This is a genomic window from Pantoea sp. AG1095 (assembly GCF_003208415.1).
GTDB classification, from domain to species: domain Bacteria; phylum Pseudomonadota; class Gammaproteobacteria; order Enterobacterales; family Enterobacteriaceae; genus Pantoea; species Pantoea leporis.
On record NZ_QKMJ01000001.1, the window covers coordinates 285443 to 1208188 of the forward strand.

855 protein-coding genes, 10 tRNA genes, 1 other RNA gene, 3 pseudogenes and 2 other annotated features (2 of these 871 only partly in view) are annotated in these 922746 nt (G+C 55.0%); of the genes and pseudogenes, 481 read left to right on the top strand and 388 right to left on the bottom strand.

Annotated elements, in window-relative coordinates; all coding sequences use genetic code 11:
- On the bottom strand, positions 1 to 319 hold the 5' end (the start) of the coding sequence (gene moeB, locus DEU53_RS01395; protein WP_110865814.1) for a molybdopterin-synthase adenylyltransferase MoeB. Its footprint begins 431 nt before the window's first position; 319 of the gene's 750 nt are visible here — the first part of the coding sequence; it begins with the start codon at positions 317 to 319; the stop codon falls past the left edge of the window.
- On the bottom strand, positions 319 to 1554 hold the full coding sequence (moeA, locus tag DEU53_RS01400) for a molybdopterin molybdotransferase MoeA (protein WP_280172628.1): 1236 nt from the start codon (positions 1552 to 1554) through the stop codon (positions 319 to 321). Before moeA ends, moeB begins: the two co-directional genes overlap by 1 nt.
- A gap of 359 nt (positions 1555 to 1913) precedes the next feature.
- On the opposite strand from moeA, the gene DEU53_RS01405 reads away from it, so the two are divergent.
- The 5 genes from DEU53_RS01405 (at position 1914) to gsiD (ending at position 8230) form a co-directional block, all read left to right on the top strand.
- Positions 1914 to 2879 (top strand): isoaspartyl peptidase/L-asparaginase family protein, encoded by a 966-nt coding sequence (locus DEU53_RS01405; RefSeq protein ID WP_101761004.1) that lies wholly within the window; start codon positions 1914 to 1916, stop codon positions 2877 to 2879.
- Positions 2880 to 2888: 9 nt separating this feature from the next.
- Positions 2889 to 4745, top strand: a complete 1857-nt coding sequence (gsiA, locus tag DEU53_RS01410) for a glutathione ABC transporter ATP-binding protein GsiA (RefSeq protein ID WP_101761003.1) — start codon at positions 2889 to 2891, stop codon at positions 4743 to 4745.
- Positions 4746 to 4808: 63 nt separating this feature from the next.
- The gene (gene gsiB, locus DEU53_RS01415; protein WP_110865816.1) at positions 4809 to 6344 is read left to right on the top strand and encodes a glutathione ABC transporter substrate-binding protein GsiB; all 1536 of its coding nucleotides are present in this window, start codon (positions 4809 to 4811) and stop codon (positions 6342 to 6344) included.
- A 49-nt stretch (positions 6345 to 6393) separates the two neighbouring features.
- The gene (gene gsiC / locus DEU53_RS01420; RefSeq protein ID WP_110865817.1) at positions 6394 to 7314 is read left to right on the top strand and encodes a glutathione ABC transporter permease GsiC; all 921 of its coding nucleotides are present in this window, start codon (positions 6394 to 6396) and stop codon (positions 7312 to 7314) included.
- Between the two features lie 10 nt (positions 7315 to 7324).
- Positions 7325 to 8230, top strand: coding sequence for a glutathione ABC transporter permease GsiD (gsiD, locus tag DEU53_RS01425; RefSeq protein WP_110865818.1), 906 nt, complete (start codon positions 7325 to 7327; stop codon positions 8228 to 8230).
- Positions 8231 to 8435: 205 nt separating this feature from the next.
- Here the strand turns inward: gsiD and DEU53_RS01430 are convergent, their stop codons facing one another.
- Entirely contained in the window at positions 8436 to 10097 is a 1662-nt protein-coding gene (locus DEU53_RS01430; protein WP_110865819.1) for a methyl-accepting chemotaxis protein, read from the bottom strand.
- A 114-nt stretch (positions 10098 to 10211) separates the two neighbouring features.
- Here DEU53_RS01430 and DEU53_RS01435 point away from each other — a divergent pair, with 114 nt between their 5' ends.
- Positions 10212 to 10661, top strand: a complete 450-nt coding sequence (locus DEU53_RS01435; RefSeq protein ID WP_101760999.1) for a DUF4385 domain-containing protein — start codon at positions 10212 to 10214, stop codon at positions 10659 to 10661.
- On the opposite strand, the gene rimO is transcribed toward DEU53_RS01435, so the two are convergent.
- Positions 10658 to 11983 (bottom strand): 30S ribosomal protein S12 methylthiotransferase RimO, encoded by a 1326-nt coding sequence (gene rimO, locus DEU53_RS01440; protein WP_110865820.1) that lies wholly within the window; start codon positions 11981 to 11983, stop codon positions 10658 to 10660. The genes DEU53_RS01435 and rimO overlap by 4 nt on opposite strands.
- A gap of 315 nt (positions 11984 to 12298) precedes the next feature.
- On the opposite strand from rimO, the gene DEU53_RS01445 reads away from it, so the two are divergent.
- Together DEU53_RS01445 and DEU53_RS01455 are read left to right on the top strand one after the other, a co-directional pair.
- On the top strand, positions 12299 to 12934 hold the full coding sequence (locus DEU53_RS01445) for a carbonic anhydrase (RefSeq protein ID WP_101760997.1): 636 nt from the start codon (positions 12299 to 12301) through the stop codon (positions 12932 to 12934).
- Positions 12935 to 13161: 227 nt separating this feature from the next.
- Positions 13162 to 14295, top strand: coding sequence for a PQQ-dependent sugar dehydrogenase (locus DEU53_RS01455; protein ID WP_110865821.1), 1134 nt, complete (start codon positions 13162 to 13164; stop codon positions 14293 to 14295).
- Position 14296: 1 nt separating this feature from the next.
- Here DEU53_RS01455 and DEU53_RS01460 read toward each other — a convergent pair whose 3' ends face one another.
- The gene (locus tag DEU53_RS01460; protein WP_110865822.1) at positions 14297 to 14953 is read right to left on the bottom strand and encodes an HAD family phosphatase; all 657 of its coding nucleotides are present in this window, start codon (positions 14951 to 14953) and stop codon (positions 14297 to 14299) included.
- Between the two features lie 275 nt (positions 14954 to 15228).
- Here DEU53_RS01460 and DEU53_RS01465 point away from each other — a divergent pair, with 275 nt between their 5' ends.
- Entirely contained in the window at positions 15229 to 16434 is a 1206-nt protein-coding gene (locus DEU53_RS01465; protein WP_101760993.1) for a serine hydrolase, read from the top strand.
- Positions 16435 to 16500: 66 nt separating this feature from the next.
- On the opposite strand, the gene ybjG is transcribed toward DEU53_RS01465, so the two are convergent.
- Together ybjG and DEU53_RS01475 are read right to left on the bottom strand one after the other, a co-directional pair.
- Positions 16501 to 17106: an undecaprenyl-diphosphate phosphatase gene (gene ybjG, locus DEU53_RS01470; protein WP_101760992.1), complete on the bottom strand. Its 606-nt coding sequence runs from the start codon at positions 17104 to 17106 to the stop codon at positions 16501 to 16503.
- A 361-nt stretch (positions 17107 to 17467) separates the two neighbouring features.
- The gene (locus tag DEU53_RS01475) at positions 17468 to 19156 is read right to left on the bottom strand and encodes an aspartate:alanine antiporter (RefSeq protein ID WP_101760991.1); all 1689 of its coding nucleotides are present in this window, start codon (positions 19154 to 19156) and stop codon (positions 17468 to 17470) included.
- Positions 19157 to 19410: 254 nt separating this feature from the next.
- Between DEU53_RS01475 and ybjM the strand changes: the two genes are divergently transcribed.
- Positions 19411 to 19782 carry an inner membrane protein YbjM gene (gene ybjM / locus DEU53_RS01480; protein ID WP_110865823.1) on the top strand — a complete coding sequence of 124 codons (372 nt, stop codon included), beginning with the start codon at positions 19411 to 19413 and terminating at the stop codon, positions 19780 to 19782.
- A 33-nt stretch (positions 19783 to 19815) separates the two neighbouring features.
- Here ybjM and DEU53_RS01485 read toward each other — a convergent pair whose 3' ends face one another.
- Positions 19816 to 20079 (bottom strand): GrxA family glutaredoxin, encoded by a 264-nt coding sequence (locus DEU53_RS01485; RefSeq protein ID WP_007887673.1) that lies wholly within the window; start codon positions 20077 to 20079, stop codon positions 19816 to 19818.
- A 181-nt stretch (positions 20080 to 20260) separates the two neighbouring features.
- On the opposite strand from DEU53_RS01485, the gene DEU53_RS01490 reads away from it, so the two are divergent.
- The 10 genes from DEU53_RS01490 to rlmC all read left to right on the top strand — a co-directional run bounded on the left by DEU53_RS01490 (position 20261) and on the right by rlmC (position 29003).
- On the top strand, positions 20261 to 20512 hold the full coding sequence (locus DEU53_RS01490; RefSeq protein WP_101760989.1) for a DUF1418 family protein: 252 nt from the start codon (positions 20261 to 20263) through the stop codon (positions 20510 to 20512).
- 16 nt (positions 20513 to 20528) lie between these two features.
- The gene (nfsA, locus tag DEU53_RS01495; protein ID WP_101760988.1) at positions 20529 to 21251 is read left to right on the top strand and encodes an oxygen-insensitive NADPH nitroreductase; all 723 of its coding nucleotides are present in this window, start codon (positions 20529 to 20531) and stop codon (positions 21249 to 21251) included.
- Between the two features lie 17 nt (positions 21252 to 21268).
- Entirely contained in the window at positions 21269 to 22171 is a 903-nt protein-coding gene (gene rimK / locus DEU53_RS01500; RefSeq protein ID WP_110865824.1) for a 30S ribosomal protein S6--L-glutamate ligase, read from the top strand.
- An 87-nt stretch (positions 22172 to 22258) separates the two neighbouring features.
- On the top strand, positions 22259 to 22738 hold the full coding sequence (locus tag DEU53_RS01505; RefSeq protein ID WP_110865825.1) for a YbjN domain-containing protein: 480 nt from the start codon (positions 22259 to 22261) through the stop codon (positions 22736 to 22738).
- A gap of 372 nt (positions 22739 to 23110) precedes the next feature.
- Entirely contained in the window at positions 23111 to 24220 is a 1110-nt protein-coding gene (potF, locus tag DEU53_RS01510) for a spermidine/putrescine ABC transporter substrate-binding protein PotF (RefSeq protein WP_101760986.1), read from the top strand.
- A 114-nt stretch (positions 24221 to 24334) separates the two neighbouring features.
- A complete protein-coding gene (gene potG / locus DEU53_RS01515; RefSeq protein ID WP_158238594.1) occupies positions 24335 to 25468 on the top strand; it encodes a putrescine ABC transporter ATP-binding subunit PotG in 1134 nt (377 codons plus the stop codon).
- Positions 25469 to 25477: 9 nt separating this feature from the next.
- Positions 25478 to 26434, top strand: coding sequence for a putrescine ABC transporter permease PotH (gene potH, locus DEU53_RS01520; RefSeq protein WP_110865826.1), 957 nt, complete (start codon positions 25478 to 25480; stop codon positions 26432 to 26434).
- The gene (potI, locus tag DEU53_RS01525) at positions 26431 to 27276 is read left to right on the top strand and encodes a putrescine ABC transporter permease PotI (RefSeq protein WP_101760983.1); all 846 of its coding nucleotides are present in this window, start codon (positions 26431 to 26433) and stop codon (positions 27274 to 27276) included. Before potH ends, potI begins: the two co-directional genes overlap by 4 nt.
- A 74-nt stretch (positions 27277 to 27350) precedes the next feature.
- Positions 27351 to 27818, top strand: a complete 468-nt coding sequence (locus tag DEU53_RS01530; RefSeq protein WP_110865827.1) for a YbjO family protein — start codon at positions 27351 to 27353, stop codon at positions 27816 to 27818.
- Positions 27819 to 27866: 48 nt separating this feature from the next.
- Positions 27867 to 29003 carry a 23S rRNA (uracil(747)-C(5))-methyltransferase RlmC gene (gene rlmC, locus DEU53_RS01535; protein WP_110865828.1) on the top strand — a complete coding sequence of 379 codons (1137 nt, stop codon included), beginning with the start codon at positions 27867 to 27869 and terminating at the stop codon, positions 29001 to 29003.
- Positions 29004 to 29066: 63 nt separating this feature from the next.
- Here rlmC and artJ (DEU53_RS01540) read toward each other — a convergent pair whose 3' ends face one another.
- The 6 genes from artJ (DEU53_RS01540) to DEU53_RS01565 form a co-directional block, all read right to left on the bottom strand.
- Positions 29067 to 29798, bottom strand: coding sequence for an arginine ABC transporter substrate-binding protein (gene artJ / locus DEU53_RS01540; RefSeq protein ID WP_097094391.1), 732 nt, complete (start codon positions 29796 to 29798; stop codon positions 29067 to 29069).
- Positions 29799 to 29932: 134 nt separating this feature from the next.
- Complete coding sequence (gene artM, locus DEU53_RS01545; RefSeq protein WP_008102451.1) at positions 29933 to 30601, bottom strand: arginine ABC transporter permease ArtM; 669 nt, start codon at positions 30599 to 30601, stop codon at positions 29933 to 29935.
- A 2-nt stretch (positions 30602 to 30603) separates the two neighbouring features.
- Positions 30604 to 31317, bottom strand: a complete 714-nt coding sequence (gene artQ / locus DEU53_RS01550; protein WP_110865829.1) for an arginine ABC transporter permease ArtQ — start codon at positions 31315 to 31317, stop codon at positions 30604 to 30606.
- Between the two features lie 6 nt (positions 31318 to 31323).
- Complete coding sequence (artJ, locus tag DEU53_RS01555) at positions 31324 to 32055, bottom strand: arginine ABC transporter substrate-binding protein (protein WP_008102446.1); 732 nt, start codon at positions 32053 to 32055, stop codon at positions 31324 to 31326.
- A 15-nt stretch (positions 32056 to 32070) separates the two neighbouring features.
- On the bottom strand, positions 32071 to 32799 hold the full coding sequence (gene artP, locus DEU53_RS01560) for an arginine ABC transporter ATP-binding protein ArtP (RefSeq protein ID WP_101760978.1): 729 nt from the start codon (positions 32797 to 32799) through the stop codon (positions 32071 to 32073).
- 239 nt (positions 32800 to 33038) lie between these two features.
- A complete protein-coding gene (locus DEU53_RS01565) occupies positions 33039 to 33578 on the bottom strand; it encodes a lipoprotein (RefSeq protein WP_101760977.1) in 540 nt (179 codons plus the stop codon).
- 98 nt (positions 33579 to 33676) lie between these two features.
- On the opposite strand from DEU53_RS01565, the gene DEU53_RS01570 reads away from it, so the two are divergent.
- Both DEU53_RS01570 and DEU53_RS01575 read left to right on the top strand, forming a co-directional pair.
- Entirely contained in the window at positions 33677 to 33997 is a 321-nt protein-coding gene (locus DEU53_RS01570) for a heavy metal-binding domain-containing protein (RefSeq protein ID WP_007887640.1), read from the top strand.
- Positions 33997 to 34821, top strand: a complete 825-nt coding sequence (locus DEU53_RS01575; RefSeq protein ID WP_110865830.1) for an N-acetylmuramoyl-L-alanine amidase — start codon at positions 33997 to 33999, stop codon at positions 34819 to 34821. The genes DEU53_RS01570 and DEU53_RS01575 overlap by 1 nt, the downstream gene beginning before the upstream one ends.
- Before the next feature lie 37 nt (positions 34822 to 34858).
- Here DEU53_RS01575 and ltaE read toward each other — a convergent pair whose 3' ends face one another.
- From ltaE to DEU53_RS01590, 3 genes are all read right to left on the bottom strand, one after another.
- Complete coding sequence (gene ltaE / locus DEU53_RS01580; RefSeq protein WP_110865831.1) at positions 34859 to 35860, bottom strand: low-specificity L-threonine aldolase; 1002 nt, start codon at positions 35858 to 35860, stop codon at positions 34859 to 34861.
- Positions 35861 to 35927: 67 nt separating this feature from the next.
- Positions 35928 to 37649: a ubiquinone-dependent pyruvate dehydrogenase gene (gene poxB / locus DEU53_RS01585; RefSeq protein WP_110865832.1), complete on the bottom strand. Its 1722-nt coding sequence runs from the start codon at positions 37647 to 37649 to the stop codon at positions 35928 to 35930.
- 103 nt (positions 37650 to 37752) lie between these two features.
- Complete coding sequence (locus DEU53_RS01590; protein WP_101760973.1) at positions 37753 to 38649, bottom strand: lysine exporter LysO family protein; 897 nt, start codon at positions 38647 to 38649, stop codon at positions 37753 to 37755.
- A gap of 137 nt (positions 38650 to 38786) precedes the next feature.
- Here DEU53_RS01590 and DEU53_RS01595 point away from each other — a divergent pair, with 137 nt between their 5' ends.
- Entirely contained in the window at positions 38787 to 40427 is a 1641-nt protein-coding gene (locus tag DEU53_RS01595; RefSeq protein WP_110865833.1) for an ATP-dependent endonuclease, read from the top strand.
- A gap of 92 nt (positions 40428 to 40519) precedes the next feature.
- Here DEU53_RS01595 and cspD read toward each other — a convergent pair whose 3' ends face one another.
- Complete coding sequence (gene cspD / locus DEU53_RS01600) at positions 40520 to 40747, bottom strand: cold shock-like protein CspD (RefSeq protein ID WP_007887624.1); 228 nt, start codon at positions 40745 to 40747, stop codon at positions 40520 to 40522.
- Positions 40748 to 41070: 323 nt separating this feature from the next.
- Between cspD and clpS the strand changes: the two genes are divergently transcribed.
- The gene (clpS, locus tag DEU53_RS01605; protein ID WP_007887621.1) at positions 41071 to 41391 is read left to right on the top strand and encodes an ATP-dependent Clp protease adapter ClpS; all 321 of its coding nucleotides are present in this window, start codon (positions 41071 to 41073) and stop codon (positions 41389 to 41391) included.
- Positions 41392 to 41446: 55 nt separating this feature from the next.
- The gene (clpA, locus tag DEU53_RS01610; protein WP_064740732.1) at positions 41447 to 43726 is read left to right on the top strand and encodes an ATP-dependent Clp protease ATP-binding subunit ClpA; all 2280 of its coding nucleotides are present in this window, start codon (positions 41447 to 41449) and stop codon (positions 43724 to 43726) included.
- Between the two features lie 90 nt (positions 43727 to 43816).
- Here the strand turns inward: clpA and infA are convergent, their stop codons facing one another.
- The 5 genes from infA to trxB all read right to left on the bottom strand — a co-directional run bounded on the left by infA (position 43817) and on the right by trxB (position 49718).
- A complete protein-coding gene (gene infA / locus DEU53_RS01615) occupies positions 43817 to 44035 on the bottom strand; it encodes a translation initiation factor IF-1 (protein ID WP_002211347.1) in 219 nt (72 codons plus the stop codon).
- A gap of 346 nt (positions 44036 to 44381) precedes the next feature.
- Positions 44382 to 45074, bottom strand: a complete 693-nt coding sequence (gene aat, locus DEU53_RS01620) for a leucyl/phenylalanyl-tRNA--protein transferase (RefSeq protein WP_110865834.1) — start codon at positions 45072 to 45074, stop codon at positions 44382 to 44384.
- A 33-nt stretch (positions 45075 to 45107) separates the two neighbouring features.
- A complete protein-coding gene (cydC, locus tag DEU53_RS01625; protein ID WP_110865835.1) occupies positions 45108 to 46838 on the bottom strand; it encodes a cysteine/glutathione ABC transporter ATP-binding protein/permease CydC in 1731 nt (576 codons plus the stop codon).
- Positions 46838 to 48607: a cysteine/glutathione ABC transporter permease/ATP-binding protein CydD gene (gene cydD, locus DEU53_RS01630; RefSeq protein WP_110865836.1), complete on the bottom strand. Its 1770-nt coding sequence runs from the start codon at positions 48605 to 48607 to the stop codon at positions 46838 to 46840. Before cydD ends, cydC begins: the two co-directional genes overlap by 1 nt.
- A gap of 145 nt (positions 48608 to 48752) precedes the next feature.
- Positions 48753 to 49718, bottom strand: a complete 966-nt coding sequence (trxB, locus tag DEU53_RS01635) for a thioredoxin-disulfide reductase (RefSeq protein WP_061717155.1) — start codon at positions 49716 to 49718, stop codon at positions 48753 to 48755.
- A 522-nt stretch (positions 49719 to 50240) separates the two neighbouring features.
- On the opposite strand from trxB, the gene lrp reads away from it, so the two are divergent.
- The 6 genes from lrp to DEU53_RS01665 all read left to right on the top strand — a co-directional run bounded on the left by lrp (position 50241) and on the right by DEU53_RS01665 (position 59239).
- Positions 50241 to 50735, top strand: a complete 495-nt coding sequence (lrp, locus tag DEU53_RS01640; protein WP_006118610.1) for a leucine-responsive transcriptional regulator Lrp — start codon at positions 50241 to 50243, stop codon at positions 50733 to 50735.
- 119 nt (positions 50736 to 50854) lie between these two features.
- Positions 50855 to 54241 carry a DNA translocase FtsK 4TM domain-containing protein gene (locus tag DEU53_RS01645; RefSeq protein WP_110865837.1) on the top strand — a complete coding sequence of 1129 codons (3387 nt, stop codon included), beginning with the start codon at positions 50855 to 50857 and terminating at the stop codon, positions 54239 to 54241.
- A gap of 175 nt (positions 54242 to 54416) precedes the next feature.
- Positions 54417 to 55028: an outer membrane lipoprotein chaperone LolA gene (lolA, locus tag DEU53_RS01650; RefSeq protein WP_110865838.1), complete on the top strand. Its 612-nt coding sequence runs from the start codon at positions 54417 to 54419 to the stop codon at positions 55026 to 55028.
- Positions 55029 to 55035: 7 nt separating this feature from the next.
- Positions 55036 to 56382 carry a replication-associated recombination protein A gene (locus DEU53_RS01655; protein WP_110865839.1) on the top strand — a complete coding sequence of 449 codons (1347 nt, stop codon included), beginning with the start codon at positions 55036 to 55038 and terminating at the stop codon, positions 56380 to 56382.
- A 99-nt stretch (positions 56383 to 56481) separates the two neighbouring features.
- Positions 56482 to 57774, top strand: a complete 1293-nt coding sequence (gene serS, locus DEU53_RS01660; protein WP_110865840.1) for a serine--tRNA ligase — start codon at positions 56482 to 56484, stop codon at positions 57772 to 57774.
- 313 nt (positions 57775 to 58087) lie between these two features.
- Positions 58088 to 59239: an MFS transporter gene (locus DEU53_RS01665; RefSeq protein ID WP_110865841.1), complete on the top strand. Its 1152-nt coding sequence runs from the start codon at positions 58088 to 58090 to the stop codon at positions 59237 to 59239.
- 55 nt (positions 59240 to 59294) lie between these two features.
- On the opposite strand, the gene pflA is transcribed toward DEU53_RS01665, so the two are convergent.
- The 4 genes from pflA to ycaO all read right to left on the bottom strand — a co-directional run bounded on the left by pflA (position 59295) and on the right by ycaO (position 65532).
- The gene (pflA, locus tag DEU53_RS01670) at positions 59295 to 60035 is read right to left on the bottom strand and encodes a pyruvate formate lyase 1-activating protein (protein WP_101760963.1); all 741 of its coding nucleotides are present in this window, start codon (positions 60033 to 60035) and stop codon (positions 59295 to 59297) included.
- Between the two features lie 164 nt (positions 60036 to 60199).
- Positions 60200 to 62482, bottom strand: coding sequence for a formate C-acetyltransferase (gene pflB, locus DEU53_RS01675; RefSeq protein ID WP_101760962.1), 2283 nt, complete (start codon positions 62480 to 62482; stop codon positions 60200 to 60202).
- Between the two features lie 69 nt (positions 62483 to 62551).
- Positions 62552 to 63412, bottom strand: coding sequence for a formate transporter FocA (focA, locus tag DEU53_RS01680; protein WP_101760961.1), 861 nt, complete (start codon positions 63410 to 63412; stop codon positions 62552 to 62554).
- Between the two features lie 356 nt (positions 63413 to 63768).
- Complete coding sequence (ycaO, locus tag DEU53_RS01685; RefSeq protein WP_110865842.1) at positions 63769 to 65532, bottom strand: 30S ribosomal protein S12 methylthiotransferase accessory factor YcaO; 1764 nt, start codon at positions 65530 to 65532, stop codon at positions 63769 to 63771.
- Positions 65533 to 65842: 310 nt separating this feature from the next.
- Between ycaO and serC the strand changes: the two genes are divergently transcribed.
- From serC to DEU53_RS01745, 12 genes are all read left to right on the top strand, one after another.
- The gene (serC, locus tag DEU53_RS01690) at positions 65843 to 66928 is read left to right on the top strand and encodes a 3-phosphoserine/phosphohydroxythreonine transaminase (protein WP_101760959.1); all 1086 of its coding nucleotides are present in this window, start codon (positions 65843 to 65845) and stop codon (positions 66926 to 66928) included.
- A gap of 80 nt (positions 66929 to 67008) precedes the next feature.
- On the top strand, positions 67009 to 68295 hold the full coding sequence (gene aroA, locus DEU53_RS01695; protein ID WP_110865843.1) for a 3-phosphoshikimate 1-carboxyvinyltransferase: 1287 nt from the start codon (positions 67009 to 67011) through the stop codon (positions 68293 to 68295).
- Positions 68296 to 68492: 197 nt separating this feature from the next.
- Positions 68493 to 69173, top strand: a complete 681-nt coding sequence (cmk, locus tag DEU53_RS01700) for a (d)CMP kinase (protein ID WP_101760957.1) — start codon at positions 68493 to 68495, stop codon at positions 69171 to 69173.
- Between the two features lie 121 nt (positions 69174 to 69294).
- Positions 69295 to 70971 (top strand): 30S ribosomal protein S1, encoded by a 1677-nt coding sequence (gene rpsA, locus DEU53_RS01705; protein WP_052025984.1) that lies wholly within the window; start codon positions 69295 to 69297, stop codon positions 70969 to 70971.
- Between the two features lie 86 nt (positions 70972 to 71057).
- Complete coding sequence (ihfB, locus tag DEU53_RS01710; protein WP_003849360.1) at positions 71058 to 71342, top strand: integration host factor subunit beta; 285 nt, start codon at positions 71058 to 71060, stop codon at positions 71340 to 71342.
- A 206-nt stretch (positions 71343 to 71548) separates the two neighbouring features.
- On the top strand, positions 71549 to 73807 hold the full coding sequence (locus tag DEU53_RS01715) for a DNA internalization-related competence protein ComEC/Rec2 (protein WP_110866430.1): 2259 nt from the start codon (positions 71549 to 71551) through the stop codon (positions 73805 to 73807).
- A gap of 34 nt (positions 73808 to 73841) precedes the next feature.
- The gene (msbA, locus tag DEU53_RS01720) at positions 73842 to 75590 is read left to right on the top strand and encodes a lipid A ABC transporter ATP-binding protein/permease MsbA (protein WP_110865844.1); all 1749 of its coding nucleotides are present in this window, start codon (positions 73842 to 73844) and stop codon (positions 75588 to 75590) included.
- The gene (gene lpxK / locus DEU53_RS01725; RefSeq protein WP_110865845.1) at positions 75587 to 76588 is read left to right on the top strand and encodes a tetraacyldisaccharide 4'-kinase; all 1002 of its coding nucleotides are present in this window, start codon (positions 75587 to 75589) and stop codon (positions 76586 to 76588) included. Before msbA ends, lpxK begins: the two co-directional genes overlap by 4 nt.
- A gap of 22 nt (positions 76589 to 76610) precedes the next feature.
- The gene (locus DEU53_RS01730; protein WP_110865846.1) at positions 76611 to 77828 is read left to right on the top strand and encodes a winged helix-turn-helix domain-containing protein; all 1218 of its coding nucleotides are present in this window, start codon (positions 76611 to 76613) and stop codon (positions 77826 to 77828) included.
- A gap of 90 nt (positions 77829 to 77918) precedes the next feature.
- Positions 77919 to 78101, top strand: a complete 183-nt coding sequence (locus tag DEU53_RS01735) for a Trm112 family protein (RefSeq protein WP_007887424.1) — start codon at positions 77919 to 77921, stop codon at positions 78099 to 78101.
- Positions 78098 to 78847, top strand: coding sequence for a 3-deoxy-manno-octulosonate cytidylyltransferase (gene kdsB, locus DEU53_RS01740; RefSeq protein ID WP_049851021.1), 750 nt, complete (start codon positions 78098 to 78100; stop codon positions 78845 to 78847). The genes DEU53_RS01735 and kdsB overlap by 4 nt, the downstream gene beginning before the upstream one ends.
- 110 nt (positions 78848 to 78957) lie before the next feature.
- Positions 78958 to 79851 (top strand): YcbJ family phosphotransferase, encoded by an 894-nt coding sequence (locus tag DEU53_RS01745; RefSeq protein ID WP_101760952.1) that lies wholly within the window; start codon positions 78958 to 78960, stop codon positions 79849 to 79851.
- Here DEU53_RS01745 and elyC read toward each other — a convergent pair.
- Positions 79831 to 80616: an envelope biogenesis factor ElyC gene (gene elyC / locus DEU53_RS01750; RefSeq protein ID WP_110865847.1), complete on the bottom strand. Its 786-nt coding sequence runs from the start codon at positions 80614 to 80616 to the stop codon at positions 79831 to 79833. The genes DEU53_RS01745 and elyC overlap by 21 nt on opposite strands.
- Before the next feature lie 124 nt (positions 80617 to 80740).
- On the opposite strand from elyC, the gene cmoM reads away from it, so the two are divergent.
- From cmoM to DEU53_RS01785, 7 genes are all read left to right on the top strand, one after another.
- On the top strand, positions 80741 to 81526 hold the full coding sequence (cmoM, locus tag DEU53_RS01755) for a tRNA uridine 5-oxyacetic acid(34) methyltransferase CmoM (RefSeq protein WP_110865848.1): 786 nt from the start codon (positions 80741 to 80743) through the stop codon (positions 81524 to 81526).
- A complete protein-coding gene (gene mukF, locus DEU53_RS01760) occupies positions 81523 to 82845 on the top strand; it encodes a chromosome partition protein MukF (RefSeq protein WP_110865849.1) in 1323 nt (440 codons plus the stop codon). Before cmoM ends, mukF begins: the two co-directional genes overlap by 4 nt.
- Complete coding sequence (gene mukE, locus DEU53_RS01765) at positions 82826 to 83560, top strand: chromosome partition protein MukE (protein ID WP_101760949.1); 735 nt, start codon at positions 82826 to 82828, stop codon at positions 83558 to 83560. Before mukF ends, mukE begins: the two co-directional genes overlap by 20 nt.
- Positions 83557 to 88023: a chromosome partition protein MukB gene (mukB, locus tag DEU53_RS01770; RefSeq protein ID WP_110865850.1), complete on the top strand. Its 4467-nt coding sequence runs from the start codon at positions 83557 to 83559 to the stop codon at positions 88021 to 88023. Before mukE ends, mukB begins: the two co-directional genes overlap by 4 nt.
- A gap of 156 nt (positions 88024 to 88179) precedes the next feature.
- Positions 88180 to 90009, top strand: a complete 1830-nt coding sequence (gene ldtD / locus DEU53_RS01775) for a L,D-transpeptidase (protein WP_101760947.1) — start codon at positions 88180 to 88182, stop codon at positions 90007 to 90009.
- Positions 90010 to 90196: 187 nt separating this feature from the next.
- Positions 90197 to 90748 (top strand): YcbK family protein, encoded by a 552-nt coding sequence (locus DEU53_RS01780; protein ID WP_101760946.1) that lies wholly within the window; start codon positions 90197 to 90199, stop codon positions 90746 to 90748.
- Positions 90749 to 90784: 36 nt separating this feature from the next.
- Positions 90785 to 91417 carry an MBL fold metallo-hydrolase gene (locus DEU53_RS01785; RefSeq protein ID WP_110865851.1) on the top strand — a complete coding sequence of 211 codons (633 nt, stop codon included), beginning with the start codon at positions 90785 to 90787 and terminating at the stop codon, positions 91415 to 91417.
- Positions 91418 to 91462: 45 nt separating this feature from the next.
- Here DEU53_RS01785 and DEU53_RS01790 read toward each other — a convergent pair whose 3' ends face one another.
- The 4 genes from DEU53_RS01790 to pncB all read right to left on the bottom strand — a co-directional run bounded on the left by DEU53_RS01790 (position 91463) and on the right by pncB (position 97032).
- Positions 91463 to 92653 carry an amino acid aminotransferase gene (locus tag DEU53_RS01790; RefSeq protein WP_110865852.1) on the bottom strand — a complete coding sequence of 397 codons (1191 nt, stop codon included), beginning with the start codon at positions 92651 to 92653 and terminating at the stop codon, positions 91463 to 91465.
- Positions 92654 to 92852: 199 nt separating this feature from the next.
- Positions 92853 to 93959, bottom strand: coding sequence for a porin OmpC (gene ompC / locus DEU53_RS01795; protein WP_110865853.1), 1107 nt, complete (start codon positions 93957 to 93959; stop codon positions 92853 to 92855).
- Between the two features lie 299 nt (positions 93960 to 94258).
- A complete protein-coding gene (gene asnS, locus DEU53_RS01800) occupies positions 94259 to 95659 on the bottom strand; it encodes an asparagine--tRNA ligase (RefSeq protein ID WP_110865854.1) in 1401 nt (466 codons plus the stop codon).
- Between the two features lie 152 nt (positions 95660 to 95811).
- Complete coding sequence (pncB, locus tag DEU53_RS01805) at positions 95812 to 97032, bottom strand: nicotinate phosphoribosyltransferase (protein ID WP_110865855.1); 1221 nt, start codon at positions 97030 to 97032, stop codon at positions 95812 to 95814.
- Between the two features lie 238 nt (positions 97033 to 97270).
- On the opposite strand from pncB, the gene pepN reads away from it, so the two are divergent.
- Entirely contained in the window at positions 97271 to 99886 is a 2616-nt protein-coding gene (pepN, locus tag DEU53_RS01810; RefSeq protein ID WP_110865856.1) for an aminopeptidase N, read from the top strand.
- Positions 99887 to 99965: 79 nt separating this feature from the next.
- Here pepN and ssuB read toward each other — a convergent pair whose 3' ends face one another.
- From ssuB to ssuE, 5 genes are read right to left on the bottom strand one after another with little or no spacing between them, the layout of a single operon-like run.
- Positions 99966 to 100757, bottom strand: coding sequence for an aliphatic sulfonates ABC transporter ATP-binding protein (ssuB, locus tag DEU53_RS01815; protein ID WP_110865857.1), 792 nt, complete (start codon positions 100755 to 100757; stop codon positions 99966 to 99968).
- Positions 100754 to 101542: an aliphatic sulfonate ABC transporter permease SsuC gene (gene ssuC / locus DEU53_RS01820; protein ID WP_101760938.1), complete on the bottom strand. Its 789-nt coding sequence runs from the start codon at positions 101540 to 101542 to the stop codon at positions 100754 to 100756. The genes ssuB and ssuC overlap by 4 nt, the downstream gene beginning before the upstream one ends.
- Before the next feature lie 11 nt (positions 101543 to 101553).
- Positions 101554 to 102699 (bottom strand): FMNH2-dependent alkanesulfonate monooxygenase, encoded by a 1146-nt coding sequence (gene ssuD, locus DEU53_RS01825; protein WP_008102354.1) that lies wholly within the window; start codon positions 102697 to 102699, stop codon positions 101554 to 101556.
- A gap of 2 nt (positions 102700 to 102701) precedes the next feature.
- On the bottom strand, positions 102702 to 103670 hold the full coding sequence (locus tag DEU53_RS01830; RefSeq protein WP_146222843.1) for a sulfonate ABC transporter substrate-binding protein: 969 nt from the start codon (positions 103668 to 103670) through the stop codon (positions 102702 to 102704).
- 10 nt (positions 103671 to 103680) lie between these two features.
- Positions 103681 to 104232 carry an NADPH-dependent FMN reductase gene (gene ssuE / locus DEU53_RS01835; RefSeq protein WP_110865858.1) on the bottom strand — a complete coding sequence of 184 codons (552 nt, stop codon included), beginning with the start codon at positions 104230 to 104232 and terminating at the stop codon, positions 103681 to 103683.
- Positions 104233 to 104987: 755 nt separating this feature from the next.
- Here ssuE and DEU53_RS01840 point away from each other — a divergent pair.
- The 5 genes from DEU53_RS01840 (at position 104988) to DEU53_RS01860 (ending at position 110255) form a co-directional block, all read left to right on the top strand.
- Positions 104988 to 105815, top strand: coding sequence for a hypothetical protein (locus DEU53_RS01840; protein WP_110865859.1), 828 nt, complete (start codon positions 104988 to 104990; stop codon positions 105813 to 105815).
- Between the two features lie 97 nt (positions 105816 to 105912).
- The gene (locus DEU53_RS01845) at positions 105913 to 107430 is read left to right on the top strand and encodes a lipopolysaccharide biosynthesis protein (RefSeq protein WP_110865860.1); all 1518 of its coding nucleotides are present in this window, start codon (positions 105913 to 105915) and stop codon (positions 107428 to 107430) included.
- 2 nt (positions 107431 to 107432) lie between these two features.
- Positions 107433 to 108434 (top strand): glycosyltransferase, encoded by a 1002-nt coding sequence (locus DEU53_RS01850; protein ID WP_233501652.1) that lies wholly within the window; start codon positions 107433 to 107435, stop codon positions 108432 to 108434.
- A gap of 119 nt (positions 108435 to 108553) precedes the next feature.
- Complete coding sequence (gene pyrD, locus DEU53_RS01855; protein ID WP_110865862.1) at positions 108554 to 109564, top strand: quinone-dependent dihydroorotate dehydrogenase; 1011 nt, start codon at positions 108554 to 108556, stop codon at positions 109562 to 109564.
- Between the two features lie 148 nt (positions 109565 to 109712).
- Positions 109713 to 110255 carry a cell division protein ZapC gene (locus DEU53_RS01860; RefSeq protein WP_101760931.1) on the top strand — a complete coding sequence of 181 codons (543 nt, stop codon included), beginning with the start codon at positions 109713 to 109715 and terminating at the stop codon, positions 110253 to 110255.
- A 5-nt stretch (positions 110256 to 110260) separates the two neighbouring features.
- On the opposite strand, the gene DEU53_RS01865 is transcribed toward DEU53_RS01860, so the two are convergent.
- Positions 110261 to 111370 (bottom strand): YcbX family protein, encoded by a 1110-nt coding sequence (locus tag DEU53_RS01865; protein WP_110865863.1) that lies wholly within the window; start codon positions 111368 to 111370, stop codon positions 110261 to 110263.
- A 108-nt stretch (positions 111371 to 111478) separates the two neighbouring features.
- Here DEU53_RS01865 and rlmKL point away from each other — a divergent pair, with 108 nt between their 5' ends.
- The 6 genes from rlmKL (at position 111479) to rmf (ending at position 119426) form a co-directional block, all read left to right on the top strand.
- Positions 111479 to 113596, top strand: a complete 2118-nt coding sequence (gene rlmKL / locus DEU53_RS01870) for a bifunctional 23S rRNA (guanine(2069)-N(7))-methyltransferase RlmK/23S rRNA (guanine(2445)-N(2))-methyltransferase RlmL (protein ID WP_110865864.1) — start codon at positions 111479 to 111481, stop codon at positions 113594 to 113596.
- Between the two features lie 5 nt (positions 113597 to 113601).
- Positions 113602 to 115512 (top strand): ABC transporter ATP-binding protein, encoded by a 1911-nt coding sequence (locus DEU53_RS01875; RefSeq protein ID WP_110865865.1) that lies wholly within the window; start codon positions 113602 to 113604, stop codon positions 115510 to 115512.
- A gap of 15 nt (positions 115513 to 115527) precedes the next feature.
- Positions 115528 to 116811: a membrane integrity-associated transporter subunit PqiA gene (pqiA, locus tag DEU53_RS01880; RefSeq protein ID WP_110865866.1), complete on the top strand. Its 1284-nt coding sequence runs from the start codon at positions 115528 to 115530 to the stop codon at positions 116809 to 116811.
- On the top strand, positions 116783 to 118426 hold the full coding sequence (pqiB, locus tag DEU53_RS01885) for an intermembrane transport protein PqiB (protein WP_101760926.1): 1644 nt from the start codon (positions 116783 to 116785) through the stop codon (positions 118424 to 118426). The genes pqiA and pqiB overlap by 29 nt, the downstream gene beginning before the upstream one ends.
- Positions 118423 to 118989 carry a membrane integrity-associated transporter subunit PqiC gene (gene pqiC / locus DEU53_RS01890; protein ID WP_110865867.1) on the top strand — a complete coding sequence of 189 codons (567 nt, stop codon included), beginning with the start codon at positions 118423 to 118425 and terminating at the stop codon, positions 118987 to 118989. Before pqiB ends, pqiC begins: the two co-directional genes overlap by 4 nt.
- Before the next feature lie 269 nt (positions 118990 to 119258).
- Positions 119259 to 119426, top strand: coding sequence for a ribosome modulation factor (gene rmf, locus DEU53_RS01895; protein ID WP_071531634.1), 168 nt, complete (start codon positions 119259 to 119261; stop codon positions 119424 to 119426).
- A 66-nt stretch (positions 119427 to 119492) separates the two neighbouring features.
- Here the strand turns inward: rmf and fabA are convergent, their stop codons facing one another.
- Positions 119493 to 120011: a bifunctional 3-hydroxydecanoyl-ACP dehydratase/trans-2-decenoyl-ACP isomerase gene (fabA, locus tag DEU53_RS01900; protein WP_101760924.1), complete on the bottom strand. Its 519-nt coding sequence runs from the start codon at positions 120009 to 120011 to the stop codon at positions 119493 to 119495.
- A gap of 67 nt (positions 120012 to 120078) precedes the next feature.
- The gene (locus DEU53_RS01905; RefSeq protein ID WP_110865868.1) at positions 120079 to 121941 is read right to left on the bottom strand and encodes a Lon protease family protein; all 1863 of its coding nucleotides are present in this window, start codon (positions 121939 to 121941) and stop codon (positions 120079 to 120081) included.
- A gap of 53 nt (positions 121942 to 121994) precedes the next feature.
- On the opposite strand from DEU53_RS01905, the gene matP reads away from it, so the two are divergent.
- Positions 121995 to 122462: a macrodomain Ter protein MatP gene (gene matP, locus DEU53_RS01910; RefSeq protein WP_008101445.1), complete on the top strand. Its 468-nt coding sequence runs from the start codon at positions 121995 to 121997 to the stop codon at positions 122460 to 122462.
- A 74-nt stretch (positions 122463 to 122536) separates the two neighbouring features.
- On the opposite strand, the gene ompA is transcribed toward matP, so the two are convergent.
- Positions 122537 to 123607, bottom strand: a complete 1071-nt coding sequence (gene ompA / locus DEU53_RS01915) for a porin OmpA (RefSeq protein ID WP_101760922.1) — start codon at positions 123605 to 123607, stop codon at positions 122537 to 122539.
- A gap of 349 nt (positions 123608 to 123956) precedes the next feature.
- Positions 123957 to 124448, bottom strand: coding sequence for an SOS-induced cell division inhibitor SulA (gene sulA / locus DEU53_RS01920; protein ID WP_101760921.1), 492 nt, complete (start codon positions 124446 to 124448; stop codon positions 123957 to 123959).
- A gap of 222 nt (positions 124449 to 124670) precedes the next feature.
- Here sulA and DEU53_RS01925 point away from each other — a divergent pair, with 222 nt between their 5' ends.
- The gene (locus DEU53_RS01925; protein ID WP_101760920.1) at positions 124671 to 125300 is read left to right on the top strand and encodes a TfoX/Sxy family DNA transformation protein; all 630 of its coding nucleotides are present in this window, start codon (positions 124671 to 124673) and stop codon (positions 125298 to 125300) included.
- Here DEU53_RS01925 and yccS read toward each other — a convergent pair.
- Positions 125297 to 127435: a YccS family putative transporter gene (gene yccS / locus DEU53_RS01930; RefSeq protein ID WP_110865869.1), complete on the bottom strand. Its 2139-nt coding sequence runs from the start codon at positions 127433 to 127435 to the stop codon at positions 125297 to 125299. The genes DEU53_RS01925 and yccS overlap by 4 nt on opposite strands.
- A 9-nt stretch (positions 127436 to 127444) precedes the next feature.
- Positions 127445 to 127888, bottom strand: coding sequence for a YccF domain-containing protein (locus DEU53_RS01935; protein ID WP_008101434.1), 444 nt, complete (start codon positions 127886 to 127888; stop codon positions 127445 to 127447).
- Between the two features lie 123 nt (positions 127889 to 128011).
- Here DEU53_RS01935 and helD point away from each other — a divergent pair, with 123 nt between their 5' ends.
- Entirely contained in the window at positions 128012 to 130066 is a 2055-nt protein-coding gene (helD, locus tag DEU53_RS01940; protein ID WP_110865870.1) for a DNA helicase IV, read from the top strand.
- A 3-nt stretch (positions 130067 to 130069) separates the two neighbouring features.
- Here helD and DEU53_RS01945 read toward each other — a convergent pair whose 3' ends face one another.
- Together DEU53_RS01945 and DEU53_RS01950 are read right to left on the bottom strand one after the other, a co-directional pair.
- Positions 130070 to 130531: a methylglyoxal synthase gene (locus tag DEU53_RS01945; protein WP_101760917.1), complete on the bottom strand. Its 462-nt coding sequence runs from the start codon at positions 130529 to 130531 to the stop codon at positions 130070 to 130072.
- Between the two features lie 68 nt (positions 130532 to 130599).
- Positions 130600 to 131226 carry a DUF2057 family protein gene (locus DEU53_RS01950; protein ID WP_110865871.1) on the bottom strand — a complete coding sequence of 209 codons (627 nt, stop codon included), beginning with the start codon at positions 131224 to 131226 and terminating at the stop codon, positions 130600 to 130602.
- 177 nt (positions 131227 to 131403) lie between these two features.
- Between DEU53_RS01950 and DEU53_RS01955 the strand changes: the two genes are divergently transcribed.
- On the top strand, positions 131404 to 131817 hold the full coding sequence (locus DEU53_RS01955) for a CoA-binding protein (RefSeq protein ID WP_101760915.1): 414 nt from the start codon (positions 131404 to 131406) through the stop codon (positions 131815 to 131817).
- 31 nt (positions 131818 to 131848) lie between these two features.
- On the opposite strand, the gene hspQ is transcribed toward DEU53_RS01955, so the two are convergent.
- Positions 131849 to 132166, bottom strand: coding sequence for a heat shock protein HspQ (gene hspQ, locus DEU53_RS01960; RefSeq protein WP_008101422.1), 318 nt, complete (start codon positions 132164 to 132166; stop codon positions 131849 to 131851).
- A gap of 59 nt (positions 132167 to 132225) precedes the next feature.
- Positions 132226 to 133416: a 23S rRNA (cytosine(1962)-C(5))-methyltransferase RlmI gene (gene rlmI, locus DEU53_RS01965; protein ID WP_110865872.1), complete on the bottom strand. Its 1191-nt coding sequence runs from the start codon at positions 133414 to 133416 to the stop codon at positions 132226 to 132228.
- Between the two features lie 85 nt (positions 133417 to 133501).
- On the opposite strand from rlmI, the gene yccX reads away from it, so the two are divergent.
- Positions 133502 to 133780, top strand: a complete 279-nt coding sequence (gene yccX, locus DEU53_RS01970) for an acylphosphatase (RefSeq protein WP_110865873.1) — start codon at positions 133502 to 133504, stop codon at positions 133778 to 133780.
- On the opposite strand, the gene tusE is transcribed toward yccX, so the two are convergent.
- Positions 133781 to 134107 (bottom strand): sulfurtransferase TusE, encoded by a 327-nt coding sequence (gene tusE / locus DEU53_RS01975; RefSeq protein ID WP_110866432.1) that lies wholly within the window; start codon positions 134105 to 134107, stop codon positions 133781 to 133783.
- A 98-nt stretch (positions 134108 to 134205) separates the two neighbouring features.
- Positions 134206 to 134859 (bottom strand): FtsH protease modulator YccA, encoded by a 654-nt coding sequence (gene yccA, locus DEU53_RS01980; protein ID WP_110865874.1) that lies wholly within the window; start codon positions 134857 to 134859, stop codon positions 134206 to 134208.
- A 222-nt stretch (positions 134860 to 135081) separates the two neighbouring features.
- Between yccA and DEU53_RS01990 the strand changes: the two genes are divergently transcribed.
- The 3 genes from DEU53_RS01990 to agp all read left to right on the top strand — a co-directional run bounded on the left by DEU53_RS01990 (position 135082) and on the right by agp (position 137197).
- A tRNA-Ser gene (locus tag DEU53_RS01990) sits at positions 135082 to 135169 on the top strand.
- A 36-nt stretch (positions 135170 to 135205) separates the two neighbouring features.
- Positions 135206 to 135293: transfer RNA gene (locus tag DEU53_RS01995), tRNA-Ser, on the top strand.
- Positions 135294 to 135550: 257 nt separating this feature from the next.
- A complete protein-coding gene (agp, locus tag DEU53_RS02000) occupies positions 135551 to 137197 on the top strand; it encodes a bifunctional glucose-1-phosphatase/inositol phosphatase (protein ID WP_199559668.1) in 1647 nt (548 codons plus the stop codon).
- A 48-nt stretch (positions 137198 to 137245) separates the two neighbouring features.
- On the opposite strand, the gene DEU53_RS02005 is transcribed toward agp, so the two are convergent.
- The 3 genes from DEU53_RS02005 to wrbA are packed head-to-tail and all read right to left on the bottom strand — an operon-like array spanning position 137246 to position 139527.
- Positions 137246 to 138619, bottom strand: a complete 1374-nt coding sequence (locus tag DEU53_RS02005) for an NAD-dependent succinate-semialdehyde dehydrogenase (RefSeq protein ID WP_101760910.1) — start codon at positions 138617 to 138619, stop codon at positions 137246 to 137248.
- A 56-nt stretch (positions 138620 to 138675) separates the two neighbouring features.
- Complete coding sequence (locus DEU53_RS02010) at positions 138676 to 138906, bottom strand: YccJ family protein (protein WP_007887329.1); 231 nt, start codon at positions 138904 to 138906, stop codon at positions 138676 to 138678.
- A gap of 21 nt (positions 138907 to 138927) precedes the next feature.
- Positions 138928 to 139527, bottom strand: a complete 600-nt coding sequence (gene wrbA / locus DEU53_RS02015) for an NAD(P)H:quinone oxidoreductase (RefSeq protein WP_101760909.1) — start codon at positions 139525 to 139527, stop codon at positions 138928 to 138930.
- Positions 139528 to 139824: 297 nt separating this feature from the next.
- On the opposite strand from wrbA, the gene DEU53_RS02020 reads away from it, so the two are divergent.
- On the top strand, positions 139825 to 139989 hold the full coding sequence (locus DEU53_RS02020) for a general stress protein (RefSeq protein WP_061717065.1): 165 nt from the start codon (positions 139825 to 139827) through the stop codon (positions 139987 to 139989).
- A gap of 109 nt (positions 139990 to 140098) precedes the next feature.
- Positions 140099 to 141013: a DMT family transporter gene (locus DEU53_RS02025; RefSeq protein WP_110865876.1), complete on the top strand. Its 915-nt coding sequence runs from the start codon at positions 140099 to 140101 to the stop codon at positions 141011 to 141013.
- On the opposite strand, the gene rutG is transcribed toward DEU53_RS02025, so the two are convergent.
- From rutG to rutA, 6 genes are read right to left on the bottom strand one after another with little or no spacing between them, the layout of a single operon-like run.
- The gene (gene rutG / locus DEU53_RS02030; protein ID WP_110865877.1) at positions 141010 to 142335 is read right to left on the bottom strand and encodes a pyrimidine utilization transport protein G; all 1326 of its coding nucleotides are present in this window, start codon (positions 142333 to 142335) and stop codon (positions 141010 to 141012) included. The two genes, DEU53_RS02025 and rutG, sit on opposite strands and share 4 nt — an antisense overlap.
- A gap of 45 nt (positions 142336 to 142380) precedes the next feature.
- Positions 142381 to 142902, bottom strand: coding sequence for an NADH-dependent FMN reductase RutF (gene rutF, locus DEU53_RS02035; RefSeq protein WP_110865878.1), 522 nt, complete (start codon positions 142900 to 142902; stop codon positions 142381 to 142383).
- Between the two features lie 15 nt (positions 142903 to 142917).
- Positions 142918 to 143721, bottom strand: coding sequence for a pyrimidine utilization protein D (rutD, locus tag DEU53_RS02040; RefSeq protein ID WP_110865879.1), 804 nt, complete (start codon positions 143719 to 143721; stop codon positions 142918 to 142920).
- Complete coding sequence (gene rutC, locus DEU53_RS02045; RefSeq protein WP_110865880.1) at positions 143721 to 144116, bottom strand: pyrimidine utilization protein C; 396 nt, start codon at positions 144114 to 144116, stop codon at positions 143721 to 143723. The genes rutD and rutC overlap by 1 nt, the downstream gene beginning before the upstream one ends.
- Before the next feature lie 42 nt (positions 144117 to 144158).
- Positions 144159 to 144869, bottom strand: coding sequence for a pyrimidine utilization protein B (gene rutB / locus DEU53_RS02050; protein ID WP_110865881.1), 711 nt, complete (start codon positions 144867 to 144869; stop codon positions 144159 to 144161).
- Positions 144869 to 145960, bottom strand: coding sequence for a pyrimidine utilization protein A (gene rutA / locus DEU53_RS02055; protein ID WP_049851054.1), 1092 nt, complete (start codon positions 145958 to 145960; stop codon positions 144869 to 144871). Before rutA ends, rutB begins: the two co-directional genes overlap by 1 nt.
- Before the next feature lie 307 nt (positions 145961 to 146267).
- Here rutA and rutR point away from each other — a divergent pair, with 307 nt between their 5' ends.
- Both rutR and DEU53_RS02065 read left to right on the top strand, forming a co-directional pair.
- On the top strand, positions 146268 to 146903 hold the full coding sequence (gene rutR, locus DEU53_RS02060) for an HTH-type transcriptional regulator RutR (RefSeq protein ID WP_110865882.1): 636 nt from the start codon (positions 146268 to 146270) through the stop codon (positions 146901 to 146903).
- A 23-nt stretch (positions 146904 to 146926) separates the two neighbouring features.
- On the top strand, positions 146927 to 147901 hold the full coding sequence (locus DEU53_RS02065) for a metal-dependent hydrolase (protein WP_110865883.1): 975 nt from the start codon (positions 146927 to 146929) through the stop codon (positions 147899 to 147901).
- 101 nt (positions 147902 to 148002) lie between these two features.
- Here the strand turns inward: DEU53_RS02065 and cycA are convergent, their stop codons facing one another.
- Positions 148003 to 149394: a D-serine/D-alanine/glycine transporter gene (gene cycA / locus DEU53_RS02070; protein ID WP_101760901.1), complete on the bottom strand. Its 1392-nt coding sequence runs from the start codon at positions 149392 to 149394 to the stop codon at positions 148003 to 148005.
- A 408-nt stretch (positions 149395 to 149802) separates the two neighbouring features.
- On the opposite strand from cycA, the gene DEU53_RS02075 reads away from it, so the two are divergent.
- Entirely contained in the window at positions 149803 to 150501 is a 699-nt protein-coding gene (locus DEU53_RS02075) for an extensin family protein (protein WP_110865884.1), read from the top strand.
- Here DEU53_RS02075 and DEU53_RS02080 read toward each other — a convergent pair whose 3' ends face one another.
- On the bottom strand, positions 150502 to 151176 hold the full coding sequence (locus DEU53_RS02080) for a DUF4396 domain-containing protein (RefSeq protein WP_110865885.1): 675 nt from the start codon (positions 151174 to 151176) through the stop codon (positions 150502 to 150504).
- 553 nt (positions 151177 to 151729) lie between these two features.
- Between DEU53_RS02080 and sdiA the strand changes: the two genes are divergently transcribed.
- Together sdiA and DEU53_RS02090 are read left to right on the top strand one after the other, a co-directional pair.
- On the top strand, positions 151730 to 152452 hold the full coding sequence (gene sdiA, locus DEU53_RS02085) for a transcriptional regulator SdiA (RefSeq protein ID WP_101760898.1): 723 nt from the start codon (positions 151730 to 151732) through the stop codon (positions 152450 to 152452).
- Between the two features lie 121 nt (positions 152453 to 152573).
- Complete coding sequence (locus DEU53_RS02090) at positions 152574 to 153185, top strand: acyl-homoserine-lactone synthase (RefSeq protein WP_008102322.1); 612 nt, start codon at positions 152574 to 152576, stop codon at positions 153183 to 153185.
- 32 nt (positions 153186 to 153217) lie between these two features.
- Here the strand turns inward: DEU53_RS02090 and DEU53_RS02095 are convergent, their stop codons facing one another.
- Positions 153218 to 153445, bottom strand: coding sequence for a DUF2594 family protein (locus DEU53_RS02095; RefSeq protein ID WP_007887303.1), 228 nt, complete (start codon positions 153443 to 153445; stop codon positions 153218 to 153220).
- A 430-nt stretch (positions 153446 to 153875) separates the two neighbouring features.
- Between DEU53_RS02095 and uvrY the strand changes: the two genes are divergently transcribed.
- The 6 genes from uvrY to DEU53_RS02130 all read left to right on the top strand — a co-directional run bounded on the left by uvrY (position 153876) and on the right by DEU53_RS02130 (position 157536).
- Positions 153876 to 154535 (top strand): UvrY/SirA/GacA family response regulator transcription factor, encoded by a 660-nt coding sequence (gene uvrY / locus DEU53_RS02100; RefSeq protein ID WP_008102320.1) that lies wholly within the window; start codon positions 153876 to 153878, stop codon positions 154533 to 154535.
- Positions 154528 to 156360: an excinuclease ABC subunit UvrC gene (uvrC, locus tag DEU53_RS02105; RefSeq protein WP_110865886.1), complete on the top strand. Its 1833-nt coding sequence runs from the start codon at positions 154528 to 154530 to the stop codon at positions 156358 to 156360. Before uvrY ends, uvrC begins: the two co-directional genes overlap by 8 nt.
- Positions 156361 to 156428: 68 nt before the next feature.
- Positions 156429 to 156977: a CDP-diacylglycerol--glycerol-3-phosphate 3-phosphatidyltransferase gene (gene pgsA / locus DEU53_RS02110; protein WP_008102316.1), complete on the top strand. Its 549-nt coding sequence runs from the start codon at positions 156429 to 156431 to the stop codon at positions 156975 to 156977.
- 270 nt (positions 156978 to 157247) lie between these two features.
- A tRNA-Gly gene (locus DEU53_RS02120) sits at positions 157248 to 157323 on the top strand.
- 42 nt (positions 157324 to 157365) lie between these two features.
- A tRNA-Cys gene (locus DEU53_RS02125) sits at positions 157366 to 157439 on the top strand.
- 11 nt (positions 157440 to 157450) lie between these two features.
- A tRNA-Leu gene (locus DEU53_RS02130) sits at positions 157451 to 157536 on the top strand.
- 127 nt (positions 157537 to 157663) lie between these two features.
- Here DEU53_RS02130 and DEU53_RS23020 read toward each other — a convergent pair.
- The 3 genes from DEU53_RS23020 to DEU53_RS02140 all read right to left on the bottom strand — a co-directional run bounded on the left by DEU53_RS23020 (position 157664) and on the right by DEU53_RS02140 (position 159909).
- Positions 157664 to 157834, bottom strand: a complete 171-nt coding sequence (locus DEU53_RS23020) for a hypothetical protein (protein WP_167391169.1) — start codon at positions 157832 to 157834, stop codon at positions 157664 to 157666.
- Between the two features lie 165 nt (positions 157835 to 157999).
- A complete protein-coding gene (locus DEU53_RS02135; protein WP_110865888.1) occupies positions 158000 to 159499 on the bottom strand; it encodes a SulP family inorganic anion transporter in 1500 nt (499 codons plus the stop codon).
- A gap of 152 nt (positions 159500 to 159651) precedes the next feature.
- Entirely contained in the window at positions 159652 to 159909 is a 258-nt protein-coding gene (locus DEU53_RS02140) for a biofilm/acid-resistance regulator YmgB/AriR (protein ID WP_008102310.1), read from the bottom strand.
- Positions 159910 to 160393: 484 nt separating this feature from the next.
- Between DEU53_RS02140 and DEU53_RS02145 the strand changes: the two genes are divergently transcribed.
- The 23 genes from DEU53_RS02145 to DEU53_RS23025 all read left to right on the top strand — a co-directional run bounded on the left by DEU53_RS02145 (position 160394) and on the right by DEU53_RS23025 (position 182385).
- On the top strand, positions 160394 to 160825 hold the full coding sequence (locus DEU53_RS02145; RefSeq protein ID WP_101760893.1) for a MarR family winged helix-turn-helix transcriptional regulator: 432 nt from the start codon (positions 160394 to 160396) through the stop codon (positions 160823 to 160825).
- A gap of 2 nt (positions 160826 to 160827) precedes the next feature.
- Positions 160828 to 162495, top strand: coding sequence for an MFS transporter (locus DEU53_RS02150; protein ID WP_110865889.1), 1668 nt, complete (start codon positions 160828 to 160830; stop codon positions 162493 to 162495).
- Complete coding sequence (locus tag DEU53_RS02155) at positions 162492 to 163583, top strand: HlyD family secretion protein (protein WP_110865890.1); 1092 nt, start codon at positions 162492 to 162494, stop codon at positions 163581 to 163583. Before DEU53_RS02150 ends, DEU53_RS02155 begins: the two co-directional genes overlap by 4 nt.
- On the top strand, positions 163580 to 164950 hold the full coding sequence (locus DEU53_RS02160) for an efflux transporter outer membrane subunit (protein WP_101760890.1): 1371 nt from the start codon (positions 163580 to 163582) through the stop codon (positions 164948 to 164950). Before DEU53_RS02155 ends, DEU53_RS02160 begins: the two co-directional genes overlap by 4 nt.
- A 233-nt stretch (positions 164951 to 165183) precedes the next feature.
- A complete protein-coding gene (locus DEU53_RS02165) occupies positions 165184 to 165573 on the top strand; it encodes a hypothetical protein (protein WP_167391170.1) in 390 nt (129 codons plus the stop codon).
- Positions 165574 to 165762: 189 nt separating this feature from the next.
- Positions 165763 to 166500: a beta-ketoacyl synthase chain length factor gene (locus DEU53_RS02170; protein ID WP_110865891.1), complete on the top strand. Its 738-nt coding sequence runs from the start codon at positions 165763 to 165765 to the stop codon at positions 166498 to 166500.
- Positions 166490 to 167287, top strand: a complete 798-nt coding sequence (locus tag DEU53_RS02175; RefSeq protein WP_110865892.1) for a 1-acyl-sn-glycerol-3-phosphate acyltransferase — start codon at positions 166490 to 166492, stop codon at positions 167285 to 167287. Before DEU53_RS02170 ends, DEU53_RS02175 begins: the two co-directional genes overlap by 11 nt.
- A gap of 3 nt (positions 167288 to 167290) precedes the next feature.
- Positions 167291 to 167548, top strand: coding sequence for a phosphopantetheine-binding protein (locus DEU53_RS02180; protein WP_007887282.1), 258 nt, complete (start codon positions 167291 to 167293; stop codon positions 167546 to 167548).
- A gap of 11 nt (positions 167549 to 167559) precedes the next feature.
- The gene (locus DEU53_RS02185; protein WP_101760886.1) at positions 167560 to 167814 is read left to right on the top strand and encodes an acyl carrier protein; all 255 of its coding nucleotides are present in this window, start codon (positions 167560 to 167562) and stop codon (positions 167812 to 167814) included.
- 4 nt (positions 167815 to 167818) lie between these two features.
- Complete coding sequence (locus DEU53_RS02190; protein ID WP_110865893.1) at positions 167819 to 168373, top strand: hypothetical protein; 555 nt, start codon at positions 167819 to 167821, stop codon at positions 168371 to 168373.
- Positions 168370 to 169698, top strand: a complete 1329-nt coding sequence (locus tag DEU53_RS02195) for an AMP-binding protein (RefSeq protein ID WP_110865894.1) — start codon at positions 168370 to 168372, stop codon at positions 169696 to 169698. Before DEU53_RS02190 ends, DEU53_RS02195 begins: the two co-directional genes overlap by 4 nt.
- Entirely contained in the window at positions 169685 to 170032 is a 348-nt protein-coding gene (locus DEU53_RS02200) for a beta-hydroxyacyl-ACP dehydratase (protein WP_110865895.1), read from the top strand. Before DEU53_RS02195 ends, DEU53_RS02200 begins: the two co-directional genes overlap by 14 nt.
- Positions 170026 to 171720, top strand: a complete 1695-nt coding sequence (locus tag DEU53_RS02205) for a glycosyltransferase (protein WP_110865896.1) — start codon at positions 170026 to 170028, stop codon at positions 171718 to 171720. Before DEU53_RS02200 ends, DEU53_RS02205 begins: the two co-directional genes overlap by 7 nt.
- A complete protein-coding gene (locus DEU53_RS02210; protein ID WP_101760881.1) occupies positions 171713 to 172129 on the top strand; it encodes a thioesterase family protein in 417 nt (138 codons plus the stop codon). Before DEU53_RS02205 ends, DEU53_RS02210 begins: the two co-directional genes overlap by 8 nt.
- Positions 172129 to 172737, top strand: a complete 609-nt coding sequence (locus DEU53_RS02215) for an outer membrane lipoprotein carrier protein LolA (RefSeq protein ID WP_370445552.1) — start codon at positions 172129 to 172131, stop codon at positions 172735 to 172737. The genes DEU53_RS02210 and DEU53_RS02215 overlap by 1 nt, the downstream gene beginning before the upstream one ends.
- Positions 172703 to 175024 carry an MMPL family transporter gene (locus tag DEU53_RS02220; RefSeq protein WP_110865897.1) on the top strand — a complete coding sequence of 774 codons (2322 nt, stop codon included), beginning with the start codon at positions 172703 to 172705 and terminating at the stop codon, positions 175022 to 175024. Before DEU53_RS02215 ends, DEU53_RS02220 begins: the two co-directional genes overlap by 35 nt.
- On the top strand, positions 175021 to 175593 hold the full coding sequence (locus DEU53_RS02225) for a DUF3261 domain-containing protein (RefSeq protein ID WP_110865898.1): 573 nt from the start codon (positions 175021 to 175023) through the stop codon (positions 175591 to 175593). Before DEU53_RS02220 ends, DEU53_RS02225 begins: the two co-directional genes overlap by 4 nt.
- Positions 175590 to 176747 carry a beta-ketoacyl-[acyl-carrier-protein] synthase family protein gene (locus tag DEU53_RS02230; RefSeq protein ID WP_110865899.1) on the top strand — a complete coding sequence of 386 codons (1158 nt, stop codon included), beginning with the start codon at positions 175590 to 175592 and terminating at the stop codon, positions 176745 to 176747. Before DEU53_RS02225 ends, DEU53_RS02230 begins: the two co-directional genes overlap by 4 nt.
- On the top strand, positions 176740 to 177213 hold the full coding sequence (locus DEU53_RS02235) for a 3-hydroxy-fatty acyl-ACP dehydratase (RefSeq protein ID WP_110865900.1): 474 nt from the start codon (positions 176740 to 176742) through the stop codon (positions 177211 to 177213). The genes DEU53_RS02230 and DEU53_RS02235 overlap by 8 nt, the downstream gene beginning before the upstream one ends.
- Positions 177210 to 177941, top strand: coding sequence for a 3-ketoacyl-ACP reductase FabG2 (locus tag DEU53_RS02240; protein ID WP_110865901.1), 732 nt, complete (start codon positions 177210 to 177212; stop codon positions 177939 to 177941). The genes DEU53_RS02235 and DEU53_RS02240 overlap by 4 nt, the downstream gene beginning before the upstream one ends.
- On the top strand, positions 177938 to 179173 hold the full coding sequence (locus tag DEU53_RS02245) for a beta-ketoacyl-ACP synthase (protein ID WP_199559669.1): 1236 nt from the start codon (positions 177938 to 177940) through the stop codon (positions 179171 to 179173). The genes DEU53_RS02240 and DEU53_RS02245 overlap by 4 nt, the downstream gene beginning before the upstream one ends.
- A gap of 522 nt (positions 179174 to 179695) precedes the next feature.
- Positions 179696 to 181897, top strand: a complete 2202-nt coding sequence (locus tag DEU53_RS02255) for a TonB-dependent siderophore receptor (protein WP_110865903.1) — start codon at positions 179696 to 179698, stop codon at positions 181895 to 181897.
- 314 nt (positions 181898 to 182211) lie between these two features.
- A complete protein-coding gene (locus DEU53_RS23025) occupies positions 182212 to 182385 on the top strand; it encodes a hypothetical protein (protein WP_167391168.1) in 174 nt (57 codons plus the stop codon).
- On the opposite strand, the gene DEU53_RS02260 is transcribed toward DEU53_RS23025, so the two are convergent.
- Complete coding sequence (locus DEU53_RS02260) at positions 182382 to 183530, bottom strand: beta-glucosidase (RefSeq protein WP_101760873.1); 1149 nt, start codon at positions 183528 to 183530, stop codon at positions 182382 to 182384. The genes DEU53_RS23025 and DEU53_RS02260 overlap by 4 nt on opposite strands.
- Positions 183531 to 183690: 160 nt before the next feature.
- On the opposite strand from DEU53_RS02260, the gene DEU53_RS02265 reads away from it, so the two are divergent.
- Positions 183691 to 185154 carry a phosphatidylserine/phosphatidylglycerophosphate/cardiolipin synthase family protein gene (locus DEU53_RS02265; RefSeq protein ID WP_110865904.1) on the top strand — a complete coding sequence of 488 codons (1464 nt, stop codon included), beginning with the start codon at positions 183691 to 183693 and terminating at the stop codon, positions 185152 to 185154.
- A gap of 31 nt (positions 185155 to 185185) precedes the next feature.
- Here the strand turns inward: DEU53_RS02265 and mdoC are convergent, their stop codons facing one another.
- Positions 185186 to 186310: a glucans biosynthesis protein MdoC gene (mdoC, locus tag DEU53_RS02270; RefSeq protein WP_101760871.1), complete on the bottom strand. Its 1125-nt coding sequence runs from the start codon at positions 186308 to 186310 to the stop codon at positions 185186 to 185188.
- 278 nt (positions 186311 to 186588) lie between these two features.
- On the opposite strand from mdoC, the gene DEU53_RS02275 reads away from it, so the two are divergent.
- The 3 genes from DEU53_RS02275 to DEU53_RS02285 all read left to right on the top strand — a co-directional run bounded on the left by DEU53_RS02275 (position 186589) and on the right by DEU53_RS02285 (position 191041).
- Entirely contained in the window at positions 186589 to 188124 is a 1536-nt protein-coding gene (locus tag DEU53_RS02275) for a glucan biosynthesis protein G (protein WP_192234533.1), read from the top strand.
- The gene (mdoH, locus tag DEU53_RS02280) at positions 188117 to 190666 is read left to right on the top strand and encodes a glucans biosynthesis glucosyltransferase MdoH (protein ID WP_101760869.1); all 2550 of its coding nucleotides are present in this window, start codon (positions 188117 to 188119) and stop codon (positions 190664 to 190666) included. The genes DEU53_RS02275 and mdoH overlap by 8 nt, the downstream gene beginning before the upstream one ends.
- A gap of 135 nt (positions 190667 to 190801) precedes the next feature.
- Complete coding sequence (locus DEU53_RS02285; RefSeq protein WP_110865906.1) at positions 190802 to 191041, top strand: YceK/YidQ family lipoprotein; 240 nt, start codon at positions 190802 to 190804, stop codon at positions 191039 to 191041.
- Between the two features lie 6 nt (positions 191042 to 191047).
- Here the strand turns inward: DEU53_RS02285 and DEU53_RS02290 are convergent, their stop codons facing one another.
- The 3 genes from DEU53_RS02290 to DEU53_RS02300 form a co-directional block, all read right to left on the bottom strand.
- Positions 191048 to 191443, bottom strand: coding sequence for a MysB family protein (locus DEU53_RS02290; RefSeq protein ID WP_101760867.1), 396 nt, complete (start codon positions 191441 to 191443; stop codon positions 191048 to 191050).
- 119 nt (positions 191444 to 191562) lie between these two features.
- Positions 191563 to 191829 (bottom strand): hypothetical protein, encoded by a 267-nt coding sequence (locus DEU53_RS02295; protein ID WP_008103132.1) that lies wholly within the window; start codon positions 191827 to 191829, stop codon positions 191563 to 191565.
- 558 nt (positions 191830 to 192387) lie between these two features.
- The gene (locus DEU53_RS02300) at positions 192388 to 193311 is read right to left on the bottom strand and encodes a Kdo(2)-lipid IV(A) acyltransferase (RefSeq protein ID WP_101760866.1); all 924 of its coding nucleotides are present in this window, start codon (positions 193309 to 193311) and stop codon (positions 192388 to 192390) included.
- Between the two features lie 267 nt (positions 193312 to 193578).
- Here DEU53_RS02300 and DEU53_RS02305 point away from each other — a divergent pair, with 267 nt between their 5' ends.
- Positions 193579 to 194634, top strand: coding sequence for a rhodanese-related sulfurtransferase (locus DEU53_RS02305; protein ID WP_110865907.1), 1056 nt, complete (start codon positions 193579 to 193581; stop codon positions 194632 to 194634).
- Positions 194635 to 194678: 44 nt separating this feature from the next.
- On the opposite strand, the gene DEU53_RS02310 is transcribed toward DEU53_RS02305, so the two are convergent.
- The 10 genes from DEU53_RS02310 to mdtH form a co-directional block, all read right to left on the bottom strand.
- Complete coding sequence (locus DEU53_RS02310) at positions 194679 to 195254, bottom strand: YceI family protein (RefSeq protein WP_101760864.1); 576 nt, start codon at positions 195252 to 195254, stop codon at positions 194679 to 194681.
- 1 nt (position 195255) lies between these two features.
- Positions 195256 to 195828: a cytochrome b gene (locus DEU53_RS02315; RefSeq protein WP_110865908.1), complete on the bottom strand. Its 573-nt coding sequence runs from the start codon at positions 195826 to 195828 to the stop codon at positions 195256 to 195258.
- 292 nt (positions 195829 to 196120) lie between these two features.
- The gene (gene solA / locus DEU53_RS02320) at positions 196121 to 197236 is read right to left on the bottom strand and encodes an N-methyl-L-tryptophan oxidase (RefSeq protein ID WP_110865909.1); all 1116 of its coding nucleotides are present in this window, start codon (positions 197234 to 197236) and stop codon (positions 196121 to 196123) included.
- A gap of 106 nt (positions 197237 to 197342) precedes the next feature.
- Positions 197343 to 197597 (bottom strand): biofilm formation regulator BssS, encoded by a 255-nt coding sequence (bssS, locus tag DEU53_RS02325; RefSeq protein WP_008103119.1) that lies wholly within the window; start codon positions 197595 to 197597, stop codon positions 197343 to 197345.
- 278 nt (positions 197598 to 197875) lie between these two features.
- Positions 197876 to 198145 (bottom strand): hypothetical protein, encoded by a 270-nt coding sequence (locus DEU53_RS02330; RefSeq protein WP_101760862.1) that lies wholly within the window; start codon positions 198143 to 198145, stop codon positions 197876 to 197878.
- 143 nt (positions 198146 to 198288) lie between these two features.
- Positions 198289 to 198534 (bottom strand): DNA damage-inducible protein I, encoded by a 246-nt coding sequence (dinI, locus tag DEU53_RS02335; RefSeq protein WP_110865910.1) that lies wholly within the window; start codon positions 198532 to 198534, stop codon positions 198289 to 198291.
- Positions 198535 to 198602: 68 nt separating this feature from the next.
- Positions 198603 to 199649 (bottom strand): dihydroorotase, encoded by a 1047-nt coding sequence (pyrC, locus tag DEU53_RS02340; protein ID WP_110865911.1) that lies wholly within the window; start codon positions 199647 to 199649, stop codon positions 198603 to 198605.
- A 135-nt stretch (positions 199650 to 199784) separates the two neighbouring features.
- Positions 199785 to 200348: a lipoprotein gene (locus DEU53_RS02345; RefSeq protein WP_101760859.1), complete on the bottom strand. Its 564-nt coding sequence runs from the start codon at positions 200346 to 200348 to the stop codon at positions 199785 to 199787.
- 111 nt (positions 200349 to 200459) lie between these two features.
- Entirely contained in the window at positions 200460 to 201107 is a 648-nt protein-coding gene (gene grxB / locus DEU53_RS02350) for a glutaredoxin 2 (protein ID WP_110865912.1), read from the bottom strand.
- Between the two features lie 89 nt (positions 201108 to 201196).
- Positions 201197 to 202399, bottom strand: a complete 1203-nt coding sequence (gene mdtH / locus DEU53_RS02355) for a multidrug efflux MFS transporter MdtH (RefSeq protein ID WP_101760857.1) — start codon at positions 202397 to 202399, stop codon at positions 201197 to 201199.
- Positions 202400 to 202644: 245 nt separating this feature from the next.
- On the opposite strand from mdtH, the gene rimJ reads away from it, so the two are divergent.
- The 4 genes from rimJ to murJ all read left to right on the top strand — a co-directional run bounded on the left by rimJ (position 202645) and on the right by murJ (position 206477).
- Positions 202645 to 203238, top strand: coding sequence for a ribosomal protein S5-alanine N-acetyltransferase (rimJ, locus tag DEU53_RS02360; RefSeq protein ID WP_101760856.1), 594 nt, complete (start codon positions 202645 to 202647; stop codon positions 203236 to 203238).
- Between the two features lie 15 nt (positions 203239 to 203253).
- Positions 203254 to 203895 (top strand): DUF480 domain-containing protein, encoded by a 642-nt coding sequence (locus tag DEU53_RS02365; protein WP_110865913.1) that lies wholly within the window; start codon positions 203254 to 203256, stop codon positions 203893 to 203895.
- 1 nt (position 203896) lies between these two features.
- Positions 203897 to 204817: a Gfo/Idh/MocA family protein gene (locus tag DEU53_RS02370; RefSeq protein WP_110865914.1), complete on the top strand. Its 921-nt coding sequence runs from the start codon at positions 203897 to 203899 to the stop codon at positions 204815 to 204817.
- A 121-nt stretch (positions 204818 to 204938) separates the two neighbouring features.
- Positions 204939 to 206477 carry a murein biosynthesis integral membrane protein MurJ gene (gene murJ, locus DEU53_RS02375; protein ID WP_101760853.1) on the top strand — a complete coding sequence of 513 codons (1539 nt, stop codon included), beginning with the start codon at positions 204939 to 204941 and terminating at the stop codon, positions 206475 to 206477.
- A gap of 298 nt (positions 206478 to 206775) precedes the next feature.
- On the opposite strand, the gene flgN is transcribed toward murJ, so the two are convergent.
- The 3 genes from flgN to flgA all read right to left on the bottom strand — a co-directional run bounded on the left by flgN (position 206776) and on the right by flgA (position 208283).
- Complete coding sequence (flgN, locus tag DEU53_RS02380; RefSeq protein ID WP_110865915.1) at positions 206776 to 207207, bottom strand: flagellar export chaperone FlgN; 432 nt, start codon at positions 207205 to 207207, stop codon at positions 206776 to 206778.
- A gap of 5 nt (positions 207208 to 207212) precedes the next feature.
- Positions 207213 to 207518, bottom strand: a complete 306-nt coding sequence (flgM, locus tag DEU53_RS02385) for a flagellar biosynthesis anti-sigma factor FlgM (protein WP_101760851.1) — start codon at positions 207516 to 207518, stop codon at positions 207213 to 207215.
- A 105-nt stretch (positions 207519 to 207623) separates the two neighbouring features.
- Positions 207624 to 208283: a flagellar basal body P-ring formation chaperone FlgA gene (gene flgA / locus DEU53_RS02390; protein ID WP_110865916.1), complete on the bottom strand. Its 660-nt coding sequence runs from the start codon at positions 208281 to 208283 to the stop codon at positions 207624 to 207626.
- Positions 208284 to 208436: 153 nt separating this feature from the next.
- Between flgA and flgB the strand changes: the two genes are divergently transcribed.
- The 11 genes from flgB (at position 208437) to flgL (ending at position 218388) form a co-directional block, all read left to right on the top strand.
- Positions 208437 to 208850 carry a flagellar basal body rod protein FlgB gene (gene flgB / locus DEU53_RS02395; protein WP_008103091.1) on the top strand — a complete coding sequence of 138 codons (414 nt, stop codon included), beginning with the start codon at positions 208437 to 208439 and terminating at the stop codon, positions 208848 to 208850.
- A 2-nt stretch (positions 208851 to 208852) separates the two neighbouring features.
- On the top strand, positions 208853 to 209257 hold the full coding sequence (flgC, locus tag DEU53_RS02400; RefSeq protein ID WP_064740862.1) for a flagellar basal body rod protein FlgC: 405 nt from the start codon (positions 208853 to 208855) through the stop codon (positions 209255 to 209257).
- A gap of 12 nt (positions 209258 to 209269) precedes the next feature.
- Entirely contained in the window at positions 209270 to 209941 is a 672-nt protein-coding gene (flgD, locus tag DEU53_RS02405) for a flagellar hook assembly protein FlgD (RefSeq protein WP_110865917.1), read from the top strand.
- A gap of 25 nt (positions 209942 to 209966) precedes the next feature.
- On the top strand, positions 209967 to 211229 hold the full coding sequence (flgE, locus tag DEU53_RS02410) for a flagellar hook protein FlgE (protein WP_110865918.1): 1263 nt from the start codon (positions 209967 to 209969) through the stop codon (positions 211227 to 211229).
- A gap of 20 nt (positions 211230 to 211249) precedes the next feature.
- Entirely contained in the window at positions 211250 to 212008 is a 759-nt protein-coding gene (locus DEU53_RS02415; protein ID WP_101760847.1) for a flagellar basal body rod protein FlgF, read from the top strand.
- Positions 212009 to 212025: 17 nt separating this feature from the next.
- Positions 212026 to 212808, top strand: coding sequence for a flagellar basal-body rod protein FlgG (gene flgG / locus DEU53_RS02420; protein WP_007885801.1), 783 nt, complete (start codon positions 212026 to 212028; stop codon positions 212806 to 212808).
- Between the two features lie 60 nt (positions 212809 to 212868).
- The gene (locus tag DEU53_RS02425; protein WP_097094260.1) at positions 212869 to 213579 is read left to right on the top strand and encodes a flagellar basal body L-ring protein FlgH; all 711 of its coding nucleotides are present in this window, start codon (positions 212869 to 212871) and stop codon (positions 213577 to 213579) included.
- A 12-nt stretch (positions 213580 to 213591) separates the two neighbouring features.
- A complete protein-coding gene (locus DEU53_RS02430) occupies positions 213592 to 214698 on the top strand; it encodes a flagellar basal body P-ring protein FlgI (RefSeq protein ID WP_101760846.1) in 1107 nt (368 codons plus the stop codon).
- Positions 214698 to 215639: a flagellar assembly peptidoglycan hydrolase FlgJ gene (gene flgJ / locus DEU53_RS02435; protein WP_110865919.1), complete on the top strand. Its 942-nt coding sequence runs from the start codon at positions 214698 to 214700 to the stop codon at positions 215637 to 215639. The genes DEU53_RS02430 and flgJ overlap by 1 nt, the downstream gene beginning before the upstream one ends.
- Positions 215640 to 215757: 118 nt before the next feature.
- A complete protein-coding gene (gene flgK / locus DEU53_RS02440; protein ID WP_110865920.1) occupies positions 215758 to 217401 on the top strand; it encodes a flagellar hook-associated protein FlgK in 1644 nt (547 codons plus the stop codon).
- 18 nt (positions 217402 to 217419) lie between these two features.
- The gene (gene flgL, locus DEU53_RS02445; RefSeq protein ID WP_110865921.1) at positions 217420 to 218388 is read left to right on the top strand and encodes a flagellar hook-associated protein FlgL; all 969 of its coding nucleotides are present in this window, start codon (positions 217420 to 217422) and stop codon (positions 218386 to 218388) included.
- A 170-nt stretch (positions 218389 to 218558) separates the two neighbouring features.
- On the opposite strand, the gene rne is transcribed toward flgL, so the two are convergent.
- Both rne and DEU53_RS02455 read right to left on the bottom strand, forming a co-directional pair.
- The gene (gene rne, locus DEU53_RS02450) at positions 218559 to 221822 is read right to left on the bottom strand and encodes a ribonuclease E (RefSeq protein WP_110865922.1); all 3264 of its coding nucleotides are present in this window, start codon (positions 221820 to 221822) and stop codon (positions 218559 to 218561) included.
- A 64-nt stretch (positions 221823 to 221886) separates the two neighbouring features.
- Positions 221887 to 222093, bottom strand: a complete 207-nt coding sequence (locus DEU53_RS02455; RefSeq protein WP_101760841.1) for a hypothetical protein — start codon at positions 222091 to 222093, stop codon at positions 221887 to 221889.
- 301 nt (positions 222094 to 222394) lie between these two features.
- Between DEU53_RS02455 and rluC the strand changes: the two genes are divergently transcribed.
- The gene (rluC, locus tag DEU53_RS02465; protein ID WP_110865923.1) at positions 222395 to 223351 is read left to right on the top strand and encodes a 23S rRNA pseudouridine(955/2504/2580) synthase RluC; all 957 of its coding nucleotides are present in this window, start codon (positions 222395 to 222397) and stop codon (positions 223349 to 223351) included.
- Between the two features lie 11 nt (positions 223352 to 223362).
- Here the strand turns inward: rluC and DEU53_RS02470 are convergent, their stop codons facing one another.
- Positions 223363 to 223947 (bottom strand): nucleoside triphosphate pyrophosphatase, encoded by a 585-nt coding sequence (locus DEU53_RS02470; protein ID WP_110865924.1) that lies wholly within the window; start codon positions 223945 to 223947, stop codon positions 223363 to 223365.
- 140 nt (positions 223948 to 224087) lie between these two features.
- Here DEU53_RS02470 and yceD point away from each other — a divergent pair, with 140 nt between their 5' ends.
- The 14 genes from yceD to ptsG all read left to right on the top strand — a co-directional run bounded on the left by yceD (position 224088) and on the right by ptsG (position 236270).
- On the top strand, positions 224088 to 224609 hold the full coding sequence (gene yceD, locus DEU53_RS02475) for a 23S rRNA accumulation protein YceD (protein WP_007885785.1): 522 nt from the start codon (positions 224088 to 224090) through the stop codon (positions 224607 to 224609).
- A gap of 14 nt (positions 224610 to 224623) precedes the next feature.
- The gene (gene rpmF / locus DEU53_RS02480; RefSeq protein ID WP_007885783.1) at positions 224624 to 224794 is read left to right on the top strand and encodes a 50S ribosomal protein L32; all 171 of its coding nucleotides are present in this window, start codon (positions 224624 to 224626) and stop codon (positions 224792 to 224794) included.
- Positions 224795 to 224820: 26 nt separating this feature from the next.
- Positions 224821 to 225861, top strand: coding sequence for a phosphate acyltransferase PlsX (gene plsX / locus DEU53_RS02485; RefSeq protein ID WP_008103068.1), 1041 nt, complete (start codon positions 224821 to 224823; stop codon positions 225859 to 225861).
- Positions 225862 to 226815, top strand: a complete 954-nt coding sequence (locus DEU53_RS02490) for a beta-ketoacyl-ACP synthase III (protein WP_110865925.1) — start codon at positions 225862 to 225864, stop codon at positions 226813 to 226815. It begins immediately after the preceding gene.
- A 16-nt stretch (positions 226816 to 226831) separates the two neighbouring features.
- Positions 226832 to 227764 carry an ACP S-malonyltransferase gene (fabD, locus tag DEU53_RS02495; protein ID WP_110865926.1) on the top strand — a complete coding sequence of 311 codons (933 nt, stop codon included), beginning with the start codon at positions 226832 to 226834 and terminating at the stop codon, positions 227762 to 227764.
- A gap of 10 nt (positions 227765 to 227774) precedes the next feature.
- The gene (gene fabG, locus DEU53_RS02500) at positions 227775 to 228509 is read left to right on the top strand and encodes a 3-oxoacyl-ACP reductase FabG (protein WP_007885776.1); all 735 of its coding nucleotides are present in this window, start codon (positions 227775 to 227777) and stop codon (positions 228507 to 228509) included.
- 153 nt (positions 228510 to 228662) lie between these two features.
- Positions 228663 to 228899 (top strand): acyl carrier protein, encoded by a 237-nt coding sequence (gene acpP / locus DEU53_RS02505; protein ID WP_101760835.1) that lies wholly within the window; start codon positions 228663 to 228665, stop codon positions 228897 to 228899.
- Between the two features lie 86 nt (positions 228900 to 228985).
- The gene (fabF, locus tag DEU53_RS02510; protein WP_110865927.1) at positions 228986 to 230227 is read left to right on the top strand and encodes a beta-ketoacyl-ACP synthase II; all 1242 of its coding nucleotides are present in this window, start codon (positions 228986 to 228988) and stop codon (positions 230225 to 230227) included.
- Between the two features lie 76 nt (positions 230228 to 230303).
- Entirely contained in the window at positions 230304 to 231116 is an 813-nt protein-coding gene (gene pabC / locus DEU53_RS02515; RefSeq protein ID WP_110865928.1) for an aminodeoxychorismate lyase, read from the top strand.
- Positions 231113 to 232132 carry an endolytic transglycosylase MltG gene (mltG, locus tag DEU53_RS02520; protein ID WP_110865929.1) on the top strand — a complete coding sequence of 340 codons (1020 nt, stop codon included), beginning with the start codon at positions 231113 to 231115 and terminating at the stop codon, positions 232130 to 232132. The genes pabC and mltG overlap by 4 nt, the downstream gene beginning before the upstream one ends.
- Positions 232122 to 232757, top strand: coding sequence for a dTMP kinase (gene tmk / locus DEU53_RS02525; RefSeq protein ID WP_110865930.1), 636 nt, complete (start codon positions 232122 to 232124; stop codon positions 232755 to 232757). The genes mltG and tmk overlap by 11 nt, the downstream gene beginning before the upstream one ends.
- Positions 232754 to 233743 carry a DNA polymerase III subunit delta' gene (gene holB / locus DEU53_RS02530; RefSeq protein WP_110865931.1) on the top strand — a complete coding sequence of 330 codons (990 nt, stop codon included), beginning with the start codon at positions 232754 to 232756 and terminating at the stop codon, positions 233741 to 233743. Before tmk ends, holB begins: the two co-directional genes overlap by 4 nt.
- Positions 233744 to 233759: 16 nt before the next feature.
- Complete coding sequence (locus DEU53_RS02535; RefSeq protein ID WP_101760829.1) at positions 233760 to 234551, top strand: metal-dependent hydrolase; 792 nt, start codon at positions 233760 to 233762, stop codon at positions 234549 to 234551.
- A 285-nt stretch (positions 234552 to 234836) separates the two neighbouring features.
- Positions 234837 to 236270, top strand: coding sequence for a PTS glucose transporter subunit IIBC (gene ptsG / locus DEU53_RS02540; protein WP_101760828.1), 1434 nt, complete (start codon positions 234837 to 234839; stop codon positions 236268 to 236270).
- Positions 236271 to 236451: 181 nt separating this feature from the next.
- Here the strand turns inward: ptsG and DEU53_RS02545 are convergent, their stop codons facing one another.
- Both DEU53_RS02545 and DEU53_RS02550 read right to left on the bottom strand, forming a co-directional pair.
- A complete protein-coding gene (locus DEU53_RS02545) occupies positions 236452 to 237591 on the bottom strand; it encodes a glycoside hydrolase family 105 protein (RefSeq protein ID WP_110865932.1) in 1140 nt (379 codons plus the stop codon).
- Positions 237588 to 239192: an MFS transporter gene (locus tag DEU53_RS02550; RefSeq protein ID WP_110865933.1), complete on the bottom strand. Its 1605-nt coding sequence runs from the start codon at positions 239190 to 239192 to the stop codon at positions 237588 to 237590. Before DEU53_RS02550 ends, DEU53_RS02545 begins: the two co-directional genes overlap by 4 nt.
- Positions 239193 to 239548: 356 nt before the next feature.
- On the opposite strand from DEU53_RS02550, the gene hinT reads away from it, so the two are divergent.
- From hinT to DEU53_RS02590, 8 genes are all read left to right on the top strand, one after another.
- On the top strand, positions 239549 to 239899 hold the full coding sequence (hinT, locus tag DEU53_RS02555; protein WP_101760825.1) for a purine nucleoside phosphoramidase: 351 nt from the start codon (positions 239549 to 239551) through the stop codon (positions 239897 to 239899).
- Positions 239900 to 239916: 17 nt separating this feature from the next.
- Positions 239917 to 240282: a YcfL family protein gene (locus tag DEU53_RS02560; RefSeq protein ID WP_110865934.1), complete on the top strand. Its 366-nt coding sequence runs from the start codon at positions 239917 to 239919 to the stop codon at positions 240280 to 240282.
- Positions 240283 to 240292: 10 nt separating this feature from the next.
- The gene (lpoB, locus tag DEU53_RS02565; RefSeq protein WP_101760823.1) at positions 240293 to 240889 is read left to right on the top strand and encodes a penicillin-binding protein activator LpoB; all 597 of its coding nucleotides are present in this window, start codon (positions 240293 to 240295) and stop codon (positions 240887 to 240889) included.
- Positions 240876 to 241691, top strand: a complete 816-nt coding sequence (gene thiK / locus DEU53_RS02570; RefSeq protein ID WP_110865935.1) for a thiamine kinase — start codon at positions 240876 to 240878, stop codon at positions 241689 to 241691. The genes lpoB and thiK overlap by 14 nt, the downstream gene beginning before the upstream one ends.
- Positions 241692 to 241706: 15 nt before the next feature.
- Positions 241707 to 242750, top strand: a complete 1044-nt coding sequence (nagZ, locus tag DEU53_RS02575) for a beta-N-acetylhexosaminidase (protein WP_110865936.1) — start codon at positions 241707 to 241709, stop codon at positions 242748 to 242750.
- A gap of 39 nt (positions 242751 to 242789) precedes the next feature.
- Positions 242790 to 243332: an alpha/beta hydrolase YcfP gene (gene ycfP / locus DEU53_RS02580; RefSeq protein ID WP_110865937.1), complete on the top strand. Its 543-nt coding sequence runs from the start codon at positions 242790 to 242792 to the stop codon at positions 243330 to 243332.
- A gap of 212 nt (positions 243333 to 243544) precedes the next feature.
- On the top strand, positions 243545 to 244849 hold the full coding sequence (locus DEU53_RS02585; RefSeq protein WP_085982480.1) for an NAD(P)/FAD-dependent oxidoreductase: 1305 nt from the start codon (positions 243545 to 243547) through the stop codon (positions 244847 to 244849).
- A 296-nt stretch (positions 244850 to 245145) separates the two neighbouring features.
- Positions 245146 to 245688: a glycine zipper 2TM domain-containing protein gene (locus DEU53_RS02590; protein WP_007885735.1), complete on the top strand. Its 543-nt coding sequence runs from the start codon at positions 245146 to 245148 to the stop codon at positions 245686 to 245688.
- Positions 245689 to 245868: 180 nt separating this feature from the next.
- On the opposite strand, the gene mfd is transcribed toward DEU53_RS02590, so the two are convergent.
- On the bottom strand, positions 245869 to 249312 hold the full coding sequence (gene mfd, locus DEU53_RS02595; RefSeq protein ID WP_110865938.1) for a transcription-repair coupling factor: 3444 nt from the start codon (positions 249310 to 249312) through the stop codon (positions 245869 to 245871).
- A gap of 104 nt (positions 249313 to 249416) precedes the next feature.
- Positions 249417 to 249626, bottom strand: coding sequence for a hypothetical protein (locus tag DEU53_RS02600; RefSeq protein ID WP_008103029.1), 210 nt, complete (start codon positions 249624 to 249626; stop codon positions 249417 to 249419).
- A 229-nt stretch (positions 249627 to 249855) separates the two neighbouring features.
- Between DEU53_RS02600 and lolC the strand changes: the two genes are divergently transcribed.
- The 4 genes from lolC to cobB all read left to right on the top strand — a co-directional run bounded on the left by lolC (position 249856) and on the right by cobB (position 253924).
- Positions 249856 to 251055, top strand: a complete 1200-nt coding sequence (lolC, locus tag DEU53_RS02605) for a lipoprotein-releasing ABC transporter permease subunit LolC (protein ID WP_110865939.1) — start codon at positions 249856 to 249858, stop codon at positions 251053 to 251055.
- Positions 251048 to 251749 carry a lipoprotein-releasing ABC transporter ATP-binding protein LolD gene (lolD, locus tag DEU53_RS02610; protein WP_008103026.1) on the top strand — a complete coding sequence of 234 codons (702 nt, stop codon included), beginning with the start codon at positions 251048 to 251050 and terminating at the stop codon, positions 251747 to 251749. The genes lolC and lolD overlap by 8 nt, the downstream gene beginning before the upstream one ends.
- Positions 251749 to 252993, top strand: coding sequence for a lipoprotein-releasing ABC transporter permease subunit LolE (gene lolE / locus DEU53_RS02615; RefSeq protein WP_101760817.1), 1245 nt, complete (start codon positions 251749 to 251751; stop codon positions 252991 to 252993). The genes lolD and lolE overlap by 1 nt, the downstream gene beginning before the upstream one ends.
- A gap of 97 nt (positions 252994 to 253090) precedes the next feature.
- Positions 253091 to 253924, top strand: coding sequence for a Sir2 family NAD+-dependent deacetylase (cobB, locus tag DEU53_RS02620; RefSeq protein ID WP_101760816.1), 834 nt, complete (start codon positions 253091 to 253093; stop codon positions 253922 to 253924).
- A 109-nt stretch (positions 253925 to 254033) separates the two neighbouring features.
- Here cobB and potD read toward each other — a convergent pair whose 3' ends face one another.
- Genes potD through potA form a run of 4 tightly spaced genes read right to left on the bottom strand, consistent with a single transcriptional unit; the run spans position 254034 to position 257814 of the window.
- Positions 254034 to 255077, bottom strand: coding sequence for a spermidine/putrescine ABC transporter substrate-binding protein PotD (potD, locus tag DEU53_RS02625; RefSeq protein WP_110865940.1), 1044 nt, complete (start codon positions 255075 to 255077; stop codon positions 254034 to 254036).
- Positions 255078 to 255087: 10 nt separating this feature from the next.
- Positions 255088 to 255861, bottom strand: a complete 774-nt coding sequence (gene potC, locus DEU53_RS02630; RefSeq protein ID WP_061716930.1) for a spermidine/putrescine ABC transporter permease PotC — start codon at positions 255859 to 255861, stop codon at positions 255088 to 255090.
- Positions 255858 to 256718, bottom strand: a complete 861-nt coding sequence (potB, locus tag DEU53_RS02635; RefSeq protein ID WP_101760814.1) for a spermidine/putrescine ABC transporter permease PotB — start codon at positions 256716 to 256718, stop codon at positions 255858 to 255860. The genes potC and potB overlap by 4 nt, the downstream gene beginning before the upstream one ends.
- On the bottom strand, positions 256702 to 257814 hold the full coding sequence (potA, locus tag DEU53_RS02640; protein ID WP_110865941.1) for a spermidine/putrescine ABC transporter ATP-binding protein PotA: 1113 nt from the start codon (positions 257812 to 257814) through the stop codon (positions 256702 to 256704). Before potA ends, potB begins: the two co-directional genes overlap by 17 nt.
- Positions 257815 to 258113: 299 nt before the next feature.
- On the opposite strand from potA, the gene pepT (DEU53_RS02645) reads away from it, so the two are divergent.
- A complete protein-coding gene (gene pepT, locus DEU53_RS02645; protein ID WP_110865942.1) occupies positions 258114 to 259343 on the top strand; it encodes a peptidase T in 1230 nt (409 codons plus the stop codon).
- Between the two features lie 199 nt (positions 259344 to 259542).
- Here the strand turns inward: pepT (DEU53_RS02645) and DEU53_RS02655 are convergent, their stop codons facing one another.
- The 8 genes from DEU53_RS02655 to rluE form a co-directional block, all read right to left on the bottom strand.
- Complete coding sequence (locus DEU53_RS02655; protein WP_110865943.1) at positions 259543 to 260664, bottom strand: cupin domain-containing protein; 1122 nt, start codon at positions 260662 to 260664, stop codon at positions 259543 to 259545.
- Positions 260665 to 260721: 57 nt separating this feature from the next.
- Positions 260722 to 262182 carry a two-component system sensor histidine kinase PhoQ gene (gene phoQ / locus DEU53_RS02660; protein ID WP_101760810.1) on the bottom strand — a complete coding sequence of 487 codons (1461 nt, stop codon included), beginning with the start codon at positions 262180 to 262182 and terminating at the stop codon, positions 260722 to 260724.
- A gap of 3 nt (positions 262183 to 262185) precedes the next feature.
- Complete coding sequence (gene phoP, locus DEU53_RS02665; RefSeq protein WP_101760808.1) at positions 262186 to 262854, bottom strand: two-component system response regulator PhoP; 669 nt, start codon at positions 262852 to 262854, stop codon at positions 262186 to 262188.
- Between the two features lie 102 nt (positions 262855 to 262956).
- The gene (gene purB / locus DEU53_RS02670) at positions 262957 to 264327 is read right to left on the bottom strand and encodes an adenylosuccinate lyase (RefSeq protein WP_110865944.1); all 1371 of its coding nucleotides are present in this window, start codon (positions 264325 to 264327) and stop codon (positions 262957 to 262959) included.
- A 44-nt stretch (positions 264328 to 264371) separates the two neighbouring features.
- Positions 264372 to 265013, bottom strand: a complete 642-nt coding sequence (gene hflD, locus DEU53_RS02675) for a high frequency lysogenization protein HflD (RefSeq protein ID WP_101760806.1) — start codon at positions 265011 to 265013, stop codon at positions 264372 to 264374.
- Positions 265014 to 265049: 36 nt separating this feature from the next.
- Positions 265050 to 266162, bottom strand: a complete 1113-nt coding sequence (mnmA, locus tag DEU53_RS02680) for a tRNA 2-thiouridine(34) synthase MnmA (protein WP_110865945.1) — start codon at positions 266160 to 266162, stop codon at positions 265050 to 265052.
- Between the two features lie 42 nt (positions 266163 to 266204).
- Positions 266205 to 266678, bottom strand: a complete 474-nt coding sequence (locus DEU53_RS02685) for an NUDIX domain-containing protein (RefSeq protein WP_101760804.1) — start codon at positions 266676 to 266678, stop codon at positions 266205 to 266207.
- A 30-nt stretch (positions 266679 to 266708) separates the two neighbouring features.
- Positions 266709 to 267347 carry a 23S rRNA pseudouridine(2457) synthase RluE gene (gene rluE / locus DEU53_RS02690; protein WP_370445550.1) on the bottom strand — a complete coding sequence of 213 codons (639 nt, stop codon included), beginning with the start codon at positions 267345 to 267347 and terminating at the stop codon, positions 266709 to 266711.
- 131 nt (positions 267348 to 267478) lie between these two features.
- Between rluE and icd the strand changes: the two genes are divergently transcribed.
- Positions 267479 to 268729, top strand: a complete 1251-nt coding sequence (gene icd / locus DEU53_RS02695; RefSeq protein ID WP_064740914.1) for an NADP-dependent isocitrate dehydrogenase — start codon at positions 267479 to 267481, stop codon at positions 268727 to 268729.
- A 76-nt stretch (positions 268730 to 268805) separates the two neighbouring features.
- On the opposite strand, the gene DEU53_RS02700 is transcribed toward icd, so the two are convergent.
- From DEU53_RS02700 to DEU53_RS02715, 4 genes are all read right to left on the bottom strand, one after another.
- Positions 268806 to 270218 (bottom strand): glucosyltransferase domain-containing protein, encoded by a 1413-nt coding sequence (locus DEU53_RS02700; protein WP_110865947.1) that lies wholly within the window; start codon positions 270216 to 270218, stop codon positions 268806 to 268808.
- Positions 270199 to 271125 carry a glycosyltransferase family 2 protein gene (locus DEU53_RS02705; RefSeq protein ID WP_110865948.1) on the bottom strand — a complete coding sequence of 309 codons (927 nt, stop codon included), beginning with the start codon at positions 271123 to 271125 and terminating at the stop codon, positions 270199 to 270201. The genes DEU53_RS02700 and DEU53_RS02705 overlap by 20 nt, the downstream gene beginning before the upstream one ends.
- Positions 271122 to 271481, bottom strand: coding sequence for a GtrA family protein (locus DEU53_RS02710; protein ID WP_101760800.1), 360 nt, complete (start codon positions 271479 to 271481; stop codon positions 271122 to 271124). The genes DEU53_RS02705 and DEU53_RS02710 overlap by 4 nt, the downstream gene beginning before the upstream one ends.
- Positions 271482 to 271656: 175 nt before the next feature.
- Complete coding sequence (locus DEU53_RS02715; RefSeq protein ID WP_110865949.1) at positions 271657 to 272913, bottom strand: mechanosensitive ion channel family protein; 1257 nt, start codon at positions 272911 to 272913, stop codon at positions 271657 to 271659.
- Between the two features lie 204 nt (positions 272914 to 273117).
- Here DEU53_RS02715 and DEU53_RS02720 point away from each other — a divergent pair, with 204 nt between their 5' ends.
- Entirely contained in the window at positions 273118 to 273315 is a 198-nt protein-coding gene (locus DEU53_RS02720) for a DUF6404 family protein (protein ID WP_007891509.1), read from the top strand.
- Between the two features lie 101 nt (positions 273316 to 273416).
- Positions 273417 to 273611 (top strand): hypothetical protein, encoded by a 195-nt coding sequence (locus tag DEU53_RS02725; protein ID WP_110865950.1) that lies wholly within the window; start codon positions 273417 to 273419, stop codon positions 273609 to 273611.
- 31 nt (positions 273612 to 273642) lie between these two features.
- On the opposite strand, the gene DEU53_RS02730 is transcribed toward DEU53_RS02725, so the two are convergent.
- The 3 genes from DEU53_RS02730 to DEU53_RS02740 form a co-directional block, all read right to left on the bottom strand.
- Positions 273643 to 273891, bottom strand: coding sequence for a DUF883 family protein (locus tag DEU53_RS02730; RefSeq protein WP_101760797.1), 249 nt, complete (start codon positions 273889 to 273891; stop codon positions 273643 to 273645).
- A 150-nt stretch (positions 273892 to 274041) separates the two neighbouring features.
- On the bottom strand, positions 274042 to 274593 hold the full coding sequence (locus tag DEU53_RS02735; protein WP_110866434.1) for a hypothetical protein: 552 nt from the start codon (positions 274591 to 274593) through the stop codon (positions 274042 to 274044).
- A gap of 61 nt (positions 274594 to 274654) precedes the next feature.
- The gene (locus tag DEU53_RS02740) at positions 274655 to 274984 is read right to left on the bottom strand and encodes a hypothetical protein (RefSeq protein WP_101761034.1); all 330 of its coding nucleotides are present in this window, start codon (positions 274982 to 274984) and stop codon (positions 274655 to 274657) included.
- Between the two features lie 199 nt (positions 274985 to 275183).
- On the opposite strand from DEU53_RS02740, the gene DEU53_RS02745 reads away from it, so the two are divergent.
- Positions 275184 to 275363, top strand: coding sequence for a hypothetical protein (locus tag DEU53_RS02745; RefSeq protein ID WP_008108187.1), 180 nt, complete (start codon positions 275184 to 275186; stop codon positions 275361 to 275363).
- A gap of 129 nt (positions 275364 to 275492) precedes the next feature.
- A complete protein-coding gene (locus tag DEU53_RS02750; protein ID WP_101760796.1) occupies positions 275493 to 275876 on the top strand; it encodes a hypothetical protein in 384 nt (127 codons plus the stop codon).
- Position 275877: 1 nt separating this feature from the next.
- Here the strand turns inward: DEU53_RS02750 and DEU53_RS02755 are convergent, their stop codons facing one another.
- Both DEU53_RS02755 and ldcA read right to left on the bottom strand, forming a co-directional pair.
- A complete protein-coding gene (locus DEU53_RS02755; RefSeq protein WP_101760794.1) occupies positions 275878 to 276552 on the bottom strand; it encodes an MBL fold metallo-hydrolase in 675 nt (224 codons plus the stop codon).
- 23 nt (positions 276553 to 276575) lie between these two features.
- Complete coding sequence (gene ldcA, locus DEU53_RS02760; RefSeq protein ID WP_110865951.1) at positions 276576 to 277499, bottom strand: muramoyltetrapeptide carboxypeptidase; 924 nt, start codon at positions 277497 to 277499, stop codon at positions 276576 to 276578.
- Between the two features lie 163 nt (positions 277500 to 277662).
- On the opposite strand from ldcA, the gene emtA reads away from it, so the two are divergent.
- Positions 277663 to 278292, top strand: a complete 630-nt coding sequence (emtA, locus tag DEU53_RS02765) for a membrane-bound lytic murein transglycosylase EmtA (protein WP_072093393.1) — start codon at positions 277663 to 277665, stop codon at positions 278290 to 278292.
- Positions 278293 to 278344: 52 nt separating this feature from the next.
- Here the strand turns inward: emtA and DEU53_RS02770 are convergent, their stop codons facing one another.
- A complete protein-coding gene (locus tag DEU53_RS02770) occupies positions 278345 to 279289 on the bottom strand; it encodes a sugar-binding transcriptional regulator (protein ID WP_110865952.1) in 945 nt (314 codons plus the stop codon).
- Between the two features lie 183 nt (positions 279290 to 279472).
- Between DEU53_RS02770 and DEU53_RS02775 the strand changes: the two genes are divergently transcribed.
- From DEU53_RS02775 to DEU53_RS02805, 7 genes are all read left to right on the top strand, one after another.
- Entirely contained in the window at positions 279473 to 280414 is a 942-nt protein-coding gene (locus DEU53_RS02775; protein WP_110865953.1) for a D-ribose ABC transporter substrate-binding protein, read from the top strand.
- Positions 280415 to 280427: 13 nt separating this feature from the next.
- Positions 280428 to 281039 (top strand): DUF2291 family protein, encoded by a 612-nt coding sequence (locus DEU53_RS02780; RefSeq protein WP_110866435.1) that lies wholly within the window; start codon positions 280428 to 280430, stop codon positions 281037 to 281039.
- Positions 281039 to 282553 carry a sugar ABC transporter ATP-binding protein gene (locus DEU53_RS02785; RefSeq protein ID WP_110865954.1) on the top strand — a complete coding sequence of 505 codons (1515 nt, stop codon included), beginning with the start codon at positions 281039 to 281041 and terminating at the stop codon, positions 282551 to 282553. Before DEU53_RS02780 ends, DEU53_RS02785 begins: the two co-directional genes overlap by 1 nt.
- A gap of 1 nt (position 282554) precedes the next feature.
- Positions 282555 to 283661 (top strand): ABC transporter permease, encoded by a 1107-nt coding sequence (locus DEU53_RS02790; protein ID WP_101760787.1) that lies wholly within the window; start codon positions 282555 to 282557, stop codon positions 283659 to 283661.
- Between the two features lie 88 nt (positions 283662 to 283749).
- Entirely contained in the window at positions 283750 to 284583 is an 834-nt protein-coding gene (locus DEU53_RS02795) for a transketolase (RefSeq protein WP_101760786.1), read from the top strand.
- Complete coding sequence (locus tag DEU53_RS02800) at positions 284576 to 285520, top strand: transketolase family protein (RefSeq protein WP_110865955.1); 945 nt, start codon at positions 284576 to 284578, stop codon at positions 285518 to 285520. Before DEU53_RS02795 ends, DEU53_RS02800 begins: the two co-directional genes overlap by 8 nt.
- A 2-nt stretch (positions 285521 to 285522) precedes the next feature.
- Complete coding sequence (locus DEU53_RS02805; protein WP_110865956.1) at positions 285523 to 287010, top strand: FGGY family carbohydrate kinase; 1488 nt, start codon at positions 285523 to 285525, stop codon at positions 287008 to 287010.
- Positions 287011 to 287138: 128 nt separating this feature from the next.
- On the opposite strand, the gene DEU53_RS02810 is transcribed toward DEU53_RS02805, so the two are convergent.
- Positions 287139 to 287873 (bottom strand): flagellar brake protein, encoded by a 735-nt coding sequence (locus tag DEU53_RS02810; protein ID WP_110865957.1) that lies wholly within the window; start codon positions 287871 to 287873, stop codon positions 287139 to 287141.
- A gap of 186 nt (positions 287874 to 288059) precedes the next feature.
- Between DEU53_RS02810 and DEU53_RS02815 the strand changes: the two genes are divergently transcribed.
- Complete coding sequence (locus DEU53_RS02815) at positions 288060 to 288308, top strand: GlsB/YeaQ/YmgE family stress response membrane protein (protein WP_008102737.1); 249 nt, start codon at positions 288060 to 288062, stop codon at positions 288306 to 288308.
- 62 nt (positions 288309 to 288370) lie between these two features.
- On the opposite strand, the gene DEU53_RS02820 is transcribed toward DEU53_RS02815, so the two are convergent.
- Together DEU53_RS02820 and treA are read right to left on the bottom strand one after the other, a co-directional pair.
- Entirely contained in the window at positions 288371 to 290470 is a 2100-nt protein-coding gene (locus DEU53_RS02820) for a TonB-dependent siderophore receptor (protein ID WP_110865958.1), read from the bottom strand.
- A gap of 262 nt (positions 290471 to 290732) precedes the next feature.
- Positions 290733 to 292412, bottom strand: a complete 1680-nt coding sequence (gene treA, locus DEU53_RS02825) for an alpha,alpha-trehalase TreA (RefSeq protein WP_110865959.1) — start codon at positions 292410 to 292412, stop codon at positions 290733 to 290735.
- Positions 292413 to 292619: 207 nt separating this feature from the next.
- On the opposite strand from treA, the gene ghrA reads away from it, so the two are divergent.
- Genes ghrA through DEU53_RS02840 form a run of 3 tightly spaced genes read left to right on the top strand, consistent with a single transcriptional unit; the run spans position 292620 to position 294908 of the window.
- Positions 292620 to 293558, top strand: a complete 939-nt coding sequence (gene ghrA, locus DEU53_RS02830; protein ID WP_110865960.1) for a glyoxylate/hydroxypyruvate reductase GhrA — start codon at positions 292620 to 292622, stop codon at positions 293556 to 293558.
- 24 nt (positions 293559 to 293582) lie between these two features.
- On the top strand, positions 293583 to 294320 hold the full coding sequence (locus tag DEU53_RS02835; protein WP_110865961.1) for a phosphatase: 738 nt from the start codon (positions 293583 to 293585) through the stop codon (positions 294318 to 294320).
- 27 nt (positions 294321 to 294347) lie between these two features.
- Positions 294348 to 294908 carry a molecular chaperone gene (locus DEU53_RS02840; protein ID WP_110865962.1) on the top strand — a complete coding sequence of 187 codons (561 nt, stop codon included), beginning with the start codon at positions 294348 to 294350 and terminating at the stop codon, positions 294906 to 294908.
- Positions 294909 to 294911: 3 nt separating this feature from the next.
- Here DEU53_RS02840 and DEU53_RS02845 read toward each other — a convergent pair whose 3' ends face one another.
- Positions 294912 to 296273, bottom strand: coding sequence for a CoA transferase (locus tag DEU53_RS02845; protein WP_110865963.1), 1362 nt, complete (start codon positions 296271 to 296273; stop codon positions 294912 to 294914).
- 46 nt (positions 296274 to 296319) lie between these two features.
- A complete protein-coding gene (locus tag DEU53_RS02850) occupies positions 296320 to 297204 on the bottom strand; it encodes a DMT family transporter (protein ID WP_101760776.1) in 885 nt (294 codons plus the stop codon).
- A gap of 190 nt (positions 297205 to 297394) precedes the next feature.
- Between DEU53_RS02850 and DEU53_RS02855 the strand changes: the two genes are divergently transcribed.
- A complete protein-coding gene (locus DEU53_RS02855; RefSeq protein ID WP_110865964.1) occupies positions 297395 to 298120 on the top strand; it encodes a glutamine amidotransferase in 726 nt (241 codons plus the stop codon).
- Here the strand turns inward: DEU53_RS02855 and DEU53_RS02860 are convergent.
- Positions 298108 to 298671: a class I SAM-dependent methyltransferase gene (locus DEU53_RS02860; protein ID WP_110865965.1), complete on the bottom strand. Its 564-nt coding sequence runs from the start codon at positions 298669 to 298671 to the stop codon at positions 298108 to 298110. The genes DEU53_RS02855 and DEU53_RS02860 overlap by 13 nt on opposite strands.
- Before the next feature lie 238 nt (positions 298672 to 298909).
- On the opposite strand from DEU53_RS02860, the gene DEU53_RS02865 reads away from it, so the two are divergent.
- Complete coding sequence (locus tag DEU53_RS02865; RefSeq protein WP_110865966.1) at positions 298910 to 300430, top strand: aldehyde dehydrogenase family protein; 1521 nt, start codon at positions 298910 to 298912, stop codon at positions 300428 to 300430.
- A gap of 173 nt (positions 300431 to 300603) precedes the next feature.
- The gene (locus DEU53_RS02870; protein WP_110865967.1) at positions 300604 to 300816 is read left to right on the top strand and encodes a hypothetical protein; all 213 of its coding nucleotides are present in this window, start codon (positions 300604 to 300606) and stop codon (positions 300814 to 300816) included.
- A 101-nt stretch (positions 300817 to 300917) separates the two neighbouring features.
- Here DEU53_RS02870 and fumA read toward each other — a convergent pair whose 3' ends face one another.
- Together fumA and DEU53_RS02880 are read right to left on the bottom strand one after the other, a co-directional pair.
- Positions 300918 to 302561 carry a class I fumarate hydratase FumA gene (gene fumA / locus DEU53_RS02875; protein WP_110865968.1) on the bottom strand — a complete coding sequence of 548 codons (1644 nt, stop codon included), beginning with the start codon at positions 302559 to 302561 and terminating at the stop codon, positions 300918 to 300920.
- Positions 302562 to 302725: 164 nt separating this feature from the next.
- Entirely contained in the window at positions 302726 to 304240 is a 1515-nt protein-coding gene (locus tag DEU53_RS02880) for an anion permease (protein ID WP_101760771.1), read from the bottom strand.
- 605 nt (positions 304241 to 304845) lie between these two features.
- On the opposite strand from DEU53_RS02880, the gene DEU53_RS02885 reads away from it, so the two are divergent.
- Complete coding sequence (locus DEU53_RS02885; RefSeq protein WP_101760770.1) at positions 304846 to 307626, top strand: flavocytochrome c; 2781 nt, start codon at positions 304846 to 304848, stop codon at positions 307624 to 307626.
- 51 nt (positions 307627 to 307677) lie between these two features.
- On the top strand, positions 307678 to 308637 hold the full coding sequence (locus DEU53_RS02890) for an FAD:protein FMN transferase (protein WP_110865969.1): 960 nt from the start codon (positions 307678 to 307680) through the stop codon (positions 308635 to 308637).
- Here DEU53_RS02890 and dcuR read toward each other — a convergent pair.
- From dcuR to DEU53_RS02910, 4 genes are all read right to left on the bottom strand, one after another.
- A complete protein-coding gene (dcuR, locus tag DEU53_RS02895; protein WP_008102769.1) occupies positions 308631 to 309350 on the bottom strand; it encodes a two-component system response regulator DcuR in 720 nt (239 codons plus the stop codon). The two genes, DEU53_RS02890 and dcuR, sit on opposite strands and share 7 nt — an antisense overlap.
- Positions 309347 to 310972 carry a sensor histidine kinase gene (locus DEU53_RS02900; RefSeq protein WP_110865970.1) on the bottom strand — a complete coding sequence of 542 codons (1626 nt, stop codon included), beginning with the start codon at positions 310970 to 310972 and terminating at the stop codon, positions 309347 to 309349. The genes dcuR and DEU53_RS02900 overlap by 4 nt, the downstream gene beginning before the upstream one ends.
- A gap of 109 nt (positions 310973 to 311081) precedes the next feature.
- Complete coding sequence (msrA, locus tag DEU53_RS02905) at positions 311082 to 311618, bottom strand: peptide-methionine (S)-S-oxide reductase MsrA (protein WP_101760767.1); 537 nt, start codon at positions 311616 to 311618, stop codon at positions 311082 to 311084.
- A 63-nt stretch (positions 311619 to 311681) separates the two neighbouring features.
- The gene (locus DEU53_RS02910) at positions 311682 to 312236 is read right to left on the bottom strand and encodes a flavin reductase family protein (protein WP_110865971.1); all 555 of its coding nucleotides are present in this window, start codon (positions 312234 to 312236) and stop codon (positions 311682 to 311684) included.
- Positions 312237 to 312345: 109 nt separating this feature from the next.
- Here DEU53_RS02910 and DEU53_RS02915 point away from each other — a divergent pair, with 109 nt between their 5' ends.
- Together DEU53_RS02915 and DEU53_RS02920 are read left to right on the top strand one after the other, a co-directional pair.
- Complete coding sequence (locus tag DEU53_RS02915; protein WP_110866436.1) at positions 312346 to 313404, top strand: nitronate monooxygenase family protein; 1059 nt, start codon at positions 312346 to 312348, stop codon at positions 313402 to 313404.
- Positions 313405 to 313449: 45 nt separating this feature from the next.
- A complete protein-coding gene (locus DEU53_RS02920) occupies positions 313450 to 313875 on the top strand; it encodes a thiol-disulfide oxidoreductase DCC family protein (protein ID WP_110865972.1) in 426 nt (141 codons plus the stop codon).
- 10 nt (positions 313876 to 313885) lie between these two features.
- Here the strand turns inward: DEU53_RS02920 and DEU53_RS02925 are convergent, their stop codons facing one another.
- Positions 313886 to 314812, bottom strand: a complete 927-nt coding sequence (locus tag DEU53_RS02925) for a LysR family transcriptional regulator (protein ID WP_110865973.1) — start codon at positions 314810 to 314812, stop codon at positions 313886 to 313888.
- Between the two features lie 94 nt (positions 314813 to 314906).
- On the opposite strand from DEU53_RS02925, the gene DEU53_RS02930 reads away from it, so the two are divergent.
- Positions 314907 to 315395, top strand: a complete 489-nt coding sequence (locus tag DEU53_RS02930) for a GNAT family N-acetyltransferase (protein ID WP_110865974.1) — start codon at positions 314907 to 314909, stop codon at positions 315393 to 315395.
- 390 nt (positions 315396 to 315785) lie between these two features.
- Here DEU53_RS02930 and DEU53_RS02935 read toward each other — a convergent pair whose 3' ends face one another.
- Genes DEU53_RS02935 through DEU53_RS02950 form a run of 4 tightly spaced genes read right to left on the bottom strand, consistent with a single transcriptional unit; the run spans position 315786 to position 320556 of the window.
- Entirely contained in the window at positions 315786 to 316607 is an 822-nt protein-coding gene (locus DEU53_RS02935) for an alpha/beta fold hydrolase (protein WP_101760762.1), read from the bottom strand.
- A 36-nt stretch (positions 316608 to 316643) separates the two neighbouring features.
- Entirely contained in the window at positions 316644 to 318269 is a 1626-nt protein-coding gene (locus DEU53_RS02940; RefSeq protein ID WP_110865975.1) for an MFS transporter, read from the bottom strand.
- A complete protein-coding gene (locus DEU53_RS02945) occupies positions 318256 to 318675 on the bottom strand; it encodes a DoxX family protein (protein ID WP_110865976.1) in 420 nt (139 codons plus the stop codon). The genes DEU53_RS02940 and DEU53_RS02945 overlap by 14 nt, the downstream gene beginning before the upstream one ends.
- A gap of 3 nt (positions 318676 to 318678) precedes the next feature.
- The gene (locus DEU53_RS02950) at positions 318679 to 320556 is read right to left on the bottom strand and encodes an amidohydrolase (protein ID WP_110865977.1); all 1878 of its coding nucleotides are present in this window, start codon (positions 320554 to 320556) and stop codon (positions 318679 to 318681) included.
- A gap of 196 nt (positions 320557 to 320752) precedes the next feature.
- On the opposite strand from DEU53_RS02950, the gene DEU53_RS02955 reads away from it, so the two are divergent.
- From DEU53_RS02955 to DEU53_RS02975, 5 genes are read left to right on the top strand one after another with little or no spacing between them, the layout of a single operon-like run.
- Positions 320753 to 321445: a hydrolase gene (locus tag DEU53_RS02955; protein WP_101760759.1), complete on the top strand. Its 693-nt coding sequence runs from the start codon at positions 320753 to 320755 to the stop codon at positions 321443 to 321445.
- A gap of 56 nt (positions 321446 to 321501) precedes the next feature.
- Entirely contained in the window at positions 321502 to 321753 is a 252-nt protein-coding gene (locus DEU53_RS02960) for a DUF1427 family protein (RefSeq protein ID WP_110865978.1), read from the top strand.
- Between the two features lie 2 nt (positions 321754 to 321755).
- The gene (locus tag DEU53_RS02965; RefSeq protein WP_110865979.1) at positions 321756 to 322007 is read left to right on the top strand and encodes a XapX domain-containing protein; all 252 of its coding nucleotides are present in this window, start codon (positions 321756 to 321758) and stop codon (positions 322005 to 322007) included.
- Between the two features lie 41 nt (positions 322008 to 322048).
- Positions 322049 to 322435, top strand: coding sequence for a response regulator (locus DEU53_RS02970; protein WP_110865980.1), 387 nt, complete (start codon positions 322049 to 322051; stop codon positions 322433 to 322435).
- Complete coding sequence (locus DEU53_RS02975) at positions 322432 to 327993, top strand: ATP-binding sensor histidine kinase (protein ID WP_110865981.1); 5562 nt, start codon at positions 322432 to 322434, stop codon at positions 327991 to 327993. Before DEU53_RS02970 ends, DEU53_RS02975 begins: the two co-directional genes overlap by 4 nt.
- 66 nt (positions 327994 to 328059) lie before the next feature.
- Here DEU53_RS02975 and DEU53_RS02980 read toward each other — a convergent pair whose 3' ends face one another.
- Complete coding sequence (locus DEU53_RS02980) at positions 328060 to 328674, bottom strand: response regulator transcription factor (RefSeq protein ID WP_110865982.1); 615 nt, start codon at positions 328672 to 328674, stop codon at positions 328060 to 328062.
- Between the two features lie 190 nt (positions 328675 to 328864).
- Positions 328865 to 329257 (bottom strand): YgiW/YdeI family stress tolerance OB fold protein, encoded by a 393-nt coding sequence (locus DEU53_RS02985; protein WP_101760753.1) that lies wholly within the window; start codon positions 329255 to 329257, stop codon positions 328865 to 328867.
- Positions 329258 to 329479: 222 nt separating this feature from the next.
- On the opposite strand from DEU53_RS02985, the gene DEU53_RS02990 reads away from it, so the two are divergent.
- The 3 genes from DEU53_RS02990 (at position 329480) to DEU53_RS03000 (ending at position 334977) form a co-directional block, all read left to right on the top strand.
- Complete coding sequence (locus tag DEU53_RS02990; RefSeq protein WP_101760752.1) at positions 329480 to 330613, top strand: glutathione-independent formaldehyde dehydrogenase; 1134 nt, start codon at positions 329480 to 329482, stop codon at positions 330611 to 330613.
- 269 nt (positions 330614 to 330882) lie between these two features.
- A complete protein-coding gene (gene katE / locus DEU53_RS02995) occupies positions 330883 to 333147 on the top strand; it encodes a catalase HPII (protein WP_110865983.1) in 2265 nt (754 codons plus the stop codon).
- A gap of 270 nt (positions 333148 to 333417) precedes the next feature.
- Positions 333418 to 334977 carry a sensor domain-containing diguanylate cyclase gene (locus tag DEU53_RS03000; protein WP_110865984.1) on the top strand — a complete coding sequence of 520 codons (1560 nt, stop codon included), beginning with the start codon at positions 333418 to 333420 and terminating at the stop codon, positions 334975 to 334977.
- A 5-nt stretch (positions 334978 to 334982) separates the two neighbouring features.
- Here DEU53_RS03000 and DEU53_RS03005 read toward each other — a convergent pair whose 3' ends face one another.
- From DEU53_RS03005 to DEU53_RS03020, 4 genes are all read right to left on the bottom strand, one after another.
- A complete protein-coding gene (locus DEU53_RS03005; RefSeq protein WP_110865985.1) occupies positions 334983 to 335234 on the bottom strand; it encodes a hypothetical protein in 252 nt (83 codons plus the stop codon).
- Positions 335235 to 335317: 83 nt separating this feature from the next.
- Positions 335318 to 336580, bottom strand: a complete 1263-nt coding sequence (gene umuC, locus DEU53_RS03010; protein ID WP_110865986.1) for a translesion error-prone DNA polymerase V subunit UmuC — start codon at positions 336578 to 336580, stop codon at positions 335318 to 335320.
- The gene (umuD, locus tag DEU53_RS03015) at positions 336580 to 337002 is read right to left on the bottom strand and encodes a translesion error-prone DNA polymerase V autoproteolytic subunit (protein WP_101760747.1); all 423 of its coding nucleotides are present in this window, start codon (positions 337000 to 337002) and stop codon (positions 336580 to 336582) included. The genes umuC and umuD overlap by 1 nt, the downstream gene beginning before the upstream one ends.
- Positions 337003 to 337142: 140 nt before the next feature.
- A complete protein-coding gene (locus tag DEU53_RS03020; RefSeq protein WP_101760746.1) occupies positions 337143 to 337655 on the bottom strand; it encodes a GNAT family N-acetyltransferase in 513 nt (170 codons plus the stop codon).
- A gap of 196 nt (positions 337656 to 337851) precedes the next feature.
- Between DEU53_RS03020 and DEU53_RS03025 the strand changes: the two genes are divergently transcribed.
- From DEU53_RS03025 to DEU53_RS03040, 4 genes are all read left to right on the top strand, one after another.
- Complete coding sequence (locus DEU53_RS03025) at positions 337852 to 338130, top strand: hypothetical protein (protein ID WP_110865987.1); 279 nt, start codon at positions 337852 to 337854, stop codon at positions 338128 to 338130.
- A 213-nt stretch (positions 338131 to 338343) separates the two neighbouring features.
- A complete protein-coding gene (gene ycgZ / locus DEU53_RS03030; protein ID WP_007891089.1) occupies positions 338344 to 338589 on the top strand; it encodes a regulatory protein YcgZ in 246 nt (81 codons plus the stop codon).
- Between the two features lie 120 nt (positions 338590 to 338709).
- Positions 338710 to 339000 (top strand): hypothetical protein, encoded by a 291-nt coding sequence (locus DEU53_RS03035; protein WP_101760744.1) that lies wholly within the window; start codon positions 338710 to 338712, stop codon positions 338998 to 339000.
- 62 nt (positions 339001 to 339062) lie between these two features.
- Positions 339063 to 339329, top strand: a complete 267-nt coding sequence (locus DEU53_RS03040) for a biofilm development regulator YmgB/AriR family protein (RefSeq protein WP_101760743.1) — start codon at positions 339063 to 339065, stop codon at positions 339327 to 339329.
- Between the two features lie 34 nt (positions 339330 to 339363).
- Here DEU53_RS03040 and DEU53_RS03045 read toward each other — a convergent pair whose 3' ends face one another.
- The 6 genes from DEU53_RS03045 to DEU53_RS03070 all read right to left on the bottom strand — a co-directional run bounded on the left by DEU53_RS03045 (position 339364) and on the right by DEU53_RS03070 (position 343668).
- Positions 339364 to 339624 carry a hypothetical protein gene (locus DEU53_RS03045; protein WP_101761031.1) on the bottom strand — a complete coding sequence of 87 codons (261 nt, stop codon included), beginning with the start codon at positions 339622 to 339624 and terminating at the stop codon, positions 339364 to 339366.
- A gap of 95 nt (positions 339625 to 339719) precedes the next feature.
- Entirely contained in the window at positions 339720 to 340529 is an 810-nt protein-coding gene (locus DEU53_RS03050; RefSeq protein ID WP_101760742.1) for a hypothetical protein, read from the bottom strand.
- Positions 340530 to 340727, bottom strand: coding sequence for a hypothetical protein (locus DEU53_RS03055; RefSeq protein ID WP_101761030.1), 198 nt, complete (start codon positions 340725 to 340727; stop codon positions 340530 to 340532).
- A 133-nt stretch (positions 340728 to 340860) separates the two neighbouring features.
- Entirely contained in the window at positions 340861 to 341739 is an 879-nt protein-coding gene (locus DEU53_RS03060; protein WP_101760741.1) for a manganese catalase family protein, read from the bottom strand.
- Positions 341740 to 342061: 322 nt separating this feature from the next.
- A complete protein-coding gene (fucO, locus tag DEU53_RS03065; protein ID WP_110865988.1) occupies positions 342062 to 343213 on the bottom strand; it encodes a lactaldehyde reductase in 1152 nt (383 codons plus the stop codon).
- Between the two features lie 161 nt (positions 343214 to 343374).
- Complete coding sequence (locus DEU53_RS03070; protein WP_218168224.1) at positions 343375 to 343668, bottom strand: hypothetical protein; 294 nt, start codon at positions 343666 to 343668, stop codon at positions 343375 to 343377.
- Between the two features lie 538 nt (positions 343669 to 344206).
- On the opposite strand from DEU53_RS03070, the gene otsB reads away from it, so the two are divergent.
- The 15 genes from otsB to cheZ all read left to right on the top strand — a co-directional run bounded on the left by otsB (position 344207) and on the right by cheZ (position 361802).
- On the top strand, positions 344207 to 344995 hold the full coding sequence (gene otsB, locus DEU53_RS03075; RefSeq protein WP_101760738.1) for a trehalose-phosphatase: 789 nt from the start codon (positions 344207 to 344209) through the stop codon (positions 344993 to 344995).
- Complete coding sequence (gene otsA, locus DEU53_RS03080; RefSeq protein ID WP_101760737.1) at positions 344992 to 346431, top strand: alpha,alpha-trehalose-phosphate synthase; 1440 nt, start codon at positions 344992 to 344994, stop codon at positions 346429 to 346431. The genes otsB and otsA overlap by 4 nt, the downstream gene beginning before the upstream one ends.
- A 1057-nt stretch (positions 346432 to 347488) precedes the next feature.
- Positions 347489 to 347839, top strand: coding sequence for a flagellar transcriptional regulator FlhD (gene flhD, locus DEU53_RS03085; RefSeq protein ID WP_008102850.1), 351 nt, complete (start codon positions 347489 to 347491; stop codon positions 347837 to 347839).
- Complete coding sequence (flhC, locus tag DEU53_RS03090; RefSeq protein WP_110865989.1) at positions 347839 to 348417, top strand: flagellar transcriptional regulator FlhC; 579 nt, start codon at positions 347839 to 347841, stop codon at positions 348415 to 348417. Before flhD ends, flhC begins: the two co-directional genes overlap by 1 nt.
- Before the next feature lie 132 nt (positions 348418 to 348549).
- Entirely contained in the window at positions 348550 to 349437 is an 888-nt protein-coding gene (gene motA, locus DEU53_RS03095; RefSeq protein WP_007891047.1) for a flagellar motor stator protein MotA, read from the top strand.
- Positions 349434 to 350465 carry a flagellar motor protein MotB gene (gene motB, locus DEU53_RS03100; protein ID WP_101760735.1) on the top strand — a complete coding sequence of 344 codons (1032 nt, stop codon included), beginning with the start codon at positions 349434 to 349436 and terminating at the stop codon, positions 350463 to 350465. Before motA ends, motB begins: the two co-directional genes overlap by 4 nt.
- A 10-nt stretch (positions 350466 to 350475) precedes the next feature.
- Entirely contained in the window at positions 350476 to 352446 is a 1971-nt protein-coding gene (gene cheA, locus DEU53_RS03105; RefSeq protein WP_192233597.1) for a chemotaxis protein CheA, read from the top strand.
- Between the two features lie 22 nt (positions 352447 to 352468).
- Positions 352469 to 352966, top strand: a complete 498-nt coding sequence (cheW, locus tag DEU53_RS03110) for a chemotaxis protein CheW (RefSeq protein WP_008102858.1) — start codon at positions 352469 to 352471, stop codon at positions 352964 to 352966.
- A gap of 170 nt (positions 352967 to 353136) precedes the next feature.
- Positions 353137 to 354816 (top strand): methyl-accepting chemotaxis protein, encoded by a 1680-nt coding sequence (locus DEU53_RS03115; protein WP_110865991.1) that lies wholly within the window; start codon positions 353137 to 353139, stop codon positions 354814 to 354816.
- Between the two features lie 317 nt (positions 354817 to 355133).
- Positions 355134 to 356795, top strand: coding sequence for a methyl-accepting chemotaxis protein (locus tag DEU53_RS03120; RefSeq protein ID WP_110865992.1), 1662 nt, complete (start codon positions 355134 to 355136; stop codon positions 356793 to 356795).
- Between the two features lie 225 nt (positions 356796 to 357020).
- Positions 357021 to 358697, top strand: a complete 1677-nt coding sequence (locus DEU53_RS03125) for a methyl-accepting chemotaxis protein (RefSeq protein ID WP_110865993.1) — start codon at positions 357021 to 357023, stop codon at positions 358695 to 358697.
- Between the two features lie 103 nt (positions 358698 to 358800).
- Positions 358801 to 359676 (top strand): protein-glutamate O-methyltransferase CheR, encoded by an 876-nt coding sequence (gene cheR / locus DEU53_RS03130; RefSeq protein WP_101764604.1) that lies wholly within the window; start codon positions 358801 to 358803, stop codon positions 359674 to 359676.
- Complete coding sequence (locus DEU53_RS03135; protein WP_110865994.1) at positions 359673 to 360722, top strand: chemotaxis response regulator protein-glutamate methylesterase; 1050 nt, start codon at positions 359673 to 359675, stop codon at positions 360720 to 360722. The genes cheR and DEU53_RS03135 overlap by 4 nt, the downstream gene beginning before the upstream one ends.
- 39 nt (positions 360723 to 360761) lie before the next feature.
- The gene (gene cheY, locus DEU53_RS03140; RefSeq protein WP_008102871.1) at positions 360762 to 361151 is read left to right on the top strand and encodes a chemotaxis response regulator CheY; all 390 of its coding nucleotides are present in this window, start codon (positions 360762 to 360764) and stop codon (positions 361149 to 361151) included.
- Positions 361152 to 361160: 9 nt separating this feature from the next.
- Positions 361161 to 361802 carry a protein phosphatase CheZ gene (gene cheZ / locus DEU53_RS03145; RefSeq protein WP_101764603.1) on the top strand — a complete coding sequence of 214 codons (642 nt, stop codon included), beginning with the start codon at positions 361161 to 361163 and terminating at the stop codon, positions 361800 to 361802.
- 128 nt (positions 361803 to 361930) lie between these two features.
- On the opposite strand, the gene DEU53_RS03150 is transcribed toward cheZ, so the two are convergent.
- The gene (locus tag DEU53_RS03150) at positions 361931 to 362749 is read right to left on the bottom strand and encodes a DeoR/GlpR family DNA-binding transcription regulator (RefSeq protein ID WP_110865995.1); all 819 of its coding nucleotides are present in this window, start codon (positions 362747 to 362749) and stop codon (positions 361931 to 361933) included.
- Positions 362750 to 363125: 376 nt separating this feature from the next.
- On the opposite strand from DEU53_RS03150, the gene DEU53_RS03160 reads away from it, so the two are divergent.
- The 8 genes from DEU53_RS03160 to DEU53_RS03190 all read left to right on the top strand — a co-directional run bounded on the left by DEU53_RS03160 (position 363126) and on the right by DEU53_RS03190 (position 370899).
- Positions 363126 to 363923, top strand: a complete 798-nt coding sequence (locus tag DEU53_RS03160) for a GolD/DthD family dehydrogenase (RefSeq protein ID WP_101764601.1) — start codon at positions 363126 to 363128, stop codon at positions 363921 to 363923.
- Positions 363924 to 363986: 63 nt separating this feature from the next.
- Positions 363987 to 364922, top strand: a complete 936-nt coding sequence (locus DEU53_RS03165) for a D-ribose ABC transporter substrate-binding protein (RefSeq protein ID WP_101764600.1) — start codon at positions 363987 to 363989, stop codon at positions 364920 to 364922.
- 42 nt (positions 364923 to 364964) lie between these two features.
- Positions 364965 to 365576: a DUF2291 family protein gene (locus DEU53_RS03170; RefSeq protein ID WP_110865997.1), complete on the top strand. Its 612-nt coding sequence runs from the start codon at positions 364965 to 364967 to the stop codon at positions 365574 to 365576.
- Positions 365577 to 365585: 9 nt separating this feature from the next.
- Positions 365586 to 367106, top strand: coding sequence for a sugar ABC transporter ATP-binding protein (locus tag DEU53_RS03175; RefSeq protein WP_101764598.1), 1521 nt, complete (start codon positions 365586 to 365588; stop codon positions 367104 to 367106).
- A 20-nt stretch (positions 367107 to 367126) separates the two neighbouring features.
- On the top strand, positions 367127 to 368194 hold the full coding sequence (locus tag DEU53_RS03180; protein WP_101764597.1) for an ABC transporter permease: 1068 nt from the start codon (positions 367127 to 367129) through the stop codon (positions 368192 to 368194).
- Positions 368195 to 368205: 11 nt separating this feature from the next.
- Complete coding sequence (locus DEU53_RS03185; protein ID WP_110865998.1) at positions 368206 to 369003, top strand: SDR family oxidoreductase; 798 nt, start codon at positions 368206 to 368208, stop codon at positions 369001 to 369003.
- A gap of 32 nt (positions 369004 to 369035) precedes the next feature.
- Complete coding sequence (locus tag DEU53_RS23260) at positions 369036 to 369161, top strand: hypothetical protein (protein ID WP_255421528.1); 126 nt, start codon at positions 369036 to 369038, stop codon at positions 369159 to 369161.
- A 301-nt stretch (positions 369162 to 369462) separates the two neighbouring features.
- Positions 369463 to 370899, top strand: coding sequence for a YchO/YchP family invasin (locus tag DEU53_RS03190; RefSeq protein ID WP_110865999.1), 1437 nt, complete (start codon positions 369463 to 369465; stop codon positions 370897 to 370899).
- Positions 370900 to 370989: 90 nt separating this feature from the next.
- On the opposite strand, the gene DEU53_RS03195 is transcribed toward DEU53_RS03190, so the two are convergent.
- Entirely contained in the window at positions 370990 to 372063 is a 1074-nt protein-coding gene (locus DEU53_RS03195; RefSeq protein WP_110866000.1) for a porin, read from the bottom strand.
- Between the two features lie 878 nt (positions 372064 to 372941).
- Here DEU53_RS03195 and DEU53_RS03200 point away from each other — a divergent pair.
- From DEU53_RS03200 to spy, 6 genes are all read left to right on the top strand, one after another.
- Positions 372942 to 374162 (top strand): aspartate aminotransferase family protein, encoded by a 1221-nt coding sequence (locus tag DEU53_RS03200; RefSeq protein WP_110866001.1) that lies wholly within the window; start codon positions 372942 to 372944, stop codon positions 374160 to 374162.
- Entirely contained in the window at positions 374159 to 375190 is a 1032-nt protein-coding gene (gene astA / locus DEU53_RS03205; RefSeq protein WP_110866002.1) for an arginine N-succinyltransferase, read from the top strand. Before DEU53_RS03200 ends, astA begins: the two co-directional genes overlap by 4 nt.
- Positions 375187 to 376653 carry a succinylglutamate-semialdehyde dehydrogenase gene (gene astD / locus DEU53_RS03210; protein ID WP_110866003.1) on the top strand — a complete coding sequence of 489 codons (1467 nt, stop codon included), beginning with the start codon at positions 375187 to 375189 and terminating at the stop codon, positions 376651 to 376653. The genes astA and astD overlap by 4 nt, the downstream gene beginning before the upstream one ends.
- A complete protein-coding gene (gene astB / locus DEU53_RS03215; RefSeq protein WP_110866004.1) occupies positions 376653 to 377981 on the top strand; it encodes an N-succinylarginine dihydrolase in 1329 nt (442 codons plus the stop codon). Before astD ends, astB begins: the two co-directional genes overlap by 1 nt.
- A gap of 45 nt (positions 377982 to 378026) precedes the next feature.
- The gene (gene astE / locus DEU53_RS03220) at positions 378027 to 379022 is read left to right on the top strand and encodes a succinylglutamate desuccinylase (protein ID WP_101764588.1); all 996 of its coding nucleotides are present in this window, start codon (positions 378027 to 378029) and stop codon (positions 379020 to 379022) included.
- 384 nt (positions 379023 to 379406) lie between these two features.
- The gene (gene spy, locus DEU53_RS03225) at positions 379407 to 379904 is read left to right on the top strand and encodes an ATP-independent periplasmic protein-refolding chaperone Spy (RefSeq protein ID WP_110866005.1); all 498 of its coding nucleotides are present in this window, start codon (positions 379407 to 379409) and stop codon (positions 379902 to 379904) included.
- Between the two features lie 78 nt (positions 379905 to 379982).
- On the opposite strand, the gene cho is transcribed toward spy, so the two are convergent.
- The 3 genes from cho to DEU53_RS03240 all read right to left on the bottom strand — a co-directional run bounded on the left by cho (position 379983) and on the right by DEU53_RS03240 (position 383089).
- A complete protein-coding gene (gene cho, locus DEU53_RS03230) occupies positions 379983 to 380843 on the bottom strand; it encodes an excinuclease Cho (protein ID WP_110866006.1) in 861 nt (286 codons plus the stop codon).
- 110 nt (positions 380844 to 380953) lie between these two features.
- Entirely contained in the window at positions 380954 to 381781 is an 828-nt protein-coding gene (nadE, locus tag DEU53_RS03235) for an ammonia-dependent NAD(+) synthetase (RefSeq protein ID WP_101764585.1), read from the bottom strand.
- Between the two features lie 117 nt (positions 381782 to 381898).
- Positions 381899 to 383089: a multidrug effflux MFS transporter gene (locus DEU53_RS03240; RefSeq protein ID WP_110866007.1), complete on the bottom strand. Its 1191-nt coding sequence runs from the start codon at positions 383087 to 383089 to the stop codon at positions 381899 to 381901.
- 192 nt (positions 383090 to 383281) lie between these two features.
- On the opposite strand from DEU53_RS03240, the gene osmE reads away from it, so the two are divergent.
- Positions 383282 to 383617: an osmotically-inducible lipoprotein OsmE gene (gene osmE, locus DEU53_RS03245; RefSeq protein ID WP_007892614.1), complete on the top strand. Its 336-nt coding sequence runs from the start codon at positions 383282 to 383284 to the stop codon at positions 383615 to 383617.
- 55 nt (positions 383618 to 383672) lie between these two features.
- Here osmE and DEU53_RS03250 read toward each other — a convergent pair whose 3' ends face one another.
- The 6 genes from DEU53_RS03250 to hxpB all read right to left on the bottom strand — a co-directional run bounded on the left by DEU53_RS03250 (position 383673) and on the right by hxpB (position 389008).
- Positions 383673 to 384056 (bottom strand): DUF6515 family protein, encoded by a 384-nt coding sequence (locus tag DEU53_RS03250; RefSeq protein WP_110866008.1) that lies wholly within the window; start codon positions 384054 to 384056, stop codon positions 383673 to 383675.
- A 241-nt stretch (positions 384057 to 384297) separates the two neighbouring features.
- A complete protein-coding gene (locus DEU53_RS03255) occupies positions 384298 to 385689 on the bottom strand; it encodes an L-cystine transporter (RefSeq protein WP_110866009.1) in 1392 nt (463 codons plus the stop codon).
- A 150-nt stretch (positions 385690 to 385839) separates the two neighbouring features.
- On the bottom strand, positions 385840 to 386430 hold the full coding sequence (locus tag DEU53_RS03260; protein WP_110866437.1) for a metal-dependent hydrolase: 591 nt from the start codon (positions 386428 to 386430) through the stop codon (positions 385840 to 385842).
- Between the two features lie 140 nt (positions 386431 to 386570).
- The gene (gene kduD, locus DEU53_RS03265; protein ID WP_110866010.1) at positions 386571 to 387332 is read right to left on the bottom strand and encodes a 2-dehydro-3-deoxy-D-gluconate 5-dehydrogenase KduD; all 762 of its coding nucleotides are present in this window, start codon (positions 387330 to 387332) and stop codon (positions 386571 to 386573) included.
- A gap of 13 nt (positions 387333 to 387345) precedes the next feature.
- Positions 387346 to 388182: a 5-dehydro-4-deoxy-D-glucuronate isomerase gene (gene kduI / locus DEU53_RS03270; RefSeq protein ID WP_110866011.1), complete on the bottom strand. Its 837-nt coding sequence runs from the start codon at positions 388180 to 388182 to the stop codon at positions 387346 to 387348.
- Positions 388183 to 388339: 157 nt separating this feature from the next.
- Entirely contained in the window at positions 388340 to 389008 is a 669-nt protein-coding gene (gene hxpB, locus DEU53_RS03275) for a hexitol phosphatase HxpB (RefSeq protein ID WP_101764580.1), read from the bottom strand.
- A 142-nt stretch (positions 389009 to 389150) separates the two neighbouring features.
- Here hxpB and DEU53_RS03280 point away from each other — a divergent pair, with 142 nt between their 5' ends.
- Positions 389151 to 389687, top strand: a complete 537-nt coding sequence (locus DEU53_RS03280; protein ID WP_110866012.1) for a YniB family protein — start codon at positions 389151 to 389153, stop codon at positions 389685 to 389687.
- Between the two features lie 4 nt (positions 389688 to 389691).
- Here DEU53_RS03280 and DEU53_RS03285 read toward each other — a convergent pair whose 3' ends face one another.
- A complete protein-coding gene (locus DEU53_RS03285; RefSeq protein WP_110866013.1) occupies positions 389692 to 390585 on the bottom strand; it encodes a fructosamine kinase family protein in 894 nt (297 codons plus the stop codon).
- Between the two features lie 89 nt (positions 390586 to 390674).
- Complete coding sequence (gene ghoS, locus DEU53_RS03290; protein WP_110866014.1) at positions 390675 to 390965, bottom strand: type V toxin-antitoxin system endoribonuclease antitoxin GhoS; 291 nt, start codon at positions 390963 to 390965, stop codon at positions 390675 to 390677.
- A gap of 331 nt (positions 390966 to 391296) precedes the next feature.
- Here ghoS and DEU53_RS03295 point away from each other — a divergent pair, with 331 nt between their 5' ends.
- The 16 genes from DEU53_RS03295 (at position 391297) to DEU53_RS03365 (ending at position 405705) form a co-directional block, all read left to right on the top strand.
- Positions 391297 to 392058 (top strand): YdiY family protein, encoded by a 762-nt coding sequence (locus DEU53_RS03295; protein WP_101764576.1) that lies wholly within the window; start codon positions 391297 to 391299, stop codon positions 392056 to 392058.
- 246 nt (positions 392059 to 392304) lie between these two features.
- Positions 392305 to 394242 (top strand): threonine--tRNA ligase, encoded by a 1938-nt coding sequence (gene thrS / locus DEU53_RS03300; protein WP_101764575.1) that lies wholly within the window; start codon positions 392305 to 392307, stop codon positions 394240 to 394242.
- A complete protein-coding gene (gene infC / locus DEU53_RS03305; protein ID WP_036621995.1) occupies positions 394238 to 394789 on the top strand; it encodes a translation initiation factor IF-3 in 552 nt (183 codons plus the stop codon). Before thrS ends, infC begins: the two co-directional genes overlap by 5 nt.
- 99 nt (positions 394790 to 394888) lie before the next feature.
- On the top strand, positions 394889 to 395086 hold the full coding sequence (rpmI, locus tag DEU53_RS03310) for a 50S ribosomal protein L35 (RefSeq protein ID WP_004157374.1): 198 nt from the start codon (positions 394889 to 394891) through the stop codon (positions 395084 to 395086).
- 171 nt (positions 395087 to 395257) lie between these two features.
- Positions 395258 to 395614, top strand: a complete 357-nt coding sequence (rplT, locus tag DEU53_RS03315) for a 50S ribosomal protein L20 (RefSeq protein ID WP_007892678.1) — start codon at positions 395258 to 395260, stop codon at positions 395612 to 395614.
- 116 nt (positions 395615 to 395730) lie between these two features.
- Positions 395731 to 395856 (top strand) — a sequence feature (Phe leader region).
- A complete protein-coding gene (gene pheM / locus DEU53_RS22910; RefSeq protein WP_106120997.1) occupies positions 395736 to 395780 on the top strand; it encodes a pheST operon leader peptide PheM in 45 nt (14 codons plus the stop codon). It overlaps the preceding feature by 45 nt.
- A gap of 72 nt (positions 395857 to 395928) precedes the next feature.
- Entirely contained in the window at positions 395929 to 396912 is a 984-nt protein-coding gene (gene pheS / locus DEU53_RS03320; RefSeq protein ID WP_101764574.1) for a phenylalanine--tRNA ligase subunit alpha, read from the top strand.
- Between the two features lie 14 nt (positions 396913 to 396926).
- Complete coding sequence (gene pheT, locus DEU53_RS03325; protein WP_110866015.1) at positions 396927 to 399314, top strand: phenylalanine--tRNA ligase subunit beta; 2388 nt, start codon at positions 396927 to 396929, stop codon at positions 399312 to 399314.
- 4 nt (positions 399315 to 399318) lie between these two features.
- Positions 399319 to 399621 carry an integration host factor subunit alpha gene (gene ihfA / locus DEU53_RS03330; protein WP_007892687.1) on the top strand — a complete coding sequence of 101 codons (303 nt, stop codon included), beginning with the start codon at positions 399319 to 399321 and terminating at the stop codon, positions 399619 to 399621.
- Between the two features lie 191 nt (positions 399622 to 399812).
- Entirely contained in the window at positions 399813 to 400175 is a 363-nt protein-coding gene (locus DEU53_RS03335; protein WP_110866016.1) for a DUF2502 domain-containing protein, read from the top strand.
- Positions 400176 to 400265: 90 nt separating this feature from the next.
- Positions 400266 to 401249, top strand: a complete 984-nt coding sequence (gene btuC / locus DEU53_RS03340; RefSeq protein WP_101764571.1) for a vitamin B12 ABC transporter permease BtuC — start codon at positions 400266 to 400268, stop codon at positions 401247 to 401249.
- Positions 401250 to 401288: 39 nt separating this feature from the next.
- The gene (locus DEU53_RS03345; protein ID WP_110866017.1) at positions 401289 to 401834 is read left to right on the top strand and encodes a glutathione peroxidase; all 546 of its coding nucleotides are present in this window, start codon (positions 401289 to 401291) and stop codon (positions 401832 to 401834) included.
- Entirely contained in the window at positions 401835 to 402581 is a 747-nt protein-coding gene (gene btuD / locus DEU53_RS03350) for a vitamin B12 ABC transporter ATP-binding protein BtuD (RefSeq protein ID WP_110866018.1), read from the top strand. It begins immediately after the preceding gene.
- A 69-nt stretch (positions 402582 to 402650) separates the two neighbouring features.
- On the top strand, positions 402651 to 403109 hold the full coding sequence (locus DEU53_RS03355; protein WP_110866019.1) for an NlpC/P60 family protein: 459 nt from the start codon (positions 402651 to 402653) through the stop codon (positions 403107 to 403109).
- Between the two features lie 314 nt (positions 403110 to 403423).
- Positions 403424 to 404167 (top strand): EAL domain-containing protein, encoded by a 744-nt coding sequence (locus tag DEU53_RS03360; RefSeq protein WP_101764567.1) that lies wholly within the window; start codon positions 403424 to 403426, stop codon positions 404165 to 404167.
- A 98-nt stretch (positions 404168 to 404265) separates the two neighbouring features.
- Entirely contained in the window at positions 404266 to 405705 is a 1440-nt protein-coding gene (locus DEU53_RS03365) for a YdiU family protein (RefSeq protein ID WP_110866020.1), read from the top strand.
- A gap of 7 nt (positions 405706 to 405712) precedes the next feature.
- Here the strand turns inward: DEU53_RS03365 and DEU53_RS03370 are convergent, their stop codons facing one another.
- Together DEU53_RS03370 and DEU53_RS03375 are read right to left on the bottom strand one after the other, a co-directional pair.
- A complete protein-coding gene (locus DEU53_RS03370; RefSeq protein ID WP_110866021.1) occupies positions 405713 to 406759 on the bottom strand; it encodes a 3-deoxy-7-phosphoheptulonate synthase in 1047 nt (348 codons plus the stop codon).
- A 195-nt stretch (positions 406760 to 406954) separates the two neighbouring features.
- Entirely contained in the window at positions 406955 to 407782 is an 828-nt protein-coding gene (locus DEU53_RS03375) for a pyruvate, water dikinase regulatory protein (protein ID WP_110866022.1), read from the bottom strand.
- A 449-nt stretch (positions 407783 to 408231) separates the two neighbouring features.
- On the opposite strand from DEU53_RS03375, the gene ppsA reads away from it, so the two are divergent.
- Positions 408232 to 410619 carry a phosphoenolpyruvate synthase gene (gene ppsA / locus DEU53_RS03380; protein ID WP_110866023.1) on the top strand — a complete coding sequence of 796 codons (2388 nt, stop codon included), beginning with the start codon at positions 408232 to 408234 and terminating at the stop codon, positions 410617 to 410619.
- 99 nt (positions 410620 to 410718) lie between these two features.
- On the opposite strand, the gene rprA is transcribed toward ppsA, so the two are convergent.
- Both rprA and ydiK read right to left on the bottom strand, forming a co-directional pair.
- Positions 410719 to 410826: antisense sRNA RprA (gene rprA, locus DEU53_RS03385), an RNA gene on the bottom strand.
- A 343-nt stretch (positions 410827 to 411169) separates the two neighbouring features.
- Positions 411170 to 412282 (bottom strand): AI-2E family transporter YdiK, encoded by a 1113-nt coding sequence (ydiK, locus tag DEU53_RS03390; protein WP_101764562.1) that lies wholly within the window; start codon positions 412280 to 412282, stop codon positions 411170 to 411172.
- A gap of 205 nt (positions 412283 to 412487) precedes the next feature.
- Here ydiK and DEU53_RS03395 point away from each other — a divergent pair, with 205 nt between their 5' ends.
- A complete protein-coding gene (locus tag DEU53_RS03395; RefSeq protein ID WP_110866024.1) occupies positions 412488 to 415541 on the top strand; it encodes an FAD-binding and (Fe-S)-binding domain-containing protein in 3054 nt (1017 codons plus the stop codon).
- Positions 415542 to 415571: 30 nt separating this feature from the next.
- Here DEU53_RS03395 and DEU53_RS03400 read toward each other — a convergent pair whose 3' ends face one another.
- Complete coding sequence (locus DEU53_RS03400; protein WP_110866025.1) at positions 415572 to 415976, bottom strand: hypothetical protein; 405 nt, start codon at positions 415974 to 415976, stop codon at positions 415572 to 415574.
- A 389-nt stretch (positions 415977 to 416365) separates the two neighbouring features.
- On the opposite strand from DEU53_RS03400, the gene sufA reads away from it, so the two are divergent.
- The 7 genes from sufA to DEU53_RS03435 all read left to right on the top strand — a co-directional run bounded on the left by sufA (position 416366) and on the right by DEU53_RS03435 (position 422979).
- Positions 416366 to 416740 (top strand): Fe-S cluster assembly scaffold SufA, encoded by a 375-nt coding sequence (gene sufA, locus DEU53_RS03405; RefSeq protein WP_007892717.1) that lies wholly within the window; start codon positions 416366 to 416368, stop codon positions 416738 to 416740.
- A 7-nt stretch (positions 416741 to 416747) separates the two neighbouring features.
- Positions 416748 to 418241: a Fe-S cluster assembly protein SufB gene (gene sufB, locus DEU53_RS03410; RefSeq protein WP_101764559.1), complete on the top strand. Its 1494-nt coding sequence runs from the start codon at positions 416748 to 416750 to the stop codon at positions 418239 to 418241.
- Positions 418242 to 418275: 34 nt separating this feature from the next.
- On the top strand, positions 418276 to 419022 hold the full coding sequence (gene sufC / locus DEU53_RS03415; RefSeq protein WP_008102973.1) for a Fe-S cluster assembly ATPase SufC: 747 nt from the start codon (positions 418276 to 418278) through the stop codon (positions 419020 to 419022).
- A complete protein-coding gene (sufD, locus tag DEU53_RS03420) occupies positions 418997 to 420274 on the top strand; it encodes a Fe-S cluster assembly protein SufD (RefSeq protein WP_110866026.1) in 1278 nt (425 codons plus the stop codon). The genes sufC and sufD overlap by 26 nt, the downstream gene beginning before the upstream one ends.
- The gene (gene sufS, locus DEU53_RS03425) at positions 420271 to 421494 is read left to right on the top strand and encodes a cysteine desulfurase SufS (RefSeq protein WP_110866027.1); all 1224 of its coding nucleotides are present in this window, start codon (positions 420271 to 420273) and stop codon (positions 421492 to 421494) included. The genes sufD and sufS overlap by 4 nt, the downstream gene beginning before the upstream one ends.
- A 20-nt stretch (positions 421495 to 421514) precedes the next feature.
- Complete coding sequence (sufE, locus tag DEU53_RS03430) at positions 421515 to 421931, top strand: cysteine desulfuration protein SufE (protein ID WP_101764556.1); 417 nt, start codon at positions 421515 to 421517, stop codon at positions 421929 to 421931.
- A gap of 61 nt (positions 421932 to 421992) precedes the next feature.
- On the top strand, positions 421993 to 422979 hold the full coding sequence (locus DEU53_RS03435; protein WP_101764555.1) for a L,D-transpeptidase family protein: 987 nt from the start codon (positions 421993 to 421995) through the stop codon (positions 422977 to 422979).
- A gap of 75 nt (positions 422980 to 423054) precedes the next feature.
- On the opposite strand, the gene DEU53_RS03440 is transcribed toward DEU53_RS03435, so the two are convergent.
- The 6 genes from DEU53_RS03440 to DEU53_RS03465 form a co-directional block, all read right to left on the bottom strand.
- Complete coding sequence (locus DEU53_RS03440; protein WP_007892735.1) at positions 423055 to 423291, bottom strand: major outer membrane lipoprotein; 237 nt, start codon at positions 423289 to 423291, stop codon at positions 423055 to 423057.
- Between the two features lie 304 nt (positions 423292 to 423595).
- Entirely contained in the window at positions 423596 to 425008 is a 1413-nt protein-coding gene (gene pykF / locus DEU53_RS03445; protein ID WP_110866028.1) for a pyruvate kinase PykF, read from the bottom strand.
- A gap of 342 nt (positions 425009 to 425350) precedes the next feature.
- Positions 425351 to 425427: transfer RNA gene (locus DEU53_RS03450), tRNA-Val, on the bottom strand.
- 19 nt (positions 425428 to 425446) lie between these two features.
- Positions 425447 to 425523 (bottom strand) — tRNA-Val (locus DEU53_RS03455).
- 3 nt (positions 425524 to 425526) lie between these two features.
- Positions 425527 to 425603: transfer RNA gene (locus tag DEU53_RS03460), tRNA-Val, on the bottom strand.
- 134 nt (positions 425604 to 425737) lie between these two features.
- Positions 425738 to 427111 carry an MATE family efflux transporter gene (locus DEU53_RS03465; protein WP_110866029.1) on the bottom strand — a complete coding sequence of 458 codons (1374 nt, stop codon included), beginning with the start codon at positions 427109 to 427111 and terminating at the stop codon, positions 425738 to 425740.
- Between the two features lie 197 nt (positions 427112 to 427308).
- Between DEU53_RS03465 and DEU53_RS03470 the strand changes: the two genes are divergently transcribed.
- A complete protein-coding gene (locus DEU53_RS03470; RefSeq protein WP_110866030.1) occupies positions 427309 to 427953 on the top strand; it encodes a riboflavin synthase subunit alpha in 645 nt (214 codons plus the stop codon).
- Positions 427954 to 428004: 51 nt separating this feature from the next.
- Here DEU53_RS03470 and cfa read toward each other — a convergent pair whose 3' ends face one another.
- Together cfa and punC are read right to left on the bottom strand one after the other, a co-directional pair.
- The gene (gene cfa / locus DEU53_RS03475) at positions 428005 to 429153 is read right to left on the bottom strand and encodes a cyclopropane fatty acyl phospholipid synthase (protein ID WP_110866031.1); all 1149 of its coding nucleotides are present in this window, start codon (positions 429151 to 429153) and stop codon (positions 428005 to 428007) included.
- Between the two features lie 302 nt (positions 429154 to 429455).
- Positions 429456 to 430658: a purine nucleoside transporter PunC gene (punC, locus tag DEU53_RS03480; protein WP_110866032.1), complete on the bottom strand. Its 1203-nt coding sequence runs from the start codon at positions 430656 to 430658 to the stop codon at positions 429456 to 429458.
- 110 nt (positions 430659 to 430768) lie between these two features.
- On the opposite strand from punC, the gene punR reads away from it, so the two are divergent.
- On the top strand, positions 430769 to 431680 hold the full coding sequence (gene punR / locus DEU53_RS03485) for a DNA-binding transcriptional activator PunR (protein ID WP_110866438.1): 912 nt from the start codon (positions 430769 to 430771) through the stop codon (positions 431678 to 431680).
- Here punR and purR read toward each other — a convergent pair.
- Entirely contained in the window at positions 431677 to 432702 is a 1026-nt protein-coding gene (gene purR / locus DEU53_RS03490) for an HTH-type transcriptional repressor PurR (RefSeq protein ID WP_008110309.1), read from the bottom strand. The two genes, punR and purR, sit on opposite strands and share 4 nt — an antisense overlap.
- A gap of 274 nt (positions 432703 to 432976) precedes the next feature.
- Between purR and DEU53_RS03495 the strand changes: the two genes are divergently transcribed.
- Positions 432977 to 433066, top strand: a complete 90-nt coding sequence (locus DEU53_RS03495; protein WP_007892756.1) for a YnhF family membrane protein — start codon at positions 432977 to 432979, stop codon at positions 433064 to 433066.
- Between the two features lie 56 nt (positions 433067 to 433122).
- On the opposite strand, the gene DEU53_RS03500 is transcribed toward DEU53_RS03495, so the two are convergent.
- Positions 433123 to 433914 (bottom strand): C40 family peptidase, encoded by a 792-nt coding sequence (locus DEU53_RS03500; RefSeq protein WP_110866033.1) that lies wholly within the window; start codon positions 433912 to 433914, stop codon positions 433123 to 433125.
- Positions 433915 to 434278: 364 nt separating this feature from the next.
- Between DEU53_RS03500 and DEU53_RS03505 the strand changes: the two genes are divergently transcribed.
- Positions 434279 to 434614 carry a Grx4 family monothiol glutaredoxin gene (locus tag DEU53_RS03505; RefSeq protein WP_175501675.1) on the top strand — a complete coding sequence of 112 codons (336 nt, stop codon included), beginning with the start codon at positions 434279 to 434281 and terminating at the stop codon, positions 434612 to 434614.
- 35 nt (positions 434615 to 434649) lie between these two features.
- Here DEU53_RS03505 and rnt read toward each other — a convergent pair whose 3' ends face one another.
- The 5 genes from rnt to eptA form a co-directional block, all read right to left on the bottom strand.
- The gene (rnt, locus tag DEU53_RS03510) at positions 434650 to 435318 is read right to left on the bottom strand and encodes a ribonuclease T (protein ID WP_110866034.1); all 669 of its coding nucleotides are present in this window, start codon (positions 435316 to 435318) and stop codon (positions 434650 to 434652) included.
- 107 nt (positions 435319 to 435425) lie between these two features.
- Positions 435426 to 435833, bottom strand: coding sequence for a lactoylglutathione lyase (gloA, locus tag DEU53_RS03515; protein ID WP_110866035.1), 408 nt, complete (start codon positions 435831 to 435833; stop codon positions 435426 to 435428).
- 101 nt (positions 435834 to 435934) lie between these two features.
- On the bottom strand, positions 435935 to 437032 hold the full coding sequence (locus DEU53_RS03520; RefSeq protein ID WP_110866036.1) for an alkene reductase: 1098 nt from the start codon (positions 437030 to 437032) through the stop codon (positions 435935 to 435937).
- A 49-nt stretch (positions 437033 to 437081) separates the two neighbouring features.
- Positions 437082 to 437678 (bottom strand): TetR/AcrR family transcriptional regulator, encoded by a 597-nt coding sequence (locus DEU53_RS03525; protein ID WP_110866037.1) that lies wholly within the window; start codon positions 437676 to 437678, stop codon positions 437082 to 437084.
- Between the two features lie 39 nt (positions 437679 to 437717).
- Positions 437718 to 439355, bottom strand: a complete 1638-nt coding sequence (gene eptA, locus DEU53_RS03530) for a phosphoethanolamine transferase EptA (protein WP_110866038.1) — start codon at positions 439353 to 439355, stop codon at positions 437718 to 437720.
- Positions 439356 to 439583: 228 nt separating this feature from the next.
- Between eptA and DEU53_RS03535 the strand changes: the two genes are divergently transcribed.
- The 4 genes from DEU53_RS03535 (at position 439584) to DEU53_RS03550 (ending at position 441988) form a co-directional block, all read left to right on the top strand.
- On the top strand, positions 439584 to 439823 hold the full coding sequence (locus tag DEU53_RS03535; protein WP_110866039.1) for a DUF1289 domain-containing protein: 240 nt from the start codon (positions 439584 to 439586) through the stop codon (positions 439821 to 439823).
- 71 nt (positions 439824 to 439894) lie between these two features.
- Positions 439895 to 440791: an aldo/keto reductase family oxidoreductase gene (locus DEU53_RS03540; RefSeq protein ID WP_110866040.1), complete on the top strand. Its 897-nt coding sequence runs from the start codon at positions 439895 to 439897 to the stop codon at positions 440789 to 440791.
- Between the two features lie 80 nt (positions 440792 to 440871).
- Positions 440872 to 441390, top strand: a complete 519-nt coding sequence (gene sodC / locus DEU53_RS03545) for a superoxide dismutase family protein (protein ID WP_110866041.1) — start codon at positions 440872 to 440874, stop codon at positions 441388 to 441390.
- Positions 441391 to 441520: 130 nt separating this feature from the next.
- Complete coding sequence (locus tag DEU53_RS03550) at positions 441521 to 441988, top strand: hypothetical protein (protein WP_101764541.1); 468 nt, start codon at positions 441521 to 441523, stop codon at positions 441986 to 441988.
- Here the strand turns inward: DEU53_RS03550 and DEU53_RS03555 are convergent, their stop codons facing one another.
- The 3 genes from DEU53_RS03555 to DEU53_RS03565 are packed head-to-tail and all read right to left on the bottom strand — an operon-like array spanning position 441989 to position 445094.
- Entirely contained in the window at positions 441989 to 443986 is a 1998-nt protein-coding gene (locus tag DEU53_RS03555; protein WP_110866042.1) for an FUSC family protein, read from the bottom strand.
- A gap of 7 nt (positions 443987 to 443993) precedes the next feature.
- Entirely contained in the window at positions 443994 to 444851 is an 858-nt protein-coding gene (locus DEU53_RS03560; RefSeq protein ID WP_110866043.1) for an HlyD family secretion protein, read from the bottom strand.
- A 6-nt stretch (positions 444852 to 444857) separates the two neighbouring features.
- Positions 444858 to 445094 carry a DUF1656 domain-containing protein gene (locus DEU53_RS03565; protein ID WP_008110284.1) on the bottom strand — a complete coding sequence of 79 codons (237 nt, stop codon included), beginning with the start codon at positions 445092 to 445094 and terminating at the stop codon, positions 444858 to 444860.
- 151 nt (positions 445095 to 445245) lie between these two features.
- Here DEU53_RS03565 and slyA point away from each other — a divergent pair, with 151 nt between their 5' ends.
- Positions 445246 to 445683 carry a transcriptional regulator SlyA gene (gene slyA / locus DEU53_RS03570; RefSeq protein ID WP_007892783.1) on the top strand — a complete coding sequence of 146 codons (438 nt, stop codon included), beginning with the start codon at positions 445246 to 445248 and terminating at the stop codon, positions 445681 to 445683.
- A 39-nt stretch (positions 445684 to 445722) separates the two neighbouring features.
- Here slyA and slyB read toward each other — a convergent pair whose 3' ends face one another.
- A complete protein-coding gene (gene slyB, locus DEU53_RS03575; protein WP_008110282.1) occupies positions 445723 to 446190 on the bottom strand; it encodes an outer membrane lipoprotein SlyB in 468 nt (155 codons plus the stop codon).
- A 275-nt stretch (positions 446191 to 446465) separates the two neighbouring features.
- Between slyB and anmK the strand changes: the two genes are divergently transcribed.
- From anmK to pdxY, 5 genes are all read left to right on the top strand, one after another.
- Positions 446466 to 447587 (top strand): anhydro-N-acetylmuramic acid kinase, encoded by a 1122-nt coding sequence (gene anmK, locus DEU53_RS03580; RefSeq protein WP_110866044.1) that lies wholly within the window; start codon positions 446466 to 446468, stop codon positions 447585 to 447587.
- Between the two features lie 9 nt (positions 447588 to 447596).
- A complete protein-coding gene (locus DEU53_RS03585) occupies positions 447597 to 447926 on the top strand; it encodes an MliC family protein (RefSeq protein WP_110866045.1) in 330 nt (109 codons plus the stop codon).
- 20 nt (positions 447927 to 447946) lie between these two features.
- Positions 447947 to 448603 (top strand): pyridoxamine 5'-phosphate oxidase, encoded by a 657-nt coding sequence (gene pdxH, locus DEU53_RS03590; protein ID WP_101764536.1) that lies wholly within the window; start codon positions 447947 to 447949, stop codon positions 448601 to 448603.
- Between the two features lie 139 nt (positions 448604 to 448742).
- The gene (gene tyrS / locus DEU53_RS03595; RefSeq protein WP_008110275.1) at positions 448743 to 450017 is read left to right on the top strand and encodes a tyrosine--tRNA ligase; all 1275 of its coding nucleotides are present in this window, start codon (positions 448743 to 448745) and stop codon (positions 450015 to 450017) included.
- A gap of 56 nt (positions 450018 to 450073) precedes the next feature.
- Positions 450074 to 450934, top strand: coding sequence for a pyridoxal kinase PdxY (gene pdxY / locus DEU53_RS03600; RefSeq protein ID WP_101764534.1), 861 nt, complete (start codon positions 450074 to 450076; stop codon positions 450932 to 450934).
- 113 nt (positions 450935 to 451047) lie between these two features.
- On the opposite strand, the gene gstA is transcribed toward pdxY, so the two are convergent.
- The 3 genes from gstA to dtpA all read right to left on the bottom strand — a co-directional run bounded on the left by gstA (position 451048) and on the right by dtpA (position 454287).
- Positions 451048 to 451653 (bottom strand): glutathione transferase GstA, encoded by a 606-nt coding sequence (gene gstA / locus DEU53_RS03605; protein WP_199559682.1) that lies wholly within the window; start codon positions 451651 to 451653, stop codon positions 451048 to 451050.
- Positions 451654 to 451752: 99 nt separating this feature from the next.
- Positions 451753 to 452634 carry a LysR family transcriptional regulator gene (locus DEU53_RS03610; protein WP_110866047.1) on the bottom strand — a complete coding sequence of 294 codons (882 nt, stop codon included), beginning with the start codon at positions 452632 to 452634 and terminating at the stop codon, positions 451753 to 451755.
- 147 nt (positions 452635 to 452781) lie between these two features.
- A complete protein-coding gene (dtpA, locus tag DEU53_RS03615) occupies positions 452782 to 454287 on the bottom strand; it encodes a dipeptide/tripeptide permease DtpA (protein ID WP_101764531.1) in 1506 nt (501 codons plus the stop codon).
- A 653-nt stretch (positions 454288 to 454940) separates the two neighbouring features.
- Here dtpA and DEU53_RS03620 point away from each other — a divergent pair.
- Positions 454941 to 455630 (top strand): CTP synthase, encoded by a 690-nt coding sequence (locus DEU53_RS03620; protein WP_110866048.1) that lies wholly within the window; start codon positions 454941 to 454943, stop codon positions 455628 to 455630.
- 142 nt (positions 455631 to 455772) lie between these two features.
- On the opposite strand, the gene nth is transcribed toward DEU53_RS03620, so the two are convergent.
- From nth to ydgT, 9 genes are all read right to left on the bottom strand, one after another.
- Entirely contained in the window at positions 455773 to 456408 is a 636-nt protein-coding gene (nth, locus tag DEU53_RS03625) for an endonuclease III (RefSeq protein ID WP_110866049.1), read from the bottom strand.
- Positions 456405 to 457106: an electron transport complex subunit E gene (locus DEU53_RS03630; RefSeq protein ID WP_110866050.1), complete on the bottom strand. Its 702-nt coding sequence runs from the start codon at positions 457104 to 457106 to the stop codon at positions 456405 to 456407. Before DEU53_RS03630 ends, nth begins: the two co-directional genes overlap by 4 nt.
- The gene (rsxG, locus tag DEU53_RS03635; protein ID WP_101764528.1) at positions 457099 to 457734 is read right to left on the bottom strand and encodes an electron transport complex subunit RsxG; all 636 of its coding nucleotides are present in this window, start codon (positions 457732 to 457734) and stop codon (positions 457099 to 457101) included. Before rsxG ends, DEU53_RS03630 begins: the two co-directional genes overlap by 8 nt.
- A gap of 2 nt (positions 457735 to 457736) precedes the next feature.
- Positions 457737 to 458795 (bottom strand): electron transport complex subunit RsxD, encoded by a 1059-nt coding sequence (gene rsxD / locus DEU53_RS03640; protein ID WP_110866051.1) that lies wholly within the window; start codon positions 458793 to 458795, stop codon positions 457737 to 457739.
- A complete protein-coding gene (gene rsxC / locus DEU53_RS03645) occupies positions 458796 to 460985 on the bottom strand; it encodes an electron transport complex subunit RsxC (protein ID WP_110866052.1) in 2190 nt (729 codons plus the stop codon).
- On the bottom strand, positions 460978 to 461556 hold the full coding sequence (gene rsxB / locus DEU53_RS03650) for an electron transport complex subunit RsxB (RefSeq protein ID WP_110866053.1): 579 nt from the start codon (positions 461554 to 461556) through the stop codon (positions 460978 to 460980). Before rsxB ends, rsxC begins: the two co-directional genes overlap by 8 nt.
- Positions 461556 to 462137, bottom strand: a complete 582-nt coding sequence (rsxA, locus tag DEU53_RS03655; protein WP_101764524.1) for an electron transport complex subunit RsxA — start codon at positions 462135 to 462137, stop codon at positions 461556 to 461558. The genes rsxB and rsxA overlap by 1 nt, the downstream gene beginning before the upstream one ends.
- Before the next feature lie 123 nt (positions 462138 to 462260).
- Positions 462261 to 462704, bottom strand: coding sequence for a DUF2569 domain-containing protein (locus DEU53_RS03660; protein WP_110866054.1), 444 nt, complete (start codon positions 462702 to 462704; stop codon positions 462261 to 462263).
- A 110-nt stretch (positions 462705 to 462814) separates the two neighbouring features.
- Positions 462815 to 463030, bottom strand: a complete 216-nt coding sequence (gene ydgT, locus DEU53_RS03665) for a transcription modulator YdgT (RefSeq protein WP_167391211.1) — start codon at positions 463028 to 463030, stop codon at positions 462815 to 462817.
- A 674-nt stretch (positions 463031 to 463704) separates the two neighbouring features.
- On the opposite strand from ydgT, the gene ytfQ reads away from it, so the two are divergent.
- Genes ytfQ through yjfF form a run of 4 tightly spaced genes read left to right on the top strand, consistent with a single transcriptional unit; the run spans position 463705 to position 468230 of the window.
- Complete coding sequence (gene ytfQ, locus DEU53_RS03670; protein WP_008110249.1) at positions 463705 to 464661, top strand: galactofuranose ABC transporter, galactofuranose-binding protein YtfQ; 957 nt, start codon at positions 463705 to 463707, stop codon at positions 464659 to 464661.
- Between the two features lie 56 nt (positions 464662 to 464717).
- The gene (locus tag DEU53_RS03675; RefSeq protein ID WP_110866055.1) at positions 464718 to 466238 is read left to right on the top strand and encodes a sugar ABC transporter ATP-binding protein; all 1521 of its coding nucleotides are present in this window, start codon (positions 464718 to 464720) and stop codon (positions 466236 to 466238) included.
- Complete coding sequence (gene ytfT, locus DEU53_RS03680) at positions 466231 to 467247, top strand: galactofuranose ABC transporter, ATP-binding protein YtfT (RefSeq protein WP_101764519.1); 1017 nt, start codon at positions 466231 to 466233, stop codon at positions 467245 to 467247. The genes DEU53_RS03675 and ytfT overlap by 8 nt, the downstream gene beginning before the upstream one ends.
- The gene (yjfF, locus tag DEU53_RS03685; protein WP_101764518.1) at positions 467244 to 468230 is read left to right on the top strand and encodes a galactofuranose ABC transporter, permease protein YjfF; all 987 of its coding nucleotides are present in this window, start codon (positions 467244 to 467246) and stop codon (positions 468228 to 468230) included. The genes ytfT and yjfF overlap by 4 nt, the downstream gene beginning before the upstream one ends.
- A gap of 194 nt (positions 468231 to 468424) precedes the next feature.
- Here yjfF and araA read toward each other — a convergent pair whose 3' ends face one another.
- Positions 468425 to 469927 (bottom strand): L-arabinose isomerase, encoded by a 1503-nt coding sequence (gene araA / locus DEU53_RS03690; protein ID WP_110866056.1) that lies wholly within the window; start codon positions 469925 to 469927, stop codon positions 468425 to 468427.
- A gap of 12 nt (positions 469928 to 469939) precedes the next feature.
- Positions 469940 to 471625: a ribulokinase gene (locus DEU53_RS03695; protein ID WP_110866057.1), complete on the bottom strand. Its 1686-nt coding sequence runs from the start codon at positions 471623 to 471625 to the stop codon at positions 469940 to 469942.
- A gap of 365 nt (positions 471626 to 471990) precedes the next feature.
- Here DEU53_RS03695 and DEU53_RS03700 point away from each other — a divergent pair, with 365 nt between their 5' ends.
- The 5 genes from DEU53_RS03700 to DEU53_RS03720 all read left to right on the top strand — a co-directional run bounded on the left by DEU53_RS03700 (position 471991) and on the right by DEU53_RS03720 (position 477776).
- Positions 471991 to 472974 carry an arabinose ABC transporter substrate-binding protein gene (locus DEU53_RS03700; protein WP_101764515.1) on the top strand — a complete coding sequence of 328 codons (984 nt, stop codon included), beginning with the start codon at positions 471991 to 471993 and terminating at the stop codon, positions 472972 to 472974.
- A gap of 174 nt (positions 472975 to 473148) precedes the next feature.
- Complete coding sequence (araG, locus tag DEU53_RS03705; protein WP_110866058.1) at positions 473149 to 474669, top strand: L-arabinose ABC transporter ATP-binding protein AraG; 1521 nt, start codon at positions 473149 to 473151, stop codon at positions 474667 to 474669.
- A gap of 17 nt (positions 474670 to 474686) precedes the next feature.
- On the top strand, positions 474687 to 475673 hold the full coding sequence (gene araH, locus DEU53_RS03710) for an L-arabinose ABC transporter permease AraH (RefSeq protein ID WP_008110235.1): 987 nt from the start codon (positions 474687 to 474689) through the stop codon (positions 475671 to 475673).
- A gap of 67 nt (positions 475674 to 475740) precedes the next feature.
- On the top strand, positions 475741 to 476658 hold the full coding sequence (gene araC / locus DEU53_RS03715) for an arabinose operon transcriptional regulator AraC (RefSeq protein WP_008110234.1): 918 nt from the start codon (positions 475741 to 475743) through the stop codon (positions 476656 to 476658).
- A gap of 77 nt (positions 476659 to 476735) precedes the next feature.
- Complete coding sequence (locus tag DEU53_RS03720; RefSeq protein ID WP_110866059.1) at positions 476736 to 477776, top strand: oxidoreductase; 1041 nt, start codon at positions 476736 to 476738, stop codon at positions 477774 to 477776.
- Between the two features lie 66 nt (positions 477777 to 477842).
- Here the strand turns inward: DEU53_RS03720 and add are convergent, their stop codons facing one another.
- The 3 genes from add to malX form a co-directional block, all read right to left on the bottom strand.
- On the bottom strand, positions 477843 to 478841 hold the full coding sequence (gene add, locus DEU53_RS03725; RefSeq protein ID WP_101764511.1) for an adenosine deaminase: 999 nt from the start codon (positions 478839 to 478841) through the stop codon (positions 477843 to 477845).
- A 118-nt stretch (positions 478842 to 478959) separates the two neighbouring features.
- Positions 478960 to 480138 (bottom strand): MalY/PatB family protein, encoded by a 1179-nt coding sequence (locus DEU53_RS03730; RefSeq protein WP_110866060.1) that lies wholly within the window; start codon positions 480136 to 480138, stop codon positions 478960 to 478962.
- The gene (gene malX / locus DEU53_RS03735) at positions 480138 to 481724 is read right to left on the bottom strand and encodes a maltose/glucose-specific PTS transporter subunit IIBC (RefSeq protein ID WP_110866061.1); all 1587 of its coding nucleotides are present in this window, start codon (positions 481722 to 481724) and stop codon (positions 480138 to 480140) included. Before malX ends, DEU53_RS03730 begins: the two co-directional genes overlap by 1 nt.
- A gap of 174 nt (positions 481725 to 481898) precedes the next feature.
- Between malX and malI the strand changes: the two genes are divergently transcribed.
- Positions 481899 to 482927 carry a Mal regulon transcriptional regulator MalI gene (gene malI / locus DEU53_RS03740; protein ID WP_110866062.1) on the top strand — a complete coding sequence of 343 codons (1029 nt, stop codon included), beginning with the start codon at positions 481899 to 481901 and terminating at the stop codon, positions 482925 to 482927.
- 26 nt (positions 482928 to 482953) lie between these two features.
- On the opposite strand, the gene DEU53_RS03745 is transcribed toward malI, so the two are convergent.
- Both DEU53_RS03745 and manA read right to left on the bottom strand, forming a co-directional pair.
- On the bottom strand, positions 482954 to 484453 hold the full coding sequence (locus DEU53_RS03745) for a YdgA family protein (RefSeq protein WP_110866063.1): 1500 nt from the start codon (positions 484451 to 484453) through the stop codon (positions 482954 to 482956).
- Between the two features lie 132 nt (positions 484454 to 484585).
- Positions 484586 to 485761, bottom strand: coding sequence for a mannose-6-phosphate isomerase (gene manA / locus DEU53_RS03750; protein WP_110866064.1), 1176 nt, complete (start codon positions 485759 to 485761; stop codon positions 484586 to 484588).
- Positions 485762 to 485958: 197 nt separating this feature from the next.
- Between manA and fumC the strand changes: the two genes are divergently transcribed.
- Complete coding sequence (gene fumC, locus DEU53_RS03755) at positions 485959 to 487356, top strand: class II fumarate hydratase (RefSeq protein ID WP_101764505.1); 1398 nt, start codon at positions 485959 to 485961, stop codon at positions 487354 to 487356.
- An 89-nt stretch (positions 487357 to 487445) separates the two neighbouring features.
- Here the strand turns inward: fumC and DEU53_RS03760 are convergent, their stop codons facing one another.
- From DEU53_RS03760 to tus, 4 genes are all read right to left on the bottom strand, one after another.
- Entirely contained in the window at positions 487446 to 488090 is a 645-nt protein-coding gene (locus DEU53_RS03760; protein WP_110866065.1) for an anti-sigma factor domain-containing protein, read from the bottom strand.
- Positions 488087 to 488641 carry a sigma-70 family RNA polymerase sigma factor gene (locus DEU53_RS03765; protein WP_110866066.1) on the bottom strand — a complete coding sequence of 185 codons (555 nt, stop codon included), beginning with the start codon at positions 488639 to 488641 and terminating at the stop codon, positions 488087 to 488089. The genes DEU53_RS03760 and DEU53_RS03765 overlap by 4 nt, the downstream gene beginning before the upstream one ends.
- Before the next feature lie 43 nt (positions 488642 to 488684).
- Positions 488685 to 489248 (bottom strand): fasciclin domain-containing protein, encoded by a 564-nt coding sequence (locus DEU53_RS03770; protein WP_110866067.1) that lies wholly within the window; start codon positions 489246 to 489248, stop codon positions 488685 to 488687.
- Positions 489249 to 489341: 93 nt separating this feature from the next.
- Positions 489342 to 490271, bottom strand: a complete 930-nt coding sequence (gene tus, locus DEU53_RS03775; RefSeq protein ID WP_110866068.1) for a DNA replication terminus site-binding protein — start codon at positions 490269 to 490271, stop codon at positions 489342 to 489344.
- A 158-nt stretch (positions 490272 to 490429) separates the two neighbouring features.
- On the opposite strand from tus, the gene DEU53_RS03780 reads away from it, so the two are divergent.
- Positions 490430 to 491629 (top strand): MFS transporter, encoded by a 1200-nt coding sequence (locus tag DEU53_RS03780; protein ID WP_110866069.1) that lies wholly within the window; start codon positions 490430 to 490432, stop codon positions 491627 to 491629.
- 158 nt (positions 491630 to 491787) lie between these two features.
- Entirely contained in the window at positions 491788 to 492273 is a 486-nt protein-coding gene (locus tag DEU53_RS03785) for an Rrf2 family transcriptional regulator (protein ID WP_008110154.1), read from the top strand.
- A gap of 113 nt (positions 492274 to 492386) precedes the next feature.
- On the opposite strand, the gene oqxB is transcribed toward DEU53_RS03785, so the two are convergent.
- Both oqxB and DEU53_RS03795 read right to left on the bottom strand, forming a co-directional pair.
- A complete protein-coding gene (gene oqxB / locus DEU53_RS03790) occupies positions 492387 to 495539 on the bottom strand; it encodes a multidrug efflux RND transporter permease subunit OqxB (RefSeq protein WP_110866070.1) in 3153 nt (1050 codons plus the stop codon).
- Between the two features lie 18 nt (positions 495540 to 495557).
- Positions 495558 to 496712, bottom strand: coding sequence for an efflux RND transporter periplasmic adaptor subunit (locus tag DEU53_RS03795; protein WP_101764498.1), 1155 nt, complete (start codon positions 496710 to 496712; stop codon positions 495558 to 495560).
- Between the two features lie 293 nt (positions 496713 to 497005).
- On the opposite strand from DEU53_RS03795, the gene DEU53_RS03800 reads away from it, so the two are divergent.
- The 3 genes from DEU53_RS03800 to DEU53_RS03810 all read left to right on the top strand — a co-directional run bounded on the left by DEU53_RS03800 (position 497006) and on the right by DEU53_RS03810 (position 498149).
- Positions 497006 to 497353 carry a helix-turn-helix domain-containing protein gene (locus tag DEU53_RS03800; RefSeq protein ID WP_008110158.1) on the top strand — a complete coding sequence of 116 codons (348 nt, stop codon included), beginning with the start codon at positions 497006 to 497008 and terminating at the stop codon, positions 497351 to 497353.
- 86 nt (positions 497354 to 497439) lie between these two features.
- Entirely contained in the window at positions 497440 to 497874 is a 435-nt protein-coding gene (locus tag DEU53_RS03805) for a ribonuclease domain-containing protein (RefSeq protein WP_110866071.1), read from the top strand.
- 2 nt (positions 497875 to 497876) lie between these two features.
- A complete protein-coding gene (locus tag DEU53_RS03810) occupies positions 497877 to 498149 on the top strand; it encodes a barstar family protein (protein ID WP_110866072.1) in 273 nt (90 codons plus the stop codon).
- Between the two features lies 1 nt (position 498150).
- Here the strand turns inward: DEU53_RS03810 and DEU53_RS03815 are convergent, their stop codons facing one another.
- The 4 genes from DEU53_RS03815 to DEU53_RS03830 all read right to left on the bottom strand — a co-directional run bounded on the left by DEU53_RS03815 (position 498151) and on the right by DEU53_RS03830 (position 506169).
- Complete coding sequence (locus DEU53_RS03815) at positions 498151 to 500523, bottom strand: virulence factor SrfC family protein (RefSeq protein WP_110866073.1); 2373 nt, start codon at positions 500521 to 500523, stop codon at positions 498151 to 498153.
- Positions 500520 to 503492 carry a virulence factor SrfB gene (locus tag DEU53_RS03820; RefSeq protein WP_110866074.1) on the bottom strand — a complete coding sequence of 991 codons (2973 nt, stop codon included), beginning with the start codon at positions 503490 to 503492 and terminating at the stop codon, positions 500520 to 500522. Before DEU53_RS03820 ends, DEU53_RS03815 begins: the two co-directional genes overlap by 4 nt.
- A gap of 2 nt (positions 503493 to 503494) precedes the next feature.
- A complete protein-coding gene (locus DEU53_RS03825) occupies positions 503495 to 504838 on the bottom strand; it encodes an SrfA family protein (RefSeq protein WP_110866075.1) in 1344 nt (447 codons plus the stop codon).
- 152 nt (positions 504839 to 504990) lie between these two features.
- Entirely contained in the window at positions 504991 to 506169 is a 1179-nt protein-coding gene (locus DEU53_RS03830; protein WP_110866076.1) for a benzoate/H(+) symporter BenE family transporter, read from the bottom strand.
- A gap of 96 nt (positions 506170 to 506265) precedes the next feature.
- Between DEU53_RS03830 and DEU53_RS03835 the strand changes: the two genes are divergently transcribed.
- The 3 genes from DEU53_RS03835 to DEU53_RS03845 all read left to right on the top strand — a co-directional run bounded on the left by DEU53_RS03835 (position 506266) and on the right by DEU53_RS03845 (position 507929).
- Positions 506266 to 506811, top strand: coding sequence for a helix-turn-helix domain-containing protein (locus DEU53_RS03835; protein ID WP_110866077.1), 546 nt, complete (start codon positions 506266 to 506268; stop codon positions 506809 to 506811).
- Between the two features lie 120 nt (positions 506812 to 506931).
- A complete protein-coding gene (locus DEU53_RS03840; protein WP_110866078.1) occupies positions 506932 to 507357 on the top strand; it encodes a MarR family winged helix-turn-helix transcriptional regulator in 426 nt (141 codons plus the stop codon).
- Positions 507358 to 507374: 17 nt separating this feature from the next.
- On the top strand, positions 507375 to 507929 hold the full coding sequence (locus DEU53_RS03845) for an isochorismatase family protein (RefSeq protein ID WP_110866079.1): 555 nt from the start codon (positions 507375 to 507377) through the stop codon (positions 507927 to 507929).
- A 61-nt stretch (positions 507930 to 507990) separates the two neighbouring features.
- Here the strand turns inward: DEU53_RS03845 and DEU53_RS03850 are convergent, their stop codons facing one another.
- From DEU53_RS03850 to pqqU, 3 genes are all read right to left on the bottom strand, one after another.
- Positions 507991 to 508416 (bottom strand): type II toxin-antitoxin system VapC family toxin, encoded by a 426-nt coding sequence (locus DEU53_RS03850; protein WP_110866080.1) that lies wholly within the window; start codon positions 508414 to 508416, stop codon positions 507991 to 507993.
- Positions 508416 to 508667, bottom strand: a complete 252-nt coding sequence (locus DEU53_RS03855) for a type II toxin-antitoxin system prevent-host-death family antitoxin (RefSeq protein ID WP_101764487.1) — start codon at positions 508665 to 508667, stop codon at positions 508416 to 508418. Before DEU53_RS03855 ends, DEU53_RS03850 begins: the two co-directional genes overlap by 1 nt.
- A gap of 134 nt (positions 508668 to 508801) precedes the next feature.
- Positions 508802 to 510913, bottom strand: coding sequence for a TonB-dependent receptor PqqU (gene pqqU, locus DEU53_RS03860; RefSeq protein ID WP_199559670.1), 2112 nt, complete (start codon positions 510911 to 510913; stop codon positions 508802 to 508804).
- Positions 510914 to 511065: 152 nt separating this feature from the next.
- Between pqqU and DEU53_RS03865 the strand changes: the two genes are divergently transcribed.
- Complete coding sequence (locus DEU53_RS03865) at positions 511066 to 511995, top strand: NAD(P)-dependent oxidoreductase (RefSeq protein WP_255421529.1); 930 nt, start codon at positions 511066 to 511068, stop codon at positions 511993 to 511995.
- A gap of 1 nt (position 511996) precedes the next feature.
- Positions 511997 to 512779: a helix-turn-helix transcriptional regulator gene (locus DEU53_RS03870; RefSeq protein ID WP_101764486.1), complete on the top strand. Its 783-nt coding sequence runs from the start codon at positions 511997 to 511999 to the stop codon at positions 512777 to 512779.
- On the opposite strand, the gene leuA is transcribed toward DEU53_RS03870, so the two are convergent.
- The gene (leuA, locus tag DEU53_RS03875) at positions 512730 to 514415 is read right to left on the bottom strand and encodes a 2-isopropylmalate synthase (protein ID WP_110866082.1); all 1686 of its coding nucleotides are present in this window, start codon (positions 514413 to 514415) and stop codon (positions 512730 to 512732) included. The two genes, DEU53_RS03870 and leuA, sit on opposite strands and share 50 nt — an antisense overlap.
- A gap of 322 nt (positions 514416 to 514737) precedes the next feature.
- Between leuA and DEU53_RS03880 the strand changes: the two genes are divergently transcribed.
- From DEU53_RS03880 to pqqF, 8 genes are all read left to right on the top strand, one after another.
- Entirely contained in the window at positions 514738 to 515670 is a 933-nt protein-coding gene (locus tag DEU53_RS03880) for an ABC transporter substrate-binding protein (RefSeq protein WP_110866083.1), read from the top strand.
- Positions 515671 to 515748: 78 nt separating this feature from the next.
- Positions 515749 to 516774: a dipeptidase gene (locus DEU53_RS03885; protein WP_199559671.1), complete on the top strand. Its 1026-nt coding sequence runs from the start codon at positions 515749 to 515751 to the stop codon at positions 516772 to 516774.
- A gap of 148 nt (positions 516775 to 516922) precedes the next feature.
- Positions 516923 to 516994 carry a pyrroloquinoline quinone precursor peptide PqqA gene (gene pqqA, locus DEU53_RS03890; RefSeq protein WP_002905689.1) on the top strand — a complete coding sequence of 24 codons (72 nt, stop codon included), beginning with the start codon at positions 516923 to 516925 and terminating at the stop codon, positions 516992 to 516994.
- A gap of 55 nt (positions 516995 to 517049) precedes the next feature.
- Positions 517050 to 517976, top strand: a complete 927-nt coding sequence (pqqB, locus tag DEU53_RS03895) for a pyrroloquinoline quinone biosynthesis protein PqqB (protein WP_110866084.1) — start codon at positions 517050 to 517052, stop codon at positions 517974 to 517976.
- Positions 517973 to 518728, top strand: coding sequence for a pyrroloquinoline-quinone synthase PqqC (gene pqqC, locus DEU53_RS03900; protein ID WP_110866085.1), 756 nt, complete (start codon positions 517973 to 517975; stop codon positions 518726 to 518728). The genes pqqB and pqqC overlap by 4 nt, the downstream gene beginning before the upstream one ends.
- A 4-nt stretch (positions 518729 to 518732) precedes the next feature.
- Entirely contained in the window at positions 518733 to 519011 is a 279-nt protein-coding gene (gene pqqD / locus DEU53_RS03905) for a pyrroloquinoline quinone biosynthesis peptide chaperone PqqD (RefSeq protein ID WP_061720121.1), read from the top strand.
- The gene (pqqE, locus tag DEU53_RS03910) at positions 518998 to 520137 is read left to right on the top strand and encodes a pyrroloquinoline quinone biosynthesis protein PqqE (RefSeq protein WP_110866086.1); all 1140 of its coding nucleotides are present in this window, start codon (positions 518998 to 519000) and stop codon (positions 520135 to 520137) included. Before pqqD ends, pqqE begins: the two co-directional genes overlap by 14 nt.
- Positions 520137 to 522455, top strand: a complete 2319-nt coding sequence (pqqF, locus tag DEU53_RS03915; RefSeq protein WP_110866087.1) for a pyrroloquinoline quinone biosynthesis protein PqqF — start codon at positions 520137 to 520139, stop codon at positions 522453 to 522455. Before pqqE ends, pqqF begins: the two co-directional genes overlap by 1 nt.
- Before the next feature lie 97 nt (positions 522456 to 522552).
- Here pqqF and dld read toward each other — a convergent pair whose 3' ends face one another.
- Positions 522553 to 524253, bottom strand: a complete 1701-nt coding sequence (dld, locus tag DEU53_RS03920; protein WP_110866088.1) for a D-lactate dehydrogenase — start codon at positions 524251 to 524253, stop codon at positions 522553 to 522555.
- Positions 524254 to 524687: 434 nt separating this feature from the next.
- Between dld and DEU53_RS03925 the strand changes: the two genes are divergently transcribed.
- The 12 genes from DEU53_RS03925 (at position 524688) to DEU53_RS03980 (ending at position 534314) form a co-directional block, all read left to right on the top strand.
- Positions 524688 to 525668, top strand: coding sequence for a 6-phosphofructokinase (locus DEU53_RS03925; protein WP_110866089.1), 981 nt, complete (start codon positions 524688 to 524690; stop codon positions 525666 to 525668).
- 10 nt (positions 525669 to 525678) lie between these two features.
- Positions 525679 to 525993 (top strand): PTS sugar transporter subunit IIB, encoded by a 315-nt coding sequence (locus DEU53_RS03930; protein WP_008110086.1) that lies wholly within the window; start codon positions 525679 to 525681, stop codon positions 525991 to 525993.
- Positions 525986 to 527359 carry a PTS sugar transporter subunit IIC gene (locus tag DEU53_RS03935; RefSeq protein WP_008110085.1) on the top strand — a complete coding sequence of 458 codons (1374 nt, stop codon included), beginning with the start codon at positions 525986 to 525988 and terminating at the stop codon, positions 527357 to 527359. Before DEU53_RS03930 ends, DEU53_RS03935 begins: the two co-directional genes overlap by 8 nt.
- Positions 527346 to 528188, top strand: coding sequence for a class II fructose-bisphosphate aldolase (locus DEU53_RS03940; protein WP_101764478.1), 843 nt, complete (start codon positions 527346 to 527348; stop codon positions 528186 to 528188). The genes DEU53_RS03935 and DEU53_RS03940 overlap by 14 nt, the downstream gene beginning before the upstream one ends.
- A gap of 62 nt (positions 528189 to 528250) precedes the next feature.
- Positions 528251 to 528520 carry a hypothetical protein gene (locus DEU53_RS03945; protein ID WP_110866090.1) on the top strand — a complete coding sequence of 90 codons (270 nt, stop codon included), beginning with the start codon at positions 528251 to 528253 and terminating at the stop codon, positions 528518 to 528520.
- A gap of 9 nt (positions 528521 to 528529) precedes the next feature.
- Positions 528530 to 528967 carry a PTS sugar transporter subunit IIA gene (locus DEU53_RS03950; RefSeq protein WP_101764476.1) on the top strand — a complete coding sequence of 146 codons (438 nt, stop codon included), beginning with the start codon at positions 528530 to 528532 and terminating at the stop codon, positions 528965 to 528967.
- Positions 528964 to 529548, top strand: a complete 585-nt coding sequence (locus DEU53_RS03955; RefSeq protein ID WP_110866091.1) for a glucokinase — start codon at positions 528964 to 528966, stop codon at positions 529546 to 529548. Before DEU53_RS03950 ends, DEU53_RS03955 begins: the two co-directional genes overlap by 4 nt.
- 124 nt (positions 529549 to 529672) lie before the next feature.
- Positions 529673 to 530467, top strand: coding sequence for an SDR family NAD(P)-dependent oxidoreductase (locus DEU53_RS03960; protein ID WP_110866441.1), 795 nt, complete (start codon positions 529673 to 529675; stop codon positions 530465 to 530467).
- 224 nt (positions 530468 to 530691) lie between these two features.
- Entirely contained in the window at positions 530692 to 531048 is a 357-nt protein-coding gene (locus tag DEU53_RS03965; RefSeq protein WP_110866092.1) for a hypothetical protein, read from the top strand.
- A 49-nt stretch (positions 531049 to 531097) separates the two neighbouring features.
- The gene (locus tag DEU53_RS03970) at positions 531098 to 533098 is read left to right on the top strand and encodes a protein-disulfide reductase DsbD (RefSeq protein WP_110866093.1); all 2001 of its coding nucleotides are present in this window, start codon (positions 531098 to 531100) and stop codon (positions 533096 to 533098) included.
- The gene (locus tag DEU53_RS03975; protein ID WP_110866094.1) at positions 533098 to 533820 is read left to right on the top strand and encodes a DsbA family protein; all 723 of its coding nucleotides are present in this window, start codon (positions 533098 to 533100) and stop codon (positions 533818 to 533820) included. The genes DEU53_RS03970 and DEU53_RS03975 overlap by 1 nt, the downstream gene beginning before the upstream one ends.
- Positions 533817 to 534314, top strand: a complete 498-nt coding sequence (locus tag DEU53_RS03980) for a protein disulfide oxidoreductase (RefSeq protein WP_110866095.1) — start codon at positions 533817 to 533819, stop codon at positions 534312 to 534314. Before DEU53_RS03975 ends, DEU53_RS03980 begins: the two co-directional genes overlap by 4 nt.
- Positions 534315 to 534330: 16 nt before the next feature.
- Here the strand turns inward: DEU53_RS03980 and DEU53_RS03985 are convergent, their stop codons facing one another.
- Complete coding sequence (locus tag DEU53_RS03985) at positions 534331 to 534660, bottom strand: cupin domain-containing protein (RefSeq protein WP_101764470.1); 330 nt, start codon at positions 534658 to 534660, stop codon at positions 534331 to 534333.
- Positions 534661 to 534788: 128 nt separating this feature from the next.
- Between DEU53_RS03985 and DEU53_RS03990 the strand changes: the two genes are divergently transcribed.
- Positions 534789 to 535427, top strand: a complete 639-nt coding sequence (locus tag DEU53_RS03990) for an RpiB/LacA/LacB family sugar-phosphate isomerase (RefSeq protein ID WP_008110061.1) — start codon at positions 534789 to 534791, stop codon at positions 535425 to 535427.
- A gap of 617 nt (positions 535428 to 536044) precedes the next feature.
- Here DEU53_RS03990 and DEU53_RS03995 read toward each other — a convergent pair.
- The 6 genes from DEU53_RS03995 to DEU53_RS04020 all read right to left on the bottom strand — a co-directional run bounded on the left by DEU53_RS03995 (position 536045) and on the right by DEU53_RS04020 (position 542401).
- The gene (locus DEU53_RS03995) at positions 536045 to 536800 is read right to left on the bottom strand and encodes an ABC transporter ATP-binding protein (protein WP_110866442.1); all 756 of its coding nucleotides are present in this window, start codon (positions 536798 to 536800) and stop codon (positions 536045 to 536047) included.
- A gap of 18 nt (positions 536801 to 536818) precedes the next feature.
- A complete protein-coding gene (locus tag DEU53_RS04000) occupies positions 536819 to 537685 on the bottom strand; it encodes an ABC transporter ATP-binding protein (protein WP_110866443.1) in 867 nt (288 codons plus the stop codon).
- On the bottom strand, positions 537657 to 538562 hold the full coding sequence (locus tag DEU53_RS04005) for an ABC transporter permease (RefSeq protein WP_101764467.1): 906 nt from the start codon (positions 538560 to 538562) through the stop codon (positions 537657 to 537659). Before DEU53_RS04005 ends, DEU53_RS04000 begins: the two co-directional genes overlap by 29 nt.
- Positions 538559 to 539584, bottom strand: coding sequence for an ABC transporter permease (locus DEU53_RS04010; protein WP_101764466.1), 1026 nt, complete (start codon positions 539582 to 539584; stop codon positions 538559 to 538561). The genes DEU53_RS04005 and DEU53_RS04010 overlap by 4 nt, the downstream gene beginning before the upstream one ends.
- Positions 539581 to 541212, bottom strand: a complete 1632-nt coding sequence (locus DEU53_RS04015) for an ABC transporter substrate-binding protein (RefSeq protein WP_110866096.1) — start codon at positions 541210 to 541212, stop codon at positions 539581 to 539583. The genes DEU53_RS04010 and DEU53_RS04015 overlap by 4 nt, the downstream gene beginning before the upstream one ends.
- Before the next feature lie 61 nt (positions 541213 to 541273).
- Positions 541274 to 542401 (bottom strand): mandelate racemase family protein, encoded by a 1128-nt coding sequence (locus DEU53_RS04020; protein ID WP_225614405.1) that lies wholly within the window; start codon positions 542399 to 542401, stop codon positions 541274 to 541276.
- Between the two features lie 351 nt (positions 542402 to 542752).
- Between DEU53_RS04020 and DEU53_RS04025 the strand changes: the two genes are divergently transcribed.
- From DEU53_RS04025 to DEU53_RS04045, 4 genes are all read left to right on the top strand, one after another.
- Positions 542753 to 543868, top strand: coding sequence for an ABC transporter substrate-binding protein (locus DEU53_RS04025; protein WP_110866098.1), 1116 nt, complete (start codon positions 542753 to 542755; stop codon positions 543866 to 543868).
- Positions 543869 to 543998: 130 nt separating this feature from the next.
- A complete protein-coding gene (locus tag DEU53_RS04030; RefSeq protein WP_101764462.1) occupies positions 543999 to 544421 on the top strand; it encodes a DUF2231 domain-containing protein in 423 nt (140 codons plus the stop codon).
- A complete protein-coding gene (locus tag DEU53_RS04035; protein ID WP_110866099.1) occupies positions 544418 to 545710 on the top strand; it encodes a sorbosone dehydrogenase family protein in 1293 nt (430 codons plus the stop codon). Before DEU53_RS04030 ends, DEU53_RS04035 begins: the two co-directional genes overlap by 4 nt.
- A gap of 590 nt (positions 545711 to 546300) precedes the next feature.
- Positions 546301 to 547683 (top strand): Xaa-Pro peptidase family protein, encoded by a 1383-nt coding sequence (locus tag DEU53_RS04045; protein ID WP_110866100.1) that lies wholly within the window; start codon positions 546301 to 546303, stop codon positions 547681 to 547683.
- 158 nt (positions 547684 to 547841) lie between these two features.
- Here DEU53_RS04045 and uxuR read toward each other — a convergent pair whose 3' ends face one another.
- From uxuR to uxuA, 3 genes are all read right to left on the bottom strand, one after another.
- The gene (gene uxuR, locus DEU53_RS04050) at positions 547842 to 548618 is read right to left on the bottom strand and encodes a Uxu operon transcriptional regulator (protein WP_110866101.1); all 777 of its coding nucleotides are present in this window, start codon (positions 548616 to 548618) and stop codon (positions 547842 to 547844) included.
- 121 nt (positions 548619 to 548739) lie between these two features.
- Positions 548740 to 550155, bottom strand: coding sequence for a glucuronate isomerase (gene uxaC / locus DEU53_RS04055; protein ID WP_110866102.1), 1416 nt, complete (start codon positions 550153 to 550155; stop codon positions 548740 to 548742).
- Positions 550155 to 551348: a mannonate dehydratase gene (gene uxuA, locus DEU53_RS04060; RefSeq protein WP_110866103.1), complete on the bottom strand. Its 1194-nt coding sequence runs from the start codon at positions 551346 to 551348 to the stop codon at positions 550155 to 550157. Before uxuA ends, uxaC begins: the two co-directional genes overlap by 1 nt.
- A 230-nt stretch (positions 551349 to 551578) precedes the next feature.
- Here uxuA and DEU53_RS04065 point away from each other — a divergent pair, with 230 nt between their 5' ends.
- Positions 551579 to 552880, top strand: coding sequence for an MFS transporter (locus tag DEU53_RS04065; RefSeq protein ID WP_110866104.1), 1302 nt, complete (start codon positions 551579 to 551581; stop codon positions 552878 to 552880).
- Between the two features lie 14 nt (positions 552881 to 552894).
- On the top strand, positions 552895 to 555288 hold the full coding sequence (locus DEU53_RS04070) for a TIM-barrel domain-containing protein (RefSeq protein ID WP_110866105.1): 2394 nt from the start codon (positions 552895 to 552897) through the stop codon (positions 555286 to 555288).
- A gap of 83 nt (positions 555289 to 555371) precedes the next feature.
- Here the strand turns inward: DEU53_RS04070 and DEU53_RS04075 are convergent, their stop codons facing one another.
- The gene (locus DEU53_RS04075; protein WP_225608150.1) at positions 555372 to 555533 is read right to left on the bottom strand and encodes a hypothetical protein; all 162 of its coding nucleotides are present in this window, start codon (positions 555531 to 555533) and stop codon (positions 555372 to 555374) included.
- A gap of 14 nt (positions 555534 to 555547) precedes the next feature.
- Positions 555548 to 556423, bottom strand: coding sequence for a LysR family transcriptional regulator (locus DEU53_RS04080; protein ID WP_101764454.1), 876 nt, complete (start codon positions 556421 to 556423; stop codon positions 555548 to 555550).
- A 103-nt stretch (positions 556424 to 556526) separates the two neighbouring features.
- Here DEU53_RS04080 and DEU53_RS04085 point away from each other — a divergent pair, with 103 nt between their 5' ends.
- Positions 556527 to 557621, top strand: a complete 1095-nt coding sequence (locus DEU53_RS04085) for a tRNA-dihydrouridine synthase (protein ID WP_110866106.1) — start codon at positions 556527 to 556529, stop codon at positions 557619 to 557621.
- Positions 557622 to 557824: 203 nt separating this feature from the next.
- On the opposite strand, the gene DEU53_RS04090 is transcribed toward DEU53_RS04085, so the two are convergent.
- On the bottom strand, positions 557825 to 558727 hold the full coding sequence (locus DEU53_RS04090) for a ParB/Srx family N-terminal domain-containing protein (RefSeq protein WP_110866107.1): 903 nt from the start codon (positions 558725 to 558727) through the stop codon (positions 557825 to 557827).
- A 132-nt stretch (positions 558728 to 558859) separates the two neighbouring features.
- On the opposite strand from DEU53_RS04090, the gene DEU53_RS04095 reads away from it, so the two are divergent.
- Both DEU53_RS04095 and DEU53_RS04100 read left to right on the top strand, forming a co-directional pair.
- On the top strand, positions 558860 to 559492 hold the full coding sequence (locus DEU53_RS04095; protein ID WP_110866108.1) for a DapH/DapD/GlmU-related protein: 633 nt from the start codon (positions 558860 to 558862) through the stop codon (positions 559490 to 559492).
- Between the two features lie 77 nt (positions 559493 to 559569).
- Positions 559570 to 560868, top strand: a complete 1299-nt coding sequence (locus DEU53_RS04100) for a Fic family protein (protein ID WP_110866109.1) — start codon at positions 559570 to 559572, stop codon at positions 560866 to 560868.
- 58 nt (positions 560869 to 560926) lie between these two features.
- On the opposite strand, the gene DEU53_RS04105 is transcribed toward DEU53_RS04100, so the two are convergent.
- From DEU53_RS04105 to DEU53_RS04115, 3 genes are all read right to left on the bottom strand, one after another.
- Positions 560927 to 561892 carry a GT-D fold domain-containing glycosyltransferase gene (locus DEU53_RS04105; protein WP_110866444.1) on the bottom strand — a complete coding sequence of 322 codons (966 nt, stop codon included), beginning with the start codon at positions 561890 to 561892 and terminating at the stop codon, positions 560927 to 560929.
- Positions 561893 to 562127: 235 nt separating this feature from the next.
- Entirely contained in the window at positions 562128 to 563471 is a 1344-nt protein-coding gene (locus DEU53_RS04110) for an NtaA/DmoA family FMN-dependent monooxygenase (protein WP_110866110.1), read from the bottom strand.
- Entirely contained in the window at positions 563468 to 564397 is a 930-nt protein-coding gene (locus DEU53_RS04115) for an ABC transporter substrate-binding protein (protein ID WP_110866111.1), read from the bottom strand. The genes DEU53_RS04110 and DEU53_RS04115 overlap by 4 nt, the downstream gene beginning before the upstream one ends.
- 367 nt (positions 564398 to 564764) lie before the next feature.
- On the opposite strand from DEU53_RS04115, the gene DEU53_RS04120 reads away from it, so the two are divergent.
- The 6 genes from DEU53_RS04120 to DEU53_RS04145 all read left to right on the top strand — a co-directional run bounded on the left by DEU53_RS04120 (position 564765) and on the right by DEU53_RS04145 (position 574604).
- The gene (locus tag DEU53_RS04120; protein WP_110866112.1) at positions 564765 to 567125 is read left to right on the top strand and encodes a membrane-bound PQQ-dependent dehydrogenase, glucose/quinate/shikimate family; all 2361 of its coding nucleotides are present in this window, start codon (positions 564765 to 564767) and stop codon (positions 567123 to 567125) included.
- Positions 567126 to 567224: 99 nt separating this feature from the next.
- Positions 567225 to 567866, top strand: coding sequence for a glutamate racemase (locus DEU53_RS04125; protein ID WP_110866113.1), 642 nt, complete (start codon positions 567225 to 567227; stop codon positions 567864 to 567866).
- Positions 567867 to 568125: 259 nt separating this feature from the next.
- Entirely contained in the window at positions 568126 to 569268 is a 1143-nt protein-coding gene (locus DEU53_RS04130) for an efflux RND transporter periplasmic adaptor subunit (RefSeq protein WP_110866114.1), read from the top strand.
- 2 nt (positions 569269 to 569270) lie between these two features.
- Positions 569271 to 572426: an efflux RND transporter permease subunit gene (locus DEU53_RS04135; protein ID WP_110866115.1), complete on the top strand. Its 3156-nt coding sequence runs from the start codon at positions 569271 to 569273 to the stop codon at positions 572424 to 572426.
- 1 nt (position 572427) lies between these two features.
- Positions 572428 to 573861: an efflux transporter outer membrane subunit gene (locus DEU53_RS04140; protein ID WP_110866116.1), complete on the top strand. Its 1434-nt coding sequence runs from the start codon at positions 572428 to 572430 to the stop codon at positions 573859 to 573861.
- Positions 573862 to 573938: 77 nt separating this feature from the next.
- Positions 573939 to 574604, top strand: a complete 666-nt coding sequence (locus tag DEU53_RS04145) for a TetR/AcrR family transcriptional regulator (RefSeq protein WP_233501656.1) — start codon at positions 573939 to 573941, stop codon at positions 574602 to 574604.
- Positions 574605 to 574606: 2 nt separating this feature from the next.
- Here DEU53_RS04145 and DEU53_RS04150 read toward each other — a convergent pair whose 3' ends face one another.
- Positions 574607 to 575170 carry a TetR/AcrR family transcriptional regulator gene (locus tag DEU53_RS04150; RefSeq protein ID WP_110866117.1) on the bottom strand — a complete coding sequence of 188 codons (564 nt, stop codon included), beginning with the start codon at positions 575168 to 575170 and terminating at the stop codon, positions 574607 to 574609.
- Positions 575171 to 575374: 204 nt separating this feature from the next.
- Between DEU53_RS04150 and DEU53_RS04155 the strand changes: the two genes are divergently transcribed.
- Complete coding sequence (locus tag DEU53_RS04155; RefSeq protein WP_110866118.1) at positions 575375 to 576046, top strand: pirin family protein; 672 nt, start codon at positions 575375 to 575377, stop codon at positions 576044 to 576046.
- A gap of 85 nt (positions 576047 to 576131) precedes the next feature.
- Complete coding sequence (locus DEU53_RS04160) at positions 576132 to 576848, top strand: GntR family transcriptional regulator (protein ID WP_110866119.1); 717 nt, start codon at positions 576132 to 576134, stop codon at positions 576846 to 576848.
- Between the two features lies 1 nt (position 576849).
- Here DEU53_RS04160 and DEU53_RS04165 read toward each other — a convergent pair whose 3' ends face one another.
- Positions 576850 to 578049 (bottom strand): enolase C-terminal domain-like protein, encoded by a 1200-nt coding sequence (locus DEU53_RS04165; protein WP_110866120.1) that lies wholly within the window; start codon positions 578047 to 578049, stop codon positions 576850 to 576852.
- Between the two features lie 304 nt (positions 578050 to 578353).
- Here DEU53_RS04165 and DEU53_RS04170 point away from each other — a divergent pair, with 304 nt between their 5' ends.
- Positions 578354 to 579745 (top strand): PTS transporter subunit EIIC, encoded by a 1392-nt coding sequence (locus DEU53_RS04170; protein WP_110866121.1) that lies wholly within the window; start codon positions 578354 to 578356, stop codon positions 579743 to 579745.
- A 34-nt stretch (positions 579746 to 579779) separates the two neighbouring features.
- Here the strand turns inward: DEU53_RS04170 and DEU53_RS04175 are convergent, their stop codons facing one another.
- The gene (locus DEU53_RS04175; RefSeq protein WP_110866122.1) at positions 579780 to 580796 is read right to left on the bottom strand and encodes a lipoate--protein ligase A; all 1017 of its coding nucleotides are present in this window, start codon (positions 580794 to 580796) and stop codon (positions 579780 to 579782) included.
- Positions 580797 to 581000: 204 nt separating this feature from the next.
- On the opposite strand from DEU53_RS04175, the gene DEU53_RS04180 reads away from it, so the two are divergent.
- A complete protein-coding gene (locus DEU53_RS04180; RefSeq protein WP_110866123.1) occupies positions 581001 to 581681 on the top strand; it encodes a type 1 glutamine amidotransferase domain-containing protein in 681 nt (226 codons plus the stop codon).
- Positions 581682 to 581780: 99 nt separating this feature from the next.
- Positions 581781 to 582386, top strand: coding sequence for a TetR/AcrR family transcriptional regulator (locus tag DEU53_RS04185; protein WP_110866124.1), 606 nt, complete (start codon positions 581781 to 581783; stop codon positions 582384 to 582386).
- A gap of 65 nt (positions 582387 to 582451) precedes the next feature.
- Here the strand turns inward: DEU53_RS04185 and tkt are convergent, their stop codons facing one another.
- Positions 582452 to 584443, bottom strand: a complete 1992-nt coding sequence (tkt, locus tag DEU53_RS04190) for a transketolase (RefSeq protein ID WP_110866125.1) — start codon at positions 584441 to 584443, stop codon at positions 582452 to 582454.
- A 29-nt stretch (positions 584444 to 584472) separates the two neighbouring features.
- Entirely contained in the window at positions 584473 to 584931 is a 459-nt protein-coding gene (locus tag DEU53_RS04195; RefSeq protein ID WP_101764432.1) for an RpiB/LacA/LacB family sugar-phosphate isomerase, read from the bottom strand.
- Between the two features lie 447 nt (positions 584932 to 585378).
- Between DEU53_RS04195 and DEU53_RS04200 the strand changes: the two genes are divergently transcribed.
- From DEU53_RS04200 to DEU53_RS04230, 7 genes are all read left to right on the top strand, one after another.
- Positions 585379 to 586713, top strand: a complete 1335-nt coding sequence (locus DEU53_RS04200; RefSeq protein ID WP_101764431.1) for an MFS transporter — start codon at positions 585379 to 585381, stop codon at positions 586711 to 586713.
- Position 586714: 1 nt separating this feature from the next.
- Entirely contained in the window at positions 586715 to 588460 is a 1746-nt protein-coding gene (locus DEU53_RS04205) for a dihydroxyacetone kinase family protein (protein WP_110866126.1), read from the top strand.
- A gap of 3 nt (positions 588461 to 588463) precedes the next feature.
- Positions 588464 to 589237: a triose-phosphate isomerase family protein gene (locus DEU53_RS04210; RefSeq protein WP_101764429.1), complete on the top strand. Its 774-nt coding sequence runs from the start codon at positions 588464 to 588466 to the stop codon at positions 589235 to 589237.
- A complete protein-coding gene (locus DEU53_RS04215) occupies positions 589237 to 590046 on the top strand; it encodes a sugar phosphate isomerase/epimerase (protein WP_110866127.1) in 810 nt (269 codons plus the stop codon). Before DEU53_RS04210 ends, DEU53_RS04215 begins: the two co-directional genes overlap by 1 nt.
- A 4-nt stretch (positions 590047 to 590050) precedes the next feature.
- On the top strand, positions 590051 to 590908 hold the full coding sequence (locus DEU53_RS04220) for a phosphogluconate dehydrogenase C-terminal domain-containing protein (RefSeq protein WP_101764427.1): 858 nt from the start codon (positions 590051 to 590053) through the stop codon (positions 590906 to 590908).
- Positions 590909 to 591138: 230 nt separating this feature from the next.
- Positions 591139 to 592113, top strand: a complete 975-nt coding sequence (locus tag DEU53_RS04225) for a sugar-binding transcriptional regulator (protein WP_110866128.1) — start codon at positions 591139 to 591141, stop codon at positions 592111 to 592113.
- A gap of 181 nt (positions 592114 to 592294) precedes the next feature.
- Positions 592295 to 593902: an ABC transporter ATP-binding protein gene (locus DEU53_RS04230; RefSeq protein WP_110866129.1), complete on the top strand. Its 1608-nt coding sequence runs from the start codon at positions 592295 to 592297 to the stop codon at positions 593900 to 593902.
- Here the strand turns inward: DEU53_RS04230 and DEU53_RS04235 are convergent.
- Genes DEU53_RS04235 through DEU53_RS04265 form a run of 7 tightly spaced genes read right to left on the bottom strand, consistent with a single transcriptional unit; the run spans position 593888 to position 601340 of the window.
- Complete coding sequence (locus DEU53_RS04235) at positions 593888 to 594706, bottom strand: sulfurtransferase (RefSeq protein WP_110866130.1); 819 nt, start codon at positions 594704 to 594706, stop codon at positions 593888 to 593890. The genes DEU53_RS04230 and DEU53_RS04235 overlap by 15 nt on opposite strands.
- Entirely contained in the window at positions 594696 to 595679 is a 984-nt protein-coding gene (locus DEU53_RS04240; protein ID WP_110866131.1) for an ornithine cyclodeaminase, read from the bottom strand. Before DEU53_RS04240 ends, DEU53_RS04235 begins: the two co-directional genes overlap by 11 nt.
- Positions 595679 to 596677 carry a 1-aminocyclopropane-1-carboxylate deaminase/D-cysteine desulfhydrase gene (locus DEU53_RS04245; protein WP_110866132.1) on the bottom strand — a complete coding sequence of 333 codons (999 nt, stop codon included), beginning with the start codon at positions 596675 to 596677 and terminating at the stop codon, positions 595679 to 595681. The genes DEU53_RS04240 and DEU53_RS04245 overlap by 1 nt, the downstream gene beginning before the upstream one ends.
- Positions 596677 to 598080, bottom strand: a complete 1404-nt coding sequence (locus tag DEU53_RS04250) for a M20 family metallopeptidase (protein ID WP_110866133.1) — start codon at positions 598078 to 598080, stop codon at positions 596677 to 596679. Before DEU53_RS04250 ends, DEU53_RS04245 begins: the two co-directional genes overlap by 1 nt.
- Entirely contained in the window at positions 598077 to 598991 is a 915-nt protein-coding gene (locus tag DEU53_RS04255) for an ABC transporter permease (RefSeq protein WP_110866134.1), read from the bottom strand. Before DEU53_RS04255 ends, DEU53_RS04250 begins: the two co-directional genes overlap by 4 nt.
- A 1-nt stretch (position 598992) precedes the next feature.
- Complete coding sequence (locus DEU53_RS04260) at positions 598993 to 599853, bottom strand: ABC transporter permease (RefSeq protein WP_101764420.1); 861 nt, start codon at positions 599851 to 599853, stop codon at positions 598993 to 598995.
- The gene (locus tag DEU53_RS04265; RefSeq protein WP_110866135.1) at positions 599850 to 601340 is read right to left on the bottom strand and encodes an ABC transporter substrate-binding protein; all 1491 of its coding nucleotides are present in this window, start codon (positions 601338 to 601340) and stop codon (positions 599850 to 599852) included. Before DEU53_RS04265 ends, DEU53_RS04260 begins: the two co-directional genes overlap by 4 nt.
- Before the next feature lie 168 nt (positions 601341 to 601508).
- Between DEU53_RS04265 and DEU53_RS04270 the strand changes: the two genes are divergently transcribed.
- The 6 genes from DEU53_RS04270 to DEU53_RS04295 all read left to right on the top strand — a co-directional run bounded on the left by DEU53_RS04270 (position 601509) and on the right by DEU53_RS04295 (position 607386).
- Positions 601509 to 602171: a GntR family transcriptional regulator gene (locus DEU53_RS04270; RefSeq protein ID WP_110866136.1), complete on the top strand. Its 663-nt coding sequence runs from the start codon at positions 601509 to 601511 to the stop codon at positions 602169 to 602171.
- A 129-nt stretch (positions 602172 to 602300) separates the two neighbouring features.
- A complete protein-coding gene (locus DEU53_RS04275; RefSeq protein ID WP_110866137.1) occupies positions 602301 to 603401 on the top strand; it encodes an ABC transporter ATP-binding protein in 1101 nt (366 codons plus the stop codon).
- 27 nt (positions 603402 to 603428) lie between these two features.
- On the top strand, positions 603429 to 604703 hold the full coding sequence (locus DEU53_RS04280) for an ABC transporter substrate-binding protein (protein WP_110866138.1): 1275 nt from the start codon (positions 603429 to 603431) through the stop codon (positions 604701 to 604703).
- Positions 604703 to 605617, top strand: coding sequence for a carbohydrate ABC transporter permease (locus DEU53_RS04285; RefSeq protein WP_110866139.1), 915 nt, complete (start codon positions 604703 to 604705; stop codon positions 605615 to 605617). The genes DEU53_RS04280 and DEU53_RS04285 overlap by 1 nt, the downstream gene beginning before the upstream one ends.
- A complete protein-coding gene (locus tag DEU53_RS04290) occupies positions 605614 to 606432 on the top strand; it encodes a carbohydrate ABC transporter permease (protein WP_110866140.1) in 819 nt (272 codons plus the stop codon). Before DEU53_RS04285 ends, DEU53_RS04290 begins: the two co-directional genes overlap by 4 nt.
- Positions 606433 to 606444: 12 nt before the next feature.
- On the top strand, positions 606445 to 607386 hold the full coding sequence (locus DEU53_RS04295; protein ID WP_110866141.1) for a metallophosphoesterase: 942 nt from the start codon (positions 606445 to 606447) through the stop codon (positions 607384 to 607386).
- Here the strand turns inward: DEU53_RS04295 and DEU53_RS04300 are convergent.
- On the bottom strand, positions 607356 to 608093 hold the full coding sequence (locus DEU53_RS04300) for an HPP family protein (protein WP_110866142.1): 738 nt from the start codon (positions 608091 to 608093) through the stop codon (positions 607356 to 607358). The genes DEU53_RS04295 and DEU53_RS04300 overlap by 31 nt on opposite strands.
- A 179-nt stretch (positions 608094 to 608272) precedes the next feature.
- Between DEU53_RS04300 and rluF the strand changes: the two genes are divergently transcribed.
- Positions 608273 to 609154, top strand: coding sequence for a 23S rRNA pseudouridine(2604) synthase RluF (rluF, locus tag DEU53_RS04305; RefSeq protein WP_101764411.1), 882 nt, complete (start codon positions 608273 to 608275; stop codon positions 609152 to 609154).
- A 37-nt stretch (positions 609155 to 609191) separates the two neighbouring features.
- On the opposite strand, the gene DEU53_RS04310 is transcribed toward rluF, so the two are convergent.
- From DEU53_RS04310 to DEU53_RS04320, 3 genes are all read right to left on the bottom strand, one after another.
- Complete coding sequence (locus tag DEU53_RS04310) at positions 609192 to 609932, bottom strand: nitroreductase family protein (RefSeq protein WP_110866143.1); 741 nt, start codon at positions 609930 to 609932, stop codon at positions 609192 to 609194.
- Between the two features lie 141 nt (positions 609933 to 610073).
- Positions 610074 to 610838, bottom strand: coding sequence for a hypothetical protein (locus DEU53_RS04315; RefSeq protein WP_110866144.1), 765 nt, complete (start codon positions 610836 to 610838; stop codon positions 610074 to 610076).
- Between the two features lie 142 nt (positions 610839 to 610980).
- Entirely contained in the window at positions 610981 to 612006 is a 1026-nt protein-coding gene (locus DEU53_RS04320) for an NADP-dependent oxidoreductase (RefSeq protein ID WP_110866145.1), read from the bottom strand.
- Between the two features lie 147 nt (positions 612007 to 612153).
- Here DEU53_RS04320 and DEU53_RS04325 point away from each other — a divergent pair, with 147 nt between their 5' ends.
- The 4 genes from DEU53_RS04325 (at position 612154) to DEU53_RS04340 (ending at position 616933) form a co-directional block, all read left to right on the top strand.
- A complete protein-coding gene (locus DEU53_RS04325; RefSeq protein ID WP_101764402.1) occupies positions 612154 to 612405 on the top strand; it encodes a helix-turn-helix domain-containing protein in 252 nt (83 codons plus the stop codon).
- 726 nt (positions 612406 to 613131) lie between these two features.
- The gene (locus tag DEU53_RS04330; protein WP_110866146.1) at positions 613132 to 614484 is read left to right on the top strand and encodes an MFS transporter; all 1353 of its coding nucleotides are present in this window, start codon (positions 613132 to 613134) and stop codon (positions 614482 to 614484) included.
- Positions 614462 to 615805: an enolase C-terminal domain-like protein gene (locus DEU53_RS04335; RefSeq protein WP_110866147.1), complete on the top strand. Its 1344-nt coding sequence runs from the start codon at positions 614462 to 614464 to the stop codon at positions 615803 to 615805. The genes DEU53_RS04330 and DEU53_RS04335 overlap by 23 nt, the downstream gene beginning before the upstream one ends.
- 9 nt (positions 615806 to 615814) lie before the next feature.
- The gene (locus DEU53_RS04340; RefSeq protein ID WP_110866148.1) at positions 615815 to 616933 is read left to right on the top strand and encodes a beta-propeller fold lactonase family protein; all 1119 of its coding nucleotides are present in this window, start codon (positions 615815 to 615817) and stop codon (positions 616931 to 616933) included.
- 180 nt (positions 616934 to 617113) lie between these two features.
- Here the strand turns inward: DEU53_RS04340 and DEU53_RS04345 are convergent, their stop codons facing one another.
- Both DEU53_RS04345 and DEU53_RS04350 read right to left on the bottom strand, forming a co-directional pair.
- Complete coding sequence (locus DEU53_RS04345) at positions 617114 to 618520, bottom strand: cytosine permease (protein WP_110866149.1); 1407 nt, start codon at positions 618518 to 618520, stop codon at positions 617114 to 617116.
- Positions 618521 to 618799: 279 nt separating this feature from the next.
- The gene (locus DEU53_RS04350) at positions 618800 to 619081 is read right to left on the bottom strand and encodes a VF530 family DNA-binding protein (RefSeq protein WP_110866150.1); all 282 of its coding nucleotides are present in this window, start codon (positions 619079 to 619081) and stop codon (positions 618800 to 618802) included.
- Positions 619082 to 619206: 125 nt separating this feature from the next.
- Between DEU53_RS04350 and DEU53_RS04355 the strand changes: the two genes are divergently transcribed.
- Positions 619207 to 619515 (top strand): hypothetical protein, encoded by a 309-nt coding sequence (locus DEU53_RS04355; protein WP_110866151.1) that lies wholly within the window; start codon positions 619207 to 619209, stop codon positions 619513 to 619515.
- Positions 619516 to 619845: 330 nt separating this feature from the next.
- Here DEU53_RS04355 and DEU53_RS04360 read toward each other — a convergent pair whose 3' ends face one another.
- Positions 619846 to 621099 carry an enolase C-terminal domain-like protein gene (locus tag DEU53_RS04360; protein ID WP_008104104.1) on the bottom strand — a complete coding sequence of 418 codons (1254 nt, stop codon included), beginning with the start codon at positions 621097 to 621099 and terminating at the stop codon, positions 619846 to 619848.
- A gap of 88 nt (positions 621100 to 621187) precedes the next feature.
- Complete coding sequence (locus DEU53_RS04365) at positions 621188 to 621889, bottom strand: FadR/GntR family transcriptional regulator (RefSeq protein ID WP_110866446.1); 702 nt, start codon at positions 621887 to 621889, stop codon at positions 621188 to 621190.
- Between the two features lie 286 nt (positions 621890 to 622175).
- Between DEU53_RS04365 and DEU53_RS04370 the strand changes: the two genes are divergently transcribed.
- From DEU53_RS04370 to idnD, 4 genes are all read left to right on the top strand, one after another.
- Positions 622176 to 622943: an SDR family oxidoreductase gene (locus tag DEU53_RS04370; RefSeq protein WP_110866152.1), complete on the top strand. Its 768-nt coding sequence runs from the start codon at positions 622176 to 622178 to the stop codon at positions 622941 to 622943.
- 74 nt (positions 622944 to 623017) lie between these two features.
- Complete coding sequence (locus DEU53_RS04375; RefSeq protein WP_110866153.1) at positions 623018 to 624310, top strand: MFS transporter; 1293 nt, start codon at positions 623018 to 623020, stop codon at positions 624308 to 624310.
- A 17-nt stretch (positions 624311 to 624327) separates the two neighbouring features.
- Positions 624328 to 625683, top strand: a complete 1356-nt coding sequence (locus tag DEU53_RS04380) for an MFS transporter (protein WP_110866447.1) — start codon at positions 624328 to 624330, stop codon at positions 625681 to 625683.
- An 11-nt stretch (positions 625684 to 625694) separates the two neighbouring features.
- Positions 625695 to 626735: an L-idonate 5-dehydrogenase gene (gene idnD / locus DEU53_RS04385; RefSeq protein WP_110866154.1), complete on the top strand. Its 1041-nt coding sequence runs from the start codon at positions 625695 to 625697 to the stop codon at positions 626733 to 626735.
- A gap of 28 nt (positions 626736 to 626763) precedes the next feature.
- Here idnD and DEU53_RS04390 read toward each other — a convergent pair whose 3' ends face one another.
- The 8 genes from DEU53_RS04390 to DEU53_RS04425 form a co-directional block, all read right to left on the bottom strand.
- Complete coding sequence (locus DEU53_RS04390; protein ID WP_110866155.1) at positions 626764 to 627195, bottom strand: hypothetical protein; 432 nt, start codon at positions 627193 to 627195, stop codon at positions 626764 to 626766.
- Between the two features lie 94 nt (positions 627196 to 627289).
- Complete coding sequence (locus DEU53_RS04395; RefSeq protein ID WP_061718879.1) at positions 627290 to 627499, bottom strand: glycine zipper 2TM domain-containing protein; 210 nt, start codon at positions 627497 to 627499, stop codon at positions 627290 to 627292.
- A 202-nt stretch (positions 627500 to 627701) separates the two neighbouring features.
- Positions 627702 to 628433 (bottom strand): YoaK family protein, encoded by a 732-nt coding sequence (locus tag DEU53_RS04400; protein ID WP_110866156.1) that lies wholly within the window; start codon positions 628431 to 628433, stop codon positions 627702 to 627704.
- Between the two features lie 195 nt (positions 628434 to 628628).
- Entirely contained in the window at positions 628629 to 629489 is an 861-nt protein-coding gene (locus DEU53_RS04405) for a DeoR/GlpR family DNA-binding transcription regulator (RefSeq protein WP_101764389.1), read from the bottom strand.
- Positions 629490 to 629675: 186 nt separating this feature from the next.
- On the bottom strand, positions 629676 to 630623 hold the full coding sequence (locus DEU53_RS04410) for a D-ribose ABC transporter substrate-binding protein (protein WP_101764388.1): 948 nt from the start codon (positions 630621 to 630623) through the stop codon (positions 629676 to 629678).
- Between the two features lie 73 nt (positions 630624 to 630696).
- Positions 630697 to 631752 (bottom strand): ABC transporter permease, encoded by a 1056-nt coding sequence (locus tag DEU53_RS04415; protein ID WP_110866157.1) that lies wholly within the window; start codon positions 631750 to 631752, stop codon positions 630697 to 630699.
- Positions 631753 to 631774: 22 nt separating this feature from the next.
- The gene (locus DEU53_RS04420) at positions 631775 to 633313 is read right to left on the bottom strand and encodes a sugar ABC transporter ATP-binding protein (RefSeq protein ID WP_110866158.1); all 1539 of its coding nucleotides are present in this window, start codon (positions 633311 to 633313) and stop codon (positions 631775 to 631777) included.
- Positions 633310 to 633963: a DUF2291 domain-containing protein gene (locus tag DEU53_RS04425; RefSeq protein WP_110866159.1), complete on the bottom strand. Its 654-nt coding sequence runs from the start codon at positions 633961 to 633963 to the stop codon at positions 633310 to 633312. The genes DEU53_RS04420 and DEU53_RS04425 overlap by 4 nt, the downstream gene beginning before the upstream one ends.
- A gap of 423 nt (positions 633964 to 634386) precedes the next feature.
- On the opposite strand from DEU53_RS04425, the gene DEU53_RS04430 reads away from it, so the two are divergent.
- The 6 genes from DEU53_RS04430 to DEU53_RS04455 all read left to right on the top strand — a co-directional run bounded on the left by DEU53_RS04430 (position 634387) and on the right by DEU53_RS04455 (position 641271).
- Complete coding sequence (locus tag DEU53_RS04430; RefSeq protein WP_110866160.1) at positions 634387 to 635934, top strand: FGGY-family carbohydrate kinase; 1548 nt, start codon at positions 634387 to 634389, stop codon at positions 635932 to 635934.
- Between the two features lie 10 nt (positions 635935 to 635944).
- Entirely contained in the window at positions 635945 to 637471 is a 1527-nt protein-coding gene (locus tag DEU53_RS04435) for a glycerol-3-phosphate dehydrogenase (RefSeq protein ID WP_110866161.1), read from the top strand.
- A 10-nt stretch (positions 637472 to 637481) separates the two neighbouring features.
- Entirely contained in the window at positions 637482 to 638420 is a 939-nt protein-coding gene (locus tag DEU53_RS04440; RefSeq protein ID WP_110866162.1) for a sugar phosphate isomerase/epimerase, read from the top strand.
- 147 nt (positions 638421 to 638567) lie between these two features.
- Positions 638568 to 639521: a sugar-binding transcriptional regulator gene (locus DEU53_RS04445; RefSeq protein WP_110866163.1), complete on the top strand. Its 954-nt coding sequence runs from the start codon at positions 638568 to 638570 to the stop codon at positions 639519 to 639521.
- 165 nt (positions 639522 to 639686) lie between these two features.
- On the top strand, positions 639687 to 640034 hold the full coding sequence (locus tag DEU53_RS04450; RefSeq protein ID WP_110866164.1) for a helix-turn-helix domain-containing protein: 348 nt from the start codon (positions 639687 to 639689) through the stop codon (positions 640032 to 640034).
- Complete coding sequence (locus DEU53_RS04455) at positions 640024 to 641271, top strand: type II toxin-antitoxin system HipA family toxin (RefSeq protein WP_110866165.1); 1248 nt, start codon at positions 640024 to 640026, stop codon at positions 641269 to 641271. The genes DEU53_RS04450 and DEU53_RS04455 overlap by 11 nt, the downstream gene beginning before the upstream one ends.
- Positions 641272 to 641284: 13 nt before the next feature.
- On the opposite strand, the gene DEU53_RS04460 is transcribed toward DEU53_RS04455, so the two are convergent.
- The 3 genes from DEU53_RS04460 to DEU53_RS04470 all read right to left on the bottom strand — a co-directional run bounded on the left by DEU53_RS04460 (position 641285) and on the right by DEU53_RS04470 (position 644021).
- Complete coding sequence (locus DEU53_RS04460) at positions 641285 to 642025, bottom strand: DNA-binding transcriptional regulator YciT (RefSeq protein ID WP_110866166.1); 741 nt, start codon at positions 642023 to 642025, stop codon at positions 641285 to 641287.
- A 42-nt stretch (positions 642026 to 642067) separates the two neighbouring features.
- Positions 642068 to 643330: a DUF1479 domain-containing protein gene (locus tag DEU53_RS04465; protein WP_110866167.1), complete on the bottom strand. Its 1263-nt coding sequence runs from the start codon at positions 643328 to 643330 to the stop codon at positions 642068 to 642070.
- A 178-nt stretch (positions 643331 to 643508) separates the two neighbouring features.
- Entirely contained in the window at positions 643509 to 644021 is a 513-nt protein-coding gene (locus DEU53_RS04470; RefSeq protein WP_110866168.1) for an AAA family ATPase, read from the bottom strand.
- Positions 644022 to 644400: 379 nt separating this feature from the next.
- Here DEU53_RS04470 and DEU53_RS04475 point away from each other — a divergent pair, with 379 nt between their 5' ends.
- From DEU53_RS04475 to DEU53_RS04515, 9 genes are all read left to right on the top strand, one after another.
- Positions 644401 to 645426 carry a substrate-binding domain-containing protein gene (locus DEU53_RS04475; protein WP_101764375.1) on the top strand — a complete coding sequence of 342 codons (1026 nt, stop codon included), beginning with the start codon at positions 644401 to 644403 and terminating at the stop codon, positions 645424 to 645426.
- A gap of 10 nt (positions 645427 to 645436) precedes the next feature.
- Positions 645437 to 646945 (top strand): sugar ABC transporter ATP-binding protein, encoded by a 1509-nt coding sequence (locus DEU53_RS04480; protein WP_110866169.1) that lies wholly within the window; start codon positions 645437 to 645439, stop codon positions 646943 to 646945.
- Entirely contained in the window at positions 646942 to 647937 is a 996-nt protein-coding gene (locus tag DEU53_RS04485; RefSeq protein ID WP_110866170.1) for an ABC transporter permease, read from the top strand. The genes DEU53_RS04480 and DEU53_RS04485 overlap by 4 nt, the downstream gene beginning before the upstream one ends.
- Before the next feature lie 13 nt (positions 647938 to 647950).
- Positions 647951 to 648940 (top strand): sugar-binding transcriptional regulator, encoded by a 990-nt coding sequence (locus tag DEU53_RS04490; RefSeq protein WP_110866171.1) that lies wholly within the window; start codon positions 647951 to 647953, stop codon positions 648938 to 648940.
- Positions 648933 to 650687: a glycerol-3-phosphate dehydrogenase/oxidase gene (locus DEU53_RS04495; protein ID WP_110866172.1), complete on the top strand. Its 1755-nt coding sequence runs from the start codon at positions 648933 to 648935 to the stop codon at positions 650685 to 650687. The genes DEU53_RS04490 and DEU53_RS04495 overlap by 8 nt, the downstream gene beginning before the upstream one ends.
- A complete protein-coding gene (locus DEU53_RS04500; RefSeq protein WP_110866173.1) occupies positions 650671 to 651510 on the top strand; it encodes a class I fructose-bisphosphate aldolase in 840 nt (279 codons plus the stop codon). Before DEU53_RS04495 ends, DEU53_RS04500 begins: the two co-directional genes overlap by 17 nt.
- A gap of 60 nt (positions 651511 to 651570) precedes the next feature.
- Entirely contained in the window at positions 651571 to 653055 is a 1485-nt protein-coding gene (locus tag DEU53_RS04505; protein ID WP_110866174.1) for an FGGY-family carbohydrate kinase, read from the top strand.
- Positions 653056 to 653172: 117 nt separating this feature from the next.
- Positions 653173 to 653655: an antitoxin Xre/MbcA/ParS toxin-binding domain-containing protein gene (locus tag DEU53_RS04510; RefSeq protein ID WP_101764368.1), complete on the top strand. Its 483-nt coding sequence runs from the start codon at positions 653173 to 653175 to the stop codon at positions 653653 to 653655.
- A complete protein-coding gene (locus DEU53_RS04515; protein WP_110866175.1) occupies positions 653655 to 654155 on the top strand; it encodes an RES family NAD+ phosphorylase in 501 nt (166 codons plus the stop codon). Before DEU53_RS04510 ends, DEU53_RS04515 begins: the two co-directional genes overlap by 1 nt.
- A 281-nt stretch (positions 654156 to 654436) precedes the next feature.
- Here DEU53_RS04515 and DEU53_RS04520 read toward each other — a convergent pair whose 3' ends face one another.
- Positions 654437 to 655699: a phosphatase PAP2 family protein gene (locus tag DEU53_RS04520; RefSeq protein WP_110866176.1), complete on the bottom strand. Its 1263-nt coding sequence runs from the start codon at positions 655697 to 655699 to the stop codon at positions 654437 to 654439.
- Positions 655700 to 655774: 75 nt separating this feature from the next.
- Positions 655775 to 656014 (bottom strand): hypothetical protein, encoded by a 240-nt coding sequence (locus DEU53_RS04525; protein WP_110866177.1) that lies wholly within the window; start codon positions 656012 to 656014, stop codon positions 655775 to 655777.
- Positions 656015 to 656264: 250 nt separating this feature from the next.
- Between DEU53_RS04525 and hpxO the strand changes: the two genes are divergently transcribed.
- Positions 656265 to 657422: an FAD-dependent urate hydroxylase HpxO gene (gene hpxO / locus DEU53_RS04530; protein WP_110866178.1), complete on the top strand. Its 1158-nt coding sequence runs from the start codon at positions 656265 to 656267 to the stop codon at positions 657420 to 657422.
- A gap of 24 nt (positions 657423 to 657446) precedes the next feature.
- Here hpxO and dcp read toward each other — a convergent pair whose 3' ends face one another.
- The 5 genes from dcp to guaD form a co-directional block, all read right to left on the bottom strand.
- Positions 657447 to 659495: a peptidyl-dipeptidase Dcp gene (gene dcp, locus DEU53_RS04535; protein ID WP_110866179.1), complete on the bottom strand. Its 2049-nt coding sequence runs from the start codon at positions 659493 to 659495 to the stop codon at positions 657447 to 657449.
- 72 nt (positions 659496 to 659567) lie between these two features.
- Entirely contained in the window at positions 659568 to 660350 is a 783-nt protein-coding gene (xdhC, locus tag DEU53_RS04540) for a xanthine dehydrogenase accessory protein XdhC (protein ID WP_110866180.1), read from the bottom strand.
- Positions 660337 to 662703 carry a xanthine dehydrogenase molybdopterin binding subunit gene (gene xdhB / locus DEU53_RS04545; RefSeq protein ID WP_110866181.1) on the bottom strand — a complete coding sequence of 789 codons (2367 nt, stop codon included), beginning with the start codon at positions 662701 to 662703 and terminating at the stop codon, positions 660337 to 660339. The genes xdhC and xdhB overlap by 14 nt, the downstream gene beginning before the upstream one ends.
- A complete protein-coding gene (xdhA, locus tag DEU53_RS04550) occupies positions 662693 to 664135 on the bottom strand; it encodes a xanthine dehydrogenase small subunit (RefSeq protein ID WP_110866182.1) in 1443 nt (480 codons plus the stop codon). The genes xdhB and xdhA overlap by 11 nt, the downstream gene beginning before the upstream one ends.
- On the bottom strand, positions 664132 to 665460 hold the full coding sequence (gene guaD / locus DEU53_RS04555) for a guanine deaminase (RefSeq protein WP_110866183.1): 1329 nt from the start codon (positions 665458 to 665460) through the stop codon (positions 664132 to 664134). Before guaD ends, xdhA begins: the two co-directional genes overlap by 4 nt.
- A gap of 384 nt (positions 665461 to 665844) precedes the next feature.
- Between guaD and ydfG the strand changes: the two genes are divergently transcribed.
- A complete protein-coding gene (gene ydfG, locus DEU53_RS04560) occupies positions 665845 to 666591 on the top strand; it encodes a bifunctional NADP-dependent 3-hydroxy acid dehydrogenase/3-hydroxypropionate dehydrogenase YdfG (RefSeq protein WP_101764358.1) in 747 nt (248 codons plus the stop codon).
- A 126-nt stretch (positions 666592 to 666717) separates the two neighbouring features.
- Here the strand turns inward: ydfG and DEU53_RS04565 are convergent, their stop codons facing one another.
- Positions 666718 to 667047 carry a YnfA family protein gene (locus DEU53_RS04565; protein WP_192233901.1) on the bottom strand — a complete coding sequence of 110 codons (330 nt, stop codon included), beginning with the start codon at positions 667045 to 667047 and terminating at the stop codon, positions 666718 to 666720.
- Between the two features lie 130 nt (positions 667048 to 667177).
- Between DEU53_RS04565 and DEU53_RS04570 the strand changes: the two genes are divergently transcribed.
- Both DEU53_RS04570 and DEU53_RS04575 read left to right on the top strand, forming a co-directional pair.
- The gene (locus DEU53_RS04570) at positions 667178 to 667513 is read left to right on the top strand and encodes a DUF1283 family protein (RefSeq protein WP_110866184.1); all 336 of its coding nucleotides are present in this window, start codon (positions 667178 to 667180) and stop codon (positions 667511 to 667513) included.
- Positions 667514 to 667565: 52 nt separating this feature from the next.
- A complete protein-coding gene (locus DEU53_RS04575) occupies positions 667566 to 667862 on the top strand; it encodes a DUF1161 domain-containing protein (RefSeq protein ID WP_110866185.1) in 297 nt (98 codons plus the stop codon).
- 32 nt (positions 667863 to 667894) lie between these two features.
- On the opposite strand, the gene DEU53_RS04580 is transcribed toward DEU53_RS04575, so the two are convergent.
- Entirely contained in the window at positions 667895 to 669355 is a 1461-nt protein-coding gene (locus DEU53_RS04580) for an MDR family MFS transporter (RefSeq protein ID WP_110866186.1), read from the bottom strand.
- Positions 669356 to 669739: 384 nt separating this feature from the next.
- On the opposite strand from DEU53_RS04580, the gene DEU53_RS04585 reads away from it, so the two are divergent.
- From DEU53_RS04585 to osmV, 4 genes are read left to right on the top strand one after another with little or no spacing between them, the layout of a single operon-like run.
- The gene (locus DEU53_RS04585; protein WP_110866187.1) at positions 669740 to 670456 is read left to right on the top strand and encodes an ABC transporter permease; all 717 of its coding nucleotides are present in this window, start codon (positions 669740 to 669742) and stop codon (positions 670454 to 670456) included.
- Positions 670457 to 670472: 16 nt separating this feature from the next.
- Positions 670473 to 671399 (top strand): glycine betaine ABC transporter substrate-binding protein, encoded by a 927-nt coding sequence (locus tag DEU53_RS04590; protein WP_110866188.1) that lies wholly within the window; start codon positions 670473 to 670475, stop codon positions 671397 to 671399.
- Between the two features lie 9 nt (positions 671400 to 671408).
- Complete coding sequence (gene osmW, locus DEU53_RS04595) at positions 671409 to 672056, top strand: osmoprotectant ABC transporter permease OsmW (protein WP_064738719.1); 648 nt, start codon at positions 671409 to 671411, stop codon at positions 672054 to 672056.
- On the top strand, positions 672056 to 673192 hold the full coding sequence (osmV, locus tag DEU53_RS04600) for an osmoprotectant ABC transporter ATP-binding protein OsmV (RefSeq protein ID WP_101764353.1): 1137 nt from the start codon (positions 672056 to 672058) through the stop codon (positions 673190 to 673192). The genes osmW and osmV overlap by 1 nt, the downstream gene beginning before the upstream one ends.
- 144 nt (positions 673193 to 673336) lie before the next feature.
- Here osmV and DEU53_RS04605 read toward each other — a convergent pair whose 3' ends face one another.
- The 4 genes from DEU53_RS04605 to DEU53_RS04620 all read right to left on the bottom strand — a co-directional run bounded on the left by DEU53_RS04605 (position 673337) and on the right by DEU53_RS04620 (position 677944).
- Complete coding sequence (locus DEU53_RS04605) at positions 673337 to 674710, bottom strand: nucleobase:cation symporter-2 family protein (RefSeq protein ID WP_110866189.1); 1374 nt, start codon at positions 674708 to 674710, stop codon at positions 673337 to 673339.
- Between the two features lie 178 nt (positions 674711 to 674888).
- Complete coding sequence (gene bioD / locus DEU53_RS04610; RefSeq protein WP_110866190.1) at positions 674889 to 675593, bottom strand: dethiobiotin synthase; 705 nt, start codon at positions 675591 to 675593, stop codon at positions 674889 to 674891.
- A gap of 102 nt (positions 675594 to 675695) precedes the next feature.
- On the bottom strand, positions 675696 to 676913 hold the full coding sequence (locus DEU53_RS04615; protein ID WP_110866191.1) for an ROK family protein: 1218 nt from the start codon (positions 676911 to 676913) through the stop codon (positions 675696 to 675698).
- A 134-nt stretch (positions 676914 to 677047) separates the two neighbouring features.
- The gene (locus tag DEU53_RS04620; protein ID WP_110866192.1) at positions 677048 to 677944 is read right to left on the bottom strand and encodes a LysR family transcriptional regulator; all 897 of its coding nucleotides are present in this window, start codon (positions 677942 to 677944) and stop codon (positions 677048 to 677050) included.
- Positions 677945 to 678038: 94 nt separating this feature from the next.
- On the opposite strand from DEU53_RS04620, the gene DEU53_RS04625 reads away from it, so the two are divergent.
- The 3 genes from DEU53_RS04625 to DEU53_RS04635 all read left to right on the top strand — a co-directional run bounded on the left by DEU53_RS04625 (position 678039) and on the right by DEU53_RS04635 (position 681271).
- Entirely contained in the window at positions 678039 to 679295 is a 1257-nt protein-coding gene (locus tag DEU53_RS04625) for an MFS transporter (protein ID WP_110866193.1), read from the top strand.
- A gap of 168 nt (positions 679296 to 679463) precedes the next feature.
- Positions 679464 to 679721, top strand: coding sequence for a hypothetical protein (locus DEU53_RS04630; RefSeq protein ID WP_110866194.1), 258 nt, complete (start codon positions 679464 to 679466; stop codon positions 679719 to 679721).
- A gap of 365 nt (positions 679722 to 680086) precedes the next feature.
- On the top strand, positions 680087 to 681271 hold the full coding sequence (locus tag DEU53_RS04635) for a sugar transporter (protein WP_101764346.1): 1185 nt from the start codon (positions 680087 to 680089) through the stop codon (positions 681269 to 681271).
- 82 nt (positions 681272 to 681353) lie between these two features.
- On the opposite strand, the gene DEU53_RS04640 is transcribed toward DEU53_RS04635, so the two are convergent.
- Entirely contained in the window at positions 681354 to 681611 is a 258-nt protein-coding gene (locus DEU53_RS04640; RefSeq protein WP_101764345.1) for a YdgH/BhsA/McbA-like domain containing protein, read from the bottom strand.
- A 295-nt stretch (positions 681612 to 681906) separates the two neighbouring features.
- Between DEU53_RS04640 and DEU53_RS04645 the strand changes: the two genes are divergently transcribed.
- Positions 681907 to 682560 (top strand): TetR/AcrR family transcriptional regulator, encoded by a 654-nt coding sequence (locus DEU53_RS04645; protein ID WP_110866195.1) that lies wholly within the window; start codon positions 681907 to 681909, stop codon positions 682558 to 682560.
- 67 nt (positions 682561 to 682627) lie between these two features.
- On the opposite strand, the gene rhaM is transcribed toward DEU53_RS04645, so the two are convergent.
- From rhaM to rhaB, 4 genes are read right to left on the bottom strand one after another with little or no spacing between them, the layout of a single operon-like run.
- Positions 682628 to 682942, bottom strand: coding sequence for an L-rhamnose mutarotase (gene rhaM, locus DEU53_RS04650; protein WP_008108878.1), 315 nt, complete (start codon positions 682940 to 682942; stop codon positions 682628 to 682630).
- A complete protein-coding gene (rhaD, locus tag DEU53_RS04655) occupies positions 682932 to 683774 on the bottom strand; it encodes a rhamnulose-1-phosphate aldolase (RefSeq protein WP_110866196.1) in 843 nt (280 codons plus the stop codon). The genes rhaM and rhaD overlap by 11 nt, the downstream gene beginning before the upstream one ends.
- 10 nt (positions 683775 to 683784) lie before the next feature.
- On the bottom strand, positions 683785 to 685041 hold the full coding sequence (locus DEU53_RS04660) for an L-rhamnose isomerase (protein WP_110866197.1): 1257 nt from the start codon (positions 685039 to 685041) through the stop codon (positions 683785 to 683787).
- Positions 685034 to 686506 (bottom strand): rhamnulokinase, encoded by a 1473-nt coding sequence (gene rhaB, locus DEU53_RS04665; protein WP_110866198.1) that lies wholly within the window; start codon positions 686504 to 686506, stop codon positions 685034 to 685036. Before rhaB ends, DEU53_RS04660 begins: the two co-directional genes overlap by 8 nt.
- A 290-nt stretch (positions 686507 to 686796) precedes the next feature.
- Here rhaB and rhaS point away from each other — a divergent pair, with 290 nt between their 5' ends.
- Together rhaS and rhaR are read left to right on the top strand one after the other, a co-directional pair.
- Positions 686797 to 687618 (top strand): HTH-type transcriptional activator RhaS, encoded by an 822-nt coding sequence (rhaS, locus tag DEU53_RS04670; RefSeq protein ID WP_110866199.1) that lies wholly within the window; start codon positions 686797 to 686799, stop codon positions 687616 to 687618.
- A gap of 15 nt (positions 687619 to 687633) precedes the next feature.
- Entirely contained in the window at positions 687634 to 688500 is an 867-nt protein-coding gene (gene rhaR, locus DEU53_RS04675) for an HTH-type transcriptional activator RhaR (protein ID WP_110866200.1), read from the top strand.
- 27 nt (positions 688501 to 688527) lie between these two features.
- On the opposite strand, the gene rhaT is transcribed toward rhaR, so the two are convergent.
- A complete protein-coding gene (gene rhaT / locus DEU53_RS04680) occupies positions 688528 to 689562 on the bottom strand; it encodes an L-rhamnose/proton symporter RhaT (RefSeq protein ID WP_101764338.1) in 1035 nt (344 codons plus the stop codon).
- A gap of 366 nt (positions 689563 to 689928) precedes the next feature.
- On the opposite strand from rhaT, the gene DEU53_RS04685 reads away from it, so the two are divergent.
- The 3 genes from DEU53_RS04685 (at position 689929) to aldA (ending at position 692003) form a co-directional block, all read left to right on the top strand.
- Entirely contained in the window at positions 689929 to 690252 is a 324-nt protein-coding gene (locus tag DEU53_RS04685; RefSeq protein ID WP_110866201.1) for a hypothetical protein, read from the top strand.
- 14 nt (positions 690253 to 690266) lie between these two features.
- Positions 690267 to 690365, top strand: coding sequence for a YoaK family small membrane protein (locus DEU53_RS22915; protein WP_137385834.1), 99 nt, complete (start codon positions 690267 to 690269; stop codon positions 690363 to 690365).
- 201 nt (positions 690366 to 690566) lie between these two features.
- Complete coding sequence (gene aldA, locus DEU53_RS04690) at positions 690567 to 692003, top strand: aldehyde dehydrogenase (protein WP_110866202.1); 1437 nt, start codon at positions 690567 to 690569, stop codon at positions 692001 to 692003.
- A gap of 401 nt (positions 692004 to 692404) precedes the next feature.
- Here aldA and DEU53_RS04695 read toward each other — a convergent pair whose 3' ends face one another.
- Both DEU53_RS04695 and DEU53_RS04700 read right to left on the bottom strand, forming a co-directional pair.
- Positions 692405 to 693679, bottom strand: coding sequence for an MFS transporter (locus DEU53_RS04695; protein WP_110866203.1), 1275 nt, complete (start codon positions 693677 to 693679; stop codon positions 692405 to 692407).
- Complete coding sequence (locus DEU53_RS04700; RefSeq protein WP_110866204.1) at positions 693676 to 695097, bottom strand: M20 family metallopeptidase; 1422 nt, start codon at positions 695095 to 695097, stop codon at positions 693676 to 693678. The genes DEU53_RS04695 and DEU53_RS04700 overlap by 4 nt, the downstream gene beginning before the upstream one ends.
- A 148-nt stretch (positions 695098 to 695245) precedes the next feature.
- On the opposite strand from DEU53_RS04700, the gene DEU53_RS04705 reads away from it, so the two are divergent.
- Positions 695246 to 696172: a LysR family transcriptional regulator gene (locus DEU53_RS04705; protein ID WP_110866205.1), complete on the top strand. Its 927-nt coding sequence runs from the start codon at positions 695246 to 695248 to the stop codon at positions 696170 to 696172.
- Position 696173: 1 nt separating this feature from the next.
- Here the strand turns inward: DEU53_RS04705 and DEU53_RS04710 are convergent, their stop codons facing one another.
- Positions 696174 to 697769, bottom strand: a complete 1596-nt coding sequence (locus DEU53_RS04710; RefSeq protein ID WP_110866206.1) for an ABC transporter substrate-binding protein — start codon at positions 697767 to 697769, stop codon at positions 696174 to 696176.
- 126 nt (positions 697770 to 697895) lie between these two features.
- Here DEU53_RS04710 and pepT (DEU53_RS04715) point away from each other — a divergent pair, with 126 nt between their 5' ends.
- Positions 697896 to 699122 (top strand): peptidase T, encoded by a 1227-nt coding sequence (gene pepT, locus DEU53_RS04715; protein ID WP_110866207.1) that lies wholly within the window; start codon positions 697896 to 697898, stop codon positions 699120 to 699122.
- Positions 699123 to 699304: 182 nt separating this feature from the next.
- On the opposite strand, the gene DEU53_RS04720 is transcribed toward pepT (DEU53_RS04715), so the two are convergent.
- Positions 699305 to 700084 carry a transporter substrate-binding domain-containing protein gene (locus DEU53_RS04720; RefSeq protein WP_110866208.1) on the bottom strand — a complete coding sequence of 260 codons (780 nt, stop codon included), beginning with the start codon at positions 700082 to 700084 and terminating at the stop codon, positions 699305 to 699307.
- Between the two features lie 16 nt (positions 700085 to 700100).
- Complete coding sequence (locus DEU53_RS04725; RefSeq protein ID WP_110866209.1) at positions 700101 to 701267, bottom strand: methionine aminotransferase; 1167 nt, start codon at positions 701265 to 701267, stop codon at positions 700101 to 700103.
- Between the two features lie 126 nt (positions 701268 to 701393).
- On the opposite strand from DEU53_RS04725, the gene DEU53_RS04730 reads away from it, so the two are divergent.
- Positions 701394 to 702236, top strand: a complete 843-nt coding sequence (locus DEU53_RS04730; protein ID WP_110866210.1) for a LysR substrate-binding domain-containing protein — start codon at positions 701394 to 701396, stop codon at positions 702234 to 702236.
- On the opposite strand, the gene DEU53_RS04735 is transcribed toward DEU53_RS04730, so the two are convergent.
- Complete coding sequence (locus DEU53_RS04735) at positions 702233 to 703900, bottom strand: methyl-accepting chemotaxis protein (RefSeq protein WP_110866211.1); 1668 nt, start codon at positions 703898 to 703900, stop codon at positions 702233 to 702235. The genes DEU53_RS04730 and DEU53_RS04735 overlap by 4 nt on opposite strands.
- A gap of 213 nt (positions 703901 to 704113) precedes the next feature.
- The gene (locus tag DEU53_RS04740) at positions 704114 to 705631 is read right to left on the bottom strand and encodes a carboxylesterase/lipase family protein (protein WP_101764326.1); all 1518 of its coding nucleotides are present in this window, start codon (positions 705629 to 705631) and stop codon (positions 704114 to 704116) included.
- 192 nt (positions 705632 to 705823) lie between these two features.
- Here DEU53_RS04740 and DEU53_RS04745 point away from each other — a divergent pair, with 192 nt between their 5' ends.
- Positions 705824 to 706258 carry a DoxX family protein gene (locus tag DEU53_RS04745; RefSeq protein WP_110866212.1) on the top strand — a complete coding sequence of 145 codons (435 nt, stop codon included), beginning with the start codon at positions 705824 to 705826 and terminating at the stop codon, positions 706256 to 706258.
- A gap of 54 nt (positions 706259 to 706312) precedes the next feature.
- Here the strand turns inward: DEU53_RS04745 and DEU53_RS04750 are convergent, their stop codons facing one another.
- Complete coding sequence (locus DEU53_RS04750) at positions 706313 to 707650, bottom strand: VOC family protein (RefSeq protein WP_199559672.1); 1338 nt, start codon at positions 707648 to 707650, stop codon at positions 706313 to 706315.
- Positions 707651 to 707738: 88 nt separating this feature from the next.
- Positions 707739 to 709073: an aromatic acid/H+ symport family MFS transporter gene (locus tag DEU53_RS04755; protein ID WP_101764324.1), complete on the bottom strand. Its 1335-nt coding sequence runs from the start codon at positions 709071 to 709073 to the stop codon at positions 707739 to 707741.
- A 322-nt stretch (positions 709074 to 709395) separates the two neighbouring features.
- Between DEU53_RS04755 and DEU53_RS04760 the strand changes: the two genes are divergently transcribed.
- Positions 709396 to 710316, top strand: a complete 921-nt coding sequence (locus tag DEU53_RS04760) for a LysR substrate-binding domain-containing protein (RefSeq protein WP_101764323.1) — start codon at positions 709396 to 709398, stop codon at positions 710314 to 710316.
- Here DEU53_RS04760 and smrA read toward each other — a convergent pair.
- A complete protein-coding gene (gene smrA, locus DEU53_RS04765) occupies positions 710313 to 710879 on the bottom strand; it encodes a DNA endonuclease SmrA (protein ID WP_110866213.1) in 567 nt (188 codons plus the stop codon). The genes DEU53_RS04760 and smrA overlap by 4 nt on opposite strands.
- A gap of 296 nt (positions 710880 to 711175) precedes the next feature.
- Here smrA and DEU53_RS04770 point away from each other — a divergent pair, with 296 nt between their 5' ends.
- Positions 711176 to 711928, top strand: a complete 753-nt coding sequence (locus DEU53_RS04770; protein WP_008106391.1) for an FNR family transcription factor — start codon at positions 711176 to 711178, stop codon at positions 711926 to 711928.
- A 118-nt stretch (positions 711929 to 712046) separates the two neighbouring features.
- Positions 712047 to 713003: a universal stress protein UspE gene (uspE, locus tag DEU53_RS04775; protein ID WP_101764321.1), complete on the top strand. Its 957-nt coding sequence runs from the start codon at positions 712047 to 712049 to the stop codon at positions 713001 to 713003.
- A gap of 78 nt (positions 713004 to 713081) precedes the next feature.
- Here the strand turns inward: uspE and pntB are convergent, their stop codons facing one another.
- Both pntB and pntA read right to left on the bottom strand, forming a co-directional pair.
- Positions 713082 to 714470 carry a Re/Si-specific NAD(P)(+) transhydrogenase subunit beta gene (gene pntB / locus DEU53_RS04780; RefSeq protein ID WP_101764320.1) on the bottom strand — a complete coding sequence of 463 codons (1389 nt, stop codon included), beginning with the start codon at positions 714468 to 714470 and terminating at the stop codon, positions 713082 to 713084.
- Between the two features lie 11 nt (positions 714471 to 714481).
- Complete coding sequence (pntA, locus tag DEU53_RS04785; protein ID WP_101764319.1) at positions 714482 to 716011, bottom strand: Re/Si-specific NAD(P)(+) transhydrogenase subunit alpha; 1530 nt, start codon at positions 716009 to 716011, stop codon at positions 714482 to 714484.
- A 539-nt stretch (positions 716012 to 716550) separates the two neighbouring features.
- Between pntA and ydgH the strand changes: the two genes are divergently transcribed.
- Complete coding sequence (gene ydgH / locus DEU53_RS04790; protein WP_110866214.1) at positions 716551 to 717507, top strand: DUF1471 family protein YdgH; 957 nt, start codon at positions 716551 to 716553, stop codon at positions 717505 to 717507.
- A gap of 224 nt (positions 717508 to 717731) precedes the next feature.
- Positions 717732 to 719123, top strand: coding sequence for an amino acid permease (locus DEU53_RS04795; protein ID WP_110866449.1), 1392 nt, complete (start codon positions 717732 to 717734; stop codon positions 719121 to 719123).
- Here the strand turns inward: DEU53_RS04795 and DEU53_RS04800 are convergent.
- Complete coding sequence (locus DEU53_RS04800; protein WP_110866215.1) at positions 719120 to 719533, bottom strand: hypothetical protein; 414 nt, start codon at positions 719531 to 719533, stop codon at positions 719120 to 719122. The genes DEU53_RS04795 and DEU53_RS04800 overlap by 4 nt on opposite strands.
- 176 nt (positions 719534 to 719709) lie before the next feature.
- Here DEU53_RS04800 and rstA point away from each other — a divergent pair, with 176 nt between their 5' ends.
- The 5 genes from rstA to DEU53_RS04825 all read left to right on the top strand — a co-directional run bounded on the left by rstA (position 719710) and on the right by DEU53_RS04825 (position 724968).
- The gene (rstA, locus tag DEU53_RS04805; protein ID WP_101764317.1) at positions 719710 to 720435 is read left to right on the top strand and encodes a two-component system response regulator RstA; all 726 of its coding nucleotides are present in this window, start codon (positions 719710 to 719712) and stop codon (positions 720433 to 720435) included.
- Positions 720432 to 721742, top strand: coding sequence for a two-component system sensor histidine kinase RstB (gene rstB / locus DEU53_RS04810; RefSeq protein ID WP_110866216.1), 1311 nt, complete (start codon positions 720432 to 720434; stop codon positions 721740 to 721742). Before rstA ends, rstB begins: the two co-directional genes overlap by 4 nt.
- Before the next feature lie 12 nt (positions 721743 to 721754).
- Positions 721755 to 723242 carry a carboxypeptidase M32 gene (locus tag DEU53_RS04815; RefSeq protein ID WP_110866217.1) on the top strand — a complete coding sequence of 496 codons (1488 nt, stop codon included), beginning with the start codon at positions 721755 to 721757 and terminating at the stop codon, positions 723240 to 723242.
- A gap of 170 nt (positions 723243 to 723412) precedes the next feature.
- The gene (asr, locus tag DEU53_RS04820) at positions 723413 to 723883 is read left to right on the top strand and encodes an acid resistance repetitive basic protein Asr (protein ID WP_007888004.1); all 471 of its coding nucleotides are present in this window, start codon (positions 723413 to 723415) and stop codon (positions 723881 to 723883) included.
- 278 nt (positions 723884 to 724161) lie between these two features.
- Positions 724162 to 724968 (top strand): serine protease, encoded by an 807-nt coding sequence (locus tag DEU53_RS04825; RefSeq protein ID WP_110866218.1) that lies wholly within the window; start codon positions 724162 to 724164, stop codon positions 724966 to 724968.
- Positions 724969 to 725123: 155 nt separating this feature from the next.
- On the opposite strand, the gene hrpA is transcribed toward DEU53_RS04825, so the two are convergent.
- Complete coding sequence (gene hrpA / locus DEU53_RS04830; RefSeq protein WP_110866219.1) at positions 725124 to 729020, bottom strand: ATP-dependent RNA helicase HrpA; 3897 nt, start codon at positions 729018 to 729020, stop codon at positions 725124 to 725126.
- 230 nt (positions 729021 to 729250) lie between these two features.
- On the opposite strand from hrpA, the gene DEU53_RS04835 reads away from it, so the two are divergent.
- The 3 genes from DEU53_RS04835 to DEU53_RS04845 all read left to right on the top strand — a co-directional run bounded on the left by DEU53_RS04835 (position 729251) and on the right by DEU53_RS04845 (position 731352).
- Entirely contained in the window at positions 729251 to 729850 is a 600-nt protein-coding gene (locus DEU53_RS04835) for an FMN-dependent NADH-azoreductase (RefSeq protein ID WP_110866220.1), read from the top strand.
- Positions 729851 to 729939: 89 nt separating this feature from the next.
- A complete protein-coding gene (locus DEU53_RS04840; RefSeq protein ID WP_199559673.1) occupies positions 729940 to 730644 on the top strand; it encodes a GNAT family N-acetyltransferase in 705 nt (234 codons plus the stop codon).
- 48 nt (positions 730645 to 730692) lie between these two features.
- Complete coding sequence (locus DEU53_RS04845; protein WP_110866222.1) at positions 730693 to 731352, top strand: NAD(P)H-binding protein; 660 nt, start codon at positions 730693 to 730695, stop codon at positions 731350 to 731352.
- A gap of 5 nt (positions 731353 to 731357) precedes the next feature.
- Here DEU53_RS04845 and DEU53_RS04850 read toward each other — a convergent pair whose 3' ends face one another.
- Genes DEU53_RS04850 through DEU53_RS04865 form a run of 4 tightly spaced genes read right to left on the bottom strand, consistent with a single transcriptional unit; the run spans position 731358 to position 735842 of the window.
- A complete protein-coding gene (locus DEU53_RS04850; protein WP_110866223.1) occupies positions 731358 to 732671 on the bottom strand; it encodes an MFS transporter in 1314 nt (437 codons plus the stop codon).
- 35 nt (positions 732672 to 732706) lie between these two features.
- The gene (locus DEU53_RS04855; protein WP_101764307.1) at positions 732707 to 733027 is read right to left on the bottom strand and encodes a YdbL family protein; all 321 of its coding nucleotides are present in this window, start codon (positions 733025 to 733027) and stop codon (positions 732707 to 732709) included.
- Positions 733028 to 733038: 11 nt separating this feature from the next.
- Complete coding sequence (locus DEU53_RS04860) at positions 733039 to 733227, bottom strand: YnbE family lipoprotein (RefSeq protein WP_008106429.1); 189 nt, start codon at positions 733225 to 733227, stop codon at positions 733039 to 733041.
- Positions 733224 to 735842: a YdbH family protein gene (locus DEU53_RS04865; protein ID WP_110866224.1), complete on the bottom strand. Its 2619-nt coding sequence runs from the start codon at positions 735840 to 735842 to the stop codon at positions 733224 to 733226. The genes DEU53_RS04860 and DEU53_RS04865 overlap by 4 nt, the downstream gene beginning before the upstream one ends.
- A 171-nt stretch (positions 735843 to 736013) precedes the next feature.
- Here DEU53_RS04865 and DEU53_RS04870 point away from each other — a divergent pair, with 171 nt between their 5' ends.
- On the top strand, positions 736014 to 737006 hold the full coding sequence (locus tag DEU53_RS04870; protein ID WP_101764305.1) for a 2-hydroxyacid dehydrogenase: 993 nt from the start codon (positions 736014 to 736016) through the stop codon (positions 737004 to 737006).
- Positions 737007 to 737022: 16 nt separating this feature from the next.
- On the opposite strand, the gene DEU53_RS04875 is transcribed toward DEU53_RS04870, so the two are convergent.
- Positions 737023 to 737295, bottom strand: a complete 273-nt coding sequence (locus DEU53_RS04875) for a DUF333 domain-containing protein (RefSeq protein WP_061718809.1) — start codon at positions 737293 to 737295, stop codon at positions 737023 to 737025.
- 189 nt (positions 737296 to 737484) lie between these two features.
- On the opposite strand from DEU53_RS04875, the gene DEU53_RS04880 reads away from it, so the two are divergent.
- Together DEU53_RS04880 and nifJ are read left to right on the top strand one after the other, a co-directional pair.
- Complete coding sequence (locus DEU53_RS04880) at positions 737485 to 738141, top strand: MgtC/SapB family protein (protein WP_061718808.1); 657 nt, start codon at positions 737485 to 737487, stop codon at positions 738139 to 738141.
- Between the two features lie 138 nt (positions 738142 to 738279).
- Positions 738280 to 741807: pseudogene (gene nifJ, locus DEU53_RS04885) on the top strand (pyruvate:ferredoxin (flavodoxin) oxidoreductase).
- A gap of 56 nt (positions 741808 to 741863) precedes the next feature.
- Here nifJ and DEU53_RS04890 read toward each other — a convergent pair.
- The gene (locus DEU53_RS04890; RefSeq protein ID WP_008106442.1) at positions 741864 to 742064 is read right to left on the bottom strand and encodes a DUF2767 family protein; all 201 of its coding nucleotides are present in this window, start codon (positions 742062 to 742064) and stop codon (positions 741864 to 741866) included.
- A gap of 282 nt (positions 742065 to 742346) precedes the next feature.
- Here DEU53_RS04890 and ttcA point away from each other — a divergent pair, with 282 nt between their 5' ends.
- The gene (ttcA, locus tag DEU53_RS04895) at positions 742347 to 743282 is read left to right on the top strand and encodes a tRNA 2-thiocytidine(32) synthetase TtcA (RefSeq protein WP_101764303.1); all 936 of its coding nucleotides are present in this window, start codon (positions 742347 to 742349) and stop codon (positions 743280 to 743282) included.
- Positions 743283 to 743332: 50 nt separating this feature from the next.
- On the opposite strand, the gene DEU53_RS23030 is transcribed toward ttcA, so the two are convergent.
- The 3 genes from DEU53_RS23030 to DEU53_RS04905 form a co-directional block, all read right to left on the bottom strand.
- Positions 743333 to 743479 (bottom strand): hypothetical protein, encoded by a 147-nt coding sequence (locus tag DEU53_RS23030; RefSeq protein ID WP_167391210.1) that lies wholly within the window; start codon positions 743477 to 743479, stop codon positions 743333 to 743335.
- A 255-nt stretch (positions 743480 to 743734) separates the two neighbouring features.
- On the bottom strand, positions 743735 to 744718 hold the full coding sequence (gene zntB / locus DEU53_RS04900; RefSeq protein WP_110866225.1) for a zinc transporter ZntB: 984 nt from the start codon (positions 744716 to 744718) through the stop codon (positions 743735 to 743737).
- Between the two features lie 121 nt (positions 744719 to 744839).
- Positions 744840 to 746459, bottom strand: a complete 1620-nt coding sequence (locus DEU53_RS04905) for an ABC transporter substrate-binding protein (protein ID WP_110866226.1) — start codon at positions 746457 to 746459, stop codon at positions 744840 to 744842.
- A gap of 209 nt (positions 746460 to 746668) precedes the next feature.
- Between DEU53_RS04905 and mpaA the strand changes: the two genes are divergently transcribed.
- Positions 746669 to 747382 carry a murein tripeptide amidase MpaA gene (gene mpaA, locus DEU53_RS04910; protein ID WP_101764300.1) on the top strand — a complete coding sequence of 238 codons (714 nt, stop codon included), beginning with the start codon at positions 746669 to 746671 and terminating at the stop codon, positions 747380 to 747382.
- Here mpaA and ycjG read toward each other — a convergent pair.
- The gene (gene ycjG / locus DEU53_RS04915; protein WP_101764299.1) at positions 747351 to 748337 is read right to left on the bottom strand and encodes an L-Ala-D/L-Glu epimerase; all 987 of its coding nucleotides are present in this window, start codon (positions 748335 to 748337) and stop codon (positions 747351 to 747353) included. The two genes, mpaA and ycjG, sit on opposite strands and share 32 nt — an antisense overlap.
- A gap of 154 nt (positions 748338 to 748491) precedes the next feature.
- Here ycjG and tpx point away from each other — a divergent pair, with 154 nt between their 5' ends.
- From tpx to DEU53_RS04930, 3 genes are all read left to right on the top strand, one after another.
- Positions 748492 to 748995 (top strand): thiol peroxidase, encoded by a 504-nt coding sequence (gene tpx, locus DEU53_RS04920; RefSeq protein ID WP_101764298.1) that lies wholly within the window; start codon positions 748492 to 748494, stop codon positions 748993 to 748995.
- 286 nt (positions 748996 to 749281) lie between these two features.
- Positions 749282 to 750661 carry a glycoside-pentoside-hexuronide (GPH):cation symporter gene (locus DEU53_RS04925; RefSeq protein ID WP_110866227.1) on the top strand — a complete coding sequence of 460 codons (1380 nt, stop codon included), beginning with the start codon at positions 749282 to 749284 and terminating at the stop codon, positions 750659 to 750661.
- Positions 750658 to 752694, top strand: a complete 2037-nt coding sequence (locus DEU53_RS04930; RefSeq protein ID WP_110866228.1) for a TIM-barrel domain-containing protein — start codon at positions 750658 to 750660, stop codon at positions 752692 to 752694. The genes DEU53_RS04925 and DEU53_RS04930 overlap by 4 nt, the downstream gene beginning before the upstream one ends.
- Before the next feature lie 420 nt (positions 752695 to 753114).
- Here DEU53_RS04930 and tyrR read toward each other — a convergent pair whose 3' ends face one another.
- The 7 genes from tyrR to pspA form a co-directional block, all read right to left on the bottom strand.
- The gene (tyrR, locus tag DEU53_RS04935; protein ID WP_110866229.1) at positions 753115 to 754680 is read right to left on the bottom strand and encodes a transcriptional regulator TyrR; all 1566 of its coding nucleotides are present in this window, start codon (positions 754678 to 754680) and stop codon (positions 753115 to 753117) included.
- Between the two features lie 213 nt (positions 754681 to 754893).
- Complete coding sequence (locus DEU53_RS04940) at positions 754894 to 755967, bottom strand: YcjF family protein (RefSeq protein ID WP_110866230.1); 1074 nt, start codon at positions 755965 to 755967, stop codon at positions 754894 to 754896.
- Positions 755964 to 757361, bottom strand: coding sequence for a YcjX family protein (locus DEU53_RS04945; protein WP_110866231.1), 1398 nt, complete (start codon positions 757359 to 757361; stop codon positions 755964 to 755966). Before DEU53_RS04945 ends, DEU53_RS04940 begins: the two co-directional genes overlap by 4 nt.
- Positions 757342 to 757590 carry a phage shock protein PspD gene (gene pspD / locus DEU53_RS04950; protein ID WP_007888070.1) on the bottom strand — a complete coding sequence of 83 codons (249 nt, stop codon included), beginning with the start codon at positions 757588 to 757590 and terminating at the stop codon, positions 757342 to 757344. The genes DEU53_RS04945 and pspD overlap by 20 nt, the downstream gene beginning before the upstream one ends.
- 47 nt (positions 757591 to 757637) lie before the next feature.
- Positions 757638 to 757985: an envelope stress response membrane protein PspC gene (gene pspC, locus DEU53_RS04955; protein ID WP_110866232.1), complete on the bottom strand. Its 348-nt coding sequence runs from the start codon at positions 757983 to 757985 to the stop codon at positions 757638 to 757640.
- Positions 757982 to 758209: an envelope stress response membrane protein PspB gene (gene pspB / locus DEU53_RS04960; RefSeq protein ID WP_007888081.1), complete on the bottom strand. Its 228-nt coding sequence runs from the start codon at positions 758207 to 758209 to the stop codon at positions 757982 to 757984. Before pspB ends, pspC begins: the two co-directional genes overlap by 4 nt.
- 60 nt (positions 758210 to 758269) lie before the next feature.
- A complete protein-coding gene (gene pspA / locus DEU53_RS04965) occupies positions 758270 to 758935 on the bottom strand; it encodes a phage shock protein PspA (RefSeq protein WP_008106471.1) in 666 nt (221 codons plus the stop codon).
- A 164-nt stretch (positions 758936 to 759099) separates the two neighbouring features.
- Between pspA and pspF the strand changes: the two genes are divergently transcribed.
- The 8 genes from pspF to DEU53_RS05005 all read left to right on the top strand — a co-directional run bounded on the left by pspF (position 759100) and on the right by DEU53_RS05005 (position 768068).
- The gene (gene pspF / locus DEU53_RS04970; protein WP_110866233.1) at positions 759100 to 760098 is read left to right on the top strand and encodes a phage shock protein operon transcriptional activator; all 999 of its coding nucleotides are present in this window, start codon (positions 759100 to 759102) and stop codon (positions 760096 to 760098) included.
- A 464-nt stretch (positions 760099 to 760562) separates the two neighbouring features.
- Positions 760563 to 762185, top strand: coding sequence for an ABC transporter substrate-binding protein SapA (gene sapA / locus DEU53_RS04975; protein WP_110866234.1), 1623 nt, complete (start codon positions 760563 to 760565; stop codon positions 762183 to 762185).
- A gap of 2 nt (positions 762186 to 762187) precedes the next feature.
- Complete coding sequence (sapB, locus tag DEU53_RS04980) at positions 762188 to 763153, top strand: putrescine export ABC transporter permease SapB (RefSeq protein ID WP_101764290.1); 966 nt, start codon at positions 762188 to 762190, stop codon at positions 763151 to 763153.
- Positions 763140 to 764030, top strand: coding sequence for a putrescine export ABC transporter permease SapC (sapC, locus tag DEU53_RS04985; RefSeq protein ID WP_101764289.1), 891 nt, complete (start codon positions 763140 to 763142; stop codon positions 764028 to 764030). The genes sapB and sapC overlap by 14 nt, the downstream gene beginning before the upstream one ends.
- Entirely contained in the window at positions 764030 to 765025 is a 996-nt protein-coding gene (gene sapD / locus DEU53_RS04990; RefSeq protein ID WP_101764288.1) for a putrescine export ABC transporter ATP-binding protein SapD, read from the top strand. Before sapC ends, sapD begins: the two co-directional genes overlap by 1 nt.
- Before the next feature lie 2 nt (positions 765026 to 765027).
- A complete protein-coding gene (gene sapF, locus DEU53_RS04995; RefSeq protein ID WP_110866235.1) occupies positions 765028 to 765831 on the top strand; it encodes a putrescine export ABC transporter ATP-binding protein SapF in 804 nt (267 codons plus the stop codon).
- Positions 765832 to 765959: 128 nt separating this feature from the next.
- The gene (gene fabI, locus DEU53_RS05000) at positions 765960 to 766748 is read left to right on the top strand and encodes an enoyl-ACP reductase FabI (RefSeq protein WP_007892455.1); all 789 of its coding nucleotides are present in this window, start codon (positions 765960 to 765962) and stop codon (positions 766746 to 766748) included.
- Between the two features lie 198 nt (positions 766749 to 766946).
- Entirely contained in the window at positions 766947 to 768068 is a 1122-nt protein-coding gene (locus tag DEU53_RS05005; RefSeq protein WP_110866236.1) for an oxidoreductase, read from the top strand.
- Here DEU53_RS05005 and DEU53_RS05010 read toward each other — a convergent pair.
- Positions 768065 to 768961, bottom strand: coding sequence for a LysR family transcriptional regulator (locus tag DEU53_RS05010; protein ID WP_110866237.1), 897 nt, complete (start codon positions 768959 to 768961; stop codon positions 768065 to 768067). The two genes, DEU53_RS05005 and DEU53_RS05010, sit on opposite strands and share 4 nt — an antisense overlap.
- A gap of 80 nt (positions 768962 to 769041) precedes the next feature.
- On the bottom strand, positions 769042 to 770631 hold the full coding sequence (locus tag DEU53_RS05015; RefSeq protein ID WP_101764284.1) for a PTS transporter subunit EIIC: 1590 nt from the start codon (positions 770629 to 770631) through the stop codon (positions 769042 to 769044).
- 244 nt (positions 770632 to 770875) lie between these two features.
- On the opposite strand from DEU53_RS05015, the gene DEU53_RS05020 reads away from it, so the two are divergent.
- From DEU53_RS05020 to pdeR, 5 genes are all read left to right on the top strand, one after another.
- A complete protein-coding gene (locus tag DEU53_RS05020; RefSeq protein ID WP_110866238.1) occupies positions 770876 to 773182 on the top strand; it encodes an FdhF/YdeP family oxidoreductase in 2307 nt (768 codons plus the stop codon).
- Between the two features lie 124 nt (positions 773183 to 773306).
- The gene (locus DEU53_RS05025; RefSeq protein WP_110866239.1) at positions 773307 to 775241 is read left to right on the top strand and encodes an exoribonuclease II; all 1935 of its coding nucleotides are present in this window, start codon (positions 773307 to 773309) and stop codon (positions 775239 to 775241) included.
- 184 nt (positions 775242 to 775425) lie between these two features.
- Complete coding sequence (locus DEU53_RS05030) at positions 775426 to 777492, top strand: carbon starvation CstA family protein (RefSeq protein ID WP_110866240.1); 2067 nt, start codon at positions 775426 to 775428, stop codon at positions 777490 to 777492.
- Positions 777485 to 777781: a YbdD/YjiX family protein gene (locus DEU53_RS05035; RefSeq protein ID WP_110866241.1), complete on the top strand. Its 297-nt coding sequence runs from the start codon at positions 777485 to 777487 to the stop codon at positions 777779 to 777781. Before DEU53_RS05030 ends, DEU53_RS05035 begins: the two co-directional genes overlap by 8 nt.
- A gap of 156 nt (positions 777782 to 777937) precedes the next feature.
- Positions 777938 to 779923 (top strand): cyclic di-GMP phosphodiesterase, encoded by a 1986-nt coding sequence (gene pdeR, locus DEU53_RS05040; protein ID WP_101764279.1) that lies wholly within the window; start codon positions 777938 to 777940, stop codon positions 779921 to 779923.
- Positions 779924 to 779938: 15 nt separating this feature from the next.
- Here pdeR and DEU53_RS05045 read toward each other — a convergent pair whose 3' ends face one another.
- The 3 genes from DEU53_RS05045 to araD all read right to left on the bottom strand — a co-directional run bounded on the left by DEU53_RS05045 (position 779939) and on the right by araD (position 783186).
- Positions 779939 to 780805 carry a crotonase/enoyl-CoA hydratase family protein gene (locus DEU53_RS05045; protein ID WP_007892438.1) on the bottom strand — a complete coding sequence of 289 codons (867 nt, stop codon included), beginning with the start codon at positions 780803 to 780805 and terminating at the stop codon, positions 779939 to 779941.
- Positions 780806 to 780950: 145 nt separating this feature from the next.
- Positions 780951 to 781934, bottom strand: coding sequence for a 2-keto-3-deoxygluconate transporter (gene kdgT / locus DEU53_RS05050; RefSeq protein WP_110866242.1), 984 nt, complete (start codon positions 781932 to 781934; stop codon positions 780951 to 780953).
- A gap of 553 nt (positions 781935 to 782487) precedes the next feature.
- Positions 782488 to 783186: an L-ribulose-5-phosphate 4-epimerase gene (araD, locus tag DEU53_RS05055; RefSeq protein ID WP_110866243.1), complete on the bottom strand. Its 699-nt coding sequence runs from the start codon at positions 783184 to 783186 to the stop codon at positions 782488 to 782490.
- Positions 783187 to 783432: 246 nt separating this feature from the next.
- On the opposite strand from araD, the gene osmB reads away from it, so the two are divergent.
- Positions 783433 to 783651: an osmotically-inducible lipoprotein OsmB gene (gene osmB, locus DEU53_RS05060; protein ID WP_008106509.1), complete on the top strand. Its 219-nt coding sequence runs from the start codon at positions 783433 to 783435 to the stop codon at positions 783649 to 783651.
- Between the two features lie 68 nt (positions 783652 to 783719).
- Here the strand turns inward: osmB and yciH are convergent, their stop codons facing one another.
- The 5 genes from yciH to pgpB all read right to left on the bottom strand — a co-directional run bounded on the left by yciH (position 783720) and on the right by pgpB (position 787327).
- On the bottom strand, positions 783720 to 784043 hold the full coding sequence (yciH, locus tag DEU53_RS05065; RefSeq protein ID WP_110866244.1) for a stress response translation initiation inhibitor YciH: 324 nt from the start codon (positions 784041 to 784043) through the stop codon (positions 783720 to 783722).
- Positions 784043 to 784750: an orotidine-5'-phosphate decarboxylase gene (pyrF, locus tag DEU53_RS05070; protein WP_110866245.1), complete on the bottom strand. Its 708-nt coding sequence runs from the start codon at positions 784748 to 784750 to the stop codon at positions 784043 to 784045. The genes yciH and pyrF overlap by 1 nt, the downstream gene beginning before the upstream one ends.
- Before the next feature lie 202 nt (positions 784751 to 784952).
- A complete protein-coding gene (lapB, locus tag DEU53_RS05075) occupies positions 784953 to 786122 on the bottom strand; it encodes a lipopolysaccharide assembly protein LapB (RefSeq protein WP_110866246.1) in 1170 nt (389 codons plus the stop codon).
- A 6-nt stretch (positions 786123 to 786128) separates the two neighbouring features.
- Complete coding sequence (locus DEU53_RS05080) at positions 786129 to 786434, bottom strand: LapA family protein (protein WP_101764273.1); 306 nt, start codon at positions 786432 to 786434, stop codon at positions 786129 to 786131.
- A gap of 128 nt (positions 786435 to 786562) precedes the next feature.
- Positions 786563 to 787327 (bottom strand): phosphatidylglycerophosphatase B, encoded by a 765-nt coding sequence (gene pgpB / locus DEU53_RS05085; RefSeq protein WP_101764272.1) that lies wholly within the window; start codon positions 787325 to 787327, stop codon positions 786563 to 786565.
- Between the two features lie 228 nt (positions 787328 to 787555).
- Here pgpB and ribA point away from each other — a divergent pair, with 228 nt between their 5' ends.
- Positions 787556 to 788149 (top strand): GTP cyclohydrolase II, encoded by a 594-nt coding sequence (gene ribA / locus DEU53_RS05090; protein ID WP_110866247.1) that lies wholly within the window; start codon positions 787556 to 787558, stop codon positions 788147 to 788149.
- Between the two features lie 49 nt (positions 788150 to 788198).
- Here the strand turns inward: ribA and acnA are convergent, their stop codons facing one another.
- The 5 genes from acnA to topA form a co-directional block, all read right to left on the bottom strand.
- Positions 788199 to 790880, bottom strand: a complete 2682-nt coding sequence (acnA, locus tag DEU53_RS05095) for an aconitate hydratase AcnA (protein ID WP_110866248.1) — start codon at positions 790878 to 790880, stop codon at positions 788199 to 788201.
- A 443-nt stretch (positions 790881 to 791323) separates the two neighbouring features.
- A complete protein-coding gene (locus DEU53_RS05100) occupies positions 791324 to 791503 on the bottom strand; it encodes a hypothetical protein (protein WP_064738813.1) in 180 nt (59 codons plus the stop codon).
- 3 nt (positions 791504 to 791506) lie between these two features.
- Positions 791507 to 791665 (bottom strand): YmiA family putative membrane protein, encoded by a 159-nt coding sequence (locus DEU53_RS05105; protein WP_071531660.1) that lies wholly within the window; start codon positions 791663 to 791665, stop codon positions 791507 to 791509.
- A gap of 493 nt (positions 791666 to 792158) precedes the next feature.
- Positions 792159 to 793133 carry an HTH-type transcriptional regulator CysB gene (gene cysB / locus DEU53_RS05110; RefSeq protein WP_064738814.1) on the bottom strand — a complete coding sequence of 325 codons (975 nt, stop codon included), beginning with the start codon at positions 793131 to 793133 and terminating at the stop codon, positions 792159 to 792161.
- Between the two features lie 193 nt (positions 793134 to 793326).
- Positions 793327 to 795924, bottom strand: a complete 2598-nt coding sequence (gene topA, locus DEU53_RS05115) for a type I DNA topoisomerase (protein WP_101764270.1) — start codon at positions 795922 to 795924, stop codon at positions 793327 to 793329.
- Positions 795925 to 796294: 370 nt separating this feature from the next.
- Between topA and DEU53_RS05120 the strand changes: the two genes are divergently transcribed.
- The gene (locus DEU53_RS05120) at positions 796295 to 796543 is read left to right on the top strand and encodes a DUF2498 family protein (RefSeq protein WP_101764269.1); all 249 of its coding nucleotides are present in this window, start codon (positions 796295 to 796297) and stop codon (positions 796541 to 796543) included.
- A 26-nt stretch (positions 796544 to 796569) separates the two neighbouring features.
- Here DEU53_RS05120 and sohB read toward each other — a convergent pair whose 3' ends face one another.
- Entirely contained in the window at positions 796570 to 797616 is a 1047-nt protein-coding gene (gene sohB / locus DEU53_RS05125) for a protease SohB (protein WP_110866249.1), read from the bottom strand.
- A 173-nt stretch (positions 797617 to 797789) separates the two neighbouring features.
- Here sohB and DEU53_RS05130 point away from each other — a divergent pair, with 173 nt between their 5' ends.
- Entirely contained in the window at positions 797790 to 798554 is a 765-nt protein-coding gene (locus DEU53_RS05130; RefSeq protein ID WP_110866450.1) for a YciK family oxidoreductase, read from the top strand.
- A complete protein-coding gene (cobO, locus tag DEU53_RS05135; protein WP_110866250.1) occupies positions 798551 to 799138 on the top strand; it encodes a cob(I)yrinic acid a,c-diamide adenosyltransferase in 588 nt (195 codons plus the stop codon). Before DEU53_RS05130 ends, cobO begins: the two co-directional genes overlap by 4 nt.
- Positions 799139 to 799175: 37 nt before the next feature.
- Here the strand turns inward: cobO and rluB are convergent, their stop codons facing one another.
- A complete protein-coding gene (gene rluB / locus DEU53_RS05140) occupies positions 799176 to 800051 on the bottom strand; it encodes a 23S rRNA pseudouridine(2605) synthase RluB (RefSeq protein WP_110866251.1) in 876 nt (291 codons plus the stop codon).
- A gap of 818 nt (positions 800052 to 800869) precedes the next feature.
- Here rluB and DEU53_RS05145 point away from each other — a divergent pair.
- Positions 800870 to 801526: a serine protease gene (locus DEU53_RS05145; protein WP_110866252.1), complete on the top strand. Its 657-nt coding sequence runs from the start codon at positions 800870 to 800872 to the stop codon at positions 801524 to 801526.
- On the opposite strand, the gene DEU53_RS05150 is transcribed toward DEU53_RS05145, so the two are convergent.
- Positions 801527 to 802147 (bottom strand): L-threonylcarbamoyladenylate synthase, encoded by a 621-nt coding sequence (locus DEU53_RS05150; protein WP_110866253.1) that lies wholly within the window; start codon positions 802145 to 802147, stop codon positions 801527 to 801529.
- A 12-nt stretch (positions 802148 to 802159) separates the two neighbouring features.
- Entirely contained in the window at positions 802160 to 803044 is an 885-nt protein-coding gene (locus tag DEU53_RS05155; protein WP_110866254.1) for a PHP domain-containing protein, read from the bottom strand.
- 154 nt (positions 803045 to 803198) lie between these two features.
- Positions 803199 to 803307: a sequence feature (Trp leader region), on the top strand.
- Between the two features lie 23 nt (positions 803308 to 803330).
- Between DEU53_RS05155 and DEU53_RS05160 the strand changes: the two genes are divergently transcribed.
- The 6 genes and pseudogenes from DEU53_RS05160 to DEU53_RS05190 all read left to right on the top strand — a co-directional run bounded on the left by DEU53_RS05160 (position 803331) and on the right by DEU53_RS05190 (position 810463).
- Positions 803331 to 804893, top strand: a complete 1563-nt coding sequence (locus DEU53_RS05160; RefSeq protein WP_101764262.1) for an anthranilate synthase component 1 — start codon at positions 803331 to 803333, stop codon at positions 804891 to 804893.
- A pseudogene (gene trpD, locus DEU53_RS23110) lies at positions 804893 to 806486 on the top strand (bifunctional anthranilate synthase glutamate amidotransferase component TrpG/anthranilate phosphoribosyltransferase TrpD). The gene DEU53_RS05160 and the pseudogene trpD overlap by 1 nt, the downstream one beginning before the upstream one ends.
- A 1-nt stretch (position 806487) precedes the next feature.
- On the top strand, positions 806488 to 807855 hold the full coding sequence (gene trpCF / locus DEU53_RS05175; protein ID WP_110866256.1) for a bifunctional indole-3-glycerol-phosphate synthase TrpC/phosphoribosylanthranilate isomerase TrpF: 1368 nt from the start codon (positions 806488 to 806490) through the stop codon (positions 807853 to 807855).
- Between the two features lie 46 nt (positions 807856 to 807901).
- Positions 807902 to 809095 carry a tryptophan synthase subunit beta gene (gene trpB / locus DEU53_RS05180; protein ID WP_101764259.1) on the top strand — a complete coding sequence of 398 codons (1194 nt, stop codon included), beginning with the start codon at positions 807902 to 807904 and terminating at the stop codon, positions 809093 to 809095.
- Positions 809095 to 809898 carry a tryptophan synthase subunit alpha gene (gene trpA / locus DEU53_RS05185; protein WP_110866257.1) on the top strand — a complete coding sequence of 268 codons (804 nt, stop codon included), beginning with the start codon at positions 809095 to 809097 and terminating at the stop codon, positions 809896 to 809898. The genes trpB and trpA overlap by 1 nt, the downstream gene beginning before the upstream one ends.
- Positions 809899 to 810148: 250 nt before the next feature.
- Complete coding sequence (locus DEU53_RS05190) at positions 810149 to 810463, top strand: BON domain-containing protein (protein WP_101764257.1); 315 nt, start codon at positions 810149 to 810151, stop codon at positions 810461 to 810463.
- Positions 810464 to 810509: 46 nt separating this feature from the next.
- On the opposite strand, the gene ompW is transcribed toward DEU53_RS05190, so the two are convergent.
- Positions 810510 to 811142, bottom strand: a complete 633-nt coding sequence (ompW, locus tag DEU53_RS05195; protein WP_064738828.1) for an outer membrane protein OmpW — start codon at positions 811140 to 811142, stop codon at positions 810510 to 810512.
- A gap of 246 nt (positions 811143 to 811388) precedes the next feature.
- Here ompW and DEU53_RS05200 point away from each other — a divergent pair, with 246 nt between their 5' ends.
- Genes DEU53_RS05200 through yciA form a run of 4 tightly spaced genes read left to right on the top strand, consistent with a single transcriptional unit; the run spans position 811389 to position 813639 of the window.
- Entirely contained in the window at positions 811389 to 811805 is a 417-nt protein-coding gene (locus DEU53_RS05200) for a YkgJ family cysteine cluster protein (protein ID WP_101764256.1), read from the top strand.
- Positions 811806 to 811832: 27 nt separating this feature from the next.
- A complete protein-coding gene (locus DEU53_RS05205) occupies positions 811833 to 812567 on the top strand; it encodes a YciC family protein (protein WP_110866258.1) in 735 nt (244 codons plus the stop codon).
- Positions 812568 to 812625: 58 nt separating this feature from the next.
- Complete coding sequence (locus DEU53_RS05210; protein ID WP_008106564.1) at positions 812626 to 813165, top strand: septation protein A; 540 nt, start codon at positions 812626 to 812628, stop codon at positions 813163 to 813165.
- A gap of 54 nt (positions 813166 to 813219) precedes the next feature.
- Complete coding sequence (gene yciA / locus DEU53_RS05215; protein WP_007892397.1) at positions 813220 to 813639, top strand: acyl-CoA thioester hydrolase YciA; 420 nt, start codon at positions 813220 to 813222, stop codon at positions 813637 to 813639.
- 54 nt (positions 813640 to 813693) lie between these two features.
- On the opposite strand, the gene tonB is transcribed toward yciA, so the two are convergent.
- Positions 813694 to 814422, bottom strand: a complete 729-nt coding sequence (gene tonB, locus DEU53_RS05220; RefSeq protein WP_199559674.1) for a TonB system transport protein TonB — start codon at positions 814420 to 814422, stop codon at positions 813694 to 813696.
- A gap of 205 nt (positions 814423 to 814627) precedes the next feature.
- On the opposite strand from tonB, the gene DEU53_RS05225 reads away from it, so the two are divergent.
- Positions 814628 to 814924: a YciI family protein gene (locus tag DEU53_RS05225; protein ID WP_101764253.1), complete on the top strand. Its 297-nt coding sequence runs from the start codon at positions 814628 to 814630 to the stop codon at positions 814922 to 814924.
- Between the two features lie 190 nt (positions 814925 to 815114).
- On the opposite strand, the gene DEU53_RS22920 is transcribed toward DEU53_RS05225, so the two are convergent.
- Positions 815115 to 815288: a YciY family protein gene (locus tag DEU53_RS22920; protein ID WP_137385893.1), complete on the bottom strand. Its 174-nt coding sequence runs from the start codon at positions 815286 to 815288 to the stop codon at positions 815115 to 815117.
- Between the two features lie 162 nt (positions 815289 to 815450).
- On the opposite strand from DEU53_RS22920, the gene cls reads away from it, so the two are divergent.
- Both cls and DEU53_RS05235 read left to right on the top strand, forming a co-directional pair.
- Complete coding sequence (cls, locus tag DEU53_RS05230; RefSeq protein WP_101764252.1) at positions 815451 to 816911, top strand: cardiolipin synthase; 1461 nt, start codon at positions 815451 to 815453, stop codon at positions 816909 to 816911.
- 37 nt (positions 816912 to 816948) lie between these two features.
- A complete protein-coding gene (locus DEU53_RS05235; protein WP_196761379.1) occupies positions 816949 to 817278 on the top strand; it encodes an HI1450 family dsDNA-mimic protein in 330 nt (109 codons plus the stop codon).
- 43 nt (positions 817279 to 817321) lie between these two features.
- Here DEU53_RS05235 and oppF read toward each other — a convergent pair whose 3' ends face one another.
- The 7 genes and pseudogenes from oppF to DEU53_RS05270 form a co-directional block, all read right to left on the bottom strand.
- Positions 817322 to 818326 (bottom strand): murein tripeptide/oligopeptide ABC transporter ATP binding protein OppF, encoded by a 1005-nt coding sequence (gene oppF / locus DEU53_RS05240; RefSeq protein ID WP_101764250.1) that lies wholly within the window; start codon positions 818324 to 818326, stop codon positions 817322 to 817324.
- Entirely contained in the window at positions 818323 to 819342 is a 1020-nt protein-coding gene (locus DEU53_RS05245) for an ABC transporter ATP-binding protein (RefSeq protein ID WP_110866260.1), read from the bottom strand. Before DEU53_RS05245 ends, oppF begins: the two co-directional genes overlap by 4 nt.
- 11 nt (positions 819343 to 819353) lie before the next feature.
- A complete protein-coding gene (gene oppC, locus DEU53_RS05250) occupies positions 819354 to 820262 on the bottom strand; it encodes an oligopeptide ABC transporter permease OppC (protein ID WP_008106577.1) in 909 nt (302 codons plus the stop codon).
- Positions 820263 to 820277: 15 nt separating this feature from the next.
- Positions 820278 to 821198: an oligopeptide ABC transporter permease OppB gene (oppB, locus tag DEU53_RS05255; protein ID WP_007892378.1), complete on the bottom strand. Its 921-nt coding sequence runs from the start codon at positions 821196 to 821198 to the stop codon at positions 820278 to 820280.
- A gap of 80 nt (positions 821199 to 821278) precedes the next feature.
- Positions 821279 to 822919, bottom strand: a complete 1641-nt coding sequence (oppA, locus tag DEU53_RS05260) for an oligopeptide ABC transporter substrate-binding protein OppA (RefSeq protein ID WP_110866261.1) — start codon at positions 822917 to 822919, stop codon at positions 821279 to 821281.
- Between the two features lie 159 nt (positions 822920 to 823078).
- A pseudogene (locus DEU53_RS05265) lies at positions 823079 to 824712 on the bottom strand (ABC transporter substrate-binding protein).
- A gap of 573 nt (positions 824713 to 825285) precedes the next feature.
- Complete coding sequence (locus DEU53_RS05270; protein WP_008106584.1) at positions 825286 to 825933, bottom strand: YchE family NAAT transporter; 648 nt, start codon at positions 825931 to 825933, stop codon at positions 825286 to 825288.
- A 445-nt stretch (positions 825934 to 826378) separates the two neighbouring features.
- Here DEU53_RS05270 and adhE point away from each other — a divergent pair, with 445 nt between their 5' ends.
- A complete protein-coding gene (adhE, locus tag DEU53_RS05275) occupies positions 826379 to 829054 on the top strand; it encodes a bifunctional acetaldehyde-CoA/alcohol dehydrogenase (protein ID WP_101764245.1) in 2676 nt (891 codons plus the stop codon).
- 54 nt (positions 829055 to 829108) lie between these two features.
- Here the strand turns inward: adhE and tdk are convergent, their stop codons facing one another.
- Complete coding sequence (gene tdk / locus DEU53_RS05280; RefSeq protein WP_110866262.1) at positions 829109 to 829729, bottom strand: thymidine kinase; 621 nt, start codon at positions 829727 to 829729, stop codon at positions 829109 to 829111.
- Positions 829730 to 830131: 402 nt separating this feature from the next.
- Between tdk and hns the strand changes: the two genes are divergently transcribed.
- Positions 830132 to 830539, top strand: coding sequence for a histone-like nucleoid-structuring protein H-NS (gene hns, locus DEU53_RS05285; RefSeq protein WP_101764243.1), 408 nt, complete (start codon positions 830132 to 830134; stop codon positions 830537 to 830539).
- 95 nt (positions 830540 to 830634) lie between these two features.
- Here hns and DEU53_RS05290 read toward each other — a convergent pair whose 3' ends face one another.
- The 5 genes from DEU53_RS05290 to rssA all read right to left on the bottom strand — a co-directional run bounded on the left by DEU53_RS05290 (position 830635) and on the right by rssA (position 836147).
- Complete coding sequence (locus DEU53_RS05290; protein ID WP_110866263.1) at positions 830635 to 831642, bottom strand: NAD-dependent epimerase; 1008 nt, start codon at positions 831640 to 831642, stop codon at positions 830635 to 830637.
- Positions 831643 to 831652: 10 nt separating this feature from the next.
- Complete coding sequence (locus DEU53_RS05295; protein WP_110866264.1) at positions 831653 to 832996, bottom strand: UDP-glucose/GDP-mannose dehydrogenase family protein; 1344 nt, start codon at positions 832994 to 832996, stop codon at positions 831653 to 831655.
- A gap of 23 nt (positions 832997 to 833019) precedes the next feature.
- Positions 833020 to 833928, bottom strand: coding sequence for a UTP--glucose-1-phosphate uridylyltransferase GalU (gene galU, locus DEU53_RS05300; protein ID WP_101764240.1), 909 nt, complete (start codon positions 833926 to 833928; stop codon positions 833020 to 833022).
- Positions 833929 to 834122: 194 nt separating this feature from the next.
- Complete coding sequence (gene rssB, locus DEU53_RS05305; RefSeq protein WP_101764239.1) at positions 834123 to 835139, bottom strand: two-component system response regulator RssB; 1017 nt, start codon at positions 835137 to 835139, stop codon at positions 834123 to 834125.
- 102 nt (positions 835140 to 835241) lie between these two features.
- Positions 835242 to 836147, bottom strand: a complete 906-nt coding sequence (gene rssA, locus DEU53_RS05310; RefSeq protein ID WP_101764238.1) for a patatin-like phospholipase RssA — start codon at positions 836145 to 836147, stop codon at positions 835242 to 835244.
- 96 nt (positions 836148 to 836243) lie between these two features.
- Between rssA and DEU53_RS05315 the strand changes: the two genes are divergently transcribed.
- The 5 genes from DEU53_RS05315 (at position 836244) to xthA (ending at position 838893) form a co-directional block, all read left to right on the top strand.
- Positions 836244 to 836699: a YchJ family metal-binding protein gene (locus DEU53_RS05315; RefSeq protein ID WP_101764237.1), complete on the top strand. Its 456-nt coding sequence runs from the start codon at positions 836244 to 836246 to the stop codon at positions 836697 to 836699.
- A gap of 57 nt (positions 836700 to 836756) precedes the next feature.
- Positions 836757 to 837605 carry a formyltetrahydrofolate deformylase gene (gene purU, locus DEU53_RS05320; RefSeq protein WP_101764236.1) on the top strand — a complete coding sequence of 283 codons (849 nt, stop codon included), beginning with the start codon at positions 836757 to 836759 and terminating at the stop codon, positions 837603 to 837605.
- Positions 837606 to 837749: 144 nt separating this feature from the next.
- A tRNA-Tyr gene (locus tag DEU53_RS05325) sits at positions 837750 to 837834 on the top strand.
- 42 nt (positions 837835 to 837876) lie between these two features.
- Positions 837877 to 837961: transfer RNA gene (locus DEU53_RS05330), tRNA-Tyr, on the top strand.
- Positions 837962 to 838086: 125 nt separating this feature from the next.
- A complete protein-coding gene (gene xthA / locus DEU53_RS05335) occupies positions 838087 to 838893 on the top strand; it encodes an exodeoxyribonuclease III (protein ID WP_110866265.1) in 807 nt (268 codons plus the stop codon).
- Positions 838894 to 838925: 32 nt separating this feature from the next.
- On the opposite strand, the gene DEU53_RS05340 is transcribed toward xthA, so the two are convergent.
- The 4 genes from DEU53_RS05340 to DEU53_RS05355 form a co-directional block, all read right to left on the bottom strand.
- Positions 838926 to 839222, bottom strand: coding sequence for a YnjH family protein (locus DEU53_RS05340; protein WP_110866266.1), 297 nt, complete (start codon positions 839220 to 839222; stop codon positions 838926 to 838928).
- A complete protein-coding gene (locus DEU53_RS05345) occupies positions 839222 to 841144 on the bottom strand; it encodes a DNA topoisomerase III (RefSeq protein WP_110866267.1) in 1923 nt (640 codons plus the stop codon). The genes DEU53_RS05340 and DEU53_RS05345 overlap by 1 nt, the downstream gene beginning before the upstream one ends.
- A 21-nt stretch (positions 841145 to 841165) precedes the next feature.
- A complete protein-coding gene (gene selD, locus DEU53_RS05350) occupies positions 841166 to 842209 on the bottom strand; it encodes a selenide, water dikinase SelD (RefSeq protein ID WP_110866268.1) in 1044 nt (347 codons plus the stop codon).
- A 153-nt stretch (positions 842210 to 842362) separates the two neighbouring features.
- Complete coding sequence (locus DEU53_RS05355) at positions 842363 to 842914, bottom strand: NAD(P)H nitroreductase (protein WP_110866269.1); 552 nt, start codon at positions 842912 to 842914, stop codon at positions 842363 to 842365.
- Between the two features lie 169 nt (positions 842915 to 843083).
- On the opposite strand from DEU53_RS05355, the gene sppA reads away from it, so the two are divergent.
- The 3 genes from sppA (at position 843084) to pncA (ending at position 846666) form a co-directional block, all read left to right on the top strand.
- Positions 843084 to 844943 carry a signal peptide peptidase SppA gene (gene sppA, locus DEU53_RS05360; protein WP_110866270.1) on the top strand — a complete coding sequence of 620 codons (1860 nt, stop codon included), beginning with the start codon at positions 843084 to 843086 and terminating at the stop codon, positions 844941 to 844943.
- A gap of 85 nt (positions 844944 to 845028) precedes the next feature.
- Positions 845029 to 846042, top strand: a complete 1014-nt coding sequence (ansA, locus tag DEU53_RS05365) for an asparaginase (protein WP_101764219.1) — start codon at positions 845029 to 845031, stop codon at positions 846040 to 846042.
- A 15-nt stretch (positions 846043 to 846057) separates the two neighbouring features.
- The gene (gene pncA, locus DEU53_RS05370) at positions 846058 to 846666 is read left to right on the top strand and encodes a bifunctional nicotinamidase/pyrazinamidase (protein ID WP_110866271.1); all 609 of its coding nucleotides are present in this window, start codon (positions 846058 to 846060) and stop codon (positions 846664 to 846666) included.
- Positions 846667 to 846702: 36 nt separating this feature from the next.
- Here the strand turns inward: pncA and DEU53_RS05375 are convergent, their stop codons facing one another.
- Both DEU53_RS05375 and msrB read right to left on the bottom strand, forming a co-directional pair.
- Positions 846703 to 846984, bottom strand: a complete 282-nt coding sequence (locus DEU53_RS05375) for a YeaC family protein (RefSeq protein WP_101764217.1) — start codon at positions 846982 to 846984, stop codon at positions 846703 to 846705.
- Between the two features lie 2 nt (positions 846985 to 846986).
- Positions 846987 to 847397 (bottom strand): peptide-methionine (R)-S-oxide reductase MsrB, encoded by a 411-nt coding sequence (gene msrB, locus DEU53_RS05380; protein WP_110866272.1) that lies wholly within the window; start codon positions 847395 to 847397, stop codon positions 846987 to 846989.
- A 338-nt stretch (positions 847398 to 847735) separates the two neighbouring features.
- Between msrB and gapA the strand changes: the two genes are divergently transcribed.
- Together gapA and DEU53_RS05390 are read left to right on the top strand one after the other, a co-directional pair.
- Positions 847736 to 848734, top strand: coding sequence for a glyceraldehyde-3-phosphate dehydrogenase (gene gapA / locus DEU53_RS05385; protein ID WP_007889697.1), 999 nt, complete (start codon positions 847736 to 847738; stop codon positions 848732 to 848734).
- A gap of 75 nt (positions 848735 to 848809) precedes the next feature.
- Entirely contained in the window at positions 848810 to 849682 is an 873-nt protein-coding gene (locus DEU53_RS05390) for a D-hexose-6-phosphate mutarotase (RefSeq protein WP_110866273.1), read from the top strand.
- A 23-nt stretch (positions 849683 to 849705) separates the two neighbouring features.
- Here DEU53_RS05390 and DEU53_RS05395 read toward each other — a convergent pair whose 3' ends face one another.
- Positions 849706 to 850557 (bottom strand): aldo/keto reductase, encoded by an 852-nt coding sequence (locus DEU53_RS05395; RefSeq protein WP_304465969.1) that lies wholly within the window; start codon positions 850555 to 850557, stop codon positions 849706 to 849708.
- An 80-nt stretch (positions 850558 to 850637) separates the two neighbouring features.
- Complete coding sequence (locus DEU53_RS05400) at positions 850638 to 851387, bottom strand: MipA/OmpV family protein (protein ID WP_110866275.1); 750 nt, start codon at positions 851385 to 851387, stop codon at positions 850638 to 850640.
- A gap of 408 nt (positions 851388 to 851795) precedes the next feature.
- On the opposite strand from DEU53_RS05400, the gene yeaG reads away from it, so the two are divergent.
- The 6 genes from yeaG (at position 851796) to DEU53_RS05430 (ending at position 860518) form a co-directional block, all read left to right on the top strand.
- Positions 851796 to 853730: a protein kinase YeaG gene (gene yeaG / locus DEU53_RS05405; RefSeq protein ID WP_008110364.1), complete on the top strand. Its 1935-nt coding sequence runs from the start codon at positions 851796 to 851798 to the stop codon at positions 853728 to 853730.
- A 90-nt stretch (positions 853731 to 853820) separates the two neighbouring features.
- Complete coding sequence (locus DEU53_RS05410; RefSeq protein WP_110866276.1) at positions 853821 to 855098, top strand: YeaH/YhbH family protein; 1278 nt, start codon at positions 853821 to 853823, stop codon at positions 855096 to 855098.
- A gap of 230 nt (positions 855099 to 855328) precedes the next feature.
- Complete coding sequence (locus DEU53_RS05415; RefSeq protein ID WP_101764211.1) at positions 855329 to 857056, top strand: potassium/proton antiporter; 1728 nt, start codon at positions 855329 to 855331, stop codon at positions 857054 to 857056.
- A 77-nt stretch (positions 857057 to 857133) separates the two neighbouring features.
- Entirely contained in the window at positions 857134 to 857367 is a 234-nt protein-coding gene (locus tag DEU53_RS05420) for a DUF1480 family protein (protein ID WP_110866277.1), read from the top strand.
- Positions 857368 to 857744: 377 nt separating this feature from the next.
- On the top strand, positions 857745 to 859211 hold the full coding sequence (wbaP, locus tag DEU53_RS05425; protein WP_008110368.1) for an undecaprenyl-phosphate galactose phosphotransferase WbaP: 1467 nt from the start codon (positions 857745 to 857747) through the stop codon (positions 859209 to 859211).
- 113 nt (positions 859212 to 859324) lie between these two features.
- Positions 859325 to 860518, top strand: a complete 1194-nt coding sequence (locus DEU53_RS05430) for a multidrug effflux MFS transporter (RefSeq protein ID WP_101764208.1) — start codon at positions 859325 to 859327, stop codon at positions 860516 to 860518.
- Here the strand turns inward: DEU53_RS05430 and dadX are convergent.
- Positions 860511 to 861581: a catabolic alanine racemase DadX gene (gene dadX / locus DEU53_RS05435; RefSeq protein ID WP_110866278.1), complete on the bottom strand. Its 1071-nt coding sequence runs from the start codon at positions 861579 to 861581 to the stop codon at positions 860511 to 860513. The two genes, DEU53_RS05430 and dadX, sit on opposite strands and share 8 nt — an antisense overlap.
- Before the next feature lie 21 nt (positions 861582 to 861602).
- On the bottom strand, positions 861603 to 862904 hold the full coding sequence (locus DEU53_RS05440; protein WP_101764206.1) for a D-amino acid dehydrogenase: 1302 nt from the start codon (positions 862902 to 862904) through the stop codon (positions 861603 to 861605).
- A gap of 493 nt (positions 862905 to 863397) precedes the next feature.
- On the opposite strand from DEU53_RS05440, the gene DEU53_RS05445 reads away from it, so the two are divergent.
- The gene (locus tag DEU53_RS05445; protein ID WP_101764205.1) at positions 863398 to 864933 is read left to right on the top strand and encodes a SpoVR family protein; all 1536 of its coding nucleotides are present in this window, start codon (positions 863398 to 863400) and stop codon (positions 864931 to 864933) included.
- A gap of 37 nt (positions 864934 to 864970) precedes the next feature.
- Here DEU53_RS05445 and fadR read toward each other — a convergent pair whose 3' ends face one another.
- Entirely contained in the window at positions 864971 to 865690 is a 720-nt protein-coding gene (gene fadR, locus DEU53_RS05450) for a fatty acid metabolism transcriptional regulator FadR (protein WP_101764204.1), read from the bottom strand.
- Positions 865691 to 866010: 320 nt separating this feature from the next.
- On the opposite strand from fadR, the gene dsbB reads away from it, so the two are divergent.
- Positions 866011 to 866541 carry a disulfide bond formation protein DsbB gene (gene dsbB / locus DEU53_RS05455; RefSeq protein WP_110866279.1) on the top strand — a complete coding sequence of 177 codons (531 nt, stop codon included), beginning with the start codon at positions 866011 to 866013 and terminating at the stop codon, positions 866539 to 866541.
- Positions 866542 to 866580: 39 nt separating this feature from the next.
- Here dsbB and DEU53_RS05460 read toward each other — a convergent pair whose 3' ends face one another.
- The 3 genes from DEU53_RS05460 to DEU53_RS05470 all read right to left on the bottom strand — a co-directional run bounded on the left by DEU53_RS05460 (position 866581) and on the right by DEU53_RS05470 (position 868293).
- Complete coding sequence (locus tag DEU53_RS05460; RefSeq protein ID WP_008110381.1) at positions 866581 to 867027, bottom strand: YcgN family cysteine cluster protein; 447 nt, start codon at positions 867025 to 867027, stop codon at positions 866581 to 866583.
- Positions 867028 to 867091: 64 nt separating this feature from the next.
- Positions 867092 to 867751 carry a fumarylacetoacetate hydrolase family protein gene (locus tag DEU53_RS05465; protein WP_101764202.1) on the bottom strand — a complete coding sequence of 220 codons (660 nt, stop codon included), beginning with the start codon at positions 867749 to 867751 and terminating at the stop codon, positions 867092 to 867094.
- Between the two features lie 266 nt (positions 867752 to 868017).
- Positions 868018 to 868293 carry a YcgL domain-containing protein gene (locus DEU53_RS05470; protein WP_110866280.1) on the bottom strand — a complete coding sequence of 92 codons (276 nt, stop codon included), beginning with the start codon at positions 868291 to 868293 and terminating at the stop codon, positions 868018 to 868020.
- A gap of 153 nt (positions 868294 to 868446) precedes the next feature.
- On the opposite strand from DEU53_RS05470, the gene minC reads away from it, so the two are divergent.
- Genes minC through minE form a run of 3 tightly spaced genes read left to right on the top strand, consistent with a single transcriptional unit; the run spans position 868447 to position 870276 of the window.
- Positions 868447 to 869157 carry a septum site-determining protein MinC gene (gene minC, locus DEU53_RS05475; RefSeq protein ID WP_110866281.1) on the top strand — a complete coding sequence of 237 codons (711 nt, stop codon included), beginning with the start codon at positions 868447 to 868449 and terminating at the stop codon, positions 869155 to 869157.
- A 33-nt stretch (positions 869158 to 869190) separates the two neighbouring features.
- Positions 869191 to 870003: a septum site-determining protein MinD gene (minD, locus tag DEU53_RS05480; RefSeq protein WP_007889662.1), complete on the top strand. Its 813-nt coding sequence runs from the start codon at positions 869191 to 869193 to the stop codon at positions 870001 to 870003.
- Between the two features lie 3 nt (positions 870004 to 870006).
- Complete coding sequence (gene minE / locus DEU53_RS05485) at positions 870007 to 870276, top strand: cell division topological specificity factor MinE (protein ID WP_007889661.1); 270 nt, start codon at positions 870007 to 870009, stop codon at positions 870274 to 870276.
- Positions 870277 to 870331: 55 nt separating this feature from the next.
- On the opposite strand, the gene rnd is transcribed toward minE, so the two are convergent.
- The 5 genes from rnd to DEU53_RS05510 all read right to left on the bottom strand — a co-directional run bounded on the left by rnd (position 870332) and on the right by DEU53_RS05510 (position 876752).
- A complete protein-coding gene (gene rnd, locus DEU53_RS05490) occupies positions 870332 to 871453 on the bottom strand; it encodes a ribonuclease D (RefSeq protein WP_110866282.1) in 1122 nt (373 codons plus the stop codon).
- 98 nt (positions 871454 to 871551) lie between these two features.
- Complete coding sequence (fadD, locus tag DEU53_RS05495; protein ID WP_146001316.1) at positions 871552 to 873228, bottom strand: long-chain-fatty-acid--CoA ligase FadD; 1677 nt, start codon at positions 873226 to 873228, stop codon at positions 871552 to 871554.
- 209 nt (positions 873229 to 873437) lie between these two features.
- Complete coding sequence (locus DEU53_RS05500) at positions 873438 to 874031, bottom strand: Slp family lipoprotein (protein WP_101764197.1); 594 nt, start codon at positions 874029 to 874031, stop codon at positions 873438 to 873440.
- A 60-nt stretch (positions 874032 to 874091) separates the two neighbouring features.
- The gene (gene tsaB, locus DEU53_RS05505; protein ID WP_101764196.1) at positions 874092 to 874790 is read right to left on the bottom strand and encodes a tRNA (adenosine(37)-N6)-threonylcarbamoyltransferase complex dimerization subunit type 1 TsaB; all 699 of its coding nucleotides are present in this window, start codon (positions 874788 to 874790) and stop codon (positions 874092 to 874094) included.
- A 51-nt stretch (positions 874791 to 874841) separates the two neighbouring features.
- Positions 874842 to 876752, bottom strand: a complete 1911-nt coding sequence (locus DEU53_RS05510) for an ATP-dependent DNA helicase (RefSeq protein WP_110866284.1) — start codon at positions 876750 to 876752, stop codon at positions 874842 to 874844.
- 124 nt (positions 876753 to 876876) lie between these two features.
- Between DEU53_RS05510 and DEU53_RS05515 the strand changes: the two genes are divergently transcribed.
- Positions 876877 to 877221 (top strand): RidA family protein, encoded by a 345-nt coding sequence (locus DEU53_RS05515; protein WP_061718729.1) that lies wholly within the window; start codon positions 876877 to 876879, stop codon positions 877219 to 877221.
- Between the two features lie 14 nt (positions 877222 to 877235).
- On the opposite strand, the gene DEU53_RS05520 is transcribed toward DEU53_RS05515, so the two are convergent.
- Positions 877236 to 877433: a YoaH family protein gene (locus DEU53_RS05520; RefSeq protein ID WP_008110398.1), complete on the bottom strand. Its 198-nt coding sequence runs from the start codon at positions 877431 to 877433 to the stop codon at positions 877236 to 877238.
- Positions 877434 to 877543: 110 nt separating this feature from the next.
- Between DEU53_RS05520 and pabB the strand changes: the two genes are divergently transcribed.
- The 4 genes from pabB to DEU53_RS05545 all read left to right on the top strand — a co-directional run bounded on the left by pabB (position 877544) and on the right by DEU53_RS05545 (position 883050).
- A complete protein-coding gene (gene pabB / locus DEU53_RS05525) occupies positions 877544 to 878902 on the top strand; it encodes an aminodeoxychorismate synthase component 1 (RefSeq protein WP_110866285.1) in 1359 nt (452 codons plus the stop codon).
- A gap of 1 nt (position 878903) precedes the next feature.
- Complete coding sequence (locus DEU53_RS05530; protein WP_101764192.1) at positions 878904 to 879473, top strand: CoA pyrophosphatase; 570 nt, start codon at positions 878904 to 878906, stop codon at positions 879471 to 879473.
- A gap of 430 nt (positions 879474 to 879903) precedes the next feature.
- Complete coding sequence (locus DEU53_RS05540) at positions 879904 to 881268, top strand: L-serine ammonia-lyase (protein WP_101764191.1); 1365 nt, start codon at positions 879904 to 879906, stop codon at positions 881266 to 881268.
- A gap of 219 nt (positions 881269 to 881487) precedes the next feature.
- A complete protein-coding gene (locus tag DEU53_RS05545; protein ID WP_110866287.1) occupies positions 881488 to 883050 on the top strand; it encodes an EAL domain-containing protein in 1563 nt (520 codons plus the stop codon).
- A gap of 54 nt (positions 883051 to 883104) precedes the next feature.
- On the opposite strand, the gene DEU53_RS05550 is transcribed toward DEU53_RS05545, so the two are convergent.
- Positions 883105 to 884670, bottom strand: coding sequence for a TerC family protein (locus DEU53_RS05550; protein ID WP_110866288.1), 1566 nt, complete (start codon positions 884668 to 884670; stop codon positions 883105 to 883107).
- 510 nt (positions 884671 to 885180) lie between these two features.
- Between DEU53_RS05550 and manX the strand changes: the two genes are divergently transcribed.
- The 4 genes from manX (at position 885181) to DEU53_RS05570 (ending at position 888422) form a co-directional block, all read left to right on the top strand.
- Complete coding sequence (gene manX, locus DEU53_RS05555) at positions 885181 to 886152, top strand: PTS mannose transporter subunit IIAB (protein WP_110866289.1); 972 nt, start codon at positions 885181 to 885183, stop codon at positions 886150 to 886152.
- Positions 886153 to 886210: 58 nt separating this feature from the next.
- The gene (locus DEU53_RS05560; RefSeq protein WP_064738889.1) at positions 886211 to 887011 is read left to right on the top strand and encodes a PTS mannose/fructose/sorbose transporter subunit IIC; all 801 of its coding nucleotides are present in this window, start codon (positions 886211 to 886213) and stop codon (positions 887009 to 887011) included.
- A gap of 14 nt (positions 887012 to 887025) precedes the next feature.
- Positions 887026 to 887871, top strand: coding sequence for a PTS mannose transporter subunit IID (locus tag DEU53_RS05565; RefSeq protein ID WP_008110411.1), 846 nt, complete (start codon positions 887026 to 887028; stop codon positions 887869 to 887871).
- A gap of 92 nt (positions 887872 to 887963) precedes the next feature.
- Positions 887964 to 888422 carry a DUF986 family protein gene (locus tag DEU53_RS05570; RefSeq protein WP_110866290.1) on the top strand — a complete coding sequence of 153 codons (459 nt, stop codon included), beginning with the start codon at positions 887964 to 887966 and terminating at the stop codon, positions 888420 to 888422.
- On the opposite strand, the gene rlmA is transcribed toward DEU53_RS05570, so the two are convergent.
- The 4 genes from rlmA to DEU53_RS05590 form a co-directional block, all read right to left on the bottom strand.
- Positions 888419 to 889225 carry a 23S rRNA (guanine(745)-N(1))-methyltransferase gene (gene rlmA / locus DEU53_RS05575; RefSeq protein WP_110866291.1) on the bottom strand — a complete coding sequence of 269 codons (807 nt, stop codon included), beginning with the start codon at positions 889223 to 889225 and terminating at the stop codon, positions 888419 to 888421. The genes DEU53_RS05570 and rlmA overlap by 4 nt on opposite strands.
- Positions 889226 to 889366: 141 nt before the next feature.
- On the bottom strand, positions 889367 to 889576 hold the full coding sequence (gene cspE / locus DEU53_RS05580; protein ID WP_008110414.1) for a transcription antiterminator/RNA stability regulator CspE: 210 nt from the start codon (positions 889574 to 889576) through the stop codon (positions 889367 to 889369).
- 83 nt (positions 889577 to 889659) lie between these two features.
- Positions 889660 to 889734 (bottom strand): DUF2627 domain-containing protein, encoded by a 75-nt coding sequence (locus tag DEU53_RS05585; protein ID WP_110866451.1) that lies wholly within the window; start codon positions 889732 to 889734, stop codon positions 889660 to 889662.
- A 683-nt stretch (positions 889735 to 890417) separates the two neighbouring features.
- A complete protein-coding gene (locus tag DEU53_RS05590; protein ID WP_008110415.1) occupies positions 890418 to 890693 on the bottom strand; it encodes a YebO family protein in 276 nt (91 codons plus the stop codon).
- A 216-nt stretch (positions 890694 to 890909) separates the two neighbouring features.
- Between DEU53_RS05590 and DEU53_RS05595 the strand changes: the two genes are divergently transcribed.
- A complete protein-coding gene (locus tag DEU53_RS05595) occupies positions 890910 to 891146 on the top strand; it encodes a YobH family protein (RefSeq protein ID WP_008110416.1) in 237 nt (78 codons plus the stop codon).
- 36 nt (positions 891147 to 891182) lie between these two features.
- On the opposite strand, the gene kdgR is transcribed toward DEU53_RS05595, so the two are convergent.
- Complete coding sequence (kdgR, locus tag DEU53_RS05600; RefSeq protein ID WP_101764185.1) at positions 891183 to 891974, bottom strand: DNA-binding transcriptional regulator KdgR; 792 nt, start codon at positions 891972 to 891974, stop codon at positions 891183 to 891185.
- Between the two features lie 192 nt (positions 891975 to 892166).
- On the opposite strand from kdgR, the gene DEU53_RS05605 reads away from it, so the two are divergent.
- Positions 892167 to 893549 carry an MFS transporter gene (locus DEU53_RS05605; protein WP_110866292.1) on the top strand — a complete coding sequence of 461 codons (1383 nt, stop codon included), beginning with the start codon at positions 892167 to 892169 and terminating at the stop codon, positions 893547 to 893549.
- A 47-nt stretch (positions 893550 to 893596) separates the two neighbouring features.
- On the opposite strand, the gene htpX is transcribed toward DEU53_RS05605, so the two are convergent.
- From htpX to DEU53_RS05625, 4 genes are all read right to left on the bottom strand, one after another.
- Complete coding sequence (gene htpX, locus DEU53_RS05610) at positions 893597 to 894478, bottom strand: protease HtpX (protein ID WP_101764183.1); 882 nt, start codon at positions 894476 to 894478, stop codon at positions 893597 to 893599.
- 220 nt (positions 894479 to 894698) lie between these two features.
- On the bottom strand, positions 894699 to 896738 hold the full coding sequence (gene prc, locus DEU53_RS05615; protein ID WP_110866293.1) for a carboxy terminal-processing peptidase: 2040 nt from the start codon (positions 896736 to 896738) through the stop codon (positions 894699 to 894701).
- Positions 896739 to 896757: 19 nt separating this feature from the next.
- Positions 896758 to 897438, bottom strand: a complete 681-nt coding sequence (gene proQ / locus DEU53_RS05620; RefSeq protein ID WP_110866294.1) for an RNA chaperone ProQ — start codon at positions 897436 to 897438, stop codon at positions 896758 to 896760.
- A 96-nt stretch (positions 897439 to 897534) separates the two neighbouring features.
- A complete protein-coding gene (locus tag DEU53_RS05625) occupies positions 897535 to 898035 on the bottom strand; it encodes a GAF domain-containing protein (RefSeq protein ID WP_101764180.1) in 501 nt (166 codons plus the stop codon).
- A gap of 217 nt (positions 898036 to 898252) precedes the next feature.
- On the opposite strand from DEU53_RS05625, the gene yebS reads away from it, so the two are divergent.
- From yebS to rsmF, 3 genes are all read left to right on the top strand, one after another.
- Positions 898253 to 899497 (top strand): membrane integrity lipid transport subunit YebS, encoded by a 1245-nt coding sequence (yebS, locus tag DEU53_RS05630; RefSeq protein WP_110866295.1) that lies wholly within the window; start codon positions 898253 to 898255, stop codon positions 899495 to 899497.
- A complete protein-coding gene (locus DEU53_RS05635; protein ID WP_110866296.1) occupies positions 899466 to 902099 on the top strand; it encodes a PqiB family protein in 2634 nt (877 codons plus the stop codon). Before yebS ends, DEU53_RS05635 begins: the two co-directional genes overlap by 32 nt.
- 78 nt (positions 902100 to 902177) lie before the next feature.
- Positions 902178 to 903602, top strand: coding sequence for a 16S rRNA (cytosine(1407)-C(5))-methyltransferase RsmF (rsmF, locus tag DEU53_RS05640; RefSeq protein WP_110866297.1), 1425 nt, complete (start codon positions 902178 to 902180; stop codon positions 903600 to 903602).
- Positions 903603 to 903605: 3 nt separating this feature from the next.
- Here the strand turns inward: rsmF and DEU53_RS05645 are convergent, their stop codons facing one another.
- Positions 903606 to 904253 (bottom strand): metallophosphoesterase, encoded by a 648-nt coding sequence (locus DEU53_RS05645; RefSeq protein ID WP_110866452.1) that lies wholly within the window; start codon positions 904251 to 904253, stop codon positions 903606 to 903608.
- A 255-nt stretch (positions 904254 to 904508) separates the two neighbouring features.
- On the opposite strand from DEU53_RS05645, the gene DEU53_RS05650 reads away from it, so the two are divergent.
- Both DEU53_RS05650 and DEU53_RS23115 read left to right on the top strand, forming a co-directional pair.
- Positions 904509 to 905240, top strand: a complete 732-nt coding sequence (locus tag DEU53_RS05650) for a trans-aconitate 2-methyltransferase (protein WP_110866298.1) — start codon at positions 904509 to 904511, stop codon at positions 905238 to 905240.
- Between the two features lie 114 nt (positions 905241 to 905354).
- The gene (locus DEU53_RS23115) at positions 905355 to 905801 is read left to right on the top strand and encodes a hypothetical protein (RefSeq protein WP_233501660.1); all 447 of its coding nucleotides are present in this window, start codon (positions 905355 to 905357) and stop codon (positions 905799 to 905801) included.
- 363 nt (positions 905802 to 906164) lie between these two features.
- Here DEU53_RS23115 and DEU53_RS23035 read toward each other — a convergent pair whose 3' ends face one another.
- From DEU53_RS23035 to copC, 7 genes are all read right to left on the bottom strand, one after another.
- On the bottom strand, positions 906165 to 906332 hold the full coding sequence (locus DEU53_RS23035; RefSeq protein WP_167391209.1) for a hypothetical protein: 168 nt from the start codon (positions 906330 to 906332) through the stop codon (positions 906165 to 906167).
- A 120-nt stretch (positions 906333 to 906452) separates the two neighbouring features.
- Positions 906453 to 906773: a hypothetical protein gene (locus DEU53_RS05660; protein ID WP_110866299.1), complete on the bottom strand. Its 321-nt coding sequence runs from the start codon at positions 906771 to 906773 to the stop codon at positions 906453 to 906455.
- A gap of 202 nt (positions 906774 to 906975) precedes the next feature.
- Entirely contained in the window at positions 906976 to 907119 is a 144-nt protein-coding gene (locus DEU53_RS23120; RefSeq protein ID WP_110866453.1) for a cold-shock protein, read from the bottom strand.
- A gap of 2 nt (positions 907120 to 907121) precedes the next feature.
- On the bottom strand, positions 907122 to 907334 hold the full coding sequence (locus DEU53_RS05670) for a cold-shock protein (RefSeq protein ID WP_007889586.1): 213 nt from the start codon (positions 907332 to 907334) through the stop codon (positions 907122 to 907124).
- A 719-nt stretch (positions 907335 to 908053) separates the two neighbouring features.
- Positions 908054 to 908401, bottom strand: a complete 348-nt coding sequence (locus tag DEU53_RS05680; RefSeq protein ID WP_061718597.1) for a YebY family protein — start codon at positions 908399 to 908401, stop codon at positions 908054 to 908056.
- 33 nt (positions 908402 to 908434) lie between these two features.
- Positions 908435 to 909316 carry a copper homeostasis membrane protein CopD gene (copD, locus tag DEU53_RS05685; protein ID WP_110866301.1) on the bottom strand — a complete coding sequence of 294 codons (882 nt, stop codon included), beginning with the start codon at positions 909314 to 909316 and terminating at the stop codon, positions 908435 to 908437.
- A gap of 3 nt (positions 909317 to 909319) precedes the next feature.
- On the bottom strand, positions 909320 to 909697 hold the full coding sequence (gene copC, locus DEU53_RS05690; RefSeq protein WP_110866302.1) for a copper homeostasis periplasmic binding protein CopC: 378 nt from the start codon (positions 909695 to 909697) through the stop codon (positions 909320 to 909322).
- 153 nt (positions 909698 to 909850) lie between these two features.
- Between copC and DEU53_RS05695 the strand changes: the two genes are divergently transcribed.
- Both DEU53_RS05695 and exoX read left to right on the top strand, forming a co-directional pair.
- Complete coding sequence (locus DEU53_RS05695; RefSeq protein WP_008110458.1) at positions 909851 to 910081, top strand: DNA polymerase III subunit theta; 231 nt, start codon at positions 909851 to 909853, stop codon at positions 910079 to 910081.
- A 3-nt stretch (positions 910082 to 910084) separates the two neighbouring features.
- Positions 910085 to 910753, top strand: a complete 669-nt coding sequence (gene exoX / locus DEU53_RS05700; protein WP_110866303.1) for an exodeoxyribonuclease X — start codon at positions 910085 to 910087, stop codon at positions 910751 to 910753.
- Here the strand turns inward: exoX and DEU53_RS05705 are convergent.
- Together DEU53_RS05705 and DEU53_RS05710 are read right to left on the bottom strand one after the other, a co-directional pair.
- Entirely contained in the window at positions 910747 to 912810 is a 2064-nt protein-coding gene (locus DEU53_RS05705; protein ID WP_110866304.1) for a prolyl oligopeptidase family serine peptidase, read from the bottom strand. The genes exoX and DEU53_RS05705 overlap by 7 nt on opposite strands.
- Positions 912811 to 912949: 139 nt before the next feature.
- Complete coding sequence (locus tag DEU53_RS05710; protein ID WP_110866305.1) at positions 912950 to 913591, bottom strand: tellurite resistance TerB family protein; 642 nt, start codon at positions 913589 to 913591, stop codon at positions 912950 to 912952.
- A 161-nt stretch (positions 913592 to 913752) separates the two neighbouring features.
- Here DEU53_RS05710 and purT point away from each other — a divergent pair, with 161 nt between their 5' ends.
- Complete coding sequence (gene purT, locus DEU53_RS05715) at positions 913753 to 914931, top strand: formate-dependent phosphoribosylglycinamide formyltransferase (RefSeq protein WP_110866306.1); 1179 nt, start codon at positions 913753 to 913755, stop codon at positions 914929 to 914931.
- A gap of 43 nt (positions 914932 to 914974) precedes the next feature.
- On the opposite strand, the gene DEU53_RS05720 is transcribed toward purT, so the two are convergent.
- Together DEU53_RS05720 and zwf are read right to left on the bottom strand one after the other, a co-directional pair.
- Entirely contained in the window at positions 914975 to 915616 is a 642-nt protein-coding gene (locus tag DEU53_RS05720; protein ID WP_008110463.1) for a bifunctional 4-hydroxy-2-oxoglutarate aldolase/2-dehydro-3-deoxy-phosphogluconate aldolase, read from the bottom strand.
- Positions 915617 to 915803: 187 nt separating this feature from the next.
- Complete coding sequence (zwf, locus tag DEU53_RS05725; RefSeq protein WP_064738913.1) at positions 915804 to 917279, bottom strand: glucose-6-phosphate dehydrogenase; 1476 nt, start codon at positions 917277 to 917279, stop codon at positions 915804 to 915806.
- A 372-nt stretch (positions 917280 to 917651) separates the two neighbouring features.
- On the opposite strand from zwf, the gene DEU53_RS05730 reads away from it, so the two are divergent.
- The 3 genes from DEU53_RS05730 to DEU53_RS05740 all read left to right on the top strand — a co-directional run bounded on the left by DEU53_RS05730 (position 917652) and on the right by DEU53_RS05740 (position 921378).
- A complete protein-coding gene (locus tag DEU53_RS05730) occupies positions 917652 to 918506 on the top strand; it encodes a MurR/RpiR family transcriptional regulator (protein ID WP_101764164.1) in 855 nt (284 codons plus the stop codon).
- A gap of 107 nt (positions 918507 to 918613) precedes the next feature.
- Positions 918614 to 920056 (top strand): pyruvate kinase, encoded by a 1443-nt coding sequence (gene pyk / locus DEU53_RS05735; protein WP_101764163.1) that lies wholly within the window; start codon positions 918614 to 918616, stop codon positions 920054 to 920056.
- 86 nt (positions 920057 to 920142) lie between these two features.
- Positions 920143 to 921378 carry an MFS transporter gene (locus tag DEU53_RS05740; protein WP_101764162.1) on the top strand — a complete coding sequence of 412 codons (1236 nt, stop codon included), beginning with the start codon at positions 920143 to 920145 and terminating at the stop codon, positions 921376 to 921378.
- A 24-nt stretch (positions 921379 to 921402) separates the two neighbouring features.
- Here the strand turns inward: DEU53_RS05740 and lpxM are convergent, their stop codons facing one another.
- Both lpxM and mepM read right to left on the bottom strand, forming a co-directional pair.
- On the bottom strand, positions 921403 to 922380 hold the full coding sequence (lpxM, locus tag DEU53_RS05745; protein ID WP_110866307.1) for a lauroyl-Kdo(2)-lipid IV(A) myristoyltransferase: 978 nt from the start codon (positions 922378 to 922380) through the stop codon (positions 921403 to 921405).
- A gap of 126 nt (positions 922381 to 922506) precedes the next feature.
- A protein-coding gene (gene mepM / locus DEU53_RS05750; RefSeq protein ID WP_110866308.1) for a murein DD-endopeptidase MepM crosses the window boundary here: on the bottom strand, positions 922507 to 922746 show its 3' end. It continues 1089 nt past the right edge of the window; the window shows 240 of its 1329 coding nt (coding positions 1090-1329); its start codon lies off the right edge, out of view — the gene reads right to left on this strand; its stop codon occupies positions 922507 to 922509.

Here is a 922746-nt window from a genome sequence, read left to right on the forward strand (position 1 = left end):
TCGGCTCCAGCTGGCAATGCGGATTAATTGCCGCCAACTGCTGCTGCGCCGAGGCGACTTTCGCTACGCCAATTTTCGCATCACTGTGCAGGATCTGGCGCTGGAGATTACTGAGGCTAACGCTATCGAAATCGAGCAACGTGAGATGTCCCACACCCGCCGATGCCAGATAGGGCGCCGCCGCACAGCCGAGTCCGCCGAGGCCGATCACCAACACCTGTGCCGCCTTTAGCTTTTCCTGTCCATCAAAATCAAAACCGCGCAGGACAATCTGACGGTTATAGCGCAGCATCTCTTCATCGCTCAACTCAACGCTCATTAGCCCTCCAGCAGGCTATTAAAGGCTTCGATCTCCACCCATTCGCCCGGTTCCACATCGCCGCGATCGCGCTCCAGCACCACAAAGCAGTTGGCCAGTGCGAACGAGCTGAACACGTGCGAACCTTGCGGACCGGTGCTGCGCACTTCCAGCACGCCATCGTCACCGCGGCTGAGAATCGCACGCTGGAAGTCGAGACGACCCGGCGATTTCTTCAAACGCTGGGTGGCGCGCGCACGTTGGCGTAGCGGCATGATGCGCGTGGTTTGGCCGGTTAAGGTGGCCAGCAGCGGCTGGACCAATTGATAGAAGGTTACCGCCGCAGAAACCGGATTGCCCGGTAAACCGCAGAACCAGCTGTTGGCCAGGCGACCAAAGGCAAAGGGTTTGCCCGGTTTGATCGCCAGTTTCCAGAAGGTGATGGCGCCGAGCTCTTCCAGTATCGCACGGGTGAAATCGGCTTCGCCAACCGACACGCCGCCGGTGCTGATCACCACATCGGCCTGGCGATCGGCTTCGGTAAAGGCGGTACGCAGCGCCGCCTGATCGTCGGCAATCACGCCGAGATCGATCACTTCGCAGCCCAGCTTGTTAAGCATTAACGCCACGGTAAAGCGGTTGGTATCGTAAATCTGACCTTCCGCCAGCGGCTGGCCGACCGCCTGCAGTTCATCGCCGGTGGAGAAGATTGCCACGCGCAGTTTGCGCAGCACGCTGACTTCAGCAATCCCCAGCGACGCCAGCAGCGGCAGTTCGGCCGCACCAAGGCGCACTCCGGCGTCCAGCACCTGTTTGCCCGCCTGAATGTCTTCACCGATGCGACGAATATTTTGCGCAGCCTGCACCGGCGCGGTAATCACAATGCCGCCGTCGCGTTGCTCCGTTTGCTCCTGCATCACCACGGCATCACAACCGGCGGGAATTGGCGCGCCGGTCATGATGCGGATCACGCTGCCCGCGGGCCACGCACCGTTAAACGGCGCACCGGCGAAGGCTTTACCTGCCACCGGGAACACGCGATCGGGTGCGATGTCGGCCAGACGCAGCGCGTAACCATCCATCGCCGAGTTATCAAACGAGGGGACATCGAGCGGCGAGTTGATCGGCCTGGCGGTGATACGTCCGGCGGCCTCAAACAGCGAGACGTTGATCGAATCGCTAATCGGCGTCAGCTGTTGCAGCATCTTTTGCTGCGCGTCTTCGAGGGAGATTAATCCTGCGGTAAAAGGTTCCATGTCCATCTCTGCCTGGTTAATTTCAGATGCGGTCTATTATGGGTAATGCGTGGCCGTTAAGCGAGAGTGCACTTTACTCAATCACTGCACATTCCGTAGCGGCGCAATTTATTGCGCGATAAATCGCGCCGCTACGGAATGTGCGAATGGTAAAAATGGTTTTCCTGTTTTACAGGTGCGCATCCGCTAAGCACATCACAACCAAAAAAGCATAATCCACAATAAAAGGTTATGACCGCGCAGGCAGTTTCTGCTTTACAAGATGAGGGTGCCTTTCTATAGTCGAAAATTGCCAAAAAAAGATGAAAACCATTCTAAATCAGTGTTTTTGGTTCTGATTCCTTAACAGGGTACCGGTTATGGCTAAAGCAGTTATCGCAATTCACGGCGGTGCGGGCGCGATTACGCGTGCGGCAATGAGCGCCGAAAAAGAGCAGCACTATCGTCAGCAACTCACCGCAATCGTTACCGCAGGCCAGCAAATTCTTGCGGCGGGTGGCAGCGCGTTAGATGCCGTTACCGAAGCCGTACGCCTGCTGGAAGAGTGTCCGCTGTTTAACGCGGGCAAGGGCGCGGTGTTCACCCATCAGGGCACGCATGAACTCGATGCCAGCATTATGGATGGTCGCACGCTGGACGTCGGCGCGGTCGCGGGCGTCAGCCACATCCGCAATCCGATCCTGGCGGCGCGTAAGGTGCTGGAGAATAGCCCGCACGTACTGTTTATCGGTGCGGGCGCAGAAGCTTTCGCCGCTGAGCAAGGTTTAGCGCCGGTCGACGCCGATTTCTTCTCCACGCCGGAGCGCTGGGAGCAGCTGCAGCGCGCGCTGCACAGCCAGCAGATGGTGCTGGATCACGACGGCGAAGCAAACAGTCACAGCGACGATCCGCTGGACCCGGATCGCAAATTCGGCACCGTCGGTGCGGTCGCGCTCGATCTTCAGGGTAATCTGGCGGCCGCCACCTCAACCGGCGGCATGACCAACAAACAGGCCGGTCGCGTGGGCGATTCGCCTTTAGTCGGCGCAGGCTGCTACGCCAGCAACGACACCGTAGCGGTCTCCTGTACCGGTACCGGCGAAGTGTTTATCCGTACGCTCGCCGCTTACGACGTGGCGGCGCAGATGCATTACGCCGGTCGCTCGTTGCAACAGGCCACCGCCAACGTCATTCATGACAAAGTGCAGGAGCTGGAAGGCAGCGGCGGGCTGATTGCCATTGACGCCGCAGGCAATGTGGCGCTGCCGTTTAACAGCGAAGGCATGTATCGCGGATTCGCCTATGTGAATGGCGATGTTGAGGTAGCGATTTACCGCGACAGCTAAGGAGCAGGCATGACGGACCAACAGCTGCAGTTTGCGCCGGAGCAGGTTCTGGCGGTGCGCGATCTTAACGTGCGCTTTGAGCATGAAGGGCGCATTACCGAAGCGGTACGCAACCTGTCGCTCGACCTGCATCGCGGTGAAACCCTGGCGCTGGTGGGCGAATCGGGCTCGGGTAAATCCGTCACCTCGCTGGCGCTGATGCGCTTGATTCAGCAGGCCGGCGGCGAAGTGAGCGGAGATATCCAGCTGCGGCGTCGCAATGGCGAGGTGCTGGATGTGATGCGCGCGTCGAACGGTCAGATGCGCAAAGTGCGCGGCGCCGATATGGCGATGATCTTTCAGGAGCCGATGACCTCGCTCAACCCGGTGTTCACCGTCGGCGAGCAGATTGCGGAATCCATCCGTCTGCATCAGGGCAAAAGTCACCAACAGGCGCTGGCGGAAGCGCGGCGCATGCTCGATCTGGTGCGCATTCCCGAAGCGCAAAATGTGTTATCACGCTATCCGCATCAACTCTCAGGCGGCATGCGCCAGCGCGTGATGATTGCCATGGCGCTGTCTTGCAAACCGGCGCTGCTGATTGCCGACGAACCTACCACCGCACTCGACGTCACTATTCAGGCGCAAATTCTGCAGTTGATCCGTGTGCTGCAAAAAGAGATGCAGATGGGGGTGATTTTCATCACCCATGATATGGGCGTAGTGGCGGAGATGGCCGATCGCGTGCAGGTGATGTATCGCGGCGATGTGGTAGAGCGCGCGTCGGTGCAGCAGCTGTTTGCCGATCCGCAGCAGCCCTATACCCGCGCGTTGCTGGCGGCGGTGCCCAAACTGGGGGCGATGCACGGCCAGCCGCTGCCGGCTAAATTTCCCTTATTGCATAGCAACGGACGTGAAGAACAGGCCGCACCGCAGGACACGGTGCGTCACGATCGACCGCCGATTTTGCAGGTGCGCGATTTAGTCACGCGCTTTGATATTCGCGGCGGCTTGCTCAATCGCGTTAAACGCCGCGTGCACGCGGTCGAGAAAGTCAGTTTCGATCTCCATGCCGGTGAAACGCTGGCGCTGGTGGGGGAATCCGGCTGCGGAAAATCCACTACCGGGCGTTCGCTGCTGCGGCTGGTAGCCAGCCAGGGCGGCACCATTACTTTTGACGGCCAACGCATCGATGCGCTGCAGGGCAATGCGCTGGCGTCGCTGCGTCGCGATATCCAGTTTATCTTTCAGGATCCTTACGCCTCGCTCGATCCGCGTTTGACCGTGGGGTTTTCGATCATGGAACCGCTGCTGGTGCACAAAACGCTGGATCGCCGTCAGGCGGAGAAGCGCGTTGCCTGGCTGCTGGAGCGCGTCGGCCTGCTACCGGAACATGCGCAGCGTTATCCGCACGAATTTTCCGGCGGCCAGCGCCAGCGCATCTGCATTGCGCGCGCGCTGGCGCTCAATCCCAAAGTGGTGATCGCCGATGAATCGGTGTCGGCGCTGGATGTGTCGATTCAGGCGCAAATCATCAACCTGATGCTCGATTTGCAGCGTGAATTTGGTATCGCTTTCTTATTTATCTCGCACGATATGGCGGTGGTGGAACGCATCAGCCATCGCGTGGCGGTGATGTATCTCGGACAAATTGTGGAGATGGGGCCGCGTCAGGCGGTATTTGAGCAGCCGCGCCATCCCTACACCAAAAAACTGATGGCCGCGGTGCCGGTGGCCGATCCGGCCCATCGGCATCGTGAGCGGGCGCTGATGGTGGATGAGATCCCCAGCCCGATTCGCCCGCTGGGCGATGAGCCAGAAGTGGCGCCTTTACTGGAAGTGGCACCGGGCCATTTTGTCGCCCGGCACGCAATTAGCGGCGCCTGAGCAGCAAACAACCGCACATCTTTGGATGTCGCGCATGACAGGGATTACAGGAGAACGATAACGATGCACCATATTATGCGAAAAGGGGTTATCACTGCCGGTTTGTTGAGTTCGGCGCTGGCGCTGCCCGCGTGGGCGGCGAAAGATGCGGTGATTGCGGTGGCCTCGACCTTTACCACGCTCGATCCGTATGACGCTAACGATACGCTGTCGCAGGCGGTGGCGAAGTCCTTCTATCAGGGCTTGTTCGGCTTCGATAAAGACATGAAGCTGACCAACGTGCTGGCGGAAAGTTATCAGGCGAGCAGCGACGGCCTGACCTACACCATCAAGCTGCGCGCCGGCGTGAAATTCCAGGATGGCACTGACTTCAATGCCGAAGCGGTGAAGGTGAACCTCGATCGCGCCAGCAATCCGGATAACCATCTCAAACGCTATAACCTGTTCAAATATATCGCCACCACCGAAGTGGTCGATCCGACCACGGTGAAAATCACCCTGAAGCAGCCGTTCTCGGCCTTCATCAACAACCTCGCGCATCCGGCGGCGGTGATGATCTCGCCGACCGCGCTGAAGAAATATGGCAAGGATATCGGCTTCCATCCGGTAGGAACCGGCCCGTTTGCCTTTGATACCTGGAACCAGACCGACTTCGTGAAAGTGAAGAAGTGGGACGGCTACTGGAAAAAAGGCTATCCGAAGCTGGATAGCATTACCTGGCGTCCGGTGGTGGATAACAACACCCGCGCGGCGATGCTGCAAACTGGCGAAGCGAGCTTTGCTTTCCCGGTGCCGTTCGAGCAGGCCAAACTGCTGGAAGGCAACAGCAAGCTCGATGTGGTCACCACGCCGTCAATCATGCAGCGCTACATCAGCCTCAACGTGACGCAAAAGCCGTTTGATAATCCGAAAGTGCGTGAAGCGCTGGAGTACGCCATCAACCGTCAGGCCCTGGCAAAAGTCGCCTTTGCCGGTTACGCCACGCCAGCCACCGGCATCGTGCCGCCGAGCATCGACTTTGCGCAGAGCTATCCGGCAATCAAATATGATCCGGCCAAAGCGCGCGAACTGCTGAAAGAAGCGGGCTTCCCGAACGGTTTCGAAACCACGTTGTGGTCGTCGCACAACCACAGCACCGCGCAGAAAGTGCTGCAGTTCACCCAGCAGCAGCTGGCGCAGGTGGGCGTGAAGGTGAAAGTGACGGCGATGGATGCCGGTCAGCGTGCCGCTGAAGTAGAGAGCAAAGGGCAGAAAGAGAGCGGTGTACGCATGTTCTACACCGGCTGGTCCGCCTCGACCGGTGAAGCCGACTGGGCGCTGACGCCGCTGTTCGCCACCACTTCATGGCCGCCAGCAATCTTCAACACCGCGTTCTACAGCAATCCGCAGGTGGATAAAGATCTCGCCGATGCGCTGAAAACCACCGATCGCGACCAGAAAGCTAAGCTGTACAAAGACGCGCAGGATCGCATCTGGAACGATCATCCGTGGATCCCGCTGGTGGTGGAACAACTGCTGTCAGCCAACAATAAAAACCTCAGCGGTTTTTATGTCATGCCCGATACCTCATTCAATTTTGATGAGGCCGATCTGAAGTAACAGACGCGGCCAGCCTTAGCGGGCTGGCCGATGCTGCGCAGGACTTCGCATGCTCAACTATTTTCTCAAACGATTACTGGGACTGATTCCCACGCTGCTGATTGTGGCGGTGCTGGTGTTCCTGTTCGTCCATTTGCTGCCAGGCGATCCGGCGCGCCTGATTGCCGGCCCGGAAGCGGATGCCTCGGTGGTGGCGCTGGTGCGTCAGGATCTCGGCCTCGATCAGCCGCTGATCAAGCAGTTCTGGCACTTTATGATCAATGCGGTGCAGGGCGATTTTGGCCATTCGCTGATCTCGAAACGTCCGGTGATTGACGAAATTGCCGCGCGCTTTTTCCCGACGCTGTGGCTGACACTCAGCAGCATGGTGTGGGCGGTGATATTCGGTATGGCGATTGGCATCACCTCGGCGGTGTGGCGCAATCGCTGGCCGGATCGCATCGGCATGACGCTGGCGGTGTCGGGCATCTCATTCCCGGCGTTTGCGCTCGGCATGCTGCTGATGCAGGTGTTTTCTGTCGAGCTCGGCTGGTTGCCGACCGTTGGCGCGGATAGCTGGAAACACTACATTTTGCCATCGATCACCTTGGGTGCAGCGGTGGCGGCGGTGATGGCACGCTTCACCCGCGCGTCGTTCGTGGAGGTGATGCAGGAAGATTACATGCGCACCGCGCGCGCCAAAGGGGTGCGCGAATCGCTGGTGGTGGTGAAACACGGCCTGCGCAACGCGATGATCCCGGTGGTCACCATGATGGGCCTGCAGTTTGGTTTCCTGCTCGGCGGCTCGATTGTGGTGGAGGTGGTGTTCAACTGGCCAGGCCTGGGCCGCTTGCTGGTGGATTCGGTCGAGATGCGCGATTACCCGGTGATTCAGGCCGAAGTGCTGCTGTTCTCGCTGGAGTTCATCCTGATTAACCTGATTGTCGATGTGCTGTACGCGGCAATCAACCCGGCAATTCGCTACAAGTAAGGAGTTGCAATTGAAGAACTGGCGACGAGCCGCGGCATTGAAAACCCTGCCGACTATCACGGAAAACCGGGTACGTACGCCGTGGCGCGAATTCTGGCGGCGCTTTAGCCGTCAGCATGTGGCGCTGCTGGCCGGACTGTTTGTGCTGCTGCTGATCGTGGTGGCATTTATCGCGCCGCTGATTGCGCCGTTTGATGCGGAAAACTATTTCGATTATGACCGGCTAAACGAAGGGCCGTCGCTGATGCACTGGTTTGGCGTTGACTCGTTGGGGCGCGATATCTTCAGCCGTGTGCTGGTGGGCACGCGTATCTCGCTGATCGCCGGTTTCTTCTCGGTGGCGATTGGCGCGCTGATCGGCACCGTTTTAGGTCTGCTGGCGGGCTATTACGAAGGCTGGTGGGATCGCATCACCATGCGTATCTGCGATGTGCTGTTCGCTTTCCCCGGCATTCTGCTGGCGATTGCGGTGGTGGCGATTATGGGCAGCGGCATGAGCAACGTGATTGTCGCGGTGGCGATCTTCAGCATTCCGGCGTTTGCCCGTTTGGTGCGCGGCAATACGCTGGTGCTGAAACATCAAACCTATATTGAGTCGGCACGCAGTATTGGCGCGTCGGACTGGACCATAATTATGCGTCACATCCTGCCCGGCACGGTGTCGTCGATTGTGGTCTATTTCACCATGCGTATCGGTACCTCGATTATCACGGCGGCGAGTTTGTCCTTTCTCGGCCTCGGCGCGCAGCCGCCCACGCCGGAGTGGGGCGCGATGCTCAATGAAGCGCGCGCCGATATGGTAATTGCGCCGCATGTCGCCATCTTCCCGAGCCTGGCGATTTTCCTCACCGTGCTGGCGTTTAACCTGCTGGGTGATGGTTTGCGTGATGCGCTGGATCCCAAATTGAAGACCTGATGGTGGGTCCGGTCGCCATAAATGGCGTAAGGCTCGTCAGTGACAAGATGAAAACTCAAATAATCGATCGCACACATTGTAGCGGCGCAATTTATTGCGCGATAAATCGCGCCGCTACGAAATGTGCGGTAATTTGACGCGGTGCTTGATTGATCGGCATTACGCCATTTATGGCGACCTCTTCAATAACCGCACCACTCCGGTCTTAAAACGTTTCCCAATTGTCATTACTGTGCACGGCGGCAGGCTGCGCGCGGGTTGGTGTTATCACCGGTTTCACCACTTTCGCCACCGTTGCAGTCGCCTGGCGCGTGCCGGTTTTGAAGCGGGCCACCGCAGAAGAGAGGCTGCTGGCCTGCTGCTCCAGCGACGCTGAGGCGTTAGCCGATTCCTGCACCAGCGTGGCGTTCTGCTGCGTGACGCGATCCATCTCGTTGACCGCCTGACCAATCTGGTCGATGCCGCGGCTCTGCTCATCGGACGCTGAAGCAATCTCGCCCATGATATCGGTGACGCGGGTAACAGCGCTGACGATTTCCTGCATGGTTTCACCGGCGCTGCTCACCTGCTGCGAACCGGTGTTGACACGCTGCACGGAATTCTCAATCAGCAGTTTGATCTCTTTCGCCGCCTGAGCGCTGCGCTGTGCCAGATTGCGCACTTCACCCGCTACCACGGCAAAACCGCGTCCTTGTTCACCGGCGCGCGCCGCTTCAACTGCCGCGTTGAGCGCGAGGATGTTGGTCTGGAAGGCGATGCCATCAATCACGCTGGTGATATCGGCGATTTTCTTCGAGCTGTCGGCGATATCGCGCATGGTTTTCACCACACCATCCACCACGTTACCGCCTTTGTCGGCGGTTTCCGAGGCGGTTTTCGCCAGCTGCGTGGCCTGACGCGCGTTATCGGCGTTCTGTTTCACCGTTGCGGTCAGCTGTTCCATACTGGCGGCGGTCTCTTCCAGCGATGCCGCTTGCTGCTCGGTGCGTGAAGAGAGATCGTTATTGCCGGTGGCAATCTCGCTGGCGCTACCAAAAATCGCATCCGCACTATCACGCACATTGTTGATGGTGCTGAGCAGCGACTGCTGCATATGGTTGAGGCTGGCGGCAATCGATGCCATTTCACTGCGGCCTTCCACCTGCAAACGGGCGGAGAGATCGCCGTCGGCGAAGCGCTCCATCTGCTGCTGCACCTGCTTCATCGGTGCCAGCAGGATGCGACGCACCAGAATCCACACCGCAACCAGCAACAGCACCACAACTATCGCCATCACGGCGACCAACACCAGCATGTGCTGATAGTTATTATCATATTCCGCATTGCGCTCGGCCAGCAGCTGCACGTTGAGCTCGCGCCATTGCTTGTACGCGACTTCCAGATCGTCCTGAGCCTGCTGGGCGTCAAGGTTGCCATAGGCGGCGTAATCATTGGCTTTCAGGAACGCTGCCGACTGTTTCAGTAATTCTGCGAAGGCAGCAAATTTAGCGTCGACTACACTGGCTGAATCAGCGCTTTGTCCGGCAATGCGCGGCATGCTCTGGTATAGGTCATAATGTTGCTTTGCTTCATCCAGTGACGCACCCGCGCTGATCAGCAGTTTGTTGATGGCGGCGACGGACGCTTCATCCGTTTGTTTTTTCAGGATACGAATGGCGACGCGGTTAATGATTACGCGCGTTTTCACCAGCGTTTGCCAACCGTCGGCCAGCTCACGCTGCTGATGTGACAGCTGATTACTGGTGGTGAAATTATGCTTTCCGGTAATCAGTGATGATAAAAACAGCGAGCCGGAAATCGCCTGCATCGCGGTGAAAACCACCAATATCATCATGATGGCTGTCACAATTTTCATTCGTTTAAACATAGGTGCGTCTCTGAGGAAGTAGGCTAATACCCAGGTTATCGGTATAAAAGCAAATCGCTTAAGTGCCAGCAGGAAATAATTACGTCACGGGACGATGAGAGGCGGGAAAAACAGATGAAAGCGTTTAACTACGAGCAGGATTTCAAGCACATCAATTTTCGCCAGCAGCCTGAGCTGTATCAGGTGGGGCGCGGCGAGCAGGGCGTGCTGATGGTCGAACCCTATAAAAGTGAGATTCTGCCGCACTGGCGTTTTCGCACCGTCGAGCTGGCAAAAGAATCTTCACAGCAGATTATGCAGCTATTTGAGGCATATCGCGCGCAGGACGATTTTGTCGGTATGGACATGGCGCGCAAATATATTCAGATGGGTTATACGCGTGCACGCCGCTACAGTAATCATCAGGGCGGGCGTAAATATGACGAGGCGGGCAACGAACTGCCGCGTACCACAGAAAAAGAGAAGGCCGCTGCGGCGGCCGTTTTCAAAGCGTGCTGGGATAAACTGCGCGCGGATACAGACTATCTGGCGCGCAAGCGTGCGCACCAGCAGAAGTATGGTTAAACGCGCGTGCCCCACAGATCGTATTCATCGGCGTGTTCCACTTTAACGCGGACCACGTCGCCGACTTTCACCTGACGATCGCCGTTCAGATAAACCGCGCCATCGATTTCCGGGGCGTCAGCCATGCTGCGTCCCACCGCACCTTCTTCGTCCACTTCATCAATCAGCACCAGCACTTCGCGGCCGATTTTCTCCTGCAGCCGTTCGCTGGAGATCTTCTGCTGCAGCTGCATGAAGCGATCAAAACGATCCTGCTTCACGTCGTCCGGTACCTGATCCGGCAGCTGGTTAGCAGTTGCGCCATCTACAGGGCTGTACTGGAAGCAGCCAACGCGATCGAGGCGCGCTTCCCGCAGGAAGTCGAGCAGCATCTGGAAATCTTCTTCGGTTTCACCGGGGAAACCGACGATAAAGGTTGAACGCAGCGTCAGCTCCGGACAGATTTCACGCCAGCGCTTAATGCGCTCCAGCGTACGCTCTACCGCGCCGGGACGCTTCATCAGCTTGAGGATGCGCGGGCTGGCGTGCTGCAGCGGAATATCGAGGTAAGGCAGAATCTTGCCTTCGGCCATCAGCGGGATCACATCATCCACATGCGGATAAGGATAAACATAGTGCAGACGCACCCACACGCCGAGTTTGGCTAACTGCTCGCACAGGCTCACCATGCTGGTTTTCACCGGCGATCCGTTCCAGAAACCGGTGCGATGTTTAACATCCACGCCGTAAGCGGAGGTGTCTTGTGAGATTACCAGCAGCTCTTTCACGCCCGCTTCAACCAGACGTTTAGCTTCGTCGAGCACCGAACCGATTGGGCGGCTATCAAGATCGCCACGCATTGATGGAATGATGCAGAAGGTGCAGCGATGGTTGCAGCCTTCGGAAATTTTCAGGTAAGCGTAATGGCGCGGCGTCAGTTTGACACCTTGCTCTGGCACTAAACTCAGGAACGGATTGTGTTCTGGTTTCGGCACATAAGTGTGCACATGCGACAGCACCTGCTCGTAGCTGTGCGGGCCAGTGATCTCCAGCACTTTCGGATGCACTTCGCGGATCTGATCCACTTTGGCACCGAGGCAACCGGTGACGATCACTTTGCCGTTTTCATTCAGCGCTTCACCAATCGCTTCCAGAGATTCCTGTACGGCGCTGTCAATAAATCCACAGGTGTTAACGATGACGATCTCCGCATCATCGTAGCGTGGCACCACGTCATAGCCTTCAGTACGCAGCTCCGTCAGGATGCGTTCAGAGTCGACGAGGTTTTTCGGACAGCCGAGGGAGACGAACCCCACGCGCGGTGGATTTTTGACATGGCTCATAAGGATAAAAATTCATCATAATTAGTGTGGATAGGGGGGCGATTGTACAGAGGTTGCCGGGGAAAATGTATAGGCTGTGTAAGAATCTCCTTATGGGGTAACTAATGCATGATGATTGTGCTTAACTCTGTTGGCGGTGCGGCTCACTCGCTGGCGCAATGGCCCTCTGTGGCGATCCGAGTTGTGTAAGCTGGCGCCTTTTGCTTAAATGTTGGGTCGGTGAAGGTAAGTTGTTATCTTCGCTGAAAATTTCAAATCGCACTGATAGTGAATCCTCACTGCCAGGGCAGAAGTGGATAATGTGAGAGCAGACATATGCAAGAGATCGTCAAAGGTTTTCTGAATTTTCAACAGAATGTGTTCCCTGAAAGGAAGGATCTTTTCAAAAGTTTGGCATCCAACCAAAATCCCAAAGCCCTGTTTATCTCCTGCTCAGACAGCCGTCTGGTGCCAGAGCTGGTGACGCAGTCGGAGCCGGGTCAGCTGTTCGTGATCCGAAACGCCGGTAATATCGTGCCACCGTTTGGTCCAGAGCCGGGCGGCGTGTCCGCAACCATTGAGTACGCGGTTGTCGCTTTGGGCGTGACCGAAATTATTATTTGTGGTCACTCTAACTGCGGTGCCATGAACGCCATTGCTTCCAATGCCGATCTCGAAACCATGCCCGCGGTCGATCACTGGTTGCACTACGCCAACGCGGCGAAAGCGGTGGTGGAAGAGCGTAACTACGATTCCGTTGAGAAGCGTCTCAACGAAATGGTGAAAGAGAACGTGATTGCGCAGCTGAACAATATCAAAACACACCCTTCCGTAGCGGTAGCGCTGCGTAAAGGCAAAATTCGCCTGCATGGATGGGTTTATGATATTGAGAGTGGCGGAATCATTGCCCTGACCAAAGGCGGTGAATCCTTTATTTCGCTGTCGGAAAACCCGGAAACCTGCTTCGAGTAATTCCGCCTAACCACCTGCATTGCAGGTGGTTATCCTCGCAACAGTGCGCCAATCACACTTAACGATCTGCGTCCGGGCATCGACGAGATGGTACGCGATGCGCTGACCTTCCCCGCATAGTAAATTCTCGCCCGGCGGCGTGCCGGGCTTAATGTTTTGTAAATCCTGCACATCCTTTGTCACGCGCTGACTACGCTTTACGGCAGACTGCGATAAAGGAGAATGCCATGCGTTTACTGCCCGCCGCGCTGCTGTTTGGCGCTTTAAGCACGTCCTTACCATTATTCGCTGCCGATGTGCAGGTTCAGGTGCTTCAGGACAAGCTCGACCATCCGTGGTCCGTGGCTTTTCTACCCGATAATCAAACGCTGTTAATCACTGAACGATCCGGCCAGCTGCGCAGTTGGCAGCCGGGTAAAGGCTTGTCGCCACCGATCGGCGGGGTACCGAAGGTGTGGGCGAATCGTCAGGGTGGCTTGCTGGATGTGGTGCTGGCACCGGACTTCGCCGAAAGCCGCCGCGTGTGGCTCAGCTACACCACCGCCGATGCCAGCGGTCGGGCTGGTGGCGTGGTGGGTTATGGTCGCCTGAGCGATGACAACCGTCAGCTGAGTGACTTTAAAGTGGTGCTGGAGCAAACGCCGAAGCTGTCGGGCGGCGCCAATATCGGCACGCGACTGGCATTTGATCGCCAGGGCTTTCTCTATATCGCCTTCGGTGACAACTTCGCCAGCAGCAGCGCGCAACAGCTGGATAAGCTCTCCGGTAAAATCGTGCGTCTGACCAAAGACGGTGAAATCCCGCCGGACAATCCGTTTGTTGATCGTCAAGGCGCGCGCGCGGAAATCTGGTCCTACGGCATGCGCAATCCGCAAGGGCTGGCGCTCAATCCGTGGACGCAGCAAATGTGGGAAAGCGAACACGGCCCGCGCGGGGGTGATGAGGTCAACATCCCCGAGAAGGGCAAAAATTACGGCTGGCCGCTGGCGACGCACGGCATTGATTACAGCGGGCAGAAAGTGCCGGAAGCAAAGGGTAGTGAACTGGAAGGCACTGAGCAACCGCTGTATTTCTGGAAAGTCTCGCCGGCCATCAGCGGCATGGCGTTCTACAACAGCGCGCGTTTCCCGCAGTGGAAAAATTCCCTGTTTATTGGTGCGCTGAAAGAGAAGAGTTTGATTCGCTTGCAGGTCAACGGCGAGAAAGTGGTGGAGGAGCAGAGATTGCTGGAAAATCGTGGCGAGCGTATTCGAGATGTGCGTCAAGGCCCGGATGGTTATCTGTACGTGCTAACCGATGAATCCAACGGCAAGCTGCTGAAAGTGGGGCTGCCAGACACAGCCAGCGCCCCACGCGGTTAAATTAGCGTGCCCAGTTACACACCTCCCATCCGCGCTGTTGTGCTTCCTGCAGCAGCAGCGGATTGGGATTGACCACCCACGCATGATCGGCATGTGCCAGCAGCGGTAAATCATTCATCGAATCGCTGTAAGCCCAGGTGCGTTCAAAGCGTTGATCTTGCTGTAACGCTTTCCAGTCACTGAGGCGTGTCACTTTACCTTCGCGATAGGTCATGGTGCCGTAGGTTTGTCCGCTGTAGCGTTCATCCACCACTTCCACGCCTATCGCCAGCGCGCCGTGTACACCAAGGCGTTCGGCGATGGGCACCGCAAGATGATCGCCGCTGGCGGTGATGATCATTACCGTGTCGCCGCGCTGCTGGTGCCACTCAATACGCTCGCGGGCGGCAGGGAACACGCGCGGCATGATGTCGCGATGGATAAAGCGGCGTACCCAGCCTTCAACGGTCATCGTAGCCATGCCGGCGAGTGGCGCCAGCGTGGTGTTCATATACTCTTCAATGGATAACGTACCGGTGTGATATTGCTCCATCAGGATTTTCTCCTGCTGGATGATCTCTTCGGGGGCAAAGCCCTGTGAAACCAACCAGCGCAGCCAGAGGCTGGTGCTGTCTTCACAAATCAGGGTTTCGTCCAAATCGAAAATGGCTAAGTCCATCGCGGCTCTCCTCAGGCTGACTGAGTTCAGGTTAGCGGAAATTTGTGACTGGCTTAACCGTTCTGCGAAAAATCGGAATTACACGCAAAATTTTTCAATAGTCAGATGGGCAAAAGTGGCGGCGCTGCGCGGTTGGTGCCAGGGTTATTCTAATAAACTCTATAAAACTTTACGATTGAGCGGTTTTTTTCGCTGGCCTGAACCGTTAGCGTGGGGCAAGACATGTCTTGCCTGCAAGAAAACCGAGATTTAACAAGGACAATCTGGTCACGCTCATGAGAAAAAACACCTTCGCTTCTGTCTGGCGGCCGTTGGCTGCGTCTTCACTTCTTTTACTCTTTATCCCCGCAGCCACCCTGGCTGAACAGGCACCTGCGGCACCGCAAATTGACGCCAAAGCCTGGATTTTAATGGATTACAACAGCGGCAAAGTGTTGGCGGAATCCAATGCCGATCAACGCCTCGATCCCGCCAGTTTGACCAAAATGATGACCAGCTATGTGGTCGGCCAGGCGCTGAAATCGGGCAAGATTCACAACGATGACATGGTTACCATCGGCCAGGATGCGTGGGCAACCGGCAATCCCAAGCTGCGCGGCTCATCGCTGATGTTCCTTAAGCCCGGCGATCGCATTCCGGTCTCTGAGCTGAATAAAGGTGTGGTGATTCAATCTGGCAACGATGCCTGTATCGCGCTGGCTGATTATGTCGCGGGCAGCCAGGATTCGTTTATCGGGTTGATGAACAACTACGTCAAGGCCTTTGGCCTGCAAAACACCCACTTTATGACGGTACACGGCCTGGACGCCGAAGGGCAGTACAGCACCGCGCGTGATATGGCGATTATCGGCCAGCGCCTGATTAGCGATGTGCCGGAAGAGTATGCGATCAACAGTGAAAAAGAGTTCACCTTCAATAAGATTAAGCAGATGAACCGCAACCGTCTGCTGTGGAGCACCAATCTCAAGGTGGATGGCATTAAAACCGGTCATACCTCCGGCGCGGGTAACAATCTGGTGGCGTCGGCAACCGAAGGCGATATGCGGCTGATTTCAGTGGTGCTCGGTGCGGCGACCGATGCCACGCGTTTCCGCGAAAGTGAGAAGTTGCTGACGTGGGGCTTCCGCTTCTATGAAACCGTGACGCCGATTAAGGCCGATAAACCGTTTGCGCAGCAGCGCGTTTGGTTTGGCGATCGCAGCCAGGTCAATCTTGGCGTCGCAAAAGACGCCGCGATCACCGTGCCAAAAGGGCAGATGAAAAACCTCAAGGCCAGCTTTACCCTGAATTCACCGCAGCTGGAAGCGCCGCTGGAGAAGAATCAGGTGGTGGGCACTATCGATTTCCAGCTGGACGGCAAAACCATTGAGCAACGTCCGCTGGTGACGATGGAAGCGGTGCCGGAAGGTGGCTTTGTTGGCCGCATTTGGGATTTCATCATGATGAAATTCCACGGCTGGTTCGGGAAGTGGTTTAGTTGAGACAAAAACGGTGCGCTTGATGCGCACCGTTTTTTACAGGCTCGTCATTAATGGCGACCCCATCGCTTACTCACGAATCCACCCTTTCTTAATCGGCATGGCGAACAGCGCGCGATACACCTGATGCGTAAACGCCAGCATGCGTTCGCCATACAGCTGCCACGCCATGTGCGACGCCAGACAACCCAGCAAGCCAACCAGGAATCCGCCCAGCATATCCAGCGGCCAGTGCACGCCAAGATAGACGCGTGACCAGGCGATGGCGCTGCCTATCACCAGCAACACCACACCTGACCAAAGGCGATGCCAGAAGATAAATGCCAGCGCAAAGGTGAAAATGGTGGTGCCGTGATCGCTCGGATAGGAATCATCAGGTCGGTGTGACAGTAACTGATGGCCAAAACCAATAGCGAACGGACGCGGATGCGGCAGCAGCTGGCCGACGCACCACGAAATGCTCAGCGCATACAGCAGCGCCATGCCGGTTTTTAGCACCAGCTCGCGTTGAGACTGCACCTGATCGCGCGGTCCCCACAGCCACAGCGCCACAATCAGCAGTGGTACGATGGCGATCACATCTTTGGCGATAAAAGTCGCCAGAGTGATCAGCCACTGCGGTGAATCCTCTGTAGCGTTAATCCATAAAAAGAGCGTGTGGTTCAATGCTTCCATCACGATTCCTTGTCCTCGTCTTGTTTACCCGAAAAACAGCAGAGCAAAATTGTCTGCAAAATAAAGCTGATAGCCTAGAAGCGTCCGAACCAGGAATAAATAGTCGCGCTCTTAATCTTATCGCGGGTTGTTGGAGTGTTTAACTTTGATGAAAGTTGCATGAAGATTTAAAAAATCGACATCAGAGTGGCAGGATGGAATTTTTGTCTGAGAAGAACCTTAAGCGGCAGAATGGCAGCCATAAAAAAACCCGCAAGTCAGTGACCGGCGGGCTCCACAATTTGGGGATTTCAAAGAAAAGCAGTGGCACTTATTCAGACTGCGACCCCAGAAGAAAGTTCTGGACAGCGCAAAAATATTTTTATAAAGGCAAAAGCGGCCAGATTATCACGATCAGGGTACCGGCCAGCGTCAGCAAAACATTCGCGATCGCATACGTTCCTGCATAGCCCAAGGCTGGGATGCTGCTGCGCGCGGTATCGCTGATGATCTCCATCGCTGGCGCACAGGTGCGCGCGCCCATGATGGCACCAAACAGCAGCGCGCGGTTCATACGCAGCACGTAAGCGCCGAACAGATAGCAAATCACCACCGGCAGCAAACTCACCAGCAAGCCACTCAGCAGCATCAACGCGCCGGCGCTGCCGAAACCGTGCTGCAAGCCGCTGCCCGCGCTCAGACCTACGCCCGCCATAAACACCATCAGGCCAAACTCTTTCACCATCGTCAGCGCACCCTGCGGGATGTAGCCAAATGTAGGATGGTTAGCGCGCATAAAGCCCAGCATGATGCCTGCGAACAACAGTCCAGCGGCGTTACCGATGCCGAAGCTGAAATTGCTGAACTGGAAGGTGATCATCCCGACCATCAAGCCGACGATAAAAAAGGCGCAGAAGGCCAGCAGATCGGTGATTTGGCTGTGGATGGCGATAAAGCCAATGCGATCGGCCAGGCTTTTCACGCGACGCGCTTCGCCGCTTACCTGCAGCACATCGCCTTTGTTTAGCATAATGCTGTCATCGATCGGCATTTCGATTTGGCTGCGAATCACCCGGTTGAGGAAGCAGCCGTGATCGGTCAGTTTGAGATGACTCAGGCGCTTGTTCACCGCGTTGTGATTTTTCACCACAATCTCTTCGGTGACGATGCGCATATCCAGCAGGTCACGGTCGAACACCTCTTTGCCGTTACGGAAGCTGGGATCAAGACGCGCGTGCGCATCGGGATAGCCCACCAGCGAGATATCGTCGCCCAGCTGCAGCATCGCGTCACCGTCCGGGCTGGCGAGAATACCGTTGCGGCGCAAACGCTCGATGTAGCAGCCGGTCTGGCGATGAATGCCCAGCTCGCGCAGGTTTTTACCGCCGCTCCACTCCACCAGTTCCGGACCCACGCGATACGCGCGGATCACCGGCAGAAACACTTTGCGCTGGCTATCGGCGTCGAGGCCGCGCTCGCGCGCGATTTGCTGCGCGCAGGTCGGCAGATCCTGGTGCTGCAGGCGCGGCAGATAGCGGGCGCCAAAAATCAGGCTGACTAAACCCACCAGATAAGTGAGGGCATAACCGAGGCTGAGGTTATCCTGCATCAAAGTGAGCTGATGGCTGTCGCTAATGCTTTGCCGCAACGTATCGCCAGCACCTACCAGCACCGGCGTTGAGGTCATTGAACCGGCCAACATGCCCGCGGTTAAACCAATATCCCAGCCGAATACTTTGCCGAGCGTCAGGGCGATTAACAGCGCGCTGACCACCATGACAATCGCCAGAAAGAAGTAGTTTTTACCGTCGCGGAAAAATATCGAGAAAAAGTTAGGCCCGGCTTCGACGCCAACACAAAAAATAAACAACATAAAGCCAAGACTTAATGCGTCAGTATTAATGGCGAAATGCTGTTGACCTAAAATCAACGAAACAACCAGGACTCCAATGGAATTACCGAGTTGGACCGAGCCGAGGCGTAATTTACCTAAGCAGAGTCCGAGGGCTAAAACGACAAATAATAACAGAACGTCATTTCCGCTTAACAATTCTGCGACGTTAATGTTCACGGTTTAACTTCTTCTTAACCTGTAACCAGTTGATGAGAGGGGCTTTTTTCGCTATCTTGTGCCGAACGTTAAGGTTCTTGCAACAAAAGCGTTCAAGCCGAAATCTAAAGCGGCGTCATTCTAATCATAATTAACACCCTCAGCTATCGGCAGTTTTCATTCCTTTCGCCTCCAGCTGTTTCTTTTTATTTCCAGTCGTGCGCATCAGGGCAGTAAAAGTTTCATAATTGTTAACGTCAAAGTTGAGGATAATTATGTTGCAGCGCAATAATCGCTGGCCAGCATCCATTCTGGGCGTGATGCTTTATACGCTGGTGTTTATTTATGCACATCATTTCTGGTCCGCTGCCAGTGAACAAGCCGTTCGCGGACAGCCAGAATTACTGCTGTTTTTACTGCCGGGATGTTTGATGGCGCTACTGCAGCCGGAAAGTCCGCTTATCAGCACCTTGTGGGTCGCGCTAGGCGGTACGCTGCTGGGTATGATGTGGTTGATGCTGGCGGTGCCAATGACGCACAGCGGCTTGTTGATTGTGGCCTGGAGTTTGAGTGCGCTGTTTTGGGCGGGCTGTGGTGCGCTGCTGGTGCGCTTGCTGCGGATTATGCTGGCGATGCGAGCCGAATAGTACCTGCAAAAACGGGCCCGCAGGCCCGTTCTCTTAGGCTTCGATACCCAGGTTTTCTTTGGTCCAGGCAGCGAATTCGGTGTAACCACCGATGTGCTGATCGTCGAGGAAAATCTGCGGCACGGTTGTCACCGGCTTGCCGGCACGGGCTTCCAGATCGGCTTTAGTAATGCCGGTGGCCTGAATATCCACGTACTGATAGTTAAAATCGTCGCGCTCGCTGGTCAGCTTCGCCGCCAACTCTTTCGCACGTACGCAGTAAGGGCAGCTAGAACGGCCAAAAATCACTGCAATCATTGCTTCTCTCCTTCCGCTGCTGTTTTGTGACTAGAATCACATCACAGCGTGAATAATGCGTCACATCATGCCCGCCCATCCTGCTTAAAGGAAGAAGAATATACCTGTTACTCTAATACTTACCGCCTATACATTGGGTAAAATGCGGCTAACGCTGAAAGAACAATCAAGGAACCATCGCATGCGTAATCTCGCCACATTACCCAAACCCGTGTTGCTACTCGAAGTGCTCGGCGTGCTTGCCGTGATTGGCGCCTTGTTGCTTACCAACGATTGGGTGAGCGCACCTGATTTCATCGCCAAAAAGCCGCTGGCGACGCTGCTGTTTTTTCTTGGTATCGCGCTGATGCTGCCTGCCGCATGGATGATGATGTGGCGCACGGCGAAGGCGATGGCCCCGCAATTGTTCAATCATTCCAACAAAAAGAAGTAACCACCGGAGAGAATTTATGACGCCGACTATCGATTTACTGTGCAGCCACCGTTCCATTCGCGCTTTTACCGAACAGGGCATTGACGAGGCGCAACGCAGCGCCATCATTGCAGCGGCACAAGCGGCTTCGACCTCCAGCTTTTTACAGTGCTCCTCAATTATTCGTATCACCGATCCCGCTAAGCGCGAGCAGCTGGTCCAGCTGACCGGCGGCCAGCCTTGGGTCAGCGCGGCGGCGGAGTTTTGGGTGTTCTGTGCGGATTTCAATCGTCATCAACAGATCTGCCCGGATGCGCAACTGGGGCGTGCTGAACAGCTGCTGCTCGGCTGCGTTGATACCGCGCTGATGGCGCAAAATGCCATGGTGGCGGCGGAATCGCTGGGCCTTGGCGGCGTATTTATTGGCGGGATTCGCAACAGCATCGCTGAAGTGACCGAGCTGCTTGAACTGCCGAAGTTTGTGCTGCCGCTGTTCGGCTTCTGCATCGGTCATCCGGCTGATACACCCGATGTTAAACCCCGCATGCCGCACGCGATGCTGGTACATGAAAACCGCTATCATGCAGTCGATAAAAACCTGTTGGCGCAATACGATGAGCAAATTACCGCCTATTATCAGCAGCGTGATAGCAACCAGCGTTCCGAAACCTGGAGTCAGCTGATTCAGCGTCTGATTATTAAAGAAACGCGTCCCTTCATACTGGATTACCTGCATCAGCAGGGCTGGGCGACGCGCTAAGCACAAGGAACTCTGCAATGAAAATGGCCATTCTCACTCGCGATGGATCGATCTATTCGTGTAAGCGTCTGCGCGACGCCGCGGAGGAGCGTGGCCATCAAGTGCAGATGATCGATCCGCTCTCCTGCTACATGAACATCAATTCCGATTCGCCCGCAGTGCACTACCGCGGCGAGGCGCTGGGGCATTTTGATGCGGTGATCCCGCGCATTGGCACCGCTACCACTTTTTATGGCACTGCGGTGCTGCGCCAGTTTGAGGTGCGCGGCAGCTACCCCCTCAATGAATCGGTGGCGATTACCCGCGCGCGCGACAAACTGCGTTCGCTGCAGCTGCTGGCGCGTGAGGGCATTGATATGCCGATCACCGGTTTTGCTTCTTCGCCGGATGATACTGACGATTTGATTGCGATGGTGGGCGGTGCGCCGCTGGTGGTGAAACTGGTGGAGGGCACACAGGGCATCGGTGTGGTGCTGGCGGAAACGCGGCAGGCAGCGGAGAGCGTGATTGACGCCTTTCGTGGCCTCAATGCCCATATTCTGGTGCAGGAGTTCATCAAGGAAGCGCAAGGGCGCGATATTCGCTGCCTGGTGATTGGCAATGAAGTGGTGGCGGCGATTGAGCGCGAGGCGAAAGAGGGCGATTTTCGTTCCAATCTGCATCGCGGCGGCAAAGCGCGTGCGGTGGAGATCACTGAACAGGAGCGCAAAATCGCGGTGAAAGCCGCCTGCACGCTGGGGCTGGAAGTGGCCGGTGTGGATATCCTGCGCGCCCAGCGTGGTCCGCTGGTTATGGAGGTAAACGCCTCACCGGGACTGGAAGGGATTGAGGGCATTACCGGTTTAGATATCGCCACCATGATGATCACGTGGATTGAGCAGCACGCTTGCCCCGGCTATCGTCCTAAAACCGGCGGCTAACCGGCGCTTTTCAGCGGTTTTCGTGGCATCCAGATCGGTTTTTCCGTAAGCTAAGGCGCTTATTTCTTCACCCCACAGGATATTACGATGGATTCACTGGTCGTTCCGGACATTGACGTGCTGCGTCGCTGGCTGGATCAACAAAATATCACCTGGTTCGAATGCGATGCCTGTCAGGCACTGCACCTGCCGCACATGCAGAATTTTGACGGGGTGTTTGATGCAAAAATTGACCTGGTGGATAACATTATCCTCTTCTCCGCGCTGGCAGAAGTAAAACCTACGGCGCTGATTCCGCTGGTGGGCGATCTCTCGCAGATCAATGCCAGTTCGCTAACGATTAAAGCCTTTGTTGATATTCAGGACGACAATCTGCCGAAGCTGATTGTCTGCCAGTCGATCAGTACCAGCGCCGGATTAACCTTCGGGCAGTTCTCCCACTTTATGAAGCAGAGTGAAGAGGGCGTTTCTATGGTAATCATGGAAGCCTTTGCTAATCACCTGCTGGTGGTTGAAGAAGAAGAGGAGCGACAGCCGAGCTCCAGCAGCCACGCGATGCTGCACTGAGTTCCCCGCCTCGCTAACTGCCGCTTTTTGCGGCAGTTTTCATTTTTGCCCCACCACTTTTTATTCTGCACTTTGCCCTTTATTGCCAGATATTAGTCGTGCTTTATGCCACTAGTGCCAAACCCCATAGCAGAAACATGCATAACTCATCGCAAAAAGGCGTTTTTTAAGCTGGGATCTGGTGAAGGTGGTGCGGGGGGGCTATTCTTGCGGGGCTGCTTGAGACGTGCAACCTCAGCGCAGGTATAGGTTTTTGCTATTAAACTCCCGCTGAATATTGATTCATTGTGTGCCTGTGATTTAACAGAAAACGCAACGTCCGGATCGCCGTGTATGCAGCGTTGTGATGACCCGCTCAGGAGGAAGTAAAACATGTTCAACCAACGTCAAAAATGGTTGTCAGGTGTGGTTGCTGGTGCATTGATGGCTGCGGCCGGTGGTGTGCAGGCCGAAGGCAGTACGGTACATGTGTATAACTGGTCCGATTATATCGCGGCGGATACCGTGCCGAACTTCGAAAAGCAGACCGGCGATAAAGTGGTGTATGACGTCTTTGATTCTAACGAAGTGTTGGAAGGCAAACTGATGGCGGGCAGTACCGGCTACGACGTGGTGGTGCCGTCGTCCAGCTTCCTCGCGCGTCAGCTGCAATCCGGCGTATTCCAGGAGCTGGATAAGAGCAAGCTGCCGAACTACAAAAACCTTGATCCCGATCTGATGAAGAAACTGGAGCAGCACGATCCGGGTAACAAATTTGCGATTCCTTATCTGTGGGGCACCACCGGCATCGGCTATAACGTCGATAAAGTAAAAGCCGCACTGGGCAAAGATGTGCCGCTGGATAGCTGGGATTTGGTGCTGAAACCGGAAAACCTGGAAAAACTGAAAGGCTGCGGGGTTTCCTTCCTTGATGCGCCGGAAGAGATTTTCGCTACTGTGCTGAACTACCTTGGCAAAGATCCTAACAGCTCTGACGCGAAAGATTACTCTGGCGCAGCCACTGATTTGCTGCTGAAACTGCGTCCGAACATCCGTTACTTCCACTCGTCGCAGTACATCAACGACCTGGCGAACGGCAACATCTGCGTGGCGATTGGCTGGTCAGGCGATATTCTGCAGGCGAAAGATCGTGCGGACAAAGCCAACAACGGCGTGCATGTCGGCTATATCGTGCCAAAGCAGGGCGCTCTGGCATTCTTCGACATGTTCGCGATTCCTAAAGACGCGAAAAATGTGGAAGGCGCCTACCAATTCCTTAATTACATGATGGATCCCAAAGTCATCGCTGATGTTTCCAACAACATGAACTATGCCAACGGTAACAAAGCCTCGCTGCCGCTGATCAATGCGGACGTGCGCAACAATCCGGGCATTTTCCCAACGCCGGATGCCATGGCCAAACTGTTTGTGCTCAAGGTCCAGGATCCGAAACTGGATCGTGTGCGCACCCGTGCATGGACTAAAGTAAAAAGTGGTAAGTAATTCGTTCTGAACGATTATTGCCTGAAGACGACAGCAGAGGCGCAGTAATGGCCTCTGTTGTGCCATTTTTAGCGGCTGGCTGTGCCGCGCGATTTTAGCGCCGGAGAAATGTTAGTGAACGACGCGATTCCCCGCCCCCCAAATAAAACGGCTAAGGCGATGACGCCGCTGCTGGAAATTCGCAACCTGACTAAATCGTTTGACGGCCAGCACGCCGTGGATGATGTCAGTCTGACCATTTACAAAGGTGAGATTTTTGCGCTGCTGGGCGCATCCGGCTGTGGTAAATCGACCTTGCTGCGCATGCTGGCGGGATTCGAACCGCCCACCAGCGGCCAGATTGTGCTGGATGGCCAGGATCTCTCCCATGTTCCGCCGTATCAGCGCCCGATCAACATGATGTTCCAGTCCTACGCACTGTTCCCGCACATGACGGTGGAGCAGAACATCGCCTTTGGCCTGAAGCAGGACAAACTGCCGAAAGGCGAAATCAGCAGCCGCGTTGAAGAGATGCTGTCGCTGGTGCATATGCAGGAGTTCGCGAAGCGTAAGCCGCATCAGCTCTCTGGCGGTCAGCGTCAGCGTGTGGCGCTGGCGCGTAGCCTGGCGAAGCGGCCAAAACTGCTGCTGCTCGACGAGCCGATGGGCGCACTGGATAAAAAGCTGCGTGACCGCATGCAGCACGAAGTGGTCGATATTCTCGAGCGCGTCGGCGCCACCTGCGTAATGGTGACGCACGATCAGGAAGAAGCGATGACCATGGCGGGCCGCATCGCCATCATGAACCGCGGTAAATTTGTGCAGATTGGTGAGCCGGAAGAGATCTACGAGCATCCCACCAGCCGCTACAGCGCCGAGTTCATCGGTTCGGTAAACGTGTTCGAAGGCTTACTGCGCGAACGCGGTGAAGACGCGCTGATCATCGATGCGCCGGGCCTGGTGCATCCGCTGAAAGTGCAGACCGATGTTTCTGTCGTCGATAACGTGCCGGTCCATGTGGCGCTGCGTCCGGAAAAAGTGATGCTGTGCGAAGAGGTGCCTGCCGATGGCTGTAACTTTGCCGTAGGTGAAGTGGTGCATATCGCCTATCTCGGCGACCTGTCGATTTATCACGTGCGCCTGCGCAGCGGCCAGATGATCAGCGCACAGTTGCAAAACGCCCACCGCTACCGCAAAGGCGCGCCAACGTGGGGCGATGAAGTGCGTCTCTGCTGGGACGCCGACAGCTGTGTGGTTCTGACGGTTTAAGGGGGCGATATGAGCCAGATTTCTCAACGCAGCGAGCCCGAAGTGGTGGGCACGCCGCTGCAGCGCTGGGCGACGCGCATCAAGATGCAGCACGGCCGCAAGCTGGTGATTGCCATGCCATATCTGTGGCTGATCCTGCTGTTCCTGCTGCCGTTCCTGATCGTGCTGAAGATCAGCTTTGCCGATATTGCGCGCGCTATTCCGCCGTACACCGATTTGGTCACCTGGGCCGATGGTCAGCTCAATCTGGTACTCAATCTCGGTAATTACTTCACGCTGACCGACGATCCGCTGTATGCCGATGCGTACCTGACGTCGCTGAAAGTGGCGGGCATCTCCACCATTATCTGCCTGATGATCGGATACCCGCTGGCGTGGGCGGTGGCGCACAGCAAGCCGTCAATGCGCACTATTTTGCTGCTGCTGGTGATCCTGCCATCGTGGACCTCGTTCCTGGTGCGCGTTTACGCGTGGATGGGCCTGCTCAACAACAACGGCATTCTCAACCGCTTCCTGATGTGGCTCGGCATTATCGATCATCCGCTGGTGATCCTCTACACCAACACGGCGGTGTATATCGGGATCGTTTACTGCTATCTGCCGTTTATGGTGCTGCCAATTTATACCGCGCTGACGCGTATAGATTATTCGCTGGTGGAAGCCTCGCTGGATCTCGGTGCACGTCCGCTGAAGACCTTTTTCAGCGTGATTGTGCCGCTGACCAAAGGCGGGATTATTGCCGGCTCAATGCTGGTGTTTATTCCGGCGGTCGGCGAGTACGTGATCCCGGAACTGCTCGGCGGTCCGGACAGCATCATGATTGGGCGTATTTTGTGGCAGGAGTTCTTTAACAACCGTGACTGGCCGGTAGCGTCCGCGCTGGCGGTGATCATCCTGCTGATTCTGATATTGCCGATTATCTGGTTCCACAAGCATCAGAACCGTGAAGTGGGAGAGAAAGAATGAGCCAGTTACCGACTATTCGCTCTCCGTGGCGCACTGTGATTCTGCTGCTGTGCTTTATGTTCCTCTACGCGCCGATGCTGCTGCTGGTGGTTTATTCCTTCAATAGTTCGCCGCTGGTCACGGTATGGGAGAGCTTCTCGTTCCACTGGTACAACGTATTGTTCCAGGATCAGGCGATGCTGGATGCGGTGGGACTCAGCCTGACCATCGCCGCGCTCTCAGCCACCATGGCGGTGGTGCTCGGCACCATGGCGGCGGTGGTGATTGTGCGCTTTGGCCGCTTCCGTGGACACAACGGCTTCGCCTTTATGCTGACGGCGCCGCTGGTGATGCCTGATGTGATCACCGGTTTGTCCTTGCTGCTGCTATTTGTGGCGATGGGCAACACCCTTGGCTGGCCGAGCGATCGCGGCATGCTGACCATCTGGCTGGCGCACGTGACCTTCTGTACTGCTTACGTGGCGGTGGTGATCAATTCGCGTCTGCGTGAACTGGATCGCTCAATTGAAGAGGCGGCGATGGATCTCGGCGCAACGCCGGTGAAAGTGTTCTTTGTGATCACCGTACCGATGATCGCGCCCGCGATCGTTACCGGCTGGCTGCTGGCGTTTACCTTGTCGCTGGACGATTTAGTGATTGCCAGCTTCGTGACCGGCCCAGGCGCGACCACCTTGCCGATGGCGATTTTCGCCACCGTGCGTCGTGGCGTCAATCCAGAGATCAACGCTTTAGCCTCGCTGATTCTGTTTGTCGTCGGTTTAGTTGGTTTTATCGCCTGGCGCTTTATGGCGCACGAAGAAAAGCAGCGTTTACGCGATATTCAGAAAGCAAAACGTGGCTGAAAGCCGTAACATTTGTCACTATAAGAACGGGCTGATTTTATCGGCCCGTTTTATTATGGTTACGGAGCGACACCATGTCGGAAACCCTGAAACACGGTTCAATCATTAACGCTACACCGGTGCCCGTGATGGTGGCGGGCAGCGCTATCATCATTACGCGTTGCCTCAGCGTGTTGATGCTGGCCAACGAACTGGGTTACGACGAACTCGCCAACTTCGTGCATCGCAGCGCGCAAGCCTGGGATTCCACCCTGATCTTTATCGCTAGCCAGCTGATTTTCCTGTTTGAACTGCGCTGCGCCTTTATTCTGATGCGCGGCAACAATCGTGGGCGCTGGGGCTATGTCGCGACGCAAATCATTGTGCTGATCTACATGTTGATGGCATCGGTGGGCTGGATCTACCCGGAAATTTTTAGCATTCCCGGTGAAAGTAATGCGCAGATCATTCATCACACGCTGCTGCAAAAGCTCCCGGATGTGTTGGTATTAGGGCTGCTGTTTGTGCCGGCCAGCAGTCGCGCTTTTTTCCGGCGCCGGTGATACAATCGCCCCCCATTTTTTCTCCCGATTCTGACTACAGGCATTTGCATGCATTGCGCGCTTTATGATGCCGGTCGCTGTCGTTCGTGTCAGTGGCTGGAAAAACCCTATCCGCAACAGCTCAACGATAAGCAGTCGCTGCTTGAACAACTGCTGGCTGAAAAGCCGGTGGGCGAATGGCTGCCGCCGGTGCAATCCGCGCAGCAAGGGTTTCGCAATAAGGCCAAAATGGTAGTCAGCGGGAGCGTAGAGCGGCCGATTTTAGGCATGGTGGCGCGCGACGGTGAACCGGTCGATCTCTGCGCTTGCCCGCTCTATCCCGACAGCTTCAGTGCGGTGTTCGCGCAGCTCAAACCTTTTATCGCCCGCGCCGGTTTAACGCCCTACAACGTGGCGCGTAAACGCGGTGAGCTGAAATTTCTGCTGCTGACGGAGAGTACGCAGGGCGGCATGATGCTGCGTTTTGTGCTGCGTTCCACCAGCAAGCTGCAGCAGCTGCGCGACGCCTTGCCGTGGCTGCAACAGCAACTGCCGCAGCTGAAGGTGATTTCCGCCAATATTCAGCCGGTGCATATGGCGATTCTTGAAGGCGACGAAGAGATTGCGCTGACGCCGGATCAGGCGCTAGCGGAGCGCTTTAATCAGGTTCCGCTCTATATTCGCCCGCAAAGCTTCTTTCAGACCAATCCACAGGTTGCAGCCAATCTCTATGCCACCGCGCGCGATTGGGTCGCGCAGTTGCCGGTGAGCAGCATGTGGGATCTGTTTTGTGGCGTCGGGGGATTTGGCCTGCACTGCGCAACGCCCGAAATGCAGCTGACCGGCATCGAAATCAATGCTGAAGCCATCGCCTGTGCGCAGCAGTCGGCGCAGCAGCTGGGATTAGAAAAAGTGAGTTTTGCCGCGCTGGATTCCACGCAGTTCGCCACTTCACGGGAAGCGGTGCCGCAGCTGGTATTAGTGAATCCGCCACGTCGCGGTATTGGCGCAGAGTTGTGTGCTTATCTCAGTGAGATGGCGCCGGATTACCTTCTCTATTCCAGCTGCAATCCCAGCAGCATGGCGCAGGATATCGCGCGTCTGGCCAATTATGACGTGAGCCGCGTACAGCTGTTCGACATGTTCCCGCATACCGCGCATTTTGAAGTGCTGTGCTTGCTGAGCAAGAAGGGTGGGACGGCGTAACGTTCACCTGCACGGAGGACGTGCAGAACCTGGCAGGCAGCACGCTCCGCCTTCCCATAATGCTTATTCCGGGAACCACTTCTGATTGATTTGCTGCCAGGTGCCGTTGGCCTTCAATGCCACTAACGCGCTGTTCAGCTCGTTCAGCAGCGGCTCATTGCCTTTGCGTACCGCGATACCTAAACCGGTGCCGAAGAAGTCGGTATCGGTGATGTGCTCGCCTACCGCGCTAAGATCGTCATTGGCCTTGAGCCACTGATTCACCACCGCCGTATCACCAAACACGCCGTTCAGGCGACCGTTTTTCAGGTCGAGAATCGCGTTCTGATAGCTGTCATACGCCACCGCAATCACCTCCGGATGTTTCTCCAGCAGGTATTTCTGATGTGTGGTGCCGTTCTCAACGCCAACACGTTTGCCTTTCAGCTGGCTGAAGTCGGTGAACTGGCCTTTATGCGCAATCACAATCGCCGAGTTAGCGTAGTAAGGTTGGGTGAAATCGACCTGCTTGCTGCGATCGGCGGTGATATCCATGCCGGAAATCACTGCGTCATAGCGACGGAATTTCAGCGACGGAATCAGGCTATCGAAGGCGTTGTTGGTGAAGGTGCAATCCGCTTTCATCTGCTGACACAGTGCTTTTGCCAGATCGATATCGAAGCCCACGATTTGGTTGTCGTGATCAAGGGATTCGAACGGGGGATAAGTGGCGGAAGAGGCGAAGCGGATTTTTTCCGCCGCATAAGCATTCATTGCCAGAGTTGCCAGCGCAGCAGCAACGATCCATTTTTTCATTATGTAACTCCTGTAAACCATGCCAGAGACGGAACGGGTTACACGATGCCAGTTAATGAATTTATATGCAATATTTTTGCTTATTAATTTAAACGAACAGCGGGCGCTTTTTTAGTGCGCCCGCAGGGAATAAATCAGTTACGACGCTCAAATGCCAGCGCACGCTTCTCGACCAGACGCATCATCAGCGTCAGCAAGCCGTTAACCACCAGATAGATCAGGCCAGCGGCAGCGTATACCGAGATATCGTAAGTGCGGCCATACAGCAGTTGTCCGTGGCCCATTACTTCCATCAACGTAATGGTGTAGGCCAGCGAGGTACTTTTAAATACCAGCACCACTTCGTTGGAGTAGGACGACAAGGCGCGCTTGAAGGCGTACGGCAGCAGAATGCGCAGCGTATCTTTGCGGTTCATGCCGAGCGCCGCGCAGGATTGCCATTGACCGGACGGAATGGCGCGCACCGCACCGTAAAACAGCTGCGTGGTATAAGCCGCACTGTTGAGCGATAGCGCCAGCAGCGCACACAGCCACGGCTGCGACAGCAGATGCCACAACCAAGGAATGTTTTGGATGCTGGGGAACTGGCCGGGACCGTAATAGATCAGGAAGATCTGCACCAGCAGCGGCGTGCCGGTGAACAGCGTGATATAGCCTTTCACTAGCCAATTGAGCACCGGCACTTTGAGCGCCAGCACGATGGTGCAAAGTACAGAGAGCACCAATGCCGCAATCAGCGATGCCACGGTCAGCGTCAGGCTGGTGTGTAGCCCTTTCAGCAGCTCGGGTAAGTAATCCAGCATGCTTAAGCCCCTCGCTCGAAACGCGTGGTGCGCAATTCAATGCGGCGCAGCACGAACTGACTGAACAGCGTGATAATCAGATAGATCGCCGCCGCCACCAGATACCAGGTAAACGGCTCTTGCGTGCGCGTAGCGATACTTTTGGTTTGCAGCATCAGATCATTCACGCTGATCAGCGATACCAGCGCAGTATCCTTCAGCAGCACCAGCCATTGGTTACCCAAACCGGGCAGCGCGTGACGCCACATCTGCGGCATGATCAGGCGCAGGAAAATCGCCGACTTCTTCATCCCCAGCGCCTGGCCCGATTCCCATTGACCCACCGGCACCGCTTTCAGCGCGCCGCGCAGGGTTTGTGATGCATAGGCGGAATAGAGCATCGCCAGCGCAATCACACCACACAGGAAGGGACTGACGTCGAAGTTTTCAATTTGCACCTGCACCGGAATAGCGAACAGGCCGAGATTGATGTGGAAGCCATCGGAGAGCGTTAGCAGCAGCTGTGAGGCGCCGAAATAGATAAACAGCACCACCAGAATTTCCGGCAGGCCGCGAATCAGTGTGACCAGCGCGGTACCGAGCCACGCCAGTGGTTTCCAGCGCAGCGATTCCCAGCCAGCAAAAATCATCGCCAGCACAAGGCCGGCGATCAGTGCACAAACGGCAAGGCCGACGGTCATACCGGCGGCGCTTGCGAGTGGAATCATTTCATTCATCAGAAATTACTGCTGGAACCATTTGCTGTAGATGGTTTTGTAGGTGCCGTCAGCTTTGATCTTCTCCAGCGCCGCATTGAACTTGCCCTGCAGCTCGCTGTTGCCCTGACGCACGGCAATACCTAAACCGGTACCGAAGTAATCTTTGTCCGTCACTTTCTCACCCAGCGGCGCGAGGTTGGCGTTCTGCTTCAGCCACTCGTTCACTACCGCGGTGTCACCGAATACCGCATCGATACGACCGTTTTTCAGATCCAGCACGGCGTTCTGGTAGCTGTCATAAGGCACAACGGTGATGTCGCTGTGTTTGTCAGAGAGGTATTTCTGGTGCGTGGTGCCGTTCTGCACGCCTACACGTTTGCCTTTCAGCGCGGCCACGTCAGCCATTTTGCCTTTCTGCGCGATGAAGATGGCCGAGTTGTCGTAATACGGCTTGGAGAACAGCACTTGCTTCTCACGATCTGGCGTGATGTCCATGCCTGCCATAACCGCGTCAAAACGACGGAACTTCAGGCTGGGGATCAGGCTATCGAACGCCTGATTAGTGAAGGTGCAGGTCGCATCCATCTCTTTACACAGCGCGTTAGCCAGATCGACATCAAAGCCCTGAATTTTGTTATCAGAGTCGACGAATTCAAACGGAGGATAAGAAGCCTCGGTAGCAAAACGCAATGTCTGTGCCGCTGAAGCGCTCAGGCTCAGGCCAGCAAGGAGGGCAGCAATTACAACTTTTTTCATTAGAAGCATCCTGACTTAATGCGAAAGATAATTAGCAAACGCGTCGGTTTGCGGCTGTGTAAAGTGGCTGGCATCGCCTTGCTCAACAATGTGACCGTTTTCCATATACACCACGCGGCTGGCGGTTTTACGCGCCACTTCCACTTCGTGCGTCACGATCACTTGTGTGATGTTGGTCTGTGCCAGCTCACGAATAATGCTGACGATCTGGGCGGTGATTTCGGGATCGAGCGCGGCGGTCGGTTCATCAAACAGCAGCACCTGCGGCTCCATCATCAGCGCACGGGCAATCGCTACGCGCTGCTGCTGGCCGCCGGAAAGATGCAGCGGGAAGCGATCGGCGTAAGGCGTCAGGCGCAGACGGTCCAGCAGCTTTTCAGCACGCGCACGCGCGGCGTCCTTGCTGAGGCCGAGCACGCGGCACGGCGCTTCAATCAGGTTTTGCAGCACGCTCAGGTGCGGCCACAGATTGTATTGCTGGAATACCATGCCCACGTTCTGCCGCAGCTCGCGAATCGCGCTGTCGGAAGGGGCTTTGGTGAAATCAAACTGGTTGCCGGCAATCTGCAGGCTGCCGGAGCGCGGTTGCTCCAGCAAGTTGAGGACGCGCAGGAGCGAACTTTTACCCGCGCCACTCGGGCCGAGCAACACCAGCGTTTCACCCTGCGGACAAGCCAGGTTGATATCGAACAGGGCCTGATGGGTACCGTAAAAACAGTTTATGGCGTTTAGTTGAATACTCATGCGCAAAAAATGAATAGTAATTAGTGTCGCGGATTTTAACGTCACCAGAATAGTTATGCAATTGTGGTGGGTTAATATTTATTAAAGAGCAGTGAAACCTCCAAAGCGTAGCACAAAATCGCGCAACTCAAGGTGGATGAGGGCTGGCGAGCCCTATTTTGTTCACAAAATATCAACAAAAAGCGCCGCAAGGATGCGGCGCGCTAAACAATGGTATTAACGGCGGGAAAAGTGAACGGTTACTTTTTCGCTTCCAGCAGCTGCGTCAGCGAACCGCCGCCAGCGTGGGGCACCTGGCCGACATAACGCACATCATCAACCACCCAGCAGGTGCCTTCGTGGATCATCAGCACTTCATCTTGCCAGGTTTTGCTGTCGCGGCTCAGCTCAACCCGCAGCGGAATATTGCGCGCGTCGCGGTTAGGAATGGTGGATGCGCTGGCCACGTCCGCTGAAGTTGGGCCTTGCGCCAGGCTGGAGAAGAGATCGCCGCGGGTCCACGCCGCTGGTTTCGGATTCTGGCTGCTGGCACTCAGCAGCTTTTGATACAGGCGATCGCTCAGGTAAGGGCGATATTTCGCCAGCGTGTTGCTGTCTGGCAAACCTTGCGTCGGCTGGCTGACGCGTAAATCGTAGAACTGTTGCGCCACGCTGTCCGGACCCCCGTCAACGCAGGCAGCGGTGCGCGGGCCATTATCCTTAATCACTGGCTCAACGGTGGTACAAGCACTTAGCAGCAACGCTGCGGGAATAAGCAGCGCAAAGGCATTGTTTCTCATCTCGATTTCCTTATTGTTCACTGGCAAAGCGCCATTTTTAGCATAGAGTATAGCCTTGCTTTTAAGCGCTACGAGCTGATTCAGAAAAGGAGAACACCATGAAATTTTCTACAACGCCCACGCTGGAAGGACATAGCATCAGTGAATATTGCGGCGTGGTCGCCGGTGAAGCGATTCTCGGCGCCAATATTTTCCGCGATTTCTTCGCCGGTATCCGCGATATCGTCGGTGGCCGCTCTGGCGCCTACGAAAAAGAGTTACGCAAAGCGCGCCAGATCGCCTTTAAAGAGCTGGAAGAGCAGGCGAAAGCGCTCGGCGCCAACGCGGTGGTGGGCATCGATATCGACTACGAAACTGTCGGCAAAGAGGGCAGCATGTTGATGGTGAGCGTCACCGGCACCGCCGTGATTATTCGCTAATGCGCGTGGTTGTCCTGCTGGCGATGGCGCTGTTACTCAGCGCTTGTCAGTCATCGATTGAAGCGCGCCATGGTTACTGGGTTGATATCGCGCATCCGGCGCAGGGCGCGCGGCCGCGAATTAAAGTGGTGGTGATTCATTACACCGCTGAGGATTTCTCCACTTCGCTGGCGACGCTAACCGATCGGGAAGTTAGCGCGCACTACCTGATTCCGCAGCATCCGCCGCAGAAAAACGGCAAAGGCGTGGTGTGGCAATTGGTGCCGGAAAGCCAACTCGCGTGGCACGCAGGCCCGAGTTTCTGGCGCGGTGCAACGCGCATCAATGACACTTCGATTGGTATTGAAATCGTCAACAGTGGTTATCGTCGAACCTTAACGGGTTTGCAGTGGCAGCCCTTTACGCCGCAGCAGATCAGCGCGCTGATGGCGCTGGTCAAAGATATCACTCAGCGCTACGGCATCGCGCCGGAAAATGTGGTCGGGCACAGCGATATCGCGCCGCAGCGTAAGCAGGATCCCGGTCCGCTGTTTCCCTGGCAGCAGCTGGCAGAGCACGGTTTAGGCGCGTGGCCCGAGCAGGCAACGGTGCAGCGCTATCTTAACGGACGCGCGGCGGATGAAGGCGTGGATCAGGCAGAACTGCTGGATGCGCTGCAGCGCTATGGCTACGACGTGGCGGCGGCGACCACGCCGCAGATGCAGCGCAAGCTGATTGCGGCGTTTCAAATGCATTTCCGCCCGCGTGATTATCGCGGCATCGCCGATGCAGAAACCCTGGCGATCGCCCGCGCGTTATTAGCGAAGTACGGTGCGGCGCAGTGATACGCGGCATTGGTCGCCATAAATGGCGGCCGTTTGTTTACTGCTGCAGGAATGCCTGCCAGTGCGCCACCAGCCGTTGCAGATCCTGACGGCTGACATCCAGATGCGTGACAATACGCGTTACGGGCCCAACGCTAATTAGCACATCGCCCGACTGCATCCAGCTTTTCAGCGCGTCAACTTTCTCTGTTGGCACCTTCACAAACAGCATGTTGGTGTGCTGATTGAGCACTTCAACACCGATGGCGCTGAGCTGCTCGCCTAACCATGCCGCATTATCGTGGTCGTCTTTGAGACGCGCGACATTGTGCTTCAACGCATACAGTCCTGCCGCGGCCAGAATGCCCGACTGACGCATGCCGCCGCCGGTCATTTTGCGCCAGCGACGCGCTTGCTCAATGTAGGCCTCATCGCCACACAGCAGCGAACCAATCGGCGTGCCAAGGCCTTTTGACAGGCAGATGGTTAAGGTGTCGCAGTAACGCGCAATCGCTTCCAGCTCCACATTCTGTGCCACCACGGCGTTAAAAATACGTGCGCCATCAATGTGCAGCGCCAGCTTATGCTCGCGGGTGAAAGTCCACGCTTGCTCCAGATAGCTCAGCGGCAGCACTTTACCGTGATGGGTGTTTTCCAGGCTCAGAAGACGGGTGCGGGCGAAGTGGAAATCGTCGGGTTTGATGGCGGCGGCCACCTCCGCCAGCGGCAGGGAACCATCTTCCGCATGCAGAATTGGCTGTGGCTGAATGCTGCCAAGCACCGCTGCGCCGCCGGCTTCATATTTGTAGTTGTGCGCCTGCTGACCCACGATATATTCATCGCCGCGCTGGCAGTGACACAGCAGCGCAACCAGATTAGCTTGCGTGCCGGTGGGGAAGAACAGGGCGGCGGCTTTGCCGCTCAAGCGTGCGGCTTCGACTTCCAGTGCGTGTACGGTGGGGTCATCGCGGTAGACATCATCGCCGGTTTCGGCTGCCATCATGGCATCGAGCATGGCAGCACTCGGGCGGGTTACGGTATCACTGCGTAGATCGATCACGTCGCTCTCCTGAAATAAAAAAGCGGGCGAAGCGCCCGCGTTATCATCATGTTTGGCCTGAATTGTTTTACCTCAGCCAGTTGGTTTTCGCCAGCTCTACGATCTCATCACCGCGTCCATTCAGAATGGCGCGCATCATGTAGAGGCTGAAACCTTTGGCCTGCTCGGCTTTAATCTGCGGCGGCATCGACAACTCTTCTTTGGCGGTAATCACGTCAAGCAACACCGGGCCATCGTGCGCAAAGGCTTCCTGCAGCGCGCCGTTAAGATCGGAGGCTTTCTCGACGCGAATGCCTTTGATGCCGCAGGCGGCGGCGATGGCGGCGAAATCCGGGTTTTCGAGGTCGGTGCCGTCGGTCAGATAGCCACCGGCTTTCATCTCCATCGCCACAAAGCCCAGCACGCTGTTATTGAAGATCACCAGTTTCACCGGCAGTTTGAGCTGCGCCACCGAAATGAAATCGCCCATCAACATGCTAAAACCGCCGTCGCCACACAGCGCCACCACCTGACGCTGCTTGTCCAGCGACTGCGCGCCCAATGCCTGCGGCATGGCGTTGGCCATCGAACCGTGATTGAACGAGCCGATCAAACGACGTTTGCCGTTCATCTTCAGATAGCGCGCTGCCCAAACGGTTGGCGTGCCGACGTCGCAGGTAAAGATGGCGTCGTCATCGGCGTATTCGCTGATTTGCTGGGCCAGATATTGCGGGTGAATCGCCAGCTTATCGTTAGCGGTGGCCAGTTCGTCCAGCCCTTTGCGCGCATCGACATAATGCTCCAGCGCTTTGTCCAGATGCTGACGATCGGTTTTGCTGGTGAGCTGCGGCTGCAGCGCATGCAAGGTGGTTTTGATGTCACCCACCAGCGCCATATCCACATGGCTGTGTGAGCCAAGGCTGCCCGAATTGATGTCGATCTGAATGATTTTGGCATCGGCCGGATAGAAGGCGCGATAGGGGAATTGCGTCCCCAGCAGCACTAAGGTATCGGCATTCATCATGGCGTGGAAACCAGAGGAGAAGCCAATCAATCCGGTCATGCCGACATCGTAAGGGTTATCATATTCGATGTGCTCTTTACCGCGCATCGCGTGCACAATCGGCGCTTTCAGCGTTTCTGCCAGCTTCACTACTTCGTCATGCGCGCCAGCGCAACCGCTGCCACACAGCAGGGTGATATTTTTCGCTGCATTCAGCGTTTCAGCTAAGGCGGCCACTTCGCGGGCGGTTGGCACCACGTGCGGCAACTGCGGCGGATACCATTCGCTGCGTGCGCTTTCCGGGGCCGGCTGCAATGCCACGTCGCCGGGGATCACAATCACTGATACGCCACGATTGAGAATCGCTTTACGCATCGCAATGCCCAGCACCTGCGGCAGCTGCTCCGGATTGGAAACCAGCTCGCAATAGTGGCTGCATTCGCGGAATAATTCTTGCGGGTGGGTTTCCTGAAAATAGCCGCTGCCAATTTCGCTGGAAGGAATGTGGGCGGCGATGGCCAAAACCGGAACGTGATTGCGGTGGCAATCAAACAAGCCGTTGATGAGATGCAGGTTGCCCGGTCCACAGGAACCGGCGCATACCGCCAATTCACCGCTGATTTGTGCTTCAGCGCCGGCCGCGAAGGCTGCCACTTCTTCATGGCGCGTCGGCATCCATTCGATGGTGCCCATGCGATTCAGGCTGTCGCTCAGCCCGTTGAGAGAGTCACCGGTGACGCCCCAAATGCGTTTCACGCCGGCGTTTTCCAAAGTTTTTGCCAGCATTGCCGCCACAGTTTGCTTCATCGTTATGCTCCTTTCTGGTGTTGAGCCATCCATGCCGATGGCGAAAACGTGTCAGTCAGAAAGCGTAGACGATGAAGCTGGCGTGCAGGCGTGAAAAAATGCGTTATGCCGAGAACAGGGCGATAAGGATTGGCGCCAGCAAACTCATAATAAAACCGTGCACAATCGCAGCGGGCACGATCTCCATGCCGCCGGTGCGTTGCAGGATTGGCAGCGTGAAATCCATCGAGGTTGCGCCGCTCAAGCCCAGCGTCATGCTGCGTTGACGGGTTATCAGCAGCGGGATCAGCATAATGGTGATCAGCTCACGCAGCAGGTCGTTGAAGAAGGCGGCGCTGCCTATCACCGGGCCGAACGATTCGCTCATCAGAATGCCGGAGAGCGAATACCAGCCGAAACCGCTGGCTAACGCCAGGCCGGTTTTGATCGGCAGATCCAGCAGCAGCGCGGCCATTACGCCGCCCACCAGCGCGCTGCACAGCGATACCAGCGCCACCAGCATGCCGCGCCGGTTGATGGTGATTTGACGTAGCGTCATGCCGCTGCTGCGCAGCTGAATACCGACCAGCAATAGCATCAGCATCAAGGCGTATTCACTGATGGTCGAGGCGTGACGCAGCGGCGCCCATTGACTCAAACCGAGCAGAAAGCCCGCCAGCACCGAACCGCACAGCTTGAGCGACTCCAGCGCCATATGCAGACGCGACGGCAGCGCTTGTGGCTTGTGCTGATGACGCCACGGCCAGCGTCGCTCCAGCAGCCACAGCGCCAGCAGCGAACAGGCAAGAATGCTCAGCATGCTCACCAGCGCGATGTGGAAAATGGCCAGCAAATTGCTGCTCAGGTTATCGAGGAATGCCAGGCTGGTGCCCATAAAGAACAGAATGATGTAGACCAGCGCGCTCAGCGTGCGGGCAACCGCCTGTAAAAGCGTGGTGTGGCGCAGCGGCAGCAGATAGCCGAAAATCAGCGGCAAAAGGATGATAATCAATCCGTACATGTGAGGTTTCTATCCATGATTTGCGGGCTGCCACGCTAGCGAAAAACGGTTGAAGTGTAAACCTTTTCCCCTGGCGCTGACTTGACCAACGCAGCGTGGCGGACCATGCTCAGGCAAAGCAGCAGATGGAATGTATGATGATTCTGGAACATATCGATATTTACGGATTTCGCGGCATTAATCGGCTGTCATTGCCGTTGACCCACACCAATGTATTGATTGGGGAAAATGCCTGGGGTAAATCGAGCCTGCTCGATGCATTGACGCTGTTGCTGGCGCCCGCCGCCGAGCCTTACCAGTTTACCGAACACGACTTTCACTTCCCGCCCGGCGACATTGATGCCCGCATGCGCCAGTTGCAGCTGGTATTTCGTTTTCGTGCCCAGGGCGATGATGAGAGTGCGTTGTTTCAGCCCTTCTGGCAGCACGATGAGCATGGACGCTATATCCGTTTCAGCACGCGTGCTAAACGTCAGGATCAGGGTGTAAAAACCAGCTGGCGTTTCATCGATCAGCATAACGATGTGTTGCCAGCGGCAGGCACTGACGCAGCGTTGGCATACCTGCGCGCTTATTATCCGGTATTGCGTTTACGCGATGCGCGTTTTGGCCGTCGTAACCGCCATGCTGACAGCGATGCGGAGCGCCGCGAGACGACGCTGACGGCATTGGCGCAGGAAGTGGAAAAGCTGACGCGCGATTTGGTAGTGCGCCCGCAAACGCTTAGCGACGATCTGCTGCGTCAGGGATTGCATACTATGCAGCAGCTGCTGGAACACTATTTTCTGGTGCAGCAGTCAGGCAGCAGCGCGCCGCGCGTGGCACCGGAAGTTCGCGATGGCAGCGAAGGCTGGCGATCGCTGGATAAACTTAATCACCTGATTGCCGGCACCGAATCACGCAGTCGTCAGGTGATTCTGCTGCGCATGTTCTCGCTATTGATTCAGGCGCACGGCAACGAGCCGCTGCCGGCGGGTGCGCATCCGCTGCTGCTGGTGGAAGATCCGGAGACGCGGCTGCATCCCATTATGCTATCGGTGGCGTGGAATTTACTGGAACTGATGCCGCTGCAGAAAATCGCCACCACCAACTCGGGTGAACTGCTATCGCAGGTGCCGCTGGAAAATATGTGTCGGCTGGTGCGTGAACCCGCGCGGGTGGCGGCATGGCGCATTGGGCCAGAAGGTTTAAGCGCTGAAGAGAGTCGCCGTATCGGTTTCCACATCCGCGTGAATCGTCCTTCGGCCCTGTTTGCCCGCTGCTGGCTGCTGGTGGAAGGCGAGACCGAAGTGTGGATTATCAATGAACTGGCGCGGCAGCGTGGCTATCACTTCGCGGCGGAAGGAGTGAAAGTCATTGAGTTTGCGCAATCGGGCTTGAAACCGCTGCTGAAGTTCGCCCAACGCATGGGCATCGCCTGGCATGTGCTGACCGACGGCGACCAGGCGGGCAGCAAATATGCGGCGACTGCCCGCAGCCAGCTACCGTCGGCGTCACGGGAAAGCGATCATCTCACGCAGTTTCCGGCACCGGATATTGAACATTTTCTCTATAAGCAGGGTTTCAGCGATGTTTATTACCAGACGGCGCACCTGCCGTTAAACGCGCCGATGAACACGCGGCGTATTATTAGTAAAGCCATTCAGCACAGCTCGAAACCTGAGCTGGCGATTGCCGTCGCGATGGCTGCGGCTGAACGCGGGCCACAGGCGATTCCGCCGTTGCTGGATCAGCTGTTTGCGCGCGTGATGTGGTTGGCTCGCGGCCGGGCGGATTGAGGAAAGGGTGAGATGCGCCAAATAAAAATGCCAGCGTCTGCGGCTGGCATTTTTTTTCGGGAGTGGTCAGAATACGTGAAACAGCATGCGCGTTAAGCGACCGCGGCTTGCGTGGCTTCACAGGGCACGATCAGGCTGGCATGATTGCCTTTTGGTCCTTCATGGACATCAAACTGAACCTGCTGGCCAGCTTTCAGCGTTCTGTATCCCTCCATCTGAATCGTGGAGTAGTGTGCGAAGATATCGTCGCCGCCGCTAATCGGACAGATAAACCCGAAGCCTTTGGCGTTATTGAACCATTTTACTGTACCCGTCTCCATGCTTTTACTTCCCTCGCAAGACATTTTGATAAGTAGGTGAGGTCATCGAAGCTGTGAGTCGAGTTTGTTTAAAACTCAATCAGCTTGTGTTAGTAGAATGTAGAGAAACGGACCTTACCGTCAAGCAAACGGCCCTAGCGGACGGGGATAAATTCATCAAAATTTGAGGCAGTTAACGCTATTGCAAATTTTGTGATACAGGTCGCGCATGTGCTTTTAGGGCCAGTTTTTATCAACTGAAAACCGGCTTGACAGGCATGTTAAACTTTAGGAATGGGCGCAGAGATGTGCACAACCGTAACGCAGAATTTCGACGGAACATTATGGCAAACACAAACGACTGGCTTAATTTTGAACATCTAGCCGAAGATAAAGTACGCGAAGGGTTAAAGCCGCCTTCAATGTATAAAGTCATTCTGAATAATGACGATTATACACCTATGGAATTTGTTATTGACGTTCTGCAAAAGTTCTTTTCTTATGATATTGAACGTGCAACGCAGCTGATGTTGAAAGTTCACTACCATGGAAAAGCAATCTGTGGTGTATTCACTGCAGAAGTGGCGGAGACCAAAGTAGCCCAGGTGAACAATTACGCACGAGATAATGAACATCCGTTGCTGTGTACGCTAGAAAAAGCCTGAAGCCATCTCCATATAGGAGATAGGTTGTCAGAGCGATAATTGGGGGAGGTGCCAAATGCTCAATCAAGAACTGGAACTCAGTTTAAACATGGCTTTCGCCAGAGCGCGCGAGCACCGTCATGAGTTTATGACCGTCGAGCATCTGTTGCTGGCATTGCTCAGTAACCCGTCGGCCAGAGAGGCACTGGAAGCCTGTTCGGTGGATATCGTGGCTCTGCGTCAGGAACTCGAAGCCTTCATCGAACAAACCACGCCGGTGCTGCCTGCCAGTGAAGAGGAGCGCGATACCCAACCTACGCTCAGCTTCCAGCGTGTGCTGCAGCGCGCGGTATTCCACGTCCAGTCCTCCGGTCGCAGTGAAGTCGCAGGCGCGAACGTGCTGGTCGCGATTTTCAGCGAGCAGGAGTCGCAAGCGGCTTATCTGCTGCGCAAACACGAAGTGAGCCGTCTCGATGTGGTGAACTTCATCTCCCATGGTACGCGTAAAGACGAACCCGGCCAGCCGCAGAACAATGCGGAGAATCCGGTTAACGAAGAGCAAGCAGGCGGGGAGGATCGTATGGAAAACTTCACCACCAATCTTAATCAGCTTGCTCGTGTCGGCGGAATCGATCCGCTGATCGGCCGCGATAAAGAGCTGGAACGTACTGTTCAGGTGTTATGCCGTCGTCGTAAGAATAACCCGCTGCTAGTGGGGGAATCGGGCGTGGGTAAAACCGCGATTGCCGAAGGGCTTGCCTGGCGCATTGTGCAGGGCGACGTACCGGAAGTGATGAAAGAGTGCACCATCTATTCACTCGACATCGGTTCGCTGCTGGCGGGTACCAAATACCGTGGTGATTTTGAAAAACGCTTCAAAGCGCTGCTGAAACAGCTGGAGCAGGACAGTAACAGCATCCTGTTTATTGATGAAATTCACACCATCATCGGTGCCGGTGCGGCATCGGGTGGCCAGGTTGATGCGGCGAACCTGATCAAACCGTTGCTCTCCAGCGGCAAAATTCGCGTGATGGGTTCGACGACCTATCAGGAATTCAGCAACATTTTTGAGAAAGATCGTGCGCTGGCGCGTCGTTTCCAGAAGATCGATATCACCGAGCCTTCTGTGGAAGAGACCGTGCAAATTCTTAACGGCTTGAAACCGAAGTACGAAGCACACCATGACGTGCGTTATACCGCCAAAGCGGTGCGTGCGGCGGTGGAGCTGGCGGTGAAGTACATCAACGACCGTCATCTGCCGGATAAAGCGATTGACGTGATTGACGAAGCTGGTGCGCGTGCGCGTCTGGTGCCCGTCAGTAAGCGTAAGAAAACTGTCAACGTTTCGGATATTGAAACGGTGGTGGCACGTATTGCGCGTATTCCTGAGCAGAGCGTGTCACAAACCGATCGTGATACGCTGAAAAATCTCGGCGATCGTCTGAAGATGCTGGTGTTTGGTCAGGATAATGCGATTGAAGCACTGACTGAAGCGATCAAAATGAGCCGTGCAGGTTTGGGCCAGGATCGTAAACCGGTCGGTTCCTTCCTGTTTGCGGGCCCAACCGGTGTCGGTAAAACAGAGGTTACCGTCCAGTTGGCAAAAGCGCTGGGTATCGAGCTGCTGCGTTTTGATATGTCCGAGTATATGGAACGTCACACCGTCAGCCGTTTGATTGGTGCGCCTCCAGGCTACGTTGGCTTCGATCAGGGCGGTTTGCTGACTGATGCGGTGATTAAACATCCGCACGCTGTGGTACTGCTGGATGAGATCGAGAAAGCGCACCCGGATGTCTTCAATCTGCTGCTGCAGGTAATGGACAACGGTATGCTGACCGATAACAACGGCCGTAAAGCAGATTTCCGCAATGTGGTGCTGGTGATGACCACCAACGCCGGTGTGCGTGAGACTGAACGTAAGTCGATTGGCCTGATTCATCAGGACAACAGTACTGACGCGATGGAAGAGATCAAAAAGATCTTCACCCCAGAGTTTCGTAACCGTCTCGACAACATTATCTGGTTCCGTCACCTGTCTCAGGAAGTGATTCATCAGGTAGTGGATAAGTTTATCGTCGAGTTGCAGGCTCAGCTGGATGCGAAGGGCGTATCGCTGGAAGTTAGCGATGATGCGCGCGATTGGCTGGCTGATAAAGGCTACGATAAAGCGATGGGTGCGCGTCCGATGGCACGTGCCGTACAGGAAAATCTGAAGAAACCGTTGGCGAATGAACTGCTGTTTGGTTCGCTGGTTGATGGTGGATCGGTATCAGTAGCGCTGGATAAAGATAAAAACCAGCTTACTTACCACTTCCTGAGTGCGGAAAAACGTAAAACCGAAGGTACTGTACACTAAGCGTTATGCAGATATGAAAAAGGCCGGATGCGAATCCGGCCTTTTTTTTGCGCTAAGTTTGTGCCATCAGCGCGAGATAGAAATATCTACTTAGCGACTACGGAAGACAATGCGGCCTTTGCTCAGGTCGTACGGGGTCAACTCGACAGTCACTTTGTCGCCCGTCAGGATGCGGATATAGTTTTTGCGCATTTTACCGGAGATATGAGCGGTAACCACGTGCCCGTTTTCAAGCTCTACGCGGAACATGGTGTTGGGTAACGTATCCAGTACGGTACCTTGCATTTCAATATTGTCTTCTTTGGCCATCGAATCCTCTGGGTGTACTACCAAACTGTTGAACCGGCAAGATAATGCCGAATTCCATGATTTATGTAAAGAACCGTTGATGATTTTGCCAACGCTTCGCCGTGCGTCGCGCCGTTGCGCGTGCAGTACGGATAAATTAGGGTGTTTTTTGACGTCTGCGGGGGATTAGCGGGCTAAGAATCTGTAGCAATCGGCATCAGTTGCACAATCAAAACAGCTTCGGGAAATGTGTGAGATTCCCAACCTGGCAATTCCGGCTCGCCACAGCGAAGCGCGGACGACATACCAAACTCGTTTATTGTATCACTTTTGTCGGGAATTGTGTGCAAAACATCGGTGACCGATGTCAAAAAAGGGTTTGTGTGTGCCAGCAACTCTCGGAAACCGGTTGCCACGCCAGCGTTTGCACGTACTGCAGATAATCAACGCGAGGAATTTCCACCGCACCGAGGGAAGCGGTATGCGGATTCAGCACCTGACAATCAATCAGCCGGCCCTGATGCGCCTGAAAATGTTGTGCGAATACCCAGAGCGCGGTTTTCGAGGCATTTTCCTGACGGCTGAACATCGATTCACCGCAAAAAATTTGCCCCAGCGCCAGGCCATACATCCCGCCGACCAGTTGCTGCTCGCACCAGACTTCAATCGAATGTGCGTGGCCCAGTTCGTACAACCGCAACCACGCACGTTTCACTTCGAAAGTGATCCATGTCCCTTCCTGACGGCCGCTGGCGCAGCCTTCCAGCACCTGCGGAAACGCATGATTCATGGTGACGCGATACGGTGAGCGCTTATGGAAGCGCGCCATACTGCGGCTGAGATGGAAAGATTCTGGCAGCATGACCGCGCGGGGATCCGGCGACCACCAGAGAATCGGATCGCCAGGAGAAAACCACGGAAAAATGCCTTGCTGATAAGCATTCATCAGGCGGGCAGGGGAGAGATCGCCGCCCATCGCCAATAATCCATTGGGCTCGCGCAGCGCCATTTCCGGTGGTGGGAAATTTAATGAATCTCGTGAAAGCTGTATCAGTCTCATTGCATCAATCACACTCAGGGCTGTTGGCTAAGACTATAGCGTAAAGCGCTGATGGAAACGCCAGTAGCGGCCTGCTTTTGAGATTAATTCGGCGTGCGAACCGGATTCGATAATTTGTCCCTGATCCATAACGCAAATGCGGTCCATGGCGTCTAAACCACTTAAGCGATGCGTTACCATAATCAGCGTCTTGCCGCGGGTGACGTGTTGCAATAACGCCAGAATTTGCTGCTCGGTGCTGGCATCCAAAGCTTCGGTAGGTTCATCCAGCAGCCACAAATCGCCATCATGCAGCAGGGCACGCGCTATTGCCAGACGACGCAGTTCGCCGCCGGACAACGGTCGACCGCCGTCGCCCATCCACGCATTCAATCCTTCGCTGTGTTCGGCGAGATGGGCCAGGCCCACCTTACTCAACGCGTCTTCCAGTTGCTCATCGCTAGCATCGGGTTTTGCCAGCAGCAGATTGTCGCGCAGCGTTTGGCTGAACAGATGCACGCGCTGTGTTACCACGCTAATGCGGCGACGCAATGAAGCTTCATCCCAGGCGTCGAGATCGCTATCGTTGAGGCTAATTGAACCTTGCTGCGCTTCCCAACCGCGGGTAATCAGCGCCAGCAGACTGGATTTGCCGCAGCCGGTTGGACCGAGCAGCGCCAGATGCTCACCTGCATTTAACGATAGGGAAAAATGCTGCAACACCGATTCGGGGCGCTGCGGATAGCTGAAGCGGATGTTTTCCATTTTCAGGCTGATACCTGATGGGCTACTGATTTTTGCGCTGGGAAAACGGATCGCGGCGGGCTGTTCAATGATTTCCTGTACCCGCTTAGCGGCGCTGGTCACCTGCGACAGCGGCAGAAACGCTCCGGCAACCGGGGCCAGCGCTTCAAACGCCGCCAGTCCGCAGAACACAAACAGCGCGAGCAATGCGCCCGGCGAACTGTTTCCACCCACGCCATTCGCGGAAATCCATAGCAACAGCGTAACCGTCGCGCCGCTGATGACCAGCAACAGACTTTGCGCCAGTGCCTGCAGGCAATGTTGTCTGCGTTGCGCCTGTTGCCACTTCTGTTCATCGCTATCAAGTTGGTCGCGCCACTGTTGTGCTGCACCATAAATTTTCAGCTCAGACAGGCCAGTAATCCAGTGCGTCAACTGCATGCGCCAGCTGGCCTGATGCAGGGCGATTTGGTGTCCGGCTGAGGTGCCAAGCCGCCAGAACAGCGGAGGCATGAGCAACAGCGTCAAAAGCATCATACCGCCGAGCAGCAAAGCTAACGGTACATCCAGCAGCGCCAAACCGCAGGTGACCACCACAATTACCACTGCTGCACCGATTAACGGCGAGATCACACGCAGGTAAAGATGATCGAGTGTATCCACGTCGCTGACAAAACGGTTGAGCAATTCGCCATGACGAAAACGAGCCAGCTGTTCCGGCGATAGGGCGATAAGTTTGCTAAAGGTGAACACGCGCAAATGTTGCAAAACGCGGAAGGTGGCATCGTGGCTCACGAGGCGCTCAAAATAACGTGCAGCCGTGCGCGTGATCGCCGCGCCGCGCACACCGGCAGCGGGCAACATATAGTTGAACGTATAAAGTCCCGCTACGCCCGCCAGCGAAGAGGCGGCAAGGAACCAGCCGGATAAAGTCAGCAATCCGATACTGGCAAGCAAAGTGATAATGGCGAGAATAATGCCAAGTCCCAAACGCCATGGATGACGGCTAAACAGACGCAGGAAAGGCAACAAATTATTCATTATGCGATCTCCTTCTGACGATGCTGCGCCATTTCACGCAAAGGTCCATCTTGTTCAATCAGCTGCTGCCAGGGACCTTGTTGCACCAGTTGCCCGGCCTGCATCACCCACACTTCATCCCAGCTAGGGAGCTCGTTGAGTTGATGCGTGATCATCAGCGTGGTCTGCTGGGTGGCCGCCTGCTGCAGTGCGCGGATAACATGTTGCTCACTTTGGCTATCCAGCCCAGAACCGGGCTCATCAAGCAATAGCAGTTGTGCCGGTTTAAGCAGCGCACGCGCCACGGCAATACGCTGCGCCTGACCGACGGAAAGCCCCACGCCGCCATCGCCTAAAAGAGTATCTAATCCGTTTGGCAGACGATCTAAAAACTCGTCAACGCCCGCGCGCTGCAGAACCGACATGAGCGTCGCGTCATCAATGGGGCTATTAAGCAGCAGGTTTTCGCGTAGCGTTTGCGCGGGTAAATGCGGATTTTGGCCAACCCAGGCAATATATTGTTGCCAGCTATCGCGGTTGATATCACGCAGCTCCTGCCCATTAACCTGCAGTGAACCTTGATAAGGCAGGAAACCCAGCAAGAGGTTCATCAGCGCGGTTTTGCCTGCACCGCTTTGTCCTACCAGCGCTACACGTTTACCAGTATCGAGAGTGAAATTGAGCGATTGAGAGAGCGCTTCACCGCCAGCAGTCATGACCACCAAATTCTGAGCCTGAATATGCAGCGGTGTAGTGAGAGAAAGCTCGCGAGAAGCATGCTCTTCGTGTGGATCGGGACTTTCGCGTAGAAACTGGTCCAGCGCATCAGCTCCGCCAATCGCTTGCGCTTTGGCGTGATAAAAGGTGCCTAAGTCGCGCAACGGCTGGAAAAATTCAGGCGCCAGAATAAGTGCCAGGAAACCAGCAAACAGCGTTACGCCGGTGCTGTAATGACCAAAATTCAGTTCGCCGAGATAAGAGAAACCGAAATAGACCGCGACGACAGCAATCGCCAGTGAGGCAAAAAATTCCAGCACGGCAGATGAGAGAAACGCCAGGCGCAACACTTCCATAGTGCGTTGCCGAAAATCGGTGGTGCTGGCGGCAATTGCTTCTTGCTCTGCCGCAGCGCGATAGAACAGGCGCAGCGTTTCACGTCCACGCAGACGATCGTAAAAATCACCACTTAGCCGGGCGAGAGCAACAAAGTTGCGGCGATTGGCATCTGCAGCGCCCATGCCAACCATCGCCATAAATAGGGGAATCAGTGGCGCGGTGACCAGCAGAATCAATCCCGCCGCCCAGTTAATTGGAAAAATGGCGATCAATATGGCTAACGGAATAAAGAGTGCCAGCGACATCTGAGGCAGATAACGCGCGTAGTATTCCTGCATCTCTTCGATTTGTTCGAGCAGTAGCGTAGCCCAACTGCCTGCTGGCTTACCTTGAATCCAGGCGGGACCGAGCACATTGAGTCGATCCAGAACCTGCTGACGCAGCGCACGGCGAATGGCAACGCCGGCGCGATGTCCTGCCATTTCGCGGGCGTAATGCAATCCGGCGCGCAAAACAAAGCATAGAAGCAGCAACAGAAAATCGGTGAGCAGTGATGCGCGCGGTTGCTGCGCGACAAGCAGATTTTGCAGCAGCGAAGCCAGTAACCAGGCTTGGGCGATAATGACCAATGCGCCAGCAAAACCCAGCAGCGAAGCCGCACGTAAGTTGCGCGCACCGTGATTACGTTGCTGACGGAGCCAGCGGAGAAGTTCTTGTTGCCGTGATTTGTTCATGCGATGCCGTTTGGTAACTCAAAAGAGATGTGAATCCCGGATGAAAACCCAGCAATATCGGGCGCGTGAACTGTAGCACGCAGGTAACAAAAAAGGCGACCAAAACTGGCCGCCTTTTAGCGATTATGATCAGGTTATTAACAACTTACTTATCGTTTTTAACCAGTCCATCGAGGAAGCGTTCCGCATCCAACGCCGCCATACAGCCGGTACCGGCAGAGGTAATTGCCTGACGATAAATATGATCCATCACATCGCCGGCAGCGAACACGCCTGGGATGCTGGTTTGCGTGGCGTTGCCGTGCAAACCAGACTGCACTTTGATGTAGCCATTCTCCAAATCCAGCTGACCATCAAAAATTGCGGTATTTGGACTGTGGCCGATGGCGACAAACAAACCAGCGACGTCCAGTGATTCAGCCGCTTCACCTTTGGTAGACAGCAGTTTCAAGCCCGTCACGCCCATTTGATCGCCAACCACTTCATCCAGCGTGCGGTCGGTGTGCAGCACGATGTTGCCATTGCGCACTTTTTCCATCAGACGGTCAATAAGGATTTTCTCAGCGCGGAAACTGTCGCGACGGTGAATCAGATGCACTTCTGCAGCAATGTTAGCCAGATAAAGCGCTTCTTCAACGGCAGTGTTACCGCCACCAATGACGGCAACTTTCTGATTGCGGTAAAAGAAGCCGTCGCAGGTCGCACAAGCAGAGACGCCTTTGCCTTTGAACGCTTCTTCTGATGGCAATCCGAGATAACGTGCCGATGCGCCAGTGGCGATGATCAACGCATCAGCAGTGTATTCACCGCTGTCGCCGACCAGACGGAACGGACGGTTCTGCAAATCGACGGTATGAATGTGGTCAAAAATGATCTCGGTGTTGAATTTCTCGGCATGCTCCTGCATGCGCTCCATCAACGCTGGACCGGTCAGATCGTTTGCATCGCCTGGCCAGTTCTCCACTTCGGTGGTGGTGGTGAGCTGACCTCCTTTCTCCAGTCCGGTAATTAACACCGGATTCAGGTTAGCGCGCGCTGCATATACCGCAGCAGTATAACCGGCAGGGCCGGAGCCCAGAATGAGCAGCTTACTGTGTTTGGCCGTACTCATGCGTTCCTCAATTTTTTTTCTGACAACATAGTTTTTGATTGTAGGGAAATTAACGCCGCAAAAAAAGGCTCCAGCAATTTTGTTAACAATCACTGCGAGCGGCGTAGACGATGAGTGCAACTTTTGCACGCGCGTTGCGCCAAAAGGGGGCAATGCTCGGCAATTAGTGGTGCAGCAGCATAAAAATTCTCATTTAAAAACAGCAACCCAGAACTCTATCTGGCATCTTGTACTGAATTTGGATGTTTTACTTTGACAATCGCCTGCGCTTTTGCGAAAACATTGGGAGAAGCAGAGAATATTTAGCGATTCAAAACAGAATTTCATTTCTGTTTTGGGCTGTTTAGCCGAATAAACTCAGCCTGACATTGGTAGTGACGCATGATGTGGACAGACAACATGCGTCATACGGATGGACGCGTTACTGCACAGGCTTATGGTCTTCACTTCAGTAAGGCCCTGAACAATGAGCGTTTTCAGGGTGTGGCAGGTAAAGGGAAGGAATTAAGAGAGACAATAATAATGGTAGACAATAAGAAACGCCCCGGAAAAGATTTAGATCGTATCGACAGAAATATTCTGAATGAACTGCAGAAAGACGGTCGAATTTCTAATGTCGAGCTTTCCAAACGTGTTGGATTATCGCCAACTCCATGTCTTGAGCGCGTGCGCCGCCTCGAGCGTCAAGGCTTCATTCTGGGCTACACCGCGCAGCTCAACCCGCATTATCTGGATGCTTCACTGCTGGTTTTCGTTGAGATTACTCTGAATCGTGGTGCGCCAGATGTGTTTGAACAATTTAACGCCGCCGTGCAAAAACTTGAGGAAACTCAAGAATGTCACCTTGTTTCCGGTGATTTTGACTACCTGCTGAAAACCCGCGTACCGGATATGTCCGCTTATCGTAAACTACTGGGTGAGACCTTGCTGCGTCTGCCGGGCGTAAACGACACCCGTACTTACGTGGTGATGGAAGAGGTCAAACAGAGCAATCGTCTGGTGATCAAAACCCGGTAGTGCAGGGCAGGTGCAAAGCTTGCAGGATTTCGGTACACTCCTGTGAATTCATACAGGACCAGCGTCGGGCATGCCCGACGTTGTTGCCTTCTTAATTTACAGGCACCTGGAGAGTTCTCTTGAGCCAGGAATATACAGAAGATAAAGATGTTTCGTTACAACCGCTGAGCAGTGGACGTCGTCTGCTGGAAGCGTTGCTCATTCTTGTGGCCTTGTTCGCCATCTATTTGATGGTGTCGCTGGTTAGTTTTAACCCGTCAGATCCAAGCTGGTCACAAACCGCATGGCACGAACCTATCCATAATCTGGGTGGTAGCGTCGGCGCATGGCTGGCCGATACGCTATTGTTCATCTTTGGCGTGATGGCCTACGCCATTCCTCCCGTCATTATTGGTCTGTGTTGGATCACCTTCCGCCAACGCGATCGTCAGGATTACATCGACTACTTTGCCGTTGGTTTACGCCTGATTGGCGTGCTGGCCTTGGTGGTAACGACCTGTGGTCTGGCGGCGCTCAACGTAGATGACATCTGGTATTTTGCTTCCGGCGGCGTAATCGGCAGCCTGGTCAGCAATGCGATGGCGCCGTGGTTCAGTTCTGCTGGCGGCACCTTGACGCTGCTGTGCGTCTGGGCTGCCGGCATCACGCTTTACACCGGATGGTCATGGCTGACGATTGCCGAGAAGATCGGCGGCGTGGTGATGGGTATTCTGACCTTTGCCAGCAACCGTTCACGACATGACGAACCCTGGCAGGAAGAAGAATATGACGACGAAGAGCTTGCTGATGAGGTGTCGCCTCCGATGCATGCTGCACACTCCGTTAATGACGACGATGATGTGTTGTTAGCTAAACCGCGCAAGGTGAGCGAACCGGTTGCTGCGGAGTTGAGCGACGATCCGCTGCTGGCGAAGGCGAGTGCGGCAACTGCCGCTGCAATTGCGGTTACTACGCAAGCCGCACAGCAAACTCCAGCTGCTATGCAGCCTGCTCCAGCCGCATCTGCCGAACCCGACGCAATGCCACGCGTTGCCGAAGCCACGGCTCAGTCGACTCCGGCTCCTCAGCCTGTTGCTGCAGCGCAACAACCAATCGCGCAGCCTTCTGCTCCGCTCTATCGTTTCGAGATGCCAGGTGAAGCAGCTCCTTCACCGTTTTCGCCGGCTGATGACGATGAGGGCCCGAGCATGGGCAACTGGCAGGATGCCGCTTCATCTTCTGCACCTTTAAACAGTCTCGCCGCCGCTTCACTTGCCGCTGGAGCAGTCAAAGCAGCGACATCACCTGCTGCTTATTCACCTGCCTTCGATATCGTACCTGAGCGTGATTACAACCCGCAGGTGAAGCAGGGCATTGGTCCAGAGTTGCCGCGTCCAAACAAAGTTAAGTTGCCAACACGACGTGAGTTAGCTTCGTACGGCATTAAGTTGCCTTCGCAGCGTATGGCGGAAGAGCAGGCTAAAGATGCTGAGCAGCAACAGCCAGAAGTCACTGCGTCTTACAGCGTTCCTCCACAGGAACAGGATGTTGAGCTGCAAGAGGCGCAGTTGCGTGAAGCCTTCGCGTCGCAGCAGCAGAATCGTTACGGTGAAAGCTGGCAGGAAGCGTCTGAGCCTGATGATGAGGATGCATTGCAGCAGGCTCAACTTGCACGCCAGTTCGCCGATCAGCAGCAGCAACGCTATAACGAACCTGAAGTGAAGGAAGCACCGGTATTTAATCTGGATACGTCGTCTGCTTTTGATTTTTCACCAATGAAAGATTTGGTCGACGATAGCCCGAGCGAGCCACTGTTCACTATTTCTGCATCGCCAGAGCCGGAAGAGCCCGCGTCGTGGCAACAACCTGCTGCGCCGGAGCCAGCGGCAATGCCGCCGTTGAGTGCTGAATCCAGCCCATGGTCGTCGCCGGAACAGGAAGCTTATTCTGCGCCGCCTGCACCAGTGAAACCTGCTGCGCCTGTGCAGGACAGCTTGTTCCATCCGTTCCTGGTTCGCCATGAACAGCCGCTGGAAAAACCTTCTACGCCGCTGCCTACGTTGGATCTGCTCACGTCACCACCGGCAGAAGAAGAGCCGGTAGATATGTTTGCGCTGGAGCAAACCGCGCGGCTGGTTGAAGCACGCCTGGCTGATTATCGAGTGAAGGCGGAGGTTGTAGGTATTTCACCTGGTCCGGTCATTACCCGCTTCGAACTCGATTTAGCGCCAGGCGTTAAAGCTTCCCGTATTTCTAACTTGTCGCGTGACCTGGCGCGTTCTCTGTCTGCGGTTGCCGTGCGCGTGGTGGAAGTGATTCCAGGCAAGCCTTACGTCGGGCTTGAACTGCCAAATAAACATCGTCAAACCGTTTATCTGCGCGAAGTACTGGATTGCCCTAAATTTCGTGAAAACCCGTCACCGCTTGCAGTGGTGTTGGGTAAAGACATTGCTGGCCAGCCGGTGGTGGCTGATTTGGCGAAAATGCCGCACTTGCTCGTTGCCGGTACCACCGGTTCCGGTAAATCAGTGGGCGTTAACACCATGATCATTAGCATGCTGTATAAAGCCACGCCGGAAGAAGTGCGCTTTATCATGATCGACCCGAAAATGCTCGAGCTGTCAGTCTACGAAGGCATCCCTCACTTGCTGACCGAAGTGGTTACAGACATGAAAGATGCGGCCAATGCGCTGCGCTGGAGTGTTGGTGAAATGGAGCGTCGCTATAAACTGATGTCTGCGCTGGGCGTGCGTAATCTGGCCGGCTATAACGAGAAGATTGAGCAGGCTGCCGCGATGGGTCGACCGATTCCGGATCCGTTCTGGAAACCGGGCGATAGCATGGACACCACACCGCCGGTGCTGGAAAAACTGCCTTATATCGTGGTGCTGGTCGATGAATTTGCCGATCTGATGATGGCGGTCGGTAAGAAAGTCGAAGAGTTGATTGCTCGTCTGGCTCAGAAAGCGCGAGCGGCGGGTATTCACCTGGTGCTGGCGACACAGCGTCCGTCGGTTGATGTGATTACCGGTCTGATCAAAGCCAACATACCGACGCGTATCGCCTTCACCGTTTCCAGCAAGATCGACTCACGTACCATCCTCGATCAGGGCGGTGCAGAATCGCTGCTGGGGATGGGTGACATGCTGTACATGCCGCCAAACTCCTCAATGCCTGTACGTGTGCATGGTGCATTCGTGCGCGATCAGGAAGTGCATGCGGTGGTTCAGGACTGGAAAGCACGCGGTCGTCCGCAATACATCGAAAGCATTACTGCTGGTGAAGAGAGTGAGAGCGCAGCTGGCGGAATGATGGGCGATGAAGAGCTGGATCCGCTGTTTGATCAGGCGGTCTCTTTCGTAGTGGAAAAACGCCGAGCCTCCATTTCTGGAGTTCAGCGCCAGTTCCGTATCGGATATAACCGTGCCGCACGTATCATCGAGCAGATGGAAGCGCAGGGCATCGTTTCTGAACCGGGACATAACGGCAACCGCGAAGTGCTTTCGCCGCCACCACACGAGATGTAATTTATCGCGTGCAGTTGTCTGCTTATGGGCCAGTTAACACTGGCCCATTGTTTATCTGTTGGTCGATCCCCATATCTTCGGGAGCTTTCGGCTTTTTCTCCTGTCGAAGAGACAGGACGGCAACTACGTTTAATGCTGTAAGTGTCGGGAAACAATAAATAAGGAATCGAATCAGATGAAATTACGCGTTATTGCCTATGGCCTGTTGGCCAGTTTTGTTTCCGCATCAGTATTGGCGGATGCGTCCAGCGATCTGCAACAGCGTCTTAATAAAGTGAACAGCTTCCATGCCAGCTTCAGTCAGAAAGTGACCGATGGCAGCGGTGCCAATGTGCAGGATGGTGAAGGCGAGCTGTGGGTGAAGCGCCCAAGCTTGTTTAACTGGCACATGACCGCGCCGGATGAAAGCGTAATTATTTCTGATGGCAAAAATCTGTGGTTCTACAATCCCTTCGTTGAACAAGCCAGCGTTAGCCTATTGCAAAATGCAGCCAGCAACACGCCGTTTATGTTGATTGCGCGTAACCAGCCAAGCGACTGGAAACAGTACAACATCAAGCAGCAGGGCGATAACTTCGAGCTAACGCCAAAGAGCAGTGATGGCAACCTTAAGCAGTTCACCATCAATGTGACATCGTCTGGCACCATCAATAAGTTCAGCGCGATTGAGCAAGATGGTCAGCACAGCGATTATCAGCTGAAGAGCCAAAACAACGGCGCTATTAGCCAAGACAAATTCACCTTTAGGCCGCCAAAAGGGGTAACGGTGGACGATCAACGTCAGTGAGGTCACGGTGAGTAACCTGTCTCTGGATTTCGCTCCATCGAATGAGTTTCAGCCGCTGGCCGCGCGTATGCGGCCGGCGACGCTGCAACACTACATTGGGCAACAGCATTTGCTGGCGCCCGGTAAACCGCTGCCGCGCGCCATTGAGGCCGGGCATCTGCATTCGATGATTTTGTGGGGACCGCCTGGGACAGGGAAAACGACATTAGCCGAGATTATCGCCCATTACGGTAAAGCTGATGTTGAGCGCATTTCTGCTGTCACTTCTGGCGTGAAAGAGATTCGTGAAGCGATCGAGCGTGCCCGACAAAATCGTCAGGTGGGTCGACGCACCATCCTGTTTGTCGACGAAGTCCATCGCTTTAACAAAAGTCAGCAGGATGCTTTCCTGCCGCATATTGAAGATGGCACCATTACGTTTATTGGTGCCACCACAGAAAATCCCTCGTTTGAACTCAACTCGGCGCTGCTATCCCGTGCCCGCGTATATTTACTCAAGTCTCTTACCACTGCAGATATTGAACAGGTTCTGCTGCAGGCGATGCAGGATGATGAACGCGGTTATGGCAAAAGCGATATTGTGCTGCCGGATAATACGCGCCGTATGATAGCGGAACTGGTTAACGGTGATGCGCGTCGGGCATTGAATACGCTGGAAATGATGGCGGATATGGCTGAAAGCAATGCCGAAGGCCAGCGTGAATTAACGCCACAATTACTCAACGAAGTTTCCGGTGAAAGAGCGGCGCGTTTTGATAACAAAGGCGATCGTTTCTACGATCTGATCTCCGCTCTGCACAAGTCTGTTCGCGGTTCAGCACCTGATGCGGCACTTTACTGGTATGCAAGAATCATCACCGCAGGCGGCGATCCGCTGTATGTCGCACGCCGTTTGCTGGCTATCGCCTCGGAAGATGTGGGTAACGCCGATCCGCGCGGCATGCAGGTTGCGCTAGCGGCCTGGGATTGCTTTACGCGCGTCGGTCCAGCCGAAGGCGAAAGGGCGATTGCGCAGGCGATTGTCTACCTTGCCAGCGCACCCAAAAGTAATGCCGTTTACACCGCTTTCAAAGCCGCGATGCGCGATGCGCGCGAATTTCCTGACTACGATGTGCCGGAACATTTACGCAACGCCCCAACCAAATTGATGAAAGAGATGGGGCTGGGCAAAGAGTATCGTTATGCGCACGACGAGACTAACGCCTATGCCGCTGGCGAAGTCTATTTCCCGCCTGAAATGGCGCAGACGCGCTACTATCAACCGACTAATCGCGGGCTCGAAGGGAAAATTGGCGAAAAACTGGCCTGGCTGGCTGAGCAGGATCAAAATAGCCCGATAAAACGCTACCGCTGATAAACACCTTACGGTAAGGTGAGCAAGGATTTCATTGCATTCCATAGGGATGCAAGTCCCGCCATTCGTTCAATCAACCTTTTATTACACAGGATTAGCATGCTCGATCCCAACCTGCTGCGTAACGAGCCAGACGCAGTCGCAGAAAAACTGGCACGCCGAGGATTTAAACTGGATGTGGAAACCTTACGTTCGCTTGAAGAGCGTCGTAAAGTCTTGCAGGTAGAAACCGAAAATCTGCAGGCTGAGCGTAATTCCCGATCCAAATCCATCGGTCAGGCCAAAGCACGTGGGGAAGACATCGAGCCGCTGCGTCAGGAAGTGAACGCGCTGGGCGAACGCCTGGATGCGGCTAAAGCAGAACTGGATGCCCTGCAGAACGAAATTCGTGACTTTGCCCTCGCATTGCCAAACCTCCCGGTTGACGAAGTCCCGTTGGGTAAAGATGACAGCGAGAACCAGGAAGTCAGCCGCTGGGGCCGGCCGCGCCAGTTCGATTTCCCGGTGAAAGATCATGTTGAGCTGGGTGAAGCCGCCAAAGGTCTGGACTTTACCGCCGCGGTGAAACTGACGGGTTCACGTTTCATTGTGATGCAGGGCCAGATTGCGCGTCTGCACCGTGCGCTTAGCCAGTTTATGCTTGATCTGCATACGCAGCAGCACGGTTATCTTGAAACCTATGTTCCGTATCTGGTGAATCAGGAAACGTTGTATGGCACCGGACAGCTGCCGAAGTTTGGTGAAGATTTGTTCCATACTAAGCCGCTGGGCGAAGAAGCGGGTAGCAGCAACTATGCGCTGATCCCTACCGCTGAAGTGCCGCTGACCAATCTGGTGCGTGATGAGATCGTTGAAGAAGAATCTTTGCCGCTCAAACTTGCTGCGCACACGCCATGCTTCCGTTCTGAAGCCGGTTCGTACGGGCGCGATACGCGTGGTTTAATCCGTATGCACCAGTTCGATAAAGTGGAAATGGTGCAGATTGTGGCGCCTGAAACCTCCATGGATGCACTGGAAGAGTTGGTGGGCCATGCAGAGAAAGTGCTTCAGTTGCTCAATCTGCCATACCGTAAAGTGCTGCTTTGCACCGGCGATATGGGCTTTGGCTCTTCCAAGACTTACGACCTGGAAGTTTGGCTGCCAGCACAGGACACCTATCGTGAAATCTCTTCTTGCTCCAACATGGGTGATTTCCAGGCTCGTCGTATGCAGGCGCGCTGCCGTAGCAAAACCGACAAGAAACCGCGTTTGGTGCACACGCTGAACGGTTCTGGTCTGGCAGTGGGTCGTACTCTGGTGGCTGTGCTTGAAAACTATCAGCAAGCAGATGGCCGCATCGAAGTGCCAGAAGTACTACGTCCTTATATGGGCGGACTGGAATTCGTTGGCTAATCAACGCGCAATTATATAAACCCGGCAATGCCGGGTTTTTTGTTTCTTAAGCGGCAAAATAATTATTTTTTAGTCGGAATTAATAAGAAATAAACGTTATCGACAAGAAATGGCTATTAACCATTAAAAATCGTAAATTCAAATAGATAGATGCCGCACTTGTATCCCTCATCATGCTTCTAACCCTCTGAAGATAAAAAAAATAAATTGTTCCGCAGCAAATCGTGCGGCGACGAATTTTTGCACATTGACTTTAAGATAGCCGATGGCAAACTGCGCGCAATTATCGTCATTTCTTTTGGTTTTATTCCCTATGTCAACCTGGTCGCGCCCCGTCGTTTTGCTGCTTTGCGGCTTAATGCTTATGACGGTGTCTATCGCTGTGCTTAATACGCTGGTACCGCTCTGGCTTACCCATGATCAATTGCCAACCTGGCAAGTGGGAATGGCTAGCTCATCGTATTACACCGGAAACTTGCTGGGCACCTTGCTCGCGGGCTGGTTGATTACTCGTTATGGTTTTAATCGCTGTTTTTACCTCGCCAGCGTGCTTTTTGCCGTAGCGACCATGGGCATGGTGATACTGGATGGTTTCTATAGCTGGACATTACTGCGCTTTACCGCAGGTGTCGGTTGTGCACTGATTTGGGTGGTGGTTGAGAGTGCCTTGTTATGCAGCGGTACCGTGCGTAATCGCGGTCAGTTGCTGGCGGCTTATATGATCATCTATTACCTCGGCACTGTTGCAGGCCAGTTGCTGGTGAGCCGCGTGTCAACCGAGCTGCTCCACGTGATTCCATGGGTGACTGCACTGATTATCTGTGCGGTATTGCCGGTAGTATTTGTGCATGTCAATTCCAGCGCTGCGACAGAAGAAGCTTCAACGGGGCGCCTTTGGGTTATGTTGCGTCGTCGTAGTTCTCGTCTCGGCATCAATGGCTGCATTATTTCCGGTATCGTTCTCGGCTCACTTTATGGCTTGATGCCATTGTATCTGTCACATCAGGGCATGAGTGATGCAAACGTCGGTTACTGGATGGCGTTACTGGTCAGCTCCGGCATTGTCGGTCAGTGGCCGGTAGGACGTTTAGCCGATCGCTTTGGTCGCCTGATGGTGCTGCGTGTGCAAGTGTTTGTGGTTATCCTGGGTGCGATTGCTATGTTAGGTGATACTGCGATGGCGCCAGCGCTGTTTGTGCTGGGTCTTGCGGGTTTTACACTTTATCCGGTGGCGATGTCCTGGGCGTGCGAAACCGTCGCGCATCATGAGTTAGTGGCAATGAATCAGGCGTTACTGTTTAGCTATACCGTGGGCAGTTTGGTGGGGCCGGGAATGACGTCAATGCTGATGCAGAATTACTCTGACCGCCTGCTGTTTGTGATGATTGCTGCAGTTGCACTGGTTTATCTGGTGATGTTACTGCGCAAAGCCGATCATCAGGCTACTCCTGTCGCACATGCTTAACGCATTCCCATGAAATAGTAAAAAGGGGAGCCGGTGGTTCCCCTTTTGTTTGCGGTTAATACATCACTTCATGGCCGTAGCTGGCGAGGATATTCTTCACTCGCTCCATGGTTTCCTTGCTCGGCGGCTTAACACCATCCAGCTTGTACTCTTCGCCCATGGCGATCCATTTGTGTTTGCCTAACTCGTGGTAAGGCAGCAATTCGATCTTCTCTATGTTATCCATATCTTTGGTAAACTCACCCAAGCGATGAACGGAGTCATCATCATCGGAGTAGCCAGGCACCACTACAAAGCGGATCCAGGTGCGTTTGCCTCTCTTCTGCAGATAGCGCGCAAAGTCCAGCGTACGATGATTGGAAACGCCCACCAGAATCTGATGCACATCATCGTTAATCTGTTTTAAATCGAGCATTACCAAATCAGTGGCATCAAGCAATTCATCGATCACCGGATCGTAGCGACGAACAAAGCCGTTAGTGTCGAGACAGGTATGAATGCCTTCTGCCTGGCAAGCGCGGAACCAGTCACGCACGAACTCCGCTTGTAAGATCGCTTCGCCACCCGACGCCGTCACGCCACCGCCAGATGCATTCATGAAGTGACGATATGAGAGCGCATCCTTCATCAACTCTTCAACGGTAACTTCTTTACCGCCATGCGTGTCCCATGTATCGCGGTTATGGCAATACAAGCAGCGCATGAGGCAGCCCTGAAAAAAGGTAATGAAGCGGATGCCTGGGCCGTCAACGGTGCCGCAGGATTCAAAGGAGTGGATACGACCGATGGTTGACATTGCGATGAGTTCTCCAGGTGAGCCTGAATATCAGGCAGCACAATCTATGTTGTGCTCTAAAAGTGAAAGTCGATTTTGCCAGGTCGCCAGCACCAGCAAACTGGCAAAACGGACTTGTGGAGAAAAGGCTCCCGCAGGAGCCTTTCAATCTCAGTGAACTACGATTACAGCGACTGAGTAAACGTACGGGTAATTACATCTTTCTGCTGCTCTTTGGTGAGCGAGTTGAAGCGCACAGCATAACCGGATACGCGAATGGTCAGCTGCGGATACTTCTCAGGATGTTCCATCGCATCCAGCAACATCTCACGGTTCATCACGTTAACGTTCAGATGCTGACCGCCCTCAATGTTGGCTTCATGGTGGAAATATCCATCCATTAGGCCAGCAAGATTGGTTTTACGCACGTTATCATCTTTACCCAGCGCATTTGGCACGATGGAGAAAGTATAAGAGATGCCGTCTTTCGCGTAAGCAAAGGGCAGTTTTGCGACGGAGGTCAGTGAAGCCACCGCACCTTTCTGATCACGGCCGTGCATTGGGTTAGCACCCGGACCGAATGGCGCACCCGCACGACGTCCGTCTGGCGTATTACCGGTTTTCTTACCGTAAACCACGTTAGAAGTGATGGTCAGCACTGACTGAGTTGGCACCGCGTTACGGTAGGTTTGCAGTTTCTGAATTTTCTTCATGAAACGTTCAACCAAATCGCACGCCATGTCATCAACGCGAGAGTCGTTATTACCAAACTGCGGATATTCGCCTTCAATTTCAAAGTCTACCGCTAGACCATCTTCATCACGGATGGTTTTCACTTTGGCGTATTTGATGGCAGAAAGTGAGTCAGCCGCAACAGACAGACCCGCGATACCACAGGCCATGGTGCGATAAACATCACGATCGTGAAGCGCCATCAGTGAAGCTTCGTAGCTGTACTTATCGTGCATGTAGTGAATGATATTCAGGGAGGTGACGTACTGCTTAGCCAGCCAATCCATGAAGTGATCCAGGCGCTCCATCACGATGTCGTAATCAAGAATCTCGTCAGTGATTGGTGCTTCTTTCGGACCCACCTGCATTTTCAGTTTTTCATCAACGCCACCGTTGATTGCGTACAGCAGGGTTTTTGCCAGGTTGGCACGCGCACCGAAGAACTGCATCTGCTTACCGACAATCATTGGGCTAACGCAGCAGGCGATAGCATAGTCATCGTTGTCGAAGTCAGGACGCATCAGGTCATCATTCTCATACTGCAATGAGGATGTATCGATAGACACTTTTGCGGCGTATTTCTTAAAGTTAACCGGCAGTTTTTCTGACCACAGGATGGTCATATTTGGCTCCGGAGATGGCCCCATGGTGTAAAGCGTATTCAGGAAACGGAAGGTGCTTTTAGTCACCAGAGTACGGCCATCGACGCCCATACCCGCCAGTGATTCTGTTGCCCAGATTGGGTCACCGGAGAACAGCTCATCGTATTCAGGCGTACGCAGGAAGCGCACCATACGCAGTTTCATCACCAGATGGTCAATCAGTTCCTGTGCTTCTTCTTCAGTCAGTTTTCCGGCCTGAATATCGCGCTCGATATACACATCAAGGAAGGTGGATACGCGACCAAAGGACATTGCCGCACCGTTCTGAGATTTCACCGCCGCGAGATAGCCATAGTAAGTCCACTGAACGGCTTCTTGAGCATTGGTAGCGGGCAGCGAGATATCTGAACCATACTTCGCAGCCATCTCTTTGATCTGACCCAGTGCGCGGTGCTGTTCAGAGATCTCTTCACGCAGGCGAATGGTGGCTTCGAGGTCAACGCCATTCTCCATATCGCTCTGCAGAGAATTGAACTGCGCAACTTTGTCTTTCATCAGAAAATCGATGCCGTACAGCGCAACGCGGCGATAGTCACCGATGATACGACCGCGGCCATAGGCATCCGGTAAACCCGTCAACACGCCTGATTTACGGCAGCGCATGATGTCAGGGGTGTAAACATCGAACACGCCCTGGTTATGGGTTTTGCGGTAATCAGTGAAGACTTTTTTCAGCGCGGGATCAAGTTCGCGGCCATAAACCTTGCAAGAACCCTCAACCATTTTGATGCCGCCAAACGGGATGATGGCACGTTTCAAAGGTGCTTCAGTTTGCAGGCCAACGATTTTTTCCAGCGATTTGCTGATGTAGCCGGCATCGTGAGAGGTGATGGTTGAAGCCAGATCGGTGTCAAAATCTACCGGCGCGTGGGTGCGGTTCTCGATTTTGATGCCTTCAAGTACGCTGTCCCACAGCTTAGTTGTGGCCGGCGTCGCGCCAGCGAGGAAGGATTCGTCGCCTTCATACGGTGTGTAGTTTTTCTGGATAAAGTCACGGACGTTGACGCTGTTCTGCCATTCGCCGGCGCTAAATCCTTCCCAGGCTGACGCCATTTTTTCATTCAGTTCGGACATGATATACCTGCCTTATTTAGGGAGACTTTGACGTATGGCGCGCTGACTCAGCACGCCCGTACCAATTCATTAATGCACCGGCTCATCGCCACGCAGATAGATTACCCAGTAGGTCAAACCGACTAATAATCCGCCGCCAATAATGTTGCCGATGGTCACGGGAATCAGGTTGTTAACAATAAAGTCACTAACGCTTAGTGATGGGAACTGTGCTGCGCTTGCACCAGCCATTTGCCAGAATTCCGGGCTGGAAAAATCACGGATAACGATGGCCATCGGGATAAGGAACATGTTGGCAATACTATGTTCAAAACCGCAGGCAACAAACATCGCCACCGGTAGGATCATCGCAAACATTTTGTCCATCAGACTGCGGCCGGAATAACTCATCCATACCGCCAGGCAAACCATCAGGTTGGCGAGCGTGCCGAGACTCACTGCTTCAATAAAGGTGTGATGCATTTTATGGTCAGCGGTTTGCAGGACATTCAAACCCCAGGCACCATTCGCCACCATGTGTTCACCGGCTAACCAGATCAGCGCGACAAAGAACAGCGCACCAAACAGGTTACCGATATAGACCGTCAACCAGTGTCGACCGAGTTGCAGCCAGGTGATACGGCCGCTGGCTTTTGCCACCACGATCAAAACAGTTGAGGTGAACAGGTCAGCACCGCACACCACGACTAACATTAAACCGAGCGAGAAACAGATACCGCCGATCAGTTTTGCTATGCCGTAGGGCATTGCTCCACTTCCGGTGGTCGCAGTGATATAGAAGACAAATGCGATTGAGATAAATACGCCAGCAGTGATGGCAAGGAAGAAGGTGGTTAAAGGACGTTTAGTAGCTTTATATATGCCGGCTTCTTCTGCAACTTTCGCCATTGCCGCCGGTAATAATGAATTAAAAGGGTTGTCAGCTTTCACACTAACGCTCTCCAAAAATTGCCTGTAAAGATATTAACAAAGGAGTATAGGTCAGAAATTGATGTGGATCATATTTGACCGGAAGGTCGCTGATAAGCGAAGCGTAAATGCGTCTGAGTTCTGCTTAACTTATTGAATTTATTGTAATAAATAATTTTTAATTTATGCAAAATAAGTTGAAGGTGGCTGCGGGCAAGACTAGATTTTGTTAAATATCATTAACGATTAAAGCTGAATTGTTATTTAATAATGCACTTAAATCTCTTTGTATGATCAATATAAAAAAATGGCACTGATTTTTTCAGTGCCATTGACCAATACCCTAATTTCTATAAATGGAAATTTAAGCGTTAAGGCTATTTTTGTGACCAATAACGACGTTTAGCTGTCTGCAGCTTTTCATAGGCAGCGAGTAATGATTGATGCGCAGGGAAAGCTTTCAGATCCAGATCGACCGCTTGCAATCCATAGAAGGGCGCTTCGCCACTGATTGCCGCTGAAGCAGCCTCAACAGCAGCCTGGCCGTACATACGAATAAAGGCGCGATGATATTGTAGCGGATCGCGTTCCTCTTCCATTGCCAGCAGCAGCAAGGTTTGCAGACAGCGGTAGTAGTTTGCGCGCTCTTCACTAAAGATGGACTGATTAAACTCCATCGTCCATTCAGTCCAGATCAGAGCCTGATCCAGGTCGCCGCCGGCCAGCGCCAGCATAGCTTTCAGCTCGCCAATACGTAGCGTATACCAGCCATTATCTTTGCCTGATGCCAGACCCAGCAGCTCGCGCACGCGAGTAAAGTCATCATGACCTTCCTCATCCAGTTGCACAATCAGCTCGAGATAGGCTTCGGGTTCCCATTGGCTGTCTGGCAGCGCCAGCAGGGTTTTGCGCAGTGGTGCGCCCATGCTGTTATTTGCCAGCAGCAGATCTTCTGCTGGATAAATATCAGACATGCCCGGCACGATAATGCGGCAAGCGTAAACACTCAGATGTTCATAGTCAGCGATATAGACTTCTTTATCTTCCGCACGGAAGATCGCCATTAGCGTATCAAACTCTTCGTGAGTGGTACCCGCAAAGCTCCAGTCGACGAAAGGATAATCGGCATCGTCTTTAAACATATCCCATGAAATCAGACCGCTTGAATCGATGAAATGCGTTTCCAGGTTAGCGTGTTCCGCTACCTCTTCATCATCGAACGTCGGCGGTGTGAACACGTCGAGATCTTTCAGACCACGGCCCTGCAGCAGTTCAGTAACGGTTCGCTCAAGTGCGACGCCAAAGTCCGGATGTGCGCCAAACGAAGCGAAGCAGGTACCATTTGCTGGATTGAACAGAACAACGCAGATAACCGGGTATTTGCCGCCGAGTGACGCATCGTATGAGAAGATTGGGAAACCTTCTGCTTCCAGACGTTCAATTGCTTCAATTACGCCAGGATAACGCTGCATCACCTCTTCTGGAATTTCTGGCAGGCTGATGGATTCGGCGATGATGCGATTCTTAATATGACGCTCAAACACTTCAGAAAGACCCTGTACACGCGCTTCGTTCGCAGTGTTACCGGCAGACATACCATTCGAAACGTACAGATTACCGATGATGTTCATCGGGATATACACTGTTTGCTGGTCAGATTGACGGGTAAATGGCAGGCCACAAATTCCACGCTCGTCATTGCCGGATTGCAGATCAATCAGCTCAGAAGCACCCAGGCTCTCATCAGGATCATAGAACTTGCGCAGGCGCGCATCCAAAATGCCTTCTGGCAGGCTGTCGTCCTCGGTGAGCGGGAACCATTTTTCATTTGGATAGTGAACAAAATCGCCATTAGCGATGGATTCACCCAACCAGAAATCGGCGAAGAAGTAGTTAGTAGAGAGGCGTTCAAAATATTCGCCCAACGCTGAAGCCAGAGCGGCTTTTTTGCTAGCACCTTTGCCATTTGTAAAGCACAGCGGGCAGTCGCGATCGCGAATGTGTACTGACCAGACGTGTGGCACCGGATTCAGCCAGGAAGCTTCTTCAATGTTGAAACCAAGGTCTTGCAGTTTCTGCTGAAAGCGAGCAATGGAATCTTCCAGTGCGGCGTCTTTTCCGGGGATAAACGTTTGCGTCATGGTGGCGCTCTCTTAAGTCAATGGGGTGGGCGTAAAGCGCGCAATAATACGGGTTTTATGCGTGCTTCGCTATTCAGTCGGCCAAATTTATCTCAGACTGGTTAAGGTTGTTACGCCATTCCGCTTGCCGATTTTTCTTTCTGGAACAACCTCACAAAATTCCATGGCTTAATGCATTTATGACATAAGCTGCGGTGAAGCTGGCTCTGGAAATGTGATCGCTGCCGGATTAATGATTGCAGCCATCTGGAGGCAATGATAAAACCGGTTGGGTATTCATAACCGTTCGATATGACAGTGGTGAGGGGAAATGACTCAGGTTTATAATTTTAGCTCTGGCCCGGCTATGCTGCCGGTAGAAGTGCTCCGTCGCGCAGAACAAGAACTGACAAACTGGCACGGATTAGGCACCTCGGTGATGGAGATCAGTCACCGCAGTAAAGAGTTTATTGCTGTTGCAGAAGCGGCAGAACAAGATTTTCGCGATCTGCTGAAGATCCCAGCCAACTACAAAGTTTTATTCTGCCATGGCGGTGCGCGTGCGCAGTTCGCGGCCATTCCCGGCAACTTGCTGGGTGATGCAAAAACCGCGGATTATATTGACGGCGGTTACTGGGCTCACAGCGCAATTAAAGAAGCCGAGAAATTCTGCTCGCCAAATACCATTGATATTAAAACTACGCGTGATGGTAAGCGTGCTTTATTACCAATGCGTGAATGGCAGTTAAATGATGATGCGGCTTATGTCCATTTCTGCCCGAACGAAACGATTGATGGCATTGCTATCGATGAAGAGCCGGATTTTGGCGATAAAGTCGTAGTTGCCGATCTCTCTTCTACTATTCTGTCTCGTCCAATCGATGTGAGTCGCTATGGCGTGATCTACGCTGGCGCACAAAAAAATATCGGACCGGCGGGCTTAACCTTAGTGGTTGTGCGCGAAGATCTGCTAGGCAAAGCACAACGTTATGTGCCTTCTATCCTTGATTATAAGGTGCTGGCCGAAAACGAATCGATGTTTAACACTCCGCCGACTTTCGCATGGTATCTCTCTGGCCTGGTATTCAAATGGCTGAAAGAGAAGGGCGGCGTGGCTGAAATGGACAAGCTGAATCAGGCAAAAGCCGACTTACTCTACGGTGTGATCGATAACAGCGCATTTTATCGTAACGATGTCGCAAGCGAAAACCGTTCACGTATGAACGTGCCATTCCAGTTAGCCGATTCCTCATTGGACAAAGTGTTCCTGGAAGAGTCTCTCAAGGCTGGGCTGCACGCGTTGAAAGGCCATCGCGTGGTTGGCGGTATGCGTGCATCGATCTACAATGCGATGCCGCTGGAAGGGGTTAAAACGCTCACTGAGTTCATGGTCGACTTCGAACGTCGCCACGGCTAATTGCTTTTTCATGCCAGCTTGTCTGGTATCAGACCCCGTCACTCGATGGGGTCTCGTATTTTCTGGAGATTTGGTTTCACATGCAGGACTTCCTGACTCTACAACCGATTGCTCGCGTTGACGGCACGGTAAACTTACCGGGTTCAAAAAGCGTCTCGAACCGCGCACTCTTGCTGGCCGCGCTGGCAAAGGGCACCACCCGCCTGACTAACTTGCTTGATAGCGATGACGTTAAGCACATGCTGAATGCCCTCAAAGCGCTGGGTGTCAGCTATACGCTCTCAGACGATCGCACCGTATGCGAAGTGGTAGGTAACGCGGGCCCTTTACATGCTGAACAACCGCTTGAGCTGTTTCTCGGTAACGCAGGTACAGCGATGCGACCTTTGGCTGCCGCGCTGTGTTTGGGCGAGCAGTCAATCGTTCTGACTGGCGAGCCACGCATGAAAGAGCGTCCGATTGGTCATCTGGTTGATGCACTGCGTCAGGGCGGAGCAAAGATTGACTATCTCGAACAGACCGATTATCCGCCAGTGCGTCTTAATGGCGGTTTTGTTGGTGGGGAAGTCAGCGTCGATGGCAGTGTATCCAGCCAGTTCCTCACGGCATTGCTAATGACCGCGCCACTGGCGCAGCAAGACACCATCATCACCATAAAAGGCGATCTGGTTTCTAAGCCTTACATTGATATCACCTTGCACCTGATGCGCTGCTTTGGTGTGGATGTTGATAATCAGGACTATCAGCGTTTTGTGGTTAAAGGGCAGCAACAGTACCAGTCTCCGGGCGATTATCTGGTGGAAGGTGATGCGTCTTCTGCATCATACTTCCTCGCTGCCGCTGCCATTAAAGGGGGGACCGTACGTGTAACCGGTATTGGCCGCAACAGCGTGCAGGGCGACATCCGTTTTGCTGATGTGCTGGAAAAGATGGGCGCAGTGATTGAGTGGGGAGATGACTATATCTCTTGCACACGCGGATCGCTGACGGCAATCGATATGGATATGAACCATATTCCGGATGCGGCAATGACAATTGCAACTACTGCACTCTTCGCTCAAGGCACCACGTTGATGCGCAACATCTATAACTGGCGCGTAAAAGAGACCGACCGTCTTGCTGCGATGGCGACTGAGTTACGCAAAGTGGGGGCGGAAGTAGAAGAAGGGCAAGACTTTATTCGTGTCACACCGCCGGCTCAGTTGCAACATGCGGACATCGGTACTTACAACGATCACCGTATGGCAATGTGCTTCGCACTGGTGGCTCTGTCCGATACGCCGGTAACCATCCTTGATCCAGGCTGCACTGCGAAAACCTTCCCGAGCTATTTCCAGCAGTTGGCGAAAATCAGTCATACTTCCTGATCGTCTAACCCGGTGCACAGCGCCGGGTTTCTTTGCTCTCTTCTGGCCTTATCAGGCGGAAATTGTTCTGAATCTGTCTATATTTCTAGCGCTGTCTACGCTAAAGGGTACTAACCCGACGCAGGCAGCGTATAATGCCGCGCAATCCAGGCGGCCTGGAAGGGCTGACAATAAGCACGCAGCAACAGGAGAGAACAATGACGGCAATCGCCCCGGTTATTACCATCGATGGGCCAAGTGGCGCGGGTAAAGGGACTTTATGTAAAGCGATGGCGGAGTCGTTGCAGTGGCACTTACTGGATTCTGGCGCTATTTATCGCGTTTTAGCATTGGCCGCACTTCACCATCAGGTGGATATTGAGTCCGAGGAAGCATTAGTACCGATGGCTGCGCATCTTGATGTGCGTTTTCTATCGGTTGACGGTGAAATGCAGGTGGTTCTTGAAGGTGAAGATGTCACCGGTGAAATCCGCACGCAAGAAGTCAGCAACACCGCATCGCGCGTTGCCGCTTTTCCGCGTGTGCGTGAGGCATTGCTTCGACGCCAACGCGCATTCCGCGAAGAGCCCGGTTTAATCGCCGATGGACGCGATATGGGAACCGTGGTTTTCCCTGATGCGCCAGTGAAAATATTCCTCGACGCTAGCTCGGAAGAGCGTGCGCATCGCCGTATGCTACAGTTGCAGGAGAAAGGCTTTAATGTTAACTTTGATCGCCTTTTATCCGAGATAAAGGAACGCGACGACCGCGATCGTAATCGTGCCATCGCCCCTTTAGTGCCTGCCACAGATGCTCTGGTACTGGATTCAACCAGTATGTCGATTGAGCAAGTGATTGAAAAGGCGCTTGATTATGCTAAGCGTAAGTTGGGCATTTAATCTTTCGGCAACCGAATTGCTGTAACCCTGTACCAAGGACCCGGTGCAGGGCATGTGAAACAACCCCATCCGACAATGAAGTCAGGTGGACGTTAAATTGAAGAATCCTAAGATTATCAATATGACTGAATCTTTTGCTCAACTCTTTGAAGAGTCCCTGAAAGAAATCGAAACCCGTCCGGGTTCCATCGTTCGTGGCGTTGTTGTCTCTATCGACAAAGACGTAGTTCTGGTTGATGCGGGTCTGAAATCTGAATCTGCAATTCCTGCAGAGCAGTTCAAGAACGCAGCCGGCGAACTGGAAATCCAGGTAGGCGACGAAGTTGACGTTGCGCTGGACGCAGTAGAAGACGGCTTCGGTGAAACCCTGCTGTCCCGTGAGAAAGCTAAACGTCACGAAGCTTGGATCACGCTGGAAAAAGCTTACGAAGACGCTGAAACTGTTACCGGTGTTATCAACGGCAAAGTTAAAGGTGGCTTCACAGTTGAGCTGAACGGTATTCGTGCGTTCCTGCCAGGTTCACTGGTAGACGTTCGTCCGGTTCGCGATACTCTGCACCTGGAAGGCAAAGAGCTTGAATTCAAAGTAATCAAGCTTGATCAGAAACGTAACAACGTCGTGGTTTCACGCCGTGCAGTTATCGAATCTGAGAACAGCGCTGAGCGCGATCAGCTGCTGGAAAACCTGCAGGAAGGCATGGAAGTTAAAGGTATCGTTAAGAACCTCACTGACTACGGTGCATTCGTGGATCTGGGCGGCGTTGATGGCCTGCTGCACATTACCGATATGGCTTGGAAACGCGTTAAGCATCCGAGCGAAATCGTCAACGTGGGCGACGAAATCACTGTTAAAGTGCTGAAGTTCGACCGCGAGCGTACCCGTGTATCTCTGGGCCTGAAACAGCTGGGCGAAGATCCTTGGGTTGCTATCGCTAAGCGCTATCCAGAAGGCACTCGCCTGACTGGTCGTGTAACCAACCTGACTGATTACGGCTGCTTCGTAGAAATCGAAGAAGGCGTTGAAGGTCTGGTACACGTTTCAGAAATGGACTGGACCAACAAAAACATCCATCCGTCTAAAGTTGTAAACGTAGGCGATGTGGTTGAAGTAATGGTTCTGGACATCGATGAAGAGCGTCGTCGTATTTCCCTGGGTCTGAAGCAGTGCAAATCTAACCCATGGCAGCTGTTCGCTGAGACCCACAACAAAGGCGATCGCGTTGAAGGTAAAATCAAGTCAATCACTGACTTTGGTATCTTCATCGGCCTGGACGGTGGCATCGACGGTCTGGTTCACCTGTCTGACATCTCCTGGAACGCGACTGGCGAAGAAGCCGTTCGCGAGTACAAAAAAGGCGACGAAATCGCTGCCGTTGTACTGCAGGTTGATGCAGAGCGCGAGCGCATCTCTCTGGGCGTGAAGCAGTTGGCTGAAGATCCATTCAACAACTACATCACCCTGAACAAGAAAGGCGCTATCGTGACTGGTAAAGTCACTGCAGTTGACGCGAAAGGTGCTACAGTAGAACTAGCTGACGGCGTAGAGGGTTACCTGCGCGCTTCTGAAGCTTCTCTGGACCGCATCGAAGACGCAACTCTGGTTCTGAGTGTTGGTGACGACGTTGAAGCTAAATTCACCGGCGTTGACCGTAAGAACCGCGTTGTGAGCCTGTCTGTTCGTGCTAAAGACCAGGCTGATGAGAAAGAAGCTATCAACACTGTTAACACCAAACAGGATGAAGGCAGCAACTTCTCTAGCGCGATGGCTGAAGCGTTCAAAGCGGCTAAAGGCGAGTAATCGACCTAAGGCACCGGACGATGAAAATCGTCCGGTTTCGGTAAAAGCTGTCATACCTTTCCAAATAAGGATTAACCGGAGGTTACATGACCAAGTCAGAACTAATTGAGAGACTTGCTGGCCAGCATACTCATATTCCGGCGAAAGTCGTTGAGGATGCGGTCAAAGAGATGCTTGAGCACATGGCCACTACGTTGGCCCAGGGCGAGCGCATTGAAATCCGGGGATTCGGCAGCTTTTCTTTGCATTACCGTGCACCGCGTACGGGTCGTAACCCGAAAACGGGCGACAAAGTGGATCTGGAAGGTAAATACGTTCCCCACTTTAAGCCGGGCAAAGAATTGCGTGACCGTGCGAACATCTACGGCTAAGCCGTTACCGAACGATAAAAACGACACTTTAGGGTGTCGTTTTTTTTTGTTTAAAGTATGCGGAATTGAGACCTGCTTTCCAAAATGAAGTCTCATCAATGTAATCTCTGCAAAAGTCTCGGAATCCATCGCGACACACTCTCTTTTCAATGAAGTAAATCCCTGCTTTTCTCGGCACACTCTTCCGCCAATGAGGGAGAGTAATGATGCATATGAACTGGATTGTTCTGGCCAGATTGATGATTGCCTCGGCATTGCCGTTGGGCATATTGCCGCACATACCCGCAGCCAACGGAATAGTCATCATGGTTGTATTCGCTGTGGCGCTTGGGTTGATGCCAATCACGTTGCTACGGCTTGCAGGGATTGCTCTCTTAATGTTGGCCTGGACATTGACTGAAGCCCGCCAGATGGTCAATGCCATTGGGGATCTGACTGCCGCCACAATTGAAGCCACTGTACGGGTGACTGAAGTTCGTGAACAGAAGCAGCAATTAACCGTGCAAATCTTGCGTGTCGGTCAGCGTTATCAGTTTCCACCTCTCTTTGTCACGCTCAATAATGCTTCGATGGAGCAACCGTACTGTGCCGGTCAGCGCTGGCAGATGAAACTGCGACTGCGTGCCGTCCACGGCAGATTAAATCAAGGCGAGTTCGATCTGCAGCGCTTTGCCTTGTCTAATCACACGCCGCTGCAAGGGCGCATCATCAGTCAGCAGGTGGATTCGCTAACTTGCAACTGGCGGACGCGTTTAATTAATCATCATCTACCCGCATTCGATACGCTCAAACAACCGGCAATTATGCAGGCTTTAGCGTTTGGTATACGTACCAACATGACTGAAGAACAGCGACAGTTGCTGCGGGAAACAGGTACTGCCCACTTGATGGCAATCTCGGGAATGCATATTGCATTAGCTGCCAGCGTTGGATGGCTGTTGGCGCGTGCTATCCAGGTAATTTTGCCGGGTCATTTGATTGGTCATTTATTTCCGCTGCTGGTTAGTGTTATGACCGCAGCGACTTACACGTGGGTTTCTGGCAGTCATGCACCGGCCCAGCGCGCGATGATCGCGCTCATACTTTGGATAGGGATGCGCAGCGTCGGTTGGCAACTCAGTGGCTGGCAAGTCTGGACGTTATGTATCGGCGCTTTGCTGGTACTGGATCCATTAACTGTGCTGTCAGAAAGCTTTTGGTTGTCGGCACTGGCGGTCGCGATGCTGATTGCCTGGTATCAATGGTTTCCATTACCACATCGCTTTCGCGCAAAGCGTCGATGGCTGTTATTGCAATTGCTACATCTGCAGTTAGGAATGATGATCCTCATGGCTCCACTACAAATCTTCCTGTTTCAGGGAATAAGCCTGAGTGCGTTATTAGCAAATCTGATCGCGGTGCCGGTTGTGTCTTTTGTCACGGTGCCACTGATATTGCTGGCAATGCTATTGCCAGTGCCGCTGATTTCAACGGGATTATGGTCTCTGGCGGATCTTTCCATAAGCAAGGTAATGCTCCTGCTGCAGTGGTTACCCGCTGGCTGGTGGGCATGGAGCGATACGTTACCTGCTATCGTGCTGCTGTGGGTAGGATTAGTTCTCTGGCGCAGCAAGCTGATTTATCGCAGTGTGATGCCGTGTTTTAGCCTGATACTCGCAATCATCCTCTGGCGCAGCGCTGCACAGCGTGATGACTGGCAAATCGACATGATTGATGTGGGGCATGGCCTGGCGATTGCCATTACACAGGGCAATGAAGTGGTGTTATATGACGTTGGACCGGGATGGAAACAGGATGATGCCGGTTCGCGCGTCATTCTGCCATGGTTGCAGTATCACGGCAGAAGCCTCCATTCTTTGATATTAAGCCACAAGCATCTTGATCACCGTGGTGGGCTACACTCATTGCTCAAAGTTAATCCAGCGGTAGCAATTCGTAGTGCCCTGGCGGAAGACGGACACCTGCCATGCTTCCGTGGTCAGCGGTGGGAGTGGGGCAAATTGCAATTTACCGCTTTGTGGCCGCCGGAGAATCAGACCCAGGGACAAAATAACGATTCCTGTGTGGTGCGAGTCGATGACGGGCTCTTCAGCGTGTTACTCACCGGGGATATTGAGTTAGAAGCCGAGAGAAAAATTGTCGCGCTGGAAAAAGAGGCTCTGAACGCGACAATTTTGCAGGTTCCGCACCATGGTAGTCGGACTTCATCAGGCGCATTACTGTTACGTAATGTTGCTGGGAAAGCAGCATTTGCTTCGGTGGCGCGGTATAACGCCTGGCGTATGCCTGCGCCAGCCGTGGTGCAACGCTATCGTCAGCAAGGCTATATGTGGTACGACACGGCACAATCGGGTCAGATTCATGTGGGTATCAGACAAGGTCATTGGCAAATTAAGGGCTTAAGAGAGCAAATAATGCCTCGATGGTACCATCAGTGGTTTGGCGTCAAACGCGATTCCAGGTAGAATGAGCGGCTATTTCAAACAGCGTGAATAAATAATGCATCAAGAAAAAGATCTCTCAACGTGGCAGACATTCCGTCGACTCTGGCCGATGATTGCGCCCCACAAGGCTGGCCTGTATGTGTCAGCGGTGGCGCTGATACTCAATGCGGCAGGCGATACCCTGATGCTCTCTCTGTTGAAACCTTTACTGGATGATGGCTTCGGTAAAGCAGACAGATCCGTAATGCTGTGGATGCCGCTGGTGGTAATTGGCCTGATGCTGGTACGTGGCGTGACCAGCTATATCTCCAGTTACTGCATCTCATGGGTGTCCGGCAACGTGGTCATGAACATGCGTCGCCGCCTGTTCGGCCATATGATGGGCATGCCGGTAACCTTCTTTGATCAGCAATCAACGGGGACGCTGCTGTCACGCATCACCTACGATTCTGAACAGGTGGCCTCTTCCTCTTCCAGTGCACTGGTTACGGTGGTGCGTGAAGGGGCCTCAATTATTGGCCTGTTCATCATGATGTTCTATTACAGCTGGCAGCTGTCTTTGATTCTCATTGTGCTGGCACCGATCGTCTCCTTTGCTATTCGTACTGTTTCCAAACGTTTCCGCAGCATCAGTAAGAACATGCAGAACACCATGGGACAGGTCACCACCAGCGCCGAACAGATGCTAAAAGGGCATAAAGAAGTGCTGATCTTTGGTGGCCAGGAAGTGGAGGCCAAGCGTTTTTCTCAGGTCAGTAACAGGATGCGCCAACAAGGCATGAAACTGGTGTCAGCATCTTCAATCTCTGATCCGGTAATCCAGTTGATTGCCTCGCTGGCACTGGCATTTGTGCTTTATGCCGCCAGTTTCCCAAGCGTGATGGAAACGCTGACAGCCGGTACCATCACCGTGGTCTTCTCATCAATGATCGCCCTGATGCGTCCGCTCAAGTCACTGACCAACGTGAATGCACAGTTCCAGCGCGGTATGGCGGCTTGTCAGACTCTGTTCTCGATTCTTGACAGTGAGCAGGAAGTGGATAACGGCAAGCGTGAAATGGATCGTGCTAAGGGTGATGTGGAATTCCGCAACGTGACCTTTACCTATCCAGGCCGAGAAATTCCTGCGCTGCGTGATATCAACCTGTCGCTGCCTGCCGGTAAAACCGTTGCACTGGTCGGCCGTTCTGGCTCTGGTAAATCCACTATGGCCAGCTTGCTGACGCGCTTCTACGACATTGATAGCGGTGAAATTCTGCTGGATGGCCACGATCTGCGCGAATACACCCTGCGTTCACTGCGTAATCAAGTGGCGTTGGTTTCCCAGAACGTTCATCTCTTCAACGACACCGTCGCCAACAACATTTCTTATGCCCGTAATGGTCAATACACGCGCGAGCAAATCGAGCAGGCTGCGACCATGGCGCATGCAATGGACTTTATCCAGAAGATGGATAATGGCCTTGATACCGTGATAGGTGAGAATGGCGTGCTGCTTTCCGGTGGTCAGCGTCAGCGTATTGCGATTGCGCGTGCGTTACTGCGCGACTGCCCGATTTTGATTCTCGATGAAGCCACATCAGCGCTTGATACCGAATCTGAGCGGGCGATTCAGGCCGCACTTGATGAGTTGCAGAAAAATCGCACCTCACTGGTGATTGCGCATCGTCTGTCGACCATTGAGAAAGCCGATGAGATCGTCGTAGTTGAAGATGGTCGCATTGTCGAACGCGGTACTCACAGCGTGCTGCTTGAACAGAAGGGCGCCTATGCGCAGCTTCACAAACTGCAGTTCGGTCAATGATCGAACGCATCTGGAGCGGGCGTTCGCCGTTATGGCTGCTGCTATGGCCACTGAGCCTGCTTTATGGGGCGATCACCCTATTGATTCGCCTCAGCTTCCAGCGCGGTTGGCGAAAAAGTTGGCGCGCGCCTTGCCCTGTGATTGTGGTGGGGAACCTCACCGCAGGTGGGAATGGTAAAACGCCCGTAGTGATTTGGTTGGTGCAGGCGCTGCAACAACGTGGAGTACGTGCTGGCGTGGTGTCGCGGGGTTACGGCGGAAAAGCTGAACGTTATCCGCTGCTGGTTACCGCTGAAACGCCCACGGCGCAGGCCGGCGATGAACCTGTGCTGATCGCTCAACGCACACAGGTGCCGGTCGCCGTTGCGCCACGGCGGCGTCTGGCGGTAGAAGGCTTGCTCGCTGCGCACGATCTGGATGTGATTATTACCGATGATGGCCTGCAGCATTACGCGCTGCAGCGCGATCGCGAAATCGTGGTGGTGGATGGGATGCGTCGTTTTGGCAATGGCTGGTGGTTACCGGCCGGGCCGATGCGTGAACGCGCCTCACGACTTAGCACCGTAGATGCGGTGATTGTTAACGGCGGCGATGCGCAGGCGGGCGAAATTGCGATGTCATTGCAGCCCGGTCTGGCGGTCAACCTGATCAACGGTGCAAGCGTGGCGTTAGCGCAATTACCGGAAATTGTCGCGATGGCCGGCATTGGTCATCCGCCGCGCTTCTTCAACACGCTTAAGCAGCAAGGCATCAAGCCAGTGGCTGAAATTGCCTTCGCCGATCACCATGCTTACAGCGAAGACGAATTGCGGCGTCTGACTCAGGCAGATCAGTGCTTGCTGATGACGGAAAAAGATGCGGTAAAATGCCGTAGCTTTGCTCGCCCAAACTGGTGGTATTTGCCGGTTGATGCGCATCTGCAAGGCGCGGCGGTGACAACCTTGTTAGACGATATCACCCATCTCTGCACTACCGCGCGCGACGCCCGTTCGCGCTAACCACCGAAAAGGGAATGGAGTTATGAACCTCGTCGCTTCCCTCTCGTTGCAAACTGCTCGTCATCTGCATCTGGCTGCTCAGGGACTATTACGTCCTTTAGGCCGACGTGCGCGCTTTGCCGATATACACGCGACTGTGCGTCAGATGTCTTTGCTGCAAATTGATACCATCAATGTGGTGGCACGCAGTCCTTATCTGGTGCTGTTTAGCCGCCTTGGCGCGTATCAGACCAACTGGCTGGAAGAGGCGCTGGCCTCGGGCGCATTATTTGAATATTGGGCTCATGAAGCCTGTTTTATTCCTTCCGAAGATTACCCGTTGCTGCGCCACCGCATGCTGGAACCGCAGCGACTGGGCTGGAAGTACAACCAGCGGTGGGTTGAGGAACATCAACAGGAAATCACTGACCTTCTGCAACACATCTCCGCCAACGGCCCAGTGCGAGCAGCCGATTTCAGTAATGATAAACAGACCAAACCGGGCTGGTGGGCGTGGAAGCCGCATAAGCGTCATCTGGAGAATTTGTTCAGCGCGGGTCAGTTGATGGTGGTGGAGCGGCGCAACTTCCAGCGGGTTTACGATCTGCACAGCCGCGTGATGCCGGACTGGATTGATGAACGGCATGCGTTAAGTGAAGACGAAGCGGTGATACAGATGCTGAGTCACAGCGCGCGCAGTCTCGGCATTTTCCGTGGCAGTTGGTTAGCCGATTATTACCGGCTCAAACGCGCACCGTTCAAATCATGGCTTGAGGATGCGGCTGCGCGCGGAGAAATTGTGCGTGTTGAGGTCGAGCAACTGGGCGAAATGTGGTTACACCACGCATTATTGCCGCTGCTGGAAAAGCCACTCTCTGCCACGCATACCGCGCTGTTGTCACCCTTTGATCCAGTGGTTTGGGATCGTCGTCGCGCGCTGGAGCTGTTCAATTTTGATTACCGCATTGAGTGCTATACGCCTGCGGAAAAGCGCAAATATGGTTATTTTGTCCTGCCGGTCCTGCATCGCGGATTATTGAAAGCGCGCATTGATGCCAAAATGGAGCGTCAGGCGCAGCAATTAGTGATTCGTGCATTCTGGCTGGAAGAGGGCACACGCATCAGTAACGCTTTCCTTAATGACGTCCAAAAAGCCATTAATCGCTTCGCCGCGTGGCAAGGCGCCAACCAAGTGATTATCGAAAATGCGCCAGCAGAACTGCTGGCTGCCTGGTCAAATCGCTGGTCGATTGGTGAATAAAGCTGCCATTTGTCCGGCTTGAGTGCGTCATTCACGCGCACGCTATTATGCTATGCTACCCGTCTGAATCGGTCCTGAATGGAGAAGATTATGGATCACCGTTTACTCGAAATCGTTGCTTGCCCGGTATGCAACGGAAAACTCTATTTCAACAAAGAGCAGCAAGAGCTGATCTGTAAACCGGATGGCCTGGCTTACCCGGTACGTGACGGTATTCCAGTGCTGCTGGAAGTGGAAGCGCGTACGCTGTCTGTTGAAGAGATTCATCCATGAGTTTTGTTGCCATTATTCCTGCGCGTTATGCTTCAACCCGTCTGCCCGGCAAACCGCTGGTGGATATTCAGGGTAAACCGATGGTGCTGCACGTTATGGAACGCGCCCGTGAATCGGGTGCCGATCGCGTAATTGTCGCCACCGATCATCCGGATGTGGCTGCGGCGGTAACTGCGGCTGGCGGCGAAGTGTGCATGACGCGGGTCGATCATCAGTCCGGAACTGAGCGTTTGGCCGAAGTGATCGAAAAGTATCAGTTTGCCGACGACACGATCATCGTTAACGTGCAGGGCGACGAGCCGATGATCCCGGCGGAGATTGTACGTCAGGTAGCAGGTAATCTGGCGCAATCTGAAGCCGGGATGGCGACGCTGGCGGTGCCGATCACCGATGCAGAAGAAGCCTTTAACCCGAACGCGGTGAAAGTGGTGATGGACGCCAAAGGTTATGCGCTCTACTTCTCACGCGCCACCATTCCCTGGGATCGCGAGCGTTATGCGCGTTCGCGCGAGCAGATTGGCGACACGCTGCTCCGCCACATTGGCATCTACGCCTATCGCGCCGGTTTCATCCGTCGCTACATCGCGTGGGAACCTTGCCCGCTGGAGCACATTGAGTTGCTCGAACAGCTGCGCGTGCTGTGGTACGGTGAAAAGATTCACGTCGCGGTGGCAAAAACTATCCCAAGTGTTGGGGTGGATACGCCGGAAGACCTTGAGCGGGTTCGTCTCGCTATGCAGGGTTAATCTCCGACCGGCCAGCGGCTCTCGCTGGCCTGAAAGTTTGATCTGGCGCTAAGCTTTGCGCCGCCATCACCTCCAGCATATTCCAGCCCTTTGACGTCGGAGGATATTGCATGGAACAGCTCCGTTCAGAACTCGCGTTGGTGCTTGGTGAAAGCATCAGTCGTCTCGAAACCATTAGCGAGCAGGCGCACACGCGGCTGTATGCGCTTTACGATAACGCCGGTAAACCGATGCCGCTGGTGGCAAAGTATTTTCGTCATCAGGGACGCGCTGCGCTGGAAGCTAAAAAACTGACCATGCTCGGCCATGATGGCTTGATCGCCGTGCCTGCCGTGTTTGGTCTGGTGCTTAGCCAGCAAAAGCCGGTACATGAAATGTTGTTGATGGCACGCTTTAACGGTGTATCTGCGGAAGCTCCGGCCCGCAGCGCAGCGCGCTGGGAACAGCTGTGCGAACAGATCGTCGAAGGCGTGCTGGCGTGGCATCGTATTGACAGCCATGGCTTAGTCGGCAGCGTGGACAGCGTGCAGGAGAATAACTGGCCCGCATGGTATCGCCAGCGGGTGGATGTGTTGTGGTCAACGCTGGGTTATTTGTCACCGCCGTTTTTTACACTGGAAGATCGTCAGATTCTGTTTCGCAGCCGTCAGCTATTACCGCGTCTGTTCAACGGATTTGACGATCCCTGCGTATTGATGCACGGCAATCTGCGCTTAGCCAGTATGTTAAAAGACGCGCACAGCGATCAGCTTATTGCCATGATGCAGCCGGGCAACATTCTCTGGGCACCGCGCGAATACGATCTGATGCGCCTGGCGGATAGCGGCGCAGAAGCGTCATTGCTGCAGCACTATCTGCAGCGTGCGCCCGTGGCGGAAGGTTTTCTCTGGCGGCGCTGGTTGTATCAGCTGTGGGATTGCGTCGACACGTTGGTCAGCAGCGGACAGTTTGACCGTCCGCGCTTCGATCACGCCCGCGCGCAATTACTCCCCTGGCTGGGTTGAGGTGAGATCGTCACCGCGCAGCTTCTGCCAGGTTTGTCCCAGCGTTTCATAGATCGCACGCTCACTGTGTGCCAGCCACAGCGGTGACGGAATAACGCGTTCCCACCAGTTTAGCGGCGAGGTCACCGCCAACTGATTTGCCGGTGCGGCCAGCGGATTCATGCCGGCACTTTGAAAGAAATGCATGGCACGCGGCAGATGGTTGGCGGAAGTCACCAGTAAGAACGGGTGTTCACCAATCGTCTGTTTCACCGCGCGTGCTTCACCAATCGTATCCCTTGGTTGATCCAACTGAATAATCGCTTCTTGCGGCACGCCCAGACTTTCCGCCACTTCGGCCGCCACGCTGGCGCTGCTGCGTGGGTTTTCGCCGGCTGCTGCGCCCGTAAAGATCATTTTGGCCTGCGGATAGCGCCGCCACTGACGCACGCCTTCGGCCACACGCGGCAGACTGTTATTAATCAAGTTGGAACTCGGTGCCCAATTCGGATTGAAGGTATAGCCGCCGCCGAGCACCACGATATAATCGACCGGCTCGTTTCCGTTCCAGGTGGGATAATGATTTTCCAGCGGTGACAGCAGGCGATCGGCAACCGGCTGCAGGCTCAAAATCAGCAGCAGCAGCCAGCTGCAAGAGATGAGGATTTTGCCGCTTTTTTGCCAGCGGCTGAACCAGAGCAGCAAAAGTCCTGCCGCCATCAGTAATAACAGCAGCGGCAAGGGAAGCAACATCCCGCCAATGACTTTTTTAAATGCGAAAAACATCGAATAAGGCCTCTTTTGTCCAAAAAAACAGCTGCCAGACGGTTACTGCGGCATGAAAGGTTCATTCTTGTTGAGCCTGTGACAAAATAGCACAAGTTGAATGCAGCAAAGCGGAGCCATCATCATGCAGGATCGTAACTTTGACGATCTGGCGGACAAATTCTCACAGAACATTTATGGCACGCGCAAAGGGCAAGTGCGCCAGGCGATTGTCTGGGACGAACTGGAAGCTCTGTTACCGACATTGCCTGCCGGATCCTTGAAGGTGCTGGATGCCGGCGGCGGCGTGGGACAAGTCTCAAGCGGCCTGGCGGCGCGCGGTCATCAGGTTGTGCTGTGCGATCTCTCTGCTGAGATGCTGAAGCTGGCGGAAGCCCATGCGCTTGCCGCGGGTGTGAGCCACAACATGCAATTCAAACAAATTAGCGCCCAGCAGGTGGGCGAACATTTGGATACGCAGGTTGATCTGGTATTGTTTCACGCGGTGTTGGAATGGGTCGCGCATCCGGAAGAGGTGCTGCAAGCGCTGTGGCACACGCTCAAGCCCGGCGGCGTGCTGTCGTTGATGTTTTACAACGCGCATGGCTTAACCTTCCGCACCCTGACGCTTGGCAACTTCGGCTATATGCGCGCCAATATGAGCAAACGTAAAAAGCGCACGCTGTCGCCCGATTTCCCGCGCGATCCGGATGATGTGACGCGTTGGCTGACAAACTGCGGATTTAAAATTGAACGGCGTGCGGGTATTCGCGTCTTCTGTGATTACATGAAGCCGCAACCCGGCGCAGGGAAGAGCGTTGAGGAAATCATTGAGATGGAACGGCGTTTCTGTCGCCAGGAGCCCTTTTTAAGCTTAGGGCGCTATATCCACGTGACCGCGCGCAAACCCAGCCAGAAGGATCAACTATGAGCGAATTTTCCCAGACGGTCCCCGAATTGGTGGCATGGGCGCGCAAGAACGATTTTTCGCTTGCGCTGCCGGTAGAACGTCTGGCCTTTTTGCTGGCCATCGCCACCTTAAACGGTGAGCGCATGGACGGCGAGATGAGTGAAGGCGACCTGATTGACGCGTTTCGTCACGTTAGCAAAGCATTCGAACAAACCCACGAAACCGTGCAGGTCCGTGCCAATAACGCCATTAATGACATGGTGCGTCAGCGCTTGCTGAACCGCTTTACCAGCGAGCTGACGGAAGGGCATGCCATCTATCGCCTGACGCCACTCGCCATCGGCATTACCGACTATTACATCCGCCAGCGCGAGTTCTCCACGCTGCGCCTGTCGATGCAGCTGTCGATTGTGGCGCAGGAGTTGAAACGCGCCGCGGATGCAGCCGAAGAGGACGGTGATGAATTCCACTGGCATCGTAACGTGTTTGCGCCGCTGAAATATTCGGTGGCGGAAATCTTCGATAGCATCGACATGACGCAGCGTCTGATGGATGAGCAGCAGCAAGCGGTGAAAACCGATATTGCCGATCTGCTTAACAAAGACTGGCGCGCGGCGATCTCCAGCTGTGAAATGTTGCTGTCGGAAACGTCCGGTACGCTGCGTGAACTGCAGGATACGTTGGAGGCGGCCGGCGATAAGCTGCAGGCCAACCTGCTGCGCATCCAGGATGCGACGCTGAGCAGCCCGGATCTGGGCTTTGTCGATAAGCTGGTGTTTGACCTGCAAAACAAGCTCGATCGCATCATCAGCTGGGGCCAGCAGGCTATCGATCTGTGGATCGGCTACGACCGCCACGTACACAAGTTTATTCGTACCGCCATCGACATGGATAAGAACCGCGTGTTTGCTCAGCGTTTACGCCTGTCGGTGCAAAACTATTTCGATCAGCCGTGGGCGCTGACATACGCCAATGCCGATCGTCTTTACGATATGCGCGATGAAGAGATGACGCTGCGTAATGACGAGGTGATGGGCGAGCTGCCGCCGGAAATGGAATACGAAGAGTTTAATGAGATTCGCGAGCAGCTGGCCGCGATGATCGAAGAGGCGCTGCAGATTTATAAGCAGGAGCAGAAGCCGCTCCATCTGGCCACGGTGATGCGCGACTATCTGTCGCAGTATCCGCGCGCGCGCCACTTTGATCTGGCGCGTATCGTCATCGATCAAGCGGTGCGACTCGGCGTGGCCGAAGCTGATTTAGCCGGTCTGCCTGCGCAATGGCAGGCCATTAATGATTACGGAGCCAAGGTGCAGGCACATGTCATCGACAAATATTGAACAAGTGATGCCAGTCAAACTGGCATTGGCTCTGGCAAACCCGATTTTCCCGGCGCTCGATAGCCAGTTACGCGCGGGTCGCCACATTGGCATTGAAGAGCTGGATAATCACGCCTTCCTGATGGATTACCAGGAATATCTCGAAGAGTTTTACGCGCGCTACAACGTTGAGCTGATCCGTGCGCCGGAAGGCTTCTTCTATCTGCGTCCGCGTTCAACCACTTTGATTCCGCGCTCGGTGTTGTCCGAGCTGGATATGATGGTGGGCAAAATTCTTTGCTATCTCTATCTCAGCCCGGAACGTCTGGCGAATGAGGGGATTTTTACCCAGCAAGAGCTGTACGACGAACTGCTGTCGCTGGCCGATGAGAGCAAACTGCTCAAGCTGGTCAATCAGCGTTCCACCGGTTCCGATCTTGACCGCGCCAAGCTGCAGGAAAAAATGCGCGCGTCGCTGAGTCGCCTGCGCCGTCTCGGCATGGTGTGGTTTATGGGCAACGACAGCAGCAAATTCCGCATCACCGAATCAGTGTTCCGCTTTGGCGCCGACGTGCGCAGCGGTGACGATGCGCGTGAAGCGCAGCTGCGCCTGATACGTGACGGTGAAGCGATGACGCTGGAAAGTGCGCCGGCTGCGACTGAGAACGATGAAGCAGATAACGATATTGACGCTGAAAGCGACGCGAGTGATAACGCGGAGGATGAACAAGCATGATTGAACGCGGTAAATTTCGTTCGCTAACGCTGATCAACTGGAACGGCTTCTTTGCCCGTACTTTTGATCTTGATGAACTGGTCACCACGCTTTCGGGCGGTAACGGTGCGGGTAAATCCACCACCATGGCCGCCTTCGTGACGGCGATGATCCCCGACTTAACCTTGCTGCACTTCCGTAACACCACCGAAGCCGGTGCAACTTCCGGTTCGCGTGATAAAGGTTTGCACGGCAAGCTACGCGCCGGCGTCTGTTATTCGGTGCTGGATGTGGTTAACTCACGCCATCAGCGCGTGATTGTTGGTGTACGTCTGCAGCAGGTGGCGGGACGCGATAAAAAGGTCGATATCAAACCATTCAGTATTCACGGCTTGCCGAGCGATTCACAGGCGACCGATATGCTGACCGAAATCCTTAATAACCGCCAGGCGCGCGTGTTGCCGCTGACGGAAGTAAAGGAGCGAGTGGAAGCACAGGAAGGCGTGCAGTTCAAACAGTACAACTCGGTCACCGATTACCATGCGGTGCTGTTCGAGCTCGGAGTGGTGCCGCGTCGTCTGCGTAACGCTAGCGATCGCAGTAAGTTTTATCGCCTGATTGAAGCTTCGCTGTACGGCGGTATCTCCAGCGCTATCACCCGTTCACTGCGCGATTACCTGCTGCCAGAAAATGGCGGCGTGCGTAAAGCCTTCCAGGATATGGAAGCTGCACTGCGGGAAAACCGTATGACGCTGGAAGCGATTCGCGTCACCCAATCCGATCGCGACCTGTTTAAGCATCTGATCTCGGAAGCCACCAACTACGTTTCCGCCGACTACATGCGCCACGCCAACGAGCGTCGTATTCACCTCGACGGTGCGCTGCAGCTGCGTAATGAGCTGTTTACCAGCCGCAACCAGCTGATTTCCGAACAGTATCGCCACATTGAAATGGCGCGCGAGTTGTCCGAGCACAGCGGTGCTGAGAGCGATCTGGAAAGCGATTATCAGGGCGCTAGCGACCACCTGAATCTGGTGCAAACCGCCATGCGCCAGCAGGAAAAAATCGAGCGTTACGATGCCGATCTGGAAGAGCTGACCTATCGCCTCGAAGAGCAGAACGAAGTGGTTGCCGAAGCGCGCGAAGTGCAGGAAGAGAATGAAGCACGCGCCGAAGCGGCTGAAGTGGAAGTCGATGAGCTAAAAAGCCAACTCGCCGATTTCCAGCAGGCGCTCGACGTGCAACAGACGCGGGCAATCCAGTATCAGCAAGCTTTGCAAGCATTGGAAAAGGCGCGCACGCAGTGTCAGCTGCCTGATTTAACCATCGATAACGCGGCCGAATGGCAGGAAACCTTCCAGGCGCGTGAAGAAGAAGCCACCGAGCGCCTGCTGCGTCTGGAACAGAAACTGAGCGTCGCCGAAGCGGCACACAGCCAGTTTGAGCAAGCGTTAGCGTTAGTTACCAGCATCGCCGGTGACGTCAGTCGTCAGGATGCGTGGCAAGTGGGGCGCGAATTACTGCGCGACGCTGGCAATCAGCGCCACCAGGCCGAACAGCTTTCCTCGCTGCGTCTGCGCCTCAATGAATTAGAAACCCGTCTGCGTGAGCAGCATGATGCTGAGCGTTTGCTGGCGGATTTCTGCAAACGTCAGGGCCAGCAATACGATGCGGATGCGCTGGACGGCTTGCAGCGTGAACTCGAAGCGCAGATTGAGCAACTGAATAGCAGCGTTGCCGATGCCGGTGAACGCCGCATGTTGATGCGTCAGGAGCTGGAGCAGCTGCGTGAACGCATCACTGCGCTGACCGCGCGTGCGCCACACTGGCTGGCGGCGCAGGAAATCCTGACGCAGCTGAGCGAGCAAACCGGTCAGGAGCTGAACAGCAGCCAGCAAATCACCGAATTTATGCAGCAACTGCTGGAGCGCGAGCGTGAAACCACGGTTGAGCGCGACGAGCTGGCCGCGCGTAAGCGCGAAGTTGAACAGCAGATTGAACGTCTGAGCCAACCGGGCGGTGCGGAAGATGCGCGACTGACGCAGCTGGCGGAACGTTTTGGCGGCGTGCTGCTGTCGGAAATTTATGATGACGTTACGCTGGATGATGCACCGTACTTCTCGGCGCTATACGGTCCATCGCGCCACGCCATCGTGGTGCCAGATCTGTCGCTGGTGCGCGACCTGCTCGACGGTTTAGACGAGTGCCCGGAAGATCTCTATCTGATTGAAGGCGATCCGCAAGCCTTTGACGACAGCGTATTTAGCGTCGAAGAGCTGGAAAAAGCGGTGGTGGTGAAAGTGGCTGAGCGTCAGTGGCGCTACTCCCGCTTCCCGAAAGTGCCGCTGTTTGGTCGCGCGGCGCGTGAAAACCAGCTTGAGTTGCTGAACAACGAACGTGAACAGCTGGCTGAACGTTATGCCACGCTGTCGTTTGATGTACAGAAAACCCAGCGTCTGCATCAATCCTTTAGCCGCTTCATCGGCAGCCATTTAGCGGTGGCGTTTGACGAAGATCCGGAAGCGCAGATTCGTCAGCTTAACAGCCGTCGTGGCGAGCTGGAGCGCGCGCTGGCGCAGCATGAAAATGACAATCAGCAGCAGCGCGCGCAGTTTGAGCAGGCAAAAGAGGGCGTCAGCCAGCTGAACCGCCTGTTGCCGCGCGTTAATCTGCTGCTCGACGACACGCTTGGCGATCGCTGTGAAGAGATCCGCGAGCGCGTTGAAGAAGCACAGGAAGCCGCGCGTTTCCTGCATCAGCACGGCAGCAAACTCAGCAAGCTGGAGCCGCTGATTGCGGTACTGCAAAGCGATCCGCAGCAGCACGAACAGCTGCAGCGCGACTATCAGCAGGCACAGCAGCAGCAGCGTGATGCGCGTCAGCAAGCCTTTGCGCTGACCGAAGTGGTGCAGCGCCGCGCGCACTTCAGCTATGAAAGTTCGGCTGGCATGCTAGGTGGCAACAGCGATCTCAACGAACAGTTGCGTCAGCGTCTGGAGCAGGCGGAAGGCGAGCGCAGCCGCGCACGCGAACGTCTGCGTGGACATCAGGCCCAGCTGACGCAGTATTCGCAGGTGCTGGCATCGCTAAAAAGTTCATACGATGCCAAACGCGACATGCTGAAAGAGTTGCAACAAGAGATGCAGGATATCGGCGTGCATGCCGATGCCAGTGCAGAAGAGCGCGCGCGCATTCGTCGTGATGAGCTGTATAGCGCGCTAAGCCACAACCGTGCGCGTCGCAACCAACTGGAAAAACAGATCACCTTCTGTGAAGCCGAAATGGACAGCCTGCAGAAAAAACTGCGCAAGCTGGAACGCGATTATCATCAGATTCGTGAGCAGGTGGTCAGCGCGAAAGCGGGCTGGTGCACGGTATTGCGTCTGGTGAAAGAGAATGGCGTTGAGCGTCGTCTACATCGTCGCGAGCTGGCCTATCTCAGCGGCGATGAGCTGCGTTCGATGTCGGATAAGGCGCTGGGTGCGCTGCGTCTGGCGGTGGCGGATAACGAACATCTGCGCGATGTGCTGCGTATGTCTGAAGATCCGAAACGTCCGGAACGTAAGATTCAGTTCTTTATCGCGGTGTATCAGCATCTGCGCGAACGTATTCGCCAGGACATCATTCGTACCGACGATCCGGTTGAAGCCATCGAGCAGATGGAGATTGAGCTGAATCGTCTGACCGAAGAGCTGACGGCGCGTGAACAGACGCTGGCAATCAGCTCACGCAGTGCGGCGAACATCATTCGTAAAACCATCCAGCGCGAGCAAAACCGTATTCGCCAGCTGAACCAGGGGTTGCAGGCGGTGAGCTTTGGTCAGGTGCGCAGCGTGCGCCTCAACGTGAACGTGCGTGAAGCGCACTCAACGCTGCTGGATACGCTGTCGGAAGAGCATGAACAGCATCAGGATCTGTTTACCAGCAACCGCTTAACCTTCTCGGAAGCGCTGGCGAAACTCTATCAGCGCCTGAATCCGCAGATCGATATGGGCCAGCGCACGCCGCAAACCATCGGTGAAGAACTGCTCGACTACCGCAACTATCTTGAGATGGAAGTGGAAGTGAACCGTGGCACTGACGGCTGGCTGCGTGCAGAAAGTGGCGCGCTCTCTACCGGTGAAGCGATCGGTACCGGGATGTCGATTCTGGTGATGGTGGTACAGAGCTGGGAAGAGGAATCACGTCGTCTGCGTGGCAAAGATATTTCGCCGTGTCGTCTGCTGTTCCTCGATGAAGCGGCACGTCTTGATGCGCGTTCGATCGCCACACTGTTTGAGCTGTGCGAACGTCTGGAGATGCAGCTGATCATCGCGGCGCCAGAGAACATCAGCCCGGAAAAAGGCACCACCTACAAACTGGTGCGTAAAATGTTCAATAACACCGAACATGTGCATGTGGTTGGGCTGCGCGGCTTCTCGGCAGATCCTGCACCGAGCAAGGATCAAAGTCCTAAGGTCGGTCTTGAATATGAGAATTCATAGCGCTTAATCTGGTTAAAAAACAGCACTACGTTTAATCTGTATGCGGCATCTGCACTGAGAGGCAGATGCCGTTTTTTATTCGTATACTCAACATTATGAGTATGGCTGTACATGGCGATCACAGGGCGCTATGTCATTGGTGAGAAGGGGGCAGGGATGTTGCTAAACAATAAGAGCAAAATGAGTCGTGCTGCAGTAGCACTCGGTTTGTCACTGGTACTATCGCCGCTGGCTGTGAGCCATGCGGCCATCACCTCCACGCTACCCAATTCAACGCACCACAGTTCGATGTCGGTTGCTGCCAGCCAACAGCAGATTCAGCAGGCGTTCAGCGCCACTGAACAACCTTTCTATTTGCCCGGTTTAGCCGGCATTTATGCGTCGCGCGATATGGCTCCGCTGTGGCAAGACCCGCAAGCGGTGCAGGCTTTCCAGCAGCAATTGGCGGAAGTGGCGCTCTCTGGCGTGCAGCCGCAATTCACCCGCTGGGTTGAGCGTCTGACCAATCCGAACATCAAAGGCCTGGCGCGCGACATCGTGCTCAGTGATGCGATGCTTGGTTATCTGCAGTTTGTTGCCAATGTGCCGACGCAGGGCGAAACCTGGCTCTACAGCAATGTGCCTTACAAGCTGACCATGCCATCTCTGGCGGCCATCAATCAGTGGCAAAATGCGGTGAACGGCGGCGGCAGCCGGACTTTTGTGGTCTCGTTGCAACCGCAGCATCCGCAATATGCGCCGATGCATAATGCGCTGAAAACGCTACTCACCGACGATCGCCCGTGGCCACAGCTGCGTGATACCGTTACGCTACGCCCGGGGCAGATCAGTAATGATGTGCCTGCGCTGCGTGAGATTCTGCAACGCACCGGCATGTTGACCGCCAGCCATAGTACTACGCCAACGCCGGCGGAAGACGCGGTACCAACTGCGCCGGTTCCGGTGAGCCAAAGCAATCAGCCGGTGGCGGTGAGCCCGTCTGCGGCAAACTTTGATGATATTGATGCGGCTCCGGCTCTCGCGGCGACGCCTGAAGTGGCCAATAATGTGGCTGCCAATCCGACGGCAACCGGACCCAACGTCTATGACGCTGCGCTGGTGGAGGGCGTTAAACGCTTCCAGCACTGGCAGGGATTGGCCGATGACGGCGCAATTGGTCCGCGTACCCGTGAATGGCTGAATGTGCCGCCGCAGATGCGTGCTTCGCTGCTGGCGCTCAACATACAGCGCCTGCGTCTGCTACCGGATGATATGCATAACGGCATCATGGTGAACATTCCCAACTATTCGCTGACCTACTACAACAACGGCGCCACCATTTTGTCATCACGCGTGATTGTGGGTCGTCCTGACCGCAAAACGCCGCTGATGCGTAGCGCGCTGAATAATGTGGTGCTCAATCCACCGTGGAACGTGCCAACCACGCTGGTGCGCCAGGATATTGTGCCGAAGGTGAAACAAGATCCGACTTATCTGTATAAGCACGGTTATACGCTGTTGTCGGGCTGGAGTGCGGATGCGGAAGTGATCGATCCTTCGATGATTGACTGGCGTATGGTGTCGGCTGCGAGCTTCCCGTATCGCATTCGACAGGCGCCGGGCGCAACCAACTCACTGGGTCGCTACAAATTCAACATGCCGAGTTCGGATGCGATTTATCTGCACGATACGCCGAACCATAACCTGTTCCAGCGCGATATTCGTGCGCTCAGTTCGGGCTGTGTGCGCGTGAATAAAGCCTCAGAACTGGCCGATCTGCTGTTGCAGGATGTGGGCTGGAACGACGGCCGTATCTCAGACACCTTGAAAGAGGGAAATACCCGTTACGTGCCGATTCGCCATCGTATTCCTGTGAACCTTTACTATTTAACCGCATGGGTCGCAGATGACGGCCAGCCGCAATATCGTACAGATATTTACAATTATGATAATCCCGCCCGTTCCGGTAGTCAGGTACTGCATAAAGCCGGTCAGTTGTTACTCTAGTAATTGATTTGGCTGTTTTCTCTTCACATGAATTTAACCAAGACCAGTCTCGAAAATTTGATTTTGAGCTGGTTTTGGTCTTCTGCAACATATTCTGGGTTGACTGAGTCTTAGGCGGACGTTAATGTTCGGCCTTGTGTACTTTTCGCACATATTTTATCCGCTTTAGATTAGGTAACCTCGCTTCATGGCTAATATTGATTCTCAACGTCGTCGATTACTCTTGATTGGAGGCGCAGCAGCAGGATTATCACTGCTTCCTGGCTCCGCTCTGGCTTCGCTTTCCACCGCCCGCCCACGAGTATTGACGCTTAGTAACCTTCACACCGGTGAAACCCTTAAAACGGAGTTTTTTAACGGTAAGCGTTATGACAAGGATGAGTTAGCCCGCTTAAATCACTTCTTCCGTGATTACCGCGCCAATCAGGTGAAGACCATCGATCCCCATCTTTTTGACCAGCTTTACCGCCTGCAAACATTGCTGGATACGCGCAAGCCGGTGCAGTTGATCTCGGGTTACCGCACCTTAGCCACCAACACCATGCTGCGTGAATCGGGCCCGGGCGTGGCGAAAAAAAGCTATCACACTAAAGGACAAGCGATGGATTTCCACATTGAGGGAATTTCGTTGAGCAATGTTCGCAAAGCGGCGTTATCTATGCGCGCCGGTGGTGTAGGATATTACCCGCGCAGCAACTTCGTACACATAGATACCGGGCCCGCAAGGCACTGGTCCTGATACCGGCAGCGCTGCGTGTGTCGGTCATGGAGCGCTATGAACTACCAAATTATTCCGGTTACGGCTTTTTCCCAAAACTGTTCAGTTATATGGGATGACGAAACCCAACAAGCCGCACTGGTCGATCCCGGCGGCGATGCGGAAACCATCAAAGCCGTGCTGGCAGAACGTGGTTTAACGCCGTCGCAGATCTTGCTCACGCATGGACATCTTGATCACGTTGGTGCCGCTGCCGAGCTAGCGGCACATTATCAGGTGCCCATTGTCGGTCCGCATCCGCTCGATGCTTTCTGGTTAGATAATCTGCCCACACAAAGCCGCATGTTCGGTTTGCCCGAGTGCGCGCCGCTCACGCCCGATCGCTGGCTGGAAGAGGGTGAAACTGTGCAGGTTGGCAATGTCACGCTGGAAGTGCTGCTTTGTCCGGGCCATACGCCGGGACATATCGTGTTCTTTGATCGGGTTGGGCGTCTTCTGATTTCGGGAGATGTGATTTTCAACGGTGGCGTTGGACGCACCGATTTCCCGCAGGGCAGCCACAGCGACCTGATCGATGCGATTAGAACCAAGCTGTTGCCGCTAGGCGATGATGTGACTTTCGTGCCGGGGCACGGGCCAATCTCGACGCTAGGCCGCGAACGCATCAGCAATCCGTTCCTGCAAAAATAAAAAAATGGGCCCTTTTGGCCCATTTGTCGTTATTTGCCGCCTGATTTATAAAACCGCGACAATCGCCTCACACAGCGCCGACATATTGTCTGGCGTCATGCCTGCCACATTAACGCGACCCGAGTTCACCGCATATACGCCAAACTCCTCACGCAGACGCACTACCTGATCTTTGGTCAGGCCGCTGAATGAGAACATGCCGTTCTGCTTGATGATGAAGCTAAAGTCTTGATTAGCGCCTTTCTCCGCCAGTGTGTTCACAAACAGCTGACGCATGCGCTGGATGCGCTGACGCATATCGGCCAGCTCCTGAATCCAGATGGTGCGCAGCGCGTCATTGCTGAGGATGGTGGCGACGACCGCCGCGCCGTGTGACGGCGGGTTAGAGTAGTTGGCGCGAATGGTGTATTTCACCTGGCTAAACGCAGTTTTCGCTACGTCGCTGCTCGCTGCAACCAGCGTTAGTGCACCTACACGCTCATTATACAAACCGAAGTTCTTCGAGTAAGAGCTGGCAACAATCAGTTCCTGATGTGAAGCGGCAAAAATACGCAGCCCTTGCGCATCTTCATCCAGACCGCGAGCAAAGCCCTGATAGGCGAAATCAAACAGCGGCAACCATCCTTTCTCTAGCGACAGTTGCGCCAGCTGTTGCCATTGCTCTGCAGACGGATCAACGCCAGTTGGGTTGTGGCAGCAGCCGTGGAACAGCACTACATCGCCTGCTTTGGCTTCCTGCAGCGATGCCACCATGGCGTCGAAATCCAGGCTGTGGCTTGCGGCATCGTAATAATCGTAATCACACACTTCAAGGCCAGCAGCGCTGAACACATTGTTATGGTTCGGCCAGCTTGGGTTGCTCACCCAAACGCGCTTGACGCTGGTCTGGTTTGCCAGAAAATCTGCCGCTACGCGCAGGGCACCGGTGCCGCCTGGCGTTTGTGCGGTACAGGCGCGACCCGCAGAAATCAGCGCGCTCTCTTTGCCGAACAGCAACTCCTGCGTGCATCGTGCGAAATCCGCCAGACCATCAATGCTCAGGTAGTTCTTGGTGGTTTCATTTTCCAGCAAATACTGCTCAGCTTTTTTAACACTGGTGAGGACCGGCGTTTTACCGGTTTCATCTTTATAAACACCAATGCCAAGATTGATTTTATTCGGCCGGTCATCGGCACGAAAAAGGTCAGCCAGTCCCAGAATAGGATCGGCGGGTGCGGCAGAGATCGATTCAAACATGAGTCAGTTCCGTTTAGGTGAACTTTAGCGAAATGAGCTATCAGGTTAACGTCAGTCGGCACGCTTGCCAACCGCTGATATAAAAAAGAAATATGTCGGTGAGATAAAGTAGAAAAGCTAATTGCGAAGCCGATCACTGAAATGCAAAACGGAGCCCAAGGGCTCCGTTTTTAGGTATTACGCAATGCTAATCGGGTGATTAGAACTGGTAAACCAGGCCAACGCCAACTACGTCGTCGGTGCTCACGCCCTGAGCGCGGGTGTAATCGTTGTCATCCAGCAGGTTGATTTTGTAGTCAACATAGGTAGACATGTTTTTGTTGAAGTAGTAGTAGGTACCCACTTCGATGTATTTAACCAGGTCAGCATCGCCACCCGCGAAGGTTGCACCGTTAGCGGTGTTACCATTCAGCTGCTTGCCTTTAGACTGCAGGTAAGCGATGGATGGACGCAGACCGAAGTCGAACTGGTACTGTGCAACCACTTCGAAGTTCTGAGTTTTGTTAGCAACCTGACGAGCGGTGCTACCGTAAGCAGTGGTGTTACGTGATTCACCGTAGAATGCTGCCAGGTATACGTTGTTCGCGTCATATTTCAGACCGAAACCGTATGCGTCAGCTTTGTCGCCGTTACCATCTGCAATCTGAGCGTTAGTACGGTCAGAAGAGAAGTAAGAACCTACTGCGCTAACACCCATACCGGTGTCATACGCTACAGAAGTACCCCAGCCGTCACCGTTCTGAGCCAGTGGATCACGAGAACCTTCGTTTTTGCCCTGGTACTGTGCTGCGAAGCTCAGACCTTGGACCAGACCGAAGAAGTTGCTGTTACGGTAAGTCGCCAGACCGCTTGAACGACCAATCATGAAGTTGTCGTTGTCTTGATACAGAGTATCGTCACCGAATACTGGCAATTGGTCAGTGTAGGACATTGCGTCATAAATAACGCCGTAGTTACGACCGTAGTCGAATGAACCTGCATCACCAAATTTCAGACCTGCAAAGCCCAGACGGGTTTTGTTGCCATCCTGAGCGTCGCCGCCTTCGGTGTTGTTAGCCTGAATGTTGTATTCCCACTGGCCGTAACCGGTCAGTTGGTCAGTGATCTGAGTTTCACCTTTGAAACCGAAGCGAACATAAGTTTTGTCGCCATCATCGCTAGCGTTATCAGAGAAAGAGTGACGTGCATCGACTTTACCGTACAGGTCCAGCTTGTTGCCGTCTTTATTATAGATTTCTGCTGCGTTTGCTGCGCCGGCAGCTAACAGAGCAGGGATAACCACTGCAAGAATGTTGCGCTTCATCATTTTTTATTACCCTCATTGGAGTTATTTGGACATCTGCCACTGCTGCCAAGAAATCTTTACAGAACCTTGAAAGAAGTTTGATGTCTCCTGTGTCTGCACGCATCTTTCCATCACAGGGTTGCTAATTCTAGCCCGAAGATGATTCAAATCTCGCAATTAAGTATCAAAAGGAAAAATTGTATGACAATTTGTAAAAATTCGGGAACTTTGTGAGAGAACTCTAAATTTACAAAAATAAAAAAAGGCCGGCTAGGCCGACCTCTTTATATATATGAATTACTTATAATTAATCGCTAAATTTAGAAATTCGCGTTGCGTGGGGTACGCGGGAAGGGGATAACATCCCTTACATTTTGTACGCCGGTGACATAGGCGATTAATCGCTCGAAACCTAATCCAAAGCCGGCATGTGGCACGGTGCCGTAACGGCGCAGGTCACGATACCACCAATAATCTTCTTTATTGAGGCCCATTTCTGCCAGACGCGCATCCAGCACATCCAGACGCTCTTCACGCTGTGAACCCCCGATGATTTCGCCGATGCCCGGCGCGAGAACATCCATCGCCGCTACGGTTTTGCCATCTTCGTTCATGCGCATATAGAAGGCTTTGATGTCTTTCGGGTAGTTTTTCACTACCACCGGCGCTTTGAAGTGCTGCTCTGCGAGATAACGCTCGTGTTCGGATGAGAGATCCACGCCCCAGGAAACCGGGTTCTCGAAGCTCTGGCCGCTTTTCAGCAGAATATCAACCGCATCGGTGTAATCCACCTGAGCAAAGTCGGTAGTCACGAAACGCTCGAGACGCGCAATCGCATCTTTATCCACGCGCTCAGCAAAGAAGGCCATGTCATCAGCACGCTCGTTGAGAACGGCCTGGAACACGTATTTCAGCATAGATTCTGCCAAAGCGGCCGCATCATCCAGCGTCGCGAACGCCACTTCCGGCTCCAGCATCCAGAATTCCGCCAGGTGACGGCTGGTGTTGGAATTTTCGGCGCGGAAAGTGGGACCAAAGGTGTATACCTTTGACAGCGCACAAGCGTAAGTCTCGGCGTTGAGCTGGCCGGATACGGTCAGGAAGGCTTCTTTACCGAAGAAGTCTTTATCGAAATCGATTTTGCCCTGCGGATCGCGCGGCAGGTTTTCCAGGTCCAGCGTCGAAACGCGGAACATCTCGCCAGCACCTTCGGTATCCGAAGCAGTGATCAGCGGAGTCGAAACCCAGAAATAGCCGTTTTCGTGGAAGAAGCGATGCAGCGCCTGCGCCAGCGTATGACGCACGCGCGCCACGGCGCCTACAAGGTTGGTACGCGGACGCAGATGCGCCACTTCTCGCAAATATTCGATGCTGTGACGTTTCGCCGCCATCGGATAGGTATCCGGATCGTCAACCCAGCCAGTAACTTCAACGTTAGTCGCCTGCAGCTCGAAAGCCTGGCCTTCGCCCGGCGATTCGACCACTTTACCGGTAATGATTACCGAGCAGCCGGTGGTCAGACGCAGCACTTCATCCTGATAATTATTCAGAGAATTATTAACGACGGCCTGAACGGGATTAAAGCAGGAACCGTCGTAAACGGCGATAAAGGAAAGACCAGCTTTGGAATCTCTTCGGGTACGCACCCAACCACGTACGGTGACTTCATTGTCAACCGCGACACGGCCGTGCAGTACATCCGCTACAGGCACAACGCTCATAAAGTTCTCTCTATATATAAAAGAAGGTGGATAAAAGCCCTTTTTCAGGGTTTTGCTATGTTACTTGCGAGCCCACAGGAAACAAGCAAAATTGCCGGGTAAACAGGAGATTTGTTGCGTGAGAGCAGGGCGCAAGCGCCCTGATATAAGAATCAACTGGCTCTTTTGACCAGCGGCAGATCGAAGGCTTTGCGCAAGGCGCGCACGAAGGCTTTATCCTGGCAAATGGTTTTGCCGGGGCTGTCGGAGAGTTTTGCCACCGGTTTGCCATTGCAGCTCACCAGTTTGATCACGATATTCAGCGGCGTAACGCCCGGAATATCGCAGGACAAGCGCGTTCCGATACCGAACACCACGTTGGCACGTTGGCCAAAGTGGCGATAGAGCGCTAGCGCTTTGTCCAGATTGAGGTTATCCGAGAACACCAGCGTTTTGCTTTTGGGATCGATATCCAGCCGCTGATAGTGCGCAATGGCTTTTTCACCCCATTCCAGCGGATCGCCGGAGTCATGGCGCAGGCCTTGATAACGATGCGCAAAGCCCGGGCCAAAATCGCGCAGGAAAGCATCCATGGTAATGCAGTCGGTTAAAGCAATACCTAACTGATCGTCATACTCATCCAGCCAGGATTGCAGCGCCGCACGTTGGCTGTTCGCCAATACCGGGCTGATTTGCTGGTGCGCCTGGAACCATTCATGCGCTTGTGTACCCACCGGATCAAGCTGCAGGCGACGCGCCAAATCGTAGTTGCTGGTGCCCACCAGCCACGGAAACTCCGCTTTAAGCGTAGCGACGATCGCTTCCTGTACCGCTTTGGAGTAGCGGCGCCGCGTGCCGAAATCCATTAGCTGGAAGCGCGACATATCCCAATCGCCGACCTGCTGACGGAAATTCGTAAGCTTATGCTGCAAGTGCGCAACCGCCTGATCCACACCCATCTGCGGCGTGCGGTGGCGATGCACCACCTCACTGATCAGCGCCAGCAACGGCACTTCCCACAAAATCACTTCACGCCACGGCCCGCTGATCTGAATGGTCAGATGGCCGTTGTTGTTACGCACGTTGACTTGTGAGGGATCGAGGCGGAACTGGCGCAGCCAGTCAAGGTAATCGCGTTGGAAGAAAGGCAGCCCGCTGAGGTAGTGATACTCATCGTCGCTCAGGGCGAGCGTTTGCAGGGTTTCAATTTGTGCGCGGATCTCGTCCGCATAAATACCGAGCAGTTCGTCGCCACGGCAGCGAAATTCCGCCGTAACCGGGACATCATAATAGCGATGATAGACGGCCTGCTGCATGTGAAGCTTATACGCATCGGTATCAAGCAGCGTGGTCAAAATCGGGGAAGCATGTCCAGTCATGGTGCGTTTCAGCATCCTCTTCCGCGGAGCAGAGCCCGGTGTTCAACAAAGTCATAAAGACGCAGGAGTATAAAACAGTAATGACTGCGATCACACCATAATTGCGGGTGGCAGGTCGAGGGTCATTTGTGCCATTGTTAATGAATTGTAGCCTTTTCAACGAACGCACGCATTGACCGTGGCAACAGAGGCACAACCCGCTTAGACTTTGACGGGTCAACATATTAACGATTTAACGATGCGAGAAGGACTCATGACGCAACAGCCGCAAATTAAATATCGCCACGATTACCGTGCGCCGGACTACACCATTACCGATATCGACCTGACTTTTGATCTGGATGCGGCTTCAACGCGTGTCACGGCGGTCAGTCAGGTGAAGCGTCTGGGCGCTACCGATGCGGAACTGCGTCTGGATGGCGAAGATCTCACGCTGGTATCGCTGGCGGTGGATGGCAATCCGTGGCCGCATTACCGCGAAGAAGAGGGCGCGTTGTTCATTAGCCAGCTACCGGACAACTTCACTCTGACCATCATTAATGACATTCATCCGGATAAAAACACCGCTCTGGAAGGGTTATACCAATCCGGCGATGCGCTTTGTACCCAATCTGAAGCCGAAGGTTTCCGCCATATTACGTGGTATCTCGATCGCCCAGACGTGCTGGCGCGCTTCACCACCACCATTATTGCCGATGCCGCGCGTTATCCTTATTTACTCTCCAACGGCAACAAGCTGGAGAGCGGTCGCCATGAAGATGGCCGCCATTGGGTGAAGTGGCAAGATCCGTTCCCGAAACCGTGCTACCTGTTTGCGCTGGTGGCGGGTGATTTCGACGTATTACGTGATAGTTTTACTACGCGTTCAGGCCGCGATGTGGCGCTGGAGATCTTTGTCGATCGCGGCAACCTTGATCGTGCTGATTGGGCGATGACCTCGCTGAAAGCCAGCATGAAGTGGGATGAAGAGCGCTTTAACCTTGAGTACGACCTCGACATCTTTATGATCGTCGCGGTGGATTTCTTCAATATGGGGGCGATGGAGAACAAAGGCCTTAACGTCTTCAACTCCAAATATGTGCTGGCGAAAGCCGAAACCGCCACTGACAAAGATTACCTCGGCATTGAAGCGGTGATCGGTCACGAATATTTCCACAACTGGACCGGCAACCGCGTGACCTGCCGCGACTGGTTCCAGCTCAGCCTGAAAGAGGGGCTGACAGTGTTCCGCGATCAGGAGTTCAGCTCCGATCTCGGTTCGCGCGCGGTGAACCGTATCGATAACGTACGTGTGATGCGCGGTGCGCAGTTCGCGGAAGACGCCAGCCCAATGGCGCACCCAATCCGTCCGGATCAGGTGATCGAAATGAACAACTTCTACACCTTAACGGTGTATGAGAAAGGGTCAGAAGTGATCCGCATGATGCACACCTTGTTGGGCGAAGAGAATTTCCAGAAAGGCATGCAACTCTATTTCGAGCGTCACGATGGCAGCGCCGCCACCTGCGATGATTTCGTGCAGGCGATGGAAGATGCCTCGAACGTCGATCTGTCGCAGTTCCGCCGCTGGTACAGCCAGGCGGGCACGCCAGTTCTGACGGTGCGCGATGACTACAATCCAGAGCTGGAACAGTACACGCTGCACGTCACCCAGCGCACGCCGGCCACCGCCGAGCAGAAAGAGAAGCTGCCGCTGCACATTCCGCTGGATATCGAACTGTACGATAACGAAGGCAAGGTGATCCCGCTGCAGCATAACGGTCATCCGGTGCATCACGTGCTGAACGTTACCGAAGAGTTCCAGACCTTTATTTTCGATAACGTTTACTTCCAGCCGGTGCCATCGCTGCTGCGTGAATTCTCTGCGCCCGTGAAGCTCGACTACAAATGGAGCGATGCGCAACTCACCTTCCTGATGCGCCACGCGCGTAACGACTTCGCGCGCTGGGATGCGGCGCAAAGCCTGCTGGCAACCTACATTCGCCTCAACGTCGCACGTCATCAGCAGGGCCAGCCGCTATCGCTGCCGCTGCATGTGGCAGATGCGTTCCGCGCGGTGCTGCTGGATGAGCAGGGCGATCCGGCGCTGAAAGCGTTGATTCTTTCGCTGCCGTCTGAAAATGAAATCGCCGAACTGTTTGATGTCATCGATCCGCTGGCGATCTCAGCGGTGCGCGATGCGCTGGTGCGTACGCTGGCTAAAGAGCTGAGTGACGAATTCTTAGCGCTCTATCTGGCCAACCAAAGCAGCGAATACAAAATTGAGCACGCGGAGATTGGCAAGCGCACGCTGAAAAATGTCTGCCTCGGTTACCTGGCCTTCGCCGATGCGGCACAGGCGGACAAGCTGGTGCAGGCGCAATATCAGCAGGCAAACAACATGACCGATGCGTTAGCGGCGCTGTCTGCAGCGGTGGCGGCGAACCTGCCGTGCCGCGATACGCTGCTGGCGGCCTACGATGAGCGCTGGCATCAGGATGGTCTGGTGATGGATAAATGGTTTGTGCTGCAAGCCACCAGCCCAGCGGCGGACGTGCTGAGCAATGTGCGTGAGCTGCTGAATCACCGTTCGTTCACCATGGGCAACCCGAACCGTATCCGTTCACTGATTGGTGCGTTCGCGTCTGGTAATCCCGCGGCGTTCCACGCTAAAGATGGCAGCGGTTATCAGTTCCTGGTGGAGATGTTGACCGATCTCAACACGCGCAACCCGCAAGTGGCTGCACGCATGATCGAGCCGCTGATTCGCCTGAAACGCTACGATGCCGATCGTCAGGCGCTGATGCGTAAAGCGCTGGAAACGTTGCAAGGGCTGGATAAGCTGTCGGGCGATTTGTACGAGAAAATCACCAAGGCGTTAAACGCGTAAGAAAACCATGCGCAATAAATTGCGCCGCTACGAATAAATGTATGCATTCGTAGCGGCGCGATTTATCGCGCGTCTTTAATTAACTCTGCTGCGCAAACTTCAACGGCTGTTCTGACGAGCCGCGCTTCATCACCCGATCCAGCACTTCCGCTTCCAGCTCTGCCAGACGTGCCGATCCGCGACGGCGTGGGCGCGGTAAGTCGACGATCAAATCCAGGCCAATCTGGCCTTCCTCAATCAACAATACGCGATCGGCAATAGCCACCGCTTCGCTGACATCGTGCGTCACCAGCAGCACGGTGAAGTTATGCTGCTGCCACAGCGACTCAATCAATCCCTGCATTTCGATACGCGTCAACGCATCCAGCGCCCCGAGCGGCTCATCGAGCAGCAGCAAACCTGGGCGGTGAATCAGCGCACGCGCCAGCGCCACGCGCTGTTTCTGCCCGCCAGACAACGCGGCAGGCCACTCGTTGGCACGATCCGCCAATCCCACGGCTTCGAGTGCTTCCAGCGCGGCGGCGCGCCATTCGCGGCCTTTCAGTCCCAGCCCAACGTTATCAATCACCTTTTTCCACGGCAGTAAGCGTGAATCCTGGAACATCAAACGCGTATCTTCGCGTGCCTCGGATAACGGCGCGTTGCCCGCCAGCAACGCCCCGCGCGTGGTGGATTCCAGACCCGCCAGCAGGCGCAGCAAGGTACTTTTCCCGCAGCCGCTACGGCCGACCACGGCGACGAACTGCCCGGAGGGAATATGCAGATCGATATTATTCAGGATGGTGCGATCGCCATATTGCTTGCTGACGCCATTTACACTAACCGGTGTACCGCGATTTAAGCGCGCCGGATTTAGGGTTGCGTTGCTCATGCGTTCTCCTTCACTTGGTAAGCCGGATGCCAGCGCAGCCAGACGCGCTCCAGCAGTTGTGCCGCGACGTCGGCGAGTTTGCCGAGCAGGGCATAGAGAATGATGGCCACCACCACCACGTCGGTTTGCAGGAATTCACGGGCGTTCATCGCCAGATAACCAATGCCAGAGTTAGCGGAAATGGTTTCGGCGACGATCAGCGTCAGCCACATCAGGCCAAGGGCAAAACGTACGCCAACCATAATTGAAGGCAGCGCACCCGGCAGAATCACCTGAATGAACAGGCTCCAGCCAGACAAGCCGTAGCTGCGCGCCATCTCGACCAAACCCCGATCAATATTACGAATGCCGTGATAAGTATTCAGGTAAATCGGGAACAGCGTGCCCAGCGCCACGAGGAAAATCTTGGCGGATTCGTCGATGCCGAACCATAAAATCACCAGCGGAATCAGCGCCAGATGCGGCACGTTACGCAGCATCTGCACCGAGGTATCCAGCAAGCGTTCGCCGACGCGCGAGGTGCCGGTAATCAAACCCAGAATCAAACCAATCGAGCCACCAATAGAGAAACCGATGGCGGCACGCCAGCTGCTGATCGCCAGGTTTTGCCACAGTTCTCCGCTCACCGTCAGCTTCCAGAAGGTGATGAGGATGTTTTCCGGCGACGGCAAAATGCGCGTCGACAGCCAACCCACTTGCGATGCCAGTTGCCACAGCGCAATCAGCACCACCGGCAACACCCACGGCAATACAGCATTGGTCAGCCTGGTTTTAACGTTCGCCATCATCTGCTCCTTTAGCTCTGCGACACTTTTTGCGGCGTGAAATCGTTGGCCACCGCTTCACCGTGCGCTTGCACCACGCGCGGCTTCGGCACTTCCGGAATCGCCAAATCGAGGTGCGGGAACAGCAACTCACCCACGCGATAAGCCTCTTCCAGATGCGGATAGCCGGAGAGAATAAAGGTCTCGATGCCGAGATCCTGATACTCCTGCATGCGCGCCGCCACGGTTGGGCCATCGCCCACTAACGCGGTACCTGCGCCGCCGCGCACCAGGCCGACGCCGGCCCACAGATTCGGGCTGATCTCCAGCTTGTCGCGACGTCCACCGTGCAGTGCGGCCATGCGCTGCTGGCCTACCGAATCGGTGCGCGCAAACGCGGCCTGCGCTTTGGCAATGGTGGCATCGTCGAGATGGGCAATCAGGCGATCCGCCGCTTGCCACGCTTCTTCATTGGTTTCGCGCACAATCACATGCAGACGAATCCCGAAGCGCACGGTGCGGCCTTGTGCCGCCGCTTTGGCGCGCACTTGCTCAATCTTCTCTTTAACTAACGCCGGCGGTTCGCCCCAGGTGAGATAGACATCGACCTGTTCAGCGGCCAGATCCTGCGCGGCATCTGATGATCCGCCAAACCACAGCGGCGGACGCGGTTCCTGCACCGCTTTAAACATCAGACGCGCACCGCGCACCTTCACATGCTTGCCTTCGTAATCGACGGTTTCGCCTTCGCTTACCCGCCGCCAGACGCGGGTAAACTCAGCGGACTCTTCATAGCGTTCACGGTGATCGAGGAACACGCCATCGCCGGCTAACTCTTCCGGATCGCCGCCGGTGACCAGATTAAACAGCGCGCGACCATTTGACAGACGATCCAGCGTGGCGGCCTGACGCGCCGCCTGCGTCGGTGAAATCACGCCCGGACGCAGTGCGACGAGGAAACGCAGACGCTGCGTAACCGGAATCAATGACGCCGCCACCAGCCAGGCATCTTCACAGGAGCGGCCGGTAGGGATCAGCACGCCGCCGAAGCCAAGGCGATCCGCTGCCTGCGCAATCTGTTGCAGATAACCATGATCAACCGGGCGCGAACCTTCCGCGGTGCCAAGATAGTGGCCATCGCCGTGCGTCGGGAGAAACCAAAATACGGATACGCTCATGATTAATTTCCTTTAGGCTGGGCGGATTGTGGATGCCAGATGCGGTCAGCAATATTCACTTTTACCGGCATCAGATGATTGGCATAAAACAGATCGGCCGTTTGCTGTTGGGCCTGCGCGGTATGGGCGCTGACCGGCGTAATGGTGGTCGGTGGACGATGGTCGAGATAGCTGGCAATTACCGGTTTTGGTAAGCCCATCGCATTCGCCAGCAGATCGATACTCTGGTCGCGCTGGCTGCGCGTTAGCGCATCGGCTTCGCTGAAGGTATTCAGTACCTGCTGCACGAAGGCGCCGTTCGTCTCGGTGTATTTGCGCGTGGCTAAATAGAAGGAGCCGGTTTGATTGAGTTTGCTGCCGTCGGCCAGCACGCGCACGTTGCCTTGCAGCAGCGCGGCAGAGTAGTAAGGATCCCAAATCGCCCAGGCATCAACGTCGCCTTGCTGAAATGCGGCGCGCGCATCGGCGGGCGTCAGATAGGTTGGCTGAATGTCTTTAAAGCTCAGTCCGGCCTGTTCCAGCGCACGCAGCAGCAGGTTGTGCGAGCTGGAGCCTTTCTGGAACGCCACTTTATGGCCTTTCAGTTCGGCCACGCTGTGAATTGGGCTATCTTTCGGCACTAAAATCACTTCGGCTTGCGGCTTGGATGGCTCCGAGCCGACATAAAGCAGATCGGCACCTGCGGCCTGAGCAAACAGCGGCGGGATGTCGCCGGTGCTGCCCAAATCGATGCTATCGACGTTAAGCGCCTCGAGCATCTGCGGGCCCGCCGGGAATTCCACCCACTTTATGTTGGTGCGCGGGAAGCGCTGCTCCAGCAGCTTGTGGGTTTTCGCCAATACCATGCTCACCGAACCTTTCTGGTAACCGATACGCAACTGTTCTGGTGCGTCGGAGGCCTGCGCGCTCACGCTCAAGGTGAGCAGCGCCGCGACGGCTGGCATGAGTAAACCCGTCAATATCCTTTTCATCTCTCTTCCTTTATACCGCTTGTGCGTAAGGTGGGTGGCGACGATGCAGCGCGTGCCAGAAGGTATCCAGCGCTTCATCAATGCGTTGCGACAGCAGCGGATCGAGCAGCGGCTGGCGGTCGTAATCGGTAATCTGGCCGTCAGTGGCGAACACGCCGTGCAACACTTCCTGTGCCTTTAGCGCGTTGAGTACCGGCTTCAGCGCGTAGTCCACCGCCAGCAGATGTGAAGCACTGCCGCCGCTGGCCAGTGGCAACACCACTTTGTGTTCCAGCGCGCGCTCGGGCAGCAGATCGAGCAGGGTTTTCAGTGCGCCGGAAAACGAAGCCTTATAAATAGGCGTGGCGACAATTACGCCATCCGCCAGCGCCAAATCGGCTTTCAACGCGGCCAATGCGGGAGAATCGAAGCGTGCATAGAGCAAATCTTCAGGCTGGAAGTTGTGAATATTCCATGGAATCACTTCGACACCGCGCGCTTCCAGCGCGTGCTGGCACAGGCTCAGCAGCGCAGTAGAGCGTGAAGGGAAGCGAGGGCTGCCCGCCAGCGTAATAACCCGCATGGTCACTCCTTATAACTTAAAGTTATTGATTATCTGATATTCAGAACTGATGTGTTCAATACTGTCAGAGCAGGCAGCGAGGCTTAAATGATTTATCTGGTAATCCTAAGTCGCAAAATGGGATAGCCAGTAGCATATAAAGAGGGGATGAAAACGCAGGTTTCAGGCGCTTAGGTATAATCTGAAAAGCGAGGCTGCGAGGGTGCAGTTATATAAATCCTGCGGCCTCATTGAATGACGTTAATGATTAAAGGGCGTGATGCATGGGTAAAACAGAGTAGTAACCAGAGAAATATATTTATACAGACCGCGCAGTTACCGATTGCATGCAGTGCTTGATATTGAAAGTTATGGAAAAAGATAAACAATTCTCCACTATTCACTCCCTCATGAATCGGATAAAACTGAGCAACAGTTGTTTATTTCCTAATTTACCGTGGTTTTTATTTCACGAAATTTATGTCTAAACGCGAATAAAGGTTAATAAAATACGCACTATTCAACCCGCTTGTTACAAGTCATGCAAATTTTCGCCAATCAACATCACACTTCATGCAGCTGCGCTGAACAATTAATTTCGTAAGTTACATGTTAATGCTAATCGTGGTTGGAATTACAATTCCAGGCCTGTTTATAATCGGTTGAGCTAATTTCCGCTAGAACACGATAACGATATTTCACTTATTTATTTACGCCCGCGTTTTGTGGCGTGAACTGCCGTTGCGGCAAACCAATTTATTTTTAGGGAGATATATATGGGTAGTTCTTCATTTGCTCAGGATTTAACTGAGCAGCGGGTCGCGCCTGCCACCTTCAATCGCATCTCACCCTCACCTAACGCTGCAGAAGAGCTGGTATGTTACTGGCTGCAACCCGATGCTGCGGGATCGCATCTCACCTCGTCATTGCTGCCGACCTTTCCGCACAGCACGCCGGCTCAAGATGATTTCCTGCTGTTCAGCGCGGAACGCAGCGCCTTGCCGGCCAACCTGCTGCAGGACGTGGCAAAGCTCAGTGACCAGCGTCCCGAGCTGAACTGTTTTGTGGTCTCACTGGCGAAGCGCGAGCTGGCGAACGGTTTACACTCTTCTCTGCAGCTGTTCCAGCAACTGCATGCGCAGCGCTGGTGGCAGCAGGGCGGCTTTGCGGTGATCTTGCGTGCTGGACTGGCCCGCGCGGGTGGGCCGCTGACGCGTATTCAGGATGTGATGCTGGCCGGATTACTGCATACACAAACGGCGTGGGTACTCGATTACGCTAGTGAAGCGTCGCTGACTACTCAGGTAGAAGCCTCGCCGCGCTTAACCTATCAGCAATTTATTACCGATTATGAAAAACTCACGCGATTGTCACACTATATTCCGGAGCGAAACCGCTATCGGGAAAGTTATTTACGCAGCGGCTTATTACAATTAGTCCAGCACGAGTTAAGTGGTGCCGATAAATTCTCAGATAATACCCGCCATGCATTAACCTACTTTGCGGAAAACTTTCCGGCCAAAGGTGCAATGGAAAAACTTATGTTGAAACAACCTGACATCTATTTCGCCATGATGAAAATGAGAAAAAAGCTGGGCGCTTAGCACCAACGTTAATTTTAAGAATAACTCCGGTGTGCGCGTGAATACTTTTATGTCACGCTTAAGGCCACTGAGATAATCCCCAGATGCCAAAACACCTATGTCTATAAAACGTAACGCGATTGCCAACTATGTTGGTCAAATCTATCTGACGCTGTCAGGTATTTTGGTTGTACCACTTTATATTCAACACTTAGGTATGGAAGCCTACGGTTTAGTGGGCTTCTTTTCGATTTTATTAACCTGGCTGCAATTACTCGATGCCGGTGTTTCGACCACCTTGATGCGGGAAGCGGCGCGCTATCGTGCTAATCAGGAGGAATTTGTCTGGTTCCCGGCGCTGTTTGCCACGCTGACCAAATTCTTCTTGTTCTCCACGATTGTGCTGGTGGTGTTGGGTTGGCTGGCGACGCCGTGGATTGCCACGCACTGGCTGGATGCGCGTCATCTTCCGGCGGGCGATGTGGTGATTGCCGTGGCGATTATGGTGATCACTGCGGCGATACGCTGGCGCACCAGTCCGTATCGCAGCGTGATTGTGGGCTTCGAACATCAGGTGTGGCTGAACGGCGTCAACCTGATTATCACCACCTTGCGCACCTTTGGCGCGGTGCTGGTGATTCAATTCTTCTCTAATGCGGTATTGGCGTTCTTTGTCTGGCAGTTGCTGGTGTCGATTGCCGAAGCGGCCTGCTGTATCTACAAATCCTGTCAGCTGATCCCCAAAGCGGCGCGCAAAGAGAAGCGCGGCGATCTGAAAGAGGTGCTGAAACCCTTTATTCGTTTTGCGCTCAGCGCGGCATTTTCCAGTGCGGTGTGGACCTTTATTTCGCAAATCGACCGACTGGTGCTCTCCAAGACGCTGCCGCTGAGCGAATACGGTTCGTTTACCGTGGTGGCGACTGCCGCAACTGGCATTCTACTGCTCAGCAGCCCGATCATGCAGGCTATCGTGCCACGCATGACCGGCATGAAAACCCGCAAAGAGGGCGATGCGGAGTCCTTGAAACTTTACCGCTACACCACGCAGGCGGTGGCGATCTTTATGGCGCCGCTCAGTATCACCATCGCCTGTTACGCCGGCCCGCTGCTGTGGGCGTGGACGCAGAAAAGTCAGATTGTTGATGAGATGTCATTTGTCCTTAGCCTGTACGCATTAGGCAGTGGCATTCAGGCGATCTGCGGTTTGCTCTATCACCTGCAATACATCAACGGCAACCTCAAGCTGCACATGAAAGGCTTCACCTGCTTTGCCGTGCTGCTGGTGCCGCTCAACATCTGGTGTGCCATTCACTACGGCGCACTGGGCACCGGTTGGCTGTGGCTGGGCCAAAACATCTTCTATCTGGTGGGCTGGGCGTGGCTGGTGCATCGCCGCTTTGCGCCGGGCATTCATTTCACCTGGTTAACCCGCGACGTGATGCTGATTTGGGCGGTTTCTGCGGCTGTCGCCTGGCTGAGCACCTTGCTGCCGATCGAGTGGAACCAAAATCGCTGGCTCAACCTGCTGTGGCTTGGCTTGATTGGCGCGTTCAATCTCGGCGTCTGCTGTCTGCTGCACAGTGTGGTGTTGAAGCGTCTCAGAATTCCGTTGTTTAACGTTGAGGAAAGAGGATGAGCATGAATTCATCTCACCGTATCCCTACGGTTTCGGTCATCATACCGAACTGGAATTGCGCGCCCTGGCTGCCAGAAGCCATGGGTTCATTACTGCGTCAGTCATCGCCGCCGGAACAGATCATTGTTATCGACGATGGTTCCAGTGACAGCAGCGTAGCCTGGCTAACGGCGTTTGCGGCCCAGCATCCGCAGGTGATCCTGCTGAGCGGTGAGCGCGGCGGCGTCAGTGCCGCGCGTATGAAAGGGCTCTCTGTCGCAACCGGTGATTTTGTTTACTTCATGGATGCCGATGATTTTGTCTCCACCGATTTGTTCGCCGACTTCCGTCGCGTGCAGGCGCGCCATGAAGATATCGATCTGTTCTGCTTTGGCGCGAAAATGTTTTTTGATGTGCCTGCCGCGCAGCGCCACTATCAAACCATTCACCAGCGTCATGTCAGTGGATTGCTGGCCGGTGGCAGCACCAGTTTACGTACGCTGATGCAGCATCAGTCGGCGCATCGCGTCGTGTGGAGCAGCATCATTTCGCGTCGCTTGATTGATCAATTGGCGCTGCAGTTTCTGCCGATTCAAAACCATGAAGATGCGCCTTACATGTTTGCGCTCTATCTGCAGGCGCGTAACATTTATTGCACCAGCCAAAGCTACTACTACAAACGCTTTATGCTGACGTCGCTGTCGCAAAGCACGCGCGATTTTTCCTATGTGAAAAATTACTTTATTGCGCGTGAAAGCAGCGAACAGTTCCTGCGCGATCGGCAACTGCCGGTGGATGCGGCGTTGCTGGATAGCTATTACCAAACGGTGATGCACAGCTGCCTGGCGCAGATGCGCAAAAATCACATGGTGATCCCAACGGATTGGCAACCGCAGGTGAATCAGCTGGTGCGCAATGTGTTGCAGCATAGCGCGCGTCTGAAGCTAATGTGGTATTGCCCGACGATTTACAGTGGCTTGCAGGCGTGTCGCGAACAGCTTGGCCGCTATTCTGCACGACGCTGATAACGATCAAATTGTGATGCAGTAGAACAATTTACTTTTGCGCCAGCGCACCTTACCATTCTGGCGCACATTTTCCCGTGCACCCCGACTTCCCTGGTTTCCGTCATTGAGGAGAGTGCATGTTATATCCTATCGTCCGGCCAGCGCTGTTTAAGCTTGATCCTGAGCGTGCGCACGAACTCACCTTTCAACAACTGCGTTTTATTAGCGGCACCCCGCTGGAAGGGCTGATTCGCCAGTCGCTGCCATCACGTCCGGTAACCTGCATGGGATTAACCTTCCCGAACGCGCTCGGCTTAGCGGCCGGTCTCGATAAGAATGCCGAGTGCATTGATGCCTTCGGCGCGATGGGCTTTGGTTTTGTCGAAGTGGGAACGGTAACGCCGCTGGCGCAACCGGGAAATGATAAACCGCGTATGTTCCGCTTAGTGCCTGCCGAAGGGATTATTAACCGCATGGGGTTTAATAATCTCGGCGTTGATCATCTGATTGCCAACGTTAAAAAGTCGCGCTTTAAGGGCATTCTCGGCATCAATATTGGCAAAAATAAAGATACGCCGGTCGAGAAAGGCAAAGACGATTATCTGATCTGCATGGAAAAGGTATATGCCCACGCCGGTTATATCGCCATCAATATTTCGTCACCCAACACGCCAGGATTACGCACGCTGCAATATGGCGAAGCGCTGGACGATCTTCTTTCTGCCATCAAATTAAAACAGCAAGAACTACAACAAAGGCACCTTAAATATGTGCCGGTGGCGGTAAAGATCGCGCCGGATCTGACTGAAGAAGAATTGATCCAGGTTGCCGACAGTTTGGTGCGCCACAATATTGATGGTGTGATTGCCACCAATACCACGCTTGATCGTTCGCTGGTGACCGGCCTTAAATATGCCGAAGAAATGGGCGGATTAAGTGGTCGTCCGGTGCAGTCACGCAGCACCGAAGTGATTCGCCGCCTGGCGCAAGAGCTGCAGGGCCGCTTACCTATTATCGGCGTCGGTGGTATTGATTCGCTGGTTTCTGCGCGTGAGAAAATTACCGCGGGTGCAACATTAGTGCAGATATACTCTGGATTTATTTATAAAGGCCCAAGCTTAATTAAAGATATCGTGACCCACCTCTAAGACATTTCCCACTTTACTGCGCCGAGGGGTTTATTTATCCCTTCGGCTCGTTTATATTTTGTCCTGCTGATGCATTTTTCAGCTTTTTCTCAGATTTATTATTTTAATTAAGCGCCGTTTAGCGCAGCGATAAACCACAGGGCAGATCATGAAAATCAAACCTGATGACAACTGGCGTTGGTATTTCGACGCTGATCATGACCGCATGATGCTGGATTTAGCCGACGGCATGTTATTTCGCTCGCGCTTCTCGCGCAAAATGCTGACGCCTGATGCCTTTAATGTCAGCGGTTTTTGCGTTGATGACGCCGCGCTCTATTTTAGCTTTGAAGAACGTTGCCGTCAGAGTGGATTAAAAGGCGATCAGCGTGCGGAATTAGTGTTAAACGCGCTAGTGGCCAGTCGTTTTCTCAAACCCCTGATGCCAAAAAGCTGGCACTTCACCAATCATGCGCACAGCTGGCAGCCCGCTGCGGGCGATATGGTGGCGGTGACGCTGGCTGATAGCGGCGAACAGGCACAACTGTTTGTGGTTGAAAGCGGTGAAAATGCTGCGCTGTGTTTATTAGCGCAAAACGCGCTAACCGTGGCGGGTAAAGGTATGCAGTTGGGTGATGCGATAAAGATCATGAACGATCGTCTGCGTCCGCAGCAGCAGGAACAAACCGCCCACTTTGCGCGGGCGGTGTAATCGGCTTACGCCAGTTCGATATCGCCTGCCGGAATGCAGCTGCAGCTTAAGATGGTACCATCGGCGCGCACCGCGCTTTTCTTCAGTGCTTTCACTTCACCCGCCACCAACGTCACTTTGCAGCTGCCACAAATCCCGGCACGGCACGAGTAGGGAATGCGGAAACCCTGCATTTCCAACTGTTCCAGCAGCACTTGCTGATTGTCGCCGCTAAAGCTCGTCCCCTGATAATCGATGCTCACCGCGCTGTGGCTGCTAGCGGCTGGCGCCAGCGTTTCGACCACGGCGCCCGCACCGTAAGCGCGTGGGGTTTGCTTCTCGAGAATGGTCACCGCATCGCCGACGCGAATAATGCCGCTATTAAGGGCGATCAAATTCAGGCCGAAATCGATATCGCCGCTGCCATCCTGCGCGCTGCGAAAACCCTGCAAGGTCGAGAGCGGTTCGCCATCAGGATGCTTACGGCCGCTTTCGGTACCGACGGTGGTAAACACGCAGCGGCTGCACGGTTTCGGCATCTCAAAGGTGATCTCGCCAATTTGCAGGCGTTTCCAGCTATCTTCTTCCCAGGCGGCCGCGCCGCTCACCACCAAATTGGGACGGAACTGCTCAACGCGCACGCTGGCTGGACAGCGCTGCTGCAGATCCTGCAACGAGGCCATATTCACTAACAGGTAAGGAAAACCGTCGGCGAAACTCAGTGGCACATGATCAAAACGCTTCACGCGGCGCGTCGGTTGCACGCCGGTCCAGCGCAGCTGCACCGGACGCGGGAAGAAGGTGCTTAACCAGCTGTTGATCGCGTCAGGTGCAACGCACGCGGTGAAATGGTTGCCCCAGACTTCGGTGGGTGACTGCTCAGCGGTGAAATCAGCGAAGCGGATCAGCGCCTGCGAACCATCCGCTGCCTGCAGAAACAGCCCGTCCGGCAGCAGCGCCGGGGTAAAGCGCACCATTTCCGGAAACTGGCGGGCGGTCACGAACGTGCCGTCCCGTTCGGTCACCATAAAGATGCGATCAAAGCCCAGACCGCTTTCCAGCACCTGCGCATGTGACAGTTGCAGACCGCGCATAGATTTAACGGGATGGATGTAAAGGCGTGAAAGCGTAATCATCACCACTCCAAAAAAGGGGTCATAAGTTTTAAAGAAGCTAACTTTATGACATAGCACGCTGATTCGCTATAATGCGCAGCAATTTAAGCAAGAGTAAAAAGTGACGATATGAATTCTCTGTTTGCCAGTACGGCGCGTGGGCTCGAAGAGCTGTTGAAAAGTGAGCTAGACGCGCTGGGTGCGCAGGATTTGCAGGTGGTGCAGGGCGGCGTCCACTTCCAGGCCGACGACCATGTAATGTACCAAAGCCTGCTGTGGAGCCGTCTGGCTTCGCGCATTTTGCTGCCGCTGGGAGAATTTGGCGTCTGGAGCGATCTCGATCTTTACGTGGGTGCGCAAAGTATCCCGTGGACCGAGATGTTCGACAGCAACACCAGTTTTGCCATCCATTTTAGCGGCACTAACGAGGTGATCCGTAACAGCCAGTTCGGTGCGCTGCGCATTAAAGATGCCATCGTCGATAGTTTTACCCGCCAGAATCTGGAGCGCCCGAACGTTGATCGTGAACAACCGGGCATCCGCATCAATGCGTGGCTCAACAAAGATCGCGTCAGCATCGCGCTGGATCTAAGCGGTGATTCACTGCATCAGCGCGGCTATCGCCAGCAAACCGGCGCAGCGCCGCTAAAAGAAACCTTAGCGGCAGCCATCGTGATGCGTTCCGGTTGGCAGAGCAGCACGCCGCTGGTCGATCCGATGTGTGGTTCCGGTACGCTGCTGCTGGAAGCGGCGTTGATCGCCTGCGATCGCGCGCCTGGCCTGCTGCGTACCCATTGGGGCTTCAATCGCTGGAAGAAACATAATCAGGCAGCGTGGCAGGAAGTTCATGCTGTCGCGAAAGAGCGCGCGCGCGTGGGTACCGCCGCTGCGACCGCCCGTTTCTTTGGCTACGATAATGACAGCCGTGTGCTGGAATCAGCGCGCGCCAACGCCCGTCGTGCAGGCGTGTTCGAGCTGTTCACCTTTGCGCAGCAGGATGTGATTAAGCTGAAGAATCCGCTGGCGGGCAAAGAGATTACCGGCACGGTATTGAGCAACCCGCCGTACGGTGAGCGTCTGGAAAGCGAACCGGCGCTGATTGCGCTGCACAGCCAGCTGGGCCGCATCATGAAGCAGCACTTCGGCGGCTGGAATCTGTCGCTGTTCAGCGCTTCGCCAGAGCTGCTGAGCTGCTTGCAACTGCGTGCCGATCGTCAGTTTAAAGCCAAAAACGGCCCGCTGGAGTGCGTGCAGAAAAACTATCAGCTGGCTGCAACCAGTGCAGAAGGCGGCGCGCAGATCGCCGAAGATTTTGCTAACCGTCTGCGCAAGAACCTGAAGAAGCTGGATAAATGGGCGCGTCAGTCGAATATCGATTGTTATCGTCTGTATGACGCCGATCTGCCTGAGTACAACGTAGCGGTCGATCGTTACGCTGATTGGGTGGTGATTCAGGAGTATGCGCCGCCGAAAACCGTGGACGCCAACAAAGCGCGTCAGCGTCTGTTCGATGTGATCAGCGCTACGCTGAGCGTGCTGGAGATCCCGGCCAATCGTCTGGTAATGAAGACCCGCGAACGCCAGAAAGGCAAAAGCCAGTATCAAAAGCTGGGTGAGAAGGGCGATTTCTTCGAAGTGCAGGAATTTGATGCGCGCCTGCTGGTGAATCTCACCGATTATCTGGATACTGGTTTGTTCCTCGATCACCGTATAGCGCGCCAGATGCTGGGCAAAATGAGCGCAGGCAAAGATTTCCTCAATCTGTTTGCGTACACCGGTACCGCCAGCGTACATGCCGGTTTAGGTGGCGCAAAAACCACCACCACCGTGGATATGTCGCGTACTTATCTGGAGTGGGCCGAGCGCAACCTGCGCCTTAACGGTTTAACCGGCCGTAATCATCGCCTGATGCACGCCGATTGCCTGAGCTGGTTGCGTGAGAGTGACGAACAGTTCGATTTGATCTTTATCGATCCGCCGACGTTTTCTAACTCTAAGCGCATGGAAGACGATTTCGACGTGCAGCGCGATCACATGATGCTGATGCAGAACCTGAAACGTTTGCTGCGTCGCGGTGGCACCATTATGTTCTCCAACAACAAGCGCGGCTTCAAAATGGATCTCGACGGCTTAGAACGTCTGGGTCTGCAGGCGCAGGAAATTACCCAAAAAACGCTGTCGCAGGATTTCGCGCGCAACCGTCAAATTCACAACTGCTGGCTGGTTAGCCACGCCGGTAAGGAATAAGTTTTATGTCACTGATCAGTATCCATGGCGCTTACCTCTCGTTCAGCGATGCGCCGCTGTTGGATAACACCGAACTGCATATCGAAGAGGGCGAACGCGTCTGTCTGGTTGGCCGTAACGGCGCCGGTAAATCGACGCTGATGAAAATCATCAACGGCGAACAGCCGCTGGATGACGGCCGCATCATTTATGAGCAGGATTTGGTGGTGGCGCGTCTGCAACAGGATCCGCCACGCAACATTACCGGTTCTGTTTATGACTTCGTTGCCGAAGGCGTGGCCGAGCAGGCGGAGCATCTCAAGGCTTATCACGCGATTTCCCATCTGGTGATGGAAGATCCGAGCGAGAAGAACCTGAACGAGATGGGTCGTTTGCAAACCATCCTTGACCATCAGAATCTGTGGCAGCTGGATAGCCGCATCAACGACGTGCTGCAGCAGATTGGTCTGGATGCGGATACCGAGTTGTCTTCGCTGTCTGGCGGCTGGCTGCGTAAAGCGGCGTTGGGCCGCGCGCTGGTGAGCAACCCGCGCGTACTGATGCTCGACGAACCGACCAACCACCTTGATATCGAAACCATTGATTGGCTGGAAACGTTCCTCAAGACATTCACCGGCAGCATCATCTTCATTTCGCATGACCGTTCGTTTATTCGCAACATGGCGACGCGCATTGTCGATCTTGATCGCGGCAAGCTGGTTTCCTGGCCGGGCAACTACGATCTGTTCCTGATCGGCAAAGAAGAAGCGCTGCGTGTCGAAGAGATGCAGAACGCCGAGTTTGACCGCAAGCTGGCGCAGGAAGAAGTGTGGATCCGTCAGGGCATCAAAGCGCGCCGCACGCGTAACGAAGGCCGTGTACGTGCCTTGAAAGCGCTGCGTAACGAGCGCTCTGCACGTCGTGAAGTGATGGGCAAAGCCAATATGCAAGTCGGCGAAGCGGCACGTTCAGGCAAAATCGTGTTTGAGATGGAAGATGTCAATTACAGCGTGGGTGGCAAAACCCTGGTGAAAGACTTCTCTACTCAGGTGCAGCGCGGCGACAAAATCGCCCTGATTGGCCCGAACGGTTGTGGTAAAACCACCTTGCTGCGTCTGATGCTGGATCAGCTGAAAGCCGACAGCGGCCGCGTGCATTGCGGTACCAAGCTGGAAATCGCTTACTTCGATCAGCACCGCGCTGAGCTGGATCCGGATCGTACCGTGATGGATAACCTCGCTGAAGGTAAGCAGGAAGTGATGGTTAACGGCAAACCGCGCCACGTGCTCGGTTACCTGCAGGACTTCCTGTTCCATCCGAAACGCGCCATGACGCCGGTGCGCGCCTTGTCCGGCGGTGAGCGAAACCGCCTGCTGCTGGCGCGTCTGTTCCTCAAGCCAAGCAACCTGCTGATTCTTGATGAACCGACCAACGACCTCGACGTCGAAACGCTGGAATTGCTGGAAGAGCTGGTGGATGGTTATCAGGGCACCGTGATGCTGGTGAGCCACGACCGTCAATTCGTCGACAACACCGTGACCGAGTGCTGGATCTTTGAAGGCAACGGCGAAATCGGCACCTTTGTCGGTGGCTATCACGATGCTCAGCAGCAGCGCGCAGCCTATAAGCAGGGCAAAGCCTCGCAGGCTAAACCGGCTACACCGGTGAAAACCGCTGAGAAAAGTGACGCCGCCAAACGTCCGGCCAACAAGCTAAGCTATAACCTGGCACGTGAGCTGGAACAGCTGCCACAAAAACTGGAGCAGTTGGAAACCCGCATCGGTGAGTTGCAGGCTAAAATGAGTCATCCAGATTTCTTCAGCCAGCCACACGATAAAACCCAGCCGGTTCTGGATGCGTTAGCGCAAACCGAGCAGGAGCTGGAAGTGGCGTTCGAACGCTGGGAAGAGCTGGAAGCACTGAAAAACGGCGCGTAATCGGAAGGAGTCAGCATGTGTGCAGCGGATCAAGCGCATCAGTGGAGTCTTTGTCCACAGTGTGATTTAACAGTAAAGCTGCCCGCTGTACCGGTTGGCAGCCGTGCGCGTTGCCCGCGTTGTCACACCACGCTGCAAGCCAACTGGCAGGAGCCGCGTCGACGTCCGACCGGCTACGCCTTTTCGGCCCTGTTCATGCTGGTGCTGGCCAATCTGTTTCCTTTCATCAATATGCACGTCGCGGGATTGAGCAGCCAGATATCGCTGCTCGAAATTCCCCAGGTGATGGATCGCGAAGATTACCGCAGCCTGGCAACGCTGTTTCTGCTGTTTGTGCAGGGCATTCCTGCCTTCTGCATGATCACCATTATTCTGCTGGTCAATAACGTCCGCATGCCGCACAACCTGCGGCTTGGGTTGGCGCGCGTGCTGTTTCAGCTGCGTAGCTGGGGCATGGCGGAAATTTTTATGGCTGGCGTGCTGGTCAGTTTCGTTAAGCTGATGGCGTATGGTGAGATTGGCCTCGGCAGCAGTTTTTGGCCGTGGTGTCTGTTCTGCGTGTTGCAATTGCGCGCTTTTCAATGTGTTGATCGCCGTTGGGTGTGGCACCGCATCAATCCGTTACCGCCGCTGCCGAAAACGCCGCTGGCCGGTGTTAGCGGCCTGAAGCAAGGTTTGCGTAGCTGTCCGTGTTGTACCGCGATTCTGCCCGCTGACCAACTGGCGTGCCCGCGTTGTGGTGTGAAGGCGCATGCGCGCCGCAAGCACAGTTTGCAATGGACGCTGGCGCTGCTGATCACCTCGGTGATGCTCTATATTCCCTCAAATATCATGCCGATCATGGTGACCGAAACGCTCGGTTCGCAATATCCTTCGAACATTATGGCCGGAGTAATTTTGCTATGGAGCGACGGTTCGTGGCCGGTGGCGCTGGTGATCTTCATCGCCAGTATCATGGTGCCTTCGCTGAAAATGCTGGCGATTGCCTGGCTGTGCTGGCACGGCAGCGGACGCGGTGGGCGCGATGATGAAAAGATGCACGTGGTTTATGAGGTGGTTGAATTCGTTGGCCGTTGGTCAATGATTGATGTGTTTGTAATCGCCGTTCTCTCTGCGCTGGTGCGGATGGGTCGGCTGATGAGCGTGTATCCTGCGCCAGGCGCGCTGTTGTTTGCCATGGTGGTCATCCTCACCATGTTTGCCGCAATGACCTTTGATCCGCGCCTGCTGTGGGATCGACAACGAGAAACTGAACGTAAGGAGCCGCGTCTTGACGGACAACCATCACGGGACTGCTAAGGTCGACCAGATTAAACGCTGGTCGCCGGTCTGGATTGTACCTATTGTCACGCTGTTAATCGGCGGATGGATTCTTTTTTATCACTTCAGCCATCAGGGCCCGGAAGTGACGCTGATTACCGAAAATGCGGAAGGCATCGAAGCCGGTAAAACCACCATTAAGAGCCGCAGCGTCAACGTCGGTGTGGTGGAAAGCGCGGTTCTGACCGACGATTTGCACCATGTAGAGATTAAAGCGCGTCTTAATTCGGGCATGGAAAAGTTGCTACAGGGCGACAGCGCATTTTGGGTGGTGAAACCGCAAATTGGTCGCGAAGGCATTACCGGATTGGGCACACTGCTTTCCGGTGCCTATATCGAGCTGCAGCCGGGCGCGAAGGGCGATAAGCCGGAACGTTATCAACTGCTGGATGCACCGCCGCTGGCGCCGCCGGATGCCAAAGGCATTCGCATAACACTCGACAGCAAAAAAGCCGGTCAGCTTAATGCGGGCGATCCGGTGCTGTTCCGCGGTTATCGTGTAGGTTCAGTGGAAACCAGCAACTTTGATACCGATAAACGCATGATGACTTATCAGCTGTTTATCTCGGCGCCTTACGATCGCCTGATCACCACCAACGTGCGTTTCTGGAAAGACAGCGGTATTGCCGTCGATATGTCTGCATCAGGCATGCGCGTAGAGATGGGATCGCTCACTACGCTATTCAGCGGCGGCGTCAGCTTTGATGTGCCGGACGGCGCTGAGCTGGGCCGGGCGGCGGAGAACAAGGCGGAATACCATCTGTACGACGATCAGCGCAGCATCCAGGATTCGCTCTACAGCGCTCATACCGATTTCCTGCTGTTCTTCACCGATTCGATTCGCGGCTTGCAGGTTGGCGCACCGGTTGAGTTCCGCGGCATTCGTTTGGGTACGGTGTCACAAGTACCTTATATGATTCCGGGCGTGAATCAGGCGCTGAATACTGATTATCGTGTGCCGGTGCTGATTCGCATTGAGCCGGATCGGTTTGTTAATCGCCTGGGCGGAGATTTCAATCTTGAGCAGCATCTGCAGGATGGCAAAAAACGCGGTCTGCGTGCGACGCTGAAAACCGGCAACCTGCTGTCTGGCGCGCTATTTATCGACCTCGATTTCTACGATAACGCACCGGCGTATCAAGGCCCGAATCAGGTGGCTGGCCTGGAAGTGATTCCAACCGTCAGCGGCGGCCTGGCGCAGATTCAGCAGAAACTGATGGCGGCGCTGGATAAGATCAACGGCTTGCCACTTAATCCAGTGCTGAATGAAGCCACAGGTACCTTGAAAGAGAGCCAGCGCACCCTGCAGCGGCTGCAGAAAACGCTGGATAACCTTAATCAGGTCACGGCGAATCCGGCGATGAAAACCCTGCCTTCAGACATGCAGCAAACCCTGCGCGAACTGAACCGCAGCATGAAAGGGCTGCAGCCAGGTTCACCGGCTTACAGCAAGCTGGTGGGCGATATGCAGCGGCTTGATCAGGTATTGCGAGAACTGCAGCCAGTGCTGAAAACGCTGAACAGCAAAAGTAACGCGCTGGTGTTTGAGGCCAAGCCGGGCCAGGATCCACAGCCAAAGAGGGCGAAACAGTGAAAAAAGGGCTAATTATCGGGGCGCTGTTGCTGCTGGCAGGCTGCAGCAGCACCATTGAAAATACCTATTATCAGCTGCCTGCGGGCAGCAATGTGGCGCGCGTTGAAAGTGCCGCGGGCACTGGCCAACCGATGATTTGGGTTGAGCAAGTGACGGTACCGGATTACATGGCGGGCAACGGCCTGGTCTATCAGACCAGCGATGTGAAGTACGTGATTGCAGCCAATAACCTGTGGGCCAGTCCGCTCGATCAACAGTTGCAGCAAACGTTGATCAGAAATCTCAGTAAAGCGCTGCCTGGCCGCCTGGTTGCCGGTGCGCCGCTGGGCGATACGCACGATACGCTGTCGGTAAACGTTACCGGTTTCCAGGGACGCTACGATGGACAAGTGGTGGTGAGTGGCGAATGGTTACTGCAGCATCAAGGACGCCTAATCAAACATGGCTTTAATCTGACGCTGCCGCAAACAGAAGATGGCTATGATGCGCTGGTACGTACTCTGGCTCTCGGCTGGCAGCAAACCGCCCAACAAATCGCAAATAGTGTGGTTTCGCTAAATTAAGATTTGTTCGATGCTTATGCTAAGTCCTTGATTTACTGTAGTGTGATCGCAGTCAAATCAGGGGCTTTTTTTATTGCCTAATCAGCCAGATAGACAATCAACTGACAATTCTACATGGCACTTTAACGTCAAATACATGACATTGGCGTGAATTTTGCGCATTGACCTTTCTTCGGCATCGGGTTAGAACATTACTGTGGTTGAACATTATATCGCCACTCTTTCTTTCCACCCAGATTCCACCAGACCTGAAATGAGGGAAACGAGGCATGAAGAGACAGAAGAGAGACCGCCTGGAACGAGCACATTCACGAGGCTACCAAGCCGGTATTACGGGCCGCTCGAAAGAGATATGCCCTTATCAATTGATCGATGCACGGTCTCACTGGTTGGGAGGTTGGCGTCAAGCCATGGAGGACAGGTCAGCGGTGGCCTAGCACTGCTGGATGTCTAACATTATGGAAGAAACCTCCGCTGCGTGCGGAGGTTTTCATTTGGAAGGATTAGAAAGCTGAAGTGTCTTTGAACAGACCCACTTTCAAATCGGTCGCAGAGTAAATCAGGTTCCCGTCAACGAAGACTTCGCCATCTGCCACGCCCATCACCAGTTTACGGTTAATCACACGTTTGAAGTGAATTTTATAGGTCACTTTTTTGGCGGTAGGCAGGACTTGTCCAGTGAACTTCACTTCACCCACGCCCAACGCGCGGCCTTTACCTTCTGCGCCCAGCCAGCCGAGGTAGAAACCTACCAGCTGCCACATCGCATCGAGGCCGAGGCAACCCGGCATTACCGGATCGCCAATGAAGTGGCAGTCAAAGAACCACAGGTCAGGGCGGATATCCAGTTCGGCTTCGACGAAACCTTTATCGAATTTACCGCCGTCTTCGGTCATTTTGACCACGCGGTCCATCATCAACATGTTGTTGGATGGAAGCGGCGGTCCATTTTCGCCAAACAGTTCGCCGCGACCCGAGGCAATCAGGTCTTCTTTACTATAGGATTCGCGTTTATCTACCATGTTCTCAATATGCCTTCTTTTAGTGAAGCCCGAATATTAGCGAACAGTTGTACGCTGAGCAATGTTATCAGCTGTGGTTGAACCAGTTGAGCCAACGTAGTGGCCACGGACGCAGGCGAGCTTCCTGCTGGTTCAGCTGGGTAATACGTTCCTGAATGGTGCTAAGCAGAGATTCGCCGCTTTCACTCTGCCAGGCAATGCCGGTCAGCAGCGGCAACGCTTCATCTACGCTCTCAATGGCCCAAAGATGGAATTGTCCGGCCTTAACCGCTTCCACAACATCCTGATTCAGACTGAGATGGCGCGCGTTACTGGCAGGGAAAATGACACCTTGCTTGCCGGTCAATTCACGTGAATGACAGATTTGGAAGAAGCCTTCAATTTTTTCGTTCAGGCCGCCGACGGGCTGCACGTTACCAAACTGATCAACTGAGCCGGTCACCGCAATCTGCTGGTTAACCGGCTGATTAGCCAGCGCACTGATTAACGCACAGAGCTCGGCCAGCGAGGCGCTGTCGCCATCCACTTCGGAATAGGATTGTTCAAACACCAGTGAAGCGGAGAAGGGCAGCTGTTGCTCTAGCTCCAGCTCGGCAATCAGGTAGGCTTGCATAATCATCATGCCTTTCGCATGGATGTTGCCACCTAATTCGGCTTTGCGCTCCACATCGGTGAACTCGCCATCGCCCGGATGTACCACACAGGTAATGCGCGAAGGTTCTCCCCACGGACGCGGATGGCCTGGGAACTCAACCACCGAAAGGCCGTTGATTTGCCCAACCACTTCGCCTTCGGTTTCAATCATGATCTGATTAAGCAGGATTTCATCACGCATGCGATCGGCGAGGAAGCCTTCACGCCATTGGCGCGCTTCCAGCGCTTCTTTCAACGCTTCGCCATTGATGCTGTCGCCATGCAGCGCCGCTTCTTGCAGCTGGCGACGCAGCCAGCGCGGGCAAAGCGGCAACGTGTCTTGATCACCGGTCATGCGTGCTGCTTCGGTGATCAACAATGGCCAGAAATCGGCTTCAGGCTGCGCTAATCCGGCTTGTTCGGCTTGCGTTAGCGTCCACTGGCACCATGACGTCATGTCATCTTCGTCGAGAATTTGTAAGCTCTCTTCGAATTCGCTATACAGCGCCATCTCATGAACTTCGACGTCCATTTCCTGAAAGGCGGCCAGTGCATCACGGTCGCCACACAGTACCAGACGCAGTTGCAACGGTAGCGGGGGAATGGCAACGGGCAATGGTTGACGCTCATCCTGTGAATACCAATCGAAGCGACCTTGCTCAATACACTTACGCAAACGCAGCCACAGCAGCGGCTGTGCCAGTAAAGTGTTGACCGCAAGAATCAACGTACCGCCATTGGCGCGATGCAGTAAGCCCGGTTCAGGCTGCACACGGTCTTTATATTGACGTACGCAACCGAACAACTGTTCAGCTTCAATCCAGTCGGCGAAATGCACGCCGCCCTGGCTGGTGAAGGGGCGATTGAAATCGGTTGGCGGTAGAAGACTGACGGTATCGCCCATCACATGATAGTCGCCACCGTAAAGAGGAATTTCATCCGGCTGGAAACGTTGCGCCGCTTCGGCGATGCAGGCCAGGTAATCGCTGTTTTCCTGACTGCGTAACAGCAGCAGCGGAAAACCCAGGGTTTGATGATGCAAATGCGCCAGCGCATTCAGCAGACGCGGCTGAACCGCGGCAAGACTATCGCAATCTTCCAGTGAGACGGTCGAGAAAATGGATTGGTAGCGGTCGCTATCCGGCTGCAGGGCTTGCCACGTAATTTGAGTGCTGGTCAAAATATTCGCATTAGTCTGATTTAGGAAAAGCGCGATTATACAGGAATCAACCTGGTTAATCACGGCGGAGTTCCGGCCCGGATTGTGACGGCTGCGACATGTTTTTCCTTGCTGCATCCAGGAAAAAAGCTGTTATTCTTAGTTTGTTACGTGATCACGATGAGATTCCGATGAAATACCAGCAACTCGAAAATCTTGAAAGTGGATGGAAGTGGAAATACCTGGTGAAAAAGCATCGGGAGGGTGAACTGATCACCCGTCATCTTGAGCTTAGTGCGGCGCAAGCTGCGGTCGATACGTTGTTGTCGATGGAAAACAGCCCGGTTGAGGTTAACGAGTGGATCGCCCAGCACATTCATCCAGATTTGGAGAATCGTCTTAAGCAGACGATACGTGCACGTCGTAAACGTCACTTTAATGCTGAGCATCAGCACACGCGTAAGAAATCGATCGATCTGGAATATCTGGTGTGGCAGCGTCTGGCTGGATTGGCGCAGCGTCGCAGTAATACGCTGTCAGAAACCATAGTTCAGTTAATTGAAGATGCTGAACGCAAAGAGAAGTACGCCAGCCAGATGTCTACGCTGAAGCAAGATCTGCAGGCGATCCTCGGAAATGGTGGCTCGGAAAAAGAGTAGAATCCTTTTCCGTTCTCATTACATTCAGCCATAAAAAAACCCCGCCTTAGCGGGGTTTTTTACTGCGTGATAACTTAAGCCTGTGGCTGAGTTACAACGTCTTTGATACCTTTCACGTCGATTTCAACGCGACGGTCTGGCGCCAGGCAGTCGATCAGGGCATTGCGGCCTTTCACGCTGTCACAGGTGTTGCCAGTAACTGGGTTGGATTCGCCCATACCGCGTGCAGAGATCTTGTTAGAAGGGATACCTTTAGATACCAGGTAATCAACTACAGATTGCGCGCGCTTCTCAGACAGTTTCTGGTTGTACTGCTCTGAACCGATGCGATCGGTGAAGCCCAGTACTACAACAGAGCCGTCTTTCGGATCCATTGAGCTCAGCTGGCTGTACAGCTGATCAAGAGCCTGCTGACCTTCTGGCTTCAGAGTAGATTTGTTGAAGGTGAACAGAACGTCAGACTTCAGGGTGAAACGCTTGGTTTCAACAACTGGCGCTGGAGCTGGAGCCGGAGCTACAACTGGCGCTGCATCTTCATCCTGACCGAAACGGTAAGAAACGCCCACGCTCAGCATGCTGTTGTCTGGACGTGCACCAACGGTACCTGCGTCACCGATGTTATTAACCCACTGGTAGTCCAGGCGAGTTGCCCAGTTTTTGGTCAGTGCGTATTCAACACCAACAGCAGCCAGCGGAGAAACGCCGGTGTCGTGGTCGCTGATGCGGCCAGTAGTTGGGTTGGTCTGAGTAGAGTCAGCACGCCATACCATACCACCCAGACGGGTGTAGACATCGAAGTCTTCGGTAATTGGGTAGCTCAGTTTAGCAGCCAGCTGAACGCCTTGTGCTTTGAATGCGCCGTTGGTCACGGTACCTTTGTTAGGCATACGGCCCAACCAGTCGTAGCCCAGCTCGAAGCCCAGGTACGGGTTCGCCTGATAACCCAGGAATGCACCAGCACCCAGCTGAGATTCATGAGTTGGACCGTTGTTGTTCTCATAACCGTTACCGTAGTAACCAGTATCGTGATACTGAGACCAGCCCAGTTTAGCACCGGTGTACCAGGTGTTATCTTTAGGTGCGGCCTGCGCTACGGTAGCGAAGCCAGCCAGTGCCACTGCAATTGCGATAGCTGTCTTTTTCATTTTTGCGCCTCGTTATCATCCAAATAGGCAATGAGCAAAAAGGTTGCTCTTTGTGTTAATCCTTCGCCGGGTCTAAACGCTCGCTTTTGACTCTACCGAAAAAACGGAGGTTATTGAGCACCCTGGCGAGCTAAAGTCTACAACGAGATTGGAAACTTACAAGTATGATGTGACGCCGGGCAGCAAAAAAACAGCGATTTATACACACATTTTAACAAAACATATGGCTAAATCTTCGGTCTTAGAAAACAAAAAAGCGTCTAAGCCATTGTCATAGCTGGCGGGAAAAGAATCAGTAGCTTAGATGCAACTTTTGCAAAAAAAATGCTGAGAAAATTCCTGGATTTACTTAATGAAACAAATCTGAGGGAATTTTTGACGCATTAGGTTGTCTGGAATGAGCATATTGACGTCCCTGTGGACGCAAAATCAGACCGAGTGCTTCACCTTCCGCCGCTGCTTGTTCCAATTCTAAACGCTCTTCATCACTCAATTCGTACGGAATCCAGGCAAGCACGACGCTGTAGTTACCTGTACGTAATGCCTTCACCATACTTTCAACGGTGTTAAAACGCTCAGATTCGGTGATATGCATACTCTTTTCTAACGGCAATCCCGACTGCTGCATCCAGCTACGATTTAGCTTATGAGCCGGAGTGAGCCACAGCTGCCAGCGCGATTGCTCGCTCAACTGTTTTAGTACCGGAAGCAGCATAAGTTGCATCATTTCAGGTTGTTCGCTGGAGCGCAGTTCAGTGATTCCACCCAGCGAAGGTTGCGCTAAGCCAGGTGAAGCGAAACGATGTGAACGATCAGCAGGGCCAGAGAAATGAGTACGCATAATTTAATCACTCAGTAATGAACTGTATGGATGTACAGTAATGACTTCCTGGATAAAGATCAACCTCAATTTCTGAAAACGCCTCGCAATTTCTGCACAAGATCCCGCACTCCTGCTTTTATTCATTGAACAGCTAAATCGTTTTTTTTATCTTCTAACCAGATGAATCTGCGAGCTTTTATAGGAAATTTCCCGCGCATGGAATCCATTGAAGGGGGCGTTATGAAGAGATATAACCCGGTAGTTGAGCAATCGAAAGCGCAGTTGGCGGCATTAGGTAAAATTGAATCACGTACGCAATTTGGGGGGTATGCGCTGACTATTGAGAAGGTGATTTTTGCTTATATCAATGAAGATGCGCTTTATCTCCGAGCCAGCGAGGCGCTTCACGTCTATAACGCACAGCGTTCACTCGAACCGCTGATTTACCGCAAGCGTGGCGTGCCGGTGACCTTAAGCTACTTCAAAGTAGATACACAGTTATGGCAAAACCCCGAACAATTATTGCAGTTATCGGCTAGCTCATTGCGCGCCGCACAGGAGGAAGCGGCTACCAGACTTGTCTCGCTGCGATTGAAAGATCTGCCGAATTTAAGCCTGCGACTGGAGCTGATGCTGCATAAGGTGGGGATCAGTTCGGTGCGGTTGCTGTGTGAAACAGGATCGCGACAAAGCTGGCTGAAACTACGCGCGGTGAATAAGCACATTGGGTTAAAAACGCTGCTGGCGCTGGAAGGTGCAATATCAGGACATCATGAGGCGGCGTTACCCAGCGCCATCCGGCAAGAGCTCTATGCCTGGTATTTAAAAATGCTCCGCCAGCATGCGGCGGCGGAGCATCAGCAGCCTTAATCGTTGACGAGGGTGCGGCGTAGACGGGCAATTTCGGGCAGCAGCGCGACCAACAATCCCAATTGCTGAATCACTAATGGTGCGCGTGTATCCGGGCTGTTTTTCATCTCGCTCATGCGCTGCATTAGCGCCTGCTGCATCTCTGTGGCTTGCGTATCCGTAACCTGATCGATCTGCAGCACATCTTCTATGAAGCAGACCGCGTCATCCAGTAAGGTCAGCAAGGTACTATCTGCCAGCTGTTCGCGATGCGCTCCCAGCGCCGAGATATAGCTGAGGAAGGAGTGGTTCAGACACAGCAGTCGAAACGCATTCTCACGTAACGGTTGTTGTAGCTTAAGTTCACCACTGATGTTTGACACCACTGACGCTAGCTCAGCATCGGCGTTATGCGCATCGCGACGTGCCACGCGATAAGCCAGGCGATTGTCCTTGCCTTGATGGTATTGCTCCATAATCGCATCCAGATAGCGGCAGTTGGCATCCAATGTTCGATCGGCAACGGCGGTGATTTTGCGAAAACGCCAGTCGGGCCAGACAAAAGCCACCGCTAGCCATGCCAGGCCACAGCCAAGCAAGGTATCCACCACGCGCGGTAGCGCCACTTCAAAGCCTTCGCCGAGCAAATTGAAGCACAGCAGAACCAGCAAGGTGATAAACAACGTGGCTTGTGCATATTGAATCTGGCGGAATGCGAAGAACAGCACGCCGCTCAGCACAATCAGCACCAGTTGACCTTCAATCGAGGGCACCAGCCACAAGACCGGCAAACCGATGGCGATGCCGGCTAAGGTACCGCCGATACGCAAGGCGAGGCGGCGTCGGGTGGCGTTGTAATTGGGCTGGCAGACGAACAGGCTGGTCAGCAAGATCCAGTAACCGCGATCGACGCCGGTGATTTGAATAAAGGCGTAGCCAACACACAATACCAGCGACATACGCACTGCATGGCGGAACAGGGCAGATTGTGGGCTGAGATGGCGACTCAGGCGTAAGCGGATATCCGCCCAGCCGCTGAGCCCTTCCCGTGACAGATGGTGATCGCTCTGCGGGGACGGTTCGGCCAGCATCTGCTCTGACTCAATCGATGCCAGTTGCGCATCAATGGCACGCAGATTACGCAGCAGCCAGAACAGTGCGTGAATGTGTGGATCCTGCGGCTCGTTCTGCTGAAGGCGTTGCAGCGCGGTTTCCAGCCGTTCAAAGGTGCGTTCAAAATGGCTGTCGTGATGCCACGGCTGACGCAGCAAAATGGTCTCCGCCAGTTGCCGACACGCGCGCGCTTGCATGTTCATCAGGCGCTGGAAACGGAACAGCACTTCGTTGTAACGCCAGTTATCACGCAGCAAATGATATTGCAGATGCGAGGAGCTGGCGCGTTCATGGATATCCTGCGCGACAAAATAGTAGTGCAGGCTGCGACGCGTGCTGCGTGAACCGCGGTCGCCACGCAAACGACTTTGAATGGTGCTTTTAGTCAGATTGAGCTGGGCCACCAACTGGCTGTTGACCATCGCCGTGGCAACCAGCGTAGCGTCATCCTGATCGCCGCCATCGGGATCAAACAGGTTTGCTTTGGCTTCAAGATAGCGCGCCAGCTGGGAAAAACTGCCTGCCAGCTGTTCCTGCACCGGGCGCACCGGAAACATCAAATGACCAACAAAGGTCAGCAAGTTGTACCAAAGGGCACCGATCAACAGCAGCGCTGGCTGCATCCACCACTGCGGGAACAAGCCGATGCCCAGCATGGTATAAACCGCAATCAGCAGCGCACCAAAGGCGATGGTGGCATAACGCTGTCCCAGCGCACCGAGCAAAATAAAGCCCCAGCTGGAAAGCGCCAGACCCAGAGCAAACGCCCACGGATGGGGGAACAGCAGTTCCACCGACACCGAAGCAATACAGAAACACACCAGGGTGATCAAAAGATTGCGTACACGCCCAATCCAGCGATCGTCGAGATCCGCCAGCGCCGCGGCGACCACGCCCAGCGTCAGCGGAATGGTCCACTCGATTTGGTGCAGCCACCACGGTACCGCCGCGCATCCGGTTAAGGCAAAGAAGATGCGCAGCAAGTAGCGCAGGCTGCTGTTAAACAGATAACGTCGCCAGCCTGGCAAGGCGTCATGAATCATTGAACGGCCTCAGTAGCGGCGACGCGCATTGGCTTCACGCGCAGCCTGCGCTTCTTCAACGGAGACCACGCGACGGCCAACCGGCCACAGCGCAATCGCGGCAATTTTGAAGTTGGCGATGCCAACAGGAATGCCGATGATGGTCAGACACTGCACGATACCGGCCGAGATATGCGCCAAACACAACCACCAGCCAAACAGTATCAGCCAGAAAATGTTAAGGAAGGTGCCGCCGGTATTCATCACATGGCTTTTACTGTCGGGACGCAGCACATCGACATGCACCGCTTCGTTGCCAAAGGGCAGCAGAGACAGTTTGGTGATTTCCCAGCAGGAACGCGTCAACGGCAGCGTAAAAATCAGCACGATGCTCACCAGCGTGGCAAACAGCCAGCTGAGGGTAGTGAAAAAGCCGCCGAGAATGAAATTAAGAATGTTAAGTACGGTACGCATAAACGTGTTTTTCCTTTTGCAATCCGCAATATGTGGCGCCAAGTTTAGCTTGTTTTAAGGCTGGAGCGTCAAGAGTCTGACAGGTAAACTGCGCGATATCGAATTCCACATGACGGTGCGGACATGGAGCTGAAAGCAACATCAATGGGTAAACGTCTGGCACAGCATCCCTATAATCGGGTGCGCTTGCTGGCCGCCGGCGTGGAAGTCAGTGGCGATCGCCATGAATATCTGATCCCGTTTAACCAGTTGCTCAACATTGCCTGTAAACGCGGCATGGTATGGGGCGAACTGGAGTTTCTGCTGCCAGATGAGAAAGTGGTGCGCCTTCATGGCACCGAATGGCAGGAAACGCAGCGCTTTTTCCACTATTTGCAGCACGCCTGGCAGCAGTGGAGTCAGGAGATGAGCGAGGTGAGCGCGGAGGTGCTGGTCGCGCTGGAGCAGGAAATTCTCGCCTTCACCCAACAGGATCGCTGGTTGAAACGCAGTGAGCTGAGCGCGGTAAAAGAGAGCATTACACGCCAGTTTTCTGCCTTGCCGTTGCCTCTCGCGCGTATTGCCGAGTTTGACAACTGTCGTGAGCGCTGGGAATTCTGCCAGCAATGGCTGGAGCAGGGTGAAGCGGCGATCCGCCAACGCAATCGCCAATGGACCAGTAAGATCCTCAGCGACTATCACGAATTCTTTTCCACGGTTGAAACCACGCCGCTCAATCCATCGCAATGCGAAGCTGTAGTGAATGGCGAAGACGCGCTGCTGGTGCTGGCGGGGGCGGGCAGTGGCAAAACCTCGGTGCTGGTGGCGCGCGCGGGTTGGCTACTGAAACGCAAGCTGGCGCAAGCGGATCAAATTCTGTTGCTGGCGTTTGGTCGTCAGGCGGCAGAAGAGATGAATGACCGTATTCAAACGCGCCTTGGTGAGAGCGCGATTCAGGCGCGTACCTTCCATGCATTGGCGCTGCATATCATCCGCGAAGGCAGTAACAAACAACCGGTGATCAGCAAGCTGGAAAGCGACAGCAAGGCGCGGCGACAGTTACTGATTGCGACCTGGCGTGAGCAGTGCAACAGCAAGAAAGCGCAGGCCAGCGGCTGGCGTCAGTGGTTACAGGATGAGCTGGAGTGGGAGATTCCCGAAGGTCCCTTTTGGCAGGATGACAAACTGGCGCAGCGCATCGCATCGCGCATGGAGCGCTGGCTGGGCTTGATGCGCATGCACGGCGGCGCGCAGGCGGCAATGATTGCGGATGTGGCAGAAGCGCAGCGCGATAATTTCAGCAAGCGTGTCAAACTGATGGCGCCACTGTTAAAGGCATGGAAAAGCGCGCTGAAAGAGGAGGGCGCGGTCGATTTTTCCGGGCTGATTCATCAGGCGATTGCCATTCTGGAGAAAGGGCGTTTTATCAGCCCGTGGAAGCATATTCTGGTCGATGAGTTTCAGGACATCTCACCGCAGCGAGCCGCACTGCTAACGGCGCTGCGTCAGCAAAACAAGCGAACCAGCCTGTACGCGGTGGGCGATGACTGGCAGGCAATCTATCGCTTTAGCGGTGCCGAGATGAGTTTGACCACCGCGTTCCATCACTATTTCGGCGATGGCGATCGCTGCGTGCTGGATACCACCTATCGCTTTAACGATCGTATTGGTGAGATTGCCAATCGCTTTGTACAACAAAACCCGCATCAGCTGCGCAAGCCGCTGAACAGCTTGAGCAAAGGCAATAAAAAATCGGTGACTTTGCTGCCGCAGGATCAACTGGAAGCGCTGTTCGATAAACTGAGCGGTTATGCCAAACCCGAAGAGCGCGTACTGCTGCTGGCGCGTTACCACCATTTGCGGCCGGCAATCCTCGATAAAGCTAAAACGCGCTGGCCAAAGTTAAAGCTGGATTTCATGACGATCCATGCCAGCAAAGGACAACAGGCGGATTTTGTTATTGTATTGGGACTGCATCAGGGACGCGACGGTTTCCCGGCACAAGCGCGGGAATCCATCATGGAAGAGGGTTTGCTGCCGCAGCCGGAAGATTTCCCGGATGCGGAGGAGCGACGGCTGGCGTATGTGGCGATGACGCGTGCGCGCCAGCAGGTGTGGCTGATGTTCGATAAAGATCGGCCTTCGGTATTTGTCGAGCACCTGCGCGAATTAGGTGTGCCACAAAGCCGTAAGGCCTGATGATTAGGGTTTCAGGCGTTCGGCGAGATAACGCTGATAGTCTGGAATCTGAATCTCAATCTGCTGGGCAAACTTTGGTGACTGGATAATAAAATCTGCGGTGGTGCGGTTATTGGCCACCGGGATATTCCACACCGTGGCGAGGCGCAGCAGCGCTTTGACATCTGGATCGTGCGGCACCGCATTCAGCGGATCCCAGAAGAAAATCAGCACATCAATTTTACCTTCCGAAATCAACGCCCCCACTTGCTGATCGCCGCCCATCGGGCCGCTCAGCATGGCGTTAACATCCAATCCGGTATGACGATTAATCAGATTGCCGGTGGTGCCGGTAGCGTACAACACATGCTGTTGCAGCGTGCTTTGGTTGGTTTGCACCCACTCCAGCAGCGAGGCTTTACAGTGATCGTGTGCAACGAGGGCGATATGTTTCTGAACCTGAAGGGTACGAACGGTCTGCTCCATAGGGCTTCCTGTTTCTTCTCATGCATTATGTGTTAATGCAGGAGTTTACCCCTGGCGTTTCATCACTATCAACTTGTGCGTAAGGTTTTCATCCAGCTGATAAAACGCAGACGTGTGGCGGCATCAAAACGCTTGAACCAGCCATGCAAAGAGGGAAGATCGCTAACGTCTTGCCAGGCGTAATCCAGATTCAACTGCGCCTCGCTGGCGCTCAGCGAATGTAAGGCAAAACGCGGAACCGAAGCGGCGTGGGCATCACGATTATAATTCACCATCGCCTTTTCGAAATCGTTATCACCTGGCTTCGGCAAATGGTCGCGCAGGCTGGTGATTTCTATGCCGCGTTCATCAATCAGTTGAAAGTTGAGGGTTTTTTCGAAGGTGCTACGTTCACGACGATTGGTGAGCGCAGGCAAGCGAATTGCCACCGAATGGGCATTGGCGCTGAAAGTGACAATCATCGGCACGGATTGAAAGTGCGCGGCGTCAGCGCCCGGTCTTTCCACACGAAACAGAAACTGATGCTGCCCACGCTCCAGCTCAAGGCTGCCTGCGCCTTTCAGCAGCGAGCCAGAAATTTTACGCCCGTCCAGCACCAGCAGTTCGATTTCGGGATCGAGCTTGAGAGTGATGGCCTGGCATGAGGCTGATACGAGCAACAGCAGTAAACCCGTAGCAGATAAAGACAGCTTCATTTCAACTCCCGGCAGAAGGGGGTAAATCGATTATGTGTAGCAAAGTATTACATTATGGCAGTAAATTTACATTTTTACATATTTATTCGTGCTGCTGCGCAAAGTTCTGGTGCCCAACAGTTGCAGCCTGATGCGCAATGCCATCTACACTTAAGCGAATGAACCAGGAGAAAAAAGATGAATGATCAAACGATTCGCGATGTGCTGACTAAAACCAAACGTATCGCGTTAGTGGGCGCCAGCGACCGCCCCGATCGCCCGAGCTATGGCGTGATGAAATATTTACTTGATCAGGGATACGAGGTGATTCCGGTGAGTCCTAAATTGGCGGGACAGCAACTTCTCGGCCAAACCGCCTATGCCACGCTGGCGGATGTACCCGGAAAAGTGGATATGGTAGATGTGTTTCGCAATGCCGAAGCGGCGTGGGGCGTTGCGCAGGAAGCGATCGCCATTGGAGCGGATACGCTGTGGTTACAGCTGGGCGTGATTAATGAGCAGGCGGCGGTGCTGGCGCAAGACGCGGGTATGACCGTAATAATGGATCGCTGTCCAAAAATTGAAATTCCTCGGCTGGGGATTAGGCACTAAAACAGAAACGGCGACCGGAGTCGCCGTTTGATTAATGTCTCAGGCTGGGTGCCTGCAGCTGTTGCCGAATTGACGCGGCCAGCTCATCCATTGAAGGTTGTTCGGGATGTTCGAAGGAGGTTTCCCCCGCCAGCTGAACTTCAGCGACATAGGTATGCACCTGATCGCCTTCTTCATCTTCCATCACCACATGATACCAGGGCGCGGCGCGCAGCGTTTCGCTGGCAGCGACATCATCAACTTCTGGCTCATCAAGCGAAAACTCCGGATCGACATCCACGATAACGCCGAGCACCCCGGAGAGACGATGTCGGACCTGCTGTCCAATTCCAAATTTAGTCGTAATCATTGTGACCTCCCAAAAGACTGCCCTGTAACCAATATGGAGGCAGGGACAGCGTTTTCAAGTCACAGCACGCGGCAGGCAAAACCTTTCAGATAAAGCCCTTCAGGATAGCTGGCGATCACTGGATGGTCGGCTGCCTGACGGAACTGCTCTATAAATTGTACATCACGACCGGCATCAACGGCGGCATCAGCGATGATTTTCTGGAACAAATCGGTTGGCATCAGGCCAGAACAGGAGAAGGTCAGCAATACGCCACCGGGATTCAACAGCTGAATGGCCAGCATATTGATATCTTTATAGCCGCGACACGCGCCCATCAACTGGTTCTTGTTCTCTACGAATTTCGGCGGATCCATGACGATCAGGTCGAACTTTTCGCCGCTGTCGCGATAACGACGCAGCAGTTTGAACACATCGTCACGCACAAACTGGGCACGCGACACATCCAGACCATTGAGTTCAACGTTCTGTTTCGCCACGTCGAGTGCGTCTTGCGAAGTATCAACGCTAATCACTTCACGACAGCCGCCCATCAAGGCAGAAACCGCAAAACCACCGGTGTAAGAGAAGCAGTTCAGCACGCGTGCATTATCTGAGTAGCCACGCGTGGCAAAACGGCTGTCACGCTGATCAAGGTAATAGCCGGTTTTATGACCGCCCTGAATATCCACCAGCAGCTTCATACCGTGTTCAGTAATCGGCAGCAGCGGTGGCGGCAGTTCACCCGAAACCGGCCCTTGCGCCAGCTCCAGTCCCTCTTTTTTACGCACCGCCACGTCTGAGCGATCGTAAATAGCGCAATCCGGGAAACACTGCTGTAAGGCGGAGACGATGGCCGGACGCTGATACTCGGCACCCGCAGACAACAGCTGCATCACCAGGAAGTTGCCGAAGCGATCGATGGTTACGCCCGGCATGCCATCAGACTCACCGGCAATCAGGCGATAGCTGTCCAGCCCATCACGTTTCGCCAGCCAGTCACGCCACAGCTGGGCTTGCTCAAAGCGGCGCACGAAGAAGGTGATGTCGATTGACTCATCCTGTTGCCAACTCCAGACGCGTGCGCGAATTTGTGATTGCGGAGAATACGCGGCGCGAGCCAGCCATTTGCCATTGCAGTCACAGATATCAATGGTTTCACCAGACTGGGCTTTACCTTCCATACGTGCAACGGCACCAGAGAACACCCACGGATGGCGGCGGAGCAGGGATTTTTCACGTCCCTTTGTGAGAATCAATCGAACGGTCATAGTTTGCTATGCTTACCTGAAAAAATGAGGCGCCATTTTCCGGCGGATGGCGGCAAATTGCAACGCAAGGTGATGGGAGAACGCAATGGCTACCACATGCTGCAAAATTTGGGTGCACGGCATCGTGCAGGGCGTGGGGTTTCGCTACCACACCCAAGCGCAGGCCAGAGAGTTAAATCTTTACGGTTATGCGCACAATCTGGCGGACGGCGGCGTTGAAGTGCTGGCGTCCGGTGAGGCGCAGCAGGTCGATGAATTAATCAGTTGGCTCAAAGCGGGTGGGCCGCGGAGCGCGCGGGTGGATAAAGTGCTGGTGGAGCCGCATCAGCCCAGGGAAATGCCGACCCGATTCACCACCGGCTGATTACAAGCATTTCGCCGGTTTTGGCAATCCGGCAATTTTGGTCGCCTGCTTGGCCGGGCCTTCCGGGAAAAGACGGAACAGATAGCGGCTGTTGCCTTTCTCCTCGCCATACTTTTGCGCCATGGCTTTCACCAGCATGCGTACTGCCGGCGACGTATTAAATTCCTGGTAAAAGTCGCGCACAAAGTGCACTACTTCCCAATGCGCGTCACTCATCACGATCGCTTCTTGCTCCGCGATGGCAGCAGCCAGCGGCTCGCTCCAGTCCGCGCTATTTTTCAGATAGCCTTCCGCATCGGTGGCAATCTCTTTACCAGCAAAATTCACAGTCATTCCTCATGGAGTTAATCGACACATTGTAAATTCGCCCGGCCATAAAAAGCAAAAACCCCGCCGAAGCGGGGTTTGATAACTCTTGCGGCAACTTAATCGCGGTTAGCGAAGCCCAGCAGGCTCAACAGGCTAACAAAAATGTTATACAGCGAAACATACAGGCTTACGGTGGCGCGAATATAGTTGGTTTCACCACCGTGAATGATGTTGCTGGTTTCCCACAGGATGGCACCGGCAGAGAACAGGATGAACAGGGCGCTAATCGCCAGATGCAGCGCAGGCAGTTGCAGGAAGATATTAGCAACCACCGCCACCAGCAGCACGACAAAGCCGGCCATCATCATGCCACTCAGGAATGACATATCGCGGCGCGTGGTCAATACGTAGGCCGAGCAACCGAAGAACACCAGCGCGGTACCGCCCAGTGCCATAGCGATCACATCACCCATGCCTGCAGTGAGGAACGAGCTCAGGATTGGACCAAGGCAATAACCGAGGAAGCCGGTGAAAGCGAAGGCCGCCAGAATACCTGCCGGGCTGTTAGCCAGTTTATGCGTCAGGAACATCAAGCCATAAAAGCCGACCAGCATCAGAATCAGGCCCGGTGAAGGCAAGGTAAACACGGTGCTGAGTGTGGCGGTGACGGCCGAGAAGGCCAGCGTAAAGCCAAGTAACAGATAAGTATTGCGCAGCACCTTGTGGGTGCTGACTAACGATTGCTGCGACGAGCTAAAAATTCTTTCCATCATGCGCTCCTTAAAGAGAGAAACACCAAATATGGCACGAGGATACGCAGCGCCTGAAAGACAGAAAAGGCGTTTTACCCATCTTTACGCGATAAATTGCTGTTTCGCTGAGCAGAATGGCGAAATTGACGCCGAAAAAATAGAATTTGGCTGTTTTTCAGCCGAACGATTCATTGCAGGCTTTACATCGTTATGGGGGATGTTTATAGTGCGCCTCATTGCGGAGGGGTGGCCGAGTGGCTTAAGGCAACGGTCTTGAAAACCGTCGATGGGAAACCATCCGAGAGTTCGAATCTCTCCTCCTCCGCCATTCACTCTTGCAGAGTGACGCAACAAAAAAATCCCCGGAGGGATGGCCGAGTGGCTTAAGGCAACGGTCTTGAAAACCGTCGATGGGAAACCATCCCAGAGTTCGAATCTCTGTTCCTCCGCCATATTAAAGAAGCCCGCAGAAATGCGGGCTTTTTGCTTTTCTGCGTTCACAAATTCCGAAAAACATCGCGTTGCTTTTCCATCTGCTGCCGTTCCCCGACGCCACGCGCGTTAACTGCTATATTCCATGCACGGTTTTTTGCAAACATCTGGCGATTTTCCGATGCAAGCTGAGTTACACTGTGCGGTAATTCGCTCTTTGGCGGGCTAATCGTTTGAAAGCCAGAGTGTTTCACTGATGAATTATGGAATAGGCACAATGATCAAGAAACTGAGTCTTTGCGCGTTGTCAGTCATCGCTGCGCTCCCGATGGACATGTCCGCCTATGCTGCGGATGGAGATATGCAACTCCAGCAGGTGCTGATGTTAAGCCGTCACAATCTGCGTGCGCCGCTCGCCAATAACGGCAGCGTACTGGAACAATCCACCAGGAAGAGCTGGCCGCAGTGGGATGTCGCGGGCGGTGAGCTCACCACCAAAGGTGGCGTGCTGGAAGTCTACATGGGGAATTATACCCGTCAGTGGCTGGCACAGCAGGGCTTAGTCCAGAACGGGACTTGCCCGGACAGCAGCAACATCTTTGTCTACGCCAACAGCCTGCAGCGCACCGTGGCGACCGCGCAGTACTTTATCACTGGCGCCTTCCCTGGCTGTGATATCGCGGTCACGCATCAGGATGCGATGGGCACCATGGATCCGATCTTCAATCCGGTCGTCACCGACGGCAGCGATGAATTCAACAAGAAAGCCTTGGCTGCTATGACCGCCGCCAATGAAAAGCTGGCACTGAAGCCTGCCTTCCAGCAGCTGGAAAAAATCGTCGATTACAAATCTGCCCCGGCCTGTAACGGCAAAAAGCAGTGTGATTTGAGCAGCGGCGATAACACTTTCAGCGCGGATAACGGTAAAGAGCCGAACGTAAGCGGTTCGCTGAAAATCGGCAACTCGCTGGTGGATGCGTTTACGCTGCAATATTACGAAGGTTTCCCGGCCGATCAGGTTGCCTGGGGCCAGATCAAAACGCCTGAACAGTGGAAAGAGCTGGCGTCGATCAAAAACGGTTATCAGGATGCGCTGTTCGCCTCTCCTGAAGTGGCGCGCGAAGTGGCCGCACCGCTGGTGGATTACATCCGCAGCCAGTTAGTCGATCAGGATAAAGCCAACGCGCCAAAAGTGACGCTGATGGTTGGTCATGATTCCAACATCGCCTCCTTACTCAGCGCGCTGCAGGTTAAGCCTTATGAACTGCCGGGCAACGATGAGAAAACGCCGATTGGCGGCCAGGTAGTATTCGAACGCTGGCACGATGTGAAGAACAACAAAGATCTGCTGAAAATAGAGTACGTCTATCAAACGGCCGATCAGCTGCGCGATGCCGATGTGCTGAGCCTGAAAAATCCACCGAAGCGCGTCACGCTGCAACTGGCGGGCTGTGAAACGGATGCCAACGGCTACTGCAGTTGGGATCAATTCACCGGCGCATTGAACGGTGCTCTACAAGGTACGCCACTGCAGCCTGCTGCGGCACCGGCTGCGGCAGAACAGCCAGCACCTGCGGCCGCAGCACCAGCCGCAGATGACGCTAAGCAGAAAGCCGATCAGACTGCTGCGGATAAAGCAGCCGCAGACAAAGCAGCCGCAGACAAAGCAGCCGCAGACAAAGCAGCAGCGGATAAAGCCGCAGCACAGAAGGCTGCAGACGCGAAAGCGGCTGAAGAGAAATTGAAGGCGCAGAAAGCGGCCGCGCAGAAAGCGGCAGACGAAAAAGCCAAAGCGGAGAAAGCCACTGCCCAGAAAGCAGCGGATGACAAAGCCAAGGCTGATGCGGCAGCAGCACAGAAAGCGCAAGCCGATGCAACGCCGGCCAAATCAGAAGAACCGGCCAAAGCAGCGACCAGTAACTGAGTTTGCTGCTCAAAGAAAACCCCGCCGCGGCGGGGTTTTTTGTGCCTGTTAACCGGCGACGACCACTAATTTTTGGTTGGCGAACTCTTTAATCCCCAGATCCGATAACTCACGTCCGTATCCGGAACGCTTCACGCCACCAAACGGCAGCTCTGCGGAGGTATCGCTCTGCGAATTGATAAACACCATGCCGGTTTCAATCTGCGATGCCATCTTACGGCCGCGCGCAATGTCTTTGGTCCAGACTGAACCGCCCAGGCCGTAATTTGAATCATTCGCCAGTGCCACAGCGGCACGATCGTCCGCCACCACATACACCTGTGCTACCGGGCCAAAGAACTCCTGATAGTAAGCAGGATTGTCTGGCGTCAGACCGGTGAGCACCGTTGGCTGGTAATAGCAGCCGACGCCATCAATGGCGCGTCCACCAAACTCCACGCGCGCGCCATTTTGCACCGCTTCCTCAACCTGCTTCACTAAACGATCGCGCGCATCTTTTGAAGAGAGCGGGCCAAGCGTGGTTTTCTCATCAAGCGGATCGCCCGGCGTGGCCGATTGCAGAGCCGCGCTAAATTTGGCCATAAACGTATCGGCAATTTTCTCATGCAAAATAAAGCGCTTGGCGGCGGTACAGACCTGGCCGCAGTTACTGAGGCGAGCTTGCGCACCCTGACGTACCGCTTCATCGATATCGGCATCGTCCAGCACCACAAACACATCGTTACCGCCCAGCTCCAGCGTCGATTTCTTCAAGTGTTTACCGGCCTGTTCCGCCACGGCGCTACCGGCGCGTTCTGAACCCGTCAGCGCCACGCCTTGCACGCGCGGATCGGCAATCAAATCCGCGACTTGATCGGTGGAGATAAACAGGTTGGTCCATGCGCCTTTTGGCGCACCGGCTTCTTCTACCAGCTTTTCAAACACATCGGCGCAGTGCGGCACGATATTGGCGTGTTTCGCCAGCACCGGATTGCCGAGCGCCAGGTTTGGCGCCAGCACGCGCATCAGCTGATAGTAAGGGAAGTTCCACGGCTCAACCGCGACGATCACGCCAATCGGATGGTACTCAAGCCAGGCATCGCCCACATCGCTGGCGTAGGGTTGCGGCTGTAAAAATGTCGCGGCATGTTCAGCGTAGTAGCGGGCGATCTGCGAACAGATTTTTACTTCACCACGGCTCTGGCCAATCAGTTTGCCCATCTCTTTACTGGCGATGGTCGCCAGCTCTTCGGCCCGTTGGTCAATCAAATCGGCTAAACGGTGTAGCACCTGCAGACGCGGTTGAATATCGCCTTTACTCCACGCGGAATGATAAAGCGCATCTGCGGTTTCCAGCGCCTGTTGTGCATAGGCATCATCGTGCTCGTTCCACGCTTTTAGCAGTTGGTTATTGGCTGGATTGATACTTTGATAGGCTGACATACAAGGCTCCTTGGTGATGTAAAGGTAACAAAGGCGGGACAATGCCCGCCTGCAATTTAAACGTTTTTGCGCTCGACCGTTTTATCGTCCCAGGTCAGAACATCCTGGTCGGTCTTTTTGAAGGCGCGAATCAGCACTTCATCGCTGCCTTGCTGGCTCCAGATCTGCTCGGCTAAACGTTCGTCGTAGTTGGCTACCTCAAAAATGGCTTCAGCGATTTCGCGTGAAGTGTGGCGCAGTGATGCCCATTCGCCTACGTGATGCTCTTTCGACTGTTCTGTTGTCATGAAGGTCTCCTGTTGTGGATTTTATCCCTGTAGCTTTACCGCCAGTCCGGCGACGTGTTGGCCCTGAAAACGGGCAATATCCAGTTCTTCCGCCGAAGGTTGACGTGATCCATCTCCGCCCGCCAGCGTGGTGGCGCCATAGGGCGTTCCGCCGCGTACGTGGGAGATGTCGAAGAGTTCTTTAGTGCCATAACCGATGGGAACAATCACCATGCCGTGGTGGGCGAGGGTGGTCCAGACGGAAGTGATGGTTTGCTCCTGGCCGCCGCCGGTACCGGTGGAAGCAAAGACGCTGGCGATTTTGCCGTATAGCGCGCCCGAAGCCCACAGGCCGCCAGTGCGATCCCAGAAGTTACGCATCTGGCCCGCCATGTTGCCGAAGCGCGTGGGCGTGCCAACGATGATGGCATCATACTGCGGCAAATCTTCCGGTTTCGCTTCAGGCGCGGCCTGATCCACTTTGCCGCCAACCTGGGCGAAACGCTCGGCATCCATGCTTTCCGGCACGCGCAATATTGTAACTTCCGCGCCGCTCACGCTCTTTGCACCGTCGGCCACGGCTTGCGCCATGGTTTCAATATGTCCGTACATCGAATAATAGAGCACCAAAATCTTTGCCATGGTTTTCATCCTGCTAGGGTGGTGAGTAACCAAAAGTATAGAAGAGCCTGCGCAGGCTGCTGTACAGAGGTTAAGCAGGTGCCAATAAGTGTCGGCTAACTGCTTGTAACGCGGCGGTAAATTTGCTTTTTCGCAGTGAAATGAGTGAATTATCTGTTTCAAATTGTGACTATCAGGCCGATCTCAGCGCTGCGTTGTCTATTATTTAATCAGGTGTGCGGAGTATCCGCCGCCAGGCTTTTCACGGCAGCATCGTGATAAGCCCCTAATCTGGATGCTCAATCAGTGGAGGAAATGATGGCCGAACATCGTGGAGGATCAGGCAATTTCGCAGAGGACCGTGAAAGGGCCGCAGAAGCGGGTCGCAAAGGCGGCAAAAACAGCGGGGGTAATTTTAGAAACGACCCACAGCGCGCGTCTGTAGCCGGTGAAAAAGGGGGACGCAGCCGCGGCAAGAAATAGCGCGACTGACCGTTAATCCCCGGCCGCCGGGTTCGCCCGGCGGTGACAGGCATTGCAATTTGCCCGCTCTCTGAGCAAACTGACCGCCAACTGATTATTCTGGTGCGTTATGTCCGCTTCTTCTTCTCGTCTCAGCCTGCGTATTTCGCGTCAGGAGTTGGTGCTCATATTTATTACCATGGTTTGGGGGGGCACTTTTTTGGTGGTACACCGGGCGATGGCCCATTCCGGTCCGTTCTTCTTTGTGGGATTACGTTTTGCTACGGCATCGCTGCTGCTGGCCTTTTTCTTCCGTCGTTATCTCAAGCAAGTGACCTGGCTGGAAATCAAAGCCGGCGCGCTGATTGGCCTGTCGATTGCCGGCGGCTACGGTCTGCAAACCTGGGGCATGCAAACCATTTCCAGCAGTCAGTCGGCGTTTATCACCGCGCTCTACGTGCCGGTGGTGCCGCTGCTGCAATGGTTATTCCTGCGCCGTCCGCCGGGATTGATGGCGTGGCTGGGCATTTTGCTGGCGTTTACCGGTTTAGTGCTGGTGGCGGGTCCGCAGGATGGCAGTTTGACGCTGAATGCCGGTGAAATCGCCACCTTACTGAGCACGCTGGCAATCGCGGCGGAGATCATCCTGATCAGCCGTTATGCCGGACAGGTCGATGTGCGCCGCGTCACGCTGATTCAGCTGATGGTGGCATCGGCCTGCGCCTTTGTTCTGATGATCCCGAATGGCGAATCGGCTCCTGCCATGTCAACGCCGTTGCTGCTGAGCGCGTTGGGTCTGGGCGCGGCCAGCGCCTTAATTCAGGTGACGATGAACTGGGCGCAACGCAGCGTTTCACCAACGCGTGCCACGGTGATTTACGCCGGTGAACCGGTGTGGGCGGGCGTGGTAGGGCGTTTGGCGGGCGAGCGTCTACCTGCTGCTGCGCTGCTGGGCGCGGCACTGATTGTTTGTGGGGTGATCGTCAGCGAGCTGCGTATTCGCCGCAAGAAAGCGGTGCCCGATCAGGCACCGCTCGAGCCTTAAGGATGTTGCCGTGCCGCCTCGTTCGCCAGCGCGGCGCCGCGACGTTGTAAAATCGCGTTCAGGATGATGGCACCAAAGGTGGCGGTGCCGATGCCGCCAAGGGTGAAGCTGCCAATCTTCAGCGCAAAATCACCGGCGCCCAGCACCAGCGTGGTCGCCACCATGATCAAATTGCCATTCTGATTAAAATCCACATGGTTCTGCACCCAAATGCGTGCGCCTGCCACCGCAATCAAACCAAATACTACAATCGATGCGCCACCAATCACCGGACCGGGAATGGTGTGGATTAGCGCGCCAAATTTCGGTGAGAAGCCAAGCACCAAAGCGATCGCCGCGGCGGCCACAAAGGCCAGCGTTGAATAGACTTTGGTCACCGCCATCACACCGATATTTTCCGCGTAGGTGGTGACACCGCTGCCGCCGATTGAGCCCGACAGCATGGTTGCCAGACCGTCACCGACAAAGGCGCGGCCCATCCAGGGATCGAGATTGCGCCCGGTCATGCCCGCCACGGCTTTAATGTGCCCGAGGTTTTCCGCCACCAGAATGATCGCCACAGGCGCGATCATCACGATGGCCTGCATATCAAAGATCGGTGCGGTGGTGTGCGGCAGGCCAAACCACGGTGCGTTGGCAAGGCCGCTGAAATCCACCGGTTTGCCGAAGCCCATCACGTTGGTTAGCAGTGCATAGATGGCCCACGCGACAATCAGGCCGACCAGAATCAGCAGGCGCTGGATCATCCCGCGCGTGAATACCGCCACCAGACCAATGCACAGCACCGTCATCACTGCCATCCAGCTGTCAAACATCGAGCCGGATACACCGTGCACCGCAATTGGCGCCAGGTTCAGACCAATCGCCATCACCACCGCGCCCGTGACCACCGGCGGCATCAGACGCTCGATCCAGCCGGTGCCGACCTTCATCACGATCAGGCCAATCAGCGTATAGAGCGCGCCGCAGGCAATCACGCCGCCCAGCGCCAGCGCCAGGTTGGGGTTGAGTCCCTGACCGTTAAAGCCGGTTACCGCGATGATTACGCCGACAAACGCCGCGCTGGATCCGAGATAACTGGGTACGCGCCCGCCGGTGACCAGGAAGAACAGCAGCGTACCGATGCCCGAAACCAGAATCGCCAGATTGGGGTCCAGTCCCATCAGCAACGGCATCAGCACCGTTGCGCCAAACATTGCCACAGCATGCTGCAGGCCTAGCACGACCGTCTGCGCAAACGGCAGCGTTTCGTCCGGCGCAATCAGCCCATCATCGGTCATGGCTGACTTTTTCTGCCAGCGGGGGAACCAGGAACTCGCCATCGTCATCTCCAGGGTGTCAGTGAAAGCGGGCCGCACAAGGCGGCGTTAGCGGGCGTCCTGCCGTAAAAGGTGATGATAGCCACGGTCAAACCATGCCAGACCGTGCGTTTCATCATTGCGTACCAGCGCCTGCACTTCGCAAAACAGAATGTCGTGCGTGCCCACGCTGACCACTTGCGCCACTTTGCAGTCAAACGACACCAGCGCGCCGTCTAATAGCGGTGAACCGCTGGCCAGCGTGTGCCAGTCAGCGGCGGCAAAGCGTTCTGCCATCGGCGTTTTGCCGCCAAATAGCGTCGAGAGATCTTCATGCCCGGCGGCCAGGGTGTTAACGCAGAGATAACCGTTGTCGCGAAAAATCGGCCACACCGACGCTGAGCGATTAAGACAAACCAGCAGCGTGGGCGGCGTATCAGTAACGCTGCACACCGCCGAGGCGGTAAATCCGGCGCGTCCAGCGGGACCGTCGGTGGTGATGATATTCACCGCCGCGCCTAAGCACGCCATCGCGTTACGAAACGCATCGCGTTCTACACCGGGTAAAATTGGCAGTTCATGCACGCTCATTGGCGGCTCCTGTGATTAGCTGGCCGCTCGCTGGGCAGGCGCAGCCGTATCGGCCAGCCAGCGCAGCAGCAGCGCATTAAAGTTGTCGGCATCGGTGACGCTCATCGCGTGTCCGCCCCAGGCCATCTCAATCAGGCTGCCGTTGGGCAGCGCCTGCGCCAGCTGCGGTGAGCAGCTCCACGGCACCAGCAGATCGTCCTGGCTGCAGATGGCTAACACTGGCTGGGAGATGCGCGCCACATGTGCGCGGAAATCCGCGCTTTTCAGCGCATGCAAGCGACGCAGCAGGTTTTCCATGCCCTGGAAATGGGCGACATGGTGCGCATCTTCAGCGTTAATGCGCTCCTGATTGCGCGCCAGCCATTCCGCGGGATAGAGGAACAGCGGTTGCGCACGCACAAAGGCTTCGACGCCGACGTTCATCAGCAGATCCTGACGCACCTGGAAGCAGCGCTGCGTGTGCGCATCCAGCGAAAGCCAGCCGTTGATCACTACCACGCGGCCCACGCGCTGCGGGAAGTCCAGCGCCAGCTGCAGGCCGATTAAGCCGCCCAGCGCATGGCCGATAATGTCGTAATGTTGAATGCCGTGCTGTTCCAGCGTTTCTGCCAGTTCCGCCGCCATCATCGTCATGCTGTAGCCGTCCGGCAGCGTATCGGCACTGCGGCCGGTACCGCGCTGATCGTATGTCACCACGCGATAATGCGGCGTCAGCGCCGCCAGCTGCGGTTGCCAGAAACCGGCGACGCCGCCTAAACCGGAAGCGAGCACCAGCGTCGGCGCATCTTCAGCGGTTGAACCCTGGATCTCCAGATGCATCAGGCCTCCTGTTTGCCGATATGCGCAACGGTGGCGATTTCGATCAGCGCATCCGGTTTCACTAAGCCGCACTGAATGCAGAAGCGCGCCGGTTTATCACCGGGGAAGTATTCGGCGTAGATCTGATTAATCGCTGCGTAGTTGCTCCAGTCGGTGAGAAAAATCGAGTTGAAGGTCACGTCGTCCATGGTGCCGCCGGCGGTTTCGATCACCTTTTTAATGGTCTCCAGCACGTGACGCGTTTGCGCGGCGGCATCACCGACGTGCACCACGTTGTTGTTGGCATCGAACGGCAAGGTGCCGGAGACGTAGACAACGCCGTCAGCTAAGGTGCCGGGCACGAATGGCGCAATGGGCGTACCGGTGCCGGGCGGAATAATCACACTTTTAGGCATGACGAAATCCTCTTCTTATCGGTTTGCAGGTGAATCGAAGCATTAGCTTTTCAGCGTTTCGCAGAAGGTGTCGGTATCGCTGACCCAGCCAAAAAACGTTTCGATATTGAAAATGGCCGCCTGTTGGGCAAATGCCGGGCCCGCCTGATAGGTCGCGTCTTCCAGCACCACGCCGAAATATTCCAGGAAGAAGCCGTCACGCAGCGTCGATTCCACGCAGACGTTGGTGGCGATGCCGGTAAACACCAGATGGCGGATGCCACGGCTGCGCAGCATGCTGTCGAGCGAGGTGTTGAAGAAGCCGCTGTAGCGCGGTTTCGGCAGTACAATATCGCCGGCCTGCGGCACCAGTTCATCGACCAGCGCATAATCCCAACCGCCTTTCGACAGCAGCGTGCCCTGTAACTCCGGGCGCTTGCGCATGGTTTTCAGCGCATTAGATTTGTGGAAGTTGGGGGATCCGGCATCACCGGCTTCAACGTATTGGTCGTCCCAACCGTTCTGGAACCAGATGATCTGCATCCCGGCGGCCCGCGCTGCGGTGACCGCCTGATGGATTTTGGCAATCACCGGTTTGGTAGCGGAGACATCAAAGCCCGCCAGATCGAGATAGCCGCCTTGCGTGGCGTAGGCGTTCTGCATATCCACCACAATCAGCGCACTTTGCGCTGGCGGCAGCGCGATGGCTTCCGGGCGCGCCGGCAAGGTGACGTTCGGTAAACTTGAGGTGTGGGCGCAAACAACGGTACTCATCAGGCAACCTCCTGCTGGGATGCGATTAAATCGTGGCGACACTGCATTAAGGGCTGGATACGTTCACCGAAATCTTCGATGCCTTGCAGGAAGTCATCGAAGGTGAGCAACACGCCTTGCGTGCCATCGACTAAAGCAACCTCATCCAACATTCGTGCCACATTGGCGTAAGAACCCACCAGCGTGCCCATGTTGATGTTAACGGCGGAGGTCGGATCGGCCATCTGGCGCACGTTGGTGTCGCTGCCAGATTTGGTGTCCTGCTGACTTTGCGTGGTGAGCCAGGCGAGCGCCTCTTCATCGGCACCGGCTTTGTAGTGTTCCCATTTGGCGCGTGCGGCTTCGTCGCTCTCGGCGGCGATGATCATAAACAGCACATAGGAACCGACGTCGCGCCCCGCTTTATCGGCAGCTTGCTTCATACGCGCGGCAGTTGGCGCGAAGGCAGTTGGCGTGTTGACGCCTTTGCCAAAGCAGAAGTTGTAATCGGCGTGCTGCGCCGAGAACGCCATGCCCGCATCGCTCTGACCGGCGCAAATCACTTTCATCGGTTTCTGCGGCTGCGGGCTGACGCGGCAATCGTTCATGGTAAAGAACTCGCCCTTGAAGTCGCTCTGGCCGGTGCCCCACAAATCGCGCAGCACGGTGACGTATTCGGTCAGATATTGGTAGCGGCTGGAGAAGTAAGCATCGCCCGGCCACAAGCCCATCTGCTCGTACTCGGGTTTTTGCCAGCCGGTAACGAGGTTGACGCCGAAGCGGCCATTGGAGATGGAATCAATGGTGGAGGCCATACGCGCCACAATCGCGGGCGGTAAGGTTAGCGTGGCGGCGGTGGCGTAGATCTCAATGCGTGAGGTCACCGCCGCGAGTCCCGCCATCAGCGTGAAGGATTCGAGGTTGTGATCCCAAAACTCGGTTTTGCCGCCAAAGCCGCGCAGTTTAATCATCGAAAGGGCAAAGTCGAAATGATAATGCTCTGCTTTCAGCACGATCTCTTTGTTCAGTTCAAAAGTCGGTTTGTACTGCGGCGCATGGGTGGAGATCAGCCAGCCGTTATTACCAATCGGGATAAAGACGCCAATTTTCATGTGAAACCTCTCTGCATTAGACGGGGACTGCTTCACGCGCTGCGCTGCTTCCTGCACGCATCCTGCGGGCGGCGCTCCATCACAAAATTGCAAAGGCTGTGCCACATTTTTAAAAGAGATAAATAACAATGCGTTAAAAGTATCGCCTGTTCTAAACTGGAGTAATTGGTCCATTTCAGACCGTTTGGTCAAAACGTTCTGCACGTTTTCCATGCGCCGCGTGGTCAAAAAAGGTGCAGGCGGGCGATTAGGCAGGAAAGAAGCCCTTTGTTATGATGCGTTGACGCAGGACGGAAGAGGTAACAGTGTGAAAAGCGATGAAAAAAAACCGGGACGCCGTTCGCGAGCGGTCGCCGCAAAGCGGGCAGCCATTCTGGAAGCGGCGTTAACCTTCTTCTCGCAATACGGTATTCACGGCACCAGCCTGGATAAAGTGGCGGAGCGCGCTGACGTCTCCAAAACCAATTTGCTGTATTACTATCCGTCGAAAGAAGTGCTGTATGTGGCGGTTTTAAAAGAAATTCTTGATGTGTGGCTGGCGCCGCTGCGCGCGCTGCAGCACGATCACGATCCTCTGACCGCGATACGTCAATACATTCGCCTTAAGCTGGAAGTCTCGCGCGATCATCCGCAAGCTTCACGGTTGTTCTGCCTTGAGATGTTGCAGGGCGCGCCGCTGCTGAAAGGTGAACTGGCCGGTGATTTAAAAGCGCTGGTGGATGAGAAAGCGGCGATTATCGAACAGTGGATCGCCGAAGGTCGGTTGGCGGGTGTGCAGCCGCAGCACCTGTTTTTCCTGCTATGGGCGACTACGCAGCACTATGCGGATTTCGCCTCACAGGTGGAAGCGATTACCGGCCAGACGTTGAACGATGCGGCGTTTTTTGAACAGACGCTGGAAAACGTGCAGCGCATGATAATTGAAGGGATCCGCGTGCGCTGATCCCGCGTTTTCAAGGAGAGAGCATGGATTCGTTATCACAACTGACGTTAGGCGCGGCGGTCACCGTTGCGGTGATGGGCAAGCGCGTCCCGCTGTGGCAAGCGGCGCTGGTGGGCGCGGTGGCGGGCACCTTGCCGGATCTCGACGTGTTTATCGATCACGGCGATGCCATCCGCAATATGACGCTGCATCGCACCGAAAGTCATGCGCTGATAATCCTCACCTTAATTGCACCGCTGCTCGGCTGGCTGGTGGCCGGTGCGACACGCAGTCGCGCGCACTGGCGCGGCTGGACGCTGGCGATGTGGCTGGCGCTGGTGACGCATCCGCTGCTGGATCTCACCACCGTTTACGGTACGCAGCTGGGCCTGCCGCTCACCGATTTCCCTTATGCCATTGGCAGCATGTATATCATCGATCCGTTGTATACCTTGCCGTTGCTGATTGCGCTGCTCGTCGCCCTGTGGCGACGCGATGCTGTGGGCTTGCGCTGGAATCAGGCGGGATTATTGGTGAGTACGCTTTATCTCGGCTGGAGCATGGTGGCACAGAGCATGGCGACGCAACACATTGAGCAAGCGCTGGCGCAGCAATCAGTGCAGCCGGAGCAACTACTGGTGACGCCGACCGCGTTTAATACGCTGGTATGGCGCACGGTGATCATGACGCCAGAGCGTTACGGCGAAGCCTATTGGTCGCTGTTGTCACCGGGGCGTTCGCTGCAGATAAGCTGGCACGATCGTCAACCCGCGCTGTTTGCGCCGTTCAAAGGGCAATGGCACGCCGAGCGTGTAGCGTGGTTTAGTCATGGGTTTTACGCAATGAAGCAGCAGGGCGATCGCACGTTGATCAGCGATTTGCGGATGGGGGAAGAGCCGGATTACACCTTTACCTTCAATCTGGGATCGCCGCAGTCGCCGGAGCTAGCACCGCAGCGTGAACCTTCGGTGCGTCCTGCATTGGGTGAGGCGTGGCGTAAGCTGCGGGAGAGATTGTGACTTCGTGGTGAAGCGCGTTTGCTGATGAGGTGCGCTTTCTGTCAAAAAAGAAAAAGGCTGCACTTTCTTTCAAAAGGCAGCCTTAACGTAGCCGTGATAAATCAGGCTTTACGACGACGTAACAACCAGCCCATGGTCAGCATCACAAACCACAGCGGCGTGACCATCAGCGCCTGACGGGTATCTTCCTGCAGCGTCAGCAGCACCAGCACAAAGGCGAAGAACGCCATGCATACCCAGCACATAAACTTGCCCAGCGGCATTTTGAACTTCGATTCAGCATGACGCTGTGGATGCTGCTTACGATACGCCAGATAGCTGCACAGGATGATAGTCCAGACGAACATAAACAGAATTGCCGACACCGTAGTAACCATGGTGAACACCGTCATCACATCCGGAATCAGGTAGATTAGCGCCACACCCGCCAGCAGACACAGGCAGGAGAAGAACAGGCCAGTGGTTGGCACCGCACGCGCCGAGAGGCGACCAAAGGCTTTATGCGCCACGCCTTGTTCCGCCAGGCCGAACAACATGCGGCTGGTGGAGAAGATACCGCTATTGGCGGACGAGGCGGCGGAGGTCAGCACCACGAAATTGACGATGCTGGCGGCGGCAGGCAAGCCGATCAGCACAAACATCTCAACGAACGGGCTGCGATTCGCCAGCACCTGATTCCACGGCGTTACCGCCATAATCACCATCAGCGCCAGCACGTAAAACATAATAATGCGCAGCGGAATGGCGTTAATTGCACGCGGCAGAACTTTGTGCGGATCCTTGGTTTCTGCCGCCGCGGTGCCGACCAGCTCAATGCCGACAAAGGCGAAAACCGCAATCTGGAAGCCGGCAAAGAAGCCGCTCAAGCCTTTCGGGAACATGCCGCCGTGATCCCAGATGTTGCTCAGGGACGCGGTGCCACCGTTCGGCGACGGATAATGCATGCTCACCAGCACAATGCCGGTGATGATCAGCGCCACAATGGCGACGATTTTGATAATCGCGAACCAGAACTCCATCTCACCAAACAGCTTCACCGTAGCGATATTCAATGCCAGGAAGACAAAGACGCACAGCAGGGCGCTCATCCAGATGGAGAAGTCCGGGAACCACAGCTGGAAATAGGCGCTGATGGCCACCACGTCGGCAATGCCGGTCACCACCCAACAGAACCAGTACGTCCAGCCGGTAAAATAGCCCGCCCACGGACCGAGTAAATCGGCAGCGAAATCGCTAAAGGATTTGTATTCGAGGTTGGACAACAGCAGTTCGCCCATGGCGCGCATGACGAAGAACAGCATAAAGCCAATGATCATGTAGACGAAAATGATCGACGGGCCCGCGAGGCTGATGGTTTTACCCGAACCCATAAACAGCCCGGTGCCGATGGCGCCACCGATAGCAATTAACTGAATGTGACGATTATGCAGGTTACGCTGGAGTTTATCCGGCTGTTCGGCCGTAGCGAGCGCCTCTTTTGATTGATCAACCATAAATTTTTCTTTCCTGTCGAGATGTTGTGTCAGCTCTATTGGCTGTTTTGCCCGTCATACTTCAAGCCGCAGATGCGTTGGCTACGCGTGTTCACCCCAGGAACTGACTAAATTAAGCTCCCAATGATTCACACACTTGCCGCCTTCCTGCGGCTCACATTATTTAGGGCATTCGTTATGAGCCTTTGTCCAGGCAAGTGGCATAAGATAGTGGAAAGCCAACCCGTTTCGGTAATGGTTTTTCCCCCTTTGTGACCTTTTACGTGCTTTGCTCTGTCAGTAATTATTTACAGAGTTTAAAGCGCAGTCATTTTGCGTAAATCTTCAACAATTAAGCGATTTACGTCACTTTCCGCGCACATGACTTCTACAATTGTTAGTTCATTTCATCAGGAAAAGTGAGGCATTGTGCGCGCTCTGTTCGCCGTCGCGTTGCTGGCTGTATGCGGCTGGTTTAGTTTGCCGTGGTTGAAAACGCATCTGCCGCCTCAGTGGAACCCCTTTACACCGCTCAACGTTACCGATCCGCCCGGTTGGATGACGCGTTACAAGCTAAAAAAGCTGAGTGGCGATCCGGCTGCCTGCCTGGCGGTGATGCGGCAAGCCAGTGAACAGCGGCTGGTGCAGTTTCGTGCCGTGCCGCCAATGCAAGGGAATTGCCCGATTGAGCAGCCGCTACGCATCAGCGGCTACGGTGACGTCACGCTGAGCAGCAGTTTTCTCGCCAGCTGTCCGATGGCGGTGGCCAGCACCATGTTTGTGATTAACAGCGACAGCGCATTACGTCAGGCCGGTTTTAACAGTCCGCTGAAACGCATTGCCCATGTTGGCAGCTACGCCTGTCGCAATATTTATCATCGTCAGGAAGGGCGTTTGAGTGAGCACGCCAGCGCCGATGCCTGGGATATTACCGGATTTAAGCTGGCAAATGGGCGTTGGTTGCAGGTAGGAAAAAACTGGCAACAGCCTGAGGATGCGGCGTCAGGACTGCATGCGCTGTGGCGTAACGGCTGTGCGACGTTCGGTAATGCGCTGGGGCCCGATTATAACGCCGCGCATGCCAGCCATTTTCATCTTGGCATGCGCGGTTCGGGTTACTGCCGTTAGCTATACCGCAGGATTAAGCCCACGTTTTATCAGGAAATGATTAGCCGGCCAGGAGAAAATAAAGCCAATCATTATGGCCAGTTGCAGCATAAACCAGAATGCCGCCAGCAGCGGATTGACCTGCTCGTTCAGCACAAACTTTAGGGCCAACGCCATAAAGATAAAAATACCTAATTGAAAAATCAGCAGGGGGAAAATTTCGGTTTTCAGCGCCAAATATAATGCGCTGCCAAATGAATGTTTTTCACGTTGGCGAATCGCCAGAAATTGAAAAAGTAATCCCATAAACAATGAAGCGATAACGCAAATAAGCGCCTGCATCCCTATCGTCGGATTAATGGCAAAGTGTTTTAGTAAAGTGACTATCGGGATTGTCATTATATCGCCAAATATACAAGCCGCTGCGGATAATGACGTGGAAATAAATATAGTTTGCCAGCTGGCGTTACTGCGTATTTTTTGTGGAACCAATAGCGCAAGTTTTTGCTGTTGTGATGGTTTACGGCCTAAGTACCACCAGACGATCCAGCCAATAAAAGGCATATACAAACCGGTTAATGGCCAAATGATATTCATCACCGCCACCGGATGTGGATGGCGAAAAAGATCTTTTAAAATCATCAGGGCAGTGCAGACGCCCAAAACAAGGAAAGGTAATGCAAACTGGTTCAACATAGTCAGTTCCGCTAAGTTTCCCACCTACATGCGACAATGCGCCTGAGCCTTACTGCAGCACTGTCTTCCAATGCATCTTTTCACTCCGCTAGCATTAAGCGTAGCCGTTAATCAGCGTGAGAGAAATCACATCATTACTTAATGTATTATCTTAACCGCAGAAATAGGTGGGATTAACATTAAGTCAAAACTCATTCACCGTACAAACCCCTTTCACAGCAAAACAATCTGCTTTTTGCATCAATAATTTTAGTTAATGACGATGCTAAAAATTTATCAATCTAACGATCATTTTCAATCAAATGGATGATTGAAACTACTTCAGAAAAATCCTATTCTAATCCGCTGAGGAATTAAAGTTGTGAACCTGTTAACAATTAACGTGAACTTACACATCTCCATTACGTTAACGCATTGACAGTAGAAGAGTTATGCTAGCTGCTGGCAAATTTGCTCCTTTTTCAATCAATATTTTTTGTCTGGCTAATTTATTTTTTGCGTTAACACGAACTAATTTCAGAATGTAAAAGCGTGAAACAGCGCTAAGGCAATAATGACGACCGATAATTATTTCGTCTGGCGAGGCGAAATGGAAAATGAATTTCTGGCGCTAACGCAAGTGACGCAATTGAAATCCCTGTTGCAACAGCAGATTGAAAAGCTGGGTTTCGATTACTTCGCTTTTTTGGTTCAGCATCCGGTGCCCTTTACCCGGCCGCGCTTGTTTTTGTTCAGTACATACCCGGAAGGCTGGGTAAAACGCTACGAAAGCGAGAACTATTATAAGGTCGATCCGGTGCTATTACTCTGTCAGCGGCCGGGACGGGGTGTTGAATGGACGCGCGATTTATTTACCGGTGCGGGCAATTTGTGGGCAGAAGCCAACGCTGCGGGATTAATGAGCGGCTTTTCCTGCTCAGCAATGGCACCAAATCGTACCATTGGTATATTATCTATTGCATCGACACTTCACAGTAAGACCCAACACTTGCGCATAGAGCTTGAGGTGAAACTGCATCTTCTGGCGGAACTGAGTTTGCGCGTGTTGGAGCGTTTGAATGACGATTCTATGGTCGTTTTATCTAACGATTTTAGTCAGCGTGAATTAGAAATCCTGAAATGGACGGCGGAAGGAAAAACGTCGGCGGAAATTTCACTTATTTTAGCCATATCTGAACATACGGTGAATTTTCACCAAAAGAATATGCAAAAGCGTTTTAATGTTTCCAATAAAACGCAGATTGCCTGTTATGCCGCTGCGGTTGGCCTGATATAGCGAAAAAGCAACTACTAATTTTAGTAGTTCCTTCTCCCGTGTCAGTTGTCTACCCTGCGCGCAACGTTGCCAGGCTGGCTCAAAGAAATCATTGCATACATGGGGATGTCAGAGGCGCATGATGAAAGTAATTCAAACACAGCTTAAGGATATGCCGTCCTCACTGTTGGCAGAACTGGGAACGTATCGCTATAGCGTGTTTGCGCGCGGCGAAGGGTGGTCGATTCCACCGCGATTGAGTACGCCAGGGCAAGAGTACGATCGTTTTGATCGTTCGGATGTCACCTGGTTGATTGCCTGGAACGCTCGTCAGGGTATTTGCGGCTGCGCACGTTTGTTGCCGTGGCATGAACCTGAGGTGCCGGAAGGTTTTGTTCTGCCTTTCGATCAGGAAAAGGTATGGGAAATGTCGCGCTTCTCGGCGCGCCTTGAGGTGGACGCGGAGCTACCGCTGAGTATTTTGTGGCACTCGGTGCAATTAGCAGAACTGAGCGGCATGGAGTATTTGATCAGTTCGGCGACGCCAATGCTTGAGAAGATGTTCGAACAGCATCAGGTAGTCTACGAGCCGCTCTCACCGGGCTTGATCCAATCTGAAGACAATCTGTTTGCCATTCGCATTCCGGTTGATCAACCGGCGCTGGCGGAGAAATATCGGGGTACACGACGCTTTAGCCCGGAAGAGGTGCTGCCGTCGCTGGGTGTTTCAGTAAACTGGCAATCACACAGCTAAATACCCCGCGCATTTCGCGCGGGGCACATCGCTTATTGACGGTAAGCGGTTTTGATCTGACGAATTGTATTATTAAACACTTCCGCCTGCGGCTTATCGCCTAACGAAGCTTGCACATAACGCTCCATGTTGATGATCACCTTACCGGCATCGGCTTGACCCATTCCTTTCAGAATCAGCGTCACCATCATTTTCAGACAGGCGACTTCGTCGGCCAGCGCCTGCGTGTCTCGTGAAGTTGCGAAATCTTCATCACTCATAATTGACTCCTTGGGGGTGTTACTCAATGTTGACACATTCTTCCTGTGCGTAAGAAAGAGAGTATATCATAGCGTTTTCAGATGAATTTTAATGAAGCGAAGCGGTAAAAGTCAGACCGCTTTTTAATTGCGCATTGCGCTATTTATCAGCAACCAGAATTAGCGTTTAGCTGTTATTTACCAGGCGATCGGAATGCGTCAATAAAATCGAGCTATAAATCATAACTTAATGATATTAATAACAATTTAACTTATCTCATTTTGCATCTTATTGCCCTGTGCAGTAAAAGCTGGATCAAAGAAATGTTATTGATTTGCATCAGTTCATTTGAGATTTATCTGTGACTGTAGATGTTTTTTCCACCTGAAAACCGGTAAGATGACCGTTCTGAAATATATTTCCCTTTCTTAACCTGCGGAGTACGTCCCGTTGATCAGCCTGCTTCTTGTTGATGACCATGAACTGGTACGCGCCGGTATTCGCCGCATTCTGGAAGATATGAAAGGCCTCGTTATTGCGGGTGAAGCGGCGTGCGGTGAAGACGCCGTGAAATGGTGCCGCAGCAATCCGGTTGACGTAGTGCTGATGGACATGAACATGCCCGGTATTGGCGGCCTGGAAGCGACACGCAAAATTGTGCGCTTTAACCCGGATATCCGCATCATCATGCTCACCATTCATACCGAAAATCCACTGCCGGCGAAGGTAATGCAGGCGGGCGCAGCGGGTTATCTCAGTAAAGGCGCCGCGCCGCAGGAAGTGGTGAGTGCGATTCGCTCGGTGCATTCAGGGCAACGCTATATCGCTTCGGATATTGCTCAGCAAATGGCACTTAGCCAGATCGAACCGCAAAAAGCCGAATCCCCCTTCAGCTGTTTGTCGGAAAGGGAATTGCAGATTATGCTGATGATCACACGCGGGCAGAAAGTGACGGAAATTTCCGAACAACTCAGTCTCAGCCCGAAAACCGTTAACAGTTACCGCTATCGCATGTTCAGCAAGTTGAATATCAGTGGCGACGTCGAGTTAACGCATTTGGCCATTCGACATGGCCTGTTCAATGCGGAGCCATTAATCAGTAGTGAGTGACGTTTTCGATTCCAAAGCCTTTCTCAGCACCGTGACCAGCCAACCCGGCGTCTACCGTATGTACGATGCGGCCGGTACGGTGATCTATGTTGGTAAAGCCAAAGACCTTAAAAAGCGCCTGACCAGCTACTTCCGTACGCAGGTGGGCAGTCGCAAAACTGAAGTTCTGGTCAGCAACATTCAGAACATCGACGTCACCGTGACGCACACCGAAACGGAAGCGCTGCTGCTGGAGCATAACTACATCAAGCTCTACCAGCCGCGCTATAACGTGCTGCTGCGCGATGACAAATCCTATCCTTACATTTTCCTCAGTGGCGATAGCCATCCACGTCTGGCGATGCACCGTGGCGCGAAGCACGCCAAAGGCGAATACTTTGGCCCGTTTCCGAACGGCTATGCGGTACGTGAAACCCTCGCGCTGCTGCAAAAGGTATTCCCGATTCGCCAGTGTGAAAACAGCGTGTATCGCAACCGCTCGCGCCCGTGTTTGCAGTATCAAATTGGCCGCTGCCTTGGACCCTGCGTTTCCGGCTTGGTTAGCGAAGAGGAGTATGCGCAGCAAACCGATTACGTGCGTTTGTTCCTCGCGGGGAAAGATGATCAGGTGATTAATCAGCTGGTCAAGCGCATGGAAAATGCCAGTGAGGAACTGCGTTTTGAAGAGGCCGGGATTTTACGCGACCAGATTCAAGCGGTAAGACGCGTAACCGAGCGGCAATTTGTCTCCAATCAGGGTGAAGACCTGGATGTGATGGGCGTGGCCTTTGATGCTGGCATGGCTTGCTTGCACGTGCTGTTTATCCGTCAGGGCAAAGTGCTCGGCAGCCGCAGCTACTTCCCGAAAGTACCTGCCGATACCGAACTGACCGAAGTGGTACAAACCTTTGTCGGGCAGTTCTATCTGCAAGGCAGTGAAGCGCGCACTTTGCCGGCGGAAATTCTGCTGGACTTTACACTACCGGAACGTGAGCTGCTGGCGGAATCGCTGAGCGCGCTGGCGGGACGTAAAGTGAACATTCAAAGTAAGCCGCGTGGTGACCGTGCACGCTACCTGAAACTGGCGCGCACCAATGCGGCAACGGCACTGACTACCAAGCTGTCGCAGCATTCGACCATTCAGCAGCGTCTGGCGGCGCTGGCGACGTTCCTTGAGCTCGACACCATTCATCGCATGGAGTGCTTTGACATCAGTCACACCATGGGCGAGCAGACCATTGCGTCGTGCGTGGTGTTCAACCGTGATGGTCCGCTGCGTTCGGATTACCGTCGCTACAACATTGAGGGCATCACGCCGGGCGATGATTACGCGGCGATGAATCAGGTGCTGCGCCGTCGTTACGGCAAAGCGCTGGAAGAGGACAAAATCCCCGACGTGATCATCATCGACGGCGGTAAAGGTCAGTTAGCGCAGGCGAAACAGGTTTTCGCCGAGTTGAATGTACCCTGGGATAAAGATCGTCCGATTTTACTCGGCGTGGCGAAGGGTAGCGATCGTAAAGCCGGGCTGGAAACGCTGTTCTTTGAAGCGGAAGGTGAGGGCGTTTCCTTACCGCCGGACTCGCCTGCGCTGCATGTGATTCAGCATATTCGTGATGACTCTCACAATCATGCGATTTCAGGTCACCGGAAAAAACGCGCCAAAGTGAAGAACACCAGCGCGTTGGAAAGTATTGAAGGCGTGGGGCCCAAACGGCGCCAGCAGCTGCTCAAGTATATGGGTGGCCTGCAACCGCTGATGAATGCCAGCGTCGACGAGATTGCTAAAGTGCCGGGAATTTCCACCGCGCTGGCGGAAAAAATCTACTACTCACTGAAACACTAACGTTGAAAGAGGGGGGGCAATGTAGCAACATACATGAAACCCTACTCACACCAGACAGTTACTGGCATATGCAATTTAACATTCCGACGTGTCTTACCCTGTTTCGAGTCGTACTTATTCCCTTTTTTGTCCTGGCGTTTTATCTGCCATTTCAATGGGCTCCCTTTGCTACTGCACTGATCTTTGTGATTGCTGCGGTTACTGACTGGTTTGATGGTTTTTTAGCGCGTCGCTGGAAGCAGACCACGCGTTTTGGCGCGTTCCTCGATCCGGTTGCGGATAAAGTGCTGGTAGCGATTGCGCTGGTGCTGGTGGCAGAGCATTTCCACGCGTGGTGGATTACGCTGCCTGCGGCAACCATGATCGCGCGTGAAATCATTATCTCTGCGCTGCGTGAGTGGATGGCGGAGATCGGCAAACGCAGCAGCGTGGCGGTGTCGTGGATCGGCAAGGTGAAAACCACCGCGCAGATGTTCTCGCTGTTTGCCCTGCTGTGGCGTCCAGAAGCCACGGTGGTTGGCGTGGGTGTGGTCGCACTGTACATCGCAGCCGTGCTGACGTTCTGGTCAATGTTCCAGTATTTAAGCGCAGCGCGCGGCGATTTGCTCGATAGCTGATCGATGCGATTTAAAAAGCAGCAAACGGACGCAGTGTGTGGATAATTCTGTTGACTCACTGCGTCAGATAAGTAGAATGCATCGCATCGAACGGCAGCGAGCCTGCAAGAAGCTGAATAAAATCAGCAAGTTCGATGAAGAAATACAGAATCGAGTATTTCAATTTGTAGCAAGGCAGCAACTGAACGAATCACAGAGAGCTTACTTCAGTAAGTGACCTGTGTGAGTGAAGGAAGCTAAAGCAGCAACAAATTGAAAGACGAAGATTATGCGGGAATAGCTCAGTTGGTAGAGCACGACCTTGCCAAGGTCGGGGTCGCGAGTTCGAGTCTCGTTTCCCGCTCCAAATTTAGTGGTTCGTATTCAACGGATTACATACCAGATTAAAGGCGCGTTGGCAGAGTGGCCATGCAACGGATTGCAAATCCGTCTACCTCGGTTCGACTCCGGGACGCGCCTCCAATTTACACCCTGCCCGGGTGGTGAAATCGGTAGACACAAGGGATTTAAAATCCCTCGGCTTATGGCTGTGCGGGTTCAAGTCCCGCCCCGGGCACCATATTTGCAGTCGATAAAACGAATAAAATAAAGCAATAAGCAGTAATGTCGTAACCGCCCAAGGGCGGTTTTTTTGTTTTTGTCCTTACCTCATCGCCAATAAAAACCCGGCAAAGCCGGGCAAGTCATTACGATTGCGGTTGTCCCACCGGACCTGCACCTTCGCTAGCACCCGGCACCGGTTGGTTACTTGGCGCATGTGGGCGCCCATCGTTGCCGACCGCATCACTTTTGTGCATACAACCCGCCAGCGATACCAAGGTTAACGTCACCAATGCTGCTTTTGCTAAAACGTTCATCTGCTGCTCCTTATAATTAAGCGATTGAGTAACCAATCCCAAAGAGATCAAAGGATTGACCATGAGCTAAGCAAAGTCAGTGACAGCAAATTTCGCAAGCGAAGCGCGGCAGTAACCATAAAAAACGCCGGATTTCCGGCGTTTTTCGTCTCAATCCTAATATTTCTATCCCAGATTGCCACTCAGCCGCTCGCGGAAATCGCTGCTGCGGTTATCCAGCCCGATAAAGGTGACGTTCGCTCCATGGCGCTGATAGCGATATTCGATAGCATCAAGGGCCGCCACGCTGGAAGCGTCCCAAATCTGCGCATGCGTCAAATCGATGGTGACAGTTTTTGGATCGTGGCCGTAATTGAAGTGTTCAAACAAATCATTGCTGCTACCAAAGAACAGCGGGCCGCGCACGGTGTAATTGACCTGTTGGCCATCCTCGCTCAGCTGGCGTTCAGCGTGAATGACGTGAGCGATGCGGCGTGCGAACAGCATCATCGCCAGAATCACACCAACCAGCACGCCAATCGCCAGGTTGCCGGTCCACACGGTGACAGCAACCGTCAGCACCATCACAAAGGTTTCCGACCACGGCATGCGTTTCAGCGTAGCCGGCTGCAGGCTGTGCCAGTTCACGGTTTTCACCGCTACCACCATCATAATGCCCGCCAGTACTACCATCGGGATCTGTGCCATAATCTGGCTCAGTCCGGTCACTAATAACAGCAGCACGATACCCGCCGCGACCGTAGAAACACGCGTACGTGCTTTGCCCAGCTCGACGTTAACGATGGTTTGGCCAATCATCGCGCAACCGGCGATGCCGCCATAGAAGCCCGCAAGAATATTGCCGACGCCGAGCGCCCAGGATTCGCGGCGTTTAGCGGGAGGCGTATCGGTGATGTCATCCACCAGTTTGGCTGTCAGCAACGATTCCATCAAACCCACAAAGGCGATGCTCAAGGCGGTGGGCCAGATGATTTGCAGCGTGTGCAGATTGATTGGGACCAGCAGCGTAGTGAAGCCTGGCAGACCGGCGGTCATTGGCCCTTCGTCGCCCACGTTCGGTACGCGATAGCCAAGCAGCAACGCCACCGCCGTCACCACCACAATCGCCACCAGCGGTGAAGGGACGCTTTTCAGCACTTTCGGTAGCAGCAGCACGATGGCCAGCGTAACGGCGAATAGCACCCACACCAACGCGGATTGTCCCCAAACGTGCGGGACCTGCGCAAAGAAGATCAGGACGCCGAGGGCGTTAACGAAGCCGATCATCACCGAACGTGGGATATAGCGCATCATGCGCGACAACCCAGCGAGCCCAAAGATAATCTGGATAATGCCGCCCATAATCACCGCCGGCAGGATGTATTCAACGCCGTGCGCATGCACCATTGGGCCGATCACCAGCGCCACCGAACCGGCCGCTGCGGTGACCATCGCCGGACGACCGCCCAGAATCGACAGCGTCAGGCACAGCACCACCGAGGCCACAAGGCTGACTTTAGGATCGACACCGGCAATCACGGAGAAGGAGATAACTTCCGGGATCAGCGCCAGCGCGGTAATAATGCCGGCCAGACACTCGCGGGTTAGCAGGGCAGGCGAACGTAAAACGCGCCTCACGGTGATATCGCTCTCCACCGCAGTGGTGCGCTCAGTTGGTTGACTCATAAATTGTGCAGGCTCTTTTATTATTGTGCGCATACCGTCGCGGTACGGCAGTAACCAGTTAGGATTTTCCGAGAAGGGATGTTACCGGGCAATAAGGTGAGACGCTAGCGCGTTGGGGCAGGTGAGGGTGATTCCATCCCTGGAATCCGGCTTTAGACCGCAAGATCGTCAGGTGTTTTATTCACAACCAATTCAAGCAGATGGCGATAAATATCCAGCTGAATCACATCGCTTTCCATCTCAAGACGGTTAATCAGCGAAGCAATAATCGCTTTATTAGAAACCGGCATACCGGCTTGCAGGATTTCGGCGATGATCTGCCCGAAAACTTCCATTTCACTGCTGTCGCTATTACCGGCCAGTTTGAAATAGTCAGCGATGGCAGCGCTACTGTTTGCGGCGTTTTGCATATGTGAAGCCCTTAAGATCGGCCTGATGGCAATGTGCCTTCAGCTCCATGATGAAAAAATTTGCACGCGGACAGGCGCGCAACACCCAACTCATCAACCAACGCAAAAAGACACCTCTGAAGGTGGAAATCCACAACACCTTCAGAGGCGACGCAAAGTGCATCATTCGTTACGGAGCCGTCAGCTGGCTCACGGGACGTAAACTTATACAATCCGGCACAACTTGTACAACCTTGATTTTAAGCAATTTGTGCTAGTCATTATTTAACAGTGAGTTATGATTTGTAATGTTTTCTAAAAGCTATACAAGAATGGGCGAAAACCGCCAAATTTTCGGTGAGTTGTACAACTGATAAGGAAAGCTGGAGATTTTTTGTCCTGCCAACTACGTTTGCAGGTGTAAGCAAAATTTTCATTGGCGAGCGGCTTACCTTATAATAACGCTCCCGTTTAGTTAGATACCTAACCATTAGGCCACTACGTTTTGAGCGACTATCCCCAACCCTTTTCTCGTTTGCTGCATCTTACCGCGCACGCGTGGCGTTTGGCTGTCGATCGTCGCCTCAAAGAGAGCGGATTGAGCATGAGCAGCTGGATGGCGATTGCCAGCGTTGCCACCGCCGCCGAGCCGCCAACGCAAAAAGCGCTGGCGCAGTTGCTTGGTCTGGAAGAGGCCAGCGTCGTGCCGCTGGTGGATCGTCTGGTGAAGCAGCAGCTATTAGCGCGCGTGCAGCCGCCGGAAGATCGTCGCAAACGCCTGCTGATTCTGACGGAACAGGGCAGCGTGGCCTTTGCCGAAGTGAAAACGCAGGCCGATGCGCTACGTGCACAGTTGTTGGCGGATATCGATCCTGCATCGCTGGCGATAACGGAACAGGTGCTGCAACAGCTGCTCGCGCGTCTGGGAAGCGTTTAACGGTGGCAAAACGTAATCCTTATGCTCCGCGCGAATGGCTGCCGCATGAGAAGCCGATGCTGCCGGGCTCGCCCTCAACGCCGCTGCATTCGCCTTCGAAGCGCATCGCATTTGGCATCATTGGCTTATTGATCTCGATTACCGGCGCGCTGAGTAACGCGCTGGTCTCTGCCAACCTCACCAATCTGCAAGGCACCTTCGGCGCTTACAGCAATGAGATCGCCTGGCTGCCCGCGGTATATGTGATGGGCAACATCTCCATCAACCTGCTGCTGGTGAAGTTCCGCCAGCAGTTTGGTCTGCGGCTGTTCACCGAAGCGTTTCTGGTGCTATATGTGATCGTGGCATTTTTCCACCTGCTGGCTAACGATCTCAGCTCGGCGATCATTGTCCGCACCGCGCACGGCATGGTCGGCGCGGCGCTCAGTTCGCTCGGCATCTATTACCAGATTCAGGCCTGGCCGGCGAAGCATCGGCTTAAAGCCTTGGTGATTGGCATCACCGCATCGCAGCTGGCGATTCCGCTGGCACGATTGTTCTCCACCGAACTGCTGCAGCTGCAAGAGTGGCGCGGTTTATACCTGTTTGAACTCGGTCTGGCGATGATCTCGCTGGGCTGCGTGCTGGTGGTGAAACTGCCGCCCGGCGACCGCATCAAAGCCTTTGAAAAGATGGATTTCCTCACCTTCATGTTGATGGCGCCGGGCATGGCGCTGCTGTGCGCGGTGCTGTCGCTGGGCCGCATCGAATGGTGGTTCAGCACGCCGTGGCTCGGTGTGGCATTGGCGCTGGCGTTGGTGTTGATCGTGGCGGCGATTGTCGTCGAGCACAATCGTAAGAATCCGTTGCTGAATACCCGCTGGCTCAGCAACGGCACGATTGTGCGGCTGGGCATTGTGATGATCATGATGCGTATTCTGCTGGCCGAGCAAAACACCGGCGCGGTCGGTTTCCTGCAGCAACTCGGCTTACTCAACGATCAGATGCGCGGTCTGGCGTTAGCGATCATTGCCGGGGTGATTTGCGGCATGATCGCCAGCGCATTAACCATCAAACCTACGCATCTGAGCTGGCCAATTGTCGTGTCGCTGGTGGTGATGATCGTCGCCTCGCTGATGGATGCGCAATCCAACCCGCTGACGCGTGCCCACAATCTCTACTTTAGCCAGTTTCTGCTCGGTTTCGGCAGCGCCTTCTTCCTCGGGCCTGCCATGCTGCTGGGGATTGGCGGCGTGGTGACGCAACCGAAAAACCTGGTCAGCTTCTCGGTGCTGTTCGGCATGAGCCAGAACTTAGGCGGCCTGATTGGCGCGGCCATTCTCGGCACGTTCCAGACGTGGCGCGAAAAATACCACTCCAGCCTGCTGGGCGATCAGCTGTCGCAGCTGGATCCCAACGTGACCGAACGCCTTAGCCAGTACAGCTCGCTGTTTAGCAGCCAGTTGCCGGATAGCGTGCTGCTCAGCGCGCAAAGCAGCAGCCAGTTGCAAACGGTGGCGACGCTGCAAGCCAACGTGCTGGCCTATAACGATACTTATTTTCTTACCGCCGCGCTGGCTTTCATCACCTTAATCTGGGTGCTGTATCGCCTGACGCGCTTACGCTATATCAACTGGCGTCAGACTAAAATGAATGTGGCACAACCAGTAACCCCGACGGAGAATTCATGAGCCAACAGGACGACATTCAGGCGGCGGAGCGCGAGCGCACCAACCGTCGACGCATTCTTTCTATCGCCGCTGGCAGCGGCATTGTCATCGTCGGCGTGCTGGTGATCCTCTATGCCTGGCAGCTTTGGCCGTTCACCAGTACCGTTCAGTCAACGGAAAACGCCTACGTGCGTGGCCAGGTAACCTTTATCAGCCCGCAGGTGAATGGCTATCTGACTGAAGTGAACGTGGTGGATTTGCAGCCAGTGACCAAAGGCCAACTGCTGATGACCATCGACGATCGTATCTATCGTCAGCGCGTGCACCAGGCGCAGGCGCAGCTGGATATGAAAATCGCCGCGCAGAACAACAACCAGCAGCAACGTAAAAGTGCCGAAGCCAATATTCTCAGCAATAAAGCGGCGCTGGAAAATGCCAAAGCGCAGGCGCTGAAAAGCAGCCTCGATCTCAAGCGCGTTGAGAATCTGGCGGCTGATGGCTCGCTGTCGGTACGTGAGCGCGACGCCGCGCGCGCGGCAAATGCCCAGGCGCAGGCGCAGTTGCGTCAGGCGGATGCGCAGGTGGCCGTTTCACAACAGAATCTGCAAACCGTGGTGGTGAATCGCGCGTCACTGCAAGGCGATGTTGCCAGTGCGCAGGCGGCGCTGGAGTTGGCAAATATCGACCTGGCGAATACGCGCATCATCGCGCCAGACAGCGGCCAGCTCGGTCAGCTGTCGGTGCGCAAAGGCAGCTATGTGACCGCCGGCACGCGTTTGACATCGGTGGTGCCAGAAAACAAATGGATCATCGCGAATTTCAAGGAAACTCAACTGGCGCGCGTGCGTCCTGGCTTGCCGGTGAACATCCGCGTCGATGCGCTGGACGGTAAGCACTACGATGGCCGCGTCGAGTTTATTTCGCCTGCCGCCGGTTCCGAATTCAGTGCTATCTCGCCGGATAACGCCACCGGCAACTTTGTGAAAATTGCCCAGCGCATTCCGGTGCGCATCAAAATTTTGAATGACGATCTGCAAGCACTGCGTCCGGGCATGTCAGTGGAAGTGAGCATTGATACCGCCGCAGAGCCGCACAAGGATGCGCCATGAGGCGCTTATTGTTAGCCACCTGTGTGGCATGGATGGTGAGCGGCTGTGCAACGCAAGTTGAAAAAGCGCCCTCATCGTTGCCGATTCCTGAGAGCTGGCGTCAGCAGGTGGGCCCGCATGCGCTGCCGGAGGCGCAATGGTGGCAGAACTTCGGCGATGCCAATCTTAATCGCCTTGTCACGCAGGCGCTGCAGCACAACAGCGATGTCCTCACCGCGCGTTCGCGTGTGGATCAATACCGTGCCGAGTTACGTGCCGCGCAGGGTGATAATTTCCCAACGCTTTCGGCGGGCGTGGCGGCTACGCATCAGCGTGCGCTGTCGGCGGCCACCGGTCAGCCGTATGAAAACGCGGTGTTTCAGGGATTGCTGCAGGCCAACTACGAGGTGGATTTATGGGGCAGCCGCAGCAACAGCATTCGCGCTGCGGAAGCTTCGCTGGATGCGCAGCGTGCTGCCGCTTCTGCCGCTGAGCTCACCGTCGCCAGTTCGGTGGCATCGGGCTACCTCAGCTTGTGCGCGCTGGATGAACAGCTGCGCGTAACCCAGGCAACGCTGGCGACGCGCAAAAACTCGCTCAACCTGGCGCAGCGCCAGTTTGAAACCGGCTACACCTCGCGCCTTGAATGGATGCAGGCCGCCTCGGAATATCAAACCGCCAAAGCGCAGATCCCGCAGTTGCAGCATCAGATCGAGCAGCAGGAGAACGCGCTTAGCGTGCTGGTGGGCATGAACCCGCGCCAAATCGCGCGCAGCAGCCAGTTCGACCACATCAAGCCGCAAACCCTGCCATCGCTGCTGCCGTCGCAGCTGCTGAATCGCCGTCCCGATATTGTGCAGGCGCAGCGCCAGCTGCTGGCCGCCGACGCGTCACTGGCTTCAACCCAGGCCAAACTGTTGCCGTCGCTCAATCTCACCGCCAGCGGCACCTTGCAAAGCAGCGAACTGCATCAGTTGCTGGATAATCCGTTCCGTCTGTGGAGCATTGGCGGCAGCATTCTGGCTCCGCTGTTAAATCGCGAAGCGCTAACTGCTCAGGTGGATGTGGCGATGGCGACGCGTAATCAGGCGCTGTACGGTTATGAAAAAGTGGTGCGTAACGCCTTCTCCGACGTGGATAACGCGCTGGATGCCATTCGCCGTAGCGAGGAGCAGCTGGCGGAGTTGCAGAAACAAGAGAGTTATGTGGCGGAAGCGTATCGCATTGCCCACAACCGTTACCAAAATGGTTACGCCTCTTATCTGGATGAGCTGGACGCCCAGCGCACGCTGTTCAGTACTCAGCTGAATATCGTGTCAGTAAAAAATACGCTGCTGTTAGCGCAAATCGATCTATATCGTTCGCTCGGCGGCGGCTGGCAGGGTTAAACATCATGTCGCAAGGCCATTTTTCGGTAGAAATTCCGCCGTAAAACGGCCTGCGTCTGGTTTTAAATCGGCAGTAAACGATTCTAAAGTCATTCATGCTTCTTTTTACTTGTCTTTACAAATAATGTTATTATCCGCCCGCTTTACACAGTCTGAACGGAACAGTGTTGGTAAGTTTACCAGCGCGGTCGCTCACTTAAGCGGCATGCAAGACAGGGGAAGAAAAGGAAATGATGAATAAAAAAATCGGTTTTGCGTTGTTAGTTACTGCGGTCCTGTTAACCGGCTGTGCGCCGCGTACCGCGCCGATCCAGAATGTTAGCCAGACCGTGGGTCAGAGCTACTCGGATGAGCAAATGAAGCAAGCTATCGTCCAGGCGGGCGCCGCTAACCATTGGGTGATGACGCCAGCGGGTCCGGGCGTGATGAATGGTCACCTGGCCGAGCGCGGACATACCGCGGATATTCGCGTGAACTACACCGCGAACAGTTATCAAATTCAGTATGTCAGCAGCCAGAATCTGAAAGCAGGCAGCGGTCAGATTCACCGCAACTATAACCGCTGGATTCAGAACCTGAGCCAGGGCATCCAGACGCGACTGGCGGTCGAAGCCGCTAAATAAGCGCGAAGCGTGATTGCTGACATAATGTTGTAAAGTTAGCCGTAACGCTGCCGAAATAGAAACAGGCGGGCCACGTGCCCGCCTTGTTAATCGGCGACATCCGCATGGGATGACGGGTATAGAGAGCAAGGAAGGGATGCCGCGCAGCGAAAACCGGACCATCCCTGAGGCTGAAGAAAGAATACAGGTATGAAACTCGCTTACTCCCTTGTTGACTGGCACGCCATCGCGCCGGGCAACAGCACCGCAGAAGAGTGGCAACGTTGGGCGCAACAGGCACCGGCGTTAGATGCCACGCAACCTATCGCGAAACCCCAATTTTTGCCGATGATGACCGCGCGTCGTCTCAGCGCCGGCAGCCGTGCTGCGGTTGAATGCGGGCTGGCGTTATTGGCGCGGCACAGCGTGGACGCCATCGTCTTCACCAGTCGGCACGGCGAACTGGAGCGTAATCTGCGCATTCTCACCGCGCTGGCGGAACAGCAAGCGCTGTCGCCCACCGATTTCGCCATGTCGGTTCACAACTCAGCGGTGGGCAGTTTGACCATCGCCGCGCGTCAGCCGCTGGTTTCATCCTCGGTTTCGGCCGGTATTGATAGCTTCCAGCAAGGATTGATAGAAGTGGCGGCGCTGCATCAGGCGGGTTACGCGCAGGTGCTGCTGGTGGATTTTGACGGCGTGGTGCCGGATTACTACCGTCCATGGCTACCGGAAATCGATCGCTTTAATGCGCCGTACGCGGTAGCGCTGCTGCTACGCGCAGGCGAGGCATGGCGTTGCGAAGCGCAGGCCGGCAAACCCGCTGAGCTGCACAACCCTCTGCCGCAAAGTCTGCAATTTCTGGCGGCGATGCTGTACAACACGCCACGTTTTAGCGTGGCCGGCGAGCGCCATCAGTGGCACTGGGAGCGTCTGCATGGTGGATAATTCGCTGACCGAGGCGCGTCCCGGTTTCAACTATTACTGGCGGCTGGTGATGACCGCCGTCAGCTTCACGCTGTTCAGCGTGGGCGGCCTGCTACTGTCGCTGATTTGGTTCAATCTGCTGTTACTGGTGCAGCGCGATGGCCTGCGCCGTCGCCATATCGCCCGCAGCAGCATCGCCTGGAGCTTCCGCTGCTTCCTGCGCTTCTGCCGCTTTGTCGGGGTTTACGATTACCAAATCATCGGCGCAGAACAGCTGCGTCAGGATCGCGGCTGCCTGATCGTCGCCAACCATCCGTCACTGATCGATTACGTGATGATCGCTTCGGTGCTGCCGGAGATGGATTGCCTGGTGAAAGCCGAGCTGCAGCACAACATTTTCTTCCGTGGCGTGATTCGCGCCGCCGATTACCTGATTAACAGCGAAGCCGATACGCTGCTGCCAGACAGCCAGCAGCGGCTGGCGCGCGGCGATACCATTCTGATTTTCCCGGAAGGCACGCGCACACGTTATGGCGAGCCGCTGAAGCTGCAGCGCGGTGCCGCCAACATTGCGGTGCGCGCGGGCTGCGATCTGCGTGTGGTGCACATCAGCTGCACCGAGCGCATGCTCGATAAGCAAAGCCGCTGGTATCAGATTCCGCTGGTTAAACCGATTTTTACTGTACGCGTACAATCGCGTATTGCCAGCCACGCCTTTAGTGAGGCCGAAGAGGATTCGCAGCCGCTGGCCGCACGTCGTCTGACGCGTCATCTGCAACAGGCGCTGGTGCCTGAAGAGACCAACTAAGTTATGCAAGTACTGATTAACGACATCAAACAGATGATTATCGACACGCTGAATCTGGAAGATATCAGCCCTGACGACATCGAAACCGACGCACCGCTGTTTGGCGAGGGGCTGGGCCTCGATTCAATCGATGCGCTGGAGCTGGGACTGGCGGTGAAAAATCGCTTCGGCGTACAGCTCTCCGCCGAGAGTGAAACGCTGCGCGCGCACTTTTTTTCCGTGGCTACACTGGCCGCGTTTGTTGAACAACAGCAAGCCTGAGAGCAGTCAACATGATGAACAAAAACGAAATTTACCAGGAAGTGGCTTCGCTGCTCACCTCGCTGTTTGAAATTGAGCCGGATGATATTCGTCCGGACGCCCGCCTCTATGAAGACCTCGAGCTGGATAGCATCGATGCGGTCGATATGGTGGTGCATCTGCAAAAGCGTACTGGCCGTAAGATCAAACCGGAAACCTTCCGCGCGGTGCGTACCGTGCAGGATGTGGTGGATGCCGTCGATCAACTGATGCGCGACGAAGCCTGATCGCATGCTGCTGCGGCTGCTAAACGGAGCGGCGCTGCTGGCGTGGCCGTTTCTGGTGTGGTTAACCCTCACCCAGCCACAGTGGCGCGGCGTGACGGGCCTGCTGGCGCTGCTGTTTGTGCTGCGCGTCTGGACGCTGCGCCGCGCCGCCGGGCCGATGGCGCGCGTGATGCTACTGCTGGCGCTGGTGGGCAGCGCGTTATGCCTCGCCAGCCTGCTGCTGCGATCGCAACATCTGCTGCTGTGGTATCCGCTGGTGGTCAATGCATCGATGCTGCTGCTGTTTGGCGCGTCGCTGTGGAGCCCCATGCCGCTGGTAGAGCGGTTGGCACGGCTGCGCGAACCGGATCTACCACCGCGCGCGGTGCGTTATACCCGCCGCGTGACGCAAGTGTGGTGCGGCTTTTTCATCTTCAACGGCAGCGTGGCGCTGCTCACCTGCCTGCTCAATGATGTCACGCTTTGGACACTCTGGAATGGGTGCATCAGCTATCTGCTGATGGGCACGCTGATGGGCGGCGAATGGCTGCTGCGTCAGCGCATAAGGAAACAGGCATGAACTTACATAGCCTCCGCGACTGGCTCAGCGCGCCGGATCGCATTGTGGCCTGGCACGGCCAACAGCAACATACGCTGCACACCTTGCGTCAGCAGGTACGGGCGCTGGCCGATCGGCTGCAAAACCAGCCCGGCCAATATTGGGCGCTGTGCTTTGATAACAGCTATGCGTTTACCGCCGCGCTGCTGGCGCTGTGGCACGCCGGTAAAACGCCGGTGATCCCCGGACACTGTCGCGCGGCCCAGCTGGAAGAGATGGCCGACAGCCTGGATGGCGTGATCAGTGATATGCCGCTGGCAGTCGCGCTGCCGCAACTGCGCTGGGACGACGCACTGGCGAGCGGTGCGTTACCGCCAATCGCCGCCGACGCCACGCTGGTGTTGTTCACCTCTGGTTCGACCGGCACGCCGCGTCGCGTAGTGAAATCGCTGCGCGCGCTGGATCTTGAAGCCTGCTGGCTCTCCAGCTTGTGGGGCCCACGCTTACGTGATTGCCATGTGATAGCCTCAGTCAGCCATCAACATCTGTATGGCCTGAGTTTTCGCATCGTGCTGCCGATGGCGTTGGGTTTACCCTTTGCCGCGCAGCAAATTTTCTACAGTGAACAGCTGGCCGATCATTCACCCGATCGTCGCTACGCGTTTATCAGCAGCCCAGCGTTTCTGCGGCGTCTCGATCCTGCATTGGCCGGGCCGCGCTGCGAACTGATCGTGTCCGCCGGTGGCGCGTTGCCGTGGACGGCGGCGCAGCATGCGCAACAGGCGCTGAGCTGCACGGTTGATGAAATTTATGGCAGCACCGAAACCGGCGTGATTGGCTGGCGCTGCGCCCACGAGGAGAACGCGCTGTGGCACTGTTTTCCGCAGATTACCCTGCGTGAGCAGGACGCCGGACGCTGGCGGGTGTTTTCCGACTTGCTGGAAACCGACGCCGGTTGCGCGCTCGACGATCGTATCGTGCAGCAGCCGTCCGGCCAGTTTCAGCTGGCGGGACGTCAGGATCGCGTGGTGAAGATCGAAGATAAACGCGTATCGCTGAGTGAAATTGAACGCCGCCTGCTGGCGTTGCCCGGCGTGGAAGATGCCGCCGCGCTGGCGATTCAGCGTCACGGTCGTCACGCGATTGGCGTGGTGCTGGCGCTGCCTGAGATGCTGGATGCGGCGGCGCTGCATCAGCTAAAAATTGAGTGGAAACGCGCCCTGCAACCCTGGCTGGAGCCGGTGGCGATTCCGCGCTATTGGCGCGTGGTGACGTCGATTCCTGTCACCGCACAAAGTAAACGCGCCTGGCCACAAATTGAGGAGTTATTTGATGCTGCCGGTTGAACTGCATGCCGAACAGCAGGGCGATGCACTGACATTGCGCCTGCACGTTGTTGCCGATCTCTTTTGGTTTCGCGGCCATTTCCCGACGCTGCCAATTCTGCCCGGCGTGGCGCAGCTCGACTGGGCGCTGCATTACGGCCTGACGCGTTTAGCCATCGGTAAATCTTTCGCCGCGATTGACAATATCAAGTTCCAGCAGCCGGTGCCGCCGGATGCCGAACTGGCGTTACAGCTGCAGTGGCAGGCAGAAAAATCGCTGCTCAGTTTCAGCTACAGCCTGATCAACGGTGACGTGGCGACGGTGGCCAGCAGCGGGAAAATCCGCCTGTGTTGAGTTCTCACTTCACGCCTTGTGTGCTGATTCCCTGCTATAACCACGGCGCGATGCTGGCGTCGGTGCTGGCGCGGCTGACACCGTTCAACTTGCCGGTGATTCTGGTAGATGACGGCAGCGATGCCACCACTAAACAGCAGATTGCGGCGCTGGAGGCACCGCAGTTGCGGGTGCTGACGCTACCCCACAATCAGGGCAAAGGCGCGGCGGTGATTGCCGGGATGCGCGCGGCGGCGGCGGCGGGTTACAGCCACGCGCTGCAACTCGATGCCGATGGTCAGCATCAGGTGGAAGACACGCCGCGTATGCTGGTCGAAGCGCAGCGTTATCCGCACTGTCTGATCTCCGGTCAGCCGCTTTACGACGCCTCGATTCCCACATCGCGCCTCTATGGCCGCTACATCACCCATTTCTGGGTGTGGGTGGAAACGCTGTCGTTCTCGCTGAAAGACAGCATGTGCGGCTTCCGCGTCTATCCGCTCGCGCCATCGCTGGCGTTGTGCGATCGCCATCCAATTGGTCAGCGCATGGATTTCGACACCGAAATCATGGTGCGCCTCTATTGGCAGGGCACGCCGAGCCGTTTTATCACCACGCGCGTGACCTATCCGGCCAGCGGCGTATCGCACTTTGATGCGCTGCGGGACAACCTGCGCATCTCATGGATGCACACGCGGCTGTTCTTCGGCATGTTGCCACGCATTCCGCAGTTGCTGCGTCAGCGTAGTGATGCGCAACACTGGTCTGCAACGCCGGAACGACGCGGGCAGAGCGGTTTGCGCTTTATGCTGTGGCTCTATCGCCGCGCCGGACGCTTGCCTTTTATCTTGCTGCTGTGGCCGGTGGTGGCGGTTTACTGGCTAACCGGACGCACCGCGCGCGCCGCCTCGCAGCAGTGGCTGAAGCGAGTGCGGGCGATGGCGCAGCAGCAGAACATCGCGCTGCCTGCGCCGCTCAGCAGCTATCGTCACTTTCTGCGTTTCGGCTACAGCATGCTGGATAAAGTCGCTAGCTGGCGCGGTGACCTGCAATGGGGACGCGACATTGATTTCGCGCCAGGTGCGGAAGCCACCATTCGCGCCGCCGAGGGCAAAGGCCATCTGATTCTGGCCTCGCATCTCGGTGATATCGATGCCTGCCGCGCGATGGCCAAACAGGTCAGCGGATTGGTGATTAATGCGCTGGTGTTTACTGACAATGCGCAACGCTTCCGCGAGGTGCTGGAGAGCATTGCACCGCAGGCGGGCGTCAATCTGCTGCCGGTCACCGATATCGGTCCGGACACCGCCATTCTGCTGCAGCAAAAACTCGATGCCGGTGAATGGGTGGCGATTGTTGGCGATCGTACCGCCGTGCATCGCCAGCGCGGCGGCGAGCGTCGCGTGGTGTGGAGTGAATTTATGGGCCATCCTGCACCGTTTCCCCAGGGACCGTTTGTGCTGGCGGCGGCGTTGCGCTGTCCAGTGCTGCTGATGTTCGCCCTGCGCGAACAGGGGCGATTGCGGGTGCACTGCGAAGCCTTTGCCGATCCGCTCTCGCTGCCGCGCGCCCAGCGCCAGCAGGCGTTACAGGCCACCGTCGATCGCTACGCCGAACGGTTACAACAGCACGCGCTGCTGGCGCCGCTGGACTGGTTTAACTTTTACGATTTCTGGACGTTGCCCGAGGAGAAAAGCCGCGATGAGTGAAAGCAACTACCGCGCTGAGGTGGACATTACCGTGTCGTTTCACGACTGCGATCCGATGGGCGTGGTGTGGCACGGCAACTATTTCCGCTTTTTTGAAGTGGCGCGCGAAGCCTTGCTGCGCAGCGTCAATTACAGCTACGGCGAAATGGCCGCCAGCGGCTACGTCTGGCCGGTGGTCGATACCCATGTGAAATACCGCCAGCCGCTGCGCTGCGAAGAGGTGGTCCGCGTCGTCGCCAGTATCAGCGAATACGAAAACCGTTTACGCATTGATTATGTGATCCGCAACGCGGCGGGGCAGGTGACCACCAAAGCACACACGCTGCAGGTGGCGGTCAATGCAGCGACGCAGGAGATGTGTTTTGTCTCGCCCGATATTCTGTTTGAACGCCTGGGAGTGAAACCGTGATCAGAACCCTTTGTCTGCTGCTGCTGGTGATCTGCGCCAACGCCAGCGCGGTTACGCTCGAGCAGTTGCAACAGCGCTTCGCCAGCCAACCGGTGATCCGCGCCAATTTTGTTCAGGTGCGTACCATTGCCGGGATGGCGCAGCCGCTGGTGTCACGCGGTCAGCTGCTGATCGCCCAGCAGCAGGGTTTGTGGTGGCAGCAAGCCACGCCGTTCCCGCTGATGCTGATCCTTGATGATAAGCGCATGGTGCAGAGCATGAGCGGCCAGCCGCCGCAGGTGATCACCGCCGACAGCAATCCGCAGATGTTCCAGTTCAACCATTTGTTGCGCGCGCTGTTCCAGGCAGATGAAAAGGTGCTGCGTGAGAATTTTGCGCTCGATTTCCACGATCTGGGCAACAATCGCTGGCAACTTGGTTTGACGCCGAAAGCCGCGCCGCTGAATAAGATCTTTAACCGTATCGATCTGCAAGGCGAGGCGTTTCTTAATCGCATCACGCTGGATGATAAGCAGGGCGATAAAACCGAGATCACCCTTAGCGCTACCCGCACCGAACCGAAACAGTTAACCGATGAAGAGCGAGCCCGTTTTGCCCCAGCGCAGTGAAAAAACCGTTGCGCTGCTGTGGCTGGCGGTGTGCCTGACGTTAGCGCTGGCGCTGGCGGTTTTGCTGCCGCGCAGCCAGCTGAATAGCAGCGTGCTGGCGTTATTGCCGCAGCAAAACCTCGGCCAGGCGCCAGCGGAGATCCAGCACGGCTTTATGCAGCGCCTCGATCGTCAGCTGGTGTGGCTGGTAAGTGCCAACGATCACCACGGCGATGCGGTTGCGGCCTGGTGGCAAGCGCAGCTGCAAGCCTTGCCGATGCTGAAACAGGTGAGCGGCGAACTGGATGATGATCAGATGCAGCGCTGGGGTGCCTATGCGTTTCAGCATCGAAACGGCTTGATCGATGCGGCCACGCGCGCGCGCCTGCAGAACGGTGGTGGCGCGCAGGCCGACTGGATTCTGGCGCAGCTGTTCTCGGCCTTCGCGGGCGTCGGCAGCCAAGAGATCGGCCACGATCCGCTGCTGCTGGTGCGCGGCGCACAGCTGGCGATGCAGCAGAACGCCAATAAAATGCTGCTGCATAACGGCTGGCTGACGGTCAAGGATGCGCAGCAGCGCCGCTGGTATTTCCTGCACGGCGAGCTGGCGAGCAATGCTTTCAGTATCAAAGAGAGCCATCAGCTGGTGACCGCGCTCAATCAGCTGGAGCAACAGCTGAAAACCCGCTGGCCGGATGCGCAACTGCTGACGCGTGGCACGGTGCTGTTTAGCGACGATGCCAGCCAGCGCGCGCAGCATGATGTCGAAACCCTCGGCAGCGCAACGTTAGCGGGATTGCTGCTGCTGGTGTGGCTGGTGTTCCGTTCATTACGGCCGCTGGCGCTCTGTGCATTGTCGGTGGCGATGGGCGCGATGGCGGGCACGGTGCTGACGCTGCTCTGTTTTGGTGAGCTGCATCTCACCACCTTAGTGATGAGCCTCAGCATTGTCGGTATTTCGGCCGATTATACGCTCTACTATCTGACGGAACGCATGGTGCACGGCGAGCAAGCCACGCCGTGGCAAAGTTTGCATAAGGTGCGCGGCACGCTGCTGCTGGCGCTCGGCACCACGGCGATTGCCTGGCTGTTGATGCTGCTGGCACCGTTCCCCGGCTTGCGCCAGCTGGCGGTATTTGCCGCCAGCGGATTAAGTGCTTCCTGCCTGACGGTGATCTGTTTTTATCCGTGGCTGGTACGCGGTTTACCGGTGCGGCCGATTCCGGCGATGGTATGGCTGGCGCGATGGCTGGCCGCGTGGCGGCGCAATAACGGGCTGAAGCGCGGCTTACCGGCGCTGGTGGCGATCTATGCGCTGAGCGGCATGCTACAACTCAAGGTCGATGATGATATTGCCCATCTGCAAAGCGCCCCGGCGCAACTGTTAGCGCAGGATCGTCAGCTGGCGCAACTCACCGGTCAGCAGGCCGATCAAACCTGGTTTGTGGTGTGGGGCGATGATGAACAGCAAGCACTGCAACGGCTGAGCACGCTGGCACCCAAGCTGCAACAGGCGCAGCAGCAAGGCTGGTTCAAAAGTTATCGCGTGCTGCCGCTGAGTTCGCTGGCGCAGCAGCAGCAGGATGTAGCGCTGCTACAGCAGGCTGCACCAACCATTCTGGATCGATTGAAGCAGGCGGGCATTACTGTAGCGAATGCTAATCTCAGCGCCATGCCGGTGACCGCCGCCGACTGGCTGGCGAGCCCGCTGAGTGAAGGCTGGCGGCTGCTGTGGCTGTCGCTGCCGGACGGACGCAGCAGCGTGCTGGTGCCGATCGGCGGCGTTAAAAACAGCGCCGCGTTGCAGCAGCTGGCATCCCAGCAGGCGGGCGTCAGTTGGGTTGATCGCAAGGCCAGCTATGATGAACTGTTCCGCTTCTGGCGCACGCTGCTGAGCGGATTGCTGGCGCTGGCATTATTGCTGATTACCGCCAGCTACATGCTACGGCTGGGCGTGAAAGCCGGGATGCGCAGCGCGCTGCCGTCGTGGCTGTCGCTGGCGGCGGCGCTGGCGACGCTGGGCTGGATCGGCGCGAGCCTCAATCTGTTTGCCTTGCTGGCGCTGATTCTGGTGCTGGGCATCGGCATCAACTACACGCTGTTCTTCAGCAATCCGCGCGGCACGCCGTTAACCTCCATGCTGGCGGTGACGCTGGCGATGATGACCACGCTGTTAACGCTCGGCATGCTGGTGTTCAGCAGCACCGCCGCCATCAGCGGTTTTGGCACCGTGCTGTGCAGCGGGATTTTTTGTGCATTCTTGCTGGCGCCGTTGGCGCTGGCTCCGGGGAAAAGGAAGCAACGATGAAAATGGGCATTTTGCTGCTGTTGAGCCTGCTGGTAAGCGGCTGCGCGCAGCATCAGAACGACCTCAACCGGCCAACCGCGTGGCTGAAACCGGGCGTGCGCGTCACGCTGCCGGCGCCGGGCATCTCGCCCGCGTTTCAGCAGCAGCAGTTGCTGACCGGCCACGTCAAAGGCAAAACCCAGTCGCTGCTGGTGCTGCTGAGCGCGGATTCACAGCAGCTGAGCCTCGCCGGTTTGTCATCGCTTGGCATTCGCCTGTTCCGCGTCACCTATGATAAAAACGGCATTCACACGCAGCAGATGATGGCGCTGCCGGAAATGCCGCCCGCCAGTCAGGTATTGGCGGATGTGATGCTGAGCCACTGGCCGATCAGCGCGTGGCAGCCGCAGTTGCCGCGTGGCTGGACGCTGACCGACATCGACGATCGGCGCGAGCTGCGCGATCCCGCTGGCAAGGTGGTAACGCTGATTCGCTATCTGCAGCGCGGCGAGTTGCGTGAGCCGATCAGCATCGATCAACGTGCTTTTGGTTATCAGATTCAAATCCAACATCTGGATGCCTCATCATGATTTACATCTCCGCCTTTGGCATGGTGAATGCGCTGGGCAACAACCTGGCGCAAATTGCCGCGCAGTTGCAAGCGGGCCACGCGCCCGGCATGCAACCGCGCGACGGCTGGCTGCAAGACGGCAAACGCTGCTGGCTGGGTGAAGTGCAGGGCGCATTGCCGCTGATTCCTGCCGCGCTGGCGGTGCATAACACCCGCAACAATCAGCTGCTGCTGGCCGCGCTGGCGCAGATACGCCCGGTAGTGGATGCGGCCATCGCGCAATATGGGCGCGATCGCGTGGCGATTGTGCTTGGCACCAGCACCTCCGGCGTTGATGAAGGCGATCGTCAGGTGGATGACGCCTTGTCGGGCTACGATTACCGCATGCAGGAGCTTGGCGATCCATCACGCTTCCTGGCGCATTTTTTAGCGCTGGACGGTCCGGCTTACACCATTTCGACTGCCTGCTCATCCAGTGCGCGCGCCATAATCAGCGGCCAACGTTTGATTGATGCTGGTTTAGCGGACGTGGCGCTGGTGGGCGGCGCGGATTCGCTGAGTCGCATGCCGATTAACGGCTTCGCCAGCCTGGATTCGCTTTCTGAACGTCACTGCGCGCCGTTTAGCGCCGATCGCGACGGCATTTCGATTGGTGAAGCTGCCGCGCTGCTGCTGCTGACGCGCGAAAAGCAGCCGCTGGCGCTGCTCGGCTGCGGTGAATCGTCGGACGCGTGGCACATGTCGGCACCGCATCCTGAAGGCGTCGGCGCCGAGCGCGCTATGCTGATGGCGCTGCAACAGGCGGGTTTACAGCCGCAGGATGTTGGTTACATCAACCTGCACGGTACCGCCACGCCGCTGAACGATCAGGTGGAATCTGCGGTGATTCATCGCCTGTTTGGTGAACGCGTGCCATGCAGTTCAACCAAACACCTGACCGGCCACACGCTGGGCGCGGCGGGCGCGACCGAAGCGGCTTTAGCCGCACTGATTCTGCAGCAGCAGCTGCCGCTGCCGCCGCAGGATTTCTCGCTGGCGGCACACGATACTTCGCTGCCGGCGTGCGGTTTGATCACCACGCCGCAGCCTTTGGCGCGCCCGGTGATTGCCTCAAATTCGTTTGCTTTTGGCGGGAACAATACCTGCCTGATTGTAGGAAAGCCTTATGAGTGATTTTCTGCCGGTAGATGCTTATCTGCCGCATCGTGCACCGATGCTGCTGCTGGATCGCGTCATCCAGGTTAGCGACGACAGCGTGATCTGCGAAGTCAGTACCAACGCGACAGGCGTGCTGGCCCCTTTTCTCACCGCACAGGGCGATTTACCGGCGTGGTATGGCGTGGAAATCATGGCGCAGACCGTTGGCGTCTGGTCGGGCTTTCATGCGCGTCAGCGCGGCGGCGATGAGATTCGTCCCGGCATGCTGCTTGGCGGACGCGGTTATCGTGCCAGCAGCGCCGCTTTCGCCGCCAACAGCACGCTGCACGTTGAAATGCGTCTGCTGATGCGTGACGACCGATTGGGCAGCTTTGAAGGGGAGATCCGCTGCGGCGAGGCGATCATCGCCAGCGGGCGGCTGAATACCTATCAGCCCAATGAACACGAGTTAATTCAATTGCAACAAGGAGTTCAGCCATGACACGCAGCGTTTTAGTGACCGGCGCAAGTAAAGGTATTGGCCGCGCCATCGCACTGCGTCTGGCGCAGGATGGCTTTGAGATAGTGGTGCATTATCACCGCGACAGCGCCGGTGCCGCGCAGACGCTGGCTGAGATTGAGGCGGCAGGCGGATGTGGGCGCACCTTGCAGTTTGACGTGGCGCAGCGCGATGCCACACGCAGCGCACTGGAACAGGATATCGCCACGCATGGTGCCTACTACGGCGTGGTGAGCAATGCGGGCATCACGCGCGATGCGGCGTTTCCGGCGCTGACCGATGACGAGTGGGACAGCGTGATCCACACCAATCTCGACAGCTTTTACAACGTGATTCATCCGTGCGTGATGCCGATGATTGGCCTGCGCAAGGGCGGACGCATTATTACGCTCTCCTCGGTCTCGGGGATCATGGGCAATCGCGGCCAGGTCAACTACAGTGCGGCCAAAGCCGGCATTATCGGTGCCACCAAAGCGCTGGCGATTGAGCTGGCGAAACGCAAAATTACCGTTAACTGCATCGCACCCGGCTTGATTGATACCGGCATGACCGATCTTGAGCCGCTGGTGATTGACGAGGCGATGAAGCTGATCCCGATGAAGCGCATGGGCGCGGCGGATGAAGTCGCCGGACTGGCCAGCTACTTAATGTCGGACATCGCGGGCTACGTCACGCGTCAGGTGATTTCAATCAATGGAGGTATGCTGTGATTCAGCGCGTAGTGGTAACCGGCATGGGCGGCGTGACCGCTTTTGGTGAGCGCTGGAGCGCGGTGGCTGAGCGGATCAAACAGGGCAAAAATGCGGTGCGCCATATGCCGGAATGGCAGGTGTACGACGGCTTGCACACGCTGCTCGGCGCGCCGGTGGACGACTTTACGCCGCCAGCGCATTACACGCGCAAACGCATTCGTTCGATGGGGCGCGTCTCACTGATGGCGACGCGCGCCACCGAACTCGCGCTGGAGCAGGCCGGTTTGATCGATCATCCGGTGCTGACCAACGGTGAAACCGGCATTGCTTACGGCTCCTCAACCGGCAGCACCGGACCGGTGAGTGAATTTGCCACTATGCTGACGGAAAAGCACACCAACAACATTACCGGCACCACTTACGTGCAGATGATGCCGCACACCACCGCCGTTAACGCGGGCCTGTTCTTTGGCCTGCGCGGCCGGGTAATCCCGACGTCCAGCGCCTGTACGTCGGGCAGCCAGGCGATCGGCTATGCCTGGGAAGCGATTCGCCACGGTTACCAAACCGTGATGGTGGCGGGTGGGGCGGAAGAGCTGTGTCCATCCGAAGCGGCGGTGTTTGACACGCTGTTCGCCACCAGCCAGCGTAACGACGCGCCGCACACGTCGCCCGCGCCGTTCGACCAGCAGCGCGACGGATTAGTGATTGGCGAAGGTGCAGGCACTTTGATCCTCGAATCGCTGGAACATGCGCAGGCGCGCGGAGCCACCATTTATGCCGAGCTGGTGGGTTTCCACACCAACTGCGATGCCGCGCATATCACCCAGCCGCAGCGTGAAACCATGCAGATTTGTATCGAGCGCGCGCTGAAAACCGCCGGCGTCACGGCGGAGCAGATTGGCTATATCAATGCCCACGGCACCGCCACCGATCGCGGCGATATCGCCGAGAGTCAGGCCACCGCAGCGATCTATGGCAACAGCACGCCAATCTCTTCGCTGAAAAGCTACTTTGGCCATACGCTGGGCGCGTGCGGGGCGCTGGAAGCCTGGATGAGCATTGAGATGATGCGTGAAGGCTGGTTTGCGCCGACGTTGAATTTGTCACAACCGGCCGCTGAATGCGGTGAACTTGATTACATCATCGGTGAAGCGCGCCAGATTGAGACAGATTACATCCAATCCAATAACTTCGCCTTTGGCGGGATTAACACTTCGCTGGTGTTTAAACGCTGGCGCGAAGGCTGATAGCAGGTCGCCATGAATGGCGCTTGTTAGTTAAGTCCGCGACGAACGCATGCCGGATGCTTCGGTACATGTTGTTGAAAAGGGCACAGATGCCAGAGGCGCTGGCGCGTCTGCTGCGGCAAAAGGGCTATTCGCAGCGCTGAGGCTTTTACGTTGGGCCAGGATCCTCACGTATGGATGCGTGAGGCAGTTCGGGGTCGGCCAGGGAAGGCCGATCCGCGAACGGTCCGTTGGCACGACGTGGAAGCCGAAGGCACCGCGCTAGCGGCGCGAGGACGGCCCGTGACGCAGCAGATGTGTCAGAGCCCGCTACCTAGTCAAAGCAAAACCCTTTCTTCAGTGATAAGCATTGGTCGCCATGAATGAATGGCGACCCTACCAGACCGGGCAGGGTACCTATTGCACCACTCCTCCATGATATGAACGCAAAAAGTGGGATTTTTCTTGCTTTCGCACAACGACTGCGCATAATCGCAAACCGCAATAATAATGATTATCACTTCGTTTGCATTAGGGGATCCCATGCGCACTATGCCTTTCAATCCCGGACTGAAACCGACGCTGTTGGCCGTAATGGTCAGCGCCGGTTGTTTGCCAGTGATGGCTGCTACCACCAACACCACAACCTCAACTGACGCGAAAAACGAGCAGCAGACGCTGACCGTAACCGCGACACCGCAAACCGATTTCAAACCAGGCGGCAACGATCTGGTACCGGCTTTCCTCGATGGCCAGGTTGCACACGGCGGCCGCCTTGGCATGCTGGGTGAGCAAAACGCCATGGACGTGCCGTTTAACGTCATTGGTTTTACCTCGAAAATGATTCAGGATCAGCAGGCGCAAACCATCGGTGACGTGGTGCGCAACGATGCTGGCGTGCAGAATCTGAAAGGCTACGGCAACTTTGCCGAGAGCTATCGCATTCGTGGCTTCAAGCTGGACGGCGATGCCATGACCTACGGCGGCCTGGCGGGTATCGTGCCGCGTCAGGTGATGGATGCCTCGCTGATTGATCGCGTGGAGATCTTTAAAGGGGCTAACGCCTTGCTGAACGGTTCGGCGGAGAGCGGCGTCGGCGGCATGATTAACCTCGAGCCGAAGCACGCTGATGATACGCCGCTGACGCGCATCGGGGTGGATTACACGTCCGGTTCCCAGGTGGGCGGCACCGCCGATATTGGTCGTCGTTTTGGCGACGATAATCAGTTTGGCGTGCGTCTGAATGCGGTTAACCGCGAAGGCGGCACCGAGGTAGATGGCGAGAAAAAACGCACCACCGCTGCGTCACTCGGCCTGGATTATCGTGGCGATCGTCTGCGTACGTCGCTCGACGTTGGCTACCAGAAAAAGACCTTTCACGATGCGCGTAACGGCGTCAACATCAGCGGCATCGATTTCATTCCTGATGTGCCGTCCAACGCGAAAAACTACAGCCAGAAGTGGGTGTTCAGCGATATCGAGTCGGAGTTTGGTCTGGCGAAAGCCGAATACGATCTGACCGATCAGTGGACCGCCTATGCGGGCCTCGGCGCGCAGCACACACATGAAGTGGGCAACTACGGCATTCCGAAGATCCTCGATAGCGCCGGCAACGCCACTATTGGTCGCTTCCGCACCAATCGCGTGCAGGACAACATGAGCGGCATGGTTGGCCTGCGTGGTGATTTCACCACCGGTCCGGTGACGCATAAAGTGAATTTCGGTTATTCGGCGATGACCACGAATGCGAAAAACAGCTATCGCATGTCGTCGGGCAACGATGCCAACGTAAATATTTATCACCCGCAGGATGTGGCTGAACCGGATAGCGTGTTCGCCGGTGGCGCTAAGTTCAGCGATCCGCTGACCACTTACCGTTCACGTTCGCAAGGCTACCTGCTGAGCGATACGCTGGGCTTCTTTGATGACACCTTGCTGGCAACCGTCGGCGCGCGTCATCAAAAAGTGGTGGTGCGTAACTACGGTTATGACGGCGTTGAAGATACCGCGACACGTTTCGACAGCAGCCGTTGGTTGCCGGCCTACGGTTTGCTGTATAAAGCCACACAAAATATCTCGCTGTATGCCAACCATACCGAATCGCTGACGCCAGGCACCGCCGCGCCGTTTACCGCCACCAACTACGGTAGCGTGACCGGCATCGTACATGCTAAGCAGAACGAAGTGGGTGTCAAAGCGGACTTTGGTCGCGTCGGCGGATCGCTGGCGCTGTTTGAAATCAAACAGCCGGTTGGCGTGCTGAACAATTCGGTCTACCAGCTGAATGGCGAGCAGCGCAACCGTGGCGTGGAGTTGAACGTATTCGGTGAGCCGGTGCTGGGCCTGCGTCTTAACAGCAGCGCCACCTGGATCGATCCGGATATGACCAAAACCGGTGACAGCGATCAGGATGGCAAAAACGCCATTGGCGTACCGCGCTTCACTGCGGCGCTGGGTGCGGAGTATGACATCAAGCCGGTGGACGGTTTGACCGCCACAGCATTGCTGAACTACACCGGTTCACAATATGCCGACCTGGCAAACAACATGAAGCTGGATGATTACACCACGCTGGATTTGGGTCTGCGTTACCGCATGAAGGTTAACCAGAACGATATGGTGTGGCGCGTGGGCGTGGATAACGTCACCAATGAGAAATATTGGGCCAATGTTGATGACAGCGGCACCTATTTGTCGCAGGGTGAACCACGCACGGTGAAGGTTTCACTCAGCTACGATTTCTAATGTGCTCTCCAATGGGGCGCGCCTGCGCCCCATTATTTCTCCGCCAGAAATTTTCCTGTAACTTAGGGCGCATTGCATTACACTCTGTGCGGCAATCCTGCGCGAAAACTCGCCTTTATTTTTGAGTCATCATGAGTTCACCTGCACCACCAGACGACCACGACGAACCTTATCGGCAGCCGCTCGACGACGCGCTCTTCGCCATTGTGGTGCTTGCAGTCACTTCGGTTACGCTTATAATCTTCGTCCTGATGATTACGCTGTGGATGAGTTAAGGTCAGCACCGGGAAAAGGAAGCCTGCAAGGAGATGTCGATGGAATCCAGCGATGACAAACTGATCGCCATAATTGGCCTGCTCTCCGCCTGTTTAATTGGCGTGGTGTTTCTCTTCACCATGACCTGGCTCACCGACGTGCGCCACCCCGCGGATCCTTCACTCGATGTGCAAACCTGCCCGCAAAAACCCGCCACTACGCAACAGTCTTAGCTTTTTGTCTGCCAGTTCTGCCACTTAATCTGTTGACTGCGCAACTCCAGCGCCAGCGCCTCATGCAGGGTGCGATTGCCATTGGGATCGCCGAGGCCAAACAGCGCGCCTGGCGAACGTCGATCGTCGGCCCACGCCGGATACTCCACCACCGGATAGAGCGAAATCCCTTCCAGCGCCACGCCGTGATCCAGCGCCAGACGCGCTTCTTCACTGATCTGCCGCAGCCAGGGCGCTCGCGCATCACCTTCGGCTCCGGTTTCGGCCAGAATCATCGGGCGCTGATAACGTTGCCAGCACTGCATTAACAAACGGTGCAGCGGTTGGCGCGTCGGATGGTCGATTGGCATGGTTTCGCCTGAGAAAAACCAGTGATTGTCGGGATAGTAATTAAGACCCAGAATATCGAGGAAATCCGCGCGGCCACCCAGTTCCGGCGCATCGCGTCCGCCAATCCAATCCCAGGCTTCAAACTGCGCCTGATGCTGCGCGTCGGCATAAGGTTTGCTGTCAGGGTTATCGGGATCGGTCGCCACCTGCACCAGCGGATCGGTCAGCACAAAGCGGGCATCGGGATAAACCTCGCGAATGGCGTGCATCGCCGCCAGCGAGGCGCGCACTAATTGGCGCTTCAGCTCACGACCGCGATCGCTGGCGTAGGGATCGAGCCAGGAAACATCCGCGCCAGCCCACGACCAGAATGAGATCTGATTGATCGGCGTAAAAAAGGGCTTTTCGATGCCTTCATCGCGCATCAGTTGCGCCATCGCGCGGGCGAAGCGTTCAAAGTGATCGATAAAGCTGGCTTTCCAGATATCCAGGTGATCGGGATAGCCAAAATGCGCCAGCTCCCAGATAATCTGCATATCGTGACGCGCCGCGGCGTGCACCATCGGCAGAAAGGTGCGCCAGTCATATTCATTGGGTACGGCTTCAATCAGATGCCAGCGAGCGCCATCGCGCGCGGTGTGCAAACCTTCCTGCGCCAGTGCGGCATAATCTTTCTCCAGCAGCATGTCGTGGCCGCTGCTGATCACCATATCGAGCCGACGTCCGCCTGCGCGCCGGGCGGTTGAACAGGGAAAACTGCCCTGAAAGAAACTGCGGAACAGCTGAGGGTGATGGCGCAGGGATTGCTGAGTCATAATCCTCTCCTCACATTGAGCGCCGGATGCAGAATGCAGAACGCCTGGCTAAGTCTAGACTAAATTGACGGTGCGCCATTGGGCAGAAAAGGAAGCCTCCGATTGCTTCTTCGCGCATTGATACCAACAATAATAGGTCCACAGCTTTCAGGGATTCACTATGAGTGAAGCAGCAACCTCTTTGCCGCCTGAGGAACATTCGGGCAACCGGCTGAAACCGAGTGTTGAGGCGCGTTGCGCACGACATCCGGGCATGAGCGGCATCCATCCGCTTAACGATGGATTGGACGCTTTTGCTGCGCGCTATCAGTTGATGAGCATGGCGCAGCACACCATTGATGTGCAGTACTACATTTGGCACAACGACATGTCCGGCCGCTTGCTGTTCAGCGCGCTGCTGGACGCCGCCGAGCGCGGGGTGAAAGTGCGATTGCTGCTGGATGACAATAACACGCCGGGTTTGGATGAGACGCTGGCGGAACTCGATCGCCACGCCAATATCGCCGTGCGCCTGTTTAATCCGTTCTCGTTCCGCACGCTGCGCGCGCTCGGTTATCTCACCGATTTTTCCCGCCTCAATCGACGTATGCACAATAAGAGCCTGACAGTGGATGGCGCAGCGACGCTGGTGGGCGGGCGCAATATCGGCGACGAATATTTTGGCACCGGCGATGAACCGCTGTTTACCGATCTCGATGTCCTGGCGATTGGTCCGGTGGTCGACGAAGTGACGCAGGATTTCGAACGCTACTGGCGCAGTAAAGCGGTATCGCCGCTGCGCAAGGTGGTTGATGTGAGCGGCGATGCGCATCAGGCGGTGCGCTTGCCACAAGAGTGGCAGCAGAGTGAAGCGGTGGAGCGCTATCTGGCACGGTTGGAGCACTCGTCGTTTATCAGCCAGATGGAGCAGGGCGAGTTGGAGATGACGTGGGCGGAATCGCGCCTGCTGAGTGATGATCCGCGTAAAGGGCTCGGCAAAGCAAAACGTCGCAGTTTACTGCCGCAGCGCATGCTAGAGGTCATCGGCACGCCGCAGCAGCAGTTCGATATTATCTCGGCCTATTTTGTCCCGACGCGATCTGGCGTGGCGCAGCTGCTGGCATTGAAGCGGCGCGGGGTGAAGATTGCCATCCTTACCAATTCGCTGGCGGCCAATGACGTCACGGTGGTGCACGCCGGTTATGCGCGCTGGCGCAAAAAACTGCTGCGCCACGGCATCGCGCTGTATGAACTGAAGCCGCAGAACAATCCGCAAACCGCGCCACACGATCGCGGTATCACCGGTAATTCAGGTTCCAGTTTGCATGCCAAAACCTTCACCGTGGACAATCGCAAAGTATTTATCGGCTCGTTCAATTTCGATCCGCGTTCCGCCATGCTGAACACCGAAATGGGGTTGGTGATTGAGAGTGAAGCCCTGGCGCAGCAAACGCATCAGCGCTTTATTGCCGGGATGCGCGATCGCGCCTGGACGCTACGTCTGGATAAGTGGGGACGCGTCAATTGGGTCGAGTTTGCTAACGAGCAGGGCGAAGTGGTGCACAAACATGAACCGCAATGCACGCTGCTGCAGCGCTTGCTGGTGCGACTGGTGTGGCGCTTGCCGGTTGAGTGGTTGCTTTAGATAAAAAGGGCCAGCGTAGCGGGCCCTTTTTTCATTTGCGTTGCGGCTTACCGGAGAACAGGAAGCGCAGCAGCGGAATGCGCAGATGGATTTCATACAGCGTAAACGCCACGCCAAATACCATCAGTAAGCCGACGAAGAAGCCGAGCGTGTTGTTGCCGATGTGCGGCGTGATGTAGATGCCGTACAAAATGGTCAGCGGATGGTGTACCAGATAGATAAACAGCGAGGCATTCACCAGATACATGATGCGCGGCGAATGGCTGTTCAGCAGCTTATGGCCGAAGCTAAAACAGACGTTTAGCATGCACAACCCCATCAGCGTCGAAATGATCATATCGATTTCATACAGCCAACCTTCACCGCTGCTGTAACGCTGATTCAGGCTATAGGCGATGAATACTGCGATAGCGCCAAAGCACATCACCGGATTAAAGCGCACAAACAACGCTTTCAGCGCCTGATGCTTCCAGCTCAACGCACCCAGCATAAAGAACGGCAGGAACATCAGCGTTTGCATCACGGCAATGCTGAACAGGCCATCGGCAAACACGGCCGGAACGAAATAAAACAGCACGCGGCGGAACGCACACCAAATTAAGGCATAAGTCAGTAGTGCCAGCGTCAATTTACCCCAGCCAATTTGCTGATAATCGATGCTGCGCTGCTGCTTATTCAGCCAGCGAAACGCCACCATACCGAACGTCGTCAGAATCACCAGTACCAGTAAAAACCACAGATGAGATATCAGCTCCCACGCCAGCGTGTTGTACTTGTCGTACAGCGAGAAACTGTTCCAGTCGCCGATTTTATCGGTGAGATTTTTGGTGATGAAAAACTGCGGCAAGGTAATCAGCGGCACGGCAGTCAACATCGGGATGCCGACACGCTCCAGACGCACTTTCAACCAGCGCTGCGGCTGGTAGCGTAAGTAGAGCATGTAGGAAAAATAGCCTGAAATAACAAAGAACACCTGCATGCGGAAGGCGTGAATAAAGTCGTTCAGCACCGTCAACCACATTGAGGCGTCATGGCTGTTTACGGCCCATTTCTGCGTGGAGTAAATCAGAGAGACGTGAAAAGGCACGCCCAATAACATTAAATACGCGCGAATCGAATCGAGGAAATATTCACGTTCGGGTTTAGCTGAACTCATAATCTTCCAATAGTCAGTTTACTTGCCGGTTTCGCCCTGAAACCGGATTATGCCGAAGGAAAATTCTACCGGCTGTAAACAGGGTATACTATCAGGTGAATCTGTATGTGATTTTGCGGGGTTTAATTATCCTAAAAGCACATTTTCAGCTTACAAATCAGCGGAACAATCTATTACATACGCTGTCGGAAAACCGAATAATCCTTTAAGATAATCGGGTTTGATCTAAGCACACGAAAGGGGGGGATGTGCTGAATAATGTGAATAATAAAGTGGGACTGGTAAAGATGCGCTGGGTAGGCGCGGCAGTTCTGCTGGCTATGTATGCCAACAATAGTTGGGCGTTTAACATTGATGATGTTGCAAAACAAGCCAAGGCGTTGGCAGGGAAAAGTTTCGAAGCGCCAAAAAGCAATTTACCCTCTCAGTTTCGTGAAATGAAGTTTGCTGACTATCAGCAGATCCAGTTTAACCACGACAAAGCTTATTGGGGCAAACTGCGCACGCCGTTTAAGCTTGAGTTCTATCATCAGGGCATGTATTTCGATACGCCGGTGAAAATCAACGAAGTGACGGCGTCTTCAGTACGTGAAATTAAATATAACCCTGACTACTTCAATTTCGGCAACGTAAAACACGATGCTGATGCAGTCAAAAACCTTGGCTTTGCTGGGTTTAAGGTGTTGTATCCATTAAATAAAAAGGGCAAAGACGACGAGATCACCAGCTTCCTCGGCGCCAGCTATTTCCGTGTGATTGGCGAGGGCCAGGTGTACGGTCTTTCGGCACGTGGACTGGCGATTGATACCGCCTTGCCGTCGGGCGAAGAGTTCCCGCGCTTTAAAGAGTTCTGGATTGAGCGTCCAAAACCGCAGGACAAACAGCTGGTGATCTATGCGCTGCTGGATTCGCCACGCGCGTCCGGTGCCTATCGTTTCATCATTAAACCGGGCAAAGAATCGACGGTTGATGTGCAATCCAAAGTTTATCTGCGTGATAACGTCGGCAAACTGGGCGTTGCGCCACTGACCAGTATGTTCCTGTTTGGTGCAAACCAGCCTTCGCCAGTGACCAACTTCCGTTCTGAGCTGCACGATTCGAATGGTCTTTCGATTCATGCCGGTAACGGTGAGTGGATTTGGCGTCCGCTGAATAACCCGAAACATCTGGCGGTTAGCACTTTTACCGTTGAGAACCCGAAAGGTTTTGGTCTGCTGCAGCGCACGCGTGATTTCAGCCGTTTCCAGGATCTCGACGATCGCTACGACCTGCGCCCAAGTGGCTGGGTTGAGCCGCAGGGTGATTGGGGTAAAGGCCGCGTTGAACTGGTAGAGATTCCAACTGCCGATGAAACCAACGACAACATCGTTGCGTTCTGGACGCCGGAAAAACTGCCAGAGCCGGGCAAAGAGATGAACTTCCAGTATCGTCTGCACTTCACCCGTGACGAGAATCAGCTGCACTCAGACGACATCGCCTGGGTAAAAGACACGCTGCGCTCTGCCGGTGATGTGAAGCAGTCGAATCTGGTGCGTCAGCCGGATGGTTCTATCGCCTTCACCGTGGATTTCGTTGGCAAAGCGATGAGCAAGCTGCCGGAAGATACGCAAGTGGCGCCGCAGGTGAGCGTGGGTAACAACGCTGACGTGGTTGAGCAGAGTGTGCGCTACAACCCGGTGACCAAAGGCTGGCGTCTGGTGTTGCGTCTGCGAGTGAAAGATAACAAGCAGCCGACTGAGATGCGTGCGGCGCTGGTGAGCGGCGACAAGACATTGACGGAAACCTGGAGCTATCAGCTACCTGCCAATGAATAAATCGATATTTCTACCTCAATCTTACGTGGAGGCTCTGCCGCTTGATGCGGCAGGGCGCGCCCGTCTCAGCGATTCGCTGCAAAATGCGCAGGCGTTCCACGCTATTCATACGTCGCTGGGGCAAGATAACGCCGCCAGCGAGCGCCCGGATGATGCACCGCTGAAATCGGTGTCATCTCGTGTGCAAATGGCCTGGCCGGACTCACTGGCGGATGGTCAGCAGCTCAGCAAGGATTATCTTGATCGCACCACACTGAAGGCGATGCCGAAAGTGAAGCGTTCGCTGATGTTCCCGGAGATCTGGCGCACCAACCCGATTGCGCGCGCCTGGGATTCCCTGCGCGGCCAGAAATCCACCCCACGCTATGCCACCGTTGAAGAGCAGAAAAACGAGGACAAGTGGCGCCACGTTGGCTCCATGCGTCGTTACGTACTGCTGATTCTGACGATTCTGCAGACCGTGGTGGCAACCTGGTACATGAAAACCATTCTGCCGTATCAGGGCTGGACGCTGATCGATCCTATCGAGATGTTCAACCAGAACTGGCTGCAGTCGGTTGAGCTGATCCTGCCGTACATCCTGCAGACTGGGATTCTGTTCCTGTTCGCCATCCTGTTCTGCTGGGTTTCTGCTGGTTTCTGGACTGCGCTGATGGGCTTCCTGCAGCTGCTGATCGGTCGCGATAAATACAGTATTTCGTATTCGACAACCGGCGATGAGCCGCTGAATCCGGAACACCGTACTGCGCTGATCATGCCGATCTGTAATGAAGATGTAGAACGCGTGTTTGCTGGCCTGCGTGCGACCTGGGAATCGGTCAAACGAACTGGCAATGCCGAACACTTCGACGTCTACATTCTGAGCGACAGCTACGATGCCGATATTGCCATCGCCGAGCAAAAAGCCTGGATGGAGCTGGTGCGTGATGTCGGTGGCGCCGGCAAGATCTTCTATCGTCGTCGTCGTCGTCGTGTGAAGCGTAAAAGCGGCAACATCGATGACTTCTGCCGTCGCTGGGGCAGCAACTACAGCTACATGGTGGTGCTGGACGCCGACAGCGTAATGAGCGGTGAGTGTCTTACCGGTTTAGTGCGCATGATGGATGCTAACCCGAACGCCGGTATTATCCAGTCTTCGCCGAAAGCGTCAGGCATGGATACGCTGTATGCGCGTTGCCAGCAGTTTGCTACCCGTGTGTACGGTCCGCTGTTCACCGCTGGTTTGCACTTCTGGCAGTTGGGTGAATCACACTATTGGGGCCATAACGCCATCATTCGTGTGCAACCGTTTATCGAGCACTGTGCGCTGGCACCGCTGCCGGGTGAAGGTTCCTTCGCGGGTTCGATCCTGTCGCATGACTTCGTTGAAGCCGCGCTGATGCGTCGTGCCGGTTGGGGGGTGTGGATCGCCTACGATCTGCCAGGCTCCTATGAAGAACTGCCGCCGAACCTGCTGGATGAGCTGAAGCGTGACCGTCGCTGGTGCCACGGTAACCTGATGAACTTCCGTTTGTTCCTGGTAAAAGGGATGCATCCGGTTCACCGTGCGGTGTTCCTGACGGGCGTAATGTCCTATCTTTCTGCGCCGTTGTGGTTCATGTTCCTCGCGCTTTCTACTGCCTTGCAGGTGGTGCACACGCTGATGGAACCGACCTACTTCCTGCAACCACGCCAGCTGTTCCCGGTGTGGCCGCAGTGGCGTCCCGACTTGGCGATAGCCTTGTTCTCAACTACGCTGGTGCTGCTGTTCCTGCCGAAACTGTTGAGCGTGGTGCTGATTTGGTTCAAGGGGGCGAAACCTTATGGTGGCGCCATCCGCTTGTTCTTCTCGCTGATTCTGGAGATGCTGTTCTCAGTGCTGCTGGCGCCGGTGCGCATGCTGTTCCACACCGTGTTTGTGGTCAGCGCGTTCCTTGGCTGGGAAGTGGTGTGGAACTCGCCGCAGCGTGATGATGATGCGACGCCGTGGAGCGAAGCTTTCCGTCGTCATGGTTCACAGATGCTGTTGGGTCTGGTGTGGGCGGGCGGTATGGGCTTCCTCGATCTGAACTTCCTGTGGTGGCTGTCGCCGATCGTCGTCTCGCTGATCCTGTCGCCGTTTGTATCGGTGATGTCGAGCCGTGCAACGGTAGGGCAGAAGAGTAAGAACGCCAAACTGTTCCTGATCCCGGAAGAGTATGAGCCACCTAAAGAGCTGGTTGATACCGATCACTATCTGCAGATCAACCGTCAACGCGCGCTGAAAAATGGCTTTATGCATGCACTGTTTAACCCGGCGTTTAACGCGCTGGCGACGGCGATGGCAACATCGCGTCATAAGCAGAGCGATTTACTGGATCATGCGCGTGACCGTCGTGTCGATCAGGCACTGAGCGATGCGCCAGAGAAACTGAATCGCGAGCAGCGTTTGCAGCTGATTAGCGATCCGGTGGTGCTGGCTCGTGTGCACTCACGCCTGTGGGAAAGCGCGGACAAATATCATCAGTGGGTGGAAAGCTATCAGAAGCTGAAGCTCAATCCAGAGGCGCTGCCACAGCGCTGAGGATGAGAAAGTAGAAAGCGGCAGAAATGCCGCTTTTTTTTCGCCAGAAATATGACGCAATCTTTACGTGTTAAGGAGTGGTCATCGTCCCTGCGAGATGGTTAAACTAACGCCAGTTCATTGTGAGTAAATGTTGTGAATTATTTCCTGAAAATAACCGCGCTTAGCGCCGCCATTCTTCTGCTCACCGGTTGTGGCAGCATCATCAGCCGCACCTTTCCCGGACAAGGTCACGGCAACCAATATTATCCCGGCGTGCAGTGGGACGTTCGTGACGGACCGTGGCGCGTGCTAACCATTATCGATTTGCCGCTGTCGCTGGTGATGGACACGCTGTTACTGCCCGTCGATGCCAGTCACGGTCCGTACGAATAAACGTTATTACAGGTTGTCAGAAGGGCTGTTGTCGTCTTCCCACTCTTGTGCCGCCGCTTCGCCCTCTTCAAGGTCACGCGGTGGTTCCAGCTGGAACTCGCCGTCGTCCCATTCGTGCAGCGTATTTTCCGCCTGCCACTCCTGACGCAGTTCGACTTCATCAAAATCGCCATCAAAGATGGCTTGTGCGGCGTCTCCGCTTGAGATTGGCAGGCATTCACCCTGACCGTCCTCTTCCGCGAAAAATTCGGCCTGCCACATAATGTCGCCATCCTGCATCACGTACTTCTGCAGGGCGAACTGGCTTACACTGGCATCTTCTTCAGCGATCTCTGGTTGGCTGGCGAGGAACTCTTCACGAGCGGCTTCAATGGCTTCTTCAAGGGTGGTAAACAGGCTCATCATCAACTCCATGTCTGTAAAAAAGGGATTTCACAGAAGGATAGACGAAAAATCGTGAAGTGCAGGGCGGAGAGGAAATATCAGTTGGGCGGTTGCGTGAAATTCAACCGCCCAACCGGTCAGGCTATTTTCTGCGGGAAATGCAATACCGGGCGTACTGATTCGTGAATAATTGGAGCAGAGTAACGGATACAACATTTAATACAGGGCTTAACCTTTTTAAAATTAATACGCGCAGTTGATAATGCCTGATTTAAGTTATATAGAGTGCCAATAAATACCATGTCCTCCTTTACGGGTAAGCGTTTGCACTCTTTCCGATGCAGAAGATGATAACCTTCCTGATCGGTACTGATCGTCACGTAGTAGTAGATGCCTTTATTCATATTATATTGTCCTGAGATATATTTGCTGTGTGTAATCTTTTTATATTTTTTAAAAGTGAACGGGTGAAGCTAAGTGCTGTAATCGAAATTAACTGGATTCGATTTTACGAACCAATTCCATAAAGTTATAAGCGAAGCGATTATTTTAATGAAAAGGAATATGGGGTTTTTTAATCAGACAATACCTTGTTTAGTAAGTTAATTTTACTTCATTGATAAGTGATGCCGAAGGATTTAGCAATATTAAATAGGAATAGCCCTGGAAGTCGTAGAAATCAGGTCCGAAACGCTAAACTTTGGTGAATAAATATTAATGACTGACAATTCCGGTAATCCTGCATCAACGCAGAATTTGGCTGCTATGGCGCAAGGAAAGGTTAATTTTACGTCAACATTGCGTGCTGAAGAAAAGTGATGTCTGATTAAATGCGGCGCTAAGCCAACTATCAGCCTAAGTTCAGGCTGGCACGGCTCACTAATAAATTACCGCATGTGATCGCACCAAAAGGCAAATTAGTGCATATAAACAGCGGAGCACACAGGGTGCCCCGACCAATATTAATAAACCGATGGTTCGCCTTGCGGACGCGTTTTAAAGCGGCGATGCAGCCACATGTATTGCTCTGGAGCCAGCAGCACCGTCTCTTCCACCACTTTATTCATCACCACAGCCGTATCAAGTTCAGATTCCAGCGTAAATTTGTCGCGGATATCTGGCATCATTTTCAGCTCATAGCCGCGCGCGTTCGGCAGACGTCGCGCCAGGAACGGCACCACGCTTGGGTTTGCCAGACGAATCAGCATATGGGTGCCGGTGGTGGTCGCCGCATCCTGAACCGCGAAGAATGGCGCAAACACGCTGCTGCGCGGGCCATAATCATGATCCGGTGCATACCAGATAATGTCGTTGTTCTTCATGGCGCGAATCATGCCTTTCAGATCTTTGCGGTCCAGCATGCTTTTATTGGAGCGCATCCGGCCCCAGGTTTGCAGCCAGTCGATCAACTTGTTGTCGTTGGGACGATACACGCCAATGCCTGGGTTGTGCATACCAAATACCCGCGCTCCCAACTCCAGAGTCAGAAAGTGCATACCAATTAATAATATGCCGCGCTTCTCTGCCAGCGCGTTAGTCACGTGCTCCAGTCCGCTGGTGGTGACCCATTTACGAATACGCCAGTCCGGCCAGAACCACGCCATCCCGGTTTCAATCAGCCCCATGCCTACCGATTCGAAGTTGTGCTTTACCATCGCGTCGCGTTCATTGGTCGGCATAGTGGGGAAGCACACTTCAAGATTACGCTGCGCCACTTCAACGCGCCGCTTCATAAAGCGCATGGCAACGCGACCCAATCCGCAGCCAATTGCATGCAGTACCGGATAGGGCAACAGCACCAGCAGATAAAGAAAGCCAATGCCGAGCCAGGTCAGCCAATAGCGTGGATAGAAGAGTTCACGGGTGAGTTGGGGAAGTTGAGTCATGGAAATGTCAGTATCCTGCGTCTTATGCCAGAGAGTCCGGTTTCTGTAATTTTTTGTCATTATGCCATTTTTTCATTCTGGCTGAAATCAAGCATAGACCGAGGACGGTTTTCCGACAGCAGGTATGCGCACGAAAACGCAATTGTGGCGCACAAATGCGTATGTAATTTCAGCCGGCAGGCTTATCAAACCAACATTTTTGTATCAGGCAGAATTCGGGTATCATACGCGCGCTAAATTTCTCTGATTGCTAACAGGACGAACACCATGCCAGTGTTACATAACCTTGTTTCCAATAAAGAGCTGAAGGAACGTATGTTGGCGGAAACCGAACCACGTACCACAGTCTCTTTTTATAAATACTTCCAGATTGCCGATCCTAAAACCTTCCGTGATGCCCTCTACGTTGAGTTAACCAAACTCAAGGTGTTTGGTCGCGTCTATGTTGCGCACGAAGGCATCAACGCACAAATCAGTGTGCCCGCCAGCCGCTACGAAAAGATGAAGGCCGCTTTGTATGCCTTTGATGCGGCGCTAAATAACTTGCGCATGAACATTGCGCTGGATGATGACGGTAAATCTTTTTGGGTGCTGCGCCTGAAAGTGCGTGAACGCATTGTAGCGGATGGGATTGAAGACAATAGCTTTGATGCCAGCGATGTGGGTGCTTACCTGAAAGCCGCGGACGTTAATGCAATGCTCGACGATCCGGATGCGCTGTTTGTGGATATGCGTAACCACTACGAATATGAAGTGGGGCGCTTCGATAACGCGATGGAAGTGCCGGCCGATACCTTCCGCGATCAACTGCCGATGGCCGTTGATATGCTGCAGGATCAGAAAGACAAAAAGATTGTTATGTACTGTACCGGTGGCATTCGTTGTGAAAAGGCCAGCGCCTGGATGAAACACAACGGCTTCAAAGATGTTTATCACATCGAAGGCGGGATTATTGAATACACCCGTCGGGCGCGTGAACAGGGCTTACCGGTGCGTTTCAAGGGCAAAAACTTTGTCTTTGACGAGCGCATGGGCGAGCGTATTTCCGACGATATTCTTTCCAGCTGTCATCAGTGCGGCACGCCTTGCGATAGCCACACCAACTGCATCAATGATGGCTGTCATTTGCTGTTTATTCAGTGCCCAAGCTGCGCTGAAAAGTACAACAACTGCTGCAGCCCAATCTGCATGGAAGAGTCAACGTTGTCGCCAGAGGAGCAGCGCGCACGCCGTGCGGGCCGTGAAAATGGCAACAAAGTGTTCAACAAATCACGTGGTTTGCTGAACATGACGATGGCGATTCCGGCGCCAGATAAAAAATAAGCGTCAAACAGCCTGAGGTCAGCGGACTTCAGGCTGTATTTCGTTTACTTACGCACGCCTTCCACTGAAATAATCAGTTCAGCTTTCTGCGATGCCGGGCCAAGATCTTTGCTGATGTTGAACTCTTTCAGCACGATCTCACCGCTGGCTTCAAATCCTGCACGGTAGCCGCCCCACGGATCTTTGCCTTCACCGATCAATTTTGCATCCAGCGTGACGGGCTTGGTCACGCCATTCAGCGTCAGGTCACCGGTGATCTTGTAATCTTTACCCTCTTTCTTCACGGCGGTAGAAGCAAAGGTTGCCTGCGGGAACTTACCGGTGTTGAGGAAATCCGCGCTGCGCAGGTGTTTATCACGCTCAGCATGGTTGGTATCGAGGCTGTTGGTGTTGATGGTCACGTTGACTTTATCTGCCGCAGGATTGGCTTCATCAAACGTGAAGCTGCCATCAAAGTCTTTAAAGGTGCCGTACAACCAGCTGTAGCCCAGATGCTGAATGCGGAACTGCACAAACGCGTGCTGGCCTTCCTTATCAAATTTGTAATCAGCCGCGCTGGCCGTCAGGCTGGCGCTCAATAATCCGGCCGCTGCTACTGCCAATAATGTCTTCTTTAGCATGTTACTTTTCCTTTTCAGAGATTAACGGGATGCGGTAACCCAACATCCTTTTCAGTGTCACATCACGGTCGATAAAATGGTGTTTCAGGGCTGCCAGCGCGTGCAGTGCTGAGATCAGCACCAAACCCCACGCCAGCCAAAGATGAATGTCACCCGCCAGATCCGCTTGTTGCGCGGCACCGCTGAACAGGGCGGGAACCGCGAACCAGCCAAATACTGAGATCGGTTTGCCATCGGCGGTGGAGATGAGATAACCGGTGAACAGCAGCACCAACAGTAAGCCGTATAACAGCCAGTGCGCGGCGGTAGCGCTGCGTCGTACGGCGGGCGAATAACTCGCCAACGGTTTGGGCGGCGGTGAAATAAAACGCCAGCCGAGGCGCAGCAGCAGCGCAGCGAACAGCAGAATGCCGATGCCTTTATGAATTTCGGGCGCATCGTGATACCAGCCATCGTAATAGCCCAATCCGACCATCCACAAACCCAGCGCGAACATGCCGTAAATAACCAGCGCCATAAGCCAATGCAATAAAATCGAGACAGCGCCGAAATGCTGTGTGGAATTACGCCACATTAAAATCACCCGGAATGAAATAAGTGGTAATGAGCATCTACATTTTGCAATGAAAGATCAATTAACCTTACTTTTCTATAAAGTTGAAAATCATCTTCGGAATAAATGAGGATTTAATTAAAACTCAGTCAGAATAATTGAAGGGATAGCTTAAAAGGCGGGGCTTATTGCGAAGTATTGCATATTCACTACACCAAATGCGGCATAGCGCTGCGCTGAATGTTGATATAGGTAATTAACTGTCAGTTTGTGTCAATTTCGCCGGCACAGGATTAGTACCGGCAAGTATGGTTTAGTTAAATCGCGTGAGGGAGAAAGGCGCAATATCGAAAGAGAACGGTTTGTTCTGCGCAAATTCACTGGCAAGTTCACCCAGCACGCTGGCGAATTTGAAACCGTGTCCGCTTAAGCCGGTGATGATCAGACGATTAGGTTCGCCCGGTAGCGTATCGATAATGAAATCTTCGTCCGGCGTATTGTCGTAGCTGCAGGCTTCACCATGCAAACAGACGCCCACGCCCGGCAGGAATTTACGCAGGAAGTTAAATGATTCGTTGCCGTCTACCGCGATGCTACCAAAAGGTTTGCGATCGGCTGGCGTTTGCATCAGCTGCCCGCCATCGTGACGTCCCACTTTCAGCGCGTTGTTATCCGCCGGGAAGCCGTAAAAGTGGCTGCCATCGCTCATCTCCACGGTAAAGCCGGGGAATTTATTGTTCTCGCTGTAGCGACCATCTGCCTGATACCAGGCGAAAACTTTGCGCACGGGCGCAACCGGCAGATCGGCGACCAACTGGCTCACCCAGGTACCGGCGCTGACCAACAGTTTACGCGCGCGGAAAATGCCATCGCTGGTGGTGACTTGCTGCAGATCGCCGTCGCGACCTATCTCTGTCACCGGACAGTTAAACAGCTGCGCGCAACCGGCCTGTTCCGCCAGCTGCACCCAGCTGCGCACCGCTTGCTCACATTTGAGGAAGCCGGAGTTGGGTTCGTACACGCCGATGTAGCCATCCGGCACTGTGAACTGCGGCCAGCGCGCGCGCACTTCATCGGCTTGCAGGATTTTCACATCCATCTGCCACGCTTTCGCGCTATCGATAACATTTTGAATAAAGGAGGAGGTGATGGGCGCTAAGTTGAGGATGCCGCTGCGATGCATGATGCGCTCGCCGCTCTGGCGTTCCAGCTCATCCCAGAGTGTCTGTGCGCGTAGCACCAGCGGCACGTAGCGTTCACCTTCGCCATACGCATGGCGAATCAGGCGGGTTTCCCCATGATGTGTGCCCTGGCTGTGCGGCGGATGGGCGCTATCAATCATCAGCACCGATAAGCCAGCCTGCGTGGCGTAAAACCCGGCTGCTGCGCCGACCGAACCGCTTCCCACCACAATCAGATCATAAACCATAACGACATCACTCCAGCAAAACAGCGAAATTTTTCAACAGCATATCAAAAGAGAGCGCCCATGAAAAAGGCACCCTGTTGGGTGCCCTTTCACGCGATAGTAGAAATTAATGCTTTTGATTGTCGCGTAGGTACTGCTCGGTAGACTCTATTTTTGCAATGCCAGCTTCGAGTAGAGAGATGAACTGTCTGGCTACGTCGGTAGTCAGCCAGTAGGTCGGACCCACGTCAGCTTCTTCTTCTTTCTGCCCCTGCGAGGAGAGCGAGTGCAGGCGAATCATCATGGCGTCATAACTGTCTACGGTGCTGATGTCCCATCCTACCAACGGATGAGTCTGGATGACGTCTTTATTTCTGTCCATTATAACCTCCGTATTACTCGTTAAACGAAGTGCTTCTTGAGGTTCAATGCGGCTGTATCGTGCACTAGCGAAACAATTATAACATGAAATAGCGGGTACAATAGTTAAAAGGTATGACGAACCTAAACAGAGTAAAAATAAACGCGGTTAACATTGCCGTTTAATCGAATAATAAAATGCCCGCAGCGTCAGGCATTTTATTGGAATTATTACTGGCAACACTGACGAAGTTATCGGCTTTTATAAGGGAAAACTTTAGGCCGAAAAAGGGGGCACGTTTATGAGTGTGGCTCGACCGGCAGCAGGCCGTGACGTTTCTGAATCTCTTCCGCCAGCCGGGTAAAATGCTGCTGTAACTGCTCGTCATGGTTCTGGTTTTGCGCTTCCAGCGTCAGGTTGTGGACCAGCAACTGATTGGCGCGATCGTCGAGACAGAAGGTCAAGGTGGCAAACGCATTTTCTAATACGGTTAAGCGGCGCTGTTGCTCAGCAATAAATGCCAGCAATTCTCCGAAGGTCATCGCCTCTTCTGGTTTTTCAGTAGTCATGTAAAACACCTCCTGTAAGCATGACGAGGCAAGAATAGGGGATCGTTTAACATGAGTCTAGATGCAGGAAGTTTTTCTGGCGAGAGGGAAATAAAAACAAAAAAGCCGGATAGCGATACCCGGCAAAAACGGCACAGTGGCAGTTAATCGTTATTGAACCAGTCGTCAGCGCTTTCCCAGGTTTCTTGTAACAGTTCGCTGATGCGTTCGCGTGACTCTTTACAGCCACCAAACACGCTGAGTTGGTTGCCGCCGGCATAACGCACTTTGACGTGATGATTGTCGTCGGGGAAATCCTGAGTAATGCGACGAACCAGTTCGACGCTGAGTGCATCCAGTGCACCCGCAGGAAGGGGCGAAGTTTTTGCTACGGTAATTTCAACACGCATAGAAGCCTCCGGGATAATATACTGTTTATTTGTACAGTATAAATTTCCCGAAGGCAAGCAGCAGATCATTATTCTTTGATGCGCCAGTTCAGCGTTTCACCAGCAAGGAAAGGCACCAGCGTGTCATCTGCCAGCGCAATGCTCTCTTCAACCTGCCAGGATTCTCGCACCAGCGTCAGCGTGCCTTCATTCAGCGGCAGACCGTAGAAGTTCGCGCCGTTCTCCGAGCAGAAGGCTTCGAAATGTTCCAGCGCATTCAGCTCCTCAAACACGGTGGCGTACGCCGGCAATGAGGTCGGCGCATTAAACACGCCGGCGCAGCCACAGCTGGCTTCCTTGAGGTGACGCAGATGTGGCGCGGTATCGGTACCGAGGAATACGCGACGATTCCCGCTGGCAACCAGCTTACGCAGCGCTTCCTGATGGATATTGCGCTTCAGAATCGGCAGGCAGTAAAGATGCGGACGCACGCCGCCCACCAGCATGTGGTTACGGTTGAACATTAGGTGCTGTGGCGTAATGGTGGCGCCCAGCAGATCATTACCGGCTGCCAGATACTCCGCCGCTTCTTTCGTGGTGATGTGCTCCATCACCACTTTCAGCGCCGGGAACTGTTTACGCAGCGGTTCCAACACGGTTTCAATAAAGCGCGCTTCGCGATCAAAAATATCGATGTGAGAATCGGTCACTTCGCCGTGCACCAGCATTGGCATGCCGATCTGCTGCATGCGATCCAGCACCTTAGCGATGGCGGCGATATTGGTCACGCCGTGGCTGGAGTTGGTGGTGGCGTGCGCAGGATAGAGTTTGGCGGCGGTAAAAGTGCCGTCACGGAAGCCGCGCTCGATCTCATCGGGATCAAGTGAATCGGTGAGATAGCAGGTCATCAGCGGAGTAAAAGCGTGCTCAGCAGGTAACGCAGCCATGATGCGCTCGCGATACGCCACGGCAGCGACCACGCTGATAACCGGTGGAACCAGGTTTGGCATGACAATCGCACGACCATTTACTGCGCTGGTATAAGGCAGTACGGCGTTAAGCATCGCGCCATCGCGCAGATGGATGTGCCAGTCGTCAGGGCGGCGGATGGTAATGTGCTGAGGTTGGGCTGTCATTCAAAAAGACTCCGGCTGAGAAGAAAACGAGAGGCACGTTTAGGCCGGGGAGTAATCATAAGGATGTGGGCAACCGTTTGCACGGGATTTTATTGTGACAAACAAAAACCGCACCGGAAGGTGCGGTTGCGCGGATTAATCTGTAAACGGAATCACCAATTGGCCCGGTTTCACTTCAATTCCTTTAGCAAGTTTCTTCGCCAGCGCTTCGCCTTTGCTGCGGTCTGCACTCAATACATAAGCAGGTCTCTCATTAAAGTAGCGCTTCAGCGACTCATTGAGATATGGCGTGAGAGTTTTCATGATCGATGCCATTTTCTCCGGCTGCACCTGCGCATCGACAATCTCCATGTCATGCAGATAAATCGCGCCTTCCTGTGCGTTGTAAACCGGCTGCGCCTTCATCTTCAGCAGCATTTCGGCCTGCTGCGGGCCAAACAGCGAGCTGACATTGATATTGGCTTTACCCGAGAGCGTTATTTTGCCGGGTTCTTCACGGCCAATCTGGCTGTTGAGATCGCTCAGCACAATGTGCGCATTCACCAGCCCGGAAACGCCGATATCTTTTTCGAAGTTATTGCGCTTTTGCAGCGCCTGATTCACTTCCTGTTCGCTGATGGTGTATTGCGTCAATTGGTTACAGCCGCTGAGTAGCACGGCAAAAAGCAGAGCGAAAAGCCCGGTAAGCGCCTTTTTCATATTGTCCTCATCCTGATCGAAACGGCAAAACAGCGATAGCCTGCCTGAATCAGCGGCATGTGTCACCAGGAGAGAGATGAGAAGCGCCGCAGCGCCTCTCAGGGATGAGGATTATGCGGCGATGGAGGAGAGCAGATTAACCTGGGTTTGTTTCGCCATGTTGTCGCGATAATCGGCAACGCGGCTTGGCCATTCAATGCCGTTGACCAGCGTTAAGGAGCGCAGCAGCGGGAACAGATGAATATCATCTTCCGACAGTTCGCCATTTACCGCATTGGGTTTGACGATCAGCTTGTCGAGCTGACGCAAATCATCGCTGATGTTTTTGATTAAGCCCGGCGCGTGTTTACGCAACTCGCTGAAATCGCCCACGCTGGCCTGCTTCTTCTCGCTGAAGTAGCTACGCGCTTCCGGCGTGGCGAATTCGGCGAAGGAGGCATCGGCGATGCGCGGCAGCAGCAGCTTATTGACGTAGCCATTCACGTGGCGCAGCCAGTCGCTGATCGCAGGATTGCTTTTGCCATTGAGCAGCGGTTGGTGATCGTGTTTATCTACCAGCCGCACAATATCCATACTTTCCGGTACAGCGCTGCCATCGGCCTTTTGCAGAATCGGCGCCATTTTCTGGCCGATCAATTTTTTCGGCGTTTGCTCGTCGTCATTTAGCATAACGATGAGTTCTAATGGCAGATTTTTTAAGCCGAAAATCATGCGTGCTTTGACGCAGAAAGGGCAGTGATCGTAGATGTAGAGTTTCATCCCGTTTCTCCTGTGGTTCTAAGGGTGGCGGAGGTCACCCTTTTTTCGGACGTGCGGGAAGTATGGAAGAGATCTTTGGCGGGGGCAAATTAGCTGCTGAAAATCGCTGGCGCCACCGAACGCGGCTGGAACTGCCACCAAAGCGCCAAAAGGGTGATCATGCCAACGCTGCTCAGCAGCATCCACGGCAGTTCCGGCAGCGCCCATTGCTGGCCCATATCGAACATCCAGCCGCCGCCGGAGTAGCCGATCAAACCGCCAATCGCGAGGCCGAGTCGGCTGAAGCCCATATAGCTGCCGCGCGCACGCGAACTGGCCAGCGAAGCGCTGAGCGTTTCTCGCGCCGGTTCCGCGATGATTGAGCCCAGATAAAAGAGGGCGATCAGCATAAACAGCGACGGCAGCGAATCGGTCATGCCAACCGGTAGCAGGCTGAACGTCATCAGGAACAAGCCGGCCATCAAACGCGTTTCGAGGCGGAAGCGTTTTTCGCTCCAGCGCGCCAGCGGATAGAGCAGGCTTAATGACAGCAGCGCTTCAATCGCGTACATCCACTTCACCGCAGCAGGCGCCCCGGCCACCTGATTCACCATCACCGGCAGCATCAACATCACCTGCACGGCGAGAATGTAGTAGCCGGTCAAAGTCAGCACGTACAGGCGAAAACGCTTGTCCTGCCAGACGCGTTGCATCCCTTCACGCATCGCAATGCGTTCGGTTGAGATGCGCCACGCCGGTAACCAAACGGCGTTAAACAGCGCAGCAGTGACAAACACCGCCGCGCCAACCCAGCACACCAGACGGAAATCCCACGCCAGCAGCCAGCTACCAATCAGCGCACCCAGCACGGCACCGGCGCTGTCCTGCATCATCAGCAGGGAGAAGAAGCGGCCGCGATCGCGTGCGCGTACCAGTTTCATCACCAGCGCGCTGCGTGGCGGATCAAACAGTGTGCCGCCAAGGCCGGAAAGCAAACAGGCAAACCACAGCAGCCAGGGTTCATGTGCCAGCGCCATGCAGGCAAAACCCGCCGCGCGCATCAGCATACCAGTGACGATCAGCGGACGCGCACCAAAACGGTCGGCAATCGCACCGCCGAAGATGCCGAATCCCTGCTGGACGAACTGGCGCAAGCCAAGCGCAATACCGACCATCAATGCGGCCCAGCCCAGCTGTTCGACAAAATGGATGGAAATGAGGGGAAACACCACGAAAAAGCCCATCACAACCAGCATGTTATCCACTAAAAGAAATGTTTTACCGAGGCGTCGTGCCCGCGCAACCCGAGACATGCTAATTCCTGAGCAAATGAGAGGAGATAAGAGACCAATTGGTCTATCTTCCGCCTGCTCAGCGGCGAAAAACAGCTTTCTCAGGATGATATTTTTTCATCGAATCCGCAGAAATATTAATCCTAAATCAGGATGAATCCTGAGGAACGCGTTCAAGGGTTTTACCGCAAGCGGGGTGACGGTTATAGTGAGGAGTATCGCCGCTGGCGTACATCTTTCTTAAGTTATGGATTTCAGGAGTCATGATGTTTGGCTATCGTTCTGCTGGCCCACGCGTGCGCCTCACTACCGATCGCTTAGTGGTGCGTTTAGTACACGAACGCGATGCCTGGCGATTAGCGGATTATTACGCTGAAAATCGTGCGTTTCTTAAGCCGTGGGAACCGGTGCGCGACGAGAGCCATTGTTATCCTTCGGGCTGGCAAGCGCGCCTCGGACTGATCGCCGACATGCATAAACAGGGCTCAGCCTACTATTTTGTGCTGATGGACCCGGAAGAGACCGAAGTGCGTGGTGTGGCGAATTACAGCAACGTGCTGCGCGGATCGTTTCACGCCTGCTATCTCGGCTACTCACTGGGCGAGAAGTGGCAAGGTCAGGGACTGATGTTTGAAGCGCTCACTACCACCCTTCGCTATATGCAACGCCAGCAACGTATTCACCGCATTATGGCTAATTATATGCCGCACAATCAGCGCAGTGGCGATCTGCTGGCGCGTCTTGGATTTGAAAAAGAGGGTTACGCCAAAGATTACTTGTTGATCGATGGGCGCTGGCAGGATCATGTACTCACCGCGTTGACCTGCCGGGAGTGGACCCCGGATCGTCGTGGACAATAATAAAGGATCACCTCAATGAAAATGGCCTTATCCGCGCAGGCATTGCGCGTGATTGGATGCCTGCTGGAGAAGCAGGTCACCACGCCGGATCAATATCCGCTCTCACTTAATGGCGTTGTCACCGCCTGTAATCAGAAATCTAACCGCGAACCGGTGCTCAATCTCAGCGAGATGGAGGTGCAAGCGCAGCTTGATGAGCTGGTGAAAAAGCATCTGGTGACCGCCAATAACGGCTTCGGTCAACGCGTCAGCAAGTATGAACAGCGCTTCTGCAATTCCGCTTTCGGCAATCTGCAACTGAGCAGCGCTGAAGTCGCAGTGCTGACGCTGCTGTTCCTGCGCGGTGCACAGACGCCGGGCGAACTGCGCACCCGCAGCGGCCGTCTGCATGAATTCAGCGATATGAATGAAGTCGAGCAGACGCTTAACGGTTTAAGCACGCGCGAGGATGGCCCAATGGTGGTGCGACTGGCGCGCGAACCGGGCAAACGTGAAAGCCGCTATATGCATCTTTTTGGTGGCGAAGTAGAGGAAGACGCGGCCAGCGCAGAAACCGTCAGTGACAACGGCGATTTAACCGCGCGTGTCGCGCAACTTGAAGAAACGGTTGCTGAGTTGCAGTCGCAACTGCAACAGCTGCTGCAAAAGGAGCACTAATATGACGCTGCGTATTGGCATTGTAGGATTGGGCGGTATCGCGCAGAAAGCATGGCTGCCGGTGTTATCGCAAGCCAGCGGCTGGCAATTAGCGGGTGCGTTTTCGCCCAATCAGGCAAAGGCGCAACCGATCTGCGATAGCTATCGCATACCTTATTTTGGTCAACTGGATGCGCTGGCCGCCGCCAGTGATGCGGTGTTTGTTCACAGCAGCACCGCCAGCCATTACGAAGTGGTTAAAGCGCTGCTGCTGGCGGGCAAAGATGTGTGCGTCGATAAACCGTTAGCCGAAACGCTGCAACAGGCCGAAGCGCTGGTGGCGCTCGCGGACAAGCAGAAGCGCAAGCTGATGGTGGCATTTAACCGCCGCTTTGCGCCGCGTTATCAGCAGCTGAAAAGTGACATGCCACGCGCCGCCTCGCTGCGTATTGAGAAGCACCGTGCGGATAGCGTGGGTCCACAGGATTTGCGTTTTACCCTGCTGGACGATTATCTGCACGTGGTGGACACCGCGCTGTGGCTGGCGGGCGGCAGCCTGACGCGCGAGTTAGGGCATATCGAGACCAATGATGATGGCGCGATGCTGTACGCCGAACACCATTTCTCCGCTGGATCGCTGCAAATCACCACCAGCATGCATCGTCGCGCCGGGACGCAACGCGAAGTCGTCAGCGCCATCTGCGACGGTGATTACATCGAAATTAACGAGATGCGCGACTGGCAGCAGGAAAACCGCGGCGGCATGGTGCGTGATGTGACGCCCGCGTGGCAAAGCCACCTTACTCAGCGCGGTTTCAGCGGCGCAGCGCACCATTTCATCCAGTGTGTTGAAAATCAGACGATGCCTGAAACCAGTGGCGAACAGGCGCTGGCGGCGCAGCGTCTGGTGGAAAAATTGTGGCGCGATGCCGAACGTGAATAATTCCTTGTAACACTCAATGCTGGTCATTTCCCGCCGTGGCAGTAGACTATCGCCGGACATCACGGGATGTCCGCGCTAAGTCGCTCATTTCTCCGACACTTTTCAGGATGCGCCACTCAATATGAATTTGTTGAAATCGCTGGCTGCGGTCAGTTCGATGACCTTGTTTTCCCGCGTACTGGGCTTTGCCCGCGATGCCATTGTGGCGCGCGTTTTCGGCGCAGGAATGGCAACCGATGCCTTCTTTGTTGCCTTCAAACTGCCGAACCTGCTGCGCCGTATCTTCGCTGAAGGCGCGTTTTCTCAGGCGTTCGTGCCGATCCTCGCGGAATATAAAAGCAAGCAGGGCGAAGATGCCACGCGCGTTTTTGTCGCTTACGTCTCCGGTTTACTGACGCTGGTGCTGGCGGTGGTAACCGTGTTAGGGATGATCGCTGCGCCTTGGGTGATTGTGGTGACGGCGCCAGGCTTTGCCGATACCGCCGATAAATTTGCCTTAACCAGCGCACTGCTGCGCGTCACCTTTCCCTATATTCTACTGATCTCGCTGGCCTCGCTGGCGGGCGCGATCCTCAATACCTGGAACCGGTTTTCCGTGCCGGCGTTTGCGCCGACGCTGCTGAACATCAGCATGATTGGTTTTGCTGTCTTCGCTGCGCCGCATTTTAATCCGCCGGTGATGGCGCTGGCGTGGGCCGTGGTGGTCGGCGGCGTGTTGCAGCTGTTCTATCAGTTGCCGCATCTGAAGAAGATTGGCATGCTGGTTTTGCCACGTCTGAATCTGCGCGATGCGGGCGTATGGCGCGTAATGCGTCAAATGGGGCCGGCGATCCTCGGCGTGTCGGTGAGCCAGATTTCACTGATCATCAACACCATTTTCGCCTCCTTTTTGGTTTCCGGTTCGGTTTCGTGGATGTATTACGCCGATCGCCTGATGGAGTTTCCTTCCGGCGTGCTGGGCGTCGCGCTGGGCACCATTTTGCTGCCCTCGCTGGCAAAGAGTTTTGCCAGCGGTAATCAGGAAGAGTATTCACGGTTGATGGATTGGGGCCTGCGCCTCTGCTTCCTGCTGGCGCTGCCGAGCGCGGTGGCGTTGGGCATTTTGTCCGGGCCGCTGACGGTCGCGCTGTTCCAGTACGGAAAATTCACCGCGTTTGATGCCCTGATGACGCAGCGCGCGCTGATTGCCTATTCAGTGGGTTTGATGGGGCTGATCGTGGTGAAAGTGCTGGCACCCGGCTTCTATTCTCGTCAGGACATTAAAACTCCGGTGAAAATTGCCATTGTGACGCTGATTGTGACGCAGCTGATGAACCTGGCGTTTATCGGCCCGCTCAAACATGCCGGTTTGTCGCTGTCGATCGGTCTGGCCGCTTGCCTGAATGCGGCGCTGCTGTACTGGCAACTGCGTAAGCAGGATATCTTCCAGCCGCAGCCTGGCTGGTTCAGTTTCCTGACCCGTTTGCTGATTGCCGTAGTGGTAATGGCCGCAGCACTGTTTGGCATTCTGCAGGTGATGCCGGCTTGGGAAGAGGGGCAGATGTGGTGGCGCCTGATTCGTCTGGCGGCGGTCTGCGCCATTGGCGGCGGCGCATACTTTGTGATGCTTGGTCTGCTCGGCTTCCGCCCGCGCGACTTCGCGCGCCGCACGCTGGTATAAAATTATGCTCCCACGCAGACGGAAGTTTGTTTTGGTCCGGCGGTCCTCGCGCCGCTTCGCGGTACCTTCACTGCGTACGTCAGCCTGACGGACCGGCTCAGACGGGACTTCCTTGTCCCGGCTGAGCCTTTCGCCCGCGTCCTGCGGGCAAATCCTGGCTTCCTTTCTCCGTTCAGCGCTGCGGATGCCTGCCCAAAACAAACTTCCGTCTGCTGCTTATCACTGGTGCGCTGTGCTTAAAAGCACAACAAAAAGGCCGCCATCCCAAAAGATAGCAGCCTCTTCAAACCCACATTTTCTACCCTTTACGACTTAGCGTCGCCTGACCTTTACCCAAACCATCCGGGCCATAAAACGCCTGGGTTTGGTGGGGTCGCAACACGGCCAATGCTTCATTGGTGTAGCCAATTTGATGCTGCAACAAAATCCCGTTATGCGTATTGGCATCGCGCAAGCGGCGCGTGTGTTGCTGAATACGCATCCAGCGGCTTTCGCGATCGCTGTGATCACCATAGGGCGCCTGCGTGCCGAGCGTTTTCTCGGTGGTGCGGCGCATCTCGTCCAGATAATTCAACGTCGTCAGCAGCGCGCTTTTATCTTCAGAAATACGCTGCAGCAGGTTGCCATTGATCTGGCTGGCAGAAAGTTGCTGTTGTTCTTCATCCATTACCACCGCAAGGGATGTCAGCACGTCCTGCATTTTGTCTAAGGTGATCAGCAGATGGTCCATTGGGATTAGTTACCCTCTAAATACGCCTTGGTATCGGCGATCAGCGCGTCGGCGATCTTACCGGTATCCATTTTCAATTCGCCATTACGAATGGCCGTCTTCAGCTGCTCAACGCGCGCTGTATTAATATCTTTGCTGCCAGGCTGCATCAGTTGCGCCTGCGCGGTACTCAACTTCACTTCCGCACCGCTTTCGCTGGTGGTGCTGGCTGCTGGCGTCGCGCTCTGACGCACTTTGCTGCTGTTATCGTTATTGTCGCGTGTTTGAACAGTGCTAACCGGATTCGTAGGCTGCGTTCTGTCGATGCTCATGGTAAGGCTCCTGTAAGGTCAGTTGGGGGTCAGCCAACTGAGTCAGCATAGGGTAATGTCTTTGTTGATATCTCTATCGGCAGAACAACAGGGTTCTTTAACGCTTTATAGCGATATCAGAATATTCCCATCCGCGTCGACGCGACCACTGACAACCTGACCATTTCCCATCCTCACGCGCACCATTTGTGCCGCGCTGGCGTTGTTCAGCGCACGTCCTTCGCTGCTGGCATTAAACCCGTTTCCACTGGCGACTACCATCACATTTTGACCGGCTTTTACGCGCCACGGCTGACGTACCATGGTGGCGGTGACCGGCTGTCCTGGCGGGATATCGCGCAGCGCGACCGCATCGACGACGCCGCTGCTGTCCATCAATGCGCGTGCTGGCAGTTCATCGAGGCGTCCGGTTGCCAGACGCACGTCCGTCGGGCTGAGATTGCTGCCGCGCGCCACCTGACGGCTCGCCACCAGATATTGCCCGGTGACCTGCACCTGAACCTGCAGGAAACGACGATTTTGATCGCAGTTGGCGGCGATGCTGATGTTGCCCCACTGACGGCTATTGCCCGGCAGCTGCAGTTCAGGGGTTTCGCAGTTTGGCCACTGCGCCTGTGGCGTACGCAACACCACCGTCATGCCGGCGGCATGTTGTGGGTCGCGCGCTTTAAAAAATTGGGTCAACTGCGCGGTAAGGTCCGCAGCAGAACTGGGTAGCGCCAGTGCCAGCAAAAGTATGGCTAGCAAGGTGGAATATCTGCGCATAACGCCTCCTGACGAGAAGATGGCACTGAGTCTACGCCTCGCGCAAAAAAATCAATGTCAAAAATAGCCGTCATTTTTGCTGCTATTCAGACGATCACCCTTGCATTTGTCCACTTAAGCTGTCAGCTCGAAATTCTCATTCGCGGAGGAAGCATGCTCGACAAACTCGATGCCGCGCTGCGATTTGGTACTGAAGCGTTAAACCTACGTGCTCAGCGTCAGGAAATCCTGGCGTCAAACATTGCCAACGCCGATACCCCGGGCTACCAGGCGCGGGATATCGACTTTGCCAGCCAGCTGAGCAAGGTGATGCAAAACGGTCGCGCCGAAGGCAGCAGTCTGGCGCTGAATGTGACGTCCTCACGCCACATTGAAGCGCAAACCAACTCTCAGCCGTCACTGGATCTGCTGTACCGCATTCCCGATCAACCCGCCGCGGATGGCAACACCGTGGATATGGATCGCGAACGTACGCAGTTTGCTGATAACAGCCTGAAATACCAAACCGATCTCACCCTCATCAGTAGCCAGATCAAAGGCATGATGAGCGTTCTGCAGGGGCAATAAGCATGGCATTGCTGAATATCTTTGATATCGCCGGTTCTGCGATGACAGCGCAATCACAGCGCCTCAACGTCAGCGCCAGTAACCTGGCCAACGCCGACAGCGTGACCGGCCCAGATGGCCAGCCTTACGTGGCGAAGCAGGTGATTTTCCAGACCGACGCCGCACAAGGTGCAGCCACCGGCGGCGTGAAGGTCGCTGGCGTGGTGAACGATCCTACCCCGGCAAAACTGGTGTACGACCCGGGCAATCCGCTGGCGGATCAGAAGGGCTACGTCAAGATGCCAAACGTTGATGTGGTGTCCGAAACCGTTAACACCATGTCCGCGTCGCGCAGCTACCAGGCCAACGTTGAAGTGCTGAACACGGTGAAGTCAATGATGATGAAAACTCTCACTATCGGTCAGTAACGGAGAACGAATATGAGCGTAGCAGTAGGAATTAAAGACAGTCTGGACCCAACGGTACTGACCTCCAGTAGCGCTTCGAGCGGTAACTCTTCCGCCGACCTGCAGAATCAGTTCCTGAACATGCTGGTGGCGCAGCTGAAAAACCAGGATCCCACTAATCCTATGGATAACAGCCAGCTCACCACGCAGTTGGCACAGATCAACACCCTGAGCGGTATTGAAAAGCTGAATACCACGCTGGGATCCATCTCCGGCCAGATCACTACCAGCCAGTCGCTGCAGAGTTCAACGCTGATTGGTCACGGTGTGATGGTCAATGGTTCGCAGGTATTGGTGGGCAGCGGTACGACTACGCCGTTTGGCATTGAGCTGGCGACAGCGTCCACGGCCACCAGTGTCACGATTAAAGACAGTAACGGCGCCACGGTCCGCACCATTGACCTCGGCAAACTGAGCTCTGGCGTCCACACCTTCTCGTGGGACGGCAAGCTGGATGACGGTTCTACCGCCGCGGATGGCAAATATTCTGTTTCGCTGGCCGCCAGCAATGGCAGCACGCAACTGGTGGCGCAGCCGCTGAACTATGCCTACGTCAATGGCGTCAGCACCACTGATGGCACCACAAAACTGGATCTCGGCACCATGGGCTCCGCAACCCTCGATGAAATTCGTCAGATTCTCTGATTAACCTTTTAGCAGGAGAGATTACATGTCTTTTTCACAAGCGGTGAGCGGCCTCAATGCTGCCTCCAGCAATCTGGATGTGATTGGTAACAACATCGCCAACTCCGCCACAGCCGGTTTTAAATCCAGCACCATTGCTTTTGCCGATATGTTTGCCGGCTCTAACGTGGGTTTGGGTACCAAAGTTGCCGCCGTCATTCAGGACTTTGGTGATGGAAGTACAACGTCAACCAGTCGTGGACTGGATGTGGCACTGAGCGGCAACGGTTTCTTCCGCATGACCGACGCCAGCGGCGGCGTGTTCTATTCCCGTAACGGCCAGTTCACGCTGGATGCCAACCGTAACCTGGTGAACACCCAGGGTCTGAACGTCACCGGCTATCCGGCCAGCGGCACACCGCCAACCATTCAGACCGGTGCCAACCCAGTGGCGCTGAGTATTCCAACCACGCAGATGGGGGCACGTGCAACAACAACAGCTACCCAGGTTGCCAACCTGAACTCCACCAGCACCACCCCGACGGTCACTCCGTTTGATAAGTCCAACGTTGATAGCTACAACGCGAAAACCACCATGACGGTGTACGACACGCAGGGTAACGATCACCAGTTAGACATGTACTACATCAAAACGGCGGATAACACCTGGACCGTGCATATGGTTGACTCCACCACCGGTAATGAAGTTGGTAATACTGCGGGCGGTGACAACCTGGGTTATCAGATGCAATTTGATGCTAACGGTAAGCTGACGCAGGTGGGGAAAATCACTGCAACGGGTGTTGCTGACACCAGCGCTTCCCTGGCAAACCTGGTTGTGGACGGCACCAACGGGGCGAATGGCATGAACATCAGCCTGAGCATGTTGGGTAGCCTGCAGCAAAACACCGGTGCGACCACTTTTGGTAACCCAACGCAAGACGGTTATCAGCCTGGCGATCTCACCAGCTACACCATCAATGATGACGGCACCATTACTGGCACCTACTCCAACCAGAAAACCCAACTTCTGGGACAAATTGTCTTGTCGAGTTTCTCTAACCCGGAAGGTCTGAAGTCTGAAGGTGACAACGTCTGGTCTGCCACCAGCTCATCAGGTCAGGCCGCCACTGGTCTGGCAGGCACCGGTACTTACGGCAACCTGACTTCAGGTGCGCTGGAAGCGTCCAACGTCGATATGAGCAAAGAGCTGGTGAACATGATCGTTGCGCAGCGTAACTATCAGGCCAACAGCCAGACCATCAAAACTCAGGACCAGATTCTTAACACCCTGGTTAACTTACGTTAATTCGCTAACGGGATTGCTTTATGGATCACGCAATATATACCGCCATGGGCGCGGCCAGTCAGACGTTGGATCAGCAGTCGGTAACGGCCAGCAACCTCGCCAACGCCTCAACGCCAGGCTTTCGTGCTCAGCTCAACGCGTTGCGCGCGGTGCCGGTCAGCGGCTGGTCGCTGCCGACGCGTACGCTGGTTGCCGCTTCCACGCCGGGCGCCGATATGTCACCGGGCTCGATGGACAACACCGGCCGCACGCTGGATGTGGGCGTTGCGCAGGACGGCTGGTTGGCAGTGCGTGCCGCTGACGGTACCGAAGCTTATACCCGCAACGGCAATATGCAGATCAGCGCGACCGGTATTTTGACTATTCAGGGCAATCCCGTAATGGGCGATGGGGGTCCGATCGCCATCCCGCAAGGCGCTGAATTGACCATCGCGGCAGACGGGACCATCACCTCGCGTAACGCCGGTGATGCACCCAATGCCACGGTGCAGATTGGTCGCCTGAAGCTGGTGCGCGCCACCGGTAAAGAGATGCAACGCGGTGATGACGGCATGTTCCGTCCTAATCAGCAAACCCAGGCGACGCGCGGCGCTGCGCTGGCAAATGATGCCACCATGACGGTGATGCCCGGCGTGCTGGAGGGCAGTAACGTCAAGCCGGTGGAAACCATGGTCGATATGATCGCCAACGCCCGACGTTTTGAGATGCAGATGAAAGTGATCTCCAACGTCGATGAAAACGAACAAAAAGCTAACAGCTTGCTCAACATGAGCAGCTAAGGCGTAAGGAAAACACCATGATTCGTTCTTTATGGATCGCCAAAACCGGTCTTGACGCTCAGCAAACCAACATGGACGTCATCTCCAACAACCTCGCGAACGTAAGCACCAACGGCTTTAAACGTTCGCGCGCGGTATTCGAAGATTTGATGTACCAAACCCTGCGTCAGCCGGGCACCCAGTCGTCGGAGCAAACCACGCTGCCGTCTGGTTTGCAGATAGGTACCGGTGTGCGTCCTGTCACCACTGAACGTCTGCATCAGCAGGGTAACCTGTCGCAGACCAGCAACTCGAAAGACGTGGCGATTAACGGCCAGGGTTATTTCGAAGTGCAGATGCCGGACGGCACCTCGGCGTATACCCGTGATGGTTCATTCCAGGTTGACCAGAACGGTCAGCTGGTGACTAACGCCGGCTATCCGGTACAGCCAGGCATCACTATTCCGGCCAACGCCACCAGCATCACGATCTCGCGCGATGGCGTGGTGAGCGTAACGCAGCAGGGCCAGACCAACCCGGCGCAGGTCGGTCAGCTGACGCTGAGCACCTTTATGAACGATGCGGGTCTGAACAGCCAGGGTGAAAACCTCTATCAGGAGACGCAGGCATCCGGTGCGGCGACGCAGAGTACGCCAGGCCAGAACGGCGCGGGTCTGCTGTATCAGGGTTATGTCGAAACCTCGAACGTCAACGTGGCGGAAGAGCTGGTCACCATGATTCAGACGCAGCGCGCCTACGAGATCAACAGTAAAGCGATCAGCACCTCCGATCAGATGCTGGCGAAATTAACCCAGCTGTAATGCTGGTGTCGTTGGGCCAGCTCCGCTGGCCTGATTAAGCAACATGAAGAAGGTCAAAAAGTGGCGAAGCAAGTGATTCTCAAGCCTGGTCATTGGTTGGTAGCCACGCTGCTACTCACGCTTAACGGTTGTGCGCTGGTTCCGCGCACACCACTGGTACAGGGATCGACTACGGCAGAGCCGACGCCATCCGCACCGCCGGTGGTGAACGGTTCCATTTTTCAGGGCGTCGCACCGCTGAACTACGGCTATCAGCCACTGTTTGAGGATCGTCGTCCACGCAACATTGGCGATACATTGACGATCACCTTGCAGGAAAACGTCAGCGCCAGCAAAAGTTCTTCGGCCAATGCCAGCCGCGATGGCAGCAACAGCTTTGGTGTGACGGGTGTACCAACCGGCCTGAGCGGTCTGGTGGGTGCCGGTGGCGAAAAAGCCACGCTGGATGCCAATGGCAAAAATGACTTCGCTGGTAAAGGTGGTGCGACGGCCAACAACACCTTTACGGGCACCATCACCGTCACCGTCAATCAGGTGTTGTCGAACGGCAACCTGCGCGTGGTGGGTGAGAAACAGATCGAAATTAACCAGGGCACCGAATTTATCCGGTTCTCGGGCGTGGTTAACCCACGCACCATCAGCGCCAGCAACGCGGTGCTGTCAACGCAGGTGGCCGATGCACGTATTGAGTACGTCGGAAATGGTTATATCAATGAAGCGCAGACGATGGGCTGGTTCCAGCGTTTCTTCCTGAACGTCTCGCCGATGTAAGAGGTAGTAACAATGAATATGACGACTCTGCTCCGCCTGAGCCTTGGCATGCTGCTCGGTTTCAGCTTACTGGCGCATGCTGACCGCATCCGCGATCTGACCTCCGTACAGGGCGTGCGCGACAACCAGCTGATCGGTTACGGTTTGGTGGTGGGCCTTGATGGTACCGGTGACCAGACCACCCAAACGCCGTTCACCACCCAAACCGTGAGCAACATGCTCTCCCAGCTCGGCATTACTGTGCCGGCTGGCACCAATATGCAGCTGAAAAACGTAGCGGCCGTGATGGTGACCGCCAAGCTGCCAACCTTTGCGCGTCAGGGGCAAACCGTTGATGTGGTGGTTTCTTCGCTGGGTAACGCCAAGAGTTTGCGCGGCGGTACGCTGCTGATGACGCCGATGAAAGGCGTCGATAACCAGGTTTATGCGCTGGCGCAGGGTAACATTCTGGTCGGCGGTGCCGGCGCTTCAGCCGGTGGCAGCAGCGTGCAGGTTAACCAGCTGAACGGTGGCCGCATTACCGGCGGTGCCACGGTAGAGCGTGAACTGCAAAGCAACTTTGGTAGCCAGAACACCATTAACCTGCAGCTGAATAATGAAGATTTCAGCATGGCGCAGCGCATTGCCGACGCCATCAACAGCCGTGGGATTGGTTCGGCGCAGCCGCTGGATGCCCGTACTGTGCAGATTCGCGTCTCGCCTAATAACAGTTCTCAGGTGCGTCTGCTGGCCGAAATTCAGAACCTTGATGTTGCGGTGCCGCTCGAAGATGCCAAGGTGATTATTAACTCACGTACCGGTTCGGTGGTGATGAACCGCGAAGTGACGCTCAACACCTGTGCGGTGGCGCAGGGCAATCTGTCGGTTACCGTCAATCAGCAGCAGAACGTCAGTCAGCCGGATACGCCATTGGCGGGTGGGCAGACTGTGACCACCAACAATACCCAGATCGATCTGCGTCAGAGTGGCGGCGCGCTGCAACGGGTTAACGCCAGCGCCAACCTCAATAATGTGGTACGTGCACTGAATGCGCTGGGTGCGTCACCGATTGAGCTGATGTCGATTTTGCAATCGATGGAAAGCGCAGGCTGCTTGCGCGCCAAACTGGAAATTATCTGATGAACGATACGCAATCGCTGGTGAATGCGGCGTACGACAGCCGCTCGCTGAACGACCTTAAACGTGAAGCCGCCGCCGACCCGAAAGGGAAGGCGATGCAGGTGGCCAAACAGGTGGAAGGGATGTTCGTGCAGATGATGATGAAAAGCATGCGTGCAGCGCTGCCGCAGGATGGCCTGCTGAGCAACGATCAGACGCGGCTTTTCACCTCGATGTACGATCAGCAGATTGCGCAGGACATCGGCAAACGTGGTCTCGGCATGGCCGATATCATCGTTAAGCAGATGCAGCCCGCTCAGGAGCCGGACGAAACCGCCGGTACGGTGCCGATGAAGCTGGATAACAGCTTCATCTATAGCAACCTGCCGTCGAATCAGCTGGAGCAGATGGTGCGTAAGGCGGTGCCGCGTTTGCCGGTCTCGCCCAGCAGTTTGCCGAGCGACAGCAACGACTTTATCGCGCAGCTGGCGCAGCCGGCGCAGGTCGCCAGCCAGCAGAGCGGTATTCCGCATCACCTGATTCTGGCGCAGGCCGCACTGGAATCCGGCTGGGGCCAGCGACAGATTCTGACGCGTGACGGCAAGCCGAGTTACAACGTGTTTGGCATCAAGGCGAGCGGCGACTGGAAGGGCGAAACCACCGATATCATGACCACCGAATACGAAGGCGGGGCAGCGAAGAAAGTGCGCGCCAGTTTCCGTGTGTATGGTTCCTATATGGAAGCGCTCAGCGATTACGTCAAACTGCTGTCCAATAATCCTCGTTATGCCGCCGTTGCCAACGCACCGAGTGCCGAGCAGGGCGCGCGTGCCTTGCAAGCCGCCGGTTACGCCACCGATCCAAAGTATGCGCAGAAACTGGTGGGAATGATCCAGCAATTCAAAAACATGGGCAAAAAAGTGGTGAAGGCGTACAGCAACGACATCACCGATTTGTTCTGATTTTTGCTCTCAAGTTTCACTTAAGCACGCCGATAACAATCACATGCCGCGGGCGTCCTCGTCCGCGCAATCGCACTGATGACTGCCAGCCCGGTTAACGGGAAATTAAGGAACCGAGATGTCAAGCATAATTAACTCAGCGATGAGTGGGCTGAGCGCCGCACAGGCTGCATTAAGCACCACCAGTAACAACATCAGTAATTACACGGTAGCGGGCTATTCGCGTCAGACGGCGATTTTGTCGCAGTCGAACAGCACCTTGCAGGGCAACAGCTATTACGGCAACGGTGTAACGCTCTCCGGCGTACAGCGTGAATACGATGAGTTCATTACTGCGCAATTGCGTGGCTCCAGCGCCAATTACAGCGCAGTGAACACGCAATACAACCAAATTTCCAACATTGACGATCTGCTGTCGACGTCGACCACCAGCTTGTCGACCTCAATCCAAAGCTTCTTCACCAACGTGCAGAACGTGGTGAGTAACGCCAACGACCCGTCGGCGCGTCAGTCAATGCTGAGCTACGCACAAGGCCTGGTGAACCAATTCCAGACCACCGCGCAGTATCTCAACAATATGCAGAACAGCGTTAATACGGATATCGCCTCGAACGTCGATCAGATCAACACCTTCACCAGCCAGATTGCCGACCTGAACAGCCAGATTGCCAAACTGACCACCGGTGGTGGCGCGGCGCCGAACAATTTGCTGGATCAGCGCGATCAGCTGGTGAATAGCCTGAACAATGTGGTGGGCGTGAACGTATCCCAGCAGGACGGCAGCTATATTGTCTCGATGGGCAGTGTGACGTTGGTGAATGGTAAAAACTCCACCAGCTTAGTGGCGATGCCGTCCAGCAGCGATTCAACACGTACCACCGTCGGTTATGTCGATAAGCAGGCGGGTAACGTTGAGATCCCTGAAAAGACGCTAACCACCGGTTCACTCGGCGGTTTGCTGGCGTTCCGCACCCAGGATCTGGATACCGCGCAAAATCAGCTCGGCCAGTTAGCGGCAGCGTTCACCACCAGCTTCAATACTGTGCACAGCGAAGGTTATGACAGCAACGGCGACCAGGGGGGCAACTTCTTTAATATCGGTTCGCCAACCGTGGTGGGTAACAGCAAAAATACCTCAGCGGCTACCGTTACGGCGGCATGGTCAGACACCAGCGCGATGAAAGCCTCTAACTACACCGTAAGTTATGATGGCAGCAACTGGTCGGTGACCCGCATGTCTGACAACGTGAAGTTTAGCGTTACGCCAGATGCGACCGACGGCACCCTCAACTTTGATGGCCTGAAACTGACGGTGAGCACCTCACCCGCGCCTAACGCGAAAGACAGTTTCCTGGTCAAACCGGTCCAGAACGTCATTGCGGGCATGTCGGTCGCGATCACCGATGAGTCGCAAATTGCTGCAGCATCCAGCGCAACCAGCGGTGAAAGTGATAACCGTAACGCGCAGAAATTGTTGGATCTGCAGGATAGCAAGCTGGTGAATGGTAATGCGACCATCGCCCAGGCTTACGCCAGCATTGTCAGCACCGTCGGTAATAAAACCAGTACATTAAAAACCGCCAGCACCACTCAGGAGAACGTGGTGACACAGCTCAGCGATCGCCAGCAGTCAGTATCCGGGGTCAACCTTGATGAAGAGTATTCGAATCTGACTAAGTATCAGCAGTTCTATATGGCGAACGCGCAAGTGCTGCAAACAGCGAGTACCATTTTTAATGCGCTGATGGGCATCCGCGGCTAAGCATAGAGGATAAAAACCATGCGTCTTAGTACCAATATGATTTTCAACCAGCAGGTGCGCGGGATCACCGATTCGCAAGCTTCCTGGTTAAAAGTAGGTGAGCAACTCTCTAGCGGACTGCGCGTCAGCAATCCTTCAGATGATCCTATCGCCGCCTCACGTGCCGTCGTGCTTTCGCAATCGCAGGCGAAAAGTACCCAATATGCCACGGCACGCAGCTTTGCCGATCAGAGCTTGTCGATGGAAGAGAACGCACTCTCCAGCGTGACCAGCAGCATCCAGGATGCGCAAACCATGATTGTGTATGGTTCTACCGGTACGCTGAGCGACGATGACCGTGCTTCTATTGCCACCAAATTAGAAGGCATTCGCTCACAATTACTTAACCAGGCCAATAGCCGTGATGGTAATGGACGATACATTTTTGCGGGCTATCAGACTGATGTCGCACCTTTCAGCGATGCCGGTGCGCCGGCCGGTGTCACTTATGTGGGTGGCGCGGATGCCATTACGCAGAAAGTCGATGATGGTCGCACGATGGCGGTGAGTAGCACAGGATCGTCAGTATTTATGTCGATAACCAGCAACGCGAAAGCCGAGCCGGACGGCAGTCCCAGCGAGACCAATCTGTTTAACATGCTCGATAGTGCAATTGCAGCGTTAAAAACGCCGCAGGATGATGCTGATGATGCAACCAAGCAGGTTTTCCAGGATGCCATGGATAAAACCAACCGTGGCTTGAGCAACTCCTTGAACAACGTGCTGGCAGTGCGTTCAGCCGTGGGCTCACAGCTGGCTGAACTCGATACGCTGGACGCTCAGGGTGATGACCGTGACACCATTATGGCATCGCAAATGACGGATCTGGTGCAGGTTGATTACACCCAAGCCATTTCAAGCTACACCATGCAACAAACCGCCTTGCAAGCTTCGTATAAGACCTTTACCGATATGTCGAAGCTGTCACTGTTCCAGCTTAATTCGTAATTGACCTGAACCTTTGAGCGTACTTTAACCGGGTGCGCTTAGTTTCTCCCACCGCCTTTCGGGGCTGTGGGATTTTTTTTGCCTGTTATTCAGGTCGCCATAAATGCCGCCTGCAGGCAATAAAAAACCCCGGACTGGCCGGGGTTTGATGTTGACTGACTTGCCAGAGGTTACGCGCTTTCCGGACGGGTTGCCGGTGCGGTTGCCTGATGCGTCGCGCTGTGACCACCGGCTGAGCCGCGGCCCTCGAAGCCAAAGGCTGGACGGACCCAGTCGCTGTTGCGAACCGGTTCTGGTTCCCACGCCGGTGCTGGTGCTTTGGTCATCGGTGCAGTCGCGTGATGCTTGAAGCGCGTCTCAACCGTGGTTACTGCGGTATCACGTGCTGCAACCGGCGCATGAGGTTCAGTGACTGGCGTGACTTCGGCTTCAGCCGCGACTGGCGCAGCCAGCACGTCTTCAACCTGAGCTTCAACGGCTGGCGATACATCCACCGGCGCCTGTTCAGCAACTGCAGCCACTTCGCTTACTTCAGGCTTCGCTTCTTCAGCCACGGCAGCCGGTTCCGCTTCAGCCGCGGTTTCCTGTGCAACCTGTTCGTCAGCAGCAGAGATCACTGATGGCTCTTCGTTAACGGGCGCGGCAATCGGCGTGACGTCATCCGTATTCACCACGGGCACATCGGTGTGCGCCTGCGGTTCAACCTGATGTACGGCTTCTTCAGCGGCAACCTGCTCAACGGCCGGTTCAACAGCGTCAGCGGGTTGAGTCTCGGCATCCGGTGTTTGCTGGTAACCGTAATCCGACACTTCATGCATCGCATCTTGCGTGCTGTACTCTTCCTGCGCTAGCGCAACCGGGTAAGAGATCCACACTTTGCCTGACGCCATTTCTGGTGAAGCAGCAGCAGATTCCAGCGGCATTGCAGACTGCGTTGGGTAACGCTCGTCACGATAGCGACGACGACGCTGACCGCTTACGCGCAGGTGACGCGGTGAACGACGTGAACGACGCGGCATATTGGCGCTATCACGGTTATCGCTATCATCTTGCTCGTCATTGCTGGCTTCAGGATGCTCTTTGTACTGAGCACGCGGCGCAGTTTCAACGGCAGCATCATGAACCACCGGCGCTTCGACAGTGATGTCAGGCGTTTCGCCAACACGCACGCGCTGTGACAGCTGACGCTGCTTACGACGCGGCATGACCTGAACGCGTTCTTCTTCGTGCTCAACGTTTTCGTCAACCGCAGGCGCCTGAACAACCGGTTCAGCGGCTTTCTGATCCTGCTGCTGAGCACGTTTTTCTTCCTGACGACGACGCTGGCGATCGGCACGCTGTTCGCGGCGCTGTTGCTGCTGCTCATCACGTTGCTCAAGCGCTTCATCGCTCAGCACTGGACGCGCTTCACGCGGCTCGTTCTGACGCTTGTTACGACGGTTGTCCTGGTTATCACGCGGTTCGCGGGCTTCACGTGGCTCACGTGCTTCACGCGGCTCGCGCGGTTCACGACCTTCGCGCACCTGACCGTTCTCGCCATTACGCGGCGTACGTTCACGACGGTTGTTGCGACGGTTGTTATTGTTACGACGTTCGCCACGCTGCTGGGTGTTTTCAGATTCAGCAGCAACAACGGCTGGGGTTTCCTGCTTAGTTTCAGCAGGCGCCGCAGCAGGCGCATCACCGGCAAACAGTTTCTTCAAGCCACTGAGCAGGCGAGCCACGAAACCCGTGTTGGTTACTGCAGGCGCAGCAACTGCTGGTTTGGTTTTCACTTCTGCTGCTGGCTGAGACTCTTTCACCACTTCAACCGGCGCAGGCGGCGCATCAGGCATCGCGAAGGCGGCCAGTGCTGGCTGCTCCGGACGACGACGCTCAGCGTGCTCTTCTTCAGAAGGCAGCGCCATTTCCGCTTCGTGCAGTTTCGGTAAGTGATAGCTCAGCGTTTGCGTCTCTTCGCCAGTACGAACACGCAGTACCGAGTAGTGTGGCGTTTCCATCTGATCGTTTGGCACGATGATGGCACGCACACCGCCCTGGCGTTTTTCGATGGCGCTAACGGCATCACGCTTTTCGTTCAGCAGGTAAGAGGCGACCTGAACCGGAACAATGGCATGCACTTCTTTGGTGTTGTCTTTCAGCGCTTCTTCTTCAATCAGACGCAGAATAGACAGCGACAGCGATTCGTTATCACGGATGGTGCCGGTTCCGCTGCAGCGTGGGCAGACGTGATGGCTGGATTCACCCAGTGACGGGCTCAGACGCTGACGCGACATCTCCAGCAAGCCGAAGCGTGAAATGTGGCTGATCTGAATACGCGCACGATCCTGACGTACCGCTTCACGCAGACGATTTTCCACCGCGCGCTGGTGGCGCACTGGCGTCATGTCGATGAAATCGATAACAATCAGGCCGCCGAGATCGCGCAGACGCAATTGGCGAGCAATCTCATCGGCCGCTTCCAGGTTGGTGTTGTACGCGGTTTCTTCGATATCACCGCCGCGAGTAGCGCGTGCGGAGTTGATATCAATCGCCGTCAGGGCTTCGGTGCTATCGATAACAATCGATCCGCCTGATGGCAGACGCACTTCACGCTGGAAGGCGGATTCAATCTGCGATTCGATTTGGTAGTGGCTGAACAGCGGGATTTCACCGGTGTAGAGTTTGATTTTGCTGCTGAAGTCCGGACGACCCAGTGCAGCAATGTGCTGACGGGCCAGTTCCAGTACTTTTGGATTATCGATAAGGATTTCACCGATATCCTGACGCAGATAGTCGCGGAAGGCGCGCACGATAACGTTGCTTTCCTGATGGATCAGGAAAGGCGCTGGGCGGCTGTCTGCGGCTTTCTTAATGGCTTCCCAGTGCTTCATACGGAAGCTGAGATCCCACTGCAGTGATTCGGCAGATTTACCCACGCCCGCAGTGCGGACGATCAATCCCATGCCGTCTGGAAGTTCCAGTGCGGAAAGTGCTTCTTTTAATTCGGTACGGTCGTCGCCCTCAATGCGGCGTGAAATACCACCGGCACGTGGGTTGTTCGGCATCAATACCAGATAGCTACCGGCCAGGGAAATAAAGGTGGTGAGTGCTGCACCTTTATTACCGCGTTCCTCTTTATCAATTTGAACGATAACTTCCTGACCTTCACGCAGCACATCTTTGATATTCGGACGACCATGTGCGTTGTAATTGGCGGGGAAGTATTCGCGGGAAATTTCTTTCAGAGGGAGGAAACCGTGACGTTCTGCACCATAATCGACAAATGCAGCTTCAAGGCTGGGTTCAACGCGGGTGATTTTACCTTTGTATATGTTGGCTTTTTTCTGTTCGTGTCCAGGACTTTCAATATCCAGATCGTACAGACGTTGTCCATCAACCAGGGCAACGCGCAACTCCTCCTGCTGAGTTGCGTTAATTAACATTCTTTTCATCGTGACTTACTCGTTATTCTCACATGAGTGATCTAGCTGCGGGCATCGTTACCCTGGACGAGAATCAACCGATGGCCCCGTGTCTTAATGCACTGACGTCAACCTCACGGTTGTCGGCGGCTAAAGGGGCGCAAATCTTGTCGGTGGCCTGTTTTTCATAAGGAAATCCAGCGCCTGAAGGTGGAAATGTTACAGAGTATTCAAAAATCCACACATCCTGGTCTGTCGTCCAGGCCGCAACCCGCAGCCCGCTAAGTGCCTGATTTAACATTACGTCTTACGCCATTGCTGCGTGTCCGTTAAATCCGGCAAAATGACTTATTTCGCTCTTTTTCCTGCCTGAATCTTTCCAGGGCAGAAACCCCTGCATTATTCCATTGCTAACTCACATTAAGCAAGGCGACTTTTGCCAAGCTGAGAAGTTTATTCATCCATAACCTGTTAATTTGCAGGGCTAATCATCGCATCGCTGAAAATGTCGCCATTTTCACCGTTTCAATACGCGACAAAGAGAGAGTTAAGCACAGAAAAAGGGGTGGCGCTATCCAGGTACACTAATTAGAATCGCCGCCATGAAAACAGAGAATCCCGGCGTACAGTATGTCGCCATCACGGCTGAAAATGCCGGACAACGAATTGATAACTTTTTGCGCACCCAGCTCAAGGGCGTGCCGAAAAGCATGATTTATCGCATTTTGCGTAAAGGCGAAGTACGGGTAAATAAAAAGCGCGTGAAACCGGAATATAAGCTGGAGGATGGCGACGAGCTGCGTATTCCGCCGGTGCGGGTTGCCGAACGCGAAGAGAACACGGTTTCACCGAAACTGGATAAAGTGGCGGCGCTCACCAATGCCATTCTGTATGAAGATGATTACCTGATGGTGCTGAATAAACCGTCGGGCACTGCGGTGCACGGTGGCAGCAGGTTAAGTTTTGGCGTGATTGAAGGGCTGCGTGCGCTGCGTCCGGAAGCGCGTTTCCTTGAGTTAGTCCATCGTCTGGATCGTGATACTTCTGGCATTCTGCTGGTGGCGAAGAAGCGTTCTGCTTTGCGCTCGCTGCATGAGCAACTGCGCGAAAAGGGCATGCAGAAGGATTACCTGGCGCTGGTGCGCGGTGACTGGCCGTCGCATCTGAAAGTGGTGCAGGCTCCGCTGTTAAAGAACATTTTGCAGAGCGGCGAACGCGTGGTGCGCGTGAGTGCGGAGGGCAAACCTTCCGAGACGCGCTTTAAAGTAGAAGAGCGTTTTGGTTTCGCGACCTTAGTGAAAGCCAGCCCGGTGACGGGCCGTACCCATCAGATTCGTGTGCATACGCTGCACGGTGGCCATCCGATCGCTTTTGACGATCGTTACGGCGACCGCGACTTTGATGCACAGCTGGGTTCGACGGGCTTGTCGCGTCTGTTCTTGCATGCGGCTGCGTTGACCTTTACCCATCCCAATACCGGAGAAGTGCTGCGCATGGAAGCGCCACTGGATGGCGCACTGAAACACTGTCTTGCACAGCTGCGTCAGAAGAAAGACTGATTGAAGGGGCATCAACACAATGCGTTGATGCCCACCGCTCTTAACATCTCATTTAGCGCGATCAGCGGTAAGCCAATCAAGGTATTAGGATCGCGACCCTCTAGCCTGTCAAATAAACAAATCCCCAATCCTTCGCTTTTGAAGCTGCCGGCGCATTGTAGCGGTTGTTCCTTTTCGACGTAGCCGCGAATCTCTTCGGCACTCAACTCGCGGAAATGCACGGTAAAGGGTTCGCAAATAACCGATTGGGTGTCGCTCTGCGGTTGCAGAAGCGCCAGGCCAGTATAAAAGGTGATGGCGTTGCCGCTGGCGGCCGCGAGTTGCTGGCAGGCCTTCTCCACGGTATGCGGTTTACCGGTTATCTCGCCATTCAATACACAAACCTGATCGGAACCGATAATCCAGCGGTCCTGGTAACGTGCGGCCAGCGCCTGCGCTTTGGCTAATGCCAGCCGCTGCACCAGCTCGGAGGCTGATTCATGCGGCAGCGGGGATTCGTCGCAATCGGGAGCGGCGGTAATAAAAGGCAGGCCCAGTTTGCTTAGCAGCGCCTGACGAAAAGGGGAGGTAGAAGCTAAAACCAAAGGTGTCGTCATTTTTTTTCAGAATAGATAGCGTAAAGATGACAGTCATTTTAAACTATGCGCCGCACTGGATGCGACTAACGGGTGAAAGATGCCGTAAACCGGCCTTTTTCTTTGACTCTATGACGTTACAAAGTTAATATGCGCGCCCTATGCAAAAGGTAAAATTACCCCTGACGCTCGATCCGGTCCGCGCCGCGCAAAAACGCCTTGATTATCATGGTGTTTATGCACCTGAATTGGTGGCGCGCTTGGCCGAAACGGTCGTGAGTGTGGACAGTGAAGTTGAATGCGATATGTCGTTTGCGGTTGATAACCAGCGCCTCGCCGTTCTGCAAGGAACAGCCGAAGTGCAGGTGACTCTGTCATGTCAACGCTGCAACCAGTCGTTTCCACGTCATGTTCACGTAAGCTATTGCTTCAGTCCTGTCTCTTCTGATGAACAGGCCGAGGCACTACCGGAAGCCTACGAGCCAGTTGATGTCAATGATTTTGGTGAGATCGACTTGCTGGCAGTGATCGAAGATGAGCTCATCCTCGCGCTGCCCGTGGTTCCGGTGCATGATTCTGAACACTGTGAAGTGTCCGACGCGGACATGGTATTTGGTCAATTGCCTCCAGAGGCAGAAAAACCAAATCCCTTTGCCGTATTAGCCAGTTTAAAGCGTAAGTAATAGGAGTAAGGTCCATGGCCGTACAACAGAATAAACCAACCCGTTCTAAGCGTGGTATGCGTCGTTCACACGATGCGCTGACCACTGCTGCTCTGTCAGTAGATAAAGTTTCTGGCGAAACTCATCTGCGTCACCATATCACTGCGGATGGTTACTACCGCGGTCGCAAGGTTATCACCAAGTAATCCTCGCGATTACACAAGGCGATACCTTGACACGTTTGACCCTGGCAGTTGATGCCATGGGCGGGGACTTCGGTCCTTGCGTGACAGTGCCTGCAGCCTTGCAGGCACTGGCCTCTCATTCGGAGCTGGTTCTTCTTCTGGTCGGCGATCCCGACATCATCTCGTCATTTCTTGCCAAAGCGGATTCCTCGTTACAGAGGCGTGTGCAGGTTATTCCTGCCGAATCGGTTATTGCAAGTGATGCCAAACCTTCTCAGGCGATTCGTAACAGCCGCGGCAGTTCCATGCGTGTGGCGTTAGAGTTGGTCAAAGAGGGGAAAGCACAAGCCTGTGTCAGTGCGGGAAATACCGGCGCACTGATGGGCCTGGCGAAAATGCTATTAAAACCGCTGGATGGCATTGAGCGTCCGGCGTTGATGACGGTGTTGCCGCATCAGCAGCATGGCAAAACGGTGGTGCTGGATCTCGGCGCTAACGTTGAATCCGACAGCGCCATGCTGGTGCAGTTTGCGATCATGGGCGCAGTGATGGCCGAAGAAGTATTGGAGATCGCCCAGCCGCGTGTTGCGCTGCTGAATATTGGTCAGGAAGAGACCAAAGGATTGGAAACAATCCGCGCCGCATCTGCGGTGCTGCGAGCGTCACCGCAAATCAACTATATTGGATATCTTGAGGGGAACGATCTCCTCACCGGCAAGACGGATGTGCTGGTTTGTGATGGCTTCGTTGGTAACGTCACGTTGAAGACCATGGAAGGCGTGGTAAGAATGTTCCTCTCTCTGATTAAATCGTCAGAGGAAGGAAAAAAACGGGCCTGGTGGCTAACATTGCTGGGACGCTGGATTCAAAAGCGTCTGGCGAAGCGTTTCGGCCATCTCAACCCCGACCAGTACAATGGCGCTTGTCTGTTAGGATTGCGCGGGACAGTGATCAAAAGCCACGGTGCGGCGAATCAACGTGCATTTGCCGTGGCGATAGAGCAGGCAGAGCAGACGGTGCGAAAGCAAGTCCCTGAAAGGATTGCGGCGCGCCTTGACACTGTATTAGCCAGGAGTGACAAAGCGTAGATGTTTACCAAAATTATCGGTACGGGCAGCTATTTGCCTGAGCAGATTCGCTCCAATGCGGATCTGGAAAAAATGGTCGAGACGACGGACGAGTGGATTGTCACCCGTACCGGCATCCGTGAGCGTCGTATTGCCGCTCCGGAAGAAACCGTTGCTACTATGGGCTTCACCGCAGCACAGCGCGCGTTGGAAATGGCGGGTGTGAATGCGAGCGAAATTGGCCTGATCATTGTGGCGACCACCTCTTCCAGCCATGCCTTCCCAAGTTCAGCATGCATGATCCAGCAAATGCTGGAGATTAACGATTGCGCTGCCTTCGATTTGGCCGCTGCTTGTGCGGGCTTCACCTATGCACTGAGCGTTGCCGATCAATACATTAAAAATGGTGCGGTAAAACATGCGCTGGTGATCGGTGCAGACGTGCTGGCACGTACGCTCGATCCTAACGATCGCGGCACCATCATTCTGTTTGGTGATGGCGCGGGCGCGGTGGTGCTGAGTCAAAGCGAAGAGCCAGGCATCCTTTCTACCCATCTGCACGCCGACGGCCGTTACAGCAAACTGCTGACGCTGCCGTATCAGGATCGTGCCCATCAGGATGAGCCTGCTTATCTGACGATGGCGGGGAATGAAGTCTTCAAAGTGGCCGTGACTGAACTGGCGCACATTGTGGATGAAACTCTGCAAGCCAACAATCTTGATCGTGAAATGCTCGACTGGCTGGTGCCGCATCAGGCGAATCTGCGCATTATTAGCGCAACCGCCAAAAAGCTCGGTATGGGCATGGAGAAAGTTGTGGTCACGCTGGATCGTCACGGTAATACCTCGGCCGCGTCAGTGCCAAGTGCACTTGACGAAGCGGTGCGCGATGGCCGTATCAAGCCAGGACAACTGATTCTGCTGGAAGCCTTTGGTGGTGGTTTCACCTGGGGTTCTGCGCTGGTTCGCTTTTGATTGACAGGAACGAAAGATGACGCAATTTGCTTATGTTTTCCCAGGACAGGGATCGCAGACCGTCGGCATGTTAGCCGAGCTGGCCGCTGAAAACCCGCAGGTTGAAGCCACTTTCCGTGAAGCTTCTGACGCACTGGGTTATGACTTATGGCAGCTGGTCCAGCAGGGACCAGCTGAAGAATTGAATAAAACCTGGCAGACACAGCCTGCGCTGCTGGCGGCTTCTGTTGCCATCTATCGCGTATTGCAGAGCAAAAATGCGGTGCAGCCAAGCATGATGGCCGGTCACAGCCTTGGTGAATACTCGGCGCTGGTTTGTGCCGGTGTGCTGAATTTCGCTGACGCCATTAAATTGGTTGAGCTGCGCGGCAAACTGATGCAGGAAGCGGTACCGGAAGGTACTGGCGCTATGCAGGCGATTATCGGCTTGGATGATGCATCCATCCGTAAAGCCTGTGAAGAGAGCGCTCAAGGCCAGGTGGTTTCACCGGTTAACTTCAACTCGCCGGGCCAGGTGGTTATCGCGGGCAACAAAGAAGCGGTTGAACGTGCGGGTGCAGCCTGTAAAGCTGCCGGTGCCAAACGTGCATTGCCGCTGCCAGTCAGCGTGCCATCGCACTGTGCGTTGATGAAACCTGCTGCCGATAAGCTGGCAGTAGCGCTCGAAGCGATCACCTTTAGTGCGCCTTCGGTGCCGGTGGTGAATAACGTCGACGTGAAGTGTGAAACTGAAGGTGCTGCGATTCGAAGTGCGCTGGTCCGTCAGCTGTATAGCCCCGTGCGCTGGACCGAATCGGTCGAATTTATTGCTGCGCAGGGCGTTGAGCAGCTGCTGGAAGTCGGTCCAGGTAAAGTTCTGACCGGTCTGACCAAACGTATTGTGGATAGCCTGAGTGCCGCTGCGGTGAACGATTCTGCTTCACTGAGCGCTGCACTTACCCAGGAATAAGAGGAAAAACATGAGCTTTGAAGGTAAAGTAGCGCTGGTTACCGGTGCAAGCCGTGGAATTGGTCGCGCCATTGCGGAAACGCTGGCTGCGCGCGGTGCCAAAGTGGTGGGAACCGCCACCAGTGCAAGCGGTGCGGAAGCAATCAGTGCTTACCTCGGCGACAAGGGCAAAGGCCTGCTGCTGAACGTTACTGATGCCGCCTCAATTGAGAGCGTCCTCGAACAAGTTCGCGCCGAATTTGGCGAAGTGGACATTTTAGTCAATAATGCAGGCATTACGCGTGACAATCTGTTGATGCGCATGAAAGACGATGAGTGGGCGGATATCCTTGATACCAACCTGACATCTGTCTTCCGTCTTTCTAAGGCGGTTATGCGTGCCATGATGAAAAAACGCGTGGGCCGTATCATTACCATCGGTTCTGTAGTTGGGACCATGGGTAACGCGGGTCAGGCAAACTATGCGGCTGCAAAAGCAGGTTTGATTGGCTTTAGCAAATCACTGGCGCGAGAAATTGCGTCACGTGGCATTACTGTAAACGTCGTGGCTCCGGGCTTTATCGAGACGGACATGACGCGTGCACTGAACGAAGATCAACGTTCGGGTATTTTGGCAGAAGTTCCCGCAGGTCGTTTAGGTGACCCGCAGGAGATTGCCAATGCTGTTGCATTCTTAGCCTCTGACGAAGCAGCCTATATCACGGGTGAAACGCTTCATGTCAATGGCGGCATGTACATGGTCTGATAATCACGAAAACATTTGCTTTATCTACGGTAAACACCGCAGAATAACGCAAAATCGTGGTTCGACCAGCCGGGATTTTGTTGCATCTTTTTCAACATTTTATACACTACGAAAACCATCGCGAAAGCGAGTTTTGATAGGAAATTAAATAGTATGAGCGATATCGAACAACGCGTTAAGAAAATCGTAGCTGAGCAGCTGGGTGTTAAAGAAGACGAAGTGATTAACACTGCTTCTTTCGTTGAAGACCTTGGTGCAGATTCTCTTGACACCGTTGAGCTGGTAATGGCTCTGGAAGAAGAGTTTGATACTGAAATTCCAGACGAAGAAGCTGAGAAAATCACTACCGTTCAGGCAGCGATCGACTACATCACTAGCCATCAAGGTTAATGAATATCTTCAGGCGGTCACCTCGACCGCCTGAGTTTTATGTTTGCCCCACATAGCGTTATTTTTTCCCTCCCTGGAGGACGTGCGTGTCTAAGCGTCGTGTAGTTGTGACTGGTCTTGGCATGTTGTCTCCTGTCGGCAATACCGTAGAGTCTACCTGGAGTGCTCTCCTTGCCGGTCAGAGCGGCATTAGCCTGATCGACCATTTTGATACTAGTGCCTACGCAACGCGTTTTGCGGGCTTAGTAAGAGATTTTAATTGCGATGATTTCATCTCGCGCAAAGATCAGCGCAAGATGGATGACTTCATCCAATACGGCATCGTTGCTGGTATTCAGGCTATGGCAGACTCCGGTCTGGTCGTAACCGATGAGAATGCTGGTCGCATTGGTGCGGCAATCGGTTCTGGTATTGGCGGACTGGGTTTAATCGAAGATAACCACAGCTCGCTGGTCAACGGTGGACCGCGCAAAATCAGCCCATTCTTCGTGCCTTCAACCATCGTCAACATGGTTGCTGGTCATCTCACCATCATGTACGGCCTGAAAGGTCCAAGCATCTCTATCGCAACTGCCTGTACGTCTGGTGTGCACAACATTGGTCATGCAGCGCGTATCATTGCGTATAACGATGCTGATGTGATGTTGGCCGGTGGTGCGGAGAAAGCCAGTACGCCACTTGGTGTCGGTGGTTTTGGTGCTGCTCGTGCGCTCTCCACGCGTAATGACAATCCTCAGGCGGCAAGCCGTCCGTGGGATAAAGATCGTGACGGTTTCGTGTTGGGTGACGGTGCTGGCATTGTCGTACTGGAAGAGTACGAACACGCTAAGAAACGTGGTGCGAAGATTTATGCTGAGATCATTGGTTTCGGCATGAGCAGCGATGCTTACCACATGACGTCACCTCCGGAAGACGGTTCAGGTGCAGCCGCGGCGATGGTTAACGCGCTTCGTGACTCGCAGCTGAACGCTGAGCAGATCGGTTATGTCAACGCGCATGGCACCTCGACGCCAGCCGGTGACAAAGCGGAAGCGCAGGCGGTGAAATCGGTGTTTGGTGCGGCAGCCCACAGTGTGATGGTCAGCTCTACCAAGTCCATGACTGGCCACCTGTTGGGTGCGGCGGGCGCAGTAGAAGCGATTTATTCGATTCTGGCGCTGCGCGACCAGGCGATTCCACCGACCATCAACCTCGACAATCCTGACGAAGGTTGCGATCTGGACTTCGTGCCGCATACGGCGCGCCAGGTCAGCGGACTGGAGTACACCTTGTGTAACTCCTTCGGATTTGGCGGCACTAACGGCTCGCTGATCTTCCGCAAGGTTTAATCGCTCCTCAGCCATACAGAGGCCCGCAATGCGGGCCTTTTTTATATTTTCTACCGGGCTAATCAAGGCGGCCAGCATGTGGATAAACGGCATACCGCAAACCGAGCTTTCAGCACGCGATCGCGCAGTGCAATTTGGTGATGGCTGCTTTACCACCGCCGCGGTGATTAACGGCCATGTTGTGATGCTGGATGCGCATCTGCAGCGGCTCAAAGAGGGCTGTGCAAGGCTAATGATGGATGTGCCGGATTTAGTCCAGCTCGCTACAGAAATGCATAATGCTGCTAGGGGACAAACACAGGCGGTGCTGAAGGTGATCGTGACGCCGGGCGCAGGCGGACGCGGTTACAGCCGCGCAGGCTGCCACTCACCTACGCGCATTCTTTCGCTCTCGCCGTGGCCGCAGCATTACGCCACGTTGCAACAGCAGGGCGCTGTGCTCCACACCAGCCCAATACGTCTGGCGCGCAATCCGTTGATGGCCGGCGTAAAACACCTAAATCGCCTTGAGCAAGTGCTGATTCGCCAGCATCTTGACCAGACGGGCGGTGACGAGGCGCTGGTGCTTGACACTGGCGGGACGGTGGTGGAATGCTGTGCGGCCAATTTGTTCTGGCGTAAGGGCGACAATGTTTTTACGCCGCAGCTTGAGCAGGCTGGCGTGGATGGCATTATGCGTCGTTATCTGATGGCGCAGATGGCCGCAAATGGCCAGACTTGTCAGCTGATTAATGGCAGCAGGGACGACGTATTGAACGCCGATGAAGTGGTGATATGTAACGCCCTGATGCCCGTTTTACCCGTGCGACAAATTGACGACGTTTCATTTACCGCACGCTCGCTGTATCAGCAACTGCGCGCCAGTTGCCCGACGATGGAAGTATCATGACTCGAATGAAAAAAATTCTCGCAGGCGTTGTAATTGTCGCAGGACTCACCGCCGCCTTTGGCTATTGGCAGATTGAACGTTTAGCTGATACGCCCTTAACACTGCAGCAAGAAACCATTTACACCTTGCCCGCTGGCAGCGGTCGCGTGGTACTGGAAGCGCAACTGGAAAGTCAGAAGATCATTCCGCAAAGTATCTGGTTTGGGCCGCTGCTGAAACTGGAACCGGAACTGGCACGTTTTAAAGCCGGTACCTATCGCCTGGAAACCGGCATGACGGTGCGCCAGCTACTGCAACTGTTGGCCAGCGGTAAAGAAGCGCAGTTCCCGGTGCGTTTTATTGAAGGTTCGCGTCTTACCGAGTGGTTAGCCGAGCTGCGCAAAGCGCCATACCTGAAACACACGCTGAGCGACGATCAATTTGCCACCGTTGCCGCCGCGCTTAAGCTTGATGTTAGCCAGCTCGAAGGCAGTTTCTATCCGGATACCTATCTCTATACCGCCAATACCAGCGATGTGGCGCTGCTGGAGCGTGCCCACGCGCGCATGAACAAATTGGTTGATGAGATTTGGCAGGGACGTATGGAAAATCTGCCTTATAAGAAAGAGCAGGACATGGTCACCATGGCGTCGATCATTGAGAAAGAGACCGGCGTGAGCGAAGAGCGCGCGCGCGTGGCGTCGGTGTTCATCAATCGACTGCGGACCGGAATGAAGCTGCAGACCGATCCCACGGTGATTTACGGCATGGGCGACAGCTACACCGGCACGCTAACGCGTAAAAATCTGGAAACGCCGACCGACTATAACACTTACACCATTAGCGGTTTACCGCCGGGGCCGATCGCGATGCCGGGCCGTGCTTCACTGGAAGCGGCTGCGCATCCGGAAAAAACCAATTACCTCTATTTTGTCGCGGATGGCAAAGGTGGACACACCTTTACCACCAATCTGGCCAGCCACAACAAAGCGGTGCAGGTTTACCGGCTGGCAATGAAGGAAAAAAATGAAAAGTAAGTTTATCGTCATTGAAGGCCTGGAAGGTGCAGGCAAAACCACCGCACGCGATGCGCTGGTTGCCGTGCTGCATGAGCACGGCATTAATGATGTCGTCTTCACGCGCGAGCCCGGCGGTACGCCGCTGGCGGAACAATTGCGTATATTGGTCAAGCAGGGCATAGACGGCGAGCAGGTGACCGATAAAGCCGAGCTGCTGATGCTGTACGCGGCACGCGTGCAGCTGGTAGAGAACGTCATCAAACCGGCGCTGGCACGCGGTGCCTGGGTGGTGGGCGATCGCCACGATCTCTCTTCCCAAGCCTATCAGGGCGGCGGACGCGGACTGGATGCGCAACTGATGACCACGCTGCGTGATGCGGTGCTGGGCGATTTCCGTCCCGATCTCACACTCTATCTCGACGTCACGCCAGAAATTGGATTGCAGCGCGCCCGCGCACGCGGTGAGCTGGATCGCATTGAGCAGGAATCATTGCGCTTCTTCGAGCGCACGCGTGAACGCTATCTGGCCTTAGCTGCTCAGGATCCATCGATACTCACCATTGATGCGGGGCAAAACATTGCAAACGTGACATCGTCACTTCAACGCACCTTGCGTAGCTGGCTGGCAGGCCAATCCGCATGAATTGGTATCCGTGGTTGAATCAGCCTTATCGACAAATCATCGCCCGCCATCAAAGCGGCCAGGCGCATCACGCGCTGTTGGTACAAGCCATTGCAGGCATGGGTGACGATGCGCTGATCTGGGGCGTGAGCCGTTGGTTGATGTGTTTACAGCCGGAAGGATTGAAAAGTTGCGGCCATTGCCACGGCTGCCAGTTAATGCAGGCGCACACGCATCCCGATTGGTATCGCCTGGAAGCCGAAAAGGGGAAATCTTCGCTCGGTATTGATGCGGTGCGCGACGTCACTGAAAAGCTGTATCACTTTGCCCAGCAGGGCGGCGCAAAAATCGTTTGGTTGCCCGATGCTGCGCAGCTGACGGAAGCCGCCGCCAACGCATTATTGAAAACGCTGGAAGAACCACCGGCCAATTGCTGGTTTTTCCTCAGCGTGCGCGAACCTTCACGCCTGCTGCCTACGTTGCGCAGTCGCTGCATGACGTGGCATCTGTCGCCGCCGGAAGAGGCGCATAGCCTGCAATGGCTGCAGAAACAGCAACCGCAGCCGGAAGAGAAGCTGCGCGCTGCCTTGCGTTTGAGTAATGGCGCACCTGCCGCCGCCTTGACGCTGTTGCAGCCCGAGCGCTGGCAGGCGCGTGAAACGTTGTGTGAAACGCTGATTAAAGCGCTCAACGGCGATGTGCTGCAGCTGTTACCCGCGCTAAACAGCGAAGATGTGGCCGTACGTCTCAGCTGGCTGATTTCACTGCTGGTGGATGCGATGAAAGTGCAGCAGGGCGCAAGTCAGTGGCTGAGCAACGGTGATCATCCGGATGTGGTCACGCAGTTGGCGCAAAGAATGAATAGCAGTGCGCTCAACAGCAGCGCGCAGCAATGGATGCAGTGTCGCGAACAGCTGTTGCATGTCGCCGCACTCAATCGAGAATTAATGTTGACCGATCGTTTACTCGCCTGGGGACGTTTACTGGCTCCGGCAACGGTCGGCTAAGCGAAAAGAGAGCTCTATGTTTATTGTCGATTCCCACTGCCATCTCGATGGCCTCGATTATGAAAAGCACCATCGCGATCTGGATGATGTCATCGCCAAAGCGGCAGCGCGCGATGTGAAGTTTATGCTGGCGATTGCCACCACCTTGCCGGATTACTACAAAATTAAACAGCTGGTGGGCGATCGTGAAAACGTCGCGCTGGCCTGTGGTGTCCATCCGCTTAATCAGGAAGCGCCGTACGACGTCGAAGAGTTCCGCCGTCTGGCCGCAGAGGATCGCGTGGTCGCGCTGGGTGAAACCGGGCTGGACTATTTCTATCAGCAGGAAACCAAAGCGCAGCAACAAGCTTCGTTTCGTGAGCACATTCGTACCGGCATTGCGCTGAATAAACCGATCATCGTGCACACGCGTGATGCGCGTGAAGACACGCTGGCGATTCTGCGCGAAGAGCAGGTAGAGAAGTGCGGCGGCGTGCTGCACTGTTTTACCGAAGATAAAGAGACCGCCGCCAAATTGCTCGATCTCGGTTTTTACATCTCTTTCTCCGGCATTCTGACCTTCCGCAACGCCGAACAGATCCGCGATGCGGCGCGCTACGTGCCGCTTGATCGTATGCTGGTGGAAACCGATTCGCCGTATCTGGCGCCGGTACCGCACCGTGGTAAAGAGAATCAGCCGGCGTTTACGCGTGATGTGGCGGATTACATGGCGGTGTTAAAAGGCGTTGATATCGAAACCCTCGCCGCTACTACCACCGAAAATTTCTCCCGCCTGTTCCACATCCCGATGAGTCGCCTCGGCGGCTAAACGCTTTATTTCAAATGCTGTAATTAATCAGAAATCATTCAACTGCACTGCGTCTTACGGGACGCAGGCAGTGATTTATTGCTGTTTATTAGCGCAAGTCAGTAAGAAATGACTGAAAGGAAAGGGGCCTCCTTAGCGAAATGTGATGGCCGTCAATTTAACAATTAGCGATTTATTTTACTCTTCGTAATAAATCAAAAGACGCTCAGCGTCACCCCGGCGAAGGATCCTCCCCCTAAGCCATGCGCACTGCGCAAAAAATTGCACTCATACTCAGGAGTTTCTATGTTCAAGAACGCATTTGCGAACCTGCAGAAAGTAGGTAAATCGCTGATGTTGCCGGTATCGGTTCTGCCGATTGCCGGTATTTTGTTAGGTGTTGGTTCTGCAAACTTCAGCTGGCTGCCGGAAGTGGTTTCCCACGTCATGGCCGAAGCGGGTGGTTCGGTATTTGCCAATATGCCGCTGATCTTTGCGATCGGTGTGGCGCTTGGCTTTACCAATAACGACGGCGTTTCCGCGCTGGCGGCCGTGGTTGCCTACGGCATCATGGTGAAAACCATGGCGGTGGTTGCACCGCTGGTGCTGCATATGCCTGCCGGAGAAATTGAGGCTAAGCATCTTGCAGATACCGGTGTGCTCGGCGGAATCATCGCCGGTTCCATCGCGGCGTATATGTTTAACCGCTTCTATCGCATCAAACTGCCTGAGTATCTCGGCTTTTTTGCCGGCAAGCGCTTTGTGCCGATCATCTCCGGTCTGGCGGCGATTTTCACCGGTGTGGTGCTGTCATTCATTTGGCCGCCAATCGGTACGGCGATTCAGGAATTCTCACAATGGGCAGCCTATCAAAACCCAGTCGTCGCCTTTGGACTGTACGGTCTAATTGAGCGTTCGCTGGTGCCGTTTGGTCTGCACCATATCTGGAACGTCCCTTTCCAGATGCAAATTGGTGAGTTCACCAATGCCGCAGGTCAGGTATTCCACGGTGATATCCCACGTTACATGGCAGGCGACCCAACCGCAGGTAAATTGTCTGGCGGCTTCCTGTTCAAAATGTACGGTTTGCCAGCGGCAGCGATTGCGATTTGGCATACAGCTAAACCAGAAAACCGCGCCAAAGTGGGCGGTATTATGATCTCCGCCGCATTGACCTCGTTTCTGACCGGTATCACCGAGCCAATCGAGTTTGCCTTCATGTTCGTGGCGCCGATTCTGTATGTGATCCACGCGATTCTGGCAGGTCTGGCCTTCCCAATCTGTATTCTGCTGGGGATGCGTGATGGCACCAGCTTCTCACACGGTTTGATCGACTTTATCGTGCTGAGCGGTAACAGCAGCAAAATCTGGTTGTTCCCGATAGTGGGTATCATCTACGGCCTGATTTACTACACCGTATTCCGTTTCCTGATTGTGAAACTGAATCTGAAAACCCCTGGCCGTGAGGAGACCGCGATGGAGCAGAGCAGCGCAACCGGCAGCGAAATGGCGGGTAAACTGGTTACCGCGTTTGGTGGTAAAGAGAACATCACTAACCTTGATGCCTGTATCACGCGTCTGCGTGTCAGCGTGGCGGATGTCGGCAAGGTTGATCAGGCTGAACTGAAAAGCCTCGGCGCACGTGGTGTGGTGGTAGCAGGTTCAGGCGTTCAGGCGATTTTCGGCACCAAGTCCGATAACCTGAAAACCGAAATGGATGATTATATCCGCAGCATGTAACGGAAAAAGGCGGGCAGAGCTGGTGCGATGAAGCGGCGTCAGATCGTAAAGACGCCATAAACCTTCCCTGGGGCTCGGCCCAAGCCATCCATGGCTTGGGACGCTTTACTCCTCTGCCGCCGCTTCAACGCACATTACTTACTGTGCGTAAAAATGCCCTCAAATGAGGGCATTTTTTTATTTACAGATAAACCCGCAAATACTCCGTCAAACACAGCAGCGCCATGGCCTGACCATACGGCATTGAGGTGAGCGGGATTTGGCGGTAATACTCGAGATCGCTGCCCATCGCTGTTCCGAACGACACCTGCTTCAATTCCCCATCTTCATCAATATTGCCGATCACGCCGCGCAACGCTTTCTCCGCCAGCGGCAAATACTCGGGCGAAAGATAATGTTTACGCACCGCTTTAAGAATGCCATAGGCGAAACCGGCGGTGGCGGAGGCTTCCGGGTAACTGTTGGGATCGTCGAGCAAGGTGTGCCACAAACCGCTGCTATGCTGACAGGCGCTCAGCGCCTTCACCTGACTCTCCAGCACCTGCTGCAGGAAACGCCGCGTGGCGTGCTGTTCCGGCCAGTTCATCATCTCGAGGAAATCAGGAATAACGATAGTCAGCCAGCTATTGCCGCGCGCCCAACGTGCGTTGGCAAAATTGTGCCGCCCCCCAAACGTCCAGCCGTGGAACCACAAACCGGTTTGGCGATCCATCAAATATTGGGTATGAATCAGGAACTGATAACTGGCTTCTTCGACAAACTCAGGACGATCCAGCAGCTGGCCAATCTTCGCCAGCGCCATCACGCTCATCATTAAGGTGTCATCCCACAGCTGCTGGGTATTTTCGTTGTTGTAGACGATGTGCTGCAAGCCGCCTTGCTCGGTGCGTGGCATCTCATACATCACCCATTCAGCCCAACGCTCCAGCACCGGTCGCCACGCGGCATTGCGCGTCTCTTCATAGCGATATGCCAGCGTCAGGAACGGGCAGACGGTATTGACGTTCTTGGTTGGCGTACCTTCCGCCAGGCGCGTGCTGAACCAGTCATCGATAATCTTCAGCGTCGCTTGATCGCCGGTTTGCTGATAGTAGTGCAGCATGCCGTACAGACCGATGCCGTGCGTCCACTCCCAACCGGCCCAGCCTTTGGTATCGATCACGCGGCCATCATCGAGGCGCAGCAAAAACTCGCCGCTGTGATCGGTAATATTCACCAGATTATGGGTTAGCCGCTGAATCAATTGCACCAGCTCAGTGCGTGGCAACAGATATTCAGGCTGGCGCAGTAACGCGCTGTGCTTTACAGGAAATACAGTCATGGTTCATTCCTATCGTTAATCAGGGTAGAGAGAGAAGGTAAAGATCGTGGCTGCCTCGGCAGCGGCGGTGCGGCCGCCTTATGACGGTTGAGATATCCGACGTTGTTATTGCCCCACAGATTTTCATACGGCATGCCCGCCAGCATTTCGACCACTTCACGCGCCTGTGGCGAAATACGCTCTGGCACCACGCGTCCGGCTTCGCGCATTTTCAACGTCTCTTCGCGCAGCACGGTGTGGGTTTGCAGATTGAGTTTAAAGCGCAGTGAAATAATGAAGCCGCAGGCCAGCACACAGAGCGTGCCCACGCTGAGGATCGCCAGAATGGTATGGCCGACAGCCGGCACCTGCGTGGCCTGGCCGGAAGAGAAGCCCGCCAGCTGCAACACGATACCGACGAACATCACCGCACCCGCTTGCGAGGCTTTGCGCGTCAGCGTCATGATGCCGGCAAAAATGCCTTCGCGACGCTGGCCGGTAATCACTTCATCGACGTCAGCGATATAGGTGTAAGTATTCCACGGCACATAGTTGATGCCGCCGCGACCAAGACCGGCAAGACCGGAAATTAGTACCAGCAGAGCGAAGTTGTCGTTCATGCCGGTGTACCACAATCCGGCGTAGGAGAGGGCGCTAAGCCCAAACAGCACCACCACCATACGATACGCAGGCGCAGGTCCAAGGCGGATACACAGCGGAATCATCGCCATCACCGCAATAAACTGCATCACCGCCATGGTGCCCATCAGGTTGGAGGCGATCTGCGCGCTTTGCATCAGCACAAATACCACATACCAGGTGAACACCGCGTTAAACACGTCCTGCGCGATATAGCCGCCGAGATACATGCCTAGATGCTGGCGGAAAATACGAATGCGCAGCGTTGAGGCCAGCTCGGTGTAGAGGCGCTTCAGGCTCTGTAGCAAGGTCAGCTGTGATTTTTCCTGCTCTGCGCGGCGCGATTCGGCAGAGAAATCGTCGGGATCGCGTTCCCAGGTAAACAGCCACACCAACGTTAACACCAGCGCACAAATCACCGAGAACACCAGGCTGGCGTAGAAGAAGGAGATCGGATTCTCTTTGCCAAACCAGCCAATCAGCATGCCCGGCAGGAACGCTGCCAGAATGGCCGACAGCTGCGCCAGGCCAATACGCGCGCCAGAGAAGCGGGTTTTCTGTTTGAAATCATCGGTCATCTCCGGCACCAGCGTTTCGTAAGGCACCAGAATCATGGTGTAGACCATATCGAACAGCAGATAAGTCAGCAGATACCACCAAAAACTCATGTCGCCAACCCACATCAGGCTGTAGCTGAACACGCACGGAATACCGAGCAGGATAAAAAATTTGCGGCGGCCAAAGCGCTTGCCGAGCCAGGTTGAACCGAAGTTATCGGTCAGGAAACCCATCAGCGGGCTCACCACCGCATCCAGTACGCGGGCGGCGGCGAAAATGAAGGTCGCCTGAATCGGCGAGAGCCCACAAAAGGTGGTGTAAAAGTAGAGCAGCCAGGCGGCGGTTAGCGCCGTGGTGCCTGCACCGAGGAAATCCCCGGACCCATAGGCCAGATAATGGCCCAGGCCAATCTTACGAGAGCGCATGGCAGGTTCTCCTTGAATTAGTCGGTAAACACATCCCTCATCACTCCGTACAACTTGCGCGGATTGGATTGAAAGTAGAGCGGCTTAAGCTGGCAAACCTTCGTGATTTCGCAATGACCTGCAGGTGAGTGGCAAAATCACAAAGAAAATGGCGTGATATCTCTAATTTATAAAACAGCGTTTCATTTTTTTGGTTAATGAGAGGTTAGAAATGCGAGCTGCAGCACAATGCGTGGCGAAGTGAGAAAACGGCTTAAAGGCAGCCATTTAATGCAGGAATTGTGGTCCTGAGGTTGAAAGAAATGGAATTCCTCACGCATACTGCCTGACTGAACTCAGGCTTAAGGAAATGCACCATGGCTGAAGAAACCATTTTCAGTAAAATCATCCGTCGCGAGATCCCCGCCGACGTGGTTTATCAGGACGAACTGGTCACCGCCTTCCGTGATATCGCGCCCAAAGCGCCTACCCATATCTTGATCATCCCCAATGTATTGATTCCCACCGCCAACGATGCGCAGCCCGCACACGAGCAGGCGCTGGGCCGGATGATCACCGTAGCCGCCAAAATTGCCCGTGATGAAGGCATTGCCGAAGATGGCTATCGTCTGATCATCAACTGCAACAGCCATGGCGGTCAGGAGGTTTACCACATCCATATGCATTTGGTTGGCGGTCAGCCGCTGGGCCCGATGCTGGCCAGCTAACTCAGGCGGACAACGTGATGCGTCAATGGCTGAGTGGCTTGCTGTTGCTGACCCTTGCAGGTTGCAGCAGCGATAAGCCGATGATTAATACCTCGCAGTCGCTGGTGATGGAATCGGCGGTGTTATCCGCGGGCATTATTACCGATGATCCGAAGTTGACCGAACAAGATGGTCAGCAGCGTGCCATGAGCATGTTGTACAACCAGCGTGAAACGCCAGTGAAAGTGCACTATCGTTTCTATTGGTACGACGACAAAGGATTGGAAATCACGCCGGAAGAGCCGGCGCAAAGCCAAATCGTTCCGGCACACGGCAGCGTAGAAGTGGCCTCACAAATGGGCAATCCGACCGCCAGTAAGGTGCGTCTCTATCTTTATCTTTGAGGAGTAAGCTGTGATTCGCAGTGTAAAACGTTCGGGCGCGTTGTTATTTGCGCTAATGCTCACCGGTTGTGTGGTGCAACAACAGACGCCGGCACCGGTAGAACCCACGCAGCCGACTACGCCCACTCAGCCGGTTGAACCTACGCCGCAGCCAGTGCCGCCGCCGCAAACCGTGCCGCAGCCACCAAAGCTGAAAACCATTAACTGGGATGCCAGCGTCCAGCCGTTGGTCGGTAAGATGGTGCAATCTTCAGGCGTAAATCCGGGCAGCGTGCTGCTGGTGGATCGCATCAAGAACAGTACTAATGGCGCGCTGCAAACCGATAAAGCCACCGACGCGATTCAGAATGCGCTGGCCAACAACGGCAAGTTCACGCTGATCACCCCAGAACAGCTGGCGCAGGCCAAGCAAACGCTGGGCTTGTCGCCGGATGACAGCCTCAACTCGCGCAGTAAAGCGATTGGCCTGGCGCGCAACGTTAACGCGCAGTATGTGCTCTACAGCAATGCGCAGGGCGATGTGAAATCACCGACGCTGCAAATGCAGCTGATGCTGGTACAAACCGGTGAAATCATCTGGTCAGGAAACGGTGTTGCTCAACCCTGATCCACAGCTGCAAAACCTGCTTCAGCAACAATGGCCGACGGCGCAAGCTGCCGGTCATTTTTTCGCGCTGCCGGGACTGAGCGGGCAAAGCGTGCGCGTGCAGATGCCGCAGGGCGAATTGCTGGCGAGACGTGCGCCGCCGCAGCCGCTCCCGTTTGTCGATCGCCAGCGCGAATACCGCATTCTGCAGCAACTGCGGCATGCACAGCTGGGGCCGCAGCCGCTGGCGTGGCGCCATCCCTGGCTGCTGCAAAGCTGGATGCCGGGCGAGGTGCTCACTTCCGCGCAGTTTAACGCGCAGCGGCAGGCGATTGTGGCGCTGCTGCAGCGTCTGCACCAACAGCCGCTCACCGGCTACCGTTTACGATTAGCGCCGCTGCTACAGCGCTATTGGCAGCTTTGCCGGCAGCGTCACTGGCGCTGGCAGCGTCGTCTGCAACGCTTATTACAGCAGGGCGAACCGCAGCCGCTGCGCCTGGCGCCGCTGCATATGGATGTCCACGCCGGCAACCTGATTGCCACGCCGGAAGGTTTACGCCTGATCGACTGGGAGTATGCCGCCGACGGTGACGTGGCGCTGGAGCTGGCGGCGGTGTGTGCGGTTGATGGCGATACGCGTTCCGCGTGGATTGCTGATTACGCCGCGCGCGCGCAACTGGATGAGCCAGCACTGGCATGCCAGATGCAGCGCTGGCAACCGTGGCTGCAGCTGTTGATGGCCAGCTGGTATCAGCTGCGTGCCGAGCAGAGCCAGGATGACACCTTACTGCAGCTGGCGCAGGCCAGCTGGCACGACCTTTAACCCAGGATTTTAATCATGACCATGAACACACCCGGACCGCTGATGCTCGACGTCGAAAGCTATGAGCTGGACGCCGAAGAACGCGAAATTCTGCAGCATCCGCTGGTGGGCGGACTGATTCTGTTTGCCCGCAACTTCCACGATGTCGAGCAGTTGGCAGAGCTGGTGCGCCAGATTCGCGCCGCTTCGCGCAATCGTCTGGTGGTGGCGGTGGATCAGGAAGGCGGTCGCGTGCAGCGTTTCCGCGACGGCTTCACGCAGCTGCCGGCGATGCAATCGTTCGCCGCGCTGCACGATCTCAATAGTGCCGGTGAACTGGCGCAGCAGGCGGGCTGGCAGATGGCGTCGGAGATGATCGCCATGGACATCGACATCAGTTTCGCGCCGGTGCTCGATATTGGCCACATCAGCGCGGCTATCGGCGATCGTTCATTCCATGAAGATCCGGCCATCGCCCTACAGGTCGCGCGCCGTTTTATCAACGGCATGCATGAAGCCGGCATGAAAACCACCGGCAAACACTTCCCCGGTCACGGTGCGGTCAGTGCCGATTCGCATAAAGAGACGCCGCGCGACAACCGCGATGCCGCCACGCTGCGTCAGCATGACATGGCGATCTTTAAGCAGTTGATCGACGAGCAGCTGCTTGATGCGGTGATGCCGGCGCACGTTATCTATACTGAGGTGGATCCGTTGCCTGCCAGCGGTTCGCCGTATTGGCTGCAAACCGTATTGCGCGAGGAGCTCAGCTTTAACGGCGTGATTTTCTCCGACGACCTGTCGATGGAAGGTGCCGCGGTGATGGGCAGCTACGCCGAACGCGCGCAGCAGTCGCTGAATGCCGGTTGCGATATGATCCTGGTGTGCAATCAACGCGCGGGCGCGGTGAGCGTGCTGGATAACTTGACGCCGATCGGGGCAGAGCGCGTGACGCAGTTATACCATCAAGGGCGTTTTACCCGTCAAAGCCTGCTGGCAAGCGAGCGCTGGCGGCAAAATCAGCGTCAGTTAAGCGCGTTGCAAGAGCGCTGGCTGGCGCACAAAGCCTCGGGCAGATAAGCATCGCTGCCCGGATTTCACTCCACGCTGAGGATAATCATGATCATCTATCTGCACGGTTTTGATTCCAACAGTCCGGGCAACCATGAAAAGGTGCTGCAGCTGCAGTTTATTGACCCGGACGTCAGATTAGTCAGCTACAGCACCCGCCACCCCAAACACGACATGCAATTTCTGCTGAAAGAGTGCGACAAGCTGCTGCAACAGGGCGACGATGCGCATCCGCTGATTTGCGGGGTTGGGCTGGGGGGTTATTGGGCCGAACGCATTGGCTTCCTGTGCGGCATGCGTCAGGTGATCTTCAATCCAAATCTGTTCCCGTTTGAGAACATGGAAGGCAAAATCGATCGCCCGGAAGAGTATCTCGATATCGCCACTAAGTGCGTCAACGATTTCCGCGAAAAGAACCGCGAAAAGTGTCTGGCGATTTTGTCTCGACAAGATGAAGCGCTGGATAATCAGCGCAGCGCGACGTACCTGCAGCCGTTCTATGAAATTATCTGGGATGACGTAGCCAGCCACAAATTCAAGAACATCGCGCCGCATTTGCAGCGCATCAAAGCCTTCAAACTCCTCGCCTGACCGTCCGCGCGCCGTGTGATGCGGCGCATAAAATGTGTAACATTCTGATAATGCAGCTGAAAGATTGATGTACATCAATTTTCTTATGTGATGTCTCTGACGCCGTGATATTCTGCCCTCAGCTCGCGATTTAACGTCGCCAACCCTATGTTTATTAAGGTTTTTATTAACCATTAATTAACTATTGGTTTACAACTTTGAGGGGGTCTTTGTTGACTACATCTATGGAAAAAATCGTTATCATCGGCGGTGGTGCTGGCGGCTTAGAGCTGGCAACGCAGCTCGGTCACAAGCTGGGACGCAAGAAGAAAGCCGAGATCATCCTGGTCGATCGTAACCACAGTCATCTGTGGAAACCGCTGCTGCATGAAGTGGCAACCGGTTCGATGGACGAAGGGATCGATGCGCTGAGCTATCTGGCGCACGCGCGTAATCACGGCTTCCAGTTCCAGCTGGGATCGCTGACGCAAATCAACCGCGAAAACAAAACCCTTGAGCTGGCCGAAATCCGCGATGCGGAAGGGGCACTGTTAGTGCCGCAGCGTGAGCTGGCCTACGACCGCCTGGTCATCGCGCTTGGCAGCACCTCAAACGACTTCGGCACGCCGGGCGTAAAAGATCACTGCATCTTCCTCGACAACCCGCATCAGGCGCGTCGTTTCCACAACGAAATGCTCAACCTGTTCTTGCGTTTCTCGGCCAGCGAAGGCAGCCTGGAAAAAGTCAACATCGCCATTGTCGGCGGCGGCGCCACCGGCGTGGAACTCTCTGCAGAGCTGTATAACGCGGTGAAACAGCTGCACAGCTACGGCTACAAAGGTCTGGATAGTAGCTCGCTGAACGTCACGCTGGTGGAAGCCGGTGAACGCATTCTGCCGGCGCTGCCACCGCGTATCTCGGCGGCGGCGCATCAGGAGCTGACCAAACTTGGCGTACGCGTGTTGACGCAAACCATGGTCACCAGCGCCACCGAAAACGGCTTGAATACCAAAGGCGGCGAATTCATTGATGCCGATCTGATGGTGTGGGCGGCCGGTATCAAGGCGCCAGACTTCCTGAAAGAGATTGGCGGTCTGGAAACCAACCGCATCAATCAGCTGGTGGTAAAAGAGACGCTGCAAACCACGCTGGATGACGACATCTACGCGATTGGTGATTGCGCCTCCTGTGCGCTGCCGGGGGGCGGATTTGTACCGCCGCGCGCGCAGTCAGCGCATCAAATGGCGTCGCGCGCGCTGGAGAACATCCTTGCACAGCGTAAAGACAAACCGTTGAAAGCCTATGTTTATAAAGATCACGGTTCGCTGGTGTCGCTGTCGCGCTTCAGCACCGTCGGCAGTTTGATGGGTAACCTGATGCGCGGATCGATGATGGTGGAAGGGCGCATTGCGCGTTTTGTCTACATCTCTCTATATCGTATGCACCAGATTGCGCTCCACGGATACTTCAAGACCGGTCTTATGATGCTGGTCGGCAGTCTTAACCGCGTCCTGCGTCCGCGTCTCAAGCTGCACTGATGATTTTCGGGCGGTGAATGCCGCCCTACGCCACACCAGCTGCCGTAACCCGCTGAAAACTGCACGTTCAGCTTTAGGTTACGGCACTATTTCATCCGCTCTCGGAACTCTCCTAAAAGCTGGCCCTGATGGGTTTCCGCTGCGTTTCCTCCATTAATCTGATGTTGCAATTACGGTCCATCTGTAAAACTTATCACCAACAAACACGGCGCGGCGCGCACGCCGGTTATGCCTCGGCTACACAGGATCTGGTAGCGGCAGGAATGCGCGGTAACAACCTTCAGGAGGATATTCCTGTGAATAAATCAATGTTAGCGGGTATCGGTATCGGCGTGGCAGCAGCGTTAGGTGTTGCCGCAGTCGCCAGCATGGATGTTTTCGATCGCGGCCCACAGTTTGCACAAGTCCTGTCGGCGACGCCGATTAAAGAGAGCATCAAGCAGCCGCGACAGGAGTGTCGCAATGTGACGCTGACCCATCGTCGTGCGGTTCAGGATGAGAATCGCATTGCCGGTTCGGTGCTGGGCGCGGTAGCCGGCGGCGTGTTGGGCCATCAGTTTGGTGGTGGACGCGGGCGCGATGTGGCTACGGTAGCGGGTGCGTTAGCTGGCGGTTACGGTGGTAATCAGGTGCAGGGTGCGTTGCAGGATCGCGACACGTACACCACCAACGAGCAGCGTTGCAAAACGGTATATGACAAACAGGAAAAAATGCTGGGTTATGACGTGACCTATAAAATAGGCGACCAGCAGGGCAAAATCCGCATGGAAAACGACCCTGGTACCCGCATTCCGCTCGACCGTAATGGTCAGCTGATCCTGAATTCAAATCAGGCCTAATTGGGCAAAGATGCATCACAGCAGCAGTAACGAAAAAAGCGCCGCAAGGCGCTTTTTTTATGTGTGAGATCCTCAACGCGCACGGATTCGTAGCGCCGCAATTTGTTGCGCATCATCAATGGCGCACGGAGTCAAAGGCGCGCGATGAATCGCGCCGCTACGATTCCGTGCGGATATCCACTAAACCCGGTTTTTCGCCAGCTCGCTGACAAATCCCTGCACCCACTCCATACGGATTTTCCGGTCCGCCATATCGCGGGTGAACTTCAATCGCGTTGGGCCATCCAGCTTCCATTGCTGAGGATCTTTCTGCAGCAGGCCAATCAGCCAGCCCGGATCAACCCGATTCTGCGGCGCAAACTCGAAAAATCCGCCTTTGTCGCTGGCTTCAATCTTACGAATCCCCAACTCGCGCGCCACTAAACGCAGCCCGGCAACATCCAGCAGATTACGCGCGGCATCCGGCAGCTTGCCGAAGCGGTCAATCATCTCAACCTTCAGTTCCGCCAAATCCTGCTCATCGGCGGCGCTGGCCACGCGCTTGTAGAGCGACAAGCGGGTATTCACATCTGGGATAAAATCATCTGGCAGCAGGGCAGGCATACGCAGTTCGATTTCGGTTTGATTGCTGGTGAGATCTTCCAGCGACGGCTCGCGGCCCGCCTTCAGCGCATCGACCGCGTTCTCCAGCAGCTCCATATACAGCGTGAAGCCGATGGTTTCCATCTGGCCGCTCTGATCTTCGCCGAGCAGCTCACCCGCGCCGCGAATCTCCAGATCGTGGGTTGCCAGCGCAAAACCGGCGCCAAGATCTTCCAGCGACGCGATAGCTTCCAGACGTTTTTGCGCATCAGTGGTCATCGCTTTTGGATGCGGCGTCAGCAGCCACGCATAGGCCTGATGGTGCGAACGTCCCACGCGGCCACGCAGCTGATGCAGCTGCGCCAGACCAAAGTGGTCAGCGCGTTCGATGATAATGGTGTTGGCGCTGGGTACGTCGATACCGGTTTCGATGATGGTGGTACACACCAGCACGTTAAAGCGCTGATGGTGGAAATCATTCATCACCCGCTCAAGATCGCGTTCGCGCATCTGACCGTGACCAATGGCAATGCGCGCTTCCGGCACCAGATCGGCCAATCTTTGCGCCGCTTTCTCGATGTTCTCTACGTCATTGTAGAGATAGTAAACCTGGCCGCCGCGCAGCACTTCACGCAGGATTGCCTCGCGCACCACCAGGCTGTCGTACTCACGCACAAAGGTTTTCACCGCCATGCGTCGTGCCGGTGGCGTGGCAATAATCGACAGATCGCGCATGCCGCTCATCGCCATATTCAGGGTACGCGGAATCGGCGTGGCGGTGAGCGTCAGGATATCGACATCGGCGCGCATCGCCTTGATCCGCTCTTTATGACGCACGCCAAAGCGGTGCTCTTCATCGACAATTAGCAGGCCGAGATCGTGCCACTTCAGGTCGTTAGACAGCAGCTTATGGGTGCCAATCAGAATATCGACTTTGCCCTCGCGCGCCTGTTCCAGCACCTGACTCTGTTCTTTGGCGGTGCGGAAGCGCGACAGCATCTCAATGCGCACCGGCCAGTTAGCGAAACGATCGCGAAAGTTGTCGTAATGCTGCTGCGCCAGCAGCGTGGTGGGCACCAGCACCGCGACCTGTTTGGCGTTCTCAACCGCCAGAAACGCAGCGCGCATCGCCACTTCGGTTTTACCAAAGCCGACGTCGCCGCACACCAGACGATCCATCGCCAGCGGCTGACACATGTCGCTCAGCACCGCGTTGATCGCCTGGCCTTGATCCGGCGTGGTTTCAAACGGGAAGCCTTCGCAGAACAGCTGATACTGATCGCGATCGTGCTTAAAGGCAAAGCCGGTTTTGGCTGCGCGCTGAGCGTAAATATCCAGCAGCTCCGCCGCCACGTCGCGCACTTTCTCAGCAGCTTTCTGCCGCGCGCGTGACCAGGCATCGCTGCCAAGTTTATGCAGCGGCGCGTTTTCATCCGCGCCACCGGCATAGCGGCTAATCAGATGCAGTGATGAAACCGGCACGTACAGCTTGGCGTCGCCCGCATAGGAGAGCATCAGATATTCAGCGACGATGCCGCCGGCTTCCAGCGTGGTCAGGCCGATATAACGCCCAACGCCGTGCTCCAGATGCACCACCGGCTGGCCAGGATGCAGCTCGGCGAGGTTGCGGATCAGCACATCAGGATTGATGGTGCGGCGATTATCCTGGCGACGACGACTGACGCGCTCGCCAAGCAGATCGCTTTCGCAAATCAACGCCAGCTGGCGTTGCGTATCGATAAAGCCGCGCTCGCTGGCGCCAATCATCAGGCTAAGCGGCTGATTGGCGGCCTGATCAAAGTGATCGATAGCCTGTGGACGCAGTTTAATGCGCGCCAACAGCTCTTGCAGGCTTTCACGGCGGCCTTCACTCTCAACCGAGAAAATCACCTGACCGCTGAATTGTTCAAGGAACTGACGCAGCAGATCGAGTGGCGCTTTGGCCTGCGCCTGCACCGTCAATTCCGGCAGCGGCTGATAACCGAGATTGGTATTCGCTGCTTTTTCCGGCAGCGTCTCGCTGCTTAAATGCATGCGCGGCCAGGCTTTCAGTTCGCTCATCAGCGTGTCGGGACGCAGCCACAGCGTGACCGGCTCCAGCAGCGGGCGCATCGGATCGATACGGCGATTCTCAAAGCGCGCGTTGGCGTCAAGCCAGAAGCGCTCGGCGCTGGCCAGCAAATCGCCGCTGTTGAGCAGCAGCGTATTGGCGGGCAGATAGCTGAACAGCGTCGGCAACGCCTGCTCAAAGAACAGCGGCTGCCAGTATTCGATACCGGCGGGCAGCGTGCCTTTGCTCACCTGCTGATAGACATGCTCCGGCTCGCGCCGTACGTCAAAGGTTTCGCGCCAGCGGCTGCGGAACAGCTCGATGGCGGCTTTATCCGTGGGGAATTCATGCGCCGGCAACAGGTTGATGGCGTTGACCGCCTCCAGCGTGCGCTGCGTATCGACATCAAACAGGCGCAGGCTGTCGATCTCATCGTCAAAGAAGTCGATGCGATAAGGTTGGTCGCTGCCCATCGGGAACAGATCGAGCAGCGCACCGCGCGTGGCGTATTCACCGTGCTCCATCACCTGATCGACGTGGCGATAACCGGCCTGCTCCAGCTGATCGCGCAGCGCATCGCGCGACAGCTTTTGCCCTTGCTGCATCACCAGCGCATGGCCGTGCAGGAAGCTGTGCGGACATACGCGCTGCATCAGCGTGTTGACCGGCATAATCAGCATACCGCGCGTTAAGTTGGGCAGTTGATACAGCGTGGAGAGGCGAGCTGAGATGATGTCCTGATGCGGCGAGAAGCTGTCGTAGGGCAGCGTTTCCCAGTCAGCGAGATGGGTGACCGGCAGATCGGTGAACTGGCGAATCTCCTCCTGCAGACGCAGGGCAGATTGCATATCCGGGGTAATCATCAACACCGGACCGCTGTGGCGTTCGGTGATGCTGGCGCACTCAAGCGCTTGTGCGGCGCCGACGAGCTGACCGAGCTGGCGATGGTCGCCGGCTTTGACTGGCAGGGTATAACGACTCTGTTCCGACATGGGATCTCGACATTCTCTCCTTGGATTACAGGGCGTCATCATTCCATAATCCGCCCTGAGGATCATCTGTCGTGGTGCGATTTCTCACACTTTTGCCGGTTGAGCTACTTACTCGATTGCTGTGTGTAGTGCATACGTGGGCGGTCGACATTGGCCCAGGACAGCTCTTTCTCCAGATGGTAGCTGTGGTTGCCGTCGTCCCACTTCACGTAATAGCCGGTTGGCGCATCTCCCTGTTCAAAAACGTTGACGATCTCGCCTTTAATTTCACCCGATTTGTGTTTCACGATACTGCTTTTGGGGAACTTGAACATGGTGTACTCCTCGTCGCCTACGGTAATTCACCTTTAAGTCTACGCCAGCCAATGACGAATAAACGTACAAATAACATCATTAATTTGTCGCAATTTTATGCATAAGCGTTGGCTGGGACGGTTTTTGACACAACTTTGCCGCAGACTCAGAGGGTTAGAGGTTTCATAAAGGGGACGCCTCCTTTATCATCCCACTACTTATTTTCAGGCAACTGCCAAGACGGATCTCATGTATCAACCAGTCGCGTTATTCATCGGTTTACGCTACATGCGTGGACGTGCCTCAGACCGCTTTGGTCGCTTCGTCTCCTGGCTCTCAACTATCGGCATCACGCTCGGCGTGCTGGCGCTGGTCACCGTGTTGTCGGTGATGAATGGCTTTGAGCGCGAGCTGGAAGGCAATATCCTCGGCCTGATGCCGCAGGCGCTGATCACCAGCGAAAAAGGCAGCATCAGTCCGAAGGCGTTGCCCGCCGATAATCTCAAACTGCAAGGGGTTAAGCGCATCGCACCGCTGACCACCGCCGATGTGGTGCTACAGAGCGCGCGTAACGTCTCGGTCGGCGTGATGCTCGGCATCAATCCCGACGAACAGGATCCGCTGACGCCATTCCTCGTCAACACCCAACAAAGCGTGCTGCAGCCGGGCCAGTACAACGTCATCCTCGGTGAACAGCTGGCTGCACAGCTGGGCGTGAAGCGCGGCGATCAGCTGCGTCTGATGGTGCCATCGGTCAGCCAGTTCACGCCGGTAGGACGTTTGCCGAGCCAGCGTATTTTCACCGTGGCTGGCACCTATGCCGCCAACAGCGAAGTGGATGGCTATCAAATTCTGGTCAATCAGCAGGATGCGTCACGCGTGATGCGCTATCCGCTCGGCAACATCACCGGCTGGCGTTTGTGGCTGGATAAGCCGTTAAGCGTTGATGCGCTCAGCCAGCAGAAACTGCCGGAGGGCCTGACGTGGAAAGACTGGCGCGAACGCAAAGGCGATCTGTTCCAGGCGGTACGCATGGAAAAAAACATGATGGGGCTGCTGCTGAGCCTGATCATCGCGGTGGCGGCTTTTAATATCATTACCTCGCTGGGCCTGCTGATCATGGAGAAGCAGGGCGAAGTGGCCATTTTGCAAACGCTGGGTTTAACCCGCCGCCAGATTGTCGCGGTGTTTATGGTGCAGGGCGCCAGCGCGGGCATTATTGGCGCGCTGCTGGGCACCGTGCTTGGCGTGCTGCTTGCCAGCCAGCTGAATAATTTGATGCCGGTGATTGGTCTGTTCCTTGATGGCGCGGCGCTGCCGGTCGACATCAATGTGTTGCAGGTGATCACCATTGCGCTGGTCTCAATGGCCGTCGCGCTGCTTTCTACCCTTTATCCGTCATGGCGCGCTGCCGCCGTCCAACCCGCTGAGGCTTTACGTTATGAGTAATACTCCTTTGTTGCAGTGTCGTGACCTGTGCAAACGCTATCAGGAAGGCAGCGTGCAGACCGATGTGCTGCGCAATGTGGCTTTCAGCCTGCAGCCGGGTGAACTGACGGCAATTGTCGGCAGCTCCGGTTCGGGTAAAAGTACCTTACTGCATCTGCTCGGCGGCCTGGATGCGCCGACGTCAGGCGATGTGATTTTTGATGGTAAATCGCTGAATGCGATGTCGTCGGCCGCGAAAGCCGAGCTGCGCAACCGTGAGCTGGGCTTTATCTATCAGTTCCACCATCTGCTGCCGGATTTTAGCGCGCTGGAGAACGTGGCGATGCCGCTGCTGATTGGCAAAATTGGCAAAGCGGAAGCGGAATCACGCGCGCGTGAAATGCTGGCGGCGGTCGGGCTGGAAAAACGTGCTGCGCATCGGCCTTCTGAACTGTCGGGCGGTGAACGTCAGCGTGTGGCGATTGCCCGCGCGCTGGTGAATCGTCCGCGGCTGGTGATGGCCGATGAACCTACCGGTAATCTCGATGCGCGCAACGCCGACGCGATTTTTGAACTGCTCGGCGAGCTGAACGTCAAACAGGGCACCGCTTTTCTGGTGGTAACGCACGATCTGCAGCTGGCGAAACGCCTGAGCCGGCAGATGGAGATGCGCGACGGTGAGCTGAGCGACCAACTGACGCTGGGAGTGATCTGATGGCTTCGTCATTATCCCTGCTGCTCGGGCTGCGTTTTAGCCGCGGTCGGCGGCGTGGTGGCATGGTCTCGCTGATCTCCATCATCTCCACCATCGGCATTGCGCTGGGCGTGGCGGTGCTGATCATCGGCCTGAGCGCCATGAACGGCTTTGAGCGTGAGCTGAATAACCGCATTCTGGCGGTGGTACCGCACGGTGAAATCGAGCCGGTGAATCAGCCGTTCCGTAACTGGCAACCGATGATCGCGCCGATTGAACAGGTGGCCGGCATTGCCGCCGCAGCGCCCTATATCAACTTCACCGGGCTGATTGAGAGCGGCGCAAAGCTGCAGGCGCTGCAGGTGAAAGGCGTCGATCCGCAGCAGGAAGCGCGTCTTAGCGCCTTGCCGAGCTTTGTGGCCGGAGATGCATGGTCGCAGTTCGCGGCTGGTAAACAGCAAATCATACTGGGTGGCGGCATCGCTAAATCGCTCAACGTGAAACAGGGCGACTGGATCACCATCATGATCCCCAATAATGATGGCGAGAATAAGCTGCTGCAGCCAAAACGTATTCGTCTGCAGGTCAGCGGCGTGCTGCAACTGAGCGGCATGCTCGATCACAGCCTGGCGCTGGTGCCGCTGGCCGATGCGCAGAAATATCTGGATATGGGCGACAGCGTCAGCGGTATTGCGCTGAAGATGAATGACCCGTTCCAGGCGCAGAAGTTGATACATGACGCCGGTAAAGTGACGCACTCTTACGTCTACATTAAGAGCTGGATTGGCACTTACGGCTACATGTACCGTGACATCCAGATGATTCGCGCCATTATGTATTTAGCCATGGTGCTGGTGATTGGCGTGGCCTGCTTCAACATCGTTTCGACGCTGGTGATGGCGGTGAAAGACAAGAGCAGCGACATCGCGGTACTGCGCACGCTGGGGGCCAAAGATGGTTTGATCCGCGCCATCTTTATCTGGTACGGCTTGCTGGCGGGCCTGCTCGGCAGCGTCAGCGGCGTGGTGGTCGGCGTGCTGGTAGCGCTCAATCTCACGCCGGTGATGCGCGTGTTTGAGCACCTGACCGGGCATCAGCTGCTGGCAGGCGATATCTACTTTATCGATTTCCTGCCGTCCGAACTGCACTGGATTGATGTGATTTCGGTGCTGGCCACCGCGATTGTCCTGAGCCTGATTGCCAGCTGGTATCCGGCACGACGCGCCAGCCGTATCGATCCGGCCCGCGTACTCAGCGGTCAGTAAAGATAAAACGCAGCCGCTGTGCGGCTGCTATTATCGGGCAGAGTAGCCCGAAAAATCCCCGATGCGCGGCAATAAACGCCGCAGATAAGGAGCTTTTATGCGCATACCGCGCCGCCGCCTACGACTCGCCCGCGACAAAAAAAACCGCCGCAAGGTGCATCAGCGCTTTCGCCAGCGCATCTTCGAGCGCGATCGCAAAGCTGAACTGGCCGCGCATCCGCAACCGCGCGTGGTGGTGCTGACTGGCGCGGGGATCTCCGCCGAATCCGGTATTCGCACTTTCCGCGCCGCCGATGGCTTGTGGGAAGAGCATCGCGTAGAAGATGTCGCCACGCCGGAAGGTTTTCAACGCAATCCGGCGCTGGTGCAGGCGTTTTACAACGCGCGGCGTCAACAGCTGCAGCAGCCAGAAATTCAGCCCAACGCCGCGCACAAAGCGCTAGCGGAACTGGAGCAGGTGCTGGGCGATAACTTCCTGCTGGTGACGCAGAATATCGATAACCTGCACGAACGCGCCGGCAGCCAGCGCGTGCTGCATATGCACGGTGAACTGCTGAAAGTGCGCTGCGTCAGCAGTGGACAAGTGCTGGACTGGACCGAAGATTTAACCGCGGACGATCGCTGCACCTGCTGCCAGTTCCCGGCCATGCTGCGCCCGCACATCGTGTGGTTCGGCGAAATGCCGCTGGGGATGGAAGAGATTTATCAGGCGATTGAACAGGCGAATCTGTTTATCGCCATTGGCACGTCGGGCCATGTCTATCCCGCCGCCGGTTTTGTCCACGAAGCGAAACTGCAGGGCGCGCATACTGTGGAGCTGAATCTGGAACCGAGCCAGGTCGGCAATGAGTTTGCCGAGCGTCATTACGGCTTAGCAAGCGAAGTGGTGCCGGAGTTTGTGCATACGTTTTTGCGTGGGTTGTATAAGTAGATTTGTGCGCGCTTTACCTCATCCCAACCTTCTCCCAGAGGGAGAAGGGGCTAGACGGAACCCTCTCCCGCTTGCGAGAGAGGGCAGGGTGAGGGGAAGCCGCAGAGAGTTAACGTCCCGCCTTCAGCTTCTGGAACAACGTCTCATACTGCACGCTGGCGTCACCGACATCGTTTTGCCACTCGCCGTTTTTGATCACATCCTCAGCAGGATAAAGCGAAGGATCGCTGGCCACTTCCTGTGGCAGTAACTTCTTCGCTGCCAGGTTTGGCGTGGGATAGCCGATGGTTTCCGCCACCTGTGCCGCCACATCCGGACGCAGCAGGAAGTTAATCAGCTTCAGCGCGCCTTCACGGTTTTTCGCATTGGCCGGAATCGCCAGGTTATCCATCCAGAAAATCCCGCCTTCCTGCGGCCAGATAATCTGCAGCGGCGTGCCTGCCTGGCGCGCCACGTAGGCGGAACCGTTCCAGATCATCCCAACGTTCACTTCGCCTTCCATAAACGGATTTCCTGGATTATCGGAGTTAAACGCCAGCACGTTCGGCATCAGCTTTTTTAACTCTTCATAAGCGGCTTCGATCTGCTTGGGATCGCGGGTGTTGCCCGAATAGCCCAGCTTACGCAGCGCCATCTGGAACACTTCACGCGCATCGTCGGTCAGCAGCAGGCTTTGCTTATACTCAGGCTTCCACAAATCGGCCCAGCGGGTAATGCTTTTGGCATCCACTTCGTCGGTGTTGAAGCCAATGGCGGTCGCGCCCCAGATATAGGGGATCGAGTAATCATTGTTAGGGTCGAACGGCTTGTTGAGCAGGTTAGGATCGAGGTTTTTGAAGTTGCTGAGCTGGGTTTTATCGATCTTTTGCAGCATGCCTTCATTACGCATTTTGGCGACGAAGTAGGTTGAAGGCACCACCAAATCGTAGGCGCCATCTTTCCAGGTCTTCAGCTTGGCATACATGCTTTCATTGGATTCGTAGGTGGAGTAAATCACCTTGATGCCGGTCTCTTTGGTGAACTGCTCCAGCAGTCCCGGCGGCACGTATTCGGTCCAGTTATAGAAGTAGAGCGTTTTGCCGGCATCCGCCTGCGCGCTCTGCATGCCCAATGCCAGCGCCCCAGCCGCCAGCCAGTGAGACCACTTTTTCATCGATTATCCTCTATTTGGTTTTATCACGGAGCAACAGCTGACTGAGCGCCACCAACAGCAGCGACAGCAGCAGCAAAATTGTCGCCAGCGCGTTCACTTCCGGTGACACGCCAACTTTCACCATCGAATAGATTTTTAACGGCAAAATTTCGAAGCTCGGGCCGGTGACGAACGACGATACCACGACATCGTCCATCGACAGCGTGAAGCTCAACAGCCAACCCGCTGCGACCGCCGGCAGCGCCAGCGGCAGCAGAATTTTGCGCAAAATGGTGACTTCGCTGGCACCAAGATCTTTGGCGGCTTCCAGCATGCGCACATCAAACCCTTTCAGGCGCGAATAGACGGTGATCACCACAAACGGCAGGCAGAAGGTGATATGCGAGAACAGCAGCGACCAGAAGCCCAGCGAAATGCCCAGCAGCATAAACAGCACCAGCAGCGAAATCGCCATCACGATATCCGGCGACATCATCACCACAAACAGCATGCCGCTGACGAACGGTTTACCACGGAAGCGATAGCGATAGAGCGCGACGGCGGTCAGCGAGCCGATAATCGTGGCGCAGCTGGCAGAGAGCACGCCCATCAGCAATGAATGTTGTGCCGCCTGAATCAGGCTGTCGTTATTCATCAGCAGGCGATACCACTGCGTGCTGAAGCCCTGCCAGTTAATGCCGAAACGCGAACGGTTGAAGGAGTTGACGATCAGAATGATGATCGGGATATAAAACCAGGCATAAATCACGGCCATGAAGCCGCCACGTAACCAGCGCGCCATCATTGCAGTTCCACCTTGCTGTTCAGCATACGCGCTGCGCGCCAGTAAGCCAGCAGCATCAGCCCCATCAGCAGCGTCATCACAATGCTGGTGGCAGCACCGAACGGCCAGTCACGGATATTCAGGAACTGGCTCTTGATCACGTTGCCAATTAACAGGTTTTTCGCGCCGCCCAGCAAATCCGCTACAAAGAACAAGCCCATCGCCGGGATAAACACCAGCAGGCAACCGGCGACAATGCCCGGCATGGTGAGCGGCAGAATGATGCGTAAAAAGGTTTTCACTTTATTCGCGCCAAGATCGCGCGCCGCTTCGAGGCAGGATTTATCCAGCTTTTCCAGGCTGGAGTAGAGCGGCAGCACCATAAACGGCAGCAGAATGTAGATCAGCCCCAGAATCACCGCTTCCGAGGTGTACATGATGCGAAACGGTTTATCGATCACCCCAAGCCACAGCAAAAACTCATTCAGCCAGCCGCGCGTGCTGAGGAAGATTTTCAGACCGTAGATACGGATCAGCGAGTTGGTCCAGAACGGCACAATCAGCAGGAACAGCATCAGCGGACGCAGGCGCGCCGGCAGTTTCGTCAGACACCAGGCAAACGGATAACCGAGCAGCAGGCAGCACAGCGTGGCGATCAACGCCATATTCAGCGAGTGCAGCAGCACATCAGCGTAGAGCGGATCGAGCAGCCGCGTGTAGTTATTTAGGGTGAAGGCCATACTGACAAAATGCGCATCATCGCGCGTCAGGAAGCTGGTGGCGAAAATCATCAGGTTAGGCAGCAGCACAAACAGCGTGAGCCAGCTGACGATCAGGGCAACAATGACTTTCTGCAGGCGGTTACGCATCAACTTCATACGGCAACACCACCTCCCAGTTGGCGACCCAGCTGACGGCCATTTTCTGGTTCAGCGAGTGATCAAAATCGGGATCGTCTTCGTTGAAGAACTCGCTCACCGTCAGCAGCTTGCCGTTCTCCAGCTCAACAGTAGACTCCAGCGTCATGCCTTTATAGTTGCGCTCGCGCACGAAGCCGATCAGATTATCGCTGCGGCTGTCGTGGTCGATCTCTTCAACGCGCAGATCTTCCGGGCGCAGCAGCACGTGCAGTTTATCGCCGACGCTGACCGGGAAATCACATTGCAGCGTGCATTCAAGGCCTTCCACACGCGCGCGGATTGTAGGCGCATGATCGCTATTCAGCACCTCGGCATCGAACACGTTAATCTCGCCAATAAAACGCGCCACAAACAGGTTGGCGGGCTCTTCGTAAATCTCGCGTGGCGTGCCGTCCTGTTCGATGCGGCCATCGCGCATTACCACGATACGATCGGACATGGTCAGCGCCTCTTCCTGATCGTGCGTCACAAACACAAAGGTGATGCCAAGCTTACGCTGTAGCGCTTTGAGCTCGTTTTGCATCTGGCGCCGCAGCTTGTAATCCAGCGCCGACAGCGACTCGTCCAGCAGCAGCACTTTCGGGCGATTGACCACCGCGCGCGCAATCGCCACGCGCTGCTGCTGACCGCCCGAAAGCTGATGCGGACGGCGATCGGCAAAACTCTCCAGTTGTACCATCGCCAGCGCATCGTTAACGCGCGTGGTGATCTCCGCCGCCGGGGTTTTCTGCATGCGCAGGCCAAAGGCGACGTTCTCAAACACCGACATGTGCGGGAACAGCGCGTAGCTCTGAAACACGGTGTTAATGTGGCGATGCTCGGCGGGCAGATCGGTGATGTCGTTATCATCAAGAGTGATATGACCGCGATCGGCCGCTTCCAGCCCGGCAATCAGGCGTAAAATGGTGGTTTTTCCGCAGCCGGAAGGGCCAAGCAGCGTGATGAACTCGCCGTGACGGATGGTCAGGTCAAAGTCAGAGATGATGGTTTTGCCATCAAAAGCTTTACTGATGCCAGAAAGCGTAACCAGCGCAGGCGCGCGTGTTTGCGTCATTTTAGTCACTCAGTCTGATGGTGAATCAGGTTACAGCATAGCCGCTGGTGGCCGCTTGCTGTGATGAAGGGCGCGATGATACCGCAAAAATGTGTCAATGCCATGTTTTGCCACGGATTTACCTTGAAAACTCTGAAAAATGCCGGAGTATGCGTAACGGATAAGTCGGACAGGCGCGAGTGAGCGAATTTTCAACGCAAGTCACGTTGAGAGAGCTAACCTGAAGGATAATGATTTGACGCAACATGGTGCCATTTGGCCACCATGATAATGACGCAGGTTCTTTAGAGGGATGACAGATGGATCAATTACTTGAGCGTTTTCTCAGTTATGTTGTAGTAGAAACTCAGTCAAAACCTCAGGCACGACAGGTGCCAAGCAGCGAAGGGCAGTGGACGCTGGCGCGTCAATTACAGGAAGAACTTATCGCGCTGGGCTTTGTTGATGTCTCTCTGAGCGATCACTGCTGTGTGATGGGCACCTTACCGGCTAACGTTGATTGGGCCACGCCGGTGATCGGCTTTATTTCGCACATGGACACCTCACCGGATTTTACCGCCAAAAACGTCAATCCGCAGATTATTGAAAACTATCGCGGTGGCGATATCGCGCTCGGTAACGGTGATGAAATTCTGTCACCGGTGATGTTCCCGGTTCTGCATAAGCTGATCGGTCATACGCTGATCACCACCGATGGCAAAACGCTGCTCGGCGCGGATGATAAAGCCGGTATCGCCGAGATCATGACCGCGATGGCGCGTCTGGCAAAAGGGGATACGCCACACGGTGCGATTCGCGTGGCCTTTACACCCGATGAAGAGATTGGTCGCGGCGCGTCGCACTTCGACGTCGAAGGCTTTGCCGCCGATTGGGCGTATACCGTTGATGGCAGCGATCTCGGCGAGTTCGAGTTCGAGAACTTCAATGCCGCTACCGCGATGGTTAAAATCACCGGCAACAACGTGCATCCAGGCAGCGCTAAAAATGTGATGGTCAATGCGTTGGATCTGGCGATGCGCTTCCACGCGGAACTGCCAGCCAAAGAGAAGCCGCAGTATACCGACGGCTATGAAGGCTTCTTCCATCTGCACACCATCAAAGGCACGGTTGAACATGCCGAGCTGATGTATTTGATCCGCGATTTTGATGCCGACAGCTATGAACAGCGTAAACAGCTGCTGGAAGAGATTGGTCAGCGCGTCAGCAAAGGGCTGCAAAGTGAATGTTCGGTGAAAGTGGAGATCAGCGACAGTTATCGCAACATGCGCGAGAAAGTCGAACCGCATCCGCACATTATTGAGTTGGCGCTGCAGGCGATGCGCGATTGCGGCATCGAACCGAACGTCAAACCGATTCGCGGCGGCACCGACGGCTCTGCGCTGTCGTGGAAAGGATTGCCATGCCCGAACCTGTTCACCGGCGGCTACAACTATCACGGCAAGCACGAGTTCGCCTCACTCAATGTGATGGCGCAGTCGGTGGATGTGATCGTGCGTTTGGCTGAGCTGGCGGGGCAGAAGAAGGGCTGATGGTGATTGCTTAGCGCGGGTTGTCCCCCATCCCAGCCTTCCCCCATAAATGGGGGAAGGAGACGCTGCCACATGCAACTCCAAAACGAACATATGGCAGCATCATCCTCCCCCATTTATGGGGGAGGACCGAGGAGGGGGACAGCGAGCACCCACCGAGCACCCACCGAGTTTTAGAAACCCCGAGACAGATTGAAACTTACTCGCCGAAGAACCAATAACCGCTATTCACCAACGCCGCCAGCTGCGCCAGCAGTGAAGGGTCATCCAGCGCATCGCCGAAATCTTCCAGCGTCAGCACGTGATTGTGCGCCAATGCCGCCAGCACATGCGGATGGCTGCTGGTGAGCGATTCACCGTTCACAAACACCACATCGCCAATGGTCAATACGCGCAGGCCGCCGAGCCGCGTCAGCGCATCGCCTTGCTGCAATGCATCGTAGATTTCGTCCGGTTGATACGGCGGCTCTGGCGGTGCGACGTCCAGCTCATGACGCGACTGAGAAATAAACTCGCCAAACCACTGATTAAACTGCTCCGGCTGGTTAATCACATCCATCATGACTTTGCGGATGCCTTCCAGTTCTGACGGCAGAATTTGCGATGGGCAATCGCGCGATGGCACATCGGGATCGCTGTAGCGGTAGCTGCCCAATTCGTTGGCCAGCATGTGATCGGCAAAACCGCTGATCAGCTCGCGACCGTTCGGTGCGCGGAAGCCGACCGAATAGTTGATGGCGTTTTCCAGCGAATAGCCTTCGTGCGGGAATCCTGGCGGAATATAGAGAATATCGCCGGGCTCCATCTCTTCATCGATGATGGCGTCGAAAGGCTCAACCTGCAGCAGATCCGGATGCGGGCAGTGCTGTTTCAACGGCACTTTTTCACCCACGCGCCAGCGACGGCGGCCAGTGCCCTGAATGATAAACACATCGTACTGATCGAAATGCGGACCGACGCCGCCTCCCGGCACGGCAAACGAGATCATCAGGTCGTCAACACGCCAGTCGGGCAGAAAACGGAACGGACGCATCAGTGCGGCAGAAGGTTCATGCCAATGGTTGACCGCCTGAACCAGCAGCGACCAGTTGCTCTCACCGAGATGATCGTAGCTTTCAAACGGGCCGTAGCTGACTTGCCATTTGCCCTCGTTATGGCTGACAAGGCGGCTATCCACCTCATTTTCCATCGCCAGACCGGCCAGCTCGTCAGGAGAAATAGGATCGACGAAGTTTTTAAATCCACGTTTAAGCACCACCGGGCGTTTCTGCCAGTAGCGTTGAATAAAGTCGGGCCAGTTGATATCGAGCTGATAATCCATATGAGGAGTCCGTTTGCTGCAAAGAATGATGGCAAGTATAACAGCCCGCGTCCCTTTCTACTCGCGGTGATGCTCGACTTCCTGGCGCTGGAAAATCACTTCCATACGCGCGCCGCCGAGTGGGCTGGTAGTGGCGATCACCTGACCGGCGTACTGTTCGAGGATGTCGCGCACCACGGCTAAACCTAATCCCTGGCCGGGACGCAAGGTGTCGGCACGTTGACCGCGCACGAAGATCAGATCGCGTTTGCTTTCCGGAATGCCGGGGCCGTCATCATCAATAAACAGATGCAAGGTGTTGTCGGTTTGTCGTGCGGTGACTTCAATAAATTCGAGGCAATATTTGCAGGCGTTATCCAGCACGTTGCCGAGCACTTCCATGAAGTCATTTTTATCGCCGATAAAGGTCAGCTCCGGCGAGATATCCAACGTGATCGCTACGCCCTTGCGTTGATAGACTTTATTCAGTGCCGAGCACAGGCTATCGAGCAGCGCCGAAACCGAATGCAAATCGCGCTGCAGAGGATTGTGATCGGCCTGCATGCTGGCGCGATGCAGGTAATAACCAATCTGCTGCGAGATGCGGCTGATCTGCTCCAGCATCACCGGTTCGGCCTGTTCAATGGTTAACTCTTTACCATTGCGTAACGATCGCAGCGTACTTTGCAGCACTGCCAGCGGGGTTTTCAGGCTATGGGTGACATCCGACAAGGTGGTGCGATAGCGCGTGTAGCGTTGACGTTCGTTGGTCAGCAGCAGGTTAAGATTGCGCACCAGACTGCGTAGCTCTTGCGGCGGATTGTCATCGAGATTCTCGCGCTGACCGGTTTCCAGCTCGCGCACCTGCGAAGTGAGATCGCCTATCGGCCGCAAACTCCAGTGCGCCGCCAGCCACAGCAGCGGGATCACCAGCAGCAGATTGGCCGCCAGCACATAGCTAAACCACGACCACACCACATCGGAATGCTGCAACTCTTGCGGAATTGAGTCGACCACCACAATGGTCAGCGCCGGTAAGTTGGTGGTGGCATCGTAGCGATTGACCGCGACCGAGTGGGTGAAGGTGTCACTGCTGTCGCTATCCAGCGCGTGCAGCCGCTCTTTCGCCTGCGGGTTGTTGCCCATCGCCGCCATGCTGGTGCGATTGCTGGTATCGATTTCGTAGAAATCGGGCTTGAGCAGCCATTCACGATGAATCTTTTTGCGGATTTCGGGCACATCGCGCTGCTGCCACAGCAGTTTGCCGCGTTCATCGTAGATAAAGACCAGCGTGGGGAAATTGAGCGTCATGCGCTCCGGCTGGCCGATGGTGAGCTGATTGTCGTGCCACTGCGCCAGCGTAAAGAACAGATTGCTCTCGCCGCGCATCACGCGATAGGTATTTTTATCGAAACTGACGACATAGCCAACCACCGCGACCATGCCGTAGGAGAGTGACAAAAACAACACGATCGCCGCGGTCGCCAGCAGAAAACGAGCGCGGAGAGAGAAGGGGCGTAAACGCCGGAACCACGTCATAAATCAGAGATCAAAGCGATAGCCCTGGCCGCGTACGGTGTTGATCACTTCGGTTGGATAGAGTGAGAGAATTTTTTTACGCAGACGGCCCATCAACACGTCGATGGTGTGACTTTCGCGCAGTTCGGCATCTGGATAGAGCTGCAGCATCAGCGAATCTTTGCTCACCACTTTACCCGCGTTGCGAATCAGGGTTTCGACGATGGTGTATTCGAAAGCGGTCAATTTTACCGGTTCATCTTGCACCGTCAGTTCGCGGCGAGAGAGATCGACCTGGAACGGCGGCATAGAGATAATTTGCGACGCGTGTCCGCTGTTGCGACGCATCAGCGCCTGCAAGCGTGCAGCCACTTCTTCAATGTGGAAAGGCTTAGTGACGTAGTCGTCGGCACCCGCTTCCAGCGCTTCCACCTTTGCCTGCCAGCCTTCGCGCGCGGTTAAGACCAGAATCGGTTGACGTACCGCATCGGTGCGCCAGCGGCGAATCAGCGACATGCCATCTTCATCGGGCAAACCGAGATCGACCAGCGCGATGTCGGGGACATGTTCTTGCAGGAAATAATCCGCTTCTTTGGCATCTTCTGCGGCGTCGACCTGATGGCCCATTTCACGCAATTGCACGGCGAGGTGATGGCGTAGCAGCGCATTATCTTCCACAACCAGAACACGCATAGTATTTCCTTAGCTTCGAACGTAGTGATGATGAGAAGAGTATACGCAAAGCCAGCTAAACCAGAGAACAACCAGGCGCGCGAAACGCGCCTGGCCACCGCATTACTTCAAATCATCAACCATCTGAATCGCACGGCCGAGGTAGTTGGCTGGCGTCATCTGCTTCAGACGCACTTTTTCCTCTTCCGGCAGTTCGAGGCTATCAATAAAGGTTTGCATACCGGCAGCATCAACGCGTTTACCGCGCGTCAGCTCTTTCAGCTTCTCGTACGGTTTTTCGATACCGTAACGACGCATCACGGTTTGGATTGGCTCAGCCAGTACTTCCCAGTTGTGATCCAGCTCGTCCAGCAGACGATCGCGGTTCACTTCCAGTTTAGAGATGCCTTTCAGTGTGGCTTGATAAGCGATCAGCGCATAACCGATGCCCACGCCAAGGTTACGCAGCACGGTGGAGTCGGTCAGGTCGCGCTGCCAGCGTGACACCGGCAGTTTGCTGGCCAGATGCTGCATCATGGCGTTAGCCAGGCCGAGGTTGCCTTCGGAGTTTTCGAAGTCAATCGGGTTCACTTTGTGCGGCATGGTGGACGAACCGATTTCACCGGCGATGGTTTTCTGCTTGAAGTGATTGAGCGCCACGTAGCCCCAGATATCACGATCAAAGTCGATCAGAATGGTGTTGAAGCGCGCGATACAATCAAACAGTTCAGCGATGTAATCGTGCGGCTCAATCTGCGTGGTGTACGGGTTCCAGGTGAGACCTAAGGAGGTAACAAACTGCTCGCTCAGCTGGTGCCAATCCACTTCCGGGTAGGCGGAGATGTGGGCGTTATAGTTACCGACCGCACCGTTGATTTTACCCAGCACGTCAATTTTGCTCAGCTGACGCAACTGGCGCTCGAGACGGTATGCCACGTTCGCCATCTCTTTACCCATGGTTGACGGCGTTGCCGGCTGGCCATGGGTGCGCGACAGCAGCGGAATGTCACGATATTCGTGTGCCAGGCCTTTAACAGCATCGATCAGTTGGTTCCAGAACGGCACAATCACATCATGACGAGCGGTTTCCAGCATCAGCGCATGCGACAGGTTGTTGATATCTTCGGAGGTACAGGCGAAGTGGATGAATTCAGACACCGCATGCAGCGCGGGTACATCGGCCACTTTCTCTTTCAGGAAATACTCCACGGCTTTGACGTCGTGGTTGGTGGTGCGCTCGATGGTTTTGATGCGTGCCGCGTCTTCTTCGCTGAAATTGGCGACAATGGCATCAAGGAAAGCGTTTGCGTCGGCATCAAATGCAGGAACTTCCTTGATCTCGACAGTCGTGGCCAATTTTTGTAACCAGCGAACCTCAACCTCAACGCGGAATTTCAGCAAACCGAACTCGCTGAAAATGGCGCGCAGTGGGCTGACTTTATCGCCGTAACGACCATCGACAGGTGAAACGGCGGTCAGAGAGGATAATTCCATCAGTGCAACTCCTGAATCGTTTAACAATTATGCCGGGGCGGCGCTTAATACGCCGGGCCCAGGCGGGATAAAATGGTTTTAGCTTCGCTCAGCAAGCGCTGACGCGAGAACATCAGCTGCAGACGGCCACCGCCAACCTGCTGCCATAACACCGCAGAGCGAATGCCGGCCAGCAGGGCGGCGCGCACTTTACTCTGCACTTGTGAATTCTGTAGCACCTGCGGTGAACCTGTCACCTGAATGCGCGGGCCCAGCGGGCTAATCACATCCACATAAATGCCGGCCATTGCGCTGATGATGGTGTCCGATTCCAGCTCGTAATGCGCCAGCTGGCGGTCAAGCTGGCCGATGCGTTGTGCCAGCGTGTTCATCGCGGTTTTGTTGCCATGCAGCTTACGCTCCAGCACCATCATGCTTAAGGTATAACGGGTCAGTTCAGCGCTGGCACCCTGACGATTGCTGCTGTTGAGCACCGCCATCAAGGTCTCTAATCCAACCTTTAAATTGGCTTCGTCGTTGCCAAACACTGCCAGCGTCGAACCGGGATTGAGATCGATCAGGCTGCGCAGCGACACATTCAGTGCCGCGTTATTGCAATTTCCCTGCTGCGCGAGCTGTTGCACCACATGGGCGGCCTGGCATACGCCCGCCAGCGCCAGCGTAATCTCATAATAGTTCTTAGCCACGCTTAACTCCTGTCATCGCGTCGGGCAGCGCCGACCTTAGGCTTCTGCCAGAGGCAGGCGTTGTTCGATAATGCCGCCGCCGAGGCACACTTCACCGAGATAGAACACGGCGGATTGGCCTGGCGTGACGGCCGCAACCGGCTCGTCAAAACGGACTTCAATACGGTCATCGCCGTGCGGAATAATTTCACACGGAATGTCGGTCTGGCGATAGCGGGTTTTCACCGTGCAGCGCAGCGGCGCGGTCATTGGCTGGCGATCAACCCAGTGCAGCTGTTGGGCAATCAACCCCACGGACATCAGGCGCGGATGCTCGCCGCCTTGCGCCACGATCAGGCGATTGCGCGCCACATCTTTGTCGACCACATACCAGGGATCGTCGTTGCTCTCTTTACGGCCGCCGATGCCCAGACCTTTACGCTGGCCGAGCGTGTGGTACATCAAGCCCTGATGTTCACCGACGATTTCGCCGTCAACGGTTTCGATTTCGCCCGGCTGCGCAGGCAGATAACGACCAAGGAAGTCGCGGAACTTGCGCTCACCGATGAAGCAAATGCCGGTGGAATCTTTCTTCTTCGCGGTGATCAGATCCAGCTGCTCAGCGATGCGGCGCACTTCCGGCTTATCCAGTTCGCCAACCGGGAACAGGCTTTGCGCGATCTGCTGGTGGCTGAGCGTGTAAAGGAAATAGCTCTGATCTTTGTTGCCATCGAGGCCGCGCAGCAGGCGGCTTTGACCATCCACATCCTGACGGCGCACGTAGTGGCCGGTGGCGATGAAGTCTGCGCCGAGATCATCCGCCGCGAATTCGAGGAAGGCTTTGAACTTGATCTCTTTGTTGCACAGGATGTCAGGATTCGGCGTGCGGCCGGCTTTGTACTCTTCCAGGAAGTGTTCGAACACGTTATCCCAGTACTCAGCGGCGAAGTTGATTTTGTGCAGTTTGATGCCGAGTTTGTCACACACGGCTTGTGCGTCAGCCAGATCATCGGCGGCGGTGCAATACTCCTCGCCATCGTCTTCCTCCCAGTTCTTCATGAACAGGCCTTCAACCTGGTAGCCCTGCTGCTGCAGTAACCAGGCGGAAACGGAAGAATCGACGCCGCCGGACATTCCGACGATCACTTTTTTCTGGCTGTTGTCAGACATGACGCACTCTTAAATTACGATAAAAACAGGCGGCGCATTCTATCATGCAGAAGCGGGACGCGCACCCTCATGAAACGGCCACTGGAACGGCGCGACCAGATGCAGCGGATAACGCTCGCCTTGTTGCCACAGTCGCACGCTCTCTGCCACTAACGGCGAACGCAGGCGATTGGCCGTCAGAATCTGCTCTGGCGGCAGCCACCAGCAGCAGTCGATGTCGCGATCGTGCGGCGAGGTATCGACTTTTTCGGCCAGATCGAGGCCAAACAGGAAACGCACAAAAGGTGTATCGTCCGGCGCAATCCACTGCTGCACGCCGAGGAAATATTCAGGTTTGGCTTCAATGCCGGTCTCTTCAAACAGTTCACGCTGGGCGGCTTCGAGAAGAGTTTCATTGGCCTCAAGATGCCCGGCGGGCTGGTTCCAGGTAATACGACCGTGCACGCGCTCTTCAACCACCAGCAAATGTCCCTGTGCCTGCACAATACAGGCGACCGTTACATGAGGTTTAAACATCCTTCCTCCGAAATTGTTAACTAAAAGTTATTAAATGGCTGCACTGATATCGCGCCATTCACCCGGGGGTAAATCGCCTAACTGATGTTCGCCCATCGCAAAGCGAATCAAGCGCAATGTCGGAAAGCCGATGTGTGCCGTCATGCGGCGCACCTGGCGATTTCTTCCTTCAAACAGGGTGATTTTCAGCCAGCTGGTGGGAATCGCTTTGCGTTCACGAATCGGCGGCTGGCGCGGCCATAGCCACTCTGGCTCGTCCACTAACTCAATCCCTGCCGGCAAAGTGGGGCCATCGTTCAGCGTCACGCCGCTGCGTAACAGGGATAAATCTGATTCCTGCGGCGCACCTTCCACCTGCACAAAATAGACCTTTCCGGTGCGCTTGCCGGGCTGCGTCAGTGCGGCCTGCAGCGCGCCATCATTGGTCAAAATCATCAATCCTTCGCTGTCGCGATCGAGTCTGCCAGCCGCGTAGACGTCGCTCACCGGCACAAAATCCTTCAGCGTGCGGCGTCCGGCTTCGTCACTGAATTGCGGCAAAACATCGAATGGTTTGTTAAAGAGTATGACGCGTCTTGGGCCTTTCGGACGGGTATCGCGGCGCACGGGCTTACGTGCCGGGGCGCTTGCGCGCTTATCCTGGTGAATTCGTTGAGAAGTTTTTCGCATGGGCTTTGCAGTCGGAAACATTCGGCGCATTATAGCGCGAAACTACGGTGATTGGCGTAGCGGAAATAATCAAGTAGTATTGACCCGCATCTTACAAATCATTAACAAAAAATCGCTCGAAGGAGAGGTTGATGGAAAGCAAAGTAGTTGTTCCGGCGGAAGGTCAAAAAATCACCCTGGATCAGGGAAAACTGAATGTTCCGAATAACCCGATTATTCCTTACATTGAAGGTGACGGTATCGGCGTTGATGTTTCCCCGGTAATGTTGAAAGTGGTTGATGCCGCTGTGAAGAAAGCCTACAACGGCGAGCGAAAAATTTCCTGGATGGAAATTTATACCGGCGAAAAATCAGTAGAACTCTACGGCCAGGACGTCTGGCTGCCGCAGGAAACCCTCGATTTAATCAAAGAATATCGCGTTGCCATCAAAGGCCCGCTGACTACTCCAGTTGGTGGCGGTATTCGTTCTCTGAACGTTGCGCTGCGTCAGGAGCTGGATCTGTACGTTTGTCTGCGTCCGGTTCGCTACTACAAAGGCACGCCAAGCCCGGTTAAGCGTCCAGAAGAGACCGACATGGTGATCTTCCGTGAAAACTCAGAAGATATCTATGCCGGTATCGAGTGGAAAGCGGGCACGCCAGAAGCGGATAAAGTGATCAAGTTCCTGCGCGAAGAGATGGGGGTGAAGAAAATTCGCTTCCCTGAGCAGTGTGGTATCGGCGTTAAGCCATGCTCGGAAGAGGGCACTAAACGTCTGGTGCGCGCAGCGGTTGAATACACCATCACCAACGACCGTGATTCTCTGACCCTGGTTCACAAAGGCAACATCATGAAGTTCACCGAAGGTTCTTTCAAAGACTGGGGTTACCAGTTAGTGAAAGAAGAGTTCGGCGGCGAGCTGATCGATGGCGGCCCGTGGATGAAGTTCAAGAACCCGAACACCGGTAAAGAGATCATCGTTAAAGACGTGATCGCCGACGCCTTCCTGCAGCAGATCCTGCTGCGTCCGGCGGAATACGACGTGATCGCCTGTATGAACCTGAACGGTGACTACATCTCTGATGCCCTGGCGGCACAGGTTGGCGGTATCGGTATTGCACCAGGCGCCAACATCGGTGACGAATGTGCCCTGTTCGAAGCGACACACGGTACAGCACCGAAGTATGCAGGTCAGGATAAAGTGAACCCAGGTTCAGTGATCCTGTCAGCTGAAATGATGCTGCGTCATCTGGAGTGGTTCGAAGCGGCTGACTTAATCGTTAAAGGTGTTGAAGGCGCAATCGCTAACAAAACCGTGACCTACGATTTCGAACGTCTGATGGAAGGCGCTAAACTGCTGAAATGTTCAGAGTTTGGTGACGCGATCATCAGCAACATGTAATTTGCCACTCAGGCAGAAAGCATAACGGGAGCCAATGGCTCCCTTTTTTTGTCTAAAGTTCGCGGATAATCTCGGTTTATTGCCTTGCCAGCACCGACTGAGCATCGATAATCATGCATTTTCCTGTGCAGCTCTCATTGCCGGTGATCACTGGCGATTTGGTTAGAGTGTAATTCATACCCGCTTCTTTTTTTACGGTGAATGCCATACCGGCAAACGTCCACGACATGCCTAAAGATAAAGAACCAAACTCATCATATTTCGATGATTTTGCAATTTTTGGCAAATTCTCACTATTTAAGCGGTAGTAAAGGGCGCCATCGAAATCTTTTGCGACCATTTTAGTTATTTCGGCTTTTAAAAGTGCATACTCTTTTTGCTGAGGTGAAGAAAAACCCTCTTTAATATTACTGGCTGCAAGCCATCCGGCAGCGACAGGCAGCAATATATATATGAATCGTGAGTATTTTGTCTTATCGATAACCAAGAATAGCCCGATAAGGAAGCAAGAAGTGGTAATCAGCGAGAGCGCACTGATAGTACGGTAAGCCGCCCAACTCTCCGTCACCAGCAAGTTTGGTGTCACTGCTGCAACAGCGAACAGGAAAGATAAAAACACTTTCTCTTTGCCATTCTCATTAATGTTTTTCAATCCAATAAAGATGAATAACAGAGATATGATAACCGAGAGTGCTTTTCTGCCAGTGTCAAAGTTACAGATGGCATTTTTTAATGGCTCTACAAAGAACCATTTTATCTTTCCCATGAGATCGATGGTGATATTACTTCTTGAAAGTGTCTCGCCGAATAACAGGAGCGGGATGGCTTTGGCTAATATTAATGCCATCAACATGCCAAAGAAAATCATTAAGAATGTACGAATGAGTTCCTTTTTATCGACTTTACGTGAAGTCAGGCAAGTGTCCATAAACGCAAAAAAAAGAAAACACATCGCAGTGGGCTGGTAAATAGCGAAAGAGAGCGTAATCAGCAAGGCTGACACCGTTACTCCCTTAATACCACGCAATCGGGTTAATGCTGAGTAACTCCATCCAGCAAGAAGAATAGACGTTACAAAAGGAAAACATACTGACCAGGCGTTGAATACCTGAAAAGAGGGCAGTAAACAGATCACTAAAGAGAATATAACTCTCTGCAGTGGATTTTTAAGGATACCTCTCTCAGAGATAAATTTGTAAAAGTAAAAGCTTAGTAAAATAAGAGAGACAACGGATAGCACTCTTATCAGTATCAAAGAGTCCACGCTGGATATCAGGAAAGAGAAACCATAGCGCAAAGCGCCATAGGCCGGCCTTCCAGAAAGGACGTCCCACTTGAAAATGCTGGCAGGATCAGTTTGGGCGCTGAACAGATAGTACCAATCATCCGAAAAGGCATAGCTTGAAAGAAAGACAGGGCTATAGCAAACCAATAATGCCGCAGCTAAAAAAAGATAAACTTTAAAGTTATTACAAGCTATGTTTGTCATCTGCTTCCTTTTTAATATATCGAGGTCTATGCTTGGTTTCAATATATATCCTGCCAATATATTCACCTAGCACACCTATTCCAATTAATTGAATTCCACCCAAAAACAGTATTGATACCAGTAGTGATGGATAACCTGCTACCGGGTTACCCCATATTATTTTATCAATGATCATCCACGCGCCATAAACGAACGACAGGAATGCGACAAAAAAACCAATATAGGTCCACACTCTGAGCGGAAAGGTTGAGAAACTGGTCAGCCCTTCAAGCGCTAAATTCCAAAGTCGCCATCCGTTAAACTTTGCCTCTCCCGCAACGCGCGCTGAACGGCTATATTCCACGATGGCAGCATCACCCTCCACCCAACTCAGGATGCCTTTCATAAACAGATTGCGTTCCTGCAATTGCTTTATGTTTTCGACAGTCGCGCGCGAAAGTAAACGAAAGTCTCCAACATTTTCTTCAAGCTTTGGTGAGCTGATCTTATTATGCAGTTTATAAAACCATGCAGCAGTTTTACGCTTAAAATGACTATCGCTACTGCGGTCATTGCGTTTTGCCAGCACAATCGGCCATCCCTCTTGCCATTTGCTTATGAGCAAGGGAATCACTTCGATGGGATCCTGTAAATCAACGTCAACCGGAATGACTGCATCACCGGTAGCATGTTCAAGTCCGGCAAGCAGCGCGGTTTCTTTACCAAAGTTACGAATAAAGTTAATGACTAATACAGATTCATCATCATCCCGCAGCGACTTAATAATCTGCTCGGTTTTATCGGTACTGCCATCATTAATGAAGACAATTTCGAGAGGGTAAGAAGAGAGTTTTTCTTTGACGGTACGATAGAATATCGGGATTGCATCTTCTTCATTGAAGACGGGAACGACCAGAGAAATTTTCACTTTTTCACCTTAAAAACAATAAAGTTTGAATAGATGAAGCCGAATACCAGGCTTATTATTGAAAATGAAATAAGCGTAATAATCGGATTAATATGCGTATGATCGGCGAAACTGCCAATGCCTGCGGCCATCATGCCCATAAAGGCCACGAAGATGACATAGCGAAAAGTTGTCGCTTCGGCTTTAAACGTCCAGCGTGCATTGGCAAAAAATGAAAATGTTACCGCGACAATGAAAGCCAACAGATTAGCCAGCCATTGGCGGGTATTAAGAGCATACAGGGCTGCAAACACCATCCAATGAATCAGGGTGTTAATGATGCCAACTGATAAAAAACGTGAGAATAATTTCAACATAGTGAAATATTAGCCATGACGACATCATTATTTGCAAAATAGATGCGAATTTTACATGCAGGGGTACAATAAATAAAGTTGAAAAATCAGTGTCTTCACCGGTATGTCATAAGCGCAGGCTATTCACTCATCATCAGAAAAAAACGGAAGCTAATCGCTTCCGTTTTTTAATGCATTAATCGACTTGCTGCTCATTGGTTTTGGCGATTTGGGCACGCTCCTGCGACAGCCGCCAGAAATCGCTGCCGCCCGGTTGCTGATACATCCGCAGCGAGAAGTGACCAACAATTGCATAGATATACTCAAAAATGGCCGACTGAGAATCCTCGTAATCTACCCACAATACTGACGAGGTGAAGCAATAAACCTCCACCGGCAAGCCTTCGGGCGAAGGCTTCATGGCGCGTACCACGATATACATATCCTTTTTGATATCGTCGCGCTGCGACAGCCACGCCGTCAGGTATTTACGAAACACCGTCAGATTGGTAATGCCGTTTTCTGCAAACCAGCGTTCGCCCACCGCATTGCTATCGCGGCCATCTATCAGTGCTGAAAGTTGCTCACTGACGCCGCGGATTTGGCTCATCTGCTGCACCATCTCGTGATCGAGAAAGCGTATCGACATCTGATCAAGATGGAAACTGCGCATAATGCGGCGCGCGCCAGAGGAGAACATCGCCTGCCAGTTGGTGTAGGTTTCGGTGAGGAAGTTTTTGGTGGGGATACGCGACAGCGTATTGTCCCAGTTGCGAATGGTGATGGTATGCAGCGCGATATCGATCACTTCGCCGCTGATGCCGTTATCCGGCATCTCAATCCAGTCGCCGAGTTGCAGCACATCGTTCGATGACACCTGAATATTGGCCACCAGCGACATCAGCGTATGCTGGAACACCAACATCAATACCGCCGCTACGGCACCCAAACTGGAGATAATAATCACCGGCGATTTATTCGACATAATCGCCAGAATCATAATCGCCGAAATAATGTGCACCAGAATCTTGCCGACCTGGATATAACCCTTGATCGAGTGATTTTTGCGCTTGGCTTTTTTCGAATAGGAGTTATTAACGATCTCCAGCACTTCGGTAAAGAACAGCGATAAATAGACGAAGAACAGAATGCCGCAGATGGTCTTAATTGCGATCAACAGATGCTCGGGTAAATCTGGCATAAACTGCAGCAGATAATAGACCGTGATCACCGGGATAAAGTTAGAGAGCTTCTCCGACAGCCTGACGTCCTTATCCAGCGGCACCTGATTTTTGTGCGTGCTGAAGAACACCTTTCTGACCACCTTAACGATAAAGAATTTACAGATCAGATGGGCGATCATGCCGGCAAACATCAATAACACCAGGCTGAAAGCGGCCGACAGCACCGTGTTACCCTCAATAAAACTTTGTATTTTGCTTAAATAATTCATTTCAACCACATGCCGGACAGTGTTGGCGGGAATTCAAACATAATCGCGCCGATGGCGATATGCGACGCGTGCGCATTAGTCTACACCATCGTGGGTTTACATTCCCTTTCGCAGAACTTTGAAACAGTTAACATTTACGTGCTGATGGCAGTGTGCATTAAAGACTAAACCGTTATCTTCAGCGCTTACGATTCAGGAGGTGGTATGCAAGGTGTAATCAAGTTCGTTAAGGGCTGGCTGCTGTTTTCGCTGTTGTGGGGCATCTTTATGTGGTTTGTTTCGTGGCAGGCGCAGGGCAAAGAGATCGGCATGGTGATCGTGATGAGCTTGTATGCGGGATTAATTTACCAGGCGCTGATGACCATGGTTGCGCGATACAAAGCACGGCGCGCGCAGGTGTAGTTGTACACAACTGACTACAGAGCTTTGCGGCACATTGACGCTCATTTTCATTTACTCAGGCAATCTGAGCCGACATATCTCAGCTTGCTGGAAAAAGAACGATGGTAAAGAAAGTTGTCGCTGCGTGTTTTTTTCTGCTGCTGTCTGTGGTCGCTTGCGCACAGCCTTCAAGCTTAATAACGTTAAGCCTGCAGCACGATCGTCATTTGAAGATGGAAAACAGCACCGCAGATGTGGCTGAAACGCCGGATGAACATATCAAAGAAGGAATATATGAAGTGGGTCAGCGCCATTAAAATCGGGGCCTTGAGGCCCCGTTTTAACGGATTACTTACGTCCGAGCAGAAAACCGACAATCACACCAATGCTGGCTGCAACTGCCAGGCCGGTCGCGGGGTTATCGCGTACCGATTTCACCACACAATCCGCTGCATCCTGAACCGCATAGCTGGCCTGAGCCGGATAACGACGCGCCGCGCCTTTTGCTTCATGACGGCGTGAACCGGTGAATTGACCAAATTTTTCCTGGACGGCACCCGCCGCTTCATTCAATTTTGCTTCCGCTTTGTCGCTCATAATGACTCCCTGATCGTGGTGAATGTCCTGTAAAGCGTAGTCAGAGAAACTACAGGCAGCAAATGACGCAGCGGTAAAGGTTGTAACAGCAGTTTGCAGTACGCAAAAATTCTGCGCATGCCAGCGGAGTGGGAAAGCGAAAACCTGAAGTTAGCGCTGACCGCGATAAGCCGGATACCAGCTCACCAGAAAGTGACGCAGGTGGTCAAAACACCATTCGGCATCGTCGGCCTGCTGGCAGTAATAGCGTAAGGTCACTTTTTCGTAGCGCATGTGGCGCTGCTGCAGGGGAGACCAGCTCCAATCAAGCACCGCACGCGCGTAGTTGATTAGCGTGCCATTCTGCATGTTGTGCTGCTTCTCCTGACGGCTGAGGTAGATTTCAAACGCCTGATCGAGGCTTTGCGTCTCTTCTGTATTGAAGCCTGCCACCGTCGGACGAAATGCCACATCGATAAATCCGCACACGCCATCGTCACGTTGCTGCAAGTCGCAGGCCAGCGTCATAAATAAGCCATCCTGCAGATTCACTTCTTCCAGCAGGCGCCGCATATTTTCGGAGTGTTTACCGGCGGTGATCTCATCAATACGATCGGTTTCCAGCGTGAGGTCAAATCCACAGGGATTCACCGAGCCATCCGCATTGGTGCTGGCCGGAAAGGGGAAATCGATATAGCCGTTGTTATCCAGACTCTTTTCCATCATGCAGGTCCGCCGCGTGCGATGGGCAGACAATAAACCATCTCACGCTGCGACGCACGGCTTATGGGCACGTCCAGGTAATCATGGTGTTCTGATAAGGATTGATCAGGCGGAACTGTTTATCAGACAGGCGTTGCGCGTAGAAGCCCTCCGCGGTGATGGCCGATGGCACGTACTGAAAGCGATCGGTGGAGTGCAGCGTACCGCTTTGCACCTTCACGCCATCGCGCGATACGGCGAAGGCGCTCACCAAATCAAAGATGCGCGCCTGCGTGTTGCCCATCGATTGTCCATAAATCGTCGACACTTCGCCCGGACAGTCGACACCTTTCGGTGCGGAACTGCAGCCAGCTAACATTAAAAGGGTGAGTACAACCGTGATTCGCCACATGAGCACCTGCTTCATTCCCTGGTTTGCCATGGCACGCCTATGCGTACTGATAAGTGGATCATAGCAGGTCTGACGCTGCTTCCTATTTGTCATTTGTATAATCGTTAAGCGGAAGGAATGTAAAGGGGTGACTTTCCTGGCGGAGAAACGGTATTCTTGCCAGCGTTGCGCACCAGGTAAGCAAAACAAGGGTAAATTAATGAAAGAAGAAGAAGCGAGTTTAATGATTCTTCAGCACGCGATCGACAAATTAGAAGCCGACAAAAAGAAGCAGGTAATGAACTGCGTAGCGGCCATTCAGGAAGTGATGCAGCGTTTTGAAGCCGAAGAAGCCGGACTGGCATTGATGTTGGTCGCGGCGCAAGTGGCTGCTGAGTAGTGCCTGCTCCCGCAGAATCTCATTGCGCTTGATGTACCAGGCTTTGCTGTTGTTGGATGAAGTTTATGGAATGCAGCAGCAAGGCCAATCCCTCCACGAAATCATCATTTAACCTCAGCGGAGAACCCAATGAAGGCATTAGTCATGGCCGTTGGCGTGCTGGCTTGTCAGATAGCGCCCGCCTGGAGCGAAACCGAATACCAAATCACCTGTCCCGGCCGTCCGACTATGACGGTATCGCGTGCCGAGTATGGTTTGAGTACGTTAATGTGGCCAACGCGCCACTTCCAGATTGCTGCCGGGCAGCAGCGCACCAGCCTGAAAGGGGGCGATAAAGTCGCCATCACCCGTTTTCGTAATGGCGATCAGTTAATCGTGAACAAAAAGAACGATGAAACTTTCTTCGTCTACGCCAACAGCAACAAGTTGTTGCCCTGCAGCCGCACCGATAAGCGCGACGCGCAGATTCTGTCGCTGGAACGCTACGACGACAGCGCGCGTCCAAACTCGTGAGTTAATAGCCCGGTTTAATCAGTTGCCGCTGGCGCAAATCCAGCGGCGACTGTTCCGCCTCATCAATGGCTGCCAGCCAGCTCTGCAAATTCACCTTAGCCCACGAAAGATGTCCGCGCGTGGTGCTCATCAGCACGACATCCGGGCGTAACGAGCGATACAACTCCAGCGACTGCTGCAGTTCGGTGGGATTGCTTTCAGGCATCAGCACGCTGATCCAGCGGTTGTAATCGCGGGTCAGCGTATCGCCGACAAACAGATAAGTGTGGCCGAGCGGCGAGTGGTAGAGATAGCTGCTGCTGCCGGGCGTGTGTCCGGGCGTCGGCAGCAGGTGAAAATCGCCGAAGTGCGTCTCTTGCTGTGTAAAGGTTTCGTCGGGCTCAATCACCAAACTGACCGGCCCGAGCGAACGACTGTGGCAATAGAGCGCGCTATTAAAGCGCTGCTGAATGGCGATCGCCCCCGGCGCGGCTTCGTGCCAGTGAGTTAAATAGTGGCGAATGACGCCGCCGGCATCGTTGAGGAACTCATGGTCGAGCGGATGCTCCACGCGACCAATCAATAAATTGCCGCGTGGGTGGCACAGCATAAAGCCATGCATCATTAAGTCACTCGCCGTCTCTTCGGCGGGGAATTCTGGCGTGGAGATCCACAAATCGTCGTACAGTGGCTTCATTGTCGGTCTCCTGCGGCAACACGTTAGCGCAATGTCGGGTGGCCGGTGAAGGCGAACTGTGCTTCTCCATTCTCAATCTGCAACGTGGCGCTAGCGCCCAGCGGCAGCGTCACGGTATCGGCATCGTGTCCAAAAGCCAGATCGCTAATCACTGGAATCTGAAACTCGTCACGAATGCGCTGCCACACTGTGGCAAAATCAAAACCGTTGTCATACGCCGACAGCGATGTGCTGGTAAAGCTGCCGGTAATAATCGCTTGCTGGCGCGACAAAATGCCACTCTGCTGCAACTGAATCAGCATGCGCTCGATACGGAACGGATGTTCGTTCACATCTTCGATCACCAGAATGCCGCCTTCAATTTGCGGCATCCACGGCGTACCAATCAGCGAGCAAATCATCGCTAAATTGCCGCCCCATAAAGTGCCTTGCCAGCGGCCGTGATCCGGGCTGGTGCTGTGCCAGCTTAGATTGACTGTAGGTGATGTCAGCGTTTGCCAAAAGTGCGATTCGGTAAAATCAGATAATGCCTCGGCGCCGAAGTTACCGGCCAACATCGGCCCGCTAAAGGTGATCAGCCCGATTTGTGCCAGTAACGCCAATTGCAGCGCGGTGAAATCGCTGTGGCCGCACAGCGCCACCGGTTGATTGAGCAATCGACGTTGCAGACCAACGTAATCGATCTTATCCAGCAAACGTGAAGCGCCGTAGCCGCCACGCACCGCCAGCACGATATCGGGCAGCGCCTCCAGCGTGGCCAGCGCATTGATATCATTCAGCCGCTGCGCATCATCGCCGGCAAAGCGTTGAAAGCGGCGGGTGATCGCCGATAGATTGTCAAGATGATGGCCAGCAGCCTGTAAACGACTCACCGCGCGCTGGGCGGCGTCCTGATTGTGGCAATAACCGGAAGGGGCAATGAGACGTAGCGTGCGGGGAGTAACCATAACTTCCATCCTGCTGTAGAGTGGCCTGCTGATGATGACGAAATGCGTTATCGAAGTCACGGTAGCATAAGGTTTTTTACCGATTTAGGATAAACGGTAATTTTGCATCGCGCTGCGCCAGGTATGATAGCTTGCGCCAACCCTATTGCGGAACCAAAAATCAGTGAAAATTCGCCTACTTATGCTTTCTGCACTGCTGCTTGCTGGCTGTTCCAGCGAGCCGGAAAAACCGGCACTGCCCGAGAAGAATACGCCGTTAACTCAGGCACCGCCGTCGAAAGTGAATGATGCATGGTCAATGTTTACCGAAGATGCCGCCAGTCATTATGGCGTTGATGAGAAGTTAATCAGCGCCATTATTAGTGTCGAATCCGGAGGCAATCCCACCGTGGTGAGCCGTTCCAATGCGGTTGGTCTGATGCAAATTAAGGCCTCGACCGCGGGCCGCGAAGTCTATCGCACCCAGGGCCGTCATGGTCAGCCATCCTCGTCCGAGCTGCGCGATCCGGCCAAGAACATCGATATTGGCGCGGCCTACCTGAAAATTCTGCAGGATTCCGCCTTAGCCGGAATTCGCGATCCGCTGACCCTGCGTTACGCCACCATTGTCTCCTACGCCAACGGTGCTGGTGCCTTGCTGCGTACTTTCTCACGTGACCGCGACCGTGCTATTGCGATGATCAATTCCATGACGCCGGACGAGTTTTACCAGCACGTACAGAATAAGCATCCGGCGGCACAGGCCCCGCGTTATTTATGGAAAGTCACCACCGCCTACCGCACCATCGGTTGATGCTGTACACCTATCTGTTGCGGCGCGATTTATGACGCAATGAATTGCGCCGCTACACCAACAATCGCGCCGTCGGATAATCCACAATCAACACCTGCACATAACCGCCGCGCAACGCCCCGCGAATCGCCTGCGCTTTCTCTTTGCCGCCCGCTAACGCAACCACCTGCGGACAGCGTTTTACCTGCGCCAACTCCATACCAATTACCGGATCTTCCTCTGCGCTCAGCACCGGTTGACCGTCGGCGTCAAAATAGTGCAGGCAGATATCGCCCACCGCGCCGCGTTCGGCCAGCGTTTGCAGCATCTCACCGTCGTAATAGTTGCCGGAATTGCGCAGCAGGGCGGACGGCTCGAGATCGCCGATGCCGACAATCGCCAGGTCCACCTGATCAAACTTTTCCAGTACCACCGCGACATCGGGATTAACCGATAAACGCTGGCGATCCTTTACCGAGTGTTCGATTGATTGCGACGGCAGCAGCCACGCCGGACAACCCAGCAGCGCCGCGAGATTCTGCGTTAGAATCGTGGCCTGCACATTGCCGTTGGCGCCCACGCCGCCCAGTAGCTGAATGACGCCTTTGCACGGCGCGCTGAGCGGATGCAGCGCATCGACCATGGCGCGAATGGTGCCGCTCCAGGAGGAAATGCCAATCAGCTCATCGGCACGCACCCGCGTTTCCAGATAGTGCGCGGCGGCGGAACCGATCGCCTGTTTGATCTGCAATGCGGAAGCCTGATCCGGCACATCCACCACAATCACCTGCGGCAGTTGATACAGCTGCTCAATGGCTTTTTCCAGCTCAGGGAACACATTGGCCGGCGGCACCACGCTGATCTTCACCACACCTTCTTTCACGCTGCGATTAAGGATGCGCGACACAAAAGATTGCGACAGCTTCAACAGCTGCGCAATGTCGGACTGCTTCCTGCCTTCCACATAATAAAGCGTGGCGATTTTCACCATCAGCCGCTGTTCATCCTGTTTTGCCATGGTTTTTTCTCTCTCTTAACCTGCCTGGTATTGTTAATCAGCCTGTCATAAATAACAACGCAGAACATTTTGTGATCGTTTTCGCTTTTTGAGGATCGGGCAATGGACGTGCTCAGAAAGCCAGCGCATAGTCATTATGCATATAAAATCGCAATTGAATATATATTCAATCGGAGATAACAAATGAAAGCCTCTGTCCTCAAAGTCTCTCTACTTGCTTCAATCATGATGATCTCGGCGGCGTCGCTGGCGGCGGATAAGGGGTTGCTGGCTATTATTACGCCATCACATGACAACCCGTTCTTTAAGGCCGAAGCCGACGGCGCGCAGGAGAAAGCCAAAGCCCTCGGTTACACCACGCTGGTGGCCTCACATGATGATGACGTGAATAAGCAAAATCAGCTGATTGAAACCGCCATCGCGCGCAAAGCCAAAGCCATCATCCTTGATAACGCCGGTGCGGATGCCACCGTTGGCCCGGTGCAAAAAGCCAAAGATGCCGGCATTCCTACCTTCCTGATTGACCGCGAAATAAATAAAACCGGCATCGCCGTGGCGCAAATCGTCTCCAACAACTATCAGGGCGCACAGCTCGGCGCCGAGAAGTTCGCCAAACTGCTGAACGGCAAAGGGGATTATGTCGAGCTGCTGGGCAAAGAGTCAGATACCAATGCGGGTGTACGTTCGCAGGGATATCACGATGTGCTGGATGATTATCCCGATCTGAAGATGGTGGCGCAGCAGAGTGCCAACTGGAGCCAGACTGAAGCCTTCAGCCGCATGGAAACCATCCTGCAGAAGAACCCGAATATCGTTGGCGTGATCTCCGGTAACGACACCATGGCGCTCGGTGCGGAAGCGGCGCTGAAAGCGGCGGGCAAAACCAATGTGATTGTGGTCGGCTTCGACGGCAGCGATTACACCCGCGACTCCATCCTCAATAAAGGCAATATCAAAGCGACGGTGCTGCAGCCGGGCTGGGATCAGGCGCAGATGGCCGTTGAGCAGGTGGATTACTACCTGAAAAACGGCAAAGCGCAGAAAGAGGAGAAGCAGCTGATGGATTGCGTGCTGATTGACGACAGCAACGCCGCGAAGCTGAAAACCTTCAAGCTGGCGCAATAACATGGAGGCCGGCATGAAGGGGAAAGCGCTGAGCGGCACGCTGGTGGCGCTACTGACGCTGATGTTAGCCGCCTGCACCGTGGTGGATCTCGATGCCAACGGCAAACCCATCATGCCGAAAGATCCTAACGCTAAACCGGGCTACAGCGATCAAACGCCGCAGCAGATTGCGGAGTCAAGCTGGGCCAGCCGCGTGCAGCAGCCAGCTGAGAAGCAGGCGCTGAGCTGGGCGGATATGGAAACCAAAAGCCACACCGTCAAAGCGGGCGGCAGCGAAAGCGTGTTTGTGCGCGCGGCAGGCACGGTAACGGCGTTTGATAACAGCAACGAGCGGGAACGCAGTCTCACCATGACCATCAACGGCAAGCCGGTGAAAGTGTTGATTGGTCCGGTGCTGCGCGGCAACGCGATTCGCGATGCAGCCGGTTTCCGCTTTGAAGAGTTTACTAATCAGGTGCAATACGCGCAGCTCACCAAAGCACTCAATCGCCACGCGGTGAAACAGCTGCCCGCAGTGGATGCCAGCTGGGTGGGCAAACCGGCGCAGGCGCTGCTGGCCGTCAGCATTGGCGCGGGCACAGTAAATGAGGTGGTTGCGGTGCAGCTGCAGCAGGGGAATCCATAATGAGCGACGAGATCATTCTGCAAGCTAATCAGATGTCGATGCTATTCCCTGGCACCTTAGCGCTGGATCGCGTGGATTACCGCGTGTGGCGCGGCAAAGTCAACGTCATCATCGGCGAAAACGGCGCGGGAAAATCGACGCTGATGAAGATTCTCGCCGGCGTGCAGCAACCGACCAGCGGTGAGATGTTCCTGAACGGTAACAAAGTGGCGTTTCACAGCACGCGAGACGCCGCGCGTCACGGCATCGGCATGGTGCATCAGGAGCTCAACCTGTTTGAGAACCTCAGCGTAGCGGAGAACATTTTCCTTGGCCGGGAAATCCAAAGCGGCATTCGGCCCATCAATGAAGCCGAGCAGAAACGCCGCACCGCCGCGCTGATGCAGCGCCTCGATCAGCCAATTTCACCGGATGAGAAGGTCGGCAGCCTGAAGGTTGGCCAGCAGCAATTGGTGGAGATCGCCAAAGCGCTGGCCGAGGACGCTGACATTCTGATCCTCGACGAACCGACCTCGGCGCTGAGCAAAACTGAAGTGGAGATCCTGTTTCGGGTGATCCGCGAACTGACGCGTCAGGGCGTCTCCATCATCTATATCTCGCATCGGCTCGAGGAGCTGATGGCGATTGGTGATGTGATCACCATTCTACGCGACGGGCGTTTTCAGGCCGAAGCGCAGGTCAGCGATATCGACGTGCCGTGGATCGTGCGCGAAATGCTGGGCAGTGAACCGGTCGGCACTTTCCTGCCGCCGGATCGCCAGTTCGGTGCGCCGGTGCTGGAAGCCGAACACATCACCTGCGTCAGCCCGAACGGCAACACGCTGGTGGATGATGTCAGTTTTCAGGTGCGTTCCGGAGAGATCGTCGGCATTTACGGGTTGATGGGCGCGGGGCGCACCGAACTGTTTGAGTGTTTGCTTGGCACGCAGCGTAACTATCTCGGCAAGCTGTGGCTCGACAGCAAACCGCTGCCGACGCGTCTGCCGACCGCTGAACGCATTCGTATGGGCATGAGTCTGGTGCCGGAAGATCGCAAACGCTCGGGCATTTTTCCCATCTCATCGGTGGCGAGTAATCTCACCATCGCCAGCCTGTGGCGGCGTCTGTCGCATCGCACCGTGATTTCAGAGCAGGCGGAACGCGAAGTGGTGACCAGCACCGTCGGCAATCTGGCAATCAAAATCTCCTCGCCGGATGTCGCCATTAGCGCACTGAGCGGCGGCAATCAGCAAAAGGTGGTGATTGGCCGATCGCTGCTGACCAATCCGCGCTTGCTGCTGCTGGATGAACCGAGCCGTGGTATCGACGTCGGTGCCAAAGGCGAAGTGTTCCGCATGATGGTGAAGCTGTCGGAGCAGGGCATTGCGGTGGTGTTCTCCACCTCGGATTTGAAAGAGATCATGGCCGTAGCCGATCGCATCATTGTGATGTCCGGCGGCAAATTGACTGCTGACCTGCCGCGCGCTGAAGCGGAAGAGGCGGCGCTGGTTAAAGCAAGCGCACAAGGGTTCTGATATGAAAAACAATGGCGCGCTCGCGCTCGCATCGCCTGTCAAAGCATTCAACTCACGCGAAAGCCTGATTTTGCTGCTGCTCAAACTGCGCACCTTTATTGCGCTGTTTCTCATTGTCGGCTTCTTCGCTATCACGGTGCCCGATTTCCTCGCGGTGGGCAGCATGGTGATCATGGTGAAACACATCGCCATTAACGCCTTCCTCGCGCTCGGCATCACGTTTGTCATTATCACGGCGGGCATCGATCTCTCTATCGGCGCCACGCTCGGCCTGTGCGGCATGATCGCCGGCTGGCTGATTACCAAAGGCATTGTGTTGCCGATGTTTGGCATCGCTATCTTCCCCAGCGTGTGGCTAATCGTGCCGATTGTATTGCTGATTGGCGGGCTGATTGGCGCGGTCAATGGCTGGATCATTACCCGCTATAACGTGGCTCCGTTCATCTGCACGCTCGGCACCATGTACATCCTGCGCGGCACGGCGATGCTCACCTCGGGCGGCGAAACCTTCCCCGGTTTGCAGGGCAATGAAATGCTGGGGAATACCGGATTCGACAAGATTGGCGCTGGCTATTTCCTTGGTTTGCCGTGGGCCATCTGGATGATGGTGCTGCTGGCGCTGGTGATTGCCTACGTGGCGCGCCGCCTGCCGTTTGGCCGTCAGGTTTACGCGATTGGCGATAACGAACGCGCCGCTGAACTCTCGGGCGTGAAAGTGAAGTCGGTGAAAATCTGGGTCTATGCCATCTCCGGTTTTTGCGCGGCAATTGCTGGCATCGTGGTCTCGTCGCAGCTGGTGGCCAGCCATCCGGCGAACGGAACCTCCTTTGAAATGAACGCGATTGCCGCAGTGGTGCTGGGCGGTACCTCGCTGGCGGGTGGACGCGGCACCATTCTTGGCACGCTGATTGGTGCCTTTGTGATCGGCTTCCTCGCCGACGGTTTGATCATGATGGGTGTGAGCGAGTTCTGGCAAATGGTGATCAAAGGCATCGTGATTATCGTGGCGGTGATCATCGACCAAATGCAGAGCCGCATGCAGCAGAAAGCGGCGGTGGTGGCGCAGAAAGCGCTGATTGAGGAGGGCGGTAGCCCGGCAAAAAGTTAATCGGTTGGGTGCAGGCGCTGATTGTCTGCACCTTTTTTTCTTTATCACGAATAAATATTCATCCATGCTTTAAAATTCAGAGGTGTCTATGAATCCTTTCAAATACACGGTAGCGGATCTGGCAGCGAAAGCGCGCGCTGTGCGCCGCCGCATCATCCAGCTTAATGCGGGCAGCCCGGCGGGCGGTCACACCGGTGCCGATCTCTCACAGGTTGAGATCCTTACCGCGCTCTATTTCCGCATCCTGAACTGCGCGCCAGATCGCACCAACGATCCGCAGCGCGACATCTATATCCAGTCGAAAGGCCATGCGGTGGGCGGTTATTACTGCGTGCTGGCAGAAGCCGGTTATTTCCCCACCGAATGGCTGCCAACTTATCAGCATTCCGATTCGCATCTGCCGGGCCATCCGGTGCGGCAAAAAACGCCGGGCGTTGAGCTGAACACCGGCGCGCTGGGTCACGGTTTACCGGTGGCGGTCGGCATTGCGCTGGCGGCGAAGAAAGATAACAGCGACCGACGCATTTTTGTCGTCACCGGTGACGGTGAGCTGGCGGAAGGCAGCAACTGGGAAGCGGCGCTGGTGGCGGCGCATTACGGCCTCGATAACCTGGTGATCATCAATGACAAGAACAAGCTGCAGCTGGCGGGGCATACGCGCGACATCATGAATACCGATCCGCTGCCGGAAAAATGGCGCGCCTTTGGTCTGGATGTGAGTGAGTGCAACGGCAATGACATGGCGGCGGTGGTGGACGCCATCGAAAACCTGCCGCGCAACAGCGGCAAGCCGCAGGTGATTGTGGCGCATACCGAAAAAGGCTTCGGCATCTCCTTTATTCAGGGCAAACCGGAGTGGCATCACCGTGTGCCGAAAGGGGAAGAGATTGCGTTGGCACTGGAGGAATTAAAAGATGAGTAATGCAAAACACCTGGCGACGGTAATGGTTGAGGCATTTATTGATGCGGTTAATCGTGGTGTCGATTTAGTGCCGGTGGTGGCCGATTCCACCTCAACCGCCAAAATTGCGCCCTTTATCAAAGCATTCCCCGATCGCCTGATCAACGTGGGTATCGCGGAGCAAACGCTGGTGGGCACCGCCGCCGGTCTGGCAATTGGCGGCAAAGTGGCCGTGACCTGCAACGCCGCGCCGTTCCTGGTTTCCCGCGCCAATGAGCAGGTTAAAGTCGACGTCTGCTACAACAACACCAACGTTAAACTGTTTGGCCTGAATGCCGGTGCCAGCTACGGCCCGCTGGCCAGCACCCATCACAGCATCGACGACATTGCGGTGATGCGCGGCTTCGGCAACATCGAAATCTATGCGCCATCCTGCCCGCTGGAGTGCCGCCAGATTATTGAGTATGCGCTGGCGCATGTCGGGCCGGTGTATATCCGTCTGGACGGTAAGGATCTGCCGCAGCTGCACGATGAAAACTATCAATTCCGTCCTGGCCAAATCGACGTGTTACGTGAAGGTTATGACATTGTGCTGGTGGCGATGGGCTCGACGGTTCACGAGGTGGTTCACGCCGCCGAGCAACTGCATGAGCAAGGCATTACAGCAGGTGTGATCAGCATTCCATCGATTCGACCTTGTGATACCCAACAGCTGCGCGAGCTGTTAAATCACTATCCAGCGGTCATTACCGTGGAAGAACACAACGTCAACGGCGGCGTCGGCAGCCTGGTGGCGGAAGTGCTGGCGGAAGGCGGCTGTGGCATCCCGCTGCTGCGTTTGGGCATCCCCGACGGCGAATACGCGATTGCCGGCGATCGCGCCTCAACCCGTGCCCGACATGGCATTGATGCCGCCAGCGTAGTGAAGAGTGCAGCGCGCATCTGTGCAGGAGCGTAAAGATGGCAGGTTCGTTGATACTGGCAATTGATGAAGGCACCACCAACGCGAAAGCGATTGCGGTCGATCGTGCCGGCAATGTGGTGGCGCGCGGCAGTCAGCCGCTGACGCTGGAACATCCGCAGCCGGGTCTGGCGGAGCAGGATCCGCTGGCGATATGGCAGGCGGTGAAGCAGGCGGTGAGCGCTTGTCTGGCGCAGTGTGCGGGGGCGCAGGTTGCGGCGGTGGCGATCAGTAACCAGCGCGAATCGGTGCTGATCTGGCAGCGACATAACGGTCAGCCGCTGACGCCGCTCGTCAGCTGGCAGGATCGCCGCTCGGAGGCGTTTTGCCGCGATCTGCGCGTTGCGGGTAAAGCCCCGCGCATCACCGGACTCACCGGGTTGGCGGTCGATCCGATGTTTCCGGCCGGCAAACTTACCGGCATGTTTACTGCGTTGCCGAATGGATTCGCGCGCGCGCAGGCCGGTGAACTCTGTATCGGCACCGTGGATAGCTGGCTGAGCTGGCAACTGAGCGGCGGCGAAAGCTTCGTCACCGATCACGCCAATGCGGCACGCACCCAACTCTACAACCTGCACAGCGGCGACTGGGATGATGAATTGCTGGCGCTGTTCCATATTCCCCGCGCGGCGCTGCCGCAGATTGTGCCCTCGGCCAGCGCGCAAGGCGTGGTGACACGCAACGATATTCCCGGTTTAGCGCCCGGCACGCCGATTTTGTCACGCATCGGCGATTCGCACGCTGCACTGCAAGCGCAGCGCAACGGCAGCGAAGAGGTGGTGAAAGCCACTTACGGCACCGGTTCATCACTGATGATGTCGATGGCGACGCCGTTGCTGACGGAAAATGGCCTCAGCACCACGGTGGCGTGGCACGACGGCACGCTGCGCTATGCCTTTGAAGGCAACATTACCCACACCGGTTCCGGCGCGGCGTGGCTGGGCCGCATGCTTGGCATTGATGATCCGCGAGAACTCACTGCGCTGGCGCAGCGTAGCGAACACAATCAGGGCATCTATTTTGTGCCAGCGCTTTCCGGTCTTGGCGCGCCCTGGTGGGATTTGAAAGCGCGCGGCATGGTATGTGGCTTGACCGATGCGGCGACGCCGGAGGTGCTGGCGCGCGTGGCGCTGGAGTCGATCACCTTCCAGATCGCCGATGTGTTTTTTGCCATGGAGCAGGCCAGTGGCGTGCAACTTCCTGCGCTGTGCGTGGATGGCAGCGCCACGGAAAATAGCTGGTTGATGCAGATGCAGGCCGATGTATTGCAGCGGCCACTGAAACGCGTGCCGACGGCAGAAGTTTCTGCGCTGGGCGCCGCGCTATTAGCGGGCCGCACCTTAGGCTGGTGGCAGCAGGGTAGTGAGATGCAGGCGTTACAGGGCGGTAGCGTGATCACGCCGCGTGAGGATCAGGCGAAAAGCATGCAAGAGAATTATCACGGCTGGCTGGATGCGGTGGCGCGTTGCCGTTATCAGCCGCATTGATTATCGTTATATAAATCGCGCACGCTTCGTAGCGGCGCGATTTATCGCGCTTTTTAGACATTTATCTCATGCCACATAGCGCAATAAATTGCGCCGCTACGATGTTGTACGGTGATAAACGTGCAGCGCTACTGAAAACGGTTGGCTTTATCACGCGCCAGACGTTCCAGCGCAAAAATCACCTGCTGTAGCTGGCGTTCCTGAATCGGTTCGATGGCGGTAAAGCGGAAGCTAAGGCGCGGTGTGGCGCGGGTTTCATTCTTGCTGGTCACTACGGTGCGTTCACCAATGTGCAGCAGCTGTGCAGTCACCTCAAAGTGACCATACTCAGCTAAATCCACGCGCAGGTTTTTAAAGGTATCGCCGCGATTGAGGCCTTCCGGTAACGCTTCGTCCAGCAGCACGCCGACGCCGCCCAGTGACAAATCCTGCAGGCGGAAACGCGCGGTACGCCCATCAGGCCACTGGCTGTGGCAATAAAAAACCGGTTCCAGCGGCGCATTGACGCGAAAGAATTCACGACGTTGAATCTGCCACACCAGTTCCGGCAGCGACGCAGCAAAAGCGGGTAAGCCTTCGAATTCAACCCGCTGTAAACCGGTTAAGCCAAATTCGACTTTGGCACCGTGCGTTTCGGCGGCAATATTCACTTCGCCACCTTGCAGCGCTAAATCGTTATCCAGCGCGTTGCTGCCGAGGTCAAAGATCACCTGATCTTCATCGGCTGACAGCAAGCGACTGATAAACTGACCGCGCGAAAAATTCACCATCAACAGGGTTTGAAAACGCAACAGGTCCTTCATCACGCCCAAAACCGCTAACGTGCCTCGCTTGAGGTATTGTTCTTTATCGGCTTCTCCCACGTCCTGCTCCACTTATCCGATTGTTATTTTCACGACTGACAATGCTGTTCGTCAGTTATCGGCGTCGCTGCGCTAACCTTTAGTCAGCTAACGGCTATTTACGGCGGCAAGTTGGGATGCAGATCATAAAATCCCGTCTATACTAGAGGCGGTGAACACATTGATTAATAACGTAAGGAGCAGTACATGGGTATTCTTTCATGGATTATTTTTGGTCTGATTGCCGGGATTATCGCTAAGTGGATTATGCCGGGTAAAGATGGCGGCGGCTTTATCATCACCGTGGTTCTGGGTGTGGTGGGTGCGGTTGTCGGTGGCTGGATCAGTACCCTGTTTGGTTTCGGTAAAGTTGACGGTTTCAACTTTGGCAGCTTCGTGGTGGCAGTGATTGGTGCCATTGTGGTGCTGTGGATCTACCGTAAAGTGCGAAGTTAATCGCGCCAGTATTTGATGAAATCCGCCATCCCGCAAAGGGTGGCGGATTTTTTTATGCCTGATTAAAAGTCGTAGCCCACCGTGGCCATGACCGTGCGCTCAGCACCGCGATAGCAGTAACCGGTGCCGTAACAGGCGGCCAGATACGTCTTATCGGTCAGGTTGTTGGCATTCACCTGCAGCCAGGCGCCTTTCAGCTGTGAGTTCCATGCGCCAAGATCGGCGCGAACCGACGCATCAAACAGCGTTACCGATGGCAGACGCGTGGTGTTCTCGTTATCCGCCCACTGTTTACCGATATAGCGCACACCCGCACCGGCGCTCAAGCCGTAGTCAAACTGATAATGTCCCCACAACGATGCCATGCTGTTCGGCGTCACATACGGCGTATGGCCATCGTTACCGTCCACCGAATCTTTAAAGCGCAGATGATTTAGCGTGTAGCCGGCGATAGTGCTAAAACGCGACGTCAGCTGATTACGCGCCTCAAGTTCAATGCCCTGCGAATGCACTTTGCCCGACGGCGTGTAAGTGCCGTCCAGCACGTTACGGTTGGCGACATCGTCCTGGGTCAAATCGTAGACTGCGATTGAGTACATATCGCGCGTGCCCAGCGGCTGATATTTCACGCCCGCTTCATACTGCTCTGACGTAGTCGGTTTTAGCTGATTGCCGAAAGGATCGGTTAACGAAGCCGGCGTTATTGCCTGGCTCCAGCTGACATAAGGCGAGATGCCGTTCTCGAAGGCATATAGCAGCGCAGCGCGGCCGCTGATGTGATCGTCCTGACGACGGCTGGTGCCGTTTTCCGACACGATGCGATCGTAGCGTCCCGACAAATCCAGATGCCAGCGATCAAGCTGCAACTCATCCTGCAGATACAAACCGGTTTGATAGTAGCGGCGCGTCTGCGATGTCCAGTCGAAGTCCGGCATGATGCCCACTTCTTCGCCGTTCCACGCATTCAGCGCGCTGGCGGCACCGCTGGCTTCGGTGATGTCGTTTTTATAGCGATGGTATTCCGCGCCCAGCGTCACGCGATGCTGAACCGCGCCGGTAGCGAAATCAGCCTGCAAGCGGTTGTCATTGGCCCACGCGCTCAGCGATGAACGCTCACCGGAGTAGTAGCGGTTCAGCAGGTCTGGATTCGTTGCGTTCCAGCCAATCTGATAAACCTGATCGAGCTCGGTATTGGAGTGGCTGTAGCTGCCGGTGGAGTACACCGACCACACATCGTTGAAGCGATGCGAGAAGTCATAGCTGTAAATCTGCTCGCGACGTTTGAACTGATCGAGCGCAGTGTCACCTTCATAGAAACTGTCACTCAATTTGCGGCCATTATGGCTATAGAGCGTGCCTTCCGCCGGTACCGAGCCGTGATAGCCGCCGGACGGATCTTTCTGCAGGTAGGCGCGCAGCACTAAGTTGGTATCTTCACTTGGCTGCCACATCAGCTGTGGCGAAATCGCATATTTCTCTTCGCGGGTGTGATCGTATTGGGTATCGCTGTTGCGCGTAATGCCGGTTACGCGAAATGCCCACTGATCGTTGATGGCGTTGCTGTAATCAAAGGCGGCGTTATTGGTGGCGTTGGTGCCGGTCGCCAGGCGGAAGTGGCCCTCTTCAGCAAACTGCGGGCGCTTGCTCACCATATTCACCAATCCGCCCGGCACCGTTTGGCCGTAGAGCGCGGAGGAGGGACCTTTAATCACATCGATGCGGTCGAGGAACCAGTTATCCACCTGCAGGATGTTGAAGCTGCCGCCGTCACTCATCACGCGCAGGCCATCGAAGAAGGTGTTATCGACATCGCCGCCGTGGAAACCACGCAGCGCGATGGTGTCATAACGCGTGGCCGCGCCGCCAAAGTTGGTGAAGACGCCCGGCGTGTAACCCAGCGCCTGATTGAGATCCTGCGCGCCCTGATCTTCCATCTGCTGACGCGTGACTACCGAGATCGACTGCGGGGTAGTAATCAGCGGCTGATCGCTTTTGCTGGCGCCGCTGCTGCGCGTGGCGAGATAGCCCTGCGTCGGCGAGGTGGCGCTCTCTTGCGGTTGCGCTGTCACGACAATCGACTCTTCAGCGAAGCTTGCCGCGGGTAAAGCCAGCGCAAGCGCGCACAGTACGCGGCCACGTTTAAGGGTAAACAACGAGGTCATGAGAGGTTCCTGTTATTTTAATGGGAATAGCTATCGATATCAGATTGAGAATTATTATCTTTTGTCGCGGATGTTTCAAGATGTGAGTTTGTTGCTAGAGGAATGTGAGGAAAATGCACAGATGACAGGCACGAGCTGTAGCGGCGCGATTTATCGCGCATGGCATTAGTTGCACCTTGCCCAGCTTTGGATCGCGCAGTAAATCGCGCCGCTACGGGAATGTGCAGTTGCCGGGCTTATTCGCCCGGCAGAATAGAGGTAATTACTTCGCGCGACTTAAAACCGGCATATTCGGGATATCGCCAGCGTTATTACAGGTTTTGTCTTTCGGGCAGTACTTATCCAGCAGCTTCAGCGTCACACCGTTGGTCCAGCCGAAGCCGTCCTGCAGCGGATATTCACCGCCGCCACCGCCGCCCAGCTGCGCGCCTTCAACTACGTATTTCTCGACCAGCTTATGTTCCTTGTCGTAGGTCGCCTGCACGTTCTGCAGGAAGCGCTGACCAATCTGTTGCGCCAACTTCGGCTGCTTGTAATGCTCCAGACCTTCTACCGCCACCCATTGCAGCGGCGCCCAGCCGTTTGGCGCATCCCATTGCTGGCCGTTATTCACCGTGGTGGTCACCAGTCCGCCGGGTTTCAGCAGCTGTTTTTCAACTGCGGAAGCGGTGCGTTCAGCTTGCTTATCGCTCGCGAGCTGCATATAGAGCGGGAATAGCGTCGCAGCGGTCAGCTGTGAATGCACCTGCTTCTTCTGGAAATCGTAATCGGCGTACCAGCCTTTTTTGTCATCCCACAGGTAGCGATTGATCGCCGCCTGACGTTTCTCAGCATCCGCCGCGAACTGTTTGGCTTTGTCATCCTGCTTATCCAGTTTGGCGGCTTTGGACAGTGTCTGTTCGAGGTGGAAAATCAGGCTGTTAAGATCAACCGGTGCCAGCTGCGTGGTACGGATGGACGCCAGATTGTGCGCATCGGTGAACCAGCGCGAACTGAAATCCCAGCCCGAAGCCGCGCCCGCACGCAGATCGCGATATACCTGCTGCTTATTGCGCTCCGGCGCTTTATTCGCGGTGTTGACGTCATCCAGCCAGGATTCGGTACGCGGCGCATCGCGATCGTCCCAGTAACGGTTAAGCAACGTGCCGTCGCTGAGTTTGATCACGCGTTTGCTGGCCTGGCCGGCCGCCACTTTGTCGCTGTCCGCCATCCAGTAATCGTACTCTTTCTGCAGCTGCGGCAGGTATTGGCGATAGACGTCGTCGCCTTTGTGCGTTGCCAGCAGGTCAACCATCAAGCTGAAGAACGGCGGCTGCGAGCGGCTGAGATAGTAGCTGCGGTTGCCGTTGGGAATATGGCCATATTTGTCCAGCTCGGTGGCGAAGTTATCCACCATATCCTGTACGCGATCCCAGTGTCCGCTCTCCGCCAGGCCAAGCATGGTGAAGTAGCTGTCCCAGTAATACACTTCGCGGAAGCGTCCGCCAGGCACCACGTAAGGTTTGGGCAGCGGCAGCAGCGAATCGTACTGACTGGCACTTTGCGCGGTACGCGTCAGCACCGGCCATAAACCGTTGATGTGCTCACGCAGGCTTTGCCCGGCGGGCGGCACATATTTGTCACCCTCTTTTGGCAGCGTGAAGTTGCTGTCGACAAAATGCTTGAGATCGAAGTTGCGCTGGTTTTTTTGCATCTGCCAGTCGGCCAGAATCGACGAGGGATTGGATTTCGGCACCGCATCGGCGAAGGTTTTCTGATCCGGATAAAATTTAGCCTGCTGTACCGCATTGAACAACGGTCCCAGGCGCACATCCGGTGGCTGCGGTTGGTTGCTGAGCATGCGGTTTTGATCGTCGGCGTGTGCGGCGCTGGCACCGGCCAGCAACGCGGCGCTAAGTAAAAAGGTCAGACGCGCGGGCGTGAATACGGCATTTTTTATCATCGGTTTTTCTCCTTGTCCGAAAAGGTGGTGTGCTAACGCATTGACCACCCGAACAACTTTAGTCGTAATCGCGCCGCTTAGCCTCGCACAGCGGTGGAAATGTGAAGCGCCCGGAATTAATCACGTGAGAAATTGCCTCAAGGCTAAGGTTTTTGCTTGCCCTGTACGGCTATTTGCCTGAGGCTGAAGCAAAAAAAGGAGAGTCGTATGGAGATAATCTGGTATCACCCGTCGCTGGCGCCGCAAGGTTGGCTGGAGGGTTTGCGTCAGCGTTTGCCGGAGGCGCGCGTGCGTGACTGGCAGCCGGGCGACAACGCGCCGGCCGATTATGCGGTAGTGCGTTCTCCGCCGGTTGAGATGCTGGCGGGGCGTCAGCTGAAAGGTGTGTTTGCCATGGGCGCGGGCGTCGACGAGATCCTCAAACAGCTGCGTGACAATCCACAGATGCTGGCCGACACTGTGCCGTTATTCCGCCTGGAAGATACCGGCATGGCGCGCCAGATGCAGGAGTACGCCAACTGGTGCGTGCTGGGCTGGTTCCGCCGTTTTGCCGACTATCGTGAACTGCAGCAGCAGGCTTGCTGGCAGGAGCTGGACGGTTTCGATCGCGAAAACTTCACCATTGGCGTGCTCGGCGCAGGCGTATTAGGCCGTAGCGTGCTGGAGAGTTTGCGTCAGTGGGGCTTTCCGTTACGCAGCTGGAGCCGTTCGCCGAAGCAGATCGACGGTGTGCAAAGCTTTCATGGCCGCGAACAGCTCAATGCTTTCCTGGCGGGCACGCAGGTGCTAATCGATCTGCTGCCGACCACGCCGGAAACCACCAACCTGATCGATAGCCAGCTGCTTAACGCATTGCCGCACGGCGCCTGCTTCCTCAACCTGGCGCGCGGTGCGCATGTGGTAGAAGCCGATCTGCTGGCGGCGCTCAACAGCGGTCAGCTGGCCGCCGCCGCGCTGGATGTGTTCCAGCGCGAGCCGCTGCCGCAGGATCATCCGTTGTGGTCTCATCCGCATGTCACAATCACGCCACATACTGCGGCGATTACCTTGCCAGGCGAGGCGATGGATTACATTGCGGATGCCATACTTGCTCTGGAGCAAGGTCAACAGCCGGGTGGTTTGGTCGATCGCCAGCGCGGTTATTAATTCCCATTGGGTCAGGAGATGAAGATGTATCCCGTTGATTTACATATGCACACCGTTGCCAGCACGCACGCTTACAGCACGCTGCATGATTATGTGGCGCAGGCGAAACAGAACGGCCTGAAGCTGTTCGCGATTACCGATCACGGCCCGGATATGGCCGATGCGCCGCACTATTGGCATTTCGTCAACATGCGCATTTGGCCGCGCGTGATTGATGGCGTTGGCGTGCTGCGCGGTATCGAAGCCAACATCAAAAATCAGCAGGGCGAGATCGATTGCAGCGGCCCGATGCTGGATGCGCTGGACCTGATCGTCGCGGGCTTCCACGAACCGGTTTATGCGCCGCGTGATAAAGCACATCACACTGAAGCGATGATTGCGGCGATGGCGGGCGGTTTGGTGCATATCATTTCGCATCCGGGCAACCCGAAGTTCCCGGTGGATATTCGCGCAATTGCCGAAGCCGCCGCGCATTACGATGTGGCGCTGGAGATCAACAACTCCTCCTTTACCCATTCGCGTCCGGGCAGCGAACCGAACTGTCGCGCCATTGCCGAAGCGGTGCGTGATGCCGGTGGACGTCTGGCGTTTGGTTCCGATTCGCATACCGCGTTTACGCTGGGCAATTTCGAACACTGCCTGCGCATCACCAGCGAAGTGGATTTTCCGCAAGATCGCGTGTTAAATGTCACGCCGCGTCGCCTGCTCGACTTCCTCGAACAGCGCACCGGCAAACACATTGCTGAATTTGCTGATTTTTAACTTTTTTGCCTCAAGGAATTCTGTTGCATGAATGAGTTTTCCATACTCTGCCGCGTCATCGGCTCGCTGTTTAATCGCCAGCCGCAGGATCCGCTGCTGGTGCCGCTGTTCACTCTGCTGCGTGAAGGCAAACTGCAACAGCAGTGGCCGTTGGAGCAGGACGAACTGTTGACGCGCCTGCAGCAGAATAGCGATCCGCAGGCACTGGCCGCTGACTACAATGCGCTGTTTGTCGGCAGCGAGTGCAGCGTGCCGCCGTACGCATCACAGTGGCCGAACGGTGTTGCTGAAGCAGACGTGCGTGAGTTTCTCAGCGCGCGCGGCATGCCGCTGAGCGAAGCGCCTGCCGATCACTTTGGCGTGCTGCTGCTGGCGGCATCCTGGCTCGAAGATCAGTCGGCAGAGGATGAATCTGCCGCGCAGCTGGCGCTGTTTGATGAGTATCTGCTGCCGTGGTGCGGCGCGTTCCTCGGCAAAGTGGAAGCGCATGCCACCACGGCGTTTTACCGCACGCTGGCGGCGCTGAGCCGTGAGGCAATGCAAGCGATGTACGACGAACTGAACGAAGAGCAGGGCGACGAGGCGTAATCGTTACCAGCTTGCTGCGCTGCTGCCAAGCTTCACGCCTGGCGTTGCGCAGATCATTGGCGTGCCGGGCAAATACGCTGCGGCACGCAATCTCTCCGCAATTCCCCACTGATTGATCTCTATCGCGCTCAGCGCGTCATCGTGCTGCGCGTAGATACCGTTTTGCGCATTCTGCGGCGCGTCACCGAACTGCTGCAACAGCCGCGCGGTGCGTGCCAGCGATAAGCGCGCCTGCCAGCCAACGCCGTTGGTCAAGCGCTGACGCAAACCTTCCAGCACCGCCGCGGCCATCAGATAACCGGTGGCGTGATCGAGCGCCTGCACCGGCAGCGGCGTCGGTTGATTATTGCCGCTCCAGCGCATGCCTTGTTCGGCGATGCCGCAGCCCATCTGTACCAGACTGTCAAAGCCGCGCCGGTTGCGCCACGGCCCGCTCCAGCCCCACGCATTGAGGCTGACATCCACCAGGCCCGGCGCGAGTCGGCGGCGCGTATCGGCATCCAGCCCGAGTTTTTCCAGCGCATCAGCACGATAACCGTGTACCAGCACATCGCTGTGCTGCAACAGCTGGCGCAGCTGCTCGCGCCCGGCGCGGGATTTGATATCAAGCCGCGCACAACGTTTGCCGCAGGTGATCTCCTCTTCCAGCGTGGGTTCGTGCCAGTCGGGCGGATCGATGCGCAGCACCTGCGCGCCGAGGCTGGCGAGAAAACGTGTCGCCACCGGTCCGGCAATGATGCGTGTGAGATCCAGTACGCGCACGCCGAGCAGCGGCCGCGCGGGCGACTGTGACCAGGCGGGCGGCGGGGCGGCGTCGGTGGCCTGTTGGGCAATCAGCGCTTCCTGCTGCACGGCGCTGCCTTGCGGATGCTGCAGCCATTGCGCTTCGCTGCGCATCTGCGCGGCGCAGCCGCCGGCATCAATCACCGCCTGTTCCAGCGTGGCGGCGGGCCAGCGGGCCACCGCATCGGCCAGCGCGGCACGATCGGCATGCTGGCCGAGCACGCGCTCCATCGCCGCACGATGATGTGCCGCGTTGGTGTGCAGGCGGATCCAGCCGTCGGCGCTGGCGTAATCACCGGCGAATTCATCCCACAGCGCAGCAGGCGGTCGATTGAGCGGGATCAGGCTGTGCTGAAACCAGCGCGAGGCGAGACGGACATTAACGCTGACCGGCGCGGATTGGCCGAGCAGATCGCTTAGCGCCTGGCTGGCGAGGCCGATGCTGGTGGCCGCTAATTCGCTGACGGCGAAGGCAGAGGAAAAAGTGTCGGGCTGGAGAAAAGTCGGCGAGGGAAGCGGGTCCGCGCCTCGCAATCCCTGCCACATTTGCTGCCACAGTGCGGCAGCACGTTGAGAATCCATGTTGAGTCTCCGGAAAACGCGCGAGACTCAAGCATAGCAGAGCGCATTAACGGCGGCGTAAGCGCGGGAAACGCGCGTGCATCCGCAGGTTACGCAGGTTGATCACCGCAATCGCGGTGCCCAGCACCACCAGTGACGCACCGAGGATCTTAAAGCTGTTCATGCTGTCACCCAAGACGAAAACGCCCATCAATACCGCCAGCACCGGCGTCAGCAGCGAATAGGGCATGATCAGGTTGACGTTGTATTTCTTCAGCAGCGCGTACCACAGCGTATAGGCGACAATCGACGAGGCGAGTGCGCTATACAGAATGCCAAACCAGCCGCGCCAGCCCGCGTGGCTCAGCGCGTAAAACTGATGGGATTCGGTCAGCCACGAAGCGGCACCGACAATCGGCACCGCAAGGAAGGAGATCCAGCCGGTGAGCGTCAGCGGTTGTATCGGCGGCGATTTTTTCACAATCATATTGCTGATCGCCCAGCCAAACGCGCTGCACAACAGAATACACAGCACCCACCAGGCCGGAATGGTCGGGCTGCCCGACAGCACCGCCACGCCGCTCAGCGAAATGGCGATACCAAACAGCTGCACCAGCCGCAATTTCTCTTTGAGAATCACCATCGCCAGCAGCATGGCAATCGGCGTACCGAGCTGAACCACGATGGCGCCGGTGCCGGCATCGGTGTAGCGCATGCCGACAAACAGCAGCGAGAAGTGCATAAAACCGAAGGTGAATGCCAGCGTCAGCAGCCACGGCAGTTGCGCGCGCGTAATGCGGCAGAATGGCACCAGCACAATCGCTACCACCACAAAGCGCATCCAGGTGAGAAACAGCGGCGGAAGTTCCAGTAATCCCCACTTCACCGCCACGTTGTTGAAAGCCCAAATGGAAACCACCATCAGAACCATTAAAAAATGCCGCACTGCCACGAGGTCTTCCTTCACGCTGTATAAAGATGATCACCGGCTAATGATGGCATGAAGGCGCGGACTTCGGGCATGTCGGGCAACATTTTTTTCGCATAAGCATTAGCTTATGCAGGAAAAAAATAAGACATGTCGCTGATTTACTGTCAAAGTGGATGTCCGAAAGGCGACCATAACGAGGACCGTATTCGGCATGACACACACCCGCGCTTTACCTCTTGCTCTGATTCAACTCGAAATCCCGCCGCCGCAGGTTGTGGCGCAAATTGGTGAACAACCCCGCTGGTTTATCGACGCGCTGCAACTGCAGCCCGATGACTATGTGATTGTGCGTCCGCATCTGGGCGATGATTTACCGGCCTTTGACCGCGTCAGTGGCGCGATCCTCAGCGGTTCCTGGGCGATGGTCACCGATCACGCTGACTGGAGCGAACGCACCGCCGCCTGGATTCGTGGCGCGCTGGAGGCGGAGCTGCCGCTGCTGGGCGTCTGTTACGGGCATCAACTGATGGCGTATGCGCTGGGTGGCAAAGTGGGTGATAACCCGCAGGGCTGGGAGCGTGGACTGAAACCGCTGACGCGCAATGCGCAGGGGCACAACGATCCCTGGCTGGCCGATCTACCGGGCGAGTTTCAGGCGTGGTTGTCACATCGGCAATCGGTGTTAACGCCGCCGCAGCATGCGCAGGTGCTGGCGAGCTCGGCGCAGGATGGTTGTCAGATTTTGCGTTATTCGCCGCAGGCGCTGTCGGTGCAGTTCCATCCGGAATTTACCCGCGAGATTATGACCGCCTGTTTACCGGCGGGCGTCAGTGACGATGGCACGGTTCTTTCAGGCGAAGATTGGTCGCGCGGACTGTTGCGCAGCTTCTGGCTACAAACGCGGCCGCAGCCGCGCGCGCAGGCTCAGGGCGCGTAGTTGCGCGTGCAGCGATAAACCCACGCGGGTGGCATATTTTTCAGCACCCGCTGGCGTTCCCAGGTGAAGTAGCGTGACAAATTTGGCTGGGTGAACGAGGTGTATTGAAACTGCACGAATACGCCGCGTGGACCCAGCGCATCATGCACCGCACTGAGGATGTTATCGCGCGTGGCGGGCGGTAATGACAGCAGCGGCAGGCCAGAAAAAATCACATCATATTCTCCGGCGAGATATTCCGCCGAACAGGCGCGTACCTGCATGCGCGCATCAGGCAATCCACGCAGGCTTTTCACCAGTTCCGGGCTGATTTCAAACACATCAAGCTGTGCTTGCGGTGACATGCGCGCCAGCACGTGACGCGTGAGCACGCCATCTCCGGCACCCAGTTCGGCGATACGCAGGCTGTTATCCCAGTTCACCGCATCGCACATGGTGCGGCACAGCGCGGCGGAAGAGGGCGTGATGCTGCCCATTTTGCGCGGGTTGCGGATAAATTGCTGAACAAAGTTCGCTTTGGCACGCATTAACGTCAGGGCTGAAGCCAACATCTGTTTCTCCTGGTTAGTATCCTGCTTCATATTGACCACATATTTCGCCCATGTTCCGCTTTTTGCGGCATAAGCGGGAAAACTCGGAATTATCTGTAGCGGCCTACGCTCGCCACATTTCCCTCGGTGCGGTCACAGTTTCCCCTTTTACGATCTGACAGGCTGGCGTGGATCGCCCAATGTTAATAACAGGTTTCATAGTTGTTAATCGCCACTCTGTCCCGCAAGGAGAAACACCATGCGTTACGCTGCTCCGGGAGAACAAGGTTCTCTCATTACTCTGCAATCGCGTTATGGCAACTTTATCAACGGCGAATTTGTTGCGCCGGTGAACGGTAACTACTTCGTCAACACTTCACCGATCAATGCTTCTACCATTGGCGAATTTCCCCGTTCGGACCGCGCCGATATCGATAACGCCGTGGCTGCCGCCCAGGCCGCTGCCGATGCGTGGGGCAAAACCTCGCCGCAGGCACGCTCGCTGGTGCTGCTGAAAATTGCCGATCGGCTGGAAGAGAATCTGGAATATATCGCGGTCAACGAAACCTGGGATAACGGTAAGCCGGTACGCGAAACGCTGGCGGCGGATCTGCCGCTGGCGGTCGATCACTTCCGCTATTTCGCTGGCTGCGTGCGTGCGCAGGAAGGCACCGCCGCTGAAATCGATGAGTTCACCGCCGCCTATCACTTCCACGAACCGCTGGGCGTGGTCGGGCAAATCATTCCGTGGAACTTCCCGCTGCTGATGGCGGCATGGAAACTGGCGCCGGCGCTTGGCGCAGGTAACTGCGTGGTGTTGAAACCGGCCGAGCAAACACCTCTGTCGATTACGCTGTTTATGGACGTGATCAAAGATCTGCTGCCGCCGGGTGTGATCAACGTGGTACACGGCTACGGTAAAGAGGCAGGCGAAGCGCTGGCATCCCATCCGGGCATCGCCAAAATCGCCTTCACCGGATCCACTGCCACCGGCGGCCATATTCTGGAGCTAGCGGCGAAAAGCCTGATCCCGTCCACCGTTGAACTGGGCGGCAAGTCGCCGAACATCTTCTTCGAAGACATCATGGATGCTGAAGAGAGTTTCATTGAGAAAGCGGCAGAAGGCGTGGTGCTGGGCTTCCTTAATCAGGGTGAAGTTTGTACCTGTCCGTCGCGCGCGCTGGTGCAGGAATCGATCTTTGAGCCGTTTATGGCGGCGGTGATGAAGCGCATCAAAACCATTAAACGTGGCGATCCGCTGGATACCGAAACCATGATTGGCGCGCAGGCGTCGCAGCAGCAGTTCGACAAAATTCTCTCTTATCTGGAAATTGCGCAGCAAGAGGGCGCGCAGGTGCTGCACGGCGGCGGCGTAGAGAAAGTGGGCGAAGAGTTTGCCAGCGGCTACTACATTCAGCCGACGCTGTTGAAAGGCGATAACAGCATGCGCGTGTTCCAGGAGGAGATATTTGGCCCGGTGGTTGGTGTGCTGACCTTCAAAGATGAAGCGGAAGCGCTGGCAATCGCCAATGATTCGATTTACGGACTGGGCGCGGGCGTCTGGACGCGCGACATCAATCGCGCCTATCGCATGGGCCGCGCCATCAAAGCCGGTCGCGTGTGGACTAACTGTTATCACCTCTATCCGGCGCACGCGGCGTTTGGCGGCTATAAGAAATCGGGTATTGGTCGCGAAACCCACAAAATGATGCTCGATCATTATCAGCAAACGAAAAACCTGCTGGTGAGCTACAGCACGCAACCGCTGGGTTTCTTCTGATTGAAAACGGCGGCGGGGCAATCTCGCTGCCTTTTCATCTCTTCGTCATCTTGCCGCTGCAGGATATTCACTTCGCCAGAATTTTCTGATCAAGGTGGCATCTTTAAGCCAGGTCTTGTGTGTTTAAAGGAGGCGATTGGGCAGAATAGCCCACCTATTTTCAAGGAGATTTCATGAACACGTTGTATAACTACCTGGAACAGCATGATGAGATGCTGGACGGTGTGGAGCAAAATATTATTACCGTTAACCTGCCTGGGCGTCAGGCGGTGTATGTGATTGGCCAGAACGATGCTGACCTGCTGCTGGAAGTAAAAGCGCGCGAAATCGCTACGGCACAACGCATGGAAACATTGCGTCAACTGGAGAGCCAATTCCGTTTTTAACCTTTCTGTTTTGCCTCATTCGATGATCAATTCGTCAGAAATATCGCAATAAAAAAGCCGCTATCACAAGATAACGGCTTTTTTGTGGTGCGATGCGCAGATTACTTCACGCAGGCGGCACAGTTATTGTGAATCTTCTGGAAGAAGTCGTTTCCTTTGTCATCCACCAAAATGAATGCCGGGAAGTTTTCCACTTCAATCTTCCAGATCGCTTCCATGCCGAGTTCGGCATACTCCACGCATTCCAGACTCTTAATACTCTGCTGTGCCAGCACCGCAGCCGGGCCGCCGATGCTGCCCAGGTAGAAGCCGCCGTGTTTTTGACACGCATCGGTAACCTGTTTGCTACGGTTGCCCTTCGCCAGCATCACCATGCTGCCGCCATTGGCCTGCAGCAGATCAACGTAGGAATCCATACGACCTGCAGTGGTTGGGCCAAGTGAACCGGAGGCATAACCTTCTGGCGTCTTCGCTGGACCCGCGTAATAGACCGGATGGTCCTTGATGTACTGCGGCAGGCCTTCGCCGTTATCGATGCGCTCTTTCAGCTTGGCGTGCGCAATGTCGCGCGCCACGATGATGGTGCCGTTAAGCGACAAGCGGGTTGAGACCGGATAAGCCGACAGCAGCGCCAGAATTTCGCTCATCGGCTGGTTAAGATCGACATGCACCACTTCGCCTTCACCCTGCTGACGCAGCGCTTCCGGAATATAGCGGCCTGGGTTGTCTTCCAACTTCTCAATCCAGATGCCTTCTCGGTTGATCTTGGCCTTGATATTTCGGTCTGCGGAACATGACACGCCCATACCCACCGGGCAGGATGCGCCGTGACGCGGCAGACGCACTACGCGGATATCATGCGCAAAATATTTACCGCCAAACTGCGCGCCGAGGCCCAGCTCCTGCGAGGCTTTCAGCAGTTCTTCTTCCAGCTGAATGTCGCGGAACGCCTGACCATGCTCGTTGCCTTCAGTCGGCAGCGAATCGTAATAGTGGGTTGAGGCCAGCTTGACGGTTTTCAGCGTGGCTTCGGCTGAAGTCCCGCCAATCACAAATGCGATATGGTACGGCGGACAGGCCGCGGTACCCAGCGACATCATTTTATCGATCAGGTAGTTCTTCAATTTGGCGGGCGTAATCAGCGCTTTGGTTTCCTGATACAGATAAGTTTTGTTGGCGGAACCGCCACCTTTAGCGATGCACAGGAATTTGTATTCGTCGCCATCAACGCTGTAGAGGTCGATCTGCGCCGGCAGGTTGGTGCCGGTATTCACCTCTTTATACATATCCAGCGCGGCATTCTGTGAATAGCGCAGGTTATCTTCAATAAAGGTGTTGTAAACGCCTTGCGACAGCGCGGCTTCATCGCCGCCACCGGTCCAGACACGCTGGCCTTTTTTGCCCATGATGATGGCGGTGCCAGTATCCTGACAGGTTGGCAGCACGCCTTTGGCGGCAATTTCGGAGTTGCGCAGGAACTGCAGGGCGACGTATTTGTCGTTCTTGCTGGCTTCATCGTCGGCAAGAATGGACGCGACCTGCGCCTGATGCGAGGCGCGCAGCATGAAGGAAGCATCGTGGAATGCCTGCTTCGCCAGCAGCGTCAGCGCTTTGGGATCGACTTTCAGGACTTCTTCGCCATCGAAGTTGGCCACCGAGACGTAATCGCGGCTCAGCAGATAGTATTCGGTATCATCTTTGGCGAGAGGAAAGGGATCCTGATAATAGAAGGGTTTGTTCGACATGTTGGCTCACTTAGCTTCGTGTGGCCCGCCAGCATGACGGGCGACAAATTAGGCAGTTTGTTATTCGATTTTCTCTCGCCAGCCCTCCGCAGGGGCTGACTGGCGAGTATCATAACATTTTCACGGTAATGCGCGGCTCCGTTTTTAACATCGAAGCAACATCATCAGAACATCATCACCATCCATGGATAGGCGACAACCATCAGAAGAACCAGGAACAGCGCGCCGAAGATGGTGCCCAGGCGCCAGTAATCTTTAGTTGGCAGATAGCCGCTACCGTAATAAATCGGGCTTGGGCCGGTGCCGTACGGGGTGATAATGCCCATCACACCCAGAGAAACACACATCATCAGGCAGAACACCGGCATGTTGATGCCCGGAATGGATGCGGCGATGGTCAGCATCGCGGGCAGCAGCGCGGTGGTGTGCGCGGTGGTACTGGCGAACAGGTAATGCAGCAGGTAGAAGGCGACCAGAAGGACGACGGCAGAAATCTGCGGGTCATAGCCTTGCAACAGCATTGCGCCTTCTTTACCCAGCCACGCGATGAAGCCAACGCGCGCTAAACCATCCGCCAGCGCGACCAGCGTGGCAAACCAGGCGAAGGTGTTCCAGGCGGCTTTATTGCTGGTGATGTCATTCCAGTTGAGTACGCCGGTCCACAGCATCAGCACGATGACTAACAGTGCGGCCATTGCGGGCTCAATCCAGGCGGTGGCGAAGATCCACATCATCAGCGCCGCAACCACGAAGCCCAGCAGCAGGATTTCGTTACGTTTCAGTTTACCGAGTTTAGCCAGCTCAGCGGTGGCCCAGCGCGGTACTTCATCGTTCACTTTCACTTCTGGCGGATAGAGCCAGTAAGCCAGCAGTGGCATAGTGAGAATCAGCAGCACGCCCAGCGGCAGGAAGGCGAGGAACCACATGCCCCATGAGATATCAAAGCCCACCACGCTTTTTACCAGCGCCAGCGCCAGCAGGTTTGGTGCCAGCGCAGAAAGGAACATTGAACTGGTGATACAAGCGGCGGTGATCGCCACCCACATCAGGTAGGAACCAATCTTACGTGCGCTAGGATCGTTCGGCTTTGAACCATAGAGCGGCGGCAGGTTAGCAATGATGGGATAGATGGTACCGCCGCTACGCGCGGTGTTGGATGGCGTAAACGGCGCCAGCAACAGGTCAGCGAAGGTAATGGCGTAACCCAGCGTCAGGCTACGACGGCCCAGATATTTCACCAGAATCAGCGCCAGGCGGCGACCGAACTGGGTTTTATCGTAGCCTGCGGCGAACATGAAGGCACCGAAGATCAGCCAGACCGTGGAGTTGCCGAAGCCACTCACCGCCCATTTGAACGACTGCGCCGCGGTTTTGAACTTGGGATCCGCCAGTTCTGCCGGGCTAAACAGCACCCACTGGCTGAACAGCGCAATCACCACCACGCCGGTTAACCCGATAACGGCACCCGGCAGCGGCTCGAAAATCAGTCCCACAATAACCCCGACAAAAATGGCGAAGAAGTGCCAGGCGTAAGGTTCCAATCCCGCAGGAGTCGGTACCAGCAGCAACAGCACAGCCACAATAATTGGCAGGCACAACATTATCAGGCGGTTCTTTTTTTTCCCTGGTGCCGCGGGAGGCGCGGTGAGGGATTCACTCTGGGTTGTTTGTGTGTTCATAGTTTTGTCTGCAAGTTATGGAGAATGCGGATATACGCCCCGAACCAAGCTGGTTTTTTTAGTTACAAAACCCTTTTAACAGATTAGTCGTGACATTTAAAACTGAGTCTTAATAAATCGCCATTTACAAAATTCGATGCGCGAATTATCTAATGGATGCGCTTATGATGCGATTAATTAAAATATCTATTTTGATCTAGATCAATAAAATTTATTGGTGATTTTTTTGCTTTAAACCTGTGCGCCTTAATTAACGAACCATTAGGTGAAAATTAACTGTGTGAGATGAATAAAACGGCACAAATCAAGCAAAAAACAGAGAAAGGAGACGATTTATCTTTATGATAAGACTAGATTTGTTTTAAATGTAAGGAAAAAGTTGATTTTTGTCAAGTCTTGGTTAAAACTTAGCGGAGCGCAGCTTTTAGCAATAAGCCTCAAATATTATTTTCATGCGTAAAACTTATATAACTAACGAATAAGGTTATGTAAGTAAATAAAATGCTATATTTACGCCATGAAATCGGACCACTCAAATAATTATAAAATTCTCCGAACCGCCAAAGAATTGAATACCAAGTTTCTTAATTCTGGAGTTGCTCATCATGAATACGCTCACCCCGATTCTTAATCCGCTTACGTTACCGAAAGGTGCGGTGCTTAAAAACCGACTGGTTATGGCACCGATGACCACATGTACCGGTTATTACGATGGCGGTGTTACCAGTGACCTTGTCGAATATTATCGCGTGCGCGCCGGCAGCATCGGTACTGTGATTGTCGAGTGCTGCTTTATTGATAACCGTGGCCCTGCGTTTCCAGGCGCGCTCGGTATCGACAGCGACAACAAAATCCCAGGCCTTGCGAAAATCGCCCACGCCATCAAGTCGCAAGGCTCCAAAGCGATTCTGCAGATTTATCACGGCGGCCGTATGGTTGAACCGGCGCTGATCGGCGGTAAAACCCCGGTCGCGCCGAGCGCCATCGCTGCACCGCGTGACGGTGCCACTCAACCTCAGGCGCTGACTGCAGAAGAAGTGGAGGTGATGATCACCAAGTTTGGTGATGCGGTGAACCGCGCGATCAAAGCCGGATTCGACGGCGTGGAGATTCACGGCGCCAACACCTATCTTATCCAGCAGTTCTACTCGCCAAACTCCAACCAGCGCGACGACAAATGGGGCGGCAGTCGCGATAATCGCGCGCGTTTCCCACTGGAAGTGCTGGAAATCACCCACAAAATGGCTGACCGCTTCGCTGCGGCAGACTTCATCATCGGCTATCGCTTCTCACCGGAAGAGCTGGAAGTGCCGGGCATCCGCTGGGACGATACGCTCTATCTGCTCGAGAAACTGGCAGAACGCGGTCTCGATTACGTGCACTTCTCGGTTGGTCAGCTGCTGCGTCCATCGATTGTTGATACTCAGGACCCAACGCCACTGATCACCAAATATCTGGCACAGCGCTCGCCTAACCTGGCGAAAGTGCCGGTAATCGGCGTCGGCGGCGTCGTCAATAAAGAAGATGCCGAGAATGCGCTGGAGCACGGTTTCGACTTGGTGGCGGTGGGCAAAGCCTGTATCGCCTATCCGGACTGGACCGATCGCGTCATCAAGAATCAGCACATGGAGCTGTATATCGACAGCACCAAGCGCGAAGAGTTGACTATCCCGGAACCGCTGTGGCGCTTCTCACTTGTGGATGCGATGATCCGCGACGTCAGCGATACCGGCCGTAAATACAAAGCGGGCGTTTATCAGGCGAAAGTCGAAGCCGAAGCGCTGAAGCTGAAAATCAACGTTACCCTCGACACCGACCGTATTACCGACATCTCGCTGGTGCCGGATCCGAGCCTCGACGTCGACTTCACCAGCACCTTCGAAAGTCTGCGTGAACGCATTCTGGTGGCGAACAGCCCGCACGTTGACGCCATCACTGGCGCCACCACGCAGAGTGAAGCGCTGAAAAAAGCGGTATCGCGTGCCATGACCACCTCAAGCAAAGAGTATGTGATTGAAGAGGGCGGTAACCCGAACGCACCGGTGAATTACGATGTGGTGGTAGTGGGCACCGGCGGTGCTGGTCTGGCGGCGGCGATTCAGGCGCATGACGATGGCGCACGCGTGGTGATCATCGAGAAGATGCCCACCATCGGCGGTAACACCATCAAAGCCTCGGTCGGGATGAACGCGGCGGAAACCCGTTATCAGAAGTTGAAAGGCATCGAAGACAGCAAAGAGCTGTTCTATGAAGAGACGCTGAAAGGCGGCAAATTCAAAAACAATCCGGTGCTGCTGCGCGAATTTGTTGAGCAGGCGCCCGAAGCGATTGAGTGGCTGGCCGCCAAAGACATCGAGCTGTGCGACATCACCATCACCGGCGGTATGAGCATCGATCGTACGCACCGTCCGGAAGATCGTTCGGCAGTCGGCGGCTTCCTGATCAGCGGGCTGGTAAAAAACGTTAATCTGCGCAATATCGAGGTGTTGCTGGAAACCTCAGTGGCCGAGATTTTAGTGGAAAACGGTGCGGTCACCGGCGTGAAAGTGGTGGATGAGTATAACGACAGCCGCATTATTAACGCCAAAAGCGTGATTGTGGCGACCGGCGGCTTCAGTGCCAACCGCGAAATGGTGGTGAAATATCGCCCTGAGCTGGACGGTTTCGTCACCACCAACCATAAAGGCGCCACCGGCAGCGGCATCGCCATGCTGCAACACATCGGTGCGGATACCGTGGATATGGGGGAAATCCAGATTCACCCAACGGTTGAGCAAACTACGTCGTACCTGATTTCCGAAGCAATGCGCGGCGGCGGGGCGATTCTGGTGAGCCAGGCAGGCAAGCGTTTCTACAATGAAATGGAAACCCGTGACAAAGTGTCCGCTGAGATCATCGCGCTGCCTGAGAAGAGTGCGTGGATTGTGTTTGACGAGCAGGTACGCGCCAACAACAAAGCGGCTGACGAATACATCGCCAAAGGCTTTGTCATCAGCGCGCCAACGCCACACGAGCTGGCGGTGAAACTCAACATGGATCAGGAAGCGCTGCAAACCACGCTCGGTCGTTACAACGAGTTCGTGGCGAAACAGGATGACGAGGACTTCGGTCGTAAAACCGCGCTGCGTCACCCGCTGAATAAAGGTCCGTACTTCGCCATTCGTATCGCACCGGGCGTGCATCACACCATGGGCGGCGTGACCATCAACACCGATACCGCGGTGCTGGATGCGCAGAAAGAGGTGATTCCAGGCGCATGGGCGGCCGGTGAAGTGGTCGGCGGCATCCACGGCGCCAACCGCATCGGCGGCAACGCGGTGGCCGATATCATTATCTTCGGTATCAAAGCCGGTCACAACGCGGCTAAACTGGCGTTAGGACACTAAGCTGTAAAGATGCCCGCCTTGTGCGGGCATCGTTTTCTTTAGAGGCATGCAATGACCGCTGGCGTCTTTTCTTACTCTGCCGTTCTGATGGGTTCGCCCATTCTGCTCAAATTGTTTGATGACAATCCCACGCTTGCCCGCCACGTATTTCAACTGATTAAACAGCAGGAAAACCTGTTCACCGTTAACCGCGCTGAATCCGAAGTGATGTCGATCAACCACGCCGCAGGCCGTCATCCGGTGATCGTCAGCGAGCCAGTTTTTGCGTTAATTAGCGTGGCACACGCTGTGAGTTTGCTGCCGGACAGCGCCTTCAATTTCACCATTGGGCCGATTGTGAAGCGCTGGAAAATCGGTTTTCAGGGACGTGCGGTGCCGCCTGCGCCAGAAATCGCATCCCTGCTGAAGCTGACCGATCCGCATCAGGTGGTGCTCAATCCCGCCGATCGCTCAGTGTTTTTGCAACAGCCAGGCATGGAGATCGATCTTGGCGCCATCGCCAAAGGCTACATCGCCGATCGCGTGCAGGCGTTTTTACGCCAGCAGGGCGTGCAGCAGGCGCTGATCAACCTGGGCGGCAATGTGCAAACGCTGGGTTCGCCGCCGCACGAGCCGCAGGGTTGGGGCATTGGCGTGAAAAAGCCGTTTGGTCGTGATGATGAGCTGTTAGGCGTGCTGCAGGTGCAGGGCAAATCGGTGGTGACGTCGGGGATTTATGAGCGCTACTTCGAACTGGACGGCCGCTGCTGGCATCATATTTTTGATCCGCAAACCGGCTATCCGCTTGATAACGAACTGCTGAGCGTGACGGTGATTTCCGATCGCTCGATTGATGGCGATATCTACACCACGCTGCTCTTTGGCATGGGCGTGGAGCAAGGGCTGGCTTATCTCGCTGACCAGCCCGACATCGACGCGGTGTTTGTCACGCGCGATCGGCAGATCATCTGCTCCTCGCCGCAGCACTTTCACTTCCAGCAGCTCGATGTCGACTGGCAGCTACGTTACTGACAATATTGCTGCAGCAGCGAATGGTATTCCGGCTGCAGGCGATAGCGGTACACCGGACGGCCGGTCGCGCCATAGTGAATGCTGGTGAACAGAATATTAATCTGCGCCAGCCAAATCAGGTATTTACGACACGACACGCGCGAGATGTTCACTTCAGCTGCCAGTTCGTCAGTCGAGAATTCATGCCCCGGATGCGCATCAATCCACTGACACAGCGTGCGCAGCGTTTGCGGCGTTAAGCCTTTTGGCAGGCGCTTATTGTCGTGCTGCGTCGCCGGGCTGCCGTGAATCAGCAGATCCACATCCGCTTGCTGATAATAATGCTGATTGTCCATCAGCGATTTCTTCTGCCGCCAGCCGGTCAGCGCCTCTTCAAAACGTGGGAACTGGAACGGTTTGATCAGGTAATCCACCACGCCGTAGTGCAGCGAGGTTTTGATATTCTCCGCATCGGCCGCCGACGAAATGATGATCACTTCCACCGCGCTCTGCGCCGTGCGCAGCTCCGGCAACAGATCGAGGCCATTCTCCTGCTGCATATAGATATCCAGCAGCACCAGATCGACCGCAGTATCGCTATTGAACAGGATCTCTTTCGCCTGCTTCAAGGTTGAGGCGGTGCCACAACAGTGAAAGCCCTGAATTTGGCCGATATACGCGCGATTAAGCTCGGCGACCATGGCGTCATCATCGACCACTAACACATTGATCATGCGGATTGGTTTCCTCCATCCCAGGGAAGTTGGACTAAAAATTGGGTAAACACGCCGGGTTCTGACTCCACACTCACGCTGCCACCGATATTTTCGGTTTGCTGCTGCAGCAGAAACAGCCCGACACCGCGGTTTTCACCTTTGGTGGAGAAGCCTTTTTCGAAAATGGTGCTGAGATGATCGGCTTCAATGCCCGGACCATCATCACTCACTTCACAGGTCAGCCAACCGTTTTGGTAGTGCAGCATCACGTGAATCTCACCTTCTACCTGCTCGCTCATTGCATCCAGTGCGTTCTCAATCAGATTGCCGATCACCGTAATCAGCGCCGCCATCTGCTGCTCATTGCCGCTGTCGGGCAGGAAGCTGGCATCGCTGATGGTCAGGCGATGGCCGCAATCCGACGCGCGGTTGATTTTGCTCAGCAAGAAACCAGCAATCACCGGCGACTTAATCTTATCGAGCAGGAAACCGATCTCCGTCTGGTAATTATTGGCGGTTTTGAGAATGTAGCTCTCCACCTGCGTGTAGTTTTTCATATGCAGCAGGCCGAGGATCACATGTAGCTTGTTCATAAACTCGTGCGAGCGCTCACGCAGCGCATCGACGTAGTTTACCATGCCCGTCAGACGCTGCATCAGTTGACTAATTTCCGTCTTGTCCCTGAAGGTGCAGACCGCGCCGATAATCCGTCCCTGCGTGCGCACCGGTACGGTGTTGCTTAGCAACACGCGGCCATTCACATTCAACTCTTCATCACGCCGCGCCCGCCCGCTGTGCAGCACATCCTGCAGATGATCGTTAATTACTGAGGCATCGTAGATGCGGTCGCCGCTGATGGTGCCCATCGAATCGTTCAGCAGCGAATGCGCTGCCTGATTCACCAGCGTCACCTGCGCCTGATCGTCCATTGCCACCACGCCTTCTTTCAGCGAGTTGAGAATCGCCTGGCGCTGTTCAAACAGGGTGGAAATTTCGTAGGGTTCAAGGCCAAACAAGATGCGTTTCAGCACGCGCACCAGCACCAGGGTGCCGATGGCGCCCGCAAAGGTGCCAATCAGGATAGTCCACAAGATGCTCCAGCGGCTTTGGTTAATCTGATCGGTAACGGCGCTGAGTGAAATGCCCACTACCACGACACCAATCTGCTTATGCTGCGCATTATATACCGGCGTATAGACGCGCATTGCCCGGCCCAGAACACCTTGATTGACGGAGACGTTTTCATGACCGCGTATCGCGGGCTCAATATCAGTGCCAATAAAGTGCTGGCCGATGAGTTCAGGATTCAGGTGCGAATAGCGGATGGTATCCATATTGGTCACCACCACAAACAGCAGGTTATTGCTCTCCTGCACGGCTTTAGCAATGGGTTGGATGCTGGTGGCATTTGGCGGCAATATCAGCGCGTGCTGAATCTCAGGAAATTTGGCCAGCGTGCGCGCCACCGCCATGGCTTTATCTTCCAGCTGCGCGCGGGTCGCTGCGCCAATCTGGAAGAAATAGAACATATGCACGCTGAGCAGCACCAGCACAATCACTGCGCTGAGCATCAGGGTGACCAGCGTATTAAGCTTCATCGGCTGCTTGCGCGCCGCGGTTCCTTGCTGTGAAGAAGACATGATCGCTCTCGGAGGAGAAGAGGGCACATATTATGACGGATAAACAGAAGAAGGTCGCGCACCATGTAAGGCCGCCATTCGTGGCGGCCTCGACATTGGCGGTACTGAATTAACTCGATTTAACGCGATTCGCAAAGCTCTTACGCAGCTTTTGCAGTTTCGGTGGGATTACCGCCATGCAGTAGCCGTTGCGCTGACCCGCGCCTTGCCAATAATCCTGATGATAACCTTCTGCCGCATACCACTCTTTCAGCGGCTCGATGGTGGTCACTACCGGATCGCTCAGATTCTCCTGCGCGCGCGCAATCGCGGCAATCGCTTCGGCTTCCTGCTCAGCATTCGCCGGGAAAATCGCAGAGCGATATTGGGTGCCAACATCGTTGCCCTGGCGGTTCAGCGTAGTGGGATCGTGGGTGGCAAAGCTGATATCCAGCAGATCGCCGTACTTCACCTGCTCTGGATCGAAACCAATGCGAATCGCTTCTGCGTGGCCGGTCGCACCGCTGCACACCTGCTCGTAGGTTGGATTCGGGCGTGCGCCGCCGGTATATCCACTCTCGACTGACTCCACGCCAATCACATCTTTAAACACTGCTTCAGTACACCAGAAACAGCCACCTGCGATCACCGCATATTCGGTTGCCATTATATCTACTCCTGTCAGGGCGAAAGAATCAAAGTGGGGGCAAGCCCATATCAATTCAAGCAGTTAAATTAACATTTCAGGCTTAAAGTCGCCGCGCTTGTCGAGCCGCAAATTGCTCATCACGCTGAAGCGTCCTTCGCCGGTGTAGTGCAGCGTCGGCGGAAACTCCGGCGTTTCGGCTACATGCGCTTTAACGATCTCAAAGATAAAGAAGTTGTAGTTATCTACCATGGAATCGTCATACAGCTGGCACTCAAAGCTGGCAAAGCACTCGCCGATTAACGGCGCATTGACCACGCTTGCCGGTTCGGGCGTCAGATTGAAGGCATCAAATTTATCGAGACGATCGCCGTGGCTGTTACCGATCGCCACCACGCTGTCCACCAGATTGGCCGACGGCACGTTAATCACGCACTGGCCGCTCTGGCGAATCAGTTCATGGCTGAAATTGCCGCCGGCAATCATGCAGCCAACCAGCGACGGCGAGAACTCCAGAATGGTGTGCCAGCCGAGCGTCATGATGTCGCGATGATCCTCAAACTGGGAACTCAGCAGCACCACCGGACCCGGCTCCAGATATTTCCGCGCTTTGCTCACCGGAAAGTCGATTTTATGCATCGGGATTCTCCTGTTGTAGGTACAGACACATTAAGTGTAGATGCCAGCCTTTACCGAGCTGAAAAATCGCGGCATGTTATCGGCTACCTCTTACCAACAGGCCAATAATATGAACAACATCCTGTGTCAGACCCTTAACCTTCGCTATCCGATCATTCAGGCGCCGATGGCGGGCGTCTCGACGCCGGAGCTGGCGGCGGCGGTGAGCAACAGCGGCGCGCTGGGATCGATTAGCGTGGGCGCTTCAACGCCGCAGCAGGCGGATATGATGATCCGCAAAACGCTCGCCCTGACAGCCGCGCCCATCAACGTCAACGTCTTCTGCCACGCGCCGGTGCAGCGCAATCTTCAGTTAGAACAGGCGTGGATCGCACGTTTCAAGCCGGTGTTTGCTCGCTATGAAGCGACACCGCCCGATGCGCTGTCAGAAATTTATCAAACGTTTGTGGATAACCACGCGATGCTGGATGTGCTGCTGGACACCGCGCCTGCCGCAGTGAGTTTCCATTTTGGCTTGCCGTCCGCCGCGGTTGTGCAGCGCTTGAAACGTCGCGGCATTATCACACTGGCGAGCGCCACCAGCGTTGCTGAAGCAGACGCCATCGAAGCCGCCGACATCGATTTTATTGTGGCGCAGGGTATTGAGGCGGGCGGGCATCGCGGGATATTCCACCCAGAAAATGACGATCAGCAGCTCAGCACCTTTACGCTGGTGCAGGCGATTCGCCGGGCGTCGCGGCTGCCGGTGATTGCCGCCGGCGGCGTGATGGATGGCGCGGGCATGGCTGCCATGCTCAAGCTGGGCGCGGCGGGTGTACAGCTGGGTACCGCGTTTATTCTGTGCCCGGAATCCGCCGCCAATGCGGCATACCGTCAGGCGCTGAAAAGCGCGCAGGCCAACAGCACCGAAATGATTGCCGCCATTTCTGGCCGATCGGCAAGATGTCTCACCAACGATTTTTGCCAGCTGGCGCGCGAGTTCGCGCAGGATGCCATTCCCCCTTATCCACTCACCTACGCGCTGGGCAAAGCGCTCGCTGCTGCCGCCGCCGCTAAAGGCGCGTACGGCTTTGGCGCGCAGTGGGCCGGGCAGGGCGCCGCGCTGGCGCGGGAAATGCCGGCGGCAGAATTAATTAACACGCTGGTGGCGGAGTGGCAGGCGGCGTAACGCAGCTTTTCTGCTGCGACCATCTCTATGGTTGAGGAGGCGATGATGACAAACCCAGCCGGGATAAATCCCGGAGAACAGGTCGTTTTATACGACGGCGTATGCAAACTGTGCAACGCGTGGGTGATGTTTCTCCTGCGTCACCGCATTCCACGCCATGTACGTTTTGCGGCGGTTCAGAGTGAGCAGGGGAAAGCGCTATTACGTTTTGTCGGTCTGCCAGATGAAGATATTCGCACCATCGTTTTGATTGATGGGCAAAATCATTGGCTCCGTGCGCAGGCAATTTTCCGCATCATGCACTATATGCCGTGGCCGTGGCGCGTTTTGTCTGTCGTGAGGTTTATGCCTGACGTTATCAGCAATTATTGTTACGACCGCATTGCGCTAAATCGCTATCGGCTTTTTGGTCGCTACAACGAGCATTACCCCATTAAATCCGATTATCACGGACGATTTTTAGACCAGTAAAAATCGTCCGTTAATCCTCGAAACGGAACGCTTGCTGCGAAATGGTTTTAGCCATCATCGATTTAATCCATTCCGTAGGTTCCCGTTTACCGCTGCGTTTGTGTGAATAGATTTTCACGGTGAACCTTGGCGCGGGAAACGGCAGCCTGAATGAGGTCACATCGGCGGCCTGTTTAATTTTACTGGCAACGAAAGACGGGATCGCCATCAGCAATTCACTTTCCGCGATAATAAAGGGCGCACTCAGCATCGATGGCGTTCTGATGGCGATGCGGCGTTTAAGGCCAATGCGCGCAAGATGGGAATCCAGTAATCCCTGCTTTTCATTCCACGGCGTAACCACCAGATGCCCGGCGGCAAGATAGTCGTCAAGATTCAGACTGCTGCGTCGCGCATTGGCAATCACCATAAATTCATCACTGAATAAATCGGTCTCGTCGAGATCGGGATGATGCATGCTATCCGGCTCGCTAAAACTCAGCGCCATATCGATTTCACCCGCCAGTAATTCAATCAGCGCCGGATTATGCGGCAAATGGCAGAGTTCAAAACTCAGATTGGGTGCCGTATCAGTCAGCGCATGCATCAGCCGCGGAAAGACACAAAAAGCGGTGTAATCCGTTACCGCAATTCTAAAACAGTCATCACTGGTCAGCGGATCGAAAGGCTGCAGCGGACTGAGATGCCGATTTAATCCGGTTAACGTTTCGGCAATATAGGGTGCCAGCTGGCAGGCATAAACGCTGGGACACATTTTGTGGCCTTCGCGGTAGAACAGCGGATCTTTAAAAAACTCACGTAATCGGGACAGCGCGTGGCTTAACGCGGAAGTACTCAAACTGAGTTCAATTGCCGCCAGCCTGACCGAACGATGTCTGAAAACTGCGTCGAAAACGGGGAGGAGATTCAAGTCCAGTCGACGCAGCACATGATGCATGAAATTCACCTATCATTGATTTTATTGCACTTATTTCATCGAACAATACCCATTATGCTGGGCAGCATCAATCTGATTAAATAAGAAATAATGCATGAAGATGACTATTCGGCCAGCCAATCCTGATGACGCGGACGCCATTTACGACATGATTGCTGAGTTGTCGGTTTATGAACATGGATTACAGTCGTCATCAACTACCGTGGAAGAGATCAGATCGACGCTATTCAATCCCGAAAGCCATAGCGAAGCGTTGATGTGCGAGATTGATGGCATAACCGCCGGGTACGCAGTGATTACCCGCAGCTACTCGGCGTGGCTGGGGCGGCGCGGACTCTATATGGAAGACTTGTACTTCTCGCCCAATTTTCGCGGCCTCGGTGCAGGCAAAGCGCTGCTGCAGTATGTCGCGCAGCACGCGGTCAATCATCAGTGCAACCGCATTGAGTGGAGTGCGTTAGATTGGGATCAGTCGGCCAGAGAGTTCTATCTCAGTATTGATGCGCTGCCGTTAAATGAGTGGGTGCGTTATCGGCTCGACGGGGCGGCATTAGAGAAATTTGCTGCCGCCACGCCGCAATAGTTCTCTGCCACAAAAGGCCCGCCAAAATGGCCTAATGCTCATGTCAGCCAGGCCAACGACGAGTGTGCAGGCCGGTGGCACTTTTGGGCCGGCTGTCCTCGCGCCGCTAACGCGGTTCCTTCACTTCGCTCGTCAGCCTAACGGACCGGCGAAGACGGGACTTCCCTGTCCCGGCTTCGCCTTTCGCCCGCGTCCTGCGGGCTCTCCTGGCTTCCTCGCTTCGTTCAGCGCTGCGAATTGCCGGCCCAAAATTGCCCCCGGCCCGCTTCGACGCTTCAGTGCGTGACGCAGCAGATGTGTCAGAGCCCGCACGATTAACGCAGCCCTTAAGCCAAACTCTTTCATAACTGACAAGTATTAGGCCAAACCGGCCGATTAATGTTATTCCCGTTAAAGCGATTGCAGGAACGTCAGCAGATCGGCGTTGAGCTGATCGGTATGCGTCACCGCAAAGCCGTGCGGTGCGTTGTCATACACTTTCAGCTGCGCGCCGGCGATCATTTCGGCGGCGACTTTCCCGGTGGTTTCGAACGGCACGACCTGGTCGTTGCTGCCGTGAATCACCAGCGTCGGCACGTCGATTTTTGCCATATCAGGACGGAAGTCGGTTTCCGAGAACGCGGTAACACAATCAATCGTCCCTTTCAGTGACGCCAGCAGCGCAATATTCAACGTCTGCGTCAGCGCGCCTTCTGAAACCGTTTGACCGGCGTTGGTGCCGTAGAACGGTGTGGCAAAATCACTGATGAACTGCGCGCGATCTTTACGTAAGCCCTGACGAATGCCTTCAAACACCGACAAATCGACGCCTGCTGGATAATCATCGGCCTTGCCGAAGATCGGTGTCACCGCGCCCAACAGCACTAAGCTATCCACGCGCGCTGTGCCGTAATTGTTGATGTAGCGCGCCACATCGCCGCCACCCATTGAGAAGCCCACCAGCGTCACGTTTTGCAGATCCAGATGGCTAATCAGGTCGTTAATATCCGATGCAAAAGTATCGTAGTTGTAGCCTTCCCACGGTTGATCGGAACGGCCAAAGCCGCGGCGATCAAAAGCGATAACGCGGTAGCCTTTCTCCGCCAGGAAATTCAACTGGCTGTCCCACATATCCCCGTCGAGCGGCCAGCCGTGACTGAATAGCACCGGCTTGCCGGTACCCCAATCTTTGAAATAGATCTGCGTACCATCCTGCGTCTTAAATGTGCTCATGTTTCGGCCTTATTAATGTCGATGAATGAAAGCGCCTTATTCAGGCGCCACGAGATAACGAACTTCCGGAGCTGCAGTGCCTTGATGAAATCCCAACACGCGGTTCTGAATCTTTTGATCGTTCATGGTATAGCGCTCGCGCTGACGCAGATGCTCCATCCATGAGCCAACCACAAAGGTCTCAACAAACATGTCGGGTTGCAGCATGTCCTCGTACAGAGACCAGTTCAGCGCGCCACCACGTCGTCTGACGCGACGCATATCCTGCATGCACACCGCAAAGGCATGCGCATCACTGCGGTTGATCTGATAATGATAGCTGACCATCACCGGCCCGCGATCGTGACGAATCTCCAGCTCGGGCAAGGGATCGCTGACCGTGCTGAGGTCGAGGTTCAGATCCGGATCCTGATCCAGCCGCCAGCGCAGCACCGTCAGGCTCGCCAGCAGCATGCCGACAGTGGCGACAGTCAGTGACAATGGAATGCTGAATGTCGATGCCAGCTGTCCCCAAATGGCGCTGCCTAACGTCATCGAGCCAAAAAACACCGTCAGATAGACCGCCAGCGCCCGGGCTTTCACCCATTTGGCGGCACTGCGCTGCGCGCCAAGATTGAGGGTGGAAAGCACGGCAATCCACGCAAAGCCGGTAAAGAACTCGAACGCATTCAGCAACCAGAGGTGACGAATAAACGCCAGCGCCAGCAGAGTGATGGCAAACATCAGGCTCGCCAGCACCATCAGCTGATCGGGATTAAAGCGTTTGCGCATACGCGGCAACAGCAGCGCGCCGCAAATTGCGCCGATGCCGATGCAACCCAGCATAATGCCGTACCCGCCGGGCCCAAGGCCCAGTTCGCGTCGAGCCACCAGCGGTAACAGCGCCCAACCGGCACTGCCAAACACAAAGAAAGCGATGGTGCGCACCAGCACATTGCGCAGTACCGGCGCAGCATGCACATAGCGCACGCCGGCGCGCACCGCCGGGAAGAAGTGCTCCGGCGGCAAACGCTGCACGCTGGGCTGTGCTTGCCACACATACAGCACCAGAAACACGCCGAGTACCGAAAGCGCATTCAGCAGAAACACCATCCACGGACCGGCAAACGACAGAATCAGGCCGCCGAGCGCCGGGCCGATAGCGCGACTGATGTTAATGCCGAGCGAGTTAAGCGCAATCGCCGGGCCGAGCTCCTCCTTACTGACCAAATCCGGCACGATAGCCTGGAAGGGCGGAGAACTCATGGCCGCGCCGGTACTCAGCAGGAACGCCGCAATCAGCAGCACCATCGGTGTGACCAGGTCTGCCCAGGAAAGGAATGTCAGGCTCGCGGCGGCAATAAACACCCAGATTTGCGAGAACAGCAGGTATTTACGCCGGTCAACGATATCCGCCATCACGCCAGACGGCAGTGCAAACAGAAACATCGGTAAGCTGCTAGCGGCCTGCACCAGCGCCACCGAGAGCGGATCGGCGCTCAGTGTCAGCATGGTCCAGTTAACGCCTACGTCGTTCATCCATGAACCGACATTGGATACCACGGTAGCGATCCACAGCATGCGGAACACGCGCTGGCGCAGCGGCTGCCATGGTGAAACCGTCTGCGAAACGGGCGGCAGATCCGCCTCGGGGATGTCATGAATGTCATTAACCTGCGCCATGAACAACCTCCGAAACGCCGCCAAACACGCGCCAGCGACCGGGGCCGGTCAGCGCCAGCGTGGTGAAGATGATCAGCAGCAGCCAGCCAAACTGTCCTTCCGCTATGCTCCAGTTGGGGTGGACGAACAGCATCGCCACCAGCAGCACGCCGATAATCGGCAGGCAGGCCAGGCGGGTAAACACGCCGAGCAGGATAAACAGCGGGCAGACCACTTCAGCAACGATCGCCGCCAGCAGGCTGAAGTAGGCACCCAGGCCAAAGGGATCCTCGATACGCGTCAGTTCTTCACTGAAATGGAACACCTTCGGCAAGCCGTGCACGTGCAACAACAGCAGGCAGCCGGTAAGGCGCAGGAAGAACAGCCCCGCATCAATGCGAGGCGGCTGTGAGAGTGAATGTTTCATGGTTTAGAAGGCGAAGCAGCTGCAGCCGAGCGCGCCCCAGAAGGCGTTCTCTTCCGAAACCGGCAGGTTGGCGCCGCGCGCAATCTCGTGAGAATGCGTATGCACGCCGCACGGGCCGCTGCAGTGATGCGCTTGCTGCATCATGCCCACGCGTGTGGTGGCGGTCGGTGGCGCACTGCGATAGTGGCCGGGAACCTTGACCACCGGCGACCATTCCGGCAGCACCGGAATGAGGGGCGGCGCTTCCGAGCTGAAAGCGCCGGCGGCATAAACGATATTTCCGTCCACCACCGTCAGCACCGACTCAATGCCTTTGATCTCCTCTTCAGGCACGCTGAAGTAGTCTTTGCTCAGCACCACCATATCGGCCAGCTGACCGCTTTTAATCTGGCCTTTTTTACCTTGCTCGCTGGAGAACCAGGCGCTGCCCTGCGTCCACAACATCAGCGCCGTATCACGATCGAGGCGCGCGTTGACGTCGTACATCTGCATGCCGCCCACGGTGCGTCCCGAGACCAGCCAGTAAAGCGCGGTCCACGGGTTATAACTGGCCACGCGCGTCGCATCGGTTCCTAAACCCACCGGCACGCCGGTCTCCAGCATGCGCGCCACCGGCGGTGTATGGCGAGTGGCCTCAATGCCGTAACGCTCGGCAAAGTATTCGCCCTGGAACGCCATACGATGCTGTACGGCAATGCCGCCGCCCAGCTCTTTGATGCGGTCAAGGTTACGCTGCGTCACGGTTTCGGCGTGATCGAAGAACCAGTGCAGGCCGTTGAACGGAATGTCGCGGTTCACTTTTTCAAACACATCCAGCATGCGACTGATCGATTCATCGTAAGTGGCGTGCAGGCGGAACGGCCAGCGATGTTCCACCAGATGACGCACCACGCGCTCCAGCTCATCTTCCATGCCGGGCGCCAGATCCGGACGCGGTTCGAGGAAATCTTCGAAATCGGCGGCGGAGAACACCAGCATTTCACCGGCGCCGTTGTGACGGAAATAGTCGCTGCCCTGGCCCGGCGTCAGCATGTCGGTCCACTTTTCGAAGTCTTCCAGCTCGTGGCCCGGACGTTGGGTAAACAGGTTGTAGGCGATACGCAGCGTCATCTGCTTTTTCTCATGCAGCTCGGCAATGACTTCGTAATCTTCGGGATAGTTCTGGAAACCGCCGCCTGCATCAATCGCGCTGGTCAGGCCCAGACGGTTCAACTCGCGCATAAACTGGCGGGTGGAATTGACCTGCTGCTCCAGCGGCAGTTTTGGCCCTTTCGCCAGCGTGGCGTAAAGGATCATGGCGTTCGGGCGCGCAATCAGCATGCCGGTCGGGTTGCCATTGCTGTCGCGCTGGATCTCGCCGCCCGGCGGATTGGGCGTGTCTTTGGTGTAGCCGACGACCTTCAACGCGGCGCGATTGAGCAGGGCACGATCGTACAGATGCAGGATAAACACCGGCGTATCGGGCGCGGCTTCGTTGATCTCATCCAGCGTCGGCATGCGACGCTCGGCAAACTGAAACTCGGTCCAGCCGCCTACCACGCGCACCCACTGGGGTGACGGCGTGCGCAGCGCCTGTTCTCTCAGCATCCGCAACGCATCGGCGATCGAGGGCACGCCTTCCCAGCGCAGTTCGAGGTTGTAATTCAGGCCCCCGCGGATCAGGTGCAGGTGGGAATCATTCAGGCCGGGAATGGCGGTATGGCCTTTGAGGTCAATCACTTTGGTGCCTTCGCAGTGATGCTGCATCACGTCGGCCAGGCTGCCCACTTCGAGAAATTTGCCATCGCGCATCGCCACGGCCTCGGCAATTGGGTTGCCGCGATCGACAGTATGAAATCGCCCATTGGTCAAAATGATGTCTGCTTTGCCTAACGTAACCATAAAAGCTCCTGAATAAGAGGTCCTGCCAATTTCGCAGGTGAAATACTGGGTGGGATTATGTTCAGGCGGTGCGGAAAGCGTCTAGTTATACAAAAGGATAGGTATACCTTCGTATAGTTATACCTATAGATAATGGTTCGTGTGCCCAAAGGTTCTTACACTGCGCCCAGACATTCACCTCAATGGGCATACAAAAATGACAACCAGTAAATTAGAAGTACTGACACCGCATAACTGCCAGATCATCTTCATTGACCAGCAGCCGCAAATGGCGTTTGGCGTGCAGTCCATCGACCGTCAGGTGCTGAAAAATAACGTGGTCGCGTTGGCAAAAGCGGCGAAGGTCTTCAACATTCCTACCGTACTGACCACGGTGGAGACCGAGAGCTTCTCAGGCAACACCTTCCCGGAGCTGCTGGATGTGTTCCCCGGCCAGGACATTCTTGAGCGTACCTCGATGAACTCGTGGGATGACCAGAAAGTGCGTGATGCGCTGGCGGCCAACGGTAAGAAGAAAATTGTGGTTTCCGGTCTGTGGACCGAAGTGTGTAACAACACCTTCGCGCTGTGCGCCATGCTGGAAGGCGACTATGAGATCTACATGGTGGCTGACGCCTCCGGCGGCACCACCAAAGAAGCGCACGACTATGCCATGCAGCGCATGATTCAGGCGGGTGTGATCCCGGTGACCTGGCAGCAGGTGATGCTGGAGTGGCAGCGCGACTGGGCGCACAAAGAGACCTACAACGCGGTGATGGATATCGCGAAAGAGCACTCCGGTGCTTACGGCATCGGCGTTGATTACGCTTACACCATGGTGCACAAAGCGCCATCGCGTCAGAAGAGCGAGCATCGCACGCTGGCACCGGTTGCTGCGCCCGTTCGCTAAATCGTCACCCAGGCGAGCGCTTAGCGGCTCGCCTGTCTCTTTTGCAAGGAGGACCGGTGAGTCCTTTACTGATTTCTCTGGCGGCGGGCGTGTTTATCGGCCTGATTTACGCCTTGCTCAACGTGCGATCGCCGGCGCCACCCGCCGTGGCGCTGGTGGGCTTGCTGGGCATGATCGTGGGCAGTTCGCTGGGCGGAAAATTGACCCATCCGGTGGCCTTCTCCGCGCCTGTCGATAAATCGCCGCGCGCGATGGCCGCGGACAGGCCGCTACCTCCCGCCACGCTCACCGCAAAACAGGCGGGTTGAACATGCTGAAAACCTATGCGATATCGCTCTCCGTCGGTATTTTAGTTGGCATCATTTATGCCGTTATCGACGTCAATTCCCCAGCGCCGCCCGTGATTGCGCTGCTTGGTCTGTTTGGTATGCTGGTCGGCGAACAGATTATCCCGCTGTGCAAGCGCCTGATAAACCGTCAACCGGTCACGCTGGCCTGGTTTCGTCATGAGTGTGTGCCTAAAATCAGCGGCACGCCGCCATCGAGTGACAAAACCTCCTGAGGACGCGCCGCAGGCAGTGAATAATAATGAAGGAACACAGCATGCAGCTGTCGCAGCGCATTGTCGTTGTTGATGATGAACGATCGGTTCGCAGTGGTTTGAGCAATCTGCTTCAGTCGGAAGGATACGCAACGCAGGCATTTGAGTCGGCTGAAGCGCTATTAGCGGACGAGACGGCGCTAAATGACGCTGCGCTGTTTATTATTGATGTAGAGCTCAAAGGCATGTCGGGCTTTGAGTTGTTCCGTGCGCTGGTACAGCGTCTCGAGAACCCACCCGGAATCATCATCTCCGGCAACGGCGATGAAAATATGCTCTGGTATGCCATCAATCTAGGCGCGATAACCTTTATGCGAAAGCCCATTGATATCGACCTGCTGTTCGAACATATCCGCCTGGCGTTTTCCTCCCAGGCGGCGCGCCAATGAGCACGCTTTTCCTGTCGTTAAATATCTCGGATGACGCGGCGCTGGTGCTGGCGGATGACATCGTTTTCACCCCGCTGGCGCAGGAAGGGCAGGTTGAATGGATCGAATGCCGACACCTGATCTCCGGTGAGCGCTTCGTGCTGGCCACGGCGGCGGCCGAAGAGGCGGTGTTTCAGGTGACGCAACTGCTGAAAAATGAGTATGCGCTGCGCACCTTATTAACGGAAAGCTGGGCGCTAAAACCGTTGCGTCACACCTTATATCAAGGGCGCTACGCCCTGATTTATCCCGCTTTCCGCTACCAAACCCTGGCGGATTATCTGCGCCTGCCAGCGGGTAAAATTCAGAAGTTCATCAGCTGCGCCGTGCTGCTGTGTAACGCGCTCAGCAAGCTGCATCAGCAAGGCTTGGTGCACGGCGACATCAAACCGGCCAATTTCTTCTTCACCGATCAAGGCGACGTGGTGCTGGGCGGCTTTGGCCTGGCGTTTATCGAAGCGGACTCACAGCAGCCGCTGCGCGCCTCGGTGACCGGCGGAACGCTGGCCTACATGTCGCCCGAGCATACCTCGCGCACCGCGCACGCGGTCAGCCAGGTCAGCGATCTCTACAGCCTGGGCATCGTGCTTTACGAATTACTCACCGGCAAGCTTCCCTATGGCAGCGCCGAAGGTGGCGCGGCTGAATGGGTGCACCATCACATTGCCTCCGAAGCGCTGCCGCCGCACCGGCTGCGCAAAGATGTACCGCTGGTGCTCTCATCCCTCATTTTACGCCTGCTAACCAAATCGCCGGAGCAGCGTTATCAAACCGTCGAAGGCGTGCTGGCCGATCTGCGCCGCTGCGAATCCAATTTGATGCCTGACGGCGTGGTTGAATCCTTCGCGCTGGGCTTACAGGATGTGCCGACCTCGACGCTGTTATCCGATGTGCTGTACAGCGACCATGCTCAGGCCAGCGAGATGCTGGCGGCGTTTGATGAGGTGTGCAGCAGCGGGAAACACTGCATGGTGGCGATTGGCGGCGCGCCCGGTGCCGGAAAATCCTCGCTGATTGCCTCGGCGCTTAAAATCCTGCGCGAAAAAAACGCGCTGCTGACGGTGACCAAAGCCGATCAGCACTCGCCCATTCTGCCCTACGCGGTATTCACCTCGGCGTTTCGATCGCTGACGCTGCATCTGCTCGGGTTGCCCGCTGAAGAGATGGCGCGCTGGAAAACACACATCACGCGTCAACTGGGGAATTATGTTGGGCTGGCCGTCAATCTGGTGCCCGAGCTGGGCATCTTGCTCAACCACAAAGCCAGCGTGCAGGCGGATGCGCGCTCGCTGGATGCGCGCAATCGCCTGAATCTGGTGGCCTGCAGCCTGGTGAAAGCCTTTACGGTGCCGGGACGGCCGCTGATCCTGCTGATTGATGATGTGCACTGGGCCGATCAGGCGACTTTGCAGCTGCTGCAGAATCTGCTGCGTTCCAGCGACGATATTCCCTTGTTGCTGGTGATTTCTCATCGCGATCGCGCCTCGTTGCCCTGTCCGACGGTGGTCGCCAGCCTGGATCGGATTCGTGCGGCGGCCACGCGCATTGTGGATGTGACGCCCGAGCCGCTGTCGGTGAAAAATATCGCCAGCTGGCTGGCCGGCATTTTTCACACGCGTAGCGCGGAAACCACCGAGCTTGCGCAGATCATCCATGAAAAAACCGCAGGAAATCCGCTCGCCACGCGTGAGTTTTACCGCCAGGCGGTGCGCGATCACCACATTACGCACGTCGCATCCCATAAATGGACCTACAATCCGCACGCGCTGAGAAACTGCCATTACACTGCGAATGTTGCAGCCAGCGTGCTGCAACAGCTGCAGTTGCTCGCGCTGCCGGTGCGCCAGCTGCTGGGCCGATTGGCCTGCATCGGCAGTAGCGGCGATCTGCCGGTGTTGGCTGGCATCCTCGATACGGCGCTTAGCGCCCTTCACGCCACGCTGCACCCTGCGGCTGAGGCCCGGCTGATCTCACTGACCGATCACAGCTACGCCTTTATGCATGACAGCATGCATGAGGCCGCGCTGAAGATGCTTTCGTCGGCAGAAAAAGATGATTTTCACTTTGCCGCCGCGCGCTATTACATGCAGGTCGCGCGCCAGGATAACGCGCATGCGCTGCTGTTCAGTGCTGCGCATCACACCATCACGTTGCAAAACCGCGCACTTTTAGCGCCTGATGCCGCTGCGTTTAGTCTGCTGTTATTAAACGCCACCCGACGCGCGAAAATTATGGGCGATTACGCTTCCGCGCTGCGTTTCTTACACGCTGCCCGAGCGCTCAACGCAGCGTCAGGCGCGGAGGAGAGCGGCCCGTTTTTGTTTGAGCAAGCGGAGTGTGAGTTTTTAAACGGCAACTTATCGGGCGCGCTGGCGTTGAGCTCTGAGATTCTCGCCACGCCCGGTGCGGTCACCGATAAAGCCGAAGCGGCGACGCTAATTGCTGAAATTCATATGCGTCAGTCCGACAGCCAGCTGGCGCTGGAAACCGCGCTGGCCTGGCTGGCGGTGTTTGACATTCATCTGCAGCGCTATCCGGATAAAGCCGAGTGCGATGTCGCCAGGCAACGGTTGAAAAAAGAGGTTGGCAAAAATCCCTATACGCGCTTCCGTTCCCTGGCGCGAGTGACCTGCCACAAAACCGAAGCGGTGATGAACCTGATGGCCAGCGCCAGCACCTTCGCCGCTTTTATCAGCCCACGGCTGCAGTTCATTATCCTGTGCAAACTTCTGCATCTGACGATGGAGAAGGGCATTAGCGGTGCCTCCACGCTGGCGCTTGCCTGGTACGGCGTGGTGTGTGGCGATCAGTTCAACGAATACAGCCGAGGATTTGCCAGCGCGCTGCTGGCCCGCGAGCTGGTGTATAAGCACGACTTCGTTAGCTACAAAGCGCGCACGCTGATGCCGCTGGACCAGGTGAGCGTCTGGACCATGCCGCTCAGTTACGCCATCGAGTGCGCTAAAGCGACCTTTGATGTGGCGGTTGATATCGGCGATCGCACGTCGGCGTGTCTGGCGCTGCGTCATCTCACCATGAATTGCCTGGCGCGCGGTGACCATCTTGATGGCGTGCATACTTCGATCATGCGCGGCATGGTCTATGTGCGCAAAGCGCAGTATCGCGATGTGGAAGTGATACTCGGCATGCAGCTGGATTACGTGATGTTCCTGCGTAAGCCAGCCGGTGAGACCTTGTCCGGCGATGATTTCCATGCGCCCGCGCTAAATGTGGTGCAACCCGAATACGCCATTGAACCGCTGTTTTTGATGCAGTTCTGGACGCGGCTGTATAAAGGCATGGCGCACTTCTTTGCCGGTGAGTATGCCGCCGCTCAGCGCCAGTTCAGCGACGCTGCGCCGCTCACAGACGTGATTCCCGGCCATGTGCATATGCTGGATTTCCATCTCTACAGTGCGCTTTCACTCAGCATACCGCTGCAACCGAATGAGCTTGATGCCACGCAGCGGCAGCAACTGCAGCGCCACCTTGAAAGAATCATCACCTGGGCAACGGAGAACCCCGGCACCTTTGCCGACAAAGAGGCGCTGCTGCGCGCCGAACTGCTCAGGCTGGAGGATAACAGCGGCGCGGCGCTGGAGCAGTTTGAAAAAGCCATTGAGCTGTCGCGCAAAGGGCAGTTTCATCCGATCAACGGTTTGGCATGCGAACTGGCCGCGCGCTGCGCCAGTGCGCGCGGCATGGCGTTCGCCGCCGAGGGCTATATCAAAGGCGCGCTTGCCGCCTGGGATCGCTGGGGCGCGGGCGCCAAGGTGCGCCAGCTTGAAATGCACTATCCGCATCTGGCGGCGCACCCGCCGCAGAGCGCGTTAAACACCGTGACCTTTGAGCAGAGCGCGGTGATCAGCGACCTGCAAAGCCTGGTCACGGCGATGCGCGCATTGACCGAAGAGATCAATCTTGATCGGCTGATCCATATTTTGATGATGATGTTGGTGGAGCGCGCCGGCGCGCAGCACTGTATTTTGATCCGCCTCATCGACGGCAATGTGCCGGAAATTCAGGCGCGCGCCTCCTCCACGGTGGAAGGCGTCAGAGTCAAAATCGTTAATGAACTGCCGGTAGCGACCGATTTGCCGCTGTCGATTCTCTCGGCGGTGATCCGCACCGGACAGGAAATCCGTACCGGTCGGCCGGAAGTGTTTAGCCCATTTAGTCAGGATAACTATCTGGTTGCCTCTGGCGCGGCAGTGATGTGTGTGCCGATGTTCCGCCAGGCGCAAATGGTGGGCGTGCTCTATCTGGAAAACCGGCTGATGCCAGATGTTTTCACCGCGGAGCACTCGCGCATTGTCTCGATGTTAGGTGCGCAGGCTGCGGTTTCTCTGGAAACGGCGCGGCTGTATGCCGAGCTGGTGGAGGAGAACATCCAGCGGCGGAAAATTGAAAAACAGCTGCGTGCCAGCCAGACATCTCTGATGCTGGGTGAAAAAATCAGTAATACCGGTACCTGGCACTGGCATCTTGAGCCGGATATCCAGCTGGTATCGGATGAATATAAACGCATCATGGGGCTGCCCGCCGGGCAGGTGAGCACCTCGATGGCCGAGTTTCAGCGGCGGGTGCATCCAGACGATCTTCAGTGCCTGAAAGCGCTGATTGAATCCAGCGTGGCGCATGGCGTGAGCATGCAGGCTGAATTTCGCATCATCCGTGATGACGGCGAATGCCGTTATATCAAAGGCATTGGTGAGCCGGTGGAGAACTGGCCGGATGTCGCCGAATATTTCGGCACGCTAACGGATATCACCGCGCAGCGTCAGTCCGAAGATGCCGCCAGAATTGCCCAGGCCGAGCTGGCTCGCGTGGCACGCGCCACCACGGTAGGACAGCTGACCTCATCGATCGCCCATGAAATCAATCAGCCGCTGATGTCGATTGTGGCCAATGCTGGCGCCAGCCTGCGCTGGTTGAAACGCGATCCGGTTCAACTGGAGAAAGCCAGTGAAAGCATTGATGAGATCATTAACGAAGGGCGGCGCGCTGGCGAAATTATTCGCGGCCTGCAGTCACTGACGCGCAATAATGTCGCGGAGTATGCATCGGCCAGGCTGCATCTGCTGGCGCGCGATATTTTAACCTTGTCGCGTCTGGAACTTGAGCGCCGCTCGGTGGCACTTGAACTGGATATTCAAGCGCCATGGGATGAGGTGTTTTGCGAGCGCGTACAGATTCAGCAGGTGCTGCTGAATCTGGTGATTAATGCCATTGAGGCGATGGCAGATAATGCCGGAGCGCGTATTCTGCGGCTCTCATCCTCCAATCCTGACGCGAATCATATTCGTATAGAGGTGGCCGACAACGGCAGCGGATTATCGGCAGAGGTTATCGGCAAGATATTTGACTCTTTCTACACCACCAAAGCGGAAGGAATGGGAATGGGCCTGACCATCAGTAATGAAATCATCAAACGTCATGGTGGTGTGCTGAGTGCGGAAAACCGCCCACAGGGTGGCAGCGTATTTAGCTTTACCCTACCATTAAATCTGGGGAAATAGTTTATCTGATCCTCCCGCGCTATTTCGCGGGAGGAAAATCGGATCGTTATCACTATAACGCGCGCCTTATTCATCTTGCAGTAAATGAAGTTTCTCAGCGGCTCTGACTAATTCTGATACTGAACGCACCGCCATTTTTTCCATTACGCGGCGTTTATGCACTTTTGCCGTAATTTCACTGATGCCCATTTCGGCGGCAATCTGCTTATTTAATAAACCGCGAATGACAAGCAGCATCAATTCCATTTCCCGTGGCGTTAAAGAGTGATAACGCCCGGTGAGTACAACTCTTTCCTGTGCGAGTGCTGCGCTTTTTTCGGCCAGCGCCATGGCAGCGGATACCACTTGTATCAGGTCATCCGGCATCACCGGCTTGGTGAGAAACTCAAAGGCGCCGGCCTTCATCGCGCGGACCGTCAGAGGAATGGTGCCAAAGCCGGTGAGGAAAATGGTGGGAATGGTGTATCCGCGTGCGGTGAGATCCTGCGAGACATCAAAGCCGTCGCGGCCCGGCATATTCATATCGACAATTAAACAGCTCGGGGTGCGGTAATGCGGCTGATGTAAAAATTCAGCGGGGGAGGTAAAGGTCGAAATCAGGTAGCCTTCTGAGCTCAGAAGATTTCGCAGCGCGTTGATGACAGCGTGGTCATCGTCAACAATATAAATCGTTCTATCCATAAAAACTCATTCAGACTCTTACGAGTTCTATTCACTACATGCGCGCTAATATACCCGCAAAATAGTGCTGTAGGAATGGCGAAAAACGTATATGTGAATGTGATTATCTGCTGCGCTGTCAGGCCTAAAAAGGGTGAGGATGAAAAGCCATGCACTCACCCGCTATTCTTAAGGTAATAAATGCGTAACCTTAAGGTTCTTCAATTCGCGATACCCTCAAGGTGGTTTGTTCGCCACGCCCATACACTTTTCCACTGACGCGAACTTTATCACTGGCTGAATAGGTTTTCTCTTTGAAGGCCGGCTTCTCAGCATTAATGATAATCGTGCCGGTATCATCGCGGAATTTGTAGCTATCACCTTTCAGCTTTTCAATAATATGGCCTTCGAGCGTGACATAGCCGCCCTGACGGAAATCACGAATACGTGAAATCGGGGTTTGTGCGGTGTCTTCCGATCCTTTATAACCGGCATCCTGATTCTTCTGCGGCGGTGCTGTTTCACCTGATTGGTATCCGCCTTCCGCTGCGCTCACGCCAACGCTGAACATCATGATTACTGAAGCTAAAACAACCTGTTTCATACGCTCTCCATAGATTTTCCTGCTGACACGGTGTTAAGTCTGGCACAAATATGCGCGACTGCACGACAAACGCAGCGGTAATTGAAAAAAGCACAACTGACTTATTTATGCCAGGGTATGTAGACGCGGTTTTTATTTCTTTGGCTAAGCGCGACGTTAAATTAGCGCCGTGCTTATCTGCTCATTCGAATTAAGAGTGCTAGCCACTCAGGAAAATAAATCATGAAAGCTATCGTCTATAACGGGCCTTTTGATGTCTCGGTTAAAAATGTTCCTGATGCAAAAATTGTGCGTCCTACCGATGCGCTTATTCGTATTACCACCACCAATATTTGCGGTTCCGATTTACATATGTACGAGGGGCGCACCAGCTTTGAACAGGGGCGCATCTTTGGTCATGAAAACCTTGGCGAAGTGGTGGAAGTGGGGAGTGGCGTCGAGCGACTTAAGGTTGGCGATTACGTTTGTATGCCGTTCAACGTCGGCTGTGGTTTCTGTGAAAATTGTGAGAGAGGGTTAACCGGTTTCTGTCTGACCGCCAACCCCGGCACCGCAGGTGCGGCCTACGGCTTTGCTGAAATGGGTGAGTGGGAAGGCGGTCAGGCCGAGCTGCTGCGCGTGCCGTTTGCCGATTTTAACTGTTTGCTGCTGCCACCGGATGCGGTGGAGAAAGAGGAAGATTATGTGATGCTGTCGGACATTTTCCCCACCGGCTGGCATGCGACCGAACTGGCAGGCCTGCGACCGGGCGATAGCGTCGCCATCTACGGTGCGGGCCCGGTAGGCTTGATGGCCGCGCATTCGGCGATCATCAAAGGCGCGTCGCAGGTGTTTGTGGTGGATACGCACCCCGATCGCCTGGCGCTGGCGGAGCAGATGGGCGCAACGGGCATCAATGCCGTGGGCGACGCAGCGGTGCAGCAAATCCTTGATCTGACGGATGGACGCGGCACGGATTGCGGTTGTGAATGCGTGGGTTATCAATGTTGTAATCAGCATGGACACGAAGATAACAGCGCCACCATGAACAGCCTGGTCGCCTCCACCAAAGCCACCGGCGGCATTGGCGTGGTGGGCGTGTTTATCCCGCAGGATCCCGGCGCGGCCAGCGAGTTAGCCAAAGTGGGTAAAATGCCGTTCGATTTCGGCAGCTTCTGGTTTAAAGGGCAGTCGATCCGTACCGGCCAGGCCAACGTCAAAGCCTATAACCGCCAGCTGGCGCGATTGATTGCCACCGACAAAGCGCATCCGGCGAGCATTATTTCTCATCGACTGTCGCTGGCCGAAGGACCCGAAGCGTACCGCCATTTCGACGATCGTGATGCGGGCTGGACCAAGGTGATTTTGAAACCTTAACGCATTCATAGCGCCTGTTATGCCGCATGATATTTTTGGTCGCCATTAATGGCGACCCTGTGGAGGGTGCGAAAATAATTGAAATAAAGCGCAACGGTATTTATCAGGATTAATCTTATTAATAAACCATTAAAGCTACCTTTCGGTTAAAATATCCTCGCTTTACATTCTCCTCATTAATCTCTTTAAACATCATTTCTAAACCAGACGAAATATAAATGTTTTTATGCTCTACAGTTAATAGGGTCTTAACTGGAGGAGCATGTCACATGTCGAAAGATAAAAAAGAACAGAATTTAACCCATACCGCGCCGCATAAAGGGCCAGAAACCTCTGAGCCAGGATTAGGTGATTTAGCACCGCAAGGCGGTGGACATAAACCTGCCGCTGAACCGACGCCGCCGGGCAAGCAGCCTACCGCGCCCGGCAGCCTGAAAGCGCCCGCCACGCAAAACAGCAAACTTGAGCAGCTCGATGAGTACCGCAAAAATGGCGAAAACGCTGACCTGACCACCAACCAGGGCACCCGCATCGCCAACGATCAGAACTCGCTGCGTGCCGGTTCGCGCGGGCCCACGTTGCTTGAAGACTTCATCATGCGTGAAAAAATCACGCATTTTGACCACGAACGCATTCCTGAGCGTATCGTTCATGCGCGCGGTTCGGCGGCGCATGGCTATTTCCAGCCTTACCGCTCGCTGGAAAAACTGACCAAAGCAGGTTTCCTCAGCGATGCCGAAAAAATCACACCCGTCTTCGTGCGTTTCTCCACCGTGCAGGGTGGCGCAGGATCGGCTGACACCGTGCGCGATATCCGTGGATTCGCCACCAAGTTCTATACCGATGAGGGCGTTTTTGATTTAGTCGGCAACAACACGCCAGTGTTTTTCATTCAGGATGCGCATAAATTCCCGGACTTCGTGCATGCGGTGAAACCCGAGCCGCACAACGAAATCCCGCAGGGGCAGAGCGCGCACGACACCTTCTGGGATTATGTGTCGCTGCAACCTGAAACGCTGCATAACGTCATCTGGGCGATGTCGGATCGCGGTATTCCGCGCAGCTACCGCACCATGGAAGGCTTTGGCATCCATACTTTCCGCCTGATTAACGCCGAGGGTAAAGCCACCTTCGTGCGTTTCCACTGGAAACCGGTGGCGGGCAAAGCCTCGCTGCTGTGGGATGAAGCACAGAAGCTGACCGGCCGCGATCCCGATTTTCACCGTCGCGATCTGTGGGAAGCGATTGAAGCCGGGGACTTCCCGGAATATGAGCTCGGCCTGCAGCTGATCCCGGAAGAGGACGAGTTCAAATTCGATTTCGACATTCTCGATGCCACCAAACTGATCCCCGAAGAGCTGGTGCCGGTCGAACTGGTCGGCAAAATGGTGCTCAACCGTAATCCGGACAACTTCTTTGCCGAGACCGAACAGGTGGCGTTCCATCCGGGCCACATTGTGCCGGGGCTGGACTTCACCAACGATCCGCTGTTGCAGGGCCGTTTGTTCTCCTACACCGATACGCAAATCAGCCGTTTGGGTGGGCCGAACTTCCATGAGATCCCGATCAACCGTCCGGTTTGCCCGTACCACAATTTCCAGCGTCAGGGCATGCATCGCACGGAAATCGATACCAATCCGGCCAACTACGAACCGAACTCTATCAACAACAACTGGCCACGTGAAGTGCCGCCAGCGGCAAAAGAGGGCGGATTCGAGAGCTATCAGGAGCGGGTGGAAGGCAGCAAGGTGCGCGAGCGTAGCCCATCGTTTGGCGAATATTATTCGCAGCCACGGCTGTTTTGGCTGAGCCAGACCGCGGAAGAGCAGCAGCATATCATCGGCGCTTATTCGTTTGAGCTCAGCAAGGTAGCGCGTCCTTACATCCGCGAACGCGTGGTCGATCATCTGCTGCAGATTGACGTCACGCTGGCGCAGGCTGTGGCCACCAATCTGGGGCTGAAGCTGAGTGATGAGCAGCTCAACACCGTTCCGCCGAAAGAGGTCAACGGCCTGAAAAAAGATGACAGCCTGAGTCTGTATGCGCAACCGAGCGGCGATATCAAAGGCCGTCAGGTGGCGTTACTGCTGAGCGACGGTGTGAAAGCCGCCGACGTGCTGGCGATACTGCAGGCGCTGAAAGCGCAGGGCGTGCATGCCAAAATTCTGGCAGCGCACATGGGACAAGTGCTGGCGGATGATGGCTCGGTGCTGCCGGTTGATGCCACCTTTACCGGTCTTCCTTCGCTGACCTTTGATGCGGTGATTGTGCCGGATGGCAATATCGATGCGTTGCTGCTGAGCGGTGATGCACGCTACTTCCTGCTGGAAGCCTACAAGCATCTCAAAGCCATCGGTCTGAGCGGTGATGCACGCCGGTTTAAGGCGCAGTTTAACGTGCAGGACAATGAGGTCGAGGAAGGGCTGGTGGAAGATGTGAAAGCCGAGGGCACCTTTATGGCGGACTTCCTTTCTGTCATGGCATCCCATCGCGTCTGGTCGCGCAGCAAAAAAGCGCTGACCGTCGCAGCCTAATGCGCGGGGCGGAGTTGATTGCTCCGTCCCGTTTTCCCTGCATCTTAGGCAAAAAAAAGCCCGCTCGTAGCGGGCTGGTCGAGATGGATACCGAAGTGATCGTGTAAACGCGTACTGTGTGTTGCTGCCACTCAATGTGGTGGAACCAGACTACAGTAATATTTCGCAACTGGTCATAGGAGTTATCGATGGCCCGAAAAATAACCGCATTCGTCCACTGATGCGTGGTTTACCTGCTTAACTCTGTTGGTGGGGAAGACAGAGGACAACATGCAGTTTAAAAGAAAAATGGATAAGCCGGTTTCTTCTGACGGCGGTTTACTGAAAAGCATTGTGCTCTCTGGACTGCTGCTGTTGATCACCGTAGCCAGTATGAGTATCTGGACCTTGCGTGAAGACTGGCTGGCGACCGTGCGTCAGACCCAGGAATCCGCGATGAATCTGGCGTTATCACAATCGCGTCAGGCGGAAGACACCTTCCTGCAGACCGAGCTGTCGCTGCGTCAGGTACAGCGTGATCTGCAGCTACAGCTGGCAACACGCATTCAGGGCGCTGACCTGAGTAATACCATGCGCGAATTACAGCGCCGCTTACCGCAGTTACACGGCTTGTTCTACTACGATCAAGATGGCAAGTGGATCGCCACCTCCGCCCAACGCGCACCCAACTATATCAATAATTCCGATCGTGAATACTTCACTTTTCAGCGCCATAACCGGCGCAACAGCGTGCATATCGGCCCGGTGATCAACAGCCGCAGCACCGGTGATTTGGTGATCCCCGTTTCCCTGCGCGTCAGTGATGCCAGCGGTGGCTTTAAGGGCGTGCTGCTGGCCACCATCAAGGTCGATTTTTTCCGTCGCTTCTACAGCTATTACGAGCTCGGTGCGCGCGATGTGCTGGTGTTGATGCTGGCTGACAGCACGGTGCTGTACGCGCGTCCGATGCCTGACAGTTACATCGGCAAAAATCTCTCAGCCAGCCCGCTGTTTCAGGAGATGCTGGCGAAAATGGATCGCGGCAGCGGGCAGTGGAAATCGGTGCTGGATGGCCAGGCGCGGATCTTTGGTTTTGCGCGTTCCGATCGCTATCCGATTATCGTCGCCGCCGGTTACAACAGTGACGATCTGTTCCATGTGTGGGTTAACCGTCGGGCGCAGGATATTCTGCTCAGCATTATCCTGCTGCTGACCATCTTGCTGCTCGGCGTCTTCCAGCTGCGTCAGGCGCGTAGCGTGTTGCGCTATCAGCAGGAATTGACTCAGCTGCGCGACGAACTGCACAGCGCCAACCTCGCCCTGAATCAACTCGCGCACGTTGATGGTTTAACCGGTCTGGCGAATCGAAGGGAGTTTGATCGTTTCCTGCATCAAGCGCTGGCCCACGCCGCCGCCAGCGGTAAACCGCTCACGCTGATCATGATGGATATCGATTTCTTCAAGCATTACAACGACACTTACGGCCATATTGCCGGGGATAAGTGCCTGAAAGCGATCGCTGAGGTGCTCGCTTCCGTGGTGGCGCGGCGCTCCGATATCGCCGCGCGCTATGGCGGCGAGGAGTTTGCGCTGATCCTGCCTGATACCCCATTCAATGAGGGCATGACGATTGCGCATCGGGTGGTTGAGGCGGTGCGGATCAGGCAGCTTGCGCATATTTCTTCGCCCAAAGGGCAGGTGACGATCAGTGCCGGCTGCGCCACCACTGCGACGTCTGCCACCCTCAGTGCGGTAAAACTGCTGGAGTACGCCGATCACGCCTTGTACCGGGCAAAGCGTGAAGGGCGTGATGATGTGAAAGGGATTAATATAGATGAATCGCAAGCGTAATTGGCTTATTCCACGGCGGGCAGCTGGTATTTAATATATTGACGCAGCGCCTCGTGCATCTGGCTATTCCTTTCGTCCTCTAAGCCGCGCTCTTCATATTCTTTCGCCAGTTGAATAATCACCTCATCATATTTCCCTTTGAAGGTGATGTTATTTACCGCCACCTGCTTAATCATTAACTCGCGCAAGGCAGCGACTTCAATCTGCAGCTGGTTTACCGTTGCTTCCAGCTCGTTTACGCGTTCTTCATTCGCCATAGGTTCTCCGGATGTTATTAAGCTGTGGCCGTATCAGGGGCTGAATATCGCATTCGCATGCGTGTAATTCAAGCGTGAAGCGCTTACTTCGCTACTGGCAGATCCGCCAGCCGGGTGGTGTACGCCGGGGACAGCATCTCGCGCTTCATCGACCAGGGTTTCTGAATGCCTTGCCCGGCAAACCATAACGCGCCGCGCTGGTGGGCATTCATCTTGTCGATCAGGGCCATTAATTGGTCACTATTGTGACGCGGTTGATATTCCGCAAACAGATCAAACTGCGCCACGCCATCGCTAAAGAAATCGCCCAGCATGACGCCGCCTTTCATATAACGCTTACCGGGCACCCAGATGCGATCTAAACAGTTGAGCGTGGCCTGAATAATATCGCGGCTGTCAGCGGTGGGCGTAATCAAGGTTTGGCTGGCCGCATTGGCATAATAAGGATGATGCGGATCGTGCGGACTGGTGCGAATAAACGTCCCGATATGACGGCAATATTGCCGCTCGCTGCGCAATTTCTCTGCGGCACGCGCCGCGTAATTGGCAATGGCTTCGCGCATATCCTGATATTCGGTAATGCGATCGCCAAACGAGCGCGAGCAGAGGATATTTTGCCGGTTGGGAATCACCTCTTCAAACGCCAGACAAGACTCGCCACATAATTCACGCACCGTACGCTCCAGCACCACGCCAAAGTGTTTACGGATCAGCGCGGTCGGGGTTTCAGCCAATTGCAGTGCGGTGGTAATGCCCATCAGGTTGAGCTTTTTCGATAAGCGCCGGCCCACGCCCCACACCTCTTCAACCTTGACCAGTTTCATCAACTCGCGCTGACGGTGGGGCAAAGAGAGATCCATCACGTTCTCGGCTTTGGTCCAGCGTTTGGCGGCCCAGTTGGCGAGCTTGGCGAGGGTTTTGGTCGGCGCAATGCCGACACCCACGCGCAAATGGGTATCCTGATAAATACGGTCGCGAATGTCGCGGCCTAACTGTTCGAATGTCATGCAGGCGTTGATGCCGGTGACGTCAACGAAGGCTTCGTCGATGGAATACTCATCCACGCGCGTGGAGATCAGCGCTAGCGTCTCCATCACGCGGCGCGACATATCGCCATACAACGCATAGTTAGACGAGAACACCACCACTTTGTGGCGCATCAACTCTTCGCGATGTTTGAAGTAGGGCGCGCCCATCTTAATGCCCAGCGCCTTGGCTTCTCTGCTTAGCGAAATAATGCAGCCGTCGTTGTTCGACAGCACCACAATCGGCTTGCCGCGCAGATCCGGGCGAAACACCGTTTCACAGCTGGCGTAAAACGAATTCACATCCACCAGGGCAAACATCAGCGGCCTATGGTTTTAATCACGTGTTTAACGATGCCGAAGACTTCGAACTCATCGGCGTCAGGAATGGCGATCACCGCATGCGCGGTATTCATCGGTTTGAGATGCAGGTAAGGCTGTAACATCAGCTGTTTCACGGTGAACTCGCCGGAAAGCGAAGCCACCACAATGTCACCGTGTTTGGGTTTGAGCGAGCTGTCCACCACCAGCATGTCACCCTCATTGATACCGATGTCGATCATCGAGTCACCGCTGACTCTAATGAAATAGGTTGAACTGGGGTGATCGACTAAAAAGTCGTTGAGGTCGATACGTTGTTCAACGTAGTCCTGCGCCGGGGACGGAAAGCCGCAGGGCACGCGGCTGATGAACAAAGGTAAGGCGAGAATAGCGCGGATTTCCGCGGGCTGATAAAACTGCATGGCTGCGATCTCAAATCGTCACTGTATATGTATACAGTAATGTCGAACAGGCAGTTTGATCAAGCCAGAACCCGTAATGATTTGCAAAACAGTTGGCAACAAAGGAAATTTATTTTGTGCCAAAGGGCTTACCGCTGCGCTTAAATCATCATCCCCATGATCTGCAGGGTGCTCTGCTGTGAAGCGGTGATAAACGGAATGTCTTTGATGTGCTGCATACCAAAGGCTTCGTAGAACTTACGTGCACGCACGTTATCGCCTAACACTTCCAGCCACAGGTAGCCTTCACGCTTGTCGCGCGCCTCATTGATGATGCTCTCGAACATCCAGCGGCCGTAGTTTTTGCCGGTTTCTTCTGGATTGAGGTAGAGCTTGTTGAGCAACGCGCCGCTCATGCCGGAATCCGGCACTGGCGTGTTCCAGGTGACTTTGGCGAAGCCAATCGGCTTGTCGGTCTCGGCGATCAGCCAGCTCTCATTGGGTGCCGCGAGGCTGCTATTCAGCTCTGCCAGACCGTATTCCTTGTCGATAAAGGCATCCAGTTCGTCTGCGGAAACCCACATATGTTTGAAATGCGCACTGTAGGTCATGCGGCCCAGCAGGTGCAGCAGCTCTGCATCCTCTGCCGTGGCTTTGCGTATGGTGAACTCCATGCCAGATTTCCTTGCTTAATGCTTGTTATTAATCACGTCGTCGGTGCGAGCAGAGGCCACCGAAGGGCAGTTACCATAACGTGTTAGTAACAAAAACCCAAGATAACCAGAGCTGTCTGTTAACAAGGCGCCAGGCCGATGATCTATAATGAAGAGTGAGAAGCAAGCGTAAGCCCATATTCTCAGGAGGTAGAAGATGTCAGATTCGCAACCTAAAATTATCGGCGAAGCGGCCTATGCATTACTGGTGCGCCGTGAGGAAGTCAGCGTTTCCACACTGCTGGCAGAGCTCGCGCGTATGGCGAGAAAAGAGCAAAACAGTCAACAGCAGCAGCGTATTGCCCAGGCGCAGCAATGGTTGCTCACGCACCGTCAACCGGCGGGCAGCGATAATCGCGTCCATTCAGCATTGCGCGGATTGAGTCGCCAGGAAGGCAGTGTCAGAATGCCTTCGGCCGATGCCGACGACAATTGACCATCCCAACCGGCTCACGCGTCGATGACTTTCGGCGCGGAGCGCACAGATTTGGAAATAAAAGCTTTCTAATTGTCCTAATTCACACTTCTTAGCACTTTTTGCAACAAAACCTGCCTGATATCTTGAGTAAGCTCCTTGTACAGCTTTTTGCTATCTGTACAACTTTACTTAGGTCAAATGATCTAACTTTTTCATTTATTGGGGTCAATTATGCGTCAGAACGGATACACGCCGAGTTCAGTCGAGGCCATTGCCAACTATTTCAGCAAAGCGTCGCTGCCATCACAGCAGGAAACCTTGGGTCAGATCGTGGTTGAAATCTTACGCGAAGGCCGTAACCTCAACCGCAAATCGCTATGCACCAAGCTGCTGCGCAGACTGGAACTGGCCGCCAATGCTGAAGAAGAGCATCACTATCATCAGCTGATTGGCTTGTTATTTGAACGTGAAAGCTGAGAGCCAGTCAGACGTCAAACTTGTACAAGTATTAAAATTTTACTCTGAATACGCTCCCACACTGGTTTCGCCCCGCACCGGGGCGAAGCGGCGGTCAGAGATTCGTTATGAAAATTCGTTATGAATAGAAGTGAACACCAGAAAATAATCGATGAAATTATTGGCGAAGCGGCGCTGGCGCTGTTGCAACGTACGGGCCCGGTCAATACGCAAGCGCTGTTGAATCAGCTGATGCTGATGAAGCAGCAGAGCAATGACGAAGAGCAGCGTGCAGCGATTACTGCCGCCATCACCGATGTACGCAACAGTATTTCGGCGGGAAAAAAGCTGCGCGAAGAGCAGCCGCAAAGCGACAACGTTCTTCAGCTGTTTGGTAACAACCAACAGTCTGGTAACAATCGTAAACATTGACCGATTGGCTCGCATTTAGGCACTGTAAATTCGAGCGTAGATACAATCACGGGACTGGAATCATGTCGGAAAATCACAACCTCTACGCTGCACTGCCTGACACCGAACTGGCAGAGCATTTTCGCAATGCAGACAGTACGTTAAGAAACGAAGCTGCCGTATTGGATAGGGTTATCCGCCACGTGCTGGCCACCGAAGGGCGCGTCAGTAATAAATCGATTATTCTCTGTTTGATTATGGCGCTGGAAACCGCAGAAGGTGATGCTGAAGCTGATGTGCTGCGCAAAACACTGGAAATTGTGGTGGGTTACACGCCTGACGACGCCTGATATTCCTCTCTGTCCCCCGCGCGGGGACAATGAATTAATCCTTTCTGGCGAGAGCTAATCGGCGCTTCGCTTTGCCAATATTAATTCTGTGCAACCAGGTGCGAAACTGTTTTAACTGGACGTGTGAAGCGACATCAGTTGAAAGCGTGCAAATATACAGCTGGCTTTGGGTATGATTATTAGTGCCGGTCGCGTAAATTTCGCTTTTATTATCACGCTGTTGCAGTTCAATTCCCGTGAAGTGTAAATTCCCCCACAGCTGTAAAGTGTCCTCGAACTTTTTAAAGTCCATCATGATGCCCTTATTATTTTGACTTATTATGGAATGTTGCTGGCTCCGTGCAACATAAAGCAATTGCACGATTAAGCCAGCATCTTTGAATAGTAAATTTAGGGATAGTCGCGTTTGGGCGCGGATTTTCGCATCCACTTGCGTTTATTACCGCTTTGCTTATCCATCGCTAATGCGCTGGCGCTGGCCGGATCAAACAGCGACAAACTCTCTATTTGATGCACCATAATCACTTTACGAAACTCAAGGGCACTTTTAGGTGCGGACGAGAAATCAATGTTGTGATTGTGGTACCACAGACTGTAATTATGCTCGATCGCCAGATTGAGCGTGCGTGAATCACGATAGCCGCTCAGCATCGGGATCAACACAATGTTGGCAGTGTTTGGATATTCAAAGGTCGCCGCGTGAATCATGCCGATATAGATACGGCGCGATTTCAGTGTGACCCACGCCAGCTCGCCTTCTTCCATACATTGCAATAGCAACTGTTCAATGCCGTTGGAGCGGGAAAGGCGTTGATACAACTCCTTGCGTCCACCGGCGTTGAGCCGGGCGCTGACCGCCCAGTTGGAGCGATACATACAGAACAGGATGGCAAAGGCCAGCATCAGCACCACCGGGGCCTGAATGCCTAAAAAGCTCCACGTCATGAAATCGACGTTCCAGTGCACATTCTCCGCCGAGGTCAGCGCAAACGCATTATTCACGCCCGATGCGGCCAGCAGAATCAGCCAGATGATCGCGGTGGCCAGCACGCCTTGCAGCACAAATATGCAGCCATACAGCGCAATGAGAAAATAGACATCCCAGCCAAAGGAACGCTTAATTTTTAAACGGCTCGACATGTCGCGGCTGGTATACCAATAGCCGCAAACCATCATCACCATAAATATCGCCGTGCCCATTTAAATATCCTTTAATGTGCTGACATGATGGGCAAAATCGCGCTGCACTTCAGGACTCAACGCATTAACCGAAGCGTTACCATCTTCATCAATAATAATTCTGTCGCCTTCCTCAATCGATTCCTGAATGTCCTGGCGCGTCATGACTTGCACTAATGACTCCGGGCTACCGAACAGGGAAGTTAAAAAACCAAACATCATCAAGCCATCCTTATTATTTATGCCAGCGTCAACTATGGCACATCCCTCAACAACCCAGCCGGGTAACTGAAATGAAAGGGCGTTTTCCGGATTAATCTGCCAGGTCGCCGTTTAGGGCGACCTGTGATAATTACTGATTGGTAAGCGGCGTTTTACTGCCGGGTTCCGCGCCGGTAATCGGATTGGTATCGGGCTGTGAAGCGGTGCGTGTTGCCAGCGTATCCAGATCGCTCAGCTGTTTTGACGGCAGCGTCACGCTGGCGGAGCCATCACCGCCATCCACTGCGGGCTGCGGGTCGGCGACATAGTCGAAGTTCTCATCCGAATTCCAGCTACCGCGAATATCGTCACCCTGAGACATGTTGTAGTAGGTGTGCGCATACTTCTCGATCGGCGGCAGTTTGCCCGGTGGGAAGTTGTTGTGGATGGAGTAGAGCGCTTTTTCAAACGACAGCTGATGCGCCACTTCGCGCGTCATCAGGAAGCCTAGCGCATCTTTCACGCCCACGTCATCGGTGAGGTTGATCAGGCGTTCGTAGAGGATTTTGGCGCGCGCTTCGGCCGCGATGTTGGAGCGCAGATCCGCTGTCACTTCGCCAATGGTATCAATGTAAGCCGCTGTCCAGGGCACGCCCGCGGAGTTGGTTAATGCCGGGCCGCCGCCGTACAGAATCGATGTCAGATGGCTGTCATTGCCCGCGCCGGTGATGGAGCGATAAAGATCGCCTTGCTCTTCGCTGCCTTCCGCCAGTTCGCCTTTGGCACCTTTATTCAGCATGCCAACCAGCGAACCGATAATTTCCAGATGGCTCAACTCTTCAGTCGCGATATCCATCAGCATCTCGCGACGACCCGCATCTTCATCACTTAAGCCCTGCATGAAATAGCGCATCGCAGCGGCTAATTCGCCCTGCGGACCACCAAACTGCTCGAGTAATAAATTGGCCAGACCGGGATTGGGCGCATTAACGCGCACGGTATATTGCAACTGCTTTACGTGTCGAAACATAGCTCACCTCAAAAAATAAAATAAACGGAGAAAGGGAATTAATTCTGATGTTTAAAAATAAATAACGATAAGAAATGGAGGAGGGAAGGAGTGAATTTAGCCTTGTACTCATCAACTGCATGCCGCCTCATTAATACTAAGCGGGCATCCCATTGCTGCAAGCGCACCGGGTTAAATTAATTTTATTTTAAGCCGCGAGATAAATATTATTTTAAAGGGTGAATGTTGGCATGAATTAAATAAGCGCGTCGTTCTGGTGCGCATAAATGCGCACCTACAAAACACGTCGGTCGCCATTAATGGTGACCTGGTTAACGCCTAATCAGAACAACTCACGATACAGCGCAGCGATCATCGTCACGCTGCACTCCCGCGGATTGCCCGGCGTACACACATCGGCGAAAGCTGCGGTGGCAAGCGCATCCACATCCTGCTCCTGCATGCCGATATCACGCAGTCTGAGCGGAATACCGATATCGTGGTTTAGGGTGATCACCGCATCAATGGCCAGCGCACGGGCATCGGCTAATGAACAGCTATAGGCACCTTCCATGCCCAGCGCATGGGCGATATCGCGGTACTTCTCGCCGGTATGCTCGGCATTGAACGCCATGATATGCGGCAGCAGAACCGCATTGGCGATGCCGTGCGGCGTGCCATAAAACGCGCCCAGCGGATGCGCCATACCGTGCACCAGACCCAAGCCAACATTCGAGAAGCCCATTCCGGCGATGTACTGACCGAGCGCCATATCCGCCACGCCCGCAGGCACGCCTTTAACCGAATCACGCAGCGAGCGGCCAATAATTTCAATCGCTTTGAGATGGAACATGTCGGTCAGTTCCCACGCGCCGCGCGTGATGTAGCCTTCAATGGCGTGCGTCAGCGCATCGACGCCGGTCGCCGCTTTCAGGCTGGCGGGCATGCTGGCCATCATGTCGGGATCGATAATGGCAATCGCCGGGATATCGTGCGGGTCGTAGCAGACGAACTTGCGCTTCTTCTCTTCATCGGTGATGACGTAATTGATGGTCACTTCCGCTGCGGTGCCGGAAGTGGTCGGCACCGCAATGATCGGTACGGAGGGATTGCGCGTGGCGGCGCCGCCTTCCAGCATGCGCACGTCACTGAACTCGGGATTGGCAATCATCATGCCGATGGCTTTACAGGTATCCTGCGGCGAGCCGCCGCCCACCGCGATCAGATAATCGGCGCCCGAACGACGAAAAGCCTCGACGCCCGCATGCACCACCTCAACGGTAGGATTGGGGATCACCTCATCATAGATGGCGAAACTGAGGTCGTGCTGCGCCAGCAGATCGGTGATGCGGGTGGCGACAGAAAACTTGATCAAATCCTTGTCGGTCACCACCAACGCTTTGTTAAAACCGCGTTTGTGAATCTCATCGACAATAGAATTAATCGCGCCCGCACCGAAATAGGCGGTTTCATTGAGGATCATTCTGTTAATCATATTAATTACCTTCACGTAGATGCCAGATTTAATATTTTTCGATTAAATTCATCAAGATAAGAAGATTTAACCGTATCCAGATTTACGTGGTAATGACGATACAGATATTGCGTTGCCTCAATAAAATCGCGGTTTCCATTGAGTCGAATAAATGGAAGGAATCATGATCCTAAACGCATCGTCTCGGCACGCTTCGCCGTGTCGTAGACATACTGCAGCATCGGTTCCAGGTCGGTGTCGGGCCCGGAGCTGATGATCTTGGCGCGCAGCCACTCAATCTCGCTGGTGATATCCGGCGGGAAAATGGTGTTGTTCTGCGCATTACGCAGCCATTTCAGCAGGAAGTTATTCTTGCCGCGCACGCCGCCAGACTTCTTCGTTTTGGCGTTGATTTTCAGGGCGACCAGAATGCAGTAATAGAAGTGAACGCGTTGGCTGTAGCTTTGCGGGATCATCTTCGCTCACCTGCCGCGACAAGTGAAAAATGTGATGTCGATCGGTTTTCCATTATCCGGATTCCTGCCTGAATGGGTCTAACAGCCGTGATCAATGCCGATCAGGGCGCTATTTCCGCGCTGTAACCGCACGGTAAACGCACCATATGATAATCCTCGCGGCGGATGCAAGTCGGCATAATCCGGGAATTGAGGCGGGAGAAGGGCGTTATCAACGCTAAAAAATAAGCGAAACGGCTGAAAAAGCGCTGAGGCGATTCTTTTGCGGCATAAGCCTTAAAACGGCCACTTATCCTATAGCCAGGCCGCGCGTATCTGGCAATATCGTGATCTGCGTCTACACTTAATTCTGACGATGTTCGCAGTCAGCTTGGCGAGTGAGTTTAAATGATGTTTGTTTGTGGAGAGTTATCTATCGAAATTCCGTGTTATCTGCAAAACCTCCTCGCACACACTTCTGCGGTAGCAACCGCCTCGATCACCCAGCCAGCCTCCGAACATCCTGTAATGACAAATTCCACAAGACAGGAGAAGAGTCGTGACCTCCGCGGTTAATCACAACAGCACCTTGCCGTCATTAAGTGGCGGACTCTACGCCTTCTTTTTTGATGTCGACGGCACGCTGGCAGCGATTCAGTCGCAGCCCGAGTCGGTCTCCATTCCCGCTCCGGTACGCCAGCTGCTGCAACACATTTCCAATCTTAGCCACGGCGCCTTAGCGCTGGTTTCCGGCCGTCCGATTGCGCAACTCGACGCCTTAGTCGCGCCACTCGAAGCCCCCGCCGCGGGCGTGCACGGTGCAGAACGCCGCGATGCGGCGGGCCGCGTGCATCGCCACAGCTTGCCGGGGGATATTGCGCAAACACTGCAAACTGAACTGCAGCAGACGCTGGATCAGTGGCCCGATACGCTATTAGAAGTGAAAGGCATGGCATTTGCGCTTCACTATCGCAATGCGCCGCAGTACGAAAACGCCATTATGCAGCTGGCCGAAGACGCCGTTGCACGCTTTCCCGAGCTGGCGCTTCAGCCAGGTAAATGCGTGGTGGAACTGAAGCCGCAAGGCATCGATAAAGGCGCTGCCGTACGTGAGTTTATGCAGGAAGCACCCTTTGCCGGACGCATTCCGGTATTTGTGGGAGACGACCTGACAGATGAAAAAGGATTCCTCGTGGTAAATGCCATGCAGGGGATCTCTGTCAAAGTCGGTGAAGGGGCCAGCCATGCACGCTATCGCCTCAACAGCGTTGAGGCCGTATGGCACTGGCTTGAACAACTATTATTACAACTAGAACATGACAATGTTGGTAAGGAGTTTAGGTTATGAGTCGTTTAGTCGTCGTATCTAACCGTATCGCGATCCCCGATGGTAGCAAGGCCAGCGCAGGCGGGCTTGCTGTCGGTATTTTAGATGCACTGCGAGATACCGGTGGATTATGGTTTGGCTGGAACGGAGAGATCAGCGAATTCTCGGGTGAAGAAGAGGATGAAGAACTTACGCAGATCGAAAAAGACGGCATCACCTATGCGTCACTGCCGCTTAATCAAAACGATTATGATCAATATTATCTCCAGTTCTCCAATACCGTGATTTGGCCGGCGTTCCACTATCGCCTCGATCTGGTGCAGTATCAGCGCGAAGCCTGGGATGGCTACTGCCGCGTCAATACTTTGCTGGCGCAGCGCCTTAAACCGCTGCTGAAGCCCGACGATATTCTGTGGATCCACGATTATCATCTGCTGCCGTTTGCCGCCGAGCTGCGCAAGCAGGGCATTAATAACCGCATCGGATTCTTCCTGCATATCCCGTTCCCGACGCCAGAGATCTTCAATGCTCTGCCGCCGCATCAGGAGCTGCTGGAGATGCTGTGCGACTACGATCTGCTGGGCTTCCAGACAGAATCTGACCGCGTAGCTTTCCTTGATAGCCTGAGCCAGCTGACGCAGCTGCAGAATAAAGGAGAGAAGAAGCATCGTGCCTTCGGTAACACCTTTATGACTGAGGTCTATCCGATTGGTATTGAGCCGGACACCATTAAAGAGATGGCGGAAGGACCGCTGCCACCGAAAATGGCGGCGATGAAACGCGATTTGGGCGATCTGCAGAATATCATCGCCTGTGAGCGCCTGGATTACTCTAAAGGGTTGCCGGAGCGTTTTCTGGCCTTCGAAGCCCTGCTGGAGAATTTCCCGCAGCACCGCGGCAAAATTCGCTACTCGCAAATTGCGCCCACCTCGCGCGGCGATGTGCAGGCTTATCAGGACATCCGTCACCAGCTGGAAACGGAAGCGGGGCGCATCAACGGTAAATACGGCACGCTGGGCTGGACGCCGCTCTATTACCTCAATCAGCACTTTGATCGTCGTCTGTTAATGAAGATCTTCCGTCTCACCAACGTCGGCTTGATTACGCCGCTGCGTGACGGCATGAATCTGGTGGCGAAAGAGTATGTAGCAGCGCAGGACCCGGATAACCCTGGCGTGTTGGTGTTGTCCCGCTTTGCTGGTGCGGCCAATGAGCTGACTTCCGCGCTGATCGTCAATCCGTACGATCGTGATGACGTGGCGGCGGCGCTCGATCGCGCGTTGACCATGCCGCGTACCGAACGTATCTCGCGTTATAACGACATGATGGCGGTGTTGCGCAAACAGGATATTTCACACTGGCGTGAAAGCTTCCTGAAAGATTTAAATACTTTGCCGGTACGCAGTGATGATCACGGTACGGTAAATAAAGTCGCTACCTTTCCGAAATTAGCGTAACGCTTAATTGCACAATACATTGCGCCGCTACGGTAAATGCTAACATTGGGTGCTTTGCTCACTTATTGCACACTTCCGTAGCGGCGCGATTTATCGCACATTTTTGAATTTACGCTCCGCTGCACAGCGTTTTCACGCGCCACTGTAACTTCACGAAATCGATTTCATTTCTTTAAGCGCTAATGCGCTGACTCATCAGCAAAAAGCGCACGATTTGGTTAAAAAGCATACAATCGAAAGGCAAAAAGAGCTTTTTTTCCTCGCAACCCTAAAGATCTCAGGTGGCAGGCCGATAGTCATCGCGGAGCAAACCGAAAAACGCCTATTCATTCATTTCTCTAATGTAACGCCCTGTTACATCCCCTGCCGTGCGCTAAACACTCCCTACAATCCACTAACAGTTCCCTGGCGCTCTGCGCCCAGACTTCACGCTTCGCTAGCGTCTCGCTTTACGGCACATGGGCAATATTCCCTGTAAGTGATTAATTTAGAAGCGAATAGTTTCATGCTAATTCAGAGTATTATGCTGCATATAATCCTTTATATGGCGTGTTATAGCACCCTAATTCCTATAGGACAGATAACTGATCGCGTTGTAATGACAATCTTCCGCACAGCCTAAAATCCGCCTTACTTCAGCAAAATATTAAGGAAATAATCAGAAATCGCGCAAAAAATGGACAACAGAAAAGCGCTGCTGAAGGTTTAGAGAAAAAATTTGCCTTAAAAGTGTGACCTAGATCACACTTTATCTAAAATTTCGCGCCACTCACGTTGTATGTCGAAATCAGACAATATAGATTTGCCTTGTTTTCAGATTAGTCTTAAAAAACTGTAAGCAGACGTCACGGAAGATGGTTACAACTCAAGCAAAGAATGGCCTGGAGTTTTGATTACTACAGATCAGTGTCCTGACGAAAAGTGCAACAGTCAGGAGCACGTTGGCTCAAGCCTGATTATTTTTTGCCATCTTTAGATTTACCAACCAGCAGCCCGAACCATAGAACAATTTAATTCTGTGGCCGTATATGTGTCGCGTCTATCAGGATGGAAAAAAATGGGTACATCAGAATTACTAAAACATATATATGACATCAATCTGTCATATTTGCTTCTTGCTCAGCGTTTAATTAACCAGGAAAAAGCTTCAGCAATGTTTCGTTTAGGCATCGATGAATCGATGGCTGATGCATTGTCGCAATTAACTTTACCTGAGATGGTAAAATTAGCGGAAACCAACCAACTGGTTTGCCAGTTCCGATTTACCGATCACAACCATATTAATCGCCTGACTCAAGAGTCACGTGTGGATGACTTACAGCAAATCCACACCGGTATTTTATTATCCAGCCGTCTCCTGCGAAATGCGTCTAAAGATGACGTCTCTGCGAAGAAGAGGGCCGTTTAATGACCGAAAAAAGTATTGTTCAGGAAGCGCGTGATATTCAGCTGGCCATGGAGCTGATTACATTGGGCGCACGACTGCAAATGCTGGAGAGTGAAACTCAGCTGAGCCGTGGTCGCCTGATTAAACTCTATAAAGAGTTGCGTGGTGCGCCACCACCGAAAGGTATGCTGCCATTCTCTACCGATTGGTTCATGACCTGGGAACAAAATATTCACTCTTCTATGTTCTGTAACGCCTGGCAGTTCCTGCTGAAAACCGGCTTGAACAGTGGCGTTGAAGCGGTAATCAAAGCTTATCGCTTGTATCTTGAGCAGTGTCCGCAATCGGACGAGGGCCCGCTGTTGGCGCTAACGCGTGCATGGACCCTGGTGCGATTCGTTGAAAGTGGCATGCTGGAACTGTCTGACTGTAAGTGCTGTGGTGGCAGCTTTATTAACCACGCTCATCAGCCCATCGGCAGCTTTGTCTGCAGCCTGTGCCAGCCGCCATCACGTGCCGTAAAAAGACGTAAACTTTCTGCAGATTCTGCCGATACCTTTCCACAACTGCTGGATGAACAGGTTAAACGCGCCGTTTAAGTTTGTTCGCATCGTGGAAAACATCCAGCAGCGGTTAATACCGCTGCTTTTTTTTTGCCTGCGATAAACGAATAACACCTGCGGCTCTCTGGCTTAACTTCCATCAACACGTTACGGACGTAAGGATTTTTTGTGCTGATAATTCTGGGTTATATCGTGGTCGTCGGCTCCGTGTTGGGCGGCTACGCGATGGTCGGCGGACATTTAGGCGCGCTTTATCAACCGGCGGAGCTGATCATTATCGGCGGTGCCGGTATTGGTGCCTTTTTAGTCGGCAATAATGGCAAATCGATTAAGAAAACATTAAAAGCGCTGCCATTGTTAATGCGCGGCTCGAAATATAACAAAGCCGTATACATGGATTTAATGGCGCTGCTTTATCGCCTAATGGCGAAATCCCGTCAGCAAGGCATGTTGTCATTAGAACGTGACATTGAAGATCCCAGCCAGAGTGAAATTTTCGCTAACTATCCGCGTATTTTGTCCGATAAACAGTTAGTCGATTTTATTACCGATTATTTGCGTTTGATGGTCAGCGGAAATATGAACGCCTTCGAAATTGAAGCGTTGATGGATGAAGAGATTGAGACCTACGAGCACGAGTGTGAAGTCCCCGCGCAAAGTATCTCGGCGGTGGGTGATGGCTTACCGGCTTTCGGTATTGTCGCGGCGGTAATGGGCGTGGTGCACGCACTGGCGTCAGCCGACCGTCCGGCGGCCGAACTGGGTGCGTTAGTGGCGCACGCGATGGTCGGTACCTTCCTCGGAATTTTACTGGCCTACGGCTTTATCTCTCCGCTGGCATCGGTGCTGCGTCAGAAATGTGCCGAAACCACCAAGATGATGCAGTGCGTGAAGGTGACGTTGCTCTCCAGCCTCAACGGTTACGCACCGCAAATCGCAGTGGAATTTGGTCGTAAAACGCTTTACTCCGCTGAACGTCCGTCGTTCTCGGAGCTGGAAGAGCACGTGCGTAACGCCAAGAACCCGGCGAAACAAACTTCGGATGAGAATTCATGAAAGCAGGCAATCGCCCCATTGTGCTGGTTAAAAAGCGCAAACATAAAGGTCACCATGGGAGCCACGGTTCGTGGAAGATTGCCTATGCCGACTTTATGACGGCGATGATGGCGTTCTTTATGGTGATGTGGTTGCTCTCCATCTCCAGCCCCAAAGAGTTGGTCCAGATTGCGGAATACTTTAAAACGCCGCTGAAAGTGGCGTTGACCGGCGGTCAGCGCAGCAGCGACAGCGAAAGTCCGATCCCCGGCGGCGGCGATGATCCGACGCAGCAGAAGGGTGAAGTGAAGAAGATTGTCGATATGGATGCGCAGAAGAAGAAGCTGGAGGAGATCCGCCTGAATCGCCTGCGTGAAAAGCTCGACCAGCTGATTGAAGCCGATCCGCGTCTGAAAGCGCTGCGTCCGCATCTGATCATCAACATGGTCGAAGAGGGACTGCGCATTCAGATTATCGATAGCCAGAACCGCCCGATGTTTAAAACCGGCAGCGCGGACGTGGAGCCTTACATGCGCGATATCCTGCGCACTATCGCGCCGGTGCTGAATGATATTCCGAACAAAATCAGCCTCGCGGGTCACACCGATGATTTCCAGTATGCCAACGGCGATCGTGGCTACAGCAACTGGGAACTGTCGGCGGATCGTGCCAATGCCTCACGGCGCGAGCTGGTGATTGGTGGCCTCGACGGCGCCAAAATGCTGCGTGTGGTCGGTATGGCCGACACCATGAAGCTGAAAAACCGTGGTGCTAATGATGCAGTCAACCGCCGCATTAGCCTGCTGGTGTTGAATCACGACACCGAAGCGGCGATTGAAAAAGAGAATGCCGAGAGCGATGCCGTTCAGGTGAGCGACCCGGCGCAAATGATTCCCAACATTACCGCACCCGCTGTACCGGCTGCGTCGACTGCTCCAACAGGTTCCACTGCAACACCGGCTGCGCCGACTGCTGCAACGGCCCCTGCGGCAGCGGCGACGCCCACGGCGAGCGCGGTGACACCAGACCAACCCTCACAGCCGAGGTGATCCCGTGAGCATGGACATCAGCGATTTTTACCAGACGTTTTTCGATGAAGCCGATGAGCTGTTAGCGGATATGGAGCAACACCTGTTGGGACTTGATCCCCAGGAGCCCGATTCCGAGCAGTTGAATGCCATCTTCCGCGCCGCCCACTCCATCAAGGGCGGAGCCGGTACGTTTGGCTTTACGGTTTTACAGGAAACCACCCACATCCTGGAAAACATTCTGGATGGTGCGCGCCGCGGCGAGATGCAGCTCAGCACCGATATCATCAACCTGTTTTTGGAAACCAAAGATATTATGCAAGAACAGCTCGATGCCTATAAAACGGCGCAGGAGCCGAATGCAGAAAGCTTTAAATACATCTGCGAAGCGCTGCGTCAGCTGGCACTGGAAGCGAAAGGCATTGCGCCTGAAGCGCCCAAAGTCGCCGAAGTGGTTGAGATCGCAGCACCAGTTGCGGCCGCAGGTCTGCGCCTGCAACTGGTTGACCTGAAAGAGAAAGAGCCGGAGCTGATGCTGGAGGAGCTCGGCAATCTCGGTACCGTCAGCAACGTGGTGAAAGGCGCTAATTCGCTGGACGTTACCATTGATGGCGTCGGCAAAGATGACATCGTCGCGGTGCTCTGTTTTGTGCTGGATGAAGCACAGATTCACTTCCCGACAGGCGCGGCGGCCGTTGCCGACGCCCCGGTTGCTGAAGTGGCTGCTGAACCGGTGCAAACCGCCACCGTCACCGATATCACGCCAGCGGTGAAGCGCGAACCTAAACGTGCCGCCGCACCGGCCAAAGGCAGCGAATCCAGCAGCATCCGTGTTGCCGTCGAGAAAGTGGACCAGCTGATTAACCTGGTTGGCGAACTGGTGATCACCCAATCGATGCTGGCACAGCGCTCCGGTGCGCTGGATCCGGTGGCGCACGGCGACCTGCTGAACAGCATGGGTCAGCTGGAGCGTAACGCCCGCGATTTGCAGGAATCGGTGATGTCGATTCGTATGATGCCGATGGAGTACGTCTTCAGCCGCTTCCCGCGTCTGGTCCGCGATTTGGCCAGCAAGCTGGGCAAAGAAGTGGAGCTGACGCTGCTCGGCAGCTCAACCGAGCTGGATAAGAGCCTGATTGAACGCATCATCGATCCGTTAACGCACCTGGTGCGTAACAGCCTCGATCACGGTATCGAAACTCCGGAAAAACGTCTGGCTGCGAATAAAACCGCCGTTGGCAACCTGACGCTGTCGGCGGAACATCAGGGCGGCAACATCTGCATCGAAGTGATCGATGACGGTGCCGGTCTGAACCGCGAACGTATTCTGGCTAAAGCGCTGTCGTCTGGTCTGCCGGTCAGCGACAGCATGAGCGATGAAGAAGTCGGCATGCTGATCTTCGCGCCGGGCTTCTCCACCGCTGAGCAGGTCACCGACGTGTCGGGACGTGGCGTGGGCATGGACGTGGTGAAAAGGAATATTCAGGAGATGGGCGGTCACGTCGAAATCTCCTCGAAGCAGGGCAAGGGCACCACCATTCGCATCCTGCTGCCGCTGACGCTGGCGATCCTCGACGGCATGTCAGTACGCGTCGCTAACGAAGTGTTCATTCTGCCGCTCAACGCGGTAATGGAATCGCTGCAGCCAACCGCAGAAGAGCTGAAACCGCTGGCCGGTGGCGAGCGCGTGCTGGAAGTGCGTGGCGAATATCTGCCGCTGGTGGAACTGTGGAATGTGTTTGAGGTGCAGAACGCCAAAACCGACGCCACGCAAGGCATTGTGGTGATTCTGCAAAGCGCAGGCCGTCGCTATGCGCTGCTGGTCGATCAGCTGATTGGTCAGCATCAGGTGGTAGTGAAAAACCTTGAAAGCAACTATCGCAAAGTGCCGGGCATCTCTGCCGCCACCATTTTAGGCGATGGTAGCGTGGCGCTGATTGTGGATGTCTCAGCACTGCAATCGTTGAACCGTGAAAAGCGTGTGGCCGGTGCCGCAGCGTAATAGATAACGAAAGGGTAAAAAAATGACTGACATGGCAACCGTGACCAAAATCGCTGGCGAAACCGTGGGCCAGGAATTCTTAGTTTTCACACTGGGTGACGAAGAGTACGGCATCGACATTCTGAAAGTGCAGGAGATTCGCGGTTACGATCAGGTAACCCGCATCGCCAACACGCCGGAATTCATCAAAGGCGTCACCAACCTGCGCGGCGTGATCGTGCCGATCATCGACCTGCGTGTGAAGTTCTCGCAGCCGGATGTGGTGTACAACGAGAACACCGTGGTGATCGTGCTGAATCTTGAGCATCGCGTGGTGGGCATCGTGGTGGATGGCGTTTCTGATGTGCTGTCGCTGACGCAAGAGCAGATTCGTCCTTCACCGGAGTTCGCGGTCACCATGTCCACCGAGTACCTGACCGGTCTGGGCGCGCTGGGTGAACGTATGCTGATTCTGGTCGACATCGAAAAGCTGCTGAGCAGCGAAGAGATGGCGCTGGTGGATAACCTGCGTACTGCATAATCCCCGCAACGGGCCGCGCTGCTGCGGCCCGTTATCATTACACACATTAATTAATTCCTTACAAATCAACAATAAATCCGCAAAAAATCGCTGTAATATCCCTCAATCTTCTCCGCCCCTGGTCGATAACCGATCGGTACGATTTTTTCCTTCATTTTCCAGGGCAAACTATGTTTACGAGAATTCGCGTTGTCACCAGCTTATTGCTGGTGTTGTTAGTGTTTGGCTTTTTACAGCTGGCATCCGGCTCACTGTTTTTTAAAGCGCTAAGCGATGACAAAAACAGTTTTAACGTTTCACAACTGGCGAGCAAAAACACCGCCGCCATCAACGACGCCTACATGAGCCTCAATCAGAGCCGTGTGGTGTTAACCCGCATTCAGCTGCGCATGGCAACCAGCAAACTGACCGGTACCGAAGCGGACATCGCCGGTTTGTACGGCGACAGCAAAGCCTTCCAGAAAGAGGCCGCCGATAACTACCAGCTGTTTAAAGCGACGCCGGACACGCCGGGACAGGATGCCGCGCTCAACAAACGTCTCGATCAAACCTATACCGCCTATGCCAGCGCGCTAGGCCAGTTGCAGGACGCGTTGGTCGCAAAAGATCTCGATCTGGCAGCCAAAGCGCCGGTTGCGCCAAGCCAAAACGCCTTCCTGAAAGAGTACCGCCAATGGCGTGCCGATCAGGATCGCCTGACTGCGGCGGGCGTCGAAGCCAACAGCTCAGCCTACGATCACATGATCTGGCTGTTAGGCGCGGTGCTGGCGATTGTGGTGGCGGTGATTGTGCTGTGCTGGTTTGGCATGCGCAAAATCCTCATCAAGCCGCTTAATGACAACATCCAGCATATTCAGCACATTGCGCAGGGCGATTTGACGCAGCGCATCGCGGTCGAAGGACGCAACGAAATGAGCCAGCTGGCGGAAAGCCTGCATGAGATGCAGCAGTCGCTGGTGCGCACGGTGAGTGATGTGCGTGACGGTTCGGATGCCATCTTTACCGGAGCGAGCGAAATCTCTGCGGGCAACAACGATCTCTCGGCACGTACCGAAGAGCAGGCGGCTTCACTGGAGCAGACCGCCGCCAGCATGGAACAGCTGACCGCCACCGTGAAGCAGAATGCCGAAAACGCGCGTCAGGCGTCGCAGCTGGCGTTGAGTGCTTCCGAAACCGCGCAGAAGGGCGGTGATGTGGTGCAAGGCGTGGTGCGCACCATGAGCGACATCGCCGGCAGTTCGAAGAAGATCGCCGACATCACCAGCGTTATCGATGGCATTGCCTTCCAGACCAATATTCTGGCGTTGAACGCGGCGGTAGAAGCGGCGCGCGCCGGTGAGCAAGGCCGTGGCTTTGCGGTGGTCGCGGGTGAAGTGCGTAATCTGGCCCAGCGCAGCGCGCAGGCGGCGAAAGAGATCAAAGGGCTGATTGAAGACTCTGTTAACCGCGTGAACAGTGGATCTGAATTGGTCGGCACCGCCGGTGAGACCATGAGCGATATCGTTAATGCGGTAACGCGCGTCACAGACATCATGGGCGAAATTGCCTCGGCGTCGGATGAGCAGAGCCGTGGTATCGATCAGGTTGGCCAGGCGGTGACGGAGATGGATCGCGTGACGCAGCAGAACGCCTCGCTGGTGGAAGAGTCTGCGGCGGCGGCGGCCTCGCTGGAAGAGCAGGCCAGTCGCCTGAGCCAGTCGGTGGCGGTGTTCCGCGTACCGCGAGCGGCACACGCGCAGCCGCAGGCCAGAAGCGGCGTGCGTCATCCGCAGATCGCACCACCCACGCTCGGCACACCGCGTAAAGCGCTGACCGCGGCAGCGGGGGACAGCAACTGGGAAACGTTTTAAGTTTCGGAGTGGTCGGTCTCTCACCCCGGCCCTCTCCCGCACGCGGGAGAGGGAGACGCTGCCCCATGCAGGCTCGATCGGTTCCCTCTCCCACTTGTGGGAGAGGGTTAGGGTGAGGGACAATCCGCACCACCCAATGCGCCTTTATCGCTCACCCGATAAAGGCGCATTTTTTTTACTGTTAATTTCTTTAGTTATAAAACACTGCAATCATGCGAAAATGCAGAGTTTTAATTCGTAAAGTAGCTTAAGCACCCTGAAAAATTCAGATTGCCGGTCGATAACTGGGGGAGCCGAAACGCATCCCTGGAGATCCCATGTTAAAACGAATCAATGTAGTGACCAGTTTAATCGCCGTATTACTGGTGTTTGGCGCTTTACAATTACTGTCGGGTGGCCTGTTCTGGTCCGCCTTACAAAAAGATAAAGAGGCGTTTGCGGTAGCGCAGATCTCCTCCAACAACGTTGGCGCGATGTCAGACGCCTGGATTGAACTGAACCAAACCCGCACCGTACTCAACCGCGCCATGTTGCGTATGCAGGGCACCATGGCCGCGCAGGCGAATGGCGGCCAGCTGAGTGCCTTAATCGCCCAGACCGAAAAACAGCTCAATGTGGCTGCCGGCCACTATCAACGCTACTACGACTTGCCAGCCACGCCGGGCTTGCCAGACGCGTTGCGCGATAAGCTGGAAGCGAACTACGCCGCTTTCAACGACGGGTTGAAGGCGATGCTGGATCGCCTGAAAGCCAACGATCTGCAAGGCATGTTTGCGCAGAACATCGAAGCTAAACAGGTCGCGATGAAAGCCACTTACGAAGAGTGGCGCACTGAACAAAGCACATTGGCGGCAGAAGGCGTGGCGCAGAATCAGCGCGCCTTCCACACCATGATGTGGCTGCTGGCGTCGGTGGCGCTGGTGGTGATTGCGGTGATCGTTGGCTGCTGGTTCGGCCTGCGTAGCGTGCTGATTCAGCCGCTGCATCAGCTGCTGGCGCATATTCGCCATATTGCTGCGGGCGATCTCACGCAAAATATCGTGGTGGAAGGGCGCAATGAAATGAGCCAGCTGGCGGGAAGCCTGCATGAGATGCAGCAGTCGCTGGTCAGCACCGTGGGCAATGTACGTGACGGTTCCGATGCGATTTTCACCGGCGCCAGCGAAATCGCCGCCGGGAATAACGATCTGTCGGCGCGTACCGAAGAGCAGGCCGCCTCGCTGGAGCAGACGGCGGCCAGCATGGAGCAGCTCACCGCGACGGTGAAACAGAACGCCGAGAATGCGCGTCAGGCGTCGCAGCTGGCACTCAGCGCGTCCGATACCGCACGCAAAGGTGGCGAGGTGGTCGATGGCGTGGTGCGTACCATGCAGGATATCGCCGGCAGCTCGAAGAAGATCGCCGACATTATTAGCGTGATCGATGGCATCGCCTTCCAGACCAATATCCTGGCGCTGAACGCGGCGGTAGAAGCAGCACGCGCCGGTGAACAGGGCCGTGGTTTTGCTGTAGTGGCTGGTGAAGTGCGCAACCTGGCGCAGCGCAGTGCGCAGGCGGCGAAAGAGATCAAAGGCTTGATCGAAGATTCGGTGAACCGCGTCAACAACGGCTCGCAGCTGGTCGGCACCGCCGGAGAAACCATGAACGATATCGTCGGCGCCGTCACGCGCGTCACCGATATTATGGGCGAAATCGCCTCGGCATCGGATGAGCAGAGCCGTGGTATCGATCAGGTGGGACAAGCGGTGACCGAGATGGACCGCGTCACCCAGCAGAACGCCTCGCTGGTGGAAGAGTCCGCCGCCGCCGCCGCATCACTGGAAGAGCAGGCGAGCCGCCTGAGCCAGTCGGTATCGGTGTTCCGCATTCCGCGCGCCGCACAGGCGCAACCGAAGGCGAGCACGGTGCGCCAGATCGCCAGCGCACCGCGCAAAGCGGCTGCCGCGCCGGTGAGTGAGGGTAACTGGGAGACGTTTTAAGTTCTGAGTTGCTTCCCCTCACCCCGGCCCTCTCCCGTAAACGGGAGAGGGAGACGCTGCCATATGTTAGCTCGATCAATTCCCTCTCCCGCCTGCGGGAGAGGGTTAGGGTGAGGGACAGCGAGCACCCATCAACCCCCCGCTGGTCCAACCCCTGCGAACACACATAAAGATCCCCTCAGAAAAGCCGATAACAGAGGCGATCCGCCAACCAATGAGGTGTTTATGTTTAGTCGTATTCGTGTTGTATCCGGCCTGCTGTGCGTGCTGGCGCTGTTTGCCTTACTGCAGCTGTTCTCCGGTGGAGTGTTCTACTCCACGGTCAAAGCCGATAAAGAAAATTTTGCCTATAACCAGCGTCTTAGCACGCTGCAGCGGGCAATGGGCACCTCATGGGTATCGCTGGTTCAGGCGCGTAACACGCTGAACCGTGCGGGGATCCGTTACCTGCTGGACAGTCAGCAGGCTGGCTCAGGCGCAACCGTGAAAGATCTGGTGGCGCTGGCGAGTGAGGAGTTGAAGCACGCTGATGAGGGTTTTGCCGAATTTAACGCCAACCTGTCTGAAAAGGGCAAAAAGGCCGAGAACGTGCTGATGCTACAGGCCAACTACAACGCCTATCGCGGAGCATTGGGTGAGTTGATCGATTTCCTCAGTAGTGGAAATTTCAAAGGATTTGTCGATCAGCCGACGCAGGGATTCCAGGACAAGTTTGCTAAGGATTACAACGAATGGTTGAGCTACAACATTGTGCTCGCCAATCAGGGCATTGCAGCCAATGAGGCGGCTTACAACCAATCCATCATGCTGGTGGTCGGCACGCTGCTGGTGACCTTGCTGGTGATTGCGCTGGTGTGGAGCGGCATGCGCACGGTGCTGATCCGTCCGCTGAAGCACAGCATCGAGCACATTCGTCACATCGCGCGTGGCGATTTGACGCAGCAGGTGGAGATCACGGTGCGCAACGAGATGGGCGAGCTGCTCACCTCGGTGCAAGAGATGCAGCAAGAGCTGGCGCGGACGGTGCGTACCGTGCGTGACGGTTCCGATGCGATCTACACCGGTGCGAGTGAAATCGCCATGGGCAACAACGATCTCTCCTCGCGTACCGAGCAGCAAGCGGCTTCGCTGGAAGAGACAGCTGCCAGCATGGAGCAGTTAACCGCCACGGTGAAGCAGAACGCCGAAAATGCCCGTCAGGCGTCACAGCTGGCGCTCACCGCCTCGGAGACCGCGCAGCAGGGCGGCAAAGTGGTGGATGGCGTGGTGACTACCATGAAAGAGATCACCGGCAGCTCGAAGAAAATCGCTGACATCATCAGCGTGATCGACGGCATTGCCTTCCAGACCAATATCCTCGCACTGAACGCTGCGGTAGAAGCGGCACGCGCCGGTGAGCAGGGACGTGGATTTGCCGTGGTAGCGGGCGAGGTGCGCAGTCTGGCACAGCGCAGCGCGCAGGCGGCGAAAGAGATTAAAGGATTGATCGAGGATTCGGTCAGCCGTGTCAACACCGGTTCCGTGCTGGTGGAGAGCGCCGGGGAAACCATGACCAACATCGTGAATGCGGTCACGCGCGTCACCGACATCATGGGCGAAATCGCCTCGGCGTCGGACGAGCAGAGCCGTGGTATCGATCAGGTCGGTCTGGCGGTGAACGAGATGGATCGCGTGACGCAGCAGAACGCCGCGCTGGTCGAAGAGTCGGCAACGGCGGCGGCCGCGCTGGAAGATCAGGCCAGCCGACTGAAACAGTCGGTTGCGGTGTTCAATATCGGTAAAGAATTTGTCGTTCAGGCCGTTAACGTATCTACAGCGGCAAAAAATTTGCGTTCCGGCACGCCAAAAGCACTGGCACCGGCAGGCGCACGTAGCACTGACGATAACTGGGAAACCTTTTAATCCTTGTGGCCGCCGCAAGGCGGCCCATGAGAATGGCGCGACTGGCAGCACAGTAGCAACCGCAGTATCACAATTTAAACAGTTTGTTGCCGGGTGACCTGAAATGAAGAAATCGACGTTATTGGATCAAAGTGAAGCGACCACGCTGCTCTCGCAAATGGTGCAGCGGTTACCGCTCTCAGATACGCATTTTCGTCGCATTAGCCAGCTGATCTATCAGCGCGCGGGCATTGTGCTGGCCGATCACAAACGCGAGATGGTTTACAACCGTTTAGTGCGTCGTCTGCGCATGCTGAATATTGATGACTTTGGCCGCTATCTGGCGCTGCTGGAGCAAGACCAAAACAGTGCGGAGTGGCAGGCGTTTATTAACGCGCTGACCACCAATCTGACCTCTTTCTTCCGCGAGGCGCATCACTTCCCGATCCTCGCGGATCATGCGCGTAAGCGCACGGGTAACTACAGCGTGTGGAGCACCGCCGCCTCAACCGGCGAAGAGCCGTATTCCATCGCCATGACGCTGGCGGAAACGCTGGGCACCGGCCCGGGTAAATTCCAGGTCCACGCCAGCGATATCGATACCCAGGTGCTCGAGAAAGCCGTGGCCGGCGTGTATCGCCAGGAAGAGCTACGCACGCTATCGCAGTCGCAGCTGCAGCGCTTTTTCCTGCGCGGCACCGGTCCGCATGAAGGCATGGTGCGCGTGCGTTCCGACCTCGCCAACATGGTGAACTATACGCAACTGAATTTACTGGCACACGACTGGGCGTTGCCGGGTCCGTTCGACGCAATTTTCTGTCGCAACGTGATGATTTATTTCGATAAAGAGACGCAGGAACAGATTCTGCGCCGTTTCGTGCCTCTGCTGAAACCCGGCGGTCTGCTGTTTGCCGGGCATTCAGAGAACTTTAGTCAGATCAGCAAAGAGTTCTGGCTGCGTGGACAGACAGTCTATGGACTGAGCAAGGAAAGACGATGAGCAAAATCACCGTGATGTGCGTGGATGACTCTGCGCTGATGCGACAGTTGATGACAGAAATCATCAACAGCCATCCCGATATGGAGATGGTCGCGAGTGCGCCCGATCCGCTGGTGGCGCGGGATTTAATCAAACAGTACAACCCGCAGGTATTGACGCTGGATGTGGAGATGCCGCGCATGGATGGCCTCGATTTCCTCGAGAAGCTGATGCGCCTGCGTCCGATGCCGGTGGTGATGGTCTCCTCGCTGACCGGTAAAGGTTCAGAAGTGACGCTGCGCGCGCTGGAGTTGGGTGCGGTGGATTTTGTCACCAAGCCACAGCTCGGCATCCGCGAAGGCATGCTGGCGTATAGCCAGATGATTGCTGACAAGATCCGCGCCGCCGCGCGCGCCAAGCTGCATGTGCGTGCCTCCACGCCGATGCCGGTCACGTTGAAAGCGGGCCCGTTGCTGAGCAGTGAAAAGCTGATCGCCATTGGCTCTTCCACCGGCGGCACCGAGGCGATTCGCCATGTGCTGCAGCCGCTGCCGGCGACCAGCCCGGCGCTGCTGATTACCCAGCATATGCCGCCAGGCTTTACGCGCTCGTTTGCCGAGCGTCTGAATAAATTGTGCCAAATCACCGTGAAAGAAGGGGAAGACGGCGAGCGTATTCTGCCCGGCCACGCCTATATCGCGCCGGGCGCCATGCACATGGAGCTGGGCCGAAGCGGGGCCAACTATGTGGTGAAACTGAATGACGGTCCGCCAGTGAACCGACACAAGCCATCGGTGGATGTGCTGTTCCGTTCGGTGGCGGTGCACGCAGGACGAAATGCGGTGGGTGTGATTCTGACCGGGATGGGTAACGACGGCGCGGCCGGGATGCTGGAAATGCATCGCGCGGGCGCCTGGACCATCGCGCAGGATGAAGCCAGCTGCGTGGTATTTGGTATGCCGCGCGAAGCGATTGCGATGGGCGGCACCAGTGAAGTGGTCGATTTAGGCCACATCAGTCAGCACATGCTGGCGAAAATTAGCGCCGGACAGGCATTGCGAATTTAACGAGCCCGTCCTGCTGGACGAGACAACACGGGAGTAGATATGGCTGATAAAAATATGCGCTTTTTGGTGGTGGATGACTTCAATACGATGCGTCGTATTGTCCGTAACCTGCTGAAAGAGCTTGGATTCAATAACGTTGAAGAAGCAGAAGATGGCGTCGATGCGCTGACCAAACTGCGTGCCGGTGGCTTTGATTTCGTGGTTTCCGACTGGAACATGCCGAACATGGACGGTCTGGAGCTGCTGCAAACCATCCGTGCTGACGCCACGCTGAACAAACTGCCGGTGCTGATGGTGACCGCGGAAGCGAAGAAAGAGAATATCATCGCGGCCGCGCAGGCGGGCGCCAGCGGCTACGTGGTGAAGCCGTTCACGGCGGCCACGCTGGAAGAGAAGTTAGGCAAAATATTCGAAAAACTGGGTATGTAAGGAGATGTGATGAGCGACCTTCCGAAATCAACCGAAGAAGCCTCGGCACACGACATTATTACCCGTATCGGCTCACTGACGCGCATGTTGCGTGACAGTTTGCGTGAGCTGGGGTTAGACCAGGCAATTGCTGAAGCGGCGGAAGCGATTCCTGATGCGCGCGATCGTCTGGATTATGTTGTGCAAATGACGGCGCAAGCGGCAGAACGTGCGTTGAACTGCGTTGAAGCAGCGCAGCCACACCAGGACCAAATGGAAGCCGGCGCCAACCAGCTGAAAGGCCGTTGGGATGCGTGGTTTGAAAATCCGATTGAACTGACAGATGCGCGCGAGTTGGTTTCGGATACGCGCCAGTTCCTGACTGACGTTCCGGGACACACGTCGTACACCAATAAGCAGTTGCTCGAAATCATGATGGCGCAGGATTTCCAGGACCTGACCGGTCAGGTGATCAAGCGCATGATGGATGTGATCCAGGAGATCGAGCGTCAGCTGTTGATGGTGCTACTGGAGAATATGCCAGAAGCCAACGCCGCGGCGCGTAAAGAGGGCAACAGCCTGCTGAACGGTCCGCAGATCCACGCCAATGCACCCGGCGTGGTGGCGAACCAGGATCAGGTTGATGACCTGCTGGATAGCTTAGGGTTTTAAACACGTTTGCCCTCACCCTAACCCTCTCCCACAGGTGGGAGAGGGAACCGTTCGGGCCTGCATATGGCAGCGTCTCCCTCGCCCGCTTGCGGGAGAGGGCCGGGGTGAGGGACAGCGCGTACCGCACCTTACACCGCGCGCTTCTGCGTCAACGCCGACTGCGCCACCAGTACCTGCACGCCTAACGCCTCAAATGCCGCGACTTGCGCCGGCGAAATGCCGCTATCGGTAATCAGATAGTGAATATGGCTCCAGTCGCACGGCAGCGCGAACATCGACACCTTATCGATCTTGCTGGAATCCGCCACCACATACACGCTGTTAGCCGAATTGATCATCGCCATTTTCACCTTGATATCGGTCTCGCTGGGAAAGCTCAAACCGAGACGCGGTGAGATACAGGCCGTGGCAAGAAACAGCTTCTCCGCCAGCACGTTTTCGAAAAACGAGGCGGCTTTCTCACCTGAAGTCGAAAGCGTCGGGAACTTAAAAGTGCCGCCGGTCAGCAAAATATTGATACCCGGCTCGCCGCCCAGCTTCAGCGCGATATTCACCGCCGTGGTAATTACCGATAAACGACGGATATGGCTGATCGCCTCGGCAATCGCCGTGGTGGTGGTACCGGAATCGAAAATCACCGTGTCGCCATTTTCCACATGCTGCGCGGCAAGGCGGCCAATCGCCTGTTTTTCTTCCAGATGTGTTTGACGCTCCAGCAACATCGCGCCGGTATTTTGCTTGCCGGTCATCAGCGTGGCGCCGCCGTGATAACGCTGTACGTGCCCCTCTTGCTGCAACATGCGCAAGTCGGTGCGAATGGTGGCTTCGGTCAGGCCGAAGGTATCGGTCAGCGCTTTAACCGTGACGGTGCCGTCTTCGCGGATCATCTCCAGAATCTTCTCACGGCGCTGCTGCATATCTGCCAGCTGCTCAGTTTTGCTTTTCAATCGAAATGCTCCCTCTTTCCAATCACGGTCGGGTTTCGCCAATAAGGAAACCCGAGCTGATTTTACTCTGCGATTTGGCCATTTGCGAGGTAGCTTCCAGAAACATTCATTTTCGAATGAAAACCATCATTTGCTATGCGATTGATTTCGCAGAAAGCCGTCAGCAGCTCGCTCCATGTCCTGAACGCGGCGAATTTTGCAAATTCAACAAAATCATGAAGATAATTTTTATTGCTGCAATTTGTATGAAATTTGATCTCCTCCACAAACCATTATTAATCGATAGCTTATATTTTTGTTCGAAAATGATATTTGTAAAAACGATAACCCGGCCAGCAATAACCAGCGCCGCCGTACACCATTATGGAGAGAGACGATGAGTGGGGAATATGATGTTAACCTGCGCTACGGCGTGAACATTGAGCAGGATTTAACCGGCAAAGTGGCGGTAGTCACCGGCGGGCTGGGCGGGATTGCGATGGCCAGTAACGCGATGCTGCTGGAGAAGGGCGCACGGCTGGCGCTGCTCTATCCGCCCTTCGAAAGTGACAAAGTGGCGGGCGTGCAGGATCAATTTGCTGCCGATCGTGTGCTGCTGGTGTGCTGCGACGTGACCGATCCGGCCTCGGTTGAAGCGGCATTTGATCGCGTCGAACAGCATTACGGTCAGATTGATATCCTGGTGAACTGCGCGGGCTACGTGATGTTGCAACCGGTGTTAGAAACCGATTTTGCCGAGTGGCAGAAGCAGATCGACGTCAATCTCACCGGTCCTTTCCTCTGCTCGCAGGCGGCCGGTAAACGCATGGTGCGCGCCGGTAACGGCGGTAAAATCATCAACATTGCGTCACAGGCCGCCTCCATCGCTATCGATAACCACGTTGCTTACACCTCCGCCAAAGCCGGTCTGCTCGGCATGACCAAAGTGATGGCCAAAGAGTTCGCTCCCTATCGCATTAACGTCAATACCTTATCGCCCACCGTGGTACTGACGCCGATGGGTGAAAAAGCCTGGCGCGGTGAGAAGGGCGAGCAGATGAAAAAGCTGATCCCGCTGGGACGCTTTGCCTATACCGACGAAATCGCCGCCGCGGTGCTGTTCTTCGCCAGCAACGGCAGCGACATGATCACCGGCGCAGATTTAATGATCGACGGTGGCTTTACCATCTGGTAAGCCGCGCCAACACCAGAACGGCTGACCCTGCGTGACCCACTATAACAATGAGAGAACCTCACCATGAAAAAACGTACCCTGCTGTTAACTGCTATTGCCAGTTGCCTGATCTCCCAAGCCAGTTTCGCTGCCGATAAAGGCACCATCATGATCCTGGTGAACTCGCTGGATAACCCGTATTACGCCTCCGAAGCCAAAGGTGCCAACCTCAAAGCGCAGGAGCTGGGCTATAAAACCAGCGTGCTGTCGCATGGCGAAGATGTGAAAAAGCAAAGTGAACTGATTGATGCCGCCATCGGCAAAAAGGTGCAGGGCATCGTGCTGGATAACGCCGACTCCACCGCCAGCGTCGCCGCGATTAAAAAAGCCAAAGATGCCGGCATTCCGGTGGTGCTGATCAACCGCGAAATCCCGGTGGATGACGTGGCGCTGGCGCAGATCACCCACAACAACTTCCAGGCCGGCTCCGACGTGGCAAACGTGTTTGTGGAGAAGATGGGGGAAAAGGGCAGCTACGCGGAACTCACCTGTAACCTTGCTGACAACAACTGCGTCACACGCTCCAAATCCTTCCATCAGGTGCTCGACCAATATTCCGATATGAAAAGCGTGGCGCGTCAGGATGCCAAAGGCACGCTGATTGACGGCAAACGCATCATGGACAGCATTCTGCAGGCGCATCCGGATGTGAAAGGCGTGATCTGCGGTAACGGTCCCGTGGCGCTGGGCGCGATTGCAGCTCTGAAAGCGGCAGGCCGTAACGACGTCATCGTGGTCGGCATTGACGGCAGCAATGATGAACGTGACGCGGTGGAAAAAGGGGATCTGAAAGCCACGGTGATGCTGCAGGCACAAGCCATCGCCGCACAGGGCGTGACCGACCTCGACAACTTTATTCAGAAAGGCACCAAGCCTGAGAAGCAGCGCGTGATGTTCCGCGGCATTCTCATTACGCCAGACAACGCCAAAGGCGTGCAGGACTTTAACTTCAAGTCGTAATCAATGCGGTGCGCCCGTAGATCGGGCGCCCAGGAGAATGTGATGCACAGACGACTCTGGTTACTGCTTCCTGTCGTGATCCTTAGCGGTTGCCGCATTGTGTCGCAGCAGGAGCTGGCCGACCTGAAAAATCCTCCCAATCCCAAAATGGGCAATATTGCCCAAACGTGGCAACAGAAGCTGGTACCGCAAGTTCAACATGATGCGAAGCCGGTGGCCGAGTTATTGAATGCGCTGAAATCCGCCAAAGATTTTGATAGCGCTTGTAAAACCTACGGCTATCGCAGTCAGGATGAGAACCCGTGCGTGTTCAGTGTCAACGTGAGCGGTGAAATCACGGCGGTTAACACCACGTCGCGTAACGGTCGGATGACAGTGAAAGATGTGTCCGGTGACACTGTCACGGTGCAGGTTGGCCCGATTTTTCCCGGCACGGTGTTGCGCGATGCCTACAAAGGTGCCAGCTATCAGGACTTTAACGATCAGGTGCTGTTCGGCGATTACAGTCGCGCGATCAATCAGCAAGCGGCGAACATGATGAGTGCTTTCAAGCCCAAAGTGGGTGACAAGGTGCAGTTGGCTGGCGTGTTTAGCAGCTTTGATACGCCGGAGCAGGTGCCGAATGTGACACCAGCGGCGATTACACGTCAGTAAGGAGCGGATATGCAACAGCCTCAACATGACGTGATTATTGAAACCCGCAACGTGTCGCGCATCTATCCCGGCGTCACCGCGCTGGATCAGGTCAATTATCGCGTTTATCGCAACAAAGTTAACGTGCTGATTGGCGAAAACGGCGCGGGCAAATCCACCATGATGAAAATGCTGGCGGGCGTGGAGATCCCGTCATCCGGCGAGATTCTGCTGGACGGCGCAGCAGTGTCGCTGAGCTCCACGCATCAGGCGGAAAAACAGGGCATCAGCATTATTTTTCAGGAGCTGAACCTGTTTCCCAATATGAACGTGATGGACAACATCTTCATGGCCAATGAGTTTTTCCAGCGCGGCGTGATCAACGAGAAGTATCAGTATTCGCTCGCCAAAGCGCTGCTGGAACGGCTGGAACTGGATGTCGATCCCTATGCGCCGCTGGCTGAACTCGGTATCGGCCATCAGCAGCTGGTGGAGATCGCCCGCGCGCTGTCCAAGGACACGCGTGTATTGATCATGGATGAACCGACCAGCGCACTCAGCCAGTCAGAAGTGAAAGTGCTGTTCAACGTCATCGACCAGCTTAAACGGCGCGGCGTCACCATTATCTATATCTCACATCGGCTGGAAGAGCTGATGGAGATTGGCGATCACATCACCATCTTCCGCGACGGACGCTTCATCAGCGAACGCGAAGTCCGCGACGCCTCGATTCCGTGGATCATCGAGCAGATGGTGGGCGACAAGAAGAAACACTTCGATTATCAACCGGCGACGCAGGGTGAAACGGTACTCAGCGTCAACGGGCTGACCGCGCTGCATCAAAACGGCGGTTACAAGCTCAATGATGTCTCTTTCTCGCTGCGAAAAGGCGAAGTGATTGGCATCTACGGTTTGCTGGGCGCCGGGCGCACCGAGTTGTTCAAAGGGTTGATTGGCATGATGCACTGTCAGTCGGGCAGCGTCAGTCTGAACGGCGAAGCGCTGGAGAAGCGCAGTTTCCAGCAGCGACTGAAAAAAGGCATCGCGCTGGTGCCGGAAGATCGTCAAACCGAAGGCGTGGTACAGCTGATGTCGATCACCGCCAACATGACGCTCAGCGATCTCAGCCTGCGGGGTTTCCGCCGCTGCTGGCGCAAGCTCAATCCGCACAACGAGCAGCGCCGTGTGGATGAAATGATTGGCCATCTCGCCATCAAGGTCAGCGATCCCGAGCTGCCGATCACCTCCTTAAGCGGCGGCAATCAGCAAAAAGTGGTGCTGGGCAAAGCCCTGATGACCGGGCCGCAGGTGGTGCTGCTGGATGAGCCCACGCGCGGCATTGATGTGGGGGCAAAAACCGATGTTTATCACCTGATTGGCAACCTGGCGCAGCAGGGATTGGCGGTGATGTTCTCCTCGTCCGAACTGGATGAAGTGATGGCGCTGGCTGACCGTATTCTGGTGATGGCGGATGGCCGCATCACCGCCGATTTACCGCGCGCGGCGGCCACGCGCGAAGCCCTGATTAGCGCCTCAACGCCACATGATTGAGCCCGCTGGAGAGTAAAACGATGAATCAAAAATACCTGATCTATATGTACCTGCTTAAGGCGCGTACCTTTATTGCCTTGCTGATCGTGGTGAGTTTCTTCAGCTTTATGGTGCCTAACTTTCTCACCACCTCCAACCTGCTGATCATGACCCAGCATGTGGCGATTACCGGCTTGCTGGCGATTGGCATGACGCTGGTGATTTTGACTGGCGGCATCGATCTTTCGGTGGGGGCGGTGGCGGGCATATGCGGCATGGTGGCGGGTGCGCTGCTCACCAACGGCGTACCGCTGTGGGGCGGCAACGTACTGTTCTTCAACGTGCCCGAGGTGATTCTGGTGGTGGCGCTGTTCGGCGTGGCGCTGGGATTGATTAATGGCGCGGTGGTGACGCGACTTGGCGTAGCGCCGTTTATCTGTACGCTCGGCATGATGTACGTGGCACGCGGCGCCGCGCTGCTGTTCAACGATGGCAGCACCTACGCCAACCTTGTCGGCACGCCAGCACTGGGTAATACCGGCTTCGCCTTGCTCGGTTCGGGTTCGATATTGGGCGTGTATATCCCGATATGGATGATGCTCGGCTTCCTGCTGCTGGGGTTGTATCTGACGCGTAAAACACCGCTGGGTCGTTACATCTATGCCACCGGTGGCAACGAATCGGCGGCGCGCCTGGCGGGTGTGCCGATTATCAAGGTCAAAGTGTTTGTCTACGCCTTTTCCGGCTTGTGCGCCGCGCTGGTCGGTTTGATTGTGGCGTCGCAGTTGCAAACCGCGCACCCGATGACCGGTAACATGTTCGAGATGGACGCCATCGGTGCCACGGTGCTGGGCGGCACGGCGCTGGCGGGTGGACGCGGTCGCGTTTCAGGCTCGATTATCGGTGCTTTTGTCATCGTGTTTCTCGCCGATGGCATGGTGATGATGGGCGTCAGCGATTTCTGGCAAATGGTGATTAAAGGCTTAGTGATTGTCACTGCGGTGGTGATCGATCAGTTCCAGCAAAAATTACAAAGTAAGGTGGTGCTGCTGCGCAGACATGAAAAAAAGCAGCAATCGGCCGCCCTGCCTGAAGCGACACATGGATAACAGGAGGCAATATGACACGCGATTTTAGTGGAAAGACGGTGGTGATTACCGGCGCCTGCCGCGGCATTGGCGCGGGCATTGCAGCGCGCTTTGCCCGCGACGGGGCGCGTTTGGTGATGGTGTCGAATTCGGAACGCGTCTTCAGTACCGCGCAAGCCATCGAACAGCAGTTTGGCAGTGAGGTTCTGGCGCTGCAGGTCGATGTTACCGATGAAACGGAGGTACAGCAGCTTTATCAGCAGGCGGCTGAGCGCTTTGGCAGCATTGATGTGTCGATTCAGAATGCGGGGGTGATTACCATCGATCGTTTCGATGCGATGCCCAAAAGTGACTTCGAGAAGATTCTTGCGGTGAACACCACGGGCGTGTGGCTGTGCTGCCGGGAAGCGGCGAAATATATGGTGAAACAGGGCAGCGGCAGCCTGATCAACACCTCGTCCGGTCAGGGACGGCAGGGTTTCATTTATACGCCGCACTATGCCGCCAGCAAGATGGGCGTGATCGGTATTACTCAAAGCCTGGCGCTGGAGTTGGCGCCGTGGCATATCACGGTGAATGCCTTCTGTCCGGGCATCATCGAGAGTGAAATGTGGGACTACAACGATCGCGTGTGGGGCGAGATCCTCAGCAGCGATAAAAAGCAGTATGGCAAAGGCGAACTGATGGCCGAATGGGTGGAAAACATCCCGCTTAAACGCGCAGGGCAGCCGGAAGATGTCGCTGGCTTGGTGGCTTTCCTCGCTTCTGACGATGCGCGCTATATCACCGTGCAGACCATCAATGTGGATGGCGGTTTGATTTTCTCCTGATAGTTCGCTTTTGGGTCGCCATTGATGGCGTCATGCTAAACACTAAGCCTCATGATCGCACCTTCCAGAGCGGCGTGATTCATCGCGCAATGCCGATCACTAAAGCGCTGTATCAAATCTCCGCACCTTCAGTAGCGGCGCGATTTATCGCGCAATGAATTGCGCCGCTACAACATATGCTCTCGGTAATTAGGGGTTTCATATTTTAACTGACGAGCATTACGCAATGCATTGCGCCGCTACAATGTGCGCGCTCAATGATTTGAGAGGTCATCTCTTGATGGGCAAGCAGGGCACAACATATTGCGTCGCCTGCTTACCTACATTCTGATTTTTTCGTTTTCTGCCTTAATCGAAACCAGACATGTCCGGCACTTGCATCAGAATATGCTAGGGTAGACTTATGCAGTTTTGTGAGCCACCTCTAATTCTGAACCGGGTCGAACCCTATTTTTAGCTATGTTATTTACTTTGTTATCACCTAAAAGCGTGCGTTATCTCTCTGGTTTTTCACTACTTGCCGCATCCGCGCCTGCGCTGGCGTTGATCTCTGACACTAAACTCGCCGATGCGCCGTTTAGCGATCCCACACGTTTCCAGAAAATGGCCGATCAGTTGCCTGCATTGGGTTACCAGGATGAAACGGAAGCGTTCAACAAAAAACTGGCGACCATTGCCAAAAGCATTGGTGAAGCCAGCCAGAACAGTACGGACGACAATGCCCTTGGCCAGCAGGCGGGGCTGTGGGCCTTTAACCATTTCCGCGATGAAGTGGGCAATCGACTGGTTGATGAAGGCCAGTCGCTGTTGTCACCGTATGGCAATGCTCAAATCGATTTCAATGTGGATATGGAGGGCAATTTTGCCGGCAGCGGTGCTTCGCTGCTGACACCCTGGGCGGATAACTATCGCTACCTGACCTTCAGTCAGGTCGGCTTTCATCAAACTGATGATGGGCTGGTCGGCAATGCTGGCCTCGGGCAACGTTGGGTGGCAGGAAAATGGCTGCTGGGCTATAACGGTTTTGTCGATCGCATGTTCAGCAGTGGCCTACAGCGCGCTTCGCTGGGTACCGAAGCGTGGGGCGATTATCTGCGCTTCTCCGCCAACTACTATACGCCGCTCTCAGGCTGGCAGGATCGCAATCCCTTCCAGCAGCAGCGCATGGCGCGCGGCTATGATTTCACCACCCAAGGCTATTTGCCGCACTATCGTCAACTCGGTGCGTCGGTGAGCTGGCAGCAATATCTGGGTGATAACGTCGATCTGTTTAGCTCCGGCAATCGCTACCACAACCCATCGGCGTTGACCTTTGGCGTCACCTACACGCCGGTGCCGCTGGTGACCTTATCCGCCAGCCACAAAACCAGCGACAGCGGTGAGAGCCAGGATCAGCTCGGCTTGCGTCTCAACTATCGCTTTGGCGTGGCGCTCAGCCAGCAGCTGAGTCCGGATAACGTAGCGGCTGCGCACTCACTGCGCGGCAGTCGCTACGATAACGTGACGCGCAGCTATACGCCGGTGCTGGAATATCGCCAGCGTAAAACGCTGTCGGTGTTTCTCGCTACGCCGCCGTGGCAGCTAAATGGCGGAGAAAGTTTGCCGCTGAAATTGCAAATCCGCAGCACCAATCCGATCGCTAAAGTGATGTGGCAGGGCGATACCCAGGCGCTGAGCCTGACGCCGGGTGCCAATCCCAACGATCCACAGGGCTGGAGTGTGATCCTGCCCGCGTGGGATAACTCGCCGGGTGCGCATAACAGCTATCGCTTGTCGGTGGTGTTAGAAGACAGTAAACAGAATCGCGTCACCTCGAACGAGATCGTCCTGCAATTGCAGCCGCCGTTCTCACTGGATCAGGGCGATGATGATCGCTTTGATTTGATGGCGCCGTAATCGCCTCGCACCAATAAAAAAGGGCAGCTTTCGCTGCCCTTTGCGCATATTCAGCCGACACTAGCCGAACAGCCATGAGGGTATTGCCACTTAGAACTGGTAAATCAGACCCACAGCGGTGACATCATCAGAAGCGATGCCCAACGCATTATCATCTTTCAACAGGTTGATCTTGTATTCAGCATACACAGACATGTTTTTGTTGAAGTAGTAGGTTCCACCTACAGCGACGTATTTGGTGAGATCGACATCACCAATATTTTCAATCTCTTTGCCTTTCGATGAAACATAGCCGATTGAAGGACGCAGTCCGTTAATGAACTGATACTGCGCAACGGCTTCAAAGTTAACGGCTTTGTTAGCGAAGCCACCAGTGATTGGGGTTGCGTTGAGCGTTTCGCCGTACATGGTTGCCAGGTAAATCTGGTTAGCGTCGTATTTCAGGCCCGTGGTCCAGTGCTGTGCTTTCTCGCCTTCGCCACGTAAGGCCTGGTTCTGCGTATTGGTACGATCCAGGCTCGCGTAAGCGCCAACCAGGCTCAGACCGAAATCGAAATCATAAGAAGTGGAGAGCGCGAAGCCATCACCATTCGAACGGCGTACGGCAACGTTTGCATCGTTACGATCGTTTTTCCCTTCATACTGAGCAGCAACGTTCCAGCCTTTCACCAGACCGAAGAAATCTTTGTTGCGCCAGGTCAACACGCCACCTGAGCGGCTGGACAGGAACCCATCAGAGTAACCTTGATCGCCACCAAAGAAGGGCAGCATATCGGTGTAACCCAGCACGTCATAAATCAAACCGTAGTTACGACCGTAATCGATCGAGCCGAACTGACCAAACTTCAGGCCAGCAAAACCCAGGCGGGTTCTGTTACCGCTGTTGGCATCGCTGCCTTCAGAGTTGCTCAGGCTGTACTGGTACTGCCATTGACCGTAGCCGGTCAGCTGGTCGTTGATCTTGGTTTCGCCTTTAAAACCAATACGGGTATAAGACGAGGTATCACCATTTGACCCTTCGTTATCGGAGAACAGATGCGAGACGTTAATTTTGCCAGTCAGGTCAAGCTTGTTGCCATCTTTGTTATAGATTTCGGCGGCCTGAGCCGAAGAAAGTCCCAGCAGTAAAGGCATCACTGCTGCCAGTAAGGAGCGCTTCATCATTTAATTTTTACCCTGTGATATTTTTTAATTTTGTCCCCATCTGCGGGGTGAAAAGAAAATGACACAAAAGGTTCAAGATCGACAGTGCAATATATGTAACTAAATATTTCTCGTTAACTTTTTGTGTGATTTTTAATCTTAAATTCCATTATGTGGAATTTTGTATTGGTTAAACTTATCCATAAAACAAAAGGGGAGATGCTAAATTTAATATCTATTAATATGATTTTATTGAATTATTTTAAATTTAAAGATGCGTAAATAAAGTCAGTAGCTTGTTCGTGAAATAGCACAAGCCTATGCATTATTGTTCAATAGCAAATATCTGAATCCAGCTAATCATTAGCAGAGTAATTATCGGCTTCATGGCTTTGTGTCCTTTTATTTCTGTTCTGATAATAACCCTGGTCACAAAATGTTATTTAGGTTTTCGCTTAACAATGAACTGGCGAAATAATATTCAATCCCGCGAGGCAAATGTTAAAACCTGATTAATTCCCCGGTCGCTAAATTTGCACCGCGCTATCACTTTCCTGCACCAATCAGGCACATTGCGCCCCAAAAAAGTGCGTTTATCGCATTAATTTGGCGAAATATTTCCTGCCCGATCACAAAAGCAATATTTCATTTTGCCGATGCATAAATCCGCTAAATAAATTGCTGCTATTCAGCCTGCATCAGACTGATATTCACTTTTTATGCAATTAAAGTGAATATCAGTACCTGTTAAGTTATTGATATTACGTAGTGATAAGACGATTATGCATTTTTGCGGCTGGCTGGCACGCTATCTGCAATATACAGTAGAGCTGCCACTTAACATTTTTAACAATTTCAAAACAAAAGGCTTCACCGGGTGTGGAGCAGGAGAAAGGGCTATGTCACTGCAGGTTTCACGTCAGAATTTCGATCAATGGATGATGCCAGTTTATGCACCCGCGGCTTTTGTTCCGGTCCGCGCGGAAGGTTCAACGCTGTGGGATCAGCAAGGCAAAGAGTATATCGATTTTGCCGGTGGCATTGCGGTTAACGCATTGGGACATGCGCATCCGGCGTTGCAGCAGGCGCTGATCGAACAGGCCGGCAAACTATGGCATACCGGAAATGGCTACACCAATGAACCGATCCTGCGTCTCGCCAAACAGCTGATTGATGCCACCTTTGCCGATCGCGTGTTTTTCTGTAACTCCGGCGCTGAAGCGAATGAAGCGGCGCTGAAACTGGCACGTAAAACCGCACACGACCGTTTCGGTGCTGAGAAAAATGGCATCGTTGCCTTTAATAATGCTTTCCACGGTCGCACGCTGTTTACCGTGACAGCGGGCGGACAACCGGCCTATTCCCGGGATTTTGCGCCGCTGCCACCGGCGGTCGAACACGCTAATTTCAACGATCTGGCCTCGGCGGCCGCGCTGATCAATGACCAAACCTGCGCGGTGATCGTCGAGCCGATTCAGGGTGAAGGCGGCGTCCTGCCAGCCGATCCCGCTTTCCTGCGCGGACTGCGTGAACTCTGCGACAAACATCATGCGCTGCTGATTTTTGATGAAGTGCAGAGCGGCGTGGGTCGCACCGGTTCGCTGTATGCCTATATGCATTACGGCGTGACCCCGGATGTATTGACCACCGCCAAAGCGCTGGGTGGCGGCTTCCCGATTGGCGCGATGCTGACGCGTGAAGATCTGGCGCAGGTGATGGGCGTGGGCACGCACGGCACCACCTACGGCGGCAACCCGCTGGCGGGCGCAGTCGCGGGAAAAGTGATGGAACTGATTAATCAGCCGGAATTTATGGCCGGCGTGGCTGAGCGTCATCAATGGTTTGTTACGGCGTTGCAGGAACTGAACAAGCGTCTGCCGGTATTTAAAGAAGTGCGCGGGTTGGGTCTGTTGATTGGCGCCGTGCTAAACGACGATTTCGCCGGTAAAGCCAAACAGTTCAACCTCACCGCGGCCGAAGAGGGCGTAATGGTGCTGATAGCAGGTGCCAACGTGGTACGTTTTGCGCCAGCGCTGAACATCAGCGAGCGCGAAGTTAAAGAAGGTTTGGCGCGTTTCGAACGTGCCTGTGAACGCGTGCTCAAAGGAGCCACATCATGATGGTGATTCGCCCCGTCGAACGTGACGATCTCTCGCAGTTGTTGTCGCTGGCGGGCAAAACCGGTGGTGGCTTAACCTCGCTGCCCGCGGATAGCGAAACGCTTAAAGCCCGTATTGAGCGTTCGCTGCTCACCTGGCAAGGCGCGTTACCGCCTGCCGAACAAGGCTATGTGTTTGTGCTGGCCGACAGCGAGGATAATCGCGCCGTCGGCATTTGCGCCATCGAAGCGGCGGTGGGTTTGCAGGATCCCTGGTACAACTTCCGCGTTGGCACACAGGTGCACGCTTCGAAAGAGCTGAACGTGTATGCCAGCCTGCCGACGCTGTCGCTGAGCAACGATCACACCGGCAGCAGCGAACTCTGCACGCTGTTCCTCGATCCCGATTACCGCGATGGAAAAAATGGCCATCTGCTGTCGAAATCGCGCTTTCTGTTTATGGCCAACTTCCGCGACCGCTTTATGCAACATGTGGTGGCGGAGATGCGTGGCGTCAGTGATGACAATGGCCACTCGCCATTCTGGGACAGCGTCGGCAGCCGCTTCTTCTCGATGGAGTTCAGCAAAGCCGACTTTCTGAGCGGCACCGGGCAAAAAGCCTTTATCGCCGAGCTGATGCCCAAACATCCGCTCTACATTCATTACCTGTCTGAAGCGGCGCAAAAAGTGATTGGCGAAGTCCATCCGAAAACCGCGCCCGCGCGTGCGGTGCTGGAGGCGGAAGGTTTCCGCTATCTCAACTATGTCGACATCTTCGACGGCGGCCCGACGCTGGAGTGCGAAATCGATCGCATTCGTGCCATTCGCAAGAGTCGCCAGTTAACCGCTGAGAGCGGTGCAGCCGATGAAAGCTGGCCGCTGTGTCTGGTGGCCAACGCGGATTACCAGCATTTCCGCGTGGCGCTGCTGCCGGTGGATATGACATCCGGCACGGTAAAACTGACTGAAAGCCAGCGCGCGGCGCTGCATTGCAACATTGGCGATCAACTGCGTGTGGTCACGCTGTGTCGCGAGGAGAAAAAAGCATGACGCATTTTATTCAAGGTCAATGGGTGACCGGCGGCGCTGACGCCCTGAGCAAACACAATCCGGTAACCGGCGAAACGCTGTGGCAGGGCAAAGCGGCATCGGCAGCGCAAGTGGCTGCGGCCTGCGAAGCGGCGCGCGCGGCGTTCCCGCAGTGGGCGAGAAAACCGTTTGCGGAGCGTCAGGCGCTGGTGGAAGGGTTTGCCCGTCTGCTTGAAAGCCATAAAACTGCGCTGGCGGAAACCATCGCCCAGGAAACCGGCAAGCCGCGCTGGGAAACGCTGACCGAAGTGCAGGCGATGATCAACAAAATCGCCATTTCGATTAAGGCCTATCACAGCCGCACCGGCGAACAGGCCGATGGAGAGAGCTCGCTGCGCCATCGTCCGCACGGCGTGTTGGCGGTGTTTGGTCCGTATAATTTTCCTGGCCATCTGCCGAACGGCCATATCGTGCCAGCTCTGCTGGCGGGTAACTGCGTGGTGTTTAAGCCGAGCGAGCTGACGCCGCTGACGGCGGAGAAAACCGTGCAGCTGTGGCAGCAAGCCGGTTTACCGGCGGGCGTGATGGCGCTGCTGCAGGGCGGTCGTGAAACCGGCCAGGCGCTGGCCAATGCGGCACAAATTGATGGTCTGCTGTTTACCGGCAGCGCCGCCACCGGCTATCACCTGCATCGTCAGTTCGCCGGACAGCCAGAAAAAATGCTGGCGCTGGAGATGGGCGGCAACAATGCGTTGATTGTTGAAGATCCTGCGGATCTTGATGGTGCGGTACATATCGCTATTCAGTCGGCCTTTATTACCGCCGGACAGCGCTGCACCTGTGCGCGTCGTCTGCTGGTGAAGCGCGGTGCGGCGGGCGATGCCTTCCTGCAGCGTTTGGTTGAGGTTAGCGCGCGCTTGCAGCCTGGCGCGTGGAATGCCGAGCCGCAGCCGTTTATGGGCAGCGTGATTTCCCCTGCCGCCGCCGGACATATTTTCGCCGCCTGGCAGCAGCAGGTGGAAAAGGGCGGGAAAGTGTTGCTCGGCATGCACTGGCCGGATCGCGACAGCGCCATCATCACGCCGGGCATCATTGATGTGACCGAAGTGCATGATTTAGCGGATGAAGAAGTCTTTGGTCCGTTGCTGCAGGTGATTCGTTACGACAGCTTCGAGCAGGCGATTGCTATCGCCAATAATACCCGCTATGGCTTGTCGTGCGGTCTGATTTCGCCGCAGCGCGCGCAGTTTGATCAGCTATTGCTGGAGGCGCGCGCCGGTATCGTTAACTGGAACAAACCGCTGACCGGCGCGGCCAGCACCGCCCCCTTTGGTGGCATTGGCGCATCCGGGAATCATCGTGCCAGCGCGTGGTACGCCGCCGATTACTGTGCATGGCCAATGGCGTCGCTGGAGAGCCCAAGCCTGGCGCTGCCGGGCAGCTTAGCGCCGGGCCTCGATTTCTCCGCGCAGGGGGCGAAATAATGCAAGCATTTGAAGCGAACTTTGATGGGCTGGTCGGCCTGACACATCATTACGCGGGATTGTCGTTTGGTAACGAAGCCTCGACGCGCAATCAGCTGCAGCCCTCGAACCCGCGTCTGGCGGCAAAGCAGGGTTTGCTGAAGATGAAAGCGCTGGCGGATATGGGCTACGTGCAGGGTGTAATCCCGCCGCACGAACGTCCTAATCTGCCGCTGCTGCGCCAGCTCGGCTTTGGCGGCAGCGATGAGCAGGTGCTGGCGCAGGCGGCTAAGCACGCGCCGCAGCTGCTGTCGGCGGCCAGCTCAGCCTCAGCGATGTGGGTGGCGAATGCCGCCACGGTGTCGCCGTCGGCGGATAGCGCCGATGGTCGCGTGCATTTCACCGTCGCCAATCTGAATAACAAATTCCATCGCGCCATTGAGGCACCGGAAACTGCCGATCTGCTGCGCGCGATTTTCCGTCATCCGCAGCACTTCTGCGTGCACGATGCGCTGCCGCAGGTGGCGCAGTTCGGTGATGAGGGCGCGGCCAATCACAATCGTTTCGGCAGTGATTACGGTGATGCGGGCGTGCAGCTGTTTATTTATGGCCGTGATGGTCAGCAGCAGGGCGCAACGCCAGCACGTTATCCGGCGCGTCAAACGCGGGAAGCCAGCGAAGCGGTGGCGCGGTTGCATCAGCTTGATGCGCAGCGCACGCTGTTTGCCCAGCAAAATCCAGCGGTGATTGATCAGGGCGTGTTTCATAACGATGTGATTGCGGTGAGCAATCAGCAGGTGCTGTTCTGCCATCAGGATGCCTTTGTGAATCAGCCGCAGTTGCTGAGTGACATCGCCGCCCGCGTTAGCGGTTTCCAGCCGATTGAAGTGCCGCGCGATAAAGTATCGGTAACCGATGCGGTCAATACCTATCTGTTTAACAGCCAGCTGTTGCAGCGCGCCGACGGCGGTATGCTGCTGGTGCTGCCAGAAGAGTCACGCCAGCATGCGGGCGTGTGGCGTTATCTCACTGAGCTGGTGGAGAGCGGCGGGCCAATCCGTGAACTGAAAGTTTTCGATCTGCGTGAAAGCATGTTTAACGGTGGCGGTCCGGCCTGTTTGCGTCTGCGCGTGGTGTTAACCGAAACCGAGCGTCAGGCGCTGAATCCGGCGGTACTGATGAACGATCGCCTGTTTGCCACGCTCAACGATTGGGTGGATCGCCACTACCGCGATCGCTTAACTCAGGCCGATTTAGCCGACCCGCAACTGCTGCGTGAAGGGCGCACCGCGCTGGATGAGCTGACGAAGCTGCTAGACTTAGGCAGTGTCTACGCGTTTCAGCGTTAACGCCGGGGTGAGAGGTTCGCCCCACGTCGTTAAAAAGGAGTGAACATGCAGGATTTTTTACAGCAGACCTTGTCTGGTGAGCCGCCACAGCAAAGAGAGGGCAGCAACGATCATCTCAGTTGGCAATGGCACAACGAGGGACTGATGTCCCTCACGCCGCATACGCCCACACAGCAGGCGCTGGTGCTCTCTGCGGGCATTCACGGCAATGAAACCGCGCCGGTTGAGATTCTCAATTTGTTGCTGACGCCACTCTTAAAAGGCGAGAAGCCGCTGGCAGTGCGCTTACTGGTGATTTTGGGTAATCCCGCCGCGTTGCGCAGCGGCAAGCGCTATCAGCAACATGATATCAATCGCCTGTTTGGTGGACGCTGGCAGCAGGTGGCCGATGTACCCGAAGCGCAGCGCGTGCTGCAGCTGGAGCAGGAGCTGGAGAGTTTCTGGCGCGCCTGTCTCGATCATGAAGTGCGCTGGCACCTCGATCTGCATACCGCGATTCGCGGCTCGTATCATGCGCGTTTTGGCGTAATGCCGCTGAATCCCAATCCGTGGCCCGAGGCGTTTATGCACTGGCTGGCCGCGGCAGAAATGGAGGCGCTGGTGTTCCATCGTTCACCGGGCGGCACCTTCACCCATTACAGCTGCGAGCACCATAATGCGGCGAGCTGCACGCTGGAGCTGGGCAAGGCTTTGCCGTTTGGTGAGAACGATTTAAGCCAGTTTGCTGGCGTACAGCGGGCGCTGGCGGCGTTGCTGTATGGCGATGCCTTGCCGGAGGTGCGTGAGCAGCCTCGCCATTATCGCGTGGCGCAACAGCTGACCCGGCACGGCGATAAGTTTGTGTTGCACATGGGGCCGGAGACGCTGAACTTCACCGCTTTCCCGCAGGGCACGCTGCTGGCGGAGGAGGGTGACCGGCGTTACTACGTGCAGCAGGCGCGCGAGTATGTGCTGTTTCCCAATCCGAATGTCGCGCCAGGATTGCGCGCGGGGCTGATGCTGGTGGAGGAGAATGAACAGACGCAGGCGCTGGCGTTGTGATTTTCCCTCACCCTAACCCTCTCCCGCAGGCGGGAGAGGGAGCCGAACGAGCGAATATTTGGATTGAGTGACATGTGGCAGCGTTTCCCTCTTCCGGTGCGAGAGGGCCAGGGTGAGGGCATCAACGCGCCGACATTTCCCTTCCTGAAAACCGACAATACCGTTACACTCCTCCTTAATTCCTGCGTTTTTCCCTTGATTGTCATAAACTTTTTCAATTCCTCACGCATTTCTTCTCTTTCTCTCCATGATTGCCTGATCTCTGTCTTTTATGCTTTCAGGGCTTTACTCAGCCTCTGAGTAGTTGACGTTCAGCGTCGTATGCTTGTTTCCGAAGACGCGACACAGGCTGTCGTCATTAAACTGATAAGTAAGGACAATATTATGCGTAAATTAACTTCTGTGTTCCTGGCTACCGCAATGGCTTTTGGTGCTGCAAATATCGTCCATGCAGCGGCAGACAACCTGACTCCGCCGCCAGCAGGCAGCGAAAAACCGATGCATAAGCCGCCGATGCGCCACCACGGTATGGAGATGATGTTTAAAGGTCTGAACCTGACCGATGCGCAGAAAGCGCAGATCAAAACGATTCTGCGTGATGGCCATAAAGAGATGAAACGCCCGTCGCTGGAAGAGCGTCGTGCTGACCATGCCATCATCGCTTCCGATACCTTTGACCGTGCGAAAGCCGAAGTGCAGGCTGAGAAGATGACGGCTAATGCCAAAGATCGTGCGCTGCAGATGATGGAAACTCAGAACAAGATCTACAACGTGCTGACACCAGAGCAGAAGAAACAGTACAACGCGAACTTTGAGAAGCGCTTAACTGAGAAAGGCCCGCACGATGGTAAAACGCCACCACCGCCGGCTGATGCTGAATAAGTTCTTTCGCTAACGGAATAGAGACCGCCGGGGTTGTCCATTGCATCTGATGCTTTGGGCAACCTCGGCGGTTTTGTTTTACAGCTCGATCAGCGGGAACACACCAGAAAGCAGCGGACGGCAGAGAATTTTGTAGCCGTCATGATCAAAGCCGTGCGAGGCGCGCTGCAGCTGGCGCGCTTCGGCTTCGCTGCTGACCGATCCCAGCCAGAACCAGTGATCGATCACATGGATTTGCGTAATGTTTGTCCCCGTTTCCACCATGCCAACCGGGCCTTGCCACGGCCAGCATTGAATGCGCATCTGCTCTAATGCCGCATGCAGGCGCTGCTGATGATCAGCAACCGACTCGTTACCACAGCAGGCACCGGCGCAGCGTTTTAGTGCAGCGCGAAAACAGCCGCGTCCCGGACGCAACGACTCCAGCCCAAGCAAGCCGTGGCACAAGCGCTGCTCATCGGCGATGGCTTTTAGCTTCTCCAGCGCGGCAAAGCGACTGCGAAACAGGCCATAAAGATTTGGCGAGCGGGAGAAGTCGAGATCCTTTGCATACACCACCTGCGGCGCACCGTCGCCCAGCTGCAGCGAACAGAGCTGGCGGTTCTTACGCAGGCGCTTATTAAACAGCGGCTGTTGCGTTTTGATCATCTGCGCTTCCAGCAGCTGAGCGCCGACATCGCCAGCGGTCGGGATCCAGGTGACGCGCCGCGCCTGACGCAGCATTTTGGCTTCATCCGGCGCCCGGAAATGCGCCATCACCCGACTGCGCAGGTTGACGCTTTTGCCGATATACAGCGGCAGATTTTCGCTTTCACCGTGAAAGGTATAGACGCCCGGCTGGTTGGGTAAACCTTCCAGCCACTGACGTAGATGTTCGGGATATTGATAGATGGCTGCCGCATCGAAATCGAGGCGGTGGCTGGCTGCACGTCTGACCAAAGCACACTCCAATTACTGGTTGTCCATCCAGTGTATCAAACTGTGCTTTTTCTCGCCAGTCAGCGGCGATGAGAAAGTTTCCCGCCCGGACGGCGGGAAACGCCATGCACTTACTTCTTCCAGAAGTCGTCGAACACGGTGATCGGCGGACGACGTTTGTGCTCGGTTTTCAGATACCAGCCTTCAATGGTTTTTGCCGCGGCGGCATCGATGGTTTTGCCTTCCAGGTAGGCATCGATTTGCTGATAAGTCACGCCGAGCGCCACTTCATCCTGCAAGCCGGGACGATCATCTTCCAAATCAGCGGTGGGATGCTTGAGATAGAGGTGTTCCGGGCAGCCCAGCGTTTTCAGCAGCTGTTTGCCCTGGCCTTTATGCAGGCGGAAGATCGGGTTGATGTCGCTGCCGCCGTCACCGTACTTGGTGAAGAAACCAGTGATTGCCTCTGCCGCATGGTCAGTACCGACCACCACGCCTTTGGTCATGCCGGCGATGCTGTACTGCGCTTTCATGCGCTCACGCGCTTTTTCATTGCCGCGCACGAAATCCGACACCGTAATACCCGCATCTTTCAACGCACGTTCGCTGGCCAGGATCGCTTCTTTGATGTTTACCACCAGCGTGCGATCGGGTTGGATAAATGCCAGCGCATCCTGACAATCCTGCTCATCGGCCTGCACGCCATACGGCAAACGCACGGCAATAAAGGTGTAATCGTTATCGCCGCTCTCTTCACGCAGTTCGCGAATCGCGGTTTGCGACAAAATGCCGGTCAGTGTTGAATCCTGGCCGCCGCTGATGCCGAGTACCAGCGTTTTCAAAAAGGGATGGGCTTTCAGGTAAGACTTAAGAAAATCAACGCTGACGCGGATCTCCTGCTGCGGGTCGATAACCGGTTTTACACCAAGGGCTTCAATGATTTCCTGTTGCAGTGACATGAACCTCTCCTCAAGTCAGTAGCCTGACGGCACAATGCGAATCATCTGCTAAAGCTAACGCCTCTCCCCACAAACAACAAGCCGCACGGCTGGTTGTTCAGGTTATTTGCTGGCAAATCAGACGTTTTTTGCCTTCTGCACCAGCAGATTGAACGACACAATCGCCAGCATAAAGCAGCCAAAGATGGTGCCGGTCATGCTCGCGACCGAGGTGCCGCCCAGCCCGGTAATGGGTACGCTGATGGCACCAAAGGTGAACATGCCGACGCCAATCACCGCCGAGGCGCTGCCCGCGCGCTGGCCCTGGCTTTGCATCGCCAGCGAAGAAGCGGTGGTGGCGATCACGCCATTACTGGCGATGGTGAAGAACAGCGCGACCAGCAGAACTGGCAGCGCTGCGCCGGTAAGTCCCGCCAGCAGCAAGCAGCTCGACGCAACAAACGCCAGCGTCAGGCCACCTTTCAATACGCGATATTCTCCCCACAGCGGACAGAGGCGTGCACTGGTTTGTGATGCAATAATCAGGCCGAAGCCGTTGGCAGCGAAGCAGAAGCTAAAGGCTTGCGGCGTCAGGCCATACAGCTGTTGCAGTACAAACGGCGAGGCGCCGATATAGGCAAACATGCCGGACATCATAAAACCTTGCGTCAGGCAGAAGCCCATAAACTGCCGATGCGTGACGACCTGGCCGAGCGCCGCCCAGGCGGAAAAGATCGAGCCCTGACTGCGGCGCGCTGGCGGTAAAGTTTCGTGCAATTTCCAGCGGGCAAGGAAGATCAGCACGACGGCGATGCAGCCGAGCACCACGAAAATGCCGCGCCAGTTAAGCACCGTCATCAAGGCGCCGCCCAGCACCGGCGCACCAATCGGCGCTAAACCGTTGACCAGCATCAGCAGTGCAAAGAAACGCGTCAGCTCATGGCCGCTATACATATCTCGGGCAATGGCACGCGACAGCACCGCGCCGCCGGCGCCTGCCAAACCTTCAAACAGACGCGCTACCAGCAGCGAGTGGATGTCTTTTGCCAGCGCACAGCCAATCGAGGCAATAAACAGCAGCACCAGCGATAACAGCAGCGGACGGAGGCGACCAAACTTGTCGCTCATTGGCCCAAATAGCAATTGACCCGCACCTAAACCCAGCAGGCCAGCGGTGAGGCTCAGCTGCGCCGTGGCGGTTTCGGTGTGCAGATCGCGCGCCAGCTCCGGTAGCGCCGGCAGATATAGATCGATACAAAGTGGCCCGAGCGCAGCGAGCAGGCCCAGCGTGATGGCATAAACCAGCCGATGAGAAGGTGCAGGTGTCATTAATCCTCTGTCTTTATTCATTGCTATAGGTATTTTTTCGCGGGTGATTATACGAACCGTAGCGCATCAACACAGCATTTTTACCAAATCCTAACGCTTCGGAATTTAGCTAAATTTATCCCATAAAGTTGATAAATCTGGATTTATGTTCCAGGCTAATTTCACACGGACAAAAAAACGAGGAACAACAACATGAATAAAGTGATGGGATGTATCGCTGCCGCTATGACGCTGGCAGCCCTGTCTGGTTGTACGACTTATGACAAAGCCGAAAGCTACGTAACCAAGCCGGTAGTGAAGGATGTTAAGAAAGGCATGACGCGCGATCAGGTTCGCCAGATTGCCGGCCCAGCGTCTACTGAAATCACCATGGTTCACGCCCGCGGCACTTGCCAGACTTACGTGATTGGCGAGCGCGACGGCAAACCGCAGACCTACTTCGTGAGCTATAACGACACCGGTCGCGTCATGAACTACGGTTTCCAGAGCTGTAAAGACTACGATACCGATCCGCAAGCGGCTCAGTAATCGCAGCAGAATAAGAAACGGCCCGTCATTGACGGGCCGTTTTTCGTTGTGGCGCTTATAAACCGTAAGGACGCGGCACTTCGATATACTCGCCGCCGATCTCGCGCTGGTAGTAATGACCTTCCTGCACGTAATAACGCTTGCCGTTGAAATCCAGCACGCGCATACCGCCGCCCGTCGCGGCTTCAGGCGGCTGCACCACCACATAGGTGTCGCCCTGACGCTGATAGTAGTTACCGTTCAGCATGTAATAGGTCAGACCGCCCAGCAACACGGCGGTTGCTGCTTCGGGTAGGAAACGCAGCGGGCCGGGACCGCCCCAACGTGGACCTCCACCCCAATGCGGGCCTGGGCCGGGGCCCCAACCGCCGGGATGGGCAAAACTGATGGCTGGTGTTAATAAGGTTAACGCCAGCACCGAGGCGATAACTTTTTTCATCGGTGATTCTCCTGCTGTGATTAACAGCAGAATTGGCTTTACTGAGCGAAAACTCAAGCGAAAAGCGGCTGATTTTTCCTCTGTTTACCATGCTTAACGCTTTCCTAACGCTAGCGCCATGATTGGGTTGAATTGGGGAGGAAAGTGGGGAAGGTCGTCATAAACGGCGACCTTATGGAGCATATCGCAGGCATAAAAAAACGGCAGACCTTGCGATCTGCCGTTGTTGCAACTCATCAATTTAGCGGTGTGCCAGTTCGGCGTGTTCGTCGCTCTCCAGCACTTTCTTGTCGGTCAATCCGAGCCAGCGGCTGGTGAGTGAACCGGCGGTCATTGAACCATTAACGTTGAGCGCGGTACGGCCCATATCGATCAGCGGTTCGATGGAGATCAGCAGCGCGACCAGCGTGACCGGCAGGCCCATCGCCGGCAGCACGATCAGAGCGGCGAAGGTGGCACCGCCGCCGACGCCAGCCACACCGGCAGAACTCAGCGTCACGATACCTACCAGCGTTGCAATCCACATTGGATCAAACGGGTTGATGCCCACGGTTGGCGCAACCATCACCGCCAGCATGGTGGGATAGAGACCGGCACAGCCGTTCTGGCCGATGGTGGCACCGAATGACGCCGAGAAGCTGGCGATCGATTCTGGCACGCCCAGGCGACGCGTTTGAGTCTCCACATTCAGTGGAATACTGGCGGCGCTGGAACGGCTGGTGAAGGCGAAGGTGATCACCGGCCATACTTTACGGAAGAAGCGCATTGGATTGATGCCGTTAACCGACAGCAGCAGCGCGTGTACGGCAAACATGATCGCCAGACCGAGATAAGAGGCCACCACGAAGCCACCCAGCTTGATGATGTCCTGCAGGTTGGAACCGGCTACTACTTTAGTCATCAGCGCCAGCACACCGTACGGCGTCAGCTTCATGATCAAACGCACCAGCTTCATGACCCAGGATTGCAGGGTATCGATGGCCACCAGCACGCGCTCGCCTTTGACCTTGTCATCTTTCAGCAGTTGCAGCGCCGCCACACCGAGGAAGGCGGCGAAAATCACTACGCTGATGATCGAGGTGGGGTTGGCGCCCGCCAGATCGGCAAACGGGTTTTTCGGAATGAAGGAGAGCAGCAGCTGTGGCGTGCTGAGATCAGCCACTTTGCCCACGTAGTTGCTCTGAATCGCGCTCAGACGCGCGGTTTCATGCGCACCTTGCACCAGACCTTCAGCGCTAAGGCCAAACAGGCCGGTCACCAGCACGCCAACCAGCGCGGAGATTGCGGTGGTAAACAGCAGCACGCCAATGGTCAGCACGCTAATTTTACCCAGCGATGAGGCATTGTGCAGACGTGCGACCGCGCTCAGGATCGAGGCGAACACCAGCGGCATCACGATCATCTGCAACAATTGCACGTAGCCGTTACCGACGATATTGAACCAGCCAATCGACGCTTTCACGGTTGGGCTGTTTTCGCCATAGATGGTTTGCAGCGCCAGACCAAAGGCCACACCGAAAACCAAACCGGTCAGCACGCGTTTGGACAGGCTCCAGCTTTGGTTGCCAATCCGATTCAGCAGAATCAGGAGTGCGATAAACGCCACGATATTAATAATGAGGGGAAAATCCATGCTCAACTCCAGAGTGTGACGCGCCATCCTGGGATGGCACGAAAAACAGTAAGTTCCCGTTAGGGAATATTTGGAATGTTATCAGTTCAACGTGGGGCGGGCTTATACCCAAAAAGAATGCTTTATAACTTTAACGCTTGATTCGACTGCTTATTGACCGTTTTGACCATTAACCAACCGACCGACGCCATTTTGTAGCGTATTGAACAGTTGCTCCGGCCAGCCGTTGGCACCAAAAGAGGGCATGCCGGGCGGGAACCATAACGCATAACCGACCAGCGCCAGACAAAGTGCGCGCTCCAGCTGGTTACCTTTTTGACTATTCAGGATGGGCAAACGGAAGCGCCAGCGGCAGGGCCACAGTAGCGGCACGCCGGCGGGCGTGAGCATATCGGCGACAATATGGCTGAGATAGCCGAGCGTCATGCCTTGCAGCACGTCGGCGGGAAGAAACCAGTCGGCGGGTACATTGATCTGGAATAGCCACAAACTCACCGCCACCGCCAGCAAACTGTGGGTAAAACCGCGATGACCAAAGATGCGGGCGATGGGATGCGATAGCCACCTTAAGCGCTGGCCTAACACGGATTTAGGGTGATCGATATCGGGCAGCAGGCAGGTTAACAGCGCAGCAGGCACTAAATGCCACCAGTCGGCGCTGGCCAATACTGGCGTCAGCTCCGCGCGCTTGGCAAAAATGGCGCTGGCAATGGCAAAAATGATATGGCCTTCGGCCGTCATGATGAAACCTGGCTGCATAAAACTGTCGATGCATCCAGTATAGGGATTTATCCAGTGAATGAGAATGGTGACGCTGTAACGAAGCGTTAATATTTTTCACTTTCCCGCGTCACAATGACGCGGGAAAAGAACGGGTTAGCCTAGCGCGCTAACCATCCGCCGTCGACGGCCAACGTATAACCTTGCACATAGTCGGAGGCGCTGGAGGCGAGGAACACAATCGGGCCCATCATGTCGTCCGGGATGCCCCAGCGACCTGATGGAATGCGGCCTAAAATCTCCTCGTTGCGTGACTCATCGCTGCGCAGCTGTTCCGTGTTATTGGTGGCCATGTAGCCCGGTGCAATGGCGTTAACATTGATGCCGTGCTTCGCCCATTCGTTGGCCATCAAACGGGTTAACCCCATCACTGCGCTTTTTGATGCGGTATAAGAAGGCACGCGAATGCCGCCCTGGAACGACAGCATCGAGGCGATATTGATGATCTTGCCGCCATTGCCTTGCGCGATAAACTGCCGGGCGACCTGCTGTGACAGGAAGAACAGACTTTTGCTGTTGATGTTCATCACATCATCCCAATCCTGCTCGCTGAAGTTGAGTGCATCTTCGCGGCGAATGATGCCGGCGTTATTCACCAGGATATCGATGCGACCGGCCTGCGCCACCGCCTGTTCAACAATTTGCGGCACGATGGACGGCTTGGTCAGATCGGCCTGAATTGACCAAAAACGGCGGCCTAACGCCTCAACTTTGGCCTGCGTATCATCCGGTCCGGCGCGGTTAACGCCAATAATGTCACATCCCGCCTGCGCCAGACCCAGCGCCATACCTTGGCCTAAACCGGTATTGCAGCCGGTGACCAGCGCGATTTTGCCTGCAAGATTAAATGCGTTGAGTATCATGATTCGCTCCTTGTTAGCGCAGTGCGCTGATATTGACGTGGTCCATGTCATCAAATACCTGGTTTTCACCCACCATGCCCCAGATAAAGGTATAGCGCTGCGTTCCCACGCCCGCATGAATCGACCAGCTCGGTGAAATCACCGCTTGCTCGTTATGGACCAATAGATGACGCGTCTCCTGCGGCTGGCCCATCATGTGGAACACGGCGCTGTCGTCGGCCATGTCGAAATAGAAATAGACTTCCATGCGACGTTCGTGGGTGTGACACGGCATGGTGTTCCACAAGTTGCCGTCATCAAGGCGGGTTAATCCCATGGTTAACTGGCAGGTTGGCAACACGTCGGGCACGATGAATTTGTTAATGGTGCGGCGGTTCGAGGTGGCCGCGTCGCCGAGCGTGGCTTTCACTGCCTCGTCGAGGGTGATTTTTTTGTCTGGATAATGGGCGTGTGCCGGCGCGCTATTGTAGTAAAACTTCGCCGGGCGGCTGGCATCGCTGCTGCGGAAAACCACGCTCTGCGCGCCTTGTCCGACATACAACGCTTCCTGCTGACCAATCTCCCAGGTTTTGCCATCCACTTCAATCACCCCGGGTCCACCGATGTTGATTACGCCGAGTTCGCGGCGTTCGAGAAAGTAACTTACGCCCAGCTGCTTACCCACTTCATGGCCGATAGGCACCGGTTTCTGCACCGGCATCACGCCGCCGATAATGATGCGATCGATATGGCTGTAAGTGAGGGTGTAATTGTCGGCGTCGAAAATCTTGTCGATCAGAAACTCACGGCGTAAGCCGTCCGTGTCCAGGGTTTTGGCATGCTCGCTATGAATGCTTTGACGAATGTCCATCTCAGGCCTCTCAAGAGTCAAAGGAAGTGGTCCCGATGCGGGTCTTTGGGCATCTTAGGCAGGATGAGATGTGAATTCAATAAAAATGAAACGATGTTTTATTTATTTGCGTGCGCGATCAAGTTGCATAAAAAAGCCCGCGTTAAGCGGGCTGCGATTAACCGTGCAGATGTTCGGGTTTGAGCTGGGTTAAATCATCAAGAATCACATTGGCCAGCGCCCAACGCGCATCTTCACGATGCTCGGCCGCCGGCACCACGATTGAACGCATGCGTGCGGCTTTGGTAGCGATCATGCCGTTGAAAGAATCTTCCAGCGTGACGCAGTTAAGCGGATCGATACCCAGTTTGGCTGCGGCGTCGAGATAGACCTGCGGATGCGGCTTGCTGTACGGCAGCGCTTCCGCGGACGCCAGCACATCAAAGTATTTGCGCAGGTCAAACATCTCCAGCACTCGCTCCAGCATGTGCAGCGGCGAGGCGGAGGCGAGGCCGATTTTCAAACCTTGCTGCTGGCACAGTTGCAGCGCCTGCTCCACGCCAGGCAGCAGCGGACGCGTCTCTTCCACCAGCGCCAGCGCGCGGGCGATGATGCGTTGCGTCACTTCCTGTTGATCCGGGCCGCTCCAGGGCAGCGCTTCAAACCACATGCGCACGGTTTGATCGATGCGCAGACCCAGCGTATCGGGCAACTCGTGGCGGCGGGTGATATCCACGCCAAGGCTGGCGAAAATATCCAGTTCTGCGCGATCCCAGAGCGGTTCTGAGTCGATCAATAATCCATCCATATCAAAGATGGCGGCCAATACAGGACGACGATATGACATATAACTGCTCCCTTAGAAATTTGGCTTACCATAGCACGAGAGCCGGATAAAGCCGACTTGCGGCAGGCCACGCATTTTTCAGGAAAAATTGCAGTAGTGCAGGTAGACTTAGGCAAAACTATTTTTGGTTCAGGGAGACACCATGACTTACCAACAGGCTGGCCGCATCGCCATCCTTAAGCGAGTGGCTGGCTGGGTGATTTTTATACCCGCATTGTTATCCACGATTATTTCGCTGCTGGGCTTTATGTTTAAGCACAGTGAAAAGCAGCCGGGCATCGATGCCGTGATGCTCGATTTTGTGCATGTCATGGTCGACATGGTGAAGTTCAATACGCCGTTTCTCAATGTGTTTTGGCAGAACTCTCCGGTGCCGGAATTTAACGGTGGCGCGAATATCGGGTTTTGGCTGATCTACATCCTGATCTTTGTCGGCATAGCGCTGCAGGCTTCAGGTGCGCGCATGTGGCGTCAGTCGCGCCATATTAAAGAGGGAATTGAAGATCAGCTGATCATGGAACAGGCCAAAGGCAGTGAAGGGCGCACGCGAGCGCAGCTGGAAGAGAAAATCCACATCCCGCGTCACACCATTTTCTTGCAGATTTTCCCGCTCTATATCCTGCCAATCATTATCGCTATCGCGGGCTACTTTGTGCTGAAACTGCTCGGCATGCTGTAACACGTCAGGCCGGTCTGGCCTGACGTTCGCCCAACACATCCTCATCTAACAACTGGCCGATGGCGAACTGCGCTTCGCCCGTCCAGTTGCCGCCGAAAACATTGGCGCGATTCAGCAGGTAATAGAGCTGATACACCGGCTGACGCTGCGAGAATCCGTCTTCCAGTGGCCAAACAGCCTGGTAGCCATCATAGATCTGGCGCGGCAAATCGGCGTAGTAACTCAGCATCGCTAAATCGCATTCGCGATCACCCCAATAGCAGGCGGGATCAAACAACCACGGACCCTCTGCGCTGCCGGCGCAGTTGGCGGGCCACAAATCGCCGTGTAATAAAGAAGGTTGCGGATGGTGGTTGGCTAACGTGCGCTGCACACAATCAACAATCAGTTCGGTATCGCCATAGTGCACGCCTTTTTCCGCGGCCAGTTGCAGCTGCCAGCCGATGCGCTGCTCAGCGAAGAACACTGACCAGCGGCGTAACCAGCTATTCGGCTGAGGTGAGGTGGTGATGTTGTTGTCGAAATCGAGACCAAATTGCGGTTGCTCGCTCCATTGGTGTAGATGCGCCAACTGCTGGCCGAGCTGGAAAGCGCTCTGTGCGGTAAAGGGATGAGGCGGAATATATTCCAGCAGCAGGAAGCTGGTATCACGATCATTGCCAACGCCATACACTTTCGGGACGCGAACGGTTTGCGTGCGCGCCAGCAGGTCGAGTTGATCGGCTTCCCAACTGAACAAGGTGAGCATATCGCGGGTGTTACATTTGACGAACACATCCAACTCGCCATAGCGGATGCGCCAGGCGGGATGGACATCGCCACCGGGAAGTTCCTGACGGTCGGTGATTTCGGCATCACCGGCGTACTCGCTTAACAGACGACTAATGGCTGACCACATCGGGTAATCCTCTTTGTTCGCTGCGTGAGTTCGATTGTAACGCGCAAAACCTGAGCAAACCTGGCGTCGATGCCGTTTTTTGCACTGCGTCAGGATTGTTGTTTCAGAAACGCCTCTAACGTGATGACGGTGACCTCAGGTTTATGATCGAGCGCGATTTGGGCATATCCCGCGGCTTGCTCTGCTATTTCATGCTCCTCTAACGCGCTGACAATGCCGAAGCTATTGGTGCCCAACTCATGTGGATGACCTTCATCATCGCTTAAGGTGGTGCTGTATCCGCCATTGATCATGGCGCTGTTCACTGACTGCACGTCGCCGAGTCCACTTTCCTGATATTTCAACGTGACAATGTAACGTTTGACATCATGGCCACTCATTATTCACCTCATTGTTATCGAACAGATTTCAGCGTAGACCAGCGCGCTGTATAGAGCGAATTTTAGCCAATTCATTAGTTAAAATAGCAGGTAAAGCTTTGTCAAAAGAGTTCAGAAAAATCTTGTAGCCTTCAGGCTGCTATTTGAGTAAGTACCCCCTATAATGCGCAGCGAAAATGGGAAAAGTCCCATTAAAAGAGCGGTCCAGCGGCTTTCCTGGTTTTTTATGCGGATACATACTTTTTTACAAAACTTACGGTAAATTGCATTGATTGGCCGGAGAAACGCTTCAGACTCTTCGTTTTTTAAACTGTCGTACGGATTACTTTTAATGAAAGCCTTTAACAAGCTGTCCGCTGTTTTATTGCTCTCTGCTGGAGCATTTTGTCACCAGGCCTTTGCAGATAACGCCGTTTTCACCTCCATGGATGACCCTGCAACGGCGAAAAAGCCGTTTGAAGGCAGCGCGTCAGCGGGTTACCTGGCTCAAACTGGAAACACCACCAGTTCTTCGCTGAGTGCGTCTACCAATATGACGTGGTATCAAACCAATACCGCATTGAGTCTGTGGGGCAACGCCGCAAACAACTCCTCAAACGATGAGCGTTCATCTGAGACTTACAATATCGGTGGCCGTAGCCGCTATAACCTCAATAGCGCTGATTACCTGTTTGGCCAGGCAAGCTGGCTAAGCGACCGTTTCAACGGTTATGACTCACGCGATGTGCTGACCGCCGGTTACGGTCGTCAGATCCTCAGCGGCCCGGTTCACTCACTGCGTGCTGAATTCGGTCCGGGTGTGCGTTACGACGATTTCCATGATGGCGGCCATGAAACCAAAGCATTGGGTTATGGTGCAGTGAGCTATCAATGGCAGCTGACAGATACCACCAAATTTATCCAGGGTGTTTCTGTGCTGAGCAGCTTCGGTGAAGACACCACGCTGAACTCAGAAACCGCGCTGCAGGTGGCCATCAATGCCCATTTCGCGCTGAAGCTGGGCTACAACGTGACCTGGAACAATAATCCGCCAGAATCTGCGCCGGATCGTACCGATACCAAAACCACGATCCAGCTCTCATACTCAATGTAAGCGAGACGGATGTGAATCACCGCTGCCAGGCCTGTGCCTCGCAGCGGTTTTTTTTATTTCTCTTTAGCTTAGCGAATCTCTGCACGGGTTTTGATCGGCGGCGAAAGCTGCTATTATCATCGCCGCTTTACATTCCTGGCGTCATTCCGACAACGTGGGTCTGACATCACGCCGGGTTACACACTATGAAACTCATTTTTGCATGTAGGCTTTCGTGTGGCTTACCACTGCAATTAAGGATATGAAATGCCAGTAATTACTCTTCCTGATGGCAGCCAGCGCAGCTTTGACCGTCCGGTCAGCGTGATGGATATTGCGTTGGATATTGGACCGGGTTTGGCGAAAGCCTGCATCGCGGGTCGCGTGAATGGCGAATTGGTTGATGCGGTTGATCCGATCACCGAGGACGCTCAGGTCGCGATTATTACCGCTAAAGACGACGCCGGTTTAGAAATCATTCGTCACTCTTGCGCGCACCTGTTAGGGCATGCGATTAAGCAGCTGTGGCCAAACACCAAAATGGCGATCGGCCCGGTGATTGATAACGGTTTCTATTATGACGTTGACCTGGAACATACCTTAACCCAGGAAGATCTTGAGCTGCTGGAAAAGCGTATGCACCAGCTGGCTGAAACCAACTACGATGTGGTGAAGAAAAAGGTGAGCTGGCAGGAAGCACGTGACGTGTTTGCTGAGCGTGGCGAAAGCTACAAAACCACCATTCTTGACGAGAACATCAGCCACGACGATCGTCCTGGCCTGTATCAACATGAAGAATACATCGACATGTGCCGCGGTCCGCACGTGCCGAATATGCGTTTCTGCCATCACTTCAAACTGCAGAAAATCTCCGGGGCTTACTGGCGCGGCAACAGCGACAACAAAATGCTGCAGCGTATTTACGGTACGGCCTGGGCGGATAAAAAGCAGTTGGCTGCCTATCTGCAGCGTCTGGAAGAAGCGGCGAAGCGCGATCACCGTAAAATCGGTAAGCAGCTCGATCTCTACCACATGCAGGAAGAAGCACCGGGCATGGTGTTCTGGCACAATGACGGCTGGACCATCTTCCGCGAGCTGGAAGTGTTTGTGCGTACCAAGCTGAAAGAGTACGACTATCAGGAAGTGAAAGGTCCGTTCATGATGGACCGCGTGCTGTGGGAGAAAACCGGGCACTGGGAGAACTATAAAGAAGCCATGTTCACCACCTCTTCAGAGAACCGTGAATATTGCATCAAGCCGATGAACTGCCCAGGCCACGTTCAGATCTTTAATCAGGGTCTGAAATCCTACCGCGACCTGCCGCTGCGTATGGCGGAGTTTGGCAGCTGCCATCGTAACGAGCCATCAGGTGCCTTGCATGGTCTGATGCGCGTGCGCGGCTTTACCCAGGATGATGCTCACGTCTTCTGTACCGAAGATCAGGTACGTGATGAGGTGAACAGCTGTATCCGCATGGTATACGACATGTACAGCACCTTCGGTTTTGAAAAAATCGTGGTGAAGCTGTCGACCCGTCCGGAAAAACGTATCGGTACCGACGAAATGTGGGATCGTGCGGAAGTGGATTTGGCAGAAGCGCTGAAAGAGAATGATATTCCATTCGAATATCAGCCGGGAGAAGGTGCCTTCTACGGCCCTAAAATTGAGTTTACCCTGTACGATTGTCTCGACCGCGCCTGGCAGTGTGGTACCGTTCAGCTAGACTTCTCCCTGCCGAAGCGTCTGGACGCGACTTTTGTCGGCGAAAACAACGACCGCCAGACACCGGTAATGATCCATCGCGCAATTCTCGGTTCAATGGAGCGCTTTATCGGCATCCTGACCGAAGAATTCGCTGGATTCTTCCCGAGTTGGCTGGCGCCGGTGCAGGCTGTGGTGATGAATATCACCGACAGTCAGTCAGAATACGTCAGTGAATTGACGAAGAAATTGCAGAATGCTGGCATTCGTGTCAAAGCAGACTTGAGAAACGAGAAGATAGGCTTTAAAATCCGCGAGCACACATTACGTCGCGTCCCTTATATGCTGGTTTGCGGTGACAAAGAGGTGGAAGCAGGCAAAGTTGCCGTGCGCACCCGCCGTGGTAAAGACCTTGGGAGCATGGACGTAGATGTGTTTGTTGAGAAGCTGCAACAAGAGATTCGCAGCCGACATCTTCACCAATTAGAGGAAACAGGTTATTAAAGGCGGAAAACGAGTACAACCAACACGTCCGAACCGTATCAACGGCGAAATCCGTGCCACCGAAGTGCGCTTAACTGGCGTAGACGGCGAGCAACTTGGCATTGTCACCCTGCGTGAAGCCATTGAGAAAGCTGAAGAAGCCGGCGTAGATTTAGTTGAAATCAGCCCGAACGCCGAACCGCCGGTTTGCCGTATCATGGATTACGGCAAGTTCCTTTATGAAAAAAGCAAGTCTTCTAAGGAACAGAAGAAGAAGCAGAAAGTTATCCAGGTTAAGGAAATCAAATTCCGTCCTGGTACCGATGATGGCGACTATCAGGTCAAACTACGCAACCTGATTCGCTTTCTGGAAGAGGGTGATAAAGCCAAAATCACGCTGCGTTTCCGCGGTCGTGAGATGGCGCACCAGCAGATCGGTATGGAAGTGCTTAACCGCGTCCGTAAAGATCTGTGTGAAGACATGGATCTGGCGATTGTCGAATCCTTCCCTTCGAAGATCGAAGGTCGTCAGATGATCATGGTGCTCGCTCCTAAGAAGAAACAGTAGGCCTTCAAGTAATAAAGCCGCGCAGCGCTTGCGTTGTGCGGATTTTTATTCGCCTGTCTGATTCATTTTATTAACAATGCGAAGTGGATATTTGTAAAAATGCCAAAGATTAAAACTGTACGTGGCGCCGCTAAGCGCTTCAAGAAGACCGCTTCTGGCGGCTTCAAGCGTAAGCACGCGAACCTGCGTCATATTCTGACTAAAAAGTCTACTAAGCGTAAACGTCACCTGCGTCCGAAAGGCATGGTGTCTAAAGGCGATCTGGGTCTGGTTATTGCCTGCCTGCCGTACGCATAAGTAAATTTTTTTTAGTTTAATTCCCCGAAAGATTTCGGGTTGCAGCAAGGCGGCAACTGAATGAATCCCTTAACTTACATCAGTAAGTGACTGGGATGAATGAAGACAGCCAACGCCGCTGCGGCACGAAAGATGAAGGGAAATCACAGAATATGATATAGGAGAGCTCACATGGCTCGCGTTAAACGTGGTGTAATTGCTCGCGCACGTCACAAGAAAATCTTAAAACAAGCTAAAGGCTACTATGGTGCACGTTCACGTGTATACCGCGTTGCCTTCCAGGCTGTTATCAAAGCTGGTCAGTATGCTTACCGTGACCGTCGTCAACGTAAGCGTCAGTTCCGTCAACTGTGGATCGCGCGTATCAACGCTGCGGCTCGTCAGAACGGTATCTCTTACAGCCGTTTCATCAATGGCCTGAAAAAAGCCTCTATTGAAATCGACCGTAAGATTCTGGCTGACATCGCTGTATTCGACAAAGTGACATTTACTGCACTTGTTGAAAAAGCAAAATCAGCTCTGGCGTAAGTCAGTTGAAAAAGGGAGCTTGCTCCCTTTTTTATTACCCGCAACTCACGCAAAAGATTGACATTTTGGCCGCTGCGCATTTCAATAGTGCGGTTTCTAAATATGACAAGGTAACGCAAGCATGAATGCTGCTATTTTCCGTTTCTTTTTTTACTTTAGCGCCTGAACATCAGGGGCTTTTGCGCATAAGAAAAGAAACGAAAAATCGCGCTGAAAGCCTCCCTCGTGGAGGCTTTTTTTGTTTCTGGCGACACTTAATCGGATCATCTGATCCCAACGAGAACTGACCAGCCCGGCTGGAAGAAGAGGAAATCATGTCCCAACTCGCAGACCTGGTGGCTCGTGCCACGGCCGCCATCGACGAGGCGGCGGATATCGCTGCTCTGGACGCCGTGCGCGTCGAATTTCTGGGTAAGAAAGGGCATCTGACGCTGCAAATGACCACCCTGCGTGAACTGCCGGCAGAAGAGCGCCCGGCTGCGGGTGCGGTCATCAACGAGGCCAAACAGCAAGTGCAGGACCGCCTTACCGCGCGCAAAGAGACGCTGGAGAGTGCGGAGCTGAATGCGCGTCTGGCTGCGGAAACCATCGACGTGTCGCTGCCTGGCCGCCGCGTTGAGAATGGTGGCTTGCATCCGGTGACCCGCACTATTGATCGTATCGAAACCTTCTTCGGCGAACTGGGTTTCGCGGTGGTAACAGGTCCGGAAATTGAAGACGATTACCACAACTTTGATGCGCTGAACATTCCCGGCCATCACCCGGCGCGTGCCGATCACGACACGTTCTGGTTTGATGCCACGCGTCTGCTGCGCACCCAAACTTCAGGCGTGCAGATCCGTACCATGAAAAACCAGCAGCCGCCAATCCGCATCATCGCGCCAGGCCGTGTTTATCGTAACGATTACGATCAGACGCACACGCCAATGTTCCACCAGATGGAAGGTTTGATTGTCGATAAAGACATCAGCTTTACCAACCTGAAAGGCACACTGCACGATTTCCTCAACAACTTCTTCGAAGAGAATCTGCAAATTCGCTTCCGTCCTTCTTACTTCCCGTTCACCGAACCGTCCGCAGAAGTGGACGTGATGGGTAAAAACGGCAAGTGGTTGGAAGTGCTGGGTTGCGGCATGGTGCACCCGAACGTATTGCGCAATGTTGGCATCGATCCGGAAATTTATTCGGGCTTTGCGTTTGGCATGGGCATGGAGCGTCTCACCATGCTGCGCTACGGTGTGACCGATCTGCGCGCCTTCTTCGAAAATGATTTACGTTTCCTCAAACAATTTAAATAAGGGCAGGTTATCCAATGAAATTCAGTGAACTCTGGTTACGCGAATGGGTAAATCCAGCCCTGGACAGCGCTGCGCTGTCTGAGCAAATCACCATGGCCGGCCTTGAAGTGGACGGCATGGATCCGGTTGCCGGTGCGTTCCACGGTGTTGTGGTGGGTGAAGTGGTTGAGTGCGGCCAGCATCCGAACGCCGACAAACTGCGCGTCACCAAAATCAACGTCGGTGGCGAGCGCCTGTTGGATATCGTCTGCGGCGCGCCAAACTGCCGTCAGGGCCTGAAAGTGGCGGTGGCGACCGTTGGCGCTGTGCTGCCGGGCGATTTCAAAATCAAAGCAGCAAAACTGCGTGGCGAGCCGTCTGAAGGCATGCTGTGCTCCTTCTCTGAGCTGGGTATTTCCGACGATCACAACGGCATCATCGAGCTACCAGCCGATGCGCCAATTGGCACCGATATCCGCAGTTATCTGCAGCTGGATGACAACACCATTGAAATCAGCGTCACGCCAAACCGCGCCGATTGTCTGGGCATCATCGGGATTGCGCGTGATGTAGCAGTATTGAACGGTTTGCCGCTGACGGCACCCGCAATTGAGCCGGTAAAAGCCACCATCAACGATACCTTCCCGATTCGTGTTGATGCCACCGCCGCGTGCCCGCGCTACCTTGGCCGCGTGGTGAAAGGTGTCAACGTTAAAGCCGCTACGCCATTGTGGATGCGTGAGAAGCTACGTCGTTGCGGTATTCGCTCAATCGATCCGGTGGTCGATATCACCAACTTTGTACTGCTGGAGCTTGGTCAGCCGATGCATGCCTTCGATCTCGACCGCATCGACGGCGGCATCGTGGTGCGTATGGCAGAAGAGGGCGAAGTGCTGACGCTGCTGGATGGTACCGAAGCTAAACTCAGCAGCGACACGCTGGTGATTGCCGATCACCACAAAGCGCTGGCGATGGGCGGCATCTTTGGTGGCGAGCATTCCGGTGTCAATGAAGAGACGCAAAATGTGCTGTTCGAATGCGCCTACTTTGATCCGCTGGCGATCACCGGCCGCGCTCGCCGTCAGGGCCTGCATACCGACGCGTCACATCGTTACGAGCGTGGCGTCGATCCAGCGTTGCAGCACAAAGCGATTGAACGCGCGACGCAACTGTTGCTCGACATCTGTGGCGGCGAAGCGGGCCCGGTCATCGACCAAACTGACGCGAGCGCGCTGCCGCCACGCGCCACCATCACGCTGCGCCGTGAAAAGCTCGATCGCCTGATTGGCCATGTGATTGCTGACGAACAGGTTACTGACATCCTGACGCGTTTGGGTTGCGAAGTGAAAGTGAGTGCAGGTGAGTGGCAAGCCGTTGCGCCAAGCTGGCGTTTCGATATGGCTATCGAAGAAGATCTGGTCGAAGAAGTGGCGCGCGTTTACGGCTACAACAACATCCCTGATGTGCCGGTGAAAGCCAGCCTGATCATGACGCAGCATCGTGAAGCCGACCTGTCGCTGAAGCGTGCGAAAAATCTGTTGGTAGATAAAGGTTATCAGGAAGCGATTACCTACAGCTTCGTTGATCCCAAACTGCAGCAGTTGCTGCATCCGGGCGAAGAGGCGCTGATCCTGCCCAGCCCAATCTCCAGCGATATGTCGGCAATGCGCCTGTCGCTGTGGACCGGTTTGCTGGGCGCGGTGGTGTATAACCAAAACCGTCAGCAGGGCCGCGTACGCCTGTTTGAAAGCGGTTTACGCTTTGTTCCTGATACACAGGCCGATCTGGGTATCCGCCAGGATCTTATGCTGGCCGGCGTTTTAAGCGGCAATCGCTATGAAGAGCATTGGGATCTGGCGCGTCAGACGGTTGACTTCTATGATTTGAAAGGCGATTTAGAATCGCTGCTGGATTTGACCGGTAAACTTGATGAGATTTCCTTCCGTGCGGAAGCCAATCCGGCGCTGCATCCAGGACAAAGCGCCGCCATTTATTTACGCGGCGAACGAATCGGATTTATCGGGGTGGTTCATCCAGAGCTGGAACGTAAGCTGGATCTGAATGGTCGCACCTTAGTGTTTGAACTGCTTTGGAATAAGGTCGCAGACCGCGTCCTGCCTGATGCGCGCGAGATTTCTCGCTTCCCGGCAAACCGTCGTGATATCGCCGTTGTGGTGGCTGAAAATGTGCCTGCAGCAGATATCATTGCGGAGTGTAAGAAAGTTGGCGTAAATCAGGTAGTTGGCGTAAACTTGTTTGACGTGTACCGTGGTAAGGGCGTAAACGAAGGTGAAAAGAGCCTAGCGATTAGCCTGATTTTGCAGGATACCAGCCGGACACTCGAAGAAGAGGAGATTGCCGCGACCGTTGCCAAATGCGTTGCGGCATTAAAAGAGCGATTCCAGGCAACCTTGAGGGATTGAACCTATGGCGCTTACAAAAGCTGAAATGTCAGAGTACCTGTTTGAAAAACTCGGGTTGAGCAAACGCGATGCCAAAGAGTTGGTAGAACTTTTTTTTGAAGAGGTTCGCCGCGCGTTGGAAAACGGAGAACAGGTAAAACTGTCCGGATTTGGTAATTTTGATCTGCGTGACAAAAACCAGCGTCCGGGCCGTAACCCGAAGACGGGGGAAGATATTCCTATCACCGCGCGCCGAGTGGTGACATTCCGTCCGGGACAGAAGTTGAAAAGTCGCGTCGAGAACGCGACACCCAAGGATGCTGACTAATTTCAGTACGACAAAAAGGCCGCTTAGCGGCCTTTTTTTTTGCCTTAAATCTGGCCGCTCCTCACGATTTATTCATGATGTAAGGATTTAGTAAGTATCCGGAAAATAGGGCGAAAATCGGTCCTAACCGATAGTGACGACATCAACACTTTTGTTATAACAGCGCCATCACAGAGCAAAGGGTTTGAATAATGAAAAAGACAGCAATTTTATTAAGTGTCTTGTTAGGCATGCCGCTGCTGGCTAGCGCCAATGTTTCCGTCAACATCAATACACCGGGCGTTTCGATTCATATCGGCGATCAGGATAAACGTGGCTACTATTGGGATGGCTACGACTGGCGCGCGCCAACGTGGTGGAAACAGCACCACAACCAGCGCATTGGCACCAAAGGTCCGCACGGTTACTGGAACGGTAACGGTTGGCAGGCGCAGCATCCGGGCAATGGACCGCACCGGGACGACAAACGTCAGCCGCAACCGCAGCATCACGACCAGCATGATAATCAGCAGAAGCGTGATAATCACGGTCAGCCGCTTCCTCCGCATCAGTAAGGCTTCTCCAGCGGCGCCTCCACAGCGCCGCTTTCTTTTTGCTGTAATCCCACTACAATCAAATCTCTGTTTTCTCAGCCAATCTTATCTATGACTCTGCTGGATCAGCTTGCTTCCCAGGCAAATCGCCGCAGCCAGCGCTGGCTCATCGCACTCATTGCGCTGCTATTGCTGCTCATCGGGCTTAGCCTGTGCGCCGGCGACAGCTGGATCTCCCCCACACAATGGTTTTCGGCGGAAGGCGATCTATTCGTCTGGCAGCTGCGCATGCCGCGCACGCTGGCGGTGCTGCTGGTGGGTGCAGCGCTGGCGGTGTGCGGCGTAGTGATGCAGGCGCTGTTCAACAATCCGCTGGCGGAACCCGGCTTACTTGGCGTGTCTAACGGGGCGGGGATTGGTCTGGTATTAGGCGTGATGCTCGGTAACGGCTCGCTATGGAGCTTAGCGCTGGCGGCCATGGCCGGTGCGCTGCTGATCACGCTGATGCTGCTGCACTTCGCTCACAAACAACTCTCAGTGAGCCGCTTACTGCTGACCGGCGTGGCGCTCGGCATTATCTGTAGCGCCATCATGACGTGGGCAGTGTACTTTAGCACCAGCCTTGACCTGCGCCAGTTGATGTACTGGATGATGGGCGGCTTTAGCGGCATCGACTGGCGCTATGGCTGGATGATGTTGGCGCTGCTGCCGGTAACGCTGCTGCTGATCGCCACCGCACGCACGTTGAATTTGCTGGCGCTGGGCGAAACCTCGGCACGTCAGCTCGGATTACCGCTGCTGCTGTGGCGCAACCTGCTGGTGCTGGCGATGGGCTGGCTGGTGGGCGTGAGCGTAGCGATGGCGGGTGCGATCGGTTTTATTGGTCTGGTTATCCCGCATCTATTGCGTCTCAGCGGTTTTAGCGATCATCGTTATTTGTTGCCTGCGGCGGCGTTAGCCGGTGCCGCAGTGCTGCTTGGCGCGGATATTATTGCGCGGCTGGTGTTAACCTCTGCCGAACTGCCGATTGGCGTGGTAACGGCCACGCTCGGCGCGCCGCTGTTTATCATGTTATTAGTGAAGTCTTCGCGCTAGCTTTGGCTGGCAACGTGTTATCAACAACAGGAATCGACTATGAGCATTTATCAGACAGAACTGGTTACGCTGGACGGTGAAAAAACCACGCTGGCGGCCTATGAGGGCAAGGTGCTACTGGTAGTTAATGTGGCATCTAAATGTGGCCTGACGGCGCAGTATGAGCAGTTAGAATCGCTGCAGAAAGCCTGGCAGGATAAGCCGTTCAGCGTGCTTGGCTTCCCATGCAATCAGTTCCTCGAGCAAGAGCCGGGCAGTAACGAAGAGATTAAAACCTTTTGCAGCACCACTTACGGCGTCACTTTCCCGATGTTCGATAAAACCGATGTCAACGGCGAGCATCGTCACCCTCTCTATGCGCAGCTGACGGCGGCGCAGCCGGTGGCGCAACGCCCGGAAGGCAGCGGTTTCCTCGAGCGCATGGAGAGCAAAGGGCGCGCGCCGAAAGCGCCAGGCGATATCCTGTGGAACTTCGAAAAATTCCTTATTAATAAGCAGGGCAAAGTCATTGCGCGCTTCTCACCGGATATGACGCCAGACGATCCCATCATCCTGAAAAGTGTAGAGCAGGCGCTGGCCGAATAAATGCTATTGCAGTGTCAGGGAGTCAGCGTCACAGGGCGGCTGGCTCCCGTTGAACTTAGCGTTAACGCCGGTGAATTAGTGCATCTGGTGGGGCCGAACGGCGCCGGCAAAAGTACCTTGCTCAACGCGCTGTCCGGTTTGTTGCCGAGTCAGGGCAGCATTCTGCTGGATGGCGCGCCGCTGTCCACGTTAAACGGTGCAGCATTGGCCCCGCTGCGCGGCTGGCTGCCGCAACAGCAGATGGCGCCGGGACAAATGCCGGTGTGGCATTACTTACGCATGCATATCACCGCACATACGGCGAAAACAGACTGCGTGTTACAAGAGGTGCTCGCGCAGTTAGCGCTGCAGGACAAACTGACGCGCAGTCTTACGCAGCTTTCTGGTGGCGAATGGCAACGCGTGCGGTTGGCTGCCGTGGTGTTGCAGGTTCATCCGGCGATCAATCCACGCGGCAAACTCCTGCTACTGGATGAGCCGATGAGTGCACTCGACGTGGCGCAGCAACGCGCGGTCGATAAGCTGCTGGCTGAACTGTGTTGCAGCGGCCTGGCGATTGTTGCCAGCGGGCACGACCTCAACCACAGCCTGCGCCATGCCGCTCGCGTGTGGTTAATGCATCAAGGCGCGGTTGTCCGTCAGGGCAGGGCCAGCGAGGTGCTGACCGCTGCGCATTTAGCGCCGCTTTACCAAACCCCGTTTGAACAAATTGATACCGCACAAGGCCCGCTGCTGTTTATTCCCTGACAGAGGATTGCGTGCCGTGGCGCTTTGCCGCTACAGTGTCTGCCGGACAAGGGAGAAAGGGAAAGGCGGATGCGGCTGACAATTTTGATTTTGACACTGTTGCTGGCGGGCTGTAGCCATCATGCACCGCCGCCGAATGGCCGTTTGTCTGACTCTATCACCGTGATTGCCCAACTCAACGATCAGCTGAGCCGCTGGCGGGGAACGCCGTATCGCTATGGCGGATTAAGCCGCGGTGGCGTGGATTGTTCCGGCTTCGTCTATCTCACCTTCCGCGATAAATTCGATATGCAGCTGCCACGCTCGACCATTGATCAAACCGACATTGGTACGCGCATCGACAAAGGCGATCTACTGCCTGGCGATCTGGTGTTCTTCAAAACTGGCAGTGGAGAAAACGGTTTGCACGTCGGTATTTACGATACCGACAACACCTTTATTCACGCCTCGACCAGCCAGGGTGTGATCCGCTCGTCGCTGGATAATGTTTACTGGCGTAAAGTATTTTGGCAGGCGCGTCGCATCTAAATAGCGTTGTTATCGCTTAATAAAGACGCGAAAAAAGAAAGGGTATCTCACCCTGAATTAAATCTGAATTCTGCCGATATTTAACTATCATTTAAAATGGCACTTTACCCGCCATCGATTTAATACTAATAATAAAGCTAAATTTATTTAATTGGTATGGACATTAACCCCGGCTTATTTGGCTTAAGTATTATTTGCGGCTTAAATCAGCGTAATAAGACCTAAAACGGCACCTCTTCAAACGTTTGGTCCTATTGCCTGGTGGAATTCGTTGATATACGATGCGCCAATTGCCATTGCTTCTGGCTTGAAAAATGAAAGTCCATTTGTCTGCCGACTATCAGTCGGAAACCTGGTTTTATCCAGTTTACTCTCTGGCGGGCCAGCTGACTGCGGTCGAGCTGGTGACGCAATTTGTCCACGACAGCGCACCTATTACGCTGCCGCAGGATTTGCTGTTGCCGCAATTGGACGATGCGCAGCAATTACGTTTGCTGCAGAGCCAGCTTTCATTGCTGGAAAAGTACCGCGACTTTTTTGAGATTAATCAAATTACCGCGTTGGTACGTATTGATGATTCTATGGCCAATACACTTTTAGCCAGCGAATTTCTGTTAAGGAAATTCCGACAAATCCCTTTTATTGTTTTAGATATCAGCGAAACGTTTCCGCAATTATCTTTGGGTAAATCCCATCCATTGCTTGCAGCATTACAAAGTGAGTTTCGTTTATCGCTTTCACAATTTGGCGCAGGAAAAGCACCGGCAACCGCGGTGTACGATAATCTGTTTAGCGTGTTAAAACTGGATAAAGCCTTTATTCACAACCTGGCCAAGCGCGCCTCGTTTACGCCTTTTATTCAGACAGTTATCAATAATTTTTCCGATTTTGCGGACCAGATCATTATTTGTGGTATTGACGATAACCACATGATGGAAAAGATGACCACGTTGAGTGGTGCGCAGCTACAGGGCAGCCTGTTCCCGGTGGTGAAAGCTGAACGTCTTGACGATCTCATCTATTCCGACCTGAATTTACACACGCCTTCGCAGCAGTAACCCTTTCGCCTGTCTTCCGCGCCGCGTCGGCGTTACACTCTCTGTTATCTTATAACTTATTGCGGGTGCCTGATTTAAGCGCACCTTCCGGAGTGTCGATGCAATTTACCAATAGCTGGCAGCAAGAATTACCCGGATTCTACACCGCGCTGGACCCAACGCCATTAGCGGGTGGACGGCTGTTTTATCACAATGCGCCGCTGGCACAAGAGATGGGTTTAGATGATGCGCTGTTCGCCGGCAGCGGGCATGGCGTGTGGTCAGGACGCGAAATGCTGCCCGGCATGTCGCCGCTGGCGCAGGTTTATAGTGGCCATCAGTTTGGCGTCTGGGCCGGACAGCTGGGCGATGGGCGCGGCATTCTGTTGGGTGAACAGCAGCTGGCAAACGGTCGTAAGCTCGACTGGCACTTAAAAGGGGCCGGATTAACGCCCTATTCGCGCATGGGTGACGGTCGCGCGGTGATCCGCTCCAGCGTACGCGAATTCCTCGCGTCTGAAGCGCTGCACCATCTGGGCATTCCCACCACGCGCGCGCTGGCGTTAGCCATTGGCGATGAACCGGTGCTACGCGAAACCCAGGAACGCGGTGCGATGCTGATGCGCATTGCCGACAGCCATCTGCGTTTCGGTCATTTTGAGCATTTCTATTACGGCGGTGAACAAGACAAAGTGCGCCAGCTGGCGGATTACGCCATTCGCCATCACTGGCCGCAGCTCAAGGATGAAGCGGATCGTTACCTGCTGTGGTTCACCGATATCGTTAAACGCACCGCCAGCCTGATCGCCCATTGGCAGAGCGTTGGCTTTGCGCACGGCGTGATGAACACCGATAACATGTCGATTCTGGGCTTAACGCTGGATTACGGTCCTTACGGTTTCCTCGACGACTATCAGCCGGATTACATCTGCAATCACAGTGACTATCAGGGCCGCTACGCTTTCGAAAATCAGCCGATGATTGGCTTGTGGAACCTTAATCGCCTGGCGCATGCCTTGTCGGGCTTGATGACCACCGAGCAGCTTAAGCAGGCGCTGAGTCATTATGAAGGTGAGCTGATGCGCGTTTGGGGGGAGAAAATGCGTGCCAAACTCGGCTTGCTGACGGCGGATGCCAATGACAATACGCTTCTGACCGGCTTGCTGTCGATGATGACGGCGGAACACAGTGATTACACGCTGACCTTCCGCATGCTGAGCGACACGCAGCAAGATGAAAGCCGTTCGCCGTTGCGTGATGAGTTTATTGATCGTGAGGCCTTTGATCGCTGGTACAGCGATTATCGCCAGCGTTTGTTACAAGACCACGCCAGCGATGCGCAGCGTCAGGCGGTGATGAAAGCGGCTAATCCGGCGCTGGTGTTACGCAACTATCTGGCACAGCAGGTGATTGAAGAGGTCGAGAACGGCGAGACCACGGCGTTAGCGAAGCTACATGGCGCGTTACAGCAACCGTTTAGCGATGCGGCCGTCAGCGCAGAGTTGCGCCAACGGCCACCAGAGTGGGGCAAAACGCTGGAAGTGAGTTGTTCCAGCTAGATCAGCATTAAAAACGGCTGTCGACCGCGGCAGCCAGTTTTGCCAGCACCTCGGCGCTGTCTTCCCAGCCGAGGCACGGATCGGTGATTGACTGACCATAGGTCAGCGCCGCACCGCTCACCACTTTCTGATTCCCTTCCTGCAGGAAACTCTCGATCATCACGCCCGCAACCGCGCGCGATCCGGCACGGATTTGCGCCGCCACATCATCGGCAACGTCACGCTGACGAACGTGCTGCTTCAGGCAGTTGCCGTGGCTGAAGTCGATCACCAATTGCTCCGGCAGATTGAAGTCGCGCAGATTGGCCGCTGCCGCCGCCACATCTTCGGCGTGATAGTTCGGCTGACGACCGCCGCGCAGGATCACGTGACCATGCGGATTGCCGCTGGTTTGATAGATGGTCATCTGACCGTTTTTATCCGGTGACAGGAACATGTGGCTGGCACGCGCGGCGCGAATCGCATCGACCGCAATTTGCACGTTGCCGTCGGTGCCGTTTTTGAAACCGACCGGACAGGAGAGCGCTGACGCCATTTCACGATGAATCTGGCTTTCGGTGGTACGCGCGCCAATCGCGCCCCAGCTGATTAAGTCGGCAATAAACTGGCCGATCACCATATCGAGGAATTCAGTGGCGGTTGGCATGCCCAGCGCGTTGATATCCAGCAGCAGTTTGCGCGCTATGGCGATGCCGCGGTTTACATCGTAGCTGCCATCCAGATCGGGATCGGAGATCAGGCCTTTCCAGCCAATTACGGTGCGCGGTTTTTCGAAATAGGCACGCATCACGATTTCCAGACGATCTTTATGGCGCTCACGCAACACGTTCAGACGTTCAGCATACTCAATCGCCGCTTTAGGATCGTGCAGCGAGCAAGGGCCAATAATCACCAGCAGACGCGGATCTTCACCGGTCAGAATGCGTGCGATGCGCTGGCGGGAAGCGGTGACGTTGGCGGCAATCTCTGCCGAAATAGGGTGTTCATGCGCGAGCGCAGCCGGAGTCAGCAGGCTACCGATGCGCGCGGTACGCAGTTCATCAGTCTTGTTCATTGAGATTCTCAAAAATTTGTTCTTCGCAGCGGTGAAATACCGGGAAGTGATGGTGATCACAATAAACTAATAGCCTGCGAATTCAACCTGCTAAAAACAAAGGTCTTAAAACCAGACGGAAGCCAGACTTTACGATTGCAATACAGGCCCGGTATGTGGCGGGAGGTCGCCACTTATGGCGACCGGCAGAGAAACCTAATACATGCTGCGGCTCAGACCCATGATATCGAGGATTTTGGTGGCGATCTCTTCCACCGAATAGTTGGTGCTGTTGAGATAACGAATCTGGTTGGTACGGAACAGCGCTTCCACTTCGCCTACTTCGAGACGGCACTGGCGCAACGAAGCGTAGCGGGTATTTTCCGCGCGCTCCTGGCGAATCGCCGCCAGGCGTTCCGGGTCGATGGTTAAACCAAACAACTTATGCTGATGTGCACGCAGCGCCGGCGGCAGTTTCAGGTTATCCATATCATCGGCGATAAACGGATAGTTAGCGGCACGCACGCCAAACTGCATTGCCAGATACAAGCTGGTGGGCGTCTTCCCGCAGCGCGACACGCCGAGCAGAATCACCTGCGCATCTTCGAGGCCGCGCAGGGAAATGCCATCATCATGCGCAAGGGTGTAATCGATGGCGGCGATGCGCGCGTCATATTTGCCGAGGTTGCTGGCGGTCAAACCGTGCGTGCGGTGCGCCACCGGCATTGACGCCACGCCGAGTTCGCTCTGCAACGGCGCGACCAGCGCCTGCACGATGTCCTGACAAAAGCCTTCGCTCTCCAGAATAATTTCGCGGACGTCGGGCGTGACGATGGAGAAGAACACCAGCGGGCGCACGCCGCTCTGCTGGTAGAGCGCGTTGATCTGCGCTTTAACCGCCTGAGCGCGTTGCACATTCTCGACAAATGGCAGCGTCACGCTGTGGGTTATTACCGGGAACTGGGATAACACCGCATGGCCCAGCACTTCGGCGGTAATGGCGGTGCCATCAGAGATGTAGAATACGCTGCGTTCAGTGTTCATAGTGCAAATATCCTCTTGCCTGGCAATGCCCAAGTTGTCGATGACAATATTTCATTTTAAATAATATTAAAATGAAATATCCATATTGTCCGCTATTGCGCTCACAAAGATGAATCAGCGAATAATCAATATTAGATGAAATGCTGTTTTGAAAAGCATTATTTTCGCGCATTTTCCTTTTCGCGCATGAAATAAAGTGTGAAGGCGTTGCGCAACAAAAATCAATCGCTAACCCTCTGAAAAGGGGAAAAATATCGCTACAGCAATCTATTAGCGTGAAATAGGGCGGTTGCGCAACACAATTAATTCTAAGTACTAATCCGATTTTGTCTTTCTTTTCCTGCTTTAACGATTCAACACTTAGTCTTTATTAATCGGTTGTGCCAGGCTGGTTTGGCGAATAGCAAAATGTTCCATGTGTGTTCACATCATTTAAAAGGATAATCTCAATGTCCAATCAAGACCAACAGTCGCTAGTGCTCTGGTACAACCAGCTTGGCATGCATGATGTTGATCGGGTGGGAGGCAAGAATGCTTCCCTTGGAGAAATGATTACGAACTTGTCGTCGCTGGGTGTTTCCGTACCAAACGGTTATGCGACCACATCTTACGCGTTTAATCTGTTCCTCGATCAAAGCGGACTGAACCAGCGGATCTATGATTTGCTGGATAAAACGGATGTTGATGATGTTGCTGAGCTCGCGCAAGCGGGTAAACAGATTCGTCAATGGGTGATCGACACGCCATTCCAGCCTGAACTGGAAGCGGCAATTCGTAGCGCCTACGAACAACTCTCTGCTGATGATGCCGATGCCTCCTTTGCGGTGCGCTCGTCAGCCACCGCCGAGGATATGCCCGACGCCTCGTTTGCCGGTCAGCAGGAGACTTTCCTAAACGTGCAGGGTTATGACGCGGTCATCATCGCGGTGAAGCACGTTTATGCCTCCTTATTTAACGATCGTGCCATCTCCTACCGTGTGCATCAGGGCTACGACCATCGCGGCGTGGCGCTCTCGGCCGGTATTCAGCGCATGGTGCGATCGGACCTCGCCTCGTCGGGCGTGATGTTCACCATTGATACCGAATCGGGCTTTGATCAAGTGGTGTTTATCACCTCCGCCTTTGGTTTGGGCGAAATGGTGGTGCAGGGCGCGGTGAACCCCGACGAGTTCTACGTGCATAAACCCACGCTGGCCGCCAATCGTCCGGCGATTGTGCGCCGCACCATGGGCTCAAAAAAGCTGCGCATGGTGTATGCGGATTCGCAGGAGCATGGCGAGCAGGTGCGCATTGAAGATGTCGAGCAGGAACAGCGCGATCGCTTCAGCTTAACCGATGACGAAGTGCAGGCGCTGGCGCGTCAGGCGGTGCTGATTGAGCAGCACTACAAACGCCCAATGGACATTGAATGGGCGAAAGATGGCCACACCGGCAAACTGTTCATCGTGCAGGCGCGTCCGGAAACGGTGCGCTCCAACGGTCAGGTGATGGAACGTTATACGCTGCAGGGCAAAGGCAACGTGGTGGTCGAAGGCCGCGCCATTGGTCATCGCATCGGCGCCGGTGAAGTCAAAGTCATCCACGACATCAGCGAGATGCATCGCATTGAAAAAGGCGACGTGCTGGTAACCGACATGACCGATCCCGATTGGGAACCGATCATGAAGAAAGCCTCAGCCATCGTCACCAATCGCGGCGGTCGTACTTGCCATGCAGCGATCATCGCGCGTGAGCTGGGCATTCCGGCGGTGGTGGGCTGTGGCGATGCCACCGATCACCTGAAAGATGGCCACAAAGTCACGGTTTCCTGCGCCGAAGGTGATACCGGTTATGTCTATGACGAACTGCTGGACTTCGAAGTGACCAGCTCGCAGGTCGATACCATGCCGGAACTGCCGCTGAAGATCATGATGAACATCGGTAATCCGGATCGTGCTTTCGATTTCGCCTGCTTGCCGAACGAAGGTGTTGGCCTGGCGCGTCTGGAGTTCATTATCAACCGTATGATTGGCGTGCATCCCAAAGCGTTGCTGGAGTTTGATCAGCAAACGCCGGAATTGCAGCAGCAGATTCGTCAAATGATGAAAGGCTTTGATGACCCGATTGAGTTCTACATCGGCCGTCTAACCGAAGGGATTGCGACGCTGGGTGCCGCATTTGCGCCGAAGCGCGTGATTGTTCGTCTTTCCGATTTCAAAACCAACGAATACGCCAACCTGGTGGGTGGCGAGCGTTATGAGCCGGAAGAAGAGAACCCGATGCTCGGTTTCCGTGGCGCCGGTCGCTACGTTGCTGACAACTTCCGCGACTGCTTCAAGCTGGAGTGCGAAGCGGTGAAGCGCGTGCGTAACGAAATGGGGCTGACCAACGTTGAAATCATGATTCCGTTCGTGCGTACCGTCGATCAAGCCGAAGCGGTGGTCGCCGAGCTGGCGAAAAACGGTCTGAAGCGCGGCGAGAATGGCCTGAAAGTGATCATGATGTGTGAGATCCCGTCCAACGCCTTGCTGGCTGAGCAGTTCCTCGAGCACTTCGATGGCTTCTCCATCGGTTCCAACGACATGACGCAGTTGGCGCTGGGCCTCGATCGTGACTCTGGCGTGGTGTCCGCGCTGTTTGATGAACGTAATGATGCCGTGAAAGCGCTGTTATCGATGTCGATCAAAGCGGCAAAAAAACAGGGCAAATACGTCGGTATTTGTGGCCAGGGACCGTCGGATCATCAGGACTTTGCGGCATGGTTAATGGAGCAGGGCATTGATAGCCTGTCGCTTAATCCGGATACCGTGGTTGAAACCTGGTTGAGTTTGGCAGAGCTGAACGCATCCAAACATTAACCAGGCGGTAATTTGATGCATCAGATGAGAATTTGACGTGTCATTAATGTAATTATCAAGGTCAGCGCTGCTGGCCTTATTTTTTTGTCTAAAAAAAAGCCAAAAAAAAGCCCATCACAGGGGATGGGCAAAGACTACACACAGCAATTCTTCACTTTACTCAGGGGAATAAGGTTGTTTAGAAATCAGTAGCTTGATTCAAAACATAGGAAACATGTTATTGATCAGGCTCGCTGGCGTCTTTAAGAATCCTCTTATTAGTTTAAAGCTGATAACCTTTCGTGGCCTTTTTCTTCCCTGCTAAGCGGCAATTCAGCTGTAAAAATAATCATTCCGTAAGAGAATTCCGCCTAAAGCGCCTAAAACTGCGTTTTTTCTTAAAAACCGCTTATGAAAAAAAATTATTATCAGTAAGAAATGCGCGGGGGCGATGTTGGGGCATTAGGCGGGTTAAAGTAAGGCCAGTGTAAAACTGAGAGAACGTGTATCTTCGCTGAGTGGGCGTTAATGTGAATGAGGTCGCCATGAACGGCGACCCGGCGGGGAACGCTTAATGTAATTCTTCTTCGTGATCGGCCAACGCTTCGATGGCGGTCTGCACATCGTCATCCGGTTCGGGCGCTTCATGCATCCACACTGAAACCAGACGATAAGAAACCGCCAGGACCACCGGACCGATAAACAGCCCAATCATACCGAAAGCAATCAATCCGCCAATAACGCCGGAAAGAATCAGGATCATCGGTAGATCGGCACCCATGCGAATCAACACCGGACGCAACACGCTGTCCAGCGTACCGACCACGCAACTCCATACCAGCAGCACCGTGCCCCACGTGGTATCGCCGCTCCAGTACAGCCAGATAATCGCTGGCACTAACACTACCAGCGGCCCGAGCTGTACCAGGCAGGTCAGAATCATCAACACGGTTAACAGCGTGGCGTAAGGAATGCCGGAAATGGCTAAACCAATGCCGCCGAGCACGCCCTGAACCAGCGCGGTGACCACCACGCCCAGCGCCACAGCACGAATCGCCTGACCGGCCAGCAGCACTGCGGCATCGCCACGGCGTCCACTCATGCGATAGGCAAAATGACGAATGCCGTGGCCCACCTGCTCGCCGCGCCAGTAGAGCAGCACGCTGAACAACAGCATCACGATGAGGTGCATCATAAAGCGGCCGAAGTGGCCGGCCTGCGCCACAAAGAAGCCGGTGGTGCGACCAATATAAGGCTGCACCTGATTCAGCATCGCTGCGCCGCCGCCATCCACTAATTTGTGGTAGCTCGAGTAGAGTTTCCTGCCGACATAGGGAATCTGTCGCAACCAATCGAAGTCAGGCATCACCAGATGGCGCTGCGTTGCCCAGGCGATCACCGGCGCACTGTTATCAATCAGGCTGCTGACCAACAGGGCGATAGGAATAATAAACAACAGTAATAGCAAAATGGTCATGGCGATCACCGCCAGCGAGCGGCGTCCCCACAACATGTGCTGTAGACGAATCATCAACGGCCAGGTGGCGATCACCACCATGCTGGCCCAGGCGAAGCCAAGAATAAAGGGCTGCACCACCCACAGACTGGCGATGATCATGATTAGAATGAACATCAGTGAAAACAGCATTTGCGGTAAATCCATACCGCGTTGCAGGTCTTTCATCACAACGGTTAACCTCGATTGAATCCTTCAGAGTGGGGCTGAACAGCCCTGATTAATGATGATCTATTTCCTGAAAATTAAACAGGAAAAGCAGCGACGGCGGTGCGCTTTCCTGAAAAAACAGCAGCCAGCAGAAAAGTATGATAAAACCAAGGGCTGAAAAAAATCACGACGCAAACGTTTACAACATCTCGGTCACTCAATAATGATCCCACAGATTTCTCAGGCACCGGGCCTCGTTCAACTGGTGCTGACATTCCTGCAGTCCTTGAAAGAGCAGGGCTTTACCGGCGATACCGCCACCAGCTATGCCGATCGCCTCTCGCTTGCCACCGACAACAGTATTTATCAGCTGCTGCCTGATGCGGCGCTGTTTCCGCGCTCGACAGCGGATGTGGCGTTGATTGCGCGCCTTGCCGGTGAAACCCGTTTTACCAGCCTGGTGTTTACGCCACGCGGTGGCGGCACCGGCACCAACGGACAGTCGCTGAATCAGGGCATCGTGGTGGATATGTCGCGCTACATGAACCGCATCCTGGAAATCAACACCGAGCAAGGTTGGGTGCGGGTTGAAGCGGGCGTGGTGAAAGATCAACTCAATGCGTGGCTCAAGCCGTATGGCTTCTTCTTCTCGCCGGAGCTCTCCACCAGCAATCGCGCCACGCTCGGCGGCATGATCAACACCGATGCTTCGGGCCAGGGTTCGCTGGTGTATGGCAAAACCTCCGATCACGTTGAAGGCCTGCGCGCGGTGCTGCTGGGTGGCGACATCCTTGATACGCGCGCCATGCCGACTGAATTGGCGGAACAGCTGGCCAGCACGCCGACCGCGGAAGGGCGCATTTACCAGCAGGTGTTGAGTCGCTGCCGCGAACAGCGCGATCTGATTCTGGAGAAATTCCCCAAGCTCAATCGCTTCCTGACCGGCTACGATCTGCGTCATGTGTTCAGCGACGATTTGCAGACGTTTGATTTGACGCGTTTGCTGTGCGGCGCGGAAGGCACATTGGCCTTTATTACCGAAGCGCGCCTCGACATCACGCCCATCCCTAAAGTGCGCCGTCTGGTCAACATCAAATACGATTCGTTCGACTCGGCCCTGCGTAACGCCCCTTTAATGGTGGAAGCCAAAGCGCTTTCGGTGGAAACCGTTGACTCAAAAGTCCTGAATCTGGCGCGAGAAGATATCGTCTGGCATTCGGTAAATGAATTAATTACCGATGTGCCAGATAAACAGTTGCTGGGGCTCAACATCGTGGAGTTTGCCGGTGATGATGGCGAACTGATTGAGCAGCAGATTAGCACGCTATGTCAGCGCTTAGATGAGCTGATGCAGCAGCAGATGGGCGGCGTCATCGGCTATCAACTGTGTGACGATTTAGGCGGTATCGAGCGCATCTATAATATGCGCAAAAAAGCGGTTGGCCTGCTGGGGAACGCCAAAGGGCGCGCCAAGCCGATTCCGTTTGTGGAAGACACCGCGGTGCCGCCAGAACAGCTGGCGGATTACATCGTCGATTTTCGCGCGCTGCTCGACAGTCACGGCCTGAGCTACGGCATGTTTGGGCACGTGGATGCGGGCGTGCTGCATGTGCGTCCGGCGCTGGATATGTGCGATCCGCAGCAGGAGCTGCTGATGAAGCAGATCTCTGATGAAGTGGTGGCGCTGACCGCGCGCTACGGCGGTTTATTGTGGGGCGAGCACGGCAAAGGTTTTCGCGCGCAGTACAGCCCGGAATTCTTTGGCGAAACGTTATTCAATGAGCTGCGCCGCATCAAAGCCGCGTTCGATCCTGACAACCGCATGAATCCCGGCAAAATCTGTACGCCGCTCGGCAGTGATGAACCGATGATGCAGGTTGATGCGGTGAAACGCGGCACCTACGATCGGCAGATTCCGGTTACGGTGCGCAACGAGTGGCGCGGTGCGATGGAGTGTAATGGCAACGGTTTGTGCTTCAACTTCGATGCACGTAGCCCAATGTGCCCGTCGATGAAAATTACCCGCAACCGCATTCACTCGCCGAAAGGGCGCGCCACACTCACGCGTGAATGGCTGCGTTTGCTCTCCGAGCAGGGCGTGGATCCTACCCAACTTGAGCAGGCGCTGCCGAAACAGGGCGCCAGCTTGCGTACGCTGATTCAGCGCACGCGTAATACCTGGCACGCAAATCAGGGCGAATATGACTTCTCGCACGAAGTGAAAGAGGCGATGTCGGGCTGCCTGGCGTGTAAAGCCTGCTCGACGCAGTGCCCAATCAAGATCGATGTGCCGAACTTCCGTTCACGCTTCCTGCAGCTGTATCACACCCGCTATCTGCGCCCGATGAGCGATCATCTGGTAGCCACCGTGGAGAGTTACGCGCCGCTGATGGCCAAAGCGCCTAAGGTGTTCAACTTTTTCCTTAAGCAGCCGTGGATGCGCGAGCTGAGCAAAAAGCATATCGGCATGGTGGATTTGCCGCTGCTGTCATCGCCGAGCCTCAAGCAGCAGTTAGGCGGCCATCCGGCGATGAACCTGACGCTGGAGCAGTTAGAAGCGCTGGATGCGGCGCAACGCGAAAACTGCGTGCTGGTGGTACAAGATCCCTTTACCAGCTATTACGAGGCACAGCTGGTCACCGATTTCGTCAAGCTGATTGAGAAACTCGGTTATCGTCCGGTGCTGCTGCCGTTCTCACCGAATGGCAAGGCGCAGCATGTGAAAGGCTTCCTGCAGCGCTTTGCGCGCACCGCCAGCAAAACCGCTGATTTTCTCAATCGCGTGGCAAAACTGGGCATGCCGATGGTCGGTGTCGATCCGGCGACAGTGCTCTGTTACCGCGATGAGTACCATCAGGTGCTGGGCGGGCAGCGCGGCGAGTTTAACGTGCAGCTGGTGCATGAGTGGCTGCAAACCGCCTTGTCGGCACGTGCGGAGCAAACCGCCAGCGGCGAAGCCTGGTATCTGTTTGCGCACTGCACCGAAGTGACCGCGCTACCGTCCACGCCGAATCAGTGGCAGAGCATTTTTGCGCGCTTTGGTGCGAAGCTGGAAAACGTCAATGTGGGCTGCTGCGGAATGGCGGGAACCTATGGCCATGAAAGCGTAAACCTAGAGAATTCGCTGGGGATTTATGAGCTGTCCTGGCATCCGCAATTGCAAAAGCTGCCGCGTCAGCGCTGTCTGGCAACCGGTTTTTCGTGTCGTAGTCAGGTAAAACGCGCAGAAGGCAATGGCATGCGTCATCCACTGCAAGCGTTACTGGAAATGATGTAAACAAATTGTAGGAGACGTCACAAAGCTGGATTAGAATATCCAGCCTGCGTGGCGAACAAAATCACTCTGCAGGCGGGTGGCTTGATCCCACTCGCCGCTGAGCGCCAGTTGATGACACAAGCGTGTTAATGACAGGCGCGCCAGTTGATAGGCCTGAATCCGGAACAAACGGTCACGATCGGCATTGCCCATCTCCTGCACTAAGCGGTGATGGAGCTTGCCCATGGCATGCAGAAAGCTGTGATCGTCACCATTGATTTCGCAGATTTCTGCCATATCCAGGCAGGTGTCGTTAAAGCGACGCAGTTGGTCGAGTGTGCAATCAGTGCGGTTGAGCTTTGCCTGAGCCATGTACAAGTCAACGGTGATATCACGCACCGAAAACTTATATTCGTCGATTTTATGTTGTAACCAGGCTGAGACGGTAAGCGTCATATCGCCACCTTTTTAGGTTAATGATAATCATTATCATATTAAACCGCGTCAGGAATGCAATTCCCGCTGTGAAATTTTATTGATTTCCTCTGCCTGTTACTAAAATCGGTAATAACAATTTCTTTACATAGTGGAAAGGCGTAACCTATCAATCAGGATGGAAACGTAAAATTGATTTTGGGAATTTTACGAGAATTTAACGGGTTACGTTGGTTAGGCGCGCACGGGAATGCTGCCGTCAATCTGCTTTGAAGCGACTATGCTTAATAAAGCAGCAGTAAAAAACAGCACGAGATGATTATCCCTGCAAAACAAGAGGTTGAAGTGATATCTGATATCACTACCATAGGGGGATAGCCTGAAAAGGCCCAGACATACGAGGTAGCACAATGTCATCAGTAAATGCCGACTCTTTTTCACCCGAAGATTTCGTCTGGAAAGGGCTCACGCTGACCGAATCGGCAGCGAAACAGATTCTTAACCTGGTAGAACAAGACCCTGAAGTCAAGGGCTTGAAACTGGGTGTGAAAACGTCCGGCTGTGCCGGTTTTGGGTACGTTATGGACCTGGTGAAAGATCCTGCCGATGACGACCTGCAGTTTGAGCAATTCGGCGCAAAACTGTTTGTGCCACTTCAGGCGATGCCGTTTGTTGACGGTACCGAGCTGGATTATGTCCGCGAAGGTCTTAACCAGATTTTTAAATTCAACAACCCTAAAGCTCAACACGCCTGCGGGTGCGGTGAAAGCTTTGGCGTCGAGTAAGTGAAATATGTCACGACACAGCGAAGCATCTGACGATGTACAAATGTGGGAAGGTAAGCTCAACTATAAAGAGGGCTTCTTTACCCAGTTACAAACTGAAGAATTTGCCCACGGCATCAATGAAGATGTGGTGCGCGCCATTTCGGCTAAACGTAACGAACCTGAATGGATGCTTGAATTCCGTCTCAAGGCGTTCCGCGCCTGGGAGCAAATGGAAGAGCCGCACTGGCTGAAAGCGCACTACGAGAAACTGGATTATCAGGATTACAGCTATTATTCCGCGCCGTCCTGCGGCAACTGCGATGACAGCTGTGCTTCTGAACCCGGTGCCACGCAAACCTCCGGCAGCGTCGCGTCCAGCGACTACCTGACGAAGGAAGTGGAAGACGCGTTCAACCAGTTAGGCGTTCCGGTGCGTGAAGGTCGTGAAGTGGCGGTGGATGCGATTTTCGACTCCGTCTCCGTTTCAACCACCTATCGCGGCAAGCTGGCGGAGCAGGGCATCATCTTCTGCTCGTTCGGCGAAGCGATTCACGATCACCCTGAGCTGGTGCAGAAGTATCTCGGCACCGTCGTGCCGCCAAACGATAACTTCTTCGCTGCGCTGAACTCCGCTGTGGCCTCTGACGGTACCTTCGTTTATATCCCGAAAGGCGTACGTTGCCCGATGGAGCTGTCGACCTATTTCCGTATCAACGCGGCAAAAACCGGTCAGTTCGAGCGCACCATTTTGATCGCCGATGAAGACAGCTACGTCAGCTACATCGAAGGTTGCTCTGCGCCTGTGCGTGACACCTATCAGCTGCACGCCGCAGTGGTAGAAGTGATCATCCATAAAAACGCTGAAGTGAAATACTCCACCGTACAGAACTGGTTCCCAGGCGGCGAAGGCGAGGGCGGTATCCTCAACTTCGTGACCAAACGTGCCCTGTGCGAAGGCGATCACAGCAAGATGTCCTGGACGCAGTCTGAGACGGGTTCGGCGATCACCTGGAAATATCCAAGCTGCATTCTGCGCGGTGATTACTCGATCGGTGAGTTCTACTCGGTCGCACTGACCGCAGGCCGCCAGCAGGCGGATACCGGTACCAAGATGATTCACATCGGTAAAAACACCAAGTCGACCATCATCTCCAAAGGTATCTCTGCCGGTAAGAGTCAGAACACCTATCGTGGCCTGGTGAAAATTATGCCAACCGCGACCAACGCGCGTAACTTCACCCAGTGTGACTCGATGCTGATTGGTGCCGAGTGCGGTGCGCACACCTTCCCATATGTGGAAACGCGCAACAACACCGCCCATCTGGAGCACGAAGCCACCACCTCGCGCATCGGTGAAGATCAGATGTTCTACTGCCTGCAGCGTGGCATCAGCGAAGAAGATGCGATCTCAATGATCGTCAACGGCTTCTGCAAAGACGTTTTCTCCGAGCTGCCACTGGAATTCGCCGTGGAAGCGCAAAAATTGTTAGCTATCAGCCTTGAGCACAGTGTGGGCTGATGCCCGTTGCCGGAAGCAATGTGAAGGAAAGAGTATGTTAAGCATTAAAGATTTGCAGGTTAGCGTTGAAGACAAAGAGATTTTGCGCGGTCTGAACCTCGAAGTGAAACCAGGCGAAGTCCACGCCATCATGGGACCGAACGGTTCAGGTAAAAGTACCCTGTCTGCAACGCTGGCTGGCCGTGAAGATTACGAAGTCACTGGCGGTTCTGTCACCTTCAAGGGCAAAGACCTGCTGGAACTTGAGCCAGAAGAGCGTGCCGGTGAAGGCATCTTCATGGCGTTCCAGTATCCGGTAGAAATTCCGGGCGTCAGCAACCAGTTTTTCCTGCAGACCTCGGTCAACGCGGTACGTAAATACCGTGAGCAGGAGCCGCTGGACCGTTTCGACTTCCAGGATTTCATCGAAGATAAAATCCAGCTGCTGAAGATGCCAGAAGATTTGCTGACCCGTTCAGTGAACGTGGGCTTCTCTGGTGGTGAGAAGAAGCGCAACGACATCCTGCAGATGGCGGCACTGGAACCTGAGCTGTGCATCCTTGATGAAACCGACTCCGGTCTGGATATCGATGCGCTGAAAATCGTGGCAGAAGGCGTAAACAGCCTGCGCGACGGTAAGCGTTCATTCATCATCGTAACGCACTACCAGCGTATTCTGGATTACATCAAGCCGGACCACGTACATGTGCTGTATCAGGGCAAGATCGTTAAATCTGGCGACTTCTCGCTGGTGAAACAGTTGGAGGAGCAAGGCTATGGCTGGCTTACCGACCAAGAGTGATAACGCCCTGCAGCAGTGGCATCATCTGTTTGAATCGCGCGGTGACGTACGTTCTTTGCAGGCGCAGCAGCACTGGCAGCAACTGATGCGTGTCGGCCTGCCGACGCGTAAGCATGAAAACTGGAAATACACGCCGCTTGATGGCCTGTTGGCGCAGCAGTTTGTGCTGCCGCAGCCGCAGGAAGTGAGCGCGGAACAAGTTGAAGCGCTGGCGCTGCCGGTTGATGCGGTGCGTTTGGTGTTTGTTGACGGTCGTTTTCAGGCTGAATTGAGCAGCCGTGATACCGGCCTGTTTGAAATTCAGCATGCGCAGGCTTCTGAGCGTCGTCCGCTACCGGCACCGATTCAGCCGGAAGTGTTCCTGCATCTGACTGAAAGTCTGGCAGAAGAAGCCACGACAATTCGTCTGGCGCGTGGTAAATCAGCGGCTAAACCGCTTTATCTGTTGCACATCACCAGCGGTCAGGATGCGGGCACTAACACCGTGCACCATCGCCACCATCTGCAGCTGGAAGCCAGCGCAGAAGCGGAAGTGATTGAGCACTATGTCACGCTGAATGACGTGGCGCACTTTACCGGCGCGCGTTTCACTTTCGACGTGGCCGACAATGCCAAACTGCAGCACATCAAACTGTCATTTGAGAGCGAGAAGGCTTACCACTTCGCGCACAATGATGTGGTGATGGGCCGCGATGCGAATGTGGCCACTACCAGCTTCCTGCTGGGTGCCGGCTTATCGCGTCATAACACCAGCGCGCAGCTTAATGGCGAAAATACCAATCTGGCGATCAACAGCTTGTCGTTGCCGGTGAATCAGGAAGTGTGCGATACCCGCAGCTATCTGGAACACAACAAAGGCTACTGCACCAGCCGTCAGATGCATAAAGTCATCGCGCGCGATAAAGGTCGTGCAGTGTTCAACGGCATGATAAAAGTGGCGCAGCACGCGCTGAAAACCGATGGACAGATGACTAACAACAACCTGTTGCTGGGCCGTCTGGCTGAAGTGGACACCAAGCCGCAGCTGGAAATCTATGCGGATGACGTGAAGTGCAGCCACGGTGCGACCATTGGTCGTATTGATGAAGAGCAGATGTTCTACCTGCGCTCGCGCGGCATCGATGAGACTGCCGCACAGCGTATGATTATCCATGCCTTTGCCGCTGAACTCACCGAAACGCTGGAGAATCCGGTATTGCGTCAGGTGGTGCTGCAGCGCATTGCCGCGCGTATCCCGGGAGTTGAGTCATGAGTTTCGATCTCGAACGCATCAGAGCGGAATTTCCGATTCTGAAACGTGAGGTCAACGGACATCCGCTGGCCTACCTTGATAGCGCGGCCAGCGCACAGCGCCCGCTCGCGGTCATCAATGCGGAAAGTTATTTCTACCAGCACGGCTATGCGGCCGTGCACCGTGGTATCCATTCGTTGAGCGCGCAGGCGACCACCGACATGGAGAACGTACGTCATCAGGCCGCGCATTTTCTTAACGCCGCTTCGCCAGAAGAGATTATTTTCGTCAAAGGCACCACGGAAGCCATCAATCTGGTGGCTAACAGTTGGGGCGGCAGTCAGTTGCAGCCGGGCGACAACATCATCGTCACCGAGATGGAGCATCACGCTAACATCGTGCCGTGGCAGATGGTGGCGCAGCGCACTGGCGCAGAAATTCGCGTTTTGCCGCTGAATGCGCAGGGCGAGCTGGCGCTGGAACAGCTGAGTGGTTTGATCGATAGCCGCACCCGTTTGCTGGCGGTCACCCACGTTTCTAACGTGCTCGGCACCGTCAATCCCGTAAAAACTATCGTGGCACAAGCGAAAGCCGCTGGTGTGATTACGTTGGTGGATGGCGCGCAGGCGGTGATGCATCACACGGTGGATGTGCAGGATATTGACTGCGACTTCTACGCTTTCTCCGGCCATAAAATTTATGGTCCAACTGGCATTGGTGTGCTGTATGCGCGTAAAGCGTTGCAGGAGATCATGCCACCCTGGGAAGGCGGCGGTTCGATGATTTCGGAGGTTGTGCTGCCAACCGGCACCACCTTTAACACTACGCCATGGCGTTTCGAAGCGGGCACGCCGAATACCGGCGGCATCATTGGTTTGGGTGCGGCGTTAACGTGGATCAGCGAACTGGGCCTGGACGTGATTCATCAGCGCGAATCGATGCTGATGCGTTATGCGCTGGATAAACTGGCTTCGGTGCCGGATCTGGTGATTTACGGTCCGGAAAGTCGCAGCGGCGTGGTGGCCTTTAACCTCGGCAACCATCACGCCTTTGATGTCGGCAGTTTCCTTGATCAATACGGTATTGCGATCCGCACCGGCCATCACTGTGCGATGCCGCTGATGCGTCATTATGCGGTGCCGGCCATGTGTCGTGCCTCCTTCGCGCTGTACAACACCGAAGAAGAAGCCGATCGTCTGGCCGCAGGTTTGACCCGTATTCATCGTCTGCTGGGCGGTTGAGCAGACTTCAGGAGTGATTCATGGCGAATTTGCCAGATAAAGAGAGACTGGTTCGTAACTTCAATCGTTGCGCAAACTGGGAAGAGAAGTACCTCTACATCATTGAACTCGGTGGGAAATTACCAGAATCCTCCGAAAGCTTACAGCAGCCGGAACACGTGATTTCAGGTTGTCAGAGCCAGGTGTGGATACGCATGACCCCGCAGGCCGATGGCACCATCGCCCTCGAAGGCGACAGCGATGCCGCCATCGTTAAAGGTTTGATTGCAGTGGTATTTAGTCTGTATCAAGGGCTTAAGGCGTCAGAGATTCTCGATCTCGATGTGCGCCACTGGTTCGGCGAATTGGCGCTGACCTCACATCTCACTCCCTCGCGTTCGCAGGGGCTGGAAGCGATGATTCGCGCGATCCGGCATAACGCTCAGACCCTCAGCTAAGTTACACTCTCCAGACCCCGGCTTGACCGGGGTCTGTTCTATCCGACAAAGAGAAAATTGCATGAAACCAGCCTTACGTTTAGCCGGTGCATTGCTGTTGTCCTGTTGCGGACTCTCTGCACCTGCATTTGCTACGGAATATCCCCTACCAGCCGATAATAGCCGTTTGATTGGCGAAAACACCCTGACCACCGTGCCGGATGACAAGCGGCCGCTGGAGAGCATTGCCGCACGTTATAAGATAGGCATGCTCGGCATGCTTGAAGCTAATCCAGGCGTTGATCCCTGGCTCCCCAAGGCTGGCACACAATTAACCGTGCCACTGCAGATGCTGCTACCCGATGCACCACGGGAAGGTATCGTGATTAACCTCGCGGAACTGCGACTTTACTATTATCCGAAAGGTGAAGATCGTGTGGTCGTCTATCCGATCGGGATTGGTCAATTAGGCGCTATGACGCCAACCATGGTCACCAGCATCAGCCAGAAAATCCCGAATCCTACCTGGACGCCCACCACCAATATCCGCAAGCGCTACGCCAAAGAGGGCATTACTTTGCCGGGCGTGGTGCCAGCCGGGCCTGATAACCCAATGGGGCTGTTTGCGATGCGTCTGGCGCGTGGGACCGGTCAGTATCTGATTCACGGCACCAATGCTGACTTTGGTATTGGCATGCGCGTAAGTTCCGGCTGCATTCGCTTGCGACCGGATGATATTGAAGCGCTGTTCAACAGCGTGCCGAAAGGGACGCGGGTGCAGGTGATCAATCAGCCCATCAAATATGCGATTGAACCCGACGGTAAGCGCTACGTTGAAGTGCATCAGCCGTTATCACGTAATGATAAGGACGATCCGCAAACCATGCCGATTGCGCAGTCAGCGCAGCTGAAAGCCTTCTCGAAGAGCGAGAAGAGTGATACGGCGTTGATCAAGGAAGCGATAGCCCGACGTTCCGGGATGCCGGTATTAGTGAGCAGCGGTGAGCCGGTGACAGATGAAAGCGCAGTACCAATGGAGCAGCGTGGTGAGGCCGTGGCGCAGCCCTGAATTCGGACCAGAGAATCGCAGAATCAGGACAAAAAAAATGGTGCCACATGGGCACCATTTTTCAAACCAGAACTCTTACTTACGGTAAGAGTGAGCCTGGTTGTCCAGACGCTGGTTAGCACGAGCTGCGTCATCTTTAGCAGCCTGAACGTCAGAACGGATTGCGTTCACGTCGTTGCTCAGCTGATCAACTTTAGCGTTCAGAGTCTGAACGTCTGAAGACAGTTGGTCGATTTTAGCGTTGCTTGAGCAACCAGCCAGCATAGTTGAAGCCAGGATTACAGCGCCCAGTACCAGTTTAGTGCGATTCATTCTTTATACCCTCTAGATTGAGTTAATCTCCATGTAGCGTTACAAGTATTACACAAAGCTTTTTGAGTTGAGAATAAATTTTTGATGAGAACATGCTTAAATTTGATCGTTCGCTCAAAGAAACAGCATTTAACAGAAGATGATGAAAATAATTAGCTAAAACAGAGAGATTTAATCGGACTAACCTTAATCATACGAGATTTTGAATAGTTAATTTCGATTGGAAATTTCTGGCTTTTGTATTACCTCGGCAATAAAAAAAGCGCCTTTAAAAGGCGCTTTTAAATAAAAATTCAGTTGCTAATCAGATTACATGTACAGACGCGGTGTTTGTCGTTCCGCTTGGTACTAATGCACCTGAAACCATTACCACCACATCGCCTTTCTGCGCATATCCGCTTTCCAGCGCCATTTCTTTACCAATGCGGTAGAAATCATCAGTTGAGGCAATTTCTCTCACCAGATGAGTTTCGATACCTTTGCTCAGAATCAGCTGACGAGCGGTGGTTTCGTTGGTGGTGAGCGCCAGAATGGTGGCATCCGGGAAATACTTACGGATAGCTTTAGCAGATTTACCACCTTCGGTGGCTACAACAATTAGTGGTGCTTCCAGCTTCTCTGCAGTCTCAACGGCACCGCGGCATACCGCTTCGGTGATGCGCAGCTTGCGTGAATCCTGCAGCGAGTCAATGCGGGATTTCATCACGCGATCGGTACGCTCACAGATGGTCGCCATGATGGTGACCGACTCCAGTGGATAACGACCTTTAGCACTCTCACCAGACAGCATGACCGCATCGGTACCATCGAGGATGGCGTTCGCCACGTCGCCGGCTTCCGCGCGGGTAGGGCGTGGGTTCTTGATCATGGAATCCAGCATCTGCGTCGCGGTGATAACCACTTTGCGTGCTTTATTACATTTCTTAATCATCATCTTCTGCGCGAAGATCACTTCCTCAACCGGGATCTCAACGCCGAGGTCGCCACGAGCAACCATGATGCCGTCTGAGGCTTCGAGGATCTCATCGAAGTTGTTCAGGCCTTCCTGGTTCTCGATTTTCGAGATGATCTGAATATGCTCGCCGCCATGCGCTTTCAGGTGCTCACGGATTTCCAGCACGTCAGAACGCTTACGAATAAACGAAGCGGCGACGAAATCAACGTTCTGCTCGCAACCAAAGATCAGGTCGCGCTTATCTTTTTCCGCCAGTGCAGGCAGCTGAATGGAGACACCTGGCAGGTTAACGCCCTTGTTCTCACCCAGATCGCCATTGTTCAGGACATTACAGATTACTGAATTCTCAGTCACTTCTGTGACCTGCATACCGATCAAACCATCGTCGACCAGAACGGTGTTACCAATTTTCAAGTCTTCAGTGAAGCCGGCGTAGGTCACGGCAACACGTTCGCTGTTACCAATGACTGACTGATCGGTGGTGAAGGTGAAGGTCTGGCCGGCTTTCAACGACACATCGTTGCCGCCTTCCAGTTTCATGGTACGAATTTCCGGACCTTTGGTGTCCAGCAGAATAGCGGCCTGACGACCGGTTTTTTCCATAACGGCACGCATGTTGGTGATGCGTTGGCCATGTTCAGCGTAATCCCCGTGCGAGAAGTTAAGGCGCATCACGTTCATGCCCGCTTCCAGCAGTTGGGTCAGCATTTCTTCGGATTCGGTTTTTGGACCGATAGTACAAACGATTTTGGTCTTTTTCATGTCAGGTTTTCTATAAGTTGTGATGGATGATAAAGGTCGGGATTCGATGCGCACGGCACCGAAGTGAGAATATTTATGGTGTTGGATCGGATTTCACAGAAATAAGAATAGGAGACGAAAGCAAAGCGTGCAGAGAAGTTATGCAGTACGCGAGGGAACTGAGTGATCAGTGTTGCGCAAATCATTGGAGTTGTTTGCATAGGCACGTTAGCGCTGAAACCTTTCAGGTGGAACAACGCGGCATAGTATAGTCGCTAAGTATGCGAAAACCAATATAAAAGCGGCGCGATATAGACGATGCAGATCAAGAAAAAGGTGTTGCGCAAGGAGATAAAACCAGAGTGGTGCGCTCTAATGGACTCGAACCATCGACCCCCACCATGTCAAGGTGGTGCTCTAACCAACTGAGCTAAGAGCGCATTGAGGAAATTCACAAATTGGTGCGTCCGAGTGGACTCGAACCACCGACCCCCACCATGTCAAGGTGGTGCTCTAACCAACTGAGCTACGGACGCACTTGGTGCGCTCTAATGGACTCGAACCATCGACCCCCACCATGTCAAGGTGGTGCTCTAACCAACTGAGCTAAGAGCGCAACACGCTGTCAGGGCGACAGCGGGGACGAATATTAACGGCAGGCCGTGATGCTGGCAAGGGGAAAAAGTGTTTTTCCCCTACGACTGACCAGCAACTGTGCTATGCGTCGTTTTTTTCGCCGTTACCAGCCACTTAGCGCGCGGCGCGCGCCAGGATGACCTGCGCAGGCAGGCGCTGCAAACGACGGATGCGCCAAATCATCATCACTGCTGCGGAGGTCAGGCCGATAATAAAGCCACACCAGAAGCCGGCGGGACCCAACTTCGGCAAGACCCAATCCGTCATCGCCAGTACATAACCCACCGGCAAACCCAGCACCCAGTAGGCGATAAAGGTGATGAAGAAGATCGAGCGCGTGTCTTTATAACCGCGCAAGATACCGCTGCCAATCACCTGAATTGAATCTGAGAATTGATAAATCGCCGCCAGCAACATGAGCTGTGCCGCAAGGGTAATGACTTCTGGATTTGCCGTGTACAGGCCGGCGATATCGTGACGGAAAATCACGGTAAACAGCGCGGTGATGGCCGCCATGCTGATGCCGACGCCTTGCCCGGTCCACGCAGCAACGCGCGCCTGTTCGGCCGAACCTTGTCCCAGCCTATAGCCAACGCGAATGGTAGTGGCGACGCCGAGCGACAGCGGCAACACGAACATCAGCGAGCTGAAGTTGAGTGCAATCTGGTGTCCGGCCACTTTCACGATACCGAGCGGTGATACCAACAGCGCCACCACGGCAAACAGCGTCACCTCAAAGAACAGCGCCAATGCCACCGGCAAACCCAGCGTGAACAGGCGTGACAAAATCGCACGTGACGGTGCAGACCAGCGCATTTTCATACGGATGTCGCGCATGCTTGCCATGCGTTTCACCCAGAAGCGCATCACCAGGAACATCACCCAATAGACCGATGCCGTCGCCACGCCGCAGCCGACGCCGCCTAAGGCCGGCATACCAAAATGGCCGTAAATGAACACATAGTTGAGCGGAATGTTCACCATCAGGCCGAGGAAGCCGAGCAGCATCGCCGGTTTGGTTTTCGACAAACCTTCGCATTGGTTGCGCATCACCTGGAACAGCAGGTAACCCGGTGCGCCCCACAGCAACGCATGCAGGTATCCTTCGGCTTTGGCGGCCAATTCAGGATCGATATCATGCATGGTGTTAATCAGATAACCGGCGTTCCACAGCACCACCATAATCAGGAGTGCAACACCGATTGCCATCCAGTATCCCTGGCGTACTTGTTCCGCGATACGTTCGCGTCGTCCTGAACCGTTGAGTTGCGCAACGGTAGGCGTCAAAGCCAGTAGAAGACCATGACCAAACAGAATGGCGGGAAGCCAGATAGAGGTGCCGACAGCGACGGCGGCCATATCCGTGGCGCTTACCGCACCGGCCATAACAGTATCTACAAATCCCATCGCAGTCTGGGCCACCTGAGCAAGGATGACCGGGATCGCAAGGGCCAGCAATTGACGCGCTTCGGTAAAATACTTCTGCACGTTACACCTGCTTAATTAATGAAGAGAGTGGGGCGAAATCCCCAAAGAATGCGCGCACAGTGTAGCGGCAGCGCTGGCTTCCGCCAAACGTTGATCGCATTTTGTTTAGCAATTTGTGTAAAGTTTGAACTCCGCCAAATTAAGCTGCCGCCGACAAGCTGTGATAAACTGACGCAAACTTTGCAGAGGCTAAGATTATGTTTACTGGAATTGTGCAAGGCACGGCAGAAATTGTCGGCATTGAAGAGAAAGATCTGTTTCGTACCCATATTGTGCGCTTACCGGATGAGCTGTTACCGGGACTGGCGCTGGGCGCATCGGTAGCCCACAACGGCTGCTGCCTGACTGTGACCGAGATTAATGGCGATCGGGTTAGCTTCGATCTGATTAAAGAAACATTGCGCATTACCAACCTGGGTGAATTACAGGTCGGGGATGTGGTGAATATTGAGCGTGCAGCGAAGTTCAGTGATGAAATTGGCGGCCATTTAATGTCTGGCCATATTATGACCACGGCAGAAATTTGCAAAATCATCCAGTCAGAAAACAACCGCGAAATCTGGTTTAAATTACAGGACGCCACGCAGATCAAATATATTCTGCATAAAGGTTTTGTGGGTATCGACGGAATTAGTTTGACCGTTGGCGACGTTACCAAAAGCAAATTCTGTGTGCATCTGATTCCGGAAACGCTGGAGCGCACCACGCTAGGCGCGAAGAAGTTTGGTCAGAAGGTCAATATTGAGATTGATCCTCATACGCAGGCCATTGTGGAAACCGTTGAACGCGTATTAGCGCAGCGTGAAGCCGCTGCACTGGCGCAGATTGCCAGCGCAGAATAATGGCGCTGAAAAAGGCGCCCTGCGGCGCCTTGATTTATTTCTGCAAGCTCATTAACGCGCTACGCGTAATCCGCCATCCTTGCCACGACTGAATACCACCTGCCACAGCTGAATATCACGGGCACGAAACGCACCGGCGCAGGCGTTGAGATAATAGTCGAACATCCGTTTAAAACGTTCGCCATATTTCTCAGCCAGCTGCGGCCACGCCGCCTGAAAACGTTCATACCATGCCATTAACGTCGTATCGTAATCTGCGCCAAAGTTATGCCAATCTTCCATGACGAAATGTGGCTCACTGGCATCAGCGATTTGACGTACCGACGGCAGACAACCGTTCGGGAAGATATATTTATCAATCCACGGATCGACATTCATATCCGTTGTGAGGGCACCAATGGTGTGCAGTAAAAATATGCCGTCTGGTTTGAGATTGCGGTCAGCAACATCAAAATAAGTGGCATAGTTTTTCGGCCCGACATGTTCAAACATTCCGACAGAAACAATGCGATCATATTGATTATTCAGGTCGCGATAGTCCTGCAATAATATTGTGACATCCAGTCCTTCACAGCGTTGTTGTGCCAGTTTTTGTTGCTCTGCAGAAATAGTGACGCCATGCACCGTGACGCCATAATGGCGTGCGGCATATTCCGCCAGTCCGCCCCAGCCACAACCGATATCCAACAGCGTCATGCCCGGTTCAAGTTGTAACTTGCGGCAAATCATATCCAGTTTGGCCTGCTGCGCGTTTTCCAACGTATCAGCATCTTTCCAGTAGCCGCAGGAATATTGCATATAAGGGTCAAGCATCAGTGAGAATAGATCATTACCCAGGTCGTAATGCTCTTTACCCACAATCCAGGCGCGTTTTTTCGATTGCAAATTAGTAAGACGCGCGGCGGCGATGCGCAACGTATCTTTAAAATGCCGCGGTAATTGTTTATCCAGATGGTGTTTTAAAACGCGATGGAAGAACATATCAAGCTGTTCGCACTCCCACCAACCATCCATGTAACTTTCACCTAATCCGAGCGATCCTTCCTCGAGCACGCGTTTAAAAAAATCTGGATGCTTTACCTGAATATCCCAGGGACGAGTGCCATTAACTGCAATATCAGCACGCTCTAGCAGTTCATTGACGATCCGAAACCAGTGGTTTTCTTCAAGGCTCACTTCTTCTATAACAGATGAACTCATAGCTTCTCCATCACCTTCCGATCTGAACCTGAGAAAAAGAATAGCCAATTTCCCAAGACCTGTGAGAGAACTCACGGAAAATCCGTGCGCCAGAAATCCGACGTTTTACAGAGGCATGAATTTGAATAGAAAAGTTGGACGCAGCACTGGAGTATCGTGCAGACGCCATCCCGCGACAGAGTCGCTAAAGGTATTACATTTATATTATTGATTTAATACAGAATTACTGACCCACTGAGTATATGCTCACGTGGGTCAATATTCAACGGGTTATCGTTAGTTTGCTAACGAAAAGCGTTGGCTTAGAGATTATCTTCGCAGGGACGGGAAGTGTGGGCAATATCACTTTGTGCGTTTGCCGATCGCTGGCAGACAAAGCCCGCCCACGCCAGTACCACGGTGGCCACCATCACTAATGTGGTGTTGAACAGCGCCTGCTCAAGGCCGGCGGAGACCAGCAGGCTGGCGACAAAGCACAATCCTAACTGGAATAAATTCTGTAATCCTGCCGCTTTACCGGTGGCGTGCGGGAAGGGCGCTAATGCGCTGGCCACCACAATCGGATAGATCGCGCCATTGGCCAGCGCCATGCCGCAGAAGGGCATCAGCAGCACAAATAGCGGCGCTGAAGGCATCAGGGCGATGACAAACAGACTTAGGATGCTCAGACTGTACAGCACCAGCAACCACGGCAGCAGTTGCGCGCCCTGATAACGATTTAACAGCGCGCGGCAGCCAAAGCCGCCAATCAGAAACGTAATGGTCTGCGGAATATAGCTCAGGCCAATATCGCCCGGCGTCAGGCCAGCTGCGGCGAGAATGAAAGGTGAGCCCGTCAGCCACGCGAAAAAGCTCGCCGAACATGCCGAATAGATTAAGACGTTACCGCTGTAGACGCGCGTACCCAGCAAAGTCAACCAGCCGGGTTGTTTGCCTGAGGCGACTTTCTCGCGCTTAGGCGAGGTTAATTGCAGCGTACCGATCAGCAACACCACGGCAACCAGCGTCAGCGTGATAAAGATGCTGCGCCAGTGGAAGTGGCCGATCAGCCAGGCGCCGAGCAGCGGTGCCAGCGCCGGAGACAGCGCAACCAGCGGCATAATCGTTGCAAACACTTTATTGGCTTTCGCTTTTGGGTAGTGATCCACCACCAGCGCCTGCCAGCTTACGGCAGCCGCACACACGCCAATCGCCTGCATAAAACGCAGCGCCAGCATCAGGCGGACATCGGTCACCCACAGCATTCCCAGACAACCGAGGGCGAAGATGGCCAGGCCCGCCAGCAAAATCGGCTTACGTCCATAACGATCTGATAGCGGTCCCCAAAATACTTGGGCACAGGCAAAACCGCCGAGAAACAGACTCAGGCTGGCGCTGATGGTGCCGGGTGCGCTAGCAAAATCACGCTGCATATCGCCAAAGGCGGGCAAATACATATCCGTGGCAAGAAAGCCGAGCATGCTGAGCACGGCGAGATAAGGCATAAATGCTTTAGACGACAACATGTTGATTCTCTTTTGGGCAGGGTGAACGCCGGGGAGTGTAAAAGGATGCAGCGCGCTTTGTGAAACGCTAATATTTGCTTGGTGCTGTTAAAATTTTTGAAGGCAAAATTATGTGGTCAGAATATGCGCTTGAAGTGGTGGATGCAGTAGCGCGCACCGGCAGTTTTAGCGCGGCAGCGCAGGAGCTGCATCGCGTGCCCTCTGCCGTGAGTTACACTGTACGCCAGCTGGAAACCTGGCTGGCGGTGCCGCTGTTTGAGCGCCAGCATCGGGAAGTGGTGATGACAGCGGCGGGCGAGCATTTTGTGCGAGAAGGCCGATCTGTTATCAAAAAAATGCTGGCAACTCGCCGGCAGTGTCAGCAACTGGCAAATGGCTGGCGCGGCGAGTTGAGCATCGCGGTCGACTGCATTGTAAAACCGCAGCGTACGCGACAGTTAGTGAAAGACTTCTACCGCCATTTTCCCGACATGGAGCTGATTATCAGCTACGAAGTGTTCAACGGCGTGTGGGATGCGTTGGCTGATGGTCGGGTGGATGTGGCGATTGGCGCAACTCAGGCCATCCCGGTGGGCGGACGTTTTGCTTTTCAGGATATGGGCGCGCTGAACTGGCGTTGTGTGGTGAGTCCCGATCATCCGCTGGTTAACAGCAAGGAGCTGGATGATGAAACCTTGCGGGCGTGGCCATCGCTGGTGCTGGAAGATACCTCGCGTGCGTTGCCGCGCCGTATGACATGGACGCTGGATAATCAGCGGCGGTTGGTGGTGCCAGAGTGGGAAACCGGGATGGATTGTTTGCTGGCAGGATTGTGCGTCGGCATGGTGCCTGGCCATTTGGCGCGTCCGCTGCTGGACAGCCAAAAACTGATCGAGCTGGCGCTACCGCAGGCGTTTCCGGACAGTCCGTGCTGCGTCAGCTGGTCAGAACAGCGCGCGTCACCGGCGCTGACGTGGTTACTGGCTTATCTCGGGGATGCGGAAACGCTGAACCACGAATGGCTCAGCGAAGTGTCGGCTTAGCGGCGGTAGTCGCGGAACGGACCGTACGCCACCGAACGGCGTTCAATCAGCGTTGGCTGGACTTCGATAGTTTGCGGATCTTCGCGCTTGCTGGTGATGCGATCCAGCAGCATTTCCAGCGCTTTTTCACCCAGTTCAGCTTTCGGCTGGTGCACGGTGGTGAGCGCTGGTGTGAAATAGCGCGCGTTGCGCACGTTATCGTAGCCAATCACCGAGATATCCTGCGGTACGCGCAAACCCATCTCATCAGCAGCGCAAATCGCGCCCATCGCCATGATATCGCCACCGCAGAACACCGCGGTTGGACGCTGTTTCTGATTTAGGATCTGTTGCATCGCCTGATAGCCCGATTCAGGCTCAAAGTCGCCCTGAACCACCCACTCCGGACGCACTGTAATGCCCGCTTCGTTCATTGCCTGCAGGAAGCCAGCATGACGTCCACCGCCGGTGTTGCGCTCCATTTGGCCAGGAATGGCACCGATATCGCGATGGCCACGTTCAATCAGATAACGCCCGGCGAGATAGCCGCCCTGAAATGCATTGTCCTGCACGGTATCGGTGAAATCACCGCGTGACGCGCCCCAATCCATCACCACCATGGGGATATTGCGGTTCTCTTCCAGCATCTGCAGCAAATCGTCTGGATATTCCGAACACATCACCAGCAAGCCATCGACGCGCTTTTGCGCCATCATTGACAGGTAAGCGCGCTGCTTTTGCAGATCGTTGTGCGCATTGCCGAGAATCAGCGTATAGCCGCGTTCGAAGCAGCGGTTCTCCACCGCTTCGATAATTTCAGCGAAGTAGGGCGCTTCGCTGGAGGTCGCCAGCAGACCCAAGGTTTTGGTGTGATTGACTTTAAGACTACGCGCCACGGCACTTGGCGAGTAATGTAATTCTTTGATCGCTTCCCATACGGCGTTACGCGTCTCTTCCGCAACGAAACGCGTTTTGTTGATGACATGCGAAACCGTGGTGGTTGAGACACCCGCGCGTTTTGCGACATCTTTAATTGTTGCCATGAAAATGGTGCTCCTGGGCTTATCGCAACTTACTGATAAGTATATTGTTAAACGTTTGCGTCTGCTAATGCTTTTACAGCCCAAAAAAGCGGGCAAAACGGCATGTTCAAGCAGGCGAAATCACTTCATCACGCTGTAAATACAGCCTGCGCAAAATCTGTTGCGCAACGAAAGGCGGCGATTCTAGCAAGCTGGCGCGGATAACACGAGATTTTTGCCTATTGCTGTGCGAAAATCGTCTTAACCCTAATAATTGTGTGACTAAGGAGTTGTGATGAATACCGACCTGAAGCTGGCGCTAATGACCACTGTTGGCGCACTGTTGATGATTATCGCCTTCAGCTTTACCGCGATCATGCATTAACAAAAAAGCCGGAGCTGAGAACAGCATCCGGCTTTTTTATGTCTGTTGCGCAACAACTAGCGAATGGTTTTTGGCGTCATCATACGACGCGCGCCCACATAGTGTTTCTGCCAGTAATCCTCACCCAATGCGCTGATCTGAATATCTTTGCCGGTACGCGGCGACTGAATGAATTTGCCATTGCCAAGATAAACGCCCACATGGTCGGCGGTACCGCGATTGTTGATGCGGAAGAACACCAGATCGCCTTTCTCCAGCATTTCACGCTTAATCGGTGCCGCATCACGCAGGTGATACATCTCATTGGCGGTGCGTGGCAGTTTGAATTTCACCAGATCTTTATAGGCGTACCATACCAGGCCGCTGCAATCGAAACCAGTGTGTGGCGAAGCGCCGCCCCACTGATAAGGTTTGCCGAGTTGACCCATTAATTTGGTCATCGCCGTTTCACGCGCTTTTTGATAACGCTGGCGGTGCGCTTTACTCATTTTGATGCCGGTCAGCGCTAACGCTTCATCATCGACGGCGATCTCGGGCGTTTTCTTCGCTAAACGTTGATGACCGTATTTCTTAGCAGAGAGTTTCAGTGGGGATTTTTTGCTGGTGGTTTTGTGCAGCGCGATGTCTGTTTTGCTCTGTTTTTTGAGTTTGAATTTTTGAACAGCGGTCAGACGCGATTTTTTGGTGGTGGTTTTTACCGGACGTCGTTTGCGGCGCTCGTCTTCACGTGCGCTCTTTTTCTCTGCTTTAAGCGAACTGGCGTTAACGGGCGCATGCGGAGATGCAGCGGCCACATTAAAGAACAGTTGGGCGAAAGCCAGTATGAAAAGCGTAATTAGTAGACGCATAATCCGGTTACAGGTTAAGCAGGCTGAATCATAGCAGACTGCGTAAAAGTGAGAGAAATCTGGTCAAGTGACCAGCGCCGAGGCAATTCTAATCCACTTTTTTTACAAAAGGTAAGGCCTTTTTCTATTAATATGTTACCAGATTGATTCTGTAGCAAAAATGAGCGATTTCAGCTGGTTAACACAGCGAAATTATTGCTAATTATTAATTTATTAATGCCAATTAATGATATGAAAATGTTATTTGTCATGCGTTAACTTAACAAACATGGCGATTAACCCGTGCAAAGGCAAAATCCCGTTTTCAGTCCGGGAGCGAAATCGCTACAATAAACAAACACGAAGTAGAAGATTAAGGAAGGCAATAATGAGTACTGTTGAAAAAATTCAGCGTCAGATCGCAGAAAACCCGATTCTGCTGTACATGAAAGGTTCGCCAAAGCTGCCAAGCTGTGGTTTTTCGGCGCAAGCCGTGCAGGCGCTTTCTGCGTGTGGCGAGCGTTTCGCTTACGTGGACATTCTGCAGAACCCGGATATTCGCGCTGAAATGCCAAAATACGCTAACTGGCCAACCTTCCCGCAGCTGTGGGTCGACGGTGAACTGGTCGGCGGCTGCGACATCATCGTTGAGATGTTCCAGCGCGGTGAACTTCAGCCACTGCTGAAAGAGACCGCTGAGAAGTATAAAGAAGCGGAATAATGCAGAAGGCCGACACATGTCGGCCTTTTCTTTGGTTACCCGGCAGACGCCTCGTCTGCAGATTCTTCACTGAAAGCCAGCGGCCAGCCGCCCAGGCGTTTCCAGCGGTTCACCAACTCACAGAACAGCGTTGCGGTTTGCTCGGTGTCATACAGCGCTGAATGCGCCTGCGTGCTATCAAACTCCATTCCCGCCGCTTTACAGGCTTTCGCCAACACGGTTTGCCCCAGCACTAAACCGCTCAGTGCCGCGGTATCAAAAGTGGCAAACGGGTGGAACGGATTGCGCTTCAGGCTGGCGCGCTCGGCGGCCGCCATCACGAAGTTGAGATCGAAAGTGGCATTGTGCGCCACGATAATGGCGCGATTGCAGCCGCTATCTTTGGTGCCTTTGCGCACCATTTTAAAAATCGCATGCAGGGCTTCATATTCGCTTACCGCACCGCGCAGCGGATTGGTGGGATCGATGCCGGTAAACGCCAGCGCCGCAGGATTCAGAATGGCGCCTTCAAACGGTTCCACATGGAAGTGCAGCGTTTCATCGCGGTGCAACCAGCCGTCTTCATCCATTTTCAGCGTGGTGGCTGCAATTTCCAGCAGTGCATCGGTTTGTGCATTGAAACCCGCGGTTTCAACGTCGATCACAACAGGATAAAAACCGCGGAAGCGTTGGTGGAGAGCGTTTAAAGCGTTCGATTCAGACATCAGGATCTCATGGCAATAAATAGGGCAGCGCGCATTATGGCAAAAATCGCAGGAGGGTGCAGCAGGAGAGGGAAGTCAGCCTGCAAATAGCAGGCTGACGAGCAACCTTAGTTGCCTAAGCCGTGACCGGCATGTTTGTTTTCAATCAGCTCGATTTTGTAGCCGTCTGGATCTTCAACAAACGCAATAATAGTCGAACCGCCTTTTACCGGGCCCGCTTCACGCGTTACGTTGCCGCCCGCGCTGCGAATGCGTTCGCAGGTGTCAGCCACATTGTCCACGCCCAGCGCGATATGGCCGTAAGCGTTGCCGAGATCGTATTTATCAACGCCCCAGTTGTAAGTCAGCTCAATCACCGTGCCCTCGCTCTCTTCGGTGTAGCCAACGAATGCCAGGGTGTACTTATACTCGGTGTTTTCGCTTTGACGCAGTACGCGCATGCCGAGCACGCGGGTGTAGAAATCGATAGAACGTTGCAAATCGCCAACGCGTAACATGGTGTGAAGTAAACGCATAACATCCTCTTTTTTTAAAACGTCATCAGTGCATGACAAGCAACTTAGTATACACACTGATGAAATAACGCTGCCGCCTATCCGCCGCGGCAGCCATTTTCTTACAGAGTTGGATAATCGGTATAACCTTCCGCGCCGCCACCGTAAAAACTCTCAGGACGCTGCGGATTGAGTGGCGCATCCTGCTGCAGACGGGCAACCAGATCCGGGTTGGCGATAAAGTCGCGACCAAAGGCCACGGCGTCAATCAGGCCACGCGCAATCAGATCGTCGGCTTTCTCAACGGTGTAAGCACCGGCACCGATGATTACGCCAGGGAACAGGGCGCGCACTTTTTCACGGAATGCATCGCTGTAAGGCTGTCCGCCAGCCCAGTCTGGCTCAGAAAGGTGCAGATAGGCGATGCTGCGTTTGCCCAGCTCGGCGATATACCACAGCGCCGCTTTTTCTTCTTCCGGGCCATTGTCCAGATTCTGGAAAGCACCGATTGGCGAAACGCGGATACCAATACGATCGGCAGACCAGTTGGCAATCGCCGCATCCACCACTTCCAGCGCGAAACGGCCACGCTTTTCAATCGAACCGCCGTACTCATCGGTACGCTGGTTTGAACCTGGTGCGAGGAACTGGTGCATCAGATAGCCGTGCGCGGAGTGCAGCTCCAGCAGGTCGAAATCGGCTTCGCGCGCATTAGCGGCGGCCTGACCAAAATCTTTTACGATTTGCTGAATTTCAGCCACTGACAACTCGCGTGGCACGGAGGTGTCTTCACGATAAACAGAACCATCCGCGGCGCGCAGGGACGTGCGCGTACCTGCCGCCAGTGCGGATGGGGCGACTGGCGCTTTGCCTTCGGGCTGCACGCTGTTATGAGAAATGCGGCCGGTGTGCCACAGTTGTACAGCGCTGTGACCGTTAGCGGCATGAATGCCTTCGTTAATCATTTTCCACGCGGCAATTTGCTGCTGTGTGTGCAGACCTGGCGCACCGGCATAGCCTTTCGCCTGGAAAGAGATCTGGGTGGCTTCGGTGATGATCAAACCGGCACTGGCGCGCTGTTGATAATATTCTGCCATCAGCGGCGTAGGGATATCGCCCGGCTCAATGCTGCGCAGACGCGTCAACGGGGCCATGAAAATGCGGTTCGGTACGGTAATCGCGCCCACTTTAAGTGGGGAGAACAGCTGCTTACTCGCCATATTAATTGCTCCAGGAAGACCGGTCGTCTAGTAAATGGGGTTTTAAAAATCAGTGACTTATCAGCCACTGTTCGATGGTGTCGAGTGCCAGGCTAATCGGGCCCGACTCTCGGGAAATCTTGCTCTGCAAACTGGCTCCGAGCCACAGCAAGTAGCAGCGCTGCGCCAGCTGCTGCGGCGTTTGCCCAAACGGCAGCGGCTGCTCAGCCGCCACCTCAGTCAAACAGCGCGTGTAGGCAGCGATAATGGCGTTGGCACCCTGTTGCAGTGCATCGCGCATCGGCTCAGAGAGATCGCACACTTCGGCTGACAACTTTACGCCAAGACAGCCAACAATATGACCTTGCTCGATAAACAGCCGTTCGCCATAGCGGAAATGCGCTAACAGGCGCTCGGTCGGCGTTAAATCGGGCAGACTCAACTGCTGATCAATCTGCTGCTGGAAATGGCTGAAGTAGCGCTCAATCAGCGCCACACCAAAGGCCTCTTTTGAACCAAAATAGTGGTAGAACGAGCCTTTAGTGACTTCCGCCAGCGCCAGCATCTCGATCAAACCCATGCCGGTAAAGCCGCGCTGTAAACAAACCTGCTCGCCAATAGCGAGCAGGTGTTCACGGGTATCGTTGCGTTGCAGAGTCTTATTCATGGGGGGCAGGTTATTAGACCAGTCAGTCTAACGCAACCCTCAGGCGGCAGTTTGGCACGATCTGATCATGTCCAGCTGCGGCTGATACTGCTGCGTCTGGATATTGAACATGCCTAAAACCGTATGGAAAAGATTATCTTGCGAAACCTTGGCGTCAGCCGCTTGCTGGCGTAAACAGGTATCATTGATGTGGTACGCCGCCGCGTATCCCGGTGACATCCACATCAGCAGAGGAATGTGTGTTTGCTGCGCAGGCGCAAACAGGTAAGGCGCGCCGTGCAGATACATCCCGCGCTCGCCAAGCGATTCGCCGTGATCGGAGAGATAAACCAGCGCCACATTGAAGCGATCGCTTAGGCCTTTAAGCTTATCGATGGTGCGGCTCAGCATGTCGTCGCTATACAGCAGCGAGTTATCGTAAGTATTCACCAGCGCCTGATGATCGCAATCCTGAATCTGCTTGCTGTCGCAGGTGGGCGTGAAACGGCGGAACTCAGCCGGATAACGCTGATAATAGGCTGGGCCGTGGCTGCCCATCTGATGCAGCACGATAATGCCGTCGTTGTGCAGGCTGGCAACATAGTTATCAAGACGATGCAGCAACACCTCATCCTGGCAAAAACCATCGTGACAATATTGCGACAGTTTCCACTGCGTCATATCGGTGTGCGGCACGCGGTCACAGGCGCCTTTACAGCCACCATCATTTTCGCGCCACAGTACGCTTACGCCCGCATGGGCGAGGATGTCGAGTACGCCTTCCTGGTGGTGCGCCAGATTGGCGTCGTAATGCATGCGAGGCATATTCGAGAACATACAGGGCACCGAGATGGCGGTTTCTGTGCCACAGGAACTGGCGTTGGGATAGTAAATCACCTGTTGTTTTTTCAGTTCTGGATTGGTATCTCGCGCGTAACCACCCAACGAGAAGTTCTCGGCGCGCGCCGTTTCGCCTACCACTAATACCACCAGCGTTTTACGGGTTGCGGCGGAGATTAACGGACCTTTATGTGCATCTTCACCGATTTTCACCAGCGCCTGGCTACCTTGCAGATAGCGTTGATCGACATAGTGGCCGGTGCCGCTGAGGATATTGGCCGGGGTAATCATCTTGATCAGATTTTTATTATTGCGGATTAGCGAGGCGTAATCTTTGTAAAACAGCGCCGCCATCAGCAGTATCACCAATATTGCGCCCAGTGCGCCCGTCAGGCGTTGCAGCAGATTCCACCACCAGCGCGGTCCACGACGAATACGCACACCACAAATCAGCGCCACCGGCACCATCCCCATCAATAACATCCAGAGTAGATAGCGGCTGCTGAACAACGCTGAGGCTTCCTGCGGGTCGGATTCAAAGACATTTTGCATCATATTGGTGTCGATCACCGTGCCAAAACTGTGCATGAAGTAATTGGCGGCGGCGCTGACGAACACCAGCACAATCAGCAACGGCTTGCGCAGATAAGGCCAGGCAGCAAGTGAGAAAATAAAATAGAAAGCCGAGGCCAGCACCAGCGGAATACTGGCGGCGAACAGATAATCGTGGGGATGATCGTAAGGAATCATTTCCCAGGCACGCAGCAAGAACAGGGCATTTAAAACTAGTGCGAAGAACAGCGCAGCAATAAGGTTAAATCCGCTGGTGCCGCACTGCAGGGTGGTCGGGAATCTCATGAAAACTCAACGGTAAGAAGTCGTGTGACAATCGTATGAAGAGAAGCTGAGGAAAACCTTAACCAAGAGTAAACATAAACCATCCAAATCCGATAAATGCTGGCTATTTGGTAAACAGGCGTAACCAGACGCCGTAATGGCTTGATTATGCGCAATTGGCGTCTACGCTTTGCACAATGTCATTAAGCTGTTATCAATGTGATATGAGATGTTAATTGCGGAGTGGATGTGGCCGAGCAACTTGAGTTCTTCCCCGTTCCCAGCCCGTGTCGTGGTATTTGCCAGAGTGACGCGCGTGGCTATTGTAGTGGCTGTTTACGCAGCCGGGAAGAGCGCTTTAACTGGATGAAATTCAGCGATGCGCAAAAGCGCGATGTGCTGCGCTTGTGCCGGCAACGCTTTTTGCGCCTGCAGCGGCAGCAAAAAGTGGATGAAGATCATGATCCACAACAACCGGAACTGTTTTAAGAAAACGATGATTTGCCTTTCCGTTATACTCCCGCTTTCGTCATCTGGAACCGTGTTTTGGGAGTTTAACCATGTTACAAGCGCAGGCTATTGCACCGCAGGGACCCTCATTTTCACCGCTGATCGCCGGTTACTGGCGTTTAATGGAGTGGGGCATGACGCCGCAGCAAGTGGTGCAATTTATTGAGCACCATTTAGCGCTGGGCATCACCACCGTCGATCACGCCGACATCTACGGCGATTACCAATGTGAAGCCGCCTTTGGTGCCGCGCTGCGCCTCGCGCCGGGTTTGCGTGAGAAGCTGCAAATCGTCACCAAATGTGGCATTGCGACGCGCGCGAAGCCCGAACACCGCATTGGACATTACATCACCGAAGCCAGCCACATTCTGCACAGCGCCGAAAATTCGCTGCGCCATTTCCATACCGATTACCTCGATTTGCTATTGATTCATCGCCCGGATCCGTTGATGGACGCTGATGAGATTGCCGAAGCCTTTACGGCGCTGCTTCAGAGCGGCAAAGTACGCCATTTTGGCGTCTCCAACTTCACCGCCTCGCAGTTCACGCTGCTGCAATCGCGTTTGCCGTTCAGTCTGGTCACCAATCAACTGGAGATCTCTCCACTGGAACAAACGTCGCTGCTGGATGGCTCGCTTGACCAATGCCAGCAAAATCGCATTCGCCCGATGGCGTGGTCATGCCTCGGCGGCGGTCGCCTGTTTAACGATCCGCATTATCAGCCGCTGCGCGATGAGCTGGAGCAGGTTAAGCAGGAGATCGGCGCCAGCAATATCGAGCAGGTGGTGTATGCATGGGTGATGAAGCTGCCAAGCCGTCCGCTGCCAATTATTGGATCAGGTAAAATCGAACGTGTAAAAGAGGCGGTTGGCGCGTGCCAATTGACGCTGGATCGCCAGCAATGGTTCCGCATCCGTAAAGCCGCCATCGGCTACGATGTGCCCTAAAGCGTAAAGCTGCGTCAAATTACGGCAGCCTGGATGAAAGCAGTCCAGGCTTAGAGGGAATCTAACCGTAAGGAGACGTTATGAAGAAAACCCTCATTGTTATGCTGGCTCTGGCCTGCGCCGCGGGTGCGCAGGCGGCGTCAGAAGAAGTCACGCTGCATGAAACCACGGCGCAAGGCATCGGGGCAGCGATTGGCACCGTCACGCTTAGCGAAACGCCATACGGTGTGCAATTTACCCCAGCGTTAAGCGGCCTGAAACCCGGCATTCATGGTTTCCACGTCCATGCTAAAGGCAGCTGTGAACCGGGCGAGTCGGACGGTAAAACGGTGGCGGCCGGTGCGGCGGGCGGACATCTCGATCCGCAAAAAACCGGCAAGCATCTTGGCCCGTATGCCGATGGTCACCTTGGCGACTTACCCGCGCTGTTTATCACAGAAGATGGCAAGGCGACGTATCCGATCGTTGCGCCACGCATCAAATCCTTGAGTGAAATCAAAGGTAAAGCCTTGATGGTGCATGTGGGCGGCGATAATCATGCCGACCATCCGCAACCGCTTGGCGGAGGCGGGGCGCGTTTTGCCTGCGGCGTAATTTAATGCTTTGGGCGGCAGCAGCTTGTCGCCCCCATTTCCTCACGCTGAAAAAAGTTGACCCATTTTCTTGCTACTCTCCGCGGTTTTTCCATCCTATGATATTGATTCAGGAATAAAACCTTCAGGGGCAGGAATGAAAGCGCGTGGGATGATGTTGTTATGTTTATTGCTGGTGGGATGCGATCAACCCAACGACACACAGCTGCGTTTAGATGCCAGTCGACAACTGCAACGCACCATTGATACCAATCCGCTGCGCGTCGGCTGTGAGAAAATTGCGCGTGGCCGTGAATGGCTGACCCAGCACACCCTTCATCGGCTCGAAGCCAATGGCTGCGAAAATGTCTTGCGCAGCGCCACCGAAACCAACTTCACCCACAGCGAAACTTATCGTCATGCGATGACAGTGGTGTGCGGCGGTATTCAGGGCAAAAGTTTCACCGGCACCACCTTGTATCGACGGTTTATCTACTCTTCAGAAGAGAAGGCGCTGGTAATTGAACCGATGTCCGATCAGGATAAAACCCGCTTTGAAGGACAGAAATCGCTGCAGCAGTTGCAGGATGATTTTAATCGTCAGACCACGCAATATTGTCAGTAATCAATCCGGTACCGCCTGCGCTAACTGGGCCAGTGAGCAGCGCAGGCGCCACAAAATGCCCGCCAGCGTATTGGCTTCGCTCTCCTGTTGCTGCAGTTGCTCAATCAGGGTTTCCAGCTCATCCAGCGTGGCCTGCAGCGCGGTGTGATGCACGCCGCGCAGACTTATAATTCGTTGCAGATCCTGCAGGCTGCTATCACGCATTTGCCTGAGCGTAGCCGACGTCGGCTGCCATTCGCGCAGCTGCCAGACAATGTGGGAACAGTTCAGTAACACCACGCCCCAGCGCAGCAGCCAGACGCGCGCTTGCTCGTCACGACTGTTACTGAGCTGACTGATGTGATGATAAATCTGCGATTCAAAGTGGCTTTCACTCAGGCGCGGATGGCGGCGAAGCTGATCGAGAAACGCATGGCGCAGAGCACGAATATGCCGACGACTGCGACGCGCATCGGAACTGGGACGCAGCACCTGAAACGCCAGCCACGCTAGCATTACGCCGCACACCTTGGCGATATTGTCATTGAGGAAGCTTTGATAATCCCAGTCCGGCGGATTGGTGACGGCGATAAAGGATCCCATAAAAACAATGAATTGCCCCCACATCCCGGCGCGTTTCTTCTGCTGCAGTTTGAACAACTGCAAGGTGAGCAGCAGCGGGAATAGCACCAGTAAAAACTGCCACAGCGCGCTGATTTGCACCATCAAACCGAACTGCAGCACAAAGCTAAACAGCGACAGCCACAGCAAGGTTTTCAGCAACAGCGAGACGCTGCCACTGGGCGAGGGCGCGGAGGAGTAAAGCACGCAGGCGATGGCGGTAAGCGTCAGGGCGGCGGCACCGGAATCCCATTGCGTGGTGATCCAAAAGGCGCAGCCCAGCATGATGACGCTGAAGGTGCGCAGCGCGCTCCAGCCGGCTTCAGCACTGTCGCTTTCGCGCGCCAGCGAGGGTGCATACGGCGGCTGAAAACGGGTATCGGCATCGGCGCGTTCAATCAGGCGAATCCAGCGATTCACATTGAGATACACCCAGCAGAAATAACGCAGTCGCTGGACGAAGGCGCGTTGACGGTAATCACCGGTTGCTGATGGCGTGATGCCACGCAGAATCAGCGCCAAACGGTATTTGTCGCACTGCGGCTGCGCCAGTTCCTGCAACAGTTTGGCCATGGCGCCGTAAAGTTCAGGTGGCGCATCGGGCCAGTTCAGCAACATGCGGCGCAGGCTGGAGAGTACACTGGTGAGACGCAACTGCTGGTGCAGCACATAGTTCAGCACGTTGTTCTGGCGGCGGAAGCGATAGTGGCTCCAGAACGCCTGAATGCGCAGCAGGTTCATGGTGAGAATCTGGCTAATGACATTCTCATGGGCGGTGCGCACGTTATCAGTGCTGCTTTGCTGCAGTAATAACACCGCATGATCCAGCAAACGCGCGTGCATCTGACGCAGAGAACTCATCAGTGCGTTGCCATCTGAGGTGCTGGGCAGAATCATCATCATCAATCCGGCACACAGGATGCCGGAGATCACTTCGCACACGCGCGCCTGGGCGATATCCCACAGCTGAGTGACATCGGTGATGTTGACGCTGCTAAAAGAGATGATGGCGGCGGTATAACCCGCCAGCCAAAACGCGTAGGCCACGTTATTTTGGTAGTGATTGGCGATCCAGGTACAGAACGCCAGCCACCCGGCCATGAAAAAGGCAAACAGCCAGGGTTCGTTCAGCGTGTGTCCGGCGATCAGCAGCGCGGCGCTGGCACCGAGCAAACTGCCAACGATGCGCCCGAGACTTTTACTGATGGCGCCGCCGACGGTGGGAAAACTCACCACCGCCGCCGAGGTCATGGCCCAGTAAGGTTGATCGAGTTGCAGCGCATAGGCGATGGTCAAGGCGAGACACATCGCGATGCCATTACGCAGTGCGTAGCGCCACTCGCCCCCACTTGCTTTTATCCACGGCAGATTTTGCCAGGCCAGCCACTGAAAATTCATCACAACCTCAGTGGGCGATGGAGATGGTGCAGGTGGTGCCTGCCACCAGCGGCACACCTTCCGGCAACGCGTCTAAGCGAATACGCACCGGCACGCGCTGCGCCAGGCGCACCCAAGGCACGTTAGGCTTGATATCCGGCACCAGCCCGCCATCGCTGGCGACGCTTTGGTCATAAATGGCGCGTCCGATACTTTCCACTGTACCCTGCAAGCGTGCGCCGTTGCTGTACAACACAATTTGCGCGTCAGCGCCGGGCTGAATATGGCGCAGCTTGGTCTCTTCGAAATAGCCCATCACGTAATAAGAGTGGCTGTCGACCAGCGCAAACAGCGGCGTACCGGCGCTGGCATAGTTGCCGGTGCGCAGCGTCAGGTTGCTGATCCAGCCATCGGTGGGCGCAGTAATGGTGGTTTGATCAAGATTCCAGCGTGCCTGATCGAGGCTAGCCTGCGCCGCTTTTGCCGTCGCTGCGGCAGCATTGGCGGTTAAGCGGGCGGCATCCATATCTTCCGCTGAAATGACGTTGCGCGGCAGGCTGGCGCGGCGATTGGCTTCATGCTGCGCTTTGGCCAGATCGGCCTGCGCTTTAGCCAGTTGGGCTTCGGCATTGGCCTGCGCAATTTGCCACGGCACCGGATCGAGCTTCAGCAGCACGTCGCCTTTATGCACAAACTGATTGTCGCGCACTTCCAGAGCGATGATGCGACCGGACACTTCCGGCGTGATATCCACCAGCTCGGCGCGCACTTTGCCGTCACGCGTCCATGGCGATTGCATGTAGTAATTCCACATCCACCATCCGGCAAGCAGGGCCAGCGCAAAAATCACCAGGGTTGAAAAATACTTAAAAGGGTTGAATTTCATAGTGATTTATCCGAGGCTCAGTAACCACAATGCGCCAGCAACGCACAGTACAAACAGGGAAAGGTCCATCAAGGTGGGATGCCAGACATCGCCAGAGTAGATCCAGCCGCGTATCAGCGGGTGAATCAACAACCAGAAAAAGAAACCGAGTAACACCGCTTTAAACAGTGGCGGAAAAAACAGCGACGCACCGAACACCAGGTCGGTAAGCGGCGCGCTGGGGGAAAAGGCGGTTAGGGACACGTGTCATCATCCTTTTTGACCGGGAATCATCTAAATAGCGCGTAGACGGCAAGCGTATATGCAGGCCTGGTATTTGTAATTTGCCAGGTAAACTCGCAGAATAGTGTAAAATCTGGCTTAATAGCTAGCAAGCTAATTATAAGGAGATGCAATGGATACGCCCTTGGGAACCGATCTGTCTCGTCTGGTGCGCATTTGGCGCGCGTTAATCGATCAGCGTTTAAAACCGCTTGAGTTGACACAAACACACTGGGTGACGCTACACAATATTCATCAACTCCCGCCAGAGCAGTCTCAAATTCAGCTGGCCAAAGCGATCGGCATTGAGCAGCCTTCACTGGTGCGCACGCTGGATCAGCTGGAAGAGAAAGGATTGATCACCCGCGCGACCTGCGCCAACGATCGTCGCGCCAAGCGCATCAAGTTGACCAAGCAGGCTGAGCCGATTATCGAGCAGGTTGAGAATGTAATTGATGCCACGCGCGATGACATTCTTTCCGGCATCAGCCTGGAGGAGATCAATCAGATGGTGACGCTGATTGCGCGGCTGGAAAAAAACATTCTTGAGTTTCATAACCGCGAGAAATAAAAAAACCGACGCCAGGCGTCGGTTTTTTTATCTGTCCGCTTAACGAGGCGAAACGGTAACCTGGCTGCCGTTTGACGCCATCACGACGCGCTGGCCAACCGAGTAACGGGTGGCAGCTTGCTTCTGCACCACCATGATGGTGTTACCATCATCCTTGCGGATTTCCAGCTCGACACCGTCAGATTTGTTGACCGCACCCTGAACGCCCTGACCGGCTACGCCACCGAGTACCGCACCGCCAGCGGTTGCCAGACTGCGACCGCTGCCGCCGCCAATGGTGTTACCGAGGAAACCGCCCAGTACTGCACCACCAATTGCGCCAATCACGTTGTTTTCATCGCCGCCCTGGATTTTCACCGGACGAACAGAAACCAGCGTGCCATAGGAAACACTTTGTACTTGTTTAGCTTCGCTGGCGCTGTAAACGTCACCGGAAAGGGTGCTGTCGTTGGCACAACCTGCCAGAGTTAAGCCGGTCAACGCCACGGCTACAAAACGCTTAATCATCAGAACGCTCCTTAATGCAAAAAAACGCCATATTTCTCATCCTGTACTGCACAGAGTATAAGACAGAAAACTGGCAAATGACGCTAAGTCCGTATAAAACGCGGCTGGGGCGAAGCATAGACCATCGTCCCTCAACAAAAATTCAATTACCCAACGAAAATATTGCTGAGCTGGAATGCACTGTGCAGTGACGCTGAAAAGCGGAATTTTATCATAGAATTAGACCCGGTAATTTGCCAGGCTTAAGCCAGACGATGTTAAGGGAGTGAACCGCTATGAAATCAGGACGCTATATTGGCGTGATGTCCGGCACCAGCCTTGATGGCGTGGACGTGGTACTGGCGGCCATTGATGGTCAAATGGTGGCGCAGCAGGCCAGCTATTGTCATCCCATCCCGCAGGAATTGCGCCAGCAGGTGCTGGCCATTTGTCAGGGGCAAACCTTGACGCTGTCGCAGCTCGGGCAGCTGGATACGCGGCTGGGCAAGCTGTTCGCCGAGGCGGTTTTAACCTTGATGCACCAGCAGTCGCTGGAGGCCAGCGACATCATGGCGATTGGCTGCCACGGACAAACGGTGTGGCATGAGCCGCAAAGTGATGCGCCGAATACACTGCAAATTGGCGATAACAACCAGATCGCGGCGGCAACCGGCGTCACGGTGATTGGGGATTTTCGTCGCCGCGACATGGCGCTCGGCGGGCAGGGCGCGCCGCTGGTGCCGGCTTTCCATCAGGCGTTATTGATGGACAGCGCTGAGCGCCGCATGGTGCTGAACATCGGCGGCATCGCTAATCTGTCACTGCTGATCCCCGGCCAGCCGGTACGCGGTTTTGATACCGGGCCGGGCAATATGCTGATCGATGCGTGGATTTGGCGCAACAAAGGTTTGCCGTACGACAAAGATGCCGCCTGGGCGCGCAGCGGACAGGTGGTTCCAGCGCTGCTGGAGTTGATGCTCAGCGATCCGTGGTTTGCACTGCCGCCGCCAAAAAGCACCGGGCGCGAATATTTCAATCTCAGCTGGATCGAGCAGCAGTTGCAGCGTTTCCCGGCGCTGGCGCCACAGGATGTACAGGCTACGCTGACTGAGCTGACGGCGTTAACCATTGCGCAGCAGGTGCAGCTCAACGACGGTTGCGATCGTCTGTTGGTCTGCGGCGGAGGCAGCCGAAATCCACTGCTGATGGCGCGGCTGGCCACGCATCTGTCGGGAACGGAAGTCGGTACCACCGACGAAGCGGGCATCAGCGGTGATGATATGGAAGCGCTAGCCTTTGCGTGGCTGGCGTTTCGCACATTAAATAGGTTACCGGGCAACCTGCCGGCGGTAACGGGCGCGCGGGATATGAGCGTATTGGGCGCAATTTACCCCGCCAATCCCCGACTTGGTCGTTAAGAGGTAAAAATGAAAAACATAATGATGATACTGAGCAGCGTGGCGCTATTAAGTGGCTGCGGCATGATGCATAAGCAGGAAGAGGCACCGCAACAGCTGCGCTATCAGTGCGGCACTTTGCCGCTGACGGTTACTCAGGATAACGCGAAGCAGCAGGTGAGCTTTATTCTGGATGGTAAGCCCCTGACGCTGGCACAAACGGTGTCGGCCTCTGGCGCGCGCTACAGCGACGGCACTTACGTCTTCTGGTCAAAAGGCAATGGCGCTTTTGTTGAACGTAATAACAAAATCGTGATTAATGATTGTGAATTGCAGAACGCGGATACCTCCGTTCAGTAAACGTGAGAAAGAGAAACAGCATGAGCGACAGTGACAGCTTGCAACATATTGCCCATCTGCGTCGTGAATACACCCGCGGCGGGCTGCGACGTAAAGATCTGCCCGATAACCCTTTGGCGCTGTTTGAGCAGTGGCTGCAGCAGGCCTGCACCGCGCAGTTGCCGGATCCGACGGCAATGACGGTCGCCACCGTTGACAGCAGCGGCCAACCTTATCAGCGCATTGTGCTGCTGAAGCATTACGATGAGCAAGGCATGGTGTTCTATACCAATCTCGGCAGCCGCAAGGCGCTGCAGCTGGCAGAGAATCCGCGTATTTCGCTGCACTTTCCATGGCACTTCCTTGAGCGTCAGGTGATGGTGCTGGGCGAAGTGGAAAAACTGTCGCCGCTGGAGGTGCTGAAGTACTTCAGCAGCCGCCCGCGTGATAGCCAGATTGGCGCATGGGTGTCGAAGCAATCAAGCCGCATCTCGGCGCGCGGCGTGCTGGAAGGCAAGTTCCTCGAACTCAAACAGAAATTCCAGCAGGGCGACGTGCCGCTGCCGAGTTTCTGGGGCGGCTACCGTGTCAGATTCCACACCGTGGAGTTCTGGCAGGGCGGCGAACATCGTCTGCACGATCGCTTCCTCTACCAGCGTAATGACAATGGCTGGTCGATTGACCGTTTAGCCCCGTAAAACTGCGTTTTATCCCCTTTCAATGCTGGCGCAGTTGGCGTCAGCGCTTTATGCTATAGCCCTCTTTTTTTTCGTCTCCGCACGTCAGCGGAAAGCTGTGTACCAGCCTAGGTGCAGTCTGATCAATTTGGAGTCAGTGATGACCAGCAGTAACCTGATACAACAATTGCAAGAAAGGGGCTTAGTCGCCCAGGTAACGGATGAAGAAGCGTTAGCAGAGCGACTGGCGCAAGGGCCAATTGCACTCTATTGCGGCTTCGATCCTACCGCTGATAGCTTGCATTTGGGCCATCTGGTGCCGCTGCTCTGCCTGAAACGTTTTCAGGATGCCGGACACAAGCCGGTCGCGCTGGTGGGTGGTGCCACCGGTCTGATTGGCGATCCCAGCTTTAAAGCAGCAGAACGTAAACTTAACACCGCTGAAACCGTTGGCGAGTGGGTGGATAAGATCCGCAACCAGGTCGCGCCTTTCCTCAGCTTCGATTGCGGCGACAACAGCGCGATTGCCGCGAACAACTACGACTGGTTTGGCGGCATGAACGTGCTGACCTTCCTGCGCGACATCGGTAAGCACTTCTCAGTGAATCAGATGATCAACCGCGAAGCGGTGAAACAGCGTCTGAACCGCGAAGATCAGGGCATCTCTTACACCGAGTTCTCCTACAACCTGCTGCAGGGTTATGACTTTGCGGAGCTGAACAAGCGTCACGATGTGGTGCTACAGATTGGCGGTTCCGATCAGTGGGGCAACATCACCTCCGGTATCGATCTGACGCGTCGTCTGCATCAGCAGCAGGCGTGGGGCTTGACCGTACCGCTGATCACCAAGTCTGACGGTACCAAGTTCGGTAAAACCGAAGGTGGCGCAGTGTGGCTGGATGCGAAGAAAACCAGTCCATACAAGTTCTACCAGTTCTGGATCAACACTGCGGATGCCGACGTATATCGCTTCCTGAAGTTCTTCACCTTCATGAGCATTGAAGAGATCAATGCGCTGGAAGAAGAAGACAAAAACAGCGGCACAGCGCCACGCGCGCAATACGTGCTGGCTGAGCAGGTGACGCGTCTGGTGCACGGCGAAAGCGGCTTGACTGCGGCAAAACGCATCACCGAGAGCCTGTTCTCCGGCAGCCTGAGCGCGATGACCGAAGCGGACTTCGAGCAACTAGCGCAGGACGGCATGCCAACCATCACGCTGACGGCAGAAGACGATTTGCAGCAGGCGCTGGTGGCGGCTGAGCTGGTGCCATCACGCGGCCAGGCGCGCACCATGATCGGTTCTAACGCGGTATCGCTGAATGGCGAAAAACAGTCAGATGCGGAGTACCGTTTCAGCGACAGCGATAAACTGTTTGGACGTTTCACGTTGTTGCGTCGCGGTAAAAAACATTACTGCCTGATTAACTGGCAGTAAGCGTTCAGGGCCGGCTTCCGGCCCTTTTTTATGGCAAGACAGCAGTACAGGGCAAAATGAAAAATATTCTCGCAATTCAATCTCACGTTGTTTACGGACACGCCGGTAACAGCGCTGCCGAATTCCCGATGCGCCGCATGGGCGCAAACGTTTGGCCGCTGAATACCGTGCAATTTTCTAATCACACCCAATATGGACACTGGACCGGCACCGTAATGCCCGCCACGCATTTGACCGACATCGTTAAAGGCATTGCGGCAGTTGACCGCCTGAAAACCTGTGATGCGGTGCTAAGTGGCTATTTGGGATCGGCGGAGCAGGGCGAACAGATTCTGGAGATCGTGCGTCTGGTGAAAGAAGCCAATCCGCATGCGTGGTTCTTCTGCGATCCGGTGATGGGCCATCCGGAGAAAGGCTGCATCGTGGCGCCGGGCGTGGCGGAGTTTCACTGTAAAATGGCGTTGCCCGCCAGTGACATCATCGCCCCAAACCTGCTGGAGCTGGAGATGCTCAGCGGCCATGAAGTGGCCAACGTCGAGCAAGCGGTGGTTGCGGCACGAGAACTGATTAGCAAAGGCCCGAAAGTGGTGCTGGTGAAACATCTGGCGCGTGCCGGACGTCGTAGCGATCGTTTTGAGATGCTGCTGGTGACCGCCGATGAGTGCTGGCACATCAGCCGTCCGTTGGTGGACTTTGGCGTGCGTCAGCCGGTTGGCGTGGGCGATCTCACCAGCGGTCTGCTGCTGGTCGATCTGCTGCACGGCAAGTCGCTGCAGGATGCGCTCGAGCACATCACCGCGGCGGTTTATGAAGTGATGCTGAAAACCCACGAAATGGGCGAGTACGAATTGCAGTTGGTGGCCGCGCAGGATGCGATTGCCAAGCCGACACAGCATTTCGCCGCTGAAAAGCTGTAAATTCCCCGTGAGGTGCGCAGTCCTGCGCACCTGCCATTCAGCTCACCATGAATGACGATCCAACGATCTGGGGCGTACGCACTGATAGCGACCCGACGAAGAATAGCGCCGGATCAAACCAAACCTTCCGCCTTCAATGCCGCTTGCACCGCTGGGCGCTCTGCAACCCGATTAAACCAGGCATCCAACGCATCCAGTCCCGCTAAATCCAGCTTGATGGCTTTAGCCCAGCGCGTCACCACGAACAGATACACATCGGCAACGGTAAAGCGTAATCCCAGCAGCCACTGTTTATCCTGCAACGCCTCATTCACCTGCTGATACTTTTTCTCCAGCTGCGCACGGGCAATGGTTTTGTACTCTTCCGGCGTATCCGGACGGAACAGCGGGCTAAAACTTTTGTGCAGTTCGCTGCTGACAAAACTCAACCACTCCAGCGTGTGATAGCGCGTCAGGCTGCCGGTCGGTGCCAGCAGGTGGCGATCCGGCTTAAGATCCGCCAGATATTGTACAATCGCCACGCCTTCGGTCAGGATGCTGCCATCGTCAAACTGCAGCGCCGGCACTTGTCCTTTCGGGTTAATCTGCCAGTAATCTTCTCCCTGCTCGGTCACTTTCTTCTGCAGGTCCACGTTCACCTGGGTGAAGTCGAGCCCGCATTCCAGCGCGACAATATGCGGTGATAGCGAACAGGCACCGGGCTTACAATAGAGTTTCATCATGGCTTCTCCTTGAATGTTGTGGTGATCAAAGCAGCATAAGTCTGCCAGGGATATTTACCCGTGACTGCGATCAGGAATTGCGGTCACCGTTCAGGTTTATTCAGCAAAGCATGGCAGTAACGGCAGCTTTTCGAGCGCAAAATCCCAAAATTGCCGCACTTTAGGCGTCATATTCTTCACACGCTGGGTCACTAACTGCACCGGAAGCGGCGCGGGTTCCCATTCTGGCAGCAAGCGCAGCAGTTTCCCGCTGTGGATATCGTCAAGAACCTGATACGACAGCAGCCGTCCGATGCCGTGTGCGCTGCGCAGCGCTTCCAGCTGGCTCTCCACATCATTAACCCGCAGACGCGGCGTGATGCGCACGCGCAGGTCGTGAGCGAAGCGCCACTCGCGCGTATGGCGCAGGCTCGTCACTAACGCATGTTGAGTCAGTTCAGTGGGATGAACAGGCGTGCCAGCCTGTTGCAGATAGTCGGGGCTGGCAACCAGCGTTGAACGCACAGTGCCAACCTGACGCGCCACCATCGAAGAGTCCTGCAGTGCACCAATGCGCAGCGCGATATCGAGGCCGTTCTCGATCAGGTCCTGATAGCTGTCGCTAAGCACCACTTCAATCTGCATCTCCGCATGCTGTTGCAGGAAGGCATTCACCAGGGGCATGACGTGGCGACGACCAAACTGCACCGGCGCGGTTAAACGCAGCAAGCCATGCAGGCCGCTGTGGTGAGCGCTGTCGATGGCGCGCTGATAATCGCTCAGCACGCGCTGTGCCTGCTCAAACAGCTGCCAGCCAGCTTCGGTGGGTGCCAGCTGGCGTGTGGTGCGTTCAATCAAAGTGGTGGCGAGGCGGGCTTCAAGGGTGTTGAGGGTGCGCGTGATCACCGGTGGCGATCGCTGTAACAAACGTGCGGCGCCAGCCAAACTGCCTTGCTGGATAACCGCGACAAAGACCTCAAGCTCATCAAACCTGTCCATGCTTATTCCACTCAGATTAACAGTGAGCCGACATCATGAAGTTAAGCGAGCAAAAAGCGAAGTGTGGGTAGCAGAAATCGTTAAAGGAAATGTGAATGGCGGCGAAATAGTGGGTAGAAAAAAGCCGGGACATGCCCGGCTTTCTGCTTACTGATTGGCGCTGGCGCGTTTCAGTTCAGTTTGACTATCATCCTGCGTCATGCGGTTCAGCAGTGGCGCGGTGATTAACATCAGCAGGGCGATCACGCCGGTGGCGATACCAATCTGCTGGAACACATGGCTGTAGACCGCCAGTGACGTGTGTGGATCGGTCACATCATTCGGCACCGCCATCAGGTTCGCGACTTTACCGGCAATCATTGCCGCACCCGCGGTGGTCAGGAACCACGAACCCATGATGAAGCCCATTAAACGCTGTGGTACCAGCTGTGCCACCATTGCCAGGCCCAGACCGGAAATCATCAGCTCACCAATGCTCTGCAGCGCATAGCTAAGGATCAGCCAGTTCACTGAGACGATACCGGCTTCGTTGGCAAATTTGGCACCAAACGGCAGCACCAGGAAGGCCGCTGAACACAGCACCATACCGAAGGCGAATTTGTGTGGCATCGGCATTTTATCGCCAAGCTTGTTGTACACCGCGGCCAGAATCGGGCTTGCCAGCATGATCCAGAACGGGTTCAACGCCTGGAACTGCTCCGGCTCAAAGGTGATGCCGAGAATCGCGTGCTCAACGTTGCGGATAGCGAAGAAGTTGAGTGAGGTCGGCATCTGCATGTAGAGCACGAAGAACACAATCGCTTCAACCATCAGCAGGAAGGCCACGATCATCTTACGACGTGCTGCCCCCTTCAGCGCGAAGGCTTCTTTAGCGAAGATCACCACGATACCTGCGGCGATGACGCCCAGCGTCATACGTGCGATGCTCTGGTGATGCAGCAGCCAGGCCGCCAGCGCAATCAGTGCTACCACGCCAATCAGCGTCATCAGCAGTTTACCCATCTGCAGCGGGGCAAAATCCGGCTTGGATCCGTAGTTTTTCACGACACGCTGGAAGAACAGGAAGTTCAGCAGCGTGATCACCAGACCGACAACCGACAGCGAGAACGCGGCGCCCCAGCCATATTTCGCGGCCAGCCACGGTGTCAGCATCATCGAGAACAGCGAACCGATGTTGATCGACATGTAGAACATAGTGAAGGCACCGTCGAGGCGCGCGTCATCTTTCTCGTAGCAGGTCGACAGCAGGGAAGACGGGTTAGCTTTAAACAAACCGCTACCTACCGCGATAGTCGCCATGCCGATATACACCATTGAGGTGTCATGGCCGGAGAAGGCAATCAGCGCATAACCCAGCGCCAGCACCATTACGCCGAGCACGATGACGCGTTTGGTACCCAGCACTTTATCGCCGAGCCAGCCGCCGATGGCGACTAAACCATACACCAGCGCGCTAAACGAGGTGAACAGCGTAATGGAGTCCGCTTCGGACATGCCCAGCTGTTTAACCAGGTAAACCGCCATGATGGCTTGCAGGCCGTAGTAACCAAAACGTTCCCACAGTTCGATGGAGAAGATCAGATAAAACGCTTTCGGTTGCTTAAAAGCGTTGAGGCTTGGCGCCCCGTCAGTGTGTTTGTTTGCAGTTGACACGTATACCTCAGTTTTAACATAGCCTGTTTTGCGACAGGAATTAAGTCTGCGTCGGGCTGGGTAATCCCGCGCAACATTGTTATTAGAAAGGAAAAACGGCGACTAATTTGGCTGAATCAGTCCAACAGGGCAAGCATTTTCTGCACGCTGAAATACTTGCAATAGGTAGGGTTAATGCCGTTATACAAAGTTGTAAATCAGTGTTAAATCTCGCTTGAGGGCATTATATCAGGATAAACAGGTGAAATGCAGATCGTGAAGATCATTTTCCTGATATAAACTGCTCAGAGCGGATTTATCAGAACATAACGCTAAAGACCATAATTTATACAGAGATTATTATTGCCGTTGTACACAATATAAGCACAACAGCTTGATTGGTGAGCGTAATAAGCAGTCAAAAGATTCCAGAACGCTAATTAGTTGATCCTGCGCACAAAACCACGAATTAATTATCAGGGTAAAAGAAGAAAACGTTTGCGTAGCTGACATCTGGCGAAGATTAGCGCGGTCTGACACCTTATTTGGCAGATAAAAAGGCGTCCATAAGCGCAATGCGTGGAAACGAAAGCCGCATAAATCGACGTTTAAAGGCGTTTAGACAGCGGGTTAACTTTGCTGTAACCTCCTTTTTTCCCTGAAAGGACGTAGTCATGATGAAGTCGATTCGTGTCGCCCTGATTGGCGATTACCGTGCTAATGCCGTTGCGCATCAGGCCATTCCTCCCGCTGTACAACTCGCTGCAAAAACCCTTTCACTCAACGTCAGCGCCGACTGGATCGCCACGCCGGAACTCAATCAGCACAACCTCAATGATTACCAGGCGATTTGGCTGGTTCCGGGCAGTCCTTATCTCAATGATGCGGGCGTGTTTGCCACCCTTCGCTGGGCGCGGGAAAGCGGTAAGCCATTTTTGGGCTCGTGCGGCGGATTTCAGTACGCCATCGTTGAGTACGCGCGCAATGTGCTGGGCTGGGAAGATGCGGTGCATGCGGAAACCGATCCCAGCGGTCGCTGGGTGATTGCGCCACTGGCCTGTTCGCTGGTGGAACAGCGTGGCAGCGTGACCTTCCAGCCGGGTTCACGTATTGCTCGGGCTTACGGTGCGTTACAGAGCGATGAGGGTTACCACTGCAACTTTGGCGTCAACGCCGAGTTCAGCGCAGCGCTGGCGACGCAGAATCTGCAGATCACGTCGTGGGATATGGAAGGCGACGTGCGCGGCATTGAATTGACCGATCACCCGTTCTTTGTCGCCACCTTGTTCCAGTCCGAGCGGGCAGCGTTACAAAACCGGCTGTCGCCGCTGGTGGTCGACTGGTTGCAGGCCGCCGCAGGTTAAATACGCAGCTTGTCTATGGCGTAATGCGTGTCAGTTAAGCCAGCAGCGAGTGCGCTGGCCGGGGCCCGCTATGAAGCTTTAGTGCGCGCAGTTGAAAAGGGCACATTTGCCGTGACGCAGCAAATGTGTCAGAGCCCGCGATTCAGAGTTCGGTTTTGGCGTTGAATTCACACAGATCTTCGATCAGACAGGATCCGCAACGCGGTTTGCGCGCCACGCAGGTATAGCGACCGTGCAGAATCAGCCAGTGATGGCAATCGACTTTAAACGCCGCCGGCACCACTTTCAGCAGCTTATCTTCCACTTCTTCCACATTCTTGCCCGGCGCAAAGCGGGTGCGATTGCTGACGCGGAAAATATGTGTATCAACGGCGATGGTCGGCCAGCCGAAAGCGGTATTCAGTACCACGTTGGCGGTTTTACGCCCGACGCCCGGCAGCGCTTCCAGCGCCGCACGATCTTCCGGCACTTCGCCACCGTGCTGTTCCAGCAGAATGCGGCAGGTCTTGATAACGTTCTCCGCCTTGCTGTTAAACAGGCCGATGGTTTTGATGTACTCCTTCAAGCCATCCACGCCCAGCGCCAGCATCGTTGCCGGGGTATTCGCCACCGGATAGAGCTTCGCGGTAGCTTTGTTGACGCTGACGTCGGTGGCTTGCGCGGAGAGTAACACCGCAATTAACAACTCAAACGGCGTGCTGAAGTTCAGTTCTGTGGTCGGATGCGGATTCTCATCACGCAGGCGCGCCAGGATCTGCGCGCGTTTCTCTTTATTCACACCGCTTTCCCGGTTGCGCCTTGCGGCTCCGTTTCAGGCGCTGCCGCACGGGTGGCCGCACGCTGTTTCATCTTCTGATCGATCAGGTATTTTGCCGCCAGCAGCATGCCAAGGCCGATAAAGGCTCCCGGTGGCAGCATCGCCAGCAGCATCGGCGAATCAAAGTGCACCACTTCAATACGCAGCGCTTTGGCCCACGGCCCCAGCAGCTGATCCGCCCCGTTGAACAGCGTGCCGCTGCCAATCAGTTCACGAATCGATCCCAGCGTCACCATCGCGCAGGTTGCGCCCATGCCGATGGCAAAACCGTCCAGCGCCGAAAGCGGAATGCTGCTCTTTGAGGCGACCGCTTCGGCGCGACCCACCACAATGCAGTTGGTGACGATCAGCGGGATAAAGATGCCGAGCGACTGATACAAACCGTACGCATAGGCGTTGATCAGCATCTGCACGCAGCTCACCACTGAAGCGATGATCATCACGTAAATCGGAATACGGATTTCGGCCGGCACCCAACGACGCGAGGCGGAAATTGCGCTGTTGGTGATGGTCAGCACCAGCGTGGTCGCCAGGCCTAAACCGAGAGCGTTGGTCGCGGTTGAGGTCACCGCCAGCAGCGGACAGAGACCGAGCAGCTGCACCAGCGCGGAGTTATTTTTCCACAGGCCGCCGACCAGTAAATTTTTGGCTTCACTCATTTGCATCTCCACATTCAGGCAGCGAAGCAAGCTTCGCTGGCAGTGTTTCAATCAGCAGCGCGGTGCGCTTGGTGGCGTTGACCACCGCGCGTGGCGTAATGGTTGCGCCGGTAAATTGGTCGAATTCACCGCCGTCTTTTTTCACCGCAAAATTTTTGTCATCCGCGCCGTGGATCACTTTGCCATTGAAGCTGTTAATCCAGTCTGAAATACGCAGTTCGATTTTATCGCCGAGGCCCGGCGTTTCATGGTGCTCAACCACGCGCACGCCCAGCACTTTGCCGTGGAAATCGGCACCGACCAGCATCTGAATCGCCCCAGAATAGCCGTCTGGCGCGGTGGTCTCAAGCGCGGCGGCCACCGGCTGATCGCCTTTACGCGCTAAATAGAGATGGTGCGGGCGATCATTGCCCAGCGCCAGCGCATCGGTCACCAGATAACACTCTTGCTGGATGTGATTGTCGTACAGATCGGTCGGCACCACCTGATCTAACAAATTTTTCTGTTGTAGCGCGGTCTGATGCTCCACCGTCGGCTTGGTGACATAGTTAACCACCGCCGTCACGCCGGTGGTGATCACCGCAAAGGCCGCCAGCGTCACCGCATTTTTACGAATAGCTTCGATCATCTTCAATCCTTGCGATGGCCGTAAACGCGCGGCTGAGTGTAGTAATCAATCAGCGGCACACAAATATTGGCCAGCAATACTGCGAAGGCGACGCCGTCCGGATAGCCACCAAAGCTGCGAATCAGCCACACCAGTAAACCAATCAGCGCGCCGTAAACCAGGCGGCCGCGATTGGTGGTGGAGGCAGTCACCGGATCGGTAGCAATAAAGAACGCGCCGAGCATGGTGGCACCGGAGAACAGGTGAATCAGCGGTGAGTTAAGCGACTCCGGCGAGAACACCCAGCCCAGCGTGGCGCAGAACGCCAGCGAGACGAGGAAACTGACCGGAATGTGCCAGCGGATAGCATTCTTTGCCAGCAGCAGCGCACCGCCCAGCAGATAACCGAGGTTAACCCACTGCCAGCCAACACCGGCTAACACGCCACTATAAATCGGCTCCGCAAGCAGCTGTTCGGCGCTGTGCCCAGCACGCAGGCCGGTTTTAAAGGTATCGAGCGGTGTCGCCTGGCTGACGCCATCAACGCCGAGCTGCAGCTGCTGCATGGTTTCACCGGCCAGCGTATGGTGGGTGAAGATCATACTGAGCGAATCCAGCAGGCCGGGTTTGATCGCCTGCAGGCTATCGGGCGGCAGCCAGCTGGTCATCTGCACCGGGAAGGAGATCAGCAGCACCACGTAACCGACCATTGCCGGGTTAAACGGGTTTTGCCCCAAACCGCCGTACAGCTGTTTGGCGATGACGATGGCGAAAATGGTACCTAACACCACCAACCACCACGGCGCGAGCGGCGGCAGGCTGATGCCCAGCAGCAACGCGGTGAGCAGGGCAGAGTTATCGGATAAAGTCGGCAACACCGGCGTTTTACGCAGGCGCAGAATCGCCCCTTCGGTGGCCCACGCGGTGGCGGTGGCCAGCAAAACCTGAATTAAGAAACCGACGCCAAAGAAATACCATTGTGCGGCCATGCCCGGCAGCGCGGCAAACACCACCAGCAGCATGATATTGCCGGTGCTGCGGCGGTTGTGGGTATAGGGAGAACTTGCAATACGAAAAGCCATTTAATCCTCAGTCGTCGAAGGCTGCTGCTGCGCTTTACGCGCTTTGGCACGGGCGACCGCAGCGGCAATCGCCGCTTTGCGTGGGTCGGCGGAGTCAGGAGAGGCAGCAGCCTCCACTTCAGGAGATGTGGCTTCAGCCTGCTGCGCGGCAGCGGCGGCGGCTTTCTTCGCTTTGGCGCGCGCAATCGCCGCTTCAACGGCGGCCTTGCGCGGGTCAACTTCAGCAGCAGGTGCATCGGCAGGCGGCTCGGCGGGTGCCGGTGCAGCGGGTTGTGCGGAAGCGGCGGCTTTTTTGGCTTTGGCGCGCGCAATCGCCGCTTCAACGGCGGCCTTGCGCGGATCGACTTCAGCAGCAGGCGCGACGGCTGGCGGCTCAGCGGGTGCGGGTTCTGCCGCAGCGGCAGCTTTTTTCGCTTTCGCACGCGCAATCGCCGCTTTACGCGGATCGACTTCTGCCGCAGGCGCATCAGCTGGCGGCTCGGCAAGCGCGACGTCAGCCGCCGGTGCGCCCGCTTTCTTCGCTTTCGCACGGGCAATTGCCGCTTCCACCGCCGCTTTACGCGGATCGCCGGACTGACGACTCAGCGCCTGCGTTTCAGCTTGCTTCTCGGCCTGATGCGCTAAGGCTTGTGCATGACGCGCTTCGCGTTCCGCAGCATCCTGCTCCGGCGTTTTTTCCTGCCGCGCTTTCACGCGTGCCACGGCGGCGTCGAGTTCACCCTGATCGCTACGCGCCACGCGCTGTTTAGCCTGTTCATGACGCGCTTCACGCGCCTGTTTTTCGCGTTCGAGACGTGCCAGACGCGCTTCAAAACGCGCTTTCGCTTCGGCGGTACGTTTCGCTTCGAGATCGATGGCGCGCAGTTCGGCTTTTTCCTGACGATAATATTGCACCAGCGGAATGTTACTCGGGCAGACGTAAGCGCAGGCGCCGCACTCAATGCAGTCATCAATATTGTGCGCGCGTGCTTTTTCGTGATCGCCGCCCTGGCTGTACCAGAACAGCTGCTGCGGCAGCAGTTTCGCCGGGCAGGCATCCGCGCAGGCGCTGCAGCGGATACAGGATTGCTCTTGCTGATCGTTGCCCATTTCGCTGGCCGACGGCGCCAGAATACAGTTGGAGATTTTCACCAGCGGCACGTTCAGCGACGGCAGGGTAAAGCCCATTAGCGGGCCGCCCATGATCACCATCTGGCGCGATCCCGGCGTAAAACCGGCATGCTGCAGCAGGTGGCTGATCGGCGTACCGAGCCTTCCCCAGACGTTGCGCGGTCGCGCCAGCGCTGCGCCGGTCAGCGTCACCACGCGTTCGGTGATCGGTTCGCCGTCTACGATGGCGCGTTTTACCGCCCACGCGGTGCCGACGTTTTGCATCAGCACACCGATATCGGTGGAACGTCCGCCGTGTGGCACTTCGAGGCCGGTAAGAATCTGCGTCAGCTGTTTCGCGCCACCAGACGGATACTTGGTAGGAATCACGCGAATCTGCAATTCACGATCGCCGCCCAATGCCTGTTTCAGCGCGGCAATGGCTTCCGGTTTGTTATCTTCTATGCCGATCAGCACGCGTTCCGCCTGCAACACCCACGCCAGAATGCGGCAGCCTTCCAGCACTTCGGCAGCACAATCCTGCATTAAACGGTCATCGGCAGTGATGTACGGCTCGCACTCGGCGGCGTTGATGATCAGGGTTTTTACGCCGCGCAGGCCGCCGCGCAGTTTGGTGGCGGTCGGGAAGCCCGCGCCGCCTAATCCGGCGATGCCCGCATTGTGAATGCGTTTTACCGCCTCTTCACGCGACAGAGCGCGGTAATCGGGCTGCGGATCGAGCGTAGTCCAGCAATCTTCGCCGTCGGCACGCAGGAAAATGCACAGCTCGGAGAGGCCAGAAGGGTGCGCCGTCATGTGTGGCGCAATCTCTTCGATGGTGCCGGACGTTGGCGCGTGCACCGGCAGCATGCGTCCGCCGCCAAAGGTCAGCGGCTGGCCGCGCAGCACTTTGTCGCCGGGCGCCACGCAAATCTCGCCTTCATGGCCGATATGCTGTTTTAACGGAATGATAAAGCGCTCAGGCAGGGGTAACTGGCTCAGCGGCGTACCGTTGGACTGTGTTTTCATCTCAGGCGGATGAATGCCGCCCTGAAAATCCCACAACTTCTCTTTGCGGAACAGGTTTAACAAATTAAGCATGGGTTTCTACCGGGATCACCCGTACAGGAATGGTGTCGAGATTCCACTTCCAGTTGGCCGTGGTGGTGGCAACCGGGCGCATCTCAATGCAGTCGGTCGGGCAAGGCGCAACGCAGAGATCGCAGCCGGTGCAGACATCGCTCAGCACGGTGTGCATGGCGCGCGTGGCACCCACGATGGCGTCCACCGGGCAAGCCTGAATACATTTGGTGCAGCCGATGCAGTTCTCTTCATCGATCCATGCCACGGTACGTATCGGCTCCAGCACGTCTGCGCCGCCGTCGAGCGGTTGCGGTTCAACGTTGAGCAGCGCGGCCAGCTTGAGCATGGTCTGCTCGCCGCCGGGCGCGCACTTATTGATCGCTTCACCGTTGTTACCCACCGCATCGGCATACGGGCGGCAGCCGGGATAGCCGCACTGACCACACTGGCTCTGCGGCAAAATCTCATCGATCTGCTCAACAATCGGATCTTCTTCCACCTCGAAGCGACGTGAGGCGTAACCCAGCAGGGCACCAAACACCAGGCCCAATGCAGCCAGCGCGATAATCGCAATCCAAATCGCGGTCATTAGAATTTCACCAGCCCGGTAAAGCCCATAAAGGCCAGCGCCATCAGACCAGCGGTGATCAGCGCAATCGAGTTACCTTTAAACGGCGCGGGAACATTCGCCAGTACCAGACGCTCGCGCATGCCAGCGAACAGCACCATCACCAGCGAGAAGCCGAGTGACGCACTGAAGCCATACAGCGCCGCCTGCAGGAAGGTGTGGTTGAGGTTAACGCTCAGTAATGGCACGCCCAGCACCGCACAGTTGGTGGTGATCAGCGGCAGGAAGATACCCAGCAGGCGATAGAGCGACGGACTGGTTTTACGCACCACCATTTCGGTGAACTGCACCACAACAGCAATCACCAGGATATAGGCGAGGGTGCGCAGATAGACCAGATCAAGCGGCACCAGAATCAGGTGATTCACCAGCCAGGCGCAGATCGCCGCCAGCGTGATCACGAAAGTGGTGGCAAGTCCCATGCCAATGGCCGTTTCCAGTTTTTTTGACACGCCCATAAATGGGCAAAGGCCGAGGAATTTTACCAACACAAAGTTGTTCACCAGCACTGTGCCAACAAAGAGAAGTAAGTAATCGGTCATTTTTTAACCTGGGAAGCCGAAAGGCGTCTATTATCCGGAATTGAGAGGTGCATCTCAACCTTCAACGGGTTTGTGCGAGCATTGAGAGCACTCAGAATTAAATTGCTGACGAAACTCACGTCATTATGGCTGGATAAATGTCTGTTTTACGCGCTGAGAGCGTTTGAAATAGGGCACAAACACCGCAGCCGCCAGCAGCGACAGCAGTAAAGTCTGAATCGCTTTGCCATCGGCCACCGGCGTGAAGGCAAAGGTTTTTAACGCCAGCAAGATGGTCATCAGCAGCCACAGAATGTAATGGCGCGGTAAGCGACGCGAACGTTTACAGAAAATCCAGCACACCCAAATGCTATACGCCCATACCACCGCAGCAGTCAGCAGCGAGATCGACCATTGCGTCAGCAAAGTGCCGCCGTGTGAGAACAGCGTCGTGCGTAATTCGGGTTTAAACAGCGGGCTCAGATACATTGCCACCACCAGCGCACTGGTCAGCATGGTCATGATCAGCCACGCCAGCGGCAGCAGTAGCCAGCCAGCAATACGTGGCGGGTTCACCAGTAGGGTCATCGACAAGATCCTGTTTGCAGAGAAGAGGGCGATGCAGAGCGTATCATGTCCAAACGGGGCACGCCCGACCTGGACAACGCAAGAGCGCAGATAGAGAGGGGATAAATCAATTAGATCACGTAACGCCAGACAGTTTTCGGCACGCGGCCCATATCGAACAGACGTCCGCCAGAGACCAGTTCAGCACGTCGATGGTCGGCGGCGCGATACATATTGATGATCTCTTTATCATCAGTCAGCGAATAATTCAGATGGTCGTAGAGTTTTTCCAGACTATCGAGATTATTCACTTTGCGGAATTTCAGCAGGTAATCTAATGCAGTCATGATTGCCATTTAAATATAAAGTACTTGGAAGTGCCCAAGTATAGGGAGCACGCGGCGAGAGTCCATACGCGACTCATAAAAAAATACAAAATTCAGACAACATGCGCTAATTCGCTCATGAAACGACACTTTTTTGCCCTTTACGCGTTTTAAACGCGCATATAAAGTACGATTTAAGGCAAATTCAGGCCGGTATTTAGCGGGCTTGTGAGAAAATCTCACGCTATTAGCGCATTATTGGAAAGCCGTTATTTCTCCGTCTCTATAATAGGTATTTCCGATCGTGCTGCGAATGAATCCGCTGTTTATTCCGCTCTGGTCAGCAAATTTATGCACACGCCGTGAAACCGGCACTCACATTCTGTGCGAGCAGTCACAAAACCAATAATTGATTGTCGCGGCAGACCATAACCATTCTTTACGCGCCCGCTGTAATCGTTTCCAGAAGTGAGAAGCATAACCGATTCTGTTTATTACATTTATTTAACGCCCTCCGCAATAATTAGCAGGCATTTTGTCCATAATGCCACGATCTATAAAGCATTGCCTGTTCACGTAACTCCTTTAATTCACTCTGATTTGTGAAGTATGTCGCGCTTGTTTACGCGCTTTTCAGCCAGGCTTAATTCGCGTTTTGTACCCCTACAACACACTCCCTTCAGAGGAATGAAATTATGTGGAAACGTTTACTCTTGACCGCCATGGTGAGCTCGGCACTGAGTACGTCGGTGTTGGCTGCTGATATGACGGTGGGCTTCTCACAGGTTGGGTCGGAATCTGGCTGGCGTTCAGCAGAAACCAATGTGGCAAAAAGTGAAGCGCAAAAGCGCGGTATCACGCTGAAAATCGCCGATGGCCAGCAGAAACAAGAGAATCAAATCAAAGCGGTGCGATCGTTCATCGCGCAGGGCGTTGATGCCATCTTCATTGCGCCGGTGGTGCAAACGGGATGGGAACCGGTGCTGGAAGAAGCCAAAGACGCCAAAATCCCGGTGTTCTTACTCGATCGCGCCATCGTGGTGAAAGACAAATCGCTGTACATGGCGGTGGTCACTGCGGACAACGTGCTGGAAGGCAAGTTGATTGGCGACTGGCTGGTGAAAACGGTCGCGGACAAAAAATGTAACGTCGTCGAGTTGCAAGGTACCGTCGGCGCCAGCGTGGCAATTGACCGTAAGAAAGGCTTCGCCGAAGCCATCGCCGGCCACGACAATATCAAAGTGATTCGCTCGCAGTCCGGTGACTTTACCCGCAGTAAAGGTAAAGAGGTGATGGAGAGCTTTATCAAGGCGGAAAACAACGGCAAGAACATCTGCATGGTTTACGCGCATAACGATGATATGGCGATCGGTGCGATTCAGGCGATTAAAGAAGCTGGCCTCAAGCCAGGCAAAGATATCCTGACCGGTTCGATTGATGGCGTGCCCGATATCTATAAAGCGATGCTGGCCGGTGAAGCCAATGCCAACGTGGAGCTGACGCCTAATATGGCCGGTCCGGCATTCGACGCGCTGGAGAAATTCAAGAAAGACGGCACGATGCCGCCGAAAATCATCAAAACAGAATCGAAACTGTATCTGCCGGACTCCGCACAGGCGCAGCTCGATACCAAAAAAGGCATGGGTTACTGATCCCCGCAACCGCCCTTCGGGGCGGTTTTTGATGACGTAAGGCGAGGTAGAACCTGATGAGCACCTCCGATGAAACCGCACTGCTGACCATTAGCGGCGTCAGCAAAGGCTTTCCCGGCGTGAAGGCGCTGGATAATGTCTCGTTCAGCATCCGCAAGGGCGAGATCATGGCGTTGCTGGGCGAAAACGGCGCGGGCAAATCCACGCTGATTAAAGTTCTGACCGGCGTGTATACCCGTGATGCCGGCACGGTAACCCTGAACGGCAAGGCGATTACGCCGCACAACACCGCTGATGCACAGGAGATGGGCATTGGCACGGTTTATCAGGAAGTGAATCTGCTGCCGAATATGTCGGTGGCGGATAATTTGTACATTGGCCGCGAGCCGCGTCGCTTCGGCATGATTGATCGCAAGCGCATGGTGCGCGACGCCGATGCGCTGATGCGCAACTACGGCTTTGTACTCGACGTAACGCGTCCGCTGGGGCATTACTCGGTGGCGATGCAGCAGATCATTGCGATTTGCCGCGCGGTCGATCTCTCCGCGCAGGTGCTGATCCTTGATGAACCGACCGCCAGCCTCGATGCCAATGAAGTCGAAATGCTGTTTACCCTGATGGCGCAGCTAAAAGCCAAAGGGATGAGCCTGATTTTTGTTACCCATTTTCTCGACCAGGTTTACCGCATTACCGATCGCATCACCGTGCTGCGTAACGGCCAGTTTATTGCCACGCGCGATACCGCCACACTGCCGCAGATTGAACTGATCAAGCTGATGCTGGGACGCGAGCTGCTGGAAACCGCTTTGCAGCGTCAGGGCAGCACACTGCGCAGCAATCAGCCGGTGGTGTCATTTGAAGATTATGGCAAGAAGGGCACCATTGAACCCTTCAACCTGCAGGTGCGCCCGGGTGAAGTGGTGGGACTGGCCGGACTGCTCGGTTCAGGCCGTACCGAAACCGCCGAAGTGCTGTTTGGCATTCGCCGGGCCGATCGCGGCACCGCGACCATCAAGGGCAAAGTGCAGAACATCCGCACGCCCGCCAAGGCTTCGCGCCTCGGTATGGGTTTCTGTCCGGAAGATCGTAAAACCGACGGCATCATTGGTGGCGCGTCGGTGCGCGAAAATATCATTCTGGCACTACAGGCGCAGCGCGGCTGGCTGCGACCGATCAAGCGTCGTGAGCAGCAGGAGATCGCTGAGCGCTTTATCAAGAGCCTCGGCATTCGCACGCCGCATGCCGATCAGCCGGTTGAGCTGTTGTCCGGCGGCAATCAGCAGAAGGTGCTGCTGTCGCGCTGGCTGGTGACCAAACCGCAATTCCTGATCCTCGACGAGCCAACGCGCGGCATCGATGTCGGCGCGCACGCCGAAATCATTCGCTTAATTGAAACCCTGTGCGCCGACGGATTGGCGCTGCTGGTTATCTCCTCTGAACTCGAAGAACTGGTGGGCTATGCCGATCGCGTGTTGATCATGCGCGATTTGAAGCAGGTGGCCGAAATCCCGCTTGAGCAGCTGTCGGTATCCGCGATCGTCAACGCCATCGCCGATGGAGGAGTACAACATGCTTGAATCCCCTATGACACATGACAAACCCGAACGGCGTAAGCCGAAGCTGCCGCCTGGCATGCCGCAGATTGTGGCGCTGATTCTGGTGCTGCTGGTGGATAGCCTGGTGGCGAATAACTTTTTTGCCATTCACATTCAGGATGGCCGTTTGTTCGGCAGCCCGATTGATATCCTCAATCGCGCCGCGCCGGTGGCGCTGCTGGCGATTGGCATGACGCTGGTGATTGCCACCGGCGGCATCGATCTGTCGGTGGGCGCGGTAATGGCGATTGCCGGCGCAACGGCGGCGACCTTGACGGTGGCGGGGCACAGTTTGCCGTTCATCATTCTGGCGACGCTCGGTACCGGCCTGGCCTGCGGTTTATGGAATGGCATTTTGGTGGCGCTACTAAAAATTCAGCCGTTTGTCGCCACTTTGATTTTAATGGTGGCGGGACGCGGCGTGGCGCAGCTGATTACACAGGGCCAAATCGTTACCTTCAACAGCGATAGCCTGGCGTGGTTTGGTAGCGGTTCGCTGTGGCTGCTGCCGGTGCCGGTATGGATTACGCTGCTGGTGGCGCTCGTGGTGTGGCTGCTGACGCGCAAAACCGCGCTCGGACTGTTTATCGAAGCGGTCGGTATTAACCTGCGTGCGGCGCGCAATGCCGGTGTGAATGGCTGGCTGGTGGTGATGTCGACCTATGTGATTAGCGGCATGTGCGCGGCGGTGGCGGGCATGATCGTCGCTGCGGATATTCGCGGTGCCGATGCTAATAATGCCGGTTTGTGGCTGGAGCTGGATGCCATTCTGGCGGTGGTGATTGGCGGTGCTTCGCTGATGGGCGGGCGCTTCAATCTGGTGCTGTCACTGATTGGCGCGTTGATTATTCAGTCGATGAATACCGGTATTTTGCTGTCCGGCTTCCAGCCTGAACTCAATCAGGTGGTGAAAGCGGTGGTGGTGATGTGCGTATTGCTGCTGCAGTCGCCACGCTTTATTGCCATGTTGAAACGGAGACGCCCGAAATGATGAAACGTCATCTGCCCTTGATGATCACGCTGCTGGTGTTTGTGGCGGGTTATCTGTTTTGCCTGAGCCAATTTCCCGGCTTCGCTTCAACGCGCGTGATCTGCAATATCCTCACCGATAACGCTTTCCTCGGCATTATCGCCGTGGGGATGACGTTCGTGATTTTGTCCGGCGGCATTGATCTGTCGGTGGGCGCGGTGATTGCCTTCAGCGGCGTGTTCCTCGCGCGGGTGATTGGTGATTATCATCTCGATCCGCTTCTGGCGTTTGCGCTGGTGCTGGCGATGGGCGCGCTATTTGGCGCGATGATGGGCTGGCTGATCGATGCGCTGAAAATCCCGGCGTTTATCATTACGCTGGCGGGGATGTTTTTCCTGCGCGGCTGCAGCTATCTGGTGTCGGAGAACTCGATTCCTATCGATCATCCGCTCTATACCACGCTGTCGAGTCTGGCGTGGAAGATCCCCGGCGGCGGACGCCTGAGTTTGCTGGCGCTGATTATGCTGGTGGTGGTACTCGGCGGGATTATTCTGGCGCACCGAACGCGCTTTGGTAATCAGGTGTATGCGATTGGCGGCAGCCTGACTTCGGCGCAGTTGATGGGCGTGTCAACGCGCGCGACCACCATCAGGATTTATATGCTGTCGACCACGCTGGCGACATTAGCGGGCATTGTGTTCTCCATTTATACCTCGGCAGGCTATGCGCTAGCGGGATTGGGTGTGGAACTGGACGCGATTGCCTCGGTGGTGATTGGCGGCACCTTGTTGTCCGGCGGCGTGGGCACGGTGTTGGGCACGCTGTTTGGCGTGTTGATTCAGGGATTGATTCAGACGTGGATTAACTTCGACGGCACCTTGAGTTCATGGTGGACCAAGATCGCCATCGGCATTCTGCTGTTTGCATTTATCGCGCTGCAACGCCTGCTCACCGTGATGTGGGATCGCCAGCAGAACGCACCTGTTAAGCGTTTGACCTCCTAACTTCTTCACCCGCCTTTCCCTCACCCCAACCCTCTCCCGCGCGCGGGAGAGGGAGCCGCCGGTGCAGCGATAAGCAGCACTCTTCCCTGAAGCAAAAGCAGACGTTGAGTTCGGAGTGACAGCGTTTATAAAACGGTTCCTTCTCCCGCTTGCGGGAGAAGGTTAGGATGAGGGGAATATCGCAGAGGACGAAATCAACGTGCCAGGCGGTAATACGCCTCATTCCAGCGCAGCGCATCTTTAAATGCCGGTAAGCGCGTCTCCTCATCAATCACCAGCACTTCAATGCCATTCAGCTCGCCGTACAGATACATATCATCCAGATCCAGCGCCTGGCTGAACACCGTGTGGTGCGCGCCGCCGGCCAGAATCCAGGCTTCTGATGCGGTGGCCAGCGACGGCTGGGCACGCCACAGCGCACGGGCCACCGGCAATTTTGGCAGCGGTTTGGGCTGTTCGATCGCATCCACCACATTCACCAGCAAACGGAAACGATCGCCCAGATCGATGACGCTGGCATTCACCGCGCGTCCGGCCGGCGTGGAGAAGATCATGCGCGCCGGATCGGCTTTGTCGCCAATGCCGAGGAACTGCACATCAATCAGCGGCTTCTCCTCTTTGGCGATGGACGGGCACACTTCCAGCATGTGCGAGCCCAGCACCAAATCATTGCCCGGTGAGAAGTGATAGGTGTAATCCTCCATAAAGGAAGTACCGCCCGCGCGTGTGCCTGCCTGGATCTTGAGAATGTGCAGCAGCGCGGCGGTTTTCCAGTCGCCTTCACCGGCAAATCCATAGCCCTGGCCCATCAAGCGCTGCACCGCCAAACCGGGCAGTTGCGTCATGCCGTGCAAAGTCTGGAAGTTGGTGGTAAAGGCTTTGCAGCCCTCGGCTTCGAGGAAACGTTTCAGACCCAGCTCAATGCGTGCCGCATCCAGTACGTTTTGACGTTTGTCGCCATTGACGGCGGCGGCATCGGTGAAGCGATATTGGCTTTCGTATTCATCGATCAGCGCGTTGACGTCGCCATCGCTGACGCTATTCACCACCTCGACCAAATCGCCCACGCCCCAGCCATTCACGGAGTAACCAAACTGAATCTGCGCCGCGACTTTATCGCCTTCGGTCACCGCCACTTCGCGCATGTTGTCGCCGAAGCGCGCCACTTTCAGCTGCTGGCTGGCCTGTTTTGCCAGCGCGGCATTGATCCAGCGTCCGATGCGCTGCTGGCTGGCTTTATCCTGCCAGTGACCGGTAACCACGCTGTGTTGCAAACCCATGCGCGCGCCGATAAAGCCGAACTCGCGGCCGCCGTGCGCGGTTTGGTTAAGGTTCATAAAGTCCATATCCATGCTGTCCCACGGAATCTCCGCGTTGAACTGGGTATGGAATTGCAGCAGCGGCTTATTCAGAATGCTCAGGCCACCAATCCACATCTTGGCCGGCGAGAAGGTGTGCAGCCAGGTAATGATGCCGACACACTGATTATCGTGGTTAGCGTCGCGGCACAATGCCAGCGCTTCGTCTGGTGATTTCACCAGCGGCTTCAGCACCAGCGACACCGGCAAGGTGCCGGCCTGATTCAATCCGTCCATCACCTGGCGGGCGTGCTGTTCCACCTGACGCAAGGTTTCCGCGCCGTAAAGGTGCTGCGTACCAATAACAAACCACACCTGTTGTGCGTTGTGCTGTTCCATTAAATCTCTCCTTTACTGAGCGGATGCGGTGCGCGCGGCGTACTGCGGTTCAGCAGCCTGGCACCAGTTTTGATAACGTTGATAAAGTTGCTGATAAACCACCACGCGCGCGGCGTTGGGTTGCAGCGTCACATCAATCGGACTGGCCATTACCTGCTGGGCGGCAGGCACATTGGCATAGACGCCCGCGGCCACGGCGGCAAAAATGGCCGCGCCGAGCGCACAGCATTCGTCAGAGGCGACAATATCCAGCGGACGGTTCATGACGTCGCAGCACGCCTGCATGATGGCGGGGGATTTGCGGGCGATGCCGCCGAGCGTCAGGATGCTCTGCACCGGAATCTGCTGCTGTTCGAAACACTCCATAATGGCGCGTGCGCCAAACGCGGTGGCGGCGATCAGGCCACCAAACAGCGCGGGCGCATCGGTGCCGAGATTGAGATCGGTGATCACACCTTTTAAGCGCTGATTGGCGTCTGGCGTGCGGCGGCCGTTGAACCAGTCAAGCACCACCGGCAGATGATCGAGTTGCGGATTGGCCGCCCAGGCTTCGGTGAGGTTGCGGATCAGATCTTTTTGCAGCGCGGCTAACTGCGGTTGCAGCTCCGGATGGTGCTGCGCCGCCTGCTGCAGTGGCCAGCCGAGCAGGCGGCTGAACCAGGCATAAATATCGCCAAACGCCGACTGGCCGGCTTCGCAGCCAATCGCGCCCGGCACCACGCTGCCATCTACCTGGCCGCAGATGCCTTTGATGGCGCGGTCGCCAACGGTGTCGCTGTCGGCAATCAGAATGTCGCAGGTTGAGGTGCCAATCACTTTCACCAGCGTATAAGGCTGCGCACCGGCACCAACCGCGCCCATGTGGCAGTCAAACGCGCCGCCCGAAAGAATCACCTGTTGCGATAAGCCGAGGCGCTGCGCCCATTCGCTGCTGAGCGTGCCCACCGGCACATCGGCGGTCCAGGTGTCTGCGAACAAGGGGGAATCAAGCTGCTCGACCAGCAGAGGATCGAGCGCGCGGAAGAAGTCAGCCGGCGGCAAACCTTGCCACTCCGGATGCCACAGTGATTTGTGCCCGGCGGCACAGCGTCCACGACGCAGCTGCGCGGGTGCGGTAGTGCCGCTGAGGAGCGCGGGCACCCAATCGCACAGTTCCACCCAAGACACTGCCGCTTCACGTACCGCAGCATCGGCGCGTGACACGTGCAGTATCTTGGCCCAGAACCACTCCGACGAATAGACGCCGCCAATATAGCGGGTGTAATCGTTGAAACGACCGCTACGACACAGCTGATTGATCTCTTCGGCTTCTTCAATCGCGGTGTGATCTTTCCACAGCACGAACATCGCGTTGGGGTTGGTGGCGAATTCCGGGCGCAGCGCCAGCACGTTGCCATCACGATCGATGGGCGCAGGCGTCGAGCCGGTGGAATCCACGCCAATCCCCACTACGGCGGCGCGCTGTTCAGGCGTTAAGGCGTTAACCACGGTGACAATCGCCTGCTCTAACGCATCGATATAGTCCTGCGGATGGTGACGAAAGCGATTGGCGTGCGCATCGCAAAATTCGCCGTTGGCCCAGCGTGCATAGTTGACCACCGCTTTTTCCAGCTCTTTACCACTGTGACAGTCCACGGCCAGCGCACGCACCGAGTCACTGCCAAAATCCAGCCCAATTGTTATGGTGCCAGCACCCATTGGGATTCTCCTGTGTGAGTTATCTGGCTCTATCCTGGAATGGGGCGGCAGAAGCGGTTAGTCATCAGTCGCTGAGAATATGCACTTTTCTGTCATCGGGGGGGATGTGTGATCCACTGCAAAAGTTAACGACCGGTTAAATTTGCTGAATATATGGAGGATTTTGTCATCGTTTTGGGATGTGATACCGCTCTACATTTTTCCTGTCCATTCCCGCTACAACTAGCCCAGCGTTTGCGCAGCCTTTGTACAACCTTTGCGCTAACGCGCTGATTTTTAGCTGTACCCCACAGAATGATTTGATTGGTAGCGTTTACACCGATTGGTTAATAACAGCCTAAAACAACATTATGCCGGAGAGCATCATGCATAAATTCACTAAAACGCTGGCGGCGCTAGGTCTCGCTGCGGTTATGTCACAATCCGCTATCGCCGAGACCATGAAACTCGGTTTCCTCGTTAAACAACCGGAGGAACCCTGGTTCCAGACCGAATGGAAATTCGCGGATAAAGCCGGCAAGGATCTCGGCTTTGAAGTGATCAAAATTGCCGTGCCCGACGGTGAGAAAACCCTTAACGCCATCGACAGCCTGGCCGCCAGCGGCGCGAAAGGCTTCGTCATCTGTACGCCGGACCCTAAGCTCGGCTCCGCGATTGTCGCCAAAGCGCGCGGTTACGGTCTGAAAGTGATTGCCGTCGATGATCAGTTCGTGACCGCCAAAGGCAAGCCGATGGATACCGTGCCATTGGTGATGATGGCCGCAACCAAGATTGGCGAGCGTCAGGGGCAGGAACTGTATAAAGAGATGCAGAAACGCGGTTGGGATGTGAAAGAGACCGGCGTGATGGCCATCACCGCCAACGAACTCGACACCGCACGCCGTCGCACCAGCGGTTCGATGGACGCGCTGAAAGCTGCCGGTTTCCCGGAGAAGCAGATCTATCAGGTGCCGACCAAATCCAATGATATTCCAGGCGCCTTTGACGCCGGTAACTCGCTGCTGGTGCAGCATCCGGAAGTGAAACACTGGCTGATTCTCGGCATGAACGATAACACCGTGCTGGGCGGCGTTCGCGCCACCGAAGGCCAGGGCTTTAAAGCGCCCGATGTGATCGGTATCGGCATTAACGGTGTTGATGCGGTGAGTGAGCTGTCGAAAGGATCCGCCACCGGTTTCTACGGTTCGCTGCTGCCAAGCCCGGACGTGCACGGTTATAAGAGCAGCGAGATGCTCTACAACTGGGTGACCAAAGATCAGGAGCCGCCGAAGTTCACCGAGGTCACCGATGTGGTGCTGATTACCCGCGATAACTTCAAAGCCGAGCTGGATAAGAAAGGGCTGAAGTAATCACGTTGTTCGTTGTTTGAGCAGCACCATCTAAATGTTTAGCCAAAATGATTCGTGCTGTAACAAGGCGGCAAGTGCACTTATCCCCGGGAGCTTACTTTTGTAAGTGACCGGGGTAAGTTCACGCAGCCAACGCAGTTACAGTGCGAAGCATGAAGGCTTAGAGGAGTCACCATGAACACTGATCAAGCCTTTCTGTCGTTTCATGGCATCAGCAAAACCTTTCCCGGCGTGAAAGCGCTGCAGGACATCTCATTCAGCTGCCGTGCCGGCGAAGTGCACGCGCTGATGGGGGAGAACGGTGCCGGTAAATCGACGCTGTTGAAGATCCTCAGCGGCAGCTACCAGCCCAGCGGCGGCGAGATCCGCATTAAAGGCCAGCCGAAGAGTTTCAACACCACCGTGGATGCGCTGGATGCCGGCGTGGCGATCATTTACCAGGAACTGCATCTGGTGCCGGAAATGAGCGTGGCGGAAAATATCTATCTCGGCCAGCTGCCGCACAAGCGCGGTCTGGTGAATCGCAAACTGCTGCGCTATGAAGCCGGTTTGCAGCTGCAAAATCTTGGCATGGATATCGATCCGGACATGCCGCTGAAATACCTGTCACTCGGCCAATGGCAGATGGTGGAGATCGCCAAAGCGCTGGCGCGTAACGCGCGCATCATCGCTTTTGACGAACCGACCAGCTCGCTGTCGGCGCGCGAAATTGATCACTTGTTCCGCGTCATCCGTCAGCTACGCGAGCAGGGCCGTACCGTGTTGTACGTGTCGCATCGCATGGAGGAGATTTTTGCCCTGAGCGATGCCATCACCGTGTTTAAAGATGGCCGCTACGTGCGCACCTTCACCGACATGAAAAACACCCATCACGATGATTTGGTACAGGCGATGGTGGGGCGCAATCTGGGGGATATTTATGGTTACGCGCCGCGTGAACTGGGCCCGGTGCGTCTGCAGCTGGACGCGGTGGAGGCAAAGGGCGTGCGCACGCCGATTTCGTTGACGGTGCGTGCCGGTGAAATCGTTGGCCTGTTTGGTTTAGTGGGCGCGGGACGCAGTGAACTGATGAAAGGGCTGTTCGGTGCCACTAAATTGCGCGGCGGCAGCGTGACGCTGGATGGCAAAAAGCTCAACATTCGCCAGCCGATCGACGCCATCCGCGCCGGCATCATGCTGTGCCCGGAAGATCGCAAATCTGAAGGCATCATTCCGGTGCATTCGGTGCGCGATAACATCAACATCAGCGCGCGTCGCCACAATCTCACCGCTGGTTGCCTGATCAAACCGAGCTGGGAAGCGAAAAACGCCGATATCCACATTCGTTCACTCAACATTAAAACGCCAGGCCCGCAGCAGCTGATCATGAATCTTTCCGGAGGCAACCAGCAGAAGGCGATTCTGGGCCGCTGGCTGTCGGAAGAGATGAACGTGATCCTGCTCGATGAGCCGACGCGCGGCATTGACGTCGGTGCCAAACACGAAATCTACAACCTGATTTATCAACTGGCGAAAAAGGGGATTGCGGTGCTGTTTGCCTCCAGCGATCTGCCGGAAGTGATGGGATTAGCCGACCGCATTCTGGTGATGCGTGAAGGTTCCATTGCCGGTGAACTGTCCCACGATACGGCCACAGAGCAGCTGACGCTGAGCCTGGCGATGCCGAAAACCACTCAAGCGGCCGCCGTGGCCTGATGTAAAGGAGAGCAATAATGGCTTCATCTACCACTTCCAACACGCCACCGGTGCAGCGCAACGGGCTACAACTGGGGCGGATTTGGGACAACTTCGGCATGCTGGTGGTGTTCGCACTGCTGTTTATCGTTTGTGCCATTTTCGTGCCGAACTTTGGTTCTATCATCAACATGAAAGGGCTTGGGCTGGCGATGTCGATGTCCGGCATGGTGGCGTGCGGCATGCTGTTCTGTCTGGCTTCCGGCGACTTTGACCTGTCCGTGGCGTCGGTGATTGCCTGCGCCGGTGTGGTCACCGCGGTGGTGATCAACATGACCGAAAGCCTGTGGATTGGCGTGGCAGCCGGATTGCTGCTCGGCATGGCCACCGGTTTTATCAACGGCTTCGTCATTGCGCGGCTGAAAATCAACGCCCTGATCACCACGCTGGCCACCATGCAGATTGTGCGCGGCCTGGCTTACATCTTCTCCGACGGCAAAGCGGTGGGGATTGAAGACGAGCGCTTCTTTACCCTCGGATACGCCAACTGGCTCGGCGTGCCGGCACCGATTTGGCTCACCATCGCTACCATGGTGCTGTTCGGTTTCCTGCTGAACAAAACCACCTTTGGTCGCAACACGCTGGCGATTGGCGGCAATGAAGAAGCAGCGCGTCTGGCCGGCGTGCCGGTGGTACGCACGCGTATCATCATCTTCATTCTGTCCGGTTTAGTGTCGGCGGCGGCGGGCATCATTCTGGCGTCGCGCATGACCAGCGGCCAGCCCATGACCTCGCTCGGATACGAGCTGATTGTGATTTCAGCTTGCGTGCTGGGCGGCGTCTCGCTGAAAGGCGGCATCGGCAAAATTTCATACGTAGTGGCGGGCGTGCTAATTCTGGGCACGGTTGAGAATGCGATGAATTTATTGAATATCTCGCCATTCTCACAGTATGTAGTGCGCGGTTTGATACTGTTAGCGGCGGTGATTTTTGACCGCTACAAACAGAAAAGTAAAGCCGCCTGATAACCCAGGCTGAGCGTGCCGGAAAGTGGGCACGCTTAGCGCCACGAAACGGAAAAGTGAGGGCATTATGTACCATCGCGAACCCCCAAGTGAGCAGCAGAATCCCTTATTGCCGGGCTATGCGTTCAATGCCTGGCTGGTGGCAGGCTTAACGCCGATTAATGCCAATGACGCACTCGATTTCTTTATCGATCGTCCGCACGGCATGAAAGGTTACATCCTTAATCTGACCATCAAAGGTCAGGGGCGCGTGTTTGATGGCGAATCCGCTTTCGACTGCGAGCCGGGCGATCTGCTGCTATTTCAACCGAAAACCCCGCACTATTACGGCCGCGCGCCAGACAGCCCGTGCTGGTTCCATCGCTGGGTCTATTTCCGTCCGCGTGCTTACTGGACCGATTGGTTGCAGTGGCAAGATGAAAGTCAGGGCGTGGGGCGCTTGCGTCTGTCGGAAGCGCAGCGTGCCGAGTTTGATCGCCTGTTCGCCAGCATCGAGCAAACTCACAACTCCGGACGTCGCTTCGCCGAAGAGCTGGCGATGAATCTGCTGGAGCGCTTGCTGCTGCGCGCGGTGGAAGAGGATCCGCGTAGCCATCAACAGATCCGCGATCCGCGCGTGATTGAAGCTTGCCAGTACGTCACCAATCATCTGGCGGGTGAAGTGAAGATTGAAGAAGTGGCGCGCCATGTTTGCCTGTCGCCTTCACGCCTGGCGCATCTGTTCCGCGAGCAAATGGGCATTAATCTGCTGCGCTGGCGCGAAGATCAGCGGGTGATCCGCGCCAAACTGCTGCTGCAAACCACTCAGGAACCGATCGCTTCCGTCGGGCGTGAAGTGGGCTACGATGACCAACTTTACTTCTCACGCGTGTTCCGCAAACGCGTTGGCGTCAGCCCCAGCGACTTCCGCCGCCGCAGCCAGGATGCGCAGGATGCGTTGGTGGCGCACGAGAGCTGGCAATCCGCACGGAGTGCTATTTCCTGAGTTTTCAGGTGATTCCGCCTTGTTCTTATAGATTGATTCGTCTTAAATCAGTCTGGTAACGAACAAGAGGAATGAGAATGAGCGATAAATTACGTGTCGGCCTAATCGGCTACGGTTTTGCCAGCAAAACCTTTCATGCACCCTTGATCGCCGGTACGCCGGATGTTGAGCTGGCGGCGATCTCAAGCAGCGATGCCAGCAAAGTGCATGCTGACTGGCCGTCAGTGCAGGTGGTTTCCGATCCACAAGCGCTGCTGGACGACCCGACACTGCAACTGATTGTTATTCCGACCCCGAATGACACCCACTTCCCATTAGCCAAAGCGGCACTCAACGCCGGTAAACACGTGGTGGTCGATAAGCCGTTTACCGTGACGTTGTCACAAGCACGTGAGCTGGATGCGCTGGCCAAAGCCAAAGGTCTGCTGCTGTCGGTGTTCCATAACCGCCGTTGGGACAGCGATTTCCTGACGCTGAAATCCCTGCTGAACGACGGTACGCTGGGCGAAGTGCGTTACTTCGAATCCCACTTTGACCGTTTCCGTCCGGAAGTGCGACAGCGCTGGCGTGAAATGAAAGGCGCGGGCAGCGGCATTTGGTTCGATCTCGGACCGCACGTGCTGGATCAGGCTTTGCAGCTGTTTGGCACGCCGGTCGCGATCAATGTCGATATGGCAGAGCTGCGTCCGGGCGCGCTAACTACCGATTACTTCCATGCGGTGTTGACCTATCCTACGCGTCGCGTGGTGCTGCATGCCAGCATGCTGGTGGCGGCGGAATCCGCGCGCTTTGTGGTGCACGGTACGCGCGGCAGCTACGTGAAATACGGGCTGGATCCGCAGGAAGATCGTCTGAAAGCGGGTGAACGTCCGCCGCAGGAAGATTGGGGCTACGACATGCGCAACGGCACGCTGACCCTGGCGGAAGGCGATGTGATGGTGGAGAAAGAGCTGTTGACCTTGCCAGGTAACTATCCGGCGTACTACGCAGGTATCCGTGATGCGATTGCGGGCACAGGTGCGAATCCGGTGCAGGCAGAAGAGGCGATTCAGGTGATGGAGTTGATCGAGCTGGGCTTGCAGTCCGCCGAGAAGCGTCAGACCCTGTCGTTGCGTTAATTCTGTTAAAAGATCGCCAGGAATGGCGACCCTACGATCTAAGGTGCGCGTTATGCGCACCTTTTTTTATCCCGCTACGCGCGCGCGCAGCGCGGCTTTCTCTGCATCACTCAGGAACGCGATGGTTACACCATTATCCTGTGCCTGACGCATCTCTTCTGCCGTCAATCCCGCTTGCGGTGCCGCCACTTCATACTCATGGGCCAGCTCAACGCCCTGAACCGCCGGGTCGTCGGTGTTAATGGTGGCGAGAATGCCGTGCTGCAGGAAGGTTTTCAGCGGATGGCTGCTCAGCGACGAAACGGTGCTGGTCTGAATATTCGAAGTGAGGCATGACTCAATCCCAATGCGCTGCTCAGCAAGGAAATCCATCAATGCACGGTCTTCAATCGCCTTCACGCCGTGACCAATACGCTCCGCGCCCAGCTCGCGAATCGCTTGCCAGATGCTTTCCGGGCCTGCGGCTTCACCGGCGTGAACGGTAATGCGGAAACCGGCGTCACGCGCACGATTAAAGTGGCTTAGGAATTCACTGCCTGGGAAGCCGAGTTCGTCACCGGCCAAATCGACGGCGGTGATGCCCTCGCGATGTGCCAGCAAAGCTTCCAGCTCACGCAGGCAAGCTTCTTCACCAAAGGTGCGGCTCATAATGCCGGTCAGGCGTACATCAACGCCGTATTGCTGAATGCCGGCGCGCACACCATCAATCACCGCCTCAACCACGCCGGCAATCGGCAGTTGATGCGTCATCGCCATGTAGCCCGGTGAGAAGCGCAGTTCCGCATAGTGAATGCCAGCGCGCGCCGCATCTTCGACGTTTTCCAGCGCGATACGACGACAGGCATCAAGATCGCCCAGCACTTTCACGCCCCAGTCGAGTTTCTGCAGGAAACTCACCAGATCCGGTTCATTAGCCGTGACCTGCACATGCGGACGCAATGCATCAAGCGTTTCAGCGGGCAGCGCAAGATTATGCTGACGACCTAAGTCGAGAATGGTTTGTGCGCGGATATTGCCATCAAGGTGGCGGTGAATGTCGGTAAGGGGGAGTTTTGGATCAATCATGGCGCACTCGCTTAAGTTTCATAAAGTGCAGAGGATTATAAAAACATCTTGCGCAACAGCGCCAGCGATTTGCGCAAACAGCAAAACGGATGCTGAATTAATCAGCATCCGTGGCATTTTAGAACGATTTTAGCCCGGCAATCAGGCGATCCAGCCCATCATCCAGTTTGCTGCGCGGGCAACCGGCGTTGAGACGCAGATAACCGCGACTCGCCGCGCCATAGGTCGAACCCGGCATGATCGCCACTTTGTGTTGATGAATCAGACGCTGTTGCAGCGCCTGTTCGTCAATGCCAAGCGGATTGAGATCGATCCACGCCAGGTAAGTCACGGCGGGCGGTTGCCAGTTAAGCTGCGGAAACGCCGTGTTCAGGCGCTGCGCGATATGCTGCATGTTGCCACGTAGATGGTCGCGCAGCGCATCCAGCCACGGCGCGCCCGCGCGATAAGCGGCGATGGTAGCGGCAAGCGCCATTACCGCTGGCGAGGATAAGCCATCCTCATGCTTCAGCGCATGGAACCACGCCTGACGATCGCGCTCATCAGGAATGATGCCCCACGCGCCGGTCAGCGCCGGAATGTTGAAGCTCTTGGAGGCCGAGGTGAATAGCGCCCAGGCGGACTGCGCGACCTGGCTCCAGGGTGTATGCTGCGCATCACTCAGCACCATATCCATATGAATTTCATCGCTGATCACCTTCACGCCATGCTTTTCACACAGCGCCGCCATCTGGCGCAGCTCATCTTCGCGCCACACTTTGCCGCTAGGATTGTGCGGACTGCACAGCAGCATCACTTTACAGCGCGGACGCGCCAGCAAACTTTCCAGCTGCGTCATGTCACACAGCCATTCGTTAGCGTGGCGCTGCAGCGGCAGCTCCAGCACGCGACGCTGATTGCCATTGACGGTGTTATAAAACGCATCGTAAGCGGGGGTGTGAATCAGCACTTCATCATCCGGCTGCGTCCAGTGGCGCAACAGCTGCGCCACCATATAAATCACCGACGGGCCATAAACCAGCGATTCTGCCGCCACTTCGGTAGCGAAACGGCTGCGCATCCAATGTTGAATGGCAGAGAGAAAATCATCATGCTGCCAGCGGCTGTAGCCAAACACACCGTGTGCGAGGCGCTGTTGCAGCGCCTCGAGGATGCATGGCGCGGTGGCGAAATCCATATCGGAGATAGTGAAGGGCAGCAAGTCCGCCACGCCGAAACGATCGGCCACGAAATCCCACTGCGTACACCAGCTACCGCGGCGATCCACCACCTGATTGAAAGCGAAATCCTGCATCATTACACCGTCGCGCTCATCAAGTGTGCCATCTCATCTTTGACCGACTGCACCTGCGGGCCCATCACCACTTGCAGATTGGTCGCATTTACATGCACCACGCCAATCGCACCGTTGGCTTTCAGCGTTGCATCATCCACCTTGCTCATATCGACCACGGTAATGCGCAGACGCGTCAGGCAGTTATCCAGTGAGGCGATGTTTTCCACGCCGCCTAGCGCCGACAGAATCGCTGGCGTATTAAAGCCGGATTTGCCCACAGCCGCGCGATTAACCTGCTGCGCTACGCTGTTGGTTTCCACTTCGCGGCCTGGCGTTTTGATGTTGAAGTGACTGATAGCAAAGCGGAAGATGGCGTAATAGCCAACAAACCACACCGCAGCAATCACCGGCACCCAGTACCATTTGGTGGAGAGGCCGTGCAGCACGCCGAAGACGAAGAAGTCGATCACGTTGCCGTCGGTGTTACCGATGGTGACGCCCAGCATCGCCATCACGGTGAAGCCCAAGCCGGTCAACAGCGCGTGGATCAAATACAGCACCGGCGCGACGAACAGGAACAGGAACTCCAGCGGTTCAGTGGTACCGCCCACCACGCAAGCCACCACGCCGGAAATCAGCAGGCCTTTAATTTTATGACGGTTTTCCGGACGGGCGCAGTGATACATCGCCAAGGCCGCACCCGGCAAACCCCCGAGGAAGGCTGGCATTTTACCCTGCGACAGGAAGCGCGTGGCGCTCTCGGCGAAGCCGTGGGTATCCGCACAGGCCAATTGCGCCTGGAAGATAGTTAACGCACCGCTAACACTTTTGCCGCACACATCCATGGTGCCGCCCGCATCGGTAAAGCGGATGATTGCCACCAGAATGTGCTGCAAGCCGAAAGGTAAAAGCAGACGTTCGCCAGTACCGAAGATCATCGGACCAAATTCTCCGGCGCTGTTAATCACCCAGCCGAGGCCGGTAATCGCGCGTGCAAAGAATGGCCAAATCAGCGGAACCACCAGGCCCAGCACGCCCATCGCCATCGCCGTAACGATCGGCACAAAACGCGTACCACCGAAAAACGCCAGCGCATCTGGCAGGCGAATGTTGTGGAAGCGCTCATGTAACCAGAACACCACGATACCGACGATCACCGCGCCGAGAATACCGGTGTCGATGGACTGAATGCCGAGGATGTTTTGTACGTTATTGGCTTTCAGCACCGCCGCATCAGTGGTTGGCAGAATGCCGTTGATGTTGAGCCAGAAGTTGATACTCAGGTTCAGTACCGCGTAGCCAACAAAACCGGCAAAGGCGGCGACGCCTTTATTCTCGCGCGCCATACCGAGCGGAATGGCAATGGCAAACATCACCGGCAGATAGCTAAAGGCAAAAGAGCCGATCTTCGCCAGCCAGATAAACAGGTATTGCAGGAAAGGCTGATCGAGAAGAGGAATTAGCGTCAGGACGTCATGACTGCTGAGGGAACTGCCAATTCCTAACAGAATGCCGCAGAACGAGAGCAGGGCGACGGGCAACATAAAGGTTTTACCCAGACTTTGGAAAAACTCCCAAAGTGACATTTTGGGGCGGCTGGCGGACATAGATTCTCCTGGCAATAAAAGTAAAAGGCTTCAATGTGGTCAAGGATGATAAAACGTTTTACCACTTATTTTTGTGGCTATAATCACAAAGAGTGACTAATTGCAGGCTTTATTTTTGGTGCAATCAGTGTAACGTTTTATCTCTTTGAATTTGGACGTCGGTAACGGAACACTATGTCCCAGCAGAAAACCACTATTCATGATGTGGCGTTGGTCGCCGGGGTGTCGGTCTCTACCGTGTCGTTGGTGCTCTCCGGCAAAGGGCGCATCTCGCCCGCTACGGCCATACGCGTTAATCAGGCGATTGAGCAGCTTGGCTACGTGCGTAATCGCTCAGCCTCGATTTTGCGCGGCGGCGAAAGCGGCGTGATCGGCCTGATCGTGCGCGATCTCAGCCAGCCCTTTTATGCCGCGATGACGGCCGGACTCAGTGAAGTGCTGGAGCAGCAGGGCAAAGTGCTGGTGCTGACACAAAGCGGTCAGCACGGACAACACCTTAAACGCTGTTTTGACACGCTGGTGGCGCAGGGCGCGGAAGGCATTGTGCTTGGCGGCGCGGCGGCGCAAGCAGAAACGCTGGTGCCGCAGGCGCAGGAGCAAAACATCGCGTTGGTTTGCGCTTCGCGCGCCAGCAGCCTCGACAATGTCGACTCACTGCGGCCCGATAACAGCCAGGCGGCGCGCATGGCAACGGAGTATCTGATTCGACAGGGACATCAGCGCATCGCCTGGATGGGCGGTTTGGGATCGTCACTGACGCGCGCCGAGCGGATTGGCGGCTATTGCGCCACCTTGCTGCAATACGGCTTATCGTTCCGGTCCGACTGGATTATCGAGTGCGACGATCGCCAGCAAAGCGTGTCAGCGTTAACGCTGCAGTTGTTGCGTCAACATCCCGGCATCACCGCGATTCTGGCGCATAACGGCAGCACCGCGCTCGGCTGCTATTTTGGCGCGTTACGCTGTGGGCGAACTTTTGGTGAAGGCGCGGTGGATAGCTACTACACGCAGCAGCTGGCGCTGGTGGGCTTTAATGACGATCCGCAGCGGGAGCTGCACGATCCCACCATGACCTTTGTCAGTAGTGAAGCGCGTGATGTGGGGAGAAGGGCGGCGGAGCGGATGTTGCAGCGGCTGGCGCAGCCGGAAGCGGAAATTCAAAGCTTGATTGTGCCACCGCAGCTGATGCGCGGCGAAGTGTAAGGGCGGCCAGTTGGCCGCCCCATGAATTACTCTGGCATACCTTCGCTGGTTGGTGCGCCCAGCATATAGCGTGACAGAAACTGCTCCAGCGTCATCTTGTCGCCATTCATGGTGACCTGGCCGTTACCGTATTGCAGGCTGGTGACGATGTTGTCATCCTGCTGCTGGGTCAGGCGGAACATCTGGCCCATTGCCGCTAAACCTTTCACCTGCTGATCCGCCAGTTTCTGCGCATCGTCGCCCTGATAACCTTCCGCTAAACCGACATGACGCATGGTTTCGGTCGCCATTGGCATATTGATCGCCAGCTTGCCGTCGAGGGTTTTCAGCACGCGATCCACTGCGGCACCCAAACTCTGCGCTTCGCCGCTCACGGTGGCCGGATCGTTAAAGCCCACGTTCAGGTTAAAAGTGCTTTCCCCTTTATCATTTTTCCAGCTCAGCGGCGCGATGCTCAGCGTTGGCGAGCCTTTCAACAGCGTTGGCAGGTTATTACGCAGAATGGTTTGCACGCTGGCCTGATAGCGAATCGGATCTTCCGCCACGCCCGGCTGGTTAAGCAGATCCTGCATCTGCGCGTTGTAAGTATCGGAGAAGGCTTTAACCGCCTGCGCATCAAACTGCGCAAACTTCATCGCCAGCTTAGCTTCACCAAACGGCTGCTTCTGTAGGGTAATCTTGTCAACATCGACATCCAGCTGCCCACCAATCTTGCCTTCTTTATTGTCGAAGGACGAGGTGGTTTTCAGCTTCTCCAGCGACAAACCTTCCTGGCCGTTAATGCTGGCATCCAGTTTATCCAGAGAGATCGACTGATCGCCGACGCGCACGCCTTCCGGGCTGAGATGGGTATCGCCGCTCAGCTTCAGGCCATTCAGCGTAAACAGCACCGGCAGTTCAACCTGATTTTTGCTGGTGACCGCGATGCTGGAGAAGTCGCCGTCGAGGCTGACTTTGTCACCTTTGCTGTCGGCGCTGATGTTCAGCGTGCCGCCATTGGTGGCCAGACGATCGCCGGTCTGCGGATTGTTGTAATCCACCGCCAGCAGGTTGAGATCGGTATTGGTCGCACCGCTGTAGCCGACGCGGGTATCGGCGTTGACCAGCGATTTGCCGTTGGTCAGTTCAAACAGTTTCTTCACCGCATCGGTGTTTTCCAGTTCGGTATGCACAGACGCCATACTTGGGATCAGGCTGCCGCGCTTCAACTGGGCGAACGGGAAAGGACCGTGATCGATCGTCTCGTTCAGCACGATGCTTTGACCAGGCTTCAACAGTGGATTGTCATTGGTTTGCGAGCTGGCCTGCACCACCAATTTGGTTTTGCTGCTGAACACGCCACGCTGATAATCCTGATAGCTCAGCGTCAAACGGCTGTTCGGCGCGTAAGCATTTAGCTGCGCGTTGGCGTTCTGCAACATCTCATCCATATGGCTTTCCAGTTGTTTACCGGTAAACCATGCAGCACCAGTCCAAATCACGCCGAGCGCCACAATCACACCTACGGCAACCTGGGTCTTTTTCATCGCTGTGTCGTCCTTATCCTTGCGTCCGCACGCCGCTGGTCGGTGCGCGACGGGTGAAGAAAAACGCCCGCAGGCGTTTTAAATTAATAGTTTAAAAGAATAGCAGTTAATGCTGGCAGCGTCAGCCGGATCTCAGTTGAGCGTATTAAACACGCGCGCCAGACGTCCGGTGCCTGCCGCGTTGACCGGCGACTCATTGGCAGCGACAAAGCAGGATTCACCCGGCTTCAGCACCAGCTGTTGCCCGGACTTCTCAATTATCGCCTGACCTTCAATGCAGAACAGCAGGGCCGCGCTATTTTGTGCCAGCGCTTGCGGCGCAGCGGAAAGCCCATGAATGGCAAAGGCAAAGTCCTCTACCGGGATCGGGAAGTTCAGGGTTTCGCCGTCGCGCTGCGGCTGCGTCAGCAGCGTCGCGGCCGGTTTTGCCTGAAACTTCAGGTTAGCCAGCAGTTCCGGGATATCGATGAACTTCGGCGTCAGACCGGCGCGCAGCACGTTATCGGAGTTCGCCATCACTTCCAGCGCCACGCCTTTCAGATAGGCGTGCGGCGTTTCGGCAAACAGGAACATCGCTTCACCCGGCTGCAGGGTAATAACATTGAGCAGCAGCGGCGAAAACAGACCGCTGTCATCCGGATAATCGATGGCGATAGATTTGATGGTCTGCCACGGTTCGCCTTCACGCCCATTGAGCGCCGATTTCAGTACGCCGATGGCGCGCGATTTTGCCTCGTCTTGCAGCGACAGCAGCGTGGCGAACAGTTTGGCCAGATTGGCTTCGTTAGCGTTTTCGAGGAAATGGGCGATTTGCGGATGGGCACCGGCCACCGGTTCGAGCAGCGAGACAATCTCATGCAGCTCACGAAAACCGTTCATCGCCTGGAAGGGTGTCAGCGCATACACCAGCTCGGGCTTGTGATTAGCATCTTTATAGTTACGTTCGGCAGCGCTCAGCGGAATGCCCGCGGCATTTTCACGCGCAAAACCCTGTTCGGCAGCGGCTTTGCTGGGATGTACCTGAATCGACAGCGGCTGATCGGCGCACAGCACTTTAAACAGGAACGGCAGCTCGCCGAAACGTTCAGCCACCGCTTTGCCGAGCATGGCGACTTTGTCAGCATCAATTACTTCACGCAGCGAACGCACTTCGCCGTTGACCTCAACGGTAGACGGGCTTTTCGGGTGCGCGCCCATCCACAGTTCCGCCATCGGCAAACCTTGTGGATTTTCGATGCCATAGAGTTCGGTCAGCGCAGTTTTGCTGCCCCAGGCGTAATTTTGCAGCGAATTGTTCAATTTTTGCATCGTTTACCCTTAATAACCGTAAGTAAATAGGCTTATTAAAGCAGAAAGTGCCATAGAAAATACACGAACAAGTGCAATAAAGGCGATAGGCTCGCATAATGTTAAATTCTTGTATGTGACAATCTTGCTCGCTCAATGGCGTCGCGGGAAGGCGTTTAGAGCGGAAACCTCAAAATCTGAGCTAAGGAGACGTAGTCATGGCAGCCAATCGCATTGAAAAAGACTCAATGGGACCGATCGAAGTACCGGCAGATAAGTTGTGGGGCGCACAAACCCAGCGTTCGCTGGAACATTTCAAAATCTCAACCGAGAAAATGCCCGTGGCATTGGTGCATGCGCTGGCGCTGACCAAGCGCGCGGCGGCGCAGGTGAACCAGGATCTCGGCTTGCTTCCGGCCGACCGCGCTCAGGCGATTCTTAAGGCCGCCGACGAGGTGCTGGCCGATAAGCACAGCGAGGAGTTTCCGCTGGCAATTTGGCAGACCGGCTCCGGCACCCAGACCAACATGAACATGAATGAAGTGCTGGCCAACCGCGCCAGTGAAATTCTTGGCGGCGAGCGTGGCATGTCGCGTCTGGTGCACCCAAATGACGACGTGAATAAAAGCCAAAGCTCCAACGATGTGTTCCCCACCGCCATGCACGTGGCCGCGGTCATCGCCGTGCGGGAGCAGCTGATTCCGCAGATTCACGTGCTGAAAAAGACGCTGAGTGAAAAATCCGACGCCTTCAAAGATATCGTCAAGATTGGTCGTACCCACTTGCAGGATGCGACACCGCTGACGCTCGGTCAGGAGATCTCCGGCTGGGTAGCGATGCTTGAGCACAATCTCAAACATATTGAGAACAGTATTCCGCACGTAGCGGAGCTGGCGCTGGGCGGCACCGCGGTCGGGACCGGCCTGAATACCCATCCGGAATACGCGGTTCGCGTGGCTAAAGCGCTGGCCGATTTGACCAAACAGCCGTTTGTCACCGCGCCGAACAAGTTCGAGGCGCTGGCGACCTGCGATGCGCTGGTGCACGCGCACGGTGCGCTGAAAGGCCTGGCGGCTTCGCTGATGAAAATTGCCAACGACGTGCGCTGGCTGGCCTCAGGCCCGCGTTGCGGCATTGGCGAACTGGCCATCCCGGAAAATGAGCCAGGCAGCTCGATCATGCCAGGCAAAGTGAACCCCACGCAGTGCGAAGCGCTAACCATGCTGTGTTGTCAGGTGATGGGCAACGACGTGGCGGTGAACATTGGCGGCGCGTCCGGCAACTTTGAGCTCAACGTATTCCGTCCGATGGTGATCCACAACTTCCTGCAATCGGTGCGTCTGCTAGCCGACGGCATGGACAGCTTCAATCACCACTGCGCGATCGGCATTGAACCGGTACGCGAGCGCATCGATCAGCTGCTGAATGAATCGCTGATGCTTGTGACCGCGCTGAATACCCATATCGGCTACGACAAAGCGGCGGAAATTGCCAAGAAAGCCCATAAAGAAGGCCTGACGCTGAAAGGCTCAGCGCTGAAGCTGGGCTATCTGACCGAAGAGCAGTTCGATGAGTGGGTGCGTCCGGAAGAAATGGTTGGCAGCATGAAGCAGTAAACCGCTGTTAAAAACTGGCAGACGTAGCACCCTCGTAGCGGCGCAATTGATTGCGCGATAAATCGCGCCGCTACGGATTGTGCGGTGATTTATAGCTGCCCGCTATACAACACCGGACCGGTTGGCTGGCCGGTTGGCGAGCCGCCGCGCGGTTCAAGGCTGATGGCAATGATGCCTGAGCGGGAAATCGTGCTATTTAACGCAACATCCGTTGCCTTCTGATTATCCAACAAACCCAATGAAATCGGCGCTTTGCCTGGCGGAATCAGCCACAGCTGCAAACTGTTGTTATCGGCGATGGTCACAGGATGTAACGGCGTCAGGCTCAGCTGCGCCAGTTTGCTGTCCGCGCTGACCACCCATTGCTGTCGATGCTGGGCGTCGTTCAGTACCGTCAACGGCGTTAACGTCGGCTGCTGCAGGAAAAGTGAGGCGAGCAGGGCGAACGCCGCGACACTGGCAGCCGCCAGCCAGCCCGCATAATGGCGTTTGGGTTGAATGACGCGTTGCTCGGGCAAACTCAATGTAATCTTTTTCCACACCTTTTCCGGTGGCGTGACGGGCGCAAGCTGATTATCCAGGCCCGCCAGCAGGGCTTGCCAGCGCGCAACGTTAGCCGCGAGCGCGGGCTCGTTTCGCAACCTGCGTGCAAAGCGCAAACGCGCCAGCCCACTCAAGGTGCCCAGCGCATACTCAGCTGATAAGGCCTCATCGCGTTGTAATTTATCGTTCATAGGCCCACACACTCCCGCAGATGCTCCAGCGCGCGGCGAATCCAGCTTTTTACCGAGCCAACCGGCTGTTGCAGCCAGGCGGCAATATCACTGTGGGACATCCCCTGATAATAGGCGAGCGTGATGCTTTGCTGCTGTTCGCTGCTCAGATGGCCAATGCAGTGTCGCAGGCGATCGGCTTGTGCCGGATCGTGCCAGTTATTCTGTTCGTCTTCGCTGGTGATTGGTAGCAGGTCGCTAAACTCTTCTGCCTCCAGCGTCAGGCGCGCCTGTCCGCTGCGTAACCCGTCAATGCAGCGATTGCGCACAATGTGCGTCATCCACGTCATCGGCGCGCTCAGGGCGGCATCGTATGAAGCGGCGCGGTTCCAGATGGTGAGGTAGCAATCGTGCAGCACCTCTTCCGCCCAACCTTGCTGACGCAGCATGCGCAGGGCAAGGGCGAAAAGATGCGGCGACGTAAGTCGATACAGTTGCTCAAACGCGCGGCGATCGCCTTTCGCGATCGCCGGCAATAAGTTATCTAACCGTTCTGCAAGCCTGTTATCCATCATCTTCCCGGTTGGCTAAAATGCCCAATCCGAGTATAGGCAATTACTTAGGCATCAAGACGGTATCAATCACATCAATCACACCATTTTTCTGATTGACGTCATAAGTGCTGATATTCACCACATTGCCTTGACCATCTTTCAGCTGAATATTGTGCGGGCCATTATTCATAATCCACAACGGTTGGCCGTTGACGGTTTTCAGCTCGGCATGTCCGCCACCTTGCTTAATTTTTTTCTCCAGCGCTTTCATGTCGTATTTACCGGCCACCACATGGTAAGTGAGGATGCTGGTCAGCGTGGCTTTGTTTTCGGGTTTCACCAGATTGTCCACGGTGCCCGCCGGCAGTTTGGCGAAGGCGGCATTGGTCGGTGCAAACACCGTGAACGGACCTTTGCCTTCGAGGGTTTCCACCAGACCAGCGGCTTTCACCGCCGCCACCAGCGTGGTGTGATCTTTGGAGTTCAGCGCGTTTTCAACGATGTTCTTTTGCGGATACATCGCTGCGCCGCCGACCATCACGGAGTCATCATTCATGGCGGCAAATGCACCTGCGGTGAACAGTAAAGTGCTGGATACGACTGCAATGCTCATTAGCTTTTTCATCATAAATCCTCGTAGTAGGGAGCGAAGAAGTTGCTCACACTCTGATATACGAGGGCAGCCTGCGAATTGGATGCAGCGATTTAAAAATAAATTTTACGCCAGCCGATCGCTCCACAAATGCAGGCGCGGAATGATCAGATGCAGCGGCTCGGCCAGCGGTTTATGACGCCAGGCAACGTTATCGGCATCGTAGTTCAGCAGTTCTCCCAGAGTCGGCACCTGCGTGCGATCGCGGCACAGCACCAGCAGCGGAGAAGGGCAGGCAAGCTGCACCTGTTTCTTCTCATTGGCGCGCCATACGCGGGCAATCGGCTGCACCTTCACCGGACGCTTGATTTTTAGCTTCGCACCGGCCGGCAACGCGAGGATCGCTTCCAGCTCTTGCTGCACTTTCTCCGCCCACTGTTCCCGCGTCCACGGTGCCTGCGCGCGATTGGCTTTCAGGCTGCGTTCCAGCTGTTCTACCACCGCATCACGCGTGACGTTTTTGATGATGTTTTTATTCGCCCAGCCAAAGCGCAAACTGTCCGGCGCGTTGAGCAGCGTGACGCTACGGTAGGCGTTAAGCGTAATTAACCCGCGCAGATGCTGGTGGACGAACTCAAAGCGCGCCTCGCTCGGCAAGCCCGACTCCACGGTGATCAGCTGTTCCAGCCGCTGCTTCAAAGTATTAATCTTGGCAACCTGCTGCGTAATCTGCGCATGCACATCGCCGTCGGCTTCAATGCAAATCGCGCCCGGCAAGCGCACGGCGGCTTTGGTGCTGAGCTTTTCCGATTGATGCTGCATAAACAGGCGGCAGTAATGCATTAGCGCCATGTCGCGTGCCGTTTTACCAAGATGCTGCGTCACCGCGATGCGTTCAATTTCATCATGTTCGCGGCCTTTCTCGATTTCCGGCAGACTAAACACGCGCGCAATCAACAGCGGTTGCTGCTCAATGTGTTGACGTAACGCGCCCAATCCTGTCTCCAGCGCGTTAACGCATTCGTGCAGATCGGCAACCAAATCATAACGAGCCATAAAATGCCCTCCCATAGTTACAACATACTTTTAGTGTACTGGCTTGGGCGCCGGTCTGCCAGCATTGCGCAAGGATTTTGTTAAGCAGGGAAACGTGGGATTTTTCAAGCTGGATGAACGTGTTATAACAATGCTTTGCCTGCTAACGGAATAATGTTGTGAAGCCTCAGCCAGAGCCACCTGCCGCCGCCATAGTTACGCTTGGCGTAGTACAAATCCTGTCGTGGGGCGGATCCTTCTATCTTATGGCGGTGATGGCCAATCCGATCGTGGCGGAAACCGGCTGGTCGCAACAATGGGTGTATGGCGCGCTATCGCTCGGCATGCTGATTTCCGGTTTGCTGGCGCCGCTGAGCGGGCGTCTGATTTCCCGCTCCTATGGCCGTGCATTGCTGGCGGCGAGCGGGGCGGTGATGGCGATCGGTCTGGTGATCATGGGATTGAGCCACAATCTGCCGCTGTTTCTGTTTGGCTGGCTGATTATCGGCGTAGGTATGGCTATGGGCCTGTACGATGCGCTGTTTGCCACGCTCGGCACGCTCTATGGCGGCCAGGCACGCGGCGCGATAACCGGTATTACGCTGATTTCTGGCTTCTGTACCACTATCGTGTGGCCGGGCACCGCGCTGCTGATTCACTGGCTGGATTGGCGTAACGCCTGTTTTGCCATCGCCGGATTGTTATGTGTTTCAGTGTTGCCCGCCTATCTCTACGCGCTACCCGCGCCAGAAGCGAAAATCGCCGCCGCCAAAGCAAAACCGACCGCGCAAGGCAACGAACTGGCACCCACACTGTTTTGGCTGCTGTGCAGCATTTTCACGCTCGCATCGGTGATCATGACGGCGATTTCGGTGCAGCTGATCACCTTGCTGCAGGCCAGCGGTCACACGCTGGCGTCGGCGTTGGCCATCAGTGCGATTCTCGGTCCGTGTCAGGTGGCATCGCGCATCGTGGATATCGCCTTTAAGCGCGGTCACCCGATCTGGACCACCTTTTTCTCGGTGGGATTGGTGGCGCTTGGCTTGCTGCTGCTGGCGTGTTACCCGCAGTTTGCGGTGCTCAGCATGGTGCTATACGGTGCCGGAAATGGTTTGCGTGCCATTGTGCGGGGAACTTTACCGCTGGTGATGGTCAAACCAGAGGCCTACGCGATTGTGGTAGGGCGCATGGCGCGTCCCGCCTTAATTGGTCAGGCCTTGACGCCGCTGGTTGGTGGCTATGTGTTTCAGCACCTCGGTGCCAGCGCCACGCTGTGGTTGTTATGCGTTCTGGCGTTGATTAACGTGCTGTTGGTCGCGCTTTTGCAGCAGAAATTGCCGCAGGCCAGCCCACAGTCGGAAAGGGGAGTGATAAACTAAGCAGCCTGTGCGCTTCTGCCCGATTAAATGGGGAATACGTGCCTGGATCACGGGCGTTGACTTCTAAAAAGCAACAGTGTTTGTTATATTTATTGCTCATTGATTACTCACTGTCGCGGCATAAAAACAACAAGATAACCGCAACTCAGGATATTGAAATGCTTGATTACCGCTTCCCGACAGCTTTGCAGATGGTTTTGAGCGTAGCGATGGCGGAGCAACTGGGCAAACGCTCGACCAGTGCCATATTGGCGTATGGTCTTGAAGCGAACCCCAGTTTCATTCGGAAACTTATGGTTCCGCTCACGCGTGACGGCATCATCGTCTCAACGCTCGGCCGCACCGGTTCCATTCATCTGGGTCGCCCGGCCGCCGAAATCACACTGCGCGACATTTATACTTCTGTGATTGAAGATAAAAAACTCTGGGCGTCACGTCCCGACGTGGCACCGCGTTGTCTGGTCAGTGCCAACCTGTGTTGGTATTTCAAATCGATTGCTGAAGAGGCTGAAGAAGCGTCGCTGAAAGTGCTGGAAACCCGCACCGTAGCGGACGCGCTGGCCGAACTGAAGCATAACGACACCAGCAACTGCGAAGAGTTGCCCGATCTCGAACTCGCCGACCTGTGTAAAAAAGGCCGCTAAAACCACTCTCATCCGTAAGGGCGTCATTCATGACGCCCTTTTTTATTGCCTCAATCTGCACGCAAAAAAAATCCGGGCACATCGGCCCGGATTGTTCATTTCACCTAAAACCCTTACACAGTTTGCACTTCCGCCTGTGGTTGCTTGCGCGTCACCAGCTTACGCAGCGTCACATAGAACACCGGCGTCAGGAACAGCCCAAACAGCGTCACGCCCAACATGCCGGAGAACACGGTAATCCCGGTTACGCCGCGCACTTCTGCGCCTGCACCTTCACCAAGGATCAGCGGAATAGTACCGGCGATAAAGGCAATCGAGGTCATAACGATCGGACGCAGACGCAGACGACAGGCTTCCAGCGCTGCATCGACAATGCTCTTGCCCTGCATCTCCAGCTCGCGCGCAAACTCGACGATAAGAATCGCGTTCTTACACGCCAGTCCCATCAGCACTACCAGCCCAACCTGCACAAACACGTTGTTATCGCCACCGGTCAGCCACACGCCGACCAGCGCCGAGAGCATGGTTACCGGCACAATCAGGATCACCGCTAGCGGCAGCGTCCAGCTTTCATACAGCGCCGCCAGCACCAGGAATGCGAGTAAAACCGCGACCGGGAAGACGATCAGCGCGGTATTGCCCTGCGTTGATTGCTGATAGCTCAGGTCGGTCCATTCAATGTTCATGCCGTTCGGCAGCACCTGCGTCGACATCTCCTCCAGCTTCTGCATCGCCTGCGCCGAAGAGAGCACGCGCGGATCGGCATCACCAATCAGGTCCGCCGCCGGATAGCCGTTATAGCGAATCACCGGATCCGGGCCATATGTAGTGGTGATATTCACCATGCTGCCAATCGGCACCATTTCGCCGCGATCGTTGCGGGTACGCAGATTGCCGATATCCTGCACGCTATCGCGGAAATCGCCGTCCGCCTGCGCCATCACGCGCCAGGTGCGACCAAACTTATTGAAATCGTTGACGTACGACGATCCGAGATAGGTTTGCAGCGTGCTGAACAGTTCGGTCAGCGACACGCCTTGCGCTTTGGCTTTATCCCGATCCACCTGCACATCCAGCTGCGGCACGTTAGCCTGGTAGGATGAAATCGGGAACATCATGCCCGGCGTCTGCAACACCGCACCGGTCATGGTGTTGATGGCGGTTTGCAGCGCACCGTAACCGAGCCCCGCGCGATCCTGCACATACAGCGAATAACCCGAACCTTGTCCCAGACCTAAAATCGGCGGTGGCATAATCGAGAAGCCAAAACCTTGCTGGATTTTCGAGATCTTAGCGTTGATCTCAGCATTAATTTCCGCGGCGGTGCGCGTACGTTCACTGAACGGCTTCAGACCGAAGAACACCGTGCCGGTATTCGGCGTGTTGGTGAACTGCAACGCGTTCAAACCGGGGAAGGCGACCGAATAAGCCACGCCTTCGGTGTTCATGCCGATCTCGCTCATCTTGCGAATCACTTCATCGGTACGCGCCAGCGACGAACCTTCCGGCATCTTCACGCCGCCAATCAGGTAGAGCTTGTCCTGCGTCGGAATAAAGCCGCCCGGCACGGTATGGAACATAAAGCCCGCACCGGCCAGCAGCAGCACGTAGACGCCGAACACCGCGCCACGACGACGCAAGGTTTTACCCACCAGCGATTCATAGCCATCCGAACTGCGCTGGAAGAAGCGGTTGAACGGACGGAACAGCCAGCCGAGCAGGCGATCGATAATGCGCGTCGGCATATCCTTTGCGGCATCATGTGGCTTCAGCAGCAGCGCCGCCAGCGCCGGTGACAGCGTCAGCGAGTTGATGGCGGAGATCACCGTTGAAATGGCAATCGTCACCGCAAACTGCTTATAGAATTGACCTGTCACGCCGGACAGGAACGCCATCGGCACGAACACCGCACACAGCACCAGCGCGATGGCGATAATCGGCCCGGACACTTCCCGCATCGCCTGATGCGCAGCCGCCGTCGGCGACAAGCCTTGCTCGATATTACGTTCGACGTTCTCCACCACGACAATGGCGTCATCCACCACGATACCGATCGCCAACACCAGCCCAAACAAACTTAAGGTATTGAGCGAGAAGCCGAGCAGATAAAGGATGCTGAAGGTACCGACCACCGAAACCGGCACCGCCAGTAGCGGGATAATCGAGGCGCGCCAGGTTTGCAGGAACAGAATCACCACCAGCACCACCAGCACAATCGCTTCGAACAGCGTTTGCACCACGGCACGGATCGAGTCACGCACGAATACCGTTGGGTCGTACGGCGCGGCCCACTGCACATCGTCCGGGAAACGGGTGGCCAGTTCGGCCATTTTGTCGCGCACCGCATTTGACAGATCGATGGCGTTGGCGCCTGGCGCCTGGAAGATACCGATACCCACCGCATCTTTGTTGTTGAGCTGTGAACGCAGCGCGTAGCTGCCGGAACCCATCTCGATGCGCGCCACGTCACGCAGGCGCACCAGCGTGCCGTCGTCAGCGGTTTTCAGAATGATGTTGCCGAACTGCTCTTCGCTCTCAAGACGACCCTGGGTGTTGATCGACAGCAGAAAATCGCTCTGTTTCTTCAGCGGCTCCGCGCCAAGCTGGCCGGCAGAAACCTGCACGTTCTGCTCCTGCATCGCGCTGACCACATCGGAGGCGGTCAAGCCACGTGCCGCCACCTTATTGGGATCGAGCCAGACGCGCATTGCGTATTCACCGGCACCGAAGATCTGAATCTGACCGACGCCTGGCAGGCGCGCCAGTTCATCCTTCACCTTCAGGGTGGCGTAGTTACGCAGATAGAGGGAATCGTACTTGCCGTGCGGCGAGAACATGTGCACCACCAGCGTCAGCGTCGGCGACATCTTCTGCGTGGTGAGGCCGAGTTGGCGCACCTCTTCCGGCAGACGCGCTTCAGCCTGCGCCACGCGGTTCTGCACCTGAACCTGCGCCTGATCCGGATCGGTGCCCGGACGGAAGGTCACGGTGGTGACCAGCACGCCATCGGAACCCGCCACGGATTTCATGTACATCATGTTTTCTACCCCGTTGATGGCTTCTTCCAGTGGCGTCGCCACAGAATCTGCAATCACTTTGGGGTTGGCACCGGGATATTCCGCGCGCACCTGCACGCTCGGTGGCACCACGTTGGGATATTCACTGATCGGCAGCAGCGGAATGGCGATCAGTCCGGTGGTAAAGATCAAAATCGACAGCACCGCGGCGAAAATCGGTCGGTCGATAAAAAAGCGGGAGAAATCCATAAAAGGCAGTCTCGAAGGTTATTGAGCGGAGCGCATCGCCACCGGTTGGGCGTTCACCGGCATGCCAGGCATAAAGACTTTCTGCAAGCCGTTAACGATCACCTTGTCGCCGGGCTTCAGGCCTTGCTGCACAATACGCAGACCATCGGCTAACTCGCCGGCCTGAATATCGCGGCGCTGGGCTTTACCTTGCGCATCGACCACATAAACGTATTTACGATCCTGATCGGTGAGCACGGCTTTATCATCAATCAACAGGGCGGTGAAGTCGGCGCGGCCCGGCAAGCGCACGCGCGCAAACAGGCCCGGTGTGAACTGACGCTGCTGATTATCCAGCGAGGCGCGCATGCGGATGGTGCCGGTGCTGGCGGTCAGCTGGTTATCGAGGAAATCCACGGTGCCGCGATGCGGAAAACCCTCTTCGCCGGTCAGCGCTACTTCTACCGGCAGCGACCCGCGATTTTCGCCTTTACGCGCCATCGCCTGATAATGCAGATAGGTGGCTTCATCGACGTCGAAGTAGACGTACATACGATCCTGCGATACCAACGTGGTCAGCACGCTGGCGCTGTCACCGGCGGTCACTAAGTTGCCGGTGGTGATCATCGCGCGGCTGGCGCGACCTTCAATCGGCGCGGTAACGCGGGTGAAATCAAGATTCAGCTGCGCCATATCCACCGCCGCCTGTGCTGACAGCACGCTGGCCTGCGCCTGATTAGCCGCCGAGCGACGCTGTTCCCACTCTTCGCGTGACACGACATTGGTGCCGATCAGTTTATCGGTACGCGCCGATTCACTGCGGGCCAGCGTAGCCTGGCTGCGCGCGTTGGCGAGTTCGGCCTGCGCCTGCTCGAGCGTGGCGCGGTAGGTGCGATCGTCAATGGTGAACAGCACCTGACCTTTTTTCACCTCATCGCCTTCGCGATAATTAACCTGATCGATATAGCCCGAAACGCGCGGACGCAGCTGCACGCTCTGCACCGCTTCGAAACGGCCGTTAAAGCTATCCCATTGGCTGACTTTCTGCTCTACCACCTGCGCGACACTTACTTCGGGCGGTGGCGGCGGGGCGTTTTGCGCCACACCGCGATCGCAACCGGCCAGCAGGCTTCCCAGCAACATCACTCCTGACAGGCTTACCGCCCATTGAACCCTGTACGTTTGCAGATGCATTGTTGTTATTCCGCTTTGGTGAAAATGAAAGGAGACGTACGAAAAATCTGCAACTTTTATGATTGCATTAAAACGCCACGAGTGTAGGCTTGCTCAAACTGCATCTGCAAGAATATCTGATACACTTTATGTGCGGTTTTGATCATTACGTTGCAGAAGGATCAAAGCCCCTACGCGCAGTGCGGCATTTAATGCAATAATAAAACTTGCATTAACTGGCATAGTCGTTCAACCTTAAAGTGTAATTGCAACTGATACTGATACTGTTCGCAACGGCGACCGGAGAAAACGAGATGATGACCACCGCATTTATTCACGATTTGATTGACTGGATTGACAACAATATTGAAACGCGTCTGGATCTGGATACCGTAGCGGGGCGCGCCGGTTATTCGAAATGGCACCTGCAGCGTATGTTCAAAGAGCACACGGGTTTGCCTCTGGGCGAATACATTCGTGAGAAGAAGCTGAAGAAGTCAGCGGATCGCTTGACCACCAGCAATGAACCGATTCTTAACGTGGCGATTTCACTCGGTTTCGACTCGCAGCAGTCGTTTAACCGCAGCTTTAAACGCCAGTATGGCGTAGCGCCGGGAGCATGGCGTCGTCACGCCGCGCCATCCGCCAGCGCGATGCAGTAAACCCCGCCAGGGCCAGCTCTGCTGGCCCGCGTTTTTCCCTGCCCTAAATCTGTTATTATCGTCGTCCTGTTTTTCAGGATGCCACCATGTCAAAAAAACTCTGGATTGCCTTAATTCTGATCCTGGCCGCGTTGTGGCTCGGGCTAAAACCGCGTTTGTCCGATAAATGGGCCACCAGCCACCCCGATATTTCGCAGCTCACCGATGCCAACACCGTGGCGCGTTGGCTGCAGCAGCATCACACATTACCCGATCTCTATCTCACCAAAAATGAAGCGCGTCGTCAGGGCTGGAATCCCAGCAAGGGCAACTTGTGTGAAGTGTTGCCGGGCCGCGCGATTGGTGGCGATCGCTTTAGCAACCGCGAAAGAAGGCTGCCGATGCAGGCGGGCAGGCAATGGTATGAAGCTGACGTGAATTACGATTGCGGCCACCGCGATGCCGATCGTCTACTTTACTCTTCCGATGGGCTGATTTTCCTCACCACCGATCACTATCGCAGCTTCAAACAGGTGCCTTAACCATGTTGACGCTCCATTTTGACTTTGAAAACTTATCGGATCGTCAGGCGTTTTACCGCGCGCTGGTGCAGCAGAGTGCCTGCCCAGTGGATTTCGGTAACAATCTTGATGCGCTGTGGGATTGGCTGACCGGCGGCATGGCGCTGCCGGCCACCTTCTATTTAGCGCATGCCGATGACGCCAGCGAGAGTGCAGAATTCGCGCCGGTGCTGGCGTTACTGGAAGAGGCGCAGCAGCAGTTAGAAGGCGAGCTGCGCCTGGTGCGTGGAGAATAAATTACGCGTGCAGCGGTAACAGCAAAATCGCCAGCATCTGGCGGGCATTAGCGGGCAAATCACCGCCGCCGGTGTAGCCATTGTTCTCAACGATCACCGAATTCAACCCCACCAGCCAGTCATAAATGTAGTAAGCGGTATGATTGGCGGGCGCGGCAGACAAGCGCGTCAAACGCTGTCCCGGCGAGAAGCTGACGCTCGGTGCAGGCGGACGGGCGAAAATGGTCTGACCGCGATTGACGCGGCTTTCAGGGCGCTCGCTCTCCGGACGCTGTAAAAAGCCCAGCCACGCCACAAAATCCCCCAGCACCGTCATGGCGCGTGAAACCTGACGATCGGTACGCGCTTCATGGGCGCTGGCCTGCGCATCCGGCTCGTAAAGCGCGCTTTGCAGTTTGCTCAGCACCTTGAGACGGAAGCTAGCGGTTATTAACTCTTCCACCAGCATCTCCAGCGTCGGCTTATCGACGTTGAGCAGCGCCAGCAGGCTGCGGCTCTCCGGCAACTGACGCAAGTGCTCCAGCCACAGCGCAAACACCTGCTGCGGGAACTGCTGATCGCGCTGACCGCCCGAACTGCGCGGCTCAGCGGCAGCGACCGGCTCATCTTTAAACAGATCAAACTCGAAGCCGATGCCGAAATAGCTCTGCTCAGCGGCCGCCGTTTTGGCGCTGTGTTGAATGTGATGGCTGCTGCTCTGGCTCAGCCACAGCTGACGCACCGCTTCACGCGACGGCTGCAAACGCTCCAATAGTTCGCCGTGCAAACCGGTGCGATGTTGCAAGCATTTCAGCAGCGTATCGGAAATCGCCTGCTTGCGAGCTGCCTGTTCTGGCGTGGCGCTGGATTCGGTCCACGGCTGCAAACGTTCCACCAGCTTGTGCTGTAGCGCGCTGAGCTGCAACGCTAAACGCTCACGGCGCGCTTCCGGCTGCATCTCATCCTGCAACCAACTGCCCATGCGATCGACGCCCGCGCGATCCAGCGCCAGCATCGACCCCCAACTCTGTCCCGGCTGACCAATCTGGCGTTGCACCGCTTCATCAACGTTAATCTGCTGCTGCTGATAGCGCGCATCATGTGGCGTGATCGCCCAAATCAGACGCGGCTTCTCACCGCTGGCGGCGATGGTTTGATGTATGTGCCACTCGCGCAGCGCGCTGGCGGCGACATCGGTGTCGTGACGCTGGCTGGCAGCGGTACAGATCAGCATCAGATCAATGCCCTGACGCGCGGCGTACAGGCCCGGCAGCAGTGCGCGTTTCTGTTCCAGCAGCGTGGCGCGCAGCGGATCGCGTTTGCGCAGCTGGGCCAGTTCATCCTGTTGCGCGCGATCGGCTGGCGTGCCCGGTGCAGGTAGCTCCAGCATATCTGCATCATCGTACAGCGCCTGACGCGGCGTGGAGCTGAGCGGCAAGGTGATCTCCATCGTCAGCAGCGACAGCAATCCCAGCGGTACATGCTGCGCTTTCCCCACGCGATTGGCGACGATCGGACACACTTCGATCATCTCCTGCCAGTCGGCATCATTGCCAATCAGTTTTTCTGCTGGCAGCGCGGCATCATCCACCAGCATGCTGAGCGGCGCTAACACGCGCGGCGCATGGCGCAGCTGGTGGCGCAAATGCATCAGGCTGCGCAGGCTTTCGTTTAGTGCGTTTTGTCCCGGCCACAGCAGGGCAAACAGCTGCACACGGTCGTCCACGTTGAGCCACGGCGCCAGCGCTACCGCCTGCGGCCAGAAGTGACGATCGAGAATCTCGGCATGACGATGGTGACGACGGCTCCACGCCCATAGCGTGATCAGCGCATCGCTGTCGAGGCCAGGCTGTGCTTCATCCTGACGGTGGCGCTGCAAACGCTGCAACGCGGCATCGATCTGCGCCGTGTCCGGCTGAAGCTCGGTGTTGGCACAGGCCAGCATCAAACGAATCAGTTCCACTTCGCTTAGCAGCGTCATCTCCAGCGGCCAGGCGTTGGATTGAGTTTCACGCTGGTGACTGAAGCGGGTGGCGATGGCGAAATCGAGATTGCCGGGATTGATGTTCTGAAAATAATTCAGGGTTTTATCGCCAAGACGTGCGATTAACTGGCCCTGGGCATCGCCGACCATCTCACTCAGCAGCCAGGCTTTGCCCGCCTGCGACTGGCCAAACAGCGCCAGCGTCACCGGACGCGCCAGCTGGCGCGCCAATGCATGGCTCTCCACGCGCGCGCGGCGCAGCTGCAGCGTCAGAGTTTCAGCTTCCATTGCCAGACGCGGCGCGTGCGCCTGATGGGTTTCCACCCAGTTCAGCGCGCCATCCAGCGTTTCCTGCATCAGGCTAAGACGTTTCGCGGGCGTAACCGGCGAGGCTTTTTTGGCAGTTCTCATCGTTTGCAGACGCTCCCGCTGTCGATCCAATATTGCGCATTCGCGTTGCCGGTGGCAGAAAGCGTGTTCAGTTTCAGACTCAGCTGCTCCAGCGGCACGCGCGTGCCGTCATCCATGCGCGCATCGCTCAGCACCAAACGCTCCGGGCCGAGATTATCCGGGCCGGGCTGCACCGCCAGCTTAATGCGCAGTACGCTTTCGCCGGCAACCTGACGCGCCAGCGTCGGGTCCACAATGCTCAGGCTATACAGCGGCGAGGCCGGCCAGCGATCGTTCTCCAACTGGCGGAAGCCGAGGCAAACGTTGCCGCGAATGCGGAAGCTGCTTTTGCGATCCAGCGCGAAGCTGCTGCTGTCGAGATCGATCTCGCTGTAACACAGATTATCGTCGCTGAGCGCCGAGGTCTCATCCAGCACGCCGAGATAGCGAATGGTGGAGTACGGTTCGAAATCACCGGCGCGGAACCAGAAGCTGCTGAGGCGCAGATCGAGCGCCAGCAGGCACAGCATCGCGCCGACTGCGGCGGTGGATTTCGGGTTATCAATGCGGCCCTGCTTGTTGAACGGATACCAGTCGCTGGTGTGATAGCCTTCCAGCGACAAAATACGGCTGCCCGGCAGCGGTTGCAGATGGCGCACCAGCGCCTGAATGCCGGGGAAGCGTGATGGACGACCGGTGAGCAGCAGCACATCACACTGATACAGCGACACCACTTCACACATCGCGCGCAGCGCCGGAATTATCGCCATACGGTGTTGCAGGAACTCGCCGTGCAACTGCGCCATGCTGACCACCAGCGGCACTTCGAGCAGATCGAATCGGCTGTCGCCGCCGAGCGTGCGCTGAATTTCGCCATTCACAAACGCCAGCACGCTGCTGGCCGGTTTTTGCGGCACCAGCTCGCCGAACAGCGCGTTGATCTCGCTATGGCTGTCGAGCGGATCCCAATTTTCATACTGCTCCAGCACCGCCTGCGCCAGCGGAATAAACAGCTGTAGCGTCACTTGCTGACGCAGCGTGGCTTGTCCGTCCATACGGCTGTCGTGACCGAACAGCTTGTTCATCAACGGTTCGGCCAGCTGCAAACCGGCTTTCTGCAAGCTCTGCTGCAACGCTGGCAGAATCCACAGCTGAATCACGTCCAGCAGAATATCGTCACCGGCGACTTTGAAGCCTTCGCGGAACAGTAAGCGCGGGGTGATTTTGACATTGTTGCCCTGGCCGTCATCGAGGCGATATTGGGTAATGGCTAAATCGGTGGTGCCGCCGCCGATATCAATCGAAGCGATGCGCAGGCTTTTACCCGGCAGCTCGTCAACTTCACGCGGACGATCCGGGCGCGCCATGCTGCTGAAGAAATCTTCTGCGCGGCCGGCAAAGTTGACCTGGGTTTCGTTGAATAGCCACACCATTTGACCACAGGTGGCTTCGTCCCACTCCATCTGCACATCCGGTACCGGACGCAGGCTGTTTGCCTGGCTGGCGGCGGTAAATTCCTCTTCGGCCGGATGCCAGCCCTCGGCTTTCCATACCAGCGCGATGGCTTCCTGCATGCGGCGACGGAAAATCTCACGCTCCGGCTTCGGCATCGCTGACGGTAGCGTCAGGATCACATGACGCAGCTGGCGCGGCGCCTGGCTTTGCGGCATGCGCTGGCGCTGTGCCACGCTGTTCATCTGCATCATCGCCTGCGCCAGCAGTTCGCACAGCATAAAGGTCATCAGCGAACTGCGGCTGTAGCTGGCGGAGAACACCGGCAGACGATCGTCTTCCGCCAGCGCGTGCAGCGGCTGGCCTTCGTCATTGATCAGTAAAGTGAACGGCAGCGCAGTCGCCTGTGGCTCATCGCTGCTGCCGTTGGCGTTGAAGCGCCAGCCTGGCTGATAGCGCGCTTCATCCCACAAGTAGCGGCGCGGGCTGGATAACCCGGTGCTCCCTTCGGTGCCGGCACGCAGCAACGCCAGACGGCTGGCTTCCCGGCCTACGCGCGTCAGCGACGGCCACATAAAAGCGTTTTCCCGGCCGCTCTCCAGCGAGAAGTTGGCCTTACCGAAACGGGTTTCAGCAAACTCCAGACGGCTGTCGAACAGCTCGTTGTAAACCTGATGCGGCTCGGAGAGATCGCGCAGCTGCAGCTCGTAGGTTTGACGCAGGCCGCTGCTCTCTTCGGCGTGATCTTCCACCAGAATGCCGCAGGTATGCGAGTTGCCGACGTCGAGAATGATATCGACGTTGACCGCCGGGGTTTGCAGCGAAGTTGCCTGAATATAGATTTCCGCCAGATCGAGCTGCTCGCCCAGCAGTTCCAGCAAGTTAAGATAGTGCGCCTGATATTCGAATTCACGCAGCGCCTGGTTCAGCTCCTGCTCGCGACGTGATTCCAGCGCATGCACCTGCTGGCTAAAGGTTTCACGCAGCCAGCCATCAACCCATGTATGGTCGAGGAATTCACCCAGCTCGTAGTTGTGCCAGGCGAGGGCGAAACTGACGCCGTTCTGCGCATCGGCTTTGCTTAAACCGTGCTGCTCGCCGCCATCCTGCTCAGACACAATGCGCGTATCAAAGGCGAGGGTGATGCGATGGGTGTTGCCTGCCGCGTCGGGTTGCGCCAGCGGCGCCAGATGCAGACGTGCCCAGTTGTCCGGGCCGCCGATAAAACGACGTCCGCTGGTGCAGCGCAGCACCGGCAGCGGCAGCCATTGATGGGCCAGCAGCTTCAGGGAATTGGCTAGCGCGATATCCGTTTCCGGACGCACCACTTCCGCCGCGCCGCCATCTTCCGGATAGAGCAGGAACTTGCCGCTGTTACCGTCGACGTTGAGACGCAGCAGCGGGCCGTTGGCGGTTTGCCGCACGAACTGGCGGCGAGCCTGCAACGCAGGTAAACGCAAACCGAAATCAAGAAACTGCACACCGCTATCTTCAATCAGCGTGATTTTCTGTTTGTCATCGATGAGGGGAGCCAACATGTTTACTTACTCTCACGCTTAATCGTCAACGGAAAGACCTGATCTGCGCCGTATTGCGCAGTACAGCTGGCGATGCCATCACCGGCTTTACACACCAGTTCCGGCATGCGGTAACGCGATTTATCGCTGCAGGTCGCAGTATAGCGGCTGCGCACTTCCATGCTGCCGGCGCTGGTCATCGCGGCGGTGACATCGGCTTTACAGCGGATGTTGTCGCCCTGGGTAATGGTGGCGGTGCCTTTGCCGTTGCGGATTTGATAGCGCAGGCTTGGCGGTTTGCCGGTCGGCAGATTGGTTTGACGCAACGTGACGCGCCAGGTGCCGTTAATAAATTTCACCGATCCAACGCGCGCATCTTCGGTGGTCATCACCAAATCATCGGCTTTGGCCGGTTCGGTGTGTTCAGCCACCACCTCAGGCGGCGCGACAGGTGTGGCAACCGGCGCGGCGGCAACGACGGTGGCGGCGGTTTGTGGCAGCGTGGTGGCGAGTTTTTCCGCTTTAACCATCACGGCAGGCGGCTTACTCACCGGCACCGGCACATCCGCAACGCTAATCGCAGCCGGTTGCGGCGCGCTGTGCAGCCAGTAGGCGACGCCCGCAGCCACCAGCGCCGCAACCGGCAACAGCAGCATCAGCGGACGCACGGTAAAGGCGCGACGTGGCGGCGCGACAGGTTCGGGGAGCGATTCAGGCGCGGGCTCAGCAATGTCCTCAACCGCCGGTTCTTCGGCTTCAGGTTCCGGCTCGATCAGCGGTTGAGCAGCAGCAGGCGACACCTCGATCAGCGGCGCAATTACCGGCGCAACCACCAGCGGAGCAGGTGCTGGCGGTTCTGGCAGCAGCGGCGGCAGCGCATCTTCCAGCGAATCGCGCAGGCAGGCCAGCGCGTCATCACGCGAACGCGCCTGCGGATCAACAAAGCCCCAGAAGGTGATCACCGGTTTGCCATCCACCAGATAAACGTACTGCTGATCCGGGAACTGCAACGTTTTGCTCAGCAACGCACCAAACAAGCGCATCGCCGGATTCTCCGCGTCGCGCGCGCGCAGGCTCAGCGCCTGCAGATCCTGCTGGTTTAGCGTCAGCAGTTCCAGCGCCTGACGGCGCTCGTGATCGCTGGCACCCAGCCAGGATTTTACTTTGCCAGTAAACGGGGCGTACCAATCGAGGCGGTCACCGCGCTCGTTGACCTGCGGGATCGCGAGGCAATTGGCCAGCGTGGTTTGGCGGCGCAGGCGCAGGGTTTCACGGATTTGCAGCGCGGACGTCCAGACCGGCTGGCCGTTTTCACCCAGTGCCAGTACCGTGTCCAGATTGCCGCTGCGCAGAAAAGTTTTTGCCACTCGTTGGGCCCTTATCGGTGGTTGTCTGAGGCAGAACAGTGTGTGTTTTTGGCGATGATAGTGATCTTAAGCCAAATGCAGCGAAATCAAACGGCTGATAAAGGGGGAAAAACAGGGCGTTTTTCCCCCGTGCGGAGAAGATTGCTGAAATTTTAAGCGCGGCTGCGCGGGGAAAGGATCACATAGGTCAGCATGCCGCCGAGCAAACCCCAAAAGGCGGAGCCGATGCCGAGCAGCGAAATACCGCTGGCGGTGATCAGAAACGCCACGATGGCGCTGTCGCGCTGATCCGGTTCGGCTAAGGCGCGCTGCAAACTGCCGGACAGCGTAGCCAGCAGCGCGAGGCCCGCCAGCGTGGCAATCAACACCGGCGGCAAGGCGCTCAGCATGATGGCGATCAATCCGCCGGTAAATCCGGTCAGCAGATAGAGCACGCCCGCCAATGCCGATGCCATCCAGCGGCGCGCCGGATTCGGATCGACATCGTCGCCCATACAGATAGCAGCGGTAATCGCAGCGATACACACCGAAAACCCGCCAAACGGCGACAGCACTAAAGCGATAAAGCCGGTCCAGCCGGTGAGCGCAGATACCGGCGGCTGATAGCCGTGCGCCTGCAAGGTGGCGATGCCGGGCGCATTTTGCGACGCCATGGTGACGAGAAAATAGGGCAAACCCACGCCAATCAGCGCCGCCAGAGTAAACTGCGGCATGATGAATTCCGGCCGACTGATCGCCAGCGCATGCGGCGGAAAGTGGATCGATTGCTGGCCGAGCGCCACCAGCACGCCCGCGATCAACGCCAGAATGATGGCGTAGCGCGGCAGCCAGCGGCGGCTCAACAACCACACCAGACACATGCTGCCGCACAGCGCGAAATTGCTCTGCAAACCGCTAAAGGTGCCGATGCCAAATTTCAGCAGAATCCCGGCCAACATCGCGGCCGCCAGCGACTGCGGAATGTGATTCATCAGGCGGGCGAACAGGCCGGTAGCGCCGCATAACACAATTAACAGGTTGGTGGCGACAAACACGCCCACCACTTCATTCAGCGTCAAACCCTGCACGCTGGTGGCGAGCAGCGCCGCGCCAGGCGTCGACCAGGCCGCGAGGATCGGCATGCGTGTCCATAGCGATAAGCCGAGCGAGGCCAACCCCATACCTACGCCGAGCATCGACAGCCAGCCGCCAATCTGCGCCGGCGAAGCGCCCGCCGCCTGCGCCGCCTGGAAGATCAGCGCCGCCGTGCTGCTGTAGCCCACCAGCACGGCGATAAAACCCGAGATCAGCATCGGGAAAGAGAAGGCACTGCGTGTGGTGGCGGTGGTCATCAGGTCACATCCGATTGTGCGTTATAACGCACATTGTGGCATGGAGCGTTATAGCGCACAAGTGCTACACTGCGCGCGAGCTTTTCGGGAGAACACATGGAAAATTTGCATCAACATTTGAGTCTGGCGCTGAAACAGCTGCGTCAGGCCAACGGCTGGAGCCTGACGCTGGCAGCGGATCGCACCGGCGTGAGCAAAGCGATGCTCGGCCAAATCGAGCGCGGCGAATCGAGCCCCACGGTGGCGACGCTGTGGAAAATCGCCACCGGCTTTAACGTGCCGTTTTCCTTCTTTGTGCAGGGCAGCGATCAACCGCCGGGCAGCGTGGCGACCTTCAGCCAGCCCAACGCGCAGATGCAGGTCAAGTCGCTGCTGCCGTACGATGCCAGACTGCATTTTGATCTGCTGGAAGTGACACTGGCGGGTGGCGCGCAGAGTGATTCATCAGCGCATGAAAGCGGGGTGATTGAGCAGGTTGTGGTGCTGGAAGGCGAATTGTTGCTGGGCGTGGAAGGCACATGGCGCCGCTTGCTTTCGGGCCAGGCCAGCCAGTTCGCCGCCGATACGCCGCACAGCTACCGCAATCCCCTCAGCACGCCGCTGCGTTTCCACAGTTTGATTCATTATCTGCAGCGTGCCTAGGATCGCCATGCATGGCGACCACCTAACAATCTTGCACAATTACAAATTGATACGAAGGTAAACTACCCAGTTTGCCTTCGTATTTATATACTCGCGGCTCATCAGTAAGGAGAAGGTGCCATGAGCGACCTCAACAGCGCGGCGGCGTTACTGCGCAGCATCAATGGCAAACTGGCGCGTCGCCTGCGTGAATCGGCGCCGCCGGGGGATCTCACCTGGCCGCAGGTGTCGGTACTCGGCTATCTGGTGCGCGATGGCGCGATGACGGTAACAGAATTGGCTACGCTGGAAGGGGTGCGCACGCAGTCGATGGGCGCCACCGTGGCGAGCCTGCAGACGCTGGGTATGGTGCAGGGTGCAGCCGATCCGCTGGATGGCCGCAAAACCCGCTATCAACCCACCGATGCCTGCCTGAAACTGATTGCTGCCAACCGCGCACAACGCGACGACTGGCTGCTCAACAGCATCGCAACGCAACTGAACCCGCAGGAACAGCACACGCTGCTGGCCGCGCTTCCCTTACTGCAACGACTTGCCAACCAATAATCCTGAGAGGACTTAACATGGCTTTAACTACCCTTGACGACAACACCGCGCTGATTGTGATTGACCTGCAAAACGGCATTGTTGCGCTGCCGGTCGCACCGTTAGAGGCGCATGAAGTGATTGAGCGCTCAGCGCGTCTGGCCGATGCATTCCGCGGGCAAAAGCGCCCGGTGGTGCTGGTCAACGTTGCGGGCGGCGCGCCTGGCCGTAATGAGCAGCCGAAACACGCTGGCGATTTGCCAGCCGATTGGGCGACGTTGGTGCCGGACCTGGCGCAGCAGCGCGGCGACATCATCGTTACCAAAAAAACCTGGGGCGCTTTCCATAACACGGATCTGCACGAGCAGCTGCAGCAGCGCGGCATCACACAAGTGGTGATTTGCGGCATCGCCACCAGCATAGGTGTGGAATCCACGGCGCGTCAGGCGTATGAGCTGGGTTACAACGTCACGTTGGCAACCGACGCCATGACCTGCCTGAATGCCGAAACGCATAAAAACAGCGTCGAGCGTATCTTCCCGCGCCTGGGCGAAACCGGCACAACCGATGATGTGCTGGCGTTGTTGAAGTAAGGATCATCGTAGGGTGCGCATTCATGCGCACCTGGCTTTCAGGTCGCCATGAATGGCGAGCCTACAGTTCCTGCCACGGATTCAGCAACATCACGCCAGTGGTATCAAAATCCCGTACGTTACGCGTGACCAGAATCAGCTCGTGATGAATCGCTGTCGCCGCGATCAGCGCATCGGTATGTGGGCGTTCATCAGGAATATGCAGCTGAGCGCAAAGGCGGGCCACGCCGCTATCAATAGAGAGTGTACGCCAGGCAAATTCTGTCAGAACCTGCTCTTGATACCAGCGCTGTAAATGATGGGCTTGCTGAGGGTCTTTACGGGCGAACTTAAGGATACCTTTTTCAATTTCCATCAGCGTCAATGCTGAAATAAACATCTCTTCAGCATCAATGCTTTTAGCCCAGGCTATCACCTGAGGATTGGCTTTAGGCGTCCCTGCCTTACGTAATTCTGAAATAACATTGGTATCCAGCAAATAGCGCATTAGAACTCCACATCCCTGTTGATTATGGTCGCACGTTCTGGCTCAAAATCGATATCTACGCCGTCCGGCATGGCGAGTGAATCTACGATGCTTCGGTTTGAACCCGTGAGTTTTTTATACGCTTCAAATGTCAGTAAAACATGTGCAGGATTGCCACGGTCAGTAATATAAACCGGGCCTTCCTCGGCGGCTTTCTTGGCCCGGGATACCTCCTGATTAAAAGCTCGACTGCTGATTCTCGTCACTGTCATCACGACCTCCATGATATGTAGAGATGTTGCTACATAACTATAAAGTAAGATGCCGTGCTGGACAATATTCAACCAATATCAAAGCCCCGCAAGCGGCTTGCAGGGCTTTGATATCATCTATCCAACGCGTTTATTTACTGAAACGCATAACTCACCGTCAGGCCCACGCTGTAATTGCGGCCCGGCGCCGGTTCGTAATAGCGACCGTTGCTTTCATTCACGATCACCGAACCGATGTAGTTGCGATCAAACAGGTTATCGACGCGACCAAACAGATCCAACGTCCAGTTCTGCACCAGCCATTTATAACCGCTGTTCACGCCGACCACGGTATAAGACGGCGCTTTCACGTCATTCTCATCATCCGCCGCGATATCGCTCAGGTAGCGCATATCGGTTCCGGCATACCAGCCTTGGTCGGGCGCGTAAGCCAGTCCGGCGTAAGCCATGTTACGCGCAATGCCGGGAATGCGGTTGCCGTCGCAGCTTTCGGTGCCGCAGGCGTTAGAGCGGTAGCGGGCATCCAGCAAGGTCCATGCGGCTTTGAAGCGCCAGCTCTCGCCGAATTGCTGGTCGAGGCCCAGCTCCAATCCACGACGGCGGGTTTCACCGGCGTTTTTGTAGCTGGTGCGGCCTTCAAAGCTGCTGTCAGAAACGATCTCGTTTTTGGTGTCAGTCTGGAAAATCGCCGCAGTTAACAGGCCGTTGCCGATGCGTTTTTTACTGCCCAGTTCAACCGTTTCGCTGGTGGCAGGTTGCAGGTTGAGATTCAGCCCGGCCTGATCGGCCGCGCGATAGGACAACTCATTCAGCGTCGGCGTTTCGAAGCCGCGACCAGCAGAAACGTAGGCGTTCCAGCTGTTATCAATGGCGTAATTCAGCGCAGCGGCAGGCAACCAGCGGTGATAGCGACGATTGCCGCTGTCATCGGGATCGCTGTCGGTGACGTAATAGTCATTGGAGTCGAAATTCACCGTGCTGAAACGCACGCCTGCATCCAGTGACAGTTTATCGGTTAGCTGCCACGCGGTTTGCAGATAGGGATCGAGGTTCCACATCAGATTGCGTTCATTACGACGCATCTCGCCCTGTACGCCCAACTCGTCGCCGTTAAAGTTTTGATAACCTTTACGCTTCTCAGTCATGGTTTCATAGTCGAGCCCGCCGGTGAAGGTTACCGGAATGGTGAACAGCGCGTCGCGGTGCGTCCAGCGGGTATCAATGCCCTGATAATGACGCGACAAAGCAATCACGCCGCCGGGATAACCTGCGCGCAGCTGAGTGGCTTTAGGAATGGATTGATACTGCGTGGTTTCACGTTCACCCGCGTACATCATCACGCTCAGGTCATCGTTCTCACTCATCTGGCGCTGATAGTGCAGGCCTGCTTGCGTCTGATCGACGGTTTTACGCGCGTCGTACAAGCTCACGTTGCTGGCGACCTGGCGTGGATTATTTTTCCACTGCTCAGCGGTCAAACCGCCCGGGTCCTGCGCTTCAACGTGCACGCTGTTGAACAGCAGCGTCAGGGTGCTGACATCGTCGATGCGGACGCCGAGTTTGGCGTTGCCGAGGTTTTTCTGCGCCGAGCTGTGATCGCGGAAGCCGTGCGTGGTAAAACGCGAGGCGGAAACCGTGTAGTTGACGTCGCCGGCTTGCGTACCGTCGCCGGTTGCACCGCTGGCTTTAACGCTGTTGCGCCAGCTGCCGTGACTGCCGTACCAGCTGCTGGCTTCCAGCGTGGTGGGTTGCTGTCCGGTTTCGGTTTCAACGTTAATCACGCCGCCCGACGAGTTGCCGTACAGCGCCGAGAAGGGGCCGCGCAGCACGTCGATGTGATCGATGGAGCCGATATCGATGTTGGAAGTTTGTCCCTGGCCATCGGGCATGGTGGCGGGGATCCCGTCGACGTACATACGAATGCCGCGCAGGCCAAAGGTGGAACGCGAACCAAAACCGCGCACCGAAATCTGCAGATCCTGGGCATAATTTTGACGATTTTGTATCTGTAAACCCGGCACGCTGCTGAGGTTCTCTGACAAATTGACGCGCGGTGCCGCATGGCGCATATCGTCGCCGGACACCACGCTAACCGCGGCTGGCGTGTCGAGTTCAGAAAGGCCCGATGCGGACGGCGCCGCGCTCACCACCATGGTGTTGCTGGCCGCGTTTGCCGCCAGCGCCGAGACCGGTAACATCGCAGGCAGCATCAGCAGCGAAGCCTGTCGCAGTAAAGCTATTTTCATTATGAAAGACCGTAAAAAGGGCGTGGAATGTACCGAATGGAACATTAATGGCGCGTATGTTAATCGTTTTATCATTTGTTTGAAAAGCGTAAATAGTATGACGGATTATTCATCATTGCGGTGTTGAAAATGTTTTTTCATCGCATCTCTGGCTGGCTGCGTCAGGGAAATTCTGTCAGTCTGGCGGTTTTGTCTTAAGGCACAAAAGAGAGGGAATGATGAGTCAACAACCTGTGGTCGCGGTACTGGGATTGGGCGCGATGGGGCATGCGTTTGCCGCTAACCTGTTGAAAAAAGGCTTCACGGTGCGCGGCTGGAACCGCACGCGTGCCAAAGGCGAAGATCTGCTGGATGCAGGCATCACGCTGGCCGACAGCGCTGCACAAGCGGTGAGTGGCGCGGATGTGGTGATCGCCATGCTGGCCGACGGCGATACCACGCGTCAGGCGCTGAACGACGCCAGCTCCGCGCTCAAGCAGGGCGCGACAATTTGCCAGATGGGCACCATCGGCGTGGCCGCCACCGATCAACTGATCGCGGAATTCAAAAGCACGCGTCCGGACGTGGTGTTTATCGATGCACCGGTTTCCGGCACTAAAGCGCCAGCAGAGAATGCGCAAATCCTGGTGATGGCCAGCGGCGATCAGAGCAACGCGCAGGCCGCCGAGCAGGTGTTCGCCGCGATCGGTAAAGGCACGCAGTGGCTGGGCGAGGCGGGCGCCAGTTCGCGCATGAAGCTGGTGGTGAATAGCTGGCTGATTGGTCTGATGCAGAGCCTGGCGGAAAGTACGCGTCTGGCGGAAGAGTTTGGTTTCAGCACCGACGATCTGTGGAAAGTGCTGGATGGCGGTCCGCTGGCGGCACCGTACGCCAAAATGAAACTTGGCATGATTGCCAGCGGCGATTTCACGCCGCAGATGCATCTGGTGTGGGCGCTGAAAGACGCCAAACTGGCGCTGGATGCGGCGGGCGATAGCAAACTGCCGGCGCTGGAAAACATTGTGGATGTCTGGCAGCAAGCGGTAGATGCCGGTTACGGCGAGCAGGATCTGGCGGCGGTTTATCAATATCTGAAACGCTAACATGAGTGCGCGGCTCAACTTCGACTTCGCCTATCGTCCGCTGGTGCCCTATGCGCACGATTATGCGCATGGCGACGCGGAGCCGTGGCATCACCACGCTTGCGCCCAGCTGATCCACACGCTGAGCGGCGTGGTGAAAGTGGAAACGCAGCACGGCAGCTGGATTGTGCCGCCGAGTCGCGGCGTCTGGCTGCCGGCGGGGACGCGTCACGCGCTGCACATTGTTGGCGCGGTGGCCGCGCGCACGCTGTTTGTGGATCCGCTGGCGCGCGCCGATCTGCCCGCCAGTTGTCAGGTGGTGCAGATTTCGCCGCTGCTGCGTGAGTTGATTGTCAGCGCGCTGGCGCTGCCGGAGCAGTACGTTCCCGGTAGCCGCGCCGAGCGGATTTACGAGCTGATCCTCGATGAGATCCGCGTGATGGATGTGCTGCCGTTTGGTCTGCCGCTGCCGGAAAGCGAGCGGCTGCTGAGTTTGTGCCAGCAGATCCAGCAAGCGCCCGGGGAAAACTGGACGCTGGCCCGCGCGGCTACGCAACTCTGCGTGGCCGAACGCACGCTGGCGCGCCATTTTAGTCGCGAAACCGGGTTACAATTCAGCGATTGGGTGCGCCGTGCGCGACTGAGCGTGGCGTTGACCCGCCTAGCGCAGGGCGATAGCGTGCTGACGGTGGCGCTCGATCTCGGTTATGACAGCCCGAGCGCCTTCAGCGCGATGTTTCGCCGCGTGCTCGGCGTCACGCCAGCGAACTACTTTCCTGCGGCAGAAAAGCGTGCGCTGCGTTGAGCAGCGCCTGCAGTGAAGCGCGCGCCACATCATTATCAATGCCTACGCCCCACGCGCGTTCACCGCGTGCATTAATGCAACTGATGTAGGTCACCGAACGACTGTCGCTGCGTTTGCCCAGCGTGTGTTCGTGATAATCCTCAATGGTGATGATTACGTCATAGCGCTGACGCAGCGCGGCAACGGCGGCTGAGAGCAAGCCGTTGCCTTTACCTTCCAGCATCAACTGCTTCGCGCCCTGTTGCAGCCGCGCCTTGAGGCGCGTTTCGCCTTTATCGTCGCTGTGACTTTCCGCTTCCAGCAAACAACGCGCGGGCTGCGTTAAGCCGTAATGCTGACAAAACAGCTGCCACAGCGCGTGATGGGTCATCTCCTGACCGTGCTGGTCGGTTTGCTGTTGCACCAGACGGCTGAAATCCTGCTGCAAGCCGCGCGGCAGTTGCAGACCGTGATTCTGCTCCAGCAGCCAGGCGGCGCCGCCTTTACCCGATTGACTGTTAACGCGGATCACCGCTTCGTAGCTGCAGCCGATATCCAGCGGATCGAGCGGCAGATACGGCATCTGCCAGATTGCTTCTTCACGCTCAGCACGGGCGGCAAAGCCTTTGCGTATCGCATCCTGATGCGAACCGGAGAAGGCGGTAAACACCAGTTCACCTGCATACGGATGACGCGGATGCACTGGCAGCTGGTTGCAGCGCGTCACCACTTCCAGCACCTGCTGGATATCGCTGAAATCGAGCTGCGGCGCGATGCCCTGAGTGTAGAGATTGAGCGCCAGCGTAACGATATCGACGTTGCCGGTGCGCTCGCCGTTGCCAAACAAACAGCCTTCCACGCGATCGGCACCCGCCAGCAGCGCCAGCTCGGCGCAGGCGATGCCGGTACCGCGATCGTTATGCGGATGCACGCTGATCGCGACCTGCGATCGCTGGCTGAAGTGGCGACAGAAAACCTCAATCTGATCGGCATAGACGTTCGGCGTGTTCACTTCGACGGTCGCGGGCAGGTTGATGATCATCGGACGCGCCGGGCCCGGCTGCCAAATCGCCGCCACCGCTTCGCAAATCTCCAGCGCAAACTCCGGTTCGGTAAAGCAGAAGGTTTCTGGCGAATACTCGAAGGTCCACGCGGTATCCTTTTGCGCTTCGCAACGGGCGCGAATTTGACGCGCACCGGCGCAGGCCAGTTCGATAATTTCAGCTTTGCTCTGGCGGAATACGCGCTCGCGGAACAGCGGCGCGGTGGCGTTGTAGAGATGAATAATGGCGTTCGGCGCGCCACGCAGCGCGTCGAAAGTGCGATCAATCAGATCGCTGCGCGCCTGGGTCAACACCTGAATCGCCACATCGTCTGGAATGTGCTTCTGCTCAATCAGCAAACGGACAAAATCAAAATCGGTCTGCGATGCCGCCGGAAACGCCACCTCAATCTCCTTAAAGCCACAGCGCAGCAGCAGTTGCCAGAACTCCAGCTTGCGCGCGCTGTCCATCGGTGTCGTCAGCGCCTGATTGCCGTCGCGTAAGTCGGTAGAGAGCCAGCGCGGTGCCTGCGTCAGCTGGCGCGAGGGCCACTGACGATCGGGTAAGTCGACAACCGGAAACGGGCGGTATTTTGCAGCGGGTTGCGTGAGCATAACGATCTCCTTGTAATGTGGCGTTCAGTCTCGCCCAGCATCGCGTGGCGCGGCTCGCGCATTGCTGACAATCATTCGCGCAAAAGTGACAACCGGGTTCAGACTCTTGCGCGCACACTCTGTAGCGGCGCGATTAATCGCGCATTTTTCCGGCGACACCGCGATCCTCCCGACATTGCGCAATAAATTGCGCCGCTACGATAATTGCGGTGATTGCATGCACAGTCTTTATGCGCCACGCGGCATATCTCATACGAAATCGGCATCGGTCATTTGGCGCGCGCGGGTTAGGCTGGGGTTTTGCGAGATGGGATAAAACACAATGAAAAGAGCAGCTTTGGCACTATTAATCGTGACAGCCAGCGGCGCGGCGGCGGCAGAAACCGTGACGCTGCGCATTGCCGATCAAAAAGGAAATATGCACGCCGAAATGGAAGCGGCGCAGCAGTTGAACAACCTCAATTATAAAATCGAATGGGCCGAATTCCCGGCGGCGGCTCCGCTGGCGGAAGCGCTGAATGCCGGTGCGGTGGATGCCGGTATTATCGGCGATGCGCCGCTGCTGTTCTCGCTGGCGGCCGGTTCGCAGGTGAAAGCGGTGGCGGTGAGCAAATCGGTGCCCGAAGGATTGGCGGTGCTGGTCAGCCCGGATTCACCCATCAAAACCGTTGCTGAGTTAAAGGGCAAAAGCATCGCTACCGGACGCGGATCGATTGGTCACTTTGAGGCGCTCAAAGCGCTGGAGCAAGCGGGCGTCAGCGATAAAGAGGTTAACTGGCGCTTCTTAACGCCGGCGGATGCGCGCATCGCGCTGGCAAACGGTTCGGTGGATGCCTGGTCAACGTGGGATCCTTATACCGCGCTGGCGGAAGTGACCCACACCGGACGCGTGCTGGTGAACGGCGTTGGCCTGTCCAGCGGCAACAGCTTCCTCGCGGCCACCGACGCCGCGCTAAACGATGGAGCCAAACGCGCGGCGCTGCAGGATTACGTCAATCGCTTAGCCGCCGCCGATCGCTGGGCCAACAGCCATGTCGATGAGTACTCCACCACGCTGGCAAAAATCATCGGTTTCCCGAAAGAGGCGGCGGCGAAATCCTTCTCACGCCGCAAATCGCACTGGCAAAGCATCGATGATGCCACCATCGCCCAGCAGCAGGAGACCGCCGATTTCTACCAGAAATACGGTTTGATCCAGCAGCATCTTGATGTGAAACCAACTTTTTATCACGGCTTAAAGGTTGCGCAGAACTAACCCTTTGTGCGCCCGCATTTGGCGAAACAGCAGCGCGCGCGTAGCATGGCGCCATGTTGTTTCGTCAAAGAACCCCTCATGTTGCTAAAAACCTTCGACGGTCATAACGACCTGCTTCTCAATCTGTGGCTGCATCATCGCGATGATCCGGCGCAGGCCTTTTTTCACGGCATCGAAAAGGGCCACCTCGATTTTCCGCGCATGCAGCAGGGCGGTTTTGCCGGTGGGCTGTTCGCGATGTTTGTGCCGCCAGCGCGCTATGTCAAAGAGGTCGCGCCGCAGCGAGCGGAGGAAAATCTCGAACCGCTGGCGATTCTCTGGCAGCAACTCGACATCCTGAAAACGCTGGCGGCGCAATCTGATGGGCGGGCGCGGTTATGCCTTAACACCGCTGATATTGCCGCCTGTCGCGCTGACGGCGTGCTGGCGCTGGTGGCGCATATTGAGGGCGCAGACGGGTTTGATGGCGAGGGTGAAGCGCTTGATGCGTTTTACCAGGCGGGCGTGCGCAGCATCGGGCCGTTCTGGAATCTGCCCAATCGCTTTGGCGAAGGCGTCAGCGGATCATTCCCCAACTCACCGGACAGCGGGCCAGGCTTGACCGAACAAGGTGAGCAGCTGATCGCCGCTGCCAATCGCCATCGCATGCTGATCGATATGTCGCACATGAACGAGAAAGCCTTCTGGGACACCGCGCGCCTGTCAACCGCGCCGCTGGTGGCGACGCACTCCAATGCGCACGCGCTCTGCGCGCAGCCGCGTAATCTCACCGACGATCAGCTGCGCGCCATCCGCGACAGCGGCGGCGTGGTGGGCGTGAATTTTGGCAACGCTTTTCTGCGCAGCGACGGAAAACGCGACAGCGACACCGCATTGATCGAAATTGTTAAACATGTTGAGCACCTGATCGCGATAATGGGCCGCGATCATGTGGCGCTGGGCTCCGATTTTGATGGCATCAGCGTGCCTGAGGCGCTGAAAGACGTGAGCGGATTACCGCATCTTTATGCGTTGTTGCGTTCGTTCGACTACGATCAAACAGCACTTGAGCAGCTCGCATGGGGCAACTGGCAGCGCGTGTTGCAACAAATTTGGCAGGATTAGCACCATTCCCTTACCGAATCAGGGTTGATCTGCTCGCTACATTGGCGCAACATCTGCGCGCGTACGGATTGCGATGTGATCTAAGTCACAGCCGCAATCCTCTTCAGCAGAGATTTCTCTGCGTTTTTGTTTTATGAGGAAGACCATTATGTGGAAAAAACCTGCGTTTATTGACCTGCGTCTGGGCCTGGAAGTGACTCTGTACATCTCCAACCGCTAAGACTTCTGCCCGCCGTTCGTGCGGGCATTTTGTTTTCTCTCTTTGGTCAACGTTCATGTTTATTAAAGTCCTCGGTTCAGCGGCGGGCGGCGGCTTCCCGCAGTGGAACTGTAACTGCGCCAATTGCAGCGGCCTGCGTAACGGCAGTATTCAGGCGCAGGCGCGCACCCAATCTTCAATCATTGTCAGCGACAACGGTGAAGATTGGGTGCTGTGCAACGCCTCGCCGGACATCAGCCAGCAAATTGCCCACACGCCAGAACTGATCAAAAAGGGTGTGCTGCGCGGCACGGCGATTGGCAGCATCATTCTCACCGACAGCCAAATCGATCACACCACTGGCTTGCTGAGCCTGCGCGAAGGCTGTCCGCATCAGGTGTGGTGCACGCCGGAAGTGCATGGCGATCTCACCAGCGGTTTCCCAATTTTCACCATGTTGCAGCACTGGAATGGCGGCTTGCAGCATCATGCGTTAACGCCGCTGGAGCCGTTCCGCGTCGATGTCTGCCACAGTTTGCAGTTCACCGCGATTCCGATTCTCAGCAACGCGCCGCCGTATTCGCCGTATCGTGATCGCCCGCTGCCGGGCCACAACGTGGCGCTGTTCATTGAAAACACCGCCAACGGCCAAACGCTGCTCTACGCGCCGGGACTCGGCGAGCCGGATGCGGTGATCATGCCGTGGCTGCAAAAAGCCGATTGCCTGTTGATTGATGGCACGGTGTGGCAGGACGACGAGCTGCTCGCCAACGGCGTTGGCAAAAATACCGGCAAAGCCATGGGCCACTTAGCGCTGGCCGAAGAACAAGGTTTAATGGCGTTGCTGGCTGCGCTGCCGGCCAAACGCAAGATTTTGATTCACATTAACAACACCAATCCGATCCTTAATGAGCAATCGCCGCAGCGCGCCTATTTGACGCAGCAGGGCATTGAAGTGAGTTGGGATGGCATGGCGATTCATCTGCAGGAGTTTGCATCGTGATCATCACTGAAGCATTATCGCCCGCCGCGTTTGAGCAGGCGCTGCGCGATAAAGGCGCGTTCTACCACATTCATCACCCGTATCACATTGCCATGCACAATGGCGAGGCGACGCGCGAGCAGATTCAGGGCTGGGTGGCGAACCGCTTCTACTATCAAACCAATATTCCCCTAAAAGATGCGGCGATCATGGCGAATTGCCCGGACGCGGCGACGCGGCGTAAATGGGTGCAGCGCATCCTCGATCACGACGGCAGCAACGGTCATGAAGGCGGGATTGAAGCCTGGCTGCAGTTGGGTGAAGCGGTGGGGCTGGATCGTGACGTGTTGCTGTCAGAGAAGCTGGTGCTGCCGGGCGTGCGTTTTGCGGTGGACGCCTACGTGAACTTCGCGCGCCGTGCTAACTGGCAGGAAGCGGCCTGTAGCTCGCTCACCGAGCTGTTTGCGCCGCAGATTCATCAGTCGCGTCTCGACAGCTGGCCGCAGCACTATCCGTGGATCAAAGAGGAAGGCTATTTCTACTTCCGCAGCCGTTTGAGCCAGGCGAACCGCGATGTGGAGCATGGGCTGGCGCTGGCGCTTGAGGTGTTTACCCGCGCCGAACAGCAGAACCGCATGCTGGAGATCCTGCAGTTTAAACTCGATATTCTCTGGACCATGCTCGATGCCATGACCATGGCGTATGCGCTGCAACGTCCGCCTTATCATACGGTCACCGGTCAGGTGTCCTGGCACAGCACAAGACTGGTATAACAACATGAAAGATAATGTGATTCCGGCTTTCCGTCGCGGCTACCGCATGCAGTGGGAAGCGGCGCAGGATAGCCATGTGGTGCTCTATCCGGAAGGTATGGCCAAACTGAACGAGACCGCCGTGGCGATCCTCGAACTGGTGGATGGCAAACAGGATGTGGCGGCGATCGTTGCCACGCTGGATGCGCGTTTCCCGGACGCGGGCGGTGTCGGCGACGACGTCAAAGAGTTCCTGCAATCCGCCATCGAACAAAAATGGATACAGTGTCGTGAACCCGAGTAAAAGCGTGACGCCACCGCTGTGGCTGCTGGCAGAACTGACCTATCGCTGCCCGCTGCAGTGTCCGTATTGCTCCAATCCGCTGGATTTTTCCCAGCAGGAGAAAGAGCTGACCACCGAACAGTGGATTGAGGTGTTTCGTCAGGCGCGCGCCATGGGCAGCGTGCAGCTCGGTTTTTCCGGCGGCGAACCGCTAACCCGTAAAGACCTGCCGGAGCTGATTCGCGCCGCGCGCGATCTCGGTTTCTACACCAACCTGATCACCTCCGGCATCGGCCTGACGGCGAAAAAACTCGATGCCTTTGCAGACGGCGGACTCGATCATATCCAGATCAGCTTCCAGGCCAGCGATGAAACGCTGAACGCGGCGCTGGCCGGGTCAAAAAAGGCCTTCCAGCAGAAGCTGGAGATGGCGAAAGCGGTGAAAGCGCACGGCTATCCGATGGTGCTGAATTTCGTGCTGCATCGCCACAATATCGACCAGATCGACAAAATCATCGATCTCTGTATCGAACTGGATGCCGACGATGTCGAGCTGGCGACTTGCCAATTCTATGGCTGGGCGCAACTCAATCGTGAAGGATTGCTGCCGACGCGCGAGCAGATCGCCAACGCCGAAGCGGTGGTGGCCGATTATCGTCAGCGCATGGGCGCCAGCGGCAATCTCACCAATCTGCTGTTCGTGACGCCGGATTACTACGAAGAGCGGCCGAAACCCTGCATGGGCGGATGGGGATCGATCTTCCTCAGCGTCACGCCTGACGGCACCGCGTTGCCGTGCCACAGCGCGCGTCAGCTGCCGGTTGCGTTCCCGTCGGTGCTGGAGCGCACGCTGGACGACATCTGGTACAACTCCTTTGGTTTTAACCGCTATCGCGGCTTTGACTGGATGCCGGAACCCTGTCGCTCCTGCGATGAGAAAGAGAAAGACTTTGGCGGCTGTCGCTGTCAGGCCTTTATGCTGACCGGCGATGCCGATAACACCGATCCGGTGTGCAGCAAATCGCCGCATCACGGCAAGATCCTCGAAGCACGACGTGAAGCCAACTGCAGCGACATCAAAATCCAGCAGCTGCAGTTCCGCAATCGCAGCAACTCCGAACTAATCTTTAAGCAGCGCGTCACCTGATGCACGCGCGCCAGCTCACGCTCGCCAACGGCCTGCGCTGCCATCTTTATCATCAGCCCGACGCGCGTGAGGCGGCGGCGCTGATGCGCGTGCAGGCCGGCAGTCTGGATGAAGCGGATCGCTGGCCGGGTTTGGCACATCTGCTGGAACATCTGCTGTTTTGCGGCAGCGAAGCTTTTCACGGCGACGATCGCCTGATGCCTTGGCTGCAGCAGCAGGGCGGCCAGGTGAACGCCACCACGCAGTTGAGCCGCAGCGCCTATTTCTTTCAGCTCCCAGCTGCGGCGTTGTCAGCAGGGGTGCTGCGGCTGTGCAATATGTTGGCGTCACCGTTGCTGACGGCGCAGGCCATTCAGCAGGAAACGGCGGTGATTGAGGCTGAGTATCAACTGCTGCAAAACCATGCCGACACCCTGAGTGAAGCTGCCGTGCTGGAAAAGTTGCAGGGACGTTTCCAGCGCTTCCGAGTCGGCAGTCGACAAGCTTTTGGTGACAATGTCACGGCGTTGCAGTTCGCACTACGCGATTTCCATAGCCGCTTGTATTGCGCTGAAAACATGGAACTTTGGCTGCAAGGCCCGCAATCACTGGATGAGCTCGAACAGCTGGCGGCACGCTTCGGCGGCAGTTTGTTGGCGGGTGGTGAACGCGCTGCGGCTGTTGAAGCTACGCTGTTGCAAGGCGATCGTTTACTGCTATCAGGCGGTGAAGAAAATTTCTGGCTGACGATGTTGGTCGCGGGCGATGAGCAGACTGTGCGTGACAATGTCACCTTATTAACAGCATTCTGGCAGGACGAAGCGCCCGGCAGCTTGCTGGCGCAGTTGCGCGTTGAGGCGTTATGCGAAACCTTTGACGCGCATTGGTTATGGCAAGATGAGCAACAAGCGTTATTGGCGCTGCGCTTTAGCGCCAGGCGCATTTCCCCGGCGCAGGCGCAACAGATTGAGCAACGCGTTTGGCAGCATCTGGCTGCGTTAGCTGAATGTACGGCGCTTCAGCTGCAGCACTACGCACAGCTCGCGCAGCAGGATTTCGCGAGCTTGTCGCCGCTGGAACAGTTGCGCGGCCGGGCGTTGGGCTTCGCGACGGGTTGCGCGCTGCCAGACAACTTCACGGATTTTGCCGCAGCGTTGCCGCATTGGCCGCGCACACGTCTGCTCACACAGCAACAGATTGACGGCGCGCCGCATCACACGCAGGGCTTCACCCTGCAACTGGCTGAGTGGCTGCCGCCGTTACTGGCTGCGACCAAACCCGCAGCGTTTCACTTCTATCCCGCTTCAGCCGCTGTTCCGCTCCCTCGTCTCCCGCCCGTGGCGCAGCCGTTGCCGCTGATTGCACCGGTAAAAGAGGTTGAAACGCTGCTGCTGCGTCCGGCGTTTTATCAGACCTTGCGTGACGAAGACGCGCAGGCGCGGCAGCGCCAGTTACGCCCGTTGCTGGCGGAATTGCGCCACGCGGGTGGCAACGGCAGCTGGCAACAGACGCATGCCAACTGGCAGCTGCTGCTCAATCTGCCCGCATCCGCCGATCGCGCGTTGTTTAGCGTGCATCAGGCAATACAGGCGCTGAACACGCCGGTGCTGGCGCAACCCGCAGCGAATACCCCTTCGATTGTGATTCGTCAATTGCTCGCCGCGTTGCCCACTCGCTTGATCAAGCCATTACCCGCGCCACAATGGCTGGCGGCATGGTGCGGCATCAATACCGCATTAAGCCAGCGCGTGGCGCATCTGCTCAGCGATTTTACGCCGGATCTGGCGCGCGACACGCCGCCGGCACGACTGCAACACGGCATCGTGCCCATCGCCTGCGACGGGCGCGATCAGGCGCTGCTGCTGTTTATGCCGTTACCGCAGGCCGACGATGCCAGCCTGGCCGCTTTACGCGTGCTGGCGCTGATGCTGGAAACGCGCTTTTTCCAGCGGTTGCGCGTGGATCAGCAAATTGGCTATGTGGTGTCGGCGCGCTATCAGCGGGTGGCGGATGTGGATGGCTTGATGCTGGCGCTGCAATCACCGGATATCTCCTGGCGCGCGCTGCTGGGTCATTGCAAACGCTTTATGCGTGAGATGGTAGCCGAGATCGCGGCAATCTCGCCGCAAAAGCTGGCGGCATGGCAGGCAAGCTTAATGACGCAATGCGCAAGCAAAGACAATGGCGAGGCCGCACTCGAAACCCTGCGCCAGCAGCACGGCCTGGCCACTCTCAATCGCGCGGCTATTCAGGCACTGACGCTGCCGCAGTTCGAGCAACTGCATCAGCGTCTGCTGAGCGAACGTCATCGCTGGTTGATTTTGGTCAATCAAAGCTGAAAGATTCAACCGAAACGTACGTGAAATCATTCGTCATTACGTAGGGTCGCTATTTATGGTGACCGAGTGCGCATGAATGCGCACCCTAAGTGCGATGCTACATCTCCCGCCAAAACTTCTTCTTACTGGTTTTACCAATCCCTGGATTACAGCTGTTGGTGGGATCAAGCTGTTTCCAGTGCGCGACATGCTCACACGACGCCTGATAAAGGTGCCCGACATTGTGCTCGGCGGGATATTTCGCGCCGCGCTGTTCCAGATACCGTTTCACCTCTTCCTTAAACACTTTCGCGTCGTAGCCGGGTTTCAGCACGTAATCCTGATGATTGACGAAGCAGAAGAAGTGCCCGCAACACGAATCAACCTGTACCTGCGCCGCCAGATGATCGGGCAGCGTCAAACGCCATGCATCGTCATTACGGCGCAGCGCCACGTCGAAGGCTACCAGCCGCTCGTTGGGGTTGTAACCCAGCGCGTCGCAGTAGGAAATGGTGCAGCCGCCCACGCCGAAACGCACCAAAAACGCATCTGCCGCTTCACGCGCATTGCAGCGGAAAAAGCCGCCTTGCTGCTCAGCAAAGAATTGCTGCAGTAAACTCTGCAACTCGGCGGTTTGCGGCGACTCTACTTTGATCATCAGATGATGTTGATACTCGCTGCGGTAATCCATGATGCGCGGCGCGATAAAGCTCGGCGTCAGCTGGTTGAAGAATTGCAGCACCCGATCAACAAAATTGCGCGGCAGGAATTTCAGGTGGCTGACGCGCACATCCCATTTGGCTTTATTGGCCATCATCTGCGGAATGGCCTGCGGGCCCAGTTTGCGAATCGCCAGATACATATGCTTGGCGTAGCGCACGGTTAAATCGAAGGCATTGCGATGGATATATTCCGCCTGCAGCGGCAGTTCGCTCATTTCGGTTAGCAGGAAACGGCGCAGCGCCACCAGCACGTTCTCATTGTTAGTGCCGATGTAGAAGGTGTCGCTGCCGGCGCTGGCTTCGAAGGTGGGTAAGCGTACAGCGAAAACCACCACTTTACCGGCGCTGCCCGAGCTGTCGTGCAGGTAGCGCAGATCGCCATTGAAGCGTGCTGGGGAATCCGCGGTCACATCTCGTAAGCGGTCGGCGTAGTCATCGGCCCAGATTTTACCCTGCCAATCGGCTTGCTCGCCGGTTTGATACTGCTGCTGCGTGAGATTTGCCAGCATCACTTCTGGCGTGTCGCCCAACTCGATGCCGAGGTGATTAACCATCTCTAAGCGACCATCCTCATGAATACGGGCGAACAAGGATTTTTCGGTAAACGCGGGGCCGCGCCGAATCAGCGAGCCACCGGAATTATTACAGATCCCGCCGACCACCGACGCGCCGATGCAGGATGATCCAATAACCGAGTGCGGTTCACGCCCGAGTGGCTGTAAGGTGTGCTCCAGTTCGGTCAAGGTGGTGCCGGGGAAGGCGATCACCTGGCGCGCCTGATCGATTACCTGCACGCCTTTGAGCTGGCGGGTGCTGATGATCACGATATCGCGGTCGTAATCATTGCCGTCGGGCGTTGAGCCGCCGGTGACGCCGGTATTTGACGCCTGCATCAACACAATCACATCGTGCGCCACGCACACCTGCAGTGTTTGCCACAGCTGCAACAAGGTTTGCGGTAACGCCACCGCCAGCGCGTCACCGCGCCCGACGCGGAACCCCTTTATGTACCAGGCTTTATCATCCGCATGGGTTAATAACTGTTTGTCACCCACCACCGCGGCCAACTTAAGCAAAATATCCTTCTGCATGCTCATTTTTCTCTTCTTTATTCTTTATCTGCCACGGTATTGGACAAGCGCAGCTGCACTGAGTCAATCATTCACTGGCCCTGACGCGTAAATAACGCACGGAATCATTATCCCTTTTTACTTTACGGAATAACCGGCAGGAACCGATAAAAATGCGCGGGAAATCACAAAATAGATCGAAATAAAAATCGCCAAGGGCGCGTTTATTTGGCTTGCTGATTTTACTGCGCAAAATAAATATAAACCTATGATTTTATTTGTTATTAAGGTTTTAAGGTGAAAAATGCCATGTGATTTATATCACAAAAATAAGCCTTTGTTGGATGCTGTCAATTATCTCACTCGGGAAATTCATCGCAAAAGTGTGACATTCGTTGCAAATAACAATGCGGTTAATCGGAAGAATGAATTCCAGACGCACAGCATAAAGGATGATGACAATGAGAATTGGCATGGTGATCAGCGGTGGCGATGTCACCGGGATTAATAACTTTGTGTATCAAATATCGCGCTTAACTCAAGCGGAAATGGTGTTATTTAATGGTGGTATTCCAGGTTTGCTGGAAAACAATCATCAGGAAATATCCCAACGTGATTTAGTGGATTACGCCATCGCCGCTATTCCGGTGATGCAATCGGGACGAACCAGCAGGAAATTAATTCGCCCGGAATATGAGATGATCGCCAAACACCTTAAATCGCTGCGCATCGATGTATTAATTATGGCGGGCGGAGATGGTTCATTACAATTCCTGCATACGCTGAGCGAATTTGGTATCAACTGTTTTGGCGTCGGCATGACCATCGATAACGATGTCTTTGGCAGTGATTACAGCATCGGTTTCTCCACCGCCTGTGAGCAGGTGTTAAAAGAGGTGGCGAAGTTACGTAATACCGGCCGCGCCTTAACCGGTCGTGTATTTATGGTGGAGCTGCTGGGTGGTTATTGCGGTGAATTAACCTTGCAGTCAGCGATCAAATCCAATGCCGATTTCGCGCTGATACCGGAATGCCAGATTGCACCGCAGGAGCTGGCGGAACGCATCACGCAGCGGCTGGCGGCGCAGAACAGCGTGATAATTTTGTGCTCGGAAGGCTATACCCGTGAATATTCGCCGGGCTTTCAGGGCGCTATCGATACCTTAATTAAACAAATTGAACCGTTAATTGGTGTGCGTATTCGTAAAACGATTATCGGTTATGGCCTGCGTAATGGCGATCCTACCTGTGAAGAGATTTATCAGGGCACCATTATGGCCAGTGAAGTCGCGCGTTGTATTCAGTCGGGAATGCGCAATAAAGCGGTGATTATTAATGGCAGTAATCGACCGATTCCGATTGATTTAATAAGCATGAAAAAACGCCTGGTCGATACGGAAGGGCATCATTATAAACTCGCTAAACAACTGCAAATTCTGTGAGGAAATAGCCATGCTGAAAATATTATGTGTCTGTGGATGTGGTTTGGGTTCAAGCTTTGCGATTGAAATGAGCGCCAAGTCAGTATTAAAGAAACTCGAAATTGATGCTGATATTGATCACACCACCATTTCTGAAGCCAACGCCTTTAAATCCGACATGATTTTAACCCAGAAAGCCTTTGCTGATGTGTTAAATGCCGATGCCAGCCCGGAACAGATCAAGCGGGTGATTATTCTCAATAAGCTGACCGACAAAGCAGAAATTGAAGAGAAAATCGTGGCGTTTATGAAAGAACGTAACTTAAAGGTTGCTAATCATGAATAGTGTCATCGACTTCCTGGTAAAAGACTTATTGGGGCAGGCATCGATACTGATCGCCTTTATTGCCCTGATTGGTCTGCTACTGCAAAAAAAATCGGCGGGCAAGGTGGTGGAAGGCACCTTTAAAACCCTGCTCGGTTTCTTAATTATGATGGCCGGTATCAACATTATTGTCGGTACGCTGACCTTCCTGAACACCATTTTCACCCACGGCTTTGGCATGCAGGGTTATATCACCGACGTTGCCGCCATTGCCGGGTTAGCAAACCGCGAGCTGGGTTCAGAAGTGGCGCTGACGCTATTGGTGATCTTTATCGTCAACATCATCATTGCGCGTCTGACACCGTTCAAATACATCTTCCTTACCGGACAGGCGCTGCTGTGGATGGCGACCATCGGTGCGGTGATTGGCTATAAAGCGGGGCTGACAGGTTTACCTCTGATCCTTACCGGCGGCATTTTTGGCGGCATTATGGCGGTGGTGATGCCTGCACTGGCCCAACCGGTGGTGCGCCGCATCACCGATTCTGACGACGTGGCGCTCGGGCACTTCTGCACCATTGGCTATCTGCTGACGGCGGCGGTGGCAAAGGTGGTGGGCAAAGGGTCGCGCTCCACCGAAGATCTCAAACTGCCCGATAACTTTAAATTCCTGCAGGACACCTATCTGTCGATGGCGGTGGTGATGGTGCCGATGTACCTGATCCCTGCGGTCGCCGCCGGTCCGGAATTTATCGGCCAGTACAGCAACGGCATGAACTACCTGATGTACGCCTTTATGCAGTCGATTCAGTTCGTGTGCGGTGTGTTCGTGCTGTATAGCGGCGTGCGTCTGTTGCTGAACGAACTGGTGCCGGCTTTCCGTGGTATCGCCATGCGTCTGGTGCCGGATGCAAAACCGGCGCTCGACTGCCCGGTGATGTTCCCGTACGCCCCGAACGCGGTGATCGTCGGCTTCCTCGCCACCACGCTGGGTTCGGTGGTTGGCATGCTGGTGTTCCCGATGTTTGGTCTGGCGATGATTCTGCCAGGATTGCTGACTAACTTCTTTGCCGGTGGCACCGCAGGCGTGTTCGGTAATGCGCTCGGTGGGCGTCGCGGCGCAATGATCGGCGGTTTCGTGCACGGTCTGTTCATTACCTTCCTGCCGGCGATTCTGGTGCCGATGCTGGAAAGCTACGGTTTTACCGGCGTCACCTTCAGTGATTCGGATGTCATCAGTACCGGCCTGGTGCTCGGCCATGCATTCCAAAATAACTGGCTGTTCGTCGCGCTGTTTATCGCCTTTATTACTCTCATCGCCTGGTTTGTTAACGGAAAATCCACCAAGTCTAAATCCCATGAGGAAAAGCTCCATGAAACTTTATAACTTTACCGATCTGTTACAGGTGGCTAAAGAACGTGAATTTAAAGCGCTCGGTTCCTTTAATTTGCACTGCCTGGAAATGTTGCCCGCCTTTTTTAAAGCAGCGGAGAAAACGAATAGCCCATTAATGATTCAGATCTCAACCGGAACCGCCAAATATCTCGGACATAAATTATTGGTGGATGCGATTCGCTCATTGTCTGAAAGCCGTAACGTGCCGACCTGTTTGCACCTCGATCACTGTTCGGATTTGGACGCTATCCAAACCGCGCTGGATGCGGGCTTCAGTTCAATTATGTATGACGGTTCACATTTACCGATTGAAGAGAACATCGCCAATACGCGCCGTGTTATTGATATGGCGCGCCCGCTGGCGGTTTCGGTTGAGGCGGAATTGGGCGCGATTGGCGGTTCGGAAGATGGCAAAGAGGTGGAAATGAACGATGCAGCGTTTACCACCGTCGATGAAGCCAAACGCTTTGTCGATGAAACCGGCGTCGATATGCTGGCGATCTCCATCGGCACGGTGCACGGCTTGTACACCGGTAAAGCCCATATTCAGCATCAGCGCCTCGCGGAAATTACCGATGCCACTAAAACGCCGCTAGTGCTGCACGGTGGTACCGGCGTCAGCGATGAAGATATGCGTCTTGCGGTGCGCAGCGGGATTGAGAAAGTCAACGTTGGCACCGAGATGAATGTGCAGTGGGTTGCGAACTGCAAGCAGACGTTTGAAAAGGGCAAGGTCAACGACAGCGTGCGTAATTTCCTTGTGCCGGCCAACGATGCCGTGACCAATGTGCTGGTAGAAAAGATTCAACTGTTCCGCTAATTCCGACTTACTCATGACGTAATAACCTGAGGTGCCCGGCGCCATTCGGGGCAGGAGATGCTATGTTTGGATTCTTGAAAAAGGGCTCTGATAATAAGAGACAGGATTCACAGGAAATAGATCTTCAGGCTGAAACCATCAGCGGGAAAATAAGCGAACTGGAACAACAGTTGGCTAGTAATCCGCAGGCGGCAGACACGCAAAAACAATTAATGCTGGAATATAATCGTGCATTAAATATCTTTGCCAAAAGTCGACACTATCGTCAGGAAATTGATCCGTTGTTTGTCAAAATTGATGAACTGCGAAACACCATTCGCAAATCGTTTTAAGGAGGCAGTATGAGTATTAAACAGCTGCTGCAGGAGGCAAGTGCGATTCAGGTGGGGATCAGCGCTAGGGATTGGCGCGAAGTGATCGCGCTGGCGGCGCTGCCGCTGGTGAATGGCGGTTACATCAAAGCCAGTTACCCGGAAGCGGTGATCGCTAACACGCTGGAGCATGGCGCCTATTACGTGTTTGAGGAGGGCATCGCCATTCCCCATGCGCGGCCGGAGGCCGGCGTGCTGAAAGATTGTTTCAGCATGATTGTGCTGGATGAGCCGATCTCATTCGACGGCAGTGACAAAGCCGACATCGTGATTATGTTCGGTGCGCGTGACAGTAACGCCCACATTGAAGAGGGCATCCGCGCGATTGTTACGCTGCTGGAGGATGAGGAGACGCTGGTGCGACTGCGAAAGGCCAGCAGTGCCGCGGAGGTGATAGAAATCCTATGACAACCGACACTGAAGAGAAAATTGTCGTGCTGGTGAACGGCATTCCGGCTTCCGGCAAAAGCACGCTAACGCGCGCGCTGGCCGAGCATTTCGGCTTTCCGGTGCTGACGCTGGATAGCCTGAAAGAGCCGTTTATGGCCAGCTTTGCGCCGGTTGATCGCCTGCGCAATCGCCAGTTAGGTTGTGCGGCGTATCAGGCGATCTGGCAAGTGGTGGCGCAAGCGCCGACGCGTTGTATCTATGTCATCGATGCCTGGTTTGGCTTCCAGCCGAAAGAGGTGCTGCAGCAGGGATTGCAGCAGGCGGGCGTGACGCGGGTGCTGGAGCTGTGGCTGGCGATCACGCCGGATGAGGCGGTAGCGCGTTATCAGGCTCGTTTAACCGATCGCATGCCGGGACATCCGGGCGCAGAGTATCTGCCAGAACTGCGCCAGTTAGCAGAAACAGCCCAACCGATGGCGCTGGGTCCGGTGTTGCAGCTTAACGCACGCAATCCGGATCAGGCGGCAGCCTGCGCCTGGTTACAGCGTCAACTGCGGCTGCCGATCAGCGCTCAACCGGCTTTATCGGCCTCGGGCTAAATAATGTCGGCAGCAGGGTGATCGCACATCAGCCCTGTGGCCGACAGCACCATCGCATGATTCGTCAATGCATCTTCTCCTGCCTGAACCAGGCTTTGTGATTACGCTCACAGAGGAAAGCATGATGAATATCGATTTACACGGAAAAACAGCCTTAGTTACCGCATCAACTGGCGGTATCGGTTTTGCCATTGCACAAGGTCTGGCGGCCAGCGGCGCGGAAGTGGTGCTGAACGGGCGCAGCGAAGCATCGGTGAGTCGTGCGCGGGAGAAGCTTAACGGCGTAGTGGCGGGGGCCAAAATTCACACCTTTATCGCCGATCTCGGCAGTGCACAGGGCGTTAAGCAACTGCTTAACGGCTTGCCGCCGATCGATATTCTGGTGAATAACGCCGGGATTTACGGTCCGCAGGATTTTTATGAAGTGGATGACGACACCTGGGACGCCTATTGGCAAACCAACGTGATGTCCGGCGTGCGCCTGTCGCGGGCTTTATTGCCGGAGATGGTGCAGCGTGGTTGGGGCCGCGTGGTGTTTATCTCCTCGGAATCAGCCTTGAACATTCCCGCCGATATGCTGCATTACGGCGTGAGTAAAACGGCGCAGCTATCGCTGGCGCGCGGTCTGGCAAAAGTGGTGGCGGGCAGCGGCGTGACGGTAAACAGCGTGTTGCCGGGCCCAACGCTCTCTGATGGCTTTGCCGCGATGATGGAAGATGAGGTGAAGCGCACCGGTAAGCCGCTGGAAGAGCTGGCGAAAGAGTTTGTGATGGCGCAGCGGCCAAGTTCGGTGATCCAACGCGCCGCCACGGTGGAAGAGGTGGCGAATATGGTGGTGTATGTTTGCTCGAAACAGGCGTCGGCGACGTCCGGTGCCGCGCTGCGCGTCGATGGTGGCGTGGTGGATGATATTGTTTAACGCCGTGTAACGATAAAATTTTGATGGCCGCAATCATCGTAGCGGCGCCATTTATTGCGTCGTGTTTAGGTGGGTAATATGCCTTCGTTGAGATGCGCGATAAATCGCGCCGCTACGATCCTGGATCTGGGTTGAGCACCACAAAGACAAAAGTTTACACAGCAAAGCTTGGTGTTTCTGCTGCAGATGCTTAAAATGTCCGCACTTTTCTCTGAGGCTGCGGCATGACGATATCGCTAACACGCGCAAAATGGATTCTGGCACTGGTTTGTCTGGTGCTGGCGTTTTGTCTCGTCCAGCGCAGCTTCAATTTGCCTTCCGCACCTTTAGCGCAGGTCAGCGCGTCCGCGCACACCAACATCAGTGATGATGCCAGCGGCAGCGAAAAACCCTGTGCGCTAAGCGCCAAATCGCTGAGTGCCGCCGCGCCAATCTTTGATACCGCATTGCCTTTCCTGCTGTTGCTGCTGGCACTGATCGCCACTTTCACACAAACTACCACTTGCGTCGGCTATCGCCGCGCACCGCTGTTTCCGCCTCTGCGACGGCGGCATCTGACCTTTTGCGTCTTCCGGGAATAACACCTGCGCGTTACATCGCGTAAACCCTGTTATTCACTGGAGAATTCACATGACTGTATTGATCAGGAGCCTGCTGCTCCTGCTGGCGAGCTGCGCAATCACTGCGCAGGCGGCAGACACCGGCTGGCTGCGCAATGCGCAAAACAGCCACGCCGAAGTGCGCCTGCGCAGCGCCAGCCACAACGATAATCAGCAACTGCTGCTGGATATTCGCCTGCAACCCGGCTGGAAAACCTACTGGCGCACGCCTGGCGAAGGCGGCGTTGCGCCGGAAATCCGCTGGCAAACCCCGGCGGTCAAGGCGCAATGGTTCTGGCCCGCGCCCGAGCGTTTTGACGTCAGCGGCTTGACCACGCAAGGCTATAAAGGCGATATCACGCTGCCGATCGAGCTCGCGAAACTGTCGAGCCAGCAACTTGCGGGAACGTTGACGCTCTCAACCTGTAGCGACGTTTGTATCCTCACCGACTTCCCGTTCAGCCTCGATCTGACCCAGCCCGCAGACGCCGATTTTGCCCGCGATTTCGCCGAGGCGATGGGGCGCATCCCGGCGGCTAGCGGCTTAACCGATCAACTCGACGCCAGCTTTGTAAATGGCGAATTGCAGATCCGCGCACAGCGTCAGGGCGGCTGGCAACAACCTGAACTGTTCTTCGATTATCCACCGGGCAGCATGCTGGCGGCACCGACGATCCGTGTGAATGGCGACACGCTCAGCGCGCGCGTAGCGGTCACCGATGAATGGGGCGAAGCGGCACCGGATCTGCGCGGCAAAACGCTGTCGCTGGTGGTTGCGGATGCTGGCATTGCGCAGCAAAGCGCGATAAATATCGGCGCGGAAACGCTGGTGTCCGGCGGTGCGGCGCAAACCTTATGGTCGGTGTTGCTGCTGGCGCTGCTCGGCGGCTTGATCCTCAACCTGATGCCGTGTGTGTTGCCAGTGCTGGCGATCAAGCTCAGCAGCCTGGTGCAGCAGCAAGGGCAAACGCAGCGTCAGACGCGCCAGCAGTTTCTCGCCTCCAGCGCTGGAATCATTTTCTCCTTCCTGCTATTGGCGCTGCTGATGACGGGACTGCGACTCAGCGGTCAGGCGCTGGGCTGGGGCATTCAGTTCCAGAGCAGCGGCTTCCTGCTGGTGATGGTGCTGGTGATGTTCCTGTTTAGCGCCAGCCTGTTTGATCTGCTGCATTTCCGCTTGCCGTCGGGTTTGAATACCAAACTGGCGACGCAGGGCGGCGACGGCTTGCTCGGCCACTTCGGCCAGGGCGCGTTTGCCACCTTGCTGGCCACGCCGTGCAGCGCGCCGTTTCTCGGTACGGCGGTGGCTTATGCGCTGACGGCACCGCTGCCGCAGCTATGGCTGCTGTTTGTCGCGCTCGGCGTTGGCATGAGTTTGCCGTGGCTGCTGGTGGCGGCGTTACCGGGCATGGCGCGCTGCCTGCCGCGTCCGGGGCGCTGGATGCTGCATCTGCGCAGCGTGCTCGGCCTGTTGATGCTGCTCGCCACCTTCTGGCTGGTGACGTTGCTGGTGCCGCATTGGGGCAGCACCTTCGCGCTGGTGCTGGCGGGCGTGTTACTCGTGGTGTTGTGTGGCTGGCTGGTGAAACGTCGCGCGCTGCAGCAGGCGGGCGTGGTGTTTATCACCCTGACGCTGGCCGGAGCGCTGTTCCTGATGACGCGTATCTCGCCGGAAGAGGAGACGCTGCACTGGCAGCCATTGACCGAAGCGGCGATCCATCAGGCACTCGAGCAGGATAAACGGGTGTTTGTCGATGTCACCGCCGACTGGTGCATCACCTGTAAAGTGAATAAATCTCGCGTCCTGAATCAGCCCGATGTGCGTGCTGCGCTCAAAGCCGATGATGTGGTACTGCTGCGCGGCGACTGGACGCAGCCCGATCCCGCCATTGGTGAATTCCTGCGCCGCCGCGACCGCGTGGCGATCCCTTTTAACCAAATTTATGGCCCGGCACTGCCGCAAGGCCAGATTTTGTCACCGCTGCTGAGTCGTGAAGCGGTGATCTCCACTCTCTCTGAGGCGAAAAAATAATGAAGAAATCCCTGTTACTGCCACTGATGTTCCTTGCCATGCCTGCACTGGCGGCCGCGCCTTTTACGCCTGAGCAGGAAGCGCGCATCAAAGAATTGATCCGTGAAACCCTGGTGCAGAATCCGTCGATTCTGGCGGAAGCCGCTGATGCCTTTGATAAAGAAGCAGCGCAACAGCAGCAAAACGTAGTGGCGCAGATGGTGAAGAAAAACCACGATGCGCTGTTCAACGACGCCGGTTCACCGCGCATTGGCGCTGAAAAACCGGCGCTGACGCTGGTCTATTTCACCGATTACAACTGCGTGTTCTGCAAGAAGTTTGAAGCCGATATCGAAAAACTGATTAAGGCTTATCCGCAGGTAGCGGTGGTGATCAAACCGCTGCCGTACCGTGCTGAAACCTCTCTCACCTCGGCGCGTCTGGCGCTCACCGTGTGGGAGCAGCAGCCGAAAAACTTCCTAAAGCTGCATGAGCGTTTGATGGCGAAAAAGGGCAATCACGATAACGCCAGCATCGACGCGGCGCTGGAGAAAACCGGCATCAAGCTGAAAGAGCCAAGCAAAGTGAGCCTCGATACCATCAACAGCAACCTGACGCTGGCGCAGCAGCTCGGCGTTCAGGGCACGCCAGCCACGCTGGTGGGCGACCAGATGATCAGCGGCGCGGTGCCATATGAGCAGCTGGAAGCGGCAGTGAAAGGCGCGCTGCAGGCGAAGCAATGAGTCGATTAAAGCGCTGGCTGCGTGAGGCACTGCTGCTGGTGCTGATTGTCGCGGCTGCGCTGTGGGGCATGGATTGGCTGCGGGCACCGCAGCTGCCTGCCGACCTGGCGCAACAACCGCTGACCTCGCTGCAAGGTGAGGTGAATCTGGCGGAACTCAGTCAGGAACGGCCACTGCTGGTGTACGTCTGGGCAACCTGGTGTGGGGTGTGCAAACTCACCACGCCAACCGTGGCGGCGATGAGTCAGGAAGGTGACAAGGTGGTGAGCGTGGCGCTGCGTTCCGGCAGTGACGCGCGCGTGGCAACCTGGCTGGAGAAGAAAGGGCTGCAAGGCGTGGCGATCAATGATGAGAGCGGGGCGATCGGCCAGCGCTGGGATATCAACGCCACGCCGACCTTTATCGTGCTGCATCAGGGCAAAGTCATCAGCACCAGCAGCGGCTGGACCAGCGGTTGGGGGCTGAAACTGCGACTTTGGTGGGCTTCCCGCTAATCGTTCTGGCGGCACTTTAAGGTGCCGCCAGAAAATCCTCGCGTTGCGGCGTAAAGGTATCCAGCAATACGCCCGCTTCCAGACACACACAACCGTGCACAATGTTCGGCGCTTTATACAGCGTATCGCCGGCGCTCACTTCTTTGGTAACGCCATCAATGGTGAAGGCAAAACGTCCGGACAGCACGTAGGTGAGCTGCTCATGCGGATGGTGATGCAGCGGACCGACAGCACCCTGCTTAAAGGTGACTTCCACCGCCATCAGGGTGCCGCCGTGCGCCAGTATTCGGCGCGTTACGCCGTTGCCTAAATCGTCCAGTCGGGTTGCGCTTTTAAAGATAAACATGATTTCTCCTTGCAGGTTGCATCGTCAATATGTGACTTAACTCACAGTCAAAAAGGCATTTAAAGGCTGCATTTTAACGTTCTTTGATTAAAATGAAACGGTGTTTCAATTTAATCTGAGGATGGATCATGAAAATCGCTTTGATGATGGAAAACAGCCAGGCTGCGAAGAACGCAACGGTGTTGAAAGAGCTTCAGTCTGTGGCGCAACCGCTCGGGCATCAGGTGTTTAACGTCGGTATGAGCGACGAACAGGATCACCATCTTACCTATATTCACCTCGGCATCATGGCCAACGTACTGCTTAACAGCAAAGCGGTGGACTTCGTGGTGGCCGGTTGCGGTACCGGCCAAGGCGCGTTGATGTCGCTCAACCTGCATCCCGGCGTGGTGTGCGGCTACTGCATCGATCCGGCGGATGCTTACCTTTTTGCGCAAATCAACAACGGCAATGCGCTGTCGCTGCCGTTCGCCAAAGGCTTCGGCTGGGGCGCGGAACTAAACCTGCGCTTTATTTTCGAAAAAGCCTTTACCGGTGAAAAAGGGCACGGCTATCCGCCAGAGCGCAAAGAGCCGCAGGTGCGTAATGCCGGCATTCTGAACGAAGTGAAAGCGGCGCTGCTGAAAGAGAATTACCTTGATTCACTGCGCGCCATCGATCCTGAGCTGGTGAAAACCGCAGTGAGCGGCCCGCGCCTGCAGCATTGCCTGTTTGAACATGGGCAGAATCAGGAGATCGTGGGTTTTGTGCGTGAACTGACGCAGTAATCAAAACGGTTTGAGCGAAGCCAGGGAAACCTGGCTTTGTTGTTTATGTCCTTCTTCATTTGCACTCTGGCATCAAAATGTCGGAGGAAATGTCGGAAAAAATATCGGAGAAAACGCTAAGAGTTAGGCAGCTTCAGAGTCAGTGAAGCACTCGACTTTGGTATCCCTTCGATTCAACAGTCACGCGTATTGATCCTACCGACCAACCGTTGCAGACGTCTCAATTGTTCATTTAAGTCACCACAGACGACGTAATGCATGTCAGTTAAACCAGTGACGAGTACGCAGGCCGGTGCCACTTTTGGTCCTGCGGTCCTCGCGCCGCTATCGCGGTACCTTCACTTCGCTCGTCTGCCTGACGGACCGGCGTAGACGGGACATCCTTGTCCCGACTCCGCTTTTCGCCCGCGTCCTGCGGGCTCTCCTGGCTTCCTCGCTTCGTTCAGCGCTGCGGATTGCCGGCCCAAAAGTGGCCCCGGCCTGCTTAAACTTCAGTGCGTGTTGTTGAAAAGGGCTCATAGGTTAGAGGCGCTGACGCAGCAGATGTGTCAGAGCCCGCAACAGGTTTAAAGCAAAATGCTTTCTTATCAGTAAGGATTACGCCATAAATGGCGACCCTACGCTAAAACCCCGTTATCCTGCCGGCTCGCATCCACCAGCATCTGCGTATACGCCACCTGCGCGCGGTTATGCACCAGCGCATCGACATCCAGCGTCTCCAGCACTTTGCCATGTTGCATCACCGCCACGCGATGGCACAGATGCGCCACCACGCCGAGATCGTGCGTCACCATCAGGTAGGTCAGCTTCTCCTGCTGCTGCAGATCACTAAGCAGATTGAGGATCTCCGCTTGCACCGAGACATCCAGCGCCGAGGTCGGTTCATCCAGTAGCAATACGCGCGGTTCGAGAATCAGCGCGCGGGCGATGGCAACGCGCTGGCGCTGACCGCCAGAAAGTTGGTGCGGATAGCGGGTTTGCCACGCGCGATTGAGGCCAACTTTCTCCAGCATGGCGATAACGCGCTGCTGACGCTGGCCGATGCCGTGAATCTGCAGCGGCTCCTCGAGAATATCGCCGATGGTGTGGCGTGGATGCAGCGATCCGTACGGATCCTGAAACACCATCTGCACGCTGCGGCAGCGCTCGCGCGCGATGCGATGCGCCAGCGGCACGCCATCAATCGCCAGCTCGCCGTGCCAGTGGGTGAACAGCCCGGCGAGGCACTTCAGCACCGTGGTTTTGCCCGATCCGGATTCGCCAACCAGGCCAAAGATTTCACCCTGATGAATCGACAAATTGACGTCGAACAGCACCTGATTACGTCGCTCCTCCTCACCAAAACTGAGGTTGAGATTACTCACGCGGATCATCTCGTTCATCATTGCTCCTTAGGGTTGCAGCCAGCTGGCCTGACGTTGCAGCACCGGCAGACGCGCTCGACGCTGATCCATATCGGGCAGTGCAGCGAGGAGGCCTTGCGTATAGGGATGCTGCGCCTGATCGAGTTCGCTGGCCGCCAGCGACTCCACCACGCGCCCGGCATACATCACCAGCACGCGGTCACAGAAACGCCGCACCAGATTGATGTCGTGACTGATAAAAATCAGCCCCAGACCACGCTGTTTCACCAAATCATCCAGCAGCGCCAGCACCTGCAAACGCACCGAAACATCCAGCGCCGAAGTGGGTTCGTCGGCAATCAGCAGCTCGGGATCGGTAATCAGCATCATGGCGATCATCACGCGCTGGCCCTGACCACCGGAAATTTCGTGCGGATAACATTGATAGATGCGGCCCGGATCGCGCACCTGCACCACGTCGAGCATCTCCATCGCCCGCTGCCGCGCAACCTCGCGCTGGCCGGGATGATGACTGCGCCAGGCTTCAGCAATCTGCTCACCCACGCGCACCACCGGATTCAGCGAGTATTTCGGATCCTGCATAATCATGGAGATGCGCTTGCCGCGAATGGCGCGCATCTGCGCCGGCGTGGCACGCAGCAGGTCCACGTCATCAAACTGCATGCGCTGTGCCGTGACCTGCGCGCTGCGTGGATGCAGCTGTAACAGCGCGCGGCCAACGGTGGATTTGCCGGAACCGGATTCACCCACAATCGCCAGTTTCTCCTTGCCCAACTGGAAGGAGATGCCGCGCACGGCGGGCGTCACCAGCCGGCCATTGACGAAATTGACCTGTAAATCCTGCACGTCGAGCAACGGTGCAGCGCTATTCGCTGCGGGGATCGAGGATGTCACGTAAGCCATCTCCTAAGAAGTTGAACGCTAAGCTGTTGATCAGAATCGCCAGACCTGGCACCGTCACCACCCACCAACACTCCAGCATGTATGTGCGGCCGCTGGCGATCATCGCGCCCCATTCCGGATCCGGCGGCTGCGCGCCCAAACCGAGAAAACCGAGTCCGGCAGCGGTGAGAATGATGCCCGCCATATTCATGGTGATGCGGATAATCACCGAAGGCAGGCACAGCGGCACAATGTGTTTCCACAAAATGCGCAGTGACGAGGCGCCCTGTAAGCGCACCGCGGAGACAAAATCGGCCTGACGCAGCGACAGCGCTTCGGCGCGCGCCAGTCGGGCAATCGGCGGCCAGGCGGTAAGGGTAATGGCGATCACCACATGTTCCAGCCCTGGACCGAGCGCGGCGACAAACGCCAGCGCCAGCACCAGGCTAGGAAAGGAGATGAAGATGTCAGTGACGCGCATCAACACGCTATCCACTTTGCCGCCGAAGTAACCGGCGGTGACGCCGAGCAGCAAGCCCAGCGGACCCACGGTGATCGACACCAGCAGCACGATATACAGCGTGATGCGCGCGCCCCACACCAGACGGCTGAAGATGTCGCGGCCAAACTCATCGGTGCCAAACCAGTGCTGCGCGTTGGGCGGCGTCAGCGCGTTGTTGAGATCCTGAATCAGCGGATGGTAGGGCGCGATCCAGGGTGCGAACAGCGCCACCACCAGCAGCAGTAAAATGATGCCGCCGCCAATCGCGGTTAGCGGGTTGCGCGCCATTTGCCCGAGAAAATGGCCGATGCGCGCGCCGGTGCGGCGACAGCGCGCCAGCCGTTCGCGCGTCTGGCTGGCTAACGGCGTATCGAGAGAAATCGTCATACTTTGGTCCTCGGATCGAACACCTGATAGAGCAGGTCAGAGAGAAGATTGAGCAGCACGAATATCAGGCCGACCACCAGCACGCAGCCCATCACCGCATTCATATCGCCGAGCATCAAACTGCCGGTGAGATAGGACCCAAAACCGGGCCATGAGAACACGGTTTCAATCAGCACCGCGCCTTCCAGCAGCGAGCCGTACGCCAGCGCCACCACCGTGAGCAGCTGCACCAGAATATTGCGGAACGCGTGCTGCCAAATCACCTGCCATTCGCTGAGTCCTTTCACCCGCGCCGTCAAAATGAACTCCTGCGACAGTTGCGCCAGCATAAAGCTGCGCGTCATGCGGCTGATGTAAGCCAGCGAGTGAAAGCCGAGCAGGGACGCAGGCAGAATCAGATGATTGAGCGCATTGCTGAACACCGTGAAGTCGCCCACCAGCAAGGCATCGATCAGCAGAAAACCGGTGCGACGCGGCACAATGCCATCGAGACTGAAATCCACACGGCCCGCGCCGCCGACCCAGCCGAGATGGGCATAAAACAGCAGCAGACCCACCATGCCCACCCAGAAAATCGGCGTGGAGTAACCCGCCAGGCTGATGATGCGCACCAGATAGTCAATCACGCTGTTGCGGCGTGCGGCGGCCCACACGCCCAGCGGGACGCCGAGGCCGGTACCAATCACAATCGCCAGCGTCGCCAGTTCCACCGTGGCCGGGAAGACGCGCAGGATATCGTTGATCACCGGCTGCCCGGTCAGTAGCGCCAGCCCAAGGTTGCCGTGCAGCAGGCCTTGCAAATAGATACCAAACTGCACCCACAGCGGTTTATCGAAGCCGAGTTGGTGATAAACCTGCTGATAGGTGTTGTGATCGGCATCCGGCCCGACAATCGCTAGCACCGGATCGAGCGGCATCACACGACCAATAAAGAAGGTCAGCAACAGCAGGCCAAACAGCGTGATCGCCACCTGAACGGTGCGGCTACGCAGGCGCCGCCAGTGGCTTTTTGTCAGCTTCATTGCGCACCTCCCGCCAGGCTGTCTGGCGTTTTCCATACGTCACGCAGGAAAGTGGTGGCCGATGGATGCGGCACGTAATCCTGCACCCGATTGTTCACCACCACCGAATCGGTCATTTGCGAGATCGGCATTAGCGCTGGAATCAGCTGGTCGTAGCGCTGCTGGATAGCGAAGTAATCCTGCTGCTGCTGTTTTACATCGCGCTCCAGCAGCGCTTTATCGATCATGCTGTTCAGCTGCGCGTCATAAAAACCGGTGCGCCAGCCCTGAAAATTGGTGAGGCGCGCGCTGTCGGCGTTATTGGGGTTGTACACCAGCGCGCGCAGGCTGGAGTGCGGATGCGGCTCCACGCCGCTGCCGCCGCGCCCGACCAGCAGATTGAACTGACGATCGCGCATCGCACCGTAAATCTGGTTACCGGTGCCGGTGATGATTTTGGCGCGAATGCCGCCCTGCATCAGCGTGGACTGAATCGCAATCGCGACATTGAGGAACGGCTGATCGGCCAGCACGCGCAGCGTGGTATCAAACCCGTTGGGATAACCGGCGGCGGCCAGCAAGGCTTTGGCGCGCGGCACATCCAGCTTGTAGCCAGGATCGGGCAGCGTTGCCGGCATGCCGGCTTGAATTGGCCGCTGATGCAGCGTGCCGTAACCGGCCATCAGCGTTTTGTTAATCCCCTGATAATCCACCAGATAACGCAGCGCTTCGCGTACCTGCGGATGGGCGAAGTGATCGTCCTTCATGCTCATCGCCAGGTAATAAATCGTGCCTTTTGGTACCGCGTCGATGGTGAGATCGGGATCGTGGCGCAGCGCTTTTACATCGGGGATCGCCATGTTGCTGGCAACATCGAGATCGCCTTTCTCCATCATCAGACGCAAGGTTTGCGACTCCTGCAGATGACGGAACACCACACGCGTCAGCTTCGGCGCACCGCGCCAGTAGTGGGCATCGCGGCTGATGCGCAGCACATCTTTGGCCTGCCACACATCCAGGCGGAACGGTCCGGAACCCGCTTCGTGGGTGGTGAGCCAGCGATTGCCCCAGTCGTTATTCACCGCCTGCGCCTGCACGGTTTTGCTGTCGAGTACCACCATGCTGCCGAGCGCCGCCAGCGAATAGAGCACCAGCTTGGGATCGTTAGGCTTGGGCAGGCGAATCACTACCGTGCGCGCATCCGGCGCGCTGATCATCTGATCCACGTTCTCTTTGCTGAAGCCGTAAGATTTCCATACCGAGGCCTGCGCCAGATTCAGGTGCAGCACGCGGCGCATCGACCAGATCACATCGGCGCTGCTCAGCGGATTGCCGGAGTGGAAGGTGACATTGTCACGCAGATGAAAGGTGAGTTGACGATTGTCGGGGCTGATCTCCCAGCGCTCCGCCAGCGCCGGGCGCACGTTGGTGAGCTGTTGCGGATCTAACTCGACTAAACCGTCATAGAGATTGACGACAATGCCGACCACTTCGTTGCCGGTCATGGCGGCGGGGTCGAGCGTGAGCAGGTTATTCATGTTCATGCCCACAATCAGCTGGTCGTCTGGCGTGGCCGCCAGCAACGATGGGCTACAGGTGAGCAGCAGCAGCGCGGCGCACCACGCTCTGCAGGGGTTCATCAGGTTCATAAGCAAAGTCCAGCAGGTCAGAGGTTTATCGTTTTTATGCCGTACTGCTTGTGTTGGGCGCTTACCAGCGATTTAGCGTGTGTGTCTCAATCCACGCGAAATTGATGTCCTCCCCAAGTCCGGGACGCGTTGGCAGATGGACAAAACCCTCTGCGTCCATGGGATCGACCAGCGCGTTGAGATAGGCCGGCGGCTGTTCGTAATCGAGGAACGGATGCAGCAGACCGCGTTCGTACCAGCGGCAGTTGCGGATAGCGCCGACCACCGCGATGCTGGCGGCACCGTTACCGTGTACTTCGCAATCCATACCAAAGGCTTCGGCCAGGCTGGCGACCTTCATGGTGGCGGAGATGCCGCCGACGCCGTTAGCGCCAGCGCGTAGAATGTCGCAGGCACCAGCGCGCACCCAATCGGCGCGGCTGTGGTGTTTGCCGCCGAGACTTTCCGGGCCGAGCACGTCAATGCTGAGGTTTTCCGCCAGCCACGCGTATGACGCCATGCTTTCCTCTTCCATCGGCTCTTCGAACCAGGCGAAATTGAGTTTTTCCAGCGCTTTGCCAATGGTGAGCGCCTCGCTGCGGCTGTACCAGTGATAGCCGTCGAGCATCAGGGCGATGTCCGGGCCGACCGCTTCGCGCACCGCAGCGCAGGCTTTGATGTCCATTTGGGTGCTGGGCGCGAACGACACCGGCGGCATCCAGGTGTGCAGTTTGATGGCCTGATAACCGCGCGCGACCAGTTTTTCGGCAAACTGCGCGTATTCATCGGGCGTGGATAAACCGCCTTCCAGCTCATCGCCGCACATGGTGCTGCCGTAAGCGGGGATTTTCTCGCGATAACCGCCAAGCAGCTTATGCACCGGCTGCTTGAGTTTGCGGCCAATCAAATCCCACAGCGCCTGTTCCACCGCCGATAACGCGCGTTCGGTGAGCTGATGGGCGCTACCGCGCTGCCAGTGCACCAGATCCTGCCACAGACGCTCGCGGTCAAAGGCATTTTGCCCAATCAGCACTTTGCGGAAGAAGGCGTTCACCACGTGCGGACGAATCACTTCGGCGGGAGCAAACGCGTAGCCGCAATCGCCATCTTCGCTGGTGATCGTTAGCAGCGCCATTTGGGCATCGGTCTCTGCACCGGGATGCGAATGTCCGGCGCTGTCAGAGACGCGTCGCGTGGGGTAGCTAAACATGGTGACATCAATGGCACTGATCTTCACGGTAACTCCTCCTTCAACTCAGTGGCTTGCCCAAACTGGGCATTAACATAAAAAATAAAACGCCGTTTCATTTTGTAATTTAGCGTTCACATTTTGTTTACGCATTAGCCAAAGCGCGGGATAGCGTGGCGATTAATTGGGCATTTGCCCGGTGTGCTGTGAGGTTTTTCACGAATGACGGGCGTTTTGTGAGCGAATGCACAGCGGGAAAAAGCGCGGGGAATGTAAAAAAATGTGTATCCAGGGCTTTTCATTTCCTGTCTGCCAGGTAATAGTGACGCCGCGAAATTTAAATAATAATCATTATCATTCTAGGTGTATTAAATGAAATCATGGCTGATAGCACTGGGATTACTGGCGGTGACGGGTCACGCTGCGGCGAAAACCATTACCGATGTGGCTGGACGACAGGTCGAGGTCAAGGAGGAGTCTAAACGCATCATTCTCGGCGAAGGGCGTCAGATGTACTTGCTGGCGGCGTTTGATACCGCTGCGCCGTTCCAGCGCGTGGTGGGCTGGCGTGACGATTTCCATAAAGCTGACTACGACGGCTATCTGGCGTATGAAAAGAAATATCCGCAGATCAAAAAGCTGCCGACCTTTGGTGGCGCGAAAGATGGCACCTTTAACGTCGAACAGGCGCTGACGCTGAAGCCCGATTTGGTGCTGATGAACCTCGAATCCAAAGCCGCGACCGATGAAGGCAAGCTGATCGAGAAGTTACAAGCGGTGGGCGTGCCGGTGGTGTTTATCGACTTCCGCGAGAAGCCGATGGAGCATGCTGAGCAAAGCATCCGCATTATGGGCGAGTTGGTGAACAATCCGCAGCGCGCCGAAGAGATTGTGGCGTTCCGCCGTGCGCAAATCGAAAAGGTAACCGATCGCCTGAAAAACTTTAACGGCACGCGCCCGAAAGTGATGATTGATCGTGCTGGCGGCTACAGCGACGAGTGCTGCATGTCGTTTGGTAACGAGAACTTTGGTCAGATGGTAGAACTGGCGGGCGGCAGCAACATCGCCAAAGGGTTGATTCCAGGCACGTTCGGCACACTCAATCCCGAGCAGATCATCGCCAGCCGTCCCGATGTGGTGGTGGTGACAGGCGCGAACTGGAAAAACTACAACACCGTGGGTAAATGGGTTGGCGTGGGGCCCGGTGCGGATGTGAAAGAAGCGACGGCGCGTTTACGCCTGCTAATGATGCGTGATGCCTTCAAAACACTGCCGGTGGCGCACAACGGTAACGCGCATGCCATCTGGCATCAGTTCTACGACAGCCCGTATCAGTTTGTCGCGATTCAGGCGCTGGCGAAGTGGCTGCATCCTGAACTGTTTGCCGATCTCGATCCGGACGCCACGTTCCGTGAGTTCCACGAAAAGTTTCTGCCTTTGCCGTATCAACCGGGTTATTGGGTAAGCCTGCCGGCAGATAAGTCTTAAGTTAGAGTGTGTTAGATAAGTGTTAAACGTTACTGTTTATCTTTACTAATATTTCACAGGTGGCTGCACGTTGTTTTATAAAAGCGAAACGCGTGCACCATCTGACAATAATACGGTAAGGGAGAGAGTAATGTTTCATACCTCAGGAAGATCGGTGTTCGGTGTGACGTTGTATACGCTGCTGGAACCGTTGCCGCTGGGCTTTTTTGTCGCCGCCTGGTTTTTCGATATCCTCTATTTGCAAACCTTCGTCATCATGTGGACCAAATCCGCCAGTTGGCTGATCACTATCGGTCTGGTGCTGGCCATCCTGCCACGTTTAATCAGTTTGGTTTATTTATTCCGTGGCGCGCGGCCGACCGAGAAAACCCATTTCTGGCTGTCGCTGCTGGCGATCGTGCTGGCGGTGGTGAACGCCTTTATTCACAGTCGCGATGCTTACGCGGTGGTGCCACTGGGCATCACGCTGTCGACGCTGGTGGTGGCGCTGCTGCTGATCGCTAACGTGCAGCTGGTGTTGCGCGAACGTCGCACGCAAGGAGGTCGCGTATGAAACACTTACTCAGTGCGATAGCCATCGCGATGCTGCTCAGCGCCTGTGACGACGGGGCGCTGATCGATCCTCAAAAGCAAATCGGTGCGAATCCTGAACTGCCGCAGGCGCAGAACTTCTTTATGCCGCCGATGCAGGTGCCGGAAGGCACGCCGTGGAAAGCAGGTGAAATGCCGAAAGTGGCAGACGGGTTAAAGATCGAAAAGATCGCCGACAATCTGCAGCATCCGCGTCAGGTGCTGGTGCTGCCGAACAATGATGTGCTGGTGGCGGAATCCAATGGCACACCGAAACCGACCACCGCACCGAAGCAGCTGATTATGGGCATTGTGCAGAAAGCGTCTGGCAAGGGCGGCGAGGGCGGTAATCGCATTACCTTGCTGCGTAATGTTAACGGCAAATGGGAGCAACATCGCTTTATCGATAACCTGACGGCGCCGTTTGGTATGCAGCTGGTAGGCAACACGCTGTATGTGGCGAACGCCGATAGCCTGGTGAAATTCCCGTATGAAACCGGGCAAACCGAGATCCGCACCCCACCGGTGGAAGTGACCGAGCTGCCGGGCGGGCCAATTAATCATCACTGGACCAAATCGCTGCTCGCCAGCCCCGACGGCAGCAAGCTGTACGTTGGCGTAGGTTCGAACAGTAACGTGACGGAAAACGGCATTGGCGAGGAGTATCGCCGTGCGGCGGTGCTGGAAGTGGATGCGGCCAGCGGTGCCAGCCGGATTTATGCCAGCGGCCTGCGCAATCCCACCGGATTGCAGTGGGAGCCGCAGAGCGGCAAGCTGTGGGCGATTGTGAATGAACGCGACGAGATCGGTTCTGATTTAGTGCCGGATTACATGACGTCGGTGCAGGACAAAGGCTTTTACGGCTGGCCGTACAGCTATTATGGCCAGCACGTGGATGAGCGCGCGCAGCCGCAGAGGCCGGATCTGGTAGAGAAGGCGATTAAACCGGATTACGCCCTGAGTTCGCACGTCGCACCACTCGGTCTGTTGTTCTACGGCGCGGATAATATGCCGCAGTATCGCGGCGGGGCGTTTATCAGCGAACACGGCAGCTGGAACCGTACGCCGCTCAACGGCTATCAGGTGGTGTGGGTGAAATTCGAGAATGGGAAACCGGTGGGACAACCACAGCCGGTGGTGACTGGTTTCCTCACCGACGATCAGAAGCAGGTGCGCGGCTTGCCGGTTGGTTTAGCCACCGATCGGCAGGGCGGCGTATTAATTGCCGATGATGCGGGAAATACCATTTGGCGTATCAGTTCCGCCAGATAATTAATCGCAGGTAATAAAAAAGGATTTGGCATTAAGCCAAATCCTTTTTTTTATGTTCGCTAAACGGCTGGTAACCGCGCCGCGAACGGGGTGCTCAGCACTCCTCACAACAGCGATAATAAAATGTGCGGCGAGATATTTCAAGTTTTGCCATAATACTGTATGGTTATACAGGTGTTGAGTGACGAGCGAAGCCTCATTGTTTTTCTGATGACTCCAGGGGCGCGGATAGTTAAATCCCGGCAGGTTTCAGGTGGTGCTGGCCTGTGGCTTTTACAATGAGAGCCGCTCAGCACTCCTCACAATTGTGCTTAGGCGGTCGGCGGGTGGAGTCAAAGCCCCGGCAGCTGAAAGGCGCGCTCCTCTCAGAGGAGAAGGAAAGTGATGGAACTTGTTCGATTGCTGCTGGACATCGTCCGCATCATTCTTCAAATCATCGTTGCCCTTTTGCAACTGACCGGTCAGGCACACTGACTGGAACTTGAGACAAGGCGGAGCTCACCCCTCCGCCTTTTTTCGCGTGGATCAAAATCCGCTGCGCTAAAAACGCGACTATCCTCACCTCATTCTGTAATGCGAGGAAGTGCATCATGGCAATCACGTTCGGGCCGATTACCGCGCCGATGACGTTTAGCGACGTTGAACCGGTTTTTCTCACCGATGATACGCTTGTGCAGCGCAAGAACGCGCTGCTGGCGGGCATGCAGCGCGAGGGTTTTGACTGGCTGGTGATCTATGCCGACAAGGAACACGGCGGCAATTTCGAATATCTGAGCGGATTTATCCCGCGTTTTGAAGAGGGATTGCTGCTACTGAATCACTCCGGAGCTTGCACGCTGGTGCTGGGCAACGAAAACCTGAAAATGGCGCGCTTTTCACGCACAGCGGCCGCGCTGCTGCACACGCCGTACTTCTCGCTTCCCAATCAGCCCATGGACAATGAAGTGCCGCTGGAAAGCCTCTTCAAAGATGCTGGCTTAACGAACGGCCATAAAGTCGGGCTGGTGGGCTGGAAGATGTTTACGCCCGCCGCCGGCAATGGGCGTGCGATGTTTGATCTGCCGTACTTTATTGTCGATGCCATTCAGCGCACGCTCAGCGATGACGGCATGTTAGAAAATGCCATCCACTTGTTTATTGGCGATAACGGCGCGCGCACCACCTGCAATGCCAATGAAATCGCCCATTACGAATATGGCGCAAACCTCTCGTCAAAGTGCATGCTGGACGCGCTGAATGCCATCGAGGTGGGCGTGCGTGAAACAGAATTGGGCGCGTTACTGCACGCCGAAGGGCAATGCAACACGGTGGTGACTATCGCCGCCACCGGCAACCGTTTCGACAAAGCGAACCTCTATCCCACCGACAAAAAAGTGCAGCGCGGCGATCCGCTCTCGCTAACCACCGCCTTCAAAGGCGGACTCTCCAGCCGCAGCGGCTTCGTCATTGCCGATCAAAGTGAGCTGCCGCCAGGCCAGCAAGATTATCTGGAGCGCATCGCCAAACCCTATTTCTCAGCCGTGGTGGCCTGGCTGGAAAACATTCGCTGCGGCATGAGCGGTGGTGCGCTGTACCAGCTTATCGAGCAGGTTTTGCCGAAGGCCCGTTTTGGCTGGCACCTCAATCCGGGACATCTGGTGGCGGACGAAGAGTGGATGTCGTCGCCGATTTATCATCAGTCCACCGAATTGCTTAAGAGCGGCATGATGCTGCAAATTGACATCATCCCGTCGGTGCCGGGCTACAACGGTGCCAGCGCCGAAGAGTGCGTGGTGCTGGCCGATGCGGCGCTGCAAAGCGACATCCGTACTGATTATCCGGCGCTGTGGCAGCGCATCGAAACCCGCCGCCGTTATCTGCGGGAAACCATCGGCATTCAGCTCAGCGATGAAATTTTGCCGCTGTCGAATAGCGTGGCGTATTTAAGGCCGTTCTTTTTAGCAAAGGATCAGGCGTTAAGCGTGGTGAGTTGATGTCGTGAGGTCGCCCTGAATGGCGTAATGCCGATCAGTCAAGCGCCGTACCGAATCAGCGCACCTTCCGTAGCGGCGCGATTTAGCACGCAATGAATTGCGCCGCTTCAATGTGTGCTCTCGGTAATTAGCCTTACAAGGTAAGTCGTTAACGCACATTAGTTTGGCGGATTATGGGTGGCGTACAGCGGCCAGGATTCAAACAGATAACCATCGAAATCAATATCATCAACGTCTGAGAACTCCAGCAGCCGCTGTTTCACATTTTCAAGGTGTTGCCACATCGCCAGCTTGGCGGCGCGCGCGTCTTTTTTGATCAGCGTCGCGAGGATTTTTTTGTGATCGTCGAGCCACTGTTTGCGGTAATCGTTGTTGACCAGATGGCGATGCAGTTGGCTCCACATCACGTTATCTTCGCGCCACTGCCAGGATTGCTTAAACAGCTCAACCAGCATGCTGTTATGGGTGGCTTCGGCAATCGCCAGATGGAAATTGCGATCGCCGTTTTCACTTTGGTTGACCGAACCCGACGCCAGCTCTTTCTCTTCCAGCTCCAGCGCCTGGCGCATCTTCATAATGTCTTCACGCGTCGCCTGCAGCGCGGCGAACTCGGCAATATTGCTCTCCAGCAGCTGACGCGCCTGCAACATCTCGAACGGTCCGGCATCGTTGCTGGCTTTGTGAAGCGAAACAGGTTGCTGCGGCGAATCGTGAATCACATAGATGCCCGCACCGCGACGTACCTCAATTAATCCTTCCAGCTCCAGCATAATCAGCGCTTCACGCACCAGCGTACGCGTCACATTCAATAGCGCGGCGAGTTCGCGCTCCGGCGGCAGCCGTTCGCCCACCGCATACTGCTTCTGCGTGATCATCTGGCGGAGCATTTCCCCGACTTCCTGATAAGGGCGCTGTGCTGAAGTTTGAGTTTTCATCGTGCTCTTTTCTGTGTGTTAAAGGATTCACAATCTCTGATACAGCCTCACTCAGAGACGCGCACTATAGCATAGCGAATAAGAATCGGCCTGGTCACGGCGCGCAGTGACCAGGCCACCATCACTGGGCTTTCAGCGCGAAATAGCGTTCGGCATTGTTAAAGCAGATGTCGCGCAGCATGTTGCCGAGCATCGGCTCATCGTGCGGCACAATGCCGTCTTTTACCCACTGCGCCAGCAGATTGCACAGAATACGGCGGAAGTATTCGTGGCGCGTGTAGGAGAGGAAGCTGCGTGAATCGGTCAGCATACCGACAAACTGGCTGAGCAAGCCGATTTGCGACAGTTGCTCCAGTTGACGCAGCATGCCGTCGCGCTGATCGTTGAACCACCAGCCAGAACCGAACTGCACCTTGCCGGCAACGCCCGCGCCCTGGAAGTTGCCCGCCATAGTAGCCAGCACTTCGTTATCGCGCGGATTGAGGCAATAGAGAATGGTTTTCGGCAGCTGATCGTTGAGGTCCATCGCATCCAGCAGGCGCGCTAGCGGCCAGGCAATATTGTTATCGCCAATCGAATCAAACCCGCTGTCTGGCCCGAGCTGGCGGAACATGCGTGTGCTGTTATTACGGATCGCGCCGATGTGCAGCTGCATTACCCAGCCGCGTCGCGCATATTCGCTGCCAAGCCATACCAACACTGCGCTGCTGAACTGGGCGATTTCCAATTCATCCAGCGCATCGCCACGGCGACGTTTCGCCAAAATCGTATCGAGCACGCGGTCGTCCGGCACCGGCGCAAAGCGCAGGGTTTCAATACCGTGGTCTGAGGCGCGACAACCGTGGGCGGAGAAGTGGTCAAGGCGTCGTAACAGCGCGCGGCGTAGCGCCTCGAAGCTGTCGATGGCGACATCGGCGGCGGCTTCCAGACGAGCAAGATAGTCGACAAAACCCTCCAGCTCGATTTTGAAGACCTTGTCCGGACGCCAGCTCGGCGCAACGTCAATATCAAAACTGCGGTCATCGGCGATTTGGCGGTGATAGTGCAGTGAATCAACCGGATCGTCGGTGGTGCCGACCATGCGCACCTTCATCTGGCGCATGATGCCGCGCGCGGAAAATTCCGGCGTCGCCAGCTGTTCGGCGCAGCGCTGCCAGATCGCAGGCGCGGTGTCCGGGCCAAGCAGCGTATCGGTGATGCCAAACGGGCGCCGCAGTTCAAGGTGCGTCCAGTGATAGAGCGGGTTACCGAGGGTTTTTGGCACCGTTTGCGCCCAGGCGAGATACTTATCGTAGTCGCTGGTGCTCTTGCCGGTAATCAACGACTCATCGACGCCCGCGGCACGCAGCGCGCGCCATTTGTAGTGATCGCCTTCCAGCCAGATTTGGCCGAGGTTGTCGAAGCGACGATCTTCAGCAATCTCCTGCGGATTGAGGTGACAGTGATAATCGTAGATTGGCATATCCGCAGCGAAGTCGTGGTACAAGCGCCGTGCGACGTCGCTCTGCAGCAGAAAATCTTCATCCATAAAGCGCATTAGTGGGCTTCCTGAGCAAAATAGGCGCGGTGGATCGCCAATTCGACGCCGCGAATTTCCGCCAATCCTTTCAGGCGACCAATCGCCGAGTAGCCGGGATTGGTTTTCTTCTTCAGGTCATCCAGCATCTGGTGGCCGTGGTCGGGACGCATCGGAATCAAATCCGGCTGTCCTGCGGCTTTGCGGCGCTGCTCCTCTTCGGCAATCGCCTTGATTACCGCAAACATATCGACATCGCCACCCAAATGCGCGGCTTCGTGGAAGCTGTTGGGGTTCGCTTCCCGTTTGGTGGAGCGCAGATGCGCGAAGTAGATGCGTGGGCCGAAGCGCTTGACCATGCCGGCTAAATCATTCTCTGCCAGCACGCCGTACGAGCCGGTACACATGGTGAAACCGTTGGCGGGGCTGCTGACGGTATCGATCATCCATTGCAGATCGTCGGCGTTGGAAACGATGCGCGGTAAGCCGAGAATTGGGCGTGGCGGATCGTCCGGATGTACCGCCATGCGTACGCCCACTTCTTCCGCAACCGCGACAATGGCGCGCAGGAAGGTGGCAAAATTCTCACGCAGCTCGGCCTTACCGATACCTTCATAACGCGCCAGCTGGGCGCGGAATTGATCCAGCGTGTAGCCTTCCTCCGCACCCGGCAAACCGGCGATGATGTTGCGCATCAGGCGGTTACGGTGCTCTTCACTCATCGTTGCAAAGCGTTTATCAGCCTCGGCGATCTCTTGCGCACTGTAATCCTGCTCCGCGCCGGGACGCTGCAGAATGTGCAGTTCAAACACCGCGAACTCAATCTGATCAAAACGCAGGGCTTTCGCGCCATCCGGCAGCAGATATTCGAGATCGGTGCGCGTCCAGTCGAGGATCGGCATGAAGTTGTAGCACACGGTTTTAATGCCGCACTGCGCCAGGTTGCGTAGCGACTGCTGATAGTTGCTGATCCAGTGCTGGCAGCGGCCGCTGCCGGTTTTAATTTCTTCATGAATCGGCACGCTCTCCACCACCGACCACACCAAACCGGCGGCTTCCACCAGCGCCTTGCGCTGCATGATTTCGTCGACTGACCACACTTCGCCATTAGGGATGTGGTGCAGTGCGGTGACGATGCCGGTTGCGCCCGCCTGGCGCGCATCGGACAGAGAGACAGGATCGTTGGGGCCGTACCAGCGCCAGGTCTGCTTCATGTTGTTACCTCACTCACTATTGGTTGACCAATATTCTTTATTAGCGCGCTACATCAGATAATAACTACGCGATTCCGGATTAAAACTCTGCTCTTTACGGGGTTAAGTCAACCTGGTAAGTAATTTTGGTTAACCAGATCACATTTGCGACATCAATCTGGCGACCACTTTTCGCAACTGTGGTTCACTCCTGGCGGATGGTTAGAAATGACTCACTAACGGAGAATCAGATGAACCGCAGTTTAAACCCAGGGATAACCGCCGCAGGCACCAAACGCACCTTGCGCAATCTGCGCTGGTGGGTATTGGTGCTGTTCTTAGCAGGCGTCACGGTCAACTACATCACCCGTAACTCGTTGGGCTTGCTGGCACCGGAGCTCAAAACCAGCCTCAACATCACCACCGAACAATATTCCTGGATCGTCGGCGCCTTCCAGCTGGCGTATACCTTCTTTCAACCCATTTGCGGCTGGCTGATCGACGTTATTGGCCTGAAAGTCGGCTTCCTGATCTGCGCCACCATTTGGGCCGTCGCCTGTTTGTTCCACGCTGGCGCGGCCAGTTGGGTGCATCTGGCTATCCTGCGTTTTGTCATGGGCGGCGCTGAAGCAGCAGCCACGCCCGCTAACGCCAAAGTGATTGGCGAATGGTTCCCGAAAAAAGAGCGTCCTATCGCCGCCGGATGGGCGGGCGTGGGCTTCTCGCTTGGCGCGATGCTGGCACCGCCGATTATCTACTTTGCGCACGCTTCCTTTGGCTGGCAGGGCGCGTTCCTGTTCACCGGCTGCCTGGCGTTGGGTTGGGTGGTGCTGTGGTGGTTGTTCTATCGCGATCCGGAGCAGCATCCCAATCTGCAGGCCTCGGAACTGGAATTTATTCGTCAGGATAATGAACCGCCAGCAGTGAAACTGCCGTTCTTTACCGCGCTGAAAACCGTGTCGAAAAACAAACGTTTTTACGGCATCGCCATTCCCGCCTTTATGGCTGAACCTGCCTGGGGCGTGCTGAGCTTCTGGGTGCCGCTCTATCTGGCGAAAGAGCTGGGTATGGATCTGAAGCAGATTGCTATGTTCGCCTGGCTGCCGTTCCTCGCCGCCGATTTAGGCAGCGCGGCCAGCGGCTATCTGACGCGGCTCTACACCAAAATCTTTGGTTTTACTCAGGTTAATTCCGTGGTGGCGAGTTCGGTGACGGGCGCTTTCCTGATGCTGTCGCTGGCGCTGGTGGCGGTCACTAAAGATCCTTACGTAGCGATTGCGCTGATCTCGATTGGTGGTTTCGGCCATCAGATCATCTCCTGCATGCTGAGCGCGCTGGTGGTGGAGAAGTTTGATAAAGGCCAGATGGCCACCGTCAACGGCATGCGCGGCTCGTTCGCCTGGATCTCCAGCTTCCTGTTCTCACTGCTGATCGGCGTTACCGCCGACACCATTGGCTTTAATCCGCTGTTTGTCGCCATGGGCTTCTTCGACCTGATTGGCGCCGTATTCCTGATTGCTTTTATTGCTGAACGTCGCGCCCAGCGCGCATGAAAAAGTAGGTAACGATGAAAACGTTAAAAAATTGGTCATTAGCCGGTTCCGATGCACACCACGTGGCGTTAACCGTCGACGGCAAACACACGCTGTGTCTGTATGTGCTGGAAACGGGCATGTTCCGCGTGGCGATTAAACGTCATGGCGCATACAGCCTCGATCGCACCTGGAGCATCGCGCCACAAAGTGATGTGCCGTGGGAAGGGCGTCAGCGTGACAGCCTGGCCGGATTCACCTTGCCATCGTTCACGCTGGAAGAAGAGGGCGACACGCTGGTGGTGGCCACCGATAAGCTGCGGGTGATCGTCCATCAACCGCTGGCGCTGGAGTGGCAATATTGCGACAGCCATGGCGCATGGCAGCTGCTGACCTGCGACCGCCCAACCAGCGCTTATCAAATCAACGCGCACGGCGATGGCGTGGCGCACTATCAGTGCCGCATGAATGACGATCGCTATTATGGTCTGGGCGAGAAAACCGGCGATTTGCAGCGTAATGGCCAGCGCTATGAGATGCGTAACCTTGATGCGATGGGCTACAACGCGGCCTCCACCGATCCGCTGTACAAGCATGTGCCTTTTTCCATCACCCGTCGTACCGATGTTAGCTTTGGTCTCTATTACGATAACCTCAGCAGCAGCTGGTTTGATCTGGGTAATGAACTCGATAACTATCACAAACCGTATCGCCGCTGGCAGGCGGAAAGCGGTGATATCGACTATTACCTGTTTGTCGGTGACAAGGTGCTGGATGTCACCAAAGCCTTCGTGCGTCTCACAGGTAAAACGCTGTTCGGCCCGAAATGGAGCCTTGGCTACAGTGGTTCAACCATGCATTACACCGATGCGCCGGATGCACAACATCAGCTGATGAACTTCATTCGTCTCTGCGAAGAGCACGATATTCCGTGCGATTCATTCCAGCTCTCGTCCGGCTACACCTCAATTAACAACAAGCGCTACGTGTTCAACTGGAACTACGACAAAGTGCCGCAGCCGGAGGTGATGAGCCAGGCGTTTCACGACGCCGGCTTGCGCCTCGCCGCCAATATCAAACCGTGCCTGTTACAGGATCATCCGCGTTATAACGAAGTGGCGGAACAAGGGCTGTTTATTCGTGACTCCGAAGAAGATGCGCCTGAACGTTCGGTGTTCTGGGATGACGAAGGTTCACATCTCGATTTTACCCATCCGCAAGCCGTCGCCTGGTGGCAGGAAAACGTCACCAAACAGCTGCTGGAAAAGGGCATCGATTCCACCTGGAACGATAATAACGAATATGAAGTGTGGGACGGCGAAGCGCGTTGCCACGGTTTCGGCACGCCAATTGCCATCAAACACATTCGCCCGGTGATGCCGCTGCTGATGATGCGCGCCTCGATGGAAGCGCAACAGCGCTTCGCGCCGGAAAAACGTCCTTTCCTGATTTCCCGTTCGGGTTGCGCCGGGATGCAGCGCTATGTGCAAACCTGGAGCGGCGATAACCGCACCAACTGGACCACGTTGCGTTACAACATCCGCATGGGATTGGGTATGAGCCTGTCCGGTTTGTACAACGTGGGACACGACGTCGGTGGCTTCTCCGGCGATAAACCAGATGCAGAACTGTTTGTGCGCTGGGTACAAAACGGCGTGATGCATCCGCGTTTCACCATTCACTCGTGGAATGACGATCACACCGTCAATGAACCCTGGATGTATCCGGCGGCTACGCCTGCGATCCGCGCCGCGATTGAACTGCGTTATCGTCTGCTGCCTTACCTCTATACGTTACTGTGGCAGGCGCATGCTGACGATGAACCGATGCTACGTCCGACTTTCCTCGATCATGAACAGGATGCGCAGACGTTCGCCGAGTGCGATGAGTTTATGCTGGGCCGCGATCTGCTGGTGGCCAGCGTGGTCGAACCCGGCCAGCGCGAGCGTCGTCTGTGGCTGCCCGACAACCAAACTGGCTGGTATGACTTCGCTACCCAGCAATGGTTCAGCGGCGGTCAATGGATCACGCTGGCGGCTCCGCTGGAAACCCAGCCGATGCTGGTGCGTGCCGGAGCGGGCTTACCGCTCAGCGAGCGCCTGCGTCATGTTGACACTAAAACTGACGATCGCCGCACCTTGCAGCTGTTCCCGCTGAAAGGCAAAGGGGTTAGCCACGGTATGCTGTTTGAGGATGATGGCGAAAGCTGGGGTTATCAGCAGGGCAATGCGCTATGGCTCAACTGGAAAATGCGCAGCGATGCTGAGGCGATTCACCTCAACTTCCAGCGTAAAGGCAGCTTCCAGCCAGCCTGGCAGACGCTGAAGATTATGCTGCCGCCGGGTGAACAGCGTCAGCTGTTTATTGATGGCGTAGCGGTGGATAAGGCGCAGGCAGAAGCGGTGTTAGCGGATATTGCTGCGGAGTAATCGGTCGCCCTGAATGGCGGCACTACATCGATGTTGTATTCGTAGGGTGCGCATTCATGCGCACCTGGAATAAAGCAGAGAGATCAGTCGATTAACCCTTTCGCTCGCGCCAACAGAAACGCGGTAACCGTTGTCGCGTCGCTGATCTTTCCTGCCAAAATCAGTTCAAGAAATGCGTCGATTTTAATTTTCTTCGCGGTTAATCCCACCTCTTCCGCATCCAGATTTTGCCCCTGATTCGCCATTCACATTTTCTGAATTAACGTGCCATCGCTTGTTTTAGGGCGTTTAGAAAAACCGTGACGCGCGTTGGCAGATGCCGTGCGGTGGGAAACAGCGCCCAGACGCCGAGCAGCTGCGGTTGAGCATCTCGCAAAGTAATCTCAGTCAGTTCACCTGCCGCCAACTCTTGCTGCACATCCCACGCAGAGAGCTGGGCGATGCCGCTGCCCGCTACGCATAAGGTACGCACGCCTTCCACATTGCTGCCGCTAAAACGGCCCTCAACGCTGACACTGGAAATATGGTCGTCGACTATAAAACTCCATTGCGGCACGCCGGATAAGCGCAGGCAGTTATGCTGATGCAAATCGGCCAGCAGTTTTGGCGTGCCGAAGCGCGCCAGATAGTCTGGAGAAGCACAGAGCACGCGCGGATTATCCGCCAGCCGCTGCGCGACTAAGCGCGAATCCCGCAGCGGGGCGATGCGAATGGCGACATCGTAGCCCAGCCCAACAATATCGGTGACGTTATCGCTGAGCTGGAAATCGATCTTCAGTTCGGGATTCTCCGCCATCAGCGCGGGCAGCAACGGAATAATGGTGCGGCGGCCAAAACCAGAAGGTGCGGTGATGCGCAGCTGGCCGGTGGCGCCCTGTTTATTCGGCGAGAACAGATTGCGCGCGCTCTGTTCGGTTTCCGTCAGGGTTTTGGCGTAGGGCAGAAACTCTTCACCTTCATCTGTTAACGCAATGGCGCGGGTGGTGCGATGCAGCAGGCGCACGCCGAGATCTTCTTCCAGCGAGGCGAGTCGGCGTGAGACCGTCATTGGCGTGGTGTTCAGTCGCCGCGCAGCCTGCGTCAGGCTGCGCGTCTGGGTGACCATCAGAAATACCTCAACATCTTTTGAGTTCATTGTAACGATTTCCGTTATACAGACGTATCATCATCGGCCATTTTTGTCCCTGTGGCGACCGAATATACTGCGCTCTGTAGATAATCCGCATCCAGAGAGCAATATGAGTGATAAACATCTTTTTCAGAGCGGCACACTGAATCGGCTGGCGCTGAAGAATCGCATTATGGTGGCGCCCATGACGCGCATCTCCGCCAGCGTTGACGGCATACCAGGCGAACGTATGCAGCACTACTATCAGCGCTTCGTGCGCGGCGGCTTCAGCGCCATCATCACCGAAGGCATCTATATCGATGAAGCCTGGTCGCAAACCTATGCGTTTCAGGCGGGGCTGATTAACGCTAAACAGAGCGCCGGCTGGCGCGCGATCACCGATCGGGTGCATCAGCATGGCGGCAAAATCATTGCGCAGTTGATGCATGCTGGGGCGATATCGCAGGGCAATATCTATCGACCGGACACGCTCGCGCCCTCAGCGGTGCAGCCGCGCGGGGAACAACTCGGTTTCTATCACGGTCATGGCGCCTATCCGCTGCCACGCGAAATGAATGAAGAGCAGATCCAGCAGGTGATCGACAGCTTTGCGCACACTGCGGCGCGGGCAGTCGGCGAAGCGGGTTTTGATGGCATCGAAATTCATGGCGCTAACGGCTATCTGCTTGACCAGTTCTTTACCGATTACACCAATCAGCGCAGCGATCGCTGGGGCGGCGATATCGTGGCGCGTTTGTCTCTGACGCTGGCGGTGATTGCCGCGGTGCGCCAGCGCGTAGGCAAGGATGTTACGCTGGGAATTCGCCTCTCACAGGGCAAAGTGAATGATTTTCATCACAAATGGCAAGAAGGCGAAGCGGGCGCGCGTCTGGTATTCGCCGCGATTGCTGAGGCCGGCGTGGATTATCTGCATCTGACTGAATATGACGCGCTGCAACCGGCATTTGCCGATTCGCCGCTGTCGCTGGTGCAAATTGCGCGTCAGGCGGCACCGAAATTGCCGATTATCGCCAATGGCGCGTTAAGTGATGCCAGCACGGCGGCGCAGGCGCTGGAGCAGGGCGCGGATTATGTGTCGATAGGCAAAAGCGCGCTAGCCAATCCCGACTGGCCGATGCGTATTCGTGATGGCGTGGCACTGCGCGAATTTGATAAAAATCTGCTGGCGCCATCGGCGGGTGTGAAAAACTGCGAATTGGTTTAACGCTGAAAGGGCGCTGATGGGTGAATGGGTCGCCATGAATGGCGTAATGCCGATCAGTTAAGCGCCGTATCAAATCACCGCACCTTCCGTAGCGGCGCGATTTATCGCGCAATAAATTGCGCCGCTACAATGTGTGCTCTCGATAATTAAGGGTTTTCATGTCTCAACTGACGAGCATTACGCCATGAATGGCGACCACACGATTATTGCGCAAAAGCCCACGTCAGTTTGCCATTGTCAGAGACCAGCTTCTCCAGCTTCTTCTCGTTCACTTTCTTACGTGCGCCTAACCGATCCGCCGTCAGCGGGCCGCTATCGCTGTGCGCAATTACCGTGTCTTTCGGCACGCTGGTCATCTTCTCAGCGATGGTTTCCAGCGCTTTGGCGTAACCGCTGCGATTGTTGAGGTCAAAGTTCTTCAGCGGCAGCTGCGTTTCCAGCCATTTGCCCCAGTAGAACTCGAGGAACGGCGGCGGATTCTGCTCCTTCTCAAAGCCAATATCGCGCACGAAATAGACCAGCGAGCGATATTCATCATTCTGCATATGCTGGCGGCCCAACTCTTTCGGCAGCGCATCCGGTTTAATTTTGCCAGCAGGCGTATCCAGCCATACCAGATGTGCCGTTTCCATTTTTTGCCAAAAGGCGGACATGGTTTTCAGGCTGCGGAAGTCATCGGTGATGCGCACCTGCACCGGCGTGTTAAGACCAGCAATATCCGCGAAATTGCTGAAAGTATGATGACCATCGGTAAGGTACAGCACGTTATCCGGCGCAATCACCGCCGTTTTCATCGGCCCCGGTTCGCTGCCGACCGGCGCTTTACAGCTGAAGCTGCTGGGCTGCGAGAGACGTGATTTACTGTCAAATTTATCAACGCCTTTCTGCCCCATACTTTCGCAATAATCATCGAACAGCTTTTTCGGTTCGGCTTGATAACGATGCTGTTTGTAATCCAGCTGACGATAGCCAATCGCAGCCTGCGTCGGATGGAGTTGCGCTAACTGCACTTGCACAATATCACCGGCTTTGATGTCGGCGGGCAGCGCGGCGGATGCCTGTCCGGCTGACCATAACAGCGCCAGTATTGACCACGGTGTTCTCATTCCTTTTCCTCGAATCGCCTGAAACAGATACGCACAATAGCATTAGTGTCATTTTGCCGCTGTAGTGTTGTCGCTCGCGGTTGCCCAGTCGCAACCGGTCATCCAGACATCTGACCACACGGAGCTTTGATTATGGCACTTGCTGCTGTGCAACCGACAAAACTGCAACACACTGTTATCGATCCCAGCGTGCGCATGCGCGAAACCCAGATTGGCGCGCAATGTGAAGTGCTGGCCGAAACCTATATCGAATACAGCGAACTGGGCGACTTCTCCTATCTCGGAGAGCATTGCTGCGTCGCCGATGCGCAAATCGGACGCTTTACCGCCATTGCCAATCATGTACGGATTGGCGCACCCAATCATCCGATGGATCGCGCCTCGCAGCACCGTTTCACCTACTGTCCGGAATACTACGATGCGCAGGCGGAACGCGATAATGGCTTCTTTGCTGACCGTCGCGCCGATCGCGTGATCATTGGCAATGATGTGTGGATTGGGCATGGCGTGATCGTACTGCCGGGCGTGGCGGTGGGTGACGGCGCGGTGCTGGCGGCCGGTGCGGTGGTGACGAAAGAGGTGCCGCCATACACCATTGTCGGTGGCGTGCCAGCCAAAGTGATCCGTGCACGTTTCGCGGCGGATATTGCCGCGCAGCTGCAGGCGATTGCCTGGTGGAACTGGCCGCTGGAGAAGCTGATGGCGAATCTGGCCGATTTCCAATCCTCCGATCTCCGCGCATTTTGCCAGCGGCACGGCAGCTAACCGCGCTGCAAGCGCCATTTGTCGTCGCAGCGAATCTCAAGTAAACTCAAAATACCCTGTTTTTGAGATTGCTTGAGATGAAGCTGCGCCGCCCACCCGCTCAACTTATTGATTCGCTGAGTATCAGTGAGATTAATTCGCTCCTCGCCAATCATGCCGAGTGGGATGAGCGCTATCTGCATTTCGATGAGTTATATCGTCGTGTCAGTGATAGTCAGACGCGTGAGAAAGTGTGGAGCGCACTGAAATTCAAGCGCCGCAGCAGCGCGCAGCACTTTGTGATCGCCGATCAAACCGTGACCTGTAATCTTACGGCCAAAATCACGGCGGCGATGTCGATGGTTGATCGTATGACCTTTGCGCGCAACGGCGAACCAACGGATGAGGACGCGGCTTCTTACCTGATGTCACAGCTGATCATGGAAGAGGCGATTTCATCCAGCCAGTTGGAAGGCGCGGCGACCACCTCGCGCGTGGCGATGGAGTTGCTGGCGGTGGGGCGTGCACCGCGCAACGAAGATGAAAGCATGATCATGGGCAACTGGCGCTTGATGCAGCACATTGCCACGCTGGGTGACGCGCCGCTGACGCGCGCCGATATTCTGGAAATTCATCACATCGCCTGCGCCGGCATTAATGATGAAAAATATCGGCCCGGCGCCGTGCGCGACAATAACGATGTGTTTGTTGCCGGGCGCGACGGCGAAATCATTCATCAGCCGCCGGATTATCAGCGGCTCAATAGCCTGCTGGACGCGTTATGCGCCGAAGTTGCCTGGCTGGAGCAGCAGGGCACGCATCCGTTGCTGGTGGCCTGCGTGTTGCACTTTACTATCGGCTACATTCATCCCTTCATTGACGGCAACGGGCGCACCGCGCGCGGGCTGTTCTATCATCATCTGATTCGTCACGGTTACAGCGCGTTCCGCTATATCTCCATCAGCAAACTGCTGAAAGCCGCGGCGGTAAAGTACGGTATTTCCTATCTTTACAGCGAAACTGATGAGATGGATCTGACCTATTTCGTGCAGTTTCAGTGCGAAGTGGTGATGCGCGCGGTGACTGCCTTCACCGAGCAAATCGCCACGCTGCACAAAGAGCGGGAACGTTTAGTGACGTGGGTGGAAGAGCATATGACCTTAGCCAAAGGTGAGCTGGATATCATGGCCATCGCGCTGAATGCGCCGGGTTCGTTACTCAGCTCTGCCGGGATTAAATCGCGGCTCGGCATCGCGGATAACACCGCGCGTGCGCGCCTGAAAAACCTCACCGAACAGGGATTGTTGCGTCCACTAAAGGAGGGGAAAGGAACGGTGTATCAGGCACCTGTTTCACTGCGCAAGCTGCAGGAGTGGCTGAAAAAGCGCGAAGGGTAACAGCGTTATCGCAAGCAATCTCAAAATGCCCTATTTTTGCGATTACTTGCGATGTGGATTAGATCGGCGGATGCATTACCATCGCCGATAGCACCGCTTCCTGCGGCAACCCGACATGCAGCAAAATCTGCTGGCGATAATGATCGTCGGCGTCGCGCGCATCGTCGCTGAGTAACACGCCCACTTCATTGACGTTCTTGCCAGCCACCTGCACCTTGTCACGCGCGGCACTGCGCATCCATTCGTACTCGATATCAATGTGGCCGGTATCAATGCAGCGAATGCCATGCTGGCTGAGATCGTAAGCCAGCACCGTGGCGGTGGGGCCGAGCGACATCAGCACCATATCGTAATCGCGCGCGTGTGCCAGCACCGAGCTGTAGAGATCGTTGTAGACCGAGAAGGCGTTGCGATTGAGCGTGGTGATGCGTTTAATCTCCCGCGCGTCATCAAGCAGATCGTTACCGATGCCGAGACGCGTGCCGCTGCCTTCCACAATTAATATCTTTTTATCGCTGAACAGCTGCTTGAACTTATTAAACACGCGAACCGCCTGCTGCTTGTCCTTATAATCGTGATAGGGACGCGTAACGGAGGTGTTGCCGTAGCGATAATCTTTCTTTAATAAGGTTTCATAATGGCGAAAATAAAACGCTTTATGAAAAAACCAGAATAGGGCCGAACCAAAACGCATATTCGCGGTGCCGCGAAAGGCATCGGGCATACATAATAAACACGGATTCTTCGGCTGACTTCCGCGCCGTAATATCTCTTTAAGGCGAATAGAGAGTCGTTCATCAAAAGATTGAAAGCCGATATTCTTGAACAAAGTCATTTCCAGTTCGCCGTCGCCATAGCGGCTGATGGATAGATTGTGGTTGCTAAGCAGCAGGTCGATGGTCTGTTCAGGCGACATCACCTGATATTGCCGGGCTCGCGCATTGGCAACCGGAAACTTAAAAGCAGCGTGTGTGAGTTTAAAAGGAAAACGTAATTTACGATAAAAGAAATCTGCGCTAATCATCATAACCTTCTTTTTATTAGCGGCCTTGCCGCAGAGCAGTTACGTGATTTATATCACGCTTAATCCGGGATAACAGGCTGAGGAAACTCTCAAAAAGTCATTGCGGCGCAGTGGCTAATCAATTTAAAAAGATTAAATGAAGAGGGAATAAATAAAACTGTAATAAAACCGCACTTATTCGCGCTGCTATGATAATTGTTGCCAGGAATAATCGCAGCAGCGCATTAATGATTAATTAAGTTATTTCAATTGATGACGAACGGTTAAAGCGATTTTCCGGCTTTACTAAGCCTAAACGATCGCGCAGCGTGCCCGGTTGATAGTCGCTGCGGAAGACGCCCGCAGCCTGCAGGCGCGGGACAACCTGTTCGAGGAAGCGATCTTCATTCTCGTCAATGTAGGTGGGCAGAATGACAAAACCGTCGCAGGCCTGATGCTGATACCAGTCAATCATCTGCTGCGCAATGCTATCCGCTGTGCCGGTCGGTGCCGGGAACGACAAGCTCTCGGCGTAGCGTTTCGCCATCTCGCCCAGCGTCAGATTCTGCTCAATGGCGCTGGCGATCACATACTGAAAACGGCCTTTGCTGCCGGTGATCTTTTCACGCAGGTCAGGCACCGGCCCGTCAATGGGGTACTGCGACAGATCGATATTCATGCTGGCCGAAACAAAGCTGAGGCCCGATTCCACGGTAATCAATGATTTCAGGTACGCCGCACGCTCCTCGGCATCGCGCTGCGAGTTGCCGACAATCGGCACCATGCCGGGCAGAATGCGCAGTTGATCGGGCTGACGCTGATACTGCAGCGCACGCTGTTTCAGGGTTTGATAAAACTGCTGCGCGCGTTCCCGATTGGGTTGCACCACAAACAGCACTTCCGCCTGTTGCGCGGCCAGATCGATAAAGGCTTCCGATACGCCAGCCTGGATCACCACCGGATGACCTTGCGGCGGACGCGGCAGATTAAGCGGTCCCTGCACGTTGAAAGATTCACCCTGATGATCAAGCTTATGGAAGCGTGCCGGGTCGGCAAAGTGCGCCTGCGCTTTATCCAGAATCAGCGCGTCCTCTTCAAAGCTGTCCCACAGCGCTTTCATGACATCAATAAATTCGGCCGCGCGGCGATAGCGAGCTTCATGGCTGAAGTGCTCGCTGCGACCAAAGTTGCGCGCTTCGGCGTGGCTCAACGAGGTAACCACGTTCCACGCTGCGCGCCCGCCGCTAATATGGTCGATGTTTGCCAGCTGACGCGCGGTGGTGTAAGGCACCGAATAGGAGGAGGAAACCGTGCCGCCGAGGCCGATGTGGTCAGTCACCGCCGCCAGCGCGGCTAATAATGTTAAGGGTTCAGACCAGCCAACCTGACGATGCTGCACGGTGTGCGCCAGATGCCCGCCGTAAACATCATCAATCGCCAGCTTGTCCGCGACAAAAATCATGTCCAGCTTCGCGTCTTCAGCGCGCTGGGCGATTTTGCGGTACAGCGGCCAGTTACTGCCGCCGGTCGCGGCCGAATCGGGATGGCGCCAGCCGCCCTGATGAATGCCGGAGTCGAGGTAGAGCGCCAGATTCATCATGGTTTGGCGGCTCCGTTGGCGTTAAAGAAGGAGGCATCCACCAGTTTGTCGGCTTTTAAGCCGGGTTTGATCAGGCCGCCACGGGTGAAGGTATCAATCGCCAGTTGCTGGCGTTTCTCTACCAACGCGTAATCTTCTACCGGCGCGTTGTTTTCACGCTGTACTTTACTTAACGCCACCGCATCTGGCAGACGCAGCAGTTTGGCGATCTCGCTGGCGTAGGCTTGTGGATGCGCCACGCCCCACGCACGTGCGCGAATCAGGCGCTCGCGGAAGTCCGTGAGCTGTTCACGCTTGCTGGCGATGGCGCTATCGGTCGCCACCAGATAGTTTGAAACTGGCGAATTTTTGCCGTCGATGGCGATGCGATCGCCGGACTGCGCCACGGCAAAGGACACATAAGGTTCCCAGGTTGCCACCGCATCCACCGCGCCACTATCCAGCGCCAGCGTCGCTTCCGACGGCGTGGTGAAGACAAAATTGACGCTGTCGTCGGGCAAACCCGCTTCGTGCAGCGCATTCAGCACCATGTTTTGCCCGGCCGATCCTTTTACCGTCGCCACTTTCTTGCCTTTTAGGTCGGCGATGCTGTGCAGGGCGCTGTCCTTTTTCACCAGGATGGCATTGCCGAGATATTGCGATGCCTGAATGGCGCGGATCTGCGCGCCTGCGGCCACGGCAAACGACAGCGGACCATCGCCGACTAAGCCGGCATCCAGATGCTGGGAGTTGAGCGACTCCAGCAGCGGCGCAGCGTTGGGGAACTCATACCATTTGATTTCATACGGCACATTGTTGAGCTCGCCAGCGGCGGACATCACCGCGCGAGCATTGCCTTTTTGATCGCCGACGATCAGTGGGTCAGTTGCAGCGTGAGAAGTCACCGCGAGGAGCAACAATGAGCTGGCTAATATAGTGATTTTCATAACGTTTCCCGGGTAAAAAGAAAACAGCGTAAGTTTTCTACTACAGCGGGCGTAGTAACAAATCTGCGCAAGGTTATGTCTCAGGCGCAAATGCCCCCAAATCGCGTATCCTCGCCATTTTTCGTTATCAAAAAATGCGAATTTTCCTCACTAATGATTAATTCTCTCAACGAAAATGAAACGTGATTTCAGTCACAGATTGAACGAGGCGGTAGCTGGCAGCCATTAGCCAAACTACATTCATTAGCGGAGCTAACGACACACCTCGCAACGGGTTTTTACTAAACGGTAACGTAAGTTAAAATTCTGTTGATTTTATGTGGGGTTATTTTTGAGGTTTTTCGATGAATATGGTTGAGGGATTAGCATGGTTAACAAATTAACCAGTATCGTGCTCGCGATTCTGGCGATTGCCTTGCTGTACATGGGCGGCAAGCTGTTGATGCTGGGCGGCAGCGCCTTCTATGCGCTGATGGCGGTGGGATTACTTATCACCGCAATTTTACTGTTCCGCAACCAGCGCAGCGCGCTGGCGCTGTATGCGGTGCTGATGTGGATTACGCTCGCCTGGATTATCTGGGAAGTGGGCTTTGATAAATGGCAGTGGATCCCACGCGGTGACCTGTTCGGCGTGATCGGCCTGTGGCTGGCGATGCCGTGGGTGGTGAAACCGCTGTATCGCGGCGAACGCCGTTTCCACGGCTTCCTCGGCGGCACTGTGATTATCATGATCGTGGTGGTGATTGGTCTATGCTTCTACGATCCGGTTCCGCAGCAAGGCACCATCAGCAATGCCCGCGAGCAAAACAGCGAGCAGGGCGCCGCTAACGACTGGACCGCGTACGGTGGTTCGTCTGACGGCCTGCGTTTCTCGGCGCTGAATCAGATCAGCAAAGACAACGTCAAAAACCTCGAAGTTGCATGGACCTATCACACCGGTGATTTGCGCCAGGATGCGGATGCCACCGAATACACCTTCGAAGCTACGCCGCTGAAAGCCAACGGTATGCTGTATTTCTGTACGCCGCATAACGAAGTGCATGCGCTTGATCCGGAAACCGGCGCGGTGAAGTGGAAATTCACGCCAAATAAAGATCGCTCTTACCTGCAGCAGCATCAGACGTGTCGCGGCGTAAGCTACTACGAAGAAACCCCGGTTGCCGCACAGGATAGCACCGCAAATCCGGCCATCTGCCGTAAGCGTATCTTTAACGCCACCACCGATGCGCAGCTGATTGCGCTGGATGCCGATACCGGTAAACCGTGCGCAGATTTCGGTCAGAACGGTGTGGTTGATCTGCACGCCAACATGGGTGAAGTGCGTCCACATGCGCTGATGCAAACCGCAGCACCGCTGGTGGCGGGCAAGCTGGTGATCGTTGGCGGTTCCGTGATGGATAACGGCTTCAACAGCGGCAACCCGTCAGGCGTGATTCGTGCCTATGACGTGCAAAGCGGTCGTCTGGTGTGGAACTTTGATCCGGCTAACCCGGAAAACACCGCGCCAATTGCTGCCGGTCAAAACTACCCGCAGGACACGCCAGTGGCGTGGGGCACGTTGAGTGCTGACCTGAAAAATGGCGTAGTCTATGTGCCGTTTGGTAACGCTTCACCGGATGAAGTAGGCATTGAACGCGATCCGAACAGCAACACCGAGAAGTTCCGTGATGCGCTGGTGGCGCTGGATCTGCAAACCGGTGCGTTCAAATGGCGCTATCAGAGCTCCAACCACGATCTGTGGGACCGCGATAATCCGTCACAGCCTTCGCTGGTGGACATCGATTATCAAGGCCAGAAGCAGCCTGTGGTGATCCTGCCGACCAAAACCGGCAACCTGTTTGTGCTGAACCGTCTTACCGGCCAGCCGGTGTATCCGGTAAACCAGGTGAAGGTTTCAACTGAAGGTGGCGTAGCGGGTGAGAAATTTGCGGCGACTCAGCCGGTTTCCAGCCTGAACTTCATCCCGCAGCCGTTGACCGAGAAGTCAATGTGGGGCATCACACCGTTTGACCAGATGTCATGCCGCATGGATTTCCGTAGCCTGCGCTATGATGGTAATCCGTGGACGCCAGCAACGGAAGGCGGTTCACTGATCTTCCCTGGCAACATTGGTGTGTTCAACTGGGGTTCTGTTGCTGTCGATCCGCAGCGTCAAATGCTGATTGCCGCGCCAGTGCGTCTGGCCTACAAGTACAACCTGATCAAACGCACCGAGCAGACCGCCACCGAGCGCCTGTTCACCAAAGATGGCACGCCATACTGGAACGAAAACTTCCACGGTGACTACGCGATCCATATCCAGCAGATGGCGTCAGGCCTCGGCATTCCCTGTGTAGCGCCGCCTTGGGGCCGCATGGTGGGCGTGGATCTGAAGACCGGTAAAACCGAATGGCTGCGCCGCGTGGGCGTCACCAAAAACCTGAAGACCAGCTTCCTGCCTGGCCGCTTCCCCATCGGCTTCCCGATGGGCATGGTGGCGCACGGTGGTCCATTGCTGACCGCAGGGGATTTGGTGTTCCACGGTGCAACTGCGGATAACTTCTTCCGCGCCTACGACAGCACCACCGGCGAACTGCTGTGGCAGACCGAGCTGAGTGCCGGTGCGCAAGCCACGCCGTCTACCTTTATGGGTAAAGACGGTAAGCAGTATGTAGTGATTGCCGCAGGCGGTCACGGTTCGCTTGGCACCCAGGCGGGTGACAGCGTTGTGGCATTCCGTTTGAAGTAATCGCAGTAAAATAGAATAAGGCGCCCGCTGTGGCGCCTTTTTTTGTTTTTGTCAGGTTATATTGAACCTCCGTGAAAGACGCCACTGATCAGGAATTCTATGACTATCGCCTGCCTGCATACCGCCGCCAGTAATATCGCTATTTTCGATGACGCCGCGCACTCACTGGGCATGAGCAACGGCGCACTGAGTCATATCGTGATGCCGCATTTGCTGGCGGAAGCCGAGCTGACCGGTGGCATGACCGCTTCTCAGCAGCAAAAGCTGGAACAGCTGTTACGCAGCCTGACGCCGTGGTTCGACGCGATTCTGATTACCTGCTCGACGCTGGGTCCGGTTGCCGATGGTTTTTGTGTTGAAGGGCATGATTGCCCGGTGTATCGCACCGATCGCATGCTGGCCGATGAAGTGCACCGTTTGCCGGGTAAATCTCTGGTGCTGTGTGCGGCGGAATCCACACTGGCGGCGACGCGAGCGCTGTTTTGCCCAGCGACGCTGCCGGTTGAACAGCATCCTGTTGTGCAGCTGATTCCTGGCGCATGGGCGGCGTTCAAAGCGGGTCATCAGGATGCGTATCTGCAGATGATTGCGCAAGCGGTGGCAGACGGGAAGCAGCAGGGCGCGGATCATGTGGCGCTGGCCCAGGTTTCCATGGCGGCGGCGTCCAGGCTGTTTAGTGCCGATAGTCAGCCGTTAACCAGCCCGCAGCTGGCGTTAAAGGTGGTACATAATTTTTCGTAGGGTGCGCACGCAAGACCGCGCATCAGGTTAACGTTTACTTTCATGTAAATAATAATCATTTGCATTAATGGGTATAACTCATTATCGTTAGCAACACTTTGTAACCCATAGCGATTTAACCCCTAAAAATCCTCAATCAAAGAGGACGCTATTCTGCTGTCGCTTTTCATGAGCGCTCTTTTCATTTTCCTGACATACGCCCACATCCGCGATTTGGTAGACTCAAGATTGAGAATGAACGTTCACTACAGGATTATTCATGAAGAATTTTCAGCGCACGGCCATCGCCGGGCTGGTGTTATTGCTCGCCGCCTGTGACCAAAATAGCGCCCCGCCAGCGGGCGACATGACCACCGAAGTCGGCGTGAAAACGCTGCAAACTGAGTCGGTGACGCTCGATAGTCAACTCACCGGACGCGTGGTGGGCAGCATGGTGTCGGAAGTGCGTCCGCAGGTGGACGGTATCATCCAGAAGCGCCTGTTTACCGAAGGCGACGAAGTCAAAGCCGGTCAGGTGCTGTATCAAATCGATGCGGCCAGCTATCAGGCCAGCTACGACCAGGCCGTTGCGCAGTTGAAAAATGCGCAGGCGTTAGTGAAAAGTAGCCAGTTAAAATCCGCGCGCTATAGCGCGCTGGTGAAAGAGAACGGCGTATCGCGTCAGGATGCCGACGATGCGCTGGCAACCTATCAACAGAACGTGGCGTCGGTTGATCAATATCGTGCCGCCGTCGAAAGCGCCCGTATCAACCTTAACTACACGCAAATCAAAGCACCAATTTCTGGCCGCATCGGCATCTCGTCGGTGACGCCGGGCGCGCTGGTGACCTCGGCGCAAACCACGGCGCTGGCGACCATTCGCGCGCTCGATCCGATCTATGTCGATCTCACGCAATCCAGCGTGCAACTGCTGAAACTGAAGCGTCAGCAGGCTTCCCTTCAGCAGAGCAGCGATGTGGTGCCAGTAACGGTAAAACTGGAAGACGGCAGCAATTACGATCATCCCGGCAAGCTGGAACTGACCGAAGTGGCGGTTGATGAAGCCACCGGCACCGTTACGCTGCGCGCGATCTTCCCCAATCCGCAGCATGAATTGTTGCCGGGCATGTATGTGCGCGCCAGCGTCACCAACGGTGTTAAAAACGATGCGATTCTGGCCCCGCAGCAGGGCATCACGCGTGATGCCAAGGGCAACGCCACGGCGCTGGTGGTGGATAACGAGAACAAAGTGCAAAGCCGGGAAGTGGTGACCGATCGGGTTATCGGCAACACCTGGCTGGTGACCAGCGGGTTAAACAGCGGCGACAAGCTGATTGTCGAAGGCACCGCCAAAGTGCAGGCCGGGATGACGGTAAAAGCAGTTGAAGTGACGCCAAACAGCGCCAGAAGCGGAGGCCAGTAACTATGTTGGCTCAGTTCTTTATTCGCCGCCCGGTATTCGCCTGGGTGATCGCCATCTGCATCATGATGTTTGGCGTGCTCAGCATTAAAAGCCTGCCGATTGCGCAATATCCCGACGTCGCACCGCCGCAGATCAGTATTCAGGCTACTTACACCGGCGCGTCGGCGGAAACGCTGGAAAGCAGCGTCACGCAGGTGATCGAGCAGCAGCTCACCGGCCTCGACGGCTTGCTTTATTTCGATTCCACCAGCACAGCCTCAACCGGCCAGGTAAAAATCAGCGTCACTTTCCAGCAGGGCACCGATCCGGATATTGCGCAGGTGCAGGTGCAGAACAAAGTGCAGCAGGCCGAAAGCCGCTTGCCGACGTCCGTTACCACGCAAGGCGTGACGGTGGAGAAGGCGCAAAGCGACTTCCTGTTGATTCTGGCGCTGTACGATAAAACCAACCAAAGCACCTCGGCCGATGTGGCGGACTACATGGTCAGTAACATGGAAGATACGCTGGCGCGCGTGCCGGGCGTCGGTAGCGTGCAGGTGTTTGGTGCCGAATACGCCATGCGCATCTGGCTCGATCCCGCCAAACTCGCCTCCTTTTCGCTGATGCCGTCCGATGTGACCAGCGCGCTGGAGAGCCAGAATACCCAGGTTTCCTCCGGTCAGCTGGGCGCGCAACCGGCCAGCAAAGAGCAGCAGCTGGTGGCGACCGTGCGTTCGCGTTCACGTCTGCAAACGCCGGAACAGTTCCGCAATATCGTGCTGAAAAGCCAAAGCGACGGATCGGTGGTGCATCTGAGTGATGTGGCTCGCGTGGAAATGGGTGACGAGGATTACAGCGCCAACGTGCTGGCGAACGGTCACCCGGCTTCAGGGATTGCGGTGCAGCTGGCGTCCGGCGCCAATGCGCTGTCAACCGCCGAACAGGTGAAAGCCACCATCGACGAGTTCCGCAGCAGCATGCCGCCGGGCTATGAAGTGGCGTATCCGCTCGACAGCACCGACTTCGTGAAAATCTCGATTGAAGAGGTGGTGAAAACCCTGATCGAGGCGGTGATTCTGGTGGTGATCGTGATGTTCGTGTTTCTGCAGAACATCCGCACCACGCTGATTCCGGCGATTGCCGTGCCGGTGGTGTTGCTGGGAACCTTTGGCGTGCTGTCACTGTTCGGGTACTCGATCAACACCTTAACTATGTTCGGCATGGTGCTCGCCATTGGGCTGTTAGTGGATGACGCAATCGTAGTGGTGGAAAACGTCGAGCGTGTGATGCGCGAAGAGGGTTTGCCGCCGCGTCAGGCCACTGAAAAATCGATGAAGGAGATCACCGGCGCGCTGATTGGTATCGCGCTGGTGCTGTCGGCGGTGTTTCTGCCGATGACCTTCTTTAGCGGCTCAACCGGCGTTATCTATCGTCAGTTCTCCATCACCATTGTGTCATCGATGGTGCTCTCGGTGATCGTGGCGTTAACGTTGACGCCGGCGTTGTGCGCCACGCTGCTCAAACCGCACAACGAAGAAGGCGGCCAAAAGGGCTTTTTCGGCTGGTTCAATCGCAGCTACGAGCGCGTGCAGGCGCGTTATCACAACGGCGTGGGTCATGTGCTGCACAGTTCGGTGCGCTATCTGCTGCTCTACGCGGTGCTGCTGATCGGTTGCGCGGTGCTATATATGCGTTTGCCGACCGGCTTCCTGCCGACTGAGGATCAGGGCTATATCATGGTGCAATACCAGCTGGCACCGGGCGCGACGGAAAACCGCACCAGCGCGGTTCGTCGTCAGGTGCAGGAATACTTCGCGAGCAAAGAAAAAGACAACGTCAACGTCAGCATGCTGGTGAATGGCTTCAGTTTTGCCGGCAGCGGCCAGAACGCTGGGATTGGCTTTATCTCGCTGAAGAACTGGAGCGAGCGTAAAGGTGCTGAAAACAGTGCCGATGCCATTGCCGCGCGTGCAATGGCCAATCTTGCCAGCATTCGTGATGCGCAGATCTTCGTGCTGTCGCCGCCGTCGGTGTCCGGTTTGGGGCAGTCAGACGGATTCACCTTTGAGCTGCAGGCGCGTGGTGCCACCGGGCGCGATCAGCTACTGCAAATGCGCAATCAGCTGATTGCTGAAGCCAATCAGGATCCGCTACTCAGCGCGGTGCGTGCTAACACCTTGCCGGATTTGCCGCAGCTGCAAGTCAATATCGACGATGAAAAAGCGCAGTCGCTGGGTCTCACCATCAGCGACATCAACGACACGCTCAGTGCGGCGATTGGCGGCAGCTACATCAACGACTTCACCGATCGTGGCCGCGTGAAGAAGGTTTACATGCAGGGCGATCAGCAGTTCCGCAGCAAGCCGGAAGATATCGATCGCTGGTACGTGCGCGGCAGCGATAGCAACAGCAATACCACCATGGTGCCGTTTGCGTCGTTTGCCTCCTCAGAGTGGGCGTACGGCCCGGATGTGCTGTCTCGTTATAACGGCCTCGCGTCCTACGAAATCGAAGGTTCGGCGGCGGCCGGCAAGAGTTCTGGGGATGCGATCAGCGCGATGGAAAAACTGGCGGCGAAGCTGCCGGCGGGCACCACCTTTGCGTGGAGCGGCTTGTCCTATCAGGAAAAACTCTCCGGCAACCAGGCGATGTCGCTGTATGGCATCTCGCTGATTGTGGTGTTTCTGTGCCTGGCGGCGTTGTATGAAAGCTGGTCGGTGCCGTTCTCGGTGATGATGGTGGTGCCGCTAGGCGTGATCGGCTCGCTGCTGGCGATCAGCCTGCGCGGGCTGGAAAACGACGTCTACTTCCAGGTGGCGCTGTTAACCATCATTGGCTTGTCGGCGAAGAACGCGATTCTGATCGTTGAGTTCGCCGAAGACAATTACCGCAAAGGGGAAAGCCTGGTGAAGGCGGCGACGCACGCGGCATCGATGCGCCTGCGGCCCATCATTATGACTTCGCTGGCATTTACCGCTGGCGTATTGCCGCTGGCGATTTCCACCGGCGCGGGCGCCAACAGCCGTATTGCGATTGGTACCGGTATTATTGGCGGCACGCTGACCGCTACCTTGCTGGCGATCTTCTTTGTACCGCTGTTCTTTGTTCTGGTGCGTCGCGTGTTCCCGGCGATACCGCATGACGATAATCATGCATCTGTGGCCAAGGCGGGGGAATAACATGTCGGCAAAACTCTTAATGGTATTGGTTCCCGCGCTGCTGTCGGGTTGTGTGTCGCTCGATCCGCACTATGAGCGCCCGCAAGGCGCGGTCAGCAGCCAGATGCCGAGCGGTGAAGCCTATCGTTCATTGCAAGGCACGCCAGCCAGCAACTACCGCGACCTGAGCTGGCAGGATTATGTGCTCGACGCCAAACTGCGCCAGGTGGTGGCGATGGCGCTGGATAGCAGCCGCGACTTGCGTGAAGCGGTGGCCAGCGTTAAATCCGCGCATGCGCAATACGGTGAAGAGCGCGCCAATCTGTTCCCGGCTATTAGCGCCGGCGTGAGCGGCACGCGTTCACGCGCGTTAACAGGCGAAGGCAATCAAACCGCCATCAGCAACAGTTATTCGGCAGAAGGCAGCGTCAGTTCGTTTGAACTCGATCTGTTTGGCAAAAACCAGAGCCTGACGCGCGAGCAGTATGAAACCTATCTCGGCACGCTGCAGGGCGCACGCAGCACGCGCCTGACGGTGTTGTACAACACCGTGGATTACTGGCTGCAGCTCGCCGCCGATCGCAGCAATCTGGCGATTGCTAAAGAGACCGCCGAGAGTGCGCGACAATCGTGGCAGGTGACGCGCAAGCAGATGGAAAATGGTATCGCCTCAATGGTGGATGTCTCGTCTGCGGAAACCACCTATCAATCCGCGCAGGCCGATGTCGCCAGCTACAGCACGCTGGTGGCGCAGGATAAAAACGCGCTGGATTTGGTGGTGGGCCGCAGCGTGCCGGATAACCTGCTGCCTGACAGCATTGAGTCGATCGGTAACGCACTGCGCGAGGTACCTGCGGGCGTCTCATCAGATGCGTTGCTGAATCGTCCTGATGTGTTGCAAGCCGAGCATAATCTCAAGTCTGCCAACGCCAGTATCGGCGCGGCGCGTGCCAACTTCTTCCCGAGCATTACGCTGACGGGCAGCGGCGGCGTCGGCAGTAGCGATCTGTCGACGCTGTTTAAAAACGGGGCGGGCATTTGGTCGTTTGCGCCGAGCATTTCGCTGCCGATTTTCCAGGGCGGCTACAACGTCTCTTACCTGAAATACACCAAAGCACAGAAGGAATATTACGTAGCGGCGTATGAGAAAGCGGTGCAAACCGCCTTCCAGGAAGTGGCGGATGCGCTGGCGCGTCGTGGCACCATCAACGATCAGCTCAGCAGTCAGCAGCGTAATGTAGCGGCATCGCAAACCTATTATCATCTGGCGGATCTGCGCTACCGCAACGGCGTTGATAGCTACCTCAATGCGTTAACCGCGCAGCGCACGCTGTACAGTGCCCGAACCAATCTGGTGAGTACGCAGCAAGCCTATTACCTGAATTTGATCACCTTCTATAAAGTGATGGGTGGCGGCACGGCGTTGAAAGAATCTGAAATAATGAGCGCGCAATAATTGCACTTTTCGTAGCGGCGCGATTTATCGCGCAATAAATTGCGCCGCTACAATGCCTGCGTGCGGGGAAGCAAGAATTGGAAACATTGTCTGGGTTTCTCACCGGAAACGCATCACGTATGATGACGGGAATAAACGATAAATTCTTTTTCGGAGCCAATGTGAGTCACTCTGAACATGACGATTTTCTCTTACAGCGTCAGCAGCAGGTGATTTCTGCGGCGAAAGTCTGTTTTAGTCGCTCCGGATTTCATGGCGCCAGCATGGCGGATATTAGCCGTGAATCTGCGTTAGGGGCAGGGCAAATATATCGTTACTTTAACAGTAAAGAGCTTATTATGATGGAAACCATAAAAAGCATCGCGCAGAATTGGCGCCTGTTTTTAATACAACACTTGCCCGCACAACAATCGACTCAGGATATTATCAACGCTGATTCGCCATTCTGGCGGCATTGGCCGAGTCAGGACCGGAAATTATTACTGGAAATGTATTCTGAGGCGTCGCGTAATGAATCGGTGCGTACCATTCTGGCCCAGCAGGAGCAATTATTACTTGCTGAGTTAGCGGCTATTTTTCGCGCGCAACAACCTGATATCGATCCAACACAGCGCGCCAATCGCATTCAATTTTTATTGCTGCTGGTCGATGGCGTCGCCTGTCGCGCCTTCGGCGATAGCGACCTGGACCAACGTGAAATGCAGCGGGTTAACGGCGTTCTCAGCCAGCATCTGTTCGGCTGAATTTACATCGCACCGTGCGGATAGACATCATTCACCACCGCATTGAAAAACGGCATAAAGCCCGGCGCCATATCGCGCTGCTTCATGCAGCGGCGAATAATAATGCCGTCAATAATTAGCGACATCACATATAAGCGGGTGTGAATGGCATTGGCATCCTGCTCGGGGTGAAGCGCCTGCTCCTGAGCAATAAAATTATTTTTAAGCTCATGCCAGGCATCGAGCATGATTTGTTGGATGCGATTATTACGCGTGGCTTCAGATGACACTTCCATCAGCAGAATAATACTGTTTTCCACTGCCGCCGGCACAATATCTTCCGCTTCGTGATAATGTCCCTTCATATGCGCGATACGTTCAAAGTCGGCATTGAGTAGCGTGATCATCCGCTGCACCACATTGGTGACTAATGCCTCAATGATCGCCTCTTTGTTTTTATAGTATTTATAAATTAAACCAATACTGACGTCGGCCTGGTTGGCAATATTCTGAATCGATGTCTGGTGAAAGCCCTTCAGCCGCATGCATTGCTCGGCGGCGGCCAGGATCTGTTCGCTTCGGTTCATGATTATTACACTCACAGAATAAAGCGGCTATTTTACGCAATTAAAGCTGTACTGGCGATGAATAAAAACATTAACCCAACCTGATTATTTCGGCGCTTTAGCGTTGTTCAGTTTTTTTGATTTAAGCGAGCAGTTTTGCCTGCTGTTCATGATTTTTCAGACCTCTATGATGGTGGACAGAAAAAATCATCAAGGAATAACATCATGAACATCCTGCGCGCCCAACGCGATCAGCTGTTTGAATATGGTCCTTTCACCATTCGCCGTCAGCGTCCCGGTGAAGCGTTTGGACCGCTGGCGATTGTCGACCAAATGACGCTGCAACTGGATGCCACTATCCCGCTGCATTCTCATCAGAATAGCGAGATTTTCAGCTACGTTTGGCGCGGTTCGCTGCTGCACAGCACCGAGCAGGGTGAAACGCACTCCCTTAACGCCAAACGCGCGCTGCTGCTGAGTGCCGGTAGCGGCATGCGCTTTGCCGAGTCTGCGCCTTTTATCGAAACCGAGATGTTGCAGGCCACCATTAATCCAGCGCAAACCGGCGGTGAGCCGCAGGTCAATACCTTTACCCGCGCGGACGGTGCGACAGTAAACGCATGGACGTTACTGGCAGGGCCGCACGGCAGTGAGGCGCCGCTGGCGCTGAATCAGGCGGTATACATTTATGACCTGAAACTGGAGCGCGGCAAACAGGTGGATGTGCCACAGCGTGCAGGCTTTTCCAGCTGGATTACCGTGCTGGACGGCATTGTGCGTATGGATAATGAACGGATGCACAAAGGCGATTCCGTCAGCGATAACAAGGCTTTGCCAGCGTTGATGGGCGAGCGGGATGCAACGCTGATTGCGTTTCTGGTGCAGAAAAGCCTGTAGAGCCGCCATTCATGGGCACCTAACCCATCCTCCTCATAACATCGTGCTATCATCTGCGGATAAAACACCGGAGGAGGGTAATTCAATGAAAAAGAAAGAGTTCGTTACCCAGGATTTGCTGAGCAAGATCTATCAGGAAGATACCTCCGCGCCACGCAAATTACCGCCAGAACGCCAGCTGGCCGAGGAATATGGCGTATCGCGTTTCACTATCCGCCAGGCGCTGGAGAAACTGGTGAGTATCGGCGCGGTACGTATCGTGCAGGGATCAGGTATCTGGATTAATGAAACGGTACGTAATAACCCGCTGGTTTATAATTCGATCACCGAAAAGCGCTTTGATCAGATGCATTACCGCTCACTCAACCTGCGTAAAAGACGCCCCGATAGTGATGAGCAACAGATATTCGCCATTAACGACAACGCCTTTATCTGGGAGTTTTCCCGCCTGCGCTATGTCGATAATGTGGCAGTACAAATTGAAATATCGCGTATGCCCGCAACCTTATTTACCGATCTCAACGGTGAGATTATTGAGCGCTCGATACAGCAATATGTGTTGTCCAAAGGCTACCAAATCTCACATTTACTCACCAGCTATCGTGCGATTAGCGTTAACCGCGAACAGGCGACGCTACTGGGTTGTAAAAAAGGCAGTCCGGCGATGCACATTATTAATCGTGGTATTTTGCAGGGTGGGCAGGTGTATGAAATCAGCGATATCGTGGATATTCATTACACCTGCACCTATCTGATTCCGCATAACCCGGATAATCTGCGTTTCCGCCAGCAACAGCGCTAACTTATGGCGTGTGCATGGTGCCGTCTGGCAGGCGACTCTGCGTCCATTCATGCGGACGATAAACCACCGGATATTTTTCCGCTAACGCCTGATCAAAGCCGACGCCAATACCTGATGCTTGCGGCGGATAGAGATAGCCATTTTTAATTTCCGGCGCGCCGGGGAAAATGGCATCCGTCAGCGTTGAGCGTGGAATAAATTCCTGAATCGCAGCATTGTGCAGATGAATATTCAGATGTGTATTAACCGCCACGCCAATCGGCGTCATATCGCCTGGTCCGTGCCATGCCAGTCGCACACCAAATGCCTGACACAGTGCAGCCAGTTTCAATGCCGGCGTAATACCACCAATCTGCGAGACGTGACAACGAATAAAGTCGATGCGACGATTGACAATTAATTCGTGCCATTCTGCGGGATTATTAAATAATTCGCCTAACGCTAACGGCACCGCGCTTTGCTGACGCAACTGCGTTAGCCAGCCAGTTTGCGCGGGTGGGAGCACATCCTCAAGGAAGTAGGGCATATACCGCTCAAGCTGTTTTACCAGCTGAATGGCCTGCTGCGGGAATAAGCGCTCATGCACGTCATGCAATATTTCAAAACAGTGACCGTATTTCTCCCGCAACGCGCGGAACATCTCGACCGTATTCGTCATGTACTCTTGCTGCGAGTAATAAGCGCCGGAGGTGCTATTTTCCGGTGCGTGGAGTTCTTTCGGCGTTCCGCCGTAAAAGCCCAGCTGACAGCGGATATGGCGATAGCCTTTCTCTAAGGCGTTATCAACGGAGGTATAAAGTTCCTCCAGCGTTTCACCGCTGGCATGGGTGTAAGCTGCAATCGCATCGCGCGCTTTGCCGCCCCAAAGCTGATACAAAGGCATATCGGCTAACTGCGATTTAATATCCCACAGCGCCATATCCACGCCCGAAATGGCATTGTTGGTCACCGGCCCGTTACGCCAATAGGCATTAACGTTCATCATCTGCCACAGGTCTTCAATATTGTTGGCATCGCGTCCAACTAATAGCGGCACCAGATACTCATCCACCATGGTTTTTACCGCTAAAGGGCGCTGTTGAAAGGTGGCGCAGCCGTGACCGGTAATCCCTTTATTGGTGGTAACACGTACGGTAATAAGGTTATGGCGATCGGGGCGGGTAATAAAGCACTCAATACTTTCAATAAGGGTTGGGGTCACGTGAAATACTCCTGTGGCGCAGTCACTGCGCTCAATTTCAAGGCCTGTTGATAAGCTATTTTGGCGTATCATTACCGGGTTTTTATTGAGACGCAAACCCTTTTTCAGCCAATAAATATTGGTCAGTAAAAAAGAGTATTTATCGCGATAAAAACAGACCAATTTGCTATTTTAAAACTTAATAGCCCTGTTGCAGCGGGTTTTGTGATCGCAGTCATGATTTATTGGTTTGTTTTGTTGAGTGTCATTTATTACCATCCAGTGCAGATTTCATCAGGCTGTTTTTCTTCCCTCAGGAGCACGTATGGGAACGCAGGAAGTAATAAAAAATATAATCCACTTAGTGGGTGGGAAGAATAATATCAATAAAGTCTGGCATTGCATGACGCGTCTGCGCTTTGACCTTATTGATGACAATAAAGTTAACCAGAGCGAAATTAAAACCTTGCCCGGCGTATTGGGCGCGCAAATGCAGAGTGAACAATTCCAGATTATTATCGGGCCCAAGGTCAATAGCTGGTATGAGCAAATCGTTCCGGCGTTAAATAACGATGGCGTTCAGCCCGCGCAAAACCAGAAAGCGCGCAAAAGCCTTGTATCGCTGTTTATGGATACCGTTTCGGGCGTATTTGGCCCGATTGTTCCCGCCATTGCTGGTGCCGGGATGATCAAAGGCTTGCTGGCTGGATTAGTGGCGTTACAGCTGGTCTCGGCCAAAAGCGATACGGTGATGGTGATTGATTTAATCGCCAGCGGCGTGTTCTATTTCCTGCCGTTCTTTTTAGCGGTCTCTGCCGCCAAAATCTTTAAAACCAACGAGTATTTAGCCGCAGCCGTGGCGGCGTGTTTAATGTATCCCTCTTTAATCGATGCGGCAAAATCGCTGGCGGCGCATCAGGAGGGCGCAGTAAGCGCATTTTGGCTGATGGGCGTGCTGCCGGTTTCGGTATTTAATTATGCTTCCAGCGTTATCCCGGTCATCTTCTCTATTCTGGCTCTCAGCTATATCCATCGCGGGGTGGATCGTATTATGCCGGAAGTATTGAAAACCGTATTTACCCCAACCTTAACGCTGTTCCTGGCGGCATTGACCGCGCTGGTGGTAATTGGCCCGATGGGTATTTGGCTTGGCAAAGGTTTGGCGCTGTTTATTGAGGGCTTATTCAGTATCTCAGCGAGCTTTGCTGGCTTAATTGTCGGTGCCATTCGCCCCGTTGCGGTGCTAACCGGCATGCATCACGCGATGACACCGATTGCGCTGCAGAATTTCAGCGATCGCGGTTATGATATGTTGATGCCGATGATGTTTATGGCAAATATGTCGATTGCCGGAGCTACATTTGCTATCTGGAAATTGACTAAAAATCGTCAGGACAAAGTGGTCACACTTTCAGCCGCCATTTCAGCATTATTAGGCATTACAGAACCGGCGTTGTTTGGCGTGCTAACGCGCTACAAAAAAGCCTTTATTGCGGCAACGGTTTCCAGTGCGCTGGCTTCGGCCTTTATCGGTTTCTTTGGCGTGCGTTTATACGGCTATATTCTTTCCAGTATATTCAGTTTGCCGGCCTATATTGGCCCGTACTTTATCTGGGCCATTTCCGGCGTCGCCATTGCGCTTATTATGTCGTTTAGTCTGACATTAATGTTGGTAGGCAAAGAACCGGATTTAGTCGTACAGCCCGAGAATAAGTAATGTTTGGTCGCCATTTATGGCGACCAATTTACGCTTAGCTCACACTCGCCACCAGCCAGCTTTCCAGCTCGCTCAGCTCATTCATCTGCTGAGGATATTCTGCTTTCAACTGCGCTAATTGCGCCAATACGGTTTCAGGTCGATACACCGCGCCCTGCAGACGCAACGCCAGCGTTTCTAATGGCGAAGGGTTCAGGCTGTCGGTGAAAATCTGGCAGAGAGAAATCACTCCGCGTTCGACATCAAAGTGGATCTCAACGCCGCCCCAGACAAAACGCTCATTCAGCAGATGCGAGAAATCCGGTGCGTTACCAAAATTCCATTCCCAACTGCTTAGTCGCGCAAACTGCTCTTCAAAACCGGGCAAATCAGGCAGTGCGGCGGGGGAGATATGCTCCGGCTCGCACTCTTCCTGATAGTAATCGTAATAGGCGGCAATCACCTCACGGCAGATCGCCTCAAAGCTAATGCCTGGCACCAAATCAGCAATGTTGGCCACGCGCGATCGCACCGAGGTAATGCCTTTCGCCTGTAACTTTTTGCTGTCTGGATTGAGGTAATCGGCGAGACGCGACAAATCAGCATTCATCAAAAAGGTGCCGTGATGAAAACCGCGATCCGGCGTTTCACGGTAAGCAGATCCGGAAATCTTGCGCACCTCGCCATCCACGTTCACCACGATATCGTTGCGACCTGAGGCTTCAGCCGGAATGCCGAGCTGTTCCAACGCGTGCAGGATAATTGCCGTGGAGACCGATTTATCGTATTCCGGTTTGCCGGCCATAAAGGTAAAGCAGCAGTTGCCCAAATCGTGAAACACCGCGCCGCCACCGCTGCTGCGTCGCGCCAGCTTGATGCCGTCTTCCGCCATGCGCCGCGTGTTGCACTCTTTCCACGGATTCTGGGCGCGTCCGATAACCACGGTTTCGGCGTTCTGCCAGAGAAACAGCACGCGCTGCGTTGTCGGCATCTGGCGGAAAATGCACTCTTCTACCGCGAGGTTAAACCAGGGATCGTGTGAATCAGATATTAGCAAACGTAGGGTGGACATCATTCCTCCAGTTCCATGAGAAAGGGCAAACCGGGACAGAGTACGCTGAAGCGGATCGAAAGGTAAGAAACAGCAGCGCATTCCATTTCAATAATAAAAATGAATTAATCTCTAGACGACTGGTCTATTAGCTGTTACTTTGAATTCAAGTGCTAGACGACTGGTCTAGTTTAGACGTTTAATCCAGCAAGCAGGAGATTGATGATGAAGATTCTTATGGTTCTAACCTCACACGACCAATTGGGTAACACCGGCCGCAAAACCGGTTTCTGGCTGGAAGAGCTGGCCGCGCCTTACTACGCCTTCAAAGATGCTGGCGCAGAAATCACGCTGGCGTCACCGAAAGGCGGCAATCCGCCGTTAGATCCTAAAAGCAATGAACCCGATTTCCAGACGGAGCAAACGCATCGCTTTGAAGCTGATGCAGCAGCAACCGCGCAACTTGCCGCCACCGTGCGTCTGGACAGCGTATCGCCAGCCGATTTCGACGCGGTGTTTTACCCAGGCGGTCACGGTCCGCTGTGGGATTTAGCAGAAGATCAGCACTCAATCGCGCTGATCGAAGGCTTCCTGGCCGCCAACAAGCACGTTGCGTTGGTGTGTCATGCGCCGGGCGTGCTGCGCCACGTCAAAACACCGGAAGGAAAACCGCTGGTAGCAGGCCGTAAAGTCACCGGTTTTACCAACAGCGAAGAGGAAGCGGTTGGCCTGACTCTGGTGGTGCCTTTCCTGGTGGAAGACGAGCTGATTGCGAAGGGTGGTTTGTATTCGAAAGGCGCGGACTGGAGTTCCTATGTCGTCAGCGATGGTTTGCTGATTACCGGACAAAACCCAACGTCTTCAGCAGAGACGGCGCAACAGTTGATCAAGCAACTGGCGCAATAAACGCATCGGGAGGCGAACCGCTGTCCGCCTCCCTTATTGCAGCAGTAAACGCATGTTCAGCACCTAGACGACTGGTCTAGTATTTGGTAATCTACCGCTATGACGACTACATCCCAATTGCATAGCAATGAAATCCGCGATCACATCCTTGCCACTGGCCAACGCATTATGGCCGGCAAGGGTTTTTCGGCTGTCGGATTAAATGAAATCCTCACCGATGCCGGTGTGCCAAAAGGCTCGTTCTATCACTACTTCAGCTCGAAAGAGGCTTTTGGGGTGGATATGCTGGCGCGCTATTTCGATGATTATCTGGCTGAGCTTGACGCGACCTTGAGCCAGCCGGGCCTGACGATGGCGCAGCGGCTGATGAATTACTGGCAGCTGTGGCGTGAATCGCAATCGTTCTCTGATTGTCAGGGCAAGTGTCTGGCGGTGAAGCTAGCCGCGGAAGTTGCCGATCTCTCGGATAGCATGCGCGGCACGCTACAGACCGGCACGGCCGGCATTATCGCGCGACTGGCGGATGCGTTAGAAGCGGGTGTTGAGGAAGGTTCGTTGTCTATTGATGACAAACCGAGCCGCGTGGCGGAAAGCCTGTATCAGCTGTGGGTGGGCGCCAGCGTGATGGTGAAAATCGTGCGCAATACCGGCCCATTTGATTCCGCCATGAGCATGACGCAAAAGATCATTCGTATCACCGCTTAGTAAAAAGGGCGACTCAACAGAGTCGCCCTTTATTTTGTTGGGTCGCCATTGATAGCGACCTCAAATCACAAAACCGATTTCGCCGTGTTAACCACGTTCTCAACGGTAAAACCAAACTCTTTGAACAGCTGATCCGCAGGCGCTGACTCACCGAAGGTGGTCATGCCGACGATCGCGCCGTTCAGGCCGGTGTATTTGAACCAGTAATCCGCGATACCCGCTTCAATCGCCACGCGTGCGGCAACCGCTTTTGGCAGCACGGATTCACGGTACGCCGCGTCCTGCTTGTCGAAGGCGTCGGTGGATGGCATAGACACCACGCGCACCTTGCGGCCTTCCGCCGTCAGCTGATCAAACGCCGCCACCGCCAGTTCCACTTCTGAACCGGTGGCGATCAGGATCAGCTCTGGCGTACCTTCGCTGTCCTTCAGCACGTAACCGCCGCGCGCCACGTTAGCCAGCTGCTCAGCGCTACGATCCTGCTGCGCCAGGTTCTGACGCGAGAAGATTAGCGCCGACGGGCCGTCCACGCGTTCAATCGCGTACTTCCACGCCACCGCTGACTCAACCTGGTCGCACGGGCGCCACAGGCTCATGTTTGGCGTCACGCGCAGGCTGGCCATCTGCTCAACCGGCTGGTGCGTCGGGCCATCTTCGCCCAGACCAATCGAGTCGTGGGTGTACACCATGATCTGACGGATTTTCATCAGCGCGGCCATACGTGCGGCGTTACGCGCATACTCGACGAACATCAGGAAGGTGGCGGTGTACGGCAGGAAGCCGCCGTGCAGCGCGATACCGTTGGCGATGGCGGTCATACCGAACTCGCGCACGCCGTAATGGATGTAGTTGCCCGCCGCATCTTCGTTGATTGGCTTCGAGCCGGACCACATGGTGAGGTTGCTTGGCGCCAGGTCAGCGGAGCCGCCCAGATATTCCGGCAGGATTTTACCGAAGGCTTCGATGGCGTTCTGCGAGGCTTTACGGCTGGCGATTTTCGCCGGACTGGCCTGCAGCTGCTCGATGAACTTCTGCGACTCGCTGGCCCAGTTCGCCGGCAGCTCATTGTTCACGCGGCGCTTAAACTCGGCAGCCAGCTCCGGATGTGCGGCGGCGTAGGCGGCAAACTTCTGGTCCCACGCGGACTCTTTCGCCTGACCGGCTTCTTTGGCATCCCACTGCGCGTAGATGTCTGAAGGGATTTCAAACGGACCGTGGTTCCAGCCCAGCTGCTTGCGGGTCAGCGCGATTTCATCGGCACCCAGCGGCGCGCCGTGCGAGTCGTGCGTACCGGCTTTGTTCGGCGAACCAAAACCGATAACGGTTTTGCACATCAGCAGTGAAGGCTTGTCGGAAACCGCTTTGGCTTCTTCCACCGCTTTTTTAATCGCGTCCGCATCGTGACCGTCAACGCCGCGCACCACGTGCCAGCCGTAGGCTTCGAAACGTTTGGCGGTATCGTCGGTGAACCAGCCGTCAACGTGACCGTCGATGGAGATGCCGTTGTCGTCATAGAAAGCAACCAGTTTGCCCAGCTTCAGCGTACCGGCGATGGAGCAGACTTCGTGTGAGATGCCTTCCATCATGCAGCCGTCGCCCATAAACACGTAGGTGTTATGGTCTACGATGTCATGACCCGGACGGTTGAACTGCGCCGCCAGCGTGCGCTCGGCAATGGCAAAACCCACTGCGTTAGCGATGCCCTGACCCAGCGGGCCGGTGGTGGTTTCAACGCCTGCGGTGTAACCGTATTCAGGATGCCCCGGCGTTTTAGAGTGCAGCTGACGGAAATTTTTTAATTCGCTGAGCGGCAAATCGTAACCGCTCAGGTGCAGCAGGCTGTAAATCAGCATCGAGCCGTGACCGTTCGATAAAACGAAGCGGTCGCGGTTAGCCCAGTGAGGATTGCGTGGATTGTGCTGCAAATAGTCGAGCCACAACACTTCAGCGATGTCCGCCATGCCCAGCGGGGCGCCCGGATGTCCCGAATTGGCTTGTTGTACGCCATCCATACTCAAAGCGCGGATGGCGTTGGCTCTTTCCCGGCGTGTCGACATAAGGTTCTCCAGAGATGTGACGTCGGCGCTTATTTAGCGTGGGATACTTGTTCGTAGTAACCGATTTTGTCTACTTTGGCGGTTGAGCCGCCACCTTCAAATTCCGATGCCAGCCAGGCATTAACAATGTTCTTCGCCAGCTCAGGCCCGATGACGCGCGCGCCCATGGTCATGATCTGCGCGTTGTTGCTCTTGCGAGCACGTTCGGCAGAGAAGGTGTCGTGGCATTGCGCCGCGCGTACGCCTTCTACCTTGTTGGCGACAATCGCCACACCGATGCCGGTTCCGCACAGCAGAATGCCGCGCTCAAATTCGTTCTTCTGGATGGCGGTGGCGAGCGCAAATGCCACATCCGGGTACATCGGACGGTCGTTTTGCGCGTCATTGGTATAATCCGTCACCACATATTCTTTCTCTTCCAGCAGCTTTTTAATCACATTTTTCAATTCGATAGCCGCATCATCGGCGCCAATTGCGATAGTTTTCATCGTCGTTCTCCAGCAGGGGTATGCAATGACGCCTGCACGTTTGTTCAGCAGGCGAGAAGATGTTCATAGTTAGCCTGCCACAAAATCAATCATATGTTCAATGGTTGTTCATATGAATTGCCTTCAGGATCGCGCCTGATTGCCTCAGAAAACCCTGTTAAACCGCCTGTGCCGAGCCGTATGGGCGCAGTAATCCGATAAATTGACCAAAATCAGATCTCATGAAGCCGCTCACACTTTCGCGTGTTGCAGTTGAGAGATGCACAATTATCCGTGTAGTGTTCATATGTTCGCATGACTATACCAATGTACAAGAAGACCCATCGAGGACTCGAACATGTGTCATTTACACCGTACCTCTCAGTACTCCTGCAGCCAGCGCCTCTTTGGCGATTGGTCAACACCACATCAAGAAATGATCACTCACGCACGTCGTGGAGGTGCGTTATGAACCAACCATCAATGACAGCGGTGGAACAATCCACCATCAGAAAAATCTCCTGGCGCTTAGTGCCGTTCGTGGCGCTGATGTTCTTCATCAACTTCCTCGATCGCACCGCGATTTCGTTTGCCGGCCCCAACGGCATGACGCAAGACCTCGGCCTCACCGCGCTGCAGTTTGGCCTGGCATCGGGCATCTTCTTTATTGGCTACATTCTGCTGGAAGTGCCAAGCAACCTGGCGCTGCATAAGTTCGGCGCGCGTCGCTGGCTGGCGCGCATCATGATCAGCTGGGGTATTGTCTCGCTGCTGTTCACCTGGGTGAGCAGTGTGGAAGGTTTGTATACGCTGCGTCTGCTGCTGGGTATCGCTGAAGCCGGCTTCTTCCCAGGCGCGATTCTCTACCTCAGCATGTGGGTGCCGGGACGTCATCGCAGCAAAATCCTGTCGCTGTTCTATCTTGCCCAGCCGCTAACGGTGGTGTTCGGTGCGCCATTAGCCGCGTCCCTGATTCAGCAGCACGGCCTGTTCGGCATGGAAGGCTGGCGCGTGATGTTTATGGGCGTGTCGATTCCAGCGATTCTGATTGGTATCGTCGCGCTGTTCTGGTTGGTGGATTCGCCGCGTCAGGCCAAGTGGCTGACCGCCGAAGAGAAAACCTGGCTGACCACCGAACTGGAAGCCGAGCATCAACAGAAGCAGGGCCATCAAAAACACAGCCTGCGCTCGGTGATGGGCAACGGCCGCGTCTGGATGCTGTGCCTGATTTACTTCGGCTTTATTTATGGCCTGTATGCGCTGGCGTTCTTCCTGCCAACCATTATCGCGGGCTTCCAGCAGCAGTTCGGTACCACTTTTAACGTGATGCAGAAAGGGCTGATTACCGGCGTGCCGTATCTGATTGCGGCGGTGGTGATGTTCTTCTGGTCGAAAGATGCCACGCGTCGCGGTTGCAAAACCTGGCATATCGCCATTCCAGCGCTGGCAGGCGGCATCAGCGTGCCGCTGGCGCTGTATATGGATTCGCCGTTCACCACCATTATGGTGATTGCGATCACCGCCAGCTCCATCTTCGCTGCACTGCCGAATTTCTGGACCTTACCCACGCAGTTCCTGACCGGCGCGTCTGCCGCCGCAGCCATTGCCTTGATCAATACCTTAGGAAACGTAGCGGGCTTCTCCGCGGGCTACATCACCGGCGCGCTGCATGATGCTACCAACAGCTACGCCTTGCCGATGTTTGTGGTGGGTGGATTCATGCTGCTGTCCGCGTTCCTCATGCTGTTACTTAATCGCCGTCGCTCGCCGTCTCAGCCGACCTCTTTAGCTCAGGAGCATTAATATGACGTACCTGTTTAACCAACCTTCAGCCTTTGCCGCTGAGCTTATCGAAGGCTTTGTCGCCGCCAACGCCGATAAAGTCCGTCAGATCGCCGGAGGCGTGGTGCGCAGCACCCGCAGCCAGCCGAATACGGTGGCGGTGATTGTGGGCGGCGGGTCCGGTCACTATCCTGCGTTCGCCGGGTTGGTTGGACAAGGTCTGGCACACGGCGCGGCGATGGGTAACTTATTCGCTTCGCCGTCGGCGCAGCAGATCTACAACGTAGCGCGTGCGGCCCATAACGGCGCGGGCGTGTTGCTGATGTTCGGTAACTACGCCGGGGATGTGCTGCACTTCGGCCAGGCGTGCGAGCGTCTGCGGGCGGAAGGCATTGCCTGCGAAGTGCTGGCGGTGACCGACGATATCTCCAGCGCGGGTAAAGATGAGCTGGAGAAGCGTCGCGGTGTGGCTGGCGATCTGTGTGTGTTCAAAGCCGCCTGCGCCGCGGCTGAAGCAGGTCACGATTTATCACAGGTCCTGCAGCTGGCACAGCACGCGAATCAACGCACGCGTACGTTTGGCGTGGCGTTTTCCGGTTGCAGCCTGCCGGGCGCTTCGCATCCGCTGTTTGAAGTAGAAAAAGGGCGCATGGCGCTGGGACTGGGCATTCACGGCGAGCCGGGGATTAAAGAGACCGACATGCCGAGTGCGGATGAGCTGGCCGAGATCTTCGTGGAGCGCTTGCTCAATGAACTGCCAGCCGACATCCCGCAAGCTGACGGTCAGCGCGTGGCGGTGATCCTCAACGGTCTGGGCTCGGTGAAATACGAAGAGCTGTTTGTTGTCTATCGTCGCGTCGCGCAACTGCTGGAGGCCGCCAACCTGCAGGTGGTTGAGCCGGACGTCGGCGAGTTTGTCACCAGCTTCAATATGGCCGGTGCGTCACTGACGCTGATGTGGCTGGACGATCAGCTGGAAACCTTGTGGCGCGCGCCGACCAATACGCCAGCGTACCGCAAAGGCAGCGTATTGGTGGCCGAACCGTTAAGCGCCGCTGAGCGCGTTGAAAGCACGGAAGAAGCCTTGCCAGCAGCCACCGCGGAATCGCAAGAAAGCGCGAAACTCGTGCTCCAACTGCTCGAATCCGTGGCGGAAATGTTACAGCGTAACGCTGAGCGTCTTGGCGATATCGATGCGGTGGCCGGTGACGGCGACCACGGTATCGGCATGGAGCGCGGCGTGCTGGGCGCGGTTGAGAAAGCGCGTGAAGTCGCTGCGCGCGGTGCCGGGGCGGGCAGCTTGCTGTGCCGCGCGGCGGATGCGTGGGCCGATAAAGCCGGTGGCACGTCCGGCGCGTTGTGGGGTGTGGCGCTCACTGCATTGGGTACCGCGCTTGGCGATCGTCAGACACCAGATGCACAGCGTGTGGCCACCGGCGTGCGTGAAGCAAAAGAAGGCATTATGCACTTTGGTAAAGCGCGCGTTGGCGATAAAACCATGGTGGATGTGCTGGTGCCGTTCAGCGACAGCCTGAACGAGGCGGTTGCCGCCGGTGCGTCGTTAACGGACGCCTGGCTGAAGGCGGCGCAGGTGGCCGATAAAGCTGCGCAGGACACCGCGCAGCTGGTGCCAAAAATGGGGCGTGCGCGTCCGCTGGCAGAAAAAAGCGTTGGCACGCCGGATGCCGGAGCCATTTCGCTGGCATTGATCGTCAATACCGTCGGCGATCTGCTAAAAGAACACAGTGCCTCTGAACAAGGAGCTTGAAGCATGTCTCAGCCAAAAATCTGGCTCGGCGTCAGTTTAAAAATGTACTTCGGCTATCAGCAAACCTTGCAATGGTGTCGTGATGTAGCGGCATTAGCCGACCATGCTGCGGTGAAAAACGGCGACGTGGGCTTGTTTGTGTTACCGGCTTATCCGGCGATTCCGGCGGTTGCAGCCATCTTCGCTGACACGCCGGTGCGCTTCGGCGCTCAGGATGTTTGCCAGGCTGAGAACGGAGCCTGGACCGGCGAAGTCAGCGCCAGTATGTTGCAGGAGTTAGGCTGCTCGCTGGCCGAAATTGGTCACGCTGAGCGCCGTCGTCATTTCCACGAAGATAAAGTGCAAATTGCTGCCAAAGTGGCGATGTCGCTGCGTCATGGCATCACGCCGGTGCTGTGTATCGGTGAAGAAGTGCAGGCAGAACCGCAGCAGGCAATCGCGCTGTGCCAGCAGCAGCTGGCCGAAGCGCTGGCCGAGTCGGCGCAGCAGGGCTTAAAGGGCGAAGTGTTCTTTGCCTATGAACCGCAGTGGGCAATTGGTGCGCCGCAACCGGCACCGGACAGCTACATCCGCGCCGTCTGCGCCGGATTGCAGCAGCTCGCCACGCCGCCCGGCATCACCCTGAAAATCATTTACGGCGGCAGTGCCGGTCCGGGACTGATTCAGCGCCTTGGCGCGGACGTAAATGGCCTGTTTCTGGGTCGCTTTGCCCACGATCCCAAAGCGTTGGCACAAATTATTGATGAAGCCAGTGAGCTGGCTCAGGAGCGCCGTTAATGAGCCGTATCGGACTCAGTACCTACGCCTTTTTCTGGCGCATGTCGTCGAAAGTCCCTCATCCGCTGACGCTGGAGCAGATGCTGCAACAGACCGCCGAACTGGATGTGTCGGTGTTTCAAATCTGCGATTACCCGGCGATTGAAAGCTGGACTGACGCACAGCTGCTGACGCTGCGTCAGCAGGCTGATGCGCTCGGCATCACGCTGGAACTCGGCACGCGCGGCCTCGGCACTGCGCATCTGCGTCGTTATCTGCACATGGCGGAAATCCTTGATGCGCGCGTCATTCGTTCGATGTTCTACACCGCCGATCACCGTCCCACGCTCGACGAAGCCGCCGAGCTGATTGGCAAAGTGTTGCCGGATTTTGCCCGCCAGCAGGTGCGTCTCTGTCTGGAGACATACGAGCAGGTGAACAGCGGCGCGATGATGTCAGTGATCAACAAGTTTCTGTCGCCGTGGCTCGGCGTGTGTCTCGACCCCGCCAATTGTGTCGCCGGACTCGAACTGCCAGAGCAGGTGATTGCCAACACCGCCGCGCGCGTCGGCAATCTGCACATCAAAGACTTTGCCTTCACGCGCCGTGATGGCTGGATCGGCTTTACCTTTGCCGGCTGCCCGATGGGCGAAGGCTTGCTGGATTACGACCGGATGATCGCCAGCGTGCGCCCGGCGGATAAAGGCATTAACCAAATCGTCGAACATTGGTTGCCGTGGCAAGACGATGCCGCCGTAACCTGCGAGCGAGAAGCCGAATGGACTCGCCGCACCGTGGAATTCTTACGTAGTAAACAAGATCAGGAGTAACAACATGAGCGTGCAACTGAAAACCATCACCGTGATTGGCGCGGGCGGCAAAATGGGTATGCGTATTTCTGCAAACTTCCAGAAAAGCGATTACCAGGTGTTTTACTGTGAGAACTCCCCCAAGGCGCAAGAGCAGGTGAGCGCGCAGGGGCGCGAACTTTCTGATGCCGCCTCCGTGGTGCCATTGAGCGACGTGGTGATTCTGGCGGTGCCGGATATCGTGCTGGGCAAAGTGTCTGAAGGCGTGGTGCCACAGATGAAACCGGGCGCGATTCTGCTGACGCTGGATCCGGCGGCGGCCTACGCCAATCTGATCGCCCATCGTGATGGCATTGAATACGCGGTGGCGCATCCTTGCCATCCGTCGGTATTCCTTGAGCGTTACACCAAAGAAGAACATGCCGATGCCTTTGGCGGTATCGCGGCGATTCAGCACGTGGCGGCTTCCTATGAAACTGGTTCTGATGAGCAGAAAGCCGAGCTGAGCAAGGTGATCAGCGTGATGTACGGCCCGGTGGAGCAGGTGCATTGGGTCACCGTGACGCAGCTGGCGTATCTGGAACCGACGCTGGTGGAAACCGTAGCCTGCATGGTGGGTGCGTTTATGAAAGAGGCGCTGGATGAAACCGTGAAGCACAGCGGCGTGCCGGAAGAAGCGGCTAAAGCGATGTTGTACGGCCATATTCAGATCGCGCTCGCCGTGGCGTTCCGCGCGACCAACCCGTTCTCGGATGCCTGCATGATCGCCATGGAGTACGGTCGTGAGAAGATTGTGAAACCTGACTGGAAACAGATCTTCGATCAGAAAGAGCTGGATATCGTGATTGCCCGTATGCTGAAAATCGACGCCATCAAGCGCTAAGCGTGACGCTCGATCGACTCGCGGCGCTGTGGTCTGGCGAAGCGAGTCGTATCAATGATATAACTCCTTCCTTTGGTGTAATCATGTCAGTTAAGACCAAACAGCACGCACCTACTGTAGCGGCGCAATTTGTTGCGCGATGAATCGCGCCGCTACAGTAGGTGCGGTTATTGCAATCAGTACTTAACCGAATGGCATTAATACACGATCTCAAATAAGACAGGTTACGGATGGAAAAAAACACGCTTTCTCAGGACTCCGAGCTGCTGACGGAAATAGCTGTCGCCTATTATCAGGACGAAATCACCCAGGAGGAGATTGCGCGTAAGTTTGGTATTTCCCGCATTAAAGTCGGCCGGCTGCTCAAACGCGCACGCGAAGAGGGCATCGTCGAAATCAACGTGCGCTACCATCCCGTCTTCAGCACCCGCCTCGAACAACAGCTGCAAAATCGCTTCCCACAACTGCAACGTGCGCTGATAGCGCTCGATCAGCCCGATCAGGAAGAGCAGCGACGTCAGGTCGCCGCGCTGGTGTCGTCACATTTAGCGCAGTCGCTGAAAGACGACGCCATTGTTGCCGTTGGGCAAGGACGCAACGTGGCCGCTGTCGCCGATTATCCCGGCCAGGTGCCGACGCGTAATTGTCTGTTTATCAGCGGTATTGGCGGCACGCATCGTCCCGGTGATGCCATTAACGCCGACCATATCAGCCGTCGTCTGGCGAAGAAGTTCGGCGGCATCAGCGAAACGCTTTACGCGCCCGCTTATGTTGAGAACCGCGCGTTGCGCGATGCGTTTATGCAAAACGGCACCATCAAAGAGACGCTGGACCGCGCGCGTAAAGCCGACGTGGCGCTGGTGGGCATCGGCGACATGAACGAAAACAGCTATATGGTGAAACTCGGCTGGTTCACACCGCACGAAATCATCGACGCCAGCGTTAATCAGGGCGTGACGGGCGATGTCGCCGGCTACGACTTTTTTAATTCGCAGGGCCAGCACGTGGATACCGTGATGAACGATCGCGTCATTGGGCTGAGCATTGATGAACTCCGCAAGATTCCCTGCGTGATTGCCATTGCCGCGGAAAATACCAAAGCGATGGCGATCCTCGGCGCACTGCGCACTGGCGCGATCGATATTATCGCCACCACCGCGCAGAACATCCGCACCATTCTGAGTTTGTCGCAGGAGAAGATTTAGTTAAACGCTTCACTGGGTTTATTCATTAGGACATCACCGGCGATCATCGCCGTTAATACGGCGTATTTTAAACCTGGCGTACAGCCTTATGCCGCCACGCGCAGTGCCATAACTTAACGGTCTTGTTCGTACTATGTTCAGGATATATCCTGTATTTTTCCTTGTTGAGAATCCCTGCCTGATGACTAACGCGCGCTTGCTCTCGGTTGAAAATCTCTCGCTGCACACTCACGATCAGCGCTTGCTGGTGGATAACATCTCTTTTCATCTCGATCGCAAGGAAATCCTGGCGTTAGTTGGCGAATCGGGATCTGGCAAAACCTTGACCTCGCTGGCGCTGATGAGTTTGTTGCCGGCGGGCGTGCAGCAGAGTGGCGGCCGCGTGGTGTTCAATGGCGAGCCGCTGGATGCGCGCACAACCCAGCAATTGCGTGGTTGCCGCATCGCCACGGTGTTTCAGGAGCCGATGACCAGCATGAATCCCACGCTGCGTATTGGTGAACAGATTGCCGAAGTGCTGGTGCGGCATCGTCAGTTTGGCTGGAAACAGGCGCAGCAGGAAGCGATAGCGCTGCTGGATCGCGTCGGCATCGTCAATCCAGCGCAGCGCGCGCGGCAGTATATTCATCAGCTGTCGGGTGGCATGCGGCAAAGGGTGATGATCGCCAGTGCCATTAGCGGTCAGCCGGAGTTATTGATTGCCGATGAGCCGACCACCGCGCTGGACGTGACTATTCAGGCGCAAATTCTGGCGCTGTTGCAGGAACTGCAACAGGAGATGGGCATGGGGATCTTGTTGATCACCCACGATCTCTCGGTGGTGGCGCGCTACGCCGACCGCGTCTGCGTGATGCAGCAAGGGCAGCTGGTTGAGCAGGGCGCGGTGCTGAGTACGCTCGGCGCGCCAACGCATCCTTACACGTGCAAATTGATTGCTGCTTCGGCAGCGCAAATCCCCGAGGTGACTGCGCCGGTTGCACAGCCGCCGCTGCTGGTGCTGCGCGACATCAGTAAAAGCTATCCGCTGCCGCGCCGCATGCCGCTGTGGCCGGCCAAACGGCAAACCGTGTTGCATCCGGCGAATCTGTCGATTGCGCAGGGCGAAATTGTCGGACTGATTGGCGAATCCGGCTCCGGTAAAACCACATTGGGCAGTGCGGCGATTGGTCTGATTACGGCGGATGGCGGCGAAGTGCATTTTCAGGGGCAGCATTTGCAGGGCCGTCAGCTGCATAGCTTACGTCGCCACACGCAGATTATTTTCCAGGATCCTTATGCCAGCCTGAATCCGAAAATCCCGGTTGGTGAGCAGATCGCCGAACCGCTGCGCGTCTGGCAACTGCGCAAAGGCGCGGCGGTGGATGCGCGGGTCAAAGAGCTGCTGGCGTTGGTGGGATTGAAGGCCGAACATGCCACCCGTCTGCCGGGCGCGTTCTCGGGTGGCCAGCGTCAGCGTATTGCCATTGCGCGCGCGCTGGCGATGGAGCCGAAGCTGCTGGTGGCGGATGAAGCGGTAGCGGCGCTGGATTTATCGGTGCGCGGGCAGATTCTGGCGCTGTTTAATACGCTGCGCCACAAGCTGGGATTATCGGTGCTGTTTATCAGCCACGATCTCGGCGCGGTGCGTCAGTTGTGCGATCGCGTGGTGGTGATGTATCACGGCAGGATTGTGGAATCGGGCGCGACCGCCAGCGTGATTAACCATCCACAGGACAATTACACCCGCCAACTGCTCGCCGCTGCGCCGGACGTGCAGCAGGCGCTGGCGCTGCGATCAGCCGCCGTGTAACAGTGGCAGTTCGTGATGTTCGGCCCATTCGTGCCAGGAACCGACGTACACCGAAACATGGGGATAGCCCGCCAGTTTTAACGCCGCCAACACCGTGGCGGCGCGGGCACCACGATGGCAATAAACCTGCAACTTCGCGTTTTTACTCAGTCCTGCCGCCTCGGCGCGTGCGGCAATCTGCGGCGCTGATAAGAAATGGCCGCTGGCGATGACATCTTCCCAGAACAGCAGCTGAGAATGCGGAATCCGTCCAGCACGCTGGCAGCAGGCATGCGCAAAGCTGCCGTCAAACTCGCTGGGGCGACGGGCATCCACGTTGATTACCGCCACGCCATCCGCTGCTAGTACCTGTTCACGGCTGCACACCAGCTCGCGATTCCACGCGGGTGCGTTTGCTGCCGGTGGATGCGCCACGGTGCGGCTTAATCCCAATCCCGGCGCGAGTTCATAGCCTGCCGCAATCCACGCATCCACGCCGCCATCCAGAATCAGCGCATCATCACGCTTGAGCAGCCAGGCGAACCAGGCGCCGCGCGGAGAACGCATGCCAACCTGCTGTTCGAAAAACACCGGCGTGGCGTTGGGATACGCGGTAAACATCGGCTGCAGCGCGGTGGCGGCTTCGGCTGCCATCACCGCTAAACCTGTCTCGCTACAATCCTCAATAAAATAGTCGTAGACGTTACAGTGCTGCGCGCCAGGCAAGGTGGCGCGTTGCCAGTCGGCAAATTCGCGGACATCGATCAGCAGAAACGCTTCGCCGCGCGCCTGGCGCTGATGCAGTGAAAGCACATCAATGATCATGCAGAACTCCTGAAAACAGCGACTGCAACGAACCGAGCTCGTCATGCTCGGCGGCCTGAAGCACGCGGGCGGCGAGGGCGATATCAAACACATTGAGGCCAAACGAGGAGAAATAGACGCTGTTATCGGGCTGTGGACGCCAGTGATCCAGCAGCAGCGCGGCGAGATCGGCCGCCACATCCTGCTCAGCAAACTCCCCGGCGCGGAACATCTGGAACAGGCTTTTGGCGCTGCGCTGGGCAAAATCGCCCCACGCATCCACCACCACCTTGCTGCTGGCTTTGATGGCGGCAAAACTCACTTCGTGATAACCGACCTGCAAAATGATCCTGCCGGGACGTACCGCTGCGGCGTCGACAATCGGCTGGTCGGCGCTGGTACAGGTCAGCACGGCGTCATAAGGCTGCGCCAGAGCGAGCGGCAGATCGGTTTCGATCTGCACTTCGCGCAACGCACTGAGTTTAAAAGGGGAGCGATTCCACACGCCAATCTGTTCCAGCTGCGGAAACAGCTGCTGCAGCATGCGCAGATGCGCCTGAGCATGTAAACCGGCGCCGAGCAGCAGCACGCGCTTTACCGGACGCGGTGCGGCCAGCTGTAACGCCAGTGCGCTCACCGCCGCAGTGCGCGCCGCGGTGAGTGCCCCGCTGGCCAGCAAGCCGCGCGGAATGCCGCTCTGCGCATCGTTAATCAGGGTCACGGCTAGGGCGGCGGGCAACGCATCTGGTCGCTGTGGACGATGTGCCGTCCACTTCACGCCTGCGGCATTGTAGCTGCCGCCAACGCGCGCCGGTAAGGCATAAGCTTTACCGAGCGGCGTACCGAGATCGATGTGATTTTCAGCGGGCATCTGCGCCTCGCCGAGACGCATCAGCTGAATCACCGCTTTGACGTCTTCCAGCGCTAAAGCGACATCCCCGCCGCCTAATTGCGCGACGGTGGCTTCATCCAGTACACGCAATAAGGCTTCCATTACGCCTCCAGCAGGCGATCGGCGAAGGGATAAAGCGCCGGAGAACCGCCACAATGCACGAAGGTCACGCGCGATCCCTGCGGAATGCGCCCCTGTTCGACCAGCGAGAACAGGCCGTGCATCGCTTTACCGGTGTAGACCGGATCCAGCAGCACCCCTTCCAGTTGGGCGAGTTGATAGATGGCAGCGATGCCGCCGTCCGATGGCACGCCGTACGCCTGACCGACATAACCATCCTCAATCCAGATATCCTCCGGCTGCCACTGCTGCGGCCATTGCAGTAGATCGGCACAATCCTGCGCCATGCCGGCAATGCGTGGCTGGAACCAGTCGGCTTTGGCGCTGACGCTCACGCCAATCACCTTAGTATTGGGCCAATAGCGACGCGTGCCCACATGCAATCCCGCCAGCGTGCCGCCGGAACCGGTGGGCGCGACGATGAAATCGGGTGCGGGCATCTGGCTGGGTGCCAGCTGCGCCGCTATCTCTTCCACTGCGCGTACATAACCCAATGCGCCGAGTGGCGTTGCGCCACCCAGCGGAATAATCATGGGGGTTTCACCTTGCGCGAGAGCCGCATCCGCGTGCGCCTGCATCGCACCTTCAATCTGGCTGAAATAGCCGTCGGGATCGAGGAACTGCACCTCGGCCCCGAACAGCTTATCCAGCAGCAGATTACCCTGCCAGCTTGCGGGCGGATTGCCCCGCAACACCAGCACCGGACGCATACCAAACTTGCGTGCGGCGGCAGCCACCATGCGGGCGTGGTTCGACTGATGCCCGCCGGTGGTGATCACCACATTCACGCCTGTTTTGCAGGCCTCCGCCATCAGATACTCCAGCTTGCGGACTTTGTTGCCGCCGCCGCCGAAGCCACTGTAGTCATCACGTTTGATCGTCAGCGTAATCCCAAGTGCCTCACTGAGCCGCAGCAGCGGCTCGTGAGGAGTGGGGAAGAAGCCGAGCGGAACGCGTTCAAACTCTTCTACTGATTTCATTATTTACTACCTTTATTTTTGTGTACTGCGGTGTTTCCCTGGTGTGGCGCGACCCGGCCAATGGCCGAATCATTGAATGCGTTGAGCCATAAGCTCATGGATTGCTGGAAGCGTTCGAGCCCCGCCAGCGTGACAAACTCATTGACGGCGTGCGCGTTGCCGCCGTGGCCTAATCCGCCAATCAGAAAGGCGGGGGCAACGGCCGCGAAAGCGTAGGCGGGCGCACAGCCCGGCGCCCACGGCCAGATTTGCGGTGCCGCGCCCAGCGTTTGATAGCTGGCGATTAGGGCATCGACGCCGCTGGCGCTGCGACTAAAGCGCACGCCGGGATAGCGATCAAACAGGTGCAGCTCGCTGCCAACTAAATCGGCTTGTGCCAGCCGCTGCTGCACGTCGGCAATCATCGCGTCCTGATCGAAACCCGGCGGGATGCGAAACGCCAGCTCCGCGCTGGCACGGAACGGGATGACGCCGCGTCCGCCTGGCGGATCGCTGTGCAGTTCTGCCAGCGTCAAGACCGCGCTGCCAAGCAGCGTTTGCAGGCAGCTCAGCGTATCGCCGGCGATCATCAGGCGCTGACTGCGACGGAACTGCAGTTCGTCATCGATGCTGAATTCGGCGGCTAAGGTCGCCAATAATTGATTCGCCTCATCGTCCGTGGCGTGACACGCCAATACGCCGCTGTGTTCTGCTGGCGCGATGGCATCTAATGCCTGTACTAAACGCCACGCAGGATTGGCGATCCAACCGGCATTGCTGGCATGAATCGCGGAGGACGGTCCGCCCCATGCGCCGCCGGTGACGCTGAGGCGTCCGCTGGCCAGTCCGGTAAAGCCGAGATAGACGCGCGGTGCGCCGCCACCGTATTCGCACAGTGACGGAAACAGCACGGCTTCGGCGGGAGCAATCGGGCAAGGCTGTTGTGCCAGATATCGCCGCAGCGCGCCGCTGCCCACTTCCTCTTCGCCTTCGAGCAGGATTTCAATATTAAAATCGAGCTGCTGGCTCTGCTGCAGTTCACGTAGCAGAATCAGCAGGGCGGCGACTGGGCCTTTATTGTTCTCTGCACCGCGTCCGACAAATACCGCGCCGAGATCGTCCCAGTGACACACGCCACCGACAAACGGCGGCACATCCCAGCCGGCATCATCCGCAGGCATTACGTCATACATGTTGTACAGCACCACGGTTTTGCTGCTGCCGTTATCGATGCGTACATGGACCAGCGGTGGGACATCATCGGTTTGAGACGCCACCGGATAGACGATCACGGCATTCAGCTGCGCCACCATCCACTGTTCCAGCCTGGCGGCCAACCCGCGCTGCGAGGATAACTGACCGGCCACGCTTGGCCAGCGCGTCAGTTCACTCAGCAGTTCAAGCGTGGCGTCAAGACGACTCATAAACGAATCCTCGGGTTCAGCACCAGATAGAGCAGGTCGATCAGCAAATTGATCGCCACGAACACCACGGCAGCGAGTAACACAATCGCCTGCACCAGCGGGAAATCGCGGTTTTGAATCGCCTGAATCGCCAGACGACCAATGCCCGGCCAGGCAAAAATAATCTCAGTCACCAGTGCGCCGCCAAGCAACGAGGCGAAATACATGCCCTGTACGGTGATCACCGGAATCAGTGCGTTACGCAAACCGTGGCGTACCACGATGCGCCAGGCGCTGAGCCCTTTGGCGCGCGCGGTGCGGATATAATCCTGTTGCAGCACATCCAGCAGGCTGGCGCGCGTCAGGCGTGCCACGGCGCTCATGTAAAACGCACCCAGACTGAGCGCCGGCATCACCAGCGCGGCGAAAGTGCCGTAACCGCTGGAGGGCAGCCACTGTAACTTCAGGCTGAATAGCAGAATCAGCAGCAGCCCGAGCCAGAACACCGGAATCGCCTGGCCGGAGAAGGCCAGCAGGCGGCATAACAAATCCCACAGGCTGTGCGGCCGCAGGGCGCTGATAATGCCGAGCAGCAGACCGAGCAGCGAACTCCATGCCAGCGCACTCACCGCCAGCAGCGCCGTCGCCGGCAGACGTTCGGCAATCAACGCCAATACCGGCTGGCTGTAGCGCAGCGATTCACCAAAATCCCCGTGCAGCACGCCGCCAAGATAGTGGCTGTATTGCCACAGCAGCGGACGATCAAAGCCCATGCTATGACGAAAAGTATCGATCTCCTGCTGGCTGGAGCCGGGCGGCATCATCAGCGCCGCCGGATCGCCCGTCATGTGCAGGCTAAAGAAAATCAGCAGCGACACGCCGAGCAGCACTAATACCGATTGGCCAAGGCGATTGAGCAGAATGTTCAGCATCTTAATCCAGCCTCGTATGCGTGCGACGTAGCAGCGCATCGCCGAGCAGGTTGCAGCCAATCACCAGCGCTGCAATCACCAAACCGGGATAGAGCACCAGCCATTGCGACAGCAGCATGTAAGAGCGACCTTCGCCAATCAGGTTGCCCAGCGTTGGCGTGGGTGGCTGAATGCCCATACCGAGAAAACCCACTGAGGCTTCGAGCACGATCAGGCGTGGGATATCCAGCGTTAGCAACACCACCAGCGGCGTCAGCAGATTGGGCAGGATATGCCGTAGCAGTATGCGCAGCGGCGAAAAGCCCATGGCGCGCACCGCCTGAATATATTCCAGTTCCCGAATCTCTAAGGTTTTGGCGCGCGCCACGCGGGCATAAATCGCCCAGCTGGTGCAGCCCATAATCACAATGATGTTGGTCAGTGACGCGCCCATCAGCGCAATTACCAGCAAAATCAACAGAATAAACGGTACCGCCAGCTGGATGTCGATCAGTCGCATGATCAGCGCATCAACCCAACCGCCGGCGTAACCGGCGATCATACCGAGCGCGACGCCAATCACCGCGCCAATCGCCGCCGCGACCAACACCACCAGTAGCGACAAGCGCGTGCCGGAGAGAATGCGCGCCAGCAGATCGCGGCCCAGTTGATCGGTGCCGAGCCAATGCGTGGCTTGCGCACCGGGTGAACCCGGCGGCAGGAACATCTCATTGAGATTGTTACTTAAGGCATCGGGCAACGGCAGCCACGGAGAGAGCAGCGCCGCGGCAATCACCACGATCAGCAAAAGGCTGCCGATTACCGCATCGCCGTAAATCAGGCGGCGTGGACGGCGCTGCAGCACGGTGCCCGGTGAAATCATTTCAGCCTCAGATCAAACAGCGGGATGCGGGCATCGACGCGGCCTTTGAAGTTGAGCGACGTGCTGTGCGCATACAAGGTATCTTCACGGTACAGCGGCAGCAGCGGCTGTTGTTCCGCGACGCGTTGCTGAATCTGCTCTAACACTTTTTTGCGCGCAACGGGATCGACAATCTGACGGCTTTGATCGAGCAGCTTATCCAGCTCTGCATCATGCACGGTGGAATAGGGCTCGCCGCTGCGCAGAATCGGGAACAGCGCGGCATCAGCATCCAGCGTCTGCGTGGATCCCCACGCCAGCATATACATCGGAGCCTGTTTCTGGGACGCGACCTGCTGGGTGTAAACCGACCATTCCGGTACCTCCAGCTCGGCTTTCACGCCAATGGCGGCTAAATCCTGCACGATGGCTTGGGCTACATCGGCGCTGGCAATATAGCGGCGCGGCGCCTGGAAGCGCAGGGTAAAGCCGTTGGCGTAACCGGCTGCAGCCAGCAGCGATTTGGCTTTCGCCACATCCTGCGCGGTGGCTGGAACCGCCAGATAACCAAAGTCATTGGCTCCGGCCATGGTACCGGTTGGCGTGCCAAAGCCGTGCAGCAGCTGTTGGGTATAAGCCTGACGGTTTAACGCCAGCGAAAGCGCCTGACGGACGCGCACATCACTCAGCGGTTTCTCATCATCTTTCAGGCCGAGGTAAATCGTCAGTCCACCGCCTTTCACCTGTTCCAGTTCGACGTTGGGGCGATTTTTCAGCGCGGGCACTAAATCAGCAGGCACGCTTTCAATCAGCTGCACTTCGCCGGTCAGCAGCGCGGTGAGGCGTGCGGTGGCTTCGGGAATCGGACGCCAGGTAACGCGGTCGATCGCCGGTTTGCCGCGCCAGTAAGTTTCATTGGCGACCATCACCACTTTTTCATCCGGGATAAAGCTATCCAGCTTGTAAGCGCCGCTGCCCACCGGTTTGCGCGCAAACTCGCTGGCGCCGACCTTCTTCACGTACGCTGGCGGCACAATGTAAGCCGGGTAGCGGCTCATGCGCGTGGGCAGCAGAGGATCCGGGCCGTTGGTGTGGATCTGCACCTGATAGTCGTTGATCACGTCCACCGATTTGATGGTGCGGATATAGGAAATCGTCGGTGCGTGATTGGCGGGGTCTAAAATACGATCGATGGAGAACTTCACCGCTTCGGCGTTTACCGGCTCGCCATCGGTAAATTTCACGCCCTGGCGCAGGGTAAATTGCCAGGTGGTGTCGTTAATCGCTTTCCACTCAGTGGCTAAGCCCGGCTGTAATGACATGTCATCGGCGCGGCGCACTAAGGTATCGAAGAGGTTGTCGACTAAGGTGGCAGATTCTTTGAGAAAGCCGGGATCCATCGCCGTGGCAGACGTGGGTTGGCCAATGGTCAGTTCCGCTGCCTGTACGGCTGGCATCAGAGCAAATAGCAACGCGGTGGTGGCAAACTTCACTGCAGGTAATCTCATAACGTTTCCCAAAATTGCCAACGGCAAGGTAGTGAAAAGAGTGGATACTGCCAGAATCAAGACTGTGCTTATTTGTAATACATGATATATCCTATAATCTGGCAAGTTGGCAATAAAACATTAAAAATAACTTACCATTTGCGAAATTCAGTAGAAGGCCCTCAACGTATGATCGAAATGGATAAAGCGCAGCGCATGAGTTTGACCGCGCAGGTGGAATCGTCACTGCGCAGCGCGCTGATTGTTGGCAAGTTAAAACCCGGCGCACGGCTGGTGACGCGCGATTTGGCGACTCAATTGGGTACCAGCATCACGCCGGTGCGTGAAGCCTTGTTGCGACTGGTTTCTGCCGGAGCATTAGATGCCACGCCAGCTGCGGCGTTTCTGGTCCCGGAAATGACGCGCCCGCGCTTTGATGAGATTACGCTGATTCGTAAGCAGCTTGAAGGTTTAGCGGTGAGGGCGGCGACGCCATTTTTGGGAAAAAAACAGATTTCCGAACTGAAAAAACTCTGCGCGCGCTTTATGCAAGCCAAACAAAGCGGTGATGCCGAGTCGGCGTTAGAAGCCAATCGCGCGTTCCGTTTTACGCTCTATGGCTATGCGCAAATGCCAACGCTAGAGGCACTGATCGAACAGCTTTGGGTGCAGATCGGTCCGTGCTTTAACTATCTCTATCCGCAGCCGGCCGAGGTGGTGAATGGGCATCATAACTATGATCACCTGCTGGAAGCGTTACAGGCCGGCGATGCGGTCACCAGTGAAAAGATATTGATGAAAGCGATTGATGATGGGGCTGCGATTTTGCATCAACATTATTTTAATCAGTGATTCATGTTTGAAGGTCGTCATTAATGATGACCCTTCGGTGGCCTTTAACCGCGCGGTCACCGCAATGACATAAAACCTTCATTTCCTTCCGCTAGCTTACCGCCATTCTGATTTCTGGATTGCGGATGCATGAGCCACCTTTCGCTTCACCACATCACTAAAGCCTGGGGCGAGAAAATCGCCCTGGACGACATCAGCTTCGACGCGGCAGAAGGCGCGTTTGTCGCGCTGCTCGGTCCTTCGGGCTGCGGTAAATCGACGCTGCTGCGCACCATCGCCGGACTGGAAACTGCCGATCGCGGGGCGATCCACTTTAATCATGCCGATATCACCCATCTGCCGCCGTCGCAACGCAAGCTATCGATGGTGTTTCAGTCCTATGCGCTGTTTCCCCACCTTAACGTGCGCGAAAACCTGCTGTTTGGTTTGAAAGCGCGCGGCGAGGAGAAACAGTCGTTTGCTGCCCGCCTGGATAATGTCAGCAAGCTAATGGAGCTGGATAAGCTGCTGGATCGTTTGCCATCACAGCTCTCCGGCGGACAACAGCAGCGCGTGGCGCTGGGCCGTGCGGTGATCGCCAATAACACGCTGTGTTTAATGGATGAGCCGCTGTCGAACCTCGACGCCAGGCTACGGCAAAGCATGCGCCGTGAAATCCGCGCGCTGCAGAAGAAACTCGGCTTGACCATGCTGTACGTCACACACGATCAGACCGAAGCGATGAGCATGGCCGACAGCATTATCCTGCTCAACGATGGCCACATCGAACAGCACGGCACGCCAGACGATCTCTACAACAATCCCGCCAGCGTGTTCGCCGCGCAGTTCATTGGCGCACCGCCGATGAACATCCTGCCGCTGCAGCGCAATGGCGCGCATCACTATCTGCTGCATCTCACCGCGCCGGTGGTGGAATACCGCGATGCGCCGCTGAGTCTCGGATTGCGAGCCGAAGATATCCAGCCGATCGCCGCAGAACAGGCGGCGCTGACCGCGCGGGTGATCAGTTCTGAATATATGGGCGCTGATACCTTGCTGGTGTGCCTGCTTGCTGGCATCAGCGAACCGCTGACCATCAAAGTGCCGGGCATGCAGCGCTTCTCCGATGGCAGCGAAGTGGGATTGCAGTGGTCTGCCGCGCGGCAATATCTGTTTCATCGCGAGAGCGGTAAGCGCTGCGCACCAGCCGAACAACAGATGTTTGCTTCACAGAAAAAATACGCCGTTTAACCGTTGTCATTTGCCCAAGGGAAAATCATGTCTGCGATTCGTTATTCACGTCTTTCTGCATTAGTCCTCGCCATCACCACCTCAGCTTTTGCGGCTGAACCGGTCAAGCTGCAAATGTATTACCCGATCGCGGTGGGCGGCAAAGTGAGCCACACCGTGGATTCGCTGGTGGCGGATTTCCAGAAAGTGCATCCGGACGTGAGCATTCAGCCGGTGTATACCGGTGACTACGCCACCACCGTGACCAAAGCGTTGACCGCCTTTCGCGGTGGCAACGCGCCGCAGCTGGCGGTGATCGGCGATATCGAAGCGTATTCACTGATTGATGCCGGTGCGATTGTGGCGGCCAGCGATTTAGCGCAGGGTGAGGAAGGCAAAAAATGGATCGACGGTTTCTATCCGGCGTTTCTGCGTCACATTGACGGCAAAGTGTGGGGCGTACCGTTCCAGCGTTCAACTGTGGTGATGTACTGGAACAAACAGGCGTTCGAGAAAGCCGGTTTAAACGCCGATACGCCACCGGCCAACTGGCAGCAAGTGGTCGAATTCAGTAAGAAACTCACGATCAAAGATGCCAACGGCGTCAGCCAATGGGGCATCGAGATTCCGTCCACACCAAACGGCTACTGGAACTTCCAGGGCTTGTCCGCCACCAACGGCGGTCGTCTGGATAACGGCAAAGGCACAGCGGTGCACTTCAATACGCCGGGCAACGTGGAAACGCTGCAGTGGCTGACCGATCTCGGCCAGAAAGAGGAGGTGTCGCCAAAGGGTGCTATTGCGTGGGGCACCACGCCGCAGGACTTCATCAGCGGCAAAACTGCCATGATGGTGACCACCACCGGCAACCTGACCAACGTGCGTGATAACGCGAAATTCCCGTTCGGTGTGGCGATGCTGCCGGAGAAAACCCAGCGCGGCAGCCCAACCGGCGGCGGCAACCTGTATGTCTTCAAAAATGCCTCACCAGAACAGCAGAAAGCGGCGATGGAGTTTATCCGTTGGGTAACCTCACCCGAGCAGGCGGCGCGCTGGAGCATCGCCACCGGTTATGTAGCGACCTCTCCAGCCGCGTGGGATACCACGGTGATGAAGGATTACGTTAAAGAGGTTCCTCAGGCATTGGTGGCGCGTGAACAGCTGAAGTATGCGCAGCCAGAACTCTCGACTTACAACAGCGTGCAGATTCAGGATGCGCTCAATCACGCGGTAGAAGCGGCGGTGACGCAGGCGAAAACGCCAGCCGAAGCGCTGGAAGGCGCGCAGAAGCAAGCCGATCGTCTGCTGAAGTCTTATCAATAATGACGAGCACGATTCTCACCGTTGCGCCGGTTCGGCGGCCCCGGTTATGGTCGATGCAGCTGTATGGCTACCTGCTGATTTTACCGGCACTGAGTTTTTTACTGCTGTTTACGCACTATCCGGCGGTTGCGACCGTATGGGAAAGCCTGTTCAGCGCAGCACGTAACGGTCGTCCAGCCCATTTTGTTGGGCTGGATAACTATCTTGCGCTGCTGGATGACGACATCTTCATTCAGTCGCTGTGGAATAACCTGCTGTATGCGTTGATCACCATTCCGCTGGCGGTCATGCTGGCGCTGCTGATGGCGCTGGCGGTCAATTGTCATATGCGTGCCAATGCGTTGGTGCGCACCGCGTTCTTTATTCCTTCGCTGCTGCCGATGATCGCCATCGCCAATCTGTGGCTGTTCTTCTACACGCCGCAGCTGGGTTTGCTGAATAAGCTGCTGGCGCTGTTTTCGCTGCCAGCGATGAACTGGCTCGGCGAACCGGGTAGTGCCTTGTACTGTTTGATGGCGGTATCGGTATGGCGCGAAGCGGGCTTCTTTATGATCTTTTATCTCGCCGCTTTGCAGCAGATCGATCCGCGCCTGAGCGAAGCCGCGCAGATAGAAGGGGCGTCACGCCGCTATTTCTTCCGCCGCGTGCAGTGGCCGCTGCTGATGCCCACCACGCTGTTTGTGCTGATCAATGCCTCGATGAACGCGTTTCGCATCGTCGATCAGGTGATCGCGATGACCAACGGCGGGCCGAATAACAGCAGTAGCCTGCTGCTGTTCTACATCTATCGCACCGCCTTCAGCTTCTGGGATATGCCCGCCGCAGCGGCAATGACGGTGGTACTGCTGGTGATCCTCGCCGCGATTGCACTGCTTAAATTCAACCTGCTGGACAAGCGAGCCCATTACCAATGAAGCCAACAATCACGTTTGGTCGCCTGTGTCTGAATATGGGCATTGGGCTTGCCGCGTTGCTGTGGTTTTTACCGATTCTGGTGGCGATCTGGGTGGCGATTCATCCGGCATCCGATCAGGCGAGCTTTTCGCTTTTTTCGCCGCTGACCTTACAGAACTTCGTTAATGCCTGGCACGCCGCGCCCTTTGGTCGCTACTTCCTCAATACCAGCTTGCTGGTGCTGATGATTGTGGTGGTGCAGCTGATTCTGGCGACCATGGCCGCTTACGCGTTAGTGCGCTTCCGCCTGAAATTTTCCGGCGCGATCTTCGCGCTGATCCTGCTGCAGCTGATGATCAGCCCCGACGTGCTGATTCTGAATAACTACAAAACCATCGGCGCGCTGGGTTTCCGCGATACGCTGACCGGCATCGCGCTGCCGTATTTCTCATCGGCCTTCGCCATCTTTCTGCTACGCCAGACCTTTAAAAGTATTCCGCTGGTATTGGAAGAGGCGGCGATTGTGGAAGGTGCCAGCCGCTTTTACATTCTGCGCAAGATTTATATTCCGCTGGCGAAGCCGATTTATGTGGCGTTTGCGTTGGTGTCGATCAGTTTCCACTGGAATGATTTCCTCTGGCCGCTGGTGATTACCGATTCGGTCAATGTGCGGCCGCTCACCGTGGGCCTGCAACTGTTCTCGGCGCCGGAGCAGGGCGTGCAATGGGCATTGATTGGCGCTGCTACGTTAATGACCACCTTGCCGCTGTTGGTGCTGTTTCTGATCTTCCAGCGCCAGTTTATTCAATCTTTTATGCGTGCTGGTATTCGCTAAGGAGTGCTTTTCGTGTCTTATCCGCATCCGCTGACTGAACTGCAGCGTGAACTGCTGGGCGATGTCGCCGAGCTCTATGCCTTGCCCGATGTGCGTTCCGCGCCGCTGAGCAGCACGCTGCGTTTTGGTTTGATTGCCGATCCGCAATATGCCGACATCGACGCCGATATGGCGAAAAATCTCTACTATCGTCACGCGCTTCATAAGCTGCCGCAGGCGATTGCGGTGTTGAATCAGCAGCCGCTGGATTTTGTCGTTACGCTGGGGGATTTAGTCGATCGCGACTGGAACAGCTACGCGGCGATATTGCCGATTTACGATCGCCTCGAACATCCACATGCGGTGGTGCTGGGTAATCACGATGCGCAGACCATCGCGCAGCATCTCAACGAAGCCGCTGCGCTACCCAAAAGCTATTACGCCTTTGGGCTGCAGGGCTGGCGTTTTATTGTTTATGACGGCAACGACATCAGCCTCTATTGCAACACGCAGAACGGTGACGATCGCAAGCAGGCGGAGGCGATGCTGGTGGACCTCACCGCGCGCCAGCAGCCGCAGGCGAAACCCTGGAACGGTGCGGTAGGAACGCAGCAACTGGCGTGGATTGAGCAGCAGTTGCAGCAAGCCCGCCAGCAAGAGGAGAAAGTGGTGGTGTTTGGGCATTATCCGCTGGCGCCGCATAACAGCCACAACTTACTCAACGGCAGCGCGCTGGCAGAGCTGCTTTCTAGTTACAACATACATTGCTGTTTCTCTGGACACGATCATCGCGGCGGCTTTGCGCGCATCGGTCAAACAGGCTTCTATACGCTCAAAGGGATGCTGGATGGGGCAGAAGAGGTGCCGTTTGCGGTGATTGAAATTGAGGGCGATGAAGTCATCGTGAAAGAATACGGTGTCGAGTCGCCATTTATGGCGACCACTCATGATGATGCCGGCATCTGCCCGCGCTGACGAAGTGTCGCAATCTCTTCGGCGCGTTGCAGCAACTGCTGCAAATCATCCTCATCGATATCCAGCACTTCACCGCTCTCCAGCGCCAGATGCAGATCTTCACGCGTAATCGCTACGTTGATCACCACAGGCGGCGCTTTGGTTTCCGTTGCCGCCAGCGGATGCGGGTAACGGCGTCCGGCGAGATTGTTAAACAGCAACGCCAGCAGCGCGAGGCAAACCGAGTTCAACAGCACCGGCGTCAGAATAAAGTGGTAACCCAGCTGCTGGACGCCGTTACCGCCCAAAATTGCGGTCAGCGCCACCGCGCCGCTCGGTGGATGCAAACAGCGCAGTTGAAACATCAACGCAATCGTCACACAGGCCGCAATACCACACGCCAGCGCGGGATGGGGAACCCACAGCGCGGTGGTGACGCCAACAACGCCCGCCACCAGATTGCCGCCGACAATTGACCACGGCTGCGCCAGCGGGCTGTTCGGCAGACCAAACAGCAATACCGCTGAAGCGCCCATCGGCGCGACAAACCACAGATTCACTTCACCCAGCAGCCAGTGGCTGGTCAGGCTGGTAATCATTAAACCCAATCCCGCGCCAATGCTGGCGATGACCATCTGCTTTCTGCCTCCCGGTAACGGATGAGGCCAAAGGCGGGCCAGAAAGGTGCGCACGGAGGTTATCCACGTCACCGATGGCTGATTTGTCATTACGGAATCACTCTGTCATAAGAAAAAACGATGGGTGCGAATTGTCGCTGATCGATCCGCTGACAACAACCACATTGTTAGTGTGCTGTTATATCGTGGTAAGAGAAATGCTGATGATTGTCGCGAGGCTTAACCAACGCCTAAGGTTGCTGTATAGTCCGTTTTTTTTCGGAGGAACCATGCTGCCTAACTCATCCACACGCCTGAACAAATACATCAGCGAGAGCGGAATCTGCTCACGCCGCGATGCCGATCGTTACATCGAGCAAGGCAACGTTTTCATTAACGGTAAACGCGCTGCCGTCGGTGCGCAGGTGTTTGCAGGGGATGAAGTCAAAGTGAACGGGCAGCTGATTGAGCCGCGTGACGAAGAAGATTTAGTGCTGATTGCGCTGAACAAACCGGTGGGCATCATCACCACCATGGAAGAGGGTGAGCGTGACAACATTGGTGATTTCGTTAATCACAGCAAGCGCGTGTTCCCGATTGGTCGCCTTGATAAAGATTCGCAGGGACTGATTTTCCTCACCAACCACGGCGATCTGGTGAATAAAATCCTGCGTGCCGGAAATAACCACGAAAAAGAGTATGTGGTCACCGTTGATAAACCGATCACCGATGAATTTATTGCCGGAATGGGCGCGGGCGTACCGATGCTCGGCACCGTCACCAAAAAGTGCAAAGTTAAAAAAGAGTCGACCTTTGTCTTCCGCATCATTCTGGTTCAGGGGCTGAATCGTCAGATTCGTCGAATGACCAAGCACTTCGGCTTTGAAGTGACCAAGCTTGAACGTACGCGCATCATGAACGTCAGCCTGAAAGGGATTCCGCTCGGCGAGTGGCGCGATTTGACCGATGACGAGCTGATCGATCTGTTCAAACTGATTGAAGACTCATCATCCGAAGATCAAAAAACGCAGAAGACGCAGGCGAAAAAGAAACCCGCCAGCGCGGCGAAAAAGCCCGCGACGGTTGGCGCTAAACCGGGTGAGAAAGCGGGGGCAAAACCGGCTAATCGCCAGCGTTTCGCCCAGCCAGGTCGTAAGAAGAAAGGGCGTTAATTTTCTTTCCCCGCGCACAGCGCGCGGGGAAAAACCGTCACTTTTCGTTGCCAAACCCTTGCTTCTTTAGCGCGTCCAGCACGTGCGGGAAGTAAATCTTGTGATAATAACCGCTAACGCTTTCACTCCAGCTTTCGCCATCCTCACGTCCGGTATTTTTCCAGTGCTGCACCATCTCCTGATTGTAGGCAGCGATGTGTTGCTCCAGTCCATCACGTTGATAGCGCTCTTCATGACGGAAGGTGGCCAGCGGCAGACGCGGCTTCTGATGCGCAGGCTGATCGACATGGCCAATCACCACGCCCGCCACCGGGAAAGTATATTCCGGCAAATCCAGTAAGCGGATTAACGCCTGCGCATCGCGACGAATACCGCCAATCGGCACAATGCCCAAACCTTCTGCACGCGCTGCCGCCATGATAGAACCCAACGCAATACCCACATCGGTTGAGCCCGACACAATGCTTTCGATGCTCTGCTGCGCGATCTGCTCGCGGTCGATAGCGTTTATCGCCAAACGCGATTTATGCATATCCAGCACCAGGGTAATAAACACCGGGGCTTTGGCAATCCACGGCTGACCGCCAGCAATCTGGGAGATTTGTGCGCGTCTTTCAGCATCGCGCGTCACCACCAAAGAGACCTGCTGCGAGTTCACCGAGGTTGGCGCGCGATACGCGGCCGAAATGATGCGATCCAGCACCGCATCCGCAACGGGAAGGTCGGTAAAACTGCGATCGCTTTTATGACTGGTGAAAATATCGATTAATGAACTCATGGATCCTCCTGATTGGGAGGCGAGAGCGTAGCAGAAGAGAGAGTGATGTAACTTAACCGTTGTTGCCGTGGCTAACTACTTCTTTTGAATAAGCAAAGTGCGGAATGGGATAAGCGATGAGACCGGTGCATAAAGCACCGGCTAAGCGACTCTGGCTTCAGCGACAGCCGGATGAACGCTGCGATCGGGTCCGCTCAGCATCACCGGTTTACCGGAACGTAATCCGCGCTGGAACTGGGTCATGCGTTCATGGCTGATCCCGGCACCGCACCACAACAGGTGATGATCGTGGCGGCTTTCTGAACTGTACAGCATCGGTTGTGAGGTTTGATCCACCTCGACGCAGAACCCTTGTCCGGTAAGGCGAATGGCTTCCAGCCACACTTCCGTTTCATCGCCGGTGCTGACCACTTCCAGTAACAGTGGCATCTGCTGCTGACGGGCTGAAGCGCGTTTTACACAGTCGCTGTGATGAACGATCGCTTCATGAAAGCGCGTTAACCTGCGTGATGCCCCGCGACGCGTATCATCACGCAGCCAGCGGTTGAGCGGTTTCATCAGCACATTGACGAAATCGTCGCTGCTGTAATCGCCCGCCAGATTGCGCACAGTACGCGCCAGTTCTCGATCAGAGCCTAACTCCAGCTGCCGTAACAGATCGCCGCGGCGTGCCACCCAACCAGACGAAGAGTAATCGAGCCCGCAGTGTCGACCTTGATAGATTTGCCACAGCGTGGCACCACCCGAGGTCAATGCCATCATGGCGAGCACTTCATCAACCTGATGTCGGCTCCAGTCCTTATTGACGTGATTTTCAGAAATTAATCCACCGCGCAACCAGCGACGTAAATTGGCGCGGTTGGCACCGGTAATGGCGCAAACGGTTTCAGTTGAATAAAAGTTCATTACGAGCCCTCAGATTGAGGGTGAATGGCCGTGGGTGCTAATCCAGGATGAGTGACCATCCTGAACCTTATCTGTATGGATTACCAGTATCTTTACGTAACTCGTCATAACCAGGCGAAGATCCCTTTCGCCAGGTAAAGCCTTAACCGACTTTCACCACGGTTTTACCGAAGTTTTTGCCTTTCAGCATATCGAAAAACGCCTGCGGGGCATTTTCCAGCCCGTCGATCATGTGCTCGCGGTACTGGATTTTTTGCTGCTCCACCAGCGGCGTCATCGCTTTGAGGAATTCAGGATAACGATCGCCGTAATCCTGGAAGATGATAAAGCCCTGCATGCGAATACGACGTTTAAGAATGCCGCCCATGATTTGCGGGGTGCGATCCGGGCCCGGCGGTAATTCGCGGCTGCTGTAACCAGAAACCAGGCCACACACCGGCACGCGCGCCGCGGTGTTCAGCAACGGGAATACGGCATCAAACACTTTGCCGCCAACGTTTTCGAAGTAGATATCAATGCCGTCCGGGCAGGCAGCCGCCAGTTGTTCCGCAAAGTCGTCACGATGGTGATCGATACAGGCGGAGAAACCGAGCTTCTCAATCGCATAACGACACTTCTCTTCACCCCCCGCAACGCCTACGACATGGCAGCCTTGGAGTTTGCCAAGCTGACCCACCGTTGCACCGACCGGGCCGGTAGCCGCCGCGACCACCAGGGTTTCACCCTGTTTTGGCTGGCCGATATCCATCAAGCCCATATAGGCCGTAAAGCCCGGCATACCGAGAATGCCCAGCGCCCAGGAAGGATGGGGCAGATCGCCCAATTTCGCCACGCCGTTTCCGTCCGAAACCGCATAGCTTTGCCAGCCGCTTTGCGCGAGGACCACATCGCCTTGCTGGAAATTCGCGTGTTTAGATTCCACCACTTCGCTCACCGTGCCGCCAACCATCGGTTGGTCGAGTTCAGCAGGTGCAGCATAAGATTTGCTGTCATCCATGCGCCCGCGCATATAGGGGTCAAGCGACAAATAGAGCGTGCGCAGCAGGATTTGGCCGTCCTTCACGTCAGGAATGGGCTGCTCTACCAGGCGGAAATTCTCTTTTACCGGTTCGCCATGCGGGCGTGAGGCTAATAGCCAAGCTTGATTACGTTGATTAGATTGCGACATTTTTACCTCTATTAGCGTTTCCACGTGAGGCAAGTGTAGACGAGGAAAAGGCATTAAGGCCGCCTGTGCAGAACTTAAGTGTTGCTATATGATAACATTTTGGTAAAAATATAGACATTGTTATCATATACCAACAATAGAGGTTTTATGTTGCCTGGTTTGCAAGCAATAGGCGCTAAATGTCAGGAAAGGCGCAAGGCTAACCGTTGGACTCAAGCCGACGCTGCGACGCGTGCAGGCATTCATCGCACGGTTATTTCACAGATTGAAAATGGCCATTACGCGGGATCGTTGAAAGCATTTACTCTTTATTTGACGTCACTGGGATTGAAACTTTCAGCCATTGATTTCTCATTTCCACAGCTAGAAGACCTGGACACTTTATTTGATGAGGGTTGACCTCATCCTTGCATGAATTTTCAATATGTAACTTTTGAAGTTACTTGCTTTATCGGGAGGATTTGTCCTTCAGGTAAATTAATTATCTACATTATCTTAGTTTTCATAGCTGTAACTACCCGAATGTCTTCAAATAACAACTTCTGAGAAAGCACTTTATGGAACCTGGGCCATTTGTGTACCAGGTCACCATAAATGGTGACCCTACGGGATTTATAGCGATGGTGAGTCAAATTAATGCATTGATGCAGCAGCGCGGGTGTTGAGGCGACATCCCAAACCGCTGAACGAATGAGGGATTCCAGGGCGAGCCGCATGGATGCGGCGAGAGGCGGCGCTGAGCAGGAGCGAATCGGCGCCGGTCCGTCAGGAATCGTGAATGAGTGAAGGTACCGCGCAGCGGCGGATTGGGCTGGCGCAAGGCCCGGGAGTGCAGAGGGCGCGGCCAGGCGCCCTTTGCTCGGTCGCCGCACGGCAAAACTGAAACAATCTGAGCCTATGGCGAACGAAAGTCGCTCAGTTTAATGTGAGGTATGCTCAGGCACGGGGCCTGTAGTGAGCCAGCGCACAAACCAAGCGTAAACTTTTCGACGTGAATTAATATAAAACCATGAATTTTAACAATCATAGGGCATTTGCCTAAGCGGTCTCGGGCAATGCCACATACACCTGGCCACACTCTGCTGCGTATACCTATAGCGATGCTTTTCTCCCTACAGGTGACGCATGACACAACAACAATACGTATTATCGCCCGATCATGACGCGCATATCGCCTCGGCTATCGGCAAGTTCTTCCGCCGCATCATTCCGATGCTGGCGCTGATGTTAATTGTGAACCAGATTGACCGGGCTAACATTGGCTTCGTAAAAGCCGAACTGCAAACGGATGCAGGCATTAGTGCGGCCGCCTTCGGCTTAGGCGCGGGGCTGTTCTTTATCGGTTATGCGCTGTTTGAAGTGCCGAGCAACATGATGCTGAAGAAACTCGGCGCACGCGTGTGGCTGACGCGCATCATGATTACGTGGGGCATGGTGGTGGTGCTTACCGGTTTTGTGAGTACGCCGCTGCATTTCTATCTGCTGCGTTTCCTGCTCGGCGTGGCGGAAGCCGGCTTCTTCCCTGGCGTGCTGTTCTATTTTCGTCAATGGGTGCCGAATGCGTGGCGCGGACGCGCCACCGCGATGGTGTTAAGCGCTACCGCCAGCGCTTTTCTGTTCTCCGGTCCGCTCACCGGTGCCATTCTGATGATGCATGATGTTGGCGGCATCGCGGGCTGGAAATGGGTGATGTTTGTGGAAGGCGGCGGATCGATGGTGATCGGCTTGCTGGCCGCCTTTGTGCTGGTATCCAAACCGCAAGGCGCGAAATGGTTGAGCGATGCCGAGAAACAAGCGCTGGCGCAGCAGTTAGCGCTGGAAGATGATGCGCGCGAAGAGCACGCGGTGAAACACGGCCGCTGGGGCTTGATCAGCGATCGCAGCCTTTTGTCTTACTGCCTGATCTTCTTCACCATGACCATGACCGGCTACACGTTAGTGTTCTGGCTGCCGCAAATCATTCAGCGTATTCAGGGCTTCAACAGCTTTGAAACCGGATTGCTGACCGCCGTGCCGTGGCTGTTCGCTATCGTCGCGCTGTTTCTGCTCGGCAAAGCCACCGACCGCTATCGCGATAAACTGGACAAAGGGCTCGGTATCGCCATGCTGATCGCCGCGTGCGGCACCTTTATGGCCACGCTGGGAACGCCATGGTTTGGCTTTGTGGCGATGATTGTGGCCTGCATCGGATCCAAAGTGAGCGCGGCGTTCTTCTGGCCGATGCCGCAAAGTGAATTACCCGCCTCGATTGCCGCGCCCGGCATTGCGCTGATCAACTCGATTGGCAACCTCGGTGGCTTCTTTGCGCCCACGGTATTCGGCTACCTCGAAATGCACACCGGCAGCACCACCGGCGGACTTTACGCGCTAACCAGCGTGTCTGTGGTTACCGGACTCTATTTGCTGCTGCGTCGCAAACCTGTTCCACCCGCTTTCGGTCACACGGAGAGAAACCATGTCAGACAGTCCAGTCATTAAATCGATGCGTATCGTGCCGGTTGCCGGCTACGACAGCATGTTATTGAACATTGGCGGCGCCCATAACTGCTATTTCACGCGCATCATCGTGATACTGACCGATTCCGCCGGACATACCGGCGTAGGCGAAACGCCGTGTCATGCATCCACCTTGCAGTTGCTGGAACAGTTTCGCCCGCTGATAGAAGGTAGTTCGCTGCTGCGTCTCAACGCGAAGCTGAGCCAGTTGTTCAGCAGCGAGGCTCGTCAGCAACAAACCTCGCACACCAACGACATTCATATCCCGCAGATGAATCCGGAGAAGTTTTATAACGCCGCCGCCGCCATTGAAGCGGCGCTGCTGGACCTGCAAGGCAAGCTGTTTAACCTGCCGGTAGCGGACCTGCTTGCCAGCGGTAAACAGCGCGATCGCATTCCGATGCTGGGTTATTTGTTCTACATCGCCGATCGCAAGCGCACCAATATGCACTATCGATCAGGGGAGCATGAGCAAGAAGGCTGGTTCCGTCTGCGTCATGAAGCGGCGATGGACAGCGATGCCGTGGTGCGACTGGCCGAAGCGGCAGTTGAGCAATACGGCTTCCGCGACTTCAAGCTCAAAGGCGGCGTGCAGGCAGGTGAAGTGGAAGTGGCAACGGTGGAAGCGCTGCTGGCGCGCTTCCCTGAAGCACGCGTCACCGTCGATCCTAACGCCAGCTGGTCGCTGGATGAGGCGATTCGCTTTGGCAAGCAGCTGGCGGGAAAGGTGCCGTATCTGGAAGATCCTTGTGGCGCTGAACAAGGCTATTCCGGCCGGGAAACGCTGGCCGAGTTTCGCCGCGCCACCGGTGTGCCGGTCGCGACTAATATGATCGCCAACGACTGGCGCCAGCTGCATCATGCGCTGCAACTGAATGCCATTGATATTCCGCTCGCCGATCCGCACTTCTGGACGATGCGTAACGCCAACGTGGTGGCGCAGCTGTGCAACGAATGGGGGCTGACAACCGGCTGCCACTCCAATAACCATTTTGATATTTCGCTGGCGATGGTGGCGCACCTGGGGGCCGCCGCGCCTGGCGATCGTCAAACCGCCTTTGATACGCACTGGATTTGGCAGGATGGTCAGCAGCTTACGCGTCAACCGCCGCAGATCCGCGATGGTTATCTGGAGTTACCGCCGGGGCCGGGATTGGGCATCGAGCTGGATATGGATCGCATCGAACAGGCGCATGCGCTATATAACGCGCTGCCGGATAAAAATCGCAACGATGCGCTGGGGATGCAGTTTTTGATCGATAACTGGCGCTATGACGCCAAACGTCCGTCATTGGTACGCTAAGGAAGCAGCATGAAGAACCTATTACGCGCGGCAACGCTATTAGCGTCGTTGGCCGCCAGCGCGCCGTTGCTGGCGCAGACTTTTGTCTACGTTTCAGAAGCCGATGATGGCACCATCGCGCGCTACGCGCTGAATGGGCAAACCGGTGCATTGCAACTATTAGGACGCACTCAGGTCGGCGGCAAAGTGATGCCGATGGCGTTGAGCGCCGATCACAAACATCTTTACGCCGCGATTCGCAGTAAACCGCTGCAACTGGTGAGCTGGAACATCGACAGCAAAACGGGCGATCTCAGCCCGTTGAATAGCGTATCCGCTGCGGCCAGTTATCCCTACATCAGCACGGATCCGCAGGGTCGTTTTCTGCTGGGCGCTTCCTATGATGGCGATGTGGTGCACGTTTATCGACTCAATAGCGACGGCAAGCTGATTGCGCCGCCGGTCGGGAGTTACAAAACCGGACATGCCGCGCACTCGGTGATTGTTGATGCGAGCGGCGAGCAGGCTTATGTCGGCAATCTCGGCACCGATCGCGTGCTGCAATTGAAACTGAGCGCCGAGGGCGAGCTTTCGGGGTTAGGCAACGGCTATGTTAAAACGGCGACAGAAAACGGACCGCGCCATTCGGTGTTGTCGCCGGATAATCGCTATCTCTACAACATCGGTGAAATGGGCGGCATCATTACGCAGTTTCGTCGTGAAGCCAGCGGTGAGCTGGTGAAAGTGGCGGAGACGCCAAATGCGGTAGCGGAAAAATATCAACTGCAACACGGCAAAGAGCGACCGCCGGGCTACAGCGACACCACGCCGCGCATCTGGGCGGCCGATATTCGTCTGACGCCGGATGGCCGTTTTCTCTATGTCAGCGAGCGGACCAGCAGCACCATCAGCGGATACCGGATTAACAAAGCAGACGGCAAACTGACGCTGATTGATAGCTGGCAAGTCGAGAAACAGCCGCGCGGCATCGCGATCACCGCTGACGGACGTTGGTTGATTGCCAGCGGCGAAAAGAGTGCGGTGACCGGCAGCTATGCCATTGATCAAGAAAGCGGGGCGCTAAAGCGCGTTGGCGAAGCACCGGCCGGCGGTGACGCCAATTGGGTGACGGTGGTGAGTTACAAATAATCCCTAAGGATTGCCATTAATGGCGACCAGGTGCGCCTTACAGTTGCTTATATTTCTCGTTAGTTAAAGTGTAGCGGTGGGCTGGCTGAATGATAATGCGCTCAAAGTTGCAAGCACTTGTGAGCGCGATTCATTAATATGACATGCGTGACAATGTCACTGATTGGGGTAAACAGAGTGCTACAAGGTCCCTCGACGATCGACCTTTCTTGCGGCTAACCACAACAGTGCGGTGACAATCCAGCCAATAATCCACGACACATCATTACCGGCAAAAATCCAGGTTAACGAACCGTGATGCAGTGGATTATCAATGAACGGCAACTGTACCAGCACGCCGCAGAAGTAGACAATTATGCCCGCCCAGTTCCAGCGACCGTAACGTCCGTTGGGCTGGGAGAGTGCCGGTACATCGACTTTACCTTTGGTGATCAGGTAGAAATCGGTCAGGCTGATTGCGCTCCACGGCACAAAAAAGGCCAGTAAAAACAGCAGGAAATGGGTGAATGATTTCAGGAAAGCGGGTTCGCTAATCAGCGCAATCACACAAGAAATCGTCACCATCAACACCACAAACAGAATGCGGCCGCCACGACTTAATGCGGTTTTCTGACGGAAGCCAGAAACGATGGTGGTGAGTGACATAAAGCTGCCGTAAGCATTCAGCGTGGTGAAAGTGATTTTGCCGAAGCAGATCGCAAAATAGATCACCATCGCCATCGTGGCGCTGCTGCCTAAACTGACAATATAGCCAACCTCGTTGCCAGAGAAAGCCTTACCGGCAATCGCCGCGACAATTACACCCAACGTCATTGAAGCCTGCGTTCCTAAAACCGTGCCGAAGAAAACGCAGCTGAAAAGTTTTTTGGCTGAGACGTTAGCCGGTAAATAGCGCGAATAGTCAGAAACATACGGGCAAAATGCAATCTGCCATGACGACGACAACGAAACCGCAAGCAGGAAGTTAGCGACCGTGAAATGCTGGTTCTGCCACACCGCGGACAGATCATGGGTTGAGAGCAGCGTGATAAACAGGTAAACAAAGGCAAGCACGCCAATCACGCTGGCTACTTTACCGAGCTTGTGAATCACGCGATATCCCAGCACCGCGATGACGACGATAATCGCACTGAACAGGATCATGCCTGACGCATTGCTGGTATTAATCAGTTTGGCGAGCGCCTGTCCGGCCAACACCGTGCCGCTGGCAGAGAATCCGACATACATGATGCACACCAACACCAACGGAATCACCGCACCATATACGCCAAACTGCATGCGGCTGGTGATCATTTGCGGCAATCCGAGACGCGGTCCCTGAATGGCATGCAGTGACATGATCGCCGCGCCCACAACTTGCCCAACCAGCAAGCCGATGATCGACCACACCACATCGCCGCCCAACACCACGGCCAGCGCGCCGGTTACGATGGCGGTGATCTGCAAATTGCCACCAAACCACAAGGTGAATTGGCTGAAAGGATGTCCGTGGCGTTCGCTCGGAGGAATGTAATCAATGGATCGCGTTTCTGACAGGCGCTTTTTCTCTGCGCCGGCGTAATCTGCTGCAGGTGATTCGGCTGACATAGTTTCCTCGCTGAAGCGGCTAAAGGTGGGAAATTATTGTTAGTGTGATGTGGCTTCTCTTGGTGGTACATGTATATACATGTAGCGATATTGTCATGCAGCATGGAAACTTACAATACGATCGGTCATTGGAAAATGTGATGACACGGGCAAGGTTGGGAAGTTATGAAATGGAGAGAACGGAGGAGTTGATATGACGTCGCTACGTGAATTCTGCAAAAAGAGCAGGGTGGAAGTTGCCGAGAATTCACGTAGCGCTGCCGGTTTTGTCGCCAGAAATTACTGATCTTTGCCCATAGTCCAGGGATTTGGCGCGGAATCATCTGCCTTATCCGCAGCAAAATCATCCAGTGAATCCAGATACAGTGCTTCAACCTCAGCGCGTGCCCAGGGTGTGCGGCGTAAAAACTTCAGGCTCGATTTAACGCTTGGATCGCTTTTGAAGCAGTTGATATTAATGAGCTTACCCAGTTCGGCCCAGCCATAATGGGCGACCAGCGCATTAATTTGCATCTCAAGCGTGACGCCGTGCAAGGGATCTTTGGAGCGATGATCGTTCATAGGAAATCCTTAAAATGTTGACGGCAAAGGTTACAAGAAAGCCACGCGAGCGGCAATGGTGCGATCGTCATTGCCGGTAAATGCTGTACACTTGTTGCCAGAAAATCACTATTGGACGGTACGCTATGAACGACAAGAAAATGATTTCCATCGATCAGTTCAATCTCAGTGAACGCGTTGCAGTAGAAGAAGCGTTTAAGGGATTGATGGAGAAGTATCGCCAGCGCACTGGCAAAGAGCCGGATGCAAAGAAAGAGAAAGAGTTCACTGCGGAAGCCCGGCAGCAGATTATGACGACGAAACTGGCCAAAGAGAAAGCGCTGGCTGAAAAGGCAAAGAAAACGCCAACCCGCAGGAAGAAACCTGAATCGTTGAAAGAGAGTGAAGTCAGTGATTTCAACTGGAAGGCGTCGGTGATTAAAGGGCGCAGATAACGGCAACGTGCGTTCAACAGTCCGTCGCCGGGATGATCGCGGGTTACGGATTGTTGGTGACGGAGGTGAAAGAAGGCAGGTGATGAGCGGATGATGGTTGAAGTGCGCAATGAGATACTTCATTTAACATAATATACATTATGCGCCCTTTGGTTTGTAACGGCTAAATTCGGATATTCGCCTCAACATCATCATTACGGATAAAATTCATGAGCCATTTCACCTGCGGATGCCTTTGCGGAAACGTTCGATTCGAAGCAACCTCAGGACGTTTTGAAAACTAAATAAAAGAGGAACCAATCAGTGGTTCCTCTCGAATCATCAATACGTTTACGGACGTGCCGCCGTGCCATCTGGCAGACGCGCGTTAGTCCAGTCTGGAATACCGCCCGATACCGGATATTTTGCCGCCTCTTTCAGATCGATATCCACGCCCAGCCCCGGACGATCGCTGAGGTAGGCATAACCGCGATCAATCTCCGGACAACCTGGGAACACTTCCTGCAGCGCCTCATTCACCGGCGTGTACTCCTGAATGCCAAGATTGGTGATGCTCAGATCAATATGCAGGTTTGCCGCCACACCAATCGGTGATATATCGCCCGGACCGTGCCACGCAGTGCGCACGCCAAACAGTTCCGCAAAAGTCGCCAGCTTCTTCGCCGGTGTAATGCCGCCAATGGTACTGACATGGCAGCGAATATAATCGATCAGCTGGTTTTGAATTAATGGCTTCCACTCGTTGATTTGCGTAAACAGCTCGCCCATGGCAATTGGTGTGCTGCTTTGGCTGCGTAATTTGCTCAGCCAGTCGATATTTTCTGGCGCAACCGGATCCTCAAGGAAAAACAGCTGATACGGTTCGAGAGATTTTGCCAGCTGAATCGAAGCGATTGGCGTGATGCGTTCGTGCACATCGTGAATAAACTCAACGCCAAAACCGAGCTTGTTGCGCAGATGATCAAACAGGCGCGGTACGGCGCGCGCATAAGCATCCGGATCGAAATAGATGCCGTGAGTAGGATTACGCGGTGACACCTTCGGCTGGATATTGCGCGCCTTGGCCAGCTTGCCGGCGATCAAACGCAAATCATCGGTACCCGCGCCGCCATACATGCCCATCTGACAGCGCACATATTGATAGCCCTCCTCCATGCGCGCGCGGATGTTGTCTTCAACTTCTATCTCATCTGCACCGTCGCAGTGGCGATAAAGCGGCACGCCATCACGACATTTGCCTCCAAGTAGTTCATACACCGGCAGGTCGGCAACTTTGCCCTTTAGGTCCCACAGCGCCATATCCACACCGGAGAGCGCATTATTCATCACCGGACCGTTACGCCAGTAACCGCTGACCGCCGCCGATTGCCAGATGTCTTCGATACGCGCCGGATCTTTGCCGATCAAAAACGGCTTCATGTAGTTTTCAATCGCGGCGGCGACCGCGTAGATACGCTGAGTAAAGGTGGCGCAGCCCAAACCGTATAAACCGGGTTCGCTGGTTTCGATTTTTACCACCACCAAATCAATGCCGCCTGGCGCGGTAAGGATGGTTTTTACATCGGTAATTTTCAGGTTACTCATCATGATCCTCACGGTATCTGGATAACATGCTGTATGATGTCCTACATGTTATGTGTATTAAAAAGCCCTGTGCAGGGCTTTTGGTTATTCAGTTATGGCGTACATCCTCGATGGCGTGCACGTTATGTGTCATCGCGCTATTAAGCGTCTCGGCTGCCAGCGAGGCATCGCGGTTTTTCAACGCCATAAAGACTTTAATGTGGGCTTCAACGCTTTCCAGCGTGATGCCTAACACTCGATTTAACTCTTCGAGGTAATGCACATAAATCCCCTTGAGGGATTCCATGACGTGGATGAAGACTTTGTTGTGCGAAGCTTTCACAATCGCCAGATGGAAATCGTAGTCCGCCAGCGAGTACTTCTTGTAGTCATCTTTACTCACCAGCATGCGATTTAGGGCGCTTTCCAGCACTTTGACATCCTCATCAGTGGCGTTCTGCACTGCCAGCTCCATACATTTGAACTCGACGGTCTGACGGAAAACCCGCATATCATCAAACTCTTCCTGCGAAAGGTGCAGAATGGGCTGGTTATCACTGAACGATCCGTAGCGCGCCACTTCGCGGGTAACATAGGTACCCTTCCCTTGATGCGTCACCACCACGCCAAGGTCTCGCAGCTTCTGCACGGCACTCCGCACGCTGACGCGGCTCACCTGAAAGGTTGCGGTCAATTCCGCTTCTGACGGCAACTTACAGCCCGGCTCCCACAGACCATCCTGAATGTTCTGCTTCATCTGCTCGTAGATGACATCAACCACATTATGTTTTTGGATACTTTCCAGCGCCACGGCTTTACTCACTTGTCCTACATGTCTAACGCTTTTTAACGCGTCACTGCTTGCAACACAAGCAGCAATTTTTCGCGCAGCAAAAGCGATACTGCAAAACCCCGAAATTTAACTATTACTTTCATTAATTTAATCTTCAAAAGTAGATAATTACCTTCTGACGATGACATTAAAAATTTGTGAGATATCTTACAAATCTCTCGCCTGCCAATTGCTGCCTTTCTGCGCATAACGTAAAAGTAACTCATCCAACTTGTTAGTCATGTTACATGAAGGACGTTTTGTTATGCAGACCTTATTTAACCTCTCCGGGAAAACCGCCCTGATTACCGGCTCAACGCGCGGTTTGGGATTTGCTTATGCACAAGGCCTGGCGCAAGCCGGCGCAAAAGTGCTGCTGAATGGCACGCGTCAGGAGCACATGGATAAGGCGCTGGAGCAATTACAGCAACAAGGATTTGATGCCCGAGGCTTTCTGTTCAATGTGGCAGATGAAGCCGCGATTGAAGCGGTATTCCAGCAGCTTGATGAAGAGAACATTCACGTCGACATTGTGATCAACAACGCAGGCATTCAGTTCCGCAAACCGATGCTGGAACTGGCATTGAGCGACTGGCAGCGGGTGCTGGATATCAATCTCACCAGCGCGTTCCTCGTCTCACGTGCTGCAGCCAAACGCATGGTGGAACGCCAGTGCGGTGGGAAAATTATCAATATCGGATCGCTGACCAGCGAAGCCGCGCGCCCTACCGTCGCGCCCTACACTGCGGCAAAAGGCGGCATCAAGCTGTTAACCAAATCGATGGCGGCTGAATGGGCGCCGTTCAATATCCAGACCAACGGCATTGGGCCGGGCTATATCCTAACGGATATGAACGAAGCGCTGGTCGAAAACGAAGAGTTCAACAAATGGGTCTGCAGCAGTAATCCTTCTGGTCGCTGGGGAAAACCCGACGAACTGGTTGGTACCGCCATCTATCTGGCGTCCTCTGCTTCCGATTACGTCAATGGCCAGATGATTTACGTGGATGGCGGCTGGCTCGCCACCTTATAACGGGCTGATTTAAACGACCTAAGCTGGGCACCAAGACTCAGCTGTATCCTACTCAAGCGACCTGAGGTCATAGCATGAACCAGAATATTGCAGGGATTTTACCGGCTAGTCGGTGGGGAAAACTCATCCCGATTGCCTTTATTACCTATAGCCTCGCCTACCTCGATCGTGCCAACTACGGTTTTGGTGCCGCCGCAGGTCTGGCTGAAGATCTCAATATCACGCCCGCCATTTCGGCATTACTTGGCGCACTGTTTTTCCTCGGTTATTTCTGTTTCCAGGTGCCGGGCGGCATTTACGCTGAAAAGCACTCGGCGAAGAAGCTGATTTTCTGGAGCCTGATCCTGTGGGGCGCATTGGCCACCGCCACCGGCATGGTGCACAGCGTGGCGCTGCTGGCGGTGATCCGCTTCCTGCTCGGCGTCGCAGAAAGTGTGGTGATGCCGGCGATGCTGATCTTCCTCAGCCACTGGTTCACGCGCGCGGAGCGTTCCAAAGCCAACACCTTTCTGTTCCTCGGCAATCCGATTACCGTGTTGTGGATGTCGATTCTCTCCGGCTATCTGGTGAACGCCTTTGGCTGGCGCGGCATGTTCATTATTGAAGGCGTGCCTGCCATCTTATGGGCGTTCATCTGGTGGAAAATTTATGCCGACCGACCGCGTGATGCCAAATGGCTGAGCGAGGCCGAAAAGCGTGCGGTGGAAAACGCGCTGGCGGCAGAGCAGCAGTCGATCAAACCGGTTAAGAATTACCGTGAAGCCTTCCGCTCGCCTAAAGTGCTGGCGCTGGCGTTTATCCACTTCTTCTGGAATATCGGCATGTACGGTTTCATCATGTGGCTGCCTTCCATGCTGAAGAGCGCGTCCGGCATGGGTATTGTCGCGACCGGCTGGCTCTCAGCCGCGCCCTATCTGCTCGCCGTGCCGCTGATGCTGACCGCATCCTGGTTCTCCGATAAATACCAGCAGCGTAAAAACATCGTGCTGCTTTTCCTTGGGCTGGGCGCGGTGTGCTTCATTGCTTCTTTTACGCTCGGTGCGACGCACTTCTGGCTCTCATGGATGCTGCTGGTAATCGCGGGCGCTGCAATGTACACGCCGTACGGACCTTTCTTCGCTGCGATCCCTGAAATGCTGCCACGCAACGTTGTGGCGGGCGCGATGTCCTTCGTGGTCTGCTTCGGTGCGTTGGGATCCTTCGTCGGCGCATGGATTGTGGGCTATCTCAATGGCCTGACCGGCAGCCCAGCGGCCTCTTATGTATTTATGGGCGGATCGCTGGTTGTGGCGGTATTACTCACCGCACTGACCACCTTTAGTAGCCTGAGCACGCCAACGGCACAAACCCGCTCTGCACACTCATAGAGAATGAAGTCATGACCATGAAACCCACGCGCACGCGTTTAAGCGTTTTATTCATGCTGTTTATTGTCACCGCTATCAACTATATGGATCGCGCTAACCTGGCGGTAGCCGGTTCCCATATTCAGGGCGAGTTTTTCTTATCCGCCACGCAGTTAGGTTTACTGTTTTCGATGTTTACCTGGTTTTATGCTCTGAGCCAGATTCCGGTCGGCTATCTGCTTGACCGTATTGGTTCGCGCTGGCTGTACGGCAGCGCGATTGTGCTGTGGAGCCTGTTTACCCTGCTAATGGGATTGGCGTCGCATCACTTTTTCACCACCGCCACCGCGTCATTTATGATGCTGTTGGTGTGCCGCGCGCTAATTGGCGTAGCAGAAGCGCCCTCTTTTCCCTCCAACACCAAAATCATCGCCACCTGGTTTCCCGACCATGAACGTGCGCGTGCAACGGCAACCTATTCCAGCGCGCAATACATTGGTCTGGCGCTGCTGACGCCGGTGCTGTCGTTTATCGTCTCTCAATGGGGTTGGGAGATGTCATTTTATCTCTCTGGCCTGGTGGGCATTGTGTTCGGCATTTACTGGCTGATTGTCTATCGCGACCCGCAGCACAGCAGCAAAGTGAATGATGCGGAACTCGATATCATCCGCAAAGGCGGCGGCCACGGTTCAGTGAATCAGCAAACCGGAAACGGCAAGGTTAACTGGCTGTCGGTAAAATACATTCTGCGCCAGCGCACCACCTGGGGTTTGTTTATCGCGCAGTTCGCGGCATCATCGACGCTCTACTTTTTCCTGACCTGGTTTATTGTCTATCTGGAAAAAGGGCTGCATCTGTCGATCGATAAAGCGGGGATTGGCGCAATGTTCCCTTATCTGATGGCGATGGCTGGCGTGCTGTGCGGCGGAACGCTGAGTGATTTCCTGCTCAAGCGTGGCCGCAGCCGCACCTTTGCACGCAAGCTGCCGGTAATGCTGGGGATGTTGCTCACCTGTTCGATTGCGCTAGTGAATTTCTTCCAGGACAGCCCGGTAATTGCCATCGCTATTCTCTCTATCGCCTTCTTCGCCAACGCCTTCTCTAATCTCGGCTGGGTGGTGTGCAGCGATGTGATTCCGCGCCACTTAATCGGCACCATCGGCGGCTTTCTGAATATTTTTGGCAATCTCTCCGGCATTGTCAGTCCGATCATCATCGGCGTTATTTTGCAGCGCACCCACAACTTCCAATACGCGATGTGGTACATCGCTGCCGTCGCACTGATGGGCTTTTTGGCCTACCTGCTGCTGGTTGGCAAAATTGAAGTGATGACGCCGCCCGGCGAACAACCGGCTGAAAATAAGAAGAAATTTGAAACCCCTTCAAACGCATAGAGAGAAGCATAATGCAGCAGAAAACAGTGAACGCGGTGATCGTCAATGCCGCACATGATGTGCGCTGTGAGTCGCGGGAAATTGAGTGGAACGCGCAGCAAGTGTTAGTCAAAGTTGAGCGTGGCGGGATTTGTGGCTCGGATATTCACTATTTCCAGCATGGCCGCGCGGGCATGTCGGTACTGAAAGCGCCGATGATTTTAGGCCATGAATTTGTTGGCATCATCGAGCAAGTGCCAGAAAACAGCGACCTGAAGGTTGGCCAGCGCGTGGCGATCAATCCTTCCCAACCGTGCCAGCTGTGCGCGCTGTGTCAGGAAGGAAAACAGAATCTTTGTCGCTCAATGCGCTTTATGGGCAGCGCGCAGTTTTTCCCGCATGTTAACGGCGGATTTGCCCAATATGTGGCGGTTAATCCCGTGCAGTGCGTACCGTACAGCGATGGCGCGGATGCCAAAGTGATGGCCTTTGCCGAACCGCTGGCGGTGTGTATTCATGCGGTACGCCAGGCTGGCGATCTGACCGGCAAGCGCGTGCTGGTCACCGGCGCCGGACCGATCGGTTGTCTGGTCATCGCGGCGGCACTGGCTTCGGGTGCCACCGAAGTGGTAGCTACCGACATCAGCGAACGTTGTCGTCAGCTGGCGAGCAATATGGGTGCCAGCGCGGCGCTGGATCCGCGTGACGAACAGCAAATTGAGCGCTGGGCAGAAAATGGCGGCAGTTTTGATGTCTGTTTTGAAGCTTCTGGCGCAGGCGCGGCGGTGGCTTCGCTGGTCGCCTTTACCCGTCCGGGCGGCATTATCGTGCAGCTTGGCATGGGCGCGGCAGAGGTAAACTATCCCATCGGGCCGTTGCTGGTCAAAGAGATACAGTTACGCGGATCCTTCCGCTTCACCAGCGAATTCACCACCGCAGTACGCTGGCTTGAGCAAGGCAAAATCAATCCGCTGCCGCTGCTTTCAGCCGAAATGCCCATGCAGGATGCCGCACTCGCGCTGGAGCTGGCAGCGGATAAAGAGCGTGCGGCTAAAGTCCAGCTGGTTTTCTGAAGGCTAACCGGAGAGAAAGCCTCTCCGGTTATTTCCTGAAACGGACTAAATCCTTCAGGGTGGCGTGCTCGAATTCGGGTAATGCAGCAAAAATGCCATCACCTTGCATGTCATAAATTTGCTGAAAATAAAATTTTGCGCCATCAACTGCGCCCAGAGCATAGAGCGCACGCGCAAGCGTCATTCGGGAAAGTATTTGGTTTTGTTGCGCTTCCCAATCGAGGGCTTCTTTCGCCGCTTCAATTGCTTCTTGATAGCGCTGACACTGGATTAATATTGCGCCATAGCCGCTCATAATCCAGAAATAGATATCGTCATCTCGCAGATGCGCTTTGGCTAATTCAGCGGCTGCACCCCATGAACAGGCTGCAGCCTGATGCTCACCCAGCGAACCAAGTGAAATACCTCGATTCGCTAAATCGAAGGCTTTCTCATGCCAGTTTTTACGGTGGAACTCCATGTCATCACCTCTTTTTGCGGTAGGAACAGTATTGATATCCTATGCAGCATAAATGAGAGTGAAATAAAGTTCATAGTTACGCGAGAATATTGCCTTACCTGCTAACTTCGTGCCCGATTAAACCACCGATCGCCGCGCCACCCAATGTACCGAAGGTGCTACCACCGGTAAGTACCGCACCGCCTACCGCACCAACACCAGCACCAATCGCGGTATTTCTGCCACGATGCGACATGCCACACGCGGTAACAGAAAACATGACCAGTACGACAATAGCAATATTACAGCTGCGTTTTAAAAGCATATAAAGCCTCACTGCCATGAATAGATGGCATGCAAAAGTGTTTATTTGATTGTTGTTAAAATACCCAATCTGTTGTGACTGGCACTGCTCGTCGGCGTGAATTTAAGGTGTTTTATGATGAGACGGAAGGTAAAAATTCTTATTTGCGGCTGGCACTAGCGAGGCGGCGAAAAAGTCGCCGCCTTGCACACACTTCATCATTTCAGGAAGCCGCCCGCTTTACCCGTGCCACCGTTCTCACCATCGCCAACGTGGCAACAATCAGCAGTATGCCGCCGACCATCGACATGGCTTTAAAACCTAGATGTTTAAACATCATCAGGCCGACAATCCCGCCGATCAGGAAGGAAAATATCGTGGTCAGATGCGTCAACAGCTGACGTTTCTGGCCTGAGAGTTGTTTCGACGGATCGCGGCGGAACAGCGCGGCTAATACCGATGCCAGCGAAATTCCGGCATCGGTCAGCGTGCCGGTAATATGGGTTGAACGTACGCGGCCATTGGATAACTGCGTAGAGGTTGAATTATGCACGCCCATCAGGAAACCCAGAATGACAATAACTTCCCGGTTGTTGGCCGACGAATAAAAGAACATTTCAAACAGCGATAACGCTATTAGGGCCAGCCCTTCAACCCACAATATTTGGCAGAATATAATGCGATTGCCATTGGCTAATCCGCTGATCACCACCATTCTCGCCGTGACCGCACCACAAACAAAGGCAAACAGGATGGTGGCTAAAAAGGTGATATCACGGAAATTAACGTTCGATACTTCACTGGATAATTGAGAGGTATTACCTGACATATGCGAGGGGAAAAAGCCAAACGCCCCCAAGGCGATTGCATTGAGCACACCGGCGGCCGTGGCGAGCCACATTGCCAGATTCCTGTCCTCATCATGCGTTCGTGTGCGTTTAAGTTTAATCAGCATCAGATACCTCATTATTCTGAACCAGGGCCGAATAATAACCATAGAGCACTACGCAGCGTACATAACCAGGAAATCCCCGAATAAGACGCTGAGCAGATTAAAGAAAGTAAAAAAAATCAACGAGGCGGGATATATTTAAATTAATGTAAAGATTGGCACGTCATATAAAGGTCGCCATTTAGGATGCCCGCCTTTTCAGGAATTAACCGAATGATTTATTTTCATCGGGGCGACCACCACATTCACGCCTAAATCCTGCATCCGCCGCAAAATAGGCACTGGCGTGCCCTGATTAACAATTACCACATCGAATTCACTCAGATGCGCAAAACGGTGCAGCGCCCGGCGTTCAAACTTGGTGTTATCCATCATCAGAATGCGCTTCTGCGCGGCATCAAACATCGCGCGTTTGGTCTCCACCGTTTCTGCGGATTGGTGGAACACTGCATCATCGATAATCGCTGACATGCTGACGAAAAACACGTCGGCGCGCAGGCTGGCAATTTCATCCCGCGTCATGCGGCCCATAAAAGCATTGCACCAGTGATAGAACTGTCCGCCGAGGCCCATCAAAGTGATATCGCGGCCATTGCGCAGCTCGTTCATGAGGGTCAGGGAGTTGGTGATCACCGTCAGCGGCGCGCGCGCCGAGAGCAGCCGCGCCATCTGCTGCACGGTGGTGGAATCATCGAGGAAAATCGCCTGTCCCGGTTCGAGGTAGGTCGCGGCGACATCGGCAATCGCCTGTTTCTCTTCCAGCTGACGCGTGGCGCGATAGATATCGCTGGATTCAACCAGACTAGTTGGCGTCGCGGACACCACGCCGCGTGATTTATGCAGCAGGCCGCGCTCAACCATTTCGTCGATATCACGATGGGCGGTCATCAAACTAATGCCGAAGCGATCGGTGATGTCTTCGATGCGAATCGCCCCTTCTGCCATCACCGCTTCGGCGATTAACTGGCGACGGGCCAGTTGCCGCGCCTGGCGGCTATCGCTGGGTAAGGTTTCGGCCATAAATACGCCAAGTGAAGAGTCCTGCGGGTTATGCGCCATATTTCATCCAGGAAAGTGAAGCGAGAAGCGTTTTCGGCACTCATTACAGCGTTTAATACGGATTTTGGCAAATTGCGGGTAACGTTACACTGCGTGATAAATCGCGCCGCTACGAATACGTGCGTTTCAAAGGTGGTTGTTATAAAAAACGCACATAGCGTAGTGGCGCAATTAATTGCGCAACTTTTACTGCTTCAGAACAAACGGTGAAGCAAAGTTACCGGCGTTCTCTTTAGTGATCAGGATGCAGTCAAACAGCTGCTTCTCCGAGGCCGCACCGGTCTTACCGGTTTTCAGGAAGCTATCCGCCTGCTCTACCGCTTTCTGCGCGAACTGCGCCACCGGCTGCATCACAGTGTAGGCCAGCGTACCGGCTTTCACAGCGTCAACCGCATCCGGTGAACCGTCAAAACCGCCGACTTTGATCTGATTCAGCTTGCCAGCTTCTTTCAACGCAGCGATCGCGCCCAGCGCCATTTCGTCGTTGCCGCTGATCACGCCTTTAATGTTGGGATTGGCTTGCAGCAGTGACTGCATTTTGTTGAAGCCTTGAGTGCGATCCCAGTTAGCCACTTCCTGGCCGACTTTCTTCAGCGTGGGATATTGCGACAGCACGGTATCAAAACCGTTGGCGCGGGTAGCGGCGTTATTATCTGACGGCGGGCCGACCAGCTCGACATAGTTCGCACTATCGCCCACCTGCTTCACCCACTCCATTGCGCCAACCGCCGCGCCCTGCGCGTTGTTAGAAACCAACTGCGCTTTGGCGAGCCCGCTCTGGTTCAGTTCGGCATTGATGATAAATACCGGAATATTGGCGGCGATGGCCTTTTTCACCGAGCCGACCGAACCATCGGCGTTCGCCGGATCGAGAATAATCGCCTTCGATTTATTGGTGATCGCCGTATCAATCAGCTGACTTTCGGTATTGGTATCGCCTTTGTGCGCACTGACTTTGGCGCTGTAGCCCAGCTTTTCCGCCGCTTTCTGCGCTACCTGGCCTTCCGTCAGCCAGTAAGGGTTGGAAGGATCGTTAACGATGATGGTCATTAACCCGTTATCTGCCCAGGTGGGTGCAGCAAAAGTGGTGATGGCCATAGCCGCAGCCGCGATGAAGAGACGTTTAGTGAACATAGTTGGTGCTCCGTTATTATTTGGGGTACAGGTTTTACGGATATCCGCGCGCTGCTGAAACAGCGCGCGTGAGTTAGCGAGCGCGTCGTCCGTATTGCAAGGTGTTGAGCAATACCGCCAGCACGATCACGGCACCAGTGAACACCGTCTGCCAGTAAGCAGAGACGCCGATAATCACCAGGCCATCAGAGAGAAAACCAATCACGAACGCGCCAAGCAGCGTGCCGCGCACGTTGCCGCGTCCACCGGTCAGGGCCGCACCACCAATCACCACTGCCGCAATCGCAGTCAGTTCATAAGTGGTACCAGCAGTTGGGCCGGCCGAGGTGAGCTGTGAGGAGAGCACCAGCCCGGCGAGTGCCGCGCAGACGCCAGACAATACATAGACGCTGATTTTGATGCGCTTCACCGGCACACCCGACAGATCGGCCGCACGTTCGTTACCACCCGACGCGTACAGCCAGCGACCAAACGCTGAGCGGCTAAGCAGGAAACCACACGCCAGCGCCACCACGCCCAGCACCAGCACGCCAACCGGGATATTGAAGAGGCGATTAAAACCGAGCCAGTCGAAGCCGGTATTCCCCAGCGCTTCGCTGCCGGAGAGTTTGTTGTAGGTCAGACCATTAGTGATCAGCAGCGCAATGCCGCGCGCCACATACATGGTGCCGAGCGTGGCGACGAAGGCCGGAACGCGGAACCAGGCGATAAGCACGCCGTTGACTAATCCCACCAGCGCGCCCACCACCAGCGTCAAAATCGCCACCGCCCACACCGGCAGATAGAGCACCAAGCCGAGCGCTTCGAGGTTGATGCCCTGCATCATAAATCCGGCCATCACTCCAGCGAGACCCAGCGTGGAGCCCACCGATAAATCAATGCCACCGTTGAGGATCACCAGCAGCATGCCGATCGCCGGCAAACCGAAGATCGCCACGTGCGACGCCATGGTGAGAAAGTTAGCGCCGGTAAAGTAGTTGGGCGACAACATGGAGAAGGTAGCAATAATCACCAGCAGCGCGATAAACGCGCGCCCTTCCAGCAGCAGACGCGCCACATTCAGCTGCTTGTCGCTTTTTTTCTTGTTGACCACCGGCGGCGTGTCCAGCGTTTGGGTTCTGTCAGTCATACCTTTTGCTCCACTTTTCATGTCATGCCACCAAAGACTCGCCTGAAGCGGCCATAATGCGTTCTTTACTGACGCTGGCGTCGAAGATGGCGGAGATGCGCCCTTTGCTCATCACCACAATGCGATGGGCAATACTCAGGCATTCGCCCACTTCCGAGGTGGTATACACCACCGCCAGCCCCTTTTTGGCGTTCTCCGCCAGCAGGCGAAACACTTCCGCTTTGGCGCCGATGTCGATGCCGCGGCTCGGCTCATCCAGCAGAATCACTTTGGGACGGGTGGCGAGCATTTTGCCGATCACCACTTTTTGTTGATTGCCGCCGGAGAGCGATCCAATTGCCGCATCGCCGCCAGCGGTTTTCACCGTCACGTTACGAATGCTGTCGTTGACCAGCTGTTTTTCCCGGCTTCTGGAGAGCACCAGCCCGCGCACAAAGTCGCCGATGCTGGCGAGCGACAGGTTTTCTCCCACCGACATGGTTTGTACCAGGCCATCGCGCTGCCGATCTTCTGGTACCAGCGCCAGCCCAATTTGAATGCGTTGTGAAATGGTCAGTCCGGAGATATCGGTGTCCTGCAATAGAATGTGACCGCTGCTTTGCTGCAGACGTCCGGCGATGCACTCCAGCAGCTCGGTGCGCCCCGCGCCCATCAGCCCGTAAATGCAAACAATCTCCCCGGCTTGCACCGCCAGCGATAAGTTGTCCACCAGCCGAATGCCGGTTTTACTTTTCAGCGTCAGATCTTTTACCGTCAGCGCCGGCAGCCCGAAGTCGTAGCCCTGCGGCGGCGATCCCAGATCAAAGTGATCGCCAACCATGTTGCGCACGATCCATTCGAGATCGATCTCATCGCGTTTGGCATAGGCGGTCATCACGCCATCGCGTAGCACCACCGCCCGATCGGTAATCTCCAGCGCCTCCTCCAGATGATGCGAGATATAGACAATTGCGACGCCCTGGCTGGTTAAATCACGGATGACCTGAAACAGCACCGCCACTTCCGCCGCGCTCAGTGCCGAGGTCGGTTCATCCATGATCAGAATCTGCGAATTCACCGACAGCGCGCGGGCAATCTCCACAATCTGCTGCTGTCCCAGACGCAGGTTTTCCACCGGCGTCAGCGGATCGATCTCCTCCTCCAGCGCAGCCATCAGGTGCGCCGTCACGCGCGCCTCTTCGGCATAATCGACGCCGCCCGGCTTCATGATTTCGCGGCCCATAAAGATGTTGTCGCGCACGTTCATATTCGGCGCGAGATTCAGCTCCTGATGGATAATCGAGATGCCACAGTCACGCGCTTCGGTGGCGGATCGAAATGTCTTCTCCTCGCCGTGTAACAAGATTTCCCCGGTTGTTGGCGTAATCACACCAGACAAAATTTTCATCAGCGTCGATTTACCCGCGCCGTTTTCACCAAACAGCGTGGTCACTTCGCCACGACGAATTTCGAAATTGACGCCCTTCAGCGCGTGCGTGGAGCCGTACACTTTGCTGACGTTGCGCGCTTGCAGGATCACTTCGCCTTTCAGCAAGGCGGGATTGAGATTGAACGGTTTCATTTCACCTCCATGCTGACCGGCGTCACCATCCAGTTTTTCGCGTTGAGTAAGCGGAACACGCCAACCACCTGCACGGTTTTTCCCGGCAACGCATCACGATCCAGCTTGTCGAGCACCGCGCTTTTCATCGCACGATTGATGGCGGAACCGGCATTTTGATATTCGATTTGGTTCGTGAAATCACCGAACTGGATCTTGCCGTTAGCGTCACGCAGATCGGTACCAGTGATCGCTGGACCGGTTTGCAGCCGCACCTGCATATCACCTGCTAATCCATCGATTTTCATCGGGAAGATGCCCATCTGCCCGGCTTGCACCACGCCGGAGAACTTGACGGCTAAGACCGGCAGCGGTGCGCCAACGCCATATTTCTGCACCGCTTCCTGCTGATTAGTTTGCAGCGCATCGGCTAACGTTTTGGCGTCTACTGCGCGTGATGCCACATCCTGCTGGATAGTCGGGAAGGTTTTCTGGCCGTAACTCTCGGGCGAGAAGCCTTGCTCCTGCGCATCATCGGCGGAGCCAATTTTTACCACCTTGGTGTCGAGCGCCATCGCCGCGATCAGCGCAATCACCATCACGCCGAGGGTGGCGTAACGCTGGACGCGCTTGCGGGAAATTTGCTGGGCCTGGATTGAGACATCGGACATAACGTGACCTCTCACTGACATCAGCTGCGATAATCGCGCCGATAATGTTATAAATGTGATAACTTGTGTGATGAGAATTGTGCTGATGTGACTAAATTGTCAACAGGTGACGCGCAATTTTTTCAGGAGAGCGATCTGGATCGCTTAATTGATGTCGGCCCCATCACAAAGCGCAATAAACCCCGCCTTATCAGCCTGTTCGCCGTGTTATCTCATTTCAATCTGTAAGGCTTTGACGCCTGATTCGTGATCACAATCGCTATTTCAAGTGAAATTTATTGGTTTTATCGAAAAATAATACAGTTGATATGTTATCTCAGTGAGAAGTGGTGTAAGACATTATTTAGCAAATTCATCACAGCCCGTTAACACCTTTCGGTGTTGGCGGCGATGAATTTAACTCTTCTTCTTTCGGAGGTGTATGTGGACAGTGGCGATATCATTCTGGGTCTGGATTCCGGCACCTCGGTGGTTAAAGCGGTGGCGTTTGATCTGGAAGGCACGCAACTGGCATGCGCATCGGTGCGTAACCGTTATTACCGCAGCGAAGGCGGCGCGGCGCAGCAGTCAATGAGCCAAACCTGGCAGGATGCAGTCACGGCGATACGCAAACTGGGCGAGCGTGTCGATAACCTGGCCGCGCGGGTGGTTGCCGTGGCCGTCACCGCGCAAGGCGACGGCAGCTGGCTGGTGGGTGCCAACAATCAGCCGGTCGGCGATGCGTGGATCTGGCTGGATGCGCGTGCGGCACCAACGGTTGAAAAACTCAATCAGCACCCGTTAGCGGGCGCGCGCTTTCGCGCTACCGGCACCGGACTCAACACCTGTCAGCAGGGATCGCAGTTGGCGCACATGGATCACTTCTATCCCGAGCTGTTAGCTAACAGCGAAGTGGCGCTGCACTGCAAAGATTGGCTTTACCTCAATCTCACCGGCATCCGCGCCACCGATCCCTCTGAGGCCAGCTTTACCTTTGGCAACTTCCGCCACCAGCGCTATGACGATCAGGTGATTGCCGCGCTAGGCCTGGAACAGCATCGTCATCTGCTGCCGGAGATCATTGAAGGCACAGAAACCACGCATCCGTTAACCGCGGAAGCCGCGCAGGCCACCGGTTTACGGGCTGGCACGCCAATCTGCCTCGGCTATGTCGATATGGCGATGACCGCGCTTGGCGCTGGCGTGCACACCGGCGAAGCCAATACCGCCTGCTCGATTGTTGGCTCGACCGGCGTACATCTGCGCAGCGTCACCATTGGTGAGGTGTGGCTGAATCCGGCACAAACCGGCTACGTGATCCCGCTGCCGTGGCCGGGCTATGTCACGCAGGTGCAAACCAATATGGCATCAACGCTCAATCTTGACTGGCTACTGAATCTCGCCAGCGATCTGCTTAACAGCTTTGGCTGTGAAATCGATCATGCCCGTTTGGTGGGCTATATCGATCGCTGGCTCAATGCGGCGAAGCCCGGCAGCCTGCTCTATCACCCGTATATCTCGATTGCCGGTGAGCGCGGGCCGTTTGTTAATGCCGAGGCGCGCGCCAGCTTTACCGGCCTGAGTTACACCCACAATTTTGGCGATCTGGTGCGGGCGGTCATTGAAGGCATCGGTTTTGCGGCGCGCGATTGCTATCAGGCGATGGGCAGTTTGCCGGGAGAAATTCGTTTAACCGGCGGCGCGGTGCGTTCGCAGCCGTTACGCCAGATTTTATCTGCCTGCATTGGTGCGCCGGTGCGCATCAGCCAGCGCGACGAAGCCGGAGCGGCCGGTGCCGCGATGATGGCGGCGGTGGCGATTGGCGCGTATCCGTCGATGGAGAGCTGCGTCAAAACCTGGGTGATGCCGCTGCTGGATGCGCCCGAAGCGCCCGCGAGCGAACTGATGCAGCGCTATAACCAGCTGTTTCCCACCTATCAGCAGCTGCGTAACGATCTTCCTGCCGCCTGGCACGCGCTAAAACAGTTTTGAGGAGTAAATCATGAGTGAACACATGCTGGATCTGTTTGTGATTGGCGGCGGTATCAACGGTGCTGGTATCGCGCGTGACGCTGCCGGTCGCGGATTGTCGGTAATGATGTGTGAGAAAGATGACCTCGCGCAGGGCACCTCATCGCGCTCCGGCAAGCTGGTGCACGGCGGGCTGCGTTATCTGGAGTATTACGAGTTTCGGCTGGTGCGTGAGGCGCTGATCGAGCGCGAAGTGCTGCTCAACGCCGCACCGCATATCATCTGGCCGATGCGGTTTGTCTTGCCGCACAGCCCAACCGATCGCCCGGCGTGGCTGGTGCGCCTTGGCCTGTTTTTATATGACCACCTTGGCGGCCGTCAGAAACTGCCGGGCACGCGTTCGCTGGATTTACGCCGCGATCCTGAAGGTGCGCCGCTGCTGGACAGTTACAGTAAAGGATTCGAGTACTCCGATTGCTGGGTGGATGATGCGCGGCTGGTGACGCTGAATGCGCTGGATGCCGCCGAGCGCGGCGCCACCATTCTGCCGCGTACCCGCTGCGTAGCGGCGACACGTCATAACGGCAAGTGGGAAATCACCCTGCAGGATGCCAGCGGTACCTCACGCACCGTGTTTGCCAAAGTGCTGGTTAACGCCGCCGGACCGTGGGTGCTGGATATCGTCAATCAGGTCACGCACACCACAAGCAGTCGCAACGTGCGGCTGGTCAAAGGCTCGCACATCATTGTGCCGAAGTTCTGGGAAGGTCAGCAGGCGTATCTGGTGCAGAACACCGACAAGCGGGTGATCTTTATCAACCCGTATGAAGGCGATAAAGCGCTGATCGGCACCACCGATATTCCGTGGCAAGGCAAAGCGGAAGCGGTTACCGCCGACGACAGCGAGCAGCAATACCTGATCGACGTGGTGAATCGCTACTTCAAGGTGAAACTGCGCGCCAGTGATGTGATCACGCGCTTCTCCGGCGTGCGTCCGCTGTTTGATGACGGCAAAGGCAATCCGTCGGCGGTGACGCGTGATTACGTGTTTGACCTCGACGATCAACAAAACGCCCCGCTGCTGCATGTGTTTGGCGGCAAGATCACCACCTTCCGCAAGCTGGCTGAACATGCGATACAGAAACTGGCACCGTTCTTCCCCAACATGGGCGCGGACTGGACGCGGGGCGCCACCTTACCGGGCGGCGATATGCCACACGCCGATTTCGACAGTTTCTTAGAGCAGGTCAAAGCGCGCTGGCCGTGGCTACCGCAGGCGCTGCGTAAACACTATGCGCGGCTGTATGGCACGCGTATCGATAAGCTGATCGGTCATGCCAATGCGCTGGGCGATCTTGGCCGCCACTTTGGTGGACAGCTGTACGAAGCCGAGGTGCGTTATCTGGTGGAAAACGAGTGGGCGCAGCAGGCCGAGGATGTGTTGTGGCGCCGCACCAAGCATAAGTTGCACCTCGATGACGCGCAGCAACAGGCTTTCACCCTGTGGTTCAACGCCAACTTTGCTGCTCCCGCGCCGCTGCGTGCGCATGCCGGATAAGAGGTGAATCATGCCGTTAACGCTGTCACTGAATACTAATCCGTTGGTGAACCGCTTTGCCGACCCGCAGGATTTGATTACCACCGTGGCGCAGCAGATCCGCATCCGTGATGTGCAGCTCACCCATGAATTTATCAATCCCGGCTGGCCTGCTGCGACCATCATGCGCATGACGCGCAAGATGCAGCAGGCGCTGCGCGCCACCGGCATGCGCGTGACCTCCGGCATGACCGGCCCCTATGGTCGCCTCAACCATTTTGGTCATCCTGATGTCGAAGTACGCCGCTATTATGTTGGCTGGTTTAAAACCTTCGCTGATATCACCGCCGAGCTGGGCGGCGACGCGGTGGGTTCGCAGTTCGCCATCTTTACCCAGCAGGATTTCAACGATGTTGCGCGCCGCGACGCACTGATCGACATTGCCATTGATTGCTGGGCCGACGTTGCCGAACACGCCAAAGCCGCCGGATTGAAATACCTGTTTTGGGAACCCATGAGCGTGGGCCGCGAGTTTGGCGAAACCATTCCGGCCTGTCTGGCGCTCCAGCAGCGTTTGAGTGCTGCCTCAATGGCGCTGCCGATGTGGATGATGGCGGATATCGATCACGGAGATGTCACTTCCGCCGATCCGCGCGATTACGATCCTTATGCGTGGGCCGAAGCGGTGCCGCGCTACTCGCCGATTATCCATATTAAACAGAGCATGCTGGATAAAGGCGGACACAGACCTTTTACATTGCAGTACAATGCCGGCGGCCGCATTCAGCCGCAGCCACTGCTGGACGCGCTTGCGCGCGGCGGGGCGCATGATAATGAGATCTGCCTTGAGCTGAGCTTTAAAGAGCGCGAGCCAACCGATAGCAACGTGGTGGCGGAGATCGCCGAAAGCGTCGCCTTCTGGGCCGGGCATATTGATACCGGCGTGCAGGATCTGCATTTGGCGGAGTGAGGTGCGCGGTTTCCCCTCACCCTAACTCTCTCCCGCAAGCGGGCGAGGGAACTGTCCGCGCAAGCTGCTCGAACGGCCCCTTCTCCCACTTGTGGGAGAAGGTTGGGATGAGAGCTTAAGCGCACCATATAAACCAAAGGACAACCCATGAAACCGGCACCAACCTCGACTGAACGCGACGAATCTCTGGCGCTGCGCGCCGCCTGGCTGCACTACGTCGGCGGTTTAACGCAGGCAGAAGTGGCGAAACGACTCGGGCTGCCGTCGGTGAAAACGCACCGCATGATTGCGCGCATGGTGGCGGAAGGCGCGGTGAAGGTGTCGATTGATGGCGATATCGTCGCCTGCGTCCAATTAGAAGATCGTCTGCGCGCGAAATTCGCGCTCAACTTCTGTCATGTCGCCCCCGATCTTGGCGAAGAAGGCTTGCCGGTGCGCGCGCTGGGCATGGCGGGCGCGGATTACCTGCGTAACCTGCTCACCGCGTCGCCTTCTACCACCTTAGGTCTGGGGCATGGCCGCACCCTTTCCGCCGCCATCCATCAATTGCCACGTATTGATGCGCCGCATATGCGCTTTGTCTCGCTGCTCGGCTGTTTAACCCGCAACTACGCGCTCAATCCTCACGACGTTATGCACCGCATCGCCGAGAAAACCGGTGCGCAGGCCTACATGATGCCCGTCCCTTTCTTTGCCAATACCCAGGAAGATCGCGAAGTATTACTGGCGCAGCGCGGCGTGAGCGAGGTGTTTGCCATGGCGGCGCAGAGTGAAGTCAAACTGGTGGGAATTGGCACCGTGGAACCCGCGGCTCAGCTGGTTGAAGCCGGCATGATTGATGAAGCGGAGATCAATGATATCTCCTCATCCGGCGCGGTCGGCGAGCTGCTGGGCCACTTCTTCGATGCCAGCGGACAGATGATTCATACCAACCTAACAGCCCGCACGTTGTCGGTGGATCTCGATCTCTCGCATCGCGCAGAGATTGTCGCCTTGGCGGGCGGCGCCAGTAAAGTCGCCGCGATTCGCGCAGTGCTGGCCAGCGGTCTGGTGACCGGTTTGATCACGGATGAGGTCACCGCGCGGGCATTGGTGGGCTGAATTGCAATGATGAAATGTTCACTGTGTAGTACCAATAAGCGTAATTGGTACTACACAGTGAACATCTCTGACATTATGCGCCGTTGAAAAAACCCTTCACATCAGGCTAAGATGTTCCATATATAGTACAAATTACGTTTATTGGTACCCTGTATGGAACAAGTCATGGCTTCTATCACTTCACCCACCTCACGCTATGCTCAGGAAGCGATTGCCCTATTAGCTTCCTTGATTCGTGCTGAACGTATCGAGAAGCAAATTCCAGTATCTGAGTTAGCAGAAAGAGCCGGTATTTCGCGTGGGACTTTACATCGCATTGAGCAAGGCGACGTGAAATGTCAGATTGGCAGTTATTTCGAGATTGCGGCCATATTGGGCATTCCCCTGTTTGATGCAGAGGTGAGTTTGCCATCATTGGTCAGTCATCGAAATCGTGTTGAAGAAAAGCTCAAGCTGTTACCCAAACACACCAGTAAAAAAAAGAGTAGCAGGAAGGTGAAGGATGACTTCTGAAGCGCGTTTTAGAGACGCTTACGTATGGATATGGCTGCCTGGTGAAACATCACCAGTGGTGGCGGGCAGGCTTGAGGCTGAAGGCGGTGCGCTGCTTTTCAACTATGGTCGTAGTTATCTGCAGCGAGAAAACCGCATTCCGCTCAATCCCAATGAACTTCCACTGCGGACTGGCGTTATTCCGCCGCTGAATGGGTTAAACATTGCGGGATGTATCCGTGACAGCGCACCTGATGCCTGGGGACGCCGGGTCATTATCAACCGTCGAATGGTACGGAAAGGCGCCAACGTCGATATCGGAATACTCGATGAGCTGACGTATCTCATTGAGTCCGGTTCAGATCGCATTGGTGCCCTGGATTTCCAGCACTCTGCGACGGAATACATTCCGCGCTCAACTGCGAATGTCACCCTTCCTGAATTACTGGAGTCGGCTGATCGGGTTGAAAAAGGCGTGCCGCTAACACCCAAACTGGATCAGGCGCTTTTTCATGGGACGTCGATCGGTGGCGCGCGGCCAAAAGCGCTGATCGAGGCCGAGGGAAAAAAATTCATCGCGAAATTTTCTGCCAGTGCGGATATCTGGAACGTGGTGAAAGGCGAATTCCTGGCGATGCGGTTGGCGCAGTTGGCAGGATTGCATGTCGCTCCGGTGAAGCTAGTCAAAGCCGCCGGACGCGATGTGATCATGATTGAGCGCTTTGATCGCGAACATAAAGCCGATGGATGGACGCGAAAAGTGATGCTTTCGGCGCTGACCCTGTTTGAACTCGACGATATGCTGGCGCGTTATGCCAGCTACGAAACACTCGCTGAAATTATTCGTCAACGTTTTGCCTCGCCCAAAGAGACTTTGCTGGAGCTGTATAAACGGCTTTGCTTCAATATTCTCTGCGGCAATACCGATGACCATGCCCGCAATCATGCCGCCTTTTGGGATGGTAAAAGCTTCAGTCTTACGCCTGCTTATGATATTTGCCCGCAAGGTCGTGCTGGCAACGAAGCCTCGCAGGCGATGTTGATTAGTGGCAACAATAATCTGAGTCGTATGAGCAGCTGCCTGGATGCCGCTCATCACTTTGCTTTGAGTCGCGCTGACGCGCATGCGCATTTCATGCTGATAAAAACGTCGATTGAAACCTATTGGCATCATGTTTGTGATGAAGCCGATTTGAGCAAGGTGGATCGGGAAAGCTTGTGGCACAGGCAGTTCATCAATCCTTTTTCACTTGAATAGCTGATCGCGTGAATCAGACCAAACTCACTTCAACGCCCTTCTCACGCAGCGTCTTTTGATAGCTCGACTCCAGTTCGGCATCGGTGATCAGTTGGTTAAACGGCTGAAGCGGTGCCAGCGCAAACGGATGAATCTGGCCAAACTTTGAGGAATCCGTCAGCGCGATGGTGTGTGTAGGTTTTTCCATGATGGCGTTGACCACGTCACAGCGCAGCATATCGCGACCGGTAAAGCCGGTGATCGCATCCCAGCCATCAATGCCGATAAACGCCTTATGGAAATTGAGGTGCTGAATACACAGACGCGTTAGCGGCCCCACCACCGATTCACTGCTTTTCTGGAACAGGCCGCCAAGGATGATCACATCGCCGCCCTTTTCGCGCAGCAATCCGGCGATGTAATGGCTCACGGTAATGATGGTGATATCGTTGCGTTCACTCAGTTCACGCGCCAGCAAAGCGTTAGTACTGCCGCCTTCGATAAACACCGTTTCACCGCTGTTCACCAGCGACGCCGCGTACTCGGCCAGACGCTTTTTCACCGCGAAGCGGGTTTGCATACGCGCGCCAACATCATCACTTTCTGGCGCCACGGCGGAACCGTGCACGCGGCGCAGAAAGCCGCCTTTCTCCAGAAGATTGAGATCCTGACGCACCGTCACTTCTGAGACGCCGGTGGTGTGCGCCAGCTCATTTACGCTGACGCTGCCGCGCTCGCTGACCAATTGGATAATCTGCTGATGACGTGCGTTCATAACACCCGCTGCTGTGAAATTTTTGCCAAGCTTACCAGAAATTTAGCCCAATCCCAGACTGCGGCGACCATTGGCATTCAGCGCGTCGAGGGTGAAGCGATCGCGCCACTGCGTTTCATAATCCTCCTGCGGGAAATCGCCTGGCGACGCACCGCTGGCCAGCGCCTGCGTCACTTTTGTCGCGTAGGCGGCATTTTTCTCGCACAGCGGCGCGGCGGGAATGTACATCACATTGCCCCAGCCTTGCTGATCCTCTACCGGCGCGACCGAGTGGATCACATCACAATGCCACCAAACCGAATCGCCAGCCTGCAGCGCGGGAATCGAACACAAGCCCTCAATCAGTTCCGGATGCCACTGCGCTGAAACCGGCAGCACCTTGCCCGGCGCAACGCCGCAAAGCTCATCTTCCGGTACATCTTTCAACAACGGACGCAGCAACAAATAGGCCATCGCTTCCGGCACCGGCACCACATGCAGCAAGCCCTGACCAATCTGCATATCCGACAGCGCGGTCCAGCCCTGGAAGGTACGGAATACCGAGCACTTGGTGGTAGTCCCCGATTGATACTCATTCACTTCAGTGCGATGCGCCGCATCCCAGGGATCGTATTGATCAAACTGGTTGGTGAAAATTTTGCTGAACACCTGTTGATACGCCGGCAGTAACCAACGCTCCAATGCGCCTGAATCGGTGTGCGCGCCAAGACCTTTGGAGGTGGTGCCTGGCAAGCGACGACGAATACGATCGGGATAAATGATGCTGACGTCAGGATCAAACCAGCGCGAGCCGCGCGACTCAAACGTCCACAAGCGATTGAGGAAAGATTGCGTCTGAGCCATGGCCTCGCTTTGACGCGCTGACATCTGCGCATCGCTCCAGTAAATCGGATAGATTTCCGGACGTGACGCATCAAGATTGCCGAAGAAGTTATCGCCCGGCCCTTGGTAGACGTTGTCGAAATCGTTGTCATCGAGGTACTTAAGCATTGATTCATCCCAGGCCAGCGCCTGATCGCGCGGGAATGTCTGCTTCACCACTACACAACCGCGTCGACGAATATGATCCTTCACCTCATCGGTGATACGTCCCGCCGCAATATCCTGCTGACTCACCTGCGGCCACGCGCTGCCGTTTTGCGCCTCTTCCGCGCGAGCAGCGGCAATTTCGCTGACGATTTTGCTTCTGACTTGTTCAAACAGACCTTCGACATCGCCGATCTGCTCTCTTAACACCCTTTTAATCAGGCGAACGTTATGTTTGAAATCATCAGGTTGTTGCAATGAAGTGAAAGTATGATTCATGACATGCTCCGATTCGTTAACTTGCTCGTTTCATTCGAAACTAAAGTACGCTTCATTCATAACAAATGCGCAGCAATAAACAATAATGCAACCGCCGAATCCGGAGGTTGATCACATTAAGATCGAAGAATGGGTTTCAGGTGAAAGTGGCGGCGCGTTTTACGCCACCACTGAAAGATCAGGATTGTGACGTTTTAGGCAGCGCTTGTAGAATGGCATCCACGCACTGCTGCGCCGAGAGTAAGGCGCTATCAAGCTGCAAATGATCGCGCTCCCAAGCTTGATATTCGCGCTGTTCAACTGCCTGCCAATCCGGCAGCTTCAAACCTTTAATATCGGAAGCGCGATTTTCGACGCGAAAGCGATGTTTGTTACGATCGGAACAGATTACTTCGACTTCCAGCAGCGGCGCACCGCTCAACAAGGCGATATCGCGATAAGCGTTGCGGATCAGTTGCAGGTCGTTAACCGAGTCGGTAATAACGGTGGAACCGAGCAGCAAATTGTCGCGTGCCAATCCGTAGATAACGAAATATCCTTCCGGCCCGATCGCTTTCTCGCTCTCTTCACCCGATCGCAACGCCTGTTCGATAGTATCGACGCGTAAATACACCGCGCCGATCTGCTGCGCTAATAAGCGCGCAATGGTGCTTTTGCCGGTGCCGGGTAATCCACTAAACGTGATGAGCATTAATTAATTCCTATTTTGCATTGATGTTCAATCGTGATTAGCCTGACGGTGAATGCGATTTTTATTATCACTGCAGGCCAGGTTTCCTCTTTCCTGGCTGAACGTCCCAGTTGGCACGTTTGCAGCGCTGGATGCGTAAATAGCTTTCGTCACTAAATGTGTATAACGGTAAGAGCCCCTTGCGCAATTAGTGAACGCACTCACAAGTCAGAAACAATTCATTAACCAACGTTTGATCTTTTCCCCGCCAGCTTTTATACCTTTTGAAAATTATTTCATGCATAAGAAATAATTTTCAAGGTCAACCCCGGCTCGTTTTTCCGCGTTTTGTCGTCACGGCTGAGCCATACACATTCAGCGTCAGTTCCGGGGAATAAACATGAAAAAAATCACTGTTCTACTCGCCAGTTTGTTCATGGCGGGCAGTTTCACCAGCATCACGCAAGCAGCGGATGCGCCTCAATTTCGCTGTAAACCCGGCGAAACTTACTACATGAACGTGATGGTGACAGGCGTAGAGTATTGGTTCCCGGTTTACGAAATGTTCAAGCAGGCTGCGCATCAGCTGGGCTGTAAGACCGTATACGGTGGCACACCCGCTTATGACGTTAACCAGCAACTCTCAAGCTTTGAACAAATCCTGGCACAAAAACCCGCCGGTATTTTTCTTCATCCAATGAATCCTGACCCCTTTATTGAGCCCATTAATCGTGCTGCTGAAATGGGCATTCCAGTGGTGACGTTTGCCGCCGATTCACCTAACAGTAAACGCGTTGCTTATATCACCTCAGACAATTTCCGTGAGGGTAAAGCCGCAGCCGACGAACTAGGGAAAGCAATGGGTAAAGGTGCCGAATTTGCGGTGCTGGAAAACCCCGGTCAGGATAATCACGATAGGCGTGTCACTGCGTTTATTAATGAGATGAAAACCGCCTTTCCTGACAGCAAATTAGTCGCACGCGCTGCGACGAATCAGGACCCTTCGAAAGCCTATAACGCCGTACTCTCAATGTTGCAGGCGAACCCCAATCTGAAAGGCATCTTTATGCCGGAAGCCAGCTCTGCGATTGGTGCTGCGCAGGCAGTGGCTGAAAACGGCGGCAAAGTGAAAGTGATGACCGTGGATGTCAACGCTAAGGTGCTGGATATGATTAAAAGCGGTCAGGTATTTGGCGCAATCAATCCAAATCAGGGCATCCAGGGCTATATGGGTTTTATGACCTTGTTCCTTGCTGCTCATCCTGAACTGATCGATCCGATGAATGACGCCAAACGCAACGGGACCAATCCTTTTGCCTTCCCAATCCTTGATAACGGTTATGCGGTGGTGACTAAAGACAACGCCGATGATTTCCGCTGGGATGCTTATCTGAAACGCCGCGGCACTAAAGGCATCAATGAGTAAGGCGACGATTATGACAGCACTATTGGAATTACGTGGCATCACTAAAAGTTTTGGCGCGGTACGGGCTTTACAGGGGGTAGATCTCACCCTCCGCGCGGGAGAAATTCATGCGCTGGCCGGAGAGAATGGCGCTGGAAAATCAACGTTGATGAACATTATTGATGGCATTTTGCGTCCAGATGGTGGCGAGATATTGCTGTGTGGCAAGGCCGTGACCATTCGCTCACCACGTGAAGCACAGAGTCTTGGCATTGGTCTGGTACATCAGGAAATTGCTCTTTGTCCTGATATCAGCATTTATGAAAACATTTGGATGGCGCATGCCGCTGGCCAGCGCGGCGTGCTCATGCCGCATAAAGTACTACGTGAAAAAGCGCAGCAGGTGATGAATCGACTCGCGCCGATAGCGGTGACTAAAAAAGTGGGTGAACTTTCTCTCTCTCAGCAGCAACTGGTGGAGATCGCCAAAGCGCTGACGCTGGATTGTCGCCTGCTCATTCTGGATGAACCCACCGCCGCGCTAACCGAACCAGAGGCTCAAACGCTGTTTACGATTGTGCGCCAGTTGCAGGCGCAAGGTATTTCAGTGGTCTATATCAGCCATCGCATGGCAGAGATTTTTGCGCTATGCCAGCACATCACCATTCTGCGCGATGGCCTTACGGTACACAGTTCAACGCTGCAAAACATGACGCCCGATGAAGTGATTACACGTTTGGTCGGACGCGAACTGTCGCAACTCTATCCTGATAAACGCCCAGTTAGCGCCGCTTCACCATTGCTTGAAGTGCGTGAGCTTGGCGATGGCAAACACTTCCACGATATCAATTTTGATTTGCGTCCCGGCGAAATCCTTGGCATTGGCGGTTTGATGGGGGCAGGACGCAGCGAAATTGCGCAGGGTATCTGCGGTTTACTGCCCATCAAACGTGGTGCAATCCGTATCAAGAGCAAAGCTGTGACATTGAGGGATTACGCCGCGAGTATTGCGCTGCGCATGGTATATTTGTCGGAGGATCGCAAAGATGCCGGACTTTTTTTAACGATGCCGATCGAATGGAACATTTCGGCTCTGGATGTCAACGCAGTCAGTCATCATCGTTTGTTGATCAGTCCGCAGCTTGAGCGTCAGCAGGCAGAGGCGCTGGCAAAGCAAGTGAAACTCAAGCTTGCCAAATTAAGCGATCCGGTGTCGTCGCTATCAGGTGGGAATCAGCAGAAAGTCGCGCTAGCACGCGTATTATCGGTACAGCCGGAAATTGTATTTCTTGACGAACCAACACGTGGCGTGGATGTCAGCGCCAAGGCTGAGATCTACAGTATCCTCGCCAAACTGGCGGCCAGCGGTGTGGGTTTAATCGTGATTTCATCAGAGTTACCGGAACTCATTGGCCTGTGTGATCGCATCATCGTGATTCATGAAGGGCGCATGAGCGGAGAAGTGACCGGTGAGGCAATGAATGAAGAGAACCTGATGCGGCTAGCGGCTGGCATCATTCCAGAAGCGGAGGCTGTATGACAATGAATACCACCTTGCCTACACTGCAAAAATCGCGTTGGTCTCTGTTTGGCGGCATTCATAAACAGCGCGAAGTGGGACTGATTGCGATCATTGCACTGATCTTCATGGTGATGAGTTTCACTTCCCCCTACTTTCTCACCTGGGCCAACATGAAGGCGATGCTACTGTCGTTTTCAATTGAAGGCATTGTGGTGATTGGAATGACTATTCTGCTAATAGTTGGCGGTATCGACCTTTCGGTTGGCGCAGTGGTTTGTCTTTCAATGGTGGTCGCTGGGCAGCTATTTCTTAGCGGCGTGGATCCCTGGCTGGCTGGCGTAGGCGGCATTGCGGCGGCGGCGCTGGTTGGCTTTTTAATGGGGCTGACGGTAACAAAAATCGGCCTCAGTCACTTTATCGCTTCGCTGGCGGCGATGGTTATCGTGCGCGGCCTGTGTATGATCGTCACTCAGGGAACGCCGCTATCATTATTTACCCTGCCCGTGAGTTTCAAATTTATCGGCCAGGGCGCTCTGTGGGGTGTTCCGTTCGTTATCCTGCTGTTCTTCGTGCTGGTCGCGCTGTTCGACTTCTTGCTGCGTAAAGCCACGTTATTTCGCAAAGTGTTCTACACCGGCAGTAATGAACGTGCCGCCGCCTATTCCGGCATCAACATTAATCACATCAAATTGTGGGTCACAGTACTGACCTCTACGCTGGCAGGACTCGCCGGCATTATTTATATGGCACGTCTTGGCTCTGCAACGCCAACCTTTGGTGTCGGTATGGAACTGAATGTCATTGCAGCGGCGGTCATTGGCGGCGCGAGTCTGAAAGGTGGCACTGGCTCGATTCTTGGCGCGGTGCTTGGTGTTGCATTGCTGTCGATCGTCACCAGCTCGCTAATATTAATCAACGTCTCCGTTTACTGGCAGGAGTTGATTAAAGGTTTGATCTTACTGGCCGCCGTCTCAATCGATCACTTACTGAATAAATACCGTGCTGCATAAGGAATTATCGCCCATGGAATTCGCTAATGAGCACCCTACGTTTCATAGCGCGCGTCAGATTTACCAGGTTCTGGTGATGTATTACCTCGATGGCAAGAAACAGTCGGAGATTGCGGTTGAAACCGGCTTATCGGTTGCCAGCGTTAATCGTCTGATACGTCAGGGCAAGGAGAGCGGCATGGTGGAAATCACCATCAAATCCCCTTGGCTTTCAGCACATCAACTGGAGAGCGATCTGGCTGCCCTCGGTCAGTTGCAACAGGTGGTGGTGGCGCCGAACGTTGCACGCAGTGAGGATCATAGTCTGCAAATGGTCGGCGCAGCGGCGGCAGAATATTTGTTATCACGTCTAAAGGATGGCGATGTCATTGCTATTACTGGTGGCAAAGGTGTAAGTGCGCTGGTTGAAGCATTACAACCCTCACGTAAATACGATGTTCAAGTGGTACCCGCGCTGGGCTGCGTGCAAGGCAAACATTACACCGACGTCAATCATGTGGCCTCGGAAATGGCGGCGCGTCTTGGCGGACACGCATGGCAGATTCACGCCCCGCTTTTTACTGATTCTGCCGATGAACGCGACATGCTGATGGGCATTAGCGCCGTCGACCAGGTGCTGGATAAAGCGCGTAACGCCACGTTAGCGGTAGTGGGTTTAGGATCAATTTATAGCGACAATTCCAGCTACTACGATCTTAACCTCTCGGCGCGCCATGCTTCCTCCAGCATTGAAACCAGCGGTGCGCGCAGTGAACTGTTAGCCTGGCTGCTGGATGCTAACGGCCAACCGGCTCCGTTCGATGCCAACCGGCGTTTGGTTGGCCTGACGTTGCCTGAACTGCAACGCATTCCCTTCTCAATGGCGGTGGTGGCTGGTCGTGACAAAGTGGACCCGATTGACTGCGTGCTGCACGGTCAGTGGCTGAAAGGCATGGTCACTGATGAATCGACTGCGGCAGGCGTACTGGAATTGGCCCTGAGCCGAGGAGCATCTCATGGATAACATTAAAACCCGCGAACAACGTCTGAGCGCCCTGCGCCTGCGTTCATCGACACCGGTGTTGATTGTCGGCGGCGGCATCAACGGCATCAGCACTTTTCGTGAGCTGGCGCTGCAGGGCATTCCGGCGATTCTGGTGGAAAAAGGCGACTGGTGTCAGGCCGCCAGCGGTGCGCTGTCGCGCATGATTCATGGCGGTTTGCGGTATCTGGAAACCGGTGAATTTACGCTGGTCAAAGAGTCGGTCACCGAGCGCGATCGCCTGCTGAAAAATGCTTCGCACTATGTTTTCCCCCTACGCACCACGGTGCCGATCGATAATCTCGCTGGCGGCTTAGTGAATGCTACCCGCCGTTTTCTGCGCCTGAGCGATAGACCGACGCGGCGCGGGGCGTTGCTGATCAAAACCGGGCTTAGCCTGTATGACATTTACACCCGCCAATATGGATCGATGCCGAAGCATCAGGTGCGCAATGAAGCCGCCACGCGTGACCGCTGGCCAGGTTTCGCGCCCTGGGTGAAATACAGCGCCAGCTATTACGATGCCTGGATCAGCGCGCCCGAGCGGCTGGGATTTGAGCTGATTGATGATGCCGAAAAAGCCTGTCCAGAGGCGCTGGCGCTCAATTATCTGCAGCTGGTCAGCGCCGAGGGCGAAACGGTTATTTTGCAGGATGCGTTGAGCGGTGAGCGATTTAGCCTGCAACCGCATGTGCTGGTGAATGCCGGTGGCGCATGGATCGACCAGCTTAACCAACGCATCACCTCCAACCGCGATCTGCCAAAGCTGATTGGCGGCACCAAAGGATCGCATCTGATCCTCGACCATCCCGAATTGCTGCAGATGCTGGATGGCGAAATGGTCTATTTCGAAAACCAGGAAGGCCGCGTCTGCATCATGTTTCCGTGGTTTGGCAAGGTGCTGGTGGGTTCCACCGATATCCGCGTGGACGATCCCGATGCAGTGGTGTGCGAAGAGGAGGAAAAGAGTTATATCCTGGAGTCACTGCGCTTCGTCTTCCCGCATATCGAGGTGGCGGATTCCGCCATCGTTTACACCTTCTGCGGCGTACGTCCGCTGCCCGCCAGCGAGGCCAAACTCAACGGCCAAATCTCACGCAATCACTCGTTAGTAGTGTTGCCGGCTGACGCTAATCGCGCCTGGAGCACGCTCTGTTTAGTCGGCGGCAAATGGACCACTTTCCGCCAGTTTGGTGAAGAGGCGGCGGATCGCGTGCTGCGGCTGCTCGGCGAAAAACGCCAGGTCTCCAGCGGTGATGTGCCGATTGGCGGCGGACGTGATTTCCCCAAACCTTCAGGACAAACCGCGTGGCTGGCGCAACTGGCACAGCGTTATGGCGTGCCGCTGCCGCGCGTGATGCAACTCGCCAAACGTTACGGCAGCCGCGCCCTGCCGCTGCTGGCGCTGATCCAGCAGCACGGCGAGCAAATGTTGCAGCATCACGCCGCCTACAGCGATGTCGAATTGCGGTATCTGATTGAGCACGAGCAGGTTTGTCAGCTGGAGGATTTGCTGGTGCGCCGCACCTCGCTAGCGATTTGCGGTGAACTAAGCGCGCCGCTGGTGCAGGAGATCGCGCAGATCATGGCCGCGACGCTCGGCTGGAGTGATAGCGAACGCGCGCAGCAGCTGCAACGCGGCTGCGCCAATCTGGCACGGTTGCACGGACTTACCGGCCTTTACCCCACGGTTTTTCAGGAGGAAACACGACATGTTAGTAACCAATAAAGTGCGCATGCAGCGTCTGTTTCAACACGGTAAATGCCTGGATGTCGCCATTGATCACGGTATCGCCAACGAGCCCGATTTTCTCATCGGTCTGGAGAATATTGAGGGCGTGATGGATAACCTGATCGCCGCGCAGCCGGATGCGATTCAGGTCAACTACGGTCAGGCCGATCTGCTGCAGCGTGTGGCGGGACGCAAACCGGCGCTGGTGATGCGCACCGATGTGGGCAATGCCTACAACGCGGCGCGTCACCGGGAAATGTGGGCAGTGCTGCACAATCCGGATGAACCGATTCTTGCCGCGTTACAGATGGACGCCGCCGCAGTGGTTGTAAACCTTTATCTGATCCCGGATGAACCGAGCATTTTTCGCATGTGCGTCGAAAATATTGGCCGCTTGCGCCAGGCTTGCGATCGCTACGCCATGCCGCTGATGATTGAGCCGCTGGTGATGGCCCCCGCCGGACAAGGCGCGGCTTACGGCTCACTCGGCGATGTCGAGAAAATTGTGCCGCTGGTGCGGCTGGCGCGTGAGTTAGGTGCCGATATCATCAAAGCCGATCCCACTGAGAACGTGGAAGATTTTCATCGCGTGGTGGAAGCGGCGCGCTGTCCCACGCTGGTGCGCGGCGGCGGCAAAGGTGAACTGGCTGGCGTACTGACCAAAAGTGCTGCGCTGATGGCGCAAGGTGCCAGCGGGATGGTGTATGGCCGCAATGTTTATCAACACGATAATCCGTCACGCGTGGTGAAAGCGCTGATGGCGATTATTCATCAGGGCGTCAGCGGCGCGGACGCCCTGGAAATCTATCAGCAGGGTTGAGCCTTACCTGCACCGGCGCTGAAGCGGTGCGCCGTCTTCGCCAGTTGCACGGAGTCGGATATGAAGATAGTCGGTATTGATGCCGGAAACACCATGATCAAAGCGGTGCTGTTTGATCTCAGCGGTCGCGTATTGTCGGTGGCCGAGTGCGCGGGAGAAACGCATCGTCCGCAGGAAGGCTACGCCGAACGGCCGGTGGCGGATATCTGGCATGGCGTCAGCGATGCGGTGAGCCGTTGTCTGCAGCAGGCGGAGACGCCCGCCAGTGATGTGATTGCGGTTGGCGCGGCCGGTCACGGCAACGGTTTGTACGCGCTGGATAAGCATCAGCAGCCACTTTTTGGTATTCAATCTATCGATCATCGAGCTTGTGACAAGGTGCACGCGCTGGAAATGAGCGGCGCGGATAAGCGCATCTACCAGATTTCGCTGCAAAAACCCTGGCCTGCGGCAACGCCGGTATTGATCAGCTGGATTAAGCAACATCAACCCGAGCGCTGGGCGCAAATCGGACATTTATTGCTGGCGAAAGACGTTATCGCCCATTTTCTCAGCGGTGCGATTAGCGCTGATTTTTCAGATGCCGCCGGTGCCGGCTTAATTGATTATCGTGCGCGCAGCTACAGCCGTGAATTGATGGCGCTGTACGACATCGAAGAGGCGCTCGCCCTGCTGCCCGCACTGCGTGAATCCTGCGAGGTGGTTGGCCATGTCACAGAACGTGCATCCCAACTCACCGGATTACCGGCGGGCATTCCGGTGGTGGCGGGCATATTTGATGTGGTGGCCAGCGCCGTGGGTTCTGGCGTGGTGAACAGCGGTGAAGCCTCGATTGTCGCCGGTACGTGGAGCATCAATCAGGTGGTGGTAGATAAACCCGATTATCTGCGCCCGGTATTTATGAACTCCATTATTGAGTCCGATCGTTATATGGCGATTGAGGCCAGCGCCACCTCGGCGGCGAATCTCGACTGGTTCCTGCGCGAATTCGACGATGGTCGCGGCGGTCAGGGCGCGGCGCGCAGCAGCGATAGCGTGGCGCACGTGCAACCCAATGCCCAGCTACCGCTCTATCATCCTTATCTTTATTCCGGACGCAAATCGGAACCGGCCAAGGCCGGGTTTTATGGCTTAGGCGGCTGGCATACGCGCGCCGATATGCTGTTTGCGCTGTTTGAAGGCGTGACCTTTGCCCATCGGGCGCATATTGATCGCTTGCGTGCGGCAGGCATCCCTTTTACGCAGGCCATTTTGTCGGGCGGCGCGGCGCGCAGTTGCATCTGGCCGCAGATGTTTGCTGACGTGTTAGGCATACCGATTCGCGTGGCGGAGTGCAAAGAGACCGGCGCGCTGGGCGCCGCCTTGTGTGCCGGTGTGGGCGTCGGCGCGTGGCGCAATCTTGCCGAGGCCGCGCAGCAGGCGGTGCAGATCAATCCCGGCAAATTGTTGCCGCGACCAGAGCGCGTTGCGTTTCACGACGTACGTTATCGGGTGTTTAAAAAGCTGGAGCTGGCGATGCGCGAGATGTGGCAGGAAGCCAGTTGATTATTGTTTATTAACAATGCATTAGTTTTAAGATTGTATAAAAAATGACAACCCCTGCGCAGTGATGTACACTTGAGCTATCAAAATGTTCAAATGAACATTGTTCAGGAGGTTGTTATGACAACTGCATCCCCATTCAATCACGGCAATGCCGCACGCGTCTTCGATCCCACGCTGATCCAGCACGCTCAGCAATCGTTTATGGATCAAATGGGCTTACCGCGTAATCCGCTGAAAGCGCACCAGTTGATCACCGAAGGTCTGGACGTCGGCATCGTTGAACGCGCGGCCACGGTGCTGAAAGCAACGCCACTGGATGTGGCCCAAATGGTCTCAATCGATCGCAATACCTATCGCCGCCGCGAGAAAGCCGGATCGCAACTTTCGGTGGAGCAAGGTGCGCGCGTGTATCAGGTGTTCGAAATTCTGGATGCCGTATTGCAATTATTTTCCGGTGACGTTGACGCTGCCATGCGCTGGATGTATCAACCTGCGTTGGCACTGGATGATGCATTGCCGATGGAGATGCTGAGCACGCCTGCGGGTTGTGATGCGGTGTTAACGCTGATTGGTCGCCTGGAACACGGAGTAATTGTGTAATGACGCAACGGAAGGAACCGGATGCTCCCTATCGGCTGTTTTATCGACTCGTGAAAGAAGAGTACGCCAGCGAGGCATTTAGCGGCGCTGGCGCTGAAAAATGGGGCGGACGCTGGAATCCGCCCGGTATTAAGACGGTTTACCTCAGCAGTTCAAAGGCGCTCGCCACGCTGGAACTGGTGGTGCATGCCGGTAAAGCGATGCTGGAGAAAAGTCGCTTTGTGATTTTTACTCTGCCGATTCCTGAGAGCGAAATCATGGCGCTGGACAGCAATAAACTGCCCGACGATTGGCATAAGTATCAGCAGCAAGAAGAGACACAGGCGATTGGCGCCGCATTCCTCGATGTGCAAGGCGGCTTTCCTTTGCTATTAACGGTACCCAGCATTTTGACCGGCGAAGACAACGCCATTCTCAATCCCGACCACCCCGCCGCTGCGGCCCTATTTGCACAAGCTACTTCAGCGCCCTTCGCGCTTGATCGCCGGATTAAAGCGTGACGAGGGTATTGCTTCAGTGCGAGTTGTTGAAAAGGACACATTTGCTAAAGGCGCTGGCGCGTCTGCTGCGGCAAAAGGGCTATCCACAGCGCTGAGGATTTTACGTTGGGCCAGGAGCCTCACGCATGGATGCGTGAGGCAGTTCGGGGCCGGCCAGGACGGCCGATCCCCGAACGGTCCGTTGGCACAACGTAGAAGCCGAAGGCACCGCGCTAGCGGCGCGAGGACGGCCCGTGACGCAGCAGATGTGTCTGCGCCCGCACCGAATTTAAAGCAAAATATCAACGCGCCGGTTTCGCTAAGGCATACGCCGCCGTTAAATCCACACGTTGCCAGAATGACTGATCTGCATCATTGCCAGACAGCGGATAGCCGTTTGGCAGCGCGCTTTTCACCATCAGGCTACGAATCTGCGCATCAGACAGCTGCGGCAACGCGGTTTTTAGCAGGATCTCCGCGCCCTGCGGGACTTTGACAGGCGCGTTCTGCACATTGGCTCTCGGCAGGTTGTAACTCATGGTGAAACGATAGAACTGCTTCATCGCCGGTGAGCGATACGGATCGTCCTTGCCATTGCTGCGCGCACACTCTGCCAGCGACGTGCCGCACTCTTTTTCCAGCGCGGCACGCAACTGATTACGCGCTTCCCTAAACAGTGCCTGATAGCGCGCATCGTTGAGATAATTCGCCACGTTGCGCTGCGCTACCATGCGCGAACCCATCACATCCAGCGGGTAATGCACGCCCAACACTAAACGCGAATAACCGTAGCGTGCGCCGCGCGTCACCAATGCTTCAAAACGTTCCGGCACCATTTCGGCCAGCAACAAAGCATCGGTATAACCGGTGTTGGTGTGACCACTCGGGAAAGAGCCGCCGTCGGCGGTGTAACGCACGTTATCCTTCACCACTACATCGTCCGGCACCAGATGGATGCTGTTGCCTTCACGCAGGAACGGCCGCGGATAGTTAAAGTGCTTTTTCGCCGCGCTGGTGCTGACTTCACTGGCTTTAATTAGCGCGGCGGCCTTACCTATCTCACCTTTGTCGTAAGCGGCGAGGAAGGCTTTGCCAAGGCGCGGACCAAGCGCATCGGAGAGGAAATAGAGATAGCTGATGGCTTCTGCATCGGCCAGAGCCTGATGACGCACATTTAGCGTGGCGTTCAGATTGATGTGGGTAACGGTGGCTTGACTGACATCAAGCACGCTAGCGGGCAACGTGCTAAAGCCTGAAAGCAGCGCAATTCCGGCCTGCTGGTTCTCTTTCATTTTGAAATCGTAGCCGCTGTTTTTCAGCCACTGCGTGTCAGCTTGTTTCGCGGTCTGTTTGGCTTTTTCCAGTTGCTCGCGCGTCAACGTGCTGCTATCACCTTGCAGCGCCTGACGTTCAGCCTGTAGCGATTGCTGCTCGAGATCGATATAAGCGGAGGTGGAACCGGTAGAGGTTAAGCCTGCCAGCGCGGCCGCATCGGGCAGTGAAACCGCATGTGCTTGCTGTGCCAGCAGAATAACCGTTGCAATCAGTGTGAAGCGGGTTTTCATTATTTTCCCCTGTTATCAGAATATTACCTTGCCGGGGAAACACGCTAGCACTCGGTTATGACAGATTTATTTCATTTAACGACACTGACTGGCACAGTTTTGTACGCAAATTTGTGCCAGCGAGCCGCAGCCGCCGTTATTGTCATTTTTACACTGTGATTGCTGCACATAGCAGTTTTGCTGACAGGCTGAAACATCGCACTTCGCGGCAATCGGCGTCAGCTGCACCACCGGTGCTTTTCGCTCCGGCTGCCATTGCGGTTGTGCCAGCACGCTGGCGCTGAACAGCAAGGTAAAAGCCATTGTCCATTTCATGATTGAGTCCTCGCAGAACGGGTGTAATGAGTATGGCTGCTGCGGAGCCAATTACCATTCTGAAACAATCGATTCACTCTTTCACAGAAGTTGCTCTGCTGCAGTGCATGGGCGTGCGCCACTATAGTGCAGAGCGGCAAGATCAGATGCTGCTTCGTTGATTTTAAATCAATGATTTAGCCTCCATTCGGCCAATCTTCCAACCTGGTACAAAAGTTGCAGTCTTTAATGCATAGCAAAGGAGACGGATATGAAAGCGATTGTGATTGGCGCGGGCATTGGCGGTATGAGTGCTGCGATTGCGCTGGAGAAAGCGGGTTTTGACACCGCGGTGTTTGAAGCAGTGAAAGAGATGAAGCCGGTGGGTGCGGCGATCTCTATCTGGCCCAACGGCGTGAAATGTCTCAACGCGTTGGGCATGAAAGAGCCGCTGCGCGCACTGGGCGGCAACATGGCGTTTATGGCCTACAACGATGCGCACAGCGGCAGCACGCTCACCCGCTTCAGCATGAAACCGCTGGTGCAGCAGGTGGGGGAATATCCCTATCCGGTGGCGCGCGCCGAATTGCAGGCGATGCTGATCGATACCTACGGACGTTCGCGCATTAGCTTTGGTAAACGCGTCACGCAGGTTGAGCAAACCGAGCATGGCGTCACCGCCTGGTTTGATGACGGTAGCCAGGCCGAAGGTGATTTTCTGATTGCCGCCGATGGTACGCACTCGGTGATCCGCCACTATGTGCTGGGTGAAAGCGTGGAACGTCGTTACGCCGGTTACGTCAACTGGAACGGCCTGGTGACAATTGATGAAGCGATTGCGCCCGCCGATCAATGGACCACTTTTGTCGGCGAAGGCAAACGCGTGTCGCTGATGCCGGTCAGCGATAACCGCTTCTACTTCTTCTTTGATGTTCCGCTGCCAAAAGGCTTGCCGGAAGATCGCGCAACGTTGAAAAACGATCTCAAAGGCTACTTCAGCGGCTGGGCCGAACCGGTGCAGCGTCTGATTGAACGCCTCAATCCGGAAACCACCAACCGTGTGGAAATCCACGACATCGAACCGTTTAGCCGTTTTGTTAAAGGTCGCGTGGCGTTGCTGGGCGATGCCGCACACAGCACCACGCCGGATATCGGGCAAGGCGGTTGTGCGGCGATGGAAGATGCGGTGGTGCTGGCGCAGACGCTGGCGTCACACTCTTTAGGGATTGAGGATGCGTTGTTGCGCTATGAAGCCCGTCGTGTGGATCGCACCAAAGATTTGGTGTTGAAAGCCCGTAAGCGCTGCGATGTGACCCACGCTAAAGACGCGGAAGTGACGGCGGCGTGGTATGCAGATTTGAAAAACGAAACCGGCGAGCGCGTGCTGGCCGGCATGTGCGATACCATTGAAGGCGGTCCGCTGGGTTGAACCAGGTCGCCATCAATGGCGGTTCTAAGACTCTAATCCACGATTTTTCAGCATAGGGCCGATCTCCGGCTCTTTGCCGCGCCACGCCAGCCACAGATGCTGCAAATCGGTGCTGTTACCGCGTGACAGAATATGTTCGCGGAACTGCTGACCGTTTTCGCGTGTTAATCCACCGCGTTCGACAAAGGCTTGATAGCCATCATCGGCGAGCATCTGCGTCCAGATATAGGCGTAATAACCGGCTGCATAGCCGCCGCCCCAGATATGGCGGAAATAGCTGGAGCGATAACGGGGCGGAACCGTCGCCAGCGCAATGTTTTCGGCGGCCAGCGCCTGCAGCTCGAAGTGGCTGACGTCCTGCGGATTGTCTTGCGTGGTCAGTGAATGCCACTGCAGATCCAGCAGCGCGGCGGCCAGCAGTTCGGTCATGTCGTAGCCTTTGTTGAACTTCGCGGCGCGCACCATCTTGTCTCGCAGCTCAGCAGGCATCGCCTCTCCGGTTTTATAGTGACGCGCATAGTTGGCAAACACCGCTTCGTTGCTGGCCCAATGCTCATTAATCTGCGACGGGAACTCGACAAAGTCGCGCGGCGTGGCGGTACCCGACAAGCTCGGATAGCGTTGCGTGGCGAACAAACCGTGCAGCGCATGACCAAACTCGTGGAACAGCGTGATCACTTCATCCCAGCTCAGCAGCGCCGGCTGGCCTGCCTGCGGCTTGGTGTAGTTGCACACGTTGTAGATCACCGGTTTGGTGCCGAGCAGCGTGGTTTGGTCGACGAAATTACTCATCCACGCGCCGCCGCTTTTATTATCACGCTTAAAGAAATCGGTGTAGAACAGCGCCAGCGGCGTGTCGTCGGCATCGAAAATCTCGTAGACGTTAACGTCCGGATGATAAACCGGCAGATCGTGGCGCTGGCTAAAGCGAATACCAAACAGCTGGCTGGCCGACCAGAACACACCTTTTTCCAGCACGTTATTCAGCTCAAAGTACGGGCGGATTTGGCTCTCATCCAGCGCGTATTGGGCTTTACGCACCTGCTCGGCATAAAAACTCCAGTCCCAGGCGCGCAGCGGAAAACGGTGATGCGCGGCTTCAATGGCCTGCTGAATGTCGGCGGCTTCGCGTTCCGCGCGGGCCCGCGCGGCAGGGACAATATTGCGCATAAAGGCAAAAGCCGCCTCCGGCGTTTTCGCCATCTGCTCCTGCATGCTCCATTCGGCATAGGTTTTGAAACCGAGCAAACTCGCCTGCTGCGCGCGCAGTTGCGCCATGCGTAACACGATGTCGCGCGTGTCGTTATCATCGCCCTGCTCGCTGCGTGTTAGCGCCTGCTGGAACAGCGCTTCACGCGTGGCGCGCACTTCCAGCGCCTGCAGCGCCGGTTGCTGCGTGGTGTTTTGCAGCGCAATCAGCCATTCGCCGTGCAAGCCGCGTGCTTCGGCCGCCGCTTTGGCATGCGCCAGCTCTTCTTCACTTAATCCGGCCAGCGCCGCAACATTGCTCACCACATAAGCACCGGCTTTGGTGGCCGCCAGCAACTTATTGCCGAAGCGGGTGCTGAGGCTCGCCAGCTCCTGATTGCAGGCGCGCAGCTGGGTTTTATCCGCGTCGCTCAGGCTGGCACCGGCCAGCTGAAAATGCTGCCAGGTGACTTCCGCCAGCCGCATCGCTTCGGCATCCGGGCACTGCGAACCGCGATGCTGGTAAACGGTATCGAGGCGAGCAAATAGCTGGCTGCTCAGGTAGATTTCATCATTGAGCGCGGTGAGTTGCGGGGTAATCAGTTCATCGATTTCCTGCAGGCGATCGCTGGTGTTGGCGGAAGTCATGGCACCAAACACCAGATTCACGCGCTTCAGCAACTGGCCGCTACGCTCCAGCGCCTCAAAGGTATTGGCAAAGGTTGGCGCGTCAGGATTGCTGGCGATCGCCGCCACTTCGCGCCGTTTCTCTTCAATCCCCGCTTCCAGCGCCGGCAGAAAATCCTCTTCCTGAATCTGGTCAAATGGCGGGGTTTGATACGGCAAGGTGCTGGCGGTGAAAAACGGATTAGCTCGTGAATTCATTATCGCTCCTGATAATCAGCAACGCCGCACGGTGGCGGCGGGATGGTTCTATCCTGGCAGTTTCCTCGTCACTCAACAACTTATCGCCTGCTGCTGATAAACGCTGATGATTTCTCCCGCCACCGCGACGGCAATCTCCGCCGGTAACTTGCCCTTCACATCCGCCAAACCAATCGGGCAGCGCAAACGTGCGAGGGAATCTGCCGCAATGCCTTTGCCCTCTAAGCGATAGCGAAAGCGCTGGGCTTTAGTGGCAGAACCAATCACACCGGCATAGCAAAAATCGCCCCGGCGCAAGATCGCTTCGCTGAGCGCCAGATCGAGTGGATGATCGTGCGTCATCACCACAAAATAGCTGTCGGGCGCGGCTTCCTGCACGCAGTCAATCGGATCCTCAACCTGACGCACCGTCACGCCGGGCGGCACGGCGCGAAACTGCGCGGCGCGGCTATCAATCCACGTAATGTGGCACGGCAAAGTGGCAAGCAGATTTACCAGCGCCTGGCCAACGTGACCTGCACCGTACACCTGGATTTCCGGCTGCTGCTGCATCAGCGGTTCAAACAGCAAAGTGGCGTGACCACCGCAGCATTGGCCGAGACGCGCAGCCAGCGCAAACTCTTCACTGCGCGGCTGGGTGCAGCGCTGCTGCAGCATCTCTCGCGCCTGCGCAATGCATTGATATTCGAGATGGCCGCCGCCAATGGTGAGAAAAGTGTCAGTGGCGCTGACCACCATTTTGCTACCGCGATCGCGCGGCACAGAGCCCCGCTCGCTGAGCACGGTAATCAGTACGCAGCTTTCGCGTTTTTCCCGCAGGCTGTGCAACACGCTGATCCAGTCATGATAAATCATGTTCCGCTCCCGATAAGCGCTGAATCCCCCAGAATACCCGCTCCGGCGTGGCGGGTGCGTCCAGCTGCGGATGGCGACGATAGTTATCAACGCTGGCAACCGCATCCTGCAATGCGCACCACACGGCGATGCCCAACATGAACGGCGGTTCGCCGACGGCTTTGGAGTGGAACACCGTGTCCTGCGGGTTTTTGCGGTTCTCAACCAGCGTGACGCGCAAATCACTGGGTACATCGCTGATCGCCGGGATTTTGTAGCTGGCCGGGCCATCGGTGAGCAATTTGCCCTTGTCGTTCCACACCAGTTCTTCGCAGGTGAGCCAGCCCATGCCCTGCACAAAACCGCCCTCAACCTGGCCGATATCAATGGCCGGATTCAGCGACGCGCCCACATCATGCAAAATGTCGGCGCGCAGCAAGCGGTATTCGCCGGTCAGCGTATCCACCAGCACTTCGCAGCAGGCCGCGCCGTAGGAGAAGTAATAGAACGGTTTGCCGCGTCCGGCGGCGCGATCGTAATGGATGCCCGGCACTTTGTAGAAACCGGTGGCAGAAAGCGGCACCTGATTAAGCCACGCTTGCTGTGCAACCTGGGCGAAGGTGAAGTGCTTCTCGCCGACGCGCACGATACCGTTGCTGAAATGCACCGCGTCTGCCGCGCATTGATGTTGCTGACACAGCATCTCGGTCATGCGATCGCGCAGGATTTGTGCGGCATTTTGCGCCGCTTTGCCGTTGAGATCGGCCCCGCTGGACGCTGCGGTTGGCGAGGTGTTGGGCACTTTGCCGGTATCGGTGGCGGTCACCTGAATCTGGCTGATATCAATCTGCAGCACTTCCGCCACAATCTGCGCCACTTTGGTGTTTAAGCCCTGGCCCATTTCGGTGCCGCCGTGATTGAGCTGCACCGTGCCATCGGTGTAAATCAAAATCAGCGCGCCGGCCTGATTGAGGAAGCTGGAGGTAAATGAGATGCCGAATTTCACCGGCGTCAGCGCCAGTCCGCGTTTCATAAAACGGTTGCTGGCGTTAAATGCGCTGATATCACGACGGCGCGCGGCGTATTCGCTGCTGGTTTCCAATTGCTCCGTCATCTCATCCAGCAGATTGTCTTCCACCTGCTGGTGGTAATGGGTGATGTTGCGATCGGTTTTGCCGTAATAGTTACGTTTGCGCAGTTCGAGTGGATCTACTCCCACTTCGCGCGCGACGTGATCCATGATCTGCTCAATCGCCACCATGCCTTGCGGCCCGCCGAAGCCACGGTACGCGGTGTTCGAGGCGGTATGTGTGCGGCAGCGATAGCCGGTAATCAGTGCATCGCCGAGGTAATACGCGTTATCGGCGTGGAACATCGCACGATCGACAATCGATCCGCTGAGATCGAGCGAATAACCGCAGTTGCCGGCCAGATCGATCTTCACGCCGCAGAAGCGACCATTGTCATCGACGCCGACATCGTAGCGGACAAAAAACGGATGGCGTTTGCCGGTGATCTGCATATCGTCGCGGCGCGCCAGACGCATTTTTACCGGTTTTCGCAGCTGACGCGCGGCGATGGCACACAAACACGCCACGCCCGCCGCCTGCGTCTCTTTGCCGCCAAAGCCACCGCCCATGCGCCGCATATCAATGGTGACTTTGTTCATGGTGATGCCCATCACTTCCGCCACCAGTTTCTGCACTTCGGTGGGGTTTTGCGTCGAAGAGAACACCTGCAAGCTGTCATCTTCGCCGGGGATCACCAGCGCCGTCTGGGTTTCCAGATAGAAATGTTCCTGACCGCCGATGTGAAATTCGCCCTGAATACGGCGTGACGCCCGCGCCAGCGCAGCGTCAGCATCACCGCGTTGGTGAATGTGCGGCTGCTGCACAAAGAAACGCTGTTCCAGCGCTTCACGCACGTCGAGCACCGCCGGTAGCGCTTCGTACTCAACGATCGCCGCTGCGGCGCCGGCACGCGCCGCTTCGGGTGAATCAGCGGCGACGGCAATGACGATTTGACCGAAATATTCGATTGTGTCCTGCGCCAGCAGCGGATCGCCCGGTTCGAGCGGACCGACATCGTTGAGGCCCGGCACATCGCGCCACGTCAGCACGCTGACTACGCCCGGCACCGCGTAACATGGCTGCACATCCAGTTTGGTGATGCGCGCATGCGCATGCTCGCTCAGACGCGGACAGAGATGCAGCAATCCCGGCAGATCCGGCTTGTCGTCGATATACAGCGCTTCACCGGAGACATGCTTGTCGGCACTTTCATGTTTATTGCTGCGCCCGACGCCCGTTTGCATGTCGGTGGCAAACTGGGCTTTCAGCAGCGTTTCGTTCAGTTCCGGACGGTTATGAGACATAGCGCGATACCTCAGTAATGGTCAGCTCGCCAGACGCTTGTGCGTAGTAGCGGCGCAACAGATTGCGCGCCACCTGCAGGCGATAATCGGCGCTGGCGCGGAAGTCGCTTAGCGGCTGGAAATCCACACTCAGCGCGGCGCAGGCTTTTTCGATGGCGCTGAGATGCAGCGGTTGGCCCAGCAGTTGTGCTTCAGCCGCCAGCGCGCGTTTCGGCGTGGCGGCCATACCCCCAAAGGCGAGCCGCACTTCCACAATTACCCCTTCCGCGATGTGCAGATTGATGGCGGCGAAAACCGCGGAAATATCATCGTCCAGCCGTTTAGCCACTTTCCACGCCGCAAAGTTGGGTGACACCGTCACTTTGGCGATGGTGATGCTGCGAATGAATTCACCCGGCAGCAAGACCGTTTGGCGATATGCAGTAAAAAAATGGTCGAGCGGGACTTCTCGCCTCTTTTCACCCTGCTGCAAAACCAGACGCGCATTTAAAGCCAGCAGCATCGGCGCGCAATCACCAATCGGCGATGCGTTACCAATATTGCCGCCGAGCGTGCCCTGATTACGAATTTGCAATGAGGCAAAACGCTCCAGCATGCTGCTAAAGGCTGGAATGTGCTGTGCTAAAAACTGATAGCAATGCTGCAATGAGGCGGCAGCACCGAGATAAAGATTCATTTCATCTTCGTGGCAGACCTTCAACTCATCAATCTGCTCCAGCGCGATCAGCAGCGGCAAGCGCTGATATTGCTGAGTGATTTGCAGCGTCAGATCGGTACCGCCAGCCACCAGACGGGCTTCAGGATATTGCTGATAGAGCTCGGCGAGTTGCGCTACTGTTTTCGGCAGATAGCAGCGGCTGCCCGCGGCTTCGATGATCTGTACTTCATCGTTGCTGAGCGCCTGTAAACGCTGTACTAGCGCGGGTGCATTGGCGCTGAAGGCATCTGCATCAGGTTGTTCACACGCCTGCTGCGCCGCATCCATGATCGGACGATAGCCGGTGCAACGACATAAATTACCCGCCAGCGCCTGTTCCGCCTGATGTCGATCCCAGCCAGCGCTGTTTTTCTGCAGAGTAAACAGCGACATCACGAAACCCGGCGTGCAGTAGCCGCATTGCGAGCCGTGGCAATCCACCATCGCTTGCTGCACGCTGTGCAGTTCGCGGCCCTGTTTGAGATCTTCCACGGTAATCAGTTGCTTGCCTTGCAGGCTGCTGACCAGCGTTAAACAGCTATTCACCGCCTGATACTGCATCTGTCCATCCACCACTTTACCGAGTGTGACGGTGCAGGCACCGCAATCGCCAGACGCGCAGCCCTCTTTGGTGCCGCGACGCTGCTGCTGGCCGCGCAGGTAGTTAAGCACGGTGAGATTAGGATCAAGCTCACGTTCGGTGATTAAACGATCGTTGAGTAAGAATTGGATCATGCGATTTGTTCCTCACTTTCGCGTTGCCAAACCGGCTTGCCGCTCACCCAGGTTTGCGCGATGTTGCGGTCGTCGCCAAGCGTCATCATCACAAACAGCCGCTCCCAGATGTCTTTGCTGTTGGCATTGCGCAGCTTCTGCAGCGGCGACACAGCCGCATCGAGCACCACGAAATCGGCCTCTTTGCCGGGATTGAAGTTGCCGATAACGTCATCCAGATCGAGCGCGTGCGCGCCGCCTAAGGTGGCGTGATAAAACGCTTCGCAAGCGCTGAGTTTGTATTGCTGTAGCTGGCCGACTTTGTAGGCTTCGCCCAGCGTTTGCAGCAGATTAAAGGTGGTGCCTGCGCCAACGTCGGTGCCAATGCCCATGCGCACGCCCTGCTGCCAGCAGCGTTTGATGTTGAATAAGCCGCTGCCGAGGAACAGGTTTGAGGTCGGGCAGAAGGCAATTGATGAATCGGTGTCATGCAGGCATTGCCACTCTTGATCTTCGAGATGCAGGCAGTGCGCGAACACGCTGCGTTTGCCGGTAAGTTGGTGATGATGATAAACATCAAGATAGCCTGCGCGCTCCGGGAATAGCGCTTTTACCCAGGCGATCTCCTGCGGATTTTCACTTAGGTGCGTGTGCATCCAGACATCAGGAAACTCCTCGTGCAGCTGACGCACTTTATCCAGCAATTCCGGCGACGAGGTCGGTGCAAAGCGCGGCGTGAGCGCATAGCTCAGGCGACCGCGCTGATGCCAGCGCTCAATCAGTTCACGCGTGTGCTGATAACTCTCTTCCGGCGTTTCGGTCAGGTATTCCGGCGCGTTACGATCCATCATCACTTTGCCAGCAATCAGCCGCATATCCAGCTGCTGCGCGGCGCTGAACAGCGAGTCGACCGACTGCTTATGCACGGTGCCGAACACCAGCGCGGTGGTGGTGCCATTCGACAGCAGCTGATGCAGGAAGAACGCCGACATTTTTGCCGCGTGATCGGGACAGTGATATTGGCTCTCCACCGGGAAGGTATATTGGTTGAGCCACTCCAGCAGCTGTTCGCCAAAGGCGCCGATCATCTCGGTTTGCGGATAATGAATATGGGTATCGATAAAGCCGGGCACGATCAGTTTACCGCGCAGATCGGTAACGCGCGTGGGATCAACGCGCCCTTCCGCGATTTGCCAGCTTTCCAAGCTGACCACTTTGCCGTCACGCAGCGTTAATAAGCCATCTTCGAGATAGCGTGCATTGGCAGCGATGTCGTCTGGCTGCGCGGCCAGAGCGGTGAAATCAAAGAAGCTGGCGCGCAGCAGCGTTTCGGGTGCGTAAGGCATAATGGTTCCTTGGTGCTTTTTTATGAGTGCAGGTGATTGCCTTAAAGATAGTTTGCAAAGCGCATGCCAATGCAAAGAACAAAAAATACTGTTTACTTTCAATATAATAGGTTGTTCCGATGCGTTTTTGTGTCAAGCTTGACGAGCAAACGTATGCGCAACCGGTTGCCTGCTATCGCAAACGGTTGCGATTTAACATTGCGGCGAGTTTTACTGCGCATGGCGTGATTATCGCCTGTTGGGATGCGTCTTTGTGGTGCGCCATTGCACTCGTAATGTGCAGGAAAAATCCTGCAACACGCTGCTTTGGGTTTTCATGAGCATGGGTTCGAGGTTAATGCTAAGGTGTGGCTGATAACCTGAAATCGTATAAGGAACAGTGAGATGATTATTTTTGTTACTGGCGCAACTGCTGGTTTTGGTCAAAGTATCACCCGCCGCTTCATTGCTACAGGTCACAAAGTGATCGCCAGCGGACGTCGCGCTGAGCGTTTAAAAGAGCTGAAAGATGAGTTGGGCGACAATCTGTATACCGTTCAGCTGGACGTGCGTAATCGCGCCGCCATCGATGAAGCGATCGCCTCCCTGCCTGCTGAATGGCGCAATATTGATGTGCTGGTTAACAATGCTGGCCTGGCGTTGGGTGTGGAACCGGCGCACAAAGCCAATATCGAAGACTGGGAAAATATGATCGACACCAACAACAAAGGTTTGGTGTACATGACGCGTGCGGTGCTGCCGGCAATGGTTGAACGCAATGTTGGTCATATCGTGAATATCGGTTCGATTGCCGGCAGCTGGCCTTACTTAGGTGGCAACGTGTATGGCGCGACCAAAGCGTTCGTGCGCCAGTTCAGCCTGAATCTGCGTACCGACCTGCACGGCACCGCGCTGCGCGTGACCGATATCGAGCCAGGTTTGGTGGGCGGAACCGAGTTCTCAAACGTGCGCTTTAAGGGCGATGACGATAAAGCGGGCCAGGTTTATGAAGGCACCACCGCGCTGACGGCGGAAGATGTCACCGAAGCAGTGTATTGGGTGACGACGCTGCCGAAGCACGTCAACATCAATACGCTGGAGATTATGCCGGTGACGCAAACCACCGCGGGACTGAAGGTGCATAAAGGTTAATCGCGGTTACACGCTGTTTGATCGAAATACCCGGGGCGACCATCCTATGAGGCGCTCCGGCGGCTTTTGCCGCGACGACCTCATCGGGATGTTTCCCCTGATATCGCACGCCGGTGTGGCCGATGATTACGCGCGGCCCCAACCGGTCACGATAATCAACATGCCGCTCAAGGCGACCAGCGCGCCGACCCAATCCCACGTACTCAGTTTTACGCCATCCACCACGCGCAGCCAGATTAGCGCCGTCAGCACGTATACGCCGCCATAGGCCGCATAAACGCGCCCGCTCGCGGCGGGATGCAACGTTAACAACCAGACAAACAGCGCCAGACTTGCCGCGGCCGGCACCAGCAGCCACGCCGTCATGCCCTTCTTCAACCATAGCCACGGCAGAAAACAGCCAACAATTTCCGCTATCGCAGTGATAAAAAACAGCAAGGCGGTTTTGACCAGCATAGAAAATCTCTCGCTAAGCTAAACAAAGCGCTCACCGCTGGTGAGCAAAGAAGCAGCGATGATATACTAGCGCCCATGGTTGTTACAGCCGCGATCCCGGCTGTGCTGGTGTTAACTGAAGGAAATGACGATGAAAAAACTGTTTTCCGCCCTGCTGGCTACCGTGGTGACGTCGAGCCTGTTAATGGCTGCGCCCATCGCTGCGGCCAAAACCGATCGCCTGATTATTGAAGATGGCAGCAGCGCCTCCAGTAATGAAGCCGCGCGCCAGAGCAAAGAGCAGTGGAAAGATACCAAAAACCTGCGTAATAAGGTCAATACGCGCGTTGAGAAAGAGTTCGATAAAGCGGACAAAGCCTTTGATACCCGCGACTCCTGCGAAAAGAGCTACAACGTTAACGCCTATTGGGAACCGAATACGCTGCGCTGCCTCGACCGCCGCACCGGACGTCCAATTGCACCTTAATCGTTTATCACTGCTATAGTTTTGACAGGATTTCTGACCAAAGGAGTGAATGATGAAAAAACGTAATGCAGTTCTGCTGATGGCGATGTTGTCGCTGCCGGTATTGGCGCAAGCTTCTTGTGAAAGCGTCAAAGCGGACATCAGCAAAAAAATCATTAACAACGGCGTCGCCGAATCGGACTTCACGCTGGATATCGTGGCCAATGATCAAGCCGATCAGGTCGGCGGCCAGGTTGTGGGTCATTGTGAGAACGACACACAGAAAATCGTCTACAAGAAAAATGGCCGTGATGGTGACAGCACCGTGCCAGACAGCGCGGGCAGCTCTCAGGATACGCCAGCGCAGTAAACTTTCGGGCGGCTCTCTGGCCGCCCTGCTTTCTATTCCACTTCCGGCCTTTGTCGCGGCATTATCCACGCCACCCACAACGTTAGCAGTGCAATCAGCAACGACACTACAAACACCCAATGTAAAGAACTGGCGATTTGTCCGGTCCAGTCATGCAATGTCGCCTCCGACAGCGCCTGACGGCTTTCAGGCGACATTATTTTCTGCATCGGATCGTCGGCCTGCGGCAGACGCAGCGACAAATTGAGGTTCAGCACCGCGCCCAATAACGCGGTACCAATCGCCGACCCGATCATGCGGCTGAACATGATTGAGGCGGTGCAAATGCCGCGAATATCGTAATGCGAATGGTTCTGTACCGATACCAGAAACGTGGTGCTGGTCATGCCCATGCCGGTGCCAATCACAAAGGCGGTGAATCCGGCCTGCACGATTGAGCTGTCGCTGCGCAGTAGCAGCAGTAATGCGCTGCCCGCAATCAGCAGCAGCGCGCCCAACTGCGCGGTGAAGCGATAGGAGGTGATAAGCATCAACCTACCGCTCAATGTACTGGCCAGCGGCCAGCCAATCGACATCATCGCCAGTGCGCTGCCGGCCTGCAGCGGCGTGCCGCCGGTGATGCCCTGAATCCAGGTTGGTAGAAAGGCGCTGATGCCCATCATACTGGCACCGATGATCAGGTTGCCGATGTTGCCAGCGACGATAAGCCGGCTGCGCCAGATTTCCAGCGGGAACAGCGGCGCATCAGCACGCTGTTCATGCTGTTTTAAACGCCAGGCAGCAATGACAGCCAGCAGCAGGAACGGCACCAGCCAGAAACCGAGCACTTCTGCCTGTAACAGCGCGACCAGCAACGCCGTTACGCAGATCATCAGCCAGCAGCTGCCGGTGAGATTGAGCGTGGTGGCCTGATTTTGTTCACGCGATGGAAGAAAACGCGCCAGCAGCAGCATGGCGATGGCGCCAATCGGCACGTTGACCCAGAAAATCACCGACCAGCTAAAGTGCTGCACCAGCCACGCGCCGCTCAGCGGACCAATGATTGCCGCCACGCCCCAGACGCTGGAGAGCCAGCCCTGTACGTTGGCGCGTTCGCGCGGCGAATAGACGTCTGCCACAATGGTGGACGTTAGCGGCATAATCGCGCCGGCACCTAACCCCTGAAAAGCGCGAAACAGGATCAGCCACGCCATGCTGTGGGCAAATCCGCACAGAATCGATCCCAGTAAAAATAGCGAAACACCGATAAACAACAGCCGTTTGCGGCCCCACATATCTGCCAGTCGGCCATACAGCGGCACGCTAACGGCTTGCGTCAGTAGATAGATGGAAAATACCCAGCCAAACTGCGAAAAGCCGCCAAGATCGGCAATAATGGTCGGCATGGCGGTGGCCACGATGGTGACTTCAATCGCCGCCATAAACATAGCGAGCATGCAGCCGATAAGAATCCAGTGGCGATGTTCCGTGTTCAATTCTGCAGTTTCAGTCATACGTCTCCTTAATTTCTAACAAGGCTAGCTCAAAATTCGCCAGACCAGTTTCCTCTGCGTGCGACCTATCTGTGACGACGTCACTTATTTCGATGAAAATTTTTTATTGTCGGATGATGCCTTATTCCACGCGGGTTAGATGGCGTTTTTTATTATTTCTATCTGTCTGATTTTGCCGCAAAAACTAGCGCTTATCGACAAGCATTGCTATAGGTCTAAGCGGTGCTTTCCAGATATTCACTGAAAAAGCATCTGATAACAGTCATTTTAACTGCAATTTAACGGGGTGAAGGATTTTCGTATGTGTGCGTTTTAACACTGCGCCGTCATCCTGGGAATGACATTACCTATCGAACGATTTCTTGAATCAGGGAGACACTGGCTATGCAAAATGCATCGCTCGCCCGCCGCGCTGGGCTGGCTCTGCTCGCGATTGTTGCGGTGATTGCCCTGCTGGTTTGGGGGCTGGGGCTGAATACGCTGCGCGACCGGCGGGAAGATTTGGTTTATCTCGGGCAGCAGCATCTGTTTTTAGTGTTTTGGTCAATGTTCTTTGCGTTACTGGTGGGCATTCCCAGCGGCATCCTGCTTAGCCGTCCGTTCGCTCGTCGCTGGGCAGAGTACGTGATGCAAATTTTCAACGTGGGTAACACGCTGCCACCGCTGGCGGTATTGGCGCTCGCGATGGTGATTGTCGGTATCGGCGATCGTCCCGCGCTGATTGCCCTGTTCCTCGCCTCGCTGCTGCCGATTGTACGTAATACTTTTGCCGGTTTAAGCGCGGTACCGCCGTCGCTGATTGAAGCCGCCAACGGTATAGGTATGACGAAGTTCCAGCGTTTGCGTCAGGTGGAAATTCCCAATGCGCTGCCGGTGATTCTGGCAGGCGTGCGCATCGCCACGGCGATTAACATCGGTACCGCGCCATTGGCGTTCCTGATCGGTGCCAGCAGTTTTGGTGAGCTGATTTTCCCCGGCATCTACCTCAACGACTTCCCTACGCTGATCCTCGGCGCTGTGGCCACCGCGCTGGTTGCGCTGGTGCTCGACATGCTGCTCGCGGCATTGGGACGTTATCTCAGCCCGCACTCTGCGGCTTAACACAAGGAGTTTTGTGATGGCCACTGCCAATCAGCTGGCGCGCTGGGTTAAACGTACTGCGCTGGCACTCACCGCGACGCTGGCAATCAGCCAAAGCGCCGCGGCTGCAACACCGATTACCATGGCAACCAAGAGCTTTACGGAGCAGCACATCCTCTCCGCGATGACGGTGATCTGGTTGCAGAAGAAAGGTTTTCAGGTGATCCCCAAGACAAATATCGCCACCACCATTGGTCGTAACGCGATGATCAATAAACAGATTGATATGACATGGGAATACACCGGAACTTCGCTGATCATCTTTAACCACATCAATAAGCCGATGTCGACCGAAGACGCGTATAAAACGGTAAAACAGCTGGATGCGAAATTGGGCCTGGTGTGGCTTAATCCTGCACCGATGAACAATACCTATGCGTTTGCCATGCAACGCGATCGTGCGGAGAAAGAAGGCATCAATACCATGTCGCAACTGGTGGCGAAGCTGGAAGAGGTACGCAAGAACGATCCGGATCATAACTGGAAACTGGGTTTGGACCTGGAATTCTCGGGCCGCTCCGATGGTCTTAAGCCATTGCAGAAAGCCTACAACATGCCGCTCGATCGTCCGCAGATTCGCCAGATGGATCCCGGCTTGGTTTACAACGCGATTCGCGATGGCTTTGTTGATGCCGGTTTGATCTACACCACCGATGGCCGCGTGAAAGGGTTCGAACTCAAAGTGTTAGAAGATGATAAGCACTTCTTCCCAAGTTACAACGTCACGCCCGTAGTGCGTCAGGATGTGCTCGAGAGCCATCCGGGTTTGGATACGGCGCTTAATCAGCTCTCCGCGTTGATTAATGACGAAGCGATCACCGAGATGAATAAGCGTGTCGATATTGATCATCAGTCGCCGCAACAGGTGGCGCGTGATTTCCTTCAATCCAAGAACATGCTGTAAGGAGGCGCTGTGGATACCTTGCATTACATCATGAATAACTGGCACACCTTGATGACGCTCACCTGGCAACACACGTGGCTGGTACTGGTGGCGGTCGGTTTCGCCATCATCGTTGGCGTACCGCTGGGCATTTTGATTGTGCGCTTTAAGTGGCTGGCCACGCCGGTGCTCGGCATCGCCACTATTGTGTTAACCATTCCCACCATCGCGTTGTTTGGTTTGATGATTCCATTGTTTTCTATGATCGGTCAGGGCATTGGCGCCCTTCCCGCTATCACCGCCGTGTTCCTATACTCGCTGCTGCCGATTGTGCGTAACACCCACACCGCGCTGGAGAATTTGTCTCCCGGACTGCGTGAAGCCGGTCGCGGGATTGGCATGACCTTCTGGCAGCGTCTGCGCTGGGTAGAAATTCCGATGGCGCTGCCGGTGATTTTTGGCGGTATTCGTACAGCGGTGGTGATGAACGTCGGCGTGATGGCGATTGCCGCCGTGATTGGTGCGGGCGGTTTGGGCCTGCAACTGCTCGACGGGATCAGCGGCAGCGATGTGCGCATGTTGATTGCCGGTGCCTTGATGATTTGTTTGCTCGCGATTGTGCTTGATTGGCTGCTGCACCGTTTGCAGTCGGCGCTGACTCCTAAGGGGATTCGATAATGATAAAACTGGAAAACCTGACGAAAACCTTTACGCAAAAGAACGGCACATCACTCAATGCCGTGGACAACGTCAGCCTTGAAGTGCCTGCCGGGGAAATGTGCGTGCTGCTCGGCCCATCGGGTTGTGGCAAAACCACCACCCTTAAGATGATTAACCGTTTGATTCCCTCCTCAAGCGGCAGGATTTTGATCAACGGTGAAGACACCAGCGGACAAGATACCGTCACCCTGCGCCGCAATATTGGCTATGTCATCCAGCAGATTGGTCTGTTCCCGAATATGACCATCGAGGAGAACATTACCGTGGTGCCGCGCATGTTGGGTTGGGATAAGAAGCGCTGCCGCGAACGCGCCACGGAATTGATGAGCATGGTGGCGCTCGATCCGACCAAGTTCCTGCATCGCTATCCGCGCGAAATGTCCGGCGGTCAACAGCAGCGTATTGGCGTGATTCGCGCGCTGGCCGCGGATCCACCGGTATTGCTGATGGATGAACCTTTCGGCGCGGTCGACCCAATCAACCGTGAAGTGATTCAGAACGAATTCCTTGAGATGCAGCGCCAGTTAAAGAAGACCGTGATGCTGGTTAGCCATGATATTGATGAAGCGCTGAAGCTCGGCGACCGCATTGCGGTGTTTGGTCAGGGGAAAATTGTGCAGTGCGCCAGCCCGGATGAGCTGTTAGCCAAACCGGCGAACGACTTTGTTGGCTCCTTTGTCGGTCAGGACCGTACGCTGAAACGTTTGTTGCTGGTGCAGGCCGGCGATGTCACCGATCAGCAGCCCACCATCACCGTGCAGCGTAATACGCCACTGCAGGAGGCCTTCGCCACCATGGACGATAACGATATGCGTTCGGTGACGGTAGTTGATGAAGATGGCAAGCCACTGGGATTTGTGAAGCGGCGTGAAGCGCGCGGCGCCACTGGCCGCTGCGAAGAGATGCTGCATACCTTTAAAGTGACCGGCAAAGCGGAAGAAAACCTACGCGTGGTGCTGTCGAAGCTGTATGAGCACAACACGGTGTGGATGCCGATCGTCGATGAGGAAGGTCGTTATAGCGGCGAGATATCGCAGGATTACATTGCCGATTATCTCAGTTCTGGACGTACGCGCCGTCGGTTGAATCCGTAAAACCCTAAGCAGTCGCCGAGGGGCATATGGCAGATCGTAAAGTCGCCATAAATCATCCCTGAGGCTCAGCCCGCGCCTTCCCTGGCGCGGGATGCTTTACTCCTCTGCCATATGCCCCTCGGCTATTTGACTCCGTGCGCTTTGTTAACGCGACTCCTCAGCCGTTTTTGCCGCCACTGCTTCGCTGCGCTCTGAAGGCAGCACGACATTCAAAATAATCGCCAGCATCCCGCCGGTAGTCACTGCGTGACCAAACAGGTTGCTAATCAGCGTCGGGAACTGTTTCAGCACCTCAGGCACCGCTTCGACACCCAAACCGATACCAAACGACACGGCAACAATCAGCATCTCGCGGCGGCCAAGCGGCGTTTGCGTCATCACGCGGATGCCGGCCGCCACCACGCTACCAAACATCACAATGGTCGCGCCGCCCAGCACCGGCGGTGGAATCTGCTGCAGCATATAGCCAATCGCCGGGAACATACCGAGCAGCACCAGCATTACGCCGATCACCATGCCAACATAACGGCTGGCAACGCCGGTCATTTGGATGACGCCATTATTTTGCGCAAAAGTGGTGTTGGGAAAGGCAGAGAACACGGCGGCGAGCAAGCAGCTGATGCCATCGGCGAAAATACCGGCCTGCATGCGGCGCTCAAACGCTTCGCCTTCAATCGGCTGCTGCGACAACATGCAGTTCGCCGTGAGGTCGCCCACCGCTTCAATCACGGCTATCACCGATACCAGCGCGATGGGAATGAAGATGGTCCAGTCGAAGGCAAAACCAAAACGGAATAGCGCCGGCATTACCAGCCACGGCGTATCGCCCATTGGCTTGAGGGTGAGATGGCCGGTTAACGCTGCGGCGATACAGCCCGCAGCAATGCCGGCCACCACCGCAACCAGCCGCATCCAGCGATTTTGCGAACGGTTAAGTACGATAATCACCAGCAGCGTCAAGGCACCGAGCGCCAGATTGCCGGGCGCGCCAAAATCGCTGGCGTTATGGCCGCCAGCCCAATCGGTGATGCTGACTTTGATCAGGCTGATACCAATTAAGGTAATAACGGTGCCGGTAACCACCGGCGTCAACACTTTGCGTAATGGCGCGATGCAGCGGCTGATCAACATCGGAATCATCGCCGCTACTAAGTTGCAGCCAAAGATCATCGCCATGATCTCTTCTGGCGATCCGCCGCGTGCTTTGACCATCAATCCGCCCGACAGAATCACCCCGAGAAAGGCAAAGCTGGTGCCCTGCAGGCAGATCATGCCTGCGCCAATGCCCATAAAGCGGCGCGCCTGCAGGAAAGTACCGAGACCGGAAACGAGCAGTGACATACTGATCAGATAAGGGATCCATGCCTGTAATCCCAACACGGAACCAATAATCAGCGGCGGCGTAATGATGCCCACTACGCTGGCCAGCACATGTTGCAGTGCGGCACAAAATGCAGGCAATGGACCGATGCGGTCATTCAGCCCATACAACAAACCTTTCTCATCTGATTGCGACATACAGGTGCTCCGGCAAGATATTCATCAGAGCTGCTGATGCATGAATCACGCCAGAACAAGGGGTTTATTAAAAATTGGAAGTAAGATATTGAATATTCTGGCAATTAATTCAGTAAAGAGGAGGGCTGAATCTGAAATCTTAGATTCAGCCATTGATCATTTGCGGCCTTTTGTTTCATCAGGCCGCAGGCTTTGCACTGTTGTCGTGCGTAATATTGTCATCGAGCAGTGAAATATCCAGATAACCACTCAGTTCCCGTTGTTCTGCGCGCGGCAGATAAGGCAACTCGCCTAATAAAGGTGCACCTAACTTGTTGCTCAAAACATCAATAATTTCAGCGTAATGCGCCAGACCGGGATTAATACGGTTGGCTACCCAACCCACGAGTCGCAATCCATCCTGCGCAATCGCCTCGGCGGTCAGTAAAGCGTGGCTGATGCAACCTTCTTTAATGCCGACTACCAACACAACGGGTAAATGTTCCTGCCGCACCCAGTGGGACAAAGGCTGTAAGTCGTTCATTAAACTGCGCCAGCCGCCGGTGCCTTCTACCACCACGCGCGCGGCGCGCTGCTGCAAATCGTTTAGACTGCGGCTGAGCAACGGATAATCTATACGCTGCGACGCGCTGGTGCTGATTTCATCCTCTTGTAAGGCGATAGGATTGACGGCGGAATAATCGAGAGCGAGACCTGAAGCCTGCTGTAATAACAGGGCATCTTTATTACGTAAGCCTTCAGATGTGAGTTGCGCGCTTTTGGCGACAGGTTTGAAGCCTGCGGCGCACAGATTCGCCTTGGCAAAGCACTGTAATAACGCGCGTGATACCACGGTTTTACCCACCGCGGTGTCGGTACCGGTGACAAAAAGCGTTTTCACCATTCTCCTCCTTCATTAAAGCGATGTGTAACGTGCGAAGGAGGCAGTTTAAGGAAATGTTTTCACGGGCAGATTGCGTTAGGACAAACTTAAGGTGAGCTGTAATTATCCCTGCAACAGTTTTACCAATAAATGGCCGCTATAGAGCGCGTCTTTTATCAGTGCGGCGCCGCCAAAGGTGCCGGGATCGCTGAAAGCCGTTGGTGTGAGCTGGATTTCACTGCTATATGCGGGCAAGGCTTGTTGTCGAATGGTACTGCTCACCGCAGGGAACAGCACATCGGCGGCCTGATTCAGCGGCGAACCGATAAGGATTTGTTGAGGATTAAAGATGTTTACCATCATCGCCAGCATGCGGCCAATATGATGTCCGACGCCCGCAATCACATCACGCGCCAGGCGATCGCCCTGCTGCGCGGCTGCGCATAAGCTCTCAATCGTCAACGGCGTCTGATGCAATACACTGTCCGGCTGCGACGGCAAACGCTGGGCGGTGAGAGTAAGCAGGCTTCCGATGCTGGCGACGGTTTCCAGACAGCCATTATTGCCGCAATAACACTGCTGGCCGTAAGGATCGATTTGCGTATGACCAATTTCCACCAGCGTACGACCATTTTTGTGCAGCAGTTGTCCGCCGCTGATCACGCCCGCGCCGACGGTTTCATCAATCACAATCTGAATCACATGTTGCGCGCCACTGGATGCGCCAAACAGCGCTTCGGCTAACGTCCAGGCGGAAATATCATGCTGCACGAACACCGGCAGACCGGTGCGCTGCGCCAGCGTTTCTCCCAGCGGCATATCCTGCACGTCATAACCCGGCATACGATGGACCACGCCAGAAGCGGCGTTGATCAATCCTGGCAAGGTAATGGCGATGGCGGTCAAACGCTCCAGCTTGCTTTGGTGGCGAATAAAGAAGTCATTCACTGTCTCGTGCAAGGTTTGCAGCAGTGGTTTGTCGGCGCTGGCGTACAGCGGCAGGCGATCTTCCTGCAGCGCGCGGCTGCTGAGATCGCGCAGCGTCAGCGTAATAAATCCGGGCTGAATGCGAACGGCGAGATAGTGCCAGGCGAGCGTATCGAGGATCAAACCAATCGCGGGACGACCGCGACTGCCCGGCTCCTGAAATTCAGTTTCCTGAACCAGATGGGCATCGAGCATTTCACGCACGATTTTGGTAATGCTGGCGGGTGCTAACTGGGCACGTTTAGAAAGCTCAATACGCGAAATCGGGCCGTAAAGGTCAATCAGTCGGTAAACCACACCTGCGTTGGTCTGTTTTATCTGATCAATATGACCAGGTTGACTGTACAGATTCACGCCCAGCTCCCATTATTTTCGCGCTTCTAAATAAACAGCAGCTATGGTGATGCAGATTGACCAGCAGCGTCAAATATTTGATTAGAAATGTGATTTATCGCACATAAAGTTTGTACCCTCATTCAACTGCGGACTCAATTCTCTGCATTTTGCAGCATCAGCGACATCATATTGGTCATTTGCGCCGTTGGTTCTCGCGTCGCTGACCAGACCAGCCAAACTTCAGAAATCGCGTCGCTCTCCTGCAGAGGGATCCACACCACATCGGCCAGACGTGCACGGCTGAATGACGCCGGCAGAATCGAAACGCCGAGTCCGGTCGCCACCAGACCAAGGATGGTCATCGCCTCGCCCACTTCCTGCGTAATAAAAGGTTTGATTTGATAGCGATGCAGCAGCGCCAGGATTTCACCGTACAACGCGGTGCCGCCTTGCGGATCGAAAAATACAAACGGCTCGTTGGCTAATGCCTGAATGGAAATCGACTCTGCATCGGCCAGCGGATGCGCCCAATGCACTACCGCGCATAGCGGCTCACGCAGTAGCACGCGGTGTTGCAGATCGCTGGGCAGCGGCGTATTGCGCATCACACCGAGGTCGAGCCGATCGTCATGAAGTGGCGCAAGCTGCTGCCGCGTATTGTTCTCCTGCATCTGAATGTGCACTTCTGGCCAACGCTGGCGGAATTGGTACAGCGCGTCAGAAACCAGACCGGTAAACGGCGCTGAGGAAGTAAAGCCGATGCGCAACTCGCCCTCCTGCCCGCTATGCACGCGTGCGGCGCGGCGGGTGGCCTGCTCCACCTGTAACAAAATGGCACGCGCATCCTGCAAAAACAGCGCGCCGGCGGGCGTGATCTGTACGCTGCGATTGGTGCGGGTAAACAGCTGGGCGCCAATTTCCTGCTCCAGTTGCTGAATCTGCTGACTCAGCGGCGGTTGCGAAATATTCAGGCGCTGCGCGGCGCGGCCAAAATGCAGTTCCTCTGCGACGGCAACGAAATAGCGTAAATGACGCAACTCAACATTCATACTTTAAAAGTCTCATTTGAGATTATTAATATATTGTACAACCTATTCGCCCTTTCCTACAGTAACGGCATGATTGTTCAAACGAGGATGTTCCGTGAGTCGCTCTTCTCAGGCGGTGATACTCGATGAAGACGAGTTGTCCGTAAAGCCTGCTCCAGCTGCAACCCCTTCAGAATGGATTGAACGCGGATCGCCGCAGTTTATGCGCGTTACGCTGGCGCTGTTCTCTGCCGGTCTTGCCACTTTCGCCCTGCTGTATTGCGTGCAGCCCATTTTGCCGGTGTTATCGCAACAGTTTGGCGTTTCTCCAGCGCAAAGCAGTATTTCTCTCTCGCTATCGACCGGCTTAATGGCATTGGGATTGCTGTTTACCGGGCCGCTGTCGGATGCGATTGGGCGTAAATCGGTGATGGTTACCGCGCTGTTGCTCGCGGCTATCTGTACCTTGATTTCCGCCACCATGAGCAGTTGGCAGGGGATTTTGCTGATGCGCGCGCTGATTGGCTTATCGCTGAGCGGGGTTGCGGCGGTTGGCATGACCTATCTGAGTGAAGAGATTCATCCACGCGTTATCGCCTTTTCCATGGGGCTGTACATCAGCGGTAACTCGATTGGCGGCATGAGCGGACGCCTGTTGACGGGCGTATTGACCGATTTCTTCTCGTGGCGCGTTGCGGTGGGCGTGATTGGCTGTTTCGCGTTGGCGGGCGCGCTGATGTTTTGGAAAATTCTGCCTGCGTCGCGTCATTTCCGTCCAGCTTCGCTGCGTCCGCGTAGTTTGCTGATCAACTTCCGTTTGCACTGGCGCGATAAAGGATTACCGCTGCTGTTCGCTGAGGGCTTCCTGCTGATGGGCGCGTTCGTCACGCTGTTCAACTACATCGGCTATCGCCTGCTGAGTGCGCCCTGGTCGCTGAGCCAGGCGGTGGTGGGATTGCTGTCGGTGGTCTATCTGACCGGCTCCTGGAGTTCACCGAAAGCCGGCGCGATGACCAGCCGCTTTGGACGCGGTCCGGTGATGATTGGCGCAACTGCGATTATGCTGACGGGATTGCTGCTGACGGCGTTTAACTCACTATGGCTGATTTTACCCGGCATGATGTTGTTCACCGCCGGATTCTTTGCGGCGCACTCCGTTGCCAGCGGCTGGATTGGCCCGCGTGCGCGTCGGGCTAAAGGCCAGGCATCGTCACTCTATCTGTTTAGCTATTACGTTGGATCCAGCGTGGCGGGTACATTGGGCGGCGTGTTCTGGCACAGCTATGGCTGGATGGGCGTTACGGCATTCATTAGCTTGCTATTATTAATGGCTTTGCTGGTCGGCTGGCGATTGCAGTGCCGGAAACTGTAATACCTTTCATCTGTTAAACGGGGCTAATGCGCCCCGTTCTCTCATCAAGTCCACGCCATCCGGTGATCTCACAGTCCCAGATAAAACAAAACGGCCATTCGTCGCTATAATTCATTCCATTCCAACAATAGTTAGACTTTTATTATTTCACAGCAATGAGGACGATAGATGGGACTCTATTATTACGTCGATAAGCAAGCCGGCTATAACGACAACCATGTAGTACATGCAACGGGATGCCCGTACTTACCCGCCGATGAGGCACGCCGTTTCCTTGGGACTTTCTACACGCCAAATGCCGCCATTCAGCAAGCGCGTAAATTTTATGCCAGCGCGCTGGGCTGCGAGCACTGCTGTCCGGTGGGGTTAAAAAAAAACATGACGACTCAAAATAGTGTGGCACTAAAACACATGGTGCGACTCTGATAATCATGATGTGAGAGTGGTCAGCAGACCTAACTCTTTTGTTAAGTAGCACTGCGGCGTTTCATAATAATTATAAATTTAAGTGTAATAATAACTGGACCTTAAGGCGCTCAAGGTGGCGTCAGGTCCAGTTGCCTCTTTCTCCCCCGTTGTTAATCTTGCTCGCTCTCGTATTGATGACAGAAAGCGTAAAAACCTCAGGCTATTAATTACGCCACTCTTGATAAAAAATATTCAGTAATAAAAGCCCGACAAACGGTTTCCCTCCGCTCATTAATGCTCCACAATAGCGGCAATTTGTGACTCCGGTCACTTTCTGGGGTGCTTTTTGCCCTTTCATTTGCCGTCTGACTGATTTGAACTCCATGCAATCTACTACTGTTTCCCGTAAAACGGCCTGGCTACGCGTTGTACTGCTGGCTATTGCTGCTTTTGTCTTTAACACCACAGAATTCGTGCCTGTCGGTCTGCTGTCGGATATCGCCGCCAGCTATGACATGAAGACTGCCGATGTTGGCATTATGCTGACCATCTACGCGTGGGTTGTCGCGCTATTGTCACTGCCGTTGATGCTGTTAACGCGCAATATTGAGCGTCGCCTGCTGTTGGCGGTGTTGTTCATTGTGTTTGTTGCCAGCCATGTGCTCTCGTCTTTGGCATGGGATTTCACCTCACTGGTTATCTCGCGCATCGGTATTGCCTTAGCGCACGCCGTGTTCTGGTCAATTACCGCTTCGCTGGCCATTCGCGTGGCGCCTGCAGGCAAGAAAACTCAGGCGTTGAGTATGCTGGCAACCGGTACCGCGCTGGCGATGGTGCTGGGCGTGCCGATTGGGCGTATCGTCGGTCAATATCTTGGCTGGCGCACTACTTTTGGCATGATCGGCTTGTCTGCTTTGGTATTGCTGATTTTGCTGATGCGCATACTGCCGCGTCTGCCGAGCGAGCACACGGGTTCACTGAGCAGCGTTCCGATGCTATTCCGCCGTCCGGCGCTGGTGGCAATGTACGTTCTGGTTACCGTGGTGGTGACGGCGCATTACACCGCTTACAGCTACATCGAACCGTTTATGCAGGTGGTGGCTAATGCCGATGATAATTTCACCACGCTACTGTTACTGCTGTTTGGATCAGCGGGCATTCTCGGCAGCGTGCTGTTTAGTACGCTGGGCAATAGATTCCCTTCTGCGATGCTGATCGCCGCGATTGCGATGATCACGCTAAGCATGGGCTTGCTGGTGTTTGCTGCTGTACGTCCCGCTGCAATCACCGTGCTGTGCATCGTTTGGGGCATGGCAATGATGATGATAGGTCTGGCGATGCAGGTGCGCGTTTTGGCGCTGGCACCGGATGCCACCGACGTGGCGATGTCGCTGTTCTCGGGTATCTACAACATCGGTATCGGCGCGGGTGCGCTACTGGGTAATCAGGTCAGTTTGCATATGCAAATGTCGGATGTCGGTAACGTCGGCGGCATTATTGGCCTTGCCGCACTGTTCTGGTGTATCGCTATCTTCCGCCGCTATCCACAGCTGCGTTCTAACGGATAAGAAAAAAGGCTTCAGAAGGTTATCTTCTGAAGCCTTTTGTTCACTTCCTGCGGAATGCTTAATTGCCCTCCGCTCAATTCTCTTAGTTATAAATTACTGCTGTGCCATTTAGCTTGTTGTTGCCAGAGGTCGAAGTGATGCGGAATGACTTTGCTCCGGCAGCACTGGCCTTTTCCGCTAGCTGATTCTCCAGCGATGTCAGGTTAGTGCTACCTGATGCGCTAACCACACCAATCTGTTGTTGATTCAACGGCGCTTCGTTTACTAAGTCTGCAGCCATGCTACCAAACGCGATTGAAGACAATGCTACAGCGGCCAAAGTCAGTTTGATGCTTTTCATAATTTTGCTCTCTTAAACGGGTGAATTGGGGTCGGTCGCGATTAAGTTAACAACCGTTAATTAAATGCTACTGCCGAATGGACCCGCGCGTCAATCATTTTATTAACGGTCATTATTTTAATCGGAAGTGGCGTGATTATGGGCTTCCCAGCCCTTTTTGACTTATCCATTTGGGTGCTTTCGCCAGCAAAAAGCACAAACGGGCAAAGACGAATAGACTCATTCCGGGCTGCGCTTGCATATTTATTTAATGATCGGTAATTTAATGGGGTGTTTCTACGCTTTGAGGTGCCCAATGACAGAAGTTATCGATGTGGTGAACAGGAAAACGCGCGGCCGTCCGAAAGTGTTTGATCGCAACGATGCCCTGGACAAGGCATTGATGTTGTTCTGGGCGCATGGCTATGAAGGCACTTCGCTGTCCGATTTGGTTAACGCTACCGGCGCTAAGGCCCCAACTCTTTATGCTGAGTTTGAAAATAAAGAAGGGTTATTCCGTGCGGCGATGCAGCGATACATTGAAACGTTCAGCGCGCAGCGCAACGCCGTGCTAAATGATGATGCTTTAGACGTGAAAACGGCCATTGAAGCCTATTTTCGCGCAACCGCCGCATGCTTCACCGAATGTGATAAGCCTGCTGGCTGTTTCTTCATTTGTACCTCGAGCGCGCTCTCTTCCGGCTCAGAAGAAGTGGCGCAAATGCTGGCTCAGCAGCATCACGCGCAGGAATCAGCATTAAAAGCATTTCTTGATACCCGGCAGCAGCGCGGCGAGTTACCGCAATGTGCCAATAGTGCAACGTTAGCCCGCTACCTGGCGTGTTTACTGCAGGGCATGTCGGTGCGTGCGCGTGAAGGCGCTAATCGTGAGGACCTTGACCAGATCGTGGATACGCAGATGGCAATCTGGCCCGCTCTGGCGGGATATTGTGAATTGAGCACCAAATAAAATTCAGGCCGACTTCCGTGTCGGCCTAAAATTATTGCCTCCGTACGAATACTTAGGCGAGCGCGCGTTAAGGCAGGAAAAACATTGGTTTCAACGCTGCACTCACCGGACTGTTATCCGGATTCGATGGCATTAAATCCTTCATCGATGCCCACCAGCGCTGACACACTTCCGTTTTTGCCACTGCTTCCCAGCGCGCTTCAGACTCAATTTCCACGCTGGCAAACAGCAGATTGCGTTCAGCATCCAGCCAGATAGCGTAATTGTGCGCGCCATGCGCTTTTAGCGTCTCAGCCAGTTCCGGCCAAATTGGCGTATGACGGCGCAGATACTCATCGTGGCAGTGTGCATGCACCTGCATCACAAAGGCTTTACGCAACATCGCTGCGCTCCGCCTGCAGCGCGGCTTGCCACGGCTTAACGTTGAAGCGTTCACCCAGCGCGATCAGCTGCTCAGTAGTGATGCTTTGACGAATACCGCCCATTGACAGCGCTTTTACCACCACTTCGGAGGATTTCTCCGCCGTATCGATCAGGCCGAAAGTCTCGTCGAGGTTTGGACCCGCGCCAAAGATGCCATGGAACGGCCACATCACAATGCTGTGATTTGCCATTGCGTCTGCCGTTGCCTGACCAATTCCATCGGTGCCGGGCACCATCCACGGCAGAATGCCGACGCCATCCGGGAACACCACCAGACATTCGGTGCTGCCTTCCCACAACAGGCGTGTGAAGCGTGCGGAATCCAGATCGACCACATAGCTCAGCGCCATAAAGTTGGTGGCGTGGCAATGCATGATGACGCGATCAACGCCGTTTGAGACCTGCTTGCGCACGCTGTGCGACTGGAAGTGAGCTGCCAACTCTGATGTTGGCAGGCCGCCGTTACTCAAACCCCAATGGATTTTGTATGACAAGCCTTTGTCATCCACCTGAAGCAGCGCCAGACAGTCGGCCGGGTCGAGCTGAACGTTACGGAAAAACTTACCCGACCCGGTGACCAGGAACCAATCATTGGCCAGTGCTGGAGCAGGTTTGGTTAGCTCAATACAGCGCGGCTCGGCATAGAAATCACCGGCGAAATCTTTAACTTCTTCCGGCAGTAAACGTAAGCTGACGTTGCCGCCGTTACGTTCATCCCAGCCCTTCAACCACATGTCGCTGGTCGCTTTAACCATTCCCTGAACAAAAGCGGAAGAGAGAATATTTTGCATGGTGTGTCCCTTAACGTTGACGCAGTGTTTGTTGTTCATAATGACGGACTTCGCTCAGCCAGCTAGCATCAGCAGGGACATCGTGGCGCAGACACCAGGCTTCCCACACCGCTTGCCACGGCAACGATTTTTGTTCTTCCAGCATCGCCAGGCGGCCGGTGTAATCCCCTTCGCTCTCTAGCTTGCGTAACTGGTCGGTAGGTTCCAGCAGAGCACGCAGCAGCGCTTTTTTGGCATTGCGTGTCCCAATTACCCACGCCGCGATGCGGTTGATCGACGCATCGAAGAAGTCGAGACCGATGTGCACCTTGTCGAACAATTTGTGGCGCGCGATCTCGGTAGCGATGGCCTGGGTTTCATCGTCGAGAATCACCACGTGATCGCTGTCCCAGCGCACCGGACGGCTAACGTGCAGCAGCAGGCGCGGCACATAGAGCATGGCCGTGGAAATTTTGTCGGAAATCACTTCGGTTGGATGGAAGTGGCCGGCGTCCAGAGTCAGCGCGGTCTGGCGGCTGCTGGCATAACCCAGGCAGAATTCATTGGAACCTACGGTGTAGCTCTCTGCGCCGATGCCAAACAGTTTGCTCTCTACCGCATCAATGTGGTGCGCAGGATTGAGTTTTTCACTGATCACTTCATCAAGCGCACTCGCCAGGCGTTGACGCGGTCCTAAACGATCGACGGTGAGATCTTTCATTCCGTCCGGCACCCAGATATTCATGACGGATGCGGTACCCAGTTGCTCACCAAAGTGTGCAGAGATACGACGGCTGGCCTTGCAGTGTTCAATCCAGAACTGACGAATCCCTTTGTCGGCGTGTGACAACGTAAAGCCATCGGCGCTCAGCGGATGGGAGAAACAGCTTGGATTAAAATCGAGGCCCAACTTGTGCGTTTTGGCCCATTCCACCCAGTTGCTGAAGTGTTTCGGTTCAATCGCATCACGATCGACCTGCTTATCGCTCTCCAGATAAATCGCATGCAGATTGAGGCGTTTAGCACCCGGAATGAGTGACATCGCTTTTTCAACATCAGAGCGCAGCTCATCAGCATTACGTGCACGTCCCGGATAGTTGCCGGTAGCCTGAATACCGCCGGTCAGTTCACCGTTCGGATTTTCGAAGCCGCGCACGTCATCACCTTGCCAGCAGTGCATCGAGACCGGAATGCCATCCAGCTGCGCCATTACCTGTTCCACATCCACACCGATGGCGGCGTAACGTTGTTTGGCCAGTTCGAAGGCCTGTTCAATCAGCTTAGTCATATGCAAGTTCCTTAGCAGGTTGGCTGAGCGCGGCAAAGCGTGCCTGATGGGCAGCGAAGGCGCTGTTGTTCAACGGTTCAAATTTTTCTAACGGGAAGTTTTGGCTAATGCAGCGGCGTAAATCGCTGACGTCACGCAGTTCGCCCAAAGCAATGAGCTGGCAGCCGACGTTGCCGAGCGTCGAGGCTTCAATCGGCCCCGCCAATACCGGCAGCTGGCAGGCATCGGCACACAATTGATTTAACAGCGGGTTCTGACTGCCGCCGCCCACCACATGCAGTTGACGCAGCGGTGCCGCGCGCAGTGTGCCGAGTTCGCCAATAACCTGGCGATAGAGTAAGGCCAGACTGTCGAAGATGGTGCGAGCCAGCGCAGCCGGCGTCTGCGGTACGGGCATGTTCTGTTCGGCGCAGGCGTTTTGAGTCTCCTGAACCATGCTGTCTGGATTGATAAAACGACTATGATTGGGGTTAACCAGCGCACGACAGGCGGGCTCTTTTGCGGCTTCTTTGATCAGCGAACAGAGATCGGTAATTTGCAGCTCGGTGCAGACACGTTGCAGCAGCCACAAACCCATAATGTTTTTCAGAACGCGGTAGCCTTCTGCTCCACCTTCATTGGTTACGTTGGCATTGAGCGCCGCCGTGCTGACACAAGGCTGCAAGCTCTCAATTCCCATCAGTGACCAGGTTCCCGAGCTGAGATAAGCGGCATCATCCTGCATTAACGGGGTGGCCAAAACCGCGCTCGCCGTATCGTGAGTCGCAACCGCGATCACCGGAATGTGGTTGCCGCTGGCGCTGGTCCAGTAACCGACAGTGTTACCTGGCGATGTGGGCTTGCCGAACCACTTAGCCGGCACGCCAGCCCACGCAAGCAAATCGCTGTCCCATTCGCCGCTGTGAATATTGAGCAGTTGTGTGGTGGTGGCGTTGGTGTATTCCCAGTTCATCTGGCCGGTAAGGCGATAGTGCAGATAGTCAGGAATCATCAGCGCATACTGCACTTTTTCCTGCCAATCTGGCTGCTGCTGATGCAGTGCGTGCAGTTGATAAAGGGTGTTGAACGGCAAGAATTGAATGCCGGTGCGCTGATAGATTGCTCCTTTGCCGAGATCGTTAATGGCCTGAGCCATGTGCCCTTCTGTACGCTTATCGCGATAACTTACCGCCTCGCCGACGCGTTCACCGTTGGCATCCAGCAACACCAAATCAACGCCCCAGGTATCGATGCCAATGCTGTCCGGCACAATGCCTTCATCATCAAGCTGGGCCAGCCCTAAACGAATCTCTTGCTCCAGTCGATCCAAATCCCAACAATCATAATCTGCACGGCGCACACGCTGATTGGTGAAGCGACGCACTTCGCGCAGGCTGATCTGCTGATTCGCTGAACTCCATTGTGCGAGCATCACGCGCCCGCTGGATGCGCCTAAATCAATGGCAACAATGTTACGCATACTCATGGCGTGTTCTTCCTGTAATGAGATGACTACAGATTAGAAATCTCCGCTTTTTGCCACCTTCCCCTTACTGCCAGTGCGTAATAGTCACTGGCAGGCTGACAAAGAAGTTCGTGAGAAAGCTCACAGAACCACACAAGTGGCGAGATGTGAGCCTTGCCGCATTTCTTTCAATCGCCGGTGAGATCTTGAAAAATTAGCCATTTTCCTGCGTCACTAAGATGAAAATTCAAGGTAAGGTGCGGGGCGCCTGCGTAGACTCGGCAACGGTTGAGTTAATTAAGAGGCGAATCATGACCGTTCTACATAGCGCAGATTTCTTCCCTGAAGGGAATTACGCCATCGCCATCGAGCCGCGTGTGCCGCAGCAGGCATTTCCGGAGCACCATCATGATTTCCATGAAATCGTGTTGGTGGAACAAGGTTCTGGCATTCATGTGTTTAACGGTCAGCCGCAAGCTTTATCCGCAGGATGCTTGTGCTTTGTGCGCGATCACGATCGTCATCTTTATGAGCAAACGGAAAATTTGTGTCTAACCAACGTGCTGTATCGCAGTCCGGCGTCATTTCGTTTTCTCTCGGGTTTGCAGGCGCTCCTGCCGCGCGAAGAAGAGGATCACTACGCGTCGCACTGGCGCATTAATCACAAGTTGATGGCGCAGGCGCTACAAATCGTTACGCAGATGAAGCAGCAAGATGTGTGGTCACTGGAACGTCACGCACGCCAGGAGCAACTTTTTCTGCAACTGCTGGTGTTGTTGCGCGAAGCGGCTCACAACGATCAATTACAGGATCAGGAAGCACGCTTACATCGGTTGCTCGACTGGCTCAATGAGCACTACAGTGAAGAGATTGTGTGGGATGCATTAGCCGATCGTTTTTCATTGTCGCTGCGCACTCTGCACCGCCAGATGAAGCAGCAAACCGGTAATACACCGCAGCGTTACCTTAATCGGCTTCGCCTGTTACAGGCGCGGCATTTACTGCGTCATAGCGATATGCGCATAACAGACATCGCCTACCAGTGTGGATTTGGTGACAGCAATCACTTCTCCACGCTGTTCCGGCGGGAATTTGGCTGTGCGCCCAGAGCGGAGCGCCAGCAGATGCTATAACTGGAGCGTTTCCTCATGTCGCTGATCTTAACGCGGGAAGACTATTTTCCGGCCTCCAATCTGCCGATTGCGGTGGCCGAGCGCATGCCGCAGCCCTCCTTTCCTCCGCACCGTCATGAATTCAGTGAAATCGTTATCGTCTGGCGCGGTAACGGCCTGCATGTGTTGAACGATCGTCCATGGTTGGTAACCTGCGGCGACGTTTTTTACATTCACGATAACGACTGCCACAGCTATGACAGCGTCAACGATCTGGCGCTGGATAACATTCTTTACTGCCGCGATCGCTTTCGTCTTAGCCTTGACTGGAGCCAGTTGTTGCCGCCGCAAGAAGAAGATTCGCCGGGCTGCTGGCGTTTGACCACCCGCGGGATGGCGTTAGCGCGCAGTGTGATTAGCCAGCTGGAACGCGAAAGCCGCAAAAGTGATTCGCTATCGATTCAACTCTCTGAGGCGCTGTTTTTGCAATTAGCATTGATTCTGCGCCGTCACGGTTATGCTGCCGATCGGCCCTGGGCATTACCTGAAGGAGAACAATTAGATCTGCTGATGTCGGCGCTGCAAGGTGCCATCAGCCGTCCATTCGATTTGGCAGTGTTCTGCCAGCAGAATCAGTTGAGCGAGCGTGCGTTGAAGCAACTCTTTCGCCAGCAAACCGGTATGACCGTGGGACACTATCTGCGGCAACTACAGCTGTGTCAGGCGAAATATCTGCTGCGGACGCAGGATTGCTTAATCAGTGAAGTGGCCGCGCGTTGCGGCTTCGATGACAGTAACTACTTTTCGGTGGTGTTTACGCGGGAAACCGGTTTAACGCCGAGCGCGTGGCGGCAGCGTTTCCTGCCGCAGCGTGAATTCTCAGCAGAGAAAGTGAAGGCCTGACGTGCCGTAGCGGCGTCAGGCTTTACATCAGGCTGCCATGCCTAATCCAACGATGTTGGCAGCAATGATAATCACCACACAACCCAGCGAGAGAACGCGAACCGGACGTTGACCCGCCGATTTCCACTCTTTTAGTACCAGACCAACCAAACCACCGCACAGCACGTAGAGGCTCATATGCAGCATCCAGCTGATGAAGTCATACTGTGCTGGGATTTTGGCGTGTCCCCAGGCGTAGAAGAAGAACTGCAGATACCACATGGTGCCGCCCAGCACAGCAAACGCGATATTGGCCAGCAGCATTGGTTTAGCGACGGAGAAATCACGGCGTACTGAAATATCGGTTTTTACCGCCAGACGGATAAAGCAGTAAGCCAGATTGATTAACGCACCACCGCCCATAATCACCACATAGCTTGGCAACGCAACATAGAGTGGATTGATACCCAGATTGGCTGCGGCTTCGTGCATCGGCTTGGCGGCATCCATCGCAAACGACATGCCGGCCGAGAAGATGCCGCACATCACGGCCAGAATCAGCCCTTTTTTCAGATTGAACTCTTCGGCATTGATGCCCAGCGCCCGCTCTTTTAACAGACCGGCACGCGATACAATCCCTACGCCGATCAGCGCAACTAACACGCCGAGCAGTGTCATACGTCCGCCTGGTGAGCTGAATAGCTCGACAAAGCGGCCCTGCAGCAGCGGCGTCATCAAGGTTCCCACCACTAACGTGATACCGATGGCAATACCAATGCCCATCGACATCCCGAGGTAGCGCATGGTCAAACCATAGTTGATGTTACCGATGCCCCACATGGCACCAAACAGAAATACCGGCATCAGTTGAGAGAAACTAAAGCTGCCGTAATACGCCCAGAAGTTCGGCAGTAATACCGCACTGACTGCCCAGGGAAGAATCAGCCACGACATAACGCCGCCTACCGACCACATCGTTTCCCAGGACCACTTTTTCACCTGCTTAAATGGAGCATAAAAACAGGCGGCACTGGCGGCACCCACCAGATGCCAGAAAATACCTGCAATGATGGCACTGTTCATTGTTATTCCTTCGTAAGGTTGAGGCCAACAGGAAACCGGCGGTTTCCCGATTACCGGCAGTCTACGGTGGGCAGCTTTTCGTCAGCCTTTGGATGGCTGCCGGAAAGCGGAGGTTGCTGGCAAAATTCGGTGGGTCGTCAACATAAGGATCACAAAATCGCATTCGCAGGCAGGTCACGGGGTGATTTTTATAAGTGGCTTATTCTTCAACATATTTTTCTATTATGCTGTGCCGATCAGCACAGTTTTTGATTCACTGCCACTGCAACAGTTAACATGGCAGTCACACAAAGCCGCGTACCAGACTTTCCCCGCAGGCGTTTAATCCGTATAACGTTGGGAAAATCATCAGGACGAAGGATTGAGATGAATACCAAAAGATTGCGGCTGTTGCTGTCACAATCGGTGAGCCGCGTGATGCTGGATGACATCCGGGCCATCGTGCCGGCGCAGGCGCTGAACGTCTTTATTAATGGATTAGATGAAGCACATTACGCCACGCTGGATTGCGTGCAGAGCGAGGAGAATTGCGCCCTGCTGGCTTCGGTGATTGTGGTGTGGCGACAGCTGGGTCACGTTCATGCGATTCATTATCAGAAAGGTGAGCATCTGCGTCAGGTCGACGACGCCACGCAATTCCAGCTGTTCAGTATGATGAAAACCCATCGCGCGCTCGTGCAGATCGCTTAACTCTCGGGATGACTATGAAAATCGGACTGCTTTTCCCTATTGCCATCATCATTGCTGGCGTCAGTTTTTTGGCGTGGTTTATTGTCAGCGGCGCGGCGATGCCAGGTTCCTGACATTTTTTAACATACCTTAAATCACTACTAAGCCGCTGAAAGCGCGGCATTTCGCCAGGAATGCTGCGTCTGTCGTGTTGTTCTTCCCTTCTTTGCCATCCCTCAAGTTGCATTGGCAATAGCAAAAAGGTGCTATGCCCTGATCTGTTTCACTCTGCAATTCACAAATCTTTAACGAAACCGATCGCGGAGAACCTGCACATGACAACACACCATCAACATTATATTAATGGCGCGTTTGTTGCCGATCAGAACGACAAGTGGATAGAAGTGATTAACCCGGCAACTGAGGTATTACTGTCGCGCGTGCCGGAAGGCAGTAAACATGACGCCGCACAGGCCATCGACGCAGCTGAAGTGGCGCAGCCGAATTGGGAAGCGATCCCCGCCGTTGAACGCGGCAACTGGCTGCGCAAAATTGCCGCTGCTATTCGTCAGCGTGAACCGGAACTGACCGCCACTATCGTCGCCGAAGGCGGAAAAACCCAGGGTCTGGCGCAAACTGAAGTACTGTTTACAGCTGATTATCTTGAGTACATGGCCGAATGGGCACGCCGTTATGATGGCGAGATCGTTAATAGCGATCGTCCCAACGAAAACATCTTTGTGTTCAGGAAAGCGATTGGCGTCACCACCGGCATTCTGCCGTGGAACTTCCCCTTCTTCCTGATTGCACGTAAAGCCGCGCCCGCGCTGGTAACCGGCAATACCATTGTTATCAAGCCAAGTGAGCTGACGCCTAACAATGCGGCGATTTTTGCGCACATCATCCATGAAATTGGTCTGCCGAAAGGCGTGATCAACTTTGTTTACGGCTATGGCCCGGAAATTGGTCAGGAGCTGGCAGGCAACCCGAAAGTCGGCTTAGTCAGTCTGACCGGCAGCGTCAACGCCGGTATAGCCACCATGGAAGCCGCAGCGAAAAACGTTACCAAAGTCTCGCTTGAACTGGGCGGAAAAGCGCCAGCCATCGTCATGGATGATGCCGATCTCGATCTGGCGGTCAAAGCGATTGTTAGCTCCCGCGTGATCAACACCGGACAGGTGTGTAACTGTGCTGAACGCGTTTACGTGCAGGAAGGCATCTACGATCGCTTTATCAGTGCGCTGACTGCCGCCATGCAGCAGGTGAAGTTTGGTAATCCGGCCGAGCAAAACGATATCGATATGGGGCCGCTAATCACTGCGGCCGCGCTGGAACGCGTTGAGCAGAAAGTGGCGAACGCGGTCGCGGATGGCGGCAAAGTAGTGCTAGGCGGGAAGCGTGCAGGCAGCAAAGGCTTCTATTTTGAACCAACCATTATCACGGGCGTGCGTCAGGATATGGAGATCATGCAGCAGGAGATTTTTGGTCCAGTGCTGCCAGTGATGACCTTTAAAACCCTTGATGAAGCCATAGCGCTGGCGAATGACTGTGAATATGGTCTGACCTCATCGATTTACACTCAGAACCTCAACACCGCGATGGTTGCCCTGCGTAAGTTGAAGTTTGGTGAAACCTATATCAACCGCGAGAACTTCGAAGCGATGCAAGGTTTCCATGCGGGCTGGCGTAAATCGGGCATTGGCGGCGCTGATGGCCGTCACGGTTTGGAAGAGTTCTTGCAGACGCACGTGGCATATTTGCAGTTCTCATAGGATCGACATTCATGGCGTAATGCTTGTCAATTAAGCCAACGACGAGGGCGCAGGCCGGTGGCACTTTTGGTCCGGCGGTCCTCGCGCCGCTAGCGCGGTACCTTCACTTCGCTCGTCTGCCTGACGGACCGGTGGAGACGGGACGTCCTTGTCCCGGCTCCACCTTTCGCCCGCTTCCTGCGGGCTCTCCTAGCTTCCTCGCTTCGTTCAGCGCTGCGGATTGCCTGCCCAAAAGTGCCCCCGGCCTGCTTTAAAGCTTCAGTGCGTGTTTCTGAAAAGGGCACATTTGCCAGAGGCTCTGCCGCAGCAGATGTGTCAGAGCCCGCACCAGATTTAAAGCAAAATGGTTTCTTAACGGACAAGCATTACGCCATAAGTGGCGACCTGTAACCCTGAAACCTTTATAAAACCCGCTTCTGGCTGCGCAGCAGCGCCAGGCCGCTTAACACCGACATCGCCATCAGATAATAACCGGGCGCCAGACTGGTGCCGGTCACGCTAATCAACAGTGTACAAATCAGCGGGGCAAAGCCACCAAACACCGTAACCGCCACGTTATAGCTGATCGCCATGCCGCTGGCGCGCGTACCCATCGGGAACAGATCCGCCATCACCGACGGCACCGTTGAGAAGTAGATCGACTTCAGCAGCGCCATCCAGCACACCAGCAAAATCAACGTAGTCGGCGTGGTGTGATCAACCACCAGCTTAAACGCCGGATAGATGGTGACGATCAGCAAAACCAACGATCCCCACATCAGCGGCACGCGCCCCACCCGCTCGGCCCATAACCCCATAATGGGCGTGACCACCGTCAAAATCACACCCGCCAACAAGGTAGCAGTAAACGCCACGCTGCCCGACAGGTGCAAATTTTTGGTGGCGTAAGTCGGCACATAGTTCAGCATGTAGTTCACCGCAGTCGAAATCACCATCAGGCCGATCGCCAACAGCATCAACTCCTTCTGGCGACCAAACAGACTTTTCAGCGGCGCGGCTTCCGGTTTGTGCTCAGCAAAGCTCGCCGGTTCATGTACGTGACGTCGGATATAGATCCCCAGCGGGCCAATCAGCAGGCCGAAAGCGAAGGGAATACGCCATCCCCAATCCTGAATCTGGCTTTCGCTGAGAATCTGCGTCAGTCCGAGTCCAAATGCCGACGCCATCAACGTACTGGCGCCCTGCGTGGCGAACTGCCAGCTGGCGATAAAGGCTTTGCGCTCCGGGAAGTGTTCAACCAGGAACGCCGTCGAGCTGCCAAATTCGCCCCCGGCAGAGAACCCCTGCACCAGACGCGCCAGCAAAATCAGCAGCGGTGCCATCAGGCCAATGCTGCTGTAGCTCGGCATAAAGGTGATGACCGCGCCGCCGAGCATCATCAGGTTGATCGATAAAAGCAGCGCTTTTTTTCGACCGTGACGATCGGCATAGTTGCCCAGCACAATCGCGCCCAGCGGACGAATCAGGAATGACACACCAAAACTGCCAAAGGTCAGCAACATTGAAACCGACGGATCGCTGGTAGGAAAGAAGGCATGCGCAATGTAGCTGGCAAAAAAGCCGTACACGGCGATATCAAACCACTCCAGCGCGTTACCGATGCAGGTCGCGAACAGCGTTTTGTGCAGATTGGGCTTCGCTGCGTTCAACGGCATCGTGGTATTTAATGTACTCATTGGCCACCTCCAACGTGCGCACGATGCTGCGCCACCAGTTCCGTTCCCTGCTCGCCGAGATCCCACAGCAGACGCGTCATAATCTGCAAACCTTCGCGGGCAATCGATTTCAACATATGCTCGTTGACGCCATGCTGGCCGCAAGCTGGATAAGAGTGCGGCACCCACAAGGTTGGCAAACCGAGAATGTCGGAGAACACGTCATTGGGCAGCGAGCCGCCAAGATTAGGCAGCAGCGCCGGTTTCTTGCCGCTGGTTTCCACCATGCTGGTCAGCACCCAGTTGACCAGCGGATCGGTGGGATCAAGGCGTGTCGCGGGCGATCCGCGCATAAACTCCACCTCCACATAGTCAAAACCGTGCTGATGCAGATGGGCGCGCACATGCTGAGCGAGGTTTTCCCAGTCGGTACCCACCACAAAACGCAGCTGACAAACGGCGGTGGCGCTGCCCGGAATAGCATTCATCGGACGCGCCGGATTGCCGGTGAGAAACGACAACACTTCCAGCGTGTTCCAGCCATACAGGCGTTCGGTTGGCGTCAGTCCCGGCTCGCCCCAGTTCACATCGATATCGGGATCGCCCGGCATGCCGCCCACCTCGATATCGCCGAGAATATCGCGCACCTGCGGCGTCAAAGAGTTGGGTTTCAGCGCCTCAACCTGCAACACGCCCTGCGCGTTGACCAGCGAGGCGATGGCGTTGGCCAACTGCGTACCCGGATTGCTCAACAATCCGCCCCAGTTGCCGGAGTGATAGGCGTTGTCACGCGCATTAACGGTCAAACGGAAATTAACCGCGCCGCGTGAGCCCAGGAACAGCGTCGGACGAACCGCATTGAGACGCGGACCGTCTGAAGCAATAAACAGATCGGCTTGTAGCAGCTCGCCATGCTGCTGGCACAAATGCGCCAGCCCCGGCGAGCTGATCTCTTCACCCATCTCGAACAGTATTTTGCAGTTAAAGCCCAGGCTGCCACCGCGCAACGCAAACACCTGCTCCAGCGCCGCCAGATTGACGCAGTGCTGGCCCTTATTATCTGCGCTGCCACGCGCATACCAGCGATCGCCCTCTTCAACCATCTGCCATGGCGATAAGCCGTCGCGCCAGTTTTCATCATCACCAAACACCACATCGCCGTGACCATAGCTGAGCAAGGTTGGCAGCATGGGATCTTCAATGCGTACCGCCACGAGGAACGGTCGATTAGCGGCTTCCGCGTTGTCGATGAAATGCAACGTGAAGCCCAGAGCGATCAGCTGCGGGCCGATCTCATCCTGCAAATAGCGCTGTAATTCGCTGTCACGATCGTCGCGCTGGCTTTCGGTACGTTGCGCCACGCGACGCGCCAAAATTCGTTGAAACTCCCCGCTGTCAAAATAAGCGGTGGCTTGTTGAACCGCCTGTTGTGCTGTCATGTTTGCCCTGTCTTTTATTGTTTTGTCGTTAAGGCATCTTTGCGGAAACACTGCTTTGCCACAATTATCAATTTATCGAGTAAGATTTGCTTTTATAGCAAAGCTAGCCTGCCCGATTTCGAGGCATGCACCACCATGAGGCATCCGCATGTTAAGCAGTGAAATCCGCTATTTTCTCGCCGTCGCTAATACTGGCTCGCTCAGCGCCGCCAGCGAACAGCTGTTTGTGGCGGTGTCGGCGATCAGCAGGCAAATTCAGCGGCTGGAAAATCAGGTTGGCGTGCCGCTGTTTGCGCGTCACGCGCGCGGCATGGTGTTGAACGAAGCGGGCGAAATCTTTGCACATCACGTACGTAAGAACCTGCTGGATATGGAGTATGCGCTGGCGGAAATTAAGGGACTGAAAGCGGTGCGCCGCACGTTGATTCGCGTGGCCTGCACCGATGGGCTGGCGTTTACGCTGCTACCGCGTTTGATCGCAGATTTTCGCAATGACAATCCGGGCGTGCTGTTTGATGTGAAAGTCGCCAGCACGCAAGGCGTGGCGGAAGCGCTGCGCAACGGCGAGTGTGACGTGGCGCTGCAGTTTAGTCTTCACGCTGAGCGCGGTGTGGAAGTGATGGGTTCGTGGCCGGCACCGGTATTAATCGTGATGCATCAAACGCATCCGCTGGCCAACGCGCCGCAGGTCACGCTCGCCGATCTCAGTCACTATCCGCTGGCCTTGCCGCAGCAAAACACCACCGTGCGGCAACTGTTTGAGCTCGCCAGCCATGTGAACGGCAGCCTGGTTGAGCCGGTGATGACCTGCGATACCTTTTCGATACTGTTTCAATTCCTGCTGCGTACGCCGCAGGCGGTGACAATTTGCAGCGCCTTTACCGTGCTGCAGGAAGCGGAAACGCACGGTTTGATTTTGCGCTCGGTAGGCATCGATCAGCTGAGCCAGCGCACCTTGCAGCTGCAGACGCAATCAGGGCGACCTCGCAGTGCCGCCCTGAATGTGTTTCTCACCTTTATGCTGCAACAGCTGGATGCGTTAGAGGAACCGCTGCGCCAGCGCTGGAAGCCGTGACTCAGTTCTTGATATCCACCGGGTAGAAGATGTGTTTACCGAACGGATCGACCTGATAACCACTCACCGATTTGCGCACCGGCTCGAAGATGGTTGAGTGAGCAATCATCACCGCTGGCATTTGATCATGCATAATCTGCTGCGCTTGCTGATACAGCGCCACGCGTTTGTCGTGATTTTGCTCGGCGCGCGCTTCGGTAATGATCTTCTCAAACGGCTGATAACACCATTTTGACGAGTTGGAGCCGCCATTCGCCGAGGTGCAGCTGTAGAGCGGGCCGAAGAAGTTATCCGGATCGCCGGTCGCCGTGGTCCAGCCCATCAGCGCCGCCTGATGCTCACCGCCTTTCACGCGCTTGAGGTATTCGCCCCACTCATAACTGACGATATTGGCTTTGATACCCACGTTGGCCCAGTCCGCCTGAATCATCTCCGCCATTCGTCGCGCGTTTGGATTATACGGTCGCTGTACCGGCATCGCCCACAGGGCGATTTCGGTGCCTGGCTTAATCCCCGCCTCCTGCAGCAGCGCTTTGGCTTTCTGCGGATCGTAGTCGTAATCCTTCAGATCTTTATCCGCACTCCACACGTCCGGCGGCAGGATGTTTTTCGCTACCGTGCCAGTACCTTTGAAGATGGCATCAATGATCGCCTGTTTGTTAATCGCCATCGCCAGCGCCTGACGCACCTTGACGTTATCCAGCGGTGCTTTGGTGGTGTTGAACGACAGGAAACCGGTATTCAGGCCCGATTTCTGTTCCAGCGTTAAATCGGGATTGGTGCGCATCTTCTCCAGATCGGCCGGATTGGGGAACGGCATAATCTGGCATTCGTTTTTCTCCAGCTTGGCATAACGCACCGAGGCGTCCGGCGTGATCGAGAAGACAATACGATCGAGCTTCGCCTTGCCCTGCCAGTATTCCGGGAAGGCTTTATAGAGAATGCGCGAATCTTTTTGATACTGCACCAGCTCAAACGGCCCAGTGCCAATCGGCTCCATATCGACCTTCTCCGGCGTGCCGGCTTTCAACATCTGGTCGGCGTATTCTGCCGAATGGATCGAGGCAAAATACCAGGCTAAGTCGGCGAGGAATGGCGCTTCAGCGTGAGCTAAGGTGATGCGCACGGTATTGTCATCGACCTTCTCAATGCTGGTGATAAGCTTCGCCAGCTCGAGGCTTTCGAAGTTGGCATAGTTACCGCCGGAGACATTATGGTAGGGGTTTTTGGCATCCATCTGGCGCATAAACGAGAAGATTACGTCGTCGGCGTTAAAATCGCGCGACGGCTTAAATAGCTTGTTGCTCTGGAATTTCACCCCTTTGCGCAGATGGAAGGTGTAGACCTTACCATCCGGGCTGATATCCCAGCTCTCGGCGAGACTCGGCACCAGTTCGGTGGTGCCGGGCGTGAAGTCCACCAGTCGGTTAAAAATCGGTACCGCGCTGGCATCGACGCTGGTTCCCGACGTGTACAATTGCGGGTTAAAGTTCTCTGGCGATCCTTCTGAACAGTACACCAGCGTTTTTGCCGAAACCCCGCCCGCGACCGCCAAGCCGATTGCAGTGAGAGTGAGATTTGCCATCATTTTTTTCATCATGATCCTCGCTTTTTATTGACTTCCATGAGTCTGCTTCGTTATGTAATGTTCATCTGATTAATAAATAACATGATTTAACCAGCACGCGTACTACAGACGCCGCAATGCTAATAAGGAATTGTGATGACAGACCAACTTGCCAGCCAATTGACCCAGCGTTTCTACCGTTATCTGGCGGTTTCCAGCCAGAGCGATGCCAAATCAACCACGCTGCCGAGTACGCCGTCCCAACATGCGATGGCAGAGTTACTGGCCAAGGAGCTGGACGAATTGGGTTTACAGGATATCGTGATTGACCAGCACGCCACGGTCACTGCGGTGAAACCCGGTAATCGCCCTGATGCGCCGCGTATCGGTTTTATCACCCATATTGATACCGTGGATGTTGGCCTGTCGCCGGATATCCACCCGCAAACCCTCAGGTTCACCGGGGAAGATCTGTGCCTTAACAGCACGCAGGACATCTGGCTGCGCGTGGCGGAACATCCGGAGATCAAACCTTATCTCGGGCAGGAGATTATCTTCAGCGACGGCACCAGCGTGCTGGGCGCCGATAACAAAGCGGCGGTAACGGTGGTGATGACGTTGCTGGAGAACCTGCGTGGCGATCACGGTGATATCGTGGTGGCGTTTGTGCCCGATGAAGAGATTGGCCTGCGCGGCGCTAAAGCACTGGATCTTGAGCAGCGCTTTAACGTCGATTTCGCCTGGACTATCGACTGCTGCGAGCTGGGTGAAGTGGTGTATGAAAACTTCAATGCTGCCGCCGCTGAGCTGGTGTTTACCGGCGTGCCGGCGCATCCGATGTCGGGCAAAGGCGTATTGGTCAATCCGCTGCTGATGGCGCATGACTTCATCTCCCGCTTCGATCGCTTAAAAACCCCCGAACATACCGAAGGCCGCGAAGGTTATATCTGGTTCAACGATATGAATGCCAACGCCAGCCGCGCGGTGTTGAAAGCCTCGATTCGTGATTTCGATTTGCAGGGTTTTGATGCGAAGAAACAGCAACTGGTGGAAGTGGCCGATGAAATCGCCGCGCGTTATCCCACCGGCCATGTAGCGCTGACGATTAACGATACTTACAGCAATATCAGTAATGCAATTGGTGAAGATCGTCGTGCGATTGACCTGATTTTTGCCGCGTTAGAGCAAGTGGGCGTGGAACCGAAGGTGATCCCGATGCGCGGCGGCACCGACGGTGCAGCGCTATCAGCGAAAGGATTATTGACCCCGAACTTCTTCACCGGCGCGCACAATTTCCATTCGCGCTTTGAGTTTTTGCCGGTTCCCTCGTTTGTGAAGTCGTATCAGGTGGCCGAAGCGTTGTGTTATTTAGCCGCGAAATAAAAAAAGGTCGCCCTTCATGGCGTCATGCTCGTCAGTTAAGACATGAAACCCTTCATTAACGAGAGCCCACATTGTAGCGGCGCAATTCATTGCGCGATAAATCGCGCCGCTACGGAAGGTGCGGTGATTTGATACGGCGCTTAACTGATCGTCATTACGCCATTTATGGCGACCTCGTTTAGTTATTTACTCGCTGAAACATCAATCCCAGGGAAGAATTTCGCCGCCAGCTTAGTGACGGTGCCATCGGCTTGCACCTTGGTGATTGCCGCATCCAGCTCTTGTTTCAATTTGTCATCGCCTTTACGCAGACCAAAACCGATACCGGTGCCGAGAATGGTGTCATCTTCTACCGGCTTGCCGGCAAAGGCGAAACCTTTACCCTGCGGCTTTTCGAGGAAGCCCGATTGACCGGCAGCTGACATCACCAGCGTGCCGTCAAGACGACCGGCAACCATGTCGTTGTAAACCTGGTTCTGATCCTGATAAGAGGTCACTGTAACGCCCTGCGCTTCCCAGTGCTTCTTGGCATAGGTTTCCTGGATCGAACCCTGCAGCACCCCGATGTTTTTCCCTTTCAGTGATTCGGCGGTTGGCAGCAGCTTCTCGCCCTCTTTCACGATTAACATGGTCGGAATGCGGTAGATCGGCTTAGTGAAGTCGATGCTTTTCGCCCGCGCTTCGGTGATGTTCATTGCGGAGTTAATGGCATCAAATTTTTTCGCCTGCAGCGCCGGAATCAACGCATCAAAGCTGCTTTCCACCCACTTACAGTCGAAGTTGCCTACCTGACAAATCGCTTTACCCAGTTCGATGTCGAAACCTTCCAGTTCACCCTGCGCGTTGCGGCTCTCAAAGGGCGGATACTGCGATTCCAGGCCATAGCGTAAGGTTTCCTGCGCCAGCGCGTGCGCCGAGGTCAGCATGCCCAAAGCGACAAACAGTGCGTTCAATTTTTTCATTATATTTACCCCTAAGTTACCCTTTGACCTGGCAGAGCGCTTCTGCACCGGCCTGAAGTGTTGCGTCGTCTTTTGCGAATGACAGACGAATTAATTTATTGTCAGTGCCGTCCATATAAAACGCCGACAACGGAATGGTGGCCACACCGTGATCGACGATGAGACGTTTTACCATTTCGCTATCACTTTCGTCACTGAAATGTCCGTAGCTGGCTAACATAAAGAACGAACCGGCGCTCGGCAGCAGTTTAAACGGCGAATCCTGCATCAAGGTCAGCAGGCGATCGCGCTTCTCCTGATAGAACGGCGACAGCTGCAGATAGTTCTGCGGATTTTGCAGATAGTGAGCAAAACCGACCTGCATCGGCGTATCGGCGGCATACATCATGAACTGATGGACTTTGACGATCTCTTCCATCAGCGCTGCCGGTGCCAGCGCATAACCCACGCGCCAGCCGGTGACATGGAAGGTTTTACCGAAGGAGGAAACCACCACGCTGCGTTGCGCCAGTTCCGGATGCGTTGCCATGCCGCAGTGCGTACGGCCATCAAACAGGATGTGTTCATAGACTTCGTCAGACAGCACCACAATATCGGTGTTGCGCGTCAACGCGGCTAACTGATCCAGATCCGCAGCTGACAGCACCTGCGCGCTGGGGTTGTGCGGCGTATTGATGATGATCATGCGGGTGCGCGGCGTAATGGTGGCGCGCAGTTCGTCCCAATTGATGGCGAAATCCGGCACCTGCAACTTCAGGCCAATTGGCGTAGCGCCCTGCAGACGGACCACCGGCGCGTAGCTGTCAAACGCCGGCTCGAAGAAGATCACTTCATCGCCTGCGTGGACCAGCGCGGAAATCGCCATGTAAATGCCCTGGCTGGCGCTGCCGGTGATCAGCACTTCGCTGCCGGCATCATAGTGCTGGCCATACAGCGTGTGAACTTTCTCCGCCAGCGCTTCACGCAGCGACGGCAGGCCGGTCATTGAAGCGTATTGGTTATGACCGTCACGCATCGCCTGGCTGACCAGCTCAACCAGCTTGGGATCACACGGAAAGTTGGGTGCGCCTTGCGACAGGTTAATGGCTTTATGCTGCGCCGACAGCTGGCCAATGACGCTAAAAATCGTCGTGCCGACATCGGGCTGTTTGGAAGAGATGTTAACACTGCTGTTCAAGGTCATCGGTGCCTCGTAAGGTTGCATAACCACGTATCGAAAGTAGATTTCTATTCAACGGTGTGCGGCTTGAGTCGACAAGCGAATTGTTGTCATAATAGCCATGATTAAAAATCATAGCTTGAGGTTGTTATGTCCCGCTCTGCTCTGCCGCTCAATGCCATCCACGCGTTTCTGGTCACCGCGCGCCATCTCAATTTGACGCGTGCCGCCAGCGAGCTGTGCATCACCCAAGGCGCGGTGAGCCGTAAAATCGCTACGCTGGAGAGTTGGCTGGGCTTCGCGCTGTATACCCGCCACGCTCGTGGTCTACATCTCACCGAACAAGGTGCCGCGCTGCTGCCGGAATTGCAGCAAGGTTTCGCCATGCTGGTGAATGCCACAGAAAAAGCCAGCCGCAGCAACGCCTCGATTCGCCTGAAAGCGCCTACCTGCGCCATGCGCTGGCTGGTGCCGCGTCTGGTGGCGCTGGAACAGCAGCGGCCAGATATTCACGTAGCGTTGACCACCACACTCGATCATGGCTCGCAGCTCGATAACTTTGACGCGGCAATTGTGTTTGGCCCGTCGCCAGCCGGTTCGATTTGCCTGTTTGAGGAGCGTTTAACGCCGGTGATGGCCAGCAGCGTCACGCCGCCCACGCAGTTTGGCGAACTGGCGAAGTTTACTTTTCTGCATCCCACGCCGGATTCACGCGACTGGCAGCTTTGGCTGGCCGGGCTGGATGCCGCGTTACCAATGGCGCGCAATCAGCATTTCGCCACCATGGATCTCGCGATCAGCGCTGCGATTCAGGGATTTGGCGTCACGGTGGCGGATGTCACCTTAGTGCAGAACGATGTGGTGAATGGGCGACTGATTGCGCCTTTTGCCACCAGTGTGGCGACCGGCGCAAGCTACAGCCTGTTACAGCGGGCGGAAAAAGATGCGCCACCGTTCCTGCCGGAACTGGTGGCGTGGTTATCTGAGGTTTAGAACGAGACCCATTCGTCAGAGGCTGATTTCGGCTGTGCGAGGCCTGCGCCGGTCAACACCGGCCGACGCAGCGCGGTTGGCGATACCACGGCCTTATTTACCGGCGCGCTGTCCGACAGACGGAATTTCGCCACCGAGGCCTGCAGCTCCTGCGTCTGGCGCTCCAGCGCGCTGGCAGCGGCAGAAACTTCCTCAACCAGCGAGGCGTTCTGCTGAGTGACGCTGTCCATCTCGGTGACGGCGGTACCGACCTGCGAAATCCCTTTGCTCTGCTCTTCTGACGCCGCAGCGATGTGCTTCATGATTTCATTTACATCCTGCACCGACTTAAGAATGTCGTGCATGGTGCTGCCCGCGCTGCTCACCAGCGCCGACCCTTTTTCCACGCGCTGCACGGAATCTTCGATCAATGTGGCGATCTCTTTCGCCGCACCGGCGCTGCGCTGTGCCAGATTGCGCACTTCACTGGCCACCACGGCAAAACCGCGGCCCTGTTCACCGGCGCGTGCGGCTTCTACCGCGGCGTTTAGCGCCAGGATGTTGGTCTGGAAAGCGATACTGTTAATCACGCTCGTGATCTCAGCGATCTTCTTCGAGCTGCCTGAGATGCCTTGCATGGTGGTAACCACTTCGCCTACCAACCGTCCGCCCTGCTGCGCGGTACCGGTAGCGGTTTCGGCCAGCGAACTGGCCTGTCGCGCGTTGTCGGCGTTGAACTTCACGGTAGCGGTTAACTGCTCCATGCTGGCCGCGGTTTGCTCCAGCGCGGCCGCCTGCTCTTCGGTGCGCGATGAGAGATCGTTGTTGCCAGAGGAGATCTCCGCTGCGCCGCGATAGATGTTTTCAGTGCCGCTGCGAATCGCGCTTACCGCTTCGCGCAGGCTGTCCTGCATGGCACGCAGCAGCGGCACCAGTTTGCCGACGCAGTTACGGCCAAAATCTTCCACCGGCTGGCTGAGGTCGCCCTGCGCAATAATCGTGAAATGGTTACGGATACGCTCCAGTGGTTTCACCAGCATCGCCACCAGATAGCGATCGGTAAACAGCAAGATAAACAAGCCAATCACCACCGCCACCAGAATAATGACTTTAGTGATGCTGGTGAGCTTATCGACGGTGACGCGCGTCTCATCCAGTTTGCTGCCTGCGGCTTTATTGAAAGCTTCCGCGCTGGCACCAAACGCACGACTAAGCGGCGGCGTGACGTTATTGGCTTGCGCACGATAGGCTTCAAGCGTGCCCTGCTGCGCCAGCGAAACCTGCGGTGCGATGCCTTCATCGAGCAGTTTTTGCCAGTTGGTGATGACGCTATTGGCGGTCTCCGCATCCATCGGACCTGGCGCCATGGTTTTAAACTGCGCCAGCAGCGTTTTCATATTGTCGAGCGCTTGTTGCACCGGGGTAAAAGCATCAGCACCGACTGCGCTGCCTGAGGCGCGGCCTTCCATCACGCGAGACAGACGCGTAACGACACGAAAATATTGATCATTTCCTTTACTTAAAATGGTCATTTGATTGACCAGTTGGCGGTCAATCTCGTTGCCCTGGCCGAGGGCGTTCAGTGAGTGGACGCTAAACAGCCCAACGGCACACCACAGCAGGCAAAACAGCCCAAGAATGGTGAGCAATACGGCGCGGATGGTGAAATTTTTTAAGATACCCATACATAATCCCTTGGTGTGAAACGCGAAGGAGGCCCGATAAAATCGGGCATATTGCGTTTATCGGCATCGGATCGGGAAAATGTAACGGTTTTGTAAGCTAATTAATTGCTTACTGACGCGGGTGAGGAATATGCGCTTTTAAGATTTATCAGCAAGATAGGCGAAAATTTGCCTTATAAATTGATTTGCCAGATTACACCATTAGCACGCTCATTAAAGCTTAACGTGGCTGCGCATCATCAAACGGAACAAACGCAGCCGTCCACGCATAAAGCGCGCCTTCACCACCGCCTGGGCTTTGCCCTGATCGCCCAGCGCCAGCGTCAGATCGTCGCCCGGTCGCCAGGCTGGCCAATCTACTTCACCCGCTAAGTGCGAGCTGAACTCGCTGGCTTCACGCGCGAAGGTGACCCAATAAGCGCTGACTGTGGAGGCGAACGCTTTATCCTGCTCGCTGTAGCTGCGTTCCGCTGGCGGCGCTAGCGTATCCAGCGTGTTAAAGACATAGGGAATTTCGTTGCCGTGCCAGGTGCCGTGCGGGTAGAGATCGCGCGCGTTTTCGGAGACGTAATCGAACCAGTAACGCCATGCGGGCAGGCCGATATTGTGCTGCGCCTGCGCGATGATTAACGGTAACACCGTGAACGCCATATCGCGCGCCACCGCACGTCCCAGCAGCGCATCATCATGAATGTCGTACAGCCACTTCATCAGGCGATAACTGATGCGGTTTTTGCTGCGCATCTGTCGCAATACTGCCGTGGCATCCACGCCAAAATAGTCCAGTACGCTGGCTTCATCGCTGTTGCTGCCGATCATTAACGGAATGCGATGCTGCTTGCCGGAGATAAACGTGGTTAACATCGGTTTCGGCAGTACCGCATCGCCGCTGATGGGCACCGGGCCGAGCGCCAGCGGGCGTTCTAACGGCCAGAATTGTTCGGCCGGTAGCTCGCGCAGCTGCTCGGCGCTGGCATCTTCGGGTAACGCAAAATGCGCCGCGACCTGTAAACCGATCTGTTGTGCCTGCTTTTGCGGGATGTCGGGCAAGCTGTAGGCGCTTTGTACGATGCCTTTGTGAAATAGCGCCTCGGAGAGCGGCGAGCAGCACAGCGATAACACACTACGCGCACCGGAGGATTCACCAAACAGCGTCACGTTATGGCGATCGCCGCCAAAGGCAGGAATGTTGCGCTGAATCCACTGTAAAGCAGCAATTTGATCGAGTAAGGCAAAGTTGTTGATCACGCGCCCGTCAGGGTATTGCGCATCCAGCGCCGGATGAGAGAAGAAACCGAAGTGACCAAGGCGATAATTGAGCGTTACCACCACCACACCTTGCGCCGCCAGCGCTTTACCGCGATAAGGATCAAGATTACCGGCGCCGATGGAAAATCCCCCGCCATGCAACCAGACCATTACCGGCAACGGCCGCGAAGGCTCAACATCCGGCGTCCAGATATTCAGGTAGAGACAATCCTCACTAAAGCGACCGGGATCGCCACCGCCGGCGGCCACGCAATAGTCACGATTTTGCCAGCTTGCTGCGCCCCATTCGGTCGCATCACGCACCTCTTGCCACGGCTGGACCGGCTGCGGCGGTCGCCAGCGTAAAGCGCCAGTAGGTGCAGCTGCGTACGGTATTCCTTTAAAGACAAAAAGATCTTCGTCCATCAGGCCTCTGAGTTCCCCTTCTGCGGTCATGATCCTCAGACGTCGTTCATTTTTCATCTCGGGTTCCCTGATAATGCATCGTTCCATTATTTGCAGGCCTTAGACGAATGTCCATGTTCTGAAAGCATTTGCAGATTAAGCCGAAACGCGGCGCGATTCTTTGAACAACTCCATCAAATATTTTGGCTAACCCCATCGAGGCCATTTGTTTTAAGGTTGCAAGTTAACCTGGCGCGACGGAGAAACACCATGTTTGGTGGCATTAATCAAATGTTCAACCGGATGTGCGATCACCCGGACCTTGGCAAACTGCTTTTGCGCCTGACGTTGGGCGGATTGCTGTTGTTTCATGGGGCGTTCAAAGTGGTGCATGGCGTGGGTTGGATTGCGCACATGCTCGCCGTCAAAGGAATGCCAGGTTTCATCGCTTACGGTGCTTACATCGGGGAAATAGCGGCACCTGTAATGGTGATCATCGGATTTTTGACGCGCCCTGCGGCGTTCATCATTGCGGTGAACATGATTGTTGCGACACTGCTGGTAAAAATGGGCGCTGTCTGGCACCGCACCGACGTCGGTGCGTGGGCGCTGGAGACAGAAGCGCTTTACCTGCTGGGTGCGCTCGCCATTATGTTTTTAGGTGCCGGGAAGTACACGCTGGTGCGTGACGCGCGCTTGCAATAACCACAAGAAAAGCAGCCGGTCTGCTGAATTTCAGACCGGCTGTAACATTTCTCCTCAGGCTACGCCACAGCGTTCCAGACTGCGCTGCTGCATCTGCTGGTACAACGCCATTTCATCCTGCACCGCGCAACCTAACGCGCTTTCAAAATCCGCTCGGCTGGCATTACCCGCGCTGCGTGTTTGCGCCACGTCCCCCAGATTCGACTGGAAAATCCCCGCAGCACTGACCGGCAGGAAATCTTCGTAAACGATCGGTTCGGCACTCAAACGCTCTTCAGCCAGCAACTGCGTCACGCTTTCGCCCGCGCGTGGCGGCAGATGCTCGCCTTTTTCGGTCAGGCGATAGCGGAACCACGCCAGCTGCTGCTCGCGCAAAGACTCTTCGTCGTCGGGGAAATCACTAAACACCGCGCTAAGATGTTGCTGGTGATGCTGGTTATCGCTGCCGGTACCGGCTTCGGCCAGCAGACGATCGTAAAGTTCGCGTCCTTTCGGGGTGAGCGCCGCGCCGCGCTGTTCGATCTCACCAAAGCGCGCGGTGTGCGTCCCCGGCGTACCATCGTTAAAGTGCACCGCTTCTTCCAGCGCTTTGAAGCTGGTCTGGCGCAGCAGAATCGGTACTTTACGCTGCGGCGGGCCTTCAATCAGGGTTTTGGGATCGATGCCGCGTGAAGGCATCAGCGCTTGCACCCGATCAATATCCAGCGTGCGCGGCGTCAAATGGTTGATGTGGCAACCACGGAAACACACCACATCGGCAATCAGACGATGCTGCTGGCTCAGTGCGCGATAAGTGGTGCTGTCTACGGTGGTGTGCGCATGCCAGCGGAAGGTTTCCAGCGCTTCCTGCACGAAAGTGGCGGCATCCGCGGCGTTCAAACCGCCCTGCTGATGATGCTTAGCGATCAACGCGCGGCAACCTGGCGTAAAGATATCGCGCGCGGCGAGAATTGCAGCGGCCTTCTCGCGCAGCGCCGCATCATCAATCAGTTCCAGACGCAGCAACGAAGTGAAAACGCGGAATGGATTATGGCGCAACGCGCGATCGCTGACCGGACGAAACGCCGTGGAGTGCACCGGCACACCGGCTTGCGACAGGTCGTAATACCCCACCGCTTCCATGCCCATCACGGCGAACATCTGGCGCAACGTGCTGAGTTCATCAGCCTTTCCGACGCGAATCGCACCGTGACGCTCGACGCTCAGGCGACTCAGTTCATCGGCGGCCGACAAGCGGTTTTTTAACTCGGGATTGGCTTCCAGCGTACGTTCATTAACAGCGGTGACCAACTGCGTCAGCGTGCCGTATTGCGGCACTTCCTGCTGATACAGGGTCGACATTGCCTGCGAGAACAGCGTGCGGATGGCATCGCTGCTGAGAAAGTTTGGCATAATCATCACCTTGGGCTAACGGGTTGTTGCTACTGTAGATCAACCCTTTAGCGGCGGGTAACAATTTCATGGAACTGTGATCGCCTTGTCACTCGGTGAGGTTTGACTGGTCACCAAAGCGACATTTCAGCACCAGCATGATGGTGGTTAACACGGCGGGAATCGCCAGCAGCAGGAAGATCTGACTGAACGTCCAGCCAAGCGTTAACAACTCGGCACCGACAAAGGCGCTAATGATGGCGCCGATGCGCCCTATGCCGTGCATCCAGCTGGAGCCGGTGGCACGCGCATGAGTTGGGTAATAACTGGCGGAGAGCGCATTCATGCCGGTATTGGCGCCGTTAAAACAGAAGCCGCTGCAGAAAGCGATGGCGCTCATTAAGCCGACCTGCGCGGGTGAAAAACCCAGCGCCACAATCGCAATGCCACCGCAGAAATAGATCACCGCCAGCGCCAGGTTGGCGTTGATGCGGTCCATCAACCAACCCGCAAACAGCGAGCCAAGGGTTCCGCCAGCCTGATACATCGCCGTGACAATCGCCGCTTCCGTCACCGACATGCCGAGCGTGCTGATCAATGAAGGCATCCAACTGCCAATCAAATAAACGAGGAACAGCCCCATAAAGTAGCCGCCCCACAACATCAAACTGCCGAACAGATAGCGGCGCGACACCACGGTCGCCACCGAGCCTTTACGCGCGGTCGGCAACTCAGTGCTTTGATAATGGCTATCCGGCTGCACGCTGCCGGGCAGCATACGTTCGAGGATGGCGTGAATACGTGCGGCAGGCGCGCGACGGCTAATCAGAAAACGTACCGATTCCGGTAAGCCGCGCACTAAAAAAGGCAGCACCAGCAGCGGCAGCACGCCGCCCATCAGCATAACGGAGTGCCAGTCATAGCGCGGCAGCAGCCACGAAGCGGCAAAGCCTCCCGTCGCGGCACCAAAGGTAAAGCCACAGAACACCACGGTAATAATAAATGAGCGGCGACGTTCGGGCGCGTATTCGGCAACCAGCGTGCCCACGTTGGGCATCGCGGCCCCAAGCCCTAAGCCGGTGAGAAAGCGGAACAGCATCATCTGTTCGATGTTTTGCGCCATCGCCGTGGCCAGCGTCCACAGACCGAAAAACAGCACGCTGATGAGGATCATCACGCGGCGACCATAGCGATCGGCCAGCGGTCCAGCGACCATCGCCCCCAATGCCAGACCAATCAGCGCCGCGCTGATCACCATGCCGAGTTGATGATTCGTGACGCCCCAACTGGCTTTCAGCGTGGGCGCAATAAAGCCCATCAGCGCAATGTCCATGCCGTCCAGCGCCACTACCACGAAGCACAGCGCGATTAAGCGCTTCTGCCAGCTGCTAAGCGCACTCTTATTGATAAGCTGGCGAACGTCTACTGCTTCAACGCTGGTCACGTAACGACTCCTGCACTTTTAACCGTTTAGGGCATCAGTTTTAGTAAAAAAAACGGCGCTTATCATAGCTCATCGTTAACAATAACAGGCACTCTTTTTGGATGTAATTGAGAACTATTCAACTTTTTACGCTGTATGTTATTGATTTTATAGCGCGCGAATATGCTGCAAAAAGTGTCTTTTTCAGCTTTACCCATAAATACATCAGGTTAGCGGCGAAGCTTGCATAGCGGTGTTTTTGTTAATATAAATTTGCAGGCAAGTTAACATAATTAACGTTTCCTCATTGCTGCTCCTCGGCATAACTCATTATGTTGGGCGTATGGACAAAAATATCCTTTTCAATCAGCGCATTCGCTTGCGTCATTTACATACCTTTGTGGCGGTGGCGCAGCAAGGCACGCTCGGTCGTGCCGCTGAAACGCTCAATCTGAGCCAGCCCGCTTTATCGAAAACACTGAATGAGCTGGAAGAGCTGGCGGGCGCGCGACTGTTTGAGCGCGGACGACTCGGCGCGCAGCTCACCACGCTGGGCGAACAGTTTCTGGTTCATGCGGTGAAAGTGCTGGATGCGCTTAATCATGCTGGTCAGAGCTTCAACGCGCCGCAGCCGGGCCGACCGGTGGTGATTCGACTCGGCGCGCTGACGACTGCGGCGATGGGCATGCTGCCGCAAATTCTCGATCGCTTCCATGAACAGCAACCTAACACCACGGTGCAGGTTGCGACATTGCATAACAACGTGTTGTTGGCCGGTTTACGTGCGGGTGAGTTTGATGTCGGGATTGGTCGTATGGCGGACAGCGATATGATGGCCGGACTCACTTATGAATTGCTGTTCCTGGAATCACTCAAACTGGTGGTGCGCCCCGATCATCCGCTATTAAGCGAGAACGTTATGCTGTCGCGCGCGATGCAGTGGCCAGTAGTGATTTCGCCGGAAGGCACCGCACCGCGCCGTATCGCGCAGCATATGCTGAATGAGCAAGGTTGTACCTTGCCAGCAAACTGCGTTGAAACCTCATCGACATCGCTGGCGCGACAGCTGGCATTGCGTTACGACTATGTGTGGTTTGTGCCTTCTGGCGCCATCAAAGAAGATTTGAATCACGATGCGTTGTGCGCGCTACCGATTGCCTCGCCGGGGCCGGGCGAACCGGTGGGCATTATTACGCGCAGCGGCAGTCCATTAAGCCTGAGCGCCGAAGTGCTGATGGCGACCATCCGCAAATTCCACAGCTAGCGACTGTGTTTTGCATGACGCTCACGGTTCTCCAGGCGCGCCTGTTCGGTTTTTCGTAAACCGACATAGAGCGCGCCCGCCCCACCATCTTTCGGCTGCGCCGTACAAAAGGTCTGCACTTCTGCAAACTCCGGCAACCATCGCGCCACATAGCTGCGCACGATATTGGCGTGCGACTCATCGTCACGCCCTTTGCCATGAATAATCAATAGATTGCGCAACCCATGTTTATTGGCCTGCTGCATAAAGCTGAACAGCGCCTGACGACAGGTTTCTACTGGCTGACGCAACAGATTAAGGCTGGCTTGAGGCGGATATTTGCCCAGTCGCAGCTTATCCAGCACGCCTTGCTGTACGCCTTCAACTTTAAATTCCAGCGGTGTTGTCAACGGAACGATGTCGAGATAGCCACGCGTGAGGAAATTTTCCTGCTCGTCACTTTCCTGCGGCGCACGCGGCGCTTTAGGCGAAGGTGCGCGTAGCCATTGGGTATTAGCGCAATTTTTTAATGGTGTCACATCACCCATGGCATCACGGAAAAGGTCTTCATCATCAAGGTTCATGGTGTTTCCTCTCGCCTGGTGTTTGCCTCCGCGTCCAATTCGACGCTAAAGCAAAAGAGTAGCAAAGGATTATGGGCAAAACATCTGTCACTTTTTGCGCTGTAATAAGCGCGCTCTAGCTGTAAACCTGGCAACAAAACGTTCCAGATCAATAAATGCGCTTCAGTCAGACCAGCGCAAACCGCGTAATACCTGACATTTGTGGGGTTTTAAGGACATTTACTGCTCGGATGAGTTCCCTTCGCTTAGAAAAATGTTAAAATTGACCGCAGTCAATAATCATCGAGCGTAACTATATGATCCAGGAAAAACGCAGCATTCGACGTATTCAGTCTGGCGGTTGTGCCATCCATTGTCAGGATTGCAGTATCAGCCAATTGTGTATTCCCTTCACGCTGAACGAGCACGAACTGGATCAGCTGGATAACATCATTGAGCGCAAAAAGCCGATTCAGAAAGGCCAGACGCTGTTCAAAGCCGGTGATGAACTGAAATCTCTCTACGCTATCCGCTCCGGCACTATCAAAAGCTACACCATCACTGAACAAGGCGACGAGCAAATTACTGGCTTCCATTTGGCAGGCGATTTGGTGGGTTTTGACGCCATTGTTGGTGCCAAACATCCAAGCTTTGCGCAAGCGCTGGAAACCGCGATGGTGTGCGAAATCCCGTTTGAAACGCTTGACGACCTCTCCGGTAAAATGCCGGCGCTGCGTCAGCAAATGATGCGTTTGATGAGCGGTGAAATCAAAGGCGATCAGGATATGATTCTGCTGCTGTCGAAGAAAAATGCCGAAGAGCGTCTGGCGGCATTTGTCTGGAATCTGTCGCGTCGTTTCGGTCAGCGCGGCTTCTCACAGCGTGAATTCCGTTTGACCATGACGCGTGGCGACATTGGTAACTATCTGGGACTAACCGTAGAAACCATCAGTCGTCTGCTGGGTCGCTTCCAGAAAAGTGGCATGCTGGCCGTAAAAGGCAAATATATCACCATTGAGAACCACGCTCTGCTGGCAGAATTAGCTGGCCAGACCGAACAAGCCGCGTGATTCTGTGCCGGGTTAATAAAAGTTATTTTATTGATCCGGCAACAACTTTTCCGCTTCTGCCCTGTCCAAACTTAGGCTATCTTTAACCCAACTTGCTTTGGTTTTAGGAGATCGGCTTATGTCCCGGTACCAAAATATTCTGGTGGCTATTGATGCCCAGCAGGACGATCAGCCCGCGCTGCGTCGTGCGGTTTATCTCAATCAACGTATTGGCGGAAAAATCAAAGCTTTCCTGCCTATTTACGACTTCTCATATGAAATGACCACGCTGCTGTCGCCCGACGAGCGCTCCAATATGCGCAAAGGGGTGATCAGCCAACGTACCGAATGGATCCGCCAACAGGCCCAGGCATATATTGAGGCCGGCGTTGAAATTGAAATCAAAGTGGTTTGGCATAACCGTCCCTATGAAGCCATCATCCAGGAAATTCTGGCACATCAGCATGATTTAGTGTTGAAAATGGCGCACCAGCACGATCGCCTCGAAGCGGTCATCTTCACCCCGACGGATTGGCATCTGCTGCGTAAATGTCCATGTCCGGTATGGATGGTGAAAGATCAGGCGTGGCCCGAAGGCGGCAAAGCGGTGGTAGCGGTCAACTTAGCCAGCGAAGAGCCGCATCATGATGAGCTGAATCAGAAGCTGATTCGTGAAACCACGCTGCTTGCCGAGATGGTGAATCACACCGAAGTGCATTTGGTCGGCGCTTACCCCATCACCCCGATCAATATTGCTATCGAACTGCCCGACTTTGATCCCAGCGTTTACAACGACGCGATTCGCGGCCAGCATTTAGTGGCGATGAAAGCGCTGCGTCAAAAATTCTCCATCAGTGAAGAGTTCACCCACGTGGCGAAAGGTTTGCCCGAGGAAGTGATTCCGGATATTGCCTCGCATCTGGACGCCGGCATTGTGGTGCTCGGCACCATCGGCCGTACCGGTTTGTCAGCCGCGTTCCTGGGTAACACTGCGGAACAGGTGATTGATCATCTGCGTTGTGATTTGTTGGCGATCAAGCCAGACGATTTCAAATCGCCGATTGATCACGATGACGAAGAAGATGAAGACGATTGATTAAAAAAAGGGCGGCTCGCCATGGCCGCCCTACTTATTTCTACTCAGGGCGGTGAATCACATCACCGCCCTGCTTTTTTACAGCGCGCGCAGAATGCCTTCCACGCTCGCTTTTGCATCGCCAAACAGCATCTGCGTATTGTCTTTAAAGAACAGCGGATTCTGGACACCCGCATATCCGGTGCTCATCGAGCGTTTAAACACAATCACGTTCTGCGCTTTCCACACTTCCAGCACCGGCATGCCAGCGATTGGACTGCGCGGATCTTCCAGTGCGGCTGGGTTAACGGTGTCATTCGCGCCAATCACCAAAACGGTATCGGTATCGCTGAAGTCATCGTTAATCTCGTCCATTTCCAGCACCACATCGTAAGGCACTTTCGCTTCCGCCAGCAGTACGTTCATGTGACCCGGCAAACGACCGGCAACCGGATGAATACCAAAGCGAACTTTGATACCGCGCGCGCGCAGCTTTTCGGTAATCTCCGCTACCGGATACTGCGCCTGCGCCACCGCCATGCCATAACCCGGCGTGATCACTACAGAAGAAGAGGCTTTCAGCATTTCTGCCGTCTCTTCCGCCGTAATTTCACGGTGCTCGCCCACTTCATCGCTTTCGCCGCCCACGCTTACGTCGGTACCAAAACCACCGGCGATCACGCTAATAAAGGAGCGGTTCATCGCTTTACACATGATGTAAGAGAGGATGGCACCGGAAGAACCGACCAGCGCACCGGTAACGATCAGCAAATCATTGCTCAGCATGAAGCCTGCCGCCGCCGCCGCCCAACCGGAGTAAGAGTTCAGCATTGAGACCACAACCGGCATATCCGCGCCACCAATTGACGCCACCAGATGCCAGCCAAACACCAGCGCAATGACGGTCATCAGCAGCAGCGCAAACACCTGCGCACCGGTGCTATCAGTTTGTACGAACCACAGCATCAGCAGGAAGGAAACCACCAACGCCGCGAGGTTCATTTTATGACGATGTGGCAGCATCAGCGCTGATGAGGAGATCTTGCCGCGCAGTTTGCCAAACGCCACCAGTGAACCAGTAAAGGTCACCGCACCGATGAAGATGCCGAGGAACACTTCGGTCAGATGGATATTTTCCATCACCGGCGCGAGGCCTGGCGCGTGATCGATATAGCTGTTGAAGCCCACCAACACCGCCGCCAAACCCACGAAGCTGTGCAGAATGGCAACCAGTTCCGGCATTTCGGTCATTTCGACTTTTTTCGCCAGACGCAAACCAATTGCACCGCCGATCACCATCGCCAGCAGAATCCAGGCAACGTTCCCGGTGTTCGGGCCAAATATGGTGGCGAGCAGCGCAATCGCCATGCCGCTCATACCAAAAATATTACCCTGCTTTGAGGTCTCGTGTTTCGAGAGACCGGCAAGGCTGCAAATAAACAGAATCGCGGCAACAATATATGCTGCAGTAACTAATCCGCCAGACATGTTGCTACCCCTTAATTCTTACGAAACATTTTCAGCATGCGCTGGGTGACGGTGAAACCACCGAAGATATTGATGCTGGCGATCAGTACGGCGATAAACGACAGAATCGTGACCCAACCGCCGTGGCCCATCTGCAGCACCGCACCCACCACAATAATGCCGGAAATGGCGTTGGTGACGGCCATCAAAGGCGTGTGCAATGCGTGACTCACGTTCCACACTACGTAATAGCCGACCACGCAAGAGAGCGCGAACACGGTGAAGTGTGACAGGAAGTCCGGCGGCGCGACGTTGGCCAGGCAGGCAAACAGCACCACCGCCAGCGCCAGCAGCAGATACTTGCGCCATGGTGAAACCGGTTTGGCTTCGGCCTTCGGCAGCGGCTGTGCGGCGGGTTGCGCTTTCGGCGCGGCGGAAACCTGAATCGGCGGCGCTGGCCATGTCACTTCGCCATCACGAATCACCGTCACCCCGCGCACCACCACGTCGTCGAAATCAACGGTAATTTCGCCGTTTTTCTCTTTGCACAGCAGTTTCAGAAGGTTGACAAGGTTGGTGCCGTAAAGCTGTGAGGATTGGGTTGGCAGGCGGCTTGGCAAATCGGTGTAACCAATAATCTTCACGCCGTTAGGGGTTAAGGTCACCTGATCGGCCACCGTCAATTCGCAGTTACCGCCAGTTTGCGCAGCCAGATCGACGATTACGCTGCCTGGTTTCATGCTGGCAACCATCTCGGCAGTAATCAGCTTCGGGGCCGGACGGCCAGGAATCAACGCGGTGGTGACGATAATGTCCACTTCTTTCGCCTGCGCGGCAAACAGCTCCATCTCTGCCTTAATAAAGGCTTCAGACATCACTTTGGCATAACCATCGCCGCTGCCCGCTTCCTCTTCAAAGTCCAGCTCAAGGAACTCGGCGCCCATACTCTGTACCTGCTCTTTCACTTCCGGACGCGTATCGAACGCACGCACGATGGCACCCAAACTGCCTGCCGCACCGATGGCCGCTAATCCCGCGACGCCCGCACCGATCACCATCACTTTGGCTGGCGGCACTTTACCGGCAGCGGTGATTTGACCGGTGAAGAAGCGGCCGAATTCATGAGCGGCTTCAACGATGGCGCGATAACCCGCGATGTTCGCCATTGAGCTCAACGCATCCAGCGCCTGCGCACGAGAAATACGCGGCACCGAATCCATCGCCATCACGGTGACGTTGCGTGCTGCCAGCTTTTCTAACAGCGCGGGATTCTGCGCAGGCCAGATAAAGCTCACCAGCGTGCTACCGGCGCGCGTCAGTTCAATCTCCTGATCGTCCGGCGCATTCACTTTCAAAACGATGTCCGATTGCCACACATCGTGAGTGTTAGTAATAGTGGCGCCGACGGCGATAAAGCTTTCATCATCAAAGCTGGCGCGAAGTCCTGCGCTCTGTTCAACGGTGACGCTAAATCCCAGCTTGATCAGTTGCTCAACGGTCTTTGGCGTGGCGGCCACGCGCGACTCGTTGGCTAACCGTTCTTTGGGTATCCCAATTAACATACTGTTTCCTTTCAACAATTAAAGGATGAGGTTCTGAAAGTGGCAAAAAGCTCAAAAGCCGAAACAGTGTTTCAGCTTTTTATGAGCAAAATGCACAATGTAACAAAGTCTTTATAACCTACTGAAAATATGAAGAGTGATCCACAGCGATAACGCCCACTTATGACATTCACACAAATATTCAGACACAAAGATTGAATGCCATGTTTTGCCACTGCATTTGGTGTTTATTAAAAAATATTCTGCTGCGCAAAATCGTGTCATGTCGAATTAAGTGTTTTTAAAAAACTTTAATTAACAATGCGTTAACTATTATGGCATTAAGTGTTACCAGAATAAGTGGTTATCTGTGCAAAAAAGAGCCGTAACAGAAGTCAATGACAGGTCGATGAATAAACGGCAGAGATTGTCAATGTTATGCGCTTAAATTGGCTGAGACAGGCCGATTATTACATGCAATAATCAACGGCTAATCTGTTATACATCAAGAGTCCAGCACGTTTTCGTACTCATTTTGCGTAAGGCGAAGGATCATTTTTATGAAGCTGAAGAACACCATTCTGGCGTCAACCTTGTTATCACTGCTGGCAGCGAATGCGTTTGCTGCTAGAGAGTTAACGCCAGAGCAAGCGGCCGCGTTGAAACCATTCGAACGTATTAATATCAGCGGCCGTTTCAATGCGATTGGCGATGCAACTGATGCCATCTCCAAACAAGCCGATGCCAAAGGCGCTGACTCTTTCTATGTTCAGGGTATTAATGATAGCAACGGCAACGGCGGTAACTGGCGCGTAACGGCTGATTTGTATAAAGCTAACGCACCGAAAGCGGATGACTCCACTAAATATCGCACCTTCTTAGGCGTGAAAGAGCTGCCGAAAGCAGAAGCTTATCGCCTTGAGCCGTATGACACCGTATCGGTAAATGGCTTCTTCTCCAGCCAGCCAGATGTTAATGAAGCGATTGCCAAGGCAGCCAAAAATAAAGGTGCGGCATCGTTCTTTATCGTGCGTCAGGTTGATGCTAACAACGGCGGCAACCAGTACGTGACCGCGTATGTTTACAAGGCTGATGCGCCAGAACGTAAAGTACAGAACACCTCTGATTCAATCCCAGCAGATTCTGAAGCCGGTAAAGCAGCATTGGCCGCAGGTGGCACCGCCGCCACTAAAGTGGCCATTCCTGGCGTGGCCTCTTCGGATACCCCAAGCCGCAACGTTGGTCGTTTCTTCGAAACGCAAAGCTCAACCGGCCAACGTTACACGGTGAAAACTGCCGATGGCCGTAGCGTGCAGGAAGTGAATGCGATTACTGCTGCGCAGATGCAGCCGTTTGACACCATCACCTTCTCCGATCACTTTGGTACCCCAACCGAAATCTCGGAAGCGGTTGGCAAACGCGCAGTGGAAAAAGGCGCTAAGTACTACCACATCACGCGTCAATGGCAGAACCAGAGCGGCGGCAACCTGACCGTCACCGCCGATCTGTTCAAGTAATAGCGATTAAGGGCGGCGTCCGCCGCCCTTTTCAAAATCTCCTTCATACTAACTGCATAATCTGTGCGCAGATTTGCATAGTCTTGCATTGCCTTCCCCGTTTGCACTCCGTAAAATCTGCCGCCTGTTTTTAGGGGATTCCGTTTCAAAGTTGGCTCATTGCCACGCGACACTCCAGCGGAATCGTCACCACCCAGCATACTCTGCTGTTTAGGATGGGCGTTTTGGATAAAAAATTAGGTCTTAGTGCGCTCACCGCGTTGGTACTCAGCTCTATGCTGGGCGCTGGCGTGTTCAGCCTGCCGCAAAATATGGCAGCGGTTGCCGGCCCGGCGGCGCTGCTGATCGGCTGGCTCATCACCGGCGTTGGCATCATCTTCCTGTCGCTCGCCATGCTGTTGCTGACGCGGCTGAAACCAGAGTTGGATGGCGGCATCTTTACCTATGCGCGCGCCGGATTTGGCGAGCTGATGGGCTTCTGCTCGGCGTGGGGATATTGGCTGTGTGCGGTTATTGCCAACGTCTCTTATCTGGTGATTGTCTTCTCGGCGCTGAGTTTCTTTACCGACACGCCGGATCGCGTGGTGTTTGGTGATGGCAATACGTGGCAGGCGATGCTCGGCGCGTCGGTGCTGCTGTGGCTGGTGCATTGTCTGGTGCTGCGCGGCGTGCAAACTGCGGCCAGCATTAATCTGCTGGCGACCCTGGGAAAACTGGTGCCGCTGTTGCTGTTTGTGGTGCTGGCGCTGCTGGCATTCAACTACGATCGCTTCCGCTTTGATTTCAGCGGCGTGGAACTCGGTCAGCCGTTGTGGCAGCAGGTGAAGCAAACCATGCTGATCACCTTGTGGGTATTTATTGGTGTGGAAGGCGCGGTGGTGGTTTCTGCGCGTGCGCGTAATAAACAGGATGTCGGACGCGCCACGCTGATGGCGGTGCTGGCCGCGCTGCTGGTCTACTTGCTGGTTACGCTGCTGTCGTTAGGCGTGATTCCGCGTGCCGAGCTGGCGCAGATGCGCAACCCTTCTATGGCGGGTTTGATGAAGCATTTGCTCGGTCATTGGGGCGATGCGGTGATTGCGGTCGGATTGATTATTTCGGTGTGCGGCGCTTATCTGAGCTGGACGATTATGGCCGCTGAAGTGCCGTTCCTCGCCGCACAACAAGGTGCCTTCCCGCGCAGCATCGCGCGTCAGAACCGCCACAACTCCCCTTCGGCGTCGTTATGGCTGACCAACGGCAGCGTACAGGTTTGCCTGATTTTGATCGCCTTAACCGGTGCGGATTACAACACGCTGCTGACCATCGCTTCAGAAATGATTTTGGTGCCCTATCTGCTGGTGGGTCTGTATCTGATTAAGGTAGTACGCGGGCAGAACAAACCCTGGGCGATGTTTACCGGCGTCGGTGCCAGCGTCTATGGCATTTGGCTGCTGTATGCATCGGGTCCTTTGCATTTGCTGCTTTCAGTCGTGCTCTATGCGCCCGGATTGCTGCTGTTTCTGTACGCACGACGCGGCGGCCGTGGCGACAAAATGTTGTCACAGCTGGAGCGCATCGCGATTGTGTTGTTGATTGCGGCGTCACTGCCCGCGTTGTGGCAGCTAACGAATTAGTGCGGCTGGAGGGGAATGGAAACGCACAGCAGGTCATCCTGCTGTGTCAGATTGAGCGGCTTACGGTATTCCTGATGAATAGCGTCAAGCTGCTCGGTTGACAGCGGATACGGCAGCTGAATATCAAAGCGGCTGATGTGTTGTTGTTCGGCCAGGGTGATCAAACGCGCGATATTAATCTCGTCGCTCACCTGTGTTGAAATGATTTGTAATGCTAATTCTTTCAGATGATCGTCGCTGGCCTGAAGGTTGTGCGCCGATTTACGCGTCACCATGCCAAAAATAGGCATCACGCCATAAATGGCATCAACAAAACTCCAGCGTTTTTTGCAGGAAGCGGAGAGAAAATCACTGTAATTGAAGCAGATGCGATCACTGTATCCGGCTGAAGCCAGCTCTTTATCAGACACTCTCGCACTCCTCCTGTTTTTCGTTACGGTTCCGAACCTTGCGCGACAACGCGCCGCTAATGATGGCACATTTCACGGTATACATACCAGTCACGCAGGGATATTTCGTGCGATAGCGTAGAGCTCAGGACCAGGAAAAGCTATGCTGCTGAGATTCTCATCCGTCACAGTGAATTATGAACAAAATCGTCTATGTGGAAGATGAGCCAGAAGTAGGCGAACTGATCGCCGCTTATCTTGGCCGCCACGATATTGAAGTTATTGTTGAAACGCGCGGTGACCGCGCCGAAGCCACCATCGCCCTGCACGATCCCGATTTAGTGATGCTGGATATCATGTTACCCGGCAAAGATGGCATGACACTGTGCCGCGATCTACGTGCCAGCTGGCAAGGTCCGATTGTGCTGCTCACCTCGCTCGATAGCGACATGAACCACATTCTGTCGCTGGAGATGGGCGCTAACGATTACATCCTCAAAACCACGCCGCCGGCGGTGTTGCTGGCGCGCCTACGTTTGCATCTGCGTCAGGCGCATGCCGGTCAGCCGGAAGTGACGCCCGCTCTACAAAGCTCACAACGCGTGCTGCGTTTTGGTTCCCTGACCATCGACTCGCTCAATCGCCAGGTGACGCTGTTTGAGGAGAATATTGTGCTATCCACCGCCGATTTCGATCTGCTGTGGGAACTGGCGAATCACGCCGGACAGATCCTCAATCGCGATGCGCTGCTGAAAACCCTGCGCGGCGTGACCTACGATGGCATGGATCGCAGCATCGACGTGGCAATTTCTCGCTTACGCAAAAAACTCTACGATAGCGCCACCGAGCCATTCCGCATCAAAACCATCCGTAACAAAGGCTATCTGTTCGCGCCGCAGGCCTGGGATACCCGTTCCGCATGAGAAAGCTCTTTATTCAGTTCTATTTGCTGCTGTTCGTCTGTTTTCTGGTGATGACGCTGCTGGTTGGGCTGGTATACAAATTCACCGCCGAACGCGCCGGACGCCAGTCGATGAACGACTTGATGGCCAGCTCGCTTTTTTTGATGCGCAGCGAACTGCGCGAGATCCCACCGCGCGACTGGAGCAAAACCATTCGCAGCCTCGATCTTGACCTGTCGTTTGATCTGAATATTGAACCGATGAGCAAATATCAGCTGGGTGATGCAGACATGAAGCGCCTGCGCGCCGGGGAAATCGTGGCGATTGACGATCAGTACACCTTCTTACAGCATATTCCGCGCAGCCACTATGTGCTTTCCGTTGGCCCGATTCCGTATCTTTTCTATCTGCATCAGATGCGCATTCTGGATATCGCGCTGCTGGCATTTATCGGGATGTCGCTGGCGCTGCCGGTGTTTATCTGGCTGCGTCCGCACTGGCAAGAGATGCAGCGGCTAGAGAAAGCCGCGCAGCGTTTTGGCCGGGGCGAACTCGACGTGCGCACCCATTTTGAAAGCACCTCCAGCCTGCACAGTCTTGGCGTGGCGTTTAATCAGATGGCGGAGAACATCAACACGCTGGTTGCCAGTAAGAAACAGCTGATTGACGGCATCGCACACGAGTTGCGTACGCCGCTGGTACGACTGCGCTACCGGCTGGAGATGAGCGATAACCTCACCGCCACGGAATCCGCCGCGCTGAACCGCGATGTGGGCCAGCTGGAGAGTTTGATTGAGGAGTTGCTGACGTATGCGCGCCTCGATCGTCCGCGCGTTGATCTTCATCTGCAATCCTTCGATCTGGCGCAATGGCTGCGTGCACATATTGAAGACGTGCAAACCATGAATCCGCAGACGCAGATTGCGCTGGATATCCCGCAGCTGGAGAACGTCGGCAGCGCTGATACGCGCCTTATGGAGCGTGTGCTGGATAATCTGGTGAATAACGCCCTGCGCTATGCGCAACAGCGCCTGCGCGTCAGCTTATGGTTTGATGGCGCGCTGGGCTGTTTGCAGGTGGAAGACGACGGTCCGGGCATTCCACAGGAAGAGCGCGCCCGCGTGTTCGAACCTTTTGTACGCCTCGATCCGAGCCGCGATCGCGCCACCGGCGGTTGTGGTTTGGGTCTGGCGATCGTGCACTCCATTGCGCTGGCCATGCAGGGAAAAGTGTCGATTGAGAGCAGCCCGCTTGGCGGCGCCAGCGTTCGCTTTTGCTGGCCGGTTGATCTACCCTTGCGGGACATTGCGCCACGCTTACCGTCATAAGGAGCTTTTTACGTGACTTCCGCTTATCAAGAACTTAGCCGCACTTTTCAGCGTCTCTCCCGCTTTGGCCATTTAGGCGCCATTGCCGGTGTCGATATGCAAACCACTATGCCGCCGGGCGGCAGCCAGGCGCGCGGTGAAGCGATGGCCGAACTGAGCGTGTTCATGCACGAAGTGCTGACCGATAAACGCCTCGGCGGGCTGTTTGATGCCGCGCAGCAGGAATCATTGAATGATGTCGAGCAGGTTAACCTGAGCGAGATGCAGCGCGCCTGGCAGCAAGCGACGCTGCTGCCCGCCTCACTGGTGGAAGCCAAGTCGCTGGCCGGTTCGCGCTGTGAACACGCCTGGCGTCAGCAGCGTCCGGCGAACGACTGGCAAAGTTTCTCCGCCAATCTGAAAGAAGTGGTCAAGCTGAGTCGTCAAGAGGCGCAGCTGCGTGCCGATGCACTCGGCGTATCGCGCTACGACGCGCTGCTGGATGTGTTTGAGCCTGGCATGACCAGCGCGCAGCTGGATCAAACCTTTAGCGATCTGAAAAGCTGGTTGCCCGACCTGCTACAAAGAGCAGTGGCGAAGCAGCAGCAAACCCCGATCGCGCAGCCGGTGGGTCCGTTCGCTATCGAATCGCAGAAACAGCTCGGCCTGAGCGTGATGAAAACGCTGGGCTTCGATTTCAATCACGGTCGTTTAGATGTGAGTGCGCATCCGTTCTGCGGCGGCGTGCCGGAAGATGTGCGCATTACCACGCGTTACAATGAGAACGACTTCCTCAGCGCCATGATGGGCGTAATTCATGAAACCGGCCATGCGCGTTACGAGCAGAATCTGCCAAAACAGTGGCGCGGTCAGCCGGTGGCGCAGGCGCGTTCTACCGCAATTCATGAGTCGCAAAGCCTGTTTATGGAGATGCAGCTGGGGCGCAGTAAAGCCTTCCTGCAGCACATTCATCCGCAGGTGGTGGCGCTGATGGGCGATCAGCCTGCGCTGACGTTAAACAACTTTATCCGTCAGGCGCAGCGCGTGAAGCCGGGCTTTATTCGTGTCGACGCTGATGAACTGAGTTATCCGGCGCACGTGATTTTACGTTACGAGATCGAGCGCGCGCTGATTGAGGGCGAGATTGAAGTTGAAGATATCCCGGCGCTGTGGGACGAGAAGATGCAGCAATCGTTGGGCATTGATACGCGCGGTAATTATCGCGATGGCTGCATGCAGGATATTCACTGGACCGACGGTGCGTTTGGCTATTTCCCAACCTACACCTTGGGTGCGATGTATGCAGCCCAGCTGTTCCAGGCGGTGAAGCGTGCCATTCCGCAGGTTGAGGCGCTGATCCAGCAAGGTGAGTTGCAGCCAGTGTTTGACTGGTTGCAGCAGAACATCTGGCAGCACGGCAGCCGTTTCCCAACGCAGCAGCTGCTGATCAATGCCACCGGCGAAGCGCTGAATCCGCACTATTTCCGTCAGCACCTTGAACAACGTTATCTCTCTGAGTAAACTGCGCGGCGGCCGATGCGGCCGCCCTTTTCTCTTCCTTTACGCCGCTTTGTACAATCCGTTACACGCCGATACCAATGCCTCACGGAAAGCCTGAATTGTTTTTCATATAGTGTTTTCACCGGCCCCGCAGTGGGCTACACATGAAAAAATAGTTCGAGGATTTTGCAATGAAAAAATTATTTGCACTGGTGATCGCCGCTGCTATGGGTATGTCTTCTGTTGCTTTCGCTGCTGAGACCACAGCTGCTCCAGCAACGCCAGCAACCACTGCAGCGCCAGCGAAACACAAAGCAGTACATCATAAGAAACCTGCTGCTCAGAAAGCGCAGGCTGCTAAGAAGCACAAAAAAGTAGAGAAGAAAGCGCCAGCTGCACAGAAAGCTCAGGCCGCTAAAAAGCATCATAAAAAAGCAACCAAGCCAGCTGCACAGAAAGCCCAGGCTGCGAAAAAGCACCACAAAAAAGCAACCAAGCCAGCTGCACAGAAAGCCCAGGCTGCTAAAAAGCACCACAAGGCAACCAAGCCAGCTGCGCAGAAAGCTCAGGCTGCTAAAAAGCACCACAAAGTAACTAAGCCAGCTGCGCAGAAAGCTCAGGCTGCTAAAAAGCACCACAAAGTGAAAAAAGCAGCTAAATAAGATCGCCTTTAGCGCCAACACCGTATTGATGATTGAAAACACCCGGTTATGCCGGGTGTTTATTTACTGGAGTAGCGAAAAATGGTGCGTCGCTATCGCTTCGAAATTATTCTGATTGTGATGATCCTCTGTGGCATAGTTGCAGCCAGCTTTTTTATCTAGTCGTTGTAGCGTGCTGATTACTCCAATATTTCTCCCTTTTTCACCGCTCACCGACTATAGTTATCGCTCAAGCGTGATGACAACAACTTCTACTTATTCTCGCCATTGAGAGAACTATGCGCCTGGCTATCCTGTTACTCGTTGGTCTTTTCAGTTTTACCCACACAGCACATGCCGATGATGAAGATGGGCCAAGCCCGGAAGACATCAAAACGTTGTTCTTTGGCAAAGATCATCGCCAGGCGATTAGCGACGTGAGCGCCGCGCCCTGGGATGCCATCGGTCAGTTAGAGACCGAAAGCGGTAACCTCTGCACTGCCACCTTGATTTCTGCCCATCTGGCGTTGACCGCCGGACACTGTTTATTGGCTCCGCCCGGCAAGTTTGATAAGCCGGTGGCGCTGCGTTTTATGGCCAGCGCGAAAGGTTGGCGCTACGAGATTCATGATATTGATGCGCGCGTTGAACCCTCTTTAGCGCGCCGGTTGCAGGCAGACGGCGAAGGCTGGATCGTGCCGCCGGGAGCCGCACCCTACGATTATGGACTGGTTATTTTGCATAACCCGCCCTCCGGTATTGTGCCGATTCCATTGTTTGAGGGTTCGCGTGGCGATTTAACCGCCGCGTTGAAAACCACGCAACGTAAAGTGACGCAAGCCGGATATCCGGCCGATCACCTGGATACGCTTTATTCGCACAGCGATTGTTTAGTGACCGGTTGGGCGCAGCGTGCAGTGTTGTCGCATCAGTGCGATACCTTGCCGGGCGACAGCGGTTCGCCGCTGCTGTTGAAGAGCGGTGATGAGTGGCAGTTGATTGCAGTACAGAGTTCAGCACCCGCGCCGGCCGATCGTTACCGTGCCGATAACCGCGCGATTGCGGTGCCGTCCTTTAAAGATAAGCTGGAAGAGTTAGCTCAGTAATTCGGCGCTCTCAGGCAAAAAGGCGGGGCCGCTACGTAACGTCGTCGTGGCCCATCCCTGGGGCCGCTGCCCCGCCTTGCCGTTTTCTTCGAGAATTGTGCGATGTTAAAACCGCGCTGTTTCGTAGCGGCGCGATTTATCGCGCCATCTAACAATTAACTCAACTGCTCCATCGCCTGCAGAATACGCTTATCCGAAATTGGATAAGGCGTGCCCAGCTGCTGGGCGAAATAGCTAATTCGCAGCTCTTCCAGCATCCAGCGAATCGCCTGCACGTCGGCATCATCCTGACGCTGGGGCGGCAATTTATTCCGCCACGTCTGCCAGGCTTGCTCCACCGCCTGCACTTTTAGCATACGCGCACGATCGCTGTGAGGATCGACCGGCAGCTTCTCGAGACGACGCTCAATACCTTGCAGATAGCGCAGCGTATCACCAAGACGCGACCAGCCATTACCGGTGACGAAACCGCGATACACCAGGCCATTCATTTGCGCTTTGATATCGCCTAACGCCAGCGCCAGCGACATATCCACGCGTCCTTTAAGGAACTTGTTGATATTGAACACGCAGGTCAGGATCTGTTCGACCTGTTTAGCGATGGTGACCACGGTTTCATTCAAATCAGCACGCACTTTGTCGCGCAGCTGTTCGAAGTTTTCCTGTTGCCACGCCGGGCCGCCCGCCTCCGCCATCAGCTTATCCACGCCGCAGGCGATGCAGTCATCGATCAGTTCCAGCACTTTGCCGTAGGGATTGAAGTACAAACCGAGTTTGGCTTTGTTCGGTAGCTTCTCGTGCAGATACTTGGTTGGCGACGGAATGTTGAGCAGCAGCAGGCGACGCTGACCGCGCCACATCATTTTCTGCTGTTCCACTTCGCTATCGAACAGGCGAATCGCCACGCTGTCCTTTTCATCCACCAGCGCCGGCCAGGCTTTGACCTGATAGCTGCCGCGCTTCTGCTCGTAGCTTTGCGGCAAATCGCCAAAGCTCCAGATGTGCAAACCGCTCTGTTCCAGGCCATCATCCGCCACTTTCGACAGCGTTTCCTGCACTTTGCCTTTCAGCAGCAGCCGCAGCTGATGCAGATTTTTGCCTTCCTGCAGCTTACGGTTGTGCTCGTCAACCACCCGGAAAGTCATTTTCAGGTGATCGGGCACCTGATCCCACTGCCAGGCTTCCCGGTCAATGGTGACGCCGGTCATGCGGCGGAATTCGCGTTCCAGCGCATCCAGCAACGGCAGTTCCATCGCCGTAACGCGGCCGAGAAACGCTTCGGCGTAGTTGGGCGCGGGTACCAGATTGCGGCGCACCGGCTTGGGAAGCGATTTGATCAGCGCGATAACCAGTTCGCGGCGCACGCCCGGAATTTGCCACTCAAAACCGGTCTCTTCGATTTGGTTCAGCAGCGGCAGCGGAATGTGCACCGTCACGCCATCGGCATCCGCGCCCGGTTCAAACTGATAGCTCAGTTTGAGTTTCAGGTTGCCTTGATGCCAGAAGTTGGGGTAATCGAGCTGGCTGACTTTGTCCGCGCCGTCTTTGATCAGCATTTGCTTATCAAAGCTCAGCAGATCCGGATTCTCTTTGCTGGCCTGCTTCCACCAGCTATCGAAATGGCGTGCAGACACCACGTCGCTGCCGATGCGGCGATCGTAGAAAGCGAACAGCGTTTCATCATCGACCAGAATGTCGCGTCGACGCGATTTGTGCTCCAGATCTTCAATTTCGTTGCGCAGTTTCAGGTTATTGCGGAAGAAGGCGTGACGCGTCTGCCAATCGCCCTCCACCAGCGCATGACGGATAAACAGCTCGCGGCTCAGTTGGGGATCGATGCGGCTGTAATTAACCTTACGCGCCTGCACAATTGCCAGGCCGTAAAGCGTCACTTTTTCCGTCGCCATCACCGCGCCCTGTGCTTTTTCCCAGTGCGGTTCGCTGTAACTGCGTTTAATCAGATGCTGCGCCAGCGGTTCGATCCATTCCGGATCGATACGTGCGGCAACGCGGCCCCATAAACGGCTGGTTTCCACCAGTTCCGCCACCATGGTCCACTTCGGCGACTTCTTAAACAGCCCGGAACCGGGGAAGATGGCGAAGCGCGCGTTGCGAGCGCCGGTAAACTCCTGCTTATCGTTATCTTTCTGACCAATATGCGACAGCAAACCGGTAAGCAAAGCGCAGTGCACTTCACGATACGGCGCAGGTTCGCTGTTCACCGGCATCCCCTGTTCCCGCACCACCTGACGCAGTTGCGTGTAGATATCCTGCCATTCACGCACGCGCAGATAGTTAAGGAACTCGGTTTTACACAAGCGGCGGAAGTGATTGCTGGAGAGCGCTTTTTGCTGCTCCTGCAGGTAATTCCACAAATTCACGAAGGCGAGGAAATCGGACTCTTTATCCTCAAAACGACGATGTTTTTCGTCAGATGCCTGCTTTTTATCCGAAGGACGCTCGCGCGGGTCCTGAATCGATAGCGCCGCGGTGATGATCATCGCTTCGCGTACGCAGCCAAATTTTTGCGCTTCCAGCACCATGCGCGCCATACGCGGATCGACTGGCAACTGCGCGAGCTGGCGGCCCGAAGGCGTCAGCTTGTAGGTTTCGTCTTCACTCAGCGTGATGGCACCCAGCTCTTCCAGCAGGCGCACGCCATCCTGAATATTGCGCTTGTCCGGTGCTTCGACAAATGGGAAGGCAGCAATATCGCCCAGTCCCAGCGCGGTCATCTGCAGAATCACCGAGGCGAGGTTAGTACGCAGAATTTCGGGATCGGTAAATTCCGGGCGGCTGAGGAAATCATCCTCGGAATAGAGGCGAATACAGATACCTTCCGAAACGCGGCCGCAGCGCCCTTTTCGCTGATTAGCGGAAGCCTGCGAAATCGGCTCAATCGGCAAGCGCTGCACTTTAGTGCGGAAACTGTAGCGGCTGATACGTGCGGTGCCAGGATCGATAACATATTTGATGCCAGGCACGGTCAGCGAGGTTTCCGCCACGTTGGTCGCCAGCACGATGCGGCGTCCGCTATGCGACTGGAACACGCGGTTTTGCTCGGCGTTCGACAGGCGCGCATACAGCGGCAGAATCTCGGTGTGCGCAATATCGCGCTTCATCAGCGCATCGGCAGTATCGCGGATTTCGCGCTCGCCGCTCATAAAGATCAGGATATCGCCGCGGCTCTCTTGTCCCAGCTCATCGACCGCATCAAAAATAGCCTGCAGCTGATCGCGATCGGTGTCGTCAGCCTCTTCCACCATTGGGCGATAACGCACTTCGACCGGATACGTCCGGCCGGACACTTCAATCACCGGCGCATTGTGGAAATGGCGTGAGAAACGCTGCGGATCGATGGTCGCTGACGTGATAATGACTTTTAAGTCGGGACGACGCGGCAACAGTTCGCGCAGATAGCCGAGCAGGAAATCGATGTTCAGACTGCGTTCGTGTGCTTCATCGATAATGATGGTGTCGTACTGCAGCAACAGGCGATCCTGCTGGATTTCTGCCAGCAGGATACCGTCGGTCATCAGCTTAACCTGGGTGGTTTCGCTCACCTGATCGTTAAAGCGCACCTTGTAACCGATGGTGCCGCCGAGCGAGGTTTCCAGCTCATCGGCAATGCGGTTGGCCACGGTGCGCGCCGCCAGACGACGCGGCTGAGTGTGACCAATCAGCCCTTTAACCCCGCGCCCCAACGCCAGGCAGATTTTCGGCAGCTGCGTGGTTTTACCCGATCCGGTTTCACCCGCGACGATCACTACCTGATGCTGACTGATCGCATCAGCAATGTCCTGCTGCTTCTGACTAACCGGCAGGTTGTCCGGGAAAGTGATGCGCGGTGTCGCCGCCGTGCGCTGCGCCAGGCGTTGCTCCGCCGCGACAAATTCCGGCTCCAGTTCAGCCACAATGCCCTGCTGCGCCGCAGGATTTTTCACCTTTGCAGCACCCAGCAGTCGACGTCGCAGACGTTGACTGTCGCGCAGCGTCAGATTATCGAGCCGCGGCCAAAGGGAGGCTAAAGGTGAAGAGTCGGATGATGACATAGCGATGCGTACCTGTTGTTGCAGCGGGCAGATGATTTCCCGGCGGATTCAAGCAATTAATGGTCGGCATCATAGCACAATTTGGAACACCTGCCTGAACGGGACGTGCGAGGTTATTCAATTATTTCGAACATTGATCTCGAAATATTGCGCTTTTACCTCGCGGGCTAACTCCGTACAGTGTAAAGCATTGAGCGGTAAGCCAACCGCGTAACGCACAGGAAAATACCATGAGCAAAGTTTTAGTTCTGAAATCAAGCATCCTCGCTGGTTACTCTCAGTCAAATCAACTGGCTGACTTCTACGCTGACGAAGCACGCGCTAAAGGTGACTCGGTTACCGTACGTGATTTAGCCGCGCAGCCGATTCCGGTGCTGGATGGTGAGCTGGTTGGCGCGCTGCGCCCATCCGATGCCCCACTGTCACCACGTCAGCAGGAAGCGCTGTCTCTCTCCGATGAGCTGATTGCTGAACTGCAAGCCCATGACACCGTGGTTATTGCCGCACCCATGTACAACTTCAACATTCCAACTCAGTTGAAAAATTACTTCGATCTGATTGCCCGCGCTGGCGTGACCTTCCGTTACACCGAAGCAGGCCCGGAAGGTCTGGTGACCGGCAAACGTGCGGTGATCCTCTCCAGCCGTGGCGGCATCCATAAAGATACGGCCAGCGATCTGCTAACGCCATACGTGAAGCTGTTCCTCGGCTTCATCGGTATCACTGACGTGGAGTTCGTGTTCGCGGAAGGCATCGCTTATGGTCCAGAAGTGGCGACCAAAGCGGCTAACGATGCAAAAGACGCCATCAAACAAATCGTTGCTGCGTAATCATTTTTTTCGCATGATCAATGCCCGTCAGGCTTAACCGGCGGGCATTTTTTTTGCTGTTATTTTTCAGCACAGCGAAAGGAGATGAAGTGACACAACACAATCAATATGGTCAGCCTATCGGTTTTGCGCTACCCGACTGGCAACCCGCAATCTTCCCGCCCGCTGCTATTCTCACTGGCCGCTTTTGCCATCTCACACCGCTTCAACTCAATCACGCGCCCGCCCTGTTTGCCGCCTTTTTGCTGGCACCCGACGATCGCGACTGGACCTGGCTTGGCGCATCGCAGCCGCAATCGTTAGCCGAGATGAACGATTGGATTGCTAACAAAATAGGTGACCGTGGATTGGTCAGTTATGCGGTGATCGATCAGGCTAATCAGCAAGCGGTTGGCGCGGTCTGTTTCGCCAATATCGACGTGCAGAACGGCGCGATTGAGATTGGCCATGTGACCTGGTCGCCGCTGATGCAGCGCAACGTATTGGGCTCTGAAGCGTTATATCTGCTGTTGCAGCAGGCCTTCGCGCTCGGTTATCGCCGCGTGGCTTGGCGTTGTGATTCCCTAAATCTGGCGTCCCGACGCGCAGCTGAACGTATCGGCTTTACCTTTGAAGGTCGTTTTCGTCAGGCCATGACGCGCAAACAGCGCAATCGCGATACCGATTGGTTATCGATCATTGATGGTGAATGGCCGCCGATTCAGCAGGCTTTAAGCCAATGGCTGGCGGTGGAGAATATGGATCAGCACGGACGCGAAAGGCAAAAGCTGCGCTGCTTTTTCTCCGCAGATTGACGTTGGCTATACTGACTCGCTGTTATCCACGCAATTGAAGAGGTACTCATGTCCAAGGTATTTATCATTGGCGGCGCAGGCAACATTGGCCGTCGTCTGGCATCACTGCTGGCCGCAAACGGGCACGTTGCGCGTCCGCTGTTTCGCAAAGCGGAACAAGAGCAGCCTTTGCGTGAACGGGGTGCAGAGCCGGTTAACGGCGATTTAACCGCGCTGGACGCAACATCGCTGGCCGCGTTGATGAAGGGCAGCGATGTGGTGGTCTTTACCGCCGGTGCCGGTGGCAAAGGCGGTGAAGAGATGACGAACGCCATTGATGGCAAAGGATTAACCACCGCGGTTGCTGCCGCGCAGCAGGCCGGCATCTCACGCTTTCTGCTGGTGTCGGCTTTCCCTGAAGCCGGCAGAAACAAAAACCTCTCCGCCAGCTTCGAAAACTACATGCGCGTGAAGAAAGCAGCAGATGTCGAGCTGGCGCAAAGCGATCTGGATTGGGTGATTTTACGCCCCGGCACGCTAACGGATGAGCAAGGCCAAGGCCGGGTGCGCGCTGGTTTGGCCATCCCGTATGGCGATATTCCTCGCGATGACGTGGCGGCGACGCTGGCTGAAATCATCGATCAACCGGCGGTCAGCCGGATGATCATTGAATTAACCGGCGGTGAAGTGCCGGTGCATGAAGCAGTTAAGCAACTGGCAACACGCTAGCGTCTTCAACCATCTGCTTCATCCAGCGAACGCAGATGGTCTTTTTTGTTTAGCGTCATCAGCGCCGGAATACTGATTGCAGCCGTGACCATGATGTACCAGGCGGGGATATCCAGATTCCCCGTTTGCTTAATCAGGGAGGTGATAATCAGTCCAGCACACCCCGAGAAAACTGCGTTAGAGAGTGAATAGGCCAGCCCCAGCCCGGTATAGCGGACGCGCGTGGGGAACATTTCAGCTAACATTGCCGGGCCCGGTCCTGCCAGCAATCCCACAATTCCACCCGCCACAAACACCACCAGCGCCTTGATCAACAGCGTTGAGGAATCGGCCTGCAACACTTTGAGTAACGGCAATGCCAGCACCAGCAACAAACATGCCGCGATAACCATCACGCTGCGGCGTCCGATTTTATCGCTAAGCATGCCCGCTGGAATGATGGTGGCGGCAAAGCCAAGATTGGAGATCACCGCAATCATTAGCGCCTGGTTAAAGCCGGTGTGCAGCGAAGATTGCAGATAGGTTGGCATGATCACCAGATAGGTATAGCCCGCCGCTGACCACACCATCACGCGGCTGATTGCCAGCAAGATAATCCTGAGCGTCGCGCCAAAACTGGCGCTGACCGCCATTGGCTGATGCGCTTTTTGCGTTTGCTGCTGACGCACGAAGCTGGGCGTTTCTTCCATGCTGTAGCGCAGCCACAGCGCCACCATCCCCATCGGCAAGGCGAGGAAGAAGGGAATGCGCCAGCCCCAACTGTGCATCTGATCCACACTCAACACCGCCGACAGCAACGCGACAATGCCAGCGCCCGCCAGCAGGCCCAACGCCACGGTGAATGATTGCCAGGCACCGTAACGTCCTCGCTGCCCTTTGGGGGCAAACTCTGTCATCAGTGACACCGCACCGCCGTATTCCCCCCCAGCAAACAAGCCCTGCAGAATACGCAGACCGGTAATGATCAGCGGCGCCGCCACGCCAATGCTGGCATAGGTGGGAATAATGCCGATCGCGGTCGTTACCAGCGTCATCATGATCAAGACAAAAATCAGCGTCGGCTTGCGCCCAATACGATCGCCCATGCGGCCAAAAAATATTGCGCCCAACGGACGGAAGAAAAAGGCGATGGCGAAGGAAGCGTAGGTCAAAATAATGCCGGTCAGCTCGGCTTCGCCTTGCAGGCGAAAGAAGTTCTGCGCGATCACCGTCGCGAGAAAGCCATAAACCGCAAACTCGTACCATTCAATGAAATTGCCCACTGAACCGGCGATTAAGGCGCGCTTCTGTGCATCCGTTGTCGTTTGAGGCATTGGCATTTTAAGCTCCCAAAAAGATTATCTGCGGATAAACCTTACTTACGCAGCCACTGCCCATTGATGCCGCGCACATACTCGCCGCTACCTGCGCGGTTCACCAGCTTTTCGCCGGCGATGCGCGCCACTTCGCTGGCAGTCAGGTTATTTTGCTGCGCCACGCGCTGATATTGCTGCAGGCGGCCATCGTTGATGCGCTTGACCAGCGCCAGCGTTTCTTCGTCCTGCTGACGCGCCGCCACATAGCCGCTGAGCGTTTCGCCCACGCGCCCCTGTTGACGCGCCTCATCCAGCGTGAGCGCCCAGGCAGACGGCATCAGCAGCAGCGCCGCAAGCAGCGCGATCCCCTTGCGTTTCATCATGCTTCTCCTCAAAACAGTCCGCTCTGATTCTTCAGCAGCGCTTCCACATCTTTATCCACCTTGATGTGAATCTCATGCTCAATTTTGACGTTCATATTGATGGTGATGGGCTCTTTCGGCGCCGCAACTTCAATGCGCGGCACGCAGCCAATCAGCGGCAGCCAGGCTGCCAGCACCAGTAATGCCCTGAGGCTCATGGTTGGGGATCCTTCTTCGAGGGTAAGGTGGCATTTTGCTCCACCCAGGATTGCAAATTATCGCCAAAGCGCAGGCTGCGCCACAGCTGGAACAAATTTTCCTGATGCCGGTAGTTTAGATTAACGGTCTGTCGGCGGTTACTGAACTGGCTAACGCCTTTCACTTCCGATTGCATGATCAGATTGCCGAAGTTATCCAGATCGATAGTGGCCCATGAACGCGAGATTTCCATGTAGCGCAGCCAATCCAGCGCCGCTCCGGCCGCAAAGTTATTGCTGACAATCGCGTCCGCCATATCTTTATCCAGCCTAAAAGTGAGCGGACCGCTGTTGGCGATCCAGCCCTTTTCAACCAGCCATTGCGGATTATTCACCCACAGCGGCAATTCGCCATTGACCTTGCCAGACATGGCAAACTGCTTGGGTTTGATCGCGCTGACCAGCTTGCTGAGATTGATCTCCTTCAGCGAGACGCGCGCCGCTTGATGCTGTGGCATGCGCAGTTCGGGCATGCTGACGTGTCCGCCTAACAGATCGAGATTGACATTGCTGAGCGTTAGCGGCTGACGCTCCTGCCATGGATAGTGACCTTGCAAATCGGCGGTGATATTTTGCAGCGAGAACTGATTTTTTACTTCGGCGATACGCAGTGAAACCGGGCCGCGCCGTCCAAGCTGCCATTGATGATCCTTCAGCCGGAACGGCAGCGAGAAATCGATGCCGTTGATTTCACTGTCCGGCATCCACAGGCTGCCGTTTTTCACCGTCCAGTGACCGCCCGCTTCAAAGCCCTGCTCGCTAGCCGCCGAGAATGCCACCTGCGCGCGCAGTTCACCCGACTGGATACGCATTTTTAAATCGCTGCTGAGCAGCGGCTGGAACACCGTCAAAGATTGCGCCGGCCACCAGGCTTCGCCGCGCAGACGTTCGCCATCCCAGCGGCCATGCACGCGTACCGGGCCAATATCCTCCGCCGTCAGCTGACCGCGCCAGATAAACTGGCTGGGATCGCTGCCTTTGGCTTCAAAATTGAGTTCTGATGGCGGCAGCCAGCCGCCGTAGCTGAACTGGGTTTGACCGGATTTGAGCGTGAAGCCACCGTTAAACGCCGGATGCGAGGGATCGCGCTGCCAGCGCACCGGCGCATTGAGCGTCAGGCGCGGTTTAGCCACTTGCACCATGCCGTACGCCAGCTGATCGAAACCGGTATTCAGCGTGTCGAGGCTGATCAAGGTGTCCTGCCAGCTGCCGGTGCCCTTCACGTCCCATTTGGCGGTGAGCGGCTCGATCAGGCCGTCCCCCCAATAACGCCAGTTCCACACGCCGCTGTCGGGCCAGAAATCGCTGGCGCGGCCATCGAGATGCAACCTGAAGCGACCAAAGCTGGGATCGTGTGCCTTAAGTATCGCCTGCAGGCGACCATTAATTCCGCTCGACGCCACCGTCACGCCCGCCAGCGGCCAGCGCGCTTCATCCACTTCCAGCGTTGAAAGCAAGCGACCGCGCAAACGCAGCAGCGCGCCTTGTTTCAGGGTCAATTGCGGATCGGTCAGCACGCCGTGCAGTAAGCCCGGCATGCTGCCAAACAGCTGCAGATCGGCGAATTTGCTCTCGCCGGTCAACTGGAACGGCAAGGCGCTATCGACCATGCTCAGTTTGCCAGGGCCAACGCTTAATACCAGATTGCCTTTACCGCCGCGCCCTTGCGTCAGCAAATTAAATCGCCCGCTGACCAGCGTGTTTTCCAGTCCTTGCTGCCAGTTTTCCAGCGTTACTGCCACGCCACCCGATAGCGGCTGATCGGCCTGCGGCCAGCGCCATTGACCTTGCGTAATACGAATCTGCCGCTCATCGACCTGCCACGGCAGCTGCAGCAGCGGCTGATCGACATCCTGCTGCTTCACCGTCAAGGTGCCTTGCTGTTGCCGCCAGTTAAGCGTCAGGGCCAGCGGCTGCGGCCACTGCACCACATTGAGGTCAGCGCTGAGTTCGCCCGCTACCGGCAAGCCATCGGCAAAGGTTGGCAAGGTGACATCGCCATGCAGGTTGAGCGGTTTGGGCAGTAAAGGATGACTGAGCTGCAGCTGGGCAATCTGCAGCAGCTGGCCTTGCAACCGCGCATCCACACTCAGGTTGTCGCCCTGATAATGCAGCCGCTGCACATCGTTATTTAAGGTGAGATCGAAACGCCCGGCATATTGTTGCCACGGCAGAATGGTGATTTTTTGCAGGTGGACATCGGCGCCAGGCAACATCTTCTGCCAGTCAGCCAGGCTGCGCGGCGCACCGCTCGCTTCGCTGTGCGGCAGCGATTGCAGGCAGTCGCTGTTGAGTTGGACTTCACCCGCGCTGAGTTGCCAGCGCTTTTGCTGCCAGCCGAGCGCCGCATCGCTGACGTTTGCCAGTACACAATCGCCCGCCAAATAGCGCACCGACGGGAAATGCAGCGCGCCTTGCTGCCAGCGCGGCGTGCCGTTAAGTTCCACTCGGGTGTTTTCAGGCAGCCAGATACCGGCCAGACGCGGCAACCATTGCGTGAGCGTCAGCAGCAATCCCAATAGCAGCAGTATCAGCGCCAGCAGCGCAGCAAGTGTTCGGCGAAGGCCACGCGTCATGGCAGTTAACGTTCCTGTTCTTTACACAATCCTGACGAGGAGCCAAATGATGGCATGTTACGTCCGGCAAATGAAGGTGTTAGCGACATAGTCTGGCTGAAGCACAGCAAAATGACGCGGAAAACGTTATCCTGTTGTGATACCGACGTTGCATTTTTCAGGAGCGAAACAATGAAAGTTGCGGTTTACAGCACCAAGCATTACGACCAAAAATACCTTGAACACGTCAACGACAGCTACGGATTTGAGCTGCAGTTTTTTGACTTCCTGCTGACACCGGCGACGGCAAAGAACGCCGCGGGCTGTGATGCGGTGTGTATTTTCGTCAACGATGATGCCAGCAAAGAGGTGCTGGAAGAGTTGGCGGCGCTGGGCGTGAAGCACGTTGCGCTGCGCTGTGCCGGTTTCAATAACGTCGATCTGGCGGCGGCGAAAGCGCTCGGCTTAAACGTGGTGCGCGTCCCGGCATATTCGCCAGAAGCGGTGGCGGAACATGCGGTTGGCCTGATGATGACGCTGAATCGTCGCATTCACCGCGCCTATCAACGCACGCGCGACGCTAACTTCTCGCTGGATGGCTTAACCGGCTTCAACATGCATAACAAAACCGCGGGCGTGGTTGGAACTGGCAAGATTGGTATCGCGGCGATGCGTATCCTCAAGGGATTTGGCATGCGCCTGTTAGCGTTCGATCCCTATCCAAGCCAGGCGGCGCTGGAGCTGGGCGCGGAATATGTCGATCTCAAAACGCTGTTCGCTGAAGCCGATGTGATTACGCTGCACTGTCCGCTTACGCCGGAAAACCACCATCTGCTCAACGCGCAGGCGTTCAGCCAAATGAAAGATGGCGTGATGATCATCAACACCAGCCGTGGCGGTTTGATTGATTCACAAGCGGCAATTGATGCGCTTAAGCAGCAGAAGATTGGTTCGCTGGGAATGGATGTGTATGAAAACGAGCGCGATCTGTTCTTTGAAGACAAATCGAATGACGTGATTCAGGATGATGTGTTCCGTCGTCTGTCGGCCTGTCACAACGTGCTGTTCACCGGCCATCAGGCTTTCCTGACCGCCGAAGCCTTGACGGCAATTTCAGAAACCACGCTCAGCAACTTGCAACAGCTGGAACGCGGCGAAATCAGCCCGAATCAGGTCACCGCTTAACCCTTCTGCGCCTGCCTTAGCGGGCGCAGCTTCCACCCATTAGCGCCTGTTCGTCACAGCGACGACCATTCGCCAACTGGCACATACCGATGCGTGAACCGTCTAACTGACGCGAAAACGCCAGCGATCCCCCGGCATTACTGCAATTCACTTCAGCCATTGATGACATCACAACGCGCGGTTGTACGTGGGCGGCAGTAGCTTGTTGCGGCGGTTCGTTGTCACTGTTACTGCTGCAGGCAGAAAGTAACAAGGTGGCGCCAGCCAGCAGGAAGAGAGCGGCTTTCATCGATGGGGCTCCGGGGATTGAGCGAAAAAGTCGCACCAGCATATGTCAGGTGCGCTGAGGGATCGATAGGCGACACAGCTTTTTACAAAATTTAATTTCATTGTTTGCAAGCAGAATTATCCTGTTTGAGATGTTTCCGCCCTTTTCGCCCGGCGGAGGGTTTGTTTTTCAATAACTAAGGAGAGAACGATGTTGACGGATATGCTTATCCGCATCGCGCTGGCTGGAATTCTCGGCGGACTGATTGGGCTAGAGCGGCAGCTGCGCGCCAAAGAGGCCGGTTTGCGCACCCATATCCTGGTCGGTATCGGCAGCGCGATGTTTATGCTGGTATCGAAATATGGCTTTGCCGATATGTTAGTCAGCGACCATGTAGCGCTCGATCCCAGCCGTATTGCGGCGCAGGTGGTGAGCGGCATGGGCTTCCTCGGCGCCGGTACCATCATCATTCAAAAGCAAGTGGTGAAAGGTCTCACCACCGCCGCCGGTTTATGGGTGACGGCGGCGATTGGTCTGGTGATCGGTAGCGGCATGTATGAAATCGGTATCTACGGCACCGTGCTGGCGCTGGTGGTGCTGGAGACGTTCCGTCGCATCAGTCACTGGCTGATTGGCCGTCACCATACGCTGCTGGTGCACCTCAAACCCAAAAGCGTGCCGCTGGTGCTGCTGGTGCTGCAACGCGAAAATGTGCGTTACGGTCACATCGCCGTAGTTAACCGTGATGAAGAGGTTGGTCTGTGCGAACTGAGCGTTGAGGTGACGTTGTCACGACGTACACCAATGCATAATATCTATGACAAAGTGATGGAAATCAAAGGCGTTCAATCGCTGGAGATGATGTAAAAATCATCAATGTTAGATTGCGGTGCGCTGCCATCTCGCCAGCACACAGATGAAAAAGTCGCGTCTTGGCCCTTTGCTAAACTGAACTGATAACCCCCGTAAAGTTTGCGGGTTTCTCAGCGTAGCAAAGGACGATTTATGATTACCGTCGACGGTAACGGTGCAGTGGCTTAAGTCGCCTTCCGCACCAGCGAAGTGATTGCCATTTATCCCATCACGCCCAGCTCAACCATGGCCGAGCTGGCGGATAGCTGGTCCGGCGAAGGCCGCCGTAATATCTGGGGCGATGTGCCGCGCGTGGTCGAGATGCAATCTGAAGGCGGCGCGATTGCCACGGTGCACGGCGCGCTGCAAACCGGCGCACTTTCAACCACCTTCACCTCGTCGCAGGGATTGCTGTTGATGATCCCGACGCTCTACAAACTGGCGGGCCAGCTGACGCCGTTTGTGCTGCACGTCGCGGCGCGGACCGTGGCGACGCACGCGCTGTCGATATTTGGCGATCACTCCGATGTCATGGCAGTACGACAAACCGGCTGCGCGCAGCTCTGCGCCTCCAGCGTGCAGGAAGCGCAGGATTTTGCCCTGATTGCACAAATCGCCTCACTGAATAGCCGCATCCCTTTCATCCACTTCTTTGATGGCTTCCGCACCTCGCACGAGATCAACAAGATCGTGCCGCTCAGCGATGAAACCTTGCAGGCGCTGATGCCCGCCGAGGCAATCAACGCCCATCGCGCCCGTGCATTGACGCCGGATCGTCCAACGATTCGCGGCACATCCGCCAATCCTGATACCTATTTCCAGTCACGCGAAGCCACCAACCGCTGGTATGACGATTGCACCCAGCACGTTGAGGCTGCAATGACCGCGTTTGGCGAAAATACCGGCCGCCATTATCAGCCGTTTGAGTTTTACGGCCATCCGCAGGCCGAGCGCGTAATGGTGATGATGGGCTCCGGCTGCGGCAAGGCTGAAGAGGCGATTGATGAGATGCTGCAGCGCGGCGAGAAAGTCGGGCTGGTTAAAGTGCGCCTCTATCGCCCGTTTTCGGCGGCGCATTTGCTGCAAAAGATCCCCGCTTCCGCCCAGCGGATTGCGGTGCTCGATCGCACCAAGGAGCCCGGCGCGCTCGGCGAACCGCTATTCCTGGATGTGATGACCGCGCTGGCTGAAGCTTACAGCCGTGGCGAGCGGGCGTCGCTGCCGAAGGTAATCGGCGGTCGCTATGGTTTGTCGTCGAAAGAGTTCGCACCCGATGCGGTGCTGGCGGTTTTTCGTGCCTTGCTGCGCGAAACACCGCCAGCGCGTTTTACCGTCGGCATTTACGACGACGTCACCCATCTTTCGCTGCCACTGGAAGCCAATATCGTGCCGAATCGCGCACGGCTTGAAGCGCTGTTTTATGGTTTGGGCAGCGACGGCAGCGTCAGCGCCAGTAAAAACAACCTGAAGATAATCGGTAACGCCACGCCGTGGCAGGTGCAGGGCTATTTCGTCTACGACTCGAAGAAAGCCGGCGGCCTGACGGTTTCCCATCTGCGCGTCAGTGAATATCCGATTCAATCCGCCTATTTGATTCAGCAAGCCGACTTCATTGGCTGCCATCAGCTGCAGTTTATCGATAAGTATTCGATGCTCGATCAGCTTAAACCGGGCGGGATTTTTCTACTCAATACGCCCTACAGCGCTGAGGAAGTGTGGCCGCGCCTGCCGCAGGAAGTGCAGAGCCAGCTCAACGACAAACAGGCGCGATTTTATGTGATCAACGCTGCACGTATCGCGCGCGAATGCCAGTTGGGCGCACGCATCAACACCGTGATGCAGATGGCCTTTTTCCAGCTGACCCAGATTTTGCCAGGCGATAGCGCATTAACTGAACTGCAAAACGCCATTGCGCGCAGCTACAGCAGCAAAGGCGAAGAGCTGGTGCAGCGCAACTGGCAAGCGCTAGCGATGGCACAACAAGCGCTACAGACGGTGCCGCTGCAACCGGTAGACGATCGCAGTCCGCATCGCCCGCCGGTGGTAGCCGATAGCGCGCCGGATTTCGTCAAAACCGTCACCGCAGCGATGCTTGCCGGCCTTGGCGATAAACTGCCGGTTTCGGCGCTGCCGCCTGATGGAACCTGGCCAGTTGGCACCACGCAATGGGAAAAGCGCAATATCGCCGAAGCCGTGCCGATCTGGCAGCCCGAACTCTGTACGCAGTGCAACCATTGCGTCGCCGCCTGCCCGCACTCAGCCATTCGCGCCAAAGTGGTTGATCCTGCAGCACTGGAAGATGCGCCAGCTTCGCTCGCTTCACTGGATGTTAAATCGCGCGATATGCGCGGACAGAAATACGTGCTGCAGGTGGCGCCTGAAGATTGCACCGGCTGCAATCTGTGTGTGGAAGTCTGTCCGGCCAGCGACCGCCAGCATCCAGAAATCAAAGCCATCAACATGAAATCACGCCTGGAGCATGTTGAGACGGAAAAGGTCAATTACGATGCCTTCCTCGCGCTGCCGGAGATCACCGCCGAGCAGCTGGAACGTATTGATATCCGCACCTCGCAGCTGATCACGCCGCTGTTTGAATATTCCGGTGCCTGCTCGGGCTGCGGGGAAACGCCCTATATCAAACTACTGACGCAGCTGTATGGCGATCGCCTGCTGATTGCCAATGCCACCGGCTGCTCCTCCATTTATGGCGGCAATCTGCCTTCTACGCCTTACACCACCAATGCTGAAGGTCGCGGTCCGGCGTGGGCGAATTCGCTATTTGAAGATAATGCCGAATTTGGTCTGGGCTTCCGCTTGAGCGTCGACCAGCAGAAACAGCGCGCGCTCAGACTACTTGATCAATGCGCTGCGCAGCTACCGGCGGCATTGGTTGACGCATTAAAATGTGACAACGTCACCATATCGCAACGACGCGAGCAGATTACACAGCTGCGCGCCCTGCTCGCGGCTTCACCGCAGCATGAAGCCAAAGCCCTAAACGAAGCAGCGGATGCGCTGGTGGCGAAATCAGTCTGGCTAATTGGTGGCGATGGTTGGGCGTACGACATTGGCTACGGCGGCCTCGATCACGTGATGAGCCTGAGCGAAAACGTCAACGTGCTGGTGCTGGATACGCAGTGCTACTCCAATACCGGCGGCCGGGCATCAAAAGCGACGCCGCTCGGCGCGGTGACCAAGTTTGGCGAACAGGGGAAACGCAAGGCGCGCAAGGATCTCGGCATGTCGACGCTGCTGTATGGGCATGTGTATGTGGCGCAGATTTCGCTGGGCGCGCAGCTCAATCAAACCGTGAAAGCGATTCAGGAAGCGGAAGCCTGGCCGGGACCCTCGCTGATCATCGCTTACAGCCCGTGTGAAGAGCATGGCTACGATCTGGCTTATAGCCACGAGCAGATGCGCCTGCTGACCACCAGCGGTTTCTGGCCGCTTTATCGTTTTGATCCTCGACGCGCCGAGCAAGGTAAAGCCGCGCTGGCGCTGGATTCGCGTCCGCCGACCTCGGAACTCGAACAAGCATTAATGAACGAGCAGCGTTTCCGCCAATTGCAAACTCAGCGGCCAGAAGAAGCGTCGCAGCTGTGGCGTGATGCAACGGTAGCCGCCAGTCAGCGTTATCAGCGGCTGGCCGAGTTAGCCGAGAAAACCGAGAAAAGCGAGTAGATGAAAAAGCCCGGCGCGATGGCCGGGCGTTTCTTTGCTGGGTTAATGTTGATGGATTAACACGGCTTGAGCTGAACGATGGCCATCTCTACCGCCCGATTCGGTGAGCCGGTGAGTTCACGATAGCGCAACTGTAGATTGCGCAACTCGCTGGCTAGCACCTCTTTTTCGGTTGCTGCGCCACGCTGTGCCAGCTCCAGATAACATTGCCCCACCAGCCGACACGCCTCTTCAAAAACCATATCGTACGTTTGCATTTGCCGCTCCTCACCTAAAGAAAGTAAAAAAAGCACTTCGGCCATCCTGTCAGGCCCAGATGAGGTAAATATTTGCCCAGATCAATAAATAGCCAGATTGTTCTGACAAAGTGTGCGCCTTTGTCTCAAGCGCATTGAGTTATCATCAGAAAAGAGATCACTTCAGGCTAGCATTCGCGCCCGCAATCCGTACCATACGCAGTCATGTTTATAGGGTTTATTGCCGTTGAAGATTGCTTCAGCCGCTAACGGCCCTCGCCTTCACTCTCAAGCGTGAAAATAATGTCAGAAAATCAAGAAGTAACAAAAAAAGAGCAGTACAACCTCAACAAACTGCAGAAGCGTTTGCGTCGCAACGTTGGCGAAGCCATTGCTGACTTCAACATGATTGAAGAAGGCGATCGCATCATGGTTTGTCTGTCTGGTGGTAAAGACAGCTACACCATGCTGGAGATCCTGCGTAATTTGCAGCAGAGCGCGCCGGTGAATTTCTCGCTGGTAGCAGTGAATCTCGACCAGAAACAGCCCGGTTTCCCGGAGCATATTCTGCCAGCCTATCTGGAACAACAGGGCGTTGAGTATCACATCGTTAACGAAGACACTTATTCCATCGTTAAAGATAAGATTCCTGAAGGCAAAACTACCTGCTCGCTCTGTTCGCGTCTGCGCCGCGGTATTCTGTACCGCACCGCCACCGAGTTGGGTTGTAGCAAAATCGCTTTAGGTCATCATCGCGACGATATTCTGCAGACTATGTTCCTCAACATGTTCTACGGCGGCAAGATGAAAGGCATGCCACCAAAACTGATGAGCGATGACGGTAAACATATTGTGATTCGTCCACTGGCATACTGCCGCGAGAAAGACATCATTCGTTTTGCGGAAGCGCGCCAGTTCCCGATCATTCCGTGCAACCTGTGCGGTTCGCAGCCGAATCTGCAACGTCAGGTGGTTGCCGACATGCTGCGTGACTGGGATAAACGTTATCCGGGCCGTATCGAAACCATGTTTACCGCGATGCAGAATGTGGTGCCATCACACATGGCCGACATTAATCTGTTCGATTTCAAAGGCATCAAACACGGTGATGCCGTGGTGGATGGCGGTGATTTGGCGTTTGATCGCGAAAGCTTGCCGGTGCAGCCCGCGGGCTGGCAGCCAGAAGAGGATGATGCGCCGAATCTCAGCGTGCGTCTTGATGTGCTGGAAATTAAGTAATAGGTTTTGCTGCAAAAAAGGCGCGTCGCTTCGGCTACGCGCCTTTTTTATTAACGGTGCGGCGGTGGATCCTGAATCGGTGGGAATTCGGGATCGTGTGGTGGCTGTGCGGGTGGTATCGGCTGCGGTTGTGGAATCGGTTCGGGAATCGGTGGTGGATCGGTAGGAATCGGTTCGCTGGCAATGATCTCTTGCATGCCCTTCTCCTTGTCGCTGAATGTCCTTTAAGCATAGGAAAGGTTGGCCGAGCAAGCCAGGCGGGCAAAAAAAAGCCGGCGGATAAGCCGGCGTCGTACGAATCAAATGTGCTATGCAGTAATTCAAAAAAGGAAGTAAGACAATATGGAGCGCAACGCCCATCGCTTGACGTTGCATTCACCTGCGGGAAAGAGTTTGCCCCGATTGCGCTGGCGGGATATTGATATCGATCAGGTTTAATCTGCTTTTCTGCCTTACAACCATTTCCGCCGTTTCAGCCATATTGCCACGCCGCCAACCATCACCAATAGCAGCACGCAGAAAGCGGTAAAGCCCAGCGCCCAATTGCCGCCCGGAATGCCGCCGAGGTTGACGCCGAATAAGCCGGTAAGAAACGTTGCCGGTAAAAAAATCATCGCCATCAACGACATGGTGTAAGTGCGGCGGTTCATCGATTCCGCAAGGATTGACGCCACTTCATCCGCCAGAATCGAAGTACGCGCCACGCCGGCATTGAGATCGTCCAATCCGCGACCTAAGCGATCGGCAACTTCTTGCATACGGCGACGATCGTCGTCGTTCATCCACGCCATCTTCTCGATAGCCAGCCGCGCATAGACATCGCGCTGCGGTGCCATATAACGACGCATCACAATCAGCTGCTTACGCAGCAGCGCCAAATCGCCGCGCGCTGGTACTTCCTGATTCATCAGCGCATCTTCCAGCTCGATAATTTTATCGTGCATCTCTTCGATAAATTCGCTGGCGTGATCGGTTAACGCATCGCACACATCCACCAGCCAGCTGCCGCCGTCAACCGGACCGTTACCTTGTTGTAGATCGGTCAGCACGGCATCAATGGCGTACACTTTGCGCCGGCGCGTCGAGACAATCAGCTTATCGTTGATAAATACGCGCATCGCCACCAGCTGATGGGGAAGTGAATCGGCGTTATGGTTCACGCTGCGCAGCACAATCATGAAGCCGTCACCGAGCCGCGTCACGCGCGGACGCATGCTGTCACCCGCCAGCGCATCACGCACCGAATCGGGGATCAGCGGCGTGTTTTGCAGCCATTCCGCACTTTGCCGTTGGGTGTAATTGAGGTGCAACCAGCAGGGACGTTCGCAGTTGATGACGTCTTTATCTTCGATGGGAATCATGCCGCCTGCGCCATCCAACTGACAGGACACAATGGCATCGGATACTTGTAACGCTTTTCCTTCAATGACGTTCACGAACTCGCCTCACTATCAAAATCAATACGATACAGTCTAGCGTGGCGCAGACCAGTTGCAATCATCAGGCTGTGAGCAAAGATGACAGGCGGTGACAATCACCGCCTGCGGATGTGCGGGATTAATGCTTCTCAATCCACAGCTCGCGGCTGTACGCCACGTCTTCAGGATTGGTGATCGGATAACCTTTCACCCACGGCTTGATTAAGCGGCCGTTGGTGTATTGGTAGATCGGCGCGATCGGTGCCTGATCGGCGATGATCTGCTCGGCTTTGTTGTAATCGGTGTTACGCGCCGCCACGCTGGTTTCAGTGCTGGCTTTGGTGATCACCGCATCGTAATCGGCACTGCGGAAGCGCGCGATATTGCCGGTGTGGGTCGAGGTCAGCAGACTGAGGAAGGTTGAAGGCTCATTATAATCGCCGATCCATGACGCGCGGATCACATCGAAACTGCCGCTATTACGGCTGTCGATATAGGTTTTCCACTCCTGATTTTGCAAGGTGACATCCACGCCAAGATTCTTCTTCCACATTGACGCCACCGCGATAGCAATTTTCTGATGGCTTTCCGAGGTGTTGTAGAGCAGCGTCAAATGCAGCGGTTTGCCCGGTCCATAACCTGCCGCTGTCAGCAATGCTTTGGCCTGCGCGTTCAGCTCCTGCTGGCTATGTTGCTGCAGATAGCTCTTCATCGGGGTGAAACCGGCGGTAACGTCCGGCGTGAAGTGCCAGGCCGGTTTCTCGCCGGTGCCCAATACTTTCTCCGCAATGATGCGACGATCGATGCTCCACGACAGCGCCTTGCGCACGCGTACATCAGCGGTTGGCCCTTTCTCGGTATTGAACGCGTAGTAATAGGTGCCAAGCTGATCCGGCGTATACACCTGACCAGGCAACTCTTTTTTCAGCAGCGCGTACATGTTTTTCGGGAAGGATTCGGTGATATCGATATCGTTGGCACGATAGCGTTTGGTAGCACTGGACTCTTCATTAATCGGAATAAACGTGACTTTCGTCAGCACCGATTTTTGGTCATCCCAATAGTTAGCGTTGCGCACCAATACAATTTTTTCGTTCACCACGCGATCCTGCAGCTGATAAGCGCCATTGCCCACCAGCTTGCCCGGTGACGTCCAGCTATCGCCTTCTTTTTCAATCACTTGCTTCGATACCGGATACATCGCGGCGTTGGCGACCATGCTCGGGAACCACGGCACAGGACGTGACAATGTCACCTTAAGGTGGGTCGCATCGGTTGCCGTCACGCCCAGCTTATCGGCGCTCATCTGTCCTTTGGTGATTGCTTCGGCGTTTTCAATGCCGCTTAAGGCGGCGAACCAGGCAAACGGCGAACTGTTCTTCGGCTCAACTAAACGTTGCCAGCTGTAGACAAAATCCTGCGCGGTAACCGGCTCGCCATTTGACCAGCGCGCATCTTTGCGCAGGGTAAACATCCAGGTTTTATTGTCGTTGCTGCTCCAGCTTAGCGCTACGCCCGGCACGATGTTTCCGTGGGCGTCCTGATTGGTCAGCCCTTCAAACAGATCGCGCATCACCTGAATTTCTGGCAAACCAACCGCCTTCATCGGATCGAGTGAAGCGGGTTCATCTTTAATATGGCGAACAATTTCCTGGATGCTGGCCAGCTGTGCGCCCGACGGCACGTTGGCGGCGAATGCGGGTGAGACAGCACTGGCTACAATTAAGGCAGTCAGCGTTTTGCGGAACGTTAGTTTCATCACCACTCCTTTACGCGAAAAAAATGGCGACCGCGAAGAGATTGTGTCGCCAGCAACTTTTGGCACTTTATCGCAAATTGCTGATTGATATATAGCTATTTCCCCGCAGGCTATTTACCGTTATGTTGAGGCTGGATTCCCGGTCACATTTTTACCTTGAGCGCCAGAAGGCTTTTGGCGGTGTTGGAAGCATTTCATAGAGGAACGTCATGTCGTCATACCATCCACGTCCGCTGCGCGGCAAGCTGGACGCTGTCTGGCAACAATACGGGCAATCGGTGCTGGGTGCACCGCTGCTGTGGTTTCCGGCACCCGCCGCCGATGCCGAAAGCGGGCTGATTATTGCTGGCACGCACGGCGACGAGAATGCCGCGATTGCCACCTTATCGGGCGCGATGCGCACCTTGCCGGACGCGCTGCGGCGTCATCACGTTGTTCTGGCGGTCAATCCCGATGGTTGTCAGTTGGGGCTGCGCGCCAACGCCAACGGCGTCGATCTTAACCGTAATTTCCCCGCCGCTAACTGGCAGCATGGCGACACGGTGTATCGCTGGAACAGCGAAGCGGATGAGCGTGATGTGGTGCTTTCAACCGGATCAGCGCCCTCTTCCGAACCAGAAACCCGCGCGCTGTGCCAGCTGATTCATCAGATCAAACCGCGTTGGGTGGTTTCGTGGCATGAACCGCTGGCCTGCATTGACGATCCGCACCACAGCGAATTAGCGCAGTGGCTGGCGCAGCAGACCGCGCTGCCGGTGGTGAGCAGCGTGGGTTATGCTACGCCGGGTTCGTTTGGCAGCTGGTGCGACGATCTCGGTCTGTTATGCATTACCGCCGAGATGCCGCCGATTTCGGTGGACGAAGCCACCGAAGTCTATCTGGAAGCGATGATCAATCTGCTGCGCTGGCAGCCAGCGGCTTGAGTACGCCGTGAGAGAAATGCAGCGACGGTTCAACATCGGCCGCAAGCCAGGTTGGACCGTCGAGATCCGCGAAGGTCGCGCGCGCCGTCAGCGGTAATGCCGCACGAATCGCCCGCGACGTGCAGAGCATGCAGCCGAGCATAATCGCGAATCCCTGCTGCTGCGCCGCCTCTGCCAGCGCCAGCGCTTCCGTTAATCCGCCGGTTTTATCCAGCTTGATATTCACCATCTCATAGCGCCCTTTCAGCTGCGGCAGGCTTTCACGCGTATGGCAGCTTTCATCGGCGCAGATTGGCAGCGGATGGATAAAGTTGCCCAGCGCGCTGTCTTCTGCGGCCGGCAACGGCTGTTCCAGCATCGCGACATTGAGGTCGGCCAGCAGCTGACAGCGTGCCGCCAGGCCTTCGGCATGCCAGGATTCGTTGGCATCGACAATCAAAGTCGCGTCCGGTACCGCGCTGCGTATCGCCACCAAACGTTCGCTGATCAGGTGATCGTCCATTTTGATCTTCAGTAAACGCGCGCCATGTTGCCACAGCGCCTGCGCGCTGCTGGCCATCGCATCTGGCGTATCGATGCTGATGGTATGTGCGGTGACAATCTCTTCAGCCAGTTGCACCGCGCACAATTGCACCAGACTTTCGCCCTGCTGCTGTCGTGCCAGATCCCACATTGCGCAGTCAATCGCGTTGCGTGCCGCGCCCGCCGGTAACGCCTGTTGCAGCGCTTCTCGCGTCATGCCGCTTTGCAACGCGCTCAGCTGCGAGGCGATCTGCTTGAGCACCGACTCCTCACTTTCACCGTAGCGCGCGTAAGGCGTCGCTTCGCCAACGCCTTTAACGCCATCCTGCTCGATTTCCACTACCACAACATGCGCCTCGGTGCGGCTGCCGCGCGAAATAACAAACGGCGAATGTAACGGCCAGGCTTCCGGATAACTCTTCACTGTTCTCATTATTTCTCCTTAAATCCGTCGCTTAAATGCGAGCCGGCTCGATTATCGCCAGGAAATGCGCTCGTAAACCCTTAAAAATTATGTCATAAACAAGCGCTATACCTGTTCTGACGTTCCAAAAGTCAGATATTTCATCGTTAAAAAAGGAAATCGCATGTCTCAGACTGTTCACTTTCAGGGCAATCCGGTGCCGGTTGCAGGCCAGTTCCCACAAGTTGGCGAGCAAGCTAAACCTTTCAACCTGGTCGCAAAAGATCTTACTGACGTATCCCTGGCTAATTATGCAGGCAAACGCAAAGTTCTGAACATTTTCCCAAGCATTGATACTGGCGTATGTGCGGCATCGGTGCGTAAGTTTAACGAGCGTTCAGGTGAAGCGAACAACACGGTTGTGCTGTGCATCTCCTCCGACCTGCCTTTCGCTCAGTCACGCTTCTGTGGCGCAGAGAACGTCAGCAACGTGATCACGCTCTCTTCCCTGCGCGGCGCTGAGTTCAAAGAAAACTATGGCGTGGCGATTGCTGATGGCCCGCTGAAAGGCCTGACCGCACGTGCGGTGGTGGTGCTGGATGAAAACGATAAAGTGATTTACAGCGAGCTGGTGAATGAAATCACCGAAGAGCCAAACTATGATGCCGCGCTGGCTGCGCTGAAGTAATTCTCTCGCCTGCCAGGCGAAACAGAAAGCACCGAATGATTAACGCGTCGGTGCTTTTTTTTATGCTCGCCTTCAGGATGGCTCTATTTTCAACCTGTTGATTTATCGCGATACGTAGCACTTCTTCCCGTCCTGTTGCATTTTTACTGTGATTCTTGTTACCCGTATCACATTAATTAAAAAACATAAAACCCGTAACAAATCCCGCAATTGTTCCCATCAGCATCGCTACCTATAACTAACCGTCAATTGCACTTAAGCGATTCAAAGACAGGCGGGAATCTTTATGCAAGCAAGCTTATCCATTAAAGAAAAGTTTAGTTACGGCCTCGGTGATATGGCCAGCCATATCGCCATCGATAATGTCATTATTTTTCTCACCTTTTACTACACCGATGTGGTGGGTTTGCCCGCGATCTTTGTCGGCACGCTGTTTTTACTGGCGCGCGTCGCCGATGCGGTGATCGACCCGGCGATGGGAATGGTGGCTGACCGAACCCGTTCACGCTGGGGCAAATTCCGTCCCTGGCTATTGATGCTCGCGGTACCGTTCGGCGTCAGCTGTATGTTGATTTATGCGGTACCGGAAAGCCTGTCGCTGACTGGCAAGATGATTTACGCCGCCGTGACCTACAGCCTGATGATGCTGATGTACACCGCCATCAATATTCCTTACTGCTCGATGGGGGCGATTATCACCGCCGATGATAATCAGCGCATCTCCCTGCAATCATGGCGCTTCTTCCTCGCCACGCTGGGCGGCGCGATGTCCACTTTCCTGATGATCCCGCTCGCCACCTGGCTGGGTGGCGGTAACAAACTGGACGGTTACTTCGCAGCAATGTCGATAATGGCGACGCTGGCAACCTTGCTGTTTTTTATCTGTTTTCTCAATACACGCGAACGCATCAATGCTCCCGCTAACCACGGCAACTTTCTTGCCGATCTGCGCGATTTGCTGCGTAACGATCAGTGGCGCGTGGTCGCGTTGCTGGTGTTCTGCAATATCTCATTCGGCGTGGTGCGGCTCGGCGCGATGATGTACTACGTCACCTATTTTCTGGGTGATGCCAGCCTCTTCATGTGGCTACTGGCCGCGCATATTGTCGGCAAAAACGTCGGTAGCGTGCTGGCGAAACTGCTGACGCGCCGCCTGAACAAAATCACCGCCTTTACGCTCAGCGCCATTACTGCTGGCGGGCTAAGCATCAGCATCGTGTTCCTGCCCGGCTCGCTGGCGCTGTTGGTTGGCATGACATTCATCGTCTCCAGCTTCTATCAGGTCACCACCACATTGATGTGGGTGATGATGGCCGATGTGGTGGATTACGGTGAATATCGTCAGGGAAAACGCCTCGATGGCACCGTCTTCTCGACTCTGCTCGCCGTACTGAAAATGGGCATGGCCATTAGCGGCGCGATTGTCGGCTGGACGCTTGGCCTGAGCGGTTACGTCGCTCAGGCACCGCATCAGCAACCCGCCGCCATGATGGCCATCGTGGCGCTGTTTTCGGTGGTTCCCGGCCTGCTGTCGCTGTTAAGCGCGCTGGCGATGCGCGGCTACAAACTTAACGATGCCACCATGCGCACCATCAATCAGCACAAAGTGTCAGCCCAACCGGCTGCCACTGCTTCCCCCCTTTTACAACCACAGGAGTTGTCATGAGTGAATTACGCGCCGAATCCCAGAGTATTATCTGGACATTTGACCGTCAGACGCTGGTTATCGAACCCTGGGGCGCGCATAGCCTGCGAGTACGAGCCACCTGTCAGCCCGAACTGATCGACCATGACTGGGCGTTGTTATCGCCTGCGGCTTGCGAGGTGGAGATCCAGCGCGAGCATGAATCTCTCAGCTTGCGTAACGGCAATATCACCGCCACGCTGAATATTCGCGGCCAGCTGGCTTTCTATAATCAGCACGGCGAATTGCTGCTCGAGGAGTTCTGGCGTCAGCGCAGCACCGTGGGCATCGGTGCCAGCGAAAAGAGCCAGGACAAATACATCAGCGCCCTGAAGCTGGATGCGCGCGCCTTTCGACCGATTCCGGGAGGGAAATATCAGCTGAGCGTGCGCTTTGAAGCGCGTGCCGAAGAGAAAATCTATGGCATGGGCCAGTATCAGCAGGATTGTCTCGATCTGAAAGGCTGCACGCTTGAGCTGGCACAGCGCAATTCGCAGGCCAGCGTGCCGTTTATGGTATCCAATCTGGGCTACGGCTTGCTGTGGCATAACCCGGCCATCGGCGAGGTGACCTTTGGTAAAAACGGCACGCGCTGGCAAGCCGAAGTAACCGATCAGATGGATTACTGGATCACCGCAGGCGACACACCCGCTGAGATCGTGCGTCAGTATGGCCGCGCCACTGGCACAGCACCGATGATGCCCAGCTTCGCGACCGGTTTCTGGCAATGCAAACTGCGCTATCGCACTCAGCAGGAAGTGCTGGAGGTCGCGCGCGAATATCGCCGCCTGCAGCTACCGCTCTCGGTGATCGTCATCGACTTTTTCCACTGGCCAAATCAGGGAACCTGGTGTTTCGATGCGCGCGACTGGCCGGATCCGCGTGCCATGGTGCAGGAGCTGAAAGAGATGGGCATCGAAACCATGGTGTCGGTGTGGCCCACGGTGGATAGCCGCAGTGATAACTATCGTCTGATGAAATCCAAAGGCTTGCTGGTTAACAGCGAGCGCGGCGTATCGGTGAACCTTGATTTTATGGGCAACACCACCTTTTTTGACGCCACGCATCCCGCCGCACGCGAGTTCGTCTGGCAGGAAGTTAAGCGCAATTATTATGACCACGGCATCCGCACTTTTTGGCTCGACGAAGCAGAGCCAGAATACCGCGCCTACGATTTTGATAATTACCGCTATCATCTCGGTCCGGTACAGGAAGTGGGCAATATCTATCCGCAGCTGTTTGCCCGCGGATTTTATGAAGGTCTGCAACAACAGGGCGAGAGCGAGATCGTCAATCTGGTGCGCTGCGCGTGGGCGGGCAGCCAGCGTTACGGCGTGCTTGCCTGGTCGGGCGACGTTCACTCCTCGTTCCATGCCTTACGTAATCAGTTCACTGCCGGGCTGAATATGGCGATGGCAGGTATTCCATGGTGGACCACCGACATCGGCGGTTTTCAGGGCGGGAATATTCATGATCCGGCGTTTCATGAACTGTTGATCCGTTGGTTCCAGTGGGCGGTATTCTGTCCGGTGATGCGTTTGCATGGTTACCGCGAGCCACAAATTGCACCTGAAGAAACCTGGCGCGATGGCATTGCGCAGTGCAACAGCGGCTCACCCAATGAGGTATGGAGTTACGGTGAGGAGAATTACGCGCTGATGAAAAGTTGCCTGCTGCAACGTGAGCAGATTCGCCCCTATATTGATGGCCTGATGCGCGAAGCGCATGAGCTCGGTGATCCGGTGATGCGCCCGCTGTTCTATCACTACCCGCAGCAGCCAGAGAGCTGGCAAGTGGAAGATCAGTATCTGCTGGGCCGCGACCTTCTGGTCGCGCCGGTACTGCACGCCGGGCAGCGTGAACGTGAAGTGTGGTTACCTGCTGGTGAACAATGGATTACCCGCAATGGTGAGTGCTATCAAGGCGGCCAACGCATCAGCGTCGCCGCGCCACTGAGTGAAATTCCGGTGTTTACGAGAGCAGGAAGTCAGGTAGACATCCGCGTGCCAGAGTAGATGCAGATTTACGAAAGGTCGCCATGAACGGCGTAATGCTTGTCAGTTAGAGAACATGTTGCTTTAAATCTGGTGCGGGCACTGACACATCTGCTGCGTCACGGGCCGTCCTCGCGCCGCTAGCGCGGTACCTTCGGCTTTCACGTTGTGCCAACGGACCATTCGGGGATCGGCCGTCCTGGCCGGCCCCGAACTGCCTCACGCATCCATGCGTGAGGCTCCTGGCCCAACGTAAAAGCCTCAGCGCTGCGAATGGCCCTTTTGCCGCAGCAGACGCGCCAGCGCCTCTGGCAAATGTGCCCTTTTCAACAACACGCACGGAAGCTCCGGCCAGCGCACTCGTCGTTGGCTTAACCGACAAGGATTACGCCATAAATGGCGACCGCATGCAGAACAGCGTTGCGAGATGCACGCGCTCTATTACTCGCTCTCGTTGCGCTTCTGCCCTAACCCATATTCACGCAGCTTATTGGCAATCGCGGTATGCGACACGCCGAGGCGTTTCGCCAGTTTGCGCGTGCTGGGATAAGAGAGATAGAGACGCGTCAGCACCGAACGTTCGAAACGGCTGGTGATATCGTCCAGCGAACCTTCCATCGCCTCTTCGCCCAATGACACATCCAGCGCCTGCTCTGGCAACACAATATCTTGTGGTCCCAGCTCGTAACCTTCCAGCTGCGTCAGCGCGCGGTACAGCGCATTCTTCAACTGGCGTACGTTACCGGGCCAGTTATAACGCGTCAGGAATGGCGTCAGCTGCGATGAGAGGCGCGGACGCGGCAAGCCTTGTTCATCGGCGAAACGCGCGACAAACATTTCGGTGAGCGGCAGAATATCCAGCGGACGTTCACGCAGCGGCGGCAGATTGAGCGTCAGCACATTCAAGCGATAAAACAGATCTTCGCGGAACTCACCACGCTGCACCAGCTCAATCAGATTCTTCTGCGTGGCGCAAATCACGCGCACATCAACGTGCACTTCATGCTCTTCACCCACGCGGCGGAACGTGCCGTCGTTAAGGAAACGCAATAGTTTGGTCTGCATGCGTGGCGACATTTCGCCAATCTCATCCAGCAATACCGAACCGCCGTTAGCCTGCTCGAAGAAGCCTTTCTTGCCTTCCAGCGCATTGGGATATGCACCGGCAGCGTGACCAAATAGCTCGCTCTCCGCCACATCATCCGGCAATGAGGCACAGTTCAGCGCCAGGAACGGTTTTTTGCCGCGCGCGCTAAGCAAATGACAGGCGCGTGCCAGCATATCTTTGCCGGTGCCGGTATCACCGACGATCAACAGCGGCGCATCGTGCATCGCCAGTTTGCGCGCCTGATCAATCACCTGACGCATTTTTGGCGTAACCGCCACGATATGATCGAACTCCGATTCATCGGTAACGGTAAGATTCTGCAGCTGTCGGCCCATACGCGCCGTCGATTTCAGGGTGATCATCGCGCCGACCGGCAGATCGCTCTGGCCCTCTTCTTCTGCCAGATAAATCGGTCGCGCTTCCATCAGGAAATCGCGCCCCTGAATCACCACATGCTGCGCCTGTGCGTCAACGCGATCATTCTCCAGCCAGCGCTGGAAATTGAAGCCGGTGATTAAAGTGCCAACGTTTTGATTGCGCAGCTTCTGTTCATCAAGGGTAAACAGATTTTGCGCTGCCGGATTGGCCAGCTCGACTTTGCATTTCAGATCGATGGATAACACCGGTTCTGGCATCGCCACCAGCAGCGCGCTCAATGCGCGATGCTCGCGTTCGGAGGGCATAAACGAAACGGTACGTACATCTGTCACGCCAGGTGTACGGCGGATTTCCGCCATCAGATTGCTGAAGGGTTCAAACTCCAGTGCGGTAAAATTGAGATAAATGCGACCGAGTGGCGCAATTTCGATGCCGCGCAGGTCGATATTGCGGGCAACCAGCAGGTCGAGCAACTCGCGCGCCAGACCGATTCGGTCCTGGCAGAAAACTTCCAAACGCATTGCGATGAGCCTTAGTCAGGTTTTGATTTTAGTGATAATACGCTAACTTGCAGCGCCTCAGAAGAGGCCTGTCAGGAAAAGTTGACAGCCAGAGGCAGGTGATAAAGGGAAGTGTAACGGAGCGACCAACAAAAATCCCGCCGAATATGCGTGGTAACACAGATAATTTTACCTTTCACGCCAGTTGCAGCGTGAAAGGTACGCAAGTGCTGATTATTTAGCAGCCTGCCCTGCTTTATCCCCACTTTTTACCAGGGATTCTTTCAGCTGACCGATTAACTCGCGACGGAAATCGCCCAGACGCGGCTTATCATCTTCCAGCCACGGTAACGGGCGACACAGCTCCATCGCTTTAATGCCGAGACGTGCGGTGAGCAAACCGGCACCGATCCCTTGCGCAGCGCGGGTTGACAGGCGTGCGGCAAGATCCTGTGACATCCAATCCATCCCGACTTCGCGCACCAGTTCGGAAGCCCCGGCAAACGCCATATTGAGCAGCACTAAGCGGAACAGGCGGATGCGGCTAAAGTAACCCAGCTCAATGCCATAGATCGCCGCGATGCGATTGACCAGCCGCAGATTGCGCCAGGCGATAAACGCCATGTCTACCAAAGCCAGCGGGCTGACGGCGATCATTAACGTCGATTCGGCGGCGTGACGGCTTATTTCCCGGCGCGCCTGACGATCCAGCACCGGCTGCACCAGTTGGGCATATAAGGTGACGATTTCACGATCGTTGTGGGTTTCATGCAGCGCCGCATGCCAGCGCTGCAGTGCAGGATGCGCCTGATCAAGCTGCGCCTGTTGCGCCAGCTTTTCACAGAACGCACGGCCTTTGCCGACGCCGTGACTGTGCAGCAATTCGCGGCCAATATCGCGCTCTTCGGCCCGCTGACGCAGACGATATAAACGCCGCCATTCGCCAATCAGCGCACCCGCCCCCGCGGCGACAATCAATGTGCCCGCCACGCCGGTGCCGAGGGTAAACCAGTCGCGCACCAGCCACGCATCGTGCAGCGTTTGCGCGCCCTGCGCCACCACGCTGACGCCGAAAATTGCCAGGCCAACGCCCACCATTTTACGCCACAGGCTGCGCTTCGGCCGCAGCGCGGCTTCCACCACTTTTTCGCCTTCGCCCTCTTCCAACGGCTCGGCTTCCGCCGTGGCGAGAAAGGCTTTCTCGCTGTCCGCGCTAAAGGTTTGTGCGGCGCGCAGCGGTTTTTCCGCTTCAACCGTCAGCGGACGGGCAAAATCAATGCGTCCTTTCAAAGGTGTTTCGTCGCTCATCGCAATTTATCTCCCAATAAAAACTCCAGCGCGGCATCCATGCGAATGTGCGGCAGCGGGCGATCGACATCCAGCTGCTGCGGCCGGAACTGTTCAAACTGAAATCCCTGCTGCTGCCAGAAATTGTGGCCAGGCAAGCGTGGCGGCACTTCGCCGGGATAAAACGTCAGCGCTTCATTATCGGCTAAACGATGACCGCGCAACGCCGGTAATTTCTCGCCACGATGATCAACCAGCCCACTTTCTGTGGCCTGCACCGAGGCTAAACCGAGGCAATCCATATTGATGCCTTCGAACGCCGCGTTCTGCCACGCGTCCTGCACCAGTTGCTGCAGCAGCGACACCATATTGGCGTGCTGATCCGAAGTCACATGATCGGCTTTGGTGGCGGCAAACAGCAGCTTATCGATCACCGGAGAGAACAGACGGCGGAACAGCGTGCGCTGACCGTAGTGGAAACTCTGCATCAGTTGCGTCAAGGCGAGACGCATATCGTTGAACGCTTGCGGCCCGCTGTTAAGCGGTTGCAGACAATCGACCAGCACGATTTGGCGATCGAAACGCAGGAAATGATTTTTATAGAATCCTTTCACCACGTGCTGGCAGTAATAGTTGAAACGCTGCTGCAGCATGGCGAAGTTGCTGCCTGCTGGCGCTTGCGCCAGCTTGCTAACCTGCATCTCGTCGACCTGCGGCCACGGGAAGAACTGCAGCGCGGGCGCGCCGGCCATATCGCCCGGCAATACAAAGCGGCCCGGCTGGATAAAGTGCAAGCCTTCGCTTTTGCATTGGTGCAGATAGTCGGTCCAGGCAGCGGCAATCGCTGCCAGACGATTTTCATCGGCGGGCGCAAAAGGATCGAGATCGGCGCACAAGCTGCGCCATTGTGCTGACCAGCCCGCGCGATCGCCCTGCAGCAAGCCCACCATCTGGCGTGACCAGCTGAGATAATCCTGCGCCAGCATCGGCAGATCCAGCAGCCATTCGCCGGGGTAATCGATAATTTCAAGGTAGAGCGTGGCGGTATCTTTGAAATGGCGCAGCAGCGATTCATCCGGCCGATAGCGCAGCGCCAGGCGCATTTCGCTTACGCCACGCGTCGGCGTCGGCCACATCGGCGGCGTGCCGTACAGTTGCGCCAGACCTTCGTCGTAGGTGAAACGCGGCGTGCCGAGTTCACGCTGCGGCACGCGCTTGACGCCCAGCAGGCGATCTTCGCGCACCACGGAAAACAGCGGCAAACGTGCGCCGCTGTGGACATTGAGAAGCTGGTTAACCAGCGAAGTGATAAACGCGGTTTTGCCGCTACGGCTTAAACCGGTTACAGCCAGGCGCAGATGGCGGTCAACACCGCGGTTCATCAACGCCACAAATTCATTTTGCAGTCTTTTCATCGTTCTCCCTGATGAATCGTGCCGATAAGCGTTTAAACGCTTTGCTCAGCAACGGTTCCAGGGCGGCCGCCAGCAACAGGCGCAGCGGACGGCGCGCCACCGATTTCACCGCCCAGCCAGCGATACCGCCGGGCCCGTAAGTTACTGCACTAATGATGATAAATTTCCCCGCCGACATCAACGCAGGTGTCGCGCGACGGCGCAGAGCAGTAAAACGTTGAGTTTGCATAGAGCCTCTTATCACAATAGAAGAAGTGGGCCCGAAAGCCCGGGAATTTAGATCTGGCGGAAGCGGCTGCGCACGCTAAACGTCTCTGAAGTGACGTAGCGTTCAACTTCACGCACCTTTCGCTCATCGCTTTGCAGCGTTGTTTCCAGCTCGTCGAGCAGTTCACGTGCGCTGGGTGCCCGTTCAGATGTCGCATCAACGGGTTTCTCGTCCAGCACAAAGCCCAGAATAAAATAGGCGACGATGGTGAACATAAACAGTCCAAGGAGCAGCGACAGCACCACAATCACACGCAGCAAGCGCACCGGAATGTCGAGGTACTCGGCGATACCCGCGCAGACGCCGCGTACTTTGCCCTGCTGCGGAATGCGCCACAGTTTACGGCCATTCATCATGGTTGCCTCCAGTTTGGATGTTCGGCATCCAAAATGGCTTCCAGTGCTTCAACACGCTCACGCATGCGGCGGGCATCCTGGGTAATTTGTTGCAAACGCTGCAGGTCACTCGACGATAGATCGGCGCCGCCGTTGCGTTTGTTGCTGTAATGCAGCCATAACCAAATTGGTGCGACAAACAGCACGAAAATCGTTAAAGGTATGGCTAAAAAAAGTGCGCTCATTGACTCTCCTTAATCACTAACACCATTTTTAACTCGGGCCCGCAATCAGGCCCGTGGCGATCACTCAGGGCGGTTCATTTTAGCTTTCAGCGCGGCCAGCTGCTGGCTGATTTCATCATCGGCTTTCAGCTCGGCGAACTCCTGATCCAAACCTTTTGGTTTACCAAAACGCTGGCTTTCTGCTTCTGCTTCCATGTGATCGATGCGACGTTCAAAGGATTCGAAACGTGCCATCGCATCATCAATCTTGCCGCTGTCGAGCTGACGACGCACATCACGTGATGACGATGCTGCCTGATGGCGCAGCGTTAACGCCTGCTGACGCGCACGGGTTTCAGTGAGTTTTTTCTCCAGCTCACCGATCTCGCCTTTCATGCGGTCCAGCGTCTCTTCAACCTGAGTCGATTCCTGCTGCAGCGCAGCAATCAAATCGGTCAGCTTTTGCTTCTCAATTAAAGCAGCACGCGCCAGATCTTCTTTACCTTTATTAATCGCCAGCTCCGCTTTTTCCTGCCATTCGGCCTGCTGAATTTCAGCCTGCTCGCTGCGGCGCAGCAGCTGTTTCTTTTCGGCCAGCGCACGGGCTGAGGTTGAACGGACTTCTACCAGCGTATCTTCCATTTCCTGAATCATCAGGCGTACCAGTTTCTGCGGATCTTCGGCGCGCTCCAGCAGAGAGTTGATGTTAGCGTTCACGATGTCGGCGAAACGAGAAAAAATACCCATAATGATGTTCCTCAAATTTTGTGTGTAGGTGCGCGAGGCGCCCTTCACTAATACAATTCGCGTGCCAACTTTTAATTTATTGATTTTACGCGATTTTTTTATTTTACATCCGCCTGGACATCGCTTAAAGTAGTGAAATTGATTAATCAGTGGCGAATTTAATCATGGCGAACAGTTCAGACAACCTGTTAGGCGAATCGAATAACTTTCTGGAAGTATTGGAACAGGTTTCGCGCTTAGCGCCGCTGGAAAAACCGGTGCTGGTGATTGGCGAGCGCGGAACCGGCAAAGAGCTGATTGCCAGCCGCCTGCATTATCTGTCAAACCGCTGGGAAGGTCCGTTTGTTTCGCTGAACTGCGCTGCGCTAAATGAAAACCTGCTCGATTCCGAACTCTTCGGTCATGAAGCTGGCGCGTTTACCGGGGCGCAAAAACGCCATCTGGGACGCTTCGAACGCGCTGATGGCGGCACGCTGTTTCTTGATGAACTCGCCACCGCGCCGATGCTAGTGCAGGAGAAATTGCTGCGCGTGATTGAATACGGACAGCTGGAACGCGTTGGCGGTAATCAATCTTTGCAGGTGAATGTGCGTTTGGTGTGCGCCACCAATGAAGATCTGCCGGCGCTTGCCGCCGCCGGTAAATTCCGCGCCGACCTGCTCGATCGCCTCGCCTTTGATGTGGTGCAGCTGCCGCCGCTGCGTGAACGCCGCAGCGACATACTGGTGATGGCCAACCATTTCGCCATTCAGATGTGCCGCGAACTGGGCTTGCCGCTGTTCCCTGGCTTCAGCGATCGCGCTCAGCTGACGTTGCTCAATCACAGCTGGCCCGGCAACGTGCGTGAACTGAAGAACGTAGTCGAGCGTTCGGTTTATCGCCATCACAGCGCCGACGATGAGCTGGATAACATTATCATTAACCCGTTCGCCCCCCGCACGCCGCCCGCCGACGTCATTGCCCAGGCGGACGTATCTGCCTTGCCTTCCCTGCCGCTGGATTTGCGTCAGTGGCAAAATCAACAGGAACGCGAGCTGGTTGAAGCGAGTTTACAGCAAGCCAAATACAACCAGCGCCGCGCCGCCGAGTTATTGCGTGTGACGTATCACCAATTACGCGCCATGATGAAAAAGCACGGTATTCAGGCCCGTGACGAAAATTAACCAGGTCGCCATAAATGGCGTGTATTAATTTGATTTTATTTTTTTTAAGCAAATCGCACGGTGTTTTTTTCTAACTGTTTCGAGTGGATGCAAGGCGGCAAGCGAGGACATCCCTGGGAGCATACATAAGTATGTGACCAGGGTGGACGAGCGCAGCCAACGCGGCAGCCGCTCGAAACAGGACGAAAAAAGGCCCGCGGGTTAACGCGGGCAACTAATACTGGAAGCAATGTGAGCAATGTCGTGCTCTTCTTCGGTAGAGCCACCGTCGAAGCGCAGAAGAATAATAATCATTCTTATTATCATCTGTAAACCCCTAATTGAGAATTTTTCTCATCTCCACACAGAGATTGTGATTACCCCATCGCCAGTTTGGCGAAAAACACAGCAGAAGCGTCGCGAATTTGGGGAGTACGTGGCGTTTAAGATACACTCACGCTATTGCCTCAGAATCGTTGAGTTCTATGCCAAAATTATTCCCCTCTCTGCTGCTGGGTCTCAGCATGATGAGCGCGTCAGCGTGGGCCGCGCCAACGGACAACATCCGCAACAGCGGTTTTGTCTATTGCGTTAACGGCACGGTTAATACCTTCAATCCACAAATGGTCAGCAGCGGTTTAGTCGTTGATACGCTGGCGGCGCAGCTGTATGACCGGCTGCTGGACGTGGATCCTTATACTTATCGGCTGATTCCCGACCTCGCCCAGAGCTGGGAAGTGCGTGATAACGGCGCAACCTACCGTTTTCACCTGCGTAAAGATGTCGCCTTCCAGCACACCAACTGGTTTAAACCGACGCGGAAAATGAACGCCGATGATGTGGTGTTCAGTTTTGCACGCATGTTTGATCGCAAGCATCCGTGGCACAACGTCAACGGCGGCAGCTATCCCTATTTTGATAGCCTGCAGTTTGCCGATTCAGTGCAGAGCGTGAAAAAGCTGGATAGCGATACGGTTGAAATCCGCCTGAACAGCCCGGACGCCTCTTTCTTGTGGCATATCGCGACGCATTACGCGCCGATTTTGTCGCAGGAGTACGCCAATAAACTCAGCGCTAAAGGCCAGCAGGAACAGCTGGACCGCGAACCGGTCGGCACCGGCCCGTTCCAGTTGAGCGAATACCGTACCGGGCAATATCTCCGCCTGGCGCGTAATCCGCAGTACTGGAAAGGCGTGCCGCGTCTGCAGCAGGTGGTGATTGATTTGGGCGTCGGCGGCACCGGAAGGTTATCCAAACTGCTGACCGGCGAATGCGATGTGCTGGCCTATCCCGCCGCCAGCCAGCTGAGCATTTTGCGTGACGATCCGCGCCTGCGCATGACGCTGCGTCCTGGCATGAACATCGCCTATCTGGCGTTCAACACGCGCAAACCGCCACTGGATCGCCCGGAAGTGCGTCACGCGCTGGCGCTGGCGATCAATAACGAACGCCTGATGGAGTCGATCTATTACGGCACCGCCGAAACTGCCGCCTCCATTTTGCCGCGTGCGTCCTGGGCGTATGACAACGATGCGCGCGTCACCGAATACAATCCGGCTAAAGCGCGTGAAGAGTTGAAAGCGCTGGGGCTGGAAGATTTGCATTTACGTTTAGTGGTGCCCTCCTCCTCGCAGTCGTGGAATCCCAGCCCGCTAAAAACCGCTGAATTGTTGCAAGCGGATTTGGCTCAGGTTGGCGTGCGCGTCACTATCGCGCCGGTGGAAGGCCGCTTCCAGGAAGCGCAGTTGATGGAGATGAACCATGACCTCACGCTCACCGGCTGGGCAACCGACAGTAACGATCCCGACAGTTTCTTCCGTCCGCTGTTAAGCTGCGCGGCGATCCGTTCGCAAACCAACTACGCACACTGGTGCTCGCCCGCCTTTGATGAGGCTTTGCAGCATGCACTGTTGTCCCAGCAGCTATCGGCGCGCATTGATAGCTACGACAAGGCACAGCAGATTTTGGCGCAGGAGTTGCCGGTGCTGCCGCTGGCGTCGTCGCTGCGTTTGCAAGCCTATCGGCATGATATCAAAGGCCTGGTGCTGAGCCCGTTTGGTAACGCTTCGTTCGCCGGCGTTTACCGCGATGAGAGCAGCGAGGAGTAAGCATGATTATCTATATTCTGCGTCGCGTGGTGCTGCTGCTCATCACCCTGTTTTTGCTGTCGCTGGTGAGCTTCAGTCTGAGCTACTTCACACCAAATGCCCCGCTCGAAGGCGCATCGCTGTTTGATGCGTGGTGGTTCTGGTTCAAGGGCTTGCTGCAGTTCGATTTTGGCGTCTCCAGCACCAACGGCCAGCCGATTGATCTTCAGCTGCGCGAAGTGTTTCCCGCCACGCTGGAGCTATGCGTAATGGCATTTATTCTGGCGCTACTGGTGGGCATTCCGCTGGGAATTTGCGCCGGCGTGATGCGCAAAAAATGGCAGGATAAAGCCATTAGCGCGCTGGCGCTGCTTGGCTTCTCGATGCCGGTATTCTGGCTGGCGCTCCTGTTTACGCTGTTCTTCTCGTTAACGCTTGGCTGGTTGCCGGTGTCCGGACGTTTCGACCTGCTCTATCCGGTGCAAAACGTTACCGGCTTTGCGCTGATTGATGCCTGGCTGAGCCCGTCGCCGTGGCGTCATGAAATGCTGGTCAGCGCCTTAACGCACATGATTCTGCCGGTGGTCGTTCTCGCCGTTGCGCCTGCTACCGAGATGATCCGCTTACTGCGCAGCAGCACCAGCGATGTGATGGACAAAAACTACGTCAAAGCCGCCGCCACGCGCGGCCTGTCGCGCTTCACGGTGATCCGCCGCCACGTGCTGCACAATGCGCTGCCGCCGGTGATTCCGCGCCTTGGGCTGCAATTTTCCACCATGCTGACGTTGGCGATGATCACCGAGGTGGTGTTCAACTGGCCGGGCCTCGGCCGCTGGCTGATTAACGCCATTCGCCAGCAGGATTACGCGGCGATTTCCGCTGGCGTGATGGTGGTGGGCGGTCTGGTGATTCTGGTCAGCGTGTTATCCGATATTCTGGGTGCGGCGCTTAACCCGCTGAAACATAAGGAATGGTATGCCCTTAGATAATGTCTACGACGAGAAGCGGCTGCCCAGCACGCTGCGTCGCAGCTGGCAGCGCTTGTATCGCGATACCAGCGGCATGGTCGGCTTATACGGCTTTGGCCTGCTGCTGTTCCTGTGCCTGTTTGGCGGCCTGCTGGCGCCGTATGGCATCGATCAGCAATTCCTGGGTTATCAGCTGCTGCCGCCATCGTGGTCGCGCTACGGCGATGTCTCCTTTTTCCTCGGCACCGACGATTTAGGCCGTGATGTGCTGAGCCGCCTGCTGAGCGGCGTAGCGCCGACCGTGGGATCGGCGATTTTGGTGACGGTGCTGGCGGCAATTTGTGCGCTGGTGCTTGGCGTGTTTGCCGGTATCACGCACGGCATGCGCTCGGCGGTGATGAATCACGTGCTGGATACCTTACTGTCGATTCCCTCGCTGCTGCTGGCGATTATCGTGGTGGCATTTCTCGGCCCGCGCCTGGAACACGCGATGCTGGCGGTGTTTCTCGCGCTGATCCCACGTCTGGTGCGCGAGATCTATACTGCTGTGCATGATGAGATGGAAAAAGAGTATGTGGTGGCGCTGCGTCTTGATGGCGCGCGCAACCTGAATATCTTGTGGAATGCGGTGCTGCCTAACGTGCTGCCGCTGCTGGTGAGCGAATTTACCCGCTCGCTGTCGATGGCGATTCTGGACATCGCCGCACTCGGTTTCCTCGATCTTGGCGCGCAGCTGCCCTCACCCGAATGGGGTGCGATGCTGGGTGACGCGCTGGAGCTGATCTACGTTGCGCCGTGGACGGTCATGCTGCCGGGCGTGGCGCTGATGGTCAGCGTGTTGATCGTTAACCTGCTGGGCGACGGCATTCGTCGCGCTGTAGAAGCGGGAGTTGAATAATGCCGCTACTGGATATCCGTAACCTGACCATCGAATTTATGACCGCTGACGGTCCGGTCAAAGCGGTTGATCGCATCAACCTGACGCTAAGCGAAGGCGAAATCCGCGGTTTGGTGGGTGAATCGGGTTCAGGCAAAAGTCTGATCGCCAAAGCAATTTGCGGCGTCACCAAAGATAACTGGCGCGTCACCGCCGATCGCATGGTGTTTGATGATATTGATCTGCTGCGCCTGTCACCGCGCGAACGCCGTCGGATTGTCGGCCATAACGTGTCGATGATTTTTCAGGAGCCGCAATCCTGTCTTGATCCGTCAGAAAGTATTGGTCGCCAGCTGATGCAGGCGATTCCGCGTTGGACGCACAAAGGCCGTTGGTATAAACGGCTGTGGTTCTGGCGCAAAGTGCGCGCCATTGAGCTGCTGCATCGCGTCGGCATCAAAGATCATAAAGACATCATGCGCAGTTTCCCGTATGAACTCACCGACGGCGAATGCCAAAAGGTGATGATCGCCATCGCGCTGGCCAATCAGCCGCGTTTGCTGATCGCCGATGAACCAACCAATGCGATGGAGCCGACCACGCAGGCGCAAATTTTCCGCCTGCTGAGCCGCCTCAATCAGAATAACAACACCACCATTTTGCTGATCAGCCACGATCTGCGCACCATGAGCCACTGGGCTGACCGCATTAATGTGATGTATTGCGGCCAGACGGTGGAGATCGCGCAAAGCGAAGAGTTAATGGAGTCACCGCATCATCCTTACACGCAGGCGCTGATCCGGGCGATGCCCGATTTCGGTAGCGCGCTGCCGCACAAAAGCCGCCTCAACACGCTTTCTGGCGCGATTCCTTCACTGGAACATCTGCCGATTGGCTGTCGTCTGGGGCCGCGCTGCCCGTATGCGCAGCGTAAGTGCATCGAAACACCGCGCCTGACCGGCAATAAAGCGCATCTGTTTGCTTGTCACTTCCCGCTGAATATGGAGAGCCAGTAAACATGGAAACGCTGCTGGAAGTGCGCAACCTGAGTAAAACCTACCGCTATCGCACCGGTTTGTTCCGTCGTCAGCACGTTGAGGCGGTGAAAGGCGTCAGTTTTACCCTGCGTGAAAAACAGACGCTGGCGGTGATTGGTGAAAACGGTTCGGGAAAATCGACGCTGGCAAAAATGCTCAGCGGCATGGTCGAGCCGAGCGAGGGCGAAATGCTGATTGACGATCATCCGCTGGAGTACGGTGATTATGGTTATCGCAGCCAGCGCATTCGCATGATTTTTCAGGATCCTTCAACCTCGCTGAATCCGCGCCAGCGCATCAGCCAGATACTCGATTTCCCGCTGCGCCTGAATACCGAGCTGGATGATGACGCGCGTGAAAAACGCATTATCGCCACGCTGCGTCAGGTCGGTTTGCTGCGCGACCACGCCGGATACTATCCGCACATGCTGGCGCCGGGCCAGAAGCAGCGCCTGGCGCTGGCGCGAGCGCTGATTCTGCAGCCAAAAGTGATCGTCGCCGATGAAGCCCTCGCCTCGCTGGATATGACCATGCGTTCACAGCTGGTAAACCTGATGCTGGAACTGCAGGAGAAGCACGGCATCGCCTATATTTATGTCACGCAGCATCTCGGCATGATGAAGCACATCAGCGATCAGGTGCTGGTGATGCATCAGGGCGAAGTGGTCGAGCGCGGCGGCACCGCCGATGTATTGGCCTCGCCGCTGCACGATCTCACCAAGCGCCTGATCACCAGCCACTTTGGTGAAGCCTTAACCGCCGAAGCCTGGCGCCGCGAGCGTTAAGGCGCCGAAAACGCGGTGCGATTTACCGCATTTATAGAGACGTGCTAGACTTCGCACGAGATTAACGTCGGTCGCCTGTTTTTCAACCACCGCGACCGCCAACAACAATGACCAAAAGGATTACAGCTATGGGTTTTCTTTCCGGTAAGCGCATTCTGATTACTGGCGTTGCCAGTAAACTCTCAATCGCCTACGGTATTGCGCAGGCGATGCACAAACAGGGCGCAGAACTGGCTTTCACCTACCAGAACGACAAATTGAAAAGTCGTGTGGAAGAGTTTGCTAAAGATCTGGGTTCAGACATTGTTCTGCCATGCGATGTGGCTGAAGACGAGAGCATCACTGCGCTGTTCACCGAACTGGCAAAAACCTGGCCGAAATTTGACGGTTTCGTTCACTCCATCGGTTTCGCACCTGGCGATCAGCTGGATGGCGATTACGTGAATGCCGTGACCCGTGAAGGCTTCAAGATCGCTCACGACATTAGCGCGTACAGCTTTGTTGCGATGGCGAAAGAGTGCCGTGCGATGCTGAACCCGAATTCCGCCCTGCTGACCTTGTCTTACCTGGGTGCAGAGCGCGCCATCCCGAACTACAACGTGATGGGTCTGGCGAAAGCGTCTCTGGAAGCTAACGTACGCTACATGGCGAACGCGATGGGTCCAGAAGGCACGCGTGTTAACGCCGTTTCTGCCGGTCCAATCCGTACGCTGGCTGCATCAGGCATCAAAGATTTCCGTAAAATGCTGGCGCACTGCGAAGCGGTTACCCCGATTCGTCGTACCGTTACCATCGAAGACGTGGGTAACTCAGCTGCATTCCTGTGCTCTGATCTGGCGGGTGGTATCACCGGTGAAGTGGTACACGTTGATGGCGGCTTCAGCATTGCCGCAATGAACGAGCTGGAACTGAAATAAGATTTACCCAAGGTCGCCTTTCATGGCGACCTCCTCTTCAAATAACGCCTTCCTTATACTCGTAAGCTATTAATTATTCCCCAACATTCTTTTGCCGTGGACAGCCGTTCAGCGACGATAAGCTAGCCCTTTGTTGCATGCCTGCTTTTCAGATTCGCACGCTGTGCAGCAAGTCCGTTTTTAGCGCAAGGAATGACCATGGAACAACGCCGTTCTCCCGGCCATGACCACTGGTTTTATGAAAGCCAGACTCGCCCGAATAGCACCGCCACTGCGCCGCTGGTGCCCGAAGCCGCCTATATCGACGATCGTTTCCTACTCGGTTTGCAACAGGAAGCGACCGCGTTACAGCCGCTGTTGTCGCGTTTTCAGCCTGCGTTATTGGCCGCGCGCGATCTCAGCCAGATTATGTTTCCCGATACGCTTGCCACCAGTTTGACCCACACCTTAACGCTGTACGATCGCCTCAGCACCGCGCTAACGGTGGCGCAGGTCGCAGGTGTGCAGCGCTTGTGCAATCACTACTCCGCCCGGCTCAATCCGTTGCCGGGTCCGGACTCGTCACGTGAAAGTAATAATCGCCTGACGCAAATCACCCAATATGCGCGTCAACTGGCGATGCAGCCGGAACTGATCACCGCCAGCAGCATCAGCGCGCTGGACGCGGTGGGCTTAACCGAGCCCGATATCGTCACGCTGAATCAACTGGTGGGATATGTCAGCTATCAGTCACGCGTGGTGGCATCGCTGCAGGCGATGATGGGCTTGCCGGTGCGCTGGATTCCGGGCGTAACACCGCCGCCGGACGCCAGCGCAGCGCTGTTTACCGGCAACGACGGCTGGCAGCACGCGTTGAAACCGGTTGAACTGCGCTATGCCAGCGCCGATCAACTGGCGGCGGTTACTTTCTGTCAGGGTATCGAGGGATTGGATGATGCCATTTGGCTGCTGGTGCACGATGCGCAAGTGCTGTATGGCTTCGCCACGCTAAAACAGCGGCTGAGTGAACATTTTGCCGGTGATGAAGCGCTGGCGCAGGCGGTTAGCGCACGCGTGCTGGGTTGTCGACGTCAGTTTGATTTTGTTACCGATGAATGGCGTGACGCACTGCTGCAGGATGTCGAAAGCGCTGGCGCAGCATCGCCGGTGATTTCACTCAGCGCCCAGCTCACTCGCCTGCCCGACCGCTTCAGCGCTGCACATTTGCAGCCGCTGCTGAACGCGGGCTGGGGCAGCGAACGCATCTTCACGCTGTTGCAAGCGGTGGCTTTCGCCAGCTGGCAGGATCGCCTGCTGATGGCGCTCGGCGAAACCCGTTAATCGGGCAGATGTCGCCGCGCTTCATCAAAGAAATGCTGAGCCAGCGGCGATGCTCTGCCCGGCTCGGCAATCACTAATGCCGCCTGCCGGCCCATCGGCGCCATCTCAATCGGCCGCCGCGCCAGATTCTGCATCAGCTCCGGCAACAGATGTCCGCATGGCGACACCATCACGCCTAAACCAACCTGCGCACTTTGCAGCAGTTGCATGATCGACGCGCTCTCAACAATCACACGTGGGATCAAGCCGGTTTCCCGCAGCTGCCCATCAAGATAGCGTCGAAAATAGCGCGTGGGTTCTGCCAGACACAGCGGCTGGCAGGCAAGCGTGGCGAGCGAGATGTTCTCTTGTTCCAGCAGCGCCGGAAAGTGCGCCGGATTGAACAGCGCCTCGACGCCCGGATCTTTCAACAGCGCAGTTTGAAAATGCAGCTCGCGCAGTGACGTCAGTTCAAAAAAGCCGATACCGCCATCCACGGTGTGGCTGTTAAGCGCTTCCAGCAGCTGATCGGCGCTCATCGCGGCCACGCGATAATCCAGCTGTGGATAACGCGCTTCAACCGCTTTCAACAACGCTGGCAGCGCCACGCTGCACTGCGGCATAACGCCAAGCCGCAAGGTGCCGTTGACGCCATGCTTGAGCGACTCCACTTCCAGCTTCAATCCCTGATACACCGAAACAATTTCCCGCGCCCAGGTCAGCACGCGCTCGCCTTCCGGCGTAAAGCCATCGAAATTATTACTGCGGTTGATCAGCGAAAGCCCTAATTCGCGTTCGAGGTTTTTCAGACGCATCGATAGCGTCGGCTGGCTGACAAAGCTGACCTCTGCCGCGCGGCCAAAGTGGCGTTCGCGTTCAAGATTTGTCAGATAGATTAATTGTTTGATGTCCATGGAAAGCAGAATTGGCTGGAAAACAGCAGTGTATCATGGCGGTTGCTGCTGCGCTGCGCCCACGCGCAGCGGCTATTGTGTTACGCCACACCCAAGGCACTTTTTACGTCGTTGGCGATCTTCTCGACCTGCGGGCCATAAATCACCTGGATATCGTGTTCGCTGACGCGATTGATGCCGTTCGCGCCGGTGGTCAGTAAGGTTTGATCGACCACCTCATTCATCTGTTTGACCCGCACGCGCAGCCGGGTGAAGCAGCAATCGACGTCCTCTATATTGGCTTCGCCGCCCAGCCCGCTGATGATCACTTTGGTGCGCTCATCCGCCGCCACCTGTTCGGGTTTGTGCTCCTCATCGGATTCCCGTCCCGGCGTTTCAACCCGCATCCGCGTGATGACAAAACGGAAGCCGTAGTAGTAAATCGGCACATAAATTACGCCGAGCACAATCGTCCACCACCAATGCGTTTTGCTGCCACCGAGAATGCCGAACACCACCAGATCGATGGCGCCGCCCTGCACGTTGCCAATCATCAAATGCAGCATCGACATCAACATAAATGACAGGCCGGTTAATAGCGCATGCAGGATATAGAGCACCGGCGACACGAAGATGAAACAGAACTCCAGCGGCTCGGTGATGCCGGTGGTAAAGGAAGTCAGTGCACCGGCCAGCACCAGCGCTTTAACGCGCTGCTTATGCTCAGGGCGCGCAGTGTGGTAGATCGCCAGCGCGGCGGCTGGTAAGCCAAACATCATTACCGGAATTTTGCCCTGCGCGAGGAACTGCGTCGCGCCGCGCACCGTATCGTCCGGGATGGCGCCGGGATGCGTTAGCGAGGTGTTGAAGATGTTCAGCGCGCCGACGATGCTTTGTCCATCAACCGTTGCCATGCCGCCAATTGGCGTGAAGCGCACGGTTTCGTTGAGGATATGGTGCAAACCGGTGGGAATCAGTAAGCGTTCGCTGGTGCCAAGCAGGAAGGCGCCGTATTGCCCGCTTTTACCAATCATCAAACCCACCCACGCAATGCCTTCGCCGATGGTCGGCCAAATCAACGCCAGCAGCACGCCCACCAGCGGCAGCACCACCACGGTCACGATCGGCACAAAGCGGCGTCCACCAAAGAAGCTGATCGCCGTCGGCAGTTGCTGAGTGTAAAAACGGTTATGCAGCAGCACGGTAATCAATCCAGCAATCACGCCGCCCAGCACGCTCATGTTGTAAGTAAAGATGCCGAGCATGTCGATGTATTCGGCCGACGTCATCATCGCTGCGGTTTGATCCATACCCGCTTTCTGCAGCGCTTCTGGCGTGGTGGTAGCGGCTGTCAAACCTTTCGACGCCAGCGTGGAGCTGATACCAACATTCATGGCGATATAGCCAATTACGGCGGCAAAGGCAGCGGTCGGTTTCTCCGCTTTCGCCAGCCCGATGGCGCTGGCCACCGCAAAGAACAGCGGCAAATTGGCGAACAGCGCGCCCGCCACCTTGCGGATAAACCCGATAATCAGCTGTGGCACCTGCAGACTGGCGAAGGCATCGCCGGTGATGGCCGGATTTTGCATTGCGGCGGCCAGGCCAAGAAAGATCCCTGCGGCAGCAATCACCGAGATGGGCATCATTAAGGCTTTACCGAAGGCGTGAATTTGGCTTGCCAGATTCTTCATGCTGCGTGCCCTTTTCAGAATGGAAAGAGCAATTATTAGTCAGTTATCTCAGCAGCACGTAACTGCCGCCCCTTAACAGCCGGGGAAGTTTGACTTAGGTCACGCTTTGCGTGCGTTTCACGATAAACGCCGCCTATCGCACCATTAAACCAATCAATTAGACAACTTTTAAGGAGAGTCGCACACTTCCCGCTAACAGAAGACATATTCTGATAACAACTCATAAACAAATAAGCCTGCAACTATGAAATTTAAACGTAAGATTCAACCCTATCGCGCTGCTGCGGGCGGCTGGGGTTCATTGGAAGCCACCACCCGTTTCGTCCTTGATAGTAAAGCTGCCCTGAAGAACATGCGAAACCTGATGCGCATGAATAAAGCGCGCGGTTTCGACTGCCCAGGTTGCGCATGGGGCGATGACAACAAAAGCACCTTCAGCTTCTGTGAAAACGGAGCAAAAGCGGTGACGTGGGAAGCCACGCGTCGTGTGGTTGCGCCGGAATTTTTTGCCCAGCACAGCGTCAGCACTCTTTATCAACAGAGCGATTACTTCCTTGAGTATCAGGGACGCTTAACCCATCCGATGCGCTACAACAGCGCGACCGACCACTACGAACCGATCAGCTGGGACGATGCGTTAGCCTTGATTGCTCGCCATTTGAAGGCGATGGATCATCCAAATCAAATGGAGCTTTACACCTCCGGCCGCGCCAGCAATGAAGCATCCTGGCTTTATCAGCTGTTTGGCCGTGTGATGGGCACCAACAACTTCCCCGACTGCTCGAACATGTGTCACGAAGCCAGCGGCACCGGCCTGAAACGCAGCATCGGCGTGGGTAAAGGCACCATTCGTCTGGAAGATTTTGATCACGCTGATGCGATTTTCGTGTTGGGTCAGAATCCGGGCACCAACCATCCGCGCATGCTGCACAGCCTGCGGCACGCGGCCGATCACGGCGCGAAAATCGTCACCTTTAACACGCTGCGCGAGCGCGGCCTCGAGCGTTTTGCCGATCCGCAAAAGCCGCTGGAGATTGTCACGTCGATGGCGGGCACCATCAGTTCCGCCTATTACCAACCTAATCTGGGCGGCGATATGGCGGCGGTGCGCGGCATGGTGAAAGCCCTGCTTGAGCTACAGCGTGCACGTTTAGCTGCCGGTGAAGAAGGCATTTTCGATCAGGCGTTTATCGATGCCAACACTCATGGCATTGATGCGTATCTTGCCGCCGTTGATAACACCCGCTGGGACGATATCGTGCGCCAATCCGGTCTCAGCGAAGTGCAGATTCGTGAGGCGGCGGCGATCTATCAAAGTGCTGAACGCGTGATTGTCACCTGGGCGATGGGCATTACTCAGCATAAACACTCGGTGGATACCGTTCGCGAGATCACCAACCTGCAGCTGCTGTTTGGTCAGTTGGGCAAGAAAGGCGCAGGCCTGTGTCCGGTGCGCGGCCACAGTAATGTGCAGGGCAACCGCACCATGGGCATCGATGAGAAGCCGGGCAAGCCGTTCCTCGATGCACTCGGCGCGCACTTTGATTTCGACCCCCCGCGCGAGCATGGTCACAACACCGTTGAAGCGCTGAACGCGATGCTGCGTGACGAAGTGAAAGTGCTGATTGCGCTGGGCGGCAACCTCGCGGCGGCCGCACCGGATTCACCGGTCACCGAAGAAGCGTTGCAGCATTGCGGTTTGACCGTGCACATCAGCACCAAACTCAATCGCAGCCATTTGGTGCCGGGCCGCGAAGGGCTGATTCTGCCAACGCTGGGCCGTACCGAACGCGATCGTCAGGCAAGCGGTAATCAGTACATTACCGTGGAAGACTCGTTCAGCATGGTGCACGCCTCAGAAGGCGTCGGCATTCCATTGGCGGAGACGCAGCGTTCTGAAACCGCGATTGTGGCTGGCATCGCCCATGCGACATTAGGCAGCGATAAAATCGACTGGCTGGCGATGGCAGGCAATTACGATCTGATTCGCGATCACATCGCCGCCACGATTCCCGGCTTTGCTGATTTCAATAACAAGTGCGACATTCCGGGCGGTTTCTACCTGGGTAGCGCTGCCGCCGAGTTGCGCTTCAATACGCCAAGCAAACGTGCTGAGTTCAGCGCCGCCGCCCTGCCAACGTCGCTGTTCCCGCAGTTGGGCGATGTCGCGGTGCCGTTCACGCTGCAAACCCTGCGTTCACACGATCAGTACAACACCACGATTTACGGCCTCGATGATCGTTATCGTGGCGTGTACGGTCAGCGCGAAGTGGTGTTTATCCATCCGGATGATATGACGTCGTTGGGCTTCACTGAAGGCCAGTTGGTGGATATCGAGACGCTGTGGAATGACGGTTTAACCCGTCGCGTCAGCGGTTTCAAGCTGGTGCCCTATAACATTCCGCGCGGTAACCTCGCGGCGTATTATCCGGAAACCAACCCGCTGGTGCCGCTCTCGAGTTTTGGCGACGGCAGCGGTACGCCGACCTCAAAATCGGTGCCGGTGAAGCTGGCATTAAGCGCCGCCACACCGTCACAACGTATCGCCTGACCAAAGCGTTATCAGAAGGTAAAAAGCCGCGTAAAGCGGCTTTTTAGCCTGTTTTGGCCTTGCCGCGCGGACCCGATTCGCGTAAAACTGTCAGCCGCTCTTAGGCCACGAAACTAGATAAATTATGTTCCAGGATAATCCGCTGCTCGCGCAGCTTAAAGAGAAGCTTCACGCGCAGACTCCGCGCGTCGAAGGTGTTGTTAAAGGTACGGAAAAAGGCTTTGGCTTCCTCGAAGTTGATGCCCAGAAAAGCTACTTCATTCCGCCACCGCAGATGAAGAAAGTGATGCACGGCGACCGTATTTCAGCCGTGATCCACACCGATAAAGACCGCGAGAGTGCCGAGCCGGAAACCCTGGTTGAGCCGTTCCTGACCCGCTTTGTCGGCCGCGTGCAGAAGAAAGACGATCGCCTGTCAATTGTGCCGGATCATCCGCTGCTGAAAGAGGCGATTCAGTGCCGCGCCGAACGTGGCGTGACCCACGATTTCCAGAATGGCGATTGGGCGGTAGCAGAGATGCGTCGTCACCCGCTGAAAGGCGATCGCGGTTTCTATGCTGAACTGACCGAATTCATTGTCACTGCGGACGATCACCTCGCGCCGTGGTGGGTAACGTTGTCGCGCCATAACCTCGAACGTCAGGCTCCGGACGTCGGTTTTGGTGAGATGCTCAACGAAAATCTGCAGCGTGAAGATTTGACCGCACTGAACTTCGTCACCATCGACAGCGCCAGCACCCAGGATATGGATGATGCGCTTTACGTGGAAGAGGCTGCCGACGGCAATCTGATCCTGACCATCGCCATCGCCGATCCAACCGCTTACGTGGCGGAAGGCAGCGAGCTGGATAAGCTGGCGTCGAAACGCGCGTTCACTAACTATCTGCCGGGCTTCAACATTCCGATGCTGCCGCGCGAACTCTCTGACGACGTCTGTTCCCTGCGTCCGAACGAGCGTCGTCCCGCGCTGGCTTGTCGCGTTACCGTGCTGAAAGATGGCAGCCTGGCTGATGACGTGCATTTCTTTGCTGCGTGGGTCGAGTCGAAAGCCAAGCTGGTTTATGACGAAGTTTCCGATTGGCTGGAAAACAGCGGCAGCTGGCAGCCTGAAAACGACGCCATTGCCCAGCAGATTCGCCTACTGCATCAGGTTTGCCTGGCGCGCAGCGAATGGCGTCAAACCCACGCGCTGGTGTTTAAAGATCGTCCGGACTACCGCTTTGTGTTGGGCGAGAAAGGCGAAGTACTGGATATCATCTCTGAGCCACGTCGCATCGCCAATCGCATCGTGGAAGAGTCAATGATTCTGGCTAACGTCTGTGCCGCGAAAGTGCTGCAGGAGAAACTGGGTTTCGGTATCTATAACCTGCACACCGGTTTCGATCTGGCCAATGCTGAGCAGGCCGCTGGCGTGCTGGCGGGTCATGGCATCACCGTGGATCCGCAGGCGATTACCACGCTGGAAGGCTTCCGCCAGCTGCGTCGTCAACTCGATGCGCAGCCAACCCAGTATCTGGATAGCCGCATTCGTCGCTTCCAGTCGTTTGCAGAAGTCGGCACCGAGCCGGGCCCGCATTTTGGTCTTGGCCTCGAAGCCTACGCGACCTGGACTTCGCCGATTCGTAAGTTCGGCGACATGATCAACCATCGCTTGCTGAAGGCAATTGTGCGCGGTGAAAGCACTGGCCGTCCGCAGGATGAGCTGACCACCATCATGAGCGAACGTCGTCGCCTGAACCGCATGGCCGAGCGCGATGTTGGGGACTGGTTGTATGCCCGCTTCCTCGCACCGTTTGCCGCTACCGATCGCAAGTTCAGCGCCGAGATCATCGACGTGTCTCGCGGCGGCATGCGCGTTCGTCTGCTGGAGAATGGCGCGGTAGCCTTCATTCCTGCGCCGTTCATCCACGCGGTGCGTGATGAGCTGGTGTGCTCGCAGGAAAGCGGCACCGTGCAGATTAAAGGTGAAGTCGCTTACCGTGTCACTGACATCATTGACGTGACCATCGCCGAAGTGCGTATGGAAACCCGCAGCGTGGTCGCGCGTCCGGCCGCCTGAGCATGAAAACTCGCGGGATAACAGCCGTTATCCCGCATTTCTCTCCGCCCGCTTTAGCAAATGTTAAATTTGCATTCCGCTTCACATTTCTAATGCCTTTGTCTGTCGTTAACAATTCATTACATTACTTTTAACTTGTTGTATTCGATCGCCTCTTTTCCCGGTCCCTACAAGGAGTTAACTCATGAACAACGTCAAAACCAGTCTCATCTGGTTAGCGGTGGCGTTAATTGGCGCGGGCGCATTTGCCATGCTGGCCCTCAGCCGTGGCGAACACGTCAACGCGGTGTGGCTGGTGATTGCCTCCGTCGCCTGCTACAGCATTGCCTATCGCTTTTACAGCCTGTTTATCGCCAAGCGTATTTTCGAACTGGACGATCGCCGTCGCACGCCGGCGGAGCGCTTAAGTGACGGCCTCGATTATGTGCCGACCAATAAATGGGTGCTGTTCGGCCATCATTTTGCGGCGATTGCCGGTGCGGGCCCGCTGGTTGGCCCGATTCTCGCGGCGCAGATGGGCTTCCTGCCAGGCACCATCTGGATTCTGGTTGGCGTAATGTTTGCCGGTGCGGTGCAGGATTTCCTGATCCTGTTTATCTCAACGCGTCGTGATGGCCGCTCATTGGGTGAGATGGCGCGTCAGGAGCTCGGCTCATTCGCTGGCGTGGTCACCATGCTCGGCGCGCTGGGTGTGATGATCATCATCCTCTCCGCGCTGGCGCTGGTGGTGGTGAAGGCGCTGGCCAACAGTCCATGGGGTTTGTTCACCATTGCCGCAACCATTCCGATTGCGCTGTTTATGGGCGTGTATATGCGCTTCCTGCGTCCGGGAAAAATCGCGGAAGTGTCGATCATTGGCTTCGTGCTGATGATGGCGGCGATTATTTACGGCGGCAATGTGGCGGCCGATCCCTATTGGGGCCCACTGTTTACGCTGAAAGGCACGGAGCTGACGTGGGTGCTGGTGATCTACGGTTTTGTCGCCTCTTCGCTGCCGGTATGGCTGCTGCTGGCACCGCGCGATTATCTCTCCACCTTCCTGAAAATTGGCGTGATCATCGGTCTGGCCATTGGCATCGTGTTTGCCATGCCCGAGATGAAGATGCCCGCAGTGACCAAATTTATTGATGGCACCGGGCCGGTCTTCTCCGGTGCGCTGTTCCCGTTCCTGTTTATCACCATCGCCTGTGGCGCCATTTCAGGTTTCCATGCGCTGGTTTCCAGCGGTACCACGCCGAAACTGGTGGAGCGCGAAAGCCATATCCGCTTTATCGGCTACGGCGCGATGCTGATGGAATCCTTTGTGGCAATCATGGCGCTGATCTGTGCCTCGGTGCTCGATCCGGGCGTCTACTTTGCCATGAACTCCCCTGCCGCGCTGATTGGCACCACGGTGGAAAATGCGTCGCAGGTGATAAACGGCTGGGGCTTCGTGGTGACGCCAGAGATGCTGAGCGGCATTGCGCGCGACGTCGGCGAAAGCACCATTCTTTCGCGTGCCGGTGGTGCACCAACCTTTGCGGTCGGCATGGCGCATATCATTACCGAAGTGTTTAACAGCCGGGCCATGATGGCGTTCTGGTATCACTTCGCCATCTTGTTTGAAGCGCTGTTTATCCTGACCGCTGTGGATGCCGGCACCCGCGCCTGCCGCTTTATGGTGCAGGATCTGGTGGGCACCGTGGTTCCGTCGATGGCGAATAACCGTTCATGGTTGGGCAACATGGCGGGAACCACCGTCGCGGTGGCGGGCTGGGGCTTCTTCGTGTATCAGGGCGTGGTCGATCCGCTCGGCGGTATCAATACGCTGTGGCCGCTGTTTGGTATCGGCAACCAGATGCTGGCGTCAATGGCGCTGATTCTCGGCACCGTGGTGCTGTTCAAAATGAAGAAGCAGCGTTATGCGTGGGTGACGATTGTTCCAACCGCCTGGCTGTTCATTACCTCGATGACCGCAGGCTGGCAGAAGATTTTCCACGAAAAACCTTCGATTGGTTTCCTGGCGCAGGCGAACAAGTTCCGCAAAGGCATTGATGACGGCATCGTCATCGCCCCGGCGAAGAGTGTGGCTGACATGCAAACCATCGTCTTCAGCAATCAAATTAACGCGGCCCTGTGCGCCTTCTTCATGCTGGTGGCGGTGACCATGCTGGTGGCGGCCTTCTTCGTGATTCGTCGGGCGCTCAACAGCACGGTGCCAACCACCCATGAATCTGAGATCTCACTGCGCAAAGAGGTGCGAAATGTCTGAGTCCATTTATCACTGGAGAAAACCCAACGGGCCGTGGCACATTCAGCAGTGCTTACCAATCGCCCCCGCCACGGCTGGGCAAAATCTTACGCGCTGGCAGCGCATCTGGCGGGGATTGCAGCAAAGTTTTCGTTTAATGGTCGGCGTTCATGACTATCAAACTTATCTGAAGCATATGCGCGAACATCATCCAACGATCGCCCCCATGGATGAGCGCGCTTTTCACCGTCACTGCCTCGATGCCCGCTTTCCCAGCCAGGCCGGAAAACTCGGTAAGTGCCCTTGCTAACAGAGATTAGCCCCGCTTGTCGGGGCTTTTTCGTGCCATTCTTTAATAAAAACAAAAATATATTTGGATTGCATCTTGTGCTGACGCAGGAGGTTGAATACTGTTGCTAAAATAATGAGATACCGCCCGCTGAGCATTCCCCCGGAGGAAGTTTCCATGACCGATGAACAAGGGCAAACATTGCTATATACCTTGTTTGGCACCACCAGCCCTCATTGGCGTTTAACTTCAGATAGTGATGCTCTGCATTTTGCCGAAGATGAGAACGCAAACACCAATATGGCGGTGCCGCTGACTCCAGCACAAGCCAGTTTATTACGTGCGATGACGGTCATTACCTCAAGTATTAACCTCACGCTGTCGCTGCATGGCGAACCTGTTCCGATGCATTTTGTCGGCCGTAAAGTCAATCAATCTACCTGGGCAGGCACCTCGTCAGCCTGGGGCGATACGTCGTCTGTCGCGCGTGATTTGACGCTGGGTTTATCCTTCGCCGAGCAAGTGGTTTCTGAGGCGAATTCCGTCATCGTGATCCTCGATCAACGCGGCAATATCCAGCGTTTCAACCGTTTGAGTGAAGAGTACACCGGGCTGAAAGAGCAGGAAGTGATTGGCCGCAACGTATTCCAGCTGTTTATGACCAAGCAGGAAGCGCAGGCATCGCGCCGTAATATCGCCGGTTTCTTTCGTGAAGGCAGTTCTTACGAAGTTGAACGCTGGATAAAAACCCGTAAAGGTCAGCGACTGTTTCTGTTTCGTAATAAGTTCGTTCACAGCGGTAGCGGAAAAAATGAAATTTTCCTCATCTGTTCCGGAACCGACATAACCGAAGAGCGCCGCGCTCAGGAACGTCTGCGCGTGCTGGCCAATACCGATACCGTCACCGGCTTGCCCAATCGCAACGCGATCCATCAGCAGATTAGTCTGGCACTGGAGCTGGCGAATGGCAGTCAGACCGGTGTGGTGTACCTCGATTTAGACAATTTTAAGAAGGTAAATGACGCTTACGGCCATATGTTTGGCGATCAGCTGTTGCAAGCCGTGTCGCTGGCCATCCTCAGCTGTCTTGGCAAAGACCAGACGCTGGCGCGCCTTGGCGGCGATGAGTTCGTGGTGCTGGCGGAACACACCAGCCAGGCAGCGCTGGAAGCGATGGCGTCGCGTATTCTTGAGCGGCTGCGTCAGCCATTCCGCATTGGCCTGATTGAGGTTTACAGCGGCTGCTCGCTGGGTATCGCCCTCGCCCCGCTGCATGGTGAAGATCGTGAAAGCCTGATTCGTAACGCCGATACCGCGATGTATCACGCCAAAGAAAACGGCCGCGGCAAATTTTGCGTGTTCGCTAATGAGATGAATCAGCGCGTGTTTGAGTATCTGTGGCTCGATACCAACCTGCGCAAAGCGCTCGAGCTGGATCATCTGGTGGTGCATTACCAGCCAAAACTCAATGCCGAAGGCGAAGTGCTGAGCGCCGAGGCGCTGGTGCGCTGGAATTCTCCAGAGCGTGGTCTGGTGCCGCCGGGCGATTTTATCTCCTACGCCGAAGAGTCCGGTTTGATTGTGCCCCTGGGCCGCTGGGTGATGCTCAACGTGCTGCAGCAGATCATTAAATGGCGCAGCGAAGGCATCTTTCTGCGCGTCGCGGTTAACGTCTCGGCCAAGCAGCTGATCGACCAGAGCATTTACACCGATCTGAAACAGGCATTGAATGAAGCCGGTTTGACCGATTGTCCGATTGATATCGAACTGACGGAAAGCTGTCTGATTGAGAATGAAGCCGGTGCGCTGATGCTGATGAAACAGTTCCAGGAGCTAGGTGCGCAAGTGCATCTCGATGACTTTGGTACCGGTTACTCCTCACTTTCTCAGTTGGCACGCGTCCCGATTGATGCCATTAAGCTGGATCAGAGCTTTGTACGTAATATCAACAAACAACCCGTGGCGCAGTCGCTGGTGCGTGCGATTGTCGCGGTGGCCAAAGCCCTGAAGCTGCAGGTGATTGCCGAGGGCATTGAAACCAAAGCCGAAGAGAAGTTTGTTATGGCCAACGGTGTTGATGGGCGTCAAGGTTATTATTATGCAAAACCAATGCCCGCAGAACAGCTCGGGCATTGGCTGGCTAAGCATCCTGCCCGCGTTTAACGCTGGTCTGCGAGATTAGCCGGCTTTGCGCAAGGATGCGCTATGACGGTTCTGCAGTTGTACCAGTCGTTCCATGTAAGCAATGTCTTTAGGTTCCAGTGTGAAGGCATAATCGACCCAGTCCTCCGTGATATCCATTAGCTCAGCGCGTGATAACTGCAATACGCGTTGACGTGCTTTCAGCATTGCCCGCACGCCGTTCAGTTTTGGACGTAACGTATCGATGAAGGTGCGTGTGGTGCGATAACCATCGCCCGGCTGGAACACCTTGTCGACCAGACCACGCGTTTCATACCATTCCGCGCTGTGTGACTCACCTTCCATAATCAGCTCTTCGGCCAGCTTCATGCCAGACCGACGCGCCACTAACGAGTAGCCGCCCATACCCGGGAACAGGTTGAATGCGATCTCCGGGAAACCCATGCGCGCGCTGTTCTGCGCCAGAATGAAGTGATGTGCCAGCGCCGCTTCAAAGCCGCCGCCGAGCGCACTGCCCTCAATCATTGCCAGCGTAACCGCACCGGTATCGAAACCCCGCGCTGCGGAGTGGATGCAGTCGACACAGGCACGCGCATAAGCGCGCAGTGCTTCACGACGGTTGTTGCGAATGCATTCCACAAAGAAACGCAAATCGCCTCCGGCGTTAAACATCTGTGGCACTAACGAACCCGTCACCCAGAAATCAATCGGCAAACCGGAACGTTGAGCGGAATAGCTCAGGTTCATGATCTCCTCAATTAATTCGTGGTTAAAACTCGGACGGGGTTGCGCACGCAGCATCATCCACATTGTGCGGCGGCCCTCTTCATAGTAGGCCGCGAGCTGTGTGGTTTGTCCAACTTCGGTGAACAGTCTGCATGTTGGTTGGTTAATTACTGTCATTGTCTCATCCTCTGTTTATGTTTATGTAGTGCGTTAAACGCCACATCAGCGTAATCCAGAGTGAGGCCAGACCAAATGAGAGATTGATTTATAAAGCAAAATCCAGAGATATCCCCGACCAGCGGCCGGGGAAGCATTAGCGGGCTTACTTGATGGCAGCGCGTTGCCCCACAGCAACATGAGAACGCTTAACGCGTCGTGAATAAACCGCGGTGATGATGGGGACAATGACGGAGGTGACAATGACCGACGTGGCGACTAACGCCGTTGCGGCGGGTGCGACCGGTTTAAACTGTGGCAGCATCTCGGCGATCAACACTGGCGTGGCTACGGCAGCGCCTGCGGTGCTGGATGCCGCAATCCCCGCTGTCCCATCGCCACCGCCAATCAGTCGATCGGCAATAATCAGCGGAATGCCGGTGACAATGATCACTGCGACACCCAGCATAATGCCCAGCAGGCCAGTTTGCGCGATGACGGTCAAATCAATGGTATTACCCAACGCGAAAGCAAAGAACGGAATCAGCGTGTGAACCGCTTTGCCAAAGAACTCGCGCAGTTCGGGATCGAGATTACCCAACGCGAACCCGACGATAAACGGCAGTACCGCGCCAACGAAGACATGTGGCTCAAACGATGCGATGCCTGCGGTGCCGAGAATCACCATCGTCATCAGCGGCCCGGACTCCAGCGACATCAAGACAAACGCACCGGCCTCCTCTTTCGAACCGTATTGCTGCATGATGGATGCGTATAAACCGCCATTGGTCATATCCATCGCCGCCACTAACGCCAGCGTCGAGAGACCGGCAAACATGCCCGCTTCCACGCCATTTTCCGGCATCACACGTGAAGCGATCGCCGCGACCACCCACGCCACCGCAATCTTGGTGAGCACGAGCGTGCCCGATTTACGCAGTACTGTGCCGGTGGCGCTGAGTTTGATGGATGCGCCCATGCAGAAGAACCACACCGCAAGAATCGGGACGGTGCCGGTCATCAACCCATTGGTGAACGAACCAAAGTATTTACCTGCGCCCGGAGAGAACGTATGGCACAGCGCGCCCAAAAACAGCGGAATCAGCATCATGCCGCCAGGAATTTTATCGATTGCACGTTTGATATGCATAAAGGTGTCACCTTAACTGAGCCAGAGGGAGGTGTTTTTATGAATTGCCAGATGGCATGGCGAGCAAGATAACGATTGGCATAAAGGAAAAAAGTGATCGCAAATGCATTTATGAAACGCTGTTTTATTTTTATTGATTGATCATTTTGTATTTATGACGTGAATCGCCATACCAGATGATTTGAAGTTAAAAGAGAGGAGCCGGGAGGCGTTTTTGCTCAAAGGATGGATTATCTTTGCGGGCGCTGACACATCTGCCCTTTTCAACAACTCGCACTGAAGCTTATGAGCAGGCCGGGGGCGCTTTTGTGCCGGCAATCCGCAGCGCTGAACGAAGCGAGGAGGCCAGGAGAGCCCGCAGGACGCAGGCGAAAGGCGGAGCCGGGACAAGGATGTCCCGTCTCCGCCGGTCCGTCAGGCAGACGAACGAAGTGAAGGTACCGCGCTAGCGGCGCGAGGACCGCCGGACCAAAAGTGCCCCCGGCCTGCGCGCTCACCATTAGCTTAATTAACTGGCATTACGCCAGCAGGCGTATATGTTTCAGAATTGACTTTAATTCTGCCCATACCAGGCATTTTTACCGTGCTTACGCAGGTAGTGCAGATCAAGCAAAGTTTGCGAAATCGGCGGTAACTCAGTGCGCAGCTGCTCGGTATGCAATGCCATATAGGCCACCTCTTCTAATACCACCGCGCTGTGTACTGCAGCATGCGCGTCTTTACCCCAGGCAAACGGGCCGTGGGAGTTCACCAGCACGGCGGGGATTGCCGTTGGTTCAATTCCGCGCTGCGCAAAAGTTTCAATGATCACCTGGCCGGTATTCCACTCGTATTCCTGCTCAATCTCTTCGCGGTTCATCTGCCGCGTGCAGGGAATGGTGCCGTAAAAATCATCGGCGTGCGTGGTGCCTAACGCGATGATTTCACGTCCAGCCTGAGCCCAAATGGTGGCATGGCGCGAGTGCGTATGCACGATGCCGCCGATCTCTGGCCAGGCGAGATAGAGCGCGCGGTGGGTGGCGGTATCCGAAGATGGGCGCATTTTCCCTTCTATCACCTCGCCGCTGGCGAGATCGACGACCACCATATCGTCGCGCTGCATCTGCTCGTACTTCACACCCGACGGCTTGATCACCACTAAACCCCGATCGCGGTCCACCGCACTGACGTTGCCCCAGGTAAAGGTGACCAGGTTGTAACGGGGTAAATCGAGATTGGCTTCCAGCACCTGCTGCTTTAACGCTTCCAGCATCTTTTTTCTCCTGCGAACTGTGATAGCTGAATTGTGCGGAGCAGGGAGAAAAAGCGTTATGGATGGAACGGCTGTAAAAGCTGCGGAAAGTGGCTAAGGCGTTAAATGTGTGGCGCGGGTTGGTTTTGATGATTAAACAAGAAGTGGCTTGCAAACTCGCATTTTAGGACCGTTTTACCCTGCCGAGTGCGGTGTAACATCTATACTTATATGGTTACCACGGTGTTAACAATCAAGGAGAAGTTAATGACTACAACAATGAAACGTCTTACTGCTGCCGTATTGGCAACAACACTAGTTGTCGCGCTGAGCGGCTGTTCGAATTGGTCTAAACGCGACCGTAATACCGCAATCGGTGCGGGTGCAGGTGCCATTGGTGGTTCAGTGCTGACCAACGGTAGCGGACTTGGTACCGTTGGTGGCGCAGCTGTCGGCGGCATCATCGGCCACCAGATCAGCAAATAAATTATAATTATCAGGCTACGCAGCGCATCTACTTAACAACGGGCCACCTAAAAGTGGCCCGAACTGCTTCAACCGCCCGCCAGTTTGACTTTCATGCCTTTGGCTTCCAGCAGCGTTTTTATCAAATCGCGTTTATCGCCCTGAATCTCAATCACGCCCTCTTTCACTGCTCCACCGCAACCACACTTTTTCTTCAGTTCAGCAGCCAGTTTTTCGAGAGCGCTATCATCCAGATCGACACCGGTAATCAGACACACGCCCTTACCTTTACGTCCGCTGGTTTGGCGTTGAATACGCACGATGCCATCGCCTTTAGGTCGTGGCGCTTTCTCTTCTTCATGGGTGATACGACCGCTATCGGTCGAATACACCAATCGATTGTCCTGAGCCATTAAGCCTCCTGTAAACTTTGCAGGATTTGCTGCAGCGTGGCGGCCGGATCGGCGGATTGGGTGATCGGACGCCCGATGACCATATAATCCACGCCGGCGTGTTTTGCCTGCTGCGGCGTCATGATACGGCGCTGATCGCCCGCATCGCTGCCGGCCGGACGAATGCCTGGCGTAACCAGCGCGAAATCCTGACCTATCACCTGCTTAAAATGCGCGGCTTCCTGCGCCGAACAAACCACGCCGTGCAGGCCGCAATCGCGGGTCAAACGTGCCAGCCGCTCAGCCTGCGCGGCTGGAGATAAGGTAATGCCCAAACCTTTGAGGTCGTCTTCATCCATGCTGGTCAATACGGTGACGGCAATCAGCAGCGGCGCATCGTTGCCGAATGGTACCAGTGCTTCACGAGCCGCGTTCATCATGCGAGCGCCTCCGCTGGCATGCACGTTCACCATCCACACGCCAAGATCCGCCGCTGCCGCGACTGCATGTGCGGTGGTGTTTGGGATGTCATGAAACTTGAGATCGAGGAACACTTCAAAACCCCGTTCCTGCAGCGTTTTCACCAGCGATGGACCAAACAGTGTGAACATCTCTTTGCCCACTTTCAGGCGACACTGGCCTGGATCGATGCGGTCTACAAACTGCAGCGCGCTGTTGAGATCATGATAGTCGAGTGCCACCAGAATAGGTGAAGTGGTTACAGGCATAACGTTTCCTCAGTAACTGGCACCCGCAGGCGCGATGGACAAACGGCAAGCATTCTACCTGCGCAGGCCGGTGCCGACAATCACGCTGCCGCCAGAACTTGCCTGTTTGACTGCTGGCTGCACGATGCCAGGGCAGTTTCTTAATCAAATTTACTAGTATGTTGTAACTAAATAGATGTCACCAGAAAAGTGATGCGGCCATTTATTGGCCGTCGAGTCCACGGATGGGTTTAACTGAAGACCAGGCGCGACAAGATGGGCAATGCCAGTACAAAGCATGGGCAGTGAAGCCACATTTCTGGCAGCGATATCGCGGCTTAGTGCGGATCTGCTCGCCGACCATATCGCGCAGCACCATCAAGCTCTCTTTCGCACGTCCGTCTTCCGCTTCATGTAAGTGGAAATCCATCAAACGATGAAACACACGCATCGTCGGATGACGCTGAAGCTGACGATTGATATACAGCTGTGCCGCTTCCGGTCCCTGCTGTTGCTCAAGAATATCAGAGAGATAAAGCTCTGCTGCGGCGCCGGTATTCTCGTCGACACAACGCTGTAAAAATTGCGCCCAGTTTTCGGGTTGGTTCAGGCGCTGGTAGCAGGTTTCCAGCATGGGTAACGTTTCACTCACCAGCTCTTTGTCCTGCTCCAGCACGCGCTGCAGTCGGCTGGCGGCTTTGGCATACTCGCCCTGCTCCATCAAAATGCGGCCCATCATGATTGAGACGCGCGCACTTTGATGATCGGCTGACTCGCCCTTCTTCAGCAAGCTCATCGCCCGATCAAGGTCGTCACTGCTTAATGCCTGCAACGCCAGCTCACAGTAGAAATGGGCAATTTCCCCTTTCTGCTTGTCTTTGCCGAGCTTAACCAGCTTTTCCGCCACGTCGATGGCTTTTTGCCAGTCGCTGGTTGCCTGATGAATCAACAACAATTGCTGCAACGCGCCAATACGGAAATCGGTCTCTTCCACCAGTTGCCCAAACATATCTTCGGCACGATCGTACAATCCGGCTGCCATGTAATCGCGGCCGAGTTGCTGGATCGCCAGCAAGCGCTGCTCGTAGCTGAGCGACGCACTTTCCATTAGGGATTGGTGAATGCGAATGGCGCGATCAACTTCACCACGCGAACGGAACAGATTGCCAAGCGTCAGATGCGCCTCAACCGTGCCACTGTCCTCTTTCAACATGTCGAGAAAGAGATCAACCGCTTTATCCTGTTGATTGGAGAGCAGGAAGTTTACACCGGTCACATAATCGCGCGACAGGCGGTTCGCTTCCTGTTGCTTATCCTGGTGGGCACTGCGGCGGCCCATATACCAGCCATACGCCGCAGCAACAGGAAGAAGCAGAAACAGCAATTCAAGCATCGAAAATTAATCCCGACGACTGGCAGTTGGTGATGGGATCACTGCAGTTGATTGTTCATTCTGTGCCTGCATACGTTTAAGTTTACGCTGCGCATTTGCCAGAGAAACACGTAAGCGTAACCAGAACAGGCCGCAAATCGCCCATCCCAGCAGGAATCCAGCGCCAAACAAGCTGGCGAGCAGTGTTGAAATGCGGAATTCGCCCTGCGCTAGCAGATAGTTAAAGGTGATGATTTGGTCGTTATGCGCTCCGAGCGTGACGGAGATGATGAAAATGACCAATACCACGAGAAAAATAAGCAAATATTTCACAATGCGTCCTGTCGAGAGGTTATCCAATAGAAGTATGCCAAAAAACCGCCGTCGATGCTGCTTATCCCCACATCAGTTAGCGCTTTTTTCTGCAAGCACAATCAATCATATGGGGATGAATAGGCTGATTACAATCCATCATCACGTTGCGCGATCTCACGATGTTCCTCTGGAGGAATGGTGAGCGGGCCGCAAAAACGCTGGGCCAGCAGCGTAGCAACGGTCACCAATAACCAGGATATCAGCGTTGCCATCACTAAATCACGCGGCCAGTGCATACCCAGCACTAAACGGCTGCCCATCACCGCGGTCGCCCAAACGAATAATACGGCAACGGTGGCAAAATGACGGCGCGGCCATAACAGGCCGATGGCTAAAAGCGCCCAGCTGGCGGCAAACATGGTATGCCCGGAAGGAAACGCATAACCGGTTTCAAATGCCCAATGATTCTTCAGCCATTGCGGCAGCTGAGTGTCATTGGCCAGCAAAGTTGAGACCATTTCGCCGCGCTGCTGGCGATGAAGCTGATAAAACTCATCACCGTTAATGCCATGACTTTTTTCCAGCCAGATGACGTAGGGGCGCGGTTCCTGCACATGCTCTTTGATTGAGGATTTGGTGTACTGACCAGCAAGAATCGCACCATTCATGATGAGAATGAGCAGAATCGCGGGTTTGAGCCGAAAGCGTAAACACCACAACACCCAGGCGCTGAGGATGATACTGGTGAGGATACCCCACGGACTGGTAACGGTTTCCGTCATCCAAAACAGCACGCGAAGTAGATTGCCGCTTTCCCCGGGTTGCCATTGCCAGTTTGATATCCACACGCCCAACGGCATCAACAACAATAAAAACGCCCCTAAGGTGGTGCGCTGAATGATTTTTAACATTCGCTTCCTTTTAGATCCGGATTAACAGGTGCGTTAAGCATAACTTTAGCTGAAAAAAGAATAACATACCTATTGCGGCTTGGATAATTGTGCTTTATCACTACAATCACTCTGACCGATTAACGGCAGCCGTTCGGGTTGTGGCACAATAGCGTAAGTTTCATCGGGCCACATGGCCCGTGCGTTATCATGATGATAGCGCATCCTCTGAAGGTTCTGGAGAGTCACATGCAGCTTAAACGGGTAGCAGAAGCCAAACTGCCCATGCCATGGGGAGATTTCCTGATGGTTGGTTTTGAAGAACTGGCAACCGGCCACGACCATGTCGCGCTGGTTTATGGTGATATTAGCGATCACAATCCGGTGCTGGCGCGCGTCCATTCCGAATGTCTCACCGGCGATGCCCTGTTCAGCTTGCGCTGTGACTGCGGCTTCCAGCTGGAAGCGGCGTTAACGGCGATTGCGGAAGAAGGTCGCGGCATTCTGATGTATCACCGTCAGGAAGGTCGTAACATCGGTTTGCTGAATAAAATTCGTGCTTATGCATTGCAGGATAAAGGCTACGACACGGTCGAAGCCAACCATCAGCTCGGTTTCGCCGCTGATGAGCGTGACTTCACGCTATGTGCAGATATGTTCAAACTGTTGGGCGTCAATGAAGTGCGCTTGCTGACAAACAATCCGCGCAAAGTTGAGATCCTGAGTGAAGCCGGTATCAATATCGTCGAACGCGTGCCGTTGGTTGTCGGGCGTAACCCGAAAAACGCACACTATCTCGATACGAAAGCCGAGAAAATGGGTCATCTGTTGCCGAAGTCTTAAGCAGATTTTAAAGCAGATAAAAAAAGCCGGGAAATCCCGGCTTTTTCTTTTAGTTCAGCATGTTGCGGATCACGTAATGCAAAATGCCGTCGTTCTGGTAATAGGTTAGCTCATTACCCGTATCGATACGGCAGCGCGTCTCTAGCGTCTCTTTGCTGCCATCCGCGCGCGTCAGAATTACGGTTACCGTGCCACCCGGCTTAAGCTGCGACAGATTTGCCACATCTATAAACTCTTCACCCGTAAGCTGCAGCGTTTTACGCGTCACGCCAGCCGGAAACTCGAGCGGCAGAATCCCCATACCGATCAGGTTAGAGCGGTGAATACGCTCGAAGGATTCGGAAATAACCACGCGCACGCCCTGTAAGCGCGGCCCTTTTGCTGCCCAGTCACGACTTGAGCCTGAACCGTACTCTTTACCAGCAATCACCGCTAACGGCACACCTTCCTGCTGATACTTCATCGCCGCATCGTAAATCGCCAACTGCTCGTTAGTCGGGAAGTGTTTGGTATAACCGCCCTCTACACCCGGCACCATTTCGTTACGAATACGGATATTAGCGAAGGTGCCGCGCATCATCACTTCGTGGTTACCACGACGCGAACCGTAAGAGTTGAAATCGGTGCGCTCAACGCCATGCGACAGCAAATAGCGTCCGGCTGGACTTTCGGCTTTGATGCTTCCCGCTGGAGAAATGTGGTCGGTGGTGACGGAGTCACCCAGCATCGCCAGAATGCGCGCGCCTTTGATATCCTGCACCGGCTTCGGCGTTTTCTCCATGTCGTCAAAGAATGGCGACAGACGAATGTAGGTGGAATCACCATCCCAATCGTAGGTTGCCGCTTCGCTGACTTTGATCTGCTGCCACTCAGGCGTGCCGTTAAACACCTCGGCATACTCTTTGTGGAACATGTCGCTGGTGACTTTTTGCACCGCTTCAGCAATCTCTTCCGGCGAAGGCCAGATGTCCTTGAGGAAAACATCGTTGCCCTGACGATCCTGGCCGAGCGGATCGGATTGCAGATTGAGCTTCATATTACCCGCTAAGGCATAAGCGACCACCAGCGGCGGTGAAGCCAGCCAGTTTGTTTTAATTAACGGATGAATACGGCCTTCGAAGTTACGGTTACCCGAAAGCACTGCGGCAACCGTGAGATCACCCTCTTTAATCGCGCTTTCTATCGCATCCGGTAACGGGCCGGAATTACCGATACAAGTAGTACAACCGTAACCGACCAGATTGAATCCTAACTCGTCCAGATATGGCGTAAGCTGGGCCACAGCAAGGTAGTCAGAAACTACTTTGGAACCGGGTGCCAGTGAGGCCTTAACCCAGGGCTTGCGCATCAGACCGCGCTCAACGGCTTTCTTCGCCAGTAAACCGGCAGCCATCAGCACGCTAGGGTTTGAGGTATTGGTACAAGAGGTAATCGCCGAGATCACGACCGCACCATCATCCAGCTGATAGCTTTCTCCGGTTTCGCTATCGCGGTAGCTCACGGTTTTATGCGGTTTTTGCGCCTGGTTAACTTCCAGTTCGTTGCTGGCATCAAAAGCAGTAGGAACATCACCGAGTGATACACGATCCTGCGGACGTTTTGGTCCGGCCAGGCTGGACTCGACGTCGCCCATGTCCAGCGCTAGAGAGCTGGTGAACACCGGCTCATCACCCGCGTTACGCCACATACCTTGTTGCTTAGCATAAGCCTCAACCAGTTCAACCTGCTCCGCATCGCGGCCGGTGAGCGTCATATAACTCAGGGTGACATCATCGACGGGGAAAAAGCCGCAGGTCGCACCATACTCAGGCGCCATGTTGGCGATGGTGGCGCGATCGGCAAGCGGCAGGTCGGCTAAGCCGTCGCCGTAAAATTCTACGAATTTACCCACAACACCATGTTTGCGCAGCATTTGCGTAACGGTTAACACCAGATCCGTTGCGGTGATGCCCGGACGCAATTTACCAGTGAGTTTGAAACCGACTACGTCAGGAATCAGCATTGAGACCGGCTGGCCAAGCATCGCCGCTTCAGCCTCAATCCCGCCAACGCCCCAACCCAATACGCCGAGCGCATTGATCATGGTGGTATGCGAATCGGTGCCCACCAGCGTATCGGGATAGGCGATCTCTTGCCCATTTAGCGTCTCATGCCAGACAGATTTACCGAGGTATTCCAGATTGACCTGGTGACAAATCCCGGTGCCCGGGGGTACTACGCGGAATCGATTAAAGGCTTTTTGCCCCCAACGCAGGAAAACGTAGCGCTCATGGTTGCGCTCCATTTCGAGGTGCACATTTTCATCAAAGGCTTTGTCATCACCGAAATGGTCCACGGTGACAGAGTGGTCGATAACCAAATCTACCGGGGATAAGGGATTGACTTTGGCGACGTCGCCGCCAAGGCGTTTCACCGCTTCGCGCATGGCAGCCAAATCTACCACCGCCGGTACGCCGGTAAAATCTTGCATTAATACACGCGCGGGACGATAGGCAATCTCACGATCGGCGTGAGCATCTTTTTGCCAGGCGACCAGCGCTTCAATATCTTCAAGCGTGACAGAATCACCATCCTGCCAGCGTAAAAGGTTTTCCAGCAGGACTTTCATCGACTTGGGCAAGCGATCGATATTGCCCAGTTGCTGAGCTGCTTTGGGCAAGCTGTAGTAATGATATTTTTTTGCCCGAACATCCAGCGTGTCCTGACTCTGCTCGCGTAACGTTAACGACATAGCGCCTCCATGTAAGTGAATCTTTTTTAAACCTCAGTGACTGCAAGGTTTAACTTAAAGATAGACTACATTGCCGTTAACGTTTTGATAACAACACGAATAGACACATTAAAACACAATGAAAAATGCCCCGACGTTTGTCAGGGCATTTATAAAATTCAGTATAATTTGAGTTAGGGCTTAAATCATCGCCCAAAAGGCGGCGGCCCAAAAAGCCAGGGAAAAGGTATAAACGCTCACCCAGGATAATGTCGTTGTATTGATGTTCATCATTCACTCCCTCCCGGATTCCGGGCAAAAAAAGTCCACCGTCTTCAGCGTTGTACTGATGACACCGTTTTTTTAATGCTGAGTGTTAAAGGACGGGCTTTTAACTTGCCCACCGGATAATCCGGCAAAAAGAGGGACTAAACGACTAAATATAGTACGGAACGCATGCTGCGTTATTTCGACTTCATATCCATGAAGGATTCAATAAAGTTGCGCTGATTCTCGCTGAGTTCCCACGAAGTCGGAATGGTGACCTGAGGTTCAGTGGATACAACGTCTTTAACTTTGCACGCAGGCGTTTGCGGCTGACGTGCAGAAACCGGATGCTTACGACTGAGTGTATTTGCCCACATGGCTTAACCCCACATACGCCAAATCATTAACGCCACCACTACCCAGAACAGTGCTGAAGCAGCGAAGACAGTCATCCAAGCTTTGCGACGGGTATTACCAGTACGCTCAACTTTTGTGCTTTTAGTCCGGAAGCCCGGCTGTACAGTTATTCTCGTATTCATAGTTTTTGATAATCACTCTCAATAAAACGATTGATGACAACGATTAAGATTTAGGACGAATCCTAAACTTGTTAAGACCGAAAATCCAGTTATTTTTATTGAGCACAACGATTAACGCTATTTATCAAAACGCCAAAAATTGATGAGATAAATTTAATTACCAACACAACTATTAATTAAATCGTTACATTGTAAATTTGGGTTAACAGCAAATTAGATCCAATCTAAATTTGAGTTTAATTTACCATGCCAGTTAAAAAGCCCTTCTTCATCAACTCTTAACTAGAGTATGGGAATATTCCTGGCGAGCTGCAAAGCAGCATCGTAAAAATTGTGTACTGATTCGCATTTAATAGATAACAATGAAAAAACATGTGACCCATGTTTCATTTACAAAAAAATAATGATTTTTTTTGAAGTACTCGTGGCGCTAAGCGCTAAGGGATTCCGAAGGTGCCCACTGGACACCTTGGCAAAAGAATGAGTTAGGAATTTACTTGAAGGGTAACTTGATGTCGCGGAACATAGCTTCGATGTCTTCATTGGAGCGCAATGCGACCGCCGCATCCACCACATCACGCGTCAGGTGTGGTGCGAAACGTTGAATGAAATCATACATATAGCTGCGGAGGAAAGTGCTACGTCTAAAGCCAATTTTGGTCGTACTATTCGTAAAGATTTCTGAAGCTTCAATACGCACCAAATCGGGGTCTGCAACCGGATCAACCGCCATACTGGCAATTACGCCAACGCCCAAGCCTAAACGCACGTACGTCTTGATGACGTCAGCATCCGTCGCGGTGAAGACGATGCGTGGCGTTAATCCGGCGCGATTAAACGCGGTGTCCAATTCTGAACGGCCTGTAAAGCCAAATGTGTAAGTCACTAACGGGAAATCCGCCAGCTCTTCTATCGTCACATTTGATTTACCTGCCAACGGATGATCTGGCGTTACCACAATGGCGCGGTTCCAGTGATAGCACGGCAGCATAATCAAATCGTCATACAGATGCAGCGCTTCTGTGGCAATGGCAAAGTCTGCATTGCCCTTTGAAACCGCCTCAGCTATTTGCGTCGGCGACCCCTGATGCATATGCAAAGAGACGCGAGGATAGCGCTCAATAAAGCCTTTAATCACGCCTGGCAGCGCATAACGTGCCTGCGTATGGGTAGTTGCTACATACAGCGAGCCTTTATCTGGCCAGGTGTGTTCACCAGCAACAGATTTAATCGCATCAACTTTGGACAGCACTTCGCGCGCAATCCGAATAATCTCTTCACCTGCAGGCGTTACTTGCGTCAGATGCTTACCACTGCGCGCAAATATCTGCACGCCCAGCTCATCTTCTAACATACGGACTTGCTTACTGATGCCTGGCTGCGAGGTATATAAGCCTTCGGCGGTCGATGAGACATTAAGATTGTGATTAACCACTTCGACGATGTAACGCAACTGCTGCAATTTCATAGTTATATCTTCCTGGTAGCGACAGAGGTGCATTCCCGGCAGGCGTGTTTCCGCTTTAATTGCGGTGAGGGAGGGAAAGCGAATCAGCGAAACTAAAAGAGTTCTATAACTACTATATCAGTTAAAGGAAGAATGTAGAACGATTAGCTATAAGGATAAGAGAAAGGCCAGCGAATGCTGGCCTTGCGGGGAATTACTTTTTCGCTTCCTGCCATTTGCCGTCAACATAGAACATTGACCAGCCAGTGGCTTTGCCATCCTTTTCGGAAGAGACGTATTGCTGTTTGGTCTTGCGACTGAAACGTACCATCGTCTTATTCCCTTCCGGATCGGCGGCTGGCGCTTCTGACAGATATTTCAGCTTTTCTGGCAGGCGGTCGGCAAAGCGTTGCAGCTCTTCCACCAGCGGCGCGCGCGTTTCACGTGATTTCGGGAAGGTATTCGCAGCAAGGAACACGCCCGCTGCACCATCACGCAACACAAAGTAAGCATCCGACTTTTCACACTGCAATTCTGGCAGCGGCACCGGATCTTCTTTTGGCGGCGCGACGTCACCGTTACGCAGAATCTTACGGGTGTTTTTGCACTCGTCGTTGGTACACGCCATGTACTTACCGAAACGACCCATTTTCAGATGCATTTCAGAACCACACTTCTCGCACTCAACAATCGGACCGTCGTAGCCCTTGATGCGGAATTCACCCTGCTCAATCTCGTAGCCGTCGCACTCTGGGTTATTACCGCAGACGTGTAACTTGCGCTGGTTATCGATCAGATAGCTGTCCATCGCGGTGCCACACTTCTGGCAACGACGACGAGCGCGCAGCGCATTGGTTTCAGCATCATCGCCTTCCAGCACGTTGAGCACTTCATTTTCCGGGATCAAGTTGATGGTCTGCTTGCAGCGCTCTTTCGGCGGCAAAGCATAACCCGAGCACCCCAGGAACACGCCGGTACTGGCGGTGCGAATCCCCATCGGGCGGCTACAGGTTGGACAATCAATTGACGTCAACACCATCTGGTTCGGCTGCATGCCGCCCTCTTCCGGATCTTTCTCAGCATCATCTAGCTGCTGGCTGAAATCACTGAAGAAGGAGTCGAGTACCGCTTTCCATTCGGCTTCATTATTCGCCACCTGATCGAGGCTATTTTCCATGCGCGCGGTGAAGTCATAGTTCATCAGCTCGCGGAAATTAGACTCCAGACGGTCGGTAACAATTTCACCCATTTTTTCGGCGTAGAAACGGCGGTTCTCAACACGCACGTAACCACGATCCTGAATGGTGGAGATAATCGAGGCGTACGTTGATGGACGACCAATGCCACGTTTTTCCAGCTCACGCACCAGGGATGCTTCACTGAAGCGCGCCGGCGGTTTGGTGAAGTGCTGGCTTGGCATCAACTCTTTAAGATCCAGCATATCGCCAACATCTACCGGCGGCAGCGTCAGATCTTCATCATTTTTACGCAGCGCAGGCATCACGCGCGTCCAGCCATCGAAACGCAGCGTGCGGCCTTTGGCTTTCAATTTGAATTCAGCCGCGCCCACGGTCAGCGTGGTGGAGTCATACTGAGCCGGAACCATCTGGCAGGCAACAAACTGGCGCCAAATCAGCTGATAAAGTTTCTGCGCATCAGCTTCCATATCTTTCAGCTGCTCAGCCACGATATTCACATCAGAAGGACGAATCGCTTCGTGCGCTTCCTGTGAATTCTCTTTGCTGGCATAGGTATTCGGCGCTTCTGGCAGATACTTTTTACCGAAGCTGCTCTCAACATAACCGCGCGCCATCGCCACAGCATCTTGGCTCAGGTTGGTGGAGTCGGTACGCATATAGGTGATATGGCCCGCTTCATACAAACGCTGCGCCATCATCATGGTCTTCTTCACGCCGAAGCCCAAACGCGTACTCGCCGCCTGTTGCAGCGTTGAGGTAATAAAAGGTGCAGAAGGCTTGCTGCTGGTCGGCTTGTCTTCACGATCCAGCACTTCGTAACGCGCTTTCTGCAAAATCGCTACCGCCGCGTGAGTTTGCTCACGATTAACCGGTCGGAACGCTTTGTCATTCTGATGCGTCACCTGCATGGCCAGATCGGCGCCTTTCGGCGTGGCGAAATCAGCATCGATTTCCCAATACTCTTCTGGCACGAAGGCTTTGATTTCGTGCTCGCGCTCAACAACCAGACGCACCGCAACCGACTGAACGCGACCGGCTGACAGGCCGCGGGCAATTTTCTTCCACAGCAGTGGCGACACCATGTAACCCACCACGCGATCCATAAAGCGGCGCGCTTGCTGTGCGTTGACACGTTCAATATTAAGCTCGCCGGGCTTATCAAACGCCTGACGAATCGCATTCTTGGTGATTTCGTTAAATACCACGCGGCTAAAGCGCTTATCGTCCCCACCGATCACTTCCCGCAGGTGCCAGGCAATGGCTTCCCCTTCGCGGTCAAGGTCGGTTGCGAGATAGATGTGGTCTGCATCGGCAGCCAGGTTTTTCAGCTCAGCGACAACTTTTTCTTTGCCCGGCAGAATTTGATAATCCGCTTCCCAACCATGCCAGGGATCCACACCCATGCGGTTTACGAGTGCGGCTTTCTCATCCTTTTTAACCTTTTTTCCAGGTTTCGCTTTTTCCCCGTCGGCACTTTTACGGGCAGTTGAACCGCTGGTCGGCAAATCACGGATATGACCGACACTGGATTTCACCACGTAGTCATTACCGAGGTATTTATTGATTGTTTTGGCCTTTGCCGGGGACTCAACGATTACGAGTGATTTACCCATATGTACCTTTACCTAAATGAAACGTCCTGATAAACGGGAGAGAATTGGAGGTCCCAAAACCCAATGGGTTCAATATTGCTGCCGGCATTTCGCATTTCAAGGCAGCAGGGATAATCTCAGGTCAGATTGCGTCGACTTCTGCAACTTTATGATTAGGAGCGAGTTTTCCATCTGACAGAACCACACATCCGGGTGTGATCTCCCTGAAAGCTGAATCGCCCACACTCTACCTGATAAAATCCGTTACGCAACTTAATTAGCATTCTGCCTAATTTTGCGTCAGTTTTACGACGCCATGCTGATTTGCTGAACGCGATAGCTCGCAAGTAATATAGAAGGAGAAAAATGGCTGTCAAAAAAGAGGTGAAAAATGTCAGTGCCAACGGAAGCTATTTCACGCCACGCGTTACTGGAAATAGCTAATCAGATAATCACGCAGCACGACGATTATTTTGTCGGATTAGAAGCCAATGATGTGATTCAGCAAGGTGATGTTTTGGTGTTTCGCGGTCCCTATTTTCTCGATGATGAAGGCTTGCCCACCGCCAAAACCACCACGGTATTTAACGTGTTTAAACACCTCGCGGTCGAACTCTCCTCTCAATATCATCTGGCATAAAAAAGCCCGGCAGTTGCCGGGCTCGGTTACAACAGCGGCTTCTCGCCGCGCTGCCATATTTTCAGAATCAACCGTTCTGCCGCCAGACTGGCGCTGTTGGTGAAGCGATCCATCATTTTACGCTTACGTGCGTAATGGACGCCCAGCACGGTGAAGCGATCCATATGCTTGATAATCAACGCATCGCTGGTGCCGATTTCATCAATCAAACCCAAATCCAGTGCCTGACGACCATACCAATGCTCGCCGGTCGCCACTTTGTTCAGATCAAGCGACGGACGCATCTGCTGCACGAAATCTTTAAACAGCTGATGCGTTTCGTTGAGATCTTCCTGGAATTTCTCGCGCCCTTCTTCGGTGTTTTCACCAAACAGCGTCAAAGTCCGTTTGTACTGACCGGCGGTATGCAGCTCGACGTCAATATCGTTACGCTTTAACAGGCGGTTGAAGTTGGGAATCTGCGCGACCACGCCAATTGAACCAATAATAGAAAACGGTGCGGCCACAATGCGATCCGCCACGCAAGCCATCATGTAACCACCGCTGGCAGCGACTTTATCCACCACCGCCGTCAATTGCAGACCGGCATCGCGCAGGCGTTGCAGCTGCGAAGCCGCCAAACCGTAGCCGTGTACTACGCCGCCGGGGCTTTCCAGGCGCAGTAGCACTTCATCGCCCGGCACCGCAACTGCCAGCACCGCGGAGATCTCTTCACGCAATGAGGTGACCTCACTCGCGTCCATGCTGCCTTTGAACTCCAGCACATACAGCGTGGGCTTCAGCGTCTCGCTCACGCCGGCTTTAGCATTGCGTTTATCGGCTTTCGCCTTTTGCTTCTCTTCTTTCTTATGCTGCTTGAGCCACACTTTTTGCGCCTGTGGCTTCATTTTGGCGAGCTGCAGATCTTCCTTCATCTCACGATAATCATCATCGAGATGCGTCAAACGCAGCTGACCGCTGCTGTGACGTTTACGCAGCGCGGCATTTAGCACAATCAGAACAATAGCTGCGATCGCCACCACCACGGTAACGGCCTTAGCCAGAAATAATCCATAACTGGAGAAAAAATCCATTCTGCCGCCTTATTAAACAGTAAATTACAACAGCTGTAAGTTTACCCGCTTTACGCGCTGTCGTCGCCTGAAATGCCCGCAGGCGGCACAGAATGCGAGGCTCAAGCGTTGCACCGCGCGGCAAATTCAGGCATAAAGCCAAAAACCTTCTGACCCGAGCAAAGGACATCGCTGTGCATTATCAACCGAAAAGCGATCTGCTGGAAAATCGCATCATCCTCGTCACCGGCGCTTCCGATGGCATCGGCCGTGAAGCGGCGCTGACCTACGCGCGCTATGGCGCGCGCGTCATCCTGTTGGGCCGCAACGCCGACACCCTGCAGAAAACGGAGCAGGCTATTAAGCAGTTAAATAAGCAGCCAGCCGCTTCTTTATTACTGGATTTGGCCGAAGCTACGCCTGAAAGCTGCCAGCAGTTGGCCGACCAGGTTGCTGCGCTGGTGCCGCGTCTGGATGGCGTGCTGCACAACGCTGGCATTCTGGGCGAAATCGTACCGTTGGAGGAGCTCGATCCACAGATCTGGCGTGACGTGATGCAGATAAACCTTGATGCCACCTTCTATTTAACCCAGGCATTACTGCCGCTGCTGCTGAAATCGGATGCCGGATCGCTGGTGTTTACCACGTCCAGCGTGGGCCGCACCGGCCGTGCAGGCTGGGGCGCATATGCGGTTTCGAAGTTTGCCACCGAAGGTATGATGCAGGTGCTGGCCGACGAGTATAAAAACCGTCACTTGCGGGTGAACTGCATCAATCCTGGCGGTACGCGCACCAAAATGCGCGCCAGCGCTTTCCCGGATGAGGATGCCAATTTACTCAAAACCCCCGCGGATTTGATGCCGCTCTACCTCTATTTGATGGGCGATGACAGCCGACGTAAAACCGGTACCAGCTTTGATGCGCAGCCGGGACGCAAAGCGGGTCCGGCAACCGCATGAACGATCGCCATCAGCAACGCCAGCAGCGACTAAAAGAGCAGGTTGATGCCCGAATCGCCGCCGCCACCGAGACGCGCGGCATCTTGATGGTGTTCACCGGTAACGGCAAAGGGAAAACCACCGCGGCTTTTGGCACTGCGTTGCGCGCATGCGGACACGGTAAAAAAGTGGCGGCGGTACAGTTCATCAAAGGCGAATGGCCCAACGGTGAACGTAACTTACTGGAACAGCACGGCGTCGAATTTCAGGTGATGTCAACCGGTTTTACCTGGGATACGCAGAACCGCGAGACCGACACTGCCGCCTGCCAGTTAGTGTGGCAGCAGGCGCGTCGTATGTTGGCCGATAGCCGCGTCGATCTGGTGATCCTGGATGAAATCACGTACATGGTGAGCATGGATTATCTGGATTTAGCGGAGCTGGTCGATGCGCTGCAACAGCGCCCTGCTCAGCAAAGCGTGATCATTACCGGTCGCGGCTGTCATCGTACGTTACTGGATTTGGCAGATACCGTAACGGAAATGCGTCCGGTGAAACATGCGTTTGATGCGGGAATTCAGGCACAGCAAGGAATAGATTGGTAACACGCTGACGCCGCAGAGCACGGCGTCAGGCTTAGGATCAGGAACCGCGTTTAGTGTTATTCCGACGCGGATTGTTGCTCACCACACCGTGACGTTTTACCGCACGACGAATTTGGTTAGCTTTGGTGCGACGACGATCCTTTTCAACGGCCACTTTCGTTACCGTCTCTTCCGGCATACTGACTAACGTACGCAGATAGTTGACTGCCGGTAATTCCATCTCGATCCAGCCGCCGCGTGGCAACCCTTTTGGCAACTGGATATCACCGTAACGCACACGCATCAGTCGGCTAACCTGCACGCCAACCGCTTCCCACAGACGGCGCACTTCGCGGTTACGACCTTCGGTCAGCGTCACGTTGTACCATTGGTTAATGCCTTCGCCGCCGGCAAACTTAATGGTTTTGAACGATGCCGGGCCATCTTCCAGCTGCACGCCTTTGCTCAGCTGACGGATTTTATCGTCATCCACTTCGCCAAACACGCGAACCGCATATTCACGCTCCACTTCACGGCTTGGGTGCATCAAACGGTTAGCCAGTTCACCATCGGTGGTGAACAGCATCAAACCGCAGGTATTCACATCCAGACGACCGACGGCAATCCAGCGTGAACCACGCAGACGCGGCAGACGATCAAATACGGTTGGACGCCCTTCCGGATCGTTACGCGTGCAGAGTTCACCTTCTGGTTTGTAGTACGCCAATACGCGACACACTTCGGTCGCCGACTCAGCGATGGAAACCAGATGGCCATCGATACGAATTTTCAGGGATTTATCACTTTCGATGCGATCGCCAAGCGTCGCCAGTTTGCCGTCAACGCTGATGCGTCCGGCTGAAATCATGGTTTCGATTTCGCGACGCGAACCGTGACCGGCGCGCGCTAATACTTTCTGTAATTTTTCGCTCATGGAGCCTCGTTGTCGCCTTCCCAGGCGTCGTGGTAAGAAGAGGTGCGATACAGGGATTACCAATTCCCATATCAGAATCTGTTACCGCTCTGCATCGCTGGTGCAATCTCAGACGGCCCGCGATTTTACACTAACGCAAGTTTTGTTAACACCTTTTCCTTTGCTGCCGATAACAGAGGGTCTGGTAAAAACGTGGCCATTAAGACCATGACGATAAACATTCAGCTGGCTGATAGATCTATCTTATTTGCATCCGCGGCATCCACGCCAAGTGACTGAATTATTATCACTTGCCCCTAACCTTTCCCGCCTGAGCCTATTATCAACTTAAGACAACTGATACATTAGCGCTTTGCAAGACTGCTTAACCGCTATTGCTCGCCACGCTTAAGGATAATCACAAACTTTAAATCTAAGTAAAAACAATAAAACAGCATAAAAAACTATTTAATAGCATTAAATAAGGTCCATTACAGTAATAAATGCAAACTGATAGTTTATTGGCACTACAGGTTGGATTAAGTCTGTATTTTTGTATTATTTGATTAATATTAAATTTGATGAATTGTTCTGCAGAAAAAACTGTGTAAAATTTAAGCCTGAAATCCAGTGCGTCGTCATAATAACATAGCTTTCATTTACTATTTATATTCGTTCAACTTACAAATCATTAACGAACCACTGTGTAATTTCACTGATATTACAAACCGGCGCGCGCGGGATTAGACGCGTTTATTCATTTACGGAATGAATTTAATTTGCATGTCGAAAGTCTTCACCAGGGATTTTACGGACATGCTTTAAAGAAGATCACAGCCATGAAAACCTCTCTGCTTTGGCCTGCGCTCGCTGCGCTGGCACTGAGCGGTTGTTCCGTGGGCCACACTGAGTACAGTCGTACTGCGATGCAACACGTTGATATGAGCGTGACAGGCATCCCGACCGTGCTGGGTTTGGGCATTCTCGGTACAACCATTCCTTTGACGCCAGAATACAGCCTGACGGCGGCGCACGTGGCAAAAACGGCCGTGCAGCGTGTCAAGGCCTATCATCCTTATTGCGACGTCGCGATTATTTATCATAAAAACAGTCCAGAAACGCTGGCGAAATTCCGCAACGGTGCTATTGGTGAACCGATTAAAATGTACGGTTACAGCTTTATTTCCGCTATGCCGGTGGAATCGAGCGGCGTTAATTTAGCGCGCACCGCCATTACCAATAAATGGAATAAAAAGCCCTGCATGGCAATGGCATCAAATGCTGGCGTGGTGCAAGGGATGTCGGGTGGCGCGGTATATAATGCTGACCAAACTATTGGCGGGGTGATTGTCGGTTACAGCCATGAAATATCTAACGTTCGCAGCAAGAAAGTCATCTTAAAAGATGTCTCGCTGTATATTCCGTACGGGGATTTCAAAACCTGGCTGGAATCCAATATTGGTCAGACGCAGGAAGCCACGCCTGACCATGCATGATTACTGGAACGGGCGCGTGTCACCGACACCTTCGCGCACCACCACCGGCGCATCGCTGGTGAGATCGATCACCGTGGTCGGCTGCTGTCCCAGCGTGCCGCCATCGATGATCAGATCCACCAGCTTGCCAATGCTGTACTGAATCTCTTCCGGATCGGACTCGGTGAAATCATTGCCGGGCAGCATCAGCGAAGTCGACATCATCGGCTCGTTGAGGCGCTCCAATAGCGCCAGCGCCACCGGGTTGGACGGCACGCGTAGCCCGATGGTTTTACGTTTGTCATTCATCAGACGACGCGGCACTTCTTTCGTCGCCTTCAAAATGAAGGTGTAGTTGCCCGGCGTGTTGTTTTTCAGGAGGCGAAACGCGGAGTTATCCACCTGCGCGTAAGTCGACAGCTCCGACAGATCGCGGCACATCAGCGTAAAGTTGTGATTGCCATCCAACTGGCGAATGCGACAAATGCGTTCCATGGCATTTTTCTCTTCCAGACGACACCCCAGCGCATAGCCAGAGTCGGTTGGATAAACAATCACGCTGCCTTTATTGAGATAATCAACTGCCTGATTTACCAGGCGCGGCTGCGGATTGTCGGGATGAATGTGAAAATATTGACTCATAAAAACCTCATATCACCTGTCTGTAACAGCACTGCTGGGCGCCAATGCGGGGAAGCGTTCCCAAACCGGCTCCACGCCGCCCGGTAGCCATAACTTGCGTCCCAGTTCTATCCACGGACAAGGTTGGTGGAAATCTGATCCCTGCGACCCGGCTAACTGATGGTCACGCGCATAGGTTGCCAGCTGCGTGCGCTCGTTGGGCGCTTGCTGGCACTGCGCGACCTCCATGGCATCGCCACCCACGTCGGCAAAATGCGCAATCAGCCGCTTTAACCATTTAGCCGACAAACCATAACGACCGGGATGCGCCAAAACAGCATAGCCGCCAGAATGATGAATAGCATCAATGGCTTGTTTAATTGTACACCATTGCGGCGGCACGTAGCCGGTTTTCCCGCGCGCCAGATAATTCTTGAATACCTGCGCCATATTGTCGGCTTTGCCAATCTCCACCAGATAACGCGCAAAGTGGCCACGCGTGATCAAGCCGCCCTGCGCCAGTCGCTGCGCACCGGCTAGCGCATTAGGAATGCGAGCGCGCTCGAGGCGTTCGGCAATCTGCTGCGCACGATCAAGGCGTGTCTGATACTGCTGCGCAAGGAATTCAGTCAGCGCGGGATGCTGGCAATCGACATTCAGCCCCACAATGTGGATTTCGTGATTTTCCCATAAGGTTGATGCTTCTAAACCGGCTAGCACGCGGATCGGTAGATCCTGTTGCATCACTGCCGCCTGCGCTTCTGCCACGCCCGCCACCGTGTCGTGATCGGTAATCGCCAGCACACCGACTTTCATCTCAACCGCGCGCTGCACCAGCGCGGTCGGCGTCAATAAGCCGTCAGAAGCCAGCGTATGGCTGTGTAAATCGTAAAGGGGAAAACGAGCGATGTCCGACAAAATAACTCCAGCAACTGCATAAACCGGCAGGCATGATAACGATTTTGCCCCTGGCTGAAAAAGGGTATTGACATTTTTCGCCCGAACCAGTTAACTAGTACACAAGTTCACACGTAACGGGTATTTAATCATGACTATTTTTGGTACGCATTTAAATGGTTGGTGGCGCGAAGATCCCTTTATCGGGCGACGTCGTCGTGCACAATTTGCGTAACCGCAGTGCAGATTGATACCTAAGCCCGCCGCCGAGCGGGCTTTTTTTTGAGCGAAATTCAGAGAATCCATTATGGCTATTGCGAAACCTACATTGAAGTTGATAACCGGTACCGCGCCCTACCGCGAAGATCCGGCCGCAGTGTTTCATCAGTTATGCGGCGCACGTCCAGCAACTCTGCTGCTTGAATCCGCAGATATCGACAGCAAACAAAACCTGAAAAGCCTGTTAATCGTCGATAGCGCGCTGCGCGTCAGTGCGCTGGGCAACATCGTCACCATCAAAGCGCTGTCGGAAAATGGTCGCGCCATCTTGCCGCTGCTGGACGAGGCGCTGCCCTCTGAAGTGCGTATCGAGGTTCGTCCTGATGGCCGCGAGCTGCATTTCACCCAGCCGCAAGGCATGCAGGACGAAGATTCCCGCCTGAAGGCCCTTTCCGTATTTGATGCGCTGCGCCTGATCCCGCAGCTGGTGAACAGCCCGGAAGAGGAGCGTGAAGCGATGCTACTTGGCGGCTTGTTCGCTTATGACTTAGTGGCCGGTTTCGAAGATCTGCCGCAACTGCGCAACGAACAGCGTTGCCCGGATTACTGCTTCTATCTGGCCGAAACCTTACTGGTGATCGACCATCAGCAGCGCACTGCTCGCCTGCAGGCCAGCTTATTCAGCCCATCGACCAGCGAGTTCCAGCGTCTGCAAGGCCGCATCGAACAACTGCGCGGCCAGATGACGCAAGCAGCGCCCGCATTGCCGGTCCAGCGCGTCGAGCACATGACGCTGAGCACCAGTCAGAGCGATGAAGAGTACTGCAACGTGGTGCGTGAGATGCAGGAAGCGATTCGCATTGGCGAAATCTTCCAGGTTGTCCCTTCACGTCGCTTCTCGCTGCCGTGCCCTTCTCCACTGGCCGCTTACGACACGTTGAAAAACAGCAATCCAAGTCCTTACATGTTCTTTATGCAGGATCAGGATTTCGCGCTGTTTGGTGCCTCGCCAGAAAGCTCACTGAAATATGACGCCACGTCGCGTCAGATTGAGATCTACCCGATTGCCGGTACGCGTCCACGCGGCCGCCATGCCGATGGCTCGCTGGATCGCGATCTCGACAGCCGCATCGAACTGGAAATGCGCACCGACCATAAAGAGATGGCTGAGCACCTGATGCTGGTGGATTTAGCGCGTAACGATTTGGCGCGTATCTGCGTGCCGGGCAGCCGTTACGTGGCAGACCTGACTAAAGTTGACCGCTACTCGTTTGTGATGCATCTGGTGTCACGCGTGGTCGGCACGTTGCGCGCAGATCTCGACGTGCTGCACGCCTACCGCGCCTGCATGAACATGGGCACGCTGAGCGGCGCACCGAAAGTGCGTGCGATGCAACTGATTGCCGGGAAAGAAGGCACACGTCGCGGCAGCTACGGCGGCGCAGTCGGCTATTTCACCGCTAACGGCGATCTTGATACCTGCATCGTTATCCGTTCCGCGTGGGTTGAAGACGGCGTAGCCACCGTGCAAGCCGGTGCCGGCGTGGTGCTGGATTCCCAGCCTCAGGCAGAAGCGGACGAGAGCCGCAATAAAGCGCGCGCGGTATTGCGTGCCATCGCAACAGCCCATCACTGCAAGGAGATTTTCTGATGGCCGATATCCTGCTGCTCGATAACATCGACTCCTTTACTTACAACCTCGTTGATCAGCTGCGTACCTTTGGCCATAACGTGGTGATTTACCGCAACAACGTGCCCGCTGAGGTGCTGATTGAACGCCTGCAGCAGATGGAAAACCCAATTCTGATGCTGTCGCCGGGTCCGGGCGCGCCGAAAGATGCCGGATGCATGCCAGATTTGCTGCAAGCGCTGCGCGGTCGTCTGCCGATTATCGGCATCTGTCTCGGTCATCAGGCGATTGTTGAAGCTTACGGCGGCCATGTCGGCCAGGCCGGCGAGATCCTGCACGGCAAAGCCTCTTCTATTACCCATGATGGCGAAGGCATGTTCGCTGGCCTGAGCAATCCGCTTCCGGTGGCGCGCTATCACTCGCTGGTCGGTAGCAATACGCCAGCCGAATTGACCGTTAACGCCAGCTACAACGGCATGGTGATGGCCGTGCGCCACGATGCCGACCGGGTGTGTGGCTTCCAGTTCCACCCCGAATCCATTCTCACCACTCAGGGCGCGCGCTTATTAGAACAGACGTTGGCCTGGGCGCTGGCGAAGTAATAGGGAGATTATGATGCAAACTATTCTGGAAAAACTTTATCAGTCTGAGACGCTGAGCCAGGGCGAAAGCCACCAGCTATTTAGCGCTATTATTACCGGTCAGCTGGAGCTGACGCAGTTAGCCGCCGCGCTGATCGCCATGAAAGTCCGTGGCGAGCGTCCGGAAGAGATCGCCGGTGCCGCTTCCGCGCTGCTGGCCGATGCAAAACCGTTCCCGCGCCCGGATTACACCTTTGCCGATATCGTCGGTACCGGCGGTGACGGCAGCAACAGCATCAATATCTCGACCGCCAGCGCCTTTGTTGCGGCAACCTGCGGCCTGAAAGTGGCAAAGCACGGTAATCGCAGCGTCTCCAGCAAGTCGGGTTCTTCCGATCTGCTGGCGGCATTTGGCATCAATCTTGATATGCCTGCGGAACAAGCACGCCAGGCGCTGGACGATCTCAACGTCTGCTTCCTGTTTGCTCCGCAGTATCACAGCGGTTTTCGTCACGCGATGCCGGTACGTCAGCAGTTGAAAACCCGTACCATCTTTAACGTGTTGGGTCCGCTGATTAACCCTGCGCGTCCACCGCTAGCGGTGATTGGCGTGTATAGCCCGGAGCTGGTACTGCCAATCGCCCAAACGCTAAAAGTGCTCGGCTATCAACGTGCGGCTGTGGTTCACGGCGGCGGCATGGATGAAGTGGCGCTGCACAGCCCAACGCAGGTCGCCGAGCTGCGTGATGGCGAAATCACTGGCTATCAGCTGACGCCAGAAGACTTCGGTTTTGGCTTCCATGATAAAGACGCGTTGGCAGGCGGCACGCCGGAAGAAAACCGTGACATTCTGACCCGTTTACTCCAGGGTAAAGGCCAGCCCGCCCATGAGCAGGCGGTGGCGGTGAACGTAGCAATGTTACTGAAAGTGTTCGGAAATGAAGATTTGCGCGACAACGCACAGCGCGCCATCGCTGCCATTCGCAGCGGACAGGCCTACGAGCGCGTTGTCGCTCTGGCAGCGAGAGGATGAGATGAGTATTAAGGGCACTGTTTTAGAGAAAATCGTACAAGATAAAGCCGTCTGGGTTGAAGCGCGCAAAGCACAGCAGCCGCTGGCCACCTTCCAGAACGATTTGCAGCCTGCGGAACGTCATTTTTACGATGCACTGCGTGGCTCACGCACCGTATTCATCCTGGAATGCAAAAAAGCATCGCCCTCCAAAGGGCTGATTCGCGAGGATTTCGATCCCGCCACCATCGCTGGCGTATATCGTCATTACGCTTCTGCGGTGTCGGTGTTAACCGATGAGAAATACTTCCAGGGCGATTTTGCGTTCCTGCCGATTGTTAGCGCCGCCATCACGCAACCGGTGTTGTGCAAAGACTTCATCATCGATCCGTATCAGATCTATCTGGCACGACATTATCAGGCCGACGCCATTTTGCTGATGTTGTCAGTGCTCGATGATGAGCAATATCGTCAGCTCGCCGCCGTGGCGCACAGCCTGAAAATGGGCGTGCTGACCGAAGTCAGTAATGAAGAAGAGATGGAACGCGCGATTGCGCTGGAAGCCAAAGTCGTCGGCATTAATAACCGCGACCTGCGCGACCTGTCCATCGACCTGAATCGCACGCGTCAGTTAGCCCCGCGCCTCGGACATGGCGTCACCGTCATCAGCGAATCTGGCATTCACAATTATGCGCAGGTACGTGAGCTGAGCCACTTCGCTAACGGCTTCCTGATTGGCTCCGCGCTGATGGAAGAAGCCGATCTCACCGCTGGCGTGCGTCGCGTATTGCTCGGTGATAACAAAGTCTGCGGCCTGACCCGCGCCGAAGATGCACGCGCAGCGCAGGAAGCCGGCGCCATTTACGGTGGCTTGATCTTCGCTGAAGGCTCACCGCGTAAAATCAGCCGCGAGCAGGCGCAGATTGTGCAGGCGGCTGCCCCGCTGAAGTATGTTGGCGTATTCCGCAACAATGCGGCAAGTGACATTGTCACGCTAGCGGAAAGTTTAAAACTTTTTGCGGTACAGCTGCACGGCGATGAAGATCAGGCGTTCGTCGCAGAATTGCGTCAGGCGCTGCCAGCAGACACCAAAATCTGGAAAGCGCTGAGCATTAAAGAGCAGTTACCTGCGCGCGACTGGCCGCACGTCGATCGTTACGCGTTTGATAATGGCCAGGGCGGCACCGGCCAGCGTTTCGATTGGTCACTGCTGCAAGGCCAGGATCTCAGCAATGTGCTGCTGGCCGGTGGCCTAAGCGCTGACAACTGCGTAGAGGCCGCGCAGCTGGGCTGTGCCGGCCTCGATTTCAACTCCGGCGTAGAATCTGCGCCAGGCATTAAAGATGCCAGCAAAGTCGCGGCGGTATTCCGCACGCTGCGCGCCTATTAATTTCGCTTGCCCGCCATGGCGCGGGCCGAATAAGGAAGATGAAAAAATGACCACGTTATTGAATCCCTATTTTGGCGAGTTTGGCGGCCAGTACGTACCACAAATCCTGATGCCAGCCTTGCGCCAGTTGGAAAATGCGTTTGTTGAAGCGCAGCGCGATCCCGAGTTTCAGGCCGAGTTTACTGACCTGCTGAAAAACTACGCTGGACGCCCAACGGCTTTGACGCTGTGCAGCAACCTGACTAAAGGCAGCAAAACCCGCCTCTATCTAAAGCGTGAAGATCTGCTGCACGGTGGCGCGCACAAAACCAACCAGGTGCTGGGTCAGGCGCTGCTGGCCAAACGCATGGGCAAAAACGAGATCATCGCGGAAACCGGCGCCGGTCAGCACGGTGTCGCGTCAGCGTTAGCCTGTGCCCTGCTGGGTATGAAGTGCCGCATTTATATGGGTGCCAAGGATGTTGAGCGTCAGTCGCCAAACGTATTCCGTATGCGTCTGATGGGCGCGGAAGTGATTCCGGTGCATAGCGGCTCAGCCACGCTGAAAGATGCCTGTAACGAGGCGCTGCGCGACTGGTCTGGCAGCTATGAAACCGCGCACTATATGCTCGGCACCGCCGCTGGCCCGCATCCGTTCCCGACTATCGTGCGTGAATTCCAGCGCATGATTGGTGAAGAGACCAAAGCGCAGATTCTGGAGCGCGAAGGTCGCCTGCCGGATGCGGTGTTAGCTTGCGTGGGCGGTGGTTCGAACGCTATCGGCATGTTCGCTGATTTTATCGAAGAAGAAAGCGTTGGTCTGATCGGCGTGGAGCCGGCGGGGCACGGTATCGAAACCGGAGAACACGGTGCGCCGCTCAAGCACGGTCGCGTGGGGATCTATTTCGGTATGAAAGCGCCGATGATGCAGACCGAAGAGGGGCAGATTGAAGAATCCTACTCAATCTCTGCAGGTCTGGACTTCCCGTCAGTGGGTCCTCAGCATGCGCATCTGAACAGTATCGGCCGCGCGGAATATGTTTCGATCACCGATGACGAAGCGCTCAGCGCCTTTAAAGAGCTGTGCCGTGCTGAAGGGATTATTCCTGCGCTCGAATCCTCACACGCGCTGGCACATGCACTGAAAATGATCCGCGAAAATCCGGAAAAAGAGCAGCTGCTGGTGGTTAACCTTTCTGGTCGCGGCGATAAAGACATCTTCACCGTTCACGATATTTTGAAAGCCAAGGGAGAGATCTGATGGAACGTTACAATCAGCTGTTTCAACGTCTGTCGGCGCAGCAAGAAGGCGCGTTTGTCCCTTTCGTTACTCTCGGCGATCCGTCACCTGAACTGTCGCTAAAAATTATCGATACCCTGGTGGAAGGCGGTGCGGATGCGTTAGAACTCGGTATTCCGTTCTCGGATCCGCTGGCCGACGGCCCAACCATTCAGGGCGCGACGCTGCGTGCCTTTGCTTCCGGCACCACCGTGGCGCAGTGCTTTGAAATTCTGGCGACCGTGCGCCAGAAATATCCCGACCTGCCGATTGGCTTGCTGATGTACGCCAATCTGGTGTTCAGCAAAGGTATCGATAACTTTTATGCACAGTGTGAAGCGGTGGGCGTCGATTCCGTGCTGGTTGCGGATGTGCCGCTGGAAGAGTCTGCGCCTTTTCGTCAGGCTGCGCTGCGCCACAATGTGGCGCCGATCTTTATCTGTCCACCAAATGCTGACGATGAACTGCTGCGTGAGATCGCTGCGCACGGTCGCGGTTATACCTATTTGCTGTCACGCGCAGGCGTCACCGGTTCGGAAAATCGTGCCAGCCTGCCGCTGCATCACCTGATCGAAAAGCTGCGTGAGTTTAACGCTGCGCCGCCGCTGCAGGGCTTTGGTATCTCTGAACCCGGCCAAGTGAAAGAAGCCATCGCCGCTGGTGCGGCGGGTGCCATTTCCGGGTCGGCAATTGTGAAAATCATTGAGCGTAACCAGAATGATCCGGCAACGCTGCTCAGCGAGCTGAAAGCCTTTGTGAGTAGTCTGAAAGCAGCCACCCGCTAAAATCCTTCAGGGCCTTATTCGCTGGTGCGGATAAGGCCTTTCTATTGCCAAAAATATCCCCAAACTCAAATTCCCGGCTACTCTCAGATTTTCATGCCCAGCGAAAACTGCGATTGGATCAATAAGTGGTAAAAACGCCCTATTTCTGGCTTTTTCACGCGCGCCGATTTGCTGATTTCGCATCTCCAGACCACAATTAATTGCGCCGCCCCATTGCGGCGAAACATCATCTAAGACAGGGAGATAACCAATGAAATTTTTCAAAGTCGTTGCAGGATTTATGATGGCTGCGGTAATGGCGCTGGCACTTAGCGCGTGTGCACCCACAGCAACCAAAGAAGGCACTGGCGGTTACATCGACGATACCGTGGTAACCACCAAAGTTAAGGCTCAGCTATTGAATGACGAGTCGCTGAAATCGACCGAAATCAATGTTGAAACCTTCAAGGGTAAAGTTCAGCTGAGCGGTTTTGTCAGCTCCCCGCAGATGGCAAATCGCGCGGTGGCCGTAACGCGTAGCGTGGCGGGTGTGAAATCTGTGGTTAACAATATGCAGATCAAATAATACAACGGGCGACCTTCTGGTCGCCCGCTTCATTTCTGGTTGCCGATTAGAATCGATATCCCGCACCAAAGAAGAACACCCACGGATCGATACGCGTGTTGATGTTTTGCTGCTCACCGCCAGCTTTAAATTTCACTTCGGTATCAATATCCATGTACCACAGCGATGCGTTCAGCATCCAGTCGCGGTTGATTTGATAATCCAGACCAACCTGGCCCGCCATGCCCCACGAGTCTTTGACGCTCAGGTCGCTTAAACCGGCATCCTCACCCGTTTGGTTGAATTTGGCATCGTAAAAGGTGGTGTAGTTGATACCGACGCCAACGTACGGGCGGACTTTACTTTTGCTATCAAAGAAATAGTACTGCGCCATTAAGGTTGGCGGCAGCTGACGAACGGTGGCCAGATTACCGGTGGCGCCCAGTCCAACCTTATGACGGAACGGGGTTGCAGCCAGCAGCTCAACGCCGATGTTATCCGTAGCCATATAGGTGAAGGTCAAGCCCAGCTGCGTATCGTTGCTAACGTTAAAGCCGCCCATACCCAGCACATTGTCAGAGCCTTCGGTCGGACGAACGGTGGCGCTACCTGCACGCATAAAGAAATCACCGGCTTCATGAGCCAGAGCCAGTTGCGGAATTGCCAGCGCCATCAGCAGTGCGCATTTTGCCAGTTTCATAATCACTCCTTTGCCAAATAAAGATGGGTCACAATGTTGAATGCGGCACAACATTTACCCCTTTTTTGGTAAAAGATCATCTGCATCAATCTAAATTAATCACTTAAAAAACAATGAATTGATTCAGATCAATTTTGGCTTTACAGCGCGTAATAAAAGTCCGCTTGCGAAAATTTTTCGCCGTGACTATTTTAACTTTCCCCTGTGTGATTTTGGTTCGATACCTTAAAGGTGGCGGGCGATCAGATGAGCGATTCACTAAATCCTTGCGTGACCTGTGGCGCATGCTGCGCGCACTTCCGTGTCTCTTTTTACTGGGCCGAAGCCGATGATGGCGCCGGTGCTGTTCCCGTTGAATTAACCGAACCGTTAACCCCATTTATGCGCAATATGCGCGGCACCAACCAACGCCAGCCGCGCTGTATTGCGCTGCAGGGCGACGTCGGCGGCTGCGTCTCCTGCGGTATTTATCAGCAGCGCCCTTCGCCCTGTCGGGAGTTTTCGATGTCCGGCGAGAACGGTGAACAGAACGAAGCTTGCGATCGCGCCCGTGCTCGCTACGGTCTTCCTGCGCTTTTTCACCCTTCTTTACCTGTTATGACAGAAAGTTATCCCAATGCGGGTGCCAGCACGCCAGTAGAACATGTACAATCGCCGGGTTAATTAATCCGGTTCTTTCAAGGAGTTTACATGTCTATCACGGCAAGCTCGTTATACCGTGACACAGGAAATTTTTTGCGCCATCAGCTGGTTACTATTTTACTGCTGGCGCTGCTGACCTCGTTCATTACTGTGATCGTCGGCCACGCGTTAACGCCAGGTGAAGACCAGCTCTCGTTGTTGAGCCAGTCCGATGACAGCGCATCGTCGCTGTTTGAGCTGGTACAAAATATGTCTCCGGATCAGCAGCGTATTTTGCTGCGCGCTTCCGCTGCAGGCACGTTCGCTGCGTTGATTGGCAACACGCTGCTGCTGGGTGGCATGCTGCTTCTAATCCCAATGGTATCGGGCGGACAACGCGTCAGCGCGCTGCGCGCTATTGGCGCATCTGCGCCCATCCTGCCAAAGCTGCTGCTGCAGACCTTCCTGATCACCCTGCTGGTTCAATTGGGCTTTATGGTGCTGGTGGTACCGGGCGTGATTCTGGCGATCCTGTTTTCACTGGCACCGGTGATTCTCGCCAATGAGAAGCTCGGCGTGATTGGCGCGATGCGTGCCAGCATGCGTCTCGCCTGGAAGAATATTAAGGTTATCGCACCGGCTATTGTGCTGTGGCTGCTGGCCAAAATTGTGCTGATGTTCTTCTTCTCATCGCTGACCGTGCTGCCCGCCAATATCGCCTCCGTGGTGTTGAACGCGCTGGGTAACCTGGTCTCCGCAGTACTGATTATCTATCTGTACCGGCTGTATATGCTGTTACGTTAATCGTTATGGCGCTCACCCGGGCGCCATAACTGTACGCTCCTGCCTACTTGGAAACGCTATGAAGCAGTTACTCGATTTTCTTCCCCTGGTGGTTTTCTTCATCTTCTACAAGCTGTACGACATCTTTGTTGCTTCTGGCGCATTGATCGTTGCCACCGGTCTGGCGCTGGTCGTCAGTTGGGTGCTCTACCGCAAGCTGGAAAAGATGACCATTTTTACCTTTGTGCTGGTCGCGGTATTCGGCACGCTGACGCTGGTGTTCCATAACGATGAATTCATCAAATGGAAAGTCACGGTGATCTATTCGCTGTTTGCCGTCGCGCTGCTCTACAGCCAGTGGTTTATGAAGCAACCGCTGATCCAAACCATGCTGGGTAAAGAGTTACAACTGCCTTCAGGCGTGTGGCGCAATCTCAACATTGCCTGGGCAATCTTCTTCCTCGCCTGCGGCTTAGCGAATATTTATGTTGCGTTTTGGTTATCGCAGGAATTTTGGGTTAACTTTAAGGTGTTCGGTCTGACCGGCCTGACCCTACTCTTTACTCTGTTAAGCGGCGTGTATATCTGGCGACAGATGCCGCAACAAGAACAAAAATAATGCCACTCCGCCCGACAGCGTCGGGCTTCTCTTCACCTGCAGAAGAACTGAGCAATGGACGAAAAACATAAGTCGCCGCAAGGCGAGATGGTGTTGCGTACCCTGGCCATGCCAGCGGATACCAATGCTAACGGAGATATCTTTGGTGGCTGGTTGATGTCGCAGATGGACATGGGCGGCGCAATTAAGGCGAAAGAGATTGCCGAAGGACGTGTCGTCACCGTGCGCGTGGACGGAATGACGTTCCTTAAACCGGTGGCGGTTGGCGATGTGGTGAGCTGCTACGCACGCTGCATCCGCACCGGCAACAGTTCCATGACCATAAACGTCGAAGTGTGGATCAAGAAAGTGTCGTCCGAACCGATTGGACAGACCTACTGCGCAACCGAAGCGGTGTTTGTTTACGTCGCCGTCGACAATACCGGGCAATCTCGCCCGTTGCCGCCCGGCAGAAGCAATTTAAGCGATCTGTAACATTAAAAAAGCGGTCATCTGACCGCTTTCTTATTGCCTCTCAGCCACGAGTGCTTATTCGATATTGGCGCCACCATTGATGCGGAATACGATGTTCATGGTGAGATTCTTGCCCGGACGACCTGGCTGATAACGCCACTTCTTCATCGCCTGCTTCACTTCGCGCTCGAACATGTTGCGCGGTTCTGCCGACAAAATCTGGACGTTATCCACACGACCGTCGCTATCAACGTCAAACTGCACCCGCACACGTCCCTCAACACGCAGCGCGAACGCACGTGCCGGATAGGCAGGCTTGCTGACGCTCATCGCTTTCGGACCATCTGAAATGCTCGGCGTTTCGGTCGGATTGGCTTTGGGCGCGGTTGTTGGACGCGTCTGCGTGGTTGCCGCTTCCTGCTTAAACGGATTTTCCTGCGGCTTCACTTGCTGACGCGGTTTCGGCTCAACCTTCTTTTCAACCTTTGGCTTCGGTTTAGGTTTTGGCTTCGGCTTAGGCTCCGGCTTAGGAATCGGTACCGGCTCAACCTTCGGCGGCTCTGGCGCCACTTCAGGCTCCGGCTCAGGTTCAGGTGGCGGCGGCGTGACCTGAGCAGGCGCAGGTTCGGGTTGCACTTCCGGAGCCACCAGCGAAACGCTGATAGGCTGGGACGCTTTTGGAACTTCAATCACCTGATGAAAAGATGCATAGAGAATGCCAGCGATCAACGAACCGTGAAGTACCACGGATAAAATTACAGCAATGGGGGTACGTGAAGGTAAAGGCGTAGTCAACGTGGTCATATCATTCATGTTCATTGAGTGAAGCGCAGATTTTAAATGCAAATAGCAATCAGTTTCAATAAGCGATGTGCAAGCGCCCCGCAGAAAGGTCTTTTTTAACCCTGATTGCGCTGAATGACAGCGTATTTATCTTTCGTTTGCACTCTGATTAACGATCACTTAACGTGTCACGCAATTTCGGCAAGTCTAACGGGAGTATCCCATCGTGCTTTACGTCATTTATGCGGAAGATACCGCTGATTCACTGGAAAAACGCAACTCGGTACGTCCCGCGCATCTTGCTCGTTTGAAGCTGTTGCAAGATGAAGGTCGACTGATTGCTGCGGGTCCGCTGCCAGCAGTTGACAGCAACGATCCAGGCCCGGCCGGTTTCAGCGGTTCCGTGATCATCGCCGAATTCTCTTCACTGGAAGTCGCGGAATCATGGGCCAAGGATGATCCCTACATTGCCGCAGGCGTGTATGAGAAAGTCGCGGTCAAACCGTTCAAACGCGTTTTCTAATCTATGTGGTTGTCAGTTTTACTGCTGGTGATAGCATTCGCTCTCATCGGCAGAGCACTTTGGCTATGGCGTCAGCAAGGCTGGCGCAACGCTCGTCAGCACATTGTGATGTTAATTGTGCTGGCAGCGGCAGTAGAGATGGTCAATGTCATCCGGGTGCTACGCGGCGCATGATGGCCGCGTAAACCCATCAGTCCATTTGCGAGATAAACAGGATGGAGCGGCGATGTTGCTGCGCCACCTGATGACGAATGGTATGGATGCGCTTATAACGACGCGACTGCCCTTCCAGCCAGCGAGAACGACGACGGTGTACCTGACGTAACATTCTCCAGCGCGCCACTTCATTTTTGCTGCGTCTCATCACATCCTCTCAGACAGGCTAAACTCGGCAGGCATTATAAAGATCTGCCAGGAAATGCCAAATCGAAAGCTTCATCGAAACCTCATTCACGATTAAAGGTTTCACTCCCTGTGATCAGCACGTAAACTTTGCACAACAAAGCGCGAACAGGACGTCCACTTAATGACCACATTTTATACCCTAATCAGTTGGTTGCTGCTGTTTGGTTACTGGCTGCTGATTGCGGGTGTCACGCTACGTATTCTGATGAAACGCCGCGCAGTCACCTCAGCAATGGCCTGGCTGCTGATCATCTACATTCTACCGCTGGTGGGTATAATCGCTTATCTCTCTTTTGGTGAGTTGCATTTAGGTAAAAGGCGTGCCGAACGCGCGCGCACCATGTGGCCCTCCACCGCCAAATGGCTTAACGATCTCAAACAGTGCCGTCATATCTTCGCCACCGAACACAGCGACGTGGCGCGGTCCCTGTTTGATTTGTGCCGCCATCGTCAGGGCATCGCCGGCGTGAAAGGTAATCAGCTGCAGTTGCTGACCAACTCCGATGACGTGATGCACGCACTGATCCGTGATATCCAGCTGGCACGGCATAATATCGAGATGGTGTTCTATATCTGGCATCCCGGCGGGCTGGCCGATGAAGTGGCGGAATCGCTGATGGCTGCATCGCGTCGCGGTGTACATTGCCGTTTGATGCTGGATTCAGCGGGCAGCGTCACCTTCTTCCGCAGCCCTTGGGTCAATATGATGCGCAATGCCGGCATCGACGTGGTTGAAGCATTGCAGGTAAGCCTGCTGCGTGTTTTCCTGCGCCGCATGGACTTGCGACAGCATCGTAAAGTGGTGCTGATCGATAACTACATCGCTTATACCGGCAGCATGAACCTGGTCGATCCACGCTTCTTTAAGCAGGAAGCCGGCGTGGGACAATGGATTGACCTGATGGCGCGCATGGAAGGCCCGGTGGCAACCACCATGGGCATTGTGTATGCCTGCGACTGGGAGATTGAAACCGGCAAACGCATTCTGCCGCCCGCGCCGGATGGCAACGTGATGCCCTTCGAACAGGAGAGCGGACATACCATTCAGGTAATCGCTTCTGGGCCCGGCTTTCCGGAAGATATGATCCACCAGGCGTTACTCACAGCGGTCTACTCCGCGCGTCAGCAGCTGATTATGACCACGCCCTACTTTGTGCCAAGCGATGACCTGCTGCACGCAATCTGTACCGCAGCGTTACGCGGTGTGGAAGTGAGCATCATTGTGCCGCGCCATAATGATTCGCTGCTGGTAGGCTGGGCGAGTCGTGCCTTCTTCACCGAACTACTGGAAGCCGGCGTGAAGATTTACCAGTTTGAAGATGGCCTGTTGCATACCAAAAGTGTGCTCGTTGATGGGCAGCTGAGTTTGGTCGGCACGGTAAATCTGGATATGCGCAGCCTGTGGCTCAACTTTGAGATCACTCTGGTGGTTGATGATGACGGCTTCGGCAGCGATCTCGCTACCGTGCAGGATGATTACATCGCCCGCTCACGCTTACTGGATGGTGCTCGCTGGGCTAAACGTGCCTGGTGGCAACGCATCGTTGAACGACTGTTTTACTTCTTTAGTCCTTTACTGTAAAACGAGCGAAAATATTACCGCCTCAGGGCAAGCAGGAATGACCATGGATTTAAATAATCGCCTTACTGAAGATGAAACGCTGGAGCAGGCTTACGATATTTTTCTTGAGCTGGCTGGTGACAATCTCGATCCCGCTGACATTATTCTGTTCAATCTGCAGTTTGAAGAGCGCGGTGGCGCGGAACTGTTCGATCCTGCGGAAGACTGGCAGGAACATGTTGATTTCGATCTCAACCCAGACTTCTTCGCAGAAGTGGTGATTGGCTTAGGTGAAGCCGACGGCGAGCCGATCACTGATGTGTTCGCACGCGTCCTGCTTTGCCGCGAGAAAGATCACAAACTCTGCCACATCCTGTGGCGCGAGTAAGCGACAGACAAAAAAACGCCGGGCAATCGCCCGGCGTTTTCATTTACAGCGGATCGACTTTTAAACAAGAGACCGCATGACGGAAGCTGCCTTCCAGCAGCGGCCGGGTTTTCGCGCACTCTGGTCCGGCAATCGGGCAACGGGTGCGGAACACGCAGCCTGATGGCGGATTGATCGGCGATGGCAGCTCTCCTTCCAGCAGCTGGATTTGCTTGTTCTTCTCCAGGTCCGGATCGGGAATTGGCACCGCTGACATCAGCGCGCGGGTGTACGGATGCTGCGGATTGTTATACACCGCATCGTAAGTACCCAGCTCAACCGCATGCCCGAGATACATCACCAGCACGCGATCGGAGATGTGTTTTACCACCGCCAAATCGTGCGCGATAAAGATCAGTGACAGCCCCATTTCTCGCTGCAATTGCTGCAACAGGTTAACGACCTGCGCCTGAATCGACACGTCCAGCGCCGATACCGGCTCATCGCAGATGATCAGCTTCGGCTCGAGAATCAGCGCACGCGCGATGCCAATACGCTGACACTGGCCGCCCGAGAACTCGTGAGGATAGCGGTTGATGAGGTTAGGTAACAACCCAACCTTCATCATCATGGTTTTCACCTTATCCTTCACTTGCTGGCCTGGCATCTTCGGGTAATAGGTGCGCAGCGGTTCAGCAATGATATCGCCAATGGTCATACGCGGATTGAGCGATGCCAGCGGATCCTGGAAAATCATCTGGATATCGCTGCGCGCCTGACGCCATTGCTCCTGGCTTTGCCCGAGCAGATCGCGTCCTAACCAGGCGACGCGCCCTTCTGTGGCTTTTACCAGGCCAATGATGGCGCGGGCCAGCGTTGATTTACCGCAGCCTGATTCGCCTACCACGCCCAATGTTTCACCTTCATACAAACGCAGACTGACGCCGTCGACCGCTTTCAGGGTATGCGGTGGCTGCCAGAACCACTGTTTGCCATCCTTAATCTCGAAGTGCACCTTAAGGTCGGCGATCTCCAGCAGGACTTTTTTCTCTTCGACTACGGTGCTCATACTAACTCCTCCACCGGCTTGAAGCAGGCACGCAAGCGACCTTCAGCGAAAGGCTCCAGCGGCGGTGCCTTGGCACAAATATCCATGGCGTAGGCGCAGCGAGGCTGGAACGGACAGCCTTGCGGCAGGCGCAGCAGGTTTGGCGGGTTGCCTGGAATGGTGGTCAGCGACTCGCCCTCCTTAGCATCCAGACGCGGCACCGCACTCAGCAAGCCAATCGAGTATGGATGGGCAGGATGATAGAACACATCGCGTGCACGGCCATATTCCATGGTACGACCGGCGTACATCACCAGCACTTTGTCACAGATACCCGCTACCACGCCGAGATCGTGGGTAATCATCACAATTGCGGTATTGAATTCGCGCTTCAGCTCATTCAGCAGCGTCATGATCTGCGCCTGTACGGTCACGTCGAGCGCCGTAGTCGGCTCATCGGCAATCAGCAGCTTCGGCCGACACAGCAGCGCCATCGCAATCATCACACGCTGACGCATACCGCCCGAGAACTCATGCGGAAACATCTTCATACGCTTACGCGCTTCCGGCATTTTCACCGCATCCAGCATGCGCACCGACTCTTCGAACGCCTGAGCGCTGTTCATGCCTTTATGCAGCTTCAGCACTTCCATTAACTGCTCGCCGACGCGCATGTAAGGGTTAAGCGACGTCATTGGATCCTGGAAGATCATCGCAATCTGCTCTGCGCGCAGTTTGTTGAGCTTGCTTTCCGGCAGATTGAGGATCTCTGCGCCGTTAAATTTCGCTGAACCGCCAATGCGCCCATTTTTTGCCAGCAGCCCCATCAAGGCAAACGCGGTTTGCGATTTCCCCGAGCCGGATTCGCCAACAATGCCCAGAGTTTCACCCGCATGCAGTGAAAAGTTGAGGTCGTTCACAGCGGTGACATCGCCATCGTGGGTGCTAAAGGTGACGCGCAGGTCTTTTACATCAAGCAGCAGGTTATTGTTTCCCGCACGTGCAGCCAGGGCTGGCTGAAATTCATGAATGGTCATCGGGAAACTCCTTAACGATCTTTCGGGTCGAGGGCATCACGCAAGCCATCGCCGATAAAGTTAAAACAGAACAGCGTGACCACGAGGAAACCTGCCGGGAACATCAGTAACCACGGCGACACTTCCATCGAGTTGGCGCCATCGCTCAGCAATGCGCCCCAACTGCTCAGCGGTTCCTGAGTGCCGAGGCCAAGGAAGCTGAGGAAAGATTCGAACAGGATCATGCTCGGCACCAGCAGCGAGGCATACACCACTACTACGCCTAATACGTTTGGCACAATGTGACGCAGCACGATTTTGAAGGTGCTCACACCGCCGACCTGCGCCGCTTCGATGAACTCTTTGCGCTTCAGGCCCAGCGTCTGCCCACGTACGATACGCGCCATATCCAGCCACGACACCATGCCGATCGCCACAAAGATCAGCAGAATGTTGCGACCAAAGAAGGTTACCAGCAGGATAACGAAGAACATGAACGGGAAGGAGTTGAGGATCTCCAGAATACGCATCATCACCGAGTCGATTTTACCGCCCAGATAACCCGCCAGTGAGCCATACAGCGTGCCCACCAGCACCGCGATCAGCGCGGAGGCAATGCCCACCATCAGCGAGATACGGCCACCAATCGCAACACGCACCAGCAGGTCGCGACCCGATGAATCGGTGCCAAACCAGTGGCCGGAGACGGTATCCGGCGCGGCAGACATCATCGCCCAGTCGGTGTCGTCATATTTGAACTGCGACAACATCGGGGCGAACACCACGAACAAAGTGATCACCAGCAGCACCAGCAGGCTGATGAAGGCTGCACGGTTGTGAATAAAGCGGCGACGCGCATCCTGCCAGAGGCTGCGCCCTTCGACTTCCAGTTTTTCACTGAAGGCATCCAGAGCTTCGCTGTTTTTTTTACTTAACATCATGGGCGAGCTCCACAATCAGTAACGGATTTTCGGATCGATCACGGCGTACAGCACATCAACGATCGCGTTAAACAGAATGGTCAGCACGCCAACCAGAATGGTCAGACTCATCACCAGCGAGTAGTCACGGTTCAATGCCCCGTTAACGAACAGCTGGCCGATGCCCGGCAAACCATAGATGGATTCAATCACCATGGAACCGGTGATGATGCCGACAAACGCCGGTCCCATATAGGAAAGCACCGGCAACATGGCAGGCTTAAGCGCGTGACGCAGCACGATACGACGCAATGGCAGTCCTTTAGCGCGCGCGGTACGGATGAAGTTTGAATGCATCACTTCAATCATCGAACCACGGGTAATACGCGCGATGCTGGCGATGTAGGCCAGCGACAGCGCCACCATCGGCAGCAACATGTAATTCCATTGGCCGCCGTTCCAGCCGCCGCCTGGTAGCCAGCGTAAGGTAATCGCAAACACCAGCACCAGTAACGGTGCCACGACAAAGCTGGGGATCACCACGCCGGTCATCGCGACCCCCATCACGGCATAATCCCACAAACTGTTTTGCTTCAAGGCGGCGATCACGCCAGCCGTTACGCCCAGCACCACGGCGAGGAAGAAGGCAGCCAGACCAAGTTTGGCTGACACCGGGAAGGCGTGGCCGACCAGATAATTGACCGAGTAATCTTTGTATTTAAACGAAGGGCCAAAGTCACCATGTGCCAACTGCACCAGGTAGCTCAGGTACTGTTTGCCAATGGGATCGTTGAGATGGTACTTCGCTTCGATATTCGCCATCACTTCCGGCGAGAGGACACGTTCGCCGGTAAATGGACTGCCGGGTGCCAGTCGCATCATAAAGAAAGAGATGGTGATGAGGATAAACAGCGTCGGGATGGCTTCAAGGAGCCGACGCAGGATGAATTTTAACATTGCCGTACCTACCAGGCTGTTGCTTCACAAAGTAAAAAGGCGGTGCCGCAGCACCGCCACTGTCGATAGCCTGAGTGCTATTAATGTTTAATGATATACAGGTTTTTATCGACGGTTTTATCCAGCGGATCGTTGCCGGTGTAACCGCCCACGTAAGGTTTCACCAAACGCGCATTGACGTAGTAGTAAACCGGTACAATGGTGCTGTCTTTATCCAGAATCTGCTCAGCTTTCTGATAATCCGCTACGCGCGCTTTATCGTCTGTGGCTTTAACCGCATCGTGAATAACTTTATCGAAGTCAGCGCTTTTGTAATGCGAGGTGTTACTGCTGCTGTCAGACAGCATGATGTTCAGGAATGAAGTGGGTTCGTTGTAATCCGCACACCATGCCGCACGAGAGACATCAAAGTTGCCCTGATGACGCGTGTCGAGGAAGGTTTTCCACTCCTGGTTTTCCAGCTTAATGTTCACGCCGATGTTTTTCTTCCAGATAGAAGAGGCGGCGATCGCCAGTTTTTTGTGCAGATCGGAGGTGTTGTACAGCAGGTTGAAGGTCAGCGGTTTATCCGCGGTGTAACCCGCTTCAGCCAGCAGCTTTTTCGCTTCTTCGTTACGCTTGTTCTGATCCCACTTGAACCAATCCGGCGGCAGCAGTTCCATGCCATCGGTGGCTGGCGGGGTGAAGCTGTAAGCCGGTTGCTGACCTTGTGCCAGAACCTTGTTCACCATGATGTCGCGATCCAGACCGAGTTTCAGCGCGGTACGCACGCGTGGATCGGTGAATGGCGCTTTCTGGTTATTGATTTCGTAGTAATAGGTGCACAGGTATGGCTTGACCATCAACTCTTTGCCGTTGTCCCGCTGCAGTTTTTTGAACAGCTCGATAGGCATGTTGTTGTAAGTGATATCGCTGCCGTTCTCAGAGAAGTAACGGTTAACGTCGCTGACTTCGGAGTTAATTGGCAGGAAGGTGACTTTGTTCAGCACGGTGTGCTCGTTATCCCAATACTGCGGGTTACGCACCAGCGTTACGCGTTCGTTGATCACGTGCGATTCAAGTTTAAAGGCGCCGTTACCGACCCAGTTTTGCGGTTGAGTCCACTGATCGCCAAATTTGTCGATCGCCGGCTTATACACCGGAGACATCACGGAGTTGATCAGCAGCTTATAGAAGTAGGGTACGGGCTCGCTCAGCGTCACTTCCAGCGTGTGATCGTCGATGGCTTTTACGCCCAGCTCGGAAGTTGGCTTTTTACCGGCGATGATGTCGTCAACATTGACGATGTGGCCGTATTGCGGATAGCTGGCGTAAGGCGATGCGGTTTTCGGATCGACCAGGCGCTGCCAGCTATATACGAAATCTTGTGCAGTGACCGGCTCACCGTTGGACCATTTAGCGTTCTTGCGCAGGTGGAAAGTCCAGACTTTGAAATCTTTGTTTTCCCAGCTTTCTGCCACGCCCGGTACCGGTTTGCCATCGCTGTCGCTGGTGATTAAACCTTCATACAGGTCACGCGCGATGTTGTCTTCGGGTACACCTTCAATCTTGTGGGGATCCAGCGACTGTACTTCATCGCCGTTACCGCGAACCAGTTCCTGTTTTGCTGCCAATTCAACGCCTGCTGGCACTGTTGCTGCCAGCGCGGCATTCCCTGCCAGCGCGCCGATTGCGGCTAATACGCCCGCGGCAATCAGGCTTTTTTTTGTGATGTTGTTCATTATTACGCTCCAGTTTTATTATCTTTACCGGGTCGATTTAACGCCCGGCGTACCCCGTTTCCAGGTGATCTTCGCGTGTCTGAACGAAGACCCTAATCACCCTTCAGGGTTTACCACGGTAAAGTGCCGCCCGACTTTAGCGCCGGATCGGCCCATTACTCAATGTTTCTTTATGTAATAGTATTTCAACGCCAGCATGTCCTGCGGATCCTTGCCGGTAAAACCACCCACCCAGGGTTTTACCACCGCACGCTAACGCGGTAATAGACCGGTACGATTGGCGAGTCTTTATCGAGTTGCGCTTCCGCCTGCTGATAAAGCGAGGCGCGCTTTGCTTCGTCTGCGCTGGTTAATGTTTGCTTCATCAACTGGTCAAACGCCGGGCTGTGGTAAAACGCGGTGTTATTGGACGAACCGCTCAACAGCATATTCAGGAAGGTAGAAGGTTCATTGTAATCCGCGCACCATGTGGCGCGCACCACGTCATACTGCGCCTGATGGCGCGTCTCCAGCAGCGTTTTCCACTCCTGGTTCTGCAATGACACCACCGCCCCCAAATTTTTCTGCCACATCGAGGCCGCAGCAATCGCCTGTCGCTTGTTTTGTTCGGAGGTGTTGTACAGCAGCGTAAAACGCAGCGGGTTTTGCTGATTAAAGCCGGCATCGGCTAATAACTGTTTGGCGCTGGCATTACGCTCGGACTGCGTTTGTTGCGCCCAGGCCGGTGGGGAAAGCGTGATACCGTGGGTAAACGGCGGCGTCAATCCGTAGGCAGGAATCTGGCCCTGGCCCATGATCTTCTGCGCAATGATGTCGCGATCGAGGGTTAACTTTAGCGCGGCGCGTACGCGCGCGTCATCGAATGGCGCTTTTTTGTTATTAATTTCGTAATAGAAGGTGCACAGCAGTGGGCTAATTTTGACCTCATCGCCGAGATCCTGCTGTAACTTTTTGAACATTTCCGGCGGCACCACGCTGTTGGTCATATCGGTGCCACCGCTGCGATAGCGGTTGATATCGCTGTTCTCTGAGGAGAGCGGTAAAAATACGCCCTCTTCTATCACCGTGTGGGCATTATCCCAATACTGTGGATTGCGTTTCACCACGATTTTTTCATTTACCACCCACTCCGCGAGTGTAAAAGCGCCATTGCCAACATAGTGTTGCGGCTGTGTCCACTGCTCGCCCCACTGCTCTATCGCCGGACGATAGACCGGTTTCATCGCGCTGTGAGCCAGCATGGCAACAAAGTAGGGAACGGGTTCAGAAAGGGTGACTTGCAGATGACGATCGTCGAGGGCTTTAATGCCGAGTTCAGACGGTGCGGCTTTGCCAGACAGAATGGCGTCAACGTTCGCCACATGCGCAGCCTGTAAGTAGCTGGCGTAAGGCGAAGCAGTTTTAGGATCGGCCAGGCGCTGCCAGCTGTAGACGAAATCCTGAGCAGTAACAGGCTGGCCGTTACTCCAGCGCGCATCGTCACGCAGCGTGAAAATCCAGATGCGCCCTTCTTCGCTTTGCCATTGCTTAGCGACACCGGGGACCAGTTGACCGTTATTATCGGTTTCAACCAGGCCTTCCAGCAAATTACGCATGACATTGGATTCCGGCACGCCTTCTGCTTTCTGCGGATCAAGCGTTGCCACCTCACCGCCATTATTAATCACGATACGCTGTAATTCTGATAATTGCGTGCCCGCGGGAATTTGGGCTGCCTGGCTTGCTGCCAGTGCGTCTGTTAGGCAGAAGGCAAGCACTGAAAGTACGGCCGTTTTCGCTACCATGCATTTCATCAACAAATATCAACCTTAATCATAAGCCTGATAGCCTGTAAGCAAGAAGCGTACACATTTGTCACTATCAGATAAAAAATTTGTGATGTGCCGAAAATTATCAGAACAGATGCCCGCACGCCAAAGCTAAACTGCAAAAATGTTAGCAGATTCTCTTTTATCACGTTCGGGTGAATAGGAAAAGTGTTAATTCTTTTATTGAATTATCGATTAACCAAATGATTTTAAAGTTATTTGTAGGATAACTGCATGTAATTTACTCGTTATTGTTCTTTCAATATGATTTTTACGAATTCGACTATAAAAATAGCCATTATCCGCATAAAGAGTCATCGATTAACTTATCAACTTTTCTCAAATGCTAATTTCAAAGATATGTGCAGAACAATTATCTGTGACAATTATCACAGTTTAGTGTGAGGTTTTACTCGGATGGGATGAGGATAGTAGTAAAAGTGATGCTGGACGTTTGCAGTTAAGGCTAACGAATAAATTAACCAAAATGGTGCAATAAAATGAAGATATGCACCATTTTGGATCGTGAAATCTCTTAAAAGAAAAAAATAACTTCGATTAATTCAGCAAACCAGGAAAAATAGATTTCATACCTGTAACAATAAACTCGATGCCCAACGCCATTAACAACAAGCCCATAATACGGGTAATCACGTTAATCCCGGTTTGTCCAAGCACCCGCACCATCAACGGTGCTGCGCGGAACAGCAGCCAACAGCAAAAGGCGAAAATGGCAATCGCGATACTAAAACCAATTAAGTTCTGCCAGCTGTGATAACGCGTACTCCAGACAATGGTTGAACTAATTGCACCGGGACCAGCCATTAACGGTAACGCTAGCGGAACCACGCCAATGCTTTCGCGAATAGCGCTCTCTGACTTCTCCTGCTTGTTCTGCTTATCCTCACCCAGTTTTCCGCTGATCATCGACATCGCGATAGTGACCACCAGAATACCGCCAGCAATACGGAATGAATCTATCGAAATGCCAAACAGATGCAGGATGCCATCGCCAAGAAACAGTGACGTCCAGAGGATGATGGCCACGGCCAGGTTGGCGGTAAGATTGGTTTTATTACGTTCAACCACCGCCTGATAGCTGGTCATGCTGATAAAGACCGGGATGATACCTACCGGATTTACCAGGGCAAACAAACCGACAAAAAACTTAATGTAGCCGGAAAGATCGAGTAGCACGGGATTCAAAGTAGGCTCCGGTAAAGTCTGAGTAGAAAAGCGCGCTTAATGTAGTGCATAAGCCGGGCGAAAAACCAGAGGTGGCGGCAGAAATTTATGCTATCTGTCTGGCTTTGAGCCAGTTTTTTCAGCTGCTGTTAACCGTTGGTTATTGCGATGCAGCCGATGCGTGCAGAATATGTGGCACATCACGCTAACTTTACTTGCGAAAGTTAGTGCTGAAAGGTGTCAGCTTAGATCAGGATTGATCTGCATCAAAATTTAGCTACCTCATCAGGGGTAATCTTACCCCGTCGAAACAACTTCCTGACGCTTAAGTATCTTGACCGGAAACCCTTTTAGTAAGCAACGGCAAAACAGACGCCAACCTGACCAATATATAAGCATAGCGTGACTATACTTCTGGATTCAGGCTTGTTTACTAAAAGAGTTTAACTTCCTTCAGGAGAGCACTATGGCCGTTACTAATGTTGCCGAACTTAATGCACTGGTTGAACGTGTAAAAAAGGCACAGCGTGAGTACGCTAATTTTAGTCAGGAACAAGTTGATGCAATCTTCCGCGCTGCCGCCCTCGCCGCTGCAGACGCACGAATTCCACTGGCCAAGCTGGCCGTTGCCGAATCAGGTATGGGTATTGTTGAAGATAAAGTCATCAAGAACCACTTTGCTTCTGAATACATCTATAACGCTTATAAAGATGAAAAAACCTGCGGTATTCTCGCCACTGATGACACCTTCGGCACGATTACTATTGCTGAACCGATTGGCCTGATCTGCGGCATCGTTCCTACCACAAACCCAACTTCTACGGCGATTTTCAAAGCACTGATCAGCCTGAAAACCCGTAACGGCATTATCTTCTCTCCGCATCCACGTGCGAAAGATGCCACTAACAAAGCCGCTGACATTGTGCTGCAGGCAGCGATTGCGGCGGGTGCGCCAAAAGATATCATCGGCTGGATCGACACCCCATCTGTCGAACTTTCTAATCAGTTAATGCATCACCCTGATATCAACCTGATCCTTGCAACCGGCGGTCCGGGCATGGTCAAAGCCGCTTACAGTTCCGGTAAGCCCGCAATTGGTGTTGGTGCCGGTAACACGCCAGTCGTAATTGATGAAACAGCGGATATCAAACGCGCTGTCGCATCCATCCTGATGTCGAAGACCTTCGATAACGGTGTGATTTGTGCGTCTGAGCAATCCGTAATTGTGGTTGATTCGGCTTATGATGCGGTACGTGAGCGTTTTGCCAGCCACGGCGGCTATCTGCTGCAAGGTAAAGAGCTTAAAGCGATTCAGGATATCATTCTGAAGAATGGCGCGTTGAATGCGGCGATTGTCGGCCAGCCAGCGACGAAGATTGCCGAATTGGCGGGAATTAGCGTGCCGGCAACCACCAAGATTCTGATTGGCGAAGTGAAACTGGTTGATGAATCTGAGCCTTTCGCGCATGAAAAACTCTCTCCAACCTTAGCGATGTACCGGGCGAAGGATTACCACGACGCGGTCGATAAAGCTGAAAAACTGGTAACGATGGGCGGTATCGGCCACACCTCATGTCTGTATACCGATCAGGATAATCAGATCGAGCGTGTGCACTACTTCGGCGACAAAATGAAGACCGCGCGTATTCTGATTAACACGCCAGCGTCACAAGGCGGCATCGGTGATCTGTACAACTTCAAACTGGCTCCTTCACTGACGTTGGGCTGTGGTTCATGGGGCGGTAACTCCATTTCTGAAAACGTGGGACCAAAACATCTCATCAACAAGAAAACCGTGGCCAAGCGAGCTGAGAATATGTTGTGGCATAAACTTCCGAAGTCTATTTACTTCCGTCGCGGCTCACTGCCGATTGCTCTGGAAGAAGTGGCAACTGATGGTGCCAAACGCGCCTTTATCGTTACCGACCGCTTCCTGTTCAATAATGGCTATGCCGATCAGGTGACTCGCGTACTGAAATCTCACGGTATTGAAACCGAAGTCTTCTTCGAAGTAGAAGCTGACCCAACGCTGAGCATCGTCCGTAAAGGTGCAGAGCAGATGAACAGCTTTAAACCTGATGTAATTATCGCACTCGGCGGTGGTTCACCGATGGATGCAGCAAAAATCATGTGGGTGATGTACGAACATCCTGAGACGCATTTCGAAGAACTGGCACTGCGCTTTATGGACATCCGTAAACGCATCTATAAGTTCCCGAAAATGGGTGTTAAAGCGCGTATGGTGGCCATCACTACCACTTCCGGTACGGGTTCTGAAGTAACGCCGTTTGCCGTGGTGACGGACGATGCGACCGGCCAGAAATATCCATTAGCGGATTATGCGCTGACGCCAGATATGGCCATAGTTGATGCCAACCTGGTGATGGATATGCCGCGTTCACTTTGCGCCTTCGGTGGCCTCGATGCGGTAACGCACTCACTCGAAGCCTATGTCTCCGTATTAGCGAATGAGTATTCTGATGGCCAGGCCTTGCAAGCACTGAAACTGCTGAAAGAGAACCTGCCAGCCAGTTATCGCGATGGCGCAAAAAATCCGGTAGCACGTGAACGCGTTCACAATGCGGCAACTATCGCGGGGATTGCGTTCGCAAACGCCTTCCTGGGTGTGTGTCACTCAATGGCGCATAAACTGGGCTCGGAGTTCCACATTCCACACGGTCTGGCAAACGCCCTGCTGATTTCAAACGTCATTCGCTATAACGCCAATGACAACCCGACTAAGCAAACGGCTTTCAGCCAGTACGACCGCCCACAAGCACGTCGTCGTTATGCTGAGATTGCTGACCATCTGGGACTCTCCGCCGCTGGCGACCGCACCGCGCAGAAAATTGAAAAACTGCTCGCCTGGCTTGAAGAGATGAAAACGCAGTTGGGCATCCCAACCTCAATCCGCGAAGCGGGCGTGCAGGAAGCTGATTTCCTCGCGAAAGTGGACAAACTGGCTGAGGATGCATTCGATGACCAATGTACCGGTGCGAACCCACGCTATCCGCTGATTGCTGAGTTAAAACAAATCATGCTGGATACCTTCTACGGCCGTGAATTTTCTGAGTCATTGAGTGAGAATGCTCAAGAAGTTAAAGCCGAAGTGAAAATTGACAAGAAAACCAAAAAAGCCTAAACCGCTTTAAACAAAAACCCGCTACGGCGGGTTTTTTTATGGCTTGCTGATGAGTTAAACCTTCGGCGATTGTGAGCCATATATCGCCTGAAGTGAACCCTGATCGATTGCCTGCTTATAGTGTTTACGACAGACCGATATATAACGCTCATTGCCACCAATCACCACCTGCTCACCTTCGCTGAAAGGTTTACCCTTAGCATCAAGACGAAGCACCATGCTGGCTTTTCTGCCACAGTGGCAGATGGTTTTAAGCTCAACCAGCTTATCCGCCCATGCCAGTAAATATTGGCTGCCAACAAACAGCTCTCCACGGAAATCGGTGCGCAGGCCATAGCAAAGCACCGGAATATCCAGATTGTCGACAACATCAGATAATGCTTTGACCTGTTCGCGCGTAAGGAACTGGCTTTCATCGACTAACACGCAATGCACGGGTTGCTTCGCATGTTCTGCAGCTATTTCCTCATCGAGCTTTGTCTCATCGTTATATAAAAATGCAGGAGACGAAAGCCCGATACGTGAACTGACTTTGCCTGCACCAAAGCGGTTGTCGATCTCGGCGGTATAAACCAACGATCGCATACCACGTTCATGATAATTATAAGAAGACTGTAGCAAAGCCGTTGATTTACCCGCATTCATCGCAGAGTAATAAAAATAAAGTTGAGCCATTAGAAAATCTCATCGCAGCCTATATCTGTTGCGGCGCAGTTTACCATAAACCTGTATAGCTGTAGCGATGCATTATTTTTATCATCTGCTCAAAATAACATCACCATTAAGATGGATATCACAGTCACTATAGAAAGAAAGCACGTTTTGACAAAATAGCGATTACGCCGATATTTTATTCATTTAAATTAAAGCCGAAGCGTCAGGTTTAGCGTTCAGCCTGGTCAGCAAGTTAGAAAAGATTACCAAATAAGTAAATATATTCTGAAGAGCGTTATCAATCTGCCCTTCTTTTTTATTTTTACGTTTTGCTTTTAAATCTGGCTATTGCAGTTATTTTTTTGCACCACTATTATGAGTCGGCAGAACAACTCCCATTTATTATATTTTGAGATTAGGACAATGAGCGAAGCACTTAAAATTCTTAATAATATCCGTACATTGCGCGCACAAGCTCGGGAATGCTCTCTGGAAACATTGGAAGAGATGCTAGAAAAACTCGAAGTTGTGGTCAATGAGCGTCGTGAAGATGATACTCATGCACAAGCGGAAAATGCAGAACGCACACGCAAACTCGAACAATACCGCGAGATGCTAATTGCCGATGGTATTGACCCAAATGATCTGTTACAGGCATTATCTGAAACGAAAGTTCCGGGCAAAGCTAAGCGAGCTGCGCGTCCAGCTAAATATTCTTACGTTGATGAAAACGGTGAAAACCGTACCTGGACTGGCCAGGGCCGCACTCCTGCTGTGATTAAAAAAGCAATTGAAGAACAAGGTAAACAACTGGACGATTTCCTACTGTAATCATTCCAGCGCTCAGCATTGTAATTAGTTCATCGCTAATTCACTTTGACCAGGTAAGAAAAAGGAAGCCAATGGCTTCCTTTTTTCATGCTTAATTATTGTTGATAGAAGCGGCGATACCAATCAACAAAATGCTGCACACCTTGCTCTACGCTAGTTTGAGGACGGAAATTGATCGCGTCGTACAAAGGTTGCGTGTCAGCGCTGGTGCCCAGTACGTCGCCAGGTTGCATGGGCAGCATATTTTTTTTCGCTTCAATGCCCAATGCTTTTTCCAGCGACTCAATATACGTCATTAAGCTGGTCGGCTGGCTATTACCAATGTTGTAAACGCGGTAAGGAGCCGAGCTGCTGGCGGGAGAACCTGCTTCCACCGTCCACTTTTCATCCGGTTGAGGAATCACATCCTGCAAGCGCACGATTGCTTCAGCAATATCATCGATATACGTAAAGTCACGCGTCATTTGTCCGTTGTTATAGACGTCAATTTGCTCACCCGCTAACATCGCGCGTGTAAATTTGAACAATGCCATATCCGGACGGCCCCATGGGCCATACACGGTGAAGAAACGTAATCCCGTAGTGGGCAATTGATAAAGGTGTGAATAGGTATGCGACATCAATTCGTTGGCTTTTTTTGTGGCCGCGTAAAGTGAAACCGGATGGTCAACGGAATCGTCCGTTGAAAAAGGCATTTTGCGATTCAGGCCATAAACTGAACTGGATGAGGCATACAAAAGGTGGCCGATTTTATGATGACGGCAACCTTCAAGAATATTGAGGTGGCCGATTAGATTTGCTTCGGCATAAGCATGGGGATTTTCGATTGAATAACGCACGCCGGCTTGAGCGCCCAAATGAATAACGCGTTCAAACGCATGCTCAGCGAATAAAGAGGAAATGGCCTGGCGATCCGCCAGGTCCATTTTTACGAAAATAAAATCAGGATGTTGGGTGTTATGGTCTAAACGAGCCTGTTTTAGGCTAACATCATAATAGTCATTCAGGTTATCGATACCGACAACCTGGTGACCAGCGGCCAGCAAACGCTGACTGACGTGAAATCCAATAAAACCTGCCGCGCCGGTGACCAGAAACTTCATACATCCCTCATTATTCTACGATTTTAATTGACGCTCCGCGGCCGATTGCATAGTACGTGAAACCGCGCTTGCTGATACGCTCAGGATCATACAGGTTACGACCATCAAAAATCACGGGTTCTTTTAACGCACTTTTGATGACGTCAAAGTCTGGCGCACGGAAGTTTTGCCACTCAGTACAGATCACTAAGCCATCCGCACCCTGCAGCGCTGCTTCCTTGGTACCCATCAACTTCAGATCGTTACGATGGCCGTAAATGCGTTGCGCTTCGTCCATCGCTTCTGGGTCGAACGCCTGAACCGTTGCCCCTGCTTCCCACAGCGTCTCCATCAGCACGCGGCTGGAGGCTTCACGCATATCGTCAGTGTTCGGTTTGAACGCCAGTCCCCACAGAGCAAAGGTTTTGCCGCGCAGATCGTCGCCAAAATGGCGTTTAATAAAGGTTGGCAGCTTGTTCTTCTGCGAATCGTTGACGTCTTCAACCGCCTGCAGTAGACGCGGAGTGTAACCAATTGACTCAGCAGTGCGAATCAGCGCTTGCACGTCTTTCGGGAAACAAGAACCGCCATAGCCGCAGCCTGGATAGATGAAGTGATAACCAATACGTGAATCTGAACCAATACCCTGGCGAACTTTCTCAACGTCGGCTCCCAGACGTTCTGCCAGGTTAGAGATCTCGTTCATGAAGCTGATTTTGGTTGCCAGCATGCAGTTAGCCGCATATTTGGTCAGCTCTGCACTGCGGATATCCATCAAAATCATACGATCATGATTACGGTTGAACGGCTCGTACAACTCGCGCAACAGCTCAACCACTTCATCATTATCGGTACCGACAACGATACGTTCAGGACGCATGCAGTCATTGACTGCCGCACCTTCTTTGAGGAATTCCGGGTTTGAAACCACGTCAAAGGCGATGTTTGCATCACGCTTTTGCAGGGTTTCCGTCATTACCGCTCGCACACGATCTGCGGTACCCACTGGTACAGTAGATTTGTCGATAACAACTTTGTGATCGTTCATGTGCTGCGCAATCGTGCGCGCAACGGCAGTCACATACTTCAGATCGGCAGAACCGTCTTCATCCGGTGGCGTACCCACGGCGATAAACTGCATCACGCCATGATTAACGCCTTCTTCCGCATTCGTACTGAACTTCAGGCGACCCGACTCGTAATTAGACATAACAAGCGGCGTCAGGCCTGGTTCAAAGATCGGAATATTGCCTCTCTTTAAGTTCTCGACTTTCTTTTCGTCGACATCAATGCAGAGAACGTCATGTCCGACTTCGGCCAACACCGCAGCCTGAACCAGACCGACATAGCCGATACCAAATACAGTGACTTTCATTGAATTATCCTGTGTTTATTGAGTTACTTTTTGTTGCCTACCGCGCCTTCAAGCCACTGGGTGAAATCTTTACCCAGCACTGGATGGCGAACGCCGTACTCAACAAACGCTTGCATGTAACCCAGTTTGTTACCGCAGTCATGGCTGACACCGTTCAGGTGATAAGCTTCAACGGTCTCTTTTTCCATCAGCATCGCAATGGAGTCAGTCAGCTGAACTTCGCCACCTGCACCTGGAGGCGTTTTCGCCAGCAGCGGCCAGATTTCAGCAGACAACACGTAACGTCCCACAACGGCCAGGTTTGATGGGGCTTCTGAAGCTTTAGGCTTCTCAACCACGCCAACCATTGGCGCGCTCTGACCTGCAGAGAGTTCAGCACCCTGGCAATCAACTACACCGTAAGCGGTTACATCAGCAACCGGCTCGACCATGATCTGGCTGCGGCCGCTCTCTTCGTAACGAGCCAGCATCTCTGCCAGGTTGTCTTTGGTTGGATCAGATTCGTATTCGTCGATGATTACGTCTGGCAGGATTACGGCGAACGGCTCATCACCAATCAGTGGATGTGCGCACATTACTGCGTGGCCCAGACCTTTCGCGATCCCCTGACGAACCTGCATGATGGTGACGTGTGGAGGGCAGATTGACTGGATTTCGTCCAGCAGCTGACGCTTTACACGTTTTTCCAGCATAGATTCCAGCTCAAAACTGGTATCAAAGTGGTTTTCGATGGCGTTTTTAGAAGAGTGCGTAACCAGCACAATCTCGTTAATGCCTGCTGCAATGCACTCATTTACGACATACTGGATCAACGGCTTATCGACCAACGGTAACATCTCTTTTGGAATAGCTTTGGTCGCAGGCAGCATACGCGTGCCGAGGCCTGCAACTGGGATTACCGCTTTTTTAACTTTAGTCTTATAGGCAGACATCAAAAATACCTCTCTTAATAGGCCGTTCAAGTTAATACTTGATATGTCGGTTTAAAAACGAAATGAGTATATCAGTTACTATCAGGTGGAATTATCCTGGAAGAAGTTAATCCACGGAATTTAGGACTATTACCCAAGTGTAAAGCTTGCTCCTGGTCCTGTCTTTAACCCACGGAAAAATTAAATCTAACCGGTTATTCTTCAGCTGAAAGCATCAAACGTAACCTGCCTCCGGCGCCCCAAATATGACACTGCCAGGCGTCGGCACGTTGGCTGATTTGATTAAGATGAGTGCTGCCCATAGTACCAAGCGGCACACCATTACTGAGTTGGATTTGATGAGTATTGACATGCAACGTCGCGTTGAGCCCTGCTGAGACCAGGATTAGGTTTTTTAACTGGCGATGATAATAGCCCACCAGCAACGGGAACTGCCCGCTTAGATTCGCCTGCCTTAACAGCATGTTGACCTGACGCAGCAGCCCATTTAACTCAGGCAGTCGCTGCTTCTGGCCGGAGAGCTGCTCCTGCAGCAAACCATTAAATAGTGCGCGCAGTAACAGCGCGGCTAACACGCCATTATCGCCAGCGCGCGTTACATCAAGGCAATAGAATGCCAAATCGTTATCTGACAGCGCCGCGATATCCAGTACTAAGCCCGGCTGTTCCGCCATGGTGAGCTGACGGTAATTGATACGACAATTGGCAATGGTTTGCTGCACCGGCGGCTGGAGCTGTTTAAGTAATTTAGAGGCCGCCAGCGGATCGCTGACCAGCGCATCCCAATCCTGAAACAGTTGTTCATCCTCCTCGACTTTGGAGGTAAACATGGATGGATAGAGACACTCAAACACCGCTTCACGGAAACGTTCCATATTTTTGAGCGGTTTTAGCAATACGTCCTGCACGCCCAAACGCAACACATGCGCGATATCCGCCATATTTTGTGTGGCGGAGATAATCAGAATGGGCACATTGTTGCCGCGCGTGCGAAGACGCTCAACGAACGGGATACCGCCCATACGCGGCATTTCAAGATCGCAAATAACCAGATCCACTGATTGCGCCGACAACAAGGTTAAGCCATCAACACCATCACCTGCCTCAAGCGTTGTTGCACCTAAGCTGGTTAATAAATTGTCTATCAATGAACGGAAAACGACCTCATCTTCGACAATGAGTATCTTTTTGCCGATTAGCGGTTTTTCCATTCTCTCCCCCTGCGTACCAGATAATTCAATAGTGGTTCATAAAATGCCGTTGCGCCTTTCAGAATTGGCTGAAGTCGCAACACCTGTGAATGAACAACCTGACTATCTGCCACGGACCAGCGGTAATAGTTCATCCATTTTTTTCTCAACGGCGGCCTTGCCAGCCGCAATGGCTTCTTCTGCACGATGGAAGTCCAGTGTGGAAATTTGTGGACAAAACGGCTGAATCAGCACATCCGGCGGATCGCCCGCCATGCGGTTACGTTTCAGGCGATTTTCCAGAACCTGGATTGATGTCGACATAATCTCCATCGCACCCGGCGTTTGATTAGCACGGCGATGCGTCAGGCCAATCAGGCGTTGACGCAGTTTCTTTCCCCAGCTCAGCGCTTCTACTGCCGCCGCTTCTTCACCGCTCTGCGGCGTAACTGACAATAAATCCTGTTGCATCAGATGTGCGTCATGCTGTAAATCCACGGCGATAACGATGTCAGCACCCAATGCGCGGGTTAATGAGATCGGCACGGGATTCACCACCGCGCCATCCACCAACCAGTATCCATTGTAAGCAATGGGTGGCAATAAGCCTGGCATACTACAGGACGCACGCACAGCTTGATGCAAATCGCCTTCGGTCAACCACACTTCTCGTCCGGTACTGAGATTGGTCGCGACGACGCCAAATGGCTTATCGCACTCATCGATGAGGTCGTTGGGAATCAGCTGGCGGATGTGGCTAAACACCCGGTCGCCGCGCAATAAACCACCGCGCTGCCACGACAGGTCCATTAATCGAATGACATCCCAATAACGGAATGCACTCACCCACTTCTCCATCACGCCCAGCCGTCCATTCACGTAAGCCGAACCGACCAACGCGCCAACAGAACATCCGGCCACCACATCGATTTCAATCCCTGCGCGTTCCAGCGCATTGATCACGCCGATGTGCGACCAACCTTTGGCAGCACCTGAACCCAGTGCCAGCCCAATCCTGACCTTTCTCATCTCACCTCATGATTGGCATGGTACGTAGCATCACGCCTGACAGTCGGCTACCATAGCGCACGCTTAAATTTACTTTAATCACTTCCAGGAGATGACGTGTCTGAAAAGTGCCCTTGCTGCAGCGGAAAGGAGTATAGCGTATGTTGCCAACCCTTTCTGAATGGCCAAGCGAACCCGTCCAGCGCGGAACAACTAATGCGCTCACGTTACACCGCTTACGTCGTGAAAGATGCCGCATGGCTGGCGAAAACCTGGCACTCCAGTAAACGCGTGGCCGACCTTGAGACGTTATTATCCGAAAGTTTTGCCGGTACTGAATGGCTGGGCTTGAATGTAACTCGTTGTAATCATGGAAGCCATGAGAATGAAGCCTTCGTGACGTTTTTTGCGCGTTACCTCGAAAAAGGCCGCACTTCAGCCATCTATGAATGTTCGCGCTTTCTTCGTGAGGATCAACGCTGGTACTATGTCGACGGAACAACGCCTGAGTTGGGACGTAACGATCGCTGTCCTTGTGGCGCCGATAAAAAATACAAAAAATGTTGTGGGTAATCTGGACAGATACACAACGGCTTTACCATTCATCGCTTTGACAGGACTCTGATCGAGATGCAAGCGCAAACCATCCAACGAAAAGTTTTACGAACCATTTGCCCTGATGCGAAAGGTTTGATCGCCAAGATCACCAACATTTGCTACAAGCACGAACTCAACATTGTGCAGAACAATGAGTTTGTCGATCACCGCACCGGACGCTTTTTCATGCGCACCGAGCTGGAAGGCATTTTCAACGACAACACCTTGCTGGCCGATCTCGATAGCGCGCTGCCCGTCGGTTCAGTGCGTGAACTGCAAAGTGCCGGTCGTCGCCGTGTCGTGATTCTGGTGACCAAAGAGGCGCATTGCCTGGGCGATCTGCTAATGAAAAGCGCGTTTGGCGGTCTGGATATGGAGATTGCTGCAGTCATCGGTAACCACGAAACGCTGCGCTCACTGGTTGAACGTTTCGATATTCCGTTTGTGATGGTGAGCCACGAAGGCCACACGCGTGAAGAGCACGACAACCGCATGGCGGATGAAATTGACCGTTATCAGCCTGATTACGTGGTGCTGGCAAAATATATGCGCGTGTTGACGCCCGCCTTTGTGCAACGTTATCCAAACCAGATCATCAATATTCACCACTCCTTCTTGCCGGCGTTCATTGGCGCGCGTCCGTATCATCAGGCTTATGAGCGCGGCGTGAAAATCATCGGCGCCACCGCGCACTACGTGAACGATAACCTCGATGAAGGTCCAATTATCATGCAGGACGTGATCAACGTCGATCATAGCTACACCGCAGAAGAGATGATGCGTGCAGGACGAGACGTTGAGAAGAATGTGCTGAGCCGCGCGCTGTATAAAGTGTTAGGCCAGCGCGTGTTCGTTTACGGCAACCGCACGATCATTCTTTAACCACTTCGGCGCTGAGCTGCACAACTCTTCAGCGCCACGCATAAAAAGTGGGCAAACAGTTTTTATTTTCAGTGACGGCGCTTTACAGACTGAGCGCATTTGTTATGATGCGCCCCGCTTTAAGACGCAATGATTCAGGCCAGTGGTGGGATTCCCGAGCGGCCAAAGGGAGCAGACTGTAAATCTGCCGTCACAGACTTCGAAGGTTCGAATCCTTCTCCCACCACCATCTGAATCGTCTCTGTCTGAAGCCACAATATGTCATATCCCCGGTGGGATTCCCGAGCGGCCAAAGGGAGCAGACTGTAAATCTGCCGTCACAGACTTCGAAGGTTCGAATCCTTCTCCCACCACCATCAATACCATTCTCCTGTTTTTCCCACTTGTTTTAATCGTTGTAACCTCCTGATTCACACCATGACTTTTGCCCAAAAACTCGTTACCATCGCGCCATACTTTTGCGGATAAAAATGGCAGCGAAATGAAATTTGTCTCTTTCAACATCAACGGCTTGCGTGCGCGTCCTCATCAATTAGCCGCGCTGGTTGAACAGCATCAACCCGATGTCATCGGCTTGCAGGAAACCAAAGTGCATGACGATATGTTCCCGCTCGAAGACGTCAGCAAACTGGGTTATCACGTGTTTTATCATGGACAGAAAGGTCATTACGGCGTGGCGCTGCTGACCAAAGCTGAGCCTGTCAACGTCTACCGTGGTTTCCCTGGCGATGAGGAAGATGCACAGCGTCGTTTGATCATGGCGGAAATCCCGAGTCCGATTGGTGATATCACGGTGATCAACGGTTATTTTCCGCAGGGTGAAAGCCGCGACCATCCCACCAAGTTCCCGGCGAAAGAGAAGTTTTATCGCGATCTGCAAAGCTATCTTGAGCAACAGCTAGCCGTGGATAAACCGGTATTGATCATGGGCGACATGAACATCAGCAGCACCGATTTTGACATCGGCATTGGTGAAGACAATCGTAAACGCTGGCTGCGTACCGGAAAATGCTCGTTCCTGCCTGAGGAGCGCGAGTGGATGGATCGCTTGCTAAAGTGGGGTTTAGTTGATACCTGGCGCGCTAAGTTCCCGGAAACCAACGATCGTTTCTCATGGTTTGACTACCGTTCGAAAGGCTTTGACGACAACCGTGGTCTGCGCATTGATCTGCTGCTGGCAAGCCAACCGCTTGCCTCGCGCTGCATTGAGAGTGGCATCGATTACGATATCCGCAGCATGGAAAAACCGTCGGATCACGCCCCGGTTTGGTCGACATTTAAGCTGTGATGAAGCAGCGTGGCGTCTGGCGCCACGCGCTTTTATTCGATGATTTTCCAGATAAGCGGATTAGTGCCTAATACCTTCTCATCCCTGCCGCACTGCAATAACACGCCTTCTGCTTTGACCACCGCACCTTCAGAATAACTGCGGTTCTCATAGGTACAGCACTGCATGCAATTGCTCTGACGATTGTTTTGCCCTTGTGTCCAAGCTTCTGGCGGCAGATCCACCACCACATCGGTATTGCCCATACGATTGTTTTCCGGCTGGCGGTTGGCCAGCGCCGAGGTGCTGCATAACAGCAATCCGCCCAGCAACATCATTGCATAACGCATCACTCTGTCTCCTTGGTTTTGCGACGAGCCGTTTTCGGTTTGGCTTTCTTTTTGGCCCCAGGCGCTGTCAATCCGCGAAAGGCCTGTAACGACGGTCGCTGGCGTGCTTCACCAATCAGCCCAATCAAGGTGCTGACCAGCGGCTGCATAAACTCATCATAGCGACAAGACTTCTCGCTAATCCGGGTAAGCGTCGATTCCCATTGCGCCGTCATATCGGGCCGGGCGGCCATTTCTGGCAGTGCATGGATCAACGCCCTGCCCGCATCCGTCGAATGAATATAGCGGCCTTTTTTCACCAGGAAAGTGCGGCGGAACAGCAATTCGATAATGCCCGCACGCGTCGCTTCCGTACCTAAACCATCGGTTGCACGCAGCACTTTCTTTAATTCTTTATCCTGCACAAAGCGGGCGATGCCGGTCATCGCAGACAACAGCGTCGCATCGGTAAACGGACGCGGCGGTTGCGTCTGCTTCGCCAGCACTTCGCCGCGCTCGCACAGCAGCTCATCACCTTTAGCGACGACCGGCAGCGGCGTGCCATCGTTCTCCTCGTCACGCTCTTTGCTGCCGAGCAGCGCACGCCAGCCGGCTTCGGCCAGAAAACGCGCTTTGGCGATAAATTTTCCGCCGCCGATATCAAGATCAATAACGCATTTGCGGAACACCGCATCCGGGCAAAACTGCATTAAATACTGGCGGGCGATCAGGCCGTAAATATTGGCCTCATTTTCGGTCAGATTAACCTTACTGGCACGCGCAGTGGGAATGATGGCATGGTGCGCATCGACCTTTTTGTCGTCCCAGCAGCGGTTCTTCTGATCGGGATTAAAATCCGTTGGCGGTGTCAGATTGGGCTGATGCGCCTGAATGGCGTTCAGCACCGCATGGCGTCCGGCAAAGTGCTCATCGGGTAGATAGCGGCTATCGGAACGCGGGTAGGTGATCAGCTTATGGGTTTCATAAAGCCGCTGACAGCAATCCAGTACGTTCTGCGCGCTGAGGCCAAAGCGCTTACCGGCTTCGATCTGCAGGCCAGAAAGCGAAAATGGTAGCGGTGCGGTATCGGATTCACGTTTGTCGTTATATCCGGTGACCAACGCCGGCTTACCATTAATGCGCTCAAGCACGTGATCCGCCAGCGGACGATGCAGCAAACGCCCCTCTTCATCCTGCCACGGCTCGCAAGCATCGCTTGGCACCCATGTCGCGACAAAACGCTCGTCTTTTGGCGTGACGATGTGCGCTTTAACTTCGAAATAGTCCTTAGGGATAAAGTTTTCGATCTCTTCATCGCGGCGCACCACTAAACCCAGCACCGGCGTCTGCACGCGGCCAACCGACAGCACGCCGTCGTAACCGGCGTTACGGCCCAGCAAGGTAAAGGCGCGCGTCATGTTGATGCCGTACAGCCAGTCGGCGCGCGCACGCGCTAACGCAGACACACACAGCGGAATGAATTCGCGGTTCTCACGTAAGCGCCCAACCGCACGTTCAACCGCCGAGGGATTAAGATCGTTAATCAGGCAGCGCTGCACCGCTTTACGTTTCTCTGGTGCGAGCTGCAGGTAATCCAGCACTTCATCCACCAGCAGTTGACCTTCACGATCGGGGTCACCCGCATGCACCACCATGCTGGCTTGTTGCAGCAGGCCTTCAATCACTTTCAACTGCTTCGCTACGGATGGACGTGGCTGCAGGCGCCATTTTTCCGGAATAATCGGTAAATCAGCCAGATTCCAGCGCGCATAGCGGCTGTCATAACTGTCGGGCTGCGCCTGCTCCAGCAGGTGCCCAACACACCAGGTCACAACCTGGTCATTCCCGCAGGCAATATAGCCGTCTCCGCGTCGATGCGGTTTTGGCAACACGTCGGCAATCGCACGCGCTAAGCTGGGTTTTTCGGCAATAAACAAACGCATGGATGGCGTCGTTCCTTAACGTCAGGTAACTACGGTAATCAGTGGACGATCGGCTCTAGCGGCAAACAGTTCGCCAATCGACGTTGCTTGCACGCCTGCTGCAGAGGCGCAGCGCTGGAATGCCTCAATGGCGCTGGGTTGAACCGCCACCAGCAGACCACCGGAGGTTTGTGGATCGCACAGCAACGCGCGGGTGGCATCATCTAAGGGTGAAACCTGCTCGCCATAGCTGGCGAAGTTGCGGCTGGTGCCACCGGGCACCGCTCCCGCAGCGATATAGTCATCGACGCCCGCCAGGCGCGGTACCTGCGCTGCAATCACTTCGGCACGCAATCCTGAACCCTGGCAGATTTCACTTAAATGGCCGAGCAAGCCAAAACCGGTGACATCGGTCATCGCGCTGATGCCCGCCAGTTTGGCGAACTCCGCTCCGGCTTTATTCAGCTGGCACATTACGTCGGCGGCCAGCGACTGGTGTTCAGGCCGCAGCAGGCCTTTTTTCTCCGCGGTAGTGAGAATGCCAATGCCTAATGGTTTGGTGAGGAAAAGCTGACAACCGGCCTGCGCCGCGCTGTTCTTTTTCACCCGTGCCACATCGACGATACCGGTTACGGCCAGGCCGAAGATCGGCTCTGGCGCATCAATCGAATGGCCGCCCGCCAGGGCGATTCCCGCCGCCTGACAAGCGGCACGCCCGCCCTCGACCACCTGCTGCGCCACTTCCGGACTCAGTAGATTCACCGGCCAGCCTAATATAGCGATCGCCATGATTGGTTTCCCGCCCATGGCGTAGATATCGCTGATGGCGTTAGTGGCGGCGATACGACCAAAGGTAAAAGGATCGTCGACGATCGGCATAAAGAAGTCGGTGGTGCTTACCACCGCAGTACCGTTGCCGAGATCGTAGACTGCAGCATCATCACGCGTTTCATTGCCAACCAGCAGTTGCGGATCGTTAAACGGACTGAGCTCACTGCGCAGAATGGTTTCCAACACCTGCGGCGAAATCTTGCACCCACAACCCGCACCGTGGCTGTATTGCGTTAAACGAACAGGTTCACTCATGGCGACTTCCTTATGCGATGAACAGAAGGCGCTATGTTAGCCTGGCTGTCAGTTGGGAGTAAGTGTTGCACGACCTAACCTCGATCTTTCGCACAGGCTCTGTGCAATCTTTGCAACGGCGCCTAACCTGCCGCAAAAGTCCAGCATTGTCTGTCAGAAATAACTGACAAACTGCGCGGTGTCCGGCGCAACCACGGTGGTGTTGGCTTTCAACTGTGGCGTGCCGAGATAGAGGAAACCAACAATCGCATCTTGCTCGCGGCAGCCAAAGGCTTCGCGCACGGACGGATGATCGGTCCACGGACCGCTGCGCCAGATGCCATTAAAACCTTGCGCCACCGCGGCCATCTGCATCGCCATCACTGCACAGCTGGCAGACGCCAGTTGCTCCCACTGCGGCACTTTGGCGTTCTCTTCACAATGCGCCACCACGGTGATGATCATCGGCGCGCGATAAGGCGCGGAGGCTGCTTTGTCAATCGCCTTCTGCTCAAGATTGCTGTCACGCGCGGCCTGTTCCAGCAAGTTAGCAAAGCGCTCGCGCCCCTCATTTTCGACAATAATGAAACGCCATGGCTGCAGCGTACCGTGATCGGGGGCGCGCATCGCGGCGTGCAGAATATTTTGCAACGCTTCACCTGCCGGCGCCGGTTCTGCCAGACGAGACGCCGAGCGGCGATTAACTAATAAATCCAATGCATCCATTATTCTTCTCCCGTGAATAAAAAGCGTGGGCTAATCCTGGCACAGCACGATCTTTTGTAACAGTCTGGCGCGATTTCCTGCTGACTTTTCGCACGCCGCTCTTTAGGATGAACCCGACATCGGGGCAGACCGCGTGCTGGCTGCCCTGCTACGTGAATATGGAGAGTTTATGCGCACTTTGTGGCGAATTATTTCCGGTCTGTTCCGCTGGACCTGGCGGGTACTGAATTTTATTCGGGAATTTATTCTTAATTTATTTCTTATTGTTTTGATCCTGGCGGGCGTCGGGATTTGGCTGCAGGTTTCCAGTTCCAATAGCAGTGAGCCTGTACAGCAAGGCGCATTGAAAATCGATCTGAGCGGAGTGCTGGTCGATAAACCTTCCGTCAGCAATCGTCTGAGTCGTATCAGCCGTCAACTGTTAGGCGCCAATAGCGATCGCCTGCAGGAGAATTCCCTGTTCGATGTCGTCGATGCGATCCGCCAGGCAAAAACCGATAAAAACATCACTGGCATCGTGCTGGAGCTGCGTGACTTTGCCGGTGGCGATCAACCTTCGCTGCAATATGTGGGTAAAGCACTGCGCGAATTCCGTGACGCCGGCAAACCTATTTATGCAGTCGGCGACAGTTACAGCCAGGCGCAATACTACATCGCCAGTTACGCCAACAAGGTGTATCTCTCACCTCAGGGCACGGTCGATCTGCACGGTTTCGCCACCAACGGCCTGTACTACAAGACTTTGCTGGAAAAGCTGAAAGTTAATTCGCATGTATTCCGTGTAGGCACTTATAAATCTGCGGTTGAGCCGTTCCTGCGTGACGATATGTCACCGGAAGCGCGCGACGCTGATGGGCGCTGGATTGGCCAGCTGTGGCAGAATTACCTGAATACTGTGGCAGCCAATCGTCAAATTGCACCAGAACAGCTGTTCCCAGGTGCAGCCGGCATCATTAGCGGCTTGCAAGCGGTGCAAGGTGATACCGCGAAATATGCGCTGAACAATAAATTGGTGGATGTACTGGATACGCGTGCAGCCGCCGATCAGGAACTGGTGAAAACCTTCGGCTGGGATAAGGCGAATAACGATTACCGTAGCGTGAGTATCTACGATTACACCGTTAAACAGCCGCCGCAGAGCCAGGATGGCAATATCGCCGTGATCCTCGCCAGCGGTGCGATTATGGACGGTGAAGAGAGTGCCGGAAACGTCGGCGGTGATACCACGGCGTCGCAAATCCGCGATGCGCGCCTGGATGCTAAAATCAAAGCCATTGTGTTGCGTGTCAACAGCCCTGGCGGCAGCGTCACGGCATCGGAAGCCATTCGTGAAGAGCTGGCGGCAGCCCACGATGCGGGTAAACCGGTGGTGGTCTCAATGGGCGGCATGGCGGCTTCCGGCGGTTACTGGATTTCAACGCCTGCTGATTACATCGTGGCGGCACCCAGCACGCTGACCGGTTCCATCGGGATCTTTGGCGTGATTAACACCGTTGAAAACAGCCTGAGTTCGGTGGGGGTACACACTGACGGCGTTGCCACATCACCGCTGGCGGACGTCGCCACCACCAAAGCACTGCCAACTGAAGTGCAGCAGCTGATGCAGCTGACCATTGAGAATGGCTATCGTAACTTCGTGGGCCTGGTGGCGGCCTCGCGTCACAAAACGCCTGAGGAGATCAATGCGATTGCGCAGGGTCACGTCTGGACCGGTAGCGATGCGAAAGCCAATGGTTTGGTCGATGCGTTGGGAGACTTTGATGATGCCGTGGCGAAAGCTGCTGAGCTGGCGAAAGTCGCTAAGCCGGAGTTGAGCTGGTATCAGGACGATCCGGGCATGATCGATCTGCTGCTGAATCAGATGAACGCGTCGGTTCAGTCGGTGTTGCCGGCTGCGCTGAAAGTCTGGCTGCCTGCGCCAATGCTGGACGTAATGAGCGCAATGAAACAGCAACCTGGCTTACTGAATAACCTCAACGATCCGCAAAATCGCTACGCTTTCTGCCTGAACTGCGGCAACGTACGCTAATCTTTACAGCCCGGCCGCTGGTCGGGCTGCTTTTCGTTCGCAATCCCCTTATACTGCGCGTTTTACGGCAAGTCTGAGTTCCTTCATGCAAAAGAAAAATATCTACGTAGCCTACACCGGCGGCACCATCGGGATGCAGCGCTCTGCGCAGGGCTACATTCCGGTATCGGGTCATCTGCAACAGCAGCTGGCAAACATGCCCGAATTCCATCGGCCTGAAATGCCGGATTTCACCATCCATGAATATCAGCCGCTGATGGACTCCTCGGACATGACGCCGCAGGATTGGCAATCGATTGCGAACGATATTAAGCAAAACTACGATCGCTACGATGGCTTTGTGATTTTGCATGGTACCGACACCATGGCTTTCACCGCTTCGGCGCTCTCCTTTATGCTGGAGAACCTCGCTAAGCCGGTGATTGTCACCGGCTCGCAAATTCCCCTGGCAGAATTGCGTTCTGATGGGCAGCAAAACCTGCTGAACTCGCTGTATGTGGCGGCCAATTATCCGATCAGTGAAGTTGCCCTGTTTTTCAACAACACGCTGTTCCGCGGCAACCGCACCACCAAGGCACATGCTGACGGTTTTAATGCCTTCGCATCGCCAAACCTGGCGCCCTTGCTGGAAGCGGGCATCCATATCCGTCGGTTGAACACCCCGCCCGCACCGCAAGGTCATGGCGAGCTGATTGTGCATCCGATTACGCCACAGCCGATTGGCGTGGTGACGATTTATCCGGGTATTTCTGCCGACGTGGTGGGTAATTTCCTGCGTCAGCCGGTGAAAGCCTTGATCCTGCGCTCTTACGGCGTTGGCAACGCGCCGCAAAATGCCGAGTTCCTTTCGGAACTGCAACAGGCCAGCGATCGCGGCATCGTGGTGGTGAATCTGACACAGTGTATGTCCGGCAAAGTGAATATGGGCGGCTATGCCACCGGCAATGCGCTTGAGCATGCGGGCGTGATCAGCGGCTTTGATCTCACCGTTGAGGCCACATTAACCAAACTGCATTTTTTATTGAGTCAGAACCTTACCAGCGCGGAAATTCGTGCCAAAATGCAGCAGAATTTACGCGGCGAACTGACCGAAGATTGATACGGAGCGAAACCAATGAAGCGGGCATTGATAATCATCGATATTCAGAACGATTTTTGCCCCGGCGGCCCAATGGCGGTGCGTGAGGGTGACCAAACGGTTGCCGTCGCCAATCGATTTGCGCGTGAGTTTAACGATCGGGGTGAATGTGTGGTGGCATTGCAAGACTGGCATCCAGCCAATCACGGCAGCTTCGCCTCGATCTCCGGCGAGCCGGTCTACACGCTCGGCGAATTAAACGGTTTAGCGCAGATCTGGTGGCCCGATCACGGTATTGAGAATTCTGTCGGGGCGGATTTTCATCCCGATCTCGATCGCTCTCTGATTGATGCCGTGTTTCATAAAGGGGGCGATGTTGAGGTGGATAGCTACAGCGCCTTCTTCGATAACGGCCATCGACGCAAGACAGAACTCGACAGTTGGCTGCGCGAGCGCGGCATTAGCGATTTAGTGATGCTGGGTATTGCGACCGATTACTGCGTCAAATACAGCGTGCTGGATGCGCTGGAGTTAGGTTACAACGTGGAGGTGGTTAAAGAGGGCTGCCGCGGTGTGAACCTGAATCCGGATGACAGTGAAATTGCTTTCGCTCAGATGGAAGCACAAGGTGCGGTATTAATCTGAAAATAAGGGGCTGGTGAGAACCAGCCCTTTTGATTTTTAGTGCAGGTTGATGCGCGTGACGTCGGGCTCAATGCCAAACTCTTCTTTCAGCTGTTTCTTCGATTTCATCACCATATCCCCACCTTTGCTAATGGTCATATGTTGCGGATCGTCATTGTGGCGAGCCTGCCACAACATCACCAGCTGCAGACAATTCTCTTTCTGCTCTGGCGTCAGCGCGACGCCATCTGGCCATTTGCCGATTTCAACCGCCGTGGAGAGCCGCTCGTACACTTCCGGCGTCATCGCCTCCAGCATTGCTTCCAGTTCCTGTTTCATGCTTAGCCCTCTTGCTGATTGCCCTGCTCATCAGTGAAGTTTAGCGAGGCGGAGTTCACGCAGTAGCGCTCGCCGCTCGGCTGTGGGCCATCCGGGAACACATGTCCCAAATGCGCATCACAGTTGCCACAGCGAATCTCAACCCGGTGCATGCCGTGTGAATCATCTTCCAGATAGCGGATAGCGTCGTCACTGAAAGGCTGATAGAAACTTGGCCAGCCACAGCCTGAATCGTATTTGGTTTCGGAGAGAAACAGCGGCGAATTACAAACTAAGCAGTGGTAAATCCCTTCCTGCTTGTTGTGCAGCAAGGCGCCCGAGAAAGGGGGCTCCGTTCCACGATGCTGAGTGACATAGCGCTGCATTTCGGAAAGCTGCGCAATTTTTGCGTCGGGTGCGGTGTCTTTAGCCATTTTGAGTTCCGGAGTGTCATTCTGAAAAAATCGACTAGTATTCTAACAAACGTACAACATCTATCGGGTCTTTTTTCGTGCTAACGCCTCTGACATCTGTTCCACAGCACGATTTTGTGATGGCGATCACCCTTTGCAAAAGTCATCCCTTTTCAGCCCGCATTCGGCGTAACATAGGCGCGCAATAAGGGTGCTGCGTAAGCGATTGCGCAACGAATTATTCCTGGTGTTGGAATTGACCTGTCGCAACAATTGACACGATTCCGCTTGACGCCTGGTAAGGTTTTTGTAATTTTACAGCCAACCTTTTATTCACTAACAAATAGCTGGTGGAATATATGACTATCAAAGTAGGTATTAACGGTTTTGGCCGTATCGGTCGCATCGTTTTCCGTGCTGCGCAGCAGCGTTCTGACATCGAAATCGTCGCGATCAACGATCTGCTCGACGCCGATTACATGGCATACATGCTGAAGTATGACTCTACTCACGGTCGTTTTGACGGCACTGTAGAAGTGAAAGACGGTGCACTGATTGTTAACGGTAAGAAAATCCGTGTTACCGCTGAGAAAGACCCGGCTAACCTGAAGTGGGACGAAGTGGGTGTTGACGTTGTTGCTGAAGCGACCGGTATCTTCCTGACCGACGAAACCGCACGTAAACACATCACCGCTGGCGCGAAGAAAGTGGTTCTGACTGGTCCATCTAAAGACAGCACCCCGATGTTCGTACGTGGCGCTAACTTTGACAAATATGCTGGCCAGGACATCGTTTCTAACGCGTCTTGCACCACCAACTGCCTGGCTCCACTGGCTAAAGTTATCAACGACAACTTCGGTATCGTTGAAGGTCTGATGACCACCGTTCACGCAACCACCGCGACGCAGAAAACCGTTGATGGCCCGTCTCACAAAGACTGGCGCGGCGGCCGTGGCGCAGCGCAGAACATCATCCCATCTTCTACCGGTGCAGCTAAAGCAGTTGGCGTTGTTCTGCCAGAGCTGAACGGCAAACTGACCGGTATGGCGTTCCGCGTTCCTACTCCAAACGTGTCTGTTGTTGACCTGACTGTTCGCCTGGAAAAACCAGCGACCTACAAAGAAATTTGTGCAGTGATCAAAGCTGAGTCAGAAGGCAAAATGAAAGGCGTTCTGGGCTACATTGAAGACGACGTGGTTTCTACCGACTTCAATGGCGAAACCCTGACTTCAGTATTCGATGCTAAAGCAGGCATCGCTCTGAACGACAACTTCGTGAAACTGGTTTCCTGGTACGATAACGAAACTGGCTACTCACACAAAGTTCTCGATCTGATTGCACTGGTTGCTTCTAAGTAAGCTAACCGGCTAAACGGACAAGGGGTGACTTCGGTCGCCCCTTTTTTTCGACTGGATAAAAGAGAAGGTCTGACCATGCAAGATACGCTTTATACCCTTCCGGTAGTGAATCAAATCACCCCTTATCTGTCACAGCGTCAGCAGGGTGATTTGCCAATTGTAGTGATCAGCCATCCTAAAGTGCGAGCGGCGATTGCCCTGCAAGGTGCGCATCTGCTTTCGTGGCAGCCTAGCGGCCAAAAACCGGTGATTTGGCTCAGTGAAAAGACCCCATTTACTACAGGTAAAGCAATCCGCGGCGGCGTGCCTATTTGCTGGCCGTGGTTCGGTCCGGCAGGTGAACCGGCGCACGGTTTTGCACGCAATATGCCGTGGACGCTGACCGCCCATGACGAAAACGAAGATGCGGTAATGCTGACTTTTACGCTGGAAAGCAACGCACAAACCAAAAAGCTCTGGCCGCACGATTTCACCCTGCTTGCTCGCTTCCGGATTGCTGAGCATTGTGAAATTGAGCTGGAAGCTTACGGCGACTATGAAGCCACCGCAGCGCTGCACAGCTACTTCCAAATTGCGGACATCTCACAGGTCGAAGTGAGCGGATTGGGTAACAGTTTTATCGATAAGGTTAACGATAATGCTGTTGGCGCATCCGACGGCAAGCAGACCTATCCCAACCGCGTGGATCGTATCCACACCGCGGCGGATGACTGCAGCGTGATTCACGATAAAGCGGGCAAACGCCAGATTGAAGTCTATCACCACTATCAGAGTGACGTTGTCACGTGGAATCCAGGTCCGGAGTTATCATGCAGCATGGGGGACATGCCAAATGAAGGCTATAAAACCATGGTGTGCGTGGAAACGGCGCGCATTAGCAAGCCGTTAAAAAGCGCGGGTGAATCCCCTGCGCGTTTGGGCACCACAATTCGTATCGTTAATAAGTAATAAGATGCGGCGCCGTTGCGCCGCTAAACCACATCTAATGCAGTTTTAGATTGAGGCGCAGGAAACGCCCGATCAATGATGCTCAGCTCTTCATCAGTCAAATTAATGCTAAGCGCGGCCGCATTTTGCTGCACATGTGCAACGCTGCTGGCTTTAGGAATGGCCAAAACGCCTTGCTGACGGATCACCCAAGCCAATAGCACTTGCGCCACGCTGATGCCCTTCTGTTGTGCAATCTGTTGAAGACGCGCATCGTCAAACAGCGCCTGTCGCAGTCGTCCAGCCTGCGCTAACGGGCAATAGGCCATAATCGGCATCTCGCGCTGCTGACACTGCGGCAACAAATCGTACTCGATCCCGCGTGACGCTAAGTGGTACAGCACCTGATTGGTTAAACAGGATTTGCCGCCGGGCTCTTGCCACAGTTCCAGCATATCGTCATGGTCAAAGTTCGAGACGCCCCAATGGCGGATTTTGCCCTGCTGCTGCAAGGATTCCATCGCGCGAATGGTTTCTTCTAAGGGCACATTGCCACGCCAGTGCAGCAGGTAGAGATCGAGGTAATCGGTTTGCAGACGGCGCAGACTGCGCTCGCAGGCCTCGATAGCATCGACTTCACCGGCATTCCAGGGATACACCTTCGATACCAGCCAGGCTTGATCGCGACGGCCGCGTAACGCTTCGCCGACCACCTCTTCGGCAGCGCCTTCCGAATACATTTCCGCCGTGTCGATAACCTTAAGTCCAAGATCTAAACCCGCCTGCAGTGCGCCCACTTCCTGGCTACGCAGCGCTGCATTCTCACCCATATACCAGGTTCCCTGGCCAATAGCGGGTAAAGCTGATTCACCGTGAAATTGGATAGTCTTCATCACTCCTCCTGTTGCGCTGATATGGGGCTCTGAATTGGTGCAATGTAAGAAAAACGCCTCATTACGAGGCGTTTATTTAATCGTCAGAAGCTGTAACTGATGCCGGTCCAGAGTGTGAACTGGCCACTCTTATCGACCATCGGGCTGTCTTTGATTTCGCTGTCGAAGCGCGTGTAACGACCAGACAAGCTGGCGTTCCAGCTTTGGCTGATTTGGTAGCTGGCATTCATCTCGACATACGGCGACCAGCTGTCGTCTGGATGATACTCAGCGATGCCGGTTCGCGCACTTTCATGGGATGAAACACCGTAGTAATAACGGTTCTGATTGGCGCTGTTCCACATGGCACCAATGCCCGGCGTCAGGCTGAATGCGCCGAAATCAAAGCGATATAGATAGGTGAGATCCCAGATTAACCCATTGCTGTTATTGAGCACATCACCCAGCAGAGCGGTGCGCACGATACCCCAATCGGCAACATGGCGATAGTTGGCGCCGGCCATCAGCGTCATACGGCGCTTATCCAGCGCTTTCATGTCACCCAAATCGTTGTCTTTCGGATCGTACTGCTGCGGCGATCCCAGCACCGTCAGCGACAGCTGATTCTGCGGGTCTTTCCACAGGTAATAGCCGCCTTGCAGGCTACGGAACCAGAAGTTTTCGCCTTCATAATTAATCACCGGAATCGGCAGATAGCGGTCTTGTCCGCCCCGATAAGGTGACTGCGCATAAATCACCGAAGCGCCAAGAGATAAGGGTTCTGCATGAGTGCCGAACGCCGCAAAATAACAAGGAATAGCCAGAGTAAGCGCTTTAAGTTTGAATTGGTTCACAATTTATTCAGTCCATTAATATAACAATCACACGCAGAGTCTAACCAAATTTTTGCTATCGGTTAACGTTTAATGATGCTCTCTAACCAGCATAGCGAAATATTCTCAGTGGCTTCATCGCTCTCACGGCTTAGGTTGATTGCCTCAGTGCTTATGAGACTTTGTTATTGATATATCGCTGAATAAGGAGAAAAGTGGCTGCAGGTTTTCTGAATGCCTTCTACAGTTAAATGTAAGACGAGACTTTTTTGTACGAGCAGAGTAACCATAAGAATTGTGTATCCCGATAAAAAAACGTCAGGTTGGCATAAGGGTTGCTGTACTCAATAAAGAATATCTTCCGGGAGCTGCTACAAACTTTTATTACGCTCCTTTACCTGTGCTAAAAACGAAAGGACGGGCATCGCTATGAATATATTCGATCACTATCGTCAGCGTTATGAAGCTGCCAAGGACGAAGAGTTCTCATTGCAGGAATTCCTCGCCATCTGTAAACAGGATCGCAGTGCATACGCCAACGCTGCCGAGCGACTATTAATGGCCATCGGTGAGCCGGTGATGGTTGACACTGCGCAAGAGCCTCGCCTTTCCCGAATCTTTTCCAACCGAGTCATGGGACGCTACCCGGCCTTCGAAGAGTTTTACGGTATGGAGGAAGCGATTGAGCAAATCGTCTCCTACCTGAAACACGCCGCGCAGGGTTTGGAAGAGAAGAAACAGATCCTTTACTTACTGGGCCCGGTGGGTGGCGGTAAATCCTCATTGGCCGAGCGCCTGAAAGCGCTGATGCAGCGTGTGCCGATCTATGTGCTGAGCGCCGACGGCGAGCGCAGCCCGGTAAACGATCATCCGCTCTGCCTGTTTAACCCGCAGGAAGACGCCAATATTCTGGAAAAAGAGTATGGCGTGCCACGGCGTTATCTGGGCACCATCATGTCGCCCTGGGCGGCGAAACGCCTGCATGAGTTTGGCGGCGATATCACCCGCTTCAAAGTGGTGAAAGTGTGGCCGTCGATTCTGGAGCAGGTAGCGATTGCCAAAACAGAACCGGGTGATGAGAACAACCAGGATATTTCTGCGTTGGTCGGTAAAGTGGATATCCGCAAGCTGGAAAATCACGCGCAAAACGATCCTGATGCTTACGGCTATTCAGGTGCCCTTTGCCGCGCAAACCAAGGCGTGATGGAATTCGTTGAGATGTTTAAAGCACCGATTAAAGTGCTGCATCCGCTGCTGACCGCCACGCAGGAAGGTAACTACAACGGTACCGAAGGGATTTCTGCCCTGCCGTTCAACGGCATCATTCTGGCGCACTCTAACGAATCAGAATGGGTCACCTTCCGTAATAACAAAAACAATGAGGCCTTCCTCGACCGTGTTTACATCGTCAAAGTGCCTTATTGCCTACGCGTTTCCGAAGAGATCAAGATCTATAACAAACTATTGGATCACAGTGAGTTGACCACTGCGCCATGCGCGCCGGGCACGCTGGAAACCCTGGCCCGCTTCTCGATTCTGTCGCGTTTGAAAGAGCCGGAAAACTCCAGCATCTACTCCAAAATGCGCGTCTATGATGGCGAAAGCCTGAAAGATACCGATCCAAAAGCCAAATCCTGGCAGGAGTATCACGATTACGCGGGCGTTGATGAGGGCATGAACGGTCTTTCAACCCGCTTCGCGTTTAAAATCCTGTCGCGCGTGTTTAACTTCGACCATGCTGAGGTGGCGGCCAACCCGGTGCATCTGTTCTACGTACTGGAGCAGCAAATTGAGCGCGAGCAGTTCCCTCAGGATCAAGCCGAGAAGTATCTGGAGCACCTGAAAGGCTACCTGATTCCGAAATACGCCGAGTTTATCGGTAAAGAGATTCAGACCGCGTATCTGGAGTCCTACTCGGAATACGGTCAAAACATCTTTGATCGCTACGTTACCTACGCTGATTTCTGGATTCAGGATCAAGAGTACCGCGATCCTGACACCGGACAGCTGTTTGACCGCGAATCGCTGAACGCCGAGCTGGAAAAGATCGAGAAACCTGCCGGGATCAGTAACCCGAAAGATTTCCGTAACGAGATTGTCAACTTTGTGCTGCGTGCCCGTGCGCAGAATAGCGGACGCAATCCTAACTGGACCAGCTATGAAAAACTGCGCACGGTCATCGAGAAGAAAATGTTCTCGAACACCGAAGAGTTGCTGCCGGTGATTTCGTTCAATACCAAAACCTCAACGGACGAGCAGAAAAAACACGATGATTTTGTCGATCGCATGATGGAAAAAGGCTATACCCGCAAGCAAGTACGCCTGCTGTGCGAGTGGTATCTGCGCGTGCGTAAATCTTCATAATCGTTATCTGTAAGCGTTGCGGCGCTACGGTGCTGCAACAGGAGGCCGGGTTTCCCGGCCTAAGCTTGCAATGCAGTTTGGGGGATTTTTATGGCCTATTTTATCGATCGGCGTCTCAACGGTAAGAACAAAAGCGCCGTCAATCGGCAGCGCTTTCTGCGCCGTTATAAGTCGCAAATCAAGCAATCGATCTCCGAGGCCATCAACAAGCGTTCGGTGACCGATGTCGAGAGCGGCGAATCGGTCTCGATTCCAATTGACGATATCAACGAACCGAGCTTCCATCAGGGCCGCGGCGGCAGTCGCCATCGCGTGCATCCTGGGAATGACCATTTCGTGCAAAACGATCGCATTGAACGTCCGCAAGGTGGCGGCAGCAGCGGCGGTAGCGGCCAGGGCAACGCCAGTCAGGATGGTGAAGGCCAGGATGAATTCAGCTTCCAGATATCTAAAGATGAATATCTCGATCTTCTGTTCGAAGATTTGGCGTTGCCGAACCTGCGCAAGAATCAACATCGTCAGTTAAACGAGTACAAAACCCATCGCGCGGGCTACACCTCAAACGGTACGCCGGCTAATATCAGCGTGGTGCGCTCGCTGCAGAACTCGCTGGCTCGTCGTACGGCGATGACGGCGGGTAAACGCCGCATGTTAAACGAACTGGAAGCTACGCTATCCGAAGTGGAAACCAGCGAACCGGCGCAGTTACTGGAAGAGGAGCGTTTACGTAAAGAGATCGCTGAGTTGCGCGCGCGCATCGACCGCGTGCCGTTTATCGATACCTTTGACCTGCGCTACAAAAACTTCGAGAAGCGACCAGAACCTTCCAGCCAGGCCGTGATGTTCTGCCTGATGGACGTGTCAGGTTCGATGGATCAAGCCACCAAAGATATGGCGAAGCGTTTCTACATTCTGCTGTATCTGTTCCTGAGCCGTACCTACAAGAACGTCGACGTGGTGTACATTCGCCATCATACTCAAGCCAAAGAGGTCGACGAACAGGAATTCTTCTACTCACAGGAAACGGGCGGCACCATTGTTTCCAGTGCACTGAAGTTGATGGATGAAGTAGTTAAAGAGCGTTATGACCCGTCACAGTGGAACATCTATGCGGCGCAAGCGTCGGATGGTGATAACTGGGCCGATGATTCACCGCTCTGCCACGAGATCTTAGCCAAACATATTCTGCCGGTTGTGCGTTATTACAGCTATATCGAGATCACGCGCCGCGCGCACCAGACCTTATGGCGCGAGTATGAACATCTGCAGGCAATGTTTGATAACTTCGCAATCCAACATATTCGCGAGCCAGAAGACATCTATCCGGTATTTAGAGAACTTTTCCACAAACAGGCTGCAGAAGCCTGAGTCCATAAGCCGGTCACTGACCGGCTTTTTCTTTGCAGCAGCCCCACTCACTTCGCGCCATTTCCTGTTGTTTTTTCATACAAATTTAGCTGTGTATGGGATGCGGCCCCACAGAATGAAAAAATGTGCAATTAAGCGCTGACAAGCTATTGATAAGGCATTATCTTTCCACCTTGTCTGTGTGAATCGCCCGCAGTTTGTCTTTTTTGCCCCACCGCAGGAGAACGCCGTTGAATACCAGCATGATTTACAGTTTGTTCATTATTGGGTCCGTGCTGGTAGCAGCAAGTATTTTGCTCAGTTCCTTTTCATCACGCCTTGGCATTCCGATTCTGGTGATCTTCCTCGCTCTCGGCATGTTGGCCGGGATTGATGGTATCGGTGGGATCGCCTTTGATAACTATCCCGTCGCCTATCTGGTCTCCAACCTCGCTTTAGCCATCATCTTGCTTGATGGCGGGATGCGCACCAAAGCATCTTCGCTAAAGGTGGCGCTCGGCCCGGCATTATCGCTGGCGACGGTTGGCGTGATGATCACTGCAGGGTTAACCGGCGTTGCCGCTGCCTGGCTGTTTAAGCTCGATCTGATGCAGGGCTTTCTGATTGGCGCGATTATCGGTTCTACCGATGCCGCCGCCGTATTTTCGCTGCTGGGTGATAAAGGCCTCAATGAACGTGTCAGCTCCACGCTGGAGATTGAATCCGGCAGCAACGATCCGATGGCGGTGTTTCTCACCATCACGCTGATCGACATGATTCAGCAAGGCCAGTCCGGCCTGAGTTGGATGTTTGTGGTGCATCTGGTGCAGCAGTTTGGTCTTGGCATCGTATTAGGCCTGGGCGGCGGCTGGGCGCTGCAGCAGTTGATTAACCGTATCAATCTGGCGCAGGGTTTATATCCGCTGCTGGCGGTGAGTGGCGGCATCATCGTGTTTGCGCTCACCACCGTGATGGAAGGCAGCGGCATTCTGGCGGTTTATCTTTGCGGCTTCCTGCTGGGCAACAGCCCGATTCGCAACCGCCACGGTATTTTGCAAACCTTTGACGGCATGGCATGGCTGAGCCAAATCGGCATGTTCATTGTGCTGGGCTTGCTGGTGACACCCTCCGATTTGTGGCACATCGCGGTGCCGGCGATGATTCTGTCGCTGTGGTTGATTCTGGTAGCGCGCCCGCTGTCGATTCTGGTTGGTCTGTTACCGTTCAAAGGCTTCACCGGACGCGAACGTATCTTCATCAGTTGGGTGGGCTTACGTGGCGCAGTGCCAATCATCCTCGCCGTATTTCCGATGATGGCCGGGCTGGAGAACGCCAAGCTCTACTTCAACATCGCTTTCTTTGTAGTATTGGTGTCGTTGATGCTGCAAGGCACTTCGCTGGGCTATGCCGCCAAACGCGCCAAAGTGGTGGTGCCACCAACCGCCTCGCCGATTAGCCGGGTTGGGCTGGATATCCATCCGGAGAATCCGTGGGAACAATTTATTTATCAGCTGAGCGCCGACAAATGGTGCGTCGGCGCAGCGCTGCGTGATTTGCAGATGCCGCGCGAAACCCGCATCGCCGCCCTGTTCCGCGATAACGCGTTAATGCATCCCAACGGCAATACGCGCCTGAAAGAAGGCGATGTGCTGTGTGTGATTGGCCGTGAACGTGATCTCCCCGCCTTGGGTAAAATGTTCAGCCAATCGCCGCCGGTATCGCTGGATCAACGCTTCTTCGGCGACTTTATTCTGGATGCCGAGGCGCGCCTGCGCGACGTGGCGCAAATTTACGGCCTGGAGTTAGATGAACAGACCAACGATCAGCAGTCGCTAGGACAGCTGGTAATGAGTTTGCTCGGCAGCACGCCAGTGGTTGGCGATCAGGTGGAATGGAAGCAGTTAACCTGGACGGTGGCAGAGAAAGAAGATAACCAGATTGTGAAGGTTGGCGTGCGCGTCAGCGAAGACAAGGATTAATCCGAGGCTTTATCGCTCGTAAACTGCGTGTGAACGACTATGCTCACTATTCAACCCAGTTAATACGGGAGAATGTAATGGGACGCGTGGTGAAGATTGGTCAATATGAAATCGTTGATGCAGAGTTCAATAGTGACAATGGCGACACTGTCAGTATTCCCTGCCATACCAATCCCGGCCTGAGTGACCAACTCGACGGCTGGGATGTGGATACCAGTGTACCGGCATGGATTGATGAAGAGGCTGTCGATCTGCAAATCGGACACTATGACAAGCAGCAGGACCTGTGGGTATTAAAAAAACCCGCCTGATTGGCTGGCGCCGCCATTGATAGGAATGGCGGTCATTCCGAAAAGCTGTCTTAAAATGAAGCGTAATATTCGCGATTAATTAACTTTTAACCATACATTTCAATTAAATAGCCAATTATTTCTTTAGTCATTTATTTCCTTTTCAGACTATTTCCATATTAACTCTGTCAAATAACTCCTGCATACTCTCAAACGTTGCTGCAGCTTTTCGTGACGTGCATCACGTCTCAAACGGTCCTTTCCTTGCAGCGCTTATGGCAGCACTGACTTATATCTCGCTGAAAGAATTATTCTTTCCATTTTTCAGCGGACCACTCCTGAGCGCGTACTTGATTCTGGTCAGGCCATCTTTTACTTAAGAAAAGAGAGCAGGTTTTATGGCAAGTACTTTGATAATGAATGATGCAACCCGCTCGTGGAGCGGACTGCGCAAAAACCTCATCGCAAAAGTCGCACTTAGTTTCTCGGATTTAATTGCATTAAATCTGGCATTGTTTTTATCTGCCGCCACCGTTCAAGGTATTTGGGGCGAACTGGATACCTTTATTCCGCCCCAGCAGATTGAATACCGGTTTATTGCCCAATTTAGCCTTTCTATTCTTTGCACCGCCTGGTTCTGGGTGCGTATGCGTCACTACACTTATCGCAAGCCGTTTTGGTTTGAACTGAAAGAAGTGATTAAAACCCTGTTCGTCTTCTCTCTGCTTGATCTGGCGTTGATTGCCTTTTCAAAATGGGACTTCTCGCGCATGGTTTGGGTATTTAGCTGGACTTACGCTCTGCTGCTGCTGCCGCTGATGCGTGCCGTGGTAAAACGCGCCATCAACCGCGCAGGTCAGTGGCAGAAGGAAACCATCATCATTGGTTCCGGTAAAAATGCCATGGAAGCTTATGCGGCGCTGCAGAGCGAGGAGATCCTCGGTTATAACGTGCAGGCGTTTATCTCGCTGGATGATGACCAACAGCATGAGAAGGTTAATGGCGTTCCGGTGATCACCTGGAAAGACATCAACTGGCAAACCATGGACCGTGACAACACGCAATTTATCGTCGCCACCGAATTTGAGCAGCAAGTGGTGCGCGATAAATGGCTGAAGTTCCTGTCCAAAATGAAGTGCCGTTCAATCTCCGTGATCCCAACGCTGCGCGGCGTGCCGCTGTATGGCACCGATATGTCATTCATCTTCAGCCATGAAGTGATGATTTTGCGCGTCAGCAACAACCTGGCGAAACGCTCTTCGCGCTTCCTGAAACGCACCTTCGATATCGTGGTGGCATCCATGCTGCTGCTGTTCCTCGGACCGGTATTTGGACTGCTGTGTGCGATGGTGAAACGTGACGGCGGCAATGCGATTTATGGTCATGAACGCGTTGGGCAAGATGGCGTGAAGTTTAAGTGCCTGAAGTTCCGCTCAATGGTGACCAACTCGCAGGAAGTGCTGCAAAATTTGCTGGCGACCAGCGAGGAAGCGCGTGCCGAATGGGACCGTGATTTCAAACTGAAAAACGATCCGCGTGTGACCAAAATTGGTAACTTCCTGCGCAAAACCAGCCTTGATGAGCTGCCACAACTGTGGAACGTGATTCGTGGCGAAATGAGTCTGGTCGGTCCGCGTCCGGTGATTGAAGCAGAACTGGAGCGTTATGCCGGTGATGTGGATTACTACCTGATGGCGAAACCGGGCATGACCGGTTTGTGGCAGGTCAGCGGACGTAACGACATTGACTACGATACGCGCGTCTACTTCGATTCCTGGTACGTGAAAAACTGGGCGTTATGGACTGACATTGCGATTCTGTTCAAAACCGCTGGCGTAGTGGTTCGTCGCGACGGCGCTTACTAATACCCTCGAGGCGGTGCCTGTGCACTTCGGCAGGCATCGCTTTTATTATCCCTTTCTTTTTCCCCTAAGAGTCATTACCCTTCCGGATTGTTCAACAGGTCGTCCGGTTCGTAATGCAAAAATTCACCTTAATACTTCTTAGCCTGGTGCTGCTGGCGCCGCTTGGCATTGATCTTTACCTCCCGACATTGCCGCAAATCGCCGAAGGTCTTAACAGCCCGGTGAGCCTCATCCAAATCACGATTCCTCTGTTTTTATTGGTGATGGGCATTGGCCAATTGATCACCGGTCCGCTGGTGGATAATTTTGGTCGTAAGCCGCTCGCGTTAATTGGTCTTGCGCTTTACATCATTGGCAGCGCGATTGCCGCCACGAGCACGCTGTGGCCGGTGTTCTTTCTCGCCCGCATCATTCAGGGTTGCGCGGTGTGCTGCACGGCGGTGGTGGCCTTCAGCGGCGTGCGTGACCGTCTCAGTGGCGAGGATGCCGCACGCGCTTACGGCTTTCTCAATGGTGCGCTGAATATCGTTCCCGCGCTGGCGCCACTGCTGGGTGGGATCCTCGCCGAAGCCTACGGCTGGCGGATGCCGTTCTGGTTCCTGTGCGGCTATGCGGTGGTAATCGGCTTGATCGTCCTGCTGTGGCTGCCCGAAACGCGCCCGGCGGACACCTTACGCGTTAAAGGTTTACCGCTGGCGCAGTATGCTGCCATCGCCCGTGAACCGCGCTTTCTCGCCTTTGCCTTTGCCAATGCCGGCGCGCTGGGCATGGTGCTGACCTATGTGTCTCTGGCGCCACACGTGCTGATGACCGAAGGCGGCCTGACGCCGTTGCAATTCTCTTTCGCCTTTGGCGCCAACGGGTTTTGGATCATGCTGGTTAGCGCGTTCGTAAACAAAACCATTCGCAAAGCGGGACGCCCGTTCTGCCTGGCGATGGGTTTCGCCACCATGTTGATCGGCGCAATTCTTCTGATGATGGGCACCACGCTGTTACCGGCGGCGTGGCAAAACCATTGGGCGCTGTACATGATTCCCGTGGCGGTTTCCGTTGCCGGCCTGGCGTTCACGGTCGGTCCCGCCACCAGCTACGCGCTGGAGCCGTATCAGCAGCAAGCGGGCGTGGCCTCAGCACTGCAGGGATTTATTCAGATGGCGTGTGGTGCGGGCGGCAGCATGGCAATCGTAGCATTGCCAGTTGCTGAGAAGTCGTCACTGGCATTGATGATGCTGCTGGGTGCAGCGCTGGCACTGACCGCCTGGCGCTGCAGTAAGAAAATGCACGGTCGCGTGACCGCGCTTAAATAACCTCAACCGGAACGCGTGGCGCGAGCGCGCACATCAGCTCGTAGCCCACCGTTCCGGCGGCTTTTGCCACCTCATCGATCTTCACCTGATTGCCCCACAGCTCCACCTTTGAACCGATGCCGGCCTGCGGACAAGGTTCTAAATCGATCATTATCATGTCCATGGAGATGGCGCCCAGCGTTTGCGTGCGTATGCCATCCACGCTGACTGGCGTGCCGGTGGGCGCATGACGTGGATAGCCATCGGCGTAACCACAGGCGACAATGCCGATACGCTGGGTGCCGCTGGCGTGATAGCGATAACCGTAACCCACGCCGTCACCGGCATTCAGCTGCTGCACGCCAATGATTTCGCTGGTGAGCGTCATCACCGGCTGCAATCCGGTGCTGGCGATATCCTGCCAGTCGCCGCTCGGTGACGCGCCATAGAGAATAATGCCGGGACGCACCCAGTCAAAATGCGCTTCAGGATGCCACAGCGTAGCCGCAGAGTTAGACAGAGAACGCGGACAATTGAGCCCTTCCGCCGCCAGTTCGACGCGCTTCATTGGCTCAACGACTCCTTGCGGATTCTCCGCATCAGCGAAGTGCGCCATCAACGTCATTGCACCGACGTTCGGCAGAGCGTGCAGTTTTTGCCACGCCGCATGAGCCTGCTCAGGACGGAAACCAAGCCGGTTCATACCGCTGTTGATTTTGAGGTACACATCCACCGGTGCCGACAGCTGCGCTTTTGCCAGCGCCTGAATCTGCCAGTTGCTGTGCACGCTGGTGGTGAGGCGGTAACGATCGATTAGCGCTAAATCCTCGGCATGAAAGAAACCTTCCAGCAGCAGGATCGGTTTTTTCCAGCCCTGCTCACGCAGCAGGATCGCCTCTTCCATATTCAGCAGCGCGAAACCATCGGTTTCTGCCAGGCTTTGCCACACGCGAGCCACACCGTGACCATACGCATTGGCTTTTATCACCGACCAGACGCGTGATTGCGGGGCCGCCCGGCGAACAACGGCCAGATTATGACGCAGTGCCTGTTGATTGATGGTGGCACCGGTTGGACGTGACATGCTTTTACTCTCCCTGAGGTCTCAGCGCGCCGCGCTGGCGTTACGCAGTGGCGAAGAATGTGGCTCAAAACCTGGCAGGTAGCGCAGCACTGACAAATCATCTGCGGCAATCGCCGGTTTCTGACCAGAAATTAAATCAGCCAGAAGCTGACCGGAACCACAAGCCATCGTCCATCCCAGCGTACCGTGACCGGTATTGAGATAGAGATTGGAGAGCGGCGTGCGCCCGACAATCGGCGTACCGTCTGGCGTCATCGGACGCAATCCGGTCCAGAACGTGGCCTGTTCGACAAAACCGCCTTCAGGATAGAGATCGCGGACCACCATCTCCAGCGTTTCGCGTCGTGCCGGCAACAGTTTGGTGTTAAAACCAACAATTTCTGCCATGCCGCCCACGCGAATGCGATCGTCAAAGCGCGTTACCGCCACTTTATAGGTTTCATCGAGGATGGTGGAAACCGGTGCGGCGTCGGCATTCTTGATTGGAATCGTCAGCGAATAGCCTTTCAACGGGTAAACCGGGATGGCGAGAATGTCTTTCAGCAGCGCGGTTGAATAGGAACCGAATGCCACCACGTAAGCATCGGCTTTGATCACTTCATCGCCACACTTCACGCCATAAATGCGATTGCCCTCACGCAACAACTGATCAACCGAGGTGTTGTAGCGGAAGGTTACGCCCGCCGCCGCTGCCATCGCAGCCAGACGTTGGGTGAACAGTTGGCAGTCGCCGGTTTCGTCGTTAGGGAGACGCAAACCGCCGGTGAGTTTATGCGCCGTGGCCGCCAGCGCAGGTTCGACATTTTTGAGCTGATGCGCTTCCAGCAACTCATAGGGCACGCCCGCATCGCGCAGCACGGCGATATCTTTGCTGGCACTTTCGAACTGTTGCTGAGTGCGGAACAGCTGCAGCGTGCCGCCCTGCCGACCTTCATAGGCAATGCCGGTGCTGGCGCGCAGCGTTTTCAGGCAGTCGCGGCTGTACTCCGCGATGCGCACCATGCGGCTTTTATTCTCTTGATAGTGCTGCATGTCGCAGTTTCGCAGCATATTCCACATCCATTCCAGCTGGAATTTGCTGCCATCGAGACGTACCGCCAGCGGCGCGTGACGCTGGAACATCCATTTAACCGCTTTCAGCGGAACGCCCGGCGCCGCCCAGGGCGCAGCATAGCCCGGTGAAATCTGTCCCGCATTACCAGCGCTGGTTTCCAGCGCGGCGGCAGGTTGACGATCGATAACCGTGACCTCATGTCCGGCCTGCGCCAGATACCATGCGCTCGCTACCCCAACCACACCACTACCAAGAATCACTACGCGCATAAGCCCCTCGTCGCAGCAAAAGAATAATTAACTATTAACCCAGCCCAACACAGCATAACCCGACCGCTATTGAAATCTTACATTCGACCGACTTATTTCACATGTTTTTTACCTGACTGCACACTGAAATCATGCAACAGCGGCAAAATCAGGATTTTTTATGCCTTAAATCCCTTAATCAGCCATTTATTATGCGGAAGGGAGCGGTTTTGACTTTTTTCAGGAGAAAGCGCCGCAGTCATACAATCCACTTATAAACAGAGCATTATTCTGCAAAATGAAACCTAACCAACACTTGTCATCAGTATCGGCTTAACTAACGCTTTTTGAATGATTTTCTGCCAAAAGAATTCGATTGAGATTCAGTTTCGGATAGGCGACAGTGGACTATCATTGAAGTGTTCGCTCAGTTTTTTGGGCCATCTTTACTCAGGATGAGGCCTTAAACGATCGTGACAGGTAACCCCTGCCGCTTGCAAAACAGAGGTGCGCTATGACGACAATCTTTGACGAGCCAACCCGCAACAGTAAACGACTCAGTGATGGTCCCGACTGGACCTTCGAACTGCTGGATGATTATCTGGCTGAAATTGACCGCGTAGCCAAAAGTTACGGACTGGAAACCTATCCGCACCAAATTGAAGTGATCACCTCCGAGCAGATGATGGATGCCTACTCCAGCGTGGGTATGCCGATCAACTATGCGCACTGGTCGTTCGGCAAGAAATTCATCGAAACGGAACAGCGCTACAAGCATGGTCAGCAAGGCCTGGCGTATGAGATCGTCATCAACTCCAATCCGTGTATCGCCTATTTGATGGAAGAGAACACCATGACCATGCAGGCGCTGGTCATGGCGCACGCCTGTTACGGTCACAACTCTTTCTTTAAAAATAACTATCTGTTCCGCAGCTGGACCGATGCCAGTTCGATTGTGGATTACCTGCTGTTTGCGCGAAATTACATTACCGACTGCGAAGAGCGCTATGGCGTGGAGGAAGTTGAGCGGCTGCTCGATTCCTGCCATGCGTTGATGAACTACGGTGTGGATCGCTATAAGCGTCCGCAGAAAATTTCGCTGCAGGAAGAGAAGGCGCGCCAGCAGAGCCGCGAAGAGTATTTGCAGAGTCAGGTGAATACGCTGTGGCGCACCCTGCCGCGTAAAGAGAAAGAGTCGGTGCACGTTGAGGCATCGCGCTACCCTTCTGAACCGCAGGAAAACCTGCTCTATTTTATGGAAAAAAATGCGCCGCTGCTGGAATCCTGGCAACGTGAAGTGCTGCGCATTGTTCGCAAAGTTAGCCAGTATTTTTATCCGCAGAAACAGACGCAGGTGATGAACGAAGGCTGGGCCACTTTCTGGCACTACACCATCCTTAATCATCTGTATGACGAAGGCAAAGTGTCGGAACGCTTTATGATGGAGTTCCTGCACAGCCATACCAACGTGGTGTATCAGCCACCGTATAACAGCCAGTGGTATAACGGTATCAACCCGTATGCGCTGGGCTTCGCGATGTTCCAGGACATTAAACGCATCTGTCAGACACCGACCGAAGAAGATCGCTACTGGTTCCCGGACATTGCCGGTTCCGACTGGCTGAAAACCCTGCATTTCGCCATGCGTGAATTCAAGGACGAAAGCTTTATCAGCCAATTCTTGTCACCAAAAGTGATGCGTGATTTCCGCTTGTTCACGGTGATGGATGATGACCGCAACAATTTCCTCGAAATTGCGGCGATCCATGATGAAGCGGGTTACCGCGCCATTCGTCAGCAGCTGTCGGCGCAGTACAATCTGAGCAATCTGGAACCTAACATTCAGGTCTACAACGTGGATTTGCGTGGCGATCGCTCACTGACGCTGCGTTATGTGCCGCAACAGCGTGCGCCGCTCGATAAGAGCCGCAAAGAAGTGTTGAAGCATGTCCACCGTTTATGGGGCTTTGATGTGATTCTGGAACAGCAGAATGAAGACGGCAGCGTCGAGTTGCTGGATCGTTCGCCCACGCGCGGCCCAACGTTATAAGGAAAAAAAACCGGACTGTCGAAGTCCGGTTTTTCTTTTATCGCTTGCTGGCTAAATCGTCCGGCATGCTTTTCTGCATCTTGTGCCAAATCTCACCGCTGCGGCGTCCGTATTCACGCACGCTATCGACAATCTGCTCCTGCGAAGGATTGGCCACGCACAGGTCAGCCAGCTGGCGATAGAAGTTACGCGCCAGTTCACGCGCTTCCAGACTGGAGAAGTAGTGACGACCAACGCGGGTATACAACCCTTTCAGGCCATTCAAAATCAGACCATAAATCGGGTTACCTGATGCAAACGCCAGGCCGCGGAACACGCGATAATCCAGCTCGGTATAGGCTTCGGCTTTGTCTTCCTCGATCAGGGCATTTTCCAGCACTTCGCGCGCTTTATCAGGATGATGACGCAGCGCACGGCTGATAAAAATCGAAGAGATGTTAGTCCGCACCGACAGCAGATTATCAATCAACTGGGGGACGCTATCGTGATCGAGTCGGGCCAGGGTTTCGAGGATGTTTAAACCGGAGGTTTCCCAAAAATCGTTAACGCGCGTCGGTTTACCATGTTGAATGGTCAACCAGCCATCGCGCGCCAGACGCTGCAATACTTCACGCAACGTGGTGCGGGTCACGCCAATCAGTTCAGAAAGCTCACGTTCGGCAGGTAGAATGGATCCCGGCGGAAAACGACTGTTCCAGATACTTTCAATAATATACTCTTCCGCAAATCCCGCGGGGCTCTGCGCCTTAATCACCATAGCATTTATTTCTCGTTGCTTTCTTTATCGTAATGCGACTCATCATACCAGAGCGGCTATAGCGGAAATAGCCTGCCAACCGATTAAAAGCGCGCGCTGTCGCAAAATTCAGCCGTGAATTCAGATGAAACAACGCAGGCAAGCACACGTTTGCGCTGCGCCCGTGGCTTGCACTTATCGGATGAAGCGCATGGCCGGATCTTTTTTGGCCTCAACGCGACTTAAGTCATTTTTGTACATGATTTTTTCCCTTTACCTGGCTGGCACGGTTGCGCTTTTGGTTTACACTGCGAAACATTAACGGTTACAGGAAAAGCAATATGTTGCGATATTTGAATCAATGCTCGCGTGGACGCGGTGCCTGGCTTCTGCTGGCCCTGACGGCGCTAGCGTTTGAATTGACGGCGTTGTATTTTCAGCACGTCATGGGGCTGCAACCCTGCGTAATGTGTATTTATGAGCGTTGCGCGCTGTTTGGCGTGATGGGCGCGGGCATCGTGGGTGCGATTGCACCGAAAACCCCGCTGCGCTGGGCGGCGATCCTCATCTGGATTTATAGCGCGATTGAAGGCACTCGTCTCTCTTACGATCACACCATGATTCAGCTGCATCCCAATCCGTTTGTCACCTGCGACTTTGCCGCACGTTTCCCAGCCTGGTTGCCACTGGATAAATGGTTGCCCTCGGTGTTTGTGGCCAGCGGTGACTGCGCCGAGCGCGGCTGGACTTTCCTGACCTGGAGCATGCCGCAGTGGATGATCGTGATATTCGGCGCTTATCTGCTGATGGCGCTGCTGGTGTTGATTGCACAACCGTTCAAACCGAAACGCCGCGATCTGTTCGGACGTTAAACACAAAAAAACAGGCAGCCTTGGCTGCCTGTTTTATGTTTAACCGTTGCGATCCGGTCGATCGATTATATGCTCTTCCCAATCCCGCACTTCACTCTCACGCACAGCAATAAAACGCACTGAAATGCGCTGCGCATGCATCGCCTTTTTAGAACCGGCGATCAGCGGATGCCAGGCCGGCAAGGTTTTCCCTTCCCCTAACACGCGATAGGCGCAGGTACGCGGCAGCCATTCAAAACTGGTGAGGTTTTCACGCGTCAACTTGATGCAATTCTCTTCTAACTCAAAACGATGCTCGTAGTTACGGCATTGGCAGGTTTTGATATTCAGCTGATTGCAGGCCACGTTGGTGAAGTAGATTTCGTCGGTATCCGCATCCTGCAACTTATTCAAGCAACATTGGCCGCAGCCGTCGCACAGGGATTCCCACTCTGCGTCGTTCATTTGGTCAAGGCGTTTAGTCTGCCAGAAAGGTTGTTCAGTCATGATGGCGGTCCGGGTTAGCAAAGAGACCGCACCTTATAAAGGTTCAGGTGCGGTGATGCAAGTTTTACAGAACGCGCGTCGAAATACCGTGACCCGCCAGCGATACTTCCAGCTTGTCGCCAGAACGCATCGGGCCAACGCCTTCAGGCGTACCGGTCAGCACCACATCGCCCGCGCGCAGGGTGAAATACTGGCTCATGTAGGCAATTAACGGCAGAATTTTGTGAATCATATCGGCGGTCGTCCCGTGCTGACGCACTTCGCCGTTAACCATCAGCTTCAGTTCGGTGTTCTGGGGATCGCCGCTGAACTCAGCAACCGGAATAAAACCTGACAGCGGACACGAATTATCGAAACCTTTGGATTTTTCCCACGGTTGGCCCGCTTTTTTCAACCCGGCCTGCACGTCACGTAAGGTCAAATCCAGCGCGACGCCATAACCGGCAATCGCCTTCGCCACATGCTCTTCGCTCGCCTGCTTCAGCGTCGAGCCAATCAGCACCGCCAGCTCCACCTCATGATGCACTTCACCAAAATTTGCCGGGATTGACAGCGGCTGGCGCAGATCGCACACCGCGGTTTCCGGTTTGATAAACACTACCGGTTCGGTTGGCGTGGCACTTCCCATTTCCTTTATGTGCTTTGCATAGTTGCTGCCGACGCAAACCACTTTACTGACCGGATAATCCAACAGAGCGCCCTGCCAGTTACGATGCTGATACATGCTATTCCCCTGCTTTGGTTGTGTTTGCCGCCAGTGCATCTGGCGATGAGTCTGGCTCAGAGCCGGAACGCGGCACGCTGAGGTGGAATATATTAGCGGGTTTATGGCGGCAGGCGTGGCGGAAATTGTCAAAAGTCATTAATCGTGTACAACAAAATCAGCTAAACGCCCGGATAATTGCCCGCAATAAAAGGTTAAAGCGGGCAGTTAATTAACGCAAATAGCACTGATTATTTCTACAGGATATATTTACAGAGGAATCTGAATTAATCTTTTTTACCCTGATCGAGATGAATGTTGAGCAGACTTTCAACCGGCGGTGGAATTTGCAAATAAAAGCCGTGATCGCTTAAACCTTGCTTAACTTTATTGATATCCGCGTTAGCCAGCTTGTCACGCTTATCCAGTGACAGCACCATGGCCAGCTGGGGTTTGCCGAAGCCACGCAGCAGTTCTTCCGGCACCCGTGAGAAATCGTCTTTTTTTTCAACATACAGATAAGTCTGTTCACGTTGCGGGCTTCTGTAGATCACACAAAACATATTTTTTACTCGAATTAACCGATGGCGTCACTTGCCTGAATATAGCAGTAACTATAACATGCTTGCAGAACTTCGAATATTGACCGTTTGATGTTATTGCCGATTTTATCGGCGTACATTTAAGGGTCGTAAAACAGGACTGAGTCAGCACAGATGTCGCAAACGCCAATCGAATTCAAGGGAAGCAGTTTTACCCTGTCAGTCGTTCATCTGCATCATTCGCAACCCGAGGTGATTCGTCAGGCGCTACAGGACAAAATCGATCAGGCACCGGCCTTTTTGCTGAATGCGCCGGTGGTGCTAAATGTATCAGCGTTAACCGGCGACATTAACTGGAAACAAATGCAACAAGCGGTGATGGCGACCGGTCTGCGTATCGTGGGTGTCAGCGGATGCAAAGATGAAGCCCTGAAAAAAATGATTGCCCGCGCGGGCTTGCCGGTGCTCTCTGAAGGTAAAGAGAGCCGCAAACAAGTCGCGGCGCCGGTCGCTGAAGCCGCGCCAGTTGTTCCGGCGGTGGTGGCGGATGCCGCCAGTAAAACCCGCATCATTAATACGCCGGTGCGTTCGGGCCAGCAAATTTATGCGCGCAATGCCGATCTCATCGTCACTAGTAGCGTCAGCGCCGGGGCCGAACTGGTCGCCGACGGTAACATCCATATTTACGGCATGATGCGCGGTCGCGCGTTAGCCGGCGTCGGCGGACAACGCGACAGCCAGATTTTTTGCACCAACCTCGCCGCAGAGTTGGTCTCTATTGCCGGAGAATATTGGATGATCGATCAAATCCCGGCGGAATTCTTTGGTAAAGCGGCGCGCCTCAGCCTGATAGAGGGCGCGCTTACCATTCAGACACTTAATTAAGCCCCTTTTCTTTCGTTAAGGAAATCAACATTTATGGCACGCATTATTGTAGTTACATCGGGTAAAGGGGGCGTTGGCAAGACCACGTCAAGCGCGGCCATCGCTACCGGGTTAGCGCAGAAAGGCAAAAAAACCGTCGTCATCGATTTCGATATCGGTCTGCGTAACCTGGATTTGATCATGGGCTGTGAACGCCGCGTGGTGTATGACTTTGTAAACGTCATTCAGGGCGATGCAACGCTGAATCAAGCGCTGATTCGCGACAAGCGCACAGAGCAACTCTACATTTTGCCGGCTTCACAGACGCGCGATAAAGATGCACTGACGCGTGAAGGCGTTGAAAAAGTGCTGAACGATCTGGCGGCGATGGAGTTCGACTTTATCGTCTGTGACTCACCAGCAGGTATTGAAACCGGCGCGCTGATGGCATTGTACTTCGCCGATGAAGCCATCATCACCACCAACCCGGAAGTCTCTTCAGTACGTGACTCCGACCGTATTCTCGGCATCATCTCTTCGAAATCCCGTCGTGCAGAGAACAGCCAGGATCCGGTGAAAGAGCATCTGCTGCTGACCCGTTACAATCCTGGCCGCGTAACCCGTGGCGATATGCTGAGCATGGAAGATGTGCTGGAAATTCTGCGCATTCCTCTGGTTGGCGTCATCCCGGAAGATCAATCTGTCCTGCGCGCCTCTAACCAGGGTGAGCCGGTGATCCTCGACGCAAACGCTGACGCCGGTAAAGCCTATGCTGATACCGTAGATCGCCTGCTTGGCGAAGAACGCCCCTTCCGCTTTATCGAAGAAGAGAAGAAGGGTTTCCTTAAACGCCTGTTCGGGGGATAACCAATGGCATTACTTGATTTCTTTTTATCCCGTAAGAAGAACACAGCCAATATAGCCAAGGAAAGGCTGCAGATTATCGTAGCCGAACGCAGAAGGGGCGACAGTGAGCCCCACTATCTGCCGCAGCTGAAGCGCGATATTTTGGAAGTGATCTGTAAATACGTAAAAATTGACCCGGATATGGTGACCGTTCAGCTGGATCAGAAAGGGGATGATATCTCGATCCTCGAGCTCAACGTGACACTGCCGGAGCCGGAAGACGTTCCTAAATGATTAAAGCGGTTTCCTGATTTTCCCCTGCGGTGTTGCGCAGGGGAAAATGCTCGCATTAAAGTGCCTGCAGAATCTCGTCGATACCTGCTTTCAGCAAGTCGCCCCGCCAGCCTGTCTGTAACTCAGGTGTGCGCGACGCTTTTTTCAATCCCCAATGCACGCTCAGCACCTGATTAATCTGCCGACGTGATGCCAGCAGTTCCTGGCTGAAACCACTCTCTTCACTCACCTGTTGCACCAGCGCTTTAATGGCTTTAAACGCCTGCTTGTAGTGTGGGTGGTCGATCAGATTGGGCAGCGGCTGCGGCAAGGTCGCTTCATCCTGCGCCTGCGCTTCAGCCACCAGCGCCACCATCACTTTACCGTGGAAGCGGATTTCATGGCCGTTCAGCCCTAAATGATCCAGCTCGCCAAGGCTGCCCGGCATAAAGCGCGCCACTTTCCACAGATTCTCTTCGCGCACCACGAAGTTCACCGCCATATCTTTCTGACGCGCGAGGTTTAAACGCCACGCGGCCAGACGTTGCAACGCCGCAAGCTGACGCGGACGCAGTTGCCACGCATTGGTGATGTCGCGCCAGGCTTCTTCCGGTTGCAGCACATCCAGTCGGCGCTGGCACAGCATATTGCATTCGCTTAACGCCGCCGCCATGTTGCCGGCTTCTTCAGTTTGCGCCACCAACTGATGGGCAATCGGCAGCAGATAGGCGACATCGGCGGCGGCATATTCACATTGACGTTCGGTTAACGGACGCGCCAGCCAATCGGTACGCGATTCACTTTTATCCAGCTCGATTTGGTTGAAATGCATCACCATTGAGGCAAAGCCCCACGACAGCGCCTGGCCGGTAAATGCCGCCAGAATTTGCGTATCAATCATGGGATCGGGCAGGCATTTAAAGCGATGCAGGAATACTTCCAGATCTTCGCCACCGGCGTGCAGGAATTTGGTGACCTGCTTGTCCTGCAGCAGCGCCACAAACGGCGTCCAGTCACTGATATTAAGCGGATCGATCAGGATCAGCTGGTCGCCATCAAACAGCTGAATCAGGCCGAGCTGCGGATAGTAGGTGCGGGTGCGCACGAATTCAGTATCCAGCGCCACGGCGGCGTGCTGGCGTGCTTTCTCGCACACGGCGGCCAGTTGGTCATTTTGGTCGATCAGGGTGTAATTCACGTTGTCTTTCTCGCTGCGGCAAACAACGCGCAGCGCTCCATGTTAAAAGCAATAAAAACGCCGGACTGTGCCGGCGTTAACCTGAGGAGAATGGCGCGTTACTGCCCTTCTCGCTTCGCCTCATCACGCAATTCGCGACGCAATATTTTGCCGACGTTGGTCTTCGGCAACTCGTCACGAAACTCGATAATCTTCGGCACTTTGTAGCCGGTGAGCTGGCGACGGCAATGATCCAGCACTTCTTCTTTCGTCAGTGAAGGATCTTTCTTCACGATGCACACTTTTACCGCTTCGCCCGACAGATCGCTGGGAACGCCAATCGCCGCGGCTTCACGCACTTTCTCATGCTGCATCAGCACATCTTCGATCTCGTTAGGATACACGTTAAAGCCTGACACCAGAATCATGTCTTTCTTACGATCGACGATGCGAATAAAGCCTTCGCTATCAACGGTAACAATATCACCAGTATGCAGCCAGCCATTTTTCAGCACTTCATCGGTAGCGTCGGCGCGCTGCCAGTAGCCGGTCATCACCTGCGGACCGCGAATACACAGCTCGCCCGGTTCACCTGGCGCCACATCCTTGTCTTCATCATCGACGATGCGCACATCGGTGGACGGCACCGGCAAACCGATGCTGCCGGTATGACAGGTAATGTCATACGGATTCACTGACACCAGCGGCGAACACTCGGTCAGGCCGTAACCTTCCAGCAGATAGTGTCCGGTGAGTTTTTCCCAGCGCTCGGCAACCGCTTTTTGCACCGCCATGCCGCCGCCGGCTGACAGGCGCAGCGTAGAGAAATCGAGCTTATTGAAATTGGCATCATTCAGCAGCGCATTGAACAAGGTGTTCACGCCGGTAATGGCGGTAAACGGGAACTTGCTGAGCTCTTTAACAAAGCCGGGAATATCGCGCGGATTAGTGATCAGCAGGTTGGTGCCGCCAAGGTCAAGGAACAACAGCCCGTTCACCGTCAGCGCGAAGATGTGATAGAGCGGCAGCGCGGTCACCACTTGCTCTTTGCCCGGACGCAGCAGCTTGCCGTAAGTAGCTTTAGTCTGTTCCAGATTAGCCTGCATATTGCGGTGCGTCAGCATCGCGCCTTTGGCCACGCCGGTGGTACCGCCGGTATATTGCAGGAAAGCGAGATCGTCGTTGGTCACGGTTGGGCGTTGATAGGTCATCTGTTCGCCCTGCGACAAGGCGCTGCGGAACGGGACCGCGCCCGGCAGATGGTATTTTGGCACCAGCTTTTTCACGTATTTAACGACGAAGTTCACCAGCGTGGCTTTCACCGGCGCCAGCTGATCGCCCATACGCGTTAACATCACATGTTTGATCGGCGTTTCGGCCACCACTTTTTCCAGCGTGTGGGCAAAGTTCGAGACGATCACTATGGCGCTGGCGCCGCTATCAACGAGCTGATGCTTGAGTTCACGCGGCGTATAGAGCGGATTGACGTTGACCACCACCATGCCAGCGCGCAGTACGCCAAACAGCGCGACGGGATATTGCAGCAGATTGGGCATCATTAGCGCCACGCGATCGCCCTGCTTTAACCCTAAACCTTGCTGCAGCCAGGCGGCAAAGGCGCGGCTTTGCTTTTCCAGCTGCCGATAGGTCATCGGCTGGCCCATATTGATGAAAGCCACCTGATCGGCGTATTGCTCTGTTGCGTGCTCGAAAAGATCGACCAGAGAAGCGTAACGATCCGCATTAATTTCCGCAGGAACATCTGCCGGATAGCGTTTGAGCCAAACCTTATTCAAAGAATCACCCCGATAATTCTGTTGCGTAGCCATCGCCGCCTCGACAATCAATGTTGTTAACAATATTTTAACTGATTGTACCAGTTTGCCTGTTTCGGCATTTTCAGGTTGCGAAGCGCATCACTAAATTTCGCGCATCGGTTGCGCGCCCAATAAAAAGGCCCGTTCGCACGCACCGCGACCGGGCCGTAAATAACACCATTAATAGCTTATTCGGTGAGGATAGTTTGCACCTGCGCCGGTTGGCCGAGGTTCATACCCCAATAAGGATTGGGTCCCCAATATCCCGGACGATGGCGCGTTGGGCCATACCAGATGTAGGGATCAATCGGCTGCGGCGGCGTCATCACCTGTTGCGTCAGATGCCAGCGCTGATAGCCGCGCACATCGATCACCACAAAGTTGTAACTGGCCTTACCGATATCGCCTTTCTCGGTGCCTTTGATGTTGCCCAGCACCGTGATGTATTGGTTATTCAAATCGACCGGATCGACAAAGCCGCGGATGTCAGCAAAGATGCGGCCAACCGAAGCTGCGCCTAAACGCGGACGCGCGCTCTCATCCAGCGGCTGGGTCGCAATTTCCACGCGCGTTAAGCCGTTGAGATTGGTGACCTTCACCACTTTCCCGCCGAAGCGTGATTCCTGACCGACAAACAGTTGCGGCGCGTTCATCACGCGCAGTAAATCTTGCTGTGGAAGCTCAGAACTTCCTTTAATTGAATCTGGCACCGAAACACAGCCGCTGAGCAGCATTGCGCAGGCTAACAGAGCGCCAGACATCCCTTTACGACTTATTGGCATAGCACTTCTCCTGTTATTTCTCTGATTAGACTGAGCACGCGAAGATAAGTTGCGCGCGGCCTAGCGTCCCGGCAACTTTTTCCATGCCACTTCATTGCGCAGATAAACCGGCTCTGCATTCTCCACCGCAACTGCTTCATCACGCTGCCAGGCGCTGAGCGCCAGCGGCAGCATATCTTCTGCTGCGGGTAACAATACCTCTGAGGCGATAAGCTGCGCGCCTGGCGAGGTGAGCAGATGCGGATAGGCTTGCCAGCCGGTGCCAACAGCCGTCCATTCGCCACCTAATGCGGCAATACGTTGCTGCGCCACGTCGGGTTTGATCACCGCTTCGGTTTCCGCACCCTGCCATTCACCGTTTTCGTCGCGCTGATATTCAGCCCAATAGAGTTCGCCCATGCGCGCGTCGATTGCAGCCAGCACGCGCGTCGCGCCGGTCAAACGCCACGCGCCCTGCGCCATGGTCGCTAACGAGGAGACGCCAATCATCGGCAGATTCGCGCCAAGCGCCAGCCCTTGAGCAATACCAATGCCGATACGCACACCGGTAAAACTGCCCGGTCCACGGCCAAACGCCAGCACGTCAAGCGCGGTCAGCTCCAGCTGCTGCGCCTGCAACAGCTCCTGCACCAGCGGCAGAATACGTTGGGTATGATCGCGCGGGGCGATTTCAAAGCGGGCATCAATCTGCTGCAGATTTTGCAGCGCGGCAGAACAGGCTTCTGTCGCCGTGTCCAGGGCTAAAATTCGGGCGGACATAACAACCTCAGAGAGTCAAAATGGCGCGCATCTTATCACAGCCTGGCACAATTAGTGATCCACTGGCTGACGGACAAATTCGATGGCGCGCGCAATATCGCGGGTGCGCGGCGTGGGCGGCAAACTGTTCAGGAACAGGCCGCCGTAGGGGCGAGAAACCAGGCGCTGATCGCAAATCACTAGTACGCCGCGATCTTCGGTATCACGAATTAAACGCCCCACGCCCTGTTTCAGGGTGATTACCGCATCAGGCAGTTGCACATCATTGAAGGGATCGCCGCCGCGCAGGCGACAATCTTCCATGCGGGCTTTGAGCAGCGGATCTTCCGGCGAGGTAAATGGCAGCTTGTCGATGATTACCAGCGACAGCGCATCGCCGCGTACGTCAACACCTTCCCAGAAGCTGCTGGTGGCGACCAACAGCGCGTTACCGGCTTCCAGGAACTGCTCTAGCAGCTGTCCTTTACTGGTTTCACCTTGCAGCAGTACCGGCAACGTCATGGAAGCACGGAATTCGATGGCTAACTCGCGCATCATCTTGTGCGAGGTGCAGAGGAAGAAGCAGCGGCCTTTGTTGGCATCAATCAGCGGCTTCATCATGCGCGCCAGCTGGCGCGCGCCGCCGGGATGATTGGGTTCCGGCATGTTGCGCGGCACGCACAACAGCGCTTGCTGGGTGTAATCGAACGGGCTATCGAGGATCATCGTAGTAGCGTTATCCACGCCAAGGCGGCTGGAGAAATGGCTCATCTGCTCATTCACCGCCAGCGTGGCTGACGTGAAAATCCACGCGGCTTTGCGGTTATCCATCACTTCCCTGAAGCGTTCCGCCACCGACAGCGGCGTCAGCGCCAGCGTGAAATGGCGGCTATTGCACTCATACCAATAGCTGAAGCCGGGCTCGTCAATGGCGCGCAGCCGTTTCAGGCGCGTGCGATACAACGCCGCGCGCTCAAAGGCGGCGTCCAGCAGCGCGGAGCGCCCCAGCGACAGTTTGATTACGTCGTAACAGAGTTCGAGCGCATCATCCAGCAAGGTAAACATGCGCATGATGTTGTTATCGCTCAGCAGATCGCGCAGGTTGCCGCGAAAACCCGGTTCGCCGAGCGTCAAACGAAAATCCTGCGCGCACTGCGCCAGACGATCGGCAGATTTCTGCAGCTGCTGCACATCCCGCACTTCGGTGCGATAGGCGATGATGATGTCTTTGGCGAGGTCCTGCAGTTGACGGCTCGACAGCTGCTGACCGAAATACTGGCTGGCGATATCGGGGAGCTGATGCGCTTCATCGAAGATCATCACATCGGCCTCCGGAATCAGTTCGCCAAAGCCGCCCTCTTTCACCACCAGATCGGCAAGAAACAGATGATGGTTCACCACCACCACATCGGCGTCCATGGCTTTTTTGCGCGCTTTGACCACGAAGCAATCTTTATACAGCGGGCAATCGCTGCCGAGGCAGTTATCGTTGGTGCTGGTGACAAACGGCCAGATCGGGCTGTCTTCGGCCACGCCGTTGCAGTTGCTGACGTCGCCATCGGTGGTTTCTGACGACCAGCCGCGCACGCTGATCAAATCGCCCAGCGCCTGAACGCTGAGATCGCCGCCGGTTTGATTCTGCTGCTCAAGACGTTCGAGGCATAAATAGTTGGAGCGCCCTTTCAGCAGCGCAGTTTTGCCGCTGAACTTCAGGGCACGCGCGATGGTAGGCAGATCGCGATTATAGAGCTGATCCTGCAACGCTTTGGATCCGGTGGAAACAATGACTTTTTTCTTTGCCCGCAATGCCGGCGCCAGATAGGCATAGGTTTTACCGGTTCCGGTGCCCGCTTCTACTACCAGCTCGCCGCCTGTTTTCACCGCCTCGGTTACCGCTTTGGCCATTTGGCGCTGTGCTTCACGCGGTTTAAAGCCCGGAATTGCCTGCGCCAGTGCGCCATCAGCTGCAAAATCGTCTGCCACACTTCCTCACATCAAAAATTAAAACCACTGTAATTATGTCAGGATTCCCGGCGAGCAACCACAACAGATGACATGCGCCCCTGGGATGTGGCAGGCTAGCGCAGCAAAATTAAAGGAGAACAGCATGACCATTACGCGTATTGATCCAGAGCACCGTATGTCCGAAGCCGTGGTGCATAACCAAACCGTCTATTACACCAGCGTACCGGAAAACCTGGATGAAGATGCGGAAGCGCAAACCGCCAATGCGTTGGCGGTGATTGACGCCATTCTGACGCGCGTGGGATCGGATAAGAGCAAGATCCTCGACGCCACCATTTTTCTGGTGGAGAAAAGCGATTTTCCGGCGATGAATCGCGCCTGGGATGCGTGGGTTTCGCCAGGCAATGCGCCGGTGCGTTGCACCGTGCAGGCCGGTTTGATGAACCCAAAGTATAAAGTCGAAATTAAAATCATCGCCGCGCTGTAAAATCCGTTCGGGCGTTATTCGTTGTCGTCTTCTTCATCCTCGTCGTCTTCGAACATCGCCCGAATGGCTTCACCTTTATAGGTTTGACGAATCTCCTGCGCCACCTGCGCAATCGCCTGTCCGCTCGACATACCGCCCGCCATTAATTCCTGGATGCGTTCAACCGCTTGCTGCTGTTGCTCATGGGATAACGCTGGAAGACCTGTAAACATAATTCACTCCTGGTGCATGGGGGACGCATTATTACCACGTGGAACAAACGGGTGCCAGCAACAAAAAAATATGTCAGGCTAGCGACCTGCTTGCTGAAGTGATTTGTCCCATGATGGTAAAAAGCCTCGTTCTGAAGTATACGCCCGAAACGCTGTTACACCTTTTTGCTCCGCTAGCCCACCAACGCTGGGCGATGTTGCTGACCTCCGGGCAAGCCGATCACGCGGATAACCGCTTTGATATTCTTACCGCCGATCCGCGCGCGACGCTGACTACACGCGGTGCCAGCACTGAAATTATCTGCGGTGATGACGTCATTCACTCTGCCGCCGATCCGCTGCTGCTGGTGCAACAGCAATGTGCCGCGCTGGGCTTCACGCCGGCTTTTGATGCCGGATTACCGTTTCAGGGCGGCGCCCTCGGCCTGTTCGGTTACGATTTAGGACGACGCTTTGAAAACCTGCCGCAGCGCGCGCTGCAGGATCTCACCACGCCGGATATGGCGGTAGGCATTTATGACTGGGCGCTGATCGCCGATCACCATCTGCAAAAACTGACGCTGGTTTCGCTCACCGATGCCGAGCAGCGCTGGCACTGGCTGCAAGCACAAACCGCGTCGCCCGCCGAGCCTTTCGCCTTGACCAGCGAGTGGCAATCTAACCTCAGTTATGACCAGTATGCGCAGCGGTTCCACGCGGTGCAGGCCTATATTCAAGCCGGTGATTGTTATCAGGTGAATCTGGCACAGCGTTTTCAGGCGGGCTATCGCGGTGATGAGTGGCAGGCCTTTTTGCGTCTGACGCAGGCAAATCGCGCGCCGTTCAGCGCCTTCCTGCGTTTGCCGGACAGCGTGCTGCTGAGTTTATCGCCAGAGCGCTTCCTCGCTTTACAGCAGCAGGAGATTGAAACGCGTCCGATTAAAGGCACTTTGCCGCGTCTTGCTGATGCCGAGGCCGACCGTTTGCAGGCAGAGAAGCTCGCCAACTCGGAGAAAGATCGCGCTGAGAACCTGATGATTGTCGATCTGCTGCGCAATGATATTGGCCGCGTGGCCGTGCCCGGCAGCGTCAGCGTACCGGAACTGTTCGTGGTTGAACCTTTCCCGGCGGTGCATCATCTGGTCAGCACCGTGCGTGCACGTTTGCCTGAGACGCTGAGCGCAACCGATCTGCTGCGTGCTTGCTTCCCCGGTGGTTCCATCACCGGCGCACCGAAGATCCGCGCGATGGAGATCATCGAAGAGTTAGAGCCGCATCGCCGAAATGCGTGGTGTGGCAGCATCGGCTACATCAGCCTGTGTGGCCGTATGGATACCAGCATCACCATTCGCACGCTGATTGCGGAAAACCATCAGCTTTACTGCGCCGCCGGTGGTGGATTGGTGGCGGATAGCGACCTTGATGCCGAATATCAGGAAACCTTCCATAAGGTGAACCGTATTTTGCCCAGCCTGCGTGATGGGACCTGAAATGAATTTAACCCTTGAGCAGTTCCTCAGCCGCTTTGTCCTGCAACCGCCGCTGCATGCGCCGAAAAGTGCCATCAGTGGACGCCGTGCGGCGGTACTGGTGCCGGTGATCGACGGCGCAGAACCTGGCTTGCTGCTCACGCGTCGCTCATCACACCTGCGTAAACACGCCGGGCAAGTCGCCTTTCCCGGCGGCATGCAGGATGCCACTGACACCTCGCTGATCCACACCGCACTGCGTGAAGCGCAGGAAGAAGTGGGAATCCAGCCGGAACAGGTGCAGATCATCGGCGTTCTGCCGCCGGTGACCAGCAGCACCGGTTTCGCTGTGACGCCGGTAGTGGGCATTATTCCGGCTGATTTTGCTTTGCAGCTCAATCCGGACGAAGTGGAAAGCGCCTTTGCCATGCCGCTGTCGGAAGCATTGCGTTTGAGCCGCTACAGCGATCTCACCTTGCGCCGTGGTCATCGCCAACATCAGGTTTGGTTATCCTGGTACGAGGATTATTTTATCTGGGGCATGACCGCAGGGATTATTCGTGCGCTCGGTCAACAAATCGCCCTACCGTAAATCACCTTATGCTTGCCAGTTAAAATATCTTTTTGCTTTAGATCTGATGCGAGCTCTGGCAAAGGTGCCCTTTTCAGCAGCACACACTGAAGCTTCGGAGCAAGCCGGGGCCACTTTTAGGCCGGCAATCCGCAGCGCTGAACGAAGCGAGGAAGCCAGGAGAGCCCGCAGGACGCGGGCGAAGTGAAGGTATCGCGCTAGCGGCGCGAGGACCGCCGGCCCAAAAGTGGCCCTGGTCTGCGCACTCTTCGTTAGCCTTTCGCCGGGAAAACCGATCCGCTTCACAACTGTACAAACGGATAACTATTTCTGGGGTTTATAATTAGTTTATTTCATGCGAAAAGCTGCTCGTTATACGGCATGGGCGATTACTATTAGCCGCATAAACGGCTTATGCCGTGCAGAATAAGATTTGTGAGGAGTGTCACCGGTGATTAGTGTTTTTGACATGTTTAAAGTGGGCATCGGCCCATCCAGTTCACATACCGTCGGCCCGATGAAAGCGGGCAAGCAGTTTGTTGATCTGCTGGCCGAACAAGGCAAATTGCAGGACGTGACGCGCGTGGCGGTTGACGTCTATGGTTCGTTGTCGCTCACGGGCAAAGGTCACCACACTGATATCGCGATTATCATGGGCCTGGCGGGCTTCGAACCGGCCACCGTCGATATTGATGGCATTCCCGCGTTCATCAAAGATGTGGAGCAGCGCGAACGCCTGCTGTTAGCCAACGGCGCGCGCGAAGTGGATTTCCCGCGTGAAGGTGGCATGGTGTTCCGCAGTGAAAACCTGTCGCTGCATGAAAACGGCATGACGGTGTTTGCCTTCGCGGGCGATCTGCTGATTCTGAGTAAAACCTACTACTCCATCGGCGGCGGTTTCATCGTCGATGAAGAGCATTTCGGCCAACCGGTGTTGAACGAAGTTTCCGTGCCGTGGCCTTTCCACTCTGCTAAAGAGCTGCTCAGCCACTGTCGGGAGAGTGGGCTGTCGCTGTCCGGTTTGGTAATGAAAAACGAACTGGCGCTGCATACTCGCGACGAGATTTACGCCTATTTTGGCAACGTGTGGCAAACCATGCAGGCCTGTATCGATCGTGGTCTGAATACCGAAGGCGTGCTGCCGGGTCCGTTGCGCGTACCTCGTCGTGCGGCTTCACTGCGCCGTCTGCTGGTGTCATCCTCAAAGCACTCGAAAGATCCGATGGATGTGATCGACTGGGTGAATATGTTTGCGCTGGCAGTGAATGAAGAGAACGCGGCCGGCGGTCGTGTGGTGACGGCACCTACTAACGGTGCCTGCGGCATCGTGCCAGCGGTGCTGGCCTATTACGATCACTTTATCGAACCCGTTACGCCCGATATCTTCATCCGCTACTTCCTCTCATCTGGTGCGATTGGCGTGCTGTATAAAATGAACGCCTCAATCTCGGGTGCCGAAGTGGGATGTCAGGGCGAGGTAGGCGTGGCGTGTTCCATGGCAGCCGCCGGTCTGGCGGAACTGCTGGGCGGCAGCCCGGAACAGGTGTGCGTGGCGGCGGAAATCGGCATGGAACACAATCTGGGATTAACCTGCGATCCAGTCGCCGGCCAGGTTCAGGTGCCGTGCATTGAGCGTAACGCCATCGCTTCCGTAAAAGCCATTAACTCCGCGCGCATGGCGCTGCGCCGTACCAGCGAACCACGCGTGTCGCTGGATAAAGTGATTGAGACCATGTACGAAACCGGTAAGGACATGAACGCTAAATACCGTGAAACCTCTCGCGGCGGATTAGCGATAAAGGTCCAGTGCGATTAACGCTTCGCTGGTGATTTAAACAACAGTTGGCTATTTTTATTCATCTGTAGCTACCTCCAACTGAGTAAAACAGATACATTGATTTCGAGCGCGGCCCTTTGTGGCCGCGCTTTTTTTAGTGCCGTATTTTTTATTCAGCCGCGCTAAACCTGGCCGCCTCAATGCCGATAACCTACACGTTAATTTGGCTTCAATCTTTGTTTTGCAAGGTGGTTACTGATGCTCATTCCCCAGCAATTTGTGGGTCAATTTCGCCGTAAGCGACTGCTTATTGCGTTAGTGATCGCCTCGCTGGTTCTGGTCCTGACGCTAACTTTTCGTTATATCGAAGAGAAATCGCGCATTGAGCAGCAGTCGCTGAATTTCGCAACCCGCGCGATTGAACGCTTTGATCGTATGTTCTCGCCGCTGGATGTTTCCGCCAACAACACACTCGGTCTGGTTGGCGTACCTTGTGCGCAAGTGCGTTATCCGCTGATTGAGAAAATTGCCGCGCTGCAAACCGTGCGCACCGTGCTGCTGGTTAAGGACGACGCGCTCTACTGCTCCAGCATTTTCGGCCCGCAAAACCTCTCCTTCAGCCAAACCTATCCTGAATTAGCTATCAATAATCAGCGCATGATGTTGGCCACGGACAGTGATCTGTTGAAAGGATCGCCGGTGCTGCTGCTGTGGACGCCAAAATCGCTGGATAATCGCGAAGGTCTGCTGCAAGTCATTAATATTGAATTGATGACCAATTATCTGCTGGAGCCGCAGTTGCCGTGGGTTGAGCGCGCCATTTTCAACGTGGGTGGTCAGAGCCTTGAATACGGTAATCCGCTGATTGAACAAACTGAACCGTCTGAAGATGAAGTGGCGTACGATCAGGCATCACTGCGTTATCCGTTTAGCATCACCTTGTACGGCCCTTCTCCCGCCCGGCTGGCGCTTAACACGCTGCCTTCACAGCTGCCGCTGGCGCTCATGCTCAGCCTGCTGATGGGTTACATCGTCTGGCTGGCGACCGCCAACCGCATGAGCCTCAGTTGGCAAATCAGTTATGGCATCACCGCTAACGAATTTATGGTTTATTGCCAGCCGCTGATTAACGCCAAAAGCGGCGAGTGTGACGGCATGGAGCTGCTGCTGCGCTGGCATAACCAGCGTCAGGGCTGGATTGCGCCGGACGTGTTTATTCCGTTGGCCGAGCGGCAAAACCTGATCGCGCCGTTGACCCGCTTCGTGCTGGCGAAAGTGGTGGATGAGCTGCCCAATCTGCCGCAATGTCCGTCGTTCCACATTGCGATTAACGTTGCTGCCAGCCATTTTCGCGATCGCGCCATTGTGGAAGATCTGCAAAATATCTGGTGGCCGGCCAATCCCATGCCAAAACTGGTGGTTGAGCTGACGGAGCGTGATGCCCTGCCAATCATCGATCAATCGGTGGTGTCGCAACTGCATGAAATTGGTGTGCGTCTGGCGATTGATGATTTCGGTACCGGCCACAGTTCGCTGGCTTATCTGAAAGACCTCCAACCGGATGTGCTTAAAATCGACAAGATTTTCACCGCCGCCATTGGCACCGATGCGATTAACGCGACCGTTACCGATATGGTGATCTCGCTGGCGCAGCGCCTGAATATTTCACTGGTGGCGGAAGGTGTGGAAACTGCCGAGCAGGCACACTATCTACGTGAGCGCGGCGTCGACCATCTGCAAGGCTATTTCTACGCGCGCCCGATGCCGATTGAGGATTTCCCGCAATGGCTGGAGCAGCATCAGGCGCAGCTAAGCGCATAAAAAAACGGCCACACCTTTTGGCGTGGCCGTTATTGTTTACTTCAGTCCGATGACTTACCCGGTGTGTTCTTCGTGGTCGAATGGCTTATCTTTGGTGACGCGCACCAGATCGATACGATAATCGGTCGCCTCAATCACCTGGAAGTGCAGCGGCGGCAAATCAATCACTTCGCCGGGCAGCGGCAACTGGCCTTTCTGTGCAATCAACAAACCGGCTAGCGAGGCGTGATCTTCATCGGCTTTCACCAACTCGTGATGATCCAGCAGCTGTTGCAGCGAGTGTAAATCGGTCCCGCCCTTCACTAACCAACCGTCGCCATCGGCAATGATATCTGGCGTTTCGTCTTCATCCGGGAACTCACCGGCAATCGCTTCCAGCACGTCCAGCGGCGTGATTAATCCCTGCACCACACCAAATTCGTTGGTGACAATTACGAAGCTACCTTTTGCACGGCGCAGCACGCCCAGCAGATTGATTGGGTCCAGGGTTTCCGGAACCACAATCGCCGGCGTGTTAGCAGCAAAGGTCGCCACATCCATGCCGTGTTCCAGCGCCACCAGAAGCTCTTTGGCACGCACCACGCCGATGATTTCATCCAGCTCACCGCGACATACCGGGAACAAGCTGTGTGGCGTATCCAGCAGCTGAATACGAATTTCATCCAGTGGACGCGAAACATCCACCCACGAAATGTTACCGCGCGGCGTCATGATGCTACGGATTGAACGCTGCGATAACGTCAATACGCCGTTGATCATGTAGCGCTCTTCGTCCTTAAACGCTTCCTGCGGCATCGCTTCGGTCAATGAGGTTTCTTCAGTTGTCGTCGCTTGCTTACGCTGGCGTCCACCCATCAAACGCAGAATCGCTTCGGCGGTGCGTTCACGCATCGGGCGATGTTCCTGATGCTTAATAAAGTTACGGCGCGCAATCTGGTTAAATAGCTCGATGATGATCGAGAAGCCGATCGCAGCGTACAGGTAACCTTTGGGAATATGGAAACCAAAGCCTTCGGCCACCAGCGACAAACCAATCATCAGCAGGAAGCTCAGACACAGCACCACCACCGTTGGATGTTCATTCACAAAACGCGTCAGCGGTTTCGAGGCCAGCAGCATGACGCCCATGGCGATCACCACGGCGGTCATCATCACCGGCAGATGGTTTACCATACCAACCGCAGTAATCACCGCGTCGAGTGAGAACACCGCATCCAGCACCACAATCTGAATCACCACCGCCCAGAAGCTGGCGTAGCTCTTATTGCCCTGATGTTCGAGCCCGCGGTTCTCGAGCCGCTCATGCAGTTCCATGGTTCCCTTGAATAACAGGAACAAACCACCAAACAACAGAATTAAATCTCGTCCGGAAAAGCTGAAATCGCCTACGCTGAATAGGGGCCGCGTCAGCGTCACGATCCAGGAGATCAGCGACAGCAAGCCAAGACGCATCACCAGAGCGAGCGACAATCCGATTAGACGGGCTTTATCGCGCTGCTTCGGCGGCAATTTGTCCGCGAGGATGGCGATAAACACCAGGTTATCAATGCCGAGAACAATTTCCAGCACGATCAGCGTGAGCAAACCCGCCCAAATTGAGGGGTCGAAGAGAAATTCCATCAATGACTCCTTACCGGACGTAAAGGCGCACGAAGTTGAGTCTGCACCAGAGGGCGAGACGAGAGATCGTTACAGGCGGTGATAACGCTGAAGAGCGTGGAAGCGGGCGCGGAAAAGCGCTGAGAACATGTTGAGCGACGTCGGTGACGGTCCATAAAGGTGAGCTGAAGCCCGGTACTCCTGAATAAAAACAGAACGCTAATGTATCAGTTACATCAACGACGTCAAAAAAATTTATTACATTTACAAATATCTACGTTAACGCAGGAATATCGAATAAAAGTGCACATTAGCGCCGTTACGCGCGAAATAGCTGACAAACATCACATAATTTATTTTTTCGATCACTAAAATAAATCGCGACCTTATCGCTGTGCAGCGGATTGTTGCGTTTTATTTATTGATGCTTTTTCTCTATCACATCATTAACGATCCACCTGAAACACTAACGGTAATTTTCAATGATTCCCGGCAATGCCAGAGAATCTCTCACGCGAACGGAGGTAGCAAGTGACCATTGCTATTGTAATTGGTACACATGGCTGGGCGGCAGAACAGTTGCTTAAAACAGCAGAGATGCTGTTGGGTGAGCAGGAAAATGTCGGATGGATTGATTTCGTTCCCGGCGAAAATGCAGAAACGCTAATCGAAAAGTATCAGGCACGGCTGGCCGATCTCGACACGTCAAAGGGCGTGTTGTTCCTGGTCGATACCTGGGGTGGCAGTCCATTTAATGCGGCCAGCCGCATTGTGGTGGATAAGGATGACTATGATGTCATCGCTGGCGTCAACATCCCGATGCTGGTGGAAACCTTGATGGGACGTGATGACAACCCATCGCTGGAAGAACTGATTCACATCGCGGTAGAGGCCGGTCGTGAAGGCGTTAAAGCCCTCAAAACTGAAACGCCAGCGCAAGCCGCAGCTGCGCCTGCTCCGGTTGCAGCGAAAGCGCCTGCTCAGCCGCAAAAACCAATGGCTGCAGGCGATCACATGAAAATCGGCCTGGCGCGTATTGATGACCGCTTGATTCACGGCCAAGTGGCCACGCGCTGGACCAAAGAGACCAACGTTACCCGCATCATCGTGGTGTCTGATGAAGTGGCGAACGATCATGTGCGCAAAACGCTGCTGACGCAGGTGGCCCCGCCGGGCGTTACCGCGCACGTGGTGGATGTCGATAAGATGGTTCGCGTGTGGAACAACCCGAAATATGGCAATGACAAGGTGATGCTGCTGTTCACCAATCCCACCGATGTGGTGAGGATTGTCGAGCAAGGCGTGGACATTAAGTCGGTCAATATTGGCGGCATGGCGTTCCGTCAGGGCAAAACGCAGGTGAACAACGCGGTATCGGTGGATGAAAAAGATATCACGGCGTTTCGCAAACTTAATGAGCGCGGTATCGAACTGGAAGTACGTAAAGTGTCCAGCGATCAGCGACTGAAAATGATGGACCTGATCGCCAAGGTCAATCCGTAGTTCGCCCTTTGCCTGCATACGTGGGCGAATTTTAGAGACCTTGCAGAGGAGAAATGCAATGGAGATAACCACGCTACAAATCATTTTGATATTTATTGTGGCCTGTATTGCCGGGATGGGATCGATTCTTGATGAGTTCCAGTTCCACCGTCCGCTGGTGGCTTGTACCTTAATTGGTGCGGTCCTCGGTGATATGAAAACCGGTATCATCATCGGCGGTACGCTGGAGATGATTGCACTGGGCTGGATGAACATCGGTGCGGCCGTTGCACCGGATGCGGCGCTGGCTTCGATTATCTCAACCATTCTGGTTATTGCCGGTGGTCAAAGCGTGGGCGCCGGTATCGCGCTGGCGATTCCGCTGGCTGCGGCCGGTCAGGTTCTGACCATCATCGTGCGTACCATCACCGTGGCCTTCCAGCACGCCGCCGATAAGGCAGCCGAGAAGGGTAACCTGACGGCGATCAGCTGGATCCACGTATCCGCGCTGGTACTGCAGGCGATGCGTATTGCCATCCCAGCACTGATCGTGGCGATTTCTGTCGGTACTCACGTGGTTCAGGAACTGCTGAACTCAATTCCAGACGTGGTCACCAACGGCCTGAACATCGCCGGCGGCATGATCGTGGTGGTGGGTTACGCGATGGTCATCAACATGATGCGCGCGGGCTACCTGATGCCGTTCTTCTACCTTGGCTTCGTTACTGCAGCCTTCACCAACTTCAACCTGGTTGCGCTTGGCGTGATTGGCGTGGTGATGGCGGTGCTGTATATCCAGCTGGCACCGAAATATAACCGCGTTGCAGGTGCTGCAACCAGCGGTCCTGCAAACAATGACCTCGATAACGAACTCGACTAGGAACAGGTGAAATCATGGTTGATACAACTAACACTCCAAAGAAACTCACCCCCGGCGATGTCCGCGGTGTGTTCCTGCGCTCTAACCTGTTTCAGGGTTCGTGGAACTTTGAACGTATGCAGGCGCTGGGTTTTTGCTACTCAATGGTGCCGGTGATTCGTCGCCTCTATCCAGAAAATAACGACGAACGTAAACAGGCGATTAAACGTCACCTCGAGTTCTTCAACACCCATCCTTACGTAGCAGCGCCGGTGCTGGGCGTTACCATGGCGATGGAAGAGCAGCGCGCCAACGGTGCGCCGATTGATGATGCGGCGATTAACGGCATCAAAGTGGGTCTGATGGGGCCGCTGGCTGGTGTGGGCGACCCGATCTTCTGGGGTACCGTGCGTCCGGTGTTTGCTGCGCTGGGTGCCGGTATCGCGATGAGCGGTAGCCTGCTGGGTCCATTGCTGTTCTTCATCCTGTTTAACGCCGTGCGTCTGTTGACGCGTTATTACGGTGTGGCGTATGGCTACCGTAAAGGCGTGGATATCGTCAGCGATATGGGCGGCGGTTTCCTGCAGAAACTGACGGAGGGCGCGTCGATTCTCGGCCTCTTTGTCATGGGGGCCCTGGTTAACAAGTGGACACATGTGAATGTGCCGCTGGTGGTGTCGCGCATTACCGACCAGACCGGTAAAACCACGGTTACCACGGTGCAATCTATCCTCGATCAGCTGATGCCAGGCCTGATTCCACTGCTGCTAACCTTTGGCTGTATGTGGCTGCTGCGTCGTAAGGTGAATGCGTTGTGGATTATCGTCGGCTTCTTCGCCCTCGGTATCTTCGGTTACTGGATCGGCCTGCTCGGTCTGTAATCATCCCGCCGGGAGCCTTGCTCCCGGCTATTATTGAGCGGCATTATCTGAGCGCCCACGTTGAGATAATTTCGCTTGAGGAAGAACATCTTATGTCACTGACTGACGCCCTGATCGCCCTGCTGATTGCAGGCTTCATTCTGTTCGCCATCTATGATGAAGCGATCCTGCCGCGCCGCAATGGCCCGACAAAACTGCGCGTCGCACTGCGCCGTCGCCATAAAATCGATAGCGCCATTTTCGTGGTGCTGCTGCTGATTCTGCTGTGGAACAACATTGATAAACATGGCACACAACTCACCACCAATTTGCTGATGGTGCTGTGCTTTATGGCGATTTGGTTATTCTGGGTGCGCAGCCCGAAGCTATTGATGAAAGAAAATGGACTGTTTTTTGGCAGCGTGTGGATCGACTACGGTCGCATTCAGAGTATGAATCTGTCAGAGGATGGCATTCTGGTGATGCAGCTGGAGCAGCGCCGCCTGCTGATTGCTGTCAAACAGCTTGATGACCTGGAACGGATCTACAATACGCTGGTGGAAGCGCGTTAATCGCGCTGCCATAACGTCAGCATAAAGTCGGCATCACAGTTAAACTCGCTGGATGCCGCCAGGTTCTGCCACACTTCTTCGCGTGCACGCCAGGCAAATGGCGTCATCTGCAATAAGCTCACCGCCTCACTTCCGCTCAACGTCATGCTGTAATGCAGATTTTGTTGATCGACCTGCCTGAAGCCGGCATACACCTTCTCTTCCGCCGCGTGCAGCTGCACTTCGCGATAAATCAGCGCCTTGAATTGCTGTAAGTGATGCGGTCCCGGCGTCACCGTTAGCAGGTAGCCACCTGCTTTAATTACGCGGCTCAGCTCATCTTCATTGCAGGGCGCATAGATGCGCACCACGCCATCCAGAGAAGCATCGGCAAAAGGTAAACGCTGGCTGGACGCCACGCAGAATTTCACCGTACGATAACGTTTTGCTGCCATGCGAATCGCCGCTTTCGCTACATCCAGCCCAAAGAGTTGCGCCTGCGGTAACGCATCGGCCATCGCCGCAGTGTAATAGCCTTCTCCACATCCGATATCTAACAGCTGCGCACCTTGCTCACTCAGATGCTGCGCGAGGAACCTGGCGACACCCGCGCGCAATGGCTGATAGTGTCCGGCATCGAGGAAGGCGCGTCGTGCCTGCAGCATCTCGGCGCTATCGCCCGGTTCGCGCGAACCTTTGTGCTGCACCGGCAGTAAATTGACGTACCCTTCTTTCGCCTGATCAAACTGATGACCTGCATCACAGCGGAAACTATTCGCCTGCTGCAATAAAGGCAGATGACAAAGTGGGCAAATCAAAGACATAGACAACTCCGGGTTAGCAATTCGCGGCGCAGTTTACCCTGATCATCTGGCTACAGAAAGAATAAAAGAAAAAGCCCCGTTCAGTGAACGGGGCTTTAGGATTCGTTTCAGTGGTGCATGGCACCGAGCCTGAGGGCGAAATCAGATTGGGGTAACGTTGACCGCAGCAGGACCTTTCTGGCCATCCTGGATTTCGAACTCAACGCTTTGGCCTTCGGCCAGAGTTTTAAAACCATTGCCCTGGATTGCAGAGAAGTGTACGAACACATCTTTGCTACCATCAGCAGGAGTAATAAAACCAAAACCTTTAGACTCGTTGAACCACTTAACCTGACCTTTAATCTTTGCCATTTCGCAAATTTCCTTTCAATGATTATATTGCCCGCAGGCAGACTTACAGATAAACCAGAGACATTACTGAATGAGGCACTAATTTAAGGTTCGGCAAGGAAGCGGTATTCAACGTCAACGTCTTTACTCGTAACTTCTTTACTGAAGATGCCATACATAAACAGAACTGTACCTCGTTTGACCTACGATTTGTTATCACATATCCGTAAATTAATGGCAAGCCATTTTTAAACGGTGATCGACGTGACGCACATAATTAGTTAATAGGCGCGGCACTTCATCAATCAACATATTGACACCCAGCGCGGAAGGTGCGCAAAAAAAGGTTATCAGTCAGTATAGTTAGCGCTTGATTGCCGCTTAGTCAAGCGCAGCGGTAATGTCTATATTGGTACAATTTTAGGGGTTAACGGTACGACAAAAATATTGCACTAATATGGCATCAATAAAATATTCCACTGAAAACTTCGCTCGCGACACAACAACTGCGCGCCGTTCAAATCTTGTACAAATAGTTTTCTCAGGTATAAGTTATTAATTGCTTTGCACCAAAATCAGGAGAAACCAATAATATGCGCCCCATATAAACGCATTAACCTTAGATGGCATTTATCTCAATTTTAACTATCTACCCAACAATTAAATGTTAAAAAGAACATTGAAGAGCTTGATTTAACAAAAACTCCTTAGGATAAATCTTAGTTGAAATTCTTTCTGGCAGATATGGTTGCTATTCACACCTGGCTTAAAAGGGAAATTATTAGAAGCCATTATCCCGCCACGCACCATTTCAGTGCGCAGCGGTTGCCATAACGACGATTATTTTCCCCCTTTTAACGGCTTAACGTTCCGGGATCATCCGAATAAAATCGCGTTTTTCATCCGCGTCTTCATCCGCTGGTGGTTTTGCTGTGGATGGCTGTGCGTCAACCAGACGGCGCAGGAGCGCATTCTGTTTCTTTTGCTCTTCGATAACGGCTTCCAGCAAACGAATCTGCTCACTGGCGCGCACGCTAGCCCGGTTGACAAAGAACCATACAATAAAGGCCACAAGAATGATGATGGCCAGAACGCCATAGTTAAACAGCGGGCTGGTGTTTGCGGCTAATTCGTTCATAACTGCCTCTATAGTCAAAAATCAAACATCTACTCCGCCGCTGATTCTACTCGCTGCCGACGCAAAAGATAATGGGTAGCGACGGAAAGCAGATTATCCCGCCTGCCCTCTCTTTCAGTTATCTCTGATCGATTAGATGGCTAAAGCGCGGCATGCTGCTACAGTAGATTCGCAGCAACGTTGGATGCGCTGCGTTGTGTATCACAAGGAGATAAGATGAAACTACTTATTCGGACGATTATGCTGGTGGCATTAATTTGGTTAGCGATGCTGCTGACCGGCTATGGCGTACTCACCGGCAGCAATAAGAATGCGGCGGGACTTGGGCTGCAATGCAGCTATCTGACCGCACGCGGTATGATTACGGCACAGTATCTGCACACAGACAGCGGTATCGTTGGCGTAACGGATTGTCCACTGCTGAAGAAAAGTGGCGAAGTGGTCGACAATTAAGCGTTGAAACGGGCTGGCAACAGCCCGTTTTTCATTTCAGAAAGGATAGTTGTGGTAGCCCATTTGTTCAGACAGATTGCGCGCCGCACGATGCAGCATCGCCACATATTCATTTTTGGCTTCTTCGGAAAAACGAATGGTGGGGAACGAGATGCTTAGCCCCGCAATCACCACGCCAAAACGGTCAAATACCGGCACCGCGATGCAACGTAAGCCCTCTTCCTGCTCTTCATTATCTTCGCCAAATCCCTGTACTTTTACCTGATCCAACACCGCTAGCAACGCTTCTGCAGTGACAATGGTTTTCGCGGTACTGCGGCGGAATTCCACTTCGCTGAGGATCTCCTGCACTTCAGCGCGATCGCGCCATGCCAGCAGCACTTTACCAATCGCGGTGGTGTGCAATGGATTGCGGCGGCCGATGCGCGAATACATACGCAGGTTATAAAGAGAATCGATTTTATGGATGTAGACGATGCTGTCTTCTTCCAGCGCGCCGAGGTGAATGGTTTCTTTAGTCAGACGCGACAGCTCACGCATCTCAATATCGGCGCTACGAATCAGATCGACGTTCTGCAACGCTTTGGCGCCGAGTTCGAACAGCTTGAGCGTCAGCGAGTATTTCTCACTTTCTCCTTCCTGCGCCACATAGCCAAGCGATTTCATGGTCTGTAAAAAGCGATAAACGGTACTTTTTGACATCATCACGCGTTGGGACAATTCGGTGATGCCGTGATCGCGCTCTTCGCCCAGCGCCTGCAGAATGCCAAACACTTTCATCACTGATGAAACCGAGTCTGGCTGTTTATCATTATCACTGCTCGCCATGGCGCGTATCCTTTTTGACAGTGTTTCAAAAAAAACGGAACAGAAGCGCCAGTATATGCGTTTCAGCCTCATGGCGGCAACGACTGACGCTAAGTGACACATCCACACGTAATTTTATGTCAATGAATGCGGTGCTTTTCGGCAGCGAATTGATTAGCATGATGATATTCACTCTCTTTACTTACTTTACTTATGCCTTCTACTGTTGCCCAGGATGGATTACCGCTTCCACAGCGCTATGGCGCGATCATCACCATTTCACTCGGTATTATGATGGCGGTGCTGGATGGAGCTATCGCCAACGTGGCCTTGCCAACCATTGCGCGTGAATTGAATGCCAGCCCAGCCGAATCGATCTGGATTGTTAACGCCTACCAAATCGCCATCGTTATTTCGCTGCTGTCGCTGTCGTTTCTCGGCGATATGCTCGGCTACCGCCGCGTCTATCAGGTTGGACTCGCGCTGTTTATCGCTACCTCACTGTTTTGCGCCCTCTCCTCGACGTTGAATACGCTGACCGTGGCGCGGGTGCTGCAAGGCTTTGGTGGTGCCGCGTTGATGAGCGTTAACACGGCGCTGATCCGCATCATCTATCCGCAGCGCTTCCTCGGACGCGGTATGGCGATCAATTCGCTGATTGTTGCGGTCTCCAGCGCGGCCGGTCCAACCGTAGCGGCGGCGATCCTGTCTGTTGCCAGCTGGAAATGGCTGTTTCTGATCAACATTCCACTCGGCATCGTTGCGCTGTGGTTGGCATTGCGTTTCCTGCCGGATAACACCCAGAAAGCCAAACAACAGAAATTCGACGTGCCAAGCGCCGTAATGAATGCGCTGTTCTTTGGCCTGCTCATATCTGCACTGAGCGGTTTCTCGCAGGGACAAAACGGCTGGCTGATTGTGGCCGAATTGGTGGCATTGGTGTTGGTGGGCATTGTTTTCGTTCGTCGCCAGTTAGCGATGCCGGTGCCATTGCTGCCGGTGGACTTGCTGCGCATTCCGGTCTTTTCGCTGTCGATCGGCACCTCAATTTGCTCATTCTGCGCGCAGATGCTGGCGATGGTGGCGTTGCCGTTCTTCCTGCAAAACGTGCTGGGCCGGGATGAAGTGGCAACCGGCTTGCTGCTCACGCCGTGGCCGCTGGCAACCATGGTGATGGCACCCATTGCAGGTCGCCTGATCGAGAAGTTCCATGCCGGATTATTAGGCGGATTGGGATTAGCGATGTTCGCTGCCGGGCTATTCCTGCTGGCGCTTTTACCGACGCAGCCAACTGACGTGGATATCATCTGGCGCATGATGCTGTGCGGTGCCGGTTTCGGCCTGTTCCAGTCGCCTAACAATCACACCATCATCACCGCAGCACCGCGTAACCGCAGCGGTGGTGCCAGCGGAATGCTGGGTACCGCGCGTCTGGTGGGACAAAGCAGCGGCGCGGCGCTAGTGGCGCTAATGTTTAATCTGTTCAACGACAGCGGAACACACGCCTCACTGCTGTTAGCGGGCAGCTTTGCCAGCGTCGCTGCCTTGGTGAGCCTGGCGCGCATGACGCAGTCGCGGCAGGCTGCTGAGTCATAGAAACAGCAAGGGCGCCATCTGGCGCCCTTTTTTCTGTCTATTACCGACTACTTCAGGTATTCGCCGCTACGCAGCGCTTCGATACGTTTATCGAGCGGCGGATGCGACATGAACAGCTCGCTCAACGATTTGTTTTTACCGTTGATGCAAAACGCCATCATGCTGCTTGGCTCCTGCGGCTCGTAACTGGTTTTCAGACGCTGCAGTGCGGCAATCATCTTCTCGCGTCCAACCAGTTTGGCAGAACCCGCATCGGCGTGGAATTCACGGTGACGTGAGAACCACATGGTGATGATGCTGGCGAGGAAGCCAAACAGCAGTTCCAGCACCATCGAGACCGCGAAATACACCATCGGATTTCCGTTGCTGCTCTCTTCACCGTCGCGGTTACCCGACAGGAAGCCGGAAGCGATCTGCGCCAAAATGCGCGAGATGAAGATGACAAAGGTGTTCACCACACCCTGAATCAGCGTCATGGTGATCATGTCACCATTGGCGATATGGGCGATTTCGTGCGCCAGCACCGCTTCAGCTTCATCACGGCTCATGTTTTGCAACAGGCCGGTGGAAACAGCGACCAGCGACGCGTCACGGCGTGCGCCTGTCGCAAAGGCGTTAATGTCGGGCGCGTGATAAATCGCCACCTGCGGCATCGCAATGCCAGCCTGTTGTGCCTGGCGGCCGACGGTATCCATCAGCCAGCGTTCCGTCTCATTACGCGGTTGTTCAATGACTTCACCGCCAACGGAACGTAGCGCCATCCATTTAGACATCAGCAGTGAAACAAACGCACCGCCGAAGCCAAACAGACCTGCCATAATCATCAGACCCATAACACTGCTTGACTGGATTCCTGTCAGACTCAAAATCAGTCCGAATACCAACATCACCGCCAGGTTGGTGAGCAGGAAAAGAGCAATACGCATCATAAACGTTAATCTTCCTCAGTTGTGCACGCGCATATGCGCGGATATCTATCCTATGGTCATCGCCGCGCATTTCAAGCAACCTTAATCTTTAAGTGCCTAAAAAGACATAACTTTACATTAGGCAGTGAAGTGCGAAGTTCGCTGCATCAGTAACGCTTAACAACGATTTTAGCGTAAAAAAAAGCACCGCCGAAGCGGTGCTATTTCACAAGCCAGACGGTTACTTCGCGCTTGCGGCAGCAGGCTGAGATTTCTCCAGCTGCGCCATATCGTTAGCGATTTTCACCGTTTCATCCAGATACGGATCCGGCTCTTTATAGTCTTTCGGCAGATCTTCGATGCTCTTCAGCGGCGCTTTACCTTCCGCCTGATAGCGCGCGTTAATGCGCTCCAGACGCAGTGCATCATCTTCGCGGTTCTCTTTCTCACGCTGGGCAAGATTGAGCGACACGATATTACGCTTGTCTTTCATCGCATCGAAACGCGCAATATCTTTCATGATGTACTGGAACTCGCGATCTTTAGCGATGCGATCGGCGTGCTCTTTGGTCAGCTGCGGTACCAGCGGCGCGATATCGCCGGTTTTGGTGTAGCTTGCCGCATTCACACTGTCCCAAGGCAGCGCGTTGTCCTCGAACTTCTCGCCGGTTTCTGCCGCTTCAACGCCGGTTGGCATCAGCAGATCTGGCGTTACGCCTTTACGCTGCGTGCTGCCACCGTTAATGCGGTAGAACTTCTGAATGGTGTACTGTACAGAACCCAGCGCTGGCCACTCTGGACGCAGCATCTGATCGTAGATACGGTTCAGCGAACGATACTGTTGCACGGTGCCTTTACCGAAGGTCGGCTCACCGACAATCAGCGCACGGCCGTAATCCTGCATCGCCGCAGCGAAGATCTCAGAAGCCGAAGCACTGAAGCGATCGACCAGCACCACCAGCGGACCTTTGTAATAGACGATGCCGTCGTTATCGCTGTCTTCACGCACGCGGCCATTGTTATCACGCACCTGCACCACCGGACCGCTTGGAATAAACAGGCCCGAAAGTGAAACGGCTTCGGTCAAAGCGCCACCGCCGTTGGTACGCAGATCGATCACTACGCTGTCGACGTTTTGCTTCTGCAGTTTCTGCAGCTGCACCTTCACATCGTCAGTCAGGCCAACGTAGAAGCCAGGAATGTCGAGCACGCCAACTTTCTGTTTGCCGACGTTATGCACGGTGCCTTTTACCGCGCGATCTTCCAGACGGATTTTTTCACGCGTCAGCGTCACGGTGCGGGTTTTGGTGCCCTTGCCAGCAGGCAGGATTTCCAGGCGTACTTTGCTGCCTTTCGGTCCTTTGATTTTTGAAACCACATCATCCAGACGCCAGCCAATCACATCTTCCATCGGTTTGCCCGGCTGAGCGACACCGACAATGCGGTCGCCCACGCTGATCGCTTTACTCTTCGCCGCCGGACCGCCTGCGACCATCGAGTTGATCACCGTGTAATCGTCATCCATCTGCAGCACTGCGCCGATACCTTCCAGCGACAGGCTCATTTCAGTGTTGAATTGCTCGGTGTTGCGCGGCGAAAGATAGTTAGTGTGCGGGTCGATTTCATGCGCGAACGCAGTCATCGCCAGCTGGAACACATCTTCACTGTTGCTTTGCGCCAGACGACGGATGGCAAAGTTGTAACGCTTGGTCAGCGTTTCGCGGATCTCTTTCTCATCTTTACCGGCCAGTTTCAGGCTCAGTTCGTCATATTTAACTTTGGCATCCCACAGCGCGTTGAGCTCATCGACGCTCTTTGGCCATGGCGATTTTGCCCGGTCAATGTCAATGGTGTCATTGCCGGTGAAATTCATTGGGCGATTCAGCACGCTCAGCGCATATTGATAGCGCTCAAAGCGGCGTTTCTGCGCCAGATTGTAGAGATCGTAAAACACATCCAGCTTACCGCTGCGGAACTCATCACCCACGGTAGTTTTCTTATCGGCGAACTGCGCGATATCCGATGCCAGCAACACGTTATGGCTGTAGTCGAGCAGATTCAGGTAGCGATCAAAAATTTTCGCGGAGAAGTCCTGATTCAAATCGAACTGACGATAGTGAGAGCGGGTGAAACGCGAGGTAACGCGTTCGCTGACGGTGGGATGCTGTGGCTCTTCGTGTAGCTGGGGAATCTGGTCGGCGCGGGTAATATTATCTGCACCAAAGGTGGGGCCTGCTAAAAGCAGGCCCGCGATCATACCGATCTTTAAAATGTTGTTCATGCCAGGGTCAGCCTCCGTTTCAGAACTGCAAATGTTCTGCGCGCACAATCATAGCCATGCCGGAAGCGAGCTGAACCCGAACGCCATCTTTAGTAATTTCAAGAATGGTAGCGTCCATTGCACCTTTGCCTGCAGTCACTTTGATGTTCTGGCCGGGCTGCAACGTTGAGGTATCAGTGACAGGTTTGGCCCGCGGTGGCTGCGGTGCGGCTGCACGCTCAGTCGCGGCCGCACGCGGCGCCTGAGGACGTGGCTTACGCGCGGCATCACCTTCGGCAGCTTTACGCGGAGCAGGCTTGCGCGGACGACGTTCAGCGGTCTCTTCACCGGCTTCACGCTTCTTCGCTTTCTGCTGATCGCGCTGCGCCTGAACGCGGGCTTTCGCTTCTTCCAGTTGCTTGCGCGCATGTTCTACGTGTTGCTCATCCAGCACGCCACAGGCGTTGCCATCGAGATCGACACGAATGGCACCCGCTTTGATGCCATAAAGATAACGCCAGCTAGAGGTATAAAGACGTAAGGCAGAACGCAGTTGCGTCTTGCTCAGGCTCAGTTCGCCTTGAACACGCTCGACCAGATCTTGAAAAATGCCGATTTTGAGCGGACGCGCCTCGCCTTCGGCGCTAAAGCATTGCGGAAAACGTTCCGCCAAAAAGGCGATGACTTCTTTACTGCTATTCAACTTAGGTTGATTTTCCATGAAATTTCCTGATTACAACGGATTTGCCGACCAGAGCAGGCATGAACAGGCGACATTATAATGACAACATCGCCAAATGCTATGTGATCCAGTCGATTAGCTGTGCGTCAGCTGAATAAATTTTACGATGTCGCTGCCCGCCAGCACTTCACAAAGCCCGTCGGTAAGGGCCATCAGCCCCGCTTCGTCCTCGCTATCGAAGCGAGAATAAACCGTACTATCAATGTCTAAAACACCCACGAGGGTGCCATTTACTTTCAGAGGAATCACGATTTCGGCATTACTGGCGGCGTCACACGCGATATGGCCAGGGAACGCGTGCACGTCTTCCACCAATTGCACTTTGTCCTCGGCTACCGCGGTTCCACACACGCCTTTGCCAACCGGAATACGTACGCAGGCGATTTTGCCCTGGAACGGGCCCAGCACCAGCGTGTTCGGTTCCGTCAGTAAATAGAATCCAGCCCAGTTCACGCCTTCCAGGCGTTCGAAAAGCAGTGCACTGCAATTGCCGAGCGCGGCCAGGAACGAGGTTTCACCCGCCAACAGGGCGCGGACATCGCGATTCAAATCCTCGTAAAAAGCTTTTTTGTTCATTGTTCAACCATAACTCGTCACTGGGGTGACCTTGTTGTCACTCAGTTGTTAAAATAAGCACTAATAATCCAGGCGCAGAAGGTGAATCATTCTGTTAGTTACTATACCCTTAGCAGTCGGTGGATAAGCGTATTCTGGTACCACCGAATATTGCAGGCAACTTTGCGCTACTCAGCATGCCGGTAACCGTAACGAACGATGGGCACTTGCGTCACCTATGAAAATTCACGCTATCAGCCAGACGTTGCCCCACGCACGTTATCAGCGTTGTCCGCAATGCGATACCCTTTTTTCCTTACCGGATGTGAAATCGCATCAGACAGCCTATTGCCCGCGCTGCCATGCACAAATTCAGAGCGGTCGTGACTGGTCGATGACGCGACTCACCGCCATGGCGGTGGTCATGATCGTGCTGATGCCGTTCGCCTTTAGCTTGCCGTTAGTTGATATTCGCCTGCTGGGCATGCGTATTAACGCTAGCCTGCTGGAGGGCGTAATCCAAATGACGCAGCAAGGCAACATCCTTACCGCTTCAATGGTGGCGTTTTGCACCATTGGCGCGCCGGTTACGCTGGTCATCGGCATTCTCTATTTGTGGGTGGGCAACGCGCTCGGAATGAACCTGCGCCCGGTCCTGCTGATGATGGACAAGCTCAAAGAGTGGGTGATGCTGGATATCTATCTGGTCGGCGTGGCGGTGGCATCGATCAAAGTGCAGGATTACGCCTCACTGGAAGTGGGCTACGGTTTAGTGGCCTATATTGCGCTGACGGTGCTGAGCCTGCTGACGCTGATCCACCTGAACGTGGAGCAACTGTGGGAACACTATTATCCGCAAGCGATGCCCACCTCCCCGCCTGAAGAGTGGCAAGTGTGCCTGAATTGCCATCAAACCGGTGTAGCCGATGAGCGTGGGCGCTGCACGCGTTGCCACACGCCGCTTGACTACCGCCGACGCCACAGTTTGCAGAAATCCTGGGCAGCGATCATCGCCTCGATTGTGCTGCTGATCCCCGCCAATTTGCTGCCGATTTCGGTGGTCTATGTTAATGGCGCACGCCGTGAAGACACCATCTTCTCCGGCATTCTGGGATTGGCATCGGGCAATATACCGGTGGCCGCGGTGGTGTTTATCGCCAGCATTCTGGTGCCCTTTACCAAAGTGTTAGTGATGTTGACTCTGTTACTCAGCATTCACTTTAAATGCGAACAGGGCTTAAAAACCCGCATTCGCCTGCTGCGCGCCGTCACCTGGGTGGGCCGCTGGTCGATGCTGGATCTGTTCGTCATTGCTGTAACCATGTCGCTGGTCAATCGTGATCAGCTGCTGGCTTTCACCATGGGACCGGCCGCCTTCTATTTTGGTGCCGCCGTTGTCCTGACCATTATGGCTGTAGAGTGGCTTGATAGCCGCCTGATCTGGGATGCACATGCAACAGGAAACGCCGACTACACCGACTAGCGCCAATCTGCGCAACAAGCGCAAGATTTCGCCATTCTGGTTATTGCCCATCATCGCCCTGCTGATTGCCGGCTGGCTGCTATGGACCAACTATCAGGAACGCGGTACGACGATCACCATTAACTTCCAGACTGCCGACGGGATTGTGCCAGGCCGTACGCCGATTCGTTATCAGGGCGTGGAAGTGGGTACGGTGCAAGGCATTGTGCTGAGTGATGACTATCGCAGCATCCAGATTAAAGCCAGCATCAAAAGCGACATGCGCGATGCACTGCGTGAAGACACTCAGTTCTGGCTGGTGACGCCGAAAGCGTCATTGGCGGGCGTCTCCGGGCTTGATGCGCTGGTCGGCGGTAACTACATCGGCATGATGCCGGGTAAAGGTAAAGAGAGCGATCACTTCACCGCACTCGATACCCAACCAAAGTATCGCGTTAATACCGGCGAACTGCTTATCCACCTGCGCGCGCCCGACCTCGGCTCGCTCAACACCGGTTCGCTGGTTTATTACCGCAAAATTCCGGTGGGTCGCGTTTACGATTACAGCCTCAACAACAGCACCGACGGCGTTACCATTGATGTGCTAATTGAGCGCCGCTTTATCAATCTGGTGAAAAAGCAGAGCCGCTTCTGGAATGTTTCCGGCGTTGATGCGGATGTCAGCCTGAGCGGTGCCAAAGTGAAGCTGGAAAGCCTCGCCGCGTTAGTGAATGGCGCGATTGCCTTCGATTCACCTAATGACGGCGAGCAAGCTCAGGTGGATGCCAACTACCAGCTCTATCCGGATTTGGCGCGCAGTCAGCGCGGCGTGCAAGTGAAACTGAACCTGCCGAGCGGCGATAACCTGAAAGCCGATAGCACGCCACTGATGTATCAGGGACTGGAAGTCGGCACCTTAACCAAACTCAACCTGCTGGATGGCGGCAAAGTCACCGGCGAGCTGACGGTTGATCCTTCAGTAACCGGTTTGATGCGCAGCGGGACGCGCATTGAAATGCGCACGCCGAAGATCAGCCTGACCGACACCAATCTCAGCAGCTTGTTAACCGGTAATACTTTTGAACTGGTGCCAGGCGAAGGCGAACCGCAGGATCAGTTTACCGTGTTGCCAGCCAGCGAAACATTGCTGCAGAAACCTGACGTGCTGACGGTAAAACTCAGCGCGCCGGAAACCTACGGTATCGATGCCGGCCAGCCGGTGATGTTGTATGGCATGAAAATCGGTCAGGTGATTTCACGCACGCTGGATGAAAATGGCATCAGCTTTGTGGCGGCCATCAATCCGGAGCACCGTAATCTGGTGCACGCTGACAGCAAGTTTGTGGTGAATAGCCGCCTTGATGTCAAGTTTGGACTTGACGGGATGAAAGTGCTGGGCGCCAGCGCGCGCGAGTGGGTAGATGGCGGCATTCGCCTGATTCCTGGCGCGAAAGGCAATCCTTCCAGTCGTTATCCTTTATATGCGGATGCGGAACGTGCCGAAGAAGGCATCGTGGGTGAACAGCCGCCAACCACGCTGAAACTTACCGCCAAAAGCTTGCCGGATGTACAGGCCGGTTCAGTGCTGCTGTACCGCAAATTCCAGGTCGGTGAAGTGGTGGATGTAGTGCCGCGCGCGGATGCGTTTGAAATCTCGATTCATATCCAGCCGCAGTATCGCAAGTTGCTGACCAGCGAGAGTGTGTTCTGGGCCGAAGGCGGCGCCAAAGTGCAACTCAACGGCAGCGGTTTGACCGTGCAAGCGTCCCCGCTCAACCGCGCGCTCAAAGGCGCGATCAGTTTCGATAATCTCACCGGCGCGCAGGCGGCGAAAGGCGTGAAACGCGTGCTCTACTCGTCAGAAACCGCGGCGCGTGCAGTTGGCAGCCAGATTACGCTGCACACCTTCGATGCCAGCAAACTGGCGGCGGGCATGCCGATTCGCTATCTCGGCATCAATATTGGCCAGGTTGAATCACTGGCGCTGAGTTCTGATAACAATCAGGTTGTCGCCAAAGCGGTGCTTTATCCGGAATACGTGCAGGACTTTGCGCGCATCGGCAGCCGCTTCTCGGTGGTGTCGCCGGAGATTTCTGCGGCGGGCGTTAACCATATCGAAACGCTGCTGCAGCCTTATCTCAACGTCGATCCGGGCAAAGGTTCGCCGGCGCGCACCTTTGAACTGCAGGAAAGCACCATCACCGATTCACGCTACCTGAACGGCTTGACGATTTATGTCGATGCCGCTGACGCGGGATCGCTGTCGGTGGGCACGCCAGTGCTGTTCCGGGGCGTTGAAGTGGGCACCGTCACCGGAACGTCGCTGGGCAATATGGCGGATCGCGTGCAGATCGCGCTGCGTATCAGCAAGAAGTACCAGCATCTGGTGCGCAATAATTCGGTGTTCTGGCTGGCTTCCGGCTATAACTTCGATTTCGGTCTGATCGGCGGCGTGTTGAAAACCGGCACCTTCCAGCAGTTCATTCGCGGCGGCGTACAGTTTGCCACGCCGCCGACGGTGCCATTAGCACCGCAGGCCGGCGCCAATAAACATTTCCTGCTACAGGATGAAGCGCCGAAAGCGTGGCGCGACTGGGGCACGGCGATTCCGGACCCTCATTAACCTTAAGCAAATCGGGCAGCCTGGCTGCCCGATTCTTTTTCGCGTGTTACACTTCGCGCTCATTTCGTTTCCCGGTAGATGCCCGTGTCCGATCGCTTTCCCGAAGATTTCCTCGCGCTGATGCGCGCCAGCCTTGCTGACGACGCCGAACTGCAGCGCTTTCTCGCCATTAGCCAGCAACCGCTGCGTCGCAGCTTACGCGTCAACACCTTAAAAATTAGCGTGGATGATTTCCTCGCCCACACCGCCGACTATGGCTGGCGCTTATCGCCCATTCCGTGGTGCGCCGAAGGGTTTTGGATCGAGCGTGACGACGAATCGCTGCCGCTAGGTAGCGTGGCGGAGCATCTGAGCGGACTGTTCTACATTCAGGAAGCCAGCTCGATGCTGCCGGTTACCGCGCTGTTTGACGCCGCACCCGATGCGCGTCAGGTGATGGATGTGGCTGCTGCGCCCGGTTCTAAAACCACCCAGATGGCCGCGCTGATGCGCAATGAAGGCGCCATTCTGGCGAACGAATACTCGGCCAGCCGCGTTAAAGTGCTGCACGCTAACATCAGCCGCTGTGGCGTCAGCAATGTTGCGCTGACCCATTTTGATGGCCGTGTATTTGGCGCCGCGCTGCCGGAGCGTTTCGATGCCATTCTGCTCGATGCACCCTGCTCTGGCGAAGGCGTGGTGCGCAAAGATGCTGATGCGTTGCGTAACTGGACGCTGGCCAGCACCGAAGCGATTGCGGAAACCCAACGTGATCTTCTCGACAGCGCTTTCCATGCCTTACAGCCAGGCGGCACGCTGATTTACTCTACCTGCACTCTGAATCAAATCGAGAATCAGCAGGTGATTCATTGGTTGCAGCAGCGTTATCCCGACGCGGTTGAAATCGTGCCGCTGAACGGTTTATTCGATGGAGCCGATCAGGCGTTAACCGCCGAAGGTTTCCTGCACGTGTTCCCGCAGATTTTCGATAGTGAAGGTTTTTTCGTTGCGCGTCTGCGTAAAACCGCCAGCATTCCCGCGCTGCCAACGCCAACCTACAAAGTCGGCAAACTGCCCTTCTCTCCGGCCAGCCGCAAGCTGAGCGCCGAAGTGCAACAGGCTGCGGCCAAAGTCGGCTTGCGGTGGGATGAAAATCACACGCTGTGGCAGCGCGATAAAGAGCTGTGGCTGTTCCCAGCGGCGCTGGAGGGTTGGCTGGGTAAAGTGCGCTTCTCGCGCATCGGCCTCAAGTTGGCCGAAACCTTCCCGAAAGGCTATCGCTGGCAGCATGAAGCGGTCGTGGCGTTGACGCAGCCGGGCAGCGCGCTGGATTTCGAACTCACCGATGCAGAAGCGGAAACCTGGTATCGCGGTCAGGATATTCATCCGGACACGTTGCCCAGCCGGGATGAGGTGATCGTCACTTACCAGCAGCAGCCGCTGGGATTGGCGAAGAAAGTGGGTAATCGGATTAAAAACAGTTATCCGCGTGAACTGGTGCGCGACGGACGTCTGTTCCGCTAAGCGTTACTGCAACTGCACCAGGGTGAGGCGATTGCCGAAGACCGCGCCGGTATCGATATAATGCTGATTCGCCACATTGAGCGGTTGTTCTAACGGCGTGTGGCCGAAGTAGAAATCACTGGCGCCATCGATGCGGGCTGAACTGCCGCGTTGATGGCGTCCCAGTCGATCGCGACTCCACACCACTTGCTGCCAGTCAACCTCTTTCCCTAACGCATAATGACTGGCGGGATAATCGGCGTGGGCAATCACCACCACGCGATCGCCGAAATCCAGATGCAGGATCAACGGTAACTCAGCACAGTGCTTCAACGCATGGCGCGCAGCAATCAACGCTGCGCCTTTGAGTTGCCAGAACCACTCGCCGCCGTTCATCATCCACAAGGTTTGGTCGCGCCCATCCAGCGCAGCGAGCGCCATCTGCTCATGATTGCCGCGCACGCAGCGAAACCAGGGCTCCTGCATCAGCGCTAAGCAGCCGGGGCTGTCCGGGCCACGATCGATTAAATCGCCCACAGACAGCAGTAGATCCTGCTGCTTATCGAAATCCCGCTTGAGCAGTTGCGCATCGAGTTGGGCGCGGCAACCGTGCAGATCGCCAACCACCCAAATATTTCGCCACATTTGCGCGTTCACCTTTTGGTAAAGCATGTAATCTTCCCCGGTTGACTGGAAGTTTAGTGAGCCCGGCTTAAAGTATAGTCCGGCAACGTTAGCCAGCGGAGGGAACAGCATGAGCGGACGGAAGCAATTCATTGGTGTATTAATCGTTATTTTCATCGGTAGCTTGCTGCTGCTGGAATCACTCGCTCGTCTGGTACATCTGTTATTTGTGGGATAATTACGCGACTTTACATTCCGCGCTAAACGCCTAAACTCCTTTGCGCATCATATAAAGGAGCCTGTATGAGCCAGAATATTTACGACAACCCCACTTTTTTTGCCGGTTACGCCACCTTGCCACGTTCCGTTAAGGGGTTAGACGGCGCGCCAGAATGGCCCGCACTGCGTGTGCTACTACCCGACCTGCATGATAAACGTATTCTCGATCTCGGCTGCGGTTACGGCTGGTTTTGCCGCTACGCGCAGCAGCAAGGCGCGCGTGAGGTGCTGGGTCTGGACGTTTCCGAGAAGATGTTAGCGCAAGCCGCGACCATGACGCAGGGAACCGGGATTCGCTATCAGCGCGCCGATTTAGAATCGCTGCAACTGAACGAATCCTATGATCTCGCCTACAGTTCGCTGGCGCTGCACTACCTCAGCAATATTGACGCACTCTTCGCAACCGTGTTTGAGGCGCTAACGCCGGGCGGCGCGCTGGTGTTTTCCTGTGAGCATCCGATTTACACTGCACCTACTCAACAGCAGTGGATTGTGGATGAACAGCAGCAGCGCAGCTGGCCAGTTAATCATTACCAGCAGGAAGGGGAACGCATCAGCAACTGGTTTGCCGATGGCGTGAAGAAGCAACATCGCAAGCTGGCAACCTGGATCAATGCGTTAATTGGCGCAGGATTTGAGATCGTGCATCTTGATGAATGGGGCCCGAGCGAAGAGATGGTTGCACTCAATCCCGCGCTGGCGGAAGAACGCGATCGCCCGATGATGTTCTTGCTGGCCGCGCGTAAACCGCTCTGAATATTCTCGTGGCGGCAGGATGCTGCCACGTCGTTATTCCATCTATCGCCATTCTTAATTATCAGACAAATTGGTCGCCTGTCTTGGGCGAATTCCTTCTCTGAGCCGCTGACCGTGACTGATTGCATTTTTAATTTTCGCCCTCATCGCGATATACACTATCGCTATAAACCGGCTTCAGTAGACAATCAGCATTTATTGATTGTGATGTCAGGGTTTAACCTTCCTGATCCCACCATCTACGATTTCACCCTTTTGCAGCATACTCAATCGGCGGTGTTGTGGATCAAGGATGATTTCAACGGCTTGCCCGCTTACTATCTGTGCAACAATATGAATTTTGAAATTGAGCATGGGGTCAGCCAGCTTATTCGCTCGGTAATTGAGCTGACAACACCCTCAAACGTTTCCATACTTGGCGCCTCAAAAGGTGGCAGCGCGGCGCTCTATTTCGGTGTTAGGCATAATATTAAAAATATCATTACTGCCGTACCACAGTTTTATCTCGGGGATTATGCAGCCACAATGTGGCCGAATGTGGGTGACGCAATGATGGGATAGACAACGCCCGCAGCCATCTCGCTATTAAATAAGCTTTTGCCGAACGCTATTCGACGCGATCGCCAAACGGACAAGAATATTTACCTATTTACTGCTCTCGCTGATTATCAGCGTGAACAGGAGATTCTGCCTCACCTGGAGTTGCTTGAAAAATATCAAAACTTCAATTTGATCGAATCAGCATCGCCTTGCATCACTCATCATAATGAAGTCACGCGATATAATCTTAATCTCATCCTTGCTCTGATTTATCAGTTAGAACAGGAGATTATCCCACGCTGGGGGCACATCCGTAATGGTAGTCGCTGGGACACTGTACAGAAATGATCCCAGCCAATATTGCTCGTTACAGCGTTCAATGCTTTAGCGAGTAATTAAAAATATCGCCACTAAGAAGAAGGCTAATAAACCCGCGAAAGTCATTGTTCCAATACGCGGCGTTTTTGCCCGCCCAACGACCACACCAATAAAGATACAAAGCAGAGTTAACGTGCCAATCATTACCCAAAGAAGATATTGTGTGTTTGCCATGAAGGATCCTTATTAACCGGCAATAAAACAGATGCGCCAACTTTATACCATTTTTCATGCATGCTGGCTGCAGCTATTTGACCGCAAAATTGTCGGGGTAGATGCTCAGAAGGCTAATTATTAAGTTGCACCGTGCGCGCAACGCACTGATTGCAGTTTCTGCAACTGCTCCAGGCGCGCCTTCACTTTGCTGTTAGCGCTGGCCTTTGCAAGGCCGTTACCGATACCAAAATCCCCGACGAATCCCAATACCGTTAGCGCATCAAACTCGCCGGTTTTATCAATCTGCTGCTTAACGCTTTGGCTTTTAGCGATCTCCTGATTCAGTGCTGCACAGTCATAGGTTTGCGCTTCGGCATCGCTCACTTTGGCGGACTGCGGATACTGTTTCAATGCGCAACCACTCAGCAGCAAGGCGATCAGGATAACGGGCTTGTGCATCTCGCAAGATTCTCTCTATGACGGTAATTTATTTCGGAATAAAAGAAAAAGTAGCATGTGGGTAAGATGGTAAACGTGGGAATAAGTGAAGATATGCGGGGGTTTTTAAAATAAAAAAGCACTGCCTGAGCAGTGCTAATGATTCTGATATCAGGCAATTGCCTGATAAGCCCTGATAATTATCAGGGCAGAATATCCGCTATTAAGCAGTTTTCAACACAATCATTGATGACTTGCAGAAAATACATTTAGCGCCATGTGGGTTCATTTTCGTAATATCGAACGCGGAGGTGCGATATTGTGAACTCTGGCAATGCGGACATCTTAAACGATGATAAATGCGAATAATTACAGACCTAATACATTTGTTGCAGACGGACCTTTTGGACCATCTTCAACTGAAAACTCAACACGCTGACCTTCATCAAGTGAGCGATAATCAGTGCCCTGAATGGCTGAGAAGTGGACGAAAACGTCCTTGCTGCCATTTTCAGGAGAAATAAAGCCGAAGCCTTTTTCTGAGTTGAACCATTTTACCGTTCCAAGAATTTTATTAGACATAATTTTTACCTTTTAAATGAGCCTATTGGCGTAAGGGCCGAGTTGCAGATACGAATCAGAACTTAGGATAAGACTCAAAGAGAAAGGGCTTGAAGCGGCACTAACCGGGATGAGAAATACAATGGGAACTAACCTTCTAACTGTCTGCTATTCAGACCGACGACGCATTAACGCATTTATCTTACCAGGTAGCAAGGTAAAAAAATTTTTATTTCATATAAAAAAGAAAAGCAGAAAATAAAAAAACCCACCGAAGTGGGTTTAATCATCAATCAGGCTGCTTGTCGCCCGACTCCGGTGCCAGACTCTCATCGTCTTTTTCATGCTCATCCGGCTTCACCTTGGTATCTTCTTCAAGCTCATCCGCTTCAATCGGTCTATCAGACATAAATCCTCCTGAGTTGCTTAGAGAATTAAGTGTAGATGCCGGCATAAACGTAAGCCTAGCGCGTGCAGACAATTCATTATCATGCAGATAAAAAAAGACCGAATACGATTCCTATATTCGGTCCAGGGAAATGGCTCTTTGGGAGCCGTGCGCTAAAAGTTGGCATTTTTGCAGGCGAGGACGCCTTGCCATTTAAAGGTAGTACAGGATTGCTGGTTTTCCAGCCAATCATGCGGTTTGGTTGCGAAAGGTGACAACTCTGTGATCGTGGTGACAGAACGAGGAAGCAAGCGTAGCGGCAGAATTGTGCGCTACGCCTGAGAATATGGGATTACTTACCGCACAGTTGCTGTGCGCGGTCGATGATCGGTTGCAGACTCATTTTCTGGCCTGGATGGGCTTTATCAACGGCGACAATGGTGTCGATCGATTGCAGTGTGCCCTGCCCGGCCGTTTTGCGCGCAAAGGCTTTATCGTTGAGCGGATACTGCAACAAAGTGCCCGGGTTAATCGCAAACAGCGCGCCGTCTTTCTCGCAGGTCAACATCACCTCTTCGCGGGTGAAGGGCCATTTGTCTTTTCCAATCTCAAAACGGCTGACGGTAATAATCTGTGCCGCCATCGCCTGGCTGCACAGCGCCATCAATACGCAAGCTGGAATCAGTTTCTTCAGCAAAATATCGACCTCATTTCATCTTCTTGAATGTCACATTCAGGCCGGTGACAGCGTGGCAAACACGCTCACCAACCCAATTACAATAATGGCCAGCAGCAGCTCAAGCTGCGTCAGGCGAATAAACAGATGCGCTGCGTTACTGGCCGCCAGGCGAAAGCGCGGCACCAGCAGATAGCGATTGGTCAGCGCAATAGCGATCATCAGCATGACCAGCAGCACTTTCACCACCAGCAGTTCGCTCCACAGCGTGGCTTGCCAATGCAACGGCGAACCGGCAATCAGCACGCTATTAATGATGCCCGTCAGCAGCGCGAGCGCCACCGCCAGGTGACCGTAACGCGAGAAGCGCATCATGCAGCGAATCGCATCGGTGCGATAAGCGATCTGCCGCGCTTCACGCATCAGTAATAACAGCGGCAGTAATCCGCCCGCCCAGAATGCAGCCGCAATTAAATGCAGCGCGTGATTGCCTTGTTGCAGCAATCCGGGCCAGCCATCGCGCATCGCGGCATGCCCAACACCGGCTAACGCCACCAACTGTAACAGGCCGCTGCATAGCAGCAGATTTTGCCGCAGTGTGCCACGCAGCAGCAGCGCTAACGTGCTCAGCAGTGCGAACGCGATTTCCCAACACCAAACCTGGCCGAAGCGCGTGCTGAGCACCGCCTGCCAGGTTGCGCTGTCACTGACATTGCGCCAGTCGCCGCTCATCAAGCCGGTTTGCGTTGCCAGCATCAACAGGGCGCTAAACAAACTCAGCAGCGCGCTGGTACGGAGAAGTAAAGCTAAACGCTGTGATAGCAGCGGACGATAGCGGCGCGGCGCCAGTAGCGCGGTATAAAAGGCGCTACCGGCGAACAGCAGCACCGACAAAAAATGCAGCGCTCGCAGGCCAATCCACAGCGTACTCAAACTCATCAATCACTTCACGCTGAAGGTGTAACTGCCTTTGGTTTTATGCCCATCAACGGACAGCACATGCCAGTTCACCTGATAGTTGCCCGACGGCAGCGGCTGGCTGATCGGTACAATCAGCTGATCGTGTTGTTTATCGTTGAGTTTGGCTTTCCCGACGGCTACCGGTTGATGTTGTGCATTGAGCACATCCACGCCACTGAATGCCGCTTCAACATCTTCGGTAAAGGTCAGCGTTAAATTCTGCGGGGAGGTTTCCACCACCGCTTTGTCGGCTGGGACCGGGGTTTTCAGGTGAGCATGCGCCATGGCAACCTGGCTGAAGGCCAGCGTTGATGACGCCAGAAGTAGCGCGACGACAGAGTTGAACGCAGTTTTCTTCATGACTTCTTCCCTTTTAAATGCGGCAAACCACCGCAAACGTGGCAGCAGGATACGCCGCCGATCCGCAGGTGTCGAGACTTGCGGTGCGATCCAATCCGCTTGATCCCAGGGTCCGAAACCATTACTTTTGCCCCTATTTATCAGGAGAAAAGCATGAGCCAAAACCTTGCCCTGCTCTCGCAGGAAGAGAAAGACAAAGTCAATGTCGATCTGGCCGCCGCGGGCGTTGCATTCAAAGAGCGCTACAATATGCCGGTGATTGCCGAAATGGTGGAACGCGAGCAGCCCGAAGCGCTGCGTGACTGGTTTCGTCAGCGCTTAATGAACTATCGCCAGGCTTCGCTTAGCCTGTCACGCCTGCCCTACGAACCGAAGCAGAAGTAATTTATGTTACGTGTAATTGATACCGAAACCTGCGGCCTGCAGGGTGGCGTGGTGGAAGTGGCGTCGGTGGATGTCATTGATGGTCAGATCGTCAATCCGATGAGCGACTTAATCTGCCCGGATCGCCCCATCAGTCGTCAGGCGATGGCGGTACATCGCATTACGGAAGCGATGGTGATGGGCAAACCCACGATTGAAGAAGCGATTGGTCGCTATCACGGCAGTCCGCATTATGTGGCGCACAACGCCAGTTTTGATCGCCGCATGTTGCCCATTATGCCGGGCGAATGGATCTGCACCATGACGCTGGCGCGGCAGCTGTGGCCAGGCATCAAATATGGCAATCAGGCGCTGCGCCACAGCCTGAAGCTGGATGTCACGCCACCGGCCGAACTGCATGCGCACCGCGCGTTGTATGACTGCTACGTCACCGCTGCGCTACTGATCCGCATTATGGAAACCTCCGGCTGGAACGCCGAGCAGATGGCGAATTTGTGCCAGCCCGCGCCCGTAAGCGGCGATGTGTTCCCGTTCGGCAAATATCGCGGTCAGAGTATTGGCAGTATCGCGCGTAAAGATCCCGGCTATCTGCGTTGGGTGCTGGAAAATGTGCGTGATTTGCGCCCACCGTTACGGCAGGCGCTGCGCAAGTATGTGAAGAGCGATCAGTAATCGACGCGGTCTGGCAAGCTGCCCTGCGCCAGGCCAATCAGGAAAGTGAACTCCTGCGCCACCCCTTCATACGCTTTGAAGCGGCCCGATTTACCGCCGTGGCCAGAATCCATCTCGGTGCAAAGTAACAGCAGCGAATCGTTGGTTTTCAGCTCACGCAGTTTCGCCACCCACTTAGCCGGTTCCCAATACTGCACCTGTGAATCGTGCAGACCGGTGGTGACCAGCAAATGCGGATAGGCTTTGGCCTCGATGTTGTCATACGGACTGTATTGGCGAATAGAGTGATAGAACTCCGCCTGTTCGGGATTGCCCCACTCATCGTATTCGCCGGTGGTCAGCGGAATCGTCGGATCGAGCATGGTCGTCACCACATCGACAAATGGCACCTGCGCCACCACGCCATGGAACAGCTCCGGCGCCATGTTCACCACGCCGCCCATCAGTAATCCGCCGGCGCTGCCGCCCATCGCGTAGAGCTGCTGGCGATGACCATAACCCTTCGCCACCAGCGCTTCGGTGACATCAATAAAATCCGTGAAGCTGTTGATTTTATTCTTCAGGCGGCCACCGTCGTACCATTGCTGGCCGAGCTCGCCGCCGCCGCGCACGTGAATTATCGCGTAGACGAAGCCGCGCTCCAGCAAGCTGATGCGGCTGGTGCCAAAGCTGGCATCCATGCTGCTGCCGTAAGCGCCGTAACCGTATGCCAGCAACGGATTGTTGCCGCGCTGGAAATGCTTGCGGTGATAGACCAGCGAAACCGGAACCTCTGTGCCATCACGCACCGTGATCCACAAATGCTCACTTTTGTAATCCTCCGATTTGAAGCCCGGCACCGGCGTGCGCTTCAGTACGCGACGATCGCCGGTTTCCATGTTCAGTTCAAACAAGGTGGTCGGCGTGGTCATGGAAGAGTAGCCGTAGCGCAAGGTGTCGCTTTCCGGCGAAGGATTGTAGGCAAGCCAGGTGACATAGGCGGGATCGTCGAAGGCGATACCAAAGCTTTCGCCGCTCTCACAGTTTATCTGCCGCAAGGTGTTTACGCCGTGCTGACGCTCTTCGACTACCAGCCAATGACGAAACAGCTGAAAATCTTCCAGCACCACATTGTCACGCGCCGGGATCAGCGATTGCCAGCGTGCTTCCGCCAGCCACGCGCTGCGATAAAGCCCGAAATTTTTGCCATCGCGATTTGAGCGGATATAGAACTGATGATTGTAGTGATCGATGCTGTATTCGTGGTCGCGGCGACGTGGGCAAAAGGATTGTGGCTGTGCATCAGGATATTCGGCGTCGATCAGCAAAATCTCGCTGGTGTTGGTGCTGTACAACGCAATCAGAATAAAGTGCTCGGAAGTGGTTTTGTGCACGCTGAGGTGAAAAGAGTCATCCTTCTCTTCATACACCAGCTGATCGTCAGATTGCGGATGTCCCAGTTCATGACGCCACACCTGATACGCCAGCAGCGTTTTCGGATGCTTACGCACGTAATAGAGCGTGCGGGAATCGTTGGCCCAGGCCACGCTGGATGACGCATTGGTCAGCACTTCCGGATACCAGCTACCGCCCTGCAAATTACGGAAGCGAATGCCGTATTGGCGGCGCGACAGGAAGTCTTCCGCTAAGGCCATCACCTGATTGTCCGGTGTAATCGCCAGCGCGCCCATGGTGTAAAAATCACTGTGCGCAGCCCGCTGGTTTCCATCGAGCAACAGCTGCCAGGGCTCATCAGCTGGCGCGTCAACGGGCTGCCGGAAATAAGCCGGATACTCGTTGCCCACTTCATAGCGGCTTTGATAGCGATAACCGTTTTTCACATAGGGCACCGAGTGATCCTGCGGTGGAATACGGTCAACGATCTCTTTCAGCACCCGTTCCTGCAGCGGATTCTGCGACGCCATCATCGCACGGCCGTAATCATTTTCGGCGTGCAGATGGGCCAGCACCTCTGGATTCTCGCGGTCGTCATCACGTAACCAGTGATAATTATCGATGCGCGTTTCACCGTGCAGCTTCATGACATGGGGAATTTTTTTCGCGTGTGGCTGATTCATTAGGCTCTTCTCCCTGAAGGACAACATTCAGCAAGCGTGGCACTAATCACGCACGATGCCAAGCTACACGCAGCATCACTTTATGCAGGGTAAGCCAAAGATGAAAAGCGAAGGCTGCGGATGCAACCTTCGCACGGAATTAAGCAGCTTTTTCCGCGTCGATATCGCGCTGGATACCGTCGCGCACATCCTGGGGAATTTTCAGCGCATCGCCGAGCGCGGAGAGATAGCTACGCTCCATAAAGTGGTCGACATCAATGGCTGCACAGCTGAGGAAATAGAGTTCCAGCGCCTCTTCTTCGTTTTTAACGTCAGCGGCCAGCCAGTTAGGATCGAGCGGGCGATTCATCGCCTGCTGAATCAGCGCTTCGGCTTGTGCGCCGTAGCCGGCCTGCTGGATATTTTGCTCAATTGCGGCACGCTCTTGATCGTCAATGTGACCATCACTTTTCGCCGCGAACACCAGCGCCGTGACCAGACGCTCTGCGCGTTGATCCATCGGCGTTTGCAGCTGGCCGAAGTCCGCATCGTCCTGATGGGTTTCACGTATGCGCTGTTTGTATTTGTTCCACAATAGCGCGCCCGCCGCCGCGCCGCCGCCCAACAGCAAGGCTTTGCCGCCATATTTGGTCAGCAGCTTACGCGTGGATTTGCTGCCTACCAGCAATCCCGCCAGCCCGCCCAATGCGCCCGGGGCCAGCATGTCACTTAAACCGCCCGATTTTCCGTCTCCACCCTTTTTCGCCAGCACCGATTGAATTTGCTGCAGCCAATTGCTCATCGTTTAACTCCTGTTTACTTTTCCGTTCTCCATGCTGCCGCAGGCTGTGTCAGTTAACGTCAGAGCGGGAAAAGTATGGCAAACCTCATCGCGGCGAAAGCGTGAGTACGCAAACGTTTTCGTTTATACTGCGCGCGCATTTTGACTGCTAAGGTGAAATTATGACGACTCTCGGAACCGCGCTGCGCCCTGCCGCTACGCGTGTCATGCTGTTAGGTTCAGGCGAATTAGGCAAAGAAGTGGCACTTGAGTGCCAGCGTCTTGGTGTGGAAGTGATCGCGGTGGATCGTTACGCCGATGCTCCGGCGATGCACGTTGCGCATCGCAGCTATGTGATCAACATGCTGGACGGCGACGCGCTGGCCGCGCTGATTGCAGAGGAAAAGCCGCACTTCGTGGTACCAGAAATTGAAGCCATCGCCACCGAAAAACTGCTGGAGCTGGAAGCGCAAGGTCAGAAAGTGGTGCCGACCGCACGCGCCGCACGTCTGACCATGAACCGCGAAGGCATTCGCCGTCTGGCGGCGGAAGAGTTGTCCTTACCAACATCGACTTACCAGTTTGCTGACAGCAAAGAGAATTTTGTGGCCGCGGCTGAGGCGATTGGATTCCCGTGCATCGTTAAGCCGGTGATGAGCTCATCCGGTAAAGGCCAGAGCTTTATTCGCGAAGCCAGCCAGCTGGAAAAAGCCTGGGATTATGCGCAGCAAGGCGGACGTGCCGGTGCGGGCCGCGTGATCGTTGAAGGCGTGGTGAAGTTTGATTTTGAAATCACCCTGCTGACCATCAGCGCAGTAGACGGCATTCACTTCTGCGCGCCGATTGGTCATCGTCAGGAAGATGGCGATTATCGTGAATCATGGCAGCCGCAGCAGATGAGTGAACTGGCGCTGCAACGCGCGCAGGATATCGCCGCTAACGTGGTAAAAGCGCTCGGAGGATACGGCCTGTTTGGCGTGGAGCTGTTCGTGTGCGGTGATGAAGTGGTGTTCAGCGAAGTGTCACCGCGTCCGCATGATACCGGCATGGTCACGCTGATTTCGCAGGATCTGTCCGAGTTCGCGCTGCATGTGCGCGCTTTCCTCGGCCTGCCGATTGGCGGCATTCGTCAATACGGTCCCGCTGCGTCGGCAGTGATTTTACCTGAGCTGAACAGCCAGAACGTCGTGTTCGGGAATATCGAAGCCGCGCTGGGCGCCGGATTGCAGCTGCGCCTGTTTGGTAAGCCGGAAATCGCCGGTCAGCGCCGTTTAGGCGTGGCTTTGGCAACCGGTGAAAACACCGATGACGCTATCGCGCGCGCCGTGGCGAGTGCGGCCGCGGTACAAGTCGAAGGTTAAGTAAGATTAAGTGGTCGCCATCAATGGCGACCAATTCATAAACTTATGCGCGTGCCCCTTCAACCGCTTCACGCGCCAGACGCGTAATACGATCCCAGTCACCGCTTTCCAACGCATCATTCGGTACCAGCCACGAACCGCCAATGCACAGCACGCTTTTCAGCGCCAGATAGTCTCGATAGTTGGCTGGCGAGATGCCGCCAGTTGGACAGAAACGCACCTGCGGGAATGGACCGCCAATCGCGGATAATGCTTTCACGCCACCATTGGCTTCCGCCGGGAAGAATTTGAACTCCCGCAAGCCGTAATCCATGCCAGTCATCAGTTCTGAAACCGTGCTGATACCTGGAATCAATGGCACCGGACCTTCAACCGCGGCTTTCAGCAGCGATTCCGTCAATCCTGGGCTGATGACAAACTGCGCACCGGCGTCAGTGACTTCTTTCAGTTGCTGGGTGTTGATCACCGTGCCCGCACCGACAATCGCTTCCGGTACTTCTTTAATCATTGCACGCAGCGCGTCCATCGCCACCGGGGTACGCAGCGTCACTTCCAGCACTCGCACACCGCCAGCCACCAGCGCTTTCGCCATCGGCACCGCGTGTTCCAGCTTGTTCACCACAATGACCGGCACGACCGGGCCAGTTTTCAGGATCTGTTCAGCACTTGTTTTCCAGTTCTTCATCACGTTTCCTTAGTTGCATCAGCCCGGCGTTTAGCCACGCTGTCAATAATTGGGCTCTACCATACAAGATCGTCTGGAGCGGCGTCCATCGGATATCAGAATTTTTTGAAACTCTGGTTCACTTTTCAGAAAAATGAATTCTGGACGTAAAAAAGCCCGCACATTTGGCGGGCTCAACATGAGGTTTCTATTCGAACTCGTTCCAGGAACGACCATCGCGAGTAATCATCGCGACAGAGGCAACCGGTCCCCATGTTCCCGCCTGATACGGCTTCGGCGCTTCGGCATCGGCGCTCCAGGCATCAATGATCGAATCCACCCAGCCCCACGCTGCTTCAACTTCATCACGACGCACAAACAGCGCCTGAATACCGCGCATGGTTTCCAGCAGAAGACGCTCGTAAGCATCGGCCAGATGCGACTGGTTGAAGGTTTCGGAGTAGCTCAAATCCAGCTTGGTGGTCTGCAGTTTATGCTTGTGGTCAAGTCCCGGCACTTTGTTCAGTATTTCGATATCCACGCCTTCGTCCGGCTGCAGACGAATGGTCAGCTTGTTCTGCGGCAGTTCAGCGTACGAATCCTTAAACAGGTTCATCTCAGGATTCTTGAAATACACCACCACTTCAGAGCATTTGGTTGGCAAGCGCTTGCCGGTACGCAGATAGAACGGCACGCCAGCCCAACGCCAATTATCGATATCCACGCGAATAGCAACAAAGCTTTCCGTGGCGCTCTGCTTGTTAGCGCCCTCTTCTTCCAGATAACCTGGCACTTTCTTGCCCTGCACAAAGCCGGCGGTGTACTGACCGCGTACGGTTTTCTCGCGCACGTTGGTTTGATCAATACGACGCAGTGAGCGCAGCACTTTCACTTTTTCATCACGAATCGCATCCGCGCTCAGATCGGACGGCGGCGACATGGCAATCATGGTGAGGATCTGCAACAGGTGGTTCTGAATCATGTCACGCATCTGGCCGGCTTTGTCGAAGTAACCCCAACGGCCTTCGATGCCCACCTCTTCTGCCACGGTGATCTGCACGTGATCGATAGTGCGGTTATCCCAGTTGTTGACGAAGATGGAGTTGGCAAAACGCAGCGCCAGCAGGTTGAGCACCGTCTCTTTACCGAGATAGTGGTCAATACGGAAAACCTGGCCTTCTTCGAAGTATTTGCCGACGCTGTCATTGATCTCTTGTGAGGTTTCCAATGAGGTGCCGAGCGGCTTTTCCATGACTACGCGTGCCGGTTTGGCGTTCAGCTTGGCGGCGCCCAGACCGTCGCAAATCGCGCCAAAGGTGCTTGGCGGCATGGCGAAGTAGTTAATGGTGACGCGGTTTTTCTGGTCAAGCATTTTGCCCAGTTTGGTGAAATGCGAGGTATCATTTACGTCGAGGTTACAGAAGTCGAGACGGCTGCTGAGAGTATCCCACAGCGCTTCATCGATCTTCTCTTTCATGAAGGTTTCCAGCGCTTCACGTACCACTTTGGTATACGCGGCTTTATCCCAATCCGCGCGCCCCACGCCAATAATGCGAGTGGTTTCATGAATCTGACCGGCTTTTTCCAGCTGATACAGTGATGGCAACAGTTTACGGCGCGCGAGATCGCCTTTGGCACCGAAAATCACCAGATCGCATGCCTGGGCTGTTTGTGTAACCGCCATTTTCCTCTCCTCGTTGCAGGATATACCCGGCTTGAGCGTTCTCATCACGCCAGGTCCTTATTGTAATTTTCTTACAGCACAATGTACGTTTTTAGCGGGTTTAGGACAACCCGAACGCAGTGTTTTGCTGGCGTTAACTGTGAACGTAATAAAGGTGTTAAGTGTGTTGTAGCGTGCCATTTGAGCACATTTTCTGTTTCGATATTTGTCGTGGCAAAACACGTCAGCGATCAAAGTATCGCAAAAAAATCGCGTTTACATTTGTCCTCCGCTGCGTGCGAGGGGCTATTACACGGTATATTCTTGTGAATTGGCAGCGATTTCATTGATTGATGAACGCGAAAAAGTGATTGACGCTCATTAGGTTAAACCATGCTGGAACAGATTCAGGCGCAACTCGATGCGTTAAGCAAATCAGAACGTAAAGTCGCAGAGCAGATTCTTGCCGCGCCGCAACAGGCGATGCACTCCAGCATCGCCACGCTGGCACGCGCCGCTGACGTCAGCGAACCGACGGTGAATCGCTTCTGCCATCGTATGGGCACGCGCGGCTTCCCTGACTTCAAATTGCAGCTCGCGCAGAGCCTGGTCAAAAGCCCGAACTGGGTGAGTCGCGATGTGGAAGAAAATGACAGTGTGGAAAGCTACAGCCACAAAATCTTTGATTCCGCGTTAGCGGGCCTCAGCCGCGTCCGCCAGCAACTCGATTCTCAGGTGATTCGTCAGGCGGTTCAGGCGCTGTCAAAGGCGCATAAAATTGCCTTTTTTGGCCTTGGTGCCTCCGCCGTGGTGGCACATGACGCCACCAATAAATTTTTGCGATTTAATCTGCCGGTCATCTGGTCAGAGGATATTGTGATCCAGCGCATGAGTTGCATAAATAGTGGTCCAAACGATGTGTTTGTTCTCATCTCACATACTGGTCGCACCAAAAATATGGTAGAACTGGCTCGCCTGGCGCGTGTAAACGCTTCCACTGTGCTGGCTATCACTTCTCCGGGTTCCCCGCTGGCGGCGGAAGCCACGCTGGCTTTGACGCTCGACGTACCCGAAGATACCGATATCTACCTGCCAATGGTTTCCCGCCTTGCACAATTGACCGTGATTGATGTTCTGGCGACAGGGTTTACCCTTGAGCGCGGCGCTGCTTTCCGTGAAAATTTGAAACGGGTGAAAGAAGCGCTGAAAGATTCACGCCTGGAGAAACAGGCGCAGGAAAATAATTAACATCACATTCACAATGTGAGTCGAATCACAGCCCATCGATCATATAGAATAGATGAACACTACGTGTCACTTGAGAGCGACACGATACTTTGCTAACGGAGTCCTTCATGTCCAGACGTCTCAGAAGAACCAAGATCGTTACAACCCTCGGTCCAGCCACCGATCGCGACAACAACCTCGAAAAAATCATCGCGGCGGGTGCTAACGTTGTACGACTCAACTTCTCCCACGGCACACCGGAAGATCATCAGCAGCGCGCCAATAAAGTCCGTGAAATCGCGGCGAAACTGGGTCGTCACGTAGCGATCCTTGGCGACCTGCAAGGCCCAAAAATTCGCGTATCGACCTTCAAAGAAGGCAAAGTGTTCCTCAACGTCGGCGATCGTTTCCTGCTGGATGCTGATTTAACCAAAGGCGAAGGCGATAAAGAAAAAGTCGGTATCGACTATAAAGGCCTGCCAGAAGATGTAGTGCCCGGCGATATCCTGCTGCTGGACGACGGTCGCGTGCAGCTGAAAGTGTTGGAAGTTCAGGGCGTAAAAGTGTTCACCGAAGTCACCGTCGGCGGCCCGCTCTCTAACAATAAAGGCATCAACAAACTCGGCGGCGGTCTCTCTGCCGATGCGCTGACCGAAAAAGACAAAGTTGATATCGTTACCGCCGCGAAAATCGGCGTGGATTATCTGGCGGTCTCCTTCCCGCGTAACGGCGAAGATATGAATTATGCCCGCCGTCTGGCGCGCGACGCTGGCTGCGACGCCAAACTGGTGGCGAAAGTGGAACGTGCTGAAGCCGTTGCCTCACAGGAAGCGATGGATGACATCATCCTTGCCTCTGATGTAGTGATGGTTGCGCGTGGCGATTTGGGTGTGGAGATTGGCGATCCTGAGCTAGTGGGTATTCAGAAAGCGTTGATCCGTCGTGCGCGCCAGCTGAACCGCACCATCATCACCGCCACGCAGATGATGGAGTCGATGATTACCAATCCAATGCCAACGCGTGCCGAAGTCATGGACGTGGCGAACGCCGTGCTGGATGGTACCGATGCGGTGATGCTGTCGGCGGAAACCGCTGCTGGCCAGTATCCGGCTGAAACCGTCTCAGCGATGGCGAAAGTGTGCCTCGGCGCAGAGAAAATCCCGAGCGTTAACGTTTCTAAGCACCGCCTGGAAGTACAGTTCGATAACGTCGAAGAAGCGATTGCCATGTCGGCGATGTATGCTGCCAACCATCTGCAAGGGGTTTCAGCGATTATCACCATGACCGAATCGGGCCGTACCGCGCTGATGACCTCACGTATCACGTCCGGTTTGCCGATCTTCGCCATGTCACGTCACGAACGTACGCTGAACCTGACGGCGCTGTACCGTGGTGTTACGCCAGTGTTCTTCGACAGCAACAACGATGGTGTTGCTGCCGCGCACGATGCAGTGAATTTGCTGCGCGAAAAAGGTTTCCTGGTTTCAGGCGACCTGGTGATTGTCACCCAGGGCGACGTGATGTCGACCACTGGTACCACCAATACCAGCCGTGTTTTGCGCGTAGACTAATACGCACCACCCACAGCGGCTGTAACAACATGGACAAACGCGACTGCCTGGCAGTCGCGTTTTTATTTTTTTGACAAGGAGGCCAGATGGCCCGCTATCAACCTATCACTCAACTCACCGGGCGCGTGCTGCTGTTCCCGCTCGCGCTGGTACTCTTCGAGTTCGCCACCTATATCGCGCATGACATGATTCAGCCCGGCATGCTGCTGGTGACGTCTGAATTCAGCGTCGGCCCGGAATGGGTTTCGACCTCGCTGACCGCGTATCTGATGGGCGGCGTGGTGCTGCAATGGCTGCTCGGTCCGCTCTCTGACAAATATGGCCGCCGGCCGGTGCTGCTGTTTGGCATCCTGTTCTTTGCCGCCGCCTGTATTCTGACAACGTGGGTGAGCAGCATTGAGGAGTTTGTCGCGCTGCGCTTTGTGCAGGGTATTAGCCTGTGCTTTATTGGCGCCGTCAGCTACGCAGCGGTGCAGGAAGCCTTTGACGAGGCGCTGGCAGTACGCATGATGGCGCTGATGGCCAACGTCGCGCTGCTGGCACCGCTCGCTGGTCCGCTGGCCGGAGCCGCGTGGCTCACCGTTGGCGAGTGGCGCAGCATGTTCTGGCTGTTTGCCATCTGCAGCGTGATTGCGTTTGCCCTGCTGTGGCGCGTCATGCCGGAAACCGCTGGCGATCGCAGTCACTCTATCGCCCTGCCAACGCTGGCGCGCGGCTATGCGCGTTTGGCGCGCGATCGTCAGGTGATGTACGGCTCCTTTGCCATTGGTTTGGTGTTTATTCCGATCCTGACGTGGGTAGCGCTGTCGCCAGTGATTCTGATGCACGATGAAGGATTGTCACGCATGCAGTATGCGCTGCTGCAGCTACCGGTGTTTCTGGCGATGATTGCCGGCAACATCACGCTCGGCAAACTGGCTGGACGCGTGCCGATTGAGCAGCCGGTGAAGTTTGCCGCCTGGCCGATTCTGATTGGTTTGAGTATTTCGCTGCTGGCTAATTTGCTCGATAGTCACACCTATCTGCTGCTGACAGCCGGGTTAAGCTTGTACGCTTTCGGCGCAGGCATGGTGAATGCCGGTCTGTACCGTTTGACGCTTTACTCCAGCAACGAAGGCAAAGGCAGCGTGGCGGCGATGCTCGGGATGATCAGTATTCTGACCTTAGCGGTAGGCATTGAGCTGGCGAAAAGTGGCTACTTCAGCGGCGGCACACCGTGGTTTAGCGGGATTAACTTCGCCGCTGGCGTGCTGTGGTTTGGTCTGGTGACCCTGTTCCTGCGCGAACGTAAACGTCGCAGTCACGTGGCGGCAATAGAATGATAAAGGGGCCAGACGGCCCCATGTTTATTTCCTACGAGGATAAAGATCTTTGCGCGCATAAGGTTCGATATCCCCTTCCTTACGCGTTTTCAGCAGCTTCAGAATCCAGGTGTACTGTTCCGGATGCGGTCGCACGAACACTTCAACTTCTTCATTCATGCGACGCGCAAGCGTATTGTCATCGGCATCCAGCAAGTCATCCATTGGCGGACGCACATAGATTTCCAGACGATGGGTTTCACTGTTGTACACCGGGAACAGCGGCACAACGCGTGCGCGGCATACTTTCATCAGGCGGCCCACTGCAGGCAATGTGGCTTTGTAAGTAGCAAAGAAATCCACAAATTCGCTGTGTTCCGGACCGTGATCTTGGTCCGGCAGATAATAGCCGTAATAACCCTGACGCACCGACGCGATAAACGGCTTAATGCCGTCATTCCGCGCATGCATACGGCCACCAAAACGGCGTCGCACGGTATTCCACAGATAATCCATTAACGGATCGCTTTGATTGTGGAACATCGCCGCCATCATCTGGCCTTCAGACGCCAGCAGCATCGCTGGAATATCCACGCCCCAGCCATGCGGCACTAAAAATATGACGTTTTCTTTGTTGGCCTGCAGTTGCTCAATGATTTCCCGTCCGTGCCAGTCAACACGTTTGCGAACATGCTCGGGATTACGCATGCCCAATTCGGCCATCATCGCCATCGCCTGCGGTGCGGTGGCAAACATACGATCAGCAATCTCTTCGCGCTGCGCTTCACTCAATTCCGGCAGGCAATAATAGAGATTGATCAGCGCACGGCGGCGCGCACTTTTCGCCAGCTTACCGGCGAACTTGCCCAATCCGCCCAGTATCGGATCGCGCACTTTAGCGGGAAGCAATGCCATGCTGGCCAGCGCGCCAACCGCCAACCAACTTCCCCAGTATTTCGGCTTTAAAAAAGAACGTTGAAAAACGGGAATAAACTCGCTGTTATTTTTCTTTCGGGTTTCCATGCACTCGCCTCTGACAATGACCGGTCAATAATAGTGACGGTGGTTAATTTTGCAATCTTCATGCGCCAGATAGCAAAAAACCGACGAAGAATCCGTCGGTTTTTAAGTGTTACGCGCAATAATGCGCTATTTCAGCGTCAACTGCGGCAACCAGGTTTTGACTTGCGCCATGTAAGTGCTGCGATCTTTACCCGTCAGACCCTCCATGCGCGGCAGTTTTGCCGTCAATGGATTCACCGCCTGATTGTTAATCCATACTTCATAATGCAGATGCGGACCGGTCGAACGTCCGGTGTTACCCGACAACGCAATACGATCGCCGCGTTTCACTTTTTGCCCCGGTTTCACCAACGCTTTACTCAGGTG

Coding starts and splice junctions, on each gene's coding strand:
- flgL (WP_110865921.1), top strand. CDS start 217,420: ATGCGTCTTAGTACCAATATGATTTTCAACCAGCAGGTGCGCGGGATC.
- DEU53_RS03280 (WP_110866012.1), top strand. CDS start 389,151: ATGACTTACCAACAGGCTGGCCGCATCGCCATCCTTAAGCGAGTGGCT.
- DEU53_RS03585 (WP_110866045.1), top strand. CDS start 447,597: ATGAAAAACATAATGATGATACTGAGCAGCGTGGCGCTATTAAGTGGC.
- DEU53_RS03925 (WP_110866089.1), top strand. CDS start 524,688: ATGAGAATTGGCATGGTGATCAGCGGTGGCGATGTCACCGGGATTAAT.
- osmV (WP_101764353.1), top strand. CDS start 672,056: ATGATAAAACTGGAAAACCTGACGAAAACCTTTACGCAAAAGAACGGC.
- DEU53_RS01840 (WP_110865859.1), top strand. CDS start 104,988: ATGGGTAGTTCTTCATTTGCTCAGGATTTAACTGAGCAGCGGGTCGCG.
- DEU53_RS01665 (WP_110865841.1), top strand. CDS start 58,088: ATGTCAACCTGGTCGCGCCCCGTCGTTTTGCTGCTTTGCGGCTTAATG.
- mdoC (WP_101760871.1), bottom strand. CDS start 186,310: ATGAGTTCAGCTAAACCCGAACGTGAATATTTCCTCGATTCGATTCGC.
- DEU53_RS02910 (WP_110865971.1), bottom strand. CDS start 312,236: ATGCATAAAATCGACTTTCCGGTGAGCAAAGCGCGGAAATATCTGGAG.
- DEU53_RS03500 (WP_110866033.1), bottom strand. CDS start 433,914: ATGCGTCTACTAATTACGCTTTTCATACTGGCTTTCGCCCAACTGTTC.
- DEU53_RS04125 (WP_110866113.1), top strand. CDS start 567,225: ATGACTATCGCCTGCCTGCATACCGCCGCCAGTAATATCGCTATTTTC.
- DEU53_RS02685 (WP_101760804.1), bottom strand. CDS start 266,678: ATGTTTAAACCTCATGTAACGGTCGCCTGTATTGTGCAGGCACAGGGA.
- DEU53_RS03375 (WP_110866022.1), bottom strand. CDS start 407,782: ATGAACACTGAACGCAGCGTATTCTACATCTCTGATGGCACCGCCATT.
- DEU53_RS02775 (WP_110865953.1), top strand. CDS start 279,473: ATGAAAGCCTCTGTCCTCAAAGTCTCTCTACTTGCTTCAATCATGATG.
- DEU53_RS03005 (WP_110865985.1), bottom strand. CDS start 335,234: ATGGCGAATGAAGAACGCGTAAACGAGCTGGAAGCAACGGTAAACCAG.
- DEU53_RS04135 (WP_110866115.1), top strand. CDS start 569,271: ATGTTGGCTCAGTTCTTTATTCGCCGCCCGGTATTCGCCTGGGTGATC.
- DEU53_RS04520 (WP_110866176.1), bottom strand. CDS start 655,699: ATGAAAACCCGCTTCACACTGATTGCAACGGTTATTCTGCTGGCACAG.
- DEU53_RS03610 (WP_110866047.1), bottom strand. CDS start 452,634: ATGGACAGGTTTGATGAGCTTGAGGTCTTTGTCGCGGTTATCCAGCAA.
- DEU53_RS02175 (WP_110865892.1), top strand. CDS start 166,490: ATGGTGGATAATTCGCTGACCGAGGCGCGTCCCGGTTTCAACTATTAC.
- DEU53_RS02840 (WP_110865962.1), top strand. CDS start 294,348: ATGAATGAGTTTTCCATACTCTGCCGCGTCATCGGCTCGCTGTTTAAT.
- DEU53_RS01730 (WP_110865846.1), top strand. CDS start 76,611: ATGAACCTCGTCGCTTCCCTCTCGTTGCAAACTGCTCGTCATCTGCAT.
- DEU53_RS03540 (WP_110866040.1), top strand. CDS start 439,895: ATGTTACAAGCGCAGGCTATTGCACCGCAGGGACCCTCATTTTCACCG.
- msrA (WP_101760767.1), bottom strand. CDS start 311,618: ATGGCAACCGAATATGCGGTGATCGCAGGTGGCTGTTTCTGGTGTACT.
- DEU53_RS03785 (WP_008110154.1), top strand. CDS start 491,788: ATGCTTGATTACCGCTTCCCGACAGCTTTGCAGATGGTTTTGAGCGTA.
- mdoH (WP_101760869.1), top strand. CDS start 188,117: ATGAATAAATCGATATTTCTACCTCAATCTTACGTGGAGGCTCTGCCG.
- DEU53_RS01935 (WP_008101434.1), bottom strand. CDS start 127,888: ATGCGTACCGTACTTAACATTCTTAATTTCATTCTCGGCGGCTTTTTC.
- DEU53_RS04020 (WP_225614405.1), bottom strand. CDS start 542,401: ATGTTTAGCTACCCCACGCGACGCGTCTCTGACAGCGCCGGACATTCG.
- DEU53_RS03770 (WP_110866067.1), bottom strand. CDS start 489,248: ATGAAAAAGCTAATGAGCATTGCAGTCGTATCCAGCACTTTACTGTTC.
- DEU53_RS04195 (WP_101764432.1), bottom strand. CDS start 584,931: ATGAAAACTATCGCAATTGGCGCCGATGATGCGGCTATCGAATTGAAA.
- DEU53_RS05420 (WP_110866277.1), top strand. CDS start 857,134: ATGGGACGCGTGGTGAAGATTGGTCAATATGAAATCGTTGATGCAGAG.
- topA (WP_101764270.1), bottom strand. CDS start 795,924: ATGGGTAAATCACTCGTAATCGTTGAGTCCCCGGCAAAGGCCAAAACA.
- sufD (WP_110866026.1), top strand. CDS start 418,997: ATGGCTGGCTTACCGACCAAGAGTGATAACGCCCTGCAGCAGTGGCAT.
- DEU53_RS04235 (WP_110866130.1), bottom strand. CDS start 594,706: ATGATCATTGATGTGCTTTCACTGCATCAGCGCCAGGCGCGCGGCGAA.
- DEU53_RS04400 (WP_110866156.1), bottom strand. CDS start 628,433: ATGCTGATTAAACTTAAACGCACACGAACGCATGATGAGGACAGGAAT.
- DEU53_RS04065 (WP_110866104.1), top strand. CDS start 551,579: ATGAACCGCAGTTTAAACCCAGGGATAACCGCCGCAGGCACCAAACGC.
- DEU53_RS04760 (WP_101764323.1), top strand. CDS start 709,396: ATGGACAAAAATATCCTTTTCAATCAGCGCATTCGCTTGCGTCATTTA.
- pgsA (WP_008102316.1), top strand. CDS start 156,429: ATGCAATTTAACATTCCGACGTGTCTTACCCTGTTTCGAGTCGTACTT.
- astD (WP_110866003.1), top strand. CDS start 375,187: ATGACGCATTTTATTCAAGGTCAATGGGTGACCGGCGGCGCTGACGCC.
- kdsB (WP_049851021.1), top strand. CDS start 78,098: ATGAGTTTTGTTGCCATTATTCCTGCGCGTTATGCTTCAACCCGTCTG.
- DEU53_RS04705 (WP_110866205.1), top strand. CDS start 695,246: ATGTTAAGCAGTGAAATCCGCTATTTTCTCGCCGTCGCTAATACTGGC.
- DEU53_RS04240 (WP_110866131.1), bottom strand. CDS start 595,679: ATGGAAGCCTTATTGCGTGTACTGGATGAAGCCACCGTCGCGCAATTA.
- DEU53_RS02470 (WP_110865924.1), bottom strand. CDS start 223,947: ATGACGACACCTTTGGTTTTAGCTTCTACCTCCCCTTTTCGTCAGGCG.
- DEU53_RS02800 (WP_110865955.1), top strand. CDS start 284,576: ATGAGTAATGCAAAACACCTGGCGACGGTAATGGTTGAGGCATTTATT.
- pqqD (WP_061720121.1), top strand. CDS start 518,733: ATGAAAGATAATGTGATTCCGGCTTTCCGTCGCGGCTACCGCATGCAG.
- DEU53_RS02600 (WP_008103029.1), bottom strand. CDS start 249,626: ATGTTCAAGTTCCCCAAAAGCAGTATCGTGAAACACAAATCGGGTGAA.
- DEU53_RS04005 (WP_101764467.1), bottom strand. CDS start 538,562: ATGACGATTTCTCTCGATACGCCGTTAGCCAGCCAGACGCGCGAACGG.
- DEU53_RS02170 (WP_110865891.1), top strand. CDS start 165,763: ATGAAACTCGCTTACTCCCTTGTTGACTGGCACGCCATCGCGCCGGGC.
- DEU53_RS02220 (WP_110865897.1), top strand. CDS start 172,703: ATGAAGAGCGAGCCCGTTTTGCCCCAGCGCAGTGAAAAAACCGTTGCG.
- rpmF (WP_007885783.1), top strand. CDS start 224,624: ATGGCCGTACAACAGAATAAACCAACCCGTTCTAAGCGTGGTATGCGT.
- DEU53_RS01780 (WP_101760946.1), top strand. CDS start 90,197: ATGGCTAATATTGATTCTCAACGTCGTCGATTACTCTTGATTGGAGGC.
- pepT (WP_110866207.1), top strand. CDS start 697,896: ATGACAGACCAACTTGCCAGCCAATTGACCCAGCGTTTCTACCGTTAT.
- DEU53_RS04685 (WP_110866201.1), top strand. CDS start 689,929: ATGAATACCAAAAGATTGCGGCTGTTGCTGTCACAATCGGTGAGCCGC.
- DEU53_RS04420 (WP_110866158.1), bottom strand. CDS start 633,313: ATGAAACCGTTCAATCTCAATCCCGCCTTGCTGAAAGGCGAAGTGATC.
- slyB (WP_008110282.1), bottom strand. CDS start 446,190: ATGATTAAGCGTTTTGTAGCCGTGGCGTTGACCGGCTTAACTCTGGCA.
- potB (WP_101760814.1), bottom strand. CDS start 256,718: ATGAAGTTGATGCGTAACCGCCTGCAGAAAGTCATTGTTGCCCTGATC.
- DEU53_RS23030 (WP_167391210.1), bottom strand. CDS start 743,479: ATGCAAGAGATCATTGCCAGCGAACCGATTCCTACCGATCCACCACCG.
- DEU53_RS02860 (WP_110865965.1), bottom strand. CDS start 298,671: ATGTTGGCTTCAGCCCTGACGTTAATGCGTGCCAAAGCGAACTTTGTT.
- DEU53_RS05560 (WP_064738889.1), top strand. CDS start 886,211: ATGGAGATAACCACGCTACAAATCATTTTGATATTTATTGTGGCCTGT.
- DEU53_RS04285 (WP_110866139.1), top strand. CDS start 604,703: ATGACGAGCACGATTCTCACCGTTGCGCCGGTTCGGCGGCCCCGGTTA.
- DEU53_RS02005 (WP_101760910.1), bottom strand. CDS start 138,619: ATGTCAGCCTATCAAAGTATCAATCCAGCCAATAACCAACTGCTAAAA.
- DEU53_RS04160 (WP_110866119.1), top strand. CDS start 576,132: ATGAAAAAGAAAGAGTTCGTTACCCAGGATTTGCTGAGCAAGATCTAT.
- minE (WP_007889661.1), top strand. CDS start 870,007: ATGGCATTACTTGATTTCTTTTTATCCCGTAAGAAGAACACAGCCAAT.
- DEU53_RS05670 (WP_007889586.1), bottom strand. CDS start 907,334: ATGTCTAATAAAATTCTTGGAACGGTAAAATGGTTCAACTCAGAAAAA.
- flhC (WP_110865989.1), top strand. CDS start 347,839: ATGACCGAAAAAAGTATTGTTCAGGAAGCGCGTGATATTCAGCTGGCC.
- artP (WP_101760978.1), bottom strand. CDS start 32,799: ATGAGTATTCAACTAAACGCCATAAACTGTTTTTACGGTACCCATCAG.
- DEU53_RS01790 (WP_110865852.1), bottom strand. CDS start 92,653: ATGTTTGAATCGATCTCTGCCGCACCCGCCGATCCTATTCTGGGACTG.
- DEU53_RS02725 (WP_110865950.1), top strand. CDS start 273,417: ATGGTAAAGAAAGTTGTCGCTGCGTGTTTTTTTCTGCTGCTGTCTGTG.
- DEU53_RS05605 (WP_110866292.1), top strand. CDS start 892,167: ATGCCTTCTACTGTTGCCCAGGATGGATTACCGCTTCCACAGCGCTAT.
- oppC (WP_008106577.1), bottom strand. CDS start 820,262: ATGATGTTAAGTAAAAAAAACAGCGAAGCTCTGGATGCCTTCAGTGAA.
- DEU53_RS02455 (WP_101760841.1), bottom strand. CDS start 222,093: ATGTTAAATCAGGCACTTAGCGGGCTGCGGGTTGCGGCCTGGACGACA.
- sulA (WP_101760921.1), bottom strand. CDS start 124,448: ATGCGTACTCATTTCTCTGGCCCTGCTGATCGTTCACATCGTTTCGCT.
- yebS (WP_110866295.1), top strand. CDS start 898,253: ATGAAAATTCACGCTATCAGCCAGACGTTGCCCCACGCACGTTATCAG.
- DEU53_RS04905 (WP_110866226.1), bottom strand. CDS start 746,459: ATGAAACTAACGTTCCGCAAAACGCTGACTGCCTTAATTGTAGCCAGT.
- DEU53_RS04640 (WP_101764345.1), bottom strand. CDS start 681,611: ATGAAAAGCATCAAACTGACTTTGGCCGCTGTAGCATTGTCTTCAATC.
- DEU53_RS02010 (WP_007887329.1), bottom strand. CDS start 138,906: ATGACAACAGAACAGTCGAAAGAGCATCACGTAGGCGAATGGGCATCA.
- DEU53_RS05445 (WP_101764205.1), top strand. CDS start 863,398: ATGACGACAATCTTTGACGAGCCAACCCGCAACAGTAAACGACTCAGT.
- DEU53_RS02770 (WP_110865952.1), bottom strand. CDS start 279,289: ATGGCAAAACAGGATGAACAGCGGCTGATGGTGAAAATCGCCACGCTT.
- fabA (WP_101760924.1), bottom strand. CDS start 120,011: ATGGTAGATAAACGCGAATCCTATAGTAAAGAAGACCTGATTGCCTCG.
- tdk (WP_110866262.1), bottom strand. CDS start 829,729: ATGGCTCAACTTTATTTTTATTACTCTGCGATGAATGCGGGTAAATCA.
- trxB (WP_061717155.1), bottom strand. CDS start 49,718: ATGAGTACGGCCAAACACAGTAAGCTGCTCATTCTGGGCTCCGGCCCT.
- DEU53_RS04630 (WP_110866194.1), top strand. CDS start 679,464: ATGGGACTCTATTATTACGTCGATAAGCAAGCCGGCTATAACGACAAC.
- DEU53_RS01925 (WP_101760920.1), top strand. CDS start 124,671: ATGAAGAGATATAACCCGGTAGTTGAGCAATCGAAAGCGCAGTTGGCG.
- DEU53_RS04575 (WP_110866185.1), top strand. CDS start 667,566: ATGAAAAAACGTAATGCAGTTCTGCTGATGGCGATGTTGTCGCTGCCG.
- DEU53_RS03335 (WP_110866016.1), top strand. CDS start 399,813: ATGAAAAAGACAGCAATTTTATTAAGTGTCTTGTTAGGCATGCCGCTG.
- ribA (WP_110866247.1), top strand. CDS start 787,556: ATGCAGCTTAAACGGGTAGCAGAAGCCAAACTGCCCATGCCATGGGGA.
- pykF (WP_110866028.1), bottom strand. CDS start 425,008: ATGAAAAAGACCAAAATCGTTTGTACTATCGGTCCAAAAACCGAATCC.
- DEU53_RS03550 (WP_101764541.1), top strand. CDS start 441,521: ATGAAAGCGCGTGGGATGATGTTGTTATGTTTATTGCTGGTGGGATGC.
- DEU53_RS02845 (WP_110865963.1), bottom strand. CDS start 296,273: ATGGATTCTCAACGTGCTGCCGCACTGTGGCAGCAAATGTGGCAGGGA.
- smrA (WP_110866213.1), bottom strand. CDS start 710,879: ATGAACCTTGATGATGAAGACCTTTTCCGTGATGCCATGGGTGATGTG.
- cydD (WP_110865836.1), bottom strand. CDS start 48,607: ATGAACAAATCACGGCAACAAGAACTTCTCCGCTGGCTCCGTCAGCAA.
- DEU53_RS03185 (WP_110865998.1), top strand. CDS start 368,206: ATGACACGCGATTTTAGTGGAAAGACGGTGGTGATTACCGGCGCCTGC.
- sapB (WP_101764290.1), top strand. CDS start 762,188: ATGATTATCTATATTCTGCGTCGCGTGGTGCTGCTGCTCATCACCCTG.
- pntA (WP_101764319.1), bottom strand. CDS start 716,011: ATGTTAATTGGGATACCCAAAGAACGGTTAGCCAACGAGTCGCGCGTG.
- DEU53_RS01505 (WP_110865825.1), top strand. CDS start 22,259: ATGGATTCACTGGTCGTTCCGGACATTGACGTGCTGCGTCGCTGGCTG.
- rutB (WP_110865881.1), bottom strand. CDS start 144,869: ATGAGTACCGTTGTTTGCGCCCACACCTCAAGTTTACCGAACGTCACC.
- rssA (WP_101764238.1), bottom strand. CDS start 836,147: ATGAGAAAGGTCAGGATTGGGCTGGCACTGGGTTCAGGTGCTGCCAAA.
- DEU53_RS02740 (WP_101761034.1), bottom strand. CDS start 274,984: ATGTGGCGAATCACGGTTGTACTCACCCTTTTAATGTTAGCTGGCTGC.
- DEU53_RS03660 (WP_110866054.1), bottom strand. CDS start 462,704: ATGACCCTACTGGTGAACCCGCCACGTATTGCTGGCTGGCTACTGCTG.
- pabB (WP_110866285.1), top strand. CDS start 877,544: ATGATGGTAAAAAGCCTCGTTCTGAAGTATACGCCCGAAACGCTGTTA.
- rutA (WP_049851054.1), bottom strand. CDS start 145,960: ATGAAAATTGGCGTCTTTATCCCGATTGGTAATAACGGCTGGCTGATC.
- flgJ (WP_110865919.1), top strand. CDS start 214,698: ATGAACGATACGCAATCGCTGGTGAATGCGGCGTACGACAGCCGCTCG.
- htpX (WP_101764183.1), bottom strand. CDS start 894,478: ATGATGCGTATTGCTCTTTTCCTGCTCACCAACCTGGCGGTGATGTTG.
- DEU53_RS04855 (WP_101764307.1), bottom strand. CDS start 733,027: ATGAAACGCAAGGGGATCGCGCTGCTTGCGGCGCTGCTGCTGATGCCG.
- DEU53_RS04735 (WP_110866211.1), bottom strand. CDS start 703,900: ATGGGTATCTTAAAAAATTTCACCATCCGCGCCGTATTGCTCACCATT.
- DEU53_RS03240 (WP_110866007.1), bottom strand. CDS start 383,089: ATGACACCTGCACCTTCTCATCGGCTGGTTTATGCCATCACGCTGGGC.
- DEU53_RS01590 (WP_101760973.1), bottom strand. CDS start 38,649: ATGTACGGATTGATTATCATCCTTTTGCCGCTGATTTTCGGCTATCTG.
- aroA (WP_110865843.1), top strand. CDS start 67,009: ATGCAGGACTTCCTGACTCTACAACCGATTGCTCGCGTTGACGGCACG.
- xdhC (WP_110866180.1), bottom strand. CDS start 660,350: ATGATTTATCATGACTGGATCAGCGTGTTGCACAGCCTGCGGGAAAAA.
- DEU53_RS02020 (WP_061717065.1), top strand. CDS start 139,825: ATGGCCGAACATCGTGGAGGATCAGGCAATTTCGCAGAGGACCGTGAA.
- DEU53_RS04710 (WP_110866206.1), bottom strand. CDS start 697,769: ATGAAAAAAATGATGGCAAATCTCACTCTCACTGCAATCGGCTTGGCG.
- DEU53_RS02915 (WP_110866436.1), top strand. CDS start 312,346: ATGAACAACATCCTGTGTCAGACCCTTAACCTTCGCTATCCGATCATT.
- yccS (WP_110865869.1), bottom strand. CDS start 127,435: ATGATTCATGACGCCTTGCCAGGCTGGCGACGTTATCTGTTTAACAGC.
- DEU53_RS04255 (WP_110866134.1), bottom strand. CDS start 598,991: ATGCTGAACATTCTGCTCAATCGCCTTGGCCAATCGGTATTAGTGCTG.
- rne (WP_110865922.1), bottom strand. CDS start 221,822: ATGAAAAGAATGTTAATTAACGCAACTCAGCAGGAGGAGTTGCGCGTT.
- DEU53_RS05210 (WP_008106564.1), top strand. CDS start 812,626: ATGAAGCAGTTACTCGATTTTCTTCCCCTGGTGGTTTTCTTCATCTTC.
- cheR (WP_101764604.1), top strand. CDS start 358,801: ATGAAGAAATCGACGTTATTGGATCAAAGTGAAGCGACCACGCTGCTC.
- DEU53_RS03795 (WP_101764498.1), bottom strand. CDS start 496,712: ATGCATCTGCAAACGTACAGGGTTCAATGGGCGGTAAGCCTGTCAGGA.
- elyC (WP_110865847.1), bottom strand. CDS start 80,616: ATGTTTTTCGCATTTAAAAAAGTCATTGGCGGGATGTTGCTTCCCTTG.
- araH (WP_008110235.1), top strand. CDS start 474,687: ATGGCTTCATCTACCACTTCCAACACGCCACCGGTGCAGCGCAACGGG.
- DEU53_RS03745 (WP_110866063.1), bottom strand. CDS start 484,453: ATGAAAAAGACCCAGGTTGCCGTAGGTGTGATTGTGGCGCTCGGCGTG.
- pepN (WP_110865856.1), top strand. CDS start 97,271: ATGACGCAACAGCCGCAAATTAAATATCGCCACGATTACCGTGCGCCG.
- rmf (WP_071531634.1), top strand. CDS start 119,259: ATGAAGAGACAGAAGAGAGACCGCCTGGAACGAGCACATTCACGAGGC.
- DEU53_RS04370 (WP_110866152.1), top strand. CDS start 622,176: ATGCAGACCTTATTTAACCTCTCCGGGAAAACCGCCCTGATTACCGGC.
- mnmA (WP_110865945.1), bottom strand. CDS start 266,162: ATGTCTGACAACAGCCAGAAAAAAGTGATCGTCGGAATGTCCGGCGGC.
- yjfF (WP_101764518.1), top strand. CDS start 467,244: ATGATGAAACGTCATCTGCCCTTGATGATCACGCTGCTGGTGTTTGTG.
- rimJ (WP_101760856.1), top strand. CDS start 202,645: ATGTTTGGCTATCGTTCTGCTGGCCCACGCGTGCGCCTCACTACCGAT.
- msbA (WP_110865844.1), top strand. CDS start 73,842: ATGCATCAAGAAAAAGATCTCTCAACGTGGCAGACATTCCGTCGACTC.
- DEU53_RS04925 (WP_110866227.1), top strand. CDS start 749,282: ATGCAAGCAAGCTTATCCATTAAAGAAAAGTTTAGTTACGGCCTCGGT.
- DEU53_RS03995 (WP_110866442.1), bottom strand. CDS start 536,800: ATGATCCGCGTGAGTAATCTCAACCTCAGTTTTGGTGAGGAGGAGCGA.
- pdxY (WP_101764534.1), top strand. CDS start 450,074: ATGAAAAATATTCTCGCAATTCAATCTCACGTTGTTTACGGACACGCC.
- DEU53_RS05410 (WP_110866276.1), top strand. CDS start 853,821: ATGGCCTATTTTATCGATCGGCGTCTCAACGGTAAGAACAAAAGCGCC.
- yciH (WP_110866244.1), bottom strand. CDS start 784,043: ATGGCTCAGGACAATCGATTGGTGTATTCGACCGATAGCGGTCGTATC.
- DEU53_RS02940 (WP_110865975.1), bottom strand. CDS start 318,269: ATGGCGCAGGTTAATGACATTCATGACATCCCCGAGGCGGATCTGCCG.
- purT (WP_110866306.1), top strand. CDS start 913,753: ATGACGACTCTCGGAACCGCGCTGCGCCCTGCCGCTACGCGTGTCATG.
- DEU53_RS05145 (WP_110866252.1), top strand. CDS start 800,870: ATGAAAACCTCTCTGCTTTGGCCTGCGCTCGCTGCGCTGGCACTGAGC.
- DEU53_RS05460 (WP_008110381.1), bottom strand. CDS start 867,027: ATGACTGAACAACCTTTCTGGCAGACTAAACGCCTTGACCAAATGAAC.
- ihfB (WP_003849360.1), top strand. CDS start 71,058: ATGACCAAGTCAGAACTAATTGAGAGACTTGCTGGCCAGCATACTCAT.
- DEU53_RS05005 (WP_110866236.1), top strand. CDS start 766,947: ATGGAACAACGCCGTTCTCCCGGCCATGACCACTGGTTTTATGAAAGC.
- DEU53_RS03055 (WP_101761030.1), bottom strand. CDS start 340,727: ATGTTTGGTTTTTTAACTTCCCTGTTCGGTAGCCCGGAGTCATTAGTG.
- DEU53_RS04745 (WP_110866212.1), top strand. CDS start 705,824: ATGTTTGGTGGCATTAATCAAATGTTCAACCGGATGTGCGATCACCCG.
- DEU53_RS03440 (WP_007892735.1), bottom strand. CDS start 423,291: ATGAATCGCACTAAACTGGTACTGGGCGCTGTAATCCTGGCTTCAACT.
- DEU53_RS02795 (WP_101760786.1), top strand. CDS start 283,750: ATGAATCCTTTCAAATACACGGTAGCGGATCTGGCAGCGAAAGCGCGC.
- DEU53_RS05390 (WP_110866273.1), top strand. CDS start 848,810: ATGCAAGATACGCTTTATACCCTTCCGGTAGTGAATCAAATCACCCCT.
- DEU53_RS05290 (WP_110866263.1), bottom strand. CDS start 831,642: ATGAAGTTTCTGGTCACCGGCGCGGCAGGTTTTATTGGATTTCACGTC.
- DEU53_RS02855 (WP_110865964.1), top strand. CDS start 297,395: ATGACACACACCCGCGCTTTACCTCTTGCTCTGATTCAACTCGAAATC.
- DEU53_RS04175 (WP_110866122.1), bottom strand. CDS start 580,796: ATGTCCACCCTACGTTTGCTAATATCTGATTCACACGATCCCTGGTTT.
- DEU53_RS02550 (WP_110865933.1), bottom strand. CDS start 239,192: ATGCGCTCTCGTAAGATTGGCCTGGGCCATTATCTGGCCTATGGGTCC.
- DEU53_RS03125 (WP_110865993.1), top strand. CDS start 357,021: ATGTTTAGTCGTATTCGTGTTGTATCCGGCCTGCTGTGCGTGCTGGCG.
- DEU53_RS05730 (WP_101764164.1), top strand. CDS start 917,652: ATGCTGGAACAGATTCAGGCGCAACTCGATGCGTTAAGCAAATCAGAA.
- DEU53_RS01465 (WP_101760993.1), top strand. CDS start 15,229: ATGAGAAAAAACACCTTCGCTTCTGTCTGGCGGCCGTTGGCTGCGTCT.
- DEU53_RS04445 (WP_110866163.1), top strand. CDS start 638,568: ATGAAACCGGCACCAACCTCGACTGAACGCGACGAATCTCTGGCGCTG.
- DEU53_RS05695 (WP_008110458.1), top strand. CDS start 909,851: ATGAGCCAAAACCTTGCCCTGCTCTCGCAGGAAGAGAAAGACAAAGTC.
- DEU53_RS04280 (WP_110866138.1), top strand. CDS start 603,429: ATGTCTGCGATTCGTTATTCACGTCTTTCTGCATTAGTCCTCGCCATC.
- DEU53_RS02305 (WP_110865907.1), top strand. CDS start 193,579: ATGCCAGTGTTACATAACCTTGTTTCCAATAAAGAGCTGAAGGAACGT.
- trpCF (WP_110866256.1), top strand. CDS start 806,488: ATGAGTATTAAGGGCACTGTTTTAGAGAAAATCGTACAAGATAAAGCC.
- msrB (WP_110866272.1), bottom strand. CDS start 847,397: ATGGCTAAAGACACCGCACCCGACGCAAAAATTGCGCAGCTTTCCGAA.
- DEU53_RS04210 (WP_101764429.1), top strand. CDS start 588,464: ATGTCTCAGCCAAAAATCTGGCTCGGCGTCAGTTTAAAAATGTACTTC.
- kdgR (WP_101764185.1), bottom strand. CDS start 891,974: ATGGCGAGCAGTGATAATGATAAACAGCCAGACTCGGTTTCATCAGTG.
- bssS (WP_008103119.1), bottom strand. CDS start 197,597: ATGGACAGAAATAAAGACGTCATCCAGACTCATCCGTTGGTAGGATGG.
- DEU53_RS05375 (WP_101764217.1), bottom strand. CDS start 846,984: ATGAAACAGGAACTGGAAGCAATGCTGGAGGCGATGACGCCGGAAGTG.
- DEU53_RS05020 (WP_110866238.1), top strand. CDS start 770,876: ATGAAATTTAAACGTAAGATTCAACCCTATCGCGCTGCTGCGGGCGGC.
- pqiA (WP_110865866.1), top strand. CDS start 115,528: ATGTGTGCAGCGGATCAAGCGCATCAGTGGAGTCTTTGTCCACAGTGT.
- DEU53_RS01485 (WP_007887673.1), bottom strand. CDS start 20,079: ATGATTGCAGTGATTTTTGGCCGTTCTAGCTGCCCTTACTGCGTACGT.
- DEU53_RS02260 (WP_101760873.1), bottom strand. CDS start 183,530: ATGACTCAGCAATCCCTGCGCCATCACCCTCAGCTGTTCCGCAGTTTC.
- DEU53_RS02330 (WP_101760862.1), bottom strand. CDS start 198,145: ATGACTACTGAAAAACCAGAAGAGGCGATGACCTTCGGAGAATTGCTG.
- DEU53_RS05200 (WP_101764256.1), top strand. CDS start 811,389: ATGAGCGATTCACTAAATCCTTGCGTGACCTGTGGCGCATGCTGCGCG.
- DEU53_RS03025 (WP_110865987.1), top strand. CDS start 337,852: ATGTCAGATTCGCAACCTAAAATTATCGGCGAAGCGGCCTATGCATTA.
- sapC (WP_101764289.1), top strand. CDS start 763,140: ATGCCCTTAGATAATGTCTACGACGAGAAGCGGCTGCCCAGCACGCTG.
- DEU53_RS04275 (WP_110866137.1), top strand. CDS start 602,301: ATGAGCCACCTTTCGCTTCACCACATCACTAAAGCCTGGGGCGAGAAA.
- ghoS (WP_110866014.1), bottom strand. CDS start 390,965: ATGAGTGGCCATGATGTCAAACGTTACATTGTCACGTTGAAATATCAG.
- fabD (WP_110865926.1), top strand. CDS start 226,832: ATGACGCAATTTGCTTATGTTTTCCCAGGACAGGGATCGCAGACCGTC.
- DEU53_RS03880 (WP_110866083.1), top strand. CDS start 514,738: ATGAAAAGAGCAGCTTTGGCACTATTAATCGTGACAGCCAGCGGCGCG.
- selD (WP_110866268.1), bottom strand. CDS start 842,209: ATGAGTGAACCTGTTCGTTTAACGCAATACAGCCACGGTGCGGGTTGT.
- DEU53_RS03815 (WP_110866073.1), bottom strand. CDS start 500,523: ATGAGAACTGCCAAAAAAGCCTCGCCGGTTACGCCCGCGAAACGTCTT.
- sufC (WP_008102973.1), top strand. CDS start 418,276: ATGTTAAGCATTAAAGATTTGCAGGTTAGCGTTGAAGACAAAGAGATT.
- leuA (WP_110866082.1), bottom strand. CDS start 514,415: ATGCTCACGCAACCCGCTGCAAAATACCGCCCGTTTCCGGTTGTCGAC.
- DEU53_RS04355 (WP_110866151.1), top strand. CDS start 619,207: ATGAACGACAAGAAAATGATTTCCATCGATCAGTTCAATCTCAGTGAA.
- DEU53_RS04300 (WP_110866142.1), bottom strand. CDS start 608,093: ATGACAAATCAGCCATCGGTGACGTGGATAACCTCCGTGCGCACCTTT.
- DEU53_RS03980 (WP_110866095.1), top strand. CDS start 533,817: ATGAGTCGATTAAAGCGCTGGCTGCGTGAGGCACTGCTGCTGGTGCTG.
- yceD (WP_007885785.1), top strand. CDS start 224,088: ATGCAAAAGGTAAAATTACCCCTGACGCTCGATCCGGTCCGCGCCGCG.
- cheA (WP_192233597.1), top strand. CDS start 350,476: ATGGACATCAGCGATTTTTACCAGACGTTTTTCGATGAAGCCGATGAG.
- DEU53_RS03285 (WP_110866013.1), bottom strand. CDS start 390,585: ATGTGGTCAGCCATTAGTCGTCTGTTAAGCGAGTACGCCGGTGATGCC.
- DEU53_RS04870 (WP_101764305.1), top strand. CDS start 736,014: ATGAAAGTTGCGGTTTACAGCACCAAGCATTACGACCAAAAATACCTT.
- DEU53_RS05650 (WP_110866298.1), top strand. CDS start 904,509: ATGAGCCAGAATATTTACGACAACCCCACTTTTTTTGCCGGTTACGCC.
- flgK (WP_110865920.1), top strand. CDS start 215,758: ATGTCAAGCATAATTAACTCAGCGATGAGTGGGCTGAGCGCCGCACAG.
- DEU53_RS03870 (WP_101764486.1), top strand. CDS start 511,997: ATGAGTGCGCGGCTCAACTTCGACTTCGCCTATCGTCCGCTGGTGCCC.
- rsxC (WP_110866052.1), bottom strand. CDS start 460,985: ATGCTTAATTTGTTAAACCTGTTCCGCAAAGAGAAGTTGTGGGATTTT.
- dinI (WP_110865910.1), bottom strand. CDS start 198,534: ATGCGTGTTGAAATTACCGTAGCAAAAACTTCGCCCCTTCCTGCGGGT.
- idnD (WP_110866154.1), top strand. CDS start 625,695: ATGCAGCAGAAAACAGTGAACGCGGTGATCGTCAATGCCGCACATGAT.
- purU (WP_101764236.1), top strand. CDS start 836,757: ATGCAAGCGCAAACCATCCAACGAAAAGTTTTACGAACCATTTGCCCT.
- DEU53_RS04170 (WP_110866121.1), top strand. CDS start 578,354: ATGGGAACGCAGGAAGTAATAAAAAATATAATCCACTTAGTGGGTGGG.
- DEU53_RS03495 (WP_007892756.1), top strand. CDS start 432,977: ATGAATACCGACCTGAAGCTGGCGCTAATGACCACTGTTGGCGCACTG.
- DEU53_RS01530 (WP_110865827.1), top strand. CDS start 27,351: ATGTCGGAAACCCTGAAACACGGTTCAATCATTAACGCTACACCGGTG.
- oqxB (WP_110866070.1), bottom strand. CDS start 495,539: ATGGATTTCTCCCGCTTTTTTATCGACCGACCGATTTTCGCCGCGGTG.
- DEU53_RS05625 (WP_101764180.1), bottom strand. CDS start 898,035: ATGAACAAAAAAGCTTTTTACGAGGATTTGAATCGCGATGTCCGCGCC.
- DEU53_RS02900 (WP_110865970.1), bottom strand. CDS start 310,972: ATGTCTTCTTCACAGCAAGGAACCGCGGCGCGCAAGCAGCCGATGAAG.
- DEU53_RS01850 (WP_233501652.1), top strand. CDS start 107,433: ATGAATTCATCTCACCGTATCCCTACGGTTTCGGTCATCATACCGAAC.
- slyA (WP_007892783.1), top strand. CDS start 445,246: ATGGATACGCCCTTGGGAACCGATCTGTCTCGTCTGGTGCGCATTTGG.
- umuD (WP_101760747.1), bottom strand. CDS start 337,002: ATGCAGTTTTATCAGCCCGCGGAAATCCGCGCTATTCTCGCCTTACCT.
- lpxK (WP_110865845.1), top strand. CDS start 75,587: ATGATCGAACGCATCTGGAGCGGGCGTTCGCCGTTATGGCTGCTGCTA.
- DEU53_RS03175 (WP_101764598.1), top strand. CDS start 365,586: ATGCAACAGCCTCAACATGACGTGATTATTGAAACCCGCAACGTGTCG.
- uxuA (WP_110866103.1), bottom strand. CDS start 551,348: ATGAAGCAGACCTGGCGCTGGTACGGCCCCAACGATCCTGTCTCTCTG.
- flgD (WP_110865917.1), top strand. CDS start 209,270: ATGAGCGTAGCAGTAGGAATTAAAGACAGTCTGGACCCAACGGTACTG.
- DEU53_RS03170 (WP_110865997.1), top strand. CDS start 364,965: ATGCACAGACGACTCTGGTTACTGCTTCCTGTCGTGATCCTTAGCGGT.
- DEU53_RS05515 (WP_061718729.1), top strand. CDS start 876,877: ATGACCATTACGCGTATTGATCCAGAGCACCGTATGTCCGAAGCCGTG.
- DEU53_RS04730 (WP_110866210.1), top strand. CDS start 701,394: ATGTCCCGCTCTGCTCTGCCGCTCAATGCCATCCACGCGTTTCTGGTC.
- DEU53_RS02160 (WP_101760890.1), top strand. CDS start 163,580: ATGAGGCGCTTATTGTTAGCCACCTGTGTGGCATGGATGGTGAGCGGC.
- DEU53_RS03840 (WP_110866078.1), top strand. CDS start 506,932: ATGAGCGACCTCAACAGCGCGGCGGCGTTACTGCGCAGCATCAATGGC.
- DEU53_RS01745 (WP_101760952.1), top strand. CDS start 78,958: ATGGAACAGCTCCGTTCAGAACTCGCGTTGGTGCTTGGTGAAAGCATC.
- malI (WP_110866062.1), top strand. CDS start 481,899: ATGTCCCAGCAGAAAACCACTATTCATGATGTGGCGTTGGTCGCCGGG.
- DEU53_RS04220 (WP_101764427.1), top strand. CDS start 590,051: ATGAGCGTGCAACTGAAAACCATCACCGTGATTGGCGCGGGCGGCAAA.
- DEU53_RS03965 (WP_110866092.1), top strand. CDS start 530,692: ATGACGATATCGCTAACACGCGCAAAATGGATTCTGGCACTGGTTTGT.
- rhaS (WP_110866199.1), top strand. CDS start 686,797: ATGACCGTTCTACATAGCGCAGATTTCTTCCCTGAAGGGAATTACGCC.
- moeA (WP_280172628.1), bottom strand. CDS start 1,554: ATGGAACCTTTTACCGCAGGATTAATCTCCCTCGAAGACGCGCAGCAA.
- artM (WP_008102451.1), bottom strand. CDS start 30,601: ATGCTGGATTACTTACCCGAGCTGCTGAAAGGGCTACACACCAGCCTG.
- DEU53_RS01955 (WP_101760915.1), top strand. CDS start 131,404: ATGAATGATCAAACGATTCGCGATGTGCTGACTAAAACCAAACGTATC.
- DEU53_RS05430 (WP_101764208.1), top strand. CDS start 859,325: ATGCAAAAATTCACCTTAATACTTCTTAGCCTGGTGCTGCTGGCGCCG.
- yccA (WP_110865874.1), bottom strand. CDS start 134,859: ATGGAAAGAATTTTTAGCTCGTCGCAGCAATCGTTAGTCAGCACCCAC.
- xdhB (WP_110866181.1), bottom strand. CDS start 662,703: ATGTCTCATAACCGTCCGGAACTGAACGAAACGCTGCTGAAAGCCCAG.
- fabI (WP_007892455.1), top strand. CDS start 765,960: ATGGGTTTTCTTTCCGGTAAGCGCATTCTGATTACTGGCGTTGCCAGT.
- osmE (WP_007892614.1), top strand. CDS start 383,282: ATGAATAAAGTGATGGGATGTATCGCTGCCGCTATGACGCTGGCAGCC.
- hxpB (WP_101764580.1), bottom strand. CDS start 389,008: ATGTCATATCGTCGTCCTGTATTGGCCGCCATCTTTGATATGGATGGA.
- DEU53_RS23035 (WP_167391209.1), bottom strand. CDS start 906,332: ATGGCAAACACACAATATCTTCTTTGGGTAATGATTGGCACGTTAACT.
- potC (WP_061716930.1), bottom strand. CDS start 255,861: ATGATGGCGCGCTGGTTACGTGGCGGCTTCATGGCCGTGATTTATGCC.
- DEU53_RS23025 (WP_167391168.1), top strand. CDS start 182,212: ATGGAATCCAGCGATGACAAACTGATCGCCATAATTGGCCTGCTCTCC.
- DEU53_RS04635 (WP_101764346.1), top strand. CDS start 680,087: ATGCAATCTACTACTGTTTCCCGTAAAACGGCCTGGCTACGCGTTGTA.
- ytfQ (WP_008110249.1), top strand. CDS start 463,705: ATGTGGAAACGTTTACTCTTGACCGCCATGGTGAGCTCGGCACTGAGT.
- adhE (WP_101764245.1), top strand. CDS start 826,379: ATGGCCGTTACTAATGTTGCCGAACTTAATGCACTGGTTGAACGTGTA.
- treA (WP_110865959.1), bottom strand. CDS start 292,412: ATGATAAAAAATGCCGTATTCACGCCCGCGCGTCTGACCTTTTTACTT.
- DEU53_RS01565 (WP_101760977.1), bottom strand. CDS start 33,578: ATGAGAAACAATGCCTTTGCGCTGCTTATTCCCGCAGCGTTGCTGCTA.
- DEU53_RS02710 (WP_101760800.1), bottom strand. CDS start 271,481: ATGTTGAAATTATTCTCACGTTTTTTATCAGTTGGCATCATTAACACC.
- ycjG (WP_101764299.1), bottom strand. CDS start 748,337: ATGAGAACAGTGAAGAGTTATCCGGAAGCCTGGCCGTTACATTCGCCG.
- tus (WP_110866068.1), bottom strand. CDS start 490,271: ATGGCTCGTTATGATTTGGTTGCCGATCTGCACGAATGCGTTAACGCG.
- rhaM (WP_008108878.1), bottom strand. CDS start 682,942: ATGTTGCGTAAAGCCTTTGTGATGCAGGTGCATGCACACTGCCACGAT.
- thrS (WP_101764575.1), top strand. CDS start 392,305: ATGCCAGTAATTACTCTTCCTGATGGCAGCCAGCGCAGCTTTGACCGT.
- icd (WP_064740914.1), top strand. CDS start 267,479: ATGGAAAGCAAAGTAGTTGTTCCGGCGGAAGGTCAAAAAATCACCCTG.
- minC (WP_110866281.1), top strand. CDS start 868,447: ATGTCGCAAACGCCAATCGAATTCAAGGGAAGCAGTTTTACCCTGTCA.
- DEU53_RS04470 (WP_110866168.1), bottom strand. CDS start 644,021: ATGCTCATCACGTTTAGTGGATTACCCGGCACCGGCAAAAGCACCATT.
- DEU53_RS04525 (WP_110866177.1), bottom strand. CDS start 656,014: ATGAAATGGACAATGGCTTTTACCTTGCTGTTCAGCGCCAGCGTGCTG.
- rlmI (WP_110865872.1), bottom strand. CDS start 133,416: ATGACCGTTCGATTGATTCTCACAAAGGGACGTGAAAAATCCCTGCTC.
- DEU53_RS05045 (WP_007892438.1), bottom strand. CDS start 780,805: ATGACAGTAATTAACCAACCAACATGCAGACTGTTCACCGAAGTTGGA.
- DEU53_RS02925 (WP_110865973.1), bottom strand. CDS start 314,812: ATGCATCATGTGCTGCGTCGACTGGACTTGAATCTCCTCCCCGTTTTC.
- ycfP (WP_110865937.1), top strand. CDS start 242,790: ATGATCATCTATCTGCACGGTTTTGATTCCAACAGTCCGGGCAACCAT.
- ydfG (WP_101764358.1), top strand. CDS start 665,845: ATGATTATTTTTGTTACTGGCGCAACTGCTGGTTTTGGTCAAAGTATC.
- sapD (WP_101764288.1), top strand. CDS start 764,030: ATGCCGCTACTGGATATCCGTAACCTGACCATCGAATTTATGACCGCT.
- DEU53_RS04070 (WP_110866105.1), top strand. CDS start 552,895: ATGAAAACGTTAAAAAATTGGTCATTAGCCGGTTCCGATGCACACCAC.
- cspD (WP_007887624.1), bottom strand. CDS start 40,747: ATGGAGACGGGTACAGTAAAATGGTTCAATAACGCCAAAGGCTTCGGG.
- ompC (WP_110865853.1), bottom strand. CDS start 93,959: ATGATGAAGCGCAACATTCTTGCAGTGGTTATCCCTGCTCTGTTAGCT.
- uxaC (WP_110866102.1), bottom strand. CDS start 550,155: ATGCGCTTTATGGATGAAGATTTTCTGCTGCAGAGCGACGTCGCACGG.
- DEU53_RS05030 (WP_110866240.1), top strand. CDS start 775,426: ATGAACAACGTCAAAACCAGTCTCATCTGGTTAGCGGTGGCGTTAATT.
- DEU53_RS04865 (WP_110866224.1), bottom strand. CDS start 735,842: ATGACGCGTGGCCTTCGCCGAACACTTGCTGCGCTGCTGGCGCTGATA.
- DEU53_RS02255 (WP_110865903.1), top strand. CDS start 179,696: ATGCGCACTATGCCTTTCAATCCCGGACTGAAACCGACGCTGTTGGCC.
- dsbB (WP_110866279.1), top strand. CDS start 866,011: ATGTTGCGATATTTGAATCAATGCTCGCGTGGACGCGGTGCCTGGCTT.
- DEU53_RS04360 (WP_008104104.1), bottom strand. CDS start 621,099: ATGAGTAACCTGAAAATTACCGATGTAAAAACCATCCTTACCGCGCCA.
- DEU53_RS03200 (WP_110866001.1), top strand. CDS start 372,942: ATGTCACTGCAGGTTTCACGTCAGAATTTCGATCAATGGATGATGCCA.
- mpaA (WP_101764300.1), top strand. CDS start 746,669: ATGTCGTCATACCATCCACGTCCGCTGCGCGGCAAGCTGGACGCTGTC.
- DEU53_RS05295 (WP_110866264.1), bottom strand. CDS start 832,996: ATGAAAGTCACTGTATTTGGTATCGGCTATGTCGGTCTGGTTCAGGCT.
- DEU53_RS04270 (WP_110866136.1), top strand. CDS start 601,509: ATGATCGAAATGGATAAAGCGCAGCGCATGAGTTTGACCGCGCAGGTG.
- DEU53_RS03395 (WP_110866024.1), top strand. CDS start 412,488: ATGATCCCACAGATTTCTCAGGCACCGGGCCTCGTTCAACTGGTGCTG.
- DEU53_RS03935 (WP_008110085.1), top strand. CDS start 525,986: ATGAATAGTGTCATCGACTTCCTGGTAAAAGACTTATTGGGGCAGGCA.
- pheS (WP_101764574.1), top strand. CDS start 395,929: ATGTCCCAACTCGCAGACCTGGTGGCTCGTGCCACGGCCGCCATCGAC.
- potA (WP_110865941.1), bottom strand. CDS start 257,814: ATGACGCAAACACGCGCGCCTGCGCTGGTTACGCTTTCTGGCATCAGT.
- DEU53_RS04500 (WP_110866173.1), top strand. CDS start 650,671: ATGTTAGTAACCAATAAAGTGCGCATGCAGCGTCTGTTTCAACACGGT.
- malX (WP_110866061.1), bottom strand. CDS start 481,724: ATGTCCGCCAGCCGCCCCAAAATGTCACTTTGGGAGTTTTTCCAAAGT.
- DEU53_RS04410 (WP_101764388.1), bottom strand. CDS start 630,623: ATGTTCACTAAACGTCTCTTCATCGCGGCTGCGGCTATGGCCATCACC.
- DEU53_RS05025 (WP_110866239.1), top strand. CDS start 773,307: ATGTTCCAGGATAATCCGCTGCTCGCGCAGCTTAAAGAGAAGCTTCAC.
- DEU53_RS04750 (WP_199559672.1), bottom strand. CDS start 707,650: ATGCCAAACTTTCTCAGCAGCGATGCCATCCGCACGCTGTTCTCGCAG.
- DEU53_RS01845 (WP_110865860.1), top strand. CDS start 105,913: ATGTCTATAAAACGTAACGCGATTGCCAACTATGTTGGTCAAATCTAT.
- dld (WP_110866088.1), bottom strand. CDS start 524,253: ATGAGCATGCAGAAGGATATTTTGCTTAAGTTGGCCGCGGTGGTGGGT.
- DEU53_RS02730 (WP_101760797.1), bottom strand. CDS start 273,891: ATGAGCGACAAAGCGGAAGCAAAATTGAATGAAGCGGCGGGTGCCGTC.
- yccX (WP_110865873.1), top strand. CDS start 133,502: ATGGCTACCACATGCTGCAAAATTTGGGTGCACGGCATCGTGCAGGGC.
- DEU53_RS04015 (WP_110866096.1), bottom strand. CDS start 541,212: ATGAACCTGATGAACCCCTGCAGAGCGTGGTGCGCCGCGCTGCTGCTG.
- DEU53_RS03620 (WP_110866048.1), top strand. CDS start 454,941: ATGATGAAGTCGATTCGTGTCGCCCTGATTGGCGATTACCGTGCTAAT.
- helD (WP_110865870.1), top strand. CDS start 128,012: ATGGAGCTGAAAGCAACATCAATGGGTAAACGTCTGGCACAGCATCCC.
- DEU53_RS04310 (WP_110866143.1), bottom strand. CDS start 609,932: ATGAGTTCATTAATCGATATTTTCACCAGTCATAAAAGCGATCGCAGT.
- DEU53_RS05100 (WP_064738813.1), bottom strand. CDS start 791,503: ATGTGGGCAAATACACTCAGTCGTAAGCATCCGGTTTCTGCACGTCAG.
- DEU53_RS03060 (WP_101760741.1), bottom strand. CDS start 341,739: ATGTTTCGACACGTAAAGCAGTTGCAATATACCGTGCGCGTTAATGCG.
- gapA (WP_007889697.1), top strand. CDS start 847,736: ATGACTATCAAAGTAGGTATTAACGGTTTTGGCCGTATCGGTCGCATC.
- tsaB (WP_101764196.1), bottom strand. CDS start 874,790: ATGTCCGCCCGAATTTTAGCCCTGGACACGGCGACAGAAGCCTGTTCT.
- ldtD (WP_101760947.1), top strand. CDS start 88,180: ATGTTGCTAAACAATAAGAGCAAAATGAGTCGTGCTGCAGTAGCACTC.
- copD (WP_110866301.1), bottom strand. CDS start 909,316: ATGAGTTTGAGTACGCTGTGGATTGGCCTGCGAGCGCTGCATTTTTTG.
- DEU53_RS02745 (WP_008108187.1), top strand. CDS start 275,184: ATGAAAGAAGAAGAAGCGAGTTTAATGATTCTTCAGCACGCGATCGAC.
- DEU53_RS02195 (WP_110865894.1), top strand. CDS start 168,370: ATGAACTTACATAGCCTCCGCGACTGGCTCAGCGCGCCGGATCGCATT.
- astB (WP_110866004.1), top strand. CDS start 376,653: ATGCAAGCATTTGAAGCGAACTTTGATGGGCTGGTCGGCCTGACACAT.
- DEU53_RS04150 (WP_110866117.1), bottom strand. CDS start 575,170: ATGAACCGAAGCGAACAGATCCTGGCCGCCGCCGAGCAATGCATGCGG.
- artJ (WP_097094391.1), bottom strand. CDS start 29,798: ATGAAAAAATGGATCGTTGCTGCTGCGCTGGCAACTCTGGCAATGAAT.
- trpA (WP_110866257.1), top strand. CDS start 809,095: ATGGAACGTTACAATCAGCTGTTTCAACGTCTGTCGGCGCAGCAAGAA.
- lolE (WP_101760817.1), top strand. CDS start 251,749: ATGGCTTCGTCATTATCCCTGCTGCTCGGGCTGCGTTTTAGCCGCGGT.
- holB (WP_110865931.1), top strand. CDS start 232,754: ATGAATTGGTATCCGTGGTTGAATCAGCCTTATCGACAAATCATCGCC.
- DEU53_RS02950 (WP_110865977.1), bottom strand. CDS start 320,556: ATGGTTACGTTAGGCAAAGCAGACATCATTTTGACCAATGGGCGATTT.
- punC (WP_110866032.1), bottom strand. CDS start 430,658: ATGTTGTCGTCTAAAGCATTTATGCCTTATCTCGCCGTGCTCAGCATG.
- DEU53_RS03190 (WP_110865999.1), top strand. CDS start 369,463: ATGTTATTTACTTTGTTATCACCTAAAAGCGTGCGTTATCTCTCTGGT.
- DEU53_RS02815 (WP_008102737.1), top strand. CDS start 288,060: ATGGGTATTCTTTCATGGATTATTTTTGGTCTGATTGCCGGGATTATC.
- DEU53_RS01460 (WP_110865822.1), bottom strand. CDS start 14,953: ATGGACTTAGCCATTTTCGATTTGGACGAAACCCTGATTTGTGAAGAC.
- purB (WP_110865944.1), bottom strand. CDS start 264,327: ATGGAATTATCCTCTCTGACCGCCGTTTCACCTGTCGATGGTCGTTAC.
- DEU53_RS03800 (WP_008110158.1), top strand. CDS start 497,006: ATGATGACCACCGCATTTATTCACGATTTGATTGACTGGATTGACAAC.
- eptA (WP_110866038.1), bottom strand. CDS start 439,355: ATGAGATTCCCGACCACCCTGCAGTGCGGCACCAGCGGATTTAACCTT.
- DEU53_RS04230 (WP_110866129.1), top strand. CDS start 592,295: ATGACTAACGCGCGCTTGCTCTCGGTTGAAAATCTCTCGCTGCACACT.
- DEU53_RS04140 (WP_110866116.1), top strand. CDS start 572,428: ATGTCGGCAAAACTCTTAATGGTATTGGTTCCCGCGCTGCTGTCGGGT.
- oppF (WP_101764250.1), bottom strand. CDS start 818,326: ATGAGCACCGTAGTCGAAGAGAAAAAAGTCCTGCTGGAGATCGCCGAC.
- pqqF (WP_110866087.1), top strand. CDS start 520,137: ATGCACGCGCGCCAGCTCACGCTCGCCAACGGCCTGCGCTGCCATCTT.
- DEU53_RS04100 (WP_110866109.1), top strand. CDS start 559,570: ATGAAGCTGCGCCGCCCACCCGCTCAACTTATTGATTCGCTGAGTATC.
- DEU53_RS04080 (WP_101764454.1), bottom strand. CDS start 556,423: ATGAACTCAAAAGATGTTGAGGTATTTCTGATGGTCACCCAGACGCGC.
- rluF (WP_101764411.1), top strand. CDS start 608,273: ATGCTGCCTAACTCATCCACACGCCTGAACAAATACATCAGCGAGAGC.
- DEU53_RS05010 (WP_110866237.1), bottom strand. CDS start 768,961: ATGGACATCAAACAATTAATCTATCTGACAAATCTTGAACGCGAACGC.
- DEU53_RS03805 (WP_110866071.1), top strand. CDS start 497,440: ATGTCAAAAAAACTCTGGATTGCCTTAATTCTGATCCTGGCCGCGTTG.
- DEU53_RS02165 (WP_167391170.1), top strand. CDS start 165,184: ATGAATAAAAAAATCGGTTTTGCGTTGTTAGTTACTGCGGTCCTGTTA.
- DEU53_RS02025 (WP_110865876.1), top strand. CDS start 140,099: ATGTCCGCTTCTTCTTCTCGTCTCAGCCTGCGTATTTCGCGTCAGGAG.
- DEU53_RS01950 (WP_110865871.1), bottom strand. CDS start 131,226: ATGAAGCTGTCTTTATCTGCTACGGGTTTACTGCTGTTGCTCGTATCA.
- flgB (WP_008103091.1), top strand. CDS start 208,437: ATGCTCGACAAACTCGATGCCGCGCTGCGATTTGGTACTGAAGCGTTA.
- pspD (WP_007888070.1), bottom strand. CDS start 757,590: ATGCAAACTCAACGTTTTACTGCTCTGCGCCGTCGCGCGACACCTGCG.
- DEU53_RS04035 (WP_110866099.1), top strand. CDS start 544,418: ATGAAACACTTACTCAGTGCGATAGCCATCGCGATGCTGCTCAGCGCC.
- DEU53_RS03760 (WP_110866065.1), bottom strand. CDS start 488,090: ATGAACGATAAATTACAACGCGATGAGGCCTTATCAGCTGAGTATGCG.
- DEU53_RS02415 (WP_101760847.1), top strand. CDS start 211,250: ATGGATCACGCAATATATACCGCCATGGGCGCGGCCAGTCAGACGTTG.
- rlmA (WP_110866291.1), bottom strand. CDS start 889,225: ATGTCTTTGATTTGCCCACTTTGTCATCTGCCTTTATTGCAGCAGGCG.
- sppA (WP_110866270.1), top strand. CDS start 843,084: ATGCGCACTTTGTGGCGAATTATTTCCGGTCTGTTCCGCTGGACCTGG.
- gstA (WP_199559682.1), bottom strand. CDS start 451,653: ATGAAACTCTATTGTAAGCCCGGTGCCTGTTCGCTATCACCGCATATT.
- pspB (WP_007888081.1), bottom strand. CDS start 758,209: ATGAGCGCACTTTTTTTAGCCATACCTTTAACGATTTTCGTGCTGTTT.
- galU (WP_101764240.1), bottom strand. CDS start 833,928: ATGTCTGCCTATAAGACTAAAGTTAAAAAAGCGGTAATCCCAGTTGCA.
- rsxB (WP_110866053.1), bottom strand. CDS start 461,556: ATGACCGCGATTTGGATTGCGATTATCGCGCTGGCTGCATTGGGCCTG.
- DEU53_RS02835 (WP_110865961.1), top strand. CDS start 293,583: ATGTATCCCGTTGATTTACATATGCACACCGTTGCCAGCACGCACGCT.
- hinT (WP_101760825.1), top strand. CDS start 239,549: ATGGCTGAAGAAACCATTTTCAGTAAAATCATCCGTCGCGAGATCCCC.
- DEU53_RS03070 (WP_218168224.1), bottom strand. CDS start 343,668: ATGATCCCGCAAAGCTACAGCCAACGCGTTCACTTCTATTACTGCATT.
- DEU53_RS02880 (WP_101760771.1), bottom strand. CDS start 304,240: ATGAACACACAAACAACCCAGAGTGAATCCCTCACCGCGCCTCCCGCG.
- add (WP_101764511.1), bottom strand. CDS start 478,841: ATGATTGATCCAAAACTCCCCCTTACCGACATTCACCGCCACCTTGAT.
- DEU53_RS02310 (WP_101760864.1), bottom strand. CDS start 195,254: ATGCTAAAGAAGACATTATTGGCAGTAGCAGCGGCCGGATTATTGAGC.
- DEU53_RS03360 (WP_101764567.1), top strand. CDS start 403,424: ATGAAAGTCCATTTGTCTGCCGACTATCAGTCGGAAACCTGGTTTTAT.
- DEU53_RS05720 (WP_008110463.1), bottom strand. CDS start 915,616: ATGAAGAACTGGAAAACAAGTGCTGAACAGATCCTGAAAACTGGCCCG.
- DEU53_RS03345 (WP_110866017.1), top strand. CDS start 401,289: ATGAGCATTTATCAGACAGAACTGGTTACGCTGGACGGTGAAAAAACC.
- DEU53_RS05660 (WP_110866299.1), bottom strand. CDS start 906,773: ATGCACAAGCCCGTTATCCTGATCGCCTTGCTGCTGAGTGGTTGCGCA.
- DEU53_RS02975 (WP_110865981.1), top strand. CDS start 322,432: ATGAGCACGCTTTTCCTGTCGTTAAATATCTCGGATGACGCGGCGCTG.
- DEU53_RS04845 (WP_110866222.1), top strand. CDS start 730,693: ATGTCCAAGGTATTTATCATTGGCGGCGCAGGCAACATTGGCCGTCGT.
- DEU53_RS03885 (WP_199559671.1), top strand. CDS start 515,749: ATGTTGCTAAAAACCTTCGACGGTCATAACGACCTGCTTCTCAATCTG.
- cmoM (WP_110865848.1), top strand. CDS start 80,741: ATGCAGGATCGTAACTTTGACGATCTGGCGGACAAATTCTCACAGAAC.
- DEU53_RS02990 (WP_101760752.1), top strand. CDS start 329,480: ATGAAAGCTATCGTCTATAACGGGCCTTTTGATGTCTCGGTTAAAAAT.
- flhD (WP_008102850.1), top strand. CDS start 347,489: ATGGGTACATCAGAATTACTAAAACATATATATGACATCAATCTGTCA.
- DEU53_RS04660 (WP_110866197.1), bottom strand. CDS start 685,041: ATGACTAAGCTGATTGAACAGGCCTTCGAACTGGCCAAACAACGTTAC.
- DEU53_RS02945 (WP_110865976.1), bottom strand. CDS start 318,675: ATGAAACATTCACTCTCACAGCCGCCTCGCATTGATGCGGGGCTGTTC.
- DEU53_RS05520 (WP_008110398.1), bottom strand. CDS start 877,433: ATGTTTACAGGTCTTCCAGCGTTATCCCATGAGCAACAGCAGCAAGCG.
- pepT (WP_110865942.1), top strand. CDS start 258,114: ATGGATCAATTACTTGAGCGTTTTCTCAGTTATGTTGTAGTAGAAACT.
- cycA (WP_101760901.1), bottom strand. CDS start 149,394: ATGGTTGATCAATCAAAAGAGGCGCTCGCTACGGCCGAACAGCCGGAT.
- dcp (WP_110866179.1), bottom strand. CDS start 659,495: ATGAATTCACGAGCTAATCCGTTTTTCACCGCCAGCACCTTGCCGTAT.
- rhaR (WP_110866200.1), top strand. CDS start 687,634: ATGTCGCTGATCTTAACGCGGGAAGACTATTTTCCGGCCTCCAATCTG.
- DEU53_RS02700 (WP_110865947.1), bottom strand. CDS start 270,218: ATGACAAACATAGCTTGTAATAACTTTAAAGTTTATCTTTTTTTAGCT.
- DEU53_RS04115 (WP_110866111.1), bottom strand. CDS start 564,397: ATGAAAATCACTATATTAGCCAGCTCATTGTTGCTCCTCGCGGTGACT.
- DEU53_RS03955 (WP_110866091.1), top strand. CDS start 528,964: ATGACAACCGACACTGAAGAGAAAATTGTCGTGCTGGTGAACGGCATT.
- sapA (WP_110866234.1), top strand. CDS start 760,563: ATGCCAAAATTATTCCCCTCTCTGCTGCTGGGTCTCAGCATGATGAGC.
- DEU53_RS04475 (WP_101764375.1), top strand. CDS start 644,401: ATGAAAAAAATCACTGTTCTACTCGCCAGTTTGTTCATGGCGGGCAGT.
- cls (WP_101764252.1), top strand. CDS start 815,451: ATGACCACATTTTATACCCTAATCAGTTGGTTGCTGCTGTTTGGTTAC.
- DEU53_RS01595 (WP_110865833.1), top strand. CDS start 38,787: ATGATTCTGGAACATATCGATATTTACGGATTTCGCGGCATTAATCGG.
- pdeR (WP_101764279.1), top strand. CDS start 777,938: ATGACCGATGAACAAGGGCAAACATTGCTATATACCTTGTTTGGCACC.
- DEU53_RS02080 (WP_110865885.1), bottom strand. CDS start 151,176: ATGTTGAACCAGTTTGCATTACCTTTCCTTGTTTTGGGCGTCTGCACT.
- pyrF (WP_110866245.1), bottom strand. CDS start 784,750: ATGCCTGTAACCACTTCACCTATTCTGGTGGCACTCGACTATCATGAT.
- ybjG (WP_101760992.1), bottom strand. CDS start 17,106: ATGGAAGCATTGAACCACACGCTCTTTTTATGGATTAACGCTACAGAG.
- rplT (WP_007892678.1), top strand. CDS start 395,258: ATGGCTCGCGTTAAACGTGGTGTAATTGCTCGCGCACGTCACAAGAAA.
- DEU53_RS04380 (WP_110866447.1), top strand. CDS start 624,328: ATGAAACCCACGCGCACGCGTTTAAGCGTTTTATTCATGCTGTTTATT.
- tyrR (WP_110866229.1), bottom strand. CDS start 754,680: ATGCGTTTGGAAGTTTTCTGCCAGGACCGAATCGGTCTGGCGCGCGAG.
- sohB (WP_110866249.1), bottom strand. CDS start 797,616: ATGGATTTTTTCTCCAGTTATGGATTATTTCTGGCTAAGGCCGTTACC.
- ydgT (WP_167391211.1), bottom strand. CDS start 463,030: ATGACTGCATTAGATTACCTGCTGAAATTCCGCAAAGTGAATAATCTC.
- DEU53_RS03160 (WP_101764601.1), top strand. CDS start 363,126: ATGAGTGGGGAATATGATGTTAACCTGCGCTACGGCGTGAACATTGAG.
- DEU53_RS02065 (WP_110865883.1), top strand. CDS start 146,927: ATGGATTCGTTATCACAACTGACGTTAGGCGCGGCGGTCACCGTTGCG.
- ycgZ (WP_007891089.1), top strand. CDS start 338,344: ATGCGTCAGAACGGATACACGCCGAGTTCAGTCGAGGCCATTGCCAAC.
- DEU53_RS05645 (WP_110866452.1), bottom strand. CDS start 904,253: ATGCTTTACCAAAAGGTGAACGCGCAAATGTGGCGAAATATTTGGGTG.
- DEU53_RS02820 (WP_110865958.1), bottom strand. CDS start 290,470: ATGACCTCGTTGTTTACCCTTAAACGTGGCCGCGTACTGTGCGCGCTT.
- DEU53_RS22920 (WP_137385893.1), bottom strand. CDS start 815,288: ATGAGACGCAGCAAAAATGAAGTGGCGCGCTGGAGAATGTTACGTCAG.
- DEU53_RS03695 (WP_110866057.1), bottom strand. CDS start 471,625: ATGGGTGCTGGCACCATAACAATTGGGCTGGATTTTGGCAGTGACTCG.
- trpB (WP_101764259.1), top strand. CDS start 807,902: ATGACCACGTTATTGAATCCCTATTTTGGCGAGTTTGGCGGCCAGTAC.
- sapF (WP_110866235.1), top strand. CDS start 765,028: ATGGAAACGCTGCTGGAAGTGCGCAACCTGAGTAAAACCTACCGCTAT.
- DEU53_RS04325 (WP_101764402.1), top strand. CDS start 612,154: ATGTTGCCTGGTTTGCAAGCAATAGGCGCTAAATGTCAGGAAAGGCGC.
- DEU53_RS05465 (WP_101764202.1), bottom strand. CDS start 867,751: ATGTATCAGCATCGTAACTGGCAGGGCGCTCTGTTGGATTATCCGGTC.
- DEU53_RS05015 (WP_101764284.1), bottom strand. CDS start 770,631: ATGAAGAATCTGGCAAGCCAAATTCACGCCTTCGGTAAAGCCTTAATG.
- rstB (WP_110866216.1), top strand. CDS start 720,432: ATGAGAAAGCTCTTTATTCAGTTCTATTTGCTGCTGTTCGTCTGTTTT.
- DEU53_RS02780 (WP_110866435.1), top strand. CDS start 280,428: ATGAAGGGGAAAGCGCTGAGCGGCACGCTGGTGGCGCTACTGACGCTG.
- DEU53_RS04185 (WP_110866124.1), top strand. CDS start 581,781: ATGACGACTACATCCCAATTGCATAGCAATGAAATCCGCGATCACATC.
- DEU53_RS03975 (WP_110866094.1), top strand. CDS start 533,098: ATGAAGAAATCCCTGTTACTGCCACTGATGTTCCTTGCCATGCCTGCA.
- DEU53_RS03820 (WP_110866074.1), bottom strand. CDS start 503,492: ATGTTGGCTCCCCTCATCGATGACAAACAGAAAATCACGCTGATTGAA.
- DEU53_RS04260 (WP_101764420.1), bottom strand. CDS start 599,853: ATGATTTCACCGGGCACCGTGCTGCAGCGCCGTCCACGCCGCCTGATT.
- DEU53_RS03040 (WP_101760743.1), top strand. CDS start 339,063: ATGTCGGAAAATCACAACCTCTACGCTGCACTGCCTGACACCGAACTG.
- DEU53_RS03195 (WP_110866000.1), bottom strand. CDS start 372,063: ATGATGAAGCGCTCCTTACTGGCAGCAGTGATGCCTTTACTGCTGGGA.
- lolA (WP_110865838.1), top strand. CDS start 54,417: ATGAAATTACGCGTTATTGCCTATGGCCTGTTGGCCAGTTTTGTTTCC.
- DEU53_RS02545 (WP_110865932.1), bottom strand. CDS start 237,591: ATGACTGTATTTCCTGTAAAGCACAGCGCGTTACTGCGCCAGCCTGAA.
- rnt (WP_110866034.1), bottom strand. CDS start 435,318: ATGTCTGAATCGAACGCTTTAAACGCTCTCCACCAACGCTTCCGCGGT.
- murJ (WP_101760853.1), top strand. CDS start 204,939: ATGAATTTGTTGAAATCGCTGGCTGCGGTCAGTTCGATGACCTTGTTT.
- DEU53_RS04875 (WP_061718809.1), bottom strand. CDS start 737,295: ATGAAAGCCGCTCTCTTCCTGCTGGCTGGCGCCACCTTGTTACTTTCT.
- gsiB (WP_110865816.1), top strand. CDS start 4,809: ATGCACCATATTATGCGAAAAGGGGTTATCACTGCCGGTTTGTTGAGT.
- mukF (WP_110865849.1), top strand. CDS start 81,523: ATGAGCGAATTTTCCCAGACGGTCCCCGAATTGGTGGCATGGGCGCGC.
- pdxH (WP_101764536.1), top strand. CDS start 447,947: ATGAGCGACAGTGACAGCTTGCAACATATTGCCCATCTGCGTCGTGAA.
- DEU53_RS04200 (WP_101764431.1), top strand. CDS start 585,379: ATGAACCAACCATCAATGACAGCGGTGGAACAATCCACCATCAGAAAA.
- DEU53_RS02365 (WP_110865913.1), top strand. CDS start 203,254: ATGAAAATGGCCTTATCCGCGCAGGCATTGCGCGTGATTGGATGCCTG.
- DEU53_RS05710 (WP_110866305.1), bottom strand. CDS start 913,591: ATGAGCAATTGGCTGCAGCAAATTCAATCGGTGCTGGCGAAAAAGGGT.
- xthA (WP_110866265.1), top strand. CDS start 838,087: ATGAAATTTGTCTCTTTCAACATCAACGGCTTGCGTGCGCGTCCTCAT.
- DEU53_RS04085 (WP_110866106.1), top strand. CDS start 556,527: ATGAGTGATAAACATCTTTTTCAGAGCGGCACACTGAATCGGCTGGCG.
- DEU53_RS03990 (WP_008110061.1), top strand. CDS start 534,789: ATGAAAATCGCTTTGATGATGGAAAACAGCCAGGCTGCGAAGAACGCA.
- DEU53_RS04320 (WP_110866145.1), bottom strand. CDS start 612,006: ATGTCGCAATCTAATCAACGTAATCAAGCTTGGCTATTAGCCTCACGC.
- xdhA (WP_110866182.1), bottom strand. CDS start 664,135: ATGATCCAATTCTTACTCAACGATCGTTTAATCACCGAACGTGAGCTT.
- DEU53_RS03720 (WP_110866059.1), top strand. CDS start 476,736: ATGAGCGATAAATTACGTGTCGGCCTAATCGGCTACGGTTTTGCCAGC.
- DEU53_RS04880 (WP_061718808.1), top strand. CDS start 737,485: ATGTTGACGGATATGCTTATCCGCATCGCGCTGGCTGGAATTCTCGGC.
- lolD (WP_008103026.1), top strand. CDS start 251,048: ATGAGTAATACTCCTTTGTTGCAGTGTCGTGACCTGTGCAAACGCTAT.
- sodC (WP_110866041.1), top strand. CDS start 440,872: ATGAAGAAAACCCTCATTGTTATGCTGGCTCTGGCCTGCGCCGCGGGT.
- DEU53_RS02225 (WP_110865898.1), top strand. CDS start 175,021: ATGAAAATGGGCATTTTGCTGCTGTTGAGCCTGCTGGTAAGCGGCTGC.
- mdtH (WP_101760857.1), bottom strand. CDS start 202,399: ATGTCTCGGGTTGCGCGGGCACGACGCCTCGGTAAAACATTTCTTTTA.
- DEU53_RS02935 (WP_101760762.1), bottom strand. CDS start 316,607: ATGAGCACATTTAAGACGCAGGATGGTACGCAGATCTATTTCAAAGAT.
- DEU53_RS02240 (WP_110865901.1), top strand. CDS start 177,210: ATGACACGCAGCGTTTTAGTGACCGGCGCAAGTAAAGGTATTGGCCGC.
- DEU53_RS04105 (WP_110866444.1), bottom strand. CDS start 561,892: ATGATTAGCGCAGATTTCTTTTATCGTAAATTACGTTTTCCTTTTAAA.
- DEU53_RS03525 (WP_110866037.1), bottom strand. CDS start 437,678: ATGAATAAGACTCTGCAACGCAACGATACCCGTGAACACCTGCTCGCT.
- cheW (WP_008102858.1), top strand. CDS start 352,469: ATGACTGACATGGCAACCGTGACCAAAATCGCTGGCGAAACCGTGGGC.
- DEU53_RS04585 (WP_110866187.1), top strand. CDS start 669,740: ATGCAAAATGCATCGCTCGCCCGCCGCGCTGGGCTGGCTCTGCTCGCG.
- DEU53_RS02490 (WP_110865925.1), top strand. CDS start 225,862: ATGTTTACCAAAATTATCGGTACGGGCAGCTATTTGCCTGAGCAGATT.
- solA (WP_110865909.1), bottom strand. CDS start 197,236: ATGGTTTATGATCTGATTGTGGTGGGAAGCGGTTCGGTCGGCGCAGCA.
- DEU53_RS04825 (WP_110866218.1), top strand. CDS start 724,162: ATGCGCCTGGCTATCCTGTTACTCGTTGGTCTTTTCAGTTTTACCCAC.
- araD (WP_110866243.1), bottom strand. CDS start 783,186: ATGCTGGAAGCGTTAAAGCAGCAGGTGCTGGAAGCCAATCTCGATTTA.
- kduD (WP_110866010.1), bottom strand. CDS start 387,332: ATGATACTCAACGCATTTAATCTTGCAGGCAAAATCGCGCTGGTCACC.
- DEU53_RS04265 (WP_110866135.1), bottom strand. CDS start 601,340: ATGAGATTACCTGCAGTGAAGTTTGCCACCACCGCGTTGCTATTTGCT.
- flgA (WP_110865916.1), bottom strand. CDS start 208,283: ATGCGCAGATATTCCACCTTGCTAGCCATACTTTTGCTGGCACTGGCG.
- ttcA (WP_101764303.1), top strand. CDS start 742,347: ATGTCAGAAAATCAAGAAGTAACAAAAAAAGAGCAGTACAACCTCAAC.
- DEU53_RS03835 (WP_110866077.1), top strand. CDS start 506,266: ATGGAAAATTTGCATCAACATTTGAGTCTGGCGCTGAAACAGCTGCGT.
- pflB (WP_101760962.1), bottom strand. CDS start 62,482: ATGTCCGAACTGAATGAAAAAATGGCGTCAGCCTGGGAAGGATTTAGC.
- rlmKL (WP_110865864.1), top strand. CDS start 111,479: ATGAATTCTCTGTTTGCCAGTACGGCGCGTGGGCTCGAAGAGCTGTTG.
- DEU53_RS03730 (WP_110866060.1), bottom strand. CDS start 480,138: ATGATGCAGGATTTCGCTTTCAATCAGGTGGTGGATCGCCGCGGTAGC.
- DEU53_RS02185 (WP_101760886.1), top strand. CDS start 167,560: ATGATGAACAAAAACGAAATTTACCAGGAAGTGGCTTCGCTGCTCACC.
- rluB (WP_110866251.1), bottom strand. CDS start 800,051: ATGAGCGAAAAATTACAGAAAGTATTAGCGCGCGCCGGTCACGGTTCG.
- DEU53_RS03250 (WP_110866008.1), bottom strand. CDS start 384,056: ATGAAAAAAGTTATCGCCTCGGTGCTGGCGTTAACCTTATTAACACCA.
- ssuE (WP_110865858.1), bottom strand. CDS start 104,232: ATGCGGGTTATTACGCTGGCGGGCAGCCCTCGCTTCCCTTCACGCTCT.
- DEU53_RS02930 (WP_110865974.1), top strand. CDS start 314,907: ATGAAGATGACTATTCGGCCAGCCAATCCTGATGACGCGGACGCCATT.
- DEU53_RS04130 (WP_110866114.1), top strand. CDS start 568,126: ATGAAGAATTTTCAGCGCACGGCCATCGCCGGGCTGGTGTTATTGCTC.
- DEU53_RS05595 (WP_008110416.1), top strand. CDS start 890,910: ATGAAACTACTTATTCGGACGATTATGCTGGTGGCATTAATTTGGTTA.
- DEU53_RS04225 (WP_110866128.1), top strand. CDS start 591,139: ATGGAAAAAAACACGCTTTCTCAGGACTCCGAGCTGCTGACGGAAATA.
- DEU53_RS01735 (WP_007887424.1), top strand. CDS start 77,919: ATGGATCACCGTTTACTCGAAATCGTTGCTTGCCCGGTATGCAACGGA.
- DEU53_RS05340 (WP_110866266.1), bottom strand. CDS start 839,222: ATGCGTTATGCAATGATGTTGCTGGGCGGATTGCTGTTATGCAGCACC.
- DEU53_RS03115 (WP_110865991.1), top strand. CDS start 353,137: ATGTTTACGAGAATTCGCGTTGTCACCAGCTTATTGCTGGTGTTGTTA.
- DEU53_RS05565 (WP_008110411.1), top strand. CDS start 887,026: ATGGTTGATACAACTAACACTCCAAAGAAACTCACCCCCGGCGATGTC.
- DEU53_RS04725 (WP_110866209.1), bottom strand. CDS start 701,267: ATGACCTTGAACAGCAGTGTTAACATCTCTTCCAAACAGCCCGATGTC.
- DEU53_RS01865 (WP_110865863.1), bottom strand. CDS start 111,370: ATGATTACGCTTTCACGCCTTTACATCCATCCCGTTAAATCTATGCGC.
- DEU53_RS04510 (WP_101764368.1), top strand. CDS start 653,173: ATGACAACTGCATCCCCATTCAATCACGGCAATGCCGCACGCGTCTTC.
- clpA (WP_064740732.1), top strand. CDS start 41,447: ATGCTCAATCAAGAACTGGAACTCAGTTTAAACATGGCTTTCGCCAGA.
- ppsA (WP_110866023.1), top strand. CDS start 408,232: ATGTCCAATCAAGACCAACAGTCGCTAGTGCTCTGGTACAACCAGCTT.
- pspC (WP_110866232.1), bottom strand. CDS start 757,985: ATGATGAATGGCCGTAAACTGTGGCGCATTCCGCAGCAGGGCAAAGTA.
- nagZ (WP_110865936.1), top strand. CDS start 241,707: ATGACCATGAACACACCCGGACCGCTGATGCTCGACGTCGAAAGCTAT.
- DEU53_RS04390 (WP_110866155.1), bottom strand. CDS start 627,195: ATGGAGTTCCACCGTAAAAACTGGCATGAGAAAGCCTTCGATTTAGCG.
- potF (WP_101760986.1), top strand. CDS start 23,111: ATGTTCAACCAACGTCAAAAATGGTTGTCAGGTGTGGTTGCTGGTGCA.
- DEU53_RS01490 (WP_101760989.1), top strand. CDS start 20,261: ATGCGTAATCTCGCCACATTACCCAAACCCGTGTTGCTACTCGAAGTG.
- DEU53_RS03035 (WP_101760744.1), top strand. CDS start 338,710: ATGAATAGAAGTGAACACCAGAAAATAATCGATGAAATTATTGGCGAA.
- DEU53_RS04340 (WP_110866148.1), top strand. CDS start 615,815: ATGAAGAACCTATTACGCGCGGCAACGCTATTAGCGTCGTTGGCCGCC.
- DEU53_RS04940 (WP_110866230.1), bottom strand. CDS start 755,967: ATGAGCGACGAAACACCTTTGAAAGGACGCATTGATTTTGCCCGTCCG.
- DEU53_RS03555 (WP_110866042.1), bottom strand. CDS start 443,986: ATGAATTTTCAGTGGCTGGCCTGGCAAAATCTGCCGTGGATAAAAGCA.
- bioD (WP_110866190.1), bottom strand. CDS start 675,593: ATGGTGAAAACGCTTTTTGTCACCGGTACCGACACCGCGGTGGGTAAA.
- DEU53_RS03135 (WP_110865994.1), top strand. CDS start 359,673: ATGAGCAAAATCACCGTGATGTGCGTGGATGACTCTGCGCTGATGCGA.
- DEU53_RS05530 (WP_101764192.1), top strand. CDS start 878,904: ATGAATTTAACCCTTGAGCAGTTCCTCAGCCGCTTTGTCCTGCAACCG.
- motB (WP_101760735.1), top strand. CDS start 349,434: ATGAAAGCAGGCAATCGCCCCATTGTGCTGGTTAAAAAGCGCAAACAT.
- hrpA (WP_110866219.1), bottom strand. CDS start 729,020: ATGTCATCATCCGACTCTTCACCTTTAGCCTCCCTTTGGCCGCGGCTC.
- cobB (WP_101760816.1), top strand. CDS start 253,091: ATGCGCATACCGCGCCGCCGCCTACGACTCGCCCGCGACAAAAAAAAC.
- DEU53_RS03365 (WP_110866020.1), top strand. CDS start 404,266: ATGCAATTTACCAATAGCTGGCAGCAAGAATTACCCGGATTCTACACC.
- DEU53_RS05345 (WP_110866267.1), bottom strand. CDS start 841,144: ATGCGTTTGTTTATTGCCGAAAAACCCAGCTTAGCGCGTGCGATTGCC.
- DEU53_RS05190 (WP_101764257.1), top strand. CDS start 810,149: ATGAAATTTTTCAAAGTCGTTGCAGGATTTATGATGGCTGCGGTAATG.
- DEU53_RS04645 (WP_110866195.1), top strand. CDS start 681,907: ATGACAGAAGTTATCGATGTGGTGAACAGGAAAACGCGCGGCCGTCCG.
- cysB (WP_064738814.1), bottom strand. CDS start 793,133: ATGAAATTGCAGCAGTTGCGTTACATCGTCGAAGTGGTTAATCACAAT.
- DEU53_RS02180 (WP_007887282.1), top strand. CDS start 167,291: ATGCAAGTACTGATTAACGACATCAAACAGATGATTATCGACACGCTG.
- katE (WP_110865983.1), top strand. CDS start 330,883: ATGTCGAAAGATAAAAAAGAACAGAATTTAACCCATACCGCGCCGCAT.
- gloA (WP_110866035.1), bottom strand. CDS start 435,833: ATGCGTTTACTTCACACCATGTTACGCGTTGGCGATTTGCAACGTTCT.
- DEU53_RS04945 (WP_110866231.1), bottom strand. CDS start 757,361: ATGAAAAGACTGCAAAATGAATTTGTGGCGTTGATGAACCGCGGTGTT.
- DEU53_RS03000 (WP_110865984.1), top strand. CDS start 333,418: ATGCAGTTTAAAAGAAAAATGGATAAGCCGGTTTCTTCTGACGGCGGT.
- DEU53_RS01435 (WP_101760999.1), top strand. CDS start 10,212: ATGAAAGCGTTTAACTACGAGCAGGATTTCAAGCACATCAATTTTCGC.
- DEU53_RS05440 (WP_101764206.1), bottom strand. CDS start 862,904: ATGCGCGTAGTGATTCTTGGTAGTGGTGTGGTTGGGGTAGCGAGCGCA.
- ompA (WP_101760922.1), bottom strand. CDS start 123,607: ATGAAAAAGACAGCTATCGCAATTGCAGTGGCACTGGCTGGCTTCGCT.
- uspE (WP_101764321.1), top strand. CDS start 712,047: ATGTCCCGGTACCAAAATATTCTGGTGGCTATTGATGCCCAGCAGGAC.
- DEU53_RS02230 (WP_110865899.1), top strand. CDS start 175,590: ATGATTTACATCTCCGCCTTTGGCATGGTGAATGCGCTGGGCAACAAC.
- DEU53_RS04720 (WP_110866208.1), bottom strand. CDS start 700,084: ATGAAAAAATTGAACGCACTGTTTGTCGCTTTGGGCATGCTGACCTCG.
- DEU53_RS04180 (WP_110866123.1), top strand. CDS start 581,001: ATGAAGATTCTTATGGTTCTAACCTCACACGACCAATTGGGTAACACC.
- oppA (WP_110866261.1), bottom strand. CDS start 822,919: ATGAACAACATCACAAAAAAAAGCCTGATTGCCGCGGGCGTATTAGCC.
- DEU53_RS05205 (WP_110866258.1), top strand. CDS start 811,833: ATGTCTATCACGGCAAGCTCGTTATACCGTGACACAGGAAATTTTTTG.
- DEU53_RS04740 (WP_101764326.1), bottom strand. CDS start 705,631: ATGAAAAATGAACGACGTCTGAGGATCATGACCGCAGAAGGGGAACTC.
- lrp (WP_006118610.1), top strand. CDS start 50,241: ATGGTAGACAATAAGAAACGCCCCGGAAAAGATTTAGATCGTATCGAC.
- DEU53_RS01445 (WP_101760997.1), top strand. CDS start 12,299: ATGCAAGAGATCGTCAAAGGTTTTCTGAATTTTCAACAGAATGTGTTC.
- DEU53_RS04770 (WP_008106391.1), top strand. CDS start 711,176: ATGATCCAGGAAAAACGCAGCATTCGACGTATTCAGTCTGGCGGTTGT.
- DEU53_RS04345 (WP_110866149.1), bottom strand. CDS start 618,520: ATGTCAGCCGAATCACCTGCAGCAGATTACGCCGGCGCAGAGAAAAAG.
- ycaO (WP_110865842.1), bottom strand. CDS start 65,532: ATGACGCAAACGTTTATCCCCGGAAAAGACGCCGCACTGGAAGATTCC.
- rssB (WP_101764239.1), bottom strand. CDS start 835,139: ATGGAAAAACCGCTAATCGGCAAAAAGATACTCATTGTCGAAGATGAG.
- DEU53_RS01570 (WP_007887640.1), top strand. CDS start 33,677: ATGAAATTTTCTACAACGCCCACGCTGGAAGGACATAGCATCAGTGAA.
- DEU53_RS03675 (WP_110866055.1), top strand. CDS start 464,718: ATGAGCACCTCCGATGAAACCGCACTGCTGACCATTAGCGGCGTCAGC.
- DEU53_RS04505 (WP_110866174.1), top strand. CDS start 651,571: ATGAAGATAGTCGGTATTGATGCCGGAAACACCATGATCAAAGCGGTG.
- mfd (WP_110865938.1), bottom strand. CDS start 249,312: ATGTCGGAACAGAGTCGTTATACCCTGCCAGTCAAAGCCGGCGACCAT.
- cydC (WP_110865835.1), bottom strand. CDS start 46,838: ATGAATAATTTGTTGCCTTTCCTGCGTCTGTTTAGCCGTCATCCATGG.
- DEU53_RS04455 (WP_110866165.1), top strand. CDS start 640,024: ATGACTTCTGAAGCGCGTTTTAGAGACGCTTACGTATGGATATGGCTG.
- mltG (WP_110865929.1), top strand. CDS start 231,113: ATGACTCGAATGAAAAAAATTCTCGCAGGCGTTGTAATTGTCGCAGGA.
- rsxG (WP_101764528.1), bottom strand. CDS start 457,734: ATGATCGAAGCTATTCGTAAAAATGCGGTGACGCTGGCGGCCTTTGCG.
- fumA (WP_110865968.1), bottom strand. CDS start 302,561: ATGTCGAACAAACCCTTCTATTATCAGGATCCCTTTCCTCTCGCCAAA.
- uxuR (WP_110866101.1), bottom strand. CDS start 548,618: ATGAAAACTCAAACTTCAGCACAGCGCCCTTATCAGGAAGTCGGGGAA.
- gsiC (WP_110865817.1), top strand. CDS start 6,394: ATGCTCAACTATTTTCTCAAACGATTACTGGGACTGATTCCCACGCTG.
- phoQ (WP_101760810.1), bottom strand. CDS start 262,182: ATGACGTGGTTCCGGCGTTTACGCCCCTTCTCTCTCCGCGCTCGTTTT.
- DEU53_RS04315 (WP_110866144.1), bottom strand. CDS start 610,838: ATGAACTTTTATTCAACTGAAACCGTTTGCGCCATTACCGGTGCCAAC.
- DEU53_RS03120 (WP_110865992.1), top strand. CDS start 355,134: ATGTTAAAACGAATCAATGTAGTGACCAGTTTAATCGCCGTATTACTG.
- DEU53_RS02290 (WP_101760867.1), bottom strand. CDS start 191,443: ATGAGCCTGTTTACCACCCTTGAAGAAGCCATTGAAGCCGCTCGTGAA.
- cmk (WP_101760957.1), top strand. CDS start 68,493: ATGACGGCAATCGCCCCGGTTATTACCATCGATGGGCCAAGTGGCGCG.
- DEU53_RS03020 (WP_101760746.1), bottom strand. CDS start 337,655: ATGGAGTTCACCATACGCAAAGCCACGGCAGAGGATGCAGAGCTGCTG.
- DEU53_RS04605 (WP_110866189.1), bottom strand. CDS start 674,710: ATGTCGCAATCAGATGAGAAAGGTTTGTTGTATGGGCTGAATGACCGC.
- DEU53_RS04010 (WP_101764466.1), bottom strand. CDS start 539,584: ATGAAGCTGACAAAAAGCCACTGGCGGCGCCTGCGTAGCCGCACCGTT.
- DEU53_RS04835 (WP_110866220.1), top strand. CDS start 729,251: ATGAGCAAAGTTTTAGTTCTGAAATCAAGCATCCTCGCTGGTTACTCT.
- rsxA (WP_101764524.1), bottom strand. CDS start 462,137: ATGACCGATTACTTACTTCTCTTTGTTGGCACAGTGCTGGTGAACAAC.
- DEU53_RS01455 (WP_110865821.1), top strand. CDS start 13,162: ATGCGTTTACTGCCCGCCGCGCTGCTGTTTGGCGCTTTAAGCACGTCC.
- DEU53_RS04440 (WP_110866162.1), top strand. CDS start 637,482: ATGCCGTTAACGCTGTCACTGAATACTAATCCGTTGGTGAACCGCTTT.
- DEU53_RS22915 (WP_137385834.1), top strand. CDS start 690,267: ATGAAAATCGGACTGCTTTTCCCTATTGCCATCATCATTGCTGGCGTC.
- DEU53_RS23260 (WP_255421528.1), top strand. CDS start 369,036: ATGCTAAACACTAAGCCTCATGATCGCACCTTCCAGAGCGGCGTGATT.
- guaD (WP_110866183.1), bottom strand. CDS start 665,460: ATGCCTTACGCACCCGAAACGCTGCTGCGCGCCAGCTTCTTTGATTTC.
- DEU53_RS01575 (WP_110865830.1), top strand. CDS start 33,997: ATGCGCGTGGTTGTCCTGCTGGCGATGGCGCTGTTACTCAGCGCTTGT.
- nfsA (WP_101760988.1), top strand. CDS start 20,529: ATGACGCCGACTATCGATTTACTGTGCAGCCACCGTTCCATTCGCGCT.
- cobO (WP_110866250.1), top strand. CDS start 798,551: ATGAACGATCGCCATCAGCAACGCCAGCAGCGACTAAAAGAGCAGGTT.
- anmK (WP_110866044.1), top strand. CDS start 446,466: ATGAAATCAGGACGCTATATTGGCGTGATGTCCGGCACCAGCCTTGAT.
- DEU53_RS04860 (WP_008106429.1), bottom strand. CDS start 733,227: ATGAGCCTCAGGGCATTACTGGTGCTGGCAGCCTGGCTGCCGCTGATT.
- acnA (WP_110866248.1), bottom strand. CDS start 790,880: ATGTCGTTAACGTTACGCGAGCAGAGTCAGGACACGCTGGATGTTCGG.
- ldcA (WP_110865951.1), bottom strand. CDS start 277,499: ATGGTTACTCCCCGCACGCTACGTCTCATTGCCCCTTCCGGTTATTGC.
- otsA (WP_101760737.1), top strand. CDS start 344,992: ATGAGTCGTTTAGTCGTCGTATCTAACCGTATCGCGATCCCCGATGGT.
- rutG (WP_110865877.1), bottom strand. CDS start 142,335: ATGGCGAGTTCCTGGTTCCCCCGCTGGCAGAAAAAGTCAGCCATGACC.
- ptsG (WP_101760828.1), top strand. CDS start 234,837: ATGTTCAAGAACGCATTTGCGAACCTGCAGAAAGTAGGTAAATCGCTG.
- tpx (WP_101764298.1), top strand. CDS start 748,492: ATGTCTCAGACTGTTCACTTTCAGGGCAATCCGGTGCCGGTTGCAGGC.
- DEU53_RS01945 (WP_101760917.1), bottom strand. CDS start 130,531: ATGGAGCAGACCGTTCGTACCCTTCAGGTTCAGAAACATATCGCCCTC.
- DEU53_RS04335 (WP_110866147.1), top strand. CDS start 614,462: ATGTCAGACAGTCCAGTCATTAAATCGATGCGTATCGTGCCGGTTGCC.
- DEU53_RS02295 (WP_008103132.1), bottom strand. CDS start 191,829: ATGAATAAAGGCATCTACTACTACGTGACGATCAGTACCGATCAGGAA.
- rluE (WP_370445550.1), bottom strand. CDS start 267,347: ATGCGAAAAACTTCTCAACGAATTCACCAGGATAAGCGCGCAAGCGCC.
- tkt (WP_110866125.1), bottom strand. CDS start 584,443: ATGTCGACACGCCGGGAAAGAGCCAACGCCATCCGCGCTTTGAGTATG.
- DEU53_RS03700 (WP_101764515.1), top strand. CDS start 471,991: ATGCATAAATTCACTAAAACGCTGGCGGCGCTAGGTCTCGCTGCGGTT.
- DEU53_RS03630 (WP_110866050.1), bottom strand. CDS start 457,106: ATGAGTGAAGCCAAAAATTTACTGGTCGGCGGCCTGTGGAAAAATAAC.
- DEU53_RS02135 (WP_110865888.1), bottom strand. CDS start 159,499: ATGAGTCAACCAACTGAGCGCACCACTGCGGTGGAGAGCGATATCACC.
- DEU53_RS03050 (WP_101760742.1), bottom strand. CDS start 340,529: ATGGGCACGGCGATATTTATGGTGATGATGGTTTGCGGCTATTGGTAT.
- ghrA (WP_110865960.1), top strand. CDS start 292,620: ATGGAGATAATCTGGTATCACCCGTCGCTGGCGCCGCAAGGTTGGCTG.
- DEU53_RS04375 (WP_110866153.1), top strand. CDS start 623,018: ATGAACCAGAATATTGCAGGGATTTTACCGGCTAGTCGGTGGGGAAAA.
- DEU53_RS02865 (WP_110865966.1), top strand. CDS start 298,910: ATGCGTTACGCTGCTCCGGGAGAACAAGGTTCTCTCATTACTCTGCAA.
- kduI (WP_110866011.1), bottom strand. CDS start 388,182: ATGGACATTCGTCAAAGCATTCATAGCGAGCATGCCAAAACCCTGGAC.
- DEU53_RS04580 (WP_110866186.1), bottom strand. CDS start 669,355: ATGACTGAAACTGCAGAATTGAACACGGAACATCGCCACTGGATTCTT.
- DEU53_RS02750 (WP_101760796.1), top strand. CDS start 275,493: ATGAAGGCATTAGTCATGGCCGTTGGCGTGCTGGCTTGTCAGATAGCG.
- mukE (WP_101760949.1), top strand. CDS start 82,826: ATGTCATCGACAAATATTGAACAAGTGATGCCAGTCAAACTGGCATTG.
- DEU53_RS04460 (WP_110866166.1), bottom strand. CDS start 642,025: ATGAACGCACGTCATCAGCAGATTATCCAATTGGTCAGCGAGCGCGGC.
- DEU53_RS04700 (WP_110866204.1), bottom strand. CDS start 695,097: ATGACAGCACAACAGGCGGTTCAACAAGCCACCGCTTATTTTGACAGC.
- yeaG (WP_008110364.1), top strand. CDS start 851,796: ATGAATATATTCGATCACTATCGTCAGCGTTATGAAGCTGCCAAGGAC.
- DEU53_RS04425 (WP_110866159.1), bottom strand. CDS start 633,963: ATGTCCGATGTCTCAATCCAGGCCCAGCAAATTTCCCGCAAGCGCGTC.
- proQ (WP_110866294.1), bottom strand. CDS start 897,438: ATGGAAAATCAACCTAAGTTGAATAGCAGTAAAGAAGTCATCGCCTTT.
- DEU53_RS02735 (WP_110866434.1), bottom strand. CDS start 274,593: ATGGAAAAGAGTCTGGATAACAACGGCTATATCGATTTCCCCTTTCCG.
- phoP (WP_101760808.1), bottom strand. CDS start 262,854: ATGCGTGTTCTGGTTGTGGAAGATAATGCGCTGCTACGCCATCACCTC.
- umuC (WP_110865986.1), bottom strand. CDS start 336,580: ATGTTTGCCCTGGTGGATGTGAATTCGTTTTACGCCAGCTGTGAAACG.
- ompW (WP_064738828.1), bottom strand. CDS start 811,142: ATGAAACTGGCAAAATGCGCACTGCTGATGGCGCTGGCAATTCCGCAA.
- DEU53_RS03850 (WP_110866080.1), bottom strand. CDS start 508,416: ATGCGCTATTTGCTGGATACCAATGTTATTTCAGAATTACGTAAGGCA.
- araA (WP_110866056.1), bottom strand. CDS start 469,927: ATGGAACAGCACAACGCACAACAGGTGTGGTTTGTTATTGGTACGCAG.
- ssuD (WP_008102354.1), bottom strand. CDS start 102,699: ATGAGCGTATCCGTATTTTGGTTTCTCCCGACGCACGGCGATGGCCAC.
- pqqB (WP_110866084.1), top strand. CDS start 517,050: ATGTTTATTAAAGTCCTCGGTTCAGCGGCGGGCGGCGGCTTCCCGCAG.
- DEU53_RS05705 (WP_110866304.1), bottom strand. CDS start 912,810: ATGAATCAGCCACACGCGAAAAAAATTCCCCATGTCATGAAGCTGCAC.
- DEU53_RS04090 (WP_110866107.1), bottom strand. CDS start 558,727: ATGAGAACACCGTGGTCAATACTGGCGCTGTTATGGTCAGCCGGACAG.
- DEU53_RS04110 (WP_110866110.1), bottom strand. CDS start 563,471: ATGATGAATCTGGCGCTCTACCTCGACTCCGGCATTCATCAGGGCGGC.
- pncA (WP_110866271.1), top strand. CDS start 846,058: ATGAAGCGGGCATTGATAATCATCGATATTCAGAACGATTTTTGCCCC.
- astE (WP_101764588.1), top strand. CDS start 378,027: ATGCAGGATTTTTTACAGCAGACCTTGTCTGGTGAGCCGCCACAGCAA.
- DEU53_RS04030 (WP_101764462.1), top strand. CDS start 543,999: ATGTTTCATACCTCAGGAAGATCGGTGTTCGGTGTGACGTTGTATACG.
- DEU53_RS04515 (WP_110866175.1), top strand. CDS start 653,655: ATGACGCAACGGAAGGAACCGGATGCTCCCTATCGGCTGTTTTATCGA.
- DEU53_RS02095 (WP_007887303.1), bottom strand. CDS start 153,445: ATGAGTGATGAAGATTTCGCAACTTCACGAGACACGCAGGCGCTGGCC.
- DEU53_RS04620 (WP_110866192.1), bottom strand. CDS start 677,944: ATGAATGTTGAGTTGCGTCATTTACGCTATTTCGTTGCCGTCGCAGAG.
- DEU53_RS03940 (WP_101764478.1), top strand. CDS start 527,346: ATGAAACTTTATAACTTTACCGATCTGTTACAGGTGGCTAAAGAACGT.
- DEU53_RS04025 (WP_110866098.1), top strand. CDS start 542,753: ATGAAATCATGGCTGATAGCACTGGGATTACTGGCGGTGACGGGTCAC.
- rpsA (WP_052025984.1), top strand. CDS start 69,295: ATGACTGAATCTTTTGCTCAACTCTTTGAAGAGTCCCTGAAAGAAATC.
- serS (WP_110865840.1), top strand. CDS start 56,482: ATGCTCGATCCCAACCTGCTGCGTAACGAGCCAGACGCAGTCGCAGAA.
- asr (WP_007888004.1), top strand. CDS start 723,413: ATGAAAAAATTATTTGCACTGGTGATCGCCGCTGCTATGGGTATGTCT.
- acpP (WP_101760835.1), top strand. CDS start 228,663: ATGAGCGATATCGAACAACGCGTTAAGAAAATCGTAGCTGAGCAGCTG.
- DEU53_RS02535 (WP_101760829.1), top strand. CDS start 233,760: ATGTTTATTGTCGATTCCCACTGCCATCTCGATGGCCTCGATTATGAA.
- DEU53_RS03470 (WP_110866030.1), top strand. CDS start 427,309: ATGTTTACTGGAATTGTGCAAGGCACGGCAGAAATTGTCGGCATTGAA.
- DEU53_RS02090 (WP_008102322.1), top strand. CDS start 152,574: ATGAAAGTAATTCAAACACAGCTTAAGGATATGCCGTCCTCACTGTTG.
- btuC (WP_101764571.1), top strand. CDS start 400,266: ATGACTCTGCTGGATCAGCTTGCTTCCCAGGCAAATCGCCGCAGCCAG.
- DEU53_RS04570 (WP_110866184.1), top strand. CDS start 667,178: ATGAAAAAACTGTTTTCCGCCCTGCTGGCTACCGTGGTGACGTCGAGC.
- DEU53_RS05545 (WP_110866287.1), top strand. CDS start 881,488: ATGCTCATTCCCCAGCAATTTGTGGGTCAATTTCGCCGTAAGCGACTG.
- DEU53_RS02720 (WP_007891509.1), top strand. CDS start 273,118: ATGCAAGGTGTAATCAAGTTCGTTAAGGGCTGGCTGCTGTTTTCGCTG.
- DEU53_RS03370 (WP_110866021.1), bottom strand. CDS start 406,759: ATGAACAAGACTGATGAACTGCGTACCGCGCGCATCGGTAGCCTGCTG.
- pyrD (WP_110865862.1), top strand. CDS start 108,554: ATGTTATATCCTATCGTCCGGCCAGCGCTGTTTAAGCTTGATCCTGAG.
- sufB (WP_101764559.1), top strand. CDS start 416,748: ATGTCACGACACAGCGAAGCATCTGACGATGTACAAATGTGGGAAGGT.
- kdgT (WP_110866242.1), bottom strand. CDS start 781,934: ATGCATATCAAACGTGCAATCGATAAAATTCCTGGCGGCATGATGCTG.
- DEU53_RS03520 (WP_110866036.1), bottom strand. CDS start 437,032: ATGGCGAGTAAGCAGCTGTTCTCCCCACTTAAAGTGGGCGCGATTACC.
- DEU53_RS03960 (WP_110866441.1), top strand. CDS start 529,673: ATGAATATCGATTTACACGGAAAAACAGCCTTAGTTACCGCATCAACT.
- pflA (WP_101760963.1), bottom strand. CDS start 60,035: ATGTCAACCATCGGTCGTATCCACTCCTTTGAATCCTGCGGCACCGTT.
- aat (WP_110865834.1), bottom strand. CDS start 45,074: ATGAGACTGATACAGCTTTCACGAGATTCATTAAATTTCCCACCACCG.
- DEU53_RS04890 (WP_008106442.1), bottom strand. CDS start 742,064: ATGCAAACGTACGATATGGTTTTTGAAGAGGCGTGTCGGCTGGTGGGG.
- punR (WP_110866438.1), top strand. CDS start 430,769: ATGTGGTCAGAATATGCGCTTGAAGTGGTGGATGCAGTAGCGCGCACC.
- DEU53_RS05160 (WP_101764262.1), top strand. CDS start 803,331: ATGGCTATTGCGAAACCTACATTGAAGTTGATAACCGGTACCGCGCCC.
- gsiA (WP_101761003.1), top strand. CDS start 2,889: ATGACGGACCAACAGCTGCAGTTTGCGCCGGAGCAGGTTCTGGCGGTG.
- DEU53_RS04120 (WP_110866112.1), top strand. CDS start 564,765: ATGGTTAACAAATTAACCAGTATCGTGCTCGCGATTCTGGCGATTGCC.
- DEU53_RS02200 (WP_110865895.1), top strand. CDS start 169,685: ATGCTGCCGGTTGAACTGCATGCCGAACAGCAGGGCGATGCACTGACA.
- DEU53_RS05245 (WP_110866260.1), bottom strand. CDS start 819,342: ATGACCATTCATGAATTTCAGCCAGCCCTGGCTGCACGTGCGGGAAAC.
- minD (WP_007889662.1), top strand. CDS start 869,191: ATGGCACGCATTATTGTAGTTACATCGGGTAAAGGGGGCGTTGGCAAG.
- ytfT (WP_101764519.1), top strand. CDS start 466,231: ATGCTTGAATCCCCTATGACACATGACAAACCCGAACGGCGTAAGCCG.
- DEU53_RS03435 (WP_101764555.1), top strand. CDS start 421,993: ATGAAACCAGCCTTACGTTTAGCCGGTGCATTGCTGTTGTCCTGTTGC.
- DEU53_RS02755 (WP_101760794.1), bottom strand. CDS start 276,552: ATGAAGCCACTGTACGACGATTTGTGGATCTCCACGCCAGAATTCCCC.
- sufA (WP_007892717.1), top strand. CDS start 416,366: ATGTCATCAGTAAATGCCGACTCTTTTTCACCCGAAGATTTCGTCTGG.
- DEU53_RS02210 (WP_101760881.1), top strand. CDS start 171,713: ATGAGTGAAAGCAACTACCGCGCTGAGGTGGACATTACCGTGTCGTTT.
- hns (WP_101764243.1), top strand. CDS start 830,132: ATGAGCGAAGCACTTAAAATTCTTAATAATATCCGTACATTGCGCGCA.
- dadX (WP_110866278.1), bottom strand. CDS start 861,581: ATGTCACGTCCAACCGGTGCCACCATCAATCAACAGGCACTGCGTCAT.
- potD (WP_110865940.1), bottom strand. CDS start 255,077: ATGAAAAAGTGGTCTCACTGGCTGGCGGCTGGGGCGCTGGCATTGGGC.
- nadE (WP_101764585.1), bottom strand. CDS start 381,781: ATGTCACTGCAACAGGAAATCATTGAAGCCCTTGGTGTAAAACCGGTT.
- prc (WP_110866293.1), bottom strand. CDS start 896,738: ATGAACAACATTTTAAAGATCGGTATGATCGCGGGCCTGCTTTTAGCA.
- DEU53_RS04485 (WP_110866170.1), top strand. CDS start 646,942: ATGACAATGAATACCACCTTGCCTACACTGCAAAAATCGCGTTGGTCT.
- DEU53_RS04395 (WP_061718879.1), bottom strand. CDS start 627,499: ATGCTTTTAAAACGCAGCTGTAATATTGCTATTGTCGTACTGGTCATG.
- DEU53_RS03560 (WP_110866043.1), bottom strand. CDS start 444,851: ATGAAATTCAACCCTTTTAAGTATTTTTCAACCCTGGTGATTTTTGCG.
- rutD (WP_110865879.1), bottom strand. CDS start 143,721: ATGCATCTGGAGATCCAGGGTTCAACCGCTGAAGATGCGCCGACGCTG.
- ydiK (WP_101764562.1), bottom strand. CDS start 412,282: ATGAAAGACCTGCAACGCGGTATGGATTTACCGCAAATGCTGTTTTCA.
- DEU53_RS02715 (WP_110865949.1), bottom strand. CDS start 272,913: ATGAATTATTTAAGCAAAATACAAAGTTTTATTGAGGGTAACACGGTG.
- DEU53_RS02870 (WP_110865967.1), top strand. CDS start 300,604: ATGAACACGTTGTATAACTACCTGGAACAGCATGATGAGATGCTGGAC.
- grxB (WP_110865912.1), bottom strand. CDS start 201,107: ATGAAACTCTACATCTACGATCACTGCCCTTTCTGCGTCAAAGCACGC.
- artQ (WP_110865829.1), bottom strand. CDS start 31,317: ATGAATGAAATGATTCCACTCGCAAGCGCCGCCGGTATGACCGTCGGC.
- DEU53_RS02985 (WP_101760753.1), bottom strand. CDS start 329,257: ATGAAACAGGTTGTTTTAGCTTCAGTAATCATGATGTTCAGCGTTGGC.
- DEU53_RS05740 (WP_101764162.1), top strand. CDS start 920,143: ATGGCCCGCTATCAACCTATCACTCAACTCACCGGGCGCGTGCTGCTG.
- rutC (WP_110865880.1), bottom strand. CDS start 144,116: ATGCCTAAAAGTGTGATTATTCCGCCCGGCACCGGTACGCCCATTGCG.
- lolC (WP_110865939.1), top strand. CDS start 249,856: ATGTATCAACCAGTCGCGTTATTCATCGGTTTACGCTACATGCGTGGA.
- flgG (WP_007885801.1), top strand. CDS start 212,026: ATGATTCGTTCTTTATGGATCGCCAAAACCGGTCTTGACGCTCAGCAA.
- DEU53_RS02560 (WP_110865934.1), top strand. CDS start 239,917: ATGCGTCAATGGCTGAGTGGCTTGCTGTTGCTGACCCTTGCAGGTTGC.
- DEU53_RS02970 (WP_110865980.1), top strand. CDS start 322,049: ATGCAGCTGTCGCAGCGCATTGTCGTTGTTGATGATGAACGATCGGTT.
- flgM (WP_101760851.1), bottom strand. CDS start 207,518: ATGAGCATCGACAGAACGCAGCCTACGAATCCGGTTAGCACTGTTCAA.
- cheY (WP_008102871.1), top strand. CDS start 360,762: ATGGCTGATAAAAATATGCGCTTTTTGGTGGTGGATGACTTCAATACG.
- tonB (WP_199559674.1), bottom strand. CDS start 814,422: ATGACCACGTTGACTACGCCTTTACCTTCACGTACCCCCATTGCTGTA.
- DEU53_RS02890 (WP_110865969.1), top strand. CDS start 307,678: ATGACCGCTGGCGTCTTTTCTTACTCTGCCGTTCTGATGGGTTCGCCC.
- DEU53_RS04205 (WP_110866126.1), top strand. CDS start 586,715: ATGACGTACCTGTTTAACCAACCTTCAGCCTTTGCCGCTGAGCTTATC.
- cspE (WP_008110414.1), bottom strand. CDS start 889,576: ATGGCAAAGATTAAAGGTCAGGTTAAGTGGTTCAACGAGTCTAAAGGT.
- DEU53_RS03400 (WP_110866025.1), bottom strand. CDS start 415,976: ATGACGCTTACCGTCTCAGCCTGGTTACAACATAAAATCGACGAATAT.
- ydgH (WP_110866214.1), top strand. CDS start 716,551: ATGAAGCTGAAGAACACCATTCTGGCGTCAACCTTGTTATCACTGCTG.
- DEU53_RS05035 (WP_110866241.1), top strand. CDS start 777,485: ATGTCTGAGTCCATTTATCACTGGAGAAAACCCAACGGGCCGTGGCAC.
- ssuB (WP_110865857.1), bottom strand. CDS start 100,757: ATGAGCAACGCAACCCTAAATCCGGCGCGCTTAAATCGCGGTACACCG.
- fabG (WP_007885776.1), top strand. CDS start 227,775: ATGAGCTTTGAAGGTAAAGTAGCGCTGGTTACCGGTGCAAGCCGTGGA.
- rsmF (WP_110866297.1), top strand. CDS start 902,178: ATGCCCGTGTCCGATCGCTTTCCCGAAGATTTCCTCGCGCTGATGCGC.
- fadR (WP_101764204.1), bottom strand. CDS start 865,690: ATGGTGATTAAGGCGCAGAGCCCCGCGGGATTTGCGGAAGAGTATATT.
- DEU53_RS03930 (WP_008110086.1), top strand. CDS start 525,679: ATGCTGAAAATATTATGTGTCTGTGGATGTGGTTTGGGTTCAAGCTTT.
- wrbA (WP_101760909.1), bottom strand. CDS start 139,527: ATGGCAAAGATTTTGGTGCTCTATTATTCGATGTACGGACATATTGAA.
- DEU53_RS04490 (WP_110866171.1), top strand. CDS start 647,951: ATGGAATTCGCTAATGAGCACCCTACGTTTCATAGCGCGCGTCAGATT.
- rimK (WP_110865824.1), top strand. CDS start 21,269: ATGAAAATGGCCATTCTCACTCGCGATGGATCGATCTATTCGTGTAAG.
- DEU53_RS04450 (WP_110866164.1), top strand. CDS start 639,687: ATGGCTTCTATCACTTCACCCACCTCACGCTATGCTCAGGAAGCGATT.
- aldA (WP_110866202.1), top strand. CDS start 690,567: ATGACAACACACCATCAACATTATATTAATGGCGCGTTTGTTGCCGAT.
- DEU53_RS03260 (WP_110866437.1), bottom strand. CDS start 386,430: ATGACGGCCGAAGGCCATATCATTTTTGCCATTGCCAGCGCCATTTTT.
- wbaP (WP_008110368.1), top strand. CDS start 857,745: ATGGCAAGTACTTTGATAATGAATGATGCAACCCGCTCGTGGAGCGGA.
- copC (WP_110866302.1), bottom strand. CDS start 909,697: ATGAAGAAAACTGCGTTCAACTCTGTCGTCGCGCTACTTCTGGCGTCA.
- pspF (WP_110866233.1), top strand. CDS start 759,100: ATGGCGAACAGTTCAGACAACCTGTTAGGCGAATCGAATAACTTTCTG.
- purR (WP_008110309.1), bottom strand. CDS start 432,702: ATGGCAACAATTAAAGATGTCGCAAAACGCGCGGGTGTCTCAACCACC.
- DEU53_RS04565 (WP_192233901.1), bottom strand. CDS start 667,047: ATGCTGGTCAAAACCGCCTTGCTGTTTTTTATCACTGCGATAGCGGAA.
- DEU53_RS04095 (WP_110866108.1), top strand. CDS start 558,860: ATGGCACTTGCTGCTGTGCAACCGACAAAACTGCAACACACTGTTATC.
- tmk (WP_110865930.1), top strand. CDS start 232,122: ATGAAAAGTAAGTTTATCGTCATTGAAGGCCTGGAAGGTGCAGGCAAA.
- rimO (WP_110865820.1), bottom strand. CDS start 11,983: ATGAGCCATGTCAAAAATCCACCGCGCGTGGGGTTCGTCTCCCTCGGC.
- flgN (WP_110865915.1), bottom strand. CDS start 207,207: ATGGACCATCTGCTGATCACCTTAGACAAAATGCAGGACGTGCTGACA.
- DEU53_RS04155 (WP_110866118.1), top strand. CDS start 575,375: ATGAACATCCTGCGCGCCCAACGCGATCAGCTGTTTGAATATGGTCCT.
- pqqU (WP_199559670.1), bottom strand. CDS start 510,913: ATGAAAATAGCTTTACTGCGACAGGCTTCGCTGCTGATGCTGCCTGCG.
- potI (WP_101760983.1), top strand. CDS start 26,431: ATGAGCCAGTTACCGACTATTCGCTCTCCGTGGCGCACTGTGATTCTG.
- DEU53_RS01860 (WP_101760931.1), top strand. CDS start 109,713: ATGAAAATCAAACCTGATGACAACTGGCGTTGGTATTTCGACGCTGAT.
- DEU53_RS04480 (WP_110866169.1), top strand. CDS start 645,437: ATGACAGCACTATTGGAATTACGTGGCATCACTAAAAGTTTTGGCGCG.
- DEU53_RS01875 (WP_110865865.1), top strand. CDS start 113,602: ATGTCACTGATCAGTATCCATGGCGCTTACCTCTCGTTCAGCGATGCG.
- astA (WP_110866002.1), top strand. CDS start 374,159: ATGATGGTGATTCGCCCCGTCGAACGTGACGATCTCTCGCAGTTGTTG.
- DEU53_RS01405 (WP_101761004.1), top strand. CDS start 1,914: ATGGCTAAAGCAGTTATCGCAATTCACGGCGGTGCGGGCGCGATTACG.
- oppB (WP_007892378.1), bottom strand. CDS start 821,198: ATGTTAAAATTCATCCTGCGTCGGCTCCTTGAAGCCATCCCGACGCTG.
- DEU53_RS03945 (WP_110866090.1), top strand. CDS start 528,251: ATGTTTGGATTCTTGAAAAAGGGCTCTGATAATAAGAGACAGGATTCA.
- DEU53_RS03295 (WP_101764576.1), top strand. CDS start 391,297: ATGAAAGCCTTTAACAAGCTGTCCGCTGTTTTATTGCTCTCTGCTGGA.
- DEU53_RS03855 (WP_101764487.1), bottom strand. CDS start 508,667: ATGACAGTGACGAGAATCAGCAGTCGAGCTTTTAATCAGGAGGTATCC.
- infA (WP_002211347.1), bottom strand. CDS start 44,035: ATGGCCAAAGAAGACAATATTGAAATGCAAGGTACCGTACTGGATACG.
- potH (WP_110865826.1), top strand. CDS start 25,478: ATGAGCCAGATTTCTCAACGCAGCGAGCCCGAAGTGGTGGGCACGCCG.
- rpmI (WP_004157374.1), top strand. CDS start 394,889: ATGCCAAAGATTAAAACTGTACGTGGCGCCGCTAAGCGCTTCAAGAAG.
- lapB (WP_110866246.1), bottom strand. CDS start 786,122: ATGCTTGAATTGCTGTTTCTGCTTCTTCCTGTTGCTGCGGCGTATGGC.
- pabC (WP_110865928.1), top strand. CDS start 230,304: ATGTGGATAAACGGCATACCGCAAACCGAGCTTTCAGCACGCGATCGC.
- rhaB (WP_110866198.1), bottom strand. CDS start 686,506: ATGAGTATGCGTAACATTGTTGCCATTGATTTAGGCGCATCCAGCGGG.
- btuD (WP_110866018.1), top strand. CDS start 401,835: ATGCTATTGCAGTGTCAGGGAGTCAGCGTCACAGGGCGGCTGGCTCCC.
- DEU53_RS03950 (WP_101764476.1), top strand. CDS start 528,530: ATGAGTATTAAACAGCTGCTGCAGGAGGCAAGTGCGATTCAGGTGGGG.
- DEU53_RS03180 (WP_101764597.1), top strand. CDS start 367,127: ATGAATCAAAAATACCTGATCTATATGTACCTGCTTAAGGCGCGTACC.
- DEU53_RS03830 (WP_110866076.1), bottom strand. CDS start 506,169: ATGACCACCGCCACCACACGCAGTGCCTTCTCTTTCCCGATGCTGATC.
- DEU53_RS04215 (WP_110866127.1), top strand. CDS start 589,237: ATGAGCCGTATCGGACTCAGTACCTACGCCTTTTTCTGGCGCATGTCG.
- DEU53_RS02300 (WP_101760866.1), bottom strand. CDS start 193,311: ATGACTCAACTTCCCCAACTCACCCGTGAACTCTTCTATCCACGCTAT.
- DEU53_RS04695 (WP_110866203.1), bottom strand. CDS start 693,679: ATGAGTACATTAAATACCACGATGCCGTTGAACGCAGCGAAGCCCAAT.
- DEU53_RS02655 (WP_110865943.1), bottom strand. CDS start 260,664: ATGGATTATCAGCTCGATATCAACTGGCCCGACTTTATTCAACGCTAC.
- rstA (WP_101764317.1), top strand. CDS start 719,710: ATGAACAAAATCGTCTATGTGGAAGATGAGCCAGAAGTAGGCGAACTG.
- DEU53_RS05355 (WP_110866269.1), bottom strand. CDS start 842,914: ATGGATGCATTGGATTTATTAGTTAATCGCCGCTCGGCGTCTCGTCTG.
- DEU53_RS04250 (WP_110866133.1), bottom strand. CDS start 598,080: ATGAGTCGTCTTGACGCCACGCTTGAACTGCTGAGTGAACTGACGCGC.
- rsxD (WP_110866051.1), bottom strand. CDS start 458,795: ATGGCTTTTCGTATTGCAAGTTCTCCCTATACCCACAACCGCCGCAGC.
- rlmC (WP_110865828.1), top strand. CDS start 27,867: ATGCATTGCGCGCTTTATGATGCCGGTCGCTGTCGTTCGTGTCAGTGG.
- asnS (WP_110865854.1), bottom strand. CDS start 95,659: ATGAGCGTTGTGCCTGTAGCGGATGTACTGCACGGCCGTGTCGCGGTT.
- serC (WP_101760959.1), top strand. CDS start 65,843: ATGACTCAGGTTTATAATTTTAGCTCTGGCCCGGCTATGCTGCCGGTA.
- pheT (WP_110866015.1), top strand. CDS start 396,927: ATGAAATTCAGTGAACTCTGGTTACGCGAATGGGTAAATCCAGCCCTG.
- DEU53_RS02785 (WP_110865954.1), top strand. CDS start 281,039: ATGAGCGACGAGATCATTCTGCAAGCTAATCAGATGTCGATGCTATTC.
- DEU53_RS04290 (WP_110866140.1), top strand. CDS start 605,614: ATGAAGCCAACAATCACGTTTGGTCGCCTGTGTCTGAATATGGGCATT.
- tyrS (WP_008110275.1), top strand. CDS start 448,743: ATGACCAGCAGTAACCTGATACAACAATTGCAAGAAAGGGGCTTAGTC.
- manA (WP_110866064.1), bottom strand. CDS start 485,761: ATGCAAAAATTGAACAATTCGCTGCAAAATTACGCCTGGGGCAGCAAA.
- DEU53_RS01715 (WP_110866430.1), top strand. CDS start 71,549: ATGCATATGAACTGGATTGTTCTGGCCAGATTGATGATTGCCTCGGCA.
- DEU53_RS04850 (WP_110866223.1), bottom strand. CDS start 732,671: ATGCCAATGCCTCAAACGACAACGGATGCACAGAAGCGCGCCTTAATC.
- DEU53_RS04075 (WP_225608150.1), bottom strand. CDS start 555,533: ATGGCGAATCAGGGGCAAAATCTGGATGCGGAAGAGGTGGGATTAACC.
- araG (WP_110866058.1), top strand. CDS start 473,149: ATGAACACTGATCAAGCCTTTCTGTCGTTTCATGGCATCAGCAAAACC.
- agp (WP_199559668.1), top strand. CDS start 135,551: ATGATCAAGAAACTGAGTCTTTGCGCGTTGTCAGTCATCGCTGCGCTC.
- pntB (WP_101764320.1), bottom strand. CDS start 714,470: ATGTCTGGCGGATTAGTTACTGCAGCATATATTGTTGCCGCGATTCTG.
- DEU53_RS03255 (WP_110866009.1), bottom strand. CDS start 385,689: ATGGATTTTCCCCTCATTATTAATATCGTGGCGTTTATCGCACTCCTG.
- clpS (WP_007887621.1), top strand. CDS start 41,071: ATGGCAAACACAAACGACTGGCTTAATTTTGAACATCTAGCCGAAGAT.
- DEU53_RS03355 (WP_110866019.1), top strand. CDS start 402,651: ATGCGGCTGACAATTTTGATTTTGACACTGTTGCTGGCGGGCTGTAGC.
- DEU53_RS02805 (WP_110865956.1), top strand. CDS start 285,523: ATGGCAGGTTCGTTGATACTGGCAATTGATGAAGGCACCACCAACGCG.
- cheZ (WP_101764603.1), top strand. CDS start 361,161: ATGAGCGACCTTCCGAAATCAACCGAAGAAGCCTCGGCACACGACATT.
- exoX (WP_110866303.1), top strand. CDS start 910,085: ATGTTACGTGTAATTGATACCGAAACCTGCGGCCTGCAGGGTGGCGTG.
- DEU53_RS05150 (WP_110866253.1), bottom strand. CDS start 802,147: ATGAGTCAATATTTTCACATTCATCCCGACAATCCGCAGCCGCGCCTG.
- DEU53_RS03810 (WP_110866072.1), top strand. CDS start 497,877: ATGTTGACGCTCCATTTTGACTTTGAAAACTTATCGGATCGTCAGGCG.
- DEU53_RS05500 (WP_101764197.1), bottom strand. CDS start 874,031: ATGCCAATAAGTCGTAAAGGGATGTCTGGCGCTCTGTTAGCCTGCGCA.
- poxB (WP_110865832.1), bottom strand. CDS start 37,649: ATGAAGCAAACTGTGGCGGCAATGCTGGCAAAAACTTTGGAAAACGCC.
- DEU53_RS03045 (WP_101761031.1), bottom strand. CDS start 339,624: ATGATGGACTTTAAAAAGTTCGAGGACACTTTACAGCTGTGGGGGAAT.
- DEU53_RS03165 (WP_101764600.1), top strand. CDS start 363,987: ATGAAAAAACGTACCCTGCTGTTAACTGCTATTGCCAGTTGCCTGATC.
- DEU53_RS04415 (WP_110866157.1), bottom strand. CDS start 631,752: ATGACTGACAGAACCCAAACGCTGGACACGCCGCCGGTGGTCAACAAG.
- DEU53_RS02235 (WP_110865900.1), top strand. CDS start 176,740: ATGAGTGATTTTCTGCCGGTAGATGCTTATCTGCCGCATCGTGCACCG.
- fumC (WP_101764505.1), top strand. CDS start 485,959: ATGGCAGCCAATCGCATTGAAAAAGACTCAATGGGACCGATCGAAGTA.
- DEU53_RS03845 (WP_110866079.1), top strand. CDS start 507,375: ATGGCTTTAACTACCCTTGACGACAACACCGCGCTGATTGTGATTGAC.
- DEU53_RS04435 (WP_110866161.1), top strand. CDS start 635,945: ATGAGTGAACACATGCTGGATCTGTTTGTGATTGGCGGCGGTATCAAC.
- DEU53_RS05105 (WP_071531660.1), bottom strand. CDS start 791,665: ATGAATACGAGAATAACTGTACAGCCGGGCTTCCGGACTAAAAGCACA.
- DEU53_RS02920 (WP_110865972.1), top strand. CDS start 313,450: ATGACAAACCCAGCCGGGATAAATCCCGGAGAACAGGTCGTTTTATAC.
- pyrC (WP_110865911.1), bottom strand. CDS start 199,649: ATGACAGCCCAACCTCAGCACATTACCATCCGCCGCCCTGACGACTGG.
- DEU53_RS04930 (WP_110866228.1), top strand. CDS start 750,658: ATGAGTGAATTACGCGCCGAATCCCAGAGTATTATCTGGACATTTGAC.
- DEU53_RS04330 (WP_110866146.1), top strand. CDS start 613,132: ATGACACAACAACAATACGTATTATCGCCCGATCATGACGCGCATATC.
- rhaD (WP_110866196.1), bottom strand. CDS start 683,774: ATGCAAAATATTCTCTCTTCCGCTTTTGTTCAGGGAATGGTTAAAGCG.
- DEU53_RS01430 (WP_110865819.1), bottom strand. CDS start 10,097: ATGTTTAAACGAATGAAAATTGTGACAGCCATCATGATGATATTGGTG.
- ybjM (WP_110865823.1), top strand. CDS start 19,411: ATGTTGCAGCGCAATAATCGCTGGCCAGCATCCATTCTGGGCGTGATG.
- DEU53_RS05470 (WP_110866280.1), bottom strand. CDS start 868,293: ATGTTTTGTGTGATCTACAGAAGCCCGCAACGTGAACAGACTTATCTG.
- DEU53_RS02790 (WP_101760787.1), top strand. CDS start 282,555: ATGAAAAACAATGGCGCGCTCGCGCTCGCATCGCCTGTCAAAGCATTC.
- hpxO (WP_110866178.1), top strand. CDS start 656,265: ATGAAAGCGATTGTGATTGGCGCGGGCATTGGCGGTATGAGTGCTGCG.
- DEU53_RS04350 (WP_110866150.1), bottom strand. CDS start 619,081: ATGAACGATCATCGCTCCAAAGATCCCTTGCACGGCGTCACGCTTGAG.
- DEU53_RS05235 (WP_196761379.1), top strand. CDS start 816,949: ATGACCATGGATTTAAATAATCGCCTTACTGAAGATGAAACGCTGGAG.
- zwf (WP_064738913.1), bottom strand. CDS start 917,279: ATGGCGGTTACACAAACAGCCCAGGCATGCGATCTGGTGATTTTCGGT.
- araC (WP_008110234.1), top strand. CDS start 475,741: ATGTACCATCGCGAACCCCCAAGTGAGCAGCAGAATCCCTTATTGCCG.
- rutF (WP_110865878.1), bottom strand. CDS start 142,902: ATGAGCGTGCATGAACTGCCAATTTTACCCGGTGTAGAACGCGATGCG.
- yciA (WP_007892397.1), top strand. CDS start 813,220: ATGGACGAAAAACATAAGTCGCCGCAAGGCGAGATGGTGTTGCGTACC.
- flgC (WP_064740862.1), top strand. CDS start 208,853: ATGGCATTGCTGAATATCTTTGATATCGCCGGTTCTGCGATGACAGCG.
- DEU53_RS02965 (WP_110865979.1), top strand. CDS start 321,756: ATGCTGAAAACCTATGCGATATCGCTCTCCGTCGGTATTTTAGTTGGC.
- cfa (WP_110866031.1), bottom strand. CDS start 429,153: ATGAGTTCATCTGTTATAGAAGAAGTGAGCCTTGAAGAAAACCACTGG.
- DEU53_RS04245 (WP_110866132.1), bottom strand. CDS start 596,677: ATGAAATCAGTAGAAGAGTTTGAACGCGTTCCGCTCGGCTTCTTCCCC.
- rluC (WP_110865923.1), top strand. CDS start 222,395: ATGAAAACAGAGAATCCCGGCGTACAGTATGTCGCCATCACGGCTGAA.
- matP (WP_008101445.1), top strand. CDS start 121,995: ATGAAATACCAGCAACTCGAAAATCTTGAAAGTGGATGGAAGTGGAAA.
- DEU53_RS02345 (WP_101760859.1), bottom strand. CDS start 200,348: ATGAAAAAGGCGCTTACCGGGCTTTTCGCTCTGCTTTTTGCCGTGCTA.
- DEU53_RS01905 (WP_110865868.1), bottom strand. CDS start 121,941: ATGCAGCAAGGAAAAACATGTCGCAGCCGTCACAATCCGGGCCGGAAC.
- lpxM (WP_110866307.1), bottom strand. CDS start 922,380: ATGGAAACCCGAAAGAAAAATAACAGCGAGTTTATTCCCGTTTTTCAA.
- DEU53_RS05550 (WP_110866288.1), bottom strand. CDS start 884,670: ATGGAATTTCTCTTCGACCCCTCAATTTGGGCGGGTTTGCTCACGCTG.
- artJ (WP_008102446.1), bottom strand. CDS start 32,055: ATGAAAAAAGTTGTAATTGCTGCCCTCCTTGCTGGCCTGAGCCTGAGC.
- sufS (WP_110866027.1), top strand. CDS start 420,271: ATGAGTTTCGATCTCGAACGCATCAGAGCGGAATTTCCGATTCTGAAA.
- pgpB (WP_101764272.1), bottom strand. CDS start 787,327: ATGTTAAAAATCATTCAGCGCACCACCTTAGGGGCGTTTTTATTGTTG.
- DEU53_RS05635 (WP_110866296.1), top strand. CDS start 899,466: ATGCAACAGGAAACGCCGACTACACCGACTAGCGCCAATCTGCGCAAC.
- DEU53_RS03970 (WP_110866093.1), top strand. CDS start 531,098: ATGACTGTATTGATCAGGAGCCTGCTGCTCCTGCTGGCGAGCTGCGCA.
- sufE (WP_101764556.1), top strand. CDS start 421,515: ATGGCGAATTTGCCAGATAAAGAGAGACTGGTTCGTAACTTCAATCGT.
- DEU53_RS01785 (WP_110865851.1), top strand. CDS start 90,785: ATGAACTACCAAATTATTCCGGTTACGGCTTTTTCCCAAAACTGTTCA.
- pncB (WP_110865855.1), bottom strand. CDS start 97,032: ATGCTGAAACGCACCATGACTGGACATGCTTCCCCGATTTTGACCACG.
- pspA (WP_008106471.1), bottom strand. CDS start 758,935: ATGGGTATTTTTTCTCGTTTCGCCGACATCGTGAACGCTAACATCAAC.
- DEU53_RS02140 (WP_008102310.1), bottom strand. CDS start 159,909: ATGCAAAACGCCGCAAACAGTAGCGCTGCCATCGCTGACTATTTCAAA.
- spy (WP_110866005.1), top strand. CDS start 379,407: ATGCGTAAATTAACTTCTGTGTTCCTGGCTACCGCAATGGCTTTTGGT.
- DEU53_RS05570 (WP_110866290.1), top strand. CDS start 887,964: ATGTCACTGACTGACGCCCTGATCGCCCTGCTGATTGCAGGCTTCATT.
- DEU53_RS05120 (WP_101764269.1), top strand. CDS start 796,295: ATGTCAGTGCCAACGGAAGCTATTTCACGCCACGCGTTACTGGAAATA.
- sdiA (WP_101760898.1), top strand. CDS start 151,730: ATGACGACCGATAATTATTTCGTCTGGCGAGGCGAAATGGAAAATGAA.
- hspQ (WP_008101422.1), bottom strand. CDS start 132,166: ATGATTACGACTAAATTTGGAATTGGACAGCAGGTCCGACATCGTCTC.
- DEU53_RS04590 (WP_110866188.1), top strand. CDS start 670,473: ATGGCCACTGCCAATCAGCTGGCGCGCTGGGTTAAACGTACTGCGCTG.
- DEU53_RS01830 (WP_146222843.1), bottom strand. CDS start 103,670: ATGAAAAGGATATTGACGGGTTTACTCATGCCAGCCGTCGCGGCGCTG.
- DEU53_RS04045 (WP_110866100.1), top strand. CDS start 546,301: ATGGCAATCACGTTCGGGCCGATTACCGCGCCGATGACGTTTAGCGAC.
- mukB (WP_110865850.1), top strand. CDS start 83,557: ATGATTGAACGCGGTAAATTTCGTTCGCTAACGCTGATCAACTGGAAC.
- DEU53_RS02265 (WP_110865904.1), top strand. CDS start 183,691: ATGAGTGAAGCAGCAACCTCTTTGCCGCCTGAGGAACATTCGGGCAAC.
- rhaT (WP_101764338.1), bottom strand. CDS start 689,562: ATGAACAGTGCCATCATTGCAGGTATTTTCTGGCATCTGGTGGGTGCC.
- DEU53_RS04465 (WP_110866167.1), bottom strand. CDS start 643,330: ATGAATCATACTTTCACTTCATTGCAACAACCTGATGATTTCAAACAT.
- DEU53_RS03765 (WP_110866066.1), bottom strand. CDS start 488,641: ATGGATAACAGGCTTGCAGAACGGTTAGATAACTTATTGCCGGCGATC.
- DEU53_RS05590 (WP_008110415.1), bottom strand. CDS start 890,693: ATGAACGAATTAGCCGCAAACACCAGCCCGCTGTTTAACTATGGCGTT.
- DEU53_RS02315 (WP_110865908.1), bottom strand. CDS start 195,828: ATGTGGCGTAATTCCACACAGCATTTCGGCGCTGTCTCGATTTTATTG.
- ssuC (WP_101760938.1), bottom strand. CDS start 101,542: ATGGCGAACGTTAAAACCAGGCTGACCAATGCTGTATTGCCGTGGGTG.
- DEU53_RS02955 (WP_101760759.1), top strand. CDS start 320,753: ATGACAACCAGTAAATTAGAAGTACTGACACCGCATAACTGCCAGATC.
- dcuR (WP_008102769.1), bottom strand. CDS start 309,350: ATGATCAATGTGTTAGTGGTCGATGATGACGCCATGGTCGCCGAGCTT.
- DEU53_RS02885 (WP_101760770.1), top strand. CDS start 304,846: ATGAATACGCTCACCCCGATTCTTAATCCGCTTACGTTACCGAAAGGT.
- DEU53_RS02430 (WP_101760846.1), top strand. CDS start 213,592: ATGAATATGACGACTCTGCTCCGCCTGAGCCTTGGCATGCTGCTCGGT.
- ihfA (WP_007892687.1), top strand. CDS start 399,319: ATGGCGCTTACAAAAGCTGAAATGTCAGAGTACCTGTTTGAAAAACTC.
- DEU53_RS03985 (WP_101764470.1), bottom strand. CDS start 534,660: ATGTTTATCTTTAAAAGCGCAACCCGACTGGACGATTTAGGCAACGGC.
- DEU53_RS02980 (WP_110865982.1), bottom strand. CDS start 328,674: ATGGATAGAACGATTTATATTGTTGACGATGACCACGCTGTCATCAAC.
- DEU53_RS02370 (WP_110865914.1), top strand. CDS start 203,897: ATGACGCTGCGTATTGGCATTGTAGGATTGGGCGGTATCGCGCAGAAA.
- DEU53_RS04405 (WP_101764389.1), bottom strand. CDS start 629,489: ATGGCGCATAACCCGCAGGACTCTTCACTTGGCGTATTTATGGCCGAA.
- DEU53_RS23020 (WP_167391169.1), bottom strand. CDS start 157,834: ATGAACGTTTTAGCAAAAGCAGCATTGGTGACGTTAACCTTGGTATCG.
- osmB (WP_008106509.1), top strand. CDS start 783,433: ATGACTACAACAATGAAACGTCTTACTGCTGCCGTATTGGCAACAACA.
- DEU53_RS02190 (WP_110865893.1), top strand. CDS start 167,819: ATGCTGCTGCGGCTGCTAAACGGAGCGGCGCTGCTGGCGTGGCCGTTT.
- pyk (WP_101764163.1), top strand. CDS start 918,614: ATGTCCAGACGTCTCAGAAGAACCAAGATCGTTACAACCCTCGGTCCA.
- flgE (WP_110865918.1), top strand. CDS start 209,967: ATGTCTTTTTCACAAGCGGTGAGCGGCCTCAATGCTGCCTCCAGCAAT.
- fucO (WP_110865988.1), bottom strand. CDS start 343,213: ATGATTAACAGAATGATCCTCAATGAAACCGCCTATTTCGGTGCGGGC.
- DEU53_RS04495 (WP_110866172.1), top strand. CDS start 648,933: ATGGATAACATTAAAACCCGCGAACAACGTCTGAGCGCCCTGCGCCTG.
- DEU53_RS02155 (WP_110865890.1), top strand. CDS start 162,492: ATGAGCCAACAGGACGACATTCAGGCGGCGGAGCGCGAGCGCACCAAC.
- ansA (WP_101764219.1), top strand. CDS start 845,029: ATGCAAAAGAAAAATATCTACGTAGCCTACACCGGCGGCACCATCGGG.